Below are 666,675 nucleotides of genomic sequence, written 5' to 3' on the forward strand. Positions count from 1 at the left end.
AAGGAACGGACGCTTCCTTCGTACTCACCCTCTCGGGCTTTCCTCCGGGCTTTCGTTCTGCTGTCTTGCGTTTCCGACTCTATCAGACTCTTTCGTGTCCGACTTCCTCGGTGCTTTCCAGGTTTTCGCTTTCGCGTTTCCCTTTCCGGCGGTTCCGACTCTATCAGATCCTTTCGGGCCTGATTCCCAGTCAGCGGGTTGTGCTGCTTGGGCTGTTGGGCCCTTGCGGCGAGTGAGACAGTAGCGGATTCCTCGCCTCCGAACCTAATCGGGGGCAGCGTCCTCGGACGCGGATTCCTCATTCGCAAATACGCATGAAAACGAGACGACAAAGTGCGTCGTTCGTTCGAATGTGTAGTGCGGAATGGCTGTCCGGGGACCGACCGGGGTCGGCGCTCACGTCGGACAACTCGAAGAACCTTACGGACCTGGCACGCACGTGTCAACCCCCGCCGACCGGCGCCGGCCATCGCCGCGCGGGGCGGCCGAAACTCACGGCGTCCTCATCCCGCGCGGTCTACGCTGGCCCCCATGACTACGCATGCGCCCACGCTCAGCCTCCGCTGGTGGGCCGCCTGACGGCGGCCGACCATCCACGCGAGCACGCATGCGCTCACGGCCGCCGCCCCGGCGGCCGTTTTCTGTTTCTCCCCTCCCCGGGAGTGGCTCGGTCGCCCGGCGCGGTGGCCCGTCACCACTCACGCACTCACCGGGAGAGCAGGACAGACATGACGAGGATCTTCAGCGGGATCAAGCCCACCGGTCACATGACCCTGGGGAACTACCTCGGTGCCGTACGCCAGTGGGTCGCCGCCGAGCAGGAGCCGGACGACGCGCTGTTCTGCGTCGTCGACCTGCACGCGCTGACCGTCGAACACGAGCCCGCGCGCGTGCGGAGGCTGAGCCGGCAGGCCGCGACGCTGCTGATCGCCGCCGGGCTGGAACCCCGGCGCTGCACCCTCTTCGTACAGAGCCACGTCGACGAGCACACCCGCCTGGCCTACCTGCTGGAGTGCACCGCGACCGACGGGGAGCTGCGGCGGATGATCCAGTACAAGGAGAAGGCGGCGAAGGCGCAGGCCGCCGGGGACGGCGTACGGCTGTCGCTGCTCACCTATCCCGTACTGATGGCCGCGGACATCCTGGCGTACGGGGCCGGGGAGGTGCCGGTCGGGGAGGACCAGCGGCAGCACGTGGAGCTGACCCGGGATCTGGCGGTGCGTTTCAACCAGCGCTACGGGCACACCTTCACCGTGCCGAGGGCCACCCATCCGGCGGTGGCCGCTCGGGTCATGGACCTGCAGGACCCCACCTCGAAGATGGGGAAGTCCCACGAGAACGGGGCGGGGATCGTCTACCTCCTCGACGAGCCCGGGGTGGTCCGCAAGAAGGTGATGCGGGCCGTCACCGACAGCGGGGACGGCGGCGTGGTCCACGACCGGGAGGCGCGGCCGGGGGTGACGAACCTGCTGGACATCCTGGCGGCGTGCACCGGCGGCGACCCGGTGGCGCTCGCCGACGGGTACAGCGGCTACGGGGCGCTGAAGCGGGACGTGGCCGACGCGGTGGTCGAGCTGCTGCGGCCGTTGCAGGAGCGGCACGCGGAGCTGGCGGCCGACCCCGCGCAGGTGGACAAGGTGCTGCGGGAGGGCGCGGGGCGGGCCAGGGAGCTGGCGCGGCCCGTGGTGGACCGGGCGTACGAGGCGATCGGGCTGCTCGCGCCGTAGCCGGGAGGACGGCCCCCGCTCGGCGGGGGCCCGTACCCGTGGTTCAGCTGTTGCCGGAGGCGAGCTCGCGGCTGCGGTCGCGGGCGGCTTCGAGTGCCGCGATCAGGGCGGCGCGTACGCCGTGCCGCTCCAGCTCGACGATGGCGTTGATGGTGGTGCCGGCCGGGGAGGTGACGGCCTCGCGGAGCTTGACGGGGTGTTCCCCGCTGTCGCGGAGCATGACGGCCGCGCCGATGGCGGCCTGGACGATGAGGTCGTGGGCCTGGGCGCGGGGCAGTCCGAGGAGGATGCCGGCGTCGGTCATGGCCTCGACGAGGAAGTAGAAGTACGCGGGTCCGGAGCCGGAGAGGGCGGTGGCCGCGTCCTGCTGGGACTCCGGAACGCGCAGGGTCTTGCCGACGCCGCCGAAGATCTCCTCGGTGTGGGCGAGGTGCTCGGCGGTGGCGTGGCTGCCGGCGGAGATGACGGACATGGCCTCGTCGACGAGGGCGGGGGTGTTCGTCATGACGCGCACGACGGGGGTGCCGGGGCTGAGGCGCTCCTCGAAGAAGGAGGTGGGGATGCCGGCGGCGCCGCTGATGATCAGCCGGCCCGCGGGGACGTGCGGGGCGAGCTCGTCGAGGAGCTTGGCCATGTCCTGGGGCTTCACGGTGAGGATGAGGGTGTCGGCGCGCTTGGCGGCCTCGGCGTTGGTGACGGCCTCGACGCCGTAGCGGGTGCGGAGCTCCTCGGCCCGGTCGCTGCGGCGCGCGGTGACGAGGAGCTTGGAGGCGGGCCAGCCGCCGCGGATCATTCCGCTGAGCAGGGCCTCGCCGATCTTGCCGGTACCGAGGACTGCGACTGTCTGGGTCATGCCCGATCCACCTCGCCGAACTGTTCTTCCGCCTGGGCTGCGCAGGCGTACGCGTACGTGTCCTCATCCTTGCACCCGGGCGACGGGCGGGGCGGCGGTGTCCGCAGTGCGGTCAGGGGCGCGGTCAGGGGGTGCGGCGGCGGAGGGTGGCCGCGCCGAGGGCGAGTACGAGGACGGCGCAGCCGGCGACGATCACGGCGTCGCGGACGAATTCGGCGGTCATGTCGGTGTGGGTGAGGACCTGCGTCATGCCGTCGACGGCGTAGGACATGGGCAGGACGTCGGAGATGCCTTCGAGGACCGGGTGCATGGAGTCGCGGGCGGCGAAGAGTCCGCACAGGAGCAGCTGGGGGAAGATCACCGCTGGCATGAACTGGACGGCCTGGAACTCGGAGGCGGCGAAGGCGGAGACGAAGAGGCCGAGGGCGGTGCCGAGGAGGGCGTCGAGGAGGGCGACGAGCAGGAGCAGCCAGGGGGATCCGACGACGTCGAGGCCGAGGGCCCAGAGGGCGAGGCCGGTGGCGAGGAGGGACTGGACGACGGCGACGGCGCCGAAGGCGAGGGCGTAGCCGGCGATGAGGTCGCCCTTGCCGAGCGGCATGGCGAGGAGGCGTTCGAGGGTTCCGGAGGTGCGTTCGCGCAGGGTGGCGATGGAGGTCACCAGGAACATGGTGATGAGGGGGAAGATCCCGAGGAGTGACGCGCCGATGCTGTCGAAGGTGCGGGGGCTGCCGTCGAAGACGAAGCGCAGCAGGGTGAGCATCAGGACGGGCACGAGGACCATCAGGGCGATGGAGCGCGGGTCGTGGCGGAGCTGGCGCAGGACGCGGGCGGCGGTGGCGGCGGTGCGGGCGGCGTTCATCGGGTGGGCTCCTGGGCGGCGAGGGTGTTGGCCTCGTCGACGAGGCGGAGGAAGCCCTCCTCGACGGTGGCGGAGTGGGTGCGGGCGCGCAGTGCCTCGGGGGTGTCCTGGGCGAGGATGCGGCCTTCGCGCATGAGGAGCAGGTCGTGGCAGCGTTCGGCCTCGTCCATGACGTGGGAGGAGACGAGGATCGTGGCGCCGCGGGTGGCGGCGATGTCGTGGAAGAGGTTCCACAGGTCGCGGCGCAGGACGGGGTCGAGTCCGACGGTGGGTTCGTCGAGGACCAGGAGCTCGGGGGTGCCGAGGAGGGCGACGGCGAGGGAGACGCGGCTGCGCTGGCCGCCGGAGAGGTTGCCGGCGAGGGCGCCGGCGCGGGTGGTGAGGTCGACGTCGGTGATGGCGCGGTCCACGGCGTCGGCGCGGCGGGCGGCGGCGGCCCGGCCGGGGTCGAGGATCGCGGCGAAGTAGTCGAGGTTCTGGCGGACGGTGAGGTCGTCGTAGACGGACGGCGCCTGGGTGACGTAGCCGATGCGGGAGCGCAGTTCGGGGTGGCCGGCGGGGCGGCCGAGGACGTCGAGGGTGCCGGTGACGTGGGCCTGGGTGCCGACGATGGCGCGCAGGAGGGTGGATTTGCCGCAGCCGGAGGGGCCGAGGAGGCCGGTGATGCGGCCGCGGGGGACGTCGAAGGCGATGTCGTCGATGACGGTGCGCGGGGTGCGGCCGGTGCCGCGGCGGACGGTCAGCCCGTGGGCGTGCACGGCGGCCGGGTCTCCGCCGGCCTGCTTATTCATCATGTGATGAATAATGCTCCCGGCGGTGCCCGGGCGTCAATGACCGGGAAACGCGAACGGCCGCCGCGGAGGTCCGGCGGCGGCCGTGTCCGTGTACGTGGGGGCTACTTCTTGCGCTTGGGGCGGCGGGCGGCCGGGTTGCCCGTACGGGTGCTGCGGCGGCGCTCGAATTCGGTGAGGGCCCGCTCGTACTCGGCACGGCGGAGCTTCTCGCCCGGGGCCTCGGTCAGGCAGCGCAGGGAGTACGCGATGAGCGAGCCGATGAAACCGATCGTCTTCAGGCCCTTGAGGGCGGCCTCGTCGGAGGACGGGGCCGGACGCCGGTTGTAGGAGTCCCAGGTCTTGACGAAGGCGATGGCGCTGGAGATCGCGAAGAGGACGACGACGGAGATGCTGAGGAAGGGGCCGACGTTGCCGATCTCCAGCCCCTCGTAGGCGAAGCGCAGCAGCAGGGCGGCGGCGGTGGCCGTGACGAGGGAGCCGACGGCGAGGGCGGCGCGGCGCAGGCCGTAGCCGCTCTCGTGGTTCACCCAGGTGGTGCCGAAGTACCGGATCGGCTCGGGCTGCGGGCCGACCGGGACGGACGGCCCGGACGCGGCCGGGCCGGCGGCCGAGGCGGCGGCACGCGCCGGGGTGGCCGCGCCGGCCGGCTCGGCGGGGGTCTGGTCTCGCTGGTCGTCGCTCACAGCAGCGATTATCCCCCGCCGGGCCGGTCGGGCCGGGTGTGTCTCACGTGTCAGACGGGTCGGACGGGCCGGCCGGGTCACGTGGGCCGGGCCGGGCGGCCGGCCGGGCGGGTCAGCCGCAGCGCGTGACCACGAAGCCGTCGCTGCCGGTCTTCACGTACGCGTCGGAGACGAAGCGGCCGTTCCCGACGCAGTCCCAGATGTCCGTCGTGCCGTACGGGCCCGACACGGTCGTGCCCTCGGTCTGGCAGCGCAGCGTGACGGTCGCGCCGAGCGGCAGGACGTCGATCACCGAGTAGTTGGTCCCGGGACCGCTGCGGACGTTCAGCCGGTAGCCGGGAGCGACCGGATAGGACGGGTAGCCCGAGCCGGCGGCAAGGCTCTGGACTTGGCTCGAATCGTTCTCCACCGACATACGAAATCTCCCCCCATGGGCGTTGCCGTGCGCAACTCGCGCAGGGTAGCAGGACCTTGGAGATGCGTACGGGTCATCGACTAGGCTCCGGCGGGGGTGGTGAGCGGTGCATTCGCTGCGCGCGGACTACGCGGGCTTTCCGGAGTACGCCGGGCAGTACCGGCTCGAATCGGTGCTCGGCTCCGGAGGCATGGGCGTCGTCCACCTCGCCACGTCCGGCTCGGGGCTGAAACTCGCCGTCAAGATCGTGCACGCCGAGCACGCGGTGGACCCGGAGTTCCGGGCCCGCTTCCGGCAGGAGGTCACGGCCGCGCGCCGGGTGAGCGGTGCGTTCACCGCGCCCGTCGTGGACGCCGACCCCGACGCCGAACGGCCCTGGATGGCCACCCTGTTCATCGACGCGCCGACGCTCGCCGAGCGCGTGCGCAGGCAGGTGCTGGACCGCACCGAACTGGCCCGGCTCGCCGCGGGCCTCGCGGAGGCGCTGCGCGACATCCACCGGGCGGGCGTGGTCCACCGGGACCTCAAGCCCAGCAACGTGCTCATGGCACCCGACGGCGTACGGGTCATCGACTTCGGCATCTCCCGGCCGGCCGACAGCGACCTGCGGACCGAGACCGGGAAGCTGATCGGGACCCCGCCGTTCATGGCGCCCGAGCAGTTCCAGCGGCCCCGCGACGTGGGGACGGCCGCCGATGTCTTCGCGCTCGGCGCGGTGCTCGTGCACGCGGCGACGGGCCGCGGCCCCTTCGACTCCGACAGCCACTACCTGGTGGCGTACCAGGTGGTGCACAGCGAGCCCGACCTCAGCGGGCTGCCGCGCCAGCTCGTCCCCCTCGTGGAGCGGTGCCTGGCCAAGGACCCGCAGGAGCGGCCCACCGCCGAGGAGCTGATCGCCGAGATGCGGGCGGTCGCGTACCCGACCGCCGAGGACACCCAGGCCTTCATACCGCGGCCGCGGGAACCCGACGGGGCCGAGCTGCTCACCCACCGCCGTGAGCGGATCCCCGCCGCGGCCGAGCCCCGCCCCCGCCCTCCGCGCGGGCGGCGGGCCCGGATCGCCGTCGGAGCAGCCCTCGGGCTGCTGCTGGTGGGCGGCGCCGTCGGCGGATACCTGCACTACGGCGGCACCGCCGGATCCTCGCCCGCCCAGATCGCCGGGAAGGCGGATCCGGCGCCGGCGAAGACCTTCGCCCCCTGGTCGGTCCCCCTCGGCAAGCCCGGGACCGGCAGCCGGATCGGGGCCTGCTCCTGGCAGGCGGAGGCCCTGTACTGCGCCGGACCGGGCCTCGCCGCCGCCCGCCTCGACCCCGCCGACGGTTCGACGGTGTGGAGCCTGGAGGCGCCCGCGGCCTCCCCGTCGAAGGGGACGCCGACCGCCGGCGCGCCCCTGCACGCCGGCGGACGGGTCCTCGTCGTGGCGCCCGGCAGCGAGACCCTCCAGGCACTGGACCCGGCGACGGGTGCGGAACGCTGGCGCCACAAGCTCCCGGCCGGCTCGCAGGCGGTGCCCGCGGGCGGGCAGGTGCTGCTGGTCGGTACGGGCGGCAGCGTGACCGCGCTGGACGCGGCCACCGGCACGGCCCGCTGGACCCAGCAGATCGGCGGGGTCGGCTCCGTGTGGTGGACCGGCGGCGGCCCGGAGGGCGGCGCGGCGCCGGAACTGTACGTGGCGACGCCCGACGGCAGCGGGTCCACCCAGCTCGCCTCGGTCGACCCGGCGAACGGGGCCATGACCCGGCAGTTCCGCACGGCGGGGCGGCTGCGGCCGGTCGGCACGGCGAGCGGCGGCCTCTACCTGGTGGACGTCGACGCGTCCGCAAGGACCACCGCCGTGGTGCGCGCCGACCTGACGGCGCGCACCGCGCAGCGGGTACGGCTCACCGCACCGCTCTACGACGCGGAGGCGGCCGTGGACGGGGACGGGGTCACCTACCTGTTCGGGACCTCCGGCGCGCTGGTCGCCGTCGGGGCCGACAAGGAGCGGTGGCGGCTGGAGACCGGCGTGAGCGTGGCCTCCCGTCCGGTGGTCGCCGGCGGCCGGGTCCACCTGACGGCGCCGGACGGGCGGCTGCTCGCCGTCGGGGCGGCCGACGGCCGGCCGGCCGGGCAGACCAGGCCGCGGATGGCGGAGGGCAAGGCCACCTACGCGTCGACGCTGCCGGCTCCGGTGGCCGGTGGCGGGCGGGTGTTCGCGGGCGCGCCCGACGGTTCGGTGTTCGCGGTGGACGCGGGCGATCCGGCCCGGTGGTGACCTGGGCCGCCGGCGGGAGGGCACGGCCACGACGGTGACCGCGGCCCGGCCGCGGTCGCACGCGGGCGTGGCGCCCGTAGGACGCGGGCGCCCCCGCACCGGAGGCGGTGCGGGGGCGTCGCTGCTGCCGGGGTCCGGCCGGCGGCCGGCGGGTCAGCCCAGCCGGCTGACGTCGCGGACCGCGCCCTTGTCGGCGCTGGTGGCCATCGCGGCGTAGGCGCGCAGGGCCGCGGAGACCTTGCGCTCGCGGTTCTTCGGGGCGTAGACGCCGCCGAGGGCCGCGTGGCGGGCCGCCAGGGTGGCGTCGTCGACGACGATCTCGATGGACCGGTTGGGGATGTCGATGCGGATCAGGTCGCCGTCCTCGACGACGGCGATGTCGCCGCCGGACGCCGCCTCCGGGGAGGCGTGGCCGATGGACAGGCCCGAGGTGCCGCCGGAGAAGCGGCCGTCCGTCACCAGCGCGCAGACCTTGCCCAGGCCGCGGCCCTTGAGGAAGGAGGTCGGGTAGAGCATCTCCTGCATGCCGGGGCCGCCGCGCGGGCCCTCGTAGCGGATGACGACGACGTCGCCCGCCTTGACCTCCTTGCGCAGGATCTTGTCGACGGCCTCGTCCTGCGACTCGCAGACGACCGCCGGGCCCTCGAAGGTCCAGATCGACTCGTCGACGCCGGCGGTCTTCACCACGCAGCCGTCGACGGCGATGTTGCCGCGCAGGACGGCGAGGCCGCCGTCCTTGGAGTACGCGTGCTGCACGGAGCGGATGCAGCCGCCCTCGGCGTCGAGGTCGAGGGTGTCCCAGCGCTCGGACTGGGAGAAGGCGGTGGCGGAGCGGACGCAGCCGGGGGCCGCGTGCCACAGCTCCATGGCCGTGTCGCTCGCCGTGCCGGAGCGGGCGTCCCACTTCGCCAGCCAGTCCTCCAGGCCCGCGGAGTGGACGGTCGTCACGTCCTTGTTGAGGAGACCGCCGCGGTGCAGCTCGCCGAGGATGGCGGGGATGCCGCCGGCCCGGTGCACGTCCTCCATGTAGTACGTGCCGCCGGGCGCCACGTTCGGGGCGACCTTGGCCAGGCACGGGACGCGGCGCGAGACGGCGTCGATGTCCTTGAGGTCGTAGTCCAGGCCCGCTTCCTGCGCGGCGGCCAGCAGGTGCAGGATCGTGTTGGTGGAGCCGCCCATGGCGATGTCGAGGGCCATGGCGTTCTCGAAGGCCTCGCGGGTGGCGATGCTGCGGGGCAGGACGGACTCGTCACCGTCCTGGTAGTACCGCTTGGTGATCTCCACGACCGTGCGGCCGGCGTCCTCGTACAGGGCGCGGCGGGCGGTGTGCGTGGCGAGGACCGAGCCGTTGCCCGGCAGGGCCAGGCCGATGGCCTCGGCGAGGCAGTTCATCGAGTTGGCGGTGAACATGCCGGAACAGGAACCGCAGGTGGGACAGGCGTTCTCCTCGATGCGGAGCACGTCCTCGTCGGAGACGTTCTCGTTGGAGGCGTCCACCATGGCGTCGATCAGGTCCAGCTTGCGGACGGTGCCGTCGACGAGGACGGCCTGGCCGGCCTCCATCGGGCCGCCGGAGACGAACACGGCCGGGATGTTGAGGCGCATGGCGGCCATCAGCATGCCCGGGGTGATCTTGTCGCAGTTGGAGATGCAGATCAGGGCGTCGGCGCAGTGCGCCTCGACCATGTACTCCACGCTGTCCGCGATCAGGTCGCGGGACGGCAGGGAGTACAGCATGCCGCCGTGGCCCATCGCGATGCCGTCGTCGACGGCGATCGTGTTGAACTCGCGGGGGATCGCACCGGCCGCGCGGATGGCGTCGGAGACGATGCGGCCGACGGGCGCCAGGTGCGTGTGACCGGGGACGAACTCGGTGAAGGAGTTGGCAACCGCGATGATCGGCTTGCCGATGTCCTCGCTCGCTACGCCCGACGCGCGCATAAGGGCGCGGGCGCCCGCCATGTTGCGGCCGTGGGTGACGGTGCGGGACCTCAGCTCGGGCATGCGGTTCACTCCCCATGAGTGCGGCTGTACGGTCAGCCGCGACTGCGGATATGGCTCAGCTACGAGGCTACGCCCACTGCCCGGGATCCGGACGGCGTGTCCGTATGACGGGACGGGCGGCTCAGCCCTCGGTCAGGTACCGCTGCAGCGTAGGGGCCACGAGCGCCACGATGTCCTCCGGCTCCGCGGACGCGAGGGGCTCGACCTGCAGCACGTAGCGCAGGATCGCGATGCCGACCATGTGGGAGGCGGCGAGCTCGGCGCGGAAGGTCGGGTCGGGCACGTCCAGGTCGGCGGCGATCCGCTCCAGGAGCCTGCGCAGCACCAGCCCGCGCAGCACCTTCGCGGCGGCCTCGTGGGTGAGGGCGGAGCGGATCACGGCGAGCAGCGGGGCCCGGGTGACCGGGTTCTCCCAGACGTCGAGGAAGTAGCGCGCCAGCCGCTCGCCGATGCCGTCGGGGCCCTCCCCGATGACGGCGGGGACCACCATGGCCGGCTCCATGCTGATCTCGATGGCCGCGGCGAAGAGGTCGTCCTTGCTGCCGAAGTAGTGGTGCACCAGGGCCGGGTCCACGCCGGCGACCTTCGCGACGCCCCGCACGGAGGTCTTGTCGTAGCCGCGCTCCGCGAAGACCTCGCGGGCGGCGAGCCGGATGCGCTCCTGGGTGCCCGGGCCCTCCTCGGCCTCGTCCTGGCGGGGCCGGCCCGGGCCGCGGCGGCGCGGCGCGCTCTCCCCCGTCACGGCCGGCGGGCCCGGTCGGGACCGGCGGAGGCCAGGTGCAGGCGGGTGAAGGCCAGCGCCTCGGCGAGATCGGCCTCCCGCTCGGCGGAGGACATCGCCCGCCGCGTGTTGACCTCGATCACCACGTGGCCGTCGAAGGAGCTCCGGGCCAGGCGTTCCAGCAGCTCGGCGCAGGGCTGCGTACCCCGGCCGGGGACCAGGTGCTCGTCCTTGGCCGACCCGTTGCCGTCGGCGAGGTGCACGTGGGCCAGCCGGTCCCCCATCCGGTCGATCATCGCGGTCGCGTCCGTACGGGCGGTCGCGGTGTGCGACAGGTCGACGGTGAAGTGCCGGTAGTCGTCCTTCGTCACGTCCCACTCGGGTGCGTAGGCGAGCATCTCGCGGTCGCGGTACCGCCAGGGGTACATGTTCTCCACGGCGAAGCGCACGTCGGTCTCCTCGGCCATCCGCCAGATGCCGGAGACGAACTCGCGCGCGTACTGGCGCTGCCACCGGAACGGCGGGTGCACGACGACGGTGGACGCGCCGAGCCTCTCGGCCGCCGACCGGGCGCGCTGCAGCTTGACCCACGGATCGGTGGACCACACCCGCTGGGTGATGAGCAGACAGGGCGCGTGAACGGCCAGGATCGGCACCTGGTGCTGGTCCGACAGGCGGCGCAGCGCGTCGATGTCCTGGCTGACCGGATCCGTCCACACCATGACCTCGACGCCGTCGTATCCGAGGCGCGCGGCGATCTCGAAGGCGGTCGCCGTGGACTCCGGGTAGACGGAGGCGGTGGACAGGGCGACTTTCGCGGTCGGAATGCGGACGGGTTCTGCCACGGGGACAGGGTACGGGGCCCGCGCCCGCCCGGTACGTGACGGCCGCCACGCGGGCCCGGTTGCGGCAACGCGCTGTCGGTGGCCGGGCCTACCCTCCGGGCAGGATCTCGGAGAGGAACGCACATGGGTTTCACCGGCGAACTGGTCTTCGGCCGCAGCGAACGTCCGCTGCTGGAGGCACCGGTCTTCGGCGGCGCGCAGGAGGACGACGGGGGCCGCATCGCCTCATGGCCGCCGAGACCGGGCGGCTGGCAGACGCTGCAGTTCCACCGCTCGCTCCCGGGGGACCCCGAAGCCGTCCTGCACGCGGTCGTCGAACAGAGCGGCGCCCCCGCCTGCATCGCCACCGTCCACGACAGCGACGTCGCCCTGGTCATGGGCCTGGAGCCCGGCGGCGGCCGGTGGGACGCCTGGCTCAACCTGAAGACGGCGGCGGCGATGACGGACCGCCCCCTGGCCGAACTGGACGCCCGCGTACCCGAGGACGCCGCCGGCGCCCTCGCCTGGGCCCGGGACGCGGGCTTCGCCGAGAGCACCGACGCCCCGGCGGTCGAGGCGGTCCTGCGCTCCCACGAACCCTTCGCGGAAGAACTCTTCGACACCCTCCTGGACCACCTGGGCTTCCCCCCGGCCCCGGACCCGGAACCGGAGGCCGACGCCCCGGGGCGGTGACGGCCCGGCCCGCCGCGTCAGGACGTCCGGGCGAGCCAGGTCCGCGTCTCGTCCGCGGTCAGGACGCGCGTCAGCTCGGCCGTTCCCGCAAGGTGCGGGAAGAACCGGTCGGCGTTCCAACTGCGCTGGTACTCCGGCTCGTCGAGCACGAGCAGGCGGCGGCCCTCCACCACGGGGATGTCGTCGGGCAGTCCCTCGTTCCAGATCCGCTCGCCGTCCGGGGCGAGGAGTTCGAAGGCCCCGGTCGCGACGGCCTGGGTGCGCGCCCGGGCGGGCTCAGGATCCGTGGCCAGGCGGACGCTCTCCGCCGAGGGCCTGGTACCGGGAACATGACCGCCGCCGACGAGGACGTGGGCGAGCAGGGTGTGCAACTGGAAGTTGTCCCCGATGCCGCCGATCCGTATCTCGTACCCGGTCCCGGTGGGCCTGTGCAGCACCACGAGGGGCTCGTCGTCCAGTACCGCCAGCGCGTACGCCAGGCATTTGAGGTCGTGCCGCTCCAGGGCCGCCAGGTCGCGGCAGGCGGAAAGAAGCGCGGCCGTGTCCCGGCGGCGCACCTCGGCGCTGCGGCACAGCACGGCCAGCGCGGGCGGCTGCCACTGCTCGGCCGCGCACCAGGCCAGCACCAACTGCAGGGCTTCGTGCACGTCACCGCCCAGGCGGGCCAGAAGAGCATCGTCGATGATCTTCTCGTCCGGCTCCGGCAGTTCGTCCTCCCCGGTCGCGGACCAGCGGCGGGCGAACTCGAGGGCGTCGAGCAGGTCCCGGTGGACCCCGCCGAGGATCGGCTCGGCGCAGGCCACCGGATCCGCCCCGCGCTCGACGCAGTAGCCGGCCGCCATCGCCAGCATCGGCCGCGGCCCGGTGGCCGGAAACGCGGGGATCAGCGCCGCCAGCCGAGGCCCTGCCAGAACGCACTCGGCCTCCGAAGCCGACTGCACCCCGGCCATCATGGCGGCGAAGGCACGCTCGGTACGGTCGCCGTCGCGAGCGGCGACCGACTCTTCCAGCTCGGACACGAGGGCGGCGAGGCCCGAGCCCTTCCGCTTCCACTTGAAGATCACCGGCACACCCTAGGCCCAAGGCCCACCCGACGTCATCAAGCCAAGACTGTCCGAATCCCTACCCCGCTTCAGCCCTTCCGTCCGCTGGGGGATCACTCGCCTAGGAACGTCTTTCGCCACTCCAGCGGGGACATGGTCAGCGCGGCCTCGGCGAGTGCTTGGGCCGAAGCCGTCTTGAGGCTGCTCAGCGAGGTATCGATCCAGTCCTGCACCAGGCTGTAGCCCTGGGCACGGTATTCGACCGCCTGCACCAGGCACTCCAGCTTGTCGGCGTCCTTGGCCACGATCGCCTCGGGGGTTTCACCACTCTCGTACTCGCCCACCACGCGCTGCACCCCGGCCTTCACCGCCGGGTGCGCGGCAGCGACCTGGTCGGCGGTGACCGTCTCGTTCGTCGCCGCGTCGATGTAGCGGCGGCCGATGTGCGGAATGTCCCCGATCCGGGTCTCCTGCGTGTCGTGGAACAGACACATCAGCGCCACCTTGGCGGGGTCGACGCCTTCCATCATGGCCAGAACGGCGCCGACGATGCCGACGCGGAACGAGTGCTCTGCGATCGACTCGGGGTTGTTGTTCCCTGTGAACCACCAGCCGGTCCGCTTGGCATTCTTGAGCACACCCATCTCGAAGAGAAACCCGGCCGTGCCCTGCGCGTTCGCCGTCTCGTCTGCCATGCGGTGACCCTCCGGTTTCAAGTTCGATCACGTAGAACGTAGTTCACGGTGCTCAGTTCGCGGCGGGATCTTTCCGAGATGCAACCCCCGTCCAACAGACGCTCCGTCCGCCCGGCCAGCTCGCACACCAGCGCGCCCGACGCCCGAGCCAGCCACGGATGGGCGGTCAGCAGGGCCCACAGGGTGTGCACGTACAAGTCCACGTAGCCGGCCGCCTCGTGCAGGCCATGGGTCAGTCCTCGCAACAGCGTGACCGGGTCCCAGCCGGTGAACTGCCGGTCTCGCATGAACAGATCGTCGGACTGAGGCAGACGAGTACCGCCGAGCCAGTACGCCCAGTAGTTCAGGTTCGCCGCCTCTCCCGCATCATCGCCCGCGATCGCGCGCTCGATGAAGTCCAACAGCGGGACAGGGTCGCCGAGGCGAGCGAGAGCAGTCGCCGTCGACCTCGCCTCGGCCCACTGTGGTGTCCACCCACGGCGCCCCAACACATCCCGCCGGGCATGGAGGGCCTGCGCGGTCCACGCCACAGCTTCGGAACTCATGTCGTACGAGGTCAGGTAGAGGGCCTGCCGGTGAAGCAGAACGCCCTGAGGATCGGTCCTGGGTGCCGCCTCGGCCATGATCCGCAGCTCCCCGAAGAAGGCAGCCCGATCGCGCGGGGCAAGGAGCGGAGAATCTGACGCCGGCCCTCGACGACGCTGATGGGGAACCTTCGCGAGTGATGGCGGGCGGGCGCCCGTGAGAGCCCAGGCGAGCATGTGCGCGGTATCCCTGGTATGCACCCACTCCGACAGAGGATGCGGCCCGTCGGTGCGGTTGAGCGTGGCGCCGATGATCCGATCCGCATCCATCGCGGCGTCCAGCATCCCCACGACCGACACTTCCGCACCCAGGGCAGCCACACGACGCCGCAGGCCGAGCAGATCTCCCGCCCGCATGTTTGCGAGTGGCCTCCGGCCCGATTCCCAGCCCTGCACGGTGCAGAGGTCGACCCCCAGAGCCTCTGCCATCGCCGACTGCGTCCGGGGGATCGATTCACGGGCCGTACGCAGCACAAATCCCGCGATCGTGCCAGTAGTTGGTCCTGCGGCCATTTACACACTCCCGGCGCGACCCCTGCGCTAACACGTACCCACAGTCAGTCCTACCGCACGCAGCGCGACCGTAGGTTCGTTGCGCGGGATCAAGGAGAGCACCCGCGGCTGACCACGAAGGGACTGACGTGGCCCACATCATCCACAGCGGCGCTCATGGCGTGCTTGAAATCGACATCGCGGACGGCGCTGCGATCCCGGAGCCCAGCCAGGATCTCCTGGACCGTGCGCTCGCCGGGTGGAAACGCTTCATCGGCGAAGCCGAGGAGCCCCACGATGACTGACCGCTACGAGTACCTGCCGCACCCACTGCTGCGGCACCAGGTGCGCGATGTGGCGAGCGGCGTCGAGGGGGAACTGATGGCCGTGATCAACGAGGACGTCTCGAACTCGGCCCGCCCCCACTGGGTCGAGCTGGCCTACATCCGGGGCCCGTCCGGCCGCGAGTTCTCCACAGCGGTGGACAACATCGAGCAGTCCGGACCGGTCCCGGGCCCATCCGCAGCCGGTCCGTCCCCCTCACGGGCGATGGCAGACAGGCCGGTTTCGAAGTAGTTTCAAAGTCATGAGCGCCGACAACGCTGCTGTGAACTTCTCCGAGCTGGTCAACAAGAACAAGCAGACCCTGGCTCGACTCAAAGAGTCTCCACGGCTGCTCCTCCACCGCAGAGACGGTGAGGACCTGGTCCTCACGACAGCCACCCGTGCAGAACAGGACCAGACGGTTGTCTCGGCTGCCACACGGATGCTGGCCGCCATGGCAAGGCGAGACCCCGGCAGCACGGAACTGCTCCTGGCCATACTGCCGGACGCCTTTCCCTGGGTCCGTTTCCTTCCAGAAGCCGATGTCCATGCCTTCGCCCTCGAACTGGTCGACACCATGCGCGCAGCGGACTCGATCGGCAACAACGCATCCGTCGCCCAAATGCTCACCGCTTGGCAGCACACGGCGGAGGTCCATTCCGACCCTGTCCTGCTGGCCGCACTGACCAAGGACCACGGAACGGACTACGGCCCGGCTCCGGACCCACGGGACACCCTTTGACCGGCCGCGGTGATCGAGTCGCGCCCCCTGCGCCGGAAGGCCAGTGGGAAGTCCGCTTCGCCGACGCAGCATCAGCCAAGGGGTGGGACTGCCTCGCCCAACAGGCACGGGAGAACACCTACCGCGCCTGGGTCACCATGCGCACGGAACCCAGGCCGGCTACCGAGACCCCGCGCCACCACCGCCTCAAGGGGACCCTGTCTCACGGGGTCCATCGCGGCCAGACCTGCGCGCAATGGCAGATCGAGGTGACGGGTGGTGGGCGCATTTGGTACCTCGTGGACACGGCTCGCGACACCTGCTGGATCACCTTCGCGGGTACCGGCCACCCCCGCGCCACGGACAGGTGACGAGGACTCCTCATAGGGAGCGCAGACATGGATTGGCATCGCCTCAGCCGTCGTCTGACGCTTTTCCTTCCCCAGACCGCCCGCGGACGCGTGATCGAGGAGCGCGTAGCGATCTGCGGCGGCTTATGCCCAGCCCACGAGGCTCGCAGACGCCGTCAGAACAGGAGCGCGTAGCGATGTGAGGCGCACCAGGCTCCCGCCCGGCAGCGCCGACACCGCGCCCCTGAACCTGAGACCGGCTCGTTCTTTTGGGGTTTTCCGCCGGTCCTTGCAGTTCCGGGGCGGGACGGGCGGTCAAGGGTGGCCGCAGGCCATCGCAACGCGACGCGACGCAGGAGCGCCCTTGAGGGACCGGCACGACCCGGAAAACCATCGGACAGACGGAAAACCCCCAGAACAACTCCGATACCGCCCCGCCGGAGCCCGCCCCCGCACCACCACCCCGACGCAGGGGGTGGGTGGGCAGCCACCGGCCGGGGGCGGCGGGGCCGCGGGGGTGAAGGCGCCGGGTGCGCGTGCACCCGTACCCGTGCCACCCCCGCGCGAAGCCCCCTACGCCGGCCCCGCGCCCGGGGTCGGGAGGTGGTCCAGGCGGCGCAGGATGACGCCCTCGCGCAGGGCCCACGGGCAGATCTCCAGCTCGTCGACGCCGAAGATGTCCATGGCGCCCTCGGCGACCAGCGCACCCGCCAGCAGCTGGTTCGCCCGGCCCTCCGAGACGCCCGGGAGGGCCGAGCGCTGGGCCGTCGTCATCGCCGCCAGGCGCGGCACCCATTCCTCCAGGGACTTGCGGCTGAGGTCGCGCTGCACGTACAGGCCGTCCGCGGAGCGGGCCGCGCCCGCGATGCGGGCCAGCTGCTTGAAGGTCTTCGACGTCGCCACCACGTGGTCGGGGGCGCCGAAGCGGCTGAACTCTCCGACCGTCCGCGCGATCTCCGCCCGCACGTGCCGGCGCAGCGCCCGGATGTCCAGGGCGTCCGGCGGGTCGCCGGGGAGCCAGCCCGAGGTGAGGCGGCCCGCGCCGAGCGGGAGGGAGACGGCGGCGTCGGGGTCCTCGTCGATGCCGTACGCGATCTCCAGGGAGCCGCCGCCGATGTCCAGGACCAGCAGCTTCCCCGCGGACCAGCCGAACCAGCGGCGCGCGGCGAGGAAGGTGAGCCGTGCCTCGTCGTCGCCGCTGAGCACCGGCAGGTCGACACCGGTCTCGGCCTTGACCCGGGCCAGGACCTCGTCGGCGTTGGTGGCCTCGCGCACGGCGCTGGTCGCGAAGGGGAGGACGTCCTCGCAGCCCTTGTCCTCGGCGGCCTGCACCGCTTCGTTGATGACGGAGAGGAGACGCTCGACGCCCGCGGGGGTGACGGCGCCGGCCTCGTCGAGGAGCTCCGCCAGCCTTATTTCCACCTTGTGCGAGTGCGCCGGCTGCGGGCGCGCACCGGGGTGCGCGTCCACCACCAGCAGATGGACGGTATTCGAACCCACATCAAGGACACCGAGTCTCATAGGGGGAAACGCTACTGCGAGGAACGCTCGGGGGTTGTGTAAGGGGCGCTTAGGCTTGGGTTTGTGCCAAATACGAAGAAGGCCAACAAGACCCGGTCGGAGAAGGACACGGGCAAGGACGACCAGGGCGCGAGCACCAAGCGCGCCAAGAACGGCAAGCCCCTCAAGCCCCTCAAGCCCGGAAAGGCCAAGGCCGTGGCCGACGAGAAGGGGCTCGACTTCCCTCGGGCCTGGGTGGAGTTCCCCGACCCCGCCGACGACGAGCAGGTCTTCCGCTGCGACCTGACCTGGCTGACCTCCCGCTGGACCTGCATCTTCGGCAGCGGCTGCCAGGGCATCCAGGTGGGCCGAGCCTCGGACGGCTGCTGCACGCTCGGCGCGCACTTCTCCGACGAGGACGACGAGAAGCGCGTCGCGGAGCACGTGGCCCGCCTCACGCCCGAGCTGTGGCAGTTCCACGACGTCGGCAGCGAGAGCGGGTGGACGCAGCACGACGACGACGGGGAGAAGCAGACCCGCCGCTGGGACGGCGCGTGCATCTTCCTGAACCGGCCGGGGTTCCCCGCCGGGGCCGGCTGTTCCCTGCACATCCTCGCGCTGAAGGAGGGCCGGGAGCCGCTGGAGACCAAGCCGGACGTCTGCTGGCAGCTGCCGATCCGCCGGACGTACGACTGGATCGACCGGCCCGACGACACCCGGGTGCTGCAGGTCTCGATCGGCGAGTACGACCGCCGCGGCTGGGGCCCGGGCGGTCACGACCTGCACTGGTGGTGCACGTCGGCGACGTCCGCGCACGGCGCCGGGGACCCGGTGTACGTGTCGTACCGCGCCGAGCTGACGGAGCTGATGGGCAAGGAGGGGTACGAGGCGCTCGTGCAGCTGTGCGAGGCCCGGCTGGCCTCGCTGCTGCCGATGGCTCCGCACCCCGCGGACCCGACCCCGTAGGCGACCCGACCCCGTAAGCGACCGGATCTCGGCCCTCGGCCCTCGGCCCTCAGCCCCCCGCCGGCCCTGACGGGGCCGGGTCGGGGGCCGGGGAAACCGTTCCGCCTGCGCCGTCCGTCGGGGTCGGCGCGGGCGTCGGGGACGGCGGCGGGATCGTCGGTTCCGTCGGGGAAGGCGTCGGCGAGGGCCCCTGGGTGGGGTCCTGCGTCGGCGACGGGCTCGCGGGACGCGTCGGTTCCGGCTGCGGGGTCGGAGTGGACGCGGGCCGGCCGCGGCCCCGGATGGAGACCACCGCACCGGTCGGGTCGACCCCGACCCGCGCGGTCCACGCGCCGACGGGCTGCGCCTCGGGGTCGACGGCGATGTGCAGGGTGACCGATTCTCCGGGCGCCAGCGTGCCCGCGGTGCGGCTCGCGCGCAGCCACGGCGCGTCGGACCAGAGCCTCCAGTCCACCGGCCCGCCGCCGGAGGCGGTGAGGGTGAGCAGGGTGAGGGCGCCCCGCGAGGAGGCGGCCACGGAGAGCCGGCCGGGGGCCCCGGCGTGGTCGGGGGTGGCGGGCGGACCGGAGCTGATCACCTCGACGGAGACGTCGGAGGACTCGCTGCTCTCGGTGAAGCCGGGGACGCCGGTGGTGGTGGCCGCGTTCCCCGCGTTCTCGTAGGCGGTGAGCGGGCGGCCGTCGACCCGGGCGGTCGGCAGCTCGCTCTCGCTGGCGGAGATGCCGGGGGTGCCGTTGCCGGCGGGTTCGCCGGTGCCGTGCTCGCCGCGGTACGAGGCCCAGAGCGCCAGGACCGGGGCCGCGACGACGGTGGCCACGACGGTGGTGGTCACCGCGCGGGCCCTCAGCCGGTCGCGGCGGGCCGCGCGGTCCTTGGGGTCCATCGGGAAGCCGGTGCGGTCGAAGCGCAGGCCGGGGCTGCGGCCCCGGCCCCGGCCGGAGCGGAGCATCGCCGCGTGGACCGCGGTGCGCGGGGCGGGTACGAGCGGCAGTGCGGCGGTGTTGACGCCCCCGGAGCCGGGCCAGGGAGCGGCGGCGCCCACGCGTTCCGCGACGCGCCGGCACCGGGGGCAGTCGTCGACGTGCCGGACGAGTTCGGCGCGCAGGGTGCTGGACAGCAGCACGTCGCCGTCGCCACCGTTGCCGTCCGCGTCCGCGCCGGTGAGCTGGGAGACGCTGGGGCAACTGCCCGTCTCGACGACGGCGAGGGCGGCGCGGGTGCGCTCCACCTCGCACGCCGCGCCGGTCAGCAGTTCCCGGGCGGCGGCGGGGGGCGTGCCGAGGACGGCGGCGAGTTCGGGGACGGCGAGGCGGTGGCGGACGGCGAGTTCGAGTGCCTCGCGCTGCGCGGGGGTGGTCCCCGCGGCCTCCGGCCAGGCGAGACGGGCCAGCTCGGTACGGCGGTAGGCGCTCACGTCAAGCTGCCGGTGGGCGTCCGCGGCCGTCCCGTCGGCGGCTGCGCCCCCGGACGCACGGTCGCGCCCGTTGTGCTCCGGCGCACGCCGGGCGGAATGCGCTCCCTGCCGGACGCGCCGCTGCTCCGCCAGCCGGCGCAGGCAGCCCCAGCGGGCGAGCGCGTAGAGCCAGGCCCGCCGGTCGCCCTCGTCCGGGCAGCGGCCGGGGTGCCGCTCGGCGACGACGAGGACGTCTCCGAGCACGTCGGTCGCGGTGTCGTGATCGCAGAGGACCGACAGGCAGTAGGTGAACAGGCCGTCGAGGTACGGCTCGTGCCGGAAGGGGCGCGGCGGCTCCTCTTCTAGAGGCGTGCGCCCGTGCGCCCGGTGTGCGCCGGTGCGCGGCGAGGGGTGTGCCTGGCTGCTGCTGTTCACCTGGCGACCGTAGGCGGCGCGCCGGGGGCGCCTTGGAAGCCTTCCCCAGTTTTAGCCCTTACGGGTGAACAGATCGGTGGTGCACTGACGACCGCCCCTGACGCGGGCGGCGTGCGGCGGGCACCGGGCGCCGCCCGGACGTCCCGGCCGGCACCGCGGCCCGCGCTGTCGGTGCGGGCGGCTACCGTGAGCGGCATGGCTGCCCGCACCGCTCGTTCATCCGCCAAGGACCGACCGTCGTACCGCTGCACCGAGTGCGGCTGGACGACGGCCAAGTGGCTCGGCCGGTGCCCCGAGTGCCAGGCCTGGGGCACCGTCGAGGAGATGGGCGCGCCCGCCGTACGGACGACCGCGGCCGGCCGGGTGTCGACCGCCGCGCTGCCGATCGCCCAGGTCGACGGGCGGACGGCGACCGCACGCAGCACCGGTGTGGACGAGCTGGACCGCGTCCTGGGCGGCGGGCTCGTGCCCGGTGCCGTCGTACTGCTGGCCGGCGAGCCGGGCGTCGGCAAGTCGACGCTGCTGCTGGACGTCGCGGCGAAGGCCTCCAGCGACGCGCACCGCACGCTGTACGTCACGGGTGAGGAGTCGGCGAGCCAGGTGCGGCTGCGGGCCGACCGCATCAAGGCGCTGAGCGACCACCTCTACCTCGCCGCCGAAACCGACCTGTCGGCGGTGCTCGGGCACCTCGACGCCGTGCAGCCTTCCCTGCTCATCCTGGACTCCGTACAGACCGTCGCCTCGCCCGAGATCGACGGCGCGCCCGGCGGCATGGCCCAGGTGCGCGAGGTGGCGGGCGCGCTGATCCGCGCCTCCAAGGAGCGGGGCATGGCCACCCTCCTCGTCGGCCACGTCACCAAGGACGGGGCGATCGCCGGTCCCCGCCTGCTGGAGCACCTCGTCGACGTGGTGCTGAGCTTCGAGGGCGACCGGCACGCGCGGCTGCGGCTCGTGCGCGGCGTGAAGAACCGCTACGGCGCCACCGACGAGGTCGGCTGCTTCGAGCTGCACGACGAGGGGATCACCGGGCTCGCCGACCCGAGCGGGCTGTTCCTGACCCGGCGCGCCGAGGCCGTACCGGGGACCTGCCTGACCGTGACCCTGGAGGGGAAGCGGCCGCTGGTCGCCGAGGTGCAGGCGCTGACCGTGGACTCGCAGATCCCCTCCCCCCGGCGGACCACCTCGGGCCTGGAGACCTCGCGCGTCTCGATGATGCTGGCGGTGCTGGAGCAGCGCGGCCGGATCACCGCGCTCGGCAAGCGCGACATCTACAGCGCCACCGTGGGCGGGGTGAAGCTCACCGAGCCGGCCGCGGACCTGGCGATCGCGCTCGCGCTGGCGTCCGCCGCCAGCGACGTACCGCTCCCGAAGAACCTGGTGGCCATCGGCGAGGTCGGACTGGCCGGCGAGGTGCGGCGGGTGACGGGCGTGCAGCGGCGGCTGGCGGAGGCGCACCGGCTGGGCTTCACGCACGCGCTGGTGCCGGCGGATCCGGGCAAGGTGCCGCCGGGGATGAAGGTCACCGAGGTGGCCGACATGGGCGACGCGCTGCGGGTGCTGCCGCGCGGGCGCTCCCGTACGTCGGCCAGGGAGAGCAAGGAGCGGGCCGCGGCCGCGGAGTAGTCGAGCGGGTCAGGGGTCGCGGAGTAGTCGAGCGGGGCAGTGGTCGGCGGGTCATCCCGGCCGCACCGCGGCCGAGCGGAACCGGCCGGCAGCCGGACAGGCCCCGGACCGGCCGGACCACCGGCCGACTCACGACCGGACCGGACCGGACCGGACCGGACCACCGGGCAGGTCCCGGACCACCGGCCATGATCGAACCGGGCGGACCGTCATGATCGAACCGGCCGACCGACCGGTCGCCGCCCTGGTCAGGGGGTCCGTAGGGGCCCCGGCCGGGCCCTACCTGGCCAAGCCACGGCGGGGCCGCAGCGCGCGCCGGTAGACTTTGTGCTGGTCCGCCCGGCCGTACGCACGTCCTCGTGCCCCCGCGCTGGGCGGCGCAACCCGCGACCGGAGGAGTGCAGTGGCAGCCAAGGACGGGGCATCAGCACCCGGGAAGTCCGGCGCGAGCTCCAAGCACGACGCGCTCATGCGCGCCTCGCTGAGCGCGGTCGCACCCGGTCAGCCACTGCGCGACGGCCTGGAGCGGATCGTCCGGGGAAACACCGGCGGCCTCATCGTCCTCGGCATGGACAAGGCCGTCGAGGCGATGTGCACGGGCGGCTTCGTCCTGGACGTGGAGTTCACCGCGACCCGGCTGCGCGAGCTGTGCAAGCTCGACGGCGCGCTCATCCTCGACAAGGACCTCACCAAGATCTTGCGGGCCGGCGTGCAGCTCGTACCGGACGCGTCGATCCCCACGGAGGAGACGGGCACGCGCCACCGCACGGCCGACCGCGTCTCGAAGCAGTGCGGCTTCCCGGTGGTGTCGGTGTCGCAGTCGATGCGGCTGATCGCGCTGTACGTGGACGGGGAGCGGCGGGTCCTGGAGGAGTCCGGGGCGATCCTGTCCCGGGCGAACCAGGCGCTGGCCACGCTGGAGCGGTACAAGCTGCGCCTGGACGAGGTCGCGGGCACGCTGTCGGCGCTGGAGATCGAGGACCTGGTCACGGTGCGCGACGTGACGGCGGTCGCGCAGCGGCTGGAAATGGTCCGCCGGATCGCGACCGAGATCGCCGAGTACGTCGTCGAACTGGGCACGGACGGGCGACTGCTGTCCCTCCAGCTGGACGAGCTGACGGTCGGCATCGAGCAGGAGCGCGAGCTGGTCATCCGGGACTACGTGCCCGAGCCGACGGCGAAGCGTTCCCGCACGGTGGACGAGGCGCTGGCGGAGCTGGACGCGCTGACCCACCCGGAGCTGCTGGAACTGCCCATCGTGGCGCGGGCGCTGGGGTACACGGGCTCGCCCGAGACCCTGGACTCGGCGGTGTCGCCCCGCGGCTACCGGCTGCTGGCGAAGGTGCCGAGGCTGCCGGGCGCGATCATCGAGCGGCTGGTGGAGCACTTCGGCGGGCTGCAGAAGCTGCTCGCCGCGAGCGTCGACGACCTGCAGACGGTGGACGGCGTGGGCGAGGCCCGGGCGCGCAGCGTCCGCGAGGGCCTGTCCCGTCTGGCCGAGTCGTCGATCCTGGAGCGCTACGTCTAACCTGCGGCCCTGCTCGGCCGACCGCCCCTGGCCGACCGGCCCTGGCCGACCGGCCCTGCGGTTCGCCCTCCCCGGGCGTGCGGCGTGGGCGCCGCTCCCGGGTCTCAGTCCTGCTTGAGCACGAACGAGGTGCGGGCCACCGGCATGCCGGGGGACTTGACCTCGACGACGTAGGTGTCGGGGGCCGCGGCACCGGCCGGGGGCGACTGGCACTGGTCGGCCGCGCTGAACCTGCGGTCCCAGTCGAGCGCGTGCTTGGTCTCGCCCTGTGCGGGGAGGCGGAAGAAGGTGTTGCCGGGGCCCGTGGGGCAGTCGGCCGAGGACCACACCGCCTTGTTGCTGCTCGCCTGAAGGATGGTCAGGACGGCCTGCTTCGGGCCGAGATCGACCTTGCAGGTGGTTCCGGAGGTGTTGCGGGCGACCAGTTCGAGGCGGGGCTTCTCGTTCGCCTCGTACTCGTTCTTCGCGCTCTTGACCTCCCACTGGAGCGCGGACGTCGCGCACGTGGGGAGCGGGGAGTCCGCCGGGACGGCCGCACCGCCACCCGCGCCGCCGCCGGAGCCCGAACCGCCGCCCGTGCCGGTGCCGTTGCCCGGTTCGCCGTTCTTGCCGGCGCCGCCGCCCGAACCGCCCTCGGAGCCGGTGGTGCCACCGCCTCCGGACTCGGGGCGTCCGCCGGGAGCGGCGCTGATGGCGGGTCCCGTGCCGGGCGGACCGGGGGTGATGGAGGTGACGGGATCGGGGCGGCCCTCGCCCTTTCCGTTCGTACTCGTCCTCCCCCCACCGGACGTGACGGTCCATACGGCGAGCAGCGCGAGGAGCGCGACGACTGACGCCAGCACAGCCCTCCGTCGCCAGTAGATGGAGGAGGGGAGCGGCCCGACCGGATTGCGCAGAGATCCCACGAACGGAACCTTACAAAGGTTCGCGGCCCGATCAGTGCCCCACATGCCGCGCAGCGGACTTGATTTGCCGATGATCATCCTGCGGGCCCAAGCGGAGGCGGCGGGAACCGGCCAAAGGGCTGACATGGACATTAATCCGGTTTGGGTACGTTCGGTGACCATGGACACCTCCGGCCTCTACCGCACCGTCACCGGCTTCGCCGACTCCGCACCCGTGTGGGTGCAGCGGGCGTTCGAGCTCTGGACGGGCTACGGGCTCTGGCTGTTCGGCGTGCTCTTCGCCGCCGTCTGGTGGCGTGCGCGCGGCCGGGGCGGTGCCCGGGCGGTGGCGCTCGCCCTCCTCGCGCCGGTGGCCACCGCCATCGCCTACGCCGTCTCGGAGGCCGTGAAGTCCACCGTGGAGGAGGAGCGTCCATGCCGCGCCGTCGTCGGCGCCGCGGCCTCGCTGGCCGGGTGCCCGCCGCCCGGCGACTGGTCGTTCCCGAGCAACCACGCGGCCATCGCGGGCGCCGCGGCCGTCGCGCTGGTCATGGCCGTACGCCGGCTGGCGCCGCTGGTGGTGCCGCTCGCGCTGCTGATGGCCTTCTCCCGCGTCTTCGTCGGCGTCCACTACCCGCACGACGTGGCGCTGGGTCTGCTGCTGGGCGGTTCGGTGGCCGCGCTCGTCCTGCTGGCGCTCGCCCGGCCGGTGGCCGCGGGCGTCCGCACGGTGCGGGCGGGCGGAACCCGGGCGGGCGGCCCCCCGGCGCAAGGGACCCGGGCGCAAGGGACCCCGGCGCAAGGGACCCGGTCGGGCGGAGCCCCGGCGCGCGGAGCCGCGGCGCGCGGGATCCGGGCGGGCGGAATCCGGGCGGGCATCCGGCTGACCGGGCCGGGCCCGGGCGGCGAGTCCTCCTCCGGGGTCCGAAACGTGCCAGGATGCCGTACGCCATGACTGCATCCCCCTCTTCCTCCCCCGACGTGTCGCCGGACGTGTCCCGCGACGGCTCCCCCGACGGCTCCCGGGACGTGCCCGCCGGCACCTCCCACGCGCTGCACTCCCCCGTCATCTCGTGGTTCGAGGAGCACGCCCGCGACCTGCCCTGGCGCCGCCCCGAGGCCGGCTCCTGGGGCGTCATGGTCAGCGAGTTCATGCTCCAGCAGACCCCGGTCAGCCGGGTGCTGCCGGTCTACGAGCAGTGGATCGCCCGCTGGCCCCGCCCCGCCGACCTGGCCGTCGAGGCCCCCGGCGAGGCCGTGCGGGCCTGGGGGCGGCTCGGCTACCCGCGCCGGGCCCTGCGGCTGCACGGGGCGGCCGCCGCGATAACGGAGCGGCACGGGGGCGACGTACCGCGGGAGCACGCGCAGCTCCTCGCGCTGCCCGGGGTGGGCGAGTACACCGCCGCCGCGGTGGCCTCCTTCGCGTACGGGCAGCGGCACGCGGTCCTCGACACCAATGTCCGGCGGGTCTTCGCGCGCGCCGCGACCGGGGTCGAGTACCCGCCGAACGCGACCACGGCCGCCGAACGGCGCCTGGCCCGCGAGCTGCTGCCCGAGGACGAGTCCACCGCGGCCCGCTGGGCGGCGGCCTCGATGGAGCTCGGCGCGCTCGTGTGCACCGCCAAGAGCCCGGACTGCGTGCGCTGCCCGGTCGCCGGGCTGTGCGCGTGGCGCCTGGCGGGCAAGCCCGCGCACGACGGGCCGCCGCGGCGCGGGCAGACGTACGCCGGGACCGACCGGCAGGTGCGCGGCAAGCTCCTGGCCGTCCTGCGGGAGGCGGTGGGGCCCGTTCCGCAGGCCGTGCTCGACACCGTCTGGAACGAGCCGGTGCAGCGGGCCCGGGCACTCGACGGGCTGGTTTCCGACGGGCTGGTGGAACCCCTCGACGGCGGCCTCTACCGGCTTCCGCAGAGCCGGCCGCAGGTGTGAGCCCGGGCGCGTCCGGCGGGGCGGCCGGCGCGGGCGGCGGGGCCGGGGGCGGACGGGAGGCGGTTCGGGAACGGACCGTGCACCGGTCCGCCACCGCCCGTAGCCGCTGCTGAAGCTGAGTCAGCAATTCCGTTTGTTGCCGCTAAACCCCAGCTCACAGGCGCTGTTACACAACCTATGGGTGTCCGTGCTCCCACCGAAGGCTGGCCCGCACAGGGCCGTGACAACCCCTCCGTAGCGTCGTCCCCGTAAGACAGCGGTGGAGCGGTCGGACGGAACGGAGGCGGTCTGAAATGGCGCAGGCGCATGGCGAGGTACTCGGCTTCGAAGAGTACGTACGCACCCGGCAGGACGCTCTGCTGCGCAGTGCCCGGCGGCTGGTTCCGGACCCCACCGACGCCCAGGACCTCCTGCAGACGGCCCTCGTGCGCACCTACGGCCGCTGGGACGGCATCGCGGACAAGTCCCTCGCCGACGCCTACCTCCGCCGGGTCATGATCAACACCCGTACGGAGTGGTGGCGCGCCCGCAAGCTCGAAGAGGTCCCCACCGAGCAGCTCCCGGACGCGTCCGTCGAGGACGGCTCCGACCAGCGCGCCGACCGCGCCCTGCTGATGGACATCCTCAAGGTGCTCGCGCCCAAGCAGCGCAGTGTGGTCGTCCTGCGACACTGGGAGCAGATGAGCACCGAGGAGACTGCCGCGGCGCTCGGAATGTCGGCGGGAACCGTGAAGAGCACTCTGCACCGCGCCCTGGCCCGGCTCCGGCAGGAGCTGGAGAGCCGGGACCTGGACATGCGTGCGCTGGAGCGCGGTGACCACACCATGCGGTACGAGGGGCGTGAGCGGTGCGCGGCCTGAACGGCCAAGATCTGAACGGCAGGAGCTCTCCCCCCGGATTCAGGGGAAGAGGCAGTCTGGTGCTGATGTCGGCGGGGACCATCGTCCTCGTCGGCACAGCCGTGTTCGCGGTCGGTTGCGCCACCGGGGGCACGGGCCTTCGTGACGGCGGCCCCGCCCGCACCGACACCGTCTCCAAGACCGCGCCGACCGACACCGCCCCGGCCGCGGCCTCCGGGACCGGCGGCCCCCTGAAGAAGGTGGACCCGGTGGCGCTGATCATGGCGGACCCCAAGGTCAGCTCCGAGGTCAAGCGGGACCTCAAGCCCTGCACGGGCAAGCAGTACCCGGTGGACGTGAGCTACGGGAAGGTCACCGGAGGTCCGGTCACGGACATCGTCGTGAACGTCCTGTCCTGCGCCGACGCCCTGGGCCGCGGCTCCTACGTGTACCGGGCGGACGACGGCAAGTACGAGAATGTGTTCGCGGACGAACAGCCACCCGTCTACGCGGAGATCGACCGGGGCGACCTGGTGGTCACGAAACAGGTCTACGGAAAGAGCGACGCGCTCGCCTATCCGTCGGGCGAGGACGTGATCACGTACCGCTGGAACGGGGAGAAGTTCACCGAGCAGGACCGGGTGCACTCGGAGTACAGCAACGTGGTCGACGGCGGCGCCCAGCCCGCCCCGGCCACGAGTCAGAAGAACTGAGCACTGAGCAAGAAGAACGAGGCGAGGCTTGCGCATGGCCGAGACCCATGTCCTGTTCGTGGAGGACGACGACGTCATCCGTGAGGCCACGACCCTGGCGCTGGAGCGCGACGGGTTCGTGGTCACGGCCATGCCCGACGGCCTGTCGGGCCTGGAGTCCTTCCGCGCGCGCCGACCCGACATCGCCCTGCTGGACGTGATGGTGCCGGGCATGGACGGCGTGAGCCTGTGCCGCCGCATCCGCGACGAGTCCACCGTCCCCGTCATCATGCTGTCGGCGCGCGCCGACTCCATCGACGTGGTGCTGGGCCTGGAGGCGGGCGCCGACGACTACGTCACCAAGCCCTTCGACGGATCGGTGCTCGTCGCCCGGATCCGCGCCGTGCTGCGCCGCTTCGACCACTCCGGCGGCCCGCAGAACGGCTCCGCGGGCTCCTCCGACCACGACCCGGACGGCGAGCGCGGGGTGCTCTCCTTCGGCGACCTCGAAGTCGACACCGAGGGCATGGAGGTGCGCAGGTCGGGCGCGCCCGTGGCGCTGACGCCGACGGAGATGCGGCTGCTGCTGGAGTTCTCCTCCGCGCCCGGCACCGTACTGTCGCGCGACCGGCTCCTGGAGCGGGTCTGGGACTACGACTGGGGCGGCGACACCCGCGTCGTGGACGTCCACGTCCAGCGCCTGCGCACCAAGATCGGACAGGACCGCATCGAAACGGTCCGGGGCTTCGGATACAAACTCAAGGCATGAGACGGTTCACCCTCCGCACGGGGATCCGCTGGAAGATCACGCTCGCCATCGCCGCCGTGGGCGCCCTCGTCACGATCGCGCTGAGTCTGGTGGTGCACAGCGCTGCCCGGGTGTCGATGCTGGAGAGCGCGCGCGATGTGCAGCTGGAGCGCGTGCAGTTCATCTCCCGCAACGCCGAAGCCGGCCGCAAGCCCCCCATGGGGGCCAAGCTCAACGATCCCGAACTGCCCGTCGAACTGCGGCAGAAGGCGCAGTCGGGGCGGCGCGGGACCTACGTCCAGGAGCGGCCGCACGGGCTCCCCGAGGTGTGGGCCGCGGTACCGCTCGGGAACGGGATGGTGCTGTCGCTGCACACGCCGTTCCGGGAGAGCACCACGCTCCTCACCGACCTGGACCGGGCCCTGGTCATCGGCGGCCTGTCCGCCGTGGTCGCCGGCTCGGCGCTCGGCGTGCTCATCGGCGGGCAGATCTCGCGCCGGCTGCGCAAGGCCGCGGCCGCCTCGCAGCGGGTGGCGCACGGTGATCCCGACGTACGCGTGCGGGACGCGGTCGGCGGTGTCGTCCGCGACGAGACGGACGACCTCGCGCGGGCCGTGGACGCCATGGCCGATGCGCTCCAGCAGCGGCTGGAGGCCGAGCGGCGGGTAACCGCGGACATCGCGCACGAGCTGCGGACGCCGGTGACGGGCCTGCTCACCGCCGCGGAACTGCTCCCGCCGGGGCGGCCGACGGAGCTGGTCCGGGACCGGGCGCAGGCGCTGCGCGCACTGGTCGAGGACGTGCTGGAGGTGGCTCGGCTGGACAGCGCCTCGGAGCGGGCGGAGCTCCAGGACGTGGCGCTGGGCGAGTTCGTGAGCCGGCGCGTGAAGGCACTGATGCCGGAGGCGACCGTACGGATCGTCGCGGACGAGGTCGTCAGCACCGACCCGCGACGGCTGGAGCGGATCCTGGGCAACCTGCTCGCCAACGCCGCCCGGTACGGGCAGCCGCCGATCCAGGTCGACGTCGAGGGCCGGGTGGTGCGGGTCCGCGACCACGGGCCGGGCTTCCCCGAGGCGCTGCTGCGCGAGGGGCCGAGCCGGTTCCGTACCGGGTCGACGGACCGCGCGGGCGTGGGGCACGGGCTGGGTCTGACCATCGCGGAGGGCCAGGCGCGGGTGCTGGGGGCCCGGTTGACGTTCCGCAACGTGGCGGCTCCGGGGGTCCTGGACCGCTCGGTGACGCCGGCGGGCACGTCCGCCGGCGGGGCCGCCGGAGCGGTCGCGGTGCTGTGGCTGCCCGAGCACGCGCCGACGGCGACGGGCAGCTTCCCGGTCCTCAAGCTGCCGCCGGACTGACGGACGGGCACCGGGCCGTGCCCGTGCGCGGGCGCGTGACTTAGGCTCCGTGCCATGACCGACGGCACGAATCCCCCGAGCAGCCCGCAGCCCGAGCCCGCCCCCGGCAGCGGCTACGGGTTCCCGCCGGGACCGCCCGCCCAGAACGGCTACGGCTATCCGGCCGGCGGCGGCCACGGGTACGGCTACGGCTACCCGCAGTCCGAGCAGCAGCCGAACCCGTACCAGCAGGAGGCGGACGGCGGTCAGTGGCCGCCGGCCACGCAGCCGCAGCCGGCCCAGCCCGGCTTCACGCGGCTGGCCGGCCCGGACATACCCGGCGCGTCCCAGCAGCCGGACTGGGAGGCCATGGCCGAACGGTCCGATGCCGAGCGGCGCAGGAAGAAGCTGTGGATGCTGGGCGGCACGGTGACCGTGCTGGCGCTCCTCGCCGGCGGTGGAACGTTCTTCCTGCTGGGCGGCGAGGACGGTGCGGACGGTACGAACGCGCAGCCGTCGACGTCGGCCTCGCCCGAGCCCGAGGACTCGAAGTCACCGACCGCCTACACGGCCACGGTCGCGGGCGACGACACCCTGCTGCGCGACAGCTACGGCGGCACGGGCATCCGGCTGGGCACCGACCTCAAGGTCGGCCCGCTGGGCAAGCGGTTCCAGGTCGTCGGCAGGGGCAACGGCAACTCCTGGGGGCAGTCCGCCGAGCCGGTCGTCGACGTGACGAAGAGCTTCACGATCACGGCGCGTGCCTACAGCTCCGCCACCAAGGGCTCGCGGATCATCATGAGCCAGGGCGACGGTGAGTCGTTCTCCTTCGAACTGGGCGTGAACGAGGTGAACGGCAAGCAGGCCTGGATCTTCCGCGTGCAGACGGGCGACAAGGGCGCGGCCGCGACCACGCGGACCGTGGCGGCGGAGGGGCTGACCATCCTCAAGACCCCGACGCTGCTGATGGCCACGTACGACGCGGAGAAGAAGGCGATCGCCCTCTACGTGGACGGCAAGAAGGCGGGCGAGACGCCGGTCCCGCCGATCTGGCAGGCACCCGGCCCGCTGCAGCTCGGCCGGTCCAAGCACCACAACATCTGGACCGGGCCGTGGCAGGGCGCCCTGCACAACATCAAGGTCTACGACTCGGCGTTCACGCAGGAGCAGGCCGCCGGGTACAAGGAGGGCAAGCTCTCCCCGGCGCCGAAGCCGGCCCACGCCTGGCTGCTCACCTGACCCCACCCGGCCCGATCCGATGCGATCCGGCCCGATGTATCGGACATGACGGCGCCGACCGGCCACGAGGGCCGGTCGGCGGGGTCATGCAAGGGGATCCTGCTCGGGTCAGATGCTGACGCCGTTGGTGCGCAGGAAGGCCACCGGGTTGAGGGCCGAACCGTAGTTCGGGGTGGTGCGGATCTCGAAGTGCAGGTGCGGGCCGCTGGAGTTTCCGGTGTTGCCGGACAGGGCGATGCGCTGCTTGACGGAGACCTTCTGGCCGACCTTGACCTGGATCTTCGACAGGTGCGCGTACTGCGAGTACGTGTTGTTGGCGTGCTTGATCACGATGGCGTTGCCGTAGGCGGGGCCGTCGCCGCCGCCGTTCGGGCCGGCCTTGACGACCGTACCGGCGGCCGCGGCCTTGACCGGGGTGCCGACGGGGACGGCGAAGTCCTGGCCGGAGTGCTTGCGGGCCCACATGCTGCCGCCCTTGCCGAAGGTCGCGGACAGCGTGTACTTCTCCAGCGGCTTGTCCCACAGGCCGGCCTTCTTCTTCGCCGCGGCGGCGACGTCGGCGGTGGCGGCGGTGGCGGCAGCGGGGGCCGTCTGCGGGGCGTCGGCGAAGGCGGCGGTGGTCCCGGCCCCGAGAGCCAGCACAGCACCGAGGGTTGCGCCGACGGTGATACGGGTAGAACGGGTGATGACGCGCTTCGCGGACATAGAGCAGACCTCCGGGGCCGGGGACATGGGCGATCACGCCCGTCTCGGGCATGAAGTGACCCGGCACGCTCAGCCATGTGCCGGGTTGGCTCATCTTTGGTAACCCGGATGTCCGGTGTTCCCCAAACGTCCCCGTTTACTACCGGGGCTCGTAGCCGTGCCGGGGTGACGTGGCCCGTTGACGCGATTTCCCAGGGCCCAAACCCCCCGAGCGACGCCCTTTTGATCTACGAAACCCCCTAGTATGTCCGATTTGCCCTGTGCGGCTTGTCACCGGCCGGGGCCCGGGTCACCCGATGCGGATCCCCGCGAATGTGACCGGCGCTACGCTCCGGGCTCGTGGACGCAACAACAGCGGGGATCCGGCTGGCTTCGGCGGTCGTGGCGCCCCTGATCAAGAAGCTCTTACGGACCGAGGGCGCGGGCGCGGGTCTGGTCGACCGCCCGCAGCGCATCTCCTCCTACGTCTCCTGGCGCGAGAAACGCGACCTCGACGCGGCGGACCTGAGCAGACTGGCCGACACCCTGGTGCGCGAGGCCCTGCGGGCCCCCGGCGAGCGGCCGCTCGCGCCCGGGGACGAGGCCGGGGTGGCGGCAGCCCTGGCCGCGACCCTCCACTCCCTGGGCGACCTCACCCTCTCCGACGTGGAAGCCGTCCGCCTCGGCCCCGAGGCCTTCGCCCGCCGGCTGCGGGCGGCCGCCCCGCACCCCGGGCTCTCCCGGGACGCCGAACTGTTCCACGACCGCCTGGTCGAACTGGCCTGCCTGCACATCCTGAACTTCTTCACCCAGCGCTCCACCTTCGTGGCCGCGACCCTGGTCGAGCAGAGCAGACTGCACGCCGAGACCATCGCGAAGGTGGACGAGCTGCTGACGCGCCTGCCCCGCCAGGACGGCCGGGACACGGCCTTCGAGGAGCGCTACCTCGCCTACGTGGCCCGCCGCCACTCCTCACTCACGATCTTCGGCCTGGACCTGGAGCCGGGCTCGGCGCGCTGGCCGCTGGACGCGGCGTACGTCTCGCTGGAGGTCTCCCGGCCGCCGGCCGCCCCCGCGACGGACGCCAGGGCCGGAGAAACACCCGCGCCGTACTCCCTGCCCGCCGACGACCTCTTCACCGAACACGATCGCGTCCTGCTGCGCGGCGACGCCGGATCGGGCAAGACCACGCTCATCCAATGGCTGGCCGTCTCCGCGGCCAAAGCCCCCGGAAACGGGCTCATCCCGTACGTGCTCCCCCTGCGCACCCTGACCCGGCACGGCGAGCGGCTGCCCGCGCCCCGCGACTTCCTCGCCGGGACCCCGCTGGCCGGAGAGGCACCAGAGGGCTGGGAGAGCCGCGTCCTGCGCGACGGGCGGGCCCTGCTGCTGGTCGACGGCATCGACGAGATCCCCGAGGACGAACGGGACCGGACCCGGGACTGGCTCGTGGACCTGACCTTCGCCCATCCCGGCAACCGGTGGCTGATCACCTCCCGGCCCTCGGCCGTCCGGCCGGACTGGCTCGCGGGCGAGGAATTCACCGAGGTGACCCTGGCTCCGATGAGCCCGGGGAACGTCCGGTCCTTCATCGAGCGCTGGCACACCGCCGCGGGAACCCCCGAGGGCTACGCGGACCTGCTGGAAGCCGTACGCCGGAAACCCGACCTGGCCCGCCTCGCCACCAATCCGCTGCTGTGCGGTCTGATCTGCGCCCTGCACCGCGAGCGCCGCGGGTTCCTCCCGACCGGCCGCAAGGAGCTGTACACGGCCGCCCTGTCGATGCTGCTGCACCGCCGCGACCGTGAACGCGGCGTGCCGCTGCCGTACCTGGCCGAGGAGCCCCAGCTCCAGCTGCTCCAGCGGCTCGCCCACTGGCTGATCCGCAACGGCCGCACCGAAATGGACCGGTCCCGGGCCGAGGACCTGATCGCCGCAGCACTCCCGGCGGTCCCGGCCGCGCACGCCCTCGGTGAAGCGCCACTGGTGTACCGGCACTTCCTGGAGCGCACCGGCCTGCTGCGGGCCCCGACGGTGGACACCGTCGAGTTCGTCCACCGCACCTTCCAGGACTTCCTGGGCGCCCGGGCGGCCCTGGACGAGGGCAGCCTGGGCGAGCTGACCGCACACGCCGACGACGACCAGTGGGAGGACGTCATCCGGATGGCGGTCGCCCAGGGCCGCCCGCGCGAACGCACCGAGATCATCCGGGCCCTGCTGGACCGCGGCACGAACCGGTCCGTACTCCTGGCCTACGCGTCCCTCCAGTACGCGGCAGAGCTCGATCCCGCACTGCGCGCCGCGACCGAGGCCGCCGTACGCCACCTGCTGCCGCCGCGGACCGTCGAGGAGGCCAAGGAACTGGGCCGCACCGGCCCTCTGGTGCTGGAACTGCTCGCCCACCCGGGAGGGGCGAGTGAGGAGGAGGCCGTCATGGCCATCACCGCTGCCGGCGAGACCCTCTCCGACCTCGCGATCCCCTACCTTGCCGGGTTCCGCTACACGACCTCGCCCTTGGTCCACGACGCGCTCGTGGCACTGTGGGCACGCTTCGACGCCCGGGAGTACGCCCGGGAGGTCATCGAACACCTCCGCCACGATCCGCACGCCCTGCAGATCGTGCACGACTCCCAGGCCAATGCCCTGCACGCGTTCGCGCGGCCGCCGGCACTCGTCATCCGGGACTCCGTGTCCGCAGGCGCCCTGGCCGCTCTGTGCTCCCGCGTCCTCGTGGAGAACCTGGGCCTCTTCCATCTCGAAGAGCTCCACGACCTGGAGTTCCTGCGCGAGCAGCGTTCGCTGGAGGTGCTGCAGATCAGCCGGTGCCCGGGGCTCACCGACGTGACGGCCCTGCGCAGCCTGCCGGTACGGGTCGCCCGCCTCAACCTGTCCGCGGCACGGGGCCTGAACGAGGTCATCGCGAGCTGGCCGCACCTGAACTCCCTGGAGCTGCACTCTCCGCGTCCCTGGTCGGCCCGCGACCTGGCCCCCGGGGCGGACCTGGAGTTCCTGGTCCTGGACACGCCCGTGGTCGACGTGCGGGGCCTGGGACGGCATGCGGGGATGCACATCCTGAACCTGGGCCACCGCTGGCGTCCGGCCCGTTCGGCCGACTGGGAGGAGCTGGCCCGGCTGGAGCAGTTGCAGGAGCTCGCCGTGTCGGACGAGACCCTGGAGGACCTGGTCGAGCACCTCCGGCTGCCCTCGCTGCGGACCCTTCGGCTGTACGGCGACGAGGAGCTGCCGCCGGGCCTGGAGGAGCGGTTCGCCCAGCGCTTCCCAGGGGCCGAGATCGAATCCTTCTACACGGTGTACGAGCAGTAGGACCACGGAAAAAGGGGCGGCCCCGGAACCTCACGGTTCCGGGGCCGCCCCTTTGCGGTGCCCGGGGGCACCTACGCGTTACGCGCCCTTCGACAGGTCCGGGCCGGAGCCCGTGGCTTCGATCGGGGGGAGGTCGGGCAGGGCCGACTTCTCCTCGCCGCGGAAGGTGAACTTGGCTTCCTCGCCCTCACCCTCCTTGCCGACGACCACGATGTGACCGGGGCGCAGCTCGCCGAAGAGGATCTTCTCCGACAGCACGTCCTCGATCTCGCGCTGGATGGTCCGGCGCAGCGGCCGGGCACCCAGGATCGGGTCGTAGCCGCGCTTGGCGAGCAGGAGCTTGGCGTCGCCGCTCAGCTCGATGCCCATGTCGCGGTCCTTCAGGCGCTCGTCGACCTTCGCGATCATCAGGTCGACGATCTGGATGATGTCTTCCTCGGTGAGCTGGTGGAAGACGACCGTGTCGTCGACACGGTTGAGGAACTCGGGCCGGAAGTGCTGCTTGAGCTCTTCGTTGACCTTCGCCTTCATCCGCTCGTAGCCGGTCTTCGTGTCGCCCTGTGCCGCGAAGCCCAGGTTGAAGCCCTTCGAGATGTCCCGGGTACCCAGGTTGGTCGTCATGATGATGACCGTGTTCTTGAAGTCCACGACCCGGCCCTGGGAGTCGGTCAGGCGACCGTCCTCCAGGATCTGGAGAAGGGAATTGAAGATATCCGGGTGGGCCTTCTCGACCTCGTCGAAGAGGACGACGGAGAACGGCTTCCGGCGCACCTTCTCGGTGAGCTGGCCGCCCTCTTCGTAGCCCACGTAACCGGGGGGCGAACCGAAGAGGCGGGAAACCGTGTGCTTCTCGCTGAACTCCGACATGTCGAGGGAGATCAGCGCGTCCTCGTCGCCGAAGAGGAATTCGGCGAGCGTCTTGGAGAGCTCGGTCTTACCGACACCGGACGGGCCGGCGAAGATGAACGAGCCACCCGGGCGCTTCGGGTCCTTCAGACCCGCACGGGTACGGCGGATCGCCTGGGAGAGCGCCTTGATGGCGTCCTTCTGGCCGATGACCCGACGGTGGAGCTCGTCCTCCATGCGGAGCAGTCGCGAGGACTCCTCCTCGGTGAGCTTGAAGACGGGAATGCCGGTCGCGGTCGCGAGGACCTCGGCGATGAGCTCGCCGTCGACCTCGGCGACGACGTCCATGTCGCCGGCCTTCCATTCCTTCTCGCGCTTGGTCTTCGCCGCCAGCAGCTGCTTCTCCTTGTCGCGGAGAGAAGCCGCCTTCTCGAAGTCCTGGGAGTCGATGGCCGACTCCTTGTCGCGGCGCACGCCCGCGATCTTCTCGTCGAACTCGCGGAGGTCCGGCGGCGCGGTCATCCGGCGGATGCGCATCCGGGAGCCGGCCTCGTCGATCAGGTCGATCGCCTTGTCCGGGAGGAAGCGGTCCGAGATGTAGCGGTCCGCCAGCGTCGCCGCCTGGACGAGGGCCTCGTCCGTGATGGAGACGCGGTGGTGGGCCTCGTAGCGGTCGCGCAGGCCCTTGAGGATCTCGATCGTGTGGGGGAGGGAAGGCTCCGCCACCTGGATCGGCTGGAAGCGGCGCTCGAGGGCCGCGTCCTTCTCGAGGTGCTTGCGGTACTCGTCGAGCGTCGTGGCACCGATGGTCTGGAGCTCACCACGGGCCAGCATCGGCTTGAGGATGCTCGCGGCGTCGATCGCGCCCTCGGCGGCACCCGCACCCACGAGGGTGTGGAGCTCGTCGATGAACAGGATGATGTCGCCGCGGGTGCGGATCTCCTTGAGCACCTTCTTCAGGCGCTCCTCGAAGTCACCGCGGTAGCGGGAACCGGCGACCAGGGCACCGAGGTCAAGCGTGTAGAGGTGCTTGTCCTTGAGGGTCTCGGGGACCTCGCCCTTGACGATCGCCTGCGCCAGGCCCTCGACGACGGCCGTCTTGCCGACGCCGGGCTCGCCGATGAGGACCGGGTTGTTCTTGGTGCGGCGGGACAGCACCTGCATGACCCGCTCGATCTCCTTCTCGCGCCCGATGACCGGGTCGAGCTTGGATTCGCGGGCAGCCTGGGTGAGGTTGCGGCCGAACTGGTCCAGGACGAGCGAGGTCGAGGGCGTGCCCTCGGCCGGGCCGCCGGCCGTGGCCGACTCCTTGCCCCCGCCGGTGTAGCCGGAGAGCAGCTGGATGACCTGCTGCCGGACCCGGTTGAGATCGGCGCCCAGCTTCACGAGGACCTGGGCTGCGACGCCCTCGCCCTCGCGGATCAGGCCGAGCAGGATGTGCTCGGTGCCGATGTAGTTGTGGCCGAGCTGGAGGGCCTCTCGGAGCGAAAGCTCCAGGACCTTCTTCGCCCGCGGGGTGAAGGGGATGTGGCCGGACGGGGCCTGCTGACCCTGACCGATGATCTCCTCAACCTGCTGGCGAACGGCCTCGAGCGAAATCCCGAGGCTCTCCAGGGCCTTAGCGGCGACACCCTCACCCTCGTGGATCAAGCCCAGGAGGATGTGCTCGGTGCCGATGTAGTTGTGGTTGAGCATCCGGGCTTCTTCCTGAGCCAGGACGACAACCCGCCGCGCGCGGTCGGTGAACCTCTCGAACATCGTTTATCGCTCCTCAGAGCGGTCGGGCAGTTCGGGGTCGGTCCCCGCCCTGTCCTTCCGCATGCTAGTCCCGTGGGGCGGGACAGCTCATTCCAACTGCCGACATCCGTCCACGGCTCACCCCTGCATCAGCGGGAAAACCGGCTTGAAGAGCCGACAACTGCTCCAACTCGATGGTGCGAGACGATGTTCCCGCAGGCCAGGCAGATACCCGTCATGCGTGTACGCCGATGGCGAACGGAAGCCGGTCAAAACAGCGTGTCGCCCCGATCCACTAGGAATGTCTTACCCGTAAGGGCTGACACTCCATGCCGGTGACGCCGGTTCCCTCCGCTGAGGGCGAACAGAGTTCCGTCTCGAATGTGGGACTCCACCACCGCGGACGTTTACGTTCCGCACACCTGCGGGCGCGGAACGTCACCTCTACCGTAACCCCGAAGCGTTTCTGCAGTTGCTCCGGGCATGGCCGCAACCGTCCTGCCGACCGTCCCGCCGCCCCGCGTCGCGCCCGAGGGGGACGCGTACGCCGCCTGGTACGGGAGGGTGCTCGGCTGGACCGTCACCGGCGGGCCGCCGGCGCAGCTCGTGACCGGCATCGGCTTCGACGTCCTGGAGCTGCCGTCGGACGCGGGGACGGCGCTGTTGCGCCGGCCGGTCGCCACCGGTCCGGTGGCCCTGATGGGGCGCCGGATGCGGTTCCTGGTCGCCCCGGGGAGCGCAGAGGAGCTCGACGGGCTGCTCGACTGGCTGGAGTGGGGCGGGGTCGCCCTGGATCTGACCGCCCTGGGTGCGGGCGGGCGGATCACCGCCCCGGCTCCTCCGGGGCCGCCCCCGGGAGAAAGCCCCCGGGGGGCCGCCGTGTGGCTGCGACCCCCCGAGCAGGGGTGTGAGGCGCTGCTGCCGGCCCTGCCCGGTCCCGGGCGGGCCGCCGGGCCCGCTCGCGGGCCCGATCTCGTACGCCTGGTCGCGGCGGCGGCGACGGAATGCCACCGGGCGCGCCTGGGACGGCGTACGAACGGGGTCGATCAGCCCTTGGCCTTCTCGTAGGCCTCGCGGATCTCGGCCGGGACGCGGCCGCGGTCGTTCACGTTGTAACCGTTCTCCTTGGCCCAGGCGCGGATCTCGGCCGTGTCCGGGTTGCCGGTCGCGGCGGAGGCGCGGCCCTTGGCGCGGGCGGCGGTGGCACGGCCACCGGTGCGGCGGCCGCCCTTGGTGTACGGGTCGAGCAGACCGCGGAGCTTTTCAGCGTTGGCGGTGGTGAGGTCGATCTCGTAGGTCTTGCCATCCAGAGCGAACGTCACCGTCTCGTCCGCCTCGCCGCCGTCGAGGTCGTCGACAAGAAGGACCTGAACCTTCTGTGCCACCGGGATTTCCTTTCATCGAAAAGCAGTACGCGGAAAGGAAACCGCTTTTGCCTGGAAAACACAAACCCCCCGGGAGAGGTTCAGGACCGCAACGAGGCGGGAAACGTGCGCGATTCGGACATAGGCCACAGGTGCACGGAGCGCCGGAAAAGCTGAGGCCATCGATCAGAGGTGCAGAAGCATCCGACTGTTGCCCAAGGTGTTCGGCTTCACTCGTTCGAGACCGAGGAACTCGGCGACGCCCTCGTCATAGGAACGCAAGAGCTCCATGTAGACATCGGTGTCGACCGGGGTCTCGCCGATCTCGACGAAGCCGTGCTTCGCGAAGAACTCGACTTCGAAGGTGAGGCAGAAAACCCGGCTCACCCCGAGCGTGCGGGCGGTGCTCAACAACTGCTGGAGCACCTGATGGCCGACGCCGGCGCCCTTCAGGTCGCGGTCGACGGCGAGAGTCCGCACTTCGGCGAGGTCTTCCCACATCACGTGGAGTGCACCGCAGCCCACCACCTGTGCATCCGAGTCGCGTTCCGCGACCCAGAACTCCTGGATGTCCTCGTAAAGGACGACCGGTGCTTTGTCGAGCAGGATCCGCTGCTGCACGTACTGGTCGAGGAGGCGGCGCAGCGCGGGAACATCGCGGGTGCGGGCACGGCGGATCGTCACTGTTTCTGCGTGTGCAGTGGAAAACTCTCCCATGGCTGCGGACGCTATCGCCCCGGCGGACTCGGGGGCCCGGCGGACTCGCCTTCGGCTTCCGGCGGCGCGGCCTGTTCCGCGGGAGGTTCGGCAGGGGGTTCGGCGGGGCGTTCCGGGGAAGGTTCTGCGGGGGCTTCCGCGCGGGGTTCCGCCGCGGCTTCGGGGGCGGACTCGCCGTCGTACTGGACGACGCGGACGGCGTCCCGGAGGGCTTCGCGCTGTTCCGCGGACATCATGCCGAAGAAGGCGACGAGAGCGGCGGCGGGGTTGTCGCTCGTCGACCAGGCTTCGTTCATCAGTGCGGCCGAGTAGGCGGCGCGGGTGGAGACCGCCGTATATCGATAGGCGCGGCCTTCGGCTTCCCGGCGGACCCAGCCCTTCTGATGGAGATTGTCCATAACGGTCATGACCGTGGTGTACGCGATGGACCGTTCCTGCTGGAGGTCTTCCAGGACTTCCCGAACGGTGACCGGGCGGTTCCACTGCCACACCCGCGTCATGACGGCGTCTTCGAGTTCTCCCAAGGGGCGAGGCACACCAGCACGATAGTGCGGGTTGTGCGGAATTGCCCGACTATTCACTCGGCAACGCGCGACAAAATCGGGGCGCACGGCCGGTACGGCCGGGCGCCCGCGCGGAGGGTCCGCGCTCTAGCTCTGCTGCTGGCGGGTGGCTTCTGCCCGGGCGATCACGGCGTCGACCGCCGCGTCCTCCTTGGACTTGTTGGAGCCGCCCTGGCTCTTCACGATCGTCACGACGAGGGCGATGAAGAACGCGGCCATCACGAAGGGGGGCACGAGCGCGGAGACGTAGTCCATGCCCCCAGCGTAGCCACCCGCGCCCGGGCCGGTCCGGGTGGGTGAGGGGTGCGTGCCGCCCCGCGCTCCCGCGCCCCCCGGACCCGCCGGGCGCACTCACATGACGGCGAGCCCGGACGCCGGGGGCGGGGTGGGCTTGCGGCGCGGCGGGAAGACCTCTCCGGGGGTCGGGACCGGCCGTTCGGGGCGCGGGCGCTCCTTGGGCGCGGGCGCCGGCCGCGGCGGCTCCTCCCGGCCGCCCGCCAGGGTCAGCAGGCGGGTGCGGGGCGCGGGGGTCGTGCTCAGGCGCCGCCGTACGGAGCGCTCCGCGACGGACCGGGCCCGCTCCAGCAGCGCGGCGGCGGCCGGGTTGGCCCGCAGCGCGCGCAGGGCGGCGAGGTCGTCGGGGGTCGGCTCGTATCCGGATGCGAGGGCCTGGCGGAGCAGTTCCAGGTAGCCGGAGAGGCTGCCGGGCAGGGCGCCGCGGTAGCGGGCCAGATCGTCCAGGAGGAAGGCTCTGAGCCGGCCCGCCTCCCGGACCGCTTCGTCCACCGACTGCGCGAGGCGCAGGCAGTCCTGGACCTCCTCGGCCGCCAGGGGGGCCGGGGAGGACTGAAGGGCGTGGGCGAGCGAACGCCTGAGCACGTGCAGCTCAGCAGCGCTGAACGCCATGCCGCCGCGGGATCCGTTGGGCGTGGGCATGGGGCCGAAGATACGCGCTAATCGGACAAAATCCCCTCAGGAGGGGCCGCTGCGGCGCGGCGCGGCCGGGCGTCGGCACGCCCTCAGCCGGTCTCCTTGACCGCGCGCAGGAAGTCCGTCCAGGCGGCCTGGGTCGTGGCGAGGACCAGGTGCGCGGGGTCGACCCGGTCGGCGACCTTGACGAGGGCTCCGGGGGTGACGGCGACGTAGACGCAGGCGTCGCCGTCACCGCAGAACGAGGACTTCCGCCACGCGGGCTGAGCGGTCATGGTGTCTCCTCCGGGCACGGTGGCCGGTAATTGCGGTCAAAGGACGGTAACTCCGTGGCCGGCCCTCACCGGCGACTTTCACGCAATTCGGCGTTTCGCCGCTGCCCCGCGGGGGTGCGGGTGGTACGGGCCGGGTCCCCTCCCGCGCAGGCCGGCAGCCCTACGGAGGGCTGCGGGCGCGGCCGGGCGCCGGCGGCGCGGGAGGCCCGGGCGGGGTCGTTTCCGGCCCCGCCCGGGCGCCGTCAGATACGGGCCACGAAGGCCGAGACCGCCTCGTGGACGTCGGACTCCGTCCAGGACAGGCCCGGCTCCGTGACGTCCACCTCGGTCACCGCGAGGCCCGGCCCCCCGGCCGACCAGCGGCGGAACAGCACCGTGCCCGTCTCCTCGGCCTGCCGCAGGCCCGCGTCCGTCAGCCGGTCCGGCTCGTACGGCAGCCACACCTGGAACTGGTGCGTGTGCGGTTCCACGGGGTGGACGCGCGACCACGGGACGCCGGACTTCGCGAGGGCCTCGCGCAGCGCCCCGGCCACCGTCCGCGCCTGGGCCACGTACGAGGGCAGCCGCGGCAGCTCCCGCTCCAGTCCGGCCAGCGCGGCCAGGGCCTGCGGGAACTGGCGGAAGATCTGGCCCCCGTAGCGGTGGCGCCAGACCCTGGTTTCCTCCACGAACTCCCGCGGCCCGGCCAGTGCCGCCCCGCTCAGGCCGCCGAGCGACTTGTAGAACGAGACGTAGACGGAGTCGGCGAGCCCGGCGATCTCCGGCAGCGGGCGGCCGAAGTGGACGGTGGACTCCCACAGCCGGGCGCCGTCGAAGTGGATCGCCGCCTCCCGCTCCCGGCCCGCATCCACCAGCGCCCGCAGCTCCTCCCAGGTGGGCAGCACGAACCCGGCCTCGCGCAGCGGCAGCTCCAGCATCAGCGTGCCGAACGGCTCCGCGACGTCCCCGACCTCCTCCGCGGTCATCTGGCGCGCCGCGGTCGTCGGGTGGACGACCCACAGCCCGGAGACCGCCGACAGGGCCTCGCCCTCCCACATCTCCGGGTGGCTCATCGGGTGCAGGGCCACGACCGGGTTCCCGGTCCGGCCGGCCCAGCAGCGCAGGGCGACCTGCTGCGCCATCGTGCCGCTGGGGAAGAACGCGGCGTCCTGCGTCCCCAGCAGCTCCGCGACCCGCCGCTCCAGCTCCGCGACGACCCCGTCGCCGTAGATGTCGCCCGGCGCGTCCATGTCGTAGTCGTACGGGCCCTCGGCGAGCCGGGCCAGGGCCTCACCCACCGTGGCCTCGCGCGGACTGCGGGTCAGGGTCCTGTCCGCCGCCCGCCAGGCCGCCACGAGCCGGGCCGTGCGCTGCGTTTCGTCGTCGCTGTCGCTCATGACCCCTGATCCTCGCCCCTCGCCACCGACCGGCCAAGAGCCCCACGGGCTAGCATGGCGGCGTATCGTCCGGTACCCCCGCGGACTGGAACGGAAGGCATTCCCCGCGTGAATCCATCACAGCAGCCACGCCCTGCCCGGCTCGCCGTCGGCGTCGTCGGGGCGGGCCGGGTCGGCCCGGCGCTGGCCCGTGCGCTCCAGCAGGCGGGACACCGTCCCGTCGCCGTCTCGGGCGTCTCCGAGACCTCCGTGCGCCGCGCCGCGCGGATGCTGCCCGACGTGCCGCTGGTGCCGCCCGCGCAGGTGCTGGAACTGTCCGACCTGGTCCTGCTGACCGTCCCCGACGACGCGCTGCCGGCGCTCGTGGAGGGGCTCGCGGAGACCGGGGCGGTCCGGCCCGGTCAGCTCCTCGTGCACACCTCGGGCCGGTACGGGACGGCCGTGCTCGACCCGGCGCGCCGCGCGGGCGCCCTGCCACTGGCCCTGCACCCCGCGATGACCTTCACCGGCACCGAGGTCGACGTGCAGCGGCTGGCCGGATGCTCCTTCGGCGTCACCGCCCCCGACGAGCTGCGGCTGGCCGCCGAGGCCCTGGTCATCGAGATGGGCGGGGAGCCGGAATGGATCGCGGAGGAGAACCGCGCGCTCTACCACGCGGCCCTCGCCCTCGGTGCGAACCACCTGGTCACGCTGGTCGCCCAGTCGCTGGAGCTGCTGCGCAAGGCCGGAGTGGCGCACCCCGACCGAATGCTCGGCCCGCTGCTCGGCGCGGCCCTCGACAACGCCCTGCGCTCCGGGGACGCGGCCCTGACCGGGCCGGTGGCCCGCGGGGACGCGGGGACGGTCGCCGCGCACGTCTCGGAGCTGCGCCGGCACGCGCCGGGCACGGTGGCCGGGTACCTGGCCATGGCCCGCACCACCGCCGACCGGGCCCTCGCGCACGGTCTGCTCAAGCCCGAACTCGCCGAGGACCTGCTCGGCGTACTCGCCGACACGGACCCTGACGGGGGCGATCAGTGACCGAGCTGCTGCTGCACACCGCCGATGAGCTGCACAAGCTGCCGCGCACCGGACGGCGGGCCGTGGTGATGACCATGGGCGCCCTCCACGAGGGCCACGCCACCTTGATCCGCAGCGCCCGCGAACAGGCCGGGCCCGAGGGGCAGGTCGTCGTCACCGTCTTCGTCAACCCGCTGCAGTTCGGGGCGGGCGAGGACCTCGACCGCTACCCCCGCACCCTCGACGCGGACCTCTCGATCGCCGAAGGGGCGGGCGCCGACGCGGTGTTCGCCCCCGCCGTGGACGAGGTCTACCCGGGCGGGGACCCCCAGGTGCGCGTCAGCGCCGGCCCGATGGGCGAGCGCCTCGAAGGGGCCACCCGGCCGGGCCACTTCGACGGGATGCTGACCGTCGTCGCCAAGCTGCTCCACCTGACCCGCCCCGACCTGGCCCTCTTCGGCCAGAAGGACGCGCAGCAACTGGCCCTGATCCGGCGGATGGTGACGGACCTGAACTTCCCCGTCGAGGTGGTCGGCGTGCCGACCGTTCGCGAGGAGGACGGCCTGGCCCTGTCGTCCCGCAACCGCTACCTGTCCCCCGCGGACCGGCAGACCGCGCTCGCGCTGTCGCGCGCCCTGTTCGCCGGCCGCGACCGGCTCGCCGCGCAGGCTGCGCTGCGGGCCCGCGCCGAGGCCGCACCGGCCACCGACGAGCGGGCCACCGCGCTGGCCAGGCTGGGCGAGATCCGCGCCTCGGCCGACGCGCACGCCGTCTCGGCGGCCTGCGCGGGCCTGCCGGACGCGGTCCGGGCCGCGGCCGGCCACGTACTGGCGGACGCGGCCCGTTCGGAGCCGCCGCTCGTCCTGGACTACCTGGCGCTGGTGGACCCGAAGGACTTCACCGAGGCCGGTCCGGACTTCACCGGGCAGGCCGTGCTGGCCGTCGCCGCGAAGGTGGGCACGACCCGGCTGATCGACAACATCCCATTGGAATTCGGAGCACACTCGTGAGCACCCCTGGCAGAGGCCCGGCCGGCAGCACCGGCATACGGCTGCACGCGCCGGCGCCCGGCTGGTCCCTCGACGCCGACGTCGTGGTCGTCGGCTCCGGTGTGGCGGGCCTGACCGCCGCGCTGCGCTGCGCGGCCGCGGGCCGCCGTACCGTCGTGGTCACCAAGGCCCGGCTCGACGACGGCTCCACCCGCTGGGCGCAGGGCGGCATCGCCGCGGCGCTCGGCGAGGGCGACAGCCCCGAGCAGCACCTCGACGACACCCTGGTCGCGGGCGCCGGCCTGTGCGACGAGGAGGCCGTACGGCTGCTCGTCACCGAGGGCCCGGACGCGGTGCGGCGGCTCATCGACACCGGCGCGGTCTTCGACACGTCGGCCGAGACCGGGGAGATAGAGCTGACCCGGGAGGGCGGCCACCACCGCCGGCGGATCGCGCACGCGGGCGGCGACGCCACCGGCGCCGAGATCTCGCGGGCGCTGGTCGAGGCCGTGCACGCCGCGGGCATCGAGACCGTGGAGAACGCGCTCGTCCTGGACCTCCTGCAGGACGCGCGGGGCCGGACGGCCGGAGTCACCCTGCACGTCATGGGCGAGGGGCAGCACGACGGCGTCGGCGCCGTCCACGCCCCCGCCGTGATCCTCGCGACCGGCGGCATGGGCCAGGTCTTCTCCGCCACGACCAACCCGTCGGTGTCCACCGGCGACGGCGTGGCGCTCGCGCTGCGCGCCGGGGCGGAGGTCTCCGACCTGGAGTTCGTGCAGTTCCACCCGACGGTGCTGTTCCTCGGGCCGGACGCCGAGGGCCAGCAGCCGCTGGTGTCGGAGGCCGTACGCGGCGAGGGCGCGTACCTCGTCGACGCGGACGGCGTGCGCTTCATGACGGGCCAGCACGAGCTCGCCGAGCTGGCCCCGCGCGACATCGTCGCCAAGGGCATCATGCGCCGCATGCAGGAGCAGGGCGCGCAGCACATGTACCTGGACGCCCGGCACTTCGGCGCCGAGATGTGGGAGCAGCGCTTCCCGACGATCCTGGCGGCCTGCCGCTCGCACGGCATCGACCCGGTGACGCAGCCCATCCCGGTGGCGCCCGCCGCGCACTACGCCTCCGGCGGCGTGCGGACCGACCTGCACGGCCGCACGACGGTCCCCGGCCTGTACGCCTGCGGCGAGGTCGCGTGCACGGGCGTGCACGGCGCGAACCGGCTCGCCTCCAACTCGCTGCTGGAGGGGCTGGTCTTCGCCGAGCGGATCGCGGAGGACATCACCGCGCGGGAGCCCGGTGGGGGCGGTCCCGGCGTCCCGGTCCCCTCGACCGGCCCGCTGCAGCCCGCCGGTGCCCGGTACGAGGTCCAGCGGATCATGACGGCGGGCGCGGGCGTGCTCCGCTCCGCCCGGTCGCTGGAGGAGGCGGCCGAGGCCCTCGAAGGGCTGTACGCCACCGCCCTGAACGACCTCGAAGCGCACGGCAAGACCGCCGAACCCGGTGTGGACACCTGGGAGGCCACGAACCTGCTGTGCGTGGCGCGGGTCCTGGTCGCCGCCGCGTGGCGGCGCGAGGAGACCCGCGGCTGCCACTGGCGCGAGGACCACCCGGACCGGGACGATGCCCGGTGGCGCCGCCACCTCGTGGTCCGGCTCTCGGCCACCGAGAAGCGGGCCCTGGTCGTCGTACCGACCGACTCCGCGGACTTCCCGTCCGTCCACCCCCTGAGCACCCCGAGCCTGGAGCAGTGACCGTGAGCACCCCCGAACTTCCCCTCATCGACCAGAACGACGGCGGCTGCGGCGACGACTGCGCCTGCGGCGACGGCGAGGAGAGCGGCCTCGACCCGGCGCTCGCCGAGCTGCTCGCGGACGCGGGCCTGGACCCGATCGAGGTCGAGGACATCGCCCACATGGCGCTCTCCGAGGACCTCGACGGCGGCGTGGACGTCACCACCGTGGCCACGGTCCCCGAGGACGCCGAGGCCGTCGCCGACTTCGTCGCCCGCGAGGACGGCGTCGTGGCGGGCCTGCGCATCGCCGAGGCGGTGTTCTCCGTGGTGTGCACGGAGGCCTTCGAGGTGGAGCGGCACGCGGAGGACGGCGACAGCGTCAAGGCCGGCGAGGTGCTGCTGTCGGTCCGCGCCCGTACCCGCGACCTGCTGACGGCCGAGCGCAGCGCCCTGAACATCCTGTGCCGGCTCTCCGGCATCGCGACGGCCACCCGCCGCTGGGCCGACGTCCTGGAGGGCACGAAGGCCAAGGTGCGCGACACCCGCAAGACCACGCCGGGCCTGCGTTCGCTGGAGAAGTACGCGGTCCGCTGCGGCGGCGGCGTCAACCACCGCATGTCCCTGTCGGACGCGGCGCTGGTGAAGGACAACCACGTGGTGGCGGCGGGCGGCGTCGCGCAGGCCTTCACCGCGGTGCGCGAGGCGTTCCCGGAGGTCCCGATCGAGGTCGAGGTCGACACGATGCACCAGGTCCGCGAGGTCCTGGACGCGGGCGCCGACCTGATCCTGCTGGACAACTTCACGGTTCCCGAGACCGAGGAGGCCGTCACGCTGGTGGCCGGCCGCGCCGTGCTGGAGTCCTCGGGCCGGCTGACGCTGGACACCGCCCGGGCGTACGCGGAGACCGGGGTGGACTACCTCGCGGTCGGCGGGCTGACCCACTCCTCGCCGATCCTGGACATCGGTCTCGATCTGCGCGAGGCGGTGTAACCCGTGCTGCTCACCATCGACGTAGGCAACACCCACACGGTCCTGGGCCTGTTCGACGGTGACGAGATCGTCGAGCACTGGCGCATCTCGACCGACCCGCAGCGCACGGCCGACGAGATGGCCGTGCTGATGCAGGGGCTGATGGGCACGCACCCGATGCTCGGCAGCGAGCTCGGCGACGGGATCCACGGCATCGCGATCTGCTCGGCGGTGCCGTCGGTCCTGCACGAGCTCCGCGAGGTGACCCGCCGCTACTACGGCGACGTGCCCGCAGTGATCGTGGAGCCCGGCACCAAGACGGGTGTCCCGATCCTCATGGACAACCCCAAGGAGGTCGGCGCGGACCGCATCGTGAACGCGGTCGCGGTGGTCGAGCTGTACGGGGGCCCGGCGATCGTGGTGGACCTCGGTACGGCGACCACCTTCGACGCGGTGTCCGCGAAGGGCGAGTACGTGGGCGGGGTGATCTCCCCGGGCATCGAGATCTCGATGGACGCGCTCGGCGTACGGGGCGCCCAGCTGCGCAAGATCGAGCTGGCCCGGCCGCGCCACGTGATCGGCAAGTCCACGGTCGAGGCGATGCAGTCGGGCGTGATCTACGGTTTCGCGGGTCAGGTCGACGGGGTCGTGGCCCGGATGGCCAAGGAGCTGGCCGGGCCGAACGGCGATCCGGACGACGTCCGGGTCATCGCGACCGGCGGTCTGGCCCCGATGGTGCTGGGCGAGTCGTCGGTGATCGACGACCACGAGCCCTGGCTGACGCTGATCGGGCTGCGGCTGGTGTACCAGCGCAACGTGCCGAACTTCGAGTGACGCTGCCGGGACTGGGACCGTACCCCGTGGGTGCGGTCCCGGTGCCGTCAGGCGCGGACTTCGACCCACAGCAGCTTCCCTCCGGCATCCCCGTACAGCCCCGTCCCGCCGAGCGGATAGCCGCCCCAGTTGGCGGCGTACGCCCGTACGAGGAGCAGACCGCGGCCCCGCTCGGCGCCCGGCTGCGGTGCCGCGACGGGAGCGTCCGTTCCGAAGGGCGCAGGGATGTGCGGATTGCTGTCCCAGACGCTGACACGCAGCCGAGTGGACCCCATGGCCCGGAGCCGGAGTGTGTACGGGCCGTCGGAGTAGAGGTAGGCATTGGCCATCAGCTCCCCGGCCAACAGCTCGGCCGTATCGACGAGTTCGCCCATCGCGTGGGTGCGGAGCACGGAGCGCAGGGTCTGGCGGGCGAGGCCGGGGGCGCGGGGATCTTGTGGGAGTTGCAGGCTGTAGGCCCACGACGGAGATACGGTGGCAGGCATGGAAGTCTCCGATCACGGAGGGGTGTTGGTCGCGTTGCGCTTGCTGCCCGGTGACCTTGCCGCTCCGTCGAACGGGGTACTTCCGGATGAGGTGGCCTGGGTCCCAGATTAGGGGCAGCCAAAGATTCTTTGCGCGAATCCAAGGTCTTCGATGCCCAATTCCCTCGTGTGAGTGAGGAGTGAAACGTGGTCGCTCGCCCCGTCCCGACGGCCCGGCGTGCCCGGCTGGCGGCTGAACTGCGCAAACTCCGCGAGCGGGCCGGCATGACGGCAACCGAGGCCGCGGCTGCGATCGGCACCAGCTCGGGCCAGCTGAGCAATGTGGAGACGGCCAGGTTCGGAGTGAGCCCTGACCGGGTCCGTGCCATGGCACGCGTCTACTCGGTCTGCGACCCTCAGCTCGGGGAAGCGCTGGCCGCAATGGCAGCCGACCGCACGAACGGATGGTGGGAGCAATACCGGGAGGTCCTGCCTCCCAGCCTCCTCGACTTGGCCGAACTTGAGCACCACGCGTTGGCGCTGCGCGCCGCCTACACGGCTCATGTCCCAGGCCTCTTGCAGACAGCGGACCACGCGCGGGAAGTCTTCCGACAGGTAGTACCGGAGCTGACCCCGCCCGAGGTCGAACACCGGGTGTCGCACCGGATCAAGCGGCAGGACGTGCTCTACCGGAGCGACCCCACTCCCTACACCGCGATCATCCACGAAGCGGCCCTGCGCATGCAGTTCGGCGGACGCGCCGTCGTCAAGGGGCAGCTCGCCCACCTCATGGAGATGGGGCTACGAAGCCAGGTCCGCATCCTGGTGATCCCCTTCGACGCAGGATCATTCCCCGGTGCCGGCCAGTCGATCTACTACGCACACGGTTCCGTGCCACAGCTCGACACGGTCCACTTGGACCAGTCACACGGTCCGGCATTGGTGGACGCCGAGGCTCGGCTGGAGGGATACCGGCTCCTCCTCGGCCGCATGGAGGCCATGGCCCTCGGCCGCGAGGAGAGCGGCCAGTTCATCCACAGCATCCTGCGAACCCTGTGAAGGGAAGACCTCATGTCCGAGACCAGCTGGCAGAAGTCGTCCTACTGCGGCACTGGCGAGGCCTGCGTGCACGTAGCGACAGCCGGCCCCGACGAAGCCGTGAACGTATCCGGCAGCCCCGCCTCCGGCGACCCGTACCTGACCGTCTCCCGACCCGCTTGGTCGGCCTTCCTCCAGACGATCAAAACGGGCTAGCTAGTCCAGGACGGCCAGCGCGTCGAACAAGGCCCGCCCTTCGGGGGCACCGCGCCGCAGCAACAGGCCTGCCACGGTGTGCAATTCACCCCAAGCATGCGGCCGCCCCAGCTCCGCGGCATCGGGCACTGCCGCAAGCGCCGTCGTCAGCGCTGCTTCGGCCTCACCGAAGCCGGCGTGGGCGTGTGCCAGACAAGCGCCGTACCAGGCCCGGTCACGGCGGTATGTGGGATCGAGCCCGGCGAGGCCCCTCGACAAGTTCTCCACCGCGCTGCGCCACCGGCTCAGGTGCAGGTCGGCCATGCCCCTCTGAGCCGAGAACCAGGACTCACCGTAGAAGTAGAGCCACGGCGGAGCATCGGTGGCAGCCGCAATGATCCGTTGAGCCTCATCGAGCCTGCGGTACGCCTCGTCGCCCTCGCCCACCAGGGCGTGCCCTCGTCCGGCCATCTGCACCGCCATGGCCCTGGTCGCCTCGCTCGCGCCGGCCGTCGAAGCAGCCGCCTCGCCGAGCCGCACGCAGCGCAGCCCGTTTCCTCCGGACCACGCCAAATGAGCCTTCATGCTCATCGTGGTTGCCGCCATGTCTCCATAGCCCGACTCCAGCGCCCAGTCGTAGGAGCGGTCGAACCAGCCCAGCGCCACCGGGGCGTTGTCCTGATCCTGAGCCATCCAAGCGAGGAACTGCGCGTACTCGGCCATCACCTTCACCAGACGGTCTGCCAGCGGACCACAGGCCTGACCGTAGAGTCCTGCCACCTGCTGGAATTGCGCGGCCACCACGCCGAACATCGCGCGCGAGCCGAGCGTGTCCTCCGCCCTGCGATGCGCTGCCAGTAAGCCTTCCAGGGAATCCAGCGAGGCTGCGTCCAGACGGAGTCGGCCCTGTTTGATGCGCATCAGCCGGTCGAACGCCGTCTCGGAGATGACTCCGGGCAGTACGAGCGAGGGCATGGGCAACTCCTCGACCACACCACCGAGCAGCTCGGTCGGCACGCGCAGTCCTTCAAGGATCCTCTGGCGCACCTCGACCGACGTCACCGCTCGACGCCGGTTCTCAATCGCCGAGACATCTGGTTGGGCCAGGCCCACCAGCGCGCCGAGCTTGCTCTGGCTGTTGCAGGTCAACGTCCGCCACGTCCGCAGCACCGCCGACCAGTCCCCCACCGCCACAGCAGCACGCAAACCAGGGTGTGCCCACACGTCCAGGTTCGGCTCCATGCCCGCAATATAGGGCGGCCCTATAGGACGCGGCAGTGGATCGGTTCGTACGGCGAAGGCCATGGTGTGAACGGGCGGAGGCGGCGCATCGGATCACGTCGGCACGAGCGATGCCAGGTGCCGTCACGTACCACTCGAACCCGACCGAGAGGAGCACCACCATGAGCGCCGGCCATGAGGCGAACAACACCACCGAAACGGCTGAAGAGACGGCGACCGCCGTCGACCTGGGCGACGCCGCCGACCTGACCGCGGGCCAGGGCGGCGGCAACAGCGAGGACAAGCGGCGGGCCTACAACTCCTGACATTCACCCGTCGAGCGCGGTTCCGGCCTTCGGTCCGGGGCCGCGTTCGCCTCTCCAGACCCGGAGGACCCCATGCCCGTCGGAGGATTCAGCACCACCCGCCCCGGCCTCCCGCACCCGCTCGGCGCAGAGGCTGTCACGCCTTCATCGTCCCTGTGGCGAATCGGTGGGATGCCTGTGCGCACCGCGCTGCGCCCCGGCAGACGCGTCCACATCATCGGTCCGTGCGGAGCAGCCGGTGAGGCGGTGCAGGATCTCACGCACCGGCCCTTACCCCCTGGGGTGGCCTGGCAGTGGCCGGGGGCCTACGCGGTCCTGGAGGAGACGGAGCAGGGCTTGGTACTCCACACCGATCCAGCCGCCGCAATGCCCCTCTACGCGGTCATCTGGGGTCGCACGTGGGCCTGGTCCACGTCAGCCCGCCACCTCGCCGCGCTGGCGGGCAAAGACATCGACACGAAGCGTCTGGCGTGTGCCGTGCTCGCTCCGTCCCTGCCGATGCTGGCCGGCGACCGCTGCTTCTTCACCGACGTCCGCCAGCTCCCTCCCGGTAGCCGTGTCGCACTCCCCGCGAACGGCGGCCCCTCCACATGCAGCACCGTATGGCGTCCCGACCCTTTCACCGGTCCGCCTCCGGCCCTGCGTCTGCGCAACGCCCTGACCGCGTCGGTAAGGCTCCGCGTACAGGCCGACCCGGCACTGTCCAGCGACCTCTCGGGCGGGCTGGACTCCACCACACTCTCCGTCCTCGCCTCCCGGGCGATGCTCAACCCGATCAACGGCGTCACCATCCACCCCCAGGACATCCTGGACGGCGCAGACCTCCACTACGCACGCCTCGCCGCCGAAGCGTCCCAAGGCCGCATCCGCCACCAGCTCCTCGCACTCGGCGACGAGCACCGTCCGTACACCGGTCTCGCGGACGTCCCCGTGACGGACGAACCAGCCCCCTCCACGATCACGCAGGCACGTCTGCGAGCCCAACTCCGTTGGATGCACACCGCGCTCGGAACACGCACCCACCTGACCGGCGACGGCGGGGACAGCGTCCTCTTCCAACCCCCCGCCCGCCTTGCGGACCTCGTCCGTGAGCACCACTACGGCCAGGCGCTACGAGAGGCAACGGGATGGGCCCGACTGCGCCACACCCCTGTCGCCCCTCTGCTGCGCGACGCCGCCCGTATGGCCGCCACCACGCGGGAACAGGCTCTGTCCGGACTTGCCGCAGCCCTGAACAGCGGTGACAGGGAGCGTCGGAACCGAGGAAACATCGAATGGTTCTCCACCTTCCCATCGCCTCGGTGGGCCCTCCCTCCTGCCGTGCGGCTCCTCAACCGGACCGTCGAGGAATACGCTGCCGCTCCTGACCCCCTGCCAGGTCTGGACGCCTCGGTACGCACGCTCGTGGACGAGATCAGGGAAGTGGCACGCACCGCGGCGGCCGACGCCGAGCTGGCCCGCACCTGCGGGATCGACCTGCACAACCCGTTCCTCGACTCGTTCGTGGTGGACGCGGTACTGCGGACTCCACTCACTCAACGCCCACCGCTGTACGCCTACAAGCCACTGCTGACCAGGGCTTTCGCGGACGTCCTGCCTCCCGCCCTCACGGCCAGGACGACAAAGGGGTCGTTCGAGGCCGATCACTACAACGGGCTGCGCGCGGCGCTTCCCGAACTCCTCGACGGTGCAGGCACGAACCTGGCCGCGCTCGACCTGATCGACGGTCGGCGCTTCCGTGAGCAGGTCCGCCAGGCCGCCGCCGGGGTGCCGATGCCTCTCGCGACGATCGAGCAGGCGCTGACGGCCGACGCCTGGCTGTGCGCCATCGCCAGATCACCCGAACCCGAGTGGATCCTGCCCACCCACAGGAAGGTGGCGTGATGGAAAGGTCCGTGGACTTCGGACACGTCCAGGTGGTCATCGACTACGACACCGGGCGCGTCCACTGCCTGATCCCTGCCGACCTCGGTCCCAGTACCGCGTCCAAGGCGAGCTGGGGCAGCGCCGAGCACCCCGCCGGCCTCACCGCGCCGCGCGGAATGTGGCGACCTGCCGCTGCCGCTTCCCTCGCTGCCGTCTCCCTCATCAAGGCGGCAGGAAGCCGGGAGACTGCACTACGGCGAATCGCAGGGGCCATGCACACGGCCACGTCGACAGCCAGGACTCCTGCCACACACGCGCAGGCGGCGTCAGCCGTCCGCGCCGTCCGCCGCGCCGCCTGGTTCTCCCCCGCCCGGACCGCCTGCCTGGAAGAATCCGCAGCTGTGGTACTCCTGCTCGCCTTGGGGCGCCGGTCCGTCATCTGGTGTCACGGTGTCGCCCCGGACCCGGTAAGGCTGCACGCGTGGATCACCACCGCCGACGGAATCGCCGTAGCCGAACCTGCATCGACCAGCGCCTACACGCCCGTCCTCACGATCGGAGACCACCGTGACACAGCTTGAACCGACGCTGTGGATCGCCACCGAGACCTGCGGGCTCGGGCCCTATCGGGCCGACCTCATCGAGACGTACTGGGCGTGGGAGCAGGACCCTTCGCTGCTGGTCGGGTACGGCCGCCAAGTCCCCGAGTCCCTGGAAGCGCGGGCCGAGGGCATGGCACACCAGCTCCGCGGCTCGAACGTACGTTTCACGGTCTACGACCTGGCCGGCGAAGAGCCTATGCCGGTCGGCGTCACCACCCTGCTACCCGACGACGCCGTACGGACAGCCGAGTTCGTGATCATGCTCAGCAAGGAGGCCCGCGGCCGGGGTCTGGGCACCGAGGCCACTCGCCTGACCTTGGACTACGCCTTCCACATCACCAACCTGCGCATGGTCTGGCTCAAGGTATTGGCGCCCAACACGGCCGGGATCACGGCCTACGAGCGAGCCGGATTCCAGCGGGCCGGGACACTGCGCGAGGCCGGGTACTGGCTGGGCGAGGTCTGCGATGAGGTGATCATGGATGCGCTGGCCCGCGAGTTCTCCGGCCCCTCCACGGTCAAAGCGCTGTTCGGGCGTTGACCTGCCCCACGCGCTGGACGGCCTGGCACCCATCGGCAGCCACCGTCCGGAAGTCACTGGTCACTCGAGGCACGGTTCAGCACGGGTGCGGGCGGGTCAGCATCCGGCGCAGGGCGGCCCGCCAGGGGTGGCGGGCCTCGCCGCCGTCCAGGACGGCCTGGAACTGCTCGTAGGAGCGGACCGCGCGGACGACGGCCACGTCGTCGCGCCCGGGCGGCGGGGGCATCGGGACCCCGTGCTGGGACGCGCGGTAGGTGTCGATGAGGTACTGCTCGATCGCTGTCATGACTCCACCCTCACCCCGTCGGCCCCGTCCCGCACGACGGTTGACGTTCCCCGTCAATCGTCCTGCCGGAAAGCGCCCGCGGGGCCGCCGGGAGCAGGGCCGCGGGGGCGGTCGCGCGCCGGCCGTGATCACTCGTCCGGCGGCCCGGCCGGGGCCCGCGCGGCCACCCGTACGGCGGGCGCCGGACGCCCGGGCCGGACGCCCCCGACGTGCGGGAACGGACAGAATGGGGCGATGAGCGTCACCATCGACATCGCCGGGCTCCCCCGTGAGCGGATCACCTTCGCGCCCTCCCCGCTCGCGGAGCTCTGCATGGCCCTGCACGCTCTGTCGCAGCCCGCGCACCATCCGCGGCTCGCCTCCTGGACCACCGCCACGTCCGCCTCGCTCGATCCGTGTCTCGCGGACCGCCTGCTGGAGGCCGACTTCATGTGGCGCAGTTCCTTCTCCGACATCTTCATGGCCTTCGCGGGGGTCCCCGGCGGGTCCGGGCGGCCGGCCGCGACGCTCGCCGAGGAGCTCGACGTGGTGGACCGGCTGGACGACGAGCGGTTCGTGGGGGCAGCCCTGGAGCACTGCCGGATGGGGCTCTACAACGAGGGCGGCGGGCCCTCGCCGCTGAAGGACGCGGGCGCCCGGGCCAGGGCGCTGGAGGCGGCCGCCGCCCGCGGCCCGCACCAGCTGGCCTTCTCCCTGCGGCTGCTCGACGACACCGCCGCCGTGCGGGTGTGGTTCCGGCGGCTCCTGGAGGACTGCGACGAGGCGTTCTTCGCCGAGACGTGGAAGCGACTGGAGCCCGGGCAGAGCGCGGACGCCCGGCGCAAGGGCGAGCTGCTGCGCCGCAAGGGGCTGCCGGCCGCGCTGAAGGACGTCTCGACGGCGCTGGGCGTCGACGAGGGCCTCACCACCGTCACCGCCGACAAGATGGTCCACGGCACCACCACGGCCACCGATCCCCGAATAGGCGGCGGCCTCGTCTTCGTACCGACCGACTTCGGCTGGCCGCATCTGCTGGTGCTGCACGCACCGGGGTGGCGGCCGGTGGTCCACTACCCGCTCGACACCCCCGGGCCGGCCTCCGTGCCGGGCTCGGTGGAGCTGCTCCAGCGGCGGATGGAGGCACTGGCGCACCCGATGCGGATGATGCTGTGCCGGAGTCTGGCCCGGGCCCCGTACACGACGAGCGAACTGGCGAACGTGTACGGGATCACCGCGCCGGAGGTGTCGCGGCACCTGGCCGTCCTGAAAAGGGCCGGTCTGATGCATACGCGAAGGCAAGGTCGTTATGCCCAGCACCAGTTGGATCTGGGTGCTGTCGCCCGCATCGGCTCCGACTTCATCGAGGGCATCCTCCGGTAGGCCCTCCGGCAGGGCGAACCGGCAGGCAGATGGCTGGATTTGACCGGCCCAGATTCACCGATATACGGAATTCATAAACCGAAATCAGCGAAAACTCTGGCCATGATGGCCACTTGCTGTCTAACGTGCGCTCACTGTTCCCCCACGTAACGCGCACCGCGTCCCCAGGACCGGCCTGCCGCGTTCCGCCGCGCCGTGCCCGCTCCGCCTCGTCGTGCCCAGCTACGCCTGCCCTGCACCGAACCGAACTGAACCGCATTGCACCGCATTGCCCAGCTCTGCTCGCCTGTCGTGGAAGGATCTTCATGCCCTCACGCCGTATAGCCGCAGCAACCGCCGCCCTGGCAGCCGCGGCCCTCGTCTCGCCCCTGCTGCTCGCCGGACCGGCCGGTGCCACCGGGAGCCCGCAGAGCGACGCCGCCAAGGCGGACGCGCTGGCCCGGAAGCTGGTCAAGGACGCGACCGGCAAGGGAGCCTTCAACCACCTCAAGGTCCTGCAGTCGATCGCCGACTACAACAACGGCAACCGGGCGGCCGGGTCCAAGGGCCACGAGCAGTCGGCCAAGTACGTCGAGGCCGTGATGAAGGCGGCCGGCTACACGGTCACGCGCAACGAGTTCGACTTCGTCTTCGTCGAGACCATCGAGGAGAAGCTCACGGTCAACGGGGCGAACGGGCGCGACGTCCCGATCCACCTGATGACCTACACGGCGAACTCCCCCGAGGGCGGTGTGACGGCCCCGGTCGCCGTCGCCCCGGTCGACGCGGACGGGACCAACGGCTGCGAGCCCGGTGACTTCGCCGCCGGCGCCTTCACCGGCAAGATCGCCCTGGTCAAGCGCGGCGGCTGCACCTTCGCGATCAAGCAGCAGAACGCGGCGGCCGCCGGTGCGGTCGGCGCGGTCATCTACAACAACACCGCGGGCGCCCTCAACGGCACCATCGGCGACCCGGCCGCGGGCAAGGTCCCCACGGGCGGCATCACCCAGGAGGACGGCGAGAAGCTGGCCGCCGAGGCCGCCGCCGGCCCGGTCGAGCTCACCCTCGACATCCGCGAGCTGCGGGAGAACCGCAAGACCTTCAACGTCATCGCCGAGACCAAGGGCGGCGACGAGAACAACACGGTCTTCCTCGGCGCCCACCTCGACTCGGTCGCGGCCGGCCCGGGCATCAACGACAACGGATCCGGCTCCGCCGGCATCCTCCAGGTCGCCCAGCGGCTCGCGAGCGAGCAGAAGAAGATCAAGAACAAGGTCAAGTTCGCCTGGTGGTCGGCGGAGGAGTTCGGCCTCCTCGGCTCCGAGGCGTACGTCGGCGGCCTGACCGACGCGCAGAAGAAGCAGATCAAGCTCTACCTCAACTTCGACATGATCGGCTCGCCGAACGCCGCGTACTTCGTCTACGACGGCGACGACTCGGACGGCGTCGGAGCGGGCCCCGGCCCGGAGGGCTCCGCCCAGCTGGAGAAGGGGATCACCGACTTCCTCGACTCCAAGAAGATCCCGCACGCGGGCACGGACTTCTCCGGCCGCTCGGACTACGGCCCGTTCATCGAGGTCGGCATCCCCTCCGGCGGCACCTTCACCGGCGCCGAGGGCATCAAGACGCCCGAGGAGGCCGCGAAGTTCGGCGGCCAGGCCGGTGTCGCCTACGACGTGAACTACCACGGCGCGGGTGACGACATCACCAACATCGACCAGAAGGCGCTCGACATCAACGTCGACGTCATCGCGGACGCGGTCGGCCACTACGCCTGGGACCTCGCCCCGCTGTCGAAGCCGGTCGTGTCGCAGCCGACCCCCGGCGGCAGCGGCGGTGGCGGCGGTCTGCACACGGGCCACGACGAGGTCACGCAGTAGCCTCCGGCCGTAGCGCGTGTCATGAGTGAGGAGGGGCCGGATCCCGATCGGGGTCCGGCCCCTCCCCCGTGTCCGCCGCCGGCCAGGGCGGCACGCCCACCGGCTGGACCAGCCAGCCGAAGGCGCCCAGGCCGGAGCGGGAGGTCAGCTCCGCCGCCTCACCGGCCGAGGCCAGCGCCCGTACGTACGCCACCGGGTCGGAGGAGGCCAGGGCGAGCGGGGGCCGGGCGCCCGAGACCCCGAGGGCGGTCAGGGCCTCGCGCTGGCTCAGCAGCACCGATCCCGGCCCGGCGCAGGCGTCCAGCGCCACGTGGGCGGTGACGTCGCAGCTGCCGTCCGGGACCGCCGCGACCTCCCGGCCGCCCCGGAAGCCCGTCAGGGTGCCGAACGGGGGCCGGGCCCCGCGGGTGTGGGCGTAGTCCACCGCCACCGCCAGACCCCGCTCCAGGCGCCCGGCGGCCGCCGCCCAGGCCTCGTCGCGCGTACGGCCGATCTCCGCGCGCCCGCCGTCCGGCCACCACCGCTCCAGCCAGGCCCGGTCGGCGTCCTCCAGCGGGCCGCCGCGGCTCTCCGTACCGTCCGGCGCGACCAGGACGTAGTGCCCGTCCTCGGCGACGTCGAGGGGGACGTTGTCCAGCCATTCGTTGGCGAAGAGCAGCCCGGTCACGCCCTCGGGCACCTCCGCGGTCCAGCGGATCCGCGCGTCGAGGCCCTCGGGCCGCCCGGCCCGTTCCACGGCGTACGGGCGCACGCGCGCGGCCGTCTGCGCATCCAGCGCGGCGAGCACCCCGGACAGCAGCTCCGCCCGCCCGGCCCCCACGTCGACGAGGTCGAGCTCGCGGGGCCGCCCGAGCTCCGCGTCCACCCACCGCAGCAGCCGGGCCACGGCCCGCGCGTACAGGGCGGAGGCGTGCACGGAGGTACGGAAGTGGCCGGCCGGACCGGGGCCCGCCGGGCGCACGTAGAAGCCGCCCGGCCCGTACAGCGCGGCGTCCATCGCACTGCGCCACCGGACCGCGGCAGCGGGTTCACCAGGAGTGCTCATCACCGAAGGCTATGCTCACCCTCCACCTTGGGGAGTATGTCCCCGGTGTCAGGTTCGGACCTCTGGTTGACTCCAGCACCTATCACCGTTCCCTACTCTGGGTTACGTGCAGCGCCTCTACGACTTCCTCCGCAGACACCCGACGGGCGTCGACAGCTTCTGGGCTGTGCTCTTCTTCGGGGTCTCGATGCTGAACGTCACGGGCGAGCCCGACATCAGCCAACCCCTGAAGATCGCCGCCGTCCCGGTGGTGATCGCGCTGAGCACGGCCCTGGCCCTGCGCCGCAAGTGGACGCAGGCGATGTTCTGGCTCACCCTCGGGGCGGGCCTGCTCCAGCTGCTCGCCGGGATCGTCGCGGGCTTCTACGACATCGCGATGTTCGTGATGCTCTACACGGTCGCCGCGAGCGAGGTCCCGCGCTGGGTCTCGCGCACCGCGCTGGGCTGGGGGCTGGTGGCCGCGCCGCTGTACTTCCTGCGCTACGGCGTGGACAAGGGCACCAACGACGTCGACAACGTCCTCTTCGCCGTCTTCATGATCGTCCCCTTCGTCCTGGCCTGGGTGCTGGGCGACTCCCTGCGCACCCGGCGGGCCTATTACGCCCAGCTGGTCGAGCGCAACCAGCGGCTGGAGAAGGAGCGCGAGGCCCAGTCCAAGGTGGCCGTGGCCGCCGAGCGCGCCCGGATCGCCCGCGAGCTGCACGACGTCGTCGCGCACAACGTCTCGGTGATGGTGGTCCAGGCGGACGGCGCCGCGTACGTGATGGACGTGGCCCCCGAGCAGGCCAAGGAGGCCCTCCAGACCATCTCCGGCACCGGCCGCCAGGCCCTCGCCGAGATGCGCCGGCTGCTGGGCGTGCTGCGCACCGGCGAGCCGCAGGAGTCCGAGGACTACGTGCCGCAGCCCGACGTCGAGCAGATCGAGGTCCTGGTCGAGCAGGTGCGGGCGGCCGGGCTCACGGTGGACTTCGAGGTCGAGGGCGCCCCGCGGCAGCTGCCCAGCGGCGTCGAGCTGACGGCGTACCGGATCGTGCAGGAGGCCCTGACCAACACCCGCAAGCACGGCGGCCCCGACGCGAGTGCCAGCGTCCGCCTGGTCTATTTCGACGACGGGCTCGGGCTGCTCGTCGAGGACGACGGCCGGGGCGCGGCCCACGAGCTGTACGAGGACGGCGGCGCGGACGGCGCCGGACACGGGCTGATCGGCATGCGCGAGCGGATCGGTATGGTCGGCGGAACCCTGGAGGCGGGGCCGCGGCCCGGTGGCGGCTTCCGGATCAGCGCACTGCTGCCCCTGAAGAAGAAATGACGAGGACGAGGTAACTGATGTCCATCCGAGTGATGCTGGTCGACGACCAGGTCCTGCTGCGCACCGGCTTCCGCATGGTGCTCGCCGCCCAGCCGGACATGGAGGTCGTCGCCGAGGCCGGTGACGGCCTGGAGGCGCTGGAGGTGCTGCGGGCCACGAAGGTCGACGTGGTGCTGATGGACGTCCGCATGCCGCGGCTCGACGGCGTCGAGGCGACCCGGCGGATCTGCGAGCCGCCGGAGCACCCGAAGGTGATCATCCTGACCACCTTCGACCTGGACGAGTACGCCTTCTCGGGCCTGAAGGCGGGCGCGAGCGGCTTCATGCTGAAGGACGTGCCGCCGGCCGAACTGCTCGGCGCCATCCGCTCGGTGCACAGCGGGGACGCGGTGGTGGCCCCCTCCACGACGCGGCGCCTGCTGGACCGCTTCGCGCCGATGCTGCCGACGACGACGCAGGAGCCGGAGCACAAGGAGATCGAGCGGCTGACCGAGCGCGAGCGCGAGGTCATGCTGCTGGTGGCGCAGGGCCTGTCGAACGGCGAGATCGCGGCGCGGCTGGTGCTGTCGGAGGCGACGGTGAAGACCCACGTGGGCCGCATCCTGACCAAGCTGGGCCTGCGCGACCGCGTCCAAGTGGTGGTCCTGGCCTACGAGACGGGCCTGGTCCGCGCGGGCGGCGGGGCCGGCCAGGGGATGTGAGGCGGGCGCCGCGGCGGCCCTCAGCCGCCCCGCTCCCCGCCGTCGCCGAACCGCGTCTCCAGCGCGTCGCCGTAGCCGTCCAGGGGGTCGTCGGTCTCCAGGACGGCGAAGCGGCAGCTGCTGTCGCCGAGTGACAGCAGGGAGGTGCGCTCGGCGCGCAGTCCGCTGACCGCGGGGTCGATCGCCTTCATGAAGTTCACGTCGAAGGCGCACATCACCGTCGTGACGGGCGTGGCGTCGTGGCGGGCGAAGAAGTCGCGCCAGAAGCAGCGCCGGACGTTCATCTCGAAGAGCCCCGGCTCCGGGCGCCGGAAGTCGAACTCGAAGCGGGCGGGGTAGAGCTTCACCATCACGCGGCAGGTCTTCTCGATCTTGTCGAGCGGTTCGTCCCTCTCGTTGAGGGCCGAGAAGGCCATGTCGTAGGGGCGTCTGAGCACCGGGGTCATCGCGTGCTGGAGATAGCGGATCGTGCGGTTGCGGTCCCCGCCGAACAGGGGCAGCAGGGTCTCGAAGGCGGCGAGCACCACCGCGCCGATCAGCAGCGCGCCCTTCGACGGTCCGTCGGTGGCCAGGTCCTCGTCCGCGGCGGCGATCTCCTTCGACCGCGCGCGGATCGCGTCGATCAGCTCGTCCTCGCGGTCGGGCGCCACGTGGTGGAGGTGCTTGCGGACCTCGCCCAGGAACCTGCGGGGCATGACCCGGCCCATCAGCCAGTGGGCCTCCGCTGCGATGGCCTTGTCGATGGCATTCACCACGTCACCCTGCACGCCGCTCCCCCGACATTGCGGAAAAAGCGTACTGCCGGGACCCACCGGCGGCCACCCGGCGGGCCTCAGGTCTGCGGGCCTCAGGCCTGCGGGTCGGAGCCGGCCATCCAGCGGTCCGGGCGGGCGCTCGCGCGGGAGGTGTGGGAGCGGGCGGCCTGCTCGTGCAGGAGCCGCGCGGCCTCGGAGGCCTCCCGCAGCCGGGCGGTGACCGTGGCGTTCGCGCCGGTGTCCACGTGGACGTCGGCGACGCCGCGGGCCCGGGCCCACGGGCCCTGGGAGAAGCGGACGCTCTGCACCTTGGCGTGCGGGACGATCTCCGTACGCCGGCACAGGCGGCCGTGCCGGGCGGCGAACACCTCGGGGGAGAGCGCCAGGGCGTAGCCCTTCCACCACACCGGGACCACCCAGCGCGATCCGGTGTCCGGGGAGCCCGAGAAGGACAGGCCCGCCAGGTCCACCCCGGGCAGGACGCGGGCGATGACGGCGTACGCGGCGGCCCGGGAGGCCACCGGCACCAGGACCTCGTTCTTCGACCCGGCCACGGCCAGCTCCACGCGGACCCGGTCGCTGCGCCGCCACAGCAGCGGCTCCACGATCCGTACGGTCTGCACGCGGCCCGGCGGCACGGTCTCGTGGGCCCGGTCCAGCATCCCGTGGTCCAGGCGCAGCCCGTCCGGGGACTCGGCGACCCGCCAGTCGTACTCGGTGAGGAAGCGGCCGACGGTGGCCGCCCAGACCCCGCCCAGCATGGGGAGCAGGGTGACGACGGCCGCCCACGGGCTGGAGCTGATCCACCACACGAAGAACGGTGCGACGATGCCGCCGGCCAGCGCGGCCCAGACGCCGAGGCTGAGCGCCAGCGACACGGCGAGCTCGCGCGGGGTCACCCGCAGCAGTTCGCGCTGCGGGGCCTCGCCGAGACGCACCGCCTCCTCGGGGGCGAAGCCGGCGGCGCGGGCGAGGAGCTCGGCGCGCAGGGCGACGGCCTCCTTCTCGCCGAGGAAGGACAGCTGGTCCTTCTCCTCGGTGCCGATCACGTCGAGCCGCAGGCTGGCGACTCCGGTCAGCCGGGCCAGTAGCGGCCGGGTGACGTCCACGGCCTGCAGCCGGTCCAGCCGGATGTGCGCGGTACGGCGGAAGAACAGCCCGGTGCGGATGCGCAGTTCGGTGTCGGTCACCGCGTAGTGGGTGAACCACCAGCTCAGGAACCCGTACACGCCGAAGACCAGGACCACGCCGACCAGGGTGGCCAGCCGCAGGACCGTGGACAGGTCCGCCACCCAGCGGGCCGCCCGGTCGCCCTGCTGGGCGAGGACGCCGACGGTAGCGGCGATCGGCACCCAGGCGCGGCGCAGCGGTGTGAAGGGGTGCAGCCGGCGCTCGGCCGGGCCCGGCCCGCCGGGCTCCCCCGCGGCGCCGCCCGCCGGCCCGGGAGCACCCGGCCCGGCTCCGGCCGGACCGGAAGCCCCGGGCCCGCCCGCCGGCCCCGGGGCACCCGGCCCGTCGCCCTCCCGTCCGGGGGTCACAGGCCCGCCGACCTTGCCTCGCCGAGGGCGGCGAGGCGGTCCCGCAGCCGCTCCGCCTCGGCCGGCACCAGCCCGGGGATCCGGGCGTCGGTGGCCGCCGCCGCCGTGTGCAGCTGGAGGGAGGCCAGGCCGAAGCGCCGCTCCAGCGGTCCCGAGGTGACCTCGACGAGCTGCATCCGGCCGTAGGGGACCACGGTCTGCTCCCGCCACAGCACCCCCCGGCTGATCAGCAGGTCGTCGGCGCGCTCGGCGTACCGCCAGGACCGCCAGTTGCGGCCGATGAGCACCCAGCCCCAGGCCCCCGCGGCGAGCCAGAACGCTCCCGCCGCCGCCCACGCCGGCCCCACGAGCAGGCCGAGCAGCAGCCCGGTCGCCACCGCCAGCAGGCAGCACCAGCCCACGAGCAGCGTCCGCCGCAGGGTGAGCAGCCCGCCCGGCAGCCCGACCCAGCCGGGCTCGGCCGTCCCGCCGCCGGGCCCGCCCGTCCCACCCTTCGTCCCCGTATCCATCCCCCCAGCGTAGGGCTGAGACAATGCCCGCATGACGGAGACCACGGTCGGCATCGGCGGAGCGGCGGAGAGCACCGACATGGTGCTCAACATCGGCCCCCAGCACCCTTCCACGCACGGCGTGCTGCGCCTGCGCCTCGTCCTGGACGGCGAGCGGATCGCCAGCGCCGAACCGGTGGTCGGTTACATGCACCGCGGTGCCGAGAAGCTCTTCGAGGCCCGTGACTACCGGCAGATCGTGATGCTCGCGAACCGCCACGACTGGCTGTCGGCGTTCTCGAACGAGCTCGGCGTGGTCATGGCGGTCGAGCGGATGCTCGGCATGGAGGTGCCCGAGCGGGCCGTGTGGATGCGGACGCTGCTGGCCGAGCTGAACCGGGTGCTGAACCACCTGATGTTCCTCGGGTCGTACCCGCTCGAACTGGGCGGCATCACCCCGATCTTCCACGCGTTCCGCGAGCGCGAGGAGCTCCAGGCCGTCATGGAGGAGATCTCCGGCGGCCGCATGCACTACATGTTCAACCGCGTGGGCGGCCTGAAGGAGGACCTCCCGGCCGGCTGGCTCGGCCGGGCCCGCGCCGCGATCGCGGACGTCCGCACCCGGATGGACGTCTACGACAAGCTGGTCCACGGGAACGAGATCTTCCGCGGCCGCACCCGCGGCGTCGGGGTGCTGTCCGCGGAGGCGGTGCACGCGTACGGGGTCTCCGGCCCGATCGCCCGTGCCTCCGGCGTCGACTTCGACCTGCGCCGCGACGAGCCGTACCTGGCCTACGGCGAGCTCCAGGACGTGCTGAAGGTGGTCACCCGCACCGAGGGCGACTGCCTGGCCCGCTTCGAGTGCCTGCTGGAGCAGACCCACAACTCCCTCGACCTCGCCGTGGCCTGCCTGGACCGGATGGACGACCTCCCGCCGGGTCCGGTCAACCAGCGCCTGCCCAAGGTCCTGAAGGCGCCGGAGGGCCACACCTACGCCTGGACCGAGAACCCGCTCGGCATCAACGGCTACTACCTGGTCTCCAAGGGCGAGAAGACCCCGTACCGGCTGAAGCTGCGCAGCGCCTCCTACAACAACATCCAGGCGCTGGCCGTGCTGCTGCCGGGGCAGCTGGTCGCGGACATGGTCTCGATCCTCGGCTCGCTCTTCTTCGTCGTCGGCGACATCGACAAGTAGCCGCAGGGCGACCCCGGCCGACCGGGCGGTCCTGCCGATGTCGGTGCGGCAGGGCAGACTTGGCGGCATGTCCCACTCCCCCCGCCGGGCCTGCCCCGCCTGCGGCCGCGACTGCGCCGTCACCGCGGGCCGCATCGCCCGCCACGACCCGCCCTCCTCCCGCGGCGACCTGGTGTCCTGCCCCGGATCCCGGGCCCGGGTGGTGCTCGGCGCCTCCGCGCCGACGCTGGACGGCTTCGTCCTGTCCGAAGTACCGGGACAGCTGCCGCTGTTCTGAGCCGCCGCCCGCGGCCCGCGCCGGGGTGACACAGGCGGCACCGAGCTAGAACGAGCGCTCTATCCATTCTCGGGGTAGGATCCGGCCATGGCAGCGACAGGGACGAAGACAGAGCTGGGGACGCGCGAGCGGCTGGTGCGCACCGCGTCCCGCCTCATGCAGCACGGCGGCTACGAGAACACCCCGGTCAAGCAGCTCGTCCGCGAGGCGGAGGCCACCCTGGGCTCGCTCTACCACTTCTTCCCGGGCGGCAAGCAGGAACTGGCGGTGGCCGCGATCCACTTCGGCGACGAGGAGTTCGCCGCGCTCCTGCGCGCGGGGCTCGACGCCCGCCCGGACCCGGCGGAGGCGGTCGAGGCCGTCACCGGCCTGCTCGCGGAGGCCCTGGAGGCGTCCGACTGGCGCGACGGCTGCCCGGTGACGGCCACCGCCCTGGAGACGGTCGGCCGCCTCCCCGACCTGCAGGCGGCCTGCGCCCGGGCCTTCGCCCACTGGCAGGAGCTGGTGGCCGCCAAGCTTTTGGCGTCCGGCCACCCCGAGCAGGAGGCCCGCGACCTGGCGATCACGGTGGTCAACACCCTGGAGGGCGCGGAGATGACCGCGCAGGTCACGCAGAGCCGGACCCCGCTCCTGGTGGCGGGCCGGCACCTGGCCCGGCTGGTGGCCTCCTACCGCCCCTGACCGGCGGGAGCCCCTGACCGGCGGGGCTAGGAGATCGCGGTGCGCAGGCGCACCACGTCGATCGGCTCGGTCTCGTCGTGGGCCGTCAGGTCGATGACCTGGCCCACCGCGCGGGTCTCGTCGGTCGGCGGCTTGAACTCCGGCTCGGTGCTCGGCTGCGCGGACTCCGCCTTGTGCACGGCGAGCGCCTCGGCGCCCACCACGTCGGCCAGGTCCTCGTTCTGGACCGCCTCGATCGCCGCACGGGCCTGCGCCGAGTTCTTGGTGCCGAAGAAGTCGAAGCCGCCCTCGACGCGGGAGGCCGTGCGCCGCTGGGCCGCGTACGGGGCCACGGCGGCCGCCGGGCGGCGGGCCGGGACCGAGGTGGCGGCGGTGGCCACGGGCAGCTCGCCCACGGCCCGTGCCTTGGGCAGCGCCCGCTCCTGCGCCTTGCGGGCCAGCGCCGCCATGGCCGCGTGGGCCCGGGCGTAGCCGACCGAGGTGGGCGCGCCCGCCGAGGTGCGCTCCTCGGAGACGGCCGGGAGCTGCTTGGGATCGGCCGGAGCCGCGGCCGACGAGGCCTCGATGGCCAGCAGCCGGCGCTTCTCCAGGGCGCTGGCGCGCTCGGTCTCGGCCGTGGCGTACCGGCGCAGCAGCGCCGCGTGCTCGCCCCGCAGGCCCGCCAGTTCGACGCGCTTGGCGCGCAGCTTGGCGTCGAGCCTGGCCCGCAGCATCCGGGCCTCTTCGAGGTCGGACTCCAGCTCGGCTATGCGCTCGTCGGTGCGCCACTCGTCCTTGACCCGCTCGCGGGCGAGTTCCGCGACCCGGCGGCCCGCACTGCGGTCCCAGGCGCGCATCACGACGGCGGCGGCGATCCCGGCGGCCGCGGCGAGCGCCACGAGCAGCCTCAGCGCGGTCGCGTCGTCGGGGCCGGCGAGCAGCCAGGCGGCGCCGGCGCTGGTGACGGATACACCGGCAACGGCCGTCGGCGTGAGCAGCCGGTGCAGGGGTTCGGGATTGCGGTGGCGTCCACGGGGCATGGCCTGAAATTTACAGGGCGTAGAGGTCGTGTGGGGTACCCACCCGGCAATCTGTTCCCGGGCAGTTACCCCACATTTCTCCATCAACCAGTAGGCACTACTTCTTCACGAGGCCCTTGGACTCCAGATAGGCCTTCGCGACGTCGGCCGGCTTGGCGCGCTCGGCGTCCACCTTGCGGTTCAGGTCGACCAGGTCGGCGGTCGTGAGCGCCTTGGTCAGCTTCTCGAGCGCGGCCGCGACCTCGGGCGCCCCGGCGTCCTTGGCGTTGACCACCGGCAGCACGTTGTCGGCGTTCTGGAGCTTCTTGTCGTCCTCCAGCAGGACCAGGCCGAAGGTGTCCAGGGTGGCGTCCGTGGTCGTGGTGAGCACGAGCTGGTCGACTCCGTCCTTGACCGCCTGCTTGGCCTGCGGGGTGCCGACGCCCTTCGGGTCAATACCGGAAACTTGAATTCCGTACGTCTTGGTCAGTCCCGGCCCGCAGAAGGGGCGGACCGAGCATTCGTCGCCCGCCGCGATCTTCACCTTCAGCCCCGACTTACCAAGATCGGAAAGGGACTTGAGGTTGTTCTTCTCGGCGAATTCCTTGGTCACCGCGAATGCGTTCTGGTCGACCGCCGAGCCCGCGGGCAGCACCTTGAGCCCGAGCGGCGCCGCGAGCTTCTCCAGGCCCGCCACCGTCGCGGCGACGTCGCTCGACGCGACCGGCTTCTCCTCGGGCGCCTTCGGCCCGTTCACCTTGGCGTTCAGGAACTCCGCGAGCGTGGCCGCGTACTCCGGGACGACGTCGATCTCGCCCTTCTCCAGCGACGGCTCGTACAGCTCGCGGTTGTTGACCGTCTTGACGGACGTGCTGTAGCCCGCGTCCTTCAGGACCTGCGCGTACAGCTCCGCCAGCACGTTCGACTCGGTGAACCCGGCCGCGCCGATCACCAGGCTGCCCTTGCCCTCCGCGGCCGGAGCGGCGGCGCCGCCGTCCTTGCTCTTCTCCAGGCTGTCACCGCCGCACGCGGCCAGCGACACCGTCAGGGCCAGGGCGCCCAGGGACGCGCCGAGGACGCGCGTGGTCTTGGTCATGGAGTAGCTCCGTTCTCACCGTTCGAAAAAAGGGGGGGACGTGCATCGGACGTGGATCAGCGGTGGGCGCCGGCCCGGGGCAGCAGCCGGTCCGCCGCCACCAGCACGCCCTCCACCAGCAGGGCCAGGGCGGCCACGAGCAGGGCCCCGGCGACGACCTGCGGGGTGTTGTAGGTGTTGAAGCCGGCGGTGATGATCCGGCCGAGACCGCCCTGCCCGACCATGGCGGCGATCGTGGCGGTGGCGATGACCTGTACGGAACCCGAACGCAGCCCGGTCATCACCAGGCCGCGCGCGAGCGGGAGTTCCACCCGCCAGAAGAGCTGCCCGCCGGACATGCCCATGCCGCGGGCGGCCTCCACCACCGAACGGTCCACCTCGCGCATGCCGACGTAGGCGTTGGTCAGCAGCGGCGGGACGGCGAACAGCACGAGCGCGGCCACCGTGGGCAGGTACCCCGCGTTGCGCAGCGGGGAGACCATGAAGAGCGCCAGCACGGCGAAGACGGGAACGGCCCGGCCCATGTTGGAGACGTTGACGGCGAGGGTGCCGCCCCGGCCGAGGTGGCCGAGGTACAGGCCGACCGGCAGCGCGATCGCGCAGGCGATCGCCAGGGCGATCCCGCTGACGTAGACGTGCTCGCCGAGCCGGTGCCAGACGCCGTTCTCCCCGGACCAGTTGGCACCGTTCGCGAGCCAGTCCCAGGCTCCTGTCACCGCACCCATGCCCTCAGGCCCCCTTACCCCGGCCGGAGGGCCGGCCGCCGGCCCGGGTCCACGGCGTGAGCAGCCGCTGCAGGCCGAGCAGCAGCAGGTCCGCGACGAGCGCCAGCAGCACGCACAGCACCGAGGCGGTGAGGACCTGCGCCTTGAAGGAGCTGCTCACCGCGGGCGCGATGAGGTTGCCCAGGCCGCCCTTGCCCACGATGGAGCCGACCGTGGTCAGCGCGATCGTCGAGACCGTGGCGATCCGTACGCCGGCCAGCAGCGCGGGCAGCGCCAGCGGCAGTTCCACCTGCCACAGCAGCCGCCCCGGCCCGTAGCCCATGCCGCGCGCGGCCTCCCGCACCTCCTCGGGGACGGCCTCCAGGCCGGCCAGCGCGTTGCGGACCAGGATGGTCAGCGAATACAGCACCAGACCGGTCACGACCAGCGCCGCCGAGAGCCCGAAGACGGGCAGCAGCAGGGAGAACATGGCCAGCGAGGGGACCGTGTAGAGCAACGTGGTGAAGGTCAGCACGGACGCCGACCAGCGCCGGCCGCGCCGGGCCAGCAGGGCGAGCGGCACGGCCACGACCAGGCCGATCAGGACGGACACGCCGGTGATCCACACGTGCTCGACGGTGGCGTCGGTGAGTTCCCGGGAGCGGGAGGTGACGTAGTCCCAGCAGATCCAGTCGTTCGCCACCAGGCAGTTCTGTCCCGCCACGCGCCTCACCCCCCGTCCTCAAACGTACACATGCTCGATCGTCCGGCCTCGAACGACCCTAACCTCCATCACCGCCCGTGGCCGGAATCCTTCGCACGGGGGCAACACGCCCTTCACATTCGGGCGCCGCCGGTGAGGAAAGATGGGTCCGTGATCCGATTCGAGCATGTGACCAAGCGCTACCCCGACGGGACGACGGCCGTCGAGGACCTGTCCTTCGAGGTCGCGGAGGGAGAGCTGGTCACGCTGGTCGGACCGTCCGGCTGCGGCAAGACGACCACGATGAAGATGGTCAACCGGCTCATCGACCCGACCTCCGGCCGGATCCTGCTCGGCGGCGAGGACATCGCGGCCGCCGACCCGGTCGAGCTGCGCCGCCGCATCGGCTACGTCATCCAGCAGGTCGGGCTCTTCCCGCACAAGACCGTGCTGGAGAACACCGCGACCGTGCCGCAGCTGACCGGCACCCCCAGGGCCGCGGCCCGCGCCCGCGCGGCCGAGCTGCTCGAACTGGTCGGACTGGACCCGTCGGTGTACGGGAGCCGGTACCCGGAGCAGCTGTCGGGCGGGCAGCGCCAGCGCGTCGGCGTGGCCCGCGCGCTGGCCGCCGATCCGCCGGTACTGCTGATGGACGAGCCCTTCGGCGCGGTGGACCCGGTGGTGCGCGAGCGGCTCCAGAACGAGTTCCTGACCCTGCAGAAGACCGTCCGCAAGACGATCCTGCTGGTCACGCACGACCTGGAGGAGGCGATCCGGCTCGGCGACCGCATCGCGGTCTACGGGACGGGCACCATCGAGCAGTTCGACCGCCCGGCGGCGGTGCTCGGAGCCCCGGCCACCCCCTACGTGGCCTCCTTCGTCGGCGCCGACCGGGGGCTCAAGCGGCTCGCCGTCACCACCCTGGGGGCCGACGACCTGGCACCGGCCGACGGAGCCGCGCCCGGCGCCTCGGTGGAACTCGGCGCGACGCTGCGCGAGGCGCTCGCCGCACTGCTCCAGGAGGACTCGGGCCGGATCGGCGTCACGGACCCGGACACTGGCGAGCTGGCCGGCGTACTGACGCCCGAGGGCGTCCACCGGGCGCTGCGCCGCGCCGAGTTGCAGGACGCGTGAGCGGGCGGCGGGCATGAGGAGGCGGGCATGAGGAGGCGGGCATGAGAAAGGGGCCCGACCTGCCGGTCGGACCCCTGCTCCTGCCGTCGCACCGCACGGCCGTCAGGCCTGGATGCGGCCGCTCATCCACACCAGCATCGGCGGGATCTCACGGCGCCACGTGTTGAAGTTGTGGCCGCCGCTGTCGAGGATGATGGACGAGACCCGGTCCGGGCCCTGCACCTTCTTGATGAACTTCTTGGTGTCCGCGAGGTTCGGCTCGCCCTTCTCGCTGCTGGTGACGAGGAAGGACGTACCGGCCGGCTTCTTGTTCTCCATGACGTGCAGGATGTCCGCGCGCTTCTTCAGCTTCTCGTCGCCGTGGAAGAGGTCGCCGGTCGTCGGGTCGTCGGGAGCGTCGTAGTACGCGGACAGACCCGCGGCGGCACCGAAGGTCTGCGGGTAGTGCGCGGCGATCTTCAGGGCGCAGTAGCCGCCCGTGGAGTTGCCGATGAAGCCCATGTTCTCGGGCTTCTTGCCGACCCGGAAGGTGTCCTGGATGGCCTGCGGGAGGTCCACCCCGAAGAAGGTCTCGGTCTGCGGGCCACCGGGGATGTCGACGCACTCGGTGTCGCGCGGCGGCGCCACCGTCGGGCGCAGCATGACCAGGATCATCGGCTTCATCTTGCCCGACTTGGACAGGCTGAAGGCCTTCATCGGGTAGTCGAGCCCTTTGATCAGGTTCTCGGCGGTGCCCGGGTAGCCGGTCAGGACGACGGACGCCGGAAAGTTCTCGTCCTTGTGCTGCGGCTGGAAGTACTCCGGCGGGAGCCACACGTAGCCGGGGCTCGTTATCTTCGACTTCTGCCCGGATATGGCGACCTTCAGGATCTGACCGCCCACCTGGGGCTTGGCACCGCCGGGCACGTCCAGCTTCTGCTTGTCGACGACCTTGATGTCCTTGCTGCTCATCGAGTGGTCGACGACCTTGCCCATGGACGTCTCCTGGCCGAACAGGTCGGCCCAGGAACCGTAGAACAGGAAGGACTTGTTGGCCGCGAGCCCCACGGCCGAGAACAGCGCCAGCTGGGTCGCCAGCAGGAGCCCGACACGGCCGGCGAACGCACGCCAGGTGCGGCCGGAGAGCTTCGGCCAGAACCAGATGGTGGCCGCGAACAGCAGCACACCGGCGAGGACGGCCAGCGCCAGGACCGTATTACTGGTGAGACCCATGAGCAGTCAGTCGACTTTCTGATGGCAGGACTGGAAATTTCCGACGGAAGAGTGAACCCGCTGTCCGTCGATGTCGTCCTAAGGGACGCACCACACACCGGAGGCTGTCGCGGCCTTCGGCCACATGATCTCTCGCGGAGCAACGGGAAGCGATGTCTAGCAGGATAGATGGCGATAAGTCGGGACAGGTTCCGAGCAGGGTCCGCCGAATCCTCCGAGGTCCACAGCCGGAGGCGGTGCCCGGCCTGGTAGGTACGGCCGTCATGATCGTCGGCCTTCTGGACATCGCGGCGGGTGTCTTCCCGCGCTTCCGGCACAGCCGGATCCACGCGGTCACCGAGGTGCTGCCGGGGTCCCTGGGCCCGTTCGCGGCCGCCATGTCCATCAGTGCGGGCGTCCTGCTCCTGCTGCTCGCCCACGGCCTCAAGCGGCACAAGCGGCGCGCCTGGCGGGCCGCCGTCGTCCTGCTGCCCGCGGGCGCGGCCGCGCAGTTCACGTACCGCCACTCGATCATCGGCGTGGTCATCGCTGCGGTGCTCCTCGCGCTGCTCCTGCGCCACCAGAGTGAATTCAAGGCGCTGCCGGACCCGCGCAGCCGCTGGAAGGCGCTCGCGAACTTCGTCCTCATGAGCGCCGGTTCCATCGGCCTGGGCCTGGTCATCGTCAACGTCCACCCGGGCAAGGTCGTCGGCAACCCGGGCCTGTACGAGCAGATCACCCACGTCGTGTACGGGCTCTTCGGCTTCGAGGGCCCCGTCGACTACGCCGGCCGGGTCTCCTGGACCGTGGGCTACTCCCTCGGCGCCCTCGGCATGCTGACCGCCCTCACCACCATCTACCTGGCCTTCCGCCCCGAGCACCCGGCCGCCCGACTCACCGTCGACGACGAGGGCAAGCTGCGCGAGCTGCTCGCCAGGCACGGCGGCCGCGACTCCCTCGGCCACTTCGCGCTCCGCCGCGACAAGGCCGTCGTCTTCTCCCCCAGCGGCAAGGCCGCCGTCACCTACCGCGTCGTCTCCGGCGTGATGCTCGCCTCCGGCGACCCGATCGGCGACGTCGAGGCGTGGCCGGGCGCGATCGAGCGGTTCATGGAGGAGGCCAAGGCCCACTCCTGGACCCCGGCCGTCATGGGCTGCAGCGAGACCGGCGGCGAGGTCTGGACCCGCGAGACCGGTCTCGACGCCCTGGAGCTGGGTGACGAGGCGATTGTCGATGTCAAAGACTTCTCCCTCTCGGGCCGAGCCATGCGCAATGTCCGCCAGATGGTGAAGCGCATCGAGCGCAACGGCTACACCACCAAGGTCCGCCGGGTCAGCGAGCTGACCGAGCAGGAGCTGGAGCAGGTCCGCGGCGCGGCCGAGGCCTGGCGCGGCACCGACACCGAGCGCGGCTTCTCGATGGCCCTGGGCCGGGTCGGCGACCCGGGCGACGGCGACTGCTTCATCGCCACCGCGCACCGCGTCGAGGAGGGCGACACCAGCCCCTTCGGCGACCTGAAGGCCATCCAGCACTTCGTGCCGTGGGGCAAGGACGGCATGTCGCTGGAGCTGATGCGCCGCGACCGCGGCGCCGACCCCGGCATGAACGAGCTGCTGATCGTCGCCTCCCTGGAGGCCTCCCCGGCCCTCGGCATCGAGAAGGTCTCCCTGAACTTCGCGATGTTCCGCTCGGCGCTGGCCCGCGGCGAGAAGATCGGCGCCGGTCCCGTCCTGCGGATGTGGCGCAGCCTGCTGGTCTTCCTCTCCCGCTGGTTCCAGATCGAGTCGCTGTACAAGTTCAACGCGAAGTTCCGCCCCCGCTGGGAGCCCCGCTTCGTGGTCTTCCGCACCACCCGCGACCTGCCCCGCATCGGCTTCGCGGCGATGCAGGCCGAGGGCTTCGTGACGCTGGCCCTGCCGCGCCTGTTCGCCAGCCGCCGCCGTCCCAAGCCGGTCCGCACCTGCTCGCACAACCTGGTGGCGGCCGTCCCGAAGCAGGCCGAGCGCGAGGTCCAGGCCGCGTAGTCCCGCCCTTCCCGCGACACCCCCGAAGGCCCGGCCGGTCCCCCCGGCCGGGCCTTCGGCGTACCCGGGCCGGGCCTTCGACGTACCCCGGCGGGGTCCCGCGGACCGGCCGGGGCGGGTGCGGTGAGCGTCACCGGACCGCCGCAGGGGCTGTCATATCCAGGTCAGCCCTACCCTTGACCCATGAACACGAAGCGCGGAGCCACCGGCAGGGGCCGGGTCGCAGGTCTGCCGGAATGGGACCGCTGCGCGGTCATGGGCGTCGTCAACGTGACCCCCGACTCCTTCTCCGACGGCGGCCGCTGGTTCGACACCACCGCCGCCGTCAAGCGCGGGCTCGACCTCGTCGCCGAGGGCGCCGACCTCGTCGACGTCGGCGGCGAGTCCACCCGCCCCGGCGCCTCCCGCGTCGACGAGGAGGAGGAGCTGCGCCGCGTCGTCCCCGTCGTGCGCGGCCTGGCCTCCGAGGGCGTCACCGTCTCCGTCGACACCATGCGCGCGGCCGTCGCCGCCCGGGCCGTCGACGCCGGCGCCACGCTGGTCAACGACGTCAGCGGCGGCCTCGCCGACCCCGGCATGATCCCGGCCGTCGCCGCCGCCGAGGTCCCCTTCGTGGTCATGCACTGGCGCGGCTTCAGCGCCGACATGAACAGCCTCGCCGTCTACGACGACGTGATCGCCGAGGTCACCGCCGAGCTGCGGACCCGGATCGACGCCGTCGTCGCCGGCGGCATCGCCCCCGAGCGGCTCGTCGTCGACCCCGGCCTCGGCTTCGCCAAGAACGCCGAGCACGACCTGGCCCTGCTCGCGCACCTGGCCGACCTGCGCGCCCTCGGCTTCCCGCTGCTGGTCGCCGCCTCGCGCAAGCGCTTCCTCGGCCGGGTCCTGGCCGGCGGGACCGACGCGACCCCGCCGCCGGCCCGCGAACGCGACGCCGCCACGGCCGCCGTCTCCGCGATCGCCGCGCACCAGGGCGCCTGGGCCGTACGGGTCCACGAGGTACGCGCGACCGCCGACGCGGTTCGGGTGGCCCGCGCCGTGGAAGGGGCACTCTGACCCTCATCGACCGACAAGGAGAACAGTGAGCAGAACCGACATCGAAGCGGTCGAAGAGGTCAACACGGCCTTCTACGAGGCAATGGAGCGGGGGGACTTCGACGCTCTGTCGGCGCTCTGGCTGGAGGACGAGATCTCCTGCGTGCACCCCGGCTGGCCGGTGCTCTCGGGCCGCGGCGAGGTACTGCGCTCGTACGCGCTGATCATGTCCCACACCGAGTACATCCAGTTCTTCCTCACCGACACCAAGGTGGCCGTCATAGGCGACACGGCACTGGTGACGTGCACGGAGAACATCCTCAGCGGCGGCCCCGCCGAGGACGGCGGGGAGCTCGGCCCGCTCGTCGGCCAGCTGGTCGTCGCCACGAATGTGTTCCGACGCACATCCGAGGGCTGGCGCCTGTGGTCCCACCACGGTTCTCCCGTCCTCACGGAGTCCGACGAGGACGACGAGGACCCCTCCTCCTGACCCCTACGGCGGGTACCCGACTGTTTCGCAGGTAAATTCGAAGTCGGACGACGCCGACCGCACTCGGCGCAGGCCCATGGCCCCGGGGAGCACCGGGACCGCAAGCACCTACGAAAGCAGGAGTGATTCGCGTGGATCGTGTCGCGCTGCGCGGCCTCAAGGCTCGCGGGCACCACGGCGTCTTCCCCCGGGAACGCGAGGAGGGCCAGACCTTCATCGTCGACCTCGTGCTGCACCTCGACACCCGCCCCGCCGCGGCCGGGGACGACCTGGCGAAGACCGTGCATTACGGGGTAGTAGCCGAAGAGGTCGTCGACGTCGTCCAGGGTGAACCCGTCGACCTGATCGAAACCCTGGCCGAGCGAATCGCCCAGCAGTGCCTCAAGCACGAAGCGGTCGCACAGGTGGAGGTCGTCGTCCACAAGCCGGACGCGCCCATCACCGTCCCCTTCGACGACGTGACCATCACGATCACCCGGAGCCGCGCATGAACAACGGACTGAACGCCCAGAGCGACCCCACCGTCCAGCCTGTACCCGCCTCCGTCGTGGAAGCGGTCGACGCGGCGGACGTCACCCTGTCCAACCCGAAATGGGCCGTCATCGCGCTCGGCGCGAACCTGGGCAACCGCCTGGAGACCCTGCAGGGCGCCATCGACGCCCTCGGAGACACCCCGGGCATGCGGATCAAGGCCGTCTCCCCCGTCTACGAGACCGAGCCGTGGGGCGTCGAGCCCGGCTCGCAGCCCGCGTACCTCAACGCGGTCGTCGCCGTGAAGACCACCCTGCCGCCGTCCTCGCTCCTGGAGCGCGCGCACGCCGTCGAGGAGGCCTTCGACCGCGTCCGCGAGGAGCGCTGGGGCCCGCGCACGATCGACGTCGACATCGTCGCGTACGCCGACCGCGTCTCCGACGACCCGGTCCTCACCCTGCCGCACCCCCGCGCCCACCAGCGCGCCTTCGTGCTGGCCCCCTGGCACGACATCGACCCGGAGGCCCAGCTCCCGGGCCGCGGCCCGGTCTCCACCCTCCTGGCCGGAATCGGTCTGGGCGGCGTCACGCCGCGCCCCGACCTGGAACTCCACCTCCCGGAGTAGTCGTTAGCCTGTGGACTGCTGACGGACGGTGCGCAAGGCGGGGAGCGGGCAAGTGAAGCAACTGAGGCCGGGGATCCTGGCGGGCATCTTCGTGGTCGCCGGGGTCCTGTCCTGGGCCGGCGCCCGGCTGTGGAACGCGTACGGCACCCTGCCGGGCGTTCCGCTGGCCGCGCCGATCGTCCTGGGGGCCATCGCCGTGGTGCTGCTGGCCACGGCGCTGTCCCTGAGGGCCCGGCTCAAGGCCCAGCGGGAGCGCCGCCCGGGCGCGAAGGGCGTGGAGCCGCTGATGGCGGCCCGCGCGGTGGTCTTCGGACAGGCCAGCGCCCTGGTGGCCGCGCTCGTGGCGGGCATGTACGGCGGTGTGGGGGTCTTCCTGCTGACGGACGCCCTCGACGTCCCGGCCCGCCGCGACCAGGCCTGGTACGCCGGCTTCTCGGTCCTCGCGGGCATCGCGGTCATCGCCGCCGCCCTGTTCCTGGAGCGCGTCCTGAAACTCCCCGAGGACGAGGACCCCACCGCGGAAACCCCCGCCCGGGCCTGAGCCGGGCGGGGCCGGTACCTGTACCGGTCAGCGGGCCATGATCAGGCTCATCGCCTCGTTGCGGGTGGCCGGGGCGCGGAGCTGGCCGCGGACCGCCGAGGTGATGGTCTTGGCGCCGGGCTTGCGGACCCCGCGCATGGTCATGCACATGTGCTCGCACTCGATGACCACGATGACCCCGCGCGGGTCCAGGATCTCCATCAGGGAGTCCGCGATCTGCGTGGTCAGGCGCTCCTGCACCTGGGGGCGGCGGGCGAACACGTCCACGAGGCGGGCCAGCTTCGACAGGCCGGTGATCTTGCCGTCGGTGGACGGGATGTAGCCGACGTGCGCCACCCCGTGGAAGGGGACCAGGTGATGTTCGCACGAGCTCATGACTTCGATGTCCTTCACGAGGACCATCTCGTCGTGGCCCAGGTCGAACGTCGTCGTCAGGACCTCTTCGGGCTTCTGGTACAGGCCGGCGAATATCTCCCGGTACGAGCGCGCCACGCGCGCCGGGGTTTCCAGGAGGCCCTCGCGGTCCGGGTCCTCGCCGACCGCGATCAGGAGTTCGCGGACCGCTGCCTCCGCGCGCTTCTCGTCGAACTCGCCGATCCTGCCCTCGTCACCGGTCAGGGTCACTGGGTCGGTCATCTCATCCTCGTTCCTGTCCGCACGCGCGGTCGTACAAATGTGCCGCGCCCCCCAGGCTAGAACCTGGGGGGCGCGGCTTCCATTCCGGGTGGGGTGACCCTCCGGTTACTCGGGGCGGTCCTCCGGGGCCACCTCGATGCCCTTCTCCGTGGAGACCGGCGCGACGGCGGACGTGCCGTTCGCGGCGTTCGTCAGCTGCAGCTCCTTGGGGGAGAGCACCGGCGGGCGGGTGGAGGGGGTGCGGCGGGAGGATCCGGTCCACGCGGGGCGGGCCGGACGCTTGACGATGGTCGAGAAGATCTCGGCGATCTCCTCCTTGCCCAGCGTCTCCTTCTCCAGCAGCGCGAGGACCAGGTTGTCGAGGACGTCGCGGTTCTCGACGAGGATCTCCCAGGCCTCGTTGTGCGCGGTCTCGATGAGCTTCTTGACCTCTTCGTCGACCAGCGCCGCGACCTCTTCCGAGTAGTCCCGCGGGTGCGACATCTCGCGGCCCAGGAACGGCTCGGTGTTGTCGCCGCCGAACTTGATCGCACCGAGACGCTCGGTCATGCCGTACTGCGTGACCATGGCCCGCGCCGTGGCGGTGGCCTTCTCGATGTCGTTCGCCGCGCCCGTGGTCGGGTCGTGGAAGACCAGCTCCTCGGCCGCGCGCCCGCCCAGCATGTACGCCAGCTGGTCGAGCATCTCGTTGCGCGTGGTGGAGTACTTGTCCTCGTCGGGCAGGACCATGGTGTAGCCCAGGGCCCGGCCGCGGGACAGGATCGTGATCTTGTGGACCGGGTCGGAGTTCGGCGAGGCCGCCGCGACCAGGGCGTGTCCGCCCTCGTGGTACGCGGTGATCTTCTTCTCGCGGTCCGACATGATCCGGGTCCGCTTCTGCGGGCCCGCCACGACGCGGTCGATCGCCTCGTCCAGCATGTGGTTGTCGATCAGCTTCTTGTCCGAGCGGGCCGTGAGGAGCGCGGCCTCGTTCAGGACGTTGGAGAGATCGGCACCGGTGAAGCCGGGGGTGCGACGGGCGACGGCCGAGAGGTCGACGTCCGGGGCGACCGGCTTGCCCTTCTGGTGGACCTTGAGGATCTCCAGACGGCCCTGCATGTCGGGACGGTCGACCGCGATCTGCCGGTCGAAGCGGCCCGGGCGCAGGAGCGCCGGGTCGAGGATGTCGGGCCGGTTCGTGGCGGCGATCAGGATGACGCCGCCCTTCACGTCGAAGCCGTCCATCTCGACGAGCAGCTGGTTGAGGGTCTGCTCGCGCTCGTCGTGGCCGCCGCCGAGGCCCGCACCGCGGTGCCGGCCGACGGCGTCGATCTCGTCGACGAAGACGATCGCCGGGGCGTTGGCCTTGGCCTGCTCGAACAGGTCACGGACACGCGAGGCACCGACACCGACGAACATCTCGACGAAGTCGGAACCGGAGATCGAGTAGAAGGGGACACCGGCCTCGCCCGCGACGGCGCGCGCCAGCAGGGTCTTTCCGGTGCCGGGCGGGCCGTAGAGCAGCACGCCCTTGGGGATCTTGGCGCCGACGGCCTGGAACTTCGCCGGCTCCTGGAGGAACTCCTTGATCTCGTGGAGTTCCTCGACGGCCTCGTCCGAGCCCGCGACGTCGGCGAACGTGGTCTTCGGGGTGTCCTTGGTGATGAGCTTGGCCTTGGACTTCCCGAAGTTCATGACTCGGGAGCCGCCGCCCTGCATCTGGTTCATCAGGAACAGGAAGACAACGACGATGAGGACGAAGGGCAGGAGCGAGAGCAGCACGCTCAGGAACGGGCTGGTCTTGTCCGGCGTGACGGTGTACCCGTCCGGGATCTGACCGGCGTCGTACTTGGTCTGGAGGCTCTGGGCGAGCTGGACGCCCTGATCCCCGATGTAGTTGGCCTGGAACTTGGTGCCGTCGTGCTTGCCGAGCTTCTGGCCTTCGCTCAGCTCGATCTTGATCATCTGGCTGTCGCCGGTGGTCAGCTTGGCTGTCTCCACCTGGCCAGTGTTGATCGCCTTGATGACCTCGCTGGTGTCCACCGACTTGTAGCCGCCGCCGGAGCCGACGACATTCATCAACACGACCACGGCGAGGACGGCCAGCACGATCCACATGACCGGCCCACGGAAGTATCGCTTCACGTCCATCCATACGGGGCGCCAGGCACCCCGTCCCTCCTGCCCGTAGGTAAATGCTGCTGTGTGAGTAAAGACTGTTCTTCGGAATGTACCCCTGAATTGTCACCCGCGGCCCGTGGGACGGGTGACAGACCCGCCTTCCCCTGCTCCAACGGCGGGAATCGCCCCCAGGTTCCCCGGCCGGACCGGCGGATCCCGGGGGCGGGGCGGCGTCAGCCGCCGTAGACGTGCGGGGCGAGGGTGCCGACGAACGGCAGGTTGCGGTACTTCTCCGCGTAGTCGAGGCCGTAGCCCACGACGAACTCGTTGGGGATGTCGAAGCCGACCCACTTCACGTCGATCGCGACCTTCGCGGCCTCGGGCTTGCGCAGCAGCGTGACGACCTCCAGGGAGGCCGGCTGGCGGGAGCCCAGGTTCGACAGCAGCCAGGACAGCGTCAGACCGGAGTCGATGATGTCCTCGACGATCAGGACGTGCTTGTCCTTGATGTCGGTGTCCAGGTCCTTGAGGATCCGCACCACACCGGAGGACTGGGTTCCGGCGCCGTACGAGGACACCGCCATCCAGTCCATGGTGAGCGGGGTGGACAAGGCGCGCGCCAGGTCCGCCATCACCATGACGGCGCCCTTGAGCACGCCGACGATGAGCAGGTCCTTGCCCGCGTACTCCGCGTCGATCTTCGCGGCCAGCTCGGCCAGCTTCGCGTCGATCTCTTCCTTGGTGATGAGCACCGACTGGAGGTCGCTGCCCATGTCCTTCTCGTCCACCCGCATCACTTTCGTTGTCGGCCGGGGCTCCGGGGTGTCCCCCGGAGGACTCAGCCGTGTTTCAGCACCAATCAGCCCTGCCGGATGACAAGTCTGCCACCCTGCCGCTGGGCCTCCACCCGGCCGGGCAGGTTGATGGCGCCCTGACCGCGCCATCCGGTGATGAGGCGGTCGACTTCCTCGATGTGGCGGGCGAAGAGGGAGCCCGCGGGGGAACCGGCGGCGACGACGGCCCTGCGCAGCACCCGGCGGCGGACGGCCGGGGGGAGGGCGTACAGCTTGGCGCACTCCAAGCGGCCGTCCTCGTCGCGTACGCCGCGGTCGGCCTCGGCGGCCCAGGCGTCCAGGGCGTCGGCGTCGTCGCGGGAGAGCTGGGCGGTGCGGGCGAGGGCCTCGACGACGCCCTTGCCGAGCGCCTTCTCCAGGGCGGGCAGTCCCTCGTGGCGCAGCCGGGAGCGGGTGTAGGCCGGGTCCATGTTGTGCGGGTCGTCCCAGACGGCCAGGGACTGGACCATGCACGCCTTGCGCGCGGTCTGCCGGTCGACCTGGAGGAAGGGACGGCGGTAGCGGTGGCTGCGGCCGGGACCGCGGCCGGGGGCGCCGGGGCCTCCCGAGACCTCGGGCATGCCGGACAGCGAGCGGATGCCGGATCCGCGGGCGAGTCCCAGCAGGACGGTTTCCGCTTGATCGTCCCGGGTGTGGCCGAGCAGCACGGCGGCGGCGCCGAGGCGGTCCGCGGCGTCGTCCAGGGCGCCGTAGCGGGCGTCGCGGGCAGCGGCCTCGGGGCCGCCGTCACGGCCGACGCGCACGGCGACGGACTCCACCGGGTCGAGGCCGAGGGCGGTCATGCGGCTGACGACCTCGGCGGCGCGCTGGTCGGAGCCGTCCTGCAGGCCGTGGTCGACGGTGATGCCGCCGGCCCGGATGCCGAGTTTGGGGGCCTCGAAGGCGAGGGCCGAGGCGAGGGCCATGGAGTCGGCGCCGCCGGAGCAGGCGACGAGCACGAGTGGCGGGGTGGCCGCGCCGGTGCGACGGTCGGCACGGGGGATACCTCCGGACGGGGTCCGGGGGAGGTCGGTGAGCTCGGTGAGGACGTCGTGGAGTACGCGGCGGACCGCCAGGCGTATCGCCGCGACCGCAGGATGGGGACCCATGTCCGGTGCCCTTCGATGGAGTTCGGATGCCTCGGAGGCTTCGGGTGGTGTGCTGGGAGGCGCTCGCCCGGCCGCCCCCGCGAAACGGAGAGGATGTCACTCAGAGTGCGTTGATGGTGACAGAGCCGAGCCGTTCCCCGAGCATCGCACGCCCTTCTACGGCTCACGGTCCCTCGGAAGGGTGATGCTGCTTCCCCCAGTGAGACATGTTTAGGCCTCTCCGTCACGTGTGGCACGGGTGAACGCGAGGGACGCGGCGGGACCGTGCGACACGGGCCCGCCGGCCCGCGGCGGGCCGTGCTCCCGGCGTCACCCCTCCCGGCTCTCCCCGCCCCCTTCGCTCCCCTTGCCGTGGACCCGGGCCACCCAGTCCGCGGGCCGGTCGATCTCCGCCTTGGTGGGCAGCGTGTTCGGGGAGGTCCAGACCCGGTTGAAGCCGTCCATGCCCACCTGGCCGACGACGGCCCGCACGAAGCGCTCGCCGTCGCGGTACTGGCGCAGCTTGGCGTCGAGGCCGAGCAGCTTGCGCAGGGCGGCGTCGAGCCGGCCCGCGCCGCTGGCACGGCGCTGCTGGAACTTCTCGCGGATCTCGGCGACCGAGGGGACCACCTGGGGGCCGACGCCGTCCATGACGAAGTCGGCGTGGCCCTCCAGGAGGGACATGACGGCGGTGAGGCGGGCGAGGATCTCGCGCTGCTCGGGGGTCTGCACGAGCTCGACGAGGGAGCGGCCATCGTCGCCGCGCTCGGCGTCCGGGCGGGCTCCGGCGAAGGACTGGGCGGCCTCCCGGATGCGTTCGAGGACCGTCGTCGGGTCGACCTCGGTGGCGCCGAGAAACGTCTGGATTTCACCTTCGAGGTGGGCGCGCAGCCACGGGACGGCCGTGAACTGGGTACGGTGCGTCTCCTCGTGGAGGCAGACCCACAGGCGGAAGTCGTGCGGCGCCACCTCCAGCTCGCGCTCGACGTGCACGATGTTCGGGGCGACGAGGAGCAGCCGCCCGCCCGCCGCGGAGGCCGGCAGGTCGCGGGAGACGGGCGCGAAGGTCTCGTACTGGCCCAGGACCCTGGAGGCCAGGAAGCTCAGCAGCATGCCGAGTTCGACGCCGGTGACCTTGCCGCCGACCGCGCCGAGGACGGCTCCGCCGGGGGCGCTCGCGCGGCGGTCCTGCATCTTGCCGAGGAGCGGCATGAGCAGCTCCCGGAATCCGGCGACGTTGGCCTTGACCCAGCCGGCCCGGTCGACGACCAGGACGGGGGTGTCGGGGACGGCGGCCCCTTCGGGGATCATCCGGGTGAACTCGCGCACGTGCCGTTCCGAGGTCCTGGCGTGCCCGCGCAGCTCGGCCACGACGGCCCGCGCCTCGTCCCGGGTCACCTCCGGGCCGGGCCGTACCAGCCGGGTCGCGGTCGCCACCGCGAGGTTCCAGTCGACCATCTCCGCACCACTGATGCTCGTCATGCGTCAACCGTACGTGGGCGAGCCCTCCGGCGGACCCCCTACGGAGCGCCCGCGACGGCCGCGGCCAGCTTGTCGAGGCCCTTCTCGGCGCCCTCGGGGCCGGGGCTGTTGGCCGTCAGGAAGGCGAAGGCGAGGAGCCTGCCGGTGGAGTCGACGACGGTGCCGGAGAGGGAGTTCACCCCGGTGAGGGTGCCGGTCTTGGCGCGGACCAGGCCGGCGGCCGGTGAGGTGCCGGCGTTGCGCCCGCGCAGGGTCCCGGTGAATCCGGCGACGGGGAGCCCGGTCAGGACGGGCCGCAGCTCCGGGTGGGCGGGGTCGGCGGCCTTGGCGAGCAGGCCGGTCAGCAGGCCGGCGCTGACCTTGTCGGCGCGGTTCAGGCCGCTGCCGTCGGCGAAGCGGGAGCCGGTCATGTCGATGCCGAGGCCGGCGAGCCGGGCGGTGACGGCCTTCTCGGCCCCTTCGAAGCTGGCGGGCTGTCCGGAGGCGAGGGCGGTCTGCCGGGCGAGGGCCTCGGCGATGTCGTTGTCGCTGTTGGTCAGCATCCGCTCGACGAGTCCGGCCACCGGGGTGGACTGGGTGACGGCCAGCGGCTGGGCGCCGGCGGCGGCCTTGGCCCGGGCGGGTTCTCCGGTGACCTTGATGCCGCGTTCGGCCAGCAGGGTGCGGAAGGCGCGGGCGGCGGCCCCGGCCGGGTCGTCGGTGCGGTCCACGGGTCCGGAGGTGGAGTCGTCGGGGCGGCCCTCGTCGGCCGCCAGGGCGGTCACGGGGGCGATGTTGGGGTTGACGCCGATCGGGTGCCGGGCGGGGCCGGTGTAGAGGCTGTCGTCGTACCCGAGGGTCACGGTGTCGGTGCCGGCGGCCTTGAGGGCCTGGGCGGCGTCGGCGGCGAGGGCGACCAGGCTGCCGCCCGATCCGGCGGGGCTCTTCTTCTTCGCGGTGAGGGAGGGGTCGCCGCCGCCGACGAGGACGACCTGGCCGGGGGCGGCGCCGGGCACGACGGTGGTCCTGATCCGGTGCTCGGGCCCGAGGGCGGCCAGGACGGCCGCCGCGGTGGCGATCTTGACGGTGGAGGCGGGGGTCATCGCGTCCCGCGCCCGGGACTCGTAGAGCACCTGTCCGGTGGCGGTGTCCACGACGGAGGCGCTGCGGACGGTGCCGAGCGCCGGGTCGGCCAGCAGCGGCCCCAGCCGGGCGGCGAGCGCGTCGGACGGCGCGGCCGCGGCGGCCTGCCCCCGCGGGACGCCGGGACCGACGGCGCCCAGTACCCCGGGGGCACTGGGCGCGGCCTGCGGGAGGGAGCCCGCACCGGTCGCGCCACCGTGATCTGCGCCACCCGTACGGCCCCAGGAGGCGGCTCTGTCCCGCTCGGCCTTACGCTGGCCGGAGTCCCATGGACCGGCGGCGGTCACCGCTGCCACCGACAGGGCGAGGCCGGCGACGGCCGCACCCGCGGTGAGCTGCCAGGTCTTGACCAATGGCACCTCGGACCAGCCCCTTTCGCGATCACACATATGCGTGAGGGACACTTAACCACTGCGTCTTGCCGCGAGCATGGCACCCCACCCGACAGGGATGGGCCGGACGCGCACGCAGTTGAATCAATGCCGTCTCGAAGCAATGAAGCTGATCATGGAGGAGCAGGACGTGGAGTTCGACGTCACCATCGAGATCCCCAAGGGTTCGCGGAACAAGTACGAGGTGGACCACGAGACCGGCCGGATCCGTCTGGACCGTCGCCTCTTCACCTCGACCAGCTACCCGGCCGACTACGGCTTCGTCGAGAACACCCTCGGCGAGGACGGCGACCCGCTGGACGCGCTGGTCATCCTTGACGAGCCGACCTTCCCGGGCTGCCTGATCAAGTGCCGCGCCATCGGCATGTTCCGCATGACGGACGAGGCGGGCGGCGACGACAAGCTGCTGTGCGTGCCGGCCTCCGACCCGCGTGTCGAGCACCTGCGCGACATCCACCACGTGTCCGAGTTCGACCGCCTGGAGATCCAGCACTTCTTCGAGGTCTACAAGGACCTGGAGCCGGGCAAGTCGGTCGAGGGCGCGAACTGGGTCGGCCGCGCCGAGGCCGAGGCCGAGATCGAGGCCTCGTACAAGCGCCTGGAGGCGCAGGGCGGCCACCACTGAGCCCAGGCTCGGCGGTGACGGGCCGGGGCACTGCCCCGGGCCCCTCGTGACATGGCGGGCGGCATCCCCTCGGGGGTGCCGCCCGCCGTCGTGTGCCCGGGCCGGGGAGCCAGGTTTCGCCGGGGAGGAAACGGTTCCGCATACTGATACTCCGGGTGATCACGAACAGGAGGACGCGTGGCGGAGGCCGACGGGGCCGAGGACAGGAAGCCCCAGTCCGACGAGGCGCACAGCGCCTTCACGGCACCACCCGGAGTGCAGCCGGAGCCTCTGGGTGAGGACCAGCCCACCTCGGAATTCGCTCTGCCCGCGGGCACCGGTCCGGTGCCGCCCGAGCCCGAGGGATCGGCCTTCGCCGCCCCTGCCACCTACCGGGCCACGCAGTCCCCGCCCGCCTACACCCCCGGTCAGGGCTTCCCCGTCGCGCAGATGAAGGAGTCGCCCTGGCAGGACCGGATGCGCACGATGCTGCGCATGCCGGTCGACGTCCGGCCCGTGCCGGACCTGGTCCAGCGGCAGAGCGAGACGGGCCCCGCCGTGGGCCGCGTGCTCGACCTGACCCTGCGCATCGGCGAGCTGCTGCTCGCGGGCGGCGAGGGTGCCGAGGACGTGGAGGCCGCGATGTTCGCGGTGGCCCGCAGCTACGGGCTGGACCGCTGCGAGCCGACCGTCACCTTCACCATGCTGTCGATCAGCCACCACCCCTCGCTGGTGGGCGACCCGGTCTCGGCCAGCCGGACCGTGCGCCGCCGCGGCACCGACTACAACCGGCTCGCGGCCGTGTTCCGGCTGGTGGACGACATCAGCGCCCACGAGATCGACGTCTCGCTGGAGGAGGCCTACCGGCGCCTCGCCGAGATCCGCCGCAACCGGCACCCGTACCCCGGCTGGATGCTCACGGCCTCCGCCGGACTGCTCGCCGGGGCGGCCTCCACCCTCGTCGGCGGCGGGGTGCTCGTCTTCTTCGCCGCCGCGATCGGCGCGATGCTCGGTGACCGCCTGGCCTGGCTGTGCGCCGGGCGCGGGCTGCCCGAGTTCTACCAGTTCGTGGTCGCCGCGATGCCGCCGGCCGCCATCGGGGTCGCGCTCAACATGACGGGGATCGACGTCAAGGCCTCCGCCGTGATCACCGGTGGGCTGTTCGCGCTGCTGCCGGGACGGGCCGTGGTCGCGGCCGTGCAGGACGGCCTGACCGGCTACTACATCACCGCCTCGGCCCGGCTGCTGGAGGTCATGTACCTCTTCATCGGCATCATCATGGGCGTGCTGGTGGTGCTCTACGTGGGGCTGCAGTTCGACGCCTCGCCGCGGCCGGAGGAGGTCCTGCAGATCCAGCAGCGGCCGCTGATCCAGATCGCCGCCTCGATGGTGCTGGTGTTCACCTTCGCGATCCTGCTCCAGCAGGAACGCTCCACCGTGTGGATCGTGACGCTGAACGGCGCGGTCGCCTGGGTCACCTTCGGGGCGCTGCACTACGCGGGCGGCATCCCGCCCGTACCGTCCACGGCCATCGCTGCCGGGCTGGTCGGCCTCTTCGGGCAGCTCTTCTCCCGCTACCGCTTCGCCTCCGCCCTGCCGTACGTGACGGCCGCCATCGGCCCGCTGCTGCCCGGCTCGGCGGTGTACTACGGGCTGCTGCTGATCGCCGAGAACCGGCTGAACGAGGGCCTGGGCTCACTGGTGAACGCCGCGGCCATCGCGCTGGCCATCGCCATCGGCGTCAACCTCGGCTCCGAGGCCTCACGGCTGTTCATGCGCATCCCGGGGGCCACGAGCGCCGCCAAGCGCCGCGCGGCGAAGCGGACCCGCGGCTTCTGAGCGCCGGGCAGGGGACGCGTACGGGTACGCGTACGCCCCGGGTGCCTCAGGCGGGCCTCCAGGGCGTACGGGTGCTGCGTGCGGTCTCAGCGCTTGGCGTGGCGCCCGCGCTGGCCCGGGGACTGCGGGCCGGTGCCGTCGGCGGCGACCGCCTCCGGGGCCTGGCCGGCGTTCGCCTTGGACTCCTTGCGGGCCTTCAGCACCTCGAAGACCACCGGGATGACGGAGATGAGGACGATGCCGACGAGGATGGGCTCGACGTTCGTCTTGATGAACTCGATCTGGCCGAGCCAGTAGCCGGCGATGGTGACGCCCGCGCCCCAGCCGATGCCGCCGATGACGTTGTAGGTCAGGAAGGTGCGGTACTTCATCGTGCCGGCGCCCGCGACCATCGGGGCGAAGGTGCGGATGATCGGCACGAAGCGGGCGAGCACGATGGCCTTGGGGCCGTGCTTGTCCATGAACTCGTGCGCCTTGTCCAGGTTCTCCCGCTTGAAGAGCTTGGAGTTCGGCCGGTTGAAGAGCTTCGGCCCGAAGTACTTGCCGATCATGTAGCCGACCTGGTCGCCGATGATGGCGGCGGCCACGATCAGGGTGCAGACCAGCCACAGCGGCTGCTTGATGTACTGCCCGTCGGCGACCAGCAGGCCCGCGGTGAAGAGCAGCGAGTCGCCGGGGAGGAAGGCGAAGAGACCCGACTCGGCGAAGACGATGACCAGGATGCCGATCAGGCCGAAGTGCGAGATCAGGTAGTCCGGGGACAGCCACTCAGGGCCGAGCGCAAGCGTATACACGGGTTCCGGGCTCTCCTGGATCGGGGGAAGGCAGGGATGGGGACGGTTTCAATTATCAACGCACACGACCCCCGCCCGGTTCCAGGCCCGGGCGGGGGTCGTCCGCGTGATGTTCCGCTTACACGTTGCGCACGCCGTTGGCGAGGATCGCGTCGCGCAGGTGCGCGGCCATGCCCGGCTTCACCGCGTCGTAGAAGGCGGTGAAGCGCTCGTCCGCCACGTACATCTCACCGAGGCACGTGTGCATCTCGTACGGGCAGTCGTAGAACCAGCGGTGGATGTGCAGGCGGTGCTCCTCGGCCAGGTCCATCGCGCGCTCGCCGTCGGCGGGCTCGCCCGCCTCCATGGCCGCCGCGTACCGGCGGCCCCATGCGGCGGACTCGTCCTGGATCCGCTGCCAGTCGTCCTTGGTGTACGTGGCCGCCCGGCGCTGCGACTCGGCGTACGCCTCTGTGTCGCCCCAGCGCTCCTCGACCTCCTGCGCGTGCTGCTCCGGGTCGTGGTCCCCGAAGACCTCGAACTTCTCCTCGGGCGTGAGGTTGATGCCCATCTTCTTCGCCTCCATGGCGTGCTCAACGGCCTTGGCCATCTGCTGGAGCCGGGCGATCCGGTCGGTCAGCAGGGCATGCTGCCGGCGCAGATGCTCCTGTGGGTCCGATTCCGGGTCGTCCAGCAGGACCGCGACCTCGTCGAGGGGGAAGCCGAGCTCCCGGTAGAACAGGATCCGCTGCAGCCGGTCCAGGTCGGCGTCGTCGTACCGCCGGTGTCCCGCGCCGCTGCGGCCGCTCGGGGAGAGCAGGCCGATCTCGTCGTAGTGGTGCAGGGTGCGCACCGTGACTCCGGCGAAACCGGCGACCTGGCCCACGGAGTGGCCCATGGCTTCCCTCCTCTGCTTGGGTACGCCCTTCACTGTGGTTCCTCACGCCGCGTGAGGTGCAAGTCCCCTCACGCGGCTACCTGCCCAGGCCCCGGTAACGCCCCACCGCCAGCGGGAAGAAGACCGCGAGCAGCAGGAGCGGCCAGGCGACCGCCAGCAGGGCCGCGTGGTCGGCGGCCCACGACGGGGGCGCCGCGGCCGGGTTTCCGAACAGGTCGCGCACGGCCGTGGCCGTCGCCGAGAGCGGGTTCCATTCCACCACCGCGCCCAGCCAGCCGGGCATCGACTCCGGCGTGGCGAACGCGTTGGACAGGAAGCCCACCGGCCACACGAGGATCTGCACCGCCTGCACCAGGTCCGGGCGGCCCGCGACCATGCCGAGCCAGATCCCGATCCACAGCATCGCCAGGCGCAGCAGCAGGAGCAGCCCGAAGGCGAGCAGGGCGGCCGCCGCGCCGCCGTGCCAGCGCCAGCCGAGCAGCAGCCCGACCGCGGCCAGGACCAGCAGGCCCACGGCCGACTGGAGCATGTCGGCGGCGCAGCGGCCCACCAGGACGGCGGAGGAGGACATCGGCATGGCCCGGAAGCGGTCGATCACCCCCTTGTTCAGGTCCTGGGTGACCGCCGTCAGGGTGGCCTCCAGCCCGAAGGCCATGGTGAGGGCGAGCATCCCCGGCACCAGGAACTCGACGTAACTGCCGTCGATCCCGCGCCCGCCGCCCACCAGGAAGCCGAACATCAGGAGCATCATCACGGGGAAGACCAGGCCGACGATCATCTGGACCGGCCGGCGCGCCCAGTGCGCCAGCTCGCGCCGGGTCATCGTCCAGGAGTCCGAGACCACCCATGCGGCGCTCATGCGGCCACCTCCTCGCGGTCGGTCAGGTGCAGGAAGACCTCGTCCAGCGTGGGGCGCCGGACGGCGAGGTCGGCGGCCTCGATGCCGGCCTCCTGGAGCGTCCGCAGGGTCCGGGCCAGGCCCGCCATGCGGTCCTCCACCGGGAAGCTCAGGGTCAGGGTGTCGGGGTCGACGGCGGGGTCGGGCAGCAGCCGCGCGGCCTCGGCCAGCCGTGCCGCGTCCCGCAGGACGACGACGATCCGGTCCGCCCCGACCAGGGCCTTGAGTTCGTCGGCCGTGCCCTCGGCCGCGACCCGGCCGCCGTCGACGAGGGCGATCCGGTCGGCCAGTTGGTCGGCCTCCTCCAGGTACTGCGTGGTGAGCAGGACGGTGGTGCCGCCGCCGACCAGGGAGCGGACCGCGCTCCACACCTCGGCGCGGCCGCGCGGGTCGAGGCCGGTGGTCGGCTCGTCGAGGAACAGCACCTGCGGGTCCGTGATCAGGGAGGCGGCGAGGTCGAGCCGGCGCCGCATGCCGCCGCTGTACTGCTTGACCGCCTTGCGGCCGGTGTCGGCGAGGCCGAAGCGCTCCAGCAGTTCGTCGGCGCGCCGCCCGGCCCCGCGCGCGCCCAGGTGGTGGAGGCGGCCGAACATCTCCAGGTTCTGCCGGCCGGCCAGTTCCTCGTCGAGCGCGGCGTGCTGGCCGAGCAGCCCGATCCGCGCGCGGACGGCCGCCGGGTCCGTGCGCACGTCGTGGCCCGCCACCCGGACCACCCCCTCGTCGTGGCGGAGCAGGGTGCTCATGATCCGCACGGCCGTGGTCTTGCCGGCGCCGTTGGGGCCGAGCACCGCGTGCACGGTGCCGGCCGCCACCTCCAGGTCGAGCCCGGTCAGGGCCTGCTGGTCGCCGTAGCGTTTGCGGACACCTTCGACGGAGATCGCCAAAGCCGATCCTCACCCTCACTAGTCAAATTTGATTACCGCGAGCCGCCAAGGTAATGCCCGCTCGCGGGCTAGTCAAACTTGATTAGGCGTAGGGGTTCTCCTGACCCTCCGCCAGCACCCCCACGAACGGTTCGCCGCCCTCGCCCGCGAAGGAGTACGCGCCCCCCTCGATCCGGGCGATCAGCCCCCGCGTCCACTCCGCCTCCGCGTCCGCGGAGTGGACCCACATGTGCATGATCTCGCCGATGTGGCCGAGCGCCTCCGGGCCGCCCTCCGGCGTGTAGTAGTCGGTCACCGAGGACCGCCAGACCGTCAGCTTCGCCAGCCGCTCCCGGAGCAGCCCGAGGACCTCCTCCCGCGGCAGGTCGACCATGAAGCCGATCGCCGCAGACAGCACGTCCGTCTTCTGGTCGTACGCCGCGAGCGCCTCGCGCAGCAGCCTGAAGTACTCCTCGCGGCCGGCGTCCGTCACCTCGTACTCGGTGCGCGGCGGCCCGCCCGCCGCGCTCGGCGCCACCTCGTGGGCGTGCAGGACGCCCTGCTTCGCCATCTGCTTGAGCGCGTGGTAGATCGATCCCGGCTTGGTGTTCGACCACTCGTGGGCGCCCCAGTACTCCAGGTCGTTGCGCACCTGGTACCCGTGGGCCCGCCCGTGCTGGCGGACGGCGCCGAGGACAAGAAGCCGGATCGCTGACATGGGGCCAGGCTACGGCCCCGCCCTTCAGCCCATCGCCTTGGTGCCGTCGATGGATTCGCGGACGATGTCCGCGTGGCCGGCGTGCCGGGCGAACTCCTCCACCAGGTGCAGCAGCAGCCAGCGGACCGAGACCTTGGCGTCCTTGGGGAACCACGGCGCGGGCGGCAGCGGGAAGGTGGCGTCCAGGCTCGGGGCGGCGGCGACGAAGGCCTCCGTCTCCTGCCGGACCCCGTCCCAGAAGGCCAGCACGGACGGGATGGACTCGCCCTCGACGAGGCGGAAGCTGTCGCCGTAGCTCGACTCGTCGCGCATCCGCTCGTTCGGCCGCTGCTGCGCCAGCCTCAGCCAGTTCAGCTCGACCTCCGCCACGTGCTTGAGCAGCCCGGACAGGCTGAGCTCGCTGGCGCTCGGGCGGCTCGCCGCCTGCTCCTCGTCGAGCCCGAGGAGCGTCTCGCGGATCGCGGCACGCTGGGACTCGACGAAGGCGAGGAGCGTGCCGCGCTCGTCGCCGAGGACCTCGGTGGACATCTGAGCCATGATCTGACCGCCTCTGCGTGGTGCGCCGGGGGCCTCTCCCCCGACAACCCCCACGCTACGGAGCGATGCGGTCAGATCCTGTCCTAGTTGCCCGCTCCGTTCGGGGCGTTCTCGTTCTCCGGCCGGATCGCGGGCAGCGCGGTGGCGGGCTTCGGCAGCAGCGCCTTGGTGAGGTCCTGCTTGCCCGTCGGGTCGAGGCCGTACATCGCCTCGTAGATCTTGCGGACGGCCGGTCCGGAGGCCCCGGAGCCGGTGCCGCCCTGGGAGATCGTCATGACGATCGCGTAGTCCTCGGTGTACGAGGCGAACCACGAGGTGGTCTGCTTGCCCTGGACCTCGGCCGTGCCGGTCTTGGCGTGCATCGGGATCTGCTTCTGCGGCCAGCCGCCGAAGCGCCAGGCGGCGCTGCCGTCGGTGGCCACGCCCGCGAGGGCCCTGTCGATGTTGTCGCGCGTCTTCTCGTCCATCGGGAGCCGGCCCGTCTCCTTGGGGGCGATCTCCTTCACCGAGGTCCCGTCGGCGCTGACGATCGCCTTGCCGACGCTCGGCTGGTGCAGCGTGCCGCCGTTGGCGATGGCCGCGTACACGGAGGTCATCTGGAGCGGCGTGACGAGGGTGTCGCCCTGCCCGATCGAGTAGTTGATCGCGTCGCCCTCACGCAGCTGGTTGCCCTGGCGGCAGTTCTCGTAGGCGATCTTCTCGGCGAAGCTGCCGTTCTTCTTGCCGTCCCGGCACCAGGCGTCCTTGTTGGCGTCGAAGAAGTCCTGCTTCCACTTGCGGTCGGGGATCCGGCCGGGCACCTCGTTGGGCAGGTCGACGCCGGTGCGCTTGCCCAGGCCGAAGTCGTGGGCCGTCTTGAAGAACCAGTCGTTCGGGTCCTTCTTCGGCTTGATGCCCCCGTCCTTCTTCCACTCCTGGTCGGCGATCAGGTAGTAGACCGTGTCGCAGGAGACCTCCAGGGCCCGGCCGATGGTGATGTCGCCGTGGCCCTGCGACTCGAAGTTCGTGAAGGTCTGGTTGCCCACCGAGTACGAGCTGGGGCAGGGGTAGCGGTTGTTGAAGGGGTACCCGGCGTTGACCGCGGCGGTCGAGGTGACCACCTTGAAGATGGAGCCCGGCGCCGCCTGTCCCTGGATCGCCCGGTTCAGCAGCGGGTAGTTGGAATCCTTGTCGGTCAGGGAGGTGTAGTCCTTCGCCGAGATGCCGCCCACCCACGCGTTGGGGTCGTAGGTCGGGTTCGAGGCCATCGCCACGATCCGGCCCGTCTTGGTCTCCATCACCACGACCGCACCCGAGTCGGCCTCGTAGTTGCGCCCGGTGTTCTTGTCGTGCACCTTGCGGGCGTCGATCATCGCGTTGTTCAGCTCGCGCTCGGCGACCGCCTGCACGCGCGAGTCGATCGAGGTCACGACGTTCGAGCCGGGCTGCGCCGGGTCGGTCTGCCCCTGCCCGATGACGCGGCCGAGGTTGTCCACCTCGTAGCGGGTGATGCCGGCCTTGCCGCGTAGCTCCTTGTCGTAGGTGCGCTCCAGGCCCGAGCGGCCCACCTGGTCGGAGCGCAGGTACGGGGAGTCGGTCTTCTTCGCCTTGGCGATCTCCTCGTCGGTGACCGGGGAGAGGTAGCCCAGCACCTGGGAGGTGTTGGCCTGGTCCGGGGCCGCGTAGCGGCGCAGCGCGGTCGCCTCGGCCGTGATGCCCGGGAAGTCCTCGGGGTGCTCGCGGATCTGCAGGGCCTGCTCGGTGGTCGCCTCGTCGCTGACCGGGATCGGCTGGTAGGGGGAGCCGTTCCAGCAGGGCTGCTTGGTCTTGGAGTCGCAGAGCCGGACCTTGTCGACGACCTCCTGGGGGTCCATGCCCAGGACCCCGGCGAGCCGGGTCAGGACGGACTTGCCCTTGTCCTTCATGGTCAGCAGCTCGGTGCGGCTGGCGGAGACCACCAGGTGGGTGGCGTTGTCGGCGAGCGGGACCCCGCGCGAGTCGAGGATCGAGCCGCGCACGGCCGGCTGGACCACCTGCTGGACGTGGTTGTTCTTCGCCTCGTCGGTGTATTCCGTGCCGTTGCGGATCTGGAGGTACCAGAGCCGTCCGCCCAGCGTGAGCAGGAGGGAGAAGACGACGACCTGGATGACGACGAGCCGGTTCTGGACCCGAGGGGTCCGGCCGGTCTCCGGTATGTTGCTCAACTCGATCTCCCCCGGGCGGCTGCCTACGCCCGGTCGAGTCTAGGGGGCTGTCCGACCTTGATCCGCCGCCCCCTGGGGCTGCGCGGACCCTTGATCAGAACGGGAACGCCGTCCGCCCGTGCTGTACGGAGATCCACTTCTGTGTGGTGAACGCCTCGACCGTGGCTTCGCCGTTCAGCCTGCCCAGGCCCGAGGCCTTCTCACCGCCGAAGGCGGCAAGCGGCTCGTCCCCGATCGTGGAGTCGTTGACGTGGATCATCCCGGTCTCGATCCGCTGCGCGAAGCGGACGCCCCGCTCCACGTCCCGGGTGTGCACGGCGCCGCTGAGCCCGTACGGGGTCGCGTTGGCCAGCCGTACGGCCTCGTCCTCGCCGTCGAAGACCACCAGCAGGGCCACCGGGCCGAAGATCTCCTGGCCCAGCAGCGGGGAGTCCTCGGGGATCCCGGCGAGCACGGTGGGCTCGACCAGGTTGCCGCGCGTAGACCCCCGTACGAGTGCCTGCGCGCCGGACTCCACGGCCTGGTCCACGAGCGCGGTCAGGGCGTCGGCCTGGAAGGAGTTGATCAGCGGGCCGATGTGGGTGTCGGCCTCGTGCGGGTCGCCGGTCCTCAGGCCCCGTACGCGGGCGGTGAACTTCTCGGTGAACTCCTCGGCCACGGAGGCGTCGACCAGGATCCGGTTGGCGGCCATGCAGACCTGGCCCTGGTAGACGAAGCGGCTGAAAACGGCCGCGTCCACCGCGTAGTCGAGGTCGGCGTCGTCGAGGACGACGAGCGCGCTGTTGCCGCTGAGCTCCAGGACCGTGCGCTTGAAGTGGCGGGCGGCGACCGCGCCGACGTGCCGTCCGACCCGGTCCGACCCGGCGAAGGAGATCACCTTGGGGACGGGGTGGGTCAGGAGCGCGTCGCCTATCTCGGCGATGTCGGTGACCAGCACGTTCAGCAGGCCGGCCGGGAGCCCCGCGTCCTCGAAGATCTTGGCGATGACCCCGCCGCCCACGACGGGGGCGTTCTGGTTCGGCTTGATGACGACCGCGTTGCCCAGGGCCAGGGCCGGGGCCACGGACTTCAGCGTGACCAGGAAGGGGAAGTTGAACGGGCTGATCACGGTGACGACGCCGACGGGCAGGCGCTGGACCCGGTTCTCCTTGCCCTCCACCGGGGAGGGCAGGATCCGGCCCTCGGGGCGGACGGCCAGCTGCAGCGACTCGCGGATGAACTCCATCGCGAGGTGGACCTCGTACTCGGCCTTGGGACGGGTCCCGCCGAGCTCGTCGATCATCGCCTCGACGATCTCCTTCTCGCGCTCCTCGGTGATCCGCAGGGCGCGCTCCAGGACGGCGCGTCTGATGTACGGGCTGGTCGCGGCCCACTCCCGCTGGGCGCGCTCGGCGCCGCGGTAGGCCTGGTCCACCTGCTCGACGGTGGCCACGGTGATGGCCGCGAGCTTCTCGCCGTTGTACGGATTGACGTCGATGATGTCCCAGGAACCGTTGCCGGCCAGCCATTCGCCGTCGATGTACTGGTGAGCGAGGTCGCTGAATATGGACATGCCATCCCTTACTGCGAGCGCGCACCCGTGCGCTGCACCGGAGACCGATCGGTCATCATGCACTGATCAGACGTCATACTACGTGCGGATCAAGACAGTTGGAGTAGGCCGCGGAGAAGATCCCTGGTCCGGTCGGGATCGGGGCAGTCCGCCTGGAGGCGTTCCATCGCCCGCTCGTACTGCCCCACTTCCTCGTCCTTGTCCAGGTAGAGGGCACTGGTGAGCTGTTCCAGATAGACGATGTCCTGCAGGTCGGACTCGGGGAAGCGCAGCAGGGTGAAGGCCCCGCTCTCGCCCGCGTGTCCGCCGAAGGAGAAGGGCATCACCTGGAGCTGCACGTTCGGCCGCTCGGAGATCTCGATGAGGTGCTCCAGCTGACCGCGCATGACGTTGCGGTCGCCGTACGGGCGGCGCAGCGCGGCCTCGTCGAGGACGGCGTGGAAGACGGGGGCGCTCTCGGAGACGAGCACCTTCTGCCGCTCCAGGCGCAGCGCGACGCGGCGGTCGATCTCGGCGGCGGTGGCGCCGGGCATGCCGCGGCTGACGACCGCGTGGGCGTAGGCCTCGGTCTGCAGCAGGCCGTGGACGAACTGCACCTCATAGATACGGATGAGCGACGCGGCGCCCTCCAGCCCGATGTACGTCTGGAACCAGCCCGGCAGCACGTCGCCGTAACTGTGCCACCAGCCGGTCGCGTTGGCCTCGCGGACCAGTCCCAGCAGGGACTCGCGCTCGGTGCTGTCCGTGACTCCGTAGAGCGTGAGGAGGTCCTCCACGTCCCGTGCCTTGAAGCTCACCCTTCCCAACTCCAAGCGGCTGATCTTCGATTCGGATGCGCGGATCGAGTAGCCGGCCGCCTCACGGGTGATGCCGCGGGATTCTCGGAGTCGCCTGAGCTGGGAGCCCAGGAGGATGCGGCGCACCACAGAACCGCTTGTTTCTGCGGTCACTAGTACTGCCCTCCCCATCGCATTGGCGTGCGCGTGGTGTGCGCGTGCTCGGGGCCCCCGCACCCCAGGGGCCGCAGTCTGCCACCAAAACGCATCGGGCCGTACTCGTTCTGTAACGGAATCCCGGCTCCTGGAAAAGAAGTCCGTAAGTATGCGTAGGAAGAAATGAGCAAGAACCGTCACGTGAGGGGACAGGTCCGGCGCGTGCACGTGCATCTGCCCTTGCATCCGGCCCGAGCATTCGGAACGATGGTCCCCGCGCACCTGCGTGCACTTCGCGCCGGCGCGGGACCCACCCCGCAGTTCTCTTTGGACACAAGCCACCGCTTCGTCCGCGAATCCCGGGAGTGCCTCGCATGGGGACGAATGGATCGACCATGCTCGAGCCGTTACGGCAGGGGCTTCCCCCGGTCGACCCCACGGCTGTCTCCGGGTCCGCCTCATGCGCTCTGCCCGCGCGGTTCGACGCGGTGCGGGGCGCACGCACTTTCACCCGCTCGACGCTGTCCCAGTGGGGCCTCGACGACCGCTTCGACGACGTGGCACTGGTCGTGTCCGAACTCGTCACCAACGCCCTGCGCCACGCCCTGCCCGAGGAGTCGAGGGGTCCGGGCGCCGAGCCGGAGCCGCCGGTGCGGCTGCACCTGATGCGGTGGAGCACCCGGCTGGTGTGCGCGGTGCGCGACCCCAGCGAGGACCGGCCCGGCGGGGCGTTCTCGCCGGAGCGGACCGAGGAGAACTTCGACCTGGAGTCCGGGCGCGGGCTGTTCCTGGTGGACTCCTACAGCGACAGCTGGGGCTGGCACCCGCTCGCGGGACGGCTGACCGGCAAGGTGGTCTGGGCGCTGTTCCTGCTCCACGACTGAGCCCGCCGGACCGGCGGCCGGGCCGCCCGTTTCACGACGACTGGCCGGGACCGATCACTGCGATCGGTCCCGGCCAGTGCACGTGCATGGCTTGATGAGTGCGCCGTTCCGTCAGCCGATCAGGTGGTCGAACTCGCCGTCCTTGACGCCCAGGAGCAGGGCTTGTATCTCGGCCGGCGTGTAGACGAGCGCCGGACCGTCCGGGAAGCGCGAATTGCGCATGGCGACATCGCCTCCGGGCAGCTTCGCGAACTCCACGCAGGAACCCTGCGAGTTGCTGTGTCTGCTCTTCTGCCACGTCAGCTCAAACAAGGAAGCGAGTTCTGCAGCTGCCATCCCGTTGTACGCGTGGTCCACAGGAAGCCCCCGATAGTGCAGATGTCAACTCCACCGGATCATAGCTGTGTTCACCAGCTGCTGCATGCGCAGATGCACGTGCACGCGGGGTGTTCCCATGATCACAGACAGGTCCGTCCTCAGGGGCGGAGGGCCTCGGAGACCTCGTCGAGCGAGGCGAGGAGCCCTGCGACCGCCCCGCGCAGCACCTCCGGGCCGGGACCGGGGCTGGGACCAGGGCCGGGGCCGGGGCCGACTCCCTCCGCACGGTCCGCCCACCGCGGGTCCGCCAGCACAGCCCGGACGCCGTCCCACTGCGGCACCCGGCGCTCGCGCACCGCCCGGGCCCCCGCCTCCGTGGCGCCGCGCACCGCCTCGGCCAGGGCCGCGGCGCCCGGGACCGGCCGGTGGCCGGGCTCCGGGAGGTGGGCCTCCAGGAGCATGGTGCTGCGGCCCAGCGCGGCCAGGGCCTCGCCCGCGTCGTCGGCGGCCGCGCGGGAGAGCCCCCGGTGGCGCACCGGTTCCCCCTCGGCCCGGTCCACCGCCTCGTGCCAGGCCACCCGGGCGTCGCGGGCCGCCAGCAGTGCCTCGCGCACGTCGGCGTGCCGGGCCCCGCCCGGGTCGGCGTACTGGCCGAGCACGGCGGCCGCGTACCGTCCCCCGGCCGCGATCCAGTCGGCGAGGCGGGTCCGCAGCCGCGGGGTCTCCCAGGCCGGGTAGAGCGCGTAGCCGATCATCGCGAGCAGCCCGCCGACCAGCGTCAGCGCGACCCGGTCGGGCACGGTCTGGTCCCAGCGGACGCCGCCCATGCCGAGCAGGAAGACGACGTAGGCGGAGACGCAGACCTGCGCGACGGCGTACCCGGTGCGCATCAGGACGTACATCAGCCCGGCACTGACCACGGCGAGGAAGCCGGACAGGTACATGCCGGGCTGCGCCAGCTGCACGACGGCCGTGGCGACGCCGACCCCGACCAGGGTGCCGGCGAAGCGGGCGACGGCCCGGGAGTAGGTCTGGGTGAAGTCCGGCCGCATGATCATCACCGAGGCCATCGGCGCCCAGTAGGCGTGCCCGAGGGGTAGCGCCAGCCCGACCAACAGGCCCGCGCAGGTCACGGCGGTCACTCGCAGGGCGTGCCGCAGCACCGGCGACCCGGGCCGCAGTTCGGCCCGCACGGCCGCCAGGACCACCGGCACGAGCCCGGCCATGCCCGGCCGCAGCATCGACTCGGCGGGATCGGCGGTGCGCCCGGATCCCGGCTCGGCCGTCTCCAGTACGTCGTCCAGCAGGGCGGCGAGCCGCCGCGCGGCCCGCAGGGGCGCGCCGGTGAGGAGGTCCGCCGTGTCGGGGGACTTCAGGACGGCGAGCGACGGCGCGGGCAGGCTCACCGGTTCCCCGTGCCGGATCGCCCGCGCGGCGGCGTCCAGGACCGCTCCGGCGGCGGTGAGCAGGTCGTGCACACGGTCCCGGCCCGGGCCCTCGGCCGGCGCCCCGACGGCCGGGTCGGCGAGGGAGGCCAGCACCGGCCGGACCCGCTCCGCCAGCCCCCGCGCCCCGTGCAGCTCGGCGGGGCGCCGCCGGGCCTGGCGCACCGTCACGGCGGCCGCGTCGCGGGCCTTCATCAGGGGCTGCGGGTCGAAGGGCGCGACGGGGTCGCGGCGCAGGCGGCGGGCGTAGTCGGCCTCGGCGGCGAGCGCGTCGGCCAGGGCGTCGCGCTGGGCGCCCCAGCGGCGGACGGGGAAGAGCACGATCAGCAGCGCCTGGACGACCCCGCCGGCCGCGATCATCGCGGCGTGTCCGGCGGCCTGCGCCACGGAAGTGGGCAGGGTGACGGTGACCAGCATGATCGCGACGTTGCCGGAGGCGATGATCCCGGCGGTGGGGCCGGCCGCCCAGAGCATCCCCGACGCGAAGGTCCAGACGGCGAGCAGGGCGAGGAACAGGCCGGTGTGGGACGCGCCGACGAGGTAGCCGACGAAGGTGGACACGGCCAGGGTCAGCCCGGAGGCCAGGGCGAGGGCGGGGCGCGGCCGCCAGCTCTGCTGGAAGGTGGCGACGGCCGCCATGAAGGCGCCGAAGGCGGAGCTGGCCGCGGCGCCGGGCCCGAGGAGGGCGAGGGAGGCGCCGATGACGAGCGCCAGGCCGACGGCGGCGCGCAGGGCGACGAGGGGTTCCAGGCGGGTCCGCTCGATCGCCAGGCCCGACCGGGCGGCGGCCCGCACTGCCCGCAACCAGCTCATGGCGCCGAGGGTAGCGGTTTTCAGGACTTCTTCAGATTTGTCGGGAGCGGCGTCCTGCCTGTTCCATGGGCCGGGCGCGCGAAGGATCCCGAAGAGAAGCCGGATCGTCCGAAAGGGGAACGCCCGTGTTCCGCAACGCCGTCCAGCCCTGGCACCTGCTCATCGTCCTGGTGGCCTGCCTGCTGGTGTTCGGTTCCAAGAAGCTGCCCGACATGGCCCGCTCGCTGGGGAAGTCGATGCGGATCCTGAAGTCGGAGGCCCGGGCCCTGCGCGCGGACGACACCCCGTAGCCCGCGCCCGTAACCGGTAACCGGCGGCCGGTGACCGGTGGCTCCGCCTAGGACTCGGGGAGCGGGCGGCGGCGGCCGCCCATGTGGGCCCGGTCGGCGGCCGCCGTGCCGTCCTCCCAGCCCGCGTGGTCGGTGGCGCCGCGCAGCCGGGTGGTGGTGGTCCGCGGGAACATCTCCTCGGCCCGGGAGGTGACCGCCACGTCCCGCGCCACCAGGGCCGGGAGGTTGTCCGGGGCCTCCGTCGCCGCGTGCTCGGCGGTCTCGGCGAGCCGGTGGCCGAGCCGGCTGGCGTAGGCCAGCAGGAAGGACTGGCGGAAGGTCTTGGTCCGCTTGCGTCCGCCCGACCGCTGCGCGGCCTCCGCGCGGGTCATCGCGGCCGTTCCCTGCACCAGGAGCGAGGTGTGGAGCAGTTCCACCGCCTCCAGGTCGCTCTCGAAGCCGACCACCGTGGAGAACTCGAAGCCGCTGTTCCACACCGCCCGGCAGCGGTTGGCGGTGGCCACCGCGTCGAGCAGGACCGCCTTCGCCTCCTCGTACGGCGGCTCGACGCCGATCCGGCGGGCGGCGGGCACCTGGGCGGGGCCACGGCCGCTCGCCGCGAGCAGCGCCTCGTCCACGGTGTGCCGGGCCATCAGCTCCTGGGCCTTCGCACTCAGCGCCTCGGCCTCGTCCGGGTAGGTGGTCGCCTCGGCCTTGGCGAGCAGGGCCCGGATCCGGCCCAGCATGCGCGGCTCGATGTGGGCGTGCTCCGCGAGGGCGTCGACCGGATCGCCGGGCAGCGGACCCACCGGCTCGATCGACGGCAGCCGGATCAGCAGCCGCAGCACCTCCAAGAGGGCGGTGGCCAGCGTGAACCGGTCGGCCCGCTCCCGCCGCGCGAGCCCCTCGGCGTACTCCTCGTCGCCGCCCCACCACGCCTCGGCCTCGCCCCAGCGCTCCGGGAGCCGGGCGTAGCGGCGCGCCTCGGCGGCGATCAGGTCCCCGGTGATCCGCAGGTGCCGCTCGTCGAGGTCCCGGCGGACCAGCCGCAGCACGTCGGCCGGCTGCCAGCCGCGCTCCCAGCCCTGCCGTACGTACGCCTCCCCGCGCGCCAGCAGCTCACGGCCCACCCCGGACCAGCGCCCGGGATCGGCGGCGAGCAGCGAGGCCCCGGTGTCCAGCCCGGCGTCGTCCTGGGCGTAGAGGGCTGCGGCGAAGGCTCGGTCGACGGTCTCGGCAAGGTCTGTCACACCTCTCAGCTTGGCATGTCCGCCTTCGCGCCCCCTTTTCGGGCGGGCGGGCCCGGGAGGCCGGGCTCGGTCCGGTACGGCGGGCCGGGGATGTCGGACCCCGGTGGGACACTCGCACCCATGAGCGACCGCACTCCCCGGTGGGCCCTCGCCGAGGACGGCGACGGGTGGTGGCACGCCGCACCCGTGGACCCCGCCGACGGAGTCCGGATGCGCGTCCGCGACCCGGCCGACGCGATCCGCTCCGCCCCGCCCGGCACCCGCTGGGTCTGGCGGTCCACCGCCGCCGTGTACCCGCGCCTGCTCGCGTCCGGCGTCCGCGTCGAACGGTGCCACGACATCGAGGCCGCCGAGCTGCTGCTCCTCGGCCACGAGGGCCGCTCCGGCGAGCCCCGCTCGGCCGCCGCGGCCTGGGCCCGGCTGAACGACGCCCCCGTGCCGCCCGATCCGCCGCAGCGCGCCGCCGATCCGCGCGCCCAGGACTCCCTCTTCGACCCGCAGCCCGTCCCGCTCTCCCTGGACGTCCTGCTCGCCGTCCACGCCGACCAGGCGAAGCGGCAGGGCGCCACCGCCCACCCCGACCGGATGCGGCTGCTCGTCGCCGCCGAGTCCGCCGCCTTCCTCGTCGCCGCCGAGATGCACCGCGCCGGTCTGCCCTGGCGGGCCGACGTGCACCGGGCCCTGCTGACCGAGCTGCTCGGCGAGCGGTACGCGGGCGGCGGGGAGCCCCGGCGCCTGGCCGAGCTCGCCGACCGCGTCTCGGCGGCCTTCGGCCGGCGCGTGCGACCCGACCTGCCCGCCGAGGTGATCCGGGCCTTCGCCAAGGACGGGATCAAGCTGAAGTCCACCCGCCGCTGGGAGATCCAGGAGCTGGACCACCCCGCCGTGGAACCGCTGGTCGAGTACAAGAAGCTGTACCGGATCTACACCGCCCACGGCTGGTCCTGGCTCGGCGACTGGGTCCACGGGGGCCGCTTCCGCCCGGAGTTCATCCCCGGCGGTACGCTCACCGGCCGCTGGGTGACCAACGGCGGCGGGGCCCTGCAGATCCCGAAGGTGATCCGCCGGGCCGTCGTCGCCGACCCCGGCTGGCGGCTGGTCGTCGCCGACGCCGACCAGATGGAGCCGCGCGTACTCGCCGCGATCTCCCGCGATCCCGCCTTCATGGAGGTCGCCGGCCGGTCCGAGGACCTCTATACCGCCGTCTCCCGCCAGGGCTTCTCCGGCGACCGCGAGAAGGCCAAGCTGGCCGTCCTCGGCGCCGTCTACGGGCAGACCTCGGGGGACGGCCTGAAGAACCTGGCCGCGCTCCGCCGCCGCTTCCCCCGGGCCGTCGCGTACGTGGACGACGCGGCGAAGGCCGGGGAGGAGGGCCGGCTCGTCCGCACCTGGCTGGGCCGCACCTGCCCGCCGCCGGCCGGCTCCGGCGAGGGCGACGAGGCCGGGGACGGGGGCGTCGACCCGGCCGAGGGGGAACCGGACGGCGAGGCGGCCGGGAGCCGGCCGGACCGGGAGGACGCCTGGACCCCGGGCTACGCCTCCACCAACACCCGGGCCCGCGGCCGCTTCACCCGCAACTTCGTGGTCCAGGGCAGCGCCGCCGACTGGGCCCTGCTGCTGCTCGCCGCCCTGCGGCAGGCGACCGCCGGAATGCGCGCGGAGCTGGTGTTCTTCCAGCACGACGAGGTGATCGTGCACTGCCCGGCCGAGGAGGCCGGGGCGGTGGTGGAGGCGATCCGCGCCGCCGGCGAACGGGCCGGCCGGATCGCCTTCGGCGACACCCCGGTCCGCTTCCCGTTCACCACGGCGGTCGTGGAGTGCTACGCCGACGCCAAGTAGCATTCCCGGGAATCTAGTTGCGGTCGCGGTTCCAGCCCGGTGCGAGGGCGATCTCCTTCAGCTGCTCCAGGGTGACCGCGGGCGTCGGGCGGGTCGCGGCGCCGCTCAGGTCGGCGGCGTTGAAGCCGGAGACCGTCACCCGCAGGCCGTTCTCCCGCAGGGTGTCCACGGTCCACTGGACCACGCCCCTGCCCTTCTCGGCGGGTCCCTGCGTGATCCTGACCTTCGTCCCGTCGGGCTGCGCGGTGACGTCGGCGCCCGTGAAGCCCGAGGTGCTCCCGCTCCTGGAGACGGTGAGCTGGACCAGGGACGTGCCCTTGCCGTCGTCGAGCACGGCGTAGCCGTAGGTGCCCTCCCCGCCCCGGGAGGCGACCGGGATCCCGACGGGGACCAGCAGTGACGCCAGGGCGTCGGCGGCGCTGCGGTCCTTCAGCGCCGTGCCCGACTCGGACGCCGGCGCCGCCGGATCCGGCTCGGCGGGCGGCAGGTCGTTCAGCGCCGGGTGCCAGACAGGCGAGGTGACGAGGGTCTTCAACTGGGCGCTGTCCAGCGGTGGGTCGGGCCGCGTGACGGGCGCGTCCTTCTCCGCCGGGGCGTTCCACTCGGAGGCCTCGACCATGAAGCCCGCCGGGGTGACGAGCACGGCCCGCCAGCACTTGGTGTCCACCCGGCGGTCGGGGTACTCGTACCCCTTGAGGATCAGCAGCTTCGAGCCGTCCGGCAGCTTCTCGGTCCGGCAGTCGTCGTAGCCCTGGAGGTTCTTGTCCCCGCACTGGGTGAGCTGGGCGGCCTGACGGCCCCCGGGGTCGACCCGGGAGAGGCCGACGGAGACGGCCGCCTTGCCCTTGCCGTCGTCGTACACGCCGGAGACCGCCGCTCCGCCCTCGTTCTCCGTGCCGCGCGCCTCCATCGGGGTCACCGTCCCGCGCTGGCCCGCCAGGGCCTTCTCCAGATCGGCCATCATCCGCTCCGCGCCGACCGCGCCGCTGCCGGCCCTCGGCCCCTTCCCGGACCCGGAGTCGGGACCGCCGGTGGCGCCCGAACCGGACGGCGTGGGCGGTGACGCGACGTGGACGGTCTCCGCGCCGCCCGCACCGCCGAGGAGCCCGCCGGCGTAGGCGCCCGCTGTCCCGACCAGGGCCAGGGCCAGCACGGATCCCCCGACGACCGCTGCCCGGCGGCGCGCCACCAGGCGCCGGCCGCGTTCCTCGCCGGCGTCCACCAGGGCGTGCCGGTCGGCCGTGAAGCCGTCCCCCGTCCGCCGGAGGGCCGCACCGAGATCATCTTCAAAGGGCATGAGGAACTAGACCTTCCGTTTCAAGGGTGTGAAGGGGCCGTGCGGGAGCGCGGGGTCGCCGCGCTCTCAGAGTTCCGCGAAGGCGGTCAGACTGCCGCCCAGCTGCTCCCGCAGGCGGGCCAGCGCCCGCGAGGTCCGGGTGCGGACCGCCGCCGAGCTGACGTTCATCGCGTCGGCGGTCTCCTCGACGCTGCGGTCCTCCCAGTACCGCAGCACCAGCACCGCCCGGTCCTTGGGCGCCAGCCGCCCCAGCGCCTGCAGCAGCGTCATCCGCAGCGCCGGGTCGCCGCCGCCCGCCGCCGCTCCCGTGTCGGGGAACTCCCCGACCGGGCGCTCCCCCGCCGACCTGCGGCGCCGGTGCGTGAGGTAGGCCCGTACCAGCACCGTCTGCGCGTACGCGGCAGGATTGTCCACGCGGGAGATCCGGCCCCAGTGCAGGTACATCCGGCCCAGCGTCTCCTGCACCAGGTCCTCCGCGAGATGGGTGTCCCCGCTCGCCAGCAGGCACGCCGATCGGTACAGGTGCCCCGACCGGCCTGCCGCGAATTCACGGAACCCGTCCCTGCGACCCTGTCGCATCCACTCCCCCTCGCGTCCGTCCCACTCCATCGACGCGACGGCCGCACGGGAATGTTTCACCCCTCCGCGGAAGCCTCCGCGGAAGGCGTCGCGGAAGCCGCCGCGCCGAGGTCGTGGAAGTACACGTGGAACTCCTCGCGGACAAAGCCCTCCGCCTCGTAGAGCCCCTGCGCGACCGTGTTGTCGTACGCGGTCTCCAGCTGGACGCCCGCCACCCCGGCTGCGCGGGCCCGGCGCACTACCTCGCGCAGCAGGGCCCGGCCGGCGCCGGTGCGCCGGCCCGAGGGGGCGACGTAGAGGTCGTTCAGGATCCAGGCGGTCGACAGCGTCAGGGAGGAGAAGGCGCGGTAGACCTGCGCGAAGCCGACGGTCCCGTGCCCGGGGACGTCGGCGAGCAGGACCAGGGACTCGTCCTTCGCGATGCGCTCGGCCAGGAAGGCCCGCGGGGCGTCGGGGTCCGCCACGTCCACCTCGTAGAAGTCGAGGTAGCCGCGGAACAGCGCCGCCGCCGTCTCGACGTCCGCCTCTCCGGCCACGCGGACCGCGACGGGCGGATCGGCCTGCGCGGCCGACTGGTTGACCTGCTGCTGTGCTGCCTGACCGGTCATGTGCCTCTCCCTGGGGTGTGCGTCGCGCGCGGGACGGTCCGAGCCGCCCCGGCGCACCCACGCTACGACGGGAGTTGCGGACGGCGTGTGCTTCAACCCGGCGGCCGGGCCCCACGCGTACGCCGCCTTCCCGCCACGGTTCACTCCCCGGTCCGGATGTGCCGGATTCGGATGCATGCTCTATGTTGCAGAGGCAAAACACGGGGGCTCGGCATGGCGCACACTCAGCAGCCGCGCCCTGGAGCGGTGGCAGGCGCTCGACGAGCCGGGACTGGGGCGACGGACGACAGATGGCACGGGACTACGACAGCCAGCTTCTGGAGTCGGTGGCGGTACGCCGCCGCAGGATGAGGGACGCCCTGCTCTTCGGTGCCCAGCGGGCACGGCGCACGGCGGACGAACGGCTCGGGAAGCTGTTCGCGGGCATCGCCATCGCGGCCGTCCTGTGCGCGGGCTGCGTCGGCTGGTCCTTCGTCCAGCACACGCTCGCCAAGCAGAAGGCCGAGCAGCAGAAGCAGCAACAGCGGCAGCAGGGACAGCTGCAGCCGCTCGGGCAGCCCGCTGCGCCGCCGCAGCCGTCCGCCCCGGCGAGCCCGTCGCCGTCGAAGTCCCCGAAGCCGTCGAAGTCCCCGAAACCGACGAAGACGTCACAGCCCGCCTCCTCGCACGCGGCCACGTCGCCCGCGCCGGTGAAGTCGTAGAGGAAGAAGCAACCGGCGTGCAGATCCGGGAGATTTCACGGTCCGGCAGCAGCGCCACGTCCCCCTTTGCCCCGAAAGGTCGCAAACCCGCGATGATAGGTTCCCGCAAGTGGTGAGCACAGCAACGACTTCCCGGGCGCAACTCAGCAGGGTGACCCTGATCGGCGAGCGTCGCCGGGCCGACATGGTCCTGCCGTCCGACACGCCGATCGGTCAACTGCTCCCGGACATACTCCAGCTGCTCGACGACCGGGCCGCCTCGCGACCGCTGACCCGTCAGCTGATCGCGTCGGACGGCTCCGCGCTGCCGCACGACAGCACCCTCGCGACGGCCGGCATAGCCGACGGAGCGGTCCTGCGCCTGGTCAGGAGCCACTCCGCACCGCCCGCCCCGGTGGTCCACGACGTCACCGACCTGGTCTCCGACGACCTCGACCTCCAGGCCTGGCGCTGGCGTCCCGCCGCCCGGCGGGGCAGCGCGGGCGTGGCGACCGTCGCGTTCACGGTGACCGCGGCCCTGCTCGCCCGGCACGAGTTCGCCCTCGACGCGCTGGCCGGCGCCCTGGCCGCCGTCACGCTCGTCCTGATGGCGACCGGCGCCGTCGTCTCCCGGATCGGCCAGGGCAACCGGGGCCTCGCGACCGCGCTCCTGCTCGCCTCCGGCGGACTGGGGATCCTCACCGCGTGGACCGCCGCGGACGCCTACGACTGGGCCGGCACCGCGCGGCTCGCCGCCGTCGCGGGCGCGCTCGTCCTGACGCTGGCCCTGCTCGGCCACTTCTCCCCGCTCGGCCGCGGCGGGCTCTTCGGCGCCGTGGCCACCGCCGTGATCACGGCCCTGTGGGAGGCCGTCGCCGCCGTACAGGGCGACCCGGCCCGGCTCGGCGCGGTGATGGCCCTCGTCTCGGTGGTGCTGCTCGGCCTGCTGCCGCGGCTCGCCCTGATGGCCTCGGGGCTCACGGCCCTCGACGACCGCCGCTCGGGCGGCGCCTCCGTCAGCCGCCACGAGGTCGGCAACGCGCTCGCCGCCACGCACCGCGGGCTCGCGCTCGCCACCATCGTCACCGCGGTCTCGGCCGCGGCCGCCGGCTGGCTGCTGACGCTCGCCGAGAAGCCGTCGGTGTGGACGGTCGCGCTGCCGTCGCTCGTCGCCGTCGTCCTGCTGTCGAGGGCGCGCGCCTTCCCGCTGGTGGCCGAGGTCGTGGCGCTGATCGCCGCCGCGGGACTGCTCGTCGTACGCCTGGTGATGCTGTGGACCGACCACGACGGGGGCGCCGGCCCGCTGGCCGTCCTGGTCGTGGCGGCGCTGCTGCCGCTGCTCGTCCTCGCGGTGCAGCCGCCGGACCACGTGCAGGTCCGGCTGCGGCGCACGGCCGACCTCGTCGAATCGGTGGGCATGGTGGGGCTCTTCCCGCTCGCCGTCGGGGTGTTCGGCGTGTACGGGCAGCTGCTCAACAAGTTCTGAGGAAGAGGGGCAGGGGCAGACATGCCGAACGCAGAGAACTGGCAGGGCGACGTCCTGCGCGACCTCAGGGGCGGGGCGCAGCCTCCGGCGCAGGGGCAGCCGGGGCCGCCGCAGCAGCAGCCGGCCGCGGGTCCCGCCGGGCAGGCCCCCGCCCCGGGCGCCCCGGCCCCCGCGCACGGGCACCCGCAGGCCCACCAGGTCCCGGGCGGCGGACAGCAGACCGCCGGACCGCAGGGCGCCGGACCGCAGGGCGCACCCGCGTACGGGTACCCGCCGCAGGGCCGGCCGTACCCGGAGGCGCAGCCGCAGCAGCCGCAGCAGCCGCACCCCCAGGCCGCGTACGCGGCCGCCGGCCACGGACAGCGGACCCGTACGCCCGACTCCAAGCCCGCGGTGGACCGGCAGCTCTCCGGGACCGGCCGCAAGCCCCGGCACGGGGAGCCGTTCAGCGCCCGCGCGCTGCGCGCCGTACGCAGAACCGTTTCCTCGTCGGCCGCCCGCGAGGTCGCCGAGGCCACCCGCGCCGCCGAACTGCTCCAGCAGCCGGTGACCACCGGCCGGCAGATCGCCGTCACCTCCATCCGCGGCGGCGCCGGCAAGTCCACGGTCGCCGCCCTGCTCGGCACCACGTACGCGCACTACCGGCAGGACCCCGTCCTCTTCGTCGAGGCCGACCCGGCGCTCGGCTCGCTGCCCATCCGGCTCGGCGCCGAAAGCCTGCGCTGGACCACCGGCGACGTCGCCGACATCGTCGAGCCCCAGATGTCGCTGCTCGACATCACCGGCTACCTGGTCCAGCTCCGCGACAACGCCTGGCTGCTGCCCGGCAGCCAGGGCCAGATCGGCGCGATGCTCGACACCCGCTCCTACGAACGGGCCATGGTGGCGCTGCGCCGCTACTTCGGCGTGGCCGTCGTCGACTGCGAGACCCTGCCCGCCGAGGTCGCCCGCGTCGCGCTCTCCGCCTCCCAGGCCCGCGTCCTGGCCACCCCCGCGACCCTCGACGGCGTCAGCAGCACCTTCGCCGTCCTGCAGTGGATGAAGGGCCTTCCGCCGCACATGCTGGCGAGCACCGCCGTCGTCATCACCGAGCAGGCCCCGCACTGCGGGGTCGACCTCGCCGACGCGGTCCGCACCCTGGAGGCCGCCGGGCCGAGCGTCCACGTCCTGCCCTACGACCGCCACCTGGCGGACGGCGGCCGCATCCGCACCGAACTGCTCGCCCACTCGACCCGGCAGACCGCCTCGCGGCTCGCCGCGGACGTCTTCCAGCTCTCCCAGAAGCGCCACTGACGATGAGTACCCGACTGATCCACCGCCCGGCACGGACCGTCAGGCCGCCGGCGCCCCCCGAGGCGCGCACCATCGAGGCCCCGCCCAACCTCCCCGAGGGGAAGGCGGGCAGCATCGCCATGTCGCTGCTGCCCGTGGCCGGCGTCATGTCGTCCGTCGTGATGATGACGGTCGTGCGCAACAGCCAGTTCGCCGCGCTGGGCGCCCTGATCCTCGTCGTCACCATCATCGGCTCGGTCGCGCTCGTCTTCTCCCAGCGCGGCAAGGCCCAACGCACCCGCCGCACCCAGCGCGAGGCCTACCTCGCCTACCTGGAGGACCTGCGCGAGGAGCTCTCCGCCGAGGAACGCGAACGCGGCGAGCACGCCGACGTGCTCAACCCGCCGCCGCACGCCCTCTACGACATCGTCCGCGACCCGGCCCGGCTGTGGGAGCGGCGCCGCACCGACGGCGACTTCCTGCGCGTGCGCGTCGGCACCGGCGAGATGCCGGTCCGCGACCTGCAGATCGGCCAGCAGGGCTCCACCGTCCTCACCCCGCCCGACCAGTTCATGCTGAACGAGGCCTCGGCGCTCACGGCCCGCTTCCGCAACGGCACCGAGCTCCCGCTCACCGTGCCGCTGGACCGCATCGGCAACATCAGCGTCATCGGCCCCCGCGAGGACTGCCTGCGCGTCGCGCGCGCCCTGCTGGTCCAGACCGCCTCCCTACACGCCCCCGACGACGTGGCGATCGCCCTGGCCGCGCCCGGCGACCGGCTCCCCGACTGGGAGTGGGCCAAGTGGATGCCGCACCTCCTGGACACCGAGCAGCTCGACGGACCCGTCGCCGCCCGCCGCATCGCCCCCTCCGCCGACCAGCTCGCCCGGCAGATCGGCCCCGAGCTGCGCCGCCGCGCCTCCTACGCCGCCGAGGTCCGCCGCGGGCTGTCCGGCAAGGACGCCCTGTCGATGACGTCCCGGCTGCTGGTGGTGACCGACGGGCACGGCGAGGACGCCGTCGAACTGCCGCGCCCCGACGACGCGGTCGGCCTGCGCGAGATGGGCGTCACCGTCCTCCACCTGCTCGAACAGCGCATCCAGGAGCCCGGCCACGTCGGCGTGCGCATCACCGTCGACGGCGACCGGGTGCTCATCGAGGACCTGCGCCAGGACGAGCCCATCAGCGCCCACGGCACCGTGGACGAGGTCGGCATCCCCTTCGCCGAGGGCCTGGCCCGGATGCTCGCCCCGCTGCGCCTGTCCGCCGAGTCCCTGATCGACGCCCCGCTGTCCGGACCCGTCGACTTCGCCGACCTGCTCGGCATCGACGACGTGGCCCGCCTGGACCTCGCGAGCCTGTGGGCCCCGCGCGGCGAACGCGCCTTCCTGCGCGTGCCCATCGGCATCAGCGACGCCCGCGAGCCCGTGCTGCTCGACCTGAAGGAGTCCTCCGAACTGGGCATGGGCCCGCACGGCCTGTGCGTCGGCGCGACCGGTTCCGGAAAGTCCGAGCTGCTGCGCACCCTCGTCCTCGCCCTGGTGGCCACGCACCCGCCCGAGGACCTCGCCCTGGTCCTCGTCGACTACAAGGGCGGCGCGACCTTCGCGCCGTTCGCCGACCTCCCGCACGTCGCCGGCGTCATCACCAACCTGGAGAACCAGGCCGGTCTCGTCGAGCGCGTCCACGCCTCCCTCGCGGGCGAGGTCAAGCGCCGCCAGCAGGTCCTCAAGGACGCGGGCAACGTGGCCGACATCGGCGACTACGCGGCACTGCGCGCCGACCGCCGGCCCGACCTGGACCCGCTCCCGCACCTGTTCGTCGTCATCGACGAGTTCGGCGAACTGCTCACCGCGAAGCCCGACTTCATCGACCTGTTCCTCTCGATCGGCCGCATCGGCCGGTCCATCGGCGTCCACCTGCTGCTCTCCAGCCAGCGCATCGAGGGCGGCAAGCTCAAGGGCCTGGACACCTACCTCTCGTACCGCCTGGGCCTGCGCACCTTCTCCGCCGACGAGTCCCGCACGGTCCTGGACACCACCGACGCCTTCCACCTGCCGCCGCTGCCCGGCTTCGGCTACCTCAAGGTCGACACCAGCCACTACGAACGCTTCAAGGCGAGCTACGTCTCCGGCGCCTACCGGGGGCCCGTGCAGCGCGCCGAGGACGAGGACAGCGGCCCGCTCGCCCTGGAGTACGGGGCCTTCAACTCCCTCTCCGCACCGCAGGCCACGGGCGGCCAGGAGCCCTCGGCGCGCCGCCGCGAGACCGGCCCCACCGAGATGGGCGTCATCGTCGACCAGCTGCAGCACGCCGCCGGTCCGGTCCGCCGCATCTGGCTGCCCCCGCTGCCCGACGCGATCTCCCTGGACTCCGTCGCCGGCCCGCTCGACGTGGGCGTGCGCGGCATGCAGCTCTCCGAGCGCCGCGACCGGCTCGTGGTGCCGCTCGGCCTGCTCGACGACCCGACGAAGCAGTGGCAGGGCCGCTGGTACCTCGACCTCACCGTCGCGGGCGGACACGCCGCCGTCATCGGCGGCCCGCAGTCCGGCAAGACCACCCTGCTGCGGACCCTGGTCCTCTCGCTCGCCCTGACCCACACCCCGCAGGAGGTCGGCGTCTACGGCCTCGACCTGGTCGGCGGCGGCCTGCAGGCCCTGTCCGGGCTGCCGCACGTGGGCGGCATCGCGGGACGCGCCGACCGCGAGCGCGCGGCCCGTACGGTCGAGGAGGTGCGCACCATGCTCGCCCTGCGCGAGGACCTCTTCCGCGAGCACGGCATCGACTCGGTCGAGCAGCTGCGCACCCTGCACGCGGCCGGCCGGCTGCCGCAGCTGGCCTCCGCCGAGATCGTCCTGGTCATCGACGGGTTCGGTGCGCTGCGCGACGACTTCGAGGAGCTCGACGACGCGGTCGTCGACATCCTCAAGCGCGGCGGCGGCTACGGCATCCACGTCGTCGCGGGCATGCTCCGCTGGAACGACGTCCGCATCGCCACCCAGTCGAACTTCGGCACCCGCGTCGAGCTGCGCCTCAACGACCCCAGCGAGTCCAGCATCGAGCGCAAGCTCGCCGAGACCCTCGCGCCCGACGAGCCGGGGCGCGTCCTGACCGACGGCAAGCTCTTCGCGCAGGTGGCGCTGCCCCGCACCGACGGGCTCACCGACACCTCGGAGCTGGGCGCCGTCCTGGAGCGCACGGCCCGCACGATCCGGGCGACCTGGAGCGGCGATGCCGCCCAGCCGGTGCGGGTGCTCCCGCACGTACTGGAGCCGCACCTGCTGCCGGGCCCGGTCGCCGAGCCGAAGCGGGTGCCGATCGGCCTGGACCAGACCGCGCTGGCGCCCGTACTCCTGGACCTGTTCCACCACGACCAGCACCTGCTGGTCATGGGCGACAGCGAGTGCGGCAAGACGAACCTGCTCAAGACCATCGCCGGCGGCCTCATCGAGCGCTACGGCGAGGACGAGCTGGTCTTCGCGATCATGGACCCGCGGCGCAGCCTGCGCGGTGTGGTCCCCGAGGAGTTCAACGGCGGCTACGCCTACAACGCCAAGATGTGCGCCGGGCTGGCCGCGGGCATCGCCTCCGAGCTGGAGCGGCGGATGCCGGACGACAGCGCCCCGCTGGAGGACCTGGAGCCGGGCAGCTGGGGCGGCGGCCCGCGGATCGTGGTCCTCGTCGACGACTACGACGTGCTGACCACCGCGGGACAGTCGCCGCTGGCCCCGTTCGTCCCGTACATCCCCTCGGCTGCGGACATCGGCCTGCACTTCGTGCTGACCCGCCGCGTCGCGGGCGCCTCGCGCGGCATGTACGAGCCGCTGGTGCAGGGCCTGCGCGAATCGGGGGCCTCGGCGGTCGTCATGGCCGGCGACCGCAGCGAGGGCCAGCTGTTCCCGGGGGTGTACGCCGCCCAGCACCCGGCCGGCCGCGGCGTCCTCGTCCGCAGGGGCCAGTCCAACCGCCTGATCCAGACCGTGTACGCCGCCGAGTGAAGGGCCGCCCGACCCCATGACCAAGGACGTCATCGCCCTGACCCAGCAGATGCCCACCCCCTGGACGGTGCTCGCGGGCCTGCTGTCCGGGGGCCCCGACAAGCTGGTGGACACGGCCGGCGAGGGGGCGGTGGTCCAGCTCTGCGACGAGCAGGGCCGGCCGCTCGTCTCGATCGAGGCGCCCTTGCTGGTGCAGGTCGAGGGCGAGGCGGAGCGGCTGCTCGGGGCCACCCCGCCGCGGGTCCCCTACTGGTGGACCGAGGCCCGCGCCACCACCGGCGTACCCGAGGCGGAGCGCCTCGCGGGCACCTTCGCGGCCCGCCTGGCCTCGCTGGCCTCGGGAACGGCCTGGCCGCCGGAGGCCGCGCGGTCGGTGGCCGTGGTGGAGAGCGACGGGATCGGCGTGGCGCCGACGCCGGCCGCGGCGCAGCCCGCCGTCGACGTGCTGACGCCGAACGTCGCCGTGGTCATCATGGACCGCCCGGTCGTCGCGATGACGGCCTGGCTCTCCGACGCCTTCCGGGCCGCCGCGGCGGCCGAGCGCGGGCTGCAGATCGTCACCCCGCCCGGGACGGTGCTGTCCCCGGCGGTGTTGGCCAACATGCCGGACTGGCCCTCGCGGTGGGTCGTCCAGGACCAGCGGGAGGGCTACTACGACGGCCTCTCGGGCGCGGTGCTGCGCTGGCAGGAGGGCATGTTCGCCACGGTCGTCGCGCCGGACGCCACCGAGGACGACCCCCGGACGGCGGTGGCCGCCTCGTACCAGGAGGTCGCGGAGACGGCGCAGCGGCAGCTGGCGATCACCTTCCGCACGATCCACCCCGCGGACGACCGGCTGGTGCTCGGCGGGGCCCTGGAGACGGTGTGGCGCGAGCTGACCGGCGCCGCTCCGGCGGGCTGGGGCACGGCCGAGCCCGCCAACCTGCCCTGGTCGCCGGGCCGGCTCACCGACGTCGCGTTCTCCCGCGCCCCCGAGCCGACCTGGTTCGTGGTGGTGGGCGGCCCGGAGCGGCCCGGTCTGGCCACGGTGCGGGTCAGCCGTACGAAGGCGGGCGTCGAGGAGACCGTGACGATGGCGCTCGGCTACGGCGAGGGCGAAGCGCCGCCCCTGGACGCCCTGCCCCGGGTCGCGGAGGCCCTCGTCACCCGGCACCGCCTTCAGTCGATGCTCGTACAGCTCCGCAAAGCGCGCCGCGATCTGCTGGTGCCGCCGCGCTTCGAGGGACCGGGGGTGCCGCTGGCCTTCGTCCTGGGCTCGGAGGAGGTCCGCGGGATGCCGGACGACCGGGCCCGGCACACCCCGCTGGCCGAGCAGCCGGTGCGGCTGGGGCCCAAGTCCCGCCCGGGCTACTACTACCCGATGCCCGGGGATCCGTCGGACCTGACGGGGTGGGCCGTCTTCGAGCAGCTGATGGGCCATCTGAAGGGTTCGTGAAGATGCCTGTCGGTTTGTCATGGATGAGTCACAAAGCACTCGTTGCTCGTTGCAGGTGCGATGTATGTTGATAGAACTGGTCATACTGATGATCGGTTGACGTTCTTTCGAGAGTGCGGGGGAGTCCGGGATGAAGTTCGACATGGGGACTCAGGTTCTGACGAACCTGATGTCGGGGTCGCGTACCTCGAACACCGACCTGGGATCGCTGGTCAAGCAGCTGGTGGTCGCGGCGCAGCCGCTGGAGGGCAAGTTCCAGGGCCAGGGCAAGGTCGCGTTCGACTCGTTCAAGCTGCGTGCGGACGGGATCGCCAAGGAGCTGAACGCCTCGCTGGCGGCGATCCTGGGCGGCCAGTCCGGCATGGAGCAGGCCTTCGGGTCCGGTGACCAGGAGCAGGGCGAGAACGCCCGGCAGACGCAGGGCTCGGCGAACTTCGACGCGGCCCGCTTCCGCGGCCGCTAGGCCGGCCGGGTTCCGGGTCTTCTTTCGAGTCTTCTTTCTTCACGGGGAGTGTGGTTGGCGTGGGTACAGGTGGGACGGACCGTCGTGCGTACGACATGGGTGCCTCGACGGAGGCGCAGGGCGGCATCAAGGCCGTGATCGGCCAGCTGGAGCAGGTGATCGCGGCGCGTGAGGCCCAGGTGGCGGCGGCGATGTCGGACTTCGCGGCGGACGGCGTGGCGGACGACTACCACGCCAAGGAACTGCGCTGGAAGAACGCCTCCCAGGAGGTCAAGAACATCATCCAGCTGCTGAACACGACGCTGGAGAAGAACGACGCGACGGCGCAGCAGACGCTCCAGCGCGCGAAGGTCGCGGTCGACAACATCGGCTGAGCGGGATCGTTTCAGCGGATCGCCGGACCAGCGGGTCGGTAGGGAAGTCGGGTTCACGGGGGTGGGTCGTCCATGACGTCATGGGACATCAAGCCGCAGGGCGTGCAGGGCCATTTGAAGACCGTCGGCGGTAACGCCGGCGAGTTGGAGAAGGCCCTGAACGCCCTGCTCACAGCCATGTCGGAGGCGGCCCAGGCAGCGGGGACGGCCGTGCCGGGCTCGCAGGCGGAAACGAAACTGCAGGGCCCGGTACCCGTGGGCGCGCCGCCCCTGAGCCAGAAGGCGCTGGGGCCGGTCGCGGCCGCGCTGGGCGAGTACCTGAGCACCCGCAAGCCCGAGTTCGAGTCGATGGCGAAGCGGATCGAGGCGTGCATCCTCGGCGCGGTGGCGGCGACGAACGAGTACCTGGCGGGCGACCTGGACCAGGCCAAGGCCGCCCAGGACGCCGCCCGGGCCGTGAACCTCGACATCCTGCGTGAAAAGACCGGGGGCAAGAAGTGAGCGGGAACGCACCGGTCGACCCGGCCGAGATACCGGTCTTCACCGGAAACCTCGCGGTGCTGGACGAGCAGGTGAAGCTGATCTCGTCGGGCGGGGCCACGGTCTCGACGAAGGCCTCCGACGTCCACACGAGCTTCGGCGGCCTGCAGGCCTTCTACCAGGCACCGGAGGCGGACCAGCTCTTCGCGACGACGAAGCCCGTCTCCGACCTGGGCCTGAAGCTCAGCACCGACATGTGCACCATCGCCGGCGCACTCGGCACGTACTCCCGCGACGCCGCACCCGTCATCAAGAAGCTGGAGAACCTGCGGGCGGAAGCGCAAGCGTTCCGCACGAAGATCGCCGACGACGACAAGTGGCGTGAAGACGGCGACCTGATCGACGAGAACCTCGAACGCCGCAACAAGGTCGCCGAGGTGTGGGAAGAGTTCCACGAGGTGGAACGGGCCGCCCACGCCAAGATCGTCGCGCTGGTCGGCGGCAAGCCGCTGCGGGTCAACGACGGCTCCAACGCCCCCGACATGTACGGCTACGACGCCGAGGCGCTCAAGCAGGCCAAGTCCCTGCCCTGGGGCGACGCGGTGGAGGAGTCCATCCCCGCGTGGCAGGTGTGGGAGCACGCCTGGGAGTTCGGCAAGGGCATCGTCGTCGACGGCATCTGGGGAACCCTCAAGGGCCTCGGCGGCCTGGTCGGCCTCCAGGGCTGGGACGTGTTCAAGCAGTCCTGGACGGGACTGGCCAAACTGGGCACCGGCCTGGCGATCTCGACGATCCCGGGCGTCGGCCCCCTCTTCCTCGCCGCGCCGGACGACAAGCTGCCGTCGTGGCTGCGGGACTCCCGTACGGCGATGAAGGAAACGGGCAAGGCGCTCCTGGCATGGGACCAGTGGGGCTCGAACCCGTCCCGTGCGGCGGGCGCGGTCACCTTCAACGTCGTGACCACGATCTTCACCGGCGGTGCGGGCGGCGCCGCCTCCGGCGCGGGCAAGGCCGGCGCGGTCGCCAAGACCCTGTCGTTCGCAGGCAAGGCCGGCCACGCGATCGACCCCATGACCTACATCTTCAAGGGCGCGGGCGCGGGCATCTCGAAGATCGGCGACGTGATGGCCGGTCTGAGGGGCATGGGCAAGATCGAGGCCCCGAGCATCAACCTGGACGGCGCGATCGCCCTCCCCGAGGGAGCCGTCCGCCTCCCCGACGGCGCGATCCACCTCCCGACGGGCTCGGCCGTCCCGGACGGCGCGATCATGCTCTCGGACGGCACCATCAAGCTGCCCGAGGGCACCACTACGCTGCCCCCGGGCACGGTCAAGCTCCCGGTGGACGGCCCGTCGCAGTTCATGGACCCCAAGGGCAACATCTACGACGCCGACGGCACGATCACCCAGCACGCGAAGGACGCCCCGACGGGCAAGCCGGACGCGGGCGCGGACGTGCCGCGTACGGAAGCACCGAAGGCGGACAGCCCGTCCACCGCGAGGGTCCCCGAACGCGAACTGGTGGGCGTCGGCGCCCGCGGCGGCGACAACGGCATCAACCTCGGCAGCAACATCTCCGACCCGGTGCACGCCCTGGACAACGGCCCGCGCGGCGTGGACACCACCCCGGGCGGCCACGCGGGCGACCACACCCCGGGCGGCCACGCCCCGGACAACATGCCGCGGGGCGACCTCAACACCCCCGGCGGCCCCCGCCCGGACTCCCCGTCCCCGACGGGCGCCACCCACGCGGACACCCCGTCCACGGCGGGCACCCACGCGGACGGCCCGTCCGGCGGAGCCACCCACGCGGACGGCCCCGGCGGCACGGGCGGCACCCACCCGGACACCCCGGGCACGGGCAACAGCCTCCCGGACGCACCGGGCACGGGAGGCAGTCACACGCCACCCCCGTCACCGGCCCCCCTCGACGATGCCACCCGCGCGGCCAACCGCGCGGAGTACGAGGCTGCGCGCGAGGTCCTGCCGAAGGAGCGGACCTCTGCGGAACGGGCTGCCATCACGCGCGAGCACGTGTGGCGGGTCAACAACGACCCGGTCTGGCGCGCTGAGCACTACGACAAGTGGGGCCCCGGATTCCGCAACAGCGCTGACGAGCTGGTCGACGGCCAGCTGCTCCCGAAGCTCACGCAGAAGTCGGACGGCAGCTGGATCGCCAACAGTGACATCCCCTACGCCGACCCGGAGAGGTTCCACCTGACCCCTCTGGAACGGGGTCGGGAAACGGTCGCCCCGGACGACCTGACGCACCTGGACAAGGTTGCGGCCAAGCGCTTCGCCTGGATGGAGCTGAACCGGGCCCAGTCGGCATTCGACGACGTCGTGACGCCTGAGACCACCGCGGCGCTGGCCGACGCGCAGAAGAACTTCGACAAGGTCAGCGAAGGCTGGCCCAACAACAGCAAGATCGGTGAGGCCCTCGGCGAGGAGGCCGCCCGTCGGCACATGCTCCAGCAGAAGGAGTTCGAGGGGGCCAAGGAAGTCGACGACCCCCCGCTGCCGGAGACGCCCAACGGCTCGAAGAGGTTCGACCAGCTCTGGCGGGACAAGGACGGCAACCTCGTGATCGTGGAGGCGAAGGCCCCCAACGCGACGCTGGACTGGCGCCAGAGCAACACCCATCCCGTCCACGGCGATCCTGACAACCTCATGATGGTGAAGCAGGGAACCATCGAGTATGTCCGCACGGTCGTGGCTGACATGAAGGCCCGGGCCCTGACCTCGCCAGGCGATGCCAAGTACGCCAAGGAGATCGCCACGGCCCTCGAAAACGAGAATCTGCGGTATGTCCTGGTTCAGGCCGTCGAAAACAGCGGCAAGTATGCTGGCGCCAAACTCGAGTACTTCAACATCTTTTAGGAGAAGTGCGTTGGTCTCGATCATCACCCGTCACTCTTTCCCCACGGAGCACGCAGAAGCGGGAATCGCCGTGCTTCAGGAGGATGCAGATGAGCTGATCGAGGGGTTGGAGGAACGCCCCACCCGGCTGGGTGATGCTCTGACCACCACGCTCACCCTGGCCAAGGGCCGTTGTCTGCTGGACCCACGAGCCGCGATCTTCCCGACGTGGGACGCCTGGGTCAGGGCGATGCAGATCGGCGCGGCGGTGTTCGCAACGGCGGCTCCCGCCGGGGAAACCGTCCAGTGCCGCATCGCGCACAAGGATCGCACGCTCCAGACCACCGGCCCGCAGTGGTACACGACTCCCGGCACCTGGCTCGATGCCTTCTACCTGGCACTGGTGTGCCGCGAGCGGGACAGGATCACCGCCTTGTGCCAGGTGCCCCTGGCCCTGCTGCGGGAGAACGGTCGCGCCGACGACCACGTCTTCGCGTGGATCGACACTCTTCAGACCTACTGGACCGGCGGCCCTGATCTCAGCCAGAAGCTCGTGGCGGCGGTGGACGGCACCGCACCGGAGGTCGCCCGCGCCCCCGAGACGGCCGGACGGCTGGCGTACCCGCCGATGGAGATGCTCCACCGGATCCTCCGCAACGACCACGCCGGCTTCAACACGGCCCTCGCCACAGCCTTGCAGTGGCACAAGGACTACTGGAGCAGCGAGGAGAGCCGAGCCATCGACGCCACCGGCCTCGTCGCCCTCGCGCCCCTCGCCATGGCCTGCATCGCCCAGGACGCCGGCATTCCGATCGAGGTCGAGTCGGACTACCTGCCCGCCACCCTCCTCCTCCGCAACTGGTGCGGCGAGTTCCCCACGTAAGGCGCACATGACCCTGACCGTCCCCCGGCAGGACTATCCGAAGGACGGCATGGCGGCGGTGGTGCCCGTCATGGAGGGTTCGGTGTCCTACTCGCTGGAGAAGTTCGAGACCTCGCACAACTCCAGGTCAGACGCGGTCGGGGCTGCGCTGAACGTCGCCCTCGTCCGCTCGGCCGTGGACCCCCACGCCGCCCTGCGGGAGACCTGGGAGTCCTGGCGGCTGGCCATGCAGGTGCACTCGGCCGTCTTCGCCGCCACCACCGCTCCCGACCGGGAGACGATCACGTGCAGGATCCGCCACGAAGAGCGCCACCTGGCCACCACCGGGCCGCAGCCCTACCTCAACGCCCACACCTGGATCGACGCCTTCTACCTCGCGGTCATCTGCCGTGACACAGCCGGCCTCGACATGCTGGCGCGGATCCCGGTATCCCTGCTGCGCGCTTTCGGCGGTCGGCTGGACGAGTACGCGTACGCCTGGGTGGAGACCCTCCAGAGCTTCTGGCTCCGCCGTGACGACCTTCGCGCACAACTGGTGCGGGCCGTGAACCTGTGCGTTCCCGGGCAGGCCCGGACCCTCGACGGGGACGAGATGGCCAAGCTCTGCCGCCCACCGATCATGATGCTCTATCGCTTTCTGCGCCGTGACATCACCGGTTTCAACGAGTGCCTGGCCGACGCCCTGAGGCAGCACAAGGACTACTGGACCGCCGACGAGGACCGGAAGGTGGTCATCCACGGCGTCGTCGCCATCGGACCGCTGGCGATCGCCTGCCTGGCCAAGGCCAACGGACTTCCGGTCGAGGTCGAGTCCGGCTATCTCCCCGAGGCCCTGCTCCACTTCGCCTGGCGCGGTGAGACCGACGCGCAGCCCGGGTCGGACGCTTGAGTGCTTGAGTAGGGTGGCCGTTGATCAACACAGACGAGGGGGAACATCGCCGGTGCGAGCGCTGCGCCATGACGACCCTGCGCACATAGGGCCCCACGTCGCCCTGGGCCGGCTCGACGACGAGGCCGAACACAGCGCCGCCGAACGGCGCTTCATCGTGCGCGGCGCCGACGGCGACCGCACCTTCCTCGCCCGGCTCCCCCGCCCCGACACCGACCCGACCCGCTGGGCCATCGAGGCCGAGGGGGCGCGCCGGCTCTCCGTACCGGGGTTCCTGCCGGTCGGCGAGGTCGGCGGCGGCGGGGCGGAACCGCCCTGGTGCGCGGCGCCGTACGTCCCCGCCCTCCCGCTGCCCGCCGCCCTGCGGGCCCACGGCGGGCCGCTGCCCGGTCCGGTCGTACGGGCCCTGGCCGCGGCCCTCGCCCGCACGCTGGCCACCGCCCACGCGCAGGGCGTCGCGCACGCGGGCCTGTCCCCCGCGGCCGTGCTGCTCACCGCCGACGGCCCCCGCCTGAGCTGCTTCGGCGCGGTACGGGCCGCGGCTCCCGACGGCGAGCACCGCAGCGGCCTGCCGGGCCTCGACTCCGGCGCTCTCGCCCCGGAGCAGGCGGCCGGCGGCCGGCCCCGCCCGCCGGGCGACGTGTACGCGCTGGGGGCGGTACTCGCCTACGCCGCGACCGGCCACACCGTCCCCGAACGCGACGAGCTGCCCGACTTCCTGCGCGATCCGGTCACGGCCTGCCTCTCCCGCGACCCCGCCCGGCGTCCGCAGGCGCACCAGTTCCTCACCCACCCGGACCCGGCCGGCCCGGTGCCCCTGCCCGCGCCCGTCGTCGTCGCCCTCACGCGCCAGGCGTCGGAGGTCCTCGCCGCCGAACTCCCCGCACTCCCCGCGTTCCCCGAACTCCCCGCATTCCCCCAACCCCCCGTCCCCGCCCACCGGACCGACCGCTGATGCCGAACCCGCTCACGCACGACGACCCGCACGCGCTGGGCGGCTACCGCCTCCTCGCCCGCCTGGGCAGCGGCGGCATGGGCACCGTCTACCTCGCCCGCTCGGCCGCCGGCCGCACGGCGGCGCTGAAGACGATGCACGCGCACATAGCCGCCGATCCCGCCGTCCGCACCCGCTTCCGCCTCGAAATCGACGCGGCCCGCGTCATCGGCCCCGTCCACGGCGCCCGCGTCTTCGACGCCGACCCGCTCGCCGAAACCCCCTGGCTGGCCACCGAGTACGTCCTCGGCCCGCCCCTCGACGAGGCCGTCTCCGTCGCGGGCCCGCTCCCCGAGCCCGCGGTGCGCGCCCTGGGGGCCCTGCTGTGCGCGGCGCTGGCCCAGCTGCACGCCTCCGACGTCGTCCACCGCGACCTCAAGCCCTCCAACGTCATGGTCACCGCCGAGGGTCCCAAGGTCATCGACTTCGGGATCGCCCGCGCCCTCGGCGACGACCGCCTCACCCGCACCGGCACGGCCGCCGGCACGCCCGCCTTCATGTCCCCCGAGCAGGCCACCGGCAGGGAACACACCGCCGCGGGCGACGTCTTCGCCCTCGCCGGCGTCCTCGCCTACGCCGCCACCGGCCACGGCCCCTTCGGCAGCGGCAGCCACGCCGACCTCATGTACCGCGTCCGCCACGCCGAGGCCGACCTCACCGGTGTTCCGCCGGCCCTGCTCCCGGTCCTGGCGCACTGCCTCGCCAAGGACCCCGCCGACCGGCCCACCACCGAGGAGCTCGCCGCCCGGCTGCGTACCGGAGCGGACGGCTTCGCCGAGTGCCTCCCCGAAGCGCTGCTCATGGAGATCACCCGCCGGGTCGGCAGCGTCTGGCACGACGCGCCCCACCGCCTCCCCGCCCCGCCCGAACACGGCCTCGCCGCGACCCTCCCCAGCGGCTCCGGGCCGCCGTCGGCGTCCCCGCCCGTCCTGTCCCGCCGCCGGCTCCTCGCCCTCGGCGGGGGTTCCGTGCTCGGCGCGGCCGCGGTCGGAGCCGGCACCTGGGCCTGGCTGGGCCGCAAGGACCCCGACGACCCCGAGCCGCCCGCCACCCCGGCCACGGAACCCGCGTGGGACCTGCTCTGGCAGGTGCAGGAGAACAGCATCAGCGATCCGCGGATTCCCCCCGCGCCGATCGTCCTGGACGGACTGCTCCTCGTGGCCGAGAACGGCATGCAGGGGCTGGATCCGGCGACGGGTGCGGTGAAGTGGCAGGACCCCGAGGTCTGGTTCATGCGCCGGGCCACCTCCGACGGCAAGCAGCTCTACGCAGCCGACGACACCACCGTGGAGAGCGATCCGCTGCGGATCTCCATGATCGATCCGGCCACCGGACGGCTCCGGGAGCCGTTCGCCGAGCTCAAGGACCTGCGGGCGATCCTCTTCGGAACCCAGCTGCTCTGCGCGACGGGCGACGCCGTCTACCTGGTGGGAGGCCGCGGCACCCACACGCGGACCAGCTTCGGCAAGGACCAGGCGTGGTTCCTGCTGGGCATCGACGTCCGCTCGGGCAGAAAGCTCTGGGAGGTGCCGCTGCCCGCCCGGCCCGACAAGTCCGATCGCCTGCACTTCCTGTCCGGCCGCGCGGTGGGCGGCCGCCTGGTCCTCGTCCAGCAGTCCGCGGAGGGGGAACCGCGCCTCGTCGTGCACGACGCGCTGACGGGCAGGGCGCTGTGGAACAAGCCGCTCGACGGGAAGCAGTCGGCGCTCAGCCGGGCCCGCCTGGCCGTGGACGACCGGCACGTGTACCCGGCGGCCGGTGAACTCACCGCGCTCGGCCTCGCCGACGGCAAGCCGGTCTGGCGCTTCGAAGGCCGGACGCCGACCGCACGGTTCGGCCCGCCGGCCGTCAAGGACGGTGTGGTGTACGCGGTCGAGGAGAACCGCGGCATGGTGGCGCTCGACGCCTCCACCGGCGCCCTGCGGTGGGCGGAGAAGAGCCGGGCGGTCCCGTCCGAGGACCTCGACACCCCGCCCGCGGTCGGGACCGGGCACGTGTACGCGTACAGCACCGCCTCGTCCGGCCTGATGGCCGCGGACCTCCGGACCGGCGCCGTCACCCGCCCCTTCAAGGCGGCCAGGGCCCGGTACTTCGCCCACCCGTCCGCCGGCCGGCTCATCGCCCTCGGCGACGAGTACACCGCCGCCTACCCCCTCGCCTGAGCTCACAGAAAGCCCCGCACCCGATGAAGCCCCTGGAATCCGGCGACCCGATCCGCCTGGGCCCGTACCGCATCCTCGCCGTGCTCGGCGAAGGCGGCATGGGGAAGGTCTACGTCGGCCAGGACGCCGAGGGCCGCGCCGCCGCGGTGAAGGTGCTGCACCCCCACCTGGCGCACGACCCGAACCTGGCACAGCGCTTCGTCCGCGAGGCCCGGATGGCCCGGGCGGTCGGCGGCGCGGGCGTGGCCCGCGTCCTGGACGCGCAGACGGAGGGCGGACGCCCCTGGATCGCCGCCGAGTTCCTGACCGGGCCCACCCTCTCCGACGCGGTGCGCGCGCACGGCCCGCTCGACGAACCGGCCGTACGGGCCCTGGCGGCATCGCTCGCCGCGGCGCTGCGCGACATCCATGCCGCCGGCCTCGTCCACCGGGACCTCAAGCCCGCCAACATCGTGCTCACCGCGGCCGGCCCCCGCGTCATCGACTTCGGCATCGCCCGCCCCGAGCACGGCCTCACCCTCACCGCGACGGGCCAGGTCCCGGTCACCCCCGGGTACGGGGCGCCCGAGCAGGTCCTCGGGCAGCGGGTCGGTCCCTCGGCCGACGTCTTCTCCCTGGGCGCCGTCCTGGTGTACGCGGCGACCGGGCAGCACGCGTACGAGGGGTCGCACGTCGCGGCCGTGCAGTACGAGGTCGTCCACGGCGAGCCGCGCCTGGACCGGGTACCGCCCGTACTCCGGCCGCTGATCGGCCCGCTCCTGGCCAGGGATCCGGCGGCGCGGCCCCTGCCGGACCTGATCGCCCGGTCGTTCGCCCCGCCCCGCGGCGCCGAACGCGCCTGGCGGCGGGGCGCGATCGCGCGGGACATCACGACCCGGGAGCACGACCTGAACCGGCTGACCACCGTGCCGGGCGGGGCCGCGCCGGGCTCCCTCTCCCGGCGCCGCCTGCTGACGGGCCTCGCGGTCGGCGGATCCGTGCTGGCGGTCGGCGGCGGGACCGCGGCGTGGTGGAGCGTGGCGAACCGTTCCGGTCCCTTCGACGTCCCGCCCGCCGTGCCGGCCCCGGTGGCCGGAGTCCTGGACGCGAAGAAGGGCGACTACGTCCTCGGCGAGACTCCCGGGCCGCTCTGGAGCGTCTCCTCGGCCGCCGCGGAGGACACACCCGCGCCCCTGCCCGTGCGGGACGTCGTCGTCGTCGGAGCACCGGAGGGCGGCATCGTCGCGCGCAGTGTCGTCGACGGCACCGTCCGGTGGACGGCGGCGGAGGCGCTGGCCGCCAACCGCTATCTGTCCCTCTCCGACCGGCTGGTGGCGGCCACCGACGGCGACGGCACCCTGGTGACCTTCGTTGCCTCGACCGGGAAGCCCAAGTGGACGTCCCCGGCCGATGCCGCGTGGCTCCTCGCCGCGGACGACGAGGCCGTCTACGTGGTCACCAGGGACCGGCGCGTGCGCAGCATCGGCCGGTCCGATGCCAGGGTCCGCTGGACCGTCGGCGTCGACGCGGACCTCGGCAAGGAGGCCGCCTCCCGCGGCCTGGCCGCCCAGGGGCGGCTCGTCGTCACGGCGGCGGACGGAACCGTCCTCGCCCTCGACACGGCCGACGGGCGCACGGTGTGGGACCGGCGGGGGCAGTCCGACAACGGCCGGGCCAAGGTCGCCGTGTCGGGCCGCACCCTGTGCGTGACCGGCAAGGACCTCCTCGTCGTCGACGTCGTCGACGGCAAGGAGCTCTGGAAGGCCGAGAACCCCAAGCCGCCGAGCGGCACCCCGGTCTTCTGGGGCCCGCCGACCATTCACGGCGACCACCTGTACGCCACCGTCCTGACCTTCCCCTTCCGCTTCGACCTCCGCACCGGTCGGGGAACGGACTGGGTCTTCGAGCAGCTCCTCGAATGCCATCCGCCCAGCCCGCTCGTCGTCCAGGGCAGCGGCATGTGGTCGGTCGCCGTCGACAAGACCGGGGGAGGCATCAACGTCGTCGACCTCTCGGACGGGCACCGGCCGTCGTGGGTCTTCCACATCATCCAGAACCCCGACCGCTACTGGATCACCGGAGACGCGAACCGCGTGTTCCTCATGGACGGGACGACGCTGGCCGCCCTGCCCGTGTTCTGAGCCGTTGCCGACGCCGGTGCCGCCGACGCGACGCGGTGCACCGCCGTCAGACGCGGAAGGGGGGCTGGGGCCAGCGGTGGGGCCGGTGGGGGGCCCACCACCACAGGTCGCCGACGGCGACCAGGAGGGACTCCGCCACGAGGTCCCCGCGCACGGCGGGGTCCACGCCGGCGGCCGACGGGTCCGCGCGGACCGCCTCCACCGCGGCGAGGTACTCCGGGTCGTCGATCACGATCCGGTTCAGCACGCCGGGCCGGTGATCGCGGATCTCCAGGAAGCCGGGGCCGTTGCGCACGACGCACTTGCCCAGGAAGAAGCCCTCCGCCCAGGCCGCCCGCAGTTCCGCCGCGCCGGCCGGTCCCTCGATCCGGGACGGCGGGTAGAGGTGGCCGAGCGTCGGCGCCGACGGGCCGCCCGGGCACGTCCCCGCGTCGGGCAGCCGGACGCGCCAGTCGACGACGACGCCCCAGGCGGTCAGCTCCCGGAGCAGGTCCAGGACCCGTACGGCGCAGAGCGGATCGGCCGTCGCGGACAGGTCGACGAGGGCGCTGAACTCGGCCCTGCGCACGCCCGTGCGGTACAGCTCGCGGGCGGTGTGCGCGGCGTTCACGGCGGCGTCGGCGACGGCGACGCTGCCCAGGTGCATGCCCGGGAGGGTGCGCGCGTGCTCGCGGTAGTCGCGCCAGAGGTCGATCACCGGCTTGCGGGCAGTGATCACAGGACGTCCTCGGGACCGGGGCCGGGACCGGGACCGGGGCCGGCGGCCCGTGCGAAGTCCCGGGTCAGGTCCGGGGCGCAGCCGCCGAGGCGGGTCAGCTCCGCGTTCGTGCCCAGCGGCACGACGTGGACGTAGCGGCCGGCGTCCTCGTAGAGCAGCCCGGCCTCGCCCCACTGTGCGAGCAGTTCGGCGACACGGGCCGGGGAGACGCTGGAGGTGAACCGGGCGCTGAGCCGGTGGGTCAGCGACTGCACGCTCCTCGGGTCCTCCAGGAGCCGGAACGCTGCCACCTCCACCGGGTCCGTGATGCTCCGCGTCGTCCAGTCGAAGTCCTCCCGCCGGTTCGACAGCACGATCCTCGATCCGATGTCGTAGCGGGTGAGGCTGCTGTGCAGGTGCTGGTCGCGCCACCGCTCGACGGCGGCGGCGAGCTGCTTGGCGACCGTTTCGTCGATTCCGGCGTGCGGGGCGTCGAAGAGGTACGCCAGGTCGTACAGCTCCTCCTCCGGCAGATCGTACACGACGGCGTAGTGGGAGGCCGGCCGCAGCGGGGAGAAGCCCAGTTCGGGCCGGTCGAAGTAGGGGCTGAACCGCTCGATCTCGATGCGGGTGACGCCGTCCGGCGGGGTCAGGTGGGTGAGCGCGGGCAGCTGCCGGATCACCTGGGTGTAGTCGCTGTCCCGCTCGCCGGGGAAGCCGTAGAGGTAGTTCCACGTCGCCCACAGGCCGGCGGACTGGGCGTCCCGCAGGTGGCGCACGTTCTGGCAGCCGGTGACGCCCTTGTCCATCAGGCGCAGGACCCGGCTGCTGAGGCTCTCGATACCGGGCTGCACCTGGACGAGGCCGGCGTCGGCGAGGGTCTGCAGATGGCGGTAGCGCAGGTTGGACTTGATCTCGTAGTGGAAGCGGAGGTCGTGGCCCGCCTCGATCAGAGCGGGCATCACGCTGCGCAGGTAGCCCATGTCGAGGATGTTGTCCACGACGAGGACGTCGAGCACCTGGTGCAGCCGGGCCTGTTCGACGATCTCGTTCACGAACGTCTCGGGGGCCTTGCTGCGGAAGGCCATCGAGGATCCGTTCAGTCCGCAGAACGTGCAGTGGTGCTTCTCGCCCCACCAACACCCGCGCGAGCCCTCCAGCACCAGCTTCGGCTCGATCCGGGAACGGGCCGCCGACTCCTGCACCCGGGTGAAGTAGGGCCGGTAGTCGGGCTGCTTCAACTCGCCGGGCGGCAGCGGGAAGCGCGACATCGCGTTCGCCCGGTGCGCGCCGTCGTCCCCGCGCCAGCACAGTCCCGGGATCGTCGCGGGCTCCACCTCGCCGCGGACCGCGTCGAGAAGCATCGGGAACGCCCGCTCGGCCTCACCGCGCACCACGTAGTCGACGGCGGGGAAGTTGCGGTGCAGCGCCTCCCCCTGCGGTCCGTCGCAGTTGGCGCCGCCGAGCACCGTGGCGGTGCCCGGCGACAGCCTCTTGACCGCCGCGGCCGTGGCCAGGGCGGCGGTGTTCTGCTGGAACGTGGTGGTGAACCCCACCAGGTCCGGACGGGTGTCGGCGATCTTCACGGCCAGTTCCTCGACGAACCGCGCGGACGCCTCGTGCAGGGCCAGGCACACGCCCCGCAGGTGCGGGCCGAGGCCCGCGGCCATCTGGTCCTCGAACTCCCGGACCCGCCAGGCCGGCACGCCGTGGAGGGCGCTGGAGAACACCCAGTCCCCGTAGCCTTCGAAGTACGCGTGACTGGCGAAGAACTCGTAGTCCTCGACCCGCAGTCCGATCGCTTCCGCCGCCCAGTCGTAGAAGTCCAGGTTGGCGTTCACCGTCTCCACGTCCGCCCGGTGGGAGCGGCCGATGGAATGCAGGATCCCCAGCGCGAGGGACGGCGTGTCCAAGGAAGCCCACGGCATGTTCACCAGAGTCACACGCATGTACCGAACAGCCCTCCGGCCTGTCTCAGAGTCCTTCCGCCGCAAGAGTCCTGCGCACGCCGATGACGTCCGTGCCCGATCTCTTGCTCTCCGCCATCTCGCGTGGGTCGACGTGGATGGTGGTCTTCTTCACGATGGATCGCCGTCCGTTTCCGTGGTCAGTGGAGCGGTTGCAGAACCGGAACTCTAGGCAGGGTCACTACCGGATTCCTTCCGGTCACTCTGCGTGCAACCTGGGCGAGGATCGATTCGAGGCGGTGGACGGGTGCGGGGGTGCCGACGCAGGCGGACAGTTCGGCGAGTTCCATGCGCAGGATCCGGCCCGCCGCCGGGTCGCCGGCCTCCAGGGCCCGGCACAGCAGCTCGACGGCGGAGAGCAGCACGTGGTGGACGGGCTCCGCGCCCAGCCACCGGATGGACTGGGCCAGCCGGTCGACGGCCCGGTCGATGTGGCCGTCGGCGAGCTCCAGGGTGGCGAGCACGTAGAAGAGCTCGCCCATGCCGAACTCCAGGTTCATGTCCCGCAGTACGGCGTGGCCCTCCTCGATGAACCGCCGGGCGGACGGATCGCGCAGCTCCAGCAGGCTCAGGCCGAGGGTGAGGCCGCTGAACGCCTCGTACGGGCGGTCCCCCAGCTCGTGGAAGGCCGCGAGGGCCGTCTCGGCCTTCTCCCTCGCCTCCTGCAGCTCCCCGCGGTGGCGCAGTACGACGGCCCAGTGCCGCAGCGCGAGGGCCTCCTCGCGCCGGTTGCCGGCCAGCCGGCTGAGCCGCACAGCCTCCTGGAAGGCGGCCGACGACAGCTCCCAGCGCCTCTGTTCGTAACGGATCGTGCCCAGTTCGCGGGCGGCCAGTGCCTGCGCGAGCCCGCTGGAGGACGCCAGCGCGGACTCGGCGGCCCGCGTCACCTCGGTGAGGGCGGGCCCCAGCCGGCCCAGCGCCCGCAGGGCCCCGGCGCGGATCACCCGGCACTCCGCCTCCAGGGCGCCGAGGCCCAGCTCCTCGAAGACGGCGCCCGCCCGGTCGGCGAGTTCCAGGCCGGCGTCGGGGTCCCTGCGGATGCAGCGCAGGGACGCCAGCCGCAGGGACATGACGCCGACGCCGACGGTGTCGCCGTCGGCGTCAGCCGCCTCCAGGGCGAGCCGGTGGCTGGCCTCCCAGTCGTCGTAGAGGTGGCGCAGCTCCAGGAAGTCGGTGGTGCTGTCGGCCAGTTCCCAGGCGATCCGGCCGAATCCGTTCGAGCAGGCCATCGCGACCGCGGACGCCAGGGCCGGGCGCTCGGCCTCGAACCAGAGGTAGGGGTCCTCGACGATGTAGTCGACGTCGGAGCGGTCGAAGCCGTCGTAGCGGTGCGTCGCGCCCCGCTCCGCGGCGGGCCACTGCCGCGGCCGCGCACCGGTGATGCGCTGCGCCGCGGTGGTGGACAGGGTGAGCCACCCGTCCAGCACCCTGGAGAGCGCTTCCCGGCACTGTGCGGGCGAGTACTCGGCCTGGGCCCGCTCCTTGGCGTAGAGGCGGACCAGGTTGTGGTACCGGTAGCGGGTCTGCCCGGCGACGTCGCATCCGACGACGTCGAGGAGCTGGGTGCTGACGAGTTCCTCGATCAGGTCCTCGGCCTCGTCGATGGTGATGCGGAGCAACGGGGCGAGTAACCAGGACGCAAAGTCCGGTGTGTCGATGAGTCCCAGCAGGCAGAACGCCTCGCGTTCGCGCGGCTCCAGCTCCTGGTAGCCGGTCGCGAGCGTGGCCCGCACCTCCAGGTCGCCGGAGACCAGCACGTCCAGCCGCCGCCGCTCGTCGGCGAGGCGGCGCGCGAACCGGGTGATGCCGCCCTGGGAGTGCTGGGCGAGCCGCGCGGCCGCGATCCGCACGGCCAGCGGCAGGTAGCCGCACAGCCGGGCGACCTCCGCCGTGGTGGCCTCGTCGCCGACGAGGCGGTCCTTCCCGGCGATCCGCTCGATCAGCGCTCCGGACTCCTCCGCGTTGAACACGTCGAGGTCGACGTGGGTGGCGGATTCCAGTCCGGTGAGCCGGGGCCGGCTGGTGATCAGTACGACGCAGCCGGGCGAGCCGGGGAGCAGCGGTCTGACCTGGGCCTCGCTGACGGCGTCGTCGAGCAGGATGAGCATGCGGGAGGAGGCGGTCCGGCTGCGGAAGAGCTCGCTGCACTCCTCCAGGTCGTCCGGTATGCCCTCCTCCCCGACACCGAGCGCGCGCAGGAAGCGTTTGAGCGCCACCAGCGGGTCCAGCGGTCGGGCGTCGGCGGTGCGCAGGCGTATGTACAGCTGCCCGTCGGGGAACTGCTCGGCGACGCGGCGCGCGGCCTGCACCGCGAGGGTGGACTTGCCGACCCCTCCCTTGCCCGAGACGGCGACGAGGGCGAGGGACTCCTTGTCGCCCGTCGTCAGGGTCTCGCGGATGCGGCCGACCTGGTCGGCGCGTCCGGTGAAGTCGGCTATCGACGGCGGGAGCTGGGCCGGCACGACCTGGGCGATCGGGGACCAGACCCGCTCGGGTCTCTCGTCGGCGGCGGGGGCCTTGCGGGGCAGGTCCAGGCCGGGGCCGCCGACCAGGATCGCCTCGTGGAGCCGTTGGAGCTCGCCCCCCGGTTCCAGGCCGAGTTCCTCGGCGATCAGGGTGCGCCCGGACTGGTAGACCGCGAGTGCGTCGGCGACCCGGCCGCAGCGGTAGAGGGCCAGCATCAGCTGGCCGCGCAGCCGCTCCCGCAGCGGCTGCTCCCCGACGAGCGCCTTGAGCTCGCTGACGAGTTCGCCGTGGCGGCCCAGGGCGAGTTCCGCCTCGATGCGCTCCATGACGACGCCGATCCGGCGTTCCTCCAGCGCCGGCGACTCGGTTCGGATCAGCTCGTCCGTACCGTCGGCCAGTGGCTCCCCCCGCCACTGGGCGAGGCCGGCGCAGTACGCCTCCACCGCGTCGAGTTGCCGGTCCTGCCCGAGCGCGGCTCTCGCGTCCGCGACGGCCTGGTCGAACGTCAGCAGGTCGAACCGGTGCCCGCCGAGCTGGAGGCGGTAGCCGTTGCCCGACCGGATGATCAGCTCCGGCCCGAACTCGCCGCGCAGCTGGGACACGCACTTCTGGATCTGGGCCACAGCGGTCGGCGGCGGCGATTCCCCCCACAGGATCGCGACGAGTCGTTCCACCGGGACAACGTGTTCGGAGCGGAGCAGCAGCGCGGCCAGCACCGATCTCGTCTTGCGCCCGTTGAGCCTGACTGCGAGTCCGTCGCGCCATGCCGTGATCGGCCCAAGAACACGGAACTCGAATGTCACGCAGCCCCCTCCTGATCCCGCTTCCGCCCAATGCGGACACGGGACTCCCACCCCCACCTGATGACCTGCGCTTCTGGACGATACCGCACGGTCGGAAGCCTGGCGGAAGGCAACCGGTAGCGGTCAGTGAAAAGCTCATTACATCTCGGACGGCTACGGAAGCTGCAGTTCAAATGACCAGAAATGCGGACACCGAAAAACCGGCCGGGGACAACGCCGGCCCCGCGTCGGCAAGCGACCTCACCGGCCCGGACGCCGCGCAGTGGGCGGTCCCGCACGCAGCGGGGACCCTCAGCGACGGCGCGTTCTTCGCCGGCCGTCACGCGGCCGGGCCGTACTCCGACGGCGCTTGCGCGGACGTGCAGGCGGTCTCCCGTCCGTGAATCAGCCGGCATGCCGTCGGCATGCCGGTGCAACTCAACTTTGGAGATTCAGCGTGCACGATGCATATGACGTCCTCTGTGTGGGATACGGACCCGCGAACGTCGCCGTAGCCGTCGCGTTCGAGGAGCTGTGGCCCGAGGCCCGGGTGAAGTTCCTGGAGCGCGAGCCCGGCCCCTACTGGCAGCGCGCCATGCTCCTGGACGGCTCGGACATCCAGAACAATCCGCTGCGCGACCTGGTGACGCCACGCAACCCGCGCAGCCGCTACACCTTCACCAACTTCCTGCACGAGCAGGGCCGTCTCTTCAAACACCTCAACCTGCCGTCCCACTATCCGCTGCGCAAGGAGTACGCGCGCTACGTCCAGTGGGTCGCCGAGACCGTCCAGGCCGACGTGGACTACGGCCGCGAGGTCACCGGCATCAAGATGGCGGCGTCCGTCGACGGCCCCCTGGTCGAGGTCACCGTCGCCGACGGCACGACCTACCACGGGCGCTCCGTCGTGGTGGCCCCGGGCCGCACCCCGAACCTCCCCGCCGTCTTCGGCGAGGTGCCGGCCCCGCACCTCTTCCACACCTCCCAGTTCCTGCCCAACATCGCCGACCTGGAGCGGGACTTCGACGGCACGCTCGCCGTGGTCGGCGCCAGCCAGAGCGCGGTCGAGGTGGTGCTCGACCTGATCGCGCGCTTCCCCGCCGCCCGCATCGTCAACGTGATGACCGGCTTCGGCTACCGGCTCAAGGACACCAGCCCGTTCTCCGAGGAGGTCTACTTCCCGGAGTTCGTCGAGTACTACTTCCACGCCACGGAGGAGGGCAAGAAGCGGCTGCGCGACCAGCTGCGGCCCACCAACTACTCGGCCGCCGACGCCGACGTGGTCAGCGCCCTCTACATGCGCATGTACGAGGACGAGCTCGACGGCCGCGAGCGGGTCCGGCTGGCCACCAACCGCCGCATCGAGTCCGTGGAGCGCACCGCCGAGGGCGTCGCGCTGGACGTCACCGAGCACATCACCGGTGAGCGCGAGCGGATCCACGCCGACCGCGTGGTCCTGGCCACCGGCTACCTGGACCTGGGCATCACCGGCCGCACCGAGCAGCTCCCGCCGCTGCTGCGGGACCTGGCGGACGTGCTCGGCGTCACCGACGACCAGCCGCTGTCCGTCGGCTACGACTACGGCGTGGTCCCGCACCCGGCCTTCGAGCGCGAGGTGCCGCCGATCTTCGTCAACGGGCTGTGCGAGTCCACGCACGGGCTCGGCGACGCGGGCTCCTTCAGCCTGCTGGCGCTGCGCTCCCAGGCCATCGTCGAAAGCCTTGAGCGGCGCCTGGTCGCCGAGCAGGGCGCCGCCGACCTCGTCGCCGCCCAGGCGGCCGGCTCCGAGATCTGAGAGAGACGACCATGCAGACCCTCGACACGACCTCCGCGAAACCGGCGGTCGACCTCGCCCGGCCCGGTCCCAACGGGCGCGTGCTCCTCGACAGCCAGGCCGCCACCGAGTCCAACGCCCGCACCTACCCGCGCCGCATCCCGGTCGCGATCGCCGAGGCGTCGGGTTCGTACATCACCGACCTCGACGGCCGCCGCTACATCGACTTCCTCTCGGGTGCGGGCGTCCTCGCCCTGGGCCACAACCACCCCGAGCTGGTCGCCGCCGTGACCGAGCAGCTGCCGAAGCTGACGCACGGCCTCGACTTCCCGACGCCGGTGCGCGACGAGTTCAAGCGCCGCCAGATCGCGATGCTGCCCGAGCACATGCGCGACGACGTCAAGATGCACTTCTGCGGCCCCACCGGCTCCGACGCCGTCGAGGCCGCGATCAAGCTGTGCAAGAAGGCGACCGGCCGCGGCCAGGTCGTCGTCTTCCAGGGCGCCTACCACGGCTCCACCCAGGGGGCCATGTCCCTGACCTCGGAGCACGCGCCGAAGACGGGCCTGCAGAACCTGCTGCCGGGCATCCACTTCACGCCGTACTCCTACTGCCACCGCTGCCCGATCGGCCTCGCCCCCGGGAACTGCAACACCAACTGCGCCGAGGTGCTGGTCAACACGCTGACCGACACCCACGGCGGGGTGCAGCTGCCGGCCGCGATCATCATGGAGCTGGTCCAGGGCGAGGGCGGGGCCATCCCGGCCCGCCGCGAGTTCGTCCACCGCGTCGCGGACACCGCCCGCGAGCTGGGCATCCCGCTGATCGTGGACGAGGTCCAGACCGGCTGCGGCCGTACCGGCACCTGGTTCGCCTTCGAGCAGTACGACATCACCCCGGACGTGGTCGTGGCCTCCAAGGGCCTGTCGGGCATGGGGCTGCCGGTCGCCGCCATCCTCTACCGCAAGCACCTGGACACCTGGACGCCGGGCAGCCACATCGGCACCTTCCGCGGCAACAACCTGGCCTTCGCCAGCGCCAACGCCTTCCTGGACGTCGTCGAGCGCGACGAACTGCTCCCGCACGTCCGCGCCATCGGCGAGCACCTGCTCGGCGAGCTGAAGCGGTTCGGCGACAGCCCGCTCGTCTCCGACGTGCGCGGTCTGGGCCTGATGCTCGGCATGGAGATGGCCGGCACCGCGACCGTCGACGCGACGAAGGTCGCGGCCCGGTTCCAGCAGGAGGCCCTGAGCCGCGGACTGATCGTCGAGCTCGGCGGCCGCGGCGACTGCGTCGTACGGCTGCTGCCCGCGCTGAACATCACCCATGAGATCGCCGACGAGGCCGTGGCGATCCTGCGCGACGCGCTCGCCGCGGTGGAGGCGGAACTCGCCGCGGAGGCGGGCCGATGAGCACGCTCGTCTCCGGCGCGGCCGGCCGGCCGCCGCGGATCGGCATCGTCAACCTGATGCCGAACGCGGAGCAGTACGAGAACTGGCTGCTGCCGCAGCTGGCCCTGTCGGGCCCGTTCGAACTGCAGTGGATACGGATCTCCTCCCGCCGCTACAACCTGGACGACCCGGCCCGCATCGCCGCGACCTACCGCACCTACAAGGAGGCCACCGCGGACGCACCGCTGGACGGCCTGATCGTCAGCGGCGCCGCGGTGGAGCACCTCCCCTTCGAGGAGGTGCGCTTCATGGACGAGCTGAACGAGATGGTCCAGGACGTCCACGCGCAGGGCTCGCCGCTGCTGGGCCTGTGCTGGGGCGCGATGGGCGTGGGCCACCTGGTCTACGGCCTGCCCAAGGACATCTACAGCGCCAAGATCTCCGGCATGTACGAGACCGAGCTGCTGGCGCAGGACGGCCCCATCGCCTCGTCCCTCGACGACCGCTTCTGGTCGACGCACAGCCGCTTCGCCGGCTTCGACGACAAGGCCCTGGACGCCAGCACCACGGTCCGCGCACTGGCCCGAGCCGAGGGTGCGGGCACGGTGATCGCCGAGTCCTACGACCACTCCGTCCTCATGCACACCGGCCACCCCGAGTACTACGGCTCGCGCCTGGCGGAGGAGTACCGCCGGGACGTGGACCAGCAGGTGGCCGGGGTCAGGGCGCCGGTCGGCGTGGACCTCGACCAGCCGCTGCGGCTGTGGCGCAGCCACAGCCTGGCGTTCTTCGCGAGCTGGGTCCGACTGGTCGGCGACCAGTCGGCCGCCCGCTAGAGGGCGAGGGGGGACCTGTGTCCGCAACACACCCGACCGGGCGCGCACTGCGTCCGGTGGTATGGAAGTTCGGCGGTTCCTCGGTGGGCGACATGGACCGGCTGCGCCGGGTCGCCCAGCGGCTGGTGGAGGCCAGGCGCGCGGGGGCGGACGTCGTCGCGGTCCTGTCCGCGATGTCGGACACCACCGACGACCTGTTGGAAATGGCGAACGTCCTCACGACGCAGCCCGACGCCCGGGAGCTCGACGCGCTCCTGGCGGTCGGCGAATCCATGTCGTGCGCGCTCGCCGCGATCGCCGTGCACGAGCTCGGCGAGCGCGCCGTCTCGCTCAACGGCCGCCAGGCCGGAGTGCTGACCGACACCGCGCACGGCAACGCCCGCATGCAGTCGATCGACCCCGGGCGGATCGTCACGGCCCTGGAACAGGGACTGATCGTCCTGGTCACCGGCTACCAGGGCGTCACCGACGACGGTGACGTCACGACGCTGGGCCGCGGCGGCTCGGACGCCTCGGCGATCGCCGTGGCGGCCGCTCTCGGGCTGTCCGAGTGCGACATCTGGACCGACGTCCCGGGAGTCTTCACCGCCGACCCCCGAGTGGTACCCGACGCGCGGCGCCTGGAACGGCTCGGCCACGAGGACATGCTCCAACTCGCCGAGGCCGGCGCCCAGGTGATGCAGCCGCGCGCGGTGGAGCTCGCGGCGGCGCACGGCGTCGCCATCCACGTCCGGTCCTCGTTCACCGGCGAGCCGGGCACGTGGATCACAGAAGCCAGGGAGGAGAACGACATGTTCGAGACGGCCAGGATCATCGGCGTCGCCCACCGTCGGCACGACCCGCTCTACCAGGTGGACGGCCTGACCCCGGCCCAGGTCTCGGCGGCGCTCGCCGGGCACGGGCTGCCGGTCGGATCCATCATCGGCAGCCCGGGCGAGCTGCGGTTCACCTCGCCCGGTGCCGAACCGCAGGCGGTCATCGCCGCCCTCGGCGACATCGGCGCCGGCGTCAGGGTCCACGACGAGGAGCTCGGCAGCGTGAGCGTGGCCGGGGACGCCTGCGGCAACCGGGCCGAGGTCACCCTGCAGATCCTGGAGTCCCTGGAGCGCACGGGCATCAGACCGGTGCTGGTCACCAGCACCCCCAGCCGCGTCTCCTGCCACGTCGCCTCCGGTGCGGTCGACGAGGCCGCCCGGGTCCTGCACCGCGCCTTCAACCTGCACACCGACGCTGCCGCCCCGCAGCCCGTCGGCGCGGGACTGGCCAACTGAGAGGGGCGAGAGCATGACCACCACGCAGGGGCATGAGGACACCGCGGAACGGCGCGGCGTCCTCGCCAACCGGGACTTCGTCAAACTCTGGAGCGGGCAGACGGTCTCCCTCGTCGGCTCGCAGGTGACCGACATCGCGCTGCCGCTGGCAGCGGTCATCACCCTGAACGCCAGCGCGTTCCAGATCGGCCTGCTCAACGTCGCCAGGTTCGCACCGTACGTACTGGTGACCCTGCTGGCCGGAGTCTGGTTCGACCGGCGGCGCAGAAAGCCGACCCTGATCGCCGCGGACGCGGTCCGGGTGCTGCTGATCGGCGCGCTGCCGCTCGCCCACCTGCTCGGCGTGCTCTCGCTCCCCTGGCTCTACGTCGTCGGGTTCATGGCCGGCGTGGCGACGGTCCTGTTCGATGTGGGGATCCTCTCCTACATCCCGGGGCTCGTCGACAAGGACGACCTGGCGGACGCGAACAGCAAGATGACGGCCAGCTACTCGGTGGCCGGCATCGCCGGCCCCGGGCTGGCCGGCTTCCTGGTCGGCGCGCTGACCGCGCCCGTCGCGCTGACCGTGGGCGCCACCACCTACCTGGCCTCGGCCGTGGCCCTGTGGTGGATCCGCCGCCCGGAGGCCGAACCGGAGCGGCCCGCCGAGCAGAAGTCGGTTCGCGCCGACATCGTCGAGGGCCTGCGCACCGTCGTCGGCAGCCGGATCCTCCGCCACCTGGCGACCCAGTCCGCCGTGTTCAACCTGTTCGAGAACGTCATGACGACGGTCTTCCTGGTCTACGCGGTGCGGACACTGGGCCTGACCCCGTTCCAGCTCGGCCTGGTCGTCGGGGCCGGCTCGGTCGGCGCGCTGCTGGGCGCGACGTTCTCCGGGCGGATCAGCAAGCGCATGGGCTTCGGCCCGGCGCTGCGCATGGTCACGCTGCTGGCCTGCCTGTCCCCCCTGGTGCTGCTCGTACCCGGTGACACCGGGCCCGTCTCCCTGACGATCCTGGGCACGACCCTCGCCGTGCACGGCTTCCACCTGGCCGTCTTCAACGTCAACTCGCTGACCCTGCGCCAGACCGTCACGCCCGCCCGCCTGCTGGGGCGGATGAACGCCAGCTACCGGCTCATCCTCTACGGCACCATCCCGCTCGGCGCCCTGCTGGCCGGCTCGCTCGCCTCCCTCTTCGGGCTGCGCGCCGCACTCGCCGTCGGCGTGGCGGGCATCGCCCTGCCGGCCGTGTGGATCCTCTTCTCGCCCGTGTACCGGCTGCGCGAGATGCCACGGGGTCCCGTCGAAGCGGAACAGCCCGAAACCGTCGCCTGAGTCACGCGCGGCCTCGTCGTGACCGTGCACCTGACGCCGCCTCATCCACTGCTCGAAAGAAGGACCAACCAGTCATGTTGACCGATTCCCAGCGGGCCGCGCTGACCGCCAGGCTGCGTCGCACGGCCCCCCCGATCTCGTCGATCCCCCGCCGCTCCCCCGCCCTGCAGGACCTGCCGCTCTCCTACGGGCAGGAGCAGCTCTGGTTCATCGACCAGCTGGCTCCCGGCGAGTCCACCTACACCATCGCCGGCGCGGTACGGATGACCGGCGGCCTCGACCGCGCGGCCCTCGGCGCCGCCCTGGACTCCCTCGTCGCCCGCCACGAAGCGCTGCGCACCCGCCTGGTCACCGTGGACGGCGCCCCCGTCCAGGTCGTCGACCCGGCCGGCCCGGTCGAGCTGGTCTTCCTGGACCAGCGCTCCGTCGCCGCCGACGGGATCGAGCAGCACTGGCGCGCGGCGGCCCAGGAGGAGACGGCCCGCCCGTTCGAGCTGGAGCGCGGCCCCCTGTTCCGCGCGCACCTGCAGCAGCTGGCCGACGAGGACCACGTCCTGCTGATAACCGTCCACCACACCGTCTTCGACGGCTCCTCCTTCCCCGTGCTGCTGGCGGAGCTGTCCGAGTCGTACGCCGCAGCCGTCGCCGGCAAGGCCGCGCAGCTGCCCGAGCTGCCCGTCCAGTTCGCCGACTTCGCCGTCTGGGAGCGCGACCGGCTGCAGGGCGAGACGCTGAAGGACCTGACCGAGTACTGGAGCGAGAACCTCCAGGGCGCGCCGGTCCTCCAGCTGCCGACCGACCGGCCCCGCCCCCTCGTCCAGACCTACCAGGGCACCACGGAGTCCCGGGACCTCGGCGACAAGATCCTCACCCGGCTCGCCACCCTGGGCCGGGACGAGGGCGCGACCCTGTTCATGACCCTGATGGCCGCCTACCACGTCCTGCTCCACCGCTACAGCGGCCAGGACGACATCGTGGTCGGCACCGTCAGCGCCAACCGCACCCGCCCCGAGCTGCAGCCGGTGATCGGCTACCTGATCAACACCCTCCCGGTCCGCGTCGACCTGTCCGGCGACCCGACCTTCCGCGAGGTCCTGGAGCGCACCAAGGCGGCCACCCTGGGCGCCTTCGGGCACCAGGACCTGCCCTTCGCGAAGATCGTGGAGGCCGCCAAGGCCCCCCGCGACCCCTCGCGCTCCCCGGTCTTCCAGGTCGGCTTCATGCTCTCCGACGACCAGAAGCGCGACCTCCGGCCGGGCGGCATGACCTGGGCCTCCGAGGAACTCCCGGCCGAGGCGGCCAAGTTCGACCTGCTCGTCTCCGCCGTCGAGAGCGGCGGCCGGCTGGGGCTGCACCTCAGCTACGCCACCGCCCTGTACGACGCGGCCACCGCGCAGCGCCTGCTGGGCCACTTCGAGGTGCTCCTCGACGGCGTCGTGAACGACCCCGAGGCCCGCATCTCGCAGCTGCCGATCATGACCGAGGCGGAGCTGCACCAGGAGCTCGTCACCTGGAACAGCGACAAGGCCGACTTCCCCGACTGGAACCTGCACCAGGCCTTCGAGGCCAAGGTCGCGGCGCACCCCGACGTCATGGCCGTCGAGCTCGACGGCGAGGGCCTGACCTACGCCCAGCTCGACGCCCACGCCAACCAGGTCGCCCGGCGGCTGCGCGAGCTCGGCGTCGGCCCGGAGTCGCTCGTCGGCGTCAGCATGCAGCGCACGGTGCGCCGCATCGTCGGCCTCATGGGCATCCTCAAGGCGGGCGGCGGCTACGTGCCGCTGGACCCGGAGTACCCGGCCGACCGCCTCGCCTTCATGGTCGAGGACGCGCGGATGAGCGTCGTGCTCACCGACGAGGCCAGCGCGTCCGCGGTGCCGACCGAGGACGTCACGGTCCTGGACCTGGACCGCTCCTGGAACGACCTCACCGCGCTGGACGACAGCCCCGTCGAGGCCACCGCGAGCCCGTCGGACGTCGCGTACGTCATCTACACCTCGGGCTCCACCGGCCGCCCCAAGGGCGTGGTCGTCGAGCACCGCAACGCCGTCAACTTCTGCTACGCGGAGATCGAGTTCTGGCCGCTCGGCCCGGGCGACCGGATCCTGCAGTTCGCGTCCCTCAACTTCGACGTGTCCGTCCTGGACATCTTCGGCGCGCTGCTGTCCGGCTCCACCCTGATCCTCGGCAGCACGCAGACCCTGCTCTCCCCGCCGCGGCTGGCCGACCTGATCCGCGGCGAGGGCATCACCTTCATGTGCCTGCCGCCGGCCGTGCTGAACCTGCTGGCCGAGGAGCAGTTCCCGAGCCTGCGCGTGGTCATCGCCGGCGGCGAGGCCTTCTCCTCGGAGCTGGTCCGCAACTGGGCGCGCCCCGGCATGCGCTTCATCAACGGCTACGGCCCGACCGAGACCACGGTCGGTTCGACCATGGCCCGCTGCCAGGACGACGGCATCGACCCGCCGCCGATCGGCCTTCCGCTGACGAACTACACGGCGTACGTGCTGGACAAGCACCTCAACCCGGTTCCGGTCGGCGTCGCGGGCGAGCTGCACATCGGCGGCGCCAGCGTCACCCGCGGCTACCTGGGCCGGCCGGAGCTGACCGCCGAGCGCTTCGTCACGGACCCGTTCAGCGAGGTCCCGGACGCGCGCATGTACAAGACGGGCGACCTGGCCCGCCGTCTGCCGGACGGCAACCTGCAGTACCTCGGCCGTCTCGACCACCAGGTCAAGATCCGCGGTCTGCGCGTGGAGCTCGGCGAGATCGAGGCCGTGCTCGCCGCCCACCCCTCCGTCGCCCAGGCGATCATCATCGTCGGCGAGGACCAGGCCGGCCAGAAGAACCTCATCGGCTACGCCCGGACCAACCCCGACGCGCCGGCCGTCACCACCGCCGACCTGCGCGCGCACCTGGGCGAGGCACTGCCCGCGTTCATGGTCCCCGCCCACCTGATCATCCTCGACACTTTCCCGCTCAACGCGAACGGCAAGGTCGACCGCGCCGCCCTGCCCGAGCCGGACGGCGCCGGGGAAGCGGGCGACTACGTCGCCCCGCGCACCATCCTGGAGACGGTCCTCGCCGACATCGTCTCCGACATCCTCAAGCTGCAGCGGGTCGGCATCGAGGACAACTTCTTCGAGATGGGCGGCAACTCCCTGCAGGCGATGCAGGTCATCACCCGCCTGCGCAAGGACCTCGGGGTCGACACGGACGTGACCGCGATCTTCCTCGCCCCCACGCCCGCCCGGCTCGCCGCGACCCTGGTCGCCAAGCACGGCCTGGAGGACGCCCCGCTGGACGACCTGGAGGGCCTGGAGGAGACCGACGGCGCCGCCGCACCGGCCGTCGCCGCCGGCCCCGCCGCCTCCGGTTCGGACACGATCGTGCCGCTGTCGGAGAAGACCGACGGCGACCCGCTGTTCCTCTTCCACGCCGTCGGCGGCACCGTCTACCCGTACTTCGGGCTGATGCAGGAGCTCCAGGACCGCTACCGGGTGCTCGGCGTGCAGGCCGCGGGCCTCAAGGCGGGCAGCGCGCCCCGGCAGGACCTGACGGAGATGGCCGACGCCTACACCGCGGCCGTCCGCGAGGCCCAGCCGGCGGGCCCGTACCACCTGGCCGGCTGGTCGATGGGCGGGCTGCTCGCCCTGCAGGTCGCCCGCCGCCTGGAGGCGTCGGGCGAGGAGGTGGCCCTGGTCGGCCTGCTGGACACGCCCTTCTCCGCGGACGACGTCTCCGGGGTGAGCGAGCAGGCCTTCGCCGCCCAGTTCGTCCTGGACGGCGCCCGGGCCCTGGGTCCCGACGCGGGCGAACTGCCCGACCCGGTGAGCACGCCGGTGGCCGAGCAGCTGCGCTGGTTCGGCGAGAAGCTGACCGGCGGATCGGGTGACACCGAGGAGGTCCAGGAGGACATCAACCGCAGGTTCCAGGTGTTCAAGGCGCACATCACGCTGATCGGCGGACACCGCCCGGAGCCCGTCGCGGCCCCCGTCGTGGTGGTCTCGGCCGAGCAGTCGCCGGACCTGTCGGCGTCCTGGACCGAGCTCCTCGGCTCCGGGACCCGGACCGTCCGCGTGCCCGGCGACCACTACACCTTCCTGCGCGCCCCCGGCGTCCAGCAGGCCGCCAAGGCGCTCCTCGGCACGGACGGGGCCTGATCCGGGGCGGTCGGTGTGCGGCGCCCTCACCCGCCGCGCACCGCCCGCCCCTCCCTCACCCGCACCCGCACCCGCACCCGCACCCGCACCCGCACCACAGCGAACGGCGAAACCCCAGGCCGGAGGAATCCGACCTGGGGTTTCCCGTACCCCAACGGGCTTTCGGCAGAAAACACTTGGGCGTTCGTTCGAGTTCGGCGATCTTTTCGCTGTGGTTCAATGAATGCGCCGTGATTCGGCTTCTCGCGGGCGGTGCAGCGTTGATCAAAGAAAATCCTTTCGAGGCCACTTCGGTGCTGCTCACCGACCTGCTGGACACCCAGCTCCGCTATCGGAGCCGGTGGCGCGCCCGCGTCCAGCGGGACCGTGCGGGCGGCCGCGTGAGCATCGCCGCCGTGGCCCAGGTCCTGGCCGAACACCTGTGGGAATGCGGCGAGTTCCCCGAATCCGAACGGTCCCTCCCGCGCATCCTGAAGGACCGCGTCCGCCGTGCGCTCGACGGCACGATGATCACAGCGGAGACGCTCGCCTGGATCATCGACGCCTTCCGGATGGACGAGCGCGACGCGGAGTGCCTGCGGGCCACCCATGAAAGCGATTCCGGCAGCCGGCCCGACGGCATATCCGACGCCGTCCGGGAACCCCGGAAAATGATCAGGCGCCAATGGCACCGAACGGTGACGGTATTCGAACGTTATTTCCTCGACCGTGACCGGCAGCTGACCGAACGCCGCACCAAACACGTGATCATGGCCCTGGAGGACGGGGTGAACAGCTACCTGTTCAACCACGAGTCCTCCGTGGCGGCCATCGAGGTACTGCACGGCGGAACCCTCGGCCCCGAGCACCGCTACGACGGCCTCGTGTCCCACGAGATCCTGTTCCCTCAGCCCCTCAAACGGGGCCAGCGCACCGCGTTCGAGTACCGGACCGTCTACCGCCCCGTTCCGCACCCTCCCCAGGAGGTACGGCGCCCCGCCCGCGGCCGGATCGAGAACTTCGACATGGCCGTGCACTTCGCGCCGCCCCGGCTGCCCAGCCGGCTCTGGTGGGCGACGTGGTCCGACCACCACCTCGGCGATCCCGTGCAGTTGGAGCCCGCCGGGATGTGCGACAACGGCAGCGCGCACCGCTACGTGTCCTTCGTCGAGGAGTCCGTCGTCGGCTTCCGCTGGAACTGGTGAGCAGACAAGGCGCCTTGACGTCCCCGTGCGCCACAACGGCGCTCCGTGCGCCGTAAGTGCGCCATGCGGCGTGTTCACTCCCCCCTGTCAGTCAATCGGAAGATCTCGGGGGACACCGTGGGCATCCTCAACCAGTTCGACGTCATCGACTCCTTCAACCAGCTGATCCCCGGCGCGTCCGGGCACTCCGACGGCTACCTGCGCGAGGTCGCCAAGGCCACCCAGGAGCAGGGCCTGCCCGTCGAGATGAACCTGGAGAACAACTCCGACGGACTGTTCGCCGCCATGCGCGGCCAGGGTGCCCGCCGCTTCCTCGTCGTCCAGCCGCTGGACCGCAAGGCCCGGGGCCTGCGGATGATGCACTACGGCTTCCCGGTGGGCACCAACCTCACCGCAGGCTGGCTCCTCACCGGAACCACCGCCAGCCTCAAGCTCTTCGACTACCTCGATCTCACCGCGGTCATCGAGTCCGTCCACGGACTCGCCGTCGTCCCCGCGCTCTACAGCGTCGCGGACAGCACCGGCTTCGCCCGCGAGGAGATCCGCAAGTACCAGAGCGGATTCTTCGGCGTCTGAGCCGCGCCGCCACCATCCGAGCCGTCACGGAAGGACAGCCATGGGCTGGGTCATCTTCTTTCTCTACGTCGCGGGCATCATCGGCACCACCCGCTACGCGATGCAGATCTTCGGCCTGCACTGGGCCGACATCAACGGGTCCGGCCTGAACGGCATCGGCGCCCGCTTCAAGACCATGGTGCCGGGCACCTTCTGGCCCATCGGCCTGCCGATCCTCCTCCTCGTGGCGCAGCAGCGCCAGGAGCGCCGCCAGGCGGCCCGGCAGGACGTGGCCGACCTCATGGGCGGCGACGACACCCCGCAGAGCGCCCCCGCGCCGCGGCCCCAGCACCGCACCCGCAACCCGTTCGACGACGTCTGAGCCGCCGACGCCCGCTCTCTCCCAGGAGGTGACACCGTGCAGTGGCCGCCGAGCATCCGCCAGGACACGGCCGTGATCTGGGCCGACGCCGACTTCTTCGCCAGGCCGGGCCACTGGGCCACCGCGACGGCCCGGATCGCCGCCGGCCCCCGCGCGCCCGAGACGACCGGTCCCGCGGAGAGCGGCGCGGGGATGCGCGCCGTGTCCACCCGGATCGTGCAGGCCCTGCACGGCTGGACCAACCGCGCCGCCCTGGAGGTCCGCTACACCGCGCCCGCCCCCGGCCGCCTCCAGGGCATCGACTGCCACCTCGTCGCCCGCGCCGAAGGCGGCACCCCGTTCGACGCCCGGGCGGCCGCCGAGCAGCTGCTCGGCACGGCGGCCCGGCTGCTGCCCCCGGGCTTCGTCGCGGAACCGGCCGACCCGGCGGAACTCGCCGTCCCCGCGGGCGCGGTGACCTGCGCCGAGGTGCGCCGGCACGAGGAGCTCCTCGCGCCCGCCCTGGGCGACTACTCCGCCGCCGAGTACTACTACGTGCCCGGGCGGCTGCACGGCGACGGCTCCGCCTGGGACGCCTTCCTCCGTACCCTGCTGCACGCGCCGTCCCCCGTCCTGGTCAGCCTGGTGTTCCTGCCGACCGTGCTGACCCCCCGGGAGAGCGCCGCCCACGGCCACCTCTGCTCCGCCCTGGAGTACGAGGCCACCGCCCGGACCGTGCAGGACTACCTCGGGCCGGTGGACCTGCCGCCCGACGACAACGCCCGCCGCGCGCTGGAAGCCTGGCGCCGCTTCGGCGACAGCTCGGCCAAGGTCCTGGCACGGGCCACGGTCGTCGGCGACCGGGCCACCACCGACACCGTCGCCGCGACGCTCGCGGCGGCCGTCGGATCGTCGCACGACGTGACCGAACGCGGGATGTCCGGCGGCGTGAGCGTCGTGCGGCCCGGTGACGGCGAGGACCTGCGGCTGGCCGCCCAGTGCCTGGCCGGCGGCTCGATCGCGCCCTGGGGCGGCCACCGCGTCTGGCAGCTGCCCCAGGCACTCGACTCCATCCGCCGCGTCCCCTACCTGTTCGCGGCCGAGGAGGCCGCCTCGATGCTCGTCCTCCCGGTGCCCGGCCCCGACGGCTGCCCCGGCCTGGAGGTTTCGTCGCCCGCGCTGGAGCAGGTCACCCCGGCGCCCGCGACCGATCCGCAGACCCCCGTACTCGCCCTCGGCGACCGGATCAGCGGCGGGCCCGCGGCCACCCTCCGGCTCCCGCTCGACGACCTCGTCAGCCACGCACTGATCGTCGGCGCGCCCAACACCGGCAAGTCGACCACCCTGCAGAGCCTCCTCGTCCAGCTGTGGCGGGACCACAAGGTGCCCTGGCTGGTCATCGAGCCGGTCAAGACCGAGCACCGCGGCATGCTGGCCGTGCCGGGCATGGAGGCCCTGCGGATCCACACCCTCGGCGACTCCGAGCGCGCGCCCTGGCGGTTCAACCCCCTCCAGCCGCCCCCGGGCACCACCGTCCACGCGCACATCTCGTCGCTGATGGCCGTCTTCCGCGCCGTGGTGGCGGACATGGACGGCGCACTGCCGCTCATCCTCGAACAGGCCCTGGAGGAGACCTACGTCCGGGCCGGATGGAACGGCGGCCGCACCCTGTCCGGCCGCGTCCCGACCCTGCGCGCGCTGCTGCCCGTACTCGACGCGCTCCAGGACGACAGCGACTACCGCGGCCAGGCCCTCAACGTCTTCCCGGCCCTCGCCACCCGCGTCCGGGCCCTGCTCGGCGGCGAGCACGGCTACATGTTCGACACCGTGGAGGAGACCGACTGGGCCGGCCTCCTCGACCGGCCGGCCGTGCTGGAACTGGCCTCCATGGCCGACCCCGCCGCGATCGACATGACGCTCGGCTTCCTGCTCTCCCAGCTGTCCGCCTTCGCCCGGCTGCGCGGCAGCCAGAACCGCCGCCTGCGCCACCTCATCGTGCTGGAGGAGGCCCACCGGGTCTTCGCCCGGCCGACCGGCGGCCCCGACCGCAGGTCCGCGGAGGCGGTCTCCGCCTTCGCCAACGCCCTCGCCGAACTCAGCTCCTTCGGGCAGGGATTCGTCCTCGTCGACCAGGTGCCGGAACGCCTGGACGACTCGGCCACCGCCCTCACCGGCGTCAAGATCATGCACGCGCTGCGCAGCGAGCAGAGCCGGCAGGCCATGCTCGGCGACATGGGGGCCGGCCCGCGCTCCGCGCAGACGGCGGCCGCCCTCCGGCGCGGCCAGGCCCTCGTCGGCACGCCCCGCACCACCGATCCCCTGCTCGCCGCGATCCGGCCCGACCCGGCCGTGGACACCGCGCGCGTCGTCGACGACGACGCCGTCGTACGGCACATGGCGGAGCCGACCCGCGCCCTGTCCCGGCTGCTGCCGTACGAGCTGTGCTGCCGCGACATCTGCCAGGACGGCTGCGTACCGGAGCGCAGGGAACGGGGGCGGACCCTCGCCTTCGCCCGGCGCCGGGAGGAACGCGCCGAGGCACACCGGGCACCGGGCGGCGAGCCGCGCCGCGGGCCCGCCCTCGGCGACCTCGCCCGGTCCATGGGCCGCGCCTGCGCCGGCGACGTGGCGGACACGTACTGCGCGATGGTCCACGTCGACCTCGACAAGCCGCTCCCCGGCCTGACGCCCCAGCGCCGGCAGTCCGATCTGACGGCGGTCGTCCGCAGGCAGGCGGCACGCACGGGAGGCGGCGCACCGTGATCATCCACGACACCCCCGAGGACGAGCAGGACCACCGGGAGATGCTGCGGCGGGCCCTCGACGACCACCGGGACCTGCACCCCGACCACCACCGGGAACGGGGGCGGGTCACCGACTTCCAGGACCGGGAAGCGGACTACCGGGAGCCGGCCGACCGGCTGCCGCCCTCCGGCGTCGACGTGCTCAGCGACCTCTACCGCGAGGAACTGCGCGACGTCGGGCACGCGATCGACAAGCACACCGGATGCTCCCTGGAAGAACTGCGCGAGTTCGACTCGTACGCCTCGGAGGCGGGCGCGTCCTCCTTCGACACCCCCGGACAGGCCGCGGACGCCGTCAACGACGCCCTGTACGACTCGGCCGGCGACCTGGTCGACTGGCTGGTCGGCGACGACCCACGCCCGTTCGTCTGCGACGCCGACCTGGGCAGGGCCACCGGCCGCTGGGCCCGCGACGGCGACCACCCGGACGGCGTCGACGTGACGGGCGTCCGGGTGGTGCTGGCAAGGGACGCCGACGATCCGCGCGGGTACGTGTTCCGCACGGCGTTCCCGATACCGGCGGACCACGTCAGGGGCGCGGGGCGGCGACGGCCGTGAAGGACATCCGCCAGCAGATCACCGTCGGCATCGTCTGCCTCGTGTGGCTGGCGCTCGCCCTGCTCACGGGCGAGGCCCTGTCCCCGACGCCGCTGCGGCTCTTCTCGGCCGCCGGGACCACGGTGGCCATCACGGCCCTGGCGTACGAGAGGTGCCTGTGGCGGTGGAGGCTCGTGCGCCGGTTCACCGGGAGCCCTCTGCTGCACGGCACGTGGCGGGGCGAGGTGATCACCTCCGTCGTCCGCGAGGACGGCACCCCGGTACCGCCGATCCCCGCCGTCCTGCACGTGGTGCAGAGCGCCTCGCGCGTCAGCGTGTCCCTCTTCACCGCGGACTCCCTGTCCACCTCCACCCACGCCTCGCTGCTGCGTGCGGAGGACGGCCGGTGGTGCCTGCGCTGGCAGTTCACCAACCAGCCCCGGCCCGGCGCCCGACACCGCAGCCAGCGCCACCGCGGGCTGGCCGAACTGTGGATCGGCGCCGTACCCGGCGAAGGCCTGCGCGGCGAATACTTCACCGACCGGCGCACGTACGGTGAACTGAGCCTGGCGGAGTGGAGCCCGCGCCGCTACGGCAGCGCATCGACGGCCCTCGCAGCAACGGACTTCGCCCCGGCCACACCCCACACGACGGCCTGACAACAAAAATCCCCAGGCCGCAAACGACCTGGGGATCATGCTGGAGCCGCCTTCGGGATTCGAACCCGAGACCTACGCATTACGAGACCGAGAAGGCTTGTGCCAACCGCTGCCAGACTGTGCTGCGAAGTAGCGTTTGAGCTGGTCAGAGCATGTGCAGCCGATTGCCCCGCACCACCTCGTGTTGCACTGTCCAAAGGCGTCTGTCCACCGGCCGTCCACCGGCAAAGCTGACTCCGGCCACTGGGCGGCCCGCTACAAGCGTCTCGGTTACGAGTGGTGCTACCTTCCGCCTGTTCGCCGCACTGGCTGTTGCAAACCTACAAGGCAGCACTGAGGGCGTGGCCCCCCTACGCGTCCCGCAGGGAACAGCAACTGCAGTGACAGCAGCAACGTCGTGCTCTTGTTTCAGGCCCGCTGGCGGCGTTCCCCCGGTCCGACGGCGGTGCCGCGAGCGCCGGTTCCTGCGGTGTGTCTTCGACCCCCACCAAACGCTGGAGGTCGGCGGTCACTACCCGGTAGGCGTTGCCGAGTTTCAGCACCTTGCACGGATACTCACCCCGCTTCGCCAGACCGTAGCCGGTAGACCTCCCTATTGAGAGGACTCTGTTCGCTGTCTGTAGATCCACCGTGGGTGGCAAGGCCACCAGGTCCTCACGGGTGAGGGCCACACCACCGATCGCCCCGAGTCGCTCTGTCACCGCACCCTCCCCATGACACGGATCGACACCGCAGCCTCTTACGCCCCTTGGCCGATCACCAGCGTCATCTATAGGCACTCGAAAAGAACCTCCCAGAACAAGAGATTCACCCGTACGAGTGGTCGAGACCGATGGTGATCGTCTGCCGCAAAGCAGACCCAGCGACGCCGGGGCCCCAAAGCTCGGAGGTTCCCGGCTGGACCCGCAGGCCACCGGGGGTGCTTGGCCGGAACGCGCAGTTGAATCCGGGTGAGCCCTGATCGCCGCGGGGGAGGAAGCGCGGAACCCTGCCGCACGCGCGCCTCCGAGTCCGGGCCCAGAAGTGATCTCGACAGACCTCGAACTGCCCGTGGACGCCGTCACCCGGACCTGATCCACCCCGTACGCCAGGAACAGCCGATGGCCGAATCTACCGACACCGGCCAGCATCTGAGCCAGAACGGCCCAGTCGAAGCCTGTGTCCCGTCGGCGGCAAGTCCGATCAGCCGATCCCGCGAGTACCCGGCACTGTCGGCGGTCGCTGGGACCAAGAGTCGTACGGTGGCCCGCCCTTCTCTCGCAGGATGGGCGAGCAGCACGACGATGCACCCACAAGTCATCTCACTGCCCCGGACCCTATGAGGGCCCTCGTGACATGATCTCCGTACGAATCAACGTGGTTGCGAATCTCCCGGGGGATGCCCATGCAGTTCCCGCCCGGCGACGTAGTCGCCTCATTCGGCATGTACTTGAAGTTCAGAAGCCTGGCCGACCTCCTCAGAATGCGACACCCTGACCTCGCGCCGATGGTCTCGGTACCGGACATCCCACCTCATTACGTCAAGATCGACCTGGGAGACACTCAAGGCGCTCTCCTCGCCATCACGAAGATCGGGGGGATCCACGTCTGGGCCGTGACAGCCCCGGGCATCAGCAGTCGGCCGATCATCCTGCCCCTCAACGGGATGTCCGACGAGAACCTGGTGGATACCCTGCACGCCGCCGCATCTGCGCACGTCCAGGGACGCTCTGTCGCGTCCCCCTGGAGGTGGGGAGAATCGGAAGTCACGCCGATCGTCCAGCTGGCCGACCAGTTGACCGCCAACGGCGCGGTGGTGCACAACGTTGTGGGCAAGAACCACTATTTCCTCTACCACCACGCCGATGGATGGTGGGATCCGAGAGTGGGGATCGCCAGGACCGGGACACGGTCCTACCTCGACGCCACCTACGGCGACTTCGCCTACCGCGCCTCCCACCACAAGACCCTCGGCTGGCGGGCTGACATCTACGATCCGCGTGAACGGCAGTGGGCTCGGCTCGCAGATCCTCTGGGCGCCGGCGATCCTCAGGGTATCGGCAAGCTTCCCGATATCGCCGACCTCGTCGACGTATCGCCCGAGGCGATCGCCTACTTGGCGTGTGAGCTCACCACGGAGTCGCGGTGGGAGTGCCACGACCCGTGGAGTCCGTTGGACGCTCCTCCTTTCCTCGCTGCTCCTGATGGCGTGCACACCTCTGACCTGCTGGAAGAACTCCTGCCAACCAGCCATTCCGCGGTCGAGCGGGGCGTCCCGCAGGAACTCCCTCCAGACCTCCTCGTACGCCGGGTTGAGAGCCAGCTCCGGGCATTCGGCCTCGCTGACGTCGAATGGGGCGATGCCAGTTCTCCGCTTGTCTCACATTCGCGCCACATCGCCTGGCACAACTCCGCCCGAAGCATGTCTACTTCGGAGGTGCAACGGCTGAACGGCGTCGCCGCGGCCGAGGAGAAGCAGCTCCTCGTCCTGACTCGTAGTGGACTGACGCGGCCAGCGGGCCAGTTCGCGGACAAGGCCAAGGCGCTCGCGTTCCAGTGGGATGCGAAGACCGGCTTGTTGTTCAACGGCAACGCGCGTGGCACTGAACTACTCTTCCCGTGCCTGGAGGACTTCGAGATGTCGATCGGTCAGCGATCGCGGGACATGGCTCGCGACTGATTGCGATCCGTGCCCAGCCGCTCGGCGTCCCTCACACGAGCGGACGCCGGGACCAGGGGCCGGACCCGCTTCGGGCGGCGTGGACCGTACGCTTCAGCCCGTGGTTGCGCGGGCCATCCCAGTCTCTGCCGTCCGCGAGATCGAAACGACTTCGAGGCGGGCTCCCATCCCCTCGAGCGCCGTCGCCGTATGCAGGAGGGAGATCTTGGCGAAGGCGAACAACGAGTCCGGAGTCAGTTCTGCCCCATTCTTGAGCAGGATCCCGAAGACGAGCGTCGGTGAACTGAACGACCTGTCCAGCGCGTGCCTGGGCGAGAGCTTGTCCACCTTGGAGAGGAAGTCCTTCCGGGCCTCAAGGTCGAAGCGCACCGTCTCGATCCCGGTGCGCCCCTGAGCGAAGAGGTGGTTCAACGGGGCGGTACTGGATGCTGCCTTCTTGACGCAGATGAACTGACCCTGCGGCCCGAGAGCATCAGCGATCTCCAGGCCGCCTCCCCGCAGGCGCTCTGTGTGTACGTTGTTCTTGTCGAGCAGTACATACCGATCCTGCGCGGCGACCTCCTTGTTGTACCAGTCCTCGTCATGCACGTTGTGCCTCTTGTGCCCCTGGGGAACCCCACACCTTTCGCCCGACTCGCACATCTCGACGGTCCAGGGCGGCATGGTGACGCTGGCAGGCTGGGCGAGGAGGTCGGCGACCCGCTTCTCGACAACGGTGAGGTACTCGGCTCCGATCTCGTACCACTTCCCCTGCCAGTAGAAGTAGTGCGCGACCCCGTCGGGGACTTCTGCAGTGAACCAGTGGTCGACAGGGACCTTGCCGCTGTTCGCTTCGGAGTCGTCGGTGCTGGAGAACATCTGGATTCGGCCCTCGCGCAGCGCACGCAGGCGGCCTCCCTCCGGGCGACGCTGGACAGCGGCAACGAGCTGGTCGACGTCAAGCTCGGCGTGCTGCCCGGCATGACCGGCGAGCGTCACCTTGAAGGACTCGGCGAACTCGAAGTGTTCCCTGCACACGCTGGGCACAGCAAGCGCCATGCGGCTCGTCTGCCCCTCGCCAAGCATGGCGTCGAGGCGCACGTCGAGCTTCTGCGCCTGCTCGCTCTTCGGGCTGAGCGGTCGGACCTGGGCGATGAACTCGAACTCGGGCAGCGGGTTGGGCCTCGCGCACACCTCTTCGATCTTCTGGAGGTCATGGAGGAGGGCGGCGGGCGAGTTGCCAAGATGTATCTTGATCGACCTGTCGTTGCCAGTAACGTGGGCCGGCCGCTTGCTCCCCGTGGTGAAGGTGAGGGGAACGTTCTCGATCTGTCCGGAGATCTGGCTGACGATCTCGCCGAACTGTTCGATGCCGAAGCCTCGGATGTGCTCACCGCTGGTGGCGGAGTTCTCGTCGGTGCGGCCACGGGCATCCATGACCTGTCGGCGGACCTTGGTGATGCGGTCCTCCTTCAGGCAGCGGACGGCGAATTCGATACCGAACCCGGGGTCGATCCGGACCGGGTCGATCATCAGGTGCCCCATGCCGTAGGTGATGCCGTACACCGAGTTCTCGGTCCGGACCAGGAAGAGGGCGAGCGAGGTCCGGTTCTCCTCCGCGACGGGGTGCCCCGTCAGGATGCTGAGCGGGTCACACCAGTCGGCCCGGCCCGGGGCGATCGTGCCGGTGACGAGCAGGCCGACGAGGCCGTCCTTGTTGACCGGGCGGCTCGTGAATCCTTCGCGGTCCAAATAGCGGGGAAGTACGAAGGCACGGAGGTCCTCACCTCGATCGGGCCCCTTGGCGCGCAGCCGGTGCAGCGAGCTCTTCCGGGTGGTCGGCGCCTTCTTCGCCGCAGGAGGGCGAGTCGCGGTGCGGGAGACTTCAAGGGTCACGGGGGTCCTCGTCTTCGATGGTTGTGGCAGGGAGACGTTCTGGTGCACATACAGCTCGCTCGGCCAGTGAAGCGGCCTGACTGCGTGCGGCAGGTGCCGACGGTTCGGTTGTGCCCTTCGAACCGTCGGCACCTGGTTCCGGCCGGTTAGTGACGGCGGGTCGTCATCTGGGGCCCGCCGTATACACGGCGGGCCGGGGCCGAGGTCAGGTGCCAGCCGTGGCACCTCGGACAGAGGTACGAGCGGATGGGGTCCCTCCCCCTGGCACGGCCGCGGGCGCGGATCCCGGCGAGCGTGAGGTCAGCCGCAATGCGGTCGACAAACCTGGTCTTGCCGCAGGAGGTCTGCCGCTTGGGGCGGCAGGGACGGGGTTCCCGCCTGCTCGTACGGACCTTGCGCTGATGGTGCACCGGGATTCCTCCGTGTTCAGGGCGGGGGACCTGCTCGATCTGTGGAACGTCGGTTCCGTTAGCGGGTGTGCCGCGTCCGGCACCAGGAGGCCAAGGGACGACTTGGGCGTGCGGGGCTGTGATGGCGTGGCGGTTGCAGGCGGCGGACCAAGGGGTCTCACCGGAAGGAACCGTAGCCACACCGGACGACAGAAAGCAAGGTTGTTGACGAAGGTCATCGATGTTCACAGACACTCGTTGACGGAGGGCCTAGGTGTACACAAGGGCTTGCCGGGGGTGAGATCTGCCCGATATGGTCACTGTCATGACCCCAGCCGAGTCCGAGGAGATGACCGCCGCCGCAATCGCCAGGCTGGCGGGTGTCGGCCGTGCCGCCGTGTCCAACTGGCGCCGTCGCTACCCCGCGTTCCCGCAGCCTGTGGGCGGTGACGAGCGCAGGCCGACGTTCTCCCGGACCGAGGTCGAGGCGTGGCTGGAAGCCACCGGCAAGGGCGATCAGCTATCGACGGCCGGCCGCACTGAAACCGGCACCCACCGCGTGGACCAGGAGGCGCCGTACCCTGTGCCTCACGGCGACCAGCTGCCGGCATCAGAAGCGGGGCTGGGAATCGCGAACCTCGACTCCGGGCAGTTGCTGGCCAGGGTGATGGCAGCGCTGCTGCCACGCACGACCGCAACGCCACGACCGATCGAAGCCGGTTTCACGGACGAACCTGCGGTACTCGACCCAGCCTGTTCCGACGCCACTTTGCTGCTGGCCGTCGCGGACCGCTTCGGGGATGCCGTCAAGCTTGTCGGCCAGGAAATCGAGGAGTCAGCCGCTTCCGCCGCCGCCCGCAATCTGCGCAACAACGCACACGGAGCACCCTACGAGATCCGCACCGGCGACTCCTTCCTGGACAATCAACTCGACGCCTACCTGGGCAAGGCGGCTGCAGTGGTCTGCGAGCCTCCCTTCGACCTCCCCCGGTGGCCGGCCGACGAACTGGCCGATGATCCGCGCTGGGAATTCGGTGTCCCTGCTCCACGTGACGGCGAACTGGCCTGGGTTCAGCATTGCTACGCCCATCTACGGCCCCGCGGCCTGGCAGTGGTCGCCGTAACGCCCCGTACTAGCCTTCAGCCCTCCGGGGAACACATCCGTGCTGAGCTGACACGTTCCGGAGCCCTGCGCGATGTGATCGCGCTGCCGAAGGGAATGGGATCAGCATCCGACAACGAGCTCTGTCTCTGGGTGCTGCAACGCCCTTACGACGCTGTCGCCACGGAGACAGTGCGCATGGTCGATCTCTCGGGACTGGGCGATCCGGCCGATGTACCGCAGGAGTTCGCCGCCTGGCAACGTCTCTTCGCTGATGCCCACCCGACGATGTTCCGCGCCGTTCCGCGCCGAGAGATCCTCGACGGCGACGCCAGCCTTCTGCCCTCCCGGTACATCAATTCTCCTACCGAGGCGAGCCCCGAGGACTTCCGCCGAGTCACCGACCGGCTGCGGATCATGTACACGAGCCTCGGCCAGGGCCTTCCGCGCTTCGCCGCGCCGCCGAAGCCGACGCACCACGTGTACGTGACCTTCGGCGAGCTGGAACGTGCAGGCGCCCTGAGAATCCGTTCCCGCGAGACCACCCCGCACGCAGGCGATCTACTTCTTCGGATGCACGGCCGCCCGCCGGTTGTCGCTACCGGCAGCGCCGAGGACGAAATCAGCATCGCTCAGGTAGTCGAGATCGACGACACCCGGCTGGACGCGCACTTCCTCGCCACGTTCCTGCGCATCGACGCCAACGCACTGCCAGTGTCCAACACCCTCGGCGTACTCAGCCGAGAGGACTTGCGCCGCTGCCGCGTTCCTCGTATGCCCCTCTGCGACCAACGCCGTTACGGAGACGCGTTCCGCCACCTCCAGCAGCTCGAAGACGTACTCACCACGCTCGCGAAGACGAGCACACACGTCATTGAGCAGACCGTCCATGGACTGACCACCGGTGTTCTGGCACCGGAGTTCACCACCTCGCAGCACACTGATGAAGCCAAGCCGGCTGACGACGAGACGAGAGTTCTGTGACCTCAGCACCCACGCACACCAAGATGGCGAACGACGTCTGGTCAGTCGCCGACTTGCTGCGCGGCGATTACAAGCGCCATGAGTACGGGCAGGTAATCCTGCCCTTCACGTTGCTGCGTCGCCTCGACGCGGTGATGGCGCCAACCCGCGACGCGGTACGAGCCCGCGACGCGTCGCTGGAGGTCCAGAACAAGGACCGGCTGCTTGAGCTCGCGGCCAAGCTGCCCTTCTACAACACCTCCGATCAAGACTTCGCCTCGATCGCCTCGGACGCCCCGAACGTCGCGAAGAACCTCCGTGACTACATCAACGGCTTCTCCCCAAACGTTCGGAAGATCCTGTCCCGCTTTGACTTGGACAACGAAATCACCAGGCTCGCGGGCGCGAAGATCCTTTACAAGGTCGTCGGCAAGTTCAACACGATGCGCGACCTCGACAAGCTCTCCAACCACGACATGGGCTACGTCTTCGAGCACTTGATCCGCAAGTTCGCCGAAGACTCCAACGAGACCGCCGGTGAGCATTTCACTCCGCGCGAAGTCATCAAGCTGATGGTCAACCTACTCATCGCCCCGGACGCCGAGACCATCGCCGGCGAGGGGCAGGTCATCAACATCCTCGACCCGGCATGCGGCACCGGCGGCATGCTCACCGCGGCCGAGGACCACATCAAGTCGATCAACCCAAAGACCAAGGTCTACCTCTTCGGGCAGGAACTCAACGCGGAGTCCTGGGCCATCTGCCAGGCAGACATGCTCATGCGCAACCAGCCCGGCCGCATCTACTTCGGGAACTCCTTCAGCGACGACGGCTACCCGGACCAGAAGTTCGACTACATGCTGGCCAACCCGCCGTTCGGTGTGGAGTGGAAGAAGGTCAAGGACGAGGTCGAGGCCGAGACCGAGATCGGCCACGCGGGTCGCTTCGGTGCGGGTACACCGCGCATCAACGACGGATCATTCCTCTTTCTCCAACACTTGCTCTCGAAGATGGAACCTGTCGAAGGCAAGGGGACCCGCCTGGGCATTGTCTTCAACGGCTCGCCGCTCTTCACGGGAGCGGCCGAGTCCGGCGAATCGAAGATCCGCCAGTGGATCCTGGAGAACGACTGGTTGGAAGGCGTAGTCGCCCTACCTGACCAGCTCTTCTACAATACTGGTATCTCCACGTATTTCTGGATCCTCTCCAACCGCAAGCCCGAGAAGCTGCGCAGCAAGGTGGCTCTGGTCGATGCCCGTGACCAGTGGGAGAAGATGCGTAAGTCCTTCGGCGAAAAGCGCAAGCAGATCAACGACGAGCAGATCAAGCACATCACCGAGATGTACGTCGACGCACTCAAGGGCGAGGGGGACGAGAACCACCCGGACCATGCCAAGGTCAAGGTCTTCGAGACCCGTGACTTCGGCTACCACCGCATCACCGTCGAACGCCCCCTGAAGCTACGCTTTGAGATCACCGAGGACACCCTGTCGGCACTGGAGAACGCGAAGGCCCTGGCCAAGTGGGAAGGCCGCGAAGCGATGGTAGCGGCGCTGCGCGGACTGGTCGGCTCGGCATGGTGGACTAAGCGGGAAGCGCGGGACGCCCTTCACGCGGCCATCGCAGCAGACGGTGCACAGTGGCCAGGCACCGCGGCGCTACTCAAGGGGCTCTGGGGTGCGGTCTCCGTCTCGGATTCCAAGGGTGAGGTCCAGAAGGTCAAGAAGGCCGGCATCGAAACGGTCCTCCCGGATCCGGACCTGCGCGACTACGAGAACATCCCGCTCGGCGAGGACATCGAGACCTACTTCGCCAGTAAAGTCACTCCGCACGTTCCGGACGCCTGGATCGACCACGACAAAACGAAGGTCGGCTATGAGATCCCCTTCACCCGGCACTTCTACGTGTACACCCCGCCACGGCCGCTAGCCGAGATCGACGCAGAACTGCGCGAACTTGAGGCACAGATCCAGAAGCTGCTGGGTGAGGTGACCGCATGAGTTCAGGTTTCAACATCACGATCCCGGATTCGTGGTCCTGGTCGCCACTCAAGTACATCTCAACATTTCTCAATCGAGGCACGGCACCCGACTACGTTGAAAATGGGCCGGTCCGAGTAATCAGCCAAGGAGCAAACCAAGCCACCGGTCTCGACTGGGAGCGTACGCGCTTCCACAACTACAGTGGTGACCCGAGAAAAATCAAAGGCTACTTGCTGCCTCGCGACGTCCTGATCAATTCAACAGGGACCGGAACCCTGGGGCGCGTCGGCTACTTCACAGCCGGACCAGACAACCGCCCCTGCATTGCCGACGGACACGTGACGGTCACTCGTGCGGATTCACAAATCGTAGACCCTCGATATATGTACTATTGGTTCATTTCCACGCCATTCCAGGACTACGTTTACTCAGTTCTGATTTCAGGCGCGACCAATCAGATCGAACTGAACCGAGAGCGTCTCTCCGCATCACCGATCCCTCTCCCTCCCCTAGCGGAGCAGCGTCGCATTGCAGACTTCCTTGACGCCGAGACTGCACGGATCGACTATTTGAAGGCTATTCAAGAAGCCGCAAAGCGGGCACTTCTTGAGCGGCGAGCGGCGGGGCTCTTTAGTGCGGTAACTGGATCGGAAATTAGAGAGCGTATCCCGTCGACCCTGGCTTGGGTCGAGACCCTTCCTTCTGCCTGGGAAGCAGTGAAGCTAGGCCACGTGGCTCGCATGGGAAGTGGACATACGCCGAGCAGAAACAAGCCGGAATGGTGGATGGATTGCACAATTCCATGGGTCACGACGGGCGAAGTAAGTCAGATGCGTTCTGACCGCCTCGAAGTCCTCACGGAGACTCGCGAAAAGATCAGCGAGATGGGACTCTTGAACAGTTCCGCCGAAATTCACCCAAGCGGTACGGTAGTCCTCTGCCGCACAGCGGCGTCAGCTGGATATTCGGCAGTCATGGGGCGAGACATGGCAACGAGTCAGGATCTCGCGACCTGGACATGCGGACCTAAACTCGACCCATTCTTCTTGCTGTGGTGTCTCCGAGCGATGCGCACTGATCTGTTGAATAGGCTTGCAATGGGCTCGACGCACAAAACTATTTACATGCCAGATCTGCAAGGGTTGCGGATCCCATTGCCAGACATTCGGGAGCAGCGAAACATCGTCGAAGTTATTCGGTCGAGCAACCTGGCAATCGATTCTGCTGCCGATGCTATTGACGGCCAGCTTGCCCTACTCGCGGAACGCCGCCAAACTCTCATCACTTCTGCTGTCACTGGCCAGTTCGACATCACGACCGCAACCCCGTCCGGGGGAATCGCATGAACCACGGAGCCCACTCCGAAAACGCCTTTGAGGTCAACATCGAGGCCGAGCTGCTCACACGCGGATGGTCCCGCGCCCAAGGCACGTTCAACGTCGAGCTCGGCATCGACACCGGAGAGATGTACCGCTTCATCGGCGCGACGCAAACGAAAGCCTGGGAACGGCTCATCGGTTTCTACGGTGGCGACCAGAACACCGCCCAGCGTCAGTTCGCGGAGCGCGTCGCCGCCGAAGTCGACGCGCGGGGCGTATTGGACGTCCTGCGCCAGGGTGTACGCGACCGGGGCGTGCAGATCGACCTAGTGTACTTCCGCCCCGGCCACACCCTGGCCGTGGACGCACTCGCCGAGTACAACGCGAACATGCTGACCGTCGCCCGCCAGCTGCACTACAGCACCCGCCACCCTCGCTGCTCCCTCGACATGGCGCTCTTCGTCAACGGCCTACCGGTGGCCACCGCCGAGTTGAAGAACCCTAGTACGCAGCAAAACGCCGACCACGCAGTCGCGCAGTACCGTCGCGACCGCGACCCGAACGACGTGTTCTTCGCCAAACGCGCCCTGGTCCACTTCGCCGTGGACCCCGACCGAGCCTTCATCACCACGCGGCTGCGCGGTGCCGATACACAGTTCCTGCCGTTCAATCTCGGCTCCAACGGCCCCGGTGTGTCCGGCGGGGCCGGAAACCCGGCCAGCGCCCCCGGCTCGTACAGCGTCGCCTATCTATGGGAGCAGATCTGGCAGCGCGACAACTGGCTGGAGATCTTGCACCGCTTCATCCACGTCCAGGCCCCTGACAAGAAGGGCGCGAAGGTGAACCCGCACACCTCGCCCCGTATCTTCCCGCGCTACCACCAGTGGGACGCCGTACAGAAGATGGTCACTCACGCACGGGAGCACGGGGCCGGGCACAACTACCTGATCCAGCACTCGGCCGGCTCCGGCAAGTCGAACACGATCGCGTGGCTGGCGCACCGCCTTTCCACCCTATTCGACGCCGCCAATCAGCCGGTCTTCAACAAGATCATCGTGATCACCGACCGGGTTGTCCTCGACCGGCAACTCCAGAAGACCATTTTCCAGTTTGACCACACCCCCGGTGTGGTCAAGAAGATCGACGAGGACTCGACTCAACTCGCCAGCTCCCTGGAAGACTCCACATCGAAGATTGTCATCAGCACGCTGCAGATGTACCCATTCGTACTGAAGAAGATCGCCGACATGGGCCTGTCCGGCAAGCGCTACGCGGTCATCATCGACGAGGCTCACTCCTCGCAGGGCAGCGAATCGGCGATTAAGATCAAGCAAGCGCTCGGTTCGAATGTTCCCCCTCGCGAGGAGAACGAAGACCCCGTGGAGTACATGACACGGGTGCGCGGCAAGCAGCCAAACCTGTCCTACTTCGCCTTCACCGCCACCCCGAAGTCGCCCACCCTTAAGCTTTTCGGCACCTTCGACCCGGACCGGGTGAATCAGCGCACCGGGGAGCAGGGCATGTACGTGCCGTTCCACATCTACTCGATGCGACAGGCGATCGATGAGGGCTACATCCTCGACGTGCTCGCCAACTACATCACGTACAACACAAAGTGGCGCCTGCGTAACGCCGCCGTCGAGCAGGCCGAGTCGGCCATCTCGAATCCTGATGTCGATGAGAGGAAAGCCACGGTCAAACTCGTCCGCTACGCAGAGCAGCACCCCAAGTCCCTGGAACAGAAGGCGCGACTGATCGTCGACGATTTCCGGGAGAACATCACCGGGCGGCTCGGTGGCCGGGCCAAGGCCATGGTGGTCACCAGCAGCCGTCAGCATGCACTCGACCTCTACCAGGCGATCCGCGCATACGTTACTCTGCGCGGGTACAACGACTGCGGCGCCCTCGTCGCGTTCTCCGGTCAGCTCAAAGACGACGCCGGCCTTGAGTTCACGGAGGCCCAACTCAACGGTTTCCCCGAGGGGCAGTTGCCGGACAGGTTCGGATACACCAAGGCGGACGATCCGCAGGCCGTCGCGCGCGCCCAGGAGGAGTACCGGCTTCTGGTCGTCGCGGAGAAGTACCAGACCGGCTTCGACCAGCCGCTGTTGTGCGCGATGTACGTCGACAAACCGCTGACCGGTGTCGCGGCCGTGCAGACGCTATCCCGGCTCAACCGCATCCACCCGCTCAAGTCGCAGGATGACGTGCATATCCTCGACTTCGTCAACGAGGCTGCCGACATCCAGGCCGCCTTTGAGGACTGGTTCGAGACGACCATCACCGAGCCGAGCGACCCGAACCTTCTCTACACCAAGCAGCACGAGGTGATGGGGTACGGCCTCCTCGCTGCATCGGAGATGGAAGCCTTCATCCGCGTATTGTCCGCGGCTGGCCCCGGCCGAATGCCGGACGCCGCCGAGCGCAAGCTCCACGCTGAACTCCACGAGTACCTCAAACCCGCCTTGGACCGCTTCAATGCCCTGGAAACGGACGACGAACGCGAAGGCTTCCGGGGGGCGCTGCAGGACTACGTACGCGCCTATAGCCTCATCGCCCAGATCGTCGACTGGGGCGACCGAGATCTGGAACGCTTGTACCAGTACGGCAGGATCCTGCTGATCCGACTGCCGGGACGCCCGTCCACATCAGTCGACATAGGTGACGCCGACCTGAGCCACTTCCGCCTAGAGTTCACCGGACGGCACAACGTGTCACTCTCCACCGTTGGCGACCGCGACGTCCGAGGGCACGCCTCCGACGGCGGAGGCTATCGGGAACCGGAGGTGAAGCCCCTCTCCGAGATCATCGAGGAGCTCAACGAACGTTTCGGCCTCGACCTGAGCACCTCTGACCAGATTCTGGTCTATCAGCAGGTCGTCGGCCTGGTCGAGGACACATCGATGCAGCAGATCGCGCTCATGAACGACGAGGCCCGCTTCGGGCAGGTCGCCGACGACCGCCTCGACGACATCGTTGCGGAGAACGCCGAACGCAACACCGACTTCATGAAGTTGTACTTCGACAACAACGAGTTTCAGAAGGCGATCAAGGAGGCGGCTCGCAAGCGTGCCTACCGGATCATCACCGAACCAGCGCGGGACGAAGCCCTCGCGAAACTTCGCAGTGAGATGCGTCGTGAAACCGGAGGCCAGGCGATCGAGCAGTAATCGCTGTAACGGACAGGCAGCGGGGCAGGCTGAGCCGTATGCTCCGAGCTCTCTGACAGGAGTGGGGCATGACGGACGGTACAGAGCATCCAGCCGAAAGACCTCTGCTCGCAGGACGCTACCGCGTGGACGGTTCGATCGGCCGCGGTGGCATGAGCGAGGTCTTCCACGGCTATGACGAACGGCTGGACCGACGCGTCGCCATCAAGGTGCTTCGCCCGTCGCCGGCGGCTGCGATCCCGGCTTCACCGGACAGTCCAGAAGCAGCGGAGATCCTTGACGGTCTGGAACGCGACCGTAAGCGGTTCCTACGCGAGATCCGTACTACGGCGCAACTGGAGCATCCCGGGATTCCTGCGGTCTACGACACGGGAGTTGAAACCGCCCCCGATGGCAGCGCGCAGCTGTGGCTCGTCATGCAGTTGTTGCGCGGCTCGACGGTGGAAGCGGTGCTCGACCGCACGGATTACGACACCGCAGCGCCGAACGTGGCATGGGCAGCGTCAATCGCGGCCCAGATCGCAGCAGTACTAGCCGATGTGCACCGAGTGGACATCGTTCACAGAGATATCAAGCCCTCCAACGTGATCCTCGTTAACGGGGGCTTGGTCAAGGTCCTAGACTTCGGCATTGCCATCCTGCGCGGCGTCGGCGCGCTGCCACGCCTGACTCAGATCGACAAGACCGTCGGGACCCCGCCCTATATGTCGCCTGAGCAGTGTCTCGGCAAGGCGGTGACCTTCGCCTCGGACATCTACTCGCTCGGCTGCTTGCTCTACGAGCTGCTCACCGGCGACGTGCCCTTTCACGGGACCGACAGCATGCCGCTGCGGGCCCATCACCTGCAGACACCCGCCCCCTTCGTCCAGAGCCGACGGGCCGACATACCAGGTGCTCTTAGCGCGCTCCTGTCGTCAATGCTCGCGAAGGAACCAAGGGAGAGGCCCTCCGCGGAGGCGGTCTACGAGGCTCTGCTGCCCCTGGCATCGACTCCAAGCGATTCCACTGCAGGCGGCGACGAGAACCGGGACCCGACACGTCCATTCCGTCGCCCCCTGCTTGCCCCGGCCAGGCAGCGGGAGCAGCCCACGAGCCGAGGAAAGCTCACCGACGCCGAGGCCGAGGAGCTGCAGGCGAACGTAAGGGTGCTGCTGGACAACGATCATCCCTCCGAGGCCATCCGGCTGCTCGAAGACGGCGTCGCCCGCGCCGCCCACGATCCGTTTCTGGACCTGCGCCTGCGTCACTTCCTCGCCGCCGCACTTTTCTACGCCGGCGAGTACACCCGTGCCGCCACGCTTTTCGAGGTCGTCGGTCGTGCCTACCGCAAGCATCTGGCCTCGACCGACTCGTACGTCCTTGACTGCGCCTACCACGCAGGCCACGCGTATGCGGAGGTCGACAAACCGGATAAGTCACTGCCCCAACTACGCTTCTACGTGCAGAATGCCGACGCCTCAGCGAGCCGCGATACCGCAGACCAAATCCGCGAGTCGCGCTTCGTCATCGCCCAGATGCTCGCTGCCTCGGAACACCTAGACGAAGCCCTTGCGGAACTCGAAGCCATTCGCCCACTTCTGACCGCCGCCTTCGGCAGCGACTCGACCCAGGTACGTAACCTGGACAAACAGATCCGCCGGCTGTCAGAACACATGCGAAGGGAACACTAAACCGCCCCAAACAGTGAGCCGTTTCCAAGCTGGCCTGGCGGGCCGAGAGTTGGACAGCCCTGCATACGGACGCAACGCCTGGTAGACGGGCTCTCAATCGAGATCACCAGTGTCCACCTACAGCAGGACTGAACGTGAGGCTGCGGGAGATCGGGACGCAGTGACGACACTTTGCCGCCGCACGTCGGACATGGTCGCTCTGGTTCATCTACGGTGCGGTGACACCTACGCTCAGCTCGACGCCCGGTATCGGAAGCGTCTCTCGCTGCATATCCGCCTCCGGGGCAGGCCAGCTCTTGAGGCTTTTGAGAACTGGCCAGTCTCGACGCCGCCGATTCCCCAGCGGAGGAGGGGCGCACTTCACGATCATTAGAACGGCAGCGGTAGACCTAGGCGGAGCGCCAAGCGCGCCTGTCCTCCAGTTGTCCACCGCGACCCACTGCACGACCCGACCAACTGTCCTAGACAGAGAAACAGCAGGTCAGAGGCCACTTCGTCCGCAGGGTCGAGAAAGCGTCACCTGCGACCTACGCATTGAAATGCGTAGGTCGCAGGTGACCGATTAGCCCGGTTTTCAAGACTCACGAATACAATAAACCCCAGGTCAGAAGCCTGACCTGGGGTTTCTCTGAGCCGCCTTCGGGATTCGAACCCGAGACCTACGCATTACGAGTGCGTTGCTCTGGCCAACTGAGCTAAGGCGGCACCGCTGGTCAGACAAGTATTCCCTCGAAGAGGTGCTCTCATCAGCAGCGGCGCCAAGTCTACAGGGTCCCGGCGGGTGCCCCGAACCACGTTTCGCGAGGGCGAGGCGCAGGCCCCGGGCCTCCGCCGTCAGCGGGCCGGGCGCCGGTCCCTCGGGGCCCGGCGGGTCAGCACTTCTTGCCGTCCGCCGGGGGCTTGCCCTCCAGCAGGTAGCGGTTGATCGCGGTGTCGATGCAGTCGCTGCCGCGCCCGTAGGCCGTGTGGCCGTCGCCGTCGTAGGTGAGCAGGGTGCCCGACTCGAGCTGGCCGGCCAGGGACTGCGCCCACTTGTACGGGGTCGCCGGGTCGCGGACGGTGCCCACCACCACGATCGGCGCGGCGCCCTTGGCGGTCAGCGGACCCGCCTTGCCCGTGGGCTTCACCGGCCAGTACGCGCAGTTCAACGAGGCCCAGGCCAGGCCCGCGCCGAAGACCGGGGAGGCCTTCTGGAAGGAGGGGAGGGCCCGGTCGACCGCGTCCGGGCCGTCGAAGGCCGCCGGCTGGTCGAGGCAGTTCACGGCGGCGTTCGCGAACATCAGGTTGGCGTACTTCCCGTCCGCCCCGCGCTCGTAGTAGCTGTCGGCCAGGCCCAGCAGGCCCGCCCCGTCGCCGTTCATCGCCGAGGTCAGCGCCTCGCGCAGCTGGGGCCAGGCGTTCTCGTCGTAGAGCGCCGCGATCACCCCGGTGGTGGCGAGGGCCTCGCCGAGCGGACGCTTGTCGTCGCCGCTGGGCACGGGCTGCGCGTCGAGCTTGCGGAAGAAGTCCTTCAGGCGGGCGCCCACCTCTTCGGGGCTGCCGTTGCCCAGCGGGCAGTCGGGCTGCTTCGCGCAGTCCTTGGCGAAGGAGGTGAAGGCCGTCTCGAAGCCCTCGGTCTGGTCCCGGTTGAGGTCGAGCGCCTCGCGCTTGGGGTCCATGGCGCCGTCCAGGACCAGCCGGCCGACCCGGTCCGGGAAGAGGTTCGCGTACGTCGCGCCCAGGAGGGTGCCGTAGGAGGCTCCGACGTAGTTCAGCTTCTCGTCGCCGACCACGGCACGCAGCAGGTCCATGTCGCGGGCGGCCTCGACCGTGGAGACGTGCGGCAGGACCCGCTTGGAGCGGGCCTCGCAGCCGGCGGCGAACTTCTTGAACGCGGCCACCAGCTCGGCCCGCTCGGCCGCGTCGTCCGGCGTCTGGTCCACCTGCGTGTACGTGTCCATCTCCGGGCCGGTCAGGCACTCGACGGGACTGCTGCGCTGCACGCCGCGCGGGTCGAAGGAGACCATGTCGTAGCGGGCGCGCACCGGGGCGGGATAGCCGATCCCCGCGTACGCCTGGAGGTAGCCGATGCCGGAGCCGCCGGGGCCGCCCGGGTTGACCACGAGCGAGCCGAGCCGCTTGCCGGGGCCGGTCGCCACCCGGCGGGCCACCGCGATGTCGACGTCCTCGCCCGCACCGGGGTTCGCGTAGTCCAGCGGGGCCTTCATCGTGGAGCACTGGAATCCGGGCACACCGCAGTCGCGCCAGGTCAGCTTCTGCGCGTAGTACGGGCGCATCGCCGCGGCGTCGGGGGACGGCGGCACCGAGGCCGTGCCACCGGCCTCCCCTCTCGCGGACGCGGCGGTCCGGAGTGCCTCCGCCCCGCCCGAGGTGCACCCGGAGAGCAGCAGCCCGGCCGCTGCGATCACGGTCCCGGTGGTACGCAGCGCGCGACTGGTGTCCATCCTCGGAGCCTACGTCCTGCCGGCGGGCGCGGGCGGGCCCTCTGCTCCGGACGGACCCGGGCCGTGCGCGGCACCTGCCGGGCGGCGCCCGGACGGGGGCCGGTCCGGGCCCGGCGGCCGGTTCGCCCTTACGGGTGAGCCCGTCAAGCCGGTGTGGACCCGACGGGGCGCGGGCGGCGGGATCAGCCCGCGCGCAGCGACATCGTCATCGCCTCCACCGCGAGGAGCGGCGCGACGTTGCGGTCGAGGGCGTCCCGGCAGGCGATGATCGCCTCGATCCGGCGCAGGGTCCGCTCCGGCCCGGAGGCCTTCGCGATGCGCTCCAGGTCGTGCCGTATGTCCTCGTTGGCGATGGCGAGGGCCGAGCCGAGCTGGAGGGCCAGGACGTCGCGGTAGAAGCCGGTCAGGTCGGTGAGGGCCAGGTCGAGGCTGTCGCGCTGGGTCCGGGTCCGGCGCCGCTTCTGCTTGTCCTCCAGCTCCTTCATGACGCCCGCGGTGCCGCGCGGCATCCGCCCGCCCGTCCCGGCGGCGGCGCCCAGGGCGGCACGGAGGTCCTCGGTCTCCTTGGTGTCGACCTCCTCCGCCATCTGCTTGGCGTCCTCGGCGGCGGCGTCCACCAGCTCCTGGGCGGCCTTGAGGCAGGCGCCTACGTCGTCCACCCGGAGCGGGAGCTTCAGGACCGTCGCCCTGCGCTCCCGGGCTCCCTCGTCGGTGGCCAGCCGGCGGGCGCGGTCGACGTGCCCCTGCGTGGCCCGGGCGGCGGCCAGGGCGGCCGTCGGCTCGACGCCGTCCCGCCGCACCAGCATGTCGGCGACGGCCGCGACCGACGGCGTGCTGAGGCTGAGGTGGCGGCAGCGGGAGCGGATGGTGGGCAGCACGTCCTCCAGGGAGGGCGCGCACAGCAGCCACACCGTGCGGGGTGCGGGCTCCTCCACGGCCTTGAGGACCGCGTTGGCGGACTTCTCGTTCAGCCGCTCGGCGTCCTCGACCAGGATGATCTGCCAGCGGCCCGTCGCGGGCGACGTGTAGGACTTGCGGACGGTGTCGCGCATGTCGTCGACGAGGATCTGGCTGCCGACCGCGGCGATGCTGGAGACGTCCGCGTGGGTGCCGACCATCGTGGTGTGGCAGCCGTCGCAGAACCCGCAGCCCGGCTCACCGCCGAGCGCGCGGTCCGGGCTGGTGCACTGCAGGGCCGCCGCGAAGGCCCGCGCGGCGGTGACGCGCCCGGATCCCGGGGGTCCCGTGAAGAGCCAGGCGTGGGTCATCTTCGACGCGGCGGGCGGCGCGGTCCCGTCCGTGGCGGCCGTGACCTGCGCATCGGCATCGCGAGCGGCGGCGGCCAGCTGCGTCTGGATCCGCTCCTGGCCCACCAGGTCGTCCCATACGGGCATCCCGCCCACCACCTCTCACTCTCCGTGCACCCATTGTGTCGGGCGCCACCGACAATCCCGGACCGACCGTCCCCTACGGCCATGGCCGCCGCCGTCAGCGGCGGCGGCGGGCTCCGCCTTCGTCCTCGTCGTCCTCGTCGTCGCGGTGGCGGCCCAGCAGCTCGTCCGCCAGCGTCGGCAGGTCGTCGAGCGGGGTCTCCTCCGCCCAGTCCGGGCGGGGACGGCGCGGTCGGCCCTCGTCGTCGACGACCGGCAGCTCCCGCGTCCGGTCGTTGCCGGAGTCCCGGAAGATCCCCGACGGCACCCGGTCGGCCGGGTCCTCCTCGGGGCGCCGGGCCGTCGGCCGGGTGGCCGACCGGGCCTGGCCACCGCTGCCGGAGCCGGTACCGCTGCCGGAGCCCGCGCCGGAGCCCTGCGGGGCGTCCGGGCGTACCGGCGGCAGCACCGCCGTCTCGTCGACCGGGCGTACGGGCGGCAGCACCGCCGTCTCGTCGGCCGGACGGACCGGCGGCAGCACCGCCGTCTCGTCCGCGGCGGACGCAGCAGACGCCGCCGACGCCGGGTCGACCTTCGGCACGGGGACGGTCTGGGTGACGTCGTCCGGCCGGACGACCCGCTTGACCGCCGGCGTCTCGATCGTCACCGCGTCGTCGGGGTGCGGCTCCTTCGTCATGTCGATCCTGGGCGCCGCGGCGGCGGGACCGGACGCCTGGGCCGACGCCGTGGCGGCCGCGGTCTCCGCCGCGGCAGCGGCAGCGGCCTGGGCCTCCGCGGCGGCAGCGGCAGCCGCCGCCTTCGCCGCGGCCTCGGCCGCCGCGGCCTCCACCAGCCGGCGCGCCTCCTCGGCCTTCAGCAGGGCCTCCTCGGCCCGCCGCTGCTTCTCCAGCCGCCGCTCCTCGGCCTCGGCCCGCAGCCGGGCCTCCTCCTCGGCCTGCTTGCGCAGCCGCTCGGCCTCCGCCGCCCGTGCCTTCTCCTCGGCCTCCGCGCGCAGCCGCTCGGCCTCGGCCCGCGCCCGGGCCTCCTCCTCGGCGCGCAGCCGCTCCTCCTCCGCCTTGCGGGCGGCCTCGGCCTCGGCCCTGATCCGGGCCTCCTCGGCCTCGCGGGCCTTGCGTGCTTCCTCCTCGGCCCGCAGCCGGGCCTCCTCGGCCTTGCGCGCCGCCTCTTCCTCGGCCTTGCGCCGGGCCTCCTCCTCGGCGAGGCGACGGGCCTCCGCCTGTGCGGCCACCTCCGCCTCGGAGAGCGGCAGCATCCGGTCCAGCCGGTGCCGCACGACGGTGGTCACCGAGTCCGGGTCCTGCCCGGCGTCGACCACCAGGTAGCGGCCGGGGTCGGCCGCGGCGAGGGTCAGGAAGCCGGACCGCACCCGCTGGTGGAACTCCGCCGGCTCCGACTCCAGCCGGTCCGGCGCCTCCGTGAACCGCTCCCGCGCCGCCTCGGGCGACACGTCGAGCAGCACGGTCAGGTTCGGTACGAGCCCGCTGGTCGCCCAGCGCGAGATCCGGGCGATCTCCGTCGGGGAGAGGTCGCGGCCGGCGCCCTGGTAGGCCACCGAGGAGTCGATGTAGCGGTCCGAGATGACGATCGCGCCGCGCTCCAGGGCCGGCCGGACCACCGTGTCCACGTGTTCCGCGCGGTCGGCCGCGTAGAGCAGCGCCTCGGCGCGGTTCGACAGTCCGGCCGAGGACACGTCGAGCAGGATCGAGCGGAGCCGCTTGCCGACGGGGGTGGCGCCCGGCTCGCGGGTCACGACGACCTCGTGCCCCTTGCCCCGTATCCACTCGGCCAGCGCCTGGACCTGGGTGGACTTGCCGGCTCCGTCGCCGCCCTCCAGGGCGATGAAGAATCCGGTGGCGGCCGGGGCCTGTACGGGCTCCCCGCCGCGCAGCGCGTCGCGCAGGTCGCGCCGCAGCGGTACGCCGCGGCGGTCGTCGGCCTTGGTCAGGACGACCACGGCGACGGGCAGCAGCAGCGCGCCGACGAGCATCAGGGTGAAGGCGGCCCCGCCGTGCGAGAGGACGACCTCGGCCCCGGTGAGCCGGTGCGGGCCGATCAGCGCGGCCAGGACGGGCGCGAGGACGGCGCCGACGGCCACGGCCACCCGGACGACCGCCTGGAGGTGCTCGGTGACCCGCGCCCGGCGGAACTCCTCGGTCTCCTGGTCCAGCAGGGTGTGGCCGGTGTTGGCCGCGACACCCGCCGCGGTGCCGGCGAGCAGCGAGAGGAACAGCACCGTCGCCATGTCCGGGACGAGGCCGCTCAGCAGCAGCGCGAGGCCCGCCACCGCTATGGCCAGGGCCAGCAGCCGGCGCCGGGACAGCCCCGGCAGCACCTTGCCGGCCTGGGTGGCGCGGATGCCGGCGGCGGTGCCGCCGACGAGGGCGAGGACGAACAGCGCGAAGGCGGCGGGGCCGCCGCCCAGGTCGAAGGCGTGCAGGACGGACACGGCGACGGCGCAGGACACCGCTCCGGCGACCGCGGCGCAGCTCAGGACCAGCAGCGGGACGGCGCCCGTACGGCCCTTGTCGGGCCGGTCGCCGGCCTTGGGGGCGCGCAGGCCCTCCAGCGGGGAACGCGGCCTCGGGGTCGCCCCGGTGGGCAGCACCAGCGGCAGCAGCAGCGAGACCGAAGCGGCGAAGAGGCCGGCGGCCACGTACGAGCCGAGGGCGGCCTGGTTCGCGGCGAACCAGTCCACGCCGAGGCCGAGGGCCTTGCCGACGAGGGTCGCGGCGAGCAGCGCGGCCGCCGCGACGGGGAGCGCCGCGAAGGCCGTACGCAGCGTCAGGCGCCGCAGGGCGTCCATGTGGTCCGGGAGCGGCCGTACGGTGGCCCCCTCCGGCGGCGGTTCCGGCAGCAGGGCGGGCGCCGCGCTCTCCTTGGCGAGCGTCCACAGCCGTTCGGCGGCGCCGGACACGAAGACGGTGGCCAGCAGCGCGGTGAGCGCGTGGGCCGGGATCCAGTCGAGCCACAGCGGGGCGACGACGAAGAGGGCGAGGCGGACCCCGTCGGCTCCGATCATCGTCCAGCGGCGGTCCAGCTTGCCGCCGGCGCCGAGGAGGCCGGCCAGCGGGCCGAGCAGGACCGCGCCGAAGAGCAGGGTGGCGAGGATCCGGACGCCGAAGACCGCGGCGACGGCGAGGGCCGCTCCGCGGTATCCGCCGCCGAAGGCGCCTTCGGTGGCCGCCGCCTGAAGGGCCAGCAGAACCAGCACCAGCAGGGCGAGGGCATCACCGATGCCACTCACCAGCTGGGCGCTCCACAGGCGGCGCAGCCGGGGGGTGCGCAGCAGTGCGCGCACCGCACGCTCGCGGGAATCCGCGGCTAGGGCTTCGTCGTAGGTGGGGTTCGCCGGGGCGGTCACGACCGCCGGCTGCTCGGCTCGCGTCATCCGCCCAGCCTATCCGCTGTGCTTGGCGGCTGCGGAGGCCTGTGGACAAGCCCGGGTGTGACCCCGGACCCACCTTTTCGGGGAGCGGCCCGGAGTCGTCGCGGAACTCTGCCCCGAACCCCGCGCCCGAAACGCCGGCGCGGCCGGATCCGGACGCACGGGAGCCCCGTGCCGGGGCACGGGGCTCTCGTGGTGGCTGCTCCTGGCGGCTGCTCGTGGTGACTACTCGTCCGCGGCCGGGGCCGCGGCCGCGGACGACTTCTTCGCCGCCGTCTTCTTCGCCGCGGTCTTCGTCGCGGTCGCCTTCTTGGCGGTCGTCGTCTTCTTCGCAGCCGTCTTCTTCGCGGCCGCGGTCTTCGTCGCGGTCGCCTTCTTGGCCGGGGCCTTCTTGGCGGCGGTCTTCTTCGCCGTCTTCTTGGCCGGGCCCTTCGCCCGCTTCTCCGCGAGCAGCTCGTAGCCGCGCTCCGGCGTGATCGTCTCGACGTCGTCGTCGCGCCGCAGGGTCGCGTTCGTCTCGCCGTCCGTCACGTACGGCCCGAAGCGGCCGTCCTTGACCACGACCGGCTTCTCGCTGACCGGGTCGGTGCCCAGCTCCTTCAGCGGCGGCTTGGCCGCGGCGCGGCCCCGCTGCTTGGGCTGCGCGTAGATGGCCAGCGCCTCGTCCAGTGTGATCGAGAAGAGCTGGTCCTCGGTCTCCAGGGACCGCGAGTCCGTGCCCTTCTTCAGGTACGGGCCGTAGCGGCCGTTCTGGGCCGTGATCTCCACGCCCTCGGCGTCCGCGCCGACGACGCGCGGCAGCGACATCAGCTTCAGGGCGTCGTCGAGGGTGACGGTGTCCAGGCTCATGGTCTTGAAGAGCGAGGCGGTGCGCGCCTTGACCGCGTTCTTGCCGGTCTTCGGCGTGCCCTCGGGCAGGATCTCCGTCACGTACGGGCCGTAGCGGCCGTCCTTGGCGACGATCTCGTTGCCGCTGACCGGGTCCTTGCCGAGCTGGAACTCCCCGCTCGGCTTCGCAAACAGCTCCTCCGCGTAGGCGACCGTCAGCTCGTCCGGGGCCATGTCGTCGGGGATGTCGGCGCGCTGGTGGCCCTCGGAGTCCTTCTCGCCCCGCTCCACGTACGGGCCGTAGCGGCCGACGCGCAGCACGATGCCCTCGCCGACCGGGAAGGAGGAGATCTCCCGGGCGTCGATCGCGCCGAGGTCCGTGACCAGCTCCTTCAGCCCGCCGAGGTGGTCGCCGTCGGCCGGCACGACCTCGGTGGCGTCCTCGGAGCCGAAGTAGAAGCGCTTCAGCCACGGCACGGACTGGGCCTCACCGCGCGCGATGCGGTCGAGGTCGTCCTCCATCTTGGCGGTGAAGTCGTAGTCGACGAGCCGCCCGAAGTGCTTCTCCAGCAGGTTCACCACGGCGAACGAGAGGAAGGAGGGGACGAGCGCGGTGCCCTTCTTGAAGACGTAGCCGCGGTCGAGGATCGTGCCGATGATCGACGCGTACGTCGACGGGCGGCCGATCTCGCGCTCTTCGAGCTCCTTGACCAGCGAGGCCTCGGTGTAGCGGGCCGGCGGCTTGGTCGCGTGCCCGTCCGCCGTGATCTCCTCGGCGGCCAGCGCGTCGCCCTCGGCGACCTGCGGCAGGCGCCGCTCGCGGTCGTCGAGCTCGGCGTTCGGGTCGTCCGCGCCCTCGACGTACGCCTTCATGAAGCCGTGGAAGGTGATCGTCTTGCCGGACGCGCTGAATTCGGCGTCGCGGCCGTCCGCGGCGCGGCCGCCGATCTTCACGGTGACGCTGTTGCCGGTGGCGTCCTTCATCTGGGAGGCGACGGTGCGCTTCCAGATCAGCTCGTACAGGCGGAACTGGTCGCCGGTCAGACCCGTCTCGGCCGGAGTGCGGAAACGATCACCCGAAGGACGGATCGCCTCGTGCGCCTCCTGCGCGTTCTTGACCTTGCCCGCGTAGACGCGCGGCTTCTCCGGCAGGTAGTCGGCCCCGTAGAGCTGGGTGACCTGCGCCCGGGCGGCCGCCACCGCGGTGTCGGACAGCGTGGTGGAGTCCGTACGCATGTAGGTGATGAAGCCGTTCTCGTACAGCTTCTGCGCCACCTGCATGGTCGCCTTCGCACCGAAGCCGAGCTTGCGCGAGGCCTCCTGCTGGAGCGTCGTCGTGCGGAAGGGCGCGTACGGGGAGCGGCGGTACGGCTTGGACTCGACCGAGCGGACGGCGAAGGCGGTGTCGGCGAGGGCGGCGGCCAGGGCCCGGGCGCCTGCCTCGTCGAGGTGCAGCACCTCGCTCTTGAGCTGCCCGTTCGCGCCGAAGTCGCGGCCCTGCGCGACGCGCTTGCCGTCCACCGTGTTCAGGCGGGCGACCAGCGACGACGGGTCGGAGGGGTCCCCGGCGCGGCCGGTGGAGAAGGTGCCGGTCAGGTCCCAGTACTCGGCGGAGCGGAAGGCGATGCGCTCGCGCTCCCGCTCGACGACGAGGCGGGTGGCCACCGACTGGACGCGGCCGGCCGACAGGCGCGGCATGACCTTCTTCCACAGGACCGGCGAGACCTCGTAGCCGTAGAGGCGGTCGAGGATGCGGCGGGTCTCCTGGGCGTCGACCATGCGCTGGTTGAGCTCGCGCGGGTTGGCGACGGCGTCGCGGATCGCGTCCTTGGTGATCTCGTGGAAGACCATCCGGTGGACGGGGACCTTGGGCTTGAGGACTTCCTGCAGGTGCCACGCGATGGCTTCGCCCTCGCGGTCCTCATCGGTGGCGAGGAAGAGTTCGTCGGACTCGGCCAGCAGCTCCTTGAGCTTGCGGACCTGCGCCTTCTTGTCGGCGTTGACGACGTAGATCGGCTGGAAGTCGTGCTCGACGTCCACGCCGAGGCGGCGGACCTCACCGGTGTACTTGTCGGGAACCTCGGCCGCGCCGTTCGGGAGGTCGCGGATGTGCCCGACGCTCGCCTCGACGACGTATCCCGGGCCGAGGTAGCCCTTGATCGTCTTCGCCTTGGCAGGGGACTCGACGATGACGAGTCGGCGGCCGCCCTTTGCGGTCTCGCTAGTCGGGGACAACTTGGCTCTTCTCTCCGGTCGGCACTCGGTCGCAGTACGTGGCGACGCTGCGGAGTGTGACGGTACAACCCGCCCCCGTGTCAAACGGCACAAGCCCGCAACGGCCACTCGAACGGTAACCCGACAAGTGCCGTTTCTGCCGCCCGGATGCCGCGCCGGACCCTTCCCGATCACCGGGCCGGGTGGCCGGGGGGCCGTCTGGCCCCGCACCCGCACCCCGTCCCGCACCCCCTCCCGCGCCGGGTTTCGGGGCCGGCGCCGCGACCGCCGGCGAACCCCTCGCGGCGGCGGAGGAGGCGTACGGCGCGCCGGTCCCCCGCAGGCCGGCGAAGCCCCGCCGAGAAGCGGAGGCAGTGGTTCGACCGTGACGGGGCGCGCACTCTCGACCACCGGCGCACGGCGGCCGGCGCGCGCTCCCGTCCAGGCCTGCAGAGCGGCCCCGAACAGCGCGAACACGGGCCCGGCGAAGATCGCCGGACCGCGTTCTGCGCCGTTCTCCTCACCCCCGGGCCACTCTCGGGACCCCCCCGGACCCCGCTGTGCGGCACGCTGCCAGCCCTGGGGATACGCCGGGCGAACCCGGGGTTACATCACGGTGCCGGCTACTGCCCGGGGCGCGCCACGGGCTCCAGGAAACCCTGCTCGACCAGCAGCCGGATGGCCTCCGGAGTCCGGTCCCGCAGGACGACGGGGTCCTCCTGCATCAGCTGGGCGATCGCGTCCAGGATCCGCCCGGCGCTCAGTGAGCCGTCACACACTCCGGCGAAGCCCGCGCCGACCGTGTCGACCTTCGTGGCGCGCCGCATTCCGCGGTTCTGCCGCAGCACGACGTGTTCCGGGTCCTCCGCGCCGGGCGAGCCGACCTGCTCCTGGACCACTTCCTCGACCAGCACGAAACGGGCCTCCAGCAGGGCCGCGTCGTCGTGCTCGCGCAGGTAGTCCTGACGGGCGAAGTGGGCGAGGACGGCCTCGCCCAGCGGCTGCTCCACCGTGTGCGGCCACTCCTCGACCACGATCGAGGGCTCGGCCGCGTCCGTCCGGCGCAAGGTGATCCACCCGAAGCCGATGCTCTTGGTCCGGCGCGCCTCGAACTCGTCCAGCCAGTCCTCGTAGCGCTGCGCGTACTCCTCGGGGTCGGTGCGGTGGTCGCCCGCGTCGCGCAGCCACAGCTCCGCGTACTGCGTGACGTCCTGCACGTCGCGCTGGACGATCCAGGCGTCGCAGCCGCGCGGCACCCAGGAGCGGAGCCTGTCGTGCCAGTCCTCGCCCTCCACGTGCTGCCAGTTGCCGAGGAACTGCGCGTACCCGCCGGGGTTGAGCCGCGCGCCCGCCTCCTGGACCAGGGTCCGGCACAGGTCGTCGCCGCCCATTCCGCCGTCGCGGTACGTCAGCCGGGCGCCGGGGGAGATCACGAAGGGCGGGTTCGACACGATCAGGTCGTACGTGGCGTCGCCGACGGGCTCGAAGAGCGAGCCGGTGAGCAGCTCGGCCTCCGGCGCCCCGGAGAGGGCCAGCGTCAAACGGGTGAATCCGAGGGCCCTGGGATTGACGTCGGTGGCGGTGACCCGCGTCGCGTGCCGGGTGGCGTGCAGCGCCTGGATGCCGGATCCGGTGCCGACGTCGAGGGCGGAGCCGACCGGGGTGCGCACGGTGATCCCGGCCAGGGTGGTGGAGGCTCCGCCGACTCCGAGGACGACGCCCTCCTCGCGGCTGCCGATCCCGCCGGCCCCGCCGACGGCGCAGCCGAGGTCGGAGACGATGAACCAGTCCTCGCCGTCGGGGCCGCCGTACGGGCGCACGTCGACGGTGGCGTGCACCTCGTCCCCCTCGCGCCGCAGCCAGCCGTCGGCCAGCGCGGCCTCGACCGGCATCGCCGTCGCGGCGTGCACGTAGGGCACGGGCTGCTGGAGCAGGAACAGCCGGACCAGGGTCGCGAGCGGGCCGTCGCCGCCGCCCCGGGTGGCGCGCAGGGCGGGGACCGTCTCACTGCGGGCCAGCGCGGCGTAGGCGGGCGCGCCGAGCAGGTCGAGCAGCCCGTCGGCGGTGAAGCCGGCGGCCAGCATCGCGCTGCGGAGCTCGGCGGCGTGGTCGGGGGTGGGGAGGCTGGTGGTACTCACGCGTCCATTGTGTCCGCTGGGGGCCCTCGCGCCGGTCACCGCGGGCCCGGACGCACGAAAGGGCGGCCGGGCCCCCTCGCGGGAGCCCGGCCGCCCGGGTCCTCGTACGGCGCGGTACGCGCCCTGCGGGGCCGGTTACTTGGGCGATGCCGAGGTCGTCGCGACCTGGCAGCCCTTCTGGTTGTTGATGGCCTTGTCGAGACCGCCCGCGTTGAGCGTGGCGAGGGCGTCCTGGCCGCCCTTCGTCGCCTCCTGCAGCCCGCCCGCGACCTCCTTGAGGCCGTCGGCGAACTTCGTCTGGTCCGCGGGGTCGAGGGCGTCCATCTTGGCCTTCAGGTCGGCGTACCCCTTGGAGGTCGCCTCGAAGCCCTTCACCGCCGCCTCCTGGGTCGTGGCGCCGTCCTTGACCGGCGGCACACCCGCCTGCTGCAGGGCGCTGCCCATCGTCTTGTACGACTCGGACATGGTCGCGAAGGCCGCCGCGTCGGTCTGCTTGACCTCGTCGGGCTTGCTGCTCTCCGTGGCCACGCGCTTGATGTCGGCGTTGGCGGTCTCGATCTTCTTGAGTTCGGGCTGCCACTGGTCGCAGACCTTCTTGGCCCAGGCGTTGGCCTTCTCGTCGCCGTCGTCCCCGCCGCAGCCGGACAGGACGAGCATCAGCACCGCACTGCCCGACAACGCGGCCGCAAGCTTCTTGTTCACCGGATTGGTCCCTTCGAAGGCTCTCGGCCCGGAAGATACACGCCTGCCCTCCGAGGACGCACAAAGGCGGACAGACGACGCGTCACTCCGCGCCGCCTGTCCGCCGTTCGGGCGCACGGCCGGCCCTGCCCGGCCCGGCCCGTCCTTCGGCCGGGGCCTGGGTCAGGAGACCGTCGCCGGGTCGGCCGACTGGGCCACCCGCTCGGCCGTCCCGTCGCTCTCGTCGCCCACGGCGATGCCGCGGCGCTTGGAGACGTACACCGCGCCGATGATGACGCCGATCGCGAGGACCGCGACGATCGCCCGTACGGTCGGGCTGCTGTCCGCGCCGTAGCTGAACTGCACGACGGCGGGGGCGATCAGCAGCGCCACCAGGTTCATGACCTTGAGCAGCGGGTTGATCGCGGGACCGGCGGTGTCCTTGAACGGGTCGCCGACCGTGTCGCCGATGACGACCGCCTCGTGGGCCTCGCTGCCCTTGCCGCCGTGGTGGCCGTCCTCGACCAGCTTCTTCGCGTTGTCCCAGGCGCCGCCGGAGTTGGCGAGGAAGACCGCCATCAGCGTGCCCGTGCCGATGGCGCCGGCGAGGAAGGACCCGAGGGCGCCCACGCCGAGGCTGAAGCCGACCGCGATCGGCGTCAGGACGGCGAGGAGGCCGGGCGTGGCGAGCTCGCGGAGCGCGTCCTTGGTGCAGATGTCGACGACGCGCCCGTACTCGGGCTTCTCGCTGTAGTCCATGATCCCGGGGTGCTCGCGGAACTGGCGGCGCACCTCGTAGACCACCGCGCCCGCGGAGCGGGAGACGGCGTTGATGGCGAGTCCGGAGAACAGGAAGACCACGGCCGCGCCCAGGATCAGCCCGACGAGGTTGTTGGGCTGTGCGATGTCCAGGCTGAGGTTGAGCTCCCCGGCCTTGGCGCCGACCTCCTTGACCGCGGCGGCGATCGCGTCGTTGTACGAGCCGAAGAGCGCGGCGGCGGCGAGCACGGCCGTCGCGATGGCGATGCCCTTGGTGATGGCCTTGGTGGTGTTGCCGACGGCGTCCAGGTCGGTCAGGACCTGCGCGCCGGCGCCCTCGACGTCGCCGGACATCTCGGCGATGCCCTGGGCGTTGTCGGAGACGGGTCCGAAGGTGTCCATGGCGACGATGACGCCGACGGTGGTGAGCAGGCCGGTACCGGCCAGGGCCACCGCGAAGAGCGCGAGCAGGATCGACGCGCCGCCGAGCAGGAACGCCCCGTAGACGCCGAGGCCGATCAGCAGCGCCGTGTAGACGGCCGACTCCAGGCCGACGGAGATGCCGGCGAGGACGACGGTGGCCGCGCCGGTCAGGGAGGACTTGCCGATGTCCCGGACGGGACGGCGGTTGGTCTCGGTGAAGTAGCCGGTCAGCTGCTGGATCAGGGCCGCCAGCACGATGCCGATGGCGACGGCGACGACGGCCAGGACGCGCGGGTCGCCGGAGTGGTTGAGGATCGCCGCGTTCTCGACGCCGACGAGGTCCTTGTAGCTGGACGGCAGGTAGGCGTAGACGGCGATCGCGACCAGCACCAGGGAGATCACGGCCGAGATGAAGAAGCCGCGGTTGATGGCGGTCATGCCGCTGCGGTCGCTGCGGCGCGGGGAGACCGCGAAGATGCCGATCATCGCGGTGATGACGCCGATGGCGGGGACGATCAGCGGGAAGGCCAGGCCCAGGTCGCCGAAGGCGGCCTTGCCGAGGATGAGCGCGGCCACGAGGGTGACGGCGTAGGACTCGAAGAGGTCGGCCGCCATTCCGGCGCAGTCTCCGACGTTGTCGCCCACGTTGTCGGCGATGGTCGCGGCATTGCGCGGGTCGTCCTCCGGAATGCCCTGTTCGACCTTGCCGACCAGGTCGGCGCCGACGTCGGCGGCCTTGGTGAAGATTCCGCCGCCCACGCGCATGAACATGGCGATCAGGGCGGCACCGAGGCCGAAGCCCTCCAGGACCTTGGGGGCGTCCGCGGCGTAGACCAGGACGACGCAGGAGGCGCCGAGGAGGCCGAGGCCGACGGTGAACATGCCGACCACGCCACCCGTACGGAAGGCGATCTTCATCGCCTGGTGGGAGACCTCGGTCAGGTCCTTGGCGGCCTCCCCCTCGGCCGGGGTGGCCCGGCGCGCGGCGGCGGCGACGCGCACGTTGGCGCGGACCGCGAGGCGCATGCCGATGTAGCCGGTGGCCGCCGAGAAGATGGCGCCGACGAGGAAGAACGCCGAACGTCCCGCCCGCTGGTTCCAGTCGTCGGCGGGGAGCAGGAAGAGCAGGAAGAAGACCACGACGGCGAAGATGCCGAGGGTGCGCAGCTGCCGGCCGAGGTAGGCGTTGGCGCCTTCCTGGACGGCGGCGGCGATCTTCTTCATGCTGTCGGTTCCCTCGTCGGCGGCGAGGACCTGGCGGACCAGGATCTGCGCGACGACGAGTGCGGCGAGTGCCACGGCCGCAATGACCATCACGATGAGCCGATTGTCATCGGTGAGTACTGCGGATGCCAGATCAGCGGTGCTATCCGGCGCGAGAGGGGTGAAGAGCCCCGTCATTCGTCCTCCTTGACGTGATGAGCTCAAGATGTGGACGGATTGTAGGGAGCGCACCCCGATCAAAACAGTGCGCAGGAAACGTAATTGGCGTGCTCCTGCTCCTCAGCAATAGATCGCGTCACTCCATTACCCTCGAAAGCGGTAATGGGGCAAAAGCATTGACGCACGCTCATTGATCTAGGGAAATGAAAAAGGCCCTGCTCAGCAGGGCCTTGATAAAGATCAGAAGATACGAGGGAATGCGCGCGCCGTGGATCTCACGGAAGGTCGGAGGAGCCCGAGACGGGCCAGCTCATCCGGATGGTCCCGCCCGATTCCCCACTGGTCACCTCGACGTCGTCGACGAGCCCGCTGATCACGGCGAGCCCCATCTCGTCCTCGGTGTCCCCGTCGGAGTCCTGGACCGCGGCGATGCCGGACACGGTGTCGGCCGGAATCCCCTCGGGACCGGGAACCTCGTCGCCGACCTCGATGGAGAACGACTTGTCCTCTTCGGTCAGCACCACCCGGACGGGCGCGGTCAGCCCGTTGCTCCGGTGGAGTCCGACGGCACGCGAACATGCTTCGCCCACGGCGAGGCGGACCTCGTCGAGGACGGCTTCCTCCACGCCGGCCCTGCGCGCCACGGCGGCCGCGACCAGGCGGGCCGTCCGGACGTGTTCGGGCTGGGCGCTGAAGCGCAGTTCAACGGTGGCCATGCGCGTCCCCCTCGGACTACGGGCGTGCCTTGACAGGGGCCCGGGCCATCCATGGCCCGACACCCCCGCTCTCCTTGCCGGCCCCCAGCTGCCCGAAGACTGCCGGGGGCCGCCTGGAGCCGTCAGTCGGTGGCGTTGACGGCGTCGTCCACCGTGGTGTGGATCGGGAACACCTTGGTCAGACCGGTGATGCGGAAGATCTTCAGGATGCGCTCCTGGTTGCACACCAGGCGGAGCGAACCCTCGTGCGCGCGGACGCGCTTGAGACCTCCCACGAGCACACCAAGTCCGGTGGAGTCGAGAAAGTCCACTCGCTCCATGTCGACGACCAGGTGGTAGCTGCCGTCGTTCACCAACTCGACCAACTGCTCGCGCAGCTTGGGCGCGGTATACACATCAATCTCGCCACCGACCTCCACGACCGTACGGTCGCCGACAGTGCGAGTCGACAGGGACAGGTCCACGGATCCTCCAGCACCTTGCTATCGAGCGGCGCCCCCCAGGGGCCTCCCCACCCGAAGGTAGGTGAGGGATTGGCTGCCGCAATGGCATTCAATCACTTACCGGCAGGCGCGCACGACGCCTTCCGACCATTGTCCCGCACGCCGGTGACACACTCGGTTCCGATGGCCAACACTCACGGTCCCGGACGGCCCACGGCAGACGCGGACTCCCGACCCACCCCCGGCACGGTCCTGGACCGCCTGTCACGGGGGCCTTTCCGTTCTGCGCGCATCACCCATACGGAGCACTTGCCCCCTCGGGAGGGCCGTCATGCAGTCTGGCCCGACCGCATCCGAACGGATGTAGTAGCCGCCATCCAGTCCGCCGGGATCGGCCATCCGTGGGAACACCAGGCCGCGGCCGCCGAACACGCCCTGGACGGCGAATCCGTGGTCGTGGCCACCGGCACCGCCTCGGGCAAGTCCCTGGCCTACCTCGCGCCCGTCCTCTCGGCCCTCGCGGACGGCGCGCAGGCGCCGAACGGGAGGGGCGCGACCGCCCTGTACCTGGCCCCCACCAAGGCCCTGGCGGCCGACCAGCGGCGGGCCGTACGCGAGCTGGCCGCGCCCCTGGGCAACGCCGTCCGCCCCGCGGTCTACGACGGGGACACGCCCGTCGAGGAGCGCGAATGGGTCCGGCAGTACGCGAACTACGTCCTGACCAACCCCGACATGCTGCACCGCGGGATCCTCCCGGCCCACCCGCGCTGGTCCTCCTTCCTGCGCGCCCTGCGCTATGTGGTGATCGACGAGTGCCACACCTACCGCGGGGTGTTCGGCTCCCACGTGGCGCAGGTCCTGCGCCGGCTGCGGCGGCTGTGCGCCCGCTACGGCTCCGATCCGGTGTTCCTGCTGGCCTCCGCCACCGCCAGCGACCCGGCGGCCGCCGCGACCCGGCTGACGGGGGTACCGGTGACGGAGATCACCGACGACGCCTCCCCGCGGGGCGAGGTGGTCTTCGCCCTGTGGGAGCCGCCGCTGCTCACCGAGCTGCGGGGCGAGAAGGGCGCTCCCGTACGCCGTACGGCCACCGCGGAGACCGCCGACCTGCTGACCGACCTGGTGGTCCAGGGCGTCCGTACGGTCGCCTTCGTGCGCTCCCGGCGCGGCGCCGAGCTGATCTCCGTGATCACGCAGGAACGTCTCGCGGAGGTGGACCGGTCCCTGCCCCGGCGGGTCGCGGCCTACCGGGGCGGCTACCTGCCCGAGGAGCGCCGGGCCCTGGAGCGGGCCCTGCACTCCGGCGAGCTGCTGGGACTGGCCGCCACGACCGCCCTGGAGCTGGGCGTGGACGTCTCCGGCCTGGACGCCGTACTGATCACCGGGTACCCGGGCACGCGGGCCTCCCTGTGGCAGCAGGCGGGCCGGGCCGGGCGCTCGGGGCAGGGCGCGCTGGCCGTGCTGATCGCCCGGGACGATCCGCTCGACACCTACCTGGTCCACCATCCGGAAGCGCTGTTCCGCCAACCGGTGGAGGCCACCGTCCTGGACCCCGACAACCCGTACGTCCTCGCCCCCCACCTGTGCGCGGCCGCGGAGGAACTCCCGCTGACCGAAGCGGACCTGGAGCTCTTCGGCCCGGCCACCGAGGAGCTCCTCCCCCAGCTCGAGGCGGCCAAGCTGCTGCGCCGCCGGGCGGCGGGCTGGCACTGGACCCGCCGGGAGCGGGCCTCGGACCTGACCGACATCCGGGGCGGCGGCGGCCGCCCGGTGCAGATCGTCGAGGCCTCCACCGGCCGGCTGCTGGGCACGGTCGACGAGTCGGCGGCCCACACCGCCGTCCACGAGGGGGCCGTCCACCTCCACCAGGGCCGCACCTACCTGGTGCGGCACCTGGACCTGGAGGGCTCGGCGGCCCTCGTGGAGGCGGCGGACCCGCCCTTCTCCACCACGGCCCGCGACACCACCTCCATCTCCGTCCTGGAGACCGAGACCGAGATCCCCTGGGGCTCGGCCCGGCTCTGCTTCGGCTCCGTGGAGGTGACGAACCAGGTCGTCTCCTACCTGCGCCGCAAACTGATCACCGGCGAGGTCCTCGGCGAGGCCAAGCTGGACCTGCCGCCCCGCACCCTGCGCACCAGGGCCGTCTGGTGGACGGTGACCGAGGACCAGCTCGACGAGGCCCGGATCAACCCGGAGATCCTCGGCGGCGCCCTGCACGCCGCGGAACACGCCTCCATCGGCATGCTGCCGCTGTTCGCCACCTGCGACCGCTGGGACATCGGCGGCGTGTCCGTGCCGCTGCATCCCGACACCCTCCTCCCCACGGTCTTCGTCTACGACGGCCACCCCGGCGGCGCCGGCTTCGCGGAGCGGGCCTTCCACACGGCCCGCGCCTGGCTGACGGCCACCCGCGACGCCATCGCGGCCTGCGAGTGCGAGGCCGGCTGCCCCTCCTGCATCCAGTCCCCCAAGTGCGGCAACGGCAACGACCCCCTCCACAAGCGCGGCGCCATCCGCCTCCTCACCCGCCTCCTCTCCGAATCCCCGCAGATCCCAGAAGCCCCACAGCCCCCGTCCCCCGCCGCCTGACCCGCCCCCGAGGCAGCCGGCCCGCATCGGACGTGCCCCGCATCGGACCCGGCGGTGGGCGGCCCGCCCGGTGCGGCGGGACCGGCCCTCAGCCCGGCGGGCCCTCGGCCGGCGGCTCCCGGGGCGGACCCGCGCGGGCCCGGATCTCGGGCGCGAACGGGCCCGCGGCGACCCGGGCGGCCACCTCGGCGACCTCGCCCCCGAGACGGCACCCGGCGAGCTCCGCGCCCTGTGCCCGGGCCACCCTGAGCGCCGTGGCGCAGGCGGTGTCCGGCCCGTGCGCCCAGGTGGCCGCCGCCGCGAGCGCCGCCAGGTCAGCGGCCGCCGCGGCCCGGTGGCGGGCCACGACCGCCTGGCCGAGCAGCAGCACCCCCGCGAACACCGCGCCCAGCACCGTCGTCACCAGCGCCGCCCAGACCGTGGCCGAGCCCCGGTCCCGGCCCCGGCCCCAGCCCCGGCCCCGGTCCCGGCCCCAGCCCCGGTCCCGGTCCCGGCTCCGGTCCCGGTCCCGGCTCACGGCGGCGGCCCCACGCTGTCCTCGGCGAGTGCCACCGCCTGCGCGCCCAGCCGCAGCGGGATCCCGGCCGGACCCGGGGCGGGCGCCGCCACCCGGACCCGCCAGAGGTCGCCCACCCGCTCCAGCTCCACCCGCGCCCCCGCCGGCGCGGCCTCGCGGGCCGCCGCCACCGCCACCTCCGCCGGCTCCGACCTGGCCGCCGCCCGGGCACCGGCCCGGGCCGCGTCCACACACCGGATCTGCCCGGCCGCCGCCATCAGGGCCCACACCAGCGACGCCGCGAAGAGCACCAGCGCAGGAATCACCAGCGCGGCCTCCGCCGTCACATATCCCCGGTCCCGATTCTTCCGACCGCGCCCGTCCTCCTCCTCAGAACGGCACATCGAGCGCCTTCCCGATGGTCGACTGAAGGGCCGTGGCGACGACTTCGCTCGTCACCACCTTGTACAGAACGGCCGCGAATGCACAGGCCGCGATGGTGCCCATGGCGTATTCCGAAGTGGACATCCCCGCGTCCCTCCCGCGACCGGCGAGCGCCGCCCGCACACGAAACCAGATGATCCTCATGGCAACCTCCTGTGGATTTCCGTTGCTGATGTGTTGTCAATGCGACTTCAGGGGTTCGAGAGAAGTCCCGAGGCCATACCGATCACCACCGGCGCGACCCCGATCGAAAGAAATGCGGGAAGGAAACACAGCCCCACCGGTGCGGTGACGAGGACCGCCGCCCGCTGCGCCCGGGCCCCGGCCCGGCGGGCCCGCTCCTCCCGGAGCCCGGAGGCGAGCCGGGACACCGGCTCCGCGGCGGGCGCTCCGGTCCGCGCGGCCCGCTCCAGGCACTCGGCGAGCCCCCGGGCACCCGGTATCTGCGCCAACCTCCCCCACCCGTCGCCCGGTTCGCCGCCGAGCCGCAGCTCCGCCCCGGCCCTCGCGAGCCGCTCGCCCACCGGGCCGCCCAGCGACTCGCCCACCACTTCCGCGGCCTCCACCGGCCCGGCTCCGGCCGCGAGGCACGCGGCCAGCAGATCGGCAGCGAACGGCAACTGACGCTCCGCCTCCCGCCGATCCACCCCGGCAGGCTGCCGCGGTCCGGCCCGCAGGCGCCGCACCACCACCGCGGCCAGGCCACCGACCGCCGCACCGGCCACACCGCCGACCAGCAGCCAGCCCGCCAGCAGCGCCCCGGCCGGAGCCGCCCACGCCACCGCCGCGCCCCGCAGGGCGGAGCCGGACACCGGCCCGCGCGGCCCCGGCCGCACCCCCAGCAGCACCGCGGTCCTGCGCCGGACGGCGCGTGCCCTGACGCGCGCCGCCACCGCCGACACCATCCACAGGGCGGCCGCCACGCCCAGGACGATCCCCAGCCTGTGGACGAAGGAGCCGCCCATCACCGCTCCCCCGCCCCGACGATCCGCCGGCACCACAGCAGCCCCAGCGCCTCCAGTACCCCGCCCGCCAGCAGACAGCCCCATCCCATCGGGGTGTGCAGCAGGACCCGCAGCGGATCCGCGCCCAGCCCGGTGCCGATCAACAGGCCCACCAGGGGCAGCAGGGCGAGCACCACGACCGTCGACCGCGCCCCCGCCAACTGGGCCCGCAGCGACTCCTGCCGGTCCCGCTCGGCCCGCAGGGCTCCCTCCAGCCGGTCCAGCCCGGCGGCCAGCCCCGCGCCGCCGTCCACCGACACCCGCCAGCAGGCGGCCATCCCGGCGAGCCCCTCCGCGCCGGGCTCCCGCGCCGCCTGCCGCAGCGCCCCGGGCACGTCCCCGCCGAACGCCGCGGCGGCCAGCACCCCCGTCTCCGCCGGACCCGGCCCGCCGGGGCCGGCGGCCGTCCGCCGCATCGCCGCCATCAGTGCCTGGCCGGGCTGGGCCCCGGCCCGCAGCTCACCCACCGCCGCCCCGCACAGCGCCACCACCTCCGCGGCCCGCGCGGTGCGGGCCCGCTCCAGGGCCCTCACCCGCAGCCACCGCCGCACCAGGGGCACCGCGGCCGCTCCGGCCAGCAGCGGAAGCACCGAGCCGCCCAGGACCGCGATCACCAGTCCGGCCCCGAGGCAGGCCCACTCCCGCCGACGCACGGCCCACCCCCTCAGGGCGCCCAGCAGCAGCTCCCGGCGCGGCGGCCCGCACCCGACCGGCTCGCCCCCGCCGGCGAGCAGCACCCGGGCCCGGCGGGACACCCGGTCGCACCCGGTGATTCCCCAGGCGGCCGCGCCCGCGCACAGCACCCCGGCGAACAGCGGCAGCGGCAGCGCCGCCCCGGCGCTCACCGCGCACCTCGCAGCAGCGGACGCAGCCGCTCCCAGCCCTGCTCCCGTACGAAACCCCGGGCGGCCCACCGCAGCGCCGGAACGGTCACCACCAGTCCGGCGGCGTCGCGCTCCAGCACGTGCACCTCGGCCACCCGGCGCCGTCCCTCCCTGTCCCGCACCAGGTGCAGTACGAGGGTCAGCGCGGCGGCCAGTTGACTGTGCAGGGCGCCCCGGTCGAGCCCGGCGGCCGTCCCCAGCGCCTCCAGCCGGGCCGGGACATGGGCGGCGGCGTTGGCGTGCACCGTGCCGCAGCCGCCCGGGTGCCTCGCCTAGCACTGCATGGCGTTCGACTCACCAGGGATCCAATGTGAGCCAACCCACCTGCGTCATCTACGACCGACTGTCCCGCCTCTTCGCTGAGGAAGCCCCCGACCACCGCATCAACATCTGTAAGGCGTACGCCGCTCAGCGTGGGTGGAAGGTCATCCACATCGCCACAGACACCAACGTCAGCGGAGCCAGCCGCCTTGAGGACCGGCCCGGCATGCGGGAAGTCCTGGCCTGGCTTCCTCGTGCTGACTACGTGCTCGCGTCCAAGCTGGATAGGTACGCCCGAAGCGTGCTGGAGTTCCAGCGGCTGTTGCGCGCTGCTGATTCCACCCACACAACCGTTGTCACGGCTGACGGCGTCGTGTCACCGGAAAACGCGTCCATCATTATCAACGTTCTCGCTGCGTTCGCCGAGTATGAGCGGGACATGATTACGGCCCGTATCACGGACAGCAAGAAGCACTTTCGCTCGCGCGGTAACCACATGGGCGGACTGGCGCCGTACGGCTACGTAGTGACTGGCCCGACGAACGACAAGCGTTGGGCCATTGACGAACCGGCTGCGGCGATCCTGAGGGAGTGCGCTGACCGACTCATCAATAGCGGTGCGTCGCTGGCAGGAATGGCACGTGATCTGAATGAGCGTGGAATCCTGCCACCGGCTGACCATGCCCGCCAGCGGGACGGCCGAAAGCTTCGCAACCAGCGCTGGCACACGACAACTCTGCGGGATGTTCTCTACACTCCGACTCTTCGCGGCTGGGCAATTCAAGCCGAACCCGGCGCTAAGCGGGGAGCACTGACCAATCAGCCCGTACTTGATGCCGAGGGGAAGCCCATATCAACTGGTCCTGAAATCCTGGACGCTGAAACCTGGTCGGCCGTCCGGGCAGTTCTCGACGGAAAGGCAAAAGGGCGAGGAAGCGACCGAACTGGCAAAGCCCTCTTGCTGCATGTGGCTCGCTGCTCGGAATGCGACGGCCCCATGTACCGACAGCGCCGCGTCGTCAACGAAAAGGACTACACGACCTATGTATGCCGCGCGGGGGTCGGTAAGTTGGGAATACACGCCCCAAACGTCATCGTCGCTCGCCAACTTCAAGAGATGGTGGCTGCTGACTACTTGAGGCGCTTCGGAAGCATGACCCTTATGCGCTGGGCCGAGCCTGACGGTAGCGCGGTACTCCAACTGTCCGAAGTCAACGGGCAAATCGAGCGGCTCGCTGGGAACCTTGCGCAACTCGACCCAAATGGAACGGCAGCAAGGCTGGCCATTGGTCAGATCACTGCCCTTGAAGCCCGCCAACGAGAATTGCAGGCGGAAGCCGAGCACGCCGAAGGCCGCTGGGTCGAGGCTGGGGGCACCATTCGCGAAGCATGGGCATCGCGTGACGACGAAGGACGGCGCGCTCTACTCACTGACCTAGGCGCACGGGTAGTTATTCGTCCAGCGACACCAGGTGCGCCGAAGCGGTTTGACTCCACACGGGTCACGCCGAGTTTCGCTGGCCCAGCATGGTGGCGCGAGTCGGAACTGGCAGAAGCGCACTTGATGGCTATTGCCCTGGAGGAGGAGTTGACCCCCTAACGATTGCACCCTGAGAGCCCCTGTCTGGTCGTTGACCGGCGGGGGCTTCTCGCTGCCCTGAGATACCCCCTGAGGATCTGCACAGCCACCTTGACCCCTGGGGACCGGCGGACCGCTCAAGGGCCCTCAGGCCGACGTGCAGGGCTACCGAGCACGGGCAATCGACTCCCTACCTCACTTGTGAAGCAACTTACAGATAGCCGCACCAACGAGGAGCAGCACCATGACCGAGGCTCTTAACCGCGCCACGCAGATCATGACTCGGTACGTCGAGATGACAGGCGGGCCGATGGACTCGACTGCACTTACGGACGTAATTACGGATCTTGCCCTTTGGGGCTACAACAACGGCTTTGACTCCGCTGATGCAGTTCGGGAGGCAATGGATACGCACGTTCCTGCCGAGCGCTGACACCAGCGGACGGATCAGGGGCGTTCAGGCGGGCAGGCGATCGACTCGCTAACTCCCTTAAGAAGATACCTACAGCGAGGAGAGACGCCGTGAGTGCTGACGAGGTTTTCACGCACATCATGTCTTGGGCATCCGAAAATTCGCACCGAGGCCGGCTGGCGCGCGCCTTCAAGACCAACATGGGCAACAGTGCCGAACTGCAAGCACAGCGAATCGGCCTGTTGTCCATCTACATGAAGCGGGAAGCGCAGAGCGTCTAAGGAACTAACGCCGTCTGGTTTCGCGACCAGGCGGCTTTTCCTTGTCCTCATTTCGTCTCGTTTCGTCGCGTAGCCGGGGAGTTCCGTCCCCATTGCGTCCCGACGGATAGCTATTCCGTCTCGTTTCGTCACAAGGACCTACATCATGAATACGGAGCTTCTTATCGCTCTCCGTAACGCCGAGTCCGCCGCATGGGAAGCCATGCTCAAGCCTTCGATAGACAGCGCAGAGAAGACACACCGCACCATTGCGAGCGCGCTTCGAATGGCTGAGGGGCTAGCCACTGGCCCCCGCTGTGAAGCCCCTGGTTGCGCCACCGTCATTGAGTACAGCGAGATAGGACGGCGACGGCGGTTCTGTTCTGACAAGTGCCGCAAGACCGCCCACCGGGCTACACGGCAGCGCTGAACAGCGAAGAGGGTTGGGCGAACACCCTTACTCCCTGTTGTTCTGTTTCTTTATTTCCTATCTGTACGTATTCAAATAAAGCTCTATAGAACCCTATGGCTTCTGAGAGACCCGTACACCTACACCAATAGGAGAACATACCCATGCTCATTGGCGACGGGTGGTCCACTTGCGAGCACTGCCAAGGGAAGCTGACCGGCCGACAACGCAAGTTCTGTTCTGAAGCCTGCCGAGTCGCTGGGTGGCGAGAGAGCAAGCACCCCCGGCAGTACCGAGACTGTGAGCTGTGCGGGGACCCATTCCCCGTGCGACACAGGAACCAAAAGGTGTGCGACTACAACAGCCGCGCGTCGGAGGACTGCAAGCACCTACAGGAAGAATTGATGATTGAGTGGGAAGACGCGCAGGACGAACGTAGGGATGCTGTGTGCGAGCGGGAAGGCTGCCAGGTTTCCATTTACCGGCCGGGCCGTGGTCGCCCTAAGCGCTTCTGTTCCGATGCACATAAGACTGCCCACTATCGCGCCACTAGAAAGGCCTGAGAGCCTGCCGGAGCGCTTGGCGTGGAAGCCCCGGCGCCTCGCTGCGGGGAATCTCCCTGAGGGGCTTAGACGGGAGTTCAGGGGATCTCTGCTCCGATGTTTGGTTCTATGGCGTACCTCACAGCCGGCCGAGATGTCCCATATGCCTGCTCCGAAAAGCGATCCGCTCACTAGATCCCTTAAGAAGGAAGCGAATTGGCATCACCTAGATTCGCTACTCATCGCGCGGTTAGTCGCGCCACCTACACGACGGCCCTGGGCCCTCTTGATTCTCGCAGATGACCCGCTGTGACGACTCCCGGGGCCTGTGGCCCTTTTGTGTACCTGAAAGGACGCGATGACAGCAGTAGCTCAGGCGCTGAAAATTCTTGAAGGGCATACGCGCATTCCCCGGAACCCCGTAGCTCGCGCGGAGGTGCTGGACGCATTCGCTGTGCTGCACCGTCTGGCTTCCGGAGGGGATAGCGCCAATGACTGAGTTCCGCCCGGAAGACCTTCCATACGTGGCAAATATATGCGCCGCCCTGGATGTCAGCGTGAATCCCGCTCCCGGGGCTTATGAGCGGATCAGCAACGTCTATGCAGTTACGCAGAATTGGCTAGCCGCGAATGACCGGCCGTCCGTTCCCCTCGGGGCATTCACGCGGACTCTTCGGGCGCTGGGCCTCAGGACGGCCAACAAACACATAGTCGGCATCACACTGATTTCCCGACCACACCACTGATCGCCTACCGATTCCTGTAGGTGACCTCTTCTATCGTCAAGGAAAAGACTGATGACTGACCGGCCCTGGTACATGAACACCACCGACACGACGACCGTCGACAAGGGCAGTCCAGAGCGCAACGATAAGCACATTCGCTCTATTGCTGAGACTGCCAGCGAAGAGGCAGACGCCATCGCCGCTCACCTTCGAGCCGCTGAGGCAAAGGGAGTTGAAATTAGCCCCGCCGACCGTATGTCAATTGGTTATGCTGCCAACGCGCGCCACGCTGCCAACCAGCTGCGTAGCAACTGAACTTTGAGAGGACAGCACATATGACTGACAACCCCCGAGCTGCCACTCAGGATGAGATTGAGAAGGCGCGTGCCGCTGCTGAGGCCGCCGCATCGAAGCTAGCCAAGCTCCAGGCCGCCCAGGATTCGGAGGCCGCCCAGGAAGCAGCACGGCGCAATGAGCGCGAGATTGAATACGCGAAGACATTCTATGCGAATTGGCGTGTTGCTGCCGAGAGCGCCAACGATAGGGTGCCTGTCACAAATTCCACGTATGACCCCAGGACTATGGGTTTCCTTGAGGGGCTCATCCACCTACAGCTGAGGTCCGAGAATCGGCGGGCTGTGCTAGATATGGCAAGTGCGTCTGCGGCTCGATCGGGGGTTTCCACAGCGCAAAGTAACGTCCCGGAAGCCAGGTATGCCCCACTGAACGTCGTTGGGCATATTGAACAGATCATCCGCGAAGAGGTTACGCGCCGAAATCTCGAATTCAGGAATGAGCTAGACGCTGAGCGCGAGAAGTTTATCAGCGGTGAGGCGTAGCGATGGCGCATGACGCATTGGACCCAGGACCGGACGGCGATTACCCATTCTTCCCCCGGCTGCCGGACGGTTCACCCGCCTGGTCCGATCGCTGCCCCGCCGACTATCGCGGTTCCCGAGTGCCCCGATGCATGACCACGATTGTCAGGGATGGTCAACGATTCATCATTGACCAGAGCCCGCGCGACGCAAACGGTGACCGCATCAATCCTTCGCTACGTCCTCCACAGTAGGAAGCAAGCGCCCTGCGCCCCACCCGCGCAGGGCGTTTAATTCTTTGTTCCGTCGTTGTCCAGCGCTATCCGCGCGCTTTCAGCGAACTCACGCGTAGCGCTACTGAACTCCACGTAACGCATGCATCCGTCCCTCCACTGTTCAGACAGGCTGAGCGCCCCTGGGTAGGTGGCGGGCACGCGCATTACCCCAAGCACGGCAGAGACGTCACGAGACTTTTCCTCAACAAGATCTGCTGCCGAGCTCACCTCTTTAGGGCCAGCGAGCTGAACCCGAGTCGAAATCTTCTTCACATTCTCATGGAGCGCATCAGATTCCCTGATGACCGCCATCAAATCCATTCCCGGCGGGAGGATTCGCATACGCTCCAGGTCATCAAATTCTTCTGGTGCCGGAGCCAATAGGAGTTTGGTGAGGTCTTTGTGCGCGTGTGCTGCGGTAATGAGCTCCTCGTAGACGGCCTGCCGCGCGTCACGTCTCTGCCGAACGTGCTCAGCCCGTGCTGCCGTCTTCGCCTGCTCGCGTGCTGACCAGCCAGTGGCCACCGATGCTCCGATGGTCGCTACCGAACCTGCCAACGCGCCGAGCACTGCCGCCAATCCTGCGTCCATGCGGGCAACCCTCTTGGCTCAGAAGTCGAGCCGTCAAGGGGTTCGCCCTATCAGCGGCAGGCTCCTTCCCTTGCGCAACTCTGCCCCCCTCGCCGGCATTTGATCCCCATCCCCACTGACCAGCGGAGACGCCCCCGTGCGCCCTACCTGACCCCCCTTAGCCCCCGCTAAGACCCCGGCCACGGGTAGGCAGCCAGACCCCATGGAGCAGCCATGCCCCGAAAGCCCAGGAAGCCATGTACTCAGCCAGGTTGCAGCGAACTCACGGATGGTGGTCCGTGCGCTGAACACACGAGGCAGAGAGAACAGCAGCGAGGATCAGCAGGCAAGCGCGGGTATGACGTTGGATGGCAGCGAAAACGGAAGGCTTACCTGTACGCGAATCCGTGGTGTGTGCTGTGTAGTCGACATGCGAACGTCGCGGATCATTGGCCATTGAGTCGTAAGCAATTGCTGGCAAGAGGTGAGGCAATGCCTGATGCAGCAAAGCACCTAAGGCCGTTGTGCGCTGCTTGCCATAACAAGGAAACGGCTCAGCATCAGCCGGGCGGGTGGGCTGCCGAGAAGGTCAAGCTGAAGCCGAATGACATTCCGCCCTTCTGATTTCCGCTGTCTCTCCTCGCTGCCCCCTGGGGGGTACCCCCCTCCCGGCCCTGAGATCGACCGGGCGGGAGGCAAAAGCCTAGCGCCGCAAGTTAAGCAATTTGCGCGGGATGATCTTGCCGTCAAAGCCCCGTACTTGCTGCCTTCCCGGTGGCCGGTACGGGGCTTTCCGTGTTTCATCCCACGGCGTCAACGGCTGCTGTAATGAGGGATCGAGCCTCAGCCCCATAGACGGCAACCTCTTTCAGGTTCCCAAATGCCTTGAGGTACAGCGCGACGTCGCTCGGCTGAGTCTCCTTGATAGCCGCCGAAAGAGTTTCCACGTGAACCCGTTGACCATCGAAAATTGTGAACGTCTCCAATGGCCATGCTTGACGGGGTGCCGTGAACGGGATGATTCCCAGCGAGATTGAAGGCAGCGCCATCACGGACAACAGATGACCTAGCTGAGCAGCCATTATTTCGGCGCTGCCAATGCGGTACCGCAAGACTGATTCTTCAACCAGTACAGCGAACCGGTGGTCGCCTTCGCGGATTACATGTGATCTGTTCATGCGTGCTGTCACAGCGTCCGACACGTCGTCGGGCGTACCACGAAAACGTGCAATGGAGGTCAGCAAGGCAGTTGCGTAACCGGGAGTCTGAAAGAAGCCGGGCACCACGTTGGAACAATAGACGTGAAACTGCTGTGTCTGCTCGTAAAGCGGTACGCCCGATTCTTGAAGCTGCCGAAGCCCTGTTCGTTGCAGCCGCTTCCACTGGACGTACATGGAATCCGCCTGCCGGTTGGCCGCGATCAAGTCATCGGCATTTCCGGGCGTGCCACACGCTTTGCACCAGGCCCTTATGTCGGCGTCGCTGGGGGGTGTCTTTGCGTGCTCAATCCGCGATGACTTGGACTCGCTCCACCCGCACCGGACAGCCAACTCACGGCCCGTGATTCCCGCGTCGAGCCTGATTTCCCGCAGCCGGGCAGCTAGGGATTCCCTGGCTTCCTGAGCTTTGGACGAAGGGGATGTCATGAGTTGGCTGTCCGATTGCTCTTAGATCTTGTATTCGCGGTGCGGAATGGCTCGCTGCCAGATCTCTTCGAATGCATTGACGCAGAGCTTCAACATGCCGGCGTCAGTGCTCAGTTCATCCGTGACGTGACTGCCGTCTCCGGCGAAGTGGTGGAAGCGGATTAGGTTTCCGTCGAAGAGCCAGAAATCATGGGCGGGCACCAGGAAGCCCGTTGCCTGACTACGGGGCAGCCAACGCACATCTTCGCCAGCAATGACGTTGGCTTGCGTGACGTAGTGCTCCCAGCGGATGTACTCGCTGACAGGCTCTGAGATCACGCGGGCGCGACGGATGACCACACCACGAGCTACGGCATCCGAAATGGTCTGGTGAAACGGATGCCACCAGGATTCGCGGTCATCCCAGTCAACGCTTTCCCCGCGCTGCCACGCTTCTAGCCGAGGATTGGTGCCGTAGTCGTCCCGCATCTCCAAATGGACTGCGGATTCTCGGGTGTTGGCCAGTAGCTCACTGAACGGCGGAACGCTCGACGGCATCGCACGCTTCCCTGATCATCGGCACCATGCGCGCCGGAATCCTGATGACTTCCTCGCTGTCCGGAATCGCTCCCTTGGCCGGACTACTCGCCTCACAGGTCGCGCGGAGTTCAGCGCCAGCCTTCCAGCCCTGCAACACCAGTTCTCCCGCCTCTTCATCAGCCCAGACGGTAGGGCAGTGTTCAAGGTCGGTGTTCGGGTCGATCCCAACGAACCGTAGCGCCATGACAGCCTCTTTCCGTTGTGGTTTGCCTGAACTTGCATGGCTCATCCTCCCGTTGCTGCGTGTGCAGTCAAGACCGCCTGCGCTGAACTGATGTGCAAGTTCATGCAAGTTGATGGAGCCCCGGCCGGGCTGCCTCTTAGCGTCGCCATCACCACGACTTCACCGAGGGGACGGCGGGACATGGCGGCACCGACCGAGACCGACGCAAGCCAGCGGGAGTACACGACCTTCGCCCCCTCGGGGGAGACGTGCCCGGCATGCCGGAAGCCGATCAAGAGCCTTGAGCGCTGCCGCCGGGGTGAGGTCGAGCGGCAGTCTGCCGGTCCGGCCGTGGTGTATCGGCACATCGACTGTGACGACCCGCAGGGGCTCAAGCGGTGACGGCCCCAGCAAAGCGGGTGAGGGCCCGCCTGGACGCCTTACCGGCTCCGACCCTGGTGAGCCTCATAGACGACCCTGACGGGCCTTACAGGGACTCTCCCGAGGGCTGGTGGACCGAGGGAGGCGGAGCGCTGGACGTGCGTTCCGGGGTCGTCTACTTCCCGCCCGGCAGCAACCCGCCCCCGTCCCCGTTCCGCAGCGAGGAGACGTGAGGGTTGCGCGCGGCCTGGTGGTGGGTCTCGCTGCTGCTGCGTGGGTCTACGTCGTCGCCGTCATCGTGGCCCGAGGCTGGGCCGCCTGAATCTCCGTCCCTGCCGGACGCATATCCGCAGAGGTGTTCCCCCACCAGGAGAACCCGGCAGGGACGGCGCAATGCACCGTGCTCCACTCGACAAGGAGGAACACAGAAATGACCGCTGTAGCGAATGACCTCAGGACCGGCCGCTCTCTGGTCAGCGCCGACCTGTTCGACAGCATCGCCGAGTTCACCGTGATCCACTTCGACTACGACCAGGAGAAGGCGGAGCGCGCGACTGATCAGGCCCTCGCGTTCCTGGCCACGGTCGGCACGGCCACGGTGAAGATGGTCCCGAGTGACGACGTGGACGGTGCGCTGCACTCGTTCATCCTGCACACCGCCGACTACCGCGAGTTCTGCGAGAAGTACGCGGGCCGCTTCCTGGAACACAACCCGCGCCCCGGTGGTGGCGGCCGGATCCTGGAAGAGGTGCAAGCGACGGCGCACGCGATCAAGAACAGCGGGTTCATGGTGCTGGATGTGCTGTGGACCGTGAACGGCGAGAACGCAGCTCAGTGCGACTCTGACTGTGGGCGCGACTACCGGGCCGCCTGACTGCCGGCCGAACCAGACAGGTGAAGTGCGGGGCCGGTTGCCAACTACGGTGACCGGCTTCGCTGTTGGAAGGTGAAGCATGATTTTCGATGGGCCGTACAGCCCGCCGGACGGTGCGCTGCAACTCCTCAATCCGGGCCCCGCCGAACTGGTCTTCAACCGGCGCGGGTCCTCAGTGTGGAAGGTCAAAACCGAGGTCGGTCCCTACGCGGTGAAGGTCGGGTACCCGAGTCGGACGCACGCATGGACCGCCCTTGCCCCTGCCCGTGAAGCCGCCGTTCTTCGACAGCTCACCCATGAGCGGATTTTCAGCGGGGAGTGGAAGCACGGCACGTGGGGCGCTCAACCTTGGCGGCGCGGGGACAGCCTCTATGACCGGTGGGCACTCTGCCGGGACGGGGAGGCTGAGCCGAACCTCGGAGAGGCCCTGTCGTGCGCTGTGGCCCTGTCGGCGCTGCACGGGATGGGATGGGTGCACGGGGATGTGCAGCCCGCGCATTTCCTGCTGGGTGAGTCGGGTAGCGCGTTCCTGATTGATCTTGCGCTGTCCAGCGGGGGCAGGATTCCCCGCGCCTATGACTTCCCGTACCGGGGCTGTCTCGTCCACTACGAGGCGCCGGAAGTCTCGGCCAGCGTGTTGGGCTCAGGCATGGCTACCCCGACGCAGGAATCCGACGTGTACGCGCTGGGAGCGGCACTGTTCATCAGCGCGACGGGATGGCGGCATGTGGCCTACCCGGACGACGCTCCCCGGGACGTTCAGCGGCAAGCCATCGTGGCGGGCCCTCACCGCCCCGTGGACGTCCCGGGAGCGCTGGGCAGCCTCATCCCCCACATGCTCAGCCGTACGCCCGCTGACCGGCCTACCAGCGCCGAAGTCTGCGAGATGCTGAGTGCGGCCCTGTAGGGCTGAGTCAGGCCCCGTCTGTGCGCTTCCCCCACGGCGCATCGGCGGGGTTTCGCCGTGTGTGCTGCACGGTTCTATGTATGGTTTGAGCAGGCACTCACCCTCGTGGCCGGTGTTCAGGGCGGCGAGCAGATCCGCCACCTCGGCGCCCCGCACCTCGCCGACCACCAGCCGGTCGGGCCGCATCCGCAGTGCCTGGCGGACCAGGTCCGCCAGCGTGACCAGCCCCGCCCCCTCCTGGTTGGCGGGCCGGGTCTCCAGCCGCACCACGTGCGGATGGTCGGGGCGCAGCTCGGCCGAATCCTCGGCCAGCACGATCCGCTCACCCGGGCCCACCAGCCCCAAAAGGGCGCTGAGCAGGGTGGTCTTGCCGGTCCCCGTCCCGCCGGAGACGAGGAACGACAGCCGGGCCTCGACCATGTCCCGCAGCAGCCGCTGGCCGCCCGGCGGAAGCGTCCCCGCCGCGACGAGTTCCTCCAGCGTGAACGCCCGCGGCCGCACCACCCGCAGCGAGAGGCAGGCCGAGCCGACCGAGACCGGCGGCAGCACGGCATGCAGCCGGGTGCCGTCGGGCATCCGGGCGTCCACCCAGGGCCGTGCGTCGTCGAGACGCCGCCCGGCCACGGCGGCCAGCCTCTGGGCGAGCCGGCGGACGGCTCCCGCATCGGCGAAGGTCACCCCGGTCAGCTCCAGTCCGCCTCCGCGGTCCACCCACACCCGGTCCGGGGCGGCCACCAGCACGTCGGTCACCTCCGGATCGGCCAGCAGCGGCTCCAGAGGGCCCGCGCCGACCAGTTCGGAGCGCAACTCGACTGCCGCACCGAGCACTTCCTCATCACCCAGCAGCCGGCCCTGGGCCCGCAGGGCCGCAGCCACCCGCGCCGGGGTCGGCTCCGCCCCGCTCTCGGCGAGCCGCCGGCGCACCGCGTCGAGCAGTACCGCGCTCATGCCGGCGCCCCCTGCCCGGCACCGAGGGCCCGCTGCCAGAAGCCGTCGCAGAAGCGGGCCAGGGCGCCGCGCCCCTGCGACCCCGGCGGCTCGCCCTCGGCCACCCGCCCCGGGAGCCCCACCTCGACGGGCACCTCACCGGCCAGCGGCGCCCCCAACAGCCCCGCCACGGACTCCGGATCGAGCCCGCCCGGGCAGCGGCCCCGTACGACGACGCGGACGTCCCGGGCCACCATCCGCACCCCGGCGGCCACCCGGCCCGCCGCGGCCACCGACCGCAGTTCGCCCGGCACCACCATGAGCACCAGGTCGAGCTGGGCCAGCACCTCGGCCACGGCTTCGTCCACCCGGCGCGGGAGGTCGACCACGACGACGCCGCCCCGGCGGCGCGCCGCGGCCACCACCGAGCGGACGGCGGCGGGCGGCACGACCACCCGGTCGCCGCGGTCCCAGCTGAGCACCCGCAGTTCGTGCAGTTCGGGCAGGGACTCCTCCAGCGCTCCGGCGCCCACCCGCCCCCGGGAGGCCGCGAAGTCCGGCCAGCGCAGCCCGTCGGCGCCCTCGCCGCCGAGCAGGACGTCCATGCCGCCGCCCAGGGGGTCCCCGTCGATGAGGATGGTCCGCTCGCCGGCGCGGGCGGCCCGGACGGCCAGGGCGCAGGCGAGGGTGGAGGCTCCCGCCCCGCCGCTGCCCCCGATCACGCCGACGGCGAGGGCGGGCCGCCCGGCCCCTTCGACGACATCGGCGATCCGGTCCACGAGCCGACTCTCGGCATCGGGGAGGCGCAGCACCTCCTCGGCACCGATCTCCACTGCCCGTTGCCACACGAGGGGGTCGTCCAGGTCCCGCCCGACGAGGAAGACCCCGGTCCTGCGCGGCGCGCCCCGCACACTGCCGGCGGCGTCGTCCCCGACCAGCACGAGCGGAGCCGAATCCCAGCCAACTCCCTCACGATTGAAGCCAGTTGAAGAATTCTCCGGATCCGGCCCGCTTCCGGCGGGCCCGCCCTCCGCTTCAATGACCGCACCACCGCCGCCCGGCACCGCGGGGAGCACGTGCGGCTCGGCCCCCGCCGCCGCGCACAGCCTCAGCAAGTCGTCGAGCAGCAGGGGGTCTTCGGTGATGATCAGCGGCCGACCCCCGCCGGGCCCGGCGCCGGGCGCCGCCGCGGCGACGGCCCCCACCCCCGCCGCCCTTCCGGTCATCACGGACTTCGGCGTTTCGCACGACTTCGATCGAGCCACGATCTCCGCCCCCTTCTCACTGCAAATCCCGGCACCGCGGACTTCGCGGCCGGAATCACCGTGCAGCGATCGGGAAAAAGAAGTGGATCTTGCCCAATAACTGTGGACAACCCATCGATTGTGAATAACCCGGTCACCCTCCCAGGTGAGTTCCGGAGCGCACGGGAACAACTACGGAGCGTCACGAGTCTGACGTGGTGAGGGTGCGCAACAGGCGGGCCCCGCACAAGAGGAAGGGCCGGGAAGATGGTCGGTCGAAGCCGAAGCCGGGGACGCGAACCGCGTCCGGACATGCGACGACCCCCGCCGGGGGGGAGAGCGGGGGTCGTCCCCACGGTCCGACTCGGGGGGGGAGGAGCCAGACCGGGTTAGCACGGTCGCGAACGATCCGTGACTTCCATGGTGTACCCGAGAGCCCTCTCAGGCAAACCCACGCGCCACACCTTACGCCGAATGGTGGGCGCATATGCTCGGGGAGTGGAAAATCAGCCCTTGCCGCACTCCTCACCTCGCACCGCAGCCTTCTTCGATCTGGACAAGACGGTCATTGCGAAGTCGAGCACCTTGACGTTCAGCAAGTCCTTCTACCAGGGCGGCCTGATCAACCGGCGAGCCGTGTTGCGCACCGCCTACATCCAGTTCATCTTCCTGGCCGGCGGCGCCGACCACGATCAGATGGAACGGATGCGGGAGTACCTGTCCGCCCTCTGCAAGGGGTGGAACGTGCAGCAGGTACGGGAGATCGTCGCGGAGACCCTGCACGACCTCATCGACCCGATCATCTACGACGAGGCCGCCTCCCTGATCGAGGCCCACCACACGGCGGGCCGTGACGTGGTGATCGTGTCCACCTCCGGAGCGGAGGTCGTCGAGCCCATCGGAGAGATGCTCGGCGCGGACCGCGTCGTCGCCACGCGCATGGTCGTGGGCGAGGACGGCTGTTTCACCGGCGAGATCGACTACTACGCCTACGGACCCACCAAGGCCGAGGCCGTACGGGAGCTCGCCGAGTCCGAGGGCTACGACCTCTCGCGGTGCTACGCCTACAGCGACTCGGCGACCGACATCCCGATGCTGGAAGCGGTCGGGCATCCGCACGCCGTCAACCCCGACCGCGCGCTGCGCCGCGAGGCGGCGGCCCGCGAGTGGCCGGTGCTGGTCTTCAACCGCCCCGTGCGGCTGAAGCAGCGCCTCCCCGGACTGTCGATGCCAACGCGCCCGGCCCTGATCGCCGCGGCCGCGGTGGGCGCCGCAGCCGCCACCGCCGGGCTGGTCTGGTACGCGAGCCGGCGCCGGGCCCACACCCTGTCGGCCGCCCGCTCCGCCTGATTGCCCCACCTGCACCGATTCCGGCTGTCCGGTTCGCCCCCGCTCGCCCGGGAAAGTAAAAAGTGGAGCCAGGGGTTTCGCATAGCAGCGAAGCGGAGTACAAATAAAGCAACGGCCCGCGAGACCAAAGAACATCCGAGAGGATCATCTTTAAAACGCAGTAAGGCCCACGGACCGAAGCATGAACGCCGAGCACCCACGCGACGTCGACCCGTCGATTACGGGCCAGCCGCACCAGGTGACGGGCAAAGTACCCGACCTGATGGGCACATTTTCGAGGACGCTTGGTAACTGGGCGTAAATGCCAGCGGCGACACCAGAGCAGTACGGTGTCGCCGCAACCCATGTCCGGGCCCCTCAGGCCCCGTCCGGCCCCCGCGCCCGACAAAGGCTCAGGCCCGCGCCCGACAGGTTCTCAGGCCGCGCCGCGCTGCAGGGCCTCGCACACCGCCGTGGACTCCCGCACCCCGAGCTCGATCGCGCGGCCGCAGTGGCCGATCCAGGCGGCCATGCCCTCCGCGGTCCCGGAGAGGTAGCCGTCGAAAGCCGCCAGGTAGGCGTCAACTCCCTGCTCCGCGTGGCCCACCTCGGCCGGGCAGATCGCCTTGGGGTCCAGCCCGCTGTTGATCAGGACGATCCGCTCGGCCGCGCGCGCGACCAGCCCGTTGTACGAGCCGAACGGCCGCAGGGCCAGCAGCTCGCCGTGCACCACAGCCGCCGTGACCAGCGCGGGGGCCGAACCGCCCGCGATGACGATCCGCGAGAGGCCGTCGAGGCGGCCGGCGACCTCGTCGGCCCCCGGCAGCGGCGCCTCGACCAGCGGCTCGACCACCGGCTCGCCCGCCAGGCGCGGGCGGCCCACCACGTCGCCCTCGGCCGTCGAGCCGACCGCCACCAGGTGCAGGCGCGCCAGGACCCGCAGCGGCGACTGGCGCCAGATGCTCAGCAGCTGGCCGGCCTCCGCCGTGAGCCGCAGCGCGGCACCCACGGTCAGCGCCTCCGGTTCCGCGCCGAAGTCGGTGCGCCGCCGCACCTCCTCCAACGCCCAGTCCGCGCCGGACAGCGCCGCACTGCCGCGGGCGCCGCGCAGGGCGGCCTCCGAGGTGATCTCGCCGCTGCGGCGGCGCATCACCCGGTGCCCGTAGACCCGGTCCACGGCCTTGCGTACGGAATCCACGGAATCGGCGACACCCGGCAGCCCGGCCAGACCGGCCAGCGGGTCAGAAGCGCTACTCATAAGTAGGGAGCCTACGACCGTGCGGGCATGGCACCGACCCCTCCTTGGAGTGGTCTTCTTCACTCACCTTGACAACACAGTGCTACTTACCCACTACGCTTGGTGAACATGAAGATCGCTTTCGTGGGAAAGGGCGGCAGCGGCAAGACGACCCTGTCCTCCCTCTTCATCCGCCACCTCGCAGCCAATGAAGCCCCCGTCGTCGCGGTGGACGCCGACATCAACCAGCACCTGGGCGCCGCTCTCGGGCTCGCCGAGGACGAGGCCGCCGCGCTGCCCGCCCTGGGCGCGCACCTGCCCCTGATCAAGGAGTACCTGCGGGGCTCCAACCCGCGCATCGCGTCCGCCGACACGATGATCAAGACCACTCCGCCCGGCCGGGGCTCGCGCCTGCTGCGCGTCACCGAGGACAACCCGGTGTACGAGGCCTGCGCGCGCACGGTCCTGCTCGACGGGGAGCCCGTACGCCTCATGGCCACCGGGCCGTTCACCGAGGCCGACCTGGGCGTGGCCTGCTACCACTCCAAGGTCGGGGCGGTCGAGCTGTGCCTCAACCACCTGGTCGACGGACCGGACGAGTATGTGGTCGTCGACATGACAGCGGGCTCCGACTCCTTCGCCTCAGGTATGTTCACCCGCTTCGACGTGACCTTCCTGGTCGCCGAGCCGACCCGCAAGGGCGTCTCCGTCTACCGCCAGTACAAGGAGTACGCGCGGGACTTCGGGGTCGCGCTCAAGGTCGTGGGCAACAAGGTGCAGGGCCCCGAGGACATCGAGTTCCTCCAGGACGAGGTCGGCGAGGACCTGCTGGTCACCGTCGGGCACTCCGACTGGGTGCGGGCGATGGAGAAGGGCCGTCCCGCCTCCTTCGAACTGCTGGAGGCGACCAACCGGTTCGCCCTCCAGGAGCTCCAGGACGCCGCCGACGACTCCTACGCGCACCGCGACTGGGACCGGTACACCGAGCAGATGGTGAGCTTCCACCTGAAGAACGCGGAGAGCTGGGGCAACGCCAAGACCGGGGCCGACCTGGCGGAGCAGGTCGACCCCGGCTTCGTCCTGCGCGAGGGTCTGGACGCCCTCGGCGCATGCGACGGCGGCGCGGGCGGCGAGGAGATCGTCAGCCCTCGTCCCCAGTCTCCTCGGCCGGCTCCGCAGCCGGCTTGACGCCGGCGGGGGCGGCCGGCGGCGCCGGCGGCCCCGCGGTCAGGAACTTCGTCCAGCCCTCCTTGGGCGCCTCACCCACGTCGAGGGTGCGCATCCACTCCAGGGCCTTCGGGTCCTGGGCGTCCAGCCAGTCCACCAGCTCCCGGAACGGCACGCAGCGGACCTCCTTCTGGGTGCACATGCCCTTGATCGACTCCTCGACGGCGCGCATGTAGGTGCCGCCGTTCCAGGACTCGAAGTGGTTGCCGATGATCAGGGGTGCGCGGTTGCCCTGGTAGACGCGGTCGAAGGCCTGCCGCAGGCCGTCGCGCATCTGGTCGCCCCAGTAGGTGTGCTGCGAGGGGTCGCCCTGCGAGGTCGTCCCGGACTGGTTGACCATGTAGTTGTAGTCCATGCTCAGCGTGTCGAAGGCGCGGCCCGGCATGGGCACCAGCTGGAGCGGGATGTCCCAGAGCCCGTCCGTCTTCTTGGGCCAGATCTGCTTGCTGATCCCGCTGGAGTCGTAGCGGAAGCCCATGCCCTTCGCCGCCAGCATGAAGTTCTTCTGGCCTTCGAGGCAGGGGGTGCGGGCGCCGATGAGTTCCTTGTCGTAGTCGAAGGGGAGCGCCTCCTCCTGCTTCAGGCCCGCGTTGGTCTTCCAGTTCTTGACGAAGGACTTGGCCTGGTCGATCTCGCTCTTCCACTCGTCCACGGACCAGGTGCCGACGCCGCCGTCGGGCCCGCAGAAGTGCCCGTTGAAGTGGGTGCCGATCTCATTGCCCTCCAGCCACGCCCCGCGGACCTGGGCAGCGGTGTCCTTGATGCCCTGGAGGTCCCCGAATCCGATGTCGGAACGGCCGGGCGAGTGCTGCGGAGCGGTGTAGAGGAAACGCTTCTCCTCGGGGAGCATGTACACGCCGCTGAGGAAGTAGGTCATCCGGGCGTTGTACTTCTTGCCGACGTCGCGGAAGTGCGAGAAGAGCTTCTGGCTGTCCTCGCCGGCCCCGTCCCACGAGAACACGACGAACTGCGGGGGCTTCTCCCCCGGCTTCAGCTTCTGCGGCTTCTGCACGTTCGGCTGCGGCCCGGTGTACGCCGTCGAACCGTCGCCGATGGGGCGATTGACACTGCCGGGGGCCTCGGCGGCACCCTTGCGCGCGTTCGGACCTCCGGCGGCCGGTGACTTCGCGGGTTCCGAGGCGGTGCACCCGGCGACGCCCAGGACCAGCGCCGTGGCGACCAGGCCGCCGGCGATCTTCTTCGTGGCGGCGATCATCCGCCCCACCTCTCCCTCGCTGTTGCATCGCAGGTCTTCCGCGCCGCAACGTCCCATGCGGTCCTGCGCGAGGAAGGTATGACAAGCCGGACAAAATGCTTAATCACCCTTGAGCGCTAATTCGTAGGCCATTTGCCCGAATTATTCACTGCTCATCTTTACTCTCCATTACCATCCATTTACTGAGTGTTGAGATTCCCGCCGCTTCACCCCTCATCCCCGAGGAGACGGGACCCCATGACAGCCACTTCCCCCACCCGCACGCCCCAAGGGGTTCGCAAAGACCTCCCCGCGGACCTCTCCGCTTCCATCACCGTCTTCCTGATCGCCATCCCGCTCTCCCTCGGCATCGCCCTGGCCACCGGAGCCCCGCTCCAGGCGGGTCTGGTCGCGGCCGCGGTGGGCGGGATCGTCGCCGGACGCCTCGGCGGCGCTCCGCTCCAGGTCAGCGGGCCCGCCGCCGGACTCACCGTGGTCACGGCGGAGTTGATCCAGCGCTACGGATGGCGCACCACCTGCGCCATCACCGTGCTGGCCGGGGTCTGCCAGCTCGGCCTCTCCGCCCTGCGCACCGCCCGGTCCGCGCTCATGGTCAGCCCGGCCATCGTGCACGGCATGCTCGCGGGCATCGGCGTCACCATCGCGCTGGCCCAGCTGCACATCGTGCTCGGCGGCACCCCTCAGAGCTCGGCCGTGGCGAACGTCCTCGGCCTGCCGGGCCAGTTGGCCGACCTGCACCCGGTGGCGCTGGGCATCAGCGCCCTGACCCTGGTCGTCCTGCTCGGCTGGCCGCGGCTGCCCGGACGGACGGGCCGCGCCCTGCGCAAGATTCCGGCGCCCCTCGCCGCCGTCGCCACGGCCACCGCCTTCGCCGCACTGGCCGGGCTGAGCCTGCCCCGGGTGGACCTGCCGTCCTGGCGCAGCCACGCCCTTCCCGAGATGCCCGAGGGGCCGGTCCTGGGCCTCATCGCCGCCGTACTGACCATCACCCTGGTCGGCAGCGTGGAGTCGCTGCTTTCTGCGGTCGCGACCGACAAGCTGATCGCCTCCGAGCGGGGCACGGACAACCGCCCGCCGCGGGCCGACCTCGACCGGGAACTGCGCGGTCAGGGCGCGGCGAACATCCTCTCCGGGGCCCTGGGCGGGCTGCCCATCACGGGTGTGGCCGTGCGCAGCGTGGCGAACGTCAAGTCCGGTGCGGTCAGCCGGAAGTCGTCCATGATGCACGGGTTCTGGGTGCTGCTCGCGGCGTTCCTGCTGGTCCCGCTCCTCGACCTGATCCCGCTGGCCACGCTGGCCGCCCTGGTGATGGCGGTGGGCGTGCAGATGGTCAGCATCACGCACCTGCGCAGCGTCACCCGGCACCGGGAGGCCCTCGTCTACGGCACGACCATCGTGGCCGTGGTGCTCGGCGGGGTGCTGGAGGGTGTCGCCGTGGGCATCGCGGTGGCCGTCGCCCTGGCCATGCACCGCCTCGCCCGGACCCGGATCACGCTGGAACGGCTGGACGGCGGCGCCCACCGGGTGCGGGCACGCGGGCAGTTGACCTTCCTCGCGGTGCCGCGGCTGAGCCGGATCCTCAACCAGATCCCGCACGGCACGCACGCCGTGATCGAGCTCGACGGGTCCTTCATGGACCACGCGTCCTACGAGACGATCCAGGACTGGCAGCAGTCCCACCTGGCGCACGGAGGATCCCTGGAGGTCACCGGCCGCTCGGGCCAGGCGGCCAGGATCACCGGGGAGGACCCGGGCGCGGCGGGCGAACCGGACGAGGCCGACGGGACCGGCAGGACCGGCGGCGCGGGCGGGGCCCACAGCTCCGGCCGCGGCCACGACGCCCGCAACGCCGAGGGCGCCCATCCGGGCGAGCGGTCGCGTCGCGCCCAGCGCGGGACGCACCAGTGCTGCCGCCCCTGGACCCCTTGGCAGAACCACTGCGACCACCGCACGACCACCACCCGTACGGCCACGGCCACGGCCACGGCCATGGCGGAAGCGGCGGCCACGGCCCCGCAGGACGGCGGGGCGAAGGGATCCTCGCCGGCGCCCCGGCGGCGCGGCGCGGGCCAACTGGCCAGCGGGATCAGCGCCTTCCAGCGCGACACCGCACCCCATGTGCGCGACGAGCTGGCCCGGCTGGCCCGCGAGGGTCAGCGGCCCTCGCAGCTCTTCCTCACCTGCGCGGACTCCCGGCTCGTGACCAGCATGATCACGGCGAGCGGCCCGGGAGACCTGTTCACCGTCCGCAACGTCGGCAATCTGGTGCCGCTGCCCGGCGCGGAGTCCACGGACGACTCCGTCGCGGCCGCCATCGAGTACGCGGTGGACGTGCTGCAGGTGGACAGCATCACGGTCTGCGGGCACTCGGGCTGCGGGGCCATGCAGGCCCTGCTCAGCTCCGCGCCCGGGGTCGCGACGACCCCGCTGCGGCGCTGGCTGCGGCACGGACTGCCCAGTCTGGAGCGGATGGCCAGCCGCCACCACGCCTGGGCCCGGATCGCGGGCCGCCTCCCCGCGGACGCCGTGGAGCAGTTGTGCCTGACCAATGTGGTCCAGCAGCTGGAGCACCTGAAGGCCCACGAATCGGTGGCCAGGCGGCTCGCCGAGGGCACCCTGGAGCTGCACGGGATGTACTTCCACGTCGGTGAGGCCCAGGCGTACCTGCTGTCCGAGGGCGAGGACTTCTTCGACTGCAGGGTCTTCGACACCGTCGGGCAGCACGCCTGAACCGATACTCTCCGGTATCCGTGCCATCGATTGGCCCCTTTCCGCGCCCTGCAGCGGGGAGGGGCCGTTCGCACGCCGTTCTCGTGCGGACCGTCTGCGTGATATAGGTCTAAACCAATTTCAGGTTACCCCTTGTCACCTGGGCCGCAGACTGATGAGCTATGCCCGGGGACACAACGGACACCCTGGGAAAGGGAGATGTCGTGAGCAATGAAAGCCTGGCCAATCTGCTCAAGGAGGAGCGGCGGTTCGCACCGCCTGCCGATCTGGCCGCCGCCGCCAATGTGAAAGAGGCTGCGTACGCACAGGCCGACGCGGACCGGCTGGGCTTCTGGGCCGAGCAGGCCCGGCGGCTGACCTGGGCCACCGAGCCGACCGAGACGCTCGACTGGACGAACCCGCCCTTCGCGAAGTGGTTCGCGGACGGCAGGCTGAACGTCGCGTACAACTGCGTGGACCGCCACGTCGAGGCCGGCAACGGCGACCGCGTCGCCATCCACTTCGAGGGCGAGCCCGGCGACAGCCGCGCGATCACCTACGCCGAGCTCAAGGACGAGGTCTCCAAGGCCGCCAACGCCCTGACCGAGCTGGGCGTCGAGGCCGGCGACCGGGTCGCCGTCTACCTCCCGATGATCCCCGAGGCGGTCGTCGCGATGCTCGCGTGCGCCCGCATCGGCGCCGCGCACTCCGTGGTCTTCGGCGGCTTCTCCGCCGACGCCGTCGCCTCCCGCATCCAGGACGCCGACGCCAAGCTGGTCATCACCGCCGACGGCGGCTACCGCCGCAGCAAGCCCAGCGCCCTGAAGCCCGCCATCGACGAAGCCGTGGCCAAGTGCCCGCAGGTCGAGCACGTGCTCGTCGTGCGCCGCACCGGCCAGGACACCGCCTTCACCGAGGGCCGCGACGTCTGGTGGCACGAGGCGGTCGCCCGCCAGTCCGCCGAGCACACCCCGCAGGCCTTCGACGCCGAGCACCCGCTCTTCATCCTCTACACCTCGGGGACCACGGGTAAGCCGAAGGGCATCCTGCACACCTCCGGCGGCTACCTCACGCAGGCGGCGTACACCCACCACGCGGTCTTCGACCTCAAGCCGGAGTCCGACGTCTACTGGTGCACGGCCGACATCGGCTGGGTCACCGGGCACTCCTACATCGTCTACGGGCCGCTCGCCAACGGCGCCACGCAGGTCATGTACGAGGGCACGCCGGACACCCCGCACCAGGGCCGCTTCTGGGAGGTCGTGCAGAAGTACGGCGTCACGATCCTCTACACGGCGCCCACGGCCATCCGCACGTTCATGAAGTGGGGCGACGACATCCCCGCGAAGTTCGACCTGTCGAGCCTGCGCGTGCTGGGCTCGGTCGGCGAGCCGATCAACCCCGAGGCCTGGGTCTGGTACCGCAAGCACATCGGCGGCGACCGCTGCCCGATCGTGGACACCTGGTGGCAGACCGAGACCGGCGCGATGATGATCTCCCCGCTGCCGGGCGTCACGCACACCAAGCCCGGCTCCGCCCAGCGCGCCCTGCCCGGAATCTCCGCCACCGTCGTGGACGACGAGGCGCACGAGGTCCCCAACGGCGGAGGCGGCTACCTGGTCCTCACCGAGCCGTGGCCGTCGATGCTGCGCACCATCTGGGGCGACGACCAGCGCTTCATCGACACCTACTGGTCGCGCTTCGAGGGCAAGTACTTCGCGGGCGACGGCGCGAAGAAGGACGACGACGGCGACATCTGGCTGCTGGGCCGGGTCGACGACGTGATGCTGGTCTCCGGCCACAACATCTCCACCACCGAGGTCGAGTCGGCGCTCGTCTCGCACCCCTCGGTCGCCGAGGCGGCCGTGGTCGGCGCCGCCGACGAGACCACCGGCCAGGCCATCGTCGCCTTCGTGATCCTGCGCGGCAGCGCCTCCGAGACCGAGAACCTGGTCGCGGACCTGCGCAACCACGTGGGCAGCACCCTCGGCCCGATCGCCAAGCCCAAGCGGATCCTGCCGGTCCAGGAACTGCCGAAGACCCGCTCGGGCAAGATCATGCGCCGCCTGCTGCGCGACGTGGCGGAGAACCGGGCGGTCGGCGACGTCACCACGCTCGCCGACTCCTCGGTCATGGACCTCATCCAGAGCAAGCTCCCGGCAGCCGCCGGAAGCGAGGACTGACCGGCGACTGACGGGCGACCGACCGGGCGACACCGGCGACCCACCCGGGAAGGGGCACTCGGCGCGACGCGCCGGGTGCCCCTTTCGCGCATAAAGTGACGATCGCCGGATACGCCCTCGCGTACACCCTGTAAAATATTGAAAGCGTAAAAAGATCCACAGGGTGCGCCGGGAAGTCTGGTCGGCAACGAGTTCCGCCATGCCGTCCAACAGCCCCCGGAGGTGCCCCTCGTGGCCGCGCCCACCCCCACCGACCACAAGAGCCGCAAGCTGCTCGGCCGCCTCTCGCTGCCCGAGAGCCGCTACATCGCCGATGCCCTGCGCGCCGAGACGGTGGGCGGCGTCCTGCTGCTCGTGGCCGCGATCGCCGCCCTGCTGTGGGCCAACATCCCCGCCGTCTCGGACAGCTACGCGAGCGTCCGCTCCTTCCACATCGGCCCCGCCTCCCTCGGCCTGGACCTCTCGCTCCAGCACTGGGCGGCCGACGGGCTCCTCGCCATCTTCTTCTTCGTCGCCGGCATCGAGCTCAAGCGCGAGCTCGTCGCCGGTGATCTGCGCGACCCCAAGGCAGCCGCCCTCCCGGTGATCGCCGCCCTCTGCGGCATGGCCGTGCCCGCGCTGGTCTACGCCCTGGTCAACCTCACCGGCAACGGCTCACTGGACGGCTGGGCGGTCCCGACGGCCACCGACATCGCCTTCGCACTCGCCGTCCTCGCCGTCATCGGCACCTCCCTGCCCTCGGCCCTGCGCGCCTTCCTGCTGACCCTGGCCGTCGTCGACGACCTCTTCGCCATCCTGATCATCGCCGTGTTCTTCACCAGCGAGATCGACTTCCTGGCGCTCGGCGGCGCACTCGTGGGCCTGGCCCTGTTCTGGTTCCTGCTCCGCCGCGACGTCCGGGGCTGGTACGTCTACGTCCCCCTCGCCCTGGTCATCTGGGGCCTGATGTACAACAGCGGGGTCCACGCCACCATCGCCGGCGTCGCTATGGGCCTGATGCTGCGCTGCACCCGCAGGGAAGGCGAGCGGACCTCCCCCGGCGAGCACATCGAGCACCTGGTGCGGCCCGTGTCGGCCGGTCTTGCCGTACCCCTCTTCGCGCTCTTCTCCGCCGGCGTCTCGCTCTCCGACGAGGCCATCGCCCAGGTCTTCACCCGCCCGGAGACGCTCGGCGTCGTCCTGGGCCTCGTCGTCGGCAAGGCCGCGGGCATCTTCGGCGGTACCTGGCTGGCCGCCCGCTTCACCCGGGCCGAGCTGAACGAGGACCTGGCCTGGCCCGACGTGTTCGCCGTGGCCTCGCTCGCCGGCATCGGCTTCACCGTCTCCCTCCTCATCGGTGAGCTCGCCTTCGCCGGCGACGCGACCCTCACCGACGAGATCAAGGCCGCCGTCCTGTTCGGCTCCCTCATCGCCGCCGTGATCGCGTGCGTCCTGCTCAAGCTCCGCGACCGCCGTTACCGCGCGCTCACCGAGGCCGAGGAGCGCGACGAGGACCGCGACGGCATCCCGGACATCTACGAGGAGGACAAGCCCGAGTACCACCTGCGGATGGCGAAGATCTACGAGGACCGGGCCGCGGAACACCGTCGCAAGGCGGAGGAGGCGGCCGCCGCCGCGCTCCAAACCGCAGCCGGGTCCACCACCGAGGCCGACCGTCCGGCATGATCTGAGGGACGACGCAGGGACAGACGCACGACCGCCGCCAGGTGGCGGACGACAGAGGGAGAGAGTGATGAGCGCAGTGGACCAAGAGGCGCAGGGAGCCGAGCGCACACTCGGCCAGCTGGTCGCCTCGGCCACCGCCGAGATGTCCGCCCTGGTTCACGACGAGATCGCCCTGGCCAAGGCGGAACTCCGCGAGGACGTCAAGCGCGTGGGCAGCGGCAGCGCCTCCCTCGCCGTCGCAGGAGTGCTCGCCGTCTTCTCCCTCCCGGTGCTGACCTTCGCCGCGGCGTACGGCATCCACAACCTCGGGCTCGGCCTGGCCTGGTCGTTCCTGATCGTCGGCGGCGCGTTCCTGCTGATCGCGGGCGTGCTCGTGCTGATCGCCGTACGGAAGTTCAAGAAGGTCAAGCCGCCGGAGAAGTCCATCGCCTCGGTCAAGCAGACCGCCGCGCTGGTCGGGACCGTCAAGCCGCACCCGCGGCCGGTCAGTGACAAGGCTGTGGGTGTGGCACGCTCGTCCTCATGACAGCGCCCACGCCGGACCCCAGCATTCCGCCCACGGCCGCCACAGCCGTGCGGCTCGACCTCCCCGGCGGGCAAGCGGTGACGCACCGGGACGTGGCCGCCAACGGCGCCCGCTTCCACGTCGCCGAGCTCGGTGACGGACCGCTGGTGCTGCTGCTGCACGGCTTCCCGCAGTTCTGGTGGACGTGGCGGCACCAGCTGACCGCGCTCGCCGACGCCGGGTACCGGGCCGTCGCGATGGACCTGCGCGGGGTCGGCGGCAGCGACCGCACTCCGCGCGGCTACGACCCCGCGAACCTGGCCCTGGACATCACCGGGGTCGTCCGGTCCCTCGGCGAGCCGGACGCCGCGCTCGTCGGGCACGACCTGGGCGGGTACCTCGCCTGGACGGCGGCCGTGATGCGGCCCAAGCTGGTGCGCCGGCTCGTCGTGTCGTCCATGCCCCACCCCCGGCGGTGGCGCTCGGCGATGCTGTCGGACTTCGGGCAGACCAGGGCGAGTTCCCACATCTGGGGCTTCCAGCGGCCGTTCGTCCCGGAGCGGCAGCTCGTCGCCGACGGCGGGGCCCTCGTGGGGGACCTGATCCGCGACTGGTCGGGGCCGAGGCCTCCCGAGGAGGAGGACCTCGCCGTCTACCGGCGGGCCATGTGCATCCCGTCCACCGCACACTGCTCGATCGAGCCGTACCGCTGGATGATGCGGTCGATGGCCCGGCCCGACGGACTGCAGTTCAACCGGCGGATGAAGCGGCCGGTCCGGGTGCCCACGCTGCACCTGCACGGTTCGCTCGACCCGGTGATGCGCACGCGCAGCGCCGCCGGATCCGGCGAGTACGTCGAAGCGCCTTACCGGTGGCGGCTGTTCGACGGACTCGGGCACTTCCCCCACGAGGAGGACCCCGTCGCCTTCTCGACCGAGCTGGTGAACTGGCTCAAGGACCCCGAGCCCGACCGCTGACCGCCCGCCGTACGAACGGCAGTTCACCGGTCCGATCGTCTTACGAGCATTCAATTGCCCCGCGCATAGGCCAATTGGCCGCCCCGTACGGGATTACGGACCTTGGGGCCCGGGCACAGAGCCGAGTATGAGCTGGACGCACGACTACGGTGACACCGCGCACGAACGCCGCTCGGCAGCTACGCCGGGCACGCACGAGAGGGCCGGCCGTCACGGCCACGACCCACACCTCGGGATCCCCCGCATCCTGCGCCGCCGGGCCCGCTGGGTCTCCGCACGCCTGCGCCATCCACGGACCTAGAGGGTGCCGCGCCGATCAGGCTTCATCCGGCCTGATCGGCACGACACCCCCCGAGGATCCGGCGGGGGGACCCGTCAGAGGGCGCAGCCCTGGCTCTCGACCCGGCGCTCGGCCGTCCGGCCCTTCTCGATGTCGTCGCGGATCTCGTCCACGGTCAGCGCGTAGCCGGTGTTCGGGTCGTCGAGGGACTTCGCGAACACGACCCCGTACACCTTGCCGTCGGGCGTCAGCAGCGGGCCGCCGGAGTTGCCCTGGCGGACCGTCGCGAACAGCGAGTAGACGTCCCGTCGGACAGTACCGCGGTGGTAGATGTCCGGTCCGTTGGCATTGATCCGGCCGCGGACCCGGGCGGCACGGACGTCGTACGCGCCGTTCTCCGGGAAGCCGGCGACGATCGCGTCGCTGCCGCTCGCCGCGTCCTTGTCGGTGAACTCCAGCGGCGGCGCCTTCAGCTTGGGCACGTCCAGGACGGCGATGTCGCGCTCCCAGTCGTAGAGCACGACCTTGCCGTCGTAGAGCTTGCCCTCGCCGCCGATCTGCACGGTCGGCTCGCTGACCCCGCCGACGACGTGCGCGTTGGTCATGACCTTGCCGGGGGCGAAGACGAAGCCCGTGCCCTCCAGCACCTTGCTGCAACTGGGCGCCGTACCGACGACCTTCACGATCGAGCGCTTCGCCACGTCCGCGACGGGGCTGGTGGCGAGCGCCGGATCGGGCGCCTTCACCTCGGTGATGGGCTCGTTGGAGAACGGGCTGAACACCTGCGGGAAGCCGTTGCGCGCGAGGGTGGAGCTGAATTCCGAGAACCAGTTGTTCGCCTGGTCGGGCAGCACCCGCGAAACACCCAGGAGGACTTTGGAGTTGCGGACCTCCTTGCCCAGCGTGGGCAGCGAGGTGCCGGCCAGCGCCGAGCCGATCAGCCAGGCCACGAGGAGCATCGCGACGACGTTCACCAGGGCTCCGCCGGTGGCGTCGAGCACCCGCGCCGACGGATTGGTGATCTGGCGGCGGAGTTTGCCGCCGAGATGGGTGGTCAGCGCCTGGCCGACGGAGGCGCAGATGATGATCGCCACGACGGCGATGACGACGACCGTGGTGGACACCTGGGTGCCGTTGTCCGTCACCCGGTCCCAGATCAGCGGGAGCAGGGCAACGGCGACGAGGCCACCGCCCAGGAAGCCGATCACCGACAGGATGCCGACGACGAACCCCTGGCGGTAGCCGACGATCGCGAACCACACGGCGGCGAGCAACAACAGGATGTCCAGCACGTTCACGTGGGCCACCGTCTCACGCGTGCCAGTCGAGCGGGACCTGGCGTGATCGGTCCCACGGACGTTCCCAGCCGGAGAAGTGCAGGATCCGGTCGATCACTCCGGCCGTGAAACCCCAGACGAGGGCCGATTCGACGGTGAAACCGGGGCCGAGGTGGCCCCGCGGGTGGACCGTCGTCACCCGGTGCCCGGGATCCGTGAGATCGGCCACCGGAACCGTGAACACCCGGGCCGTCTCGGCCGGGTCCACGACGCCGACCGGGCTCGGGGTGTGCCACCAGCCGAGGACCGGGGTCACGACGAACTCGCTGACCGGGATGTAGAGCCGGGGAAGCACCCCGAAGAGCTGCACACCGGAAGGATCGAGTCCGGTTTCTTCCTCGGCCTCGCGCAGCGCGGCCGCCAGCGGACCCGTGGTGTGCGGATCCCCGTCTTCCGGATCCAGCGCGCCGCCCGGGAAGGACGGCTGCCCGGCGTGCGAGCGGAGGGTGCCGGCGCGCTCCATCAGCAGCAGCTCCGGGCCGCGGGCGCCCTCCCCGAAGAGGATGAGGACGGCGGACTGCCGCCCCCGGCCGTCCTCGGGCGGCAGGAACCGGCTCAGCTGGCGCGGCTCCACGCTCCGGGCCGCCTCGACGACGGGATCGAGCCAGTCGGGCAGCCCCGCGGTGCTGACGGCCGGGCCGCCCCCCACGCGCACTCCCGCAGTGACCCCGGCCTCGTCCCGTGTACCGCGCGTCATAGGCACCCCTGTCAGCGTTCCTCAAGTCAACAGCGTCTCCCACACCGCCAAACGCGGTCCGGGTACCGATTCGTTCCTACGCCTGCTGCGCCTTCGTCCCTACGCCTGCTGCGCCGCGCCCGCGCCCAGCGGCGCGGCGGGCAGGCCCGGGTAGTCCGGGGGCGGGCTCAGCCGCTGGCCCGGCTGGCCGCCCTTCTCGTACTTGAGCAGCTTCTTCGCCTTCTCCGGATCCGTCTCGCCCTCCCCGTACGCGGGGCAGAGCGGGGCGATCGGGCAGGCCCCGCAGGCGGGCTTGCGGGCGTGGCAGATGCGGCGGCCGTGGAAGACGACCCGGTGCGAGAGCATCGTCCACTCGCTCTTCGGGAAGATCGCGCAGATCTCCGCCTCGACCTTCTCCGGGTCCTCCTGCTCGGTCCACTTCCAGCGGCGCACCAGCCGGCCGAAGTGGGTGTCCACCGTGATCCCGGGAACGCCGAAGGCGTTGCCGAGGACCACGTTGGCGGTCTTGCGGCCGACGCCCGGCAGCTTGACCAGGTCCTCCAGCCGGCCCGGCACCTCCCCGCCGTGCTCGTCCCGCAGCGCCTGCGACAGGCCCAGCAGCGATCTGGCCTTCATCCGGAAGAACCCGGTCGGGCGGATCAGCTCCTCCAGATCCTCCGGGACGGCCGCGGCCATGTCCTCGGGGGTCGGGTAGGCGGCGAAGAGCGCCGGGGTCGTCTGGTTCACCCGCAGGTCGGTGGTCTGCGCGGACAGCACCGTCGCGACGAGCAGCTCGAAGGGATTGCGGAAGTCGAGCTCCGGATGGGCGTACGGGTAGGTCTCGGCCAGCTCCCGGTTGATGCGGCGCGCCCGGCGCACCATGGCCAGGCGGGATTCCGGCTTGGCAGCCTTCGGTTTCTTGGCCGAAACTTTGCCCTGAGGGGCAGTCACGGCCTTCGGGGGCACCTTCGACGGGGCTTGTTCGCCCACAGCTGAATTTCGGGCGTCCGTCACTCCTGCGGACCCCTTGGCCTGTGCTCTCACCGGCTTATTGGACACCCGGCCAGCCTAAGGCCGGGCGCTGACACCCGCCCGGACCTCAGGTAACACGACTCCGATTGGCCTCTCGCCGCACAGCACGCCCGTCCGTCCGGCATCCTTGTGATTGATCGCACTGTTTGAGCCGTCCGGCAAAATGGGGAGCACGGTCCCCTGAGCTGGTCGACATAGGAGAGAGACTCGTGGACGACGTTCTGCGGCGCGCCCCGCTCTTCGCGGCGCTCGATGACGAGCAGGCCGCGGAGCTCCGCGCCTCCATGGGCGAGGTGACCCTCGCACGCGGTGACGCCCTGTTCCACGAGGGCGACCCCGGCGACCGGCTGTATGTCGTGACCGAGGGCAAGGTGAAGCTGCACCGCACCTCCCCCGACGGTCGCGAGAACATGCTGGCCGTCCTCGGCCCCGGCGAGCTGATCGGCGAGCTGTCGCTCTTCGACCCCGGCCCGCGCACCGCCACCGCCACCGCCCTGACCGAGGTCAAGCTGCTCGGCCTCGGCCACGGCGACCTCCAGCCCTGGCTCAACGCCCGGCCCGAGGTCGCGACCGCGCTCCTGCGCGCCGTCGCCCGGCGCCTGCGCAAGACCAACGACCAGATGTCCGACCTGGTCTTCTCCGACGTTCCCGGCCGCGTGGCCCGGGCGCTCCTGGACCTGTCGCGCCGCTTCGGCGTGCAGTCGGAGGAGGGCATCCACGTCGTCCACGACCTCACGCAGGAAGAGCTCGCACAGCTCGTCGGCGCCTCCCGCGAGACCGTGAACAAGGCCCTGGCCGACTTCGCGGGCCGCGGCTGGCTCCGCCTGGAGGCCCGCGCGGTGATCCTGCTGGACGTGGAGCGCCTCGCGAAGCGCTCCCGCTGACACGGCTCCGCCTCGTCGCAGCACAAGGGTCCTGCCCGCCCGGGCAGGGCCCTTCCGCGTGCCCGGGGCGGGTCCGTTCGCGGGGGCTCCCGCCCGTCGGCCCCCGCGCCTCGGGCGCCAACGGGGCGGACGCGTGCACAGTGGAGGTATGGAGCACAGGGGTCTGGACGCCTACGGGTACTTCGAGCGGGAGGGCTCCCTCGGGCAGGTGCAGGGCGAGTTCCGGGGCGTCGTGGCCGCCGCGCGCCGGCGGACGGCCGAGGCGTACGGGCGCCGGCTGCACAGCGCCTACCTGTACGGGTCCGTGCCGCGCGGGACCGCCCGGCCCGGCCGCTCCGACCTCGACCTGCTGCTCGTCCTGCACCACGCGCCCTCGGACGAGGACCGCGACACCGCCGAGGTCCTCGCGCGCGGCATCGACGAGGACTTCGACGAGATCGACGGGGTCGGCGTCCTGCTCCACGACAAGGACACCGTGCTGAGCGAGGAGGAACGATTCGACCTGGGCTGGTTCCTCGCCTGCCTGTGCACCCCGCTGCTCGGTGCGGACCTGGCCGAACACCTGCCGCGCTACCGGCCGGACAGCCTGCTCGCCCGTGAGACCAACGGCGACCTCGCCGCGCTCCTGCCCCGGTGGCGCACCAGCCTGCGGGAGGCCGGCACACCACAGGAGTACCGGCGGCTCAGCCGGCTCTTCGCACGCCGCCTGGTGCGCACCGGATTCACACTGGTCATGCCGCGGTGGGGTGGCTGGACCAGCGATCCGGCCGAGTCCGCGGAGGTCTTCGGCGGCTACTATCCCGAGCGCGCCGCCCAGATGCGGGCCGCGGCCGCGGTGGCCCTGGATCCGGTCGACGACCCGGACGTCGTGCGCTCCTACGTCGAGGACCTCGGCCCGTGGCTCGCGGACGAGTACACGGCCCGCCACGGCACGAAGACGCGCCTGCCCCGCACGGGGCCGGACACTCCTAGTCCTTCTGCACGGTGACGGCGAGGGCCTCCACGGCGAGCTTGGCCTCCGCCAGGCCCGCGCCGGTGATGCGGCGGTAGGCCTTGATCGCCGAGATCTGCCGGTCCTCGCGGATCAGGGCGCGTACCTCGTCCAGGCCCGCCGGCTCCGGCTCCTCGATGCCCAGGTGGTCCAGCAGCAGCGCCAGCCGGCGCTCCGTCCGGTCCGCCTGCACCTGGAGGCCCTTCACGCGCAGCGACACCGTCGAGGTGATCCACCCGGCGGTGCCCATGAGCATCACGAGCAGGAACATGGTGTTCATTCGGGCCCTCCGGGGATCAGTCCGTGATCTTGAAGGTACTCGAGCTGCGCCTGTACGGACCACTGCGCCGCCGGCCACAGGGAGCGGTCCACGTCCGCGTACACCTGGGCGACGACCGCCTCGGGGGTGGTGAAGCCGTTCTCGACGGCCGTCTCGACCTGTGCCAGCCGGTGCGCCCGGTGGGCCAGGTAGTACTCCACGGCGCCCTGTGCGTCCTCCAGGACCGGCCCGTGCCCCGGCAGGACGGTGTGCACGCCGTCGTCCACGGTGAGGGAGCGCAGGCGGCGCAGGGAGTCCAGGTAGTCCCCGAGGCGGCCGTCGGGGTGCGCGACCACCGTGGTGCCGCGGCCGAGGATGGTGTCGCCGGTCAGCACCGCCCGGTCGGCGGGCAGGTGGAAGCAGAGCGAGTCGCTGGTGTGGCCCGGGGTCGGGACCACGCGCAGCTCCAGCCCGCCGGTCCGGATCACGTCCCCGGCGGCGAGGCCCTCGTCGCCGAGGCGCAGGGCCGGGTCCAGGGCGCGCACCTTGGTGCCGGTGAGCTCGGCGAACCGGCCGGCACCCTCCGCGTGGTCGGGGTGCCCGTGGGTGAGCAGGGTGAGCGCGACCCGCTTGCCCGCCCGCTCGGCGGTGGCGACGACCGCCCGCAGGTGGGCCTCGTCCAGCGGGCCGGGGTCGATGACGACGGCGAGGTCCGAGTCCGGCTCGGACACCAGCCAGGTGTTGGTGCCGTCCAGGGTCATCGCGGAGGGGTTGGGGGCCAGCACGTTCACCGCGCGGGCGGTGGCCGGCCCGGAGGAGACGAGTCCGCGGGGCTGTCCGGGCAGTGCTGCGGCGTCGGTCATGCGGGGCCTCCGGAGCCTCCGGGGCGCCCGAGACGGACGCGCTTGGTGAACTCGTCGTGGCCCGGCCAGCTGAGCACCACCTCGCCGTCCTCCAGCGCGGCCTGCGCCAGCACCGGGGCGAGGTCCTGGGCGGCGGCCGCGGTGAGCGCGTCCGCGGCGCTCCCGTACGGCTCCAGGGAGCGCAGCGTGGAGATGGTGGGCGGCATCATGAGCAGTTCGCCCTTGTCGTAGCCGCCTGCGGCGTCGGCCGGGCGGATCCAGACGGTCCGGTCGGCCTCGGTGGAGGCGTTGCGGGTGCGCTGGCCCTCGGGGAGGGCGGCCACGAAGAACCAGGTGTCGTAGCGGCGCGGCTCGAACTCGGGGGTGATCCAGCGCGCCCACGCGCCGAGCAGGTCGGAGCGCAGCCACAGGCCGCGGCGTTCGAGGAAGTCCGCGAAGGACAGCTCCCGGGCCACGAGGGCCTGCCGGTCCGCCTCCCAGTCGTCACCGGTGGTGTCGCCGACGACCGTGTCCGGGGTCGGGCCGGCGAGCAGGACGCCCGCCTCCTCGAAGGTCTCCCGTACGGCGCCGCAGACGATGGCCTGGGCGGTGCGGGGGTCGGTCCCGAGCCGGGCCGCCCAGTCCGCCTGGGAGGGGCCCGCCCAGCCGACGTGGTGCTCCTCGTCGCGAGGGTCGACCCCGCCGCCCGGATAGGCGTACGCGCCGCCGGCGAAGGCCATGGAGGCCCGCCTGCGCAGCATGTGGACGACGGGTCCGTCCGGGGTGTCGCGCAGGAGCATCACGGTGGCGGCGAGCCGCGGTTCCACCGGGGAGAGCGAGCCGTCCGCGAGCGCGCGGATGCGGTCGGGCCATTCGGGCGGGTACCACTGGCCCCCGGCGGGGGGCTGCTGCTGACCATTCGGCATGGCCGGATGCTACGGCCATCCGGCCCGATGTTCGAGGGTCACCCTGCACCGGTCGCCGCGCGGCGGCCGGTACGGGCGGACGGGAGGCCGCCCCGGCCCGCGACCCGGCCCGCGCCCCGGTCCGTGCGGCGTGCGCGAACCGGGCACGGGGCCGGGGCCAGGGGCGCGGGTGCGCGGGCGGGCGCGGGCGCATCCGGGGGACGGCGCCGCCACCCGGATGCGTACGGCTCCCCGCAGGAGTCAGGCTCCGGGGACCAGCTCGACCTGGATCTCGACCTCGACGGGCGCGTCGAGCGGCAGGACCGCCACGCCGACGGCGCTGCGGGCGTGGACGCCCTTCTCGCCGAGGACGGCGCCCAGCAGCTCGCTCGCGCCGTTCAGCACGCCCGGCTGGCCGGTGAAGTCGGGGGCCGAGGCGACGAAGCCGACGACCTTCACGACACGCGCGATCTTGTCGAGGTCGCCGACGACCGACTTGACGGCGGCCAGGGCGTTCAGCGCGCAGGTGGCGGCCAGTTCCTTGGCCTGCTCCGGCGAGACCTCGGCGCCGACCTTGCCGGTGACCGGCATGCTGCCCTTGACCATCGGGAGCTGGCCCGCGGTGTAGACGTAGGCGCCCGACCGCACGGCCGGCTGGTAGGTGGCCAGCGGCGGGACGACCTCGGGCAGGGTCAGGCCGAGCTCGGCCAGCTTCGCGTCGACGACGCCGCTCATGCCTTCTCCCGCTTGAGGTAGGCCACGAGCTGCTCGGGGTTGTTCGGGCCGGGCACGACCTGGACGAGCTCCCAGCCGTCCTCGCCCCAGGTGTCCAGGATCTGCTTGGTGGCGTGGACCAGCAGCGGGACCGTCGCGTATTCGAACTTCTTGGTCATGGGAGCGAGGGTAGTGCCTGTGATGCGGGGCTCATGCGCGCCCCGGGAGCCGAGTGGTTAGGCTCGGTCGATGTGAGCAGGCTCCAGGTGGTCAGCGGCAAGGGCGGCACCGGCAAGACCACGGTCGCCGCCGCACTCGCGCTTGCCCTCGCGCGCGAGGGCAGACGGACTCTTCTGGTGGAGGTCGAGGGCAGGCAGGGGCTCGCGCAGCTCTTCGGCGCCGAGGCGCTCCCCTACGAGGAGCGGAAGATCGCGGTGGCACCCGGCGGGGGCGAGGTCTTCGCGCTCGCCATCGACGCCGAGCGGGCGCTGCTGGACTACCTCCAGATGTTCTACAAGCTCGGCTCGGCCGGACGCGCGCTGAAGAAGCTGGGGGCCATCGACTTCGCGACGACCATCGCCCCCGGCCTGCGCGACGTGCTGCTGACCGGCAAGGCGTGCGAGGCGGTGCGCCGCAAGGACAAGGCGGGGCAGTACGTCTACGACCACGTGATCATGGACGCGCCGCCGACCGGGCGGATCACCCGGTTCCTGAACGTCAACGACGAGGTGGCGGGCCTGGCCCGGTTCGGCCCGATCCACAACCAGGCGCAGGCCGTCATGAAGGTGCTCAAGTCCCCCGAGACGGCGGTGCACCTGGTCACGCTGCTGGAGGAGATGCCCGTCCAGGAGACCGCGGACGGCATCGAGGAACTGCGCGAGGCGGGGCTGCCGGTCGGCCGGGTCGTCGTGAACATGGTCCGCCCGCACCATCTGGACGAGGACACCCTGCGCAGCGCGGCCGAGGACCACCGCGCCGGGGTCGCGAAGGCCCTGTCCCGGGCGGGCCTGGGCGGGGCGCGCCGCGGCGGACTCGCGGAGCGGCTGGTCGAGCCGCTGCTCGCGCAGGCCGCCGAGCACGCGGGCCGGGTGGAGCTGGAGCGCGCGCAGCGCACCGTACTGGCGGGCCTGGACCTGCCGACGTACGAACTGCCCCTGCTCGGGGCGGGGATGGATCTGGCCGGGCTGTACGAGCTGGCCAAGGAACTTCGGAAGCAGTCGGTGGCCGAATGAGCGAGGGGGTGGACACGGTGGGCCTGGACACTCCGCCGCGGCTGGCGGTCGACCGGCTGCTGGACGACCGGGAGACCCGCATCATCGTGTGCTGCGGGGCGGGCGGCGTCGGCAAGACCACCACGGCCGCGGCGCTGGGCGTACGGGCGGCCGCGCGCGGGCGGAAGGCGGTCGTGCTGACCATCGACCCGGCGCGGCGGCTCGCGCAGTCGATGGGGATCGACTCGCTGGACAACACCCCGCGCAGGGTCCGGACCGCCGGCGGGGACGGCGGCGGCGAACTGCACGCCATGATGCTGGACATGAAGCGGACCTTCGACGAGATCGTCGAGGCGCACGCGGACGGCGAGCGGGCCCGGGCCATCCTCGCCAACCCCTTCTACCAGTCGCTGTCGGCCGGCTTCGCGGGCACGCAGGAGTACATGGCGATGGAGAAGCTCGGGCAGCTGCGGGCCCGGGACGACTGGGACCTGATCATCGTGGACACCCCGCCGAGCCGGTCGGCACTGGACTTCCTGGACGCCCCCAAGCGCCTGGGGTCCTTCCTCGACGGGAAGTTCATCCGGGTCCTGATGGCTCCGGCGAAGGTCGGCGGCCGGGCCGGGATGAAGTTCCTCAATGTCGGCATGTCGATGATGACCGGCACCCTGAGCAAGCTGATGGGGGCTTCGCTGCTGAAGGACGTACAGACCTTCGTGGCGGCGATGGACACGATGTTCGGCGGCTTCCGTACGCGCGCCGACGCGACCTTCCGGCTGCTGCAGGCGCCGGGTACGGCCTTCCTCGTGGTCGCGGCGCCCGAACCGGACGCCCTGCGCGAGGCGGCGTACTTCGTGGAGCGGCTGGCCGCGGAACGCATGCCGCTGGCCGGTCTGGTGCTCAACCGTGTGCACGCAAGCGGCGCCGACCAGCTGTCCGCCGAGCGGGCGTTGGCCGCCGCAGAGAATCTTGAAGAAGGCGGCATTGTCGATCAGGAGTCCGGGAAAGCTGGACTTCGTGACACGGCCGCCGAACCCCCCGGCGCCGATGACGACACCGCCCCTGACGACATCACGGCCGTCGACCGGATCACGGCAGGACTACTGCGCCTGCATGCCGAACGCATGCAGGTGATCGCGCGTGAACAGCGCACGCGTGATCGCTTCACCTCACTCCACCCCGAGGTGGCGGTGGCCGAAGTGGCCGCCCTGCCCGGCGATGTGCACGACCTCGCCGGGCTGCGGGCCATCGGAGAACGACTCGCGGCCGGGGTGCCGGCCGGAGCGTAGGCGTTCGTACGAAGGTGGCGGCCGCGTGTTCTACCCGGCTGCCGCGTACGTCTCGTACGGAACGTCGATCTCCGCTTCTGCGTCCATTGCTTCCATCGCATCCATGGTGAGGATGCCCGTGCTGCGCTCGTACTCCGTACGGGCGGTTTCGAGCAGCCGTCGCCACGAGGTGACGGTGGGACGCCGGCGCAGCAGCGCACGTCGTTCCCGCTCGGTCATTCCGCCCCACACGCCGAACTCGACGCGATTGTCGAGCGCGTCGGCCAGGCATTCGGTCCGCACCGGACATCCGGTGCACACCGCCTTGGCCCTGTTCTGTGCCGCTCCTTGAACGAACAGTTCATCCGGATCGGTAGTGCGGCAGGCTGCCTGCGCACTCCAGTCGGTAACCCAGCCCATCCCGGCGCCGTCCTCTCCCGAATCGAGGCTCCCCCACGGCGGTAGCGGCATATTCACCGCTGCCAGTTGAGGACGTTACGGAAGGCGGGCACAGTGCAACACCCCCGACGGGCCCAATCTTGAATGGTCCGAACGGACTATGGGTAAGCGGCAGATCACCCGACGGAGTGATCCGGCGACATGCCCGACCATTCCGACGATTCGGGTGCAATCGGCGGATCCAGTTCACCGGGGCAGCGAGATTCGGACATCAGTCCACCCCATTCGGGAAGGGTGAAAATCAAGCCGAGGGGTTGATGTCGCACCGGACTGCTGTGACAGTTGGGGTCAGCTTAGGCCAAGGCATTCGCGTGTGTCCGGCGAATCAGAACGTAGGCTGCCCTCCATGGGAAAGAAGCGCTCGGGCGGCGGGCTCACCGGGAGCCAGCAGGCCGCCAAGTTCCTCGGGGTGTCCGTTCTCTCCGGAGTCGTGCTGGCGGGCATGGCGATTCCGGCTGCAGGGGCCCTGGGACTGGCCGCCAAGGGCACGGTCGAGGGATTCGACGAGATCCCGGCCAATCTCAAGACACCTCCGCTGAGTCAGCGGACCACGATTCTGGACGCCGAGGGTGGCTTGATCGCCACCGTCTATTCGCGCGACCGGCAGGTGGTACCGCTCACGTCGATCTCCCCGTACATGCAGAAGGCCATCGTCGCCATCGAGGACTCTCGTTTCTACGAGCACGGCGCCGTCGACCTCAAGGGCATCCTGCGCGCGGTCAACCGCAACGCGCAGGAGGGCGGCGCGGCGCAGGGCGCGTCCACGCTCACCCAGCAGTACGTGAAGAACGTGTTCGTCGAGGAGGCCGGCGACGACGAGACCAAGGTGCGCGAGGCCCAGGAGAAGAGCCTCGGCCGCAAGATCCGCGAGCTGAAGTACTCGATCCAGGTCGAGGAGGAGCTCGGGAAGAAGAAGATCCTCGAGAACTACCTCAACATCACCTACTTCGGCCAGCAGGCCTACGGCATCGAATCCGCGGCCCAGCGGTACTTCAGCAAGCCGGCCAAGGACCTGACCCTGGACGAGTCCGCGCTGCTGGCGGGCGTCGTGCAGTCGCCGAGCCGCTACGACCCGGTGAACGACAACCAGGAGGCGACGAAGCGCCGCAACATCGTCCTCCAGCGGATGGCCGACACCAAGGACGTCTCGCAGGCCGAGGCCGACGCGGCGAAGGCGAAGCCGGTCACGCTCAAGGTCACCAAGCCCAAGAACGGCTGCATCACGGCGGTCAAGGGCGCGGGCTTCTTCTGCGACTACGTGCGCAACTCCTTCCTGACCGACCCGGTCTTCGGCAAGACGCGCGAGGAGCGGGCGAAGGTCTGGAACCAGGGCGGCCTGACCGTGCGCACCACCCTGGACCCGCAGTCGCAGGACGCGGCCAACGAGTCGATCAAGGACCACGTCTACCAGGAGGACTCGATCGCGACGGCTGTGACCATGGTCCAGCCGGGCACCGGACGGGTGCTGGCGATGGGCCAGTCCAAGCCGTACGGCTTCGGCAAGAACGAGACGCAGATCAACTACTCCGTGGACAAGCGGATGGGCGGCTCGAACTTCGGCTTCCAGGTCGGCTCGACCTTCAAGCCGTTCATCGCCGCCGCCGCCCTGGAGCGGGGCATGCCCCCGACGAAGGTCTACGGGGCCCCGAACAAGCTCGACTACCCGAGCCCGATCTCCCGCTGCGACGGCTCGCAGTACGTCAACACCCGGAAGGAATCCGCGGAGAACGAGACCGAGGACGAGATCGGCCCGTACGCGCTGCGCACGGCGATGGAGAAGTCGATCAACACCTACTTCGTCGAGATGATCGGCGAGATCGGCCTGTGCCCGGTGTCGGAGATGGCGGCCAAGCTCGGCGTGGTGCCGGCGAGCGGCGCGAAGCTGGCCGACGGCCCCGCCATCGCGCTCGGCTCGGAGGAGATGTCCCCGCTGACGATGGCCAACGCGTACGCGACCTTCGCCAACCGCGGCGTCTACTGCACCCCGGTCGCCATCGAGTCGATCACCGACGCGCACGGCAAGGCGCTCGCGGTCCCCAAGAGCAAGTGCGAGCGGGCGATGTCGCAGAACACCGCCGACACCGTCAACACCCTGCTGAGCGGCGTGGTCGACTCCGGCACCGGTGAGCGCGCCGGCCTGACCGACCGCGACAGCGCGGGCAAGACCGGTACCACGGACTCCCGCTACAACGCCTGGTTCGTGGGCTACACCCCGAACGTCTCCGGCGCGGTGTGGGTCGGCTCGGGCGGCGCGAAGAAGATCACGATGGAGAACATCACGATCGGCGGCCGGTCCTACGACAAGGTCTTCGGCGGCGGCCTGCCCGGCCCGATCTGGAAGGACGCCATCACGGGCGCCCTGTCCGGCCGTGAGGCCCTGCGCTTCACCACGGTCCACATCGCCGAACCGAACGTCCCCTCCGGCGGACCCCGCGGCAACAAGCCGTCCACCAACCCGAGCCGGCCCGGCAAGCCCGGCGGCGACGGCAAGCCCGGCGGCCAGACGGGCGGCCAGACGGGCGGCCCGGGCGGCGGAGCCACGGGCGGCGGAGCCGGCCAGCCGGACAACCCCTTCCCCGGCCTCCCGGTCGACCCGGGCACGGTGATCGGCGGCGCCGACGGCCCGTAGCCGTAGCGGTCGGCACGCGGTCGCTACGCCGCGGCAACAAGCAAGAGGGAGGCCTCAGCCGGATCGGCTGGGGCCTCCCTCTTGTCGCTTGTCTCTTGCCCCTCGTGGGGGACTTAGGAGAGCGCCTTCTTCACGGCGGCGGCGACACGCCCGCCCTCCGCCAGACCGGCGACCTTCGGGTTGACGATCTTCATGACGGCACCCATGGCCCGCGGCCCCTCGGCACCCGCCGACCGGGCCTCCTCGACGGCCTCCGCCACGATCCCGGCGAGCTCCTCGTCGGAGAGCTGCTTGGGGAGGTAGGTGTCCAGGAACTCACCCTCGGCACTCTCGCGCGCGGCCTGCTCGGGACGACCACCCTGCGCGAAGGCCTCCGCGGCCTCACGGCGCTTCTTCGCCTCCTTGGCGATCACCTTGAGGACTTCCTCGTCGGAGAGCACACGGGCCTCCTTGCCCGCGACCTCCTCCTTGGTGATGGCGGAAAGGGTCAGGCGCAGCGTGGACGAGTGCAGTTCGTCGCGCGCCTTGATGGCGGTGGTGAGGTCTTCCTGGAGCTTGGCCTTGAGCGTGGTCATGCAGGTGAGTGTGCCAGGTGCGGGGACGGTGGCGCTCACCTGTTTTCCCGTCTGCGACGATGGGTCCATGCGTGCGCGTTACGGAGTACCACTGAAAGCGGCTGCCGGAATCGCTGCGGTGGGGGCCGCGGGTGTGGCCTACGCCGCCGGTTTCGAGGCGCGGTCCTTCCGGCTGCGCCGGGTCACGGTGCCGGTGCTTCCCCGGGGGATGCGCCCTCTGCGCGTGCTCCAGGTCTCGGACATCCACATGGTCGGCGGGCAGCGCAAGAAGCGCGCCTGGCTGCAGTCGCTGGCCGGTCTGCGCCCCGACTTCGTGGTGAACACCGGCGACAACCTCTCGGACACCGAGGGCGTCCCCGAGGTCCTCGACGCCCTGGGTCCGCTGATGAACTTCCCCGGCGTGTACGTCTTCGGGTCGAACGACTACTACGGGCCGCGGCTGCGCAATCCCGGGCGCTACCTGGTCGAGAAGGTCCAGGGCCGGCACGGGCTGAACGGCAACAAGCCGGTCGTCGGCGCCGTGCACAACCCGTGGGAGGACCTGCGGGACGCCTTCGACGCGGCGGGCTGGCTGAACCTCACCAACACCCGGGCCCGGATGAAGCTGGAAGGGCTGGAGCTGGCCTTCACCGGCCTCGACGACCCGCACATCAAGCGGGACCGCTACGAGAGCGTCGCCGGCGGACCGGAGGCGGACGCGGACTTCTCGCTCGCCGTGGTGCACGCGCCGTACCTGCGGGTCCTCGAGTCCTTCACCGCCGACCGGTACCCGCTGATCCTCGCGGGCCACACCCACGGCGGACAGCTGTGCATCCCCTTCTACGGGGCGCTGGTCACCAACTGCGACCTGGACACGGACCGGGTGAAGGGGCTGTCCACGCACGAGGCGGCGGGCCACCGCTCCTACCTGCACGTCTCGGCCGGCTGCGGCACCAACCGCTTCACCCCGGTCCGCTTCGCCTGCCCCCCGGAGGCGACGCTCCTGACGCTGGCCCCGAAGGAGTAGGGCCCCGCCGCCCGCTCCGCGAAAACCGGATTTCGTCTCCGGCGAGAGGTCCGCTAAAGTAATCGATGTCGCCAGGACAGCAACACTCCAGGGCGACGATCGGGGTGTAGCGCAGCTTGGCAGCGCGCTTCGTTCGGGACGAAGAGGTCGTGGGTTCAAATCCCGCCACCCCGACAGAGAAACACCAGCTCAGGGCCGGTCTCCTTCCGAGGAGGCCGGCCCTGACTGCTTCTCCCAGACCTCTCGGGAGAATCCTGGGAGAAATCTCCCCCGATGCGGCCCCTCCGCCACGGCACGCGAAGATCAGCGCATGGAAGAGCTGCTGCAGTTCCTTGCCTCACGCATCGACGAGGACCGACGCCAAGCGGCCAATGAGGTCGGCAGCGGAAGCCTCCTCGACAGCCACCTGCTCTTGCTCGCTGCTGTCGAGACGCTGGCAAGCGAGTACAGAGGCATGGCGGACCCCTGGGACGGTCGCACGCACGGCTTCTCCGATGCCCTTCGCATCCTGGCGCAGGCGTACACGGCACACCCCGCCTACCGTGAGGAATGGCGACCGTAGGCCGCCGTCAACGAGACCCAGCCTGGCCGTCGGCAGCGAGCAGCGCGTCCAGTACGGCAACAGGCGACCCTGGCGACATCCGGCGGCGAGCCGCGAGCGACTCCGCCCAAATCAGTCCTTCGACCAACACGACACCCCCCTACACATCAACGGACAAGAAGCCCAGCATAGGAACCGACCTCCCACCGATGCATCCGAACTACCAACCTCGCGCCCGCCTGCCGCGACGTCAGTGGCCGACGAGCCTGCTACGCCACGCGAACTGGACGCGGTCGCGCCCATGGGTCTAGGAGGCCCTTCCTGCGTTTTTCGGGGCCCTTCAGAAGGGGCGGGGCGACATGATGTGGGGCTCTGCTGCCGGGGCCTCGAAGACGCAGCGGGGGATGCCCGGGCCCGGGGTGGCGCGGACGGAGACCTTCGTCGGGGGGTCCGTCGGGAGCTCGACGCGGACGGTCACGGGGTGGTCGTGGTGGGTCGTCGCGTGGCCCGTCTCCTTGCCGTCGACCAGGACCTCGACGACCGCGGTGCGGCCGGTCTGGACCGTGGCACTGACGGAGTGGCCCGCGTGGTCGATGTGGAAGTGATGCCGCCGCCTCATGAGACCGCCTCCCGCCGCTGCGCCCCCACCTCCAGGGTAGCCAACACCCCCTAGAAGCTCTCGTGGAGCGCGGCCAGTTCCGTGCGGGCCAGGGACGGGAGGTCCTGGGCGGGGGCCGCCGCGGCCAGGGCGTCGAGGTGGTCGAGGACCGCCGCGACGGTGGTGAAACGGCCGACCGGGCGGAGCAGCCAGAGGCGGCCGCGGGGGCGTGGCGGGAGGCCGAGCGCGGCGAGGGCCTCGTCGGCCTCCCGGTCGAGGCCCCGCAGGTCGGGCTCGGGGAGCGGGGCGCACTCCACGCCGGTGATGCGGCCGTGGCCGTCGAGTGCGGTGTCCACGGCCCAGTGGGTGGAGCGGTCGGGGATCCAGGTGCGGGCCGCCGGGGGCCAGACGTACGGGAGGAAGACCCAGCGCAGGTCCTCGGGGGCCGGCTCCCAGCCGAGCACCTCCAGCTCCCGCATCTCGGGCAGCTGGTCCGCCTCCAGTTCGCTGCGTCCGGTGCGGCGCTGTGCGAGCGGGTGCGGTGTTCCGTCCTCGTCCCACGACATGCGGGCACGCTATCCGAAGCGGTGGCCGATCCACGTGACCTGCGCCGCGGGCGCCCGCGTCACGCGTCCAGGGGGTTGGCCGCGATGCGGGCGGCCGCGCCGTTCGCGACGTAGGCGGCGGCCGCGCAGGCGGGCTTGCGCCGCGCCTGGTCCTTGACGAGAGCGGTGAAGACGGGGCCGAAGCCGGCGCGCGGGTGGGCGGCGAGGAGACGGGACGTGAAGGAGGGGTCGAACTCGGCGAGGCGCAGGCCGGAGACGTCGGCGCTGGTGCCCACCTGGAGGAGGTGGCTCTCGGCGTCCTCGGCCGCGTCCACGTCGTCCCGCATGTGCAGGACGATGATCTCCTCGGCGCGGGCGCGGCGGTCCGCCGGCCAGCCCAGGCCCGCCGTCAGGACGCGGGCCACGTGGCCGCCCGCCTCCTCGAAGGGCAGGGTGTGGCTGTCGAACGGCGCGGTCAGGCCCAGGTCGTGCAGGAGGGCCGCCACGTAGAAGAGCTCCCGGTCGTACTCCAGACCGTGGTCCTGCGCGTACCGGGCGCCGAAGGCGTAGGAGCGCACGGAGTGGTTCAGGAGCGCCGTGTCCGCGTACTCCGACGCGATCTCCAGGGCGGCTCGGGCTGAGTTGGTGTCAAGCGTCCACGTCATGGCACGTCAGCGTAGGCGGGGGCGGAAGTCGACGTCCGACGGGGGCTCGCCGGGCCAGGACAGCCGGGTGGGGGCGGGCGGGGTCTCGGCGAGGACGGAGCCGCGCGAGACCACGTACCGAGGCCGCACCTGGCGGCGGATCGCCTCCTCGGGCGAGGGCGCGGGCAGCAGGACGAAGGAGGCGGGGGCGCCGGCGGTGATGCCGTACTCGTCGGCCCCGAGGCCGAGGACGCGCGCCGCACGGTCCGTCACCATCGAGAAGGCCACCGGGATGTCGTCGGCGCCGGTGAGCTGGGCGGCATAGAGGCCGACGAGGGCGGTCTGGAGCGGGTTGGCGGTGCCGAGGGCGTTCCAGGGGTCCATCACGTCGTCGTGGCCGAAGGCGACGTTGACCCCGGCCGCCAGCATCTCCCGGACCTGGGTGAGGCCGCGCCGCTTGGGGTAGGCGTCGAAGCGGCCCTGGAGGTTGAGGTTGGCGAAGGGGTTGGCGACCAGGTTGATGCCCGAACGGGACAGCAGCCGCTGGAGCTTGAAGCTGTAGGCGCCGTTGTAGGAGCCCATGGCCGTGGTGTGGGAGGCGGTGGCCCGCTCGCGCAGCCCCGAGCGCAGGGCCAGGGTGGCCAGTACCTCCACGAAGCGGGACTGCTCGTCGTCGATCTCGTCGCAGTGGGCGTCCACCCGCAGGCCGTGCTCCTCTGCCAGCGCGAAGGCGGTCCGCAGGGAGGCGACGCCGTCCTCGCGGGTGTCCTCGAAGTGCGGGATCGCGCCGACGACGTCCGCCCCGCGGGCGACGGCCTCGCGCAGCAGCGCCTCGCCGTCGGGGAAGGAGACGATGCCCTCCTGCGGGAAGGCGACGATCTGCAGGTCCATGACGTCCCGCACCCGGTCGCGCACCTCCGCCAGCGCGTCGAGCGCGGTGAGGGAGGGGTCGGTGACGTCGCAGTGCGTACGGACGTGCAGCACGCCCTGGGCGGCCTGCCAGCGCAGCACCTCGGTGGCCCGCCCGATCACGTCCTCGCGGGTCAGGGTGCGCTTGCGCTCGCTCCAGCAGGCGATGCCCTCCCACAGGGTGCCGGAGCTGTTGGGCCGCGGCTCGCCGGCGGTCAGCGCCGTGTCGAGGTGGATGTGCGGTTCGACGAAGGGCGCGGTCAGCAGCCCGCCGTGCGCCTCGATGAGCACGCCGGTGGCCGGCGGTTCCTTCTGGTCGTCGTGGGGGAGGACCCGCGCGATGCGGCCGTCCTCCCCGACCTCGACGTCGGACAGGCCTGGTGTGTGGAGCAGCCGGGCGCCCCGGACGATCATCCGCATGGCGCCAGCGTACGGACGGGCGCGGGCGGAAGCGGGCGACCGCGCTGGTTCGGCCGCCGGTTCGGCCGCTGGTCCAGTCGCTGGTTCAGCCGCGCTTGGCCTGGGCCTTCTGCTGCATGCCGCGCGTCTTGGCCGCCGTGGAGTGCGGGTCCTTGACCGCGGCCTTCGCACGGGCCTCGGCGGCCGTGTTCTTGGCCATGGCGCGTTCGGAGTCCTGGTGCATGTGGTGGCCGGTGCGGGCCTTCTTGGCCATGATCGTTCCTCCTTGGAGTACGGGTTCCACTGTGCGCCCGTTCGGAGCAGTCGGCATCCCGGGGGCCGCTGCGGCAACAATGGGCGCATGACCAGCGACAGCGAGATCACCCCCGAGACTCCCGACTGGGAGAAGAGGTTCCGTGCGCCGCGCGTCGGGCTGCCCGAATGGGCCGAGGACGCCCCGGACCGTTCGCTCTTCGTCTCCAACGCGACCGGCACCTTCGAGCTCTACGCCTGGGACCGCGCCACCGGCGTGCAGCGGCAGGCCACCGACCGCCCCAACGGCACCACCGACGGCACCCTCTCCCCCGACGGCGAGTGGATCTGGTGGTTCTCCGACACCGACGGCGACGAGTTCGGCACGTGGGTGCGCCAGCCCTTCGCGGGCGGCCCCGACGAACCGGCCACCCCCGGCCTGGAGCCCTCGTACCCGGCGGGGCTGGCCATCGGGCGCGACGGCACCACCGTCGTCGGGCGCTCCACGGACGAGGACGGCTCGACCATCCACGTGGTCCGCCCCGACGGCTCCGAGCCCGTGGTGGTCTACCGGCACCGGGAGTCCGCAGGCGTCGGCGACCTGTCGTACGACGGCACGCTCCTGGCCGTCGAGCACACCGAGCACGGCGACGCCATGCACTCCGCCCTGCGCGTGCTCACCCTCGACGGGGCCACCGTCGCCGAGCTGGACGACTCCCGCGGCGGGACCGAGGAGCTCGGTCTGGAGGTGCTCGGCTTCGCCCCGGTCGCGGGCGACACGCGGCTGCTCATCGGCCACCAGCGGCGCGGCCGCTGGGAGCCGCTGGTGTGGGACGTGGCCGCCGGCACCGAGCAGGAGCTCGCCATCGACCTGCCGGGCGACGTCAGCGCCGAGTGGTGTCCGGACGGCTCCGCGCTGCTGGTCGCGCACAGCTTCGAGGCGCGCAGCGAGCTCTGGCGCTACGACCTGGCCGCGGGGGAGCTCGTACGCGTGGACACGCCGCCGGGGACCGTGTCGGGAGCCACCGCGCGACCCGACGGGACGGTGGAGTACCTGTGGTCCTCGGCGGCCGAGCCCTCGGCGGTACGGTCCACCGCGGGCGGCGTCGTCCTGGACCCGCCGGGGCTGCGGCCGCCGGGCTCGGTGGCCGTGGAGGACGCCTGGGTGGAGGGTCCGGGCGGCCGGATCCACGCGCTGGTGCAGCGCCCGGCGGGCCACGGCGAAGGCCCCTACCCGACGATCTTCGAGATCCACGGCGGGCCGACCTGGCACGACAGCGACGCCTTCGCCGCGACGCCGGCGGCCTGGCTGGACCACGGCTTCGCGGTGGTCCGGGTCAACTACCGGGGCTCGACGGGCTACGGCCGCGAGTGGACCGACGCCCTCAAGCACCGGGTCGGCCTGATCGAGCTGGAGGACATCGGGGCGGTCCGCGCGTGGGCGGTGGCGTCGGGTCTCGCGGACCCGGAGCGGCTCGTGCTGTCGGGCGGCTCCTGGGGCGGGTACCTGGCGCTGCTGGGCCTGGGCACGCAGCCCGACGCCTGGGCGGTGGGCCTGGCCGCCGTACCGGTCGCGGACTACGTGACGGCCTACCACGACGAGATGGAGGCGCTGAAGGCCCTGGACCGCACCCTCTTCGGCGGTACGCCGGAGGAGGTCCCGGACCGGTTCGAGGTGTCCTCCCCGCTGACGTACGTGGACGAGGTGAAGGCGCCGGTGCACATCGCGGCCGGCGTGAACGACCCGCGCTGCCCGATCCGGCAGATCGACAACTACGTGGACCGGCTGGCGGCGCGCGGGGCGGTGCACGAGGTGTACCGGTACGACGCGGGGCACGGTTCGCTGGTCGTGGAGGAGCGGATCAAGCAGGTCCGGATGGAGCTGGAGTTCGCGCTGAAGCACCTGCCCGCCCGACCCTGAGGACCGGTGGCCGGTGCACCCCCCGTACCGTGGTGGGGTGCACCGGTTTCTCCTGACCCCGCGCTGGTGGGGGATCAACGTCTTCGTCGCGCTCGCGGTCCCCTTCTGCCTGTTCATGGGGTCCTGGCAGCTCGGCCGGTTCGAAGCGCGTGTCGACAGCCACCGGGAAGCGACCGCCGAACGGCCCGCCGACCAGGTGGCCGCCCCCCTGGACTCGCTGCTGCCGGTCGACACGGAGACCTCCGGACGACTGGCTTCCGCGTCCGGGGAGTACGCCGAGCAGATGCTGGTGCCCGAGCGGCGGCTGGACGGCGCGTCCGGCTTCTACGTCCTGACGCTGCTCAGGACCGACTCCGGCAAGGCCCTCCCGGTGGTCCGGGGCTGGCTGCCGGGCACGGCCGACCCCGCGAAGGCGCCGGCCGCGCCGACGGGCCGGGTCGAGGTGACCGGGGCCCTGCAGGCCTCGGAGAACTCGGGCACGAAGGGCGTCCACGCCCAGGGCGGTCTGCCCGCCGGACAGCTCGGCGTGATCGCCGCGGCCACGCTGGTCAACCTCGTCCCGCACGAGCTGTACGACGCCTGGCTGACGGTGCAGACCCCGGTGGACGGGATGCTCCCGGTGCCCGCGCAGGCGCCGACCAACACCGGACTGGACCTGAAGGCCTTCCAGAACCTCGGCTACACCGGCGAGTGGTTCGTCTTCGTCGCCTTCGTGCTCTTCATGTGGTTCCGGCTCTACCGCCGCGAGGTGGAGACGCTCCGCGACGCGGAGGCGGGCCTGCTCGACCCGGCCGACCCGTCCGCCCCGGCCGATCCCGCCGACCCGGCGGACCCGGCCGCGCAGGATCAGTCGTCGACCGGGATCGCACCCGTCCGGTAGACCGTGCCGCCGCAGGCGTCGGGGATCGACGTCCGCGTCGTCGGGGCGCCGCTCGTGACGGGGGTGTGGGACACCTCGACGACGCTCGGCGCCTGGGGCGTGCCCGTCTGGGGCTCCGACGCCGCCCCGCTGCCGGGATCGCCCGACGTGCCCGCCGAGCCGGTCGGCGGCGGCTTGGTGCCCCCGTCCGCGCCGTTCGCCGCGCAGGGCTCGCCCGGCGGCACCCACGCGAAGCGGACCTCGTAGGACTTGTTCGGCGGCAGCACCACCACCGAGGCCTCCGCCGACGGGTCGGGCAGCAGCCCGCTGCCCGGGCCGCCCGCGGTGTGCCCGACCACGGCGACACCGGAGCCCGGGACCAGCGTCGCGACGGGCGCGGAGGCCGCGGTCACGGTGTCCCGGCCGGTGACGGCGCAGCCCTGGGAGGAGACGTTGGTGACCCGGAAGCCGCCTGCCACCCGGCCGTCGCCCTCCGGGTTGCGCACGAAGCCCACGACGCCCAGCTGCTCGGCACCGCATCCGGGCACGCCGGGGGCGGAAACCGGCGGCAGCGGTCCCGTGCCCGCCGCCGGACCGGCTCCGGAACCGGCCGGTCCGCCCGAGGCTCCGGTGCCCGCCGGGCCCGAGGTCGAGCCGCCGGCCGTGGCGCCGCCCTGCGAGGGGTCCGGCTGCCCGGTGGCGCCGCCCGCGGCGGGGGAACCGCTGTGGGATCCGGCCTTCGGGTAGGCCCCGTATCCGTTCTGGTGCGGGTCGGACGCGCCGCCCTGATGGTCGCCGGCGTGCGCCTCGTGCCCGGCCATGGCCTGGCGGTCCGCGGCGGTCCCCTCGCCGCCCGCCAGGTGCACGGCGGTCGGGATCGCGGTCCCTGCGAGCAGCGCGGCCGCGGCCGCGCCGACGACGGCCCGGCGCCTGCGGGCCCGGCGCCTGGCCGGGACGGCGTGCAGGATCCGCTCCAGCGCGTCCTCGGAGGGCTGCAGGCCCTCGACGGCCCCGTGCAGGAGGATCCGGAGCTCGTCCTCGCCGGCCTCGCCGGCCGGCGCCGTGTGGTCGTCCCTCATGACTGCGCAGCCTCCATCGCCACCCGCAGCGCGGCAATGCCCCGCGATCCGTACGCCTTGACCGAGCCGAGCGATATCCCCAGCGTCTCGGCGACCTGGGCTTCCGTCATGTCCGCGAAGTAGCGCAGCACGAGCACCTCGCGCTGGCGGCGCTGGAGTCCCCGCATCGCCTTGATCAGGTCGTCCCGTTCCAGCTGGTCGTACGCGCCCTCTTCGGCGCTCGCCATGTCGGGCATGGGCTTCGACAGCAGCTTGAGGCCGAGGATGCGCCGGCGCAGGGCGGAACGCGAGAGGTTCACGACGGTCTGGCGCAGGTACGCCAGGGTCTTCTCGCGGTCGCGGACCCGGTTGCGCGCCGAGTGCACGCGGATGAACGCCTCCTGCACCACGTCCTCGCAGGAGGCGGTGTCGTCCAGGAGCAGCGCGGCGAGGCCGAGGAGCGAGCGGTAGTGCGCCTGGTAGGTCGCCGTGAGGTGGTCGACGGTGGTGCCGGGCACCACCTCGGCCGTCTCGTCCTTGCCGGTCGCCTCAGCCTCGGCGCTGTCGCGCTGCGGGGGCACGAGGCCGCCCGGAACCGGATCGGCGGACCGTGCGGGGGCCTCCGGGGTCCCCGTCGGCGGGACGGGAACGATCACGGGGAGACCGCCGCCGGGTGTGCGCAAATCCCGGCGCGGCGGGAGGATCCCCGTGCGTGCCGGTAGGACGGCGAGTTCGAGCAGTGCCTCTGCCACGCCTGTAGGACACGCGTCCCCCCGTCAGGGTTGTACGCGCGTGGAAGCCTCACCGGAGAAATCCGTATTGCGCTCATGCGTACCCGCTCTTCCCGATTGCCCCGTCCAGCGAAACGGCAGTCGGGCCATCACCTTGATCAAGGGATCGGCACCGATCCTACAAAGCGAATTACGCAAATTCACCTGCGATCAGTTCCGCGATCCGCGTGGCATTCAGCGCCGCCCCCTGGCGGAGATTGTCCGCGCACACGAAGAACTCCAGCGCGTAAGGGTCGTCGAGCGAGGCCCGCACCCGCCCCACCCAGGCCGGATCCGTCCCGGCGGCGTCCACGGGGGTGGGGAACTCCCCCGCCGCGGGATCGTCCACGAGCACCACGCCGGGCGCGGCCTCCAGGATCTCCCGCGCGTGGGCGGACTTCACCTCGTTCTCGAATCCGGCGCGCACCGTCAGCGAGTCACCGGTCAGCACCGGCACCCGGACGCAGGTCACCGACACCGGGAGGGTGTCCAGCTGGAGGATCCGGCGGGTCTGCGCCCGTACGGCCAGCTCGTGCGAGGACCAGCCGTCCTCGTTCAGCTCGCCGCACCACGGCACGACGTTGAGGGCCAGGGGGGCCGCGAAGGGGCCGGTGTCCTCACCCACGGCACGGCGCACGTCGCCCGGCTGCTCGCCCAGGGAGGTGCCGGCGACCAGCGACAGCTGGCGGCGCAGGGCCTCGCTGCCGGCCCGGCCGGCCGAGCTCGCCGCCTCGTACGTGGAGACGGCCAGCTCGGTCAGTCCGTACTCGGCGTGCAGCGCGCCCAGGGCGGCGATCATCGCGGCGGTGACGGTGTCCGGGGCCGCGACGATCCCGCGCGGCCGGATCCGCGCCGCGTGGGCGTTGATCTCGGGCACCACGAGCGGCACCTCGGGATCCTCCCGGAAGGCGGCGGACTGGTCGACGACGACCGCGCCGCGCGCGGTGACGACGGGCGCCCACCGGGCCGAGACCTCGGCCGGGGTCAGGAAGAGCGCGACGTCGCCCGGCCCGAGGCCGTCGAAGGCGTCCTCGGTGAGGGCGAGCACCTCGCACTCCTGCCCGCGCACGGACAGCATGCGGCCGGCCGAGCGCCCGGAGGCGATCAGGCGTATGTCGCCCCAGACGTCCGCCCGCTGGGACAGCATCCGGAGCAGGACCGAACCGACTGCTCCGGTCGCCCCGACGACGGCGAGTGCCGGAGCCGGGGTCGACCGGGCGGCGGTCATCGTCCGGTGCCTCCGTAGACGACGGCCTCGTCGCTGTCGGAGTCGAGGCCGAAGGCCGTGTGCACGGCGCGGACGGCCTCGTTGACGTCGTCCTGGCGGGTCACGACCGAGATGCGGATCTCCGAGGTGGAGATCAGCTCGATGTTGACGCCCGCGTCGGACAGCGCCTGGAAGAACGAGGCGGTGACGCCCGGGTTCGTCTTCATTCCGGCGCCGACCAGGGAGATCTTGCCGATCTGGTCGTCGTAGCGCAGGGAGTCGAAGCCGATCGCGCTCTTCGCCTTCTCCAGGGCGTCGATGGCCTTGTGGCCCTCGGCCTTGGGGAGGGTGAAGGAGATGTCGGTGAGGCCCGTCGAGGCCGCGGAGACGTTCTGCACGATCATGTCGATGTTGATCTCGGCGTCCGCGATGGCGCGGAAGATCGCCGCGGCCTCGCCCGGCTTGTCCGGGACGCCGACGACCGTGATCTTGGCTTCGGAGACGTCGTGAGCGACTCCGGAGATGATGGCGTGCTCCACCTGCGCGTCCCCTTGCGGATTCTCGTTGCTGACCCAGGTACCCGGAAGTCCCGAGAAGGACGAACGGACGTGGATCGGGATGTTGTATCGGCGTGCGTACTCGACACAGCGGTGCAGCAGCACCTTGGAACCGGAAGCCGCCAGCTCCAGCATGTCCTCGGAGGAGATCCAGTCGATCTTCCGGGCCTTCTTCACGACGCGGGGGTCCGCGGTGAAGACGCCGTCGACGTCGGTGTAGATCTCGCAGACCTCGGCGTCCAGCGCCGCGGCGAGCGCCACGGCGGTGGTGTCCGAGCCGCCGCGGCCCAGGGTGGTGATGTCCTTGGAGTCCGCGGACACGCCCTGGAAGCCGGCGACGATGGCGATGTTGCCCTCGTCCAGCGCGGTGCGGATACGGCCCGGCGTGACATCGATGATGCGCGCTTTGTTGTGGACCGAGTCGGTGATGACGCCTGCCTGGCTACCGGTGAACGACTGGGCCTCGTGGCCCAGGTTTTTGATCGCCATGGCCAGCAGGGCCATGGAGATCCGCTCTCCGGCGGTCAGCAGCATGTCGAATTCGCGCCCGGCAGGCATCGGGGAAACCTGCTCGGCGAGATCGATCAGCTCGTCCGTCGTGTCGCCCATCGCGGACACCACGACGACCACTTGGTGGCCGTTCTTCTTGGCGTCCACGATTCGCTTGGCGACGCGCTTGATGCCCTCGGCATCGGCTACGGAGGAGCCTCCGTACTTCTGCACGACAAGGCCCACGTGCGCTCCTCGCTCAGTCCGTCTCATTGCTGGTGCAGTCTAACGAGCGACCGGGATCCGACCGCCTCGTACCACATCATGAGACGAAAAGATCAGAGTACGGGTTCCCGCGCCGGACGATCACTTGCGGCCCAGGCCGCCGAGTTCCTCCGCCATCACCTGTCCGGCCTGCTCCGCGAGATCGTCCTCGGTCAGGTCCTCGTCCGTGTCCAGGCCGTCCAGGGCCGCCAGCGGCTGGTTCAGGCGCACGTGCGAGATCAGGGACTGGAGCGCGCGCAGCGTCGCCGACGCCGTCGGACCCCAGTTGGTGAAGTACGAGAACTGCCACCACCACAGCGCCTCCGTGATGCGGCCCGCCTGGTGGTGGATGAGGCCGTGCCGCAGATCGGCGACCACATCGGCCAGGTCGTCGGAGATCCGGTGGGCGACGGGGGCCTTGCGCGGCTCGTACGGGTCGAAGACCTCGGAGTAGACGTCGACCGGCTCCAGCATGATCGCGAACCGCTCGCGCAGGTCGTCGACGTCGGGCTCCGGGCCGAGGTCGGGCTCGTAGCGCTCGTCGGGCAGCACGTCCTGGTACGCGCCCAGCCGGCCGCCCGCCAGCAGCAGCTGGGACACCTCCAGGAGGAGGAAGGGCACCGCGCTGTCGGGGTCCTCGCCCTTGGCGACCTCGGTGACCGCGACGATGAACGACTCGATCTGGTCCGCGATCGAGGCGGCGAAGTCGTCCGGATCCTGGCCGAGAGCGTGCAGCGTTGCGTCAGACATCGAGAAGTCGCCTTCCTTCAAAGGCCCGCCCCAGCGTGACCTCGTCCGCATACTCCAGATCTCCCCCTACGGGGAGCCCGCTGGCCAGGCGGGTGACCTTCAGGCCCATGGGCTTGATCATGCGGGCGAGGTAGGTGGCGGTCGCCTCGCCCTCCAGGTTCGGGTCGGTGGCGAGGATCAGCTCGGTCACCTCGCCGTCCGCCAGGCGCGCCAGCAGCTCGCGGATCCGCAGGTCGTCCGGGCCGACGCCCTCGATCGGGCTGATCGCTCCGCCGAGGACGTGGTACTTGCCCCGGAACTCGCGGGTCCGCTCGATCGCGACCACGTCCTTCGGCTCCTCGACGACACAGATGACCGTCGTGTCCCGGCGCGGGTCGCGGCAGATGCCGCACCGCTCCTCCTGCGCCACGTTCCCGCACACCGCGCAGAACCGGACCTTGTCCTTGACCTCCAGCAGCGCGTGCGCGAGGCGGCGGACGTCGGTGGGCTCGGCCTGCAGGATGTGGAAGGCGATCCGCTGCGCGCTCTTGGGCCCGACGCCGGGCAGCCTGCCCAGTTCGTCGATCAGGTCCTGGACCACGCCTTCGTACAACGGACTGCCTTCTTTCGCTTTCGCCGGATGGGATCGGAGGGGGGGGTGGGACGGAATCGGAGGGGAGAGGTCCGGGGGAGGGTACTGCTAGAACGGCAGCCCGGGAATCCCGCTGCCGCCGCCCAGGCCCTGCGCGAGGGGTCCCAGCTTCTGCTGCTGGAGCGCCTGCGCGTTCTCGCCCGCGGCCTGGACCGCCGCGACCACGAGGTCGGCGAGCGTCTCCGTGTCCTCCGGGTCCACGGCCTTCGGGTCGATCACCAGCGCGCGCAGCTCACCGGAGCCGGTGACGGTCGCCTTGACCAGGCCGCCGCCGGCCTGGCCCTCGACCTCGGTCCGCGCGAGCTCCTCCTGCGCGGCAGCGAGGTCCTGCTGCATCTTCTGGGCCTGCTGGAGCAGCTGCTGCATGTTGGGCTGGCCACCACCGGGAATCACAGGGCACTCACTTCCTACGTCGCTGCCGTCGGGACCTCCGCGACCCCGAGACCTTCGGAACGCTTGGTCAATCCGAGCCTACGTGCTCCCCGGGCGCCGCGCCCTACGCCGTGAGGACCAACTCTTTCGAGTGAGAGTCGGGGCGTGCGCGTACCTGATGGAGACCTCCTTGCGAGCGGAAAACCCGGGATTCGTTGTCCATCGCCCGTCATTCGAAGGTAGGAAGAGCATGCGCATCATTGCGCACACGCGCACCACCACACGTCAGCGCAGGCAGAGGGAGTGCCGGGTGAGCCAGCCGGAGATGCAGCCCGAGGGGCCACCCCGGGATCCCCGGGAGGAAGGCGGCGGGGCGATGGCGGCGGGCGATCTGACCGGCCGGCCCTTTCCCCTCGGGGACTGGGGGGAGCCCGCCGAGCGGCTCGACGAGCTCTACCGGCGGGTCGAGGCGGACGCGCTGCGCACGGCCGAGTGGTATCTGTCCGACCGGGCGTGGAAGCGCCGCGGGGCGCGCGTACTGCGCGTCGGCGCGGCCCTGGGCGCCATCACGGGCGCCGCGATGCCGGTGCTGGAGCTGACGGGCTCGGCGCCGGGCGGATCGACGTACGGATACCTGGCGCTCCTGCTGGGCGCGGCCGCGCTGGCCTGCGACCGGTTCTTCGGACTGACCTCGGGCTGGATGCGGGACGTGGCCACGGCCCAGGCCGTGCAGCGCAGGCTGCAGACCCTCCAGTTCGACTGGGCCTCGGAGAACGTCCGAGAGGTGCTCGGGCCCACCGAGGGCACCGCCAGCGAGGCCGCCGAGCGCTGCCTGAACGTGCTGCGCCGCTTCTCCGAGGACATCACGGAGCTGGTGCGGTCGGAGACGGCCGACTGGATGGTGGAGTTCCGGGCCGGGCCCGCGCCGCTGGTGATGCAGTCGCTGGGGGCCTCCGGGGCGCGCGGCGCGGACGCGTACATCCCGCCGGCCCGCTTCCCGCTGCCGCCGGGCACCCGCCCGAACATGCCGCGCCAGCGGCCCCCGGAGCAGCCCCGCTGAACCTGTGGAGGGGGCGGGGCGCTGCCGCTCCGGCTCCGGCCCCAGCCCCGGCTCCGGCTCCCGCCCCGGCCCCGGCCCCGGATGACCCGTAGGCGCCCGGTCGGGCTCAGCTGAAGATGATCATCGAGCCCTGTCCGAGACTGCGCGTCGCCGCCGCGTGCAGACCCAGCCAGACGTGCCGCTCCCGGGCGAAGGGGCTGCCGTCGTACGGGATCGGTCCCGCCGGCTCCTCCAGAGACGTCGGCCGTCCCGGCGGCGCCGGCGCCGCGGGCGGGTTCCCCGGGTCTATCCCGATGGCGGGAGCGACGAACACCAGCTCCCGCAGGAGCCCCTGCGCGGACCCCAGCGGTCCGCCTCCGGCCAGCAGCTCCTCGTTCGCCAGGGGCGCCGGGAAGTCGACGGGCACGTAGGCGCCCGCGTGGTCGTAGTGCCACACCAGGTGCGACTGCTGCGCGGTGGGCTCGAACATCTCCAGCAGCTGTTCGTAGTCCCCGCCCAGCTCGTCCACCGGGGTCACCGGCAGGCCGCAGAGCTGGAGCAGGTAGGCCCGTCTCAGGAAATGCAGGGCGTCGTAGTCGAAACCGGCGACCGGGGCGACGTCCCCGCTCAGACCCGGCATGTACGCGAACACGGGCACGGACGGGAGTCCGGCCTCACCCAGCGCCTTGTCGTACGAGGCGATCTCTTCCGCGAAGGGGTTGTCGGGGCTGTGGCACAGCACGTCGACAAGGGGGACCAGCCACAGGTCACAGGCCACACGGCCTCCGATCAGTCGTTGTCGCCGATCAGGCCAGCGTAGTGCGCCGGACACCCTCCGCGAAGGGGTGCGCAGAACTGGGGCCGTCCTGCAGGTCGGGCCGGGCTGCCGGTCGGGCCGCTGCGCCGGTCGGGCCGGGCTCTCGGGCGCCTCCAGGGCTCGCGGGCGGCTCAGAGGCGCGGAGTCGAATCAGAGGCGCGCGGCCCAGGCCAGCGCGTGCTCGTTGTAGCCGTGCACGATGCGGCGCACCGCGTCGGCGTCCGCCAGGGTCACGGCGTCCACCAGGTCGCCGTGCCCGTCCCAGAGGGCTTCGCGCAGCTGCGGCTCGCGCTGGAGGTGGGGGACGGCGAAGACCCAGCACTGCACGCGGATGCGGTGCAGGAACTCGGTGATGTAGGTGTTGGCGACCAGCCCGCTCAGTTCCCGCCAGAAGCGCAGGTCGTAGCCGATCAGCACCTCCAGGGAGCCGCTCCGGGCCGCCCTGCGGGCCTCCTCGCCCCGGCGGCGCACGGACACCAGCAGTTCGCCGGAGCCGGGGGTGGTGCCCTGTTCGGCGAGCCGGCGGAAGATGCCGTCCACGACCAGCGAACGGGCCTCGATCATGCCGCGGAAGTCCTCGACCGTGAAGATCCGGACGCGGAAGCCCCGGTGCTGGACCAGTTCCAGCAGCCCCTGGGCCGAGAGGTCCACGAGCGCCTCGCGGACCGGGGTCGCGGAGACCTCGTACTGCTCGGCTATCTGCTTCACGGTGAACTCGGTCCCCGGAGGCAGGCGTCCCGCGAGCACCTCGTCACGCAGCGCGTCCGCGATCTGCTGGCGAAGTGTGTTGCGGGTGACAGCTCCGCTGCCTGGCATAGGGGTCCGTCTCCTGTCGTAGAGCTCCGGACACCATAGGCCAGACAGCGAGGCCGAAACCGGTCGGTTGGTAGGGGTTCTGTGTGGATCCGCCCCGGGGCCGGGGCGAGGATCACACCGGTGCGAACCGGCCACCGGCAGCGCCACCGCCGGCGGCCGCGGTTCCTACCGCGCGGTGGTGTGGCGGTCGGCGACCGTCAGCGCGTCGTCCAGCAGGGCCAGGCCCTCCTTCGCCTCCGCCTCCGTGATGGTGCAGGCGGGGACGACGTGGGTCCGGTTCATGTTGACGAAGGGCCACAGTCCGGACGCCTTGCAGGCCGCCGCGAACTCGGCCATCGGCGCGTTGTCCGCACCGGCCGCGTTGTACGGGACGAGCGGCTCGCGCGTCTCCTTGTCCCGTACGAGCTCCAGGGCCCAGAAGGCGCCGAGGCCGCGGACCTCGCCGACCGAGGGGTGGCGCTCGGCGAGCTCGGCGAGCGCCGGGCCGATCACGTTGTCGCCGAGGTGGGCGGCGTGCTCGACGACGCCCTCCTCCTCCATCGTGTTGATCGTCGCGACGGCGGCGGCGCAGGCCAGGGGGTGGCCGGAGTACGTCAGTCCGCCCGGGTAGGGGCGGGTGGCGAAGGTCTCGGCGATGGCGGCGGAGATCGCCACGCCGCCGAGCGGCACGTAGCCGCTGTTGACGCCCTTGGCGAAGGTGATCAGGTCGGGGGTCACGTCCCAGTGGTCGGCCGCGAACCACTTGCCGGTGCGGCCGAAGCCGGCCATGACCTCGTCGAGGATGAAGACGATGCCGTGGCGGTCGCAGAGCTCGCGGACGCCCGCGAGGTAGCCGGCGGGCGGGACCATGATGCCCGCGGTGCCCGGCACGCTCTCCAGGATGATCGCCGCGATCGACTGCGGGCCCTCGAAGGCGATGGTGTCGGCGAGGTGGGCGAGGGCGCGCTCGCACTCCTCGGCCTCGGTGGTCGCGTGGAAGGCGGAGCGGTAGAGGTAGGGGCCCCAGAAGTGCACGACGCCGGCGGCCGCCGTGTCGGAGGGCCAGCGGCGCGGGTCGCCGGTCAGGTTGATCGCGGCGGCGGTGGCCCCGTGGTAGGAGCGGTAGGTGGAGAGCACCTTGGCGCGGCCCGTGTGCAGACGGGCCATGCGGACGGCGTTCTCGACGGCCTCGGCGCCGCCGTTGGTGAAGAAGATCTTGTCCAGGTCGCCGGGGGTCCGCTCGGCGATGAGGCGTGCGGCCTCGGAGCGGACGTCCACGGCGAAACCGGGCGCGAGGGTGCAGAGCCGCGCGGCCTGCTCCTGGATCGCGGCGACGACCTTGGGGTGCTGGTGGCCGATGTTGGTGTTGACCAGCTGGGAGGAGAAGTCGAGGTAGCGCTTGCCCTCGTAGTCCCAGAAGTACGAGCCCTCGGCTCCCGCGACCGCGAGCGGGTCGATCAGGGCCTGGGCGGACCAGGAATGGAAGACGTGCTTCCGATCTGCGTCCTTCACGGCGGCAAGGGTGTGCGGGGTGGCATGAGGGGTCATGACGTCACGCTAGAAGTGCGCAGGTGGGGAGGGATATCGGCGGACTGTATGGGGGTGGCGGGCCGGTCTCGGCAGTCTGTCTGCGCCACCGGTGCAACCGCTCCACGTCTTGACAGCATCCTGTCGTTATGACAGTCTCTTGTCATAGGGGCTTTTCGTGGAAGTGGTGGAAGTACTCGCACCACGAGCACCGCAGGCACCGTGCGCATCACGCGCCGGCACGTCGGCACCTCGGCCACGGCGAGCGCCGCAGGCACCTCGCACCATCCGACGCTGGAGGCGAAACACCATGAGCGAGACCGCTCGCAAGCCCGTCCACCTCGCGGTCTACGACACCTACGCCGACTGGGAGACCGGCCACACCACCGCGCACCTCACCCAGCGCGGCCACGTCGTGCGGACGGTCGGCTTCGCCGCCGGAGCACCGGTCACCACCATGGGCGGCATCCGCATCCAGCCTGACCTGGGCCTGGCCGATCTGCGACCGGAGGACTCCTCGCTGCTGATCCTCACCGGGGCGTCCCTGTGGGACGCGGGCGACGAGCTCGCGCCCTTCGCGGCGAAGGCACGGGAGTTCCTGGCCGCCGGCGTGCCGGTCGCGGCGATCTGCGGCGCCACCGCCGGACTCGCCCGCGAAGGCCTGCTGGACGACCGCGCCCACACCAGCGCGGTCTCCTTCTACCTGGCCGAACAGCCGGGCTACGGGGGCGCCGGGAAGTACGTAGAGGCCGACGCGGTGACCGACAGGGACCTGATCACGGCGGGCCCGACGGAACCGGTCGCCTTCGCCCGCGAGGTCTTCGCCCGCCTGGACGTCTACAAGCCGGACGTCCTGGACGCCTGGTACGGGCTCTTCCACCACTCGGACGAGAGCGCGTACCCGGTCCTGATGGCGGCATCGGCGGCGGGCGATGCCTGAGTCTCCGCCGCTCGGGTCCCCGCGGACCCGGCAGGACCTGCTGAGCCGCACCGCGCTCGGGGTGTTCCGGCTGAACGGCCAGTTCCTCTCCCTCTCCGAGGAGCTGGCGCGGCCCGCCGGGCTGACCGCCGCCTGGTGGCAGGTGCTCGGGGCGGTGCTGCGGGAGCCGCTGCCCGTCGCGGGGATCGCCCGGAGCATGGGGATCACCCGGCAGAGCGTCCAGCGCATCGCGGACCTGCTGGTCGCCAAGGGCCTCGCGGAGTACGCGCCGAACCCGGCGCACCGGCGGGCCAAGCTGCTGCGCCCGACGGAGGAGGGCCGCGCGGCGGTGGACCGGATCGCTCCGGGCCACTCGGCCATGGCCGCCCGTCTCGCGGCGGAGCTGGGGGACGCCGCCTTCGCGGAGACGGTGCGCGTCCTGGAACGGCTGGCCGCGGCGCTGGACACGCTGCCCGCACCGCGCGACCCGTCGGACGCGTCCGACGGGTCCGACGGGTCCGATCTCACCTCCGCGTCCGACCCGTCCGACCTGGCCCCCGCGTCCGGCCCGTCGGCCTGAGTGAGCCGGGCCCGAACCCCCGTGGTTCGGGCCCGGCTCACGGTTCTGAACCAGCCCACGGCTCGGGCCCCGTCCGGTGCTCGGGCCCCGTACGGTGTCCGGGCTCGGTCCTGTGTTCGAGCCCGGCGGGGCCGGCCGGGAGGCAACCGGCGGGCGCCCCCGACCGTCCTTCCCAGCGGAGCTGTTCGGCCAGCAGGGGAAGGACCACCCGGCCATGGAACAACTGCATCCGCACGACCCGCACCGCATCGGCCCCTACCGCCTGTTGTCCCGGCTCGGCGCCGGCGGCATGGGCCAGGTGTACCTCGCCCGCTCCGACCGCGGCCGCACCGTGGCGGTCAAGCTGGTCCACCCCGGGCTCGCCGCCCACGAGGAATTCCGCATCCGGTTCCGCCAGGAGGTCGCCGCGGCCCGCCGGGTCGGCGGCGAATGGACCGCCCCGGTCCTGGAGGCCGACACCGAGGCCGCGACCCCCTGGTTCGCCACCGGCTACGTCGCCGGACCGAGCCTGCGCCGGGTCGTCGCCCACGACTTCGGCCCGCTGCCGGACCGCTCCGTACGGATCCTGGCCGCGGGCCTCGCGCACGCCCTCCAGGACATCCACCGGGCCGGCATCGTCCACCGCGACCTCAAGCCCTCGAACGTGCTGATCACCCTCGACGGCCCCCGCGTCATCGACTTCGGCATCGCCCGCGCCCCCACCGGGTACGACGCCGGCCTGACCCGGGTCGGCGAAGTCATCGGCTCCCCCGGCTTCATGGCCCCCGAGCAGATCCGCGGCGAGCCGGTGACCGCCGCGTGCGACGTCTTCTGCCTCGGCGCGGTCCTGGCGTACGCGGCCACCGGACGGCTTCCCTTCGGCGATGCGGAGCAGCCCGGCGGCCTCGCGGCGCTCCTGCTGCGCAGCACCGAAGCGGAACCCGACCTGGCCGGCGTACCGGCGGAACTGCTCGGCCTCGTGCGGGACTGCCTGCACCGGGACCCGGGCGCGCGGCCCGGGCCCGCCGAGGTGCTGGCCCGGGTCGGCGCGGACGACACCGTGGCCGACGGCAGGGCCCTGGAGCCGTGGCTGCCGAACGCGCTGGTGGCCCGGCTCGGGCGGCACGCCGTGCAACTGCTGGACCGCGAGGACGCCGGGCCGGACCGTGCGGTGCCGGCGCCGCCTCCGCTGCCGCCCTCCTATTCCGCGTACCCACCGCCGGAGACGGAACCTCCGCCCAGGCCCTGGACGGCGTCCACCGCCCTGCTCCTCGCGGTGGCCGCGGTCGTCGCGGTCCTGTCCGCCGGCACGGTGTACGCGGTCATGAGCGGGGCCGAGGATCCGCGGCCGCCCGTCACGAACTCCCGTACGCCGGTGGCGACGGGCTCCGGGCCGGATTCCGCTCCCGCTTCCGCTTCGGCTTCGGCCTCGGCTCTGGGGTCCGCTTCGGGCGCCGCTTCGGGGTCCGCGCACGGGGCCGGTCCCCTCCCCGAGGACTACGTCGGCACCTGGCAGGCCGTCCGCGGCAGCCAGACCTGGCGGCTCACGCTCACCCGCGGCGGAGTCGGCGAGCAGGTGATGTCCCTGGCCGTCCAGGACCCCGGATTCGCCTGCGCCTGGACCGCGGCCCTGCGCAGCGCTCCGGACCCCGGCCACGACCCCGACACCGGCCCCGACCTCGTGGAGTTGGACGCGTCCACCGTCACCTCCGGGGCCCCTCCGACCTGCACGGCGGGCGGCCGGAGCCGGCTGCGACTGCTGCCCGACGGCACCCTGCGCAGAGAGCTCGCGGGCAGCGACAGTCCCCCGCTCGACTACCGCAGGCAGTGAGCCGTACCGGTTTGTGTCGAGGTCAATAAGCCTGCAGGCAAAGCTTGTTGCCGCAGACGGCGCTGTCGGACACTGCGGCACATGGAGCCGTTGAGCGTAGTGGCACGACTGTGGGAGCGGATCGGGGCACGCGACTGGGAGGGCGTGGCCGGGCTCATCGCCGAGGACGCCGTCATCGAATGGCCCGTGAGCGCCGAGCGGATCGTCGGGCGCGCCAACTTCATCGCCGTGAACAGCGACGACGCGGACTCGGACGAGAAGCCCGTGAGGGTTCTGCGGATCCTGGCCGACGGGGACCACGTCGTCACCGAGGTGGAGGTGCCCCAGGACCACGTCCTCTACCGGGCCGTCTCCCTGTGGACCGTGCGCGACGGGGAGGTGGTGGAGGCGAGGGAGTACTGGACCAGCCCCGGCCAGGACCCCGCCCCGCGCTGGCGGGCCGGGTACGTCGAGCCCCTGGCGGCGGACTGAGCCCTGCGGTGTGCACGGGCGGGGTCTGCGGTGGCTCTGGAGTATGCCCGGTCATACCTGAGAGCTACGTACGCAGACGGCTCCGTGGCGGGACGCCGACCAGTGGCCGGGATTTCTAACTTCGGTGGTGGAGAAGGGCACTGACGCCCCTTCCGGGACACCGAAGGAACACACCATGGCGACGGGGACGGCACGGGCAGCGGGGACGGCAGGCACGGCGCGGGCAGCTGGCACAGGGGCCGGGCTCGGCTCCGGGAGGACGCGCGGTGCGCGGGGCGGGCGGCTGCGCCGCACGCTGCTGGCCGCAGTGATAGCGGCTGCCGTGATCGTCCCCGTGTCGGCCGCCGCCTCCGCGCAGGCGCCCGCCCCGGCACCAGCCGTGTTCGCCGAGGGCGCCCCGCCGCAGAGCCGCTATGCCGCCAACCGCGACAACATCGCCGAGGCGGTCCGGATGGCCCGGGACGCCGACCGCTCCGGCCGGGCCGGCCGGCTGCGGGCCATGGCGGCGGGCGGCACGGCGCAGTTCCTCGCCTTCGACGGCCGCGGCAGGGGCCGGGCCGTCGAGGTGTTCGGCGAGCTGGAGACCGCCGACCGGATCGCCGTCCTGGTGCCCGGCTCAGACACCACGCTCGACACCTACGAGAGGTTCCGGTCCGGAGCGGTCGCCCTCCAGGAGCGCCTCCGGGCCGATCACGCGCACACCGCCGTGGTCGCCTGGCTCGGGTACGACACGCCGGGCACGGTCAGCACGACCGTACTGACGGCCGGCCGGGCGGACGAGGCAGCAGCCGAACTGGGGCCGTTCCTGCACGGGTTGGAGGGCATGGCCGCGCCCGGCGTGCGGATCTCGCTGCTCTGCCACTCCTACGGCTCCGTCGTCTGCGCGCGGACGGTGACGGGAGCCGCGGTCGGTGACGTGGTCCTCTTCGGGAGTCCGGGCACGGGGGCCGGGTCCGCCCGGGAGCTGCCGACCTCGGCCCGGGTCTGGGCCGGCCGGGGTGACGCCGACTGGATAGCCGGCGTGCCCCACGTCCGGCTCGGCGGGCTGGGCTTCGGCACCGACCCGGTCGACCCCGCTTTCGGAGCACGGGCCTTCGCCGCCGGATCCGGCGGCCACAGCGACTACCTCAAGCCGGGCACCCGGTCCCTCGACGTGCTGGCGGGCATCGTCCTCGGCAGCGCTCCCGTCCGGGAGGCCGGCCGTGCGTGAGCTCCGTGACCGCTGGTCCGCGCTGGCGGCGGGTGTCGAGGCGGCCACGCCGGCCGGCCGGGACCGGGCCGTGGACGCGCTCCGGGCCCTCGCGATCCTGGGCGTGGTCCTCGGCCACTGGCTGGTGACCTCCCTGACCGCCGCCGACGGCGGCCTGGCCGGCACCAGCCCGCTGGCGCACATGCCCTGGCTGGCCCCGGTGTCCTGGGTGTTCCAGACGCTGGCGGTCTTCTTCCTGGTCGGCGGCCATGTCGCCGCTCTCGGGTACGCCTCGGCGCGCGAGCGGGGCATCACGTACGGAGCCTGGGTCGGGCAGCGGCTGGGCCGGCTGTTCCGGCCGGTCGCGGCGGTGCTCGTCCTCTGGACGGTCGTGGCGGGCGGGATGCTCGTCGGCGGGGCGGAGCTCGACACCGTGCGGACGCTGGTGAAGCTGGTCCTGTCGCCGTTGTGGTTCCTGCTGGTGTTCGCCGCGCTGACCGCCGCGACTCCGCTGGTGGCCCGGATGAGCCCGTTGTGGCCGGCCGCCGTGGTGGCGGGCGTCGACCTGTGGCGCTTCGGGCCGGGCGGGCCGGAGTGGATCGGCTGGGTCAACGTGGCCGCGGGCTGGCTGGTCCCCTTCACGCTGGGCGCCGCGTGGTCGCGCGGGGCCCTCGCAGGGCGCGGCCGGCTGCTGCTCCTGGTCGGTGCCGCCGCCGCGGCCACCGCCGCGCTGGTCCTGTGGGGCGGGTATCCGGCGTCCATGGTGGGCGTGCCGGGGGCGGCCGTCTCGAACCTCAACCCGCCGACGCTGGCCGCGGTCGCGTTCGGACTGGCCCAGTGCGGGCTGGCCCTGCTGGCCCGCGACCGGCTGGCCCGGCTGATGCGCAGGCCGACGGCCTGGGCGAAGGTGGCGCTGGTGAACCTGTCCGCGATGACGGTCTTCCTGTGGCACCAGACCGCCATGATGGCCGTCACCGCCGTCGGCCTGCTGGTCCCGGTCCGTCTGCCCGGGCTGCACACCGCGCCCGACTCGGTGGGCTGGATAGCGGCCCGGGTGGTGTGGCTGCCGGTGTTCGCGGCCGCGCTGGGGCTCTGCTGGGCAGCGTTCCGCATCCACGAACAGGCCAGGCGTTCCCGGCCGGCCACGCTCACGGCCGCCCGCTCCGTTCCCGGTACTTCCGTCGAGGAGATCACCCATGCCTAGGCTGACCGGCGTGAACGAGCAGCGTGTGCCTCCGGCCGAGCCGAAGCCCTCCGACCCGGTCAAGGCTCCTTCGCCACGCCTGGCGTTGGCCCTGGAGCTCTTCACGCTGCGGCGCGATCCCCTTCCCCGGATGGGCCGGCCGCGATGGCTGGCCCTGCTGCCGCACGCACTCGTCGGCTATGCGGCGCTGTTCTTCGGCTTCCTCACCACCGAGCAGCTCATGGACCACTACCACGTCAAGGGCGGCCCGCCGCTGGCCGTCGCGCTCCTGACGGCCCTGTCCATCTGGCTCGCGATGTTCCGCCCGATCGCCGCCTGGTGGCTGGGGCTGCTCGCCGCGGGCTGGACCGCCTGGATGATCCACGACACCGTCGGGCAGGGCCAGACCTGGCCCTGGACGCCCGGCGGGACCTTCGCGTTCGCCCCCGTGCTGCTGCTCGTCGCCCTCCGGGTGCCGCCGCGGGTCACCATATGGGTCGTCGGCATCTCCCTCGCCCTCACCGGGGTGGCCGAGGCGGCCTTCCATCCGGACGGCAGCCAGATCTCCTCCGCCGGGGCCGCCGTCCTCTTCGGCTTCGTCGGGCTCCTGGGGTACGCGCTGCGCGCCCTGCGGCTGGCCCGTGGGGAACTGGTCGAGCAGGAGACGCTCACCGCGGAGGAGCGGGCCCGGCGCACCGTGCTGGAGGAGCGCAGCCGCATCGCCCGCGAGCTGCACGACGTCGTCGCGCACCACATGTCGGTGATCTCGATCCAGGCGCAGGTCGCCCCGCACCTCGTGGACAACCCGTCCGAGGAGCTCAAGGAGAATCTGGCGGGCATCCGGGAGAACGCGCTGGAGGCCCTCACGGAGCTGCGCCGGGTGCTGGGGGTGCTGCGCTCCGAGCAGCCCGGTGACCCTGCGGCCCCGCAGCATCCGCAGCCGACGCTGGCCGAGTTGGACGGCCTCGTGGACAACGTGCGGGGGGCCGGGCTGGAGGTCACCACCGAGGTGGCCGGGGTCCGCCGGCCGCTGGCCCCCGGCGTGGAGCTCACCGCGTACCGGATCGTGCAGGAGGCCCTGAGCAACTGTCTGCGCCATGCGCCCGGTTCGCGGGTGGAGGTCGGCGTCGCCTATGGGCCGCGCGAGCTGCACCTGTGCGTCGCCAACAGTGCGCCGACCCGGCCGGCTCCGCCCTCGCAGGGAGCGGGGCACGGGCTGCTGGGGATGCGCGAGCGGGCAGGCATGCTGGGTGGCGAACTGGCCGCGGGCCCGCGGCCCGACGGCGGGTACGAGGTCAGCGCAGTGCTCCCGATGGACCCGCAGAGCCCGCCCGCCGGCACCGGCTCCCGCACCGAGACGAAGAAGGCACCATGAGCACCCCGATCAAGGTGATGATCGCCGACGACCAGATGATGGTGCGGCAGGGCTTCACCGTGCTTCTCAACGCCCAGCCCGACATAGAGGTCGTGGGGCAGGCGGTGGACGGGGCGGACGCCGTCGCGAAGGTCGCCGAGCTGGCCCCGGACGTGGTGCTGATGGACATCCGCATGCCGGGCATGGGCGGCATCGAAGCCACGTCCGTGATCACCCGCGTTCCCGGCGCCGAGGTGAAGGTGCTCGTGCTGACCACCTTCGACCTCGACGAGTATGTGTACGAGGCGCTGCGGGCCGGGGCTTCCGGGTTCCTGCTGAAGGACGCGTCCGCCGATCAGCTCGCGGAGGCAGTGCGGGTGGTGGCGGCCGGTGAGGCGCTGCTGTCGCCGAACATCACGAAGCGGCTGATCACGGAGTTCTCCCGGCTGGGGGCGCCGCGCGCGCCGTCGCGGGCCCGGATCGACGTGCTGACCGAGCGGGAGACCGAGGTGCTGTCGCTGATCGCCCAGGGCCTGTCGAACGCGGAGATCTCCGAGCACCTGGTCCTGGCCGAGCAGACGGTGAAGACCCACGTGAGCCGGATCCTGGTGAAGCTCGGTCTGCGGGACCGCACGCAGGCGGCGGTGTTCGCGTACGAGAGCGGGCTGATCCGTCCGGCGGGCTACTGACGGACCCGTGTAGTACTTGAGAGGGACCCGGAGAAATCCCCATCAGCGGCGACGCGGGCGAAGGCGGTGCAGACCTACGGTGGTGCCTATGACCGAGACGACCACCGGGGGGACAGCCCGGACGCCTGAATTCCGACTGGCATCGGAGGTGATCGCGACCTTGCGCCAGGACCTCGTCACCGATGCCTTCGCCTACCGGCCGCTGCCGCCGGCGGAGGCCCTGGGGCGCTTCTCGCGACGGCTCCCCAAGGCGATACGACGGCATGCGCCGTGGCGGGCGCATGCGGCGGTGGGGGCCCTGGCCTTCGTCGCCGTGCTCTTCACCATGGACGGGCAGTCGAGCTACCTGGGCGATCTGGGGCAGCTCGTCATGGGGCTGATAGCCGCGGTTCCCGTCCTCATGACGCTGGTGCGGCCGGTCGGGGCGTGGTGGGCGGCCGTCGCGATGACGGTGGTGCTGGCCGCCCTCGGCGGGGGCGTCAGCTGGCCGTGGACCCCCGGCGCCTTCTTCTCCTACATCGTGGTGATGGTCGTCGTCACCCTGCGGACCGGGCCCCGGGTGGCGGCGTGGATGTGGGCGCTGACCCTCCTGCTGGGCGCCGCGATCTCCGTGGTGTTCACCGGCGAGTGGGGGTCGAACGCGCCCGAGATGGCGGTGACCTCGGCGTTCGCCCTGGTGATCGCGGGCAGCATCCAGATACGGCGGCACGCCAAGGCGGAGGTGAGCGCGCAGCAGGAGGTCACGGCCGTCGAGCGGGACAAGCGGACGCTGCTGGAGGAGCGGACGACGATCGCGCGGGAGCTGCACGACGTGGTGGCCCACCACATGTCGGTGGTGGCGATCCAGGCGGAGGCCGCCCCGTACCGCGTGAAGAACCCGCCGCCGGAGCTGGAGGCGGCGTTCGTCACCATCCGGGAGAACGCGGTGGCGGCCCTGACGGAGCTGCGGCGGGTGCTGGGTGTGGTGCGCTCCGCCGACTACGAGGCGCCGGACGCCCCGCAGCCGACGCTGGCCTCGCTGGACGGGCTGCTGGCCAATGTGCGCGAGGCGGGGCTGAGCGTGGAGAAGACGATCACGGGTGCGGTGCGGGAGCTGCCGCAGGGTGTGGAGCTGTCGGCGTACCGGATCATCCAGGAGGCCCTGAGCAACACCCTCCGGCACGCGCCGGGCGCGTCGGCCGGGGTCGAGGTCTCGTACGTGCTGGGCGGCCTGGGCATACGGGTCGTCAACGAGGCGCCGACCGGGGACGTGCGGCCCTCGCCGGGGGCCGGCCACGGGATCACCGGGATGCGGGAGCGGGTGGCCATGCTGGAGGGGGAGATGACGGCCGCTCGGACGGAGTCCGGCGGGTACGAGGTCGCGGTGTTCATCCCGGTGCGCAACCGACCCGAGCCGGTGCCCGAGCCTCAGGAGGGGTCGGCATGACGATCAGGGTGCTGATCGTCGACGACCAGATGATGGTCCGCGAGGGGTTCTCCGTTCTGCTGAACGCCATGGACGGCATCGAGGTGGTGGGCGAGGCGGTCGACGGCCGGGAGGCCATCGCGCAGGTGGCGGCGCTGCGGCCGGACGTGGTGCTGATGGACATTCGGATGCCGCAGATGAACGGCCTGGAGGCCACGCGGGAGATCGTGGCCTCGGACACGGACGCGAAGGTGCTGGTCCTGACGACCTTCGACCTCGACGAGTACGTGTACCAGGCGCTGCGTGCGGGGGCGTCGGGGTTCCTGCTGAAGGACGCTTCGGCCCGTCAGCTGGCTGACGGGGTAAGGGTGGTGGCGGCCGGAGAGGCCTTGCTGGCGCCTTCGGTGACGAAGCGGCTGATAGCGGAGTTCTCGAAGATCTCCGAGGCGCGCAGGCTCGCGGATCCGGCGGGGGTGGGCGAGCTGACGGAGCGGGAGACGGAGGTGCTCGTCCTGATCGCGCAGGGGCTGTCGAATGCGGAGATAGCCGACCGGCTGATCGTCGCGGAGTCCACGATCAAGACCCATGTGAGCCGGATCCTGGTGAAGCTGGGCCTGCGGGACCGGACGCAGGCGGCGGTGTTCGCCTATGAGACCCGTCTGGTGACACCGGCCTGATCCGGGGGCGGAGCGCTTAGTCTGCGGGGATGGGCTTTGATCCGTGGGATGCCGCGTTCGTCGCCGATCCGTACCCGGCCTACCGGGAGTTGCGGGAACGGGGGCGGGCCATCTGGTGGGAGGCCACCGGGCAGTGGCTGGTGCCGCACTACGCCGATGTGAGCGCCCTGCTGCGGGACCGGCGGCTCGGCCGCACCTACCTCCACCGCTTCTCGCACGAGGAGTTCGGGCGCGAGGCGCCGCCGCCGGAGCACGAGCCGTTCCATGTGCTCAACGGCAACGGCCTCCTGGACCTGGAGGATCCCGCGCACGCGCGGGTGCGCAGGCTGGTGGCGAAGGCCTTCACCCCGCGGACGGTGGAGCGTCTGGTGCCGGCCGTGCAGCGGATGGCCGGGGAACTGGTGGGGCGGCTGCTCGCGGACGGCGGCGGGGACCTGCTCGCGACGGTCGCCGAGCCCCTGCCGGTGGCCGTGATCGCGGAACTGCTGGGTGTGCCCGAGTCGGACCGTGCCCTGCTGCGGCCCTGGTCGGCGGACATCTGCGGGATGTTCGAGCTGCGGCCCGACGAGGAGACGGCGCGGCGCGCGGTGCGGGCCAGCATCGACTTCAGCGCGTACCTGCGGGAGCTGATCGCCGAACGGCGGGCCCGCCCCGGCGAGGACCTGATCTCCGGGCTGATCGCCGCCCACGACGAGGAGGGGCGGCTCAGCGAGCAGGAGATGGTCTCCACCTGCGTCCTCCTGCTGAACGCCGGACACGAAGCCACCGTGAACACCACGGTCAACGGGTGGTGGGCGCTGCTGCGCCACCCCGAGCAGCTCGCCGCGCTGCGCTCCGGCCGCGATCCGGAAAAGTTGTCCACAGCTGTGGATGAACTCATGCGCTACGACACTCCCCTGCAGATGTTCGAGCGCTGGGTGCTCGACGACATCCGCGTCGGCGACACCGACATCCCCCGCGGGGCCGAGGTGGCGCTGCTCTTCGGGTCCGCGAACCGTGATCCCGCGCGCTTCGAGGACCCCGACGCCCTCGACCTCGAACGGGCCGACAATCCGCACCTGACCTTCGGGGCCGGGATCCACTACTGCCTGGGGGCGCCGCTGGCGCGACGCGAGCTGGAGGCCTCCTTCGGAGCGCTGCTGGCGGACGGCGTCCCGCCACTGCGGCTCGTCGAGGAGCCGCAGTGGCAGGACGGGTACGTCATCCGCGGGCTGAAGAGCCTGCTGGTGGAGTTCTAGGCCGTCATGTCACGGCGGCGCAGGGCGGCGAGGCCGGCTGCCGTCAGCGCCGCCGCCAGGGCGGTCAGGGCCAGGAGCGGGACCCAGGACACCGGCTCCGCGCCCGGGAGCCGGGGCAGGTGGGCGAAGGGCGAGAGGTTCAGGGCGGCCTGGGGGAGGTTCAGCGCCGGGCCGATCCAGCCCAGGGCCAGAGCGCTGCCGGCCACCGCCCAGGCGGCCGCCGCGTACGCGGGGGCCGCGCCGTGGAGGAGCGCCGCCAGCGCCCCGATCACCCACACCGCCGGGAGCTGGGCGAGGGTGGCCGCGACCGTTGCCCTCATTTCGCCGCCGTGCCCGAGGCCGAGGCCCAGCCCCGCCAGCAGCAGCATCAGCGCCGAGCCCGCAAAGGCGACGGCGAGGTGGCCGCCGGCCCAGCGGAGCCGGCCGACCGCGTTCGCCAGCAGCGGTTCCGCCCGCTGCGCCGACTCCTCACCGCTCAGGCGCAGGACGGCCGATACCGCGTACAGGGCGGCGACCATGCCGAACAGGCCGGCCATCGTGGCGAGGAAGGCGTCGGTGAGCCCGCCCTGCCCGCCCATCCGCTCGATGATCTCCCGCGTCCTGTCGTTGCCGCCGACCAGTTCCGCGGCGCCGTCCGCCATCCCGCCGAAGACCGCACCGGCCACGAGGAAGCCCGCGCTCCAGCCCGCGAGGGTGCCGCGCTGCAGCCGCCGGGCCAGCGCGCCCGCCGTGCCCAGCCGTCCTTCGGCCGGACCCGGCCGGGACGGAAGGAAGCTCATCCCCAGGTCGCGGCGTCCGGCCAGCAGGTACCCGGCCGTCACCAGCACCACGACGGCCGCCGCGAACAGCAGGAGCACCCACCGGCGCTCACCGGCGAAGGCCCGTACGTTCTCCACCCAGCCGAGCGGCGAGGCCCAGGTCAGGGCGGAAGCGCCACCCGCCGTACCGGCGTCGCCCGCGGCCTTGAGGACGAAGGCCGCGCCGAGCAGCGCGGCCGTGCACCCCTTGGCGGCGCGGGCGCTCTCGGTCAGCTGGGCGGCGACGGCGGCCGCACCGGCGAAGAGCATGCCGGTGCCGGCGAGGGCCAGGGCGAGCGCTGCCGCGCCCGCCGCCCCCTGCCCGGCGAGGCCGGCGGCGACGAGCAGGCCGACACCGGTGTTGGCCACGAGGGCGGCCAGCAGGGCCGCGGTCAGCGGGGCCCGGCGGCCCACCATGGCCGCGGAGAGCAGTTCCTGACGGCCCGTCTCCTCCTCCTCGCGGGTGTGCCGGACCACGATGATCAGGCTCATGACAGCCGCGAGGACCGCGCCGAAGACCCCGGCGCGCCAGGCGGTCAGGGCGCCGAGGGAGTCGCCGAAGACCGGGCCGTACAGGGCGCGCAGGGAGCCGTTGGCGTTCATCGAGGTGGCGGCCTCGGCACGTTCGGCGGCGGTGGCGTACACGCTGCCGAGCGATCCGGGCATGCTCACCACCAGGAGTGCGGTCACCAGGATCCAGACCGGCATCATCACCCGGTCGCGGCGCAGGGCCAGCCGGAGCAGTGCGCCGGTGCCCGCGAAGCCGCTCGGTCGTCGCCTCATCGCGTGCCTCCCGCGCCGCCGTCGGTGTAGTGGCGCAGGAAGAGCTCTTCGAGGGTGGGCGGGGTCGCGGTCAGCGAGCGCACGCCCGACGCGGCGAGGGAGCGCAGTACGGCGTCCAGCTTGTCGGTGTCGGCCTGGAGCCGGACCTTCAGCCCCCGCACTTCGACGTCGTGCACGCCCGGCAGGTGGGCGATGCCGTTCGGCGGGCCGGCGAGCTCGGCTCTGATCGACGTACGGGTGAGGTGGCGGAGTTCGGCGAGGGTTCCGGTCTCCACGGTGCGGCCCTGGCGGACGATGCTGACGCGGTCGCAGAGCGACTCGACCTCACTGAGGATGTGCGAGCTGAGCAGGACGGTGCGCCCGGCGGCGCGGGCGTCGGCGACGCAGCCCTGGAAGACCCCCTCCATCAGCGGGTCGAGGCCGGAGGTGGGTTCGTCGAGGATGAGCAGTTCGGCGTCGGAGGCGAAGGCGGCGACGAGGGCGACCTTCTGCCGGTTGCCCTTGGAGTACGTGCGCCCCTTCCTGGTCGGGTCCAGCTCGAACCGCTCGACGAGCTCGGCGCGGCGCGCCCGGTCGAGGCCGCCGCGCAGCCGCCCGTACAGGTCGATGACCTCGCCGCCGGAGAGGTTGCGCCACAGGGTGACGTCTCCGGGGACGTAGGCGATGCGGCGGTGGAGCGCGACCGCGTCGGCCCACGGGTCACCGCCGAGGAGCTCGGTGGCGCCGGAGTCGGCGCGCAGCAGTCCGAGCAGGACCCGGATGGTCGTGGACTTGCCGGCGCCGTTGGGGCCGAGGAAGCCGTGGACCTCGCCGGTGGTGACCGAGAGGTCGAGTCCGTCCAGTGCGCGCGTGCGGCCGAAGGCCTTGTGGAGGCCGACGACGCTGATTGCCTTCGTCATGTTTCCGAACGTACGCTTATTTCATAAGTTTGTGAAGATTGGGAATCTCAAGAATCGCGTAAAGTCAGGAGGGTGGCGGACGACATGGTGAAGACGGACCTGGACGGAACGGACGGCGACGGGACGGCGGCTGCGGCCGCGACGGCGGACGCGACGACGGCCGCCGGGCGCGACGAGGGAGCGGTCTCCCGGTTCGTGGAGCGGTTCGCCGCGCAGCTGACCGAGGCCGGGATGCAGCGGATGGCCGCACGGGTCTTCGCGCAGCTGCTCGCGAGCGACGGTGGCGCGATGACCTCGGCGGAGCTGGGCGAGGCGCTCCGGATCAGCCCGGCGGCGGTCTCGGGGGCCGTGTCCTACCTGACACAGGTCAACATGGTCAGCCGCGAACGCGAACCGGGCTCGCGGCGGGACCGGTACGTCCTGCACAACGAGCTCTGGTACGAGACCTTCACCCGCCGCGACCAGGTCCTGACCCAGTGGGAGAAGACCCTGCGCGAGGGCGCGGCCGGCCTCGGCGCGCATTCGCCGGCCGGGGCGCGGGTCGCGGAGACGGCGGCGTTCTTCGAGTTCATGCAGGGCGAGATGCTGGGCCTGATGGACCGCTGGCGCGCCCACCGGGCGACGCTCGACCTCGGCTAGGAAGGACCTGCACCGCCGACGCCACTCCCGAGCCGGGCAGTCCGGCCAGGCCGACCAGGCCGTGCAGACCGGGCAGACCGGGCAGTCCGCACAGGCCTGGCGATGCCCAGCCGGCGGGCGTCGGGGACCCACAGGACCCCGCCCCGCGCGGGGTCCCCGGCCAGCAGCACCACCCGCACGGACGGCGCCGGCTGCCTGCGGGGCCACGGGCGCGGCGGCAGGACCCGCCGCCCCAGCACCCCCAGGGTCAGCGCGTGCCGCTGCTCGCCCTGCCTCAGGACCAGGGCCACCACCGGAGGGCGCCGGCGCGCCCGCACCACCTCGGCCTCGTACGGGATCCAGCGCACCGCCGGGTCCCGCAGCACACGGCGCGCCCGGAGCACCGCGCGCAGCTCCCACGCCCCGAGCACCACCGGACCCAGCAGCACCACCAGCATCACCGGGCGCGTGAGCACCGCCGCGACCGCCGCGGGCCAGCAGAACACCGGCAGCAGGCACAGCAGCAGCGCGTCCCGCCGCCAGTCGCCCAGCGCCTCCGCCACGACCACCGGCCCGGGCTCCGGATCCGGATTCGCCCCGGCCGCCAGCCCCGGCACCGGAGCCGCCCCGGCCGCCGGCCCGGGCCCCGGCTCCGTCACCGGGGCAGGGTGAGCATCCATGCCCCGGGGCGCAGCGTCCACGTACGACGGCGGACCGGACCGGCCATCGCCCCGTCGGCCCGGTAGCGGAAGTCCGCCCCCGACACCGTCACCGTCTTCGCCCGGGCCGTCACCGTCGAGCCGGCGAAGCCGCCGCCCGTGCGCACCGCGACCTCCGCCGGTTCGCCGTCGCCCCGCGTGCGCACCGAGACGTCCGCCACGGGCTGGTCCACATCGGCCAGCAGCACCCCGTCGGCCTCCACCCGCAGCCTGCAGTGCCCGCCGCCCACTCCGCCCGCAGCCGTCACGGGCCGGACCAGCGTCCGCACCAGCGAGCGGTACGCGCTCCACACCGACGGCCCGGCCGGCCTCGGGACCCCCCGCTCCGGCCCCCGCAGCGGCGGGATCCGCAACGCGCCCAGCACCACGCCGTCGCTGTCGTCCACCAGCAGGTCGCACGTCCGGACCGACCCGTCCAGGACCGCCCGGGCCGCCGCGACGGCGGACTGGGGCACCCCCAGGGACCTCGCCAGCGCCAGGGACCCCACCGGCCCCACCGGAACCAGCGCCAGAGCGCCCTCGCCGAGCCCCCGCTCCCGGTGCAGCAGCCCCACGGCCCGCACCAGGGCACGGTCGTCGCCCACGATCACCGGCTGCCGATGACCCCGGCGGGCGAGCGCCCGCGCAAACTCCTCCTGCGAATCCGGGAGGCAGATCTTCGCCGCCGCGCCCGCCGACAACACATCCTTCGCGATCCGCACGGACTCGCCGTCAAGACGGCGGGCGACCGGGTCGACGAGCACCAGCAGACCGCCTACCGGCGCGCCCGCTTCGCTCATGGTGGGCTCTGGAGCCGACACCTCGGTCCTTCCTCGGGTAGCATCTTTGTGCAAGAGGCCCTTGCGCTATTGCGCCAGGGCCTTCGTCTATTCCGGGGCAACCCGTCCGACGGCTCGGCCCGCGTACATCGTCGTACGCCCCCTGACCTTGGACATGCCCCATCCGGAAGAGGTGTACGCCTGTGCCCGCTCTTGTGCTGCTCGGAGCTCAGTGGGGTGACGAGGGCAAGGGAAAGGCCACCGACCTGCTCGGTGGATCCGTTGACTATGTAGTGCGCTACCAGGGCGGCAACAACGCCGGCCACACGGTCGTCGTCGGCGACCAGAAGTACGCGCTGCACCTTCTCCCTTCCGGCATCCTCTCCCCCGGATGCACCCCGGTCATCGGTAACGGCGTCGTCGTCGACCCGGCCGTCCTGCTCTCCGAGCTGCGCGGTCTCAACGAGCGCGGCATCGACACCTCCAAGCTGCTCATCAGCGGCAACGCGCACCTGATCACGCCGTACAACGTCACCCTCGACAAGGTCGGCGAGCGCTTCCTCGGCAAGCGCAAGATCGGTACGACCGGTCGCGGCATCGGCCCGACCTACGCGGACAAGATCAACCGCGTCGGCATCCGGGTCCAGGACCTCTACGACGAGTCGATCCTCACCCAGAAGGTCGAAGCCGCGCTGGAGGGCAAGAACCAGCTCCTCGCGAAGCTCTACAACCGCCGCGCCATCGAGGCCGGGGCGATCGTGGAGGAGATGCTCCAGTACGCGGACCAGATCAAGGGCTACGTCGCCGACACCACCCTGATCCTCAACAACGCGCTGGACGAGGACAAGGTCGTGCTCTTCGAGGGCGGCCAGGGCACCCTGCTCGACGTCGACCACGGCACCTACCCCTTCGTCACCTCGTCGAACCCGACCGCAGGCGGCGCCTGCACCGGTACCGGCGTCGGCCCGACGAAGATCAGCCGTGTCATCGGCATCCTCAAGGCCTACACCACCCGCGTCGGCGCGGGCCCGTTCCCGACCGAGCTGTTCGACCAGGACGGCGAGGACCTGCGCCGCATCGGCGGCGAGCGCGGCGTGACCACCGGTCGCGACCGTCGCTGCGGCTGGTTCGACGCGCCGATCGCACGGTACGCCACCCGCGTGAACGGTCTCACCGACTTCTTCCTCACCAAGCTGGACGTACTGACCGGCTGGGAGCAGATCCCGGTCTGCGTCGCGTACGAGATCGACGGCAAGCGCGTCGAGGAGCTGCCCTACTCGCAGACCGACTTCCACCACGCGAAGCCGATCTACGAATACCTCCCCGGCTGGTCCGAGGACATCACCAAGGCCAAGACCTTCGAGGACCTGCCGGCGAACGCCCAGGCCTACGTGAAGGCCCTGGAGGAGATGTCGGGCGCCCCGATCTCCGCGATCGGCGTCGGCCCCGGCCGCACCGAGACGATCGAGATCAACTCGTTCCTCTAGGCAGCACACGCACCACCGCAGGGCGGGACGCGCACGGCGCGTCCCGCCCTCGCGTCTGCCGGGCCCGAAACGTCTCGGGGGGCGCGGTCCGGGTCGGCGGAAATATGATGGGCACGTCCTTTCCGCGGCGGAAGCAGGGACGGATGCACCATCGTCGGAGCCTTCGATGAGCCGGCGCCGTCCCCCCCGGGTGGCCAGCGCCGACCTGCTCAGCATGCTGGGCCGGCTGACCGCACAGGCCCGCCAGGGCGTGGAGCTCCAGCAGGCCCGTGTCGAGCTGGCCGAGGCCCTGCAGCGCGAGATGCTGCCGACCGCGCTGCCTTGCCTGCCGGGGCTGCGCACGGCGGCCCGGTACTCGCCCGCCCGGCACGGCCTGGACATCGGCGGCGACTGGTACGACGGCTTCCGGCTCCCGGAGGGCGCCCTCGCCTTCTGCATCGGCGACGTCCAGGGGCACGACGTCGACGCGGCCGCCTTCATGGGACAGGTCAGGATCTGTCTGCGGGCCGTGGCGGCCGTGGTCGTCGATCCCGGCGAGGTGCTGAGCCGGGCCAACGAAGTGCTGCTCTCGATGAACCGCGACCTCTTCGCGACCTGCAGCCTGCTCCGCTTCGATCCGGACACCTGGGAGCTGGAGAGCGCCCGGGCCGGTCACGTCCCCGCTGTCTGGGCCACCGTGGACGGGCAGTACGGCATAGCCGAGGACAACGGCGGACTCCCGCTGAACCTGGTGCCCGGCTCGGCGTACGCGGTGACCCGGCGGCGGCTGACGCAGGCGGGATCGATCGTCCTGCTCACCGACGGCGTCGTCGAGGGCCCCCGCTTCCCGCTCGAAGTGGGGCTGGAACGCGTGGTCAAGGTCGTCAGGGAGGCGGCGGGCACCGATCCCGCCGAGCTGGCCGCCGAGGTGATGAAGGTGGCCGATTCGACGGGCCACGCGGACGACGCGGCCGTGCTCGTCCTCAGCCACGACGCGGCGGGCCCCGCCCCGGAAACCACACCGGAAACCACACCGGAAAACGGCCCGGACGCCGACCCGGGCCCCGGCCCCGGCCCGGAACCCCGTGGAACGGCGTAGCGCGTGTCACGCCCCACCCGGCCCGCGGCCTGTTGTCTGATGAAGCGGTGCGCACCGAGGGATGGCGACGTCCGGCCGAACTGCTCCTACTGATCCTCGCCGTCGCCGTCGCCTACTACATCGGCGGCCGGATCGGCCTGCGCCAGAGCGTGACCGTCGACGGCGCCCAGGTCACCCCGCTGTGGCTGCCCACCGGCATCGCGCTGGCCGCCCTGCTCTGGCTGGGCCTGCGGGTCTGGCCGGGGATCTCCCTCGGCACCTACTTCGCCATCGAACGCATCAGCACATTCGACCTCAGCGACCTCGGCATCCTCGCGGGGAACACCCTCGCGCCGGTGTGCGCGTACCTGATGCTGCGCCAGGTGGACTTCCGCACGCAGATGGACCGGCTGCGCGACGCGCTGGCGCTGGTCTTCCTGGGCGGTCTGCTGCCGATGCTGCTCAGCGCCACGGCCGGCACCTGGACCCTCGTCCTCACCGGCGATCTGCCCCACGGTGAGTTCTGGCCGGTATGGGCGGCCTGGTGGGTCGGGGACGCCATGGGAGTGCTGGTCGTGACCCCGCTGCTGCTGGTCCTGCGCCGGGCCAGGCTGCCGCGGGACGACTACCGGCTGGCCGAGGTGTCGGCCCTGGCCGTCACGTCCGTGATCGTCACCCTCGTGGCCACCCGCAGCCACCTGTCCGTGCTCTTCCTCGTCTTCCCGCTGCTGATCTGGGCGGCCGTACGCTTCCAGTTCGCCGGGAGCGCGCCGTGCTCGCTGCTGATCTCGGTCCTGGCGATCTCGGCGGCGCACGACCACGTCGGACCGTTCACCGAGTACAGCCTGCTGGAGCTCATGGTCAACCTGCAGGCCCTCAACGGGGCGGCCGCCCTGACCGGGCTGCTGCTGTCCGCCCTGGTCACCGAGCAGAACAACGTACGGCTGCGGATCGAGCAGGTCTGCGAGGACCTGGCCGAGCTGGTGGAGCACCTGGCCCCGGGCGGCCGGCCGCCCGAACGCTGAGCGCCCCGGGGGGCCGTCCCCGGGGCGCTCGGCGGTGGATCAGTTGGTCTCGTAGTAGCCGAAGATGTCGACGACGAGATCGGCCTTGTCCCAGCCCTGGTTCCAGAAGTCGACGATGCCGTTGTTCCCGGAGCCCGCCTGGACCAGGTTCGCGACGGTCTTGCCGGCCGTCCAGTTCAGCGTCGAGGCGGTGGGGCGCTCCGGGAAGACCTGGCGGCCCTGGCGGTACTGCTCGCGCGTGTTCGGGTCCGGGGCGACCGACAGGAAGCCGGCGCCGGCGGTGTTGGTGACCGTCGTGTTGAGGACGTAGCCGGCGATGCCGGGTTCGCCCGCGGACAGCGCCTGCCAGACGTACCCGCGGCCCTGCATCGGACCGTGGGGCCAGCGCGGGTCGCGGGTGTCGAGCATCCGGACCGACGTGATGGGCATGTAGGCGCCCTTGCTGTCGGCGCTGTAGAAGCCGACGACGTCGACGATGACGTCCGTGCCGGCCCAGGCGCCGTTGCGGACGTTGATGGTGCCGTCGGGGCCGACCGGCACGATCACCGCGTTCGCGACCGTCTGGCCGGCGGTGAAGTTCAGGTTGGACGTGATCGGCACGCTCCCGCCGCCCGGGAAGACGGACAGGTGCCCGGCCTCCTTCGGGTTGGTCACCGTGACGTTCAGCGCCACGGCCGTGATCCCTTCGGGCACGCCGCGCAGGCCGCCGATCCGCGTACCGAAGGTCTTCTGCCCCGCCAGCTGGCCCCGGGAGGTGCCGAGGCCCTCGCGGGTGTCGACGAACCGGGCGGGCGTCATCGGCGTGTAGCCGGCGGCGTCGGTGCGCGTGAAGTAGCCGGTCACGTCCGCGATCAGGTCGACCGACTCCGAGCTGCGGTTGGCGAGCTCGACGTGGCCGTTCTTGCCGACGGGCACGATGACCATGTTGGGGACGGACTGGCCGGCCTCGAAGTTCACGTTCGAGGTCGTCGGCCGCTCGGTGCCCTCGGCGAAGGCCGTGATGTGTCCGCCGCTGGTGGCGTTGGTGACGGTCACGTTGAGGGCGACGGCGGTGACCCCCTCGGGTATCGCGCCGTTGCCGCCGACCCGCACGCGGGTCGAGCCGTACGCGGGGACCTTGCCCTGCGCCGCGCCGGTCCCGTTGCGGGTGTCCAGCAGGCGGGTCGGGGTGTGCGCGACGAAGTCCGAGCCGGCGGTCATGATCTGGAACTCGTTGACGACCTCGGCCTGGTTGGCCGGGTCCGTCACGGTGACCTTGACGTCGTACTGGCCGAGCCGGGCGAAGGTGTGGCTGCTCCGCAGGACGGTCGAGCCGTACGCGTCCATGCCGTCGGGGCTGCTGCCGTCGCCCCAGTCGACGGTGACCTTCAGCGTGGAGTCGGCGCTGATGACGGTGGTTTCCAGGTCGAAGGCGTGCGCGGTGGTGGCCGCGGCGTTCAGGACGAGCGCCAGGTCCGGGTTGCCGGCGGCCCGCTGGGCGGCGGCCCCGCCCTTGGCTCCGGGCAGCGCCTTGCGGACGGAACGCTCCGCGGGGCTCTTGTAGGTCTTCAGGTCCGGCGCCGCGACCTTGGCCAGGTCGACGGCGGGCGCCCCCACCGCGGGCACACCCGCCCCGGGCGCACCCGCCCCGGGTGCGGCCGGCTCAGCGGCCTGGGCGATGCCCGGCGCGAGACCGATGGCTGCCGCGATGACGGCGACGGAAATTACGAGACGGCGACTGCGCACCGATCCCCCCATTTTTGAACGTGCTCAGGTCTGGGCTCTAGAGTACCCAGATCTTCACCCGCGAGATCGCGAATACATGTGCGATCAAGGGGAGTTGGCTCGATTCTGTCCCGAACTGGGCTCTATGTCCGACGGGATGGTCCCGACGCACCGACTGCCCTCTGCTCCCTGTGCAGGTCACAGGGCCGGGCCGATCCGACTGGGGGGTTCATGACTGTACTGCCGACCGGCAGAGGAAACCGGCGCAGACGGGGCCGGGGCGGCTCGATCGCCGCCTCGGGCGCCCTGCTGCTCGCCGTGCTGGCCTCGCTCACGGGCCAGGCCGCTCCGGCCTTCGCGGCCACGGCACCGCCTGCCGCCGCCCCGTCGCAGCAGCACACCGCGTCCGGGGGCGCCGCGGCCAAGGCCGGACCGGAGGCCCCGCCGAAGCGGGACCCGCAGGCCGAGCACGAGGCCGCCGTACGCGCACTGCAGAAGAGCGCATCAGCGGGCGACTGCCCCGCCGCCCTGGGCGCCCACGCCGTCGTCACCTGCACGCTCGAGCCGACCGGGACAGCCTCGTTCTCGCTCTCCCTGCCGCAGCAGAAGGACCTGGTGCTGCTCCAGGTCGTCATGCCGGGCACTATGGCCCAACCACAGCTCGTCGCACCCGACGGCACCACCACGGCCTGCGAGAACGTACTCGGCTCCGGCCACGGCTACGGCACGCTGCGCTGCCCCACCGCGCAGGCCGGCACGTACACCCTCAAGATCCCGAACTTCGACAACGGCATGGCCCGGGCCCTCTCGGTCTCGTACGTCCCGCTGCTCTCCTCCACCGCCTGCAAGGCGGTGGGCGCAGCCGACCGCAAGCTCGGCGCCCCCACGGTGTTCCCCGGCTCGCTGCCGGCCGGTTCAGCGGGCGACTGCTACGGGCTGGACCTGGCCGCGGGTGACGTGCTCCGGGCGTTCTCCCCCAGCTGGCAGGTCCTGCGGACCGTCTATGACGCCTCCGGCAAGGAGATCTGCTCGTCCAAGGACAACAGCAGCTACGCCCTGGACTGCAAGCTCACCGGCACGGCCCCCTTCCGGGCCTCCGTGATGTCCTTCGCGGGCACGGCGGAGACCTACGGGTTCACCGCCGCCCGGCTCTCCGCGCCGGAGGGCTGCGCCGTGGTGGAGCCCCAGGCCTTCGGGGCCTCCCCCGACCTGAACCCCACCGCGCGCTGCCGCACCCTGCGCGTGGCGCAGGCCGCCGGATACGCCTTCGGCCCCGTGAAGGCCGACGTCGAGCTCTACGGCGCGCTGTTCGCCCGGGACGGCACCCCGTCCGCACCCGAATGCGGACAGGGTGCCTGTGACCTGGCCCCCGGCGACCACACCTGGGCCCTGGACCCCCGGACCACCGACGCGGACACGTTCGGCATGCGGTTCCACTCCGCCAAGGAGACCCGCGGCTGTACGGCGACCCACGACAACGGCCTGGCGGCAGGTCCGGCCACGGGCACCTTCGGCGGGCCGGGCCAGCGCCTCTGCCTGACCCTGCCGACCGCCACCGGCCAGGGCGTGTACCTGCTCAACCGGCCCTCCGACGAGGACACCAGCGCCGCGGTGACGGTCTTCGACTCCGCCGGCGCCAAGCAGTGCGAGGTGGGTGGACACACGTACCACGCCTGCAAGCTGACCGGTGCCGCGCCGTTCCGGGCGGTCCTGAGCGGCGAAGCGACGAAGGACTTCCGGCTGGTGATCCACCGGACCGGCGATGCCACGGGCTGCGCCGCCTGGCAGCAGACCGGGTTCGACGGCACCTGGGGCGCACAGGCCCCCGTGTCGTCCCAGGTCCGTCAGTACTGCCTGAGCCTGCCCGCGGACAGGCACTCCACCGCGGAGATGATCGACTACACCAACGAGCAGAACCGGGTGAACGGGGACGTCGTCGTCGTGGACCCGTCCGGCACCACGGCCTGTTCGACCGCGCCCGGCTCCACCGCGATCTGCCGGCTCACCGCCGGTGTCCCGTACACCGCCATGGTGGTCTTCACCGGCTACGGGTCGGACACGTACAAGCTGGTACGGCGTGACATCTCACCGACCGCGAAGTGTGCCTCCCCCGCCTCCACCAAGGTCGGCGGCCAGTCGCTCCCCTTCGACCTGACGTCGGCGCTCGACGCCCGGTGCGTCCGGGTGACCGGCGCCGCCACCGACAAGTTCTGGCTGAGCTCCCGCGCGCTCAACGAGGCGCGGTACGGCCCCTCCACGACGATGATGGTGGTCGACGCCGACGGCAAGATCGTCTGCCGTCAGTGGGGGATCTCCTGCCAGGTGACCGGCTCGACCTCGTACGTCATGGTCGTGGTGGCCACCGGGTACAAGGACAAGCCCATCCACACCGACGTGGACACCTGGAAGGTCGCATCGGCGTCGGGCTGGTCACCGGAGTGCACGACTGCCAAGGTGTCGGTCGACGGCTTCCCCGTGCGCAGCGGTGTGCTCACCGAGTCCGCGACCGCCTACTGCGCCGTCATCGACGTGCAGCCCGGTCAGGCCTTCAAGGTGTTCGGTACCACCAGCGCCCCGGACATCGCGAAGCCCCAGATCGATCTGCTGAGCCTGAACAACTGGGACAGCACGTACCTCGGCTACCAGTGCGGCAGCAACTGGGGCGAGTTCGGTGCTCGCTGCCAGGCCACCCACAACGCCGACGCCGGGCAGGCCCTGCTGCTCCTGAGCCCGGCAAGGACCGCCACCCCGGTGGAGTACAGCATCCAGGGAGTCTGCGACACCGGGTGCGTCCGTCCGCCGAGCCAGGACCCGAAGGGCATCAGCCCGTCGTCCAGCCCCTCCGGGACGCGCACGCATGCCGTGGTCAGCGGCACCGGGCTGCACCTCGGTACCAAGATGAAGGTCAAGCGCGACGGCACCGAGCGGCCCCTGACCGCGGTCTCCGTCAATCCCGAGGGCACGGCACTGACCGTCGAGGTCGACACGGCCGACCTGACGCCCGGACCGTACGACCTGCTCCTGGACGGTGTCGGCTACACGACCGGGGTGCCGTCCCGGGGCTACCTGCCCAAGGCCTACACGGTCACCGCGCCCGCGCCCGCTCCGAAGGGGAGCCGGTTCGTGCCGCACGGCCCGTCGCGGTTCCTCGACACGCGTGACGGTACGGGTGCGGCCAAGCAGCGCGTGGGTCCGGGCGGGGTCGTCACCCTGCAGGTCGCCGGTGTGAAGGGCATCCCGGCCACCGGCGTCACCGCGGTCGTGATGAACGTGACGGCCGTCCGGCCGACCGAGGCCGGGCACGTGATGGTCTATCCGAACGGGCAGGCCGTGCCCAAGGTGTCGAACCTCAACTTCGCACCCGGCCAGATCGTCCCCAACCTCGTCACCGTCCCCGTCGTCAACGGCAAGGTCGACCTCCGCAACAACGCCGGATCGGTGGACCTGATCGCCGACGTGACGGGCTACTACACCGACCAGGCCGGGGCGGGCTCCGCGTTCAACCCGATCACCCCGTCGCGGTTCCTCGACACGCGTGACGGTACGGGTGCGGCCAAGCAGCGCGTCGGACCGGGCGGCGTCGTCACCCTCCAGGTCGCGGGCGTCAAGGGCATCCCGGCCACCGGCGTCACCGCCGTCGTCATGAACGTGACCGCCGTCCAGCCGACCGAGGCCGGACACGTCACCGTCTACCCGAACGGCCAGACCGCGCCGGGCGTGTCGAACCTCAACTTCACGCCCGGGCAGATCGTCCCCAACCTGGTGACGGTGCCGGTGGTCAACGGCAAGGTAGACCTGCGCAACAACGCCGGATCCGTCGACCTCATCGCCGACGTCACCGGCTACTACGCGGCCACCGGCTCGGCCTTCTCCGCGGCCGGCCCGGTCCGGCTCCTCGACACCCGCGACGGCACCGGCGCCCGCGCCGGAGCGGTCGGCCCCGGCGGCGCCGTCACCCTCCAGGTCACCGGCACCGCCGGTGTCCCCGCACAGGGTGTGACCGCGGTCGTCCTGAACGTCACGGTCACCAACCCCACCGAGGCCGGCCACCTGATCGTCCACCCGCACGGGACCGGACGCCCGGGCGTCTCCAACCTCAACTACACCCCCGGACAGACCGTCGCCAACCTGGTCGTCGTCCCCGTCGTCGACGGCAAGGTGACCTTCTACAACAACTCCGGATCCACCGACGTGATCGCCGACCTGAACGGCTACTTCACCTCCTGACACCAAGGGCGCAAGGACGAGGGCCCCGCCCGGTCGTGAGACCGGGCGGGGCCCTCTTCGTCGTGCGCGGACCGGCGGATCAGTTCGTCTCGTAGATGCCGAACACGTCGACGATCAGGTCGGCGTCCTTCCAGCCCTGGTTCCAGAAGTTGATGATCCCGTACTCGCCGACCCCCGTCTGGACCAGGTTCGGGACGGTGGCGCCCTTCGTCCAGTTCAGGGCGGAGGAGACGGGACGCGGCGGCTTGGGCGCGTTGGGGTCGGTGTTCTCCTCCCACGGCAGCGGACTCGGGGCCACGGAGAGGAATCCGTCGTCCGCGGTGTTGGTGACCGTGGTGTTGAAGACGAAGGCCTCGACGCCCTCCGGCTCGGGGGCGAACCACTGGGAGAAGTACCCGCGGGCCGGCAGCCTCCCGGGCCACGCCTCGGTGTCGCGGGTGTCGATCGCGCGCCACGGGCTGATCGTCCGCAGCGCCGCCTTGCTGCCCTTGCCGTAGTGGCCCACCACGTCCACGATGACGTCGGCGCCCGCCCAGGCGCCGTTGAAGACGCTGATCCTGCCGTCCGGGCCCACGGGCACGATCACCGAGTTGGCGACCGTCTGACCGGCCGCGAAGTTCAGGCTCGACGCCGTCGGGGTCTGGCCGCCGCCCGGGAAGACGGACAGGTGGCCGGCCTCCGCGGGGTTGGTCACGGTCACGTTCAGGGCCACGGCGGTGATGCCCTTGGGCACGCCCTTGAGACCGTCGATCTGGGTGGTGAAGGTTCCGCGCCCGGCGAGCCGGCCCTTGGCGGTGCCCAGGCCCTCACGGGTGTCGACGAACCGGGTCGGGGTGATCGACGTGTAGCCGCCGGCCGCGGTACGGGTGAAGTAGCCCGTGACGTCGGCGATCAGGTCCACCGGGCTCCAGCCGCCGTTGAACAGCTCCACGCTGCCGTCCGCGCCCACCGGCACGATCACCAGGTTCGGAACGGACTGGCCGGCGGTGTAGTTCAGGTTCGACGTGTCGGGCCGGGAACCCTTGCCCGGGTACACCGCGACGTGCCCGCCGTCGGTGGTGTTGGTGACGGTGACGTTGAGGACGACCGCCGTGGCCCCGGCGGGAATGCCGGAGTTGCCCGCCACCTGGACGCGGGTCGTGCCGCGCCCCGCGACCTTGCCCGCCTTCGTGCCCGTGCCGTTGCGGGTGTCCAGCAGCCGGGTCGGGGCGTGCGGGGTGAACTTGGAGCCCTCGGTGACGAAGGTGATCTGGTTGGCGGCCTGGATGCCGTTCGCGACGTCGGTGACCGTCACCTTCACCACGTACTCGCCGACCTCGGCGTACACGTGGTCGTGGTAGACCTCCTCGGTCCCCTTGACGCTCGTCTTCTCCGTCGTGCCGTCGCCCCAGTCGACGACGACGTCGAGGTCGGCGTCCGGACCCGTGATCTTGGTGGCGAGCCCCAGTCGGTGCGCCGACCAGCTCTCGCCGGCGATCTCCACGGACAGCCCCGGGTGGTCGGCGGCCGCCTTGTTGCCGGCGCCGGGCAGCGTCGTGCGGACCGTGCGGTCGGCCGGGCTGTGGAACTTCTCCCCCGCGGACGTGGTGGCCGCCTTCGCGGCCGTCCCGGCCTTGGCCTGGCCCGGCGCGACGGGCTTGGCCGGTGCGGGCTTGGCCGGCGCGGCGGGCTTGTCCGGCCCCTCGGCCGCCGAGGCCGGGACCTGAACGAGAGCCAGACCCGCCGCGATGAAGGCAGCGGAAACTACGAGTCGGTGATTGCGCACCGGCCCCCCCATTTTTTGTTGGTTCTTTGGCGCAAACTGATCAAAGCTTGACCAGAGTACCCAGCGTGTCGGCCCTCCCCGCCACCGGTTTTCGCCCTGGTCAGGGGCGGTGTGGCGGAGGGACCGAGTCCGCTACCAGGCCAGCTGGGAGATCTCCTCCGCGACCACCGCGCAGGCGTCCGCCGCCGGGTCGATCAGCGGGAAGTGCCCGACGCCGTCGAGCAGGGTCAGCCCCACCATCTCCCCCGCCTTGGCCGCAGCCGCCACGTACGCCTCGGCCACCGCCTGCGGGACCACGATGTCGTCCCGGCCCTGGACCACCGCCGTGGCGATGCCGGTCGGCAGCAGCGACGCCGGGTCGGCCGAGGGCAGCCGCTCGTCCCAGTGCTCCGCACCGCCCAGCAGCTGCGCGCTCGCCCCGCCGCACACGCCCAGCTCCTCCGCCACCGCGAAGTCCGCGATCGGCGCCAGCGCCACCACTCCGCGCAGTATCGGCGGGACGGACAGCCGCCACGGCGAGCCGTACGGGAGCACGTGCCGGGCCGCGGCCCACAGCGCGAGGTGGCCGCCCGCCGAGTGCCCGGTGACGACCACGCGGCGGACGTCCGCCTGCGGCAGGGCTGTCGCGGCGAGGCCGGGGAGGGCGTCCATCGCGGCGGCGACGTCGTCGAAGGTCTCCGGCCAGCGCCCGGCGACCGGCCCGTCGGCGTTCTGGTGCGGCAGGGAACTGCCGCGCCGGTACTCGACGTTGGCGACGGCGAAACCGCGCCGGGCCAGGAAGTCCGCGAAGGGCGTGATGTGCTGCCTGTCGTAGGGGGCCCGCCACGCCCCTCCGTGCAGGACCACCACCAGCGGGACCGGACCCGTGGCCGGGCCGCGCGGGGCGTAGAAGTCGACGACGTGGTCGGGGTGTTCCCCGTAGGCGGCGCTCACGTCCGGGGCGACCGCCGGATGGGCGAAGGCCGAGGCGGCCTCGGCGGCGTCCCGTTCCACGGCGGCGGGGTCCGTCATCGGCTCAACCTCTCGGTAACGCGTGGGACAGCGGGGACAGATGTTCCGGTGTTCCGGCAGAGCGGGACCGTATCAGTCTGGAACAGCCGCTTCCGTGCTGGGACCGGAATATGACAGGGCGGACGGAGCCGTAGCCCCGCCCGCCCTGTGATGTGACGTTTCGCTACCCCGTCACCCGAAAATGTGACCCAGCGTGCGCGCTGCGCGCTCCGCGTCGGCGAAACCGACGTAGAGCGGGGTGAAGCCGAAGCGCAGGACGTCGGGTGCGCGGAAGTCGCCGATGACGCCCCGGGCGATGAGCTCGCCCATGACCTCACGGGCGTTCTCGGTCCGCAGCGAGACCTGGCTGCCGCGGCGCTCGTGCTCGGCCGGGGTGACCGACTCGACCAGGCCCTGCGGGACGTACGCCGCCACGCATTCGAGGAAGAAGTCGGTCAGGGCCAGGGACTTGGCGCGCACCGCCTCGACGGCGACCCCGTCCCAGGCGTCGAGCGCCGCCTCCAGCGCCAGCATGGACAGGATGTCCGGGGTGCCGACGCGGCCGCGGGTCGCGCCCTGCGCCGCCTCGTAGGCCGGGGTCATCGCGAAGGGGTCCGCGTGGCCGTTCCAGCCGGGGAGCGGGGAGTCGAAGGCGTCCTGGTGGCGGGCGGCGATGTACAGGTACGCGGGGGCGCCGGGGCCTCCGTTGAGGTACTTGTACGTGCAGCCGACGGCCAGGTCGACGTCGTGCGCGTCCAGGCCCACGGGCAGGGCGCCCGCGGAGTGGCACAGGTCCCAGACCACGACCGCGCCGGCGGCGCGGGCCGCCGCCGTGAGGGCCGGCAGGTCGTGGAGGCGGCCGCTGCGGTAGTCGACGTGGTTGAGGAGGACCAGCGCGGTGTCCGCGTCGATCGCCTCCGCCGCCTGCGCGGGGTCGACCGGGACGACGGTCAGGCCCGCCAGCCGGGCCGCCGACTGCGCGATGTAGCCGTCGGTGGGGAACGTCGCGGAGTCGACCAGCAGCTTCGTCCGGCCGGGAGCCGCGAGGCGGGCGCCGCCGACCAGCGCCTTGAAGAGGTTGACGCTGGTGGAGTCGCCGACGACCACCTGTCCGGGGGCGGCGCCGATCAGCGGGGCGATCTTGTCGCCGATCCGCTCGGGCGCGGTCCACCAGCCGCTCTCGTCCCACGAGCGGATGAGGAGCTCGCCCCACTGCCGGGCCACGACGTCGGCGGTGGCCGCGGCCACGCCGGCCGGGAGCGCGCCGAGCGAGTTGCCGTCCAGGTAGACGACGCCCTCGGGGAGGGTGAACCGCTCGCGCAGCTTCGCCAGCTCGTCGGCGGCGTCCAGGGCGGCCGCGCGGGTGCGGAGGTCCGCCGCTATGTCCTCGGAGGTGTCAGACATGGCTGCGCGCCGTCCAGAGCTCCGGGAAGACGTTCTTCGTCGCGCGCTTCTCCAGCCAGGTCACACCGGCCGAGCCGCCCGTGCCGGTCTTCGCGCCCATCGCACGGCGGGTGGCCACCAGGTGGTCGTTGCGCCAGCGCCAGACGAGTTCGGCGACGTCGGTGAGGACCTCGCCGAGCCGGTGGAGGTCCAGGTTCTCGTCCGGGGCGGCGTACAGGCCGGTCCAGACGGCCTCGACCTCGGCCGAGGCCTCGTAGCGGAGCGAGAGGTCGCGCTGCAGGACGGATTCCGGGACCGGCAGGCCGCGGCGGGCCAGGAGGCGCAGCACCTCGTCGTAGAGGCTGGGCTCCTGGAGGGCCTTCTCCAGCTCCGCGTGGACGCGCGGCGCGCCGCGGTGCGGGACGAGCATGGAGGAGGACTTCTCGCCGAGCAGGAACTCCATCCGGCGGTACATAGCCGACTGGAAACCGGAACCCTCGCCGAGGGCACCGCGGTAGGCGTTGAACTGCGCCGGGGTGAGCTGGGCGAGCGGGCGCCAGGAGGCGTTCAGGGCCTCCAGTTCGCGGAGGGAACGTTTCAGCGCATCCATCGCGACCGGGATGCGGTCCTCGCTCAGGGCCTTCGCGGCGGTTTCCCACTCGTGGACGATGACCGTGAACCACAGCTCCATGACCTGGGTCGTGACCAGGAAGACCATCTCGCCGGGGTCGTCCGAGCGGAGGTGCTGGAGGTGGGTGAGGACGTCCGCCTGGACGTAGTCCTCGTACGGGGTCGTGCCGTCGAAGTCGAGGTTCGGGGTGTCCCCGCCGACTCCGGAGGCATCAAGGGTTTTCGACATCGCTGTCTCCTCGACACGTGCTTCCGGGTAGCGGTCCGCTCCTTCCGTGAGGTGAGTGGAGCCCCGGTCCCCTGCCCGCATCATAGGGCGCCGTCGCGTCGACGCTCCAGCGGGGAGTGACACAGACCACACGTTTTGTCCGCGTTGCGTCCGCGTCGTGTCCGCGTGTCACTCCCCGCCGTACGGGCTCAGGCGCCCAGCGTGTCCGCCGCCGTCGGGGACGAGTCGCGCAGGAAGGTCGTGCAGCGCTCGAACTCCTCCTTCTCGTCGATCGCGCCGGCCGCGCGGGCCAGGGCGTTCAGCGCGCGCAGGAAACCGCGGTTCGGCTCGTGCTCCCACGGGACCGGGCCGTGGCCCTTCCACCCGGCGCGGCGCAGCGCGTCGAGCCCGCGGTGGTAGCCCGTACGGGCGTAGGCGTACGACTCGACCGTGCTGCCGGCGGCGAAGGCCTCGTCGGCGAGGACGGCCCAGGCGAGGGAGGAGGTGGGGTGCGCGGCGGCCACCTCGACGGCCGGGGTGCCGGCGGCGATGGCCGCGCGGCCCGGCTCGTCGGGGAGGTGGGTGGGGGCGGGGCCCCCGAGCAGGTTCTGGTGAATGGACATGCCCCCAGTCTGCCGGGTGCGGTGGTCCGCAAAACCGGCGGCACAACCGCAGCCCCGGGCCGGGTGGGCCGCCGAGGCCGGGGGCGCCGAGCGCCGGACGGATCCGGGCCAGGGACCGCAGGCCGGGTCGGCCGTCGGGCCCGGGGCGCTACCCGCCGTGCGGGTCCCACCGGCTCCGGGGCGGAGTGGGCCGCCGCGCCCGGGGGCGCCGGACGGGCCGTCGGGCCCGGGGCGCTGCCCGCCGTGCGGGTCCCACCGGGGCCGGGGCGGAGTGGGCCGCCGCGCCCGGGGGCGCCGGACGGGCCGTCGGGCCCGGGGCGCTACCCGCCGTGCGGGTCCCACCGGGGCCGGGGCGGGGTGGGCCGCCGAGGCCGGGGGCGCCGGACGGGCCGGCGGGCCCGGGGCGCTGCCCGCCGTGCGGGTCCCACCGGGGCCGGGGCGGGGTGGGCCGCCGGGCCCGGGGCGCCGAACGCCGGACGGGCCGGACGGGCCGGGGCAGCCTGGGGCGCTGTGTGCGGGACGGGTCCCGCCGGGGCCAGGGGGCGGGCTCGGCCGCCGCGCCCTGGGGCGCCGGGCGCCGGACGGGCCGGCGGGCCAGAGCCGCAGGCCGGCAAGGCCGCGGGCCGGACGGGCCGCGGGCCGGCGGGCCCGGGAAGGCTGGGGTGTTGCGGGTGGGACGGGTGACGCCGGGCGGGCTGCCGGGGCGGGGGCTGTGTCAGGGGGTGGGGGCTGTTGCCGCGGCGGGCAGACGTGGCGTCATGGGGGGCTGCGGCACGGGGTGGTCGCACCGGCAGGCCTCGTCCAGGTCGTGCAACGCCCTGGCGCCGCGGCCCGGCGCGGTGTCGAGCCGCGCCGCGACGGCCGGGACCACCAGGCCCGGCATCACGGCCGCGTAGAGCGCCGAGACCTCCCGGTCCAGGTCGAGGCCGAGCGTCTGGGACATGACGTTGAGCCCGGCGAAGGCCCCGACCACGAGCCGCGCGGCCGCCGACGGATCGACGTGCGGCAGCAGTTCTCCGCGCTCCCGCGCCTGCGCCATCAGCTCGGTGTGCAGCTCGATCCACCCCAGGTACGGCGCCGCCCGGTCCAGTTCCCGCCCGTTGTGCTCCAGGGTGAGCCGCGCGCTGCCGCGCATCAGCACGTCGTACCGGAGACGGTGCGAGAAGACCATGCCGACGTCGACGAACTCCTGAGCCTTGAACTCCTGCGGGGCGACCGGCGCGTGCATGCTCACCTGGGCCTCGATCACGGCCTGCGCCAGGTGCTCCTTCGACTCGAAGTGGAAGTAGAGCGCGCCCTTGGTGACCTTGGCGAGCCTGACGATGTCCGTCAGCTTCGCCGCGTCGTACCCGCGGTCCTCGAACACCACCGCGGCGGCCTCCAGGATCGCCCGGCGGGTGCGCACCGCACGGTCCTGCTTCACCTGCGGTCGTCCAGCCCTCATGTGCCCCCGTCCCCCTTCACGCCCCCGACGCAGGATGCAGTTCACACCATCGTGGAGCCACCGTCCACCGTCCACCGACGCCCCCGCCCCGCCCCCACCCCAGCCCCCGTCCGGGAAGGCCGGAGGGCCCGGCCTCCGTCCTGGGACGGGGGCCGGGCCCTCCGGTGCGGCTGCGGCTGCGGCTGTGGCTCCGGCCGCGACCGGCTACTTGATCTTGGTGCCGGCGGAGCGCAGGTTCGCGCACGCCTCGACGACACGCGCGGCCATGCCCGCCTCGGCGGCCTTGCCCCAGGTGCGCGGGTCGTACTTCGACTTGGTGCCGACCTCGCCGTCGACCTTCAGCACACCGGCGTAGTTGCTGAACATGTGGTCCACGACCGGCCGGGTGAAGGCGTACTGGGTGTCGGTGTCCAGGTTCATCTTCACGACGCCGTTCTCCAGCGCGGTGGCGATCTCCTCGGCCGTCGAGCCCGAACCGCCGTGGAAGACGAAGTCGAACGGCGAGACCTTGCCGAACTTCTCGGCGACACCGGCCTGGAGGTCCTTGAGGAGCTCGGGGCGCAGGACGACGTTGCCCGGCTTGTAGACACCGTGGACGTTGCCGAAGGAGGCGGCCAGCAGGTAGCGGCCCTTCTCGCCCAGGCCCAGGGCCTCGGCGGTGCGGATCGCGTCCTCGACGGTGGTGTAGAGCTCGTCGTTGATCTCGTGGCTGACGCCGTCCTCCTCGCCGCCGGTCGGGGTGATCTCGACCTCAAGGATGATCTTCGCCGCGACGGCCTTGGCGAGCAGCTCCTGGCCGATGGCCAGGTTGTCGGCCAGGGTCTCGGCGGAGCCGTCCCACATGTGCGACTGGAAGAGCGGGTTCAGACCGCGGGCGACGCGCTCGGCGGAGATGTCCAGGAGCGGACGTACGTAGCCGTCCAGCTTGTCCTTGGGGCAGTGGTCGGTGTGCAGGGCGACGGTGATGTCGTACTTGGCGGCGACGATGTGCGCGAACTCCGCCAGGGCGACCGCGCCGGTGACCATGTCCTTGTTGTGCTGGCCACCCAGGAACTCCGCACCACCGGTGGAGATCTGGATGATGCCGTCGCTCTCGGCCTCCGCGAAGCCCCGCAGCGCTGCGTGCAGGGTCTGGGACGAGGTCACGTTGATGGCCGGGTAGGCGAACTTGCCTGCCTTCGCCCGGTCGAGCATCTCGTTGTAGACCTCGGGGGTTGCGATGGGCATCTGTCCGCTCCTTGGATGTGCGGGGAGTGTGCTTATTGCGGGCCCTGACCTGGGGGCGACGTCATCGTCGCGCCTATCTTTCCAGACTCCGCGCAAGGGTCCAGCCCGCCGGTGTCACCGGATGGGCGAACGGCCCGGGATGTTTCACGTGAAACATCCCGGGCCGCAGGGAAAGGCCAGGTCAGACCCGCCGCAGGGGCAGCCGAGGACCTTTGTCGCCCGTTGTCGCAGTGGCCGGTCAGGACAGGCCGAGGTCCTCGAGGCGGTAGCCGGTGAGGTACGGCAGGCCCGCCTCGGCGATCGCCCCGGCCGCGCCGCGGTCGACGATCGTGGCGACGGCGACGACCTCGCCGCCGGCCTCGCGGACGGCCTCGACGGCGGTCAGCGGGGATCCGCCGGTGGTCGAGGTGTCCTCGACCACCAGGCAGCGCTTGCCCTTCACGTCGGTGCCCTCGATGCGTCGCTGCATGCCGTGCGCCTTCTGCGCCTTGCGGACGACGAAGGCGTCCAGGCGCTGTCCGCGCGCGGCGGAGGCGTGCAGCATCGAGGTGGCGACCGGGTCGGCGCCGAGGGTCAGGCCACCGACGCAGTCGAAGTCGAGCTCGGCGGTGAGGTCGAGCATGACCTGGCCGACCAGCGGGGCCGCCTCGCCGTCGAGGGTGATCCGGCGGAGGTCGATGTAGTAGTCGGCCTCCCGGCCGGAGGAGAGGGTCACCTTGCCGTGCACGACGGCCTTGTCCTTGATCTGCTGCAGAAGCGCATCGCGTACGTCACTCATGCCGACGAGCTTAGTTGCGGGCTAGGCGAGCCGCCGCCACGTCCAGGTCGTGGAGACCTCCAGCGGGTCGACGGGGGTGACCAGGCGCGGAGCGGTGTTGATCCCGTTCGGCGGACCGGACTGCGGCTCGACGCAGACGGCCTCGTCCTGCTCGTCGTACACGACCACCCATTCGGACCTGCTGGTGATGCGCAGCTCCAGGGCCCCGGGCCAGGTGAGGGTGACGTCGACTCCGTCGGGCATGCCGAAGCAGTCGTCCCAGGGGCCGGTCTGCCGGTCGATGCGGTTGCCCGTGGGGAGGTGGTCGGCTCCGCGCTCCTCCTGCCAGGCGGGGTCGAAGGAGACCTCCACGTCCCGGCCGCCGAGGTTGCGCAGGAACCAGGGGTGCCAGCCGGCCTGGGCCGGGAAGGAGTCCCCGTACGTCTCGACGCCCATGGTGAGGGTCAGGGAGTCCTCGGCGAGGGTGACGACCTGGGTGACCCGGCCGGGGACCGGCCACGGGTCGGCGAGGTCGTAGGTGAAGGCGGCCTCGGTGGCGGTGGCACCGGCCGGCCGCCACGACGCGTCACGGCCGAAGCCGTGGAGGGCGTGCGGCGGGTGGTCGAGGGGCATCTGGTGCAGGGTCGCGCCGTTGTGGAACCGGCCGTCCTTCATCCGGCCGCACCACGGCACCATGGGGAAGGACCCGTACCGGGACCCCTGGCGCAGCAGCTCGGTGCCGTCGATGCGCAGACTGCTGATCCGGCAGCCGTTCTCCTGGTCGACAGTCACCTCGGTGCCGCCGGCGCTCAGTTGCGTACTCATGCGGTCGACCCTAGTGCTGTGGCCGCAGAGGTTTACCGGGTCCCGGCGTCCGGTGCGGTGGATCGAGGTGTCCGAGGCCCGCAGGTCAGCGGCGGCGGCGCAGGGCCCGGCCGATGACGACGGCCGAGGCGAGCGCGAGCGCGGCCGCCGGGGCGATCCAGCGCAGGCTGTCGCCGGTCGCGGTGGCGGTCGGTGCGGGCACCGGGGCGTACCGGCCGCGCGGGGGCGCGTGGTCCACCTCCTCGGCGCTGCGGCCGATCATGGTGCGGCGGGCGTGGGCGGCCTCGGCGGGGGGCCGTGGGGCTCCTGCCGCGCCGAGGTCCTCGAATCCGCCGGCCAGGAACGGGTCCACGGCGGGGTCCAGGGACGGCGGTGGCACCTCGGTCTCGAAGACCGTGGCGCTGACCTCGGTGACCTCGCCCTCCGTCCCCGCCGGGCCGTCGGCCTCCTCGGCCTCCGCTTCCGCCTCCGCGACCGGGTCGCTGACCGTGGACCCCGCGGCCAGCTGGCCCGCGGCCCGGTCGAGCAGCCTGCGCAGGGCCGCGGCCGCGGCCTCGGGGGCGAAGGAGGCGGCGCGCCCGTCGGCGGTGGCCCGCGCGGTGAAGTCCAGGCGGGTCCCGCCCGGTACGGGGGCCAGACGCAGGCCGAGGGAGAACTTCACGGTGCCACTGCCGCGCACCTCCGTGCCCTCACCCTCGAAGGTGAAGTGGTCCGGGCCCTGCTCGATGACGGCCGCGGAGCCCCGGTAGGTCACGGTGGTCCCGCCCGCCCGCACCTTGAGCCGCCCGGAGAGCGGGCCGACGCCCGTGTCGGCGTCCTGCTGGAGTCCCGGCACGCACCGGGCCACCCTGGCGGGGTCGCGCAGCACGGCGCGGAGGTCGTCTGCCGGTACCGGGACGAACACCTGATGCTCCATGCGATCGAGCCTACGGCCTGGACCGCACCGGGTCACGAATACCGCGGATGCGGCAGCGTCGAGGGCGGAAGTCCGCTCACCCGGGTGCGTTCGGCATCGCGTGCCGCGTCCTGCAGGGAGCCGGTCGACAGCGAGCGCAGCGCGGGCGTCCCACGGTCCACGTGCAGCCGGGGCTCCTGATCGCGGGCGGCCAGGACGAACCCCCAGTCCTGCGGCGGCGCACCCGTGCCCCCGAGGGGGGACCGGTCGGGCCCGCCGGCGAAGCCCGTCAGGCGGCCGCCCGCGCTGTAGGGGGCGGTGCGCAGTCCGGCCGCGCGGAGCGTGGAGTCGACGGTCCAGTACGTACGCGGGCGCGTGGACAGCGGCCCGGCGTGCACGGCCATCCGGCCGCCGGGGGCCAGGGCCCGCGCGGCCAGTCCGTAGAACTCCTGCGAGTACAGCTTCGTGCTGGGGGTGATGCCGGGATCGGGGAGGTCGGAGACGATCACGTCGAAGCGGTCGTTCGCGGCGGGCCCGCGCAGCCAGCGGAAGGCGTCCTGGTGGACGACGGCCAGGCGCGGGTCGGCGTACACCCCGGCGTTGAGCGCGGAGAGCATGGGGTCGGTGCGGGCGAGGCGGACCACGCCCGGGTCCAGTTCGACGACGGTGACGGAGGCGACGTCCCGGTAACGGAGCACCTCGCGCGCGGCGAGCCCGTCACCGCCGCCGAGGACGAGGACGCGGGCGTGCGGGCCGGTCATCGCGGGGTGGACCAGGGCCTCGTGGTAGCGGTACTCGTCGTAGCCGCTGACCCGCAGCCGTCCGTCGAGGTACAGGTCGAGGGAGCGCGGGGAGCCGGTCGCGGGGCCGGTGAGCACCAGCTCCTGCACCCCGGTCTGGACGGCGACCCGCACCTCGGAACCGTAGACGGCGCGCCGGGCGAGCCGCTCGAAGTCGTCGGCGAGGACGGTCGCTGAGGCCAGCACGACGAGGACGGTCAGGTTCGCGGCGATGAGCAGCCAGCGGCTGCGCCGGCTCAGGTCGTGCCGGAAGAGCCACAGGACCAGCCCGCCTCCGACGACGGCGTTGACGGTGCCGGTCAGCATCGCGCCGGTGAGCTGGCCGAGCATCGGCAGCAGCAGGAACGGGAAGGCGAGGCCGCCGACGAGGGCGCCCACGTAGTCGGCGGCGAACAGGTCGGCGACGGCGCCGCCGGCGTCCTGTCTGCGGATGCGCTGGATGAGGACCATCAGCAGCGGGATCTCCGCGCCGATGAGCATGCCGATGGCGAAGGAGAACGCGACGAGCGCCGGGCGGGACTCCCCCAGCCAGGCGAAACTCGCGTACAGCGCTATGGCGGAGAGGCCGCCGAGGAGGGCGAGCCCGGCCTCGATGGCGGCGAAGCCGAGGGCGGGCCGGTGCCGCAGGCGTTTGGCGAGCAGGGAGCCGACGCCCATGGCGAAGACCATGACGGACAGCACGACCGACGCCTGGGTGACGGAGTCGCCGATGAGGTACGTGCCCAGGGCGAGGAGCTCCAGCTCGTACACCAGCCCGCAGGCTGCGCAGACGAACACGGTGGCCAGGACCAGGAGTCGGCCCGTCCGGGGCTGTACGGGCAGGGCGGCCGAAACGGTCGCGGCGCCTCCCGGCTCCGGGGCCGGGAGGACCCGGCGCGGGACGGAACGGTCGATCATGAAGCGAACCGTACGTCACCGCCCACTCGCATCCGGTCACCCACATGGGTGCAAGTGGCGCACCGATTGGGCCAGTTGGCGTAACCGCACGGCACACCCCGCACCGCGGAGCCCCGATCGGCCACGCACGGCCCGAACGACGCGCCCCCGTACGGCCTAGAGGAGCGCGGGAGTCTCCAGAGCGGGCGCCGCGGCGCCCATGCGCACCCCGACCCGCGTGCGGGTGGCCACCAACTGCCCTTCCTGCGGGTACGCGTGCCAGGTGCGCCACCGCACCTGGCCCTCGTACCGCTGGGCGAGCATGGCAGTGAAGGCGTGCGGGCTCCCCGGAAACGTCCCCGCTAGTCCGTTCGGGTGGTCGGCCACCAGTGCGAGCAGCTCCTGGGCCCGCCCGGCGAAGGATCCCCGGGACAGGGTCTCGACCCGCGCGGCGAACTCGTACTCCCAGTCGCCCACCCGCTTCGCCACGCCGAGCGGCAGCGGCGTACTGCTCCCGGGCATGCAGGCGACCGTCTCCGAACAGAGCACGTCCCGCTCCTCCAGCAGAACCTGATGGGAGGCCCCGAGCAGGCGCAACTCGACCTTCGCACCCGAAAGTTCGAGGTTCAGTACGGCCAGGGCGGGCAGCCGGTCCCGTCCCAGGGCCCAGGCGAGGTCGGCGGCACGCGTGTCGGTGTAGGAGGTCTGGAGGGTCGTGAGCATGAGTCGGCTCCGCAAACGCGCGAGGGAGATGGGCCGGGGCCCGCCAGCGGTAGCAAGCACGGGTGGGGGGACACCGGCACGGGTCCACAGGAAGTCCAGGGAGGTCCGAGGACTGGTCTACTCAACCGAGGGAATCATGAAAGGCACGGCACTCACAGCGTTTTTACCCAACTTGACGGGGTTTACATCCCCCCGGGGGCCCGGCAGTTCACGTGTTCAACAGGTTGCGTCCCGCGCGTCGGGATGCATGGACAACGCGCGGGGCGCCCGAGGGGAAACGGACCCCCGGACGCCCACGTCAGACGGCGTCGGCCGCCCCGTGCCGGCCGCCCCGTGTCAGCTGCCGCCGCCGCATCCCCCGCCCCCGCAGGAGGACGAGGAACCGCACGAGGACGACGACCCGCAGCCCGACGAGCCGGAGTCACCGGCCCACCAGCTGCTCCCGCCCCGGCTCGCCCGGCGCGTCCGGCTCGGACGGGAACCGCGCCCCGCCAGCTTGCGGACGAGCCGGCTCATGAGGAAAACGAGCAACGCGCAGACCCCGAGCACTACGAACAAGAACTCCATGTCCGCCCCCTCTCACACCCCGGTCCTCCCGGGGAGCGGGATCCCCGCGTCCCGCGTGCAGGTGGAATTCCCACGGCCCGCACGGCCCAAAGCACACTTGAGCAAGTCCAGAGGTTGCCCGCAGGATGGCGCCCATGAGCGCACCCGTGGGCAGCGACCGCCCCTTCCTGAACCGCCGGCTGGCGGCCTTCGGCACGACGATCTTCGCGGAGATGTCGGCCCTGGCCGCGCGCACCGGGTCGATCAACCTCGGCCAGGGCTTCCCCGACACCGACGGTCCGGCCGAGATCGCCGAAGCGGCCTCCCGCGCGGTCCTCACGGGCCTGGGCAACCAGTACCCGCCCGGGCCCGGCGTCCCGGAGCTGCGCACCGCGATCTCCGCGCACCAGCAGCGCTTCTACGGCCTCGCCCCCGACCCCGACACCGAGGTCCTGGTCACCGCGGGCGCCACCGAGGCCATCGCCGCCTCCCTCCTCGCGCTCCTGGAGCCCGGCGACGAGGTCATCGCCCTCGAACCGTTCTACGACTCCTACGCGGCCTGCATCGCGATGGCCGGGGCCACCCGGGTCCCCGTCACCCTGCGCCCGCACGGCGACGCCTTCGCCCTCGACCTGGACGAACTGCGCGCCGCCGTCACCCCGCGCACCCGGCTGCTCCTGCTGAACACCCCGCACAACCCGACGGGCACCGTCCTCACCGCCGACGAGCTCGCGGCGATCGCCGCGCTGGCGGTCGAGCGCGATCTGCTGGTCGTCACCGACGAGGTCTACGAGCACCTGGTATTCGAGGGCTCCCACACCCCCCTGGCCGGCTTCCCCGGCATGCGCGAGCGCACGGTCACCATCAGCAGCGCGGGCAAGACCTACTCGTTCACGGGCTGGAAGGTCGGCTGGATCACCGCCTCGCCGGAGCTGGTCTCGGCGGTCCGCTCGGCGAAGCAGTTCCTCACCTACGTCTCCTCGGGCCCCTTCCAGTACGCCGTCGCCGAGGCCCTGCACCTGCCGGACGCCTACTACGACGCCCTCCGCGCCGACCTCGCCGCCAAGCGCGACATCCTCGCCGACGGCCTCGCGGCGGCCGGCTTCCAGGTCTTCCGTCCGCGCGGCACCTACTTCATCACCACCGACATCACCCCCCTCGGCGAGAAGGACGGCCTCGCCTTCTGCCGCGCCCTGCCCGAGCGCTGCGGGGTCGTCGCCATCCCGAACCAGGTCTTCTACGACGACAAGTCCGCCGGCGCCACGCAGGTCCGCTGGGCGTTCTGCAAGAAGACCGAGGTCCTGCAAGAGGCCGCGGAGCGGCTGCGGCGGCTCTGAGCCGGACCGCCGGCCGCCGCGGGGCGCGGGCCCGCGCCCCGCGGGGTGTGCGATTTCACCGGAGCTTCCGAAGCCATTCACGCCCGGTGAGGGGCGGTGGCGCTTAGTGTGCCCGAGGCCCCTCCTCGTCCGGACGGGCGTTCCTCACGCGGCGCGGGAAGTCGGGGGTACGGGGGTAGATGACGGCGACGGGCAGTACGTCTGTTTTCGTGCGGCCGCGGGACGTCAGGGCCGTCGGTGTGCCCACGGCGGCGCTCGCACTCGGCGTGTTCGCCGCGATCCGCGTGGGCGGGGCCGCCGTGCTGGCCCTCGCCGCCTGGTGGGCCGGGCGCAGCCCCGTACGGGTGCTCGGGCACTCCTGGGACTCCGTCTGGTACCTCGCCATCGCCCGGCACGGCTACGGCCGCACCCAGATCTGGCCCGTCACCGGGCTGGTGCAGAGCGACTACGCCTTCTTCCCGCTGTACCCGGCGCTGGTGCGGCTGGCCGGCGGCGGCGAGTGGGGCGGGCTGTTCGTCTCCTGGACGGCCGCCGCGGTGGCCGCCGTCGGCGTCTACCGGGTCGGCGAGCTGGTGGCCGGGCGGCGCGTCGCGCTGCTGCTCGTCGCGCTGTGGGCGGCGGTGCCGCACGCCGTGGTGCTCACCCTCGCCTACACCGAGCCGCTGCTCGTCGCGCTCGCCTCCTGGTCCCTGTACGCACTGCTGCGCGAGCGCTGGCTGCTCGCCGCGTCGCTGGCGCTGGTCGCGGGCCTCACCCGGCCCACCGGGATCGCCGTCGCCGCGGCCGTGACCGTCACGGCCCTGCACGCGCTGCTCGTACGAAGATCCCGGGCGCCGGCGGTGTGGGCGGCCGGGCTGCTGGCGCCGGCGGGCTGGCTCGCGTACGTGGTGGCCGTCGGGGCGGCCCGGGACGACGTGACCGGGTACTTCGCCGTGCAGCGGCAGTGGGGCTCCCGCTTCGACGGCGGCCGGGCCACCGTGGCCAAGGTCGGGGAGGTGCTCGGCGGCGGACCGGTGGCACTCACCACGGCCGTGTCGGCGCTCCTGCTGGGCACGGCCCTGCTGCTGGCGGTACTGCTGTTCGCCGACCGGCCGCTGTTGCCGCTGCCGCTGCTCGTCTACACCGCGGTCCTGCTGGTGATCGCCGTGGGCGGGGCGGGCTACTTCGAGTCCAAGCCGCGGTTCCTGCTGCCGGCGTTCCCGCTGCTGCTGCCGCTGGCCGCCGTCATGGCACGAGCCCGGCCGCGCTCCGCGGTCGTGGTGACCGCGGGGCTGGCCGGGCTCGGTTACGCCTACGGGGTCTACCTCCTGGTGTACGCCAGGACGCCCCTGTGAGAGCGGGGGGAGCGGGGGGTCAGTTGTCCCCGCCGTCCTCGTCCTCGCCGTCGGTGGAGTCGATGTCCTTCTCCAGTCCGAGCTGCTCCGTGAGCCACTTGTCGAACTCGATGGAGGCGCGGACCCAGCTGACCGTGGAGGACACGAAGTGCTCCAGGTTGACGCCGGTGCCGATCAGCATCTGCGCCTCGCCGATCAGGCGGACGGAGCCGTCGTCGTGCGTGTGGCTGTAGACCTTCGGCCACAGGGTGCGACGGTTCCAGTCGTCGATCGACTCGAGGAGCTGCGGCTTCTCCTCGATCTTGTGCGGACGGTCGTAGAAGGTCCGCACCGAGAAGACCTGCTGCTCCGCCTCGCCGCGGAACATGAAGTACGTACGGAACTCCTCCCACGGCGCCGCGAGGTCACCCTCGTCGTCGACGACGTACTTGAGCTCCATCTGCTCCAGCAGCTGCTTGACCAGATCCTGGTCGGGGACGACGGGGCCCGCCGGTCCTGTGGCCTGCGGATCGGGCTGCTGCCCTCCGAAGTTCGGAATCGAGGCCGGGTCGATGCTCACCGTGTACTTCCCTTCGTGCGGATACTTGCATCCTCCCCCATCCCGCCCACCCCGTGTCCAGCCCGACGGTCACGGATCCGCTGCGGGCGGACAGGAGTGCACCCCGCGCACGTTCCCGTACGCGGGGTGCCCGGTGCCCGGACCGGTGGAATGCCAGGTCAGAGCGGTTTGCCCACCAGCAGGTCCTCGCCCGCCACGTCGACCCGCACGGTGTCGCCGTCGCGGACCTCGCCGGAGAGGATCTCCTTGGCCAGGCGGTCGCCGATCGCCGTCTGGATCAGGCGGCGCAGCGGCCGCGCGCCGTACGCGGGGTCGTTGCCCCGGTCCGCGACCCAGGCCAGGGCCTCGGGGGTGACGTCCAGGGTGAGGCGCCGGTCGGCGAGCCGCTTGGCGAGGCGGCCGATCTGCAGCTCGGCGATGTGCGCCAGCTCCTCCCGGCTCAGCGCGGAGAAGACCACCAGGTCGTCCAGGCGGTTGAGGAACTCCGGCTTGAAGCTGGCCCGGACCACGTCCAGGACCTGCTGCTTCTTCTGCTCGGGCGGGGTCGCCGGGTCCATCAGGAACTGACTGCCCAGGTTCGAGGTCAGGATCAGGATGGTGTTGCGGAAGTCCACGGTGCGGCCCTGGCCGTCCGTGAGCCGGCCGTCGTCGAGGACCTGGAGCAGGATGTCGAAGACCTCGGGGTGGGCCTTCTCCACCTCGTCCAGGAGCACCACGCTGTACGGGCGGCGGCGGACGGCCTCGGTGAGCTGGCCGCCCTCCTCGTAGCCGACGTAGCCGGGCGGGGCGCCGACGAGCCGGGCCACGCTGTGCTTCTCGGAGTACTCCGACATGTCGATGCGGATCATGGCCCGCTCGTCGTCGAAGAGGAAGTCGGCGAGCGCCTTGGCCAGCTCCGTCTTGCCCACGCCGGTCGGGCCGAGGAAGAGGAAGGAGCCGGTCGGCCGGTCCGGGTCGGCGATGCCGGCGCGGGTGCGGCGCACGGCGTCGGAGACGGCCCGCACGGCCTCGGTCTGGCCGATCAGGCGGCGGCCCAGCTCGTCCTCCATGCGGAGCAGCTTCTGGGTCTCGCCCTCCAGCAGGCGGCCGGCGGGGATGCCCGTCCAGGCGCCCACCACGTCGGCGATGTCGTCGGGGCCGACCTCGTCCTTGACCATCGTGTCCTTCGACGCGCCGGCCTTGGAGGCCTCTGCCTCCTCCTCGGTGGCCTCGGCCAGCTCGCGCTCCAGGGCCGGGATCTCCCCGTAGAGCAGCTTGGAGGCGGCGTCGAAGTCGCCGTCGCGCTGGGCCCGCTCGGCCTGGCCGCGCAGGTCGTCCAGGCGCTCCTTGAGCTCGCCGACCCGGTTGAGGGACTGCTTCTCCTTCTCCCAGCGGGCGGTCAGGCCGCGCAGTTCCTCCTCGCGGTCGGCGAGGTCCTTGCGGATCTTGTCGAGGCGCTCGCGCGAGGCCGGGTCGGACTCGTTCTTCAGCGCCAGCTCCTCCATCCGCAGGCGGTCCACCGAGCGCTGGAGCTCGTCGATCTCGACGGGCGAGGAGTCGATCTCCATGCGCAGCCGGGACGCGGCCTCGTCGACGAGGTCGATGGCCTTGTCCGGCAGGAAGCGGGAGGTGATGTACCGGTCGGAGAGGGTCGCGGCGGCGACCAGCGCGCTGTCGTTGATGACGACCTTGTGATGGGCCTCGTAGCGGCCCTTGAGCCCGCGCAGGATCGCGATGGTGTCCTCGACGGACGGCTCGGCGACCAGCACCTGCTGGAAGCGCCGCTCCAGCGCCGGGTCCTTCTCGATGCGCTCGCGGTACTCGTCGAGGGTGGTCGCGCCGACCATGCGGAGCTCGCCGCGGGCCAGCATGGGCTTGAGCATGTTGCCGGCGTCCATCGCGGAGTCGCCGCCGGCGCCCGCGCCGACGACCGTGTGCAGCTCGTCGATGAAGGTGATGATCTGGCCCTCGCTGGACTTGATCTCCGCGAGGACGGTCTTGAGCCGCTCCTCGAACTCGCCGCGGTACTTGGCGCCGGCCACCATGGCGCCGAGGTCGAGGGAGACGAGCCGCTTGTTCTTCAGGGACTCGGGCACGTCGCCCTTGACGATGCGCTGGGCCAGGCCCTCGACGACGGCCGTCTTGCCGACGCCGGGCTCGCCGATGAGCACCGGGTTGTTCTTCGTACGGCGCGAGAGCACCTGCACGACGCGCCGGATCTCGTGGTCGCGGCCGATGACCGGGTCGAGCTTGCCGTCGCGCGCGGCCGCCGTGAAGTCGGTGCCGAACTTCTCCAGGGCCTTGTACTGGCCCTCCGGGTCGGGGGTGGTCACCCGCCGTGCTCCTCGTGCGTTCTGGAAGGCGTCCAGCAGCTTCTTCGCCGTCGCGCCCTGGTCGGAAAGGACCTCACCGGCCGCGCCGCCCTTGGCGGCGATGGCGATGAGCAGGTGTTCGGTGGAGAGGTACTCGTCGCCGAGCTTGCCCGCCTCGCTGTCGGCCTCGGCGAGCACGGCGAGCAGGTCGCGGGTGGGCTGCGGGGGCGCGACCGTGGAGCCGGTGACGCTGGGCAGCGCGGCGAGGAGGCGTTCGGCGCCGCTGCGCACGGCGGCCTGGTCGGCCTCCGTGGCGATCAGCAGGTCGATCACGTTCTCGTTGTCCTCGCCGGCGAGCAGGGCCAGCAGCAGGTGTGCGGGGGTCAGGTCCGCGTGGCCTTCCTTGACGGCCCTGCCGGTGGCCGCGTTCAGCGCGTCCCGGCTCTTGTTGGTCAGCTCGGCGTCCACTGCGTCTTCTCCTCTCCGAGGGATGCAAAGGGTCTGACAGAGTCAGCGTATGCAAAGTTGAGTCTATTCCACTCAAGGCAGTTGAGGGGACGGCTTGCCCGTACCCTTCGGGCCATGTCCCATGACGTACTCAACCCGACGCCCGAGTACCTCGCCTTCTGGCGGGAGCGGCACGTCTGCACGCTGACCACCCCGCGCCCCGACGGGACCCCGCACGTGGTGCCGGTGGGCGTGACGTACGACCCCGAGGCCGGCCTGGCCCGGGTGATCAGCAACAAGCACAGCAAGAAGGTCCGCAACGTCCTGGCGGCGCAGGCCGCGCAGGAGGGCGGGGCGCGGGTCGCGGTCTGCCAGATGGAGGGGCGCCGCTGGGCCACGCTGGAGGGCCGCGCGGTGGTCCGCACGGACGAGGCGTCGGTCGCCGACGCGGTGGCGCGCTACGCGGAGCGGTACGGGCGGACGCCGTCGCCCAATCCCGACCGCGTGGTCGTGGAGATCACCCTGGACCGGGCCATGGGTCGCGCGTGAGCCGTTGATTCTTCATCTTGTCCGGTTCACGCACTGGACGGGGGCATCACAACGGCGCCATCGTGGTCAGGTCCACGATGGCGCCGTTGTGTGGGGGTAGCGCCTGAGCGATCTGCAACGACGGGGGAATCGCGTCAGGCACTGCGGGGGGTGGCGGTGGTGATGTCGGGTTCGAAGAGCTGGTGGTCCCGCTGGTCGAGATTGACGAAGACCATTCCGTAGCGCACCTCGCAGCGGACGGGCTGCGGCGCGCCGCGCGGGCGGCGCAGGCACCGGTAGGCACGTACGTCCTCGTCCTCCTCGCGCACGATGACGATCGGTTGGCCGAACAGGGTCACCATCAACGAGTCGCCGGGGTGGGGGATGGCCGTGGCGAGGTCGATGAACTGCCAGCCCGATCGGTAGGCGGACGCCATCTCGCGGCGGAAGCCGCGGTCGTCGGGGGTCATGCGGACACTCCTGCGGGAGCCTCGGTCCAGCCGGTGTCGTCCTTGCCGCCCAGCTCGGCGGCGGTCCAGCCGGTGTCGGCGTACTTGCCCACGGGTGCCGTGGTCCAGCCGGTGTCGAACTCCGTGCTCGTCAGGCTCGTGCCCTGACCGTCCCTAGCGCTCCCCGCGTCACTTTCGACGGCGCTGACTGCCCCAAATACCGCAACGGCGGAGAAACCTATGGCAAGCACCGAGCGAAGCATTCTCTTGTACATGGTCGGCTTCGTCCTCACTTGATGGAATCCTCTCCCCCGCGTGACAGACGATGGCTCATTCAGGCACGTCAATGCCACAGGGACGATGCATCATGTTCTTGCATGTTCAGGACCCTGGGGGGTGGAGATTTGACGCGAAACCAGACAATGGCGACACATCCCCACCCCGTCACGTCCATGTGCGCCGAGGGGACCCGGCTCTACGCGGCTGCCCTGAGCACCGGCCGGATCGCCCGGGGAGAGATCCAGAACGCCCCCTGCCTGCTGGAACTCGCCCTTCTGCAGCCCGACCCGGATGACGCGAACCAACTCCGGCCGGTTCCGCCGTCCGTGGCTTTGGCGCAACGGCTCCATCCGATTGAACGCGAGATCCAGGACCGCAGACGCAGCGCTGTAGATCTCACCGACACTTTCGAGCCTTTCCTCGCCATCAGCGCACAGAGTCCGGCCGACACCCATGCCATCACGGTGCTGGAGGGTTTCGAAAGGATCAACGCAGCGCTGAACCTCGCGACGGCCGAATGCCACACCGAGGTGCTGACCGTCCAGCCGGGCGGAGCACGCCCCTCCGAGGCTCTCACACAGGCCCTGGAACGCGACCAGCCGTTGATCGACCGCGGGGTCAGCATACGGACCCTGTACCAGCACACCGCGCGGCACAGCCAGGGCACCCTCGCCTACGTGGACCGCATCTCCACGGGCAAGGTCGAGATCCGCACGCTCGAAGAGCTGATAGAGCGCCTCATCATCTTCGACCGCACGGTGGCCTTCATCCCCGTGAGCGACGACCGCCGGGTCGCGCTGGAGCTGCGCCACCCCGGGCTCGTCGACTACCTCATCAAGGTGTTCGAGCAGCTGTGGCACCGCGCCGTGCCCCTCACGGAGGAGGTGACGTACCGCAGCACCCCCGGCGGCGTCACCGGCGTGCAGCGCACCATCGCCCAGCTCCTCATCGAGGGGCACGTGGACGAGGCCATCGCCCGGCGCCTGGGGATGAACGTGCGCACCTGCCGCGCCCACATAGCCAAACTGGCGACCACCCTCGGCAGCGGCAGCCGGGCCCAGCTCGGCTACCTCATCGCCCAGTCCGGCATCCTGGGCCGCCCCTCCGCCCCGCAGGAGTGCGAGGACGCCCTTCCGGACCGGGACCAGGGCCACGACCCGCACCGGGACCCGGAAGACCTCTAGAAGGCCTCTGGAAAGCCTTCAGGCCCCGCCCTGGGAGGGCGGGGCCTGAAGGTGCGGGCGCGGGGCGCCGCGCTCAGTCCATCGGGCGCTTGGGGCTGGGGCGCCAGACCACCAGGGCGCTGCCCGGCTGCGGGGGCTGGTACGGGACCAGGTCGCGCCGGTAGGAGGCGTGCACCTGGGCCTCGCGGGCCCGCAGGGTGGCCGCCGCGCCGTCCACCGCGGCCGAGAGCTCGGCGACGCGCTGCTGGAGCGCGGCCACCTGGTTCTCCAGCTCGATGATCCGCTTGATGCCCGCCAGGTTGATGCCCTCGTCCTGGGACAGCGCCTGCACCGTGCGGAGCAGCTCGATGTCGCGGGCCGAGTAGCGCCGGCCGCGGCCGGCCGTACGGTCCGGGGAGACCAGGCCGAGGCGGTCGTACTGGCGGAGGGTCTGCGGGTGCAGCCCCGAGAGCTGGGCGGCCACCGAGATCACGTAGACCGGGGTCTCGTCGGTGAGTTGGTAACCGCTTCCCAGACGGGAAGACTGTCGTCGGCGGCCGTCCATGTCATGCTCCCTTCGCGGACTCGAACAGCGCGGAGCGCGGGTCCTGCGACTCCGTCGCCTCGCGGTACATCTCCAGCGCCTCGCGGGCCTTGTCCGACAGCTCGGTCGGAACGGCCACTTCCACGGTGACCAGAAGGTCCCCGCGGGTGCCGTCCTTGCGGACCGCCCCCTTGCCGCGGGCCCGCATCGTACGCCCGTTCGGGGTGCCCGGGGGCAGTTTCAGCGTCACCGACGGCCCGTTCAAGGTCGGAACCTTGATGTCGGCGCCCAGCGCCGCCTCCGCGAACGTCACCGGGACGGTCACCGTGAGGTTGTCGTCCTTGCGGCCGAACACCGGGTGGGTACCGACGTGGACGACCACGTAGAGGTCGCCGGCCGGACCGCCCCGCTCGCCCGGAGCGCCCTTGCCGCGCAGCCGGATCCGCTGGCCGTCGGAGACGCCCGCCGGGATCCGGACCTGCATGGTGCGGGAGCTGCGGGCCCGGCCGCTGCCCTTGCAGACGTCGCAGGGGGTCTCCGCGATCAGGCCGCGGCCCTTGCAGTCCGCGCACGGGTCGGTCAGCGAGAAGCCGCCGCCGCTGCCCCGCGAGACCTGGCCGGTGCCGACGCAGGTCGGGCACACCCGGGGGGTGCCGTTCTTGTCGCCGGTGCCCGAACAGGCCTTGCAGGGAGCCTGCGAGGACATCCGGAGCGGGACCGTGGCCCCGTCCACCGCCTCCGTGAAGGAGAGGGTGACCTCCGACTCGACGTCCTGGCCGCGGCGCGGCTGGGTGCGGGTGCCCGCACCCGGGCCGGCGCCGCGGTTGAAGAGGCCGCCGAAGACGTCGCCCAGGCCGCCGCCGAAGCCGCCGGCCTGGCCGCCCTGCTGGGTGCCGCCGAAGAGGTCGCCCAGGTCGAAGTTGAACGAACCGCCGCCACCGCCCGGCCCGGGGCGGAAGCCGCCGTTGCCGAACAGGGCGCGCGCCTCGTCGTACTCCTTGCGCTTCTTGGCGTCCCCGAGGATGTCGTTCGCCTCGGAGATCTCCTTGAAGCGCTCCTCGGCCGAGGCGTCGCCCTTGTTGGCGTCCGGGTGGAACTCGCGCGCGAGCTTGCGGTACGCCTTCTTGATCTCGGCCTCGGTGGCGTCCTTCGGGACACCGAGGACCTTGTAGTAGTCCTTCTCGACGAAGTCCTTCGTGCTCATCCCCGGTGTCCCTCCTCCCGTGCCTCTACGTGTACTGCGTCAGCCCTTGTCGGCTGCATCCGTGTCCTCGCCGGACGGCTTGTCGCCCTCCGCGGACTCGGACTTGGGGGCCGCGCCCGGCTGGGGCTCGGCCACCGCGACCCGTGCGGGACGGATCGTACGCTCGCCGATCCGGTACCCCGGCTGCAGGATCGCCACGCAGGTCGTCTCGGTGACGTCCGGCGCGTACGAGTGCATCAGGGCCTCGTGGACCGTCGGGTCGAAGGGCTCGCCCTCCTTGCCGAACTGCTGCAGGCCCATCTTGGCGGCGACCGTCTCCAGCGATTCGGCCACCGACTTGAAGCCGCCGACCAGCTCGCCGTGCTCCCGCGCCCGGCCGATGTCGTCGAGCGTCGGCAGGAGCTCCGTCAGGAGGGACGCGACCGCGATCTCCTTGACGGTGATCCGGTCCCGCTCCACCCGGCGGCGGTAGTTCTGGTACTCCGCCTGCAGCCGCTGGAGGTCCGCGGTGCGCTCGCCGAGCGCGGTACGGGCCTGGTCCAGCTGCGCCAGCAGGGCGGTGTCCTGTGCGCTGTCCCCGGCCGGGGCCGCCCCCTCCGCCGTGTCGGCGGAGTCGGCGGCCTTCGGCTCGGCGTCGTCCTGAGCGGCGTCGGCGGGGACTTCGGGCTTCTCGTCGAAGCCCGGGGTCTCCTCCGACATCAGGCAGCGCCACCCTTCGGCTTCTCGTCGTCGACGATCTCGGCGTCGACGACGTCGTCGTCGGCCTTGGCCTGGCCCGCGTCACCGGCAGCGGCACCCGCGGCGCCCTGGCCGGCCTGCGCGTCGGCGTAGATCGCCTGGCCGAGCTTCTGGCTGACCGCGGCGAGCTTCTCGGTCGCGCTGCGGATCTCGCCGGTGTCCTCGCCCTTGAGCTTCTCCTTCAGCTCGGCGACGGCGGACTCGACCTCGGTCTTGACCTCGGCCGGGACCTTGTCCTCGTTGTCCTTGACGAACTTCTCCGTCTGGTAGACGAGCTGCTCGCCCTGGTTGCGGGACTCGGCGGCCTCCTTGCGGCGCAGGTCCTCGTCCGCGTACTGCTCCGCCTCCTGGCGCATGCGGTCGACCTCGTCCTTGCCGAGCGAAGAGCCGCCGGTGACGGTCATCTTCTGCTCCTTGCCCGTGCCGAGGTCCTTCGCGGTCACGTGCATGATGCCGTTCGCGTCGATGTCGAAGGAGACCTCGATCTGCGGGACGCCACGCGGGGCCGGCGGCAGGCCGGTCAGCTCGAACATGCCGAGCTTCTTGTTGTACGCCGCGATCTCGCGCTCGCCCTGGTAGACCTGGATCTGCACGGACGGCTGGTTGTCCTCGGCCGTCGTGAAGATCTCGGACCGCTTGGTCGGGATCGTGGTGTTGCGCTCGATGAGCTTGGTCATGATGCCGCCCTTGGTCTCGATGCCGAGGGACAGCGGGGTCACGTCGAGGAGCAGGACGTCCTTGACCTCACCCTTGAGGACACCGGCCTGGAGGGTGGCGCCGATGGCGACGACCTCGTCCGGGTTGACGCCCTTGTTGGCGTCCTGGCCGCCGGTCAGCTCCTTGACGAGCTCGGCGACGGCCGGCATGCGGGTGGAGCCGCCGACCAGAACCACGTGGTCGATCTCGGACAGCTGGATGCCGGCGTCCTTGATGACGTTGTGGAACGGGGTCTTGCAGCGGTCGAGCAGGTCCGCGGTCAGCTGCTGGAACTGGGCGCGCGTGAGCTTCTCGTCCAGGTGCAGCGGGCCCTCGGCGGAAGCCGTGATGTAGGGCAGGTTGATCGAGGTCTCCGTGGAGGAGGACAGCTCGATCTTCGCCTTCTCGGCGGCCTCGCGCAGACGCTGCAGGGCCATCTTGTCCTTGGACAGGTCCACGCCGTGGCCGTTGGCGAACTGCTTCACCAGGTAGTCGACGACGCGCTGGTCCCAGTCGTCACCACCGAGGTGGTTGTCACCGTTGGTGGCCTTGACCTCGACGACGCCGTCGCCGATCTCCAGGAGCGACACGTCGAAGGTGCCGCCACCGAGGTCGAAGACAAGAATGGTCTGGTCGTCCTTGTCGAGACCGTAGGCCAGGGCGGCGGCCGTCGGCTCGTTGACGATGCGCAGGACGTTCAGGCCCGCGATCTCGCCAGCCTCCTTGGTCGCCTGGCGCTCGGAGTCGTTGAAGTAGGCCGGGACGGTGATGACCGCGTCCGTGACCTTCTCACCCAGGTAGGCCTCGGCGTCGCGCTTCAGCTTCTGCAGGATGAAGGCGCTCATCTGCTGCGGGTTGAAGTCCTTGCCATCCAGGTTGATCTTCCAGTCAGTGCCCATGTGGCGCTTGACGGAGCGGATGGTCCGGTCCACGTTGGTGACCGCCTGGCGCTTGGCCACCTCGCCGACGAGGACCTCGCCGTTCTTGGCGAAGGCGACGACGGACGGCGTGGTCCTGGCGCCCTCGGCGTTGGTGATGACGGTGGGCTCGCCGCCTTCCAGAACGCTGACGACGGAGTTAGTGGTGCCCAGGTCGATGCCGACCGCACGTGCCATTTCGATTCCTCCAGCTGACTTGAGTGGAACAGACTCAACCATGCCGCATCGCCGCGCATGCGTCAACAGAACTGAGTCGGGTCGGCTCAACCTTTAGCTGCCGCTTACGCGCAACCTTGCGGCGGAGCGGCCGAACGGGGCACCCGGCCGCGCGCCACCGCACGGCGGACGGAGCCGTGCGGGAGCGTGCTGGCATGCCCCTCACACTCACCGCCGCCCGGCCACGGGTCCGCATGCCCGCGGTCCCGCCGGCGAAGCGGGTGCTGGACCTCGTCGGGGCGGTGGTGCTGCTCGCCGTGCTCGCCCTGCCGCTCGCGGCGGTCACCGCGCTGCTGTACGCGACCCGGGGCGGGCGGCCCTTCGCACGGCAGCCCGCGGCGGGCCTCGCCGGGCGGCCCTTCCGGACCTGGCGCTTCGACACGGCCGGCCCGGGGCGGACGGGCGCGCTGGTGGAGCGCTGCGCGCTCGACGGGCTCCCCCAGCTGCTGAACGTGGTCCGCGGCGAGATGTCGCTGGTCGGCCCGCGCCCCCAGGCGCGCACGGACCACCCGGAGCGCCTGCTCGTACGCCCCGGAATGACCGGATTGTGGCAGGTGAGCGCGCGCTCCGACCTCCCCTGGGAGGAGATGGAACTTCTCGACCGGCATTATGTGGAGAACCACTGGCTCGGGATGGACCTGGCGATCCTCGCCCAGACCCCGCGGGCGGCCTACCGACAAAGGCTCGCCTGAGCGACACAGATCACCGCACGCTCAGCTACATTGCGGCGTCGGGAATGGGTAACCTCAAGCCTTGACTTCATAAGTTACCGCTTAGTAAGTGCCGCCCGAGGAGCCCTCCCATGCAACTCGCCGCGATCATCGTGTCGCTGGTCCTGACGGTGGTCGGCGTCGCGCTGCTCGCACGAGCCGTGGCGCAGATCTACCGCTTCGTGAAGATCGGTCAGCCCGTACCGGCCGGCAGCCGCACGGACGACCCGAAGGCCCGAACGCTGACCCTCGTCCGGGAGTTCCTCGGCCACAGCCGGATGAACCGCTGGGGCATCGTCGGCTTCGCGCACTGGTTCGTCGCGATCGGCTTCCTGACGCTCCCGCCGACCCTGGCGCAGGCCTACGGCCAGCTCTTCCAGGCCGACTGGACGCTTCCGGTCCTGGGCGGCTTCCTGCCGTTCGAGCTGTACATCGAGTTCATCGGCCTGATGACGGTCCTCGGCATCCTGGTGCTGATCGCGATCCGCCTGCTCAGCCTGCCCTCGCGGGCCGGCCGCAAGTCGCGCTTCGCCGGCTCCAAGGCCTGGCAGGCGTACTTCGTCGAGTACATCATCCTCACCATCGGCCTCGCGATCCTCTGCCTGCGCGGCCTCGAGGGCGCCATCCACCACGTGGACGGCTGGGAGCCGGCGTACTTCATCTCGTACCCGCTGGTCATGGCCTTCGAGGGGCTTTCGCCGAGCGCGCTGCAGAACGCCATCTACTTCACCGCGATGATCAAGATCGGCACCTCGCTGATCTGGATGATCGTGGTCTCCCTGAACACCAACATGGGTGTCGCGTGGCACCGCTTCCTCGGCTTCCCGAACATCTGGTTCAAGCGGAACGCCGACGGCGCGACCGCGCTGGGCGCGCTCCAGCCGATGACAAGCGGCGGCAAGGAGATCGACTTCGAGGACCCGGGCGAGGACGACGTCTTCGGCGTCTCCCAGGTCGAGCAGTTCTCCTGGAAGGGCATCCTCGACTTCTCCACGTGCACCGAGTGCGGCCGCTGCCAGTCGCAGTGCCCGGCCTGGAACACGGGCAAGCCGCTGTCCCCGAAGCTGCTGATCATGTCGCTGCGCGACCACGCGCACGCCAAGGCCCCGTACCTGCTGGCCGGCGGCGGCAAGACGATGGAGGGCGAGGAGAAGGCCTCCGAGGAGCAGCTCGCCGGTGTGCCGGCCACCGCTCTCGCGGAGGCCGAGCGCCCGCTGATCGGCACGGTCGAGGAGAACGGCGTCATCGACCCGGACGTGCTGTGGTCCTGCACGACCTGCGGTGCGTGCGTGGAGCAGTGCCCGGTCGACATCGAGCACATCGACCACATCGTCGACATGCGCCGCTACCAGGTGATGATCGAGTCCGCGTTCCCGTCCGAGGCGGGCACGATGCTCAAGAACCTGGAGAAGAAGGGCAACCCCTGGGGCCTGGCGAAGAAGCAGCGCGTCGAGTGGACCAAGGAGGTGGACTTCGAGGTCCCGATCATCGGCAAGGACGCGGAGGACCTCTCCGAGTTCGACTACCTCTACTGGGTCGGCTGCGCCGGCGCCCTGGAGGACCGGGCCAAGAAGACCACGAAGGCCTTCGCGGAGCTGCTGAACATCGCGGGCGTCAAGTTCGCGATCATGGGCGGCGACGAGAAGTGCACCGGTGACTCGCCGCGCCGCCTGGGCAACGAGCCGCTGTTCCAGCAGCTGGGCCAGGAGAACGTGGCCATGCTGAACATGGCGTTCGGCGAGGACGACGACGACCCGGAGACGAAGAAGCCGAAGTCGGCGAAGCGGATCGTCTCGACCTGCCCGCACTGCTTCAACACCATCGCGAACGAGTACCCGCAGCTGGGCGGCGAGTACGAGGTCATCCACCACACGCAGCTGCTGCAGCACCTGATCGACGAGGGCCGGCTGACGCCGGTGACGCCGGTCGACGGTCTGATCACCTACCACGACCCGTGCTACCTGGGCCGCCACAACAAGGTCTACACGCCGCCGCGCGAGATCATGTCGGCCGTGCCGGGCCTGCGCCAGCAGGAGATGCACCGCCACAAGGAGCGGGGCTTCTGCTGTGGCGCCGGTGGCGCGCGGATGTGGATGGAGGAGCGGATCGGCAAGCGCATCAACAACGAGCGCGTCGACGAGGCCCTGTCCCTGAACCCCGACATCGTCTCCACCGCCTGCCCGTTCTGCCTGGTCATGCTGACCGACTCGGTCAACGGCAAGAAGAACGAGGGCCAGGCGAAGGAGTCCGTCCAGGTCGTGGACGTGGCCCAGCTGCTGCTGGAGTCGGTCAAGGCCCCGGGGCCGACCGAGGAGGAACTGGCCGCCCTGGCGGCCGAGGCCGAGGCGGAGGCCGCTGCGGCAGCCGCGGCGGCGGAGGCGGAGGCTGCGGCCAAGGCGAAGGCCGCCGAGGAGGCCAAGGCGAAGGCCGAGGCCGAGGCGAAGGCCAAGGCGGAGGCGAAGGCCAAGGCGGAGGCGGAAGCTGCGGCGGAGGCGGAAGCTGCGGCGAAGGCCAAGGCGGAGGCGGAGGCTGCGGAAGCCGCGGAAGCGGACGCCGCCGAGGTCGCTGCCGAGGCCGAGGCCGATGAGGCCGAAGCCGCGGACGTGAAGGCGGACGCGGCGCCGGAAGCCGAGCAGGAGCCGGCGAAGGAAGCCGACGCCGCGGACGAGCCGAAGGCGGAGGACGAGCCCAAGGCAGAGGCCAAGGCAGCGGACGAGGCCGAGAACACGGCCGAGCCGAAGGCCGAGGGCGCCAGGTAGGCAGCACAACGGAACGGCCGGTCCCCGCTCGGGGGCCGGCCGTTCCGGCGTTCGCGGTCAGCCCCGGGCCGGCACCACGGCGAAGCCGAGCCCGGCCGGACCCGCCGCGGCCGTGCCGCCGCCGCTCGGGACGACCCGGACGTGGTCCTTCCTCGGCTTCGGCGCGTCGACCGTGTACCGCTCGATCAGCCGGCCGTCGAAGTCGTACACCCAGCTGTTCCCGCCGCCCTTGCCGTCGATGACGACGAACTTCACGCGCTTGCCGTCCCGGACGAGCTCGTAGGTCCAGCCGTCGTTCTGCGCGCTCGGACGCTTGAGGTCTACGGTGCCCAGGACGTGGCCGTTCGGCGTGGAGACCACGACGTACTTGCCGCGCGGGCCGTCGACCAGCTTGGCGATCCGCCCGTCCGGCAGGGCGACCCGCACCGAACTCTCCACCGCGGGCTTCGGCGTCGGCGTCGGCTTCGGCGCCCCGTCGAGCCAGGACGTCACGGTGCCGTTCGGGTGGAGCACGACGTGCAGCCCGTTGCTCCGCCCGTAGGAGGCGGCCCCGCCCCGGCCGACCAGGGTGTCCAGCTTGACGGAGCCCGCGAAGACGTCGGCCTCGAAGTGGCTCCTGCCGATCCTGTAGACCTTGGCGACGGACCCGTCCGCCAGCTTCACGGCGGTGACGAAGGAACGGGCCCCCGGCGCCGGCCGGTCCTGCGTGTCCACCGAGGGCCTGACCGGCGGCTGCTCGATGCCGGGCAGCACCTTCGGCTCCGGCACGGCCGGGGAGTCGGCGAAGGCGGACCCGACCGGGAGGGCCAGGACGGTGGCCGCGCCGGCGACGACGGCGGCGGTACGGAGGGTGGTGCGGCGGGTGCTGCGCATGGTGGGACTCTTCCTCGTGCTCGTACGTCTGGTTCTTCGTTCTCGTTCGTCGTGGGTGGAGGCGACGGAGACGAAGCTACGGGCCCGATATGTGGGTATCCCGTAGAGAACGTAACGAAGAGCGGCAGAGCGCCACACAACCACGTAAACCGGACACTGGATGGCGGCGCGGCGGGGGTGGGGACAACCCCCCGGGGATCCCCTAAGGGATGTCACAGGTCAGCCGCAAAGGGTGCCTGTTCCGGCTGCCCGGTCACCGATGGCCGCCGGACCAGGTACGTTCGATCACGTGGCTGGATTCAGGATCGGACGCGGTCGTAACGACAACCGCCGCCCGCAACAACCCCCGCAGCAGCAGCAGTCGTACGGTCAGCAGCAACCGCCGCCGTACGGCCAGCCGCCCTACCCTCCCGTCGGCGGCCCGCCACCGCAGCAGCAGTGGCCGCAGCCGAACGCCGGGGGCCACGGCGAGCCGGAGTACTTCGACCCGTACGGGCAGCAGCACCCGCACGCGCAGCAGCCCCCGTACGGCCACGGAGGCGGCGGCAACTACTCCAACGACAACCCCGGGCACACGCAGGTCTTCGCCGTCGGCGAGGACCCGTACGGCCAGGGCGCGACGTACCAGGCGGGCGCTGCCGCGGCGGCGCCGTCCGGGCCGCGGCTGCCGTGGAAGGAACTGCTCCGCGGCATCGTGACGCGGCCCGGCCAGACCTTCCTCCAGATGCGCGACTACCCCGTCTGGGGTCCGGCGCTGATCGTGACCTTCCTCTACGGCCTCCTCGCGGTCTTCGGCCTCGACGACGCCCGCAAGGACGTGATCAACGCGACGCTGTCGCAGGCCGTCCCGATCGTGCTGTCCGCCGGCGTGGCCTTCGTCATCTGCGGTCTGCTCCTGGGCGCGGTCACGCACACCCTGGCCCGCCAGATGGGCGGCGACGGCAGCTGGCAGCCCACGGTGGGCCTGTCGATGCTGGTCATGTCCATCACGGACGCCCCGCGCCTGCTCTTCGCCGTGTTCCTCGGCGGCGACAACATGATCGTCCAGGTGCTCGGCTGGGCCACCTGGGTCGCCGCGGGCGCGCTCTTCACCTCGCTGATCAGCAAGTCGCACGACCTGCCGTGGCCGAAGGCGCTGGGCGCCTCCGCGATCCAGCTGATCGCCCTGCTGTCGATCATCAAGCTGGGCACGATCTAGGGACCCGCACCACGCACGTGAGGGGCCCCGGCCGTCGGCCGGGGCCCCTCACGCATGCGGTGGGACGGGAGACGCGATCAGGCGTCGAGGACCTGGCCCTCGCGCTTGACGACCGGCGGCTCGACCGACCAGGGGAAGTTGATCCACTCGTCCGTCTTCTTCCACACGTACTCGCACTTCACGAGGGAGTGGGACTTCTCGTAGATGACGGCGGAGCGCACCTCGGCGACGTGGCCCAGGCAGAAGTCGTGGACCAGCTTCAGCGTCTTGCCGGTGTCGGCGACGTCGTCGGCGATCAGGACCTTCTTGTCGGTGAAGTCGATCGCCTCGGGCACGGGCGCCAGCATGACCGGCATCTCCAGCGTGGTGCCGACGCCGGTGTAGAACTCCACGTTCACCAGGTGGATGTTCTTGCAGTCCAGGGCGTACGCCAGACCGCCGGCGACGAACACGCCGCCGCGGGCGATGCTCAGGATGATGTCGGGCTCGTAGCCGTCGTCGGCGATGGTCTGCGCCAGCTCGCGCACGGCGGCGCCGAAGCCCTCGTAGGTCAGGTTCTCGCGTACTGCGTTGCTCATGCCTCGTGCCTCACCTGGGTGCGGTGGAAGTTCTGGAAGGAGCGCGAGGCGGTCGGCCCGCGCTGCCCCTGGTACCGGGAGCCGTACCGTTCGCTGCCGTACGGGAACTCCGCGGGCGAGCTGAGCCGGAACATGCACAGCTGCCCGATCTTCATGCCCGGCCAGAGCTTGATCGGCAGCGTGGCCAGGTTCGACAGCTCGAGGGTCACGTGCCCCGAGAAGCCGGGGTCGATGAACCCGGCGGTCGAGTGCGTCACGAGGCCGAGGCGGCCCAGGCTGGACTTCCCCTCCAGCCGGGAGGCGATGTCGTCGGGCAGCGTGATGACCTCGTAGGTCGACGCGAGGACGAACTCACCGGGGTGCAGGATGAACGCCTCGTCCCCTTCGGGCTCGACCATCCGGGTCAGGTCGGACTGCTCGACCGCGGGATCGATGTGGGCGTAGCGGTGATTCTCGAACACCCGGAAGTACCGGTCGAGACGCACGTCGATGCTGGAGGGCTGCACCATCGCCTCGTCGAACGGGTCGATGCGAACCCGTCCGCTGTCGATCTCGGCCCGGATGTCTTTGTCAGAGAGAAGCACGTCCCGAGGATACGCAGAGCGCGCGGGCCACCCCCAATCGAGAGGGACCGCCCGCGCGCCCGGCCGTACGTCTCACACCCGGCGCTCAGCGCTTGGGCGCACCACCGACGGGTACGGCCTGCCGCAGGCGCGCGCACCGCGGACACCGCAGCAGCCGCCCGGGCCCGATCCGGCCGGCACCGAGGTGCTGCAGCGGGAAGGAGGCGGTACTGAAAACGTGCCCTTCGGCACAACGGACGACGGTGTGCTCCATCGAGTCCCTTTCCCCAACGAGCCGTACTGCGACGAATCGCCACATTAGGGGATGATCGGCACCCGCTCCAGCCGCCGCTCCGCACCACACGGTACGCCCCAACTCCCGCCCCCACACGCCCCGGTGCACGCCACGAACGACGACGACCCCGCGGCGAATACGCCGGGGGTCGATCATGAGGTAGAGTGTGCAACGGTAGGGATCCAGGCAACTGGCCCACTGCGCGGATGTAGTTTAATGGTAGAACATGAGCTTCCCAAGCTTATAGCGCGGGTTCGATTCCCGTCATCCGCTCCATAGCAAAGCCCCAGGTCAACGACCTGGGGCTTGTTTGTTGTCCTGGCCCCTCCGCTCCCGCCGTGCGTTTCGCGTGCCGCGAATTCGCACCCCAGAAGCGGAAGTTGGTCGGCGAAGCGTTCCGAGGCGGCGTCGGGGCAGTGACACGGGCGGAAAGGCCCGGCGCACATCTCACAGCTGTTTCACATGTACCCGCTACCAACGCCACAGGTGCCGGGGCCAGCCTTGCCGTCCATGGGATCTGTGATGAGAGGTCGGGCCCTCCTGGTCAACGGCACGCTGGCCGTGCTGCTGGCCGGGGGCATCGGCTTCGCGTACGTGTCGCTCAGCGACGACGAGGCCACCGCCTCCGCCACCACCAGGACCACGTCCGTGACGCGCGGTGACCTCACCGCCTCGGTGTCGGCGTCCGGCTCGGTGGAGAGCGCGACGAAACGGGCGCTGGCCTTCAGCGGCTCGGGGACCGTGGCGAACATCGGCGTCAAGGTCGGTGCCGCGGTGAAGAAGGGCCAGAAGCTGGCCGAGCTGGACCGGACCGAGGCGCAGGAGGAGCTCGATGCGGCCGAGGCGCAGCTGGCCGTGGCCGCCGACGGCGACACCAGTACGGCGCAGGGCAACGCGAGCTACGTACAGGCGAAGAACGCGGTGAGCGCGGCGCAGCGTGCCCTCGACGGGACCGTCTTGTACGCGCCGATCGACGGGACGGTCACCGCCGTCAACGGCAGCGTCGGGGAATCGGCCTCCGGGTCGTCGGCGTCCTCCGGCTCCTCGGGCTCGTCGACGTCCTCGGGGTCGTCGACGTCCTCGGCTTCGTCGGGCGGCTTCATCGACATCGCCAGCCCGGACGCGGTCCAGGTCACCGGCAAGTTCACCGAGGCCGACGCCACGAAGCTCAAGGTCGGGCAGACGGCGACCGTCACCTTCGCCGCCCTCTCGGGCGTCACGGCGCAGGGTGAGGTGGCCGCGATCGACAGTGCGCCCACCACCGAGAACAACGTGGTGAGCTTCGGGGTGACGGTCACCCTGAAGGAGAAGCCCGAACAGGTGCGGATCGGGCAGACCGCCAGCGCGACGGTCACGGTCTCCGAGGTCAAGGACGCCCTGTACGTGCCGACCGCGGCGGTCAGGAGCGCGGGCGGTCAGAGCACGGTGACGGTGCTGGAAGCCGGCAAGCCGGTGGTGAAGACGGTGACCGTGGGCATCGCCGGCAACGCGGGCACGGAGATCAAGTCCGGCCTGAAGGAAGGCGAGCAGGTCCAGATCACGGTCGCCACGGGCACGGGCACCGGCGGTTCGCAGATGCCCGGCGGCGGTTTCGGCGGCATGGGCGGCGGCATGGGCGGCGGCGGTCGCGCACCGGGCGGCGGCGGCGGTGGCCGATGAGCACCCCCGTCATCGAGGTCCGCGACCTCACCAAGGTCTACGGTCAGGGCGAGACCACGGTCCACGCGCTGCGCGGCACCAACCTGACCGTCCAGCAGGGCGACTACGTGGCGATCATGGGCCAGTCCGGGTCGGGCAAGTCCACGCTGATGAACATCCTGGGCTGCCTGGACGTGCCCACGGACGGCGACTACTTCCTGGACGGTACGGACGTCAGCGGGCTCAGCGAGACGCAGCTGTCCATCCTGCGGAACAGGAAGATCGGGTTCATCTTCCAGAGCTTCAACCTGATTCCGAGGATGACGGCCCTGGCCAACGTCGAGCTGCCGCTCGCCTACGGCGGGGTCAAGCCCGCCGAACGGCGCCGGCGGGCGCTCGCGGCCCTGGAGATGGTCGGGCTGTCCGACCGGACCGGCCACGAGCCGAACGAGCTGTCCGGCGGACAGCAGCAGCGCGTGGCCGTCGCGAGGGCCCTGGCCACGGCGCCCGCCCTGCTGCTGGCCGACGAGCCGACCGGCAACCTCGACAGCAAGTCGACCCTCGACGTCCTGGACATCCTGGACCAGCTCTCGGCGTCCGGTCGGACGATCGTCCTGATCACCCACGAGGACGAGGTCGCCAAGCGCACCAAGCGGGTCATCCGCCTGGTCGACGGCGACATCGTGGAGGACCGCAGACAGTGAACCCCTTCGAGATCCTCAGGTTCGCGCTGCGCGGCCTGGGCGCGAACAAGCTCCGCAGCGGCCTGACGACGCTGGGCATCCTCATCGGTGTCGGCGCCGTGATCCTGCTCGTGGCGGTCGGCAACGGCTCCTCCCAGCAGATCCAGGACAGCATCAGCCGGCTCGGCGCGGGCGCGCTGACCGTGTCGACGTCGACGACCGGGCAGGGCGGCGGATCCCGTCAGGCCGGCCCCGGCGGACAGCAGCAGTCCGGCAGTACGGGACCGCGTACCCAGGCCAAGAAGCTCACCGTCGAGGACGCCGCGGCGCTGGTCGACCCGGTGAACACGCCGTCGGTCGAGAGCGCGTCCCCGGTGGTCAACGCCAGTTCCCAGACGACGACGTACCTGACGACCAGCCACAGCATCGGCCAGTTCGTCGGCAGCGATCCCGCGTACTTCAAGGCGAGCAACAAGACGATCGAACGCGGTTCGCTCTTCACCGCGCAGCAGGTCAAGGAGGGCGCCAAGGTCGCCGTCATCGGGCAGACCGTGGCCGAGGAGCTCTTCGGCCGGGTCGACCCGATCGGCAAGAAGATGAACGTGGGCGGCGCCTTCTTCACCGTGACGGGGGTGCTGGCCGAGTCCGGCTCGTCCTCCAGCGGGTTCCAGGACGCCGACGACATCGCCGTCGCCCCGTACACCGCCGTGCAGGGGACGCTCACGAGCTACGGCGCGCTCAGCCAGATCGTCGTGCAGGCCAAGAAGGCGGGTGCGGTCGACGCGGCGCAGGCCGAGGTCACCGCGGTGCTGGACCAGCGGCACGGCAGCACCGACTTCCAGGTCTTCAACCAGGCCAGCCTCCAGTCGGCCGTCGCCGAGTCGAGCGAGACCTTCACGGTGCTCCTCGGCGCGGTCGCGGCGATCAGTCTCCTGGTCGGCGGGATCGGCGTCACCAACATCATGCTGGTCACCGTCACCGAACGGACCCGGGAGATCGGTATCCGCAAGGCGATCGGCGCCCCGCGCGGGGCGATCCTCGGCCAGTTCATCACCGAGGCCACGATCCTGTCGCTGATCGGCGGGGTGCTCGGGGTCGTCGCGGGAGTCGTCGGCGGCCAGTTCAAGATCGTCGGCGTGCAGCCGGTGATCGCCCCCTGGTCGATCGGCCTCGCGCTCGGCGTGTCGGTCGCCATCGGCCTCTTCTTCGGCAGCTACCCGGCCAACCGCGCCGCCGGCCTGCGACCCATCGAGGCGTTGCGCCATGAGTGAGGACAGAGCAGTGAACCAGGACACCGACGGCACGCACGACACCGACGGCACCGACGTACTGGCCGACTCCCCGTTCGCCGGGGACATCGACGCCGAACTCAAGGCCGCACCGGCACGGCGACGCCTGCCGGGCCTGGCGCTGTTCCTGGCCGCGGCCGTCGTGGCCGTGGGCGGGTTCATCGGAGGCGTGTACGTGGAGAAGGGCACCGGGGACGACACCTCCGGCGCCCGCCCCTCCGGGGGACAGATGCCGGGCGGCGGACAGATGCCCGGCGGGGGGCAGATGCCCTCCGGCGGGCAGATGCCCGGCGGCGGTGGCGGGGCCGGAGGCCAGGGACGGCAGGGCATGTCCTCCGGAACCATCAGCAAGATCAAGGACGGGGTGGTGGAGCTCACGACCCAGGACGGCAAGACCGTCGAGATCAAGACCGGGGACACCGTCCTGCTCCGGTCCCAGACCCAGACCCCTGCTCCGACGGAAGGAACGCCGAAGTGACCGTGGTGAAGCGGATGCTGGGCGGGGCGGCGGTGGCGGCGATGCTGCTGGCCACGGTGGCCTGCGGCAGCGACACGTCCGAGCAGCAACAGCCGTCCTCCGACAACCCCATGCAGGCATTCCAGGAATGCCTCCAGCAGCACGGCGTGACCATGCCCGACCGAGGGGGCCAGGGCGGCGGACAGCGCCCCGAAGGCGCCCCCAGCGGGCGGCCCACGGGCATGCCGGGCGGAGGCCCCGAAGGCGCTCCGTCGGGCATGCCGTCGGGCATGCCGTCCGGCCGGCCGTCCGGCATGCCGAGCGGGCGGCCCTCGGGCATGCCGAGCATGTCGGCGGAGCAGCAGGAGGCCATGCAGGCCTGCGCGTCGCTGCGCCCCCAGCAGGGCGGCGGCAACGGCGGCAACGGCGGCAACGGCTCGCAGAACGGAGGCTGACCCATGGCAACAGGCAGAAGGCGCCGGACGTCGGGAGCGGGAGGCGGCCGCCGGATGGTCGCCCTGTACGGGGTGCTCGGGGCCGTCCTGATGGGCAGCGGGGTGATCCCCGCGCACGCCGACGGCGCCGCCCCCTCCCCGACCAAGGAGCCGTCCCCGAGCGCCCCGGACGTGGAGGTCGGCACGGGCCCCTCCGCGTCGGGCACGATCGAGAGCCTCGACTCCCGGTCGTTGTCGTTCACCGCCGAGGGCACGATCGCAACCCTCAAGGTGAAGGCGGGCCAGAAGGTCGAGAAGGGAGACGTGCTGGCCGAGATCGACTCCACCGAGGCCGTCGAAAGCCGCTCGGCGGCCTACGCCTCCTACCTCGCGGCTTCCGAGGCCCTGGCGGAGTTCGAGAGCGGCACCGAGGAGTACCGGAAGGCGTACGCGAGCTACGTCAAGGCGCGCAACACCTACCGCAAGGCCCAGCGCACGGTGGACGGAACGAAGATCACCGCCCCGTTCTCCGGCACGGTCACCGCGGTCGACGCCGAGGCCGGTCAGTCGGTGTCCCGGGGAGCCTCCGTGCTCACCCTCACCGACCTGTCGGCACTGCAGGTCAGCGCCGACTTCACCGAGGCCGACATCGTCAGGCTGAACAACGGCCAGCAGGCCACGGTCACCTTCGACTCCCTGAACACCAGCGTCCAGGGAAGCGTCTCCTCCGTATCGCCCGTCCCCGTCACGTCGGAGAGTTCCGGCAGCGGCGGCGGGGGCGGCATGCAGCAGTCCTCGACGCAGGTCGTCCGCTACACCGTGCTGGTCTCCCTCGACAGCCTTCCGGAGACGGTCCGGGCGGGCCAGGCGGTCACCGTCGAGGTGCAGGTCTGAATCTCTCAGTGAATTCACAGCTCCCGACCACTTGATCCACAGGGAGCTCGGCCATGCTCGCGCCCATGCCGGAGCAGACCGACCCCCACGAGATCCTCAGGACCTCGCCGTTCGAGGGCACCCTCGAAGAGGCGCTGGCCGCCCATCCGCCGCGCGCCAAGGTGCCCCTGCTCACGGCGTTCCTGGCCGTCGGCGTCCTGGCCGTCGGTGGCCTCGTCGCCGGCATCCACGCCGACCGGTACTGGGGGGCGGAGAACACCGGGGCCGATCCCGGGGCGTCCACCGGACGCTTCGGCCAGGGGCAGCCCCCCGCCGGAGCGGGGCAGGGCCGGTTCCCGGGGCGGGGCGGCGGCCAGGGCCCGGGACAGGGACAGGGACCAGGTCAAGGCCAGGGCCAGGGCCAGGGCCAGCCGCCCGGGCAGCAGGTCCCGGGCGGGGCCCGGCCGAACGCAGGACTCGTCCAGGGCACGATCACGGCGGTGACCGGCGATTCCGTGACCGTGAAGACGTCCGACGGCAGCACCGTCACCCTGAAGACCGGAAACGAACTCAGGACGGCCCCGTCCTTCGGCCGCTAGGCAGAGAGCGGACCGGGCCCGACCGGGCCCGGTCCGCTCCGGTCCGCTCCGGTCATTCGTCGGTGAACGGGCCGCTCGCCGCGACGGCCAGCTTCTCGACCACGGCGATGCCGGTCGCCTGCGTCCGCTGGCCGTCGCACAGCACCGCCAGCAGCAGGGTGTGTCCGGCCACCTCCACCCGGCCGATGCTGTTGGTCACCCACAGCCCCGTCCCGCTGCGCGCCAGCCAGCCGTTCTTGAGCTGCGCGGACCCCGGGTCGTCCGCGGCCGCCGACACGCCCCAGTCCTGGTCGGCCGCGACGGAGCCCATCAGGTCGCCGAGGTAGGTCCGGGCGTCCTCGGACAGGACCGAGCCCTCGCCGAACACCGCCTGGAGCAGCCGCAGCTGATCGTCCGGAGTGGTCCGGGTGAGTCCCCAGTACGCCCCTTCGCCGGGGACCGTCTCGACGAGACCCAGCCGGGAGTTGGCCTTTGCCAGACCCTGCGAGCCGCCGATGGCGTCCCAGAGGGCGTTCGCCGCCGCGTTGTCGCTGTTCTCGATCATGGCCTTCGCCCACCGGCGTTCCTGGGCGGTCAGGGAGCGCCCGGCGTCGTCGGCCCGGAGGAGCAGGGCGGCGAGGATGTCGACCTTGACGATGCTGGCCGTGTCGAAGGTGTGGTCCTCGGCACCGTCGGTGCCGGCGGACGTGCTCGCGCCGGTGGTCAGGTCCAGCACCGCCACCGCCGCGTTCCCCCCGGTGCCCGACACGGCTTCCCGTACCGCTGCCTCGACCTCGGCCGAGAGGTCGGCCGCGGTCTCGGTGCGGGTGTCGTCCGCCGGGGGAGCCGTCGCCTGCGGACTCGGCAGCGCGGTCACCGAGGCGGCGGTCTGCACCGGGTCATCGTCCGTCCGGGACCACGGCGCCGCCTGGGTGATACCGAACGCACCAGCGAGCGCGGCCACCGTGCCGATCGCGAGGCAGCGGGGTATCCGGGACGGTGAGGTATGCCTGTGGCGTGCCATGGGGCGAAGCTACGAACCCTGCATGGGAATCGTGTTTGCGGCAGCTCTGGATCCGCTGTGAAGGCCCTCCGCTCACTGCGTCCGCCCGTACGGAGCAGGGGACCGGTGCGGGAGCAGCAAGCGGAAAGTGCAGCCCTCACGGGCCGACGCCGAGCCGGTCGAGCCGGCGCCGGGCCTCGGTCCGACCTCGGCATTCGGGTTCCGGCGGGCGGGCAGGCCACCCGAGCCCGGGGGCAGCGTGGAGGGGGGCGGGGCCGCGCCGACCCGCGCGTCGCTTCCTCCGGCGACCTCCTGCTGACGTTCGTCGTGCTCCGAAGCAGGCCCGGGTCGGCGACCCGGGCCTGCCGGTGCGGCGGGGGGTCAGCCCACCGCGACCGCAGCCGGGGGCCGGGCCTCCCCCCGTACGGGTCCCACCCCCGTTGCGGTGGTCGTCCGCGGCCGGTGGCGGCGCGCCACCACGAGGCCGCCCAGCGCGAACAGCGCCATGGTCGCCGCCACGCTCCAGAACCCGGCGCCGAGGGAGCCGTCGGCGAAGTGGCCCACGACCGGCATGAGGGCCGCCGTGCCCAGGCCGATGGCGAGCAGCCGCAGAGACGCCATCTTGGCCTTGTCGCCCTCGGCCGCGTGTTGCTGGAGCGAGGTCAACAGCCAGGTGAGGCTGTTGAGGTTGGCGAATCCCGCCAGGAAGAAGGCGGCGAAGTGGACCGCGCCCGTCCCGCTCAGCGCCAGCATGGCGGCCGCCGCGGCCTGGCCGAGCAGCCACACCGGCAGCAGGCGCTGCGAGACCAGGTACCGGGTCAGGAACGAGGCGCTGATCATTCCGGCCGCGAAGGTGGCCTCCAGCGCCGCCACGTACCATCCGCGGCCCCCGTGGAACTCCGCGGTCAGGGGGATGACCAGGGTGCTCAGGCCCTGGGCGAAGACGAAGTCCCCGCCGCACAGCACGATCATGAGGAAGACGGTCCGGTCGTCCCGGTGGCGGACCAGCATCCGCCGCCACTCGCCCACGGTGCCCGCCACGGCCCGGGTCAGCCGGCGCGCGGAGACGGGCGGATTTCCCTCGTCGGCCGTCAGACGCATCCGGCTCACCGCGAGGGCGCAGCACAGCGACATCAGGACGTCGATCGCCAGGGCATGCTCGGCGGTGCCCCAGGTCAGGATCAGGCCGAGGAGGGCCATGCCGCTCAGCGCCCCGGCCTGGAAGGCCACACCGATCATGCTGTTGAAGCGGGTGGCGTGGTCCGGATCCACGTGGTGCGCGGTCAGCTTGAACAGCGCCGACCGCTCGACGTTGTCGAAGACGGCCAGCAGCGCCGATGCCGCCACGATCCAGGGCACCGCGTCGGTGCCCGGCATCAGGGCCGCGACGCCCACGATCAGCGCGACGGTACCTGCCCGGCCCAGCCCGCAGAGCGCGTACACCCACTTGGAGTCGAGGGCGTCGACCAGCGGGCCGCACACCGGCAGGACGCACAGGGCCGCGACGCCCTGGACGGTCAGCACGAACGCGAAGGCGGCCGGGCTGCCGGTACGGCCGTACAGCAGCTGCCCCATGGCGAGCGTGTGGATGCCGACACCGACGCTGGAGAGGGTGATCACGCCCAGCATGGTGCGCGCGACACGGTCGGTCCTGAGCATCAGCGCACCGCCCCGTCCAGCCGGCGGTCGATGACGTTCTTGACCTTGCCGCTGACCGCGTTGCGCGGCAGCCCGCCCTCCGCGAGGCAGTCGATCCTGAGCTCGTACGCGTCGAGCGCGGCGTCGAAGTCCTGGTAGCCGCCCAGCACCGCGAACTCGTTGACCAGCAGCTCCCGTACGGCTTCGGGTTCGGGCGGGCAGGGGGCCTCGGTGCGCAGCGTCAGAATCTCCCGGCTGCCCTCGGTGGCCACCTCGATCTGGAGCTGCGAGACACCGAAGGGGGCCAGGGCGTCGAAGACCTCGCCGTACAGCACCGTTTCGCCCTTGAAGCGGACCAACCCGTCCGAGCGGCCCTGGTATTCGAGCACCCGGCCCGTCACCCCGCAGGCGCAGCTGTGCTCGTACGTGCGGCCCATGTCGCCGATGCGGTAGCGGATCAGCGGGCCCTCGAACTTCTGCAGCCCCGTGACCAGCAGTTCGCCCGTGGTCCCCTCCTCGACCGGACGGCCTGCCCCGTCCACGACCTCGATGAGGTTGTAGTCGTCGTTGACGTGGTGCACGGTCCCGCCGAGGAACCCGCACTGGTAGCCGAGCTGCGCGCCGTCGTTCGCGGCGAGGATGCTGGAGACCACACGGGCCCCCAGCTCCTGGCGCAGCCAGGTCTTGTCGGTCTCGGTCATCGGGGTGCCGCCGTAGATCACCTTCTCGACGCGCAGCTCGGGGCGGCGCTTCTTGGCGTCGCGCAGCAGCGGCAGGATGAGGGCGGGCATCCCGAGGATCACGTTGGCGTCGAAGCTCCCGGTGAGCATCAGCAGATCGTCGACGGTCACGAACTGCGCGGTCGCGTACGACTCCACGGGCATCCGGGACAGCTCGCTGAACGTGGTGGTCAGCCCGCCGTACATGCCGCCGCCGAACAGGGTGTTGACGATGCGGTCGCCCGGTTCGAGTCCCAGCGCGTACAGCATGGGCACGGCCTCGCGGACCATGTTCTCCCAGTCGGTGCGCGAGTAGACGATGTAGCGCGGCTCGCCGCTGGTCGCGCCCGAGCGCAGCACCTCTCCCGTGGCGGGGTCCCCGCTGCTCAGGTCCCGGCTGGCGGGCAGCGAGTGCGCCTCCAGCGCGGCCTTCTCCAGGACGGGCAGCCGGCTGAGGTCGCCGTCCCCGCCCACGTCGGGCAGCTCCCGGTAGTACGGGGTGCGCCGGGCGCGGGCGACGAGGTAGCGCAGGCGCGCCGCCAGGCGGCCCGTGCGCTCGTCGCGGTCCTCGCTGCGGGCCCGGTCCAGGGATACGCCCGGCAGGTGCCGGAGCCGGAACAGCCCCTGCGCCCAGGCGGCCCGGCAGTCCACGGCGAGGTCCCCGCCGGCCGGGAGCGCCGGTACCTCCAGCGGGTCCCCGGGCGCGGCGGCGCCGGGGCCGGTCACCTGCCCCGCCGGCAGCGGGACGCCGGCCTCCCGCAGCGCCGCCATGACCTGCTCCCACAGCTGCGGCCTCGCCGAGCGCACGGTCACCCGGTTGCCCAGGGCCCAGGCGAGGAGCAGGCCGCGCAGGGTCGCCTCGGCCAGCCGGTCGTCGAGGACGACGGTGCCCACCGGGCGCAGCTCCAGGACCTCGTCGCTGTCGGTCAGCGGCTGCCACGGGTACTGGCAGACCCCGCCGAGCAGCCGGTCCAGCCCTTCGAAGAGCCGCCCGCTGTCGAACCGGCGCAGCGGGTCGGCGACGCCGGCCTGCCGCAGCCGGGCGTCGAGCGGGGCGAGGGCGCCGGACGTGAGGGCGCGCTCGACGTGTTCGACGGCCAGCAGCAGGTCGGTGGGGTAGTGCCTCATGGTCATGTCCTCGTCGTAGGTGTGGGTGGCTGCCGGACGTCTCACTGCCGTCCCCGTGCTTCGAGACGCGCGGTGATCACCGCGGCCAGTCGGCGGACGCCCTCGTCGATCTGTTCCGCCGACGGGTAGGAGAAGGAGAGCCGCAGGTGCCGGGCGCCGCGGCCGTCCGCGTAGAACCCGGTGCCGGGGACGAACGCGACCCCGGCCGCCAGCGCGTGGGGCAGCAGCTCCCGGGAGTCCAGGCCCTCGGGGAGCGTCATCCAGATGAAGAAGCCGCCGTCGGGCACGGTCCACGACACCCCGGCGGGCATCGAGGCGGAGAGGGCGCCCAGCATGGCGTCGCGCCGGGCGCGGTAGCCCGCGCGGAAGCCGGCGAGCCGGTCCTGCCACGGCTGGGTGCGCAGGTAGCGGTCCACCGTCAGCTGGGCGAGCGCCGAGTGGGAGAGCATCGCGCTCTCGGCGGCGAGCACCAGCTTGCGGGTGAGGGGGGCGGGCGCGTGGACCCAGCCCACCCGCAGGCCCGGCGCGAGCGTCTTGGAGAAGGACCCGAGATAGACCACCCGCTCGGGGTCGTCGGCGCACAGGGCCCGCGACGGCGCGGCGTCGTAGTGCAGCAGGCCGTACGGGTTGTCCTCGACCACCACGACCCCGGCCCGGCGGCAGACCTCCAGGATCCGCGCGCGGCGGCCCGCCGGGAGGGTGGCACCGGTGGGGTTCTGGAAGGTGGGCACGGTGTAGAAGAACTTCGCGGGCCGGCCCTCGGCGGCCAGCCGGCTCAGTGTCGCGGCCAGTTCGTCAGGGACCACGCCGGCGCGGTCCATCGCGACCTGCACCACGCGGGCGCCGGCGGCTTTGAACGTACCGAGTGCGGTGACGTAGGTGGGGCCTTCGGCGACGACCGTGTCGCCGGGGTCGAGCAGGACCCGGACGAGCAGGTCCAGCGCCTGCTGGGAACCCACGGTGACCATGACGTCCTCCGGTCGGGCGGCGGTCCCCTCGACCGCCATGACGGAGCAGATGCTTTCCCGCAGGCCCGGATCGCCCTGCGCCGCCCCGTACTGGAGCGCCGTCGGGCCGTGTTCGCGCACCACGTCGGCGACCGTCGCGGCCATGACGTCCTGCGGGAGGGCGCGGACGTCCGGCATGCCGCCCGCCAGCGAGACGATGCCCGGCAGGGCCGCCACGCTGAAGAGGGAGCGGACCTCGGAGGGCACCATGGCGCGGGCGCCGCGGGAGAAGTGCCGCTCCCAGGGCACCGGCCCGCCGCCCCGCGCGGGCGGCCGCACCGTGTCCACGAGCGGTTCCGCTGTCAGTTCCATGGTCGGGCGCATCACTGTCTCCTGGGGTGGGAAGGGCGGGTCTTCTCGCCCGCGGTGGCGTCGGTGGTCCCGGCCGACGTCAGGAGCCCCACCGTGTAGTCGCGCAGGACCCGCTCCTGCCGTGCGTGCAGCAGCGTCACGTCCCTGCGCGGGCCGTCGGGGTCCCGGGTGACCAGGCACGCGGCCTGCCGGCGCAGCGCGTACGGCCGGGCGGCCGCGCCGTGGAAGGCGGCCGGGTCCGCGCGGGCCAGTTCGGCCCACTCCCGCTGGCCCTCGCCCAGCGCCGTGCACGCCAGGCCCAGCAGGTCGGAGGCGCACAGTCCGTGGCGGATGCCGGCCGGTTCGATCCCGCCGGCCGTGGTGGTGAGGTCCACGCAGGAGGGACCGTCACCGGCCCCGTGCGCCGCCAGCTCGGCCAGCGCCGTCTCGACGGCCCAGTCCTGCTCCGCACCCCGGCGCGGGAGCAGGAGGGCGCCGGGGAACTCGCACACGTCCGCAGGGGTCCCCCGCACGCTCCAGATGACGCAGATCCGGTGGGTGGGGCCGAGCGTCACGACGCTGATGTGCAGTCCGGTACGGACGTGTGCCATGGAACCCTCGCTCGCTCAGGGGGTGTGGTCGGGGGACGGCTCCGGGTCGTCGTGGCCCAGCCGTACGACTGCCTTGCCGGTGTTCTCGCCGCGCAGCATCCCGAGGAAGGCCTCGACGGTTCCCTCGAAGCCCTCGGTGACGTGGAGCCGGTCGGCGACGCGGCCGGAGCGCAGGTGCGGGACGAGGAACTCCTCCAGCTCCGTCTGTGCGTCGCGGTGGCGGGAGACGAGGAAGCCCTCCAGCCGGATGCTCTTCTCCACGAGGTCGAAGAGGTTGCGCGGTGCTGCCGGGGCGGATCCCGCGTTGTACTGCGCGATGGCTCCGCACCACGCGATCCGCCCGTCCTCGCGCATCGCACCGATCGCCGCCTCCAGGTGCGCGCCGCCCACGTTGTCGACGTAGACGTCGATGCCGTCGGGGGCCACCCGGGCCAGCTGCTCGGGCAGCGAGGGCCCGCCGCGGTGGTCGAAGGCCTCGTCGTAGCCGAGCTCCTCGGTGAGCAGCCGGACCTTGGCCGGGGATCCGGCGCTGCCGACGATCCGGCCGGCGCCCAGGAGCCGCGCGAGTCGGCCGGCGGCCGTGCCGACCCCGCCGGCGGCGGCCGAGACGTACACGGTCTCGCCGGCCCGCAGCCGGGCGATGCGGGTGAGGGCGATGTACGCCGTCAGGCCGGTCCCGCCGAGCAGGCCGAGGAAGGACTCGGTGGCGACCCCTTCGTAGCGGGGCAGGACCCGTACCTCGGCCGGGGTGACGACGGCGTGGGTCCGCCAGCCCTCCCGGTGGAACACCAGTGATCCGACGGGCAGTACGGCGCTGTGCGACTCCACGACCCGGCCGATGGACCGGCCTTCCAGCGGGGCGCCGAGCTCCCACTCCGCGTCCATGCACTCGCGCATGTACGGGTCCACGGAGAGCCACAGGTTCTCCACCACGGCCTGGCCCGCGGCCGGTGCGGCCAGGGGCAGTTCTGCCTCGGCGAAGTCCTCGGGCACGGGCATGCCCCGGGGTCTGCGGCGCTGTGTGATCACCCGCGTGGTGCGGACGGGCGTGTTCATGCCGCCGCCCAAACGGCCGGGGCGGTGCGCACGGAGATCGCGCGGGCACACTCCTGGAGGAAGCGGCGCAGTTCGCCGGCGTCGGTGTGGGAGGCCTCGACGAACACCGGCACCTCCCACTCCTGGTAGGTGATGTGGCGCGGGGTCTCCTGCTCCGGTGCGAGGACGTGCAGTCCGTCCACGCACGGGTGGGTCCTGATCCACTCGGGTACGTCGATCGTCCGTACGCCGTCGGCCGCCAGGTGGTGGCCGGGGAAGGCGATCCAGCCGTGGTGGCGGCCGCTGGGCGGGCCGGCCTCCGGCCGCTCCAGGCCGAGCCGGACGGCGATCTCGTGCGAGGGGAGGTGCACCCCGGTGTGCAGCTCGTGGGTGGACACCACGGCCGCGCCTCCGACCCGGTTGGCCACCTCCAGGAAGACCAGCTCGCCGTCGGGGGTCTCGAAGAACTCCAGGTGGACGCAGCCCTCCTCGATGCCGAGGACCGCCACGACCCGCTCGGCCAGAGCCCGTTGGGCGGGCGTGCACGGTTCCTGGTGCGAGCCGAGCGGGGCACCTTGCGCGTACTCGACGGGCTTGTTGACGTACCGGCTGACCGCCAGATCGAGCAGGCGGCCGCCCTCCACCAGCCCGTCGGCGTGCAGGATGTCGCCGTCGATGTGCTCCTCCAGCTGGAACTCGTCGGCGTGGGGGAGCCGTGCGTGGGCGTCGAGCGCCTCGCGGGCCGTCGCGTGGATCGTGACGTCCTCGCTGGAGGCGCCCTGGCGCGGCTTGAGGACCGTACGGCCGGTCCACGGCAGCGTGCCGTCCGGTGCGGGCCCGGCGACGAAGCGGGGGTGGCGCAGGTCGGAGCCGGCCAGCGCCTCCTTCATCCGCACCTTGTCGCGGACCCGCTCGACGGCGGCGAGGTCCGGACCCGCGATCCCGAGGTACTCGCGTACGTGGCAGGCCTCGATGATGCCGAACTCGGAGAGGGCGAGCACCTTCTCGTAGCCGTCTGCGGGCGAGGTGCGGGCGAGGATGCCCGCGACCAGGTCCTCGTCGGCGTCGAGGACGATCCGTCGGGCCGGCAGGCCCTCGGGGAGGTCGGCCATCCGGTGCGGATGGCCGATGTACGTCACCTGGTGGCGGTCGTGGTCGATGCCGCGCTCGTAGCCGATCTTCCGGTACGGCACCTGGTGAATGACGAGGATCTTCATCCGAGATACTCCAAGGTCGTGATGCCCCAGCTGAAGCCCATGGCGCTGGTGGCGAGCATGATCAGGTCGCCGCGGCGCAACCGGTTCCCGCGTTCGAGGTCCTGCAGGGCGATGAGGGTGTCCGCACCGCCCATGTGGGCCAGCCGGTCGTAGTTGAAGACGCTCCGTGCGGCGGGGATGCCCAGGGTGGCCAGCAGCCGCTGGTGCATGTCCCGGTCGCCGTGGTTGACGAGGAAGTGGGAGACGTCGTCCGGCGTGATGCCGAGCGCGGTCAGTGTTTCGTCCACCAGGGCGGTGAAGTGCCGTACGTAGGCGTCCGCGAGGCCCTTGCGGTGTGCGCCGCGCCGGATCAGAACGCGGCCCTCGGCCTGCTCTCCGGCGTAGTAGTCGGACCAGCCGCCGTCGGTGCGCATGGCGCAGTGGACGACACGGAAACGCCCCGGACCGCCGCCCAGCAGCACCGCCGCAGCCGCATCACCGAAGTTGAACAGAGCCTTGGAATCCGGGTCACGGTAGTCGACCATTCGGCTCAGCCGGTCCCCGACGAGGACCAGCGCGTAGGTGTTCTCCTCCAGGGCCCCCGTGGTGGACAGGAGCCGGATGGCGGTCATTCCCGCGTTGCAGAAGTTCGCCACTTCGAAGCAGTGGGCGCCGTCGATGCCGAGGGCGTGGGCCACCTTCGCCGCGGGCGACCAGAAGGGGCGGTCCCACGCGCCGGAGCCGGCGTAGACGACCTGCCGGATCCGCTCCGGTGGCACGCCCGTCCGGTCCAGGACCTTCCGGGCGGCGTCCAGGGCCAGTTCCCAGGCCTGCTCCCCGTCCGCGAGCACCGGGAAGGTCTCGCAGTGCGTGATCCGGGCCAGCTCCGCGACGGGGACGCCGGAGGAGGCGGACATGGCGCGGACGTCGGCCAGCGCGGACGGGAAGGAGACGTCGAAGTCGGCTATGCCGCCCACTTCTCGCCCTCTTCGATGCTCACGCGGTGCACGGTCCGCGTGGCACCGGGCTCGACGGCGGTGGCCGCGTGGTAGGTCGTCGCCGTCTTCCACACCACCAGGTCGTTGGTCGTCCAGCGGTGGGTGTAGACGTGCTCGGGGTCCTGGATGAGCCGGTCGATGAGGGCGAAGAACTCGGCGTTCTCGTTGGCGTCGAAGCCGACGACGGAGTCCATGTACTCGGGGGCGCCGTAGAGGTAGGAACGGCCGGTGACGGGGTCCTGCTTGACCAGCGGGTGCTCGGTCGGCGGGTACTCCATCTCGACCAGGGCCTTGAGCTCGGCGATGGAGAGCCCGACGTGCTCCGGCGAGATCCGCTGCCGCTTGCTCACGGTGTGCAGGGCCGTGCGGCCGGCGATCTTCTCCTTCCACTCCTGGGGAAGGCGGTCGTAGACGTCGAGGGCGCTGGCGTACAGGGTGTGGCCGCTGGTGGCGGGCACGTCGACGCCGTGCAGCATCGTGTAGGGCGCCGGGTCCTTCATGTACGAGGAGTCCTGGTGCCAGAAGTTGCCCACGCGGGCGACGCCGACCGGGCGGTTCGCCTTCATGGCGTTGGAGGAGATCATGATCTCCGGGTGGTCGGGGTGGCGGTACTTCGCCATGAGGAAGGGCACGGGCCGGCCGATCCGGGAGGCCAGCTCGATCTGCTGCTCCGGGGTGATGTCGAGACCGCGGACGACCACCAGTTCGCGTCGGTGGACGAGGTCGACGAGCCGGGCGAAGAGCTCGGGGTCCCGGAGGTCCTCGTAGCCGACGCCGGTCAGCTCCGAGCCGATGAACGGGGTGATTTCCTTGATCTGCATGAGCGGATCTCCTTGATGCGCTGAATGGCGGTGAAAAGGGATGGCGGAGTCGTCGACCGCGCTATCGGAGGTCGTCGAGGCAGGCGCGCAGGGCGCGGACGAATCCCTCGATGTCCGCGCGGGTACGGAACGGCGCGACCGTGACCCGGAAGCGCTCGCCCCCCTTCGCCACGGACGGGAAGTTGATGGGCTGGACGTAGATGCCGTACTCGTCGAGGAGGCGGCGCGAGATCCTCTTGACCCGCTCACCGCCCGGGACCAGCACCGGGACCAGGTGGGTGGGGGCGTCGATGAAGTCGATGCGGGCCTCGCGCAGGAGGCTGCGCATCAGCGCCGCGTTCTCCCGCAGTTTCAGGCGGAGTTCGACTCCCGCCGGGCCCTGGATGACGTCGAGGCTCCGCTGGGTGGCGTCCAGGCTCGAACGGGGAATCGTGGTCGTGAAGATGAAACCGGGCGCGTGTGAACGGACGTAGTCCAGAGCGGTGTCGGGTCCGGCGACATAGCCGCCCGTCGTGCCGATGGCCTTTCCGAAGACACCTTGGACAAATGTCGGCCGGTGCTCTCCGATCTCCTCACAGATCCCGGCCCCGGAAGGGCCGTTCACACCGATCGCGTGGGTCTCGTCGAGATAGGTCATGGCATGGTGGCGCTCGGCCAGATCACAGATCTCGGCGATGGGAGCGATGTCCCCGTCCATCGAGTAGACGGATTCGAAGACGATCAACTTCGGCTGTTCCGCCGGGTACTGGCCCAGCATTTCGTCCAGCGCGTCGATATCGTTGTGCGGGAATATGTGCCTCCGGTTCTTGGAGGCGCGGATTCCCTCGATCAGCGACCGGTGGTTGAGCGAGTCGGAGAAGACCACCATGTCCGGTACGGCCGCGAGCAGCGTGGTCAGCGTTTCGAAGTTGGCCACGTATCCGCTGGTGAATATCAGAGCGCGCGACTTTCCGTGCCACGCCGCCAGCCGGGCCTCCAGCGCGACGTGCGCCTCGCTGGTGCCCGCGATGTTGCGGGAGCCGCCGTTACCGGTGCCGTGCCGCCGGGTCGAGGCGACCTGGGCGTCCATGACCTGCGCGTTCTGACTCATACCCAGGTAGTCGTTGGTGCACCAGACCTGGACGCGCGCCCCCCGGTGCATCGCGTGACCGGGCTGCTCGGCCAGGTACGAGCAAGGGGTGAATTCTCGGTACAGACCCGAGCTCCTCAGGTCTTCCAAGCGCTCCTCAAGCCCGTCGAAGACGGACATGGGCCGTGCAGATACGGGAAGGGCTGACATGTCTCTCCTGTAACTAGAAATTAATGATCCAGGGACGGGGCAGGGCTCTCGCCCGCACCGTCAGCCCCACTGCGAGTCGCTCTTCAGGGCGGCGGTGACGACCTCCTGCTGCGGTGCGGATTCGTTGCTCACGACCACGCCGAGAGTCGCGAGAACCGTCACGGCGAGTGCACCGATGAGCTGCTGGAAAGTCGTCTTGAACATTGGTTCCCCCTGATGAGTGCTGCACGGCCGGGTTTCTCCGGCCCGTGACAGGAATCATGTGCTGGCCTTCTCGCCGAAAACAGGGATATCCGGGAGCATGATCACGCAATGCAGAGACTTGAAGGATGGGCAAATGTGCGTGAAACCGGACAGAGGGGTACGTGTTCCATCTGTCGAGCTCTGTACTGACGGGCTGGCCTCGTACGAGGCCGCCGTCCGAGGCGACCTCCCGGGGCAGGAGTGCCCGCAGTGCTTGCTCGACCTGGGCCTCCTACGAGAGCTGCCCGACGGCCGGCTGATGGCCCTGCCCCCGGGCCTCGCGGCCAACGCCGTCATGCGCCCGCTGGAAACGGACATCGAGGAGAAGCAGCGCGCCCTGGCGGCGGCCCGGGTGGCCATGCACCAGGCGGAGGAGATCTACCGCGCGCACACCGGCACCGGGACCGGCACCGGCATCCGTGCGATCAGCGGCGCCGACGCCATCAGCGCCACGCTGTCCTCGGTGGTGCAGTCCTGCGAGGAGGAACTGCTGACCGCCCAGCCCGGCGGCGGCCGACCGGCGGCACTCCTGGAGAAGGCCCTCGCCAGCGACGTGGCGGCCCTGGAGCGCGGCATCCGCCAGCGCACCATCTACCAGCACACCGTCCGCTCCCACGCACCGACGCTCGCCTACGTCGAGCAGATCTCGGTCGCGGGCGCCGAAGTCCGCACCCTGGACGAGGTGTTCGACCGGCTGATCGTGTGCGACCGGAAGATCGCCTTCGTCCCCGACCCGGGCGAGGAACGCCGGCAGCTCGCCCTGGTCATCGAGCACCCCGGGATGATCCGCTACCTCGTCGGCATCTTCGACAAGTCATGGGAACGCGCCGCCCCGCTGCGGCACACCCCGACGGAACACCGCCCGCCCCTGCTCACCGACGAGACCCGCCGGGCGGTCCTGCACCTGATGGTGAACGGCTACACCGACGAGACCATCGCCGGCCGCCTCGGCATGAGCGCCCGCACGGTGGCCACCCACGTCCGCAAGGCCTCCGAACAACTGGGCAGCCGCAGCCGCGCCCAGCTCGCGTACCTCATCGCGAGCAGCGGCATCCTGGACGAGGACCTGTACGCCCCCGCCCACGAGACCCGCCGGGCCTGACCCTGACCCCCGCCGGCCGCGGCCGGCGGGACGGGGCGGGTTGTGTTCCGCCGGGTGGGGTGCCGGTCGCCGTGTCGGCGTGGGGGCGGGCGGTGGCGCCAGGAGGATGTTGGCCGACGTTTCCCGGGAGCTCCCGCGCGTACCGTGGGAGGGGCATCCGGGGCCGCACCGGCGGATGGGGATGACAGGCGTGTCGACATCGAGTCACGAAACCTTCGGCGCACCCTGCTGGGTCAGCCTCATGGCGCGCGACGTCGCCGCCGCCCGGGCCTTCTACAGCGCGGTCCTCGGCTGGCGGTTCGGCGGCGACCGGCTCGGCGACGGCTTCGCCGTCGGCTTCAGCGACGGCGTCCCGGTGGCCGGCCTCGGTTCCATGCCCGACGGCGTCACGGTCCCCGTCGCCTGGACCCCGTACTTCGCCGTCGACGACGCCGACGTCACCGCGTCGCGCATCCTCGAACGCAGTGGAACCGTCGCCGTCGGCCCCCTCGCCTTCGGTACGGGACGGGCCGCGCTCGCCTCCGACCTCGACGGCGCGGTCTTCGGGATCTGGCAGGGCGACGCCATCCCCGACTGGGGCATGGGCGGCGAAGCCGCGCCGGCCTGGCTCGAACTGCGCACCAGGAACGCCTTCGACGCCGCCATCTTCTACGGTGAGGTCCTGGAATGGGCTGGTGACCACAGCGGATGCTGCGAGGTCGCCTACGTGGAGGAGGACCAGCGGATCCTGCTGCGTCACGCCGGCCGTACGGTGGCCCGCCTGTACGGCGGGACGCTCGCCGAGGCACCCGACCCGCACCTGCGGCCGCGCTGGCAGGTCCACTTCCGGGTCCCCGACCTGGAGACCGCGGTGAAGGCCGCGACCTCTCTGGGCGGCAGCACCGTCTCGGTGGCGGACTCCGGGTCCGGCCCCCACGAGGTCACCCTGCGGGACCCCGAGGGCGCGCTGTTCGGGGTCGTGGGGCCGGACGACTCGGTCCCCTTCTGATCCCCTTCTGATCCCCGCCGCGGATGCCCGCTCCGGATCCCCCTCTGTCTTTCGGCAGAGACGCGGATCGGCCGTACGGTCCATGCCGACGCGGATATCGGCATCGATACTGGTCAGCGTGGTCCCCTTCAGCCTTTCGCCCCGCTCCGCCCGCGTCCGCCCGGTCGTGGGGACCGTGGGCGCCGGCCTCGCCGGCCTGGGCGTGTACGGGGTCGTCGGCCACCTCGGCCTCCTGCCGTACCCGGCCCTCCAGCTCGCCGTCCTCGTCGCGGGCACCGGGATCCTCGCGCTGCGCCGCCGGCTGCCCGCGGCCGTGCTCCTGGTGCTCGCCGCGCTGACCGGCCCCGTACCGGCCGTCGGGCCCGTCACGGCGGTCGCCGCCTACTCGGTGGCCCGCCGGATGGCCCGGCCGCGCCTGCGGGCCCGGCTGCTGGCCTGCGCCGGGCTCCTCCTCGTGGTCTGCGCGACCGCGGCCGGGCCGCGCCTCGGCCCCGGCTCGGCCGCGTACGGGCTGGCCCTCGGCCTGGCCCTCGCGCCGACCGCCGTGGTCGTCCCCGGCCTGGTCGGCACGGCGCAGGGGCAGCAGGGCCGCCTGCTGCGGGCGCTGCGCGAGCGCGGTGACGCGGCGGAGCGGGCCCGCCGGCTGGCCGACAGCGAGGCCCGGATCCACGAGCGGTCCCGCATCGCCGCCGAGATGCACGATCTGGTGGGCCACCGGCTCAGCCTGGTGTCCCTGCACGCCGGAGGGCTGGAGCTGGCCCTGGAGCGGGCCGCGCCGGAGCTGCGCGAGGAGGCCGTCCTGGTCCGGCGCACCACCCGTGACGCCATGCGCGAGCTGCGCCAGGCCCTCGGCGTGCTCGGGCCGCTCGGCCGCGACACCGGGCCCGACGCGCTCACCGACGCGACCGGCACCCGCGCCGACATCGAGGCGCTGGTCGCGCAGTCGCGCGACGGCGGGATCGCGGTGGGGCTGGACTGGACGGGACCGGACCTCGACGCGCGCCCCGCACCGGTCCGCCGGGCGGTGCACCGCGTCGTACGGGAGGCCCTGACCAACGTGCACCGGTACGCGCCGGACGCGCACGTTCGCGTGACGGTCGTGCACGACGACGCGCTGGTACGGGTCAGCGTGCGCAACGGGGCGCGGCCCGGGCCGGCGGCCCCGGCGGAGGAACCGGGCACCGGGCGCGGCCTGACCGGACTGCGCGAGCGGGTGGAACTGCTCGGCGGGACGTTCGGGGCGGCCGCCCTGCCGTCCGGCGGTTTCCGGGTGGAAGCGGCCGTGCCGGCCGAGGCCGACGGCGACCCCGCCGCCGCGGGGCGCACCGCCCCCGGGCCGGACGGGTCCGGGCCGGACGTCCCACCGCGCCCGTCCGGCGCGGACCCGGCCGACACCAACGCAGTCGGCGCGCACCCGTCCGGCCGTGACCCGTCCCGCCCGGACCCGTCCGCTGCCGCTGCCGCTGGGCCCGACGGGCGCCGGACCGCCGAGGTCCTGACGCTCGGCTCCGGGCTGGCGGCGCTGTCCGCGCTCATGGTCGTCGGGATCGCCTTCGTGTACGCCGCCCAGCCCTCCGGCCGCTCCGGACCGGCCCCGCTGCCGCGCGTCGGCATGACGTACGCGCAGGTGGCGGGGCTCGGGGTACAGGACAACGGCGCGGTGCGGGCCGCCGCCACCGGCCACGAGCCGCCGCGCCCGGCCGGGACGGCCGGCTGTGTCTACCCCTTCAACGGCGCCACCGAGCGGCATCCCGGCGGCCTGCTCATCGCCCGCTACTGCTTCGACGCCGCCCAGCGGCTCATCGCCATCGACCGGTTCGACGTCCCGTCGGTCCGCGACGCCACGCCCTGGGAGATCCCGTGACCGAGCCCGTCCCGCCCATCCGTGTCCTGCTCGCCGACGACGAGACGATGATCCGGCACGGCGTCCGCCTGATCCTCCGGCACGCGGGCGACATCGACGTCGTCGCCGAGGCCGCCGACGGACTGCAGGCCGTCGAACTGGCGGCGGCCCACCGGCCCGACGTGGCCCTGGTCGACATCCGGATGCCGGTGTGCGACGGCCTGGCCGCGATCGCACCGCTGCTCGCCCTCGATCCGGCGCCGCGCGTGGTGATGCTGACGACCTTCGGCGACGAGGACAACGTGCTGCGGGCCCTGCGCGAGGGCGCCGCGGGCTTCCTCCTGAAGGACGAGGGCCCACAGGAGCTCATCGCCGCGGTGCGGGCGGCGGCGGCCGGCGACTCCGTGCTCTCCCCTGGTGTGACCGGGTCGGTGATCGCCCGGATGCTGCGCGGCGGCGGCGACCGGGACGGCTCCGACCCCGCGCTCACGGACGAGCGGATCGCGCGGCTCACCGTACGGGAGCGGGAGGTCCTGGCGATGCTGGGCGAGGGGCTGTCCAACCAGGACGTCGCCGGGCGGCTCGGCATCGGGATCGGGACGGTGAAGACGCACGTCGGCGCGATCCTGGAGAAGACCGGATCGGCGAGCCGGGTCCAAGCGGCCCTCCTCGCCCACCGGACGGGCCTGTCCCCCTGACACCACCCGCCCGCCCGCCTCTGCCCGGAGGCGGAGGCGGGCGGGCCGCCGCTGTGTCCGAAGACAGAGGGCACGGGCCCGGCGCCCTCCCTCCGACAGAGCCCAACTCCCGCCTCCAGCAGGATGTTTGCGCAGGTCAGGGTGGCGAGCATGGATGCGTCCCCCGGTCCGCCCGCCCCCTGGGCGTGCGAACCGTCGCACCTCGCACCCGAGGCGGAGTCCCCCATGTCGCAGTTGTCTCCTTCCCCTTCCCCCGAACCGGCCGCCCGCGCCACCGCTCTGACCAAGGTCTACGGGAAGGGGGACACCCGGGTGACCGCCCTGGACGCGGTGACGGTCGACTTCGCCCGGGGCCGGTTCACCGCCGTCATGGGCCCCTCCGGCTCCGGCAAGTCCACCCTGATGCACTGCCTGGCCGGGCTGGACACGGTGACCTCCGGCTCGGCCCGCATCGGCGGCACCGAACTGTCCTCGCTGGGCGAGAAGCAGCTGACCCTTCTGCGGCGCGACCACGTGGGTTTCGTGTTCCAGGGCTTCAACCTGATGCCCACCCTGACCGCGCTGGAGAACATCACGCTGCCGCTGCGGCTCGCCGGACGGCGGCCGGACGCCGCCTGGCTGGAGGCCGTCGTCGCCACCGTCGGGCTGGCGGGCCGCCTGGGCCACCGCCCGGCCGAACTCTCCGGCGGGCAGCAGCAGCGGGTCGCGGTGGCACGGGCGCTGATCTCCCGGCCCGAGATCGTCTTCGCCGACGAGCCGACCGGGAACCTCGACTCGCGCTCCGGCGCCGAGATCCTCGGCTTCCTGCGGGACTGCGTAAGGGAGTTGGGGCAGACGGTGGTGATGGTCACCCATGACCCGGCGGCCGCGTCGTACGCGGACCGGGTCCTCTTCCTCGCCGACGGCCACGTCGTCGACGAGCTGCACGAGCCGTCCGCCGCGGCCGTGCTCGACCGGATGCTCGGATTCGAGAGCGGCGGCGGGTCCGGGACCGGGGACGCGGACCGCCGGACCGAGGCGGTCCCCGGTGCGGGCCGCCACGCCCGCTGAGGCCCCCACATCACACCCTCACCCGCACCCGCACCCGCACCCGAAAGCTCCCCATGCTGCGAACAGCCCTGCGCAACGTCCTCGCGCACAAGGCCCGTCTGGCCATGACCGTCCTGGCGGTCTGCCTCGGCGTCGCCTTCGTCTCCGGCACCCTCGTCTTCGCCGACTCCTCCGCCGCCGCCTACCGCGCCGCCGCCTCGAAGAACTTCGCCGGCATCGCGGTCACCGTGACCCCCAAGGACTCCCCCGACGCGCCCCCCGGCGAAGACGGCGCGAGCGTCCTGGACGACGCGCTCGTACGGAAACTGGCCGGCGTGCCCGGTGTCGCCGCCGTACGGCCCGCCGCCGACGGCTCGGCCACCCTGTCCGCCGCGGACGGCACCCCGCTCCGGTCGGGCAAGGCCTGGGCCAACCTCGGCGCGGCGCACGTACCCGGCACGAACGGCGAGGACAGCCGGTATCCGCTGGTCGAGGGCCGTGCACCGCGCACCGGCGAGGAGATCGCCGTGGACCGCGGCACCGCCGCCGCCGGCCGGTTCCGCCTCGGCGACACGATCACACTGGCCACCGACGGCCCGGTCATGACCAAGCGGCTCGTGGGCATCGTCGCCACGCAGGACACCCGGGTGACCGCGGGCGGCACCCTCGCCCTGTTCGACAGGGCCACCGCCCAGCAGCTGTTCGCCTCCCCCGGCCGGTACACCGGGATCGACCTCACCGCCACGCCCGGCACCGGCCAGGCCGAACTCTCCGGCCGGGTCGCCTCCGTCCTCCCCGACGGGCGGGCCGAGGCCACCACCGGCGCCGCCCAGGCCGCTCAGCAGGCCCTCTACGTGGACACCCTGACCCGGGGTCACGCCAAGCTGCCGCTGGTCTTCGCCGGGGTCTCGCTGTTCATCGGCTCCTTCCTCATCGTCAACACCTTCACCATGCTGGTGACGCGGCGCACCCGCGAGATCGCCCTGCTGCGGGCGATCGGCGCCTCGCGCCGCCAGGTGGCCGGCTCCGTGCTCGCCGAGGCCGCCCTCCTCGGGCTCGTCTCCTCCGCCGCGGGCTTCCTGCTCGGGCTCGGGGTCGCCGCCGTACTGCCCGGCCTGCTCGGCACCGCGCAGGACACCCTGCCCGACGGGCCGCTGGTGATCGGCCCGCGGCCGGTCGTGGCCGCGCTCGGCGTCGGCGTGGGGGTCACGGTGCTCGCCGCGTGGCTGCCGTCCCGCAGGGCCGCGAAGGTCGCGCCGGTCGAGGCGATGCGCTCGGCGCAGCAGCCGCCCTCCGCCACACGGACGCGGATCCGCGCCTCCGCCGGGCTGGTCCTGCTCGTCCTCGGCGCCGGTCTGCTGGTGTCGCTGAGCACGGTGAAGGACGCCTCGGTGCAGAACCTCCAGGACGCGATGGTCGCCTGCGGCGTGCTCGTCGTCGCCCTGATCGTGCTCGCGCCGCTGCTCGCCGCACCGGTGATCCGGCTGGCGGGGCGGCTCACCGGCCGGTTCGGCCCCGTCGGCCACCTCGCCCGGGAGAACGCGCTGCGCGACCCGCGGCGCACCGCGGCCACCGCGTCCGCCCTGATGATCAGTACGGCACTGGTGGCCGGGCTGGCCGTCGTCGGGCACTCCACCGAGCGGGCACTGGATCGGCAGGCCGCGGCGGGACTCGGCGCCGACTACGTGATCGGCACCCGCACCCCCACCCAGGGCATCGACCCGGCCGCCGTCCGGCGGGTGGCCGCCGCCTCCGGGGTGCGGACCGCGGCGGCCGTCGCGGACGTGTCGCTGTTCGTCGGCGGCGGGGTCCGGCAGATCGCCGGCGTGGACCCGGCGGCCGTGGCCGCGGTCATGCGGCTGGACTTCACCGACGGCTCCGCCGAGCGGCTCGGGCCGGGCCGGATCGCCGTCTCCGCCACCCTCGCCCGGGAGCGGGGGCTCGCCGTCGGCGACCGGCTCGACGCGGGCATCGGGCGCGGCCGGGACCTGCGGCCGTACACGGTCGTCGGCGTCTACCGGGACAACCCCGTCGCCGGGGACGCGCTCGGCGACCTCGACGAGGTGCGCGGCGGCGGCTTCCTGCCCGGCTCCGTCCAGCGGATCCTCGTCACCACGGACGACGGCGCCGCCTCCGACGCCGTCGGAAAGCGGCTGCGCACCGCGGTGGGCGACAACCCGCTGCTGAAGGTCCAGGACCGGGCGGCCCTCGTCCACGAGGCCGCGGGCAGCGTCGGCGACCTGCTGACGCTGATGTACGGGCTGCTCGCCATCGGCGTCGTCATCAGCGCGCTCGGCATCGTGAACACCCTGGCCATGTCGGTCTCGGAGCGGACCCGGGAGATCGGCGTGCTGCGCGCCATCGGCATGGACCGGGCCGGCGTCCGGCGGATGATCCGGCTGGAGGCCGTGACCGTCGCGGGGTTCGGGACGCTGCTGGGGCTGGCGGGCGGGGTGTTCGGCGCCTGGGCGGTCGGCTCGCTGGCGAACGGCGCGATGGCCCAGTACGCGTTCGTGCTCCCGTGGGGGACGCTGCTGCTGGTGTGCCTGCTGTCGCTGGCCGTCGGCGCGGCCGCGGCGGTCGTCCCCGCCCGCCGGGCGGCGGCACTGAGCCCGCTGCGCGCGGTCGCCGAAGCCTGAGGGGCGTCCCGGGCGGCGTCACCTGGAGGGCCCAGCTGAACAGGCGCGCCCCGTGGCCGTCCGGTTCCAATGGCAGGGCGCGGCTGTCCGCCGCGCCCCGCCGTTGCCCAGTCGTCCCCGGGAGTGCCATGAGCGAGCCGTCCCCGTCACCCGGCGACCCGCCCGGCGCGGCGCCGACCTCCGGGCCGAACTCCGGGCCGCCCTCCGGGCCGGCCGCCACCCCGGCCGCGGCCCCGGCCGGCGGATCGCGCGGGGGGAGGATCGCGAAGAGCACCCTGTCGGCGGTGCTGATCACGCTGACGTGCATCTTCGTCCCGGTCTCCCTGCTCACCGTGTGGGTGCACGACATCGTGCTGGACACCGACCGGTACGTCTCCACGGTCAAGCCGCTCGCCTCGAACCCGGCGATCGAGCAGGCCGCCGTGCACCGCATCACGGAGGCGGCCGACGTCAAGGTGGACGGCTCCCAGGTCACGGCCGACCTGGCGAAGTGGCTGGAGTCCCAGGGACTGCCGCCGCGCGTGGGCGCGGCGGTCAAGGCGCTGGGCCCGCAACTGGACTCGGCAGCCGACCAGGTCGTCTCCAAGGTGGCGACCCGGTTCGTGGAGAGCGACCGGTTCGAGAACGTGTGGACGGTGGCCAACCGCGCCGCCCACAACGCCGTGGTGCACGCGCTCACCGGCAAGGGCCGGGGCGCTGTCGGGGTCGACGGCGGCACCGTCACCCTCGACGTCGGCGAGGCCGTCGACAAGGTCAAGGAAGAGCTCGTGGCCGCCGGGGTCTCCCCGGCGGAGAAGATCCCCGAGGTCAACAAGCAGATGGTGCTCTTCCACAACGACAAGCTGGGGCAGATCAGGGGCGCGGTGCACCTGCTCGACGTCCTCGGCAACTGGCTGCCGATCATCACGGTCGTCCTCGGCGCGGCCGGCGTGCTGCTCGCCCGGCGACGGCGGCGGGCCCTGGTGACCACCGCGCTGTGCGCCGCGTTCGCCTGTCTGCTGGTCGCCATCGCCCTGGTCGTGGGGCGCCGTTACTACCTCGACAACCTTCCCCCGGAGGTCCAGTCCCCGGAGGCGGCGGCGGCCGTCTTCGACACGCTGGTGCGCTTCCTGCGGGTCAGTCTGCGGACCGCGATCGTCCTCGGGATCGTCGTGGCGCTCGGCGCCTACCTGTCCGGCGCCGGCCGCATGCCGCGCGGCCTGCGCGGCCGGGCCGACCGTACGGCCGACTCCGCGGCGCTCTGGGGCGCGGGACACGGGGTGCACACCGGCGGCGCCGGCCGGTGGGTGGAGGCCCACCGCCACGCGCTGACCGTGGGAGCGCTCCTCGTGATCGCGCTCGTGTTCGCGCTGTGGAACCACCCGACCGTGCTGACGGTGCTGTTGCTGGTGCTGATCCTGCTCGTGGTGCTCGCCGTCCTGGCCCTGCTGGCGGCCGGCGGCCGGGTCCCCGACGGCGCGGGCGACCGGCCCGAGCAGCGCGAATGAGCCCGGCGGGCCCCGCCCCGGGCGGGGCGGGGCCTGCCGGACCGGTGCGGCTCAGGCCAGGATCCGGGCCTTGGCCCGCTCGAACTCCTCCTGGCTGATGTCGCCCTTGTCCTTGAGCGCGGACAGTTTGCTCAGTTCGTCCGCACTGCCGCCGCCACCGCCACCGCTGCCGGCGGCCTGCTGGACGTAGCTGCGGAAGGCCGCCTCGTTCTCCTTGATCTGCTTCGCATCGCGCTCGTGCATGCTGCGGCCGCGCGCGATGACGTAGATGAACACTCCGATGAAGGGGATCAGCAGCACGAGGATGAGCCATCCCGCCTTCCCCCAGCCGTGCAGGCTGTGGTCACGGAAGATGTCCGTGATGACTTTGAAGAGCAGGAAGAACCACATCACCCAGAGGAAGAACCACAGCATCGTCCAGAAGAGGTTGAGAAGTGGATAGTCGTCCATGCCCGACTCCGATCATGCACGTGGTACTTCATTGATACAGGCGGGTCCGCCACTCCGCATGCGGAGCGAATGGCGCATCTTTTGCACCCGTACGCGGGACGGCGCGACCATGGACGCATGAGCATTCCCTTCCCGGTCACCGAGAAGGGGGCAATCCGCCGACGGGGAAAAACCGATGGTGCTTGACCTGCTCGTCATCGGGCTGATCATCACGCTCTATCCGCTGCCCATCATGGCCTTCGTGCTGGTGGTGTCGGCGCCGGGCGGCCTGTGGAAGGGGCTCGCGTTCATCCTGGCCTGGCTGGGCTGCCTCGTCGCCGTCATCGCCGTCGTGCTCCTGCTGACCGGGGGCCAGCCCCCGCCGCCGCGGTCCCCGCCGTCCACCGCCGGCCTGGCCGTCCGGCTGGCCCTCGGCATCGGGCTGGTCGCGTACGCCGAGCACCGCCGCCGGCGGCGCCCCTCGGCGGACACGGCATCCGATGCCGAAGGCCCCGGGTCCGGCCCGGCGGGGGAGCCGCGCGCGCTCTCGCGCATGGACCAGGTGTCCGCGTGGTCCGCGGCCGGAATCGCGGTGCTCCTCCAGCCGTGGGGGATGGTGGGTGCGGCCGCCGCCACGGTCCTCCAGGCGGACCTGTCCGACAGCGCCACGTACCTGGCCCTGTTCGGTTTCTGCATCCTGGCCTCCGCCACCCTCCTGGCGATGGAGCTGTTCATGGTGTTCGCCCCCGGCCGGGCCGCGCTGGCGCTGACGGGCATGCGGTCCTGGCTGTCGGACCACAAGGACCCGGCGATCGTCCTCGCCTGCCTCGTCTGCGGCCTGTGGCTGGTCGGCAGGAGCCTCTACGACCTCACGCGCTGACGCCCGGCCCGGCTGCCCGCCCGGTCGCCGGCCCCGGCGCTCCGGTCGCCGGATGGGGTCCGGACCGTTCTCCTGAAGGCATGGAACGCAACGCCGCCCGCCGCCGCCGACGCGTCCTGCTGGGCCACTGCCTGCGCGCGACGGGCTCGGTGGCCCTGCTCACCGCGTTGTACTTCCTGGCGCCCCTGGAGGGCGGCTTCGGCGTCCTGACGGTCCTCACGCTCGTGCTGGGCATGCTCGCCTTCAGCCTGCTGACGGCCTGGCAGGTCAACGCCATCACCCGGTCGGAGTATCCGAGGCTGAGCGCCCTGGAGGCCATGGCCACGGCCGTGCCGCTCTTCCTGGTGGTCTTCTCCGCCACGTACTTCATGCTGTCAGAGAGCATCCCGGCGACCTTCAACGAGCCCCTGGACCGCACGGACGCCCTCTACTTCACGGTCACGGTCTTCGCGACCGTGGGCTTCGGCGACATCGCCGCCATGACCGGGACGGGACGCGTGCTGGTCACGATCCAGATGATCGCCGACCTGATCGTGGTGGGCGTGATCGCCAAGGCCCTCTTCGGCGCGATGAAGATCGGGATACGCAGACGGGGCGGCCGGGGAAACGCGGGTCCCCCGTTCGTGGACGACGAGGACGACGAGGAGCCCTGACCCCCGCCTGCCCCGGCCCCCGCCCCGGCCCCCGTGACGCGGAAGACCCCGCCCGGGGAACCGGACGGGGTCTTCCGCGCGGATTCTTCTGCGCGGACGGGGAGGCGGTCACCCGGTGGCCGGCCCGGTGGTCAGCACTTGAGGCCGGAGGCGGCGGCCGTCGTGGCCTGGTCGAGCGACTGGATCTGCGGCTGCAGCTGGGTGAGCGCGTCCTTGCCGGTCGTGTCGCCCGGCAGGTCCTCGTAGCCCTTCTTCAGGCCCTCGGCGGCGGACTGGACCGCCTCGCGCTCCGCGTCCTTGAGCTTGCTCGCGTTCTCCTTGACGTTCGCCCAGTCCTGCTGGACGGCGTCGTAGGCGTCCTTGATCTGGTCCTTGGTCGCGACGGCGGGGTTCAGGGCCTTCAGCTTGGCGTTGTCGGCCTTGAGGGCGTTCAGGTCGGTGCACAGGTCGGCCGCGGCCTCGGTGGCCTCCTCGGCGGGGGAGGAACTGTCGTCGGAACACGCGCTGAGGCCGAACACCGCGCTCAGGCAGAGCACACCGACCACCGGGAAACGCTTCATGGAGGGGCCTTCCTCGATCAGGGCAAACCAGGCGTACGGGACCTTCCGGTACTACGACAAACTATGCACAACCGGACACGCTCCGCATCCGCACCGCTTCAGGCGGCGGGCTGGATGTTCTGGTTCAGGTGGAAGAGGTTGCCCGGGTCGTACGTCCGCTTCACCGTTGCCAGACGGTCGTAGTTGCCCTTGTAGTTGGCCCTGATCCGGCTCTGGTCGTCCTCGGCCATGAAGTTGATGTAGCCGCCCTCCTCCGAGTGCGGGGCGGTGGCCTCGTAGTAGTCGCGGACCCAGGCGATGTTCGCGTCGTTGTCCGCGGGGTCCGGCCACATCCCGGCGATGACGGTGGCGAAGTTGGCGTCGCGGTAGGCGAAGGCCGTCTCGTCCGCTCCGACCCGGTGGCAGGCGCCGTTGATCGGATAGATGTGGACCGTCGAGTTCACGACGGGCAGCTTCGGACCGTGCACCAGGTGCGCCTCGATCGCGGAGTCGGTCAGCTCCGTCACGAAGTTGGCCTTCCAGTAGTGCTGCAGACCCGGCGGGACGAGCGCGTCGAAGGCGCTGTTGAGCGCCGGGTACGGCATGGGACCGACGTGTTCGGCCACCACCGGGGCGAAGTCGTGGAAGGGCTGCAGGGCCCTCTCGCCCTCCTCCGGCGGCCCGGCCCAGCAGGCCACGATCAGGGCGAAGGGATCGCCGTGCCGGTCCGCCGGGATGAACGGCAGCGGCGGGGCGAGCTGGAAGGCCGGGAAGCCGCCGAGCTGCTCCGGGGCGTCGGCGATGTAGTCGGCGAAGGAGCGCAGCACGGTCGCGGCGTCGTCCAGCTCGAAGAGCATCGGCCCGCCGTAGATGTCCTTGACCGGGCCGAGCCGGTACTCGAACGAGGTCACCGCGCCGAAGTTCCCGCTGCCGCCGCGCAGCGCCCAGAAGAGGTCCGGGTTCTCCTCCTCGCTCGCCACGACCACCCGGCCGTCCGCCGTCACCACATCGGCCGAGATCAGGTTGTCGCAGCTCAGACCCATCCCGCGGCACAGGTAACCGATGCCGCCGCCGAGGGTGAGCCCGCCGATTCCGGTGGTGGAGATGATCCCGCCGGTGGTGGCCAGCCCGTAGGCGTAGGTCGCCGCGTTGAAGTCGCCCCAGGTCGCGCCGCCCTCCGCGCGCGCCGTGCGGCGCGCGGCGTCGACGCGGACCCCGCGCATCCCGGACAGGTCGGCGACCACGCCGTCGTCGCAGGTGCCGAAGCCCGGCACGCTGTGGCCGCCGCCGCGGACGGCGAGGTCCAGCCCGTTCTCCCGCGCGAAGTCGACCGCCGCCATGACGTCGCCGGCGTTGGCGCACCGCACGACCGCGGCCGGCCTCCGGTCGATCATGGCGTTGTTGACCGCGCGGGCCTCCTCGTAGGCGGCGTCGTCGGGGGTGACCACCGCCCCGCGTACGCGTTCTCGCAGCTGGTCGATCGAGAACTTGCCCATGACCATCGCTCCTCGTCCTTCGTACCTCGCTCTCACGCCGCGCCGGAACGCGTGCGCAGGGTGCTGCCGCTACGGCTCCAGATGGCTGAAGCCCACCTCGAAGTGCTGGACCCCCACCACCTGCTGGCCCTCCCGCCGGGCGGTCTCCTCGCGGATCCGGCCGGCGAGTTCCTCGCTGTCCAGCATGCTCCGCTCGTCCTCCCACAGGGTCAGCGACCTGGCCTCCCCGGTGGCCCGGTCGACCAGGTAGTACACGCCCCGGAAGCCGGGTGCGTCCCGCACCTGCCGGACGATCTCCTCCGAATGCCCGACCAGGTCCCCCTCCGCGGGGACGGGGGAACCCTGGTAGGTGCTCAGCCTCGCGAACATCTGCGGCAGTCCTTCCTGGCCCGGCCGCCGTCGGGGGACAGGCAGCTCCACGACCAGCGTGCTCCGGCAGACCGCGCCCCGCATGCCGGAGCGGCGCGACAATGGTGGCGAGGACGCGTCTGCCGGTGCCGTTGCGGAGAGGCGGGACGACGAGGTGACGTACATAGCTGTGACCGCCCTGAGCCATGTGGGGCTGGTCCGCGAGCACAACGAGGACAGTCTCGTCATCGGGCCGTGGACCCTGTGCGGGACCGTCACCCAGAACCCCCAGACGCTGGTGTTCCCCTTCGGCAGACCGCTCGTCGTCGCGGTCGCCGACGGGCTCGGCGGCCAGCCGGCCGGGGAGGTGGCCAGCGAACTCGTGGTGCGCCAGCTCTCGTCCCTGGGCCCCTCGCTGGACTGCGCGGAAGCCGTCGGCGACGCGCTGCAGCTGTGCAACGACGCGGTGTACTCCGCCGCCGACGGCCGGCCGGACCTGACCGCGATGGGGACCACTGTCGCGGGCGCCCTCGTACTGGCCGAGTCGCTGCTGGCCTTCAACGTCGGCGACAGCAAGGTGTTCCACGCGGCGCGCGACGGCCTGCACCAGGTGAGCGTGGACGACAGCCCGCCGCCGGTGCCCGGCCACCGCACCACCTCCGCGGTCACGCAGGTACTCGGCGGCAGCCGCGGCCACAGTGCGATCACCCCGCACATCGAGGCCTTCGCCCTGGCGGAGGGCGACCGCTACCTGGTGTGCAGCGACGGCCTGACCGACCCGGTGCCGGACGACACCATCGAGGAACTGCTGCGGGTGCACGACGACGGCAGGGCGGCCTTCGAGCTGTGGAAGGCCGCGATCGACGCGGGGGGACCCGACAACATCACCCTCGCCCTGCTGCGCGTCGGGGCCTGACCGGAACCGGAAACGGCCAATCGTGGGATTTAAGGACCGGATATCCGATGGCGCAATGCCGGAATTATCGACCCGGAAAGCCTTTCCCGGCCCGCTGGTTATCACTGTGCTACGGTGACGCCAGTTGCGGTTGTGGTCCCCAAAAAGCTTACAAGTGCCTCACCCGATTTCCCGGTGAGTGCACTTTTCATTTCCGGTTCGATTTCCGGTCGGGGCAATCATCTCGTCGACGCCGGGTCCGCACAGTGCGGCCCGGGCACTGCCCCAAAGGAGAACGCGCATGGCATCCGGCACCGTGAAGTGGTTCAACGCGGAAAAGGGCTTCGGTTTCATCGAGCAGGAGGGTGGCGGCGCGGACGTCTTCGCCCACTACTCGAACATCGCCACCTCCGGCTTCCGTGAGCTGCAGGAGGGCCAGAAGGTCACCTTCGACGTCACGCAGGGCCAGAAGGGCCCGCAGGCCGAGAACATCGTTCCCGCCTGAGACCGGCACCGGCGCCGGTGCCCCCACCGGCGCCCGCGTCGACGGGAGAGCGAACGGGCCCGCTGCCCGCACCCCTGCGTGCGGGCGGCGGGCCCGCTGCCGCGCCCGTCGGAAATCGGCCGCCGTGACGCCGGAAGCCGCGCCCGGAGCCGGGCCCGCTTGCTAGAGTCCCTGCCCATGTCGATCCCTGACGACCTGCTCCGTGACATCGCCGCCAAGGTCGAGTCGGAGCAGACCAATCAGATGTCCCTGACGGTCGTCGTGAACGGCGCCGTCATCACCGGCCGCCTCGCCCCCGAACGCGTCTGGCGCCAACGGGTCGCGGAAGTCCTGCGGGACTCCGACCAGCTGGGCCCGTTCGCCGAAGTCTTCAGCTCCCCCACCACCGCGTCCGGACACCTCGGCGACCCGCCCTCGCACCTCCACTTCCACGTGGCGCGCATCCTCCAGGGCCCGGTGGGCATCCCCGAGACCGGCGGGATGTACCGGATCGCCCTCGGCGACGTCAGCGCCTGGACCGTCGGGGACTTCAGCTACTCCGACAGATGAGCCGCTGCCCCGGCCACCGCCCGCATCGCACAATGTCCGCATGCGGATCTCGATGCTGGGGGCCCTGGACGTACGGGGCGAGGACGGAAGCGGCGTCGGAGTCGGGGGAACACGACTGCGGGCACTGCTGATTCTGCTGGCGCTCGAACCGGGTCGCGTGGTCGCCTCCGAGCTGCTGATCGACGGGATCTGGGCGGAGGAACCGCCGGCGGGCGCGGCGAACGCCCTGCAGGCGCTGGTGTCCCGGCTGCGCCGGGCCCTGCCCGGTGCGGCCGTCGAGTCGCACCCCGCCGGATACCGCCTCCTCGTCGAGCCCGACGCGGTGGACGTGGTCCGCTTCGAACGGCTCGCCTCCGAGGGCCGCGGGGCGCTGGCCCGCGACCCGGAGGCCGCCGCCCGCGTGCTGCGCGAGGCCCTGGCCCTGTGGCGCGGCCCGGCCCTGCTCGACGTCGCGGGCTCCGACTCCTTCCGGGCACCGGTGACCCGGCTGTCGCAGCTGCGGACTGCGGTCCTGGAGGACCGGATCGAGGCGGACCTGCGCCTGGGGCGCGGCCGGGAGCTGACCGCCGAACTGGCCGCCCTCGTCGTCGAACACCCGCTGCGCGAAAGGCTCGTGGGCGCACTCATGCGGGCGCTCGTCGCCGCCGGACGGCCCGCCGAGGCGCTCACCGCCTACGCCGCCGCACGCGAGGCCCTCGCCGAGGAGCTCGGCGCCGACCCCTCACCGGAACTGTCCGCCCTGCACACCGCCGTCCTGCGCGGTGAGGTCCCCGCGGGCGCCGCACCGGCGCCGCACGCCGCCGAACACCCCTCGCCGGCGGTGCGGTCGGCGCCGCCCGCTCCCACGCCGCCCACCAACCTGCGGTCCGGACTGGCCAGTTTCGTCGGACGCGACGAGGATCTCGCCCATGTCGCCTCCCTCATGGGCGCGTTCCGGCTGACCACGCTCACCGGCCCGGGCGGCGCCGGCAAGACCCGGCTGGCCGTGCAGAGCGCCCGCCCGCTGCTCGACCGGTTCCCCGACGGCGTCTGGCTGGTGGAGCTCGCGCCGCTGGACGCGGAGGCCGACGTGGCGCCGGCCGTCCTGAACGCGCTCGCCCTGCGCGAGCACGGGGCGGCGGCGGGCGACCCCCTGGACCGGCTCGCCGCCGCGCTGCGCACCCGTACGGCCCTGATCGTCCTGGACAACTGCGAGCACCTGGTCGAGGCCGCCGCGGCCCTGGCCGACCGGCTGCTCGGCGAGTGCCCCGGGCTGCGGATCCTCGCGACCAGCCGGGAGCCGCTCGGCCTCACCGGCGAGGCGCTGTGGCCGGTCCGCCCGCTGGCCCTGCCGCCCGCGGACGCCGACGCGGCGCAGGCCCTGTCCTACGCCGCGGTCCGGCTGCTGAACGACCGTGCGGCGGCGGCGCGTTCCGGCTTCGCCGTCACCGAGGAGACGGCGGCGGCGGTCACCCGGATCTGCCGCGCCCTGGACGGGATGCCGCTGGCGATCGAACTGGCCGCGGCCCGGCTGCGCACGATGAGCGCCGAACAGCTCGCGGCCCGGCTCGACGACCGGTTCCGGGTGCTGACGAGCGGCGCCCGGTCGGCCCCGCGCCAGCACCGCACGCTGCGGGCGGTGGTCGACTGGAGCTGGGAGCTGCTGACCGAGCCGGAACGGGCGCTGCTGCGACGGCTCGCCGCCTTCCCCGGCGGCGCCACCGCGGAGGCGGCCGAGGAGGTGTGCACGGGCGGCCCGGTCGAGGCGTACGACGTCCTCGACCTCGTCACGTCGCTCGCCGACAAGTCCCTGCTGGTGACCGACGGCGACGGGCGCTACCGGATGCTGGAGACGATCCGGGCGTACGGCCTGGAGAGGCTCGCCGAGGCCGGCGAGGAGGAGGCCGTCCGCCGCGCGCACGCCGCGTACTTCACCGGGCTGGCCCGGGCGGCGGACCCGTACCTGCGCCGGTCCGAGCAGCTGCAGTGGCTCGCGCGGCTCACCGCGGAGCACGACAACCTGTCCGCGGCGGTGCGCGGCGCGATCGCGGCGGGCGACGCGCGGGCCGCCGTACGGCTGGTCGCGGCGGCCGGCTGGTACTGGTGGCTGGGCGGGCACAAGGCGGACGGCGCCCAGCTGGCGGCGCGGGCACTGGCACTGCCGGACCGGCCGGACCGGCCGGACCGGCCGGAGGACAACGCCGGCGGCTCGGGGGGCTCGGAGGACTCGGAGGGCGGGTACGAGGAGTCCCGCGCCGTCGCGTGCGCGCTGGCCGTGCTCTTCGCGACGGCCGGCCTGGGCGACGACCGGCAGACCGCGGAGCTGCTGCGCGAGGGGGTGCTGCTCGCCGGACGGACGGAAAGCCGGCACCCGGTGGTCCGCTTCCTCGACCCGCTGGACCGGATCCTGCGCAGTGCGGCCGCGGGCGAGGCCCCGCCGGCGGACGCGTGGGAGGGCGCCCAGGCCGATGCGGACCCCTGGGTGCGGGCGCAGGGCCTGCTGGAGGGGGCCAAGACCCTGCTCGGGACCGGCGGCCGGCCCGAGCGGGCGGAAGCCGCGATCGAGGCGGCCCTGGCGGGCTTCCGCGGGCTCGGGGAACGTTGGGGGACCTCCTTCGCGCTGACGCTGCTGGCCGACCTGGTCGCCCGGCGCGGCGACCACGCCGCGGCGATCGGCCACTACGAGGACGCCGTCGCGGTCCTCGGCGAGCTCGGGGTCGTCGAGGACCGGCTGTACGCCTGGGTGCGGCAGGCCCAGCTGCGCCTGCTGGCCGGGGACCCGTCGGGCGGCGCCGCGACGATGGCGCTGGCGCAGCGGGCCGCGGCGGCGGCCGGCTGGCCGGAGGCGCTGGCCATGGTGGCGCACGGCAGGGCCGACCTGGCGCGCTGGAACGGCGAGCCGGACCTGGCCCGGGCGGAACTGGCACGGGCCCGGGAGGCGATCCGCGAGGTGGCCGTGCACCCGGTCTTCCGGGCGGTGGTCCTCGACTCGCTCGGGTATGTGGACGCGGCCGGGGCCGGGCCGGCCGCCGCCCGCGCGCACCGGGCCGAGGCGTTCGACCTGGCGCTGGCCGCCGGGCACGCGCCGACCCTCGCCCAGGTGCTGGTCGGCGTCGCGGACCAGGCGGTGCGGCTGGACCGGCCCCGGGAGGCGGCGCGGCTGCTGGCGGCGGCCCTGGCCGTGCGCGGCGGGCCCGACCACTCGCGGGCGGACGCGGCCCGGGTGGAGCGGGCGGCGCGCGCCGCGCTCGGCGACGCGTACCCGGAGCACACGGACCGCACGGGGTACGGGGACTGCGCCGGGGCCGCCCCGGAGGCCGTGCGGGAGCTCGCGCGGGGCGTCCTGGCCGGCTGATCCCCCGGCCGCGGGAGGCGCGGGCCGACCCACCCCGTGTCCACATCCTGGACGACTACTCTCATTTCATGAACGCAGAAGCCGACGCCCTCGCGACCGTGAAAGACGCTGACCGGAAGCACGTCTTCCACTCCTGGTCGGCGCAGGAGCTCATCGACCCGCTCGCCGTCGCCGGCGCCGAGGGGTCGTACTTCTGGGACTACCAGGGCAACCGCTACCTCGACTTCTCCAGCGCCCTGGTCTACACGAACATCGGCTACCAGCACCCCAAGGTCACCGCGGCCATCCAGGAGCAGGCGGCCAGGCTCTGCACCGTCGCGCCCGGCTTCGCCGTCGACGTGCGCTCCGAGGCCGCCCGGCTGATCGCCGAGCGCACCCCGGGCGACCTCGACAAGATCTTCTTCACGAACGCCGGGGCCGAGGCGGTGGAGAACGCCGTCCGCATGGCCCGGCTGCACACCGGGCGGCCGAAGGTGCTGTCCGCGTACCGCTCGTACCACGGCGCCACCTCCACCGCGATCAACCTGACCGGGGACGCCCGCCGCTTCGGCAACGACTCCGCGACCGCCGGCGTCGTGCACTTCTGGGGGCCCTTCGCCTACCGCTCGCCCTTCTACGCGACGACGGAGGCCGAGGAGTGCGAGCGGGCCCTGCGCCACCTGGAGGACACCATCGTCTTCGAGGGTCCGCAGTCGATCGCCGCGATCATCCTGGAGACCGTCGGCGGCGCCCCCGGCGTGCTCGTGCACCCCGACGGCTACCTGGCCGGGGTGCGGGCGCTCTGCGACCGCCACGGCATCGTCTTCGTCCTGGACGAGATCATGGTCGGCTTCGGGCGCACGGGGAAGTGGTTCGCCTCCGAGCACTGGGACGTCACCCCCGACCTGATCTGCTTCGCCAAGGGCGTGACCAGCGGCTACGTACCGCTCGGCGGTGTGGCCATCTCGGCGGCCATCGCCGAGACCTTCGCCCGCCGGCCCTACCCGGGCGGGCTGACGTACTCCGGGCACGTGCTGGCCTGCGCGTCGGCCGTCGCCACGATCAACGTCATGGAGGAGGAGGGCGTCGTCGAGCAGTCCGCGCGCACCGGCGCCGAACTCCTCGGGCCCGGCCTGCGCGCGCTCGCCGAGCGCCACCCCTCGGTCGGGGAGGTCCGCGGCCTCGGCACGTTCTGGGCCCTCGAACTCGTCCGCAGCAAGGAGACGCGCGAGCCGCTGGTGCCGTACAACGCGGCCGGGGCGGACAACGCGCCGATGGCGGAGTTCGGGGCGGCGTGCAGGAAGGGCGGGCTCTGGCCGCTGATCGCGGGCAACCGGATCCACGTCGCGCCGGCCTGCAACATCACGCCGCAGGACGTCGCGAAGGGGCTGCGGATCCTGGACGAGGCCCTGACGGTGGCCGACGCGCACACGCCCTGACCTGCGGATCTGTGGGACCGCCCAATCCGCGGGTGCCGGTGTTCGGAGGATCCGTGCGGTGGTCAACCCACCGCACGCGTGCTGCAATCCGTGCAGGCCACGAACGCAAAAAGGGCCAAGCACCTACGGACCGGGATGCACGTCAGTCCCGGGGCGGCCCCCTCGGGGCCGAACGGCGGGGAGCGGGTTGACCGCTGGACGCCGGGCGTACGGGATCCAGAAGTACGGACTCCGTGTTCCCGAGTACCCGAAGGAAGACAGCATGAGCAAGCACGTCCTGGCCCAGAACCAGTACGGCAAGGCCGAGAACCGCATCGTGAAGGTGACCCGCAAGGGCAACGACGGCTCCTGGCACGAGATCCGCGACCTCAACGTCTCGGTCGCGCTCCGCGGTGAGTTCCGCGACGTCCACCTCACCGGCGACAACGCCAACTGCCTGCCGACCGACACCACCAAGAACACGGTTTACGCCTTCGGCAAGGAGCACGGCATCGAGTCGCCGGAGGCCTTCGGCATCCTGCTCGCCAAGCACTTCGTCTCCTCGCAGGCACCGATCCGCGAGGCCCAGATCCGCATCGAGGAATTCGCCTGGGAGCGCATCCCGGTCCCGACCCGCAAGGAGCAGCACTCCTTCGCCCTCAAGGGCCAGGAGGTGCGCACCGCGCAGATCACCTACAGCGAGACGACGGGCCTGCAGGTCATCTCGGGTCTGAAGGACCTGACGGTGATGAACTCGACGAACTCCGAGTTCCACGGCTACATCAAGGACAAGTACACGACGCTCAAGGAGGCGTACGACCGCATCCTGGCGACCAAGGTCACCGCGCGCTGGGCGCACTCGGCGCTGGCCGCCGACGACCCCGGGTACGACTGGGACCAGGCGTACAAGAAGGTCCGCAAGAACATGCTGGAGGCCTTCGCGGAGACGTACTCGTACTCGCTGCAGCAGACCCTGAACCAGATGGCCGAGCGGGTGCTCGACAACTGCCCCAAGGTCAACGAGGTGCGGCTCAACCTCCCCAACAAGCACCACTTCCTCGTCGACCTGGAGCCCTTCGGCCTCAAGAACGACAACGAGGTCTACTTCGCGGCGGACCGCATGTACGGACTGATCGAGGGCACCGTCCACCGTGACGGCGTGCAGCCGGTGATCGCGACGTCCGACTGGATCGTGGCCTGACCCGCCCCCGCCCGTAGCGGGCCGGGCCGGGCCCGGACCGCGTCGCGGGGTCCGGGCCCGGCCCCGTCTACGCCCCGGGCAGTTCGTCCTGCGGCCGGCCGACGAGGAGGTTCCAGCGCCCGGCCCGTCCGGTCAGGGTGGTGACCCACTCCGGCCGCACGTCGAGGCGCCAGAAGGCCGCCGCCGGGAGTTCCAGGGCGTGCACCACGGCCGCCCGTACGACGGCCTGGTCGACCTCCACCCGGTGCGTGCCCGGGGCCAGCGCCGCCAGCTCCGCCCCGACCCTGGCGATCAGCGCGTCCACGGACTCCCCGCCCGGGGGCGCGTAGCCGGGGTCGGTCAGCCAGGCGTGCAGGGCCTCCGGGGCCTCGGCCGCCACCTCCTCCAGGGTGCGGCCGGCCCACTCGCCGGTGTCCGGACCGCGCAGGCCCGCGTAGCCGGGACACGGCCGTGCGTGGCCGAAACGGCCCTGGCGGGCGGCTGCGTCCAATGGGGGGCGCACGAGGTGAACACGCACCGACTGACTCTTCATAAGGGGAGCGTAAGCGCGTACCGTCACGAATGAGACAAGTCCATGACGACGGTACGACGGAAGCACCGGTGAGAATCCGGCACGGTCGCGCCACTGTGATTCCTCCCGTGAGGGAGGTGAGTCAGACCCGTCACCGTCGTCGAGCGCACCACTGACCGGGACGCGTGTTCCCTCTGGAGGTTCTGCAATGGCCAACTCCGCCGTGCCCACGACGAACGCCCCCGCCATCGCCCCCATCTCGCTCTCCGCGCTCGCCCCCTGGGCGGTGTTCGCCGGCGTCCTGATGCTGGTCCTGCTCTACTTCGTCGGCGCCGAGCAGGGCGCCACCGCCGTCTTCGAGGGCGAGACCATCCACGAGTGGCTGCACGACGGCCGCCACCTGCTCGGGTTCCCCTGTCACTGATCCGCTTCCCCTGCCACCGACCACCCCTCGGCAAGGGATCCGTCTCAGCAAGGGAATCGATCCATGAACACCGCATCCCCCCGCGCCCTGCTCGTCCGGGGCATGCTCGCCGGCCTGCTGGCCGGCGTGGCCGCCTTCCTCGTCGCGTACCTCCTCGGTGAGCCCGAGGTGGACGCGGCGATCGCCATCGAGGAGGCCGCCGCCGGGGCCGGACACGACCACGGCGGGGAGGCCCCGGTCAGCCGGGCCCTCCAGGCCACGGCCGGCCTCGGCACCGGCGTCGTCCTCTACGGCGTCGCGCTCGGCGGCATCGCCGCGCTCGTGTACTGCTTCGCGCTCGGCCGCATCGGCCGCTTCGGCGCGCGGGCCACGGCGGCGCTGGTCACCGCCGGCCTGTTCGTCACGGTGACCCTGGTGCCCTTCTTCAAGTACCCCGCCAACCCGCCGGCCGTCGGCGACCCCGACACGGCGGCCCGGCGGACCGCCCTCTACCTCCTGATGATCGTGTTGGGCGCGCTGCTGGCCGCCGGCGCGGTGATCCTCGGGCGGCGGCTCGCGCCGAAGCTCGGCAACTGGAACGCCTCGGTCGCCGCCGGTGCGGCCTTCGTCGTCCTCATCGGAATCTCATACGCCGTCCTGCCCGGCATCAACGAGGTCCCGGCCGGTTTCCCGGCCGCTCTGATCTGGGACTTCCGCATCGCGTCCCTGGCCATCCAGACCACCTTGTGGACGACTTTCGGCCTGGCCTTCGGTTTTCTAGCCGAACGGGCCCTTGTGCCCGCCCCCGCACCCAAGGAGGCTGTGCAGCCGACGAGTTGACGATGAAAGGCCGATAGTCCATGGCGACGGCGATCAGGGAATGGCGGGGCTGGACGGGTGCGGCACCCTTCTGGCTGAATTCCTTCCTGCTGCTCCTGGCACCCTGCTGCGCCGTGACGCTGTTCGGCCAGATCGGCATCATCGCCGCCCTGGCCGCGCTCGGCGGTCTGGCCCGCCACCTCTGGTACGGCGACTACGGCCATCCGGCCATGCACCTGGCCGCCGCGCTCATGGGGGCGGGCACGGCGGCCGTCGTCCTGTGACCCCGCGGGCCGGGGTCACCGGGCGCCCCTGACCCTCACCCGTTCGGGCGTACCCCCGCCGGACCCGGCCGCCGGTGCGCCGAACCGGTGCGAGCTGCGAAGACTCCCCGATCGTGCGACGACACGCCCGTGACTCCATGTCAGTCCCTCGTGTTTCACGGTGTGCCGATGGGCAGAGGAAGTGTCCACTGCTCACATGACCCGGCCGCACGAGCCGGACAGGAGGAATCCCATGCCCCGCGCCAAGTGGGTCGTCGCCTCTCTGACGGTGGCTCTGCTGTCCACCACCGTCGTGGTGTTGCAGCGGACCGAGGGCGGCGCTCCCGCAGCCTCGACCACCGACGACGCACTGCCCTCGCGGGCGCTGGGCCTGTCCGGCCACCGCCGTCTCGTGCGGGAGCTGGAACAGTCCGGCGAGAGCCGGCCCGGGGAGGCGAACCGGCCGCACCGGGTCGCCGCCGGGCCGCTGAGGACGGTCTCCGGACCGCTGCGGGCCGCACGGCCGCTGCGGCTGCGCATCCCGAGCCTGGACGTCGACGTGCCGTTCGGCGGCGAGGGCGAGGCGGCGTCCTGGGACTCCGCGGGGCCCGCGCCCGGTGCCGCCGGAACCGCCGCGGTCACCGGAACGGGTCTGCGGCTGGGGGAGTTGCACCGGGGCCGGACCATCGAGATCCTGCGCGCGGACCGCCGTACGGCCGTGTTCACCGTCGTACGGGTCTCACCCGGCAGGGTCTCCGGGCGGGAGGAGCCGCCCGGCCGCGCCCAACTGCGCGTGATCGACGGGGAGACCGCCGTACTGGCCCGGCTGACCGGACACCGCAGCAGCAGCTGACATCTGGCGGACTGTCAGCCGAGGGGAGTCTCTTCGTCCCCCGGTCGGAGGCTTCTGGAGGTCCGTCCGGGAGTCCTCCGGCGTGGCGGGGCACACCCCTCGCATGACCTGGAGGCGACACGCACGCACGGCACTGACGAGGGCGCTCACCGCGGCCTGCGTCGTGCTGCTGTGCGTGTTCGGTGCCGGTCCGGCCGGTGCGGCCGCGGCGGAGCACCGCCCGGCCTCCTCGGCCCCCGTGGAGCCCACGGCTCCCGGCGAGCCCGCCGAGCCCGCGGAGGGCCCGTCCGATCCCGCCGCCGACCCCGAGGCGCGCGCGGCCGTACGGTCGGCCGCGCGCGGGCCGGTCTGCGCACAGCGGATCCCGCTCGCGGTGTTTCACGTGAAACAGGGCGATGCACCGGGGCGCGGGCCCCGCACGGGAACGGCCGAACCGGCCCTGTCCCTGCGGACGGTGCGGAGCGTGGTGCTGCGCTGCTGAGCGGACCGAGTCCCCAGCGCATCCCCCACACCCCCCTGAGCACCGTGAGGTTCCGCCATGCCCATCGACCCGTTCGCCGCACTGAACGCCATGCTCCGCGCCGAGGCCTCCCGCTTCGCGCCGCCCGTCCGCCCGTCCGAACCGATCGCCCCGCCGAAGACCCCGGCCCCGTCCGTCGAGGACGAAAGTGAACCGCAGCAGGCCACGGCCGCACAGACGGCCGTGGCCTCCCGGACGGTCGGTGCGAGGGCGGCGGCCGGCGACTCGGCCGCGTAGCGGCGCCCCCACACGGAGGGGCGCCGGCTCCCCCGCCCTCTGACCACGGGCGGGTGAGCCGGCGCCCCGGTGGAGACCGGGCGTGCGGTCCGGTTCAGTCCTCGTGCGTGTAGTAGCGGTAGAAGGCGGTGGCGCCGACGCCCACGGCGACCGCCAGGCCGATCACCACGGACTTGAGGATGGACTCGTCGGTGAGGCTGTGCAGGTAGCCCACCGCGATGCCGCCGAAGGCTCCGTAGGCGGCGGCGTGGAGTTCGCGCATCATCCGCGGGCCGACCCTGGCAAGGCCGAACATGATCCCCGCGAAGATCACGCCGCAGAGGATGCCGTAGAAGACGTTGGCCGCGGTGACCGGGCCCTCCTGGCGTTCGATGAACGCGCACCAGACCCCGTAGACCAGTCCGAGGAGCAGCGGCCTCACGTAGGCGCCCTTGCTCAGGTGGGTCATGTCCGCCATCTGCCGGTGCTGCCGGGGGGCAGCGGGTGCCGCATGTGCCATGACGGGCTCCTCTCTCCCATCCTCCAGGGCACACCCGCCGCCTCCGACCGGCAAGTGGATCAGCGGTCAGGGCGTGCGCACCGCCACGGCGTCGATCTCGAAGAGCATGTCGGGCAGGGCCAGTGCGGCCACCCCGATGAGGGTCTGCGCGGGCAGCTCGGTGCCCCAGGTGGCGTGCAGGTGCTTCAGGAGCACCTCCAGCTTCCGCTGGTCGTGGTCGACGACGTAGGTACCGATGCGGACCACGTCCGCGGGGCCGAGACCGACCGCGGCGAGGGCGGTACGGAGGTTGGCGAAGGCCCGTTCCACCTGGTCGGCGAAGTCGTCGGAGACGACGTGGCCGCTCTCGTCGGAGCCGTACTGGCCGGCTATGAAGACCTGCTCGCCGGGGGCGGAGACGATGTGGCTGTAGCCGTAGCCGGTCGGGGTGTGGAGTCCTGCCGGGTTGATGATGCTGCGCGTCATGCCGAGCTCCCTTGTTCCGTGTCCGTACGTGCGCGTGTGCCTGGGTGCTGGGTGCTGTGTGCTGCGTGCTCCTGCGTGCGCCTGGGTGCGTGTGCCGCTACTGCGCGGCGAGCCAGGCGCGGAGCCGCCCCGGGGCCTCGGGTGCCTGCCGTTCGGCCTGCTGCCGGATCTCGTCGAGGTTCTGGGCCGCCAGTGCCCTGCGCCAGGCCAGTTCGGCCCGGGTCATGGCGTGCGCGATGGCGCAGTCGGCGGCGTCGGCCCCGTCGGGCGCCGGTTCGCCCGCGCCGGGACCCTGCCTGCGGATCTCCGCACACCGGAAGGCCTTCTCGGGCCCCTCGACGGCGGCGACCACGTCCATGAGCGAGACGGCGGCGAGCGGGCGGGCCAGCCGGAAGCCGCCGCGCGGGCCGGGGCTGGAGGTGAGGATGCCCGCCCGGGCCAGGGCCTGCAGCTGCTTGTTGAGGTAGGCCGCGGGCAGGTCGTGCCAGGCGGCGAGCCGCGCCGCCGGGACCGCACGGTCCGGTCCGCTCCAGGCCAGGTTGACGCAGCTGTGCAGCGCCCACTCGACGCCCTCGCTCATCTTCATAATCTGGATATTAGATATCCAGGATTAGGAAGGCAAGGGTCCCACGCCGTCCGGCGGCACACCACCCGACCGCAGCAACCCCGCTCGCGCCCCGGCCCGTCCCCGTTTTCCCTGGTGACGTGCGCAGCATCCTGTCGGCGGTACTCATCGTGCTCGTGGCCCTCCTCGTGCCCGCGAGCGCCGTCGCGTACTGGGCCGACCGCGAGCTGGGCGACGCGGACCGCTACACCGCGGCCATGTCCCCGCTCGCAGAGAACCCCGCCGTGCAGGAGGTCGTCGTCACCCAGACCGCCCGCGCCCTCACCGGGCAGATCGACGCGGGCCCCTTCCAGGCCGGGGTCGACGCCCTGCTCGGCGAGGCCCTGCACTCCTTCGCCGACACCCCCGCCTACCGCACGGCCTGGGACGCGGCCAACCGCGCCGCCCACGCCGCCTTCCTCCACGCGCTCACCACCGGCCGCGGCAACGCCGTCACCATCGACCTCGCGCCCGTCGTCGCACAGATCAAGAGCGAACTCGTCGCCGACCAGGTGCCCTTCGCGGACCGCATCCCGGTGACACAGCTGTCCGTGGAGGTCATGGAGTACGACAACCTCGGCGCCCTCCGGAAGGGGTTCCGCATGCTCCAGATCGCCGGCGTCTGGCTCCCGGTACTGACCCTGGTCCTGGCCGTGTCGGCCGTGGCGGTCGCCGTCCGGCGGCGCCGCGCCGTCATCGCCACCGGACTGGGACTGGCGGTCGGGGCCGGACTGCTGTGGCTCACGGTGGAGGTGTGCCGCCGCCTCACCCTGGACGATCTGCCCGCCGACATCGACCGCGCCGCGGCGGGCGCGGTGTACGACGCCCTCACCGCGTTCCTGCGGACCACGGCCTGGGTCGTGCTGCTGATCGGGCTCGCGGCGGCTCTCGCCGCATGGGTGACGGGACGACTGCGCCGCACCCCATAAGCTCGGAAGGTACAACACGCGCAGAACGGCGCAGAAGAGCCCAGAAGAACCGAATCGCGAGCGGCGGCACGGAAGCGGGAATGAGCACCGAACGCACCGAACACATATCGTCGCGGCAGGCCCGGCACCATCCGCTGGCTCCGCCCGCGTGGCTGCTCCAGGGCCTGAAGCCGACCACCGCGCCCGTCCCCTGGGCCGCGGCCGCACGAGCGGGGATCGCCCTGTCCGTTCCGCTCGCCGTCGGCTTCGCCCTGAACGAGCCCGAATACGGCGCGCTCGCCTCCATGGGCGCCCTGTCCGGGGTCATCGGCGACACCGCCGACGCCTACCGGATGCGCGTCCTGAACATCGCCGTCCCGCAGGTCTTCGGCGCCGTCGGCGTGGCCCTGGGCACCCTCGTCTACGGGCACGGCTGGGTGGCCGTCGGCGTGCTCACCCTCATCGCCCTGGTCTCCGGGATGATCTCCTCCATCGGCACGGTCGCCTCCGTGTCCGGACTGCTGCTCCTGCTCAACGCCGTGGTCGGCGCCGGGCTCCCGATGCCGCAGCCCTGGTGGATCGCCCCGCTGCTGCTCGGCGCGGGCGGGCTCTTCGTCCTCGCCCTGACCCTGCTGGGCTGGCCGCTGCGCGGCCGCCGGCCCGAACGGACGGCGGTCGCCGCCACCTACCGGGCCCTGGCGGACGCCCTGGAAGCCGCAGGCGGCCCCGGCGACGTCTACGACGAGCGGCGCCGCCGGGTCACCAAGGAACTCGACCAGGCCTACGACCTGATCCTGGGCCGCCGGGCCCGCGTGCACGGCCGCAGCCAGTCCCTCGTCCGCATGCTCGCCCAGCTCAACGTCGTGATCCCGCTGGTGGAGGCCGCACCGGCCGCCCACCTGCGCGGCCGGCCGCTGCCCCCCGAGATCCCCGCCGCCGTACGGGAACTCGCCGAGGCCGTCGAGGACGGCCGCACCGCGGCGCCCGTCCTCGACCTGCCCGAAGCCCGCACCCCCGCCGAACGGGCCGTCGACGCGGCCCTGCGCCACGCCGCCAAGATCGTGCACCTCGCCGACGCGGACCCCTACAACGTGGACGACCGCCTCGGCCGGCCCGCCGCGCTGAAGGTGCGCGCCCGGCGGGCCGTGCGCGACATGATGATGTCCGAGGCCTCCTGGCGCTACGGGCTGCGGCTCGCGCTGTGCATCGGCCTCGCCCAGTCGCTCGTGTCGGTCGTCGAGCTCGAACGGTCCTACTGGATCGCCCTGACCGTCACCTTCGTCCTCAAGCCGGACTTCGGCTCGGTGTTCTCCAGGGCCCTGCTGCGCGCCCTCGGCACCGCGATCGGGCTGGTCGTCGCCGCCGCCGTGCTCTCCGAGGTGCCCCGCGGCTGGTGGGACGTACCGGTGATGGTGGTGCTCGGCGCACTGATCCCGGTCTTCTCCGCCAAGGGCTACGCCTTCCAGACCGCCGCGATCACCCCCGTGATCCTGCTGCTCTCGGACCTGCTCAACCACCAGGGCTTCGACCTGATCCGCCCCCGCCTGCTGGACAGCCTGATCGGCTGCGCCATCACCCTGATCGCCGGCTACCTGCTGTGGCCCGAGAGCTGGCACACCCGGATCGGGGACCGGCTCGCCGAGACCGTGGACGACGCCGCCCGCTACGTGGAACGGGCCTTCGCACCGACCGCGGACGACGCGGCGCTCACGGCGGCCCGGACCGCCCGCCTCCAGGCCCGGCGGCGGCTCTACCGCGACCTGTCGGGCGTGCGCAGCGAGTTCCAGCGGGCGCTGACCGAGCCGCCGCCGACCGGCACCCGGGCCGCCGCCTGGTGGCCGCTGGTGGTCGCCGTCGAGCGGATCGTGGACGCGTCCACCGCCGCCCGGGTCCGCGTCAACCACGGCGCCCCGCCCCCCGCGCCCGAGGAGGTGGCGGCCGTCGCGCGACAACTGCGCGAACTGGCCGGCCGGGTACGCAGCAGCACCACCCCGGTACGGGTCGAGGGCGAGGCGGAGGGGGACGGGTCGGGCGTCCTGGCCCCCGTGCACCAGGAGCTCGCGGCGGCCCGGGCCATCACCCAGCCGGAGCGCTGACCGGGCCGGGCGGCACCGGACGGGGGAGCATCGGAGCATGTACCGCGCCCCGGCCGTCCTGGTCCTCGCCCTGGCCCTGGCGGGGTGCGCCGACGTGGAGGGGCTGCAGAACGAGGGCGATCTCGGCACGGTGCACGCCCCGCAGAGCCTGTGGAAGGACATCCGCCCCGATCCGCCCGACCCGGACCAGAAGCCGGGCACCGCCGCAGTGGTGCCGGACCTGCCCAAGGCGGCGGGCCTCAGCATGCGCACGGTGAACCCGGTGAGCGTCGTGCGCGCCGACGTCACCTCCGCCGCCGAGCAGGACGGCGGAACGGGCCGGCTCGTCGACCCCCGGGCCGTCCAGCGGCTCGCGCTCTGCACACAGGCTGTGGACGGCGGCCCGGACTGCCCGGTGCGGCCCCCGGTCTTCCACGACCTGACGGGCAACGGCCGGGAGGAGCTGATCACCGCCCTGGACATCGACGGCCGGCTCAGCGAGCTGCGCGTCTACACCGTCCAGGACGACGGCAGGATCGCCCGGATCCTGTCCCGGCGGGCGGTGCTGGAGGGGGTGGAGGTGGCCGCCGAACACCTCGCGGTCCGCGAGCCGACGTCGAACCCCGCCTACGTCGCCGTCTCCGACTACGTGTGGGACCCGAAGGCCGGGATCATGAACCTCACCCAGCTCACCCTCGACGACTGCGCGTCCCTCACCGGCGTACCGCTCGGCCCGGACGACCAGCGATGCACGCGCTGAGCAGCCTCCGCTGGAAGATCGCCCTGACCACCACGGCGGTGTGCTGCATGGTCGCCGCCGCACTCGGGATCCTGGTGCACAACGTGGTCGCGGCGCAGATCGTCGGCGAGGTCCGCAAGGACGCGGGCACCGCCCTGGAGCACGCCCTCAGCCACTACGAGTACGGCACCACGCACGGCGACGTGAACATCGTCCTCGACCCGCCCCAGCTGCCGCGCCCGCTGCGCGAGCTGGTCGCCCGCGGCGACACCGGCAGCATGGTCGGCGCGTACGACGACAAGCCCGTCATGTGGGCCGCCGCCCCCGCCGACCAGCAGGCCCTCGCCGTCTGGATCCCGTTCGCGGGCACCCGCGAACGGCTGCGGGACATCGACACGGCGATCCTCGCCTCGGCCGTACTGGCCGCAGGTGTGGTGGCGCTGGCCGGCCTCTTCCTCGCCGACCGGATCAGCCGGCGGCTCGCGAAGACCGCCGCCGTGGCCCGCCGGATCAGCGCCGGCGACCTCGACGCCCGGGTCGGCTTCCCCACCCGCGCCGACGATGCGCGGCCGGGCCGCCGCTCCCGGGACCGGGACGAGGTACGGGACGTCGCGCAGGCGCTGGACCTGATGGCCGCGTCGCTCCAGGAACGGCTGGAGGCCGAGAAGCGCTTCACGGCGGACGTGGCGCACGAGCTGCGGACCCCGCTCACCGGCTCGCTCGCCGCGGCGGCCCTGCTGCCCGAGGGCCGACCCAAGGAGATGATCAACGACCGGCTGAAGGCCCTGCACCTGCTGACCGAGGACCTGCTGGAGATCTCCCGGCTCGAATCGGGCGTGGAACGGGCCGATCTGGCCCGGGTGGAACTCGGCCGGGCGGTGGAGCGGGCCGTGGCCGGGGCCGGGCCCGCCGTCTCGGTACGGGTGGTCCGCGACGCGGCGGTGCTCACCGACCGGCGACGCCTCGACCGGATCCTGACCAACCTGCTGGTCAACGCCCACAAGCACGGCCGGCCGCCGATCGAGGTGACCGTGGAGGGCCCGGTGGTCACGGTCCGCGACCACGGGCCCGGTTACCCGGCCGAGCTGATCGAGCAGGGCCCGCAGCGCTTCCGCACCGGAGACCCCGGACGCGGGCGCGGCCACGGACTGGGCCTGACGATCGTGGCGGGACAGGCGGCGGTGCTGGAGATCGCGCTGAGCTTCGCCAACGCCCCGGACGGGGGTGCGTTGACGACGCTCAGGCTTCCCGTCGGGCGTCTGCCGGAGGGAAGTTGACCTTGTGGGCCCGGTGTTTCACGTGAAACACCGGACCCCGCAAGGACGGTGCGGATCGGACGCGGTACGGATCAGACGCCGATGTTCTTGCCGTCCTTGCGCCAGACCGAGACGACGGCCGGGCGGACGATCTTGCCGGGGCCGTCGGGCCACACCGACTGCGGCTTCTCCACGGACGCGCCGTCGATCTCGCCCGGGTGCTGGACCGCGACCAGGACGCGCTTGTCCTGGATCAGCGGACCGCAGGTCTCGGCGCCGCGCGGCACCGTCAGGAACTGCTTGAGCTCGCCGCGGCGCTCACCGCTGGTCGCGACGCCGAACAGGCCGTCGTGGGAGCCGAGCTGGTTGCCGTCGGTGGAGATCCACAGGTTGCCGTGCGGGTCGAAGGCCACGTTGTCCGGGCAGGAGATCGGGCTGACCTTGTCCTTCGGGAAGCCCGCGAAGTAGGTCGCCGGGTCGTTCGGGTCGCCCGCGACCAGGAACAGCCGCCACGCGAAGCCGTCGCCGGCCGGGTCGTCGAAGTTCTCGGCGAGCTCCAGGATCTGGCCGTGCTTGTTCAGGTTGCGCGGGTTCGCCTCGGTCGCGCCTTCCTTGCCGGGCTTGCCGCGGTCGGTGTTGTTGGTCAGCGCGACGTAGACGCGGCCGGTGCGCGGGGAGGGCTCGACGTCCTCGGGGCGGTCCATCTTGGTGGCGCCCACCTTGTCGGCGGCCTGCCGCGTGAAGACGTACACCTCCTCGGCGGTCATGCCCTCGACGTGCGAGACGTTGCCGGTGGCGAGCTTGATCCAGACGCCGGAGCCGTCGAACTCGCCGTCGGAGGGCAGCTTGCCGGTGCCGTCGAGCTCGGCGGCCGGGGTGTCGCCGGTGAGCTTGGCGACGTAGAGGGTGCCCTCGTCGAGCAGCGTGAGGTTGTGCTCCTTCGCCGCGCGCGAATTGCCCTTCTTCATCTGCTTCGAGGAGACGAACTTGTAGAAGTAGTCGAAGCGCTCGTCGTCGCCCATGTAGATGACCGGGCGGCCGTCCTCGGTCAGACGGGGCTGCGCGGCCTCGTGCTTGAAGCGGCCCAGCGCGGTGCGCTTGCGCGGGACGGAGTTCGGGTCGTACGGGTCCAGCTCGACGACCCAGCCGAAGCGGTGCGACTCGTTGGGCTCCTGGGCCACGTCGAAGCGCTTGTCGAAGCGCTCCCACTTGCGCTCGGTGGCTCCGGTGGTCATGCCGTAGCGCTTCAGACGGGCGGCGGCGGTGGGGTCGGTGACCTGGCCGGCGTTGCCGAAGTACTGGTTGAAGTTCTCCTCGCCGTGGAGGGTGGTGCCCCACGGGGTGGTGCCGCCGGCGCAGTTGTTGAGGGTGCCGAGCACCTTGGTGCCGGTGGGGTCGACGGAGGTCTTCAGCAGGGCGCTGCCCGCGGCCGGACCGGTCATCCGGAACTCGCTGGTGGCCGTCAGGCGGCGGTTGAGCTGGTGGCGGGAGACCGCGGTCAGCTTGCCGCTGCGGTGGTCCTCCTGCACGACGACCACGGACAGGCCGTGCGCGGCCCAGGCGATCTCGACCTGCTCGCGGGTCGGGTTGGCCGGGTCGTACGCCTTGAACATCAGGACTTCGTCCGTGTACTCGTGGTTGGCCACGAGGAGCTGCTGGCGCTCGTAGTCCCCGCCGAGCGGCAGGAGGCTCAGGAAGTCGTTGTTGTAGCCGAACTGACCGGCCTGCGCGGCGGCGGTCTGCTTGTCGGCGTTGAAGCCCGGGGCGCCCTTGACGATCGGGTCGCCCCAGCGGATGACCACGTTCTGCTCGTGGCCCTCGGGGACGGTGACCTTGTCGTCGGTGTTCGGCGCGACGGCCTTGAAGCGCAGGCCGCGGGCGGCCTCGCCGCTCTTGCCCGCACCGGCGGCCGCGGCGTCGGCGGCGGGGGCCGCGTTGGCGGTCTGCCCGGGGGCGCTGAGCGCGACCGCGGAGCCGGCGGCGGTGGCGACCGTCACGACGGCGGCGGAGCGCAGCATCGAGCGGCGGGAGTAGGCACGGGCTATGACATCGCCCGCGTACTCGTTGTCGCTTGTGTTCGGCACCTCGTGGAAGCATGCGTCGCCACAGCGGTAACGACAGGTGAGAGCGGAACGTCCGCTCCCATGCGGGTTGCCGATGAACGGCAGGAGCTTGCGCACGAGTGTCCTCCGAGTAGCTGCGTGGCCGCCGACAACGTGTCGGAACAATCCAGCCGCGACGGTAGGCGCGGGTTGCGCCGAAGCGGCGGCGCGGGGATGAACGGTTGGTGAACCCGGCACGTCGGAGCGGCAGTTCAGAAGCCGGGTGATCACCTCTGGGAGCCGGGCGCCACGAAAGGCGCCCCTGCCGAAGATCCAGCCGGGCGGCCGATAACCTTACGTGTCCACTCTGGGCAGGGATCAACCGCGCAGCACGGACAAATGACGCACGCACTCATGCGAAAGGCCTGGCCCATGGGTATTCGGAGCTTGTTGCGCAAGGTGTTCGGACGGTCTGCGGAACCGGTTCCGGAAAATGCGGACGCCACTTCGGCGGCTGTCCCGAACCAGGCGGAACGCACCCCCCTGGATGTCGCCGCCGACCTCGTCGCGGCGTCCTTCGACAATCCGACGGTTCCTCCGCAGTCCACGCGGGACCGCGAGCCCGGCACGGTCCTGACGGCCCCTGCCCCGGCCGCCGACCCCACGGTCCCGGAGGCCCGCCGCCCCTCGCCTTCGGCGAAGCCCGACCCGGCATCCCCCGCCGAGGCGAAGACCCCCGCCCCCGCGGAGCCCGCTGCCGCCCCCGTTACGGAGCAGACCGAAGCCGCCGCTCCTGCGGAGCCGGACAGCGCCCCCGCTGCGGAGCAGCCCGAGGCCGCCGTCGCGGCAGAGCCGCAGGCCGAGGCTCCGGCCGAGCCGGACACCGCCCCTGCCGCGGAGCAGCCCGAGGCCGCCGCCCCGGCGGAAGCCGAGCCCGCGCCGCAGGCGCAGGACCAGCCGGAGGCCGAGGCCGCCGCGGCGGCAGAGCCGCAGGCCCAGGCCGAGCCCGAGGTGGAGCCCCAGGCGGCAGCCGACGCGGACGCGCCGCAGGCCGAGGCTCCGGCCGAGCCGGACACCGCCCCCGCTGCGGAGCAGCCCGAGGCCGCCGCCCCGGCGGAAGCCGAGCCCGCGCCGCAGGCGCAGGACCAGCCGGAGGCCAAGGCCGCCGCTGCAGCAGAGCTGCAGGCCGAGGCTCCGGCCGAGCCGGACACCGCCCCCGCTGCGGAGCAGCCCGAGGCCGCCGCCCCGGCGGAGGCCGAGCCCGCGCCGCAGGCGCTGGACGAGGCCCCGGCCGAGGTTGCCGCCCCGGCGGAGCCGGAGGCACAGGCCGAGGCAGAGCCCCAGGCGGCCGCGGCCGACGCCGACGCGCCGCAGGCGCAGGACCAGCCGGAGGCCGAGGCGTCCGCCGCGGCAGAGCCGCAGGCCGAGGCTCCGGCCGAGCCGGACACCGCCCCGGCTGCGGAGCAGCCCGAGGTCACCGCCCCGGCTGCGGAGCAGCCCGAGGTCACCGCCCCGGCGGAGGCCGAGCCCGCGCCGCAGGCGCACGACGAGGCCCCGGCGGAGCCGGAGGCTCAGGCCGAACCGCAGGCCACGGACGAACAGGCGGCAGACGCGCCGCAGGCCGAGGCCGAGGCCGTGGCCGGGCCCGCGCACGCCGCGGCGGCCGTGCGGCGGCGCGCGCCCGAGGTCGCCACCGCGTACAAGGCCGCCGGCCAGGTGCTCCGCGGCAAGGGGAAGGCCGGCGCCCGCGCCAAGGTCTACCTCGTCCTCGACCGCTCCGGGTCGATGCGCGGCTTCTACAAGGACGGCAGCGCCCAGTACCTCGCCGACCACGCCCTCGCCCTCGCCGCGCACCTCGACGACGAGGCGACGGTCCACACCGTGTTCTTCTCCACGGAGGTGGACGGCACGGCCGACCTGACCCTCGACACCCACTACGGCTCCTGGGTCGAGGGCCGCCACGCCGAGCTCGGCCGGATGGGCCGCACCAGCTACCACGTGGCCGTCGAGGCCGTCGTCGAGCACTACCGCACGGACGGCGGCGAGGGCCCGGCCCTGGTCGTCTTCCAGACGGACGGCGCCCCCGACAACCGCCAGCCCGCCCGGCAGGCGCTGACCGACGCCGCCGCCGCGGCCCCCGGCATCCACTGGCAGTTCGTGGCCTTCGGTGACCACGACTCCAAGGCCTTCGACTTCCTGCGCAAGCTGGACGCCGAGAACGCCGGCTTCTTCCACGCCGGCCCGGCCCCCGCCGAACTGTCCTCCTCCGCCCTCCTCAAGGGCGTCCTGGAGAAGTTCTAGCCACACCATGCGGAAGGGCCCGGGGTCATCGACCCCGGGCCCTTCCGCATACGTGCCGCCTGCCGCTTAGCGCGCAGCGTCCGGGTGCACGGACTCCGCGACCGGCTTGGCGTCGGCCGACTTCGTCTCGACCGGCTTGCGCAGCGCGATGTTCAGCTCGCGCAGACGGGCCTCCTCCAGGACCGTCGGCGCGCCCATCATCAGGTCCTGCGCGTTGCCGTTGAGCGGGAAGGCGATGGTCTCGCGGATGTTCGGCTCGTCGGCCAGCAGCATCACGATGCGGTCCACGCCCGGGGCGATGCCACCGTGCGGCGGGGCGCCGAGGCGGAAGGCGCGGAGCATGCCCGCGAACTCGCGCTCGACGGTCTCGGCCTCGTAGCCCGCGATCTCGAAGGCCTTCAGCATGACCTCGGGCTCGTGGTTGCGGATGGCGCCGGAGGACAGCTCGATGCCGTTGCAGACGATGTCGTACTGCCACGCCAGGATGTCGAGCGGGTCCTTCTCCTCCAGGTCCTTCATGCCGCCCTGCGGCATGGAGAACGGGTTGTGGGAGAAGTCGATCTTGCCGGTCTCCTCGTCCTTCTCGTACATGGGGAAGTCGACGATCCAGCAGAAGCGGAAGACGTTGTCCTCGAAGTGGCCGGCGCGCTTGGCGGCCTCGACGCGGACCGGGCCCATGATCTTGGAGACCTCGTCGAACTCGCCGGCGCCGAAGAACACGGCGTGGCCGGGGACCAGGCCCAGGCGCTCGGTGAGGACCTTGACGTTCTCCTCGGTGAGGAACTTCGCGATCGGGCCGGACAGCGAACCGTCCTCGCCCACGCGCACCCAGGCCAGGCCCTTCGCGCCCAGCGAGATCGCGTAGTCGCCGAGGCCGTCGAAGAACTTGCGCGGCTGGGCGGCGGTGTCCGGGACGGCCAGGGCGCGCACGTGCTTGCCGGCGAACGCCTTGAACTCCGAGCCCTCGAACACGTCGGTGATGTCGACGAGCTCCAGCTTGGCGCGCAGGTCGGGCTTGTCGTTGCCGTACTTCAGCATCGACTCGCGGAACGGGATCCGCGGGAACGGCGAGGTGACCTCGCGGCCGCCGCCGAACTCGGTGAAGAGCTCGGTCATCAGGCGCTCGATCGGCTGGAAGACGTCCTCCTGCTCGACGAACGACATCTCGACGTCGAGCTGGTAGAACTCGCCCGGCGAGCGGTCGGCGCGGGCGTCCTCGTCGCGGAAGCAGGGCGCGATCTGGAAGTACCGGTCGAAGCCGGAGATCATCAGCAGCTGCTTGAACTGCTGCGGGGCCTGCGGCAGGGCGTAGAACTTGCCCGGGTTCAGGCGGGAGGGCACCACGAAGTCACGGGCGCCCTCGGGGGAGGTCGCGGTGAGGATCGGGGTCGCCATCTCGTTGAAGCCGAGGGCCACCATCTTCGAGCGGATCGAGGCGATGACCGCCGAGCGCAGCATGATGTTGCGGTGCATGCGCTCGCGGCGCAGGTCGAGGAAGCGGTACTCCAGGCGGCGCTCCTCGTTCACACCGTCGTCGGTGTTGATCGTGAAGGGCAGCGGGGCGGCGGCGCCCAGCACCTCGACCTCGGAGACCTCGATCTCGATCTCGCCGGTCGGCAGGTCCGGGTTCACGTTGTCCGTGCCGCGGGAGACGACCTTGCCGTCGATGCGGACGACGGTCTCCTTGGAGACGCTGCTGAGGGCCTCGTTCGCGGCGGTGCCGGGGCGGGCGACCAGCTGCGTGATGCCGTAGTGGTCACGCAGATCGATGAAGAGGATGCCGCCCAGGTCTCGACGGTTGTGCAGCCAGCCGCTCAGTCGGACGTCGGCGGCGACGTCAGAGGCGCGGAGCTCGCCGCAGGTGTGGGACCTGTACCGATGCATCAGTCATCCAGTTCTTCGCGATACCAGGGTGGATTCAACCGTCCCAAGGTTACCGTCCGGGACGAAGGCGGGTCGGGCACTACCGTCAGCCTGCGCAAATGGGTCCGGTCACCGGCGAACAGGCACGTAACGGATATGACCTGTAAAGATGACCGGGTGCGTACCGAGGATGTCCTGGCTGCAGTCGCGACGGGTCTGTGGCGGTGGGACAACGCCTCCGGGACGGTCTCCCTCGACGGGGAGGCCGCCCGGCTCCTCGGGCTGCCCGCGGAGCCGGTGGTCCTCCCCGAGGTGGCCGTACGGTCCCGCTTCCACCCGGTGGACTGGAACGAGATCAACGGGATCGTGAACCTGGCCGTCGCCGAGGGCACCCTCGCCGAGGCCCGGCTGCGGATCATGGACGTGGACGGGCGGGTCATGCGGACCGTGCGCAGCCGCTCCAAACCGCTGGAACGGTGGTCGGCCGACGGAAGCGTGGACTACGAGCTGGTCGGCACCATCCAGGAGATCGCGGAGCCGCAGCCGGGCACCACCGCCGTGCACACGCCCATCACGGGGGACTGGCGGCGCTCCCGCGAGGCCTTCCTGCTGGACGCCGGCCGGGCGCTGGCGGAGGCCCGCTCGACGGCGGAGGTGCTGCGGGTCGCGGCCTCGCTGTCCATGCCGGGCTTCAACCCCGACGGGCTGGCCGTCTTCGGCGTGGCCGGGGACCGGCTGTCCGTCATCGGGCACCACGGGCACGACGCCGGGGACGAGGGTCCCTTCACGGACATGCTGCTGGAGACGGACTATCCGGCCGCGGAGGTCGTCCGGACCGGCCGGGCGATCTACCTGCCGACCCCGGACGACTACAAGCGGCGCTTCCCGGCCACCTGGCCGCTCGCGCAGCGCTTCGACCGGGTGTCCTGGGCCTTCCTCCCGCTGATCGTGGCCGGGCGCACCATGGGCGCCTGGATGGCCGCCTTCAAGCAGCCGGCGTCCTTCTCGCCCGACGAGCGGTCCGTCCTGACGACCGTGGCCCGGATGCTCGCCCAGGCCCTCCAGCGGGCCGGCGTGGCCGAGTCCGAGCGGGAGCTCACCACCGGCCTGCAGCGGTCGATGATGCCGCAGCTGGGCCCGGAGATCCCCGGCATGCGGATCGCGGCGCGCTACGTCCCCACCGGCGGCGGGCTCCAGGTCGGCGGCGACTGGTACGACATGATCCCGCTGCCGTCGGGCCGGTTCGCGCTGGTCATCGGCGACGTGCAGGGCCACGACGTACGGGCGGCCGGGCTGATGGGCCAGCTGCGGATCGCCGTACGGGCCTACGCGTCCGAGGGGCACCGGCCGGACGCGGTGCTCTCGCGCGCCTCCCGCTTCCTCGCCGGGCTGTGCGCCTCCCAGGAGTCCGGCGGCGCCGAGGACGACGCCGACGCCCAGAGCCCGCGGTTCGCGACCTGCCTGTACGTGGAGTGCGACCCGCAGACCGGGACCCTGGAGGTGGCCCGCGCCGGGCACCCCGACCCGGCGGTCCGGATGAGCGACGGCACCGTCCTGATGCGGCCCACCGCCGGCGGGCTCCCCCTCGGGATCGTCCCCGACACCGACTACCCGACCACGCGGTTCGTCCTGGAGCCGGGCGAGACGATGATGCTCTGCACCGACGGCCTGATCGAGACCGGCGGGCACGACCTGGACACCGGCTGGGCCCGGCTGCGCGCGGTCCTGGAGGCCGACACCCACGAGGCCGGCGGCGGCCACCCGGCCGGGCACCTCGAAGCCCTCGCGGACCTGCTGGTCCAGGCCGTGCACGGACCGTCCTCGCACCACACCACGGGCCCGCTGGCCGACCGCCGCGAGGACGACATAGCCGTGGTCCTGCTGTGCCGCCAGGGCGCGGGCTGCGGCTGCGGCACGGCGGTGGCGCACCCGGTCCGCCCGGCCCGCCGCACCATGCTGACCGTGGCCCAGGCGGAACCGGAACGCATCGCGGGCGCCCGTCGGCAGGTCCGGGAGCTGCTGCACGACTGGGCCGACGAGGAGCAGCTGGACGCGGTGGTGCTGATGGTCTCCGAGATGGTCACCAACGTCCTGGTGCACACGGACGGCGACGCGCTGCTGGTGGCCGAGGCGGTCGGCGAGCTGGGCGAGCGGCGGCTGCGCGTGGAGGTCGCCGACTCCAGCGACGAGCTCCCGCACAAGCGGCACCCGGGCGAGATGGCCTCCAGCGGGCGCGGGGTGCTGCTGATGGAGATGCTGGCCGACGCGTGGGGCGTGGACCCCCGCGGCGAGGGCAAGTCGATCTGGTTCGAGCTGTACGAGCAGTCGAAGCAGCCGGACGCCTAGGCGGTCCGGGCCCCGCGTGCGCCGTCCGCCGCCGGGAGGTGGATGGCGTACACGTCGCCGGGCCGCAGGTTCCGCGGGGTGCTGTACTCGCCGTAGGTGCCGATGACCGTGACCGTCGCCCGGGAGGCGGGGTGCGCGTAGGTGCGGAAGTACGGCGCGCTCGGCGGGCCATCGGGAGCGGGTACGAGGGGGGCGCCGCGGCGCTCCAGCAGCCGGTGCAGCTTGTCGGAGCGGAGCCGGGGCGCGAAGCGGCCGTACCGGGCGCGCAGCGCGCTGCCGGCGAGGGTGCGGTCACGGCGGGCGAGGCGGTGCACCTGGAGGCTGACGTGGTGGCCCGACCACGGGTCGGCGGTGTGGGACCGGTGCCAGTGGAACTCGATCAGGCCGTAGTCCCGCCACAGGGTGTCGCGGCCGCCGTTCTCCCCGTACTCCGTCCCCAGGACCTCCTCCACCCGTTCGGGAGAGGCGTCGGGACGCAGGCCGAGGACGGTGCCGGTCGTGACGGCGTCGAGGTAGAAGGCCAGGGAGTACGGGGTCACGTGCGGATCCTAGGCCGGATCCCGGGCGGCTTCCCGGGCGGCTCCGCGACGCCGTGCGACGGCACGGGCCGCGCCCCGGGGAAGGGGCGCGGCCCGTGATGCTTCGCGGCCTTCCGGCCTACTCCTCGTCCGCCCTGCCCGCGCCCCGGTGGCCGAGGCCGGTGCGGGCGGTGGTGGGGATGCGGCCCAGCCGGCCCGCCTGGAAGTCGTCGAAGGCCTGCTGGAGCTCGTGCTTGCTGTTCATGACGAACGGCCCGTAGTGCGCCATCGGCTCCCGGATCGGACGCCCGCCGAGGAGGACGATCTCCAGGTCCGGGGCGTTGGAGTCCTGGGACTCGTCCGCCCGCACCGTGAGGGATCCGCCCTCGCCGAAGACGGCGGTCTGCCCGGTGTGCAGGGGCCTGCGGTCCTCGCCGACCGACCCGCGCCCGGCCATCACGTACGCCAGGGCGTTGAAGTCCTCGCGCCACGGCAGGGTGAGCTGCGCCCCCGGCGCGACGGTCGCGTGGATCATCGTGATGGGCGTGTGGGTGATGCCGGGGCCCTCGTGGCCGTCGAGCTCACCGGCGATCACCCGGAGCAGGGATCCGCCGTCCGGGGTGGACAGCAGGGTGACCTTGCCGCCGCCGATGTCCTGGTAGCGCGGGGGCATCATCTTGTCGGAGGCCGGCAGGTTCACCCACAGCTGGAGGCCGTGGAAGAGGCCGCCGCTGACGACGAGCGACTCCGGCGGGGCCTCGATGTGCAGCAGGCCGGAACCCGCCGTCATCCACTGGGTGTCGCCGCCGTTGATGACTCCGCCGCCGCCGTTGCTGTCCTGGTGGACGAAGGTTCCGTCGATCAGGTACGTGACGGTCTCGAAGCCGCGGTGCGGGTGCCACGGCGTGCCCTTCGGCTCGCCCGGCGCGTACTCCACCTCGCCCATCTGATCCATCATGATGAACGGGTCGAGGTACTGGTAGTTGATCCCGGCGAACGCGCGCCGCACCGGGAATCCCTCACCCTCGAACCCACTCGGAGCGGAGACGACGGCCAGCACCTTGCGCGGGACGACGGCCTGCGGCTCGGCCACGCGCGGAAGCGTCAACGGGTTCTCAACAGTCACTGCGGGCATGGTCAGGACCTCCTTCTGATCCGAGTTTAGTTGAAACTCGAACTTTCTGCCACACCCCACAGAACAGCGGACCCCCGGGAACCATTCCCGGGGGTCCGCTCTCGCCCTGACCTGCCGTTTCCCCCGCTACGGCGTGTCGAGGCGGATCGAGTTGAACGGTGTGAGGTCGACCAGGTACGTCACACCGGGCGGGATCCGGTAGTTCTCGCAGGTGTAGCCCGCCGAGTCCCGGCACAGGGACGCGGTCCAGCGGTCGGTCTGGTTGTTGACCACGTAGTGCCAGTTGTACTGGTCGTAGAGGGCGTGGCCGCCCCACCGGGTGTACCGGTTGGAGGGACGGTCGCCGTTCCACGTCGCGTTGCCGTTCGCGTCGGTCGGGTAGATGCAGACCTCCCCGGAGTTGCAGCCGTGGATCGGCGGCCGCGGCGCGGCGTGCGCGGGGGTGGCCGCCAGGACCCCCGTACCCAGCGCCATCACCCCCGTGGTCGCGACGGCCGCGAGCTTGGTGCGTAACGACGTACGTGACATCGCGATCTCCCCTGATCGGTCGGAGCGGGATTCCCCCCGCGGCACCGATACTCGGCAGCCGCAGGCACCGGCGCGATGCTTTCGGGCGTCGCCGAAACGTTCAGCCGCCGCTGTGCAGCAGGTCCACGCCCAGCCCCGTCGCCGCGTGCAGGACCGCCTTGCCGTCCCGCCGGGTGGTGATCAGGCCGGCGGCGCGCAGGGTCCGGGTGTGCTCCGACACCGACGGCAGGCTGATGTGGAGGTCCCGGGCCAGCTCACTGGTGGTGCGCTGCTGGACCAGCAGCTGCAGCACGGCCGCCCGGGTACGCCCCAGCAGCGCGTCCAGCGCGCCCTCCGCCGGGCCCGGGCCGACCAGCGGCAGCGGGGTCATGGCGGGGTACAGCAGCACATGGCGCCCCGAGGGGTGCTCGGCGAGCAGCGGGCGCCCCGTCCAGAACGGCGAGGGCATCAGCAGCAGGCCCCGGCCCGCCAGCCGCACCTCGTACGCCGGGTCCCGGTCGACCTCGAAGGCCGTGCCCGTCCAGCCCGCCGCCGGGTGCGTGCTCGCCAGCGCCGCCCTGATGCCGTGGGCGGCCAGCAGCCGGGTGCGCCAGGCCACGTCCGCCTGGAAGGACTGCCGGATGCGCGGCCAGTGCGGGGCGACGAGCACCTCGTACGCGGCCCGCAGCGCGCCGTCGAGCTGGTCCCACGCCTCGCGGTCCTGCCCCCACAGCGCCCGCAGCCAGGATCCGCCGCCGGGGGCGCGGGCGGCGACGCGGCCCAGCTCCCCGGGGGTGAGCCGGGCGCCCGCCTCCCGTACGGCGGCGAGGCCTTCCTCCAGGGTGCGCGCGTACGGCTCGACGAACTGCGGGTTGTCGCCGTCCGGGCGCAGCAGGTGCAGCAGGGGACGCACCGTGCCGGGCAGCCCCTGGGTGGCACGGGACCGCCAGCGGCCGAAGACGGCCGCCTCGTCGGTGCGCTGCCAGGCGACCAGTGCCATGGCCAGCTCCACCATCGGCAGCGGCTCGCTCGCGAAGGTGACGTCGAACAGGTCCTCGGCGGTGAAGTGCACCCTCAGCAATGCCGCCCCCGTCAGGTCAGGCGTCTAGCCGTCTGCGAAGCAATGGCGTCTAGCCATACATGCGGCGCATGGCGAAGTCGACCATCTGCTCGACCGCCTTCGCGTCGAAGACCATCCGGTGGTCGCCCTCCATGTCGAGGACGAAGCCGTACCCGGTCGGCAGCAGGTCGATCACCTCGGCGCCGGTGATGACGAAGTACTTGGACTCCTTGCCGGCGTACCGGCGCAGCTCCTTGAGCGTGGTGAACATGGGGATGACCGGCTGCTGCGTGTTGTGCAGCGCCAGGAATCCCGGGGTCTCGCCGCGCGGGCAGTAGACCTTCGAGGTGGCGAAGACCTGCTGGAAGTCCTCGGCCGACAGCGACCCGGTGGTGAAGGCCCTGACCGCGTCCGCGAGGGAGGGCGGGGACGGCTCCGGGTACAGCGGCGGCGCCTGCCCGTACCCCTGCGGGGGCTGCTGGGGGGCGTACTGCTGCTGGGCACCCGGGTTCTGGTCATAGCCGTACATGGGCCGAAGCCTACCGAGCGCCTACGGCCGTACCGGCCGGTATTGGCCACGGATCCCCGGCGGGGTGCGGTCAGCAGCCCTTCAGTGCGGCCACGAAGGGCCCCCAGGCCGCGGCGCTGACCACGACCACCCCACCGTCGGGCCGCTTGGAATCCCGCACGGGCACCACCCCGGCGACCGCGTCCGCCACCTCGACGCAGTCGCCGCCCGTGCCGTTGCTGTAGCTGCTCTTGCGCCACTGGGCAGCGCCGAGGAAGCCCTCGGCCACCTCGACGCACTCCCCGCCCGTGCCGTTGCTGTAGCTGCTCTTGCGCCAGGTCGCGGTGCTCAGGTCAATTCCGCTGCGTGCCATTTCGGTAGTCCTCTGCCGCGGCGTCGAGGAGGGCCAGGGACGCCTCCGGCGGCAAGGCGGCGGCCCTCAACAGATCGTAAGACCTGCGGTACTCCTTCACGAGGGCCGGAAAGTCGATGAGTTGGCCGCTGTGCAGGCTCTCCACGTAGACCACGGGCGGAGCGTCCGGGAAGGTCATCAGCTTCGCCATGCCCATCATGAGCGCGTGCGCGGCGGTCGTTTCCGGGACGACTTGCAGAATGGACCTGGTCCGGCGGACCACGGCCGCGATGTGCTCCAGCAGCTCCGCCATCTGCGGCGCGGGCACGGCCGGGCGGCGGATCACCGACTCGTCCAGTACAGCCCAGAACTCGGGAGGGCATTCCGCGTCGAAGAGCCTGGCCCGGCCCATTCGGGCGGCCACCAGCGTCTCGATCGTCTCGTCGGTCGCTCGGGGCATCGCGGCGTGGCTGATCGCCCGCGCGTACGCGGGGGTCTGGAGCAGCCCCGGCACGAGCATCGGAGCCCACTCCTCGATGGTCTCGGCGAACGGCTCCATCTCCGCGACGTCCGCGAAGTACTCGGCGTACCCCGACTGCCTCGCGCGGCGCGCGTCTTCACAGCGGCGCTCGAAAAACCCGTCCGTCCCCAGCCGCGCGTCCACGTGCCGGGCCAGGTCCAGCGGCATCCGCCGCTCCCCGCGCTCGATCTGGCTCAGGAACGGCACGCCCCGGAAGCTGCCCTCGGCCAGCTGGTCGAGCGTGAGCCCGGCCGCTTCCCGCTTGTAGCGGAGTTCCGCTCCGTAGAACGACGGCACGTTCGCCGACGCGTCGGGGTCCTTGCGAGCCGGCACAACCCACCACCGCCATTTGCCACTTGTCCAGCGCAACCGGAAACCCTTCCCACGGTAGGGGGCAGGGCGCCAGCCTGTGAGGACTTCGTCACACTCCGCCACGGAAGGGTTCGCCATGAGCGACCACACCCACGACCGCGAGGCGATCGCGGCCCTCGACGCGCTGCGCGGCGCGCTCGCCGCGCACGGGATCACCCTGCCCTCGCTGGACCTGCACCTGCCCTCCTACGCCGGGCGCTACGGCACTCCGCCCCTGATCACCCTCGGCAACTGCAGCGCCGCCACCGCACAGCGACTGGCCACCGCCCTGGCGAAGCCGTGAACGAGCTCACCGTCCGGCTGCTCGCCACCCCGCAGGCGGCCCCCTTGCTGCGGCACGCCGTGCGGGAGCACCTCGGCCCGGGGTCCGGCGACGCCGAGCTGTGCGTCACCGAGCTGCTGGCCAACGTCGTCCGCCACCTCGGCGCGGGCACGCCCGTCACCCTGCGGATCAGCGCGAGCGGAAGGGCAGCCCGTACGCGGGTCGAGCTCACCGATCCCGATCCGCGCGCGTGGCCCGTACGGCGGGAGGCGGCCGGGGACGACGAGTCCGGGCGGGGGCTCGCCCTGGTCGACGCGCTGGCCGCCCGGTGGGGGGTCACGCGGGGCGCCCGGACGAAGACGGTCTGGTGCGAGCTTGACCCTGGTCACAGTCCGCGCGGAAGGGTTGCCGTTATTACCGGCGGGTAGCATCATGTTGTTACCGATTGGTATGTACGAGGAACCTGTCTCCCCGAGCCTTAACGGAGCCGTCGCCATGGGGCACTACAAGTCGAATCTCCGCGACATCGAGTTCAACCTCTTCGAGGTGCTCGGCCGCGACCAGCAGTACGGCACCGGTCCGTTCGAGGAGATGGACGCGGAGACCGCGAAGAACATCCTGTCCGAGATCGCCCGCCTCGCCGAGAACGAGCTGGCCGAGTCCTTCGCGGACGCCGACCGCAACCCGCCGGTCTTCGACCCGGAGACGAACACCGCCCCGGTCCCGGCCTCGTTCAAGAAGAGCTACAAGGCCTTCATGGACTCCGAGTACTGGCGCCTCGGCATCCCGGAGGAGATCGGCGGCACCGTCTCCCCGCGCTCGCTCGTCTGGTCCTACGCGGAGCTCCTGCTCGGCTCGAACCCGGCCGTGTGGATGTACTCCTCCGGCCCGGCCTTCGCCGGCGTCCTCCACGAGGAGGGCAACGAGGCGCAGAAGAAGATCGCGCAGATAGCCGTCGAGAAGCGCTGGGGCTCCACCATGGTCCTCACCGAGCCGGACGCCGGCTCGGACGTGGGCGCCGGCCGCACCAAGGCGATCCAGCAGGAGGACGGCTCCTGGCACATCGAGGGCGTGAAGCGCTTCATCACGTCCGGCGAGCACGACATGGAGGAGAACATCCTCCACTACGTCCTCGCGCGCCCCGAGGGCCACGGCCCGGGCACCAAGGGCCTGTCCCTCTTCCTCGTCCCGAAGTTCCACTTCGACTGGGAGACCGGCGAGCTGGGCGAGCGCAACGGCGTCTACGCCACGAACGTCGAGCACAAGATGGGCCTGAAGGCCTCCAACACGTGCGAGATGACCTTCGGCGACCAGCACCCCGCCAAGGGCTGGCTGATCGGTGACAAGCACGACGGCATCCGCCAGATGTTCATGATCATCGAGTTCGCGCGCATGATGGTCGGCACGAAGGCCATCGCCACCCTCTCCACCGGCTACCTCAACGCGCTGGAGTACGCCAAGGAGCGCGTGCAGGGCCCGGACCTGGCCAACTTCATGGACAAGACCGCGCCCAAGGTCACCATCACGCACCACCCCGACGTGCGCCGCTCGCTGATGACGCAGAAGGCGTACGCCGAGGGCATGCGCGCCCTCGTCCTCCACACCGCGACCGTCCAGGACGAGATCCAGGTCAAGCAGGCCGCGGGCGAGGACGCCTCCTCCCTCATCGGCCTGAACGACCTGCTCCTGCCGATCGTGAAGGGCTACGGCTCGGAGAAGTCCTACGAGCAGCTCGCGCAGTCCCTGCAGACCTTCGGCGGCTCCGGCTACCTGCAGGAGTACCCGATCGAGCAGTACATCCGCGACGCCAAGATCGACACCCTCTACGAGGGCACCACGGCCATCCAGGGCCAGGACTTCTTCTTCCGGAAGATCGTCCGCGACCAGGGCGCCTCGCTGAACATCGTCTCCGAGACGATCAAGAAGTTCCTGGCCGAGGCCGTCGGCGGCGAGGAGCTGGCCGGCGCCCGCGACGCGCTCGCCAAGGCCGCGGTCGACCTGGAGGCCATCGTCGGCCAGATGATCGTCGACCTCACCGCCACCGGCGAGGACGTCAAGAACATCTACAAGGTCGGCCAGAACACCACCCGCCTGCTGATGGCCTCCGGCGACGTCGTCGTCGGATACCTGCTGCTCAAGGGTGCCGCCGTCGCCGCCGAGAAGCTCCCGACGGCCTCCGCCAAGGACGTCCCCTTCTACACCGGCAAGATCGCCGCCGCGAAGTTCTTCGCCGCGGAGGTCCTCCCGGGCGTCTCCGTCCAGCGCCAGCTGGCCGAGGCCGTCGACAACTCCCTCATGGAGCTCGACGAGGCCGCCTTCTAAGGCGCCCCGCCCCACCCGCAGCACTGCTGCGCCGCATCCGCACAGCGGCCGGGTCCCCCGCACAGGGACCCGGCCGCTGCCGCGTGCCCGGAGCCCCCACCGGGGCCCTGTACTGCGGCTTTCCCCCGATGTCAGTCGTTCATGGGACGCTCGTACGCATGAGTCCACAGGATCAGCACGGCAGCAGGGGGTATTCCGTCCCCACCGGGCGGCCGTACGCCCTCAAGGAGCTGCAGGCGAGCCTGGGCAGCCTCGGCGACCACCTGCGCGAGCTCTACGACGGCGCCCACCCCGCCGAGTACGACACCATCGCCGACGCGCTGTACGTGGCCTTCCAGACGGCCGCCGGACTGGCCCCCGCCAAGAGCTACACCGGCTGCCCCGAACACCCCAACGGCGCCCTCGACCCCGAAGCCCCCGACGGCTGGGGCCGCTGCCTCATCTGCAACGACCGCCGACGCCTCGGACAGCGCCACCGCGGCGGCCCCGCCGCCGCGCCCGCCGGCGAGCAGCGGCGCCTGGGCTACCCCGTACCGGACGGCCCGTACACGCTCCACGCCCTGCGCGCCCACCTGCGCACCGTCGAGGACCAGCGGTTCCACCTGAGCCTGTCCTCACCCGCCGAGGACTTCGTCCGCATCGCCGACGACCTCCACCGCGCCTTCATCGTGGCCCGCGAGCTGTCCCGCCCGCGCAACGCCTCGGGCTGCTCCGAGCACCCGGGCGCCCCCATCGACCCCGACGCGCCCCCCGGCGAGGCCTGTATCTTCTGCGCCGGACGCCGCAGACGCGCACAGCGCTCCCCGCAGACCCCGGAGATGCTCCCGCGCATCCGCCGGGGCGAGCGCAGGCAACTGCAGCGCAGATTCGAGCGTCCGCCGGGCTGAGTACCGACGAGACCGCGGATCACCCGGCCGGCACGGGGCCGGTCCTCCCGGCGACCCGCCCGGTCCGGCCATGACGAACACGCACCCGACCCTCGTTAAGGTGAACCACTCGGTTCCTCCCCTCCCCTGACGGGGGCGAGTCCCACACTCACGCGTGAGGATCCCTGTTCCGCAACGAACCGCGCCGACCGAGAGGAGGAATCCCGATGAGGTCCCGCACCCGCTCCACCGGCGGCAACCGCAGCCGTCCCGGCGGCCGGCGGACCGATCCCGGCGTTCCCGTCCCGGCCGGCAGGGGTCCCGCGGACCGAGCGCCCCGACCGCGGCCGTCCGAACGACGGCGACCGTTCCACGGGCCGCGCGTCCGTCGGATAGAAACGGTACTTGCACGACCGCTGCGCGGAAGGAACACCCAGACCCCCGACGCCGCGGTCGGTCACGATCCGAACACCAGCACAGGTCACAGCCTCACGCCGCGGCACACCACCGCAGCGAGGCTCCGAGCCGGAACTGCGTTTCCTCACCCGGCTGAAGCCGGGGGCTTCCACACAAGGGAAATACGATGAGCTCTCCCGCCCGCTTCGACCGCGGCCACACCGACGATCTGATGACCTTCCTGACGGCCAGTCCGTCGCCGTACCACGCCGTGGCCAACGCGGCCGAGCGGCTGGAGAAGGCGGGCTTCAGGCAGTTGTCGGAGACGGACGCCTGGGACTCGGGCACCGGGGGCAAGTTCGTGCTCCGCGGCGGCGCGCTCATCGCCTGGTACGTCCCCGAAGGCGCCTCGGCGCACACGCCGTTCCGCATCGTCGGCGCCCACACCGACTCCCCGAACCTTCGGGTCAAGCCGCTCCCCGACATGGGCTCGCAGGGCTGGCGGCAGATCGCGGTCGAGATCTACGGCGGCACCCTCCTCAACACCTGGCTGGACCGCGACCTGGGCCTGGCCGGCCGGCTGACCCTGCGCGACGGCACCGAACGCCTCGTGAACATCGACCGGGCGCTGCTGCGCGTGCCCCAACTCGCCGTGCACCTGGACCGGTCGGTGAACAGCGACGGCCTCAAGCTCGACAAGCAGCGCCACATGCAGCCGATCTGGGGCCTGGGCGATCCGCACGAGGGCGACCTCATCGCCTTCCTGGAGGAGGAAGAGGGCCTGGAGCACGGCTCGGTGGCCGGCTGGGACCTGATGGTCCACTCGATCGAGCCGCCCTCCTACCTCGGCCGGGACCGCGAGCTCGTGGCGGGCCCCCGCATGGACAACCTGCTGTCCGTGCACGCCGGTGTCGCGGCGCTGGCCGCCGTGTCCGGTACCGCGAAGCTCGACCACATCCCGGTGCTGGCCGCCTTCGACCACGAGGAGAACGGCTCGCAGTCGGACACGGGCGCGGACGGCCCGCTGCTGGGCAACGTGCTGGAACGTTCAGTCTTCGCCCGCGGCGGCTCGTACGAGGACCGCGCGCGGGCCTTCGCCGGCACCATCTGCCTGTCCTCCGACACCGGGCACGCCGTCCACCCCAACTACGGTGAGCGGCACGACCCGACGCACCACCCGCGCGCCAACGCCGGCCCGATCCTGAAGGTCAACGTCAACCAGCGGTACGCCACCGACGGCAGCGGGCGCGCGGTGTTCGCCGCCGCGTGCGAGCGGGCCGGCGTCCCGTGGCAGACGTTCGTCTCCAACAACGCGATGCCGTGCGGCACGACGATCGGCCCGATCACGGCCGCCCGGCACGGCATCCAGACCGTGGACATCGGCGTCGCGATCCTCTCGATGCACAGCGCGCGCGAGCTGTGCGGCGCGGACGACCCGTACCTCCTCGCCAACGCCCTGGTCGCCTTCCTGGAGGGCTGAGCCGGCGGGCGGTGCCGGCAGGCCGCTCCTCCAGGAAGGCGGGGAGCGGTCTCAGCCCTCGTCGTCCATGCCGGCGAGGACCAGGGGCAGCCGGGCGGCGCCGTCGGCGGTGACCTTCACGGGCACGCCCCAGTCCTGCTGGTGGACGTGGCAGGCCGGGTACTCGTTGGCCGGGTCGTCGTCGCAGGACGCCGCCATCGCCGAGACGTGCAGCACGCCCTCGGTGATCTCCGGGTTCAGCTCCAGCTCCCGGAACAGATCGGTCCCCGCGCCCTCGCCGGCCGCCAGCAGCTCCGGCGGGGTCGAGGAGACGAGCAGGCGCGTGGAGGGGCCGTAGCGGGTGTCGAGCTTCTGCCCGCTCGGGGCCCGGAAGACCACGTCGAGGCGGAGCGTGCCGGGTGCCACCTCGGTGGCGGCGCGCTGGGTGCGGTGGGCGACCGCGTCCACCCGTACCGCCTCCTCCGGGAGCCGCAGCCGGGTCAGGCGGTGCCGGGCGGACTCGACGACGACGATGTCCTCGCCGGCCAGCACGGCGTCGCTGGGCTCGCGCAGGTCGGTCGCCAGGGTCGAGACCTGCCCGGTGGCGGGGTCGTAGCGGCGCAGCGCGTGGTTGTAGGTGTCGCACACCGCGACCGAGCCGTCGGGCAGGGCCGTCACACCGAGCGGGTGCTGCAGCAGGGCCTGGGCGGCGTCCCCGTCCCGGTGGCCGAAGTCGAACAGGCCGGTGCCGACGGCGGTCGAGACGGCGTGGCCGGTGTCGGTGGCGTGGACGTAGCGCAGGGCACTGGTCTCGGAGTCGGCGACCCACAGCCGGTCCCCGGCGGCGGCGAGCCCGGACGGCTGGGCGAACCAGGCCTCGGCGGCCGGCCCGTCGTGCAGTCCCTCGTTGGTGGTGCCGGCGGCGACCTCGACGGTCCCCTCGGCCGGGTCCCAGGTCCACAGCTGGTGGACACCGGCCATGGCGATCCACACCTTGCCCTGCCACCAGGCCACGTCCCACGGCGAGGACAGGTCCACCTCCAGGGCCGGCCCGGAGGTGGGCGAGCCCTGCCACCACTGGCGGCCGGTGCCGGCGACCGTCTCGACGGCCCCGGTCTCCGGGTCCAGGACGCGCAGGGCGTGGTTGACGGTGTCGGCGACGACCACCCGCCCGTCGGGAAGCAGCGCCAGCCCCTGCGGCTCACTGAAGCTGTCCCCGGCGAAGCCGCGCACGCCGCTGCCGATGCGGCGCACGACGCTCTCCCCGTCGGCGGCCAGCTCCACCAGCTGGTGCCGCGTCGAGTCCGAGACCAGGAAGTTCCCGCTGGGCAGGAGCAGCGCCTTGCCGGGGAAGCGCAGGTCGCTCGCGACGGGCTCGGGCGCCACGTACGGGCCGTCCCCGCGCCGCAGCGTGCCCTTGGCCTCGTGCTCGGCCTCCAGCTCCTCGACGAGCTTCTCGATGGCGTGCGCGTGCCCCTCGCCGGCGTGCTGGGCGACGACGTACCCCTCGGGGTCGATCACGACGAGCGTGGGCCACGCGCGCACGGCGTACTGCTTCCACGTGGCGAGCTCGGGATCGTCGAGGACGGGGTGGTGCACCTCGTAGCGCTCGACGGCGTCGACGACGGCCGCGTGCTCGGCCTCGTGCACGAACTTCGGCGAGTGCACGCCGATGATCACGACGGTGTCGCGGTGCTTCTCCTCCAGCTCGCGCAGCTCGTCGAGGACGTGGAGGCAGTTGATGCAGCAGAAGGTCCAAAAATCGAGGATCGTGATGCGTCCCCGCAGGTCGGCGAGGGTCAGATCCTTCCCACCGGTGTTCAGCCAGCCGCCCTTGCCGATCAGCTCGGGGGCACGGACACGGGCACGCTTGCGGGGTGCGGGCGCGGGGGTGGGCGCCGGGGCAGCATCGTTCATCCTTCAAGCTTGCCACTCCTTCCCCACCACCCCCACGGGTGACCGCCCCCCGCCACACGGCCGCAACGAACGGCTGTGTGGGAGCCTGGCTGACGGGCGGCGAAGGAGGCTTCCGGCATGACCACCGCGCACGACCATCCCGAAGGGATCGAAGCCGAGCGGGCCCTGAAGTACGCGGTGCAGCGGGTGCCCGGAGGGCGGGCAGAAGTGGTCGAGGGGGTCATCGGCCACCTGTCGTACGACTGGGACCACGAGCGCGCGCGGGGCGCCCTGCGGGCGCAGCTGTCCGAGGCAGTCGACCGACTGGACTGCATCGCGGGTTCCGGGGACCTGGACCTGCCGGGGTCGCTGAACTGGTACGTCCCCGACCTGGCCGTCGTACCCGGGCGCGTCGCGCGGGGAGCGGGCGCCTTGGTGCCCGGCCAGACCCTTCTCGTTGCCGAGGTCTCCTCGGCAACGAGCGCCAAAGCCGACCGGGTCGTGAAGCGCAGGCGGTATGCCGAGTACGGCGCGCCGCTCTACCTGCTCGTCGACCGGATGGAGCGGTCCGTCACCCTGTTCGCCGAGCCCGGGAGCCTGGGGTACACCAAGGCCGACGGACCGCATCCGTTCGGAACGGCCGTGCGGCTGCCGGAGCCGTTCGGGATCGACCTCGATACCGGCGGGCTCTGAGCAGCCGCCGGGGCGCTACGCCTCGTCGAAGAGGGCGCTCAGGCGCGGCAGGCGGGTGGCCAGTTCGGCCGTGTCGTCGAAGTCGAAGTCCCAGGACGGGTCCAGGGGCGGGTAGCCGATCGTGAAGGAGTCCGCCGGGAGCTCGCGGCCCGTGGCGCTCTCGTACGCGGTCCACGCGATCGAGAGGGCCTCCTCGTCCCACAGCTCCAGGCCCTCGGCCGCCGCCTCGCGGACCGCCGGGTGCTCCGCGAGGGAGTCCGGGTCGGCCAGGGCGGCGTCGAAGACGGCCCGGCCCTGGGTGAGGAGCCAGCCGCGGAAGTAGTCGAAGCCGTCGTCCGAGCAGCCGCCGTTGATCATGTAGGCCGCGGCCCACAGCGGGCTGCGGTAGGACTCCGCGAGCAGGTCCCACAGCACCTGCTGGGCCGCGGCGATCTCCGCGTGCGGACGGGCCGCGAGCAGCTCCGCGGCCCGCTGGGCCACCCCGTCCTCCCCCTCGCGAGCCGTCTCGATCAACTGCCAGAACGTCTGCTTGTCCATGGGAGGAGCCTGGCACCCGGCACTGACATCAGCCGAGGAAGGAGCGGAGGGATCCCGTGAGAGCGGTGACGAAGGCGTCCTGGACCTGCGCCGGGAGCAGGTCCAGGGACAGGTACGGGTTGAGGTCCTCCAGCTCGACGAGGAGCAGTTCGCCGGAGGGCGCCCGGCAGGCGTCCACCCGCTGGATGCCGTGGGAGAGGGTGTTCCACTCGACGAAGGCGCGGGCGAACGCCAGGTCCTCCCCGGTCGGTTCGTAGACGCTCAGCTCCCAGCGGCGGGCCGGATCGGGCGCGTGGAGCGCGTACTGGAAGGCGTCGTCGACGAAGTAGAAGGACACCTCGTACGCGAAGGCGATGCGCGGCTGGATCAGCACGGCCCCCGGCTCGCCGTCCGGTGTCGCGGTGAAGGTCAGGCCGATGGAGTCGGCGCCCTGCTTGGGCTTGACCACGTACTCGGGCACCTGCGGCAGCTCCGCGAGCCGGGCCGGGTCGTCGACGGTCGGGATGACCGGGTAGCCGGCGGCGGTGAGGTCGAGGAGGTACTGCTTCCCGGCCATGTCGGCGCGGCCGGTGAGGGGGTTGTAGACGGGCGTGCCGGCGTCGAGTGCGGCGGCGCGGAAGGCGTCGTACTCCTCCTGGTAGTGCAGGACCGGGCCGCTGTTGCGGACGACCACGGCGTCGAAGCCGGGCATCAGGGCGCGGGCGTCGGCGGGATGGCACAGGGCCAGGTCGAAGTGCTCGCGCAGGCGCGAGGTGAGGAATATGTCCTCGTCGCAGTAGCGGCGGCCGCGTGCCGGGTACGCCAGGTCGGTCACATAGAGGAGTGGCATGGGGGCAACCTATCGCGGGCACTGATCAGCGCATGAAATACCTCGTTCGGGACAAAATGCTGGCCATCGGGGACGACTACTGGATCGAGGACGAGGACGGGCGGCACGCCTTCCTCGTCGACGGGAAGGCGCTGCGGTTCCGGGACACGCTGGAGCTGAAGGATCCCGACGGCCGGATCCTGATCACCCTGCGGGAGAAGCTCTTCGGCTTCCGCGACGCGATGACCCTGGAGCGGGACGAGCAGCGGCTCGCGGTGATCCGCAGGAAGCGCTTCTCGCTGCTGCGCAACCACTTCCGCGTGACGCTGGTCGAGGGCACGGAGCTCGACGTGAGCGGGCGCATCCTGGACCGGGAGTTCAAGGTCGAGTACGACGGGGAGCTGCTCGCTCTGGTCTCGCGGCAGTGGTACCGGGTGCGGGAGACGTACGCGGTGGACGTGGTCCGGGAGGACGCGGACGCGGCGCTGCTGGTCGCGGTCGCGGTGTGCGTGATCCGGATGGCGGAGAAGGAGCGCGAGGACGCCCCGGGCGACTGAGTACGCGGCCCGCGGGGGAATGAGCATCCGCGCCCATGCCGCGGTGGCGGGCGGGCGGCGAGGATCGGGGACGTCCCCGCAGGGACCGCTCGGCACCTCGGCACAACGGAAGGAACCCACGGTGAACCCCAGCGCCCACGCCGCCCTCTACGGTCCGTGGCAGCCCGCGCAGCCGGTCCGCAAGGAGCGGCCCGCCGTCGTCGTGCTCGCCGCCCTGCTGTGGGTGGCCACCGCCGTCTCGGTCTCCCTGATCGGCGGCCTCGCCTGCATCGCGCTGCTCTGGACCGCCGCGGCCGGGGAGCCCGCCGCGGGCGCGGCCGTGCCGCTCCTGCTGATCCCGGCGGGGGCCGGCGCGCTCACCGCCCTGGCGCGCACGTCCCGTCTGCGCGCGATGGCCGCGTCCACGCGGATGCTGCTCCTCGGTGCGGTGGCGTGCCCCGTTCCGACCGCCCTCGCGGTCTGGTTCTGGACCCTGACCGGCTGACCGTCAGTGGCCCAGGCGGCGGTCCTTGAGGGCGGGGAACTGGTTGCGGGTCTCGCGGACCTTGCCCGGGTCCAGGTCCACCGTGAGGACCTCCTCGCCCGGACCCGCCTCCGCCAGCACCTCGCCCCACGGGTCCACGACCAGGCTGTGCCCGGCCTGTTCCACTCCGGCGTGCGTGCCGGCCAGCCCGCACGCCAGGACGTACGACTGGTCCTCCACGGCGCGCGCCCGGCTCAGCAGGGTCCAGTGGGAGCGGCGGCGCGCGGGCCAGCCCGCGGCGACGATCATCGTGGTGGCCCCGGCGTCGACCAGGCCGCGGAACAGTTCCGGGAAGCGCAGGTCGTAGCAGGTGGCGATGCCGAGGGTCTGCTCCGGCAGCTCCACCGTGGTCAGGGAGTCGCCGGCGGACATGAGGACCGCCTCGCCCTGGTCGAAGCCGAAGCGGTGGATCTTGCGGTAGGTGGCGGCCAGCTCGCCGGCCGGGGAGAGGACCAGCGCGGTGTTGTAGAGGGAGCCGTCGCCCGCGCGCTCCACGACCGAGCCCGCGTGCAGCCAGACCCCGGCGTCGCGCGCCGCCTTGGACATGGCCTCGTAGGTCGGCCCGTCCAGCGGCTCGGCCTCGGTCTCGAACTGCTCGTAGGCGAAGGCGCCGACCGTCCACAGCTCGGGGAGCACGACGAGATCGGACTCGTCCTGTTCCCGTACGAGATCGGCCACGCGGGCACGTCGGGAAGACACCGACTCGCCCTCGTTCACTGCGATTTGGATCAGCGAGGCGCGCACATTACCACCGTCCTGGCGTTCAAGCCGTCAACTCGGGCCTACGAATCGTCACACGAAAGCACTGCCGGGGTGCTCACGGGCAGCGTAGTTTTGGAAACTGAGTCCACTGCTTCCGAAACGCGCCACTGAACGACGCCACTGAACAGCACCGCGAGGGGTCCCGTTGACCGTCCATCCGCATCCCAGTCTTCAACCCTATGCCGACGCGTGGACGCACTCGATCGAGGCGATATCCGAGCTGGTCCTCCCGCTGACGGAGGGCGAGTGGAACCGGGCGACCCCGTGCCCGGGCTGGTCGGTCCGCGACGTCGTCTCCCACATCATCGGCATCGAGTGCGAGCAGCTCGGCGACCCCCGGCCGATCCACACCGTGGCACGGGACCTGCGGCACGTGGTGGACGAGTTCAGCCGGTACATGGAGGTGCAGGTCGACGTGCGGCGCCACCACACCGCGCCGGAGATGACCTCGGAGCTGGAGTACACCGTCATCCGCCGCGCGCGGCAGCTGCGCAACGAGAAGCGGGATCCGGACACGATGGTTCGCGGTCCGCTGGGCGACCAGGTGACCCTGGAACACGCGCTGCGGCTGCGGGCGTTCGACGTGTGGATCCACGAGCAGGACCTGCGGTGGGCGCTGGGTGCGCCGGGGAACTGGGACTCGCCGGGTGCGTACGTGGCGCGGGACATCCTGCTGGCCGGGCTGCCGAAGGTGGTGGCGAAGCGGGCGGGCGCCCCGGCGAACTCGGCAGTGGTGATCGACGTGCACGGCGCGCTGGAGTTCATGCGGACGGTACGGGTGGACGCGGACGGCCGCGGCACGGTGGACAAGTCCCCCTCGCTCGGCCCGGCGGTGACGCTGACCCTGGACTGGGAGACGTACGTGCGGCTCGCGGCGGGCCGGGTCCGGGCGCACACGGTCGCGGACCGGGTGAAGGTGGAGGGCGACGCACAGCTGGCGGAGGCCATCCTGACGCAGTTCTCCGTGACCCCGTGACCCCATGACCCCGTGACCGCTCACGGGGTGTGGCGTCGGCGAAGCCCCGGCGGCCGGCGAGGTCGTGCACCGGGCGGGCGGCGGCCTACGGCGTCTCGCGCCCCGCCGTTCCCGGCAGGGGCTCTCGCGCCTTCGCCCGTGCCGTCGCCCGTGCGGGAACGGTGACGCGGACGCGCGCGGCTTCGCGGGACAGGGCGCGCCGGCGCAGGCCCAGGATCCGGGTGACACCGAGCGCCTGGAGCACGAAGACCGTCGAGAAGGCGATGCGGTAGTCGTCGCCGGTGGCGTCCAGCAGGACGCCCACGGTCAGCAGGGTCGTCATCGAGGCGATGAAGCCGCCCATGTTGGTGATCCCGGACGCGGTGCCCTGGCGCTCGGCAGGATTGGCCGGGCGGGCGAAGTCGAAGCCGATCATCGATGCCGGGCCGCAGCCGCCCAGCACCAGGCACAGGGTGATCAGCAGCCACATCGGCGCGTGCCCGCCCGGGTACGCGAGGACCGCCGCCCACAGCAGGGCCGTCAGGCCGACCGTCCCCAGGGCGAGCGGAATCCGCGCGGCCTGGCGGCGGCCGATGACCTGGCCGTAGACCAGCCCCAGCGCCATGTTCGAGGCGACGACCAGCGTCAGCAGCCCGCTCGCGGTGCTCCGCGTCAGCCCCTGCGCCTCGATCAGGAAAGGCATGCCCCACAGCAGCAGGAACACCATCGCGGGGAACTGCGTCGTGAAGTGCACCCACAGGCCGAGCCGGGTGCCCGGCTCGCTCCAGGACTCCTTGATCTGACGGCGCACGAAGCCCGTCCCGCCGGTGCGCGCCGCCGGCTGCGGCCCGAGCCCCTCCGGGTGGTCGCGCAGGAACAGCACGAGCGGCACCAGCACCACGAGCCCGGCCGCCGCGCTGCCGGCGAAGGCGGCGGTCCAGCCGACCCCGTGCAGCACGGGCGCGAGCACGAGCGTGGAGACGAGGTTGCCCGCCATGCCGACCAGCCCGGCGAGCTGGGCCATCAGCGGCGCGCGCCGGGCCGGGAACCAGCGGGTGCCGAGCCGCAGCACGGAGATGAAGGTCATCGCGTCGCCGCAGCCCAGCAGTGCGCGGGCGGCGAGGGCCGTCTCGTACGAGGGGGCGAGGGCGAAGCCGAGCTGCCCCGCGGTGAAGAGCACGGCGCCCAGGGTCAGCACCTTCTTGGTGCCGAGCCGGTCCACCATCAGGCCGACGGGGACCTGCATGCCCGCGTAGACGAGGAGCTGGAGCAGGGAGAAGGTGGACAGGGCCGAGGCGTTGACGTGGAAGCGGTCCGCCGCTTCCAGACCGGCCACGCCCAGGCTGGTACGGAAGATCACCGCCACGAAGTAGACGGCGACGCCGATGCACCAGACGGCGACGGCCCTCCCGCCGCCCGGCGGATCCTCGGGCCCGGCGCCCCGGGCCGCCGAAGCGGTCGCGGCCACCGGGGCCGCCGGTATCCGGCCCGTGCGGCTCGTCCGGCCGCCGCTCACCGGCCCGGCCCCCGCACCAGCGACTCGACCCGGCCGATGTGCCCGCGCACCGCCGCGGCGGCCGCCGCGGCGTCCCCGGCCCGCAGCGCGTCCAGGATCTCGGCGTGCTCGGCCAGCGTCCGCTCCAGCCGGTCGGGGTGGGCGTGCAGCAGGGCCACGCCCATCCGCAGCTGCCGGTCGCGGAGTTGGTCGTAGAGCCGGCACAGGATCTGGTTCCCGGCGCTGCGCACGATCTCGGCGTGGAAACCCCGGTCCGCCGCCATCATCGCGGCGAGGTCCCCGGCCGCGGCGTGCCGACGCTGCTCGCCGAGCAGCTCTTCGAGCCGGTCCAGCAGGCCGGGAGGCGCCGGCACGGCCCTGCGTACGGTGAACTCCTCCACCAGCAGCCGGGTTTCGAGGACGTCGTTGATCTCCTGCGCGGAAACCGGGAGGACCAGCGCGCCCTTCTTCGGGTAGAGCTTGAGCAGCCCCTCGGTCTCCAGGCGCAGCAGGGCCTCGCGGACCGGAGTCCTGGACACCCCGACCGCCTCGGCGAGTTCGCCCTCGGTGAGGAGGGTGCCGCCCTCGTAGCGCCGGTCGAGCACACCGTGCTTGACGTGCTGGTAGACGCGTTCGGCGGCGGTCGCGGTGCTGGTGGCTGCAGGCATGCGCACAGCATAGATACAACAGAGGTGCAACCCGCGGCCCCGTCCGGGATGTGGACCGGGCGGGCATGCGGACCGGGACGGCATGTGGACCGGGACGGCATGTGGACCGGGACGGCATGTGGAGCGCGGCAGGGCATCGGCCGCCGGCAGGAGGCGGACCCCGATCTTCTCCGACCTCGGCCGCCGCCCGCCTCCACCGAAGGATGTAGCCCGCCTTCGTCCACCCGCAGGACGTACCCGGCCCCCCGCGCCGGGAGCCTGGAGTCATGGCCGACACCCTTGCCCCCGTGGTCCGCACGACCACCCGGCTCCCCCTGCTGGACGTCCTGCGCGGCGCCGCGATCCTCGGCACGCTCATGACCAACGTCTGGATCTTCGCCTCCCCCGGCTCGGAGTGGAACGTGGTCCGGGGCGGCCTGGGGGCACCCGACCCGATCGCGGACCCTTCCGCGGCGAACATCGCCGAAACCGCCTTCCGCTTCCTCGCCGACGGCAAGTTCCTGGCCCTGCTCACGATCCTGTTCGGCGTCGGCCTGGCCATCCAGTTCGACTCCGCCGCCCGCCGCGGCGAACCGTGGCCCGGCCGCTACCCGAAGCGCGCCGCCTTCCTCTTCGTCGAGGGCACCGTCCACTTCGCCCTCGTCTTCGCCTGGGACGTGCTGATGGGGTACGCGGTGACCGCCCTGCTCGTCGCCCGGCTGCTGGCCCGCTCGGAGAAGGTCCGGCGCGTGGCCCTGTGGACGGCCGGCGGCCTGCACCTGGCGCTGGTCGCGCTGGCGACCCTGGCCACGGCGGGCTCCTCGGACTCCTCGGACTCCTCGCCAACGGGACCGGCCGAAGGGCCCGGCCAGGCCGCCGTCGACCTCTACGCCCACGGGAGCTGGCCGGCGCAGGTCGCCTTCCGCCTGGAGCACTTCCTCATCCTGCGCATCGAGCCCGTCTTCTCCTTCGGGCTGCTGGTGTTCCTCTTCCTCCTCGGGGTGCGCCTGCACCGCGCGGGCGCCTTCACCGCGACCGCCGACGGCCGCCGCATCCGCAGCAGGCTGGCCGCCTGGGGCCTGGGCCTGGGACTGCCGCTGAACGCCGCGGCCACCCTCGGCGGCGAGGACTTCTTCGTCCTGGCCCGCTACGGAGCGGCCCCGCTGCTCGCCCTCGGCTACATCGGCCTGATCGGCATCGCCCTGGACCGGCTGTGGATCCCCGCGGCCGCGACCCGCGCCCTCGGCTCCGTCGGCCGGACCGCCCTGTCCTGCTACGTCGCCCAGAACCTGCTCTGCATGCTGCTCTGCTACGGCATCGGGCTCGGCCTGGCCCACCGGCTGGCCGGCAGCGGCCCCTGGTGGGTGATGGGCCTGTGGGCGGGCGTGAGCCTGGTCCTGGCCGCCGGGTCGTGGCTGTGGCTGCGCCGCTTCGACCGCGGCCCGCTGGAGGCCCTGCAGCACGCGGCGCTCAGCCCGCGCCGCCGCTCCCCGGCGTGACCTCCACGTCCAGCACGAACTCGTCGTACGGGGCCTCGTCCGGGTAGGGCGGCCGGACCTGTGCGAAGCGGATCCTGGCCCGGCCCCCGCCCGGGGGCCGGGCCCTGACGACGTAGCTCAGCTCCACCGCCGCCCCCGGCTGCGCGGTGCCCGCGACCGTCGGCCCCGGCGCCACCGACACCACGTCCGCGTCCCCCGTGACCTGCCAGGTCCACACGTAGCCGCGCGCGCCCCGCCCGGTGAGCCGCAGCTCGTACGGCTCACCGGGGCTCAGCACGACACTGCGTACCTCCATGCCCGCCCGGTCCTCTCATACGGGGCCGATGACCGGCCCCTCGTGCCAGCCCGCACCGTCGCGCCACCAGTGCTGCAGGCGGTGGTCGGTGCGCAGGACGACGACTTCCAGGTTGAACCCGAAGCTGCCCTGGAGCATCCCGGTGACCGAGGCGACGTCGTGGCCGAAGACCGCGCTGCGCCGCCAGGGGGAGCCGCTCGCGGTGCCCCGCCACCAGTGCTCCACCTGCCCGCCCGCCACGGCCACGCACAGTTCGTAGTTCCCGGCGGTGTCCTCGTCGACGGCCCCGTACTGGCCCTCGATCAGGCAGGGCGCGGACGTGGCCGGCGTACCGCTGCCGAAGACCTCCCCGGCCCGCCAGGCGAAACCGTCGGGGTCGTCGCGCCACCACAGCTGCATGCGGCCGTCGGTACGGGCGGCGACGAGGTCGAGGTGGCGGGAGCGGGTCTGGACCAGGGCCGGGCCGTAGTGGGCGATGCCGGAGGCGAAACGGCCGCCGTCGTTCCAGGTCCAGGGGGCGCCGTTGATCCGCCACCAGTGGTTCAGGCGGCCGTCGGCGGTGCGGACGACCACCTCGAAGTTGCCGGGCTTGCCGTAGTCACTCTGGATGAAGGCCGGGGTGGAACCGACGGCCGCGTCGCCCGGGCCGAAGACCCCGCCGTCGCGCCACACCGCGGCGGACTGCTCGTAGTACCAGTGGCGCAGCCGGCCGCCCGTGGTCACGTGCAGGGACTCCATGTTGCGGTTGTAGGTGCTCCCGGTGAAGGCCGGCTGGCCGGAGGCGTCGCCGCCGAAGACGCCCGCGCGGGCCCAGGCGAAGGGCGCGTCGCCCTCGCGCCACCAGTGCTGGAGGCGGGCGCCCGTGGTGGTCGCCAGGAGCTCGAAGTTGCGGTGGGCGCGGCCGTTGCCGCTCTCGTAGACGTTGCCGGTGTGCAGGCGGCGCTTGGTCCACGGGTCGGGGTTGGTGCCGCGCAGCCCGCACTTGGCCCAGTGGTCGATGTTGACCTCGCCGTAGGCGATCCGGCCGTAGCCGCCGACGTGGTAGCCGGTGCCCCAGGAGTTCTTGAACAGCCAGCAGCCCGCCGCGTCGTCGTAGCCGACGACCAGTACGCAGTGGCCGCCCGCGAGACGGTCGCTCGTGCGGTGGTAGACCCCCGAGCCGAGGCCGAAGAAGTCGTCGTAGACGTCGAAGCAGGCGGTCAGCGGGCCGACGGTGTCCAGCCACACCTTCTGCTGTTCGACGTCGCCGAGCCGGACGTAGTCGGAGATCCGGACGGTCCGGCCGGAGCGGTCCCAGCTGGGCGTGTACTCGGCGCGCCAGGCGTCGCGCCGGGCGGCCGGCAGCCCGGCGGGCGGGATGCTGTACGGCCAGCAGTCCGGGTCGGCGAGACCGCCGTTGGCCTTGATCCAGTCGAGGGCGGTCTCCGGATTGCTGCCCTGTCCGCAGCTGAAGCGCAGGCCGTCGTGGACGTCCCCCTCGGAGCGCTCGGCCCACACGTCGTGCTCGATGCGGGCCATGGACTCCACCAGGCCGGCGGCGCCGAAGGCCCAGCAGGAGCCGCACGGGTTCTGGTCCTTGACCTTGGTGATCCAGGGCCATCCCCAGCGGTTGCGCCAGTCCACGGCGGCGGGCCGGGCCCCGGCGACGAGATCCCGGCCGGCCGGCCCGGCCAGCAGCCCGTGGGCGGCCCGGCGCCGGGTCAGGTGCGGGTTGCCGCCGGCGTGCCCGATGATGCCCCGCAGGTCGATCGTGCCCGCGTCCTCGGCGAGCGTGAGGTTCGCCCCGGGCTCCAGACCGAGCGAGGGCCGGGGTACCGGCTCCTCGTCGGCCAGGTGCTCCAGGACCGACCAGCGCGCCCCCCGCGCGAGCAGCTGCGCACGCAACTCCCCCACCGATTGAACAGATTCCTGCGGCATGGCGGCCCCCCAGCTGCAACCGTTCGGATCCGAGATCCGGGGAGCGTCCCTCCGCCGCCGGAGCCCGTCAAGGGGGTCCGCGCGGTCGCGCGGTGGCACGAGGGGGGCGTGCCGTCCCCTGGCGCGGGGGGCGACGAGGGGGACCTGCCGCAGCGGCGGCGGCCGGCCGCGACCCGGCGGTCCGCGGCGCCGCGGGCCCGAGCCGTGGCGGGGGCGGGCTCGCTCAGTCCGAGCCGCCGCCACCGCCTCCGCCGCACGAGCCGCCGTCGTGCCCGTGCCCGTACCCGTGACCGTGCTCGGCGTCGTCGCCGCGGTCGGCACGGTCGAGTGCCCTCCCCATCCGGGCGAGGTACCGGCCGAGCCCCGACGGCAGCGGGGCCGCCTCCTGCACGACGCGCCGCAGCATGCGGTCGGGCACCGCCGGCGGGCCGTCGAAGACGTACGCGGGCCACGCGCCCCGCGCACGGGCCGCGGCGACCCGGCGCCGCCCCGCCGCGGTCGGCCGGGAGCATACGCGTCCCAGCAGCCCGGCGGCACGCAGCCCGTCCCGGATCCCGGCCGCCTCCGGCCCGCCGGCCACGGCCGTGAGCACCGCCGCCACGCTCCTGCCCCGCGGGCAGGCCCCGGTCAGGGCCCGCTCGACGGGATGCGCGTCGTCCGCGGGCAGACCGGCCCGCACGCGCGGCCCGACCACGCCCACCAGGCCGCGTTCCCGCAGCCGCAGCAGGGCCACTTCGGCCACCCGCCGCGGTCCGCCGGCGAGGTACGCCACCTCGTACACGTCCAGCACCATCGCCCCCCGCCAGTCCGGCCCGCTGTCGGAGCATGATGACCGCACGGGCCACCGCCCGACCGCACGAGCAGCGGATTCAGAGCAACATCTGAGGTTGCGCGCGCGGTTCGGACGGCTCACACCGCGGCGAGGGCCTGCCGGATCCGGGCCAGGGACGGGTTCACCATCGGCGGTTGGTCGCCGACGACCACCGTCGGGACCGTCTCGTTGCCGTCGGCCACCCCGCGGACGAAGGCCGCCGCGTCCGGGTCCCGCCAGATGTTGACCTTCCGGTACGGGATCCGCGCCGCCCGCAGCTGCGTGCGGAGCTTGATGCAGAAGACGCATCCGGGCCGCCAGTACACGGTGACGGCGCCATTGGGCCCCCTTGAGTCCGACCGCCCCATCCCCCGACCCCTTTCGACCGCCCCGGCACCCACCCCGACCGACAGTACCCGCGGCGAGGCGGAATGGGCCGACTTGCCCGTCGAGGGGTCCGTATAGGGTCCCCGTATGGGCACCTGGATCGCGCCGAGCGTCATCGAGCGAGAGCTGTACGAGGCCAAGAACGCGGGTGACTGGGCCGCGTACTTCGACGTGCTCGCGCGTGCCCAGCTCTACCTGGTGCAGCCCCGCGTGCAGTCGGACGCACACCCCGACTCGGTCTTCTTCCACCCCACCCCGGACCGGATGCTCGTCGTCCGCACCGCCGGCATGCTGCCCGCTCCCACCCCCGAGACCGTCTTCGAGTCCCGGAGCCTGGGCTGGTTCTCCAAGGTGTGGGCCGCCGACGACCCCGCCTTCCTCGCCGTGAACCCGGGCTCGCCCGCCGAGGCGTACCTCACCACCACCCCCGCCGACCTGGCCCGCTGGCGCGCGCACGCCGACGCCGCACCCTCCTACGGCCTGCCGGAACTGAAGGTCCACGCCCTCTTCACCGGCGGTCCCCTGCACGGGGACATCGCGCACGGCCTCGCCGTCGGCGGGCATCTCGCCGTCAGCAACGGCGAGTTCTGGAACGCCCTCGCCTACCACGGCCGCGGCTACCAGCACGAGCGCCGCCGCGTCGCCAAGAGCTGGGGCATCACCGACCGGGCCGACTGGCTCGCCACCCTCGAACAGCTCCTGAGCACCACGATGGTCAGCCCCGTCTGGGAGTTCGCGCTCCGCGTGCGCCGCGTCCTCGCCTCCGACTTCGCGGGGCCCGTGGACGTCGAGCACTGGCGGCACGCCGCCGAGGCGAGCCTGCGGCGCAACGCCGAACGCTCCGCCGAGCCGCAGCTCACCCCCGACGGGGTCACCGTCGCCCGGCCGCGCCCGACCGCCGAGGTCGAGGGGGAGATAGCCGGCGTCAAGCGGCTCATAGGCCGGATGGCCCGCTACGAACAGCGCTTCCGGGCCGACGGGCTGCTCCCCGAGGACGGCTGGGTCCGCTCCGTCGAGGCCTGGGACCTCGGCCGCGCCTCCCAGATGGCCCGCTGGGGCATCGGCTGCCGCTACGGAACCCTGCACGAGGGCGAGAAGGCCGTGCTGCGCGCCGGGGAGGCGGCCCGGCAGACGTACCGCTCGTGGGAGGAGTTCTCCGCCGGGTACGTCCTCGGCCGGTGCCTGCACTTCGACGAGGAGGAGTTCGGCACCTGGTACACGGGGGCCCTCGCCGCCCACGTCACCCTGACCACCGACCCCGCCAGCCCCTGGCTCAACATCCCCTGGAAATGACCGACCTCGGGTAGTCGGCGGCCCGGCCGGAATCCGCCCGCGTCCCGCACCGCCGACAACTAGCCTCGGCACCATGACTGTTGAGCTGAACGAAACCGTGCGCGGACTGCTCGACGCGCCGCACCCCGCCGTCCTCTCGACCATCAACCCCGACGGAAGCCCGCAGAGTTCCGTGATCTGGGTGACCCGCGACGGCGGCGACCTGCTGGTCTCCACCGAGCAGGGCCGCCGCAAGGAGCGCAACATCGTCCGCGACGGCCGGGTCGGCCTGACCGTCTTCGACCTGGCCAACCCCTTCCTCTACGCCGAGATCCGCGGCACGGCGACGGTCACCGAGGACGTCGGCCGCGCGGTGGCCGTCCGCATCGCCGAGGAGTACATGGGCCCGGGCGCCGGCAAGGAGTACCAGGACGCCCCGCCCCAGGACGTCCGCGTCGTCGTCCGCATCACCCCGACCAAGGTCCTCGGCAACGCCGCCCGCCAGGACTGAAACGCCCCGGAACAGCCCGGAACGGCCCGCAACGCCCCGGAGCCCCGGCCCCCGCACAACGCGCGGACCGGGGCTCCGTCGGCTACGGCAGCAGGGATCTGACCCGCGTCCAGGCGTCGACCGAAGCCGCCAGCGGGGTGTCGTCCGGGAGGTGGGGGCGGACCGACGTCAGCCACGGGATCAGGGACTTGATGCGGCGCAGGTGGCGGATGCGGTGGTGCGGGAGGTCGCGCCAGACGCGCCCCTGCACCGCCGCCGCCTCCGGGGTCAGGTCGATCAGCGCGAGCAGGTCCCGGCACAGCACCGCCGGGTCACCGCCGCGGTCCGGGCCGAACTGCTGGATCAAGTAGCCCTGTACGCAGGCCAGTTCGGGCGCCCTGACCAGCTCCGGTGTGCCTTCGGCCGCCGCGCAGCGGTGGGTGGCGGCCAGCGCCACCCGGCCCCAGCGCAGCCGGATCCCGTCCGGCAGCCGGTCGTCGCGCATCCGGACGCCGGCCAGGACGCGCAGGGTCCGCGGCTGGGGTTCGTCGCCCAGCGGCGGGTCCGTGGCCAGCCAGGCCTCCAGGTCCGCCAGCGAGTGCCCGTCGGGCGGCACCGAGGTCAGCACCTGCCCCCGGGAGAGCAGCGCGACCATGGCCCCGCTGAAGTGGACCTTCGCGGTGTGCCCGGCGTCGAAGGAGCCGACGGGCCGCCCGTACCGCTCGATGCGGCGCAGGCCCATCCGCGACTCGCCCACGGCGTAGACCTGCCCGGCGCGGGCCACCCCGCCGATGCAGCGGACCACGCACACGCCACCGGTGACGTCGGCCTCCTCCACGGAGTAGACCTGCAGTTCGGCGATGGACACCCCGGCCCCCTTCCCCGGGCGGCAGGTTACCTCCCGGGGACGGGCCCGGTTCAGCGCGCCGGGGCTTCCAGCACGAGGCGGATCTCGGTGACCTCGTAGCCGGCGCGGTCGAAGGCGGCGGCCATCGGCAGGTTCACGGTGTCCGTCGTCGCGGTGATGCGCTCGGCGCCCTGCGAGGCGTGGAAGCGGGTGATCTCGGCGAGGATCTCGTCGATCAGGCCCCGGCCGCGCTGCTCCGGTACGACGCCCAGGTAGCCGACGTTGCGGTGGTACGGGGTCGCCGAGGGCACGGCCAGGCCGGCGAGGCGGCCGTCGGGCAAGTGGGCCAGGCGCCACCAGGAGCGCTCGCCGGGGCAGTCGAGGTAGAAGTCGAAGTCCTCGCGGGCCAGCTGCTCGGCGTCCATCAGCTCCAGTTCGTGCCGCGTGGCCAGGTCGAGGCTGCCCCGGGAGAGCCGGACGAAGGCGTCCAGCATCTCCTCGTCGGTGCCCTCGCGGAAGACCAGGCGGCCGGTGGGCTCCGCCGTCCCGGCGGCCGGGGTCCACTCGTAGCGCAGGCGCTCGATCTCGCGCGTCAGCCCGGTGCGGTGCGCGGCCTCGCGCCGCCAGGCGACCGCGGCGGCCAGCTCCGGGTCGGCGCGCCAGCCGCGGGGCAGGGAGAGGTTGTAGCCGGGGAGCCCGCCGAAGGCGGCGTGCCCGGCGTCCAGCAGTGCGGCGGCGACCCCGGCCGGGTCGGCCACCCCGGCTGCCACCTGGAGGCAGTCGAGCGCGATCGGGTGCTCGCTGTCGGCCCGGCCCCACCACAGGGCGCGGGCCAGGATCCGCCCGTCGCCGTCCTCGGCGGTCCAGATCCACTCGGGCCTGATCCGGTTCTCGGCGAGCTCCTCGCGGACCTTCTCTGCGGTCAGGGCGGGGACGGGACCGTCGGCCGGGTGGGCGACGGCGCGGTCCAGGTGTGCGGGGTCTGCGGTGGCAGCGCGAAAGAGCATTCGCAGATGATCACACGGGGTGCACGGAGCGGACCACGGCTTTCCCGCCCCGCCCGAAAGGCCGGCGGCCGGCCTCCACGGGGAGGCCGGCCGCCGGCTTCGTGCTCGTGTCCGCTACGACCAGGTGACCAGTCGGCGGGGGTGTTCCAGGACCGCCGCGATGTCGGCGAGGAACTTGGAGCCGAGCTCGCCGTCGATGAGGCGGTGGTCGAACGACAGCGCCAGCGTGGTGACCTGGCGGGGCTTGACCTTGCCCTTGTGGACCCACGGCTGGAGCTTGATCGCGCCGACCGCGAGGATCGCGGACTCGCCGGGGTTCAGGATGGGCGTACCGGTGTCGACGCCGAAGACGCCGACGTTGGTGATGGTGATCGTGCCGTTCTGCATGTCGGCCGGGGAGGTCTTGCCGTCGCGGGCCGTGGCGACCAGCGAGGACAGGGACTCCGACAGCTCGCCCAGGGTCTTGGCGTGGGCGTCCTTGATGTTCGGGACGATCAGCCCGCGGGGGGTGGCCGCCGCGATGCCCAGGTTGACGTAGTGCTTGAGCACGATCTCCTGGGCCGCCTCGTCCCAGGACGCGTTGACGTCCGGGTTGCGGCGGATGGCCACGAGGACGGCCTTGGCGATCAGGAGCAGCGGGTTGATCCGCAGGCCGGCGAGGTCCGGGTCGTCCTTGAGCTCCTGGACCAGCTTCATCGTGCGCGTCACGTCGAGGGTGATGAACTCGGTGACGTGCGGAGCGGTGAAGGCCGAGCCGACCATGGCCTGGGCGGTGACCTTGCGGACGCCCTTGACCGGGATGCGGGTCTCGCGCGCCGACGCATCGGCCGCCGGGGCGGCGGACACCGCGACGGCCTCGGCCGCCGGCGCCGGGGCGGCGGCGGGAGCCGCGGCCGCGGGCACGGTCTGCGGGGCGATCGCCGCGGCGGCCGCCGCGTGGACGTCCTCCCGGGTCACGACGCCGCCGTCACCGGTCGGGACCACCGAGGCCAGGTCGATGCCGAGGTCCTTGGCGAGCTTGCGCACCGGCGGCTTCGCCAGCGGACGCTCGCCGGTCGGCTGCGCCGGAACCGCGGGGACCGCCGGGGCGGCGGGCGCCGCGGGGGCGGCCGCGACCGGGGCCGCGGTGCCGTTCTGCGCGGCGACGGCGGGCGCCGGTGCCTTGCGCGGCCGGCGCTTGGTGGAGGACTCGGAGACGCCGTAGCCGACGAGCACGGGCTGGCGGGCCGCCGGGGCGGCCTCCTCGGCCTCGGCGGGGGCGGGGATCTCCTGGGCCGGGGCCGGGGCCGCAGCGGCCTCGCCGGAGCCGGTCTGCACCGAGATGATGACCTGGCCGACGTCGACCGTGGTGCCCTCCTCGAAGAGGAGCGCGTGCACGACGCCGTCGAACGGGATCGGCAGCTCGACGGCGGCCTTGGCCGTCTCGACCTCGCAGACGACCTGGCCGTCGGTGACGGTGTCACCCGGCTGGACGTACCACTTGAGGATCTCGGCCTCGGTGAGGCCCTCGCCCACGTCGGGCATCTTGAATTCGCGGATGGTCATGGAACGTGGCTCCTCAGTACGCCAGCGAGCGGTCGACGGCGTCGAGCACCCGGTCCAGGCCCGGCAGGTACTCGTCCTCCAGGCGGGCCGGCGGGTACGGGGCGTGGAAGCCGCCCACGCGCAGCACCGGCGCCTCCAGGTGGTAGAAGCACCGCTCCGTGATGCGGGCGGCGATCTCCGAGCCCACGCCGAGGAAGACCGGCGCCTCGTGGACGACCACGAGCCGGCGGGTCTTCTCCACCGACGCCTGGATCCCGTCGAAGTCGACCGGGGACATCGAGCGCAGGTCCAGGACCTCGACCGACTTGCCCTCCTCGGCGGCCGCGGCGGCGGCCTCCAGGCAGACCTTCACCATCGGGCCGTAGGCGGCCAGGGTGAGGTCGGCGCCCTCGCGCACCACGCGCGACTTGTGCAGCTCGCCGGGGATGGCCTCGGTGTCGACCTCGCCCTTGTCCCAGTAGCGGCGCTTCGGCTCGAAGAAGATCACCGGGTCGTCGCTGAGGATCGCCTGCTGGAGCATCCAGTAGGCGTCGGTGGCGTTCGACGGGGAGACCACCTTCAGGCCCGCGACGTGCGCGAACAGCGTCTCCGGGGACTCCGAGTGGTGCTCGACCGCGCCGATGGCGCCGCCGTACGGGATGCGCACGACGACCGGCAGCTTGATCTTGCCCAGGGCACGCGCGTGCATCTTCGCGAGCTGCGTGACGATCTGGTCGTAGGCGGGGAAGACGAACCCGTCGAACTGGATCTCCACGACCGGCCGGTAGCCGCGCAGGGCCAGGCCGATGGCGGTGCCGACGATGCCGGACTCGGCGAGCGGGGTGTCGATGACCCGCTCCTCGCCGAAGTCCTTCTGCAGGCCGTCGGTGATCCGGAAGACACCGCCCAGCTTGCCGACGTCCTCACCCATGATCAGGACCTTCGGGTCCTGCTCCAGGGCCTTGCGCAGCGACTCGTTGAGCGCCTTAGCGATCGACATCTTCTCGACAGCCATCAGTGACCCTCCTCGGCCGACTCGAAGGACGCGAGGTAGGCGGCGAACTGGGCGCGCTCCTCGTCGACGAGCGCGTGCCCGTCCGCGTAGACGTTCTCGAAGATCGCCATGGTGTCCGGGTCGGGCATGGCGCGCACGGCCTCGCGCACGCGCTTGCCCATGGCCTCGCTCTCGGCCTCCAGCTCCTCGAAGAACGCCTCGTCGGCGCCCCCGGTGGCCAGCAGGTGGGCCTTCAGGCGCTGGATGGGGTCCTTGGACTCCCAGGCCGCCGTCTCCTCGTCCCGCCGGTACTTCGTCGGGTCGTCGGAGGTGGTGTGGGCGCCCATGCGGTACGTGAACGCCTCGACCAGGGTCGGGCCCTCGCCGCGGCGCGCCCGGTCCAGGGCCCAGCGGGTCACGGCCAGGCACGCCAGGACGTCGTTGCCGTCGACGCGGACGCCGGGGAAGCCGAAGCCCTGGGCGCGCTGGTAGAGCGGCACGCGCATCTGGCGCTCGGTCGGCTCGGAGATCGCCCACTGGTTGTTCTGGCAGAAGAACACCACGGGGGAGTTGTAGACGGCGGAGAAGTTGAAGGCCTCCATCACGTCGCCCTGGCTGGACGCGCCGTCGCCGAAGTAGGCGATCACGGCCGCGTCCGCGCCGTCCTTGGCCACGCCCATCGCGTAACCGGTCGCGTGCAGCGTCTGCGAGCCGATGACGATCGTGTAGAGGTGGAAGTTGTTGGTGTTCGGGTCCCAGCCGCCGTGGTTCACGCCGCGGAACATGCCGAGCAGGTTGGTCGGGTCGACCCCGCGGCACCAGGCCACACCGTGCTCGCGGTAGGTCGGGAAGACGTAGTCCACGTCGTTCAGCGCCCGGCCGGAGCCGATCTGAGCGGCCTCCTGGCCCAGGAGCGAGGCCCACAGGCCCAGCTCGCCCTGGCGCTGCAGGGCGGTCGCCTCACCGTCGAACCGGCGGGTCATGACCATGTCGCGGTACAGGCCGCGCAGGTCCTCGGTGGTGATGTCTGCGACGAAGGATGCGAACTCCGCGTTCTCCGCGTTGTCGACCCGGTCCCCTTGGGGCGTCAGCAGCTGTACGAGCTGAGGTTCAGCGTCCTGCGTCTGCGCGGTGGCAGCGGCGGGCTTGGCGGCGCTGGCCGCACCTGCCGCCCGCTTGGTGCCGCTGCTGCGTCGCGGCTTGCGCGCGGCAGTGCTCTCCACGGTCACTTGTGCTCCTCCGTCGGTCCGGCACCCGGGTTCTCCGGGGTCCAGTGCGGCTCACCTGCATCCGTAACGAGCGCACGGGGTGGGTGCGCGTCGCGTACGGGATTCAGGCGTGACAGGCGTCCCGGCGAGTGCCCTGCGCAATGCACGTTACCCAGTGCGCCGCATAACTGCGAAACCCCGTTTGACCTGCGTTTTTGCTTGGATTTCCAAGTAAATCCGCAGCGACGGGAACAACCACTGGTCACAGCCTTGCAGGGGCCGGGAACAACGGCACGTTATCCCGGGTAACTCCGGCAGGGAAGAGGTGAGTGTGTGAAACTGACTTCGTGCGCGAAGACGGAAAAATCAAGGTATTCCTCCTGGACGACCACGAAGTGGTCCGTCGGGGCGTCCACGAGCTGCTGTCGGTCGAGGAGGACATCGAGATCGTCGGCGAGGCGGGCACGGCCGCCGACGCGCTGGTCCGGATCCCCGCCACCCGCCCCGACGTGGCCGTTCTCGACGTCCGGCTGCCGGACGGCAGCGGGGTGGAGGTGTGCCGCGAGGTGCGCTCGCGCAACGAGGACGTCAAGTGCCTGATGCTGACCTCGTTCGCCGACGACGAGGCCCTCTTCGACGCGATCATGGCCGGCGCCTCGGGCTACGTGCTGAAGGCGATCCGCGGGAACGAGCTGCTGAGCGCCGTGCGTGACGTCGCCGCCGGCAAGTCGCTGCTGGACCCGGTGGCCACCGCCCGCGTACTGGAACGGCTGCGCGACGGCAAGGGCGGCAAGGGCGACGACCGCCTGGCCAACCTCACCGAGCAGGAGCGCAAGATCCTCGACCTGATCGGCGAGGGCCTGACCAACCGCGTCATCGGCGAGCGCCTGCACCTGGCCGAGAAGACCATCAAGAACTACGTCTCCAGCCTGCTGTCCAAGCTGGGCATGGAGCGCCGCTCCCAGGCGGCCGCCTACGTGGCCCGCCTCCAGGCCGAGAAGCGCTAGGGCGCCCCGGCCCCGCCGGCCCCGCCGTCCCCCTCGCGCCCCTCGCGCCCCTCGCGCCCCCGCGGAACGGCCGGACCCGTCCGCGTTCCACGGCCGCGGCGTTTCATTCGGGACCAACGTCCCCCGTCGTCGGGGCGGGCTCCTCTTTCCCGGCACGCTCGCGGTGGCGGAGAGTGGACGGCATGTCCCCAGAGGATCACCACGCCCTCGATCTGCTGCGCCGGGTGCCGTACGGCCGGGTGGCCACCAGCATGCGCGCACTGCCCGTCCTCGCGCCGGCCCGCCACATCGTGGTGGACGGCGGGGTCGTCCTGAGAATGCACGCGGGCCTGGGCCACCACCTGGCGTGCGACGGAAGCGTGGTGTCGTACGGGGCCGACAATTTCAATTCCCCGGACCCCCGTCTCTGGTCGGTGCAGTTCACCGGAACGGCCCAGGTCGTCGAGGCGGCCACGGCCGAACTGGAACTCTTCGGTCCGGGTCCGCAATTCGTGAACGGCGAGGTGTTCGACCCCGTCCACATGCGAATCGAACCCCAGTTCATCACCGTTCACTCGCTCGCCGGGAACGGGAATCCCGACCGGCTCCGCGCGCACGCCCTCTGACGGAGCGCCCATGCGAAGGGGCCCGGCGGAAATCGATTCCGCCGGGCCCGCTACGTGCCGTTCCGTGCCCCTTCCGGGCCCGTTCCGGGCTACTCCGCGCTGTCGGGCCCCGGCGGCGGCTGGGACTTCGTCGCCGTCGCGGTCGCCGTGGCCGTCTTCGTCGGCGTGGCGGTCGCGGTCGCCGTGCTGCTCTTGGTCGCCGTCGCGGTCGGCGACTGCGTCGCCGTCGCCGTGGGCTGCTGGCTGGCGGTCTGCGTCCGGGTGCGGGTCGCCGTCGGCTGGGTGTCGTTGTTCGACGGCGTGTTGTCCGTGGGCTGGCGCGAGTGCGTCGGGTTCGGCGAGTCGGACAGGCTCGGCTTGGCACTGGGGGAGGTCTGGGTCGTGCCCGGATCCTGCTTCTCGCCGCCGCCCTTGCCGCCGCCCCCGCCGTTGACCGCGTAGGCCACGCCGCCCGCGATGGCGACGACAGCGAGCACCGCGAACAGCCACATCTTCCAGCGGCCGCCGCCGTTGCCGCGCCGGTCGTCGTAGGCCTCGTAGCCGCCGCTGTGGCCTCCGCCGTGACCGCCGGGGGCACCGGGGAAGGCCGTGCCGTCGTCCGGGTTCAGCGGCGGCACCATCGGCTGCTGGAACTGCGAGGTCGAGGCGTTCGAGGCGTACCGCTGCCCGCCGCCGTTCCCGCCCACGGGCATGGCCGTGGTGGCGGCGACCCCGCCGCGCCCGTGCGGCAGCGACATGGTGACCGGGCCGGTGTTCCAGGTGCCGGTGTTCGGGCCCTGGTCGTGCAGCATCTGGAGCGCGTACTGGACCAGCCCGCGCATCTCCTCGGCGCTCTGGAACCGGTCGTCCGGGTCCTTGGCGAGGGAGCGCATGACGAGGCCGTCGAGCTCCTGCGGGATGTGGTGGCCCTCCGGCAGCTGCGAGGGCGGCACGGGCGCGTCCTGGACGTGCTGGTAGACCACGGAGAGCGGGGTCTCGCCGGTGAACGGGGGCCGCAGCGCGAGGAGTTCGTAGAGCAGACAGCCGGTCGCGTACAGGTCGGAGCGGTGGTCGACGGCCTTGCCGAGGGCCTGTTCGGGCGAGAGGTACTGCGGGGTGCCCATGACCATGCCGGTCTGGGTCATCGTCGCCTGCCCGCCGTGCAGGGCGCGGGCGATGCCGAAGTCCATCACCTTCACGGCGCCGGCGTCGGTGATGATGACGTTGGCCGGCTTGATGTCGCGGTGGACGATGCCGTGCTGGTGCGAGTAGGCCAGGGCTTCGAGCACGCCCGAGACGATGATGAGCGCCTGCTCGGGGCCCGGGGCCTCGGCGCTGATCAGCAGGTCGCGGATGGTGCGGCCCTCGACCAGCTCCATGACGATGTAGGGGACGGTGTTCGGGCCGACCCGGTCCTCGCCCGAGTCGTACACGGCGACGACGGCGTGGTGGTTGAGCCCGGCGACGGACTGCGCCTCACGCGTGAAGCGGGCCTTGGACACCGGGTCCTCGGCCAGGTCGGCGCGCAGCAGCTTCACGGCGACGGTGCGGCCCAGGCGCACGTCCTCGGCGGCGAACACCTCCGCCATGCCGCCGCGGCCCAGTCGGTGCGTCAGCCGGTAACGGCCGTCGCCCACCAGGCCACCGTCGCCCCAGTGCTCAGGACCATCGGTCATCCCGGCGCCGTTTCCCTCGGGTTCGGGTGCCATCAGTCCTCGCCGTCGTCTCTCTCGGCCGCCGCTGCGCGGTAGTCCTCTTTATTGGTGCTCCGGTGAACGCTACAGCCTCCGAACCGGTCACCGTTCGGACAAGGCCACCCTGTGCACGTGTGGTCACGGAACGGGCACCTGGCTTGACGTGTGCTTGCCCTGGGGCAGACTGGGCGCCACGTGCGCCCGGCCAGAGGCGTGAAGGCACATCCCGAGGGGAAGCAACAGTCATGAGCCAGGACGGCACTCAGGGCCAGTACGCGGGCGGCTCTCTGGCCGGTGGCCGTTACCAGCTAAGGGACTTGCTGGGTGCGGGCGGCATGGCCTCTGTGTACCTCGCGTACGACTCGGCGCTCGACCGGCAGGTGGCCATCAAGACCCTGCACAGCGACCTCGGCCGGGAACAGTCCTTCCGCGAGCGCTTCCGCCGCGAGGCCCAGGCTGTAGCGAAACTGTCGCACACGAACATCGTCTCGGTCTTCGACACCGGCGAAGGCGAAGTGACGTTCGGCGGCGACCGCTCGGGCGACGGCGCGGTGATGCCGTACATCGTCATGGAGTACGTGGAGGGCAAGCCGCTCGGCTCGGTGCTCGAAGCGGACATCCGGCAGTACGGTGCCATGCCGGCGGACAAGGCGCTGAAGGTGACGGCCGACGTGCTCGCCGCCCTGGAGACCAGCCACGAGATGGGGCTCGTCCACCGCGACATCAAGCCCGGCAACGTGATGGTGAACAAGCGCGGCGTGGTCAAGGTGATGGACTTCGGCATCGCCCGCGCCATGCAGTCGGGGGTCACCTCGATGACGCAGACCGGCATGGTCGTCGGCACCCCGCAGTACCTCTCGCCCGAACAGGCCCTGGGGCGCGGCGTCGACGCCCGTTCCGACCTGTACTCGGTCGGCATCATGCTCTTCCAGCTGCTGACGGGTCGGATCCCCTTCGACGCGGACTCCCCGCTGGCCATCGCCTACGCCCACGTGCAGGAGGAGCCGGTCGCCCCGTCCTCCATCAACCGGTCGGTGACCCCGGCGATGGACGCGCTGGTGGCGCGGGCGCTGAAGAAGAACCCGAACGAGCGCTTCCCCACGGCCGCGGCCATGGGCGACGAGGTCGCGCGGGTGCTGGGCTCCGGGCAGACCGGGGCGCCGGTCATCGTGCAGGGCCAGGGTCCGCTGAGCAGTGGCGCGGGGGTGTCCTCGGCCGTGTTCCCGCCGGTGGAGTCCGGCTTCCAGGCCCCGCCGCAGTCGGTGCAGCAGCCCTACCAGGCGCCGCACACCCCGACGCCGGCCCCGTACGCGCCCACGCCCGCCCCGCAGCAGCAGCACGCGCAGGGCGGCTACGCCTACCCGCACACGCCTCCGCCGCAGCAGGGTTACGCGCCGCAGACCCCGCCCCCGTACACGATCTCGCCCACGGGCTCGGCGGGCCCGTCGGGCTCCGGCGGCGGCAAGCGGAACATGCCGGTGGTCGTGGGTGCGGTCGCGGTGGCGCTGCTGGCGGTGGGCGGGCTGATCGCGGCGATCTCGATGAACGGGGACGACAAGGACAAGGGCGACACCACGGCCGACCCGGGTGCCTCCACGTCCGCGTCCGCGAAGGCCGGGTTCAAGGGCCCCGACGTCTCGCGCACGATCGACCCGAAGAAGTGCTCGGAGCCGGTGAAGCACTACAGCGAGGCCGGCAAGTACTCGGCGCCGGACCTGAAGTACAAGAACCTGCTGTCCGTGAAGGCCTGCATCCAGGCCTCGGGCGGCAAGTACACGATCGTCCCGAAGGACGAGGCCGTGTACGGCAAGGACACGGTGCTGAGCCAGACCCCGGCCGCCGGCGACAAGATCAACAAGGAGGGCACGGAGTACACGCTCACCGTGTCCACCGGCAATCCGGAGTAGCCGCGGGCGGCGGCCGTACGGCAAGCGGCCGAACGACACACCGGCATCCCGGGCACCCGACAGGGCGCCCGGGATGCCGCTTTTGCCCCACTATGTAAATCTGAGCGCATATCGCTGACTCCAGCGAGCACGCCGGCCGCTCGGGACGGGAGGGGCTCCCCGTGATCCAAGGCTTCCGTCCGTCGCACTGGCTGGCCGGGGCCGTGCTGACCGCAGCCGCCCTCGCGCCGGCCGCCTCCGCGTACGCGGGCCCCCTCGCCCCGGCCCACCCCGAGCGCACCCACGTCCAGCGCACGGCGTCGCTCCCGGCGCGTTCGGCCCCCGCCACGGCCGAAGAGGGCGAAGAGGGCGAGGGGATCCGAGGCGGCCACGCCGGTTACGACGGCCACGAGGAGCTCGCGGGGAGCGCCGCCGGGGTCGGCCGCGAGCGGCCCGGACGGGCGGCCGGGGAACCTGCCGATCCGGAGCTGCTGATCGCCTCCCGGCCGCTGCCGGCGCACCCGCGCACCGGGGCCACACCGCCGCCGCCCCCGCCCCCGCTCCCGCCCTCGCAGCCCCCTTCTCCGCCGCCACCGCGACCCTCTGCCGCCGCCCCGACAGCGCGTGACGACGTGACCGCGCTCGACACCGCGCTCGATACCGCGCCGAACGACCGCGCCGCGGACCTGGCCGCGCACATGCTGCCCCTGGGCACCGGATTCGCCCTGATGGGACTGGGTCTGGGCTATCTGGGCGTGCGGCTGCGCCGCAGCGCCTAGCGCCGTCCCCCTGCGGAAGTACGCACGCCGATGGTTGCCCTACGTGAACATACTCGGTATACATACCGAGTATGTCGATCCGTCACGGGCTACTCGCCCTACTGGAACGGGGTCCTCGGTACGGCTCCCAGCTGCGCACCGAGTTCGAATCCCGGACCGGCTCCACCTGGCCCCTCAACGTCGGGCAGGTCTACACGACCCTCGCCCGGCTCGAACGCGACGGCCTCGTCGCACCCGACGGTGAGGACACCGCGGGACACACCCTCTACGCCATCACCGACACCGGGCGGGCCGAGCTGCGCGAGTGGTACGAGCGCCCCGTCGACCGGGCCAACCCGCCCCGGGACGAGCTGTCCATCAAGCTCGCCATGGCCATCGGCGCCCCCGGCGTGGACATCCGCGCCGTCATCCAGTCCCAGCGGCACGCCACGATCCGCGCGATGCAGGACTACACCCGCCTCAAGGCCACCGCGCTCGCGGCGGTCGAGAACGGCCGGTCCGGCGAACGCGACGACGTCGCCTGGCTGCTCGTCCTGGAGCAGCTGATCTTCCAGACCGAGGCCGAGGCCCGCTGGCTCGACCACTGCGAGGCCCGGCTCGTCCGGCTCTCGCTGCCGGTGGACCGGAAAGCCGCCGCGCCCGAACCGCCCCGGGCCGCCGCCGAGACCACGGCCCCAGCCCCGGCCCCGGCCCCGACCACCACCACCCCGCACCGCACCGCCCGTACGCGGCGCGCCTGAAACACCGTCCCAGGGGGGAACCCTCATGCCTGACCAGCGCCAAACCCAACAGCCCGTACTGCAGTTGGAGCGGCTCGTCCGCACCCACGGCAGCGGTGCCACCGAAGTGCACGCCCTGCGCGGCATCGACCTCGCCGTGTACCCCGGCGAACTCGTCGCCGTCATGGGCCCTTCCGGCTCCGGCAAGTCCACACTGCTCACCCTCGCGGGCGGCCTCGACGTCCCCACCGGCGGCCGGGTGCTGGTCGAGGGCACCGACATCACCACGGCGAGCCGCAAGCAGCTCGCCGCGCTGCGCCGCCGCAGCATCGGGTACGTCTTCCAGGACTACAACCTGATCCCCGCCCTCACCGCCGCCGAGAACGTGGCCCTCCCGCTCGAACTGGACGGGACCTCGGCCCGCAAGGCCCGTGCCGCCGCCCTCGCGGCGCTGGCGGAGATGAACCTGGGAGTCCTCGCCGACCGGTTCCCCGACGAGATGTCCGGCGGCCAGCAGCAGCGCGTGGCCATCGCCCGCGCCCTCGTGGGCGACCGCCGCCTCGTCCTCGCCGACGAGCCCACCGGCGCCCTCGACTCCGAGACCGGCGAGTCCGTCCTCGGTCTGCTGCGCTCCCGCTGCGACGCCGGCGCGGCCGGGGTCCTCGTCACCCACGAGCCGCGCTTCGCCGCGTGGGCCGACCGCGTGGTCTTCCTGCGCGACGGCAGCGTGGTCGACGAGACCATACGCAGCCACGCCGACTCCCTCCTCTCCGGGCAGGCGGGCCAGTGACCTCCTCGCTCCAAGGCTGGTACCACTCGTGGGTCGCGGCCCTGCGCATCGCGCGCCGCGACGCCTGGCGCGCGAAGGGCCGCAGCTGCCTGGTCCTCGCGATGATCGCGCTGCCGATCGTCGGTGTGAGCGGAGCGGACCTCACCCTGCGCAGCGCCCAGCTCTCGCCCGACCAGGCCATCTCTCGAAAGATCGGGACCGCCGACGCCCGGGTCAGCCTCACCGGCCCGAACCCCATCCACCAGCTGCCCGACGGCTCCACGTACGCGCCGGTGCGCGGCCACGAGAAGGTCGACGGCCCGATGGTGCAGGACACGCCTCAGGAGCTGGACGCGTCCCAGCTCCCGGCCGGGACCCAGGTCCTCAAGGACTCCGTGGGCTACAGCATGGTCCGCACCAAGCACGGGCTCCTCCACACCAGACTGCACGAAGTCGACACCCGGAGCCCGCTGGTGGCGGGCATGTTCACGCTCGACCGCGGCCGGATGCCCGAGAACGCCGGGGAGGTCGCCGCCACCACCACCTTCCTGAGGGACTCCGGCTTCTACGTCGGCTCCAGGGTCACTCCGCGCGGCGCGAACACCTCGTACAAGATCGTCGGCGCGTACGAGCTGCCGAGCGAACTGGGCAAGGGCGAGATCCTCGCCCCGCCGGGAACCCTGATCGCCCCGCTCGACCGGACGCTCAGGGCTGCCGGAGGCTACGAGGTGACGGCCGACGACAGCTACCTGGTCAAGGTCGGCGGCGACGGTTTCACGTGGAACATGGTCAAGGCGGCCAACACCAAGTCCCTCCTGGTCGTCTCCCGGGTCGTGCACATCGACCCGCCCGCCGACGCCGACGTGCCGCTCTTCCAGCAGGAACCCAAGGAGCAGTACCAGCAGGGCGGCGGCTCGGCCTCCCAGGTGGCCATCCTGGCCACGGTCGTGGGCCTCGCCATGCTGGAGATCTGCCTGCTCGCCGGCCCGGCCTTCGCGGTCGGCGCCCGCCGCTCGCGCCGCCAGCTCGGCCTGGTCGGCGCCAACGGCGGCGACCGGCGCCACATCCGCTCCATCGTGCTCTCCGGCGGCCTGGTCATCGGCGCCGCGTCCGCCGTCATCGGCACCGTGATCGGCGTGGGACTCACCATCGCGCTGCGTCCCGTGCTGGAGCGACAGCTCGGCGTCCGTTTCGGCGGCCTGGACTTCCGCCCGCTGGAACTGGCCGCCATCGCCCTGCTCGCCGTTGTGACGGGCCTGCTGTCCGCGATCGTCCCCGCCGTCACCGCCTCCCGGCAGACCGTACTGGCCTCGCTGACCGGTCGCCGCGGGGTGCGCCGCTCCAACCGGGTGCTGCCGGTCGTGGGCCTGATCGCCGTCGCCGCGGGCGCCGCGATCGTCCTGTACGGCACCACGTCGCGGACGAGCACCACCGTCGTCGCGGGCGGCAGCGCCATCGCCGAGCTCGGCTTCGTCGCCCTCACCCCGGCTCTGGTCGGTCTCTTCGGCCGGCTCGGACGCTGGCTGCCGCTGTCGCCGCGGCTCTCGCTGCGCGACGCCGTGCGCAACCGGGGGCGTACGGCGCCCGCCGTGGCGGCCGTCCTGGCTGCCGTCGCCGGCACCGTCGCCGTGGCCACGTACGAGCACAGCCGGGACGTGCAGTTGCGGCACGAGTACGTCGCCGACCTGCCGCACGGCACCGGAATGCTGGAGGCCAGGGAGGCGGGCGACCACAAGGAGATTCCCGCGCTGCGCCAGGCGCTCTCCAAAGAACTTCCCCTGGCGGCGCGGGCGGACGTCGACCGGCTGTTCTACGGCATGCCGAGCTGTGAATCGTTCTCGAGGACCCCCGGCTGCGGCTACATCGAGATCATCAAGCCGAAGGAGCAGCGCTGCCCGCTCCACCAATCCCCCGACGGCTCCGCGTCCTTCACCGATGAGCAGGCCCGGGAGCTGCGCCGGGACTGGCGCTGCAAGCGCAGTGGGCCCAACGCGCCCGAACCCGTCGTCGTCGCCGACGAGAAGCTGTTGAACGTACTGGCGGTCACCGACCCCGGGTCTGTGTCCGCACTCAAGCAGGGTCGGCCCGTCGCGTTCGACAAGCGCCAGGTCAAGGACGGCAGGATCACCCTGCGGACCATCCTCGCCCAGCAGGAGGACGAGGCCTCAGAGGCGGTCGGCGAGGACCCGCCCGGTGAGGACAGGGTCCTGCCCGTCCACCTGGCACCCGAGTCGGTGCAGAGCTGGGGCCTCCAACTGATCCTGCCGCCCGCGACGGCCAAGGCCGCAGGCCTGTCCTTCGCCCCGGCCGGGTCGTACTTCACCCTGGACGGGAAGGCGACCAGCGAGCAGCGGCAGCGGATCGCCGGCGAGATCGACCGCACGGGCGTGGAAGCGGCCGTGCGCATCGAGGAGGGCTACCAGGGCAACGACAGCCTCGCGCTGCTCGCCCTGACCGTCTTCGCGGGTCTGGTCACCATCGGCGCGGCCGGCATCGCCACCGGCCTCGCCCAGGCCGACGCCGAGGCCGATCTGAAGACCCTGGCGGCCGTGGGCGCGGCGCCGCGGGTGCGCAGGACGCTGAGCGGCTTCCAGTGCGGGGTCGTCGCCCTCATGGGCGTCGTCCTGGGCATCGCGGCCGGCATCCTGCCCGCGGTCGGCCTGCGCCTGGTGGAGCGCCGGGAGGTGGAGGCCCTGCGCGAGGAATCGGTCGCCAAGGGCTACAGGACGGTGGAGGAGGCGTTGGTGTACGTGCCGATCTCCGTGCCGTGGGAGACCCTCGCCGGGCTGCTCGTCGTGGTCCCGGTGGGCGCGGCCCTGCTGGCCGCGCTGGTCACCCGCTCCAGCGGCGCTCTGGCCCGTCGCGCCGCGGGCTGACCGCGGGGACGATTTCCCCAGGCTGGTGCCCCCGTACAGGGTGGATCACGACTGTACGGGGGCACACCGTGTGAGAACGAAGGTGTGCGAGAGAATGACGGCATGGAGATGCCGAGGAGTGAACGGTCGCAGGACAGTCCCCCGCACGTCCTGATCGTGGGACAGGACGGGACGGCGGTCGGCGACGCCGATGACGAGTCGCGCGAGGTCCCGGTGACGGAAATGGTCGAACAGCCCGCCAAGGTCATGCGGATCGGCAGCATGATCAAGCAACTCCTCGAAGAGGTACGCGCCGCGCCCCTCGACGAGGCGAGCCGGGTCAGGCTCAAGGACATCCACGCAGCCTCCGTGAAGGAGCTGGAGGACGGCCTGGCCCCGGAGCTCGTGGAGGAACTGGAGCGCCTGTCCCTCCCGTTCACCGAGGAGGCCATCCCCTCCGAAGCGGAACTGCGCATCGCGCAGGCCCAGTTGGTGGGCTGGCTGGAGGGCCTCTTCCACGGCATCCAGACCGCACTGTTCGCGCAGCAGATGGCCGCGCGGGCCCAGTTGGAGCAGATGCGCCGCGCGCTCCCGCCCGGCGGTCCGCACGACGACGACGAGGACGGCGGCCACGGCGCGATCCGCTCGGGTCCCTACCTCTGACCTCCGGCGGTCGACAGCAACCACGGGCCCGGTCCCGCACCCGCACGGTGCGGCCCCGGGCCCGCGGCCTGCCCGGGGCCTGTCCGCTGCCTGCCTGCTGCCGTCCGGGGCCGGGCCCGCCGGGGCCGGCCGATAAGCACCCGGTAAGTGCGGCTCCCCGGAGGGGACATGGTCCGCGCATACTCATGGGCATGAGCTACGACGCGATCGTGCTGGCCGGCGGCGCCGCGCGGCGACTCGGCGGGGCGGACAAGCCCGCGCTGAGCGTCGGCGGACGGGCGCTCCTCGACCGCGTCCTCGACGCCTGCCCGGACGCCCGGAACACCGTCGTGGTCGGCGGCCGCCGGCCCACCGCGCGCCCGGTGGGCTGGACCCGCGAGGACCCTCCCGGCGGCGGCCCCGTGGCCGCGCTGGACGCCGGGCTGCGCGGCACCACCGCGGAGCTGGTCCTCGTACTCTCCGCGGACCTGCCGTTCCTGGACCGGGACACCGTACGGGCCCTGCTGGCCGCACCCGACGCGCACGGCACGGACGGGGCGATGCTGCGGGACCCCGGCGGCCGGGACCAGCCGCTGGTCGCCGCCTACCGGGCCGAGCCCCTGCGCCGCGAGATCGCACTGCTCGCCACCGAGCACGGCGGCCTCGCCGGGCTTCCGCTGCGCGCGCTCACCGCGGAACTGGAGCTGACCGCCGTCACGGCCCGGCCACTCGCCTCGTTCGACTGCGACACCTGGGACGATCTCGCCGCCGCCCGCGCCCGGATCAGAGAGCATGGAACCGTGCTGGACCAATGGATCACCGCCGTCAAGAACGAGCTGGGCATCGACCTCGCCGTCGACACCAAGACCCTGCTCGACCTCGCCCGGGACGCCGCCCACGGCGTCGCCCGCCCCGCCGCGCCACTGACCACCTTCCTGGTCGGTTACGCGGCCGCCCACGCCGCCGCCACCGGCGCCGACCCCGCCCAGGCCGTCGCCGAGGCCTCCCGCAAGGCCGCCGACCTGGCGCTGCGCTGGGCCGCCGAGGCGGAGACCGGCGCCGCCGAAGAGAACGGCTCGGGATGACCCCCACGAACTCCGCCGAGCAGGACCTCGAGGAGGCCCTGGCCCTGGTCAGCCGCGCCCCCGAGGGCGGTGGCGCCGGCGGCCACCGGGCCGCCTCTTGGCCGCGCGCCCGGGACGCAGCCGCCCACGCCGGGGCCGGGGTGCGGGCCCGCACCCACGACGTCCCCCTCGCGGACGCCCTCGGTGAGGTCCTGACCGCCTCCCTGGACGCGCTGACCGACCTGCCGTCCTTCGACACCTCCGCCATGGACGGCTGGGCCGTGGCCGGCCCCGGCCCGTGGCGCGTCCGCGAGGGCGGCGGCGTCCTGGCCGGCTCCGGCCGGCCGGAGCCGCTCGCCGACGGCGAGGCCGTCCGGATCGCCACCGGCGCGCGGATCCCCGCCGACACCACCGCCGTCATCCGCAGCGAGCACTGCCGTGAGGCGGGCGGGCAGCTCTTCGCCGACCGGCCCGTCGTTACCGGCCAGGACATCCGCCCGCGCGGCCAGGAGTGCCGCTCGGGAGACCTGCTGCTGCCCGCCGGCTCCCTGGTCACCCCCGCCGTGCTCGGGCTCGCCGCGGCCGCGGGATACGACCGGCTGACCACCAGGCCCCGCCCCCGCGTGGAGATCCTGGTGCTCGGCGACGAACTGCTCACCGAGGGCCGCCCCCACGACGGGCTGATCCGCGACGCCCTCAGCCCCATGCTGGGGCCCTGGCTCACGCGCCTGGGCGCCGAGGTCACCGGCACCCGGACCCTCGGCGACGACCCGGCCGGGGCGGCCGCCCTGCTGAAGGCCGTCACCACCTCCACCGCGGACGTCCTGGTCACCACCGGCGGCACCGCCTCCGGCCCCGTCGACCACGTCCACCCCGTGCTGGAGAAGGCCGGCGCCCGGCTGCTCGTCGACGGGGTCGCGGTCCGGCCCGGGCACCCGATGCTGCTGGCGCGGATCGGCGACCGGGCGGACGGGCGGCACGTGGTCGGGCTCCCCGGCAACCCCCTCGCCGCCGTCTCCGGGCTGCTGACCCTCGCCGAGCCGCTGCTGCGCGCCCTCGCGGGCCGCCGCCCGCGCCCGCGCTACACGGCGACCCTGCAGGGCGACGTACCCGGGCACCCGTACGACACCCGGCTGGTCCCGGTCCGGCTCGACGACGAGCAGGCCGTGCCGCTGCGCTACCACGGCCCCGCGATGCTGCGCGGCGTGGCCGCCGCGGACGCGCTGGCCGTCGTACCGCCCAGGGGCGCCCGGTCCGGACAGGAGCTTGAGGTCCTCGATCTGCCGTGGGCCTCGGGAGGATGTTTCACGTGAAACTGCCCGGACAGGACGCCATGGCCCGCGGGGCCGACGAGAAACTCGTCTCCCGGCGCATCAAGCTGCCCAAGCGCATCGTCGAGCATCCGCTGCGACAGGTCGCCAAGCGTCTTCTGATGGCCTTGTTCGTGCTCTTCCTCACGGTCTTCATCGTGTGGCTGGACCGCGACGGCTACCACGACAACGCCAACGAGTCGGTCGATCTCCTCGACTGCTTCTACTACGCCACGGTGACGCTGTCGACGACCGGCTACGGCGACATCGTCCCCTACAGCGACAGCGCACGGCTGATCAACATCATGGTGATCACGCCGCTGCGCGTGCTGTTCCTGATCATCCTCGTCGGTACCACCCTCGAAGTCCTCACGGAACGGACGAGGGAAGAGTGGCGGCTGAAGCGCTGGAGGAAGAACTTGCGCGAGCACACGGTCGTCGTCGGCTTCGGCACGAAGGGCCGCTCGGCCCTGCAGACCCTGCTGGCCACCGGCCTCTCCAAGGAGCAGGTGGTCGTCGTCGACCCCAGCGCCAAGGTCATCGACACGGCCAACGCCGAGGGGTTCACGGGCGTGGTCGGCGACGCCACCCGCTCGGACGTCCTGCTGCGTGCCGAGCTCCAGAAGGCCCGTCAGGTCGTCATCGCCACGCAGCGCGACGACACGGCCGTCCTGGTCACGCTGACGGCCCGGCAGCTCAACCGCGGGGCGAAGATCGTCGCGGCGGTGCGCGAGGAGGAGAACGCCCCGCTGCTGCGCCAGTCCGGTGCCGACGCGGTCATCACGAGCGCGAGCGCGGCCGGCCGGCTGCTGGGCCTGTCGGTGCTCAGCCCGAGCGCGGGCACCGTCATGGAGGACCTGATCCAGCAGGGCAGCGGCCTGGACCTCATCGAACGGCCCGTCCGCAAGTCCGAGGTCGGCAAGTCGGTGCGCGACACCGAAGACCTCGTCGTCAACGTGCTGCGCGGGCACCGGCTGCTCCCGTACGACGACCCGCACGCGAGCCCGCTCCAGCTGACGGACCGTCTCATCACCATCGTGCGGGCGGTCCCGCCGACCGCTCCGAGGGCGACGCTGGGTCCTGCCGAGTAGCCGCGCCGTGGCGTAGCCTCCGGGCCATGCATGCGATCACCATCGAGCAGCCCGGCGGCCCCGAGGCCCTGGTCTGGGCAGACGTTCCCGATCCGGTACCGGCCGAGGGCGAGGTCCTCGTCGAGGTCGCGGCGAGCGCCGTGAACCGCGCCGACCTCCTCCAGCGGCAGGGCTTCTACGATCCGCCGCCCGGGGCCTCGCGCTACCCGGGCCTGGAGTGCTCGGGGCGGATCGCCGCGCTCGGGGCGGGGGTGTCCGGCTGGTCGGTGGGCGACGAGGTGTGCGCCCTGCTGGCCGGCGGCGGGTACGCGCAGCGGGTGGCGGTGCCGGCCGGCCAGCTGCTGCCGGTCCCGGCCGGGGTGGACCTGGTGACGGCGGCGGCGCTGCCGGAGGTCGTCACGACGGTGTGGTCCAACGTGTTCATGGTCGCGGGACTGCGCCCCGGCGAGACCCTGCTGGTGCACGGCGGGGCCAGCGGCATCGGGACGATGGCGATCCAGCTGGGCAAGGCGATCGGTGCGACGGTCGCCGTCACGGCCGGCGGCCCGGAGAAGCTGGCCCGCTGCAAGGAGCTGGGCGCCGACGTCCTCATCGACTACCGCGAGCAGGACTTCGTGGCCGAGCTGCGGGCCGCCACGGGCGGCGCCGGGGCGGACGTGATCCTGGACATCATGGGAGCCAAGTACCTCGCGCGGAACGTGGACGCCCTGGCCGTGAACGGCCGGCTCGCGGTGATCGGGCTCCAGGGCGGGGTCAAGGCCGAACTGAACCTCGGTGCGCTGCTGGCGAAGCGGGCGGCGATCACCGCCACGTCGCTGCGGGCCAGGCCGCTGGAGGAGAAGGCGGCGATCGTCGCGGCCGTCCGGGAGCACGTGTGGCCGCTGGTGGCCTCGGGCCGCGTCCGGCCCGTGGTGCACGCGGCGTTCCCTATGGCGCAGGCCGCGCAGGCCCACCGGGTCCTGGAATCCAGCTCCCACGTGGGCAAGCTGCTGCTCACGACGTGACCCCCCTCGCGCCTCGGGCTCCCCGGCGACGGCCGGGGAGCCCGAGGTACGGGGTGCGGCGCGGACCCTCAGGGCATCGGGCCGCGCCGCACGTCTACAGCGTGCGCAGCAGGACCGCCGGGGATTCCACGCAGTCCGCGACGTAGCGCAGGAAGCCGCCGGCCGTACCGCCGTCGCAGACCCGGTGGTCGAAGGTCAGCGACAGCTGGACGACCTTGCGCACCGCAAGCTGCCCCTCGTGGACCCACGGCTTGTCGATGATCCGGCCGACGCCGAGCATCGCCGCTTCCGGGTGGTTGATGATCGGCGTGGAGCCGTCGACCCCGAACACCCCGTAGTTGTTCAGGGTGAAGGTGCCGCCCGTCAGGTCGGCCGGGGCCAGCCTGCCCGAGCGGGCGAGCTCGGTCAGCCGCGCGAACTCAGCCGACAGTGACTCCGGGTTGCGGCCCTGCGCGTCCCGGACCACGGGGACCACCAGGCCCCGCTCGGTCTGCGCGGCGAAGCCCAGGTGCACCGACGGGAGCCGGACGATCTCCTTGGCCGCGAGGTCCACGGTGGAGTTCAGCTCCGGGTACTTGGCCAGCGCGGCCGTGCAGATCCGCGCCAGCAGCGCGAGCACCGAGATCTTGGGCCCGCCCACGGCGTTCATCGCGGCCCGGGCCGCCATCAGCTCGGTGGCGTCGGCGTCGACCCAGCAGGTGGCGTCCGGGATCTCGCTGCGGCTGCGCGACAGCTTCTCGGCGACCGCACCGCGCAGCCCCTTGAGCGGGATCCGCTCGCCCTGCGCCGCCACCGCGGCGGCCGCGGGGGCGGGAGCCGGGGCGGGCGCCCGCAGCGCGGCGAGGGCCGCCTCGACGTCGGCCCGCAGGATCAGGCCCTCCGGCCCGGAACCGTGCAGCGCGCGCAGGTCCACCCCGCCGTCCTTGGCCAGCTTGCGCACCAGCGGCGAGATGACGGGCACCGGCCCGGCGGCGGCCGCCGGATCCGCGGGAGCGGCCGGAGCCGCGACGACCGCGACCGGGGCCGCCGGAGCCGGGGCCGGAGCCGCGGCGGGCGCCGACACCGCGGCGGTGACGGGTCGCACCCGCCGCCGACGCGCCGGGCGCGAGTGGTCCGAGCCGTAGCCGATCAGCGGCCGGGGCGCATCGCCCGTGCCGTCGGCCGCGGTGACCTCCGCGGCCCCGGCGGGCACCGACTGCGCGCCCACCGCGACGGTGATCAGCGGGGCGCCGACCGGCAGCTCCTCGCCCTCCTCGCCGAACCGGGCGGTGACCACGCCGCCGTAGGGGCAGGGCACCTCCACCATCGCCTTGGCCGTCTCGACCTCGACGACCGGCTGGTCGATGGCGACGACGTCGCCCACCGCCACCAGCCACCGCACGATCTCGGCCTCGGTCAGGCCCTCGCCGAGGTCGGGCAGCTTGAATTCCATTACCTGCGGCATCAGTTCTCCCACTGCAGGCGGGCCACGGCGTCCAGGATCCGTTCCACTCCCGGCAGGTGGTGCTTCTCCAGCATCGGCGGCGGATACGGGATGTCGAAGCCCGTCACCCGCAGCACCGGGGCCTCCAGGTGGTGGAAGCACCGCTCCGTGACGCGGGCGGCGATCTCCGCGCCCGGCCCGCCGAAGCCGCCGGCCTCGTGGACGACGACCGCGCGACCGGTGCGGCGTACGGACTCCACGACCGTGTCCTCGTCGAAGGGGACCAGGGAGCGCAGGTCGACGACCTCCAGGTCCCAGCCCTCCTCGCGGGCCGCCTCGGCCGCCTCCAGGCAGACCGGCAGCGAAGGCCCGTAGGTGATCAGGGTGGCGCTCGTGCCCGTGCGCCTCACCAGTGCCTTCCCGATGCCCGGGACGGCCGCCGGCGCCTCGGGCGACCAGTCCGCCTTCGACCAGTACAGCCGCTTCGGCTCCAGGAAGACCACCGGGTCGTCGCTGGCGATCGACGCGCGCAGCAGCCCGTAGGCGTCCTCGACGGTCGCCGGGGTCACCACGGTCAGGCCGGGGGTGGCCACGTAGTACGCCTCGGAGGAGTCGCAGTGGTGCTCCACGCCGCCGATCCCGCCGCCGTACGGCACGCGGATGGTGATCGGCAGCGGCATCGCGCCGCGGGTGCGGTTGCGCATCTTCGCCACGTGCGAGATCAGCTGCTCGAAGGCCGGGTAGGCGAAGGCGTCGAACTGCATCTCCACCACGGGCCGCAGGCCGTACATGGCCATGCCCACCGCCGTGCCCAGGATCCCGGCCTCCGCGAGCGGGGTGTCCGTGCAGCGGTCCTCGCCGAACTCCTTCGCGAGGCCGTCCGTGATCCGGAAGACACCGCCGAGCGTCCCGACGTCCTCGCCCATGACGTGGACCGTCGGGTCCTCCGCCATCGCGTCGCGCATCGCCCGCGTCAGGGCCTGCGCCATCGTCGCGGGCTTGGCCCCCGTCTTCGCGGACTTCGCCGCCACCGTCGTCACGCCTGGTCCTCGGCTTCCAGCTCGGCACGGAGCATCTCCGCCTGCTCGCGCAGGCGGCCGGTCTGCTCCGCGTAGACATGCGCGAACAGGTCCATCGGGTCCACCACCGGATCGGCGTTCATCCCGTCGCGCAGGGACGCCGCCATCTCCTCGGCCTCGTCGCGCGCGGCCGTGATGCCCGCCTCGTCGAGGATCCCGCGCGCGGTGAGCTCCCGCTCCAGCAGGAGGATCGGGTCGTGCGCCTTCCACGCCTCGACCTCGGCGTCACCGCGGTAGCGCGTGGCGTCGTCGGCGTTCGTGTGCGCCTCCATGCGGTACGTGACGGCCTCGATCAGGGTCGGGCCGCCGCCGGCCCGGGCCCGCCGGACCGCCTCGGACAGCACCTCGTGCATCGCCGCGATGTCGTTGCCGTCGACCAGCCGGCCCGGTATGCCGTACCCGACGCCCTTGTGGGCCAGTGTCGGGGCGGCGGTCTGCTTGGCGAGCGGGACGGAGATCGCGAAGCCGTTGTTCTGCACGAGGAAGACCACCGGGGCCTGCCAGACCGCGGCGAAGTTCAGCGCCTCGTGGAAGTCGCCCTCGCTGGTGCCGCCGTCGCCGACCATGGCGAGGGCGACGACGTCGTCGCCGCGCAGCCGGGCCGCGTGCGCCAGGCCCACCGCGTGCGGCAGCTGGGTGGCGAGCGGGGTCGAGAGCGGGGCGATGCGGTGCTCACGGGGGTCGTAGCCGGTGTGCCAGTCGCCGCGCAGCAGGGTCAGCGCCTGTACGGGGTCCAGTCCGCGCGCCACGGCCGCCAGGGTGTCGCGGTAGCTCGGGAAGAGCCAGTCCTGCTCCTCCAGGACCATCGCGGCCGCGATCTCGCAGGCCTCCTGGCCGACGGTGGAGGGGTAGACGGCGAGCCGGCCCTGCTTGGTGAGCGCCGTGGCCTGGGCGTTGTAGCGACGGCCGCGCACCAGTTCGGCGTAGCAGCGGCGCATCAGCGCGGGGTCGAGGCGGTCGGCCGCCTCGGTGCCCAGCACCCGGTGGGGCTCGGCGTCCGGGAGCAGCGGAGCGGCGTCCGTACGGGGCCTCCAGGCGGGCGGCGGGGTGGAACGGTGGGACGCACCGGCACCGGGCAGCTCTTGGACCGTCATGGCGGCGTACACCTCCTCGTGGGAAGCGGGCAGGGGGTGCCCCGGGTGTGAGGCCCCTCACCTACCGATTGTTCGGTTGTCCGCGCAATTTGGCTACAGGCGGCTCCAGGCTGTGGACAAACTGGCGCCGGGGCCCTGGGATGGACGCAGGACGTCCAGAAGAGGGAGGCATCGGGCAATGCCGGATGAACAAATGGCCGCAGCGGGTTCCGCACCGGTCGCACCGGGGACCGCACCGGGAGCCCCCGCGGTCCCTCCCGTCGCGCCCCGCCCCCTGGACCCGATCGACCGGTCGATCATGCGTCTGCTCCAGGCGGACGGCCGGGCGTCCATACGGTCGGTGGCCGAGCAGGTGCACGTCTCGCGGGCGAACGCGTACGCCCGGATCAACCGGCTCATCGACGACGGCGTGATCCGCGGGTTCACGGCCCGCGTCAACCACGAGCGCGCGGGCCAGGGCGCCTCGGCCTACATCACCTTGAAGATCGTCCAGAACTCCTGGCGCACGGTCCGCGAACAGCTGCGCGAGCTGCCCGGCGCCGCGCACATCGCGCTGGTCAGCGGTGATTTCGACGTGCTGCTCCTGGTGCACACCCCGGACAACCGGACCCTGCGCGAGCTGGTCCTGACCCGCCTGCAGGCCATCCCGGAGGTCCTCTCCACGCGCACCCTGCTGGTCTTCGAGGAGACGGACCTCCTGGACGCGGGTCCCGGCCCGGCCGGCGGCCCCGCGATCGCCGAGGAATAGGCCGAACGCGCGACAGCGCCCCGGGAAGGGCCTGGAGAGCCGTTCCCGGGGCGCTGTCGCTGCGGCGACCGCGGGTGCTACGGGTTGATCACCGGGTTCTCGTAGTAGCCGGAGATGTCGACCACGAGGTCGGCCTTCTCCCAGCCCTGGTTCCAGAAGTCGACGATGCCGTGCTTGCCGCCACTCGCCTGGACCAGGTTCGGGACGGTCCTGCCCTTCGTCCAGTTCAGGGTCGAGGCGCCGGGCCGCGCCGGCGTGACCGCGGTGCCCTTCTCGTACTGCTCGGCCGAGTTCGGGTCCGGGGCGACCGAGAGGAAGCCCCCGCCGGCCGTGTTGGTGACGGTCGTGTTCAGCACGTAGGCGGTGAAGTCGGCGTTCTCCTCGGTGAAGAACGGCACGGCGGCGTAGCCGCGGCCGGCGATCGGTCCGCGGAGCGGGATGATCGCCGCGTCGGGGTTGCGCGTGTCGACGAAGCGCATCGGCGAGAGCGGCATGAAGGCGCCCTGGCCGGCCGGGCTGTAGTAGCCGAGGACGTCCACGATCACGTCGGCGCCGGCCCAGGCGTTGTTGCGGATGTCGATGGACCCGTCGGCGCCGACCGGCACGATCACCGAGTTGGCGACGGTCTGACCGGCGGTGAAGTTCACGTTGGACGCGAGCGGGATCTTGCCTCCGCCCGGGTGGACGATCAGGTGGCCGGCTTCCTTCGGGCCGGTCACCGTCACGTTGAGCGCCACGGCCTTGACGCCCTGGGGAACCCCGCGCAGGCCGGCGATCTGCGTGCCGAAGCTCGTCTGACCGGGGACCTGGCCCTTGCTCGTGCCGAGGCCCTCGCGCGTGTCGACGAAGCGGGTCGGGTCCATCGGCGTGTAGCCGTTGGCCGCCTTCGGCATGAAGTAGCCGGTGATGTCGGCGATCAGGTCGACCGACTCCCAGCCGCCGTTGTAGAGGTCCACGGAGCCGTCGTTGCCGACCGGCACGACGACCAGGTTCGGGACGGTCTGGCCGGGCTCGAAGTTGATGTTCGACGCGTTCGGCCGCTCGTTGCCGGCGTCGAAGGCCGTGATGTGCCCGCCACTGGTCGTGTTGGTGACGGTGACATTGAGGACCACGGCCTGCACGCCGGCCGGGATCGTGCCGTAGCCGCCGACCTTCACCCGGGCGGAGCTGTACGGGGCGACCTTGGCCTTCGGCGCGCGGAACCCCTCACGGGTGTCCAGCAGACGCGTCGGCTCGTACGGCGTGAACTCGGAACCCGAGGTCACGACGTCGAGCTCGTTCTCGATGGACACCTTGTTGGCGGCGTCGTTCACATTGACCGTGATCTTGTACTCGCCGACCTCGGCGTAGGTGTGCAGCGGCAACAGCTGGGCGGAGCCGGAGGCGGCGAGCTTTTCCACCTTCCCGTCGCCCCAGGAGACGGTGACCTCGAGTGCGGCATCGGCACTCGTGACCTCCGCCCACAGCTGGAGGGAGTGCGCGCCGGTGTTGGTGGCGCTCAGGGCGACCTTCAGGTCCGGGTTCCCGGTGGCGGCGGCGCCCGCCGCCCGGGCCACGCCGGAGGGCCCCTTGCGGACGGACTTGTCGGCGCCGCTGGTGAAGGTCCTGAAGTGGGACGCGCCGATCTTCTTCGGGTCGGCGGGCTTGGCGACCCGCTGGGCGCCCGGCGCCGACGGATCCGCGGCGTGGGCCGTGCCCGGCAGGAAACCGATGACGGCCGCGACGAGCGCGGCGGATGAGACTACGAGACGGCGACTGCGCACCGTTCCCCCTGTTTCGTTCGGTGCAAAGGCCCCGAGCGCGCGTTTTTGAACACGCTCAGGGCCGAGGTCCCGGTCAGAGTACAAAACCGCCCGACGGCTTCTCGGAGAGGGTGGCGACCGGCGGGCGGCCGGTCGAGCGGGCCGTGCGCGGGCCCGGCGACCGGCGGCCGGCCGGATCAGCGGCTGGTGCGCAGGCCGTCGAAGGCCATGTGGACGACGGCGTCCGCGAGTTGGTCCTGGCCCGTCCCCGGGTGCGGGCGGTACCACTCGACCAGCGAGTTCACCATCCCGAAGAGGAGGCGGGTGGCGAGGCGGATGTCCACGTCGGCCCGCAGGTCGCCGTCCGCGGCCGCGGCCTTGAGCAGCTCCGCGACCTGGTGGTCGAACTCGCGGCGGCGCTCCAGCGCCCACCGCTCGGTGCGGGTGTTGCCCCGGACCCGCAGCAGCAGCGTCACGTACGGCAGCTCGCCGACGAGCACCTCGACCGTGCGGCGCGTGACGTACTCGACGCGTTCGACGGCCCGGCCGCGGACCGCGCCCGGCTCCTCCAGGACGGCGAAGAGCCCGTCGAGGGCCCGGCTGACGGCTCGCCGCAGGAGCTCTTCCTTGCCCGTCACGTGGTGGTAGATCGAGGACTTGGAGATGCCGGCGGCCTTGGACAGGTGCTCCATCGAGGTGCCGTCGTAGCCGCGCTCGTTGAAGACCTGGACGGCCACCGACAGCAGGGTCTCGGGGGTGTAGGTGTCGCGCTTGGCCGTGGTCACTGCGTGCCCTCCTCGTCGCCGGCCGCGTAGCCCAGCTTGAACAGCGCCAGCGAGGGCGCGTACCGGCCGCCGGGGCAGCGCTCGTCGAGGTGGTGCAGCAGGTCGTAGGCCCAGTCCTGGCCGAGCCGGGCGTGCCATGCGGAGGGGCCCAGCGGGTAGTTCACGCCGAGCCGCATCGCGGTGTCGATGTCCTCGGCGGAGGCCACGCCGCGGGCGACGGCGTCGGCGGTGAGGTCGATCAGCATGGCGACGGTCCGGGCGACGATCATGCCGGGGACGTCGCCGATGACGGAGACCTGCTTGCCGAGCTTCTGGAACAGGCCGATCGCCTCGGAGAGGGTCCGCCCGCTGGTGTCCGCGCTGGCGGACAGCGCGATGCGGGTGGCTCCGCGGTAGTCGAGGGCGAGGTCGAAGTAGACGACGTCCGCGAACTCGACGGAGGTCTTGCCGTCCGCGAGCACCAGCTGCCCCTCGCCGGGGAGCTGGATGTACGGGCCCCCGTGCTCGGTGGCCGTGACCGCGATCCCGGCCTCCCGGAGCAGGTCGGCCAGCTCGGCGGCGGGGCCGAGGTCGCCGACGACGGTCACCTTCTCCGGCGCCTCCTCGGGCCCGGCGGTGTGCGGCTGCGCGGCGACCGCCTCGGGGCCGTACGGGTACCAGCCGTGCCCCGACTTGCGGCCCAGACGGCCCGACTGGACCAGCCGGCGCTGCGCGAGGGACGGGGTGAACTTGGGGCTGCGGAAGAAGGACTCCCACACGGAGCGGGTCACCGCCTCGTTGACGTCCTGGCCGATCAGGTCGGTCAGGGCGAAGGGGCCCATCTTGAAGCCGCCGCTCTCGCGGAGCACGGCGTCGATGGTGGCCGGGTCGGCTCCCTGCTCCTCGTACACCGCGAAGGCCTCGGCGTAGAAGGGTCGGGCGATCCGGTTGACGATGAAGCCGGGGGTGTCGGCGCAGCGGACCGGCGTCTTCCCCCAGCCGAGGACCGTGCGGTACGCGCGCTCGGCGGCGGCCGGGTCGGTCGCGGAGCCGCTGACCACCTCGACGAGGGGGAGCAGCGGGGCCGGGTTGAAGAAGTGCAGGCCGAGGAAGCGGCCGGGGTGCGCGAGGCCGGCGGCGAGCTCGGTGACGGAGAGGGAGGAGGTGTTCGTGGCGAGCAGCGCGTCCGGCCCGACCACCTCTTCGAGGGCGGCGAAGAGGGTCTGCTTGATCCCGACGTTCTCGACGACGGCCTCGATGACGAGGGCGGCCCCGGCGAGGTCCGCGAGGGCGCCGGCGGCCGCGATCCGGCCGGCCGTCTCCTCGGCCTCGGCCCGGTCCAGACGGCCCTTCGCGGCCATCCGCTCGACCCGGTCCTGAACGATCCCGACGCCGTCGGCGGCGAGGGAGGCGTCGATGTCGTAGATCAGCACGTGGTGACCTGCGAGAAGGGCGACCTGGGCGATGCCCTGGCCCATGGTGCCCGCGCCGACGACCGCCACAGTGCGGGACCGCTCGATTCCTGTCATGTCCTGATCCTCCCGCACCGACTTGTCCACAGGTCCGCCGGGCCCTCTTGTCCCGACCGATCGTTCGGTTACTCTAACTGCAGTCTGCTCTCCTTCGCCCGGCTCAACGAGGAGTTGGTCCCTGATGGCCGCCGAGCTCACCGTCCCCCAGCTGTCCGCCAAGCACCGGCCCACCCTGGACCAGGCCCTGTCGGCGATCCGCAGCCGTGCCTACTGGTCCCCCCATCCCGAGCACCCCAAGGCGTACGGCGAGACCGCCCCGGCCGACGGGCTCGCCGCCTTCGAGGCGCTCCGCGGCACGCGGATCGACCTCGGCCAGCCCGGCACCGACGGCTGGACGGGTTCCGAGAAGTCCCCGTACGGCCCGGAGCTCGGCGTCGAGTACCCGCACGTGGACCCGGACGTGCTGCTGCCCGCGATGAAGGCCGGCATGGCCGCCTGGCGCGACGCCGGACCCGAGGCGCGCGCCCTGGTCTGCATCGAGATCCTGTCCCGCATCTCCGCCCGGACCCACGAGTTCGCGCACGCGGTCATGCACACCAGCGGCCAGGCCTTCATGATGGCCTTCCAGGCGGGCGGCCCCCACGCGCAGGACCGCGGCCTGGAGGCCGTCGCCTACGCCTACGAGGAGCAGACCCGCGTCCCGGGGCAGGCCGACTGGTCCAAGCCGCAGGGCAAGAAGGACCCGCTGGAGCTCGGCAAGACCTTCACCCCGGTCCCCCGCGGCATCGCCCTCATGATCGGCTGCAACACCTTCCCGACCTGGAACGGCTACCCGGGCCTGTTCGCCTCGCTGGCCACCGGCAACCCGGTGCTGGTCAAGCCGCACCCGCGGGCCGTGCTGCCGCTCGCCCTGACCGTGAAGGTCGCGCGGGAGGTGCTCGCCGAGGCCGGCTTCGACCCGAACCTGGTGGCGCTCGCGGTCGAGCGTCCGGGCGAGGGCATCGCCAAGGACCTCGCCGTCCGCCCCGAGATCAAGCTGATCGACTACACCGGGTCCACGGAGTTCGGCGACTGGCTGGAGGCCAACGCCCGTCAGGCGCAGGTCTACACGGAGAAGGCGGGCGTCAACACGGTCGTCCTGGACTCCACCGACAACTACAAGGGGATGCTGGCCAACCTGGCCTTCTCCCTGTCGCTCTACAGCGGCCAGATGTGCACCACCCCGCAGAACCTGCTGATCCCGCGCGACGGCATCGCCACCGACGCCGGCCACAAGTCCTACGACGAGGTCGTGGCCGACCTCGCGGCCTCGGTCGGCGGCCTGCTCGGCGACGACGCCCGGGCCAACGCGCTGCTCGGCGCGCTGGTCAACCCGGACGTCAGGACCCGCCTGGAGGCGGCGGCCTCGCTCGGTGAGGTGGCTCTGGCCTCCCGCGAGGTCACCAACCCCGAGTTCCCGGACGCGGTCGTCCGTACGCCGGTGATGGTCAAGCTGGACGCCGCCAAGCCGGACCCTGAGGCGCCCTTCCTCTCCGAGTGCTTCGGCCCGGTCTCCTTCGCGGTGGCCGTGGACTCCACGGCGGACGCGCTCGACCTGCTGCGCCGCACCGTGCGCGAGAAGGGCGCCATGACCGTGGGCGCCTACACCACCTCCGCGGACACCGAGCGGGCCCTGGAGGAGGTCTGCCTGGAGGAGTCCGCGCAGCTCTCCCTGAACCTGACCGGCGGGGTCTACGTCAACCAGACCGCGGCCTTCTCGGACTTCCACGGCTCCGGCGGCAACCCTGCGGCCAACGCCGCGCTGTGCGACGGCGCCTTCGTCTCGAACCGCTTCCGCGTGGTGGAGGTCCGCCGCCAGGCGTAGCCCCTGTCGTGACGGCCCCGCCCGGCCCGGTCCCGGGTCAGGCGGTGGACGCCTCCTCCCCGAAGGTGCGGAAGGAGGCGTCCGCCTGGGCCATCCTGCGCAGGGCGGCGAAGATCGCGTCGCCCAGCACCGTACCGACGACCACCGCCTCGACGAGGTCCTCGCGCGCCACCCGGCGGGCGGTGTAGTCGAGGTCCGCGCGGCCCACGCGCCCGGCCGCCTCCGCGTAGTCGTCGAGCACGTCCATGAAGCCGCCGTGCCCCACCCGCTGGAGCGAGGCGAGAGCGGTCACCAGCGCCTCCGCGGCCCGGTGGCCGCTCGCGATCCGCCAGCCGCGGTCCTCGATCAGCCGCGCCACCCGCGCCCGCGCCAGCACGGTCTCCGCGTCCTCCGCGCCCCCCGCACCCCCGTCGCCGCCGGTTCCGCCGGCTCCGTCGCCGCTCGCGCCGCCGCCGCCGTATTCGGGCACCAGGCGCTGGGCCGCCGCGCCCAGCAGGTTGTGCACCGGCCCGTCCCCGTCGTCGACGGCGGCGAGGACCTCGCCGATGGCAGCCAGCGAGAGCCCGCCCACCTCCAGCAGCGCGCGGACCAGCCGCAGCCGGCGCTCGTGCGCGTCCCCGTAGCTGGCCTGGTTGGGGCTCGTCAGCTCCCCGGCGGGCAGCAGCCCCTCCCGCAGGTAGTACTTGATCGTCGGCACCGGGACTCCGGTCCGGCGGCTCAACTCTCCGATGCGCACGTGCGTTCACCCTGATTTCTCTTGCCCGGCTCACCCCCATCATAGATAGTGGCACTATCAGATAGCAGACAGTGCCGCTATCCATTCATGACGGGGGTATGAATGCTGATGTCGTCCTGGCGTACCTGGCACCGCCCGCTGGTGGTGTTCGCCCTGGTGATGGCCTTATGGGCGGTCGGCTCGGCCGTCGGACTCGCGGTCGACGACCGCGTGCTGACAGGGGCGCCGATCTGGGCCAAGCCGTTCAAGTTCTCGATCTCGTTCGTCGCCTACTGCCTCGCCCTGGCCTGGATGATCTCGCTGCTGGGCGAGGACCGGCCGCGGCTGCGCCGGACCGCCTGGTGGGCCGGCACCACCGTGGCCGTCGCGAGCGCCGTGGAGATGGTGCTGATCACCCTCCAGGTGCTGCGCGGGGTGCGCAGCCACTTCAACAGCGCCACGCCCTTCGACACCCAGGTCTACTCGCTCATGGGCAACACCGTGGTCGTGCTGTGGCTCGGCACACTCGTCGTGGCGGCCCTGCTCTGGCGCGCGAGGACCGCCGACCGGGCCACGGCCTGGTCGATCCGGATCTCCACCGTCCTCGCGCTGACCGGCGCCGGGCTGGGGTTCCTGATGTCCCTGCCGACGCCCGAGCAGCAGCGCAGGGAAGCCGCCGGCGTGCGGCTCCTGGAGAGCGGCGCGCACAGCGTGGGCGTGCCCGACGGCGGTCCCGGCATGTTCCTCACCGGCTGGTCCACCACCGGAGGGGACCTGCGCATCCCGCACTTCTTCGGCATGCACGCCCTCCAGCTGCTGCCGCTGCTCGTGCTCGCCCTGGCCGCGCTCGCCCCGCACCACGCCCGGCTGCGCGACGAACGGGTGCGGGTGCGGCTGGTCCTCACGGCCGGCGCGGTGTACGCAGGGGTGCTCGCCCTGCTGACCTGGCAGGCACTGCGCGGCCAGTCCCTGGTCCGTCCCGACGGGGCGACGCTCGGCGCGGACGCGGCGGTGCTGGCCGGGGGAGTCCTAGGAGTCCTCGTCGCCCTGTTCGGCCGCCGCCGGGGGACCGCCCCAGTGGAAGAGGGTCATGGCCACGCTGGTGGCGAGGTTGTAGCTGGAGACCTGGGGGCGCATCGGCAGTGACACCAGGTGGTCGGCCCGCGCGCGCAGCTCGGGCGAGATCCCGTGCCGCTCCGAGCCGAAGGCCAGCAGCGCGTCGTCCGGGAGGGTGAGGCCGCGGATGTCCTCGCCCTCCGGATCGAGCGCGTAGAGCGGCCCGGGCGGCAGCTCCTCCAGCGCGAGGCGTTCGACGGTGGTGGCGTAGTGCAGGCCGGCCCCGGCCCGGACCACGTTCGGGTGCCAGGGGTCGAGGTCGCCGCGGGTCACCACGCCGGTGGCGCCGAAGCCGGCCGCGAGGCGGACGACGGCCCCGACGTTGCCGAGGTTGCGCGGGTTGTCGAGGACGACGACGGGCGCCGGCCGGGGCATCCGTCCCAGGCCCGCGAGGCCCGCCGCCCGGTCGGGCCGTACGGCGAGGGCCGCGACCCCGGTGGGGTGGACGCGGGGCAGCAGCTCCTTGAGCACGGCCGGCCGCACCAGGCGGGCCACCTCGGCCTCGACGTCCGGAGCCAGCTCGCGGGCCAGTTCCCGTACGGCCCCGGGGTCGTCGGCGAGGACCCCGCGCACGTCGGCCCCGAAGCGGAGCGCGTGCTTGAGCGCGTGGAACCCGTCGAGGAGCACGAGGTCATCCCGGCCGGCGTCCTCCCGCCACTGCCGCACCGTCTCGTCCGCACCCGCCCGCTCGCTCATCCCCCGACCCTACGGCCCTCCGGCTCCGCTTCCGGATCCGGCCGCGACTGCGGCTCCGGCTGTGGCTGCGACTGCGACTGCGGGTCCGGCTCCGCACGGGCACCCGGCACCGCACCCGCGACCGCGACCGGGCGGAGGCCGAGCCCGTGCGCGAGCACCCGCCGCCGGGAGGCGACCCGCGCGCCGAGCCACACGAGGAAGCCGGTCGGCAGGAAGACGGCGTCGGCGGCGATCATCGCCAGCGAGAAGAACGGCAGCCCCAGCAGCACCGCGATGCCCGCGTGCTCCAGCATCATCAGGGCCAGCAGCACGTTCTTGATCCGCCGGTTGAAGAGCGTGAACGGAAAGGCCACCTGCACCGCCACGGTGCCGTACGACAGCAGCATCACCAGCGTCCCGCTGCCCGCCAGCAGCCCGGACAGCGCCGGCCACGGGGTGAAGTAGTCCAGGCCCAGGGGGTAGTACAGCGCCGTCCCGTCCTGCCACCGCGAGCCCTGGATCTTGTACCAGCCGGCCGTCGCGTAGATCAGGCAGACCTCCGCCATGATCACCAGCATGCCCGCGTTGTGCAGCAGGTTGGCGAGGACGTCCAGGACCGCCCGGCCCTCGCCCTCCGGATCGTGGCGGTCGACCGTCCACCACAGGCCGCAGACCACCCACAGCGCAGCGAACGCCGCGAGCCAGCCGTCGCTGAACCTCCCGGTGGCCGCCCCGTACGCGAAGAACGCCCCCAGCACCCCCCACAGCACGGGCCCGGCCGCCCCGGCCGTCGCGGTGCCCCGCGTCCGCGCCCTGCGCGCGTCCAGCGACCACACCTGCGCGCACCGGGTCAGCACCAGGTAGATCGCGACCAGGTGGATGACGTTGTCCCCGCCGTCGCCCATGAACACGCTGCGGTTCTGCAGGGACAGCACGCCGATCATGAAGACCACGGACGTCGCCCTGGTCCGCCAGCCCAGCAGCAGGCCGACGCTCGCCAGCACGGCCACGGCGTAGACGGCCTCGAACCACAGGGTCGAGCCCGACCACGTCAGGACGGTGAAGGCGCCGTTGGAGTCGAGCAGCCGCTGCGCCAGGTCGAGGCTCCACGGCCCGTCGGGGCCGTACAGCTCGGCCCGGTGGGGGAACTCCCGCAGCAGGAAGAAGAGCCAGGTACCGGCGAAGCCGATGCGGACGACGGCGCTCTGGTACGGGCCCAGCGCCTGCCCGCTGACCGTGGCGACGGCCCGTGCCAGTGCGGCGCGGGCCCGTCTCACACCTTCCACCACGGCAGCTCCCGGTAGTAGGTCTGGGTGTCGGTGGTCTCGGTGCTCCACTGCGGCGCGGGCACGGCCGTCGTCGCCGAGCGCATCTGGATCCGCAGGATGCGCCCGCCCTCGTGGGCCGGGGCGAGCCGGTTCACCGCGATCCGGCGCAGGTACTCCTCGGAGAGCTCGCCGCGCTCGCCGACGGGCTTCTCGTTCTCGTCGTGGGAGCCGGTGTAGAAGTCCCAGGCCCGGCGCAGCTCGTTCTGCTCGGTGTGGCTCGGCAGCAGGCTGTGCCGGATCGCCGCGGCGTCCTCGGCGCTCAGGTCCCGCCAGCCGGTGGTGATCAGCTCGCCGCCGGCGGTGCGGACCTCGGCCCGCACCTCCACGGCGATGTTCTGCTGGAGCGGGTTGGGCGCGAAGAGCTTCCAGTTCTGTTCGAACTCGGGATAGATCCAGGCGTCGATCGTCCGCGCGTGCTGCTTGCTGACCGTGTTGGAGGGGGCCACGTGCAGGAAGACGAGTGCGAGGTGCGTGCACGCGGCGATCCCCACGGCGCCCAGGGCCAGGGCCGTCACGACCCGGTACGGGGTCGACAGACCGGCGATTCCGGGCGCCCTGGGGGGTCGCGGAGCGGCCTCCTCGGCGAGCTCGTGCCCGTTCGAATCCATCCCGCCCCGATCGTCCGGCGTCCACAGGGTTGACCACAGAGGTTGACACCCTACGGGCCGCCGTCTCACCATTGAAGCGATGGAACCGAACGATCGGTCGGTCGGGCGGACGCAGACTCTGAGCAAGGGGCCGGAATGGTGGCAGTGACCCCGGAAACGGGCCCGGACACGGCCCTGGGGACAGACGGGACGGACGGGACGGGCATGACGGCTGACCTGGGCGCACAGCTCGCGGCGGCGTTCGACGCCGCCGTGGCGGCGGACGAGCGCGTGGAGCCGCGGGACTGGATGCCCGAGCAGTACCGCGCCTCCCTGGTCCGGCAGATGGCCCAGCACGCCCACTCCGAGATCATCGGCATGCAGCCCGAGGCCAACTGGATCACCCGCGCGCCCTCGCTGCGCCGCAAGGCGATCCTGATGGCCAAGGTGCAGGACGAGGCGGGCCACGGCCTGTACCTCTACAGCGCCGCCGAGACCCTCGGGACCAGCCGCGACGAGCTCCTCGACAAGCTCCACTCGGGGAAGCAGAAGTACTCCTCGATCTTCAACTACCCCACCCTGACCTGGGCGGACGTCGGCGCGATCGGCTGGCTCGTGGACGGCGCGGCGATCACCAACCAGGTCCCGATCTGCCGCTGCTCCTACGGGCCCTACGCCCGCGCCATGGTCCGGATCTGCAAGGAGGAGTCCTTCCACCAGCGTCAGGGCTTCGAGCTCCTCATGGCCCTGTCCAAGGGCACCGAGGCCCAGCACGCCATGGCCCAGGACGCGGTCGACCGCTGGTGGTGGCCCTCGCTGATGATGTTCGGCCCGCCGGACGACGAGTCGGCGCACTCGGCGCAGTCCATGGCCTGGCGCATCAAGCGCCACTCCAACGACGAGCTGCGCCAGCGGTTCGTGGACATCGCCGTCCCGCAGGCCGAGTCCCTCGGCCTGACCCTGCCCGACCCGGACCTGAAGTGGAACGAGGAGCGCGGCCACCACGACTTCGGCGCCATCGACTGGGCCGAGTTCTGGGACGTGCTCAAGGGCAACGGCCCGTGCAACGAGCAGCGCATCGGCCAGCGGCGCCGGGCCCACGAGGAAGGCGCCTGGGTGCGCGACGCGGCCGCCGCGTATGCGCAGAAGCAGGCGGCACAGCAAGCGGCGAAGCACGCCGGACAGAACGAGGAGGCACGGGTATGACGCAGAACTGGCCCCTGTGGGAGGTGTTCGTGCGTTCGCGCCGCGGCCTCTCGCACACGCACGCGGGAAGCCTGCACGCCCCCGACGCGGAGATGGCCCTGCGCAACGCCCGCGACCTCTACACCCGGCGCAACGAGGGCATCTCAATCTGGGTGGTCCCCTCCACCGCGATCACCGCCTCCTCGCCGGACGAGCGGGACCCCTTCTTCGCCCCGTCCGCCGACAAGCCGTACCGGCACCCCACCTTCTACGACATCCCGGAGGGAGTGAGCCACCTGTGACCGGCACCGACACCCACGCCGCCTCCGTCACCGCGGCGGCCCTCGCCCTCGGCGACGACGCGCTGATCCTCTCCCACCGCCTCGGCGAGTGGGCGGGGCACGCCCCCGTCCTGGAGGAGGAGGTCGCCCTCGCCAACATCGCGCTCGACCTGCTCGGCCAGGCCCGCATCCTGCTGTCCATGGCCGGCGACGAGGACGAGCTGGCGTTCCTGCGCGAGGAGCGGTCCTTCCGCAACCTCCAGCTGGTCGAGCAGCCGAACGGCGACTTCGCCCACACCATCGCCCGCCAGCTCTACTTCTCCCTCCACCAGCACGAGCTCTACGCGGAACTCGCCCGCGGAGAAGGCCCGTTCGCGCCGCTCGCGGCCAAGGCCGTCAAGGAGACGGCGTACCACCGCGACCACGCCGAGCAGTGGACCCTGCGGCTCGGCGACGGCACCGACGAGAGCCGTACCCGCATGCAGGCCGCGCTGGAGGCCCTGTGGAAGTTCACGGGGGAGCTCTTCCAGCCGGTGGAGGGCGTCGACGGCGTGGACTGGGCCGCCCTCGAAGAGCGCTGGCTGGCCGCCCTGAGCGAGGTCGTCGGGCGGGCCGGGCTCACCCTGCCCGAAGGACCGCGCACCGGCGCCTGGGCGGCCGGAGCCGGCCGTCAGGGCCTGCACACCGAGTCCTTCGGCCGGATGCTGGCCGAGATGCAGCACCTCCACCGCAGCCACCCGGGGGCGTCATGGTGACCACCGCCGACGTCCCGGCCACCCGCCTGGAGGCCGAGCTGGCCGAGCTGGCCGGATCCGTCCCGGACCCGGAACTGCCGGTGCTCACCCTCGGCGAGCTGGGCGTGGTGCGCGGTGTGCGGATGCACGAGGACGGCCACGCCGAGGTCACCCTCACGCCCACCTACACCGGCTGCCCGGCCATCGAGGCCATGTCCGCCGACATCGAGCGGGTCCTGACCGGCCACGGCATCCCCGAGGTGCGGGTGACCACCGTGCTGGCCCCGGCCTGGTCCACGGACGACATCAGCGCCGAGGGCCGCCGCAAGCTGGCCGAGTTCGGCATCGCCCCGCCCCGGCCGCACGCGGCCGGCGGGCCCGTCCCGGTGACCCTGTCCGTCCGCTGCCCGAACTGCGGATCGACCGACACCGAACTGCTGAGCCGCTTCTCCTCCACCGCGTGCAAGGCGCTGCGCCGCTGCACCGCCTGCCGCGAACCGTTCGACCACTTCAAGGAGCTGTAGATGGCCGCCCCCCGCCACGGCGCGTTCCACCCGCTGACGGTGGCGGAAGTCGACCGGCTCACCGACGACTCGGTGGCACTGGCCCTGCGGGTCCCCGAGGAGCTGCGCGAGGACTACCGGCACGCCCCCGGCCAGCACCTGACGCTGCGCCGCACCGCCCCCGACGGCGGCACCGAGGTGCGCCGCACCTACTCGATCTGCTCGCCCGCGCCCACGGCCGACGGCCCGGGCCCGGCGCTGCTGCGGGTCGGCGTGCGCCTCGTGGAGGGCGGCGAGTTCTCCACCTTCGCGCACAAGGAGATCGCGGCCGGCGACGTGCTGGACGTCATGGTCCCGGCCGGGCGCTTCGTCCTGGACCCCGCCGCCGCCCCCGCCTCCGGGCACTACGCCGCGATCGTCGGCGGCAGCGGGATCACGCCCGTGCTGTCGATCGCCGCGAGCCTGCTGGCCGCGCGGCCCGACGCCCGCTTCTGCCTCGTGCGCAGCGACCGTACGGCCGCTTCCACGATGTTCCTGGAGGAGGTCGCCGACCTCAAGGACCGCTATCCGTCGCGGTTCCAGCTGGTGACGGTCCTCTCCCGGGAGGAGCAGGAGGCGGGTCTGCCCTCCGGCCGGCTGGACGAGGAGCGGCTGGCCTCCCTGCTGCCCGCGCTGCTGCCGGTGGCGGAGGTCACGGGCTGGTTCCTGTGCGGGCCCTACGGCCTGGTGCAGGGAGCGGAGCGCGCCCTGGGCTCGCTCGGCGTCGCCCGGAACCGGGTGCACGAGGAGATCTTCCACGTCGAGGACACCACCCCCGCGCCGGCCCGCGCGACGGCATCGGCGGCGGCCACGCACGGCCGGGTCACCGCGCGGCTCGACGGGCGCTCCGGCACCTGGCCCGTCCAGGACGGCGAGTCGCTGCTGGACGCGGTGCTCCGCAACCGCGCGGACGCCCCGTACGCCTGCAAGGGCGGCGTCTGCGGCACCTGCCGGGCGTTCGTGGTGTCGGGCGAGGTCCGGATGGACCGCAACTTCGCCCTGGAGGCCGAGGAGACCGACGCCGGCTTCGTCCTGGCCTGCCAGTCGCACCCGGTCACCGAGGAAGTGGAGATCGACTTCGACCGCTAGGGGCTGCCACGCCCCGGCCCCGGCGCTGTCCTCCCTGCCCTCCCCTGTCCATTTACAGGAACGTGTTCTATCTTGACGCACCGTCAGGTCAGAACGGGAGGACAGGCAGTGGACTTCACCTTCACCGAGGAGCAGCGGGCCGCCGTCGAGGCGGCCAGGGCCGTGTTCGCGGACGTCGCACCCGACGGCGTGCCCAGCCCGGCGCTCACCCCGGGCGCCGTCGCCGACGACTTCGACCGCCCGCTGTGGGCCAAGCTCGCCGCGTCCGACCTGCTCGGCCTCGTCCTCGCCGAGGAACACGGCGGCGCGGGCCTGGACACCATCGCCCTGTGCCTCGTGCTGCGCGAGGCCGCCCGGGTGCTGGCCCGCGTCCCGCTGCTGGAGCACTGCGCCACCGCCATGGCCGTCCAGGCCCACGGCAGCCCCGAACTGGCCGCCGCCCTGCTGCCCGGCGCCGGACGCGGCACGCTCGTCCTCACCGCGGCCGCCCACGGCCGCTCCGGCCACGACCCCGCCGAACTCGCCGTCACCGCACGGCTCGACGGGGAAGCCTGGATCCTGGAAGGCACCCAGACCGCCGTCCCCTGGGCGCACACCGCCGACTGGATCGCCGTACCGGCCCACACCGGCGAGGGCGAGTCCGTCCTCGCCCTCGTCCCGCGCACCGCCGGGGGCCTCGCCCTCGCCGAGCAGGTCTCCACCACCGGGGAACGGTTCGCCGAACTCGCCCTGGACGGCGTGCGGGTGGAGCGCAGCCATCTGATCGACACCCCGGAGGCCTGGGAGCGGCTCCGCCAGGTCCTCACCACCGGCACCTGCGCCCTCGCGCTCGGCCTCGGCGAGGGCGTGCTCGGCATGACGAGCCAATACACCAGCAAGCGGGAGCAGTTCGGCTTCCCGGTGGCCACCTTCCAGGCGGTGGCCGTCCAGGCGGCCGACCGCTACATCGACCTGCGCGCCATGGAGGTCACCCTGTGGCAGGCCGCCTGGCGGCTCGACGCCGCCACGGGCGGCGCCGGCGGTCCGCTGCCGATCGCGGGTGACGTGGCGGTCGCCAAGATCTGGGCCTCGGAGGGCGTACGCAGGGTCGTACAGACGGCCCAGCACCTGCACGGCGGCTTCGGCGCCGACACCGACTACCCGCTGCACCGCTATCACGCCTGGGCCAAGCAGCTGGAGCTCCAGCTCGGCCCGGCGGCCGCGCACGAGGAGGCCCTGGGCGACCTGCTGGCCGCCCACCCCCTCGCCTGATCCCGGACCTAGAGGACGAAGGCCGGGTTCCCGCTGTCCGTCACCATCGGGCGCCCGGCACCGTCCCAGGCCTGCATCCCGCCGTCGACGTTCACGGCGTCGATGTCCTGGCGCACCAGGTACTGGGTGACCTGAGCGGAGCGCCCGCCGACCCGGCACATCACGTACACGCGGCGGCCGTCCTCGACGGCCTCCGTCAGCTCGCCGAAGCGGGCGACGAAGTCGCTCATCGGGATGTGCAGAGCGCCCTCGACGTGGCCGGCCGCCCATTCGTCGTCCTCACGGACGTCGAGGACAAAGCCTTCGGAGGGCACCGCGGCGGCATCCACCGAGGGAAGCGGTCCGAAGTTCATAACTGTCGCCTTCTCTCTTCACGGGTCTGCGGCCAACCTATCCGACCCGCTGCCCCGGCCACGTCCCCGAGGGACGCCCCGGTCTCACTCGGCGGCGAGCTCGGCCGCCAGCTCCGCCTCACGCTCGGAGACCTGTGCCAGCAGCTGCTCCGCGATCTCCTCCAGCAGCCGGTCGGGGTCGTCGGGAGCCATCCGCAGCATCGACCCGATCGCGCTCTCCTCCAGCTCCTTCGCCACGAGCGACAGCAGCTCCTTGCGGCGCGCCAGCCACTCCAGCCGGGCGTACAGCTCCTCGCTCTCACCGGGCGCGGCCGCCTCGGGCACCGGCCCGGCGGCCCACTCCTCGGCCAGCTCGCGCAGCAGCCCCTCGTCGCCCCGCCCATACGCGGCGTTGACCCGCGCGATGAACGCGTCGCGGCGCTCCCGCTCGCCCTCCTCCTGGGCCAGGTCGGGGTGGGCCAGGCGGACCAGCTCACGGTAGAGGCGGCGTACCTCCTCGGAGGGCCGCACCCGCTCCGGCGGCCGCACGGGCCGGTCGGTGAGCATCGCGGCGGCGTCGTCGGAGATGCCCTCCGAGCCCAGCCAGTCGTGGAAGAGCTCGTCCACCCCGGGCATCGGCATCACCAGCGAGCGCGCGTCCCGGGCCCGCCGGAGATCCTCGGCGTCGCCGGTGCGCGCCGCCTTCGCCTCGGCGATCAGCGCGTCCAGCTCGTCGAGCCGCGTGTACATGGGGCCGAGCTTCTGGTGGTGCAGGCGGGAGAAGTTCTCCACCTCCACGCGGAAGGTCTCCACCGCGATCTCGAACTCGATCAACGCCTGCTCGGCGGCCCGTACGGCCCGCTCCAGGCGCGCCTCGGGGCGTTCCTCGGAACGCTCCTCACCGGTGACGGCGGAGTCGCCGGATCCGCCGGGGACTGTCTGTTCAGGCTGCTCGGTCTGCTCGCTCACCCGGCCAGGGTACGGCCCGGCCGCGCGGGCGATGTTTCACGTGAAACACCGCCCGTCGCGCAGCGACCTGCGCGGCTGCGCGACCTACACTCCGCTCTCCGCGGCGATCCGGCCGGCCCGCACCGCGGCCACCAGGTCGGCGTGGTCGGCCTCGGTCCGGTCGGCGTAGGCCACGGCGAATGCCGCCATGGCCTCGTCCAGCTCGTCGTTCTTCCCGCAGTAGCCGGCCAGCAGCCGGGGATCGACGCTGTGCGCGTGGGCCCGGGCCAGCAGTGCTCCGGTCATCCGCCCGTAGTCGTCGATCTGGTCCGGGGCCAGTGCCGCCGGGTCGACGCTGCCCTTGCGGTTGCGGAACTGGCGGACCTGGTAGGGACGCCCCTCCACCGTGGTCCAGCCCAGCATGATGTCGGAGACCACCTGCATCCGCTTCTGCCCGGCCACCACCCGGCGGCCCTCGTGCTCCTCCGGGAGCGAGGTGAAGCCCAGCCCGGGCAGGTGCGGGAGCAGCACCGAGGGCCGGGCCTCCTTGACCTGGAGGACCAGCGGTTCGCCCCGGTGGTCCAGCAGCAGGACCACGTACGAGCGGGTACCGACGCTCCCGGTGCCCACCACGCGGAAGGCCACGTCGTGGATCGCGTAGCGGGCCAGCAGGGGCAGCCGGTCGCCCTGAAGGGTCTGCAGGTAGGGACCGAGCGAGGCGGCCACGGCCGCCGCCTCCCCGTCCGTGACGCGGCGCAGCACGGGCAGCGCGTCGACGAAGCGGCGGGCTCCGTCGGGGCCCGTCTCGGTCGACTTCGTCGCGAACCGCGCGGAGGTGTTGTTGCGGGCCTTCTCCGAGACCCGCTCCAGGGTGCCCAGCAGATCGCGGGCGTCGGCGTGCGAGACCAGTTCCTCGTCCGCGATGGCGTTCCAGGCGTCGAGCGCGGGCAGCTTGGCCAGCAGCCGCATGGTCCGCCGGTAGGCGCCCACGGAGTCCAGCGCTGCAGCCCGGCAGGTGTCCTCGTCCGCCCCGGCCACCCGGCCGGCCAGCACCAGCGAGGCCGCCAGGCGCTTGACGTCCCACTCCCACGGACCGAACACGGTCTCGTCGAAGTCGTTCAGGTCGATGACGAGCCGGCCGCGCGCGTCCCCGTACAGGCCGAAGTTGGCCGCGTGGGCGTCGCCGCAGATCTGCGCCCCGACGCCCGTCACCGGACCGCCGGACAGGTCGTGCGCCATCAGCCCGGCCGCCCCGCGCAGGAACGCGAAGGGGTTCGCGGCCATCCGGCCGACGCGTATGGGCGTCAGCTCGGCCACCCGCCCGGCGTTGGACTCCTCCACCGCCCGCACCGCGTCCGGCCGCCCGGCCGGCATCGTGAAGCCCGCGTGCGCCGCCCGCGGCACACGGGTGCGCAGCGCCTTGCCCGCCTCCTTCGGCGAGTCCGCCACCACGCGCGGCGCGAACCCCGCCACGTCCGGAATCCGCTGTCCCGCTGTCGCCGCCATCGGAGCCGCCCCCACCCGTTCGTTCATGTGATCGCTTCGAGAACGGGCTGACCGTATCGACAGCCCGGCATTCCTGGCCAGCGGCTACAGACCGGCGTCCCTGGCCAGCAGCGCCGCCTGGACCCGGTTCTCACAGCCCAGCTTCGCCAGGATCCGGCTCACGTACGTCTTCACGGTGGCTTCGCTCATGTGCAGACGGCGGCCCGCGTCCGCGTTCGACAGGCCCTCCCCGAGCAGCGCCAGCACCCCCCGCTCGCGCTCGCTCAGCTCGGCGAGCCGCCGGCGGGCCTCCTCACCGCGCGCGGCGGCCTTCCCCGACGCCAGCTGGTCCACCACGTGCCGGGTGGCCCCCGGCGAGAGGTAGGCGTCCCCCGCGGCGGCCGCCCGGACCGCCCCGATCAGCTCGCCCGGCGCCGAGTCCTTCAGCAGGAAACCGGCCCCGCCCTGGCCCAGCGCCCGCAGCACGTTCTCCTTCTCGCCGAAGGTGGTCAGGATCAGGGCCCGCACCTCCGGAGCGGCCCTCCGCAGCTCGCCCAGCGCGGTCAGACCGTCCATCACCGGCATCTGGATGTCGAGCAGCACCACCTCGGGGGCGTGCGAGCGGGCCAGCTCCACCGCCTCCCGGCCGTTCGCCGCCTCGGCGACGACCTCGATGTCCGGCGCCGACGTCAGGATCATCCTGATCCCGGCCCGGATCAGCGGCTCGTCGTCGGCGATCACCACTCTGATCACTTCGGCTGTCACCCCGTGCTCCTACTGCTTGACCTCGTACGCCTGCTTGTCCACGAGCTTGCCGTCCAGGAAGCAGAACCGGAAAACCAGGTCCGTGGTCAGTGTGTTGGGCTGGTCGTCGGCCAGCAGCACCAGGCACTCGGAGCCCTCCGGCCGCAGCGGCCCCTTGCGGTCCGCCCCCGCGGTCAGGAAGCTCCCGCCGCTCGGCAGCCGCCCGCGGACCGACTGCTCGCTCTCGCCCACGTGCACCGCGTCGTACTCGTCCCGGCCGATCATCGAGTCGCTCGCGGTGTCCATCAGCATCAACGCCGCGACGACCATCACGATCACCAGCACCACCACGGCCGCGAAGGCGATCCCGCACCCCACCGCGATCCCGCCCGCGCGGCTGGGCACCCGTACGGCCAGTTCCCGGTCCACCGCCGCCCAGTCCATCGGCTGCTGCTCGCCGCGCCGCCCCCGTACCGGCGGCTGGGCGCCCTTCTGGGCCTGCGCCCGCTGGCCGAAGTCGTCGGCCACGTCCTGGGCGCCGGCCGGCTCCGTGCCGTACGGGAGCACGCCGGCCACCCGGAACCCGCCGCCGTCGGCCGGGCCCGCGTGCACCATGCCGCCGACCAGCCGGGCCCGCTCGCGCAGCCCCGTCAGGCCCTGCCCGCCCGACACCACGTCCTCGCCCGGCCCGGCCGACGGCCCGTTGGCGATCTCCACCACCAGCGAGTCGTCCTCGTAGCGCAGCTCCACCGTGATCGGCGCCCCCGGAGCGTGCTTGTAGGCGTTCGTCAGCGCCTCCTGCACGATCCTGTAGGCGGCGTGGTCGCAGGCCGCGACCAGCGGCCTCGGCCGCCCCGAGGTCGTCAGCCGCACCTGGGTGCCCGCACCCCGCGCCGCCTCCACGACCTCCGCGATTCCGGCCACGCCGCGCGCCGCGGGCTGGGCCTCCTCCACCGGGGCGGGCGCCTCCACGCCGTCGCGCAGGATGCCGACGACCTCACGCAGTTCGTGCATCGCGGACACCGAGGCCTGCCGCAGCACGCCCACGGCCTCCCGCTGACGGTCGGTGAGCTCGGGATCCACCTCCAGCGCACCCGTGTGGACGGAGATCAACGCCAGCTGGTGGCCGAGACTGTCGTGCATGTCCTGGGCGATGCGCTGGCGCTCGCGCAGCCGCGCCTGCCCGGCGACCATGGCCCGCTCGCGCAGCAGCTGGCCGTTGCGCTCGTGCAGCGCCGACAGCAGGGTGCGGCGCTGCGACCAGTACCGGCTGGCGAGCCCCGGCATCACGGTGACGACCAGGAACATCAGCGTGGAGAAAACGATCACCAGCAGCGGCCGCATCTGCGACCACTGGTCCAGGACGCTGAGGGCGATCGACAGGACGAAGGCCAGCGTGAAGGCGCCGAGCGCCCGGCCCACTCCGACGATCCGCCGCCCGGCCGACCAGCCGAGCAGCGGCAGGACGAAGAACAGGCCCGGCAGGACGGCACTCAGCGCCGAACCCGTCACGAGCGTCGTCGCCGGCAGCCGCAGGCGCAGCAGGGCCAGGACGACCACGACGACGGCGCTCAGCAGCATGCGCTGTCCGGACCCCCGGTCGAGTTCCTCGACGCCCAGTCCGAGGATGGCCAGCACACCCGCGAGGGCGAGGTCGCCGGCCAGCATCCGCCCCGTCCACGGCTCGGGGCCCCGCAGCCAGTCCCAGCCCGCCCGTGTCTTCGCCATCACATCCACGCGCCCGACCCTAGACACCCGTCCCCCGCCCCGGCCGTCTTCTTTCGTCTCACCCGGGGCGACGAAAGTCGGATCCCGTGGGAGCCTCCGGCCCCGGACACCCCTGCGAGGGGTTCGGTCGTGACCGACGCCACACACCGGACGCCGGACATCGCTCGCCGGTGCGTTCCGGGTCACGCGCACCGGGTCGGGACAATGCGAAACGGCCGCCACCGCTTTCGCAGTGACGACCGTCTCGTCGATGTGGGCGAGGGGGGATTTGAACCCCCACGTCCCGAAGGACACTGGCACCTGAAGCCAGCGCGTCTGCCGTTCCGCCACTCGCCCGAGCAGCGTCCCAGTGGTCTTCCCTTTCGGGCCGTTCCCCTGGCGACGTCGAAACATTAGCACGTAGAACGGGGTGGGTTCACATCGCTTTCCCCGGGGGCATACGCCCCGGCGTGGACTGCCCCTCCCGCACTCCGCTCTCGGTGCGGGACACTGTTCCCGGAGCGCCCCTACGATCCCTTGTGAGGACCAACACTCGTCCTCACAGGAGCGATGGGGAACCACCCGAATCCGCCACGCGTGGATACGATCAGTAAGCAGTACAGGGCGACAACGACGGAGGAGGTGCCCCATGGGAGTTCTGAAGCGGTTCGAGCAGCGACTCGAAGGTCTGGTGAACGGCACCTTCGCCAAGGTCTTCAAGTCCGAGGTCCAGCCGGTGGAGATCGCCGGAGCCCTCCAGCGGGAGTGCGACAACAACGCCACCATCTGGAACCGCGAGCGGACCGTCGTCCCCAACGACTTCATCGTGGAGCTCAGCGCCGGCGACTACGACCGCCTGAGCCCCTACTCCGGGCAGCTCGGCGACGAACTCGCGGGCCTCGTCCGCGACTACGCCAAGCAGCAGCGGTACAGCTTCATGGGGCCCATCAAGGTCCACCTGGAGAAGGCCGAGGACCTCGACACCGGGCTCTACCGGGTCCGCAGTCGCACCCTCGCCTCCAGCACCTCCCAGCCGCAGGGGGCGCCGCCGTCCCCGGCGAGCGGCTACGGCTACCCGCCGGTCGCCGCACCGCCCATGCCCGCCGGCCCGCCCCCGGGCGGACCCGGTGCCCGACGGCCCGCCCCCGGCGGCCCCGGAGCACCGGCCCCGGCGGGATCCGGCGGCCCGCGGCGGCACTGGATCGAGATCAACGGCACCCGCCACCAGATCTCGCGCCCCACGCTCGTACTCGGCCGAAGCACGGAAGCCGACGTGCGGATCGACGACCCCGGCGTCTCGCGCCGGCACTGTGAGATCCGGACCGGAACGCCCTCGACGATCCAGGATCTCGGGTCCACCAACGGCATCGTGGTGGACGGGCAGCACACCACCCGCGCTACGCTCCGCGACGGCTCGCGGATCGTCGTGGGCAGCACCACCATCATTTACCGGCAAGCCGAAGGGTGAAGCGGGGGCAATGTCAGAGCTGACCCTGACGGTCATGCGGTTGGGTTTCCTGGCCGTTCTGTGGCTGTTCGTCATCGTGGCCGTCCAGGTCATCCGCAGCGATCTCTTCGGTACGAGAGTGACCCAGCGCGGCTCCTCCCGCCGCGGCGGCGCCGGCGGCGCCCCGCAGCAGGGCGGCGGCCGCCAGGCCGCTCCTCCGCAGCAGCGCCAGCGTCGCGGTGCGCCGACCAAGCTCGTCGTCTCCGAGGGCATCCTCACGGGTACCACCGTGGCCCTCGCCGGACAGACGATCACGCTGGGCCGCGCCCACGACTCCACGATCGTGCTGGACGACGACTACGCGTCCAGCCGCCATGCCAGGATCTACCCCGACCGTGACGGCCAGTGGATCGTCGAGGATCTCGGGTCCACCAACGGCACGTATCTCGACCGGACCCGGCTGACCACCCCGACGCCCATTCCGCCGGGCGCACCGATCCGCATCGGCAAGACCGTCATCGAGCTGCGGAAGTAGTACGAGAATGAGCGAGCGGAGCGAGCGAGCGGTGGTGATCCGTGCCACCGAGGACACGGACACGGGCGCGCTCCCGACCGGAGGGTGGGCAGTGTGGCTCGAGACCGGTTGTACCCGGAGGAAGCTTCGTCGACAGGGCAGGTGCGCATGAGTCTGTCCCTGAGGTTCGCAGCCGGATCCCACAAGGGCATGATCCGCGAGGGGAACGAGGACTCCGGTTACGCCGGCCCGCGTCTGCTCGCGATCGCCGACGGCATGGGCGGCCAGGCCGCCGGCGAGGTCGCGAGTTCCGAGGTGATCTCCACCCTCGTGCAGCTCGACGACGACGTCCCGGGCTCCGACATCCTCACCTCCCTCGCCACCGCCGTGCAGCGCGCCAACGACCAGCTGCGCGTCATGGTCGAGGAGGACCCCCAGCTCGAAGGCATGGGCACCACCCTCACCGCCCTGCTGTGGACCGGCCAGCGCCTCGGCCTCGTCCACGTCGGCGACTCCCGCGCCTACCTGCTCCGCGACGGCGTCCTCACGCAGATCACCCAGGACCACACCTGGGTGCAGCGCCTCGTCGACGAGGGCCGCATCACGGAGGAGGAGGCGACGACCCACCCGCAGCGCTCCCTCCTGATGCGCGCGCTGGGCAGCGGCGACATCGTCGAGCCCGACCTCTCCATCCGTGAGGTCCGCGCCGGCGACCGCTACCTGATCTGCTCCGACGGGCTCTCCGGCGTGGTCTCCCACCAGACGCTGGAGGAGACCCTCGCCGACTACCACGGCCCCCGCGAGACCGTGCAGTCCCTGATCCAGCTCGCCCTGCGCGGCGGCGGACCCGACAACATCACCTGCATCGTCGCCGACGTCCTCGACACCGACAGCGGCGACACCCTCGCCGCCCAGGTCAGCGACACCCCGGTGGTCGTCGGCGCGGTCGCCGAGAACCAGCACCAGCTCTTCGACGGCGGCAACGCCATGCAGACCCCGGCCGGCCGCGCCTCCGGGCTCGGCCGCCAGGCCCCGCCGCCCGCGGGCGCCTTCGGTCCCCCCGGCAGCGGCGACGCCTCCGGATACGGGTACGGCGAGCACGGCCAGGGCGGCGGCGCCGGCTACGGCTCCTTCGGCGAGGCCGACGGCTACGACGGCGGCTCCGGCTACGAGGACACGTACGACCACCCCCGCAGGCGCCGCAGCAAAGGGCGCAAGTGGACCACCCGCACCCTGACCCTGCTCGTCGTCGCCGGTGTCATCGGCGGCGGCCTCTACGCCGGCTGGCGCTGGACCCAGACCCAGTTCTACGTCGGCGTGAAGGGCGAGCACGTCGCACTCTTCCGCGGCATCAGCCCGAAGCTCGGACCGCTGGAGCTCTCCAAGGTGGAGACCGACCGCCCCGACATCGAACTGAAGTACCTGCCGCCCTTCAAGCGGAAGCTGGTCGAGGCCACCATCAGCGAGGGCAGCCTCGACGGTGCCCGCAAGAAGCTGGACGACCTCGGCGTCCAGGTCTCCGCCTGCAAGAAGGACGAAGAGCGCAGAGGCGCCGAGGCGCAGAACAGCCAGTCACCCGGCCCCAGCCTGACTCCCGAGGAGCAGCAGCTGGTCGGCCTGTGCGGAAAGTAGCCCGCGGGCACAGGGGGCCTGCCACACCATGAGCGTTGTCACCAATACGACCACCATCGGCGCCATCGAGCTGCCGAGCCGGCGGAACACCGAGCTCCTGCTGCTCGCGTTCGCCGTGGTCATCCCGATCTTCGCCTACGCCAACGTGGGTCTGGCGATCCACGGCAAGCTGCCCCCCGGCATGTTCGTCTACGGGGCGGGCTTCGCCGTCCTCGCCGGCATAGCGCACTTCGTCGTGCGCCGGTACGCGAAGTACTCCGACCCGCTGCTGCTGCCGCTCGCGACCCTGCTGAACGGCCTGGGCGTCGTCCTGATCTGGCGCCTGGACCAGTCCGAGCGCCTGCAGAACCTCGCCAAGCGCAGCTTCGGCGCCTTCTCGCCCTCCGCGCCCCGCCAGATGATGTACACGGCCCTGGCGATCGCCCTGTTCGCCGCCGTGCTGCTGATCCTCAAGGACCACCGCGTCCTGCAGCGGTTCACCTACATCTCCATGGCCGGCGCCCTGGTGCTGCTGATCCTGCCCGTCGTCCCGGGCCTGGGCGCCGACGTCTTCGGCGCCAAGATCTGGATCAGCGTCGGCGGCTTCTCCATCCAGCCCGGCGAGTTCGCGAAGATCGTCATCGCGATCTTCTTCGCCGGCTACCTGATGGTGAAGCGCGACGCGCTCGCGCTGGCCAGCCGCCGCTTCATGGGCCTCTACCTGCCCCGCGGCCGCGACCTCGGCCCGATCCTGATGATCTGGGCGATGAGCCTGCTGGTCCTGGTCTTCGAGAACGACCTCGGCACCTCGCTGCTCTTCTTCGGCATGTTCGTGATCATGCTGTACGTGGCCACCGAGCGCACCAGCTGGATCGTCATCGGCCTGCTGATGTCGGTCGGCGGCGCGGTCGTGGTGGCCTCCTTCGCCAGCCACGTCCAGGCCCGCGTCAACGCATGGCTCGACCCCTTCGGCTGCTACGCCACCTCGGGTGCCTGTGAGCAGGTCGGCCAGTCGATCATGAGCTTCGGCTCGGGCGGGGTGCTCGGCGCGGGATGGGGCCAGGGCAACTCCGACCTCATCGGCTTCGCCGCCAACTCCGACTTCATCTTCTCCACCGTCGGCGAAGAGCTCGGCCTCTCCGGCGTGATGGCCTTCCTGCTGGTCTACGGGCTCATCATCGAGCGGGGCGTCCGCACCGCCCTCGCCGCCCGCGACCCCTTCGGCAAGCTCTTCGCCATCGGTCTCTCCGGCGCCTTCGCGCTCCAGATCTTCGTCGTCGCCGGCGGAGTCATGGGGCTCATCCCCCTCACCGGCATGACGATGCCCTTCCTCGCATCCGGCGGTTCCTCCGTCCTCGCGAACTGGATCCTCATCGCCGTCCTCATCCGGATCAGCGACACCGCCCGCCGACCGGCACCGGCCCCGGCCCCGTCCCCCGACTCCGAGATGACCCAGGTGGTCCGCCCGTCATGAACAAGCCCCTGCGCCGCATCTCGCTGTTCTGCGGGCTGCTCGTCCTCGCGCTGCTGATCCGGACCAACTGGCTGCAGTACGTCCAGGCCGAGGAACTCAGCACGCGCAAGGAGAACCGACGGGTCCAGATCGCCCAGTACGCGACCGAGCGCGGCAACATCATCGTCCAGGGCGAGCCGATCACCGGCTCCGCGGTCACCGACGGCAGCGACTACAAGTACAAGCGCACCTACAAGGACGGGGCGCTCTGGTCCCCGGTCACCGGGTACGCCTCGCAGGCCTTCGGTGCCACCCAGCTCGAATCCCTCGAGGACGGCATCCTCACCGGCAACGACGACCGGCTGTTCTTCGACCGCACCATCGGCATGTTCACCGGCGAGAAGAAGCAGGGCGGCAACGTCGTCACGACGCTGAACCGCGCCGCACAGCAGGCCGCCTTCGAGAAGCTCGGCAGCAAGAAGGGCGCGGTCGCGGCCATCGACCCGCGCACCGGTGCCATCCTCGCGCTGGTCTCCACGCCCTCGTACGACCCCACCAGCTTCGCCGGCAACTCCACGGCGGACGGCAAGGCCTGGAACGAGCTGAAGGACAGCGAGGACAAGAAGCTCGTCAACCGCGCCCTGCGCGAGACCTACCCGCCCGGCTCCACCTTCAAGGTGGTCACCGCCGCGGCCGCCCTGGAGCACGGCGTGGTCGACAAGATCGACGACCCGACGGACACCCCCGAGCCGTACATCCTCCCGGGCACCAAGACCCAGCTGCCCAACTCGCACACCGGCTGCGAGAAGGCCAGCCTGAACGAGGCGCTGCGCATCTCCTGCAACTCCGTCTTCGCGAACCTCGGCGACAAGGTCACCCGCGACAAGATGGTCGAGACGGCCGAGAAGTTCGGCTTCAACAATGACAAGATCGACACCCCGGTCCGCGCCTTCGCCAGCGTCTACGACAAGAAGATGGGCCGGGACGGCAACGCCCAGAGCTCGATCGGGCAGTTCAACACCGCCGCCACCCCGCTGCAGATGGCCATGGTCACGGCGGCGATCGCCAACAACGGCAAGCTGATGAAGCCCTACATGGTGGACAACCTCACGGCCCCCAACCTGGACATCATCGAGAAGCACGAGCCGCAGGAGATGAGCCGGCCCCTCTCCCCGGGCAACGCGCAGAAGGTCCGGGAGATGATGGTCAACGTCGTCAACAAGGGCACCGGCGACAAGGCCCAGATCAAGGGCGTGACCGTCGGCGGCAAGACCGGCACCGCCCAGCACGGCGAGGGCAACAAGAAGCGCCCGTACGCCTGGTTCATCTCCTACGCCGAGAACCCGGACGGCACCTCGCCCGTCGCCGTCGCCGTCGTCATCGAGGACAGCGAAGGCACCGCCCGTGACGACATCAGCGGTGGCGGTCTCGCCGCTCCCGTCGCCAAGGCGGTCATGGAAGCGGTGCTCAACGGCCAGAAGTGAACGGGGGATCACGGACCGGGCGACGTGACGCGCGTCACTGAATCCGGTCCGGATCCGCGCGTACGGTACCGGTCCAGTATCAGCCTGTGGCCACGAACCGATCACGGACGATCGGCCGGTAGCCTTTGCGCGAACAGCACACCGCCGGACCACACACAGGTGCGGTCGGGACTGACGGAGAGGGCTGCAACGTTATGGAAGAGCCGCGTCGCCTCGGCGGCCGGTACGAGCTGAGCCACGTGCTCGGCCGCGGTGGCATGGCCGAGGTCTACCTCGCCCACGACACCCGGCTCGGCCGTACCGTCGCCGTCAAGACCCTGCGTGCCGACCTCGCCCGCGACCCGTCCTTCCAGGCCCGGTTCCGGCGCGAGGCCCAGTCGGCCGCGTCCCTGAACCACCCGGCGATCGTCGCCGTCTACGACACCGGCGAGGACTACGTCGACAACATCTCCATCCCGTACATCGTGATGGAGTACGTCGACGGTTCCACGCTGCGCGAGCTGCTGCACTCGGGCCGCAAGCTGCTGCCCGAGCGCACGCTGGAGATGTGCATCGGCATCCTCCAGGCGCTGGAGTACTCGCACCGCGCCGGCATCGTGCACCGTGACATCAAGCCCGCCAACGTGATGCTGACCCGCACCGGCCAGGTCAAGGTCATGGACTTCGGCATCGCCCGCGCCATGGGCGACTCCGGCATGACCATGACGCAGACGGCCGCCGTCATCGGCACCGCCCAGTACCTCTCCCCGGAGCAGGCCAAGGGCGAGCAGGTCGACGCGCGCTCCGACCTCTACTCCGCGGGCTGCCTGCTCTACGAGCTCCTCAGCGTGCGGCCCCCGTTCGTCGGCGACTCCCCGGTGGCCGTGGCGTACCAGCACGTACGGGAAGAGCCGCAGCCCCCCTCGAACTTCGACCCCGAGATCACGCCCGAGATGGACGCCATCGTCCTCAAGGCACTGGTCAAGGACCCCGACTACCGCTACCAGTCGGCGGACGAGATGCGCGCCGACATCGAGGCCTGCCTCGACGGCCAGCCCGTCGCCGCCACCGCCGCCATGGGCGCGGCCGGCTACGGCTACCCGCACGACCAGGGCCACGGCTACGGCCCGCAGGGCTACGACCAGCCCACCACCGCGCTGCGCACCGCCGACCCGGGCGCCCAGACGTCGATGATGCCGCCCATGCCCCCGGGCGACGGCGGCTACGGCTACGGCGACCAGGGCCACGGCGGTTACGACCAGGGCTCGAACCGACGCCAGAGCCAGAAGAAGAGCAGGGCGTCGACCGTGCTGCTCGTGGCGGCCGGCATCCTCGTCCTGGTCGGCGCGATCCTCATCGGCCGGGCCCTGTCCGGGAACACGGCCGACAACCGGCCCGCGGTGCCCAAGCTCATCGGCCAGACCCTGGAACAGGCGACGAAGAGCGGCGAGAACTCCAAGCTCAAGGTGGTCAAGGGCGCCGACGCGCCGTGCGACGACCAGCCCAAGGGCAACGTCTGCAAGCAGGACCCGGCGCCCGACACCAAGGTCGACGAGGGCTCCACGGTCACGGTCACCGTCTCCTCCGGCGCTCCGAAGATCTCCGTCGTCGACGTGCTCAACATGAAGTTCGAAGAGGCCGAGAAGGCGCTGAAGGACAAGGGCTTCCAGGTCGACCGCAAGACCCAGGAGTCCGACCGGACCCCGGGGACCGTCCTGGAGCAGAGCCCGAAGGCCGGCTCCGAGGCGGAGAAGAACAGCATCATCACGCTGACGGTCGCCAAGGAGCAGTCCAAGGCCGAGGTCCCCGACCTCAGGGGCAAGACCAAGGACGAGGCGGAGAAGGCGCTCAAGGCCGTCAACCTCAGGCTCGGCAGCGTCACGGAGACCGACCAGCCGGGAGCCGCTCCCGGCACGGTCACCGGCCAGCAGATCGCGGCGGGCCAGCAGGTGGAGCAGGGCAAGGCGGTGGGCATCACCATCGCCAAGGCCGCGCAGGCGACGGTCGTCCCGAACTTCGCCGGCCGGACGGTGGGCGAGTACAAGAACGACCTCCGGCGCGCCAACCTGCAGCTCGGCATCGTCACCGGTCCGTCGGACGACAAGGCGATCGTGGTCGCCACGGACCCGCAGCCCGGAACCCCGGGCACCGCGGGGCAGGCCGTGAACGTGTTCACGACGCCCGGCCAGCAGGACGGCGGGAACAACAACGGCGGTCTCTTCGGAGGCCTGACCGGCGGCGGAGGCCGCCGCTAGCACCGGCCGCACCGCCGACGCAGCGCAAAAGGTCCGGCCCCGCTCTCGACGGAGAGGGGGGCCGGACCTTTTTGCGTACGCCCGGTTCACTCGGCCGGTTCGGGCGCCTGGTTCACACCACCGGTGCTCCGAACGCCGCCAGGCGGCCGCTGCGGGCCTGTACGGGGTGTCTGGGACTCCTGGGGCGGTCGGGGCGCCCCAGCGGCCCTGAGGGCTCTCCGGGGCCCGTTCGGACCTGACTCAGCGCAGCTCAGCCGGCGCGGTGCGCTTCGCGTCCACCTTCTCCGTGCGGACCAGCTCGCCCCACACGATGTACCGGTACTTCGAGGTGTAGACCGGCGTGCAGGTGGTGAGCGTGATGTACCGGCCCGGAGCGGTCTTCCCGGACTCCTTGGGGACCGCGTTGATCACGTCGGTGTTGTACTTCGAGGTCTGGCGCAGCTCCGCGAAGACCTTGTAGACGTACCAGGTGTCCCGGGTCTCGAAGACGATCGCGTCGCCGTTCCTGACCTTGTCGATGTTGTGGAACTTCGCCCCGTGCCCGTCGCGGTGCGCGGCGAGCGAGAAGTTGCCCTTCTCGTCCCACGGCAGCGCGGACTTCACGGGCTCCGTGTAGTAGCCGGCCACGCCGTCGTCGAGGATGTCCGGCGCCGTGCCCGCCTTGACGAGCACCTCGCCGTTCTTCATCGCCGGCACGTGCAGGAAGCCGACCCCGCCCCGGGTGTCGAGCGCCCCGGGCCCGGCCTGCTCGGGGGCCGGGTTCTGCCACTGCTGGCGGATCTCGTCGCCGCGCGCGGCGGCCTGCCGGTCCGCGAGGACGTTCGTCCACCACAGCGAGTACGCCACGAACAGGCCGAGCACCAGGCCCACCGTGATCAGGACCTCGCCCAGCAGGCTCAGGAACCCGGCGAGCACACTGCGGCTGCCGGCGGGCGGGGCCGCGGCGCGGCGGTGGGCACGAGACACGCTTGATTCGTCCTTAGCTGGTCAGCGCGGGCGGCGGGCCCTGGCTGCGGGGGCGTTCCTCGGTCATCCTGCCCCATACGATCAACCGGTAGGTGCTGGTGAACTCCGGGGTGCAGGTCGTCAGCGTGATGTACCGGCCCGCGGAAGTGAACCCCGAGCCCTCCGGCACGGGCTTGATCACCCCGATGTTCGTCGGCGGCGTCTGCGCCAGCGACGAGGTCATCTCGTAGGTGTAGTAGGCGTCCCGGGTCTCGACCACGACGGGGTCCCCGGGCACCAGCCGGTTGATGTAGCGGAACGGCTCACCGTGGGTGTTGCGGTGTCCGGCCAGCGCGAAGTTGCCCTGCTTGTCGGCCGGCATCGCCGTCTTCAGCGCGCCCTCGCCGTAGTGCCCGACCATGCCCCGGTCCAGGACCTTCGGTTTGCTGATGCCCTCGGCCACCGGGACCTTCACGTCCAGCTTGGGGATGTGGAGGATGGCGAAGCCCTGGCCCGGTTCGAAGGCCGTCGCGGGCGGTGCGGCCGTCCCGCCGTCCGGCCGGCTCTCCCAGGTCTGCCGCAGTGAGCCCGCGGCGCCGTTCGCCGTCCGCTCCGCCACCACGTTCGTGTACCAGAGCTGGTAGGCGACGAACAGCAGCATCACCAGGCCCACCGTGATGAAGAGCTCCCCGCCCAGCCGGCTCGCGATGACCGCCGGGCCGCCGGACGCCGGCCGTTTGCGCCGCCGCCCGCCCCGCCTGCGGGTGTTCCTGGCGGCCCGTTTCGCGGCCTCCTGAGCTGCCCTGCGTCGCGCGGCCCGGCCCTCGGTGGGCGCGGACGGCGCGACCGTCGTCACGCGACGGCCTTGCCCACCACCGGGGCCAGCCCCACCGAGCGCTCCACGGCTCCGGCGTCACCGCACCGGACCAGCCAGTTCGCGAGCATCCGGTGGCCCCATTCGGTCAGCACCGACTCCGGGTGGAACTGCACGCCCTCGACGTCGTGCTCCCGGTGGCGCAGACCCATGATGATCCCGTCCTCGGTCCGGGCCGTGACCTCCAGGACGTCGGGCAGGGTCCCGGGCTCGGCGGCGAGGGAGTGGTACCGGGTCGCGGTGAACGGCGAGGGCAGTCCCTCGAACACGCCCAGTCCCCCGTGCACCACGGGCGAGGTCTTGCCGTGCAGCAGCTCGGGGGCGCGGCCCACGACGCCTCCGTAGGCGACCGTCATCGACTGCATGCCGAGGCAGACGCCGAAGACCGGGACGCCGGTGTCGGCGCAGTGCCGCACCATGTCGACGCAGACGCCGGCCTCCTCGGGCGTGCCCGGCCCGGGGGAGAGCAGGACGCCGTCGAAGCCGTCCTGCGCGTGCGCGAGGGCGACCTCGTCGTTGCGCAGCACCTCGCACTCGGCGCCGAGCTGGTAGAGGTACTGGACCAGGTTGAAGACGAAGCTGTCGTAGTTGTCGACCACCAGAATGCGTGCGCTCACGGAGTGGCTCCCGATCCCTCGTCCACCGTCACATCGTTGAACGGAAGGAGCGGCTCGGCCCACGGGAAGACGTACTGGAACAGTACGAAGACCACGGCGAGGACCAGTACGAGGGAGATCAGCGCGCGTACCCACGCGTTGCCCGGCAGATGCCGCCAGATCCAGCCGTACATGCCGCCTGATTCCTTTTCGTCCACATTCGTTCAACGCACCGCGGAGGCGGTACGCGAACAGACTAAAGGCAGCGGCCCGGCGGGGAGGGTCACCTGGACGAACCCCCCGGCCGGCCCTGTGCGGCGGGGCGGGTTCCGGTCAGTTCCGCCCAGACCACCAGCCGGTGGCTGTGTCCCCATTCCGGGTCGCAGGTGGTCAGCGTGAGGTACTTGCCCGGTGCCGTGAACGGGGACTTCCGCGGGACCGGGTCGACGACTCCGACGTCGGTGGGCAGGGTCCGCAGGGGCCCGCCCCGGATCGTGTACGTGTACCAGGTTCCCCCGTCCCCCAGGATCACCTCGTCCCCCTGGCGCAGTTTCGGGAAGTCCTTGAAGGGGTCTCCGTAGGTACGGCGGTGGCCGGCCACGGAGAAGTTCCCGACGGCCCCGAGGCGGGCTGTGGCGGCGTAGTGGCCCAGGCCCTTCTTCAGCAGCTCGGGGTCCGTGCCCTCCAGGACGGGCCGGACCCAGTCCGGGCCGAAGCGCGGGACGTACATCTCGGCGAAGGCCCGGCCGGCGGGGTAGGGCGCGGGGGCGGCGCCCGGGGCGGCGGGCTCCGCGGGACGCGGGGTGGCCCCGGGGGCCACAGCCGGGGCCGGCGGCGGGGCCGGCTGCGCCGCGGCGGCCGCCCAGCCGTCGCGCAGCCGGGCCATCTCGCCGTCCGCGGCCCGGTCCGCCTTGACCCCGGTCCACAGCAGGACGTAGGCGACGAAGAGCACGATCAGCGTGCCCGCCGTCAGGCACACCTCGCTGAACGTCCGCACCGCCAGGCGCAAAACGGCGTCGGGACGGACCCGGTCACGGGGTGGTGCCCACCGGCTTCGCATAGTGGAGGTCCACTGTGCCGGAGTAGGCGGGAAGTGTCAGGGCCTTGTGCTCGTCCACTTTCCAGCCCAGGCCGTAGGCGTTCACGTACGCCTGGTAGTTCTGCAGGGCCGGGGAGGCGGCGAGAGCCTTCTTGAGCGCCGCCGGGTCGCCGACCGCCGAGATCTTGTACGGGGGCGAGTAGACGCGGCCCTGGAGGATCAGGGTGTTGCCCACGCAGCGCACCGCGCTGGTGGAGATGAGCCGCTGGTCCATGACCTGGATGCCCTCGGCGCCGCCCTGCCAGAGCGCGTTCACCACGGCCTGGAGGTCCTGCTGGTGGATCACCAGGTCGTTGGGCTGCGGCTCGGGCACGTTGGGGATGCGGGCGGTGGCGTTCGGCGGGGCGTCGTTGAGGGTGACGGTCAGGCCCTTGCCGGAGAGCTCCTCGGTCCCCGAGGCTGCGCGCAGGGCGGCCAGCTTCGCGTCCTCGGCCTTGGTGCTGCCGTCGTCGCGGTCGGCGAGGGCGTCCACGCGCAGGCGGGCGGCTCCGGTGCTCTCCTCCAGCTCCGCGTTGTCCTGACTGCGTTCCTTGATGAGGTCCGACAGCTTCAGGAGGGAGGCGTCCGTCCGGATGTTCGTACCCTTGGAGGTGTTGAAACTGGTGACGAAGAGCAGCCCGGCCAGGGCGAAGACGGCGGCCGTCAGCAACCGGACCGGCCTGGCCCGGCGACGGGGACCCGCGGAGGAGTCGTCTGAATTGCTCAACGTACCCTTCTCCTTCAACGCCACAGGTCCACTACGCTAACGGACGCCCGGGGCAGGCAAGGTCCCCAGCGCATCGACAGGAGAGCCCCTCGTGCCGAAGTCACGTATCCGCAAGAAGGACGACTACACCCCGCCGCCCGCGCGGCAGCCGCAGAACATCCGGCTGACGAACCGCAGCTGGGTCGCCCCGGTCATGCTGGCGTTCTTCCTGATCGGTCTCGCGTGGATCGTCGTCTTCTACGTGACCGAGACCCAGCTGCCGGTCGAGGCCCTGGGCAACTGGAACATCGTGGTCGGCTTCGGCTTCATCGCGGCGGGATTCGGCGTCTCCACGCAGTGGAAGTAGCACGTCCCGGTCTCTGACGGAAGCTCTCCCCATGAGTTATCCACAGCGTCATCCACAGCTGAGGAAAAGACAGAAGATCTGTGGATAACTCTGTGGAGAGTTGACGCCGGTGTGATCAGGTGAGTTCCGCCGTACGGAGCATGATCAGCGCCGCTGCCAGCAGGAACACCACCGCACAGGTGCCCCACTGGACGAGTGCGCGATGCTTCGCGGCGGTCGGCGTGAGCATGCCCAGTCCGAGCAGGGCGCCGGTGACCAGACCGCCCACGTGGGCCTGCCAGGACACGTTCAGGGTGCCGCCGAACGGGACGAAGGTCAGCACCAGCATCAGCACGACCATGACGATCACCGGCCGCATCTCGTAGCGCAGCCGCCGCGCCAGCACCACCGTGGCGCCGAGCAGGCCGAAGATCGCACCGGAGGCGCCGAGGGTCGGGGTGTTCGGCTCGGTCAGCAGGTAGACGAGGGCGCTGCCGCCGAGGCCCGAGAGCAGGTAGACGGCGAGGTAGCGGGCGCGGCCCAGGGCCGCTTCCAGCGGACCGCCGATGACCCACAGGCCGATCATGTTGCCGATGATGTGCCACCACTCGACGTGCAGGAACACCGAGGTCAGCAGCCGCTGGTACTGGCCGGTCGAGACCCCTTCCACAGGGCCGCCGAAGTACTCGACGTAGCGGCCGAGCAGTTCGAGCTGGATCACCATCGCCGGAGCCGCGAGGCCGGCGAGGAACACCGCGACGTTGATCCCGATGAGGATCTTGGTGACGAGGTGGGGGTCGTCGGCGACGACACCGCCCGCGATGGTGCGGGGCGCGTTGGCCGCGGGCCGGTGCCCGGTGCCGGAGCCCTCGCGGACGCACGAGGGGCACTGGAAGCCCACCGAGGCGCTGATCATGCACTCCGGGCAGATGGGGCGCTCGCAGCGGGTGCAGCTGATCCCCGTGTCGCGGTCCGGGTGGCGGTAGCAGCCCGGCAGACGGTCGGTGTCCATCGGTCCCCTCGGTCGGCGGCGGCAGGGTGTGCGCCCCGCCGGTGCGGTACGTATCCAGTACGGACGGGCGGGGCGGAAAGGTTCCCGGGGGTTCGGGGACTCAGCGCTTCTCGACGACGACAGACTTGATGATCACGTCTTCCAGCGGCCGCTCGGTGCGCGAGTTGGTGGGGCCGGCGGCGATCGCGTCCACGACCTTGCGGCTCGCCGGGTCGGTGACCTCGCCGAAGATGGTGTGCTTGCGCGTCAGCCAGGCGGTCGGGGCGACGGTGATGAAGAACTGCGAGCCGTTGGTGCCCGGGCCGGCGTTGGCCATGGCGAGCAGGTACGGCTTGGTGAAGGCCAGGTCGGGGTGAAACTCGTCCGCGAAGGCGTAGCCCGGGCCGCCGGTGCCGTTGCCGAGCGGGTCGCCGCCCTGGATCATGAACCCGCTGATGACGCGGTGGAAGACGGTGCCGTCGTAGAGCGGGTCCGTGGTCTTCTGGCCGTCCGTGGGACGGGTCCACTCGCGGGCACCCGTGGCGAGCTCGACGAAGTTCCGGACGGTCTTCGGAGCGAAGTTCTCCAGCAGCTCGATCTCGATGTCGCCGTGGGTGGTCTTCAGGGTGGCGTAGAGCTTCTCGGCCACGGATCTGCCTTCCATAGTCATCACTGTCGGTCCAGATGGTCGCACGGAGCGCTCCGCGGCACTGAAATCGTCCACCCGTATGCCCTGTCACGCATGCCTGCCGGCGCTGTGACAGGCATGATCCGACAAAGGGTGGAAAGGTGAACTGTGTCCGCCACCGAGGAGGAGGATCCCGTGACCGGCAAGGACAGCGCGCGCCTGGCAGCCGAGAGCGCCAGGGAGAGCGTGCGGTACGCGGCTGAAATGGTGGCGCCGTACGCGGAATCCGCCAGGGACGCTGCGGTGCACTACGCGCACGAGGCCAACGACCGGCTGACGCCGATGGTGTCCCAGGCGGCCACCGGCGCCGCGCGCCAAGCCCGGATGACCTACGACTGCCATCTGCACCCGCGTCTGAAGGCGGCGCGGGCGCACGTGCCGCCACCCGTGGACCGTGCCGCGACCAAGGCGGTCCACCAGACCCGTCTGGCGGCCCGTCAGGCGGCCGACTACACGCAGCCGAAGATCGAGAGCGCCATCGCGGCCGCCACGCCCGTGGCCGAGGAGGCCGCGTCGCGGTCGACCGCGGCGCTGGCGGCGCTGCGCGGCCAGGTGACGGCCAAGGAAGTGCAGAAGCTCGTGCGCAAGCACGAGCGGGCACGGCGCCGCGGCAAGGTCCTGCGCGGGGCCGCGCTCGTCGGCCTGCTCGCGGCCGGCGCCTACCTGGCGTGGCGCTGGTGGGACCAGCAGTCCAACCCGGACTGGCTGGTCGAGCCGCCCGCGGCGACCGAGCTGTCGGACCGCGACGCCGCACCGGCGAGCTTCGACGACGAGCTGGCGGAGAAGGAGCGCGAGGCGGGATCCGGACCGGAGCCCGGCGCGGTCCCGTAGGACGCCGGTCACCCGCCGGACGTCCCGGACGAGCCGGGCGAGCCGGGCGACCGACGGGTGACGCGGAAGGGCCCGGCCCCCGAGGGGGCCGGGCCCTTCCGCGTGCGTGTCCGCGTTCAGCCCGGGAGCGTCAGGACCGCACCCGGCGGCACGCGGTCGGGATCGGCCCCGATGACACCCCTGTTCATGGCGTAGAGCTCGCGCCAGCGCGCCTCGTTGCCGAGCTCGCGGGCGGCGATCCCGGCCAGCGTGTCCCCCTGCTTGACCGTGTAGGTGCGCTTCTTCGCGGTGGGCCGCGGCTTGGCCACCGGGGCCGCGGGCACCGCCTTGTGCGCGGCCGAGTGGGGCGTGGGCGTGTACGCCGCCCCCGGCGAGGTGGACGGCGGCGCGGGCTTCGGCATCGCGGCGGGCCTGGGCGGTGCGGGCACCGCCTTGTGCGCCGCCGAACCGGGGGTCGGGGTCGCGGGGGCGGGTCCCCGCTCGGGCGGGGCCGCGGCCGCCATGCGCTCGGCGGCGGCCCTGGTCGCCGACACGGCGTCGGCCGCGGCGCTCCTGGAGGGGCCCGCCCCCTTCTCCGCCTGCTGCTGCACCTGCGCCTGCGCCTTCTCGGCGTTCTCGTGCGCCTTCTTCTTGTCGGACTTCAGGAAGTCGAAGAGTCCCATGTCTGTACGCCTCCGGCGTGAGGGTTCCCCCCTGCGTCGATGCCCTCCCTCCACTGTCCGCCACCGGGCGGCGGGCGGCCCAGCGGCAGGGCCGTACGGGGGACGCCGGGCCTCCGGGCGCGGTCGCGGTCCGGCGCGCACCCGTCGAGGACCCGTCGAGGACCTGTCGAGGACCTGTCGAGGAGCTGTCGAGGGCTGCCGGGGACCTCCCGCCGGCCGTGGCCGTCAAGTGGGCCGACGGGTCGCGGTGTTGGGGGACCGTGCCGGCGCACGACCGGCCCGGACCGTCAACTCCGTGCCGGCCGGGCCGGAAATCCGGTCGGCGCGGGCCCGGGACTGCACCGCGGGCCCCGGGCCCCGGTCCGCGGGGGCACGGAGGGGAGGAACGGCCGGGCAGACCTTCGATACCCGCGGGCCACTGCCCGCCGCACGGCCGGGCACACCCCCGCGGCCGGGCACGAAAAAAATGCCCCCGAGCAGCGTTTCCGCAGGTCGGAGGCATTTAGATGTGGAGCCTAGGAGATTCGAACTCCTGACATCTGCCTTGCAAAGGCAGCGCTCTACCAACTGAGCTAAGGCCCCGTGGAACTGGACGCACCTGTCCCGTGCGAGGGATGTGGTCGTTCCGCAGAACAGAGTACCGGGTCTACCCCCGCATCTCGCAAAATGATAGGGACTCCCGCCCTGCGACCACTCTCCGTAAGATGCTCGCGAGGTTCGCACCAGCGAAGGGGAGTAGTAAGAGTGGACGCAGTGCAGCAAGAGGCCACGGCCAGAGCCAGAGAGCTTCAGCGCAGCTGGTACGGAGAGCCGCTGGGGGCGCTCTTCCGCAGGCTCATAGACGACCTCGGCCTGAATCAGGCCAGGCTCGCTGCCGTACTCGGACTGTCGGCGCCCATGCTGTCCCAACTGATGAGCGGCCAGCGCGCCAAGATCGGCAACCCTGCCGTGGTCCAGCGCGTGCAGGCCCTCCAGGACCTCGCCGGACAGGTGGCCGACGGCAGTGTCAGCGCGGCGGAGGCGACCGACCGGATGGACGAGATCAAGAAGACCCAGGGGGGATCCGTCCTCAGCAGCAGCGGTCAGGCCACCACCGGCTCCGGCGCGCCCACCGTCAAGCGCGTGGTCCGCGAGATCCAGTCGCTGCTGCGCTCGGTCTCCGCGGCCGGCGACATCATCGACGCGGCGAACAGCCTCGCCCCCAGCCATCCGGAACTGGCAGAGTTCCTCCGGGTGTACGGCGCGGGCCGCACCTCGGACGCGGTCGCCCACTACGAGGCGCACCAGAACTGACACGCACGACGGGGGACGACGGGGGACGACGGTGACGGGGGACGGGCACAGCGATGGGTGAGGTCTTCGCCGGCCGGTACGAGCTGATCGATCCGATCGGGCGCGGGGGCGCGGGTGCCGTGTGGCGGGCCTGGGACCACCGCCGTCGCCGCTACGTCGCCGCGAAGGTCCTCCTGCAGGGCGACGCCCACACGCTGCTCCGGTTCGTACGGGAGCAGGCGCTGCGGATCGACCACCCGCACGTACTGGCTCCCGCCAGCTGGGCGGCCGACGACGACAAGGTCCTCTTCACGATGGACCTGGTCGGCGGCGGATCCCTCGGCCACGTGATCGGGGACTACGGGCCCCTGCCGCCCCGCTTCGTGTGCACGCTGCTCGACCAGCTCCTGTCGGGCCTGGCGGCCGTGCACGCGGAAGGCGTCGTGCACCGCGACATCAAACCGGCCAACATCCTTCTGGAGGCCACCGGAAGCGGGCGGCCGCACCTGCGGCTGTCCGACTTCGGCATCTCCATGCGCAAGGGCGAGCCCCGCCTGACCGAGACCGACTACGTGGTCGGCACGCCGGGCTATTTCGCACCCGAGCAACTCATGGGGGCGGAGCCCGACTTCGCCGCCGACCTCTTCGCCGTGGGACTCGTCGCCCTGTACCTCCTCCAGGGCAGGAAACCCGACTCCCGGGCCCTGGTGGACCACTTCCGCACCCACGGGACCCCGGACGCCCCCCAGGGCGTCCCCGGCCCGCTCTGGGACGTCGTCGCGAACCTCCTTCAGCCCGACCCCCAGAACCGCTTCCGGACGGCCACAGGGGCGCGCAAGGCCCTTGCCGGGGCCGTTGAACTACTGCCCCCGCCCGCCGCGGACGAGGATCCGGTGGAGGTGTTCGACCAACTCGGTCCGCTCCCGCCCGGATTCGGCCCCGAAGGCCCGACGGGCACGCCCCCGTCCGCTCCCGACGCCGCGCCGGCCACGGCTTCCGGGGCGGCCGCGCAGCCGCCCACGGCGGGCGCCGCCGCGTCCGGCGGCTCCGCCGCCACTGTGGCCGCGCAGCCCCCGCGCACCGACCCCCGCAGCGCTTCCGCCACCGTGCCCCCGGTCCCGCGACAGGCCGCTCCCGCCGCGGTCCCCGCGCCCTCGTACGGCCCCCCGCACACGCCCCCGCACGACCCGTCGTACGGGCCCCCGCACACACCCTCGTACGGGCCCTCGTACGGGCCTTCGGAGACGGGCAGCTTCCACCTGCCCCCGCCGGCCGCACCCGGGGCGGCCGGTGCGGCGGTCCCGGCCGTCCCCGCGGCCGCGCCGGTCGGCAGGCGCGGCGGCATCGCCCCGCCCCCGCCGAAGGCGGTGGCCTCCCTGCTCGCCGCGGCGCTGCTGTGCTTCGCGGTCGGCGTCTGGGCCCTCACGCAGATGTAGGGCGCCCCCGCCGGCCGAGCAGGACCCAGCCGCCCAGCACCGCCAGCAGCAGCGCCCCCGCGCCGAAGCCGGCTCCCGCCACGACGCGCATCAGCGAGCGCGTCCCGGCCGCCTCGGCGGCCTCGGGGGCCGTGAGCCCCTCCCGCGCCGCCGCCCGGTCCGCTGCCGCGACCCCGAAGCCGCCCGCGGCCGGATCCTCCGTGTACGCGGGCGCCTTGACCGGGTTCCCGGTGACCTCCAGCCGCAGGGTCAGCGGGACGGGCACCGCGTCCTCGGTGAAGTCGGCGACCTTCGCGCCCATCGTCACGGCGACGTAGTACCAGCCCGCAACGCTCACGGGCCGGGTCCCGCGGTCGGCGGAGAAGCGGTTCGCGTAGTCGACCGGCGGGGTCTTCTCCAGGGTGACCCCGGCCTGCACGCCGTCGTAGGACACGGCCTTGCCCGAGACCTGGCCGCGGAACGGGCTGTGGAGGGTGACGCTCAGTCCGCCCGACGCGGAGGTGAACTCCTTGGTCCTCTTCGCGGCGGCCAGCTCGGCGCCGAGCCCGAGCCGCTGCCCCCAGTCCAGCGGGACGCGGTACCAGCGGGTCTGCCCCGGGCGCAGTTCGTCGCGCCACACGCCGGCGCCCAGGGCCCGTGCGTCGTTGAAGCCGGTGCCGCCGGCCCGGCCCACCGCCTCGGTGCCGGGCAGGGACGGGGCTTCCGTGGGCCGGCCGCTGGGCGCGGTGGTGGGGGCGCCCGGTCCGCGGCCCGGTTCGCGCTGGACCTTGAGTTCGAGCGGCCAGGGGCTCTGGTCGGACCCCTTGGCCGAAGTCCGGGTCACCTTGGCGTAGTACACGCCGGCGGGAGCGCAGTCGCCGTCCTCGGAACCCCGGCGGACCCCGGCGGCGGCCAGGGGCACCGCGTCGTAGCCGAAGGTCGCCCGCCCCGTGCTCTCCGGGCACGAGCGCCCGGCGGTGGTCATGATCTCGACCTCGACGCCGTCGCTGCCGGAGACCTTGGCGCCCGCCGGGGGCCGGAGCACGGCGGAGACGTAGGCGTCGGAGCCGTCCTGCTCCAGGACCAGCCGGTAGAGGCGGTCCCCGGGCCCGAGGGTGTCCTCGTAGGTGTTACCGGCCTCGATGAGCGGGGCGTCCGCCGTGGAGGGCTTGCCCTCGACCTTCCCGGCACCGTCGGCGGCGCGGTAGGCGGGCGGCGGCTGGGGCGCGCTCTGCCCGGCGTGCGCGGCGGCGGGAACGCCGGCCAGCACCGTGCCGAGGGCCGCCGCCCACACCGTCGCCCGTACCCGACCCATCACGCCCACCCCGAGTTTGCTAGCGCAAGCCAAATCTTTGCAAAACGTAAGTTTTCGTCACAGAACAGCACAAAGCCCCGGCCGCAGCGGCAGCCGGGGCTTCATGAACTCAGCCTTCGGTCTCACACACCGGAACCAGAGGGCACGGAGTCGGTTGCCTCCGTCCACAGGTCCTGCTCGGCGCGGTCCGCCTGGATCTGGCGGTACACGAGGAGCCCGCCGATGGCGGCCAGTGCGACCAGGAGCAGCTTCTTCACCGCGCGACCTCGTCTTTCGTTGACGTAGGGGACTTCTGGCGCCCAACAATACACACCGACCGATACCGATCGGTGACCTGTCGGTCCGCCAACTGGCCCAACGAAGAAGACCCCCAGGCCTTGGGCCTGGGGGTCTTCGACACTGTGGGGCTAACAGGATTTGAACCTGTGGCCTCATCCTTATCAGGGATGCGCTCTAACCAACTGAGCTATAGCCCCTCCGCGCTGCGCGCTGACTCCTGAAGATTAGCGCACAGACCCGGTCAGGCCAAAATCGGTTCCCGGGAGGCGTCTGCGCAGGTCATCCGACCCGTCACCGACGCTTCCCCGGAAGGCCTACTCGTCCTCGGCGAGGGTGAGCTCGACGCCGCCGACGAATCCCGCCGACAGGTTGTAGATGAACGCGCCCAGCGTCGCCAGCGCCGTCGCCAGCACCACGTCGATCACCGCGATCACCGACGTGAAGATCAGCACGCGCGGCAGCGACATGAACGACTGCAGGTCGAACCCGTTGCCCTCGTTCGAGCCGGTCGCCTCGCTGATCGTGCCGCCGACGGTCGAGAAGACGCCCATCGCGTCCATGACCATCCACAGCACCGCCGCCGCCACGATCGTGCAGACGCCCAGCGCGATCGACAACAGGAAGCTGACCTTCATCACCGACCACGGGTCCGCCTTGGCCACCCGCAGCCGCGCCTTGCGCGTCCTGGGGGCCGTACGGACGGCCGTACGCGGCTTGCGCTGGGTGGCGGCCGCGCCGCCGGCGCCGCGCGGGGCACCGGGGCCCGCGGGAGCCGCGTACGCCTGCGGCGGCTGGTAGGGCTGCGCGGGCTTGTCCTGCTCCGCGCCGGCCGCGGTCTCGACCTCGGCGCCGTCCGGTGCCTTCGGTCCTCGGGTGTCCGTCACGGTTCCCCCCTGGGAGTCCGCGGCGGGGCCACGGGCACCGTTCGCTCCAGTCTTGGCCGGTCCGGCGCCCGTGGCTCCACTCACGACTTACTCCTCGTGCTCCCCGGCCGAAGGCTGCGTGCCCTCGGCGCCCTCGACGGCCGGTGCGTCGGCCGCCTCGGTCTCGTTCTCGTCGACCTCGACCTCGTCAGCTTCCTGACCGGCTTCGGCGTTGCGGGCGATGCCGACCACGGCATCGCGCTTGCCCAGGTTGATCAGCTGGACGCCCATGGTGTCACGGCCGGTCTCCCTGACTTCATTGACGCGCGTACGAATCACACCACCGCTGAGCGTGATGGCGAGAATCTCGTCCGTTTCGTCCACCACGAGCGCCCCTACGAGCGACCCGCGGTCCTCCACGATCTTCGCGGCCTTGATGCCCAGACCGCCACGGCCCTGGACGCGGTACTCGTCGACGGCCGTCCGCTTGGCGTAGCCGCCGTCGGTCGCGGTGAAGACGAACGTACCGGGCCGGACCACGCTCATGGAGAGCAGTTCGTCTCCTTCTCGGAAACTCATGCCCTTCACGCCCGAGGTCGCACGGCCCATCGGGCGCAGCGCGTCGTCGGTCGCCGTGAAGCGGATCGACTGCGCCTTCTTGCTGATCAGCAGCAGGTCGTCCTCGGCGGACACCAGCTCGGCGCCGATCAGCTCGTCGGCGGTGCCGTCGGCGCCGTCGGCGCCGGTCTCCCGGAGGTTGATCGCGATGACACCGCCGGAGCGCGGCGAGTCGTAGTCCTTGAGCGCCGTCTTCTTCACCAGGCCGCCCTTGGTGGCCAGGATCAGGTAGGGCGCCGCGTCGTAGTCGCGGATGGCCAGGATCTGCGCGATCTTCTCGTCCGGCTGGAAGGCCAGCAGGTTCGCCACGTGCTGGCCGCGCGCGTCGCGGCCGGCGTCCGGCAGCTCGTACGCCTTGGACCGGTAGACCCGGCCCTTGTTCGTGAAGAACAGCAGCCAGTGGTGCGTGGTGGAGACGAAGAAGTGGTCGACCAGGTCGTCCTGCTTCAGCTTCGTGCCGCGCACGCCCTTGCCGCCGCGCTTCTGCGAGCGGTAGTCCTCGGTCTTGGTGCGCTTGACGTAACCGCCGTGCGTGATGGTGACGACGATGTCCTCTTCGGCGATCAGGTCCTCGATGGACATGTCACCGTCGAAGGGCACCAGCTTGGAACGCCGGTCGTCGCCGAACTTCTCGACGAGCGCGGCCAGTTCCTCGCTCACGATGGAGCGCTGGCGGTCCTCGGAGGCCAGGATCGCGTTGTACTCGTTGATCTTGGCCTGGAGCTCGTCGTGCTCGGCGACGATCTTCTGCCGCTCCAGCGCGGCGAGGCGGCGCAGCTGCATCTCCAGGATCGCGTTCGCCTGGATCTCGTCGATCTCCAGGAGGCCCATCAGGCCCTCGCGCGCGATCTCGACGGTGTTGCTGCGCCGGATCAGCGCGATGACCTCGTCGATCGCGTCCAGCGCCTTGAGCAGACCGCGCAGGATGTGGGCGCGCTCCTCCGCCTTGCGCAGGCGGAACTTCGTGCGCCGGACGATGACCTCGATCTGGTGCGTCACCCAGTGGCGGATGAAGGCGTCGATCGACAGCGTGCGCGGCACGCCGTCCACGAGCGCCAGCATGTTCGCGCCGAAGTTCGTCTGCAGGTCGGTGTGCTTGTAGAGGTTGTTCAGCACGACCTTGGCGACGGCGTCGCGCTTGAGCACGATCACCAGGCGCTGGCCGGTCCGCGAGGAGGTCTCGTCGCGGACGTCGGCGATGCCGCCGATCTTGCCGTCCTTGACGAGGTCGGCGATCTTCTGCGCGAGGTTGTCCGGGTTGGTCTGGTACGGAAGCTCCGTGACCACCAGGCACTGGCGGTTCTGGATCTCCTCGACCTCGACCACCGCGCGCATCGTGATGGAGCCGCGGCCGGTCCGGTACGCCTCCTCGATGCCCTTGCGGCCCACGACGAGCGCGCCGGTCGGGAAGTCCGGGCCCTTGATGCGCTCGATGAGCGCGTCCTGGAGCTCCTCATGCGTCGCGTTCGGGTGCTCCAGCGCCCACTGGGCGCCGGCCGCGACCTCGCGCAGGTTGTGCGGCGGGATGTTGGTGGCCATGCCGACCGCGATGCCGGCGCTGCCGTTGACCAGCAGGTTCGGGAAGCGGGCCGGGAGGACCGTCGGCTCCTGGTTGCGGCCGTCGTAGTTGTCCTGGAAGTCGACGGTCTCCTCGTCGATGTCCCGGAGCATCTCCATGGCCAGCGGCATCAGCTTGCACTCGGTGTAGCGCATGGCGGCCGCCGGGTCGTTGCCCGGGGAGCCGAAGTTGCCGTTGGAGTCCACCAGCGGCATGCGCATCGACCACGGCTGGGCCAGGCGGACCAGGGCGTCGTAGATGGAGCTGTCACCGTGCGGGTGGTAGGTGCCCATGACGTCGCCGACGACGCGGGCGCACTTGTAGAAGCCCTTCTCGGGCCGGTAGCCGCCGTCGTACATCGCGTACAGCACGCGGCGGTGGACGGGCTTGAGGCCGTCCCGCACGTCGGGCAGCGCGCGCGAGACGATGACGGACATCGCGTAGTCGAGGTAGGAGCGCTGCATCTCCGTCTCGAGCCCGACGGGCTCGATGCGCAGCACGGGCTGCTCCTCTTCCGCGGGATTCTCTGCGGTGGGGGTGGTTTCGTCGGCCATTGCTGGTCAGAAATCCTTTCAGGCGGCGGTCAGCGTCGGGCCGACTCAGATGTCGAGGAAGCGGACGTCCTTGGCGTTGCGCTGGATGAAGGAGCGCCGGGCCTCCACGTCCTCACCCATCAGCACCGAGAACAGGTCGTCGGCCTGCGCCGCGTCGTCGAGCGTGACCTGGCCGAGCACGCGGTGGTCCACGTCCATGGTGGTGACGCGCAGTTCCTCGGCGTTCATCTCGCCCAGACCCTTGAAGCGCTGGATCGAGTCTTCCTTGATCCGCTTGCCGTTCTGCTTGCCGAGCTCCACGAGGGCGTCGCGCTCGCGGTCCGAGTACGCGTACTCGAAGTCGTCGCGGCCCCACTTGATCTTGTAGAGCGGCGGGCGCGACAGGTACACGTGACCGGCCTCGACCAGCGGACGCATGAAGCGGAAGAGGAAGGTCAGCAGCAGGGTGTTGATGTGCTGGCCGTCGACGTCGGCGTCCGCCATCAGGATGATCTTGTGATAGCGGAGCTTCTCGATGTCGAAGTCCTCGTGGACGCCGGTGCCGAAGGCGCTGATCAGCGCCTGGACCTCGGTGTTCTGGAGGATCTTGTCGATGCGCGCCTTCTCGACGTTCAGGATCTTGCCGCGGATGGGCAGGATGGCCTGGTACATCGGGTTGCGGCCGGACTTGGCCGAGCCGCCGGCGGAGTCGCCCTCGACGATGAAGATCTCGCACTTGGTCGGGTCGTTCGACTGGCAGTCGGACAGCTTGCCCGGCAGCGAGGCGCTCTCCAGCAGGCCCTTGCGGCGCGTCAGGTCACGGGCCTTGCGGGCCGCGACGCGGGCCGTGGCCGCCTGGATCGCCTTGCGGACGATGTCCGCGGCCTCGACCGGGTTGCGGTCGAACCAGTCGTTCAGGTGCTCGTGGACGACCTTCTGCACGAAGGTCTTGGCCTCCGTGTTGCCCAGCTTGGTCTTCGTCTGGCCCTCGAACTGCGGCTCGCCCAGCTTGACCGAGATGATCGCCGTCAGACCCTCGCGGATGTCCTCGCCGGCGAGGTTGTCGTCCTTCTCGCGGAGCAGCTTCTTGTCCCGCGCGTAGCGGTTGACCAGACCGGTCAGCGCCGCGCGGAAGCCCTCTTCGTGGGTGCCGCCCTCGTGCGTGTGGATCGTGTTCGCGAAGGAGTAGACGCCCTCGGTGTACTGCGAGTTCCACTGCATCGCGATCTCGACCGAGAGCATGCGCTCCTTGTCCTCGGCCTCGACGTCGATGACGGTCGGGTGGATCAGCTCGCCCTTGCGCGAGTTGAGGTACTTCACGAAGTCGACGATGCCGCCCTCGTAGTAGTACTTCACCTTGCGCGCCTGGGGCTCGGCCGTGTCCGCGTCCGGGTCGTCCGCTCCGGCCGTCGCCTTCGCCGACTCGCGCTCGTCCGTCAGCGTCAGGGTCAGGCCCTTGTTCAGGAAGGCCATCTCCTGGAAGCGCCGCGACAGCGTCTCGAAGGAGTACTCGGTCGTCTCGAAGATGTCGCCGTCGGCCCAGAAGGTGACCGAGGTGCCGGTCTCGGCGGTCTCCTCGTTCTTGGCCAGCGGGGCCGTCGGCACGCCCAGCTTGTAGTCCTGGGTCCAGCGGTGGCCGTCCGTCTTGACCTCGACCGCGACCTTGGTCGACAGGGCGTTCACGACGGAGACGCCGACGCCGTGCAGACCGCCGGAGACGGCGTAGCCGCCGCCGCCGAACTTGCCGCCCGCGTGCAGGACCGTCAGGACGACCTCGACGGCCGGCTTGCCCTCGGACGGGACGATGCCGACCGGGATACCGCGACCGTTGTCGACCACGCGCACCCCACCGTCGGCGAGGATCGTCACGTCGATGGTGTCCGCGTGCCCGGCCAGCGCTTCGTCGACCGAGTTGTCGACGACCTCGTAGACGAGGTGGTGCAGACCACGCTCACCCGTCGAGCCGATGTACATACCCGGCCGCTTGCGGACCGCGTCCAGGCCCTCGAGGACCTGGATCGCACTGGCGTCGTAATTCTTCTCGTTGGAGTCGCCGGAATCGGCCACGAAGCGCCCTTTCTGGCACAGCGCAGCCCGTACTCCGGACCAGCAAGTGCGCCGGCGGGAGCGGCCGCGTCGATCTGCGTTGTCTGCGTGATCCCGCGAACGGGCGGGATTTGCTCCAGTCTACCGGTACCACGGACATGAATGGGGGTTTGCCGGTACCTGAGTCCGCATGTGCCGCCCTGAACCTCCTCTCTCCGACTCCCCACATTCGGGGAGGGGCTCAAAGAGGCTCACACGGGCACCCAGCGCTTCGGGCTGTCAACCTCCGGCTACCGTGAGGGACGCCACCCGCAAACGCGGGCACGGAGGCCGTCCGCGGGTGCTACTCACCCGTAGGTATCGCCGGGTCCGGTACTCCCCGGAGCCCGCCAGGGCCCGTAGCCCTTCGGGCGCCCGCCCGGTCCCTGCACCTTGATCAAGCGGACCGTGCCCTGCCCCAGATCCGCATTCAGCCGCGCCACCAGCTGCGGGGCCAGCAGCTTCAGCTGCGCCGCCCACGCCGAGGAGTCGCACCTCACGACCAGCTCACGGTTCTCGTACCGCTGCGGTTCACAGTGCGCCGCGATCTCCGGGCCGACGATCTCGGGCCAGCGCTCCATCACGCCCGCCACCGCCATCGGCATCTCCCAGCCGCGCTCGGTGCGCAGCCGGTCCAGCGCCGCCATCAGCGGCATCGGGTCCCGGCCGTCCGCACGGGCGCCCGACCGCAGCCCCGGCTGCTGCTGGCGCTTCCTGCCGCCCGCCGCGTTGCCCCGGGCCCGCGCCTGCTCGCGCGCCGCCGCCAGGGCCTGGCGGGCCAGGTCCACCCCGGAGGCCTCCGGGGGCCTGCGCCCCTGCTGCGATTCCTTGCCCTGCTCGTTCACAACCGGGTCACCTCACCGCCGGACACCCCGAACCGTGCTCCCACCAGCACGCCGGGCACGTCGTCGTCCACGGCCGCCGTCACGAGCACCTGCTCGCCCGGCGCCACCAGCTCCGCGAGCCGCTCGCGGCGCCGCGCGTCCAGTTCCGCGAAGACGTCGTCCAGGATCAGCACCGGCTCGCTGCCCTCCGAGCGCAGCAGCTCGTAGGAGGCCAGCCGCAGCGCCAGCGCGTACGACCAGGACTCGCCGTGGCTGGCGTACCCCTTGGCGGGCAGCTCCCCCAGCCGCAGGGCCACGTCGTCGCGGTGCGGGCCGACCAGGGTCACCCCGCGCTCGATCTCCTGCTTGCGCACCTCGCCGAGGGCGGCCAGCAGCACCTCGTAGAGGGCCTCACGGGTACGGGCCTCGCCGCTGTCCACCGGCTCGCCGGCCGAGCACTTGTACGCCAGCCCCAGCGGGCCGCCGCCGGGCGCGAGCTGCTCGTAGGCCTTGTCCGCCAGCGGCAGCAGCGTCCCGATCAGGTCCAGGCGCTGCGCGAGCAGCTCGGCGCCCGCGCGGGCGAGGTGCTGGTCCCACACGTCGAGCGTGGACAGGTCCATCGAGCGGCCGCCGTGCCGGCGGGCCATCGCCGCCGACTTCAGCAGGGTGTTGCGCTGCTTGAGGACGCGCTCGTAGTCGGAGCGGACCCCGGCCATCCGCGGGGAGCGCGCGGTGACCAGCTCGTCCAGGAACCTCCGCCGCTCGCCCGGGTCGCCCTTGACCAGGGCCAGGTCCTCCGGCGCGAACAGCACCGTCCGTACGATCCCCAGCACGTCCCGCGGCCTGACCTGCGAGGACCGGTTGATCCGGGCCCGGTTGGCGCGGCCGGGGTTCAGCTCCAGCTCGACCAGCTGCTGACGCTCGCCCTGGGTGACGGCCGCGCGGACGACCGCCCGGTCCGCGCCCATCCGTACGAGCGGGGCGTCCGAGGAGACGCGGTGGCTGCCCAGGGTCGCGAGGTAGCCGACCGCCTCGACGAGGTTGGTCTTGCCCTGGCCGTTGGGTCCCACGAAAGCGGTGACGCCCGGGTCGAGGGGAACCTCGGCCCGGGCGTACGAGCGGAAGTCGGCCAATGAGAGATGCGAGACATGCATGCGGCGCCGACCTCCCCCGGCTTCCCAACTGCTCTTCGTGGTGCTGTGCTGCGTGCCCGCCGCGGGGCGGCTAGGCCTTCTCGACCGCGTGGCCGCCGAACTGGTTGCGCAGTGCGGCGATCATCTTCATCTGCGGGGAGTCCTCCTGGCGCGAGGCGAACCGCGCGAACAGCGACGCGGTGATCGCGGGCAGCGGTACGGCGTTGTCGATCGCCGCCTCCACCGTCCAGCGTCCCTCGCCGGAGTCCTGCGCGAAGCCCTTGAGCCGCTCCAGGTGCTCGTCCTCGTCGAGGGCGTTCACGGCCAGGTCCAGCAGCCAGGAACGGATGACCGTGCCTTCCTGCCAGGAACGGAAGACCTCGCGGACGTCGGTGACCGAGTCCACCTTCTCCAGGAGCTCCCAGCCCTCGGCGTAGGCCTGCATCATGGCGTACTCGATGCCGTTGTGGACCATCTTCGCGAAGTGGCCCGCACCGACCTTGCCGGCGTGCACGGCGCCGAACTCGCCCTCGGGCTTGAGGGCGTCGAAGACCGGCTGGACGCGCGTGACGTGGTCCTTGGCGCCGCCGTACATCAGCGCGTAGCCGTTCTCCAGGCCCCAGACGCCGCCGGAGACACCGCAGTCGACGAAGCCGATGCCCTTGGCCGCCAGCTCCTCGGCGTGCTTCTCGTCGTCCGTCCAGCGGGAGTTGCCGCCGTCGACGACGACGTCGCCGATCGAGAGCAGCTCGCCCAGCTCGTCGATGGTGGACTGCGTCGCCGCGCCGGCGGGGACCATGACCCACACGACGCGGGGGGCCTGCAGGCTGTCCACAAGTTCGCGGAGGCTGTGGACATCCGCGAGGTCCGGGTTGCGGTCGTATCCGATGACGGTGTGGCCTGCGCGGCGGATGCGCTCGCGCATGTTGCCGCCCATCTTGCCGAGACCGACGAGACCAAGCTCCATCAGGTGGTTCCTTAAGCGTTGTGGCCGTCTTTGCCGGGGCAGCCCCGGCCGTGTCCTCGCGGGACGCGCGGGGGGTCGCCCACCGGATCCGAGCCTACGCCGGGCCGCGGAGACGGGCCTCGCGGGCGCTCCATGGCGGCCGGACCGGCTTGCCGGTTTTCCCGGCGCCCTCCCCAGCCTGTGGACGGCGTCGGGCCCGGTCCGCAGCAGCGTGCGAGACCGGGCCCGACGTCGACCGGCAGGGCGTCAGCCGGACAGGCGCACCGGCATGATCAGGTACTTGTAGGCCTCGTCGGCCTCTGCGTCGACCGCCGGGCGGCCGCTGAGCAGCGCGGGCTTCGTCGACGTGGTGAAGCTGAGCTGGGCCACGGGCGAGGCGATCGCGCTGAGGCCGTCCAGCAGGAAGGTCGGGTTGAAGGCGATCGAGATGTCGTCGCCGTCGAGCTGGGCGTCGACCCTTTCCACAGCCTGTGCGTCGTCGGAGGAGCCGGCCTCCAGGATCAGCACGCCCTGCTCGAAGCTGAGGCGGACCGGGGTGTTGCGCTCGGCCACCAGGGCCACGCGCTTGACGGCCTCGACGAACGGGGCGGTCTCGATCACGGCGACGGAGTTGAACTCGGTCGGGAAGAGCGTCCGGTACTTGGGCAGGTCGCCCTCCAGCAGCCGGGTGGTGGTGCGGCGGCCGGCGCCCTCGAAACCGATCAGGCCCTCGCCCGCACCGGAGCCGGAAAGCGCCAGGGTCACGGTGTCACCGCTGGTCAGCGAGTTGGCGATCTCCTGGAGCGTCTTGGCGGGCACCAGGGCCACGGCCGACGCCTCCGGGTTCTCCGGCTTCCACAGGAACTCGCGGACCGCGAAGCGGTAGCGGTCGGTGGAGGCCAGCGTGACGCGGTCGCCCTCGATCTCGATGCGGACACCGGTCAGCACGGGCAGGGTGTCGTCGCGGCCGGCGGCCGTGGCGACCTGCTTGGCGGCGGCGGCGAAGACCTCGCCGGGCACGGTGCCGGTCGCGGTCGGCATCTGCGGCAGCGCCGGGTACTCCTCCACAGGAAGGGTGTGGAGTGTGAACCGCGAGGAGCCGCAGACCACGGTCGCCCGTACACCGTCTGTGGAAATCTCCACCGGCCGGTTGGGGAGGGCGCGGCAGATGTCGGCGAGCAGCCGGCCGGAGACCAGGACCGTGCCGTCCTCCTCGACGTCCGCCTCGACCGAGACGCGGGCCGAGACCTCGTAGTCGAAGCCGGAGAGGCTCAGAGTGCCTTCCTCGGCCTTGAGCAGCAGGCCCGCGAGGACGGGCACCGGCGGCCGGGCCGGGAGGCTACGGGCCGCCCAGGCCACCGCCTCCGCGAGTACGTCGCGCTCCACCCGGATCTTCACCGGAACCGCCTCCTGCTGTTGCTCGCTCGTCTGCCGGCCTTCGTCGTCGGCTCGTCGATGCCTCGACCGATGCCGGGGACCAGTCTGACGTACGGCGCCGACACTCGGTGCGGCCGGCGGTCAAGTCGGGAGCGAGGCGCCGGGACGGACGACCGACGAGTTGTGCACAGGACCTGCTTGAAAACCGAAACCGGCCTAACTCTCTATGGGGGTAGTAGTAGGGCCTGTGGAAACGGTGGATAAGCCCGTCATCGCAGGTCAGAGTGCGTTTTTTATCCACCGACCCTGTGGGTGGCACCGGTGGACAACACGGTGTCCCTGTGGAGAACGAAAAGTTCTGCACAGGCTGTCCCCAGGTGGCCCCGACTACTCCACAGGTGCGTCCCCAGCTTTCCCCCGGTACTCCACAACCCAAACGTCTACATCCGTGTGACGGCTTTCACTCCGGGCGGTGAGAGGGGGTGGCGCGTTGCCGAACAGTGGACAAGGGTGTGGAGAAGTCCGCAGAACCTGTGCACAGCATGAGGGAACCTGTGGGGTGGCGGTGGACAACGACGTGGACAGACCTGTGGACGAGAATTTCGTCCACAGCCTGTGGATGACGCTTGCGCACAATTCCACAGGGTTCTGACCAGGCCTGATGGGTCCTCAACAGCCACCCCTGTGGACAGATTGTGGGCGACGCGGGCAGTCCCCAGGGTGTGGACGGAAGAAAGTCGCCGAATCTGTGGATGAGTTGCTCCCCAGGGGGCGTATTCGAACAGGTCAGGGGCGCACGCACGAAGAAGGGCGCCCCCGTTGTGGACCGGGAGCGCCCTCTGAATGCGTTTGAAGGGACTCTGACGCGGCGCCGGCCGAGCCGACCGGCGCCCGCGCTCAGCCGTTCTTGATGCGGTTGGTCAGCTCCGTGACCTGGTTGTAGATGGAGCGCCGCTCGGCCATCAGAGCGCGGATCTTGCGGTCCGCGTGCATGACCGTGGTGTGGTCGCGGCCGCCGAACTGCGCCCCGATCTTGGGCAGCGACAGGTCGGTGAGCTCCCGGCACAGGTACATGGCGATCTGCCGGGCGGTGACCAGGACCCGGCTGCGAGAGGAGCCGCACAGGTCGTCCACGGTCAGGCCGAAGTAGTCCGCGGTGGCCGCCATGATGTCGCCGGCCGTGATCTCCGGTGCGCTGTCCTCGCCGCCCGGGATCAGGTTCTTGAGGACGTCCTCGGTGAGGCCCAGGTCGACCGGCTGCCGGTTGAGGCTCGCGAAGGCCGTGACGCGGATCAGCGCCCCCTCCAGCTCGCGGATGTTGCGCGAGATGCGGGAGGCGATGAACTCCAGTACCTCCGGCGGGGCGTTGAGCTGCTCCTGGACCGCCTTCTTGCGCAGGATCGCGATGCGGGTCTCCAGCTCGGGCGGCTGGACGTCCGTGATCAGACCCCACTCGAAGCGGTTGCGGAGCCGGTCCTCGAGGGTGACGAGCTGCTTGGGCGGCCGGTCGGAGGAGAGGACGATCTGCTTGTTGGCGTTGTGGAGCGTGTTGAAGGTGTGGAAGAACTCCTCCTGCGTCGACTCCTTGCTCGCGAGGAACTGGATGTCGTCGACGAGCAGGATGTCCATCTCGCGGTAGCGCTTGCGGAACGCGTCGCCCTTGCCGTCGCGGATCGAGTTGATGAACTCGTTGGTGAACTCCTCGGAGCTCACGTACCGCACGCGGGTGCCGGGGTAGAGGCTCCGCGCGTAGTGCCCGATGGCATGCAGCAGGTGCGTCTTGCCGAGGCCCGACTCCCCGTAGATGAAGAGGGGGTTGTAGGCCTTCGCCGGCGCCTCGGCTACGGCCACCGCGGCGGCGTGCGCGAAGCGGTTGGACGCGCCGATGACGAACGTGTCGAAGAGGTACTTGGGGTTCAGCCGGGCGGTCGGCTCCAGCGGGCCCGAGGTGGAGCCGCCGGACGGGGCCGGGGGCGGGGCGGGCCGTCCCGGAGCCTGGCGCGGTGCGGGCTGCTCGTAGGACTGCTGCTCGTATTGATGGGGCTGGTGCGACGGCTGCTGCTGCTCGTACGGGGACTGCTCGTACTGCTGCTGCTGGTGCTGCTGCTGGTCGTAGGAGCCCTTGTCATAGGAGGACTGGTCGTACTGCTGCTGGTCGTAGCCCGAGGGCTCGGACTGCTGGAGGTAGCCGGGCTGCGGGGAGGCGTACGGGTCGCGCTCGGGGAAGCCGCCCAGGCGCGGCTGCTGCCAGCCGTAGTCGTCCTGCTGCCCGCCGCGGGGCCACGCGCCGGGCTCGGGGCGCTGCTGCTGGTACTCCGGATAGGCCGGGCGGGCCGTGGGGAGCTGGTCGTCCGAGGGGCCGCCGCCGCCCGGGCGCTGGCCGCCGTAGGGCTCGTAGCCGCCGGGCTGCTGGACGGGAGGGGCGGCGGGTGCGGGCTCGCCGGCGGAGTCGTCCACCGTGATGGCGATCCGGATGGGGCGGCCGCACTCCCGGCTGAGCGCGTCGCTGATCAGCGGGGCGAGGCGGCCTTCGAGGACGCGCTTGCCCCACTCGTTGGGGACGGCGAGCAGGGCGGTGTCGGCGACGAGTGCCAGGGGCTGACACCGCTCGACCCACTGCTTGTCCTTGGGCTCGATGCCCGGCTGTCCCTCCCCGAGGAGCTTCTCGAGCACCCTTGGCCACACTGCGGCAAGATCGGCAGGTACGTCAGCCACAGAGCACGCTCTCTCACAGGGGTCCCACGAATGTGTGGTTCTTTGGGACGGTCGGGACAAAAAATCCGGGGTCAGGCAACGGTAGTCAGGCCAGAGGCTGCGGTTCAAGTCGTTGTCCACAGCCTGTGCACAGTGTGGGGCAGGGCGGGCTCGGTTTGACCGGATGGCGTAGCCGCGCGTACCGTAACGAGGTCGAGTTGTCGATGGCTGCTGCCGCCTGCCTACCGATGGGCGAAGGTCACTGATAGTGATCATTTAGCGGTGCCACTCGGGCGAACACGCGAGTTTCCTCGTGGGCGCACGGTGACAGCCAGGCGATGTCCCGCCACAACGATTCATTCTCTGGAGCCCCCGAGTGAGCAAGCGCACCTTCCAGCCGAACAACCGCCGTCGTGCCAAGACCCACGGCTTCCGCCTGCGGATGCGTACCCGTGCCGGTCGCGCGATCCTCGCGAACCGTCGTTCCAAGGGCCGCGCCGCCCTTTCCGCGTAACAACGCGCAGGTCGTGACGTCGTGCTGTCTCCCGAGAATCGGCTGAGGCGGCGCGAGGACTTCGCGAGCGCGGTACGCCGAGGACGCCGGGCCGGTCGCCCACTCCTCGTCGTCCACCTACGTACAAGCGGTGCAACGGACCCGCACGAGTCGGGGGAGATCGATCCCTCGTCGCGTGCGGGTTTCGTCGTCAGCAAGGCCGTCGGCAACGCCGTCATACGGAACCGGGTCAAGCGCCGTCTTCGCCATCTGGTCCGCGAGCGGCTGTCGCAGCTGCCCGCCGGTAGCCTGGTGGTGGTACGAGCGTTGCCCGGAGCGGGCGATGCCGGCCCCGATGAACTGGCCCGGGACCTGGATGCCGCTCTGGTGCGGCTCCTGGGAGGCGTGGCTCGATGAAGTACCCGCTGCTCGCTTTGATCAAGCTGTACCAGTGGACGATCAGTCCGCTGCTCGGGCCGGTGTGCCGCTACTACCCGTCGTGTTCGCACTACGGGTACACGGCCATCGACCGGCATGGTGCGGTGAAGGGGACAGCGCTGACCGCCTGGCGGATCCTGCGGTGCAATCCGTGGTCCCCGGGTGGCGTGGACCATGTCCCACCCCGTAAACGCCCGCGTTGGCACGAGCAGCTGCGCAGTGCGTTGCGTAGATCTCGCAATGCTCAAGGAGCCTGATTAGTGGACACGATCGCCGGTCTGTTCAGCTTTATCACCACACCCGTTTCCTGGATCATCGTCCAGTTCCACTCGCTGTACGGGGCGGTCTTCGGGCCGGACAGTGGATGGGCCTGGGGCCTGTCCATCGTGTCCCTGGTGGTCTTGATCCGCATCTGCCTGATCCCGCTCTTCGTGAAGCAGATCAAGGCGACGCGTGGCATGCAGGCGCTCCAGCCGAAGATGAAGGCGATCCAGGAGCGCTACAAGAACGACAAGCAGCGTCAGTCCGAAGAGATGATGAAGCTGTACAAGGAGACGGGTACCAACCCGCTCTCCTCGTGCCTTCCCATCCTGGCGCAGTCCCCGTTCTTCTTCGCGCTCTACCACGTGCTGGCGAACATCGCCGACGGCAAGACCATCGGCGTCCTGAACCAGCAGCTCGTCGACAGCGCCCGTGAGGCCAAGATCTTCGGCGCGCCGATCGCCGCCAAGTTCATGGACAGCTCCGAGAAGGTCGCCGCTCTCGGCGCCTCGCTCACGGACGTCCGGGTCGTGACCGCGGTCATGATCGTCATGATGTCGCTGTCGCAGTTCTACACCCAGCGTCAGCTGATGCAGAAGAACGTCGACCTGTCGGTCAAGACGCCGTTCATGCAGCAGCAGAAGATGCTGATGTACATCTTCCCGGTGATCTTCGCGGTCATGGGTATCAACTTCCCCGTCGGTGTCCTCGTCTACTGGCTGACCACCAACGTCTGGACCATGGGTCAGCAGATGTACGTGATCAACCAGAACCCGACGCCGGGCAGCAAGGCGCAGGACCAGTACCTGACGCGGCTGCTCAAGCACGCCACCTCGCACGGTGAGGTCAAGGGCCGGGGCAAGAAGAAGATCGTCGCTGCCATCGTGGCCAAGGGGCCGGACCGCAACGACAACGAGCGGAAGTTCATCACGGCCCTCTCGAAGCAGGGTCTGGCCGCCCAGGCGGACGGCTCCGTGATCAAGAGTTCCGAGGGCACGGCGGATTCGGACGCAGCGAGCGGCGGTGCCGCGAAGCGGCAGCAGCCGAAGCGGCAGACGAAGTCGCAGCGCCAGACGCCCAGCAAGCCCTCTCCCAAGAAGTAAGAAGGAGTCCCTCCCGTGACGGAAGGCACCACCACCGCCGCCGCTGAGAGTGGCGACACCCTGACCCGCCTCGAGCAGGAGGGTGAGATCGCGGCCGACTACCTCGAGGGTCTGCTGGACATCGCAGACCTGGACGGCGACATCGACATGGACGTCGAGGCCGACCGTGCCGCGGTGTCGATCGTCAGTGACTCCGCCAGCCGCGACCTGCAGAAGCTCGTGGGCCGCGACGGTGAGGTCCTGGAGGCCCTGCAGGAGCTGACCCGCCTGGCCGTCCACCGGGAGACCGGGGACCGCAGCCGGCTGATGCTCGACATCGCCGGGTTCCGCGCGAAGAAGCGCGAGGAGCTGGCGGCCCTGGGCGCGAAGGCGGCGGCGGATGTGAAGGCGTCCGGCGAGCCGCTGAAGCTGGCTCCCATGACCCCCTTCGAGCGGAAGGTCGTCCACGACGCTGTGGCGGCCGCCGGTCTGCGGAGCGAGTCCGAGGGCGAGGAGCCGCAGCGCTTCGTCGTTGTGCTCCCGGCCTGATCGCCAGCATGAGTGTTCGGCCCCGTCTGTATCGCAGGCGGGGCCGATGTTTGTCAGCCTGGCAAGTGAACGACGCGGCATCTTGAATACGTGGTCTTCGGGACCACGAGGTACGGAAGGACGGTCCCCGTGACGGAGGCAGCTGAGCTTCCCGAGGCGCCCGAAGAGGCGCGCGCGGTGTTCGGTGAGTTTTTCCCGGAAGCTGTGCGGTATGCGGAGCTGCTCGCGGACGCGGGAGTCAAGCGCGGCCTGATCGGGCCGCGCGAGGTGCCGCGGCTCTGGGAGCGGCACCTGCTGAACTGCGCAGTCCTGTCGGAAGTGGTGCCCCAGGGCGTCACCGTGTGCGACGTGGGCTCGGGCGCGGGTCTGCCCGGCATCCCGCTGGCGCTGGTGCGGCGGGATCTCAAGATCACCCTGCTGGAGCCGCTGCTGCGGCGGACCACCTTCCTTCAGGAAGCCGTGGAGCTGCTGGGCCTCGACCACGTCACCGTGGTGCGCGGGCGGGCCGAGGAAGTCCTCGGCAAGCTCCAGCCGGTGCACGTGGTGACGGCGCGGGCCGTGGCTCCGCTGGACCGGCTGGCCGGCTGGGGCGTTCCCCTGCTGCGCCCCTACGGCGAGATGCTGGCGCTGAAGGGCGACACCGCCGAGGAGGAGCTGGTGTCGGCCAAGACGGCGCTGACGAAGCTCGGTGTGGTGAAGACCTCGGTGCTGCAGGTGGGCGAGGGACGCGTGGACCCGCTGTCGACGGTGGTCCGGGTCGAGGTCGGAGAAAGCCCCGGTGGGGTGAGGTTCGCGGCCAAGCGGGCTAAGGCTGCCCGGGTCGGACGGACGCGCCGGCGTCGTTGATTCGCTGGTTCTGTGGGGCCCGCGCGGAGATTTCGTCTGCGTTGGGCCCTATAGGTATGCATTTCGGAGTGTCGTAGGGGCCTGAAGACTCCGTCCGGGCATCGTGTTTCACGTGAAACGTCGCTCTCTGCTGCACGGAATCATCAGCCGCGGTCGTGCGGCTGCGTCCCCCCTCCAGCGCAAGGACGCAAGGGGGACGGAGTTGTCCACATCGGTGGATTCATCCACAGGAGTACGGGCCCCGCTGGTTCGCGACCCCGGTGACATGGCAGGCTCTGTTCATCGCGAGCCTGATGTCGAGGAGAGTGACACCGTGCGGTCCGACGCCAACCTCGCGGGGCCGATGGCCGACCCGGTCCCCGGTCCCCGCTCTGAACCGGTGGGTGAGGATGTTTCACGTGAAACATCGCCCCCGCCCCTTGTAGACAACGAGACCCCCATCGGTCGATCCGCCCAGCTGGCGGTGGAGGCGATGGGGCGCTCCGGTGCAGCCATGCCGCGCCCGGATCAGACCCGTGTCATCGTGGTCGCCAACCAGAAGGGCGGCGTGGGCAAGACCACGACGACCGTGAACCTGGCGGCCTCGCTGGCTCTGAACGGAGCACGGGTCCTCGTGGTCGACCTCGACCCGCAGGGGAACGCGTCCACCGCACTGGGCATCGATCACCACGCGGACGTGCCCTCCATCTACCACGTGCTCGTGGACAGCAGGCCGCTGCTGGAGGTCGTCCAGCCGGTGGTCGACGTGGAGGGGCTCTTCTGCGCTCCGGCCACGATCGATCTGGCGGGTGCGGAGATCGAGCTGGTGTCGCTGGTGGCGAGGGAGAGCCGTCTCCAGCGGGCGATCCAGGCGTACGACCAGCCACTCGACTACATCCTGATCGACTGCCCGCCCTCGCTCGGCCTCCTGACGGTGAACGCCCTGGTGGCCGGCGCCGAGGTGCTGATCCCGATCCAGTGCGAGTACTACGCGCTGGAGGGCCTGGGCCAGCTGCTGCGCAACGTCGATCTGGTGCGGGCCCACCTGAACCCGGCCCTCCACGTGTCGACCATCCTGCTGACGATGTACGACGGCAGGACCCGGCTCGCATCGCAGGTGGCGGACGAGGTGCGCAGCCACTTCGGCAAGGAGGTGCTCCGGACGAGCATCCCCCGGTCGGTGCGTATCTCCGAGGCGCCGAGCTACGGGCAGACGGTGCTCACGTACGACCCGGGTTCCAGCGGTTCTCTCTCCTATCTGGAGGCGGCGCGAGAGATCGCGTATCGGGGGGTCGGAATGCAGTACGAGTCCCAGCACGCCCATCTGGGCGCGGGCATGAACAGCACGCAGAGTATGGCGGAGGGGATCCAGTGAGTGAGCGACGTAGAGGTCTGGGACGGGGGCTCGCCGCACTGATCCCGCAGGCTCCGCAGGAGAAGACGCTGCCGGCGAGCAATGCCGGGTCCGCGTCTCCGACGGCGGTTCCGGAGATGGCGTCCGAGCGGGGAATCGCGGCGGCGAAGCTGGCGGCGCTGGCGCAGGCCGATGTTTCACGTGAAACATCGCTCGCCGTGCTCCCGGTGGCCGAGCCGGAGCCGGCCCCGGAGCCCGAGGCCGAGGTGAACACGGTGGCGGGAGCGACGTTCGCGGAGCTCCCGATGGACACGATCACCCCGAACCCGCGTCAGCCGCGCGAGGTGTTCGACGAGGACGCACTCGCGGAGCTGGTCACCTCCATTCAGGAGGTGGGCCTGCTCCAGCCGGTGGTGGTGCGCCAGTCGGCACCCGGCCGGTACGAGCTGATCATGGGTGAGCGGCGTTGGCGTGCCTGCAGGGAAGCCGGACTGGAGGCCATTCCGGCGATCATCCGTGCGACGGACGACGAGAAGCTGCTGCTGGACGCCCTGCTGGAGAACCTGCACCGGGCTCAGCTCAACCCGCTGGAGGAGGCTGCCGCCTACGACCAGCTGCTCCAGGACTTCAACTGCACGCACGACCAGCTGGCCGACCGGATCGGCCGTTCGCGTCCCCAGGTGTCCAACACCCTGCGACTGCTGAAGCTGTCGCTGCCGGTGCAGCGCCGGGTGGCCGCCGGGGTGCTCTCGGCGGGGCACGCGCGGGCGCTGCTCTCGGTGGAGGACTCCGCGGAGCAGGATCGGCTGGCACACCGGATCGTGGCCGAGGGCCTGTCGGTGCGCGCGGTCGAGGAGATCGTGACGCTGATGGCCTCGGAGCCGTCGAGCACGGTGAAGCCGAAGGGGCCGCGTGCAGGAGCCCGGGTGTCGCCGGCGCTCAGCGAGCTGGCGACGCGGCTGTCGGACCGGTTCGAGACCCGGGTGAAGGTGGACCTGGGCCAGAAGAAGGGCAAGATCACCGTCGAGTTCGCTTCGATGGAGGATCTGGAGCGGATTCTGGGAACGCTGGCACCGGGCGAGGGCCGGGTGCTGGATCAGGGCCTCTCCGGGGAGTGATCCCCAAGTAGGCCGAGGGGCGGATCCCGCCGGTGTGAACCGGTGTGATCCGCCCCTTCGCTTTGCTGTCGAAGAACGATGGACCAGTGGATACGATGCGGTCATGGGTCGTCGGCTGGTACCGCTCACCTTGGACAACCTCCAGGACCTGCCTCGACGTTGCCGGTCCTGCGTCTTCTGGGAACTGGATCCGGTCAGCGGTGAGGCCGCTGTGAAGGCGGGTACTTCGGAGACGGAGAAGGAGGCGTGGATCTCCGCCGTTCTGCTGGAGTGGGGATCCTGCGGCCGTGTGGTCTACGTGGACGAGGTGCCCGTGGGCTTCGTGCTCTACGCGCCGCCGGCGTACGTCCCCCGGGCCACCGCCTTCCCGACGAGTCCGGTCTCACCGGACGCCGTTCAGCTGATCACCGCCTGGATCATGCCCGGATACCAGGGGCAGGGGCTGGGCCGGGTCATGGTGCAGACGGTGGCCAAGGATCTGCTGCGCAGGGGGTTCCGGGCGATCGAGGCGTTCGGGGACGCACGGTGGGAGGGCCCGGCCTGCCTGCTGCCGGCGGACCATCTCCTGGCCGTGGGCTTCAAGACCGTGCGTCCTCATCCGTCGCGTCCCCGGCTGCGGCTGGAGCTGCGGTCGACCCTGTCCTGGAAGGAAGACGTCGAGCTGGCCCTGGACCGGCTGCTGGGCGGCGCGCGCAAGGAGCCGGCCCTACGGCCGCTCTGACGGAGTACGGGAAACGGGCCCGCCCCCTCCGAGGGGGCGGGCCCGTTCCACGTGGAACACCGGCCGTCGTCAGGCGGTCTTGACCTCGACGAAGTCGGCGAGGTCCCGCAGGATGGCGGCCTTCGGCTTGGCGCCGACGATGGTCTTGGCGACCTCGCCGCCCTGGTAGACGTTGAGCGTCGGGATGGACATGACGCCGTACTTGGCGGCGGTGGCCGGGTTCTCGTCGATGTTGAGCTTGACGATCTCGATCTGGTCGCCGTACTCGGCGGCGATGGCCTCGAGGGACGGCGCGATCTGGCGGCACGGTCCGCACCAGGCGGCCCAGAAGTCGACCAGTACGGGCTTGTCGCTCCTGAGGACCTCGGCGTCGAAGTCGGCGTCGGTCACGTTCTTGAGGGTGCCGGCCACAGCGGCCTCCTTGTTCTTCCTGCGGGGTGGGGTGTGGGGCTGGTGCGGGGGGTGGGGACCGGTCAGACCGCCGCGTGCGCCTTCTCGGCATCCGCGAGGGCGGCGAGGAAGCGCTCGGCGTCGAGGGCGGCGGAGCAGCCGGTGCCCGCGGCCGTGATGGCCTGACGGTACGTGTGGTCCACGACGTCGCCGGCGCCGAAGACACCGGTGACGCTGGTACGGGTGGAGGGGGCGTCGACCTTGAGGTAGCCCTCGTCGTCGAGGTCGAGCTGGTCCTTGAAGAGTTCGGTGCGCGGGTCGTGGCCGACGGCGATGAACAGGCCGGTCACGGGCAGCTCGGAGGTCTCACCGGTCTTGGTGTTGCGCAGGGTGAGGCCGGAGAGCTTCTGCTCGCCGTGGATCTCGGCGACCTCGCTGTCCCAGGCGAACTTGATCTTCGGGTCGGCGAACGCGCGGTCCTGCATGGCCTTGGAGGCGCGCAGGCTGTCCCGGCGGTGGACGATGGTGACGGACTTGGCGAACCGGGAGAGGAAGGTCGCCTCCTCGATCGCGGTGTCGCCGCCGCCGACGACGGCGATGTCGTGGTCCTTGAAGAAGAACCCGTCACAGGTGGCGCACCAGGAGACGCCGCGGCCGGAGAGGGCGTCCTCGTTGGGCAGGCCCAGCTTGCGGTGCTGCGAGCCGGTGGTCACGATGACGGCCTTCGCGCGGTGCACGGTGCCGGCGGTGTCGGTCACGGTCTTGATCTCGCCGGTGAGGTCCACGGCCACGATGTCGTCCGGGACCAGCTCGGCGCCGAAGCGCTCGGCCTGGCCGCGCATGTTGTCCATCAGGTCCGGGCCCATGATGCCGTCCTGGAAACCGGGGAAGTTCTCCACCTCGGTGGTGTTCATCAGCGCGCCACCGGCGGTGACGGCGCCTTCGAAGACCAGGGGCTTGAGCGAAGCGCGTGCGGTGTACAGGGCGGCGGTGTAACCGGCCGGCCCGGAGCCGATGATGATCACGTTTCGAACGTCGCTCACGGGTTTCTTCCTCGTCTCTGCGGACTGCGTGCTGCCTACCGGGGGCCGGTGCGGACTCTCACCCCACCCAACGGATCCTACGGCGCCCGCATTCCCCACCCGTCGCACTGCAGACCTGAACGGGTCAGCTTCGCGGATAGGTGTTCTTCAGGAGGACCCTTCCCGGGGTGGCCGAGCCGGTGCTCTCGCACGCGGAGTCGACGAGGTAGGCGTCCACACGCGAGGCGTCGTCCGGGTGCGGCAGGACGAGCAGGTGGACTGCGGAGCCCTGGTAGCTGCCGCGTTCGGCGGCGAGCGGCGCATCGGAGCGGCCCGTGGCGTCCTGGACGCAGGCCGGGACGGCGGGTGCCACCCGCTGGTCGCCGGGAGCCACCCCGGGAGCGCGGGTGGTCTCGTCCAGCCCGTACGTGTTGTTCTGCCCGCCGGGGTCGGTCTTGGCCGCCGCTCCCGAAGCGATCAGCCGCTGGACGTTCTCCCGGAGCCCCTGCGCGGTGTAGGTGCCGCCGGCGGCGGCGCTGACGGGCGGATGGGCGGCGGAGTCCGAGGCCGCGGTATTGGGGTGGGGGGTGCCGGAGAAGTCGACGAAGAGGAAGAGGCCGAGGGCGCACACGGCGGCGCCGGCCAGACCGCCGAGTACGGCGATCCGGCGACGGGCGCGGCGCCGCCCGGGACCGGTTGGGCCGGTCGGGTGACCGGCGGGCGCTGTTTCACGTGAAACAGCGCGTTCGGTGGTGCGGGGGCGGGAGGCCGGCGTGGCCGGGTCCCGCGGCTGGGTCGCGTCGAGCAGGGCCTCGGCGGCGAGGGCCGCGTCGATCCGGCCGGCGATGTCGCCGGGCATGCGGGCCGGCCCGGGCAGCGTGCCGAGGAGGCCGCGGATCTCCTCCAGTGAGGAGAGGACGTCGGCGCACAGGGCGCAGCCGTCGAGGTGACGGCGGATTTCCGCGGACCGGGACGGGGAGAGGAGCCCTTCGGTCAGGTCGGAGATCTCCGAGACGTCCGGGTGCCGGATCGTTCCGGTCGTGCCGGGCGTACCAGTCGCAGGGCTCACGGTCGTCCACCTCCGCCCTTCACAGCGTCTGGGTCTGGTTGCCGGGGTTGTGCTGCCGCTGGTGGGACGGGCGTGCCCGGCGTCCGGTTCCTTCCCCGCTCGGCGTCGGTGTTATCCCCGGCATTCGTGCGCAGATGAGTGAGGAGCGGCAGGAGTTTCGCCCGGCCGCGCGCGCACCGGCTCTTCACCGTTCCCGTGGGCACGTCGAGGATGTCGGCGGCTTCGGCGACGGGGTATCCCTGCATGTCGACGAGGACCAGGGCGGCCCGCTGCTCGTCCGGGAGGGTTCTGAGAGCGGCCAGGAGCTGCCGGTGGAGGTCCTGACGCTCCGCGGGCGCCTCGGCGGACTCGTGGGGCTCCAGGAGGCTCTCCAGGCGCTCCGTGTCGTCCAGGGGTGCGGTCCGGCGCGAGGCGGCCTTGCGGGCACGGTCGAGGCAGGCGTTCACGGTGATCCGGTGCAGCCAGGTGGTGACGGCGGAATCCCCCCGGAAGGTGTGCGCGGCCCGGTACGCGGAGACCAGGGCGTCCTGCACGGCATCCGCGGCTTCCTCCCGGTCCCCGAGCGTCCGCAGCGCCACGGCCCACAACCGGTCCCGATGCCGCCGCACGAGCTCCCCGAAGGCATCGGGATCACCACCCACGTGCAGCGCCAGAAGCTCCTGGTCCGAGGTGGGGCCGAGGTCGTCAGCCGCAGGCCTCATGATTCCCCTTCTGTTGGGAGCAGAGCACCGGTCGAACCGGGTTCGTCCGGCAGCCGACCCCCGCGGCCGGGCCGCGGGTCTGCGGGAATTCGCTTCCCGCAGACCCTTTGCCCGGCCGGAGCCGGGCGAAGCGCCGTGAGCGCTAGGAGCGCTTGGAGAAGACGACGTTCGAGATGCCCTGCTTGTAGCCGGCCCCGCTGTACTCCGAGGCGCCGGCCTTCGGCATGGCCGTGAGCCACAGCACCACGTAGCGCGCCTTGACCGGAGTGGCCGCGACGAGCTCCAGCTTGTTGTCCTTCGTGGTCCCGTTGGCGATCGGCTGCATGCTCTTGATCGACGTCGACGATGAAAGGTTCGGTGCCGTGTAGATCGTGGCGGTGGTGTGGTCGCCGCTGTACCGGAGCGCTATCGACGCCGCACTCACGTCCTGTTCCTCGCCGAGGTCGAAGACCAGGCCGAGGCCCTCCTTGTAGGCCCCCAGGTCAGGACCGTCTTCGTAGCTGTAGGTCCGCCAGAACGATTCCGGGTCGCTGTCGTAGCTCTTGGGGACGCCGTCGACGTCCTGGGGCTTGGCGTCTGGGTAGTACTCCGCCGCCGCCTTGATGGGCAGCGGGGTGAGTTCGGCCTGCTTCGGGTTCTCGTCGTCCGTGCCGGGCTTGGTGTTGTTGCTCGTGCCGCTGTTGCCCTTCTGGGTACCGCGCTCCAGGAGGGTGTCGGCGAGCTGCCAGCTGCCCAGACCGAGGGCGGCGATGAGCAGGGCGGCGACGCCCCACTTGAGTGCGCGGCCGGTACGGCTCTGCAGGGGCGGCGGCGGGGGTGCGACGGGCAGGCTCTGGGCGGTGGTCACGCCGGAGGGCGTGGTGCGGCCGTAGCTGCCCTGCTGGTAGGTGGTGTGCTGGTACTCCGGCGGGGCCGTGAAGGCCGGCTCCGGCGGCCGGATGCGGGGCATCGCGGACACGGCCTTGGACAGCTCTTCCGGGGTGGTGCAGGCCGGTTCCTGACGGGAGGCGGTGGCCCCGTCGTTGGCGAGCGCGCGCATGGCGAGTTCGCCCAGGCCCCGGTGGACCCCGGCGCGGACCTGGTCGGGGGCGATCAGACCGACGCCCTTGGGCAGACCGGTGAGGCCGTACGCGTCGCTCTCGTACGGCCAGCGCTGCGTGAGGGCCGCGTACAGCAGGGCGCCGATGGCCTCGGTGTCGGCGCGCTGCGGGGTCTCGCTGGTGATGCCGCGCAGTGCGGCGTTCACGGCGAGGCCGCGGATGCGCCACTGGCCCGTGGAAGTGCGCAGTATCGCGCTCGGCGTCAGCCGGAGGTGGGCGAGGCCCTCTCGGTGCGCGGCGGCCATCGCCTGGGACACCTGGCTGACGAGCTGGTAGGCCTCGTGGGCCTCCAGCGGGCCCGCGGCGAGCAGGGCGGTGAGCTCGGTGGCGTCGGGCAGCCACTCGTGGACGACGTAGACGAGGTCGTTCTCCTCCACGGCGTCGAGCACCTGCACGAAGCGCGGGTCGCCGAGGAGCGCGGACGAGCGGGCCGCGGCCAGGACGGAGCGCGCCCGTGCGTGGTCGGCGGGCATCAGATGCACGCCCACGGCCCGGCGCAACTTCTCGTCCATCGCGCGCCAACTGCTGAATCCGTCCACACGGGTGACGCACTCTTCCAGCCGGTAGCGTCTGGCGAGCTTGTGGCCGCTGTGGAGTTCGGGTGCGGCCGTGGAGGCCGTCTTCGTGCGTTCGCCGTCCTTGTCGGGCATGGGTCCGTCCGCGGCTCGTCCGTTCTGGGTGTCCACCCCGTCGGACGTGGCCTGTGCCGCCTGAGCGGCAGACGGCTCGTTGCCGTCGTTGTCGGCCACGTCGACGGCAGCCGTGCTACGTTCCGCCACCGTCGTTCCTGCCTCCCCATCCGTTGCGCGCTGTAGGCCAGTCTGCGAAGCCAAGCCAATTGTGCCCACAGTCCGACGCTATGCACGACACACGAAAGGGGGCGACGGTTGTGCGGATCAGCGCCCCAAACGTCCTCGGACCATCCCGACCATCGCGTTGAGCTCCTCGATCCGCATCCGCTTGGCCGCGATGAGGAACACGGCCGCGAGGGCGATACCGCCGGCGACCAGGGCGGTGGCGGAACCCAGGACTCCGCTGCCCAGCCACTGGGTGACCGCGTAGGCGGCCGCGCCGGCCACGGCGGCGGCCGGGACACAGGCCCCGGTGAGACGGGCGTAGGTGCGCATCACATGGGCGCCGTCGAGGTCGCCACCGAGCCTGGTGCGCAGGCGGCGCCAGGCCACGCCCACGCCCACGGCGTAGCCGAGACCGTAGGAGGCGGCCATGCCGACGACCGCCCAGCGGGCGGGGAGGACGAAGAAGGAGATGGCCGAGCCCGCCGCGTTGACGGCGGCGACGATGACGGTGTTGTAGAAGGGCGTCCGGGTGTCCTCGTAGGCGTAGAAGCCGCGCAGGACGACGTACTGGACGGAGTACGGGATCAGTCCGAGGCCGAAGGCCATCAGGACGTAGCCGATGTTCTGGGCGCCGGAGCCGGAGCCCGCGTAGAGCAGGGTCGCCATCGGGACGCCGAGGGCGAGGAACGCGAAGGCGCAGGGGACGATCGCGACGGCCGAGGTGCGCAGTCCGTAGGAGATGTCGTCGCGGACCGCGGCGGCGTCCCCGTCGTGGGCGGAGCGGGAGATGCGGGGCAGGACGGCCGTCATGACGGAGACGGTGATGATCGCCTGCGGCATCTGCCACAGCAGCAGCGCGTAGTTGTAGGCGGTGATGCCGGTACCGGGGTGGCCCTGCTTCTCGGCGACCGAGCCGGCCCAGGTGGCGAGCTGGGTGACGATGACGAGGCCGACCTGGTTGGCGAGGACGAAGAAGAACGTCCACTTCGCCAGGCGGGCGGCCTTGCCGAGGCCGTGGCCCTTCCAGTCGAAGCGCAGGCGCGGCTTGAAGCCCGCGTCGCGCAGGTACGGGAGCATCGCGAGGGCCTGGACGGTCAGGCCCAGCAGGGTGCCGAGACCCAGCAGGCGGACGCCTTCCGGGGTGACGGTGGTGGCGTTGACACCGGAGGTGGTGAAGCCGCCGAAGGCCCAGATGAAGGCGCCGAAGGTGGCGATGACCACGATGTTGTTGAGGACCGGCGTCCACATCATGGCGCCGAAGCGGCCGCGGGCGTTCAGGATCTGACCGAGCACCACATGGACGCCCATGAAGAACATGGTGGGCAGGCAGTAGCGCGCGAACGCGACGGCCACGTCCATCTGCTGCGGGTCCGACGCGATCTTCGGCGACATCATCGTGATGAACACCGGTGCGGCCAGGACACAGATGGTGGTGATGCCCGCCAGCAGCACCACGACGAGGGTCAGCAGCCGGTTGGCGTACGCCTCGCCCCCGTCGTCGTCGTTCTTCATCGCGCGGACCAGCTGCGGGATGAAGACGGCGTTGAGAGCGCCGCCACCGACGAGCACGTAGATCATCGTGGGCAGCGTGTTGGCGATCTGGTACGTGTCGTTGAAGGTGCCGACGCCGATCGCCGCGGCGATGACCAGGGTTCTCAGGAAGCCGGTGATGCGGGAGACGATCGTGCCCGCGGCCATGAGCGCGCTGGACTTGAGCAGGCTCGCGGCACGTCCGGCCGGCTTGCTGGGGGCCGGGGCGGCCACGGGAGCGTCCTCGGCGGGGGTACGGGGCGCCGCCTCCTGGTCCCGGTAGAGGTGGGCGAAGGCATCCGGCTCGGGCTGCTCCTCCGAGGCCCGCGTGACGAGCGAGTCCACGCCCACGAACTCGGTGGTGGTGGCGTGGTCGCCGTACGGCAGGTGCCGGGAGGGGCCGTCCGGCTCGGGCGGCGGGGTCTGCGCCCAGACGCGCGGGTCGGGGGCGTACATGGGCGCACTCGGCGCCGCGTAGAGCGGACCGGGCTCCTGGAAGGTGCCGGGCGCCGGCGGCGGGTGCGCGGCACGGTCGTAGAGGACCTCGTCGACGGGGTCCTGGGCGGACAGGTCCTGGGACCGGTACGGGTCGTAGTCGTAGGCATCCTGGACATACGGGTCGCGGTCCGGCGCGGGCGCAGGCACGGGAACCTGCCCGGGCACCGGGGTGCCCGGGGCAGTGCCCTGGGAGGGCGCAGGCCCGCCAGTGCCCTGCGCGCGGTCACCGTCGTACGGCGCGTTCATCGAAACCCCACCTCATCGTCCCCAGGCCGACCGGCCACGGCATCGCTCAACGGTCCACTGTCTCACTCGTGCCGGACCCCTCGGTGCTTTGCGGTTCGGTGTCCGGGGACTCGTCACTCGGCTGCGTGCTCTCCTCGGCGGCGGCGCGGGCCGCGACACGCTTGCGACTGGCGTACATCTTGATGCCTGCCAGGACCAGGAGGAGCACACCGCCGGCGATCACGAGCATCACGGTGGGAGTGATCTCGGTGGCCTCCACGGTGAACCGGCGTTCCTTGCCGTAGGGGATGCCGTCCTTGGTGAAGAGCTGTGCGGTGACCTCGACGGGGCCGCTCGCGGTGGCGTTGGCGGGGAACTTCACCGTCTGGGTGTGGTCGCCCTGCACGGTGACCTGCTGTTCCGCCTGGCCGCTCTCGCCGAACATCAGGCGGGACGGGTTGGCGGACTTCACCCGCAGGACCAGGTCGTGCACGTCCTGCACGAGGCTGTTCTGGACGCTGACGGGGATGGTGGCGCTGTGTCCGGACAGGGTGGCATCGGACTTGGGGACGACCTTGACCTTCTCGGTGAGACCCATCAGGTATTCCTGCACCTGGTCCCGGTAGAGGCGGGCCTCGTCGGGACGCCCTCGCCAGGAGGTCGACATCTCGCGGTTGATGGTGTTGCCGAAGGGGATCTCCACGCGGTCCGGCGCGGCGAGGATCACCTTGAAATGGTCGAGCGTGTTCTGCGTGGTGCGGATCTTCTCGAAGGCCGATACCGGCAGCTCCTGCTTGCGCAGGTCCTCCGGGTACTGGCCGGCGCCGGGCACCTGGGTGGCGGCGCCCGGGTCGGGCTTGGCGGCGGCCGCCGCCTCGAGGTCCGCCGGCTGCGTCCAGCGGCCCCCCTGGAGGCCGCGTATGGCGGTCGCCATCGACCGCGCCTGGCTGACGCTGGGCATCCGCTGCGGGGCCACGACGAAGCTGCGCTGCTCGTCGGTCTTCTGCAGGTTCAGGGCGAGGCTGTGGGCGAGGAACCGCTGCACGGCGAGCGTGGCGGGCCCGGCGTTCAGCATGTCGCCCTCGAAGGCGGTGGACAGCTCGGCGTCCGCCACGACGGCGGTGGTGCCGGCCCCGATGGGCCGGGCGGCCGACGGCGTGTAGCCGAGGGCGCCGCTCTCCACGAGGCTGTCGCTGCGGGTCAGGACGTTGTGGGCACCGGCCGAGGTGGCCACGTTGACGATCGAGGGGTCGATGGCGCCGTTGACGGGCCAGGAGAAGTCGGTGGACGCGGGGACGTGCAGGACGGTCTGCACGGCGTTCTTCGCCTTGTCGGTGGCCGGGCGCAGCTGCCCCAGGGTGCCCGAGACGTCCTTGCCGTGGTGGGCGAGGGAGGCGAGGTCGGGGTCGGCGAAGGGCAGCGCGACGACCTTCTTGCCCTGGACGGCCGCCTCCAGGGAGCTCAGCCACTGCTCGGCGACGGCCTTGTTCTTGCCCTGGACGGACTTTCCGTTGGCGCCGCGGACCCGGTAGCCCTTGGTCATCGCGTCGACGGTGTAGAGCAGGTCGGGATCGATGACCCAGGTGACCGGCAGGTCCTTGCCGAGGGTGACCATCTGCTCCAGGCGGCCGCCCGGCTTGAGCTCCTCGGCGAGGGAGTCGTCGAGGAAGACCGGTGTCTGGAGCTCGTCGGACCCGGTTTCGGCGGTGACGCGGGTGGCGGAGATCAGCGGCCATACGTAGGTGAGCTGAGAGCGCTTGGCGGCGGCTTCGGGCTGCCAGGGCAGGAAGGTCCGCTTGATGCCCAGCACCTGCTCGGACGGCCGGCTCTCGGTCGCTCCGGACAGCGAGACCCCGAGCGGGTAGACGCCGTCCTTGTCGAGTTCGAGCTTGTTGACCGGGACGGTGAGCGTGAAGTTCTGGGTGACCTTCGACGGCAGGGAGGCGATCTTCACCGCGTAGGCCGAGTCGATCTCGCCGGGGTCGGCGCCGGCCCGGAAGCCGTTGCGGTCCGCCGTCTCGTCGATGGACGACCGGTCCGTGAGCGCGGAGCCCACCCGGAGTCCGACGTGGGCGTTCGTGATCGTTTCGGAGCCGGTGTTGACCACGGTGCCCTCGATGGTGAGGGTGTCGCCCTTCACAGGGGCGCTGGGCGCCATGGAGACCAGCTGCACGTCGACGGAGGAGGCCTGCACGGCCTCGGCCTCGGGGGCGGGGGCGTAGACGAGAGCGGCCAGCACGGGAGTCCCGGCGAGCAGGACGATCGCGCGCCGCAGCCATCGGCGCCGGACAGGGGCGGGTGACGCCCCTTGGATGTCTGCCGCCTCGGCCACGCGCTAGCCCGTCCCTAGAAGTGTCAGTGGTCGTCTTTTCTGCGTCCACGAATGGTAACGAGGTGCGCTGTGTGCGAGTGCCGCCCCTTGCTCCACATGATCGGCACAGCCCCGCGGCGGCCCCGTACCGGGGTCGCCGATAAACGGGGCGGTCCCCGGTGGGCCGGGCACGTACCCTTTTCAGTTGTGCCGAACGCCAACGAAGACAACCTCAGTGCCCTCAGTCAGGTGCAGCGCAGCGCGGTCAGTGACCTGCTGCGGGTGGCTCCTGTCGCCGACGAGCTCGGCCGCCGGTTCCAGGAGGCGGGCTTCCGCCTCGCTCTGGTCGGCGGGTCCGTCCGCGACGCGCTGCTCGGGCGTCTCGGCAATGATCTCGACTTCACCACCGACGCCCGCCCCGAGGACGTTCTGAAGATCGTCCGGCCGTGGGCCGACTCGGTCTGGGACGTCGGCATCGCCTTCGGCACCGTCGGGGCCCAGAAGAACGCGCGCGTCGGGGACGCCGTGCGGAACTTCCAGATCGAAGTGACGACGTACCGCTCGGAGGCCTACGACCGTACGTCGCGCAAGCCGGAGGTCTCCTACGGCGACTCGATCGACGAAGACCTCGTGCGCCGTGATTTCACGGTCAACGCGATGGCCCTGGCTCTGCCCGAGCAGGAGTTCATCGACCCGCACGGCGGCCTGGAGGATCTGGCCGCCGGCGTGCTGCGCACCCCCGGAACCCCGGAGGACTCCTTCTCCGACGATCCCCTGCGCATGCTGCGGGCGGCGCGCTTCTCGGCGCAGCTGGACTTCGAGGTCGCTCCTGAGGTGGTGGCGGCGATGAAGGCCATGTCCGACCGGATCGAGATCGTCTCCGCGGAGCGGGTCCAGGGCGAGCTGAACAAGCTGATCCTGTCCGCCAACCCGCGCCGCGGTTTGGGACTGCTGGTGGACACCGGGCTGGCCGACCGGGTGCTGCCGGAGCTGCCCGCGCTGCGGCTGGAGAGTGACGAGCACCACCGGCACAAGGACGTCTACGACCACTCCCTGATCGTGCTGGAGCAGGCGATCGCGCTGGAGGAGGACGGACCGGACCTCGTGCTGCGCCTCGCTGCGCTGCTGCACGACATCGGCAAGCCCCGCACCCGCCGTTTCGAGAGCGACGGCCGGGTCTCCTTCCACCACCACGAGGTGGTGGGGGCGAAGATGACCAAGAAGCGGCTGACCGCGCTGAAGTACTCCAACGACATGGTCAAGGACGTGTCCCGGCTGGTCGAGCTGCACCTGCGCTTCCACGGCTACGGCGACGGCGAATGGACCGACTCCGCGGTGCGGCGCTACGTCCGTGACGCCGGGCCGCTGCTGGACCGCCTGCACAAGCTGACCCGGTCCGACTGCACCACGCGCAACAAGCGCAAGGCCAACGCGCTCTCCCGTACCTACGACGGGCTGGAGCAGCGCATTGCTCAGCTCCAGGAGCAGGAGGAGCTGGATGCGATCCGGCCCGACCTGGACGGCAACGAGATCATGCGCGTCCTGGACGTCGGCCCGGGGCCGGTGATCGGCAAGGCCTACGCGTTCCTGCTGGAGCTGCGGCTGGAGAACGGCCCGATGGGGCATGACGCCGCTGTTGCCGCGCTCAAGGAGTGGTGGGCGGCCCAGGCCTGACCCGCGAGCCCCGGTGCCGATGTTTCACGTGAAACATCGGCACCGGGCAGACCGGTCGCGAGCGATGTTTCACGTGAAACATCGGCTGCGCCGGCCGAGCAACGCCGCTGTCAGGGCGTAGAGAACGGACACGCAGACGAGCAGGACCACGGACTGCCCGTCGGCGGGGAGCACGAGGGCGGCCACAGCCGCCGACCCGACGAACGCGACGTTGAACAGCACGTCGTAGACGGAGAACACCCGGCCGCGGTAGTCGTCGTCCACACGGGACTGCACTTCGGTGTCGGTGGAGATCTTGGCGCCCTGGGTGGCCAGGCCGAGGACGAACGCGGCGACCAGCATCGGACCCGGGGCGAAGAACAGGCCGAGGGCCGGTACGAGGATGGCGGAGCCCGCGGCGCAGGCGGTGATCCAGCCGAGGGTGCCCAGCCGCCCCACCATCCACGGGGTGATGACGGCGGCCGCGAAGAATCCGGCCCCGGAGGCGCCGACCGCGATGCCCAGGAGGGCGAGCCCCTCGGCCTCGTTGTCCGACCAGGCGTAGCGGCAGAGCATCAGCAGCATGACGAAAAGGGCGCCGTAACAGAACCTCATCATGGTCATCGCGGTGAGCGCCCGGGCCGCCCGGCGCCGGGCGGCGAGGTGCCGCAGGCCTTCGGCCATGCCCCGCACCGTGAGGGCGATGCCTTGGACCACGGAGGGGTGGGCCTGTCCGGCGGAGTGGTCGGGGCCGAGCAGCCCGATGGCCAGTCTCAGCGAGACGAGGGCCGCACACAGGTAGAGGCAGGCCCCGAGGAGCACGACGAGGGCGTTGGAGCCGGACCCGAGCAGGCGGACGAGGAAGGCCAGCCCTCCGCCGGCCACGGCAGCGAGCGTCCCCGCGGTGGGGGAGAGAGCGTTCGCGGTGACCAGCTGATCGGCGCCGACGACGCGGGGCAGTGAGGCGGCCAGGCCGGCCAGCACGAAGCGGTTGACCGCGGTCACGGACAGCGCCGAGGCGTAGAACAGCCAGTCGGGTACGTGCGCGACGATCAGTACCGCCGTGATGCAGGCGAGGAAGGCTCGCAGCAGGTTGCCGTAGAGGAAGACCTGACGTCGTCTCCAGCGGTCGAGCAGCACTCCGGCGAAGGGGCCGATCACCGAGTAGGGCAGAAGCAGTACCGCCATGGCCGAGGCGATGGCCGTCGGTGAGGTCTGTTTCTCGGGGGAGAAGACGACATAGGTGGCGAGCGCGACCTGGTACACGCCGTCCGCCGCCTGGGAGAGCAGCCGTACGGCGAGCAGGTTGCGGAAGTCCCTCAGGCGCAGGAGTACGCGCAGATCACGTACGACAGGCATGAGGGAAAGGGTCACATACGCGGAGGGTCCCCGGGCACATTGCCCGGGGACCCTCCGCGGAAGAACAGCCGAAGTCCAGGTGTCGACAGGACTCGCGGGCTTCGACTAGCGCTCGACCTCGCCCTTGATGAACTTCTCGACGTTGGCCAGGGCCTCGTCGTCGAAGTACTGGACCGGCGGGGACTTCATGAAGTAGCTGGACGCCGACAGGATCGGGCCGCCGATACCGCGGTCCTTGGCGATCTTCGCGGCGCGCAGGGCGTCGATGATGACACCGGCGGAGTTCGGGGAGTCCCACACTTCGAGCTTGTACTCGAGGTTCAGCGGGACGTCACCGAAGGCACGGCCCTCGAGGCGGACGTAGGCCCACTTGCGGTCGTCGAGCCACGCGACGTAGTCGGACGGGCCGATGTGGACGTTCTTCTCGCCCAGCTCGCGGTCGGGGATCTGCGAGGTGACGGCCTGCGTCTTGGAGATCTTCTTCGACTCGAGGCGGTCGCGCTCGAGCATGTTCTTGAAGTCCATGTTGCCGCCGACGTTGAGCTGCATGGTGCGCTCGAGACGGACACCGCGGTCTTCGAACAGCTTCGCCATCACGCGGTGCGTGATGGTGGCGCCGACCTGCGACTTGATGTCGTCGCCGACGATCGGGACACCGGCCTCGGTGAACTTGTCGGCCCACTCCTTGGTGCCGGCGATGAAGACCGGGAGGGCGTTGACGAAGGCGACCTTGGCGTCGATGGCGCACTGCGCGTAGAACTTCGCAGCGTCCTCGGAACCGACCGGCAGGTAGCAGATCAGGACGTCGACCTCACGGTCCTTGAGGACCTGGACGACGTCGACGGGGGCCTCGGCGGACTCCTCGATCGTCTGGCGGTAGTACTTGCCCAGACCGTCGTAGGTGTGGCCGCGCTGAACGGTCACACCGGCGTTCGGGACGTCGCAGATCTTGATGGTGTTGTTCTCGCTGGCGCCGATGGCGTCCGAAAGGTCGAGGCCGACCTTCTTCGCGTCGACGTCGAACGCGGCGACGAACTCGATGTCACGCACGTGGTAGTCGCCGAACTGGACGTGCATCAGCCCGGGGACCTTGGACGCCGGGTCGGCGTCCTTGTAGTACTCGACGCCCTGCACCAGCGAGGCGGCGCAGTTGCCCACGCCGACGATGGCTACGCGAACCGAACCCATTCCGGTTGCTCCCTGTTTGTTCTCGGACGAGGCCTGCAAAGCTGCAGGCCTCATTTTTCGGTTTCGTCGGACGGACCGGATCGTCTGCGATCCCGTCCCGCCCGCTCACTCTCGATGAGCTCGTTCAGCCAGCGCACTTCGCGCTCCACGGACTCCATGCCGTGCCGCTGCAGCTCAAGCGTGTAGTCGTCGAGGCGCTCCCGCGTTCGGGCGAGGGAGGCGCGCATCTTCTCCAGGCGCTCCTCCAGCCGGCTGCGGCGGCCCTCCAGTACCCGCATGCGCACGTCTCGTTCGGTCTGGCCGAAGAAGGCGAAGCGGGCGGCGAAGGACTCGTCCTCCCAGGTCTCGGGGCCGGTGTGGGAGAGCAGCTCCTCGAAGCGCTCCTTACCCGCGGCCGTCAACCGGTAGACGATCTTGGCGCGGCGCCCTGCGAGTGAAGCGGCGAGAGCGTCTTCCGGGGCGTTGCCCGGTTCTTCGATCAACCAGCCGTTGGCGACGAGCGTCTTGAGGCAGGGGTAGAGCGTCCCGTAGCTGAAGGCCCTGAACACTCCCAGCGAGGTGTTGAGCCGCTTGCGCAGCTCATAGCCGTGCATGGGGGATTCGCGGAGCAGTCCGAGGACGGCGAATTCGAGGATGCCGGAGCGTCTGCTCATCCGCCTGCCTCTCCTCCACCCCTGAGTCTTTATGTCGAGCTGATGTATCGACTCGATACATCCAGACGATAGAACGGGGCGCCTCCATCGACAAGGGGAGACATGGTGACCGGCATCACATCACCGATTCGCACCAGGCAGGTTGCCTGATTTGGGGTGAACTTCGGCACTGGGCTGGTTTTGAGCGTGCGTAGTCTGTGCGCCATGACACCGGGGGGAACCGGAATTCATCTGCCGCTTCCAGGCCACTCGCCTGCCCGAGGAGTAGTCGTTCGATGAGCGAGCACCGCCGCAAACCGCCGCAGCCCCAGGGCGGTGGGCGGGCCTCCGCCCGCCGCGCCGCCCAGCAGCGCCCCGGCCGGGGTGCCGGACGTGACGTCCCCACCGCGTCACACAGCGGCCCGTACGCACAGCAGCCCGCCCAGGGCAGTCGCGCCGACGCCCGCCGGGCCGCGCAGAGAGGGGCCCCGGGCCGTGGCAGAGGCGGAGCCGGCGGCGCACGCGGCGCCGGCCGCCCGGACAAGCGGCTGATCAACTACCCGCGGTCCGACCGGGACGGCTGGAAGCGCTTCGTACCCTCCTGGAAGCTGGTCTCCGGCACCGCCCTGGGCTTCTTCGCGGTCATCATCGCCGGTACCGGCATCGGCATCGCCATGGTGAGCACGCCGGACCCGAACAAGGCGGCCCAGGCGCAGAACAACGTCTTCTACTGGGCCGACGGCAGCCAGATGGTGGCGACGGGCGGTTCGATGAACCGCCAGATCGTCCCCATTTCGAGCATCCCCCGGTCGATGAGGGACGCCGTGATCGCGGCCGAGAACGAGTCCTTCGAGACCGACAAGGGCGTGGACCCGATGGGCATCGCCCGCGCCGTGTGGAACATGGGCACGGGCGGCTCCACCCAGGGCGGCTCGACCATCACCCAGCAGTACGTCAAGAACACCTACCTGGACTCCGACCAGACGCTCAAGCGGAAGGCCACCGAGCTCTTCATCGCGATAAGGCTCGGCGTCAAGGAGGAGAAGGACACGGTCCTGGCGGGATACCTCAACACCGCCTACTACGGTCGCGACGCCTACGGCATCCAGGCCGCGGCCCGCGCCTACTTCGGCAAGGACAGCCAGGACCTGAACCCCTCCGAGTGCGCCTTCCTCGCCGCCGTGCTCAAGGGCCCCAACCTCTACAACCCGGACGGCGGCATCGGCGCCGCCGCCACCCCCGTCCTCAACGAGAAGCGCGCCCGGGAGCGCTGGGCCTGGGTGCTGGACCGCGAGGTCGAGGTGGGCCGCATGGACCCGGCGGAGCGCGCGAAGCACACGGAGTTCCCCGCGCGCGTCGAGTCGGCGCAGGCCCGCGGCATGACCGGCCAGATCGGCTACCTGGTCGACACGGCCAAGGCGTACGTGATGAAGACCAAGGGCATCACCGCCGAACAGATGGCCATGGGCGGCTACCGGATCAGGACCACCTTCGAGAAGCCCAAGGTCGACGCCATGGCCAAGGCCGTCGAGGACATCCGCGCCGGGCTGATCGACGAGAAGAAGCGCCCCGACACCGACACGTTCGTACAGTTCGGCGCCGCCTCCGTGGACGTGAAGACGGGCGGGCTCGTGGCCCTCTACGGCGGCCCGGGCTGGGACCAGAAGTACTTCAGCAACAACGCCAACACCAGCGGTGTCCCGGTCGGCTCGACCTGGAAGCCGTACGTGCTGGCCGCGGCCATGGAGTACGGCACCCAGAACTCCAACGGCAAGGGCATCTCGGTCGACAGCAAGTACCAGGCGAACGACCTCACAGTGATCAACAACCGTGAGGGCAAGCCGCTGCGCGACTCCTCGGGCAACCCGTTCAGGCAGAAGAACGAGAGCCCCACCGCCTTCGGGTACGTGACCCTCAACGAGGCGATGGAGAAGTCCATCAACGTCCCGTTCGCCCAGCTCGTCTTCGACGTCGGCCACGACAAGGTCAAGAACGTGGCGAAGTCCACGGGCATCCTCGAGGAGTCGATCAACCCCAACAACGACGCCTCCTTCGCCCTGGGCACCTCCACCCCCAGCGCCATCCGCATGGCCGACTCGTACGCGACCTTCGCCGCCTCCGGCATGCACCGCGAGCCGTACTCCGTGACCCTGGTCGAGAAGAACGGCGAGAAGCTGTCCGGCTTCGAGCCGCCCAAGGACCAGCGGGCCATGGACAACGCGGTGGCGGACAACGTCACCAAGGTGCTGGAGAACGTCATCGAGAACGGCACCGGCAAGAAGGCCAAGAAGCTGGGCCGGCCGGCCGCGGGCAAGACCGGTACCACCGACGAGAACAAGTCGGCGTGGTTCGTCGGCTACACCCCGGAACTGTCCACGTCCGTGGTCCTCTTCCGCACCGACCCCAACTCGGCGGAGAAGAAGCTGATCTCCATGAAGGGCGTGGGCGACATCCCCTCCCTCCACGGTGGTGACATCCCGGCCGAGATCTGGACCGAGTACATGGGCGAGGCCCTCAAGGGCGCCCCGGTCAAGCAGTTCCCGGAGGCCGAGGACATCGGCGTCACGGCCGACTCCGCCGGCGCCCCCTCCCCCACCCCCGTGGCACCCGCCTCGCCGTCCCCGTCTCCGTCGTCCCTCCCGCCGAGCTCTCCGCCGCCGTCGCCGTCGCCGTCCAAGGGCGGGGGCCGGCCGTGCAAGCCGTGGGAGCTGTACTGCGACCCCGAGACCACGCGCGGCGGCACCAACGAGGGTGCGAACAGCGGCAGCAATTCGGGGATCATCGGCGGGCCCAGCGGGTCGCCGTCCCCGTCGCCCAGCGGCAGACCGGGCCGCCCGGGCGGCCTCACCGGATCGACCACCGGCACCGCGCCGGACTGATCCGCTCCGCCACCCCCGCCGACCGAGGAAGGCCGTCGCACGCACTGTGCGGCGGCCTTCCCCCGTCCCCGGCCCCGTACGGCAGGATGAGCCCCATGACCCAGGTGCACGAGGACCGCCCCGTACTGCCCACGCAGCAGGACGAGGTCGCCGCAGCCGGCAGTGAGCTCATCGGCGGCCCGCTCGGCCGCTACGCCCGCCTCGGCGGCCACTGGCTGGGACCGGTGCGCGTCGTGGCCCTCCTCGCCATCGGCATGTTCGCGCTCGGCATGGTGCAGAAGCTGCCCTGCTACGAGTGGGCCTGGTTCCGCGGGGCGTCCTCGCAGTACACCCACGCCTGCTACTCCGACATCCCGCACCTGTACGCGGTGCGCGGCTTCGCCGACAACCTGACGCCGTACTTCGACCGGCTCCCCGGCGACATGGAGTACCTGGAGTACCCGGTGCTCACCGGGCTCTTCATGGAGATCGCCTCCTGGCTGACCCCCGGCAGCGGCTCCATGCAGCACCGCGAGCAGATGTACTGGATGGTCAACGCGGGCATGCTGATGGCCTGCGCGGCGGTCATCGCCGTGTGCGTCGCGCGCACCCACCGCCGGCGGCCCTGGGACGCCCTGCTCTTCGCCCTCGCGCCCGCCTTCGCGCTGACGGCGACGATCAACTGGGACCTGCTGGCCATCGCCCTGACCGCGGCCGGGATGCTCATGTGGTCCCGTGGGCGGACGCTCCTCTTCGGCGTCCTCATCGGTCTGGCCACCGCCGCCAAGCTCTACCCCGTCCTGCTGCTCGGGGTCCTGTTCGTGCTCTGCTGGCGGGCCGGGAAGTGGCGCGAGTTCGGCCTGGCCGCCGTCGGCGCTGCCGGGGCCTGGCTCGTGGTGAACGTTCCCGTCATGTTCTTCGCCTGGGACGGCTGGAAGAAGTTCTACACCTTCAGCCAGGAGCGGCCCATCGACTTCGGCTCCGTCTGGCTGCTGATCTCCCAGCGCTCCGGCAACCCCCTGCACGACGCCAACACCTACGCGACCGGGTTGACGCTCCTGCTGTGCGGGGCTATCGCACTGCTCACCCTGACCGCGCCCCGCCGGCCGCGCTTCGCCCAGCTGGCCTTCCTGGTCGTCGCCGCCTTCATCCTCTGCAACAAGGTCTACTCACCGCAGTACGTGCTGTGGCTCATCCCGCTCGCCGCGCTGGCCCGGCCGCGCTGGCGGGACTTCCTGATCTGGCAGGCCGGCGAGGTCGCCTACTTCCTCGGGATCTGGTTCTACCTCGCCTACATCAACAGCGGGGACAAGCACCAGGGCCTGCCGGTGGAGGGCTACCAGCTGGCCATCGCCGCCCACCTGCTGACCACCCTGTACCTGTGCGCCGTCGTCGTCCGGGACATCCTGCTCCCGGAGCACGACGTCGTACGCCGGGACGGTTCGGACGACCCCTCCGGGGGCGTCCTGGACGGGGCGGAGGACGTGTTCGTGCTGTCGGACGCAGCGAGGGCGCCGCGGTACGCGACGCCCTCGGAGGGACAGCGGGTCGACTGGGGCACCGGCCCCAAGGACTGACCGGGACGGCTCAGGAGTCGAGCAGCCGGTCGAACTGCGTGGTGGTGTGGCGCAGGTGCGCCACGAGCTCGTCGCCGACCTTCGGCTCGGTCGCGTCGGCGGGCACGAACAGGATCGACACCTGCATGTGCGGCGGCTCGGCGAACCAGCGCTGCTTGCCCGCCCACACGAAGGGCGAAAGGTTCCGGTTGACCGTGGCCAGGCCCGCCCGGGCGACGCCCTTGGCGCGCGGCATCACACCGTGCAGCGCCTTCGGGGCCTCCAGGCCCACGCCGTGCGAGGTGCCGCCGGCGACCACGACCAGCCAGCCGTCGGAGGCGGCCTTCTGCTGGCGGTAGCCGAACCGGTCACCCTTGGCCACCCGCGTGACGTCGAGCACCGAGCCGCGGTACGCGGTCGCCTCGTGGTCGCCCAGCCACAGCCGGGTGCCGATGCGGGCCCGGAAACGGGTCTGGGGGAACTGCTGCTGGAGCCGTGCCAGCTCCTCGGCCCGCAGGTGGCTGACGAACATGGTGTGCAGCGGCAGCCGGGCCGCGCGCAGCCGGTCCATCCAGCCGATGACCTCCTCCACGGCGTCCGAGCCGTCCGGGCGGTCCAGGGGCAGGTGCAGGGCGAAGCCCTCCAGCCGCACGTCCTCGATCGCGCCGTGCAGCTGGCCCAGGTCCTGCTCGGAGATCCCGTGACGGCGCATCGAGCTCATGCACTCGATGACCACACGGGCACCGACCAGGCTGCGGACCCCTTCCAGCGAGGACACCGAGCGGATGACCCGGTCCGGGAGCGGTACCGGCTCCTCGCCCCGGCGGAACGGGGTCAGGACGAGCAGGTCGCCACCGAACCAGTCCTTGATGCTGGCGGCCTCGTACGTCGTGCCGACCGCGAGTACGTCGGCGCCCATCCGGGTCGCCTCCTCGCACAGCCGCTCGTGGCCGAAGCCGTAGCCGTTGCCCTTGCAGACCGGGATCATCCCGGGGAACTGGTCCTGGACCTGCTTCTGGTGCGCACGCCAGCGCGCGGTGTCGACGTAGAGCGTGAGCGCCATGCCCGTCCGGAACCTCTCCTGTGAAGCTGCGTGGTGCAGCGGGACTGTGCTGGGGAAAGCGGGTGGATCTGGGTGGGTCAGCGACGCGACATGTAGATGTCGAGCGCCTTGTGCAGCACCTTGTTCAGCGGGAAGTCCCACTCGCCGACGTACTCCACGGCTTCGCCGCCCGTACCGACCTTGAACTGGATCAAACCGAACAGGTGGTCGTTCTCGTCCAGCGTGTCAGAGATTCCGCGCAGGTCGTAGACGCTCGCACCGAGCGCGTACGCGTCGCGCAGCATCCGCCACTGCATCGCGTTCGAAGGCCGGACCTCGCGCTTGTGGTTGGCGGAGGCGCCGTAGGAGTACCAGACGTGCTGGCCGACGGTGAGCATCGTGGCGGCGGCCAGCGGCTCTCCCTCGTGCGTGGCGATGTACAGGCGCATCCGGTTGGGGTCCTCGGAGTTGAGGGCCGTCCACTGGCGCTGGAAGTAGCTGAGGGGGCGGGGGCGGAACTTGTCGCGCTCGGCCGTGATCTCGTAGAGGTGCTGCCAGGTCGGCAGGTCGTCGTAGCCGCCCTGGACGACCTCGACGCCGGCCTTCTCGGCCTTCTTGATGTTGCGGCGCCACAGCTGGTTGAAGCCCTTGAGGACGTCGTCCAGCGAGCGGTTGGCCAGCGGTACCTGGAAGACGTAGCGCGGCTGGACGTCGCCGAAACCGGCGCCGCCGTCCTCGGCCTGCTGCCAGCCCATGCGGCGCAGCTTGTCGGACACCTCGAAGGCGCGGGGCTCGATGACCGAGGCCTCCACGTCGCGCAGGCGCTTCACGTTCGGGTCCTGGATGCCGGCCTTGATGGCGGCCGAGTTCCAGCGGCGGATGACGACGGGCGGGCCCATCTTCACCGTGAAGGCGCCCTGCTGCTTGAGGTGGGCCAGCATCGGCTGGAGCCACTCCTCCAGGTTCGGGGAGTACCAGTTGATGACCGGCCCCTCGGGGAGGTAGGCGAGGTAGCGCTTGACCTTGGGCAGCTGGCGGTACAGCACGAGTGCCGCTCCGACGAGTTCCTCGGACTCGTTGAACCAACCGAGGTTCTCGGAACGCCACTCGTTCTTCACGTCGGCCCACGCCGGGACCTGGCAGTGGCTCGCCGAGGGCAGGCTCTGGAGGTAACCCAGATGCTGCTCTCGGCTGATGGTCCTCAGGGACAGGCTCATGCGGGGCGTCTCCTCGGCGGCTTCGCTGGCTATGGCGCGAAGCCTACTGCGACAGGGGCGCCACCCTTCTGGGGGACGGGCCGTGGGCCCGGGCCGGTGTGCGGCCGGCGCCCTGCCGCGGAGGTGCCCCGGGCGGCCCGGTCAGCCCCCGAAGAGGCCGCCGTGGAACATGCCCAGGTAGAAGCCGATGGCAGACGCGCCAAGGCCGATGATCAGCGCGAAGCGCTCGCGTGTCGTGACGGAGACGAACTGTCCGTACGCGCCGGTCAGGATTCCGATCAGCCCGGCCCACGAGCTGATCAGGTGCAGGTTGTGGAAGAAGGCCGTGACGAACGCCACGGCGCCGAGGGTCAGGGTGACCGCCATCAGGGTGTCCTGCAGCGGGTGGGGCTTTCCGTCGGTGGAGAGCAGGGAGATCTGAGGGGGCCGCATTGCCTGTGCCATCGGAAGGCACCTCCTGGCTGAAGCTGGCGGTGCTGCGGGCTGCCTCCGGCAGGGGGCCGAGGGCATAGCACCGAGCACACCCGATGGATACAGATTGTGGCCCTCTCCTGCCGGATTTCAACCGGAAGGACGCGAGCAGGTAGTCTGTACAGCTGCGCGGTGTCTGCTCTGCGGACGCCGTGCTCACGCATCACGACCCTCCTGCCACGGAACGACCGTGGCCGCTGAGTCCAAAGGAGGTGGGTTCCACATGCGTCACTACGAAGTGATGGTCATCCTCGACCCCGATCTCGAGGAGCGCGCTGTCTCCCCGCTGATCGAGAACTTCCTCTCCGTCGTCCGTGAGGGCAACGGAAAGGTCGAGAAGGTCGACACCTGGGGCCGTCGTCGTCTCGCTTACGAGATCAAGAAGAAGCCCGAGGGCATCTACTCGGTCATCGACCTGCAGGCTGAGCCCGCGGTCGTCAAGGAGCTTGACCGACAGATGAACCTGAACGAGTCGGTTCTCCGGACCAAGGTCCTTCGTCCCGAGACCCACTGAACTTCGGTTCAGCGGTAATCGGGATCGAGTAGCACAGCAGCCCAGCAGCAATCCCCGCCGAGAGGTTCATCCATGGCAGGCGAGACCGTCATCACGGTCGTCGGCAATCTCGTCGACGACCCCGAGCTGCGCTTCACCCCCTCGGGTGCGGCGGTCGCGAAGTTCCGTGTCGCGTCCACCCCCCGCACCTTCGACCGTCAGACCAATGAGTGGAAGGACGGCGAGAGCCTGTTCCTGACCTGCTCGGTGTGGCGGCAGGCGGCGGAGAACGTCGCCGAGTCCCTTCAGCGAGGCATGCGCGTCATCGTGCAGGGCCGGCTGAGGCAGCGGTCGTACGAGGACCGTGAGGGTGTCAAGCGCACGGTCTACGAGCTGGACGTCGAGGAAGTCGGCCCCAGCCTGAAGAACGCCACGGCCAAGGTCGCCAAGACCACCGGTCGCGGTGGCCAGGGTGGATACGGCGGCGGCGGTCAGCAGCAGGGCGGCGGTGGCGGCGGCTGGGGCGGAGCCCCCAGCGGCGGCCAGCAGGGCGGCGGAGCTCCCTCCGACGACCCGTGGGCGTCCAGCGCGCCGGCCGGTGGCCAGCAGCAGGGCGGCGGCGGGGGCGGTTGGGGCGGAAGCTCCGGCGGCTCCGGCGGTGGCTACTCGGACGAGCCGCCCTTCTAGGGCAGCTCCATCCAAACTTCTTGATCACACAGGAGAGACACAATGGCGAAGCCGCCTGTGCGCAAGCCTAAGAAGAAGGTCTGCGCGTTCTGCAAGGACAAGACCGCGTACGTGGACTACAAGGACACGAACATGCTGCGGAAGTTCATTTCCGACCGCGGCAAGATCCGTGCCCGCCGCGTCACCGGCAACTGCACGCAGCACCAGCGTGACGTCGCCACGGCCGTGAAGAACAGCCGTGAGATGGCGCTGCTGCCCTACACGTCCACCGCGCGATAAGGAAAGGGTGACCGACTAATGAAGATCATCCTGACCCACGAGGTCTCTGGCCTCGGTGCCGCCGGCGATGTCGTCGACGTCAAGGACGGTTACGCTCGCAACTACCTGGTCCCGCGTGGTTTCGCGATCCGCTGGACCAAGGGTGGCGAGAAGGACGTGGCGCAGATCCGCCGCGCCCGCAAGATCCACGAGATCGCGACCATCGAGCAGGCCAACGAGGTCAAGGCCAAGCTCGAGGGCGTGAAGGTCCGTCTGGCCACCCGCGCGGGTGACGCCGGTCGTCTCTTCGGCTCCGTGACCCCGGCCGACATCGCCACGGCGATCGAGGCTTCCGGTGGCCCGAAGGTCGACAAGCGCCGCGTTGAGCTGGGCTCCCCGATCAAGACCCTCGGTTCGTACCAGGTCTCCGTGCGTCTGCACGCCGACGTGGCCGCGAACGTGGGCATCGAGGTCGTCGCCGCCTAAGGGCTGCGCGTGAAGGGTCGCACCCCGATGGGGTGCGGCCCTTCGTCGTTTCCCGAGCTCCCCCACCGTGGATCCAGGGTTCCCGCAGACCGGTGTTTCACGTGAAACACGGCGACGGCCCCGCGATGTTTCACGTGAAACAGCTACCGGGTGGCACCCGCGATCGCCCATCGGCCGGAGCGGGCCCGCAGCTGAAGGGTGACCATCCGGACCAGCATCATCAGGGTCATGGCCCACCAGAGCGTCGTCAGCCCGCCCCCCAGGGTCGGGACGAGCAGGGCGACCGGGGTGAACACGGCAAGCGTCACGAGCATCGCCCGGGCCAGGTAGCGGCCGTCGCCCGCACCCATCAGGACCCCGTCCAGCACGAAGACGATGCCGGAGACGGGCTGGGAGAGGGCCACGACCAGCAGAGCGGGCAGCAGCGCCTTCTCCACCGCCGGATCGCTGGTGAACAGCGGAATGAACACGGGGCGGGCCAGGACCACCAGCAGGCCGAGCACGATGCCCGTGACGATGCCCCACTGCACCATTCGGCGGCAGACGGCCTTCGCACCGTCCGTGTCGCCCGAGCCCAGGTAGCGGCCGATGATCGCCTGACCGGCGATCGCAATGGCGTCCAGGGCGAAGGCGAGCAGGCTCCACAGGGAGAGCAGGATCTGGTGGGCCGCGATGTCGGCGTCGCCGAGCCGGGCCGCCACGGCGGTCGCGATCATCAGGATGGCGCGCAGGGACAGCGTGCGGACCAGCAGCGGGGCTCCGGCCTGGGCACAGGCGCGGATGCCGGCGGTGTCGGGACGCAGGGAGGCCCCGTGCCGTCGGGCCCCGCGGACGACCACGAAGAGGTACGCGGCCGCCATGGCGCACTGGGCCAGGACGGTGCCCCAGGCGGAACCGGCGATGCCGAGGCCCGCGCCGTAGACGAGGGCGACGTTCAGGACCGCGTTGAGGGCGAAACCGCCGATGGCGACGTAGAGCGGCGTGCGGGTGTCCTGGAGGCCGCGGATGACGCCCGTGGCGGCCAGGACCACGAGCATCGCCGGGATGCCGAGGGCGGAGATGCGCAGATAGGTGATCGCGTGCGGGGCGACGCTGTCCGAGGCTCCGAACAGGGAGATCAGCGAGGGGGCGGTGGGCAGCACCACGGCGATGACGGCGATGCCGAGCAGGAGGGCCAGCCAGATGCCGTCCATGCCCTGCCGGATGGCTGCGGGCAGGTCTCCGGCACCGACCCGGCGGGAGACGGCCGCGGTGGTGGCGTAGGCGAGGAAGACGAAGACGCTCACGGCCGTCGTGAGCAGGGCGGCGGCGATGCCGAGGCCGGCCAGCTGAGGGGTGCCGAGGTGTCCCACGATGGCGCTGTCGGCCATCACGAAGAGGGGCTCGGCCACGAGGGCGCCGAAGGCGGGGACGGCGAGTGCGAAGATCTCTCGGTCGTGCCGTCTCGGCCCCGCCGTGGGTGCTGCGAGGGCCTGTGTCATGCGCCCAATCTAATCTTCCACAGGTAACGGACGCAACATAGTATCGATCCTTACCTGTGCGCCGACTCGGGCGTTCTTCCCGCCTCGTTGGAGGCGTTCTCGAAACCCGGGCGAAGATTTTTCTCCCCCACTGTCGGTGGATGATGAAATCCCAGGTCAGATGGGGTAACGGGGTGCCCCGGGTGATTTTGTCCACAGCGTCGTCCCCCGGTCCGTGCACAGCTTCCGGGGAGTTACCCACAGCATTGGCGCCGTCGTCCACATCTCATCCACAGAGCCTGTGGATAACAAGATTGGCTGACGCCGCCCGCGGCCCTACCGTGGTGCGTTGCCCGACTCGCCGACAGCCGATCCGGGTGCCCCAAATGTCAGAGCCGTGTCGTAGAAAGAGTCGCACGGCGAGGTCCGCGTTGCGGACGGGAGGAGGCGGCCCGGTGAGCATGCCCGAGCCCATGGACGACCCCTGGGCCGACAGCGGTCCGAGTGACCGTCTGCCCGCCCGTCCGCGCCGTAACAGCGAAGGCCGGGGCCGCGGCGACGAGCAGCACGACCGGGGCCGCGAGGGCGGCTCCTGGGACGGTGGCGGCGGCGGCTTCGAGCGGGTCCCCCCACAGGACCTCGACGCCGAGCAGTCGGTCCTCGGCGGCATGCTCCTCTCCAAGGACGCCATCGCCGATGTCGTCGAGGTCCTCAAGGGCCACGACTTCTACCGGCCCTCGCACGAGACGATCTACCAGGCCATCCTCGACCTGTACGCCAAGGGCGAGCCGGCCGACCCGATCACCGTGGGCGCCGAGCTGACGCGGCGCGGCGAGATCAGCAAGGTCGGCGGGGCCTCCTACCTGCACACGCTGGTCCAGTCCGTGCCGACGGCGGCGAACGCCGAGTACTACGCGGAGATCGTCCACGAGCGGGCCGTCCTGCGCCGCCTCGTCGCCGCCGGTACGAAGATCACGCAGATGGGATACGCGGCCGACGGCGACGTCGACGAGATCGTCAACAGCGCCCAGGCCGAGATCTACGCCGTCACCGAGCAGCGGACCTCCGAGGACTACCTGCCGCTCGGCGACATCATGGAGGGCGCCCTCGACGAGATCGAGGCCATCGGTTCGCGCAGCGGGCAGATGTCGGGCGTGCCCACCGGCTTCACCGACCTGGACTCCCTGACCAACGGCCTGCACCCGGGCCAGATGATCGTCATCGCGGCCCGTCCGGCCATGGGTAAGTCCACGCTCGCGCTGGACTTCGCCCGGGCCTGCTCCATCAAGAGCAACCTGCCCAGCGTGATCTTCTCCCTCGAAATGGGGCGCAACGAGATCGCCATGCGCCTGCTGTCGGCGGAGGCCAGGGTGGCCCTGCACCACATGCGTTCGGGCACGATGACGGACGACGACTGGACCCGGCTGGCACGCCGGATGCCGGACGTCTCCGCCGCCCCCCTCTACATCGACGATTCCCCCAACCTGTCGATGATGGAGATCCGGGCCAAGTGCCGCCGGCTCAAGCAGCGCAACGATCTCTCACTCGTCGTCATCGACTACCTCCAGCTGATGCAGTCGGGCGGCTCGCGCCGTCCCGAGAGCCGTCAGCAGGAGGTCTCGGACATGTCCCGAAACCTCAAGCTCCTGGCGAAGGAGCTGGAGGTCCCGGTGATCGCGCTCTCCCAGCTGAACCGTGGCCCGGAGCAGCGCACCGACAAGAAGCCGATGGTCTCCGACCTGCGTGAATCGGGCTCGATCGAGCAGGACGCCGACATGGTGATCCTGCTCCACCGCGAGGACGCCTACGAGAAGGAGTCCCCGCGCGCCGGTGAGGCCGACCTGATCGTGGCCAAGCACCGTAACGGCCCCACCGCGACGATCACCGTGGCCTTCCAGGGCCACTATTCGCGCTTCGTGGACATGGCAAACACGTAGCATCCGATCTTGTAGGGTCTCAAATTTCGTGTCGGAATCTCACGGTCGAAGTCGGATGGAAGTCGGATCCGACACGGACCTGAGATTCGCAGGTCGCTGCTGTACCAGTGAAGGTGTTGCTGGTGTGCTCCCGTCGGCAGGTTGGGCGGGAGCATCGTGCTGACGGGGGGCAACTCCAACTCGGGAGTGGGGATGGAAGCGACGGTCAGCTTTCGTGGGCACGGCAGCCCGGAAGATCCAGGCTGAGACGGGCCTGTTGCACGGCGCTAGAGTCCAACAGCGGAGGAGGGAAGATGGCGCTGAACAAGAAGGGTTCCCGACGCATAACCGTTGACGGGATCGAGTACCGCTGGCGGATCCGCAGGAAGCCTTCCTACATGCAGGGACTCTGTTGGACGCCGATGACTTACGCCGTCGAAGCGGCCAGCGACACACAGCCGGGCACGGCCTTGATCGTCACCAGCGGGCAGGCCCATCCCAGTAACTGGGTGGGTGCCGAGGCAGTGCCCATCCGCCCAGCGCACGTTGCTGCCAGCATCCGAGAAGCACGGGATCAAGGCTGGGATCCAACCCGGGTCGGCTCTCCTTTCCAGCTCGACCGATCCGCAGGGTTCATCGCCCAGCCATGAGACAAAGCGGAGTAGCGCAACGCATCTGGCCCGGCATCATGGCCTGGTGACCACATGGATGCGCTGCCACTGGGACGAGGAAGATCTCTGGTTCTACTTCGAGGTCGACGCCGAAGGCTGGGTGATCCGGCAGGTCGAACTCGAAGGGCCTGAGCTGATCCCGATCGCAGCTGCCTCACTCGCCGAGTGGCAGGGGGCCCGCGACGCAGGCCGTCGCGACGAGGACGACGGCAGGTTCGGGATCACAGCCGAGCTGCCCGTCTCCGAATGGGAAGGCCACGACCCCGAACAACTCACCGTCGAGGAGTTCGAGGAAGTCTGGGCTTCTGCCCGTCGCCGGATCGTGTCCCGGCCCATCTGACCTCTCGGCGTCGCGGAGGCTTCTTGGGATCATCTCGACATGACCCCGCCCCTTCCCCGCACCGTCCGAGCCGTCGACACCGCTCAGCTCCTGGACCTGGCCCAGGAGGCCGCCATGCATGGCTTCAGCCAGCGGCTCCCGGTCGACTGGCTACGAGAGCACCTCGCCGCAGAAGGGACGCACTACCTGTTCCCGACACTTGTGCAGCGGCTCACGCACCGTCCCGAGGTGCCGCTGCAGTGGAGGTGCCAGCAACTGCTGACCGTCAGCACCGGCGAGCAGATCTGGGGTCTCCTCGACGTCCTTCCCGACACCTTCGACAAGATCCCGGAGACCTTGGACACGGCGTCCAAGAAGGACATCGTCAACCGCATCGAGCAAGCAGTGACGGTGCGGGAGTGGATGGAACGGACGGCCGCCGATGCAGGCTCACGAGGTCCGGCGCAGCCGACTGGGCAGTCTGGGGAAATGACATCGATCTGAGACAGCCGCCTGCCGACACGTCGTGAGACTGGAGGGGAACGTCCAGGTCATAGCGTCGGCGCACGACACCGAAAGTGAGAACCTACAGATCATGGATGAGCTTGCCGAGGACCGTGAACTGCTCCCCGCCACCCGGCGTGCGCTGAGGCACCGGATCGCCGTCGCCCAGAGCACGGGACGGGCGCCGTCGGTCGTGGCGGCCGTACTGCGCGGCGGGGAGGTGGTCTGGGAGGGCTCCCGGACCTCCGTCGAGGGGCACGGCCCGGACGGGAACGTGCAGTACCGGATCGGGTCGATCAGCAAGACCTTCACCGCCGTCCTGGTCATGCGCCTGCGGGACGAAGGGCTGCTCGGGCTGGAGGACCCGCTGGAGGAGCACCTCCCGGGAACGGCTGCCGGCCGGGTGACCATCGCCCAACTGCTCGCGCACACCGGCGGGCTGGCCGCGGAGACCCCCGGCGAGTGGTGGGAGCGCACCCCCGGCGCGCAGCGGCCCGAGCTCGCCGACGTGTTGGGCGAGGAGCCCTTCAAGCTGACTCCGGGCAGCAGGCACCACTACTCCAACCCCGGTTACACGCTGCTGGGTTCGCTGGTGGAGGCGCTGCGTGGCAAGCCCTGGGAAGAGGTGCTGCGCGCCGAGGTGCTGGAGCCCCTGGGCCTGGACCGTACGAGCGGACAGCCGCGGGCCCCGCATGCGGGAGGCTGGGCCGTGCACCCGTGGGCCGACGTGATGATGCCGGAACCGCTGGAAGACCTGGGGCTGATGGCGGCGGCCGGGCAGTTGTGGTCCACGACCCGGGACCTCGCGCGGTTCGCCGACTTCCTGCTGCGCGGTGACGAGCGGGTGCTGAGCGCCGAGTCCGTGCGGGAGATGCGCCGGTCGGTGGCGCCTCCGGAGCCCGGGCTCGCCGAACTCGGCTACGGGCTGGGCATGCAGCTAATGGCCCAGGGCGCGCGCCGGCTGGCGGGCCACAGCGGCTCGCTGCCCGGGTTCGTCGCGGGGCTGTGGCTGAGCGAGGCCGACGACGTGGCGGCGGTCGTGCTGGCCAACTGCACCTCGGGGCTGCCGGCCGCGGGCGTGGCCGCCGACCTCGTCGGGATCGTGGCCGATGCCGAGCCCCCGTTCCCGCGGCCGTGGCGGCCGTTCCGGGAAGCGGACCAGGTTCCTCTCGAACTGTGCGGCCCCTGGTACTGGGGGACTTCGGCGCAGGCGGTGCGGCTGCTCGCGGACGGTTCGCTGGAGCTGGGGCCGGTCGGCGGGCCGGGGCGTACGGCCCGGTTCCGGTCCGAGCCCGACGGCAGCTGGACCGGGCTGTCCGGGTACTACGCGGGCGAGGCGCTCAGGGCGGTGCGCCGTGACGACGGCTCGGTGAGCCACCTCGATCTGGCCTCCTTCGTCTTCACGAGGGAGCCCTACGACGCCGACGCCCCGGTGCCCGGCGGTGTCGACCCGCAGGGCTGGCGCGGCATCGGCTGACGGCCCGGGAGCGTCTCAGGCGACGAGTTCACGCTCCAGCGGCGTGCGGAAGCGCGGGGTGACGCGGGCGTCGCCCACCCAGGCGGCGAGGCGGGAGGCCTCGGCCGCGATCGCCTCCTCGGCGGTGCGGCCGGGGTCACCCAGCAGCCGCCAGACGATCTCGCCGTCCTGGCGCTGGGCCCAGCCGCCGACGATCTCGCCGTTCCACCACACGGTGGGGCCGATGTTGCCCGCGTAGTCGAACAACGCCGGCCTGTGGGCGGGATCGAGATGGAACCCCCGGTCGGCCCAGCCCATGCCGCTGGGATCGAGTGCGGGCAGCAGCGCCGCCCAGGGTTCGGGAGCCGGCTCGGGCGCGGTGTCCCCGGGGCTGACGAGAGCGGTGCTGCCGTCATCGAGGCGCACCTGGTCGGGACCGACGGCCGCGAGAGCCTTGCGGACGTCGGTCAGGGTCCAGCCGGTCCACCACTTGAGGTCGGCCTCGGTCGCCGGGCCGTAGGCGTCCAGCCAGCGGCGGGCGATCTCCGCGCGGGCCTCCGCGGCCGGTACCGCGGGCCAGGGCGCGGTATGGACCCAGCGGAACTGGCTGGAGGTCCACGATCCGCGCGGACGGTCCCGGCGGATCCGTCCGTCGGCGGCAAGGAGGCGGATGACCCGGGTGGCGACGCCCTGCTCCGTCTCGTACTTCTTGCCCCGGCTGATGGTGATCTTCTGGCGCAGGGCGGGCACCTCGGCGGACAGCTGACTGCCGGTGAGGGGACCGCGGGTGTCGAGGGCGTCCAGCGCAGCGGCTTCCGCCCGGGACAGCCAGGCGGCGTCGAGCCCCTGCCCGTCCTCGTCGAGGTGCTTGAGGAAGGTACGGCGCTCCCTGACGGCGATGGCCCGTGCGGTCGACGCGTCGACGTACGGGGCGAGTTCCGCCGACACCGCGAAGAGGGTGTTGCGCATGCTGAGCAACCGCACGAGGCGGACGTCCTCGTACAGCGCCTGCTCGACGGCTCCGGGGCCGCCCCCGGCCATCCGGGCCCGCGCGGAGAGGAAGACGGTCGCGGCGTCGGTGGCGTGCAGCGCGACGACGGAGTCCGCCGCCTCGGCGACGGTCGCGGCGCGGGCCGACGGGGCCAGGCCGTGGCGTCGACCGAGCCGGCTGCGGCGCTCGGTGGCGCTGATGAGGGGGAGGCTGGCGCTCATCTTCCCGATCGTAGGCCGGGCCGCCGACACGGCGGCCCGGCCCAGGAGGCGGCCGGTCAGAGCTGGAGCTTGAACCCGACGTGCGACGCGGTGAATCCGAGCCGTTCGTAGAAGCGGTGGGCGTCGGTCCGGGTCATGTCCGAGGTGAGCTGGACGAGCGTGCAGTTCTCGGCACGGGACTTCTCGATCGCCCACTGGATGAACCGGGTGCCCAGTCCGCTGCCGCGCTCGTCCTCGTGGACGCGCACGCCCTCGATGATGGCGCGGGTGGCTCCCTTGCGGGAGAGGCCGGGGACGATCGTCAGCTGGAGGGTGCCCACGACACGGCCTGCCCGGACGGCGACGACCACATGCTGGTTCGGGTCGCCCGTGAGGCGTTCCAGGGCCGTGCGGTACGGGGTGAGGTCCTCCGGGGACTCGCGGGTGGCGCCGAGCGGGTCATCGGCCAGCATGGCGACGATGGCGGGCAGGTCGGCCTCGGTGGCCGGCCGGATCACCGGTTCGGGAGTGTCGGTCACGATGTTCGTCCTTCCTCAGCCCGCGGCCACGGTCAGCGGTGCCCAGCGGCGGGTCCAGTCGCCGGGCAGGTCGGGGATGTCCCGCGTCATGACGGCGTTGAAGGCGACGGATTCCAAGCCGCGTTCCTTGAGCCACGCGAGCAGTTCCTCGTGCCGTACGTCGACGTCGGTGCGCAGGGGGCGGTCCGTGCCCCCGGCGAGGGTCGTGACCAGGGCCTTGGCGGTGGCGGTGTCGCGGGCGATCAGCGGGCCGATGACATGGGTGTGCATGTTGGGCCAGGCCGCGGCGTATCCCGTGAGCGTGCCGCCGCTGCTGTCCTCGGCGACCACCAGTTGGTCGGAGAAGGCGGGCAGGCGCGTGATCATGTGCGTGCGGTCGGCGCCGAAGACCTCGGCGTCCAGGTGCAGGATGCGCGGGAGGTCCTCTGCAACCGCCCGCCGGACCCGGACGGCGGCGTGCGGGCCGGATGTGGCTTCCTCCTGGAAAGAGCCCACCAGCATCTCGGCGCGGCCGGTGGTCTTGAACCCGAGCTCTTCGTAGAGCGGACGCCCGTAGGGCGTGGCGTGGAGGGTGAGCGGGACGCCCTTGAGCGTGTTGTCGCAGACATGGGTCATCAGGGCGCGTCCCAGGCCCTGACGCGCGTAGCGGTCGGCCACGAGAACCATGCCGATGGCGGCGAGCCCGGGGCCGGCGGAGGTGCTGCCGTACCGGGTGACGACGCAGGCGGCGGCGAGACCCCGGCCGTCCGGGGCATCGACGCCGTAGCCGTTGCCTGCCGCGAGCAGCAGTCCCCACTTGTGGTCCTCGCGGAGCCAGCCACGATCTTCGGACAGGTCGGCGCAGCGGTGGAGATCGTCCACGGTCAGCGCCCGGATCGGCAGATCGGTGATGTGTGGTGGTGTCACCGGCCCAGACTGGATCATGGACCGGGAGCCGTCCAGGGGATTTGGGCCGATGTTTCACGTGAAACATGCGAGCCCGGACGGACGCGCCGGCCGATGTTTCACGTGAAACGCGGTGTTTCACGTGAAACGAAACCACTAGCCTCGATGGCTATGACGCGCCTGCACCTCTTCGACCTCGACGGAACGCTGATGTACGGCTCGGCGGCTCCGGTGGAGATTTCCCGCCAGCTCGGAGTGAGTGCCGAGATCGCCGAGCTGGAGCGGTCCTTCTCCGCGCGTGAGATCGGACCGCACCAGTTCTCGGTGGCCGTGCACGCCCTGTGGGCCGAGCTGACGCCGGCACATGTCAGGGCGGCGTTCGACGGGGCCCCCTGGCTCGCCGGGATCCGGGATGTCTGGCAGGAGATCCGGCAGCGCGGGGAATACTGCGCGGTGGTCTCCCTGTCGCCGTCCTTCTTCGTGGAACTGCTGCTGGAGTGGGGCGCTCACGCCGCCCACGGTTCGGTCTTCCCGGAGGTGCCGTTCACCCGGCCCGTCGAGGAGGCCGGGATCCTGACCCCCGAGGCCAAGGTCATGGTGGCCGACCGGCTGTGCGCGCAGTTCGGCGTGACGCGGGGCGACTGCGTGGCGTACGGGGATTCGGGGACCGACATCCACCTCTTCGAGGCGGTGTCCGTATCGGTGGCGGTGAACGCGCGACCGCACCTGGCAGCGCGCGCGACCCACGTCTACGAAGGGCGGGATCTGCGGGAGGTATACCAGCTCGTGGCGGTGGCACGCCCGGGAGTTGACGCATCTTAGGAGGAAAGTGGGTTCGAGTCGCGGATTTTCCGCGTTTCCCCGCAGGCCCCTGGGGCGGGTGGCACGCTGTGAAACCGGGAACCACGGATTCATGACCGTGGCGTGTGCACACCGACCGAGATGCTCGAAGCGAGGCACCGCATGGACGCTCCGCCCACCAGATCGGCCAGACGCGAAGCGGCCCGGATACCCTCCGAAGGCAGTGCGGCCGAGCCCTCACCGGATGCCGTACTCATCCGCCGGACCCTCGCGGAGATCGCCCCGGTCGCCGACAAGGTGACCTCGTACTTCTACGCCCTGGTCTTCACCGGGCACCCGGAAGTGCGGGGCATGTTCCCGGTGGCCATGGACACGCAGCGCGACCGGCTGCTGAAGGCACTCCTGACAGCCGCCGAGCACATCGACAATCCCGAAGTGCTCGCCCCCTACCTCTGCCGGCTCGGCACCGGGCACCGCAAGTACGGAACCATGGCCGCCCACTACCCCGTGGTCGGCGAGGCCCTCGTCGGGGCGCTGGCCCGCTTCGCCACGCAGAGCTGGGGGCCGGAGACCGAGGCCGCGTGGGTGCGGGCGTACACCGCGATCTCCCAGATCATGATCGACGCCGCGGCGGAGGACGAGGTGAAGGCTCCCGCGTGGTGGCACGCGGAGGTGGTCTCCCACGATCTGCGCACCCCGGACATCGCCGTACTGACCGTCCGCCCCGACCAGCCCTATGCCTTCCTGGCGGGCCAGTACGCGAGCGTGGAGACCCCGTGGTGGCCGCGGGTGTGGCGGCACTACTCCTTCGCCTCGGCCCCGCGGGCCGACGGGCTGCTCTCCTTCCACGTCAAGGCCGTCCCCGCAGGCTGGGTCTCCAACGCGCTGGTGCGCCACGCGCGCCCCGGGGACGTGCTGCGCCTGGGGCCGCCCGCCGGGTCGATGGTGGTGGACCACACCACCGACAACGGGATGCTGTGCCTGGGCGGGGGCACCGGCATCGCCCCGATCAAGGCGCTGATCGAGGACGTGGCCGTACACGGCGAACGGCGGCCGGTGGAGGTGTTCTTCGGGGCGCGCAGCGACAGCGACCTGTACGACAAGGACACCCTGCTGGGGCTGCAGCGCTCGCACCCGTGGCTGTCGGTCCGGCCGGTGGTCGGAGACGGGCTCGCCGGACAGCTGCCGCACGCCGTGGCTGAGCACGGGCCGTGGAGTTCGTACGACGCGTTCATCTCGGGCCCGCCCGCGATGATCCGCAGCGGGGTCGACGAGCTGCTGCGCATCGGGATCCCTGGTGAAAGGATCCGGCACGACGAGGTCGAGGAGCTGGCGGGCATCGCCGGGTGAGACAGGCGGGCGGGGCAGAGCAGGTCAGAGCAGGGTGGGGCCGGGACCGGCGGCAGCCCACCGGCCCCGGCAGGGCCTCAGCCCAGGTCGGGCGCGTGCATGGCGCGCACGCCCTCGATGTTGCCGTCCAGGTAGTGCCGTAGGGACAGCGGGACGAGGTGGACAGCGGCGATGCCCACACGGCTGAAGGGCACGCGGACGATCTCGTACTCGCCCTCGGGCTCGTCCACCTCGGGGCCGTGCCGGAGGCCGGGGTCCATCGATTCGAGGCGGCAGACGAAGAAGTGCTGCACCTTCACGCCGGTCACCCCGCCGCCGGCGATGTGCTCGACGGTGTCGACGAAACAGGGCACGACATCGGTGATCTTCGCGCCGAGTTCCTCGTGGACCTCTCGGTGGAGGGCGTCGACGACGGTGGCGTCCGAGGACTCCACTCCGCCGCCGGGGGTGACCCAGTACGGGTCGACGCCGGGCTTGGTGCGCTTGATGAGGATCAGGTCGTCACCGTCGAGCAGGATCGCGCGAGCGGTGCGTTTGACCACGGGACGTTCGGTCATGGGAGAAGAGTGGCCCACCGCTCCGCTTCTGAAACGCGCCACGGGCCGGAAAGAGGGGGCTCACCAGTGCACGGCGGCGTCCAGCAGCCGCGCGCGCGCCCGGGCGAGGTGGGCGAGCGAGGGGCTGCCCGTCCGCAGGACCAGGAACCAGGTGCGCAGCGGTGGCACGGCAGGTTCCGCCACGGCCGCGATCCGGCCGCTGTCGAGGGCGTCCTGGCACAGGTAGCGGGGCAGCACGGCGAGCCCCGCTCCCGCGAGGACGCATTCCAGCACGGCGCGCAGGTCGGGTGCGACCACGGTGGCGGCGAGGGACCTGGCGTCCGGCAGGGTGTCGAAGACGGCACTCCAGTACCGGGTGACGAGCGGCAGGGTCTCGTGGACCTCGACGAGCGGGATGCCCTCCAGAGCCGCGGGGCCGTCGTCGCGCAGCCGGTCGGTGTCGACGAGGGCGGCCCAGTAGGGCGCGCCGACCAGGACGTGTTCCTCGTCGCACAGGGCGGTGGCCGTGAAGGGTCCGCCGCGGGGGTGCGCGGTGGTGACAACGAGGTCGTGGTGGCCTGCGGCGAGCCCGTCGAGGGCGCTCGCGGCATCGCTCTGCAGGGTGGCGCGCAGGGTGTGGCCCTGGCCGACGAGGGGTGCGAGGGCGGGGAGCACCCGCAGCGAGAGGAACTCGGGCGGTCCGGCGACATGGAGGGACCGCAGTCCGCCCGCGTCCTCACGCTCGGCCTCGGTGATCCGGAGCAGGGCGTCGAGGTGCGGGGCGGCCTTGTGGGCGAGCTCGTCGCCGACGGCGGTGGGAGTGACCCCGCGGGCCCGGCGGTGGAAGAGCGGCCGGCCCAACTGGCGCTCCAGGGTGCGGATCTGCGAGGTGACCGCGGGCTGGGACAGCCCGAGAAGGGCGGCGGCGCGCGTGAACGAGCCCGCCCGGTGAACGGTGACGAAGGTGCGCAGCAGGGCCAGATCCATCGCGGCACCTTTCGGTGGGGGCCTACAACTATAAATATGCAGATAGGCCCCTGTCGCTACCGTGATTGGACTCTGACGCAGAGTCAACTAGCCTTGTCGCGTGGTTCTTCGCGCGCGGAACCCGGGGCGGTCCGAGCCACTAGGGGGGAGGCTCGGACTGCCTTTCCACGTCGTGTTCAGCGGTCCTGACCGGTCGGGTCGAGGGCACGGTCGAGTGCCCGCAGGACGTCCGCGACCAGGTCCTCGGTGTCCTCGGCCCCGGCGGAGAAGCGGATGAAGCCCTCGGGCACGGCGTCGCCGCCCCACCGTCCGCGCCGCTCGGCGGTGGACCGGACGCCACCGAAACTCGTCGCGTCCTCGACCAGGTGCAGGGCGGCCATGAACCGTTCCGCGTGTGCCCGGTCGGGCAGGGCGAAGGAGACCACCGAGCCGAAGCCCCGCATCTGGCGGGCGGCCGTCTTGTGGGAGGGGTCCGTGGTCAGTCCCGGGTAGCGCACCCCGCTCACGTCGCGGCGGTCGACCAGGGCCTCCGCGACGGCCAGGGCGTTGGCCCACTGGCGCTGCGCGCGCAGCTGGATGGTGGCCAGCGAACGGTGGGCGAGCCAGGCCTCCATGGGACCGGGGATCGCACCGACGATCTTGCGCCATCCCCGGACGCGGGCCGCGAGGTCAGGGTCGCGGCACACGACGTACCCGAGCAGCAGGTCGCCGTGGCCGGTGAGGCCCTTGGTGCCGCTGGCCACGGAGAAGTCCGCGCCGAGCTCCAGGGGCCGCTGTCCGAGCGGGGTGGCGAGGGTGTTGTCCACGGCGACCAGGGTCCCGCCGGCGTGCGCGGCCTCCGCGAGGCGTCGTACGTCGCAGACGTCGAGCCCGGGATTGGACGGCGTCTCGATCCACAGCATCCGGGCCCCGTCGAGGACGCCGAGCTGGGCGTCCGAGCCGGTGAGCGCGGTGCGCACACGGATCCCGTAGGCCTCCAGCTGCTCGCGCAGCAGGGGCAGTGCCTGGTAGCCGTCATCGGGCAGCACGACGGTGTCACCGGTGCGCGTCTGGGAGAGGAGGACGGCGGAGACCGCCGCCATGCCGGAGGCGAAGACGACGGTGTGCACGTCCTGGCCGGGGGCCTCCAGTTCCCCGATCGCCCGTTCCAGCAGGGTCCAGGTCGGGTTGGTGTCGCGGCCGTAGGCGTACGGGCCCTCGACGTCTCCGGGAAGGTGGAAGTGGGCGGCGAAGACCGGCCCCGGCAGGGGCGGTTCGTTCTTGACGGCCTCGGGCAGACCGGCGCGCACGGCGCGGGTGCCGTCGCCGATCGCCTCGCCCGGGCCTTCGGGGGCGTATGCGTTCACGTGGTGTGCTCCTTCATCGCCTCGCGTACGGCGTCCAGCAGGCCGGGGCTCGCCGCCTCGACCAGTTCCAGGCACTCCTCGAACCCGTCGAGCGACCCGTAGTAGGGGTCCGGTACGTCCTGCTCTCCGGCCGGGGCCGCCGGATCGTAGGACCGCAGCAGCCGGACCTTGGCGGCGTCCCGCGCAGTGGGTGCGAGGGCCCGCAGGTCCCGCAGGTGCCCGGAGTCGAGCGCGATCACGAGGTCCAGGCGGGAGAACCAGGAGGACCGGAACTGTCTGGCCCGGTGGTCCTGGGCGTAACCGGCGGCCTCCAGGACGGAGACGGTGCGCGGATCGGCGCCGTCGCCCTCGTGCCAGCCGCCGGTCCCGGCGCTGTCCACCTCGACGAGGGCGTCGAGTCCGGCCCGTTCCACATGGGCGCGGAAGACGGACTCGGCCATGGGGGAGCGGCATATGTTGCCCGTGCAGACGAAGCAGACGCGGTACATGCGCAGCCCGTTCAGTCGTTGTCGGGAAGGACCATGTTCGCGGCCCAGGAGACGATGGAAATGATCAGGCCGCCGATCAGCGCCCACCAGAAGTTGTCCACGTGGAAACTGAGGTCGAACTGCTCGGCCAGCCACGAGGTCAGCAGCAGCATCAGCGCGTTCACGACGAGCGTGAACAGGCCGAGTGTGAGGATGAACAGCGGCAGCGAGAGCAACTTCACCACGGGCTTGACGATGAGGTTGACCAGGCCGAAGAGGAGGGCGACCAGGATCAGGGTCACCGTCCGGCGGCCCATCGTGCTGCCGTCGTCCAGGGTGATGCCGGCGAGCAGCCAGATGGCCACGGCCAGGGCCGCCGCGTTGGCGAGCGTCTTGACTACGAAATTCGTCATGTGTCTGATCGTGGCAGAGAAGATCCCGGTGGGACATCCGCAGATCAGCGGATGCGAGGGAACGATCGAGTACAAGGGGCACAACGACGATGAAAGCCTTCCGGCTTGACGAGCTCGAAGCGGAGCGGGCCGCCAACGACGGCGCCTATCTGCAGTTCCTGCGCGAGCGGAACATGTCGGTCGGGCTGTACGCGCTCGACGCCGGCCAGACCGATCCGCAGCGGCCGCACGGTCAGGACGAGGTGTACTTCGTCGTCAGCGGGAGGGCCTCGATCACGGTCGGGGAGGAGACCACCACCGTGGCGCGCGGCAGCGTCGTCTACGTCCCGGCGGGCGTACCGCACAAGTTCCACCACATCACCGAGGACCTGAAGGTGATGGTGGTGTTCTCCCCGCCGGAGGGCTGAGCGCAGGGGTCGGGTGAGGGGCGCCGCCCTGATCCCCCTAAGGGGCGGATCAGGGGACTCCGAGGGCTCGCGGGCCCCGATCGGAGCCTGCGGACTCCTAGCATCGAGAGCAGGAAGTCACGGACGGGAAGACCAGGAAGAGGTCGAGGACATGAACGGGATCCGGGAGATATTCGCAGGCATGCCCTGGTGGGTTAAGTGGGTCGCCGTTCCGCTGCTCGCGCTGTTCGTCTTCGGCGGCGTCATCACCAGCATCCTGGGCGCACTGATCTCGTTCGCCTTCAAGCTGCTGCTCTTCGTCGGCCTCGTCGGCGGTCTGATCTTCGTCGTGAAGAAGCTCGGCGGCGGGCGTTCGAAGTCCTCCTCCACCGAGTGGTAGGTGACGGGCCGGGGCGGTTCCCTCGTTAACCCAGCTGAGGGAACCCGACGCCCTGAACCGCTCACCGCCCCGGAATCGGTGGATAGAGTCGCGAACTGTGCCGTTCCCTGGGCACGAGAGCCGGCAGCACCGCCTGACCTGTGGTGACGCCGACGACCCGCCGAGCGCGACCCCCAGGACCCGGTATGTGCGGGGGCGGCCCCCGCGGGGCGGGCCATTGCTGAAGGCCCGCCGCCACGCCTGGGGGTGAGCTTGTCTCCGGTCCACAATGCGGGTGTGCCGACACTGATCGGTTCGGTGCAGAGGGCGCTCAGATTGCTCGAAGCCGCGGGTTCCCACAGCGGTGGAGCCCCGGCGAAGCAGCTGGCGCGTGAGGCCGGGCTCCCGCTTCCCACCGCCTACCACCTGCTGCGCACCCTGACGCACGAGGGCTACCTGCGCAGAGAGAGCGGAGTCTTCGTGCTCGGCGCCGCGGCCGGCAGGCTGGCCGGCGGGGGACTCCAGCAGAAACGTCGCACCATGATCCTCGACTCCCTCGCGCACTTCCGCGACGCGGTCGGGGCGCCCGTCTACTTCGCGGTCTACCGCGAGGGTGAAATCGAGGTCGTGGGCGTCTCGGACACCCCGGGCAGTCCGGCGTGCGAGGAGTGGGCCGACTTTCGCGCGACGGGATTCGCGCACGCGATCGGGCAGTGCCTCCTCGGCCAGCTCGACGAGCGCGCGCGCAAGGACTATTACGACCGTCATCCGGTCGAGGCCATCACCCCTTATACCGTGCGTGATCTGCACACCTTGGAGAACCGGATCGGGGCCCTCGGGCGAATGCAGCCTGTAATCGAGCGGCAGGAATATGCCCTCGGCACGGTCTGTGCCGCCATCCCCATCACGGCCGGGGATACGGCCGCGACGATGGCCATTTCTTTGCCCCTGCACCAGGAAGATCGATTGCTGTATGTAGTCGATCGGCTACGGAGTGAAGTAGGCGCGCTGTTGAGCAGCCTCTCGTTCTCTATCAGTATCTGAAAACTCACTCCTTGTGATCTGCATGCGCTTCCACCACTCTTGTCAAGAGGGCGCTGGGGGATCATTCCTGGCCACTTCCACTACAGCGGGGTAGGCAATGCGCGAGTCCGTACAGGCAGAGGTCATGATGAGTTTTCTCGTTTCCGAGGAGCTCTCGTTCCGGATCCCGGTGGAACTCCGGTACGACGCACGTGATCCCTACGCAGTCCGCCTGACCTTCCACCTTCCCGGAGACGCACCCGTGACCTGGGCGTTCGGCCGGGAGCTGCTCCTCGACGGCATCAACAAGCCGTGCGGTGACGGTGATGTGCACATCGCCCCCACCAGCCCGGAGGAGCTGTCCGACGTCCACATCCGGCTCCAGGTCGGCAGCGACCGGGCCCTGTTCCGGGCCAGTGCGGCGCCGCTCGTCGCGTTCCTCGACCGCACCGACCGCCTCGTTCCGCTCGGACAGGAGCGGAACACGGGCGACTTCGAGGAGCACTTGGACGAGGCGCTCGGCAGAATCCTGGCCGAGTCGAAGCAGAACGAGCAGAACGCGGGCTGAACCGCCGCCCCGAACGGCCCGCCACCGACCACCATTCGGGCCGAGCCGCCGTTCAGCGCTTGCGCCGCCGGCCCCGGCCGCCGCGCACCGGACCCGAGCCCGGTGCGACGGCCGGGGATTCCGGCCGGTCGGCCGAGACCACCAGCGCGGCCAGTGCCGTCGTGACGGGCACCGAGGCCACCAGCCCGATCGAGCCGACGAGGGTCCGTACGATCTCCACCGCGACCAGCTCGCTGTTCGCCACTGATCCCATGCTGCTGTTGGCGATCGAGAACAGCAGGAGCAGCGGGAGCGCGGCGCCCGCGTAGGCCAGCACCAGGGTGTTGACCACCGACGCGATGTGGTCGCGGCCGATCCTGATGGCCGCCCGGTACAGGGCCCTGGGCCCCTGCGACGGGTCCGCCTGGTGGAGTTCCCAGACGGCCGAGGTCTGGGTGACCGTCACGTCGTCGAGGACGCCCAGCGATCCGATGATGATGCCGGCGAGCAGCAGGCCGCTCATGTCGATGTCCGGATAGAGCCCGTGGATCAGCCCGGTGTTGTCGTCGGTGTTGCCGCTGAGGAACGCCCAGTCGATGAACACCGAACCCAGCAGGCCGATCAGCAGCAGCGACACGAGCGTGCCCAGAACGGCCACCGATGTGCGGGCGGTCAGGCCGTGGCACATGTAGAGCGCGATCAGCATGATCGCGCTCGCCCCGACCACCGCGACCACCAGGGGGTTCGACCCCTGCAGGATCGCGGGGAGGATGAAGAGCGTCAGCACGCCGAAGCTGACGACCAGTGCGATGAGCGCGAACAGCCCGCGCATCCGCCCGACGAGGACGACCGAGAGCGCGAAGATGCCGGCCAGCACCGCCAGCGGCAGCTTGCGGTTCACGTCGATCACCGAGTACTGGAGGTCGCGGGGCGCGTCCGGCGCGTACGCCACCACCACCTCCTGGCCGTCCGCCAACTGCCGTGGGGCGCCCGGCTGGACGATCTCGACGAAGGTGCGTCCCTTGTCCGGGCCGCTCCCGATCTCGACGGTGGCCTTCTTGCACTCGCCGGCCTGGGCGGCCCGGGACCCGCCGCCGGTCGACGTGGAGCCCCCGCCGGTCGACGGCACCTGCGAGGCGTTCACGGATTTGCAGTCGACGAGTTCCAGCGAGACGACCTTGGCCTGCTGGGTCTGCCGGTCGAAGCCCACCCCGGACCGCTCGTGGTCCGGCGTGCCACCCGGCCAGAGGACCGCCAGGCCGACGAAGACGGCGACGGCGAAGGGGATCAGTACGGCCGCGATGACCTTGCGCAGGTGCTTCGAGACGGGGGCCGCGGGTCCGTGACCGTGGCTGTGGGAGTGGCCGGAGGAGTGCCCGTGTCCGGCGTGCGCGTGGTCGGAGTGACCGTTGGGCTCGGTGGGCTCGGTGGGGGGCTGCGGCGAGGACGTCACCAGCAGATCATCGCAAGAGATGAGGGGGCCCACTGTTCAGCACGCCATGGATGGCGCTAGCGTGGGGGCTACTTTGCACAACGCGGGAGCTCGGAGCACCGGGCTGAGAGGGCGCTGATCACCGTACGCGATCACGAATGCGTACGGGAGGAGGCTGCGTCGACCGCCGAACCTGTTACCGGGTAATGCCGGCGTAGGGAGATCAGGTCTCATGACCATTCAGGACGCACGCACGCCTGCCGTCAGCCAGGACGCCGACGGCTCGACCGAGCGCAAGCCGGGCTGGCACAAGGGCTACGTGGCGGGCTCCCGCCCCGACATCCGGGTGCCGGTCCGCCAGGTCCACCTCACCAACGGCAAGGACGTGACGCTCTACGACACGTCCGGCCCGTACACCGACCCGCAGATCGAGACCGATGTGCGACGGGGCCTCGCGCCGCTGCGCGAGAACTGGATCATCAGCCGCGGCGACACCGAGGAGTACGCCGGCCGCCCGGTCCGCCCCGAGGACGACGGCATCAAGCACACCTCGCCGCGCGGTGGCCTCAAGAACCTCGACGCGGTCTTCCCCGGCCGCCCCCGACAGCCGCGCCGGGGCCGGGACGGCGCCGCCGTCACGCAGCTCGCGTACGCCCGCCGGGGCGAGATCACCCCGGAGATGGAGTACGTCGCGATCCGCGAGAACGTCTCCCCCGAGGTCGTCCGCGAGGAGATCGCCGCAGGTCGCGCCGTGCTCCCGGCGAACGTGAACCACCCGGAGATCGAGCCGATGATCATCGGCAAGAAGTTCCTGGTGAAGGTCAACGCCAACATCGGCAACTCCGCCGTCACCTCCTCCATCGAGGAGGAGGTGGAGAAGATGACCTGGGCGACCCGCTGGGGCGCGGACACGGTCATGGACCTCTCGACGGGCCGCAACATCCACACCACCCGCGAGTGGGTGCTGCGCAACTCCCCGGTCCCGATCGGCACCGTGCCGCTCTACCAGGCGCTGGAGAAGGTCGACGGCCGCGCCGAGGACCTGACCTGGGAGATCTACAAGGACACGGTCATCGAGCAGGCCGAGCAGGGCGTCGACTACATGACGGTCCACGCCGGCGTGCTCCTGCCGTACGTGCCGCTGACCGCCCGCCGCAAGACCGGCATCGTCTCGCGCGGCGGCTCGATCATGGCCGCGTGGTGCCTCGCGCACCACAAGGAGAACTTCCTCTACACGAACTTCGAGGAGCTCTGCGAGATCCTGGCGACGTACGACGTCACGTACTCGCTGGGCGACGGCCTGCGTCCCGGCTCCATCGCGGACGCCAACGACGCGGCGCAGTTCGCGGAACTGAAGACGCTCGGCGAGCTCAACACCATCGCCAAGCGCCACAACGTCCAGACGATGATCGAGGGCCCGGGCCACGTCCCGATGCACAAGATCAAGGAGAACATCGACCTCCAGCAGGAGATCTGCGAGGAGGCGCCGTTCTACACGCTCGGCCCGCTGACCACCGACGTCGCGCCCGCGTACGACCACATCACCTCGGGCATCGGTGCCGCGATGATCGCCTGGTGGGGCACGGCGATGCTCTGCTACGTCACGCCCAAGGAGCACCTGGGCCTGCCCAACCGGGACGACGTCAAGACGGGCGTGATCACGTACAAGATCTCGGCGCACGCCGCCGACCTGGCCAAGGGGCACCCGGGCGCCCAGGAGTGGGACGACGCGCTGTCCGACGCGCGGTTCGAGTTCCGCTGGGAGGACCAGTTCAACCTGGCCCTCGACCCGGACACGGCCCGTGAGTTCCACGACGAGACCCTTCCCGCCGAGCCGGCCAAGACCGCGCACTTCTGCTCCATGTGCGGTCCGAAGTTCTGCTCGATGAAGATCTCGCAGGACATCCGCCGTGAACACGGCGGGGACCTGAAGGCGGACGAGATCCAGGCCGGCATGGCGGAGAAGTCCGCCGAGTTCGCGGCCTCGGGCAACCGCGTCTACCTGCCGCTGGCCGACTGAGGCCGGTCGGGTACGACCGGCAGGACCAGTAGGACCCGTAGGACCAGTAGGACCGGCAACGGGGCGGACCCGCGACCCATGGGGGGAGTCGCGGGTCCGCCCCGCCCTTCGTGCCGTCAGGCCACCACCTGGTACTCCGGCCCGAGCTTGGCCAGGGCGAACGCCCGGTTCTCAACGACCCGTTCGTGCTGGCTCTGCGGAAGTGCCTCCTCCCGCAGGAGGCGGTCGCAGCACTCCAGCGATTCCTCGTACGCGCCGACCCAGTAGGCGGCCACCGCGAGCTCGTCGAGCGCGCGCCACTCGTACCAGTCGAACTCGACGAACAGGATGTCCTCGGGGCGCGGGATGCGCGCCGCCTGACGGGCGAACAGGTACGCCAGCTCGAAACGGCCGTCGAGCCGGCACAGGCGGGCCAGGTCGCCGAGTGCCTCGGCCCGTCCGGGACGGCTCTCGTGGGCACGCAGGTAGCGGTCCATCACCTCGGCCGCCGGGCGCTTCAGGCCCGCCGCGAGCCGTGCCGCGTAGAGCCGGGCGCAGAAGGCCTCCTCGGCGAAGCCGCCCATGTCCGCCCGGCGGTCGTAGGCGGCGAGGGACTTCTCGGGCTCCCCCGCGTCGCGCCAGCTCTGGGCCAGATAAAAGGCGTAGCGGGCATTCTCCGGCTCTTCGGCCAGCCCTTTTTCGAGGATCCCGGCATCGCGCAGGTACTTCTCCCGGTCGCCCCCTTCGCCCTGCCGGGCTCCGCCGCCGACGATGCGGATATGGAAGCCTTCGAGGACTCCGCGGGTGAACGGCGCTTCGCAGTCGAGGTACTCGTGCAGGACGCCGACGTATTTCCAGGGCAATCGTGTGGAGACCAGAGCGGGCCGCCAGTGGATGACGGGTCGGTGGTGCACCGCGATGCCGTACGAATCGAAAGTGAGCTCCGGCATCCGGAATCCGGGATCCACCTCGATCACGTCGTCCGCGTCCAGGAACAGCAGGTAGTCGGCGGCGGAGCGGGCCAGGTCGATCGCCTCGCTGCGGCTGCCGTCGAACCCCTTCCAGGGACGTTCGTGCAGGACACCGGGGAGATCGCCGAGGAATTCCCGGATGATCTCCTGGGTGCCGTCCGTCGAACCGGTGTCGACGATCACCCAGGTGTCGATCAAGGGACGCACGGATTCGAGACAGCGCCTGATCACCGCGGCCTCGTTCTTTACGATCATGTTCAGACAGACTTTTGCTTTCAAGGATCCCGTCCACGGTGGTGGTGAAGACGACCGTGAGGCGACCGTAGGGACCCGGCCAATGGGGTGCAAGGAAGCCACGGGGCGAGCCGCCATTGGGTGCCTGTTGATGGTCCGATGAGATGACTGTCAAGCGAGGCGTTCGACCGCTCTTCTTCTTGAATACCCACGCTGACCGAGGCGGCCCGTCCGGGGCCATCGCGGATCGTTCGATTCGGTTTCGAGAAGGAGCGGCGTATATGAGCATCGAGAGCAGGGCCAGGTCGCCTCTGGGCCCGCTGCCCCGGCGGAGCAGCTGGCTGGCGGGAGGCACGCTGGCATCACTCGCCCTGGTGATGGTCGGGGTCGCCAGTCCGGCCGTCGCCACCGCGCAGAACGTCCAGGCGGCCGAGAGGGTCCGGGCGGCGCAGGAGGCGGGCGGCGGGAGCGACTGCACGACGAACAACAACAAGAAGAAGCAGCAGAGTCCAAGAGCGGCGGAGGAGGCCCAGGCGGGCCCACGCGGCGGCGACAAGTGCCAGGGCCAGCGGGGCCCGACGGGTCCCACGGGCCCCCGTGGTCCGCGGGGCAAGGACGGCGAGGACGGTCAGGACGGTCAGGACGGCGCGACGGGTGCGACCGGTGCCACGGGCGCGACGGGAGCGACGGGAGCCACGGGTGCGACCGGCGCGACGGGCGTCGGCACCCCGGGCGCGACCGGTGCCACGGGTGCGACGGGTGCGACCGGTGCGACGGGCGTCGGCACTCCGGGCGCGACCGGTGCCACGGGAGCGACCGGAGCCACGGGCGCGACGGGTGCCACCGGCGCCACGGGCGCGGGTGCCTGCGTGGACGTCGACGCCGTACGGGACAACAACGACCGCGAGTTCAAGGCGGCCCTCACCCCCGACGGCATCGCGTACGCCGGTGTTCGCGAGGTCCAGAACACCACGGTGGGGAACTGGACCTGGTACGACCTCACCACCAACGAGGAGGGCGACTATCCGACCGGAGCCTGTGGGATTTCCATCGCCCACCAGGCCAACCGGCTGGAGATCGAGGTGATCACCCAGGCCGGCGTGATCTGGGACACCTTCTGCGACGTCAATCCGGGCACTCCTGACACCCTCACGTGCAACGGGGTGTGGAACGAAGCGGTACCGCAGCCCAGCCCGGGCGACCCGCCGCCGCTGCGCGCCCACCCGCAGCCGATCCGGCCCATGGACCCCAACCACCTGCCGAAGGCCCTGAAGTAGGGCGCCGGGCCGGCCGGAGGGCGTGATGCCGAGCGTCTAGTCCGGCCGGTGCTCGGGGCCGCCGAAGTCCGGGCTCGTGAAGTCCGGCGGCGTGTAGCCGGGCGGGGATCCCTGAGACGGGGTTCCCGGACTGGTGAAGTCGGGCCGGGTGTACCCCAGACTGGGGATGCGCCCGGCCCCCGGCGTGCGGGGGGTCGGGAAGCCCGGGCCGGCACTCGGATCGGCCAGCGCGTCCCGGAGGAACGGGATGATGCCGCGCTCCAGCAGGGCGTGGCGCCAGGCCTCGCGGGCCCGCGCCACCTCGTCGGGTATCGCCTCGGTCTCGTCCGCCGCCACCTCGGTCGCACTGTTGCGGACCGCCGTGACCAGCAGCCCGATCACGGCGAAGAGCAGGGCCGCCGCGGTGAGCGCCCCGAAGAGCCAACCCGCCGTCAGCATGGTCTGGGCGAAGGCCGGTTCGGGTTCGATCATCTTCAGGATGTAGCCGACGAGCAGGAAGATCAGCATGGCGGTGCCCGCCAGGACCGGTGCGAGGACCGCGACCACGGCGCTGACGCCCGCGCCGCTGCCGCTGTGGCTGTCATCCTCGTCCCCCGTCGTACCGGGTGCGGAGAGTGCCTCGTCGCGTCGTTCCTCGCGGACCTTCACGTAGTGGACGTACTCGGCGGCCGCCGCGGCCGCCAGCAGGGCGCTGGCGCCCTGGGCCATGGTGCGCAGCTGTTCTGCGTTCAGCCGCTCGCCGAGTGTGGCGAGTTCGGGCCGTTCGCTCGCTGCGCGCAGTGCTTCGTCGATGAGCCGGTCGAACTCGGGTCGGTCTTCGGTCAGCAGGTGCGGAGCGCTGGTCATGTGCATCCCCCGATGCTCCGTAGAAGCCGGTTTTCCCGCGTAGACCCGGGCGCCGGCCGAAACGGAGGAGAGCCTGCTACGGATAGAGCGATGGTAGAGCGCCCACACCACGCCGTGACAGGGGCTTTCCGGAAATACCCCTCTGCGTAAGCTCTCAGTCGCTCAGCGGAAGCCGTACGACGAGCAGCTTGCCGGCCATCGTCACGCCGCCGTCCATCGCGATGGCGAGCCCGTCGGCGTAGACGTGCGGGCCGTCCACGGCCTCCGGGCCGCGGGACTCGTCGCCGTCCTCGGTGCCCACTTCGCCGAGCAGGTACGGGATGGGGCTGTGGCCGTGCACGACGCGGCTGCCGCCGTAGGTGTCGAGCAGTTCGCGGACGGCCTGCGGGCCGGTCTCCTCGTCGCGGAACGCGAAGCGCTTGGTGAACTTCCGGAAGAGGTCCCAGGTGATGTCGACGTCGCCCCGGTTGAGGAGCTCGTGGATGGTGTCGTTGACGTCCTCGATGGAGTCGCCGTAGTCGAGGTAGGCCGTGGTGTCGGAGTGCAGCAGCAGGTGGCCCTCCTCCAGAACGGCCGCGTCGAGCCGCGACATCCACTGGATGTGCACGTCCTGCAGGCGCTCCATGTCGGTGCGCTGGCCGCCGTTGAGGAGCCAGGCGGCCTGGAAGGTGGCGGTGCCGGCACCGGAGACGACCGGGGTGTCCCCGAACCGCTTGGCGCCGATGAGCAGCAGCTCGTGATTGCCCATCAGGGCCTTGCAGTAGCCGCCGGCGGCGGCCGCCTCGGCGGACAGCCGCATGACGAGGTCGATGACGCCGATGCCGTCGGGGCCGCGGTCGGTGAAGTCGCCGAGGAACCAGAGCCGGGCGTTGCCGGCGGACCAGCGGTTCTCCGCGTCGATCAGGCCCTGGGCGCGCAGTTCGGTGACGAGCTCGTCGAGGTAGCCGTGGACGTCGCCGACGACGTACAGCGGGCCGGGGCCCGCGGTGTCCTGCGGGACGTACTGGACCTGGACGGTGTCGCCGGGGCCGCCGAGCGGACTGCGTCCGATGACGGGCAGGTCCCGGTAGGTCGGGGTGTAGCCCTCGAGGTCGTCCTCCTCGGGGCCCTGGGGCGTCGCAGGCACCGGTTCGGCGTCGGAGGGCGCGTCGGCGTGTGCGCCGGGGTGCGGGAGGCCCTGGAGGCGCCCGTGCGGGTGCTCCTCGTGGCGCGGGTCCTGCCGCGGGTCCTGACGCGGATCGTGGTGCGGGACCGGCGGCGCGGGAGCCGCGGGCGGCTGCGGCGCGTAGCCGGGCTGCGGCGGCACGACGGCCTGCGCGGCGTCCTCGTAGTACGCGGGGTACTCGCCGTACACGGGGGCCTCGGCGGGCAGACCGGTGGATACGGCGTACGGAGCAGCGGGTTCGGTGACTGGCACCCGGAAGTCCCGCAGCGTTTCCGTCCGCATCGCGGGTCCCTGACCGGCCCCCTGAGTCATCGACCCCTCCACCACCGTCGCGCTGCCGTACACCTGCGGACCCTCCTGACCTCCGGGGAGGAGGGTCCGTGATGTCGTGCGCCCATCATAGGAATGCGGCTCGCGCTCTGTGACGCACCAGGGGTGGTGAATCCTTTGCGGAGCGTATCGTTCCTACCGTTTTTGCCCGATATTGCCGTTGCTGAAATCCTGGACAGGCCGCGGATCGGGCCGACCGGACGGTCTGCCGGTCAGTCCTGGGCCGGAGATCGGGGTGGGCTGACGGTCGTTCGGGGCTGCCTGCGCTGCGACGAGGTACGGATGATCAGCTCGGTCGGGACGACCTGTTCGACCGGTCGTCCGGTGTCCACGCCCTCGATCGCGTCGATGAGCAGCTGTACGACGGCGGTGCCGATGCGGCGCGGTTTGAGCGACAGGGTGGTGATGGGCGGCTCGGTGTTGGCGTACACGGTGGACTCGCTGCAGCAGACGAGCAGCAGGTCCTCGGGGACGCGCAGCCCGTAGCGGCGGGCGGCGGCGAGCAGGTCGGTGCCGTTGGGGTCGAAGAGCCCGTACACGGCGTCGGGGCGGTCGGGGCGGGCCAGGAGCCGGTCGGCGGCGACGGCGCCCGCGCACGGGTCGTGGGCGGGGTAGGACTCGTAGACCGGGTCCTGGCCGACGCGCTCGCACCAGTTGAGGTAGGCCGTGGTGGACAGGCGGGTGTAGGTGTCGGTGGTGGTGCCGGTCAGCAGCCCGATCCGGCGGGCGCCGGCCGCGGCGAGGTGGTCGAGGAGGCCCAGTACGGCGGCCTCGTGGTCGTTGTCGACCCATGCGGTCACGGGGAGGGAGCCGGCGGGCCGGCCGTCGGAGACCACGGGGAGGCCCTGGCGGACCAGCTCGGTGACGACGGGATCGTGGTCGGAGGGGTCGATGACGACGGTGCCGTCGAGGGCGACGTTGGACCACACGTCGTGGCGGGAGGTGGCGGGGAGGATGACGAGGGCGTATCCGCGGGCCAGCGCCGCCGAGGTGGCGGCCCGGGCCATCTCGGCGAAGTAGGCGAATTCGGTGAAGGTGAAAGGTTCATCCCCGTACGTCGTCACGGTCAGGCCGATGAGGCCGGACTTGCCGGTACGGAGGGTGCGGGCGGCGGCCGACGGGCGGTAGCCCAGCCGGTCGGCGACCTCGCGAACGTGGCGGCGGGTGGCGTCGGGCAGCCGTCCCTTGCCATTGAGCGCGTCGGAGACGGTCGTGATGGAGACGCCCGCTGCGGCGGCCACGTCCCTGATGCCGGCCCGGCCCTGTCGGCCGGCGGCCCGCCGGGTGGTCTCGGTCCGGCTCACCTGATGCTTCCCTGCTGCTGTCATGGCGAGCCGATAGTAGGGCTCGGCGGGGTGCTCGGTCCGGGTGCATATGCACGCGTTGACAGGCACGTTTCTGCATGGTTCGCCACCCCCAATGACCTTGGAAATGAAGGAATTTGATGTCTGGGTCGGGTGGTGGGGCTTGTCGGCGGGTCCGGGCATGCCAAACCGGCGTGGTTTCGGGCCGGTCTCAACTCACCTGCACGAGGGATGCGCGCCACGGCGCGGGCCACCGGCGCGCGCATATATGCGTGCGCTCCCCCTCATTCCAGGCGCCCCCATTCTCGGAAGGGCGGAATCCTCATAAGGTGAGCAGTATTGAGTCGACGGCGACGTCGTACGGGACGGTCGAGGAGGACCTGCGGTGAGCGAGAACAGCCCGAAGCTGCGCGCCGAGCTGGACGGCATTCCGACATACAAGCCCGGCAAGCCGGCCGCCGCGGGCGGGCCCGTCGCGTACAAGCTGTCCTCGAACGAGAACCCGTACCCGCCGCTGCCGGGCGTGCTCGAGAGCGCCGTCACGGCGGCCGGGAACTTCAACCGGTACCCCGACATGGCCTGCACCGGCCTGGTGAACGAGATCGCCGAGCGGTTCGGCGTGCCCGTCGAGCACGTGGCCACCGGCACGGGCTCGGTGGGCGTGGCCCAGTCGCTGATCCAGTCCACCGCCGGCCCGGGCGACGAGGTCATGTACGCCTGGCGCTCCTTCGAGGCGTACCCGATCATCACGCAGATCTCGGGCGCGACCTCGGTGCAGGTCCCGCTGACCGACGGCGACGTGCACGACCTGGACGCCATGGCCGCGGCGATCACCGAGCGGACCCGCCTGATCTTCGTCTGCAACCCGAACAACCCCACCGGCACCGCCGTGCGCCGGGCCGAACTGGAGCGGTTCCTGGACCGGGTGCCCTCGGACGTGCTGGTGGTCCTGGACGAGGCGTACCGCGAGTTCGTGCGGGACACCGACGTCCCGGACGGCATCGAGCTCTACCGCGACCGCCCCAACGTCGCCGTGCTGCGTACGTTCTCCAAGGCGTACGGCCTCGCCGGCCTGCGGGTCGGCTTCGCGGTCGCGCACGAGCGGGTGGCGGCGGCGCTGCGCAAGACGGCGGTGCCCTTCGGTGTCAGCCAGCTCGCGCAGGACGCGGCGGTGGCCTCGCTGCGCGCCGAGGACGAGCTGATGGGCCGGGTCGGGGCGCTGGTGGGTGAGCGTGCGCGGGTCCACGAGACGCTGCTGGCGCAGGGCTGGACCGTGCCGGACACACAGGCGAACTTCGTGTGGCTGCGCCTCGGCGAGCGGACCGTGGATTTCGCGGCCGCCTGCGAGAAGGCCGGTGTGGTGGTCCGGCCCTTCGCGGGTGAGGGCCTCCGGGTCACGATCGGCGAGCCCGAGGCGAACGACCTCTTCCTGCACACGGCGGGGGCGTTCTTCAAGGAGCTCTAGGCTCCGGGGCGCGAACGCGAACGCGAATGCGCGAATCCGCGAATCCGCGAACGCGGACTGCAGGGAGGACTGCAGGGAGTACTGCCGCGCGGAACGGTGCGCGGACGGGTGGGGCGGGAGCGTCAGGCCCGTTCCACGCGGACGGGGTCGCCGTCGCGGACGGTGGACAGCAGGCGGGGGTCGCCGTCGAACGAGCCGAGCACGTTGCACGGGCTCGCCAGGCGGCTCTCGCCCCCGCGCGAGATGGGCGTCGGGCCGTAGGGCAGCGCGAGGGCGTCGCCCTCGGTCCAGAACGCGACCGTGCCGGGTTCGACCACCTGGCGGGCGTCGTCCTCCAGGGCCACGGAGATGCCGGTGTCGAAGTAGACCTCCTCGCCCCACGTGTTCGCGGAGGCGGAGATCGGAAGGGCCTCGGCCAGCGCCTTGCTGGTCGGGGTCTCGTCGAGGGTTGCGGTGAGCTGGCCCGAAGGCCAGGAGATTCGAATCTGCATGAGCCGCATTCAACAATCTGTTGAATCGATTGGCTAGAGGGGTACCCCGCGTGAAGGCGGCCGAAAGTCGTGCGCCATAATGCTTGTGAATGTGAACGCGTTCACAAGCGTGTCGGCTTCCTCCCGTATTGGGCGGGCTCAGGAGTCAGACTCCCCCTGTGATCACGGCGACACGAAGGAGACGAGGACGTGGACCTGGCTCTGGCGCCAGAAACCCTGGCGCGATGGCAGTTCGGCATCACCACCGTCTATCACTTCCTCTTCGTGCCCTTGACGATCTCGCTCGCCGCTCTCACGGCCGGCCTGCAGACCGCCTGGGTGCGCACCGAGAAGGAGAAGTACCTCAGGGCCACCAAGTTCTGGGGAAAGCTTTTCTTGATCAATATCGCGATGGGTGTCGTCACCGGCATCGTCCAGGAGTTCCAGTTCGGCATGAACTGGTCCGACTACTCGCGGTTCGTGGGTGACATCTTCGGCGCCCCCCTCGCCTTCGAAGCGCTGATCGCCTTCTTCTTCGAGTCCACCTTCATCGGGCTGTGGATCTTCGGCTGGGACAAGCTGCCCAAGAAGATCCACCTGGCCTGCATCTGGATGGTGTCCATCGGCACCGTCCTGTCCGCCTACTTCATCCTGGCGGCCAATTCCTGGATGCAGCACCCGGTCGGATACCGGATCAACGAGGAGCGGGGCCGGGCCGAGCTCACCGACTTCTGGCTGGTGCTCACCCAGAACACCGCGCTCACCCAGTTCTTCCACACGATTACGGCCGCCTTCCTCGTCGGCGGTGCGTTCATGGCCGGCATCTCCGCCTACCACCTGGCGCGCAAGAAGCACGTCCCCGTGATGCGCAGCTCGCTGCGCCTGGGCCTCGTGGTGCTGATCATCGCCGGCCTGGGCACCGCGATCAGCGGTGACCTGCTCGGCAAGGTCATGTTCAAGCAGCAGCCCATGAAGATGGCCGCCGCCGAGGCCCTCTGGGACGGCGAGGCACCCGCGCCCTTCTCCGTCTTCGCCTACGGAGACGTCGACAAGGGCCACAACAAGGTGGCCATAGAGATCCCGGGCCTGCTGTCCTTCCTGGCCAACGACGACTTCACCTCCTTCGTCCCCGGCATCAACGACATCAACAAGGCCGAGCAGGAGAAGTTCGGGCCGGGCGACTACCGGCCCAACATCCCCGTCGCCTACTGGGGCTTCCGCTGGATGATCGGCTTCGGCATGGCCTCGCTCGGCGTGGGCGTGCTGGGGCTCTGGCTGACCCGCAAGAAGTTCCTGCTGCCGCCGGGGCTGCGCACCGGGGAGGACGAGGTCCCCAACCTGGTGCTCTTCAAGAAGGCGCTGAGCCCCAAGATCGGCAACCTCTACTGGATGGTCGCCCTCTGGACCACGGGCTTCCCGCTCATCGCCAGCTCCTGGGGCTGGATCTTCACCGAGATGGGCCGTCAGCCCTGGGTGGTCTACGGAGTCCTGCGCACCCGCGACGCGGTCTCGCCGCACGTCTCCCAGGCCGAGGTGCTCACCTCGATGATCGGCTTCACCCTGCTCTACGCCGTGCTCGCCGTGATCGAGGTCAGGCTCCTGGTCAAGTACGTCAAGCTCGGCCCGCCGGAGCTCACCGAGGCCGACCTCAACCCGCCCACCAAGATCGGCGGGGACGACAAGAACCCCGACCGGCCGATGGCCTTCTCGTACTGAGGCTGAGGAGAACGCACCATGGAGCTCCACGACGTCTGGTTCGTGCTGATCGCCGTCCTGTGGATCGGCTACTTCTTCCTGGAGGGCTTCGACTTCGGCATCGGCGTGCTGACCAAGCTGCTCGCCCGCGACCGTACGGAGAAGCGGGTCCTGATCAACACGATCGGGCCCGTGTGGGACGGCAACGAGGTCTGGCTGCTCACGGCCGGCGGTGCGACCTTCGCCGCCTTCCCCGACTGGTACGCCACCCTCTTCTCCGGCTTCTACCTGCCGCTGCTGCTCATCCTGGTCTGCCTGATCATCCGGGGTGTGGCCTTCGAGTACCGGCACAAGCGCCCCGAGGAGAGCTGGCAGGCCAACTGGGAACACGCGATCTTCTGGACCTCCCTGATCCCCGCCTTCCTGTGGGGTGTGGCCTTCGCCAACATCGTGCGCGGAGTGAAGATCGACCAGAACAAGGAGTACGTCGGCAGCTTCCTCGACCTGCTCAACGTCTACTCGATCCTCGGCGGGCTGGTCACCCTCACGCTGTTCACCTTCCACGGTGCGGTCTTCGCCTCGCTCAAGACCGTCGGTGACATCCGGGACCGGGCGCGCAGGACGGCGACCGTGCTGGGCCTCGTCACCGCTGTGCTGGCGCTGGTCTTCCTCATCTGGACGCAGGTCTCGCGCGGCGACGGGCAGAGCCTGATCGCGATGGCCGTCGCGGTGCTGGCCCTGCTCGGGGCGCTCGGCTTCAACCTGGCGGGCCGTGAGGGCTGGTCGTTCGCGCTGTCCGGGATCACCATCGCGGCGGCCGTCGCGATGCTCTTCCTGACGCTCTTCCCGAACGTGATGCCCTCCTCGCTGGACCCGGCCTGGAGCCTCACGGTCACCAACGCCTCGTCCAGCCCGTACACGCTGAAGATCATGACCTGGTGTGCCGCGGTGGCCACCCCGCTCGTGCTGCTCTACCAGGGCTGGACGTACTGGGTGTTCCGCAAGCGGATCGGGACGCAGCACATCGTCGACGCGCACTGAGCCCCGTGCCGGTGGACGCGCCCGTGTCCTCGCGCCCCTTGACCCGCCGGCCCGGCCGGCCCTCCCCCGGAGGATGTTTCACGTGAAACCGATCGACCCGCGCCTGCTCCGGTACGCCCGGTCCACCCGCCTCTTCCTGGGGGCGGTGGTGGCCCTGGGGCTTGCCGGGGCGGGGCTGGTCGTCGGTCAGGCGATGCTCCTCGCCGAGATCGTGGTCGGCGCCTTCGAGCAGGGTCTCGACGGCGCGGCGCTCCGTACGCCGCTGCTGCTGCTCGCGGCGGTGGCGCTCGGCCGGGCCCTGATCACATGGCTGACCGAGCTGGCAGCGCACCGTGCCAGTGCGGCGGTCAAGTCGGAACTGCGGGGCCGGCTGCTGGACCGGGCCGCGGAGCTCGGGCCCGCGCGTCCGGGCGGACAGCGGACCGGATCCCTGGTGTCGCTGGCCACCCGGGGCGTGGACGCGCTCGACGACTACTTCTCCCGCTATCTGCCCCAGTTGGGGCTCGCGGTCGTGGTGCCGGTGGCGGTGCTCGCCCGCATCGTCACCGAGGACTGGGTGTCGGCGGCCATCATCGTGGTCACCCTCCCCCTCATCCCGGTGTTCATGGTCCTCATCGGTATGGCCACGCAGTCCCGGATGGACCGCCAGTGGCGGCTCCTGTCGCGGCTGTCGGGGCACTTCCTCGACGTGGTCGCCGGTCTTCCCACGCTGAAGGTCTTCGGGCGGGCCAAGGCGCAGGCCGAGTCGATCCGCAAGATCACAGACGACTACCGGCGGGCGACGATGCGGACGCTGCGCATCGCCTTCCTCTCGTCCTTCGCCCTGGAACTGCTGGCGACCCTGTCGGTCGCGCTGGTGGCCGTGACCATCGGCATGCGGCTGGTCCACGGTGAACTCGACCTCTACACGGGCCTGGTCATCCTGATCCTGGCGCCCGAGGCCTACCTGCCGCTGCGGCAGGTGGGAGCGCAGTACCACGCGGCCGCGGAGGGGCTGGCGGCCGCCGAGGAGATCTTCGAGGTCCTGGAGGCTCCCGCCGCCGGCCCGGCCGGTACGGCGCAGCTGCCGGGCGGCGCTCCCCTGCGGATCGAGATCGACGGGGTCGCCGTCCGCTACGAGGGCCGCGACGAGGACTCGCCCCGGCCCGTTTCGCTGACGGTCGGCCCGGGGGAGTGCGTGGCCCTCACCGGCCCGAGCGGGGCCGGCAAGTCCACGCTGCTCCAGGTGCTGCTGGGGTTCGTGCGGCCGACCGCCGGGCAGGTGCGGATCGCCGGCGTGGACCTGGCCGAGCTGTCGCCGGAGCACTGGCGGGAGCGGATCGCCTGGGTGCCGCAGCGGCCTCACCTGTTCGCCGGCACCGTCGCCGAGAACGTACGGCTGGCCCGGCCCGCAGCCGGTGACGGCGAGGTGACCGCCGCCCTGAAGGACGCCGGCGCCTGGGAGTTCGTGTCCGCTCTGCCGCGCGGGGCCGAGACCCTGCTGGGCGAGGGCGGCGTGGGGCTGTCCGCGGGACAGCGCCAGCGGCTGGCGCTGGCGCGGGCCTTCCTGGCGGACCGGCCGGTGCTGCTGCTGGACGAGCCGACCGCGGCGCTGGACGGCGAGACCGAGGCCGGGATCGTGGACGCCGTGCGGCGGCTCTCGGCGGGACGGACGGTGCTGCTGGTCGTGCACCGGCCGGCCCTGCTCGCCGTCGCGGACCGGGTGGTCCGCATGACGGCCGGCCCCGTCCCGGACGGGTCCGTCGCGCTCCCCCGCGCCGCGGTGCCCGCGCCGGGCACCGCGGAGCCGGCCGCCGGCGAGCTGGGACCCGACGCCGGGGAGTGGATCCTCGGGGCGGCTTCCGAACGGGTGCGGCCCGGCGGGGCCCCCTCCGACGCGCGCGGGGCCGATCCGCTGCGCCGGGTGCGGGCGGTGGCCCGGGCGTGGCAGGGGCGGTTCAGGCTGGGGCTGCTGCTCGGGGCGCTGGCCGTGGGCTGCAGCGTCGGGCTGATGGCCGTGTCGGGATGGCTGATCTCCAGGGCCTCCGAACAGCCGCCCGTCCTCTATCTGATGGTCGCGGTCACCGCGACCCGGGCCTTCGGAATGGGCCGTGCCGTCTTCCGGTACGCCGAACGCCTCGTCAGTCACGACGCCGTCCTGCGGATGCTCGCCGACCTCAGGGTGTCCGTGTACCGGCGGTTGGAGCGCATCGCGCCCGCCGGGCTGCGCGAGCACCGCCGCGGGGACCTGCTGGCCCGGCTGGTCGCCGATGCCGACGCCCTGCAGGACTACTGGCTGCGCTGGCTGCTGCCCGTCGGTACCGCGGTACTCGTAGGGACCGGCTCCGTCGCCTTCACGACCTGGCTGCTGCCCGAGGCCGGAGCGGTGCTCGCCGTCGGCCTCCTCGCCGCAGGCATCGGGGTGCCGCTGGTGAGCGGCGCGTGCGCCCGCCGGGCGGAACGCAGGCTCGCGCCCGCACGGGGCGAGCTCGCCACGCGGGTGGCGGACCTGCTGACCGGTACCGCGGAGCTGACCGTGGCCGGGGCGCTGGCGGACCGCAAGGGCCGTGCCCGGGAGAGCGACCGCGTGCTGACCGGCATCGCCGCGCGGGGCGCCGCCGCGGGCGGGCTGGGCGGTGGGCTGTCCACCCTCGTCTGCGGGCTCACGGTCGTGGCCGCCGCGGCCGTCGCCGCGAACGCCGTCCACGACGGACGGCTGTCCGGGGTCGCCATGGCCGTCGCCGTCCTGACACCCCTCGCCGCCTTCGAGGCGGTGACGGGACTCCCCCTCGCCGTCCAGTACCGCCAGCGGGTGCGCCGCAGTGCCGAACGGGTCTACGAGGTCATCGACGCGCCCGTCCCCGTCGCCGAGCCGGAGCAGCCGGCCGGGGCTCCCGCCTCGCCGTTCCCGCTCAGGCTGGCCGGGCTCCGTGCCCGCCACCCGGGCCAGGAGCATGACGCGCTGCGCGGGCTGGACCTCACACTGGAAGCCGGCCGCCGCATCGCGGTCGTCGGCCCCTCGGGCTCCGGCAAGACCACGCTGGCGCAGGTCATGCTCCGTTTCCTGGACCCGGCCGAAGGCTCCTACCGACTGGGCGGCGCCGATGCGCGCACGCTCGACAGCGACGACGTACGGGCCCTCGTCGGCCTGTGCGCCCAGGACGCGCACCTCTTCGACAGCTCGGTCCGGGAGAACCTGCGGCTGGCCCGGACCGGGGCGAGCGAGGAGCAGCTGAGGGACGCGCTGGCCGCGGCCCGGCTGCTGGAGTGGGCGGACGGCCTCCAGGATGGGCTGGACACACTGGTCGGCGAGCACGGCGAGCGGATCTCGGGTGGCCAGCGCCAGCGCCTGGCCCTGGCCCGGGCGCTGTTGGCGGACTTCCCCGTGCTGGTCCTGGACGAGCCGGCCGAGCACCTGGACCTGGCCACGGCGGACGCCCTGACCGCGGACCTGCTGGCCGCGACGGAGGGCCGCACCACCGTGCTGATCACCCACCGGCTGGCCGGCCTGGAGGCGGTCGACGAGGTGCTCGTGCTGGACCGCGGCGAGATCGTGCAGCGGGGCCGGTACGCGGAGCTGGCCGCGGCCGAGGGGCCGCTGCGCCGGATGCTGGAGCGGGAGCGGGCAACGGACGGGACTTTGGCCAACTTTCCCCACTAATGGGGACTAACTACTCTCAAGGACATGTCAGCGCAGCCGTCGCAGGAATCACCGGATCCCCTCCCGGATCCGTCGCAGGGGATGCCGGAACCCCCGGTCGCCGCCACCGAGGCCACCAAGAGCCTGCACGGACTGTCCACCGAGCTCACAGCGCGGGTACCGCAGCTGCTGGAAGCGATGCGGTCGGTCGGCACCGGCCTGGAGCTGCACTCCACGCTCGACCGCATCTGCGAGACCGCGGCCGAGCTCGCGGGCGCCCGCTACGCGGCGATCGGTGTCGTCGACACGGAGGGCCGGGGGCTCTCCGACTTCGTCACCCACGGGATCAGTCCCGAGGTGGCCCGGAAGATCGGACACCGTCCGGACGGGAAGCGGGGCCTGCTCGGAGCGCTGATCTCGCACTCCGACACCGAGCGGCTCGCCGATCTGACGAAGGACCCGCGCTCGGCGGGGTTCCCGGCGCACCATCCGCCCATGAAGACCTTCCTCGGTGTCCCGATCCGGGTGCAGGGCGAGATCTTCGGCAACCTGTACCTCGCCGAGAAGAACGGCGGCGTCGAGTTCAACGACTACGACGTCCACATGGTCCGCGTGCTGGCCACCGAGGCGGGCATCGCCATCGGCAATGCCCGGCTCTACGAGGCGGCCACCCAGCGCGAGCGGTGGATCGACGGCTCGGTCGCCGTCACCACCGCCCTGCTGTCCGGCGGGGACGCCGACGACGCCCTCTCGGTGGTGGCCGAACAGGCCCGTCGGCTGGCCGACTCCGCAGCCGGGATCGTCCTGCTGCCGGCCGAAGAGGGCGGCATGGAGATCGTCGCCGTATCGGCGGAGAACCCGGCCACCTCCCTCGGGGTGGTACTCCCGGGCGACAGCCCGGTGGTCGGCCATCTGCTGCGCGGCGAGCCGGTCTTCACCGACGACGCCTCGACGGACCCCCGCATGATCAGCAGGCTCACCAGCCAGTACGGCCCCTGCATGATGCTGCCCCTGCACAGCGGCGGACGGGTGCTGGGCGCTCTGGTCACCCCGCGGGCTCGGGGCAAGCGCCCCTTCACCGAGGCCGAACGGACCCTGGCCACTCAGTTCGCCTCGCAGGCGGCGCTCGCCCTGATGATGGCCGAGGCACAACGCGACCGGGAGCGGCTGGCGGTCTTCGAGGACCGCGACCGGATCGCCCGTGACCTGCACGACCTCGTCATCCAGCGACTGTTCGCCACCGGGATGATGCTGGAGGGCGCCCAGCGCCGGTCGATCGTCCCCGAGGTCCGCGATGGCGTCGGCAAGGCCGTGGACGAGCTGGACGTCACGATCCAGGAGATCCGCACGGCGATCTTCGCACTCCAGCAGGGACCTGCGGAGGCTCCGTCCGGACTGCGCACCCGTGTCCTGAGGGAGATCAACATGGCGGCCGTCCCGCTCGGCTTCAAACCCGCGCACCGCTTCCTCGGACCCCTCGACACGGTCGTCGGCGAGCTGGTCGGCAAGAACCTGATCGCCGCGCTGCGCGAGGCGCTGTCCAACGCCTTCCGGCACGCCGACGCGTCCCGGATCGAGGTGGTCCTGGACTGCACCGTCACGCTGCCCGACGGAAGGCCCGGAGTCCGGCTGGAAGTCGCCGACGACGGGGTGGGCATCCCCGAGAGCGGTCGCCGCAGCGGCCTGCGCAACCTGCGGCGGCGGGCGGAGTCGCTGGGCGGTACGAGTTCCTACGGCCCGGGCATCGGGGAGGACGGCGGCGGGACCACCCTGGTGTGGGAGGCCCCGCTCCAGTAGCGCCGACAAGATCCGGAAGAGGCGGGCTAGGCCTGGTGGCCTGCGAGGCGTTCGGCCAGGATGCGCTCGATGACGAGGGCGACCCCGTCCTCGTTGTTGGCGACCGTACGCCCGGACGCGGCCGCGATCACGTCGGGATGGGCGTTGCCCATCGCGTAGGAGGTGCCGGCCCAGCTGAGCATCTCCACGTCGTTCGGCATGTCCCCGAAGGCGACGACCTCGGCGGGGGAGATGCCCCGCTCGGCGCAGCACAGGGCCAGGGTGCTCGCCTTGGACACACCGTGCCCGCTGACCTCCAGCAGGGAGGTGGGGCTGGACCGGGTGATCGACGCGTATGCGCCGGCGGCCGTGCGGGCCAGGGTGAGGAACTCGTCCGGGGCGATCTCGGAGTGGTGCGCCAGCAGCTTGAGAACGGGTGCGGCACCTTTGCCCGTGTTCTCGTGCAGCAGCTGCTCGGCGGTCGCGAGCTTGGCGCCCGGATCCTTGAAGAAGGGCGGGTAGGCCGGCTCGTAGTTGATGCCGGTGGTCAGCTCGACCGCGAAGGACGTGCCGGGTGCCGCCGCGCGCAAGGCTTCGACGACGGAGAGTGCTGCCACCCTGGGGAGGTCCCTGACCTGCACGAACTCCCGTCCTGCGTGCAGGTCGACCACCGCCGCGCCGTTGGCGCAGATCGCGAGGCCGTGGCCGTGGACGTGGTCGGCGACCACGTCCATCCACCGGGCGGGTCGGCCGGTCACGAAGAAGACCTCGATTCCCGCCTCCTCCGCGGCAGCGAGCGCGGCGACGGTGCGCGGCGAGACGGACTGGTCATCGCGCAGCAGAGTGCCGTCGAGGTCGGTGGCGATGAGCCGGGGCGTGGGGGTTTGCCCGTCCGGGCGCTGAGGAGCCGAGGTCACGGCTCCATCTTCGCCCATGGGAGGGGAGCGCCGGACCATGATCAAGCCAGGCTGCCGCAGCGGGCGGTCGGCGATGTTTCACGTGAAACACATCCGCAGGTCGATGTTTCACGTGAAACATCGACCCGCCGTAGGCTCGATGCATGAGTCTGCGTCTGAGCACGGTGATCCTTCCGGTACGTCGATGGCACGAGGGGGGCCGGGACCAGTGGCTGCGCGCCGAGCAGCTCGGGTTCCACACCGCCTACACCTACGACCACCTGTCGTGGCGGACCTTCCGCGACGGCCCGTGGTTCGGTGCGGTGCCCACCCTGACCGCGGCGGCCGCCGCTACCGAGCGGATGCGCCTGGGCACGCTCGTCACCTCGCCGAACTTCCGTCATCCGGTGACCCTTGCCAAGGACCTCATCACCCTCGACGACGTCTCGGGCGGCCGTATCACGCTCGGCATCGGCGCCGGCGGAAACGGGTTCGACGCGACGGCCCTGGGTCAGGAGGCCTGGTCCCCGCGTGAGCGCGCCGATCGCTTCGCCGAGTTCGTGCCGCTGCTGGACCGGCTGCTGACCGAGGACTCGGTGAGCCACGAAGGCACCTTCTACTCGGCCCAGGAGGCCCGCAACATCCCCGGCTGTGTGCAGGGACCGCGGCTGCCGTTCGCGGTCGCCGCCACCGGACCCCGCGGTCTTCGGCTCGCCGCCCGGCACGGGCAGGCGTGGGTGACCACGGGTGACCCGAAGCTCTTCGAGAACGGCACACCCGAGCAGTCTGTGGAAGCCCTGCGGGGGCAGATCGAACGGCTCGGGAAGGCCCTTGTGGAGATCGGCCGGGATCCCGAGCCGATGGAGAAGATCCTGCTGACCGGCTTCACGCCCGAGGCCAACACCGTGCTCGAGTCCGTGGACGCCTTCGTCGACTTCGCGGGCCGGCACCGCGAGCTGGGATTCACCGAGCTCGTGATCCACGCGCCGATCCCGGACTCCGACTTCGCCGCGGACGAGGCCGTCTTCGAGAAGATCGCGACCGAGGCTCTGGCGCAGCTCGACAGCTGACCCGCCGGTCGTCGCCGCTCCCGTGCGGAGCGGCGACGACCTCCGCGGGACACCGGGACCGTTACGCGTCCCGGCCGTTCAGCTGTGTCAGCAGCCGCTCGGCGGACGGCAGTAGCCAGTCAGGCACCTCGTCCTCGGGAAGGTCCCGTGCCTCGTCGATCAGCGCGGTGACGCGGGCCGCGCCCGCTTCCGTATCGCCGCGCTCCTGCTCCGTCCAGGCCGCGTTGTTCAGGCACTGGAACCGGTCCCGCAGGTGGTCCGGGCCGAGTTCCGCGTAGGTCCGGCCGGCCCGGTCCCACAACTCGATCTCCTCCAGGCGCAGTGCGTCCACCTGTGCCGGGCTCAGCACGGCCGACCCGGACCGCGCCGTGTCCTCGTCCCCGTCGGCCTCCCCCGAGGCGGCGACGTACCGGTCCAGCACCTGGGCCAGCTGGTGCCAGGTCTGGGCGAGCTCGGACCGCAGGGCAGGGACACCGGGATCGGCGGCGAGGGCCGCCTCCAGTACCGCCGCGGCCTCCCCCATGCGACCCCGGGCGAGGTCCACCGTCGCGGCGGTGATCTCCTTGCGCAGACCCAGCCAGGCCAGGGAGCGCAGCACACGCACCTCGGCGACCGGGTCGGCGCCCGTCCTGCGGTGCAGCTCCAGGGCCCGCTCGTAGGCGGCGACCGCCTCCTCGGCCATCCCCGCGTCGTCCAGGGTGTCGGCCGCCGACTGCGCGAGGCTCGCCTGCGGGCGCGGGTCCTCCCAGCCCTTGGTGACCTCCGCAGCCAGCAGGTACTGCTCCGCCGCGGGGCGGAGCTCTCCCAGCCGGCGCAGCAGGTCACCCAGGAACTCCCGTACGAACACGGTCTGCCCGTCACCGTGCTCCAGCAGGTCGGGCAGGGCCGACTGCAGCACCTCGGCGGCCTCGGCGGTGCGCTCGTTGCGCGCGTACGCCCTGGCCAGGAGCAGCCGGGCCTGCGCACCGCCGTCGGACCCGAGGCCGGCCCGGTCGAACCAGTGGGCCGCGGTCAGTGCGTGCGCCGCCGCCTCCGACGTCTCCTCCCGCCGCAACAGGATGTCCGCGAGGGTCAGCCGTGCGACGCCCTGCGCTTCGGCATCGGTCAGCTCGACGGCATGCTCCAGCCCGGACCGTGCCGCCTGCTCCGCCTCCTCGGCCCGGTCCAGCGACATCAGTACCCCGGCCCGCAGCACGAGGGGGTCCACCGCCTGCCAGGGCCGACCCGCCGCGAGCGCCCGCGCGGCACTCGCCGCCAGCATCGGCAGGGCCCGCTCCGGGTCGCCCTGTGCGAGGATCACCCGGCCCAGCATCTCCTCGGCCTCGGCCACCAGGTCCGGCGCGGCTTCCTCGTGGGTGGCGACGAAGGCCGTCAGCTCGGCGGCGAGCTCCCCGTGACCGTGTTCCCGGCCCTCTTCGTGGTGATGGCCGTGGTCGTGGTGCCCGCCCGGGCCGGTGGCCTCCACCGTGCGCAGGTACGACTCCAGACGGATCGCCGACAGTTCCGCGAGGGCGATCCTTCTGGCCCGCAGCGGCTCGGCGCGGTCCAGCGCTTCGGCGGATCGCAGGGCGGCCCGCAGCAGTGCGCGGATCTCGGCGGGCGCGGCTGCCGACTGGGCGGCCGCACCCGCCATCCGCAGCTCCGCGAGTGCCGCCCGCTCCGCCCGGCCGAGCGCCCGGTACTCGTCCCTGACGGCGGCCAGGAGTTCACGCGCCTCCGGTGCCCCGCCCCGCGCGGCGGCCAGTGCCCGCTGGTCCGCGAGGTCAGCCCGGATCAGCGGGTCCGTATCCGGCTGCGCGTCCAGCCGCAGGGCCACCTCGGCCCACAGGCCGTCCGCACCCGGATGCCCGAGGGCTCGGGCGCTGCGGGCCCGCGCCACCAGCTCGGTGAACCCGGTGGGCGCCGCCGCGTCGGGCCCCGGCGCGGCGGGAGCGGCTGCCACGGTGGCCGCGTCCGGGCGGGGCAGCCCGGCGCTGCGCACCCCCAGCGGCAGGTCCGACGCCAGTGGCTGCTGGGCGACGCGGGCGAGGAACCGGTCCGAGACCCGCGTGGTGCCGTTGCGCGCGTCGAACTGCCCTGCGATGTCGAGGCAGTCGGCGTACAGCACCTCGTACAGCCCGGAGACGGTCCGGGGGCTGCCCTCGTAGGAGACGGCCGGGAGATCTCCGTGTCCCTGTTCCCGCAGGTGGTGCAGCAGGACGAGGATGCCTCCGTGGAAGGCCAGCCGGTCGTCGAGGTTCGCGAGGGGCGCCACGTGGGAGGCGTGTTCGGCCAGGATCTCCAGACCGCGCGAGGTGTTGCCGGTGAGCGCGCAGAACTCGATGTGCTTGCCGACCGACGGCAGCAGGCTCTCGTTGCCGCGGGCCATGCGGTAGCCGCGCAGGTGGTTCGAGCGTGCCTCGTCGGTCCGACCGAGCCGCAGCAGCGGAAGCAGCGAACCGGCGAGGATGCGGTGCGGTTCCTCGGCGCAGACCAGCTCCCCCGTGAGGACCGGCCGCCACAGTTCCAGGGCCTCGGCGTCGTCGCCCTGCAGGACGGAGTAGTGTCCCTGGCCGCCGAGTTCGCAGGCCTGACAGTCGCTCATGTCGTCGCGCTCCGCCGCCAGCCAGCTCCGGAAGGCACGCTCCGCGCGCTCGTCGTCGCCCGTCGCATGGGCCAGCCACAGTTCGGCGTCGCGCACCGGCCGCTCGCCGTATCCGGCGAGCCGGTAGCGGCGTTCCATCTCGTCCAGCCAGCCGGCCGCCGACGCCAGCGGGATGCCGGGCGAGTCGGCGATGGCCGTGGCCACCCACTTGAACTGCCAGAACAGCGAGTGGGCCTCCCACTCGGAGAAGGCGGCCGGGTCCTTGTCGTATTCCTGCAGCAGACGTGCGAAGGGGACGAGGATCTTCGGGGACTCGGAGCTGTAGAGGTAGGCGTTGATCAGGTTGTCGAGGGCCTCGCGGAACAGGGCCCGGTCGCCGCCGGCCTCGGCCGCGCCGGCCAGGGCCTCGGCGTGTGCGTTGCGCGCGGCACCGTTCGGCGCCTCGCGGTTCTCCGCCAGGCCCCGCACGATCTCCTCGTGCGTCAGGGTCGTCACTTCTGGTCCTCCTCACGGTCACGGGCATCAGTGGGGTGCGCGGCAGGGTGCGTCGCCCATTCCAGGAGCCCGAGGAAGGCCCGGTTGAGCAGCGCGGAGTCGGCTGGCCGCAGGGGCCGCTGGGACATCAACAGGGCCTGGCCGTAGAGGGATTCGACGGCGGTGCCGGTCAGTGCCTCGTCCCGCAGGCCGGAGATCCGGCGGATCAGCGGGTTGTTGTGGTTGAGGACCAGACGGGCGCGGGGTGCGGATCCGCGCAGCGCCCCGAGGATGCCGCTCCACAGCGAGTCGGCGCTCTCCATCGCGGCGGTGCGGTCGCGCTCCTGGCGGGCCTGGCGGTCGTCCAGGTAGAGCGCGGGCACGGTGACGGGCTGGAAGGCGCGCAGCACCACGTCGCAGCTCTGGGCTTCGAGGCGGGTGCGCGCGGTGGCCAGGAAGGGCGCGAGCGCCAGCTCGGCCTCGGTGGGCACCGGGTCGAGCCGTTCGGTGACGGCGCCGGCGTCCAGCTCGGTCACCTTGAGTTCGGGCCGGACGGAGGGCAGCAGGGCGAGCAGGTCCGCGTCGTAGGTGTAGCCGGCGTTGATGACGCCGAGGCCATGGGCCGCGGCGATCGGCGCGATCTGGCGGAACTCCTCGACGGTGCGCGTGAAGTGGATGTCGGTGTGGGCCGCCGCGAACTCCTGCAGGCTCATCGAACCGGCGCTGGTCTCGAACGGCAGCCAGGGCAGCATCAGTCCGAGCAGTTCGGAGTCGTGCCGGGCCATGGATTTCACACCGAGGTGGTGGACCCGGAGGAACGTGGCCAGACGGTCCGGGTCGCTCGCCGCGAGCTCGGCGAGCCAGCCGCGGATGCGGGCGCCGAGGGCCTCCCGTACGGCGGAGAGGGTCTCGTCGTCGTACAGGTTCTCGCGGGAGGCGGTGGGCCGCAGGGTGTCCGTGTCGATGACGGCGCGGACGAAGAAGGCCCAGTCCGGCAGCAGGTTGTCGGCCCGCTGCGTCAGCAGCATCCCCTTCAGGTGGACGCGGTGTCCGGCCCGGTGGGCGGGGCTGGTGGGGTCGGGCAGGACGTACGCCACCCCGCGGACGCCGGCGACCGGCAGGTCGAGGTCGATGCTGTCGAGCGGGGTGAAACCGAAGAGCTCCGCGCAGTGCCCGGCCAGTGCGGCGCGGCGGGCGGCAGGGGTGGGGAAGGCGCGCTCCCACACGGCGGGCCGGTCGGTGACGGGGCGCGGCTCGCCGCCCTGGCCGTCGTCGAAGGTGATGTCGTGGGGGAGCAGGGAGCCGTAGTCGCGGGCCAGTTCCTCGACCTTGGCCGGGACGGTCCACTCCGCGGCACCCGGCCGGGCTTCCAGGACGACGGTGGTGCCGGGTTCGGGGCGGGCCGCGTGGGGCAGTTCGCGCACCGTGTAGGAGCCGTCGTCGGTGGCCAGCCATTCCACGGGGGCGGCCCGGGGGTCGCGGGCGGAGCGGGTGACCACGCGGATCTGGCGGGCCACGACGAAGCATGCGAGCAGTCCGATGCCGAACTGGCCGAGGAACTCGCTGCGGGTGGCTTCCAGGGACTGGTCGTGGAGTTCGTCCCCGCCGCCCCGCTTGGAGCTGCGGCCGATGGTGGCGAGGAAGGAATGGGCCTCGGCGACGGTCAGACCGATACCGCTGTCCTCGATGGTCACCCGGCCGTCGGATGCCGAAAGCCGGATGCCGGCCTGCGCCCCCGGGTCGATCGCCTGGCGTGCGGTGACCGCGTCCACAGCGTTCTGCAGGAGCTCGCGGACGTAGACGCGCGGGCTGGAGTAGAGGTGGTGGGAAAGGAGGTCCACCAGACCGCGCAGATCGACCTGGAAGCTGTGGGGCGCGGACAGGGGCTCGGGTGTGGGTGTGGACGTGGGTGCAGACGTCATGGGGCGTCACCTCGCGTGCGTGCGGGAAGGGTTCGGCGATCGCGAGGTCCCCCCCTCACTGATCCCGGAGATGGGACACACATTAGGGGGATGTTCTGACAATCTCCGCGCGATTTCAGGCGTCCGCACCGGGGCTGCCGGCCGGGCTAGTGGAAGCGCAGGAACTGCGGTGGCACGGCGTCCACCAGCCATACCCCGTTGGCGCTGATCCGGAAGACGTGCCCGGCCGCACGCATCGCCCCGGCGTCCACGCTGAGGACGACGGGCCGGCCGCGGCGGGCGCCGACCCGGGTCGCGGTCTCGCGGTCGGGGGACAGGTGCACGTGGTGGCGGGCCATCGGGCGCAGCCCCTCGGCGCGGATCGAGTCGAGGGCGGCGGCCACGGTGCCGTGGTAGAGGTACGCGGGCGGTTCGGCCTCCGGGAGATCCAGGTCCACGGCCACGGTGTGCCCCTGGCTGGCCCGGATGCGGGTGCCGTCGACGGCGAACCGCTGCTTGTCGTTGGCGGCCACGACATGGTCGAGTTCGGCGCGGCTGAAGTGGAAGCCGTGTGCCGCGGCGGCGCTCAGGAGATCGTCGATCTCCACCCAGCCGTGGGGATCGAGCGCCAGTCCGATCCGTTCCGGCTGGTGCCGCAGGTGTTTCGAGACGTACTTGGACACCTTCACGGTGCGTCTTTCATCCATGGACCCCAGCGTGCCCCCTCGTGAGGCCCTCCGGCAGGGATTTTCGGCGGCCGTGCGGCGGTGGACGACCGGTGGACACCCTCTATCGCCATTCCGAGATGCGGAATATATTTTCCGTTGCCACTTCTGCCCTGGGGGAGAAACCATGACAGCCCATACCTCTCTGCCACGCCGTGCGGCTGCCGAGCTGATCGGGACCGCCGGCCTGCTGGTGGTCGTGATCGGCTCCGGGCTCAAGGCCGCGGAGCTCAGTGCCGACACCGGTGTCGCCCTCATCGCCAACTCGTTCGTGTCGGCCATCGGCCTCGGGCTGATCATCACCCTTTTCGGGCCGCTGTCGGGCGCCCACCTCAACCCGGTGGTCACCCTCGTCTCCTGGTGGGCCCGTCGCACCGGCGGCGAGGGGCTCGCAGGCCGCGAGGTGCTCGTCTACGTGATGGCCCAGACTGCCGGGGCCATCGGCGGCGCGGTCCTCGCTGAGGCCATGTTCGGCCGGACCCCGGGCACCTTCGCCACTCAGGCGCTCGACGGGGGGCACCTGCTCGTCGGCGAGGTGATCGCGACCGCCGGCCTCGTCCTCGTGATCCAGGGGCTGGGGCGCATCGGGCGCGCCGGCCTCGTCCCGGTGGCGGTGGCGGCGTACATCGCGGCCGCGATCTGGTTCACCTCCTCCGGCTCCTTCGCCAACCCGGCCGGCACCATCGGGCGCAGCTTCAGTGATTCCTTCACCGGCATAGCGCCCGGGTCGCTGCCCGGCTTCGTCGCCGCCCAGCTCCTCGGCGGGATCCTCGGCCTGGCCCTGGCGGGGTTCCTCTACGGGACCCGGGCGAAGGGCTCTGCCGCGGCCGAGGGCCCCGATGGCGCCGAGGTCCGGGAGGCCGAGCCGCCGGCGGGCGTCGGCCCCGACAGGACGGCGTACCAGACCGTCGGTTGAGACGCCGGCTCAGTTGCCCACAGGAAAACCGGACTTGTCCACAGCTGTTTGGGTGGGTTTTGACGGCAAACGCGCGATCCGCCCTGTGGAACCTGTGGACCCGTTCGGTTCAGGCGCTACGGGCGGCCCCGCTGCCGGTCACCTCGCTGCGGGGCACCCCTACCGGTCACCCCGGCGCGCCAGATCGTTCATCGTCCGGGCCTGGAGTTCCCGCTCCGTCGCCGCCCGCACGAACTCCGCCACGTGGTCGGCCCCGACCAGCTCCTGCACCGCTCGTACCGTCCCGGCCGGCAGCGCCACCGGCGAGGGGCCCGTCGGCTGCGGGCCCCCGGCCGCTCCCAAGTGCCTCTGGAGGTGCCGGGTCGCGAAGAGCCGCATCGCCCGCGCCAGCTCCGCGTCCACGGTCTGCTGGGCCAGCGGCCGCAGCCGCCGGACCATCGTCGCGGCTTCCGCGGCGTCGGCATCCGTGGGCGGCACCTGCCCGAGGTAGCGCGCGAAGACGTGCTCGGTGGTGAACTCCAGGAACCGCGAGGCGATGTGCTCCACCTGGCCCCGCAGTTCCCGGAGGTGTCCGGTGATGGCCGCGAGCGGCACCCCGGCCGCGTACAGCTCGGCCGCCACCGCCAGCTCCTGCGGGGACGGCACCAGGAACTGGTCCGGGCGGCCCGGGACCCGCTCCAGCACGCCCAGGTCGCAGGCCTCGCTCACGGCGTCTTCGTCCGGCAGGCCGCCGAACCGTTCGTTCAGCTCGTCCCGGCTGATCCGGGCCGCCTCCTCGTCGGTCCACGGCCCGTGCACCTCGGCGACCAGCCCCAGTACCCCGCCCAGCCCGCGCCCCGCGTCCCAGGCCTCCAGCAGCTCCTTGATGGAGGCCAGGGTGTAGCCGCGGTCCAGGAGGTCGGCGATCTGGCGCAGCCGCGCCAGGTGCGTGTCCCGGTAGACGTTGGAGCGGCCCCGCCGTTCCGGCTTGGGCAGCAGACCGCGGTCCTGGTACGCGCGGATCGTGCGCACCGTCGCTCCGCTGTGATGCGCCAGATCCTCGATCCGGTACTCGGCTACCGCCTGATCGGACAATCCCGGCTCCCTACGACATCGCGGCTCGGCCGACCGCGCCCGCTGCGGCCCGGGCGGCAGGTGAAGCCGCGAGGTGCTCGACCGCCCTGCGCAGCGAGCCCTCCTGCGAGGGATGGTACGACTGCCGGAAGTAGCAGGGTATGGCCGTGCCGGGCTCTCTCCTGACCCCGCTCACAGCCGGGGCTCCAGCCGTGCGATGCGCCGCAGGGCGCGCGGGGTGAAGCGGGACATCCACAGGGCGCCCTTGGACTCGGGCGTGACCGGCACGACCGCCTCGTTGCGGACCACGGCGCGCAGGATCGCGTCGGCGACCTTCTCCGGCGGGAAGTTGCGCAGACCGTACAGCCGGGAGGAGCGTTCCTGACGGCGCTTCTCCTCGGCCTGGTCCACCCCCGCGAAGCGCGAGGTGGCGGTGATGTTGGTGTTGACGATGCCGGGGCAGATCGCGGAGACGCCGATGGACTTCGAGGCGAGTTCCGCGCGCAGGCACTCCGACAGCATCAGCACCGCGGCCTTCGAGGTGCTGTAGGCGGGCAGGGTGCGGGAGGGCAGATAGGCCGCGGCCGAGGCGGTGTTGACGATGTGCCCGCCCTGACCGCGGTCGGCCATCTGCTTCCCGAAGATCCTGCAGCCGTGGATGACCCCCCACAGATTGACGTCCAGGACCTTCTTCCAGTCCTCGGCCGTCGTGTCGAGGAAGGCCCCGGACAGCCCGATCCCGGCGTTGTTGACCAGGATGTCGACGATCCCGTATTCGGCGGCGACCTTCGCCGCGAGCTTCTCCATCGCCTGCTCGTCGCTGACGTCCACGCACTCCGCCCAGGCCTCGGGGGCGCCCACGAGGCGGGCCATGTCGGCCGTGCGCGCCGCGCCCTCCGCGTCCCGGTCCACGGCCACGACCCGTGCCCCCGCCTCGGCGAAGGCGAAGGCGGTGGCCCGGCCGATGCCGCTGGCCGCGCCGGTCACCAGGACCAGCTGACCGCCGAAGCGGTCGGCGTACTTGGCCGGTGCCTTCAGCTCGGGTGCCCGCGCGATCGGCTCCTCCCTGGCCGTGACGAACTCGGCGATCCAGGAGGCCAGCTGGTCGGGCCGGGTCCTGGGTATCCAGTGCTTGGCGGGCAGGGTCCGCCGCAGCAGGTCCGGGGCCCACCGCTCCAGGCCGTCGTAGAGCCGCTCGGACAGGAAGGCGTCGCCGGTGGGAGTGATCAGCTGTACCGGCACGTGGGCGTAGGCGTCGGAACGGGGCCGGCGCAGCCTCGGGCGCACGTTGTCGCGGTAGAGCCAGGCGCCGTGCGCCGCGTCCGAGGGCAGGGAGGCCGTCGGGTAGGGGCCGGCCGGCACCTTCTCGACGCGCTCCAGCATCTTGGGCCACCTCTTGCCGAGCGGCCCGCGCCAGGCGAGCTCCGGCAGGACGGGGGTGTGCAGCATGTAGACGTACCAGGACTTGGCGCCCTGACCGAGGAGCTGCGCCGCCGCACGGGGGGTCGGCCGCGACATGCGCTTCTTGATCCAGTGCCCGAAGTGGTCCAGGGAGGGCCCCGACATCGAGGTGAAGGACGCGATCCGCCCCTCGGTGCGGGCGACCGTCGCGAACTCCCAGCCCTGTACGGAACCCCAGTCGTGGCCGACCAGGTGTACCGGCCGGTCCGGACTGACCGCGTCCGCCACCGCCAGGAAGTCGTCGGTCAGCTTCTCCAGGGTGAAGCCGCCGCGCAACGGCTGCGGCGCGGTGGAGCGCCCGTGGCCGCGCACGTCGTAGAGCACGACGTGCAAGCGGGTCGCGAGCCGCTCGGCGACCTCCGTCCAGACCTCCTTGCTGTCCGGGTATCCGTGCACCAGCAGCACGGTCGGGCGGCCCTTCTCGCCGAGCTCGACCACGCACAACTCGATACCGCCGGTGCGCACCCAGTGTTCCCGCGCACCCGCCAGCTCCGCCGCTCCTGCTCCCGTCATGCCGCTCATGCTGCCTTCTCCTCCTCGGCCCAGCGCCGCACGTGCGGCAGATCGTCGTCGAGCCAGAACGCGCTCTCCTCGGGGTCCCGTGAGTCGGTGACTACGAGGATCTCCTCGAACTTCGCCCCGGTGCCCCGGAAGCCCAGGTGCGGTTCCACCGCCCAGAGGCCGGGCTGCGGCGGATGGTCGGAGAAGTGGTACGGGCTCCACAGCGGGGACCAGCCCTCACGGTGCCCGTGCAGCGCGTCACTGGCCAGCCCCTTGAGGGACTGGGTGCCGAATCCGAACGCCGTCGGCGACCAGCGCCGCTCCTTCACCCGGTCGATCTTGTGGGCGATCACGCCGAAAGGGTAGGCGCGGTGCCGGTTGGCGTACCCCTGCCGGTTCATCAGCCGCTCGACGTCCTCGTAGATCTCCCGCAGGGAGCGGCGCTCGCGCACCTGCTCCAGGATCAGCACCCGGTGCGCCTGCAGATCGGACATGAGCCGGTCCTGCACCGGATTCAGGCCGAGGCTGCCGGAGTAGCCGATGTCCGCCGAGAAGCCCTTGTAGACCGGTGCCATGTCGAGGATGAACGGCATGCCCGGCTCCAGCCTCCGGTTGGTCGGGAAGAACTGCAGCGGTATCCGGAAGTTCGCGAAGGCGGTCCGGTCCCCGAACCACGCGAACGGCAGGTGGAACCAGTCCCGCACGCCGCGGTCGCGCAGCCACTCGCGCTGCATGCGCGCGGCCTCGCGCTCGGTCACTCCGGGCCTCAGCTGGGCCGCGACCGCCTCGGCGCACTCGTACGAGAGGCGCTGCACCTCTCTGAACCCGCTCAGGTCGGCGGAGAGCCGTCCGGAGTGCCGCGCGGTGCGTTGCCTGGTGTCCCCAGCCATGTCAGCCCGTCCATCCGTGTAGCCGTACGCGCCCGTAAGTTGACACTGATGAATGTGACAATGACCGGAGATCACGTCAAGGGCCGTGCACGGACCTGTGGACAAAGTTGTCCGGTGCACATCAGCCTCCAGTACGGGCATGTACGCCTGAAGGCGGAGACAGGATCCAGCTCCAGGTCTGACGCCTGGCGGGAACCGCACCACTAACGTCGGTTCCGTGACTGTCATCGCGACTGAAAGCCTGAGCAAGCGGTACCCCCGAGTGACCGCCCTCGACCGGCTCTCCCTGGACATCGGCCCCGGCGTGACCGGGCTCGTGGGCGCCAACGGAGCCGGCAAGTCCACGCTGATCAAGATTCTGCTGGGACTGTCCCCCGCCACCGAGGGCAGCGCCGCCGTGCTCGGCCTCGACGTCAATACGCATGGCAGCGCCATCCGTGAACGCGTCGGGTACATGCCCGAACACGACTGCCTGCCACCCGACGTCTCGGCCACCGAGTTCGTCGTCCACATGGCCCGCATGTCCGGACTGCCGCCGACCGCGGCCCGCGAGCGCACCGCCGACACCCTGCGCCACGTCGGGCTGTACGAGGAGCGCTACCGCCCCATCGGCGGCTACTCCACCGGCATGAAGCAGCGCGTCAAGCTCGCCCAGGCCCTCGTCCACGACCCCCAGCTGGTCCTCCTCGACGAGCCGACCAACGGCCTGGACCCGGTCGGCCGCGACGAGATGCTCGGCCTGATCCGCCGGGTCTACACCGACTTCGGCATCTCGGTCCTGGTCACCTCCCACCTCCTCGGTGAGCTGGAGAGGACCTGCGACCACGTCGTGGTCGTCGACGGCGGCAAGCTGCTGCGCTCCAGCTCCACCAGCGACTTCACCCAGACCACCACGACCCTCGCGGTCGAGGTCACCGACTCCGACGCCCACCCGGACGGCACCGCCGCCCTGCGCAAGGCGCTCACCGGGGCGGGCCTCACCCTGCACGCGGGCGAGGAGCAGGGCCTGCCCGGAGCCGGCCACATCCTCCTCGTCGAGGCCACCGGCGAGGACACCTACGACACCATCCGCGACACCGTCGCGGAACTGGGGATCGGCCTGGTCCGCATGGAGCAGCGCCGCCACCACATCGCGGAGGTCTTCCGCGACAGCGACCAGCCCGCGTACACCGCCCAGCAGAAGGGAGCCGGTTCCGATGGCGCCTGAGACGTCGACACAGATCCACAACATCGGCTACCGGTCCTACGACGGACCCCGGCTCGGCCGCGCTTATGCCCGCAAGTCGCTGTTCTCGCAGTCCCTGCGCGGCGCCTACGGGCTCGGCCGGTCCGCCAAGTCCAAGGTCCTGCCGATGCTGCTCTTCGCGGTGATGTGCGTCCCGGCGCTGATCATCGTCGCGGTCGCGATCGCGGTACCCGGTTCCACGGACCTGCCGATCAAGTACACGACGTACGCCCTGACCACCCAGGTGGTCATCGGCCTCTACCTGGCCTCCCAGGCGCCGCAGTCCGTCTCGCGGGACCTGCGCTTCAAGACGGTCCCGCTGTACTTCTCGCGGCCCATCGAGCGGGTCGACTACGTCGTGGCCAAGTTCGCGGCCATGGCCTCGGCCATGTTCATCCTCACCGCGACGCCGCTGCTGATCATGTGGATCGGCGCGCTCCTGGCGAAGTTCGACTTCGTCGACCAGACCAAGGGATTCGGGCAAGGACTCGTGTCGGTTCTGCTGCTCTCGCTGCTCTTCTCCGGGATCGGCCTGGTCATGGCCGCGCTCACGCCGCGCCGCGGGTTCGGCGTCGCGGCGATCATCGCGGTGCTGCTGATCCCCTACGGGGCGGTCACCGCGGTGCAGGGCATCGCCTACAGCACCGGGAACGCGGGAGCCATCGACTGGATGGGCCTGTTCTCCCCGATCACCCTGATCGACGGCGTGCAGACCGCGTTCCTCGGCGCCACCTCCGCCTTCCCCGGCGGTGAGGGCCCCTCGGCCGGCATCGGCTTCGTCTACCTGCTCGTCGCCCTCGGCCTGATCGCCGGCTCCTACGCCGCCCTGATGGCCCGCTACCGGAAGGCCGGGCTGTGACCACCATCGACATCGACCACACCTCCCGCTGGTTCGGGAACGTCGTCGCCGTCAACGACGTGACCATGCGCATCGGCCCCGGCGTCACGGGCCTGCTGGGCCCCAACGGCGCGGGCAAGTCCACCCTCATCAACATGATGGGCGGCTTCCTCGCCCCCTCCACGGGCACCGTCACCCTCGACGGCGCCCCGATCTGGCAGAACGAGCAGATCTACAAGCACGTGGGCGTCGTGCCCGAGCGCGAGGCGATGTACGACTTCCTCACCGGTCGTGAGTTCGTCGTCGCCAACGCCGAGCTCCACGGCCTCGACGACGCGGCCGCGCAGCGCGCCCTCGCCACCGTCGAGATGGAGTACGCGCAGGACCGCAAGATCTCCACCTACTCCAAGGGCATGCGCCAGCGCGTGAAGATGGCGTCCGCCCTCGTCCACGACCCGTCCGTGCTGCTCCTGGACGAGCCGTTCAACGGGATGGACCCCCGTCAGCGCATGCAGCTGATGGACCTGCTGCGGCGCATGGGCGACGAAGGACGCACCGTCCTGTTCTCCTCCCACATCCTGGAGGAGGTCGAGCAGCTCGCCTCGCACATCGAGGTCGTCGTGGCCGGACGGCACGCCGCCTCCGGCGACTTCCGCAAGATCCGCCGCCTGATGACGGACCGACCGCACCGGTACCTGGTCCGCTCCTCCGACGACCGGTCCCTCGCCGCGGCCCTGATCGCCGACCCCTCCACGGCCGGCATCGAGGTCGACCTTAAGGAGGGCGCACTGCGCATCCAGGCCGTCGACTTCGGCCGGTTCACCGAGCTGCTGCCCCAGGTGGCCCGCCGGAACGGCATCCGGCTGCTGACGGTCTCGCCCTCGGACGAGTCCCTCGAGTCGGTCTTCTCCTACCTCGTCACGGCCTGAAAGGAGCTGGCACCCATGTACGACCCCACTGTTGCCCGGCTCACCTACCGGGCCCTGCTCGGTAGGCGCCGCGCGCTGATCCTCTTCGCCCTTCCCGCCCTGCTGATCGTCATCGCCTGTGTGGTCCGCGCCTTCGTCGGTGTGGACGACAAGGTCGCTGCCGACCTTCTCGGGGGCTTCGCCCTCGCCACGATGGTCCCGCTGATCGGTGTCATCGCGGGCACCGGCGCCATCGGCCCCGAGATCGACGACGGCTCCATCGTCTATCTGCTGGCCAAGCCGGTGAAGCGGCCGAAGATCATCATGACCAAGCTGATCGTCGCGATCGCCGTCACGATGGCCTTCTCCGCGATCCCCACCCTGATCGCCGGCTTCATCCTCAACGGCAACGGCCAGCAGATCGCCGTCGCCTACACGATCGCCGCGCTCGTGGCTTCGATCGCCTACAGCGCCCTGTTCCTGCTGCTGGGCACGGTCAGCCGGCACGCGGTCGTGTTCGGTCTGGTCTACGCCCTGATCTGGGAGTCGCTCTTCGGCAGCCTGGTCTCGGGCGCCAAGACCCTCAGCGTCCAGCAGTGGGCCCTGGCCCTGGCCGAGAAGGTCGCCGGCGAGGGGTACGTCGATGCCACGGTGGCACTGCCCACCGCGTCGGTCCTGCTCGTCGTGGTCACGGTCGGAGCCACCGTCTACGCGGGCCAGAAGCTGCGTCGCCTCACGCTGGCCGGCGAGGAGTAGGTCCGCGGCCGCAGTCCGCGTGCAGCTGTGCCCCGCCCGGCCCACCGGCCAGGCGGGGCACGGCTTTGCGCGTCATCATCGGTGCATGAGCGAGCGCACCGACCCGGAGCCGTCCCGGCCCCTGCGGTCCTGGATACGTTCCTCGCCCGGGACGCACATATGGCTGCTGATCATCGCCGTGACCAGCATCATCGTCGCGATAGCGCCGGACCAGGTCGACCGCGTCCTGCTGCACCGCAACAGCAGCAACATCCACCAGCTCGTCCAGCACCCCGTCCGGGCCCTCATCAGCAGCGCGTTCTGGATCGTGAACCCCGCCTCCCTCGCCCTGTACGCCGTGCTCTTCGAGGTGTTCCACGCGCCCGTCGAGCGCTGGCTCGGAACCCTTCGCTGGCTCGCGATCGTGGCCACCGCCCATGTCGTCGCCACCCTGATCAGCCAGAAGGTCCTTCTGACTGCCATCCAGGACCACCGGGCCCCGCGCAGCATGACCCATGTCGTCGACATAGGCGTCAGCTACGGTCTCGCGGCCTCCATCGGTGTCCTCACCTACCACCTCCCCCATCCCTGGAGGTGGTTCTACCTGGCCGGAGTGATCGCCTTCTTCGGGATCCCTCTCGCCACCGGCGGCACCTTCACCGACCTCGGCCACGCCATCGCACTCGCCGTCGGACTGCTGTCCTGGCCGCTCACTCGGCACGTTGTTTCACGTGAAACATCGCCGCGTTTCACGTGAAACGTGACTAGTCGACCTCCGCTTTCGCGACGCCGTGCTCCCATGCCCATGCGGCGATCCCCACCCGGTTCCGGGTCCCGACCTTGGCCTGGACGTTCGCGATGTGGGTCTTGGCCGTGCCCGCGGTGATGAACAGCTCCGTGCCGATCTCGGCGTTGGTGAGCCCCCGCGCCACCAGACGTACGATCTCCAGTTCCCGCTCCGTCAGGGGGTGCGCCGCGGGCCGCGCGGCCGGAGTCGGCGGCGACAGCCGGCTCAGCAGCCGCACCGTGATCTGCGGACTGATCAGGGTGTCCCCCGCCATCGCGGCCCGCACGCCTTCGATGAGCAGTGCCGGCCCGGACCTCTTCAGCAGAAAGCCGCAGGCGCCGTTGCGCAGTGCGGTGTGGACGTATTCATCGAGGTCGAAGGTGGTCACGACCACCACCCGCGTCTCGGGCACCAGCAGTCGGGTCACCTCCAGCCCGTCGAGCCGTGGCATCCGGATGTCCGCGAGCACCACGTCCGGCCGCAGTTGCCGGGCCAGCGCCACCGCGCGCTCCCCGTCCGCCGCCTCCCCCACGACGGTCATGTCCGGCTGTGAATCGAGGATCAGCCGGAATCCGTTGCGGATGTCCTCTTGGTCATCGGCTATCAGGATGCGTGTGGTCACGCCGCCATGATCACCTGAGGGAGCTCCCCTCCGCCGGGAAGACGGCGCAAACCCGCCACCCGCCGTCCTCGGCCGCCCCGGCGCACAGGGTTCCGCCCGCCGCCTCCACCCGTGCGCGCAGACCGGCCAGCCCGGTGCCTCCCCGCCTGCGGCGGGCCAGCATCCCACCCCCGCCGCGCGGGGCGGCGGAGTTGGTCACGCTGAGCTCGGTGCCCGCGCCGGCCCGGCGTACGGCGACCCGGACCTCGGCCGCCCCGGGCGCGTGCCGGCGTACGTTCGTCAGCGCTTCGACGGCCACCCGGTAGGCGGTGGTGTCCGCCTCCCGTGACAGCTCCCGCACGGCCTCGGGGTCGGCTTCCAGGGAGCCACCCTCGAACCGGTCCACCAGCTGCGGCAGTTGGGCCAGTCCCGGGACCGGAGCCGTCGGCCCGCCGGCGGCCTCCTGCAGTGCGTGCACGGTGCGGTCCATGGAAGCCAGCGCGCTCAGCCCCGCCGTCTCGATCCGCTCCAGCGCGCGTACCGCCTGCCCCGGGTCCTGTTCGGCCACGAACCTCGCGGCCTGGGCCTGCACGACGATGGCGCTCACGTCGTGTGCGACGAAGTCGTGCAGATCGCGGGCCAGTTCCAGCTGCTGGTCGCGCCGCGCGTCCCGCACGGCCCGTTCCATCCGGGACGCCTGACGGCGCAAGTGGCCGCCGGCCAGCACGGCCCCGATCGCCGGGACGGCCCAGAAGCCCGCCACGCCGCTGAGGTCCAGCCACGAACCGGTCTCCCACACGAGCGGCACGGGCCACACCGAGACCGCCACCACGCCCAGAGCACCCGCGACGGCTCCCGGGCGCACCGGCGACCAGCGGGCCACGAGGGCGAGCAGCAGGAGCAAGAAGCCCGCCCAGAGCATCAGCCACGCAGCGGGCACCCCCAGGAAGGTCCCGGCGATCCCGGCGAGCGCGGCCGAAGCCAGTAACGGGGCCCATATGTCACGGAGGTTGACGGCCATGAGCCGACCCTACGAGCGCAGGACGGCGCCCGGCCATCTGCCGTCCGGCAGATCCACAGGCCCGGCCGCGCCCACCGGACCTGCTGATCGGCGGATGGCTCGAGGGGGCCGACGCCGACGAGGCTCGATCCATCAACCGGCCCCTGCCTGATCGGACGTGGACGATGACCTCCACCCCCGCCTCCGCCGCCCTCGCGGGGGCATCGGACACCGTGCCCGGAGTCTCCCCGCACCTGCGGCGGCTCGCCACGCTCGCCTCGCTGACCGTGCTCCCCAGCTGCCTGTGGCGGCTCGCGATCGCGGCCGGCGTCCCCATGGGCTGGGGGCCGGGCAGCGATCTGCACCACTCGTACTACCCGGGGCGGGAATCCCTGGTGCTCGTCCTCGTCACCCTCCTGCAGGAGTGCCTGGGCCTGTTGAGCCTCGGTCTGGTGCGGCGCTGGGGCGAGGAACTGCCCCGCTGGATCCCCAGGCTCGGCGGGCGCCGGTTCCACCCGCTGGTGGCGGCGGTCCCCGCAGCGCTGGGCGCGCTCGTGCTCACCGGCATCACCTGCCTCGGCGCCGCGACATGGGCCGAGGTCAACGCCGCGAACCCCGACGCGCCCACCGGACTCGCCCTGCGGATCTTCAGCCTGTCCTACGCACCCCTGTTGCTGTGGGGGCCGCTGCTGGGCGTGCTGACCGTCGCCTACTGGCGGCGGCGTCGGATTCATGGCTGATGCGCGGAAATTCGCTGGTACGCGGCTTCGGGGCGGGGCAGAGTGAGTCGTGCGGGGAGCAACAAAAAGTCCGGGGCAGCCACTTCGAGCGCGCCTTCTGGCGCGGGCTGCCCCGGACTTCTTCCACATCCTGCGCGTTATGCGGCGCCCAGCAGACGCTCCAGCACCACGGCGATCCCGTCCTCCTCGTTCGAGGTCGTGACCTCGTCGGCCACCGCCTTGAGTTCCGGGTGCGCGTTGGCCATGGCCACCCCGTGGGCGGCCCAGCCGAACATCGGGATGTCGTTCGGCATGTCGCCGAAAGCGATCGTCTCCGCCGCCTTCACCCCGAGCCGGCGCGCGGCCAGCGACAGGCCGGTGGCCTTCGTCAGGCCCAGCGGCAGTATCTCGACGATGCCGGGACCCGCCATGACGACGTCGACCAGGCTGCCCACGGTCTCCCGGGCCGCCTTGACGAGCTGGTCGTCGTCCAGCTCCGGGTGCTGGATGTACAGCTTGTTGAGCGGAGCCGTCCACACCGCGGTGGTGTCCTCCAGGTAGAGGGCCGGGAGGCCGTCCTGTACCTGGTAGCCGGGCCCGAACAGGACCTCACCGTCCACCCCGTCACGGCTGGCGGCCAGGGCCAGCGGACCGACCTCGGCCTCCAGCTTCGAGAGCGCCAGCCCGGCCAGCTGCCGGTCCAGCGTCACCGAGGTCAGCAGCCGGTGCGCACCCGCGTCGTAGACCTGGGCGCCCTGTCCGCAGACCGCGATCCCCTTGTAGCCGAGGTCGTCCAGTACGTGACGGGTCCAGGGCACGGCGCGACCGGTGACGATGATGTGCGCCGCGCCCGCCGCGGTGGCCGCGGCGAGCGCTTCACGGGTGCGTTCCGAGACGGTGTCGTCGCCACGCAGCAGCGTGCCGTCGAGGTCGGTCGCGACGAGCTTGTACGGGAACGGGACCGGGCTCACTTGTTGATCGGCTCCAGGACCTCGCGGCCGCCGAGGTACGGGCGGAGCGCCTCGGGCACCCGCACGGAACCGTCGGCCTGCTGGTGGTTCTCGAGGATCGCCACGATCGTGCGCGGAACCGCGCACAGGGTGCCGTTCAGCGTGGACAGCGGCTGGGTCTTCTTGCCGTCGCGGTAGCGGATCGACAGGCGGCGGGCCTGGAAGCTGTCGCAGTTCGAGGCGGAGGTCAGCTCGCGGTACTTGCCCTGGGTCGGGATCCAGGCCTCGCAGTCGAACTTGCGCGAGGCGGAGGCGCCCAGGTCACCGGTGGCGACGTCGATCACCTGGAACGGCAGTTCCAGGCTGGTCAGCCACTGCTTCTCCCACTCAAGGAGCCGCTGGTGCTCGGCCTCGGCGTCCTCCGGCGCGACGTAGGAGAACATCTCGACCTTGTCGAACTGGTGGACGCGGAAGATCCCGCGGGTGTCCTTGCCGTACGTCCCGGCCTCACGGCGGAAGCACGGGGAGAAGCCGGCGTACCGGAGCGGCAGCTTGTCGCCCTCGATGATCTCGTCCATGTGGTAAGCGGCGAGCGGGACCTCGGAGGTGCCGACCAGGTAGTAGTCGTCCTTCTCCAGGTGGTAGACGTTCTCCGCGGCCTGGCCGAGGAAGCCGGTGCCCTCCATGGCGCGTGGGCGGACCAGCGCGGGGGTCAGCATCGGGATGAAGCCGGCCTCGGTGGCCTGGGCGATCGCGGCGTTGACCAGAGCCAGCTCCAGCAGCGCGCCCACGCCGGTCAGGTAGTAGAAGCGCGAGCCCGAGACCTTGGCGCCGCGCTCGACGTCGATGGCGCCCAGCAGCTCGCCGAGTTCCAGGTGGTCCTTGGGCTCGAAGCCCTCGGCGGCGAAGTCGCGGATGGTCCCGTGCGTCTCCAGGACGGTGAAGTCCTCTTCGCCGCCCACGGGGACGTCCTCGTGGACGATGTTGCCGAGCTGGAGGAGAAGGCGCTTGGCGGCTTCGTCGGCCTCGTTCTGCTCGGCCTCGGCGGCCTTGACGTCCTGCTTGAGCTGTTCGGCCTTCTTCAGCAGCTCCGCCCGCTCCTCCGCGGAGGCCTTCGGGATGAGCTTGCCGAGCGACTTCTGCTCATTGCGCAGTTCGTCGAAGCGCATGCCAGAGGACCTGCGGCGCTCGTCCGCGGAGAGCAGGGCGTCGACGAGTTCGACGTCCTCTCCACGAGCGCGCTGCGAGGCGCGGACACGGTCAGGGTCTTCACGGAGCAGCCGGAGGTCAATCACCCCTCCAGGCTACCGGGCGGGGCTTCCTGGGATCACACCGATATCACGCTGCGTGTCGCTATGTCCTAATTGCAACGAATGGATAAGGCTTGATCGCTGACCGGAAGTGACCCTTCTCGGGCAGTCAATAAAAGGGGCCCCATTCCCCGAAAAGGGGCACAATGCCGGATCCCGGGCCGTCCCTGAACAGGGCCGGAGGCGGTTCTTGTCCACAGGAATTGTGACCGTCCGCAGCTTATCCACAGGCTGTGTGCTGCATCTGTGGACACAGGAATAGATCATTCCTGATCGGTGGATGGCCGAGGTGAATCAGGGTTCAAACCGCCCTCACACACTCATTCGGGTGGGAATGACTCGCTCCAAAGAGTTGATCGGCGATACGGGGGTGACACCGTTCACCCACCGCTTCCCAGCGCGAAACCTGAGCCACCCGACCGATTTGTCGACCTTGTCGTGCCGCTCTGTCGACTTGTCCCCAGGTCCCCATCTCGGCCTGTGGATAACTCTGTGGACAGTGGACGACGCTACGCCCGGCCGTCGAGGCAGCGCGCCAGCCAGTCGGAGGCAGCCGTGAAGTCGCCATCGGTGGTTCCGTGGCGAGGGGAGCGGACGTCACTCTGCGCGACACCGGCACGCGGGTAGGAGCCGAGGAAGCGGACCTGGGGACAGGTCCGCTTGAGGCCCATGAGCGCCTCGCTGACCCGCCGGTCCGAGATGTGGCCCTCCGCGTCGACGGCGAAGCAGTAGTTGCCGATGCCCTGTCCGGTCGGACGGGACTGGATCAGCATCAGGTTCACCCCGCGGACCGCGAACTCCTGGAGGAGTTCCAGCAGCGCACCGGGGTGGTCGTCGCCGAGCCACAGCACGACGGACGTCTTGTCGGCGCCGGTCGGCGCGGCCGGTCGCGCGGGGCGTCCCACCAGCACGAACCGGGTCTCTGCGTTCTCCGCGTCGTGGATCTCGGTGACGAGGGGGACGAGGCCGTAGGTGGCGGCTGCGAACTCGCCGGCGAAGGCGGCGTCGAAGCGCCCCTCCTGGACCAGCCGGGCCCCGTCGGCGTTCGAGGCCGCCGACTCCCACACCGCGTCGGGCAGGTTCGCCCGCAGCCAGTTCCGTACCTGGGGCTGGGCGACCGGGTGCCCGGTGACGGTCTTCACGTCCGACAGGGCGGTGCCCGGCCGCACGAGCAGGGCGAACGCGATGGGCAGCAGCACCTCGCGGTAGATCATCAGCGGTTCGCCCGAGGCCAGCTCGTCGAGAGTGGCCGTGACCCCGCCCTCCACCGAGTTCTCGATCGGCACGAGGGCGGCGGCCGCCTCGCCGTTGCGCACGGCGTCCAGCGCGGCCGGGACCGACACCATCGGGACGAGTTCCCGGGTCGCGGCTTCCGGCAGGGTGCGCAGGGCGGCCTCGGTGAAGGTGCCCTCGGGACCGAGATACGTGAAGCGGGTGGCTGACATGCGATCAGCCTAATGCCGGGGTGCCGGCCACCGCGGCGCTGTTCACCCTTCGAGCAGCCGCTGACCCACGTACTCGCCGCTGCGCGGCCCGGCCGGTACCGCGTACAGGCCGCTGGACTCGTGCCGGATGAAGGCCGACAGCGCGTCCCCGCGGTCGAGCTTGCGCTGTACGGGTACGAACCCGCGCAGCGGGTCGGCCTGCCAGCAGATGAACAGCAGCCCGGCGTCGGGGGCGCCGTCGGAGCCGATCCCGTCGTGGAAGGAGAAGGGGCGCCGCAGCATGGCGGCCCCGCCGTTCTGCTCGGGGGCCGAGATCCGGGCATGGGCATTGGACGGGATGACGGGCTTGCCGTCGGGGCCGATCTTGTCGAGTTCCATCTCCGTGGTCTCGTCGCCACCCGTCAGCGGGGCACCGGTGGCCTTGGTCCGGCCGATGACCTGCTCCTGCTGCGCGAGGGACTGCTTGTCCCAGTCGTCGAGGAGCATGCGGATGCGCCGCACGACCGCGTACGAGCCCCCGCCCATCCAGGCGTGCTCCGCGGGCCCGGGCCCTGCGGCGGGAACGAAGATCCGCTTGTCGAAGTCGGGCTCGGAGGGCTTCGGGTTGCCGGTGCCGTCGACCTGCCCCATGAGGTTGCGGGCGGTCATCGGGGTGCCGGTCGCGCCGGGGGACCGGTTGAAGCCGTTCATCTGCCAGCGGATCCGCGCGGCGTCCCCGGCGTCCTTCTGAAGTGCGCGCAGGGCGTGGAAGGCGACGAGTCCGTCGTTCGCGCCGATCTGCACCCACAGGTCGCCGTTGCTGCGCTGGGCGTCGAGCCGGTCGGAGGAGAAGTCGGGCAGCGGATCGAGGGCGGTGGGGCGGCGGGCGCCGAGGCCCGTGCGCTCGAAGAAGGAGTGCCCGAAGCCGAAGGTGACCGTGAGGGAGGACGGCCCGGCGTCGAGGGCGATACCGCTGTCGGCGGTCGGGGCGGTCTCCCCTGCCATGAGCCGCCGGGCGGTGTCGGACCAGCGACGCAGCAGTGCCGCGGCCTCGGTACGGCCCGCCCCGGGTGCCAGGTCGAAGGCGACGACGTGTCCCTTGGCCTGCAGGGGCGTGGTGATGCCGGCCTGGTGCTCCCCGTGGAAGGCGACCTGGGTGGCTCCGAGGGAGGAAAGGCTGCCTGCTGCACCGGCGGCGGAGCCGCCGCCCGAGCCGGCGAGCGCGGAGTGTGCGAGGGCGCCGCTCGCGCCGCCGAGGGCCAGGCCGGCGGCGCCTGCGGCGCCGACGGTGCCCAGCAGCCGGCGCCGGGAGATCTCGATGTCGGGGTTGCTCTCGGTCACGCTGCTCAGCCGATCTTCACGGTCTTCTGGACGGTGGTCTGGTCGATGTCGGACGTCCGGACGGTCACGTCGATGCGCCATTCGCCGGCCAGCGGCAGCTGTACGCCGGATGCGGTCCAGTGTCCGGGGGCGGCCCGGTCGGGGACGACCGGCAGGGGGCCGATGTCCTTGGCCGGGAGGGTGAAGGCGACCTTGATCTCGGGGAGGTCGAAGGGCTGCCCATTGCCGGTGTCCGCCCAGAGGTGCAGGGTGTTGGCGCCGACCCGGCCCGGGTCGAGCTCCAGCCGGACGGAGCCCTTGCCGTTCGGGCCGCCGGTGTCGAACGGCAGGGTGATCTTCACGGCGCGGTCGGGAACCGCGGTGGAGGCGGAGCCGCGGGCCGCTTCCTGCTCGACGGTGCGCCCGGGTTCGGTGCTCGTGAGGACCGTGGTCACGACGAGCAGGACCACGGCGATCGCCGCCTCGGCGAGGACGGAGCGGCGCAGGCCCGCACGGTCGGGGTCCGCGTCACGCACCCGCTTCTCGCGTGCACTGTCCAGAGCGGCCCGCTGCCGGGCGAGCTGGGCGGCTCGCTCCGGATCCGCGGGGACGGCCACGGACGATGTTTCACGTGAAACATCGTCGGTTGCGACCACCTGCGCGCCCACCTTCGCTGCGTCCTCTTCGCGTGCCGCGGGGGCTTCGGCGAGCCGGGCGGTCCACTTGCGTGACAGGTGGGCGACGAAGAGCAGGACGGCGACCAGGGCGACCTTGAGGAGCAGCAGCCGCCCGTACTCGGTGCCGGTGAGGGCGGACCAGGTGCCGGTCTGCCGCCAGGCCTGGTAGACGCCGGTGACGGCCAGGACCACCACGCTGACGAAGGCGACCCGGGAGAACCGCCGGATCGCCGCGCGCTCGATCCCGGGCACCTTGTGCAGGGCGACGAGCAGGGCGGAGAGACCGCCGAGCCAGGTGGCCACGGCCATCATGTGCAGGATGTCGGCGGGCATGGCGAGGCCGGGCTGGATGCCGGTGGACGCGTGCTCGGAGAGGGCCCAGGTGGCCGCGATGCCGCCGGAGACCACCGCGCCGCCGATGGCGAGGCCGAAGGTGAGGTCGTTGGTGTCCCCGGCCCCCTCCTCCCCGGTCTCCTTCCCCCCGGTCTCCTTCTCCCCGTTCCTCTCCTCTCCGGTCCCGGCGTCCTCCAGGCGGCGTGCGTAGACCCCGAAGAGGACCGCGACGAAGAGGGCGGCCGCCCCCAGCAGGAGGAGCCGGGAGACCAGCGACGCGCCCGTCTTGGTCTCCAGGACCGCCCTGAGCCCTTCCAGGTCGAAGGCGTCGGCGAACCGGCCGGATCCCGTGTACGGAGTGCGCAGCACCAGCATCGCCAGGGTGGCGGCGGTCAGGGTGACCCAGGCCCGCACGACGAGCTTCTGGAGCGGCCGCTCGGCGGCGCCCCGGCGCCAGCACAGCAGGATGAACGCCGCGCCGCCCACGAGGACGGTGAAGCCGGCGTAAGCGGCGTAGCGGGCGATGCCGTAGGCGATCCCGACGGGCCCGCCGCCCGCCGTCGCGGTGGGAAGGGAGACCTCGGTGGCCGAGGGAGCGCCGATGGAGAAGGTGAACGCGCCGGAGATCGGGTGGCTGTCCGCCGAGACGGCCTGCCAGGCCACGGTGTAGGTGCCGTTGGGCAGGCCGGAGTGCAGGGCGGTGCCGTAGCGGATGGTGTTCCCGCTGCACATGTCGCGCAGTTCACCGGTGTCCACGCGCCGGCCCTGGGGGTCGAGGACGCGGATCGAGTCGTCGCCCATGGCGACCTGCTCCGAGAAGGAGAGCGTGACCTGGGCGGGCGCCGTGGCGACCACCGCCCCGTCCGTGGGGTCGCTCGCGGTGAGTGCGGCGTGCGCCGTGGCCGGTGCGGCCGCGGTGAACAGGGTCGCCAGCAGTGCTGCGAGAACCAGCGCGAGCCGCGGCAGGAATGCCGTGGCACGGGCGCGGGCCGTGGAGGGGGCGGGGGCGGTGGCCGTCATGGCGTGTCAGTCCTCGGTCCGTCAGTGGCCGTGGCCGGCCGCGGTGGTCGGAGCCTGCGCGTTGTACGTGCGGTCCTTCACGTCCAGCTCGACCTTGACGGAGCCGGCCTTCTCGAAGCGGAGCTCGACGGTGACCTTGTCGCCGACCTTGGGAGTGCTCTTGAGCCCCATGAACATGATGTGGTTGCCGCCGCGCTCCAGCTTGAGTTCGCCGTTCGCCGGCACGTCCATCGACTGGACCTGCTGCATCTTCTGGTCCTTGGTCTCGTGGATCTGGAGATCGTCGGAGAGCGAGGAGGTCGCGCCGGTGAGCTTGTCGGCGGTGCCGGAGCCGTTCTTGATGACCATGAAGCCGCCGGCCATCTTGTCGTTGACCGGCTGCGGCATGAAGGCGCCGCCGACGGTCATCTCGGGCTTGCTGTCGCCGGAGCAGCCGGATATGGCGAGCGCTGCCGTCAGGGAGAGCGCGGCGGCGAGGGTACGGGTGGTGCGGGTGTTCACGGGTTCTCCCCCTTGACGAGCTTCGGCAGATCCTTGGCGTAGTCCTCGACGGTCGTGCCCTCGCCGTAGAGGACGTAGCCCTCGTCGGTCTTGGGCGAGAACGCGATGACCTGCGCGCCGTGCATGGAGACGACGCTGCCGTCGGCCTCCTTCTTGGCGGGATCGATACCGATGCCCAGGGTCCGCGCGGCGGCCTGGATGGTCGGGAAGTCCCCGGTGAGTCCGACGAAGGACGGGTCCTGTGCCTTGAGCCACGCACCGAGGGACTCGGGAGTGTCCCGTTCGGGGTCGGTGGTGACGAAGACGACGCGGAGGTTGTCCTGGTCCTCCTTCGGGAGGTTCTTCTTGGCGACGGCGATGTTGCTCATCGTCAGCGGGCACACGTCGGGGCAGTTGGTGTAGCCGAAGTAGATGAGCGTCGGCTTGGCCTTGGTCTGCTCGCGGAGGTTCCACGGCTTGCCGGTGGTGTCCGTCAGGACGAGCTCCGGCTTGTTGAACGGGCGGTCCAGGACGGTGGCGGCCTTCTTGGCGTCCTGGCCGCCGGAGATCTGGGTGACCCCGCTGTTGTTCTTGGCGGGCTCACCGCCGCAGGCGGTGAGGGTGAGTACGGCCGCGGCGAGGAGCGCGGCAGCCGTCACACGTGTGGTGCGCATGGAGAGATGTCCCTGGGATCGGGGATGTTCGGGATGCGGTGATGGGGATGTGCGGAGCGACTGCGCCCGGGGCGCGGGCCCGTCAGGCGGAGCGGCGGCGCGAGGCGATGCCGAAGGCGACGCCGCCGAGTCCGACGACGATGCCGGCGATGCCGAGGGCACGCGCGGTGGTGTCGGAGCCGTGATCGGAGGCGGCCTCGTCATGGCCGTGGCCGGCGTCCTTGGCGGCGTCCTTCCCGGTGTTCTTCGCCTCGTCGCTCGTGGCACCGGCGTGGTGGTCGTCGGCCTTCGCGGCGGTCAGCTTCAGCACGGGGGCCGGGGTCTGCGGCTCCGGGGCGCCTTCCTTGGCCTCCTCGATCCAGCGCACGACCTCGTTGTTGTCGTAGGTCTGGATCGCCTTGAAGACCATCTGGTCGGCGTTCTCCGGGAGCTTTCCGACGGACACCGGGAACTGCTGGAACATGCCCGGGCCGATCTTGCCGCCGGACCAGGTCACCTTGGTGACGACCTCGTTGACCTGCTTGCCGTGCACGGTCAGGGGCTTGTCGAGCTTCGTCTTCTCGACGTTCACGGTCCAGCCGGGGATGTCCTGCGGCATGACGGACGTGAGGGGCTGGTCGACCGGGAAGTTGACCTCGAGCTGCGTCGTCGAGGCGTTGTCGCGCTCGTTGGGGACCTTGAAGTTGAGCGTCGCGTACCCGCCCTTGGCGGCTTCGCCGATCGGCTGCACGCCGACGTGCGCGAAGGCGGTCCCCGAGAGGAGGAGGACGGAGCCGGCGGCGAGGGCGGCGGCGAAGGAGACGCGAGAGGTCTTCATGGCAGAAACACTCCACGGAAGCAGTGGTGGCGGTGGCTCCGCGCACGGGCGCGCGCGGAGTACGCGGCACCGGTGCTCCCGTGTGTGTCCCGGGGAGGAGGGCGCCGCGTCAGGCTGCGAGGGCGAACGCCGCGGGCGGCCCGCGGCGGATCACCGTGTGCTGGAGTGCTTCCCGGCCCGTGGGGGCCGCGGAGTCGGTTCCGGTCCGGCGGCCGGTCCGCGGGGTGCGGGAGGCCGTGCCGAGTCCGGCGCCGAGGGCGCGTACGAAGGCGAGTGCGGCGCGCAGCGGGCGCATCGGGGCCGCCTCGGCGGTGAGCCGGGAGAGTTCGACGAGCCGGAAGAGCGCGGCGTCGCCGCGTCCGAGCAGCCAGCCGGCGACGAGCGCGGCCAGCAGGTGCCCGAGCAGCATGGCCGGGCTGAACAGGCCGGTCTCGGGCGCGGTGGTGACCGCTTGGGCCACGTGCGCGCCGTGGCCCTGTTCCGCGGCCTGCTCGGCCAGGGCGGCCGGGTCCAGGCCGGCGGACTCCAGGATCCGGCGTGCGTCGGCCGGGCTCAGGGGTACGGAGTTGCCCCCGCACACCAGCCGCGCGGCGAGTTCGGCGAGTGAGCCGTCGGAGGCGCTGCCGGGAGTCTGGGCGGCCGCGGTGCTGTGCTGGCCGAGGCCGAACAGCGCGTGCAGCGAGAGCTGTCCGGCGGTGAGCCCGGCGGCGAGGCCGGGCAGCGTCCGGCGGCGTCCCGCGAGCGGGGCCGCGATCGCGAAGACGGCGAGGAAGCCGATGCACAGGGACCACCAGGGCACCTTGGCGCAGGACGCCAGGGCGTGCCCGGCCGCGGACAGCACGACACAGACCGCGGTGAACACCGCGGCCCGGATGAGCCGGAGGCCGGCTCCGGCGTGCGTCGCGTGGGGGTCAGACATGGCCGGGACATCATCGCACTGCGCTGATGTCCTCCATACGGCAGGTCCGGAAGATCCGCATCCGCCGGACGTGTGCAATGAGGTCCCGGACGGCCCAAGGGCGCTTACGGCCCCTCGCGGGCGGCAATAGGTAACCGTATGAGCATCTGGTGGTCTCTCCACTTGAGGCGCGAAGCCGCGAGCGTGTCGCTCGCCAGGCGACTGCTGCTGGGGACGATGGAGACCGCGGGGGTGGACCCGGACATCTCCTTCGATCTCTCGGTGGCGCTGAGCGAAGCCTGTGCGAACGCGGTGGAGCACGGCGGGGGCGGCGACATCCCGGACGAGACCGAGGCGTACCACGTCACGGCCTACCTGGACGGGGACTGCTGCCGCATCGAGGTGACCGACTCCGGGCCGGGATTCCCGCCCGCCACGGTGGCCCGCCGCAGACCCGCCCTGGCCGAACACGGCCGGGGCCTGCACCTGATCGCCGAACTCTCCGACCACGTCCGGTTCCGCAACCGCCCGGGCCGGGGCGCGGTGGTGAGCTTCGACAAGATGCTGAAGTGGCGCGACGACGCGTTGCTGAAGGCGTCCTAGTACGCCGGTGGGCGGGACCCCCTCCGGGATCCCGCCCACCGGCACGCTGCGGCGCGGACGTTGGTCCTGTCGGCCTCGGTCCGGCCCGCGTCAGCCCTTCAGCCGCGCCATCCAGGCTTCGACGTCGGTCGAGGTGCGCGGCAGCCCGGCCGACAGGTTCCGGTTGCCGTCCTCGGTGACGAGGATGTCGTCCTCGATCCGGACGCCGATGCCGCGGTACTCCTCGGGCACGGTCAGGTCGTCGGCCTGGAAGTAGAGGCCGGGCTCGACGGTCAGGCACATGCCCGGCTCCAGCGTCCCGTCCACGTACGCCTCGGTGCGCGCGGCGGCGCAGTCGTGGACGTCCATGCCGAGCATGTGGCCGGTGCCGTGCAGGGTCCAGCGGCGCTGCAGGCCGAGCTCCAGGACGCGCTCGACCGGGCCCTCCAGCAGACCCCATTCGACGAGCTTCTCGGCCAGCACGTGCTGGGAGGCGTCGTGGAAGTCGCGGAACTTCGCGCCCGGCTTCACCGCGGCGATGCCGGCTTCCTGGGACGCGTAGACCGCGTCGTAGATCTTGCGCTGGATGTCGGTGTACGTGCCGTTGATCGGCAGCGTGCGCGTGACGTCGGCGGTGTACAGGGAGTGGGTCTCCACACCGGCGTCGAGCAGCAGCAGGTCACCGGAGCGGACGTCCCCGTCGTTGCGCACCCAGTGCAGGGTGCAGGCGTGCGGGCCGGCGGCGCAGATCGAGCCGTAGCCGACGTCGTTGCCCTCGACGCGGGCGCGCAGGAAGAAGGTGCCCTCGATGTAGCGCTCGGACGTGGCCTCGGCCTTGTCGAGGACCTTCACGACGTCCTCGAAACCGCGGACGGTGGAGTCGACGGCCTTCTGCAGCTCGCCGATCTCGAACTCGTCCTTCACGGCGCGGGCCTCGGAGAGGTAGACGCGCAGCTCCTCGTCGCGCTCCTTGGTCACCTTGTCGGTGAGGGCGGACTCGATCACCGCGTCGTGGCCGCGCACGGCGCGGACCGGGCCCTCGGCCTCGGTGAGGGCCGCGGCGAGCTCGCGCACGTCCTGGGCGGGGATGCCCAGGAGCTGCTCGGCCTCGGTGAGGGAGTGGCGGCGGCCGACCCACAGCTCGCCCTGGCCGGACAGCCAGAACTCGCCGTTCTCGCGGTCGGAGCGCGGCAGCAGGTAGATGGTCGCGGTGTGGCCGGTCGCGCCGGCGGGCTCCAGGACCAGGACACCGTTCTCGGTCTGGTCGCCGGTGAGGTACGCGTACTCGGTCGAGGCGCGGAAGGGGTACTCGGTGTCGTTCGAGCGGGTCTTCAGGCGGCCCGCGGGGACGACCAGGCGCTCACCCGGGAAGCGCTCGGACAGCGCGGCCCGCCGGGCGGCGGTGTGCGCGGCCTGCGCGATCGGCTCCAGGCCGTGCAGCTCGGTGTCGGCCCAGCCGGTGCGCATGTTCTCGGCGAGTTCGTCGCTGACGCCCGGGTACAGACCGTTCTTGCGCTGCTTGTGCGTCTTCTTGGGCTGCTCTTCTTCCGGGGTCTCCGGGGTGAGCTCGTCAGCCACGTCTTCTCCTCAGCTACGACGGTACGGACCTGGGTGGGGACCTCATCCATCGTATGCGTGTACGGGGAAGCCGTGGTCCGGATCGTGCGGGTTGTCACGGTCCGGGACTCGCGGCGGATCACTCGAAGCGGATGGCGAGCAGCACGATGTCCTCGGGGGCGTCGGACGGCCGCCCGTCGGGCAGCACGGTCCGCAGGATGTGGTCGCACAGGGCCGCCGGGTCCTCCCGGGCGGAGCGGGGTACGCCCGCGGCCGCCGCGTGCAGCCGTGCGTACGCCCGGTCCATCGGGTCGCCGGTGTGGTGGAGCAGCCCGTCGGTGTAGAGAAGCACCGTTTCTCCGGGTGCGGGTTCGATCTCGATGCTCGGCGCCTCCCAGCAGGACAGCATGCCCAGGGGAGCGGAGAGCGAGGTCTCCACGTACTCGGTGCGGTGCTCGCCGATGAGGAGCGGCGGGGTGTGTCCGGCCCCGGCCAGGATGATCTTGTTGCCCTGGCCGTCGGCCTGCGGCCCTGCGGCGGGCTCGCAGTAGGCGAAGAGCGCGGTGGCCGAGCGGGCGGGCTCGGTCAGCCGCATCAGCAGTTCCAGGTCGGACAGGACGGCCACGGGGTCCTCGCCCTCCATGACGGCGTAGGCGCGCAGCGAAGCGCGCAGCCGCCCCATGGCGGCCACGGCGCTCGGGCCGGATCCCGTGACCGAGCCCACGGCCAGTCCCAGGGCGCCCTCGGGCAGCGGCAGCGCGTCGTACCAGTCGCCCCCGCCGCGCGGCCCCGTGTGGTGGCGGGCGGCCAGTTGCACCCCCGGGATCCGGGGGAGCCGGCTGGGCAGCAGCTCCTCCGCGACGGTGGCCAGGCGGGTGCGGGATCGTTCCACCTCCAGCATCCGGGCCAGGTGCTCGGCGGCGTGCCGCACGTACAGCCCGGCCAGATCGCGCTGGCGGTCGTTCGGCTCGGCCTGCTCGTCGTAGAGCCATACGGCGGCGCCGAGCCGGCCGGTGGCCTCGGCGGTCAGCGGGAGCGCGTAGCTGGCGGCGTAGCCGAGCCGGGCGGCGACCTCGCGGTGCCGGGGGTCCACGGGGACACCGAATCCGCCGGTGCCGGGGGGCGCGTCCGGTTCGGGGAGGAACTCCGAGCCGCCCTGCGCGTCGGGCAGCCCGTCGAGGATCCGTCCGTAGCGGGTGGCGCTGCGCGGCACGGTCTCGATGTGGCCCAGTTCGGCGTGGCCGAGTCCGAGGCCGATGGTGGCGGTGGGGCCGAGCCCGTCGGAGGGCTCCAGGACGATCAGGCCGCGGCGGGCGCCGACGAGCGCGGCTCCGGCGCGCAGGAATTCGCGCAGGGAGGTGTCGAGGTCGCCGGCGCGGGCCAGGCGCTCGGTGAGCTCGTGCAGGGTGGTGAGGTCCGAGACCATGCCCGCCAGCCGGTCCTGGATGACGCTGCCCGGGGCGGTCGGAGGGACCGGTGCGGGAGCGGTCCGGGCGGGCACGGGCGCCGCAGTGTGCGGCGACGCGGTGACTGCTGGATCGATTCCAGCCACTTTCGGCAGGTGCGGGGCGCTCATGGCGTCCGCCTTTCCACCTGGTGCGATTCGCCGAATAGCATCGCAAACCCCCAGACCGTGCTGCGCCGCCATCAAGGAATCCACATCTACACGCACACATGGATGCATGTCCAGCATTGCCCAGGTGGGAATCCTGGTGTCCATGAGGCGGCAACTCACTGTCGGGCCAAGGCTAGAACTTGGCCGGAAAAAGCTGGAAGCGGTCGGTTTTTGAGGTCGACTGGGCGGGCTGCGCAGGGGGGTCGGGTACGTACTCGGTGGTGGCCGAGGTCAGTTGGCGTACCGGGAACCGCTCGGTCGTGGTCTGTCGTCCTAAGCGGCGGCAGCCGGTCTCGGCAGTCGGCGCGGGTCGCGCTCCACCCCCGCCGGACGTTTGATGGACCCGTAAGAAAACTGCACGAACCGTGTGAACCTGCCCCTGGCGGACAGTGACGCGAAACCTGTACGTGTGGTGAGTCACCGGTTACATGGTGTGATGTGGCCCTCGGCGTTCAACGGAAAGGAACGAGCGCTCATGCGCGAGATCCTCGGAAGGCGTCTCCAGCGGCTCCGCGATCGCTTTCAGTCCCTGCGCCCCGACCGGGGTCCGAGCGGCGACACTTCCGCTCTCCTCGAAGCGGCGCTCACCTGCGCCACCACATGGCAGTGGCCCGTCCTGCCCGGTGTCGGCCGGTCCGGTACGGACGGCACGCGCTGCGCCTGCCCCGACCCCGACTGCGTCGTCCCCGGCGCCCATCCCTTCGACCCGGGTCTGCTCGCCGCCTCCACCGACCCCCGCATGGTGTCCTGGTGGTGGACCAACCGGCCCACCGCACCGGTCCTGATGGCGACCGGCGGCGCCGCCCCCTGCGCCGTGAGCCTCCCGGCCGGCGCGGCCGCACGGGCCCTCGTACGGCTGGACGCGCAGGGCCTGAGGCTCGGTCCGGTCGTCGCCACGCCCACCCGGTGGGCGCTGCTCGTGGCGCCGTACTCACTGGAGCGGCTCGGGGAACTCCTGTACGCGAAGGACCACGTGCCCTCTTCGCTGCGGTTCCACGGCGAGGGCGGCTACCTGCTGCTGCCGCCGTCCGCCGCGTCCAGTGGCGGCCGGGTGCGCTGGGAGCGCGAACCGCGTGCGCTGCCTCCGCATCCGGCCGATCCGAAGTCCCCCGGCGCGCAGCCGTCCCAGGCCGCGGGGGCGAAGCTCTGGCTGCCCGACGTGGAGGCGGTCGTGGACGCGCTGGTCGAGGCGAGCAGCAGTGCGCCCGGCGGCGGAAGCCGGCTCGCGTACTGACCGGCGAGGCCTCGCAGGATCACTCGTACGGGTGCCAGCGGGGCCGGTTTCCAAGGGAATTGGGCGCGGGGATCTCCGCGCCCCTTTCCCGCGTCGCTATCTTCGGCGAATGAATCTCCGCCTGATCGGTATCGGCGCCGGTGTGCTGATCATCTTGTCGCTCCCGCTCGCCGGCGCGATCGCCGGGCCTGATTTTGCCGGTCAGGACGACGGAAAGGGCGGCGGCCTGTTCAGGACCCTCGGCCTTTCGGACCCCGCGCGTACCTCTCCCGCTCCGGCCGGGCGCGCGGCGGCGGCCGCGGCCGAACAGCCGGGCGCGGCGGAGCAGCGGGGCACGGCGGAGCAGCAGCCCCGTACGGATTCCCGCTGCGGTCCCGAACTGTCCTCGCCCCACGGGGTGGAGGCGCAGACGTGCGTGCTCGTGGCCGAAGGCCAGACGTGGGGCAGGAGTTACTACAGGAACACGAGTGGTCACGCGCTGGATGCCGTGCTGACGGTGATGGGGCCCGCCGGGCGCACGGTGCAGATCCGTTGTCAGGTCGGAGCCGGTGACGAACCCGGTCTGTGCGAGACGCCGAGGGAGGACTCGTCCGGGGCGCCCGAGAGTTACTCGGCCGTTGCGGAGTTTGCAGTTCCGGATGATGAAGGCCGGCTGCTCTTGCGGTCCGGGAGCAACTCACCGGCACCGGGTGACGGTTGAGTACCGCCGTAAATGGAAGGGCCCGGTCGCTGGCGACGGGGGATGCACCAGCGACCGGGCTACAAGAACGGTAACAAGAGATCGCCTGTACGCAAATTCGATCTCTGATATTCAGACACCGATTTGCAGACGATTAACGGGAGTTGTGACTCCCGTCACCGGCTCCGCGCGGACGCGCCGCGTCAGCTCAGGGTCACCTGGCGGTTGGTGAGACCGCCGCGCGCCCGGCGCTCCTCCGTGGTCAGCGGAGCGTCCGCGGTCAGCGCCTTGGCCAGCCGCTCCGCGAACTCGGCAGCCGGCTTCTCGACGTCGTCGGCCGTCACTCCGGTCGGCAGGTCCCAGACCGGGACCATCAGACCGTGGGCGCGGAAGGAGCCGACGAGCTTCGTGCCCTCGCCGAGCGAGGAAGTGCCGGCCGCGTGCAGCCGCGCGAGGGCGTCGAGCAGCTTCTCCTCGGGGTGCGGCATGACCCAGCGCAGGTGGTTCTTGTCCGGGGTCTCGCACCAGTAGGCGGCGTCGACGCCGGTCAGCTTGACGGTGGGGATGGCTGCCGCGTTGGCGCGCTCCAGCGAAGCGGCGATCTCCGGCGATGCGTTCTGGCCGCCCTCGGATTCCGGAATCCAGAATTCGAAGCCGCTGTGCACAACCGGCTCGAAACCGCCGTCGACGTCCAGGAGATCCTGAAGTCGGGGACCCTCGGCGGGGACGCGGCGGGCAGCGACCGGAGTTCCCGGCTCCGCCACGAGTGCGCGCTCCAGGGTGTCGGCCATGTCGCGGCTCAGGTCCCCGGTGGTCGTCTCGTTCTGCAGGCCGAGCAGCACCGACCCGTCCTCGCGGCGCAGCGCCGGCCAGGCCATGGGCAGTACGGTCACCAGCGTGACGGAGGGGACGCCCTCGGGCAGACCGCCCTTCAGCGACAGCGGGATGGTGGCCGCGGGCACGAGCTCGCGCAGCGCGACCCAGTCGCACTCGCCCGGCAGGCCCTCGAAGGGACGCTGGACGTGCTCGGTGACGGCGTGCGCGGCGGCTGCGCCGTGGCAGGCCTTGTAGCGGCGCCCGGATCCGCAGGGGCAGGGCTCGCGTGCGCCGACAACGGGGATCTCACCGTTGTTGAGCTGCGGCTTTGCGGTCTTGGCTGCGGGGCGCTTCTTGGCCATCGTGGGTGTCTCCCGGTTGCGGCGGTACGGCGTCGTGTCTGGGCGCGAGCCTAGCCGTTCGTACCGCCGGAACCGGTGGGGTGCGGCCGGGAGCACGGTCGGCGTGCGCTCCCGGACGGCCGCCTGTGCGGATGACCGGTACTGCTGTGCTGATGTTGAGCTGCTGTGCGGTCGGGGATCCCGGTCCCGTGGAGGTCCTGGCGCCGGGGTCCGCAGGGTCAGACGTCCAGATCGTCGAACGCCGTGCTGAAGTCGATCGCCGGGGGCGCAACGCGCGTAGCGAAATCCTCGTGCCGGGGCCCACAGGCGACGACCACCCAGACGGTGACCTCACCCGCCGCTCCGTCCCGGACACCCCAGTCCTGGGCAAGGGCGCTGATGATGTTCAGCCCCCGGCCGCCGCGGGCGGTGACCGAGGGCGTGGCAGGAACAGGCCGGGTGGGCCCACCCCCGTCCGTGACCTCGACCGTCAGCCGCCCCACTCCGTCGATGCGCCATGCGGCGCGTATCTCCCCGTCCCCGACTTCCCGAGCGCCCAGCGGCCTGCCGTGTCGGCAGGCATTGCTGAGTAGTTCGGAAAGGATCAGTACGGCATCGTCCACGACCGATTCGGCCACCCCGCTGATGCGCAATTGTTCGCGCATCCGGTGCCTGGCCTCGCCCACGCCCGCAGGACCATGGCGTACGTCCATGCACGACGACGTGGGCACTTCTTGTGCCACCACCAACGCCACCCCCGGAACCTCCTTAGCCCCACGCATGGTCTGGATGCCCCCTTGGCCTGGACCGGAAACCGCCCAAGCAGGCCGCTCTGACGCATTCGCGCCGACCGAATGCGGAGCGGATGCGCCGGAGCACACCCTGTGACGGAGGGGGCGGGGGTTGTGGGTGTGCAAACCGGGACGTCAGCGCCCCAGTTGGGACAGAACTTGACGCGGTCTGTTCGTGATGATCGCTTCAACACCTAGATCAGCGCAGAGCTGAACGTCTTCAGGCTCGTTCACTGTCCATACGTGAACGGAATGGCCCGCGCCCTGGAGCTTGCGGATGTATCCGGGATGATTGCGGACGATCCGCATCCCGGGGCCGGCGATGGTCACCCCGGCCGGCAGCCGCCCGTCGCGCATCCGGGGCGAGATGAACTGCATCAGGTACACGGTCGGGACCGTCGGGGCGGTGGCCCGTACCCGGTGCAGGGAGCGCGCGGAGAAGCTCATGACCCGGACCGGGTGCGGGCCCTCGGCCGGCGGGGCGTCCAGGCCGAAGCGCTTGAGGAGGAAGAGGAGGCGCTCCTCCACCTGTCCGGCCCAGCGGGTCGGGTGCTTCGTCTCGATCGCGAGCTGTACGGGCCGTCCGGTGTCCGCGACCAGCTCCAGCAGGCGTTCCAGGGTGAGGACGGAGGTGCGCTCGGGGTCGGCGTCCCAGTCCGGGGACTCCTCGCGGTCCTTCCAGGAGCCGAAGTCCAGGGCGGCGAGATCGGCCAGCTCCAGGGCGGAGACGGCCCCGCGGCCGTTCGAGGTGCGGTTCACCCGGCGGTCGTGGACCAGGACCAGATGGCCGTCGGCGGTCAGCCGGACGTCGCATTCGAGGGCGTCCGCGCCGTCCTCGATGGCCTTGCGGTAGGCGGCCAGGGTGTGCTCGGGGGCATCCTCCGAAGCGCCGCGGTGGGCGACGACCTGGATGGTGCGCGGCATTGCGTGGGTCACCGGGTCATGGTGCCACCGTCAGCCCTTTGGAGGTCGGGCTCCGGCCTCCGGAGGCCGGACTCCGGCCTTGCGAACGCATCCGAAATGCCGGATATAAAGAATGGGAGGAGATGCACAGGTCCGGCTTACAGTGCTCTGACGGGGCATGGGAAAGGCTTTGCCCTGGAACTTGTACGGCACGTCGAACGTTCAGCCGGATCGATATCGCCGGATTTCTGCAGCTGTGTGTGACGAGGAGAGAGAGCTGTGAGCACCGAGAACGAGGGCACCGCGGCCCCCACACCCCCCGCGGCCCCGTCTGTGACCCCTGCTCAGGGCTCCGAGACGGCGCAGGCCGCCTCCGCGCCCGCTCCGCAGCCGGACCACGCCCCGCAGGCCGCCGCGCCGGCGGCCCCGGCCGTGCCGCCGGCCCCGCCTGCGGCACCCGCCGCTGCTCCGGCGCCCGCCGCCGGTGAGCAGGTGACCCAGCAGCTCCCGCCCGCGCCCGGGGCGCCCGCCCCCGGCTACGGCCAGCCCCCCGCGCCCGCCGCGCACGGAGCCGAGGGCTGGCCGCCCCCGCCGCCCACCGTGCCGGCGTACGGTGCCGGCGGTGCGGGCGGCGGCCCCGTCTGGGGCGCTCCCCCGGCCGCCGAGGGCTATCCCGCGCCCAAGCCGAAGGGCAAGGGCGGCATGATCGCGGCCGTGCTCGTCGCGGCCCTCCTCGCGGGCGGCATCGGTGGCAGCGTCGGCTACTGGGCCGCCGAGCGCAGCAACGACGGCAGTGGTTCGACCACCATCAGCGCAACCAACACCCCGAAGGACCTCAAGCGCGAGGCGGGCTCCATCGCCGGGCTCGCCGCCGGCGCACTGCCCAGCGTGGTCACCATCGAAGCCTCGGCCGGAGACGGCGAGGGCGGCACCGGCACCGGGTTCGTCTACGACCAGCAGGGCCACATCCTCACCAACAACCACGTGGTGGCCTCCGCGGCGAACGGCGGCAAGCTCTTCGCCACCTTCTCCGACGGCAAGCGGTACGACGCCGAGGTGGTCGGCCGGGCCCAGGGCTACGACGTGGCCGTGCTCAAGCTGAAGAACCCGCCGGCCGGCCTCAAGCCGCTGGCGCTCGGAGACTCCGACAAGGTCGCGGTCGGCGATGCCACGATCGCGATCGGTGCCCCGTTCGGCCTGTCGAACACGGTCACCACCGGCATCGTCAGCGCCAAGAACCGCCCGGTCGCCTCCGGTGACGGCACCGGCAGCAAGAACTCGTACATGAGTGCGCTCCAGACGGACGCCTCGATCAACCCGGGCAACTCCGGTGGCCCGCTGCTCGACGGCCGCGGCGCGGTCATCGGCATCAACTCCGCGATCCAGTCGGCCGGCAACGGCGGCTTCGGCGGCGGCCAGGCCGGCTCCATCGGCCTCGGCTTCGCCATCCCGATCAACCAGGCCAAGAACGTGGCCGAATCCCTGATCAAGACGGGTAAGCCGGTCTACCCGGTGATCTCGGTCTCGGTGGACCTCCAGGCCAAGACCGAAGGCGCGAAGATCTCCGAGCAGGGCGCGGCCGCCAACGAGCTCGTCGACCCCAACGGTCCGGCCGGCAAGGCGGGCCTCAAGCCGGGCGACATCATCACGGACTTCGGCGGCAAGCCGGTCGACAGCGGCCCGACCCTGATCAGCATGATCTGGACCTACAAGCCCGGCGACACGGTGAAGCTGACCTACCTGCGCGACGGCAAGCCGACCACCGTGGACATCACGCTCGGCTCCAGGATCGGCGACAAGTAGCACCACCGGCCACGGCAGTGGCCCGGTGACGAGGGGCCGTGGGCGCGATTGTGCCCACGGCCCCTCCAACGTCCGCTTATGCTTCGCTCGTGTTCGATTCCCGGCACATACGGACGTTCCACACGGTGGTCGCCGCCGGCTCCTACTCGGCGGCCGCGCGCGTGCTCGGCTACACCCAGCCCGCCATCACCCAGCAGATGAAGGCGCTCGAACGCGCCGTCGGAACCCCGCTGTTCACCCGTGTGGGCCGCAAGATGCAGCTCACCGAGGCCGGAGAGTCCCTCTCCCGGCACGCCGAGACCATCCTCGGCAACCTCTCCGCCGCCGAGGCCCAGCTGAGGGCGTACGCACGCCTGCGCACCGGCCGGGTCAGACTGTGCGGCTTCCCCAGCGCCAACGTCACCCTCGTCCCGGAAGCCCTGAGCGGCCTGGCCAAGGACCACCCGGGCATACAGGTGGAACTGCTGGAGGGAGAGCCCCCGGAGTCGCTGCGACGGCTGGAGCGCGGCGAGTGCGACATCACCCTGGCCTTCACCTATCCCGGCCTGCACGAGGAGGTGCCGGAGGAAGTAGCCGAGGTCAGGCTGCTGGAGGACCAGCTGACGGTGCTCCTCCCGACCGGGCATCCGCTGGCCCGGCGCCGCGCCGTGCATCTGGCCGACCTCGCCGAGGAGCGGTGGATCGCGGGCTGTCCGCGCTGCCGGGCGAACCTGCTGCACGAGTGTGCGGAGCTGGGCTTCGTGCCCGACATCCGCTTCGCCACGGACGACAACCTGGTGGTCCAGAGCCTGGTGGCCCAGGGGCTGGGCGTGGCCATGATGCCCGCGCTGGTCCTGCCCTCGCTCTCGCTGAGCCGGGTCTGCGGACGTGCGCTCCAGCCCGCCGCCCGCCGGCACATCGCCGCCTACGTCTACCGGGACCATCTGAGGATCCCGGCGACGGCCGTGGTGCTCGACGCGCTGAAGCGGGTGGCCGCCAACCGGATCGGCTGCTGACCAACCCATAAGCCCTGCTTGGGATTTCAGGTCACAACTGTCGTTGGACGCGATGGAACGGCGCCCGCACGCTGCCCGTATGACCACCACCACACCGGCCCGCACCACCGCGAGGATGGCCGCCCTCGTCAGTGAGATCCGCTCGGTCGTGGAGCGGGGACTGGCTCCCGACCTCACCGCCTACCTCGTGGGCGAAAGGCTCGCCCCGCACCTGGGGACGCCCGACCTGCTGACGCCGACACAGCAGGAGGGCGACCCCGAGCGCTACCGGCAGCACATCCTGCACGCGGAGCCGGACGGCAGTTTCTCCGTGGTGGCGCTGGTGTGGCTGCCCGGACAGGAGACCTGCATCCACGACCACGTGTCGTGGTGCGTGGCCGGTGTGCACCAGGGCGAGGAGAGCGAACGCCGATTCCGCCTCGCACCCGGCATCGGTCCCGCCCGCCTGGTGGCGACGGAGGACGTGGTCAACGGACAGGGCGACGTCTGCGGATTCGCGCCGCCCGGGGACATCCACAAGGTGCGCAACTCCTGTGCGACAAAAGCCATATCGGTGCACGTGTACGGCGCCGACGTGTCCCGGCTGGGGACCAGCATCCGCCGCGTCTACAAGCTCCCGGTCGACTGATGGCCCTCCTCCATCGCCCTCAGGGCGTAGCGGTTCGGCATGTTTCACGTGAAACATCCACTCCCTGGCCCGGGTTGGCGCTGGCGGTGGGTGGAGCCACGGTCGCCTGGTGCGTCCACCGCCTCATACCGGCCGTACCGATGCTGACCGCGTCCGTTGTGCTGGGCATCGCGGTGGCGCACCTCCCCGGACCGCGGACCTTCGTGCGGGGAGCCGGGCGCGCGGGGCTCTCGCTGGCCGGCCGGCGGCTCATGCGCATCGGGATCGTCCTGCTCGGCCTCGGCCTGGGGCTGGACCAGGTGCTCCGGCTGGGCTGGGCCACGGTGGCCATGGTGGTCGCAGTGGTCGCGGCGACGTTCTTCGGCACCCTCTGGCTGGGCCGGCGTCTGGGACTCCCGGGCGACCAGCCGCTGCTGATCGCCACCGGGTACTCGATCTGCGGCGCCTCGGCGATCGGCGCGGTGAGCCAGGTCTCGGGCAGCGACGAGGAGGACGTGGCGGCCTCGGTGGCACTGGTCACCCTGTGCGGGACGCTCGCCATAGCCGTACTGCCCCTCCTCCAGGACCCGTTGACGCTCTCCGACCCGGCCTTCGGGAGGTGGGTCGGCGCCGGTGTCCACGACGTCGGGCAGGTCGTGGCGACCGCGCAGACCGCGGGCCCGGACGCCCTGGGCGAGGCGGTACTGGTCAAGCTGATGAGGGTGGCCCTGCTCGCTCCTCTGGTGGCGGCGGTCGCCTTCTCGGTACGGGCCCGGCGGCGCGGAGCGCGTACCCCCTCGGGGCGGAGGCCGGCCCCGGTGCCGCTGTTCGTGGCCGGGTTCCTGGCCGCGGCCGCGCTGCGCGCCACCGGCGTGCTGCCCGACGTCGTGCTGGAGTGGTCGCACACCGCGCAGGAGGCACTGCTGGCCGCGGCCCTGTTCGGGCTGGGGAGCGCGGTCCATCTGCCGACGCTGGCCCGGACCGGGGGGCGCGCGGCAGCGCTGGGACTGGGCGCCTGGGTGGTCGTCGCCGGAGTCTCGTACGCGGGCGTGATGCTCACCGTATGACGCAGCAACGGCCGGGAGTTGGCCAAATCCTGGCCGGAACCGACCGAACGTTCTGACTGCCCGCTGACATTGACGCGGGGCCGTGCCACTCTGCCCCGGCAAGCCGCACCACGTACGACGCACCACGCACAGCCGATCCGCACCGACCGCTCTTCACCCCCACCCTGCCCGGCTCCCACCGGTCCGGGCACGGCAGAAGGAGTCATGCGTGAATCGTCATCGCACGGCCTTGTCCGTCCTGCTCTCGGCGGGCGCCCTGGTCGCGGGCGTCCTGACGGCGGCCACCCCCTCGATCGCTGCGGACGCCCCGACGTCCTTCCGCCCGCAGCACACCCAGGGCTTCTGGACCGCGGAGCGGATGCGGGCAGCCACCCCGCTCGATGTGACGGCGGTCCCCGGCGCTGCCCGTACCGCGGTGGCCACCTCCGCCACCCCCACCGCCATCGCCCCGACGGCTGCCGCCTCCGCGGTGTCGCCGACGGCGTTCCCCCAGGCGGGCGGGGCCTGGACGGGCAGCGGCGCGGTCGTGAAGACCTCGGGCCGGGTCTTCTTCACGATGGGCAGCCGCACTGCCTCCTGTTCGGGCAACTCGATCACGAGCGCCAACGGCAGCACGGTCATGACGGCCGGCCACTGCGTGAAGTACCAGGGGGCCTGGCACACGAACTGGGTCTTCGTGCCCGCATACAACAACGGGTCCGCGCCCTACGGCCAGTGGTCGGCCACCAAGACCTTCGCCACCGACCAGTGGGCGGCGAGCGAGGACATGAACATGGACGTCGGCCTGGCCGTCGTCGCCCCGCTGAACGGCCAGACCCTCAGCCAGGCGGTCGGCGCGCAGGGAGTCCTCTTCAACGGGGGCTACAACAAGCGGATGTACTCCTTCGGCTTCCCCGCGGCGGCCCCGTACGACGGAACGAAGCTGGTCTACTGCAGCGGCAACAGCGGTAAGGACTTCCTGCTCACCAAGGACCACAGCCTGGGCTGCAACATGACCGGCGGCTCCAGCGGCGGCCCCTGGTTCCAGGACTTCAACGAGGCCACGGGCCTGGGCACCCAGGTTTCGGTGAACAGCTTCGGCTACACCTTCCTGCCGAACCGCATGTACGGCCCGTACCTCGGCAACGAGGCGAAGGCGGCCTACGACAAGGCACAGGTCTCCTGATCCGGCAGTCGCCCCGCCACCCCCACCTGGCCGGTACTCTGTACCGGCCAGGTGGGTTGCCCGAGCGGCCTAAGGGAACGGTCTTGAAAACCGTCGTGGCGCGAGTCACCGTGGGTTCAAATCCCACACCCACCGCTTGCAGGTCGCAGAAGTAGCAGTTCAGAGGGCGGGTACCCGAACCGGGTGCCCGCCCTCGCTGCTCAGCCCGGCTCGCCTTGATGGGCCCCGTATCCCGCTGTCGACGGGCGCGTACCGATAGGACGGTCAGGGGCCTTTCTCGGTACCCGGCCGGCCGGGCGCTCCGTCGGGGTAAGGCGCGCGGTTCGATTCCCGGCTTGCGGGTCGGCAACCGGTGTGCCGGGGCGGTGGCCCGGGCCTGACCTGGGCCCATGCGGCTCCGGAGGACCGACCGCCAGAGGCCGCGAGGTGGGCTGAAAAGTCAGATTGATCCTTCCGGGTGGTGTTTGTCGGAAGATCGGCGCGTGTGATGAGCGCAGTGCAGTTGCCCCCACATCATGACGAATGTATTCAGATCCGCCCGTCGGAACAAAGCGAATCGAGGCACTCCGTCATGGCTCACCGCAACATCCTCACGTCGATCTGGACCTCGGTCCTGGCCGCCCTCGTGGCTGTCCTCTCCTCCCTCGGCTTCGGCGGCAAGGTGGCTCCGGCCGCTGCCGCCTCCACCGCCGGTGGCGCGACTGCGGCCGCCGTCGCCGCCGCCCCCGTGCGCCGGCCGGCCGTCACGGCCCCGAGGAGTTGGAGGGAGATGATGCGGGGCGGTTCGCTGCCGCCGACCCTGAAGCAGCGCATCCGGGCCGAGGCTCACGGCAAGACCCCCGGTGTCCGTCGCTCGACCACCGCCGCTGCCATGGGCGCCGCTCCGGGAACCGCCGCTCGCGTCCTGACCCCTTCCGCGGTGCCTGCCCCCCGTGCCCCTCGTGCCCCCCATGCTTCCCGCGTCGGACGCGCCGCCCGCGCCACCCGCGAGACGCTGGCACTCGCCGCGTAGCCCGCACGGACGGGCAGGACGAAGCGGGACCGCAGGCAGAAGCAGGGCACGTGGACAGCAGCAGAGACAGAAGTAGAAGCAGCAGAAGTAGAAGCAGCAGCAGAAGAAGAAGCAGAAGAAGAAGCGGGATCGGAAGAGGCGGAAGCAGCAGGTGCGCGGGCAGTAGCAGGTACGCGGAAGCAGGAACGTAGGCAGGCGCTGGAGCCCGGTCGGTCGTGACCGCGGATCGCGTCGTGCGGTGCCCCGGCAGCGGGGCACGGATGGATCACCCCGGCGTGCGCCGGGGAGCGTGCAGGGGGCGTGGAGCTTGGCATTGCAGGGCCGCAGGCCCGGGAGACGGTGGGGTTCCCGGACGGCGCGGCCCTCTTCGGCATGTCCGGGCCCGGCGGTTTGGCGGAACGCTTCCTCTCTTGCGCGGGGCGGGATTCAGCCGGTTTCAGGGTGCTGACCTGGGCCCTCAGGGGGCGTGAATGGGTTTATCCGGTGTTGGTCATACTTGCGGGGGATTCGGGGACTCCGGGGTGGTTCGCCGGGGATTCGGTGGGCAACTCTGGTCTCGCGACGTCGTCAGCACAACGGAACGACCGAGGCGGTCGGCCAACTGCCTTGGAGTAATTCCCACTTCGTTTTTCTGGAGGAATGAAGACATGGCAAGCATCCGTACCGCCCGCGCCATCGCCGCTGTCGCCGCCCTTCCCCTCGCCGTCGCGCTCTTCGGCGGGGTGGCATCGGCCGACAACGGCGCCTTCGCGAACGACGGATCGAATGCGAGCGTCGCCGACATCATCGGCAGTGGCGTGGGTGGCGACAACAACGGCAACTCGTCCACCTCGCAGCAGGTGGCCACCGGCTCCGGTGCCTCCAACCAGAACAACACCGCGCAGGTCAACGGTTCGGCCTTCACCGCGATCAACCAGGGCAACTCGAACGTGGCACTCAACTTCCACCCCTGGTGGTAGCAGCGGCACCAGCCGCTCCGCATCCTGAGGGCGTCTGTGCGACCGGACCGGCTGGGGTCCGGTAGCGCAGGCGCCCTCGCGCGTCCGGCTCCCTTTCCGACCTTGACACCACGGGCAGATCTGACGGACAGTCAGTTATCTCGATGATGTGGACGCCGGGAGGCCTGCGCCGTGCACCTCGCCCCGACCGAAGGCCAGTTGCGGCTCCGTGCCGAACTGCGCGCGTACTTCAAGGAACTGCTGCCCGACGGGGTCCCCGAGGACCCGGCCGACCAGCGCCGACTGCTGCGCCGCATCGGCGCCGACGGGCTGCTCGGGCTCGGCTGGCCCGTCGAGTACGGCGGGCAGGGCCGCGGCGCGGACGAGCAGTTCGTCTTCTTCGACGAGGCCTATCGGGCCGGCGCCCCCGTCTCCATGGTCACCCTGAACACCGTCGGCCCGACCTTGATGAAGTACGGGACCGAGGAACAGAAGGACTACTTCCTCCCCCGGATCCTCGCGGGCGAGATCGTCTTCGCCATCGGCTACTCCGAGCCCGAGGCCGGCACCGACCTCGCCTCCCTGCGCACCCGGGCGGTCCGCGACGGAGCCGACTGGCTGATCGACGGGCAGAAGATCTTCACCTCCAACGCCCAGAACGCGGACTGGATCTGGCTCGCCTGCCGCACCGACCCCGAGGCCCCGAAGCACAAGGGCATCTCGATCGTCCTCGTGCCCACCGACGACCCCGGTTTCTCGTGGACCCCGATCGACACCGTCGGCGGGCTCACGACCACGGCGACGTACTACGACTCCGTCCGCGTACCGGCCGGCAACCTCGTCGGCCCCGAGCACGGCGGCTGGGGACTGATCACCAACCAGCTCAACCACGAGCGCGTGGCCCTCGCCGCCATCGGCATGCAGGCCGAGGACTTCTACGAGCGCGCCCTCCACCACGCCCGCACCCCCGACCCGGCCACCGCAGAGCGGCCTGCCGACCTTCCGTGGGTGCGGTCCCGCCTCGCCGAGGCCCACGCCAGGCTGGCCGCCGTACGCCTCCTCAACTGGCGTCTCGTCCAGGACGTGGGCAGCGGCGGCCTGGCGCCCGGCGACGCCAGCGGTGTGAAGTTCCTCGGCACCGAGTCGGCCGTCGAGGTGTACCGGATGTGCCAGGAGGTGGTGGGCGAGGAGGCGCTGGTACGGGGGCCCGCGGCCTTCGCGGGCGGTGAGCTCGAACGGATGAACCGGGCCGCGCAGATCAACACCTTCGGCGGCGGAGTGAGCGAGGTCCAGCGGGAGATCGTCGCCATGATGCGGCTCGGCATGAAGGGGAGGAAGCGATGACGGCGGACGCGATCGGTACGGCCGGGGAGGCGGCTCGGTTCCACGCGCTGCTGGCGGCCTTCGAGGGCGCCCCGGCCGCCACCGCAGGCCGGGGCAAGGACCCGGTCAACGAGCCGATGATCCGCCACTGGTGCGAGGCGATGGGCGACGCCAACCCCGCTTACACCGGGCCGGACGCCATCGCACCGCCCACCATGCTCCAGGCCTGGACCATGGGCGGGCTCTCCGGCCACACCGACCGCTCCTCCGCCTACGACGAGCTCTTCGCGCTCCTCGACGACGCCGGATTCACCTCCGTGGTGGCCACCGACTGCGAACAGGAGTACCTCCGTCCGCTGCGCCCCGGCGACGAGGTCACCTTCGACGCCGTCATCGAGTCCGTGTCGCCGCGCAAGACGACCAAGCTGGGCACCGGCCACTTCGTGACGACCCGCATGGACATCAGGGCCGGCGGGGAACCCGCCGGCACCCACCGCTTCCGCATCCTGAAGTACGCGCCCGCCGCCCGGCCGGCGAAGGAGGCCGCGCCCCGGACGAAGACCGCGGCGCAGCGCCCCCGCCCCGTGGTGAACCGCGACAACCAGGGATTCTGGGACGGTGTCCGGGAGCACCGGCTGCTGATCCAGCGCTGCACCTCCTGCACCACCCTCCGCTTCCCCTGGCTCCCCGGCTGCAACACCTGCGGGAGCCCCGACTGGGACACGGTCGAGGCTTCCGGTACCGGCACCGTGTTCAGCTACGTCGTCATGCACCACCCGCCCTTCCCGGCCTTCGACCCGCCCTACGCGGTCGCGCTCGTCGAACTCGCCGAAGGGGTCCGCATGATCAGCAACATCACCGGTGTCCCGTACGACAAGGTGCGCATCGGCCTACCTGTCCAGCTGGAGTTCCTGCGCGTCGACGACGACCTCGAACTCCCCGTCTTCCGCGGGAGCGAGGGCTGATGGACTTCCGCCCCACCGAGGAACAGGCCGCCGCGGCCGGTCTCGCCGCCCGGATCTTCTCCGACCTCGCCACCCACGAACGGCTCGCCGCTGCCGGTACCGGCAGCGATGCCGAACTCTGGAAGGCCCTCACCGCGGCCGGGCTCACGGCCGCCGTCGAGGAGATCGGCCTGCTCGGACTGGTCCTGCTGCTGGAGGAGCAGGGCCGCACCACCGCCCAGGTCCCCTACGCCGCCACCTGCACGTACGGGATCCTCCCGGTGGCCGCCCACGGCAGTCCGCAGCAGCGCGCCCGCCTGCTGCCCGCGCTCGGCAGCGGGGACGCGGTGGCCACCGGAGCCTTCCCGGCCCGCGGTCGGATCACCGCCGAGGGCGGCCGGCTCACCGGGACCGCCCCCACCGTCCCCTGGCTGCGTGACGCCACGCACGTGCTGGTCCCCGACGCCGAGCGGGACCTGTGGCTGGTACGGACCGACGCGCCCGGCGTGCGGACGTCCCCCATCGAGACCACCGCCCCCTGGGCGGCGGGCCGGCTGGTCCTGAGCGGGGCCGCCGCCGAACGCATCGGCTCCGACGGCGCCTACGAGCACACCCTCGCCTCCGCGCGCACCGCCTTCGCCGGGCTCCAGGCGGGCGTCTGCGCGGGGTCGCTCGCCCGCGCGGTGGAGTACACCTCCACCCGTGAGCAGTTCGGCCGGCCCCTCTCCACCAACCAGGGGGTCATGCTGCGCGCCGCCGACGCGTACATGGACACCGAGGCGATCCGGGTGACCGCGTACGAAGCGGCCTGGCGCATCGACCGGGGGCTCGCGGCGCACGAGCACGCGCTCACGGCGGCCTGGTGGGCCTCCGAGGCGGGCAAGCGCGTCGTGCACGCGGGCCAGCACCTGCACGGAGGCATGGGCGCCGACCTGGACCATCCCGTCCACCGGCACTTCCTGTGGGGGCGCCAGCTGGACGCGTACCTGGGCTGCGGCAGCGAGCTGCTGGCCGAGCTGGGAGCTTCGATAGCCGAGGGGGAACAGGCATGAACGTCGGCGACACGCTGCCGCCGCTGGAGATCGCGGTCACCCGCACCCTGATCGTCGCGGGCGCGATCGCATCCCGCGACTACCAGGACGTGCACCACGACGCGGCGCTCGCGCGGGAGAAGGGCTCCCCGGACATCTTCATGAACATCCTCACCACCAACGGTCTGGTGGGCCGCTACATCACCGATCACCTCGGGCCGCGGGCCGTCCTGCGCAAGGTGGCCATCCGCCTCGGCGCGCCCAACTATCCCGGGGACACGATGACCCTCACGGGCACCGTCACGGCCGTGTGCGGCAACCGCGTCGAGATCCGGGTCGTCGGAGCCAACGGCATCGGCCGGCACGTGTCCGGGACGGTCACCGCGGAGGTGGCGGCATGAGCGTCCGCACCCGCGACCAGCTCGGCGGCCGGGCCGCGATCGCCGGCATCGGTGCGACCGAGTTCTCCAAGGACTCCGGTCGCAGCGAACTCAAGCTCGCCGTCGAAGCCGTGCACGCCGCCCTCGACGACGCCGGGCTCGCCCCCGCCGACGTGGACGGGATGGTCACCTTCACGATGGACACGAGCCCCGAGATCACCGTCGCCCAGGCGGCGGGCATCGGGGAGCTGTCCTTCTTCTCACGCATCCACTACGGCGGGGGCGCCGCGTGTGCCACCGTCCAGCAGGCCGCCCTCGCCGTCGCCACCGGGGTCGCGGAGGTCGTCGTCTGCTACCGCGCGTTCAACGAGCGCTCCGGACGCCGCTTCGGATCCGGCGTCCAGCAGCGCGAGGCCTCGGCGGAAGGCGCGGCGCTGGGCTGGTCCCTGCCCTGGGGACTGCTGACCCCCGCCTCCTGGGTGGCCATGGCCGCCCAGCGCTACCTGCACACCTACCACCTCACCCCGGAGGCCTTCGGGCACGTCGCGGTCACGGACCGCCGGCACGCCGCGAACAACCCGGCCGCCTACTTCCACGGAAAGCCGATCACCCTCGCCGACCACGCCGCCTCGCGCTGGATCGTCGAGCCGCTGCGGCTGCTCGACTGCTGTCAGGAGACCGACGGCGGCCAGGCCCTCGTCGTCACCACGACCGAACGGGCCCGCTCCCTGCGACACGCACCCGCAGTGATCACCGCAGCGGCGCAGGGCGCCGGACCCCGCCAGGAGGGCATGACCTCCTTCTACCGCGACGACCTGACCGGGCTGCCCGAGATGGACGTGGTCGCGCGCCAGCTGTGGCGCACCAGTGGGCTGCGGCCCTCCGACATCGACGTCGGCATCCTCTACGACCACTTCACGCCCTTCGTCCTGATGCAGCTGGAGGAGTTCGGCTTCTGCGGGCCGGGTGAGGCAGCCGACTTCGTGGCCGCGGACGCGCTCCCGCTCAACACCCATGGCGGCCAGCTCGGAGAGGCGTACCTGCACGGCATGAACGGCATCGCCGAGGCCGTCCGCCAGCTGCGCGGCACCTCCGTCAACCAGGTGGCGGGAGCCTCGCACGCACTCGTCACGGCCGGCACCGGAGTGCCGACGTCCGGGCTGATACTCGGCGCCGACGGCTGAGACCCCGGTCCCCTCCCGGTCCCCGCCCCCTCCACCTTCAGGGGGTGGGGATGGCCCTACTCCTACAACCTGAGATGGATCCCCCATCGGCACCTGCGGGCGATTCCAGCGATGACGGGCGCTCCTAGCGTGGAGACATGACCCCGCCTGTGTGCACGCTCGCCTCGAATCCGACGCCGTACCCGTCGTTCTCGGCGTACGTCCGTACCCGCGGCACCGTCCTGATGCGCACCGCGCGCTCCCTCACCGCCAACCCGTGCGACGCGGAGGACCTGCTCCAGACGGCCCTCGCGAAGACGTACGTGGCCTGGGACCGTATCGAGGACCACCGCGCCCTGGACGGCTACGTCCGGCGGACCCTCGTCAACACCCGGACCTCCCAGTGGCGCAAGCGCAAGGTCGACGAGTTCGTGTGCGACGAGCTTCCGGAGTCCGAAGGCGCCCCCTCCTCCGACCCTGCCGAGGCCCAGGCGCTGCGCGACGCGATGTGGCGTGCGGTCACCCGGCTGCCCGACCGGCAGCGGGCCATGGTCGTCCTGCGCTACTACGAGGACCTGAGCGAGGTGCAGACCGCCGAGCTGCTGGGAGTCTCGGTCGGCACGGTCAAGAGCGCCGTCTCCCGCGCGCTGGGCAAGCTCCGCGAGGACCCGGAGCTCACACCAGTCCGCTGAGGCGGGCGGTGTTTCACGTGAAACCAGAGGATGTTTCACGTGAAACACGGAGCGGTTTCTACCCCCGGGTAGTGACAGACCGAGCGGTACGTGCGCAGAATCGGCAGCATCCGTAGCCGCCGCAGCGCCGCAGCGCTCACCGGGAGGACGCTTTGCTCAGCACCATGCAGGACGTACCGCTCCTCGTCACCCGCATACTCCGTCACGGGATGACGATCCACGGGAAGTCCCAGGTCACGACCTGGACCGGGGAGGCCGAGCCGCACCGACGCAGTTTCGCCGAGATCGGCCTCCGCGCCACCCGCCTCGCCGGCGCCCTGCGCGACGAGCTCGGAGTGCAGCAGGACGAGCGAGTCGCCACCCTCATGTGGAACAACGCCGAGCACGTCGAGGCGTACTTCGCGATTCCCTCCATGGGTGCGGTCCTGCACACGCTGAACCTGCGGCTCCCCCCGGAGCAGCTGGTCTTCATCGTCAACCACGCCGCCGACCGGGTCGTCCTGGTCAACGGCACGCTGTTGCCGCTGCTCGCCCCGCTGCTGCCCCACCTGCCGACCGTCGAGCACGTCGTCGTGTCCGGCATCGGCGACCGCTCCGCGCTCGACGGCCTGAACGTGCGCGTGCACGAGTACGAGGAACTCCTGGAGGGCCGCTCCGACAGCTACGACTGGCCCGAGCTGGACGAGCGCCAGGCGGCCGCGATGTGCTACACCTCCGGCACGACCGGGGACCCCAAGGGCGTCGTCTACTCCCACCGCTCGCTCTACCTGCACTCCATGCAGGTCAACATGGCCGAATCGATGGGGCTGACCGACAAGGACACCACCCTCGTGGTGGTTCCGCAGTTCCACGTGAATGCCTGGGGCCTGCCGCACGCCACCTTCATGACCGGCATCAACATGCTGATGCCGGACCGCTTCCTGCAGCCCGCACCGCTCGCCGAGATGATCGAGCGGGAGAAGCCCTCGCACGCCGCGGCCGTCCCCACCATCTGGCAGGGGCTGCTGGCCGAGGTCACCGCGAACCCGCGGGACCTGACCTCGATGAAGCAGGTCACCATCGGCGGCGCCGCCTGTCCGCCCTCCCTGATGGAGGCCTACGACAAGCTCGGGGTCCGCGTCTGCCACGCCTGGGGCATGACGGAGACCTCCCCGCTGGGCACCATGGCGCACCCGCCGGCCGGTCTGAGCGCCGAGGAGGAGTGGCCCTACCGGATCACACAGGGCCGCTTCCCCGCGGGGGTCGAGGCCCGCCTCGTCGGCCCCGGCGGCGACCTGCTGTCCTGGGACGGCCGGTCGGCAGGCGAGCTCGAAGTACGCGGCAACTGGATCGCGAACGCCTACTACGGCGGCGCATCCGGCGAACCCTTCCAGCCCGAGGACAAGTTCAGCGCCGACGGATGGCTCAAGACCGGTGACGTCGGCGTCATCAGCCCCGACGGCTACCTCACCCTCACCGACCGCGCCAAGGACGTCATCAAGTCCGGCGGTGAGTGGATCTCCAGCGTCGAGCTGGAGAACGCGCTGATGGCACACCCCGAGGTCGCCGAGGCCGCGGTGGTCGCCGTCCCCGACGAGAAGTGGGGCGAGCGGCCGCTGGCGACCGTCGTGCTGAAGGCCGGCGCGACCGTGGACTACACGGGACTGCGCGAGTTCCTCTCGCAGTCGATTGCCAAGTGGCAGCTCCCGGAGCGCTGGACGATCATCGATGCCGTGCCGAAGACCAGCGTCGGCAAGTTCGACAAGAAGGTGATCCGCCAGCAGTACGCGGACGGTGCCCTGGAGGTCACCAAGATCGTCTGATGGTCACCGGCCCCGCCGGGGACTAGCCCCGCGTGAGCCATGGCCGCAGCAGCCTGCTGACGGCGGGCATGGCCACGTAGGTCATCAGCGTGCTGAAGACGACGGCGAAGGCGGCTGTCCGCAGCACGAAATGCAGGTCCACCAGGTACGGCCCGAGCACCGCGTTGCCCGCGAGCGAGATCGGGAAGATGGCCAGCCCCGAGCTGATCGCCATCTTCCACCGCGGCGGCGCGGGCCGGGTCGTACCCGGCTTGGCGAACCACGTCTCCATGCCGTGCAGTTCCCGCCGGGCTATCTCCGTGTGGTGGTGGCCCAGGCAGTTGGAGAACCACTGGGCCCGCTCCGGGGAGTCCTGCCAGCGCTGGAAGGCGGCCTGGTTGCGGAAGCGGTGCACCAGGAACCACGGCCCGCCCTCGGTCGCCGGACGGAAGAGCCCGTAGCCCAGGTGGCCGGGAAAACCGGCGGCCGTCTCCAGGATCCCGTGGGCCCAGGCCTCGAACGTCTCCTCGTGCCCCGGCTCGACCTGTCGCGCGATGAGCAGGTTCACCTCCCCGTTGTCGGCGGGGACGGTGTGCTCGGTCGTGTTGGTGATGGCCATCGGGCCAGGATCGCTAGTTGGTGCCGATCTTGGCCAGCAGGTCCACGATGCGGCCCTGGACGTCCGTCGTGGTGGCCCGCTCGGCGAGGAAGAGCACACTCTCGCCCGAGGCCAGACGCGGCAGTTCGGACGGATCGATACCGGTCGCCGTGTAGACGACCAGCGGGGTGCGGTTCAGCTGCCCGTTCGCCCGCAGCCAGTCCACGATCCCGGCCCGCCGACGGCGCACCTGCATCAGGTCCATGACCACCAGGTTGGGCCGCATCCGCGTCGCCAGCTCCACGGCGTCGGTGTCCGCGCCCGCCCGGGCGACCTGCATGCCGCGCCGTTCCAGGGCTGCCGTCAGCGCGGTCGCGATCTCGTCGTGCTCCTCGATCAGCAGCACCCGGGAGGGATGCTGCTCACTGTCGCGCGGTGCCAGCGCCTTCAGCAGCACGGCCGGATCGGCGCCGTACGCCGCTTCGCGCGTGGCGTGCCCCAGCCCGGCCGTGACCAGCACGGGCACCTCGGCGGCCACGGCGGCCTGCCGCAGCGACTGCAGGGCGGTCCGGGTGATCGGCCCGGTCAGCGGGTCGACGAACAGTGCGGCCGGGAAGGCGGCGATCTGCGCGTCCACCTCCTCACGGGAGTGCACGACCACCGGGCGGTAGCCGCGGTCGCTGAGCGCCTGCTGCGTCTGCACATCGGGCGCCGGCCACACCAGGAGCCGGCGCGGGTTGTCCAGGGGCTCCGGCGGGAGTTCGTCGTCCACCGGCTGCGGCACGGGCCGGTTGACCACCTCGACCGCACCGCCCGGGCCGTCCAGCGGCTCGGGGCCCTCGTCGGACCCCGCCTCGGGCGCCCCTATGGCGAAGGCGCGGCCCTGCGGGCTGGGCTCGGCGAGCCGGCGACGGCGGCCGGAGCCGGACCCGGTGCCGGGGGCCGCCCCGGCGGGATCGACAGCGATGCCCTGGCCGAGCGTGCCCAGGGCGCGCACGCTGATCGGCTGCGCGGCCTGCCCCTGTGCCGGGGCGTCCTGCGGCTGGCGCGCTCCCGGGACCGCCACCTGGCCGGAGGCCCCGTCGTCCTCGGCAGCGGCACGGGCCGCCGGAACCGGCCACGCGGGGGCACCGGACAGGGCACGCCGCCGTCCGGTCGGGTTCTCGCCGGGCGCGTCGGACGGTGCGGCCGCAGCCTCGGGCTCGGTTCCCGGAGCGCCCAGCGCGCGGCGGCCACGGCGCCCGGCCGGTGTCGCGGCGTCGGGCCCGGCTCCAGCCTCGGAGGCGGCGGGGCCCGGTTCTGCGGGGACCTGTGCGGCGGGAGGAACGGGGGCCGGGCCGGCGGGCAGTGCGAAGCCGCCCTCGGGGGCGATGGGCCGTGCCGGAGCGGGCGTCGGGCCGAGCCCCGTCGCGGGGACGGGACCGCCGGGCTGCGCCGGACCGGCCGGACCCAGCGCCCGCCGGCGGCCGGCGGGGTGCTCGGTCACCGGGACCGGGGGCACCGCGGGCACCGGCGGGAGCGCGGGCATGGCGGTGCCCTGGGGCTGCGCGGGCCGGCCGGGGCCGCCCTGGCCCTCGGGGCCGCCGCTCTCCCCACTGTCGTCACCGGCCCGGCCGCGCCTGCGTCCGGTGCCGAGGCCCGCGGGGTTCACCGGGGACTGCGCGAGTTCGGGACCCGCCTGAGGAGCGGCTTCGCCCGCCCGCCGCCGGCCCGAGGGCAGCGCCAGGGCGCTGCCGCCCTGGCCGGCCTGCGCGGCCTCGGGGTCCGGGGTCTCGTCCTCCAGGAAGGCATCCACTCCGCGCCGGCCCCGCCGACCGCCGGAGACCTTGCCGGGTGCGGCGCCCGCGGCCTCGGCGGCGCCGTCCGGGCCGCTGCCCGCCGGGGGCTCCTCCGGGGGCTCGGGCAGGGTCACCGTGCCGGCACCCGCACCGAGCGGGAGTTCCAGCACGTAGGCCCCGCCGGGCGCGCCCGGCACCTCCACCGTCTGCAGCACGCCGCCGTGCGCGGCCACGATGCCCCGGACGATCGGCTCGTGGACCGGGTTGCCGCCCTCGTAGGGGCCGCGCACCTCGATCCGTACGACGTCGCCGCGCTGCGCGGCGGCCACCACGATCGTCGAGTCGCTGTAGCCGCTGCCCTGACGGGTCTTGCCGGTGGCGTCCACCCCGGCGACGTCCGCGACCAGGTGCGCGAGGGCCGTCGAGATCCGCTCGGCGTCCACCTCGGCCTCGATGGTCGGTGCGTGGACGGCGAACTGCGCACGCCCCGGCCCGATCAGCTCGACCGCGCCGTCGACGCCGGCCGTGACGACGCCATTGATCAGGACCTTCTTCTTGGAGAGCTTGTCGCGGCCGGAGTCCAGGCGCTGGAAGCCGAGCACGTTGTCCACCAGGGTGGTCATCCGCGAGTACCCGGCGGCCAGGTGGTGCAGCAGCTGGTTGGCCTCGGGCCACAGCTGGCCGGCGTCGTCGGCGGCCAGGTTCGCCAGCTCGCCGCGCAGCTCGTCCAGCGGCCCGCGCAGGGAGTCCCCGAGGACGGCGATCAGCTGAGCGTGCCGCGCGGCCAGGGCGTCGTAGGGCCGGCGGTCCGTGAAGGTCATGACGGCGCCCACGAGCTGCTCCCCGTCCCGTACGGGAGAGGTCGTCAGGTCGACGGCGACCGGCTGCCCGGCCTTGTTCCACAGCACCTGCCCGCGCACCCGGTGCTTGCGTCCGCTGCGCAGGGTGTCGGCGAGCGGGGACTCCTCGAAGGGGAAGGGCGAGCCGTCGGAACGGGAGTGCTGGACGAGGCCGTGCAGTTCGCGGTTGCCGAGGTCGGTGGCGCGGTAACCGAGGATCTGGGCGGCCGCCGGGTTGACGAGCACCACGCGTCCGTCGGTGTCGGTGCCCACGACGCCCTCGGCGGCGGCGCGCAGGATCATCTCGGTCTGCCGCTGGGAGCGGGCCAGCTCGGCCTCGGTGTCGACGGTCTGGGAGAGGTCCCGGACCACGAGCATCAGCAGCTCGTCACCGGTGTAGGCGGGTTGCGGCTCGCGGTAGGCGTCGCGGCCGTCGAGGTGGGCGCTCGTGACCTCGACGGGGAACTCGGAGCCGTCGGTGCGGCGGGCGACCATCCGCTTGGGTTTGGTGCGGCCGCCCTCGTCCTCGCCGGGCCGGCGCATGGAGCCGGGAATCAGCTTGGAGTCGAACTCGGGCAGGAGGTCGAGCACGCCCCGGCCGACCAGTCCGGTCCCGGGGCTCTCCATGACCTCGAGCGCGATCGAATTGGCGTTGACGACCGTGCCGTTGGCGTTGACGAGCAACAGCGCGTCCGGAAGGGCGTCGAGTATTGCTGCGAGGCGAGCAGCGCCTCGGGATGGCCTGCTGCTCACGACGAGCTTCCTCCCTGACCAACGACTACCGGCAAGTCACGGGAGGAGTCTAAGGCCACAGGCTCGCGGCGGGGTGGCCGATGTGAGGCCGGCAACGCCCTTTCCGGGCATCCTCCCAGGTCAGGAACGCCCACTCGGAAGCAGAGGTTCCAACTCGTCCCAGCGCTTGATTTCGCATCCGTCCGTCCGGCGGAAGGTGGCGTTCACCTTGTGTCCGTTCCATGTTCCGGTGACGCGGGCGGTGGCGGGTCCGCCGTACTGCTTGGTGCAGATCTGGTCCGGGGGGACGGGGGCGAAGGGGTTTCGCCCCTCTGCGGCGAGCTGGTCCAGCCGTGCGCAGGCGCCCTCCGCCTCCGGGTGGTCGCCGCCGACGGGTCCGCATTCGAGCGTGTACTCGCGGTCCAGCTGGCGGTTGCCGGTGTCGGCCATGGTCATGGTCAGCCGGTCGGGTGCGGCCAGCAGCTGTCCCAGGGGCAGTGGGGGCAGCGGCCCGGCGGCCGCGGTGGCCAGGGCCGAGGTGACGGCGAAGGCGGCGAGACGCAGCATGGGGCACTCCAGGTCGTCCGTACGTCATACGCCTGACCAACGACGAGAGCCCGCCGATGTTGCGTGCGGCGGGGTCTTTAAGGCTTTGCCCTCGGCCCGTCCCGCCTAGTACCGTGGAGGCGGATTGGTGAGGGGCCCTGCGCCTGTGTCATCATCTGCACGCACCTTCGTACGCGGGGGTGTGCTGGAGGCGTCGCCTAGTCCGGTCTATGGCGCCGCACTGCTAATGCGGTTTGGGTCTTACCACCCATCGAGGGTTCAAATCCCTCCGCCTCCGCAGTTCATCGAAGCCCCGGTCCGTCAGGACCGGGGCTTCGATGCGTTCCGGGGTCCGCGCGCCGACCGGGGTGCTCCGGTTGTGTTCCGAGCCTGCCCGGCCGCTGGGCCGACCGATGCGGACGATCTCCATCCAGCGCGTTTCCGCAGGTCAGCGTGGGTTTGGGTAATGGATTTCGCGTCCCGGCGAGGTCCATGTATTGTTGTTCTCGCAAGGCCAACGGGGCGAAAAACCCCGGGAAGCCCAAGCACTCGTAGCTTAACGGATAGAGCATCTGACTACGGATCAGAAGGTTGCAGGTTCGAATCCTGCCGAGTGCACAGCAGGACAGAGGCCCCGGACGAAAGTCCGGGGCCTCTGTCGTATGTCCCGGACGCATCGGGGGATGTCCTCCTTGATGGGGAGGGGATCCCCCGGGAGATGTCAGGGGCGGGATGGCTCTGGCGGGGGACGCCGACCACCCGGCGCCGTCGGTACGGTTCTTGAAGATCGTCCGAAGCTGGAAAACGGGGGCAACCATGGGACTGTTCGGGAATGCGCACACCGTCGACCCCGTGTCGGCGCAGAGGGACTACGCGCGGCTGCTGGGGCAGGGGGAGCAGGTGCACGCGGCCTTCCTGCTGATCCGGGACACGATCCTGTTCACCGATCGGCGGTTGGTGCTGGTCGACAAGCAGGGGCTCACGGGCAAGAAGGTGGAGTACCACTCCGTTCCGTACCGGAGCATCACGCACTTCTCCGTGGAGACCGCCGGCCACTTCGATCTGGACGCCGAGCTGAAGATCTGGATATCCGGCAGCTCGACGCCGATCGAGAAGACCTTCACCAAGGGCGTCGACATCTACGAGGTGCAGGCGATCCTGACGCAGTTCGTCGCCCGGTAGCCGGCGTCCGTCCCGTCGGCCGGCCTCAGAGGACCCGGGGGAGGCCGGTCACCGACATCACCAGCGAGTAGAGGGACGTGGTGGCGGTGATGAAGAGGCGGTTGTTCTTGGGGCCGCCGAAGGCGATGTTCGAGACGGGCTCGGGGACGCGCAGGCGGCCGATGAGGTCGCCGTCCGCGGCGTAGCAGTGGACGCCGTTCTCCATGGCGGCCGCCCACAGCCGGCCCTCGTCGTCGAAGCGGATGTTGTCGATTCCGGCGCAGGTCGTGAAGACCCGGTCGCCGGTGAGGGTGCCGTCGTCGGTGACCTTGAAGGCGCGGACGTGGCCGGCCCTGGTATCCGCCGCGTAGAGCTCGCTCTCGTCGGGGGAGAAGACGAGCCCGTTGGGGCCGAGGAAGCCGTCGGCGACCAGGCGCACCTCGCCGCTGGAGGGATCGGCCCGGTAGAGGTTGCAGGCTCCGATCTCCCCGGGTGCGCGGTGGCCCTCGTAGTCGCTGGTGATGCCGAAGTCCGGGTCGGAGAACCAGACGGAGCCGTCCGAGTGGACCACCGCGTCGTTCGGGCTGTTGAGCCGCTTGCCGTCGAAGCGGTCGGCGATGACGGTGATGCTGCCGTCGGGCTCGGTCCGGGTCACGCGCCGGTTGCCCTGTTCGCAGGAGATCAGGCGGCCTTCGCGGTCGAGGGTGTTGCCGTTGGAGTGCCCGGCGGGCGAGCGGAAGACGGAGACCGCTCCGGTCGCCTCGTCCCAGCGCAGCATCCGGTCGTTGGGGATGTCGCTCCACACGAGTTGCCGCCAGGCCGGCAGGTACAGCGGCCCCTCCGCCCAGCGGCAGTCGTCGTAGAGCCGGTCCAGCCGGGCGTCGCCGTTGGCGCAGCGACCGGTCTTGAAGCGCTCGTCCAGGATCTCGTACAAGGTGAGGTCGGCTATGGCAGACATGATTCCCCCTGAGAGCAGACTGCCGAATTATGTTCGGTCCGATGGTGAGATTGCAGGATCAGGTACCGTCTTCGCAAGGGTTGTCGGGCCCAAGAGAGGGAGATTGCGTGGACGACATCGACCGGGCGCTCGTCCTGCGCCTGCAGCAGGACGCAGGGCAGTCCTATGCGGCCCTCGGCACGGCCGTCGGGCTTTCGGCGGGCGCCACCCACGAGCGCGTACGCAAACTGCGCGAGCGCGGGGTGATCCGGCGGACCACCATCGACGTCGACCCGGCCGCGGTCGGCAGCGGGGTCCTCGCCTACGTGATGGTCGACTCCAACGCGTGGATGGGCGAGTCCGGAGACGACTTCGCCGCGATCCCGGAGATCCAGGAGGCGCACATCATCGCCGGCAGCGCGTCGGTGCTGGTGAAGGTGCGCACGGCCTCGACCGGGCAGCTGCAGGACGTTCTGCGGCGCCTCTACGCCATCAACGGCGTCAGCGGTACGCACGCGACCGTCGTCCTGGAGACCTTCTTCGAGCGGCCGCTCCCGCTGTGACCTGGTGGTGCACCGGGATCCGGTGGAAGGGCTCCGCCCCGGTCATCGGCTGGTACGGGCAGGAGCGCGGCGAGCGCGTGAGCACGCCGGAGTACGGGCAGCGGCTGGCTTTCGTCGCGCGCGGGGAGCGGCACTGCCTGGGCGTGTGGAGGGCCGGGAAGCGGACCCCCTGCCCGGCCTCCGCCACCGTGCCCGGCCGCGCAGGCAGCGCGCAGTGCCCCGAATGCGCCCGCCTCGACCGGTCGTTCTCCGTGGCGGCCGACACCAACGCCGCCGATCCGCGGACCTACCGGGTCTATCTGGCCTGGTTCGGGCCCGGCATGGTCAAGGTCGGGATCACTGCCGAGGAGCGCGGCTCGGCCCGGCTGCTGGAGCAGGGGGCGGTGTCGTGGACCTGGCTGGGCCGCGGGCCGCTGATGGCCACCCGGCGTACCGAGGAGCTGTTGCGGGCGGCGCTCGGGGTGCCGGACCGGATCGCGTACGCGCGCAAGCGCGCCGCACGGGCGCATCTGCCCGTGCAGCCCGAGCGGGCGCGGGAGGTGGCCGAGCTGCACGGCCGGGCGGCGGCGCTGGCCGGCTGGCCGGAGTCGCTGGAGCGGCTGGGGTGCGAAGTCACCGACCACGCGGCGGTGTTCGGGATGGACGGCTGGGACGGGCTTCCCGCCCCGGAGCGGGTGGTCGCGGAGATGGCGGCCGGCCGTGCCGTCGTGGGCCGGCTGGTCGGCGCCGCCGGGCCCGACCTGCACTTCGAGGACGGGCTCGTGGTCGACACCCGGCTGCTGGCCGGCTGGGAACTCGCCGCCCCGGACGAGGGTGCGGTGACCTCGGCGCCGGTGGCGCGGATCCCGTCCGCGGCGGCTTCTCCCGTGGAGCAGGACGGCCTGTTCTGACATCCTGGGCCGGGGATCCACGAGGCCGGGGCCATGGTCAAGTCTTGGATCCCTTTCGCCTTCCGGGGCCGCTTCGGGTGGACATGCCGGGGTCGCTCCGCCGAGGGTGGTGGGCATGACCACTCAGCCGGTGGCGGCCTTTGAACCGCCCTATGTCATGGCCGTTTTCAGCAGCGTCCGCACCGCGGACGACACCGGACTCGACGAGCTCAACGACCGGATGGAGGAGATCGTCCAGGCGATCCCCGGGTACCTCGGCTACGAGTCCGCGCGCAATCCCGAAGGGCTGGGCATCACCGTCGCCTACTTCCGGGACCAGGAGTCCCTCACGGTGTGGCGCGAGAACATGGAGCACCAGGCGGCCATGAAGAAGGGCCGCGCCGACTGGTACGAGAGCTACACCCTGCACGTCGCGACGGTCGAGCGGAGCCACGGCTTTGTCCGCAACGGCTGATGCGGTCCGCGCCTTCCGGGAGCGGCTCGGGCTGCCCGGACTGGTCGACGTCCACACGCACTTCATGCCCGAGCGGGTCCTGGACAAGGTGTGGGACTACTTCGACGCGATCGGTCCGCTGACCGGTGTCGAGTGGCCCATCACCTACCGCCACGAGGAGGAGCAGCGCGTCGCGCTCCTGCGGGAGTTCGGGGTACGGGCCTTCACCTCCATGCTCTACCCGCACAAGCCGGAGATGGCCGCCTGGCTCAACGCATGGTCCGCCGATTTCGCGGCCCGGACCCCGGACTGCCTGCACACCGCGACCTTCTTCCCGGAAGAGGGTGTGGACGCGTACGTCCGCCAGGCCGTCGAGTCGGGTGCCCGGATCTTCAAGGCGCATCTCCAGGTCGGCGGATACGACCCGAACGACGACCTCCTCGACCCCGTCTGGGGGATGCTGGCCGAGGCGGGCATCCCCACAGTGATCCACTGCGGATCCGGTCCCGTCCCCGGCAAGCACACCGGCCCCGACCCGGTCGCCCGGCTGCTGGCCCGCCATCCGCGGCTGCCGCTGGTCATCGCCCACATGGGCATGCCCGAGTACGCGGACTTCCTCGACCTCGCCGACCGCCACCCGGCGGTGCGCCTCGACACGACCATGGCCTTCACCGACTTCTCCGAGCGGTTCAGCGGGTTCCCGCCCGCGGACCTCGGGCGGCTCGCGGACCTCGGCGACCGGATCCTGCTCGGGACGGACTTCCCGAACATCCCCTACCCGTACGAGCACCAGCTCGCCGCCCTCGAACGGCTGGGCCTGGGCGACGACTGGCTGCGGGCGGTCTGCCACGACAACGGCGCCCGGCTGTTCCGCCTCGACGGCTGACCCGCCCCTTTCTCAGGAAATTCACAGGTTGGGGCAAGAACGCTCTCAGAGGCGCCGGGGAGCGTGTCCGTATGACTGCGACGACCACCTCCCAAGCGTCCACGTCCACCGGCAACCACACGGCCCTGGTACGGCCCGACGGCGGGCCCTGCCGGGTGCTCGTCGTCGACGACGAGGCTTCTCTCTCCGAGCTGCTCTCCATGGCCCTGCGCTACGAAGGCTGCGAGGTCCGCAGCGCCGGTGACGGCGCCGGGGCGTTGCGGGCAGCGCGCGGTTTCCGTCCGGACGTGGTCGTCCTCGACGTCATGCTTCCCGACATGGACGGTCTGACCGTCCTCGGTCAGCTGCGTCGGGAGATCCCCCAGGTCCCGGTCCTGTTCCTGACCGCCAAGGATTCCGTGGAGGACCGGATCGCGGGCCTCACCGCGGGCGGCGACGACTACGTCACCAAGCCCTTCAGCCTGGAGGAGGTCGTGGCCCGGCTGCGCGGCCTGGTGCGGCGTTCGGGCGCGGCACAGGCGGCGCGCGGCGGCTCGGTGCTGACCGTCGGCGACCTGCGCCTCGACGAGGACAGCCACGAGGTCGTGCGCGGCGGCCAGGACGTCCACCTGACCGCCACCGAGTTCGAGCTGCTGCGCTACCTCATGCGCAACCCGCGGCGCGTGCTGAGCAAGGCGCAGATCCTGGACCGGGTCTGGTCCTACGACTTCGGCGGCCAGGCCAACGTGGTCGAGCTCTACATCTCCTACCTGCGCCGCAAGCTGGAGAGCGGCCTCGGGCTGCCCTCGATGATCCACACCCGGCGCGGCGCCGGCTACCTGATCAAGCCGGCCGAGTAGTGGCACGGCGCAGGAGCCGGCGACCGGGCGGGCGCCGGCCCTGGTCGCTGCGGACCCGGCTCGTCGTCTCGGCCGTGGCCCTGATCGCCGTGGTGGGAGCGGCCATCGGAACCGTCACCACCCTCGCGCTGCGCTCGTACCTGGTCAACCAGCTCGACGAGCAGCTGGACACCTCCATGAGGATGGCCGCCCGGATGTCCGGCGGAAAGGCCGCCCGGGAGGGCGGCGCGGGCTTCGTCATGGCCCCCGGCAGTCCGCTGGACGCCGTCGGCATCCGCCTGGACCACACCGGCGCGGTCGTGGCCAGTGCCCGCAACACCCGCGGCGAGGGATGGTCTCCCGACCAGGTGCCGCCGGCCCTCACCGAAGGCCAGAGCGCGGTCCTCGCCCAGGCGGCCCAGGAGGCCTCGCAGGGCTCGCCCGGGCGCGCGGCGGGCGCGGAGCTGCCGGGCCTGGGCACCTACCGGGTGCTCGTCTCCCCGGACCGGGCCGTGGTCCTCGCCTATCCGCTCAGCGAGGTCGACTCCACCGTCCGCACCCTGGTCGGGGTCGAGGTCTGCGTCACCCTGGCCGGGCTGATCGCCGCCTCCCTCGCCGGGCAGGCCCTGGTCGGGGTCGCCCTGCGCCCGCTGCGGCGGGTCGCCGCCACCGCCACCCGGGTCTCCGAACTTCCCCTGCACAAGGGCGAGCCCGCGCTCCACGAACGGGTCCCGGACGCCGAGGCGGACCCCCGCACCGAGGTGGGCCAGGTCGGCGCCGCCATCAACCGGATGCTCGGCCACGTCTCCTCCGCGCTCACGGCGCGTCAGCAGAGCGAGACGAGGGTGCGGCAGTTCGTCGCCGACGCCAGCCACGAGTTGCGCACGCCGCTGGCCTCCATCCGCGGCTACGCCGAACTCACGCGCCGGGGTCGCGAGGAGCCCGGCCCCGACACCCGCCACGCCCTGGGCCGGATCGAGTCCGAGGCCACCCGGATGACCGGCCTGGTCGAGGACCTGCTCCTGCTGGCCCGGCTCGACGCGGGCCGCCCGCTGTCCACCGACGACACCGAGACCGACCTGGCCCCGCTCGTCATCGACGCCGTCAGCGACGCCCGGGCCGCCGGGCCCGATCACCACTGGCGCCTGAACCTGCCCGAGGAGCCCGCCTCCGTACGCGCCGACGCCGCCCGCATCCAGCAAGTGCTCGTGAACCTGCTCGCCAACGCCCGTACCCACACCCCGCCCGGCACCACCGTCACCGCCCATGTTTCACGTGAAACATCCGCCGTCCGGCTGCGCGTCGAGGACGACGGGCCCGGCATCGCGCCCGAGCTGCTCCCCCGCGTCTTCGAGCGCTTCGCCCGCGGGGACGCCTCCCGCTCCCGTGCCGCCGGCTCCACGGGCCTCGGGCTGGCCATCGTCCAGGCCGTGGTCACCGCCCACGGCGGGAGCGTCGACGTGCAGAGCGAGCCGGGGCGGACCTGTTTCGAGGTCGTCCTGCCGCCCGCCGGGTCCACCCGAGCGGCGGCTGCGGACTCACAGACGGGCCACAGGCTCAGCACACTGAGGTGACAGGCCGCTCGGCGAATGTCAGAGCATGCCAACCGACACCTCTCCCGGGGCCCTTCCGGCACGGGCGCCCCTCGCGCCCCTGCCCGGCGAGCCCGTCCTCGACGTGGTGATCCCGGTCTACAACGAGGAGAAGGACCTCGGGCCGTGCGTACGCCGACTGCACGAGCACCTCACCCGGACCTTCCCCTATCCCTTCCGGATCACGGTCGCCGACAACGCGAGCACCGACCGCACCCCCGAGGTCGCGGCCGGGCTCGCCGCGGCCCTGGACGGCGTACGCAGCACCCGCCTGGAGGAGAAGGGCCGCGGCAGGGCCCTGCGTACGGTCTGGTCCGGTTCCGACGCCCCCGTCCTGGCCTACATGGACGTGGACCTCTCCACCGACCTGAACGCGCTGCTGCCGCTGGTCGCCCCCCTGATCTCCGGTCACTCCGACCTCGCCATCGGCACCCGCCTGGCCCGCTCCTCGCGGGTCGTGCGGGGAGCCAAGCGGGAGTTCGTCTCCCGCGCCTACAACCTCCTGCTGCGGTCCTCCCTCGCCGCCCGGTTCAGCGACGCGCAGTGCGGCTTCAAGGCCATCCGGCGCGAGGTCGCCGAGCGCCTGCTGCCGCTGGTGGAGGACACGGGCTGGTTCTTCGACACCGAACTGCTCGTGCTCGCCGAGCGGGCCGGGCTGCGGATCCACGAAGTGCCCGTGGACTGGGTCGACGACCCCGACTCCACCGTGCACATCGTCAAGACCGCCACCGAGGACCTCAAGGGCGTCTGGCGCGTGGGCCGGGCGCTGGCCGTCGGAGCGCTCCCGCTCGACCGGCTCGCCCGCCCGTTCGGAGACGATCCGCGCGACCGCACCGCGGTGCCCGGGGTGGACGGCGGACTCGCCCGCCAGCTCATCGGATTCTGCACCGTCGGAGTCCTCTCCACCCTGCTCTACCTGGTGCTGTACTCGGCCTTCCGGGGCGGCGCCGGCCCCCAGCTCGCCAACGGCGCGGCTCTGCTGCTCTCCGCCGTGGCCAACACCGCGGCCAACCGCCGGCTCACCTTCGGCGTCCGCGGCAGGGAGCGCGCCGTGCGCCACCAGGCCCAGGGCCTGGTGGTCTTCGGCATCGGGCTGGCCCTCACCAGCGGCTCCCTGGCCGCCTTGACGGCAGCCACGCCCCACCCCGCGCACGGCACCGAACTGGCCGTCGTGATCACCGCGAACCTCGCAGCCACCGTGCTGCGCTTCCTGCTCCTGCGCGCCTGGGTCTTCCCCGAGCGGCGCGGCACCCATGCCCGCACATCCACATCCAAGGAGGGCCGATGACCACGGCAGCACTCCCGATCTTCCCGGCCGCCGTGGCCGGCGCCCGTACCGCCCGGCCACGCTGGGAACGCCCCGCCCGGCCACGCTGGGAACGCCCCGCCCTCGCCGGGCTGCTGATCGCCACCGCGGCCCTGCTCCTGTGGGACCTGGGCTCCTCCGGTTACGCGAACTCCTTCTACTCGGCCGCCGTCCAGGCCGGCAGCGAGAGCTGGAAGGCCTTCTTCTTCGGTTCCTCCGACGCGGGCAACTCCATCACCGTCGACAAGCCCCCGGCCGCCCTGTGGCCGATGATGCTGTCGGTCCGCCTCTTCGGCCTGGGTTCCTGGCAGATCCTCGTTCCGCAGGCCCTGATGGGCGTGGCGACCACCGGCGTGCTGTACGCCTCCGTACGCCGCCAGTTCGGGCCGGGAGCCGCGCTGCTCAGCGGCGCCGCCTTCGCGCTGACGCCCGTCGCCGCGCTGATGTTCCGCTTCAACAACCCCGACGCGCTGCTGACGCTGCTGCTCACCGTCACCGTGTACTGCCTGCTGCGGGCCCTCGAAGGAGCGCACACCCGCTGGCTGCTCTGGGCCGGGGTCGCGGTCGGCTTCGCCTTCCTCACCAAGACCCTGCAGGCCTTCGTCATCCTGCCGCCGCTCGCCGTGCTGTACGCCGTCTGCGCGCCCACCGGGCTGCGCCGCAGGCTCGGTCAGCTGCTGCTCGCGGGCGGCGCGATGGTGGTGGCGGGCGGCTGGTGGGTCGCCGTCGTCGAGCTGTGGCCCGCGTCCTCCCGCCCGTACATCGGCGGCTCGCAGAACAACTCCTTCCTGGAACTGACCCTCGGCTACAACGGCCTCGGCCGGATCAACGGCAATGAGACCGGCAGCGTCGGCGGCGGCGGAGCGGGTGGCCCCGGCGGCGCCGGCGGTGGCGGACGCTGGGGCGAGAGCGGGATCGACCGGCTCTTCTCGGGCAACATCGGCGGGCAGATCTCCTGGCTGCTGCCGGCGGCCCTGGTACTGCTCGTGGCCGGGCTGGTGATCACCTGGCGGGCCCGCCGCGCCACCGACTCGGTGGACGGCATGGCGCGCGCGGCCTTCCTGGCCTGGGGCGGCTCGCTGCTGATCACGGCGGTGGTCTTCAGCTACATGCAGGGCATCTTCCACGAGTACTACACCGTGGCGCTGGCGCCCTTCGTGGCCGCGCTGATCGGCATGGGCGTCGCCGTGCTGTGGGAGGAGCGCGGCAGCACGCCGGCCGCCGTCGCCCTCTCCGGCACGCTCGCACTGACGGCGATCTGGTCGTACGTCCTGCTCGGCCGCGCCACCGGCTACCTGCCGTGGCTGCGCTGGGCGGTACTCGTGGGCGGGCTGCTCGCCGCGGTCGCGCTGCCGTTCGCGGGGCGGGCGGGCCGGCGGATGCTGCAGGCCACCGCGGGGCTCGGGGTGGTTGCGGCCCTGGCCGGGCCGTTCGCGTACTGCATGACCACCGTGAGCACCGGCCACACCGGCTCCATCGTGACCGCCGGACCGGCGGTGGCGGGTGGCCGGGGCGGCCCCGGCGGGATGATGGGCGGCCCGGGCGGCCCGGGCGGGTTCGGCGGGTTCGGCGAAATGCGGCAGGGCGGTCCGGGCGCCGGTCCGGGAGGCGGCTCGGGTGGCCAGGACGGCGGCCAGGGCGGTGGCGGTACGTGGCCGGGCGGCGGGCAGCAGCCCGGTGGCGCGCTGCCGCAGGGCACCGTACCGCCGGGCCAGGGACAGGGCCAGGGCGGTATGCCCGGAGCGGACGGCCGCGGAGGCGAGCGGCCGGGAGGCTTCCCGGGCGGCACGGGGGGCGGCGGCCGGGGCGGAGCCGGTGGCCTGCTCGACGGGGCCAAGGTCGGCGCCGAGGCCAAGGCGGCCCTCACGGCCGACGCCGACGCGTACACCTGGGCGGCGGCGGCCATCGGCTCGCAGAACGCGGCGAGTTACCAGCTGGCCTCCGGTGTGCCCGTCATGCCGATCGGCGGCTTCAACGGCAGCGACCCCTCGCCGACCCTGGCGCAGTTCAAGGAGTACGTGCGGGACGGGAAGATCCACTGGTTCATCGGGCAGGGCGGCACGACCGGGGGCGCGGGCGCCGCCGAGGACGGTGGTCGCCGCGGCGGCGGTGGCCCCGCAGGACCGGGCGGTGGCACCAGCACCGAGATCGAGAACTGGGTCAAGGCCACGTTCAAGGAGTCCACGGTCGGCGGAGCCACCTTCTACGACCTGACGGCGCCCACGTCCTGATCCGGCCCGATCGACGGCACAGCCCCTAGCATCGAGAGGGCGGACCGGGCATTCCGGGCTGGTCCGGCCCCTCGATGCCAGGGGCTGTGCCGTCGCGAGGAGGGTGCCCGCATGGTGACCGCGGCCGATCCGGGCGAGACCCGGACCAGCGTGTGGCTGGCGGCAAGGCCCGCCCCGCCCGGCAGACGTCGCACCGAGGCACCCTCCGGGCTCGACCGGGACCGGATCATCGCCGCCACCGTGCGGCTGCTCGACGCCGACGGACTCACCCGGTTCTCGATGCGGCGGCTGGCCGCCGGGCTCGGCGTCACCGCGATGTCCCTGTACTGGTACGTGGACACCAAGCACGATCTGCTCGAACTGGCCCTGGACCGGGCCCTGGGCGAGCAGGCCCTGCCGGCCGGTCAGCCCGTCTCCGGCGGGGCCGGCTGGCCGGGCGGGCTGAAGGAGCTGGCCCGCGGCTACCGGCGGGTGCTGGCTGACCACCCGTGGGCGGCCCCGCTCAGCGCCGCCTACCCGAACATCGGCCCGCACGCGCGGGCCTTCGACGCCGCCCTCCAGCGGCTCATGGACGCCACCGGCCTGGCGGGCCCCGCCCGGACCGGCGCGCACCTGGCCGTCCGGCAGTTCCTGCACGGCTGCGGGGGCGCGGTCCGGCGGACGCCCGAGGGCGACTTCTGCCTGGCGCTCGACGTCCTGATCGCGGGCATCGAGGCCAAGGCCGCCACCGCCTGAGAACGAGCCCCGGTACGGCCTGCGTGCGGCCGGCACGGCCTGAGGGCCGCCTCGGAACGGCCTCGGAACGGCCTGAGCGCCGCCCGGTGACCGGGCGGCGCTCAGTGTGCGTGCGGGGCGGGGATCAGGCCTTGGCGGCCGCGTCCGCGACGTCGCCGACCCGGGCGGTCCCGGCGGGCGAGGTCCCGTCCGAAGCAGCCGCCGGGGTGTGCACCGCGGGCTTCGACTTCAGGGCGACCTCCTTGATGAACACCACCAGCACCAGTCCGAGGAGCGCGAACGGGGCGGCGTAGAGGAAGACGTCGCCGACGCCGTGCCCGTAGGCGGACTCGATGACCTCGCGGATGGGCGCGGGCAGCTTGTCGAGGTCGGGGATCCCGCCGCCGGCGGTGCCGCTCTGGCCCAGGGCCGCGGCCTTCGGGCCGAGGGCGGTGAGCCCGTCCTGGACGTAGTGCGTGACCCGGTTGGCCATGACCGCACCGAGCGCGGAGACGCCCATGGCGCCGCCGAGGGAGCGGAAGAAGGTGACGACCGAGCTGGCCGCGCCCAGGTCCTCGGGGGCCACCTGGTTCTGGGTGGCGAGGACCAGGTTCTGCATCATCATGCCGAGACCGAGGCCGGTCACCGCCATGTAGACGGCGATGTGCCAGTAGGGGGTGTCGTAGCGGAGGGTGCCGAGCAGGCCCAGTCCGGCCGTCAGCAGCACACCGCCGGAGACGAGCCAGGCCTTCCACCGACCGGTCTTGGTGATCACCTGACCGGAAACGGTGGAGGAGACGAAGAGCCCGGCGATCATCGGAATCGTGAGGACTCCGGACATCGTGGGGGACTCGCCACGGGCCAACTGGAAGAACTGGCTGAAAAACACGGTCCCCGAGAACATCGCGATGCCCACGAAGAGCGACGCGGCCGAGGCAAGAGTGATCGTCTTGTTGCGGAAGAACCGCAGCGGGATGATCGGGTCGCTCGCACGGGACTCGACGAGGACGAAGAGCAGTCCGAGGACCACCGAGCCGCCCGTCATGGCCCAGGTCTGCCAAGAGATCCACTCGTAGGAGTCGCCGGCCTGGGTGACCCAGATCAGCAGCAGCGAGACGGCGGCGCTGATCAGGAAGGCGCCCAGCCAGTCGACCTTGACGTCGCGCCGTACGACCGGCAGCCGCAGCGTCTTCTGCAGGACGATCAGCGCGATGATCGCGAAGGGCACGCCGACGTAGAAGCACCAGCGCCAGCCCAGCCACTCGGTGTCGGTGATGACGCCGCCCAGCAGCGGGCCGCCGACGGTGGCGACGGCGAAGACCGCGCCGAGGTAGCCGCTGTACCGGCCGCGCTCGCGGGGGGAGATCATCGCGGCCATCACGATCTGGGCGAGCGCCGAGAGGCCGCCGACCCCGATGCCCTGGACCACGCGGCAGGCGATGAGCGTGCCGGTGTTCTGGGACATGCCCGCGACCACGGAGCCGAGGACGTAGATCACCAGGGATATCTGGACCAGCAGCTTCTTGCTGAAGAGGTCGGACAGCTTGCCCCACAGCGGGGTGGCCGCCGTCATGGACAGCAGGGCGGCGGTGACCACCCAGGTGTACGAGGACTGCGTGCCGCCGAGGTCGCTGATGATCTGCGGCAGGGCGTTGGACACGATCGTGGAGGACAGGATCGCCACGAACATGCCCAGCATGAGCCCGGACAGTGCCTTCATGATCTGTGGATGGGTCATGTCCACGGATGTGGACACGGGGTCGGTCGTCGTCTCCGACTGGGCCATGTCTTTCCTTCCTCTAGAAGCTCGATCGGAGTCGGGCCAGCAGGGTGTTGAGTACGTCGATGTCCTGGGCGGACCAGTCGTGGAGGGCTCTCTCCAGCGCGGCCGAGTACCGGGCGCCGATCTCGGCGAGCAGCGCCCTTCCGGCCGGGGTGAGCCGCAGGATGCGGCAGCGTCCGTCGCCCGGGTCCGGCTCGCGCTCGATCCAGCCGCGGGCGGTGATGTGGGTGACGTGCCGGCTGGTGACCGAGATGTCGACGGCCATGAGGTCGGCCAGCCGGCTCAGCCGCATCTCCCCGTGCCGGTCGAGCACGGTGAGCACGGCGGCGGCGCCGGGCGGGCAGTCCGGGGGCAGGTTGCGGGCGAGTTCGCGCTTGACCGCACCGATGCCGGTCAGCCGGCGGGCCAGCTCCTCGTGCGGAGTGGTCCGCGTGGTCTGTGTCGGCACCGGGCGACCCCCATCTTGTTGCTTGAGGCAACCATAGAAGCCGGTGGTTGCTACAGGCAAATGAATCCGGGGGGTGGGGCGGTAAAGGAATCGGAAAACCGGCTAGGGTCCTGCTCCATGGCTGAGAACCACAACTCACAGGTCCCCGAGGGCAACTACGACCCGGCGGGCAGCACCCAGATGTTCCGGGCCTTCGTCGAGGAGGCCGCACCGGCCCGGCAGCCGGGCGGCCCGGGGTCGCGCCAGCAGCGCCGCGCCGAGCAGGAGGCGTCGAAGTCGTCCGGCCCGGCCGTGAAGATCGCCCTGGTCCTCGCGCTCGTGCTCGTGATCGGCGCGGCCGCCTGGGTCGTCCTGAGCTGACGTCCCGGGGCCGCCGGGGCCGCCGGGGCTCCCGGGGCTCCCGGCGCTCCCGGGGCCGCCACGGCTGCCGGGGCGGCCGGGGCGGCCGGTCCTGCCGGGGCCGGTCAGTTCCAGGTCGCGGTGACCTTCCGGGTGTCCACGTGCATGCCCAGCGGCACCCGCCAGGCCTCCAGGCACACCGTGTAGGTCTGCGTCTTCGAGGCTCCGCCCGCGACGGGCGCGGGCAGCGGCTGGGTCGTGGTGATCGTGGCCCAGTCGATGCCGAGGGCGCCGATGACGTGCGTCGCGAAGCTCACCGTGCCCGAACGGGCCGCCGTGGTGCTGGTGTTGGTGAAGGTCACCGTGACCCGCTCGCACCAGCGGTCGGCCGCGGCGGACCGGGCGGGCGCGGAGAGCGTCAGCTGCGCCGGGGTGGCCGGGGGTGGCGGAGGGGGTGTCGGGCCGGGCTTCCCCGGAGGCCCGGTGGGGCTCGTCGGACCTGCGGGGCCGCTGGGGCCCGAAGGGTTCGTCGGCGTGCCGGGAGTGCCGGGAGCGCCGGGTGGTGCGGGCGTACGGCCCGGGCCGGCGGTGCTGCCGGGGGCGCCCGCGGAGCCGCCGGGGGCGGTGCTCGTTGCTCCGCCCGGCGCGGGGCCGCCCGCGGTCCCCGATCCCCGGGGACCGGTCGGCGTACCGGAGGACCCGGCGGATCCACCTGCCGCGGACGGGTCGCCGAGCTGCTGGAACTCCACTCCGCCCTGCGGGGCGACCTGCTCCCCCGCGCCCCGCTCGGGGCCCGGGGCCGCGGCGCCCACGGCGGAGAAGCCCCCGCGCGCCGGGCCGCCGCAGCCGGTGAGGCCGGCGGCGGCCGTGCAGCACAGGGCGAGCAGGGCGGTGGCCGCGCGCGTTCCCTTTCGCATCGCGCCAGTGTTCCTGACGGACCGTCAATTGGGAAGCGCTGCGAAGTACCGGGCAGCGCCGGGGCGCGCCGGGAGAGAGGTCGGGCGCCGGACCGCCCCGGTGGGCGATCCGGCCTCTGCCTCAGTCCCCGATCAGGCCCACGCGCAGCTGCGCGAGCGTGCGCGTCAGCAGCCGGGAGACGTGCATCTGGGAGATGCCGACCTCCTCGCCGATCTGCGACTGCGTCATGTTCGCGAAGAACCGCAGCATGATGATCTGCCGTTCCCGGGGCGGGAGTTTGGCGAGCAGCGGCTTCAGGGACTCGCGGTACTCGACGCCCTCCAGCGCGGTGTCCTCGTAGCCGAGGCGGTCCGCGAGCGAGCCCTCGCCGCCCTCGTCCTCCGGGGAGGGCGAGTCGAGCGAGGAGGCCGTGTAGGCGTTCCCGACGGCGAGGCCGTCGACGACGTCCTCCTCGGAGACGCCGAGCACGGCGGCGAGTTCCGGCACGGTCGGCGAGCGGTCCAGCTTCTGGGCGAGCTCGTCGCTGGCTTTGGTCAGCGCCAGGCGCAGCTCCTGGAGCCGGCGCGGGACGCGCACGGACCAGGAGGTGTCCCTAAAGAATCGTTTGATCTCGCCCACGACGGTCGGCATGGCGAACGTCGGGAACTCCACCCCGCGTTCGCAGTCGAACCGGTCGATCGCCTTGATCAGCCCGATGGTGCCGACCTGGACGATGTCCTCCATCGGCTCGTTGCGGCTGCGGAAGCGGGCGGCGGCGTACCGCACGAGGGGCAGGTTCAGCTCGATCAGGGTGTCGCGTACGTACGCCCGTTCGGGGCTGTCCGCGTCCAGGGTGGCAAGTCGCTGGAAGAGCGAGCGGGAGAGGGTGCGGGTGTCGATGGCTTCCGAGCGTTCGGACACTGCCGGCGGCGTCACGGGCTTTACGAGCGTGAGCACCTTGGAGCTGCCCTGGTCTACGGACATGCCACCCCCTTGAGGTCGCGGACGGTCGCGTACGGCGCGCCCGTCAGAGGAACGCAGCTTCCACCTGAATACCGGAGGCGGGGCCGCGGCAAACGCGGTTCACGCAGAATGTCACATGTCGGCAACACGCTGTAGCGCCATGTCGACATATAGCTCCGGCGACAGAAGGGGGCAGAACGTGATCAGCCCGTTCTGTCGGGAAACGCGTGATTGATCTACACCCGTTCCGGTTACGCCTCGATCCTGTTTGCGGATCTCAGACGGGCGAAGCTGCGGGCGAGCAGGCGCGAGACGTGCATCTGGGAGACGCCGAGTTCCGCACTGATCTGTGACTGCGTCAGGTTGTTGTAGTACCGCAGGAGCAGGATCCGTTGCTCGCGCTCGGGCAGTTGTACGAGGAGGTGGCGGACGAGGTCGCGGTGCTCGACCCCGGCCAGCTCCGGGTCCTCGTAGCCGAGCCGGTCCAGCAGCCCGGGCATGCCGTCGCCCTCCTGGGCGGCCTCCAGCGAGGTCGCGTGGTAGCTGCGCCCGGCCTCGATGCAGGACAGCACCTCGTCCTCGGTGATGCGCAGCCGCTCGGCGATCTCGGCGGTGGTCGGGGTGCGGCCGTGGAGGGTGGTGAGGTCCTCGGTGGCGGCGTTGACCTGCACCCACAGCTCGTGGAGGCGGCGCGGCACGTGGACGGTGCGGACGTTGTCGCGGAAGTAGCGCTTGATCTCGCCCACGACCGTCGGCATCGCGAAGGTCGGGAACTGCACGCCGCGGTCCGGGTCGAACCGGTCGATGGCGTTGATCAGCCCGATGGTCCCGACCTGGACCACGTCCTCCATCGGCTCGTTGCGGCTGCGGAAGCGGGCGGCCGCGTACCGCACGAGCGGGAGGTTCGCCTCGATCAGGGCGCCGCGCACCCGTGCGTGCTCGCTGGTGCCCGGCTGGAGGCCCTTCAGCTGGCCGAACAGGACCTGGGTGAGGGCCCGGGTGTCCGCGCCCCGGCTCGCGGGTCTCGGGGCCACTGGGGCCACTGGGGCCGCTGGGACCGGGGCTCCCGGGACAGCCGGCACTGCCGGGACAGCCGGCACTGCCGATGCTGCCAGGGCTGCCGGGACCGCCGGGGGCTCCTCGGGCGGCTGCCCCTGACGGGTCCCGTTCCGGGGTTCCTGCTGGGGTGGCACCTGGGGGTCCTGCTGGGGTGGCACTTGAGGCGCAGTACTGGCCGGCACGGTCACGCCACCCCTTCAGTCAACTCATCCGTCAAAAGCGGTCATAGCATCACAAGAGATGTGCACTGTGTGCAAGCACCGTATATCGCCGTGTTGAGGGCAAGTTGGGCATATCAGGGCATTATGCCCGGCGGTGGGTACGCAAAAGCCCCCCACCCGTCGAGTGGGGGGCCGGAAGTCCGGGAACCGCTTCGGCGTACGGGTCAGCGCACCAGTTCGGTTATGAACTCGCCGATGCCGGAGGCGGCATCCGATATCCCCTGGAAGCCTATTTCCACGATCTCGGCGGCTCGCTTCGGCTGGGTGATGATCACGAAGAGGGCGAATACGGTGAGGGCACCCGTGATGAGCTTCTTGGTGTCCACGTGCGGGCGGCCTCCCCAACCGGTCCTTGCGAGTCGGGTGAGTCTAACCGGTCAGGATGGGGCACTCATCTGTCCTTTAAGGACCAATGACCCGGTGCTCCGGGCCTTTTGCCGGTCGGCCCGCGGTCGCTGCGGGCGCACGATGGAGGGGAGCCCACCGGTTCTGGCAGGAAACCGGTGGGTGAGGGACAGGGCCTCACTGCGGGGTCCGGGCCGCGAGCTTCCCCCTGACTGCGGCCCGGACCGGCAGGTCCCGTCCTCGCCGGGGGAAGCGGCTTGTCCCCCCGATGCCGCTTCCCCCGTCCAACGCGTCGAAGGTCCCGACCCCCGGTCGGGGCCTTCTTCGTGTCCGTGCGCGCGGTCGCCGCTACTGGACGGCGCCGGCCAGGTCCGTGAGCGGCTGCACGGGGGCGATCACGGGCGCCAGCTGGTTGGGCAGGTCGGTCAGCGCGTTGAGCCCGTTCGCGCCGTCGCCGACCTTCCCGACGACCTCCTGGACGGAGGCGGGCTGGACCCCCGCGGGCGTACCGGGCGACGGGATCGGCACGTCCGGGAGGGTCAGCGGGGAGATCGGGGCCGTGTCCGCGGAGGCGGCGGGTGCGGCGAGGCCCGCGGCGGCCCCCGCGAGGGCGAAGGCGGCGAGGATGCGCTGGGTCTTGGTCATGCCGTGACAACGGCCGAGGGGGCGGGCGGTCACGCGGCTGTCCTCCGGAGAGGCGATCGGGACGCCTTCGGGGATCACCTCGGGGATCATCTCGGGAATCGCCCCGGAGCACCCCGGCAACCGCCTCGGAATACGCCGAGAGCCCCGACCCTTGCGGGGCGGGGCTCTCGATCGAAGCGGTAGTGGAGGGATTTGAACCCCCGATGGGTTGCCCCATACTCGCTTTCGAGGCGAGCTCCTTCGGCCACTCGGACACACTACCGAGATGGATCCTAGCCTAAGGACCCCCATCCGCCGAAATCGGTGGTCCCGGGGGTGTCCCGGCGGGGCCCGGAGGCCGGGTCACAGGTCGCGGAAGAAGTCCGTCAGCTGCCGTGCGCACTCGTCGCCGAGCACACCGCGCACCACTTCCGGCCGGTGGTTGAGCCTGCGGTCCCGTACGAGGTCCCACAGCGAGCCGGCGGCGCCGGCCTTCTCGTCGTCCGCGCCGTAGACGACCCGGGCGACCCGCGACTGCACGAGTGCGCCCGCGCACATCACGCACGGCTCCAGGGTGACCACGAGGGTGCACCCCGGGAGCCGCCACTCCCCGAGCGCGGCGGCGGCCCTGCGCAGGGCCAGGACCTCGGCGTGCGCCGTGGGGTCGCCGCTCGCCTCGCGCTCGTTGTACCCGGTGGCGAGGACGTCCCCGTCCGGGCCCAGCACGACGGCGCCGACCGGCACGTCGCCGGCCGGCACCGCCCGGGCGGCCTCCTGGAGCGCCAGGCGCATGGAGGCCCGCCACGGGTCCCGTACGGGATCGACGGGATCGGTGGTGTTCGTGGTGAGCACTAGCGGACGGCCTCCAGGACCTCGGTGGCGCCGAGGGACTCGGCGATCTCCGAGAGCGCGTCCCCGTCCAGGGTCATCAGTTGCTTGTTGGGCACGCCGAGGTCGTCCAGCAGCCGGGGATCGCCGAGCGGACCGGCCGGTACCGGCTCCGAGCCGGCCCCGCGCTCCCCGTCCTCGTCGGCGTCCTCGTCCGTGAACGCGGCGATGGATTCCTCCTCGCCGTCCTCGGTGCCGTCCAGGTCCAGCTCGTCGAGTTCGTCGTCCTCCTCGTCGCTGCCCAGCAGCTCTTTGGTCAGCATCGAGCCGTAGGAGCTGCGGGCGGCCGCTGCGGCGTTCGACACGAAGTACCGCGGGTCCTCCTCGCCGTCCACGCGGACGACGCCGAACCAGGCGTCCTCCTGCTCGATGAGGGCGACCACCGTGTCGTCGTCGACAGCGGCGGAACGGGCGAGATCGATCAGATCACTGAGGGACTCGACGTCGTCGAGTTCCATGTCGCTCGCTTCCCACCCGTCTTCGGTGCGCGCGAGCAGTGCGGCGAAATACACCGTGACTCTCCCACTGGTCTTAGGCGTGCCGGTTGGAGGTCCCCCCGGCCGGAGGATGGAGCGGAACGGCCGTGCTGCTCGCCGCCCTGCCCCGCCCAATCGGCATCGTGGCAGAAACAGCGGCGTTGCGAGAGGTCTTCCGCGCTTGCGTCGTGCCGCGCCGTGTCCCGCCGGGGCCGGTGTGGGGCTGTGGCGCGGGGGCGTTCCGGGGTGGCGGGGGCCGTGCCGGTTGCCCGACGGGCCGCTCGTGTCGCGGGGGCGACACCCCGGATCGCGCACGGACCGTCCCCCGGTCACCAGCGGAAAGTACGCATCCGCATCTGCTGGCGCATACGGGCGGCACGGGCGCGGCGGGGCTGTACGCGATCGCGCAGTGCGCGGGCCTCCATCAGGTCGCGCAGGAACTGCGCGCGGCGCGCTCGCCGCTGCGCCGCGGTCTCCGGAGTGTCGTCGCTCGGCTGCGTGTCGGGCATCGGCCACCACCCTGGGCTGGTCGGTCGTTTCCCCCTGCACCCACCTTCCCCCGGACAGCGCGTTTGATGCCACCCCCGTGCAGGTCAGACGTCGTCCTCCAGGGTCGGGACGATCGCCACCGGGCCGTGCGCGTGGTGCAGTACGGCATGGGCCACCGAGCCGATCTGCAGTGACAGGGCGGTGCGCCTGGGGTGGTGGCGGCCGACCACCACCAGGGCCGCCGACCGGGAGGCGTCGACCAGCCGGCCCGCCGGGTCGCCGGGGACGGCGGCCTGCTCGACGGGAACGTCCGGGTAGCGCGTGCGCAGCGGCGCCAGCCGCTCCGTCTGGGAGCGGAGCATCTCCCGTTCGGCCGGTACGCCGTCCCCCTCGTCGGCGAGGCCCTCCGGCGGGATCACCTCGAAGGGCCGGTCGATCACCAGGGCCGGGGCGGGCGGGACGGCGTACGCGGAGACCACCTGGACGGTGGTCCCCCGCACGGCCGCCTCCTCGAAGGCGAAGGTCAGCACGTCGTCGGGCGTCTCGGCGGCGTGCAGCCCGAGCACGACGCGTCCGGCGGACTCCTGGGGGGCGGCCGTCCCGGCGTCGCGCTCGGCGTGCGGGACCACCACCACGGGGCAGGCCGCGGTCGAGGCCACCGCCCTGCTGCTCGACCCGAGCAGCAGACTGGCGAAGCCGCCGCGGCCCCGCGAGCCCATCACGAGCATCAGGGCCCCCGTCCCGATCACCCGCAGGGCCTCGGGGACGGAGCCCTCCAGCGACTCGTACCGGACTCCATCCGGCAGGGCGGTGCCCCCGCCGATCATGCTCCGGACCCAGTCGTGCACGGGGTCGGGGTACTCCTCGGGCTCGGAGGCGTCGTGCAGCGACGCCCGCCGGCCGGCGTACAACTGGGCGTGATCGGGCAGTACATGGGCGACGAGAAGCCCGGTACCGTGCCGCAGGGCTGCTCCCCGCGCCCACTGGAGGGCCTTGAGGCTGTGCTCGGACCCGTCGACGGCTGCGATCACCGGTGCGTTGCTCACCAGTCCAGCGTGCTGGGCGTCCGGGCGGGTCGCATCCGCAGGCCGCCGCGGGCGTGGCTGCCGCCGGGGACGCGAAGGGGCGGCGTCAGCGCGTAGCCTTTTGGGTGCAGGTCGCGTCGTGCGACCGTTTTTGCTGGTCGCAGGCTGAGTCTTGGAGGATGTTGTGCGTTTGCAGGTCGTCGATCACCCCTTGGTGGCGCACAAACTCACCACCCTGCGCGACAAGCGCACCGATTCCGCCACGTTCCGGCGGCTCGCGGACGAGCTGGTGACCCTGCTCGCCTACGAGGCCACCCGTGACGTGCGCACCGAGCAGGCCGACATCGAGACCCCGGTCGCCCCGACCACGGGCGTGAAGCTCTCGGCCCCCCGGCCGCTGATCGTCCCGATCCTGCGGGCGGGCCTGGGCATGCTGGACGGCATGGTGCGGCTGCTGCCGACCGCCGAGGTGGGCTTCATGGGCATGGTCCGCAACGAGGAGACCCTGGAGGCCTCCACGTACGCGACCCGCATGCCGGAGGACCTCTCCGGCCGCCAGGTCTACGTCGTGGACCCGATGCTCGCCACCGGCGGCACGCTCGTCGCGGCGATCCAGGAACTGATCAAGCGCGGCGCCGACGACGTCACGGCCGTGGTGCTGCTGGCCGCGCCCGAGGGTGTCGAGGTCATGGAGCGCGACCTGGCGGGCACGCCGGTGACGGTCGTGACGGCCGCGGTGGACGAGCGCCTCAACGAGCACGGCTACATCGTGCCGGGCCTGGGCGACGCCGGCGACCGGATGTACGGCTCGGCGGAGTAGGTCCCGGCGGCCCGATGGCCCGGTGGCCCGAGAGCCCGGTGGCCCGGCGTCCGGCGCCGGGCCGATCGGGCCGTCCGCTCAGCAGTTCTTGACGGGCGCGGGCGCGGGGTTGGCCAGCAGGGCCAGCGCCTTGTCCGCGTCCTCCTTCGTGCTGAGCTCCTTGAAGGCGTCGCCCAGGATCAGGTCGACGTCCGCGGTCTCGCGGGTGTCGGTCTGCTGGGTGGTGCCGGCGAGCTGGGTGCCGAGGACGGCGAAGACGGCCTTGTCGGTCGTCGGGGAGCCCAGCAGTATCCCGGTCCCGGGGACCTTCTTGTCGAAGTCGGCCGGGGCGTTGCCGACGGTGCCGATGAGGAAGCCGCGTTTGGCGAGTTCGTCGCCGACGGCCTTGGCCAGGCCCGCACGCGGGGTCGCGTTGTAGACGTTCACCGTGATCGTGCCGGGCTGGGGGAGCACGACCGCCGGTTTGGCGGGTGCGGACGCCGTGGCGGCCGCGGGGGCACCGCCCTTGGCCGCGGCCTCGGGTGACTTCGTCGGGCAGTCCTTGGCACCGGCAGCCGTGTTCCGCTTCGGGCCATCGCCCCGGAACACGCCGATGAGCTGCAGTGCCCCGTAGCCGACCAGGGCAAGCGCGAGGACCGAACCGAGCACGGCGAGGACGATCCGACGTCGGCTCCGCTTACGGCTCATGCGGGGGTAGGCGGTCCCCGTGACGCGGTACTTTCCGCCCATGCCGGGGGGAGTGAGCATGCTCATGGGCGCAGCGTAATGCGACCCGGTGGCGATGCCTACTAAATGATCTGCTGATAGGTCAATGGTGACCCGAAAGGCGCAATCTACGCGAAGCGTCAGTCCATCTCGAGGACGCGGGCGTGCAGCACCTGACGCTGCTGCAGGGCCGCGCGGACGGCGCGGTGCAGCCCGTCCTCCAGATAGAGGTCGCCCTGCCACTTCACGACGTGGGCGAAGAGGTCGCCGTAGAAGGTCGAGTCCTCGGCGAGCAGCGTTTCGAGGTCCAGCTGGCCCTTGGTCGTCACGAGCTGGTCGAGCCGGACCGGGCGCGGCGCGACGTCCGCCCACTGCCGGGTGGTTTCCCTGCCGTGGTCGGGGTACGGCCGCCCGCTTCCGATGCGCTTGAAGATCACACGGAAAGCCTACCGGGCCCGTGCCTGCGGGCGCAGCCTCGCAAGGGTGGTGCAAAAGTGGCGGACAGTGCTATTTGGGGAGTGATCCATGAGTGAGAGCACCGACGCCGCCGCCGCTGCGGACCGGACGGACCCCGCCGGGCAGATCGCCGCCGGGTACGCCTTCACCGGTCCCGCGCTCGATCTGGGGGCCCTCCTGTGGGACGGCGCGTGCCTGCCCGACCGTCAGATCCGCATCCCCCTGGCGATGCTCAACCGGCACGGGCTGGTCGCCGGCGCCACCGGCACCGGCAAGACCAAGACGCTCCAGCTCATCGCCGAACAGCTGTCGGCGAACGGGGTCCCCGTCTTCCTCGCGGACATCAAGGGCGACGTCTCGGGGATCACCGCGCCCGGCATGCCGGGCGAGCGGATCGACGAGCGGGCCCGGGACGTCGCCCAGACCTGGGAGCCCACCGGATACCCGGGCGAGTTCTACTCGCTGGGCGGGATCGGCCCCGGCATCCCGGTCCGCTCGACCGTCACCGCCTTCGGACCGGTGCTCCTGTCGAAGGTGCTCCAGCTCAACCAGACCCAGGAGCAGTCCCTCGGGCTGATCTTCCACTACGCCGACTCCAAGGGCCTGGAGCTGATCGACCTCAAGGACCTGCGCGCGGTCGTCGCCTTCCTCGTCTCCGACCAGGGCAAGGCCGAGCTCAAGGGCATCGGCGGACTGTCCACGGTGACCGCCGGGGTGATCCTGCGGGCGCTGACCGCCTTCGAGACGCAGGGGGCCACGGAGTTCTTCGGCGAGCCCGAGTTCGACACGAGCGAGCTCCTGCGCACGGCCGCCGACGGCCGCGGGGTGGTCTCTGTACTGGAACTCCCGGCGGTCCAGGACAAGCCGCAGCTCTTCTCCACCTTCCTGATGTGGCTGCTGGCCGACCTCTACAACGACCTGCCGGAGGTCGGCGACCTGGACAAGCCCAAGCTCGTCTTCTTCTTCGACGAGGCCCACCTGCTCTTCAGCGGGGCCTCAAAGGCCTTCCTGCAGTCGGTCACCCAGACCGTCCGGCTGATCCGCTCCAAGGGCGTCGGCGTCTTCTTCGTGACCCAGACCCCCAAGGACGTGCCGGCCGACGTGCTCGCCCAGCTCGGCAACCGCGTGCAGCACGCCCTGCGCGCCTTCACCCCCGACGACGCCAAGGCGCTGAAGGCGACCGTGAAGACCTTCCCGCGCTCCGCCTACGACCTGGAGGAGCTGCTCACCGGGCTCGGGACCGGCGAGGCGGTGGTCACCGTGCTCAGCGAGAACGGCGCCCCCACCCCGGTCGCGGCGACCCGGCTGCGCGCCCCGCAGTCGCTGATGGGGCCGATCGCGGCGGCGGACCTGGAGCGGGCCGTGAAGGCCTCGCTGCTCTGGTCGCGCTACGCCGAGCCGGTCGACCGCGAGTCGGCGTACGAGAAGATCAGCGCCGAGCAGGCCGCCGCGGAGGCGCAGGCGGAGGCTGCGGCGGCGGCAGCCGAGGCCGAGAAGCAGGCGAAGGCGGCGCAGAAGGAGGCCGCGCGGACGACCGGGCGCGGCGCCGCGAAGGCGGACCCCTCGCTGGCCGAGCAGGTGGTGGGCAGCGGGCTGTTCCGTTCGCTGGCCCGCTCGATCGGCACGCAGCTGGGCCGGGAGATCTCGCGCTCCCTCTTCGGTACGGCGCGCAGGCGCAGATGACGCGGTGACAGACTCGGGGCATGCGGACCGAACTCACCGACACCACGTCCAGCAAGGTCAACCGGGCCCTGCTCGCAGCACGCCGGGCGATAGGCAGCCCCACCATGGGGCTGGTGCTGACGCTCGTCGTCGTCACCGACGAGGAGAACGCCTACGACGCGGTACGCGCGGCCTCGGAGGCCTCGCGCGAGCACCCCTGCCGCATCATCGTGGTCATCAAGCGGGTCTCGCGCGGCCCGCACAAGCTGCGCGCGAGCCGGGTGGACGCCGAACTGCGGGTCGGGTCGGACGCCGGGACCGGCGAACTCGTGCTGCTGCGCCTGCACGGGGCACTGACCGAGCAGGCCGGATCGGTCGTGCTGCCGCTGCTGGTGCCGGACGCGCCGGTGGTGGCGTGGTGGCCGGCCGACGCCCCCGCCGACCTGGCACGGGACCCGCTGGGCGCCCTCGCGCAGCGCCGGATCACGGACGCGGCCGCCGCCTTCGACCCGGTGGGCGTGCTCGACGAGCGGGCCACCGGATACCAGCCCGGCGACACCGACCTGGCCTGGACCCGGCTCACGCCGTGGCGGGCCCTGCTGGCCGCGGCCCTGGACCAGAAGCCGCTGGCGGTGACCGGTGCGGCGGTGGAGAGCGAGCCCGACAACGCGAGCGCCGAACTGCTGGCGCGCTGGCTGGAGGACCGGCTCGGGGTGCCGGTGGACCGGGTCGCGACCGCCGGCCCGGTCATCACCGGGGTGGTGCTGCGCAGCGCGGGCGGGGACGTCCGGGTGGACCGGCCCGCGGGCGCGCTGGCCACCCTGACCCTGCCGGGGAGCCCCGACCGCAGGGTGGCCCTGAAGATCCGCAGCGGCGCCGAACTGATCGCGGAGGAGCTGCGCCGCCTCGACGCGGACGTGGTCTACGGCTCCGCGCTGCGCCGGCGGCCGCTCCAGGCGGGGCTCTCTGCGTAGTGGTTGTCGTAGGTCGCCGAGCTGTCCTTGATGTCCTGCACGGTGGCCTCGCCCGCGTTGACCCGGCCGAGGAGCCGGTAGTAGTCGAAGCGGCCCATGCCGGGGGTGAAGCCGACGAAGACGCTCGCCGTGTGCCCGGCGGCGGGGGCGAAGGCGTGCTTCACGCCCGGCGGGACCGCGAGGAAGTCGCCGGCGTCCAGGGTCTGGATCTCGTCGCCGACGAGGACGTCGAGGCGTCCCGCGGTGACGTGGAAGAACTCGGTGGCCCTGGTGTGGAAGTGCACCGGGGCACCCGCCGCGCCCTCTTCGAAGGCGGCGGTGTTGCAGGTGAGCTCGGCGGTGTCGGTCAGCAGGGTGATGAGGCTGCCGGGGGCGTCCTGGACGGTTTCGGCGGTGGCTGCGCGGGTCGCGATCTCTGTCATGTCTTCAATCTACGAGCGTGATCGACCGGTGGCAGGGGCCAATCCGCACCCCGTACCGCCGGTCAATTCGACAGGGCGGAGCGGCGACGACCGGGAGACGGGTCAGGACCCGCCTGCCGCCTTCGTGCCTTTCGCGGCCTTCGCGGAGGCCTTCATCTCCTGCTTGTGCGCGCGCACCTTGGCCAGGGACTCGGGCCCGGTGATGTCGGCGGCCGAACGGTAGACGTTCGCCTGGCCGTAGCCGCCCGCGGCCTGCCGCCAGCCCGTCGGCCGCACCCCGAACCGCTTGCCCAGCAGGGCCAGGAAGATCTGCGCCTTCTGCTCCCCGAAGCCCGGCAGCGCCTTGAGCCGCCCCAGCAGCTCCTGCCCGGTCGCGGCGTCGGCCCAGACGGCCTCCGCGTTCCCGTCGTAGTGCTCCACCAGGTACGCGCACAGCTGCTGGATCCGGGTCGCCATCGACCCCGGGTACCGGTGCACGGCGGGCTTCTCGGAGAGCAGGGCGGCGAAGGCCTCCGGGTCGTACGCGGCGATGGCGTGCGCGTCCAGGTCGTCGGAGCCCAGCCGCTGCGCGATCGTCCAGGGCCCCGAGAACGCCCACTCCATCGGCACCTGCTGGTCCAGCAGCATTCCGACGAGCGCGGCGAGCGGGCTCCGGCCGAGCAGCGCGTCGGCCTCCGGCTGCTGTGCCAGCCGGATGGTGATGTCCTTGTCCATGGCTCCAGCGTCCCGCGCGGGCGCGCTCCCCGCGCGGTCGGCACACCGCGCGCCTAGCGTGAGTACGACGTGACGACAGCGAGGAACGAGCCGAGGAGTCGATCGACCATGCCTGATTTCCCCGAGGGCGCGCCGTGCTGGGTGGACGCGATGTTCCGCGACGTGGAGGGTGCCAAGACCTTTTACGCTGACGTGCTCGGCTGGACCTTCGGCGAGTCCAGCAGTGAGTACGGCAACTACACGCAGGCCTACTCGGACGGCAAGGCCGTCGCGGCCGTCGTACCGCCGATGCCCGGGGTCGACGCCCCCTCGCAGTGGTGCCTGTACTTCGCCTCGCCCGACGCGGCGGCCACGGCCGGGAAGGTGACCGAGAACGGCGGCGAGGTCCTGATGGGTCCGATGCAGGTCGGAGCCTTCGGGACGATGCTCATCGCGAAGGAGCCGAGCGGCGCCGTCTTCGGCGTCTGGCAGCCGGGCGAGCACAAGGGCTTCGAGAAGATGGGCGAGGCGGGCGCCTACGCCTGGGCGGAGGTCTTCACCCGGGAGCCGGCCGGACCGGACGCCTTCCTGCCGAAGGTCTTCCCGTACAGCGCCCAGCAGATGGACCCCGGCGACGACCCGCAGCCGGCCGACATGGACTTCAAGGTCTTCAGCGCGGGCGACCCGGAGCAGCCCGTGCTGGGCCGGATGAAGATGGACGACGACTTCCCGCCGGAGGTGCCGCCGTACATCCAGGTCTACTTCGCGGTCCCGGACTGCGACGAGGCGGTGTCGAAGACCCAGAAGCACGGCGGGAAGCTGCACTTCGGCCCGATGGACAGCCCGTTCGGGCGGTTCGCGGCGGTCGCCGACCCGCAGGGCGCCGCCTTCGCGGTGATCGACCTGTCGACGACGGTCGGCGAGATGCCGAACTTCGGCTGACCCGGGCCCCGCCCCGCCCCGCCGGGCCGTGGCGCCCTGCGGCCCGGCAGACTTCGCCTCTGATACGTGAGTTCGAGCGTGCGGGGGCGGATCAGATGAGGCGTGGAAGACGTGCGGCGGCCGTGGCGGCGGCGGGATGCGGGCTGGCGGTGCTGGCGACGGCCTCGTGCGCGGTGCCCCCGGCGCCGCCGCTGTCACCGCGGGCACTGCCGACGGCCACGGCCACGGCCACGGCCACGAGCCCGGCCGCGCCTTCGCCCTCACCCGATCCGTCTTCTCCTTCTCCCTCTGCCCCCGCCTCCGCCTCTGCGGCGGGGCCGTCCGAGCCGGCGCCCGAGTCCGGGCCCGCCGAGCCGGTCGGGGACGGCAGGGCCACGGCCGCCGACGGGCCGCTCCTGGCGGCGGTCCGGCGCGGCACCGACGCCGCCGTGCCGGACGACGACGCCGTGATCGTGATCAACCGCGGTCCGCAGGGCACGGGCGAGCTCGCCTGGATGCCGGACGACCGGAGCTACTGCCTGGCCGTCGTGCGCGAGGACAGGGCGGAGACGAGCTGCAAGCCCCTGCCGAGTTCCTGGGCCCGGATCGGCGTCCGGCTGGTGATCGCGGACCGTACGGTCTCCGCCCGTACGGTCTTCTTCGCCGTCGTGGACGGCGGCCACGGTCCGTACGGCTACCAGGGAACGGCAGCCGCCGCTCCCGGCCCCGGCATGGGCCCGGTCCACGACGCCACGGCCGCCTTCGCCTCGGGCCGGACGCTGAGCCTCCTGACGTACGAGCGCCCCATCGCGGTCAGTACACCGGGTGACCAGTACATCTGCAGCGCGGACAACGCGATCTGCTTCCCGGCCCTCGACGCCCACAGGGGCTAGCCGGGAGCTCAGCGGGCTGTCAGCGGCCTGTCAGCACGTCCGGGCATCGTCCTGCTCACCAAGAGGGCGACCGCCGGGAGAAACGTGATGAGCAGCAGGAACGACCAGATCTCGCAGGACGTGCAGATCTCGCAGGGCGCGCTGGCCGGGTTCGTCCGGGCGAAGGCCGCCGAGTTCGGGATCCCGGGCGCCGCCGTCGGCGTGTGGGTGGACGGCCGTGAGATCCACGTCTGCCACGGCGTGACCGACGCGGACGCCGACGAGCCGGTGGCGGTGGACCGGGACACCCTGTTCCAGCTGGGTTCGGTCACCAAGACGTACACGGCGACCGCGCTGATGCGGCTGGTGGCCGAGGGCCGCGTGGAGCTGGACGCGCCCGTGCGCCGCTACGTTCCCGAGCTCGTCCTCGCCGACGAGCGGGCCGCGGCGGAGATCACCGTGATGCAGCTGCTCAACCACACCGCCGGCCTGGACTGGAACGTGATCACCGACACCGGGGACGGCGACGACGCCCTGGCCGGATTCGTCGCCGCGATGGAGAAGCTCCCGCTGATCGCGCGGCCCGGCGCCCGGGCCTCGTACAGCCAGGCCGGGTTCAACCTGGCCGGGCGGATCATCGAGAAGGTCACCGGCCTGACCTACGAGCAGGCGGTCGCCGAGCTGGTCCTGCGGCCGCTCGGCCACTCGCGCACCGGCTTCGACGCCGGCGACCTGCCCGGCGGCCGGGCGGGGAACACCGCCGCGGGCCACAACCTCAACGAGGACGGCACCCTGTCCGTCTCCCGGGACTGGACGGTGGGCCGCGGCGACCGCCCGGGCGGCGGCTTGCTCTCCTCGGTGGCCGAGCAGCTGCGCTGGGCCCGCTTCCACCTCGCCGACGGCCGTACGGCGGGGAGCACGGACGTCCTGCCCGCCGAAGGGCTGCTGCGGATGCGCCGGCCGACCGTGGAGCTGCGGGGCAGCGCGCTCGGCGACGCGTTCGGCATCTGCTGGTTCCTGCGCGAGGTGGACGGCGTGGCGACGGCCGGGCACGGAGGCTCCACCAACGGCCAGTTCGCCGAGCTGCTGATCGTGCCGGAGCGCGACTTCGCGGTCGTGGTGCTCTCCAACTCCGCCCCGAACAGCATCCCCTTCAACCAGGCCGTGGTCCGCCGGGTGCTGGAGACCGGCCTGGGCGTGGTCGACCGGGACCCGGAGCCGCTGCCCTACGACCCGGCCGGTGCCCCGGAGATCGTCGGCCGCTACGACAACGACGCGATCACCCTCGTCATCGCCGCCGACGGGGAGGGCCTGACGCTGGAGGTCGGCATCAAGCCGGAGATCCGGGCGGCGTCCGACGGCGAGATGCCCGCGGACTACCCGCCGGAGTCCATCGGCCTGCTGCCGGGGCGCGGTGACGAGTACATCGTCACGAGCGGCGGCCTGCGGGGCCAGCGCGGCTTCTTCACCCGCGACGCCGCGGGCGCGGTCGTGGGGGTCGACCTGGCCGGCCGCCTCTTCGGCCGGGTGCCCTCCTGAGCGCAGGGGCGATGAGGCCCCGGACTGCCCCGGACGAAACACGCGGAGCCCGATGAACGTGCCGGAATCCGACAGATGTTCTATGTTGCGCATGGGTGGTGGCGGGGGTGACGGACGGCACGTACGAAACCGTGCCCGGGCACGACCGACGGGCGGAACCACCGCCTGAACCACATCGTGTACGAGGCCGAGTGCCGAAACCGCCAGACCTTTAAGGACCGTACGAGCCCATGACAACGGACGTCATAGCCCTCTCCCCGCGGATGCCGGACGCCTGGAGCGTGCTGGCCGGGCTCCTCTCCGGCGGCCCCGACAAGCTCGTGGACACCACCGGCGAGGGCGCCGTCGTGCAGCTCTGCGACGCCCAGGGCCGGCCACTGGTGGCGGTCGAGGCGCCGATGCTCATACAAGTCCCCGGCGAGGCCGCCAGGTTGTTCGCAGCCGTGGAGCCGCCGGTGCCGTTCTGGTGGACCGAGGCCCGCGCCACCACCGGCGTCGCGGAGGCGGAGCGGCTGGCGGGTACCTTCGCGGCACGGGTCGCCGCGCTGACCGGCGGCACGGCCTGGCCGCCGGAAGCCGCGATCTCCGTGGCCGTGGTCCCGTCCGAAGGTGTGGGCGTCGCTCCGGAGCCGGCCGCCGCACAACCCGCCGTGGACGTCCTGACCGACAAGGTCGCCGTGGTGATCACGGATCGGTCCGTCGTTGCGATGACGGCCTGGCTCTCGGATGCCTTCCGGGCTGCCGCAGCCTCGGAGCGCGGACTCCAGATCGTCAGCCCGGCGGGCAGCACTCTCACCCCGGCCGTACGCGACGCCCTGCCCGGCTCGCCCTCGCGCTGGGTCGTCCGGGACGCGCGGGACGGGTATTACGACGGCCGTACGGGCGCGGTGCTGCGCTGGCAGGAGGGCATGTTCGCGCCGGTCGTGCAGCCGGACGGGGTCGGGGGCGAACTGCACACGCCGGTGGCGGCCTCGTTCCAGGAGTTCCACGACACGGGCGAGCGCCAACTCGCCCTCTCGTTCAGGACGATCCGTCCCGCTGATGATCGGCTGGTGCTGGGTGGCGCCCTGGAGGCGGTCTGGCGCGAGCTCACCGGCGGAGCGCCGGCCGGGTGGTCCACTGCCGAGCCCGCCAATCTGCCCTGGTCTCCCGAAAGACTGACCGAGGTCGCGCACGCGCGGTCGCCCGAGCCGAGCTGGTTCGTAGTCGTCGGGTCCCCGTCGCGGCCGGGACTCGCCGGGGTTCGGGTGACCCGTACCAAGGCGGGTGTGGAGGAGGACGTCACGCTGGCGTTCGGCTACGGGGCCCACGAGGAACTGCCGTTGGACGTGCTGCCGCGGCTGGCGGAGACGCTCGCCACCCGTCACCACTTGTGCTCGATGCTCGTACAGCTCCGCAAAGCCCGTCGCGATCTGGCCGTCCCGGCCCGTTTCGAGGGCCCCGGTGTGCCCCTGGCCTTCGTCCTGGGAGCCGATGAGGTCCGGGCGATGCCGGACGACCGCGCACGGCGGACGCCGCTCGCGGTGCAGCCGGTCATGCTGGGGTCGAAGGCGCGCCCGGCGCTCTACTACCCCTTCCTGGGGGATCCTTCGGACCTCTCGGGATGGAGCGATTTCGAGCGACTGGTGCGCCACCTGAAGGGCGACTGACGGGCCTGCGGGTTTGTCAGGCTTGTGTCACAGCTCGTCGGTTGCTGGTTGCATTAGCTATTTGAATTGATAGAAACGATCATATCTACGATCGTTCGAGTGTCGGGGAGAGTGACGTCGTCGTAGGGGCACAGGGTCCGGCGGGCCTGGTCGGCCCCATGGCGAACGGCCGCCACGCCAGGGAACTGGGTCGGAAGCGTGCCTCGCAGGAGGTGCGTATGTCGGAGCTTCGGGGGAGCCATGACGTCGTGGGACATCAAGCCGCAAGGTGTGCAGAGCCAGCTCAAGCTCACCGGTGAGCGGGCAGGTGATCTGGAGCACGCACTGAACAAGCTGATGTCGGACATGGCGGAGGCCGCGTACGCCGCGGGTACGGCGGTCCCGGGTTCGGCGGCCAAGGTGCCGTCACCCGCCATGCAGGGGCCGGTGGCCACCGGACAGGTGCCCTTGTCGCACCGGGGCAGCACGGGGCCGGTGGGCGCTGCGCTCAGCCAGTACCTGGAGAAGCGGCAGACGGACCTCAAGTCCGTGGTGGAGCGCATCCAGGCCGCGATCCTGGGCGCGGGCAAGGCGACGAACGCGTACATCCAAGGTGACCTGGAAGCCGCCAAGCAGGCCCAGGACGCGGCGAGAAGCGTGCGCCTCGATCAGCTGAAGGACGCAGCGGGAGGCGCGAAGTGAGCAACGCACCGGTAGACGCCGCCAATGTGCCCGTGTTCACGGGTCAGCTTTCGGTGTTGGACGAGAAGGTGAAGGCACTGTCGGCGGACGGGGGTGCGCTTGCGAACGCGGGCTCGTCGGTCCACACGACGTTCGGCGGGATGTCGGCGTACTACCAGGCTCCCGAGGCCGAGCAGTTGTTCGCGGTGACGAAGCCGGTTGTGGACATCACGCTGTCGTTCAGCAGCGACATGTGCACCATCGCGGGGGCCCTCGGCACGTATGCGCAGGAGATCCGGCCCCTGGTGAAGAAGCTGGAGGAATTGAAGGCGGAGGCGGCGTCGTTCCAGTCCAAGGTCTCCCGCGACGAGGACTGGATCGAAGACGAGGATCTCATCGACGAGAACCTCGCCCGCCGGAACGAGATCGCAGAGGTGTGGGCGCAGTTCCAGACGGCGGAGCGGCATGCCCACGACAAGATTGTGGCCTTGGTGTGCGGCGCGCCGCTGAAGGTGAACGACGGCTCCAACGGTGAGGGCATGTACGGCTACGACGCCGAGGCCCTCAAGCAGTCGAAGTCCTTGCCGTGGGGTGACGCGGTGGAGGAGTCGGTTCCGGCGTGGCAGGTGTGGGAGCACCTCTATGACTTCGGCAAGGGCGTCTTCGTGGACGGCGTGTGGGGCACGATCAAGGGTCTTGGGACGCTGGTCGGGTTCGACGGCTGGGACGCGGCGGGACAGGCGTGGACCGGTCTGGGGAAGCTCGCGACGGGGGTGATCATCACCGCGACACCGGCCGCGGCGGTGTTCTGGCTCGCGGACGACAAGGACCTGCCGCCGTGGATCCGTGATTCGCGGACGGCCATGAAGGAGACCGGCAAGGCGCTCCTCGCGTGGGATCAGTGGGGTTCGAACCCTTCCCGCGCGGCGGGAGCGGTCACGTTCAACGTGGTGACGACGGTATTCACCGGTGGCACCGGTGGTGCGGCGGCGGGCGCGGGTAAGGCGGGCCTTGCGGCGAAGACGCTGTCGCTGGCGGGCAAGGCGGGTCGTGCGATCGATCCGATGACGTACGTGTTCAAGGGTGCCGGAGCCGGAGTCTCGAAGATCGGCGACGTGATGGCCGGTCTGAAGAACATGGGGAAGGTCGAAGTTCCCAAGATCGACGAAGGGGCGTTCAGTCTGCCCGACGGCGCCGTGGAACTGCCTGACGGAACGATTCGGCTCCCCAAGGGCACTCCGACACCGGAGGGGGCGCTCAAAGTCTCCGACGACACCATCAAGCTCCCCGAAGGCACTGCGTCCCTGCCCCCGGGCACGGTCAAGTGGCCCTTCGACGGCCCCGCCAAGTACGCCGACCCGGCCGGCAACCTCTACAAGGAGGACGGCAGTCTCTACCAGAAGGCCGGCGAAGCCAGGCCCGAGCCGTCCCCGAAGATCGACACTGGCGCGAACACCCCGAGGACGGAGGTCCCGGTCCGCCGTGAGACGCCGGTCCTGGCGGGAGTCGGCGGCCGCGTCGACGACGTCGTCCGTGTCGGCAGCGACATCTCCGACCCGGTCCGCGCGATGGACAACGGCGCCCACGGCCTCGACAACACCCCCACGGGCCGCGCGGGCGACCATGCCCCGGGCGGCCGCGCCCCCGACGGCATGCCGCGCAACAGCACCGACAGCCACTCCCCGGGGACGGGAGGCCACCAGGAGCCCCCGTCCACGGCGGGCCACACGGACGGTCCGGGCGGCGGCGGCCACGGCCACGGGGACGGTCCGGGCGGCGGCCACGAGTCTCCGTCGACAGGTGGCGGCAGCCACGAGCCCCCGCCTGCGGCCGGCAGCCACAGTGACACCCTTCCGGGCGACGGTCGGGGAAGCGGTGGGCTCACCGGCGCCGATGGACCGAACGGTCCTGCCGCCTGGGAGCGGTCCGCTGACGGAACGGGTCCGCTCCAGCGGGGCAGCGAACTGGAGCAGCAGGTTCGGGATCAGATACGCGCCGTCAAGGTCAAGCATCCGGACATCGAACCGGTCCTGAAGACCTTGTCGGAGTCCCCCTTCGGCAAGGAGATGGCCGACACCATCGCCTCGGGCCGTTTCACGGACGCCGACGGCTTCAAGACCGTGGTGTCCAACCTCGTCCGGCCCTCCGAGATCCCGGGCAGCCTGGAGGCCATGCGTCTGGGCAACCGACTGCATGACAGTGGTGTCACCGACGTCTCCTTCGAGGTGAAGCAGGGCGGCAACGAGATCAGGCCGGGTGTCTTCACAGGCGAAAAGACCGATCTCGATGTGATGGCCAGGGACGCGGACGGCAGGGTTCACGGCTGGCAGTTCAAGGACATGACGGGACCGGACTCGTCGCCCATCGCGGCGAAGTCCGTCCAGCGCATCTTCAAGAGCATTCATCAGCTCCTGGACTCGAACGCGGACGTGCAGACCTTCGTGATCGACTCAAAGATCCCGAGGGCCGAAATGGAGACACAGCTCGCTCGCCTTCAGGAGAAGTACGACACGAAGGGCGTGCAGTTCGTCATCCGCACGCCGGACGGAGTCATCTTCGTCCCTGTGGACGGTAAATTCATGCCGGAGGTGGCACCGTGATCGCCAGTACGCCAGTGGCCCGATGGACGTGGGGCGACTTCATCGAGGATGTGGACCCTCTGGTCCGGTGCCTCGGGGACCTGATGGCGGCCCGGTCCGTGCTGGCATCGCACCGGCTCGCGCTGGGCGAGCCGACCTTCCGTCTCGCCGTCTCCGAGGCCGGCACGCCGGCCGGCATGCTGTTCGAGAGCGACCTCACGGCTACCGGATCCGCTGAGGAGCTGGCAGGCGCGATCAGGGCCGCCATGCGCCCCGGTCGCATCGGATCGGTGGATGCCCGGTGCACCGTGGCCGCCTCGCTGTCCACCGGTGCGGAGGAGACCCGGACGGAAGGAGTGTTCGACCTCACCGTCTTCGTGGACCCCGGCTTCGCCACAGTGGATTTGATCACATACTCCGATGCCTGGATGCGGTACGACCTCCGAGGCCGTGACCAAGCTGCCGTCTACGAGGCGAACGCGCCTCGTTTGGAGTCCGTGCTCGCGGAGCTCACCGAGGTGCTGGGATCCGACATGGACCCCGAGGACCCCACCTACTTCGGCACGCCGACGCAGACGGGTGTGGTTCCCCATCTCGAACAAGACGGAACTCCGTCCGACTCCTGGTCCCGGTACGAGGTCTCCCGGCGGTACGACGTGTTTACGCACGCCCCCGGCTTCGGGCACATCGGATACCGACGTTCGGTGCCGGGCGAGGTCCGGTACGTGCCGGTGACCGACGACCGCGGTGTGCTCGGATATCTCTGGGCCTCCGAGACCGAGCCCGCGGCGAGCTTCGAGCCTCTCGATCTCGACGACGACGAGAGGTACCGGACCGCTCTCGCTTGGCTGGACCGCCTGCGCTCCGCCTTCGACCGGGGATTGTCGCCGTGCCAGGCCCTCGTGGAGCTGACGGGCCGATCGCTGAGTGACACCGAGGGGCCGGTGGGCCTGACGGAGCTGCGAGCACGGGCGGAAGGCGTCTGACCTTTCCGTCCCTGTCGCGTGAAGCCGGAAGCGGTTCGAGGGCCCTTCCTGCGGGCGACCGAGGAATCGACGAGGCACCCGACCGCTCAGCGGGCGGGTGCCTCGTTCGCCTTGGCGGGCACCCGCAGAACGCCGCCGGGACGGGGGCTGGGGCCACGGAACGACGAAGGGTCCGACCGCTGAGCGGTCGGACCCTTCGTTGCCCTTGCGGGCGAGTGCGGAGGATACGAGATTCGAACTCGTGAGGGGTTGCCCCCAACACGCTTTCCAAGCGTGCGCCCTAGGCCTCTAGGCGAATCCTCCGCGGCAAACAATACAAGACGTGGAGGGGTGCTCGCGAACGTGATCGTCCGGCGGGGATCCGGCGGGGGCGGCTCGCGGGTGCGGGCGGGGGCGGGGTCGATTCCGGGGGCCCGGATCCGCTAGGGTGGGGCCAGCCCCTCACGTGGCGCTATCTCACCCAACTCCCCCAGGGCCGGAAGGCAGCAAGGGTAAGTGGGCTCTGGCGGGTGCGTGGGGGGCGCTTTGCGTTCCGGGGGCCTTCGTGGCGCCGGCGGGCCGCTGTTGTCGGTGGGCCCGGATAACCTCGTAGACGTGTCGTCCCTTGCGCTGTACCGCCGCTACCGCCCCGAGTCGTTCGCCGAGGTCATCGGTCAGGAGCATGTCACTGCACCCCTGATGCAGGCCCTGCGGAACAACCGGGTCAATCACGCGTACCTGTTCAGCGGGCCGCGCGGGTGTGGAAAGACCACCAGCGCGCGCATCCTCGCCCGGTGCCTGAACTGTGAGCAGGGTCCCACTCCGACCCCCTGCGGGGAGTGCCAGTCCTGCCGCGACCTCGCCAGGAACGGGCCGGGCTCCATCGACGTCATCGAGATCGACGCCGCTTCGCACGGTGGTGTGGACGACGCCCGCGACCTGCGCGAGAAGGCCTTCTTCGGCCCCGCCTCCAGCCGCTACAAGATCTACATCATCGACGAGGCCCACATGGTCACCTCGGCGGGCTTCAACGCCCTGCTGAAGGTGGTCGAGGAGCCGCCGGAGCACCTCAAGTTCATCTTCGCCACCACCGAGCCGGAGAAGGTCATCGGGACCATCCGGTCCCGGACGCACCACTACCCCTTCCGCCTGGTCCCGCCGGGGACCCTGCGGGAGTACCTGGGCGAGGTCTGCGGACGCGAGGGCGCGCAGGTGGAGGACGGCGTACTGCCGCTCGTCGTGCGCGCCGGCGCCGGCTCCGTGCGTGACTCGATGTCCGTCATGGACCAGCTCCTCGCCGGCGCCGGCGAGGAGGGTGTGACGTATGCCATGGCCACCTCGCTGCTCGGGTACACCGAGGGCTCGCTCCTCGACTCCGTCGTCGACGCCTTCGCCTCCGGGGACGGCGCGGCCGCCTTCGAGGTCGTCGACCGGGTCGTCGAGGGCGGGAACGACCCGCGCCGGTTCGTCGCCGACCTGCTGGAGCGGCTGCGCGACCTGGTCATCCTCGCCGCCGTGCCCGACGCGGGGGAGAAGGGGCTGATCGACGCCCCCGCCGATGTCGTGGAGCGGATGCAGGCCCAGGCGTCCGTGTTCGGTGCCGCCGAGCTCTCTCGCGCGGCCGACCTGGTCAACGCCGGTCTCACCGAGATGCGGGGCGCGACCTCGCCGCGGCTGCAGCTGGAGCTGATCTGCGCCCGCGTGCTGCTCCCCGCCGCCTTCGACGACGAGCGGTCCTTCCAGGCCCGTCTGGACCGCCTGGAACGCAGCGGCGCCGCCGCCTTCGCCGCCGGGCCGCCCGCCATGGGCTACGTGCCCGGGCCCGAGGCGCACGCCATGGCTCCCGCCGGTCCGGGCGGGGGGCCCGCCGCCGCGCGGGCCGCCGCCGCGTTCACACAGGCCCCGGCCCAGGCCCCCGTGCAGGCTCCCGCGCCGGTCGCCGCGCCGCCCGTCGCCGCGCCCGTTCAGGCTCCCGCGCCCGTCCAGGCTCCCGCTCCCGCGCAGCCGGAAGCGGCGCCCGTCCAGGCCGCGCCCGCGCCCGGGGCGTGGCCCGGTGCCGCGCAGCCCGGCAGCGGTGCCCCGGCCGCCCGGCCCGCCGCCGCGGCTCCCGCGCCCGGTGCCTGGCCCAGCGCGGCCGCTCCCGGTCAGGGCGCGCCCGCACCCGCGCACGTTCCGGCCACGCCGGCGCCCGCCGCCCCCGCCGCGGCGGCCGCCGCACCCGCCACCTCCCCCGGCATGGCCGCCGGAGCCGGACAGGTCCAGGCGATGTGGCCGGGCGTCCTCGACGCCGTCAAGAACCGCCGTCGTTTCACCTGGATCCTGCTCAGCCAGAACGCCCAGGTCACCGGCTTCGACGGGACCACCCTCCAGCTGGGCTTCCCCAATGCCGGAGCCCGCGACAACTTCGCCAGCAGCGGCAGCGAGGACGTGCTCAAGGCGGTCCTGGCCGAGCAGTTCCAGGTCAACTGGAAGATCGAAGCCGTCGTGGGCGGCGGTGGCCCGGCCCCGGTGTCCGCGCCCGGCGCGTCCTACGGCGGCCCGTCGTACGGCGGCGCGCCGTCCGCGCCCGCCCCGGCCTACAGCCCGCCGCCCCCGCAGCAGCAGGCCCCCGCCCCGCAGGCCCCGCCCTCGCCGCAGCAGCCCTCCCACCAGCCACAGCAGCCGCAGCAGCCCCAGCAGTCGGTCTCCGCGCCGCAGCCCCCCGTACAGCAGGCGCCCCCGCCGGTCGCTCCCGAGGACGACTTCGCGGAGGACGACGACCCCGACCTCGTCGAGAGCGCGCTGACCGGACACGACCTGATCGTGCGCGAGCTGGGAGCCACCGTTGTGGAGGAATACACAAACGAGTAGGCCGTCCCGGTTGGGTGGCCGCACGAAGGAGCCGCCGCCGTCCCGGCTAGGCTGAGCAGCGTGAAGGTCCTCGTCATCGGCGGCGGCGCCCGCGAACACGCCCTGTGCCGCTCTCTGTCCCTCGACCCCGACGTCTCCGCGCTGTACTGCGCTCCCGGCAACGCCGGCATCGCCGAGGTGGCCGAGCTCCGCCCGGTCGACGCCCTCGACGGCGAAGCCGTCGCCGCTCTCGCGACCGAACTCGGCGCCGACCTGGTCGTCGTCGGCCCGGAGGCCCCGCTGGTCGCCGGGGTCGGCGACGCCGTGCGCGCGGCCGGCATCCCCGTCTTCGGCCCGTCCGCCGAGGCGGCGCAGCTCGAAGGCTCCAAGGCCTTCGCCAAGGACGTGATGGCGGCGGCCGGGGTCCCGACCGCGCGCAGCTACGTCTGCACCACCCCGGAGGAGGTGGACGCGGCCCTCGACGCCTTCGGCGCCCCCTACGTCGTCAAGGACGACGGTCTGGCGGCCGGCAAGGGCGTCGTGGTCACCGAGGACCGGGAAGCTGCCCGCGCGCACGCGCTCGCCTGCGACCGCGTGGTCATCGAGGAGTACCTCGACGGCCCCGAGGTCTCCCTCTTCGCCATCACCGACGGCGTCACCGTGGTCCCGCTGCAGCCCGCGCAGGACTTCAAGCGCGCGCTGGACGGCGACCAGGGCCCCAACACCGGCGGCATGGGCGCGTACTCCCCGCTGCCCTGGGCCGACCCGAAGCTGGTCGACGAGGTCATGGAGCTCGTGCTCCAGCCGACCGTCGACGAACTGCGCCGCCGCGGCACCCCCTTCTCGGGGCTGCTCTACGCGGGCCTCGCGATCACCGGTCGCGGCACCCGGGTCATCGAGTTCAACGCCCGGTTCGGCGACCCCGAGACCCAGGTGGTCCTGGCCCGGCTGCGCACCCCGCTCGCGGGCGTGCTGCTGAACGCCGCCAAGGGCACGCTGGCCGACGAGGCGCCGCTGGTGTGGCGCGAGGACGCCGCCGTCACGGTCGTCATCGCCTCCCACAACTACCCCGACACCCCCCGCACCGGGGACCCGATCGAGGGCCTGGCCGAGGTGGCCGCCGAGGACGCCCCCGACGCCTACGTGCTGCACGCCGGGACCCGGCGCGAGGGCGACGCCGTCGTCAGCGCGGGTGGTCGCGTGCTGTCGGTGACGGCGACCGGTTCCGATCTGGCGCAGGCGCGCGAGAAGGCGTATACGGCGGTCGCGCGGATCCGGCTGGACGGCTCGCAGCACCGTACGGACATCGCCGCCAAGGCGGCCGGGCTCGGCTGACCAGCCGCTCCACGGACCCGCGGGCCCGGTGCGCACATCCTGCGCCCGGGCCCGCGGGCGTGTCCGCGTGCGACTGCATCCGGCCTCGTTCGAACGCACCCAGCTTTACCCAAAGCCATTCCATCGGGTGATCGTCACCTCGTCTGCCTGACGGCCGGGCGTGCCCCAACTAGGGTGCGGCGCAAGCATTCCGGCACTTGGCCCACCGACCTTGCGATGTCGGTGGCGGGTGTCACAGTGGGGGAGTGAGCAACGCAGCCGCAGGGCAGAGGGGGTGAGACCGGCCGTGTCCGGAATCGGTTCGATCATGGAGGCGGGCGTTCCGTCCGCGCGGTCCCGCGCCCTGGCCGTGCTGCGCGTGCGCAGCCGGGCCCTGGCCCTCGTGCTGCTGCCCGCCGCCCTCGCGGTGGTGCTGGTGGCCGCCCGGGCGACGGGCCGGCTGGCCGGCGAGCCCTGGGCCGCCGTGACGCTCGTGGTGTGCACGGTCGCGGCGCTGGTGCTGCTCCTCGGCGGGATCTTCGCCGCGGTGGTGCTGCGGGCGAGCCCGGCGGTCACGCCGACGGTGCCGCTGTCCGAGGCCGCCGCTCCCGATCTCTACCGGCTGGTGCGCGACCTGGCCGACCGGATGGACGTGCCGCCGCCCTCCGCGATAGCCCTGACGCCGGACTGCGACAGCTGGCTGGAGGACCGCACGCATGCGGCCCACCGCCGGGCCGGCATAGCCGGCGGCCCGGCGTCCGCGCCCGGTGCCGCTCCCGTGCTGGTGATCGGTTCGCCGTTCCTGTGGTGGATGCGGGTCGCGGAGCTGCGGGCGGTCCTGGCGCCGGTCGTCGCCGGTACGGGTCCTTCCGCCCACCCGGACATAGCCGACGCCCGGGGCTTCGTACGGGGCCTGGACGCCGCCGTGGACGTGGGCGGCCGTCGCGGCCTCGGCTGGATCGCAGCGCCGGCCCGGCTCCTGCTGAGGCTGTGCCGGACGGACGCGGCCGAGATGGAGCGCGGGGTGGCCGCCGCCGCCTCGGACCGCGCACAGGACGTGGACTACGGGCTGCGCATCGTCGCCCAGGAGCAGGTCGGCCTCGCCTACGCGGGCTGGGACCGGCTGCTGACCAGGGTGGCCCTGCCCGCCTGGCGGATGGGCCGTTGGCCCGCGCACCTGGACGCCGGGGTGGTCTCGGCGCTGACCGAGCTGTCGCGGCGGGACCGGCTGGCCGAGGGCTTCACCTCGCGCCTCGGCGAGCGGCCCGCCTGTGACCTGCTGGAGCAGCCCGGAGTGATCGACGAGGCGACCTCGCTGCTGGCCGCGCGGCTCTTCCACGGCGGTCCGGCCGAATCCGGGCCGGACTGGTCCCCGGTGGAGTGGGCCGCGTATCCGGAGGAGGTCGTCGACCGGAAGTGGCGTGCCGAGGCCGCCCGCCTGCACACGGCGCTGGACGCGCTCGCGGACCCGGTGGGACTGCCCGCCGGACCGGCCGGGACGACCGGGACGGCCGGACCCGCCGCTTCCGTCGCCTCCGTGAGCCCGGCCGGCGCCGGTTCGGCCGCCCCCGCCGCCTCCGTGGCTCCGGCCGCCTCCGTGGCTCCCGCCGCCGCGGCCGGTGCCTCCGGTTCGCCCGCCGCGGCCGGCTCCTCCGCCACGGCGGGGTCCGCGACGATCGAGGCCGCCGCCGCGGCTCCCGCGGCCGTGGACGGCTTCGCCGGACCCACGCTGGAGCGGGTGCTGGGCTGCCTGACGGGCGCCTCCGGCGAGGGAGGGCTCGGCGAGGCCCTGGCCGGCCGGCTCAGCGCCGACCTGGCCCGCGAGGAGCGGGCCGCGGGCACCGCCGGCGGGGCCGGGAAGGCGCGCGGCGCGGACGCGGTGCCGCTGTTCCCCCTCCAGCCGCCGCGCAGCGGCCGGGACCTGTTGGCCGACCACGTGATGGCGATGGTGTGCTGCGCGGCCGTGGACTCGGCCGGTGCCGCACCCGGGATGGACTGGCTCGACGGGCCGGTCCTGCTGGTCGGCGGCGACCGCCGGGCCGATCTGGCCCCCCGCGTGCTCTGCCTGGTCGAGGACGGCGATCCGGAGCCCCTGCGGGACTGGCTGTCGGCCCTCGGTGTCCGCACGGAGAAGCCCGTCCGCCTCGTCTGAGACCCCGCCCCCGTCCGGAGCCCCGGACACCCTCCGACCTGGCCCGGAGGGGCGGGGGATCGCACACACAAGCGGATGTCAATGTTCCGGTCTCGTCAATTCGCGACGAACGGTGACGGACTGCGTGCGTTATGTGATGTGCTGGGACCGGTCGCGGCTGGATGCTCCCGGAGCGGAAGATCCGAGAAGCCGCGCCGGCGCACGGGGCGCCGTTCACCGAGGCGATGCACGCCGGCCGGGGGAGCGAGGGAGGGGAGCGGTCATGGGTACGGACCAGATCCGGCGTTGGGAGTCGGGTGCGCTCGCGCACGCGGTGAACGACCCCTTCGGGCAGGGCCCCCTGCCCTGGTTCCGCGGCAGCGAGCTCTACTTCGACGACACCGGCCACGTCGTCCCCTGGTACGTGGACCCGGCGGCCGCGGCCGCCGGAACCGGCCAGATCCCCCGAGCCCGCGGCAACGGCGGCCCCCGCACGGCCGACGACGTGCACCGCCAGATCAAGGGCTTCGCCTCCACCGGCGCCGTGGCCCCGGGCGAGGCCATCGACTTCCACGTCACCGTCGACCCGCCCCAGCAGTTCTCCGTCGACGTCTACCGGATCGGCCACTACGGAGGCGACGGCGCCTCGAAGATCACCACCAGCCCCCGCCTCTCCGGCATCGTCCAGCCCGCCCCCCTCGCCGCCGACCGCACCGTCTCCTGCCACCACTGGTGGCTCTCCTGGCGCCTCCAGGTCCCGTCCTACTGGAGCGTCGGCGCGTACGTGGCCGTCCTGACCACCGCCGACGGCTACCGGTCCCACATCCCCTTCACGGTCCGCGACGACCACCCCGCCGACCTGCTGCTCCTGCTCCCCGACATCACCTGGCAGGCCTACAACCTCTACCCGGAGGACGGCCGGACCGGCGCCAGCCTCTACCACGCCTGGGACGAGGCGGGCCGGCTCCTCGGCGAGCAGGACGCGGCCGTCACCGTCTCCTTCGACCGGCCCTACGCGGGCGCCGGCCTGCCCCTGCACGTCGGCCACGCCTACGACTTCATCCGCTGGGCCGAGCGCTACGGCTATGACATCGCCTACGCCGACACCCGCGACCTGCACGCCGGCCGCGTGGACCCCACCCGCTACCGCGGCCTGGTCTTCCCCGGCCACGACGAGTACTGGTCGGCGCCGATGCGCCGCACCGTCGAGCGGGCCCGCAACCACGGGACCTCGCTCGTCTTCCTCTCGGCGAACACCATGTACTGGCAGGTCGAGCTCGGCCCCTCGCCCTCCGGGGTCGCCGACCGGCTCCTCACCTGCCGAAAACGCCGCGGACCGGGCCGCTCCAGCCTCTGGCGCGAGGTCGACCGCCCGGAGCAGCAGCTGCTCGGCATCCAGTACGCGGGCCGGGTCCCCGACCCCGCGCCGATGATCGTGCGCAACGCCACGCACTGGCTGTGGGACTCCACCGGCGCCGGCGAGAACGACGAACTGCCCGGCCTGGTCGCGGGCGAGGCCGACCGGTACTTCCCGCGCACCCAGCTCCCCGAGCACGAGGACCGGATCCTGCTCGCGCACTCCCCGTACCTCGACAGCGAGGGCCAGCGCCGCCACCAGGAGACCTCCCTCTACCGGGCGCCCAGCGGGGCGCTGGTCTTCGCCTCCGGCACGTTCGCCTGGTCCCCGGCCCTCGACCGCCCCGGTCACGTCGACGAGCGCGTGCAGCGGGCCACGGCCAATCTCCTCGACCGGATCTGCAAGCACGACTGACACGGCGGCGGGCGGCCCGGCGCACCCCTGTCCCCGGAAGGGGACCCGGGTGCGCGAGAATCGGGGTGCGCGTCATACAGAACCACAGGGAGACCCCGTGTCCGGATTCGTAGAAAAGCCCGAGCCGGTTCAGGTTCCGGGCCTCGTCCACCTCCACACCGGAAAGGTGCGCGACCTCTACCAGGACGAGGACGGCCGCCTCGTCATGGTCGCCAGCGACCGCATGTCCGCCTTCGACTGGGTGCTGCCCACCGAGATCCCGGACAAGGGCCGCGTCCTGACCCAGCTCTCCCTGTGGTGGTTCGACCAGCTCGCGGACCTCGTCCCGAACCACGTCGTCTCCACGGATCTGCCCGCCGGCGCCCCCGCCGACTGGGCCGGGCGGACGCTGATCTGCAAGAACCTCGACATGGTCCCCGTCGAGTGCGTGGCCCGCGGCTACCTCACCGGATCGGGCCTGGCCGAGTACAAGCAGACCCGCACGGTCTGCGGCCTGGGCCTGCCCGAGGGCCTCGTGGACGGCTCCGAGCTGCCCGGCCCGATCTTCACCCCGGCCGCCAAGGCCGAGGTCGGCGAGCACGACGAGAACGTCACCTACGAGGAGGTCGCGCGCACCACCGGCGCCGAGACGGCCGCCCTGCTGCGCCAGACCACGCTCGCCGTGTACAGCCGCGCCCGGGACATCGCCCGCGAGCGCGGGATCATCCTGGCCGACACCAAGTTCGAGTTCGGCTTCGACCGGGAGGACCGCACCCTGGTCGCCGCGGACGAGGTGCTGACCCCGGACTCCTCCCGCTTCTGGCCGGCCGACCAGTGGCAGCCGGGCCGTTCGCAGCCCTCCTTCGACAAGCAGTACGTCCGCGACTGGCTGGCCTCCGCGGCCTCCGGCTGGGACCCGAAGGGCGAACTGCCGCCGCCGGCCCTCCCGACGCAGGTCGTCGCGCAGACCCGCGCGAAGTACATCGAGGCGTACGAGCGCCTGACCGGCCTGGACTGGGTGTAGGAAACGAAGAAGCCCCGGTCCGAGGACCGGGGCTTCTTCCTTACAGAGCGGACAACGCGACTCGAACGCGCGACATCCACCTTGGCAAGGTGGTGCTCTACCAACTGAGCTATGTCCGCAAGCGCCGTAAGGCGAGACCTACTATACCCAACCCCGCTCCCTCGCGAGACGCACTGCCGTGTGCCGGTTCTCGGCACCCAGCTTCGTGGCCGCCGAGGACAGGTAGTTGCGGACGGTCCCCTGCGAGAGCGAGGCCCGCTCCGCGATCTCCGCGATCGGGGCCCCGTCCGCCGCCAGCTCCAGTACCTCGGCCTCCCGGGCGGTCAGCGGGGAGTCCCCGGCGCTGATCGCGTCGGCCGCCAACTCCGGGTCCACATAACGGCCTCCGGCGTGCACGGTGCGGATCAGCTCGGCCAGCCGCTGCGCCGAGACCGTCTTCGGGGCGAAGGCCCGCACCCCCGCCGCCAGGGCCCGCTTCAGGTGTCCGGGGCGCCCGTGACTGGTCACGATCATCGTCCTGCAGTCGGGGAGTTCGGCCCGCAGGGATGTGGCGACACTCACACCGTCCGCCCCGGGCATCTGCAGGTCCAGTACCGCCACGTCCGGCCGGTGCGCCCGCGCCATCGCCAGTGCCTCGGGGCCGGACGCCGCCTCCGCGACGACCAGCAGGTCGTCCTCCAGCGCCAGGAGCGCGGCCAGCGCCCCGCGGATCAAGTGCTCGTCGTCGGCGAGCAGTACGCGTACGGGGCTCACGCCCGCACCTCCAGTCCTTCGGGCCGTGGGCCCGGTATCTCCGCGCGCAGCCGGAACCGGCCGTCGCCGACCAGCCCCGCCTCCAGCGTCCCTTCCAGTACGGCGAGCCGTTCCCGCAGCCCGGCCAGTCCCGAGCCGGGCGGCCCGGCAGGGGCCTCCGGCGCGCCGTCGTTCTCCACCACCAGCGTCACGGGTCCGCTGCGCGGAGCCGTCAGCCGGATCCGGCAGCGCTGTGCGTCCCCGTGCCGCAGCACGTTCGTCGTCGCCTCGCGGACCACCCAGCCCAGCGCCGACTGCACCTCGGAGGGCAGTTCGCGGTCCGGCCGGAAATCGACCCGGCAGTCCATTCCGGCCGCGTTCAGCACCCCGCGCGCACCTTCCAGCTCCACCGCGAGGTCCGCCTCCCGGTAGCCGCGCACCACGTCCCGCACCTCCCGCTGGGACTCCCGGGCGATCCGCTGGACCTCGATCATCTGGTCCACCGCCTCGGGGCGTTCGCGCCGGGCCAGCTGGACGGCCAGCTCGCTCTTGAGGGCGATCACGGCCAGGTTGCGGCCCATCACGTCGTGCAGGTCGCGGCCGAAGCGCAGCCGCTCCTCGGCCACCGCCAGCCGTGCCTGGACCTCGCGGGAGCGGTCCAGCTCGTAGACGGTCCTCAGAAGCCAGCCCGAGAACCCGCAGGTGGCTCCGAAGAACAGGCCTCCCAGCAGCACGCCGACGGCGTACCCGAGCGCCTTGCCCACCGGCATCCCCAGGCCCAGGGCCGCAAGCCCCGTGGCGACGGCCGCGGACGCCGCGACGTACCACATCCGCCGGACCGACTTCAGGCACAGGACGAGCGATCCGGAGGTGAACCAGGCCAGCCCCGCCACCATGGTCGGTGCCACGGTCGCCTCGGACCCCTCGGTGGTCCGCAGGACGAGGACGCCCAGGATGCAGCCGGCCGTCACCAGGGCGGTGGCCACCGCCAGCCGGGTGGGCCGTTCGCGCCGGCCCACCACCCAGTGCAGCGCCCGGGAGGTGAGCACCCCGCACAGGACCGCGTGCGCGCACATCATCAGGAAGAGCGAGAGGGGCACCACGAAGGAGGTCCGGTCGGCGGCCGCGGCGGCCAGCGGGGTCAGCCCGAAGGAGAGGATCTCCAGGAACACGAAGAGGTGGAACGACCCCCTGGTGTACAGCTCGACCTTCCCCGCGGTACTGCGGTTCTTCCACCACCCGGTCAGCTTCGACACGGTCCCGTCCCCCGACTCGTCCTAGCGCCGCGGTTCCCAGCGGAACCACCGCTGGACAGCAAACACGCTGATCACGATCCAGGCCAGCACGTTCAGCCCGGCGCCCAGCAGGTCCCCGCTCTCCGCGCCGCCGCTCCAGCCGGCTCGTACGAGGGTCATCACGCCGCTCAGCGGCAGCAGTTCGCACAGCGAGGCCGCGAGGTCCGGCAGCGAGTCCGTCGGCGCGAACAGCCCGGAGCCGAGCACGGTCGCCAGGAACAGGGGCAGCGTGGTGAGGCCCGCGGTCTCCACGGTGCGGGTGAAGGAGCTGGTCACCGCGGAGAGTGCGGCGAGCAGCAGGATTCCGGCGAGGACGGCCGCCACGAGCAGCAGCGGGTTCTGCGGCATGCGCGCGTCCAGGGCGACCGCCCCGGCGACCGCGAGGACGACGACCTGGCCGAGGGCCAGGCAGGCGGCGGGCAGCGCGGTCCCGGCCAGGATCTCCAGGTCCCGGGCCTCGCCGGTGCGCAGCCGCTTGAGGACGAGCTCCTCGCGCCGGGCTACGTAGGCGGAGACCAGGTTCATGTAGACGACGAGGAGCAGCACCATGCCGATCCCGCCGGTCAGGGTGGCCTCCCCGACGGCCCGGGCGCCTTCGACGCCGCTGAGGGAGGAGCGCAGGACGAACACCATCAGCAGGGGCATCAGGAGGGCCACGCCGAGGGTGGCCCGGTTGCGCACCAGCAGGGTGAGCTCGAAGCGGCCGAGCGCGGTGATCCGGCCGGGGTGGAGGCTGAGCGTGTTCATCGGGTCCCCGCCATCGTGTCGTCGGTGCGGTCGCCGGCGTTCCGGCGGTTCTGGGCGATCTCCAGGAAGGCCTCCTCCAGGGAGGCGGACCGGGCGTCGAGCCCGGCGAGCTCCACGCCGTTCTCCCGGGCCCAGCCGAGCAGTTCGGTCAGGTCCTCCTGGAGCCGTTCGGTACGGATCTCCACGCGCTGTCCGAAGGCGGCGGCCCGCAGTGCCAGCGGGAGCCGGGCCGCGGGCACCCCGGCCGGGAGGGTGAAGCGGATCCGGGCCGGCCGGGTGGCGGTCACCTCGGCCGGGGTGCCGGACAGCACCAGTTCGCCCTCGTGGAGGATCGCGAGCCGGTCCGCGAGTTCCTCGGCCTCTTCCAGGTAGTGGGTGGTCAGCAGCACCGTGGTGCCCTGCTCCCGCAGTTCGCGCACCAGGGCCCAGGTGTCCCGGCGCCCCTCGGGGTCCATGCCGGTGGTGGGCTCGTCCAGGAAGAGCACCTCGGGCCGGCCGAGCAGGGCCAGCGCGAGGTCCAGGCGCCGCCGTTCGCCGCCGGACAGCTGCTTCACCCGTACGGAGGACCGTGCGGCCAGGCCGACCAGTTCCAGCACCTCGGCCGCCGGGCGGGCGCCGGTGGTGACGCCGCCCCACATCCGCACGGTCTCGGTGACCGACAGGTCCGAGGGGAAGCCGCCCTCCTGGAGCATGACACCGGTGCGCGGCCGGACCTCGGCCCGCCGGGTGAGGGGGTCGAGGCCGAAGACGCGGACCTGCCCGCCGCTCGGCGCGGCCAGTCCTTCCAGCAGCTCGACGGTGGAGGTCTTGCCCGCGCCGTTCGTGCCCAGCAGGGCGAAGATCTCGCCCCGCGCCACGGAGAACGAGACGCCCCGTACGGCCTCGAACCCTCCGGTGTAGCCGCGGCGCAGGTCCCGGGCTTCGATCACGGTGTCAGTCATGACCCAAGCGTCTCGGCGGCCGGAGACGGTCGGCAGTGCGCGCTGTCATGACCGGGGATGACATTTGTCAGGGGACCCCGTGTCCGGGGGCGGGGGAAATACGAAGAAGGCCCCGATCGCAATGATCGGGGCCTTCTTCTCACAGAGCGGACGACGCGACTCGAACGCGCGACATCCACCTTGGCAAGGTGGTGCTCTACCAACTGAGCTACGTCCGCAAGCAGTGCACTGCCGGGGCAGTACGTGCATCACTCTACCCGATCCACCGGAGTGGTCGGAAAGTCATGCAGAGCGGGTGACAGGAATCGCACACTGCGCCTTCCCTCTGGAAGAGGGATGTTCTGCTACTGAACTACACCCGCACGACCTCGGAGGCTCTGACCTGCGGCCTCGCCCCTCGGCGTGATCCACACACTAGCGGACGGATGGGGGGCCTTGGCAAATCGGCCCTCAGTGGGCCGCGTTGTAGGCCTCGTAGATCTTCTTCGGGATGCGGCCCCGCGGCGGCACGTCGTGCTGGTTGGACCGGGCCCAGGCGCGGACGACGGCCGGGTCGGGTGCGACCGAGGTGTGCTTGAAGGTCTTCCCCGAGCGCGACTGGCGGCGGCCGGCGGCCACGAAGGGCGCGAGGCTCTTCCGCAGTTTCTTTGCGTTGGCCACATTGAGGTCGATCTCGTAGGACTTACCGTCCAGGGCGAACATGACCGTTTCCGCCGCTTCTCCGCCGTCGATGTCGTCGGAGAGCGTGACCACTACGCGCTGCGCCACGGATATCGGTCCCTTCGTGCGACGCCGCCACCTGCATGACGTGCGGCGATGTCGCCTGTTCGGATGTTTTGGGGCAATGCAACTTTCGACCGGAATCCCGGTTGATTCCTTTGTACCTCGATTCCCATTGCATTGCGAAGCTCAGTTAATTCTCTCCGCGTGTCCCGCCGCAATGCCGGGTACGTGGTTTTCCTGGGGATTTTGCGAAGCGTTGGTGAAGCCGAAACGGCGCGGTGATCAAGGCCGTCAGATATCTACCCGCGTAGAAATTTCGGCCGGGTACGCTGAGGGAACCGCCTTGCACCAACCACCTCATCGGGAGTGCCAGTGGCACGCGTCGTAGTCGACGTCATGCTCAAGCCGGAGATCCTCGACCCCCAGGGCCAGGCGGTGCAGCGTGCACTGCCGCGCCTGGGCTTCGAGGGCATCGCCGACGTCCGTCAGGGGAAGCGCTTCGAACTGGAAGTGGAGGGTCCGGTCGACCAGGCCGCCCTCGACCGCATCCACAAGATGGCCGAAACGTTCCTCGCCAACACCGTCATCGAAGACTTCACCGTGAAGGTCGAGGCCTGACGGTGACCACTCGCATCGGAGTCGTCACGTTCCCCGGAACGCTCGACGACCGTGACTCGCTGCGCGCCGTCCGCCTCGCGGGGGCCGAGCCGGTCTCGCTCTGGCACCGCGACAAGGACCTCCACCAGGTCGACGCGGTCGTCCTCGCGGGCGGCTTCTCCTACGGGGACTACCTGCGCGCCGGGGCCATCTCCCGCTTCTCGCCGGTGATGGAGACCATCATCGAGCAGGCCAGGGCCGGCATGCCGGTCCTCGGCATCTGCAACGGCTTCCAGGTCCTCACCGAGGCCCACCTGCTGCCGGGGGCGATGCTCCGCAACAACCACCTGCACTTCATCTGCCGCGACCAGAAGCTGCGGGTGGAGAACGCGGAGACCGCGTGGACCGGCGACTACACCGCCGGCCAGGAGATCTCCGTACCGCTCAAGAACATGGACGGCCGGTACGTCGCCGACGAGCGCACGCTCGACGAACTGGAGGCCGAGGGCCGAGTGGCCTTCCGGTACCTGGACGTGAACCCGAACGGGTCGCTCCGCGACATCGCCGGCATCACCAACGCCGAGGGCAACGTCGTCGGCCTGATGCCGCACCCCGAGCACGCGGTCGAGCCGCTGATCGGGACCGGCCGCACCGACGGCCTCCCGTTCTTCACGTCGGTCCTGAAGAAGCTGGTCAGCGCATGAGCCTCGACACCGTCAAGAACGCCACCGAAACCCCGGACGCCTCCCAGCCCTGGAAGGAGCTCGGCCTCAAGGAGGACGAGTACGCCCGGATCCGGGAGATCCTCGGCCGCCGCCCGACCGGCGCCGAGCTCGCCATGTACTCGGTCATGTGGTCCGAGCACTGCTCGTACAAGAGCAGCAAGGTCCACCTGAAGCAGTTCGGCGAGAAGGTCCCCCAGAACGACGCCATGCTCGTCGGCATCGGTGAGAACGCCGGCGTCGTCGACGTCGGCCAGGGCTACGCGGTCACCTTCAAGGTCGAGTCGCACAACCACCCGAGCTACATCGAGCCCTACCAGGGCGCGGCCACCGGCATCGGCGGCATCGTCCGCGACATCCTCGCCATGGGCGCCCGCCCGGTCGCCGTCGTCGACCCGCTGCGCTTCGGCGCGGCCGACCACCCCGACACCAAGCGCGTCCTGCCGGGCGTCGTCGCGGGCATCGGCGGCTACGGCAACTGCCTGGGCCTGCCCAACATCGGCGGCGAGGTCGTCTTCGACGCCTGCTACCAGGGCAACCCGCTGGTCAACGCCGGCTGCATCGGCGTCATGAAGCACGAGGACATCCACCTCGCCCAGGCCTCCGGCCCGGGCAACAAGGTCATCCTCTACGGCGCCCGCACCGGCGGCGACGGCATCGGCGGCGTCTCGGTCCTCGCGTCCGAGACCTTCGACGACACCAAGCCCACCAAGCGCCCCGCCGTCCAGGTCGGCGACCCCTTCCAGGAGAAGCTCCTCATCGAGTGCACCCTGGAGATCTTCAAGGAGAAGCTGGTCGCGGGCATCCAGGACCTCGGCGGCGCCGGCCTGTCCTGCGCCACCTCCGAGCTGGCCTCCGCCGGCTCCGGCGGCATGCGCGTGGAGCTCGACACCGTCCCGCTGCGCGACGCGACGCTCTCGCCCGAGGAAATCCTCATGAGCGAGTCGCAGGAGCGCATGTGCGCGATCGTCGAGCCGCAGCACGTCGACCGCTTCATGGAGATCTGCGAGAAGTGGGACGTCATCGCCACCGTCATCGGTGAGGTGACCGACGGCGAGCGCCTGGAGATCTTCTGGCACGGCGAGCAGATCGTGGACGTGCCCCCGGGCACCGTCGCCCACGAGGGCCCGGTCTACAACCGCCCCTACGCCCGCCCCGAGTGGCAGGACGCGCTCCAGGCGGACGACGCGGGCAAGCTGCCCCGCCCGCAGACCTCCGAGGAGCTGCGCGCGCAGGTCCTGGCCCTGGTCTCCTCCCCGAACCAGGCCTCGAAGTCCTGGGTCACCGACCAGTACGACCGGTTCGTGCAGGGCAACACCGTGCTGTCGCAGCCCGAGGACGCGGGCATGGTCCGCATCGACGAGGAGTCCAACCTCGGCGTCGCCATGGCCACCGACGGCAACGGCCGCTACGCCAAGCTCGACCCGTACACGGGCGCGCAGCTGGCCCTGGCCGAGGCGTACCGCAACGTCGCCGCGACCGGCGCCAAGCCCCTCGCCATCTCCGACTGCCTGAACTTCGGCTCCCCCGAGGACCCGGGCGTCATGTGGCAGTTCGCCGAGGCCACCCGCGGTCTCGCGGACGGCTGCCTGGAGCTGGGCACCCCGGTGACCGGCGGCAACGTCTCGCTCTACAACCAGACCGGCGACGTCGCGATCCACCCGACCCCGGTCGTGGCCGTGCTCGGCGTGATCGACGACGTCAACCGCCGTACGCCGATGGCGTTCGCGGAGGCCGGCCAGCTGCTCTACCTGCTCGGCGACACCGCCGCCGAGTTCGGCGGCTCGGCCTGGTCCCAGGTCGTCCACGACCACCTCGGCGGCCTGCCGCCGAAGGTGGACCTGGGCCGCGAGAAGCTGCTCGCCGAGATCCTGATCTCCGCGTCGCGCGACGGCATGATCGACGCCGCGCACGACCTGTCCGACGGCGGTGTCATCCAGGCACTGGCCGAGTCCTGCCTCAAGGGCGGCAACGGCGCGCGCGTCGTGGTCCCCGAGGGCCTGGACGCCTTCACGTTCCTCTTCTCCGAGTCCGCGGGCCGCGCCATCGTGGCCGTCCCGCGCAGCGAGGAGCTCCGCTTCACCGACATGTGCGGTGCGCGCGGCCTGCCGGTCGCCCGCATCGGCGTGGTGGACGGCGAAGAGATCGAGATCCAGGGCGAGTTCAGCCTCCCCCTGGCCGAGCTCCGCGAGGCGCACGAGGCGACGATCCCGGCCCTGCTGGCCTGATCCCGCCGCTTTCGTACGAGCCCCCGGCCGGTGACCCACCGGCCGGGGGCTCGGCGGTTCCGGGCCGCCGTCCCTGTTGGTACGGTCGGCGCCACAATCGCAGGTGCAAGAGTGGGGGGACGGGGATGTTCGAACCGCTGGGGCCTTCCAGGGGCGGGCCGTTGCCCGATCGGGGCCGATGGCGCAATGCGGTCAATTTGCTGCTGTGCACGGCCGGTGTGGGCGGCGTGGTGTTCGGCGGCTGGGCGCTGCACGACACGTACACGACGCACCAGAACGCCAAGGCCTCCCGCGCGCTGATCACCCGGGCGTGCGCCGGGCTGGTCGACGCCGACGCGGTCATGCGCCTGGACGGCGGCACCGACCGGGTGGTGCTCGGCGGCGACGAGCCCCGCACCGTCGACTTCGAGGGGATCCCGGACGGCTGCGTGCTGAGCCGCGTGGAGGAACGCCACGGCCGGGAGGCGCAGGTCAGCCAGTTCACCCTCGACATCAGGGGGCTGCCCCAGGAGCGCGTCCTGCACACCGTCGAGGACTTCCCGGACGAGCCCTTCACCACCCTGGACCTCGGCTCGCAGGGCGACATGACCGCCCGGACCAGGCTTCCCGACCGGATGCCGCTCGGCGACGGCCGGCTCGGTGACTACGGCCCCGACTACGTCACCGTCGTGGCCCGCTGCGAGCAGCCCGCCGAGGCCGGCACCACGACCCTGATCGTGACCGCCACCTCCCCCAGCACCCGGGACGAGGCCGGTGACCGCCCGGTCCTGGCACGCCTCGCCCGCCAGGCCGCCGTGGGTGCCGCCGCGAAGTACGGCTGCCGGGCGCAGCTGCCCGACCTCCCCGACCGGCTGCCGGCGCCCGTCGTCGCTCTCGGTCCGGCAGCGGGTGACCGGTCCGACAGCTGCGGCTGGTTCGCGGCCCACCTGCGGACCGCGGACGGTGCGACGCTGCCCGACCGGGCGGCCGGAGTGCCCCTCGGCGGAGCCGCCCGCGAGGAGGGCTGCCTGCTCGCGGTCGGTCCCGATGCGACCCGGCGCATCCATCAGACGCTGGACAAGGAGCAGCGCGCCCACCTGGACCTGGACGCCGTCCTGCGGATCTCGCCCTGGTGGGTCCGGACCCGGTCGTACTTCGGTGACGACGCCGCCGCGTTCGCGGTCGAGAGCCCGGGCGGGCGGATCCCCGACCCGGTGGCCCCCGGCACCGCGGGCCGCCTCCGCGACGTGCTCCACGCTTCGGCGACCTGCCAGGGCCGGCCGGCGACCCTGACCATGACCGTCCCGTACCGCTACCGGTCCGTCCTCGGCGCGCGCCTCGACGAACTGTTCAAGGCGTACGCCACCGACGCGGCCGCGCGGCGCGGATGTACCGGCCTCGTGCTCCCACCGCCCGAGTAGGGTCGGGGCATGCCGCCCGCCAGGAAGAAGCCGCGCGCCTACGACCCCGTGAAGATCCGCGCGGCCGTGACCGCGCAGTTCGCCCATGTCGGACGAGCCGTCGGGGAGTTGGGCCCCGAGCAGCTGGCGCGTCCCAGCGGGCTCGGGGACTGGACCGTCGCCGACCTCGCCGCGCACGTCGCGTGGATCGCGGACTCGCTGGCCGCCGGCCTCGCCCGGCCGCCCGCCGCCGTCCCCGAGCTGACCGCGACCGAATGGCCCTTCGCCACCGCCTCCCTCGCCGGGAAGATCTCCGAGGCGGCCCGGGAGACCCTCACCGGAGCCCCGCTGCCCGAGCTGTACGAGCGGGCGGCCGGCGCCATGGCCGGGGCGCTCGCGGCGAACCCCGGCGGGCGCGTGCTCCAGCTGTGGATCGGCGACATGACCCTGGCCGACTTCCTGGTCACCCGGACCGTGGAGCTGGTGGTCCACACCGACGACCTCAACCGGGCCGCCGGACTGGACATCCCGATCGAGCGGCAGGCGCTGGCCGCCTGCACGCGGCTGCTCGCCGACTCCCTCGCCCTGAAGGCCCCGGGCGGTTCGGTCGAGGTACGGATCCCGCCCTTCGCGGTGGTCCAGTGCATCGAGGGCCCGCGGCACACCCGGGGCACCCCGCCGAACGTGGTCGAGACCGACCCGCTGACCTGGATCCGGCTCGCGACCGGACGTACGGGATGGGCCGAGGCGCTCGACGCGGCCCGGGTACGGGCCTCCGGCGAGCGGGCCGACCTGTCGGCGCTGCTCCCCCTGATGAGCTGAGCGGGGGCGCGGCCGTGGTGGAACCGACGGGGGACCGCGTCCGTCCCAGGGGCATGCGTACCCTCCGGCACGTCCACATCCCCGCGGGGCTGGCCCTCGTCCTCGCGCTCACCGCGGCCGGCTGCGGCCGCGCCGAGGAGCAGGGCGCGGGCGCGGTGCTCCCCGATCCCGTGGGCCGCTGGGCCGTCGAGTCCCTGACCACGGGCGGCCGCACCCTGCACGCCCCCGAAACCGCCCGCATCGACTTCGGCGAGAAGGAGGCCAAGGGCAACTACGGCTGCAACGGCTTCACGGCCGGCGTCTCCTTCGCGGGCACCGACGCGGTGACCGTGACCCCGGGCGCCTCGACCACCATGGCCTGCGCGGACATGGAGTTCGAGACGGCCTTCGCCAAGCTGCTCACCGGGCGCCTGACCATCGACCGGGGGCCCGACCGGCTCACCCTGAAGACCGCCGACGGGAGCACCATCGCCATGACCCCGGCACCCGCGACCCCGGACGCCTCCCTGACCGCGGTCGAGTGGACCGTCCAGTCCCTGATCAGCGGTACGACGGTCTCCTCGCTGCCCGCCGGGGCCACCGGCTCGGCACGGTTCACCGTCGACGCCGACCTGTCCGTGAGCGGGACCCTCGGCTGCAACCGCTTCAGCGCCCAGGTCACCCGGGACGGCGACCGGCTCACCTTCGGGCCGCTCACCACCACGCGGATGGCGTGCGACGGCCCGGCGGGCGAGGTCGAGGCGAAGCTGACCGACCTGTTCGCGAGCGGCCCCCTCACCTCCAGGATCGAGGGCCGCCGGCTGACCCTCACCGCCGCGGACGGCAAGGGCCTGATCGCCGAGGCGGCGTCCGACGCCGAATAGCGCCGTCCGGGCCGTCCGGCCCGTCCGGGCGGGGCGGGCGGGGCGGACGGGCGGAAGGCGCACGGCCGCCCGCCCCCGCCGCCCGGTTCACGCCGGGTAGGGCAGCAGGCCCGCGTCCACGCTCTCCCAGGCCCTGCGCAGCTCCGCCAGCCGGGCGGGCTCCGCGGCGGCCCTGTCGGCCTGTTCGCGGATGTCCCCGGCCAGGTTGAACAGCTGGTCGCGGCCGGTCCTGCCGCGGTAGTACTTCCAGTCCCCGCGGCGCAGGGCCCGCTCCCCGCGGACCCGCCAGAACAGGTCCCGCTCGGCGGCCTTCTCGCCGCGCAGCAGGTATCCGGCCAGGCTCACGCCGTCCAGCGGGTAGGCCGGGTGCGGGCGGGCACCGGCCACCTCCAGCAGGGTCGCGGTCCAGTCCGGGCTGAACACCGGCACGTGGCTGACCTGGCCGCCGTCCAGCCTCGCGGGCCAGCGCAGGATGTTCGGCACGCGGATGCCGCCCTCCTGGAGGGAGGCCTTGTTGCCCGACAGCGGCCAGTTGTAGGAGAAGCGCTCGCCGCCGTTGTCGCTGGAGAACACCACGACGGTGTGCTCCTCCTGGCCGGAGCGCCTCAGCGCCTTCAGCACCTCGCCGACCGACCGGTCGAGGTCCTCGACCATCTCCTTGTACTTCTCGACCGAGCCGCCGTCCTGGTGCCACAGGGCCCGCCCGTCGCCCGCCTTGATGCGCCGGACGATCTCGGCGCTCTGCGCGGTGTCCCCGTCGGCGATCCACGGCCAGTGCGGGGTGGTGAAGTTCAGGTTCAGCAGCCAGGGCCGGCCGTGGTGGTCGCGGGAGACGTACTCGCTCGCCCGCTCGGTGATGATCCGCGTGTAGTAGCGCAGGTCCTTGTACTCGGCGTCGCCCTCGTAGAGGTCGTACTCGCCGCCCAGGCCCAGCTTGGAGTAGTACTCCAGGGCTCCGCCGAAGTTGCCGAAGAACTCGTCCCAGCCGGACTTCGTCGGGCTGTAGTCGGGCAGGTAGCCGGCGTGCCACTTGCCGATCAGCGCGGTCGCGTACCCGGAGGCCTTCAGCAGGGAGGCCAGCGTGGGGTGGGTGGGCTCCAGGCCGACGGACTTGTCGGCGATCGGCTCGGCCAGCCCGCCCCTGGTCCGGGCCGGGTAGCGGCCGGTGTAGAGGCTGAACCGGGTCGGCGAGCAGGTGGCGGAGCCCGAGTAGGCGTCGGTGAAGCGGACGCCCTGGCGGGCGAGCCGGTCCAGGTTCGGGGTCTTGATGTGGGGGGAGCCGTACGCCGAGAGGTCGGCCCAGCCCAGGTCGTCACCGAGGATGAACAGGATGTTCGGGCGGCGCGACGAGCGGCCCTTGGAGGCCCGGAACTCCCGCTCCGCGGGACCCCCCTGCGGGCCCTCGGCGGCCTGGGCGGGGGTGGCTCCCAGCCCCGTGGCGGCGGCCGCCGCGGTGACTCCGACGGCACCGGTGAAGGCACGTCGGGACAGCTTGTTCTCGTACGAAGACACAGGTACTCCAAAGCACGGTCCGCCGGCCGGCTCCGGGCGGGGCGCGGCACGGCGGAGCAGGGCGGGGCGGAGCGGAAAAGGGAAAGGCGCAGGAAGAGTTGTGGCTACGCGAAGCAGCGACAGATGGCGCTCGCGACACGGACCAGGTCCACGTGCCGGCGCTCGAAGAGGGTGACGGTGCGGTCACCGAGAGGCTGCATGGACCGAGAGCCTGTACGAATGCCTTCGTAGATGTCAACAAGGTGATCCGAATACCGAGACGGGGCCGTGCGGTCACCCTCTGTGCTGTGACATTTCCCGGCCGTCCCCAATTCGGACCAGTGGTCGATCTCGCCTACACTCGGGAGCGTGCCTCGTGGTGATGGACGACTCAACCACGACCTGCTCCCCGGCGAAAAGGGCCCCCAGGACGCTTGTGGCGTCTTCGGTGTCTGGGCTCCGGGTGAAGAGGTCGCCAAGCTCACCTACTTCGGACTGTATGCGCTGCAGCACCGTGGACAAGAGTCCGCGGGAATCGCTGTGAGCAACGGTTCCCAGATCCTCGTCTTCAAGGACATGGGCCTCGTTTCCCAGGTCTTCGACGAAACCTCCCTCGGCTCGCTCCAAGGTCATATCGCGGTCGGTCACGCCCGCTATTCGACCACCGGCGCGTCCGTGTGGGAGAACGCGCAGCCCACTTTCCGCGCGACCGCCCACGGCTCCCTGGCCCTGGGACACAACGGCAACCTGGTGAACACCGCCGAGCTCGCCGAGATGGTCGCCGACCTCCCCCGTCAGGACGGCCGTGCCACCCAGGTGGCCGCCACCAACGACACCGACCTGGTCACGGCCCTGCTGGCCGGCCAGGTGGACGCGGACGGCAAGCCGCTGACCATCGAGGAGTCCGCCCGCGTGGTGCTCCCGAAGGTCAAGGGCGCCTTCTCGCTGGTGTTCATGGACGAGGGGACCCTCTACACCGCCCGTGACCCGCAGGGCATCCGCCCGCTGGTCCTCGGCCGCCTGGAGCGCGGCTGGGTGGTCGCGAGCGAGACCGCCGCCCTCGACATCTGCGGCGCCAGCTTCGTCCGCGAGGTCGAGCCGGGTGAACTCGTCGCCATCGACGAGAACGGTCTGCGCACGTCCCGATTCGCGGAAGCGAAGCCCAAGGGCTGTGTCTTCGAGTACGTCTACCTGGCGCGCCCGGACACCGACATCGCCGGCCGCAACGTCTACCTCTCGCGTGTCGAGATGGGCCGTCGCCTGGCGAAGGAAGCCCCGGTCGAAGCCGACCTGGTGATAGCGACGCCGGAGTCCGGCACGCCCGCCGCGGTCGGATACGCCGAGGCCAGCGGGATTCCGTACGGTTCGGGCCTGGTCAAGAACGCCTACGTCGGCCGGACCTTCATCCAGCCCTCGCAGACGATCCGCCAGCTCGGCATCCGCCTGAAGCTCAATCCCCTCAAGGAAGTCATCCGGGGCAAGCGCCTGGTGGTCGTGGACGACTCGATCGTCCGCGGCAACACCCAGCGCGCCCTGGTCAAGATGCTCCGCGAGGCCGGCGCGGCCGAGGTCCACATCCGGATCTCCTCGCCGCCGGTGAAGTGGCCGTGCTTCTTCGGCATCGACTTCGCCACCCGGGCCGAGCTCATCGCCAACGGCATGACGGTCGACGAGATCGCCACGTCGCTGGGCGCGGACTCCCTCTCCTACATCTCGCTCGACTCGATGATCGAGGCGACGACGATCCAGAAGCCCAACCTCTGCCGTGCCTGCTTCGACGGCGAGTACCCGATGGAGCTCCCGGACCCGCAGCTCCTCGGCAAGCAGCTCCTGGAGACCGAGCTGGCCGGCGGCGCGGACGCCGCCGACGCGCTCCGTCGCCCGTAAGTCCCCGGCTCCACCTGCGCGGGGCCCTGTCTTTCAGGCTTTTCCCAGGGCCCCGCACCAACCGCAGTAACGACACGAAAGCTCTCTCCTGTCATGACAGAGAAGACCACCGGTGCCAGCTACGCAGCCGCGGGCGTCGACATCGAAGCGGGAGACCGCGCCGTCGAGCTGATGAAGGAGTGGGTGAAGAAGACGCAGCGCCCCGAGGTCCTCGGCGGCCTCGGCGGTTTCGCCGGCCTCTTCGACGCCTCCGCCCTGAAGCGGTACGAGCGCCCGCTGCTCGCCTCGGCCACCGACGGGGTCGGCACCAAGGTGGACATCGCCCGCCAGATGGGCGTCTACGACACCATCGGCCACGACCTGGTCGCGATGGTCATGGACGACATCGTCGTCTGCGGCGCCGAGCCGCTCTTCATGACCGACTACATCTGCGTCGGCAAGGTGCACCCCGAGCGTGTCGCCGCCATCGTCAAGGGCATCGCCGAGGGCTGTGTCCTCGCCGGCTGCGCCCTGGTGGGCGGCGAGACCGCCGAGCACCCCGGCCTGCTGGGCCCGGACGACTTCGACGTGGCGGGCGCCGGTACGGGTGTCGTCGAGTACGACCGCCTGCTCGGCGCGGATCGCATCCGTACGGGGGACGCCGTCATCGCGATGGCTTCGTCCGGCCTTCACTCGAACGGGTACTCGCTGGTCCGCCACGTCCTCTTCGACCGCGCCGGGATGTCCCTCGACGCCCACGTGGACGAGCTCGGCCGGACCCTCGGCGAGGAGCTCCTGGAGCCCACCAAGATCTACTCGCTCGACTGCATGGCCCTCACCCGGACGGCCGAGGTGCACGCCTACTCGCACATCACCGGCGGCGGTCTCGCGGCCAACCTGGCCCGGGTGATCCCCGATCACCTGCACGCCACGGTCGACCGCTCGACCTGGACCCCCGGCGCGGTCTTCGACCTGGTCGGCAAGGCCGGGCAGGTGGAGCAGCTGGAGCTGGAGAAGACCCTCAACATGGGCGTCGGCATGATGGCCGTCGTTCCGCAGGAGTCGGTGGACGTGGCGCTGACCGCGCTGGCCGACCGGGGCGTCGACGCCTGGGTGGCGGGCGAGATCCTGGACCGCGGCGACCGCACCGAGGGCGCGACCCTCACCGGTTCGTACGCGAGCTGAGCAGCACTGAAACCCGGCCCGGGGCTAAGCCCTGGACCGGGTTTCAGTCTTTGATGTGTCGTGCAGACGCCTCAGGGCGTCAAGCGCCGCGACGCTGTGCCGACGGACCGGACTCGTCGTCCTCGTCGTCGTCATCGCTGTTGTAGAGGTCCGCGTACCGAGCGTACGGGTCGTCCTCGTCCAGCTCGTCGTCGTCTACCTCGACCGGCTCGCTGACAGGCAGCGGTTCTGCGGTCGATGCGCCCAGCTCGTTGGCCAGACGCGACAAGTCAGTCCCGCCGCTGCTGTACTTCAGCTGGCGGGCGACCTTCGTCTGCTTGGCCTTTGCCCGGCCGCGCCCCATGGCTCGACCCCCTCGGTGACGGGGCTCGACGGCCCCAGAGTCTGACACGCGTTCATGGTTCGGAGCGGGCTCTCCGTGGAGAGACCGTCCGTAGGGGTTTAACGGTACCTGCTTCCGCGGCCATACGGTACGCCGCCCGCATGACGCGCCCCGGTGCAGAACCAACAAGGCGCCCCGTCCTCGCTGGTCAGCTGCGATTTTAACCCTTTCCTGGCGGGCGACCCGCCGAAGTGCAGTGAGTTCCGTCTCGCCGCACCCCGGCGGGCCCGCGAGCAGGCCCCTAGGAGGCCGTCACCGGGAGGGTCCGGCGCCCGTCCGCCATGCGCTGCTCGGCGATCCGGTCGGCCGCGGCGGCCGGCGGAATGCCGTCCGCCTTCGCACGAGCGAAGATCTCCAGCGTGGTGTCGAAGATCTTCGTGGCCTGCACCTTGCACCGGTCGAAGTCAAAGCCGTGCAGCTCGTCGGCGACCTGGATGACGCCGCCCGCGTTGACCACGTAGTCCGGGGCGTAGAGGATGCCGCGGTCCGCGAGGTCCTTCTCGATGCCCGGGTGGGCGAGCTGGTTGTTGGCCGCGCCGCACACGATCGTGGCGGTGAGGGCCGGGACCGTCTCGTCGTTCAGGGCGCCGCCGAGCGCGCACGGGGCGTAGATGTCGAGGCCCTCGACACGGATCAGGGCGTCCGTGTCGGCGACCGCGGTGACCTTGCCCGGGTGCTTGTCGAGGATGCGCTGCACCGACTCCTGGCGGACGTCGGTGATGACGACCTCGGCCCCGTCCTCGAGCAGGTGCTCCACCAGGTAGTGGCCGACCTTGCCGACGCCCGCGACGCCGACCTTGCGGCCGCGCAGGGTCGGGTCGCCCCACAGGTGCTGCGCGCTGGCGCGCATGCCCTGGAAGACGCCGTAGGCGGTGAGCACCGAGGAGTCGCCGGCGCCGCCGTTCTCGGGGGAGCGGCCGGTGGCCCAGCGGGTTTCACGGGCGACGACGTCCATGTCGGCGACGAAGGTGCCGACGTCGCAGGCGGTCACGTAGCGGCCGCCGAGGGACTCCACGAAGCGGCCGTAGGCCTCCAGGAGTTCCTCGGTCTTGATGACGTCGGGGTCACCGATGATGACGGCCTTGCCGCCGCCGAGGCCGAGACCGGCCATGGCGTTCTTGTAGGACATGCCGCGCGAGAGGTTGAGCGCGTCGCGCACGGCCTCGTCGTCGGAGGCGTAGGCGTGGAAACGCGTACCGCCGAGGGCGGGGCCCAGGGCGGTGGAGTGGATCGCGATGACGGCTTTCAGGCCGGTGGCTCGGTCCTGGCACAGCACGACTTGCTCGTGGCCGCCCTGCTCCGTGCGGAACAGGGTGTGCAGGACGCCGTCGGTCATTTCGGTCACGGTGGTGACTCCCATGGAAGAGATGCGGCGGGAAGACGCCCTCCTGCGGGTGGGGGAGGACGCGCTGGGAGCAGAGTAAGACCTGTGGGCCGGATGGGGGTGTCCTGTCCGGGGATCGAAACACTCCCGGAGTACGGGAGGCCGTCCGGGCCCGGCGACCTGCGGCCCGGAGGTGAAGCGGGCCCCGGAAGGGGGGAGGACGAGAGGGTGACCGAATCCCCGGATCCCCTGCTGCCGTCCGCGCGCTCGGCGCCGACCGTCCCGTACGCCTCCTACCTGCGCGTCTACGAACCCCTGGCCGCCTTCGCGGAGCCGGAGCGCACGCACTGGGCGCAGTACGCCCGGCGCGGGACGGCCCCGACCGCCCAGGACGAACTGCGCCGGTCGCTGGCGGACTTGGTGCGGGTCCCGCTGGTGGGGGTGCCGGCGCAGGAGAGCGCCGACGCGTTCACCGCTGAGGTCGGCGGGGTGCTGCTGGTCTGCCCGTGGCGCACCCGGCTGCGCGGCTGGCTGGCGCTGGAGGAGCTGGTCGACCAGTTCCCGGGCCCGGTGCTGGACGCGGCGCTGCCGCCGGTGGCGCGCCGGCGGGCGGCCGAGGAGTACGAGCGCTGGCGCGAGCGGAACCCGGACGCGCGCCCGTGGATCCGTACGGGCGTGTGGCAGATCCCGCTGCGCTGGTTCGTGCTGGTCGCGGACGAGGAGCGGGAGTACGTGCCGGGTGAGCGGCTGCGCTACCGGACGCCGATGGTGCAGGCGCGCCGGCGCCTCGCCCGGGCCCTGCGGACGCTGCGCGCCGCCGAGGGGTACGGCATGCTCGCGGAGGGGCTGGTCGAGGTGGGGAGCTGGCTGGAGGAGTTCCATCCGCGTTCGATGGTCGAGCTGGACTACGGCGGGCTGGTGCACGCCCTGCCGGCGGACCGGCTCGCGGCCGACCGTTCGGCGGGGGACCTCGCGGCGGGCGTCGAGGCGCTGCGGGCGGGGGACGCCGAGGCCGCGGCGGAGGTCTACGAGGGGCTCGCGGAGCGCTGGCGGGCGGTCCGCGAGCGGCTCTTCGCGAATTAGGCCGAAAACCACCGGTGTGGCTGGATTCACCTTTCGGAGGTCCGTACGTACCGCCGCGTATCGGTCGTTCGGTCAAAACTGGCTGATCAGGGCCCTGATCGTGCCATTCGGGACGTAGTGCCAGGACCTACGTCCCGATACGGGCCATTGGCCCAAGCGTGACGGACCGCACTAACCACACCCTTGCGCCCTTCCCCTACCCTCGTGCCAAAATAGGACAAGGAGTCCGGGGAGGGTTCCTTCCGCCCAACTAAGGGCGGAATGCTCGGCATTGCACTCTACGGGGGGTCTGACGACTCCTGATCGCTCTGTGACTGATCGTCACAGTGGGGTGACTGTCCGTTATAGGGCGGTCCATCGGGCTTCCGCCGCTGATGAACACCTCGGAGGGCAATTCCGTCGGTTTGGCCGTCGAGGCTGGACGGATGGTGTAGTTGTAGTGCCGAGGACAAGCCGTTCGTCCTATAACCGACTCGGCCCGCGTATGTCCATTTCGGGCAACGCGGGCCAAGGTGCAGAATTTAGAGGAAAGAACCGAGATGGTTCGGTTCTCCCGAGGAGGCCGCTCATGACCGCTCGCACCCCTGATGCCGAGCCGCTGCTGACCCCGGCTGAGGTTGCCACGATGTTCCGCGTGGACCCTAAGACGGTCACCCGCTGGGCCAAGGCTGGCAAGCTCACGTCCATCCGCACCCTGGGTGGACACCGCCGGTACCGCGAGGCCGAGGTCCGCGCACTGCTGGCGGGAATTCCGCAGCAGCGCAGCGAGGCCTGAGGTCGCGTAAACACCCCGCTTTAAACGGGTCTCCATCGGGTCCCCCAATCCGATGAGAACCCACATTGCTTCATTCGACCCGGCCTGCCCCAACAGGTTCTCGGGTCGTTCGATCGCGCTGGACTCCGCCGGGTCCAGCGCGATCTTTTTTATGCCCAGGTCAGGGGGGTGCCGGAAGCCCGCCGGGATGCCTGACGGGGTAGGTACCATTGCACATATTAAATCGAGCCGGCGTATGGATGCGATAAAAGTGTGAGTCCGAAAAACTCATGCGGTGACACCCGTCACAGATGATCACTCTTGTATATCCGCCAATGCACCCCGTAATGGGGAAGTCCGTCGCGGTGAGCATCATGCGAACGGGGGATTCTCCGCCGAAGGGACGATGCGCGGGCGCGCGCGGGCCGGCGGGACGCCGCGACGGGAGGCCGCGACGGAAGGCCGCGACGGAAGGGCGCGACGGGAGGGCGCCGGTCGGGCCGACGGGAGGCTGCGGCGAGAGGGCGGCGGAATCGGCCGGGGAGGCGTCCGCCGCGAGTCGGGCGGTCCGCGTCCCAACCCGTGGCGGGCGGAGGGGCGCGCCAACGCGTCAGGGCCCGTATCCCCGGGGGGATACGGGCCCTGACGTTGTTGCGATCCTGACGGGACTTGAACCCGCGACCTCCACCTTGACAGGGTGGCGAGCTAACCAACTGCTCCACAGGACCTTGATTCGCGGCCACTCGGCGGCGGCTGCGAATCAGACTGTACAGCAGCTCAGGGGGTGCGGTCGAACCGATCAGGGGGCGGCCGCATCCACCGCCTTCACGATCCGCTTGTCGGAGATCGGGTACGCCGTGCCGAGCGCGTGCGCGAAGTAGCTGACGCGCAGCTCCTCGATCATCCAGCGGATGTCGGTGACGGTGGCCGGGACGGGCCGTCCCTTCGGCAACTGCTCCAGCAGCCAGGCGTACTCGTCCTGCATCTCGTGGACCTTCTCCATGCGCGTCGTGTCGCGCTGGACGCCCGTGGGCATCTGCTGGAGCCGCCGGTCCGCCGCCACCAGGTAGCGCATCAGGTCCGGCAGCCGGCGCAGACCGGTGAGCGTCACGAAGCCGGCCGGCACGAGGGCCGCCAGCTGCGTCCTGACGTCCTGGATGTTCGACACCAGCGCGAGGCTGGAGGTGGCCTTCAGGCGCCGCTCACAGGCCTGCCAGGCGGCCAGCACCTGCTGCACCTGGTTGACCGCCCGCACGGTCGTGTCCACCAGGTCCGCGCGGACCGCCTCGTAGAGCCGCCGGAAGCCCGCCTCGTCCCACGCCGGGCCGCCGTGGTCGGCGATGAGCTTGTCGGCCGCCGCGGTCGCGCAGTCGTCGAACAGCGCCTGGATGGAGCCGTGCGGGTTCCGCGACAGGGCCAGCTTCTGCTGGTTGGTGAGGTGGTCGGAGGCGAACTTCGCCGGGTTCACCGGGATGTTCAGCAGGATGAGGCGGCGGGTGCCCAGCCACATCGCCTGCTGCTGCTCCGCCTCGGTGTCGAAGAGCCGTACGGAGACGGTGCCCGCTGCCGCGCCCTCGTCGACCAGCGCCGGGTACGCCTTCACCGGCTGGCCCGCACGCCGGGTCTCGAAGACCTTGGTCAGGGTGCCGATCGTCCAGTCGGTCAGCCCGGTGCGCTCCACCGACTCCCCGCCCGCGCGCTCGGCGGTGGCCGCGGCGGCCTTGGAGAGTGCCTGGCGGGCCTTGGGCTTCAGCCTGAGCCGCAGGGCCTCCAGGTCCTTGTCCTCGGCGATCTTGCGACGCCGCTCGTCGACGATCCGGAAGGTGATCTTCAGGTGGTCGGGGATCCGGGTCAGGTCGAAGTCCTCGGCCGTGACCGGTACCCCGACCATCCGCTGGAGCTCGCGCGCCAGGGTGACCGGCAGCGGCTCCTGCAGCGGTACGGCCGTGTCCAGGAAGCGGCCCGCGTAGTTCGGCGCGGGGACGTAGTGCCGGCGGATCGGCTTGGGCAGCGAGCGGATCAGCTCCGTGACGACCTCCTCGCGCAGGCCCGGGATCTGCCAGTCGAAGCCCTCGTCGGTGACCTGGTTCAGCACCTGCAGCGGGATGTGGACGGTCACGCCGTCCGCGTCCGCGCCCGGCTCGAACTGGTAGGTCACCCGGAACTTCAGCGGCCCCTGCCGCCAGGAGTCCGGATAGTCGGCCTTGGTGACCCCGGCCGCCTTCTCCGTGAGCAGCATCTCCCGCTCGAAGTCGAGCAGTTCCGGCTCGTCGCGCTTCTTGTGCTTCCACCACGAGTCGAAGTGCGCCCCGGACACCACGTGCTCGGGGATCCGCTGGTCGTAGAAGTCGAAGAGGGTCTCGTCGTCCACCACGATGTCGCGGCGCCGGGCCCGGTTCTCCAGCTCCTCCACCTCGGTGAGGAGCTTGCGGTTGTCCGCGTAGAACTTGTGGTGCGTGCGCCAGTCGCCCTCGACCAGCGCGTTGCGGATGAACAGCTCGCGCGAGACCTCGGGGTCGATACGGCCGTAGTTGATCTTCCGTTGGGCGACGATCGGCACGCCGTACAGCGTCACCTTCTCGTAGGCCATCACGGCCGCCTGGTCCTTCTCCCAGTGCGGCTCGCTGTAGGTGCGCTTGACCAGGTGCTGCGCCAGCGGCTCCACCCACTCGGGCTCCACCTTGGCGTTCACCCGGGCCCACAGCCGCGAGGTCTCCACCAGCTCGGCGGACATCACGAACTTCGGCTGCTTCTTGAACAGCGACGACCCCGGGAAGATCGCGAACTTGGCGCTGCGCGCGCCGAGGTACTCGTTCTTGTCGGTGTCCTTGAGCCCGATGTGCGAGAGCAGACCGGCCAGCAGCGAGACGTGGACGACCTGCTCGGGGGCGTCGGCCTCGTTGACGTGGATGCCCATGCTCTTGGCGACCGTGCGCAGCTGCGAGTAGATGTCCTGCCACTCGCGGATCCGCAGGAAGTTCAGGTACTCCTGCTTGCACATCCGGCGGAAGGACGAGGAGCCGCGCTCCTTCTGCTGCTCCCGCACGTAGCGCCACATGTTCAGGAACGAGAGGAAGTCGCTGGTCTCGTCCTTGAAGCGGGCGTGGTTCTGGTCGGCCTGGGTCTGCTTGTCCGAGGGGCGCTCGCGCGGGTCCTGGATGGACAGGGCCGCCGCGATGACCATGACCTCGCGGACGCAGTTGTTCTTGTCGGCCTCGATGACCATGCGCGCCAGCCGCGGGTCGACGGGCAGCTGGGACAGCTGGCGGCCCATCTGCGTCAGGCGCTTCTTCGGATCCTTCTCGGCCGGGTCCAGCGCCCCGAGCTCCTGGAGCAGCTGTACGCCGTCGCGGATGTTGCGGTGGTCCGGCGGGTCGATGAAGGGGAACTTCTCGATCTCGCCGAGACCGGCGGCGGTCATCTGGAGGATGACGGAGGCCAGGTTCGTGCGCAGGATCTCGGCGTCGGTGAACTCGGGACGGGCGTTGAAGTCGTCCTCGGAGTACAGCCGGATGCAGATGCCGTCGCTGGTACGGCCGCAGCGGCCCTTGCGCTGGTTGGCGCTGGCCTGCGAGATCCGCTCGATCGGCAGGCGCTGCACCTTGGTGCGGTGGCTGTAGCGGGAGATCCGGGCGGTGCCCGGGTCGATCACGTACTTGATGCCGGGGACGGTGAGCGAGGTCTCGGCGACGTTCGTGGCCAGGACGATCCGGCGGCCCGTGTGCTGCTGGAAGACCCGGTGCTGCTCGGCGTGCGAGAGGCGGGCGTAGAGGGGGAGGACCTCGGTGAAGCGCAGCTTCTTCTTGATGAGCGCGTCCGCGGTGTCGCGGATCTCGCGCTCGCCGGACAGGAAGACCAGGATGTCGCCGGCGCCCTCGGCCTGGAGCTCGTCCACGGCGTCGCAGATCGCGGTGATCTGGTCCCGGTCGGACTCCTCGGAGTCCTCTTCCAGGAGCGGCCGGTAGCGGACCTCCACCGGGTACGTGCGGCCGCTGACCTCGACGATCGGGGCGTCGCCGAAGTGGCGGGAGAAGCGCTCCGGGTCGATCGTCGCCGAGGTGATGACCACCTTGAGGTCGGGCCGCTTGGGCAGCAGCGTCGCCAGGTAGCCGAGCAGGAAGTCGATGTTCAGGGACCGCTCGTGGGCCTCGTCGATGATGATCGTGTCGTAGGCGCGCAGCTCGCGGTCCGTCTGGATCTCGGCGAGCAGGATGCCGTCCGTCATCAGCTTCACGAAGGTCGCGTCCTGGTCCACCTGGTCGGTGAACCGGACCTTCCAGCCGACGGTCTGCCCGATCTCGGACTTCAGCTCCTCGGCGATGCGTTCCGCGACCGTGCGGGCGGCGATCCGGCGGGGCTGGGTGTGCCCGATCATGCCCCGGACGCCGCGGCCCAGCTCCATGCAGATCTTGGGGATCTGCGTGGTCTTGCCGGAACCGGTCTCACCGGCGACGATCACGACCTGGTGGTCGCGTATCGCCTCGGCGATCTCGTCCTTCTTCTGGCTGACGGGCAGGTTCTCGGGATACGTGACCTCCGGCATCCGCGAGGCACGGCCGGCCAGTCGCTCGGCGGCCTTCGCGGCCTCCGTGGCGATCTCGTCGAGCACGGCCTGCTTGGCCTCGGGCTTGCGGATGCGGCGGGCGCCTTCGAGGCGGCGGCCGAGGCGGTGCGCGTCACGGAGGGAGATCTCACCGAGAAGCGTCTGCAGGGCGGCGAAGGAAGTAGACATACCTGATCGAGGATCTCACCTGGGCCCTCCGGGTGGCGAACGCATTTGTCGGGTGGACCCGTACCATTTCGGGACGAGTCCCTCGGCCGCACGAGTGAGAGGCAGCCCACCTTGTCCCGCCCCCGCCTCTTCGGCTGCGCCGTGCTCGCGGTCCTGGCGGTACTGCTGGGCGGGACGGCCCCCGCCGCTGCCGGACCGTTTCTGCCGGATTCCGTGCCGGCCGTCCGGGCCGCGGCCCCGGCGGGCTCCGGTGCGCCCGGATCGCTCCCGGCCGTCGCCGGGCACCCAGGGACCCTCGCGGACGGTGCCGCCCGGACCGAGTCCGCCCCGGCTCCCGGCCCCGCCGTCCGCAGCGGCGGGCCCTCCTGCGCCCCCGCGGCCCCCGACCACGGAGGGACGCCCGTGGTCCCGGCCCGGTCCGGGGGCGACCACGCCCAGGTACCGCCGGGCCGCCCGGTCCCGCCGGCCGCCCGGCCGTACGCGGGCCTGCCCGTACGGGCGCCCGTCCGCGACCCCGACCGGCCCGCCCCCGGCCCGGTGGAGCTGTCGGTGATGCGGGTCTAGAGGTCTCGCCCCGGCGGTCCTTCTCCGGCCCGTGGGACCCCGTGTTCCCGCCCGCCGCCCCGGAGGCCGTCCGGCCCGGCCCGTACCGACCCCACCCGCAGAACCGGAGCACCCGTATGTCCTCGTCCAAGAACAACCGCACGACCACGTCCGCCGCCAAGCCCCTGCTGATCTCCGCGGGGGTCGCCCTCGCCGCCGTCACCCTCGGCCTCGTCTCCTGGCAGGCCACCGCCCCCGCCGACAGGGACGCGGGCTCCGCCGGCTCCGCGCCCGCGTCCGCGCCCCGCGACGACACCTCCGCCGCGCTGCTGGCCCTGGCCCGCCGGGAGCCCGGCGACAAGCTCGCGGTCGGCCGCGCGGACGCGCCCGTCGTGCTGATCGAGTACTCCGACTTCAAGTGCGGCTACTGCGGCAAGTTCGCCCGGGACACCGAGCCCGAGCTGGTGAAGAAGTACGTCGACAACGGCACCCTGCGCATCGAGTGGCGCAACTTCCCGATCTTCGGCGCCGAGTCGGAGGCCGCCGCCAGGGCCGCCTGGGCCGCGGGGCAGCAGGACCGGTTCGCCGCATTCCACGCGGCCGCGTACGCCGACGGCGCCAAGGAGAAGGGCTTCGCCGAGCCGCGTCTGCTGGAGCTGGCCCGCGAGGCCGGGGTCCCCGACATCGAGCGCTTCAAGGCCGACATGGCCGGCGAGCCGGCCGCGGCGGCCCTGAAGAAGGACCAGGAGGAGGGCTACCGCATCGGCGTCACCTCCACCCCGTCCTTCCTGGTCAACGGCAAGCCGATCGCCGGCGCCCAGCCGCTCGGCGCCTTCGCCGCCGCCATCGCGCAGGCCGAGGCGGCGGCGAAGCAGTGACCGACATCGGATACCTGGCCGCGCTGCTGGGCGGCCTCCTCGCGCTGCTCAGCCCGTGCAGCGCGCTGCTCCTGCCGGCCTTCTTCGCGTACTCGATCGACTCCGCCTCACGCCTGCTGGCCCGTACCGGCATCTTCTACGCGGGCCTCGCGAGCACCCTCGTACCGCTGGGGGCGGCCGGCTCGTACGCCGGGCGGTTCTTCCACAGCAACCGCGACCAGCTGGTCCTCGCCGGCGGCTGGCTGATCATCGCCCTCGGTGTGGCGCAGATCCTGGGCCTGGGCTTCGCCTCGAAGCGGATCTCGGAGCTGTCCGGGAGGATCCGGCCGACGACCGCGCTGTCCGTGTACGCGCTCGGCGCGGTGTACGGGCTGGCGGGCTTCTGCGCCGGCCCGATCCTGGGCAGCGTCCTGACGGTCGCGGCGGTCAGCGGCAGCCCGGTCTACGGCGGGATGCTGCTGGCGGTCTACGCCCTGGGGATGGCCGTGCCGCTCTTCGTGATGGCCCTGCTGTGGGAGCGGTTCGAGCTGGGCCGGCGGCGCTGGCTGCGCGGCCGGGCCTTCCGCGTGGGCAGCCGGGAGCTGCACACGACCTCGCTGCTGTCCGGGCTGTTCTTCATCACCCTGGGCGTGCTGTTCCTCGTCTACGACGGGGCGAGCGCGCTGCCGGGGCTGCTGGACGTGGACGACTCCTTCGCGGTGGAGCAGCGGGTGCGCACGCTGGCGGACGCGGTTCCGGACGGAGCGCTGCTCGGGCTGGTCGCCGTCGGGGCGGCGGCCTTCGGCCTGGTGCAGTGGCGCCGCCGGGCGCGGGCGGCCGAGGAGGCGAAGGTGGAGGCGGGGGCGGAGTAACCACAGAAGGCCCCGTCCGATGGACGGGGCCTTCCTGGTGGTGGCTGGGGCCGGGGTCGAACCGGCGACCTATCGCTTTTCAGGCGATCGCTCGTACCAACTGAGCTACCCAGCCACGAGACCGTTTCCGGCCTCAGCGATCCTGACGGGACTTGAACCCGCGACCTCCACCTTGACAGGGTGGCGAGCTAACCAACTGCTCCACAGGACCTTGCAGTGTGCGAGACAAAGTCTTGCACACGGTAATGCGTACCCCCAACGGGATTCGAACCCGTGCTACCGCCTTGAAAGGGCGGCGTCCTGGGCCACTAGACGATGAGGGCTAAAGGCCCGCCTGGGCGCTTTCCAGCGCGTCGGGGACGTGAGAAGCATATGGGATCCGGGGAGGTATCGCCAAAACGGTTTCCCCCGGAGGGACAATGGCCCGGTGCTGGAGATGACGCGCGAGGAGTTCGAGGAGCTCGTCGCAGAGGCCCTGGACCGGATCCCGCCGGAGCTGACGCGGCTGATGGACAACGTGGCGGTGTTCGTCGAGGACGAGCCGCCCGCCGACGACCCGGACCTGCTGGGCCTCTACGAGGGGACCCCGCTGACGGACCGCGGCGAGTGGTACGCCGGGGTGCTGCCGGACCGGATCACCATCTACCGCAATCCCACGTTGCGGATGTGCGAGGACCGGGAGAGCGTGGTCGCGGAGACGGAGGTCACCGTGGTGCACGAGATCGCCCACCACTTCGGGATCGACGACGAGCGGCTGCACGCGCTGGGGTACGGGTGAGCCGTAGGGGCTCCCGGCCCGGCGCCGGCCCCGGCCCCGGCCCCGGCTCCGGTGCCGAGGCGATCGACCCGGACGTCGACCTGCACGTGCCCGCGCAGCGGGCCGAGCCGCAGGGCCGGGTGCTCGCGGCGGTGGCCGCCGGAGGCGCGGTCGGGGCCTCGGCCCGGTACGGGATCTCCCTGCTCTGGCCGGCCGCGCCCGGGACCTTCCCGTGGGCGACCCTGTGGATCAACGCCTCCGGGTGCGCGCTGATCGGCGTACTGATGGTGCTGATCAGCGAGGGCGGGCGGTCGGCTCCGCATCCGCTGCTGCGCCCCTTCGCCGGGGTCGGCGTGCTCGGCGGCTTCACCACCTTCTCCACCTACGCGATGGACTTCTCTCGGCTCCTCGACGAGGGGGAGGCGCGGTCCGCGCTGGCGTACGCCGGGCTCACGGTGGTGGCCGCGCTGGGCGCGGTGTGGGCGGCGGCCTCGGTGACCCGGCTCGCCCTCCGCGGGCGGGGACGGGGACGGGGAGAGGGGCCTGACCGCGAGCCGGGGCCGGGGACGGGCCGGGTGGTCCGGTGAACTGGCTGTTCGTGGTGGCGGGCGCGGTCGTCGGCGCTCCGCTGCGCTATCTGACGGACCGTGCGGTGCAGCAGCGCCACGATTCGGTCTTCCCCTGGGGGACCTTCGTCGTGAACGCGGCCGCCTGCCTGGTGCTGGGGGTGCTGACCGGCGCGGCACTGGCCGGGGCCGCCTCCTCGTGGGTGGTGCTGCTGCTGGGGCCCGGGCTGTGCGGGGCGCTGAGCACGTACTCGACCTTCTCGTACGAGACGCTGCGGCTGGCCGAGCGCGGGTGGGGCTTCCTGGCGGCTGCGAACGTCGTGATGTCGGTGCTGGTCGGGCTGGGCGCGGTGCACCTCGGCTCGCAGGTGGCGCGACAACTGTTCGCCTGAGGGCGTGTCCCTTGCGGGGCAAAGGGAGTTGGGCACATCGACCCGCTTCTGCGGGCCTCTCGCCTCTCGTCCCCAGGCTCCGGAGGTGCCCCCGTGCGCCAGTTGTCCGCTTCCCTCAGACTGGCCGTCACCGCTCTCGCGGTCGCGGCGACGGCCGGCTGCATGAGCGTCGGTGAGGACGCGGCCAAGCCCGGGCCCTCCGCCGCGGCGGACCGGCGCGCCGGTTCGGAGGCGGGCGCAGGTGCCGCCTCCGGGCGGGGTTCCGGGATCCGCGGCAACGGGCACGGCGGCAAGGAAGCCGCGGAGGGCCAGGACGGCAAGCACAAGGAGGACGGCAAGGCCTCCGGCGCGACCGGGGCCTCCCCCGGCCCGGGTGCGCCGAGCGGGGCGCCGGGCGCGCCCGCGCCGTCGGCCGGACCGGGCGGCGGCGCCGGCGGGCAGGGGCCCCAGGAGCCGTCGACGGGCGGTTCCGGCGGTTCGGGTTCCGGCGGTCCGGGAGGGCCGGGCGGCGGCCAGCAGTCGGCGAGCCCGACGCCGGCGCCCCCGATTCCGACGCCCCCTGTGACGGAACCCACTCCGCTTCCGTCGAGCCCGCAGCCGGAGCCCACCACCCAGCCGGCGCCCCAGGCGTAGGGGCGCGACGTCCGGCGCCGCCTCCGGGAGGCGCGGCCGAGTCTTCCCGATGCGGGCATTTGTGCAGGTCGGGGACGTTTTCGTGGGAGCGACTTGCCAGACCCGGGGGAGGGTGCGTATGATTATAGATCGTTTGATCCCATTGCCCGGCGCCGAATCCGAAGAGCGCCGTGTGGCGCGTACTCTCCCTAGCCGTGGCTGACCGCATTGAGGCGGTCGATTTGCGATTCACGGAGTTTGGGCGCGTGCCGAGACTCCGGAAGGTTTCGCATTTCGCATGTCCATTTCCAGTTCTGACCGTTCCGTCATGCCCGAGAACGACTCCAACGAGCTCATCGACGCCGAGGCCCTCGTGGTCACCGAGGCGATCGAGGCCGCTGAGGCCGAGGGAATCATCGAGGCCCTCGAGGCGGACGTGAACGGTGAGTCCTTCGAGGACTCCACCGACGACTTCGACGCCGATGCAGACGCCGACGCCGAGCCCACGATCACCTTCGGTGACCTGGGTCTGCCCGAGGGCATCGTCCGCAAGCTCGCCCAGAACGGCGTCACCACGCCCTTCCCGATCCAGGCCGCGACCATCCCGGACGCCCTGTCCGGCAAGGACATCCTCGGCCGCGGTCGCACCGGCTCCGGCAAGACCCTCTCCTTCGGTCTGCCGACCCTGGCCACGCTGGCCGGCGGCCACACCGAGAAGAAGAAGCCCCGCGCGATCATCCTCACGCCGACCCGTGAGCTCGCGATGCAGGTCGCGGACGCCCTCCAGCCGTACGGCGACGTCCTCGGCCTGAAGATGAAGGTCGTCTGCGGCGGTACCTCCATGAGCAACCAGATCTACGCTCTGGAGCGCGGTGTCGACATCCTCGTCGCCACCCCGGGCCGACTGCGCGACATCATCAACCGCGGCGCCTGCTCCCTGGAGAACGTCCAGGTCGCGGTCCTCGACGAGGCCGACCAGATGGCCGACCTGGGCTTCCTGCCCGAGGTCACCGAGCTGCTCGACCAGATCCCCGAGGGCGGCCAGCGCATGCTCTTCTCCGCCACCATGGAGAACGAAATCGGCACCCTGGTCAAGCGCTACCTGTCCAGCCCGGTCACGCACGAGGTCGACAGCGCCCAGGGCAACGTCACGACCATGACGCACCACGTGCTCGTCGTGAAGCCGAAGGACAAGGCGCCGGTCACGGCCGCCATCGCCGCCCGCAAGGGCCGCACCATCATCTTCGTCCGCACCCAGCTGGGCGCCGACCGCATCGCCGAGCAGCTCGTCGAGGCCGGCGTCAAGGCCGACGCCCTGCACGGCGGCATGACCCAGGGCGCCCGCACCCGCGTCCTCGCGGACTTCAAGGACGGCTACGTCAACGCGCTCGTCGCCACCGACGTCGCCGCCCGAGGCATCCACGTCGACGGCATCGACCTGGTCCTGAACGTGGACCCGGCCGGTGACCACAAGGACTACCTGCACCGCTCGGGCCGTACCGCCCGCGCCGGCAAGTCCGGTGTCGTCGTCTCCCTCGCGCTGCCGCACCAGCGCCGCCAGATCTTCCGCCTGATGGAGGACGCGGGCGTCGACGCCTCGCGCCACATCGTCCAGGGCGCCGGCGCCTTCGAGCCCGAGGTCGCCGAGATCACCGGTGCGCGTTCGCTCACCGAGGTCCAGGCCGACTCCGCGAACAACGCCGCCAAGCAGGCCGAGCGCGAGGTCGCCGAGCTCACCAAGCAGCTCGAGCGCCTGACCCGCCGTGCCGGCGAGCTGCGCGAGGAGGCCGACCGCCTGGTCGCCCGCTCCGCCCGCGAGCGCGGCGAGGACCCGGAGGCCGCTGTCGCCGAGGTGGCCGAGGCCGCCGAGGCCGAGGTCGCGGCTGCCGCCGCTGCCGCTGCCGCCGAGATCGCCGCCCAGGAGCGCCGCGAGGAGAACCGCGCCCAGCGCGACGACCGCGGCAACTTCGAGCGCCGTGACAACCGCGGCGGCGACCGCGGTGACCGTGGCGGCTACCGCCGCGACGACCGCGGTGACCGCGGTGGCGACCGTGGCGGCTTCCGCCGTGACGACCGTCCGTCCGGTGGTTTCCGTCGTGACGACCGTCCGTCGGGCGGCTTCCGCCGTGACGACCGTCCGTCCGGTGGTTTCCGTCGTGACGACCGTCCGTCGGGTGGCTTCAACCGTGACGACCGCGGTGACCGCGGTGGTGACCGTGGCGGCTTCCGTCGCGATGACCGTCCGTCCGGTGGTTTCCGTCGTGACGACCGTCCGTCGGGTGGCTTCAACCGTGACGACCGCGGTGACCGCGGTGGTGACCGTGGCGGCTTC

599 protein-coding genes, 18 tRNA genes, 1 other RNA gene and 8 pseudogenes are annotated in these 666,675 nt (G+C 71.6%); 316 read left to right on the forward strand and 310 right to left on the reverse strand.

What is annotated here, in order from left to right:
- Positions 1–728 precede the first annotated feature (728 nt).
- Positions 729–1,727 carry a tryptophan--tRNA ligase gene (gene trpS, locus AB0O53_RS04040; RefSeq protein ID WP_350989710.1) on the forward strand — a complete coding sequence of 333 codons (999 nt, stop codon included), beginning with the start codon at positions 729–731 and terminating at the stop codon, positions 1,725–1,727.
- Positions 1,728–1,770: 43 nt separating this feature from the next.
- On the opposite strand, the gene proC is transcribed toward trpS, so the two are convergent.
- The 5 genes from proC to AB0O53_RS04065 form a co-directional block, all read right to left on the reverse strand.
- Positions 1,771–2,580 carry a pyrroline-5-carboxylate reductase gene (gene proC, locus AB0O53_RS04045; protein ID WP_350989712.1) on the reverse strand — a complete coding sequence of 270 codons (810 nt, stop codon included), beginning with the start codon at positions 2,578–2,580 and terminating at the stop codon, positions 1,771–1,773.
- Between the two features lie 124 nt (positions 2,581–2,704).
- Complete coding sequence (locus tag AB0O53_RS04050; RefSeq protein WP_350989714.1) at positions 2,705–3,442, reverse strand: ABC transporter permease; 738 nt, start codon at positions 3,440–3,442, stop codon at positions 2,705–2,707.
- Positions 3,439–4,236: an ABC transporter ATP-binding protein gene (locus tag AB0O53_RS04055; protein WP_365193145.1), complete on the reverse strand. Its 798-nt coding sequence runs from the start codon at positions 4,234–4,236 to the stop codon at positions 3,439–3,441. The genes AB0O53_RS04050 and AB0O53_RS04055 overlap by 4 nt, the downstream gene beginning before the upstream one ends.
- Positions 4,237–4,337: 101 nt before the next feature.
- The gene (locus tag AB0O53_RS04060) at positions 4,338–4,919 is read right to left on the reverse strand and encodes a hypothetical protein (protein WP_403143323.1); all 582 of its coding nucleotides are present in this window, start codon (positions 4,917–4,919) and stop codon (positions 4,338–4,340) included.
- A gap of 112 nt (positions 4,920–5,031) precedes the next feature.
- Entirely contained in the window at positions 5,032–5,334 is a 303-nt protein-coding gene (locus AB0O53_RS04065; RefSeq protein ID WP_350989718.1) for an SH3 domain-containing protein, read from the reverse strand.
- Between the two features lie 106 nt (positions 5,335–5,440).
- On the opposite strand from AB0O53_RS04065, the gene AB0O53_RS04070 reads away from it, so the two are divergent.
- The gene (locus AB0O53_RS04070) at positions 5,441–7,588 is read left to right on the forward strand and encodes a serine/threonine-protein kinase (protein ID WP_365193147.1); all 2,148 of its coding nucleotides are present in this window, start codon (positions 5,441–5,443) and stop codon (positions 7,586–7,588) included.
- A 153-nt stretch (positions 7,589–7,741) separates the two neighbouring features.
- Here AB0O53_RS04070 and ilvD read toward each other — a convergent pair whose 3' ends face one another.
- The 3 genes from ilvD to AB0O53_RS04085 all read right to left on the reverse strand — a co-directional run bounded on the left by ilvD (position 7,742) and on the right by AB0O53_RS04085 (position 11,158).
- A complete protein-coding gene (gene ilvD, locus AB0O53_RS04075; RefSeq protein WP_350989722.1) occupies positions 7,742–9,592 on the reverse strand; it encodes a dihydroxy-acid dehydratase in 1,851 nt (616 codons plus the stop codon).
- A gap of 121 nt (positions 9,593–9,713) precedes the next feature.
- The gene (locus tag AB0O53_RS04080; RefSeq protein ID WP_350989724.1) at positions 9,714–10,334 is read right to left on the reverse strand and encodes a TetR/AcrR family transcriptional regulator; all 621 of its coding nucleotides are present in this window, start codon (positions 10,332–10,334) and stop codon (positions 9,714–9,716) included.
- A complete protein-coding gene (locus AB0O53_RS04085; RefSeq protein WP_365193150.1) occupies positions 10,331–11,158 on the reverse strand; it encodes a sugar phosphate isomerase/epimerase family protein in 828 nt (275 codons plus the stop codon). Before AB0O53_RS04085 ends, AB0O53_RS04080 begins: the two co-directional genes overlap by 4 nt.
- 123 nt (positions 11,159–11,281) lie before the next feature.
- Here AB0O53_RS04085 and AB0O53_RS04090 point away from each other — a divergent pair, with 123 nt between their 5' ends.
- Positions 11,282–11,830, forward strand: coding sequence for a hypothetical protein (locus AB0O53_RS04090; RefSeq protein ID WP_365193152.1), 549 nt, complete (start codon positions 11,282–11,284; stop codon positions 11,828–11,830).
- 17 nt (positions 11,831–11,847) lie between these two features.
- Here AB0O53_RS04090 and AB0O53_RS04095 read toward each other — a convergent pair whose 3' ends face one another.
- The 3 genes from AB0O53_RS04095 to AB0O53_RS04105 form a co-directional block, all read right to left on the reverse strand.
- Positions 11,848–12,894: a hypothetical protein gene (locus tag AB0O53_RS04095; protein ID WP_365193154.1), complete on the reverse strand. Its 1,047-nt coding sequence runs from the start codon at positions 12,892–12,894 to the stop codon at positions 11,848–11,850.
- A gap of 92 nt (positions 12,895–12,986) precedes the next feature.
- Positions 12,987–13,568 carry an HD domain-containing protein gene (locus tag AB0O53_RS04100; RefSeq protein WP_365193156.1) on the reverse strand — a complete coding sequence of 194 codons (582 nt, stop codon included), beginning with the start codon at positions 13,566–13,568 and terminating at the stop codon, positions 12,987–12,989.
- Between the two features lie 17 nt (positions 13,569–13,585).
- Positions 13,586–14,581 carry an XRE family transcriptional regulator gene (locus AB0O53_RS04105; protein ID WP_350989734.1) on the reverse strand — a complete coding sequence of 332 codons (996 nt, stop codon included), beginning with the start codon at positions 14,579–14,581 and terminating at the stop codon, positions 13,586–13,588.
- A 212-nt stretch (positions 14,582–14,793) separates the two neighbouring features.
- Here AB0O53_RS04105 and AB0O53_RS04110 point away from each other — a divergent pair, with 212 nt between their 5' ends.
- From AB0O53_RS04110 to AB0O53_RS04120, 3 genes are read left to right on the forward strand one after another with little or no spacing between them, the layout of a single operon-like run.
- A complete protein-coding gene (locus AB0O53_RS04110; RefSeq protein ID WP_350989736.1) occupies positions 14,794–14,949 on the forward strand; it encodes a hypothetical protein in 156 nt (51 codons plus the stop codon).
- A complete protein-coding gene (locus tag AB0O53_RS04115; RefSeq protein ID WP_350989738.1) occupies positions 14,942–15,220 on the forward strand; it encodes a hypothetical protein in 279 nt (92 codons plus the stop codon). Before AB0O53_RS04110 ends, AB0O53_RS04115 begins: the two co-directional genes overlap by 8 nt.
- A gap of 10 nt (positions 15,221–15,230) precedes the next feature.
- On the forward strand, positions 15,231–15,710 hold the full coding sequence (locus AB0O53_RS04120) for a hypothetical protein (RefSeq protein ID WP_350989740.1): 480 nt from the start codon (positions 15,231–15,233) through the stop codon (positions 15,708–15,710).
- Between the two features lie 902 nt (positions 15,711–16,612).
- Here the strand turns inward: AB0O53_RS04120 and AB0O53_RS04125 are convergent.
- The gene (locus tag AB0O53_RS04125; protein ID WP_350989742.1) at positions 16,613–17,560 is read right to left on the reverse strand and encodes a Ppx/GppA family phosphatase; all 948 of its coding nucleotides are present in this window, start codon (positions 17,558–17,560) and stop codon (positions 16,613–16,615) included.
- Positions 17,561–17,623: 63 nt separating this feature from the next.
- Here AB0O53_RS04125 and AB0O53_RS04130 point away from each other — a divergent pair, with 63 nt between their 5' ends.
- Positions 17,624–18,505 (forward strand): DUF3109 family protein, encoded by an 882-nt coding sequence (locus tag AB0O53_RS04130; RefSeq protein WP_350989744.1) that lies wholly within the window; start codon positions 17,624–17,626, stop codon positions 18,503–18,505.
- A 49-nt stretch (positions 18,506–18,554) separates the two neighbouring features.
- Here the strand turns inward: AB0O53_RS04130 and AB0O53_RS04135 are convergent, their stop codons facing one another.
- Positions 18,555–20,333 (reverse strand): BACON domain-containing protein, encoded by a 1,779-nt coding sequence (locus AB0O53_RS04135; protein WP_365193159.1) that lies wholly within the window; start codon positions 20,331–20,333, stop codon positions 18,555–18,557.
- Between the two features lie 195 nt (positions 20,334–20,528).
- Here AB0O53_RS04135 and radA point away from each other — a divergent pair, with 195 nt between their 5' ends.
- Together radA and disA are read left to right on the forward strand one after the other, a co-directional pair.
- A complete protein-coding gene (radA, locus tag AB0O53_RS04140; protein ID WP_365193160.1) occupies positions 20,529–21,956 on the forward strand; it encodes a DNA repair protein RadA in 1,428 nt (475 codons plus the stop codon).
- A 403-nt stretch (positions 21,957–22,359) separates the two neighbouring features.
- Positions 22,360–23,484, forward strand: a complete 1,125-nt coding sequence (disA, locus tag AB0O53_RS04145) for a DNA integrity scanning diadenylate cyclase DisA (protein WP_030817598.1) — start codon at positions 22,360–22,362, stop codon at positions 23,482–23,484.
- Between the two features lie 104 nt (positions 23,485–23,588).
- Here the strand turns inward: disA and AB0O53_RS04150 are convergent, their stop codons facing one another.
- Positions 23,589–24,389 carry a hypothetical protein gene (locus AB0O53_RS04150; RefSeq protein ID WP_350989750.1) on the reverse strand — a complete coding sequence of 267 codons (801 nt, stop codon included), beginning with the start codon at positions 24,387–24,389 and terminating at the stop codon, positions 23,589–23,591.
- 160 nt (positions 24,390–24,549) lie between these two features.
- Here AB0O53_RS04150 and AB0O53_RS04155 point away from each other — a divergent pair, with 160 nt between their 5' ends.
- The 7 genes from AB0O53_RS04155 to AB0O53_RS04185 all read left to right on the forward strand — a co-directional run bounded on the left by AB0O53_RS04155 (position 24,550) and on the right by AB0O53_RS04185 (position 31,152).
- Positions 24,550–25,323 (forward strand): phosphatase PAP2 family protein, encoded by a 774-nt coding sequence (locus AB0O53_RS04155; protein ID WP_365193162.1) that lies wholly within the window; start codon positions 24,550–24,552, stop codon positions 25,321–25,323.
- Positions 25,320–26,297 (forward strand): HhH-GPD family protein, encoded by a 978-nt coding sequence (locus AB0O53_RS04160; protein WP_350989753.1) that lies wholly within the window; start codon positions 25,320–25,322, stop codon positions 26,295–26,297. The genes AB0O53_RS04155 and AB0O53_RS04160 overlap by 4 nt, the downstream gene beginning before the upstream one ends.
- A 293-nt stretch (positions 26,298–26,590) precedes the next feature.
- A complete protein-coding gene (locus AB0O53_RS04165) occupies positions 26,591–27,157 on the forward strand; it encodes a SigE family RNA polymerase sigma factor (RefSeq protein ID WP_030763752.1) in 567 nt (188 codons plus the stop codon).
- Between the two features lie 65 nt (positions 27,158–27,222).
- A complete protein-coding gene (locus tag AB0O53_RS04170; RefSeq protein ID WP_350989754.1) occupies positions 27,223–27,849 on the forward strand; it encodes a hypothetical protein in 627 nt (208 codons plus the stop codon).
- Between the two features lie 34 nt (positions 27,850–27,883).
- Complete coding sequence (gene cseB / locus AB0O53_RS04175; protein WP_350989756.1) at positions 27,884–28,597, forward strand: two-component system response regulator CseB; 714 nt, start codon at positions 27,884–27,886, stop codon at positions 28,595–28,597.
- On the forward strand, positions 28,594–29,934 hold the full coding sequence (cseC, locus tag AB0O53_RS04180) for a two-component system sensor histidine kinase CseC (RefSeq protein ID WP_350989758.1): 1,341 nt from the start codon (positions 28,594–28,596) through the stop codon (positions 29,932–29,934). Before cseB ends, cseC begins: the two co-directional genes overlap by 4 nt.
- A 54-nt stretch (positions 29,935–29,988) precedes the next feature.
- Complete coding sequence (locus AB0O53_RS04185; RefSeq protein WP_350989760.1) at positions 29,989–31,152, forward strand: LamG-like jellyroll fold domain-containing protein; 1,164 nt, start codon at positions 29,989–29,991, stop codon at positions 31,150–31,152.
- A 108-nt stretch (positions 31,153–31,260) separates the two neighbouring features.
- Here AB0O53_RS04185 and AB0O53_RS04190 read toward each other — a convergent pair whose 3' ends face one another.
- Positions 31,261–31,857 (reverse strand): M23 family metallopeptidase, encoded by a 597-nt coding sequence (locus AB0O53_RS04190; protein ID WP_359129657.1) that lies wholly within the window; start codon positions 31,855–31,857, stop codon positions 31,261–31,263.
- 339 nt (positions 31,858–32,196) lie between these two features.
- Between AB0O53_RS04190 and AB0O53_RS04195 the strand changes: the two genes are divergently transcribed.
- Positions 32,197–35,160, forward strand: coding sequence for an NACHT domain-containing protein (locus AB0O53_RS04195; RefSeq protein WP_350989764.1), 2,964 nt, complete (start codon positions 32,197–32,199; stop codon positions 35,158–35,160).
- A gap of 78 nt (positions 35,161–35,238) precedes the next feature.
- Here the strand turns inward: AB0O53_RS04195 and AB0O53_RS04200 are convergent, their stop codons facing one another.
- Positions 35,239–37,764, reverse strand: coding sequence for an ATP-dependent Clp protease ATP-binding subunit (locus tag AB0O53_RS04200; RefSeq protein WP_350989765.1), 2,526 nt, complete (start codon positions 37,762–37,764; stop codon positions 35,239–35,241).
- 462 nt (positions 37,765–38,226) lie between these two features.
- Between AB0O53_RS04200 and AB0O53_RS04205 the strand changes: the two genes are divergently transcribed.
- Positions 38,227–38,811, forward strand: a complete 585-nt coding sequence (locus tag AB0O53_RS04205) for an SCO3374 family protein (protein WP_365193165.1) — start codon at positions 38,227–38,229, stop codon at positions 38,809–38,811.
- Here AB0O53_RS04205 and AB0O53_RS04210 read toward each other — a convergent pair.
- The 7 genes from AB0O53_RS04210 to AB0O53_RS04240 form a co-directional block, all read right to left on the reverse strand.
- Positions 38,790–39,128 carry a histone-like nucleoid-structuring protein Lsr2 gene (locus tag AB0O53_RS04210; protein WP_037921217.1) on the reverse strand — a complete coding sequence of 113 codons (339 nt, stop codon included), beginning with the start codon at positions 39,126–39,128 and terminating at the stop codon, positions 38,790–38,792. The genes AB0O53_RS04205 and AB0O53_RS04210 overlap by 22 nt on opposite strands.
- Before the next feature lie 165 nt (positions 39,129–39,293).
- Positions 39,294–39,824 carry an amino-acid N-acetyltransferase gene (locus AB0O53_RS04215; protein WP_350989767.1) on the reverse strand — a complete coding sequence of 177 codons (531 nt, stop codon included), beginning with the start codon at positions 39,822–39,824 and terminating at the stop codon, positions 39,294–39,296.
- A gap of 11 nt (positions 39,825–39,835) precedes the next feature.
- A complete protein-coding gene (locus AB0O53_RS04220; RefSeq protein ID WP_350989769.1) occupies positions 39,836–40,360 on the reverse strand; it encodes a BlaI/MecI/CopY family transcriptional regulator in 525 nt (174 codons plus the stop codon).
- 114 nt (positions 40,361–40,474) lie between these two features.
- On the reverse strand, positions 40,475–40,642 hold the full coding sequence (locus AB0O53_RS04225; protein ID WP_350989771.1) for a hypothetical protein: 168 nt from the start codon (positions 40,640–40,642) through the stop codon (positions 40,475–40,477).
- A gap of 96 nt (positions 40,643–40,738) precedes the next feature.
- Positions 40,739–41,323: a hypothetical protein gene (locus AB0O53_RS04230; protein WP_350989773.1), complete on the reverse strand. Its 585-nt coding sequence runs from the start codon at positions 41,321–41,323 to the stop codon at positions 40,739–40,741.
- 83 nt (positions 41,324–41,406) lie between these two features.
- Positions 41,407–41,592, reverse strand: a complete 186-nt coding sequence (locus AB0O53_RS04235; protein WP_030961774.1) for a DUF397 domain-containing protein — start codon at positions 41,590–41,592, stop codon at positions 41,407–41,409.
- Positions 41,593–41,834: 242 nt separating this feature from the next.
- On the reverse strand, positions 41,835–42,968 hold the full coding sequence (locus tag AB0O53_RS04240; RefSeq protein WP_365193168.1) for a threonine aldolase family protein: 1,134 nt from the start codon (positions 42,966–42,968) through the stop codon (positions 41,835–41,837).
- Positions 42,969–43,022: 54 nt separating this feature from the next.
- Between AB0O53_RS04240 and AB0O53_RS04245 the strand changes: the two genes are divergently transcribed.
- From AB0O53_RS04245 to AB0O53_RS04265, 5 genes are read left to right on the forward strand one after another with little or no spacing between them, the layout of a single operon-like run.
- Positions 43,023–43,988, forward strand: coding sequence for a Rossmann-like and DUF2520 domain-containing protein (locus tag AB0O53_RS04245; RefSeq protein WP_365193170.1), 966 nt, complete (start codon positions 43,023–43,025; stop codon positions 43,986–43,988).
- Positions 43,985–44,977: a pantoate--beta-alanine ligase gene (gene panC / locus AB0O53_RS04250; protein WP_350989777.1), complete on the forward strand. Its 993-nt coding sequence runs from the start codon at positions 43,985–43,987 to the stop codon at positions 44,975–44,977. The genes AB0O53_RS04245 and panC overlap by 4 nt, the downstream gene beginning before the upstream one ends.
- The gene (locus tag AB0O53_RS04255; RefSeq protein WP_350989779.1) at positions 44,974–46,710 is read left to right on the forward strand and encodes an L-aspartate oxidase; all 1,737 of its coding nucleotides are present in this window, start codon (positions 44,974–44,976) and stop codon (positions 46,708–46,710) included. The genes panC and AB0O53_RS04255 overlap by 4 nt, the downstream gene beginning before the upstream one ends.
- Positions 46,711–46,712: 2 nt before the next feature.
- The gene (nadC, locus tag AB0O53_RS04260) at positions 46,713–47,681 is read left to right on the forward strand and encodes a carboxylating nicotinate-nucleotide diphosphorylase (protein ID WP_365193172.1); all 969 of its coding nucleotides are present in this window, start codon (positions 46,713–46,715) and stop codon (positions 47,679–47,681) included.
- Positions 47,682–47,684: 3 nt separating this feature from the next.
- The gene (locus AB0O53_RS04265; protein WP_350989781.1) at positions 47,685–48,494 is read left to right on the forward strand and encodes a type III pantothenate kinase; all 810 of its coding nucleotides are present in this window, start codon (positions 47,685–47,687) and stop codon (positions 48,492–48,494) included.
- A gap of 47 nt (positions 48,495–48,541) precedes the next feature.
- Here AB0O53_RS04265 and AB0O53_RS04270 read toward each other — a convergent pair whose 3' ends face one another.
- Positions 48,542–48,979, reverse strand: coding sequence for an ATP-binding protein (locus tag AB0O53_RS04270; protein WP_365193174.1), 438 nt, complete (start codon positions 48,977–48,979; stop codon positions 48,542–48,544).
- A 186-nt stretch (positions 48,980–49,165) separates the two neighbouring features.
- On the opposite strand from AB0O53_RS04270, the gene AB0O53_RS04275 reads away from it, so the two are divergent.
- Positions 49,166–50,017: a helix-turn-helix domain-containing protein gene (locus tag AB0O53_RS04275; protein WP_365193176.1), complete on the forward strand. Its 852-nt coding sequence runs from the start codon at positions 49,166–49,168 to the stop codon at positions 50,015–50,017.
- Between the two features lie 12 nt (positions 50,018–50,029).
- Entirely contained in the window at positions 50,030–50,212 is a 183-nt protein-coding gene (locus tag AB0O53_RS04280; protein ID WP_365193177.1) for a DUF397 domain-containing protein, read from the forward strand.
- Here the strand turns inward: AB0O53_RS04280 and AB0O53_RS04285 are convergent, their stop codons facing one another.
- The gene (locus AB0O53_RS04285) at positions 50,213–51,433 is read right to left on the reverse strand and encodes a helix-turn-helix domain-containing protein (RefSeq protein ID WP_365193179.1); all 1,221 of its coding nucleotides are present in this window, start codon (positions 51,431–51,433) and stop codon (positions 50,213–50,215) included.
- Positions 51,434–51,594: 161 nt separating this feature from the next.
- On the opposite strand from AB0O53_RS04285, the gene AB0O53_RS04290 reads away from it, so the two are divergent.
- The 4 genes from AB0O53_RS04290 to AB0O53_RS04305 all read left to right on the forward strand — a co-directional run bounded on the left by AB0O53_RS04290 (position 51,595) and on the right by AB0O53_RS04305 (position 54,747).
- Complete coding sequence (locus tag AB0O53_RS04290; RefSeq protein WP_365193181.1) at positions 51,595–51,738, forward strand: albusnodin family lasso peptide; 144 nt, start codon at positions 51,595–51,597, stop codon at positions 51,736–51,738.
- A 72-nt stretch (positions 51,739–51,810) separates the two neighbouring features.
- Complete coding sequence (locus AB0O53_RS04295) at positions 51,811–53,622, forward strand: albusnodin/ikarugamycin family macrolactam cyclase (RefSeq protein WP_365193183.1); 1,812 nt, start codon at positions 51,811–51,813, stop codon at positions 53,620–53,622.
- 158 nt (positions 53,623–53,780) lie between these two features.
- The gene (locus AB0O53_RS04300; protein WP_365193678.1) at positions 53,781–54,185 is read left to right on the forward strand and encodes a lasso peptide biosynthesis B2 protein; all 405 of its coding nucleotides are present in this window, start codon (positions 53,781–53,783) and stop codon (positions 54,183–54,185) included.
- On the forward strand, positions 54,172–54,747 hold the full coding sequence (locus AB0O53_RS04305; protein WP_403136779.1) for a GNAT family N-acetyltransferase: 576 nt from the start codon (positions 54,172–54,174) through the stop codon (positions 54,745–54,747). The genes AB0O53_RS04300 and AB0O53_RS04305 overlap by 14 nt, the downstream gene beginning before the upstream one ends.
- 76 nt (positions 54,748–54,823) lie before the next feature.
- Here the strand turns inward: AB0O53_RS04305 and AB0O53_RS04310 are convergent, their stop codons facing one another.
- Positions 54,824–55,033 carry a hypothetical protein gene (locus tag AB0O53_RS04310; protein WP_365193185.1) on the reverse strand — a complete coding sequence of 70 codons (210 nt, stop codon included), beginning with the start codon at positions 55,031–55,033 and terminating at the stop codon, positions 54,824–54,826.
- A gap of 234 nt (positions 55,034–55,267) precedes the next feature.
- Here AB0O53_RS04310 and AB0O53_RS04315 point away from each other — a divergent pair, with 234 nt between their 5' ends.
- Both AB0O53_RS04315 and AB0O53_RS04320 read left to right on the forward strand, forming a co-directional pair.
- Positions 55,268–56,392, forward strand: coding sequence for a DUF5937 family protein (locus AB0O53_RS04315; protein WP_365193187.1), 1,125 nt, complete (start codon positions 55,268–55,270; stop codon positions 56,390–56,392).
- Between the two features lie 305 nt (positions 56,393–56,697).
- A complete protein-coding gene (locus AB0O53_RS04320) occupies positions 56,698–58,251 on the forward strand; it encodes a M28 family metallopeptidase (RefSeq protein ID WP_350989787.1) in 1,554 nt (517 codons plus the stop codon).
- A 19-nt stretch (positions 58,252–58,270) separates the two neighbouring features.
- On the opposite strand, the gene AB0O53_RS04325 is transcribed toward AB0O53_RS04320, so the two are convergent.
- Positions 58,271–59,296, reverse strand: coding sequence for an SAM-dependent methyltransferase (locus AB0O53_RS04325; protein WP_350989789.1), 1,026 nt, complete (start codon positions 59,294–59,296; stop codon positions 58,271–58,273).
- A 106-nt stretch (positions 59,297–59,402) separates the two neighbouring features.
- Between AB0O53_RS04325 and AB0O53_RS04330 the strand changes: the two genes are divergently transcribed.
- Both AB0O53_RS04330 and AB0O53_RS04335 read left to right on the forward strand, forming a co-directional pair.
- A complete protein-coding gene (locus AB0O53_RS04330) occupies positions 59,403–60,605 on the forward strand; it encodes a sensor histidine kinase (RefSeq protein ID WP_365193189.1) in 1,203 nt (400 codons plus the stop codon).
- A 17-nt stretch (positions 60,606–60,622) separates the two neighbouring features.
- Complete coding sequence (locus AB0O53_RS04335; protein ID WP_350989793.1) at positions 60,623–61,306, forward strand: response regulator transcription factor; 684 nt, start codon at positions 60,623–60,625, stop codon at positions 61,304–61,306.
- A gap of 20 nt (positions 61,307–61,326) precedes the next feature.
- On the opposite strand, the gene AB0O53_RS04340 is transcribed toward AB0O53_RS04335, so the two are convergent.
- From AB0O53_RS04340 to AB0O53_RS04350, 3 genes are all read right to left on the reverse strand, one after another.
- Positions 61,327–62,058, reverse strand: coding sequence for an L-2-amino-thiazoline-4-carboxylic acid hydrolase (locus AB0O53_RS04340; protein ID WP_365193191.1), 732 nt, complete (start codon positions 62,056–62,058; stop codon positions 61,327–61,329).
- Between the two features lie 95 nt (positions 62,059–62,153).
- Positions 62,154–63,599 carry a PH domain-containing protein gene (locus AB0O53_RS04345; protein ID WP_435886587.1) on the reverse strand — a complete coding sequence of 482 codons (1,446 nt, stop codon included), beginning with the start codon at positions 63,597–63,599 and terminating at the stop codon, positions 62,154–62,156.
- Positions 63,596–64,108, reverse strand: coding sequence for a PH domain-containing protein (locus tag AB0O53_RS04350; protein WP_350989797.1), 513 nt, complete (start codon positions 64,106–64,108; stop codon positions 63,596–63,598). Before AB0O53_RS04350 ends, AB0O53_RS04345 begins: the two co-directional genes overlap by 4 nt.
- Before the next feature lie 31 nt (positions 64,109–64,139).
- Here AB0O53_RS04350 and AB0O53_RS04355 point away from each other — a divergent pair, with 31 nt between their 5' ends.
- The 3 genes from AB0O53_RS04355 (at position 64,140) to AB0O53_RS04365 (ending at position 66,240) form a co-directional block, all read left to right on the forward strand.
- The gene (locus AB0O53_RS04355) at positions 64,140–65,282 is read left to right on the forward strand and encodes an NADH-quinone oxidoreductase subunit D (RefSeq protein WP_350989799.1); all 1,143 of its coding nucleotides are present in this window, start codon (positions 64,140–64,142) and stop codon (positions 65,280–65,282) included.
- A gap of 67 nt (positions 65,283–65,349) precedes the next feature.
- Positions 65,350–65,559, forward strand: coding sequence for a hypothetical protein (locus tag AB0O53_RS04360; RefSeq protein ID WP_350989801.1), 210 nt, complete (start codon positions 65,350–65,352; stop codon positions 65,557–65,559).
- A gap of 87 nt (positions 65,560–65,646) precedes the next feature.
- Positions 65,647–66,240, forward strand: coding sequence for a TetR/AcrR family transcriptional regulator (locus AB0O53_RS04365; protein ID WP_350989802.1), 594 nt, complete (start codon positions 65,647–65,649; stop codon positions 66,238–66,240).
- A gap of 26 nt (positions 66,241–66,266) precedes the next feature.
- On the opposite strand, the gene AB0O53_RS04370 is transcribed toward AB0O53_RS04365, so the two are convergent.
- The 4 genes from AB0O53_RS04370 to AB0O53_RS04385 form a co-directional block, all read right to left on the reverse strand.
- Positions 66,267–67,259 (reverse strand): hypothetical protein, encoded by a 993-nt coding sequence (locus tag AB0O53_RS04370; protein WP_350989804.1) that lies wholly within the window; start codon positions 67,257–67,259, stop codon positions 66,267–66,269.
- Positions 67,260–67,356: 97 nt separating this feature from the next.
- Complete coding sequence (locus AB0O53_RS04375; protein WP_350989806.1) at positions 67,357–68,334, reverse strand: ABC transporter substrate-binding protein; 978 nt, start codon at positions 68,332–68,334, stop codon at positions 67,357–67,359.
- Between the two features lie 56 nt (positions 68,335–68,390).
- Positions 68,391–69,059: an ABC transporter permease gene (locus tag AB0O53_RS04380; RefSeq protein WP_365193194.1), complete on the reverse strand. Its 669-nt coding sequence runs from the start codon at positions 69,057–69,059 to the stop codon at positions 68,391–68,393.
- Between the two features lie 4 nt (positions 69,060–69,063).
- The gene (locus AB0O53_RS04385) at positions 69,064–69,762 is read right to left on the reverse strand and encodes an ABC transporter permease (protein ID WP_365193196.1); all 699 of its coding nucleotides are present in this window, start codon (positions 69,760–69,762) and stop codon (positions 69,064–69,066) included.
- A 150-nt stretch (positions 69,763–69,912) separates the two neighbouring features.
- On the opposite strand from AB0O53_RS04385, the gene AB0O53_RS04390 reads away from it, so the two are divergent.
- Positions 69,913–70,875, forward strand: a complete 963-nt coding sequence (locus AB0O53_RS04390) for an ABC transporter ATP-binding protein (RefSeq protein WP_365193198.1) — start codon at positions 69,913–69,915, stop codon at positions 70,873–70,875.
- Between the two features lie 102 nt (positions 70,876–70,977).
- Here the strand turns inward: AB0O53_RS04390 and AB0O53_RS04395 are convergent, their stop codons facing one another.
- Positions 70,978–72,087, reverse strand: coding sequence for an alpha/beta hydrolase (locus tag AB0O53_RS04395; RefSeq protein WP_350989814.1), 1,110 nt, complete (start codon positions 72,085–72,087; stop codon positions 70,978–70,980).
- Between the two features lie 152 nt (positions 72,088–72,239).
- Here AB0O53_RS04395 and AB0O53_RS04400 point away from each other — a divergent pair, with 152 nt between their 5' ends.
- From AB0O53_RS04400 to AB0O53_RS04425, 6 genes are all read left to right on the forward strand, one after another.
- Entirely contained in the window at positions 72,240–74,090 is a 1,851-nt protein-coding gene (locus AB0O53_RS04400) for a phosphatidylglycerol lysyltransferase domain-containing protein (protein WP_350989816.1), read from the forward strand.
- A gap of 183 nt (positions 74,091–74,273) precedes the next feature.
- Complete coding sequence (gene folP, locus AB0O53_RS04405; protein ID WP_435886588.1) at positions 74,274–75,146, forward strand: dihydropteroate synthase; 873 nt, start codon at positions 74,274–74,276, stop codon at positions 75,144–75,146.
- A gap of 25 nt (positions 75,147–75,171) precedes the next feature.
- Entirely contained in the window at positions 75,172–75,615 is a 444-nt protein-coding gene (locus AB0O53_RS04410) for a nuclear transport factor 2 family protein (protein ID WP_365193201.1), read from the forward strand.
- Positions 75,616–75,746: 131 nt separating this feature from the next.
- A complete protein-coding gene (gene folB, locus AB0O53_RS04415; RefSeq protein ID WP_030010912.1) occupies positions 75,747–76,106 on the forward strand; it encodes a dihydroneopterin aldolase in 360 nt (119 codons plus the stop codon).
- Positions 76,103–76,711 carry a 2-amino-4-hydroxy-6-hydroxymethyldihydropteridine diphosphokinase gene (gene folK / locus AB0O53_RS04420; RefSeq protein ID WP_350989820.1) on the forward strand — a complete coding sequence of 203 codons (609 nt, stop codon included), beginning with the start codon at positions 76,103–76,105 and terminating at the stop codon, positions 76,709–76,711. Before folB ends, folK begins: the two co-directional genes overlap by 4 nt.
- A 52-nt stretch (positions 76,712–76,763) precedes the next feature.
- Complete coding sequence (locus tag AB0O53_RS04425; RefSeq protein WP_365193203.1) at positions 76,764–77,252, forward strand: DUF3180 domain-containing protein; 489 nt, start codon at positions 76,764–76,766, stop codon at positions 77,250–77,252.
- A 27-nt stretch (positions 77,253–77,279) separates the two neighbouring features.
- Here AB0O53_RS04425 and folE read toward each other — a convergent pair whose 3' ends face one another.
- The 6 genes from folE to dacB form a co-directional block, all read right to left on the reverse strand.
- Complete coding sequence (folE, locus tag AB0O53_RS04430; RefSeq protein WP_350989824.1) at positions 77,280–77,888, reverse strand: GTP cyclohydrolase I FolE; 609 nt, start codon at positions 77,886–77,888, stop codon at positions 77,280–77,282.
- Between the two features lie 105 nt (positions 77,889–77,993).
- Positions 77,994–80,018: an ATP-dependent zinc metalloprotease FtsH gene (gene ftsH / locus AB0O53_RS04435; protein ID WP_350989826.1), complete on the reverse strand. Its 2,025-nt coding sequence runs from the start codon at positions 80,016–80,018 to the stop codon at positions 77,994–77,996.
- Between the two features lie 203 nt (positions 80,019–80,221).
- Positions 80,222–80,782: a hypoxanthine phosphoribosyltransferase gene (gene hpt / locus AB0O53_RS04440; protein WP_030228417.1), complete on the reverse strand. Its 561-nt coding sequence runs from the start codon at positions 80,780–80,782 to the stop codon at positions 80,222–80,224.
- A gap of 65 nt (positions 80,783–80,847) precedes the next feature.
- Entirely contained in the window at positions 80,848–81,930 is a 1,083-nt protein-coding gene (gene tilS / locus AB0O53_RS04445; protein WP_350989828.1) for a tRNA lysidine(34) synthetase TilS, read from the reverse strand.
- Positions 81,931–82,239: 309 nt separating this feature from the next.
- On the reverse strand, positions 82,240–83,391 hold the full coding sequence (locus tag AB0O53_RS04450; protein WP_350989830.1) for a zinc-dependent metalloprotease: 1,152 nt from the start codon (positions 83,389–83,391) through the stop codon (positions 82,240–82,242).
- Between the two features lie 38 nt (positions 83,392–83,429).
- Positions 83,430–84,902 carry a D-alanyl-D-alanine carboxypeptidase/D-alanyl-D-alanine endopeptidase gene (gene dacB / locus AB0O53_RS04455; RefSeq protein WP_434094327.1) on the reverse strand — a complete coding sequence of 491 codons (1,473 nt, stop codon included), beginning with the start codon at positions 84,900–84,902 and terminating at the stop codon, positions 83,430–83,432.
- A gap of 133 nt (positions 84,903–85,035) precedes the next feature.
- Between dacB and AB0O53_RS04460 the strand changes: the two genes are divergently transcribed.
- A complete protein-coding gene (locus AB0O53_RS04460) occupies positions 85,036–85,530 on the forward strand; it encodes an inorganic diphosphatase (RefSeq protein ID WP_030031597.1) in 495 nt (164 codons plus the stop codon).
- A 177-nt stretch (positions 85,531–85,707) separates the two neighbouring features.
- Entirely contained in the window at positions 85,708–87,348 is a 1,641-nt protein-coding gene (locus AB0O53_RS04465; RefSeq protein ID WP_350989833.1) for a threonine/serine exporter family protein, read from the forward strand.
- A gap of 122 nt (positions 87,349–87,470) precedes the next feature.
- Here AB0O53_RS04465 and AB0O53_RS04470 read toward each other — a convergent pair.
- From AB0O53_RS04470 to AB0O53_RS04510, 9 genes and pseudogenes are all read right to left on the reverse strand, one after another.
- Positions 87,471–88,142: pseudogene (locus tag AB0O53_RS04470) on the reverse strand (DedA family protein); the annotation flags it as partial.
- A gap of 118 nt (positions 88,143–88,260) precedes the next feature.
- Positions 88,261–89,019: a MerR family transcriptional regulator gene (locus AB0O53_RS04475; protein ID WP_365193206.1), complete on the reverse strand. Its 759-nt coding sequence runs from the start codon at positions 89,017–89,019 to the stop codon at positions 88,261–88,263.
- A 76-nt stretch (positions 89,020–89,095) separates the two neighbouring features.
- On the reverse strand, positions 89,096–89,878 hold the full coding sequence (locus AB0O53_RS04480; RefSeq protein WP_350989835.1) for an ABC transporter permease: 783 nt from the start codon (positions 89,876–89,878) through the stop codon (positions 89,096–89,098).
- Complete coding sequence (locus AB0O53_RS04485) at positions 89,875–90,801, reverse strand: ATP-binding cassette domain-containing protein (RefSeq protein WP_350989836.1); 927 nt, start codon at positions 90,799–90,801, stop codon at positions 89,875–89,877. Before AB0O53_RS04485 ends, AB0O53_RS04480 begins: the two co-directional genes overlap by 4 nt.
- Positions 90,802–90,883: 82 nt before the next feature.
- Positions 90,884–91,498, reverse strand: a complete 615-nt coding sequence (locus tag AB0O53_RS04490; RefSeq protein WP_350989838.1) for a PadR family transcriptional regulator — start codon at positions 91,496–91,498, stop codon at positions 90,884–90,886.
- A 24-nt stretch (positions 91,499–91,522) separates the two neighbouring features.
- On the reverse strand, positions 91,523–92,026 hold the full coding sequence (locus tag AB0O53_RS04495) for a DinB family protein (protein WP_350989840.1): 504 nt from the start codon (positions 92,024–92,026) through the stop codon (positions 91,523–91,525).
- 92 nt (positions 92,027–92,118) lie between these two features.
- Positions 92,119–94,218, reverse strand: coding sequence for a penicillin-binding protein 2 (gene mrdA / locus AB0O53_RS04500; protein WP_350989842.1), 2,100 nt, complete (start codon positions 94,216–94,218; stop codon positions 92,119–92,121).
- Positions 94,219–94,312: 94 nt separating this feature from the next.
- The gene (locus AB0O53_RS04505; RefSeq protein WP_350989844.1) at positions 94,313–95,770 is read right to left on the reverse strand and encodes an aldehyde dehydrogenase family protein; all 1,458 of its coding nucleotides are present in this window, start codon (positions 95,768–95,770) and stop codon (positions 94,313–94,315) included.
- Between the two features lie 89 nt (positions 95,771–95,859).
- Positions 95,860–96,738: a Sco1979 family transcriptional regulator gene (locus AB0O53_RS04510; protein WP_350989846.1), complete on the reverse strand. Its 879-nt coding sequence runs from the start codon at positions 96,736–96,738 to the stop codon at positions 95,860–95,862.
- 338 nt (positions 96,739–97,076) lie between these two features.
- Here AB0O53_RS04510 and AB0O53_RS04515 point away from each other — a divergent pair, with 338 nt between their 5' ends.
- Positions 97,077–97,586 (forward strand): ATP-binding protein, encoded by a 510-nt coding sequence (locus AB0O53_RS04515; protein WP_350989848.1) that lies wholly within the window; start codon positions 97,077–97,079, stop codon positions 97,584–97,586.
- Between the two features lie 111 nt (positions 97,587–97,697).
- Here the strand turns inward: AB0O53_RS04515 and AB0O53_RS04520 are convergent, their stop codons facing one another.
- Both AB0O53_RS04520 and AB0O53_RS04525 read right to left on the reverse strand, forming a co-directional pair.
- Complete coding sequence (locus AB0O53_RS04520; protein ID WP_350989850.1) at positions 97,698–97,943, reverse strand: DUF397 domain-containing protein; 246 nt, start codon at positions 97,941–97,943, stop codon at positions 97,698–97,700.
- 119 nt (positions 97,944–98,062) lie between these two features.
- Positions 98,063–100,162: an FUSC family protein gene (locus AB0O53_RS04525; RefSeq protein WP_365193210.1), complete on the reverse strand. Its 2,100-nt coding sequence runs from the start codon at positions 100,160–100,162 to the stop codon at positions 98,063–98,065.
- Between the two features lie 125 nt (positions 100,163–100,287).
- Between AB0O53_RS04525 and tatA the strand changes: the two genes are divergently transcribed.
- Entirely contained in the window at positions 100,288–100,452 is a 165-nt protein-coding gene (gene tatA / locus AB0O53_RS04530) for a Sec-independent protein translocase subunit TatA (protein WP_350989854.1), read from the forward strand.
- Positions 100,453–100,499: 47 nt separating this feature from the next.
- On the opposite strand, the gene AB0O53_RS04535 is transcribed toward tatA, so the two are convergent.
- A complete protein-coding gene (locus AB0O53_RS04535) occupies positions 100,500–101,681 on the reverse strand; it encodes a DUF2786 domain-containing protein (RefSeq protein WP_365193212.1) in 1,182 nt (393 codons plus the stop codon).
- Between the two features lie 120 nt (positions 101,682–101,801).
- Here AB0O53_RS04535 and AB0O53_RS04540 point away from each other — a divergent pair, with 120 nt between their 5' ends.
- Positions 101,802–103,520, forward strand: a complete 1,719-nt coding sequence (locus AB0O53_RS04540; RefSeq protein ID WP_350989858.1) for a bifunctional 3'-5' exonuclease/DNA polymerase — start codon at positions 101,802–101,804, stop codon at positions 103,518–103,520.
- A 13-nt stretch (positions 103,521–103,533) separates the two neighbouring features.
- On the opposite strand, the gene AB0O53_RS04545 is transcribed toward AB0O53_RS04540, so the two are convergent.
- The 3 genes from AB0O53_RS04545 to AB0O53_RS04555 all read right to left on the reverse strand — a co-directional run bounded on the left by AB0O53_RS04545 (position 103,534) and on the right by AB0O53_RS04555 (position 106,004).
- Positions 103,534–104,817, reverse strand: a complete 1,284-nt coding sequence (locus AB0O53_RS04545) for a hypothetical protein (RefSeq protein ID WP_350989860.1) — start codon at positions 104,815–104,817, stop codon at positions 103,534–103,536.
- A 66-nt stretch (positions 104,818–104,883) separates the two neighbouring features.
- Positions 104,884–105,396: a SigE family RNA polymerase sigma factor gene (locus tag AB0O53_RS04550; protein ID WP_365193688.1), complete on the reverse strand. Its 513-nt coding sequence runs from the start codon at positions 105,394–105,396 to the stop codon at positions 104,884–104,886.
- A gap of 56 nt (positions 105,397–105,452) precedes the next feature.
- Complete coding sequence (locus tag AB0O53_RS04555) at positions 105,453–106,004, reverse strand: GNAT family N-acetyltransferase (protein WP_350989864.1); 552 nt, start codon at positions 106,002–106,004, stop codon at positions 105,453–105,455.
- A 290-nt stretch (positions 106,005–106,294) separates the two neighbouring features.
- Here AB0O53_RS04555 and AB0O53_RS38335 point away from each other — a divergent pair, with 290 nt between their 5' ends.
- The 14 genes from AB0O53_RS38335 (at position 106,295) to AB0O53_RS04625 (ending at position 126,098) form a co-directional block, all read left to right on the forward strand.
- Complete coding sequence (locus AB0O53_RS38335; RefSeq protein ID WP_403136807.1) at positions 106,295–106,705, forward strand: hypothetical protein; 411 nt, start codon at positions 106,295–106,297, stop codon at positions 106,703–106,705.
- A 109-nt stretch (positions 106,706–106,814) separates the two neighbouring features.
- Positions 106,815–108,170 carry a type VII secretion integral membrane protein EccD gene (gene eccD, locus AB0O53_RS04565; protein ID WP_365193215.1) on the forward strand — a complete coding sequence of 452 codons (1,356 nt, stop codon included), beginning with the start codon at positions 106,815–106,817 and terminating at the stop codon, positions 108,168–108,170.
- A 21-nt stretch (positions 108,171–108,191) separates the two neighbouring features.
- The gene (locus AB0O53_RS04570) at positions 108,192–109,463 is read left to right on the forward strand and encodes a MinD/ParA family ATP-binding protein (RefSeq protein ID WP_350989868.1); all 1,272 of its coding nucleotides are present in this window, start codon (positions 108,192–108,194) and stop codon (positions 109,461–109,463) included.
- Between the two features lie 2 nt (positions 109,464–109,465).
- Positions 109,466–113,440 carry a type VII secretion protein EccCa gene (gene eccCa / locus AB0O53_RS04575; RefSeq protein WP_365193217.1) on the forward strand — a complete coding sequence of 1,325 codons (3,975 nt, stop codon included), beginning with the start codon at positions 109,466–109,468 and terminating at the stop codon, positions 113,438–113,440.
- Positions 113,441–113,456: 16 nt separating this feature from the next.
- Positions 113,457–114,875 carry a DUF6177 family protein gene (locus AB0O53_RS04580; RefSeq protein WP_350989870.1) on the forward strand — a complete coding sequence of 473 codons (1,419 nt, stop codon included), beginning with the start codon at positions 113,457–113,459 and terminating at the stop codon, positions 114,873–114,875.
- Between the two features lie 130 nt (positions 114,876–115,005).
- Entirely contained in the window at positions 115,006–115,338 is a 333-nt protein-coding gene (locus AB0O53_RS04585; protein WP_183066617.1) for a hypothetical protein, read from the forward strand.
- Positions 115,339–115,388: 50 nt separating this feature from the next.
- On the forward strand, positions 115,389–115,712 hold the full coding sequence (locus tag AB0O53_RS04590) for a pore-forming ESAT-6 family protein (RefSeq protein ID WP_350989871.1): 324 nt from the start codon (positions 115,389–115,391) through the stop codon (positions 115,710–115,712).
- Between the two features lie 72 nt (positions 115,713–115,784).
- Positions 115,785–116,213, forward strand: a complete 429-nt coding sequence (locus AB0O53_RS04595; protein ID WP_350989872.1) for a DUF6507 family protein — start codon at positions 115,785–115,787, stop codon at positions 116,211–116,213.
- Positions 116,210–119,071 carry a hypothetical protein gene (locus AB0O53_RS04600; RefSeq protein WP_365193220.1) on the forward strand — a complete coding sequence of 954 codons (2,862 nt, stop codon included), beginning with the start codon at positions 116,210–116,212 and terminating at the stop codon, positions 119,069–119,071. Before AB0O53_RS04595 ends, AB0O53_RS04600 begins: the two co-directional genes overlap by 4 nt.
- 70 nt (positions 119,072–119,141) lie before the next feature.
- On the forward strand, positions 119,142–119,933 hold the full coding sequence (locus AB0O53_RS04605) for an immunity 49 family protein (protein WP_350989875.1): 792 nt from the start codon (positions 119,142–119,144) through the stop codon (positions 119,931–119,933).
- A gap of 7 nt (positions 119,934–119,940) precedes the next feature.
- A complete protein-coding gene (locus tag AB0O53_RS04610) occupies positions 119,941–120,822 on the forward strand; it encodes an immunity 49 family protein (RefSeq protein ID WP_365193222.1) in 882 nt (293 codons plus the stop codon).
- 52 nt (positions 120,823–120,874) lie between these two features.
- Positions 120,875–121,777: a protein kinase family protein gene (locus AB0O53_RS04615; RefSeq protein WP_435886589.1), complete on the forward strand. Its 903-nt coding sequence runs from the start codon at positions 120,875–120,877 to the stop codon at positions 121,775–121,777.
- A complete protein-coding gene (locus AB0O53_RS04620; RefSeq protein WP_365193224.1) occupies positions 121,777–123,978 on the forward strand; it encodes a protein kinase domain-containing protein in 2,202 nt (733 codons plus the stop codon). Before AB0O53_RS04615 ends, AB0O53_RS04620 begins: the two co-directional genes overlap by 1 nt.
- A 23-nt stretch (positions 123,979–124,001) precedes the next feature.
- Complete coding sequence (locus tag AB0O53_RS04625; RefSeq protein WP_365193226.1) at positions 124,002–126,098, forward strand: protein kinase domain-containing protein; 2,097 nt, start codon at positions 124,002–124,004, stop codon at positions 126,096–126,098.
- 46 nt (positions 126,099–126,144) lie between these two features.
- Here the strand turns inward: AB0O53_RS04625 and AB0O53_RS04630 are convergent, their stop codons facing one another.
- From AB0O53_RS04630 to AB0O53_RS04640, 3 genes are all read right to left on the reverse strand, one after another.
- Complete coding sequence (locus AB0O53_RS04630; RefSeq protein ID WP_350989883.1) at positions 126,145–126,816, reverse strand: DUF5825 family protein; 672 nt, start codon at positions 126,814–126,816, stop codon at positions 126,145–126,147.
- Positions 126,813–128,744 carry a RiPP maturation radical SAM C-methyltransferase gene (locus AB0O53_RS04635; protein ID WP_350989885.1) on the reverse strand — a complete coding sequence of 644 codons (1,932 nt, stop codon included), beginning with the start codon at positions 128,742–128,744 and terminating at the stop codon, positions 126,813–126,815. The genes AB0O53_RS04630 and AB0O53_RS04635 overlap by 4 nt, the downstream gene beginning before the upstream one ends.
- A 158-nt stretch (positions 128,745–128,902) precedes the next feature.
- Entirely contained in the window at positions 128,903–132,031 is a 3,129-nt protein-coding gene (locus tag AB0O53_RS04640; RefSeq protein WP_350989887.1) for an AfsR/SARP family transcriptional regulator, read from the reverse strand.
- Between the two features lie 173 nt (positions 132,032–132,204).
- Between AB0O53_RS04640 and AB0O53_RS04645 the strand changes: the two genes are divergently transcribed.
- The 13 genes from AB0O53_RS04645 (at position 132,205) to AB0O53_RS04705 (ending at position 148,857) form a co-directional block, all read left to right on the forward strand.
- Entirely contained in the window at positions 132,205–132,414 is a 210-nt protein-coding gene (locus AB0O53_RS04645; protein ID WP_350989889.1) for a hypothetical protein, read from the forward strand.
- 53 nt (positions 132,415–132,467) lie between these two features.
- Positions 132,468–133,805 carry a SidA/IucD/PvdA family monooxygenase gene (locus AB0O53_RS04650; RefSeq protein ID WP_350989891.1) on the forward strand — a complete coding sequence of 446 codons (1,338 nt, stop codon included), beginning with the start codon at positions 132,468–132,470 and terminating at the stop codon, positions 133,803–133,805.
- Between the two features lie 11 nt (positions 133,806–133,816).
- Complete coding sequence (locus AB0O53_RS04655) at positions 133,817–135,196, forward strand: aspartate aminotransferase family protein (protein WP_350989893.1); 1,380 nt, start codon at positions 133,817–133,819, stop codon at positions 135,194–135,196.
- Positions 135,193–136,011: a homoserine O-acetyltransferase/O-succinyltransferase family protein gene (locus AB0O53_RS04660; protein ID WP_350989895.1), complete on the forward strand. Its 819-nt coding sequence runs from the start codon at positions 135,193–135,195 to the stop codon at positions 136,009–136,011. The genes AB0O53_RS04655 and AB0O53_RS04660 overlap by 4 nt, the downstream gene beginning before the upstream one ends.
- A 17-nt stretch (positions 136,012–136,028) precedes the next feature.
- Positions 136,029–137,282 (forward strand): aspartate kinase, encoded by a 1,254-nt coding sequence (locus tag AB0O53_RS04665; protein ID WP_350989897.1) that lies wholly within the window; start codon positions 136,029–136,031, stop codon positions 137,280–137,282.
- 13 nt (positions 137,283–137,295) lie between these two features.
- The gene (locus AB0O53_RS04670) at positions 137,296–138,597 is read left to right on the forward strand and encodes an MFS transporter (protein ID WP_365193231.1); all 1,302 of its coding nucleotides are present in this window, start codon (positions 137,296–137,298) and stop codon (positions 138,595–138,597) included.
- 74 nt (positions 138,598–138,671) lie between these two features.
- The gene (locus AB0O53_RS04675; RefSeq protein WP_365193233.1) at positions 138,672–142,757 is read left to right on the forward strand and encodes a non-ribosomal peptide synthetase; all 4,086 of its coding nucleotides are present in this window, start codon (positions 138,672–138,674) and stop codon (positions 142,755–142,757) included.
- 293 nt (positions 142,758–143,050) lie between these two features.
- Positions 143,051–143,941: a hypothetical protein gene (locus AB0O53_RS04680; RefSeq protein ID WP_365193235.1), complete on the forward strand. Its 891-nt coding sequence runs from the start codon at positions 143,051–143,053 to the stop codon at positions 143,939–143,941.
- A gap of 117 nt (positions 143,942–144,058) precedes the next feature.
- The gene (locus AB0O53_RS04685) at positions 144,059–144,517 is read left to right on the forward strand and encodes a hypothetical protein (RefSeq protein WP_350989905.1); all 459 of its coding nucleotides are present in this window, start codon (positions 144,059–144,061) and stop codon (positions 144,515–144,517) included.
- 40 nt (positions 144,518–144,557) lie between these two features.
- On the forward strand, positions 144,558–144,878 hold the full coding sequence (locus AB0O53_RS04690) for a hypothetical protein (protein ID WP_350989907.1): 321 nt from the start codon (positions 144,558–144,560) through the stop codon (positions 144,876–144,878).
- Between the two features lie 36 nt (positions 144,879–144,914).
- Positions 144,915–147,620 carry an ATP-binding protein gene (locus AB0O53_RS04695; RefSeq protein ID WP_365193237.1) on the forward strand — a complete coding sequence of 902 codons (2,706 nt, stop codon included), beginning with the start codon at positions 144,915–144,917 and terminating at the stop codon, positions 147,618–147,620.
- Positions 147,617–148,219 (forward strand): RNase A-like domain-containing protein, encoded by a 603-nt coding sequence (locus tag AB0O53_RS04700; protein ID WP_350989911.1) that lies wholly within the window; start codon positions 147,617–147,619, stop codon positions 148,217–148,219. The genes AB0O53_RS04695 and AB0O53_RS04700 overlap by 4 nt, the downstream gene beginning before the upstream one ends.
- Entirely contained in the window at positions 148,216–148,857 is a 642-nt protein-coding gene (locus AB0O53_RS04705) for a Cap15 family cyclic dinucleotide receptor domain-containing protein (RefSeq protein ID WP_365193240.1), read from the forward strand. The genes AB0O53_RS04700 and AB0O53_RS04705 overlap by 4 nt, the downstream gene beginning before the upstream one ends.
- Before the next feature lie 479 nt (positions 148,858–149,336).
- On the opposite strand, the pseudogene AB0O53_RS04710 reads toward AB0O53_RS04705, so the two are convergent.
- Positions 149,337–149,558, reverse strand: a pseudogene (locus AB0O53_RS04710) (hypothetical protein); the annotation flags it as partial.
- 677 nt (positions 149,559–150,235) lie between these two features.
- On the opposite strand from AB0O53_RS04710, the gene AB0O53_RS04715 reads away from it, so the two are divergent.
- On the forward strand, positions 150,236–151,516 hold the full coding sequence (locus AB0O53_RS04715; protein WP_365193242.1) for a hypothetical protein: 1,281 nt from the start codon (positions 150,236–150,238) through the stop codon (positions 151,514–151,516).
- Positions 151,517–151,609: 93 nt separating this feature from the next.
- Here the strand turns inward: AB0O53_RS04715 and AB0O53_RS04720 are convergent, their stop codons facing one another.
- Entirely contained in the window at positions 151,610–153,391 is a 1,782-nt protein-coding gene (locus AB0O53_RS04720; RefSeq protein ID WP_365193244.1) for a DUF6119 family protein, read from the reverse strand.
- A gap of 714 nt (positions 153,392–154,105) precedes the next feature.
- On the opposite strand from AB0O53_RS04720, the gene AB0O53_RS04725 reads away from it, so the two are divergent.
- The 5 genes from AB0O53_RS04725 (at position 154,106) to AB0O53_RS04745 (ending at position 163,986) form a co-directional block, all read left to right on the forward strand.
- The gene (locus AB0O53_RS04725; RefSeq protein ID WP_365193246.1) at positions 154,106–155,866 is read left to right on the forward strand and encodes an N-6 DNA methylase; all 1,761 of its coding nucleotides are present in this window, start codon (positions 154,106–154,108) and stop codon (positions 155,864–155,866) included.
- Between the two features lie 23 nt (positions 155,867–155,889).
- Positions 155,890–157,845: a type I restriction-modification system subunit M gene (locus tag AB0O53_RS04730; protein WP_365193248.1), complete on the forward strand. Its 1,956-nt coding sequence runs from the start codon at positions 155,890–155,892 to the stop codon at positions 157,843–157,845.
- Positions 157,842–159,173 (forward strand): restriction endonuclease subunit S, encoded by a 1,332-nt coding sequence (locus AB0O53_RS04735; RefSeq protein WP_365193250.1) that lies wholly within the window; start codon positions 157,842–157,844, stop codon positions 159,171–159,173. Before AB0O53_RS04730 ends, AB0O53_RS04735 begins: the two co-directional genes overlap by 4 nt.
- Complete coding sequence (locus AB0O53_RS04740; protein ID WP_365193252.1) at positions 159,170–162,316, forward strand: type I restriction endonuclease subunit R; 3,147 nt, start codon at positions 159,170–159,172, stop codon at positions 162,314–162,316. Before AB0O53_RS04735 ends, AB0O53_RS04740 begins: the two co-directional genes overlap by 4 nt.
- Positions 162,317–162,384: 68 nt before the next feature.
- Positions 162,385–163,986: a serine/threonine-protein kinase gene (locus tag AB0O53_RS04745; RefSeq protein ID WP_365193254.1), complete on the forward strand. Its 1,602-nt coding sequence runs from the start codon at positions 162,385–162,387 to the stop codon at positions 163,984–163,986.
- 631 nt (positions 163,987–164,617) lie between these two features.
- On the opposite strand, the gene AB0O53_RS04750 is transcribed toward AB0O53_RS04745, so the two are convergent.
- From AB0O53_RS04750 to bldG, 10 genes are all read right to left on the reverse strand, one after another.
- Positions 164,618–164,691: transfer RNA gene (locus AB0O53_RS04750), tRNA-Thr, on the reverse strand.
- Positions 164,692–164,858: 167 nt separating this feature from the next.
- Positions 164,859–166,430, reverse strand: a complete 1,572-nt coding sequence (locus tag AB0O53_RS04755) for an alpha/beta hydrolase (protein WP_365193256.1) — start codon at positions 166,428–166,430, stop codon at positions 164,859–164,861.
- A 182-nt stretch (positions 166,431–166,612) separates the two neighbouring features.
- Positions 166,613–167,824, reverse strand: coding sequence for a DNA polymerase III subunit delta' (locus tag AB0O53_RS04760; RefSeq protein WP_365193258.1), 1,212 nt, complete (start codon positions 167,822–167,824; stop codon positions 166,613–166,615).
- 94 nt (positions 167,825–167,918) lie between these two features.
- Positions 167,919–171,209: a dTMP kinase gene (gene tmk / locus AB0O53_RS04765; protein WP_365193260.1), complete on the reverse strand. Its 3,291-nt coding sequence runs from the start codon at positions 171,207–171,209 to the stop codon at positions 167,919–167,921.
- A 222-nt stretch (positions 171,210–171,431) separates the two neighbouring features.
- The gene (gene topA / locus AB0O53_RS04770) at positions 171,432–174,269 is read right to left on the reverse strand and encodes a type I DNA topoisomerase (protein ID WP_350989954.1); all 2,838 of its coding nucleotides are present in this window, start codon (positions 174,267–174,269) and stop codon (positions 171,432–171,434) included.
- Between the two features lie 602 nt (positions 174,270–174,871).
- The gene (locus tag AB0O53_RS04775; RefSeq protein ID WP_350989956.1) at positions 174,872–176,386 is read right to left on the reverse strand and encodes a DUF7059 domain-containing protein; all 1,515 of its coding nucleotides are present in this window, start codon (positions 176,384–176,386) and stop codon (positions 174,872–174,874) included.
- A 135-nt stretch (positions 176,387–176,521) separates the two neighbouring features.
- The gene (locus tag AB0O53_RS04780) at positions 176,522–177,088 is read right to left on the reverse strand and encodes a small secreted protein (RefSeq protein ID WP_350989958.1); all 567 of its coding nucleotides are present in this window, start codon (positions 177,086–177,088) and stop codon (positions 176,522–176,524) included.
- A gap of 162 nt (positions 177,089–177,250) precedes the next feature.
- Positions 177,251–179,650, reverse strand: coding sequence for a sodium-translocating pyrophosphatase (locus tag AB0O53_RS04785; RefSeq protein ID WP_350989960.1), 2,400 nt, complete (start codon positions 179,648–179,650; stop codon positions 177,251–177,253).
- A 257-nt stretch (positions 179,651–179,907) separates the two neighbouring features.
- A complete protein-coding gene (locus tag AB0O53_RS04790; protein ID WP_030845805.1) occupies positions 179,908–180,348 on the reverse strand; it encodes an ATP-binding protein in 441 nt (146 codons plus the stop codon).
- A gap of 122 nt (positions 180,349–180,470) precedes the next feature.
- Positions 180,471–180,812, reverse strand: coding sequence for an anti-sigma factor antagonist BldG (bldG, locus tag AB0O53_RS04795; protein ID WP_030028781.1), 342 nt, complete (start codon positions 180,810–180,812; stop codon positions 180,471–180,473).
- A gap of 81 nt (positions 180,813–180,893) precedes the next feature.
- Here bldG and AB0O53_RS04800 point away from each other — a divergent pair, with 81 nt between their 5' ends.
- Complete coding sequence (locus tag AB0O53_RS04800; RefSeq protein WP_350989962.1) at positions 180,894–183,383, forward strand: DEAD/DEAH box helicase; 2,490 nt, start codon at positions 180,894–180,896, stop codon at positions 183,381–183,383.
- Between the two features lie 88 nt (positions 183,384–183,471).
- On the opposite strand, the gene AB0O53_RS04805 is transcribed toward AB0O53_RS04800, so the two are convergent.
- The 6 genes and pseudogenes from AB0O53_RS04805 to AB0O53_RS04830 all read right to left on the reverse strand — a co-directional run.
- Positions 183,472–183,900 carry an Rv3654c family TadE-like protein gene (locus AB0O53_RS04805; protein WP_365193262.1) on the reverse strand — a complete coding sequence of 143 codons (429 nt, stop codon included), beginning with the start codon at positions 183,898–183,900 and terminating at the stop codon, positions 183,472–183,474.
- Positions 183,897–184,283 (reverse strand): TadE family type IV pilus minor pilin, encoded by a 387-nt coding sequence (locus AB0O53_RS04810; RefSeq protein WP_350989966.1) that lies wholly within the window; start codon positions 184,281–184,283, stop codon positions 183,897–183,899. The genes AB0O53_RS04805 and AB0O53_RS04810 overlap by 4 nt, the downstream gene beginning before the upstream one ends.
- Positions 184,270–184,467, reverse strand: a complete 198-nt coding sequence (locus AB0O53_RS04815; protein ID WP_350989968.1) for a DUF4244 domain-containing protein — start codon at positions 184,465–184,467, stop codon at positions 184,270–184,272. The genes AB0O53_RS04810 and AB0O53_RS04815 overlap by 14 nt, the downstream gene beginning before the upstream one ends.
- Before the next feature lie 47 nt (positions 184,468–184,514).
- Positions 184,515–185,288: a type II secretion system F family protein gene (locus AB0O53_RS04820; RefSeq protein WP_350989970.1), complete on the reverse strand. Its 774-nt coding sequence runs from the start codon at positions 185,286–185,288 to the stop codon at positions 184,515–184,517.
- On the reverse strand, positions 185,288–186,172 hold the full coding sequence (locus tag AB0O53_RS04825) for a type II secretion system F family protein (RefSeq protein ID WP_350989972.1): 885 nt from the start codon (positions 186,170–186,172) through the stop codon (positions 185,288–185,290). The genes AB0O53_RS04820 and AB0O53_RS04825 overlap by 1 nt, the downstream gene beginning before the upstream one ends.
- A pseudogene (locus AB0O53_RS04830) lies at positions 186,169–186,477 on the reverse strand (TadA family conjugal transfer-associated ATPase); the annotation flags it as partial. The gene AB0O53_RS04825 and the pseudogene AB0O53_RS04830, both read right to left, overlap by 4 nt.
- Positions 186,478–186,521: 44 nt before the next feature.
- Here AB0O53_RS04830 and AB0O53_RS04835 point away from each other — a divergent pair.
- From AB0O53_RS04835 to AB0O53_RS04855, 5 genes are all read left to right on the forward strand, one after another.
- Positions 186,522–188,072 carry a recombinase family protein gene (locus AB0O53_RS04835; RefSeq protein ID WP_365193266.1) on the forward strand — a complete coding sequence of 517 codons (1,551 nt, stop codon included), beginning with the start codon at positions 186,522–186,524 and terminating at the stop codon, positions 188,070–188,072.
- A 223-nt stretch (positions 188,073–188,295) separates the two neighbouring features.
- Positions 188,296–188,484, forward strand: a complete 189-nt coding sequence (locus AB0O53_RS04840; protein ID WP_365193268.1) for a hypothetical protein — start codon at positions 188,296–188,298, stop codon at positions 188,482–188,484.
- A gap of 89 nt (positions 188,485–188,573) precedes the next feature.
- On the forward strand, positions 188,574–188,744 hold the full coding sequence (locus tag AB0O53_RS04845; RefSeq protein ID WP_365193270.1) for a hypothetical protein: 171 nt from the start codon (positions 188,574–188,576) through the stop codon (positions 188,742–188,744).
- 1,727 nt (positions 188,745–190,471) lie between these two features.
- Positions 190,472–190,714, forward strand: coding sequence for a hypothetical protein (locus AB0O53_RS04850; protein ID WP_365193272.1), 243 nt, complete (start codon positions 190,472–190,474; stop codon positions 190,712–190,714).
- Positions 190,715–190,734: 20 nt separating this feature from the next.
- The gene (locus AB0O53_RS04855) at positions 190,735–191,238 is read left to right on the forward strand and encodes a hypothetical protein (protein WP_365193274.1); all 504 of its coding nucleotides are present in this window, start codon (positions 190,735–190,737) and stop codon (positions 191,236–191,238) included.
- Positions 191,239–191,507: 269 nt separating this feature from the next.
- Here the strand turns inward: AB0O53_RS04855 and AB0O53_RS04860 are convergent, their stop codons facing one another.
- Positions 191,508–192,083: a hypothetical protein gene (locus tag AB0O53_RS04860; RefSeq protein WP_365193276.1), complete on the reverse strand. Its 576-nt coding sequence runs from the start codon at positions 192,081–192,083 to the stop codon at positions 191,508–191,510.
- A 213-nt stretch (positions 192,084–192,296) separates the two neighbouring features.
- Between AB0O53_RS04860 and AB0O53_RS38385 the strand changes: the two genes are divergently transcribed.
- On the forward strand, positions 192,297–192,686 hold the full coding sequence (locus AB0O53_RS38385; RefSeq protein ID WP_494517987.1) for a DUF8602 domain-containing protein: 390 nt from the start codon (positions 192,297–192,299) through the stop codon (positions 192,684–192,686).
- 176 nt (positions 192,687–192,862) lie between these two features.
- On the opposite strand, the gene AB0O53_RS04865 is transcribed toward AB0O53_RS38385, so the two are convergent.
- Genes AB0O53_RS04865 through AB0O53_RS04875 form a run of 3 tightly spaced genes read right to left on the reverse strand, consistent with a single transcriptional unit; the run spans position 192,863 to position 194,471 of the window.
- Positions 192,863–193,708 carry a helix-turn-helix domain-containing protein gene (locus AB0O53_RS04865; protein WP_365193278.1) on the reverse strand — a complete coding sequence of 282 codons (846 nt, stop codon included), beginning with the start codon at positions 193,706–193,708 and terminating at the stop codon, positions 192,863–192,865.
- A gap of 21 nt (positions 193,709–193,729) precedes the next feature.
- Entirely contained in the window at positions 193,730–194,245 is a 516-nt protein-coding gene (locus AB0O53_RS04870; protein ID WP_365193279.1) for a DUF6879 family protein, read from the reverse strand.
- A complete protein-coding gene (locus AB0O53_RS04875) occupies positions 194,217–194,471 on the reverse strand; it encodes a hypothetical protein (RefSeq protein ID WP_359119187.1) in 255 nt (84 codons plus the stop codon). Before AB0O53_RS04875 ends, AB0O53_RS04870 begins: the two co-directional genes overlap by 29 nt.
- A 790-nt stretch (positions 194,472–195,261) precedes the next feature.
- Here AB0O53_RS04875 and AB0O53_RS04880 point away from each other — a divergent pair.
- Complete coding sequence (locus tag AB0O53_RS04880; RefSeq protein WP_365193281.1) at positions 195,262–195,705, forward strand: UCP032817 domain-containing protein; 444 nt, start codon at positions 195,262–195,264, stop codon at positions 195,703–195,705.
- A 463-nt stretch (positions 195,706–196,168) separates the two neighbouring features.
- Entirely contained in the window at positions 196,169–196,612 is a 444-nt protein-coding gene (locus AB0O53_RS38390; protein ID WP_494517989.1) for a protein kinase family protein, read from the forward strand.
- A 93-nt stretch (positions 196,613–196,705) separates the two neighbouring features.
- On the opposite strand, the pseudogene AB0O53_RS04890 reads toward AB0O53_RS38390, so the two are convergent.
- Together AB0O53_RS04890 and ssd are read right to left on the reverse strand one after the other, a co-directional pair.
- Positions 196,706–197,560 (reverse strand): annotated as a pseudogene (locus tag AB0O53_RS04890) (TadA family conjugal transfer-associated ATPase); the annotation flags it as partial.
- The gene (gene ssd, locus AB0O53_RS04895) at positions 197,557–198,765 is read right to left on the reverse strand and encodes a septum site-determining protein Ssd (RefSeq protein WP_365193285.1); all 1,209 of its coding nucleotides are present in this window, start codon (positions 198,763–198,765) and stop codon (positions 197,557–197,559) included. The pseudogene AB0O53_RS04890 and the gene ssd, both read right to left, overlap by 4 nt.
- Positions 198,766–199,257: 492 nt before the next feature.
- Between ssd and AB0O53_RS04900 the strand changes: the two genes are divergently transcribed.
- Complete coding sequence (locus tag AB0O53_RS04900; protein ID WP_350989978.1) at positions 199,258–200,133, forward strand: HAD-IB family hydrolase; 876 nt, start codon at positions 199,258–199,260, stop codon at positions 200,131–200,133.
- A gap of 415 nt (positions 200,134–200,548) precedes the next feature.
- Here AB0O53_RS04900 and AB0O53_RS04905 read toward each other — a convergent pair whose 3' ends face one another.
- Positions 200,549–201,370 (reverse strand): Fic family protein, encoded by an 822-nt coding sequence (locus AB0O53_RS04905; RefSeq protein WP_350989980.1) that lies wholly within the window; start codon positions 201,368–201,370, stop codon positions 200,549–200,551.
- Positions 201,371–201,478: 108 nt separating this feature from the next.
- Between AB0O53_RS04905 and AB0O53_RS04910 the strand changes: the two genes are divergently transcribed.
- Positions 201,479–202,537, forward strand: a complete 1,059-nt coding sequence (locus AB0O53_RS04910; RefSeq protein ID WP_350989982.1) for an ATP-binding protein — start codon at positions 201,479–201,481, stop codon at positions 202,535–202,537.
- On the opposite strand, the gene AB0O53_RS04915 is transcribed toward AB0O53_RS04910, so the two are convergent.
- Entirely contained in the window at positions 202,491–203,792 is a 1,302-nt protein-coding gene (locus tag AB0O53_RS04915; RefSeq protein ID WP_350989984.1) for a polysaccharide deacetylase family protein, read from the reverse strand. The genes AB0O53_RS04910 and AB0O53_RS04915 overlap by 47 nt on opposite strands.
- A gap of 237 nt (positions 203,793–204,029) precedes the next feature.
- On the opposite strand from AB0O53_RS04915, the gene AB0O53_RS04920 reads away from it, so the two are divergent.
- The 5 genes from AB0O53_RS04920 (at position 204,030) to AB0O53_RS04940 (ending at position 211,831) form a co-directional block, all read left to right on the forward strand.
- Positions 204,030–206,522 (forward strand): SulP family inorganic anion transporter, encoded by a 2,493-nt coding sequence (locus AB0O53_RS04920; protein WP_350989986.1) that lies wholly within the window; start codon positions 204,030–204,032, stop codon positions 206,520–206,522.
- A 161-nt stretch (positions 206,523–206,683) separates the two neighbouring features.
- The gene (acs, locus tag AB0O53_RS04925) at positions 206,684–208,684 is read left to right on the forward strand and encodes an acetate--CoA ligase (RefSeq protein WP_365193288.1); all 2,001 of its coding nucleotides are present in this window, start codon (positions 206,684–206,686) and stop codon (positions 208,682–208,684) included.
- Positions 208,685–208,915: 231 nt separating this feature from the next.
- Positions 208,916–210,349 (forward strand): Na+/H+ antiporter NhaA, encoded by a 1,434-nt coding sequence (gene nhaA / locus AB0O53_RS04930; protein ID WP_350989990.1) that lies wholly within the window; start codon positions 208,916–208,918, stop codon positions 210,347–210,349.
- Between the two features lie 67 nt (positions 210,350–210,416).
- Positions 210,417–210,875 carry a phage holin family protein gene (locus AB0O53_RS04935; protein ID WP_350989992.1) on the forward strand — a complete coding sequence of 153 codons (459 nt, stop codon included), beginning with the start codon at positions 210,417–210,419 and terminating at the stop codon, positions 210,873–210,875.
- On the forward strand, positions 210,872–211,831 hold the full coding sequence (locus AB0O53_RS04940; RefSeq protein ID WP_326475456.1) for an alpha/beta fold hydrolase: 960 nt from the start codon (positions 210,872–210,874) through the stop codon (positions 211,829–211,831). Before AB0O53_RS04935 ends, AB0O53_RS04940 begins: the two co-directional genes overlap by 4 nt.
- 375 nt (positions 211,832–212,206) lie before the next feature.
- Here the strand turns inward: AB0O53_RS04940 and AB0O53_RS04945 are convergent, their stop codons facing one another.
- From AB0O53_RS04945 to nth, 3 genes are all read right to left on the reverse strand, one after another.
- Complete coding sequence (locus tag AB0O53_RS04945; protein WP_350989994.1) at positions 212,207–213,409, reverse strand: MarP family serine protease; 1,203 nt, start codon at positions 213,407–213,409, stop codon at positions 212,207–212,209.
- A gap of 13 nt (positions 213,410–213,422) precedes the next feature.
- A complete protein-coding gene (locus AB0O53_RS04950; protein WP_350989995.1) occupies positions 213,423–214,145 on the reverse strand; it encodes an NUDIX hydrolase in 723 nt (240 codons plus the stop codon).
- A 99-nt stretch (positions 214,146–214,244) separates the two neighbouring features.
- A complete protein-coding gene (gene nth, locus AB0O53_RS04955; protein ID WP_350989997.1) occupies positions 214,245–215,075 on the reverse strand; it encodes an endonuclease III in 831 nt (276 codons plus the stop codon).
- 290 nt (positions 215,076–215,365) lie between these two features.
- Here nth and AB0O53_RS04960 point away from each other — a divergent pair, with 290 nt between their 5' ends.
- Together AB0O53_RS04960 and AB0O53_RS04965 are read left to right on the forward strand one after the other, a co-directional pair.
- The gene (locus AB0O53_RS04960) at positions 215,366–216,040 is read left to right on the forward strand and encodes a Crp/Fnr family transcriptional regulator (protein ID WP_003981529.1); all 675 of its coding nucleotides are present in this window, start codon (positions 215,366–215,368) and stop codon (positions 216,038–216,040) included.
- Positions 216,041–216,188: 148 nt separating this feature from the next.
- Positions 216,189–217,028, forward strand: coding sequence for a nucleotidyltransferase domain-containing protein (locus AB0O53_RS04965; protein ID WP_350989999.1), 840 nt, complete (start codon positions 216,189–216,191; stop codon positions 217,026–217,028).
- Here the strand turns inward: AB0O53_RS04965 and AB0O53_RS04970 are convergent.
- The 5 genes from AB0O53_RS04970 to sp36 form a co-directional block, all read right to left on the reverse strand.
- Positions 217,009–217,311 (reverse strand): ribosomal protein L7/L12, encoded by a 303-nt coding sequence (locus tag AB0O53_RS04970; protein WP_350990001.1) that lies wholly within the window; start codon positions 217,309–217,311, stop codon positions 217,009–217,011. The genes AB0O53_RS04965 and AB0O53_RS04970 overlap by 20 nt on opposite strands.
- On the reverse strand, positions 217,308–218,153 hold the full coding sequence (locus tag AB0O53_RS04975; RefSeq protein ID WP_350990002.1) for an MBL fold metallo-hydrolase: 846 nt from the start codon (positions 218,151–218,153) through the stop codon (positions 217,308–217,310). The genes AB0O53_RS04970 and AB0O53_RS04975 overlap by 4 nt, the downstream gene beginning before the upstream one ends.
- Positions 218,150–219,058: an NUDIX hydrolase gene (locus AB0O53_RS04980; protein ID WP_350990003.1), complete on the reverse strand. Its 909-nt coding sequence runs from the start codon at positions 219,056–219,058 to the stop codon at positions 218,150–218,152. Before AB0O53_RS04980 ends, AB0O53_RS04975 begins: the two co-directional genes overlap by 4 nt.
- Positions 219,059–219,298: 240 nt before the next feature.
- The gene (locus AB0O53_RS04985; RefSeq protein ID WP_030648108.1) at positions 219,299–219,772 is read right to left on the reverse strand and encodes a RidA family protein; all 474 of its coding nucleotides are present in this window, start codon (positions 219,770–219,772) and stop codon (positions 219,299–219,301) included.
- Entirely contained in the window at positions 219,769–219,930 is a 162-nt protein-coding gene (gene sp36 / locus AB0O53_RS04990) for a Sp36 family protein (protein WP_007264966.1), read from the reverse strand. The genes AB0O53_RS04985 and sp36 overlap by 4 nt, the downstream gene beginning before the upstream one ends.
- Before the next feature lie 72 nt (positions 219,931–220,002).
- On the opposite strand from sp36, the gene bagA reads away from it, so the two are divergent.
- On the forward strand, positions 220,003–220,983 hold the full coding sequence (bagA, locus tag AB0O53_RS04995) for an ATPase BagA (RefSeq protein ID WP_350990004.1): 981 nt from the start codon (positions 220,003–220,005) through the stop codon (positions 220,981–220,983).
- Positions 220,980–222,251, forward strand: coding sequence for an ATPase BagB (gene bagB / locus AB0O53_RS05000; RefSeq protein WP_365193293.1), 1,272 nt, complete (start codon positions 220,980–220,982; stop codon positions 222,249–222,251). Before bagA ends, bagB begins: the two co-directional genes overlap by 4 nt.
- A 30-nt stretch (positions 222,252–222,281) precedes the next feature.
- On the opposite strand, the gene AB0O53_RS05005 is transcribed toward bagB, so the two are convergent.
- Positions 222,282–222,650: a WhiB family transcriptional regulator gene (locus AB0O53_RS05005; protein ID WP_350990008.1), complete on the reverse strand. Its 369-nt coding sequence runs from the start codon at positions 222,648–222,650 to the stop codon at positions 222,282–222,284.
- Positions 222,651–223,035: 385 nt separating this feature from the next.
- On the opposite strand from AB0O53_RS05005, the gene AB0O53_RS05010 reads away from it, so the two are divergent.
- Positions 223,036–225,318, forward strand: coding sequence for a transglycosylase domain-containing protein (locus AB0O53_RS05010; protein WP_365193295.1), 2,283 nt, complete (start codon positions 223,036–223,038; stop codon positions 225,316–225,318).
- Positions 225,319–225,431: 113 nt separating this feature from the next.
- Here the strand turns inward: AB0O53_RS05010 and AB0O53_RS05015 are convergent, their stop codons facing one another.
- Positions 225,432–225,893 carry a GatB/YqeY domain-containing protein gene (locus tag AB0O53_RS05015; RefSeq protein ID WP_350990012.1) on the reverse strand — a complete coding sequence of 154 codons (462 nt, stop codon included), beginning with the start codon at positions 225,891–225,893 and terminating at the stop codon, positions 225,432–225,434.
- A 67-nt stretch (positions 225,894–225,960) separates the two neighbouring features.
- On the opposite strand from AB0O53_RS05015, the gene AB0O53_RS05020 reads away from it, so the two are divergent.
- From AB0O53_RS05020 to AB0O53_RS05030, 3 genes are all read left to right on the forward strand, one after another.
- On the forward strand, positions 225,961–226,899 hold the full coding sequence (locus AB0O53_RS05020; protein WP_350990014.1) for a metallophosphoesterase: 939 nt from the start codon (positions 225,961–225,963) through the stop codon (positions 226,897–226,899).
- Between the two features lie 100 nt (positions 226,900–226,999).
- Positions 227,000–227,073: transfer RNA gene (locus AB0O53_RS05025), tRNA-Pro, on the forward strand.
- Between the two features lie 136 nt (positions 227,074–227,209).
- Positions 227,210–227,461, forward strand: coding sequence for a DUF6221 family protein (locus AB0O53_RS05030; RefSeq protein WP_125539969.1), 252 nt, complete (start codon positions 227,210–227,212; stop codon positions 227,459–227,461).
- Between the two features lie 319 nt (positions 227,462–227,780).
- Here AB0O53_RS05030 and AB0O53_RS05035 read toward each other — a convergent pair whose 3' ends face one another.
- The 5 genes from AB0O53_RS05035 to AB0O53_RS05055 form a co-directional block, all read right to left on the reverse strand.
- On the reverse strand, positions 227,781–228,059 hold the full coding sequence (locus AB0O53_RS05035) for a hypothetical protein (protein WP_350990016.1): 279 nt from the start codon (positions 228,057–228,059) through the stop codon (positions 227,781–227,783).
- Between the two features lie 50 nt (positions 228,060–228,109).
- Positions 228,110–228,604 (reverse strand): DUF5956 family protein, encoded by a 495-nt coding sequence (locus tag AB0O53_RS05040; RefSeq protein ID WP_365193299.1) that lies wholly within the window; start codon positions 228,602–228,604, stop codon positions 228,110–228,112.
- A gap of 59 nt (positions 228,605–228,663) precedes the next feature.
- Positions 228,664–229,248: an HD domain-containing protein gene (locus AB0O53_RS05045; RefSeq protein WP_365193301.1), complete on the reverse strand. Its 585-nt coding sequence runs from the start codon at positions 229,246–229,248 to the stop codon at positions 228,664–228,666.
- 6 nt (positions 229,249–229,254) lie between these two features.
- Complete coding sequence (gene codA, locus AB0O53_RS05050; protein ID WP_350990022.1) at positions 229,255–230,556, reverse strand: cytosine deaminase; 1,302 nt, start codon at positions 230,554–230,556, stop codon at positions 229,255–229,257.
- 85 nt (positions 230,557–230,641) lie between these two features.
- Entirely contained in the window at positions 230,642–230,809 is a 168-nt protein-coding gene (locus tag AB0O53_RS05055; protein WP_158714733.1) for a hypothetical protein, read from the reverse strand.
- Positions 230,810–230,896: 87 nt separating this feature from the next.
- On the opposite strand from AB0O53_RS05055, the gene AB0O53_RS05060 reads away from it, so the two are divergent.
- Together AB0O53_RS05060 and AB0O53_RS05065 are read left to right on the forward strand one after the other, a co-directional pair.
- Positions 230,897–232,708, forward strand: a complete 1,812-nt coding sequence (locus tag AB0O53_RS05060) for a S9 family peptidase (RefSeq protein WP_350990024.1) — start codon at positions 230,897–230,899, stop codon at positions 232,706–232,708.
- 37 nt (positions 232,709–232,745) lie between these two features.
- A complete protein-coding gene (locus tag AB0O53_RS05065) occupies positions 232,746–233,588 on the forward strand; it encodes an SURF1 family protein (RefSeq protein WP_365193304.1) in 843 nt (280 codons plus the stop codon).
- Here AB0O53_RS05065 and AB0O53_RS05070 read toward each other — a convergent pair.
- The 7 genes from AB0O53_RS05070 to AB0O53_RS05100 all read right to left on the reverse strand — a co-directional run bounded on the left by AB0O53_RS05070 (position 233,555) and on the right by AB0O53_RS05100 (position 239,686).
- Entirely contained in the window at positions 233,555–234,646 is a 1,092-nt protein-coding gene (locus tag AB0O53_RS05070) for a hypothetical protein (protein WP_350990028.1), read from the reverse strand. The genes AB0O53_RS05065 and AB0O53_RS05070 overlap by 34 nt on opposite strands.
- On the reverse strand, positions 234,643–235,377 hold the full coding sequence (locus AB0O53_RS05075; protein ID WP_435886591.1) for a SigE family RNA polymerase sigma factor: 735 nt from the start codon (positions 235,375–235,377) through the stop codon (positions 234,643–234,645). The genes AB0O53_RS05070 and AB0O53_RS05075 overlap by 4 nt, the downstream gene beginning before the upstream one ends.
- A gap of 169 nt (positions 235,378–235,546) precedes the next feature.
- A complete protein-coding gene (locus tag AB0O53_RS05080; protein WP_365193306.1) occupies positions 235,547–236,623 on the reverse strand; it encodes an aspartate-semialdehyde dehydrogenase in 1,077 nt (358 codons plus the stop codon).
- On the reverse strand, positions 236,620–237,894 hold the full coding sequence (locus AB0O53_RS05085; protein ID WP_046777819.1) for an aspartate kinase: 1,275 nt from the start codon (positions 237,892–237,894) through the stop codon (positions 236,620–236,622). The genes AB0O53_RS05080 and AB0O53_RS05085 overlap by 4 nt, the downstream gene beginning before the upstream one ends.
- Before the next feature lie 120 nt (positions 237,895–238,014).
- Positions 238,015–238,662: a DUF5063 domain-containing protein gene (locus tag AB0O53_RS05090; RefSeq protein WP_031147547.1), complete on the reverse strand. Its 648-nt coding sequence runs from the start codon at positions 238,660–238,662 to the stop codon at positions 238,015–238,017.
- Entirely contained in the window at positions 238,655–239,254 is a 600-nt protein-coding gene (recR, locus tag AB0O53_RS05095) for a recombination mediator RecR (protein ID WP_030010802.1), read from the reverse strand. The genes AB0O53_RS05090 and recR overlap by 8 nt, the downstream gene beginning before the upstream one ends.
- An 87-nt stretch (positions 239,255–239,341) precedes the next feature.
- Entirely contained in the window at positions 239,342–239,686 is a 345-nt protein-coding gene (locus AB0O53_RS05100) for a YbaB/EbfC family nucleoid-associated protein (protein ID WP_078556344.1), read from the reverse strand.
- A gap of 289 nt (positions 239,687–239,975) precedes the next feature.
- Here AB0O53_RS05100 and AB0O53_RS05105 point away from each other — a divergent pair, with 289 nt between their 5' ends.
- Positions 239,976–240,725, forward strand: coding sequence for an SLATT domain-containing protein (locus AB0O53_RS05105; protein ID WP_350990035.1), 750 nt, complete (start codon positions 239,976–239,978; stop codon positions 240,723–240,725).
- A gap of 106 nt (positions 240,726–240,831) precedes the next feature.
- Here the strand turns inward: AB0O53_RS05105 and AB0O53_RS05110 are convergent, their stop codons facing one another.
- From AB0O53_RS05110 to AB0O53_RS05120, 3 genes are all read right to left on the reverse strand, one after another.
- Positions 240,832–241,482: a putative DNA-mimic protein gene (locus tag AB0O53_RS05110; protein WP_350990037.1), complete on the reverse strand. Its 651-nt coding sequence runs from the start codon at positions 241,480–241,482 to the stop codon at positions 240,832–240,834.
- A 189-nt stretch (positions 241,483–241,671) separates the two neighbouring features.
- Positions 241,672–242,337: a GntR family transcriptional regulator gene (locus AB0O53_RS05115; protein WP_350990039.1), complete on the reverse strand. Its 666-nt coding sequence runs from the start codon at positions 242,335–242,337 to the stop codon at positions 241,672–241,674.
- A gap of 165 nt (positions 242,338–242,502) precedes the next feature.
- Positions 242,503–243,864 (reverse strand): aspartate aminotransferase family protein, encoded by a 1,362-nt coding sequence (locus AB0O53_RS05120; RefSeq protein WP_365193309.1) that lies wholly within the window; start codon positions 243,862–243,864, stop codon positions 242,503–242,505.
- Positions 243,865–244,153: 289 nt separating this feature from the next.
- On the opposite strand from AB0O53_RS05120, the gene AB0O53_RS05125 reads away from it, so the two are divergent.
- From AB0O53_RS05125 to AB0O53_RS05175, 11 genes are all read left to right on the forward strand, one after another.
- The gene (locus AB0O53_RS05125; protein WP_350990042.1) at positions 244,154–244,783 is read left to right on the forward strand and encodes a DJ-1/PfpI family protein; all 630 of its coding nucleotides are present in this window, start codon (positions 244,154–244,156) and stop codon (positions 244,781–244,783) included.
- Positions 244,776–245,342 (forward strand): MarR family winged helix-turn-helix transcriptional regulator, encoded by a 567-nt coding sequence (locus AB0O53_RS05130; RefSeq protein ID WP_365193311.1) that lies wholly within the window; start codon positions 244,776–244,778, stop codon positions 245,340–245,342. Before AB0O53_RS05125 ends, AB0O53_RS05130 begins: the two co-directional genes overlap by 8 nt.
- 214 nt (positions 245,343–245,556) lie before the next feature.
- Positions 245,557–247,152, forward strand: coding sequence for a serine/threonine-protein kinase (locus AB0O53_RS05135; protein WP_365193313.1), 1,596 nt, complete (start codon positions 245,557–245,559; stop codon positions 247,150–247,152).
- 81 nt (positions 247,153–247,233) lie between these two features.
- Positions 247,234–247,623, forward strand: coding sequence for a nuclear transport factor 2 family protein (locus AB0O53_RS05140; RefSeq protein ID WP_350990048.1), 390 nt, complete (start codon positions 247,234–247,236; stop codon positions 247,621–247,623).
- A gap of 322 nt (positions 247,624–247,945) precedes the next feature.
- Positions 247,946–248,833: an alpha/beta hydrolase gene (locus AB0O53_RS05145; protein WP_365193315.1), complete on the forward strand. Its 888-nt coding sequence runs from the start codon at positions 247,946–247,948 to the stop codon at positions 248,831–248,833.
- Positions 248,826–250,016: an acyltransferase family protein gene (locus AB0O53_RS05150; RefSeq protein ID WP_365193317.1), complete on the forward strand. Its 1,191-nt coding sequence runs from the start codon at positions 248,826–248,828 to the stop codon at positions 250,014–250,016. Before AB0O53_RS05145 ends, AB0O53_RS05150 begins: the two co-directional genes overlap by 8 nt.
- A 10-nt stretch (positions 250,017–250,026) precedes the next feature.
- Positions 250,027–251,370 carry a sensor histidine kinase gene (locus AB0O53_RS05155; protein WP_365193319.1) on the forward strand — a complete coding sequence of 448 codons (1,344 nt, stop codon included), beginning with the start codon at positions 250,027–250,029 and terminating at the stop codon, positions 251,368–251,370.
- Positions 251,367–252,038 (forward strand): response regulator, encoded by a 672-nt coding sequence (locus tag AB0O53_RS05160; protein ID WP_350990055.1) that lies wholly within the window; start codon positions 251,367–251,369, stop codon positions 252,036–252,038. Before AB0O53_RS05155 ends, AB0O53_RS05160 begins: the two co-directional genes overlap by 4 nt.
- Positions 252,039–252,126: 88 nt before the next feature.
- Positions 252,127–253,464 (forward strand): sensor histidine kinase, encoded by a 1,338-nt coding sequence (locus AB0O53_RS05165; protein ID WP_365193321.1) that lies wholly within the window; start codon positions 252,127–252,129, stop codon positions 253,462–253,464.
- Entirely contained in the window at positions 253,461–254,120 is a 660-nt protein-coding gene (locus AB0O53_RS05170; protein WP_266499048.1) for a response regulator, read from the forward strand. Before AB0O53_RS05165 ends, AB0O53_RS05170 begins: the two co-directional genes overlap by 4 nt.
- A 29-nt stretch (positions 254,121–254,149) precedes the next feature.
- Entirely contained in the window at positions 254,150–255,358 is a 1,209-nt protein-coding gene (locus AB0O53_RS05175) for a cytochrome P450 (protein ID WP_365193323.1), read from the forward strand.
- Here AB0O53_RS05175 and AB0O53_RS05180 read toward each other — a convergent pair.
- Positions 255,355–256,938: an ABC transporter permease gene (locus AB0O53_RS05180; protein WP_365193325.1), complete on the reverse strand. Its 1,584-nt coding sequence runs from the start codon at positions 256,936–256,938 to the stop codon at positions 255,355–255,357. The genes AB0O53_RS05175 and AB0O53_RS05180 overlap by 4 nt on opposite strands.
- Positions 256,935–257,837 (reverse strand): ABC transporter ATP-binding protein, encoded by a 903-nt coding sequence (locus AB0O53_RS05185; protein WP_365193327.1) that lies wholly within the window; start codon positions 257,835–257,837, stop codon positions 256,935–256,937. Before AB0O53_RS05185 ends, AB0O53_RS05180 begins: the two co-directional genes overlap by 4 nt.
- 84 nt (positions 257,838–257,921) lie before the next feature.
- On the opposite strand from AB0O53_RS05185, the gene AB0O53_RS05190 reads away from it, so the two are divergent.
- On the forward strand, positions 257,922–258,476 hold the full coding sequence (locus tag AB0O53_RS05190) for a GbsR/MarR family transcriptional regulator (RefSeq protein ID WP_403137039.1): 555 nt from the start codon (positions 257,922–257,924) through the stop codon (positions 258,474–258,476).
- Here the strand turns inward: AB0O53_RS05190 and AB0O53_RS05195 are convergent.
- Both AB0O53_RS05195 and AB0O53_RS05200 read right to left on the reverse strand, forming a co-directional pair.
- A complete protein-coding gene (locus tag AB0O53_RS05195) occupies positions 258,473–259,114 on the reverse strand; it encodes a hypothetical protein (protein ID WP_365193331.1) in 642 nt (213 codons plus the stop codon). The genes AB0O53_RS05190 and AB0O53_RS05195 overlap by 4 nt on opposite strands.
- Positions 259,111–259,953 (reverse strand): diacylglycerol kinase catalytic domain-containing protein, encoded by an 843-nt coding sequence (locus AB0O53_RS05200; protein WP_365193333.1) that lies wholly within the window; start codon positions 259,951–259,953, stop codon positions 259,111–259,113. The genes AB0O53_RS05195 and AB0O53_RS05200 overlap by 4 nt, the downstream gene beginning before the upstream one ends.
- 182 nt (positions 259,954–260,135) lie before the next feature.
- Here AB0O53_RS05200 and AB0O53_RS05205 point away from each other — a divergent pair, with 182 nt between their 5' ends.
- From AB0O53_RS05205 to AB0O53_RS05215, 3 genes are all read left to right on the forward strand, one after another.
- Positions 260,136–261,419: an adenylosuccinate synthase gene (locus AB0O53_RS05205; RefSeq protein WP_350990071.1), complete on the forward strand. Its 1,284-nt coding sequence runs from the start codon at positions 260,136–260,138 to the stop codon at positions 261,417–261,419.
- A gap of 166 nt (positions 261,420–261,585) precedes the next feature.
- Positions 261,586–262,497, forward strand: coding sequence for a PP2C family protein-serine/threonine phosphatase (locus AB0O53_RS05210; protein WP_365193335.1), 912 nt, complete (start codon positions 261,586–261,588; stop codon positions 262,495–262,497).
- 47 nt (positions 262,498–262,544) lie between these two features.
- Positions 262,545–263,501: an MASE1 domain-containing protein gene (locus tag AB0O53_RS05215; protein ID WP_365193337.1), complete on the forward strand. Its 957-nt coding sequence runs from the start codon at positions 262,545–262,547 to the stop codon at positions 263,499–263,501.
- A 39-nt stretch (positions 263,502–263,540) separates the two neighbouring features.
- Here the strand turns inward: AB0O53_RS05215 and AB0O53_RS05220 are convergent, their stop codons facing one another.
- On the reverse strand, positions 263,541–265,226 hold the full coding sequence (locus AB0O53_RS05220) for a PKD domain-containing protein (protein WP_365193339.1): 1,686 nt from the start codon (positions 265,224–265,226) through the stop codon (positions 263,541–263,543).
- Between the two features lie 210 nt (positions 265,227–265,436).
- Here AB0O53_RS05220 and AB0O53_RS05225 point away from each other — a divergent pair, with 210 nt between their 5' ends.
- A complete protein-coding gene (locus AB0O53_RS05225; protein ID WP_365193341.1) occupies positions 265,437–269,432 on the forward strand; it encodes a hypothetical protein in 3,996 nt (1,331 codons plus the stop codon).
- Between the two features lie 79 nt (positions 269,433–269,511).
- Here the strand turns inward: AB0O53_RS05225 and AB0O53_RS05230 are convergent, their stop codons facing one another.
- The 12 genes from AB0O53_RS05230 to AB0O53_RS05285 all read right to left on the reverse strand — a co-directional run bounded on the left by AB0O53_RS05230 (position 269,512) and on the right by AB0O53_RS05285 (position 282,578).
- Complete coding sequence (locus AB0O53_RS05230; RefSeq protein WP_365193343.1) at positions 269,512–271,197, reverse strand: hypothetical protein; 1,686 nt, start codon at positions 271,195–271,197, stop codon at positions 269,512–269,514.
- A 132-nt stretch (positions 271,198–271,329) separates the two neighbouring features.
- A complete protein-coding gene (locus AB0O53_RS05235; protein WP_365193344.1) occupies positions 271,330–272,208 on the reverse strand; it encodes an alpha/beta hydrolase in 879 nt (292 codons plus the stop codon).
- A 171-nt stretch (positions 272,209–272,379) separates the two neighbouring features.
- Positions 272,380–273,591, reverse strand: a complete 1,212-nt coding sequence (gene kynU, locus AB0O53_RS05240) for a kynureninase (RefSeq protein WP_350990085.1) — start codon at positions 273,589–273,591, stop codon at positions 272,380–272,382.
- Positions 273,584–274,429, reverse strand: a complete 846-nt coding sequence (locus AB0O53_RS05245; protein ID WP_350990087.1) for a tryptophan 2,3-dioxygenase family protein — start codon at positions 274,427–274,429, stop codon at positions 273,584–273,586. Before AB0O53_RS05245 ends, kynU begins: the two co-directional genes overlap by 8 nt.
- A gap of 188 nt (positions 274,430–274,617) precedes the next feature.
- Positions 274,618–275,031 (reverse strand): DUF3151 domain-containing protein, encoded by a 414-nt coding sequence (locus AB0O53_RS05250; RefSeq protein WP_350990089.1) that lies wholly within the window; start codon positions 275,029–275,031, stop codon positions 274,618–274,620.
- A 715-nt stretch (positions 275,032–275,746) separates the two neighbouring features.
- Complete coding sequence (locus AB0O53_RS05255) at positions 275,747–276,475, reverse strand: ScbR family autoregulator-binding transcription factor (protein ID WP_365193346.1); 729 nt, start codon at positions 276,473–276,475, stop codon at positions 275,747–275,749.
- A 204-nt stretch (positions 276,476–276,679) separates the two neighbouring features.
- On the reverse strand, positions 276,680–277,702 hold the full coding sequence (gene fbaA / locus AB0O53_RS05260; RefSeq protein WP_350990093.1) for a class II fructose-bisphosphate aldolase: 1,023 nt from the start codon (positions 277,700–277,702) through the stop codon (positions 276,680–276,682).
- Between the two features lie 238 nt (positions 277,703–277,940).
- Entirely contained in the window at positions 277,941–278,480 is a 540-nt protein-coding gene (pyrE, locus tag AB0O53_RS05265) for an orotate phosphoribosyltransferase (protein ID WP_350990095.1), read from the reverse strand.
- Positions 278,481–278,501: 21 nt separating this feature from the next.
- Positions 278,502–279,284 (reverse strand): aldose epimerase family protein, encoded by a 783-nt coding sequence (locus AB0O53_RS05270; protein WP_365193349.1) that lies wholly within the window; start codon positions 279,282–279,284, stop codon positions 278,502–278,504.
- Between the two features lie 85 nt (positions 279,285–279,369).
- Complete coding sequence (locus AB0O53_RS05275) at positions 279,370–280,200, reverse strand: SRPBCC family protein (RefSeq protein WP_365193351.1); 831 nt, start codon at positions 280,198–280,200, stop codon at positions 279,370–279,372.
- A gap of 32 nt (positions 280,201–280,232) precedes the next feature.
- On the reverse strand, positions 280,233–281,876 hold the full coding sequence (locus AB0O53_RS05280; protein ID WP_365193353.1) for a polyamine aminopropyltransferase: 1,644 nt from the start codon (positions 281,874–281,876) through the stop codon (positions 280,233–280,235).
- A gap of 156 nt (positions 281,877–282,032) precedes the next feature.
- Positions 282,033–282,578 (reverse strand): DUF2617 family protein, encoded by a 546-nt coding sequence (locus AB0O53_RS05285; RefSeq protein WP_350990101.1) that lies wholly within the window; start codon positions 282,576–282,578, stop codon positions 282,033–282,035.
- 692 nt (positions 282,579–283,270) lie between these two features.
- Here AB0O53_RS05285 and AB0O53_RS05290 point away from each other — a divergent pair.
- Positions 283,271–284,461 carry a pyridoxal phosphate-dependent aminotransferase gene (locus tag AB0O53_RS05290; RefSeq protein ID WP_350990102.1) on the forward strand — a complete coding sequence of 397 codons (1,191 nt, stop codon included), beginning with the start codon at positions 283,271–283,273 and terminating at the stop codon, positions 284,459–284,461.
- A gap of 209 nt (positions 284,462–284,670) precedes the next feature.
- On the forward strand, positions 284,671–285,795 hold the full coding sequence (locus tag AB0O53_RS05295; RefSeq protein ID WP_350990104.1) for a hypothetical protein: 1,125 nt from the start codon (positions 284,671–284,673) through the stop codon (positions 285,793–285,795).
- A gap of 19 nt (positions 285,796–285,814) precedes the next feature.
- Here AB0O53_RS05295 and AB0O53_RS05300 read toward each other — a convergent pair whose 3' ends face one another.
- Positions 285,815–286,354 carry a YbjN domain-containing protein gene (locus tag AB0O53_RS05300; RefSeq protein WP_350990106.1) on the reverse strand — a complete coding sequence of 180 codons (540 nt, stop codon included), beginning with the start codon at positions 286,352–286,354 and terminating at the stop codon, positions 285,815–285,817.
- A 158-nt stretch (positions 286,355–286,512) separates the two neighbouring features.
- Complete coding sequence (clpB, locus tag AB0O53_RS05305) at positions 286,513–289,113, reverse strand: ATP-dependent chaperone ClpB (RefSeq protein WP_365193356.1); 2,601 nt, start codon at positions 289,111–289,113, stop codon at positions 286,513–286,515.
- 114 nt (positions 289,114–289,227) lie between these two features.
- On the opposite strand from clpB, the gene AB0O53_RS05310 reads away from it, so the two are divergent.
- The gene (locus AB0O53_RS05310) at positions 289,228–289,641 is read left to right on the forward strand and encodes a pyridoxamine 5'-phosphate oxidase family protein (RefSeq protein WP_350990110.1); all 414 of its coding nucleotides are present in this window, start codon (positions 289,228–289,230) and stop codon (positions 289,639–289,641) included.
- A 134-nt stretch (positions 289,642–289,775) separates the two neighbouring features.
- Here AB0O53_RS05310 and AB0O53_RS05315 read toward each other — a convergent pair whose 3' ends face one another.
- Positions 289,776–290,090, reverse strand: coding sequence for a Rieske (2Fe-2S) protein (locus AB0O53_RS05315; RefSeq protein WP_030026718.1), 315 nt, complete (start codon positions 290,088–290,090; stop codon positions 289,776–289,778).
- A gap of 356 nt (positions 290,091–290,446) precedes the next feature.
- Here AB0O53_RS05315 and AB0O53_RS05320 point away from each other — a divergent pair, with 356 nt between their 5' ends.
- Positions 290,447–291,532 carry a helix-turn-helix transcriptional regulator gene (locus AB0O53_RS05320; RefSeq protein WP_365193358.1) on the forward strand — a complete coding sequence of 362 codons (1,086 nt, stop codon included), beginning with the start codon at positions 290,447–290,449 and terminating at the stop codon, positions 291,530–291,532.
- Positions 291,533–291,605: 73 nt separating this feature from the next.
- Here AB0O53_RS05320 and AB0O53_RS05325 read toward each other — a convergent pair whose 3' ends face one another.
- The 4 genes from AB0O53_RS05325 to dnaK are packed head-to-tail and all read right to left on the reverse strand — an operon-like array spanning position 291,606 to position 295,808.
- The gene (locus AB0O53_RS05325; RefSeq protein ID WP_030647935.1) at positions 291,606–292,076 is read right to left on the reverse strand and encodes a heat shock protein transcriptional repressor HspR; all 471 of its coding nucleotides are present in this window, start codon (positions 292,074–292,076) and stop codon (positions 291,606–291,608) included.
- A gap of 1 nt (position 292,077) precedes the next feature.
- Entirely contained in the window at positions 292,078–293,259 is a 1,182-nt protein-coding gene (gene dnaJ, locus AB0O53_RS05330) for a molecular chaperone DnaJ (protein ID WP_350990115.1), read from the reverse strand.
- A gap of 39 nt (positions 293,260–293,298) precedes the next feature.
- The gene (gene grpE, locus AB0O53_RS05335; protein WP_350990117.1) at positions 293,299–293,958 is read right to left on the reverse strand and encodes a nucleotide exchange factor GrpE; all 660 of its coding nucleotides are present in this window, start codon (positions 293,956–293,958) and stop codon (positions 293,299–293,301) included.
- Positions 293,958–295,808 (reverse strand): molecular chaperone DnaK, encoded by a 1,851-nt coding sequence (gene dnaK, locus AB0O53_RS05340; protein ID WP_350990118.1) that lies wholly within the window; start codon positions 295,806–295,808, stop codon positions 293,958–293,960. The genes grpE and dnaK overlap by 1 nt, the downstream gene beginning before the upstream one ends.
- Positions 295,809–296,002: 194 nt before the next feature.
- On the opposite strand from dnaK, the gene AB0O53_RS05345 reads away from it, so the two are divergent.
- Together AB0O53_RS05345 and AB0O53_RS05350 are read left to right on the forward strand one after the other, a co-directional pair.
- A complete protein-coding gene (locus AB0O53_RS05345; protein ID WP_365193361.1) occupies positions 296,003–296,539 on the forward strand; it encodes a sugar transferase in 537 nt (178 codons plus the stop codon).
- Between the two features lie 110 nt (positions 296,540–296,649).
- Complete coding sequence (locus AB0O53_RS05350; RefSeq protein ID WP_435886593.1) at positions 296,650–299,316, forward strand: (Fe-S)-binding protein; 2,667 nt, start codon at positions 296,650–296,652, stop codon at positions 299,314–299,316.
- A gap of 57 nt (positions 299,317–299,373) precedes the next feature.
- Here AB0O53_RS05350 and AB0O53_RS05355 read toward each other — a convergent pair whose 3' ends face one another.
- A complete protein-coding gene (locus tag AB0O53_RS05355) occupies positions 299,374–300,189 on the reverse strand; it encodes a hypothetical protein (RefSeq protein ID WP_365193362.1) in 816 nt (271 codons plus the stop codon).
- A 289-nt stretch (positions 300,190–300,478) separates the two neighbouring features.
- On the opposite strand from AB0O53_RS05355, the gene AB0O53_RS05360 reads away from it, so the two are divergent.
- Complete coding sequence (locus AB0O53_RS05360) at positions 300,479–301,387, forward strand: Yip1 family protein (protein WP_350990124.1); 909 nt, start codon at positions 300,479–300,481, stop codon at positions 301,385–301,387.
- 77 nt (positions 301,388–301,464) lie between these two features.
- Here AB0O53_RS05360 and AB0O53_RS05365 read toward each other — a convergent pair whose 3' ends face one another.
- The 3 genes from AB0O53_RS05365 to AB0O53_RS05375 all read right to left on the reverse strand — a co-directional run bounded on the left by AB0O53_RS05365 (position 301,465) and on the right by AB0O53_RS05375 (position 302,847).
- Positions 301,465–301,965 carry a phosphoribosyltransferase gene (locus tag AB0O53_RS05365; protein WP_031155112.1) on the reverse strand — a complete coding sequence of 167 codons (501 nt, stop codon included), beginning with the start codon at positions 301,963–301,965 and terminating at the stop codon, positions 301,465–301,467.
- The gene (gene dcd / locus AB0O53_RS05370; RefSeq protein ID WP_350990127.1) at positions 301,962–302,549 is read right to left on the reverse strand and encodes a dCTP deaminase; all 588 of its coding nucleotides are present in this window, start codon (positions 302,547–302,549) and stop codon (positions 301,962–301,964) included. The genes AB0O53_RS05365 and dcd overlap by 4 nt, the downstream gene beginning before the upstream one ends.
- A gap of 85 nt (positions 302,550–302,634) precedes the next feature.
- Positions 302,635–302,847, reverse strand: coding sequence for a hypothetical protein (locus AB0O53_RS05375; RefSeq protein WP_136230974.1), 213 nt, complete (start codon positions 302,845–302,847; stop codon positions 302,635–302,637).
- 178 nt (positions 302,848–303,025) lie between these two features.
- Here AB0O53_RS05375 and AB0O53_RS05380 point away from each other — a divergent pair.
- The 8 genes from AB0O53_RS05380 (at position 303,026) to AB0O53_RS05415 (ending at position 308,796) form a co-directional block, all read left to right on the forward strand.
- Positions 303,026–303,099, forward strand: a tRNA-Gly gene (locus tag AB0O53_RS05380).
- 246 nt (positions 303,100–303,345) lie between these two features.
- A complete protein-coding gene (locus AB0O53_RS05385) occupies positions 303,346–304,482 on the forward strand; it encodes an efflux RND transporter periplasmic adaptor subunit (RefSeq protein WP_365193365.1) in 1,137 nt (378 codons plus the stop codon).
- The gene (locus AB0O53_RS05390) at positions 304,479–305,165 is read left to right on the forward strand and encodes an ABC transporter ATP-binding protein (protein WP_365193367.1); all 687 of its coding nucleotides are present in this window, start codon (positions 304,479–304,481) and stop codon (positions 305,163–305,165) included. The genes AB0O53_RS05385 and AB0O53_RS05390 overlap by 4 nt, the downstream gene beginning before the upstream one ends.
- Positions 305,162–306,415 carry an ABC transporter permease gene (locus tag AB0O53_RS05395; RefSeq protein WP_365193369.1) on the forward strand — a complete coding sequence of 418 codons (1,254 nt, stop codon included), beginning with the start codon at positions 305,162–305,164 and terminating at the stop codon, positions 306,413–306,415. The genes AB0O53_RS05390 and AB0O53_RS05395 overlap by 4 nt, the downstream gene beginning before the upstream one ends.
- Complete coding sequence (locus tag AB0O53_RS05400) at positions 306,408–306,911, forward strand: hypothetical protein (protein ID WP_350990141.1); 504 nt, start codon at positions 306,408–306,410, stop codon at positions 306,909–306,911. The genes AB0O53_RS05395 and AB0O53_RS05400 overlap by 8 nt, the downstream gene beginning before the upstream one ends.
- Complete coding sequence (locus tag AB0O53_RS05405; RefSeq protein WP_365193371.1) at positions 306,908–307,345, forward strand: hypothetical protein; 438 nt, start codon at positions 306,908–306,910, stop codon at positions 307,343–307,345. The genes AB0O53_RS05400 and AB0O53_RS05405 overlap by 4 nt, the downstream gene beginning before the upstream one ends.
- Before the next feature lie 3 nt (positions 307,346–307,348).
- Complete coding sequence (locus tag AB0O53_RS05410) at positions 307,349–308,218, forward strand: efflux RND transporter periplasmic adaptor subunit (protein WP_365193373.1); 870 nt, start codon at positions 307,349–307,351, stop codon at positions 308,216–308,218.
- 53 nt (positions 308,219–308,271) lie between these two features.
- On the forward strand, positions 308,272–308,796 hold the full coding sequence (locus AB0O53_RS05415; RefSeq protein ID WP_365193375.1) for a hypothetical protein: 525 nt from the start codon (positions 308,272–308,274) through the stop codon (positions 308,794–308,796).
- 52 nt (positions 308,797–308,848) lie between these two features.
- On the opposite strand, the gene AB0O53_RS05420 is transcribed toward AB0O53_RS05415, so the two are convergent.
- From AB0O53_RS05420 to AB0O53_RS05470, 11 genes are all read right to left on the reverse strand, one after another.
- On the reverse strand, positions 308,849–309,670 hold the full coding sequence (locus AB0O53_RS05420) for a serine hydrolase (protein WP_435886595.1): 822 nt from the start codon (positions 309,668–309,670) through the stop codon (positions 308,849–308,851).
- Between the two features lie 489 nt (positions 309,671–310,159).
- Positions 310,160–311,437, reverse strand: coding sequence for an MFS transporter (locus AB0O53_RS05425; protein ID WP_350990151.1), 1,278 nt, complete (start codon positions 311,435–311,437; stop codon positions 310,160–310,162).
- Positions 311,437–313,308: a phenylacetate--CoA ligase family protein gene (locus AB0O53_RS05430; protein ID WP_350990153.1), complete on the reverse strand. Its 1,872-nt coding sequence runs from the start codon at positions 313,306–313,308 to the stop codon at positions 311,437–311,439. Before AB0O53_RS05430 ends, AB0O53_RS05425 begins: the two co-directional genes overlap by 1 nt.
- Positions 313,305–314,594 carry an aminotransferase-like domain-containing protein gene (locus AB0O53_RS05435; protein ID WP_365193380.1) on the reverse strand — a complete coding sequence of 430 codons (1,290 nt, stop codon included), beginning with the start codon at positions 314,592–314,594 and terminating at the stop codon, positions 313,305–313,307. Before AB0O53_RS05435 ends, AB0O53_RS05430 begins: the two co-directional genes overlap by 4 nt.
- On the reverse strand, positions 314,594–315,172 hold the full coding sequence (locus AB0O53_RS05440; protein ID WP_350990157.1) for a hypothetical protein: 579 nt from the start codon (positions 315,170–315,172) through the stop codon (positions 314,594–314,596). Before AB0O53_RS05440 ends, AB0O53_RS05435 begins: the two co-directional genes overlap by 1 nt.
- Positions 315,173–315,187: 15 nt before the next feature.
- Positions 315,188–316,228 carry a zinc-binding dehydrogenase gene (locus tag AB0O53_RS05445; protein WP_350990159.1) on the reverse strand — a complete coding sequence of 347 codons (1,041 nt, stop codon included), beginning with the start codon at positions 316,226–316,228 and terminating at the stop codon, positions 315,188–315,190.
- Positions 316,225–317,424 carry an ATP-grasp domain-containing protein gene (locus AB0O53_RS05450; protein ID WP_350990161.1) on the reverse strand — a complete coding sequence of 400 codons (1,200 nt, stop codon included), beginning with the start codon at positions 317,422–317,424 and terminating at the stop codon, positions 316,225–316,227. Before AB0O53_RS05450 ends, AB0O53_RS05445 begins: the two co-directional genes overlap by 4 nt.
- Entirely contained in the window at positions 317,421–318,380 is a 960-nt protein-coding gene (locus tag AB0O53_RS05455; RefSeq protein ID WP_350990163.1) for a 3-oxoacyl-ACP synthase III family protein, read from the reverse strand. The genes AB0O53_RS05450 and AB0O53_RS05455 overlap by 4 nt, the downstream gene beginning before the upstream one ends.
- Entirely contained in the window at positions 318,368–319,222 is an 855-nt protein-coding gene (locus AB0O53_RS05460) for a TauD/TfdA dioxygenase family protein (RefSeq protein ID WP_364845765.1), read from the reverse strand. Before AB0O53_RS05460 ends, AB0O53_RS05455 begins: the two co-directional genes overlap by 13 nt.
- 61 nt (positions 319,223–319,283) lie before the next feature.
- Positions 319,284–320,441 carry a 5-aminolevulinate synthase gene (hemA, locus tag AB0O53_RS05465; RefSeq protein ID WP_350990167.1) on the reverse strand — a complete coding sequence of 386 codons (1,158 nt, stop codon included), beginning with the start codon at positions 320,439–320,441 and terminating at the stop codon, positions 319,284–319,286.
- 120 nt (positions 320,442–320,561) lie between these two features.
- Positions 320,562–320,705, reverse strand: coding sequence for a hypothetical protein (locus AB0O53_RS05470; RefSeq protein WP_350990169.1), 144 nt, complete (start codon positions 320,703–320,705; stop codon positions 320,562–320,564).
- 253 nt (positions 320,706–320,958) lie between these two features.
- Here AB0O53_RS05470 and AB0O53_RS05475 point away from each other — a divergent pair, with 253 nt between their 5' ends.
- The 7 genes from AB0O53_RS05475 to AB0O53_RS05505 all read left to right on the forward strand — a co-directional run bounded on the left by AB0O53_RS05475 (position 320,959) and on the right by AB0O53_RS05505 (position 330,530).
- A complete protein-coding gene (locus AB0O53_RS05475; RefSeq protein ID WP_350990171.1) occupies positions 320,959–321,846 on the forward strand; it encodes a LuxR C-terminal-related transcriptional regulator in 888 nt (295 codons plus the stop codon).
- A gap of 181 nt (positions 321,847–322,027) precedes the next feature.
- Positions 322,028–322,834, forward strand: coding sequence for a VOC family protein (locus tag AB0O53_RS05480; RefSeq protein WP_365193384.1), 807 nt, complete (start codon positions 322,028–322,030; stop codon positions 322,832–322,834).
- A gap of 400 nt (positions 322,835–323,234) precedes the next feature.
- On the forward strand, positions 323,235–324,698 hold the full coding sequence (locus AB0O53_RS05485) for a sensor histidine kinase (protein ID WP_435886609.1): 1,464 nt from the start codon (positions 323,235–323,237) through the stop codon (positions 324,696–324,698).
- Positions 324,695–325,375 carry a response regulator gene (locus AB0O53_RS05490; RefSeq protein ID WP_350990177.1) on the forward strand — a complete coding sequence of 227 codons (681 nt, stop codon included), beginning with the start codon at positions 324,695–324,697 and terminating at the stop codon, positions 325,373–325,375. The genes AB0O53_RS05485 and AB0O53_RS05490 overlap by 4 nt, the downstream gene beginning before the upstream one ends.
- 225 nt (positions 325,376–325,600) lie before the next feature.
- Positions 325,601–326,425, forward strand: coding sequence for an ABC transporter ATP-binding protein (locus AB0O53_RS05495; RefSeq protein ID WP_350990599.1), 825 nt, complete (start codon positions 325,601–325,603; stop codon positions 326,423–326,425).
- A 53-nt stretch (positions 326,426–326,478) separates the two neighbouring features.
- Complete coding sequence (locus AB0O53_RS05500) at positions 326,479–329,043, forward strand: ABC transporter permease (protein WP_365193388.1); 2,565 nt, start codon at positions 326,479–326,481, stop codon at positions 329,041–329,043.
- 128 nt (positions 329,044–329,171) lie between these two features.
- Positions 329,172–330,530 (forward strand): hypothetical protein, encoded by a 1,359-nt coding sequence (locus AB0O53_RS05505; protein ID WP_350990181.1) that lies wholly within the window; start codon positions 329,172–329,174, stop codon positions 330,528–330,530.
- 51 nt (positions 330,531–330,581) lie between these two features.
- On the opposite strand, the gene AB0O53_RS05510 is transcribed toward AB0O53_RS05505, so the two are convergent.
- Positions 330,582–330,980: an SHOCT domain-containing protein gene (locus tag AB0O53_RS05510; protein WP_350990183.1), complete on the reverse strand. Its 399-nt coding sequence runs from the start codon at positions 330,978–330,980 to the stop codon at positions 330,582–330,584.
- 175 nt (positions 330,981–331,155) lie between these two features.
- On the opposite strand from AB0O53_RS05510, the gene AB0O53_RS05515 reads away from it, so the two are divergent.
- Together AB0O53_RS05515 and AB0O53_RS05520 are read left to right on the forward strand one after the other, a co-directional pair.
- Positions 331,156–331,839, forward strand: a complete 684-nt coding sequence (locus AB0O53_RS05515; RefSeq protein WP_350990185.1) for a GAP family protein — start codon at positions 331,156–331,158, stop codon at positions 331,837–331,839.
- A gap of 80 nt (positions 331,840–331,919) precedes the next feature.
- Positions 331,920–332,492: a potassium channel family protein gene (locus tag AB0O53_RS05520; RefSeq protein WP_350990187.1), complete on the forward strand. Its 573-nt coding sequence runs from the start codon at positions 331,920–331,922 to the stop codon at positions 332,490–332,492.
- A gap of 131 nt (positions 332,493–332,623) precedes the next feature.
- On the opposite strand, the gene AB0O53_RS05525 is transcribed toward AB0O53_RS05520, so the two are convergent.
- From AB0O53_RS05525 to AB0O53_RS05535, 3 genes are all read right to left on the reverse strand, one after another.
- Positions 332,624–333,052, reverse strand: a complete 429-nt coding sequence (locus AB0O53_RS05525; RefSeq protein WP_350990189.1) for a hypothetical protein — start codon at positions 333,050–333,052, stop codon at positions 332,624–332,626.
- A gap of 98 nt (positions 333,053–333,150) precedes the next feature.
- The gene (locus tag AB0O53_RS05530; protein ID WP_365193392.1) at positions 333,151–334,527 is read right to left on the reverse strand and encodes an FAD-binding oxidoreductase; all 1,377 of its coding nucleotides are present in this window, start codon (positions 334,525–334,527) and stop codon (positions 333,151–333,153) included.
- Between the two features lie 69 nt (positions 334,528–334,596).
- Positions 334,597–334,896 carry a hypothetical protein gene (locus tag AB0O53_RS05535; RefSeq protein WP_350990193.1) on the reverse strand — a complete coding sequence of 100 codons (300 nt, stop codon included), beginning with the start codon at positions 334,894–334,896 and terminating at the stop codon, positions 334,597–334,599.
- Between the two features lie 154 nt (positions 334,897–335,050).
- Here AB0O53_RS05535 and AB0O53_RS05540 point away from each other — a divergent pair, with 154 nt between their 5' ends.
- The 6 genes from AB0O53_RS05540 to pucL all read left to right on the forward strand — a co-directional run bounded on the left by AB0O53_RS05540 (position 335,051) and on the right by pucL (position 342,756).
- Positions 335,051–335,791, forward strand: coding sequence for a PP2C family protein-serine/threonine phosphatase (locus AB0O53_RS05540; RefSeq protein ID WP_350990195.1), 741 nt, complete (start codon positions 335,051–335,053; stop codon positions 335,789–335,791).
- 280 nt (positions 335,792–336,071) lie between these two features.
- Complete coding sequence (locus tag AB0O53_RS05545) at positions 336,072–336,275, forward strand: cold-shock protein (protein ID WP_030030412.1); 204 nt, start codon at positions 336,072–336,074, stop codon at positions 336,273–336,275.
- Between the two features lie 177 nt (positions 336,276–336,452).
- On the forward strand, positions 336,453–336,824 hold the full coding sequence (locus tag AB0O53_RS05550; RefSeq protein WP_350990197.1) for a GvpU-like protein: 372 nt from the start codon (positions 336,453–336,455) through the stop codon (positions 336,822–336,824).
- A gap of 40 nt (positions 336,825–336,864) precedes the next feature.
- Positions 336,865–340,158, forward strand: a complete 3,294-nt coding sequence (locus AB0O53_RS05555; protein ID WP_365193394.1) for an AfsR/SARP family transcriptional regulator — start codon at positions 336,865–336,867, stop codon at positions 340,156–340,158.
- 68 nt (positions 340,159–340,226) lie between these two features.
- Positions 340,227–341,576: an aspartate aminotransferase family protein gene (locus AB0O53_RS05560; RefSeq protein WP_365193396.1), complete on the forward strand. Its 1,350-nt coding sequence runs from the start codon at positions 340,227–340,229 to the stop codon at positions 341,574–341,576.
- Positions 341,577–341,838: 262 nt separating this feature from the next.
- A complete protein-coding gene (pucL, locus tag AB0O53_RS05565; RefSeq protein ID WP_030956589.1) occupies positions 341,839–342,756 on the forward strand; it encodes a factor-independent urate hydroxylase in 918 nt (305 codons plus the stop codon).
- A gap of 67 nt (positions 342,757–342,823) precedes the next feature.
- On the opposite strand, the gene AB0O53_RS05570 is transcribed toward pucL, so the two are convergent.
- Positions 342,824–343,288: a histidine phosphatase family protein gene (locus AB0O53_RS05570; protein WP_350990204.1), complete on the reverse strand. Its 465-nt coding sequence runs from the start codon at positions 343,286–343,288 to the stop codon at positions 342,824–342,826.
- Positions 343,289–343,475: 187 nt separating this feature from the next.
- Here AB0O53_RS05570 and AB0O53_RS05575 point away from each other — a divergent pair, with 187 nt between their 5' ends.
- The 6 genes from AB0O53_RS05575 to AB0O53_RS05600 all read left to right on the forward strand — a co-directional run bounded on the left by AB0O53_RS05575 (position 343,476) and on the right by AB0O53_RS05600 (position 346,362).
- Positions 343,476–343,691, forward strand: coding sequence for a CbtB domain-containing protein (locus AB0O53_RS05575; protein WP_030838981.1), 216 nt, complete (start codon positions 343,476–343,478; stop codon positions 343,689–343,691).
- Between the two features lie 63 nt (positions 343,692–343,754).
- A complete protein-coding gene (locus tag AB0O53_RS05580) occupies positions 343,755–344,510 on the forward strand; it encodes a CbtA family protein (RefSeq protein WP_350990206.1) in 756 nt (251 codons plus the stop codon).
- Positions 344,511–344,530: 20 nt separating this feature from the next.
- Complete coding sequence (locus AB0O53_RS05585) at positions 344,531–344,773, forward strand: hypothetical protein (protein WP_030838987.1); 243 nt, start codon at positions 344,531–344,533, stop codon at positions 344,771–344,773.
- A 232-nt stretch (positions 344,774–345,005) separates the two neighbouring features.
- The gene (locus AB0O53_RS05590; RefSeq protein ID WP_350990208.1) at positions 345,006–345,605 is read left to right on the forward strand and encodes a class F sortase; all 600 of its coding nucleotides are present in this window, start codon (positions 345,006–345,008) and stop codon (positions 345,603–345,605) included.
- 103 nt (positions 345,606–345,708) lie between these two features.
- A complete protein-coding gene (locus tag AB0O53_RS05595) occupies positions 345,709–346,086 on the forward strand; it encodes a hypothetical protein (RefSeq protein ID WP_350990210.1) in 378 nt (125 codons plus the stop codon).
- 57 nt (positions 346,087–346,143) lie between these two features.
- Entirely contained in the window at positions 346,144–346,362 is a 219-nt protein-coding gene (locus AB0O53_RS05600; protein ID WP_350990212.1) for a hypothetical protein, read from the forward strand.
- A 94-nt stretch (positions 346,363–346,456) separates the two neighbouring features.
- Here AB0O53_RS05600 and AB0O53_RS05605 read toward each other — a convergent pair whose 3' ends face one another.
- The 3 genes from AB0O53_RS05605 to AB0O53_RS05615 form a co-directional block, all read right to left on the reverse strand.
- Positions 346,457–346,861 (reverse strand): hypothetical protein, encoded by a 405-nt coding sequence (locus AB0O53_RS05605; protein WP_031155774.1) that lies wholly within the window; start codon positions 346,859–346,861, stop codon positions 346,457–346,459.
- Positions 346,862–346,927: 66 nt separating this feature from the next.
- Positions 346,928–347,326, reverse strand: coding sequence for a RidA family protein (locus AB0O53_RS05610; protein WP_365193400.1), 399 nt, complete (start codon positions 347,324–347,326; stop codon positions 346,928–346,930).
- A 97-nt stretch (positions 347,327–347,423) separates the two neighbouring features.
- Positions 347,424–347,906, reverse strand: a complete 483-nt coding sequence (locus AB0O53_RS05615) for an RrF2 family transcriptional regulator (protein ID WP_350990601.1) — start codon at positions 347,904–347,906, stop codon at positions 347,424–347,426.
- A gap of 125 nt (positions 347,907–348,031) precedes the next feature.
- Between AB0O53_RS05615 and AB0O53_RS05620 the strand changes: the two genes are divergently transcribed.
- The 4 genes from AB0O53_RS05620 to AB0O53_RS05635 all read left to right on the forward strand — a co-directional run bounded on the left by AB0O53_RS05620 (position 348,032) and on the right by AB0O53_RS05635 (position 352,929).
- A complete protein-coding gene (locus AB0O53_RS05620) occupies positions 348,032–348,859 on the forward strand; it encodes a hypothetical protein (RefSeq protein ID WP_350990214.1) in 828 nt (275 codons plus the stop codon).
- A gap of 80 nt (positions 348,860–348,939) precedes the next feature.
- Positions 348,940–350,934 (forward strand): FUSC family protein, encoded by a 1,995-nt coding sequence (locus AB0O53_RS05625; RefSeq protein ID WP_365193403.1) that lies wholly within the window; start codon positions 348,940–348,942, stop codon positions 350,932–350,934.
- A 37-nt stretch (positions 350,935–350,971) separates the two neighbouring features.
- Complete coding sequence (locus AB0O53_RS05630) at positions 350,972–351,673, forward strand: hypothetical protein (protein ID WP_350990216.1); 702 nt, start codon at positions 350,972–350,974, stop codon at positions 351,671–351,673.
- Positions 351,661–352,929 (forward strand): sensor histidine kinase, encoded by a 1,269-nt coding sequence (locus AB0O53_RS05635; protein ID WP_365193405.1) that lies wholly within the window; start codon positions 351,661–351,663, stop codon positions 352,927–352,929. Before AB0O53_RS05630 ends, AB0O53_RS05635 begins: the two co-directional genes overlap by 13 nt.
- Before the next feature lie 71 nt (positions 352,930–353,000).
- Here the strand turns inward: AB0O53_RS05635 and AB0O53_RS05640 are convergent, their stop codons facing one another.
- Positions 353,001–355,088 carry a PhoX family protein gene (locus tag AB0O53_RS05640; protein ID WP_365193406.1) on the reverse strand — a complete coding sequence of 696 codons (2,088 nt, stop codon included), beginning with the start codon at positions 355,086–355,088 and terminating at the stop codon, positions 353,001–353,003.
- A gap of 294 nt (positions 355,089–355,382) precedes the next feature.
- Here AB0O53_RS05640 and AB0O53_RS05645 point away from each other — a divergent pair, with 294 nt between their 5' ends.
- Positions 355,383–357,251, forward strand: coding sequence for a VWA domain-containing protein (locus AB0O53_RS05645; protein WP_365193408.1), 1,869 nt, complete (start codon positions 355,383–355,385; stop codon positions 357,249–357,251).
- A gap of 66 nt (positions 357,252–357,317) precedes the next feature.
- Here the strand turns inward: AB0O53_RS05645 and aspS are convergent, their stop codons facing one another.
- Positions 357,318–359,135, reverse strand: coding sequence for an aspartate--tRNA ligase (gene aspS / locus AB0O53_RS05650; protein WP_365193409.1), 1,818 nt, complete (start codon positions 359,133–359,135; stop codon positions 357,318–357,320).
- A 156-nt stretch (positions 359,136–359,291) separates the two neighbouring features.
- Between aspS and AB0O53_RS05655 the strand changes: the two genes are divergently transcribed.
- Positions 359,292–361,460, forward strand: coding sequence for a SpoIIE family protein phosphatase (locus tag AB0O53_RS05655; protein ID WP_365193411.1), 2,169 nt, complete (start codon positions 359,292–359,294; stop codon positions 361,458–361,460).
- On the opposite strand, the gene AB0O53_RS05660 is transcribed toward AB0O53_RS05655, so the two are convergent.
- The 7 genes from AB0O53_RS05660 to AB0O53_RS05690 all read right to left on the reverse strand — a co-directional run bounded on the left by AB0O53_RS05660 (position 361,457) and on the right by AB0O53_RS05690 (position 366,393).
- Complete coding sequence (locus AB0O53_RS05660; protein ID WP_365193413.1) at positions 361,457–361,999, reverse strand: hypothetical protein; 543 nt, start codon at positions 361,997–361,999, stop codon at positions 361,457–361,459. The genes AB0O53_RS05655 and AB0O53_RS05660 overlap by 4 nt on opposite strands.
- 118 nt (positions 362,000–362,117) lie before the next feature.
- Positions 362,118–363,113: a pirin family protein gene (locus tag AB0O53_RS05665; protein WP_350990227.1), complete on the reverse strand. Its 996-nt coding sequence runs from the start codon at positions 363,111–363,113 to the stop codon at positions 362,118–362,120.
- A gap of 126 nt (positions 363,114–363,239) precedes the next feature.
- Positions 363,240–363,641, reverse strand: a complete 402-nt coding sequence (locus AB0O53_RS05670) for a hypothetical protein (RefSeq protein WP_350990229.1) — start codon at positions 363,639–363,641, stop codon at positions 363,240–363,242.
- Between the two features lie 100 nt (positions 363,642–363,741).
- Positions 363,742–364,692 carry an ArsR/SmtB family transcription factor gene (locus AB0O53_RS05675; RefSeq protein WP_365193694.1) on the reverse strand — a complete coding sequence of 317 codons (951 nt, stop codon included), beginning with the start codon at positions 364,690–364,692 and terminating at the stop codon, positions 363,742–363,744.
- Positions 364,693–364,750: 58 nt separating this feature from the next.
- Positions 364,751–365,209 carry an SseB family protein gene (locus AB0O53_RS05680; RefSeq protein WP_350990231.1) on the reverse strand — a complete coding sequence of 153 codons (459 nt, stop codon included), beginning with the start codon at positions 365,207–365,209 and terminating at the stop codon, positions 364,751–364,753.
- Between the two features lie 70 nt (positions 365,210–365,279).
- The gene (locus tag AB0O53_RS05685) at positions 365,280–365,561 is read right to left on the reverse strand and encodes a DUF397 domain-containing protein (RefSeq protein WP_365193415.1); all 282 of its coding nucleotides are present in this window, start codon (positions 365,559–365,561) and stop codon (positions 365,280–365,282) included.
- On the reverse strand, positions 365,542–366,393 hold the full coding sequence (locus tag AB0O53_RS05690) for a helix-turn-helix domain-containing protein (protein WP_365193417.1): 852 nt from the start codon (positions 366,391–366,393) through the stop codon (positions 365,542–365,544). The genes AB0O53_RS05685 and AB0O53_RS05690 overlap by 20 nt, the downstream gene beginning before the upstream one ends.
- 115 nt (positions 366,394–366,508) lie before the next feature.
- Between AB0O53_RS05690 and AB0O53_RS05695 the strand changes: the two genes are divergently transcribed.
- The 5 genes from AB0O53_RS05695 to AB0O53_RS05715 all read left to right on the forward strand — a co-directional run bounded on the left by AB0O53_RS05695 (position 366,509) and on the right by AB0O53_RS05715 (position 371,758).
- Positions 366,509–366,715 (forward strand): hypothetical protein, encoded by a 207-nt coding sequence (locus tag AB0O53_RS05695; protein WP_365193419.1) that lies wholly within the window; start codon positions 366,509–366,511, stop codon positions 366,713–366,715.
- Positions 366,712–367,122, forward strand: coding sequence for an ATP-binding protein (locus tag AB0O53_RS05700; RefSeq protein WP_365193421.1), 411 nt, complete (start codon positions 366,712–366,714; stop codon positions 367,120–367,122). Before AB0O53_RS05695 ends, AB0O53_RS05700 begins: the two co-directional genes overlap by 4 nt.
- A 67-nt stretch (positions 367,123–367,189) precedes the next feature.
- Positions 367,190–369,016 (forward strand): acyl-CoA dehydrogenase, encoded by a 1,827-nt coding sequence (locus AB0O53_RS05705; protein ID WP_350990241.1) that lies wholly within the window; start codon positions 367,190–367,192, stop codon positions 369,014–369,016.
- A gap of 158 nt (positions 369,017–369,174) precedes the next feature.
- A complete protein-coding gene (locus AB0O53_RS05710) occupies positions 369,175–369,903 on the forward strand; it encodes a hypothetical protein (protein ID WP_350990242.1) in 729 nt (242 codons plus the stop codon).
- A gap of 562 nt (positions 369,904–370,465) precedes the next feature.
- A complete protein-coding gene (locus AB0O53_RS05715; RefSeq protein ID WP_350990243.1) occupies positions 370,466–371,758 on the forward strand; it encodes a M18 family aminopeptidase in 1,293 nt (430 codons plus the stop codon).
- Positions 371,759–371,809: 51 nt separating this feature from the next.
- Here the strand turns inward: AB0O53_RS05715 and AB0O53_RS05720 are convergent, their stop codons facing one another.
- The gene (locus tag AB0O53_RS05720) at positions 371,810–373,654 is read right to left on the reverse strand and encodes an NHL domain-containing thioredoxin family protein (protein ID WP_365193423.1); all 1,845 of its coding nucleotides are present in this window, start codon (positions 373,652–373,654) and stop codon (positions 371,810–371,812) included.
- 117 nt (positions 373,655–373,771) lie between these two features.
- On the opposite strand from AB0O53_RS05720, the gene AB0O53_RS05725 reads away from it, so the two are divergent.
- On the forward strand, positions 373,772–374,326 hold the full coding sequence (locus tag AB0O53_RS05725) for a Uma2 family endonuclease (protein ID WP_365193425.1): 555 nt from the start codon (positions 373,772–373,774) through the stop codon (positions 374,324–374,326).
- 15 nt (positions 374,327–374,341) lie between these two features.
- Here the strand turns inward: AB0O53_RS05725 and AB0O53_RS05730 are convergent, their stop codons facing one another.
- Positions 374,342–374,863 (reverse strand): DUF4240 domain-containing protein, encoded by a 522-nt coding sequence (locus AB0O53_RS05730; RefSeq protein WP_365193427.1) that lies wholly within the window; start codon positions 374,861–374,863, stop codon positions 374,342–374,344.
- A 28-nt stretch (positions 374,864–374,891) separates the two neighbouring features.
- Positions 374,892–375,692, reverse strand: coding sequence for an ATP-grasp domain-containing protein (locus tag AB0O53_RS05735; RefSeq protein ID WP_350990250.1), 801 nt, complete (start codon positions 375,690–375,692; stop codon positions 374,892–374,894).
- 32 nt (positions 375,693–375,724) lie between these two features.
- Between AB0O53_RS05735 and AB0O53_RS05740 the strand changes: the two genes are divergently transcribed.
- Both AB0O53_RS05740 and AB0O53_RS05745 read left to right on the forward strand, forming a co-directional pair.
- Positions 375,725–376,228 carry an LURP-one-related/scramblase family protein gene (locus tag AB0O53_RS05740; protein WP_359121889.1) on the forward strand — a complete coding sequence of 168 codons (504 nt, stop codon included), beginning with the start codon at positions 375,725–375,727 and terminating at the stop codon, positions 376,226–376,228.
- Between the two features lie 121 nt (positions 376,229–376,349).
- Entirely contained in the window at positions 376,350–376,712 is a 363-nt protein-coding gene (locus AB0O53_RS05745) for a hypothetical protein (protein ID WP_350990254.1), read from the forward strand.
- A gap of 3 nt (positions 376,713–376,715) precedes the next feature.
- Here AB0O53_RS05745 and AB0O53_RS05750 read toward each other — a convergent pair whose 3' ends face one another.
- Positions 376,716–377,495, reverse strand: coding sequence for a carbon-nitrogen family hydrolase (locus AB0O53_RS05750; protein ID WP_350990256.1), 780 nt, complete (start codon positions 377,493–377,495; stop codon positions 376,716–376,718).
- A 163-nt stretch (positions 377,496–377,658) separates the two neighbouring features.
- Here AB0O53_RS05750 and AB0O53_RS05755 point away from each other — a divergent pair, with 163 nt between their 5' ends.
- A complete protein-coding gene (locus AB0O53_RS05755; protein WP_350990258.1) occupies positions 377,659–378,489 on the forward strand; it encodes a maleylpyruvate isomerase family mycothiol-dependent enzyme in 831 nt (276 codons plus the stop codon).
- Between the two features lie 85 nt (positions 378,490–378,574).
- Here AB0O53_RS05755 and AB0O53_RS05760 read toward each other — a convergent pair whose 3' ends face one another.
- Together AB0O53_RS05760 and AB0O53_RS05765 are read right to left on the reverse strand one after the other, a co-directional pair.
- Positions 378,575–379,936 (reverse strand): MFS transporter, encoded by a 1,362-nt coding sequence (locus AB0O53_RS05760; RefSeq protein ID WP_365193430.1) that lies wholly within the window; start codon positions 379,934–379,936, stop codon positions 378,575–378,577.
- A 44-nt stretch (positions 379,937–379,980) separates the two neighbouring features.
- A complete protein-coding gene (locus AB0O53_RS05765; RefSeq protein WP_350990262.1) occupies positions 379,981–380,631 on the reverse strand; it encodes a GntR family transcriptional regulator in 651 nt (216 codons plus the stop codon).
- A 266-nt stretch (positions 380,632–380,897) separates the two neighbouring features.
- Between AB0O53_RS05765 and AB0O53_RS05770 the strand changes: the two genes are divergently transcribed.
- Positions 380,898–382,109, forward strand: coding sequence for a DUF418 domain-containing protein (locus AB0O53_RS05770; RefSeq protein ID WP_350990264.1), 1,212 nt, complete (start codon positions 380,898–380,900; stop codon positions 382,107–382,109).
- Here AB0O53_RS05770 and AB0O53_RS05775 read toward each other — a convergent pair.
- From AB0O53_RS05775 to AB0O53_RS05790, 4 genes are all read right to left on the reverse strand, one after another.
- Positions 382,081–382,404, reverse strand: coding sequence for a hypothetical protein (locus tag AB0O53_RS05775; protein WP_350990266.1), 324 nt, complete (start codon positions 382,402–382,404; stop codon positions 382,081–382,083). The genes AB0O53_RS05770 and AB0O53_RS05775 overlap by 29 nt on opposite strands.
- A 15-nt stretch (positions 382,405–382,419) precedes the next feature.
- Positions 382,420–384,297 carry a C1 family peptidase gene (locus AB0O53_RS05780; protein ID WP_350990268.1) on the reverse strand — a complete coding sequence of 626 codons (1,878 nt, stop codon included), beginning with the start codon at positions 384,295–384,297 and terminating at the stop codon, positions 382,420–382,422.
- 247 nt (positions 384,298–384,544) lie between these two features.
- On the reverse strand, positions 384,545–385,114 hold the full coding sequence (locus AB0O53_RS05785) for a TIGR04222 domain-containing membrane protein (protein ID WP_350990270.1): 570 nt from the start codon (positions 385,112–385,114) through the stop codon (positions 384,545–384,547).
- Positions 385,115–385,230: 116 nt separating this feature from the next.
- Complete coding sequence (locus AB0O53_RS05790) at positions 385,231–385,458, reverse strand: glutaredoxin family protein (RefSeq protein ID WP_350990272.1); 228 nt, start codon at positions 385,456–385,458, stop codon at positions 385,231–385,233.
- A gap of 148 nt (positions 385,459–385,606) precedes the next feature.
- On the opposite strand from AB0O53_RS05790, the gene AB0O53_RS05795 reads away from it, so the two are divergent.
- Positions 385,607–386,812: a DUF1266 domain-containing protein gene (locus AB0O53_RS05795; protein WP_365193434.1), complete on the forward strand. Its 1,206-nt coding sequence runs from the start codon at positions 385,607–385,609 to the stop codon at positions 386,810–386,812.
- 73 nt (positions 386,813–386,885) lie between these two features.
- Positions 386,886–387,302 carry a PPOX class F420-dependent oxidoreductase gene (locus tag AB0O53_RS05800; protein ID WP_350990276.1) on the forward strand — a complete coding sequence of 139 codons (417 nt, stop codon included), beginning with the start codon at positions 386,886–386,888 and terminating at the stop codon, positions 387,300–387,302.
- A gap of 82 nt (positions 387,303–387,384) precedes the next feature.
- Here the strand turns inward: AB0O53_RS05800 and AB0O53_RS05805 are convergent, their stop codons facing one another.
- From AB0O53_RS05805 to pdhA (AB0O53_RS05825), 5 genes are all read right to left on the reverse strand, one after another.
- Positions 387,385–388,149, reverse strand: a complete 765-nt coding sequence (locus AB0O53_RS05805) for a hypothetical protein (RefSeq protein WP_350990278.1) — start codon at positions 388,147–388,149, stop codon at positions 387,385–387,387.
- 50 nt (positions 388,150–388,199) lie between these two features.
- Positions 388,200–389,135 (reverse strand): GNAT family N-acetyltransferase, encoded by a 936-nt coding sequence (locus tag AB0O53_RS05810; RefSeq protein ID WP_350990280.1) that lies wholly within the window; start codon positions 389,133–389,135, stop codon positions 388,200–388,202.
- 114 nt (positions 389,136–389,249) lie between these two features.
- Positions 389,250–390,680: a dihydrolipoamide acetyltransferase family protein gene (locus tag AB0O53_RS05815; RefSeq protein ID WP_350990282.1), complete on the reverse strand. Its 1,431-nt coding sequence runs from the start codon at positions 390,678–390,680 to the stop codon at positions 389,250–389,252.
- A 13-nt stretch (positions 390,681–390,693) separates the two neighbouring features.
- Positions 390,694–391,674: an alpha-ketoacid dehydrogenase subunit beta gene (locus AB0O53_RS05820; RefSeq protein ID WP_365193437.1), complete on the reverse strand. Its 981-nt coding sequence runs from the start codon at positions 391,672–391,674 to the stop codon at positions 390,694–390,696.
- A complete protein-coding gene (pdhA, locus tag AB0O53_RS05825; protein ID WP_350990286.1) occupies positions 391,674–392,882 on the reverse strand; it encodes a pyruvate dehydrogenase (acetyl-transferring) E1 component subunit alpha in 1,209 nt (402 codons plus the stop codon). Before pdhA (AB0O53_RS05825) ends, AB0O53_RS05820 begins: the two co-directional genes overlap by 1 nt.
- A gap of 326 nt (positions 392,883–393,208) precedes the next feature.
- On the opposite strand from pdhA (AB0O53_RS05825), the gene AB0O53_RS05830 reads away from it, so the two are divergent.
- Both AB0O53_RS05830 and AB0O53_RS05835 read left to right on the forward strand, forming a co-directional pair.
- A complete protein-coding gene (locus tag AB0O53_RS05830; RefSeq protein WP_136230236.1) occupies positions 393,209–393,868 on the forward strand; it encodes a response regulator in 660 nt (219 codons plus the stop codon).
- A 182-nt stretch (positions 393,869–394,050) separates the two neighbouring features.
- Positions 394,051–394,473 carry a pyridoxamine 5'-phosphate oxidase family protein gene (locus AB0O53_RS05835; protein ID WP_350990288.1) on the forward strand — a complete coding sequence of 141 codons (423 nt, stop codon included), beginning with the start codon at positions 394,051–394,053 and terminating at the stop codon, positions 394,471–394,473.
- 89 nt (positions 394,474–394,562) lie between these two features.
- Here the strand turns inward: AB0O53_RS05835 and AB0O53_RS05840 are convergent, their stop codons facing one another.
- Positions 394,563–396,161 (reverse strand): protein kinase domain-containing protein, encoded by a 1,599-nt coding sequence (locus AB0O53_RS05840; protein WP_350990290.1) that lies wholly within the window; start codon positions 396,159–396,161, stop codon positions 394,563–394,565.
- A 230-nt stretch (positions 396,162–396,391) separates the two neighbouring features.
- Here AB0O53_RS05840 and AB0O53_RS05845 point away from each other — a divergent pair, with 230 nt between their 5' ends.
- The 10 genes from AB0O53_RS05845 to AB0O53_RS05890 all read left to right on the forward strand — a co-directional run bounded on the left by AB0O53_RS05845 (position 396,392) and on the right by AB0O53_RS05890 (position 408,265).
- Complete coding sequence (locus AB0O53_RS05845; RefSeq protein WP_365193441.1) at positions 396,392–398,053, forward strand: protein kinase domain-containing protein; 1,662 nt, start codon at positions 396,392–396,394, stop codon at positions 398,051–398,053.
- A 161-nt stretch (positions 398,054–398,214) separates the two neighbouring features.
- Positions 398,215–398,811 (forward strand): hypothetical protein, encoded by a 597-nt coding sequence (locus AB0O53_RS05850; protein WP_365193442.1) that lies wholly within the window; start codon positions 398,215–398,217, stop codon positions 398,809–398,811.
- Positions 398,812–398,882: 71 nt separating this feature from the next.
- Complete coding sequence (locus AB0O53_RS05855) at positions 398,883–399,551, forward strand: PadR family transcriptional regulator (protein ID WP_365193444.1); 669 nt, start codon at positions 398,883–398,885, stop codon at positions 399,549–399,551.
- A 25-nt stretch (positions 399,552–399,576) separates the two neighbouring features.
- Complete coding sequence (locus AB0O53_RS05860; protein WP_350990298.1) at positions 399,577–400,320, forward strand: ABC transporter ATP-binding protein; 744 nt, start codon at positions 399,577–399,579, stop codon at positions 400,318–400,320.
- 101 nt (positions 400,321–400,421) lie between these two features.
- A complete protein-coding gene (locus AB0O53_RS05865; protein WP_365193697.1) occupies positions 400,422–403,175 on the forward strand; it encodes an FtsX-like permease family protein in 2,754 nt (917 codons plus the stop codon).
- A gap of 102 nt (positions 403,176–403,277) precedes the next feature.
- Positions 403,278–403,817, forward strand: coding sequence for a bacterial proteasome activator family protein (locus AB0O53_RS05870; RefSeq protein WP_030014634.1), 540 nt, complete (start codon positions 403,278–403,280; stop codon positions 403,815–403,817).
- A gap of 191 nt (positions 403,818–404,008) precedes the next feature.
- A complete protein-coding gene (locus tag AB0O53_RS05875; protein ID WP_365193446.1) occupies positions 404,009–404,881 on the forward strand; it encodes an NTP transferase domain-containing protein in 873 nt (290 codons plus the stop codon).
- Entirely contained in the window at positions 404,878–406,173 is a 1,296-nt protein-coding gene (locus AB0O53_RS05880) for a molybdopterin molybdotransferase MoeA (RefSeq protein ID WP_365193448.1), read from the forward strand. Before AB0O53_RS05875 ends, AB0O53_RS05880 begins: the two co-directional genes overlap by 4 nt.
- Positions 406,161–407,261: a potassium channel family protein gene (locus tag AB0O53_RS05885; RefSeq protein WP_350990304.1), complete on the forward strand. Its 1,101-nt coding sequence runs from the start codon at positions 406,161–406,163 to the stop codon at positions 407,259–407,261. The genes AB0O53_RS05880 and AB0O53_RS05885 overlap by 13 nt, the downstream gene beginning before the upstream one ends.
- A 26-nt stretch (positions 407,262–407,287) precedes the next feature.
- Positions 407,288–408,265, forward strand: a complete 978-nt coding sequence (locus AB0O53_RS05890; RefSeq protein ID WP_365193450.1) for an NAD(P)H-quinone oxidoreductase — start codon at positions 407,288–407,290, stop codon at positions 408,263–408,265.
- A 94-nt stretch (positions 408,266–408,359) separates the two neighbouring features.
- Here AB0O53_RS05890 and AB0O53_RS05895 read toward each other — a convergent pair whose 3' ends face one another.
- From AB0O53_RS05895 to pdhA (AB0O53_RS05905), 3 genes are read right to left on the reverse strand one after another with little or no spacing between them, the layout of a single operon-like run.
- Complete coding sequence (locus tag AB0O53_RS05895; protein WP_350990308.1) at positions 408,360–409,709, reverse strand: dihydrolipoamide acetyltransferase family protein; 1,350 nt, start codon at positions 409,707–409,709, stop codon at positions 408,360–408,362.
- Positions 409,709–410,677: an alpha-ketoacid dehydrogenase subunit beta gene (locus AB0O53_RS05900; protein ID WP_350990607.1), complete on the reverse strand. Its 969-nt coding sequence runs from the start codon at positions 410,675–410,677 to the stop codon at positions 409,709–409,711. The genes AB0O53_RS05895 and AB0O53_RS05900 overlap by 1 nt, the downstream gene beginning before the upstream one ends.
- 47 nt (positions 410,678–410,724) lie before the next feature.
- Entirely contained in the window at positions 410,725–411,861 is a 1,137-nt protein-coding gene (gene pdhA, locus AB0O53_RS05905; protein ID WP_365193452.1) for a pyruvate dehydrogenase (acetyl-transferring) E1 component subunit alpha, read from the reverse strand.
- A gap of 178 nt (positions 411,862–412,039) precedes the next feature.
- Between pdhA (AB0O53_RS05905) and AB0O53_RS05910 the strand changes: the two genes are divergently transcribed.
- Complete coding sequence (locus tag AB0O53_RS05910; protein WP_350990312.1) at positions 412,040–412,609, forward strand: Lrp/AsnC family transcriptional regulator; 570 nt, start codon at positions 412,040–412,042, stop codon at positions 412,607–412,609.
- Between the two features lie 77 nt (positions 412,610–412,686).
- Here AB0O53_RS05910 and AB0O53_RS05915 read toward each other — a convergent pair whose 3' ends face one another.
- The 3 genes from AB0O53_RS05915 to AB0O53_RS05925 form a co-directional block, all read right to left on the reverse strand.
- The gene (locus AB0O53_RS05915; protein WP_350990314.1) at positions 412,687–414,372 is read right to left on the reverse strand and encodes a PKD domain-containing protein; all 1,686 of its coding nucleotides are present in this window, start codon (positions 414,370–414,372) and stop codon (positions 412,687–412,689) included.
- Between the two features lie 176 nt (positions 414,373–414,548).
- A complete protein-coding gene (locus tag AB0O53_RS05920; RefSeq protein WP_350990316.1) occupies positions 414,549–415,136 on the reverse strand; it encodes a TetR/AcrR family transcriptional regulator in 588 nt (195 codons plus the stop codon).
- Positions 415,133–416,644, reverse strand: coding sequence for a 3-hydroxyacyl-CoA dehydrogenase (locus AB0O53_RS05925; RefSeq protein WP_350990318.1), 1,512 nt, complete (start codon positions 416,642–416,644; stop codon positions 415,133–415,135). The genes AB0O53_RS05920 and AB0O53_RS05925 overlap by 4 nt, the downstream gene beginning before the upstream one ends.
- Positions 416,645–416,768: 124 nt before the next feature.
- On the opposite strand from AB0O53_RS05925, the gene paaN reads away from it, so the two are divergent.
- Positions 416,769–418,451, forward strand: coding sequence for a phenylacetic acid degradation protein PaaN (paaN, locus tag AB0O53_RS05930; RefSeq protein ID WP_350990320.1), 1,683 nt, complete (start codon positions 416,769–416,771; stop codon positions 418,449–418,451).
- A 37-nt stretch (positions 418,452–418,488) separates the two neighbouring features.
- Here paaN and AB0O53_RS05935 read toward each other — a convergent pair whose 3' ends face one another.
- Complete coding sequence (locus AB0O53_RS05935) at positions 418,489–419,148, reverse strand: MerR family transcriptional regulator (RefSeq protein WP_403136984.1); 660 nt, start codon at positions 419,146–419,148, stop codon at positions 418,489–418,491.
- Between the two features lie 147 nt (positions 419,149–419,295).
- Here AB0O53_RS05935 and AB0O53_RS05940 point away from each other — a divergent pair, with 147 nt between their 5' ends.
- Positions 419,296–420,312 (forward strand): hypothetical protein, encoded by a 1,017-nt coding sequence (locus AB0O53_RS05940; RefSeq protein WP_365193456.1) that lies wholly within the window; start codon positions 419,296–419,298, stop codon positions 420,310–420,312.
- Here the strand turns inward: AB0O53_RS05940 and AB0O53_RS05945 are convergent.
- The 3 genes from AB0O53_RS05945 to AB0O53_RS05955 are packed head-to-tail and all read right to left on the reverse strand — an operon-like array spanning position 420,196 to position 422,893.
- Complete coding sequence (locus AB0O53_RS05945; RefSeq protein ID WP_350990324.1) at positions 420,196–420,978, reverse strand: TrmH family RNA methyltransferase; 783 nt, start codon at positions 420,976–420,978, stop codon at positions 420,196–420,198. The two genes, AB0O53_RS05940 and AB0O53_RS05945, sit on opposite strands and share 117 nt — an antisense overlap.
- The gene (locus tag AB0O53_RS05950) at positions 420,975–422,234 is read right to left on the reverse strand and encodes an HTTM domain-containing protein (RefSeq protein ID WP_435886610.1); all 1,260 of its coding nucleotides are present in this window, start codon (positions 422,232–422,234) and stop codon (positions 420,975–420,977) included. Before AB0O53_RS05950 ends, AB0O53_RS05945 begins: the two co-directional genes overlap by 4 nt.
- Positions 422,231–422,893 (reverse strand): DUF5819 family protein, encoded by a 663-nt coding sequence (locus tag AB0O53_RS05955; protein WP_350990328.1) that lies wholly within the window; start codon positions 422,891–422,893, stop codon positions 422,231–422,233. Before AB0O53_RS05955 ends, AB0O53_RS05950 begins: the two co-directional genes overlap by 4 nt.
- A 135-nt stretch (positions 422,894–423,028) precedes the next feature.
- Between AB0O53_RS05955 and paaA the strand changes: the two genes are divergently transcribed.
- The 6 genes from paaA (at position 423,029) to AB0O53_RS05985 (ending at position 427,954) form a co-directional block, all read left to right on the forward strand.
- Entirely contained in the window at positions 423,029–424,078 is a 1,050-nt protein-coding gene (gene paaA / locus AB0O53_RS05960) for a 1,2-phenylacetyl-CoA epoxidase subunit PaaA (RefSeq protein WP_381752894.1), read from the forward strand.
- Positions 424,075–424,359 carry a 1,2-phenylacetyl-CoA epoxidase subunit PaaB gene (paaB, locus tag AB0O53_RS05965; RefSeq protein WP_030026914.1) on the forward strand — a complete coding sequence of 95 codons (285 nt, stop codon included), beginning with the start codon at positions 424,075–424,077 and terminating at the stop codon, positions 424,357–424,359. Before paaA ends, paaB begins: the two co-directional genes overlap by 4 nt.
- Positions 424,356–425,093 carry a 1,2-phenylacetyl-CoA epoxidase subunit PaaC gene (paaC, locus tag AB0O53_RS05970; RefSeq protein ID WP_350990333.1) on the forward strand — a complete coding sequence of 246 codons (738 nt, stop codon included), beginning with the start codon at positions 424,356–424,358 and terminating at the stop codon, positions 425,091–425,093. Before paaB ends, paaC begins: the two co-directional genes overlap by 4 nt.
- Positions 425,087–425,596 (forward strand): 1,2-phenylacetyl-CoA epoxidase subunit PaaD, encoded by a 510-nt coding sequence (gene paaD / locus AB0O53_RS05975; protein WP_350990335.1) that lies wholly within the window; start codon positions 425,087–425,089, stop codon positions 425,594–425,596. Before paaC ends, paaD begins: the two co-directional genes overlap by 7 nt.
- Positions 425,597–426,703 (forward strand): 2Fe-2S iron-sulfur cluster-binding protein, encoded by a 1,107-nt coding sequence (locus tag AB0O53_RS05980; RefSeq protein WP_350990337.1) that lies wholly within the window; start codon positions 425,597–425,599, stop codon positions 426,701–426,703. It abuts the gene before it with no gap.
- Between the two features lie 108 nt (positions 426,704–426,811).
- On the forward strand, positions 426,812–427,954 hold the full coding sequence (locus AB0O53_RS05985) for an acyl-CoA dehydrogenase family protein (RefSeq protein WP_350990339.1): 1,143 nt from the start codon (positions 426,812–426,814) through the stop codon (positions 427,952–427,954).
- Between the two features lie 8 nt (positions 427,955–427,962).
- On the opposite strand, the gene AB0O53_RS05990 is transcribed toward AB0O53_RS05985, so the two are convergent.
- The 6 genes from AB0O53_RS05990 to AB0O53_RS06015 all read right to left on the reverse strand — a co-directional run bounded on the left by AB0O53_RS05990 (position 427,963) and on the right by AB0O53_RS06015 (position 433,527).
- Positions 427,963–428,307 (reverse strand): rhodanese-like domain-containing protein, encoded by a 345-nt coding sequence (locus AB0O53_RS05990; protein ID WP_030647619.1) that lies wholly within the window; start codon positions 428,305–428,307, stop codon positions 427,963–427,965.
- 84 nt (positions 428,308–428,391) lie between these two features.
- Positions 428,392–429,255 carry a hypothetical protein gene (locus AB0O53_RS05995; protein ID WP_403136995.1) on the reverse strand — a complete coding sequence of 288 codons (864 nt, stop codon included), beginning with the start codon at positions 429,253–429,255 and terminating at the stop codon, positions 428,392–428,394.
- An 84-nt stretch (positions 429,256–429,339) separates the two neighbouring features.
- The gene (locus tag AB0O53_RS06000) at positions 429,340–430,767 is read right to left on the reverse strand and encodes a DUF2252 domain-containing protein (protein ID WP_350990341.1); all 1,428 of its coding nucleotides are present in this window, start codon (positions 430,765–430,767) and stop codon (positions 429,340–429,342) included.
- 57 nt (positions 430,768–430,824) lie between these two features.
- Positions 430,825–431,484, reverse strand: coding sequence for a response regulator (locus tag AB0O53_RS06005; RefSeq protein WP_350990343.1), 660 nt, complete (start codon positions 431,482–431,484; stop codon positions 430,825–430,827).
- Positions 431,485–431,493: 9 nt separating this feature from the next.
- A complete protein-coding gene (locus AB0O53_RS06010; RefSeq protein WP_350990345.1) occupies positions 431,494–433,191 on the reverse strand; it encodes a sensor histidine kinase in 1,698 nt (565 codons plus the stop codon).
- Positions 433,192–433,444: 253 nt separating this feature from the next.
- Positions 433,445–433,527: transfer RNA gene (locus AB0O53_RS06015), tRNA-Leu, on the reverse strand.
- Positions 433,528–433,819: 292 nt separating this feature from the next.
- Here AB0O53_RS06015 and AB0O53_RS06020 point away from each other — a divergent pair.
- From AB0O53_RS06020 to pknB, 6 genes are all read left to right on the forward strand, one after another.
- Entirely contained in the window at positions 433,820–434,638 is an 819-nt protein-coding gene (locus AB0O53_RS06020; RefSeq protein ID WP_350990347.1) for an FHA domain-containing protein, read from the forward strand.
- A gap of 10 nt (positions 434,639–434,648) precedes the next feature.
- Positions 434,649–435,152 (forward strand): FHA domain-containing protein FhaB/FipA, encoded by a 504-nt coding sequence (locus AB0O53_RS06025; RefSeq protein ID WP_030839213.1) that lies wholly within the window; start codon positions 434,649–434,651, stop codon positions 435,150–435,152.
- A gap of 93 nt (positions 435,153–435,245) precedes the next feature.
- Entirely contained in the window at positions 435,246–436,763 is a 1,518-nt protein-coding gene (locus AB0O53_RS06030; protein WP_403136998.1) for a PP2C family protein-serine/threonine phosphatase, read from the forward strand.
- A 28-nt stretch (positions 436,764–436,791) separates the two neighbouring features.
- Entirely contained in the window at positions 436,792–438,216 is a 1,425-nt protein-coding gene (locus AB0O53_RS06035; RefSeq protein WP_350990351.1) for an FtsW/RodA/SpoVE family cell cycle protein, read from the forward strand.
- On the forward strand, positions 438,213–439,679 hold the full coding sequence (locus AB0O53_RS06040; RefSeq protein ID WP_365193460.1) for a peptidoglycan D,D-transpeptidase FtsI family protein: 1,467 nt from the start codon (positions 438,213–438,215) through the stop codon (positions 439,677–439,679). Before AB0O53_RS06035 ends, AB0O53_RS06040 begins: the two co-directional genes overlap by 4 nt.
- Before the next feature lie 194 nt (positions 439,680–439,873).
- Entirely contained in the window at positions 439,874–441,913 is a 2,040-nt protein-coding gene (pknB, locus tag AB0O53_RS06045) for a Stk1 family PASTA domain-containing Ser/Thr kinase (RefSeq protein WP_365193462.1), read from the forward strand.
- Between the two features lie 240 nt (positions 441,914–442,153).
- On the opposite strand, the gene AB0O53_RS06050 is transcribed toward pknB, so the two are convergent.
- The 6 genes and pseudogenes from AB0O53_RS06050 to AB0O53_RS06075 form a co-directional block, all read right to left on the reverse strand.
- A complete protein-coding gene (locus AB0O53_RS06050; RefSeq protein ID WP_350990357.1) occupies positions 442,154–442,879 on the reverse strand; it encodes a class E sortase in 726 nt (241 codons plus the stop codon).
- 13 nt (positions 442,880–442,892) lie between these two features.
- Positions 442,893–443,561: pseudogene (locus AB0O53_RS06055) on the reverse strand (class E sortase); the annotation flags it as partial.
- 149 nt (positions 443,562–443,710) lie between these two features.
- Entirely contained in the window at positions 443,711–444,349 is a 639-nt protein-coding gene (locus AB0O53_RS06060) for an aminodeoxychorismate/anthranilate synthase component II (RefSeq protein WP_350990359.1), read from the reverse strand.
- Positions 444,346–444,522, reverse strand: coding sequence for a hypothetical protein (locus AB0O53_RS06065; protein ID WP_030011120.1), 177 nt, complete (start codon positions 444,520–444,522; stop codon positions 444,346–444,348). The genes AB0O53_RS06060 and AB0O53_RS06065 overlap by 4 nt, the downstream gene beginning before the upstream one ends.
- Before the next feature lie 89 nt (positions 444,523–444,611).
- A complete protein-coding gene (locus AB0O53_RS06070) occupies positions 444,612–445,388 on the reverse strand; it encodes a class E sortase (protein ID WP_350990361.1) in 777 nt (258 codons plus the stop codon).
- Positions 445,360–446,133 carry a DUF881 domain-containing protein gene (locus tag AB0O53_RS06075; protein WP_350990363.1) on the reverse strand — a complete coding sequence of 258 codons (774 nt, stop codon included), beginning with the start codon at positions 446,131–446,133 and terminating at the stop codon, positions 445,360–445,362. Before AB0O53_RS06075 ends, AB0O53_RS06070 begins: the two co-directional genes overlap by 29 nt.
- Before the next feature lie 91 nt (positions 446,134–446,224).
- Here AB0O53_RS06075 and crgA point away from each other — a divergent pair, with 91 nt between their 5' ends.
- A complete protein-coding gene (crgA, locus tag AB0O53_RS06080) occupies positions 446,225–446,479 on the forward strand; it encodes a cell division protein CrgA (RefSeq protein ID WP_350990365.1) in 255 nt (84 codons plus the stop codon).
- Positions 446,480–446,594: 115 nt separating this feature from the next.
- Here the strand turns inward: crgA and AB0O53_RS06085 are convergent, their stop codons facing one another.
- Entirely contained in the window at positions 446,595–447,470 is an 876-nt protein-coding gene (locus AB0O53_RS06085) for a rhomboid family intramembrane serine protease (RefSeq protein WP_350990367.1), read from the reverse strand.
- A 100-nt stretch (positions 447,471–447,570) separates the two neighbouring features.
- On the reverse strand, positions 447,571–448,098 hold the full coding sequence (locus AB0O53_RS06090; protein ID WP_350990611.1) for a peptidylprolyl isomerase: 528 nt from the start codon (positions 448,096–448,098) through the stop codon (positions 447,571–447,573).
- 147 nt (positions 448,099–448,245) lie between these two features.
- Here AB0O53_RS06090 and AB0O53_RS06095 point away from each other — a divergent pair, with 147 nt between their 5' ends.
- A complete protein-coding gene (locus AB0O53_RS06095) occupies positions 448,246–448,968 on the forward strand; it encodes a DUF5324 family protein (protein WP_350990369.1) in 723 nt (240 codons plus the stop codon).
- A 116-nt stretch (positions 448,969–449,084) separates the two neighbouring features.
- On the opposite strand, the gene AB0O53_RS06100 is transcribed toward AB0O53_RS06095, so the two are convergent.
- Positions 449,085–449,630 carry a LysM peptidoglycan-binding domain-containing protein gene (locus tag AB0O53_RS06100; RefSeq protein ID WP_350990370.1) on the reverse strand — a complete coding sequence of 182 codons (546 nt, stop codon included), beginning with the start codon at positions 449,628–449,630 and terminating at the stop codon, positions 449,085–449,087.
- Between the two features lie 509 nt (positions 449,631–450,139).
- Positions 450,140–450,212 (reverse strand) — tRNA-Ala (locus AB0O53_RS06105).
- Between the two features lie 162 nt (positions 450,213–450,374).
- Here AB0O53_RS06105 and AB0O53_RS06110 point away from each other — a divergent pair.
- Positions 450,375–450,923, forward strand: coding sequence for a helix-turn-helix domain-containing protein (locus AB0O53_RS06110; RefSeq protein WP_350990371.1), 549 nt, complete (start codon positions 450,375–450,377; stop codon positions 450,921–450,923).
- A 53-nt stretch (positions 450,924–450,976) separates the two neighbouring features.
- Positions 450,977–452,338 (forward strand): serine/threonine-protein kinase, encoded by a 1,362-nt coding sequence (locus tag AB0O53_RS06115; RefSeq protein WP_350990373.1) that lies wholly within the window; start codon positions 450,977–450,979, stop codon positions 452,336–452,338.
- Here AB0O53_RS06115 and AB0O53_RS06120 read toward each other — a convergent pair.
- The 12 genes and pseudogenes from AB0O53_RS06120 to dnaA (AB0O53_RS38400) form a co-directional block, all read right to left on the reverse strand.
- The gene (locus AB0O53_RS06120; RefSeq protein ID WP_365193702.1) at positions 452,325–453,632 is read right to left on the reverse strand and encodes a hypothetical protein; all 1,308 of its coding nucleotides are present in this window, start codon (positions 453,630–453,632) and stop codon (positions 452,325–452,327) included. The two genes, AB0O53_RS06115 and AB0O53_RS06120, sit on opposite strands and share 14 nt — an antisense overlap.
- Before the next feature lie 122 nt (positions 453,633–453,754).
- Positions 453,755–453,889 (reverse strand): DLW-39 family protein, encoded by a 135-nt coding sequence (locus AB0O53_RS06125; RefSeq protein WP_208809277.1) that lies wholly within the window; start codon positions 453,887–453,889, stop codon positions 453,755–453,757.
- 145 nt (positions 453,890–454,034) lie between these two features.
- Positions 454,035–454,108, reverse strand: a tRNA-Ile gene (locus AB0O53_RS06130).
- Between the two features lie 117 nt (positions 454,109–454,225).
- Positions 454,226–454,795, reverse strand: coding sequence for a DUF3566 domain-containing protein (locus AB0O53_RS06135; protein WP_403137005.1), 570 nt, complete (start codon positions 454,793–454,795; stop codon positions 454,226–454,228).
- Positions 454,796–454,882: 87 nt separating this feature from the next.
- Complete coding sequence (gyrA, locus tag AB0O53_RS06140) at positions 454,883–457,504, reverse strand: DNA gyrase subunit A (protein WP_350990376.1); 2,622 nt, start codon at positions 457,502–457,504, stop codon at positions 454,883–454,885.
- Between the two features lie 45 nt (positions 457,505–457,549).
- Complete coding sequence (gyrB, locus tag AB0O53_RS06145) at positions 457,550–459,571, reverse strand: DNA topoisomerase (ATP-hydrolyzing) subunit B (protein WP_350990615.1); 2,022 nt, start codon at positions 459,569–459,571, stop codon at positions 457,550–457,552.
- Between the two features lie 305 nt (positions 459,572–459,876).
- Positions 459,877–460,413: a DciA family protein gene (locus AB0O53_RS06150; protein WP_350990378.1), complete on the reverse strand. Its 537-nt coding sequence runs from the start codon at positions 460,411–460,413 to the stop codon at positions 459,877–459,879.
- Positions 460,410–461,546 carry a DNA replication/repair protein RecF gene (recF, locus tag AB0O53_RS06155; protein WP_350990380.1) on the reverse strand — a complete coding sequence of 379 codons (1,137 nt, stop codon included), beginning with the start codon at positions 461,544–461,546 and terminating at the stop codon, positions 460,410–460,412. Before recF ends, AB0O53_RS06150 begins: the two co-directional genes overlap by 4 nt.
- 70 nt (positions 461,547–461,616) lie before the next feature.
- Entirely contained in the window at positions 461,617–462,492 is an 876-nt protein-coding gene (gene gnd / locus AB0O53_RS06160; protein WP_136230283.1) for a phosphogluconate dehydrogenase (NAD(+)-dependent, decarboxylating), read from the reverse strand.
- 246 nt (positions 462,493–462,738) lie between these two features.
- Entirely contained in the window at positions 462,739–463,869 is a 1,131-nt protein-coding gene (gene dnaN / locus AB0O53_RS06165; protein WP_350990382.1) for a DNA polymerase III subunit beta, read from the reverse strand.
- Positions 463,870–464,745: 876 nt separating this feature from the next.
- Positions 464,746–465,921: pseudogene (gene dnaA / locus AB0O53_RS38395) on the reverse strand (chromosomal replication initiator protein DnaA); the annotation flags it as partial.
- A 146-nt stretch (positions 465,922–466,067) separates the two neighbouring features.
- Positions 466,068–466,563, reverse strand: a pseudogene (gene dnaA / locus AB0O53_RS38400) (chromosomal replication initiator protein DnaA); the annotation flags it as partial.
- A gap of 355 nt (positions 466,564–466,918) precedes the next feature.
- On the opposite strand from dnaA (AB0O53_RS38400), the gene rpmH reads away from it, so the two are divergent.
- The 9 genes from rpmH (at position 466,919) to AB0O53_RS06215 (ending at position 473,383) form a co-directional block, all read left to right on the forward strand.
- Positions 466,919–467,056 carry a 50S ribosomal protein L34 gene (gene rpmH / locus AB0O53_RS06175; RefSeq protein ID WP_018547628.1) on the forward strand — a complete coding sequence of 46 codons (138 nt, stop codon included), beginning with the start codon at positions 466,919–466,921 and terminating at the stop codon, positions 467,054–467,056.
- Positions 467,057–467,077: 21 nt separating this feature from the next.
- Entirely contained in the window at positions 467,078–467,452 is a 375-nt protein-coding gene (rnpA, locus tag AB0O53_RS06180) for a ribonuclease P protein component (RefSeq protein WP_078848045.1), read from the forward strand.
- Positions 467,449–467,730, forward strand: a complete 282-nt coding sequence (gene yidD, locus AB0O53_RS06185; RefSeq protein WP_076043740.1) for a membrane protein insertion efficiency factor YidD — start codon at positions 467,449–467,451, stop codon at positions 467,728–467,730. The genes rnpA and yidD overlap by 4 nt, the downstream gene beginning before the upstream one ends.
- A gap of 3 nt (positions 467,731–467,733) precedes the next feature.
- Positions 467,734–468,837 carry a membrane protein insertase YidC gene (gene yidC, locus AB0O53_RS06190; protein WP_350990387.1) on the forward strand — a complete coding sequence of 368 codons (1,104 nt, stop codon included), beginning with the start codon at positions 467,734–467,736 and terminating at the stop codon, positions 468,835–468,837.
- Positions 468,838–468,852: 15 nt separating this feature from the next.
- Positions 468,853–469,365, forward strand: coding sequence for a Jag family protein (locus tag AB0O53_RS06195; protein WP_030025736.1), 513 nt, complete (start codon positions 468,853–468,855; stop codon positions 469,363–469,365).
- A gap of 129 nt (positions 469,366–469,494) precedes the next feature.
- The gene (gene rsmG / locus AB0O53_RS06200; RefSeq protein ID WP_350990389.1) at positions 469,495–470,211 is read left to right on the forward strand and encodes a 16S rRNA (guanine(527)-N(7))-methyltransferase RsmG; all 717 of its coding nucleotides are present in this window, start codon (positions 469,495–469,497) and stop codon (positions 470,209–470,211) included.
- A gap of 265 nt (positions 470,212–470,476) precedes the next feature.
- Positions 470,477–471,565: a ParA family protein gene (locus AB0O53_RS06205; protein ID WP_078959535.1), complete on the forward strand. Its 1,089-nt coding sequence runs from the start codon at positions 470,477–470,479 to the stop codon at positions 471,563–471,565.
- Positions 471,562–472,662: a ParB/RepB/Spo0J family partition protein gene (locus AB0O53_RS06210; protein ID WP_365193475.1), complete on the forward strand. Its 1,101-nt coding sequence runs from the start codon at positions 471,562–471,564 to the stop codon at positions 472,660–472,662. Before AB0O53_RS06205 ends, AB0O53_RS06210 begins: the two co-directional genes overlap by 4 nt.
- A 103-nt stretch (positions 472,663–472,765) precedes the next feature.
- Positions 472,766–473,383 carry a GNAT family N-acetyltransferase gene (locus AB0O53_RS06215; protein ID WP_350990394.1) on the forward strand — a complete coding sequence of 206 codons (618 nt, stop codon included), beginning with the start codon at positions 472,766–472,768 and terminating at the stop codon, positions 473,381–473,383.
- A gap of 69 nt (positions 473,384–473,452) precedes the next feature.
- Here the strand turns inward: AB0O53_RS06215 and trxA are convergent, their stop codons facing one another.
- The 7 genes from trxA to AB0O53_RS06250 all read right to left on the reverse strand — a co-directional run bounded on the left by trxA (position 473,453) and on the right by AB0O53_RS06250 (position 483,047).
- A complete protein-coding gene (gene trxA, locus AB0O53_RS06220; RefSeq protein ID WP_030839308.1) occupies positions 473,453–473,794 on the reverse strand; it encodes a thioredoxin in 342 nt (113 codons plus the stop codon).
- Between the two features lie 62 nt (positions 473,795–473,856).
- Positions 473,857–474,816, reverse strand: a complete 960-nt coding sequence (gene trxB, locus AB0O53_RS06225; protein ID WP_350990396.1) for a thioredoxin-disulfide reductase — start codon at positions 474,814–474,816, stop codon at positions 473,857–473,859.
- Between the two features lie 124 nt (positions 474,817–474,940).
- Positions 474,941–475,864 (reverse strand): RsmA family anti-sigma factor, encoded by a 924-nt coding sequence (locus AB0O53_RS06230; protein WP_350990398.1) that lies wholly within the window; start codon positions 475,862–475,864, stop codon positions 474,941–474,943.
- Positions 475,861–476,565, reverse strand: coding sequence for an RNA polymerase sigma factor SigM (gene sigM / locus AB0O53_RS06235; protein ID WP_350990400.1), 705 nt, complete (start codon positions 476,563–476,565; stop codon positions 475,861–475,863). The genes AB0O53_RS06230 and sigM overlap by 4 nt, the downstream gene beginning before the upstream one ends.
- Before the next feature lie 142 nt (positions 476,566–476,707).
- Positions 476,708–478,444 (reverse strand): protein kinase family protein, encoded by a 1,737-nt coding sequence (locus AB0O53_RS06240; RefSeq protein WP_350990402.1) that lies wholly within the window; start codon positions 478,442–478,444, stop codon positions 476,708–476,710.
- 117 nt (positions 478,445–478,561) lie between these two features.
- Positions 478,562–480,736 (reverse strand): murein biosynthesis integral membrane protein MurJ, encoded by a 2,175-nt coding sequence (murJ, locus tag AB0O53_RS06245; RefSeq protein ID WP_350990404.1) that lies wholly within the window; start codon positions 480,734–480,736, stop codon positions 478,562–478,564.
- A gap of 46 nt (positions 480,737–480,782) precedes the next feature.
- Positions 480,783–483,047, reverse strand: coding sequence for a DUF6049 family protein (locus tag AB0O53_RS06250; RefSeq protein WP_350990406.1), 2,265 nt, complete (start codon positions 483,045–483,047; stop codon positions 480,783–480,785).
- A 186-nt stretch (positions 483,048–483,233) separates the two neighbouring features.
- Between AB0O53_RS06250 and AB0O53_RS06255 the strand changes: the two genes are divergently transcribed.
- The gene (locus AB0O53_RS06255) at positions 483,234–484,700 is read left to right on the forward strand and encodes a CCA tRNA nucleotidyltransferase (RefSeq protein WP_350990408.1); all 1,467 of its coding nucleotides are present in this window, start codon (positions 483,234–483,236) and stop codon (positions 484,698–484,700) included.
- 69 nt (positions 484,701–484,769) lie between these two features.
- Here the strand turns inward: AB0O53_RS06255 and AB0O53_RS06260 are convergent, their stop codons facing one another.
- The 3 genes from AB0O53_RS06260 to AB0O53_RS06270 form a co-directional block, all read right to left on the reverse strand.
- Positions 484,770–486,038, reverse strand: coding sequence for an MFS transporter (locus AB0O53_RS06260; RefSeq protein ID WP_350990410.1), 1,269 nt, complete (start codon positions 486,036–486,038; stop codon positions 484,770–484,772).
- A 105-nt stretch (positions 486,039–486,143) separates the two neighbouring features.
- Positions 486,144–487,226 (reverse strand): inositol-3-phosphate synthase, encoded by a 1,083-nt coding sequence (locus tag AB0O53_RS06265; RefSeq protein ID WP_030956798.1) that lies wholly within the window; start codon positions 487,224–487,226, stop codon positions 486,144–486,146.
- 50 nt (positions 487,227–487,276) lie between these two features.
- Complete coding sequence (locus AB0O53_RS06270; protein WP_030839336.1) at positions 487,277–487,879, reverse strand: PadR family transcriptional regulator; 603 nt, start codon at positions 487,877–487,879, stop codon at positions 487,277–487,279.
- 275 nt (positions 487,880–488,154) lie between these two features.
- On the opposite strand from AB0O53_RS06270, the gene AB0O53_RS06275 reads away from it, so the two are divergent.
- Together AB0O53_RS06275 and AB0O53_RS06280 are read left to right on the forward strand one after the other, a co-directional pair.
- Positions 488,155–490,737, forward strand: coding sequence for a transglycosylase domain-containing protein (locus tag AB0O53_RS06275; protein ID WP_350990413.1), 2,583 nt, complete (start codon positions 488,155–488,157; stop codon positions 490,735–490,737).
- Between the two features lie 95 nt (positions 490,738–490,832).
- On the forward strand, positions 490,833–492,293 hold the full coding sequence (locus tag AB0O53_RS06280) for a glycosyltransferase family 87 protein (RefSeq protein ID WP_365193483.1): 1,461 nt from the start codon (positions 490,833–490,835) through the stop codon (positions 492,291–492,293).
- A 10-nt stretch (positions 492,294–492,303) separates the two neighbouring features.
- Here AB0O53_RS06280 and AB0O53_RS06285 read toward each other — a convergent pair whose 3' ends face one another.
- The 3 genes from AB0O53_RS06285 to AB0O53_RS06295 all read right to left on the reverse strand — a co-directional run bounded on the left by AB0O53_RS06285 (position 492,304) and on the right by AB0O53_RS06295 (position 494,975).
- Positions 492,304–493,335 (reverse strand): alanine racemase, encoded by a 1,032-nt coding sequence (locus tag AB0O53_RS06285; protein WP_350990417.1) that lies wholly within the window; start codon positions 493,333–493,335, stop codon positions 492,304–492,306.
- Between the two features lie 77 nt (positions 493,336–493,412).
- Complete coding sequence (locus tag AB0O53_RS06290; RefSeq protein WP_350990419.1) at positions 493,413–494,531, reverse strand: lipid II:glycine glycyltransferase FemX; 1,119 nt, start codon at positions 494,529–494,531, stop codon at positions 493,413–493,415.
- A gap of 141 nt (positions 494,532–494,672) precedes the next feature.
- A complete protein-coding gene (locus AB0O53_RS06295) occupies positions 494,673–494,975 on the reverse strand; it encodes a hypothetical protein (RefSeq protein WP_030008388.1) in 303 nt (100 codons plus the stop codon).
- Between the two features lie 250 nt (positions 494,976–495,225).
- Here AB0O53_RS06295 and rpsF point away from each other — a divergent pair, with 250 nt between their 5' ends.
- From rpsF to rplI, 4 genes are all read left to right on the forward strand, one after another.
- A complete protein-coding gene (gene rpsF / locus AB0O53_RS06300; protein ID WP_004950685.1) occupies positions 495,226–495,516 on the forward strand; it encodes a 30S ribosomal protein S6 in 291 nt (96 codons plus the stop codon).
- Between the two features lie 72 nt (positions 495,517–495,588).
- On the forward strand, positions 495,589–496,182 hold the full coding sequence (locus AB0O53_RS06305; RefSeq protein ID WP_031156060.1) for a single-stranded DNA-binding protein: 594 nt from the start codon (positions 495,589–495,591) through the stop codon (positions 496,180–496,182).
- A gap of 42 nt (positions 496,183–496,224) precedes the next feature.
- Complete coding sequence (rpsR, locus tag AB0O53_RS06310; protein WP_005315025.1) at positions 496,225–496,461, forward strand: 30S ribosomal protein S18; 237 nt, start codon at positions 496,225–496,227, stop codon at positions 496,459–496,461.
- An 18-nt stretch (positions 496,462–496,479) separates the two neighbouring features.
- Positions 496,480–496,926, forward strand: a complete 447-nt coding sequence (gene rplI, locus AB0O53_RS06315; RefSeq protein ID WP_031156063.1) for a 50S ribosomal protein L9 — start codon at positions 496,480–496,482, stop codon at positions 496,924–496,926.
- Positions 496,927–497,069: 143 nt separating this feature from the next.
- On the opposite strand, the gene AB0O53_RS06320 is transcribed toward rplI, so the two are convergent.
- A complete protein-coding gene (locus AB0O53_RS06320) occupies positions 497,070–498,407 on the reverse strand; it encodes an MATE family efflux transporter (protein ID WP_365193487.1) in 1,338 nt (445 codons plus the stop codon).
- A gap of 452 nt (positions 498,408–498,859) precedes the next feature.
- On the opposite strand from AB0O53_RS06320, the gene dnaB reads away from it, so the two are divergent.
- The 5 genes from dnaB (at position 498,860) to AB0O53_RS06345 (ending at position 503,273) form a co-directional block, all read left to right on the forward strand.
- A complete protein-coding gene (gene dnaB, locus AB0O53_RS06325; protein ID WP_031156067.1) occupies positions 498,860–500,323 on the forward strand; it encodes a replicative DNA helicase in 1,464 nt (487 codons plus the stop codon).
- Between the two features lie 293 nt (positions 500,324–500,616).
- Complete coding sequence (locus tag AB0O53_RS06330) at positions 500,617–500,952, forward strand: hypothetical protein (RefSeq protein WP_365193490.1); 336 nt, start codon at positions 500,617–500,619, stop codon at positions 500,950–500,952.
- A 58-nt stretch (positions 500,953–501,010) separates the two neighbouring features.
- Complete coding sequence (locus AB0O53_RS06335) at positions 501,011–501,313, forward strand: hypothetical protein (RefSeq protein WP_435886611.1); 303 nt, start codon at positions 501,011–501,013, stop codon at positions 501,311–501,313.
- A gap of 39 nt (positions 501,314–501,352) precedes the next feature.
- Positions 501,353–501,796, forward strand: coding sequence for a hypothetical protein (locus AB0O53_RS06340; RefSeq protein ID WP_365193494.1), 444 nt, complete (start codon positions 501,353–501,355; stop codon positions 501,794–501,796).
- 91 nt (positions 501,797–501,887) lie between these two features.
- Positions 501,888–503,273, forward strand: coding sequence for a serine hydrolase domain-containing protein (locus AB0O53_RS06345; protein ID WP_365193496.1), 1,386 nt, complete (start codon positions 501,888–501,890; stop codon positions 503,271–503,273).
- A gap of 15 nt (positions 503,274–503,288) precedes the next feature.
- Here the strand turns inward: AB0O53_RS06345 and AB0O53_RS06350 are convergent, their stop codons facing one another.
- Genes AB0O53_RS06350 through AB0O53_RS06360 form a run of 3 tightly spaced genes read right to left on the reverse strand, consistent with a single transcriptional unit; the run spans position 503,289 to position 505,888 of the window.
- Positions 503,289–504,464, reverse strand: coding sequence for a winged helix DNA-binding domain-containing protein (locus AB0O53_RS06350; RefSeq protein ID WP_365193499.1), 1,176 nt, complete (start codon positions 504,462–504,464; stop codon positions 503,289–503,291).
- A gap of 56 nt (positions 504,465–504,520) precedes the next feature.
- Positions 504,521–504,982 carry a GNAT family N-acetyltransferase gene (locus AB0O53_RS06355; protein ID WP_365193501.1) on the reverse strand — a complete coding sequence of 154 codons (462 nt, stop codon included), beginning with the start codon at positions 504,980–504,982 and terminating at the stop codon, positions 504,521–504,523.
- Between the two features lie 15 nt (positions 504,983–504,997).
- Positions 504,998–505,888 carry a GNAT family N-acetyltransferase gene (locus tag AB0O53_RS06360; RefSeq protein ID WP_365193503.1) on the reverse strand — a complete coding sequence of 297 codons (891 nt, stop codon included), beginning with the start codon at positions 505,886–505,888 and terminating at the stop codon, positions 504,998–505,000.
- Between the two features lie 150 nt (positions 505,889–506,038).
- Between AB0O53_RS06360 and AB0O53_RS06365 the strand changes: the two genes are divergently transcribed.
- Positions 506,039–506,689: an HAD family hydrolase gene (locus tag AB0O53_RS06365; RefSeq protein WP_350990433.1), complete on the forward strand. Its 651-nt coding sequence runs from the start codon at positions 506,039–506,041 to the stop codon at positions 506,687–506,689.
- Between the two features lie 120 nt (positions 506,690–506,809).
- A complete protein-coding gene (locus tag AB0O53_RS06370) occupies positions 506,810–508,018 on the forward strand; it encodes a globin domain-containing protein (protein ID WP_350990435.1) in 1,209 nt (402 codons plus the stop codon).
- Between the two features lie 77 nt (positions 508,019–508,095).
- Here the strand turns inward: AB0O53_RS06370 and AB0O53_RS06375 are convergent, their stop codons facing one another.
- The 5 genes from AB0O53_RS06375 to AB0O53_RS06395 all read right to left on the reverse strand — a co-directional run bounded on the left by AB0O53_RS06375 (position 508,096) and on the right by AB0O53_RS06395 (position 511,767).
- Complete coding sequence (locus AB0O53_RS06375; protein ID WP_030839379.1) at positions 508,096–508,575, reverse strand: NUDIX domain-containing protein; 480 nt, start codon at positions 508,573–508,575, stop codon at positions 508,096–508,098.
- 60 nt (positions 508,576–508,635) lie between these two features.
- The gene (locus tag AB0O53_RS06380; protein ID WP_350990437.1) at positions 508,636–509,541 is read right to left on the reverse strand and encodes a LysR family transcriptional regulator; all 906 of its coding nucleotides are present in this window, start codon (positions 509,539–509,541) and stop codon (positions 508,636–508,638) included.
- Between the two features lie 176 nt (positions 509,542–509,717).
- Positions 509,718–510,887 carry a cystathionine gamma-lyase gene (locus AB0O53_RS06385; RefSeq protein WP_365193508.1) on the reverse strand — a complete coding sequence of 390 codons (1,170 nt, stop codon included), beginning with the start codon at positions 510,885–510,887 and terminating at the stop codon, positions 509,718–509,720.
- Positions 510,884–511,375, reverse strand: coding sequence for a low molecular weight protein-tyrosine-phosphatase (locus AB0O53_RS06390; protein ID WP_365193511.1), 492 nt, complete (start codon positions 511,373–511,375; stop codon positions 510,884–510,886). The genes AB0O53_RS06385 and AB0O53_RS06390 overlap by 4 nt, the downstream gene beginning before the upstream one ends.
- An 11-nt stretch (positions 511,376–511,386) precedes the next feature.
- The gene (locus AB0O53_RS06395; RefSeq protein ID WP_350990441.1) at positions 511,387–511,767 is read right to left on the reverse strand and encodes a phage holin family protein; all 381 of its coding nucleotides are present in this window, start codon (positions 511,765–511,767) and stop codon (positions 511,387–511,389) included.
- An 89-nt stretch (positions 511,768–511,856) separates the two neighbouring features.
- Between AB0O53_RS06395 and AB0O53_RS06400 the strand changes: the two genes are divergently transcribed.
- The 4 genes from AB0O53_RS06400 (at position 511,857) to AB0O53_RS06415 (ending at position 514,123) form a co-directional block, all read left to right on the forward strand.
- Complete coding sequence (locus AB0O53_RS06400) at positions 511,857–512,174, forward strand: cupin domain-containing protein (protein WP_030956841.1); 318 nt, start codon at positions 511,857–511,859, stop codon at positions 512,172–512,174.
- Positions 512,175–512,325: 151 nt separating this feature from the next.
- On the forward strand, positions 512,326–512,553 hold the full coding sequence (locus tag AB0O53_RS06405; protein WP_350990443.1) for a DUF5326 family protein: 228 nt from the start codon (positions 512,326–512,328) through the stop codon (positions 512,551–512,553).
- Positions 512,554–512,838: 285 nt separating this feature from the next.
- A complete protein-coding gene (locus tag AB0O53_RS06410; RefSeq protein WP_434094341.1) occupies positions 512,839–513,576 on the forward strand; it encodes an IclR family transcriptional regulator in 738 nt (245 codons plus the stop codon).
- A gap of 97 nt (positions 513,577–513,673) precedes the next feature.
- Positions 513,674–514,123 carry an SsgA family sporulation/cell division regulator gene (locus tag AB0O53_RS06415; protein WP_350990447.1) on the forward strand — a complete coding sequence of 150 codons (450 nt, stop codon included), beginning with the start codon at positions 513,674–513,676 and terminating at the stop codon, positions 514,121–514,123.
- Between the two features lie 52 nt (positions 514,124–514,175).
- Here AB0O53_RS06415 and AB0O53_RS06420 read toward each other — a convergent pair whose 3' ends face one another.
- Positions 514,176–515,555 (reverse strand): YibE/F family protein, encoded by a 1,380-nt coding sequence (locus AB0O53_RS06420; RefSeq protein WP_365193515.1) that lies wholly within the window; start codon positions 515,553–515,555, stop codon positions 514,176–514,178.
- Between the two features lie 211 nt (positions 515,556–515,766).
- Between AB0O53_RS06420 and thiC the strand changes: the two genes are divergently transcribed.
- A complete protein-coding gene (gene thiC, locus AB0O53_RS06425; RefSeq protein ID WP_350990451.1) occupies positions 515,767–517,554 on the forward strand; it encodes a phosphomethylpyrimidine synthase ThiC in 1,788 nt (595 codons plus the stop codon).
- A 116-nt stretch (positions 517,555–517,670) separates the two neighbouring features.
- Here thiC and AB0O53_RS06430 read toward each other — a convergent pair whose 3' ends face one another.
- Positions 517,671–518,759 (reverse strand): glycosyltransferase, encoded by a 1,089-nt coding sequence (locus AB0O53_RS06430; protein ID WP_365193518.1) that lies wholly within the window; start codon positions 518,757–518,759, stop codon positions 517,671–517,673.
- A gap of 260 nt (positions 518,760–519,019) precedes the next feature.
- Between AB0O53_RS06430 and AB0O53_RS06435 the strand changes: the two genes are divergently transcribed.
- Positions 519,020–520,015: a hypothetical protein gene (locus AB0O53_RS06435; RefSeq protein ID WP_365193520.1), complete on the forward strand. Its 996-nt coding sequence runs from the start codon at positions 519,020–519,022 to the stop codon at positions 520,013–520,015.
- A 36-nt stretch (positions 520,016–520,051) separates the two neighbouring features.
- On the opposite strand, the gene AB0O53_RS06440 is transcribed toward AB0O53_RS06435, so the two are convergent.
- The 3 genes from AB0O53_RS06440 to AB0O53_RS06450 form a co-directional block, all read right to left on the reverse strand.
- On the reverse strand, positions 520,052–520,867 hold the full coding sequence (locus AB0O53_RS06440; protein WP_350990457.1) for a hypothetical protein: 816 nt from the start codon (positions 520,865–520,867) through the stop codon (positions 520,052–520,054).
- 148 nt (positions 520,868–521,015) lie between these two features.
- Entirely contained in the window at positions 521,016–522,338 is a 1,323-nt protein-coding gene (locus tag AB0O53_RS06445) for a metallophosphoesterase (protein ID WP_403137031.1), read from the reverse strand.
- A 230-nt stretch (positions 522,339–522,568) separates the two neighbouring features.
- The gene (locus AB0O53_RS06450) at positions 522,569–523,684 is read right to left on the reverse strand and encodes a LacI family DNA-binding transcriptional regulator (protein ID WP_030028209.1); all 1,116 of its coding nucleotides are present in this window, start codon (positions 523,682–523,684) and stop codon (positions 522,569–522,571) included.
- Between the two features lie 361 nt (positions 523,685–524,045).
- Here AB0O53_RS06450 and hisC point away from each other — a divergent pair, with 361 nt between their 5' ends.
- Positions 524,046–525,125, forward strand: a complete 1,080-nt coding sequence (hisC, locus tag AB0O53_RS06455; protein ID WP_365193522.1) for a histidinol-phosphate transaminase — start codon at positions 524,046–524,048, stop codon at positions 525,123–525,125.
- Positions 525,126–525,247: 122 nt separating this feature from the next.
- Here the strand turns inward: hisC and AB0O53_RS06460 are convergent, their stop codons facing one another.
- Entirely contained in the window at positions 525,248–525,616 is a 369-nt protein-coding gene (locus AB0O53_RS06460; RefSeq protein WP_365193525.1) for a cyclophilin-like fold protein, read from the reverse strand.
- A 189-nt stretch (positions 525,617–525,805) separates the two neighbouring features.
- Here AB0O53_RS06460 and AB0O53_RS06465 point away from each other — a divergent pair, with 189 nt between their 5' ends.
- From AB0O53_RS06465 to AB0O53_RS06480, 4 genes are all read left to right on the forward strand, one after another.
- A complete protein-coding gene (locus AB0O53_RS06465) occupies positions 525,806–527,311 on the forward strand; it encodes a cytochrome ubiquinol oxidase subunit I (RefSeq protein ID WP_350990463.1) in 1,506 nt (501 codons plus the stop codon).
- Positions 527,312–527,329: 18 nt separating this feature from the next.
- Positions 527,330–528,331: a cytochrome d ubiquinol oxidase subunit II gene (gene cydB, locus AB0O53_RS06470; RefSeq protein WP_350990465.1), complete on the forward strand. Its 1,002-nt coding sequence runs from the start codon at positions 527,330–527,332 to the stop codon at positions 528,329–528,331.
- An 82-nt stretch (positions 528,332–528,413) separates the two neighbouring features.
- Positions 528,414–531,971 (forward strand): thiol reductant ABC exporter subunit CydD, encoded by a 3,558-nt coding sequence (cydD, locus tag AB0O53_RS06475; RefSeq protein WP_365193527.1) that lies wholly within the window; start codon positions 528,414–528,416, stop codon positions 531,969–531,971.
- 81 nt (positions 531,972–532,052) lie between these two features.
- The gene (locus AB0O53_RS06480) at positions 532,053–533,747 is read left to right on the forward strand and encodes a GAF domain-containing sensor histidine kinase (protein ID WP_350990620.1); all 1,695 of its coding nucleotides are present in this window, start codon (positions 532,053–532,055) and stop codon (positions 533,745–533,747) included.
- 26 nt (positions 533,748–533,773) lie between these two features.
- On the opposite strand, the gene AB0O53_RS06485 is transcribed toward AB0O53_RS06480, so the two are convergent.
- Positions 533,774–534,661 (reverse strand): Cof-type HAD-IIB family hydrolase, encoded by an 888-nt coding sequence (locus tag AB0O53_RS06485; protein ID WP_365193530.1) that lies wholly within the window; start codon positions 534,659–534,661, stop codon positions 533,774–533,776.
- 125 nt (positions 534,662–534,786) lie between these two features.
- Between AB0O53_RS06485 and AB0O53_RS06490 the strand changes: the two genes are divergently transcribed.
- A complete protein-coding gene (locus AB0O53_RS06490) occupies positions 534,787–535,692 on the forward strand; it encodes an LLM class flavin-dependent oxidoreductase (RefSeq protein WP_365193533.1) in 906 nt (301 codons plus the stop codon).
- 61 nt (positions 535,693–535,753) lie between these two features.
- Here the strand turns inward: AB0O53_RS06490 and AB0O53_RS06495 are convergent, their stop codons facing one another.
- The 3 genes from AB0O53_RS06495 to AB0O53_RS06505 form a co-directional block, all read right to left on the reverse strand.
- On the reverse strand, positions 535,754–538,771 hold the full coding sequence (locus AB0O53_RS06495; protein WP_365193536.1) for an ATP-binding protein: 3,018 nt from the start codon (positions 538,769–538,771) through the stop codon (positions 535,754–535,756).
- A complete protein-coding gene (locus AB0O53_RS06500; RefSeq protein ID WP_365193539.1) occupies positions 538,768–540,672 on the reverse strand; it encodes an HSP90 family protein in 1,905 nt (634 codons plus the stop codon). The genes AB0O53_RS06495 and AB0O53_RS06500 overlap by 4 nt, the downstream gene beginning before the upstream one ends.
- Before the next feature lie 146 nt (positions 540,673–540,818).
- Positions 540,819–541,358 carry an RNA 2'-phosphotransferase gene (locus AB0O53_RS06505; protein ID WP_350990477.1) on the reverse strand — a complete coding sequence of 180 codons (540 nt, stop codon included), beginning with the start codon at positions 541,356–541,358 and terminating at the stop codon, positions 540,819–540,821.
- Positions 541,359–541,503: 145 nt separating this feature from the next.
- Between AB0O53_RS06505 and AB0O53_RS06510 the strand changes: the two genes are divergently transcribed.
- Positions 541,504–542,292, forward strand: coding sequence for an aquaporin (locus tag AB0O53_RS06510; protein WP_365193542.1), 789 nt, complete (start codon positions 541,504–541,506; stop codon positions 542,290–542,292).
- Between the two features lie 159 nt (positions 542,293–542,451).
- Here AB0O53_RS06510 and AB0O53_RS06515 read toward each other — a convergent pair whose 3' ends face one another.
- The 3 genes from AB0O53_RS06515 to AB0O53_RS06525 all read right to left on the reverse strand — a co-directional run bounded on the left by AB0O53_RS06515 (position 542,452) and on the right by AB0O53_RS06525 (position 546,197).
- Positions 542,452–543,366, reverse strand: coding sequence for a MerR family transcriptional regulator (locus tag AB0O53_RS06515; RefSeq protein WP_365193544.1), 915 nt, complete (start codon positions 543,364–543,366; stop codon positions 542,452–542,454).
- A 171-nt stretch (positions 543,367–543,537) separates the two neighbouring features.
- Positions 543,538–545,328, reverse strand: coding sequence for an SDR family oxidoreductase (locus tag AB0O53_RS06520; RefSeq protein ID WP_365193545.1), 1,791 nt, complete (start codon positions 545,326–545,328; stop codon positions 543,538–543,540).
- Positions 545,325–546,197 (reverse strand): M24 family metallopeptidase, encoded by an 873-nt coding sequence (locus AB0O53_RS06525; protein ID WP_350990485.1) that lies wholly within the window; start codon positions 546,195–546,197, stop codon positions 545,325–545,327. Before AB0O53_RS06525 ends, AB0O53_RS06520 begins: the two co-directional genes overlap by 4 nt.
- A 217-nt stretch (positions 546,198–546,414) precedes the next feature.
- Here AB0O53_RS06525 and AB0O53_RS06530 point away from each other — a divergent pair, with 217 nt between their 5' ends.
- The 5 genes from AB0O53_RS06530 (at position 546,415) to AB0O53_RS06550 (ending at position 550,660) form a co-directional block, all read left to right on the forward strand.
- Positions 546,415–547,404: an ABC transporter ATP-binding protein gene (locus tag AB0O53_RS06530; RefSeq protein WP_350990487.1), complete on the forward strand. Its 990-nt coding sequence runs from the start codon at positions 546,415–546,417 to the stop codon at positions 547,402–547,404.
- Positions 547,394–548,281 carry an ABC transporter permease subunit gene (locus AB0O53_RS06535; protein WP_350990489.1) on the forward strand — a complete coding sequence of 296 codons (888 nt, stop codon included), beginning with the start codon at positions 547,394–547,396 and terminating at the stop codon, positions 548,279–548,281. Before AB0O53_RS06530 ends, AB0O53_RS06535 begins: the two co-directional genes overlap by 11 nt.
- Positions 548,278–549,189 carry an ABC transporter ATP-binding protein gene (locus tag AB0O53_RS06540; protein WP_350990491.1) on the forward strand — a complete coding sequence of 304 codons (912 nt, stop codon included), beginning with the start codon at positions 548,278–548,280 and terminating at the stop codon, positions 549,187–549,189. The genes AB0O53_RS06535 and AB0O53_RS06540 overlap by 4 nt, the downstream gene beginning before the upstream one ends.
- Positions 549,190–549,204: 15 nt before the next feature.
- Positions 549,205–549,924 (forward strand): ABC transporter permease, encoded by a 720-nt coding sequence (locus AB0O53_RS06545; RefSeq protein WP_030839473.1) that lies wholly within the window; start codon positions 549,205–549,207, stop codon positions 549,922–549,924.
- An 85-nt stretch (positions 549,925–550,009) separates the two neighbouring features.
- Positions 550,010–550,660, forward strand: a complete 651-nt coding sequence (locus AB0O53_RS06550) for a rhomboid-like protein (protein WP_350990493.1) — start codon at positions 550,010–550,012, stop codon at positions 550,658–550,660.
- 7 nt (positions 550,661–550,667) lie between these two features.
- Here AB0O53_RS06550 and AB0O53_RS06555 read toward each other — a convergent pair whose 3' ends face one another.
- Entirely contained in the window at positions 550,668–551,312 is a 645-nt protein-coding gene (locus AB0O53_RS06555; RefSeq protein ID WP_365193550.1) for a response regulator, read from the reverse strand.
- A gap of 10 nt (positions 551,313–551,322) precedes the next feature.
- Positions 551,323–552,312 carry a sensor histidine kinase gene (locus AB0O53_RS06560; protein WP_350990497.1) on the reverse strand — a complete coding sequence of 330 codons (990 nt, stop codon included), beginning with the start codon at positions 552,310–552,312 and terminating at the stop codon, positions 551,323–551,325.
- 164 nt (positions 552,313–552,476) lie between these two features.
- Here AB0O53_RS06560 and AB0O53_RS06565 point away from each other — a divergent pair, with 164 nt between their 5' ends.
- A complete protein-coding gene (locus AB0O53_RS06565; RefSeq protein ID WP_365193553.1) occupies positions 552,477–553,031 on the forward strand; it encodes a hypothetical protein in 555 nt (184 codons plus the stop codon).
- A 137-nt stretch (positions 553,032–553,168) separates the two neighbouring features.
- On the opposite strand, the gene AB0O53_RS06570 is transcribed toward AB0O53_RS06565, so the two are convergent.
- From AB0O53_RS06570 to AB0O53_RS06610, 9 genes are all read right to left on the reverse strand, one after another.
- Complete coding sequence (locus tag AB0O53_RS06570; RefSeq protein ID WP_350990500.1) at positions 553,169–553,981, reverse strand: HAD family hydrolase; 813 nt, start codon at positions 553,979–553,981, stop codon at positions 553,169–553,171.
- Positions 553,978–555,255 (reverse strand): serine--tRNA ligase, encoded by a 1,278-nt coding sequence (gene serS, locus AB0O53_RS06575; RefSeq protein ID WP_350990501.1) that lies wholly within the window; start codon positions 555,253–555,255, stop codon positions 553,978–553,980. The genes AB0O53_RS06570 and serS overlap by 4 nt, the downstream gene beginning before the upstream one ends.
- Before the next feature lie 524 nt (positions 555,256–555,779).
- A complete protein-coding gene (gene pheA / locus AB0O53_RS06580) occupies positions 555,780–556,715 on the reverse strand; it encodes a prephenate dehydratase (RefSeq protein WP_031156165.1) in 936 nt (311 codons plus the stop codon).
- A gap of 42 nt (positions 556,716–556,757) precedes the next feature.
- Entirely contained in the window at positions 556,758–558,116 is a 1,359-nt protein-coding gene (gene efeB, locus AB0O53_RS06585; RefSeq protein WP_403141629.1) for an iron uptake transporter deferrochelatase/peroxidase subunit, read from the reverse strand.
- Complete coding sequence (locus tag AB0O53_RS06590) at positions 558,041–560,044, reverse strand: copper resistance CopC/CopD family protein (RefSeq protein ID WP_365193557.1); 2,004 nt, start codon at positions 560,042–560,044, stop codon at positions 558,041–558,043. Before AB0O53_RS06590 ends, efeB begins: the two co-directional genes overlap by 76 nt.
- Positions 560,045–560,065: 21 nt before the next feature.
- Positions 560,066–560,545: a copper chaperone PCu(A)C gene (locus AB0O53_RS06595; protein ID WP_350990507.1), complete on the reverse strand. Its 480-nt coding sequence runs from the start codon at positions 560,543–560,545 to the stop codon at positions 560,066–560,068.
- Positions 560,542–561,198: an SCO family protein gene (locus AB0O53_RS06600; protein ID WP_350990509.1), complete on the reverse strand. Its 657-nt coding sequence runs from the start codon at positions 561,196–561,198 to the stop codon at positions 560,542–560,544. The genes AB0O53_RS06595 and AB0O53_RS06600 overlap by 4 nt, the downstream gene beginning before the upstream one ends.
- Before the next feature lie 82 nt (positions 561,199–561,280).
- Positions 561,281–562,015 carry a YcnI family copper-binding membrane protein gene (locus AB0O53_RS06605; protein ID WP_350990511.1) on the reverse strand — a complete coding sequence of 245 codons (735 nt, stop codon included), beginning with the start codon at positions 562,013–562,015 and terminating at the stop codon, positions 561,281–561,283.
- A gap of 109 nt (positions 562,016–562,124) precedes the next feature.
- Positions 562,125–562,934: a hypothetical protein gene (locus AB0O53_RS06610; protein WP_350990513.1), complete on the reverse strand. Its 810-nt coding sequence runs from the start codon at positions 562,932–562,934 to the stop codon at positions 562,125–562,127.
- Positions 562,935–563,072: 138 nt separating this feature from the next.
- Between AB0O53_RS06610 and AB0O53_RS06615 the strand changes: the two genes are divergently transcribed.
- Positions 563,073–563,516: an ATP-binding protein gene (locus AB0O53_RS06615; protein ID WP_350990515.1), complete on the forward strand. Its 444-nt coding sequence runs from the start codon at positions 563,073–563,075 to the stop codon at positions 563,514–563,516.
- 90 nt (positions 563,517–563,606) lie between these two features.
- On the opposite strand, the gene AB0O53_RS06620 is transcribed toward AB0O53_RS06615, so the two are convergent.
- Together AB0O53_RS06620 and AB0O53_RS06625 are read right to left on the reverse strand one after the other, a co-directional pair.
- Positions 563,607–565,073, reverse strand: coding sequence for an aminopeptidase P family protein (locus AB0O53_RS06620; protein WP_365193561.1), 1,467 nt, complete (start codon positions 565,071–565,073; stop codon positions 563,607–563,609).
- A gap of 118 nt (positions 565,074–565,191) precedes the next feature.
- Positions 565,192–566,745 (reverse strand): PP2C family protein-serine/threonine phosphatase, encoded by a 1,554-nt coding sequence (locus AB0O53_RS06625; RefSeq protein WP_350990621.1) that lies wholly within the window; start codon positions 566,743–566,745, stop codon positions 565,192–565,194.
- A 397-nt stretch (positions 566,746–567,142) separates the two neighbouring features.
- Between AB0O53_RS06625 and AB0O53_RS06630 the strand changes: the two genes are divergently transcribed.
- Both AB0O53_RS06630 and AB0O53_RS06635 read left to right on the forward strand, forming a co-directional pair.
- Positions 567,143–567,901, forward strand: coding sequence for a bifunctional DNA primase/polymerase (locus AB0O53_RS06630; protein ID WP_350990519.1), 759 nt, complete (start codon positions 567,143–567,145; stop codon positions 567,899–567,901).
- 109 nt (positions 567,902–568,010) lie between these two features.
- Positions 568,011–568,601 carry a hypothetical protein gene (locus tag AB0O53_RS06635; RefSeq protein WP_350990521.1) on the forward strand — a complete coding sequence of 197 codons (591 nt, stop codon included), beginning with the start codon at positions 568,011–568,013 and terminating at the stop codon, positions 568,599–568,601.
- A 182-nt stretch (positions 568,602–568,783) separates the two neighbouring features.
- Here the strand turns inward: AB0O53_RS06635 and AB0O53_RS06640 are convergent, their stop codons facing one another.
- The 3 genes and pseudogenes from AB0O53_RS06640 to AB0O53_RS06650 form a co-directional block, all read right to left on the reverse strand.
- Positions 568,784–569,758 (reverse strand): DUF5926 family protein, encoded by a 975-nt coding sequence (locus tag AB0O53_RS06640; protein WP_350990523.1) that lies wholly within the window; start codon positions 569,756–569,758, stop codon positions 568,784–568,786.
- A 218-nt stretch (positions 569,759–569,976) separates the two neighbouring features.
- Positions 569,977–570,578, reverse strand: a pseudogene (locus AB0O53_RS06645) (ATP-binding protein).
- 85 nt (positions 570,579–570,663) lie between these two features.
- Positions 570,664–571,452 (reverse strand): glycerophosphodiester phosphodiesterase, encoded by a 789-nt coding sequence (locus AB0O53_RS06650; protein ID WP_350990623.1) that lies wholly within the window; start codon positions 571,450–571,452, stop codon positions 570,664–570,666.
- Positions 571,453–571,710: 258 nt separating this feature from the next.
- On the opposite strand from AB0O53_RS06650, the gene AB0O53_RS06655 reads away from it, so the two are divergent.
- From AB0O53_RS06655 to AB0O53_RS06725, 15 genes are all read left to right on the forward strand, one after another.
- On the forward strand, positions 571,711–573,234 hold the full coding sequence (locus tag AB0O53_RS06655; protein ID WP_365193564.1) for a S1C family serine protease: 1,524 nt from the start codon (positions 571,711–571,713) through the stop codon (positions 573,232–573,234).
- An 89-nt stretch (positions 573,235–573,323) separates the two neighbouring features.
- On the forward strand, positions 573,324–574,229 hold the full coding sequence (locus AB0O53_RS06660; RefSeq protein ID WP_350990527.1) for a LysR family transcriptional regulator: 906 nt from the start codon (positions 573,324–573,326) through the stop codon (positions 574,227–574,229).
- 79 nt (positions 574,230–574,308) lie between these two features.
- Positions 574,309–574,857, forward strand: coding sequence for a cysteine dioxygenase family protein (locus AB0O53_RS06665; RefSeq protein ID WP_350990529.1), 549 nt, complete (start codon positions 574,309–574,311; stop codon positions 574,855–574,857).
- The gene (locus AB0O53_RS06670; protein WP_365193567.1) at positions 574,857–575,903 is read left to right on the forward strand and encodes a YeiH family protein; all 1,047 of its coding nucleotides are present in this window, start codon (positions 574,857–574,859) and stop codon (positions 575,901–575,903) included. The genes AB0O53_RS06665 and AB0O53_RS06670 overlap by 1 nt, the downstream gene beginning before the upstream one ends.
- A 208-nt stretch (positions 575,904–576,111) precedes the next feature.
- A complete protein-coding gene (locus AB0O53_RS06675) occupies positions 576,112–577,068 on the forward strand; it encodes a trypsin-like serine peptidase (RefSeq protein WP_350990533.1) in 957 nt (318 codons plus the stop codon).
- A 50-nt stretch (positions 577,069–577,118) separates the two neighbouring features.
- Positions 577,119–577,203: transfer RNA gene (locus tag AB0O53_RS06680), tRNA-Ser, on the forward strand.
- 436 nt (positions 577,204–577,639) lie between these two features.
- Positions 577,640–578,080: a DUF6344 domain-containing protein gene (locus AB0O53_RS06685; protein ID WP_350990535.1), complete on the forward strand. Its 441-nt coding sequence runs from the start codon at positions 577,640–577,642 to the stop codon at positions 578,078–578,080.
- Between the two features lie 647 nt (positions 578,081–578,727).
- Complete coding sequence (locus tag AB0O53_RS06690; RefSeq protein WP_350990537.1) at positions 578,728–579,039, forward strand: hypothetical protein; 312 nt, start codon at positions 578,728–578,730, stop codon at positions 579,037–579,039.
- Positions 579,040–579,210: 171 nt separating this feature from the next.
- The gene (locus tag AB0O53_RS06695) at positions 579,211–580,362 is read left to right on the forward strand and encodes an acyl-CoA dehydrogenase family protein (RefSeq protein ID WP_350990539.1); all 1,152 of its coding nucleotides are present in this window, start codon (positions 579,211–579,213) and stop codon (positions 580,360–580,362) included.
- Complete coding sequence (locus tag AB0O53_RS06700) at positions 580,359–581,306, forward strand: bifunctional MaoC family dehydratase N-terminal/OB-fold nucleic acid binding domain-containing protein (RefSeq protein WP_350990541.1); 948 nt, start codon at positions 580,359–580,361, stop codon at positions 581,304–581,306. The genes AB0O53_RS06695 and AB0O53_RS06700 overlap by 4 nt, the downstream gene beginning before the upstream one ends.
- A complete protein-coding gene (locus tag AB0O53_RS06705) occupies positions 581,306–582,337 on the forward strand; it encodes an acyl-CoA dehydrogenase family protein (RefSeq protein ID WP_350990543.1) in 1,032 nt (343 codons plus the stop codon). The genes AB0O53_RS06700 and AB0O53_RS06705 overlap by 1 nt, the downstream gene beginning before the upstream one ends.
- Positions 582,334–582,717 carry a MaoC family dehydratase gene (locus AB0O53_RS06710; RefSeq protein WP_350990545.1) on the forward strand — a complete coding sequence of 128 codons (384 nt, stop codon included), beginning with the start codon at positions 582,334–582,336 and terminating at the stop codon, positions 582,715–582,717. Before AB0O53_RS06705 ends, AB0O53_RS06710 begins: the two co-directional genes overlap by 4 nt.
- The gene (locus tag AB0O53_RS06715; protein WP_350990547.1) at positions 582,714–583,880 is read left to right on the forward strand and encodes a lipid-transfer protein; all 1,167 of its coding nucleotides are present in this window, start codon (positions 582,714–582,716) and stop codon (positions 583,878–583,880) included. The genes AB0O53_RS06710 and AB0O53_RS06715 overlap by 4 nt, the downstream gene beginning before the upstream one ends.
- 137 nt (positions 583,881–584,017) lie before the next feature.
- Positions 584,018–584,551 (forward strand): SigE family RNA polymerase sigma factor, encoded by a 534-nt coding sequence (locus AB0O53_RS06720; RefSeq protein WP_350990549.1) that lies wholly within the window; start codon positions 584,018–584,020, stop codon positions 584,549–584,551.
- Between the two features lie 152 nt (positions 584,552–584,703).
- Positions 584,704–586,353 carry a long-chain fatty acid--CoA ligase gene (locus AB0O53_RS06725; RefSeq protein WP_365193574.1) on the forward strand — a complete coding sequence of 550 codons (1,650 nt, stop codon included), beginning with the start codon at positions 584,704–584,706 and terminating at the stop codon, positions 586,351–586,353.
- Between the two features lie 22 nt (positions 586,354–586,375).
- On the opposite strand, the gene AB0O53_RS06730 is transcribed toward AB0O53_RS06725, so the two are convergent.
- The 3 genes from AB0O53_RS06730 to AB0O53_RS06740 all read right to left on the reverse strand — a co-directional run bounded on the left by AB0O53_RS06730 (position 586,376) and on the right by AB0O53_RS06740 (position 590,846).
- The gene (locus AB0O53_RS06730; RefSeq protein ID WP_350990553.1) at positions 586,376–586,951 is read right to left on the reverse strand and encodes an antibiotic biosynthesis monooxygenase; all 576 of its coding nucleotides are present in this window, start codon (positions 586,949–586,951) and stop codon (positions 586,376–586,378) included.
- A gap of 13 nt (positions 586,952–586,964) precedes the next feature.
- The gene (locus AB0O53_RS06735) at positions 586,965–590,300 is read right to left on the reverse strand and encodes a PAS domain-containing protein (RefSeq protein WP_350990555.1); all 3,336 of its coding nucleotides are present in this window, start codon (positions 590,298–590,300) and stop codon (positions 586,965–586,967) included.
- A 120-nt stretch (positions 590,301–590,420) separates the two neighbouring features.
- The gene (locus AB0O53_RS06740) at positions 590,421–590,846 is read right to left on the reverse strand and encodes an SSI family serine proteinase inhibitor (RefSeq protein ID WP_350990556.1); all 426 of its coding nucleotides are present in this window, start codon (positions 590,844–590,846) and stop codon (positions 590,421–590,423) included.
- 186 nt (positions 590,847–591,032) lie between these two features.
- Between AB0O53_RS06740 and AB0O53_RS06745 the strand changes: the two genes are divergently transcribed.
- The 3 genes from AB0O53_RS06745 to AB0O53_RS06755 all read left to right on the forward strand — a co-directional run bounded on the left by AB0O53_RS06745 (position 591,033) and on the right by AB0O53_RS06755 (position 592,007).
- Positions 591,033–591,123, forward strand: a tRNA-Ser gene (locus AB0O53_RS06745).
- 247 nt (positions 591,124–591,370) lie between these two features.
- Positions 591,371–591,443: transfer RNA gene (locus AB0O53_RS06750), tRNA-Arg, on the forward strand.
- A gap of 198 nt (positions 591,444–591,641) precedes the next feature.
- Positions 591,642–592,007 (forward strand): PH domain-containing protein, encoded by a 366-nt coding sequence (locus tag AB0O53_RS06755; RefSeq protein WP_030839590.1) that lies wholly within the window; start codon positions 591,642–591,644, stop codon positions 592,005–592,007.
- Positions 592,008–592,032: 25 nt separating this feature from the next.
- Here the strand turns inward: AB0O53_RS06755 and AB0O53_RS06760 are convergent, their stop codons facing one another.
- Positions 592,033–592,944, reverse strand: coding sequence for an SMP-30/gluconolactonase/LRE family protein (locus AB0O53_RS06760; RefSeq protein WP_351000965.1), 912 nt, complete (start codon positions 592,942–592,944; stop codon positions 592,033–592,035).
- A gap of 107 nt (positions 592,945–593,051) precedes the next feature.
- Between AB0O53_RS06760 and AB0O53_RS06765 the strand changes: the two genes are divergently transcribed.
- From AB0O53_RS06765 to AB0O53_RS06805, 9 genes are all read left to right on the forward strand, one after another.
- A complete protein-coding gene (locus AB0O53_RS06765) occupies positions 593,052–593,486 on the forward strand; it encodes an Lrp/AsnC family transcriptional regulator (protein WP_351000968.1) in 435 nt (144 codons plus the stop codon).
- Complete coding sequence (locus tag AB0O53_RS06770; RefSeq protein ID WP_365193584.1) at positions 593,483–594,376, forward strand: DUF2797 domain-containing protein; 894 nt, start codon at positions 593,483–593,485, stop codon at positions 594,374–594,376. The genes AB0O53_RS06765 and AB0O53_RS06770 overlap by 4 nt, the downstream gene beginning before the upstream one ends.
- A 115-nt stretch (positions 594,377–594,491) precedes the next feature.
- A complete protein-coding gene (locus tag AB0O53_RS06775) occupies positions 594,492–594,830 on the forward strand; it encodes an antibiotic biosynthesis monooxygenase family protein (RefSeq protein ID WP_351000973.1) in 339 nt (112 codons plus the stop codon).
- The gene (locus AB0O53_RS06780) at positions 594,814–595,695 is read left to right on the forward strand and encodes an amidohydrolase family protein (RefSeq protein ID WP_351000975.1); all 882 of its coding nucleotides are present in this window, start codon (positions 594,814–594,816) and stop codon (positions 595,693–595,695) included. The genes AB0O53_RS06775 and AB0O53_RS06780 overlap by 17 nt, the downstream gene beginning before the upstream one ends.
- Before the next feature lie 71 nt (positions 595,696–595,766).
- A complete protein-coding gene (locus tag AB0O53_RS06785) occupies positions 595,767–596,534 on the forward strand; it encodes a response regulator transcription factor (protein WP_031156280.1) in 768 nt (255 codons plus the stop codon).
- A complete protein-coding gene (locus AB0O53_RS06790; RefSeq protein ID WP_365193588.1) occupies positions 596,534–598,087 on the forward strand; it encodes a sensor histidine kinase in 1,554 nt (517 codons plus the stop codon). The genes AB0O53_RS06785 and AB0O53_RS06790 overlap by 1 nt, the downstream gene beginning before the upstream one ends.
- 25 nt (positions 598,088–598,112) lie before the next feature.
- Positions 598,113–599,393 carry a bifunctional glycosyltransferase family 2/GtrA family protein gene (locus tag AB0O53_RS06795; RefSeq protein ID WP_365193590.1) on the forward strand — a complete coding sequence of 427 codons (1,281 nt, stop codon included), beginning with the start codon at positions 598,113–598,115 and terminating at the stop codon, positions 599,391–599,393.
- On the forward strand, positions 599,390–601,642 hold the full coding sequence (locus tag AB0O53_RS06800) for an ArnT family glycosyltransferase (protein ID WP_365193593.1): 2,253 nt from the start codon (positions 599,390–599,392) through the stop codon (positions 601,640–601,642). Before AB0O53_RS06795 ends, AB0O53_RS06800 begins: the two co-directional genes overlap by 4 nt.
- A 111-nt stretch (positions 601,643–601,753) precedes the next feature.
- On the forward strand, positions 601,754–602,377 hold the full coding sequence (locus tag AB0O53_RS06805) for a TetR/AcrR family transcriptional regulator (protein WP_351000985.1): 624 nt from the start codon (positions 601,754–601,756) through the stop codon (positions 602,375–602,377).
- A gap of 124 nt (positions 602,378–602,501) precedes the next feature.
- On the opposite strand, the gene AB0O53_RS06810 is transcribed toward AB0O53_RS06805, so the two are convergent.
- Positions 602,502–604,094 carry an MDR family MFS transporter gene (locus tag AB0O53_RS06810; protein WP_491590522.1) on the reverse strand — a complete coding sequence of 531 codons (1,593 nt, stop codon included), beginning with the start codon at positions 604,092–604,094 and terminating at the stop codon, positions 602,502–602,504.
- A gap of 61 nt (positions 604,095–604,155) precedes the next feature.
- Positions 604,156–604,587, reverse strand: coding sequence for a MarR family winged helix-turn-helix transcriptional regulator (locus AB0O53_RS06815; RefSeq protein WP_351000990.1), 432 nt, complete (start codon positions 604,585–604,587; stop codon positions 604,156–604,158).
- A gap of 117 nt (positions 604,588–604,704) precedes the next feature.
- On the opposite strand from AB0O53_RS06815, the gene AB0O53_RS06820 reads away from it, so the two are divergent.
- Positions 604,705–604,947, forward strand: coding sequence for a hypothetical protein (locus tag AB0O53_RS06820; protein ID WP_351000992.1), 243 nt, complete (start codon positions 604,705–604,707; stop codon positions 604,945–604,947).
- 104 nt (positions 604,948–605,051) lie between these two features.
- On the opposite strand, the gene AB0O53_RS06825 is transcribed toward AB0O53_RS06820, so the two are convergent.
- The 10 genes from AB0O53_RS06825 to AB0O53_RS06870 all read right to left on the reverse strand — a co-directional run bounded on the left by AB0O53_RS06825 (position 605,052) and on the right by AB0O53_RS06870 (position 611,934).
- Positions 605,052–605,843, reverse strand: coding sequence for a hypothetical protein (locus tag AB0O53_RS06825; RefSeq protein ID WP_365193597.1), 792 nt, complete (start codon positions 605,841–605,843; stop codon positions 605,052–605,054).
- A 121-nt stretch (positions 605,844–605,964) separates the two neighbouring features.
- A complete protein-coding gene (locus AB0O53_RS06830; protein WP_030027569.1) occupies positions 605,965–606,807 on the reverse strand; it encodes an RNA polymerase sigma factor SigF in 843 nt (280 codons plus the stop codon).
- Between the two features lie 230 nt (positions 606,808–607,037).
- Complete coding sequence (locus tag AB0O53_RS06835; protein WP_435886603.1) at positions 607,038–607,886, reverse strand: RNA polymerase sigma factor SigF; 849 nt, start codon at positions 607,884–607,886, stop codon at positions 607,038–607,040.
- Positions 607,887–608,230: 344 nt separating this feature from the next.
- Positions 608,231–608,392 (reverse strand): hypothetical protein, encoded by a 162-nt coding sequence (locus AB0O53_RS06840; protein ID WP_167344740.1) that lies wholly within the window; start codon positions 608,390–608,392, stop codon positions 608,231–608,233.
- A gap of 367 nt (positions 608,393–608,759) precedes the next feature.
- Positions 608,760–609,146 carry a hypothetical protein gene (locus AB0O53_RS06845; RefSeq protein WP_351000999.1) on the reverse strand — a complete coding sequence of 129 codons (387 nt, stop codon included), beginning with the start codon at positions 609,144–609,146 and terminating at the stop codon, positions 608,760–608,762.
- An 87-nt stretch (positions 609,147–609,233) separates the two neighbouring features.
- Positions 609,234–609,318, reverse strand: a tRNA-Ser gene (locus tag AB0O53_RS06850).
- An 80-nt stretch (positions 609,319–609,398) separates the two neighbouring features.
- Positions 609,399–609,827 (reverse strand): tRNA adenosine(34) deaminase TadA, encoded by a 429-nt coding sequence (gene tadA / locus AB0O53_RS06855; protein ID WP_351001148.1) that lies wholly within the window; start codon positions 609,825–609,827, stop codon positions 609,399–609,401.
- A 59-nt stretch (positions 609,828–609,886) separates the two neighbouring features.
- Positions 609,887–610,435 (reverse strand): tRNA adenosine deaminase-associated protein, encoded by a 549-nt coding sequence (locus AB0O53_RS06860; RefSeq protein ID WP_351001002.1) that lies wholly within the window; start codon positions 610,433–610,435, stop codon positions 609,887–609,889.
- 293 nt (positions 610,436–610,728) lie between these two features.
- Positions 610,729–610,908, reverse strand: a complete 180-nt coding sequence (locus AB0O53_RS06865; RefSeq protein WP_030647083.1) for a hypothetical protein — start codon at positions 610,906–610,908, stop codon at positions 610,729–610,731.
- 84 nt (positions 610,909–610,992) lie between these two features.
- On the reverse strand, positions 610,993–611,934 hold the full coding sequence (locus AB0O53_RS06870; protein WP_351001005.1) for a universal stress protein: 942 nt from the start codon (positions 611,932–611,934) through the stop codon (positions 610,993–610,995).
- A gap of 163 nt (positions 611,935–612,097) precedes the next feature.
- On the opposite strand from AB0O53_RS06870, the gene upp reads away from it, so the two are divergent.
- Positions 612,098–612,733 (forward strand): uracil phosphoribosyltransferase, encoded by a 636-nt coding sequence (gene upp, locus AB0O53_RS06875; RefSeq protein ID WP_030647077.1) that lies wholly within the window; start codon positions 612,098–612,100, stop codon positions 612,731–612,733.
- A gap of 78 nt (positions 612,734–612,811) precedes the next feature.
- Here the strand turns inward: upp and AB0O53_RS06880 are convergent, their stop codons facing one another.
- Both AB0O53_RS06880 and AB0O53_RS06885 read right to left on the reverse strand, forming a co-directional pair.
- On the reverse strand, positions 612,812–613,486 hold the full coding sequence (locus AB0O53_RS06880; protein WP_351001007.1) for a LytR C-terminal domain-containing protein: 675 nt from the start codon (positions 613,484–613,486) through the stop codon (positions 612,812–612,814).
- 92 nt (positions 613,487–613,578) lie between these two features.
- A complete protein-coding gene (locus AB0O53_RS06885) occupies positions 613,579–613,875 on the reverse strand; it encodes a type II toxin-antitoxin system VapB family antitoxin (RefSeq protein WP_008740979.1) in 297 nt (98 codons plus the stop codon).
- Between the two features lie 88 nt (positions 613,876–613,963).
- On the opposite strand from AB0O53_RS06885, the gene AB0O53_RS06890 reads away from it, so the two are divergent.
- Together AB0O53_RS06890 and opcA are read left to right on the forward strand one after the other, a co-directional pair.
- Positions 613,964–615,577, forward strand: a complete 1,614-nt coding sequence (locus tag AB0O53_RS06890) for a helicase HerA-like domain-containing protein (RefSeq protein WP_351001009.1) — start codon at positions 613,964–613,966, stop codon at positions 615,575–615,577.
- A gap of 20 nt (positions 615,578–615,597) precedes the next feature.
- Positions 615,598–616,530 (forward strand): glucose-6-phosphate dehydrogenase assembly protein OpcA, encoded by a 933-nt coding sequence (gene opcA / locus AB0O53_RS06895; RefSeq protein ID WP_365193604.1) that lies wholly within the window; start codon positions 615,598–615,600, stop codon positions 616,528–616,530.
- Here opcA and AB0O53_RS06900 read toward each other — a convergent pair.
- Positions 616,479–616,952, reverse strand: coding sequence for a cupin domain-containing protein (locus tag AB0O53_RS06900; protein WP_351001014.1), 474 nt, complete (start codon positions 616,950–616,952; stop codon positions 616,479–616,481). The genes opcA and AB0O53_RS06900 overlap by 52 nt on opposite strands.
- Positions 616,953–617,054: 102 nt before the next feature.
- Positions 617,055–617,666, reverse strand: a complete 612-nt coding sequence (locus AB0O53_RS06905; protein ID WP_365193607.1) for an HhH-GPD-type base excision DNA repair protein — start codon at positions 617,664–617,666, stop codon at positions 617,055–617,057.
- A gap of 108 nt (positions 617,667–617,774) precedes the next feature.
- On the opposite strand from AB0O53_RS06905, the gene AB0O53_RS06910 reads away from it, so the two are divergent.
- A complete protein-coding gene (locus tag AB0O53_RS06910) occupies positions 617,775–618,587 on the forward strand; it encodes a VOC family protein (RefSeq protein WP_351001020.1) in 813 nt (270 codons plus the stop codon).
- A 91-nt stretch (positions 618,588–618,678) separates the two neighbouring features.
- Here the strand turns inward: AB0O53_RS06910 and AB0O53_RS06915 are convergent, their stop codons facing one another.
- Complete coding sequence (locus AB0O53_RS06915) at positions 618,679–619,005, reverse strand: hypothetical protein (RefSeq protein WP_351001022.1); 327 nt, start codon at positions 619,003–619,005, stop codon at positions 618,679–618,681.
- Positions 619,006–619,015: 10 nt separating this feature from the next.
- Between AB0O53_RS06915 and AB0O53_RS06920 the strand changes: the two genes are divergently transcribed.
- The 6 genes from AB0O53_RS06920 to AB0O53_RS06945 all read left to right on the forward strand — a co-directional run bounded on the left by AB0O53_RS06920 (position 619,016) and on the right by AB0O53_RS06945 (position 626,851).
- Entirely contained in the window at positions 619,016–619,459 is a 444-nt protein-coding gene (locus tag AB0O53_RS06920) for a hypothetical protein (RefSeq protein ID WP_365193610.1), read from the forward strand.
- Between the two features lie 87 nt (positions 619,460–619,546).
- Positions 619,547–620,977 carry a serine hydrolase domain-containing protein gene (locus AB0O53_RS06925; RefSeq protein ID WP_365193612.1) on the forward strand — a complete coding sequence of 477 codons (1,431 nt, stop codon included), beginning with the start codon at positions 619,547–619,549 and terminating at the stop codon, positions 620,975–620,977.
- A 230-nt stretch (positions 620,978–621,207) separates the two neighbouring features.
- Complete coding sequence (locus AB0O53_RS06930; RefSeq protein WP_365193615.1) at positions 621,208–622,626, forward strand: DUF6177 family protein; 1,419 nt, start codon at positions 621,208–621,210, stop codon at positions 622,624–622,626.
- Positions 622,627–622,866: 240 nt separating this feature from the next.
- Positions 622,867–623,307, forward strand: a complete 441-nt coding sequence (locus tag AB0O53_RS06935; protein WP_351001030.1) for a DUF6507 family protein — start codon at positions 622,867–622,869, stop codon at positions 623,305–623,307.
- A complete protein-coding gene (locus AB0O53_RS06940) occupies positions 623,304–625,886 on the forward strand; it encodes a hypothetical protein (protein WP_365193618.1) in 2,583 nt (860 codons plus the stop codon). The genes AB0O53_RS06935 and AB0O53_RS06940 overlap by 4 nt, the downstream gene beginning before the upstream one ends.
- Positions 625,883–626,851, forward strand: a complete 969-nt coding sequence (locus AB0O53_RS06945; protein ID WP_365193620.1) for a hypothetical protein — start codon at positions 625,883–625,885, stop codon at positions 626,849–626,851. Before AB0O53_RS06940 ends, AB0O53_RS06945 begins: the two co-directional genes overlap by 4 nt.
- A 218-nt stretch (positions 626,852–627,069) precedes the next feature.
- On the opposite strand, the gene AB0O53_RS06950 is transcribed toward AB0O53_RS06945, so the two are convergent.
- Positions 627,070–627,154 (reverse strand) — tRNA-Ser (locus AB0O53_RS06950).
- A gap of 129 nt (positions 627,155–627,283) precedes the next feature.
- On the opposite strand from AB0O53_RS06950, the gene ffs reads away from it, so the two are divergent.
- From ffs to AB0O53_RS06980, 6 genes are all read left to right on the forward strand, one after another.
- Positions 627,284–627,382, forward strand: an RNA gene (gene ffs, locus AB0O53_RS06955) — signal recognition particle sRNA small type.
- A gap of 63 nt (positions 627,383–627,445) precedes the next feature.
- The gene (locus tag AB0O53_RS06960) at positions 627,446–629,680 is read left to right on the forward strand and encodes a DNA polymerase III subunit gamma and tau (RefSeq protein WP_365193623.1); all 2,235 of its coding nucleotides are present in this window, start codon (positions 627,446–627,448) and stop codon (positions 629,678–629,680) included.
- A 60-nt stretch (positions 629,681–629,740) separates the two neighbouring features.
- A complete protein-coding gene (gene purD / locus AB0O53_RS06965) occupies positions 629,741–630,994 on the forward strand; it encodes a phosphoribosylamine--glycine ligase (protein ID WP_351001040.1) in 1,254 nt (417 codons plus the stop codon).
- A gap of 286 nt (positions 630,995–631,280) precedes the next feature.
- On the forward strand, positions 631,281–633,125 hold the full coding sequence (locus AB0O53_RS06970; RefSeq protein ID WP_351001042.1) for a M48 family metalloprotease: 1,845 nt from the start codon (positions 631,281–631,283) through the stop codon (positions 633,123–633,125).
- 262 nt (positions 633,126–633,387) lie between these two features.
- Positions 633,388–634,875 (forward strand): N,N-dimethylformamidase beta subunit family domain-containing protein, encoded by a 1,488-nt coding sequence (locus AB0O53_RS06975; protein WP_351001045.1) that lies wholly within the window; start codon positions 633,388–633,390, stop codon positions 634,873–634,875.
- 97 nt (positions 634,876–634,972) lie between these two features.
- On the forward strand, positions 634,973–635,878 hold the full coding sequence (locus tag AB0O53_RS06980) for a phosphoribosylaminoimidazolesuccinocarboxamide synthase (protein ID WP_351001048.1): 906 nt from the start codon (positions 634,973–634,975) through the stop codon (positions 635,876–635,878).
- 46 nt (positions 635,879–635,924) lie between these two features.
- Here the strand turns inward: AB0O53_RS06980 and AB0O53_RS06985 are convergent.
- From AB0O53_RS06985 to AB0O53_RS07020, 8 genes are all read right to left on the reverse strand, one after another.
- A tRNA-Gly gene (locus tag AB0O53_RS06985) sits at positions 635,925–635,997 on the reverse strand.
- A 22-nt stretch (positions 635,998–636,019) separates the two neighbouring features.
- Entirely contained in the window at positions 636,020–636,631 is a 612-nt protein-coding gene (locus AB0O53_RS06990; RefSeq protein WP_351001050.1) for a response regulator, read from the reverse strand.
- On the reverse strand, positions 636,628–637,866 hold the full coding sequence (locus tag AB0O53_RS06995; RefSeq protein ID WP_351001053.1) for a sensor histidine kinase: 1,239 nt from the start codon (positions 637,864–637,866) through the stop codon (positions 636,628–636,630). The genes AB0O53_RS06990 and AB0O53_RS06995 overlap by 4 nt, the downstream gene beginning before the upstream one ends.
- A 21-nt stretch (positions 637,867–637,887) precedes the next feature.
- A complete protein-coding gene (locus tag AB0O53_RS07000) occupies positions 637,888–638,652 on the reverse strand; it encodes an ABC transporter permease (RefSeq protein WP_351001056.1) in 765 nt (254 codons plus the stop codon).
- Positions 638,649–639,593 (reverse strand): ABC transporter ATP-binding protein, encoded by a 945-nt coding sequence (locus AB0O53_RS07005; RefSeq protein ID WP_365193628.1) that lies wholly within the window; start codon positions 639,591–639,593, stop codon positions 638,649–638,651. Before AB0O53_RS07005 ends, AB0O53_RS07000 begins: the two co-directional genes overlap by 4 nt.
- A 145-nt stretch (positions 639,594–639,738) precedes the next feature.
- Positions 639,739–639,811, reverse strand: a tRNA-Gly gene (locus AB0O53_RS07010).
- A 72-nt stretch (positions 639,812–639,883) separates the two neighbouring features.
- Positions 639,884–639,955: transfer RNA gene (locus tag AB0O53_RS07015), tRNA-Gly, on the reverse strand.
- Positions 639,956–640,043: 88 nt separating this feature from the next.
- Entirely contained in the window at positions 640,044–640,361 is a 318-nt protein-coding gene (locus tag AB0O53_RS07020; protein WP_183066294.1) for a histone-like nucleoid-structuring protein Lsr2, read from the reverse strand.
- A gap of 321 nt (positions 640,362–640,682) precedes the next feature.
- Here AB0O53_RS07020 and purS point away from each other — a divergent pair, with 321 nt between their 5' ends.
- The 6 genes from purS to AB0O53_RS07050 all read left to right on the forward strand — a co-directional run bounded on the left by purS (position 640,683) and on the right by AB0O53_RS07050 (position 646,927).
- Complete coding sequence (gene purS / locus AB0O53_RS07025; RefSeq protein ID WP_008740952.1) at positions 640,683–640,934, forward strand: phosphoribosylformylglycinamidine synthase subunit PurS; 252 nt, start codon at positions 640,683–640,685, stop codon at positions 640,932–640,934.
- 2 nt (positions 640,935–640,936) lie between these two features.
- Entirely contained in the window at positions 640,937–641,617 is a 681-nt protein-coding gene (purQ, locus tag AB0O53_RS07030) for a phosphoribosylformylglycinamidine synthase subunit PurQ (protein WP_031156354.1), read from the forward strand.
- Positions 641,614–643,863 carry a phosphoribosylformylglycinamidine synthase subunit PurL gene (gene purL, locus AB0O53_RS07035; protein WP_365193630.1) on the forward strand — a complete coding sequence of 750 codons (2,250 nt, stop codon included), beginning with the start codon at positions 641,614–641,616 and terminating at the stop codon, positions 643,861–643,863. The genes purQ and purL overlap by 4 nt, the downstream gene beginning before the upstream one ends.
- 197 nt (positions 643,864–644,060) lie before the next feature.
- Positions 644,061–645,263, forward strand: coding sequence for a hypothetical protein (locus AB0O53_RS07040; RefSeq protein ID WP_365193632.1), 1,203 nt, complete (start codon positions 644,061–644,063; stop codon positions 645,261–645,263).
- A 9-nt stretch (positions 645,264–645,272) separates the two neighbouring features.
- The gene (locus tag AB0O53_RS07045) at positions 645,273–646,064 is read left to right on the forward strand and encodes a maleylpyruvate isomerase family mycothiol-dependent enzyme (protein WP_351001070.1); all 792 of its coding nucleotides are present in this window, start codon (positions 645,273–645,275) and stop codon (positions 646,062–646,064) included.
- Between the two features lie 53 nt (positions 646,065–646,117).
- Positions 646,118–646,927, forward strand: coding sequence for an META domain-containing protein (locus AB0O53_RS07050; protein ID WP_351001073.1), 810 nt, complete (start codon positions 646,118–646,120; stop codon positions 646,925–646,927).
- An 87-nt stretch (positions 646,928–647,014) separates the two neighbouring features.
- Here the strand turns inward: AB0O53_RS07050 and AB0O53_RS07055 are convergent, their stop codons facing one another.
- Positions 647,015–648,439, reverse strand: a complete 1,425-nt coding sequence (locus AB0O53_RS07055; RefSeq protein WP_351001076.1) for a sulfatase-like hydrolase/transferase — start codon at positions 648,437–648,439, stop codon at positions 647,015–647,017.
- Between the two features lie 104 nt (positions 648,440–648,543).
- Positions 648,544–648,639: a putative leader peptide gene (locus AB0O53_RS07060; protein WP_351001079.1), complete on the reverse strand. Its 96-nt coding sequence runs from the start codon at positions 648,637–648,639 to the stop codon at positions 648,544–648,546.
- A gap of 148 nt (positions 648,640–648,787) precedes the next feature.
- Here AB0O53_RS07060 and purF point away from each other — a divergent pair, with 148 nt between their 5' ends.
- Complete coding sequence (gene purF / locus AB0O53_RS07065) at positions 648,788–650,305, forward strand: amidophosphoribosyltransferase (RefSeq protein WP_046777511.1); 1,518 nt, start codon at positions 648,788–648,790, stop codon at positions 650,303–650,305.
- A gap of 93 nt (positions 650,306–650,398) precedes the next feature.
- Positions 650,399–651,469, forward strand: coding sequence for a phosphoribosylformylglycinamidine cyclo-ligase (purM, locus tag AB0O53_RS07070; protein ID WP_351001082.1), 1,071 nt, complete (start codon positions 650,399–650,401; stop codon positions 651,467–651,469).
- A gap of 79 nt (positions 651,470–651,548) precedes the next feature.
- On the opposite strand, the gene AB0O53_RS07075 is transcribed toward purM, so the two are convergent.
- Both AB0O53_RS07075 and AB0O53_RS07080 read right to left on the reverse strand, forming a co-directional pair.
- Positions 651,549–651,812 (reverse strand): DUF3073 domain-containing protein, encoded by a 264-nt coding sequence (locus AB0O53_RS07075; RefSeq protein ID WP_030839703.1) that lies wholly within the window; start codon positions 651,810–651,812, stop codon positions 651,549–651,551.
- Positions 651,813–652,092: 280 nt separating this feature from the next.
- Positions 652,093–653,211: a Leu/Phe/Val dehydrogenase gene (locus AB0O53_RS07080; protein WP_365193637.1), complete on the reverse strand. Its 1,119-nt coding sequence runs from the start codon at positions 653,209–653,211 to the stop codon at positions 652,093–652,095.
- Between the two features lie 192 nt (positions 653,212–653,403).
- On the opposite strand from AB0O53_RS07080, the gene AB0O53_RS07085 reads away from it, so the two are divergent.
- Together AB0O53_RS07085 and bldC are read left to right on the forward strand one after the other, a co-directional pair.
- Positions 653,404–654,258: a DUF8083 family protein gene (locus tag AB0O53_RS07085; RefSeq protein ID WP_365193638.1), complete on the forward strand. Its 855-nt coding sequence runs from the start codon at positions 653,404–653,406 to the stop codon at positions 654,256–654,258.
- 568 nt (positions 654,259–654,826) lie between these two features.
- Positions 654,827–655,033: a developmental transcriptional regulator BldC gene (gene bldC, locus AB0O53_RS07090; protein WP_003949541.1), complete on the forward strand. Its 207-nt coding sequence runs from the start codon at positions 654,827–654,829 to the stop codon at positions 655,031–655,033.
- Positions 655,034–655,666: 633 nt separating this feature from the next.
- On the opposite strand, the gene AB0O53_RS07095 is transcribed toward bldC, so the two are convergent.
- Both AB0O53_RS07095 and hrpA read right to left on the reverse strand, forming a co-directional pair.
- Positions 655,667–655,740 (reverse strand) — tRNA-Asp (locus AB0O53_RS07095).
- A 71-nt stretch (positions 655,741–655,811) separates the two neighbouring features.
- Positions 655,812–659,744 (reverse strand): ATP-dependent RNA helicase HrpA, encoded by a 3,933-nt coding sequence (gene hrpA, locus AB0O53_RS07100; RefSeq protein ID WP_351001090.1) that lies wholly within the window; start codon positions 659,742–659,744, stop codon positions 655,812–655,814.
- A gap of 111 nt (positions 659,745–659,855) precedes the next feature.
- Between hrpA and AB0O53_RS07105 the strand changes: the two genes are divergently transcribed.
- From AB0O53_RS07105 to AB0O53_RS07115, 3 genes are all read left to right on the forward strand, one after another.
- On the forward strand, positions 659,856–660,308 hold the full coding sequence (locus tag AB0O53_RS07105) for a hypothetical protein (RefSeq protein WP_365193642.1): 453 nt from the start codon (positions 659,856–659,858) through the stop codon (positions 660,306–660,308).
- A 116-nt stretch (positions 660,309–660,424) separates the two neighbouring features.
- Positions 660,425–661,165: a DsbA family protein gene (locus AB0O53_RS07110; protein ID WP_365193644.1), complete on the forward strand. Its 741-nt coding sequence runs from the start codon at positions 660,425–660,427 to the stop codon at positions 661,163–661,165.
- Positions 661,162–662,016, forward strand: coding sequence for a cytochrome c biogenesis CcdA family protein (locus AB0O53_RS07115; protein ID WP_365193646.1), 855 nt, complete (start codon positions 661,162–661,164; stop codon positions 662,014–662,016). Before AB0O53_RS07110 ends, AB0O53_RS07115 begins: the two co-directional genes overlap by 4 nt.
- 38 nt (positions 662,017–662,054) lie before the next feature.
- On the opposite strand, the gene AB0O53_RS07120 is transcribed toward AB0O53_RS07115, so the two are convergent.
- The 3 genes from AB0O53_RS07120 to AB0O53_RS07130 form a co-directional block, all read right to left on the reverse strand.
- Positions 662,055–662,131: transfer RNA gene (locus tag AB0O53_RS07120), tRNA-Phe, on the reverse strand.
- 22 nt (positions 662,132–662,153) lie between these two features.
- Positions 662,154–662,227 (reverse strand) — tRNA-Asp (locus tag AB0O53_RS07125).
- A 39-nt stretch (positions 662,228–662,266) separates the two neighbouring features.
- Positions 662,267–662,339: transfer RNA gene (locus AB0O53_RS07130), tRNA-Glu, on the reverse strand.
- Between the two features lie 104 nt (positions 662,340–662,443).
- On the opposite strand from AB0O53_RS07130, the gene AB0O53_RS07135 reads away from it, so the two are divergent.
- The 5 genes from AB0O53_RS07135 to AB0O53_RS07155 form a co-directional block, all read left to right on the forward strand.
- Positions 662,444–662,794, forward strand: a complete 351-nt coding sequence (locus AB0O53_RS07135) for a metallopeptidase family protein (protein WP_351001101.1) — start codon at positions 662,444–662,446, stop codon at positions 662,792–662,794.
- A complete protein-coding gene (locus tag AB0O53_RS07140) occupies positions 662,791–663,360 on the forward strand; it encodes a FluC/FEX family fluoride channel (RefSeq protein WP_435886607.1) in 570 nt (189 codons plus the stop codon). The genes AB0O53_RS07135 and AB0O53_RS07140 overlap by 4 nt, the downstream gene beginning before the upstream one ends.
- Positions 663,357–663,731: a fluoride efflux transporter FluC gene (locus AB0O53_RS07145; protein ID WP_351001104.1), complete on the forward strand. Its 375-nt coding sequence runs from the start codon at positions 663,357–663,359 to the stop codon at positions 663,729–663,731. The genes AB0O53_RS07140 and AB0O53_RS07145 overlap by 4 nt, the downstream gene beginning before the upstream one ends.
- A 93-nt stretch (positions 663,732–663,824) precedes the next feature.
- Positions 663,825–664,364: a hypothetical protein gene (locus AB0O53_RS07150; RefSeq protein WP_351001107.1), complete on the forward strand. Its 540-nt coding sequence runs from the start codon at positions 663,825–663,827 to the stop codon at positions 664,362–664,364.
- 277 nt (positions 664,365–664,641) lie between these two features.
- On the forward strand, positions 664,642–666,675 hold a 2,034-nt coding region (locus AB0O53_RS07155; RefSeq protein ID WP_365193649.1), incomplete at its 3' end, for a DEAD/DEAH box helicase.

The organism is Streptomyces erythrochromogenes, from assembly GCF_040684695.1.
Classification (GTDB): Bacteria; Actinomycetota; Actinomycetes; order Streptomycetales; family Streptomycetaceae; genus Streptomyces; species Streptomyces erythrochromogenes_C.

What these genes read in the sequence shown, in the direction of transcription:
- AB0O53_RS06975 (WP_351001045.1), top strand. Translation starts at nt 633,388, where the DNA reads ATGGGTACGGACCAGATCCGGCGTTGGGAGTCGGGTGCGCTCGCGCAC.
- AB0O53_RS05485 (WP_435886609.1), top strand. Translation starts at nt 323,235, where the DNA reads ATGGCCCGGCCGCGCCTGCGGGCCCGGCTGCTGGCCTGCGCCGGGCTC.
- AB0O53_RS05435 (WP_365193380.1), bottom strand. Translation starts at nt 314,594, where the DNA reads ATGCGCCCGACCATGGAACTGACAGCGGAACCGCTCGTGGACACGGTG.
- AB0O53_RS05925 (WP_350990318.1), bottom strand. Translation starts at nt 416,644, where the DNA reads ATGACAGGAATCGAGCGGTCCCGCACTGTGGCGGTCGTCGGCGCGGGC.
- AB0O53_RS05545 (WP_030030412.1), top strand. Translation starts at nt 336,072, where the DNA reads ATGGCATCCGGCACCGTGAAGTGGTTCAACGCGGAAAAGGGCTTCGGT.
- paaB (WP_030026914.1), top strand. Translation starts at nt 424,075, where the DNA reads ATGACGCAGAACTGGCCCCTGTGGGAGGTGTTCGTGCGTTCGCGCCGC.
- AB0O53_RS04545 (WP_350989860.1), bottom strand. Translation starts at nt 104,817, where the DNA reads ATGCCCTTTGAAGATGATCTCGGTGCGGCCCTCCGGCGGACGGGGGAC.
- AB0O53_RS04090 (WP_365193152.1), top strand. Translation starts at nt 11,282, where the DNA reads ATGGGTTTCACCGGCGAACTGGTCTTCGGCCGCAGCGAACGTCCGCTG.
- AB0O53_RS04790 (WP_030845805.1), bottom strand. Translation starts at nt 180,348, where the DNA reads ATGGCCACCGTTGAACTGCGCTTCAGCGCCCAGCCCGAACACGTCCGG.
- AB0O53_RS07110 (WP_365193644.1), top strand. Translation starts at nt 660,425, where the DNA reads ATGTCCTCGTCCAAGAACAACCGCACGACCACGTCCGCCGCCAAGCCC.
- AB0O53_RS06865 (WP_030647083.1), bottom strand. Translation starts at nt 610,908, where the DNA reads ATGCCCGACACGCAGCCGAGCGACGACACTCCGGAGACCGCGGCGCAG.
- AB0O53_RS06700 (WP_350990541.1), top strand. Translation starts at nt 580,359, where the DNA reads ATGACGGCGGACGCGATCGGTACGGCCGGGGAGGCGGCTCGGTTCCAC.
- AB0O53_RS04190 (WP_359129657.1), bottom strand. Translation starts at nt 31,857, where the DNA reads ATGTCCGCGAAGCGCGTCATCACCCGTTCTACCCGTATCACCGTCGGC.
- folK (WP_350989820.1), top strand. Translation starts at nt 76,103, where the DNA reads ATGAACAACGGACTGAACGCCCAGAGCGACCCCACCGTCCAGCCTGTA.
- AB0O53_RS04055 (WP_365193145.1), bottom strand. Translation starts at nt 4,236, where the DNA reads ATGATGAATAAGCAGGCCGGCGGAGACCCGGCCGCCGTGCACGCCCAC.
- AB0O53_RS04915 (WP_350989984.1), bottom strand. Translation starts at nt 203,792, where the DNA reads ATGATCGCCGCCACGAAGAAGATCGCCGGCGGCCTGGTCGCCACGGCG.
- AB0O53_RS04635 (WP_350989885.1), bottom strand. Translation starts at nt 128,744, where the DNA reads ATGCGTGTGACTCTGGTGAACATGCCGTGGGCTTCCTTGGACACGCCG.
- AB0O53_RS05315 (WP_030026718.1), bottom strand. Translation starts at nt 290,090, where the DNA reads ATGACCCCCGACGACCGCGGCTTCCGCCGCGAGATGGCGTCCGCCTAC.
- AB0O53_RS04105 (WP_350989734.1), bottom strand. Translation starts at nt 14,581, where the DNA reads ATGGCAGAGGCTCTGGGGGTCGACCTCTGCACCGTGCAGGGCTGGGAA.
- AB0O53_RS05840 (WP_350990290.1), bottom strand. Translation starts at nt 396,161, where the DNA reads ATGGCACCCGAACCCGAGGGAAACGGCGCCGGGATGACCGATGGTCCT.
- AB0O53_RS06630 (WP_350990519.1), top strand. Translation starts at nt 567,143, where the DNA reads ATGCGCGAGATCCTCGGAAGGCGTCTCCAGCGGCTCCGCGATCGCTTT.
- AB0O53_RS06755 (WP_030839590.1), top strand. Translation starts at nt 591,642, where the DNA reads ATGGGACTGTTCGGGAATGCGCACACCGTCGACCCCGTGTCGGCGCAG.
- AB0O53_RS06510 (WP_365193542.1), top strand. Translation starts at nt 541,504, where the DNA reads ATGACAGCCCATACCTCTCTGCCACGCCGTGCGGCTGCCGAGCTGATC.
- AB0O53_RS05715 (WP_350990243.1), top strand. Translation starts at nt 370,466, where the DNA reads ATGAGCTCTCCCGCCCGCTTCGACCGCGGCCACACCGACGATCTGATG.
- AB0O53_RS04365 (WP_350989802.1), top strand. Translation starts at nt 65,647, where the DNA reads ATGGCAGCGACAGGGACGAAGACAGAGCTGGGGACGCGCGAGCGGCTG.
- AB0O53_RS05955 (WP_350990328.1), bottom strand. Translation starts at nt 422,893, where the DNA reads ATGGATTCGAACGGGCACGAGCTCGCCGAGGAGGCCGCTCCGCGACCC.
- opcA (WP_365193604.1), top strand. Translation starts at nt 615,598, where the DNA reads ATGCGGACCGAACTCACCGACACCACGTCCAGCAAGGTCAACCGGGCC.
- AB0O53_RS04295 (WP_365193183.1), top strand. Translation starts at nt 51,811, where the DNA reads ATGCCCGTCGGAGGATTCAGCACCACCCGCCCCGGCCTCCCGCACCCG.
- AB0O53_RS05555 (WP_365193394.1), top strand. Translation starts at nt 336,865, where the DNA reads ATGCGGATCTCGATGCTGGGGGCCCTGGACGTACGGGGCGAGGACGGA.
- AB0O53_RS05765 (WP_350990262.1), bottom strand. Translation starts at nt 380,631, where the DNA reads ATGCCTGCAGCCACCAGCACCGCGACCGCCGCCGAACGCGTCTACCAG.
- AB0O53_RS04200 (WP_350989765.1), bottom strand. Translation starts at nt 37,764, where the DNA reads ATGTTCGAGAGGTTCACCGACCGCGCGCGGCGGGTTGTCGTCCTGGCT.
- AB0O53_RS06010 (WP_350990345.1), bottom strand. Translation starts at nt 433,191, where the DNA reads ATGGCGAAGACACGGGCGGGCTGGGACTGGCTGCGGGGCCCCGAGCCG.
- AB0O53_RS05345 (WP_365193361.1), top strand. Translation starts at nt 296,003, where the DNA reads ATGCCCCTCACACTCACCGCCGCCCGGCCACGGGTCCGCATGCCCGCG.
- AB0O53_RS04215 (WP_350989767.1), bottom strand. Translation starts at nt 39,824, where the DNA reads ATGGGAGAGTTTTCCACTGCACACGCAGAAACAGTGACGATCCGCCGT.
- AB0O53_RS05505 (WP_350990181.1), top strand. Translation starts at nt 329,172, where the DNA reads ATGAGCGAGCCGTCCCCGTCACCCGGCGACCCGCCCGGCGCGGCGCCG.
- pheA (WP_031156165.1), bottom strand. Translation starts at nt 556,715, where the DNA reads ATGTCAGCCACCCGCTTCACGTATCTCGGTCCCGAGGGCACCTTCACC.
- AB0O53_RS04580 (WP_350989870.1), top strand. Translation starts at nt 113,457, where the DNA reads ATGACCAAGGACGTCATCGCCCTGACCCAGCAGATGCCCACCCCCTGG.
- AB0O53_RS04935 (WP_350989992.1), top strand. Translation starts at nt 210,417, where the DNA reads ATGAGCGCAGTGGACCAAGAGGCGCAGGGAGCCGAGCGCACACTCGGC.
- thiC (WP_350990451.1), top strand. Translation starts at nt 515,767, where the DNA reads ATGACCATTCAGGACGCACGCACGCCTGCCGTCAGCCAGGACGCCGAC.
- AB0O53_RS05720 (WP_365193423.1), bottom strand. Translation starts at nt 373,654, where the DNA reads ATGAACGATGCTGCCCCGGCGCCCACCCCCGCGCCCGCACCCCGCAAG.
- AB0O53_RS06910 (WP_351001020.1), top strand. Translation starts at nt 617,775, where the DNA reads ATGCCTGATTTCCCCGAGGGCGCGCCGTGCTGGGTGGACGCGATGTTC.
- AB0O53_RS06330 (WP_365193490.1), top strand. Translation starts at nt 500,617, where the DNA reads ATGGCGCTGAACAAGAAGGGTTCCCGACGCATAACCGTTGACGGGATC.
- AB0O53_RS04155 (WP_365193162.1), top strand. Translation starts at nt 24,550, where the DNA reads ATGGACACCTCCGGCCTCTACCGCACCGTCACCGGCTTCGCCGACTCC.
- AB0O53_RS06565 (WP_365193553.1), top strand. Translation starts at nt 552,477, where the DNA reads ATGACCTCCACCCCCGCCTCCGCCGCCCTCGCGGGGGCATCGGACACC.
- AB0O53_RS05875 (WP_365193446.1), top strand. Translation starts at nt 404,009, where the DNA reads ATGAGCTACGACGCGATCGTGCTGGCCGGCGGCGCCGCGCGGCGACTC.
- AB0O53_RS06430 (WP_365193518.1), bottom strand. Translation starts at nt 518,759, where the DNA reads ATGATCGTAAAGAACGAGGCCGCGGTGATCAGGCGCTGTCTCGAATCC.
- gyrA (WP_350990376.1), bottom strand. Translation starts at nt 457,504, where the DNA reads ATGGCCGACGAAACCACCCCCACCGCAGAGAATCCCGCGGAAGAGGAG.
- AB0O53_RS06345 (WP_365193496.1), top strand. Translation starts at nt 501,888, where the DNA reads ATGGATGAGCTTGCCGAGGACCGTGAACTGCTCCCCGCCACCCGGCGT.
- AB0O53_RS04755 (WP_365193256.1), bottom strand. Translation starts at nt 166,430, where the DNA reads ATGGACACCAGTCGCGCGCTGCGTACCACCGGGACCGTGATCGCAGCG.
- dacB (WP_434094327.1), bottom strand. Translation starts at nt 84,902, where the DNA reads ATGTGTGATCGCGAAAGGGGCTGGTCCGAGGTGCCATTGGTCAAGACC.
- AB0O53_RS05250 (WP_350990089.1), bottom strand. Translation starts at nt 275,031, where the DNA reads ATGTCCATTCACCAGAACCTGCTCGGGGGCCCCGCCCCCACCCACCTC.
- AB0O53_RS04540 (WP_350989858.1), top strand. Translation starts at nt 101,802, where the DNA reads ATGAGCGACCGCACTCCCCGGTGGGCCCTCGCCGAGGACGGCGACGGG.
- AB0O53_RS05860 (WP_350990298.1), top strand. Translation starts at nt 399,577, where the DNA reads ATGCCTGACCAGCGCCAAACCCAACAGCCCGTACTGCAGTTGGAGCGG.
- AB0O53_RS04785 (WP_350989960.1), bottom strand. Translation starts at nt 179,650, where the DNA reads ATGACGGGGCTCTTCACCCCTCTCGCGCCGGATAGCACCGCTGATCTG.
- AB0O53_RS06435 (WP_365193520.1), top strand. Translation starts at nt 519,020, where the DNA reads ATGAGCATCGAGAGCAGGGCCAGGTCGCCTCTGGGCCCGCTGCCCCGG.
- AB0O53_RS04315 (WP_365193187.1), top strand. Translation starts at nt 55,268, where the DNA reads ATGAGCGTCACCATCGACATCGCCGGGCTCCCCCGTGAGCGGATCACC.
- AB0O53_RS05020 (WP_350990014.1), top strand. Translation starts at nt 225,961, where the DNA reads ATGCGTGCGCGTTACGGAGTACCACTGAAAGCGGCTGCCGGAATCGCT.
- AB0O53_RS04170 (WP_350989754.1), top strand. Translation starts at nt 27,223, where the DNA reads ATGTCGGCGGGGACCATCGTCCTCGTCGGCACAGCCGTGTTCGCGGTC.
- AB0O53_RS04510 (WP_350989846.1), bottom strand. Translation starts at nt 96,738, where the DNA reads ATGGGGAGGGCAGTACTAGTGACCGCAGAAACAAGCGGTTCTGTGGTG.
- tilS (WP_350989828.1), bottom strand. Translation starts at nt 81,930, where the DNA reads ATGGGTCCCCATCCTGCGGTCGCGGCGATACGCCTGGCGGTCCGCCGC.
- AB0O53_RS05705 (WP_350990241.1), top strand. Translation starts at nt 367,190, where the DNA reads ATGGGGCACTACAAGTCGAATCTCCGCGACATCGAGTTCAACCTCTTC.
- AB0O53_RS04515 (WP_350989848.1), top strand. Translation starts at nt 97,077, where the DNA reads ATGGGGACGAATGGATCGACCATGCTCGAGCCGTTACGGCAGGGGCTT.
- AB0O53_RS04870 (WP_365193279.1), bottom strand. Translation starts at nt 194,245, where the DNA reads ATGCCGTCGAGCGTTCCGCCGTTCAGTGAGCTACTGGCCAACACCCGA.
- AB0O53_RS04550 (WP_365193688.1), bottom strand. Translation starts at nt 105,396, where the DNA reads ATGCGACAGGGTCGCAGGGACGGGTTCCGTGAATTCGCGGCAGGCCGG.
- AB0O53_RS04760 (WP_365193258.1), bottom strand. Translation starts at nt 167,824, where the DNA reads ATGCCCGTATGGGACGACCTGGTGGGCCAGGAGCGGATCCAGACGCAG.
- AB0O53_RS06390 (WP_365193511.1), bottom strand. Translation starts at nt 511,375, where the DNA reads ATGTACCGCGTCTGCTTCGTCTGCACGGGCAACATATGCCGCTCCCCC.
- AB0O53_RS04585 (WP_183066617.1), top strand. Translation starts at nt 115,006, where the DNA reads ATGAAGTTCGACATGGGGACTCAGGTTCTGACGAACCTGATGTCGGGG.
- AB0O53_RS05910 (WP_350990312.1), top strand. Translation starts at nt 412,040, where the DNA reads ATGCCGGATGAACAAATGGCCGCAGCGGGTTCCGCACCGGTCGCACCG.
- AB0O53_RS05695 (WP_365193419.1), top strand. Translation starts at nt 366,509, where the DNA reads ATGAGCGACCACACCCACGACCGCGAGGCGATCGCGGCCCTCGACGCG.
- AB0O53_RS06320 (WP_365193487.1), bottom strand. Translation starts at nt 498,407, where the DNA reads ATGACACAGGCCCTCGCAGCACCCACGGCGGGGCCGAGACGGCACGAC.
- ftsH (WP_350989826.1), bottom strand. Translation starts at nt 80,018, where the DNA reads ATGGACGTGAAGCGATACTTCCGTGGGCCGGTCATGTGGATCGTGCTG.
- AB0O53_RS04320 (WP_350989787.1), top strand. Translation starts at nt 56,698, where the DNA reads ATGCCCTCACGCCGTATAGCCGCAGCAACCGCCGCCCTGGCAGCCGCG.
- AB0O53_RS05045 (WP_365193301.1), bottom strand. Translation starts at nt 229,248, where the DNA reads ATGACGTGGACGCTTGACACCAACTCAGCCCGAGCCGCCCTGGAGATC.
- AB0O53_RS06925 (WP_365193612.1), top strand. Translation starts at nt 619,547, where the DNA reads ATGAGCAGCAGGAACGACCAGATCTCGCAGGACGTGCAGATCTCGCAG.
- AB0O53_RS06560 (WP_350990497.1), bottom strand. Translation starts at nt 552,312, where the DNA reads ATGGCCGTCAACCTCCGTGACATATGGGCCCCGTTACTGGCTTCGGCC.
- AB0O53_RS06000 (WP_350990341.1), bottom strand. Translation starts at nt 430,767, where the DNA reads ATGAACGAACGGGTGGGGGCGGCTCCGATGGCGGCGACAGCGGGACAG.
- cydB (WP_350990465.1), top strand. Translation starts at nt 527,330, where the DNA reads ATGGAGCTCCACGACGTCTGGTTCGTGCTGATCGCCGTCCTGTGGATC.
- AB0O53_RS04165 (WP_030763752.1), top strand. Translation starts at nt 26,591, where the DNA reads ATGGCGCAGGCGCATGGCGAGGTACTCGGCTTCGAAGAGTACGTACGC.
- AB0O53_RS05225 (WP_365193341.1), top strand. Translation starts at nt 265,437, where the DNA reads ATGACTGTACTGCCGACCGGCAGAGGAAACCGGCGCAGACGGGGCCGG.
- AB0O53_RS06550 (WP_350990493.1), top strand. Translation starts at nt 550,010, where the DNA reads ATGAGCGAGCGCACCGACCCGGAGCCGTCCCGGCCCCTGCGGTCCTGG.
- AB0O53_RS05610 (WP_365193400.1), bottom strand. Translation starts at nt 347,326, where the DNA reads ATGACGCGCAGCATCATCAACCCGGCAGGACTCCACACCCCGACCGGC.
- AB0O53_RS04840 (WP_365193268.1), top strand. Translation starts at nt 188,296, where the DNA reads ATGACCGAGGCTCTTAACCGCGCCACGCAGATCATGACTCGGTACGTC.
- AB0O53_RS05605 (WP_031155774.1), bottom strand. Translation starts at nt 346,861, where the DNA reads ATGGCACATGCGGCACCCGCTGCCCCCCGGCAGCACCGGCAGATGGCG.
- AB0O53_RS05425 (WP_350990151.1), bottom strand. Translation starts at nt 311,437, where the DNA reads ATGCTCAGGACCGACCGTGTCGCGCGCACCATGCTGGGCGTGATCACC.
- AB0O53_RS06020 (WP_350990347.1), top strand. Translation starts at nt 433,820, where the DNA reads ATGGGAGTTCTGAAGCGGTTCGAGCAGCGACTCGAAGGTCTGGTGAAC.
- AB0O53_RS06445 (WP_403137031.1), bottom strand. Translation starts at nt 522,338, where the DNA reads ATGACTCAGGGGGCCGGTCAGGGACCCGCGATGCGGACGGAAACGCTG.
- AB0O53_RS05010 (WP_365193295.1), top strand. Translation starts at nt 223,036, where the DNA reads ATGGGAAAGAAGCGCTCGGGCGGCGGGCTCACCGGGAGCCAGCAGGCC.
- AB0O53_RS06710 (WP_350990545.1), top strand. Translation starts at nt 582,334, where the DNA reads ATGAACGTCGGCGACACGCTGCCGCCGCTGGAGATCGCGGTCACCCGC.
- AB0O53_RS05785 (WP_350990270.1), bottom strand. Translation starts at nt 385,114, where the DNA reads ATGGTGCTGGACGTGTACGAGGTGGCGTACCTCGCCGGCGGACCGCGG.
- AB0O53_RS04595 (WP_350989872.1), top strand. Translation starts at nt 115,785, where the DNA reads ATGACGTCATGGGACATCAAGCCGCAGGGCGTGCAGGGCCATTTGAAG.
- AB0O53_RS05245 (WP_350990087.1), bottom strand. Translation starts at nt 274,429, where the DNA reads ATGTCGAAAACCCTTGATGCCTCCGGAGTCGGCGGGGACACCCCGAAC.
- AB0O53_RS05115 (WP_350990039.1), bottom strand. Translation starts at nt 242,337, where the DNA reads ATGCCAGGCAGCGGAGCTGTCACCCGCAACACACTTCGCCAGCAGATC.
- AB0O53_RS05035 (WP_350990016.1), bottom strand. Translation starts at nt 228,059, where the DNA reads ATGAGGCGGCGGCATCACTTCCACATCGACCACGCGGGCCACTCCGTC.
- murJ (WP_350990404.1), bottom strand. Translation starts at nt 480,736, where the DNA reads ATGAACGCGCCGTACGACGGTGACCGCGCGCAGGGCACTGGCGGGCCT.
- AB0O53_RS06650 (WP_350990623.1), bottom strand. Translation starts at nt 571,452, where the DNA reads ATGCCGCGCACCATCCAGGTCGTCGCCCACCGCGGCGCTTCGGAGGAT.
- AB0O53_RS06665 (WP_350990529.1), top strand. Translation starts at nt 574,309, where the DNA reads ATGACCACCACCACACCGGCCCGCACCACCGCGAGGATGGCCGCCCTC.
- AB0O53_RS06690 (WP_350990537.1), top strand. Translation starts at nt 578,728, where the DNA reads ATGGCAAGCATCCGTACCGCCCGCGCCATCGCCGCTGTCGCCGCCCTT.
- AB0O53_RS04880 (WP_365193281.1), top strand. Translation starts at nt 195,262, where the DNA reads ATGACCGCTGTAGCGAATGACCTCAGGACCGGCCGCTCTCTGGTCAGC.
- AB0O53_RS04900 (WP_350989978.1), top strand. Translation starts at nt 199,258, where the DNA reads ATGGTGGGCGCATATGCTCGGGGAGTGGAAAATCAGCCCTTGCCGCAC.
- AB0O53_RS04745 (WP_365193254.1), top strand. Translation starts at nt 162,385, where the DNA reads ATGACGGACGGTACAGAGCATCCAGCCGAAAGACCTCTGCTCGCAGGA.
- AB0O53_RS04505 (WP_350989844.1), bottom strand. Translation starts at nt 95,770, where the DNA reads ATGTCCATATTCAGCGACCTCGCTCACCAGTACATCGACGGCGAATGG.
- acs (WP_365193288.1), top strand. Translation starts at nt 206,684, where the DNA reads ATGCCCGGGGACACAACGGACACCCTGGGAAAGGGAGATGTCGTGAGC.
- AB0O53_RS06490 (WP_365193533.1), top strand. Translation starts at nt 534,787, where the DNA reads ATGAGTCTGCGTCTGAGCACGGTGATCCTTCCGGTACGTCGATGGCAC.
- AB0O53_RS05135 (WP_365193313.1), top strand. Translation starts at nt 245,557, where the DNA reads ATGGAACAACTGCATCCGCACGACCCGCACCGCATCGGCCCCTACCGC.
- AB0O53_RS06805 (WP_351000985.1), top strand. Translation starts at nt 601,754, where the DNA reads ATGGTGACCGCGGCCGATCCGGGCGAGACCCGGACCAGCGTGTGGCTG.
- AB0O53_RS06705 (WP_350990543.1), top strand. Translation starts at nt 581,306, where the DNA reads ATGGACTTCCGCCCCACCGAGGAACAGGCCGCCGCGGCCGGTCTCGCC.
- AB0O53_RS06065 (WP_030011120.1), bottom strand. Translation starts at nt 444,522, where the DNA reads ATGTACGGCTGGATCTGGCGGCATCTGCCGGGCAACGCGTGGGTACGC.
- AB0O53_RS04380 (WP_365193194.1), bottom strand. Translation starts at nt 69,059, where the DNA reads ATGGGTGCGGTGACAGGAGCCTGGGACTGGCTCGCGAACGGTGCCAAC.
- AB0O53_RS05665 (WP_350990227.1), bottom strand. Translation starts at nt 363,113, where the DNA reads ATGCCCGCAGTGACTGTTGAGAACCCGTTGACGCTTCCGCGCGTGGCC.
- AB0O53_RS38335 (WP_403136807.1), top strand. Translation starts at nt 106,295, where the DNA reads ATGGCACGGGACTACGACAGCCAGCTTCTGGAGTCGGTGGCGGTACGC.
- codA (WP_350990022.1), bottom strand. Translation starts at nt 230,556, where the DNA reads ATGCGGATGATCGTCCGGGGCGCCCGGCTGCTCCACACACCAGGCCTG.
- AB0O53_RS06375 (WP_030839379.1), bottom strand. Translation starts at nt 508,575, where the DNA reads ATGACCGAACGTCCCGTGGTCAAACGCACCGCTCGCGCGATCCTGCTC.
- pucL (WP_030956589.1), top strand. Translation starts at nt 341,839, where the DNA reads ATGAGCAAGCACGTCCTGGCCCAGAACCAGTACGGCAAGGCCGAGAAC.
- AB0O53_RS05165 (WP_365193321.1), top strand. Translation starts at nt 252,127, where the DNA reads ATGACCGAGACGACCACCGGGGGGACAGCCCGGACGCCTGAATTCCGA.
- AB0O53_RS04735 (WP_365193250.1), top strand. Translation starts at nt 157,842, where the DNA reads ATGAGTTCAGGTTTCAACATCACGATCCCGGATTCGTGGTCCTGGTCG.
- AB0O53_RS05365 (WP_031155112.1), bottom strand. Translation starts at nt 301,965, where the DNA reads ATGAGCAACGCAGTACGCGAGAACCTGACCTACGAGGGCTTCGGCGCC.
- AB0O53_RS05990 (WP_030647619.1), bottom strand. Translation starts at nt 428,307, where the DNA reads ATGAACTTCGGACCGCTTCCCTCGGTGGATGCCGCCGCGGTGCCCTCC.
- dnaB (WP_031156067.1), top strand. Translation starts at nt 498,860, where the DNA reads ATGGACGACCCCTGGGCCGACAGCGGTCCGAGTGACCGTCTGCCCGCC.
- AB0O53_RS04570 (WP_350989868.1), top strand. Translation starts at nt 108,192, where the DNA reads ATGCCGAACGCAGAGAACTGGCAGGGCGACGTCCTGCGCGACCTCAGG.
- hrpA (WP_351001090.1), bottom strand. Translation starts at nt 659,744, where the DNA reads ATGTCTACTTCCTTCGCCGCCCTGCAGACGCTTCTCGGTGAGATCTCC.
- AB0O53_RS04065 (WP_350989718.1), bottom strand. Translation starts at nt 5,334, where the DNA reads ATGTCGGTGGAGAACGATTCGAGCCAAGTCCAGAGCCTTGCCGCCGGC.
- AB0O53_RS06670 (WP_365193567.1), top strand. Translation starts at nt 574,857, where the DNA reads ATGGCCCTCCTCCATCGCCCTCAGGGCGTAGCGGTTCGGCATGTTTCA.
- AB0O53_RS04975 (WP_350990002.1), bottom strand. Translation starts at nt 218,153, where the DNA reads ATGACCGACGCCGCAGCACTGCCCGGACAGCCCCGCGGACTCGTCTCC.
- AB0O53_RS04475 (WP_365193206.1), bottom strand. Translation starts at nt 89,019, where the DNA reads ATGGGCCACTCCGTGGGCCAGGTCGCCGGTTTCGCCGGAGTCACGGTG.
- AB0O53_RS05480 (WP_365193384.1), top strand. Translation starts at nt 322,028, where the DNA reads ATGACAGGCGTGTCGACATCGAGTCACGAAACCTTCGGCGCACCCTGC.
- AB0O53_RS07000 (WP_351001056.1), bottom strand. Translation starts at nt 638,652, where the DNA reads ATGAACACGCTCAGCCTCCACCCCGGCCGGATCACCGCGCTCGGCCGC.
- AB0O53_RS04225 (WP_350989771.1), bottom strand. Translation starts at nt 40,642, where the DNA reads ATGGACTACGTCTCCGCGCTCGTGCCCCCCTTCGTGATGGCCGCGTTC.
- AB0O53_RS05635 (WP_365193405.1), top strand. Translation starts at nt 351,661, where the DNA reads ATGCACGCGCTGAGCAGCCTCCGCTGGAAGATCGCCCTGACCACCACG.
- AB0O53_RS05270 (WP_365193349.1), bottom strand. Translation starts at nt 279,284, where the DNA reads ATGAGTACGCAACTGAGCGCCGGCGGCACCGAGGTGACTGTCGACCAG.
- AB0O53_RS05400 (WP_350990141.1), top strand. Translation starts at nt 306,408, where the DNA reads ATGAGTGAGGACAGAGCAGTGAACCAGGACACCGACGGCACGCACGAC.
- AB0O53_RS06400 (WP_030956841.1), top strand. Translation starts at nt 511,857, where the DNA reads ATGAAAGCCTTCCGGCTTGACGAGCTCGAAGCGGAGCGGGCCGCCAAC.
- AB0O53_RS04905 (WP_350989980.1), bottom strand. Translation starts at nt 201,370, where the DNA reads ATGAGTAGCGCTTCTGACCCGCTGGCCGGTCTGGCCGGGCTGCCGGGT.
- AB0O53_RS06845 (WP_351000999.1), bottom strand. Translation starts at nt 609,146, where the DNA reads ATGATCCCCGAGGTGATCCCCGAAGGCGTCCCGATCGCCTCTCCGGAG.
- AB0O53_RS04490 (WP_350989838.1), bottom strand. Translation starts at nt 91,498, where the DNA reads ATGTCAGCGATCCGGCTTCTTGTCCTCGGCGCCGTCCGCCAGCACGGG.
- AB0O53_RS06485 (WP_365193530.1), bottom strand. Translation starts at nt 534,661, where the DNA reads ATGGGCGAAGATGGAGCCGTGACCTCGGCTCCTCAGCGCCCGGACGGG.
- AB0O53_RS06405 (WP_350990443.1), top strand. Translation starts at nt 512,326, where the DNA reads ATGAACGGGATCCGGGAGATATTCGCAGGCATGCCCTGGTGGGTTAAG.
- proC (WP_350989712.1), bottom strand. Translation starts at nt 2,580, where the DNA reads ATGACCCAGACAGTCGCAGTCCTCGGTACCGGCAAGATCGGCGAGGCC.
- AB0O53_RS04800 (WP_350989962.1), top strand. Translation starts at nt 180,894, where the DNA reads ATGGCATTCAATCACTTACCGGCAGGCGCGCACGACGCCTTCCGACCA.
- AB0O53_RS05570 (WP_350990204.1), bottom strand. Translation starts at nt 343,288, where the DNA reads ATGAAGAGTCAGTCGGTGCGTGTTCACCTCGTGCGCCCCCCATTGGAC.
- dnaK (WP_350990118.1), bottom strand. Translation starts at nt 295,808, where the DNA reads ATGGCACGTGCGGTCGGCATCGACCTGGGCACCACTAACTCCGTCGTC.
- AB0O53_RS05980 (WP_350990337.1), top strand. Translation starts at nt 425,597, where the DNA reads ATGGCCGCCCCCCGCCACGGCGCGTTCCACCCGCTGACGGTGGCGGAA.
- AB0O53_RS05170 (WP_266499048.1), top strand. Translation starts at nt 253,461, where the DNA reads ATGACGATCAGGGTGCTGATCGTCGACGACCAGATGATGGTCCGCGAG.
- AB0O53_RS06520 (WP_365193545.1), bottom strand. Translation starts at nt 545,328, where the DNA reads ATGAGCGGCATGACGGGAGCAGGAGCGGCGGAGCTGGCGGGTGCGCGG.
- rpsR (WP_005315025.1), top strand. Translation starts at nt 496,225, where the DNA reads ATGGCGAAGCCGCCTGTGCGCAAGCCTAAGAAGAAGGTCTGCGCGTTC.
- AB0O53_RS07060 (WP_351001079.1), bottom strand. Translation starts at nt 648,639, where the DNA reads ATGCAGCCTCTCGGTGACCGCACCGTCACCCTCTTCGAGCGCCGGCAC.
- AB0O53_RS05310 (WP_350990110.1), top strand. Translation starts at nt 289,228, where the DNA reads ATGTCCCATGACGTACTCAACCCGACGCCCGAGTACCTCGCCTTCTGG.
- trpS (WP_350989710.1), top strand. Translation starts at nt 729, where the DNA reads ATGACGAGGATCTTCAGCGGGATCAAGCCCACCGGTCACATGACCCTG.
- AB0O53_RS06760 (WP_351000965.1), bottom strand. Translation starts at nt 592,944, where the DNA reads ATGTCTGCCATAGCCGACCTCACCTTGTACGAGATCCTGGACGAGCGC.
- AB0O53_RS05815 (WP_350990282.1), bottom strand. Translation starts at nt 390,680, where the DNA reads ATGACCATCCGCGAATTCAAGATGCCCGACGTGGGCGAGGGCCTCACC.
- bagB (WP_365193293.1), top strand. Translation starts at nt 220,980, where the DNA reads ATGAGCGAGGGGGTGGACACGGTGGGCCTGGACACTCCGCCGCGGCTG.
- AB0O53_RS05495 (WP_350990599.1), top strand. Translation starts at nt 325,601, where the DNA reads ATGTCGCAGTTGTCTCCTTCCCCTTCCCCCGAACCGGCCGCCCGCGCC.
- AB0O53_RS06605 (WP_350990511.1), bottom strand. Translation starts at nt 562,015, where the DNA reads ATGAAGACCTCTCGCGTCTCCTTCGCCGCCGCCCTCGCCGCCGGCTCC.
- AB0O53_RS06120 (WP_365193702.1), bottom strand. Translation starts at nt 453,632, where the DNA reads ATGGGTCGGGTACGGGCGACGGTGTGGGCGGCGGCCCTCGGCACGGTG.
- AB0O53_RS05615 (WP_350990601.1), bottom strand. Translation starts at nt 347,906, where the DNA reads ATGAGCGAGGGCGTCGAGTGGGCGCTGCACAGCTGCGTCAACCTGGCC.
- AB0O53_RS05285 (WP_350990101.1), bottom strand. Translation starts at nt 282,578, where the DNA reads ATGCTCACGACCCTCCAGACCTCCTACACCGACACGCGTGCCGCCGAC.
- AB0O53_RS05410 (WP_365193373.1), top strand. Translation starts at nt 307,349, where the DNA reads ATGGCAACAGGCAGAAGGCGCCGGACGTCGGGAGCGGGAGGCGGCCGC.
- AB0O53_RS06340 (WP_365193494.1), top strand. Translation starts at nt 501,353, where the DNA reads ATGACCCCGCCCCTTCCCCGCACCGTCCGAGCCGTCGACACCGCTCAG.
- AB0O53_RS04495 (WP_350989840.1), bottom strand. Translation starts at nt 92,026, where the DNA reads ATGTCCACCGAGGTCCTCGGCGACGAGCGCGGCACGCTCCTCGCCTTC.
- AB0O53_RS04865 (WP_365193278.1), bottom strand. Translation starts at nt 193,708, where the DNA reads ATGACATCCCCTTCGTCCAAAGCTCAGGAAGCCAGGGAATCCCTAGCT.
- AB0O53_RS04370 (WP_350989804.1), bottom strand. Translation starts at nt 67,259, where the DNA reads ATGCCCCGTGGACGCCACCGCAATCCCGAACCCCTGCACCGGCTGCTC.
- AB0O53_RS05355 (WP_365193362.1), bottom strand. Translation starts at nt 300,189, where the DNA reads ATGCGCAGCACCCGCCGCACCACCCTCCGTACCGCCGCCGTCGTCGCC.
- AB0O53_RS06205 (WP_078959535.1), top strand. Translation starts at nt 470,477, where the DNA reads ATGGCAGGCTCTGTTCATCGCGAGCCTGATGTCGAGGAGAGTGACACC.
- AB0O53_RS04240 (WP_365193168.1), bottom strand. Translation starts at nt 42,968, where the DNA reads ATGAGCGACAGCGACGACGAAACGCAGCGCACGGCCCGGCTCGTGGCG.
- AB0O53_RS04375 (WP_350989806.1), bottom strand. Translation starts at nt 68,334, where the DNA reads ATGACCAAGACCACGCGCGTCCTCGGCGCGTCCCTGGGCGCCCTGGCC.
- grpE (WP_350990117.1), bottom strand. Translation starts at nt 293,958, where the DNA reads ATGTCGGAGGAGACCCCGGGCTTCGACGAGAAGCCCGAAGTCCCCGCC.
- AB0O53_RS05090 (WP_031147547.1), bottom strand. Translation starts at nt 238,662, where the DNA reads ATGTCTGACGCAACGCTGCACGCTCTCGGCCAGGATCCGGACGACTTC.
- sigM (WP_350990400.1), bottom strand. Translation starts at nt 476,565, where the DNA reads ATGAGGCCTGCGGCTGACGACCTCGGCCCCACCTCGGACCAGGAGCTT.
- AB0O53_RS04690 (WP_350989907.1), top strand. Translation starts at nt 144,558, where the DNA reads ATGGGCTGGGTCATCTTCTTTCTCTACGTCGCGGGCATCATCGGCACC.
- AB0O53_RS05500 (WP_365193388.1), top strand. Translation starts at nt 326,479, where the DNA reads ATGCTGCGAACAGCCCTGCGCAACGTCCTCGCGCACAAGGCCCGTCTG.
- AB0O53_RS05625 (WP_365193403.1), top strand. Translation starts at nt 348,940, where the DNA reads ATGAGCACCGAACGCACCGAACACATATCGTCGCGGCAGGCCCGGCAC.
- AB0O53_RS05160 (WP_350990055.1), top strand. Translation starts at nt 251,367, where the DNA reads ATGAGCACCCCGATCAAGGTGATGATCGCCGACGACCAGATGATGGTG.
- AB0O53_RS04940 (WP_326475456.1), top strand. Translation starts at nt 210,872, where the DNA reads ATGACAGCGCCCACGCCGGACCCCAGCATTCCGCCCACGGCCGCCACA.
- AB0O53_RS05735 (WP_350990250.1), bottom strand. Translation starts at nt 375,692, where the DNA reads ATGCCACTCCTCTATGTGACCGACCTGGCGTACCCGGCACGCGGCCGC.
- AB0O53_RS04360 (WP_350989801.1), top strand. Translation starts at nt 65,350, where the DNA reads ATGTCCCACTCCCCCCGCCGGGCCTGCCCCGCCTGCGGCCGCGACTGC.
- AB0O53_RS05835 (WP_350990288.1), top strand. Translation starts at nt 394,051, where the DNA reads ATGTCCCCAGAGGATCACCACGCCCTCGATCTGCTGCGCCGGGTGCCG.
- AB0O53_RS05140 (WP_350990048.1), top strand. Translation starts at nt 247,234, where the DNA reads ATGGAGCCGTTGAGCGTAGTGGCACGACTGTGGGAGCGGATCGGGGCA.
- AB0O53_RS06215 (WP_350990394.1), top strand. Translation starts at nt 472,766, where the DNA reads ATGGGTCGTCGGCTGGTACCGCTCACCTTGGACAACCTCCAGGACCTG.
- fbaA (WP_350990093.1), bottom strand. Translation starts at nt 277,702, where the DNA reads ATGCCCATCGCAACCCCCGAGGTCTACAACGAGATGCTCGACCGGGCG.
- AB0O53_RS06905 (WP_365193607.1), bottom strand. Translation starts at nt 617,666, where the DNA reads ATGGACAAGGACATCACCATCCGGCTGGCACAGCAGCCGGAGGCCGAC.
- AB0O53_RS06800 (WP_365193593.1), top strand. Translation starts at nt 599,390, where the DNA reads ATGACCACGGCAGCACTCCCGATCTTCCCGGCCGCCGTGGCCGGCGCC.
- hpt (WP_030228417.1), bottom strand. Translation starts at nt 80,782, where the DNA reads ATGCGGGTGGACGAGAAGGACATGGGCAGCGACCTCCAGTCGGTGCTC.
- AB0O53_RS06810 (WP_491590522.1), bottom strand. Translation starts at nt 604,094, where the DNA reads ATGACCCATCCACAGATCATGAAGGCACTGTCCGGGCTCATGCTGGGC.
- AB0O53_RS05560 (WP_365193396.1), top strand. Translation starts at nt 340,227, where the DNA reads ATGAACGCAGAAGCCGACGCCCTCGCGACCGTGAAAGACGCTGACCGG.
- AB0O53_RS06115 (WP_350990373.1), top strand. Translation starts at nt 450,977, where the DNA reads ATGGGTGAGGTCTTCGCCGGCCGGTACGAGCTGATCGATCCGATCGGG.
- AB0O53_RS06795 (WP_365193590.1), top strand. Translation starts at nt 598,113, where the DNA reads ATGCCAACCGACACCTCTCCCGGGGCCCTTCCGGCACGGGCGCCCCTC.
- AB0O53_RS04120 (WP_350989740.1), top strand. Translation starts at nt 15,231, where the DNA reads ATGAGCGCCGACAACGCTGCTGTGAACTTCTCCGAGCTGGTCAACAAG.
- AB0O53_RS05685 (WP_365193415.1), bottom strand. Translation starts at nt 365,561, where the DNA reads ATGGCACGCAGCGGAATTGACCTGAGCACCGCGACCTGGCGCAAGAGC.
- AB0O53_RS04335 (WP_350989793.1), top strand. Translation starts at nt 60,623, where the DNA reads ATGTCCATCCGAGTGATGCTGGTCGACGACCAGGTCCTGCTGCGCACC.
- AB0O53_RS04740 (WP_365193252.1), top strand. Translation starts at nt 159,170, where the DNA reads ATGAACCACGGAGCCCACTCCGAAAACGCCTTTGAGGTCAACATCGAG.
- AB0O53_RS05385 (WP_365193365.1), top strand. Translation starts at nt 303,346, where the DNA reads ATGAGAGGTCGGGCCCTCCTGGTCAACGGCACGCTGGCCGTGCTGCTG.
- AB0O53_RS05210 (WP_365193335.1), top strand. Translation starts at nt 261,586, where the DNA reads ATGAGCCGGCGCCGTCCCCCCCGGGTGGCCAGCGCCGACCTGCTCAGC.
- cseB (WP_350989756.1), top strand. Translation starts at nt 27,884, where the DNA reads ATGGCCGAGACCCATGTCCTGTTCGTGGAGGACGACGACGTCATCCGT.
- AB0O53_RS05005 (WP_350990008.1), bottom strand. Translation starts at nt 222,650, where the DNA reads ATGGGCTGGGTTACCGACTGGAGTGCGCAGGCAGCCTGCCGCACTACC.
- AB0O53_RS05730 (WP_365193427.1), bottom strand. Translation starts at nt 374,863, where the DNA reads ATGGACAAGCAGACGTTCTGGCAGTTGATCGAGACGGCTCGCGAGGGG.
- AB0O53_RS04950 (WP_350989995.1), bottom strand. Translation starts at nt 214,145, where the DNA reads ATGACGCGCGGTACACGGGACGAGGCCGGGGTCACTGCGGGAGTGCGC.
- AB0O53_RS05055 (WP_158714733.1), bottom strand. Translation starts at nt 230,809, where the DNA reads ATGGCCAAGAAGGCCCGCACCGGCCACCACATGCACCAGGACTCCGAA.
- AB0O53_RS06280 (WP_365193483.1), top strand. Translation starts at nt 490,833, where the DNA reads ATGACCCAGGTGCACGAGGACCGCCCCGTACTGCCCACGCAGCAGGAC.
- kynU (WP_350990085.1), bottom strand. Translation starts at nt 273,591, where the DNA reads ATGTCTGACACCTCCGAGGACATAGCGGCGGACCTCCGCACCCGCGCG.
- AB0O53_RS05645 (WP_365193408.1), top strand. Translation starts at nt 355,383, where the DNA reads ATGGGTATTCGGAGCTTGTTGCGCAAGGTGTTCGGACGGTCTGCGGAA.
- AB0O53_RS06290 (WP_350990419.1), bottom strand. Translation starts at nt 494,531, where the DNA reads ATGAGCCTGTCCCTGAGGACCATCAGCCGAGAGCAGCATCTGGGTTAC.
- purM (WP_351001082.1), top strand. Translation starts at nt 650,399, where the DNA reads ATGACAGAGAAGACCACCGGTGCCAGCTACGCAGCCGCGGGCGTCGAC.
- AB0O53_RS06535 (WP_350990489.1), top strand. Translation starts at nt 547,394, where the DNA reads ATGGCGCCTGAGACGTCGACACAGATCCACAACATCGGCTACCGGTCC.
- AB0O53_RS06270 (WP_030839336.1), bottom strand. Translation starts at nt 487,879, where the DNA reads ATGAGCAGACGCTCCGGCATCCTCGAATTCGCCGTCCTCGGACTGCTC.
- AB0O53_RS05885 (WP_350990304.1), top strand. Translation starts at nt 406,161, where the DNA reads ATGTTTCACGTGAAACTGCCCGGACAGGACGCCATGGCCCGCGGGGCC.
- AB0O53_RS04290 (WP_365193181.1), top strand. Translation starts at nt 51,595, where the DNA reads ATGAGCGCCGGCCATGAGGCGAACAACACCACCGAAACGGCTGAAGAG.
- paaD (WP_350990335.1), top strand. Translation starts at nt 425,087, where the DNA reads ATGGTGACCACCGCCGACGTCCCGGCCACCCGCCTGGAGGCCGAGCTG.
- AB0O53_RS04920 (WP_350989986.1), top strand. Translation starts at nt 204,030, where the DNA reads ATGACAGCCACTTCCCCCACCCGCACGCCCCAAGGGGTTCGCAAAGAC.
- paaA (WP_381752894.1), top strand. Translation starts at nt 423,029, where the DNA reads ATGGTGGCAGTGACCCCGGAAACGGGCCCGGACACGGCCCTGGGGACA.
- AB0O53_RS06440 (WP_350990457.1), bottom strand. Translation starts at nt 520,867, where the DNA reads ATGCACATGACCAGCGCTCCGCACCTGCTGACCGAAGACCGACCCGAG.
- AB0O53_RS04270 (WP_365193174.1), bottom strand. Translation starts at nt 48,979, where the DNA reads ATGCCTGCCACCGTATCTCCGTCGTGGGCCTACAGCCTGCAACTCCCA.
- tadA (WP_351001148.1), bottom strand. Translation starts at nt 609,827, where the DNA reads ATGCGCCTGGCGCTCCAGGAGGCCGCCCGGGCGGTGCCGGCCGGCGAC.
- AB0O53_RS05725 (WP_365193425.1), top strand. Translation starts at nt 373,772, where the DNA reads ATGACCACCGCGCACGACCATCCCGAAGGGATCGAAGCCGAGCGGGCC.
- AB0O53_RS07005 (WP_365193628.1), bottom strand. Translation starts at nt 639,593, where the DNA reads ATGACTGACACCGTGATCGAAGCCCGGGACCTGCGCCGCGGCTACACC.
- AB0O53_RS05530 (WP_365193392.1), bottom strand. Translation starts at nt 334,527, where the DNA reads ATGGGCAAGTTCTCGATCGACCAGCTGCGAGAACGCGTACGCGGGGCG.
- AB0O53_RS05535 (WP_350990193.1), bottom strand. Translation starts at nt 334,896, where the DNA reads ATGTTCGCGAGGCTGAGCACCTACCAGGGTTCCCCCGTCCCCGCGGAG.
- AB0O53_RS04860 (WP_365193276.1), bottom strand. Translation starts at nt 192,083, where the DNA reads ATGGACGCAGGATTGGCGGCAGTGCTCGGCGCGTTGGCAGGTTCGGTA.
- AB0O53_RS04970 (WP_350990001.1), bottom strand. Translation starts at nt 217,311, where the DNA reads ATGAACACCATGTTCCTGCTCGTGATGCTCATGGGCACCGCCGGGTGG.
- radA (WP_365193160.1), top strand. Translation starts at nt 20,529, where the DNA reads ATGGCTGCCCGCACCGCTCGTTCATCCGCCAAGGACCGACCGTCGTAC.
- AB0O53_RS05450 (WP_350990161.1), bottom strand. Translation starts at nt 317,424, where the DNA reads ATGAAGATCCTCGTCATTCACCAGGTGCCGTACCGGAAGATCGGCTAC.
- AB0O53_RS04230 (WP_350989773.1), bottom strand. Translation starts at nt 41,323, where the DNA reads ATGCCCACGCCCAACGGATCCCGCGGCGGCATGGCGTTCAGCGCTGCT.
- AB0O53_RS06730 (WP_350990553.1), bottom strand. Translation starts at nt 586,951, where the DNA reads ATGGCCATCACCAACACGACCGAGCACACCGTCCCCGCCGACAACGGG.
- AB0O53_RS05510 (WP_350990183.1), bottom strand. Translation starts at nt 330,980, where the DNA reads ATGGACGACTATCCACTTCTCAACCTCTTCTGGACGATGCTGTGGTTC.
- AB0O53_RS04980 (WP_350990003.1), bottom strand. Translation starts at nt 219,058, where the DNA reads ATGCCGAATGGTCAGCAGCAGCCCCCCGCCGGGGGCCAGTGGTACCCG.
- AB0O53_RS04730 (WP_365193248.1), top strand. Translation starts at nt 155,890, where the DNA reads ATGGCGAACGACGTCTGGTCAGTCGCCGACTTGCTGCGCGGCGATTAC.
- AB0O53_RS04400 (WP_350989816.1), top strand. Translation starts at nt 72,240, where the DNA reads ATGTCTAGCAGGATAGATGGCGATAAGTCGGGACAGGTTCCGAGCAGG.
- AB0O53_RS05190 (WP_403137039.1), top strand. Translation starts at nt 257,922, where the DNA reads ATGGTGAAGACGGACCTGGACGGAACGGACGGCGACGGGACGGCGGCT.
- AB0O53_RS05550 (WP_350990197.1), top strand. Translation starts at nt 336,453, where the DNA reads ATGTCGATCCCTGACGACCTGCTCCGTGACATCGCCGCCAAGGTCGAG.
- AB0O53_RS04850 (WP_365193272.1), top strand. Translation starts at nt 190,472, where the DNA reads ATGACTGACCGGCCCTGGTACATGAACACCACCGACACGACGACCGTC.
- AB0O53_RS06295 (WP_030008388.1), bottom strand. Translation starts at nt 494,975, where the DNA reads ATGGCACAGGCAATGCGGCCCCCTCAGATCTCCCTGCTCTCCACCGAC.
- AB0O53_RS05515 (WP_350990185.1), top strand. Translation starts at nt 331,156, where the DNA reads ATGGTGCTTGACCTGCTCGTCATCGGGCTGATCATCACGCTCTATCCG.
- AB0O53_RS04655 (WP_350989893.1), top strand. Translation starts at nt 133,817, where the DNA reads ATGCAGACCCTCGACACGACCTCCGCGAAACCGGCGGTCGACCTCGCC.
- AB0O53_RS05575 (WP_030838981.1), top strand. Translation starts at nt 343,476, where the DNA reads ATGGCCAACTCCGCCGTGCCCACGACGAACGCCCCCGCCATCGCCCCC.
- AB0O53_RS05460 (WP_364845765.1), bottom strand. Translation starts at nt 319,222, where the DNA reads ATGCAGATCAAGGAAATCACCCCGTTCATCGGCTCGGAGCTGACCGGC.
- purL (WP_365193630.1), top strand. Translation starts at nt 641,614, where the DNA reads ATGAGCCTCGACACCGTCAAGAACGCCACCGAAACCCCGGACGCCTCC.
- AB0O53_RS06480 (WP_350990620.1), top strand. Translation starts at nt 532,053, where the DNA reads ATGCCGGAACCCCCGGTCGCCGCCACCGAGGCCACCAAGAGCCTGCAC.
- AB0O53_RS05900 (WP_350990607.1), bottom strand. Translation starts at nt 410,677, where the DNA reads ATGGCGCAGGCCCTGACGCGGGCGATGCGCGACGCGATGGCGGAGGAC.
- rpsF (WP_004950685.1), top strand. Translation starts at nt 495,226, where the DNA reads ATGCGTCACTACGAAGTGATGGTCATCCTCGACCCCGATCTCGAGGAG.
- AB0O53_RS05445 (WP_350990159.1), bottom strand. Translation starts at nt 316,228, where the DNA reads ATGAACACGCCCGTCCGCACCACGCGGGTGATCACACAGCGCCGCAGA.
- AB0O53_RS05680 (WP_350990231.1), bottom strand. Translation starts at nt 365,209, where the DNA reads ATGTACGGCTATGACCAGAACCCGGGTGCCCAGCAGCAGTACGCCCCC.
- AB0O53_RS06615 (WP_350990515.1), top strand. Translation starts at nt 563,073, where the DNA reads ATGAGCATCTGGTGGTCTCTCCACTTGAGGCGCGAAGCCGCGAGCGTG.
- AB0O53_RS05600 (WP_350990212.1), top strand. Translation starts at nt 346,144, where the DNA reads ATGCCCATCGACCCGTTCGCCGCACTGAACGCCATGCTCCGCGCCGAG.
- AB0O53_RS05855 (WP_365193444.1), top strand. Translation starts at nt 398,883, where the DNA reads ATGTCGATCCGTCACGGGCTACTCGCCCTACTGGAACGGGGTCCTCGG.
- AB0O53_RS05350 (WP_435886593.1), top strand. Translation starts at nt 296,650, where the DNA reads ATGCAACTCGCCGCGATCATCGTGTCGCTGGTCCTGACGGTGGTCGGC.
- AB0O53_RS05585 (WP_030838987.1), top strand. Translation starts at nt 344,531, where the DNA reads ATGGCGACGGCGATCAGGGAATGGCGGGGCTGGACGGGTGCGGCACCC.
- AB0O53_RS05180 (WP_365193325.1), bottom strand. Translation starts at nt 256,938, where the DNA reads ATGAGGCGACGACCGAGCGGCTTCGCGGGCACCGGCGCACTGCTCCGG.
- AB0O53_RS05740 (WP_359121889.1), top strand. Translation starts at nt 375,725, where the DNA reads ATGAAATACCTCGTTCGGGACAAAATGCTGGCCATCGGGGACGACTAC.
- AB0O53_RS04660 (WP_350989895.1), top strand. Translation starts at nt 135,193, where the DNA reads ATGAGCACGCTCGTCTCCGGCGCGGCCGGCCGGCCGCCGCGGATCGGC.
- AB0O53_RS06935 (WP_351001030.1), top strand. Translation starts at nt 622,867, where the DNA reads ATGACGTCGTGGGACATCAAGCCGCAAGGTGTGCAGAGCCAGCTCAAG.
- AB0O53_RS05080 (WP_365193306.1), bottom strand. Translation starts at nt 236,623, where the DNA reads ATGACCGCCGCCCGGTCGACCCCGGCTCCGGCACTCGCCGTCGTCGGG.
- AB0O53_RS04820 (WP_350989970.1), bottom strand. Translation starts at nt 185,288, where the DNA reads ATGGGCGGCTCCTTCGTCCACAGGCTGGGGATCGTCCTGGGCGTGGCG.
- AB0O53_RS06350 (WP_365193499.1), bottom strand. Translation starts at nt 504,464, where the DNA reads ATGAGCGCCAGCCTCCCCCTCATCAGCGCCACCGAGCGCCGCAGCCGG.
- AB0O53_RS05175 (WP_365193323.1), top strand. Translation starts at nt 254,150, where the DNA reads ATGGGCTTTGATCCGTGGGATGCCGCGTTCGTCGCCGATCCGTACCCG.
- AB0O53_RS06370 (WP_350990435.1), top strand. Translation starts at nt 506,810, where the DNA reads ATGCTCGAAGCGAGGCACCGCATGGACGCTCCGCCCACCAGATCGGCC.
- AB0O53_RS05580 (WP_350990206.1), top strand. Translation starts at nt 343,755, where the DNA reads ATGAACACCGCATCCCCCCGCGCCCTGCTCGTCCGGGGCATGCTCGCC.
- AB0O53_RS04645 (WP_350989889.1), top strand. Translation starts at nt 132,205, where the DNA reads ATGACCAGAAATGCGGACACCGAAAAACCGGCCGGGGACAACGCCGGC.
- folE (WP_350989824.1), bottom strand. Translation starts at nt 77,888, where the DNA reads ATGACCGACCCAGTGACCCTGACCGGTGACGAGGGCAGGATCGGCGAG.
- AB0O53_RS04125 (WP_350989742.1), bottom strand. Translation starts at nt 17,560, where the DNA reads ATGAGACTCGGTGTCCTTGATGTGGGTTCGAATACCGTCCATCTGCTG.
- AB0O53_RS04350 (WP_350989797.1), bottom strand. Translation starts at nt 64,108, where the DNA reads ATGGATACGGGGACGAAGGGTGGGACGGGCGGGCCCGGCGGCGGGACG.
- AB0O53_RS04610 (WP_365193222.1), top strand. Translation starts at nt 119,941, where the DNA reads ATGACCCTGACCGTCCCCCGGCAGGACTATCCGAAGGACGGCATGGCG.
- AB0O53_RS06740 (WP_350990556.1), bottom strand. Translation starts at nt 590,846, where the DNA reads ATGCTGCGTCTCGCCGCCTTCGCCGTCACCTCGGCCCTGGCCACCGCG.
- tmk (WP_365193260.1), bottom strand. Translation starts at nt 171,209, where the DNA reads ATGACGCGAGCCGAGCAGCCGGCGGTCGTGACCGCCCCGGCGAACCCC.
- AB0O53_RS05040 (WP_365193299.1), bottom strand. Translation starts at nt 228,604, where the DNA reads ATGTCGTGGGACGAGGACGGAACACCGCACCCGCTCGCACAGCGCCGC.
- AB0O53_RS07075 (WP_030839703.1), bottom strand. Translation starts at nt 651,812, where the DNA reads ATGGGGCGCGGCCGGGCAAAGGCCAAGCAGACGAAGGTCGCCCGCCAG.
- AB0O53_RS05940 (WP_365193456.1), top strand. Translation starts at nt 419,296, where the DNA reads ATGTCGTCCTGGCGTACCTGGCACCGCCCGCTGGTGGTGTTCGCCCTG.
- yidD (WP_076043740.1), top strand. Translation starts at nt 467,449, where the DNA reads ATGAAGTACCCGCTGCTCGCTTTGATCAAGCTGTACCAGTGGACGATC.
- AB0O53_RS06275 (WP_350990413.1), top strand. Translation starts at nt 488,155, where the DNA reads ATGAGCGAGCACCGCCGCAAACCGCCGCAGCCCCAGGGCGGTGGGCGG.
- AB0O53_RS04855 (WP_365193274.1), top strand. Translation starts at nt 190,735, where the DNA reads ATGACTGACAACCCCCGAGCTGCCACTCAGGATGAGATTGAGAAGGCG.
- AB0O53_RS06625 (WP_350990621.1), bottom strand. Translation starts at nt 566,745, where the DNA reads ATGCTGGACATGCATCCATGTGTGCGTGTAGATGTGGATTCCTTGATG.
- AB0O53_RS04050 (WP_350989714.1), bottom strand. Translation starts at nt 3,442, where the DNA reads ATGAACGCCGCCCGCACCGCCGCCACCGCCGCCCGCGTCCTGCGCCAG.
- AB0O53_RS04160 (WP_350989753.1), top strand. Translation starts at nt 25,320, where the DNA reads ATGACTGCATCCCCCTCTTCCTCCCCCGACGTGTCGCCGGACGTGTCC.
- AB0O53_RS06450 (WP_030028209.1), bottom strand. Translation starts at nt 523,684, where the DNA reads ATGACAGCAGCAGGGAAGCATCAGGTGAGCCGGACCGAGACCACCCGG.
- AB0O53_RS07050 (WP_351001073.1), top strand. Translation starts at nt 646,118, where the DNA reads ATGCGTACCCTCCGGCACGTCCACATCCCCGCGGGGCTGGCCCTCGTC.
- AB0O53_RS05030 (WP_125539969.1), top strand. Translation starts at nt 227,210, where the DNA reads ATGGAAGAGCTGCTGCAGTTCCTTGCCTCACGCATCGACGAGGACCGA.
- AB0O53_RS38385 (WP_494517987.1), top strand. Translation starts at nt 192,297, where the DNA reads ATGCCCCGAAAGCCCAGGAAGCCATGTACTCAGCCAGGTTGCAGCGAA.
- AB0O53_RS07080 (WP_365193637.1), bottom strand. Translation starts at nt 653,211, where the DNA reads ATGGGAGTCACCACCGTGACCGAAATGACCGACGGCGTCCTGCACACC.
- AB0O53_RS05710 (WP_350990242.1), top strand. Translation starts at nt 369,175, where the DNA reads ATGAGTCCACAGGATCAGCACGGCAGCAGGGGGTATTCCGTCCCCACC.
- sp36 (WP_007264966.1), bottom strand. Translation starts at nt 219,930, where the DNA reads ATGACCAAGAAGTTCGAATACGCGACGGTCCCGCTGCTGGTCCACGCC.
- AB0O53_RS06590 (WP_365193557.1), bottom strand. Translation starts at nt 560,044, where the DNA reads ATGACGGCCACCGCCCCCGCCCCCTCCACGGCCCGCGCCCGTGCCACG.
- AB0O53_RS04100 (WP_365193156.1), bottom strand. Translation starts at nt 13,568, where the DNA reads ATGGCAGACGAGACGGCGAACGCGCAGGGCACGGCCGGGTTTCTCTTC.
- AB0O53_RS05595 (WP_350990210.1), top strand. Translation starts at nt 345,709, where the DNA reads ATGACCTGGAGGCGACACGCACGCACGGCACTGACGAGGGCGCTCACC.
- AB0O53_RS06775 (WP_351000973.1), top strand. Translation starts at nt 594,492, where the DNA reads ATGACCACTCAGCCGGTGGCGGCCTTTGAACCGCCCTATGTCATGGCC.
- AB0O53_RS05630 (WP_350990216.1), top strand. Translation starts at nt 350,972, where the DNA reads ATGTACCGCGCCCCGGCCGTCCTGGTCCTCGCCCTGGCCCTGGCGGGG.
- AB0O53_RS05390 (WP_365193367.1), top strand. Translation starts at nt 304,479, where the DNA reads ATGAGCACCCCCGTCATCGAGGTCCGCGACCTCACCAAGGTCTACGGT.
- efeB (WP_403141629.1), bottom strand. Translation starts at nt 558,116, where the DNA reads ATGGCGCATCGACGTGACCGTCCGGACGTCCGACATCGACCAGACCAC.
- AB0O53_RS06785 (WP_031156280.1), top strand. Translation starts at nt 595,767, where the DNA reads ATGACTGCGACGACCACCTCCCAAGCGTCCACGTCCACCGGCAACCAC.
- AB0O53_RS04810 (WP_350989966.1), bottom strand. Translation starts at nt 184,283, where the DNA reads ATGTGCCGTTCTGAGGAGGAGGACGGGCGCGGTCGGAAGAATCGGGAC.
- AB0O53_RS04355 (WP_350989799.1), top strand. Translation starts at nt 64,140, where the DNA reads ATGACGGAGACCACGGTCGGCATCGGCGGAGCGGCGGAGAGCACCGAC.
- AB0O53_RS04395 (WP_350989814.1), bottom strand. Translation starts at nt 72,087, where the DNA reads ATGGGTCTCACCAGTAATACGGTCCTGGCGCTGGCCGTCCTCGCCGGT.
- AB0O53_RS04875 (WP_359119187.1), bottom strand. Translation starts at nt 194,471, where the DNA reads ATGGCGCTACGGTTCGTTGGGATCGACCCGAACACCGACCTTGAACAC.
- AB0O53_RS05440 (WP_350990157.1), bottom strand. Translation starts at nt 315,172, where the DNA reads ATGGCACACGTCCGTACCGGACTGCACATCAGCGTCGTGACGCTCGGC.
- AB0O53_RS04185 (WP_350989760.1), top strand. Translation starts at nt 29,989, where the DNA reads ATGACCGACGGCACGAATCCCCCGAGCAGCCCGCAGCCCGAGCCCGCC.
- AB0O53_RS04450 (WP_350989830.1), bottom strand. Translation starts at nt 83,391, where the DNA reads ATGACGAGCATCAGTGGTGCGGAGATGGTCGACTGGAACCTCGCGGTG.
- AB0O53_RS05810 (WP_350990280.1), bottom strand. Translation starts at nt 389,135, where the DNA reads ATGCTCTTTCGCGCTGCCACCGCAGACCCCGCACACCTGGACCGCGCC.
- AB0O53_RS04815 (WP_350989968.1), bottom strand. Translation starts at nt 184,467, where the DNA reads ATGAGGATCATCTGGTTTCGTGTGCGGGCGGCGCTCGCCGGTCGCGGG.
- AB0O53_RS05375 (WP_136230974.1), bottom strand. Translation starts at nt 302,847, where the DNA reads ATGTGGCGATTCGTCGCAGTACGGCTCGTTGGGGAAAGGGACTCGATG.
- AB0O53_RS05670 (WP_350990229.1), bottom strand. Translation starts at nt 363,641, where the DNA reads ATGTCACGTACGTCGTTACGCACCAAGCTCGCGGCCGTCGCGACCACG.
- AB0O53_RS04670 (WP_365193231.1), top strand. Translation starts at nt 137,296, where the DNA reads ATGACCACCACGCAGGGGCATGAGGACACCGCGGAACGGCGCGGCGTC.
- AB0O53_RS06880 (WP_351001007.1), bottom strand. Translation starts at nt 613,486, where the DNA reads ATGAGCATGCTCACTCCCCCCGGCATGGGCGGAAAGTACCGCGTCACG.
- AB0O53_RS04525 (WP_365193210.1), bottom strand. Translation starts at nt 100,162, where the DNA reads ATGAGCTGGTTGCGGGCAGTGCGGGCCGCCGCCCGGTCGGGCCTGGCG.
- ssd (WP_365193285.1), bottom strand. Translation starts at nt 198,765, where the DNA reads ATGACCGGAAGGGCGGCGGGGGTGGGGGCCGTCGCCGCGGCGGCGCCC.
- AB0O53_RS04205 (WP_365193165.1), top strand. Translation starts at nt 38,227, where the DNA reads ATGGCCGCAACCGTCCTGCCGACCGTCCCGCCGCCCCGCGTCGCGCCC.
- gnd (WP_136230283.1), bottom strand. Translation starts at nt 462,492, where the DNA reads ATGGAGCTTGGTCTCGTCGGTCTCGGCAAGATGGGCGGCAACATGCGC.
- AB0O53_RS04725 (WP_365193246.1), top strand. Translation starts at nt 154,106, where the DNA reads ATGACCCCAGCCGAGTCCGAGGAGATGACCGCCGCCGCAATCGCCAGG.
- AB0O53_RS06830 (WP_030027569.1), bottom strand. Translation starts at nt 606,807, where the DNA reads ATGTCCGTAGACCAGGGCAGCTCCAAGGTGCTCACGCTCGTAAAGCCC.
- AB0O53_RS04325 (WP_350989789.1), bottom strand. Translation starts at nt 59,296, where the DNA reads ATGAGCACTCCTGGTGAACCCGCTGCCGCGGTCCGGTGGCGCAGTGCG.
- folP (WP_435886588.1), top strand. Translation starts at nt 74,274, where the DNA reads ATGAACACGAAGCGCGGAGCCACCGGCAGGGGCCGGGTCGCAGGTCTG.
- AB0O53_RS04300 (WP_365193678.1), top strand. Translation starts at nt 53,781, where the DNA reads ATGTGGCGACCTGCCGCTGCCGCTTCCCTCGCTGCCGTCTCCCTCATC.
- AB0O53_RS04280 (WP_365193177.1), top strand. Translation starts at nt 50,030, where the DNA reads ATGTCCGAGACCAGCTGGCAGAAGTCGTCCTACTGCGGCACTGGCGAG.
- AB0O53_RS05200 (WP_365193333.1), bottom strand. Translation starts at nt 259,953, where the DNA reads ATGAGCGAAGCGGGCGCGCCGGTAGGCGGTCTGCTGGTGCTCGTCGAC.
- AB0O53_RS06260 (WP_350990410.1), bottom strand. Translation starts at nt 486,038, where the DNA reads ATGCCTGTCGTACGTGATCTGCGCGTACTCCTGCGCCTGAGGGACTTC.
- AB0O53_RS05820 (WP_365193437.1), bottom strand. Translation starts at nt 391,674, where the DNA reads ATGGCTGTCGAGAAGATGTCGATCGCTAAGGCGCTCAACGAGTCGCTG.
- AB0O53_RS05415 (WP_365193375.1), top strand. Translation starts at nt 308,272, where the DNA reads ATGCTCGCGCCCATGCCGGAGCAGACCGACCCCCACGAGATCCTCAGG.
- AB0O53_RS06285 (WP_350990417.1), bottom strand. Translation starts at nt 493,335, where the DNA reads ATGGCGCTCACGCTCTACGTCGACACCGCGCGCTGGCGTGCGCACCAG.
- pdhA (WP_365193452.1), bottom strand. Translation starts at nt 411,861, where the DNA reads ATGACGGTCCAAGAGCTGCCCGGTGCCGGTGCGTCCCACCGTTCCACC.
- ilvD (WP_350989722.1), bottom strand. Translation starts at nt 9,592, where the DNA reads ATGCCCGAGCTGAGGTCCCGCACCGTCACCCACGGCCGCAACATGGCG.
- AB0O53_RS06395 (WP_350990441.1), bottom strand. Translation starts at nt 511,767, where the DNA reads ATGACGAATTTCGTAGTCAAGACGCTCGCCAACGCGGCGGCCCTGGCC.
- AB0O53_RS06720 (WP_350990549.1), top strand. Translation starts at nt 584,018, where the DNA reads ATGACCCCGCCTGTGTGCACGCTCGCCTCGAATCCGACGCCGTACCCG.
- AB0O53_RS06545 (WP_030839473.1), top strand. Translation starts at nt 549,205, where the DNA reads ATGTACGACCCCACTGTTGCCCGGCTCACCTACCGGGCCCTGCTCGGT.
- dnaJ (WP_350990115.1), bottom strand. Translation starts at nt 293,259, where the DNA reads ATGAGCACGAAGGACTTCGTCGAGAAGGACTACTACAAGGTCCTCGGT.
- AB0O53_RS04555 (WP_350989864.1), bottom strand. Translation starts at nt 106,004, where the DNA reads ATGACCGGTCAGGCAGCACAGCAGCAGGTCAACCAGTCGGCCGCGCAG.
- AB0O53_RS06365 (WP_350990433.1), top strand. Translation starts at nt 506,039, where the DNA reads ATGACGCGCCTGCACCTCTTCGACCTCGACGGAACGCTGATGTACGGC.
- AB0O53_RS05325 (WP_030647935.1), bottom strand. Translation starts at nt 292,076, where the DNA reads ATGGACGGCCGCCGACGACAGTCTTCCCGTCTGGGAAGCGGTTACCAA.
- AB0O53_RS04620 (WP_365193224.1), top strand. Translation starts at nt 121,777, where the DNA reads ATGCCGAACCCGCTCACGCACGACGACCCGCACGCGCTGGGCGGCTAC.
- AB0O53_RS04115 (WP_350989738.1), top strand. Translation starts at nt 14,942, where the DNA reads ATGACTGACCGCTACGAGTACCTGCCGCACCCACTGCTGCGGCACCAG.
- AB0O53_RS05255 (WP_365193346.1), bottom strand. Translation starts at nt 276,475, where the DNA reads ATGAGGGCTGGACGACCGCAGGTGAAGCAGGACCGTGCGGTGCGCACC.
- AB0O53_RS06265 (WP_030956798.1), bottom strand. Translation starts at nt 487,226, where the DNA reads ATGGGTTCGGTTCGCGTAGCCATCGTCGGCGTGGGCAACTGCGCCGCC.
- AB0O53_RS04480 (WP_350989835.1), bottom strand. Translation starts at nt 89,878, where the DNA reads ATGAGCGCCGCATGGGTGGTCTCGGACTCCTGGACGATGACCCGGCGC.
- AB0O53_RS06040 (WP_365193460.1), top strand. Translation starts at nt 438,213, where the DNA reads ATGAACAAGCCCCTGCGCCGCATCTCGCTGTTCTGCGGGCTGCTCGTC.
- AB0O53_RS05070 (WP_350990028.1), bottom strand. Translation starts at nt 234,646, where the DNA reads ATGAGGGACGACCACACGGCGCCGGCCGGCGAGGCCGGCGAGGACGAG.
- AB0O53_RS06890 (WP_351001009.1), top strand. Translation starts at nt 613,964, where the DNA reads ATGAGTGAGAGCACCGACGCCGCCGCCGCTGCGGACCGGACGGACCCC.
- AB0O53_RS04965 (WP_350989999.1), top strand. Translation starts at nt 216,189, where the DNA reads ATGGAGCACAGGGGTCTGGACGCCTACGGGTACTTCGAGCGGGAGGGC.
- AB0O53_RS05185 (WP_365193327.1), bottom strand. Translation starts at nt 257,837, where the DNA reads ATGACGAAGGCAATCAGCGTCGTCGGCCTCCACAAGGCCTTCGGCCGC.
- pyrE (WP_350990095.1), bottom strand. Translation starts at nt 278,480, where the DNA reads ATGAGTGACGTACGCGATGCGCTTCTGCAGCAGATCAAGGACAAGGCC.
- AB0O53_RS07045 (WP_351001070.1), top strand. Translation starts at nt 645,273, where the DNA reads ATGCCGCCCGCCAGGAAGAAGCCGCGCGCCTACGACCCCGTGAAGATC.
- AB0O53_RS05800 (WP_350990276.1), top strand. Translation starts at nt 386,886, where the DNA reads ATGACTGTTGAGCTGAACGAAACCGTGCGCGGACTGCTCGACGCGCCG.
- AB0O53_RS04245 (WP_365193170.1), top strand. Translation starts at nt 43,023, where the DNA reads ATGGCGGCGTATCGTCCGGTACCCCCGCGGACTGGAACGGAAGGCATT.
- AB0O53_RS05890 (WP_365193450.1), top strand. Translation starts at nt 407,288, where the DNA reads ATGCATGCGATCACCATCGAGCAGCCCGGCGGCCCCGAGGCCCTGGTC.
- AB0O53_RS04675 (WP_365193233.1), top strand. Translation starts at nt 138,672, where the DNA reads ATGTTGACCGATTCCCAGCGGGCCGCGCTGACCGCCAGGCTGCGTCGC.
- rplI (WP_031156063.1), top strand. Translation starts at nt 496,480, where the DNA reads ATGAAGATCATCCTGACCCACGAGGTCTCTGGCCTCGGTGCCGCCGGC.
- AB0O53_RS06610 (WP_350990513.1), bottom strand. Translation starts at nt 562,934, where the DNA reads ATGTCTGACCCCCACGCGACGCACGCCGGAGCCGGCCTCCGGCTCATC.
- AB0O53_RS05290 (WP_350990102.1), top strand. Translation starts at nt 283,271, where the DNA reads ATGGCGCCCATGAGCGCACCCGTGGGCAGCGACCGCCCCTTCCTGAAC.
- recF (WP_350990380.1), bottom strand. Translation starts at nt 461,546, where the DNA reads ATGCATGTCTCGCATCTCTCATTGGCCGACTTCCGCTCGTACGCCCGG.
- AB0O53_RS05945 (WP_350990324.1), bottom strand. Translation starts at nt 420,978, where the DNA reads ATGAGCGAGCGGGCGGGTGCGGACGAGACGGTGCGGCAGTGGCGGGAG.
- AB0O53_RS05280 (WP_365193353.1), bottom strand. Translation starts at nt 281,876, where the DNA reads ATGATCGACCGTTCCGTCCCGCGCCGGGTCCTCCCGGCCCCGGAGCCG.
- AB0O53_RS05795 (WP_365193434.1), top strand. Translation starts at nt 385,607, where the DNA reads ATGGGCACCTGGATCGCGCCGAGCGTCATCGAGCGAGAGCTGTACGAG.
- AB0O53_RS05470 (WP_350990169.1), bottom strand. Translation starts at nt 320,705, where the DNA reads ATGTTCAAGACGACTTTCCAGCAGCTCATCGGTGCACTCGCCGTGACG.
- AB0O53_RS05845 (WP_365193441.1), top strand. Translation starts at nt 396,392, where the DNA reads ATGAGCCAGGACGGCACTCAGGGCCAGTACGCGGGCGGCTCTCTGGCC.
- AB0O53_RS06415 (WP_350990447.1), top strand. Translation starts at nt 513,674, where the DNA reads ATGCGCGAGTCCGTACAGGCAGAGGTCATGATGAGTTTTCTCGTTTCC.
- AB0O53_RS38390 (WP_494517989.1), top strand. Translation starts at nt 196,169, where the DNA reads ATGGGATGGGTGCACGGGGATGTGCAGCCCGCGCATTTCCTGCTGGGT.
- AB0O53_RS05775 (WP_350990266.1), bottom strand. Translation starts at nt 382,404, where the DNA reads ATGGAGGTACGCAGTGTCGTGCTGAGCCCCGGTGAGCCGTACGAGCTG.
- AB0O53_RS05015 (WP_350990012.1), bottom strand. Translation starts at nt 225,893, where the DNA reads ATGACCACGCTCAAGGCCAAGCTCCAGGAAGACCTCACCACCGCCATC.
- AB0O53_RS04285 (WP_365193179.1), bottom strand. Translation starts at nt 51,433, where the DNA reads ATGGAGCCGAACCTGGACGTGTGGGCACACCCTGGTTTGCGTGCTGCT.
- AB0O53_RS06525 (WP_350990485.1), bottom strand. Translation starts at nt 546,197, where the DNA reads ATGGCTGGGGACACCAGGCAACGCACCGCGCGGCACTCCGGACGGCTC.
- AB0O53_RS05275 (WP_365193351.1), bottom strand. Translation starts at nt 280,200, where the DNA reads ATGGAGCATCAGGTGTTCGTCCCGGTACCGGCAGACGACCTCCGCGCC.
- AB0O53_RS06100 (WP_350990370.1), bottom strand. Translation starts at nt 449,630, where the DNA reads ATGGGACTCTTCGACTTCCTGAAGTCCGACAAGAAGAAGGCGCACGAG.
- AB0O53_RS05590 (WP_350990208.1), top strand. Translation starts at nt 345,006, where the DNA reads ATGCCCCGCGCCAAGTGGGTCGTCGCCTCTCTGACGGTGGCTCTGCTG.
- AB0O53_RS06380 (WP_350990437.1), bottom strand. Translation starts at nt 509,541, where the DNA reads ATGGATCTGGCCCTGCTGCGCACCTTCGTCACCGTTCACCGGGCGGGC.
- AB0O53_RS06930 (WP_365193615.1), top strand. Translation starts at nt 621,208, where the DNA reads ATGACAACGGACGTCATAGCCCTCTCCCCGCGGATGCCGGACGCCTGG.
- AB0O53_RS04625 (WP_365193226.1), top strand. Translation starts at nt 124,002, where the DNA reads ATGAAGCCCCTGGAATCCGGCGACCCGATCCGCCTGGGCCCGTACCGC.
- AB0O53_RS06635 (WP_350990521.1), top strand. Translation starts at nt 568,011, where the DNA reads ATGAATCTCCGCCTGATCGGTATCGGCGCCGGTGTGCTGATCATCTTG.
- AB0O53_RS04910 (WP_350989982.1), top strand. Translation starts at nt 201,479, where the DNA reads ATGAAGATCGCTTTCGTGGGAAAGGGCGGCAGCGGCAAGACGACCCTG.
- AB0O53_RS06505 (WP_350990477.1), bottom strand. Translation starts at nt 541,358, where the DNA reads ATGGATGAAAGACGCACCGTGAAGGTGTCCAAGTACGTCTCGAAACAC.
- AB0O53_RS06085 (WP_350990367.1), bottom strand. Translation starts at nt 447,470, where the DNA reads ATGGACACCGACCGTCTGCCGGGCTGCTACCGCCACCCGGACCGCGAC.
- AB0O53_RS06305 (WP_031156060.1), top strand. Translation starts at nt 495,589, where the DNA reads ATGGCAGGCGAGACCGTCATCACGGTCGTCGGCAATCTCGTCGACGAC.
- AB0O53_RS06025 (WP_030839213.1), top strand. Translation starts at nt 434,649, where the DNA reads ATGTCAGAGCTGACCCTGACGGTCATGCGGTTGGGTTTCCTGGCCGTT.
- AB0O53_RS05520 (WP_350990187.1), top strand. Translation starts at nt 331,920, where the DNA reads ATGGAACGCAACGCCGCCCGCCGCCGCCGACGCGTCCTGCTGGGCCAC.
- AB0O53_RS05880 (WP_365193448.1), top strand. Translation starts at nt 404,878, where the DNA reads ATGACCCCCACGAACTCCGCCGAGCAGGACCTCGAGGAGGCCCTGGCC.
- AB0O53_RS05130 (WP_365193311.1), top strand. Translation starts at nt 244,776, where the DNA reads ATGCCTGAGTCTCCGCCGCTCGGGTCCCCGCGGACCCGGCAGGACCTG.
- AB0O53_RS04715 (WP_365193242.1), top strand. Translation starts at nt 150,236, where the DNA reads ATGCCCATGCAGTTCCCGCCCGGCGACGTAGTCGCCTCATTCGGCATG.
- AB0O53_RS06070 (WP_350990361.1), bottom strand. Translation starts at nt 445,388, where the DNA reads ATGCGAAGCCGGTGGGCACCACCCCGTGACCGGGTCCGTCCCGACGCC.
- AB0O53_RS06825 (WP_365193597.1), bottom strand. Translation starts at nt 605,843, where the DNA reads ATGCGAAAGGGAACGCGCGCGGCCACCGCCCTGCTCGCCCTGTGCTGC.
- AB0O53_RS05770 (WP_350990264.1), top strand. Translation starts at nt 380,898, where the DNA reads ATGGCCGACACCCTTGCCCCCGTGGTCCGCACGACCACCCGGCTCCCC.
- AB0O53_RS06335 (WP_435886611.1), top strand. Translation starts at nt 501,011, where the DNA reads ATGCGCTGCCACTGGGACGAGGAAGATCTCTGGTTCTACTTCGAGGTC.
- AB0O53_RS06500 (WP_365193539.1), bottom strand. Translation starts at nt 540,672, where the DNA reads ATGACGTCTGCACCCACGTCCACACCCACACCCGAGCCCCTGTCCGCG.
- AB0O53_RS04310 (WP_365193185.1), bottom strand. Translation starts at nt 55,033, where the DNA reads ATGACAGCGATCGAGCAGTACCTCATCGACACCTACCGCGCGTCCCAG.
- AB0O53_RS06900 (WP_351001014.1), bottom strand. Translation starts at nt 616,952, where the DNA reads ATGACAGAGATCGCGACCCGCGCAGCCACCGCCGAAACCGTCCAGGAC.
- eccCa (WP_365193217.1), top strand. Translation starts at nt 109,466, where the DNA reads ATGAGTACCCGACTGATCCACCGCCCGGCACGGACCGTCAGGCCGCCG.
- AB0O53_RS06460 (WP_365193525.1), bottom strand. Translation starts at nt 525,616, where the DNA reads ATGCAGATTCGAATCTCCTGGCCTTCGGGCCAGCTCACCGCAACCCTC.
- AB0O53_RS06640 (WP_350990523.1), bottom strand. Translation starts at nt 569,758, where the DNA reads ATGGCCAAGAAGCGCCCCGCAGCCAAGACCGCAAAGCCGCAGCTCAAC.
- AB0O53_RS04985 (WP_030648108.1), bottom strand. Translation starts at nt 219,772, where the DNA reads ATGAGCGGCGTCGTCGACGCGAAGCTGGCCGAGCTCGGCCTGACCCTG.
- AB0O53_RS06820 (WP_351000992.1), top strand. Translation starts at nt 604,705, where the DNA reads ATGGCTGAGAACCACAACTCACAGGTCCCCGAGGGCAACTACGACCCG.
- AB0O53_RS05870 (WP_030014634.1), top strand. Translation starts at nt 403,278, where the DNA reads ATGGAGATGCCGAGGAGTGAACGGTCGCAGGACAGTCCCCCGCACGTC.
- paaN (WP_350990320.1), top strand. Translation starts at nt 416,769, where the DNA reads ATGGCCGCCGAGCTCACCGTCCCCCAGCTGTCCGCCAAGCACCGGCCC.
- bldC (WP_003949541.1), top strand. Translation starts at nt 654,827, where the DNA reads ATGACCGCTCGCACCCCTGATGCCGAGCCGCTGCTGACCCCGGCTGAG.
- cseC (WP_350989758.1), top strand. Translation starts at nt 28,594, where the DNA reads ATGAGACGGTTCACCCTCCGCACGGGGATCCGCTGGAAGATCACGCTC.
- AB0O53_RS05320 (WP_365193358.1), top strand. Translation starts at nt 290,447, where the DNA reads ATGTTCAGGACCCTGGGGGGTGGAGATTTGACGCGAAACCAGACAATG.
- AB0O53_RS06685 (WP_350990535.1), top strand. Translation starts at nt 577,640, where the DNA reads ATGGCTCACCGCAACATCCTCACGTCGATCTGGACCTCGGTCCTGGCC.
- AB0O53_RS06600 (WP_350990509.1), bottom strand. Translation starts at nt 561,198, where the DNA reads ATGCGCACCACACGTGTGACGGCTGCCGCGCTCCTCGCCGCGGCCGTA.
- AB0O53_RS05525 (WP_350990189.1), bottom strand. Translation starts at nt 333,052, where the DNA reads ATGAAGCGTTTCCCGGTGGTCGGTGTGCTCTGCCTGAGCGCGGTGTTC.
- AB0O53_RS05865 (WP_365193697.1), top strand. Translation starts at nt 400,422, where the DNA reads ATGATCGCGCTGCCGATCGTCGGTGTGAGCGGAGCGGACCTCACCCTG.
- AB0O53_RS06715 (WP_350990547.1), top strand. Translation starts at nt 582,714, where the DNA reads ATGAGCGTCCGCACCCGCGACCAGCTCGGCGGCCGGGCCGCGATCGCC.
- AB0O53_RS05060 (WP_350990024.1), top strand. Translation starts at nt 230,897, where the DNA reads ATGACCAGCGACAGCGAGATCACCCCCGAGACTCCCGACTGGGAGAAG.
- AB0O53_RS05895 (WP_350990308.1), bottom strand. Translation starts at nt 409,709, where the DNA reads ATGCCGCAGGTAATGGAATTCAAGCTGCCCGACCTCGGCGAGGGCCTG.
- AB0O53_RS06035 (WP_350990351.1), top strand. Translation starts at nt 436,792, where the DNA reads ATGAGCGTTGTCACCAATACGACCACCATCGGCGCCATCGAGCTGCCG.
- AB0O53_RS05235 (WP_365193344.1), bottom strand. Translation starts at nt 272,208, where the DNA reads ATGACGGACCCCGCCGCCGTGGAACGGGACGCCGCCGAGGCCGCCTCG.
- AB0O53_RS04235 (WP_030961774.1), bottom strand. Translation starts at nt 41,592, where the DNA reads ATGACCGCTCAGCCCGCGTGGCGGAAGTCCTCGTTCTGCGGTGACGGC.
- aspS (WP_365193409.1), bottom strand. Translation starts at nt 359,135, where the DNA reads ATGCATCGGTACAGGTCCCACACCTGCGGCGAGCTCCGCGCCTCTGAC.
- pknB (WP_365193462.1), top strand. Translation starts at nt 439,874, where the DNA reads ATGGAAGAGCCGCGTCGCCTCGGCGGCCGGTACGAGCTGAGCCACGTG.
- AB0O53_RS05125 (WP_350990042.1), top strand. Translation starts at nt 244,154, where the DNA reads ATGAGCGAGACCGCTCGCAAGCCCGTCCACCTCGCGGTCTACGACACC.
- AB0O53_RS05120 (WP_365193309.1), bottom strand. Translation starts at nt 243,864, where the DNA reads ATGACCCCTCATGCCACCCCGCACACCCTTGCCGCCGTGAAGGACGCA.